This is a genomic window from Paraburkholderia sp. GW821-FHT02A12 (assembly GCF_059422005.1).
Map to the genome: position 1 here is coordinate 1781467 of NZ_JBWKWA010000001.1, position 922746 is coordinate 2704212.

General features: G+C 62.7%; 840 protein-coding genes, 7 tRNA genes, 1 other RNA gene and 19 pseudogenes (2 of these 867 cut by a window edge). 373 read left to right on the plus strand and 494 right to left on the minus strand.

Annotated elements, in window-relative coordinates:
• On the plus strand, positions 1-1792 hold the 3' portion of the coding sequence (locus AC07WT_RS07945; RefSeq protein WP_494946647.1) for an amino acid ABC transporter permease/ATP-binding protein. It extends 32 nt beyond the left edge of the window; only the last 1792 of its 1824 coding nucleotides appear in the window; its start codon lies off the left edge, out of view; its stop codon occupies positions 1790-1792.
• A gap of 21 nt (positions 1793-1813) precedes the next feature.
• Positions 1814-2749, plus strand: a complete 936-nt coding sequence (locus AC07WT_RS07950; RefSeq protein ID WP_494946648.1) for an ABC transporter substrate-binding protein — start codon at positions 1814-1816, stop codon at positions 2747-2749.
• 47 nt (positions 2750-2796) lie between these two features.
• On the opposite strand, the gene AC07WT_RS07955 is transcribed toward AC07WT_RS07950, so the two are convergent.
• Entirely contained in the window at positions 2797-3546 is a 750-nt protein-coding gene (locus AC07WT_RS07955) for a GntR family transcriptional regulator (protein ID WP_494946649.1), read from the minus strand.
• Between the two features lie 187 nt (positions 3547-3733).
• Between AC07WT_RS07955 and AC07WT_RS07960 the strand changes: the two genes are divergently transcribed.
• From AC07WT_RS07960 to AC07WT_RS07970, 3 genes are all read left to right on the plus strand, one after another.
• A complete protein-coding gene (locus tag AC07WT_RS07960; protein WP_494946650.1) occupies positions 3734-5293 on the plus strand; it encodes an SLC13 family permease in 1560 nt (519 codons plus the stop codon).
• A gap of 56 nt (positions 5294-5349) precedes the next feature.
• Positions 5350-7773 carry a hypothetical protein gene (locus AC07WT_RS07965; protein WP_494948398.1) on the plus strand — a complete coding sequence of 808 codons (2424 nt, stop codon included), beginning with the start codon at positions 5350-5352 and terminating at the stop codon, positions 7771-7773.
• A gap of 263 nt (positions 7774-8036) precedes the next feature.
• Positions 8037-9356 (plus strand): Nramp family divalent metal transporter, encoded by a 1320-nt coding sequence (locus tag AC07WT_RS07970; protein WP_492590269.1) that lies wholly within the window; start codon positions 8037-8039, stop codon positions 9354-9356.
• Between the two features lie 27 nt (positions 9357-9383).
• On the opposite strand, the gene AC07WT_RS07975 is transcribed toward AC07WT_RS07970, so the two are convergent.
• From AC07WT_RS07975 to AC07WT_RS07985, 3 genes are read right to left on the minus strand one after another with little or no spacing between them, the layout of a single operon-like run.
• Positions 9384-10259: a DMT family transporter gene (locus AC07WT_RS07975; RefSeq protein ID WP_494946651.1), complete on the minus strand. Its 876-nt coding sequence runs from the start codon at positions 10257-10259 to the stop codon at positions 9384-9386.
• Complete coding sequence (locus AC07WT_RS07980) at positions 10252-11067, minus strand: DUF2182 domain-containing protein (RefSeq protein ID WP_494946652.1); 816 nt, start codon at positions 11065-11067, stop codon at positions 10252-10254. The genes AC07WT_RS07975 and AC07WT_RS07980 overlap by 8 nt, the downstream gene beginning before the upstream one ends.
• Positions 11064-11666, minus strand: a complete 603-nt coding sequence (locus AC07WT_RS07985) for a DUF1326 domain-containing protein (RefSeq protein WP_494946653.1) — start codon at positions 11664-11666, stop codon at positions 11064-11066. The genes AC07WT_RS07980 and AC07WT_RS07985 overlap by 4 nt, the downstream gene beginning before the upstream one ends.
• A 340-nt stretch (positions 11667-12006) precedes the next feature.
• Here AC07WT_RS07985 and pdhA point away from each other — a divergent pair, with 340 nt between their 5' ends.
• The 3 genes from pdhA to AC07WT_RS08000 are packed head-to-tail and all read left to right on the plus strand — an operon-like array spanning position 12007 to position 15212.
• The gene (pdhA, locus tag AC07WT_RS07990; protein ID WP_494946654.1) at positions 12007-13095 is read left to right on the plus strand and encodes a pyruvate dehydrogenase (acetyl-transferring) E1 component subunit alpha; all 1089 of its coding nucleotides are present in this window, start codon (positions 12007-12009) and stop codon (positions 13093-13095) included.
• Positions 13088-14068: an alpha-ketoacid dehydrogenase subunit beta gene (locus AC07WT_RS07995; RefSeq protein ID WP_494946655.1), complete on the plus strand. Its 981-nt coding sequence runs from the start codon at positions 13088-13090 to the stop codon at positions 14066-14068. The genes pdhA and AC07WT_RS07995 overlap by 8 nt, the downstream gene beginning before the upstream one ends.
• 4 nt (positions 14069-14072) lie before the next feature.
• On the plus strand, positions 14073-15212 hold the full coding sequence (locus tag AC07WT_RS08000; RefSeq protein ID WP_494946656.1) for a dihydrolipoamide acetyltransferase family protein: 1140 nt from the start codon (positions 14073-14075) through the stop codon (positions 15210-15212).
• 53 nt (positions 15213-15265) lie between these two features.
• Here the strand turns inward: AC07WT_RS08000 and AC07WT_RS08005 are convergent, their stop codons facing one another.
• Positions 15266-16054, minus strand: a complete 789-nt coding sequence (locus tag AC07WT_RS08005; protein WP_494946657.1) for an SAM hydrolase/SAM-dependent halogenase family protein — start codon at positions 16052-16054, stop codon at positions 15266-15268.
• A 287-nt stretch (positions 16055-16341) separates the two neighbouring features.
• Complete coding sequence (fusA, locus tag AC07WT_RS08010) at positions 16342-18393, minus strand: elongation factor G (RefSeq protein ID WP_492590261.1); 2052 nt, start codon at positions 18391-18393, stop codon at positions 16342-16344.
• A gap of 221 nt (positions 18394-18614) precedes the next feature.
• Here fusA and AC07WT_RS08015 point away from each other — a divergent pair, with 221 nt between their 5' ends.
• From AC07WT_RS08015 to AC07WT_RS08025, 3 genes are all read left to right on the plus strand, one after another.
• On the plus strand, positions 18615-19100 hold the full coding sequence (locus tag AC07WT_RS08015) for an aminoacyl-tRNA deacylase (RefSeq protein ID WP_492590260.1): 486 nt from the start codon (positions 18615-18617) through the stop codon (positions 19098-19100).
• Positions 19101-19183: 83 nt separating this feature from the next.
• Positions 19184-19921 (plus strand): BON domain-containing protein, encoded by a 738-nt coding sequence (locus AC07WT_RS08020; protein ID WP_494946658.1) that lies wholly within the window; start codon positions 19184-19186, stop codon positions 19919-19921.
• A 196-nt stretch (positions 19922-20117) separates the two neighbouring features.
• On the plus strand, positions 20118-21860 hold the full coding sequence (locus AC07WT_RS08025) for a tetratricopeptide repeat protein (protein ID WP_494946659.1): 1743 nt from the start codon (positions 20118-20120) through the stop codon (positions 21858-21860).
• Between the two features lie 51 nt (positions 21861-21911).
• Here the strand turns inward: AC07WT_RS08025 and AC07WT_RS08030 are convergent, their stop codons facing one another.
• Positions 21912-22286 (minus strand): DUF2784 domain-containing protein, encoded by a 375-nt coding sequence (locus AC07WT_RS08030; protein WP_494948399.1) that lies wholly within the window; start codon positions 22284-22286, stop codon positions 21912-21914.
• A gap of 177 nt (positions 22287-22463) precedes the next feature.
• On the opposite strand from AC07WT_RS08030, the gene AC07WT_RS08035 reads away from it, so the two are divergent.
• Complete coding sequence (locus tag AC07WT_RS08035) at positions 22464-22688, plus strand: CDGSH iron-sulfur domain-containing protein (protein ID WP_492590257.1); 225 nt, start codon at positions 22464-22466, stop codon at positions 22686-22688.
• A gap of 80 nt (positions 22689-22768) precedes the next feature.
• Here the strand turns inward: AC07WT_RS08035 and AC07WT_RS08040 are convergent, their stop codons facing one another.
• Entirely contained in the window at positions 22769-24238 is a 1470-nt protein-coding gene (locus AC07WT_RS08040; protein ID WP_494948400.1) for a sigma-54 dependent transcriptional regulator, read from the minus strand.
• A 1820-nt stretch (positions 24239-26058) separates the two neighbouring features.
• Between AC07WT_RS08040 and AC07WT_RS08045 the strand changes: the two genes are divergently transcribed.
• From AC07WT_RS08045 to AC07WT_RS08125, 17 genes are all read left to right on the plus strand, one after another.
• Positions 26059-26253 (plus strand): Flp family type IVb pilin, encoded by a 195-nt coding sequence (locus tag AC07WT_RS08045; RefSeq protein WP_494946660.1) that lies wholly within the window; start codon positions 26059-26061, stop codon positions 26251-26253.
• A 115-nt stretch (positions 26254-26368) separates the two neighbouring features.
• On the plus strand, positions 26369-26536 hold the full coding sequence (locus AC07WT_RS08050; RefSeq protein ID WP_494946661.1) for a Flp family type IVb pilin: 168 nt from the start codon (positions 26369-26371) through the stop codon (positions 26534-26536).
• 97 nt (positions 26537-26633) lie between these two features.
• A complete protein-coding gene (locus AC07WT_RS08055) occupies positions 26634-27161 on the plus strand; it encodes an A24 family peptidase (RefSeq protein ID WP_494946662.1) in 528 nt (175 codons plus the stop codon).
• Positions 27162-27390: 229 nt separating this feature from the next.
• Entirely contained in the window at positions 27391-28818 is a 1428-nt protein-coding gene (locus AC07WT_RS08060) for a DUF8689 domain-containing protein (protein WP_494946663.1), read from the plus strand.
• A 62-nt stretch (positions 28819-28880) separates the two neighbouring features.
• Positions 28881-29729, plus strand: a complete 849-nt coding sequence (cpaB, locus tag AC07WT_RS08065; RefSeq protein WP_494946664.1) for a Flp pilus assembly protein CpaB — start codon at positions 28881-28883, stop codon at positions 29727-29729.
• Positions 29730-29835: 106 nt separating this feature from the next.
• Positions 29836-31806 (plus strand): type II and III secretion system protein family protein, encoded by a 1971-nt coding sequence (locus AC07WT_RS08070; RefSeq protein ID WP_494946665.1) that lies wholly within the window; start codon positions 29836-29838, stop codon positions 31804-31806.
• Between the two features lie 22 nt (positions 31807-31828).
• Positions 31829-32143: a hypothetical protein gene (locus AC07WT_RS08075; protein ID WP_494946666.1), complete on the plus strand. Its 315-nt coding sequence runs from the start codon at positions 31829-31831 to the stop codon at positions 32141-32143.
• A gap of 24 nt (positions 32144-32167) precedes the next feature.
• Positions 32168-33460, plus strand: coding sequence for a pilus assembly protein TadG-related protein (locus AC07WT_RS08080; RefSeq protein WP_494946667.1), 1293 nt, complete (start codon positions 32168-32170; stop codon positions 33458-33460).
• A gap of 10 nt (positions 33461-33470) precedes the next feature.
• A complete protein-coding gene (locus AC07WT_RS08085; RefSeq protein WP_494946668.1) occupies positions 33471-33956 on the plus strand; it encodes a TadE/TadG family type IV pilus assembly protein in 486 nt (161 codons plus the stop codon).
• Positions 33953-34417 carry a TadE/TadG family type IV pilus assembly protein gene (locus AC07WT_RS08090; protein ID WP_494946669.1) on the plus strand — a complete coding sequence of 155 codons (465 nt, stop codon included), beginning with the start codon at positions 33953-33955 and terminating at the stop codon, positions 34415-34417. The genes AC07WT_RS08085 and AC07WT_RS08090 overlap by 4 nt, the downstream gene beginning before the upstream one ends.
• 29 nt (positions 34418-34446) lie before the next feature.
• Entirely contained in the window at positions 34447-35625 is a 1179-nt protein-coding gene (locus AC07WT_RS08095; RefSeq protein WP_494946670.1) for a CpaE/TadZ family protein, read from the plus strand.
• Between the two features lie 26 nt (positions 35626-35651).
• Entirely contained in the window at positions 35652-37007 is a 1356-nt protein-coding gene (locus tag AC07WT_RS08100; RefSeq protein WP_494948401.1) for a TadA family conjugal transfer-associated ATPase, read from the plus strand.
• A 76-nt stretch (positions 37008-37083) separates the two neighbouring features.
• The gene (locus AC07WT_RS08105) at positions 37084-38061 is read left to right on the plus strand and encodes a type II secretion system F family protein (RefSeq protein WP_494946671.1); all 978 of its coding nucleotides are present in this window, start codon (positions 37084-37086) and stop codon (positions 38059-38061) included.
• 42 nt (positions 38062-38103) lie between these two features.
• Entirely contained in the window at positions 38104-39087 is a 984-nt protein-coding gene (locus AC07WT_RS08110) for a type II secretion system F family protein (protein WP_494946672.1), read from the plus strand.
• A 16-nt stretch (positions 39088-39103) separates the two neighbouring features.
• Positions 39104-39619, plus strand: coding sequence for a MarR family winged helix-turn-helix transcriptional regulator (locus AC07WT_RS08115; protein ID WP_494946673.1), 516 nt, complete (start codon positions 39104-39106; stop codon positions 39617-39619).
• A gap of 59 nt (positions 39620-39678) precedes the next feature.
• Positions 39679-40314, plus strand: a complete 636-nt coding sequence (locus tag AC07WT_RS08120) for a methyltransferase family protein (protein WP_494948402.1) — start codon at positions 39679-39681, stop codon at positions 40312-40314.
• A 132-nt stretch (positions 40315-40446) separates the two neighbouring features.
• On the plus strand, positions 40447-41295 hold the full coding sequence (locus AC07WT_RS08125; RefSeq protein ID WP_494946674.1) for a sterol desaturase family protein: 849 nt from the start codon (positions 40447-40449) through the stop codon (positions 41293-41295).
• Between the two features lie 290 nt (positions 41296-41585).
• On the opposite strand, the gene AC07WT_RS08130 is transcribed toward AC07WT_RS08125, so the two are convergent.
• Positions 41586-41717, minus strand: a complete 132-nt coding sequence (locus AC07WT_RS08130) for a TniB family NTP-binding protein (RefSeq protein WP_494946675.1) — start codon at positions 41715-41717, stop codon at positions 41586-41588.
• Between the two features lie 323 nt (positions 41718-42040).
• Between AC07WT_RS08130 and AC07WT_RS08135 the strand changes: the two genes are divergently transcribed.
• The 12 genes from AC07WT_RS08135 (at position 42041) to AC07WT_RS08190 (ending at position 52744) form a co-directional block, all read left to right on the plus strand.
• Complete coding sequence (locus AC07WT_RS08135) at positions 42041-42304, plus strand: hypothetical protein (RefSeq protein ID WP_492590222.1); 264 nt, start codon at positions 42041-42043, stop codon at positions 42302-42304.
• Between the two features lie 516 nt (positions 42305-42820).
• Complete coding sequence (locus AC07WT_RS08140; protein ID WP_494946676.1) at positions 42821-43420, plus strand: 2'-5' RNA ligase family protein; 600 nt, start codon at positions 42821-42823, stop codon at positions 43418-43420.
• A gap of 206 nt (positions 43421-43626) precedes the next feature.
• Positions 43627-44028 (plus strand): DnaJ family domain-containing protein, encoded by a 402-nt coding sequence (locus tag AC07WT_RS08145; RefSeq protein WP_494946677.1) that lies wholly within the window; start codon positions 43627-43629, stop codon positions 44026-44028.
• A gap of 167 nt (positions 44029-44195) precedes the next feature.
• On the plus strand, positions 44196-44735 hold the full coding sequence (gene tadA / locus AC07WT_RS08150) for a tRNA adenosine(34) deaminase TadA (RefSeq protein WP_494948403.1): 540 nt from the start codon (positions 44196-44198) through the stop codon (positions 44733-44735).
• 28 nt (positions 44736-44763) lie between these two features.
• Positions 44764-45690, plus strand: a complete 927-nt coding sequence (gene ldcA, locus AC07WT_RS08155; RefSeq protein ID WP_494946678.1) for a muramoyltetrapeptide carboxypeptidase — start codon at positions 44764-44766, stop codon at positions 45688-45690.
• A gap of 308 nt (positions 45691-45998) precedes the next feature.
• Positions 45999-46727, plus strand: coding sequence for a GntR family transcriptional regulator (locus AC07WT_RS08160; RefSeq protein ID WP_494946679.1), 729 nt, complete (start codon positions 45999-46001; stop codon positions 46725-46727).
• A 342-nt stretch (positions 46728-47069) separates the two neighbouring features.
• Positions 47070-48551: an NCS1 family nucleobase:cation symporter-1 gene (locus tag AC07WT_RS08165; protein ID WP_494946680.1), complete on the plus strand. Its 1482-nt coding sequence runs from the start codon at positions 47070-47072 to the stop codon at positions 48549-48551.
• A gap of 24 nt (positions 48552-48575) precedes the next feature.
• Positions 48576-49370 (plus strand): aspartate/glutamate racemase family protein, encoded by a 795-nt coding sequence (locus AC07WT_RS08170; protein ID WP_494946681.1) that lies wholly within the window; start codon positions 48576-48578, stop codon positions 49368-49370.
• 301 nt (positions 49371-49671) lie between these two features.
• The gene (gene puuE, locus AC07WT_RS08175; protein WP_492590208.1) at positions 49672-50622 is read left to right on the plus strand and encodes an allantoinase PuuE; all 951 of its coding nucleotides are present in this window, start codon (positions 49672-49674) and stop codon (positions 50620-50622) included.
• Positions 50619-51140 carry a 2-oxo-4-hydroxy-4-carboxy-5-ureidoimidazoline decarboxylase gene (gene uraD, locus AC07WT_RS08180; protein ID WP_492590206.1) on the plus strand — a complete coding sequence of 174 codons (522 nt, stop codon included), beginning with the start codon at positions 50619-50621 and terminating at the stop codon, positions 51138-51140. Before puuE ends, uraD begins: the two co-directional genes overlap by 4 nt.
• 81 nt (positions 51141-51221) lie before the next feature.
• Complete coding sequence (gene alc, locus AC07WT_RS08185) at positions 51222-52235, plus strand: allantoicase (RefSeq protein ID WP_494946682.1); 1014 nt, start codon at positions 51222-51224, stop codon at positions 52233-52235.
• On the plus strand, positions 52232-52744 hold the full coding sequence (locus tag AC07WT_RS08190; RefSeq protein ID WP_492590202.1) for an ureidoglycolate lyase: 513 nt from the start codon (positions 52232-52234) through the stop codon (positions 52742-52744). The genes alc and AC07WT_RS08190 overlap by 4 nt, the downstream gene beginning before the upstream one ends.
• A 149-nt stretch (positions 52745-52893) precedes the next feature.
• Here AC07WT_RS08190 and AC07WT_RS08195 read toward each other — a convergent pair whose 3' ends face one another.
• Complete coding sequence (locus tag AC07WT_RS08195; RefSeq protein WP_494946683.1) at positions 52894-54087, minus strand: urate hydroxylase PuuD; 1194 nt, start codon at positions 54085-54087, stop codon at positions 52894-52896.
• Between the two features lie 218 nt (positions 54088-54305).
• Complete coding sequence (uraH, locus tag AC07WT_RS08200; RefSeq protein WP_494946684.1) at positions 54306-54659, minus strand: hydroxyisourate hydrolase; 354 nt, start codon at positions 54657-54659, stop codon at positions 54306-54308.
• Between the two features lie 553 nt (positions 54660-55212).
• On the opposite strand from uraH, the gene AC07WT_RS08205 reads away from it, so the two are divergent.
• A complete protein-coding gene (locus AC07WT_RS08205) occupies positions 55213-56619 on the plus strand; it encodes an 8-oxoguanine deaminase (protein WP_494946685.1) in 1407 nt (468 codons plus the stop codon).
• 73 nt (positions 56620-56692) lie between these two features.
• On the opposite strand, the gene AC07WT_RS08210 is transcribed toward AC07WT_RS08205, so the two are convergent.
• On the minus strand, positions 56693-57625 hold the full coding sequence (locus AC07WT_RS08210; RefSeq protein ID WP_006051768.1) for a LysR substrate-binding domain-containing protein: 933 nt from the start codon (positions 57623-57625) through the stop codon (positions 56693-56695).
• 251 nt (positions 57626-57876) lie between these two features.
• On the opposite strand from AC07WT_RS08210, the gene AC07WT_RS08215 reads away from it, so the two are divergent.
• The 4 genes from AC07WT_RS08215 to AC07WT_RS08230 all read left to right on the plus strand — a co-directional run bounded on the left by AC07WT_RS08215 (position 57877) and on the right by AC07WT_RS08230 (position 62762).
• Positions 57877-59478 carry an ABC transporter ATP-binding protein gene (locus AC07WT_RS08215; RefSeq protein WP_494946686.1) on the plus strand — a complete coding sequence of 534 codons (1602 nt, stop codon included), beginning with the start codon at positions 57877-57879 and terminating at the stop codon, positions 59476-59478.
• A 43-nt stretch (positions 59479-59521) separates the two neighbouring features.
• Complete coding sequence (locus AC07WT_RS08220) at positions 59522-60628, plus strand: ABC transporter permease (protein ID WP_494946687.1); 1107 nt, start codon at positions 59522-59524, stop codon at positions 60626-60628.
• A 30-nt stretch (positions 60629-60658) separates the two neighbouring features.
• Entirely contained in the window at positions 60659-61588 is a 930-nt protein-coding gene (locus tag AC07WT_RS08225) for an ABC transporter permease (protein WP_492590191.1), read from the plus strand.
• A 79-nt stretch (positions 61589-61667) separates the two neighbouring features.
• Positions 61668-62762 (plus strand): BMP family ABC transporter substrate-binding protein, encoded by a 1095-nt coding sequence (locus AC07WT_RS08230; protein ID WP_494946688.1) that lies wholly within the window; start codon positions 61668-61670, stop codon positions 62760-62762.
• 240 nt (positions 62763-63002) lie between these two features.
• Here AC07WT_RS08230 and AC07WT_RS08235 read toward each other — a convergent pair whose 3' ends face one another.
• Positions 63003-63209, minus strand: coding sequence for a dodecin (locus AC07WT_RS08235; protein WP_115101031.1), 207 nt, complete (start codon positions 63207-63209; stop codon positions 63003-63005).
• A 172-nt stretch (positions 63210-63381) separates the two neighbouring features.
• Between AC07WT_RS08235 and AC07WT_RS08240 the strand changes: the two are divergent.
• The 4 genes and pseudogenes from AC07WT_RS08240 to AC07WT_RS08255 all read left to right on the plus strand — a co-directional run.
• Positions 63382-63495, plus strand: a pseudogene (locus tag AC07WT_RS08240) (NAD(P)-binding domain-containing protein); the annotation flags it as partial.
• Positions 63496-63660: 165 nt separating this feature from the next.
• Positions 63661-65253 carry an ABC-F family ATPase gene (locus AC07WT_RS08245; protein ID WP_494946689.1) on the plus strand — a complete coding sequence of 531 codons (1593 nt, stop codon included), beginning with the start codon at positions 63661-63663 and terminating at the stop codon, positions 65251-65253.
• 266 nt (positions 65254-65519) lie between these two features.
• Positions 65520-66710, plus strand: a complete 1191-nt coding sequence (locus tag AC07WT_RS08250) for an NAD(P)H-dependent flavin oxidoreductase (protein ID WP_494946690.1) — start codon at positions 65520-65522, stop codon at positions 66708-66710.
• Between the two features lie 70 nt (positions 66711-66780).
• Positions 66781-67437 (plus strand): OmpW/AlkL family protein, encoded by a 657-nt coding sequence (locus tag AC07WT_RS08255; RefSeq protein WP_494946691.1) that lies wholly within the window; start codon positions 66781-66783, stop codon positions 67435-67437.
• A 100-nt stretch (positions 67438-67537) separates the two neighbouring features.
• On the opposite strand, the gene AC07WT_RS08260 is transcribed toward AC07WT_RS08255, so the two are convergent.
• Entirely contained in the window at positions 67538-67741 is a 204-nt protein-coding gene (locus AC07WT_RS08260) for a DUF1289 domain-containing protein (protein WP_115101027.1), read from the minus strand.
• Positions 67742-68448: 707 nt separating this feature from the next.
• On the opposite strand from AC07WT_RS08260, the gene AC07WT_RS08265 reads away from it, so the two are divergent.
• The 4 genes from AC07WT_RS08265 (at position 68449) to AC07WT_RS08280 (ending at position 72555) form a co-directional block, all read left to right on the plus strand.
• The gene (locus AC07WT_RS08265) at positions 68449-69549 is read left to right on the plus strand and encodes a polyamine ABC transporter substrate-binding protein (RefSeq protein WP_492590181.1); all 1101 of its coding nucleotides are present in this window, start codon (positions 68449-68451) and stop codon (positions 69547-69549) included.
• A gap of 95 nt (positions 69550-69644) precedes the next feature.
• Complete coding sequence (locus tag AC07WT_RS08270; RefSeq protein WP_492590179.1) at positions 69645-70811, plus strand: ABC transporter ATP-binding protein; 1167 nt, start codon at positions 69645-69647, stop codon at positions 70809-70811.
• Positions 70808-71737 (plus strand): ABC transporter permease subunit, encoded by a 930-nt coding sequence (locus AC07WT_RS08275; RefSeq protein WP_492590178.1) that lies wholly within the window; start codon positions 70808-70810, stop codon positions 71735-71737. The genes AC07WT_RS08270 and AC07WT_RS08275 overlap by 4 nt, the downstream gene beginning before the upstream one ends.
• Complete coding sequence (locus tag AC07WT_RS08280; RefSeq protein WP_492590176.1) at positions 71737-72555, plus strand: ABC transporter permease subunit; 819 nt, start codon at positions 71737-71739, stop codon at positions 72553-72555. The genes AC07WT_RS08275 and AC07WT_RS08280 overlap by 1 nt, the downstream gene beginning before the upstream one ends.
• A 16-nt stretch (positions 72556-72571) precedes the next feature.
• Here AC07WT_RS08280 and AC07WT_RS08285 read toward each other — a convergent pair.
• Together AC07WT_RS08285 and AC07WT_RS08290 are read right to left on the minus strand one after the other, a co-directional pair.
• Positions 72572-72796 (minus strand): annotated as a pseudogene (locus AC07WT_RS08285) (alpha/beta fold hydrolase); the annotation flags it as partial.
• 23 nt (positions 72797-72819) lie between these two features.
• Positions 72820-74301 (minus strand): flavin-containing monooxygenase, encoded by a 1482-nt coding sequence (locus tag AC07WT_RS08290; RefSeq protein ID WP_494946692.1) that lies wholly within the window; start codon positions 74299-74301, stop codon positions 72820-72822.
• Between the two features lie 166 nt (positions 74302-74467).
• Here AC07WT_RS08290 and AC07WT_RS08295 point away from each other — a divergent pair, with 166 nt between their 5' ends.
• A complete protein-coding gene (locus tag AC07WT_RS08295) occupies positions 74468-75136 on the plus strand; it encodes a TetR family transcriptional regulator (RefSeq protein WP_494946693.1) in 669 nt (222 codons plus the stop codon).
• A gap of 81 nt (positions 75137-75217) precedes the next feature.
• Here the strand turns inward: AC07WT_RS08295 and AC07WT_RS08300 are convergent, their stop codons facing one another.
• The 3 genes from AC07WT_RS08300 to AC07WT_RS08310 all read right to left on the minus strand — a co-directional run bounded on the left by AC07WT_RS08300 (position 75218) and on the right by AC07WT_RS08310 (position 78497).
• The gene (locus AC07WT_RS08300) at positions 75218-76408 is read right to left on the minus strand and encodes a tetratricopeptide repeat protein (RefSeq protein WP_494946694.1); all 1191 of its coding nucleotides are present in this window, start codon (positions 76406-76408) and stop codon (positions 75218-75220) included.
• Positions 76409-76611: 203 nt separating this feature from the next.
• The gene (locus tag AC07WT_RS08305; RefSeq protein ID WP_492590169.1) at positions 76612-77292 is read right to left on the minus strand and encodes a PspA/IM30 family protein; all 681 of its coding nucleotides are present in this window, start codon (positions 77290-77292) and stop codon (positions 76612-76614) included.
• 587 nt (positions 77293-77879) lie between these two features.
• Positions 77880-78497 (minus strand): hypothetical protein, encoded by a 618-nt coding sequence (locus tag AC07WT_RS08310; protein WP_494946695.1) that lies wholly within the window; start codon positions 78495-78497, stop codon positions 77880-77882.
• 133 nt (positions 78498-78630) lie between these two features.
• Here AC07WT_RS08310 and AC07WT_RS08315 point away from each other — a divergent pair, with 133 nt between their 5' ends.
• The 3 genes from AC07WT_RS08315 to AC07WT_RS08325 all read left to right on the plus strand — a co-directional run bounded on the left by AC07WT_RS08315 (position 78631) and on the right by AC07WT_RS08325 (position 82952).
• Positions 78631-79134 (plus strand): hypothetical protein, encoded by a 504-nt coding sequence (locus AC07WT_RS08315; protein WP_494946696.1) that lies wholly within the window; start codon positions 78631-78633, stop codon positions 79132-79134.
• Complete coding sequence (locus AC07WT_RS08320) at positions 79091-81592, plus strand: penicillin-binding protein 1A (protein ID WP_494946697.1); 2502 nt, start codon at positions 79091-79093, stop codon at positions 81590-81592. Before AC07WT_RS08315 ends, AC07WT_RS08320 begins: the two co-directional genes overlap by 44 nt.
• Positions 81593-82073: 481 nt before the next feature.
• Positions 82074-82952, plus strand: a complete 879-nt coding sequence (locus tag AC07WT_RS08325; RefSeq protein ID WP_492590164.1) for a lipid A biosynthesis lauroyl acyltransferase — start codon at positions 82074-82076, stop codon at positions 82950-82952.
• Positions 82953-83304: 352 nt separating this feature from the next.
• Here AC07WT_RS08325 and AC07WT_RS08330 read toward each other — a convergent pair whose 3' ends face one another.
• The 3 genes from AC07WT_RS08330 to AC07WT_RS08340 are packed head-to-tail and all read right to left on the minus strand — an operon-like array spanning position 83305 to position 89110.
• Positions 83305-84825, minus strand: a complete 1521-nt coding sequence (locus AC07WT_RS08330; protein WP_494946698.1) for an efflux transporter outer membrane subunit — start codon at positions 84823-84825, stop codon at positions 83305-83307.
• A gap of 2 nt (positions 84826-84827) precedes the next feature.
• Positions 84828-87959 (minus strand): efflux RND transporter permease subunit, encoded by a 3132-nt coding sequence (locus tag AC07WT_RS08335; protein ID WP_494946699.1) that lies wholly within the window; start codon positions 87957-87959, stop codon positions 84828-84830.
• Complete coding sequence (locus AC07WT_RS08340) at positions 87956-89110, minus strand: efflux RND transporter periplasmic adaptor subunit (RefSeq protein WP_494946700.1); 1155 nt, start codon at positions 89108-89110, stop codon at positions 87956-87958. Before AC07WT_RS08340 ends, AC07WT_RS08335 begins: the two co-directional genes overlap by 4 nt.
• Positions 89111-89340: 230 nt before the next feature.
• Between AC07WT_RS08340 and AC07WT_RS08345 the strand changes: the two genes are divergently transcribed.
• The gene (locus AC07WT_RS08345) at positions 89341-89958 is read left to right on the plus strand and encodes a TetR/AcrR family transcriptional regulator (protein ID WP_492590158.1); all 618 of its coding nucleotides are present in this window, start codon (positions 89341-89343) and stop codon (positions 89956-89958) included.
• Positions 89959-90029: 71 nt separating this feature from the next.
• Here the strand turns inward: AC07WT_RS08345 and AC07WT_RS08350 are convergent, their stop codons facing one another.
• The gene (locus tag AC07WT_RS08350) at positions 90030-90242 is read right to left on the minus strand and encodes a hypothetical protein (protein ID WP_492590156.1); all 213 of its coding nucleotides are present in this window, start codon (positions 90240-90242) and stop codon (positions 90030-90032) included.
• 287 nt (positions 90243-90529) lie between these two features.
• Here AC07WT_RS08350 and AC07WT_RS08355 point away from each other — a divergent pair, with 287 nt between their 5' ends.
• Positions 90530-91594 (plus strand): LysR family transcriptional regulator, encoded by a 1065-nt coding sequence (locus tag AC07WT_RS08355; protein ID WP_494946701.1) that lies wholly within the window; start codon positions 90530-90532, stop codon positions 91592-91594.
• Between the two features lie 46 nt (positions 91595-91640).
• On the opposite strand, the gene AC07WT_RS08360 is transcribed toward AC07WT_RS08355, so the two are convergent.
• The 6 genes from AC07WT_RS08360 to AC07WT_RS08385 form a co-directional block, all read right to left on the minus strand.
• The gene (locus tag AC07WT_RS08360; RefSeq protein ID WP_492590152.1) at positions 91641-91871 is read right to left on the minus strand and encodes a DUF2795 domain-containing protein; all 231 of its coding nucleotides are present in this window, start codon (positions 91869-91871) and stop codon (positions 91641-91643) included.
• Positions 91872-92043: 172 nt separating this feature from the next.
• Positions 92044-92298 (minus strand): hypothetical protein, encoded by a 255-nt coding sequence (locus AC07WT_RS08365; protein WP_494946702.1) that lies wholly within the window; start codon positions 92296-92298, stop codon positions 92044-92046.
• Between the two features lie 312 nt (positions 92299-92610).
• On the minus strand, positions 92611-93948 hold the full coding sequence (locus tag AC07WT_RS08370; protein ID WP_492590148.1) for a C45 family autoproteolytic acyltransferase/hydrolase: 1338 nt from the start codon (positions 93946-93948) through the stop codon (positions 92611-92613).
• Between the two features lie 178 nt (positions 93949-94126).
• Positions 94127-95860 carry a ClcB-like voltage-gated chloride channel protein gene (locus AC07WT_RS08375; protein WP_494948404.1) on the minus strand — a complete coding sequence of 578 codons (1734 nt, stop codon included), beginning with the start codon at positions 95858-95860 and terminating at the stop codon, positions 94127-94129.
• Positions 95861-95972: 112 nt separating this feature from the next.
• Positions 95973-96710 carry a glutathione S-transferase gene (locus AC07WT_RS08380; RefSeq protein ID WP_494946703.1) on the minus strand — a complete coding sequence of 246 codons (738 nt, stop codon included), beginning with the start codon at positions 96708-96710 and terminating at the stop codon, positions 95973-95975.
• A 145-nt stretch (positions 96711-96855) separates the two neighbouring features.
• On the minus strand, positions 96856-97953 hold the full coding sequence (locus AC07WT_RS08385) for a YeiH family protein (protein WP_494946704.1): 1098 nt from the start codon (positions 97951-97953) through the stop codon (positions 96856-96858).
• A gap of 120 nt (positions 97954-98073) precedes the next feature.
• Here AC07WT_RS08385 and AC07WT_RS08390 point away from each other — a divergent pair, with 120 nt between their 5' ends.
• From AC07WT_RS08390 to AC07WT_RS08425, 8 genes are all read left to right on the plus strand, one after another.
• A complete protein-coding gene (locus AC07WT_RS08390; protein WP_494948405.1) occupies positions 98074-98976 on the plus strand; it encodes a LysR family transcriptional regulator in 903 nt (300 codons plus the stop codon).
• A 244-nt stretch (positions 98977-99220) separates the two neighbouring features.
• A complete protein-coding gene (locus tag AC07WT_RS08395) occupies positions 99221-99985 on the plus strand; it encodes a sugar phosphate isomerase/epimerase family protein (RefSeq protein WP_494948406.1) in 765 nt (254 codons plus the stop codon).
• A 110-nt stretch (positions 99986-100095) separates the two neighbouring features.
• The gene (locus tag AC07WT_RS08400) at positions 100096-101232 is read left to right on the plus strand and encodes a sugar kinase (protein ID WP_494946705.1); all 1137 of its coding nucleotides are present in this window, start codon (positions 100096-100098) and stop codon (positions 101230-101232) included.
• Positions 101233-101333: 101 nt separating this feature from the next.
• Entirely contained in the window at positions 101334-102632 is a 1299-nt protein-coding gene (locus tag AC07WT_RS08405) for an MFS transporter (protein WP_494946706.1), read from the plus strand.
• Between the two features lie 4 nt (positions 102633-102636).
• A complete protein-coding gene (locus AC07WT_RS08410) occupies positions 102637-103602 on the plus strand; it encodes a 2-hydroxyacid dehydrogenase (RefSeq protein ID WP_494946707.1) in 966 nt (321 codons plus the stop codon).
• Positions 103603-103624: 22 nt separating this feature from the next.
• Positions 103625-104731 carry a LacI family DNA-binding transcriptional regulator gene (locus AC07WT_RS08415; RefSeq protein WP_494946708.1) on the plus strand — a complete coding sequence of 369 codons (1107 nt, stop codon included), beginning with the start codon at positions 103625-103627 and terminating at the stop codon, positions 104729-104731.
• 60 nt (positions 104732-104791) lie between these two features.
• Positions 104792-105616, plus strand: a complete 825-nt coding sequence (locus tag AC07WT_RS08420; RefSeq protein ID WP_494946709.1) for a YhfC family intramembrane metalloprotease — start codon at positions 104792-104794, stop codon at positions 105614-105616.
• Positions 105617-105676: 60 nt separating this feature from the next.
• Positions 105677-106042: a DUF3022 domain-containing protein gene (locus tag AC07WT_RS08425; protein WP_494946710.1), complete on the plus strand. Its 366-nt coding sequence runs from the start codon at positions 105677-105679 to the stop codon at positions 106040-106042.
• Between the two features lie 33 nt (positions 106043-106075).
• On the opposite strand, the gene AC07WT_RS08430 is transcribed toward AC07WT_RS08425, so the two are convergent.
• Entirely contained in the window at positions 106076-106513 is a 438-nt protein-coding gene (locus AC07WT_RS08430; protein WP_492595907.1) for a PGDYG domain-containing protein, read from the minus strand.
• Between the two features lie 141 nt (positions 106514-106654).
• Positions 106655-107170 carry a Spy/CpxP family protein refolding chaperone gene (locus AC07WT_RS08435; RefSeq protein ID WP_494946711.1) on the minus strand — a complete coding sequence of 172 codons (516 nt, stop codon included), beginning with the start codon at positions 107168-107170 and terminating at the stop codon, positions 106655-106657.
• A 190-nt stretch (positions 107171-107360) separates the two neighbouring features.
• Here AC07WT_RS08435 and AC07WT_RS08440 point away from each other — a divergent pair, with 190 nt between their 5' ends.
• The 3 genes from AC07WT_RS08440 to AC07WT_RS08450 all read left to right on the plus strand — a co-directional run bounded on the left by AC07WT_RS08440 (position 107361) and on the right by AC07WT_RS08450 (position 110144).
• Positions 107361-108245 carry a LysR family transcriptional regulator gene (locus tag AC07WT_RS08440; protein WP_494946712.1) on the plus strand — a complete coding sequence of 295 codons (885 nt, stop codon included), beginning with the start codon at positions 107361-107363 and terminating at the stop codon, positions 108243-108245.
• Positions 108246-108361: 116 nt separating this feature from the next.
• The gene (locus AC07WT_RS08445) at positions 108362-108820 is read left to right on the plus strand and encodes an Lrp/AsnC family transcriptional regulator (protein WP_115100991.1); all 459 of its coding nucleotides are present in this window, start codon (positions 108362-108364) and stop codon (positions 108818-108820) included.
• Between the two features lie 226 nt (positions 108821-109046).
• Positions 109047-110144 (plus strand): saccharopine dehydrogenase family protein, encoded by a 1098-nt coding sequence (locus AC07WT_RS08450; RefSeq protein WP_494946713.1) that lies wholly within the window; start codon positions 109047-109049, stop codon positions 110142-110144.
• A 161-nt stretch (positions 110145-110305) separates the two neighbouring features.
• Here the strand turns inward: AC07WT_RS08450 and AC07WT_RS08455 are convergent, their stop codons facing one another.
• A complete protein-coding gene (locus tag AC07WT_RS08455) occupies positions 110306-110926 on the minus strand; it encodes a P-loop nucleotide/nucleoside kinase family protein (protein ID WP_494946714.1) in 621 nt (206 codons plus the stop codon).
• Positions 110923-111081 (minus strand): cytochrome bd-I oxidase subunit CydX, encoded by a 159-nt coding sequence (gene cydX / locus AC07WT_RS08460; RefSeq protein WP_492595902.1) that lies wholly within the window; start codon positions 111079-111081, stop codon positions 110923-110925. Before cydX ends, AC07WT_RS08455 begins: the two co-directional genes overlap by 4 nt.
• A gap of 349 nt (positions 111082-111430) precedes the next feature.
• Here cydX and AC07WT_RS08465 point away from each other — a divergent pair, with 349 nt between their 5' ends.
• The 13 genes from AC07WT_RS08465 to AC07WT_RS08525 all read left to right on the plus strand — a co-directional run bounded on the left by AC07WT_RS08465 (position 111431) and on the right by AC07WT_RS08525 (position 130157).
• Positions 111431-111580 carry a hypothetical protein gene (locus tag AC07WT_RS08465; protein ID WP_494946715.1) on the plus strand — a complete coding sequence of 50 codons (150 nt, stop codon included), beginning with the start codon at positions 111431-111433 and terminating at the stop codon, positions 111578-111580.
• Positions 111581-111772: 192 nt separating this feature from the next.
• A complete protein-coding gene (gene corA / locus AC07WT_RS08470) occupies positions 111773-112750 on the plus strand; it encodes a magnesium/cobalt transporter CorA (RefSeq protein WP_494946716.1) in 978 nt (325 codons plus the stop codon).
• A 431-nt stretch (positions 112751-113181) separates the two neighbouring features.
• A complete protein-coding gene (locus AC07WT_RS08475; protein ID WP_494946717.1) occupies positions 113182-114144 on the plus strand; it encodes a sugar ABC transporter substrate-binding protein in 963 nt (320 codons plus the stop codon).
• Between the two features lie 298 nt (positions 114145-114442).
• Positions 114443-116038, plus strand: a complete 1596-nt coding sequence (locus AC07WT_RS08480) for a sugar ABC transporter ATP-binding protein (protein WP_494946718.1) — start codon at positions 114443-114445, stop codon at positions 116036-116038.
• A complete protein-coding gene (locus tag AC07WT_RS08485) occupies positions 116035-117087 on the plus strand; it encodes an ABC transporter permease (RefSeq protein ID WP_492595897.1) in 1053 nt (350 codons plus the stop codon). The genes AC07WT_RS08480 and AC07WT_RS08485 overlap by 4 nt, the downstream gene beginning before the upstream one ends.
• 176 nt (positions 117088-117263) lie before the next feature.
• Positions 117264-118304, plus strand: a complete 1041-nt coding sequence (locus AC07WT_RS08490; RefSeq protein WP_492595896.1) for a LacI family DNA-binding transcriptional regulator — start codon at positions 117264-117266, stop codon at positions 118302-118304.
• Between the two features lie 21 nt (positions 118305-118325).
• Complete coding sequence (gene rbsK / locus AC07WT_RS08495) at positions 118326-119255, plus strand: ribokinase (protein ID WP_494946719.1); 930 nt, start codon at positions 118326-118328, stop codon at positions 119253-119255.
• Between the two features lie 449 nt (positions 119256-119704).
• Positions 119705-121462, plus strand: coding sequence for a methyl-accepting chemotaxis protein (locus AC07WT_RS08500; protein ID WP_494946720.1), 1758 nt, complete (start codon positions 119705-119707; stop codon positions 121460-121462).
• A gap of 430 nt (positions 121463-121892) precedes the next feature.
• Positions 121893-122654, plus strand: coding sequence for a 2-keto-4-pentenoate hydratase (locus AC07WT_RS08505; RefSeq protein WP_494946721.1), 762 nt, complete (start codon positions 121893-121895; stop codon positions 122652-122654).
• A gap of 823 nt (positions 122655-123477) precedes the next feature.
• Entirely contained in the window at positions 123478-125400 is a 1923-nt protein-coding gene (locus tag AC07WT_RS08510) for a PrkA family serine protein kinase (RefSeq protein WP_492595893.1), read from the plus strand.
• A 140-nt stretch (positions 125401-125540) separates the two neighbouring features.
• A complete protein-coding gene (locus tag AC07WT_RS08515; protein WP_494946722.1) occupies positions 125541-126809 on the plus strand; it encodes a YeaH/YhbH family protein in 1269 nt (422 codons plus the stop codon).
• Positions 126806-128521, plus strand: a complete 1716-nt coding sequence (locus tag AC07WT_RS08520; RefSeq protein ID WP_494946723.1) for a SpoVR family protein — start codon at positions 126806-126808, stop codon at positions 128519-128521. Before AC07WT_RS08515 ends, AC07WT_RS08520 begins: the two co-directional genes overlap by 4 nt.
• A gap of 331 nt (positions 128522-128852) precedes the next feature.
• On the plus strand, positions 128853-130157 hold the full coding sequence (locus AC07WT_RS08525; RefSeq protein ID WP_494946724.1) for an MFS family transporter: 1305 nt from the start codon (positions 128853-128855) through the stop codon (positions 130155-130157).
• 221 nt (positions 130158-130378) lie between these two features.
• Here AC07WT_RS08525 and AC07WT_RS08530 read toward each other — a convergent pair whose 3' ends face one another.
• The 3 genes from AC07WT_RS08530 to AC07WT_RS08540 all read right to left on the minus strand — a co-directional run bounded on the left by AC07WT_RS08530 (position 130379) and on the right by AC07WT_RS08540 (position 132529).
• Positions 130379-130600, minus strand: coding sequence for a hypothetical protein (locus AC07WT_RS08530; protein ID WP_492595889.1), 222 nt, complete (start codon positions 130598-130600; stop codon positions 130379-130381).
• A 419-nt stretch (positions 130601-131019) separates the two neighbouring features.
• Positions 131020-132096 carry a glycosyltransferase family 2 protein gene (locus AC07WT_RS08535; protein ID WP_494946725.1) on the minus strand — a complete coding sequence of 359 codons (1077 nt, stop codon included), beginning with the start codon at positions 132094-132096 and terminating at the stop codon, positions 131020-131022.
• Positions 132097-132349: 253 nt separating this feature from the next.
• Positions 132350-132529 (minus strand): hypothetical protein, encoded by a 180-nt coding sequence (locus AC07WT_RS08540; protein WP_494948407.1) that lies wholly within the window; start codon positions 132527-132529, stop codon positions 132350-132352.
• Between AC07WT_RS08540 and AC07WT_RS08545 the strand changes: the two genes are divergently transcribed.
• Complete coding sequence (locus AC07WT_RS08545) at positions 132489-132758, plus strand: hypothetical protein (RefSeq protein WP_494946726.1); 270 nt, start codon at positions 132489-132491, stop codon at positions 132756-132758. The two genes, AC07WT_RS08540 and AC07WT_RS08545, sit on opposite strands and share 41 nt — an antisense overlap.
• A gap of 157 nt (positions 132759-132915) precedes the next feature.
• Here the strand turns inward: AC07WT_RS08545 and AC07WT_RS08550 are convergent, their stop codons facing one another.
• The gene (locus AC07WT_RS08550; RefSeq protein ID WP_494946727.1) at positions 132916-133830 is read right to left on the minus strand and encodes a LysR family transcriptional regulator; all 915 of its coding nucleotides are present in this window, start codon (positions 133828-133830) and stop codon (positions 132916-132918) included.
• 348 nt (positions 133831-134178) lie between these two features.
• On the minus strand, positions 134179-135582 hold the full coding sequence (locus tag AC07WT_RS08555) for a DHA2 family efflux MFS transporter permease subunit (protein ID WP_494946728.1): 1404 nt from the start codon (positions 135580-135582) through the stop codon (positions 134179-134181).
• A 103-nt stretch (positions 135583-135685) separates the two neighbouring features.
• Here AC07WT_RS08555 and AC07WT_RS08560 point away from each other — a divergent pair.
• Positions 135686-135913 (plus strand): annotated as a pseudogene (locus tag AC07WT_RS08560) (LysR family transcriptional regulator); the annotation flags it as partial.
• 86 nt (positions 135914-135999) lie between these two features.
• On the plus strand, positions 136000-137049 hold the full coding sequence (locus tag AC07WT_RS08565) for an NAD(P)/FAD-dependent oxidoreductase (RefSeq protein WP_494946729.1): 1050 nt from the start codon (positions 136000-136002) through the stop codon (positions 137047-137049).
• A 152-nt stretch (positions 137050-137201) separates the two neighbouring features.
• On the opposite strand, the gene AC07WT_RS08570 is transcribed toward AC07WT_RS08565, so the two are convergent.
• Complete coding sequence (locus AC07WT_RS08570) at positions 137202-138599, minus strand: MFS transporter (RefSeq protein ID WP_494946730.1); 1398 nt, start codon at positions 138597-138599, stop codon at positions 137202-137204.
• A gap of 232 nt (positions 138600-138831) precedes the next feature.
• Between AC07WT_RS08570 and AC07WT_RS08575 the strand changes: the two genes are divergently transcribed.
• Positions 138832-138984: a hypothetical protein gene (locus AC07WT_RS08575; protein WP_494946731.1), complete on the plus strand. Its 153-nt coding sequence runs from the start codon at positions 138832-138834 to the stop codon at positions 138982-138984.
• Between the two features lie 130 nt (positions 138985-139114).
• Here AC07WT_RS08575 and AC07WT_RS08580 read toward each other — a convergent pair whose 3' ends face one another.
• Positions 139115-139657: a PaaI family thioesterase gene (locus tag AC07WT_RS08580; RefSeq protein ID WP_494946732.1), complete on the minus strand. Its 543-nt coding sequence runs from the start codon at positions 139655-139657 to the stop codon at positions 139115-139117.
• A 513-nt stretch (positions 139658-140170) separates the two neighbouring features.
• Here AC07WT_RS08580 and mprF point away from each other — a divergent pair.
• The 5 genes from mprF to ilvA all read left to right on the plus strand — a co-directional run bounded on the left by mprF (position 140171) and on the right by ilvA (position 148433).
• Positions 140171-142723 (plus strand): bifunctional lysylphosphatidylglycerol flippase/synthetase MprF, encoded by a 2553-nt coding sequence (gene mprF / locus AC07WT_RS08585; protein WP_494948408.1) that lies wholly within the window; start codon positions 140171-140173, stop codon positions 142721-142723.
• Positions 142720-144000: a virulence factor family protein gene (locus AC07WT_RS08590; protein WP_494946733.1), complete on the plus strand. Its 1281-nt coding sequence runs from the start codon at positions 142720-142722 to the stop codon at positions 143998-144000. The genes mprF and AC07WT_RS08590 overlap by 4 nt, the downstream gene beginning before the upstream one ends.
• 457 nt (positions 144001-144457) lie before the next feature.
• Positions 144458-146143 (plus strand): AMP-binding protein, encoded by a 1686-nt coding sequence (locus AC07WT_RS08595; RefSeq protein WP_494946734.1) that lies wholly within the window; start codon positions 144458-144460, stop codon positions 146141-146143.
• A 64-nt stretch (positions 146144-146207) separates the two neighbouring features.
• Positions 146208-146468, plus strand: coding sequence for an acyl carrier protein (locus AC07WT_RS08600; protein ID WP_494946735.1), 261 nt, complete (start codon positions 146208-146210; stop codon positions 146466-146468).
• A 393-nt stretch (positions 146469-146861) separates the two neighbouring features.
• Positions 146862-148433 carry a threonine ammonia-lyase, biosynthetic gene (gene ilvA, locus AC07WT_RS08605; protein WP_494946736.1) on the plus strand — a complete coding sequence of 524 codons (1572 nt, stop codon included), beginning with the start codon at positions 146862-146864 and terminating at the stop codon, positions 148431-148433.
• Between the two features lie 28 nt (positions 148434-148461).
• On the opposite strand, the pseudogene AC07WT_RS08610 reads toward ilvA, so the two are convergent.
• From AC07WT_RS08610 to AC07WT_RS08625, 4 genes and pseudogenes are all read right to left on the minus strand, one after another.
• Positions 148462-148683: pseudogene (locus AC07WT_RS08610) on the minus strand (arsenical resistance protein ArsH); the annotation flags it as partial.
• Positions 148684-148697: 14 nt separating this feature from the next.
• On the minus strand, positions 148698-149120 hold the full coding sequence (arsC, locus tag AC07WT_RS08615; protein ID WP_494946737.1) for an arsenate reductase (glutaredoxin): 423 nt from the start codon (positions 149118-149120) through the stop codon (positions 148698-148700).
• A 19-nt stretch (positions 149121-149139) separates the two neighbouring features.
• Positions 149140-150207 (minus strand): ACR3 family arsenite efflux transporter, encoded by a 1068-nt coding sequence (arsB, locus tag AC07WT_RS08620; protein ID WP_494946738.1) that lies wholly within the window; start codon positions 150205-150207, stop codon positions 149140-149142.
• Between the two features lie 55 nt (positions 150208-150262).
• A complete protein-coding gene (locus AC07WT_RS08625) occupies positions 150263-150595 on the minus strand; it encodes an ArsR/SmtB family transcription factor (RefSeq protein ID WP_494946739.1) in 333 nt (110 codons plus the stop codon).
• Positions 150596-150791: 196 nt separating this feature from the next.
• Between AC07WT_RS08625 and AC07WT_RS08630 the strand changes: the two genes are divergently transcribed.
• Together AC07WT_RS08630 and AC07WT_RS08635 are read left to right on the plus strand one after the other, a co-directional pair.
• Positions 150792-151964, plus strand: coding sequence for a 4-hydroxybenzoate 3-monooxygenase (locus AC07WT_RS08630; protein WP_494946740.1), 1173 nt, complete (start codon positions 150792-150794; stop codon positions 151962-151964).
• A 233-nt stretch (positions 151965-152197) separates the two neighbouring features.
• Complete coding sequence (locus AC07WT_RS08635; RefSeq protein WP_492596386.1) at positions 152198-152452, plus strand: hypothetical protein; 255 nt, start codon at positions 152198-152200, stop codon at positions 152450-152452.
• 187 nt (positions 152453-152639) lie between these two features.
• Here AC07WT_RS08635 and AC07WT_RS08640 read toward each other — a convergent pair whose 3' ends face one another.
• The 3 genes from AC07WT_RS08640 to AC07WT_RS08650 form a co-directional block, all read right to left on the minus strand.
• A complete protein-coding gene (locus AC07WT_RS08640) occupies positions 152640-152888 on the minus strand; it encodes a hypothetical protein (RefSeq protein WP_492596385.1) in 249 nt (82 codons plus the stop codon).
• Between the two features lie 78 nt (positions 152889-152966).
• Complete coding sequence (locus AC07WT_RS08645; RefSeq protein WP_494946741.1) at positions 152967-153383, minus strand: hypothetical protein; 417 nt, start codon at positions 153381-153383, stop codon at positions 152967-152969.
• Positions 153384-153444: 61 nt separating this feature from the next.
• On the minus strand, positions 153445-153585 hold the full coding sequence (locus AC07WT_RS08650) for a hypothetical protein (RefSeq protein WP_492596383.1): 141 nt from the start codon (positions 153583-153585) through the stop codon (positions 153445-153447).
• Positions 153586-154170: 585 nt separating this feature from the next.
• On the opposite strand from AC07WT_RS08650, the gene AC07WT_RS08655 reads away from it, so the two are divergent.
• Positions 154171-154668 carry a cytochrome b gene (locus AC07WT_RS08655; RefSeq protein ID WP_494946742.1) on the plus strand — a complete coding sequence of 166 codons (498 nt, stop codon included), beginning with the start codon at positions 154171-154173 and terminating at the stop codon, positions 154666-154668.
• A 48-nt stretch (positions 154669-154716) separates the two neighbouring features.
• Here the strand turns inward: AC07WT_RS08655 and AC07WT_RS08660 are convergent, their stop codons facing one another.
• Together AC07WT_RS08660 and AC07WT_RS08665 are read right to left on the minus strand one after the other, a co-directional pair.
• A complete protein-coding gene (locus AC07WT_RS08660) occupies positions 154717-155316 on the minus strand; it encodes a GNAT family N-acetyltransferase (RefSeq protein WP_494946743.1) in 600 nt (199 codons plus the stop codon).
• 70 nt (positions 155317-155386) lie between these two features.
• On the minus strand, positions 155387-156832 hold the full coding sequence (locus AC07WT_RS08665; RefSeq protein WP_494946744.1) for an NAD-dependent succinate-semialdehyde dehydrogenase: 1446 nt from the start codon (positions 156830-156832) through the stop codon (positions 155387-155389).
• 343 nt (positions 156833-157175) lie between these two features.
• On the opposite strand from AC07WT_RS08665, the gene AC07WT_RS08670 reads away from it, so the two are divergent.
• The 4 genes from AC07WT_RS08670 to AC07WT_RS08685 all read left to right on the plus strand — a co-directional run bounded on the left by AC07WT_RS08670 (position 157176) and on the right by AC07WT_RS08685 (position 161345).
• On the plus strand, positions 157176-157379 hold the full coding sequence (locus AC07WT_RS08670; RefSeq protein WP_008922053.1) for a cold-shock protein: 204 nt from the start codon (positions 157176-157178) through the stop codon (positions 157377-157379).
• Between the two features lie 235 nt (positions 157380-157614).
• Positions 157615-159036 (plus strand): hopanoid biosynthesis associated radical SAM protein HpnJ, encoded by a 1422-nt coding sequence (gene hpnJ, locus AC07WT_RS08675; protein ID WP_494946745.1) that lies wholly within the window; start codon positions 157615-157617, stop codon positions 159034-159036.
• On the plus strand, positions 159033-160193 hold the full coding sequence (hpnI, locus tag AC07WT_RS08680; protein ID WP_494946746.1) for a bacteriohopanetetrol glucosamine biosynthesis glycosyltransferase HpnI: 1161 nt from the start codon (positions 159033-159035) through the stop codon (positions 160191-160193). The genes hpnJ and hpnI (AC07WT_RS08680) overlap by 4 nt, the downstream gene beginning before the upstream one ends.
• Positions 160194-160310: 117 nt before the next feature.
• On the plus strand, positions 160311-161345 hold the full coding sequence (locus AC07WT_RS08685; protein WP_494946747.1) for a flippase-like domain-containing protein: 1035 nt from the start codon (positions 160311-160313) through the stop codon (positions 161343-161345).
• Between the two features lie 64 nt (positions 161346-161409).
• On the opposite strand, the gene AC07WT_RS08690 is transcribed toward AC07WT_RS08685, so the two are convergent.
• From AC07WT_RS08690 to AC07WT_RS08700, 3 genes are all read right to left on the minus strand, one after another.
• Positions 161410-162801 (minus strand): ATP-binding protein, encoded by a 1392-nt coding sequence (locus tag AC07WT_RS08690; protein WP_494946748.1) that lies wholly within the window; start codon positions 162799-162801, stop codon positions 161410-161412.
• Positions 162801-163460, minus strand: a complete 660-nt coding sequence (locus AC07WT_RS08695; protein WP_494946749.1) for a response regulator — start codon at positions 163458-163460, stop codon at positions 162801-162803. The genes AC07WT_RS08690 and AC07WT_RS08695 overlap by 1 nt, the downstream gene beginning before the upstream one ends.
• A 140-nt stretch (positions 163461-163600) precedes the next feature.
• Complete coding sequence (locus tag AC07WT_RS08700; RefSeq protein ID WP_494946750.1) at positions 163601-163747, minus strand: hypothetical protein; 147 nt, start codon at positions 163745-163747, stop codon at positions 163601-163603.
• A 40-nt stretch (positions 163748-163787) separates the two neighbouring features.
• Between AC07WT_RS08700 and AC07WT_RS08705 the strand changes: the two genes are divergently transcribed.
• Both AC07WT_RS08705 and hpnI (AC07WT_RS08710) read left to right on the plus strand, forming a co-directional pair.
• Positions 163788-163916 carry a hypothetical protein gene (locus AC07WT_RS08705; protein ID WP_492593438.1) on the plus strand — a complete coding sequence of 43 codons (129 nt, stop codon included), beginning with the start codon at positions 163788-163790 and terminating at the stop codon, positions 163914-163916.
• 12 nt (positions 163917-163928) lie between these two features.
• Positions 163929-165167, plus strand: a complete 1239-nt coding sequence (hpnI, locus tag AC07WT_RS08710) for a bacteriohopanetetrol glucosamine biosynthesis glycosyltransferase HpnI (RefSeq protein WP_494946751.1) — start codon at positions 163929-163931, stop codon at positions 165165-165167.
• A 121-nt stretch (positions 165168-165288) separates the two neighbouring features.
• Here hpnI (AC07WT_RS08710) and AC07WT_RS08715 read toward each other — a convergent pair whose 3' ends face one another.
• Positions 165289-165525, minus strand: coding sequence for a hypothetical protein (locus AC07WT_RS08715; RefSeq protein ID WP_494946752.1), 237 nt, complete (start codon positions 165523-165525; stop codon positions 165289-165291).
• A gap of 195 nt (positions 165526-165720) precedes the next feature.
• On the opposite strand from AC07WT_RS08715, the gene AC07WT_RS08720 reads away from it, so the two are divergent.
• The 3 genes from AC07WT_RS08720 to AC07WT_RS08730 all read left to right on the plus strand — a co-directional run bounded on the left by AC07WT_RS08720 (position 165721) and on the right by AC07WT_RS08730 (position 168481).
• The gene (locus AC07WT_RS08720) at positions 165721-166383 is read left to right on the plus strand and encodes a response regulator (protein WP_494946753.1); all 663 of its coding nucleotides are present in this window, start codon (positions 165721-165723) and stop codon (positions 166381-166383) included.
• Positions 166380-167720 carry an ATP-binding protein gene (locus AC07WT_RS08725; RefSeq protein WP_494946754.1) on the plus strand — a complete coding sequence of 447 codons (1341 nt, stop codon included), beginning with the start codon at positions 166380-166382 and terminating at the stop codon, positions 167718-167720. The genes AC07WT_RS08720 and AC07WT_RS08725 overlap by 4 nt, the downstream gene beginning before the upstream one ends.
• Before the next feature lie 125 nt (positions 167721-167845).
• Complete coding sequence (locus AC07WT_RS08730) at positions 167846-168481, plus strand: ProQ/FinO family protein (protein ID WP_494948409.1); 636 nt, start codon at positions 167846-167848, stop codon at positions 168479-168481.
• Positions 168482-168496: 15 nt separating this feature from the next.
• On the opposite strand, the gene AC07WT_RS08735 is transcribed toward AC07WT_RS08730, so the two are convergent.
• The 4 genes from AC07WT_RS08735 to fabV form a co-directional block, all read right to left on the minus strand.
• Positions 168497-169852, minus strand: a complete 1356-nt coding sequence (locus AC07WT_RS08735) for a TAXI family TRAP transporter solute-binding subunit (RefSeq protein WP_494946755.1) — start codon at positions 169850-169852, stop codon at positions 168497-168499.
• Between the two features lie 345 nt (positions 169853-170197).
• Positions 170198-170563 carry a hypothetical protein gene (locus AC07WT_RS08740; protein ID WP_492593433.1) on the minus strand — a complete coding sequence of 122 codons (366 nt, stop codon included), beginning with the start codon at positions 170561-170563 and terminating at the stop codon, positions 170198-170200.
• A 143-nt stretch (positions 170564-170706) separates the two neighbouring features.
• Positions 170707-170892 carry a hypothetical protein gene (locus AC07WT_RS08745; RefSeq protein WP_494946756.1) on the minus strand — a complete coding sequence of 62 codons (186 nt, stop codon included), beginning with the start codon at positions 170890-170892 and terminating at the stop codon, positions 170707-170709.
• Between the two features lie 88 nt (positions 170893-170980).
• Positions 170981-172177 carry an enoyl-ACP reductase FabV gene (gene fabV, locus AC07WT_RS08750; RefSeq protein WP_494946757.1) on the minus strand — a complete coding sequence of 399 codons (1197 nt, stop codon included), beginning with the start codon at positions 172175-172177 and terminating at the stop codon, positions 170981-170983.
• A gap of 193 nt (positions 172178-172370) precedes the next feature.
• Here fabV and AC07WT_RS08755 point away from each other — a divergent pair, with 193 nt between their 5' ends.
• Positions 172371-174869, plus strand: a complete 2499-nt coding sequence (locus tag AC07WT_RS08755) for a penicillin-binding protein 1A (protein ID WP_494946758.1) — start codon at positions 172371-172373, stop codon at positions 174867-174869.
• Positions 174870-174968: 99 nt separating this feature from the next.
• On the opposite strand, the gene treA is transcribed toward AC07WT_RS08755, so the two are convergent.
• The 7 genes from treA to AC07WT_RS08790 form a co-directional block, all read right to left on the minus strand.
• Positions 174969-176642, minus strand: coding sequence for an alpha,alpha-trehalase TreA (treA, locus tag AC07WT_RS08760; RefSeq protein WP_494946759.1), 1674 nt, complete (start codon positions 176640-176642; stop codon positions 174969-174971).
• Between the two features lie 242 nt (positions 176643-176884).
• Positions 176885-177181 carry an FmdB family zinc ribbon protein gene (locus tag AC07WT_RS08765; RefSeq protein ID WP_494946760.1) on the minus strand — a complete coding sequence of 99 codons (297 nt, stop codon included), beginning with the start codon at positions 177179-177181 and terminating at the stop codon, positions 176885-176887.
• Positions 177118-178545, minus strand: a complete 1428-nt coding sequence (hydA, locus tag AC07WT_RS08770) for a dihydropyrimidinase (protein ID WP_494946761.1) — start codon at positions 178543-178545, stop codon at positions 177118-177120. Before hydA ends, AC07WT_RS08765 begins: the two co-directional genes overlap by 64 nt.
• A complete protein-coding gene (locus AC07WT_RS08775; protein ID WP_494946762.1) occupies positions 178542-179492 on the minus strand; it encodes a dihydrodipicolinate synthase family protein in 951 nt (316 codons plus the stop codon). Before AC07WT_RS08775 ends, hydA begins: the two co-directional genes overlap by 4 nt.
• On the minus strand, positions 179489-180727 hold the full coding sequence (locus AC07WT_RS08780; protein WP_494946763.1) for an NAD(P)/FAD-dependent oxidoreductase: 1239 nt from the start codon (positions 180725-180727) through the stop codon (positions 179489-179491). The genes AC07WT_RS08775 and AC07WT_RS08780 overlap by 4 nt, the downstream gene beginning before the upstream one ends.
• Positions 180724-182148, minus strand: coding sequence for an FAD-dependent oxidoreductase (locus AC07WT_RS08785; RefSeq protein WP_494946764.1), 1425 nt, complete (start codon positions 182146-182148; stop codon positions 180724-180726). The genes AC07WT_RS08780 and AC07WT_RS08785 overlap by 4 nt, the downstream gene beginning before the upstream one ends.
• Complete coding sequence (locus AC07WT_RS08790; RefSeq protein ID WP_494946765.1) at positions 182141-182428, minus strand: (2Fe-2S)-binding protein; 288 nt, start codon at positions 182426-182428, stop codon at positions 182141-182143. Before AC07WT_RS08790 ends, AC07WT_RS08785 begins: the two co-directional genes overlap by 8 nt.
• Positions 182429-182599: 171 nt before the next feature.
• On the opposite strand from AC07WT_RS08790, the gene AC07WT_RS08795 reads away from it, so the two are divergent.
• From AC07WT_RS08795 to AC07WT_RS08810, 4 genes are all read left to right on the plus strand, one after another.
• On the plus strand, positions 182600-183427 hold the full coding sequence (locus tag AC07WT_RS08795) for a transporter substrate-binding domain-containing protein (protein WP_494946766.1): 828 nt from the start codon (positions 182600-182602) through the stop codon (positions 183425-183427).
• A 109-nt stretch (positions 183428-183536) separates the two neighbouring features.
• Complete coding sequence (locus tag AC07WT_RS08800; RefSeq protein ID WP_494946767.1) at positions 183537-184205, plus strand: amino acid ABC transporter permease; 669 nt, start codon at positions 183537-183539, stop codon at positions 184203-184205.
• Positions 184205-184894, plus strand: coding sequence for an amino acid ABC transporter permease (locus AC07WT_RS08805; RefSeq protein WP_494946768.1), 690 nt, complete (start codon positions 184205-184207; stop codon positions 184892-184894). Before AC07WT_RS08800 ends, AC07WT_RS08805 begins: the two co-directional genes overlap by 1 nt.
• Entirely contained in the window at positions 184872-185609 is a 738-nt protein-coding gene (locus tag AC07WT_RS08810) for an amino acid ABC transporter ATP-binding protein (RefSeq protein ID WP_494946769.1), read from the plus strand. The genes AC07WT_RS08805 and AC07WT_RS08810 overlap by 23 nt, the downstream gene beginning before the upstream one ends.
• 24 nt (positions 185610-185633) lie before the next feature.
• Here the strand turns inward: AC07WT_RS08810 and AC07WT_RS08815 are convergent, their stop codons facing one another.
• Genes AC07WT_RS08815 through AC07WT_RS08825 form a run of 3 tightly spaced genes read right to left on the minus strand, consistent with a single transcriptional unit; the run spans position 185634 to position 187495 of the window.
• A complete protein-coding gene (locus tag AC07WT_RS08815; protein WP_494946770.1) occupies positions 185634-186290 on the minus strand; it encodes a GntR family transcriptional regulator in 657 nt (218 codons plus the stop codon).
• Positions 186287-186508 carry a hypothetical protein gene (locus AC07WT_RS08820; RefSeq protein WP_494946771.1) on the minus strand — a complete coding sequence of 74 codons (222 nt, stop codon included), beginning with the start codon at positions 186506-186508 and terminating at the stop codon, positions 186287-186289. The genes AC07WT_RS08815 and AC07WT_RS08820 overlap by 4 nt, the downstream gene beginning before the upstream one ends.
• Positions 186509-186511: 3 nt before the next feature.
• Positions 186512-187495 (minus strand): aldo/keto reductase, encoded by a 984-nt coding sequence (locus tag AC07WT_RS08825; RefSeq protein WP_494946772.1) that lies wholly within the window; start codon positions 187493-187495, stop codon positions 186512-186514.
• 155 nt (positions 187496-187650) lie between these two features.
• On the opposite strand from AC07WT_RS08825, the gene AC07WT_RS08830 reads away from it, so the two are divergent.
• Positions 187651-188550, plus strand: coding sequence for a LysR family transcriptional regulator (locus tag AC07WT_RS08830; protein ID WP_494946773.1), 900 nt, complete (start codon positions 187651-187653; stop codon positions 188548-188550).
• A gap of 127 nt (positions 188551-188677) precedes the next feature.
• Here AC07WT_RS08830 and AC07WT_RS08835 read toward each other — a convergent pair whose 3' ends face one another.
• Together AC07WT_RS08835 and AC07WT_RS08840 are read right to left on the minus strand one after the other, a co-directional pair.
• A complete protein-coding gene (locus tag AC07WT_RS08835) occupies positions 188678-189574 on the minus strand; it encodes a nucleotidyl transferase AbiEii/AbiGii toxin family protein (protein ID WP_494946774.1) in 897 nt (298 codons plus the stop codon).
• A complete protein-coding gene (locus tag AC07WT_RS08840; RefSeq protein WP_494946775.1) occupies positions 189549-190607 on the minus strand; it encodes a type IV toxin-antitoxin system AbiEi family antitoxin in 1059 nt (352 codons plus the stop codon). Before AC07WT_RS08840 ends, AC07WT_RS08835 begins: the two co-directional genes overlap by 26 nt.
• A gap of 333 nt (positions 190608-190940) precedes the next feature.
• On the opposite strand from AC07WT_RS08840, the gene AC07WT_RS08845 reads away from it, so the two are divergent.
• On the plus strand, positions 190941-191228 hold the full coding sequence (locus AC07WT_RS08845; RefSeq protein ID WP_494948410.1) for a CppA family protein: 288 nt from the start codon (positions 190941-190943) through the stop codon (positions 191226-191228).
• Here the strand turns inward: AC07WT_RS08845 and AC07WT_RS08850 are convergent.
• Positions 191154-193199 carry a putative bifunctional diguanylate cyclase/phosphodiesterase gene (locus tag AC07WT_RS08850; protein WP_494946776.1) on the minus strand — a complete coding sequence of 682 codons (2046 nt, stop codon included), beginning with the start codon at positions 193197-193199 and terminating at the stop codon, positions 191154-191156. The genes AC07WT_RS08845 and AC07WT_RS08850 overlap by 75 nt on opposite strands.
• Before the next feature lie 320 nt (positions 193200-193519).
• Positions 193520-193804 (minus strand): hypothetical protein, encoded by a 285-nt coding sequence (locus AC07WT_RS08855; protein WP_492593410.1) that lies wholly within the window; start codon positions 193802-193804, stop codon positions 193520-193522.
• A 334-nt stretch (positions 193805-194138) separates the two neighbouring features.
• Here AC07WT_RS08855 and AC07WT_RS08860 point away from each other — a divergent pair, with 334 nt between their 5' ends.
• The 7 genes from AC07WT_RS08860 to AC07WT_RS08890 all read left to right on the plus strand — a co-directional run bounded on the left by AC07WT_RS08860 (position 194139) and on the right by AC07WT_RS08890 (position 202442).
• The gene (locus AC07WT_RS08860) at positions 194139-194630 is read left to right on the plus strand and encodes an SET domain-containing protein (RefSeq protein WP_494946777.1); all 492 of its coding nucleotides are present in this window, start codon (positions 194139-194141) and stop codon (positions 194628-194630) included.
• 16 nt (positions 194631-194646) lie between these two features.
• Positions 194647-195756 (plus strand): ABC transporter substrate-binding protein, encoded by a 1110-nt coding sequence (locus AC07WT_RS08865; protein ID WP_494946778.1) that lies wholly within the window; start codon positions 194647-194649, stop codon positions 195754-195756.
• Positions 195756-197570, plus strand: a complete 1815-nt coding sequence (locus tag AC07WT_RS08870) for a PAS domain S-box protein (protein WP_494946779.1) — start codon at positions 195756-195758, stop codon at positions 197568-197570. Before AC07WT_RS08865 ends, AC07WT_RS08870 begins: the two co-directional genes overlap by 1 nt.
• A gap of 860 nt (positions 197571-198430) precedes the next feature.
• Complete coding sequence (locus tag AC07WT_RS08875; protein ID WP_494946780.1) at positions 198431-199300, plus strand: transposase; 870 nt, start codon at positions 198431-198433, stop codon at positions 199298-199300.
• A 40-nt stretch (positions 199301-199340) separates the two neighbouring features.
• Positions 199341-199505 carry a hypothetical protein gene (locus AC07WT_RS08880; protein ID WP_494946781.1) on the plus strand — a complete coding sequence of 55 codons (165 nt, stop codon included), beginning with the start codon at positions 199341-199343 and terminating at the stop codon, positions 199503-199505.
• Positions 199506-199653: 148 nt separating this feature from the next.
• On the plus strand, positions 199654-201210 hold the full coding sequence (locus tag AC07WT_RS08885) for a methyl-accepting chemotaxis protein (RefSeq protein WP_494946782.1): 1557 nt from the start codon (positions 199654-199656) through the stop codon (positions 201208-201210).
• Between the two features lie 167 nt (positions 201211-201377).
• Entirely contained in the window at positions 201378-202442 is a 1065-nt protein-coding gene (locus tag AC07WT_RS08890; protein ID WP_494948411.1) for a lactonase family protein, read from the plus strand.
• A 10-nt stretch (positions 202443-202452) separates the two neighbouring features.
• On the opposite strand, the gene AC07WT_RS08895 is transcribed toward AC07WT_RS08890, so the two are convergent.
• The 13 genes from AC07WT_RS08895 to AC07WT_RS08955 form a co-directional block, all read right to left on the minus strand.
• A complete protein-coding gene (locus tag AC07WT_RS08895; protein ID WP_494946783.1) occupies positions 202453-207891 on the minus strand; it encodes an AAA family ATPase in 5439 nt (1812 codons plus the stop codon).
• 523 nt (positions 207892-208414) lie between these two features.
• Positions 208415-209392: a pilus assembly protein TadG-related protein gene (locus AC07WT_RS08900; protein WP_494948412.1), complete on the minus strand. Its 978-nt coding sequence runs from the start codon at positions 209390-209392 to the stop codon at positions 208415-208417.
• A gap of 184 nt (positions 209393-209576) precedes the next feature.
• Positions 209577-210005, minus strand: coding sequence for a TadE/TadG family type IV pilus assembly protein (locus AC07WT_RS08905; RefSeq protein WP_494946784.1), 429 nt, complete (start codon positions 210003-210005; stop codon positions 209577-209579).
• Entirely contained in the window at positions 210002-210880 is an 879-nt protein-coding gene (locus AC07WT_RS08910; protein ID WP_494946785.1) for a tetratricopeptide repeat protein, read from the minus strand. Before AC07WT_RS08910 ends, AC07WT_RS08905 begins: the two co-directional genes overlap by 4 nt.
• Positions 210877-211824 carry a type II secretion system F family protein gene (locus tag AC07WT_RS08915; RefSeq protein WP_492593401.1) on the minus strand — a complete coding sequence of 316 codons (948 nt, stop codon included), beginning with the start codon at positions 211822-211824 and terminating at the stop codon, positions 210877-210879. Before AC07WT_RS08915 ends, AC07WT_RS08910 begins: the two co-directional genes overlap by 4 nt.
• Complete coding sequence (locus AC07WT_RS08920) at positions 211821-212810, minus strand: type II secretion system F family protein (RefSeq protein WP_494946786.1); 990 nt, start codon at positions 212808-212810, stop codon at positions 211821-211823. The genes AC07WT_RS08915 and AC07WT_RS08920 overlap by 4 nt, the downstream gene beginning before the upstream one ends.
• On the minus strand, positions 212807-214222 hold the full coding sequence (locus AC07WT_RS08925; protein WP_494946787.1) for a TadA family conjugal transfer-associated ATPase: 1416 nt from the start codon (positions 214220-214222) through the stop codon (positions 212807-212809). The genes AC07WT_RS08920 and AC07WT_RS08925 overlap by 4 nt, the downstream gene beginning before the upstream one ends.
• A complete protein-coding gene (locus tag AC07WT_RS08930; protein WP_494946788.1) occupies positions 214219-215442 on the minus strand; it encodes a CpaE/TadZ family protein in 1224 nt (407 codons plus the stop codon). Before AC07WT_RS08930 ends, AC07WT_RS08925 begins: the two co-directional genes overlap by 4 nt.
• Positions 215443-215457: 15 nt before the next feature.
• Positions 215458-215838, minus strand: coding sequence for a CpaD family pilus assembly lipoprotein (locus tag AC07WT_RS08935; protein WP_494946789.1), 381 nt, complete (start codon positions 215836-215838; stop codon positions 215458-215460).
• Positions 215839-215855: 17 nt separating this feature from the next.
• Positions 215856-217160, minus strand: a complete 1305-nt coding sequence (locus AC07WT_RS08940) for a type II and III secretion system protein family protein (RefSeq protein WP_494946790.1) — start codon at positions 217158-217160, stop codon at positions 215856-215858.
• A 198-nt stretch (positions 217161-217358) separates the two neighbouring features.
• Positions 217359-218399: a Flp pilus assembly protein CpaB gene (cpaB, locus tag AC07WT_RS08945; protein ID WP_494946791.1), complete on the minus strand. Its 1041-nt coding sequence runs from the start codon at positions 218397-218399 to the stop codon at positions 217359-217361.
• 14 nt (positions 218400-218413) lie between these two features.
• Complete coding sequence (locus AC07WT_RS08950) at positions 218414-218902, minus strand: A24 family peptidase (protein WP_494946792.1); 489 nt, start codon at positions 218900-218902, stop codon at positions 218414-218416.
• 98 nt (positions 218903-219000) lie between these two features.
• Positions 219001-219174: a Flp family type IVb pilin gene (locus AC07WT_RS08955; protein WP_492593393.1), complete on the minus strand. Its 174-nt coding sequence runs from the start codon at positions 219172-219174 to the stop codon at positions 219001-219003.
• A gap of 470 nt (positions 219175-219644) precedes the next feature.
• On the opposite strand from AC07WT_RS08955, the gene AC07WT_RS08960 reads away from it, so the two are divergent.
• The 12 genes from AC07WT_RS08960 to AC07WT_RS09015 all read left to right on the plus strand — a co-directional run bounded on the left by AC07WT_RS08960 (position 219645) and on the right by AC07WT_RS09015 (position 235205).
• The gene (locus AC07WT_RS08960) at positions 219645-220895 is read left to right on the plus strand and encodes an ROK family transcriptional regulator (protein ID WP_494946793.1); all 1251 of its coding nucleotides are present in this window, start codon (positions 219645-219647) and stop codon (positions 220893-220895) included.
• Positions 220882-222435: a sugar ABC transporter ATP-binding protein gene (locus tag AC07WT_RS08965; protein ID WP_492593391.1), complete on the plus strand. Its 1554-nt coding sequence runs from the start codon at positions 220882-220884 to the stop codon at positions 222433-222435. Before AC07WT_RS08960 ends, AC07WT_RS08965 begins: the two co-directional genes overlap by 14 nt.
• Before the next feature lie 62 nt (positions 222436-222497).
• The gene (locus tag AC07WT_RS08970) at positions 222498-223532 is read left to right on the plus strand and encodes an ABC transporter permease subunit (protein ID WP_492593390.1); all 1035 of its coding nucleotides are present in this window, start codon (positions 222498-222500) and stop codon (positions 223530-223532) included.
• Positions 223533-223657: 125 nt separating this feature from the next.
• Positions 223658-224602, plus strand: coding sequence for an ABC transporter substrate-binding protein (locus AC07WT_RS08975; protein ID WP_494946794.1), 945 nt, complete (start codon positions 223658-223660; stop codon positions 224600-224602).
• 30 nt (positions 224603-224632) lie between these two features.
• Positions 224633-226255, plus strand: a complete 1623-nt coding sequence (pgi, locus tag AC07WT_RS08980; protein ID WP_494946795.1) for a glucose-6-phosphate isomerase — start codon at positions 224633-224635, stop codon at positions 226253-226255.
• Positions 226256-226271: 16 nt separating this feature from the next.
• Entirely contained in the window at positions 226272-227750 is a 1479-nt protein-coding gene (gene zwf, locus AC07WT_RS08985) for a glucose-6-phosphate dehydrogenase (protein WP_494948413.1), read from the plus strand.
• A gap of 11 nt (positions 227751-227761) precedes the next feature.
• On the plus strand, positions 227762-228835 hold the full coding sequence (locus AC07WT_RS08990) for an aldose epimerase family protein (RefSeq protein ID WP_494946796.1): 1074 nt from the start codon (positions 227762-227764) through the stop codon (positions 228833-228835).
• A 262-nt stretch (positions 228836-229097) separates the two neighbouring features.
• On the plus strand, positions 229098-230171 hold the full coding sequence (locus AC07WT_RS08995; protein ID WP_494946797.1) for a porin: 1074 nt from the start codon (positions 229098-229100) through the stop codon (positions 230169-230171).
• Positions 230172-230714: 543 nt separating this feature from the next.
• Positions 230715-231932: a polyhydroxyalkanoate depolymerase gene (locus AC07WT_RS09000; RefSeq protein ID WP_494946798.1), complete on the plus strand. Its 1218-nt coding sequence runs from the start codon at positions 230715-230717 to the stop codon at positions 231930-231932.
• A 68-nt stretch (positions 231933-232000) separates the two neighbouring features.
• Positions 232001-232123, plus strand: a complete 123-nt coding sequence (locus tag AC07WT_RS09005) for a hypothetical protein (protein ID WP_492593384.1) — start codon at positions 232001-232003, stop codon at positions 232121-232123.
• A 416-nt stretch (positions 232124-232539) separates the two neighbouring features.
• Positions 232540-233877, plus strand: coding sequence for an MFS transporter (locus tag AC07WT_RS09010; protein WP_494946799.1), 1338 nt, complete (start codon positions 232540-232542; stop codon positions 233875-233877).
• A 101-nt stretch (positions 233878-233978) separates the two neighbouring features.
• Positions 233979-235205 carry a porin gene (locus tag AC07WT_RS09015; RefSeq protein WP_494946800.1) on the plus strand — a complete coding sequence of 409 codons (1227 nt, stop codon included), beginning with the start codon at positions 233979-233981 and terminating at the stop codon, positions 235203-235205.
• Between the two features lie 205 nt (positions 235206-235410).
• On the opposite strand, the gene maiA is transcribed toward AC07WT_RS09015, so the two are convergent.
• The 7 genes from maiA to AC07WT_RS09050 form a co-directional block, all read right to left on the minus strand.
• Positions 235411-236079, minus strand: a complete 669-nt coding sequence (gene maiA, locus AC07WT_RS09020) for a maleylacetoacetate isomerase (protein WP_494946801.1) — start codon at positions 236077-236079, stop codon at positions 235411-235413.
• Between the two features lie 22 nt (positions 236080-236101).
• Positions 236102-236800 (minus strand): fumarylacetoacetate hydrolase family protein, encoded by a 699-nt coding sequence (locus tag AC07WT_RS09025; RefSeq protein ID WP_494946802.1) that lies wholly within the window; start codon positions 236798-236800, stop codon positions 236102-236104.
• Positions 236801-236833: 33 nt separating this feature from the next.
• A complete protein-coding gene (gene gtdA / locus AC07WT_RS09030) occupies positions 236834-237880 on the minus strand; it encodes a gentisate 1,2-dioxygenase (RefSeq protein WP_494946803.1) in 1047 nt (348 codons plus the stop codon).
• A gap of 115 nt (positions 237881-237995) precedes the next feature.
• A complete protein-coding gene (locus tag AC07WT_RS09035; protein WP_494946804.1) occupies positions 237996-238307 on the minus strand; it encodes a non-heme iron oxygenase ferredoxin subunit in 312 nt (103 codons plus the stop codon).
• 8 nt (positions 238308-238315) lie between these two features.
• Entirely contained in the window at positions 238316-238789 is a 474-nt protein-coding gene (locus tag AC07WT_RS09040; RefSeq protein ID WP_494946805.1) for an aromatic-ring-hydroxylating dioxygenase subunit beta, read from the minus strand.
• 1 nt (position 238790) lies between these two features.
• Positions 238791-240047 carry an aromatic ring-hydroxylating dioxygenase subunit alpha gene (locus AC07WT_RS09045; protein ID WP_494946806.1) on the minus strand — a complete coding sequence of 419 codons (1257 nt, stop codon included), beginning with the start codon at positions 240045-240047 and terminating at the stop codon, positions 238791-238793.
• A gap of 42 nt (positions 240048-240089) precedes the next feature.
• Complete coding sequence (locus AC07WT_RS09050; RefSeq protein WP_494946807.1) at positions 240090-241076, minus strand: 2Fe-2S iron-sulfur cluster-binding protein; 987 nt, start codon at positions 241074-241076, stop codon at positions 240090-240092.
• A gap of 131 nt (positions 241077-241207) precedes the next feature.
• Between AC07WT_RS09050 and AC07WT_RS09055 the strand changes: the two genes are divergently transcribed.
• Both AC07WT_RS09055 and AC07WT_RS09060 read left to right on the plus strand, forming a co-directional pair.
• Entirely contained in the window at positions 241208-242110 is a 903-nt protein-coding gene (locus AC07WT_RS09055) for a LysR family transcriptional regulator (RefSeq protein WP_494946808.1), read from the plus strand.
• 169 nt (positions 242111-242279) lie between these two features.
• On the plus strand, positions 242280-243134 hold the full coding sequence (locus tag AC07WT_RS09060) for an urea carboxylase-associated family protein (protein WP_494946809.1): 855 nt from the start codon (positions 242280-242282) through the stop codon (positions 243132-243134).
• A gap of 255 nt (positions 243135-243389) precedes the next feature.
• On the opposite strand, the gene AC07WT_RS09065 is transcribed toward AC07WT_RS09060, so the two are convergent.
• The 7 genes and pseudogenes from AC07WT_RS09065 to AC07WT_RS09095 form a co-directional block, all read right to left on the minus strand.
• Complete coding sequence (locus AC07WT_RS09065) at positions 243390-244433, minus strand: patatin-like phospholipase family protein (protein ID WP_494946810.1); 1044 nt, start codon at positions 244431-244433, stop codon at positions 243390-243392.
• Between the two features lie 522 nt (positions 244434-244955).
• Positions 244956-246458: an adenylate/guanylate cyclase domain-containing protein gene (locus AC07WT_RS09070; protein WP_494946811.1), complete on the minus strand. Its 1503-nt coding sequence runs from the start codon at positions 246456-246458 to the stop codon at positions 244956-244958.
• Between the two features lie 468 nt (positions 246459-246926).
• Positions 246927-247997 carry a LacI family DNA-binding transcriptional regulator gene (locus AC07WT_RS09075; protein ID WP_494946812.1) on the minus strand — a complete coding sequence of 357 codons (1071 nt, stop codon included), beginning with the start codon at positions 247995-247997 and terminating at the stop codon, positions 246927-246929.
• 16 nt (positions 247998-248013) lie between these two features.
• Positions 248014-248364 (minus strand): annotated as a pseudogene (locus AC07WT_RS09080) (RraA family protein); the annotation flags it as partial.
• Between the two features lie 17 nt (positions 248365-248381).
• Complete coding sequence (araD, locus tag AC07WT_RS09085; protein WP_494946813.1) at positions 248382-250184, minus strand: L-arabinonate dehydratase; 1803 nt, start codon at positions 250182-250184, stop codon at positions 248382-248384.
• A 229-nt stretch (positions 250185-250413) separates the two neighbouring features.
• On the minus strand, positions 250414-251190 hold the full coding sequence (locus tag AC07WT_RS09090; RefSeq protein ID WP_494946814.1) for a maleate cis-trans isomerase family protein: 777 nt from the start codon (positions 251188-251190) through the stop codon (positions 250414-250416).
• Positions 251187-252431, minus strand: a complete 1245-nt coding sequence (locus AC07WT_RS09095) for a D-amino acid dehydrogenase (protein ID WP_494946815.1) — start codon at positions 252429-252431, stop codon at positions 251187-251189. Before AC07WT_RS09095 ends, AC07WT_RS09090 begins: the two co-directional genes overlap by 4 nt.
• Positions 252432-252953: 522 nt before the next feature.
• Here AC07WT_RS09095 and AC07WT_RS09100 point away from each other — a divergent pair.
• The 6 genes from AC07WT_RS09100 to AC07WT_RS09125 all read left to right on the plus strand — a co-directional run bounded on the left by AC07WT_RS09100 (position 252954) and on the right by AC07WT_RS09125 (position 259813).
• Positions 252954-254072, plus strand: coding sequence for a branched-chain amino acid ABC transporter substrate-binding protein (locus AC07WT_RS09100; protein ID WP_494946816.1), 1119 nt, complete (start codon positions 252954-252956; stop codon positions 254070-254072).
• A 25-nt stretch (positions 254073-254097) separates the two neighbouring features.
• Entirely contained in the window at positions 254098-254997 is a 900-nt protein-coding gene (locus tag AC07WT_RS09105) for a branched-chain amino acid ABC transporter permease (RefSeq protein ID WP_492593364.1), read from the plus strand.
• Positions 254998-255000: 3 nt separating this feature from the next.
• Positions 255001-256809, plus strand: coding sequence for a branched-chain amino acid ABC transporter ATP-binding protein/permease (locus AC07WT_RS09110; protein WP_494946817.1), 1809 nt, complete (start codon positions 255001-255003; stop codon positions 256807-256809).
• The gene (locus AC07WT_RS09115; RefSeq protein WP_492593362.1) at positions 256797-257528 is read left to right on the plus strand and encodes an ABC transporter ATP-binding protein; all 732 of its coding nucleotides are present in this window, start codon (positions 256797-256799) and stop codon (positions 257526-257528) included. The genes AC07WT_RS09110 and AC07WT_RS09115 overlap by 13 nt, the downstream gene beginning before the upstream one ends.
• A gap of 346 nt (positions 257529-257874) precedes the next feature.
• Positions 257875-259104 carry a S53 family peptidase gene (locus tag AC07WT_RS09120; protein WP_494946818.1) on the plus strand — a complete coding sequence of 410 codons (1230 nt, stop codon included), beginning with the start codon at positions 257875-257877 and terminating at the stop codon, positions 259102-259104.
• A gap of 277 nt (positions 259105-259381) precedes the next feature.
• Positions 259382-259813 carry a GNAT family N-acetyltransferase gene (locus AC07WT_RS09125; protein ID WP_492593360.1) on the plus strand — a complete coding sequence of 144 codons (432 nt, stop codon included), beginning with the start codon at positions 259382-259384 and terminating at the stop codon, positions 259811-259813.
• Between the two features lie 92 nt (positions 259814-259905).
• Here the strand turns inward: AC07WT_RS09125 and bla are convergent, their stop codons facing one another.
• On the minus strand, positions 259906-260916 hold the full coding sequence (gene bla, locus AC07WT_RS09130; protein ID WP_494946819.1) for a class A beta-lactamase: 1011 nt from the start codon (positions 260914-260916) through the stop codon (positions 259906-259908).
• A 235-nt stretch (positions 260917-261151) separates the two neighbouring features.
• Here bla and AC07WT_RS09135 point away from each other — a divergent pair, with 235 nt between their 5' ends.
• Positions 261152-262024: an endonuclease/exonuclease/phosphatase family protein gene (locus AC07WT_RS09135; RefSeq protein ID WP_494946820.1), complete on the plus strand. Its 873-nt coding sequence runs from the start codon at positions 261152-261154 to the stop codon at positions 262022-262024.
• Positions 262025-262036: 12 nt separating this feature from the next.
• On the opposite strand, the gene AC07WT_RS09140 is transcribed toward AC07WT_RS09135, so the two are convergent.
• The gene (locus AC07WT_RS09140; RefSeq protein ID WP_492593357.1) at positions 262037-262813 is read right to left on the minus strand and encodes an NAD(P)H-dependent oxidoreductase; all 777 of its coding nucleotides are present in this window, start codon (positions 262811-262813) and stop codon (positions 262037-262039) included.
• Between the two features lie 85 nt (positions 262814-262898).
• Between AC07WT_RS09140 and AC07WT_RS09145 the strand changes: the two genes are divergently transcribed.
• The gene (locus AC07WT_RS09145) at positions 262899-263792 is read left to right on the plus strand and encodes a LysR family transcriptional regulator (protein ID WP_494946821.1); all 894 of its coding nucleotides are present in this window, start codon (positions 262899-262901) and stop codon (positions 263790-263792) included.
• Between the two features lie 7 nt (positions 263793-263799).
• On the opposite strand, the gene AC07WT_RS09150 is transcribed toward AC07WT_RS09145, so the two are convergent.
• On the minus strand, positions 263800-264471 hold the full coding sequence (locus tag AC07WT_RS09150; protein WP_494946822.1) for an NADPH-dependent F420 reductase: 672 nt from the start codon (positions 264469-264471) through the stop codon (positions 263800-263802).
• 132 nt (positions 264472-264603) lie between these two features.
• On the opposite strand from AC07WT_RS09150, the gene AC07WT_RS09155 reads away from it, so the two are divergent.
• The 4 genes from AC07WT_RS09155 (at position 264604) to AC07WT_RS09170 (ending at position 271206) form a co-directional block, all read left to right on the plus strand.
• The gene (locus AC07WT_RS09155; RefSeq protein WP_494946823.1) at positions 264604-265500 is read left to right on the plus strand and encodes a LysR family transcriptional regulator; all 897 of its coding nucleotides are present in this window, start codon (positions 264604-264606) and stop codon (positions 265498-265500) included.
• A gap of 320 nt (positions 265501-265820) precedes the next feature.
• On the plus strand, positions 265821-266414 hold the full coding sequence (locus AC07WT_RS09160; protein ID WP_494946824.1) for a DUF2760 domain-containing protein: 594 nt from the start codon (positions 265821-265823) through the stop codon (positions 266412-266414).
• The gene (locus AC07WT_RS09165; RefSeq protein ID WP_494946825.1) at positions 266411-268297 is read left to right on the plus strand and encodes an Hsp70 family protein; all 1887 of its coding nucleotides are present in this window, start codon (positions 266411-266413) and stop codon (positions 268295-268297) included. Before AC07WT_RS09160 ends, AC07WT_RS09165 begins: the two co-directional genes overlap by 4 nt.
• Complete coding sequence (locus AC07WT_RS09170; protein WP_494946826.1) at positions 268294-271206, plus strand: Hsp70 family protein; 2913 nt, start codon at positions 268294-268296, stop codon at positions 271204-271206. Before AC07WT_RS09165 ends, AC07WT_RS09170 begins: the two co-directional genes overlap by 4 nt.
• 271 nt (positions 271207-271477) lie before the next feature.
• Here the strand turns inward: AC07WT_RS09170 and AC07WT_RS09175 are convergent, their stop codons facing one another.
• The 3 genes from AC07WT_RS09175 to AC07WT_RS09185 all read right to left on the minus strand — a co-directional run bounded on the left by AC07WT_RS09175 (position 271478) and on the right by AC07WT_RS09185 (position 274847).
• Positions 271478-272224, minus strand: a complete 747-nt coding sequence (locus AC07WT_RS09175; protein WP_494946827.1) for a glucose 1-dehydrogenase — start codon at positions 272222-272224, stop codon at positions 271478-271480.
• A 263-nt stretch (positions 272225-272487) separates the two neighbouring features.
• Complete coding sequence (locus tag AC07WT_RS09180) at positions 272488-273510, minus strand: histone deacetylase family protein (protein ID WP_494946828.1); 1023 nt, start codon at positions 273508-273510, stop codon at positions 272488-272490.
• A gap of 17 nt (positions 273511-273527) precedes the next feature.
• Positions 273528-274847, minus strand: coding sequence for an MFS transporter (locus AC07WT_RS09185; protein WP_494946829.1), 1320 nt, complete (start codon positions 274845-274847; stop codon positions 273528-273530).
• Positions 274848-274987: 140 nt separating this feature from the next.
• On the opposite strand from AC07WT_RS09185, the gene AC07WT_RS09190 reads away from it, so the two are divergent.
• The 4 genes and pseudogenes from AC07WT_RS09190 to AC07WT_RS09205 form a co-directional block, all read left to right on the plus strand.
• Positions 274988-275947 carry a LysR family transcriptional regulator gene (locus AC07WT_RS09190; RefSeq protein WP_492596089.1) on the plus strand — a complete coding sequence of 320 codons (960 nt, stop codon included), beginning with the start codon at positions 274988-274990 and terminating at the stop codon, positions 275945-275947.
• A gap of 251 nt (positions 275948-276198) precedes the next feature.
• Positions 276199-276567 (plus strand): hypothetical protein, encoded by a 369-nt coding sequence (locus AC07WT_RS09195; protein ID WP_494946830.1) that lies wholly within the window; start codon positions 276199-276201, stop codon positions 276565-276567.
• 36 nt (positions 276568-276603) lie between these two features.
• Positions 276604-278358 carry an ABC transporter ATP-binding protein gene (locus AC07WT_RS09200; protein WP_494946831.1) on the plus strand — a complete coding sequence of 585 codons (1755 nt, stop codon included), beginning with the start codon at positions 276604-276606 and terminating at the stop codon, positions 278356-278358.
• Positions 278359-278486: 128 nt separating this feature from the next.
• Positions 278487-278687, plus strand: a pseudogene (locus tag AC07WT_RS09205) (oxidoreductase); the annotation flags it as partial.
• Positions 278688-278734: 47 nt separating this feature from the next.
• On the opposite strand, the gene AC07WT_RS09210 reads toward AC07WT_RS09205, so the two are convergent.
• Complete coding sequence (locus AC07WT_RS09210) at positions 278735-279067, minus strand: transposase (RefSeq protein WP_494948463.1); 333 nt, start codon at positions 279065-279067, stop codon at positions 278735-278737.
• Positions 279068-279133: 66 nt separating this feature from the next.
• Here AC07WT_RS09210 and AC07WT_RS09215 point away from each other — a divergent pair, with 66 nt between their 5' ends.
• Positions 279134-282472, plus strand: a complete 3339-nt coding sequence (locus AC07WT_RS09215) for a DEAD/DEAH box helicase (protein ID WP_494946832.1) — start codon at positions 279134-279136, stop codon at positions 282470-282472.
• A gap of 45 nt (positions 282473-282517) precedes the next feature.
• Here AC07WT_RS09215 and AC07WT_RS09220 read toward each other — a convergent pair whose 3' ends face one another.
• From AC07WT_RS09220 to nirB, 5 genes are all read right to left on the minus strand, one after another.
• Positions 282518-283192, minus strand: coding sequence for a type IV pili methyl-accepting chemotaxis transducer N-terminal domain-containing protein (locus tag AC07WT_RS09220; protein ID WP_494946833.1), 675 nt, complete (start codon positions 283190-283192; stop codon positions 282518-282520).
• 86 nt (positions 283193-283278) lie between these two features.
• Positions 283279-284646 (minus strand): MFS transporter, encoded by a 1368-nt coding sequence (locus tag AC07WT_RS09225; protein ID WP_494946834.1) that lies wholly within the window; start codon positions 284644-284646, stop codon positions 283279-283281.
• 189 nt (positions 284647-284835) lie between these two features.
• Positions 284836-289044, minus strand: a complete 4209-nt coding sequence (locus tag AC07WT_RS09230) for a bifunctional nitrate reductase/sulfite reductase flavoprotein subunit alpha (protein ID WP_494946835.1) — start codon at positions 289042-289044, stop codon at positions 284836-284838.
• Positions 289045-289085: 41 nt separating this feature from the next.
• Positions 289086-289439 carry a nitrite reductase small subunit NirD gene (nirD, locus tag AC07WT_RS09235; protein WP_494946836.1) on the minus strand — a complete coding sequence of 118 codons (354 nt, stop codon included), beginning with the start codon at positions 289437-289439 and terminating at the stop codon, positions 289086-289088.
• Between the two features lie 32 nt (positions 289440-289471).
• Positions 289472-292012, minus strand: a complete 2541-nt coding sequence (gene nirB / locus AC07WT_RS09240) for a nitrite reductase large subunit NirB (protein ID WP_494946837.1) — start codon at positions 292010-292012, stop codon at positions 289472-289474.
• 707 nt (positions 292013-292719) lie between these two features.
• Between nirB and cobA the strand changes: the two genes are divergently transcribed.
• Positions 292720-293526, plus strand: coding sequence for a uroporphyrinogen-III C-methyltransferase (cobA, locus tag AC07WT_RS09245; protein WP_494946838.1), 807 nt, complete (start codon positions 292720-292722; stop codon positions 293524-293526).
• Positions 293527-293666: 140 nt separating this feature from the next.
• Here the strand turns inward: cobA and AC07WT_RS09250 are convergent, their stop codons facing one another.
• A complete protein-coding gene (locus AC07WT_RS09250; RefSeq protein WP_494946839.1) occupies positions 293667-294545 on the minus strand; it encodes an MOSC domain-containing protein in 879 nt (292 codons plus the stop codon).
• A 122-nt stretch (positions 294546-294667) separates the two neighbouring features.
• On the opposite strand from AC07WT_RS09250, the pseudogene glcF reads away from it, so the two are divergent.
• The 3 genes and pseudogenes from glcF to AC07WT_RS09265 all read left to right on the plus strand — a co-directional run.
• Positions 294668-295012: pseudogene (glcF, locus tag AC07WT_RS09255) on the plus strand (glycolate oxidase subunit GlcF); the annotation flags it as partial.
• Positions 295013-295043: 31 nt separating this feature from the next.
• Entirely contained in the window at positions 295044-295448 is a 405-nt protein-coding gene (locus AC07WT_RS09260) for a heme-binding protein (RefSeq protein ID WP_494946840.1), read from the plus strand.
• Between the two features lie 85 nt (positions 295449-295533).
• On the plus strand, positions 295534-297705 hold the full coding sequence (locus AC07WT_RS09265) for a malate synthase G (RefSeq protein ID WP_494946841.1): 2172 nt from the start codon (positions 295534-295536) through the stop codon (positions 297703-297705).
• Positions 297706-297948: 243 nt separating this feature from the next.
• On the opposite strand, the gene galU is transcribed toward AC07WT_RS09265, so the two are convergent.
• Both galU and AC07WT_RS09275 read right to left on the minus strand, forming a co-directional pair.
• Positions 297949-298854 carry a UTP--glucose-1-phosphate uridylyltransferase GalU gene (galU, locus tag AC07WT_RS09270; protein ID WP_494946842.1) on the minus strand — a complete coding sequence of 302 codons (906 nt, stop codon included), beginning with the start codon at positions 298852-298854 and terminating at the stop codon, positions 297949-297951.
• A gap of 346 nt (positions 298855-299200) precedes the next feature.
• A complete protein-coding gene (locus tag AC07WT_RS09275; protein WP_165848068.1) occupies positions 299201-299344 on the minus strand; it encodes a hypothetical protein in 144 nt (47 codons plus the stop codon).
• Positions 299345-299586: 242 nt separating this feature from the next.
• Between AC07WT_RS09275 and AC07WT_RS09280 the strand changes: the two genes are divergently transcribed.
• On the plus strand, positions 299587-300798 hold the full coding sequence (locus tag AC07WT_RS09280) for an acyltransferase family protein (protein WP_494946843.1): 1212 nt from the start codon (positions 299587-299589) through the stop codon (positions 300796-300798).
• 113 nt (positions 300799-300911) lie between these two features.
• On the opposite strand, the gene AC07WT_RS09285 is transcribed toward AC07WT_RS09280, so the two are convergent.
• The 3 genes from AC07WT_RS09285 to AC07WT_RS09295 form a co-directional block, all read right to left on the minus strand.
• Positions 300912-303356: a glycosyltransferase family 4 protein gene (locus AC07WT_RS09285; protein ID WP_494946844.1), complete on the minus strand. Its 2445-nt coding sequence runs from the start codon at positions 303354-303356 to the stop codon at positions 300912-300914.
• Positions 303353-304819 carry a flippase gene (locus tag AC07WT_RS09290; protein ID WP_494946845.1) on the minus strand — a complete coding sequence of 489 codons (1467 nt, stop codon included), beginning with the start codon at positions 304817-304819 and terminating at the stop codon, positions 303353-303355. Before AC07WT_RS09290 ends, AC07WT_RS09285 begins: the two co-directional genes overlap by 4 nt.
• 125 nt (positions 304820-304944) lie before the next feature.
• Positions 304945-307149, minus strand: coding sequence for an NHL repeat-containing protein (locus AC07WT_RS09295; RefSeq protein ID WP_494946846.1), 2205 nt, complete (start codon positions 307147-307149; stop codon positions 304945-304947).
• A gap of 158 nt (positions 307150-307307) precedes the next feature.
• Here AC07WT_RS09295 and AC07WT_RS09300 point away from each other — a divergent pair, with 158 nt between their 5' ends.
• The 5 genes from AC07WT_RS09300 to gmd all read left to right on the plus strand — a co-directional run bounded on the left by AC07WT_RS09300 (position 307308) and on the right by gmd (position 310938).
• Positions 307308-307493 carry a hypothetical protein gene (locus AC07WT_RS09300; RefSeq protein WP_494946847.1) on the plus strand — a complete coding sequence of 62 codons (186 nt, stop codon included), beginning with the start codon at positions 307308-307310 and terminating at the stop codon, positions 307491-307493.
• 68 nt (positions 307494-307561) lie between these two features.
• The gene (locus AC07WT_RS09305) at positions 307562-307738 is read left to right on the plus strand and encodes a hypothetical protein (protein WP_494946848.1); all 177 of its coding nucleotides are present in this window, start codon (positions 307562-307564) and stop codon (positions 307736-307738) included.
• 115 nt (positions 307739-307853) lie between these two features.
• On the plus strand, positions 307854-308966 hold the full coding sequence (locus tag AC07WT_RS09310) for an acyltransferase family protein (protein WP_494946849.1): 1113 nt from the start codon (positions 307854-307856) through the stop codon (positions 308964-308966).
• Positions 308963-309730, plus strand: coding sequence for an SGNH/GDSL hydrolase family protein (locus AC07WT_RS09315; RefSeq protein ID WP_494946850.1), 768 nt, complete (start codon positions 308963-308965; stop codon positions 309728-309730). Before AC07WT_RS09310 ends, AC07WT_RS09315 begins: the two co-directional genes overlap by 4 nt.
• A 164-nt stretch (positions 309731-309894) precedes the next feature.
• Positions 309895-310938, plus strand: a complete 1044-nt coding sequence (gene gmd, locus AC07WT_RS09320; RefSeq protein ID WP_494946851.1) for a GDP-mannose 4,6-dehydratase — start codon at positions 309895-309897, stop codon at positions 310936-310938.
• A 198-nt stretch (positions 310939-311136) separates the two neighbouring features.
• On the opposite strand, the gene AC07WT_RS09325 is transcribed toward gmd, so the two are convergent.
• The 10 genes from AC07WT_RS09325 to AC07WT_RS09370 form a co-directional block, all read right to left on the minus strand.
• Positions 311137-312303, minus strand: coding sequence for a glycosyltransferase family 4 protein (locus AC07WT_RS09325; RefSeq protein ID WP_492593645.1), 1167 nt, complete (start codon positions 312301-312303; stop codon positions 311137-311139).
• 85 nt (positions 312304-312388) lie between these two features.
• Positions 312389-313618 carry a glycosyltransferase family 4 protein gene (locus AC07WT_RS09330; RefSeq protein ID WP_494946852.1) on the minus strand — a complete coding sequence of 410 codons (1230 nt, stop codon included), beginning with the start codon at positions 313616-313618 and terminating at the stop codon, positions 312389-312391.
• Positions 313615-315078 (minus strand): glucose-6-phosphate isomerase, encoded by a 1464-nt coding sequence (locus AC07WT_RS09335; RefSeq protein WP_492593647.1) that lies wholly within the window; start codon positions 315076-315078, stop codon positions 313615-313617. The genes AC07WT_RS09330 and AC07WT_RS09335 overlap by 4 nt, the downstream gene beginning before the upstream one ends.
• A gap of 3 nt (positions 315079-315081) precedes the next feature.
• The gene (locus AC07WT_RS09340) at positions 315082-316233 is read right to left on the minus strand and encodes a glycosyltransferase (protein WP_494946853.1); all 1152 of its coding nucleotides are present in this window, start codon (positions 316231-316233) and stop codon (positions 315082-315084) included.
• 100 nt (positions 316234-316333) lie between these two features.
• Complete coding sequence (locus AC07WT_RS09345; protein ID WP_492593649.1) at positions 316334-317257, minus strand: glycosyltransferase family 2 protein; 924 nt, start codon at positions 317255-317257, stop codon at positions 316334-316336.
• 75 nt (positions 317258-317332) lie between these two features.
• On the minus strand, positions 317333-319531 hold the full coding sequence (locus AC07WT_RS09350; RefSeq protein WP_494948414.1) for a polysaccharide biosynthesis tyrosine autokinase: 2199 nt from the start codon (positions 319529-319531) through the stop codon (positions 317333-317335).
• Positions 319532-319653: 122 nt separating this feature from the next.
• On the minus strand, positions 319654-320871 hold the full coding sequence (locus tag AC07WT_RS09355) for a polysaccharide biosynthesis/export family protein (protein WP_494946854.1): 1218 nt from the start codon (positions 320869-320871) through the stop codon (positions 319654-319656).
• Positions 320871-321326 carry an arsenate reductase/protein-tyrosine-phosphatase family protein gene (locus tag AC07WT_RS09360; protein WP_494946855.1) on the minus strand — a complete coding sequence of 152 codons (456 nt, stop codon included), beginning with the start codon at positions 321324-321326 and terminating at the stop codon, positions 320871-320873. Before AC07WT_RS09360 ends, AC07WT_RS09355 begins: the two co-directional genes overlap by 1 nt.
• Before the next feature lie 28 nt (positions 321327-321354).
• A complete protein-coding gene (locus tag AC07WT_RS09365) occupies positions 321355-322803 on the minus strand; it encodes a UDP-glucose dehydrogenase family protein (protein WP_494946856.1) in 1449 nt (482 codons plus the stop codon).
• Positions 322804-322870: 67 nt separating this feature from the next.
• Positions 322871-324268: an undecaprenyl-phosphate glucose phosphotransferase gene (locus AC07WT_RS09370; RefSeq protein ID WP_494946857.1), complete on the minus strand. Its 1398-nt coding sequence runs from the start codon at positions 324266-324268 to the stop codon at positions 322871-322873.
• A 664-nt stretch (positions 324269-324932) separates the two neighbouring features.
• Between AC07WT_RS09370 and AC07WT_RS09375 the strand changes: the two genes are divergently transcribed.
• Positions 324933-326498: a mannose-1-phosphate guanylyltransferase/mannose-6-phosphate isomerase gene (locus AC07WT_RS09375; RefSeq protein WP_494946858.1), complete on the plus strand. Its 1566-nt coding sequence runs from the start codon at positions 324933-324935 to the stop codon at positions 326496-326498.
• A 128-nt stretch (positions 326499-326626) separates the two neighbouring features.
• On the opposite strand, the gene AC07WT_RS09380 is transcribed toward AC07WT_RS09375, so the two are convergent.
• Both AC07WT_RS09380 and AC07WT_RS09385 read right to left on the minus strand, forming a co-directional pair.
• Complete coding sequence (locus tag AC07WT_RS09380; protein ID WP_494946859.1) at positions 326627-327763, minus strand: transposase; 1137 nt, start codon at positions 327761-327763, stop codon at positions 326627-326629.
• A 579-nt stretch (positions 327764-328342) separates the two neighbouring features.
• Positions 328343-328639, minus strand: a complete 297-nt coding sequence (locus AC07WT_RS09385) for a YciI-like protein (RefSeq protein ID WP_492593656.1) — start codon at positions 328637-328639, stop codon at positions 328343-328345.
• Between the two features lie 450 nt (positions 328640-329089).
• Between AC07WT_RS09385 and AC07WT_RS09390 the strand changes: the two genes are divergently transcribed.
• From AC07WT_RS09390 to AC07WT_RS09400, 3 genes are all read left to right on the plus strand, one after another.
• On the plus strand, positions 329090-329386 hold the full coding sequence (locus AC07WT_RS09390) for a PsiF family protein (RefSeq protein ID WP_492593657.1): 297 nt from the start codon (positions 329090-329092) through the stop codon (positions 329384-329386).
• 286 nt (positions 329387-329672) lie between these two features.
• Entirely contained in the window at positions 329673-330119 is a 447-nt protein-coding gene (locus AC07WT_RS09395; RefSeq protein WP_494946860.1) for a hypothetical protein, read from the plus strand.
• A gap of 384 nt (positions 330120-330503) precedes the next feature.
• A complete protein-coding gene (locus tag AC07WT_RS09400) occupies positions 330504-331091 on the plus strand; it encodes a BPSL1445 family SYLF domain-containing lipoprotein (protein ID WP_494946861.1) in 588 nt (195 codons plus the stop codon).
• A 208-nt stretch (positions 331092-331299) separates the two neighbouring features.
• Here AC07WT_RS09400 and AC07WT_RS09405 read toward each other — a convergent pair whose 3' ends face one another.
• The 10 genes from AC07WT_RS09405 to mltG all read right to left on the minus strand — a co-directional run bounded on the left by AC07WT_RS09405 (position 331300) and on the right by mltG (position 341379).
• On the minus strand, positions 331300-332367 hold the full coding sequence (locus AC07WT_RS09405) for a glycosyltransferase family 4 protein (RefSeq protein ID WP_492593660.1): 1068 nt from the start codon (positions 332365-332367) through the stop codon (positions 331300-331302).
• Positions 332368-332678: 311 nt separating this feature from the next.
• On the minus strand, positions 332679-334103 hold the full coding sequence (gene otsA / locus AC07WT_RS09410) for an alpha,alpha-trehalose-phosphate synthase (UDP-forming) (protein WP_494946862.1): 1425 nt from the start codon (positions 334101-334103) through the stop codon (positions 332679-332681).
• Between the two features lie 74 nt (positions 334104-334177).
• The gene (locus AC07WT_RS09415) at positions 334178-335401 is read right to left on the minus strand and encodes a mechanosensitive ion channel family protein (RefSeq protein WP_492593662.1); all 1224 of its coding nucleotides are present in this window, start codon (positions 335399-335401) and stop codon (positions 334178-334180) included.
• A gap of 457 nt (positions 335402-335858) precedes the next feature.
• Positions 335859-336215 carry a Rap1a/Tai family immunity protein gene (locus AC07WT_RS09420; protein WP_492593663.1) on the minus strand — a complete coding sequence of 119 codons (357 nt, stop codon included), beginning with the start codon at positions 336213-336215 and terminating at the stop codon, positions 335859-335861.
• A gap of 183 nt (positions 336216-336398) precedes the next feature.
• The gene (locus tag AC07WT_RS09425; protein WP_494946863.1) at positions 336399-337139 is read right to left on the minus strand and encodes an ankyrin repeat domain-containing protein; all 741 of its coding nucleotides are present in this window, start codon (positions 337137-337139) and stop codon (positions 336399-336401) included.
• 52 nt (positions 337140-337191) lie between these two features.
• Positions 337192-337983: a TatD family hydrolase gene (locus AC07WT_RS09430; RefSeq protein WP_494946864.1), complete on the minus strand. Its 792-nt coding sequence runs from the start codon at positions 337981-337983 to the stop codon at positions 337192-337194.
• Positions 337984-338016: 33 nt separating this feature from the next.
• Positions 338017-338532 carry a GNAT family N-acetyltransferase gene (locus AC07WT_RS09435; RefSeq protein WP_494946865.1) on the minus strand — a complete coding sequence of 172 codons (516 nt, stop codon included), beginning with the start codon at positions 338530-338532 and terminating at the stop codon, positions 338017-338019.
• An 87-nt stretch (positions 338533-338619) separates the two neighbouring features.
• The gene (locus AC07WT_RS09440; protein ID WP_494946866.1) at positions 338620-339654 is read right to left on the minus strand and encodes a DNA polymerase III subunit delta'; all 1035 of its coding nucleotides are present in this window, start codon (positions 339652-339654) and stop codon (positions 338620-338622) included.
• 94 nt (positions 339655-339748) lie between these two features.
• Complete coding sequence (gene tmk, locus AC07WT_RS09445; RefSeq protein WP_494946867.1) at positions 339749-340369, minus strand: dTMP kinase; 621 nt, start codon at positions 340367-340369, stop codon at positions 339749-339751.
• The gene (mltG, locus tag AC07WT_RS09450) at positions 340369-341379 is read right to left on the minus strand and encodes an endolytic transglycosylase MltG (RefSeq protein ID WP_494948415.1); all 1011 of its coding nucleotides are present in this window, start codon (positions 341377-341379) and stop codon (positions 340369-340371) included. Before mltG ends, tmk begins: the two co-directional genes overlap by 1 nt.
• 78 nt (positions 341380-341457) lie before the next feature.
• On the opposite strand from mltG, the gene ygfZ reads away from it, so the two are divergent.
• Both ygfZ and AC07WT_RS09460 read left to right on the plus strand, forming a co-directional pair.
• Positions 341458-342540, plus strand: a complete 1083-nt coding sequence (gene ygfZ / locus AC07WT_RS09455) for a CAF17-like 4Fe-4S cluster assembly/insertion protein YgfZ (RefSeq protein WP_494946868.1) — start codon at positions 341458-341460, stop codon at positions 342538-342540.
• A 92-nt stretch (positions 342541-342632) separates the two neighbouring features.
• Entirely contained in the window at positions 342633-343475 is an 843-nt protein-coding gene (locus tag AC07WT_RS09460) for an NRDE family protein (RefSeq protein WP_494946869.1), read from the plus strand.
• A gap of 13 nt (positions 343476-343488) precedes the next feature.
• Here the strand turns inward: AC07WT_RS09460 and AC07WT_RS09465 are convergent, their stop codons facing one another.
• The 6 genes from AC07WT_RS09465 to AC07WT_RS09490 all read right to left on the minus strand — a co-directional run bounded on the left by AC07WT_RS09465 (position 343489) and on the right by AC07WT_RS09490 (position 349239).
• Positions 343489-344463: an alpha/beta hydrolase gene (locus AC07WT_RS09465; RefSeq protein ID WP_494946870.1), complete on the minus strand. Its 975-nt coding sequence runs from the start codon at positions 344461-344463 to the stop codon at positions 343489-343491.
• A 66-nt stretch (positions 344464-344529) separates the two neighbouring features.
• Entirely contained in the window at positions 344530-345429 is a 900-nt protein-coding gene (locus AC07WT_RS09470) for an SDR family oxidoreductase (protein ID WP_494946871.1), read from the minus strand.
• A 46-nt stretch (positions 345430-345475) separates the two neighbouring features.
• On the minus strand, positions 345476-346474 hold the full coding sequence (locus tag AC07WT_RS09475; RefSeq protein WP_492593673.1) for an NADP-dependent oxidoreductase: 999 nt from the start codon (positions 346472-346474) through the stop codon (positions 345476-345478).
• Positions 346475-346619: 145 nt separating this feature from the next.
• Positions 346620-347105 (minus strand): PaaI family thioesterase, encoded by a 486-nt coding sequence (locus AC07WT_RS09480; protein ID WP_492593674.1) that lies wholly within the window; start codon positions 347103-347105, stop codon positions 346620-346622.
• 10 nt (positions 347106-347115) lie between these two features.
• Positions 347116-347418: a Dabb family protein gene (locus AC07WT_RS09485; RefSeq protein ID WP_492593675.1), complete on the minus strand. Its 303-nt coding sequence runs from the start codon at positions 347416-347418 to the stop codon at positions 347116-347118.
• A 192-nt stretch (positions 347419-347610) separates the two neighbouring features.
• On the minus strand, positions 347611-349239 hold the full coding sequence (locus tag AC07WT_RS09490) for an aminotransferase-like domain-containing protein (protein ID WP_494946872.1): 1629 nt from the start codon (positions 349237-349239) through the stop codon (positions 347611-347613).
• A 178-nt stretch (positions 349240-349417) separates the two neighbouring features.
• Here AC07WT_RS09490 and AC07WT_RS09495 point away from each other — a divergent pair, with 178 nt between their 5' ends.
• Positions 349418-349789: a hypothetical protein gene (locus tag AC07WT_RS09495; RefSeq protein WP_494946873.1), complete on the plus strand. Its 372-nt coding sequence runs from the start codon at positions 349418-349420 to the stop codon at positions 349787-349789.
• 172 nt (positions 349790-349961) lie between these two features.
• On the opposite strand, the gene AC07WT_RS09500 is transcribed toward AC07WT_RS09495, so the two are convergent.
• The 3 genes from AC07WT_RS09500 to AC07WT_RS09510 form a co-directional block, all read right to left on the minus strand.
• On the minus strand, positions 349962-351140 hold the full coding sequence (locus tag AC07WT_RS09500; RefSeq protein ID WP_494946874.1) for an acetyl-CoA C-acyltransferase: 1179 nt from the start codon (positions 351138-351140) through the stop codon (positions 349962-349964).
• 319 nt (positions 351141-351459) lie between these two features.
• Positions 351460-353544, minus strand: coding sequence for a 3-hydroxyacyl-CoA dehydrogenase NAD-binding domain-containing protein (locus tag AC07WT_RS09505; RefSeq protein WP_494946875.1), 2085 nt, complete (start codon positions 353542-353544; stop codon positions 351460-351462).
• A gap of 136 nt (positions 353545-353680) precedes the next feature.
• Positions 353681-355363 (minus strand): 3-(methylthio)propionyl-CoA ligase, encoded by a 1683-nt coding sequence (locus tag AC07WT_RS09510; protein ID WP_494946876.1) that lies wholly within the window; start codon positions 355361-355363, stop codon positions 353681-353683.
• Between the two features lie 187 nt (positions 355364-355550).
• Between AC07WT_RS09510 and AC07WT_RS09515 the strand changes: the two genes are divergently transcribed.
• From AC07WT_RS09515 to AC07WT_RS09535, 5 genes are all read left to right on the plus strand, one after another.
• The gene (locus tag AC07WT_RS09515; RefSeq protein ID WP_494946877.1) at positions 355551-357122 is read left to right on the plus strand and encodes a protein adenylyltransferase SelO; all 1572 of its coding nucleotides are present in this window, start codon (positions 355551-355553) and stop codon (positions 357120-357122) included.
• Positions 357123-357174: 52 nt separating this feature from the next.
• Positions 357175-357597 (plus strand): peptide-methionine (R)-S-oxide reductase MsrB, encoded by a 423-nt coding sequence (gene msrB, locus AC07WT_RS09520; RefSeq protein WP_494946878.1) that lies wholly within the window; start codon positions 357175-357177, stop codon positions 357595-357597.
• A 271-nt stretch (positions 357598-357868) separates the two neighbouring features.
• On the plus strand, positions 357869-358399 hold the full coding sequence (locus tag AC07WT_RS09525; RefSeq protein WP_494946879.1) for a septation protein A: 531 nt from the start codon (positions 357869-357871) through the stop codon (positions 358397-358399).
• 1 nt (position 358400) lies between these two features.
• Entirely contained in the window at positions 358401-358715 is a 315-nt protein-coding gene (locus AC07WT_RS09530) for a BolA family protein (RefSeq protein ID WP_492593683.1), read from the plus strand.
• An 11-nt stretch (positions 358716-358726) separates the two neighbouring features.
• Positions 358727-359506, plus strand: a complete 780-nt coding sequence (locus AC07WT_RS09535; RefSeq protein WP_494946880.1) for a peptidylprolyl isomerase — start codon at positions 358727-358729, stop codon at positions 359504-359506.
• 124 nt (positions 359507-359630) lie between these two features.
• On the opposite strand, the gene purL is transcribed toward AC07WT_RS09535, so the two are convergent.
• The gene (gene purL / locus AC07WT_RS09540) at positions 359631-363779 is read right to left on the minus strand and encodes a phosphoribosylformylglycinamidine synthase (RefSeq protein ID WP_494946881.1); all 4149 of its coding nucleotides are present in this window, start codon (positions 363777-363779) and stop codon (positions 359631-359633) included.
• A 339-nt stretch (positions 363780-364118) separates the two neighbouring features.
• Here purL and AC07WT_RS09545 point away from each other — a divergent pair, with 339 nt between their 5' ends.
• The 3 genes from AC07WT_RS09545 to pgi (AC07WT_RS09555) all read left to right on the plus strand — a co-directional run bounded on the left by AC07WT_RS09545 (position 364119) and on the right by pgi (AC07WT_RS09555) (position 369021).
• A complete protein-coding gene (locus tag AC07WT_RS09545) occupies positions 364119-365414 on the plus strand; it encodes an FAD-dependent oxidoreductase (protein ID WP_494946882.1) in 1296 nt (431 codons plus the stop codon).
• A 110-nt stretch (positions 365415-365524) separates the two neighbouring features.
• The gene (locus AC07WT_RS09550; RefSeq protein ID WP_494946883.1) at positions 365525-367114 is read left to right on the plus strand and encodes an NAD(P)H-hydrate dehydratase; all 1590 of its coding nucleotides are present in this window, start codon (positions 365525-365527) and stop codon (positions 367112-367114) included.
• Between the two features lie 284 nt (positions 367115-367398).
• Entirely contained in the window at positions 367399-369021 is a 1623-nt protein-coding gene (gene pgi, locus AC07WT_RS09555; RefSeq protein ID WP_494946884.1) for a glucose-6-phosphate isomerase, read from the plus strand.
• Positions 369022-369097: 76 nt separating this feature from the next.
• Here the strand turns inward: pgi (AC07WT_RS09555) and AC07WT_RS09560 are convergent, their stop codons facing one another.
• Positions 369098-369784 carry an ABC transporter ATP-binding protein gene (locus AC07WT_RS09560; protein WP_115099920.1) on the minus strand — a complete coding sequence of 229 codons (687 nt, stop codon included), beginning with the start codon at positions 369782-369784 and terminating at the stop codon, positions 369098-369100.
• A 28-nt stretch (positions 369785-369812) separates the two neighbouring features.
• Between AC07WT_RS09560 and AC07WT_RS09565 the strand changes: the two genes are divergently transcribed.
• Together AC07WT_RS09565 and AC07WT_RS09570 are read left to right on the plus strand one after the other, a co-directional pair.
• Entirely contained in the window at positions 369813-370487 is a 675-nt protein-coding gene (locus AC07WT_RS09565; protein ID WP_492593691.1) for an arylesterase, read from the plus strand.
• Between the two features lie 120 nt (positions 370488-370607).
• Positions 370608-370961 (plus strand): hypothetical protein, encoded by a 354-nt coding sequence (locus tag AC07WT_RS09570; protein WP_494946885.1) that lies wholly within the window; start codon positions 370608-370610, stop codon positions 370959-370961.
• 189 nt (positions 370962-371150) lie between these two features.
• Here AC07WT_RS09570 and AC07WT_RS09575 read toward each other — a convergent pair whose 3' ends face one another.
• Together AC07WT_RS09575 and AC07WT_RS09580 are read right to left on the minus strand one after the other, a co-directional pair.
• A complete protein-coding gene (locus AC07WT_RS09575) occupies positions 371151-373088 on the minus strand; it encodes a SurA N-terminal domain-containing protein (protein WP_494946886.1) in 1938 nt (645 codons plus the stop codon).
• Positions 373089-373174: 86 nt separating this feature from the next.
• Positions 373175-373251 (minus strand) — tRNA-Asp (locus AC07WT_RS09580).
• Positions 373252-374924: 1673 nt separating this feature from the next.
• On the opposite strand from AC07WT_RS09580, the gene AC07WT_RS09585 reads away from it, so the two are divergent.
• Positions 374925-375917: a GlxA family transcriptional regulator gene (locus AC07WT_RS09585; protein WP_494946887.1), complete on the plus strand. Its 993-nt coding sequence runs from the start codon at positions 374925-374927 to the stop codon at positions 375915-375917.
• 374 nt (positions 375918-376291) lie between these two features.
• Entirely contained in the window at positions 376292-377290 is a 999-nt protein-coding gene (locus AC07WT_RS09590; RefSeq protein WP_494946888.1) for an ABC transporter substrate-binding protein, read from the plus strand.
• 15 nt (positions 377291-377305) lie between these two features.
• Here AC07WT_RS09590 and AC07WT_RS09595 read toward each other — a convergent pair whose 3' ends face one another.
• The 4 genes from AC07WT_RS09595 to AC07WT_RS09610 all read right to left on the minus strand — a co-directional run bounded on the left by AC07WT_RS09595 (position 377306) and on the right by AC07WT_RS09610 (position 382614).
• Positions 377306-378376 carry a substrate-binding domain-containing protein gene (locus AC07WT_RS09595; protein ID WP_494946889.1) on the minus strand — a complete coding sequence of 357 codons (1071 nt, stop codon included), beginning with the start codon at positions 378374-378376 and terminating at the stop codon, positions 377306-377308.
• A gap of 127 nt (positions 378377-378503) precedes the next feature.
• Positions 378504-379742: an SfnB family sulfur acquisition oxidoreductase gene (locus AC07WT_RS09600; protein WP_494946890.1), complete on the minus strand. Its 1239-nt coding sequence runs from the start codon at positions 379740-379742 to the stop codon at positions 378504-378506.
• 182 nt (positions 379743-379924) lie between these two features.
• Positions 379925-380980: an ABC transporter permease gene (locus tag AC07WT_RS09605; protein WP_494946891.1), complete on the minus strand. Its 1056-nt coding sequence runs from the start codon at positions 380978-380980 to the stop codon at positions 379925-379927.
• Complete coding sequence (locus AC07WT_RS09610) at positions 380977-382614, minus strand: sugar ABC transporter ATP-binding protein (protein ID WP_494946892.1); 1638 nt, start codon at positions 382612-382614, stop codon at positions 380977-380979. The genes AC07WT_RS09605 and AC07WT_RS09610 overlap by 4 nt, the downstream gene beginning before the upstream one ends.
• Before the next feature lie 339 nt (positions 382615-382953).
• Between AC07WT_RS09610 and AC07WT_RS09615 the strand changes: the two genes are divergently transcribed.
• Together AC07WT_RS09615 and AC07WT_RS09620 are read left to right on the plus strand one after the other, a co-directional pair.
• Positions 382954-384198, plus strand: a complete 1245-nt coding sequence (locus tag AC07WT_RS09615) for an acyl-CoA dehydrogenase family protein (protein ID WP_494946893.1) — start codon at positions 382954-382956, stop codon at positions 384196-384198.
• 5 nt (positions 384199-384203) lie between these two features.
• Positions 384204-385646, plus strand: coding sequence for an LLM class flavin-dependent oxidoreductase (locus tag AC07WT_RS09620; RefSeq protein WP_494946894.1), 1443 nt, complete (start codon positions 384204-384206; stop codon positions 385644-385646).
• A 287-nt stretch (positions 385647-385933) separates the two neighbouring features.
• Here AC07WT_RS09620 and AC07WT_RS09625 read toward each other — a convergent pair.
• The 6 genes from AC07WT_RS09625 to tig form a co-directional block, all read right to left on the minus strand.
• Positions 385934-386009, minus strand: a tRNA-Val gene (locus tag AC07WT_RS09625).
• Between the two features lie 155 nt (positions 386010-386164).
• Positions 386165-386455, minus strand: a complete 291-nt coding sequence (locus AC07WT_RS09630) for an HU family DNA-binding protein (protein WP_492593705.1) — start codon at positions 386453-386455, stop codon at positions 386165-386167.
• A gap of 335 nt (positions 386456-386790) precedes the next feature.
• The gene (gene lon, locus AC07WT_RS09635; RefSeq protein ID WP_492595546.1) at positions 386791-389214 is read right to left on the minus strand and encodes an endopeptidase La; all 2424 of its coding nucleotides are present in this window, start codon (positions 389212-389214) and stop codon (positions 386791-386793) included.
• A 200-nt stretch (positions 389215-389414) separates the two neighbouring features.
• Complete coding sequence (gene clpX / locus AC07WT_RS09640; protein ID WP_492595547.1) at positions 389415-390686, minus strand: ATP-dependent Clp protease ATP-binding subunit ClpX; 1272 nt, start codon at positions 390684-390686, stop codon at positions 389415-389417.
• 182 nt (positions 390687-390868) lie between these two features.
• A complete protein-coding gene (clpP, locus tag AC07WT_RS09645; RefSeq protein ID WP_007182010.1) occupies positions 390869-391522 on the minus strand; it encodes an ATP-dependent Clp endopeptidase proteolytic subunit ClpP in 654 nt (217 codons plus the stop codon).
• A gap of 192 nt (positions 391523-391714) precedes the next feature.
• The gene (gene tig, locus AC07WT_RS09650) at positions 391715-393061 is read right to left on the minus strand and encodes a trigger factor (protein WP_494946895.1); all 1347 of its coding nucleotides are present in this window, start codon (positions 393059-393061) and stop codon (positions 391715-391717) included.
• Between the two features lie 459 nt (positions 393062-393520).
• On the opposite strand from tig, the gene AC07WT_RS09655 reads away from it, so the two are divergent.
• Positions 393521-394666, plus strand: coding sequence for a glycerate kinase (locus AC07WT_RS09655; RefSeq protein WP_494946896.1), 1146 nt, complete (start codon positions 393521-393523; stop codon positions 394664-394666).
• A gap of 63 nt (positions 394667-394729) precedes the next feature.
• Positions 394730-395182, plus strand: a complete 453-nt coding sequence (locus tag AC07WT_RS09660; RefSeq protein WP_492595550.1) for a MarR family winged helix-turn-helix transcriptional regulator — start codon at positions 394730-394732, stop codon at positions 395180-395182.
• A gap of 52 nt (positions 395183-395234) precedes the next feature.
• Here AC07WT_RS09660 and AC07WT_RS09665 read toward each other — a convergent pair whose 3' ends face one another.
• Together AC07WT_RS09665 and AC07WT_RS09670 are read right to left on the minus strand one after the other, a co-directional pair.
• Positions 395235-396755, minus strand: a complete 1521-nt coding sequence (locus AC07WT_RS09665; RefSeq protein ID WP_494946897.1) for a DUF3999 domain-containing protein — start codon at positions 396753-396755, stop codon at positions 395235-395237.
• Positions 396752-400123: a DUF2339 domain-containing protein gene (locus AC07WT_RS09670; protein WP_494946898.1), complete on the minus strand. Its 3372-nt coding sequence runs from the start codon at positions 400121-400123 to the stop codon at positions 396752-396754. Before AC07WT_RS09670 ends, AC07WT_RS09665 begins: the two co-directional genes overlap by 4 nt.
• Positions 400124-400746: 623 nt before the next feature.
• Here AC07WT_RS09670 and AC07WT_RS09675 point away from each other — a divergent pair.
• Together AC07WT_RS09675 and AC07WT_RS09680 are read left to right on the plus strand one after the other, a co-directional pair.
• Entirely contained in the window at positions 400747-401028 is a 282-nt protein-coding gene (locus AC07WT_RS09675; protein WP_492595553.1) for a hypothetical protein, read from the plus strand.
• 219 nt (positions 401029-401247) lie between these two features.
• Positions 401248-401886, plus strand: a complete 639-nt coding sequence (locus AC07WT_RS09680) for a hypothetical protein (RefSeq protein WP_494946899.1) — start codon at positions 401248-401250, stop codon at positions 401884-401886.
• 191 nt (positions 401887-402077) lie between these two features.
• Here AC07WT_RS09680 and AC07WT_RS09685 read toward each other — a convergent pair whose 3' ends face one another.
• On the minus strand, positions 402078-402998 hold the full coding sequence (locus AC07WT_RS09685; RefSeq protein WP_494946900.1) for an SOS response-associated peptidase family protein: 921 nt from the start codon (positions 402996-402998) through the stop codon (positions 402078-402080).
• Between the two features lie 11 nt (positions 402999-403009).
• Between AC07WT_RS09685 and AC07WT_RS09690 the strand changes: the two genes are divergently transcribed.
• Positions 403010-403408 carry a hypothetical protein gene (locus AC07WT_RS09690; protein ID WP_494946901.1) on the plus strand — a complete coding sequence of 133 codons (399 nt, stop codon included), beginning with the start codon at positions 403010-403012 and terminating at the stop codon, positions 403406-403408.
• Positions 403409-403657: 249 nt separating this feature from the next.
• Here AC07WT_RS09690 and AC07WT_RS09695 read toward each other — a convergent pair whose 3' ends face one another.
• The 24 genes from AC07WT_RS09695 to AC07WT_RS09810 all read right to left on the minus strand — a co-directional run bounded on the left by AC07WT_RS09695 (position 403658) and on the right by AC07WT_RS09810 (position 425785).
• Positions 403658-404221, minus strand: a complete 564-nt coding sequence (locus tag AC07WT_RS09695; RefSeq protein WP_494946902.1) for a lysis system i-spanin subunit Rz — start codon at positions 404219-404221, stop codon at positions 403658-403660.
• A 20-nt stretch (positions 404222-404241) separates the two neighbouring features.
• Positions 404242-404457 carry a DUF7940 domain-containing protein gene (locus tag AC07WT_RS09700; RefSeq protein WP_494946903.1) on the minus strand — a complete coding sequence of 72 codons (216 nt, stop codon included), beginning with the start codon at positions 404455-404457 and terminating at the stop codon, positions 404242-404244.
• Positions 404458-404466: 9 nt separating this feature from the next.
• Positions 404467-404817 carry a hypothetical protein gene (locus AC07WT_RS09705; protein ID WP_494946904.1) on the minus strand — a complete coding sequence of 117 codons (351 nt, stop codon included), beginning with the start codon at positions 404815-404817 and terminating at the stop codon, positions 404467-404469.
• Between the two features lie 7 nt (positions 404818-404824).
• Positions 404825-405448 (minus strand): hypothetical protein, encoded by a 624-nt coding sequence (locus AC07WT_RS09710; protein ID WP_494946905.1) that lies wholly within the window; start codon positions 405446-405448, stop codon positions 404825-404827.
• Positions 405445-405789 (minus strand): hypothetical protein, encoded by a 345-nt coding sequence (locus AC07WT_RS09715; RefSeq protein WP_494946906.1) that lies wholly within the window; start codon positions 405787-405789, stop codon positions 405445-405447. The genes AC07WT_RS09710 and AC07WT_RS09715 overlap by 4 nt, the downstream gene beginning before the upstream one ends.
• Positions 405790-405802: 13 nt before the next feature.
• A complete protein-coding gene (locus AC07WT_RS09720) occupies positions 405803-406027 on the minus strand; it encodes a hypothetical protein (protein ID WP_494946907.1) in 225 nt (74 codons plus the stop codon).
• Positions 406017-406799 (minus strand): hypothetical protein, encoded by a 783-nt coding sequence (locus AC07WT_RS09725; protein WP_494946908.1) that lies wholly within the window; start codon positions 406797-406799, stop codon positions 406017-406019. The genes AC07WT_RS09720 and AC07WT_RS09725 overlap by 11 nt, the downstream gene beginning before the upstream one ends.
• A complete protein-coding gene (locus AC07WT_RS09730; RefSeq protein WP_494946909.1) occupies positions 406796-407650 on the minus strand; it encodes a hypothetical protein in 855 nt (284 codons plus the stop codon). Before AC07WT_RS09730 ends, AC07WT_RS09725 begins: the two co-directional genes overlap by 4 nt.
• Positions 407651-407724: 74 nt before the next feature.
• Complete coding sequence (locus AC07WT_RS09735; RefSeq protein ID WP_494946910.1) at positions 407725-408426, minus strand: hypothetical protein; 702 nt, start codon at positions 408424-408426, stop codon at positions 407725-407727.
• 26 nt (positions 408427-408452) lie between these two features.
• Positions 408453-410072, minus strand: coding sequence for a hypothetical protein (locus AC07WT_RS09740; protein WP_494946911.1), 1620 nt, complete (start codon positions 410070-410072; stop codon positions 408453-408455).
• A gap of 9 nt (positions 410073-410081) precedes the next feature.
• Positions 410082-410474, minus strand: a complete 393-nt coding sequence (locus AC07WT_RS09745; protein WP_494946912.1) for a hypothetical protein — start codon at positions 410472-410474, stop codon at positions 410082-410084.
• Between the two features lie 25 nt (positions 410475-410499).
• Positions 410500-412206 (minus strand): hypothetical protein, encoded by a 1707-nt coding sequence (locus AC07WT_RS09750; protein ID WP_494946913.1) that lies wholly within the window; start codon positions 412204-412206, stop codon positions 410500-410502.
• Positions 412207-412524: 318 nt separating this feature from the next.
• On the minus strand, positions 412525-412995 hold the full coding sequence (locus AC07WT_RS09755) for a defense against restriction DarA-related protein (protein WP_494946914.1): 471 nt from the start codon (positions 412993-412995) through the stop codon (positions 412525-412527).
• A gap of 9 nt (positions 412996-413004) precedes the next feature.
• Positions 413005-413622 (minus strand): phage baseplate assembly protein V, encoded by a 618-nt coding sequence (locus AC07WT_RS09760; protein WP_494946915.1) that lies wholly within the window; start codon positions 413620-413622, stop codon positions 413005-413007.
• On the minus strand, positions 413622-414623 hold the full coding sequence (locus AC07WT_RS09765) for a hypothetical protein (protein WP_494946916.1): 1002 nt from the start codon (positions 414621-414623) through the stop codon (positions 413622-413624). Before AC07WT_RS09765 ends, AC07WT_RS09760 begins: the two co-directional genes overlap by 1 nt.
• Positions 414529-415053 carry a hypothetical protein gene (locus AC07WT_RS09770; RefSeq protein WP_494946917.1) on the minus strand — a complete coding sequence of 175 codons (525 nt, stop codon included), beginning with the start codon at positions 415051-415053 and terminating at the stop codon, positions 414529-414531. The genes AC07WT_RS09765 and AC07WT_RS09770 overlap by 95 nt, the downstream gene beginning before the upstream one ends.
• Positions 415050-415541 (minus strand): hypothetical protein, encoded by a 492-nt coding sequence (locus tag AC07WT_RS09775; RefSeq protein WP_494946918.1) that lies wholly within the window; start codon positions 415539-415541, stop codon positions 415050-415052. Before AC07WT_RS09775 ends, AC07WT_RS09770 begins: the two co-directional genes overlap by 4 nt.
• Before the next feature lie 127 nt (positions 415542-415668).
• Positions 415669-416490, minus strand: coding sequence for a KilA-N domain-containing protein (locus tag AC07WT_RS09780; protein ID WP_494946919.1), 822 nt, complete (start codon positions 416488-416490; stop codon positions 415669-415671).
• Positions 416491-416589: 99 nt separating this feature from the next.
• Positions 416590-416853: a hypothetical protein gene (locus tag AC07WT_RS09785; RefSeq protein ID WP_494946920.1), complete on the minus strand. Its 264-nt coding sequence runs from the start codon at positions 416851-416853 to the stop codon at positions 416590-416592.
• 418 nt (positions 416854-417271) lie between these two features.
• Positions 417272-419710 (minus strand): hypothetical protein, encoded by a 2439-nt coding sequence (locus tag AC07WT_RS09790; RefSeq protein ID WP_494946921.1) that lies wholly within the window; start codon positions 419708-419710, stop codon positions 417272-417274.
• A 12-nt stretch (positions 419711-419722) separates the two neighbouring features.
• The gene (locus AC07WT_RS09795; protein ID WP_494946922.1) at positions 419723-420568 is read right to left on the minus strand and encodes a hypothetical protein; all 846 of its coding nucleotides are present in this window, start codon (positions 420566-420568) and stop codon (positions 419723-419725) included.
• Entirely contained in the window at positions 420555-422114 is a 1560-nt protein-coding gene (locus AC07WT_RS09800) for a hypothetical protein (RefSeq protein ID WP_494946923.1), read from the minus strand. The genes AC07WT_RS09795 and AC07WT_RS09800 overlap by 14 nt, the downstream gene beginning before the upstream one ends.
• 102 nt (positions 422115-422216) lie before the next feature.
• Positions 422217-423074 (minus strand): putative barnase/colicin E5 family endoribonuclease, encoded by an 858-nt coding sequence (locus AC07WT_RS09805; protein WP_494946924.1) that lies wholly within the window; start codon positions 423072-423074, stop codon positions 422217-422219.
• Complete coding sequence (locus AC07WT_RS09810; protein WP_494946925.1) at positions 423074-425785, minus strand: defense against restriction DarA-related protein; 2712 nt, start codon at positions 425783-425785, stop codon at positions 423074-423076. Before AC07WT_RS09810 ends, AC07WT_RS09805 begins: the two co-directional genes overlap by 1 nt.
• A 283-nt stretch (positions 425786-426068) precedes the next feature.
• On the opposite strand from AC07WT_RS09810, the gene AC07WT_RS09815 reads away from it, so the two are divergent.
• Complete coding sequence (locus AC07WT_RS09815; RefSeq protein WP_494946926.1) at positions 426069-426314, plus strand: hypothetical protein; 246 nt, start codon at positions 426069-426071, stop codon at positions 426312-426314.
• On the opposite strand, the gene AC07WT_RS09820 is transcribed toward AC07WT_RS09815, so the two are convergent.
• From AC07WT_RS09820 to AC07WT_RS09855, 8 genes are all read right to left on the minus strand, one after another.
• On the minus strand, positions 426293-426772 hold the full coding sequence (locus AC07WT_RS09820) for a hypothetical protein (protein WP_494946927.1): 480 nt from the start codon (positions 426770-426772) through the stop codon (positions 426293-426295). The two genes, AC07WT_RS09815 and AC07WT_RS09820, sit on opposite strands and share 22 nt — an antisense overlap.
• Before the next feature lie 47 nt (positions 426773-426819).
• Entirely contained in the window at positions 426820-427866 is a 1047-nt protein-coding gene (locus AC07WT_RS09825) for a hypothetical protein (RefSeq protein WP_494946928.1), read from the minus strand.
• Complete coding sequence (locus AC07WT_RS09830; protein WP_494946929.1) at positions 427866-428246, minus strand: hypothetical protein; 381 nt, start codon at positions 428244-428246, stop codon at positions 427866-427868. The genes AC07WT_RS09825 and AC07WT_RS09830 overlap by 1 nt, the downstream gene beginning before the upstream one ends.
• Before the next feature lie 3 nt (positions 428247-428249).
• Positions 428250-428855 carry a tail fiber assembly protein gene (locus AC07WT_RS09835; protein WP_494946930.1) on the minus strand — a complete coding sequence of 202 codons (606 nt, stop codon included), beginning with the start codon at positions 428853-428855 and terminating at the stop codon, positions 428250-428252.
• Positions 428856-428863: 8 nt separating this feature from the next.
• A complete protein-coding gene (locus AC07WT_RS09840; protein WP_494946931.1) occupies positions 428864-430840 on the minus strand; it encodes a tail fiber protein in 1977 nt (658 codons plus the stop codon).
• A 70-nt stretch (positions 430841-430910) separates the two neighbouring features.
• Positions 430911-431372 carry a hypothetical protein gene (locus AC07WT_RS09845; protein ID WP_494946932.1) on the minus strand — a complete coding sequence of 154 codons (462 nt, stop codon included), beginning with the start codon at positions 431370-431372 and terminating at the stop codon, positions 430911-430913.
• The gene (locus AC07WT_RS09850) at positions 431369-432211 is read right to left on the minus strand and encodes a hypothetical protein (protein ID WP_494946933.1); all 843 of its coding nucleotides are present in this window, start codon (positions 432209-432211) and stop codon (positions 431369-431371) included. Before AC07WT_RS09850 ends, AC07WT_RS09845 begins: the two co-directional genes overlap by 4 nt.
• A 2-nt stretch (positions 432212-432213) precedes the next feature.
• A complete protein-coding gene (locus tag AC07WT_RS09855) occupies positions 432214-432840 on the minus strand; it encodes a hypothetical protein (RefSeq protein WP_494946934.1) in 627 nt (208 codons plus the stop codon).
• Between the two features lie 470 nt (positions 432841-433310).
• On the opposite strand from AC07WT_RS09855, the gene AC07WT_RS09860 reads away from it, so the two are divergent.
• The gene (locus AC07WT_RS09860) at positions 433311-434510 is read left to right on the plus strand and encodes an acyltransferase family protein (RefSeq protein WP_494946935.1); all 1200 of its coding nucleotides are present in this window, start codon (positions 433311-433313) and stop codon (positions 434508-434510) included.
• An 882-nt stretch (positions 434511-435392) separates the two neighbouring features.
• Here AC07WT_RS09860 and AC07WT_RS09865 read toward each other — a convergent pair.
• The 13 genes from AC07WT_RS09865 to AC07WT_RS09925 form a co-directional block, all read right to left on the minus strand.
• Positions 435393-437477: a hypothetical protein gene (locus AC07WT_RS09865; protein ID WP_494946936.1), complete on the minus strand. Its 2085-nt coding sequence runs from the start codon at positions 437475-437477 to the stop codon at positions 435393-435395.
• 11 nt (positions 437478-437488) lie between these two features.
• The gene (locus AC07WT_RS09870) at positions 437489-438346 is read right to left on the minus strand and encodes a hypothetical protein (protein WP_494946937.1); all 858 of its coding nucleotides are present in this window, start codon (positions 438344-438346) and stop codon (positions 437489-437491) included.
• Between the two features lie 12 nt (positions 438347-438358).
• Entirely contained in the window at positions 438359-438637 is a 279-nt protein-coding gene (locus tag AC07WT_RS09875) for a hypothetical protein (RefSeq protein ID WP_494946938.1), read from the minus strand.
• A gap of 4 nt (positions 438638-438641) precedes the next feature.
• Positions 438642-439331: a hypothetical protein gene (locus tag AC07WT_RS09880; protein ID WP_494946939.1), complete on the minus strand. Its 690-nt coding sequence runs from the start codon at positions 439329-439331 to the stop codon at positions 438642-438644.
• Between the two features lies 1 nt (position 439332).
• On the minus strand, positions 439333-439704 hold the full coding sequence (locus AC07WT_RS09885) for a hypothetical protein (protein ID WP_494946940.1): 372 nt from the start codon (positions 439702-439704) through the stop codon (positions 439333-439335).
• Positions 439705-439780: 76 nt separating this feature from the next.
• Complete coding sequence (locus AC07WT_RS09890) at positions 439781-440494, minus strand: hypothetical protein (RefSeq protein WP_494946941.1); 714 nt, start codon at positions 440492-440494, stop codon at positions 439781-439783.
• The gene (locus tag AC07WT_RS09895; protein WP_494946942.1) at positions 440494-441927 is read right to left on the minus strand and encodes a baseplate J/gp47 family protein; all 1434 of its coding nucleotides are present in this window, start codon (positions 441925-441927) and stop codon (positions 440494-440496) included. Before AC07WT_RS09895 ends, AC07WT_RS09890 begins: the two co-directional genes overlap by 1 nt.
• Before the next feature lie 2 nt (positions 441928-441929).
• Positions 441930-442229 carry a hypothetical protein gene (locus tag AC07WT_RS09900; protein ID WP_494946943.1) on the minus strand — a complete coding sequence of 100 codons (300 nt, stop codon included), beginning with the start codon at positions 442227-442229 and terminating at the stop codon, positions 441930-441932.
• A gap of 48 nt (positions 442230-442277) precedes the next feature.
• Positions 442278-442982 (minus strand): metallophosphoesterase, encoded by a 705-nt coding sequence (locus AC07WT_RS09905; RefSeq protein WP_494946944.1) that lies wholly within the window; start codon positions 442980-442982, stop codon positions 442278-442280.
• A 311-nt stretch (positions 442983-443293) separates the two neighbouring features.
• Positions 443294-443569 carry a KTSC domain-containing protein gene (locus AC07WT_RS09910; protein WP_494946945.1) on the minus strand — a complete coding sequence of 92 codons (276 nt, stop codon included), beginning with the start codon at positions 443567-443569 and terminating at the stop codon, positions 443294-443296.
• Positions 443566-443805, minus strand: a complete 240-nt coding sequence (gene acpP / locus AC07WT_RS09915; protein ID WP_494946946.1) for an acyl carrier protein — start codon at positions 443803-443805, stop codon at positions 443566-443568. The genes AC07WT_RS09910 and acpP overlap by 4 nt, the downstream gene beginning before the upstream one ends.
• 441 nt (positions 443806-444246) lie before the next feature.
• Positions 444247-444528: a hypothetical protein gene (locus tag AC07WT_RS09920; protein WP_494946947.1), complete on the minus strand. Its 282-nt coding sequence runs from the start codon at positions 444526-444528 to the stop codon at positions 444247-444249.
• Positions 444529-444649: 121 nt separating this feature from the next.
• Complete coding sequence (locus tag AC07WT_RS09925) at positions 444650-445024, minus strand: hypothetical protein (protein ID WP_494946948.1); 375 nt, start codon at positions 445022-445024, stop codon at positions 444650-444652.
• A gap of 266 nt (positions 445025-445290) precedes the next feature.
• On the opposite strand from AC07WT_RS09925, the gene AC07WT_RS09930 reads away from it, so the two are divergent.
• Entirely contained in the window at positions 445291-445539 is a 249-nt protein-coding gene (locus tag AC07WT_RS09930) for a hypothetical protein (RefSeq protein ID WP_494946949.1), read from the plus strand.
• A 586-nt stretch (positions 445540-446125) separates the two neighbouring features.
• Here the strand turns inward: AC07WT_RS09930 and AC07WT_RS09935 are convergent.
• The 6 genes from AC07WT_RS09935 to AC07WT_RS09960 all read right to left on the minus strand — a co-directional run bounded on the left by AC07WT_RS09935 (position 446126) and on the right by AC07WT_RS09960 (position 450709).
• Positions 446126-447211: a helix-turn-helix domain-containing protein gene (locus tag AC07WT_RS09935; protein ID WP_494946950.1), complete on the minus strand. Its 1086-nt coding sequence runs from the start codon at positions 447209-447211 to the stop codon at positions 446126-446128.
• A 435-nt stretch (positions 447212-447646) separates the two neighbouring features.
• Complete coding sequence (locus AC07WT_RS09940; RefSeq protein ID WP_494946951.1) at positions 447647-447913, minus strand: hypothetical protein; 267 nt, start codon at positions 447911-447913, stop codon at positions 447647-447649.
• Entirely contained in the window at positions 447910-448398 is a 489-nt protein-coding gene (locus AC07WT_RS09945) for a DUF1643 domain-containing protein (RefSeq protein WP_494946952.1), read from the minus strand. The genes AC07WT_RS09940 and AC07WT_RS09945 overlap by 4 nt, the downstream gene beginning before the upstream one ends.
• Before the next feature lie 193 nt (positions 448399-448591).
• Complete coding sequence (locus tag AC07WT_RS09950; protein ID WP_494946953.1) at positions 448592-448831, minus strand: hypothetical protein; 240 nt, start codon at positions 448829-448831, stop codon at positions 448592-448594.
• On the minus strand, positions 448828-449856 hold the full coding sequence (locus tag AC07WT_RS09955) for a hypothetical protein (RefSeq protein ID WP_494946954.1): 1029 nt from the start codon (positions 449854-449856) through the stop codon (positions 448828-448830). Before AC07WT_RS09955 ends, AC07WT_RS09950 begins: the two co-directional genes overlap by 4 nt.
• 40 nt (positions 449857-449896) lie before the next feature.
• Entirely contained in the window at positions 449897-450709 is an 813-nt protein-coding gene (locus tag AC07WT_RS09960) for a hypothetical protein (RefSeq protein WP_494946955.1), read from the minus strand.
• A 34-nt stretch (positions 450710-450743) separates the two neighbouring features.
• Between AC07WT_RS09960 and AC07WT_RS09965 the strand changes: the two genes are divergently transcribed.
• On the plus strand, positions 450744-451307 hold the full coding sequence (locus tag AC07WT_RS09965) for a hypothetical protein (RefSeq protein WP_494946956.1): 564 nt from the start codon (positions 450744-450746) through the stop codon (positions 451305-451307).
• Positions 451308-451456: 149 nt separating this feature from the next.
• Here the strand turns inward: AC07WT_RS09965 and AC07WT_RS09970 are convergent, their stop codons facing one another.
• The 7 genes from AC07WT_RS09970 to AC07WT_RS10000 all read right to left on the minus strand — a co-directional run bounded on the left by AC07WT_RS09970 (position 451457) and on the right by AC07WT_RS10000 (position 455281).
• On the minus strand, positions 451457-451747 hold the full coding sequence (locus AC07WT_RS09970; protein WP_494946957.1) for a hypothetical protein: 291 nt from the start codon (positions 451745-451747) through the stop codon (positions 451457-451459).
• Positions 451744-452085, minus strand: a complete 342-nt coding sequence (locus tag AC07WT_RS09975; protein ID WP_494946958.1) for a hypothetical protein — start codon at positions 452083-452085, stop codon at positions 451744-451746. The genes AC07WT_RS09970 and AC07WT_RS09975 overlap by 4 nt, the downstream gene beginning before the upstream one ends.
• Positions 452061-452453, minus strand: a complete 393-nt coding sequence (locus tag AC07WT_RS09980; protein ID WP_494946959.1) for a hypothetical protein — start codon at positions 452451-452453, stop codon at positions 452061-452063. Before AC07WT_RS09980 ends, AC07WT_RS09975 begins: the two co-directional genes overlap by 25 nt.
• Positions 452453-452989, minus strand: coding sequence for a hypothetical protein (locus AC07WT_RS09985; protein ID WP_494946960.1), 537 nt, complete (start codon positions 452987-452989; stop codon positions 452453-452455). The genes AC07WT_RS09980 and AC07WT_RS09985 overlap by 1 nt, the downstream gene beginning before the upstream one ends.
• A 271-nt stretch (positions 452990-453260) precedes the next feature.
• Entirely contained in the window at positions 453261-453488 is a 228-nt protein-coding gene (locus AC07WT_RS09990) for a hypothetical protein (RefSeq protein WP_494946961.1), read from the minus strand.
• Between the two features lie 288 nt (positions 453489-453776).
• Positions 453777-454586 (minus strand): DUF4942 domain-containing protein, encoded by an 810-nt coding sequence (locus AC07WT_RS09995; protein ID WP_494946962.1) that lies wholly within the window; start codon positions 454584-454586, stop codon positions 453777-453779.
• Between the two features lie 107 nt (positions 454587-454693).
• Positions 454694-455281, minus strand: a complete 588-nt coding sequence (locus tag AC07WT_RS10000; protein WP_494946963.1) for a recombinase family protein — start codon at positions 455279-455281, stop codon at positions 454694-454696.
• A 212-nt stretch (positions 455282-455493) separates the two neighbouring features.
• Here AC07WT_RS10000 and AC07WT_RS10005 point away from each other — a divergent pair, with 212 nt between their 5' ends.
• Positions 455494-456417 carry a hypothetical protein gene (locus tag AC07WT_RS10005; RefSeq protein WP_494946964.1) on the plus strand — a complete coding sequence of 308 codons (924 nt, stop codon included), beginning with the start codon at positions 455494-455496 and terminating at the stop codon, positions 456415-456417.
• A 57-nt stretch (positions 456418-456474) separates the two neighbouring features.
• On the opposite strand, the gene AC07WT_RS10010 is transcribed toward AC07WT_RS10005, so the two are convergent.
• The 27 genes from AC07WT_RS10010 to AC07WT_RS10140 form a co-directional block, all read right to left on the minus strand.
• Positions 456475-457995 carry a hypothetical protein gene (locus tag AC07WT_RS10010; RefSeq protein ID WP_494946965.1) on the minus strand — a complete coding sequence of 507 codons (1521 nt, stop codon included), beginning with the start codon at positions 457993-457995 and terminating at the stop codon, positions 456475-456477.
• Positions 457985-459250: a terminase small subunit gene (locus AC07WT_RS10015; RefSeq protein WP_494946966.1), complete on the minus strand. Its 1266-nt coding sequence runs from the start codon at positions 459248-459250 to the stop codon at positions 457985-457987. The genes AC07WT_RS10010 and AC07WT_RS10015 overlap by 11 nt, the downstream gene beginning before the upstream one ends.
• Positions 459251-459338: 88 nt before the next feature.
• The gene (locus tag AC07WT_RS10020; protein WP_494946967.1) at positions 459339-459593 is read right to left on the minus strand and encodes a DUF4031 domain-containing protein; all 255 of its coding nucleotides are present in this window, start codon (positions 459591-459593) and stop codon (positions 459339-459341) included.
• A gap of 12 nt (positions 459594-459605) precedes the next feature.
• Entirely contained in the window at positions 459606-460511 is a 906-nt protein-coding gene (locus AC07WT_RS10025) for a deazapurine DNA modification protein DpdA family protein (protein WP_494946968.1), read from the minus strand.
• 83 nt (positions 460512-460594) lie between these two features.
• Positions 460595-460846, minus strand: coding sequence for a hypothetical protein (locus AC07WT_RS10030; RefSeq protein ID WP_494946969.1), 252 nt, complete (start codon positions 460844-460846; stop codon positions 460595-460597).
• 26 nt (positions 460847-460872) lie between these two features.
• The gene (locus tag AC07WT_RS10035; protein WP_494946970.1) at positions 460873-461565 is read right to left on the minus strand and encodes a helix-turn-helix domain-containing protein; all 693 of its coding nucleotides are present in this window, start codon (positions 461563-461565) and stop codon (positions 460873-460875) included.
• 11 nt (positions 461566-461576) lie between these two features.
• Complete coding sequence (locus tag AC07WT_RS10040) at positions 461577-461825, minus strand: hypothetical protein (protein WP_494946971.1); 249 nt, start codon at positions 461823-461825, stop codon at positions 461577-461579.
• On the minus strand, positions 461822-462034 hold the full coding sequence (locus tag AC07WT_RS10045) for a hypothetical protein (protein WP_494946972.1): 213 nt from the start codon (positions 462032-462034) through the stop codon (positions 461822-461824). Before AC07WT_RS10045 ends, AC07WT_RS10040 begins: the two co-directional genes overlap by 4 nt.
• A complete protein-coding gene (locus AC07WT_RS10050) occupies positions 462034-462288 on the minus strand; it encodes a hypothetical protein (protein WP_494946973.1) in 255 nt (84 codons plus the stop codon). Before AC07WT_RS10050 ends, AC07WT_RS10045 begins: the two co-directional genes overlap by 1 nt.
• Entirely contained in the window at positions 462282-462665 is a 384-nt protein-coding gene (locus AC07WT_RS10055) for a phage protein NinX family protein (protein ID WP_494946974.1), read from the minus strand. Before AC07WT_RS10055 ends, AC07WT_RS10050 begins: the two co-directional genes overlap by 7 nt.
• The gene (locus AC07WT_RS10060) at positions 462662-462793 is read right to left on the minus strand and encodes a hypothetical protein (RefSeq protein ID WP_494946975.1); all 132 of its coding nucleotides are present in this window, start codon (positions 462791-462793) and stop codon (positions 462662-462664) included. Before AC07WT_RS10060 ends, AC07WT_RS10055 begins: the two co-directional genes overlap by 4 nt.
• A gap of 292 nt (positions 462794-463085) precedes the next feature.
• Positions 463086-463268, minus strand: coding sequence for a hypothetical protein (locus AC07WT_RS10065; RefSeq protein WP_494946976.1), 183 nt, complete (start codon positions 463266-463268; stop codon positions 463086-463088).
• A gap of 2 nt (positions 463269-463270) precedes the next feature.
• Complete coding sequence (locus tag AC07WT_RS10070; RefSeq protein WP_494946977.1) at positions 463271-463483, minus strand: DNA translocase FtsK; 213 nt, start codon at positions 463481-463483, stop codon at positions 463271-463273.
• Positions 463483-463824, minus strand: coding sequence for a Ref family recombination enhancement nuclease (locus AC07WT_RS10075; RefSeq protein WP_494946978.1), 342 nt, complete (start codon positions 463822-463824; stop codon positions 463483-463485). The genes AC07WT_RS10070 and AC07WT_RS10075 overlap by 1 nt, the downstream gene beginning before the upstream one ends.
• 23 nt (positions 463825-463847) lie before the next feature.
• Positions 463848-464324 (minus strand): DUF1367 family protein, encoded by a 477-nt coding sequence (locus tag AC07WT_RS10080; RefSeq protein WP_494946979.1) that lies wholly within the window; start codon positions 464322-464324, stop codon positions 463848-463850.
• The gene (locus AC07WT_RS10085; RefSeq protein WP_494946980.1) at positions 464324-465493 is read right to left on the minus strand and encodes a GIY-YIG nuclease family protein; all 1170 of its coding nucleotides are present in this window, start codon (positions 465491-465493) and stop codon (positions 464324-464326) included. Before AC07WT_RS10085 ends, AC07WT_RS10080 begins: the two co-directional genes overlap by 1 nt.
• A 62-nt stretch (positions 465494-465555) precedes the next feature.
• The gene (locus tag AC07WT_RS10090) at positions 465556-466449 is read right to left on the minus strand and encodes a hypothetical protein (protein WP_494946981.1); all 894 of its coding nucleotides are present in this window, start codon (positions 466447-466449) and stop codon (positions 465556-465558) included.
• A gap of 31 nt (positions 466450-466480) precedes the next feature.
• Positions 466481-466876, minus strand: coding sequence for a hypothetical protein (locus tag AC07WT_RS10095; protein ID WP_494946982.1), 396 nt, complete (start codon positions 466874-466876; stop codon positions 466481-466483).
• 11 nt (positions 466877-466887) lie between these two features.
• The gene (locus AC07WT_RS10100) at positions 466888-467283 is read right to left on the minus strand and encodes a hypothetical protein (protein WP_494946983.1); all 396 of its coding nucleotides are present in this window, start codon (positions 467281-467283) and stop codon (positions 466888-466890) included.
• An 11-nt stretch (positions 467284-467294) separates the two neighbouring features.
• Positions 467295-467684 carry a hypothetical protein gene (locus AC07WT_RS10105; RefSeq protein WP_494946984.1) on the minus strand — a complete coding sequence of 130 codons (390 nt, stop codon included), beginning with the start codon at positions 467682-467684 and terminating at the stop codon, positions 467295-467297.
• A 151-nt stretch (positions 467685-467835) separates the two neighbouring features.
• Positions 467836-468057 carry a hypothetical protein gene (locus tag AC07WT_RS10110; protein ID WP_494946985.1) on the minus strand — a complete coding sequence of 74 codons (222 nt, stop codon included), beginning with the start codon at positions 468055-468057 and terminating at the stop codon, positions 467836-467838.
• Complete coding sequence (locus AC07WT_RS10115) at positions 468042-468707, minus strand: hypothetical protein (protein ID WP_494946986.1); 666 nt, start codon at positions 468705-468707, stop codon at positions 468042-468044. The genes AC07WT_RS10110 and AC07WT_RS10115 overlap by 16 nt, the downstream gene beginning before the upstream one ends.
• Entirely contained in the window at positions 468700-469659 is a 960-nt protein-coding gene (locus AC07WT_RS10120) for a hypothetical protein (protein ID WP_494946987.1), read from the minus strand. Before AC07WT_RS10120 ends, AC07WT_RS10115 begins: the two co-directional genes overlap by 8 nt.
• On the minus strand, positions 469659-470411 hold the full coding sequence (locus AC07WT_RS10125; protein ID WP_494946988.1) for an HNH endonuclease: 753 nt from the start codon (positions 470409-470411) through the stop codon (positions 469659-469661). Before AC07WT_RS10125 ends, AC07WT_RS10120 begins: the two co-directional genes overlap by 1 nt.
• Positions 470408-473050, minus strand: a complete 2643-nt coding sequence (locus tag AC07WT_RS10130; RefSeq protein WP_494946989.1) for a DNA methyltransferase — start codon at positions 473048-473050, stop codon at positions 470408-470410. Before AC07WT_RS10130 ends, AC07WT_RS10125 begins: the two co-directional genes overlap by 4 nt.
• A gap of 185 nt (positions 473051-473235) precedes the next feature.
• A complete protein-coding gene (locus AC07WT_RS10135; RefSeq protein WP_494946990.1) occupies positions 473236-473892 on the minus strand; it encodes a hypothetical protein in 657 nt (218 codons plus the stop codon).
• A 62-nt stretch (positions 473893-473954) separates the two neighbouring features.
• A complete protein-coding gene (locus tag AC07WT_RS10140) occupies positions 473955-474311 on the minus strand; it encodes a hypothetical protein (protein ID WP_494946991.1) in 357 nt (118 codons plus the stop codon).
• 223 nt (positions 474312-474534) lie between these two features.
• Between AC07WT_RS10140 and AC07WT_RS10145 the strand changes: the two genes are divergently transcribed.
• The 15 genes from AC07WT_RS10145 to AC07WT_RS10215 all read left to right on the plus strand — a co-directional run bounded on the left by AC07WT_RS10145 (position 474535) and on the right by AC07WT_RS10215 (position 488558).
• Positions 474535-475029: a helix-turn-helix domain-containing protein gene (locus tag AC07WT_RS10145; protein WP_494946992.1), complete on the plus strand. Its 495-nt coding sequence runs from the start codon at positions 474535-474537 to the stop codon at positions 475027-475029.
• A 162-nt stretch (positions 475030-475191) separates the two neighbouring features.
• Positions 475192-475359, plus strand: a complete 168-nt coding sequence (locus AC07WT_RS10150; protein WP_494946993.1) for a hypothetical protein — start codon at positions 475192-475194, stop codon at positions 475357-475359.
• Positions 475356-476258, plus strand: coding sequence for a YqaJ viral recombinase family nuclease (locus AC07WT_RS10155; RefSeq protein WP_494946994.1), 903 nt, complete (start codon positions 475356-475358; stop codon positions 476256-476258). The genes AC07WT_RS10150 and AC07WT_RS10155 overlap by 4 nt, the downstream gene beginning before the upstream one ends.
• 10 nt (positions 476259-476268) lie before the next feature.
• Positions 476269-477471, plus strand: a complete 1203-nt coding sequence (locus tag AC07WT_RS10160; protein WP_494946995.1) for a hypothetical protein — start codon at positions 476269-476271, stop codon at positions 477469-477471.
• Positions 477472-477535: 64 nt separating this feature from the next.
• Entirely contained in the window at positions 477536-479335 is a 1800-nt protein-coding gene (locus tag AC07WT_RS10165; protein WP_494946996.1) for a hypothetical protein, read from the plus strand.
• Positions 479336-479478: 143 nt separating this feature from the next.
• Positions 479479-479676: a hypothetical protein gene (locus tag AC07WT_RS10170; RefSeq protein WP_494946997.1), complete on the plus strand. Its 198-nt coding sequence runs from the start codon at positions 479479-479481 to the stop codon at positions 479674-479676.
• The gene (locus tag AC07WT_RS10175; RefSeq protein WP_494946998.1) at positions 479663-480211 is read left to right on the plus strand and encodes a hypothetical protein; all 549 of its coding nucleotides are present in this window, start codon (positions 479663-479665) and stop codon (positions 480209-480211) included. The genes AC07WT_RS10170 and AC07WT_RS10175 overlap by 14 nt, the downstream gene beginning before the upstream one ends.
• On the plus strand, positions 480189-480446 hold the full coding sequence (locus AC07WT_RS10180) for a hypothetical protein (RefSeq protein WP_494946999.1): 258 nt from the start codon (positions 480189-480191) through the stop codon (positions 480444-480446). The genes AC07WT_RS10175 and AC07WT_RS10180 overlap by 23 nt, the downstream gene beginning before the upstream one ends.
• Complete coding sequence (locus AC07WT_RS10185) at positions 480439-480780, plus strand: hypothetical protein (protein ID WP_494947000.1); 342 nt, start codon at positions 480439-480441, stop codon at positions 480778-480780. The genes AC07WT_RS10180 and AC07WT_RS10185 overlap by 8 nt, the downstream gene beginning before the upstream one ends.
• A gap of 716 nt (positions 480781-481496) precedes the next feature.
• Entirely contained in the window at positions 481497-482396 is a 900-nt protein-coding gene (locus AC07WT_RS10190; protein ID WP_494947001.1) for a hypothetical protein, read from the plus strand.
• 35 nt (positions 482397-482431) lie between these two features.
• Entirely contained in the window at positions 482432-485560 is a 3129-nt protein-coding gene (locus AC07WT_RS10195; RefSeq protein ID WP_494947002.1) for a DNA cytosine methyltransferase, read from the plus strand.
• A complete protein-coding gene (locus tag AC07WT_RS10200) occupies positions 485557-486276 on the plus strand; it encodes a hypothetical protein (protein ID WP_494947003.1) in 720 nt (239 codons plus the stop codon). The genes AC07WT_RS10195 and AC07WT_RS10200 overlap by 4 nt, the downstream gene beginning before the upstream one ends.
• 75 nt (positions 486277-486351) lie before the next feature.
• Positions 486352-487386, plus strand: coding sequence for a hypothetical protein (locus AC07WT_RS10205; RefSeq protein WP_494947004.1), 1035 nt, complete (start codon positions 486352-486354; stop codon positions 487384-487386).
• Positions 487387-487733: 347 nt separating this feature from the next.
• A complete protein-coding gene (locus AC07WT_RS10210) occupies positions 487734-488033 on the plus strand; it encodes a hypothetical protein (RefSeq protein WP_494947005.1) in 300 nt (99 codons plus the stop codon).
• 219 nt (positions 488034-488252) lie between these two features.
• Positions 488253-488558: a hypothetical protein gene (locus tag AC07WT_RS10215; RefSeq protein ID WP_494947006.1), complete on the plus strand. Its 306-nt coding sequence runs from the start codon at positions 488253-488255 to the stop codon at positions 488556-488558.
• A gap of 23 nt (positions 488559-488581) precedes the next feature.
• Here AC07WT_RS10215 and AC07WT_RS10220 read toward each other — a convergent pair whose 3' ends face one another.
• Positions 488582-488776 (minus strand): hypothetical protein, encoded by a 195-nt coding sequence (locus AC07WT_RS10220; RefSeq protein ID WP_494947007.1) that lies wholly within the window; start codon positions 488774-488776, stop codon positions 488582-488584.
• 44 nt (positions 488777-488820) lie between these two features.
• Between AC07WT_RS10220 and AC07WT_RS10225 the strand changes: the two genes are divergently transcribed.
• Positions 488821-489825, plus strand: a complete 1005-nt coding sequence (locus AC07WT_RS10225) for a phage Gp37/Gp68 family protein (protein ID WP_494947008.1) — start codon at positions 488821-488823, stop codon at positions 489823-489825.
• A gap of 313 nt (positions 489826-490138) precedes the next feature.
• Positions 490139-490264: a hypothetical protein gene (locus AC07WT_RS10230; protein WP_494947009.1), complete on the plus strand. Its 126-nt coding sequence runs from the start codon at positions 490139-490141 to the stop codon at positions 490262-490264.
• An 11-nt stretch (positions 490265-490275) separates the two neighbouring features.
• On the opposite strand, the gene AC07WT_RS10235 is transcribed toward AC07WT_RS10230, so the two are convergent.
• Positions 490276-490542: a hypothetical protein gene (locus tag AC07WT_RS10235; protein ID WP_494947010.1), complete on the minus strand. Its 267-nt coding sequence runs from the start codon at positions 490540-490542 to the stop codon at positions 490276-490278.
• Positions 490543-490574: 32 nt separating this feature from the next.
• Between AC07WT_RS10235 and AC07WT_RS10240 the strand changes: the two genes are divergently transcribed.
• Positions 490575-491297: a hypothetical protein gene (locus AC07WT_RS10240; protein ID WP_494947011.1), complete on the plus strand. Its 723-nt coding sequence runs from the start codon at positions 490575-490577 to the stop codon at positions 491295-491297.
• Between the two features lie 2 nt (positions 491298-491299).
• Here AC07WT_RS10240 and AC07WT_RS10245 read toward each other — a convergent pair whose 3' ends face one another.
• The gene (locus AC07WT_RS10245; protein WP_494947012.1) at positions 491300-491542 is read right to left on the minus strand and encodes a hypothetical protein; all 243 of its coding nucleotides are present in this window, start codon (positions 491540-491542) and stop codon (positions 491300-491302) included.
• Between the two features lie 34 nt (positions 491543-491576).
• On the opposite strand from AC07WT_RS10245, the gene AC07WT_RS10250 reads away from it, so the two are divergent.
• Positions 491577-492113, plus strand: coding sequence for a hypothetical protein (locus tag AC07WT_RS10250; RefSeq protein WP_494947013.1), 537 nt, complete (start codon positions 491577-491579; stop codon positions 492111-492113).
• A 135-nt stretch (positions 492114-492248) separates the two neighbouring features.
• Positions 492249-492542, plus strand: a complete 294-nt coding sequence (locus tag AC07WT_RS10255; RefSeq protein WP_494947014.1) for a hypothetical protein — start codon at positions 492249-492251, stop codon at positions 492540-492542.
• On the opposite strand, the gene AC07WT_RS10260 is transcribed toward AC07WT_RS10255, so the two are convergent.
• Both AC07WT_RS10260 and AC07WT_RS10265 read right to left on the minus strand, forming a co-directional pair.
• A complete protein-coding gene (locus tag AC07WT_RS10260; RefSeq protein WP_494947015.1) occupies positions 492539-493543 on the minus strand; it encodes a tyrosine-type recombinase/integrase in 1005 nt (334 codons plus the stop codon). The genes AC07WT_RS10255 and AC07WT_RS10260 overlap by 4 nt on opposite strands.
• 155 nt (positions 493544-493698) lie before the next feature.
• Positions 493699-493785: transfer RNA gene (locus AC07WT_RS10265), tRNA-Leu, on the minus strand.
• 233 nt (positions 493786-494018) lie between these two features.
• Between AC07WT_RS10265 and AC07WT_RS10270 the strand changes: the two genes are divergently transcribed.
• A complete protein-coding gene (locus AC07WT_RS10270; RefSeq protein ID WP_494947016.1) occupies positions 494019-494843 on the plus strand; it encodes a squalene/phytoene synthase family protein in 825 nt (274 codons plus the stop codon).
• A 45-nt stretch (positions 494844-494888) separates the two neighbouring features.
• Here the strand turns inward: AC07WT_RS10270 and AC07WT_RS10275 are convergent, their stop codons facing one another.
• The 3 genes from AC07WT_RS10275 to AC07WT_RS10285 all read right to left on the minus strand — a co-directional run bounded on the left by AC07WT_RS10275 (position 494889) and on the right by AC07WT_RS10285 (position 498420).
• The gene (locus AC07WT_RS10275; RefSeq protein ID WP_494947017.1) at positions 494889-496160 is read right to left on the minus strand and encodes a DUF1501 domain-containing protein; all 1272 of its coding nucleotides are present in this window, start codon (positions 496158-496160) and stop codon (positions 494889-494891) included.
• Positions 496161-496288: 128 nt separating this feature from the next.
• Positions 496289-497911 (minus strand): DUF1800 domain-containing protein, encoded by a 1623-nt coding sequence (locus AC07WT_RS10280; RefSeq protein ID WP_494947018.1) that lies wholly within the window; start codon positions 497909-497911, stop codon positions 496289-496291.
• A gap of 182 nt (positions 497912-498093) precedes the next feature.
• Positions 498094-498420, minus strand: coding sequence for a hypothetical protein (locus AC07WT_RS10285; protein ID WP_492595556.1), 327 nt, complete (start codon positions 498418-498420; stop codon positions 498094-498096).
• A 228-nt stretch (positions 498421-498648) separates the two neighbouring features.
• Here AC07WT_RS10285 and ompR point away from each other — a divergent pair, with 228 nt between their 5' ends.
• The 4 genes from ompR (at position 498649) to AC07WT_RS10305 (ending at position 502123) form a co-directional block, all read left to right on the plus strand.
• A complete protein-coding gene (gene ompR / locus AC07WT_RS10290) occupies positions 498649-499383 on the plus strand; it encodes an osmolarity response regulator transcription factor OmpR (RefSeq protein WP_006048917.1) in 735 nt (244 codons plus the stop codon).
• 44 nt (positions 499384-499427) lie between these two features.
• A complete protein-coding gene (locus AC07WT_RS10295; RefSeq protein ID WP_492595557.1) occupies positions 499428-500777 on the plus strand; it encodes an ATP-binding protein in 1350 nt (449 codons plus the stop codon).
• 197 nt (positions 500778-500974) lie between these two features.
• Positions 500975-501523, plus strand: a complete 549-nt coding sequence (locus AC07WT_RS10300) for a peroxiredoxin (protein WP_492595558.1) — start codon at positions 500975-500977, stop codon at positions 501521-501523.
• Positions 501524-501598: 75 nt separating this feature from the next.
• Positions 501599-502123, plus strand: a complete 525-nt coding sequence (locus tag AC07WT_RS10305; RefSeq protein WP_494947019.1) for a carboxymuconolactone decarboxylase family protein — start codon at positions 501599-501601, stop codon at positions 502121-502123.
• Here AC07WT_RS10305 and AC07WT_RS10310 read toward each other — a convergent pair.
• Genes AC07WT_RS10310 through ispD form a run of 3 tightly spaced genes read right to left on the minus strand, consistent with a single transcriptional unit; the run spans position 502101 to position 503492 of the window.
• Positions 502101-502265 (minus strand): hypothetical protein, encoded by a 165-nt coding sequence (locus tag AC07WT_RS10310; protein ID WP_494947020.1) that lies wholly within the window; start codon positions 502263-502265, stop codon positions 502101-502103. The genes AC07WT_RS10305 and AC07WT_RS10310 overlap by 23 nt on opposite strands.
• Positions 502262-502741, minus strand: a complete 480-nt coding sequence (gene ispF, locus AC07WT_RS10315; RefSeq protein WP_492595560.1) for a 2-C-methyl-D-erythritol 2,4-cyclodiphosphate synthase — start codon at positions 502739-502741, stop codon at positions 502262-502264. The genes AC07WT_RS10310 and ispF overlap by 4 nt, the downstream gene beginning before the upstream one ends.
• A gap of 37 nt (positions 502742-502778) precedes the next feature.
• Positions 502779-503492 carry a 2-C-methyl-D-erythritol 4-phosphate cytidylyltransferase gene (gene ispD, locus AC07WT_RS10320; protein WP_494947021.1) on the minus strand — a complete coding sequence of 238 codons (714 nt, stop codon included), beginning with the start codon at positions 503490-503492 and terminating at the stop codon, positions 502779-502781.
• Positions 503493-503613: 121 nt separating this feature from the next.
• Here ispD and mfd point away from each other — a divergent pair, with 121 nt between their 5' ends.
• The 4 genes from mfd to mscL all read left to right on the plus strand — a co-directional run bounded on the left by mfd (position 503614) and on the right by mscL (position 510165).
• Positions 503614-507096, plus strand: a complete 3483-nt coding sequence (gene mfd, locus AC07WT_RS10325; protein ID WP_494947022.1) for a transcription-repair coupling factor — start codon at positions 503614-503616, stop codon at positions 507094-507096.
• Positions 507097-507252: 156 nt separating this feature from the next.
• Complete coding sequence (gene argE / locus AC07WT_RS10330; RefSeq protein WP_494947023.1) at positions 507253-508518, plus strand: acetylornithine deacetylase; 1266 nt, start codon at positions 507253-507255, stop codon at positions 508516-508518.
• A 55-nt stretch (positions 508519-508573) separates the two neighbouring features.
• A complete protein-coding gene (locus AC07WT_RS10335) occupies positions 508574-509608 on the plus strand; it encodes a threonine/serine dehydratase family protein (RefSeq protein ID WP_494947024.1) in 1035 nt (344 codons plus the stop codon).
• A 110-nt stretch (positions 509609-509718) separates the two neighbouring features.
• Positions 509719-510165 (plus strand): large conductance mechanosensitive channel protein MscL, encoded by a 447-nt coding sequence (mscL, locus tag AC07WT_RS10340; RefSeq protein ID WP_492595565.1) that lies wholly within the window; start codon positions 509719-509721, stop codon positions 510163-510165.
• Positions 510166-510296: 131 nt separating this feature from the next.
• On the opposite strand, the gene AC07WT_RS10345 is transcribed toward mscL, so the two are convergent.
• From AC07WT_RS10345 to AC07WT_RS10355, 3 genes are all read right to left on the minus strand, one after another.
• Positions 510297-512282, minus strand: coding sequence for a hybrid sensor histidine kinase/response regulator (locus tag AC07WT_RS10345; protein WP_494947025.1), 1986 nt, complete (start codon positions 512280-512282; stop codon positions 510297-510299).
• Positions 512283-512358: 76 nt separating this feature from the next.
• A complete protein-coding gene (locus AC07WT_RS10350; RefSeq protein ID WP_325047697.1) occupies positions 512359-512838 on the minus strand; it encodes a response regulator in 480 nt (159 codons plus the stop codon).
• Positions 512839-512904: 66 nt separating this feature from the next.
• Positions 512905-514515, minus strand: coding sequence for a sensor histidine kinase (locus tag AC07WT_RS10355; RefSeq protein ID WP_492595567.1), 1611 nt, complete (start codon positions 514513-514515; stop codon positions 512905-512907).
• 392 nt (positions 514516-514907) lie between these two features.
• Here AC07WT_RS10355 and AC07WT_RS10360 point away from each other — a divergent pair, with 392 nt between their 5' ends.
• Complete coding sequence (locus AC07WT_RS10360; protein ID WP_492595568.1) at positions 514908-515402, plus strand: hypothetical protein; 495 nt, start codon at positions 514908-514910, stop codon at positions 515400-515402.
• A gap of 46 nt (positions 515403-515448) precedes the next feature.
• Here AC07WT_RS10360 and AC07WT_RS10365 read toward each other — a convergent pair whose 3' ends face one another.
• Positions 515449-517935: an AsmA family protein gene (locus AC07WT_RS10365; RefSeq protein ID WP_494947026.1), complete on the minus strand. Its 2487-nt coding sequence runs from the start codon at positions 517933-517935 to the stop codon at positions 515449-515451.
• A 170-nt stretch (positions 517936-518105) separates the two neighbouring features.
• Between AC07WT_RS10365 and AC07WT_RS10370 the strand changes: the two genes are divergently transcribed.
• Entirely contained in the window at positions 518106-518816 is a 711-nt protein-coding gene (locus AC07WT_RS10370) for an ABC transporter ATP-binding protein (RefSeq protein ID WP_494947027.1), read from the plus strand.
• Complete coding sequence (locus AC07WT_RS10375) at positions 518813-519619, plus strand: ABC transporter permease (RefSeq protein WP_492595571.1); 807 nt, start codon at positions 518813-518815, stop codon at positions 519617-519619. The genes AC07WT_RS10370 and AC07WT_RS10375 overlap by 4 nt, the downstream gene beginning before the upstream one ends.
• Positions 519620-519673: 54 nt before the next feature.
• Here the strand turns inward: AC07WT_RS10375 and AC07WT_RS10380 are convergent, their stop codons facing one another.
• Both AC07WT_RS10380 and AC07WT_RS10385 read right to left on the minus strand, forming a co-directional pair.
• Positions 519674-520231, minus strand: a complete 558-nt coding sequence (locus tag AC07WT_RS10380) for a DUF6013 family protein (protein WP_494947028.1) — start codon at positions 520229-520231, stop codon at positions 519674-519676.
• Between the two features lie 314 nt (positions 520232-520545).
• Complete coding sequence (locus tag AC07WT_RS10385) at positions 520546-521562, minus strand: zinc-binding alcohol dehydrogenase family protein (protein WP_494947029.1); 1017 nt, start codon at positions 521560-521562, stop codon at positions 520546-520548.
• 171 nt (positions 521563-521733) lie between these two features.
• On the opposite strand from AC07WT_RS10385, the gene AC07WT_RS10390 reads away from it, so the two are divergent.
• A complete protein-coding gene (locus AC07WT_RS10390; RefSeq protein ID WP_494947030.1) occupies positions 521734-522714 on the plus strand; it encodes a LysR family transcriptional regulator in 981 nt (326 codons plus the stop codon).
• Positions 522715-522717: 3 nt separating this feature from the next.
• Here AC07WT_RS10390 and ligD read toward each other — a convergent pair whose 3' ends face one another.
• The 3 genes and pseudogenes from ligD to AC07WT_RS10405 form a co-directional block, all read right to left on the minus strand.
• Positions 522718-525456 (minus strand): DNA ligase D, encoded by a 2739-nt coding sequence (gene ligD, locus AC07WT_RS10395; protein WP_494947031.1) that lies wholly within the window; start codon positions 525454-525456, stop codon positions 522718-522720.
• A gap of 64 nt (positions 525457-525520) precedes the next feature.
• On the minus strand, positions 525521-526501 hold the full coding sequence (gene ku, locus AC07WT_RS10400; RefSeq protein WP_494947032.1) for a non-homologous end joining protein Ku: 981 nt from the start codon (positions 526499-526501) through the stop codon (positions 525521-525523).
• Between the two features lie 187 nt (positions 526502-526688).
• Positions 526689-527000: pseudogene (locus AC07WT_RS10405) on the minus strand (cytochrome P450); the annotation flags it as partial.
• A gap of 177 nt (positions 527001-527177) precedes the next feature.
• Between AC07WT_RS10405 and serB the strand changes: the two are divergent.
• Both serB and AC07WT_RS10415 read left to right on the plus strand, forming a co-directional pair.
• Complete coding sequence (gene serB, locus AC07WT_RS10410) at positions 527178-528017, plus strand: phosphoserine phosphatase SerB (RefSeq protein ID WP_494947033.1); 840 nt, start codon at positions 527178-527180, stop codon at positions 528015-528017.
• Positions 527983-529095, plus strand: a complete 1113-nt coding sequence (locus AC07WT_RS10415; RefSeq protein WP_494947034.1) for an aldo/keto reductase — start codon at positions 527983-527985, stop codon at positions 529093-529095. Before serB ends, AC07WT_RS10415 begins: the two co-directional genes overlap by 35 nt.
• Here the strand turns inward: AC07WT_RS10415 and AC07WT_RS10420 are convergent.
• The 7 genes from AC07WT_RS10420 to AC07WT_RS10450 form a co-directional block, all read right to left on the minus strand.
• Entirely contained in the window at positions 529085-529363 is a 279-nt protein-coding gene (locus AC07WT_RS10420) for a homocysteine S-methyltransferase family protein (RefSeq protein ID WP_494947035.1), read from the minus strand. The genes AC07WT_RS10415 and AC07WT_RS10420 overlap by 11 nt on opposite strands.
• Complete coding sequence (locus AC07WT_RS10425) at positions 529302-529436, minus strand: hypothetical protein (RefSeq protein ID WP_494948464.1); 135 nt, start codon at positions 529434-529436, stop codon at positions 529302-529304. The genes AC07WT_RS10420 and AC07WT_RS10425 overlap by 62 nt, the downstream gene beginning before the upstream one ends.
• A gap of 302 nt (positions 529437-529738) precedes the next feature.
• On the minus strand, positions 529739-529981 hold the full coding sequence (locus AC07WT_RS10430; protein ID WP_429259590.1) for a DUF6429 family protein: 243 nt from the start codon (positions 529979-529981) through the stop codon (positions 529739-529741).
• Positions 529978-531072, minus strand: coding sequence for an IS630 family transposase (locus AC07WT_RS10435; RefSeq protein WP_492596519.1), 1095 nt, complete (start codon positions 531070-531072; stop codon positions 529978-529980). Before AC07WT_RS10435 ends, AC07WT_RS10430 begins: the two co-directional genes overlap by 4 nt.
• A 226-nt stretch (positions 531073-531298) precedes the next feature.
• The gene (locus tag AC07WT_RS10440) at positions 531299-531898 is read right to left on the minus strand and encodes an NADPH-dependent F420 reductase (protein WP_266238688.1); all 600 of its coding nucleotides are present in this window, start codon (positions 531896-531898) and stop codon (positions 531299-531301) included.
• Between the two features lie 76 nt (positions 531899-531974).
• Entirely contained in the window at positions 531975-532952 is a 978-nt protein-coding gene (locus tag AC07WT_RS10445) for a zinc-dependent alcohol dehydrogenase family protein (protein ID WP_494947036.1), read from the minus strand.
• Positions 532953-533107: 155 nt separating this feature from the next.
• The gene (locus AC07WT_RS10450) at positions 533108-534124 is read right to left on the minus strand and encodes a zinc-binding dehydrogenase (protein ID WP_494947037.1); all 1017 of its coding nucleotides are present in this window, start codon (positions 534122-534124) and stop codon (positions 533108-533110) included.
• Between the two features lie 180 nt (positions 534125-534304).
• Between AC07WT_RS10450 and AC07WT_RS10455 the strand changes: the two genes are divergently transcribed.
• Both AC07WT_RS10455 and AC07WT_RS10460 read left to right on the plus strand, forming a co-directional pair.
• Positions 534305-534889: a TetR/AcrR family transcriptional regulator gene (locus tag AC07WT_RS10455; RefSeq protein WP_492591458.1), complete on the plus strand. Its 585-nt coding sequence runs from the start codon at positions 534305-534307 to the stop codon at positions 534887-534889.
• A 160-nt stretch (positions 534890-535049) separates the two neighbouring features.
• Positions 535050-535181, plus strand: coding sequence for a hypothetical protein (locus tag AC07WT_RS10460; RefSeq protein ID WP_454743288.1), 132 nt, complete (start codon positions 535050-535052; stop codon positions 535179-535181).
• 403 nt (positions 535182-535584) lie between these two features.
• Here the strand turns inward: AC07WT_RS10460 and AC07WT_RS10465 are convergent, their stop codons facing one another.
• The gene (locus tag AC07WT_RS10465) at positions 535585-536715 is read right to left on the minus strand and encodes an IS110 family RNA-guided transposase (protein WP_494947038.1); all 1131 of its coding nucleotides are present in this window, start codon (positions 536713-536715) and stop codon (positions 535585-535587) included.
• Positions 536716-536962: 247 nt separating this feature from the next.
• On the opposite strand from AC07WT_RS10465, the gene AC07WT_RS10470 reads away from it, so the two are divergent.
• Both AC07WT_RS10470 and AC07WT_RS10475 read left to right on the plus strand, forming a co-directional pair.
• The gene (locus AC07WT_RS10470; protein ID WP_494947039.1) at positions 536963-537838 is read left to right on the plus strand and encodes a tyrosine-type recombinase/integrase; all 876 of its coding nucleotides are present in this window, start codon (positions 536963-536965) and stop codon (positions 537836-537838) included.
• Between the two features lie 20 nt (positions 537839-537858).
• Complete coding sequence (locus AC07WT_RS10475; RefSeq protein ID WP_494947040.1) at positions 537859-539028, plus strand: IS91 family transposase; 1170 nt, start codon at positions 537859-537861, stop codon at positions 539026-539028.
• Between the two features lie 1087 nt (positions 539029-540115).
• Here the strand turns inward: AC07WT_RS10475 and AC07WT_RS10480 are convergent.
• Positions 540116-540919 carry a helix-turn-helix transcriptional regulator gene (locus tag AC07WT_RS10480; protein WP_494947041.1) on the minus strand — a complete coding sequence of 268 codons (804 nt, stop codon included), beginning with the start codon at positions 540917-540919 and terminating at the stop codon, positions 540116-540118.
• Positions 540920-541074: 155 nt separating this feature from the next.
• Here AC07WT_RS10480 and AC07WT_RS10485 point away from each other — a divergent pair, with 155 nt between their 5' ends.
• The 3 genes from AC07WT_RS10485 to AC07WT_RS10495 all read left to right on the plus strand — a co-directional run bounded on the left by AC07WT_RS10485 (position 541075) and on the right by AC07WT_RS10495 (position 544784).
• Complete coding sequence (locus tag AC07WT_RS10485) at positions 541075-542202, plus strand: DmpA family aminopeptidase (protein ID WP_494947042.1); 1128 nt, start codon at positions 541075-541077, stop codon at positions 542200-542202.
• Between the two features lie 48 nt (positions 542203-542250).
• Positions 542251-543360 carry a polyamine ABC transporter substrate-binding protein gene (locus tag AC07WT_RS10490; protein ID WP_494947043.1) on the plus strand — a complete coding sequence of 370 codons (1110 nt, stop codon included), beginning with the start codon at positions 542251-542253 and terminating at the stop codon, positions 543358-543360.
• A gap of 524 nt (positions 543361-543884) precedes the next feature.
• Positions 543885-544784 (plus strand): patatin-like phospholipase family protein, encoded by a 900-nt coding sequence (locus AC07WT_RS10495; protein ID WP_494947044.1) that lies wholly within the window; start codon positions 543885-543887, stop codon positions 544782-544784.
• 197 nt (positions 544785-544981) lie between these two features.
• Here AC07WT_RS10495 and AC07WT_RS10500 read toward each other — a convergent pair.
• The 3 genes and pseudogenes from AC07WT_RS10500 to AC07WT_RS10510 all read right to left on the minus strand — a co-directional run.
• Positions 544982-545548, minus strand: a pseudogene (locus AC07WT_RS10500) (cation:proton antiporter domain-containing protein); the annotation flags it as partial.
• A 260-nt stretch (positions 545549-545808) separates the two neighbouring features.
• A complete protein-coding gene (locus AC07WT_RS10505; RefSeq protein WP_494947045.1) occupies positions 545809-547614 on the minus strand; it encodes a TPR end-of-group domain-containing protein in 1806 nt (601 codons plus the stop codon).
• Positions 547615-548319: 705 nt separating this feature from the next.
• Complete coding sequence (locus AC07WT_RS10510) at positions 548320-549051, minus strand: GntR family transcriptional regulator (protein WP_492594542.1); 732 nt, start codon at positions 549049-549051, stop codon at positions 548320-548322.
• Between the two features lie 160 nt (positions 549052-549211).
• Here AC07WT_RS10510 and AC07WT_RS10515 point away from each other — a divergent pair, with 160 nt between their 5' ends.
• Together AC07WT_RS10515 and AC07WT_RS10520 are read left to right on the plus strand one after the other, a co-directional pair.
• Positions 549212-550582, plus strand: a complete 1371-nt coding sequence (locus tag AC07WT_RS10515) for a class-II fumarase/aspartase family protein (RefSeq protein WP_494947046.1) — start codon at positions 549212-549214, stop codon at positions 550580-550582.
• Between the two features lie 26 nt (positions 550583-550608).
• Complete coding sequence (locus tag AC07WT_RS10520) at positions 550609-552024, plus strand: cation:dicarboxylate symporter family transporter (protein ID WP_494947047.1); 1416 nt, start codon at positions 550609-550611, stop codon at positions 552022-552024.
• A gap of 923 nt (positions 552025-552947) precedes the next feature.
• Here AC07WT_RS10520 and AC07WT_RS10525 read toward each other — a convergent pair.
• The 3 genes from AC07WT_RS10525 to AC07WT_RS10535 all read right to left on the minus strand — a co-directional run bounded on the left by AC07WT_RS10525 (position 552948) and on the right by AC07WT_RS10535 (position 557603).
• Entirely contained in the window at positions 552948-554474 is a 1527-nt protein-coding gene (locus AC07WT_RS10525; RefSeq protein ID WP_494947048.1) for a sensor domain-containing diguanylate cyclase, read from the minus strand.
• 263 nt (positions 554475-554737) lie between these two features.
• Positions 554738-555523, minus strand: a complete 786-nt coding sequence (pxpA, locus tag AC07WT_RS10530; RefSeq protein ID WP_494947049.1) for a 5-oxoprolinase subunit PxpA — start codon at positions 555521-555523, stop codon at positions 554738-554740.
• 148 nt (positions 555524-555671) lie between these two features.
• Positions 555672-557603, minus strand: coding sequence for a methyl-accepting chemotaxis protein (locus AC07WT_RS10535; protein ID WP_494947050.1), 1932 nt, complete (start codon positions 557601-557603; stop codon positions 555672-555674).
• Positions 557604-558602: 999 nt separating this feature from the next.
• On the opposite strand from AC07WT_RS10535, the gene AC07WT_RS10540 reads away from it, so the two are divergent.
• The 3 genes and pseudogenes from AC07WT_RS10540 to AC07WT_RS10550 all read left to right on the plus strand — a co-directional run.
• A complete protein-coding gene (locus AC07WT_RS10540; protein ID WP_494947051.1) occupies positions 558603-559874 on the plus strand; it encodes a chromate transporter in 1272 nt (423 codons plus the stop codon).
• A 50-nt stretch (positions 559875-559924) separates the two neighbouring features.
• Entirely contained in the window at positions 559925-561487 is a 1563-nt protein-coding gene (locus AC07WT_RS10545; protein WP_494947052.1) for a sensor domain-containing diguanylate cyclase, read from the plus strand.
• A pseudogene (locus AC07WT_RS10550) lies at positions 561488-561841 on the plus strand (hypothetical protein); the annotation flags it as partial. It lies immediately after the preceding gene.
• A gap of 235 nt (positions 561842-562076) precedes the next feature.
• Here the strand turns inward: AC07WT_RS10550 and AC07WT_RS10555 are convergent.
• A complete protein-coding gene (locus tag AC07WT_RS10555) occupies positions 562077-562313 on the minus strand; it encodes a hypothetical protein (RefSeq protein ID WP_492594533.1) in 237 nt (78 codons plus the stop codon).
• 819 nt (positions 562314-563132) lie between these two features.
• Here AC07WT_RS10555 and AC07WT_RS10560 point away from each other — a divergent pair.
• Positions 563133-565376: a GGDEF/EAL domain-containing response regulator gene (locus tag AC07WT_RS10560; RefSeq protein WP_494947053.1), complete on the plus strand. Its 2244-nt coding sequence runs from the start codon at positions 563133-563135 to the stop codon at positions 565374-565376.
• A 139-nt stretch (positions 565377-565515) separates the two neighbouring features.
• On the opposite strand, the gene ltrA is transcribed toward AC07WT_RS10560, so the two are convergent.
• The 12 genes from ltrA to AC07WT_RS10620 form a co-directional block, all read right to left on the minus strand.
• Positions 565516-567153 (minus strand): group II intron reverse transcriptase/maturase, encoded by a 1638-nt coding sequence (gene ltrA / locus AC07WT_RS10565; protein WP_494946153.1) that lies wholly within the window; start codon positions 567151-567153, stop codon positions 565516-565518.
• 682 nt (positions 567154-567835) lie between these two features.
• Positions 567836-568774 (minus strand): vWA domain-containing protein, encoded by a 939-nt coding sequence (locus AC07WT_RS10570; protein ID WP_492594531.1) that lies wholly within the window; start codon positions 568772-568774, stop codon positions 567836-567838.
• Positions 568771-569361, minus strand: coding sequence for a tetratricopeptide repeat protein (locus AC07WT_RS10575; RefSeq protein ID WP_494947054.1), 591 nt, complete (start codon positions 569359-569361; stop codon positions 568771-568773). Before AC07WT_RS10575 ends, AC07WT_RS10570 begins: the two co-directional genes overlap by 4 nt.
• Positions 569358-570344 (minus strand): vWA domain-containing protein, encoded by a 987-nt coding sequence (locus tag AC07WT_RS10580; RefSeq protein WP_494947055.1) that lies wholly within the window; start codon positions 570342-570344, stop codon positions 569358-569360. Before AC07WT_RS10580 ends, AC07WT_RS10575 begins: the two co-directional genes overlap by 4 nt.
• Positions 570341-571285: a calcium incorporation protein MxaA gene (locus tag AC07WT_RS10585; RefSeq protein WP_494947056.1), complete on the minus strand. Its 945-nt coding sequence runs from the start codon at positions 571283-571285 to the stop codon at positions 570341-570343. Before AC07WT_RS10585 ends, AC07WT_RS10580 begins: the two co-directional genes overlap by 4 nt.
• Positions 571282-572145: a DUF58 domain-containing protein gene (locus tag AC07WT_RS10590; RefSeq protein ID WP_494947057.1), complete on the minus strand. Its 864-nt coding sequence runs from the start codon at positions 572143-572145 to the stop codon at positions 571282-571284. The genes AC07WT_RS10585 and AC07WT_RS10590 overlap by 4 nt, the downstream gene beginning before the upstream one ends.
• Positions 572146-572148: 3 nt before the next feature.
• Entirely contained in the window at positions 572149-573168 is a 1020-nt protein-coding gene (locus AC07WT_RS10595) for an AAA family ATPase (protein WP_494947058.1), read from the minus strand.
• Between the two features lie 315 nt (positions 573169-573483).
• Positions 573484-574446, minus strand: coding sequence for a LysR family transcriptional regulator (locus AC07WT_RS10600; protein WP_494947059.1), 963 nt, complete (start codon positions 574444-574446; stop codon positions 573484-573486).
• 15 nt (positions 574447-574461) lie between these two features.
• Complete coding sequence (locus AC07WT_RS10605; protein ID WP_494947060.1) at positions 574462-575226, minus strand: hypothetical protein; 765 nt, start codon at positions 575224-575226, stop codon at positions 574462-574464.
• Complete coding sequence (locus AC07WT_RS10610) at positions 575223-576134, minus strand: substrate-binding domain-containing protein (RefSeq protein ID WP_494947061.1); 912 nt, start codon at positions 576132-576134, stop codon at positions 575223-575225. Before AC07WT_RS10610 ends, AC07WT_RS10605 begins: the two co-directional genes overlap by 4 nt.
• A 30-nt stretch (positions 576135-576164) precedes the next feature.
• Positions 576165-576584, minus strand: coding sequence for a c-type cytochrome (locus AC07WT_RS10615; RefSeq protein WP_494947062.1), 420 nt, complete (start codon positions 576582-576584; stop codon positions 576165-576167).
• A 163-nt stretch (positions 576585-576747) separates the two neighbouring features.
• Positions 576748-578565 (minus strand): methanol/ethanol family PQQ-dependent dehydrogenase, encoded by a 1818-nt coding sequence (locus AC07WT_RS10620; protein ID WP_494947063.1) that lies wholly within the window; start codon positions 578563-578565, stop codon positions 576748-576750.
• Between the two features lie 458 nt (positions 578566-579023).
• Between AC07WT_RS10620 and AC07WT_RS10625 the strand changes: the two genes are divergently transcribed.
• The 9 genes from AC07WT_RS10625 to AC07WT_RS10665 all read left to right on the plus strand — a co-directional run bounded on the left by AC07WT_RS10625 (position 579024) and on the right by AC07WT_RS10665 (position 587027).
• The gene (locus tag AC07WT_RS10625) at positions 579024-579422 is read left to right on the plus strand and encodes a 4a-hydroxytetrahydrobiopterin dehydratase (RefSeq protein ID WP_494947064.1); all 399 of its coding nucleotides are present in this window, start codon (positions 579024-579026) and stop codon (positions 579420-579422) included.
• A 149-nt stretch (positions 579423-579571) separates the two neighbouring features.
• Positions 579572-580600 (plus strand): beta-ribofuranosylaminobenzene 5'-phosphate synthase family protein, encoded by a 1029-nt coding sequence (locus tag AC07WT_RS10630; protein ID WP_494947065.1) that lies wholly within the window; start codon positions 579572-579574, stop codon positions 580598-580600.
• Positions 580601-580717: 117 nt separating this feature from the next.
• Positions 580718-581659, plus strand: coding sequence for an NAD(P)-dependent methylenetetrahydromethanopterin dehydrogenase (locus tag AC07WT_RS10635; RefSeq protein WP_494947066.1), 942 nt, complete (start codon positions 580718-580720; stop codon positions 581657-581659).
• Positions 581660-581705: 46 nt separating this feature from the next.
• A complete protein-coding gene (locus AC07WT_RS10640; RefSeq protein WP_494947067.1) occupies positions 581706-582914 on the plus strand; it encodes an ATP-grasp domain-containing protein in 1209 nt (402 codons plus the stop codon).
• Positions 582889-583920, plus strand: coding sequence for a methenyltetrahydromethanopterin cyclohydrolase (gene mch / locus AC07WT_RS10645; RefSeq protein WP_494947068.1), 1032 nt, complete (start codon positions 582889-582891; stop codon positions 583918-583920). Before AC07WT_RS10640 ends, mch begins: the two co-directional genes overlap by 26 nt.
• Complete coding sequence (locus AC07WT_RS10650; protein WP_494947069.1) at positions 583917-584978, plus strand: ATP-grasp domain-containing protein; 1062 nt, start codon at positions 583917-583919, stop codon at positions 584976-584978. Before mch ends, AC07WT_RS10650 begins: the two co-directional genes overlap by 4 nt.
• The gene (locus AC07WT_RS10655) at positions 584971-585918 is read left to right on the plus strand and encodes a triphosphoribosyl-dephospho-CoA synthase (protein ID WP_494947070.1); all 948 of its coding nucleotides are present in this window, start codon (positions 584971-584973) and stop codon (positions 585916-585918) included. The genes AC07WT_RS10650 and AC07WT_RS10655 overlap by 8 nt, the downstream gene beginning before the upstream one ends.
• Before the next feature lie 105 nt (positions 585919-586023).
• Positions 586024-586533: a formaldehyde-activating enzyme gene (gene fae, locus AC07WT_RS10660; RefSeq protein WP_492594514.1), complete on the plus strand. Its 510-nt coding sequence runs from the start codon at positions 586024-586026 to the stop codon at positions 586531-586533.
• Positions 586534-586619: 86 nt separating this feature from the next.
• Positions 586620-587027: a hypothetical protein gene (locus AC07WT_RS10665; RefSeq protein WP_494947071.1), complete on the plus strand. Its 408-nt coding sequence runs from the start codon at positions 586620-586622 to the stop codon at positions 587025-587027.
• A 57-nt stretch (positions 587028-587084) separates the two neighbouring features.
• Here the strand turns inward: AC07WT_RS10665 and AC07WT_RS10670 are convergent, their stop codons facing one another.
• Positions 587085-587621, minus strand: coding sequence for a dihydroneopterin aldolase (locus AC07WT_RS10670; protein ID WP_494947072.1), 537 nt, complete (start codon positions 587619-587621; stop codon positions 587085-587087).
• Positions 587622-588046: 425 nt separating this feature from the next.
• Here AC07WT_RS10670 and AC07WT_RS10675 point away from each other — a divergent pair, with 425 nt between their 5' ends.
• The 3 genes from AC07WT_RS10675 to AC07WT_RS10685 all read left to right on the plus strand — a co-directional run bounded on the left by AC07WT_RS10675 (position 588047) and on the right by AC07WT_RS10685 (position 592203).
• Complete coding sequence (locus tag AC07WT_RS10675; RefSeq protein WP_494947073.1) at positions 588047-590167, plus strand: sigma-54-dependent Fis family transcriptional regulator; 2121 nt, start codon at positions 588047-588049, stop codon at positions 590165-590167.
• The gene (locus AC07WT_RS10680) at positions 590164-590742 is read left to right on the plus strand and encodes a flavoprotein (RefSeq protein ID WP_494947074.1); all 579 of its coding nucleotides are present in this window, start codon (positions 590164-590166) and stop codon (positions 590740-590742) included. The genes AC07WT_RS10675 and AC07WT_RS10680 overlap by 4 nt, the downstream gene beginning before the upstream one ends.
• A 78-nt stretch (positions 590743-590820) precedes the next feature.
• On the plus strand, positions 590821-592203 hold the full coding sequence (locus AC07WT_RS10685; RefSeq protein ID WP_494947075.1) for a DUF6513 domain-containing protein: 1383 nt from the start codon (positions 590821-590823) through the stop codon (positions 592201-592203).
• Positions 592204-592225: 22 nt separating this feature from the next.
• On the opposite strand, the gene rpe is transcribed toward AC07WT_RS10685, so the two are convergent.
• From rpe to AC07WT_RS10720, 7 genes are all read right to left on the minus strand, one after another.
• Entirely contained in the window at positions 592226-592945 is a 720-nt protein-coding gene (rpe, locus tag AC07WT_RS10690; RefSeq protein ID WP_494947076.1) for a ribulose-phosphate 3-epimerase, read from the minus strand.
• A gap of 87 nt (positions 592946-593032) precedes the next feature.
• Positions 593033-595075, minus strand: a complete 2043-nt coding sequence (tkt, locus tag AC07WT_RS10695; RefSeq protein ID WP_494947077.1) for a transketolase — start codon at positions 595073-595075, stop codon at positions 593033-593035.
• Between the two features lie 46 nt (positions 595076-595121).
• The gene (locus AC07WT_RS10700; protein ID WP_494947078.1) at positions 595122-595994 is read right to left on the minus strand and encodes a phosphoribulokinase; all 873 of its coding nucleotides are present in this window, start codon (positions 595992-595994) and stop codon (positions 595122-595124) included.
• A gap of 64 nt (positions 595995-596058) precedes the next feature.
• The gene (locus AC07WT_RS10705; protein WP_494947079.1) at positions 596059-597180 is read right to left on the minus strand and encodes a class 1 fructose-bisphosphatase; all 1122 of its coding nucleotides are present in this window, start codon (positions 597178-597180) and stop codon (positions 596059-596061) included.
• A 27-nt stretch (positions 597181-597207) separates the two neighbouring features.
• On the minus strand, positions 597208-598236 hold the full coding sequence (gene cbbX / locus AC07WT_RS10710; RefSeq protein WP_494947080.1) for a CbbX protein: 1029 nt from the start codon (positions 598234-598236) through the stop codon (positions 597208-597210).
• 54 nt (positions 598237-598290) lie between these two features.
• Positions 598291-598719: a ribulose bisphosphate carboxylase small subunit gene (locus AC07WT_RS10715; RefSeq protein ID WP_492594503.1), complete on the minus strand. Its 429-nt coding sequence runs from the start codon at positions 598717-598719 to the stop codon at positions 598291-598293.
• A gap of 119 nt (positions 598720-598838) precedes the next feature.
• On the minus strand, positions 598839-600338 hold the full coding sequence (locus AC07WT_RS10720; RefSeq protein WP_494947081.1) for a ribulose-bisphosphate carboxylase large subunit: 1500 nt from the start codon (positions 600336-600338) through the stop codon (positions 598839-598841).
• Positions 600339-600821: 483 nt separating this feature from the next.
• On the opposite strand from AC07WT_RS10720, the gene pqqA reads away from it, so the two are divergent.
• The 3 genes from pqqA to AC07WT_RS10735 all read left to right on the plus strand — a co-directional run bounded on the left by pqqA (position 600822) and on the right by AC07WT_RS10735 (position 602370).
• Positions 600822-600896, plus strand: coding sequence for a pyrroloquinoline quinone precursor peptide PqqA (gene pqqA, locus AC07WT_RS10725; protein WP_494948416.1), 75 nt, complete (start codon positions 600822-600824; stop codon positions 600894-600896).
• Between the two features lie 100 nt (positions 600897-600996).
• Entirely contained in the window at positions 600997-601596 is a 600-nt protein-coding gene (locus AC07WT_RS10730) for a DUF447 domain-containing protein (protein WP_494947082.1), read from the plus strand.
• A 27-nt stretch (positions 601597-601623) separates the two neighbouring features.
• Positions 601624-602370 (plus strand): (5-formylfuran-3-yl)methyl phosphate synthase, encoded by a 747-nt coding sequence (locus tag AC07WT_RS10735; protein WP_494947083.1) that lies wholly within the window; start codon positions 601624-601626, stop codon positions 602368-602370.
• A 43-nt stretch (positions 602371-602413) separates the two neighbouring features.
• Here AC07WT_RS10735 and AC07WT_RS10740 read toward each other — a convergent pair whose 3' ends face one another.
• From AC07WT_RS10740 to AC07WT_RS10750, 3 genes are read right to left on the minus strand one after another with little or no spacing between them, the layout of a single operon-like run.
• Complete coding sequence (locus tag AC07WT_RS10740; protein WP_492594499.1) at positions 602414-603004, minus strand: amino acid kinase family protein; 591 nt, start codon at positions 603002-603004, stop codon at positions 602414-602416.
• A gap of 57 nt (positions 603005-603061) precedes the next feature.
• Positions 603062-604195 carry a hydantoinase/oxoprolinase family protein gene (locus tag AC07WT_RS10745; RefSeq protein WP_494947084.1) on the minus strand — a complete coding sequence of 378 codons (1134 nt, stop codon included), beginning with the start codon at positions 604193-604195 and terminating at the stop codon, positions 603062-603064.
• On the minus strand, positions 604192-605319 hold the full coding sequence (locus AC07WT_RS10750; RefSeq protein WP_494947085.1) for an ATP-grasp domain-containing protein: 1128 nt from the start codon (positions 605317-605319) through the stop codon (positions 604192-604194). The genes AC07WT_RS10745 and AC07WT_RS10750 overlap by 4 nt, the downstream gene beginning before the upstream one ends.
• A 14-nt stretch (positions 605320-605333) precedes the next feature.
• Between AC07WT_RS10750 and AC07WT_RS10755 the strand changes: the two genes are divergently transcribed.
• The 10 genes from AC07WT_RS10755 to pqqE all read left to right on the plus strand — a co-directional run bounded on the left by AC07WT_RS10755 (position 605334) and on the right by pqqE (position 615211).
• Positions 605334-606086 (plus strand): HisA/HisF-related TIM barrel protein, encoded by a 753-nt coding sequence (locus tag AC07WT_RS10755; RefSeq protein WP_494947086.1) that lies wholly within the window; start codon positions 605334-605336, stop codon positions 606084-606086.
• Between the two features lie 288 nt (positions 606087-606374).
• Positions 606375-607751, plus strand: a complete 1377-nt coding sequence (locus AC07WT_RS10760; RefSeq protein WP_494947087.1) for a molybdopterin-binding domain-containing protein — start codon at positions 606375-606377, stop codon at positions 607749-607751.
• A complete protein-coding gene (locus tag AC07WT_RS10765; protein ID WP_494947088.1) occupies positions 607748-609448 on the plus strand; it encodes a formylmethanofuran dehydrogenase subunit A in 1701 nt (566 codons plus the stop codon). The genes AC07WT_RS10760 and AC07WT_RS10765 overlap by 4 nt, the downstream gene beginning before the upstream one ends.
• Positions 609449-609469: 21 nt before the next feature.
• On the plus strand, positions 609470-610429 hold the full coding sequence (gene fhcD / locus AC07WT_RS10770) for a formylmethanofuran--tetrahydromethanopterin N-formyltransferase (protein ID WP_494947089.1): 960 nt from the start codon (positions 609470-609472) through the stop codon (positions 610427-610429).
• Entirely contained in the window at positions 610426-611271 is an 846-nt protein-coding gene (locus tag AC07WT_RS10775; protein WP_494947090.1) for a formylmethanofuran dehydrogenase subunit C, read from the plus strand. Before fhcD ends, AC07WT_RS10775 begins: the two co-directional genes overlap by 4 nt.
• Positions 611272-611351: 80 nt before the next feature.
• Positions 611352-611918 (plus strand): cytochrome b, encoded by a 567-nt coding sequence (locus AC07WT_RS10780; protein WP_494947091.1) that lies wholly within the window; start codon positions 611352-611354, stop codon positions 611916-611918.
• A gap of 50 nt (positions 611919-611968) precedes the next feature.
• Positions 611969-612889 (plus strand): pyrroloquinoline quinone biosynthesis protein PqqB, encoded by a 921-nt coding sequence (gene pqqB, locus AC07WT_RS10785; RefSeq protein WP_494947092.1) that lies wholly within the window; start codon positions 611969-611971, stop codon positions 612887-612889.
• A 72-nt stretch (positions 612890-612961) separates the two neighbouring features.
• Positions 612962-613714: a pyrroloquinoline-quinone synthase PqqC gene (gene pqqC, locus AC07WT_RS10790; protein ID WP_492594489.1), complete on the plus strand. Its 753-nt coding sequence runs from the start codon at positions 612962-612964 to the stop codon at positions 613712-613714.
• On the plus strand, positions 613711-614001 hold the full coding sequence (pqqD, locus tag AC07WT_RS10795; protein WP_492594488.1) for a pyrroloquinoline quinone biosynthesis peptide chaperone PqqD: 291 nt from the start codon (positions 613711-613713) through the stop codon (positions 613999-614001). Before pqqC ends, pqqD begins: the two co-directional genes overlap by 4 nt.
• A 4-nt stretch (positions 614002-614005) precedes the next feature.
• Complete coding sequence (gene pqqE / locus AC07WT_RS10800) at positions 614006-615211, plus strand: pyrroloquinoline quinone biosynthesis protein PqqE (protein WP_494947093.1); 1206 nt, start codon at positions 614006-614008, stop codon at positions 615209-615211.
• Between the two features lie 76 nt (positions 615212-615287).
• On the opposite strand, the gene AC07WT_RS10805 is transcribed toward pqqE, so the two are convergent.
• The 19 genes from AC07WT_RS10805 to tssJ all read right to left on the minus strand — a co-directional run bounded on the left by AC07WT_RS10805 (position 615288) and on the right by tssJ (position 643420).
• Positions 615288-616385 (minus strand): YVTN family beta-propeller repeat protein, encoded by a 1098-nt coding sequence (locus tag AC07WT_RS10805; RefSeq protein WP_494947094.1) that lies wholly within the window; start codon positions 616383-616385, stop codon positions 615288-615290.
• A 561-nt stretch (positions 616386-616946) separates the two neighbouring features.
• Positions 616947-617477: a SecY-interacting protein Syd gene (locus tag AC07WT_RS10810; protein ID WP_494947095.1), complete on the minus strand. Its 531-nt coding sequence runs from the start codon at positions 617475-617477 to the stop codon at positions 616947-616949.
• A 52-nt stretch (positions 617478-617529) separates the two neighbouring features.
• Positions 617530-621795, minus strand: coding sequence for an RHS repeat-associated core domain-containing protein (locus tag AC07WT_RS10815; protein WP_494947096.1), 4266 nt, complete (start codon positions 621793-621795; stop codon positions 617530-617532).
• A gap of 195 nt (positions 621796-621990) precedes the next feature.
• The gene (locus tag AC07WT_RS10820; protein WP_494947097.1) at positions 621991-623268 is read right to left on the minus strand and encodes a hypothetical protein; all 1278 of its coding nucleotides are present in this window, start codon (positions 623266-623268) and stop codon (positions 621991-621993) included.
• A gap of 17 nt (positions 623269-623285) precedes the next feature.
• On the minus strand, positions 623286-623909 hold the full coding sequence (locus AC07WT_RS10825; RefSeq protein ID WP_494947098.1) for a hypothetical protein: 624 nt from the start codon (positions 623907-623909) through the stop codon (positions 623286-623288).
• Between the two features lie 74 nt (positions 623910-623983).
• Positions 623984-626254 carry a type VI secretion system Vgr family protein gene (locus tag AC07WT_RS10830; protein WP_494947099.1) on the minus strand — a complete coding sequence of 757 codons (2271 nt, stop codon included), beginning with the start codon at positions 626252-626254 and terminating at the stop codon, positions 623984-623986.
• Between the two features lie 47 nt (positions 626255-626301).
• Positions 626302-627372 carry a type VI secretion system baseplate subunit TssG gene (gene tssG, locus AC07WT_RS10835; protein ID WP_494947100.1) on the minus strand — a complete coding sequence of 357 codons (1071 nt, stop codon included), beginning with the start codon at positions 627370-627372 and terminating at the stop codon, positions 626302-626304.
• Positions 627369-629234 (minus strand): type VI secretion system baseplate subunit TssF, encoded by a 1866-nt coding sequence (gene tssF / locus AC07WT_RS10840; RefSeq protein WP_494947101.1) that lies wholly within the window; start codon positions 629232-629234, stop codon positions 627369-627371. Before tssF ends, tssG begins: the two co-directional genes overlap by 4 nt.
• Before the next feature lie 3 nt (positions 629235-629237).
• Positions 629238-629789, minus strand: coding sequence for a type VI secretion system baseplate subunit TssE (tssE, locus tag AC07WT_RS10845; RefSeq protein WP_492592408.1), 552 nt, complete (start codon positions 629787-629789; stop codon positions 629238-629240).
• A 16-nt stretch (positions 629790-629805) separates the two neighbouring features.
• Positions 629806-630297 (minus strand): Hcp family type VI secretion system effector, encoded by a 492-nt coding sequence (locus tag AC07WT_RS10850; RefSeq protein ID WP_492592409.1) that lies wholly within the window; start codon positions 630295-630297, stop codon positions 629806-629808.
• Positions 630298-630328: 31 nt separating this feature from the next.
• Positions 630329-631831: a type VI secretion system contractile sheath large subunit gene (gene tssC, locus AC07WT_RS10855; RefSeq protein WP_494947102.1), complete on the minus strand. Its 1503-nt coding sequence runs from the start codon at positions 631829-631831 to the stop codon at positions 630329-630331.
• The gene (gene tssB / locus AC07WT_RS10860) at positions 631824-632387 is read right to left on the minus strand and encodes a type VI secretion system contractile sheath small subunit (RefSeq protein ID WP_494947103.1); all 564 of its coding nucleotides are present in this window, start codon (positions 632385-632387) and stop codon (positions 631824-631826) included. Before tssB ends, tssC begins: the two co-directional genes overlap by 8 nt.
• Before the next feature lie 90 nt (positions 632388-632477).
• On the minus strand, positions 632478-633536 hold the full coding sequence (tssA, locus tag AC07WT_RS10865) for a type VI secretion system protein TssA (RefSeq protein ID WP_494947104.1): 1059 nt from the start codon (positions 633534-633536) through the stop codon (positions 632478-632480).
• Between the two features lie 55 nt (positions 633537-633591).
• A complete protein-coding gene (locus AC07WT_RS10870) occupies positions 633592-635739 on the minus strand; it encodes a serine/threonine protein kinase (RefSeq protein ID WP_494947105.1) in 2148 nt (715 codons plus the stop codon).
• 93 nt (positions 635740-635832) lie between these two features.
• The gene (tagF, locus tag AC07WT_RS10875) at positions 635833-636528 is read right to left on the minus strand and encodes a type VI secretion system-associated protein TagF (RefSeq protein WP_494948417.1); all 696 of its coding nucleotides are present in this window, start codon (positions 636526-636528) and stop codon (positions 635833-635835) included.
• Complete coding sequence (tssM, locus tag AC07WT_RS10880) at positions 636525-640163, minus strand: type VI secretion system membrane subunit TssM (RefSeq protein WP_494947106.1); 3639 nt, start codon at positions 640161-640163, stop codon at positions 636525-636527. The genes tagF and tssM overlap by 4 nt, the downstream gene beginning before the upstream one ends.
• The gene (locus AC07WT_RS10885; RefSeq protein WP_492592415.1) at positions 640160-641485 is read right to left on the minus strand and encodes a DotU family type VI secretion system protein; all 1326 of its coding nucleotides are present in this window, start codon (positions 641483-641485) and stop codon (positions 640160-640162) included. The genes tssM and AC07WT_RS10885 overlap by 4 nt, the downstream gene beginning before the upstream one ends.
• A gap of 34 nt (positions 641486-641519) precedes the next feature.
• Positions 641520-642890, minus strand: a complete 1371-nt coding sequence (gene tssK, locus AC07WT_RS10890; protein WP_494947107.1) for a type VI secretion system baseplate subunit TssK — start codon at positions 642888-642890, stop codon at positions 641520-641522.
• Entirely contained in the window at positions 642887-643420 is a 534-nt protein-coding gene (tssJ, locus tag AC07WT_RS10895; protein ID WP_492592417.1) for a type VI secretion system lipoprotein TssJ, read from the minus strand. The genes tssK and tssJ overlap by 4 nt, the downstream gene beginning before the upstream one ends.
• A 502-nt stretch (positions 643421-643922) precedes the next feature.
• Between tssJ and AC07WT_RS10900 the strand changes: the two genes are divergently transcribed.
• The 3 genes from AC07WT_RS10900 to AC07WT_RS10910 are packed head-to-tail and all read left to right on the plus strand — an operon-like array spanning position 643923 to position 646501.
• Positions 643923-644318: a TssQ family T6SS-associated lipoprotein gene (locus AC07WT_RS10900; RefSeq protein ID WP_492592418.1), complete on the plus strand. Its 396-nt coding sequence runs from the start codon at positions 643923-643925 to the stop codon at positions 644316-644318.
• 50 nt (positions 644319-644368) lie between these two features.
• The gene (tagH, locus tag AC07WT_RS10905; RefSeq protein ID WP_494947108.1) at positions 644369-645733 is read left to right on the plus strand and encodes a type VI secretion system-associated FHA domain protein TagH; all 1365 of its coding nucleotides are present in this window, start codon (positions 644369-644371) and stop codon (positions 645731-645733) included.
• Between the two features lie 12 nt (positions 645734-645745).
• The gene (locus AC07WT_RS10910) at positions 645746-646501 is read left to right on the plus strand and encodes a PP2C family protein-serine/threonine phosphatase (protein ID WP_494947109.1); all 756 of its coding nucleotides are present in this window, start codon (positions 645746-645748) and stop codon (positions 646499-646501) included.
• A gap of 215 nt (positions 646502-646716) precedes the next feature.
• On the opposite strand, the gene AC07WT_RS10915 is transcribed toward AC07WT_RS10910, so the two are convergent.
• The 13 genes from AC07WT_RS10915 to AC07WT_RS10975 all read right to left on the minus strand — a co-directional run bounded on the left by AC07WT_RS10915 (position 646717) and on the right by AC07WT_RS10975 (position 662316).
• Positions 646717-648087 carry an alginate lyase family protein gene (locus tag AC07WT_RS10915; protein ID WP_494947110.1) on the minus strand — a complete coding sequence of 457 codons (1371 nt, stop codon included), beginning with the start codon at positions 648085-648087 and terminating at the stop codon, positions 646717-646719.
• Positions 648088-648106: 19 nt separating this feature from the next.
• Complete coding sequence (locus AC07WT_RS10920; RefSeq protein WP_494947111.1) at positions 648107-648547, minus strand: VirK family protein; 441 nt, start codon at positions 648545-648547, stop codon at positions 648107-648109.
• A gap of 409 nt (positions 648548-648956) precedes the next feature.
• On the minus strand, positions 648957-650141 hold the full coding sequence (locus tag AC07WT_RS10925; RefSeq protein ID WP_494947112.1) for a cystathionine beta-lyase: 1185 nt from the start codon (positions 650139-650141) through the stop codon (positions 648957-648959).
• 8 nt (positions 650142-650149) lie between these two features.
• Complete coding sequence (locus AC07WT_RS10930) at positions 650150-650824, minus strand: hypothetical protein (protein WP_494947113.1); 675 nt, start codon at positions 650822-650824, stop codon at positions 650150-650152.
• 76 nt (positions 650825-650900) lie between these two features.
• Complete coding sequence (gene bktB, locus AC07WT_RS10935; RefSeq protein ID WP_494947114.1) at positions 650901-652085, minus strand: beta-ketothiolase BktB; 1185 nt, start codon at positions 652083-652085, stop codon at positions 650901-650903.
• A 70-nt stretch (positions 652086-652155) separates the two neighbouring features.
• The gene (locus AC07WT_RS10940; RefSeq protein WP_494947115.1) at positions 652156-653100 is read right to left on the minus strand and encodes a sugar kinase; all 945 of its coding nucleotides are present in this window, start codon (positions 653098-653100) and stop codon (positions 652156-652158) included.
• A gap of 39 nt (positions 653101-653139) precedes the next feature.
• Positions 653140-654531 (minus strand): 30S ribosomal protein S12 methylthiotransferase RimO, encoded by a 1392-nt coding sequence (gene rimO / locus AC07WT_RS10945; RefSeq protein WP_492592427.1) that lies wholly within the window; start codon positions 654529-654531, stop codon positions 653140-653142.
• A 276-nt stretch (positions 654532-654807) separates the two neighbouring features.
• Positions 654808-655452 (minus strand): polyhydroxyalkanoate synthesis repressor PhaR, encoded by a 645-nt coding sequence (phaR, locus tag AC07WT_RS10950; protein WP_494947116.1) that lies wholly within the window; start codon positions 655450-655452, stop codon positions 654808-654810.
• A 134-nt stretch (positions 655453-655586) separates the two neighbouring features.
• A complete protein-coding gene (locus AC07WT_RS10955) occupies positions 655587-656327 on the minus strand; it encodes a 3-ketoacyl-ACP reductase (RefSeq protein WP_492592429.1) in 741 nt (246 codons plus the stop codon).
• A gap of 160 nt (positions 656328-656487) precedes the next feature.
• Positions 656488-657669, minus strand: coding sequence for an acetyl-CoA C-acetyltransferase (locus AC07WT_RS10960; RefSeq protein WP_494947117.1), 1182 nt, complete (start codon positions 657667-657669; stop codon positions 656488-656490).
• A gap of 150 nt (positions 657670-657819) precedes the next feature.
• A complete protein-coding gene (gene phaC / locus AC07WT_RS10965) occupies positions 657820-659634 on the minus strand; it encodes a class I poly(R)-hydroxyalkanoic acid synthase (protein WP_494948418.1) in 1815 nt (604 codons plus the stop codon).
• Between the two features lie 550 nt (positions 659635-660184).
• The gene (gene pgeF / locus AC07WT_RS10970; RefSeq protein ID WP_492592431.1) at positions 660185-661042 is read right to left on the minus strand and encodes a peptidoglycan editing factor PgeF; all 858 of its coding nucleotides are present in this window, start codon (positions 661040-661042) and stop codon (positions 660185-660187) included.
• The gene (locus AC07WT_RS10975) at positions 661039-662316 is read right to left on the minus strand and encodes an RluA family pseudouridine synthase (protein WP_494947118.1); all 1278 of its coding nucleotides are present in this window, start codon (positions 662314-662316) and stop codon (positions 661039-661041) included. Before AC07WT_RS10975 ends, pgeF begins: the two co-directional genes overlap by 4 nt.
• A 38-nt stretch (positions 662317-662354) precedes the next feature.
• Here AC07WT_RS10975 and AC07WT_RS10980 point away from each other — a divergent pair, with 38 nt between their 5' ends.
• On the plus strand, positions 662355-663215 hold the full coding sequence (locus tag AC07WT_RS10980) for an outer membrane protein assembly factor BamD (protein WP_494947119.1): 861 nt from the start codon (positions 662355-662357) through the stop codon (positions 663213-663215).
• Between the two features lie 132 nt (positions 663216-663347).
• Here the strand turns inward: AC07WT_RS10980 and rlmD are convergent, their stop codons facing one another.
• The 6 genes from rlmD to surE all read right to left on the minus strand — a co-directional run bounded on the left by rlmD (position 663348) and on the right by surE (position 669599).
• Entirely contained in the window at positions 663348-664766 is a 1419-nt protein-coding gene (gene rlmD, locus AC07WT_RS10985; RefSeq protein ID WP_494947120.1) for a 23S rRNA (uracil(1939)-C(5))-methyltransferase RlmD, read from the minus strand.
• A 152-nt stretch (positions 664767-664918) separates the two neighbouring features.
• Positions 664919-665695, minus strand: a complete 777-nt coding sequence (locus tag AC07WT_RS10990) for a 3'-5' exonuclease (RefSeq protein WP_494947121.1) — start codon at positions 665693-665695, stop codon at positions 664919-664921.
• 4 nt (positions 665696-665699) lie between these two features.
• Positions 665700-666782: an RNA polymerase sigma factor RpoS gene (rpoS, locus tag AC07WT_RS10995; protein WP_492592436.1), complete on the minus strand. Its 1083-nt coding sequence runs from the start codon at positions 666780-666782 to the stop codon at positions 665700-665702.
• Positions 666783-666793: 11 nt separating this feature from the next.
• Complete coding sequence (locus AC07WT_RS11000; protein WP_494947122.1) at positions 666794-667735, minus strand: peptidoglycan DD-metalloendopeptidase family protein; 942 nt, start codon at positions 667733-667735, stop codon at positions 666794-666796.
• A gap of 5 nt (positions 667736-667740) precedes the next feature.
• On the minus strand, positions 667741-668844 hold the full coding sequence (locus tag AC07WT_RS11005; protein ID WP_494947123.1) for a protein-L-isoaspartate(D-aspartate) O-methyltransferase: 1104 nt from the start codon (positions 668842-668844) through the stop codon (positions 667741-667743).
• A complete protein-coding gene (gene surE / locus AC07WT_RS11010; protein ID WP_492592439.1) occupies positions 668841-669599 on the minus strand; it encodes a 5'/3'-nucleotidase SurE in 759 nt (252 codons plus the stop codon). The genes AC07WT_RS11005 and surE overlap by 4 nt, the downstream gene beginning before the upstream one ends.
• A gap of 238 nt (positions 669600-669837) precedes the next feature.
• On the opposite strand from surE, the gene AC07WT_RS11015 reads away from it, so the two are divergent.
• A complete protein-coding gene (locus AC07WT_RS11015) occupies positions 669838-670812 on the plus strand; it encodes an NADPH:quinone oxidoreductase family protein (RefSeq protein ID WP_494947124.1) in 975 nt (324 codons plus the stop codon).
• A 103-nt stretch (positions 670813-670915) separates the two neighbouring features.
• Here the strand turns inward: AC07WT_RS11015 and AC07WT_RS11020 are convergent, their stop codons facing one another.
• The 8 genes from AC07WT_RS11020 to ffs form a co-directional block, all read right to left on the minus strand.
• Positions 670916-671740: an ABC transporter permease gene (locus tag AC07WT_RS11020; RefSeq protein WP_494947125.1), complete on the minus strand. Its 825-nt coding sequence runs from the start codon at positions 671738-671740 to the stop codon at positions 670916-670918.
• Positions 671741-671813: 73 nt separating this feature from the next.
• Complete coding sequence (locus AC07WT_RS11025) at positions 671814-672626, minus strand: ABC transporter ATP-binding protein (RefSeq protein WP_494948419.1); 813 nt, start codon at positions 672624-672626, stop codon at positions 671814-671816.
• Between the two features lie 104 nt (positions 672627-672730).
• Positions 672731-673768 carry an ABC transporter substrate-binding protein gene (locus tag AC07WT_RS11030; RefSeq protein ID WP_492592442.1) on the minus strand — a complete coding sequence of 346 codons (1038 nt, stop codon included), beginning with the start codon at positions 673766-673768 and terminating at the stop codon, positions 672731-672733.
• 198 nt (positions 673769-673966) lie between these two features.
• Positions 673967-675199: a CaiB/BaiF CoA transferase family protein gene (locus tag AC07WT_RS11035; protein WP_494947126.1), complete on the minus strand. Its 1233-nt coding sequence runs from the start codon at positions 675197-675199 to the stop codon at positions 673967-673969.
• 94 nt (positions 675200-675293) lie between these two features.
• The gene (gene recR, locus AC07WT_RS11040) at positions 675294-675890 is read right to left on the minus strand and encodes a recombination mediator RecR (protein WP_494947127.1); all 597 of its coding nucleotides are present in this window, start codon (positions 675888-675890) and stop codon (positions 675294-675296) included.
• A 214-nt stretch (positions 675891-676104) separates the two neighbouring features.
• A complete protein-coding gene (locus tag AC07WT_RS11045; protein WP_006048866.1) occupies positions 676105-676431 on the minus strand; it encodes a YbaB/EbfC family nucleoid-associated protein in 327 nt (108 codons plus the stop codon).
• Positions 676432-676491: 60 nt separating this feature from the next.
• Positions 676492-679221, minus strand: a complete 2730-nt coding sequence (gene dnaX, locus AC07WT_RS11050; protein WP_494947128.1) for a DNA polymerase III subunit gamma/tau — start codon at positions 679219-679221, stop codon at positions 676492-676494.
• A 185-nt stretch (positions 679222-679406) separates the two neighbouring features.
• Positions 679407-679505, minus strand: an RNA gene (gene ffs / locus AC07WT_RS11055) — signal recognition particle sRNA small type.
• A 443-nt stretch (positions 679506-679948) separates the two neighbouring features.
• Between ffs and trxA the strand changes: the two genes are divergently transcribed.
• From trxA to AC07WT_RS11095, 8 genes are all read left to right on the plus strand, one after another.
• Positions 679949-680275 carry a thioredoxin TrxA gene (trxA, locus tag AC07WT_RS11060; protein ID WP_006048864.1) on the plus strand — a complete coding sequence of 109 codons (327 nt, stop codon included), beginning with the start codon at positions 679949-679951 and terminating at the stop codon, positions 680273-680275.
• A gap of 239 nt (positions 680276-680514) precedes the next feature.
• Positions 680515-681783: a transcription termination factor Rho gene (gene rho, locus AC07WT_RS11065; protein WP_492592446.1), complete on the plus strand. Its 1269-nt coding sequence runs from the start codon at positions 680515-680517 to the stop codon at positions 681781-681783.
• Between the two features lie 182 nt (positions 681784-681965).
• Positions 681966-682496, plus strand: coding sequence for a MerR family transcriptional regulator (locus tag AC07WT_RS11070; protein WP_494947129.1), 531 nt, complete (start codon positions 681966-681968; stop codon positions 682494-682496).
• Positions 682493-684049 (plus strand): MFS transporter, encoded by a 1557-nt coding sequence (locus AC07WT_RS11075; RefSeq protein WP_492592448.1) that lies wholly within the window; start codon positions 682493-682495, stop codon positions 684047-684049. The genes AC07WT_RS11070 and AC07WT_RS11075 overlap by 4 nt, the downstream gene beginning before the upstream one ends.
• A gap of 15 nt (positions 684050-684064) precedes the next feature.
• The gene (locus AC07WT_RS11080; protein ID WP_494947130.1) at positions 684065-684898 is read left to right on the plus strand and encodes a M90 family metallopeptidase; all 834 of its coding nucleotides are present in this window, start codon (positions 684065-684067) and stop codon (positions 684896-684898) included.
• Between the two features lie 207 nt (positions 684899-685105).
• Positions 685106-685372 (plus strand): type B 50S ribosomal protein L31, encoded by a 267-nt coding sequence (locus tag AC07WT_RS11085; protein ID WP_042323790.1) that lies wholly within the window; start codon positions 685106-685108, stop codon positions 685370-685372.
• Positions 685373-685657: 285 nt separating this feature from the next.
• Positions 685658-687415: an ArnT family glycosyltransferase gene (locus AC07WT_RS11090; protein WP_494947131.1), complete on the plus strand. Its 1758-nt coding sequence runs from the start codon at positions 685658-685660 to the stop codon at positions 687413-687415.
• 2 nt (positions 687416-687417) lie between these two features.
• Positions 687418-688797: an MATE family efflux transporter gene (locus tag AC07WT_RS11095; protein WP_494947132.1), complete on the plus strand. Its 1380-nt coding sequence runs from the start codon at positions 687418-687420 to the stop codon at positions 688795-688797.
• Positions 688798-688972: 175 nt separating this feature from the next.
• Here the strand turns inward: AC07WT_RS11095 and AC07WT_RS11100 are convergent, their stop codons facing one another.
• Both AC07WT_RS11100 and AC07WT_RS11105 read right to left on the minus strand, forming a co-directional pair.
• A complete protein-coding gene (locus AC07WT_RS11100; RefSeq protein WP_494947133.1) occupies positions 688973-689383 on the minus strand; it encodes a carboxymuconolactone decarboxylase family protein in 411 nt (136 codons plus the stop codon).
• Complete coding sequence (locus tag AC07WT_RS11105; RefSeq protein ID WP_494947134.1) at positions 689335-689838, minus strand: MerR family transcriptional regulator; 504 nt, start codon at positions 689836-689838, stop codon at positions 689335-689337. The genes AC07WT_RS11100 and AC07WT_RS11105 overlap by 49 nt, the downstream gene beginning before the upstream one ends.
• 279 nt (positions 689839-690117) lie before the next feature.
• Here AC07WT_RS11105 and AC07WT_RS11110 point away from each other — a divergent pair, with 279 nt between their 5' ends.
• On the plus strand, positions 690118-690690 hold the full coding sequence (locus AC07WT_RS11110; RefSeq protein ID WP_494947135.1) for a ComEA family DNA-binding protein: 573 nt from the start codon (positions 690118-690120) through the stop codon (positions 690688-690690).
• Positions 690691-690715: 25 nt separating this feature from the next.
• Positions 690716-691255: a YidB family protein gene (locus AC07WT_RS11115; RefSeq protein WP_494948420.1), complete on the plus strand. Its 540-nt coding sequence runs from the start codon at positions 690716-690718 to the stop codon at positions 691253-691255.
• A gap of 207 nt (positions 691256-691462) precedes the next feature.
• Here AC07WT_RS11115 and clpB read toward each other — a convergent pair whose 3' ends face one another.
• Positions 691463-694060: an ATP-dependent chaperone ClpB gene (gene clpB, locus AC07WT_RS11120; RefSeq protein WP_494947136.1), complete on the minus strand. Its 2598-nt coding sequence runs from the start codon at positions 694058-694060 to the stop codon at positions 691463-691465.
• 119 nt (positions 694061-694179) lie between these two features.
• Positions 694180-694689, minus strand: coding sequence for an Rrf2 family transcriptional regulator (locus AC07WT_RS11125; RefSeq protein ID WP_492592455.1), 510 nt, complete (start codon positions 694687-694689; stop codon positions 694180-694182).
• Between the two features lie 309 nt (positions 694690-694998).
• Between AC07WT_RS11125 and AC07WT_RS11130 the strand changes: the two genes are divergently transcribed.
• Complete coding sequence (locus tag AC07WT_RS11130) at positions 694999-695559, plus strand: group III truncated hemoglobin (protein WP_494947137.1); 561 nt, start codon at positions 694999-695001, stop codon at positions 695557-695559.
• 48 nt (positions 695560-695607) lie between these two features.
• Here AC07WT_RS11130 and moaE read toward each other — a convergent pair whose 3' ends face one another.
• The 6 genes from moaE to AC07WT_RS11160 all read right to left on the minus strand — a co-directional run bounded on the left by moaE (position 695608) and on the right by AC07WT_RS11160 (position 701982).
• Positions 695608-696084, minus strand: a complete 477-nt coding sequence (moaE, locus tag AC07WT_RS11135; RefSeq protein WP_494947138.1) for a molybdopterin synthase catalytic subunit MoaE — start codon at positions 696082-696084, stop codon at positions 695608-695610.
• A gap of 39 nt (positions 696085-696123) precedes the next feature.
• Positions 696124-696381 (minus strand): molybdopterin converting factor subunit 1, encoded by a 258-nt coding sequence (gene moaD, locus AC07WT_RS11140; protein WP_494947139.1) that lies wholly within the window; start codon positions 696379-696381, stop codon positions 696124-696126.
• Positions 696382-696407: 26 nt separating this feature from the next.
• Positions 696408-697637: a molybdopterin molybdotransferase MoeA gene (locus AC07WT_RS11145; RefSeq protein WP_494947140.1), complete on the minus strand. Its 1230-nt coding sequence runs from the start codon at positions 697635-697637 to the stop codon at positions 696408-696410.
• Between the two features lie 204 nt (positions 697638-697841).
• Positions 697842-699293, minus strand: a complete 1452-nt coding sequence (thrC, locus tag AC07WT_RS11150; RefSeq protein ID WP_494947141.1) for a threonine synthase — start codon at positions 699291-699293, stop codon at positions 697842-697844.
• A gap of 8 nt (positions 699294-699301) precedes the next feature.
• Positions 699302-700633, minus strand: a complete 1332-nt coding sequence (locus tag AC07WT_RS11155) for a homoserine dehydrogenase (RefSeq protein WP_492592460.1) — start codon at positions 700631-700633, stop codon at positions 699302-699304.
• A gap of 101 nt (positions 700634-700734) precedes the next feature.
• Positions 700735-701982 carry a pyridoxal phosphate-dependent aminotransferase gene (locus tag AC07WT_RS11160; RefSeq protein WP_492592511.1) on the minus strand — a complete coding sequence of 416 codons (1248 nt, stop codon included), beginning with the start codon at positions 701980-701982 and terminating at the stop codon, positions 700735-700737.
• A gap of 636 nt (positions 701983-702618) precedes the next feature.
• Between AC07WT_RS11160 and AC07WT_RS11165 the strand changes: the two genes are divergently transcribed.
• The 12 genes from AC07WT_RS11165 to AC07WT_RS11220 all read left to right on the plus strand — a co-directional run bounded on the left by AC07WT_RS11165 (position 702619) and on the right by AC07WT_RS11220 (position 715928).
• Positions 702619-702993: an Mth938-like domain-containing protein gene (locus tag AC07WT_RS11165; RefSeq protein ID WP_492592461.1), complete on the plus strand. Its 375-nt coding sequence runs from the start codon at positions 702619-702621 to the stop codon at positions 702991-702993.
• A gap of 295 nt (positions 702994-703288) precedes the next feature.
• Complete coding sequence (locus AC07WT_RS11170) at positions 703289-705025, plus strand: glycosyltransferase family 39 protein (protein ID WP_494947142.1); 1737 nt, start codon at positions 703289-703291, stop codon at positions 705023-705025.
• A 25-nt stretch (positions 705026-705050) separates the two neighbouring features.
• Positions 705051-705422, plus strand: coding sequence for an SMR family transporter (locus AC07WT_RS11175; protein WP_492592463.1), 372 nt, complete (start codon positions 705051-705053; stop codon positions 705420-705422).
• Between the two features lie 278 nt (positions 705423-705700).
• A complete protein-coding gene (locus AC07WT_RS11180; RefSeq protein WP_494947143.1) occupies positions 705701-706852 on the plus strand; it encodes a DegT/DnrJ/EryC1/StrS family aminotransferase in 1152 nt (383 codons plus the stop codon).
• Between the two features lie 6 nt (positions 706853-706858).
• Positions 706859-707902, plus strand: a complete 1044-nt coding sequence (locus tag AC07WT_RS11185) for a glycosyltransferase (protein ID WP_492592465.1) — start codon at positions 706859-706861, stop codon at positions 707900-707902.
• Positions 707899-708834 (plus strand): formyltransferase, encoded by a 936-nt coding sequence (locus tag AC07WT_RS11190; RefSeq protein ID WP_494947144.1) that lies wholly within the window; start codon positions 707899-707901, stop codon positions 708832-708834. Before AC07WT_RS11185 ends, AC07WT_RS11190 begins: the two co-directional genes overlap by 4 nt.
• Positions 708831-709874, plus strand: coding sequence for a bifunctional UDP-4-keto-pentose/UDP-xylose synthase (locus tag AC07WT_RS11195; protein ID WP_494947145.1), 1044 nt, complete (start codon positions 708831-708833; stop codon positions 709872-709874). The genes AC07WT_RS11190 and AC07WT_RS11195 overlap by 4 nt, the downstream gene beginning before the upstream one ends.
• 13 nt (positions 709875-709887) lie before the next feature.
• Positions 709888-710784: a polysaccharide deacetylase family protein gene (locus AC07WT_RS11200; RefSeq protein WP_492592468.1), complete on the plus strand. Its 897-nt coding sequence runs from the start codon at positions 709888-709890 to the stop codon at positions 710782-710784.
• Between the two features lie 127 nt (positions 710785-710911).
• Complete coding sequence (locus AC07WT_RS11205) at positions 710912-711373, plus strand: peroxiredoxin (RefSeq protein ID WP_494947146.1); 462 nt, start codon at positions 710912-710914, stop codon at positions 711371-711373.
• Positions 711374-711720: 347 nt separating this feature from the next.
• Positions 711721-713604, plus strand: a complete 1884-nt coding sequence (locus tag AC07WT_RS11210; RefSeq protein ID WP_492592470.1) for a PhoH family protein — start codon at positions 711721-711723, stop codon at positions 713602-713604.
• A gap of 205 nt (positions 713605-713809) precedes the next feature.
• Positions 713810-715015: a C40 family peptidase gene (locus tag AC07WT_RS11215; RefSeq protein ID WP_494947147.1), complete on the plus strand. Its 1206-nt coding sequence runs from the start codon at positions 713810-713812 to the stop codon at positions 715013-715015.
• Between the two features lie 106 nt (positions 715016-715121).
• A complete protein-coding gene (locus tag AC07WT_RS11220; protein ID WP_492592472.1) occupies positions 715122-715928 on the plus strand; it encodes an SDR family NAD(P)-dependent oxidoreductase in 807 nt (268 codons plus the stop codon).
• Between the two features lie 46 nt (positions 715929-715974).
• Here the strand turns inward: AC07WT_RS11220 and AC07WT_RS11225 are convergent, their stop codons facing one another.
• The 10 genes from AC07WT_RS11225 to AC07WT_RS11270 all read right to left on the minus strand — a co-directional run bounded on the left by AC07WT_RS11225 (position 715975) and on the right by AC07WT_RS11270 (position 723935).
• Complete coding sequence (locus tag AC07WT_RS11225) at positions 715975-716985, minus strand: inorganic phosphate transporter (protein ID WP_494947148.1); 1011 nt, start codon at positions 716983-716985, stop codon at positions 715975-715977.
• Complete coding sequence (locus tag AC07WT_RS11230) at positions 716985-717611, minus strand: DUF47 domain-containing protein (protein ID WP_492592474.1); 627 nt, start codon at positions 717609-717611, stop codon at positions 716985-716987. Before AC07WT_RS11230 ends, AC07WT_RS11225 begins: the two co-directional genes overlap by 1 nt.
• Before the next feature lie 127 nt (positions 717612-717738).
• Positions 717739-719127, minus strand: a complete 1389-nt coding sequence (locus AC07WT_RS11235; RefSeq protein ID WP_492592475.1) for a replicative DNA helicase — start codon at positions 719125-719127, stop codon at positions 717739-717741.
• Between the two features lie 172 nt (positions 719128-719299).
• Positions 719300-719752: a 50S ribosomal protein L9 gene (gene rplI / locus AC07WT_RS11240; RefSeq protein ID WP_492592476.1), complete on the minus strand. Its 453-nt coding sequence runs from the start codon at positions 719750-719752 to the stop codon at positions 719300-719302.
• A gap of 27 nt (positions 719753-719779) precedes the next feature.
• Entirely contained in the window at positions 719780-720055 is a 276-nt protein-coding gene (gene rpsR / locus AC07WT_RS11245; RefSeq protein WP_492592477.1) for a 30S ribosomal protein S18, read from the minus strand.
• Positions 720056-720057: 2 nt separating this feature from the next.
• Positions 720058-720357: a primosomal replication protein N gene (gene priB, locus AC07WT_RS11250; protein ID WP_494947149.1), complete on the minus strand. Its 300-nt coding sequence runs from the start codon at positions 720355-720357 to the stop codon at positions 720058-720060.
• Positions 720358-720407: 50 nt separating this feature from the next.
• Positions 720408-720782, minus strand: a complete 375-nt coding sequence (rpsF, locus tag AC07WT_RS11255) for a 30S ribosomal protein S6 (protein ID WP_006048823.1) — start codon at positions 720780-720782, stop codon at positions 720408-720410.
• A gap of 269 nt (positions 720783-721051) precedes the next feature.
• Positions 721052-721972, minus strand: coding sequence for an anti-sigma factor family protein (locus AC07WT_RS11260; RefSeq protein ID WP_494947150.1), 921 nt, complete (start codon positions 721970-721972; stop codon positions 721052-721054).
• A complete protein-coding gene (locus AC07WT_RS11265; RefSeq protein ID WP_494947151.1) occupies positions 721962-722819 on the minus strand; it encodes an RNA polymerase sigma factor in 858 nt (285 codons plus the stop codon). Before AC07WT_RS11265 ends, AC07WT_RS11260 begins: the two co-directional genes overlap by 11 nt.
• A 201-nt stretch (positions 722820-723020) precedes the next feature.
• On the minus strand, positions 723021-723935 hold the full coding sequence (locus AC07WT_RS11270; protein ID WP_492592480.1) for a LysR family transcriptional regulator: 915 nt from the start codon (positions 723933-723935) through the stop codon (positions 723021-723023).
• A gap of 177 nt (positions 723936-724112) precedes the next feature.
• On the opposite strand from AC07WT_RS11270, the gene gcl reads away from it, so the two are divergent.
• The 3 genes from gcl to AC07WT_RS11285 all read left to right on the plus strand — a co-directional run bounded on the left by gcl (position 724113) and on the right by AC07WT_RS11285 (position 727826).
• The gene (gene gcl, locus AC07WT_RS11275) at positions 724113-725888 is read left to right on the plus strand and encodes a glyoxylate carboligase (protein WP_494947152.1); all 1776 of its coding nucleotides are present in this window, start codon (positions 724113-724115) and stop codon (positions 725886-725888) included.
• A gap of 138 nt (positions 725889-726026) precedes the next feature.
• A complete protein-coding gene (gene hyi, locus AC07WT_RS11280) occupies positions 726027-726836 on the plus strand; it encodes a hydroxypyruvate isomerase (protein WP_494947153.1) in 810 nt (269 codons plus the stop codon).
• A gap of 81 nt (positions 726837-726917) precedes the next feature.
• The gene (locus AC07WT_RS11285) at positions 726918-727826 is read left to right on the plus strand and encodes a 2-hydroxy-3-oxopropionate reductase (protein WP_492592483.1); all 909 of its coding nucleotides are present in this window, start codon (positions 726918-726920) and stop codon (positions 727824-727826) included.
• 607 nt (positions 727827-728433) lie between these two features.
• Here the strand turns inward: AC07WT_RS11285 and AC07WT_RS11290 are convergent.
• The 6 genes from AC07WT_RS11290 to AC07WT_RS11315 all read right to left on the minus strand — a co-directional run bounded on the left by AC07WT_RS11290 (position 728434) and on the right by AC07WT_RS11315 (position 734823).
• A complete protein-coding gene (locus tag AC07WT_RS11290) occupies positions 728434-729489 on the minus strand; it encodes an asparaginase (RefSeq protein WP_494947154.1) in 1056 nt (351 codons plus the stop codon).
• Between the two features lie 184 nt (positions 729490-729673).
• Entirely contained in the window at positions 729674-730600 is a 927-nt protein-coding gene (locus AC07WT_RS11295; protein ID WP_492592485.1) for a CysB family HTH-type transcriptional regulator, read from the minus strand.
• A gap of 64 nt (positions 730601-730664) precedes the next feature.
• Positions 730665-731723: a sulfate/molybdate ABC transporter ATP-binding protein gene (locus AC07WT_RS11300; RefSeq protein ID WP_494947155.1), complete on the minus strand. Its 1059-nt coding sequence runs from the start codon at positions 731721-731723 to the stop codon at positions 730665-730667.
• Complete coding sequence (gene cysW / locus AC07WT_RS11305; protein WP_494947156.1) at positions 731723-732751, minus strand: sulfate ABC transporter permease subunit CysW; 1029 nt, start codon at positions 732749-732751, stop codon at positions 731723-731725. Before cysW ends, AC07WT_RS11300 begins: the two co-directional genes overlap by 1 nt.
• Complete coding sequence (gene cysT / locus AC07WT_RS11310; RefSeq protein ID WP_492592488.1) at positions 732748-733644, minus strand: sulfate ABC transporter permease subunit CysT; 897 nt, start codon at positions 733642-733644, stop codon at positions 732748-732750. Before cysT ends, cysW begins: the two co-directional genes overlap by 4 nt.
• A 138-nt stretch (positions 733645-733782) precedes the next feature.
• The gene (locus tag AC07WT_RS11315; protein ID WP_494947157.1) at positions 733783-734823 is read right to left on the minus strand and encodes a sulfate ABC transporter substrate-binding protein; all 1041 of its coding nucleotides are present in this window, start codon (positions 734821-734823) and stop codon (positions 733783-733785) included.
• Positions 734824-735119: 296 nt separating this feature from the next.
• Here AC07WT_RS11315 and lexA point away from each other — a divergent pair, with 296 nt between their 5' ends.
• The 3 genes from lexA to AC07WT_RS11330 all read left to right on the plus strand — a co-directional run bounded on the left by lexA (position 735120) and on the right by AC07WT_RS11330 (position 737027).
• On the plus strand, positions 735120-735770 hold the full coding sequence (gene lexA, locus AC07WT_RS11320; protein ID WP_492592490.1) for a transcriptional repressor LexA: 651 nt from the start codon (positions 735120-735122) through the stop codon (positions 735768-735770).
• A gap of 74 nt (positions 735771-735844) precedes the next feature.
• Positions 735845-736189, plus strand: a complete 345-nt coding sequence (locus tag AC07WT_RS11325) for a hypothetical protein (RefSeq protein ID WP_494947158.1) — start codon at positions 735845-735847, stop codon at positions 736187-736189.
• Between the two features lie 175 nt (positions 736190-736364).
• Entirely contained in the window at positions 736365-737027 is a 663-nt protein-coding gene (locus tag AC07WT_RS11330) for a DUF2939 domain-containing protein (protein WP_494947159.1), read from the plus strand.
• A 32-nt stretch (positions 737028-737059) separates the two neighbouring features.
• Here the strand turns inward: AC07WT_RS11330 and AC07WT_RS11335 are convergent, their stop codons facing one another.
• On the minus strand, positions 737060-737524 hold the full coding sequence (locus tag AC07WT_RS11335; protein ID WP_115099786.1) for a universal stress protein: 465 nt from the start codon (positions 737522-737524) through the stop codon (positions 737060-737062).
• 232 nt (positions 737525-737756) lie between these two features.
• On the opposite strand from AC07WT_RS11335, the gene nodI reads away from it, so the two are divergent.
• The gene (gene nodI, locus AC07WT_RS11340; protein WP_494947160.1) at positions 737757-738671 is read left to right on the plus strand and encodes a nodulation factor ABC transporter ATP-binding protein NodI; all 915 of its coding nucleotides are present in this window, start codon (positions 737757-737759) and stop codon (positions 738669-738671) included.
• A 64-nt stretch (positions 738672-738735) separates the two neighbouring features.
• Positions 738736-739563, plus strand: coding sequence for an ABC transporter permease (locus AC07WT_RS11345; RefSeq protein ID WP_494947161.1), 828 nt, complete (start codon positions 738736-738738; stop codon positions 739561-739563).
• Positions 739564-739643: 80 nt separating this feature from the next.
• On the opposite strand, the gene AC07WT_RS11350 is transcribed toward AC07WT_RS11345, so the two are convergent.
• Together AC07WT_RS11350 and AC07WT_RS11355 are read right to left on the minus strand one after the other, a co-directional pair.
• Entirely contained in the window at positions 739644-740066 is a 423-nt protein-coding gene (locus AC07WT_RS11350) for a hypothetical protein (protein WP_492592495.1), read from the minus strand.
• A gap of 320 nt (positions 740067-740386) precedes the next feature.
• A complete protein-coding gene (locus AC07WT_RS11355) occupies positions 740387-741343 on the minus strand; it encodes a LysR family transcriptional regulator (RefSeq protein ID WP_494947162.1) in 957 nt (318 codons plus the stop codon).
• A gap of 225 nt (positions 741344-741568) precedes the next feature.
• On the opposite strand from AC07WT_RS11355, the gene AC07WT_RS11360 reads away from it, so the two are divergent.
• Together AC07WT_RS11360 and AC07WT_RS11365 are read left to right on the plus strand one after the other, a co-directional pair.
• On the plus strand, positions 741569-742987 hold the full coding sequence (locus tag AC07WT_RS11360; protein ID WP_494947163.1) for a M20 family metallopeptidase: 1419 nt from the start codon (positions 741569-741571) through the stop codon (positions 742985-742987).
• A 59-nt stretch (positions 742988-743046) separates the two neighbouring features.
• Entirely contained in the window at positions 743047-744333 is a 1287-nt protein-coding gene (locus AC07WT_RS11365) for an MFS transporter (protein WP_494947164.1), read from the plus strand.
• A 113-nt stretch (positions 744334-744446) separates the two neighbouring features.
• Here the strand turns inward: AC07WT_RS11365 and AC07WT_RS11370 are convergent, their stop codons facing one another.
• Positions 744447-745499: an NADP(H)-dependent aldo-keto reductase gene (locus tag AC07WT_RS11370; RefSeq protein WP_494947165.1), complete on the minus strand. Its 1053-nt coding sequence runs from the start codon at positions 745497-745499 to the stop codon at positions 744447-744449.
• Between the two features lie 138 nt (positions 745500-745637).
• Here AC07WT_RS11370 and AC07WT_RS11375 point away from each other — a divergent pair, with 138 nt between their 5' ends.
• The gene (locus AC07WT_RS11375) at positions 745638-745850 is read left to right on the plus strand and encodes a DUF3820 family protein (protein ID WP_006048800.1); all 213 of its coding nucleotides are present in this window, start codon (positions 745638-745640) and stop codon (positions 745848-745850) included.
• Between the two features lie 193 nt (positions 745851-746043).
• Entirely contained in the window at positions 746044-746289 is a 246-nt protein-coding gene (locus tag AC07WT_RS11380; protein ID WP_494947166.1) for a hypothetical protein, read from the plus strand.
• 12 nt (positions 746290-746301) lie between these two features.
• On the opposite strand, the gene AC07WT_RS11385 is transcribed toward AC07WT_RS11380, so the two are convergent.
• From AC07WT_RS11385 to dusA, 5 genes are all read right to left on the minus strand, one after another.
• Positions 746302-746538 carry a trimeric intracellular cation channel family protein gene (locus tag AC07WT_RS11385; protein WP_494947167.1) on the minus strand — a complete coding sequence of 79 codons (237 nt, stop codon included), beginning with the start codon at positions 746536-746538 and terminating at the stop codon, positions 746302-746304.
• 10 nt (positions 746539-746548) lie between these two features.
• Complete coding sequence (gene cysC, locus AC07WT_RS11390; protein WP_494947168.1) at positions 746549-747118, minus strand: adenylyl-sulfate kinase; 570 nt, start codon at positions 747116-747118, stop codon at positions 746549-746551.
• Positions 747115-748170, minus strand: a complete 1056-nt coding sequence (locus AC07WT_RS11395) for a sulfotransferase family protein (RefSeq protein ID WP_494947169.1) — start codon at positions 748168-748170, stop codon at positions 747115-747117. Before AC07WT_RS11395 ends, cysC begins: the two co-directional genes overlap by 4 nt.
• A gap of 86 nt (positions 748171-748256) precedes the next feature.
• Positions 748257-748332 (minus strand) — tRNA-His (locus AC07WT_RS11400).
• 88 nt (positions 748333-748420) lie between these two features.
• Positions 748421-749422: a tRNA dihydrouridine(20/20a) synthase DusA gene (dusA, locus tag AC07WT_RS11405; protein WP_494947170.1), complete on the minus strand. Its 1002-nt coding sequence runs from the start codon at positions 749420-749422 to the stop codon at positions 748421-748423.
• Positions 749423-749770: 348 nt separating this feature from the next.
• On the opposite strand from dusA, the gene AC07WT_RS11410 reads away from it, so the two are divergent.
• Positions 749771-750037, plus strand: coding sequence for a hypothetical protein (locus AC07WT_RS11410; protein ID WP_492591531.1), 267 nt, complete (start codon positions 749771-749773; stop codon positions 750035-750037).
• Positions 750038-750256: 219 nt separating this feature from the next.
• Here the strand turns inward: AC07WT_RS11410 and AC07WT_RS11415 are convergent, their stop codons facing one another.
• A complete protein-coding gene (locus AC07WT_RS11415) occupies positions 750257-750499 on the minus strand; it encodes a hypothetical protein (RefSeq protein ID WP_494947171.1) in 243 nt (80 codons plus the stop codon).
• Positions 750500-750600: 101 nt separating this feature from the next.
• Positions 750601-750798 carry a hypothetical protein gene (locus AC07WT_RS11420; protein WP_494947172.1) on the minus strand — a complete coding sequence of 66 codons (198 nt, stop codon included), beginning with the start codon at positions 750796-750798 and terminating at the stop codon, positions 750601-750603.
• Between the two features lie 242 nt (positions 750799-751040).
• On the opposite strand from AC07WT_RS11420, the gene AC07WT_RS11425 reads away from it, so the two are divergent.
• The gene (locus tag AC07WT_RS11425; RefSeq protein ID WP_492591534.1) at positions 751041-751307 is read left to right on the plus strand and encodes a hypothetical protein; all 267 of its coding nucleotides are present in this window, start codon (positions 751041-751043) and stop codon (positions 751305-751307) included.
• Between the two features lie 48 nt (positions 751308-751355).
• Here AC07WT_RS11425 and AC07WT_RS11430 read toward each other — a convergent pair whose 3' ends face one another.
• Genes AC07WT_RS11430 through ssuD form a run of 4 tightly spaced genes read right to left on the minus strand, consistent with a single transcriptional unit; the run spans position 751356 to position 754661 of the window.
• Complete coding sequence (locus tag AC07WT_RS11430) at positions 751356-751571, minus strand: TOBE domain-containing protein (RefSeq protein WP_007182147.1); 216 nt, start codon at positions 751569-751571, stop codon at positions 751356-751358.
• A 47-nt stretch (positions 751572-751618) separates the two neighbouring features.
• Entirely contained in the window at positions 751619-752617 is a 999-nt protein-coding gene (locus AC07WT_RS11435) for an ATP-binding cassette domain-containing protein (protein ID WP_494947173.1), read from the minus strand.
• Positions 752614-753444, minus strand: coding sequence for an aliphatic sulfonate ABC transporter permease SsuC (ssuC, locus tag AC07WT_RS11440; RefSeq protein WP_492591536.1), 831 nt, complete (start codon positions 753442-753444; stop codon positions 752614-752616). Before ssuC ends, AC07WT_RS11435 begins: the two co-directional genes overlap by 4 nt.
• Before the next feature lie 56 nt (positions 753445-753500).
• Positions 753501-754661 (minus strand): FMNH2-dependent alkanesulfonate monooxygenase, encoded by a 1161-nt coding sequence (ssuD, locus tag AC07WT_RS11445; RefSeq protein WP_494947174.1) that lies wholly within the window; start codon positions 754659-754661, stop codon positions 753501-753503.
• 610 nt (positions 754662-755271) lie between these two features.
• On the opposite strand from ssuD, the gene AC07WT_RS11450 reads away from it, so the two are divergent.
• A complete protein-coding gene (locus AC07WT_RS11450; protein WP_494947175.1) occupies positions 755272-755697 on the plus strand; it encodes a hypothetical protein in 426 nt (141 codons plus the stop codon).
• Between the two features lie 97 nt (positions 755698-755794).
• Here the strand turns inward: AC07WT_RS11450 and AC07WT_RS11455 are convergent, their stop codons facing one another.
• Both AC07WT_RS11455 and AC07WT_RS11460 read right to left on the minus strand, forming a co-directional pair.
• Positions 755795-756925: an enoyl-CoA hydratase/isomerase family protein gene (locus AC07WT_RS11455; protein ID WP_494947176.1), complete on the minus strand. Its 1131-nt coding sequence runs from the start codon at positions 756923-756925 to the stop codon at positions 755795-755797.
• A 46-nt stretch (positions 756926-756971) separates the two neighbouring features.
• The gene (locus AC07WT_RS11460; RefSeq protein ID WP_494947177.1) at positions 756972-757901 is read right to left on the minus strand and encodes a TetR/AcrR family transcriptional regulator; all 930 of its coding nucleotides are present in this window, start codon (positions 757899-757901) and stop codon (positions 756972-756974) included.
• A 131-nt stretch (positions 757902-758032) separates the two neighbouring features.
• Here AC07WT_RS11460 and AC07WT_RS11465 point away from each other — a divergent pair, with 131 nt between their 5' ends.
• Positions 758033-759031, plus strand: a complete 999-nt coding sequence (locus AC07WT_RS11465) for an NAD-dependent epimerase/dehydratase family protein (protein WP_494947178.1) — start codon at positions 758033-758035, stop codon at positions 759029-759031.
• A gap of 61 nt (positions 759032-759092) precedes the next feature.
• Here the strand turns inward: AC07WT_RS11465 and AC07WT_RS11470 are convergent, their stop codons facing one another.
• Together AC07WT_RS11470 and AC07WT_RS11475 are read right to left on the minus strand one after the other, a co-directional pair.
• Positions 759093-759377: a DUF1488 family protein gene (locus tag AC07WT_RS11470; RefSeq protein WP_492591542.1), complete on the minus strand. Its 285-nt coding sequence runs from the start codon at positions 759375-759377 to the stop codon at positions 759093-759095.
• Positions 759378-759517: 140 nt separating this feature from the next.
• Positions 759518-759805 (minus strand): hypothetical protein, encoded by a 288-nt coding sequence (locus AC07WT_RS11475; protein ID WP_492591543.1) that lies wholly within the window; start codon positions 759803-759805, stop codon positions 759518-759520.
• Positions 759806-760024: 219 nt separating this feature from the next.
• On the opposite strand from AC07WT_RS11475, the gene AC07WT_RS11480 reads away from it, so the two are divergent.
• Together AC07WT_RS11480 and AC07WT_RS11485 are read left to right on the plus strand one after the other, a co-directional pair.
• Positions 760025-760222: a hypothetical protein gene (locus AC07WT_RS11480; protein WP_492591544.1), complete on the plus strand. Its 198-nt coding sequence runs from the start codon at positions 760025-760027 to the stop codon at positions 760220-760222.
• Between the two features lie 71 nt (positions 760223-760293).
• On the plus strand, positions 760294-760689 hold the full coding sequence (locus AC07WT_RS11485; protein ID WP_494947179.1) for a hypothetical protein: 396 nt from the start codon (positions 760294-760296) through the stop codon (positions 760687-760689).
• A gap of 58 nt (positions 760690-760747) precedes the next feature.
• Here the strand turns inward: AC07WT_RS11485 and AC07WT_RS11490 are convergent, their stop codons facing one another.
• Positions 760748-761080, minus strand: coding sequence for a DMT family transporter (locus AC07WT_RS11490; RefSeq protein WP_492591670.1), 333 nt, complete (start codon positions 761078-761080; stop codon positions 760748-760750).
• Between the two features lie 10 nt (positions 761081-761090).
• Positions 761091-761588 (minus strand): heme-degrading domain-containing protein, encoded by a 498-nt coding sequence (locus AC07WT_RS11495; protein ID WP_492591546.1) that lies wholly within the window; start codon positions 761586-761588, stop codon positions 761091-761093.
• Positions 761589-761862: 274 nt separating this feature from the next.
• On the opposite strand from AC07WT_RS11495, the gene AC07WT_RS11500 reads away from it, so the two are divergent.
• The 7 genes from AC07WT_RS11500 (at position 761863) to AC07WT_RS11530 (ending at position 767463) form a co-directional block, all read left to right on the plus strand.
• Positions 761863-761939 (plus strand) — tRNA-Met (locus AC07WT_RS11500).
• 392 nt (positions 761940-762331) lie between these two features.
• On the plus strand, positions 762332-762877 hold the full coding sequence (locus AC07WT_RS11505) for an NUDIX hydrolase (protein WP_035494591.1): 546 nt from the start codon (positions 762332-762334) through the stop codon (positions 762875-762877).
• 9 nt (positions 762878-762886) lie between these two features.
• Complete coding sequence (gene aat / locus AC07WT_RS11510; RefSeq protein WP_492591547.1) at positions 762887-763624, plus strand: leucyl/phenylalanyl-tRNA--protein transferase; 738 nt, start codon at positions 762887-762889, stop codon at positions 763622-763624.
• Between the two features lie 126 nt (positions 763625-763750).
• Positions 763751-764572: an arginyltransferase gene (locus tag AC07WT_RS11515; protein WP_494947180.1), complete on the plus strand. Its 822-nt coding sequence runs from the start codon at positions 763751-763753 to the stop codon at positions 764570-764572.
• Between the two features lie 111 nt (positions 764573-764683).
• Positions 764684-765706 (plus strand): quinone-dependent dihydroorotate dehydrogenase, encoded by a 1023-nt coding sequence (locus AC07WT_RS11520; protein ID WP_492591549.1) that lies wholly within the window; start codon positions 764684-764686, stop codon positions 765704-765706.
• A gap of 147 nt (positions 765707-765853) precedes the next feature.
• Positions 765854-766651: a cystine ABC transporter substrate-binding protein gene (locus tag AC07WT_RS11525; RefSeq protein WP_492591550.1), complete on the plus strand. Its 798-nt coding sequence runs from the start codon at positions 765854-765856 to the stop codon at positions 766649-766651.
• A gap of 152 nt (positions 766652-766803) precedes the next feature.
• Entirely contained in the window at positions 766804-767463 is a 660-nt protein-coding gene (locus tag AC07WT_RS11530; RefSeq protein ID WP_492591551.1) for an amino acid ABC transporter permease, read from the plus strand.
• A gap of 42 nt (positions 767464-767505) precedes the next feature.
• On the opposite strand, the gene lepB is transcribed toward AC07WT_RS11530, so the two are convergent.
• The 4 genes and pseudogenes from lepB to AC07WT_RS11550 form a co-directional block, all read right to left on the minus strand.
• Complete coding sequence (gene lepB / locus AC07WT_RS11535; protein WP_494947181.1) at positions 767506-768204, minus strand: signal peptidase I; 699 nt, start codon at positions 768202-768204, stop codon at positions 767506-767508.
• Between the two features lie 193 nt (positions 768205-768397).
• Positions 768398-769387 carry a Gfo/Idh/MocA family protein gene (locus AC07WT_RS11540; protein ID WP_494947182.1) on the minus strand — a complete coding sequence of 330 codons (990 nt, stop codon included), beginning with the start codon at positions 769385-769387 and terminating at the stop codon, positions 768398-768400.
• Positions 769388-769562: 175 nt separating this feature from the next.
• Positions 769563-770282, minus strand: coding sequence for a FadR/GntR family transcriptional regulator (locus AC07WT_RS11545; protein WP_492591554.1), 720 nt, complete (start codon positions 770280-770282; stop codon positions 769563-769565).
• Positions 770283-770641: 359 nt separating this feature from the next.
• Positions 770642-770956: pseudogene (locus tag AC07WT_RS11550) on the minus strand (flavin reductase family protein); the annotation flags it as partial.
• Positions 770957-771072: 116 nt separating this feature from the next.
• Between AC07WT_RS11550 and AC07WT_RS11555 the strand changes: the two are divergent.
• A complete protein-coding gene (locus AC07WT_RS11555) occupies positions 771073-771270 on the plus strand; it encodes a hypothetical protein (RefSeq protein ID WP_494948465.1) in 198 nt (65 codons plus the stop codon).
• Positions 771271-771642: 372 nt separating this feature from the next.
• On the opposite strand, the gene AC07WT_RS11560 is transcribed toward AC07WT_RS11555, so the two are convergent.
• Positions 771643-771873, minus strand: a complete 231-nt coding sequence (locus tag AC07WT_RS11560; protein WP_494948466.1) for a hypothetical protein — start codon at positions 771871-771873, stop codon at positions 771643-771645.
• 226 nt (positions 771874-772099) lie between these two features.
• On the opposite strand from AC07WT_RS11560, the gene AC07WT_RS11565 reads away from it, so the two are divergent.
• From AC07WT_RS11565 to AC07WT_RS11580, 4 genes and pseudogenes are all read left to right on the plus strand, one after another.
• A complete protein-coding gene (locus AC07WT_RS11565) occupies positions 772100-772834 on the plus strand; it encodes a Crp/Fnr family transcriptional regulator (RefSeq protein WP_006048767.1) in 735 nt (244 codons plus the stop codon).
• 34 nt (positions 772835-772868) lie between these two features.
• Complete coding sequence (locus tag AC07WT_RS11570) at positions 772869-773048, plus strand: hypothetical protein (RefSeq protein ID WP_492591556.1); 180 nt, start codon at positions 772869-772871, stop codon at positions 773046-773048.
• Between the two features lie 96 nt (positions 773049-773144).
• A pseudogene (locus tag AC07WT_RS11575) lies at positions 773145-773330 on the plus strand (sugar transferase); the annotation flags it as partial.
• A 23-nt stretch (positions 773331-773353) separates the two neighbouring features.
• A pseudogene (locus tag AC07WT_RS11580) lies at positions 773354-774287 on the plus strand (glycosyltransferase family 2 protein).
• A 100-nt stretch (positions 774288-774387) separates the two neighbouring features.
• Here the strand turns inward: AC07WT_RS11580 and AC07WT_RS11585 are convergent.
• The 3 genes from AC07WT_RS11585 to AC07WT_RS11595 are packed head-to-tail and all read right to left on the minus strand — an operon-like array spanning position 774388 to position 776128.
• Positions 774388-774810 carry a helix-turn-helix domain-containing protein gene (locus tag AC07WT_RS11585; RefSeq protein WP_492591671.1) on the minus strand — a complete coding sequence of 141 codons (423 nt, stop codon included), beginning with the start codon at positions 774808-774810 and terminating at the stop codon, positions 774388-774390.
• A complete protein-coding gene (locus tag AC07WT_RS11590) occupies positions 774807-775049 on the minus strand; it encodes a type II toxin-antitoxin system HigB family toxin (protein WP_494947183.1) in 243 nt (80 codons plus the stop codon). Before AC07WT_RS11590 ends, AC07WT_RS11585 begins: the two co-directional genes overlap by 4 nt.
• A complete protein-coding gene (locus tag AC07WT_RS11595) occupies positions 774983-776128 on the minus strand; it encodes a glycosyltransferase family 4 protein (RefSeq protein WP_494947184.1) in 1146 nt (381 codons plus the stop codon). Before AC07WT_RS11595 ends, AC07WT_RS11590 begins: the two co-directional genes overlap by 67 nt.
• Before the next feature lie 352 nt (positions 776129-776480).
• Between AC07WT_RS11595 and AC07WT_RS11600 the strand changes: the two genes are divergently transcribed.
• Positions 776481-776609 carry a hypothetical protein gene (locus AC07WT_RS11600; protein ID WP_494947185.1) on the plus strand — a complete coding sequence of 43 codons (129 nt, stop codon included), beginning with the start codon at positions 776481-776483 and terminating at the stop codon, positions 776607-776609.
• A 39-nt stretch (positions 776610-776648) separates the two neighbouring features.
• Here AC07WT_RS11600 and rpiA read toward each other — a convergent pair whose 3' ends face one another.
• From rpiA to rnr, 3 genes are all read right to left on the minus strand, one after another.
• Positions 776649-777344 carry a ribose-5-phosphate isomerase RpiA gene (gene rpiA / locus AC07WT_RS11605; RefSeq protein ID WP_494947186.1) on the minus strand — a complete coding sequence of 232 codons (696 nt, stop codon included), beginning with the start codon at positions 777342-777344 and terminating at the stop codon, positions 776649-776651.
• Between the two features lie 175 nt (positions 777345-777519).
• Positions 777520-778263: a 23S rRNA (guanosine(2251)-2'-O)-methyltransferase RlmB gene (rlmB, locus tag AC07WT_RS11610; RefSeq protein ID WP_494947187.1), complete on the minus strand. Its 744-nt coding sequence runs from the start codon at positions 778261-778263 to the stop codon at positions 777520-777522.
• 197 nt (positions 778264-778460) lie between these two features.
• A complete protein-coding gene (gene rnr / locus AC07WT_RS11615; protein WP_494947188.1) occupies positions 778461-780974 on the minus strand; it encodes a ribonuclease R in 2514 nt (837 codons plus the stop codon).
• A 304-nt stretch (positions 780975-781278) separates the two neighbouring features.
• On the opposite strand from rnr, the gene AC07WT_RS11620 reads away from it, so the two are divergent.
• Together AC07WT_RS11620 and AC07WT_RS11625 are read left to right on the plus strand one after the other, a co-directional pair.
• Positions 781279-781365 (plus strand) — tRNA-Leu (locus tag AC07WT_RS11620).
• A 219-nt stretch (positions 781366-781584) separates the two neighbouring features.
• Positions 781585-781671 (plus strand) — tRNA-Leu (locus tag AC07WT_RS11625).
• 167 nt (positions 781672-781838) lie between these two features.
• Here the strand turns inward: AC07WT_RS11625 and AC07WT_RS11630 are convergent.
• The 5 genes from AC07WT_RS11630 to AC07WT_RS11650 all read right to left on the minus strand — a co-directional run bounded on the left by AC07WT_RS11630 (position 781839) and on the right by AC07WT_RS11650 (position 787989).
• Positions 781839-782066: a hypothetical protein gene (locus tag AC07WT_RS11630; protein WP_494947189.1), complete on the minus strand. Its 228-nt coding sequence runs from the start codon at positions 782064-782066 to the stop codon at positions 781839-781841.
• A gap of 85 nt (positions 782067-782151) precedes the next feature.
• Positions 782152-782958, minus strand: coding sequence for an oxidoreductase (locus AC07WT_RS11635; protein WP_494947190.1), 807 nt, complete (start codon positions 782956-782958; stop codon positions 782152-782154).
• A gap of 73 nt (positions 782959-783031) precedes the next feature.
• Positions 783032-786172, minus strand: coding sequence for an efflux RND transporter permease subunit (locus AC07WT_RS11640; protein WP_494947191.1), 3141 nt, complete (start codon positions 786170-786172; stop codon positions 783032-783034).
• Complete coding sequence (locus tag AC07WT_RS11645) at positions 786169-787284, minus strand: efflux RND transporter periplasmic adaptor subunit (protein WP_494947192.1); 1116 nt, start codon at positions 787282-787284, stop codon at positions 786169-786171. The genes AC07WT_RS11640 and AC07WT_RS11645 overlap by 4 nt, the downstream gene beginning before the upstream one ends.
• An 81-nt stretch (positions 787285-787365) precedes the next feature.
• Complete coding sequence (locus AC07WT_RS11650) at positions 787366-787989, minus strand: TetR/AcrR family transcriptional regulator (protein ID WP_494947193.1); 624 nt, start codon at positions 787987-787989, stop codon at positions 787366-787368.
• Positions 787990-788088: 99 nt separating this feature from the next.
• On the opposite strand from AC07WT_RS11650, the gene AC07WT_RS11655 reads away from it, so the two are divergent.
• From AC07WT_RS11655 to AC07WT_RS11665, 3 genes are all read left to right on the plus strand, one after another.
• Positions 788089-789549, plus strand: a complete 1461-nt coding sequence (locus AC07WT_RS11655; RefSeq protein WP_494947194.1) for an efflux transporter outer membrane subunit — start codon at positions 788089-788091, stop codon at positions 789547-789549.
• Positions 789550-789601: 52 nt separating this feature from the next.
• Positions 789602-790216: a TetR/AcrR family transcriptional regulator gene (locus AC07WT_RS11660; RefSeq protein WP_494947195.1), complete on the plus strand. Its 615-nt coding sequence runs from the start codon at positions 789602-789604 to the stop codon at positions 790214-790216.
• Between the two features lie 387 nt (positions 790217-790603).
• Positions 790604-790894: a hypothetical protein gene (locus AC07WT_RS11665; protein ID WP_494947196.1), complete on the plus strand. Its 291-nt coding sequence runs from the start codon at positions 790604-790606 to the stop codon at positions 790892-790894.
• Positions 790895-791014: 120 nt separating this feature from the next.
• On the opposite strand, the gene AC07WT_RS11670 is transcribed toward AC07WT_RS11665, so the two are convergent.
• Positions 791015-791989 (minus strand): LysR family transcriptional regulator, encoded by a 975-nt coding sequence (locus tag AC07WT_RS11670; RefSeq protein ID WP_494948421.1) that lies wholly within the window; start codon positions 791987-791989, stop codon positions 791015-791017.
• Between the two features lie 157 nt (positions 791990-792146).
• Here AC07WT_RS11670 and AC07WT_RS11675 point away from each other — a divergent pair, with 157 nt between their 5' ends.
• From AC07WT_RS11675 to AC07WT_RS11690, 4 genes and pseudogenes are all read left to right on the plus strand, one after another.
• Positions 792147-793367, plus strand: a complete 1221-nt coding sequence (locus AC07WT_RS11675; RefSeq protein WP_494947197.1) for a fumarylacetoacetate hydrolase family protein — start codon at positions 792147-792149, stop codon at positions 793365-793367.
• A 70-nt stretch (positions 793368-793437) separates the two neighbouring features.
• Positions 793438-793710: pseudogene (locus AC07WT_RS11680) on the plus strand (MFS transporter); the annotation flags it as partial.
• A gap of 92 nt (positions 793711-793802) precedes the next feature.
• On the plus strand, positions 793803-795410 hold the full coding sequence (locus AC07WT_RS11685) for an aldehyde dehydrogenase (NADP(+)) (RefSeq protein ID WP_494947198.1): 1608 nt from the start codon (positions 793803-793805) through the stop codon (positions 795408-795410).
• Positions 795410-796972 (plus strand): UxaA family hydrolase, encoded by a 1563-nt coding sequence (locus tag AC07WT_RS11690; protein ID WP_494948422.1) that lies wholly within the window; start codon positions 795410-795412, stop codon positions 796970-796972. The genes AC07WT_RS11685 and AC07WT_RS11690 overlap by 1 nt, the downstream gene beginning before the upstream one ends.
• A 769-nt stretch (positions 796973-797741) precedes the next feature.
• Here the strand turns inward: AC07WT_RS11690 and AC07WT_RS11695 are convergent.
• The 5 genes from AC07WT_RS11695 to AC07WT_RS11715 all read right to left on the minus strand — a co-directional run bounded on the left by AC07WT_RS11695 (position 797742) and on the right by AC07WT_RS11715 (position 801905).
• Positions 797742-798437 carry a hypothetical protein gene (locus tag AC07WT_RS11695; protein ID WP_494947199.1) on the minus strand — a complete coding sequence of 232 codons (696 nt, stop codon included), beginning with the start codon at positions 798435-798437 and terminating at the stop codon, positions 797742-797744.
• Positions 798438-798478: 41 nt separating this feature from the next.
• Positions 798479-799296, minus strand: a protein-coding gene (locus AC07WT_RS11700) for an IS5 family transposase (RefSeq protein WP_494947200.1) whose coding sequence is annotated in 2 segments (ribosomal slippage) — positions 798479-798948 and positions 798948-799296 — 819 coding nt in all. Because the reading frame shifts where the segments join, the coding sequence is not laid out codon by codon here.
• Positions 799297-799382: 86 nt separating this feature from the next.
• Positions 799383-800276, minus strand: a complete 894-nt coding sequence (locus tag AC07WT_RS11705; RefSeq protein WP_494947201.1) for a fumarylacetoacetate hydrolase family protein — start codon at positions 800274-800276, stop codon at positions 799383-799385.
• Positions 800276-801097 carry a 2-keto-4-pentenoate hydratase gene (locus tag AC07WT_RS11710; protein ID WP_494947202.1) on the minus strand — a complete coding sequence of 274 codons (822 nt, stop codon included), beginning with the start codon at positions 801095-801097 and terminating at the stop codon, positions 800276-800278. Before AC07WT_RS11710 ends, AC07WT_RS11705 begins: the two co-directional genes overlap by 1 nt.
• A gap of 1 nt (position 801098) precedes the next feature.
• Entirely contained in the window at positions 801099-801905 is an 807-nt protein-coding gene (locus tag AC07WT_RS11715) for an IclR family transcriptional regulator (RefSeq protein WP_494947203.1), read from the minus strand.
• An 86-nt stretch (positions 801906-801991) separates the two neighbouring features.
• Between AC07WT_RS11715 and AC07WT_RS11720 the strand changes: the two genes are divergently transcribed.
• The 4 genes from AC07WT_RS11720 to AC07WT_RS11735 all read left to right on the plus strand — a co-directional run bounded on the left by AC07WT_RS11720 (position 801992) and on the right by AC07WT_RS11735 (position 806193).
• Complete coding sequence (locus tag AC07WT_RS11720; protein ID WP_494947204.1) at positions 801992-803425, plus strand: MFS transporter; 1434 nt, start codon at positions 801992-801994, stop codon at positions 803423-803425.
• Positions 803426-803531: 106 nt separating this feature from the next.
• Positions 803532-803984 carry a cupin domain-containing protein gene (locus AC07WT_RS11725; RefSeq protein WP_494947205.1) on the plus strand — a complete coding sequence of 151 codons (453 nt, stop codon included), beginning with the start codon at positions 803532-803534 and terminating at the stop codon, positions 803982-803984.
• 232 nt (positions 803985-804216) lie between these two features.
• Positions 804217-805053: a shikimate dehydrogenase family protein gene (locus tag AC07WT_RS11730; RefSeq protein WP_494947206.1), complete on the plus strand. Its 837-nt coding sequence runs from the start codon at positions 804217-804219 to the stop codon at positions 805051-805053.
• A 120-nt stretch (positions 805054-805173) separates the two neighbouring features.
• Complete coding sequence (locus AC07WT_RS11735) at positions 805174-806193, plus strand: Gfo/Idh/MocA family protein (protein ID WP_494947207.1); 1020 nt, start codon at positions 805174-805176, stop codon at positions 806191-806193.
• Positions 806194-807246: 1053 nt separating this feature from the next.
• On the opposite strand, the pseudogene AC07WT_RS11740 reads toward AC07WT_RS11735, so the two are convergent.
• From AC07WT_RS11740 to AC07WT_RS11755, 4 genes and pseudogenes are all read right to left on the minus strand, one after another.
• Positions 807247-807429, minus strand: a pseudogene (locus AC07WT_RS11740) (IS3 family transposase); the annotation flags it as partial.
• 146 nt (positions 807430-807575) lie between these two features.
• A complete protein-coding gene (locus AC07WT_RS11745) occupies positions 807576-809228 on the minus strand; it encodes an AMP-binding protein (RefSeq protein ID WP_494947208.1) in 1653 nt (550 codons plus the stop codon).
• Positions 809229-809242: 14 nt separating this feature from the next.
• A complete protein-coding gene (locus AC07WT_RS11750; RefSeq protein WP_494947209.1) occupies positions 809243-809968 on the minus strand; it encodes a nitroreductase in 726 nt (241 codons plus the stop codon).
• 123 nt (positions 809969-810091) lie between these two features.
• Positions 810092-811450 carry an MFS transporter gene (locus AC07WT_RS11755; protein WP_494947210.1) on the minus strand — a complete coding sequence of 453 codons (1359 nt, stop codon included), beginning with the start codon at positions 811448-811450 and terminating at the stop codon, positions 810092-810094.
• Positions 811451-811590: 140 nt separating this feature from the next.
• Here AC07WT_RS11755 and AC07WT_RS11760 point away from each other — a divergent pair, with 140 nt between their 5' ends.
• Positions 811591-811758: a hypothetical protein gene (locus tag AC07WT_RS11760; protein ID WP_494947211.1), complete on the plus strand. Its 168-nt coding sequence runs from the start codon at positions 811591-811593 to the stop codon at positions 811756-811758.
• Between the two features lie 38 nt (positions 811759-811796).
• Here AC07WT_RS11760 and AC07WT_RS11765 read toward each other — a convergent pair whose 3' ends face one another.
• Together AC07WT_RS11765 and AC07WT_RS11770 are read right to left on the minus strand one after the other, a co-directional pair.
• Positions 811797-813485: a tannase/feruloyl esterase family alpha/beta hydrolase gene (locus AC07WT_RS11765; RefSeq protein WP_494947212.1), complete on the minus strand. Its 1689-nt coding sequence runs from the start codon at positions 813483-813485 to the stop codon at positions 811797-811799.
• Between the two features lie 548 nt (positions 813486-814033).
• On the minus strand, positions 814034-815050 hold the full coding sequence (locus AC07WT_RS11770) for an AraC family transcriptional regulator (RefSeq protein ID WP_494947213.1): 1017 nt from the start codon (positions 815048-815050) through the stop codon (positions 814034-814036).
• A 365-nt stretch (positions 815051-815415) separates the two neighbouring features.
• Between AC07WT_RS11770 and AC07WT_RS11775 the strand changes: the two genes are divergently transcribed.
• On the plus strand, positions 815416-816183 hold the full coding sequence (locus AC07WT_RS11775; RefSeq protein ID WP_494947214.1) for a 3-hydroxyacyl-CoA dehydrogenase: 768 nt from the start codon (positions 815416-815418) through the stop codon (positions 816181-816183).
• A 151-nt stretch (positions 816184-816334) separates the two neighbouring features.
• A complete protein-coding gene (locus AC07WT_RS11780; RefSeq protein ID WP_494947215.1) occupies positions 816335-817543 on the plus strand; it encodes an acetyl-CoA C-acetyltransferase in 1209 nt (402 codons plus the stop codon).
• A gap of 254 nt (positions 817544-817797) precedes the next feature.
• Here AC07WT_RS11780 and AC07WT_RS11785 read toward each other — a convergent pair whose 3' ends face one another.
• Positions 817798-818715: an oxidoreductase gene (locus AC07WT_RS11785; protein ID WP_494947216.1), complete on the minus strand. Its 918-nt coding sequence runs from the start codon at positions 818713-818715 to the stop codon at positions 817798-817800.
• A 49-nt stretch (positions 818716-818764) separates the two neighbouring features.
• Positions 818765-819334: a TetR/AcrR family transcriptional regulator gene (locus AC07WT_RS11790; protein WP_494947217.1), complete on the minus strand. Its 570-nt coding sequence runs from the start codon at positions 819332-819334 to the stop codon at positions 818765-818767.
• Between the two features lie 299 nt (positions 819335-819633).
• Between AC07WT_RS11790 and AC07WT_RS11795 the strand changes: the two genes are divergently transcribed.
• On the plus strand, positions 819634-820071 hold the full coding sequence (locus AC07WT_RS11795; protein ID WP_494947218.1) for a hypothetical protein: 438 nt from the start codon (positions 819634-819636) through the stop codon (positions 820069-820071).
• A 15-nt stretch (positions 820072-820086) separates the two neighbouring features.
• Here AC07WT_RS11795 and AC07WT_RS11800 read toward each other — a convergent pair.
• The 6 genes and pseudogenes from AC07WT_RS11800 to AC07WT_RS11825 form a co-directional block, all read right to left on the minus strand.
• Positions 820087-820958, minus strand: a pseudogene (locus AC07WT_RS11800) (nucleotidyl transferase AbiEii/AbiGii toxin family protein).
• Positions 820946-822028, minus strand: coding sequence for a type IV toxin-antitoxin system AbiEi family antitoxin (locus AC07WT_RS11805; RefSeq protein WP_494947219.1), 1083 nt, complete (start codon positions 822026-822028; stop codon positions 820946-820948). The pseudogene AC07WT_RS11800 and the gene AC07WT_RS11805 overlap by 13 nt, the downstream one beginning before the upstream one ends.
• A 216-nt stretch (positions 822029-822244) precedes the next feature.
• Positions 822245-822500: pseudogene (locus AC07WT_RS11810) on the minus strand (DUF2274 domain-containing protein).
• A gap of 1213 nt (positions 822501-823713) precedes the next feature.
• Positions 823714-824043 (minus strand): hypothetical protein, encoded by a 330-nt coding sequence (locus tag AC07WT_RS11815; RefSeq protein WP_494947220.1) that lies wholly within the window; start codon positions 824041-824043, stop codon positions 823714-823716.
• On the minus strand, positions 824040-824462 hold the full coding sequence (locus tag AC07WT_RS11820; protein ID WP_494947221.1) for a type II toxin-antitoxin system VapC family toxin: 423 nt from the start codon (positions 824460-824462) through the stop codon (positions 824040-824042). The genes AC07WT_RS11815 and AC07WT_RS11820 overlap by 4 nt, the downstream gene beginning before the upstream one ends.
• On the minus strand, positions 824450-824704 hold the full coding sequence (locus tag AC07WT_RS11825; RefSeq protein WP_494947222.1) for a type II toxin-antitoxin system Phd/YefM family antitoxin: 255 nt from the start codon (positions 824702-824704) through the stop codon (positions 824450-824452). Before AC07WT_RS11825 ends, AC07WT_RS11820 begins: the two co-directional genes overlap by 13 nt.
• 630 nt (positions 824705-825334) lie before the next feature.
• Between AC07WT_RS11825 and AC07WT_RS11830 the strand changes: the two genes are divergently transcribed.
• Entirely contained in the window at positions 825335-825733 is a 399-nt protein-coding gene (locus AC07WT_RS11830; protein ID WP_494947223.1) for an Arm DNA-binding domain-containing protein, read from the plus strand.
• 81 nt (positions 825734-825814) lie between these two features.
• Here the strand turns inward: AC07WT_RS11830 and AC07WT_RS11835 are convergent.
• Together AC07WT_RS11835 and AC07WT_RS11840 are read right to left on the minus strand one after the other, a co-directional pair.
• Positions 825815-826339, minus strand: a pseudogene (locus AC07WT_RS11835) (PAAR domain-containing protein).
• Positions 826340-826595: 256 nt separating this feature from the next.
• Positions 826596-827201, minus strand: coding sequence for a TetR/AcrR family transcriptional regulator (locus AC07WT_RS11840; protein ID WP_494947224.1), 606 nt, complete (start codon positions 827199-827201; stop codon positions 826596-826598).
• 119 nt (positions 827202-827320) lie between these two features.
• Between AC07WT_RS11840 and AC07WT_RS11845 the strand changes: the two genes are divergently transcribed.
• The 4 genes from AC07WT_RS11845 to AC07WT_RS11860 all read left to right on the plus strand — a co-directional run bounded on the left by AC07WT_RS11845 (position 827321) and on the right by AC07WT_RS11860 (position 830042).
• On the plus strand, positions 827321-827461 hold the full coding sequence (locus tag AC07WT_RS11845) for a hypothetical protein (RefSeq protein ID WP_494947225.1): 141 nt from the start codon (positions 827321-827323) through the stop codon (positions 827459-827461).
• A gap of 107 nt (positions 827462-827568) precedes the next feature.
• Positions 827569-827964, plus strand: a complete 396-nt coding sequence (locus tag AC07WT_RS11850) for a VOC family protein (RefSeq protein ID WP_494947226.1) — start codon at positions 827569-827571, stop codon at positions 827962-827964.
• Positions 827965-828370: 406 nt separating this feature from the next.
• Entirely contained in the window at positions 828371-829129 is a 759-nt protein-coding gene (locus AC07WT_RS11855; protein ID WP_494947227.1) for a type IV toxin-antitoxin system AbiEi family antitoxin domain-containing protein, read from the plus strand.
• A complete protein-coding gene (locus AC07WT_RS11860; protein ID WP_494947228.1) occupies positions 829122-830042 on the plus strand; it encodes a nucleotidyl transferase AbiEii/AbiGii toxin family protein in 921 nt (306 codons plus the stop codon). Before AC07WT_RS11855 ends, AC07WT_RS11860 begins: the two co-directional genes overlap by 8 nt.
• Before the next feature lie 540 nt (positions 830043-830582).
• On the opposite strand, the gene AC07WT_RS11865 is transcribed toward AC07WT_RS11860, so the two are convergent.
• The 4 genes from AC07WT_RS11865 to AC07WT_RS11880 form a co-directional block, all read right to left on the minus strand.
• The gene (locus tag AC07WT_RS11865; RefSeq protein ID WP_494947229.1) at positions 830583-831893 is read right to left on the minus strand and encodes an MFS family transporter; all 1311 of its coding nucleotides are present in this window, start codon (positions 831891-831893) and stop codon (positions 830583-830585) included.
• A gap of 118 nt (positions 831894-832011) precedes the next feature.
• Positions 832012-833490, minus strand: a complete 1479-nt coding sequence (locus AC07WT_RS11870; RefSeq protein ID WP_494947230.1) for an aldehyde dehydrogenase — start codon at positions 833488-833490, stop codon at positions 832012-832014.
• 72 nt (positions 833491-833562) lie between these two features.
• Positions 833563-834159 (minus strand): thiamine pyrophosphate-dependent enzyme, encoded by a 597-nt coding sequence (locus AC07WT_RS11875; RefSeq protein ID WP_494947231.1) that lies wholly within the window; start codon positions 834157-834159, stop codon positions 833563-833565.
• Complete coding sequence (locus AC07WT_RS11880; protein WP_494947232.1) at positions 834159-834695, minus strand: phosphonopyruvate decarboxylase; 537 nt, start codon at positions 834693-834695, stop codon at positions 834159-834161. The genes AC07WT_RS11875 and AC07WT_RS11880 overlap by 1 nt, the downstream gene beginning before the upstream one ends.
• Before the next feature lie 111 nt (positions 834696-834806).
• Between AC07WT_RS11880 and AC07WT_RS11885 the strand changes: the two genes are divergently transcribed.
• The 5 genes from AC07WT_RS11885 to AC07WT_RS11905 all read left to right on the plus strand — a co-directional run bounded on the left by AC07WT_RS11885 (position 834807) and on the right by AC07WT_RS11905 (position 840662).
• Positions 834807-835763 carry a LysR family transcriptional regulator gene (locus AC07WT_RS11885; RefSeq protein ID WP_494947233.1) on the plus strand — a complete coding sequence of 319 codons (957 nt, stop codon included), beginning with the start codon at positions 834807-834809 and terminating at the stop codon, positions 835761-835763.
• Between the two features lie 175 nt (positions 835764-835938).
• Positions 835939-836781 (plus strand): HTD2 family dehydratase, encoded by an 843-nt coding sequence (locus tag AC07WT_RS11890; protein ID WP_494947234.1) that lies wholly within the window; start codon positions 835939-835941, stop codon positions 836779-836781.
• A gap of 39 nt (positions 836782-836820) precedes the next feature.
• A complete protein-coding gene (locus tag AC07WT_RS11895) occupies positions 836821-837984 on the plus strand; it encodes an acyl-CoA dehydrogenase family protein (RefSeq protein WP_494947235.1) in 1164 nt (387 codons plus the stop codon).
• 15 nt (positions 837985-837999) lie between these two features.
• Positions 838000-839178 carry a CaiB/BaiF CoA transferase family protein gene (locus AC07WT_RS11900; RefSeq protein ID WP_494947236.1) on the plus strand — a complete coding sequence of 393 codons (1179 nt, stop codon included), beginning with the start codon at positions 838000-838002 and terminating at the stop codon, positions 839176-839178.
• Positions 839179-839279: 101 nt separating this feature from the next.
• On the plus strand, positions 839280-840662 hold the full coding sequence (locus tag AC07WT_RS11905; protein WP_494947237.1) for an MFS transporter: 1383 nt from the start codon (positions 839280-839282) through the stop codon (positions 840660-840662).
• A gap of 267 nt (positions 840663-840929) precedes the next feature.
• Here the strand turns inward: AC07WT_RS11905 and AC07WT_RS11910 are convergent, their stop codons facing one another.
• The 5 genes from AC07WT_RS11910 to AC07WT_RS11930 form a co-directional block, all read right to left on the minus strand.
• Complete coding sequence (locus AC07WT_RS11910; protein WP_492591675.1) at positions 840930-841868, minus strand: LysR substrate-binding domain-containing protein; 939 nt, start codon at positions 841866-841868, stop codon at positions 840930-840932.
• Between the two features lie 305 nt (positions 841869-842173).
• On the minus strand, positions 842174-842992 hold the full coding sequence (locus AC07WT_RS11915) for an HpcH/HpaI aldolase/citrate lyase family protein (RefSeq protein WP_494947238.1): 819 nt from the start codon (positions 842990-842992) through the stop codon (positions 842174-842176).
• Positions 842993-843028: 36 nt separating this feature from the next.
• The gene (locus AC07WT_RS11920) at positions 843029-844012 is read right to left on the minus strand and encodes an electron transfer flavoprotein subunit alpha/FixB family protein (protein WP_494947239.1); all 984 of its coding nucleotides are present in this window, start codon (positions 844010-844012) and stop codon (positions 843029-843031) included.
• Positions 844013-844034: 22 nt separating this feature from the next.
• On the minus strand, positions 844035-844784 hold the full coding sequence (locus tag AC07WT_RS11925) for an electron transfer flavoprotein subunit beta/FixA family protein (protein WP_494947240.1): 750 nt from the start codon (positions 844782-844784) through the stop codon (positions 844035-844037).
• 363 nt (positions 844785-845147) lie between these two features.
• Positions 845148-846071: a LysR family transcriptional regulator gene (locus tag AC07WT_RS11930; RefSeq protein ID WP_494947241.1), complete on the minus strand. Its 924-nt coding sequence runs from the start codon at positions 846069-846071 to the stop codon at positions 845148-845150.
• Between the two features lie 105 nt (positions 846072-846176).
• Between AC07WT_RS11930 and AC07WT_RS11935 the strand changes: the two genes are divergently transcribed.
• From AC07WT_RS11935 to AC07WT_RS11955, 5 genes are read left to right on the plus strand one after another with little or no spacing between them, the layout of a single operon-like run.
• Positions 846177-846845 (plus strand): RraA family protein, encoded by a 669-nt coding sequence (locus tag AC07WT_RS11935; RefSeq protein ID WP_494947242.1) that lies wholly within the window; start codon positions 846177-846179, stop codon positions 846843-846845.
• Complete coding sequence (locus AC07WT_RS11940) at positions 846842-847507, plus strand: RraA family protein (RefSeq protein WP_494947243.1); 666 nt, start codon at positions 846842-846844, stop codon at positions 847505-847507. Before AC07WT_RS11935 ends, AC07WT_RS11940 begins: the two co-directional genes overlap by 4 nt.
• Positions 847504-848154, plus strand: coding sequence for an RraA family protein (locus AC07WT_RS11945; protein WP_494947244.1), 651 nt, complete (start codon positions 847504-847506; stop codon positions 848152-848154). The genes AC07WT_RS11940 and AC07WT_RS11945 overlap by 4 nt, the downstream gene beginning before the upstream one ends.
• Positions 848151-849389 carry a pyridoxal phosphate-dependent aminotransferase gene (locus tag AC07WT_RS11950; protein WP_494947245.1) on the plus strand — a complete coding sequence of 413 codons (1239 nt, stop codon included), beginning with the start codon at positions 848151-848153 and terminating at the stop codon, positions 849387-849389. Before AC07WT_RS11945 ends, AC07WT_RS11950 begins: the two co-directional genes overlap by 4 nt.
• The gene (locus AC07WT_RS11955) at positions 849373-850191 is read left to right on the plus strand and encodes an alpha/beta fold hydrolase (RefSeq protein WP_494947246.1); all 819 of its coding nucleotides are present in this window, start codon (positions 849373-849375) and stop codon (positions 850189-850191) included. Before AC07WT_RS11950 ends, AC07WT_RS11955 begins: the two co-directional genes overlap by 17 nt.
• 251 nt (positions 850192-850442) lie before the next feature.
• Here AC07WT_RS11955 and iolG read toward each other — a convergent pair whose 3' ends face one another.
• From iolG to AC07WT_RS12030, 15 genes are all read right to left on the minus strand, one after another.
• The gene (gene iolG, locus AC07WT_RS11960; RefSeq protein ID WP_494947247.1) at positions 850443-851450 is read right to left on the minus strand and encodes an inositol 2-dehydrogenase; all 1008 of its coding nucleotides are present in this window, start codon (positions 851448-851450) and stop codon (positions 850443-850445) included.
• Positions 851451-851539: 89 nt separating this feature from the next.
• The gene (locus AC07WT_RS11965) at positions 851540-852661 is read right to left on the minus strand and encodes a porin (RefSeq protein ID WP_494947248.1); all 1122 of its coding nucleotides are present in this window, start codon (positions 852659-852661) and stop codon (positions 851540-851542) included.
• A 97-nt stretch (positions 852662-852758) separates the two neighbouring features.
• A complete protein-coding gene (locus AC07WT_RS11970; RefSeq protein ID WP_494947249.1) occupies positions 852759-853160 on the minus strand; it encodes an aldehyde dehydrogenase family protein in 402 nt (133 codons plus the stop codon).
• A 54-nt stretch (positions 853161-853214) separates the two neighbouring features.
• Positions 853215-854009 (minus strand): 5-deoxy-glucuronate isomerase, encoded by a 795-nt coding sequence (iolB, locus tag AC07WT_RS11975; RefSeq protein WP_494947250.1) that lies wholly within the window; start codon positions 854007-854009, stop codon positions 853215-853217.
• On the minus strand, positions 854006-854944 hold the full coding sequence (iolE, locus tag AC07WT_RS11980) for a myo-inosose-2 dehydratase (RefSeq protein ID WP_494947251.1): 939 nt from the start codon (positions 854942-854944) through the stop codon (positions 854006-854008). The genes iolB and iolE overlap by 4 nt, the downstream gene beginning before the upstream one ends.
• Positions 854941-856842, minus strand: coding sequence for a 3D-(3,5/4)-trihydroxycyclohexane-1,2-dione acylhydrolase (decyclizing) (gene iolD, locus AC07WT_RS11985; RefSeq protein ID WP_494947252.1), 1902 nt, complete (start codon positions 856840-856842; stop codon positions 854941-854943). The genes iolE and iolD overlap by 4 nt, the downstream gene beginning before the upstream one ends.
• The gene (locus tag AC07WT_RS11990) at positions 856839-858803 is read right to left on the minus strand and encodes a bifunctional 5-dehydro-2-deoxygluconokinase/5-dehydro-2-deoxyphosphogluconate aldolase (protein ID WP_494947253.1); all 1965 of its coding nucleotides are present in this window, start codon (positions 858801-858803) and stop codon (positions 856839-856841) included. Before AC07WT_RS11990 ends, iolD begins: the two co-directional genes overlap by 4 nt.
• Before the next feature lie 41 nt (positions 858804-858844).
• On the minus strand, positions 858845-859864 hold the full coding sequence (locus AC07WT_RS11995; RefSeq protein ID WP_494947254.1) for an ABC transporter permease: 1020 nt from the start codon (positions 859862-859864) through the stop codon (positions 858845-858847).
• 32 nt (positions 859865-859896) lie between these two features.
• The gene (locus AC07WT_RS12000; RefSeq protein ID WP_494947255.1) at positions 859897-861549 is read right to left on the minus strand and encodes a sugar ABC transporter ATP-binding protein; all 1653 of its coding nucleotides are present in this window, start codon (positions 861547-861549) and stop codon (positions 859897-859899) included.
• A 58-nt stretch (positions 861550-861607) separates the two neighbouring features.
• A complete protein-coding gene (locus tag AC07WT_RS12005) occupies positions 861608-862537 on the minus strand; it encodes a sugar ABC transporter substrate-binding protein (protein WP_494947256.1) in 930 nt (309 codons plus the stop codon).
• A 127-nt stretch (positions 862538-862664) separates the two neighbouring features.
• On the minus strand, positions 862665-863522 hold the full coding sequence (locus AC07WT_RS12010; RefSeq protein ID WP_494947257.1) for a TIM barrel protein: 858 nt from the start codon (positions 863520-863522) through the stop codon (positions 862665-862667).
• A gap of 43 nt (positions 863523-863565) precedes the next feature.
• Positions 863566-864576, minus strand: a complete 1011-nt coding sequence (locus AC07WT_RS12015; RefSeq protein ID WP_494947258.1) for a xylose isomerase — start codon at positions 864574-864576, stop codon at positions 863566-863568.
• Positions 864577-864607: 31 nt separating this feature from the next.
• A complete protein-coding gene (locus AC07WT_RS12020) occupies positions 864608-865846 on the minus strand; it encodes an NAD(P)/FAD-dependent oxidoreductase (protein WP_494947259.1) in 1239 nt (412 codons plus the stop codon).
• A gap of 2 nt (positions 865847-865848) precedes the next feature.
• Complete coding sequence (locus AC07WT_RS12025; RefSeq protein ID WP_154559627.1) at positions 865849-866178, minus strand: non-heme iron oxygenase ferredoxin subunit; 330 nt, start codon at positions 866176-866178, stop codon at positions 865849-865851.
• A 28-nt stretch (positions 866179-866206) separates the two neighbouring features.
• Positions 866207-867271 (minus strand): fatty acid desaturase, encoded by a 1065-nt coding sequence (locus AC07WT_RS12030; RefSeq protein ID WP_494947260.1) that lies wholly within the window; start codon positions 867269-867271, stop codon positions 866207-866209.
• A 239-nt stretch (positions 867272-867510) separates the two neighbouring features.
• On the opposite strand from AC07WT_RS12030, the gene AC07WT_RS12035 reads away from it, so the two are divergent.
• Positions 867511-868581 (plus strand): LacI family DNA-binding transcriptional regulator, encoded by a 1071-nt coding sequence (locus AC07WT_RS12035; RefSeq protein WP_494947261.1) that lies wholly within the window; start codon positions 867511-867513, stop codon positions 868579-868581.
• Between the two features lie 121 nt (positions 868582-868702).
• Here AC07WT_RS12035 and AC07WT_RS12040 read toward each other — a convergent pair whose 3' ends face one another.
• The 7 genes from AC07WT_RS12040 to sufB are packed head-to-tail and all read right to left on the minus strand — an operon-like array spanning position 868703 to position 874697.
• Positions 868703-869023, minus strand: a complete 321-nt coding sequence (locus AC07WT_RS12040; protein WP_492591601.1) for a Rieske (2Fe-2S) protein — start codon at positions 869021-869023, stop codon at positions 868703-868705.
• Between the two features lies 1 nt (position 869024).
• On the minus strand, positions 869025-869393 hold the full coding sequence (locus tag AC07WT_RS12045; RefSeq protein ID WP_494947262.1) for an SUF system Fe-S cluster assembly protein: 369 nt from the start codon (positions 869391-869393) through the stop codon (positions 869025-869027).
• 6 nt (positions 869394-869399) lie between these two features.
• Positions 869400-869852 (minus strand): Fe-S cluster assembly sulfur transfer protein SufU, encoded by a 453-nt coding sequence (gene sufU / locus AC07WT_RS12050; protein ID WP_492591603.1) that lies wholly within the window; start codon positions 869850-869852, stop codon positions 869400-869402.
• A complete protein-coding gene (locus AC07WT_RS12055; protein WP_494947263.1) occupies positions 869849-871102 on the minus strand; it encodes a SufS family cysteine desulfurase in 1254 nt (417 codons plus the stop codon). Before AC07WT_RS12055 ends, sufU begins: the two co-directional genes overlap by 4 nt.
• Entirely contained in the window at positions 871099-872442 is a 1344-nt protein-coding gene (gene sufD, locus AC07WT_RS12060) for a Fe-S cluster assembly protein SufD (protein ID WP_494947264.1), read from the minus strand. The genes AC07WT_RS12055 and sufD overlap by 4 nt, the downstream gene beginning before the upstream one ends.
• Positions 872439-873221 (minus strand): Fe-S cluster assembly ATPase SufC, encoded by a 783-nt coding sequence (gene sufC / locus AC07WT_RS12065; RefSeq protein ID WP_494947265.1) that lies wholly within the window; start codon positions 873219-873221, stop codon positions 872439-872441. Before sufC ends, sufD begins: the two co-directional genes overlap by 4 nt.
• 27 nt (positions 873222-873248) lie before the next feature.
• A complete protein-coding gene (gene sufB, locus AC07WT_RS12070) occupies positions 873249-874697 on the minus strand; it encodes a Fe-S cluster assembly protein SufB (RefSeq protein WP_494947266.1) in 1449 nt (482 codons plus the stop codon).
• A gap of 560 nt (positions 874698-875257) precedes the next feature.
• Between sufB and AC07WT_RS12075 the strand changes: the two genes are divergently transcribed.
• A complete protein-coding gene (locus AC07WT_RS12075; RefSeq protein ID WP_494947267.1) occupies positions 875258-875500 on the plus strand; it encodes a hypothetical protein in 243 nt (80 codons plus the stop codon).
• Positions 875501-875617: 117 nt separating this feature from the next.
• Here AC07WT_RS12075 and AC07WT_RS12080 read toward each other — a convergent pair whose 3' ends face one another.
• Complete coding sequence (locus AC07WT_RS12080; RefSeq protein WP_492591609.1) at positions 875618-875821, minus strand: hypothetical protein; 204 nt, start codon at positions 875819-875821, stop codon at positions 875618-875620.
• Positions 875822-876196: 375 nt separating this feature from the next.
• Entirely contained in the window at positions 876197-876622 is a 426-nt protein-coding gene (locus AC07WT_RS12085) for a response regulator (protein ID WP_494947268.1), read from the minus strand.
• 392 nt (positions 876623-877014) lie between these two features.
• On the opposite strand from AC07WT_RS12085, the gene AC07WT_RS12090 reads away from it, so the two are divergent.
• The 9 genes from AC07WT_RS12090 to AC07WT_RS12130 all read left to right on the plus strand — a co-directional run bounded on the left by AC07WT_RS12090 (position 877015) and on the right by AC07WT_RS12130 (position 890917).
• Positions 877015-878559, plus strand: coding sequence for a hybrid sensor histidine kinase/response regulator (locus tag AC07WT_RS12090; protein ID WP_494947269.1), 1545 nt, complete (start codon positions 877015-877017; stop codon positions 878557-878559).
• Between the two features lie 241 nt (positions 878560-878800).
• Positions 878801-880021, plus strand: a complete 1221-nt coding sequence (locus AC07WT_RS12095; protein ID WP_494947270.1) for an MFS transporter — start codon at positions 878801-878803, stop codon at positions 880019-880021.
• Positions 880022-880364: 343 nt separating this feature from the next.
• On the plus strand, positions 880365-881231 hold the full coding sequence (locus tag AC07WT_RS12100) for a TetR/AcrR family transcriptional regulator (RefSeq protein ID WP_494947271.1): 867 nt from the start codon (positions 880365-880367) through the stop codon (positions 881229-881231).
• A 361-nt stretch (positions 881232-881592) separates the two neighbouring features.
• Positions 881593-884091 (plus strand): acyl-CoA dehydrogenase, encoded by a 2499-nt coding sequence (locus tag AC07WT_RS12105; protein WP_494947272.1) that lies wholly within the window; start codon positions 881593-881595, stop codon positions 884089-884091.
• A 94-nt stretch (positions 884092-884185) separates the two neighbouring features.
• Positions 884186-885592 carry a 3-oxoacyl-ACP reductase gene (locus tag AC07WT_RS12110; protein ID WP_494947273.1) on the plus strand — a complete coding sequence of 469 codons (1407 nt, stop codon included), beginning with the start codon at positions 884186-884188 and terminating at the stop codon, positions 885590-885592.
• A 2-nt stretch (positions 885593-885594) separates the two neighbouring features.
• The gene (locus AC07WT_RS12115; protein ID WP_494947274.1) at positions 885595-886515 is read left to right on the plus strand and encodes a MaoC family dehydratase; all 921 of its coding nucleotides are present in this window, start codon (positions 885595-885597) and stop codon (positions 886513-886515) included.
• 172 nt (positions 886516-886687) lie between these two features.
• The gene (locus AC07WT_RS12120) at positions 886688-888028 is read left to right on the plus strand and encodes an acetyl-CoA C-acetyltransferase (RefSeq protein WP_494947275.1); all 1341 of its coding nucleotides are present in this window, start codon (positions 886688-886690) and stop codon (positions 888026-888028) included.
• The gene (locus AC07WT_RS12125) at positions 888025-889806 is read left to right on the plus strand and encodes an AMP-binding protein (RefSeq protein ID WP_494947276.1); all 1782 of its coding nucleotides are present in this window, start codon (positions 888025-888027) and stop codon (positions 889804-889806) included. The genes AC07WT_RS12120 and AC07WT_RS12125 overlap by 4 nt, the downstream gene beginning before the upstream one ends.
• 49 nt (positions 889807-889855) lie before the next feature.
• On the plus strand, positions 889856-890917 hold the full coding sequence (locus AC07WT_RS12130; RefSeq protein WP_494947277.1) for a DUF1571 domain-containing protein: 1062 nt from the start codon (positions 889856-889858) through the stop codon (positions 890915-890917).
• Here the strand turns inward: AC07WT_RS12130 and AC07WT_RS12135 are convergent.
• From AC07WT_RS12135 to AC07WT_RS12160, 6 genes are all read right to left on the minus strand, one after another.
• Complete coding sequence (locus tag AC07WT_RS12135; RefSeq protein WP_494947278.1) at positions 890914-891321, minus strand: hypothetical protein; 408 nt, start codon at positions 891319-891321, stop codon at positions 890914-890916. The two genes, AC07WT_RS12130 and AC07WT_RS12135, sit on opposite strands and share 4 nt — an antisense overlap.
• Positions 891322-891369: 48 nt before the next feature.
• Positions 891370-892947, minus strand: a complete 1578-nt coding sequence (locus AC07WT_RS12140; RefSeq protein ID WP_494947279.1) for an FAD-binding oxidoreductase — start codon at positions 892945-892947, stop codon at positions 891370-891372.
• Between the two features lie 84 nt (positions 892948-893031).
• Positions 893032-893547: a hypothetical protein gene (locus tag AC07WT_RS12145; RefSeq protein WP_494947280.1), complete on the minus strand. Its 516-nt coding sequence runs from the start codon at positions 893545-893547 to the stop codon at positions 893032-893034.
• 300 nt (positions 893548-893847) lie between these two features.
• Positions 893848-894654 (minus strand): anti-sigma factor family protein, encoded by an 807-nt coding sequence (locus AC07WT_RS12150; RefSeq protein ID WP_494947281.1) that lies wholly within the window; start codon positions 894652-894654, stop codon positions 893848-893850.
• On the minus strand, positions 894654-895172 hold the full coding sequence (locus AC07WT_RS12155) for a sigma-70 family RNA polymerase sigma factor (protein WP_492591624.1): 519 nt from the start codon (positions 895170-895172) through the stop codon (positions 894654-894656). Before AC07WT_RS12155 ends, AC07WT_RS12150 begins: the two co-directional genes overlap by 1 nt.
• A 15-nt stretch (positions 895173-895187) precedes the next feature.
• Positions 895188-895346 carry a hypothetical protein gene (locus AC07WT_RS12160; RefSeq protein WP_494947282.1) on the minus strand — a complete coding sequence of 53 codons (159 nt, stop codon included), beginning with the start codon at positions 895344-895346 and terminating at the stop codon, positions 895188-895190.
• 360 nt (positions 895347-895706) lie between these two features.
• Here AC07WT_RS12160 and hfq point away from each other — a divergent pair, with 360 nt between their 5' ends.
• The gene (gene hfq / locus AC07WT_RS12165) at positions 895707-896207 is read left to right on the plus strand and encodes an RNA chaperone Hfq (RefSeq protein WP_492591626.1); all 501 of its coding nucleotides are present in this window, start codon (positions 895707-895709) and stop codon (positions 896205-896207) included.
• 22 nt (positions 896208-896229) lie between these two features.
• On the opposite strand, the gene AC07WT_RS12170 is transcribed toward hfq, so the two are convergent.
• Entirely contained in the window at positions 896230-896457 is a 228-nt protein-coding gene (locus AC07WT_RS12170; protein WP_494947283.1) for a hypothetical protein, read from the minus strand.
• A 344-nt stretch (positions 896458-896801) separates the two neighbouring features.
• Between AC07WT_RS12170 and AC07WT_RS12175 the strand changes: the two genes are divergently transcribed.
• A complete protein-coding gene (locus AC07WT_RS12175) occupies positions 896802-897002 on the plus strand; it encodes a hypothetical protein (RefSeq protein WP_494947284.1) in 201 nt (66 codons plus the stop codon).
• Positions 897003-897090: 88 nt separating this feature from the next.
• Here AC07WT_RS12175 and AC07WT_RS12180 read toward each other — a convergent pair whose 3' ends face one another.
• From AC07WT_RS12180 to AC07WT_RS12200, 5 genes are all read right to left on the minus strand, one after another.
• Positions 897091-897798, minus strand: coding sequence for a DUF2968 domain-containing protein (locus tag AC07WT_RS12180; RefSeq protein ID WP_494947285.1), 708 nt, complete (start codon positions 897796-897798; stop codon positions 897091-897093).
• Between the two features lie 47 nt (positions 897799-897845).
• A complete protein-coding gene (locus tag AC07WT_RS12185) occupies positions 897846-899237 on the minus strand; it encodes a sigma 54-interacting transcriptional regulator (protein ID WP_494947286.1) in 1392 nt (463 codons plus the stop codon).
• A gap of 15 nt (positions 899238-899252) precedes the next feature.
• The gene (locus tag AC07WT_RS12190; RefSeq protein WP_494947287.1) at positions 899253-899657 is read right to left on the minus strand and encodes a hypothetical protein; all 405 of its coding nucleotides are present in this window, start codon (positions 899655-899657) and stop codon (positions 899253-899255) included.
• Between the two features lie 228 nt (positions 899658-899885).
• A complete protein-coding gene (locus AC07WT_RS12195) occupies positions 899886-901154 on the minus strand; it encodes an IS256 family transposase (protein ID WP_494947288.1) in 1269 nt (422 codons plus the stop codon).
• A gap of 56 nt (positions 901155-901210) precedes the next feature.
• Positions 901211-901438, minus strand: coding sequence for a hypothetical protein (locus tag AC07WT_RS12200; RefSeq protein ID WP_494947289.1), 228 nt, complete (start codon positions 901436-901438; stop codon positions 901211-901213).
• A 302-nt stretch (positions 901439-901740) separates the two neighbouring features.
• Between AC07WT_RS12200 and AC07WT_RS12205 the strand changes: the two genes are divergently transcribed.
• On the plus strand, positions 901741-902226 hold the full coding sequence (locus tag AC07WT_RS12205) for a DUF2147 domain-containing protein (RefSeq protein ID WP_494947290.1): 486 nt from the start codon (positions 901741-901743) through the stop codon (positions 902224-902226).
• Positions 902227-902378: 152 nt separating this feature from the next.
• Here the strand turns inward: AC07WT_RS12205 and AC07WT_RS12210 are convergent, their stop codons facing one another.
• The 6 genes from AC07WT_RS12210 to typA form a co-directional block, all read right to left on the minus strand.
• A complete protein-coding gene (locus AC07WT_RS12210; protein ID WP_494947291.1) occupies positions 902379-902828 on the minus strand; it encodes a transposase in 450 nt (149 codons plus the stop codon).
• 162 nt (positions 902829-902990) lie between these two features.
• Positions 902991-904088 (minus strand): cell division protein ZapE, encoded by a 1098-nt coding sequence (gene zapE, locus AC07WT_RS12215; protein ID WP_492591634.1) that lies wholly within the window; start codon positions 904086-904088, stop codon positions 902991-902993.
• Between the two features lie 91 nt (positions 904089-904179).
• Positions 904180-905610 carry a dihydrolipoyl dehydrogenase gene (lpdA, locus tag AC07WT_RS12220; RefSeq protein WP_494947292.1) on the minus strand — a complete coding sequence of 477 codons (1431 nt, stop codon included), beginning with the start codon at positions 905608-905610 and terminating at the stop codon, positions 904180-904182.
• 112 nt (positions 905611-905722) lie between these two features.
• Entirely contained in the window at positions 905723-906994 is a 1272-nt protein-coding gene (gene odhB, locus AC07WT_RS12225; protein ID WP_494947293.1) for a 2-oxoglutarate dehydrogenase complex dihydrolipoyllysine-residue succinyltransferase, read from the minus strand.
• Between the two features lie 153 nt (positions 906995-907147).
• Positions 907148-910009 (minus strand): 2-oxoglutarate dehydrogenase E1 component, encoded by a 2862-nt coding sequence (locus AC07WT_RS12230; RefSeq protein ID WP_494947294.1) that lies wholly within the window; start codon positions 910007-910009, stop codon positions 907148-907150.
• A gap of 379 nt (positions 910010-910388) precedes the next feature.
• Positions 910389-912215: a translational GTPase TypA gene (gene typA, locus AC07WT_RS12235; protein ID WP_492591638.1), complete on the minus strand. Its 1827-nt coding sequence runs from the start codon at positions 912213-912215 to the stop codon at positions 910389-910391.
• A 314-nt stretch (positions 912216-912529) separates the two neighbouring features.
• On the opposite strand from typA, the gene AC07WT_RS12240 reads away from it, so the two are divergent.
• The 4 genes and pseudogenes from AC07WT_RS12240 to AC07WT_RS12255 form a co-directional block, all read left to right on the plus strand.
• Positions 912530-913045, plus strand: coding sequence for a MarR family winged helix-turn-helix transcriptional regulator (locus AC07WT_RS12240; RefSeq protein ID WP_494947295.1), 516 nt, complete (start codon positions 912530-912532; stop codon positions 913043-913045).
• Positions 913046-913095: 50 nt separating this feature from the next.
• Positions 913096-914604, plus strand: a complete 1509-nt coding sequence (locus tag AC07WT_RS12245) for an efflux transporter outer membrane subunit (RefSeq protein ID WP_494947296.1) — start codon at positions 913096-913098, stop codon at positions 914602-914604.
• Between the two features lie 76 nt (positions 914605-914680).
• Positions 914681-915904, plus strand: a complete 1224-nt coding sequence (locus AC07WT_RS12250; RefSeq protein WP_492591641.1) for an EmrA/EmrK family multidrug efflux transporter periplasmic adaptor subunit — start codon at positions 914681-914683, stop codon at positions 915902-915904.
• Positions 915905-915926: 22 nt separating this feature from the next.
• Positions 915927-917498, plus strand: a pseudogene (locus AC07WT_RS12255) (DHA2 family efflux MFS transporter permease subunit); the annotation flags it as partial.
• Positions 917499-917599: 101 nt separating this feature from the next.
• Here AC07WT_RS12255 and truB read toward each other — a convergent pair.
• The 4 genes from truB to nusA form a co-directional block, all read right to left on the minus strand.
• Positions 917600-918535, minus strand: a complete 936-nt coding sequence (gene truB / locus AC07WT_RS12260; protein WP_494947297.1) for a tRNA pseudouridine(55) synthase TruB — start codon at positions 918533-918535, stop codon at positions 917600-917602.
• Between the two features lie 118 nt (positions 918536-918653).
• A complete protein-coding gene (rbfA, locus tag AC07WT_RS12265; protein WP_494947298.1) occupies positions 918654-919019 on the minus strand; it encodes a 30S ribosome-binding factor RbfA in 366 nt (121 codons plus the stop codon).
• A 186-nt stretch (positions 919020-919205) separates the two neighbouring features.
• A complete protein-coding gene (infB, locus tag AC07WT_RS12270; RefSeq protein ID WP_494947299.1) occupies positions 919206-922154 on the minus strand; it encodes a translation initiation factor IF-2 in 2949 nt (982 codons plus the stop codon).
• 94 nt (positions 922155-922248) lie between these two features.
• Positions 922249-922746: the end of a transcription termination factor NusA gene (gene nusA, locus AC07WT_RS12275; protein ID WP_492591645.1), read on the minus strand. It continues 978 nt past the right edge of the window; the window shows 498 of its 1476 coding nt (coding positions 979-1476); the start codon falls outside the window, past its right edge — the gene reads right to left on this strand; it ends in the stop codon at positions 922249-922251.

Genomic DNA, 922746 nt, shown 5'->3' on the forward strand with positions numbered 1-922746 from the left:
GCCGGGTTCCGGGCAAGGAGAATTGCAACGAGATCGGAGCCGATATCACGTCGTGCCCGCGAAGCATCGCGCGCGTACGGCCGGCGCTGTCGTCGCGGCGATCCTGATCGCGCTCGTGCTCGACTCCGTGCTGGCCAACCCGCGCTGGGGCTGGGGCGTTTTTGCCGAATGGTTTCTGTCGGAACCGGTGCTGTCGGGGCTGGGAAGGACACTGCTGCTGACGGCGCTCGGCGCATCGAGCGGCTTCGCGCTCGGCATGCTGATCGCGCTGGCAAGGGGCTCGCGTTCCCCGCTTCTGGCAGGCAGCGCGTGGGTCTTTGTGTGGTTGTTCCGCTCGATTCCGCTCATCGTGCTGCTGCTGATCCTGAACAACCTCGGCTATCTGTACGAAACCGTCAGCATCGGCATTCCCTTTACCGGCATCACGTTTGCCAACTGGCCGACCACCGAAGTCATCAGTCCTTTCTGCGCGGCCGTTCTCGGTCTGACGCTCCATCACGCAGCTTTTTCGGCGGAAGTGATTCGAGGCGGCATTCTGTCCGTCGATCAGGGGCAGCTCGAAGCAGCCGCTGCGCTGGGACTGCCGCGGCTTCGCCAGGCGCGGCGCATCGTGCTGCCGCAGGCAATGCGGGCCATTGTGCCGACCGCGTTCAACGATCTCATCGCACTGGCGAAGGGTTCCGCAATGGTCTACGTGCTGGCCATGCCCGAACTGTTCTATACGGTGCAGATCATCTATCGGCGCAATCTTGAGGTCATCCCGCTGCTGATGGTGGCGACCGTGTGGTATCTGATCATTCTCACGGTGCTTTCAGCGATCCAGGTGTATGTCGAACGCCATTTCTCGCGCGGGGCCACGCGCAGCACAACGCCGACCGTATTCGACGATTTCGTCAAAGCGCTTCCCGGGTTTGTGCGGCGTCGGCTCTGGCGCCGGGATGAAATCGCATCGTCCGGCGATCCTCGATTCGCCGCCGCGCCGGCTGAGTCGACGGTCGACAGCGATGCGAATCTGTGGGCCGATCAGCGCAAAGGCGGCGAGGTCGTCATTCAGAAGGTGTCGAAGAGTTTCGGCACACTAAAGGTGCTCGACAACGTCTCGCTCACCATGCGCCCCGGCAGTGTGACCGTAATCCTCGGTCAATCCGGCTCGGGCAAGTCGACGTTGTTGCGCACGATCAATCACCTCGAACGGGTCGACGACGGCTTTATCGATATCGACGGTGAACTGATCGGATATCGCCGCGAAGGCATGACGTTGTACGAACTGAAGGAGAAGGACGTGCTACGGCGTCGCGTGGATGTCGGCATGGTGTTTCAGAACTTCAATCTTTTCCCGCATCTGAGCGTGCTGCAGAACATCGTCGAGGCGCCCGTCGCGCTTGGCCGGCTGCCGCGCAAGGAAGCGGAGCAGCTTGCGCGTGGTCTGCTTGCGCGCGTCGGGCTGGCGAATAAGGCGGATGCGTGGCCGCGACAATTGTCGGGCGGCCAGCAGCAGCGGGTCGCGATTGCTCGCGCATTGGCGTTGAGGCCGAAGGTGCTGCTGTTCGACGAACCGACATCCGCTCTCGATCCCGAGCTGGTGAATGAAGTGCTCGACGTCATCAAGGAGCTTGCGCGCTCGGGTACCACGATGGTGATCGTCACGCATGAGATCGGCTTTGCGCGGGAAGTGGCCGACACCATCGTATTCATGGATCGCGGCCGGGTGATCGAAGTCGGTCCGCCGGCGAACGTGCTGAACGCACCCCAACATTCCCGCACGCGCGAATTTCTGTCGCGCGTGCTCTGACAACTCCATCTTCGCAACGCAATGATCAACAGGCGAACATTCGTTATTACCGGCATCACGGCCGGGCTGGCGACGATCAGTGGTGGTGCCCATGCCGCGCAGGCCAGCGTCGATCTCAGTCCGCAGCAGCCGGGACGCATTCGTACCGGGAAAAACGAGCAGGCGATCGCGGCGATCGCGAATCGCTACCGCTTCGTCAGGGAAGGATTCCTGACGGTCGCCATCTCGCCGCATGGCCCGCCCACTGCAACCTATGCGACGGATGCGCGAACCGTCATCGGTTCGGATGCGGACTATGCGCAACTGATCGCCGACGCGTTGGGGCTCAAGCTCGACATCGTGCCTATTGCATGGGTCGACTGGCCATTGGGTTTGAGTTCGGGGAAATACGACGCAGTCATCTCGAACGTCGGCGTAACGGAACAGCGCAAGGAGAAGTTCGACTTCACCACGTACCGTCAGGGTTTGCATGGTTTCTATGTGCGCTCCGCCAGCCCGATACGCCGCATCGCGGAGCCGAAAGACATTGCGGGCCTGCGCGTGATCACCGGTTCGGGGACGATTCAGGAAAAGATCATCCTCGAATGGAACCGGCAGAACGTCGCGAAAGGTCTCAAACCTGTCGAGGTTCAGTATTTCGACGACGACGCGGCAAGTCGCGTTGCGCTGCTCTCCGGTCGTGCGGACGTCGAGTTCGATCCCAATGCGCCGCTTGCCTACGACGCCGCGCGAACCGGCGCGATTCGCCAGGTAGGAACCGTGAATGCGGGCTGGCCCGCGAGAGCGGACGTTGCGATCGCAACACGCAAAGGCAGCGGACTCGTCGATGGGCTGACGCTGGCGACCAATGGCGTGATCGCCAATGGCACTTACACGCGCTCGCTCGCGCGCTGGGGGATTCAGGCTGAGGCGCTGAACCGTGCCGAAAGCAACCCGCCGGGCTTGCCAAAATTCTGAACCCGCTGCAATGATCTTCCGTTTTGTCCCTGCGGCGCCGGTTGGTTCTAGCGGGCACCATAGGTGAGCGTCGCGTTCATCGCGCTGCTGACGGTGAATTCGTAGCGCTCCGGACGAATGTGGAAAACCGTCGATTCACACGCGCGCCCGTCGGTGAGATACGACGTCCGCTTCATCACCATCAGCGGCGCATGTTTCGATACGCCCAGCACGCGTGCGGTTTCGGCGGATGCGGCGACCGCAGTGATCGACATATCGGCGCGCTCGATCTGCCACCGCAGCAGCGCGTCAAGCATCTCGTAAGACGGCATGCCGGCGGCCTGCTCGTGTGAGATAGCCCGTGCTTCCGGCAACAGGCAGGTTTGCGCCAGCGCGACCGGCTCGCCGTCGACGGAATGCAACCTCTCCAGATACACACACGTTTCGACATCCGCGCCGAACACGTCCTGCAGGCCCGGCGGCACGCTGCATTCTTCCATCCGCCGCAACTCCATATGCGGGGCGGCACCCTGGCGCGCGAGCGAATCGTAAAAGCCGCGCAATACGTCGAGCCGATGCTGGAGGCGCTTGCCGGTTGCAAAGGTTCCTTTGCCCTGTTTGCGCTCCACCAGCTTTTCGTCGGCGAGCTTGCCGATCGCGAGGCGCACGGTCACGCGGCTCACCGAAAAGCGCTCGCTCAACTCGGCCTCCGACGGCAGCTTCCCTGAAGGCTCATAACGGCCGCGCTCGATCTCGCCGCGCAACGTGCTGGCGATCTGTTCATACAGCGATGTGATGTGTTCGCGAACCAGTGTCATAGGGGTAGTGCGTCCTCAAGGCGGTGTGTCCGGGACGGCAGCCACGGCGGGCGACCGTTCCTTTCCCACAAATCACGATATCGATGTGAAATCCTGTTAGATCGATAACTTGTATTAATACGTATTATGCCAACTCCAGGGCGGCAAGCGACCGTCGCATTAGATCCGAACGATGGGGAGTTGGGAAGTGACGAACAAAACAGCAGGCAATCCGCCGCTGGAAAGGGAAGGCTGGCGTGCCTCTTTCGGCACCGCTGCGGATTCGCGGGAGCCGCGCGCATCGGACGCGAGGCGCATCCCGCGGACTCCGTTGAAAGCCCGCGTGGGATTCATCGCCGCGTGGCTGTGCTTCTTCGCGATTGCATGGTGGCTGCCGACACCACAGGGCCTGACCGCGCAGGGCAAGGCAACGCTGGCGGTCGTCGCATGGGTGGCGATCGTGTGGGTCGTCGAAGCGATTCCAGTCGGCGTGAGCGGCATTCTCGTGCCGATGCTGCTGGTGCTGTCGCATGCGGTCACGCCGTTTCCAAAGGCCGCGAGCGGGTTTGCCGCGCCGGTGGTGTTTCTTTGCCTCGTCGCGTTCCTGTTCTCCGCGATCATGCAGGCCGCCGGTCTCGATCGCCGCATCGCGCTGCTGCTGCTCGAGCGCTTCAGGGCACGCACCGCGAACGGTGTGATCTGGGCGATGTTCGCGGTCAACTTCGTGATGTCGCTCGTCGTGCCGGCCGCCAACGCGCGCGCCGCCACACTGTTGCCGGTGACCAACGGCATCGTCGGCCTGTTCGGCAGCAGCGCGCGCGAACGTGAGGCGAAGAAGGCGATCGTGATCCAGACGCTCGTTTATGGCTCGATGATCAGCGGCATGTGCATTCTCACCGCGCATCTGCCGAACATGGTCGTGTCCGGTCTGCTGGAGAAACAGCTTGGGCTGCGGCTGTCGTATTTCACGTGGTTCAAGCTGCAATGGCCGTATCTCGGCATGTTCGTGCTGACCCAGTTCTGGGTGCAGCACTATTTCAAATCGCGTGCGGTCGCGATTCCCGGGGGCCGTCAGTCGATCGTCGCGGAGCGGCGCAAGCTGCCGCCCGCAGGCGGGCACGACTACGCGGTGCTCGCCGTGTTCGCGTTTGTCGCATTGATGTGGGCAACCGAATCGCTGCACGGCTTGCCGTCGGAAATCGTCGCGTTGATCGGGCTCGCGCTGATGTTCGCGCCGGGCGTGCTGCGCTTCGGCTGGAAAGAGGTTCAGGAGCGGACCATCTGGGGCACGCTGTTTCTGCTGGGCGGCGCGTTGTCGCTGTCTGCGGCGATCAGCGGTTCGGGGCTCGCGCAGTGGGCAGCGGATCACATCTACGCGCTCGCGCATGGTTATGTCTGGTGGGCCGTGCTGGCGATCGTGATGGTCGGTACGCACGTGATCCGGATCGGCATGCTGTCGAACGTCGCTGCCGTGACGATGATCGCGCCAGTCGCATTGGCTTTGGCGCCGCGGCTCGGTCTGCATCCGGTCGCGTTCACGCTGCTGATCAGCGACACCGACAGCTTTGCTTATTTGCTGCCGACGCAAATCACCGCGGGCGTCATCGCCTACAGCAGCGGCGCGTTCACGACGGCGGATTACGCGAAGGTCGGTGTGGTGTCGGTGCTGATCGCGATTGTCTACGGTATCTGCGTGATGGCGCCCTGGTATGCGTGGCTAGGCGTGCCGGTCTGGAATCCGGCCGCGCCGTGGCCGTTCACGCACTGACCGGCATCCTGCTGCGTACCGGATCTCACGAATTTCACTTTCAGGAAAGCATGGCGATGAATGACAGCGCACAGGGAATCGAAGCGAAGGGCGCCGCGTTGCGCGAGCGACTGGGGACGCACGTCGCACCGGCCGGATTGTATGAGCGTCACAAGGCCCTGCCGTTCGCCGGGCGTGTGAGCTGCAACGTGACGCGTCTGGAGGCGGGCAGCTGGAGCGAGATCGTGCTCGACTATGAAGTCGGCGCATCCGGCATTGCGGACGGCGCGTGGCTCAAGGCGACGTTCAAGTTCTATTCCGACTGGGCGTTGTTCCAGACGAGCGACCCGGGCGCCGCGAACTTCATCAGCGCGGAATATCATGCGGCGCCGCTCGCGCCGGGCCAGAGTCCGGCGACGGTCCAGGCGCTGAACGTACGCTTCGACCAGAAGGGACATGAGCGGCCGTTCCAGAAAGCGGTGATCGTCGACGTCGCGGACGGCTATCTGAACGCGGGCGACCACATCGTCATCCGGCTTGGCGACCGGCGCCGCGGACCGGGCACGCGCGTGCAGACCTTCGTCGAGGATCAGTTCCGCTTCAGGTTCTATGTCGACCCGCTCGGTACGTCGCGCTTCGTGGCGGTGCCCGGCGATGTCGTGATCGATATTCATGCGGGCGCGCCGTCGCAGGTGCTGCTGAACGGTCCGCGGTTCGTGCGGCCGTCGGAACCGGCGACGTTTCGCGTCTCGTTGCAGGACCGCTGGGGCAATGCATGCCGCGATGCCGGTGGGGCGATCGAAGTGTGCGCCTATGACGATCGCGATCAGTTGGTCCATCGCCGCGAACTGCGGCTGCCAGAAGAGGGCTGGGCTACCTGCGCGCTGGATGACCTGCCGACCTCCACCGAAGGCACGCTGCGCATCGTGGCAACTGCGCCTGCGCTGCACGGCGTGCGCGCGGCCGAAGTCTTGCTGACCATCGACCCGGGTTTGCCGGTTGCCCGCTCGCTGTACGCCGACCTGCACGTTCACGCTCACGATACGGTCGGCACGAACAGCCCGGCATACAACGCGGCGTACGCTCGCGACATCGGCGGTATCGACGTGCTCGGTTACACCGCGAACGACTTCCAGATCACGGATGCGAACTGGCAGCTCGGCGTCGACACGGTCGAAGCATTCAACGAGGCGGGACGCTTCGTCGTCTACCCGGTTCAGGAATGGTGCGGCAGTTCGACGGCCGGCGGCGATCACAACGTCGTCTTTCTCGGCGACGAGCCGCCGGGCTTCCCCTATAACGCACGCGGCGAACATAACCGCACGCTGGTGTGGAACGAGGACATGAAGGGCTCCGCGGTCGAACTGGGCCGCTGGCCGGTCGAGGAACTGTGGGACGCTTATGTCGACGATGCCGAGCAGCACCTCGTGATGCCGCACGTGGGCGGACGACGCTACATCCCCGACTGGCATCATCCGGAACTGGAACGGCTGGTCGAAATCGCGTCGACGTGGGGACACTTCGACTGGCTTTACCGCGACGTGATTGCGCGAGGCTACCAGTTGGGCGTCGCGGCGAGCGGCGACGAACATCGCGGCAGGCCGGGCGGCGGCGCGCCCGGCGTGCAGGTGTTCGGCGTGCACGGCGGCCTGACCGGCGTGCTGTCCGACACACTCGACCGGAAAGCGGTGGGCCGCGCGCTGCGGGCACGCCACACATGGGCGACCACCGGCGAGCATAGCGCCGCGCTGGTTCGCTGCGGCGAACACCGGCAGGGCGATGCATTTGCGCATCGCGGCCCGGCTACGCTCGACTACCGTCTGCTCGGGCGCGCCGGCTGGGAATACATTGCGGCGTTCGACCACTCGGGCCTGATCTGGGAGCGCGACCTGCATGAAGAACTGGGTTATTCGGATCGGCTGATCCGTATCCGCTGGGGCGGCGCGCGTATTCGCGACCGCTACCGATGGGCATCGTGGCGTGGCCGGGTCCGCATTCTCAACGGGACGATCCACAACTTCGGCTCGGCGGGCTTCGAGCACATCGAGGAAGCCGCCTGGCGCACCGGCACGACCGACATCGAATTTCGCAGCGATACGTATGGCGATGCCGACAGCGTCGAAATCGACGTCGGCAATCTGGCGAACGCGCGGATCGTGATCGAAGGGACTATCGACAGTTTCGTGAAAGTTGGCGATCCGCTACAGGGCAATCCGTTCGCGCATGCGCCGACGTTTCGCTGGGAGATCAGCGGCGCGGAGCTGCTCGCGCAGGGGACTGCAAGACATGAACTGGGGGGGACGGAACTGTTCGTCGCCGCCGAGCGCCTGACCGAAAAGCCGTTGCCGCAGGATCTGTCGGGCACGCTGGAGATTGCACCGCTGAACGCGCCGTTCGGTTTCCGGCCCGTGTATCTGTTCGGGCGGCAGCGGGATGACAGCAAGGTGTGGACGTCGGCGCAGTTCATCACGTTCGGGTCCTCGACGGGCGCGCCGGAGTGAACCTTGTCACGACGTCGAATCCGGATGCCGCGCTCAATCGCTGGAACTGGCCTTCGAGCGCCTGCGCAAGTTCGCATTAGGGTGGACAATCACACTCTGCGGTACATTTCTTCTTATGACCGAGGTGGGCACAGCGGTGACTCCGCTGTTGCAAAATGTCCTCGATGCAAGCCGAGGCGCGATGGCCTCGCGATGGCCTGATTGTCACGCCTGCGTGGTAAATCGGGCACTTCTGTCATTGGCGTGAGCAAGGAGCGACGAGCTTGGACGATCGCGTTCGTAAGGCAGCCAGACCTGCAACGAGTACCGAGCGCACCACGCTTGCGGCGAGAGAGGTATTGGAAGGTCGCCGCCGTGGCGCGCTGATGCTGTTGCCGTTTGCTGGACCGGCCATAGTCGTCTCCGTTGCCTATATGGATCCGGGCAACTTTGCGACGAACATTCAGGCGGGCGCCCGATACGGTTACGCGCTGCTGTGGGTGGTGCTGTTCGCAAACCTCGTGGCGATGCTGTTTCAGGCGCTATCCGCGAAACTCGGCATCGCCACAGGGCGCAACCTTGCGGAATTGTGCCGCGAACGTTTCCCCAAACCTGTCGTGCTGCTGATGTGGGGCGTAAGCGAAATCGCCGCCATGGCAACCGACCTGGCCGAATTTCTCGGCGGTGCTATCGGGCTGTCGTTACTGTTTCACATGCCGTTGCTCACCGGCATGATGGTCACGGCGGTGGTGACCTACGGCCTGCTATTGTTCGAGAGCGCGGGTTTTCGTCCCCTTGAACTGGCGATTGGCGCACTCGTAGGCATCATCGGCCTGTCCTACCTTGCCGAGCTATTCATTACCCCGGTTGCGTGGCCGGGTGTATTCGTCCATACCTTTTCCCCTCAATTGCCCGACGCGGATGCGCTGACGATTTCCGTCGGTATCGTGGGCGCGACCGTGATGCCGCACGCGCTCTTCCTGCATTCGGGGCTGACGCAAAGGCGAGCGCCCGCCAGGACGGAGCGCGAGCGGGCAACGTTGCTGAAATTCTCGAATATCGAAGTCGTCATCGCGCTGACCATTGCCGGCCTCATCAATATGGCGATGGTCATCATGGCCGCTGGCGCATTTCACCATGGGTATCCGGAGGTTGCGGAGATCGAAACGGCCTATCACACGCTGGCGCCGCTATTAGGCATTGGGGCGGCAGGCATCTTTCTGTTGTCCCTGATCGCTTCGGGCGTATCCAGTTCCGTTGTCGGCACGATGGCGGGTCAGATGATCATGCAAGGGTTCGTCGGTTTTCGAATTCCGCTATGGTTGCGCCGGGTCGTCACGATGGTGCCGAGTTTCGTCGTGGTGGCGCTTGGGGTCAATGCGACCCAGGCGCTTGTCATCAGTCAGGTTGTGTTGAGTCTTGCGTTGCCGCTGCCGATGGCAGCGTTGCTCTGGTTCACTTGCCACAGGGATGTGATGGGCGCATACACGAATCGCCCGTCCATCGCGGTGGTTGCGATGCTGGCGGCACTTATTGTTTTAGCGTTCAACGTCGTGCTCGTGCTGCAAACGTTCGGCGTCGACATTCCCGGCCTGCCACGCTGAGACCGGCCGTGCGTCCGAAGCAGGACGCTACGGGCGCGGCCTGTGCGACCTGCTGAACAGCACCATCGCAATGCCGCCGAGGATCGCCGCGGAGGCGGCAGCCAGCCGCGCTGTGATCGCTTCCGACAGGAACGCCACGCCGCCAAATGCAGCGAGCAGCGGCACCGACAACTGTACGGTGGCGGCTCGCATGGCGGAAAGCTTGCCGAGCGCGGCATACCAGATGACATACCCGATGCCGGACGTGAGTGCACCGGAGGCAATAGCCATGCCGACGCCGGCCACGTTCGCATGAGCGTTGGCGACGAAAAGCAGGCTCAGTACGAGGGCGAGCGGCGCCGCCCGTGCGAAGTTGCCTGCCGTGGCGGCTAGCGGATCGGCGACGGCGCGGCCGCGCAGCGAGTACACGCCCCACGCCACGCCGGCGATCGCCATCAGCGCGGCACCGAATGGCGCAGGCGCAGCGACACCCGGCGACACCAGGTAGACGAGCCCCGCGACAGCCAGAGCGAGACCCAGCCATGCAACGGATCCGAACATCTCGCCTGAGCGCAAACCGCCGCTTAACATCGTCAATTGAACCGCGCCGAACAGAATCAATGCGCCTGTGCCCGCGGGCAAGGTGAGATAGGCGAAGGAGAAGAACGCGACATACGCGAACAGCATCGCTGCAGCGCGCCAGTCGGCATGGCGGGGCAAGGATCGTTCCGACCGGAAGCGCACGATGACGGCGAGCGCAATCGCTCCGGAAATCAGCCTGATGCTGGCGAAGCTGGCCGGATCGATGCCTCGTTGCAGCAATGCGAGCCGGCACAACAGTGAATTGCCCGCGAAGGCGAGCATCGCCGCCCCGGTGAGGACGATCGTCTGCAAGGTGGGCAAGCCGCTGCGCGCTTCATGCATGGGTCGCCACCAGCACGATTGCCCAGGACAGCAGCGCAACACCGAGCGGCTTGCCGAGACGCCGGCCCCAGCGAACGTTCTTTTCGATCGCCATCACGGCCGCAAGCAGGAGCATCCAGCCGAGGCTGCCGGTGCCGAGTGCGAACATCAGCAGCATCAGCGCCCAGCAGCACCCGACGCAGAACAGGCCGTGCTGCACGCCAAGCGCGAACGCATGCCGGGCTTGCGCATGCCCACGCCAGCGCTCGATAACGAAACTCAAGGGCGTGCGGCACTTTTCCAGGCACTGGTACTTGAGGCTGCTGAACTGAAATGCACCGGCCAACGCAATGGTCGCGGCGCCGATCAGCCAGCCATGCCAGGCCAATGTGGGTGCGCTGGCGAGCAGGAACAGCACCGTACTTTGAAGTGCATGCGCGAGGAGCCCGAAGGCGCCCCACACCGTCATGTAACCGAGGACGAGCAGCATGAGGAGGCGCCCATGATCCGGGCGCTGGGCCGTCAACCGGTCGAAGATATTGAACAACGGCAAGGTGGTGGGCAGCATCATGGCCGCCGTCATGAGTATCCATGCGGTCGCGTAGAGCACCACGGGCACGATCACATTGCCGGCGGGAACGACACGGCACAGAAACGCCGCCGGTCCTGACGCTGTCCAGTCACCGTGCTCGAGATAGCGTCCGTACGGGCTGCGCGCCCATGCCCACAATGTCAGCCACGCGAGCGCGATCAGCACGGCCAGGACCGGCACGAACACGCGATAGTGGCGCGACGCGCTGGGCGGCAACGCGGCTGGCGTCGGGCTCATGCGTCAAAGACGAAGATGCTCTGCAGGGCGTTGTGGTTCTTGATGTCGAGGTCGATGCCGAGGGCGGCGTTTTTGGATCGATAGCTCGGGGCCTTGCCGACAAACACTGGAGCCCCCGGCACCGTCGAGAACACGGTGTCGGAGAGGGTCGTCTGGCCGCCGGTCGCGCCGAGATAGGGCTCGAGTTCGGCGTAGTAGTTCGTGCCGATCTCGAGTTCGCCCTTGCCTGCGACTACCGTGAAGCGAATCGGCGCCCGCTCCACCGAGACGACCTGGCCGATGAGCTTGGCGAGTTCGGCGACGGGTCCGCCGGCCTGCCCGGTGTACACCTTCAGCAGTGCTTCTTCCTGCGCCTTGGAGGCCTGATCGTCGATGTAGATCGCGGCAGTCCAGTTGCCTTGCAGGATGTTGCCGGGTATATGAGCCACGGCTGCGATGGTATTGCCGGCCACATCGACACCGTCGATCGTTCCCTTGTCTACGTGCCACGCGACGATGGTGTCGCAGGTGCCGTTGTCAGGGTCCTCGCCGATCCAGCAGGGACATAGGACCTTGCAGTTACAAACCTCGAGCAGACGACCTTCCAGGTGATAGCTCATACGGACCTCCGTTGAAGATACGTGAACACCGACCTGTCACCGTGGTTCACGGCGACGGTGAACACGTCAATTTCCCAGAAACGATAGGGTTTTTCTGCGCGGCAGGTCACAGTCGGGCAATCATTATTGGAAGCATAGTTAATCTCGCCCATCTATCAAGCGGGACACGTCTGAGCGGGTTCCTTATGTCAGACGTTAGGCCGCGTCTCTTGTGGTGCATCGCGACAATCGGGCCTTCGGCCCGGTTTGAATGCGCGAGCGCAGCGGTGTTTGTGCGGTAGCGCTCGTGCGTGCGAACTCCGCCGCGTATACGATATCTGAATGAACATGGAGAGCGGTCATGACCACGGCTGCCAGTTTTCATATCGGCTACACGCAATACCTCGGCCCCGGCGGCGAGCCTGTTCAGCCGTTGCCTGCGTTTGCGCGGGACCCGGCGGCGCTGATTCCGCTCTATCGCGCGATGATGCTGACACGCGCGTTCGACACGAAGGCGGTCGCACTGCAGCGTACCGGCAAGCTCGGCACCTTCGCGTCGTCGCTCGGACAGGAGGCGATTGGCGTCGGCGTCGCCAGCGCGATGCAGTCCGACGACGTGCTGTTTCCTTCCTATCGCGATCACGCCGCGCAATTGCTGCGCGGCGTCACGATGACGGAAAGCCTGCTGTATTGGGGCGGCGACGAACGCGGCAGCGACTTCAGCGGGCCGCGCTACGATTTCCCGAACTGTGTGCCGATCGGCACGCAGGTATGCCATGCCGCCGGCGCGGCTTACGCGTTCATGTTGCGTCAGGAGCCGCGCGTCGCGGTGGCGATATTCGGCGACGGCGGCACGTCCAAAGGCGACTTCTACGAGGCCATGAACATGGCCGGCGTCTGGCAGGCGCCGCTGGTCCTCGTGATCAATAACAATCAATGGGCGATCTCGGTGCCGCGCAGCCGGCAGAGCGCTGCGCAAACGCTCGCGCAAAAAGCGATCGCTGCGGGAATCGACGGGCTGCAGGTCGACGGCAACGACGTGATCGCGGTGCATCAGGTGGTCCACGCGGCTCTCGCCAAAGCTCGCCGCGGCGATGGCCCGACGCTGATCGAAGCGCTCAGCTATCGCCTTGGCGATCACACGACAGCCGACGACGCGACGCGCTATCGCGACTCCGAGGTCCTCAGCAAGCAATGGGAATTCGAACCGTTGCTGCGGTTGCGTACTTACCTGATGCGTATGAACGTCTGGGACAAGGCGCAGGACGAGCAGCTCGGCCGCGCGTGTCTTGCGCAGGTCGAGCAGGCCGTCGACGCGTATCTGGCGATACTGCCGCCGGACCCATCCGCCATGTTCGATCACCTGTATGAAGCCTTGCCGCTGGCGATGCGTGAGCAACTGGCGATGGCACAGCGATTCGCGCCTCCTGCGGGGAACCGCCATGGCTGACCTCAACATGGTCGAAGCGCTCAATCAGGCGCTCGCCTATGAACTGGCGCACGACCCGACCGTCGTGCTGCTCGGCGAGGATATCGGCGTGAACGGCGGCGTGTTCCGCGCGACGGTCGGCTTACAGGCCCGATTCGGCGCGCAGCGGGTGATCGATACGCCTTTGGCCGAAACCGCGATCGCCGGCGCCGCGATCGGCATGGCGGCGATGGACCTGAAGCCGGTCGTGGAGATCCAGTTCAGCGGCTTCATCTATCCGGCCATCGACCACATTCTGAATCATGCGTCGCGTCTGCGGCATCGAACCCGCGGACGGCTGGCGTGCCCGCTTGTGATCCGTGCGCCGTGCGGCGCAGGTATTCACGCACCGGAGCATCACTCCGAAAGCCCTGAAGCGTTGTTCACCCATATACCCGGACTGCGTGTCGTGACGCCGTCATCGCCAGCACGCGCGTACGGCTTGCTGCTCGCGTCGATCCGCGACCCGGACCCGGTGATCTTCTTCGAGCCGACACGGCTGTACCGGCTCTTCAGGCAGCCGGTGGAGGATAACGGCGAGGCGTTGCCGCTCGACACCTGCTTTACGTTGCGCGATGGGTCGGACGTCACCCTGGTGAGTTGGGGGGGCGCATTGCAGGACGTGCAGGCCGCAGCCGATGTGCTCGCGCAGGAAGGCGTGATGGCCGAGGTGATCGACGTGGCGACGCTCAAGCCGCTCGACATGAACACGATTCTCGCGTCGGTGGCGAAAACCGGGCGCTGCGTGATCGTGCACGAGGGCTCGCGCACCGGAGGGGTGGGCGCGGAGATTGCCGCCGGCATCGCCGAACGCGGACTGTATTCGCTGCTCGCGCCGGTGCAGCGCGTCACCGGATATGACGTGGTGGTGCCGCTGTACAGGCTCGAGAATCAATATATGCCAGGCACGGAGCGCATCGTTGCCGCGGTCAGGCAGACTCTGGAGGCGTCGTGAAGCCATGAAAGTCTTCAAACTGCCTGATCTCGGCGAAGGCTTGCAAGAAGCGGAGATCGTCGAGTGGCACGTCAAGAGCGGTGACGACATTCGCGCGGATCAGCCGCTGCTGTCGGTCGAAACGGCGAAAGCGATCGTCGAGATTCCGTCGCCGCAATCCGGCCGCATCGCGAAGCTGTTCGGCCAGCCGGGCGACGTCGTGCATCTGGGCGCGCCGCTCGTCGCATTCGAAGGAGAGGGCGACGAAGCCGATGCCGGCACCGTGGTCGGTCATATGGAGGTCGGCCAGCATGTTGTGCGGGAAGCGCCGGCGGAGCCTGGCGGCGGTATCGGCGCGGGTATCGGCGCAGGCATCGGCGCGGGTGTCGCCGTGATCAAGGCGATCCCGGCGGCGCGGGCGCTCGCGCGCAAGCTGGATGTCGATCTGGCGATGGTGACGCCGTCGGGGCCGGAGGGTGTGATCACGGCGGCAGACGTGCAGCGTGTCGCGAAGATCCTCGCCGAACTCGGGCCGCCCGAAGTGCTGCGCGGCGTGCGGCGCGCGATGGCGCAGAACATGGCACGCGCGCGGAGCGAAGTGGCGGCGGCAACCGTCATCGACGACGCCGACATTCATGCGTGGCCGCCGCATACCGATGTCACGATCAGGCTGATCCGCGCGCTGGTGGCCGGATGCCGCGCCGAACCGGGGCTCAACGCATGGTTCGACGGACATACGGGACGGCGCCACGTGCTGGAGAAGATCGATCTCGGCATCGCCGTCGATCTGCCGGACGGCCTGTTCGTCCCGGTGTTGCGCAACGTCGCGCTGCGCGACCCAGCGGATCTGCGCGCCGGGCTCGACCGGATGCGTGCCGACATCCGGGCCCGCAAGATTCCGCCGGAAGAACTGCGCGGCAATACGATCACGCTGTCGAATTTCGGCATGATCGCCGGTAAATATGCGGCTCCCGTGGTGGTGCCGCCCACCGTCGCGATTCTCGGAGCCGGGCGTATTCACGAGCAGGTCGTGGCGGCAGCCGGAGTTCCCGCCGTGCACCGGATCTTGCCGCTGAGTCTGACATTCGACCATCGGGTCGTCACGGGCGGTGAGGCGGCGCGTTTTCTTGCCGCGACGATGGCGGATCTGCAGATGGCGCAGTAGCCGTGCCCGGATGATCGGACACGCGCGCATCGGCGACGGCGGACTACGGGGCGTCAGCTGTTCCCGTCCTTGCACGGATCGGGGGGCAAGCGCCGCTGTCGAACTGCATCCCCGACACGCACACCAAGCTGAGCCGCGGCGCTGCCGCCGCTCACCGCAATCTCCACTAGCCCGACCGAGTTCTCGTACCAGAAGGCTTGACCGGCCGGTGCATCGGCAAAGACCCGGGCATAGGCGACTTCTCTGGACGCAATGTCCAGCCGGGCGCTCCTCGGCACGGTGCCAGCCCGCAGCCCGGTCAGCGCATTGCCATAGTGATCCACGTAGATGACTTCGGCCAGATCGTCCGCACCAAGCTGCACACGCAAACCCGCGCTTTCAGCCAGCTTGTCGGGAAGCGGATTGAGAAGCGGGTCGGGACGCAGGTCGCCGCAGCTGAGCCAGGCTGCCAGCGGGGCGAACAGATCGCGGCCATGGAACGAGGCGGAGAGCATCGCGGGACGCCATGTAATGCGCCAGGTTCGGGAACGCGCCGCGCGCGCCGCCACGACCGAGAGCAAACCGTTGTCCGGTCCCACGAACCACTGCGCGTCGGCTTGCAGCACGACCGCATCGCGCTCGCCGCCTACGCCGGGGTCGACCACGGCCAGAAACACCGTATCCGGCAGGTACCAGCCTCGAAGCGCGGCGAGCAGATGCGCGCTTGCCCGCGGGTTGTAATTCGGCGCAGTGTGCAGCACATCGATGAGAGTGGTGCCGGCTGCCGCGTGCCGCAGCAAGGCAGTCTTCAGCTGTCCGACATAGATGTCGTCGGCCCCGAAGTCAGTAAACAGCGCGATCATCGCATAGCCTCCTTCCAACGCTGTGCCGTCCTATGTGCCTGGGTCCGGCACATCGTAGCCCGGATCTGCGCACGGCGTCGTTCTCACGTGCGGCGGTGCAGCGTCGCCGTCAGAAAGTGCGTAGCCGCGATCCAGTGCTTCAGGGAGGGCGAACGGGTGTTCGACCGCCTGTCGTCGAATACGCGTTACGCCGGGTGGCCTGTCGGGTTGCGTATCAGGTTGCGTATCAGGTGGCGTATCAGGTGGCGTATCAGGTGGCGTGTCGGGTCGCTCGACTGGCATGCCGCTCATGGCGCCGCGCCGTCGCCCTGTTTTTTGTGCTGCGCCGCCATCCGCTCCTGCTGAGCGGGGGACACCGGATCGTAGTGGCTGAGCTGGATACTGTACGTGCCGTGCCCGCCGGCAATGGCGTTCAGACGCGACTGATAGTCGTTGAGTTCGGACAACGGCACCTGCCCTGCGACGACCACGGCGTTGCCGGCGGCCGTGCGTGTGCCATGAACCTGCCCGCGCTTGGCGGACAGGTCGCCGATGATGTCGCCCATCGCGGCTTCCGGCGTCATCACCTCGATGTCCACGATGGGTTCGAGCAGGACGGGCTGGGCTTTCAGCACGGCGTCGATGAAGGCCTTGCGCCCGGCGGAGACGAACGCCACTTCCTTGGAGTCGACTGGATGGCTCTTGCCGTCGAAGACGGTGACTCGCACGTCCTGCATCGGGAAGCCGGCAAGCGGCCCGCTGTCGATGACCTGCTGGATGCCCTTTTCCACGGCGGGCATGAACTGGCCGGGGATGGCGCCGCCCTTGACGGCGTCGACGAACTCGAAGCCGGCGCCGCGCGGCAGGGGCTCCACGCGCAGCATCACTTCGCCGAATTGTCCGGCGCCGCCGGTTTGCTTCTTGTGGCGATGATGCCCCTCGGCCTTGGCGCCGATGGTTTCCCGATAGGCGATCTTCGGCGGCCGTGTCACCACCTCGAGCTTGTACTGCTCGGAGAGTCGCTCCAGAACGAGGCGCAGGTGCAACTCGCCCAGACCTCGCACCACCGTCTCGTTGGTGCCGACCGGGTGTTCGATACGCAGGCACGGATCTTCCGCACTCAGCTTTTGCAGAATTTCCCAGAGGCGCTGCTCGTTGCCCCGGCGCGCAGGCTCGATCGCCAAACCGTAGATGGGGGTGGGGAAGTCGAGCGGGGTCAGGTGGATGTCGCCGTCCTCGGGCGCGTCGTGCAGCACGGCATCGAAGCCGATCTCGTCGACCTTGGCCGTGGCGCAGATATCGCCTGGACCGGCCTGCTGGACGTCCTCGTGCTCCTTGCCCTGCAGCATCAATAGATGGGCGACCTTGAACGGCTGGCGCCCGTCGCCGATATAGAGCTGGCTATCGCGCCTGATCGTGCCCTGATGGATGCGAAACACGGCCATCTTGCCGATGTAGGGGTCCATGACGATCTTGAAGGTATGGGCCAATACATGCTTGTCGGCGACCGGTTCGGCGCGCACGACCTCCCGGCGGCCGCCGGCATCGCGGTAGAAGAGCGGCGCGTTGCCTTCCAGCGGATTGGGCAGAAGCCGGACGAACACGTCGAGCAGTTCCGCGATGCCGGCGCCGTTGGCCGCCGACGTGAAGCAGACCGGCACCAGATGACCTTCGCGCAGCGCCCGCTCGAAGGGCTCGTGCAGCTGCTCCGGGCTGATGGCCTCGCCTTGCTCCAGGTAAAGCTCCATCAAGGCCGGGTCGATCTCGACCACTTGATCGACCAGCGCATCGTGCGCGGCCGCAACAGACAGGAAATCGGCGTCGCCGGCAGGGTTGAAAAAACAATCCACCACCTGGCGGCCGCTCTGCGCCGGCAGGTTGATGGGCAGGCATCCCTTGCCGAAGTTCTCCTGAATCTGCAGCAGCAGGCCGGGAAGGTCGGCTTTTTCTCCATCGATGCCGTTCACGACGATCATTCTGCAGAGCTTGCGCTCCTCCGCCCACGCCATCATGCGCCGGGTGGTGGTTTCGATGCCGGTCTGCGCATTGACGACGATGGCGGCAGTCTCCACAGCGGGCAGCGCACTGATCGACAGCCCGGAAAAGTCCGGATAGCCGGGTGTATCCAGCAGATAAATGCGTGTATCCCGGTAGTGCAGGTGGGTGACGGCGGAGTTCAGCGAGTGGTGATATTTGCGCTCGAGCGGGTCGAAATCGCAGACCGTGGTGCCGCGCTCCACGCTGCCGGGCGCGTGGAGCGCGCCGCCTCGGTGCAGCAGGGCTTCGACAAGCGATGTCTTGCCGCATCCGGCATGCCCGACCAGGGCGATCGTGCGGATGGCGTCGGGGCTGTAGCGCATGGCCGCCCTCGTCCAGTAGTGGATGTGGGGCCATTATTGGCGAAAACAGACCCGCGTGCCATACGGGATGATCGTCCCATTCGTCGTCACGCCCGCACAGTCATGGCGCTGCCGTCCGCATGCGGCCGTCTGCATGTTTTCACGCGCGAGCTAAAGCGAACTATCCTTAAGGAATCTTGCGCAATAATCCCTCGTTTCCTTCCTTCCAGAGGAGGTGTGTCATGGCAATCTCTGCCACTCTCCAGAGCTGCCTGAGCAGCAAGGGCTCCCAGTACGAAATCGTGCATCATCCGTACAGCCATTCCAGCACCGAAACTGCGGCGGCGGCACATATTCCCGGCGACCGTCTCGCCAAGACCGTGCTTTTCGAAGACGAACACGGCTATGTGGCGGCTGTGCTGCCATCGACCTACGCCGTGCGGCTGTCCGAGCTTTGGGCAAAGACCGGACGCCACCTCCTGCTGGCCAAAGAGGTCGATCTGCGGGAGCTGTTCAAGGATTGCGACGCAGGGGCGCTTCCGCCGGTATGTACGGCCTATGGCATGCAAACCTATCTCGACGAGAGCCTTGCCCAGCATCCGGACGTCTATTTTGAGGCCGGCGATCATCAAGAGCTGATTCACATGGACACGGATCAATTCCTGGAACTGATGGATCGAGCCGAGCGGGCACGCTTCGCCCGTCGCATGCATGGTCTGCCGACCTGAGCAGCGCCCGCCTGATACGGCAAGGCTTGTGCAGTGCGCCATAAAGGGGCGCTGTGTCACCCAACCATTGCGCGAGGCGGATCATGCAACGCAGCGATACGGTGTTGAAGCAGGTGATGGCAGCCTTCGAACGCGAATCACACCTGAAGCTCCAGAATCATCCCATTCATATGAGTTTCGACGGCGGCACCTTGACCGTGGCAGGCGAGGTGCCAGATATCGCATCCAAGAAACGGCTTCTTCAGTTGACCCAGGTACACAGCGAGGGCCAGCGTCTGGTCGACCGGCTGCGTGTCGCCGTCAGCCCGCCGGTCGGCGATGGCGAGTTGCGCACGCGTGTCTGCGAACGGCTGGCGCAGGCGGTGGATTTCCGCAATTGCGTGATCTGTGCGCGCGTCAAGGGCCAGCTTGAAGTGCTGCGCGGCACCATGGATCAGGCGGGCAACGACGGCAGCGGCGTCGTCGAAGTGACGGTCGAGGACGGTGTGGTGACCCTGACGGGGCAAGTGATCAGCCTGTCTCACAGGCGCCTCGCGAGTGTGACTGCGTGGTGGGTCGGCGGCTGCCGTGACGTCGTGAATCTGCTGGAGCTGGTGCCCGCCGAAGCGGACGGCGACGATGAGATTTCCGATGCTTTGCAACTGGTGCTCGAAACCGATCTGCGGGTGCGCGCCGACCAGATCACCATCAATGTGGAAAACCACAGGATTACGCTGGCAGGTTGGGTGGCGACCGAAGCCGAAAGACGGCGGGCGGAACAGGACGCCTGGTGTCTGGATGCCGTCGAGGGCGTCGTCAATCACATCCAGGTGCGGGCCTGATCTGACTGCAGGCCCGCGTAGTGCTTTTTCAACCGGTAAAACATCTGCTCCGCAGTTGGGCAGCCCGACTCGCTGCACCTCCTGGCAGGAGCGCTGCTCTGCTCCGCGTGGCTGCCGCGATCGTCGGCCGGAGGAGGGAAGCAAGCTGCATTGCCGGACGCCGCTGCTTTCCATAGAACGGCGAGCGTGATGGGAAATGAGTGCGCGCAAGATTCTTTCGGGCGTGGCGCTGGCCGTGTTGTCCGGAGGATGCCTGGCTGCGGACGCGGGAAGTGCCTGTTCTCCGGCGTTCTCCGAGGTCGATGTCAAAGATGGCCTCAAGGTACAGGCCGATTGCGGATTGTCCGTCCAGACGCTCAACCGCATGACCATCGGGTTGAACCGCGCGGTGAAGGGCGCGAGACTCTCCGGTGCGCAGCGGGTCTCGCTCGCGAGAGCCGCCAACGTGATACTCGGTGCAGTGCATGCGCAATCGGGCCGCATCGGGCGCAGGACCGATACCGCGTTCGTCAATATCGAACCGCTAATCGAGCGCCTTGCCGGGAAAATCGGGGCGCGGCCCGACGCAGATCTGGTAGCCGAAGCCCGGAAATGGACCGCACGTTACGAGGATCTGCTGCGCAGATCCTCGATCGCACGGAGTTCCGATCCGCTTGAACTGCAGATAGACGAAGCGCTCGAGCGCTTCGATCTGGATGGCGCGTCAAAACTGCTGACCAGGCTGCTTGCCGAACAACAGGGAACCGCGCAGGTGTTGGCGGTGCGTTGTTATGAGGCTGGCGAAATCGAACTGCTGCGCTTCGCGCCGCAGAACGCATTGCCGTATCTGGAAAAGGCCTACGCGTTGCAACCGGAAGACGCCGACATTGCGACTGCATTTTCCGACTCTTTGCAGGAGCAACGCGAGTTTGAACGTGCGGAACCGATTTACCGTACGCTGCTGTCGCGCTATCAGATGCTTGCGCAGGAGAAGCCTACGGCCTACCAGCCGCAAATTGCACGCACGCTCGACAAGCTTGGCAACCTTTACGTCGGGATGCAACGGCCAAAGGAGGCGGAGGCCGCCTATCTGCGGGCGCTTGAGATCTACTGGGTACTGGCGCAACAGAACCCGGCGGCCTACGGGCCGGCTGTGGCAGAAACCTTCGACAACCTGGGCGTTCTATATCGCGATACACAGCGCCTGAGGGAAGCAGCGGATGCCTACCGCGAAGCGCTAGACATCGATCGTGCGTTGGCCTATCGCGATCCCGCGACCTACAAGCCTGATATCGCGACGACGCTCAACGACCTCGGCATCCTGTACGACGCCACACAACGCATGAGCGATGCGGAGCAGGCGTATCGCGAGGCGCTGGACATCCAGCGGGCTCTCGTGCGAGGCAACCCTGCGGCCTATCGCCCGGCACTCGCGCGTACGCTCAACAACCTCGGCAACCTGTATAGCGCCATGCATCGACTGCAGCAGGCAAAACATGCCTACAAGGAAGCGCTCACGATCCGGCAGCAGCTTGCCCGGGAGAGTCCAGCACTGTATCGGCCCGACGTGGCGCGCACGCTGACCAATCTTGGCGCGCTCTATCGTGCCACGCGACGGCCGAAGGATGCACAGCAGGCTTATCAGGATGCGTTGCAAATCTATCGTTCGCTCGTGCAGGAAGACCCCGCTGCCTACCAGCCGGACGAAGCGCGGACGCTGAACAATCTAGGTGTCCTTTTCAGTCACGGCGGCCACCCACGCGAGGCGGAAGACGCCTACCGACACGCGCTGGATCTTTACCGGACTCTGTCGCGAGATAATCGCGCGGCCTACCGTCAGGATGAAGCGCGGACACTTGGCAACCTGAGCGCGCTCTTCAGCCAGACCCGGCGACCGCGTGAGGCCGACGAGACCCGACGTGAAGCAGCCCGTCTTCTCGACACAACGGCCGCGCCGTAGATCGCACGGCAAACTGCCTTTGCGTTGGGTGCGTTGGGTGCGTTCGGTGCGTCAGGTGCGTTGCCGGGGCGGCACCCTGCGCCAGGTCAGCAGCACCGCCAGAGCGAACACCACATAAGCGAGCGTAAACACCCAGACCGGCACATCGTAATAGAGCAGGCGGCTCACCCAGCGCTGGATGAAGCCTTGCGCCCCAACCGAGCCATTTCGCAGCCAGTCTTCCAGCGCAGTCAGGGGGCAGACTACGCCCAGCACTGACAGGGCCGACACCAGGCCGATCGCGAACAGATGAGTGAGCCGGAACAGCCGGCGGCGTACCCAATCCCAACCGAGGGCCGAGCCGACCCAGATCGCAGCGAGTCCGCCCACGATAAAAAGCGCGATCAGTGCGTGCATGACGAGCACCGCATCGGCGAGCAGGATCATGATGTCCTCACACGATTCGCGGCGAATTTCCGACTGGTTTTTGTGCGATGCCGCGATGCGCGCCGCACCTTGGCGCCGTATCAGAGATAGACTGAAATTTAACCTGTATTCAGGTTGCCGCATCGGGTGTCCCTAACATGTGCGGGACCGCGCGATTCACAACGATCGGAGGCGCAAATGGCAACTGCAATTATCACCCCCCGGAACAACGGCCCTTACCACATCAAGGGCGACTTCAAGATTACCACCCAAGGCGGGAAAAATATCGAGGTAGATAAGGATGAAGTCTGGCTATGTCGATGTGGACACTCGAACAACAAGCCGTTCTGCGACGGTTCACACAGGAAGAGCGAGTTCAGGAGCGATCTTGACGAAAAGCCGCAGGAAGGAGAAACGCCCTGATGCATTCGTTGCTGTGGACAAGTTCGGCGCAGACGATGGAGCGTCGGCATCACGCACATGGATAACCGGAAAGTCGCCAATCAGACGGACGGGTCCCCGTTCAGTATCTCGTCCGTATCGTCCACAGCCATATCTTTGACGTTGCGCATTCCGTACGCGACCATCAGCCGATACAGCGTGACGCGCGAGATTCCGAGCGCCGCCGCCGTTTCGCCCATCCGGTAATCGTGCCGCCGCAATGCGGTTTCGATCGCGCTGCGCTCGGCCTCTTCGCGTACGAGGTCGAGCGTCATCGCTTCCTTGTCGGTCGGCGATTCGAGGTCGAGATCATGGGGCGTCAGCAGCCTGCCTTCAGCCATCACGAGCGCACGGCGCACACGATTGTTTAACTCGCGCACATTGCCGGGCCACGGGTGGTTGTACATGGCGGCGATCGCCGATGGCGTGAAGCCGCGAATCTTGCGCGTGCTTTCGGTCTTGTACTTCTGCAGGACGTGATGCGCGAGTATTTCGATGTCTTTGCCGCGTGCGCGCAGCGGCGGCTCGTCGACACGCAGCACGCACAGACGATGGAACAGATCGGCGCGGAAGCGTCCGTCGAGTATGGCGGCTTCGAGGTCGACGTGGGTGGCCGAAATCACGCGTATGTCGACGGGAAGCGATTCGTGGCTGCCAAGCCGTTCGATCCTGCCTTCTTGCAGGAAGCGCAACAGGCTCGCCTGTGCCTCGAGCGGCATGTCGCCAATTTCATCGAGAAACAGGGTGCCGCCGTTCGCCGATTCGATGCGGCCGATCTTGCGCTGCTCCGCGCCGGTGAACGCGCCGCGTTCGTAGCCGAACAGTTCCGACTGAAGAAGATGCTGCGGAATCGCGCCGCAATTGATCGCAACGAACGGCGCCTTGCGCCGCGGCGACCGCTCGTGGATAGCGTGAGCGGTGAGTTCTTTGCCGGTGCCGGATTCTCCGGAAATGAACACGCTGGCATTGGTGTTGGCGACCTTGCGGATTATGCCGAAAAGCTGCTGCATCGCCTCGCAGGTGCCAACCATCTCCTTGTCGCCCGGAAGGGTGGCTTCGGCAGCATGGTCAAAATAATCCAACGCCGCCATGCCTCGAGCATGCCCGAGCACATGGGAGAGCCATTCAGACGGCAGCGGCAGCGTGACGTAATCGAAACAATAATTGCGAATCAGTTCGCGCACGACGCGGCTTGCCGTGTGGCCTTCGGCCGAGACCGCCACCCAGCCGATGGCCGGTTGGCTCAGGCACTCCTTGAGGGCCGCAAAGTCGCGTGGCGCGAAGCCGTCGAAATCGATGAGACCTGCTGCGACGCCTGTTTTCCCTGTCACGGCTTGCGCACCGGCGGCGGTTTTCGCCACGGTAACCTCCCAGCCGGCCAGGCGCATATTCGCCAGGAGCACGTCGCTCGGTGCGCGAGCAACGCAAATCAGACGGTGCTGGGTGTCCGGCTGGCGTTGGGGTGCGGACTGCGCTGAATCGGCCGTCACGCAAGAGGTCGTTCGAAAACGGTCTGGTGATTTTGGCACGATATTCCCCCCTTTCTTTTTACGTTGTTGCACGCCTGAAAATCGGCTGCGCGACGACGTCCGGTGCTTCGATGCTACTCGCTGCGGGTGCTGCAAAAAAAAGAATCTCGATGCGGCCGTCACAGCCAGGACCACAAAACTCCCATACAGGGGTAACGTCCCGATTCGTCCGCGGATGTATCGGTATTTTCCCCGACGAATCACGGCTCGGAGCACGGCTCGAATCACGGCTCGTTACCGACGTACGCGATGCCGTCGTTCTGCGCGATGCATCAGAAGGCTGACACGACTCTATACCAGTCATGATGGCGGGGTCTGGGGTTACTCAAGTGTCGCGTCACGCTGTGAGCACCTCGTGCGGTATGGCAAACGATATCGCGAGCCGGCTGGTGTCCCAGAGAGCGAGCAAAAATTGGGGAGGTCGATTTCGTCAGGCCGCCCTGGCTTGCGGCAGGGTTGCATGGTCTGTTCTGTTCGTTGGTCGGTGCCAGCTTGGCGGATAAATTGTCAGGCGTTCCCGATTTAGCCAATGCGTGTTGCTGTCCATGAAGTGTTCCCCGTATTGGTCGCTTCTATATTTGATTGCGCCAGCGATGGCGTTTTCCGGGAGTCTAAAGGAAGCGCGTCAGGCCGTTTGTGAGGAAACGAACGAACACCGCGTCGTTTGCGCCCAGCCGGTTTATTGGCATTCTTCGCAAGGGCGCGACAGCCCGATCAGAGTCGACTCGGGGCATCGACCTTAAACAGGTACAGTCATTCATCGAGGGCTGTACGCGGTTAGACAGAAAAGCCCTCATCGGTTGATGTTCCGTCGACCAAAACGGTCGAAGCTACGGCCGCTGTGCACTCAGAAGCTGCCGTTGCATTCGAACTTGAGCGAGCGGCACCGCGACACGCGAGGAGACATTCGAGCGCTCGAACGAAAACGCTCCCATATCTGAAAATTTCAAGCGCCGTGAGAACCAAGGATGTGACTGACGTATCAACGTTGCAACAAGTGGGACAGTTTCCTTTGGGTAGTCGAATCAGTGCCGAGACTGCGCGTCATCCGTGTTTCTCCTTACCAAAAACAGATCGACTCTGTAGTCGAGCGAACATTCTGCGCATGAGCAAACGATCATTCCGCGAGCTGTCGCTGTATCGCAGACCCGCGGGCTCTTTACTTTTTATGGCGCCGGGCTAGCCAGTTTTTTCTTCGGAAAAACAAGCGGTTAGGGTGGCAAATCGGGCAGGACACATTCGCACAGACGTAGCGCTGATCGCAACAACACGTGCCCCGGATGCCGGCCATCTTTCATGCGTGGCGGTGATGCATTTTTTCGGCCAGCTGGGCCGATTTCTCGCCAAAGCCTTATCAGAAGTGAAACATTCTTCGCATCGCTAGCGCGTCTAACTCTTTTGCTTGCCCCAAACATTCAATGCCATCAAGCCTTTCCACGGCCTGGCATCCTTCTGGCTAACTGTCTCGCACCGGTGACGCGCCGCTCGAGCAGTGCGGGGCGTCCCGGTTTCGGCGTCACAGAACTGCTGACGGGGTAATCAATTCTGCGGCGCCGGAAAACTTCGCACATCACCAGTCTGCATGACCGGTCGTGCCGAAGGCCGGAACATCGATCACTGCTATCGACGGTTATCGAGGTTTCCGGAGTGGTGGGTTTGGGGAGGGGGACGGGGCGGAGTGCGCTAAGCCGACACGATGCGCGCCAGCGCCGTCCCAATGAGCCAGGCCAATCGTGGCTGCGCAGTCAGCAGCCGTTCATGATTGCTCGGTCCCGCGCGGGCATGTTTGGGGTACTAAAAACTTTTTTTTCAAGGAGCTTCAAATGCAAAAGACTCTCAACCTGGTCCGTGACTTCGCCCGCGAAGAGGATGGTGTGACGGCGATTGAATATGGACTTCTGGCTGCGTTGGTGGGTGTCGCCATTATTGCCGGTGCAACAATTCTCGGCGGGGGCCTCAATACCCTGTTCACCAACATCGGCGGCAGAATGACCGCCGCCGCTGCAACCGCAGCATAACCGTCGGTAAAGGAGCTGCCTGTGCCTGCTTCAGAGCAGCTCCTTGCATCGCACTGGCGAAGTACGCTTGAGGAACGAACTTTTTCTGGGGGCTCAGATGACGAGGACTTTTGATTTGATTCACAACATCTTGCGCGAAGAAGATGGCGTGACGGCGATCGAGTATGGCCTGCTCGCCGCGCTGGTAGGGGTGGCCATCATTGGGGGCGCAACGATTCTCGGCGGGGGCCTCAATACCCTGTTCAACAATCTCGGTGCGTGGTTTAACGGAGTTGTGGTTTAGCAATATCACAGTGCCCTAAAAATTGAGAAGGGGCCGTCCCTTTTTTCATTGGGTCAGCTGCTTGTTTTGCCATGGCAAAACAAAAACGGGAAACGCCATGAATGCCTTCGAATTTCCGGTAGGTGCGTGCCTGTTGGCACTGGTGGCGGTGGCCGCGGGTTGGGATTTACACACCCGTCGCATTCCGAACTGGCTTGTGTTGACAGGGCTGGCGCTGGCGCTGGCGATAGAGTGGCGTCTGCATGGGGCAGGTGAAGGTAGCAGCCGGTGGGGGCTTGGCATGCTCACCGGGGGAGGCCTGTTCTTGCCGCTGTACCTGCTGCGCGCGATGGGCGCGGGCGACGTGAAACTGATGGCGGCGGTCGGCTCGTTCGTCGGACCGGACGTGGCGCTGGAGATTGTGCTGGTGACATGGGTGCTAGGCGGCGTGTGGGCGCTGGCGGCGATCGTACTCAAGCGTGCAGTGAAGGCCACCGGAGCGAACATGTTGGCGATCCTGCTGGCGGGCACCGCGCGGTTCGGCAACAACGAAGCGCGAGGCGAAGGCGCTACGTTCGTCTCGGTAGGGTCGCTGCCATACGGCGTTGCGATTGCCCTCGGCACGCTGGGTGTGATGCTTCTCTAGGCGAGAGGAGGCACGCTCTGATGGCGAAGTGGGTAAGCGCCCGAGCATAACGGAAAAGCCCTCGTAGAAGGGGGAAGAAGCAATAAGCAATAAGCAATAAGCAATAAGCAATAAGCAATAAGCAATAAGCAATAAGCAATAAGCAATAAGCAATAAGCAATAAGCAATAAGCAATAAGCAATAAGCGCAGCAGGGCTCGTGCGCGGCACGGGATAACCGGGGGAATAACATGACCGACAAGCTGAAAACGGCGTCAGGCGCGCCGGCTGACATCAGTCGCCTGCAGGACGCCAGCCGCGCTCGCCTCAACGGGGGGGACGCAGAAACGCATCTGCTGGCGCGTGCGCCGCGCACGATCGCTGATACCGGCCTGGATCAGAATTTCCTGCTTGAACTGGTGGCGAAGACTGCCTTCCTGCTGGGCAGGGTGTCGCTGTCTCAACTGGTGCAGCGCCTCAAGCTGGGCGTCAACGTGCTCGACAGCGTGGCGGCCTTTGCGGTGCGCGAACGGGTGCTCGAGATCGTGCGGCGCGGCGCCAGCGATATGGACGTCGACCTTCAGTTGACCGATAACGGGCGTCAGCGCGCAGCCGAGTTTATGGCCCATTGCCGCTACGTCGGCCCGGCGCCGGTAGCGCTCGCCACCTACGAAGCCGTGCTGCAGCGGCAATCGGTGCGGCAGATGCAGGCCACCCGCGCCGGCATGCGGGCTGCCTTTGCCGGTCTGACGATCAAGGCAGCGCTGCTCGACGAGATCGGCGGCGCAGTCAACAGCGGCAAACCGGTGATCTTCTTCGGCCCGCCGGGCAGCGGAAAAACTTCGTTAGCCGAACGATTGGGACGGCTGCTGCCGGGCCAGGTGGCCGTGCCATATGCGATCGTCGTCGAAAACGAAGTCATCCAGATTTTCGACCCGCTGATTCACGAACCCTGCGACACGACAGCGCCCGACAGCGCGTTGAGCGCGCCTCCGGATGCCCGCTGGCAAATTTGCAAGCGGCCCACCGTGCTCTCCGGCGGCGAGCTGACGCTCGACATGCTCGAACTGCGCTATGACGCGGCCAGCGGCTTTTACCAGGCGCCACCGCATGTGAAGGCCAACGGCGGCCTGTACGTTGTAGACGACCTGGGCCGCCAGCGCGTGGCACCGGCCGATCTGCTCAATCGCTGGATCGTGCCATTCGATCGCGGACGCGACATGCTCACGCTGCATACCGGTACACGCTTCTCGCTGCCTTTCGATGTCTGGGTCGCGTTTTCGAGCAATTTCGCACCGTCGGACCTCGGTGACGAGGCGTTCTTCCGGCGCCTCGGCTGCAAGCTGTATGTCGGTCCGCTCGATGTCGTCGAGTATCGCGCCGTGTACGAGCGGCGCAGTGAAGAACTCGGCGTGGCGTCGGACGACGACGCCTTCGAGTACCTCGTGCATCACTTGCATATGTCGTCCGGCCGGCCACTGCTGGCGTGTTATCCGGGTGATCTGCTACGCATCGTGCTGGCCAACGCGCGATACCTCGAACAGCCAGCCGTAGCAGACGGGCCGAACCTGCTGCGCGCCTGGAACAGTTACTTCGCGGTGGTCGGCGAACACGACAACCAGCCGCCACAGCAACAGGGCGGCGCGGAGTGGGTAGCAAAAAAATTCGCGGCCGGTTAAGTGACCGGTTAGGCGGCCGGAAATTCTAGTCAGGAACAGGTCAGGCATAAGGGAGATTCATCATGAAGAACGTACGTGCGTTGGTGATGTTGCTGGTCGCCGCAGTGGCGGGGCTCGGTGCGGTCGCGATGGCATCGCGCTGGCTGATGGATCGATCGTCGGGGATGACGACCAAAGTCGCGGTCGCCGCCCTTGACGTCAATCTCGGGCAACGCCTTAACCCTGAATTCATCAAGATGGTCGACTGGCCAGCGGGCAGCATACCGGCCGGCGCGTTCACCGATGTGCAGAAACTCGACGGGCGTGTGATGAAAAACAGCGCGCTGCGTGGCGAACCGATTCTGGAGGGAAAGCTGACGCCGGTCGGTACACAGGGCGGGCTATCGGCGGTGATCGGAGAAGGCCGCCGCGCAATCACGGTGCGCGTCAATGATGTGATCGGCGTGGCGGGCTTCGCCCTCCCGGGCAACTATGTCGACATCATTGTCAGCACCCAACGAGACAAAGGCAGCGCGAACAAATCGGGCAACGACGAAAGCATCTCCAAGATCGTGCTGGAAAAAATTCTGGTGCTGGCTGTCGCGCAGGAAGTAGGCCGTGACGAAACGAAACCAAAAGTCGTCAATGCGGTCACGCTCGAAGTCACGCCTGAGCAGGCGGAAAAACTCGACCTGGCGCGCAGTGTCGGCACGCTGTCGCTGGTGCTGCGCAACCAGGTGGATACCGCGACGCTGCCTACCGTCGGCGCGACGAAGGTCACATTGCTCGGCACACCTGCAGCCGCACCCGCCTCGGCACCTGCTGCTTTGCCAGTACGTCCGGCGCGCGTGCGCTACGCCGCACGACCGGCGGCGAAGCGGGACTGCGTAGGCGTGCTCTCGGGTGTATTGGGCAGCGTCGAATGTTTCTAGGGCGGAGGCGGCGGCATCTGCGAAGACGAGCCGCTGCGACCAGTATCACGAAAGCAACGAATGGAAGTCTCGATCGACAGATGTCGGGAAACGGGGGCATGAAAAAATGAAGACGAAACTGGGGTTCTCATCCAGCGGCGCGATGCGTTGCCGCGCGCCGGGCAGCATCGTGCTCGCCGCGACGCTGTGCACCGGATTGCTTGTCGCGCAAAGCGGCGCAGCGCAGGAAGCGGTCGAGCTTCCGGCGCTCGCGAAGGCCAGGCCGAATGCGCCGTTGCCGGCTGGCCGCGCGCCGATGCCGATGATGGTCAGCATGGCGCCGATGCCGGCCGGCGGAGCAGCCGGCGCCGCTGCCGCCGCGCCGCTGCGCGGCCCGAACTGCAGCGGCGATATCCACGACGAGACCAGTGTCGTCGTGCCGGTCGGCAAGTCGACGCTCGTGCCGCTCGCCGAACCGGCACGCAACCGCACACTCGGCAATCCGTCGATCGTGCAGGCCACGCTGGTGTCGCCGCGCACGCTCTACCTCGTCGGCATGGCGGTCGGCACGACCAACATGATCGTTCAGGGGCGCAGCGGCGGATGCCAGATGATCGACGTGATCGTCAACATCGACGCCAATGGCGTGCAGCAATCGCTTGGGCAACTGTTGCCCGGCGAGCGCGGCATTCGGGTCTCGACCGCAGCGGGAAACCTGGTGCTCGGGGGCCACGTATCGAACTCGCCGGCCGCCCAGCAGGCGATGCAGATCGCGAAGGCCTACGCGGACGCACAGCCGACTCAGCAATCGCAGGCGGGATCCGGGAGCTTAGGCGGCATGCCTGTGAACCAGCAGAGTTCGAGCACCAGCAAGTCGGCCGAAGTGATCAACATGATGACGGTCGACGCGCCGCAGCAGGTGATGCTCGAAGTCAAGGTCGCCGAGGTGTCGAAGACGCTCATCAACCAGTTGGGCTCGGCGCTCAACATTCAGGGCGGCTTCGGCTCATGGAGCGGCGCGCTCGTGAGCAACCTGCTGGCCGGTGTGACGAGCCTCATTACGGGCAGCAAGGCAAACAACCACCCGTTGAGCTTCGCCATCGATGCGCAGAAGACGGACGACCTCGTCAAGATCCTCGCCGAACCGAATCTCGTCGCGATCAGCGGCCAGGAGGCCACCTTCCTCGCCGGCGGCAAGATCTTCATTCCGGTGCCGCAGAGCAGCAGTACAGGCGCGACGACGATCACGCTGCAGGAAGAGGAATTCGGCGTCGGCCTGAAGTTCACGCCGACCGTGCTCTCCAACGGCCGTATCAGCCTGAAGGTCGCACCCGAGGTGTCCGAGCTGTCGCCGACCGGCATTACGCTCAGCGCGACCAACGTTAGCGGAGTATCAATCCTGCCGCTGATCACGACCCGTCGTGCGTCCACTGTCGTCCAGATGAGCGACGGCGAGTCGTTTGCGATCGGCGGACTCATGAAGAGCAACGTCACCGGCGCGCTGAAAGCGATACCCGGTATTGGCGAAATACCGGTGCTCGGTGCGCTGGCGCGCAGCACGTCGTTCCAGCAGGACCTGACGGAACTCGTGTTCATCGTCACGCCGCATCTCGTCAAGCCGCTGCAAACCGCCGACCTGCCGCTGCCGACGGACAGCTTCTCGCAGCCCAACGCAGTCGATGTCTACGCGACCGGCAACATGGAAGGCCGTCACCCGAAAGGGATTGCTGCACCAGCTGGCACTGCTCCGGCCGCTTCGCCCACGCCGGCACCGGCTTCGGTAACCCCGCCGGCACCGCTGTCCTCGCCCGAACCGGCGCCGCAAACGCCCGCCGCACCCGTCGCGACAGCGTTGCCGCCCGCCGAGCCGCAGGCTGCGGTGCCGGGCCCGACGTCGACCGCGGCGCCGTCAACAGCAGCGACAGCGGCGACATCGCCACCAACAACGGCAGCAGCGCAATCGGCCGCCGACCGTGAAGCCGAGCGCGCCGCGCGCATCGAAAGCGCTGCCGCCCGGATTGCCGCCGCAAGCACGCAAGGCCACAAGCCACAGCAGGTCGCAAAGACCGCCGCGGCCAGCCAGGTTGTCGAACACTGATGCCATCGTCAAGGAGACTCTCATGAAACTCGCACACATCGTCTTCGCGCATCGGTCCGTGCTCGCCGTGTCGATGCTCACCGCCCTCGGCGGCTGCATGAGCAGCACGCCGATCTGGGATGCACACTTCGGCGAGGCCGAGCGCGCCGTCATGCAGGCCCAGATCATCGATCCGCACGCCGCCGAGCACGCGCAGTCCGCACCGGGCATTGACGGCAAGTCCGCCGTCTCGGCGATGGACACCTACGAAAAATCGTTTCAACAGCCCACACCCTCGCCGAATGCATTCGTTATCGGCGTTGGGGGCGGAAGCGGCGGCGGGGCCGGCGGTCAGTGAAAACAACATGCAGGGGAGGTCGTCATGCGTCACGTAATGCAAGCTGGTGCGCGCAGTCCGGCTCGTCGGAGCGAGCGCGGCGTCGTGGCGATCATCGTCGCACTGACGCTCGCGGTGCTGATCGGCTTTGCTGGTCTCGCCATCGATCTGGGCAAGCTGTACACCGCCAAGAGCGAGTTGTCCAACGCCGCCGATGCCTGTGCGCTGGCGGCTGCGCGCGATCTCACGAAGGCGGTGTCGCTGGCGACGCCCGAGGCAGCGGGTATTTCTGTCGGTGAGAAAAATCGGGTGTTGCTGCAGAGTGAAAATGTGGTGCTCACGACCAACAGCAACGTCACGTTCAGCAAGCAGTTTACCGGCCCGTATCTGACCAAAGACCAGTTCGGTGCTGCAGATGTGCCCAGCATCGGTTTTGTGCGCTGTACCGTCAACCGCGCCAACATCAGCAACTGGTTCATGCAGGTGATCAGCGCCACGCTCGGCACGTCAGCTGTTGCTGCAACCGCGGTAGCGTCGACCACGCAGTCGCAGACGACGTGTGCACTGCCGGTGTCCGTTTGCCAGCCGCCGGCCGCCACCCCCTATACGGTGGGCCAGTGGCTGGCCAGCAAGGTCGGTTCTAGTAACCAGCTGACCGGCAACTTCATGTGGGTCAAGTATTACAACTCCGATGGGAGTCTCATGACGGTTCCCGAGATCAAGACACTCCTGACGGGTGCCGGCCAGTGCTCGTTACCCACGGTTGGCAGCAAGGTCGGCGCGACAGGCAACATTCAGAGCATGGACGGTCCCTGGAATACCCGTTTCGGGATTTACCAGAATCCCTACAAAGCTCCGCCTGATCCCTCCGCTGCGGTGCCCGATTTCACCGGCTATGCCTACTCGCCCGCAGCCGCCCCGTACAAAGGCGCGCCACAGCTCCAGCAGAATGTCTTCCCGGATTTCCGCGACAACCGGCGGCCGGGCCGCACACCCTACCAGGGCGATACGGCATCGGGGCTGTCCGTTCAGGGATCCAGCTCTGGGCCACAACCGACAAGCTATTACACCAATGGCGCCGACCGCCGGCTGGCGTTGGTCCCTGTGGTCGACTGCGGGGCGCTGCAAAGCAGCCAGAAATCGGCGATTCAGTCATGGGCCTGCGTGCTGATGCTTCACCCGATGGAGAAAAACATCAACCACGCGCCGCTCAACGGCTCCGTCTATCTCGAATATCGCGGCGATGCCTCCGACCCGACTTCGCCCTGTGCGTCGCAGGGTATCCCCGGCAGCACGACTGCCGGCATAGGGCCGATGGTGCCCGTGCTGGTGCAATAGGAGAGCCGTCATGCGCAATCGAATCAGATCCCCTCGCCGCATGCGGGGTGCCGTGGCCGTCGAATTCGCGCTGCTGTCGATCCCGATGATCATTCTGCTGCTTGGCATCGCCGAGTTCGGTCATGCGTTCTATGAGTACAACACCATCGTCAAGTCGGTTCGCGATGCGACACGCTTGTTGTCAGCATACGATCCGACGACGAGCACCTACCCGATCGCACAAGCCCAGTGTCTCGCTGCTTACGGCACGAATGACTGCTCGGGCGCCCCTCTCGTCGAGGGATTGACGACGAACATGGTCGTGGTGTGCGATCAGGTGAATACCAACGGCTGTACCGGGCAATTCAAGAACGTGCAAACCGATCCGACTGGCGACACGATCAATCTCGTACAAGTGAAAGTCACCGGATATCCGTATGCGCAGATCACCGGGTTTTTTAATCTGGCGAATCTGATCTTCGGCGATATCAGCTGCGTGATGAGGCAGACGCTATGAAAATGCTCAACACCCATCGTTTGCCTGGCGCCCGGCGCCAGTGCGGTGCCGCGGCGCTCGAATTTGCCATGATATCGATGGTTTTCTTCACGTTGCTGATCGGCATCATGGAGATGGGACGCGTGCTCTTTTACTGGAACACCGCAGCGGAAGCGACCCGGCTTGGCGCCCGTATGGCAGTGGTGTGCGACGTCAACAGCAGCCAGTCGGCGAGCAACCCGGTGATCGCACAGATGCGGCAGTTGCTGCCGATCCTGCAGCCTGCCAACGTCACCGTGGCCTACACGCCGTCGGGATGCGACGCTTCGTCATGCACTGCGGTCACGGTCAGCGTGACCAACGTCACTGTCAATACTTTCATGCCCTTTCTGCCGCTTTCGATATCGATGCCGCCATTCTCGACAACTTTGCCAAGAGAAAGCCTGAATAGTGTGAACGGCACCAATCCCACTTGCAATTAGTACATCGCCCATCCACAGGGAAGAACGAAATGATCGACATCCTCACGATTTCATCGGATCCCGCCCATGCCAGCGCGATCGCACGGATCGTCGCGGCGGGAGAGTCCCATCACCGGGTCAGGACATCGACCTCAGGGCTGGCCGATCTGTGCGCGCATCAACAGGCGCTCGATGGTGTCGATTTGCTGGTTATCGATGGCGCGCAGATGACGCAGCAGGATTTCGGCACACTCACTGCGCTCACTGCACAGCGAGCCGGTCTGGCCTGCATGCTGCTGGCACCGTCGCCGTCCGCCGATCTGCTGATTCGTGCGATGCGTGCCGGCGTGCGCGATGTGCAGCCGTGGCCGGCTGATCCAAAAGACCTGCAGCATGCCGTCGAAGGCATCGCTCAAAAAGTTACCGGCACGCGGTGCGAGGGCCGGGTGATCTCTTTCGTGTCCTGCAAAGGTGGAAGCGGCACATCGTTCCTGGCCGCTAATCTAGGGTTCGCCGCGTCGGCGGTCGGCAAGCGTACGCTGCTGATCGATCTGAATCAGCAATTCGGTGAGGCGGCCTTTCTGGTATCGGAAGTCACGCCGCCCGCCACGCTGGCCGATGTGAGCATCCAGATCGACCGGCTCGACCCCGCATTTCTCGATGCGTGCCTGACTCACGTCAGCGATCGTTTCGATGTGCTGGCCGGCGCACCTGATCCAGCCAAGGCGAAGGAAATCAAGCCGGAACATTTGCAGCGGATTCTGCATCTGGTGCGGAGTCAATACGACGTGATCATTTTCGATATCGGCCAGAGTATTAGCAACGTATCGATTGCGGCACTCGACCAGAGCGAGTGCATTTTTCCGGTGCTGCAACTAAGTTTGCCGTATCTGCGTGGTGGCCGCCGGCTGCTCGATATCTTCCGCTCGCTCGGCTACCGGGGTGACAAGGTGCGCGTGCTGGTCAATCGCTACGAGAAGAAGGGGCCGGTGGGGTTGCCCGAACTGGAGAAGGCACTGGGCCTGCGGGTGGCCAGTGTGATTCCGGAAGACGGTGCTGCGGTGTCGGCGTCGATCAATCAGGGCGTACCGATTTTGCGGCTCGCCAAATCGAGTGGCGTGGCAAAGAGCCTGAGCGAACTGGTGCGAAGCCTGTCGCCGCCGCCGGCAAACGATCGGCGGGGCGTTCTGCAGAAATTTTTCGGTAAGCCCGTGTTGAGCAGGGCTTGAGACAGGAGAGGAAAATGGAAAACATCTTGACGCTGCGCGAGCAATTTCGTGAGCAAGGCGATGCGTCTGCGCACGAGCAAAGCCTTAACCGGAACAGAATGGCTAGGAGAGCGTACCAGGAACTCAAGAAGAACGTGCATGAGGCCATTATCGACCGCGTTGAGCTGGAAAAACTCCAGCGCCTGTCGAATGAACAGATTCAGCATGAACTGGCGCAACTGGTCGAGCGCATCATCGAAGAAGACAACATTCCGATCAACGAGGTCGAGCGGCGCCACCTCGTGCGAGACGTGCGTGACGAGATGCTCGGCTTTGGACCGCTCGAGCCGCTGCTGGCGGATCCGACGATCTCCGACATTCTGGTCAACACTTGCAAGCACGTATATATCGAGCGGCGCGGCAAACTGGAACTGACCGACGTCACGTTCTACGACGACGCGCATTTGATGAAAGTCATCGAAAAAATTGTGTCGCGCGTCGGCCGCCGCATCGACGAATCGAACCCGATGGTGGACGCACGTCTGCCGGATGGCTCGCGCATGAACGCGATCATTCCGCCGTCGGCGATCGACGGCCCGCTGCTGTCGATTCGCCGCTTTGCCGTCAATCCGCTGACGGTGAAGGATCTGGTCGACTATCAGAGCCTCACGCCACCGATGGTTCAGATGCTGGAAGCGCTGTCCGCTGCCAAGATCAACACGTTGATTTCGGGCGGCACGGGCAGCGGCAAGACGACATTGCTCAATGTTCTGTCGGGGTTCATTCCGTCCGACGAACGTATCGTGACGATCGAAGACGCCGCCGAACTTCAGTTGCGCCAGATACACGTGCTGCGGCTCGAAACGCGTCCGCCCAACATTGAAGGCAAGGGGGAGATCACGCAGCGCTCGCTGGTGCGCAACGCGCTGCGGATGCGGCCCGACCGGATCATTCTGGGCGAAGTGCGCGGCCCCGAGGCGCTGGACATGCTGCAGGCGATGAACACAGGGCATGAGGGCTCGCTCGCGACGGTGCATGCCAATACCCCGCGAGACGCGCTGACACGGCTCGAGAACATGATCGGCATGGCCGGATTGAATCTGCCGCAGAAGGCCGCGCGTCACCAGATCAGCTCGGCGATCAGCGTCATCATTCAGGTGGCCCGTCTTACCGACGGGCGCAGAAAGATCGTCAGTATTCAGGAAATCACCGGCATGGAAGGCGAGGTGATCAATTTGCAGGAAATCTTCACGTTCAAGCGTAGCGGTGTGGATAAGGACGGGAAGGTGTGCGGGCACTTTTGCGCGACGGGCGTGCGGCCGAAATTTTCCGAGCGGCTACAGGCGTTTGGCGTGGCGGTGCCGGATACGTTGTATGACCCGACACAGCACTATCCGGTGTAACGGGGGCAGACAAAGACGACTGGCAGGACGGGGACGGCTGCGAGAATGCGGCCGCCCCACCAAAAGGGACATCGCCATGAACTATCTTTACTACGGCTTCATCATCCTGGTCTTCTTTGCGATCATTTTGTTGATCGAGGCCGGCCATATCTGGTGGCAGAGCCGGCACAGCAGCGCCGCCAAACGCCTCGAAAGCCGCATCCGCATGATGTCCGCAGGCGGGCATGGCAATGACAAGGCGGTATCGATTCTCAAGCAGCGCGAGTTGAGCAATTCACAGCTGATGACCCGGCTGCTGCTGCAGGTGCCGCGCATTCATGTGCTGGATCGCTGGCTGGTTCAGTCGGGGCTGAGCTGGTCGGTGGGGAAGTTTCTTTCTTACACTGTGTTTCCACCGCTTGCGGTGTGGGTGGTCGGCAGCATGATCTACATTCCGTCGCTGCCGCTGTTGGCGGTGATGCTGATCTCGGGCGTCTTTGCGCCGCTCAGAGTCAGCCGGGCCAAGGCTAAGCGGCTGACACTGATCGAGGAGCAATTGCCCGAAGCCACCGATATGCTCAGCCGGTCATTGCGGGCCGGTCATTCATTCTCGACGGCTCTCGGCATCGTGGGCGACGAGATGCCCAAGCCGATCGGCCCCGAGTTTCGCACGGCGTTCGACGAAATCAATTTCGGCGTGCCGCTCAACGACGCATTGGGTGGGCTGGCCAACCGCGTACCGATCAGCGATCTGCGCTACTTTGTGATCGCGGTGCTGATTCAGCGCGAGAGTGGTGGCAACCTGGCCGAAATTCTTGCCAATATCGGCCAGCTCATCCGTAGCCGGCTCGCGCTGCTGGGCAAGGTCCGGGTGCTGTCGGCAGAAGGCCGGCTGTCGGCCTGGATCCTTGGGGCTCTGCCGTTCGTGATTGCCTTCGTGATCTCGATTGTGAATCCGGGTTTTCTGCGCATTCTGTGGACCGATCCGGCCGGCATAAAACTGATCGGCGCGGCGCTGGTCATGATGATGCTCGGCGTGGTCTGGATGAGAAAAGTCATTCGCATCCATGTTTGATCGAGGCACGTCACTTTCATTCTTTGGAGATGGGTCGATCCCATGCCCGCCATGAAAAATGAACAACTCATACTGCTGGCCGTCGTTTTTGTGATTGTCGCCGTTGTCGCATTCGGGGTGATGGCGCTGCTCATGCCGAACTCGATCCATCGCCGCCTTGGTCAGCTCACGAGCTCCGGCCAGCCCTTGTCGAAAACTGACGATGGCGAGGTTGCGCAATGGGTCAGGAAGATTGTGCAGGCTTCGAAGCCGATCGCCAGACTCTCGATTCCCAAAGAAGGTTGGGAGCATTCGGTGTTGCGCACGAAATTCATGCATGCGGGATGGCGCGGTCCGTCTGCCCCCGGAATTTTTTTTGCCGCCAAGACGGTTCTGGTCATTGGGCTGCCTCTCGTCTGCCTGATAGCGGTTGGACCTTACCTCTCGAACAATAACGGCAGTCTGCTTATGGTCCTGCTGCTGGTGCTGGCGGGTATCGGCTATTACCTGCCCAATGTCGCCCTGGCTCGCAAGGTGCGTCAGCGCCAGCTGACTATTTTCGAGGATTTTCCCGACGCGCTGGATCTGCTCACCGTGTGCGTGGAGGCGGGTCTCGGGCTGGACGCGGCGCTGATGAAAGTGGCCGATGAAATGCACCTCAAAAGCCGGACGTTGAGCGAAGAATTGCAACTGCTGCTGCTCGAGTTGAGGGCGGGGTCAAGCAAGGAAACCGCGCTCAAGAACCTGGCACTGCGCACGGGTGTGGAAGAACTGGACGTACTGGTGGCCATGCTGATACAGGCGGAGCGCTTCGGCACCAGCATGGGCGATTCGCTGCGCGTGCATTCGGAAAATCTGCGGCTCAAGCGACGGCTTCGGGCCGAGGAGGCAGCCGGGAAAATCGCCGTCAAATTATTGTTTCCGCTTATGTTCTGCATATTTCCGACGCTGATGCTGGTGTTGCTCGGCCCGGCGGTCATTCAGGTTATGCGCGTACTGCTGCCGACGCTGGCCGGTGAGGCAGACGCAGCCATGTCGCTGTTTTGATGACTGGAGCGGAAACATGACTCATGCCCCTGACGAACGCGTGGAGGTCGTCAAGCTCCGGTTCATGCTGGGTGTCAAGCTGGCGGCCTTCAATCAATTTGTTGCCGGGCAACTGAGACTGAACGTGACCGACCTGAAGTGTCTGGAAGTCGCTTATTACGATGAGGTACAGCCGGTCACGCCTGGACGGCTGTCAAAACTGACGGGATTATCGCCAGGCACGATCACGACTTCCCTGAAAAACCTTGAAAAAGCCGAGCTGATAAAACGCGAAACCGATCCGACCGACGGGCGGCGCATCCTGTTGCGCTTTATTCCAGGCCGGCGGGCGATGATCGATGCTTACTTTGAACCGGTCAATCGTGATCTGGCCGATTTCGATCGCACGCTCGATAGCGGAGAACTGAAAAGCGTCAAAAAGTATCTTTGCGGATTGTTGAGGATCCTCGACGAATGTATGTCGGCACCCAGCCCGATGATGCAGGCCCACTCGATGCTCCGCCCCAGTAAGAACAGTCGGAGAAGGACATGAGCACGATCACCACCGAAACAGCGGCACTTGTAATACCTCTAGCCGGGAGCTTCGCGTACATGATGCACAAGGCGATACCGCGCTTGGGTGATGCGCTGCTCGAAGTATTGGCACGGGTCGGCTCGGCTTTGCTGTTGGGCATGTTCGCATACTTCGCGATCCGGCATTGGCTTGCCGATCCCGGACGTATCACGCTGTTGCTGCTGGTGATCGCCGAGTGCTTCACCGTGGGTCTGTCGCTTTTCACAAGGGTTCCGGTCAAGCGTGACTGGACACCGTTCGCATTCGTGTGCTCGATGGGTGCCACGTACTACTTTCTTGCCGTTCAGCTTGGACCTGGGGCCCGACTCGTACCGGAATCGGTCGGGGCTGCGCTTCAGGTTTCCGGTATCTGCTGGCAGCTCGTTGCAAAGGCCTCGCTGCGGCGCTCGTTCGGCATTCTGCCGGCCAACCGCGGTGTCGTGTCCTGTGGTGCCTACCGGTTCGTACGGCATCCGATGTATCTCGGCTACCTCGTTGCGGATATTGGCTTTCTGCTGACGAACTTCGGTTTGCAGAACGTTCTCGTGTACGGCTTTCAGTTTGCCTTGCAGGGTGGGCGCATCCTGCGTGAGGAACGGATCCTGTCTTCCGACGAGAACTATCGTCGGTACAAAGGAAAAGTGCGCTATCGGGTGATTCCTGGGGTGTTCTGATGCTGTGAATCGTTCGGTTTCGATATTGACCGGTCCGTCGACGATCCAGGTGCTGCGCCGACTGATGCCGACGATGAACAGCATAACTGGCGGCCGAGCAAGAAGCCGATCTTGTATCTATAGAGGAAATCCATGCTTGCGTCCAATCCGCTTCCCGCGCTGTGGCACTTCGCATGCGAATGGTGGATCGGCTATGAGATCGTGTTGTCGCTGTTCATCGTAGGCGCGTTGATCGAGGCGCGCCGGCCGGTACAGCGTCTGCAGTCCAGGGCGGCGATCCGTCTGAACGTCGCGTACTCAGCCATCTATACCGCCTTGGGTCAGGCCGCGCGGCCGTTGACCGCGGCCGCCTCGGTCTGGATCGTCAACCTGCTGGGAGGCGGCCTGATCGTGTTGCCCGCCCACGGCTGGGGCGTGCTCGTATCGGTTCTTGCGCTCGTGCTCACGATCGACCTGCTCGAATATCTGTTTCATCGCCTGCAGCATGCGTGGCCACTGCTGTGGCGCATGCATTCGTTGCATCACAGCGCGGAATCGTTCAACGTCACCGTGACCACGCGCCACTACTGGTTTGAGTCGCTACTCAAGGGCTTCCTGCTGTTTCCGCTGGTCGGTGTGATGTTCAGGGTCGATCCGTCGATCGCGGGCATCGCCACCCTGGTGTTTTTGCCGGTCAACTTTTTTGCGCATATGAACCTGCGCATCAACCTCGGTCGCTTCGTTACGTGGGTCAACAACCCGCAATATCACCGGCTGCATCACTCTCGCCGCGCCGAACATTTCAATAAGAACTTCACGCAAATGTTGCCGCTGTGGGATCGCCTGTTCGGCACGATGTGGGCACCGGCGCCGCACGAATGGCCGCCAACCGGGCTCGACGACGCCGCCGAGCCCGCGTCAGTGCTGGTCGCGCTGTACTGGCCGCTGCGCGGGCGCACCGCCGGCGACCCCGCCGCCGCGGCGCCGCGCGTGGCCGAGTGACGGTCGGCCACACCCCCCGCCACACGCCGCCTGACGACGCCGAACGAGGGGACGGCTAGTCCTGCGGGAAGGGTAGGATGCCGAATTGAGTCAGGACGTGCTCAAATACACGGCGCAACACGCCGGATTCGCTTTCCCGTTGTTACCACCCGAAGCAGCCGGTCGGCATCTACCGCTATGCGTAGCGGCAATATGCGTTCGAATGCCGATAGCAGCCGGCAAAACGCTTTGCTTTCGCGCCAGCGGGATATCTCAAATGGTGTGAAACGACTCACCACTTGCGTATCGCTTTAGAGAGCGATCACCGCGTCGTCGGTACCGGCAAGGACGATGCTGGCACGAAGATCGTTGGCAAGGAACTTCAGGAGATTCAAAGCGGCCCGTTGTTCGCGATACGTGCCCGCCCCAAAAAGCGCCGACATCCTCGTAAAGCAATTGCGCCTTGAGTACCCAGTGGTACAGGTTTTCCAACCTGTTAGGTGAAACCTGTAGACCGGTGCCCGCAACACCCCCTTGCGTTGTTACGTATGAACATCAGCTCCACTGCGGAAAATAGCGGGCTAGCGATGCTGATGCATCGCGCAAACTATTGCTGTAGTGACCCCGTGACCAAATCGGGCAGTTGAGGATGCAGGACAAGATGAGTAGTCGAAGATGCGCTCCGTCGCCACGTTGCCAGCGGGATGTACACTTCCCGGTAGAGGGCAGTTTCAGGATAGGCTGAATCAGCCGGGCAAGGTCGGCAATGAAAAGAATTTACGGATACAAAGGCTTTGAAGTCGCGGTGGAGCTTGAGCCGGTGTGGAAGACTGCGGGAGGCGTTACGCTATTGCCCCCGCAGGGTTTCGTAGCTGTCGTGCAAATCAGAATGGTGGGCGCTACTGTCCCTGTGGTTGCGCCGATACGCCTCTCGGCGACCACCCAGCAACCGTTCGCGACACAAGCCGAGGCGCTCATGGCGGGATATAGCGCCGGGCAGCGGATAGTGGACGACACGCTCGCGGGCTGACAACAGTTTTTTACTGGATGCCGCAGAACTAATTAGAACCGCGCATCGCGGGGCATTCGTATTGCCTCGGGCGTATAGATACCGCCGACTTTCTACCGCAGACTTTCGCGCCCGGGCCGGCCTCGCGCTGATGCCCCACATCTTGTTGCACGCCGGCTCCTCCTGGGGCATGCCGCTGTTCGAGCACGAAACCTGCCGTTCTTCGCGGCGTCAGCCAATACTCCCACCTTTCTGAGCATTTCGACGTTGCCGCCAATACTGTACGAATGTACAGTATCGTGCGTAGCCAGACAGCGAGCGCGGCGCATCCCGGCCGGGGGAACGATGCAATGATTCTGTGGCAAGTGCTCGGCCGTGGGCCGATCGATGGCCTACAAATCAAATATCGGCCGGCTGTCGCGGCGAAGGCGCACCGTCAATCCGGCTGCCGCCGATTAATTTTTCCGGGCGCGCGGGCAAGCGCGCACGTTTGAATGGAGATTCAACTCATGCCGGTTTCACCCACTCAGGCGCGCCATGCCTGAACAGCTTTGGTTGCCCGGGCTCGAGGCGCCGCCAATCCCGACAGATGGCCTGTTCTTCGCCGTCTTTCCAGACACGAATACGGCGGCCAGCATCTCGAAGCTGGCGCAACAGCTCTGCGGCGAGACGCGCTCGAAGAGCAAGCCTCTCGCGGCCAACCGTTTGCACGTCACGTTGCTTCACCTCGGAAACTTTGCGGGAGGTTTGCCGCCCGCCCGTGTAGAGGCGGCGATGAAGGCAGCGGCGTCGATCAGGATGGCGCCTTTTAGCGTCGAGTTCGATCGTGCGGTCAGTTTTGCGCTCAAGCCGCGGCCGGGGCCGTTGGTGTTGGCTGGAGGCGAGGGCGTCGTGGGACTCCAGGCACTTCACGAAGCGCTTGGACTGGCATTGCAAACCGCGGCATTCGGGGATCGCGCAGCCTCGCCAAATGCGCCGTACACCCCGCACGTGACGCTGGCTTACGGCATGCCGTGGGTAGCGACACGTGCTATCGAAGCCGTCAGTTGGAACGTGCGTGAGCTTGTTCTGGTGCACAGCTTGCTCGGGCGCACCCGGCATGTCGCGCTGGCGCGCTGGCGATTGGCGGCCGAGTGAAAGGTTCTCGCGCGCGCCGGCCGTCGTGGAGCAACTGTGCCGAAACGCGGCGGACTAGAACCGCACGCCGGTCGCGCAACCGCCTGCAAAACCGCCGCCGCTGCCGCCTGCAAAATCTGAAAACCAGAAGGTTTCGTCGGTCGGACTGCCGGAACGGGCATGCGCTCCCTGATAGAATGCTTTGGCCGCAACGTAGTGGACTGCAGATGAAATTGCTTGATGCGTTAGTCGAACAGCGTATTGCCGCCGCAGCCGCGCGCGGTGAGTTCGACGATTTACCGGGCGCCGGCGCGCCGCTGCCCCTGGACGACGATGCACTGGTCCCGGAAGAAGTGCGCGTCGCCAACCGGATTTTGAAGAATGCGGGCTTCGTGCCGCCCGCCGTCGAGCAGTTGCGCGCTTTGCGCGACCTGCAGGCGGAGTTGAGCGCGGTCAGCGAGCGGGTTACCCGTTGCCGCCTGCAGGCTCGCATGCTGGCACTCGACATGGCGCTCGAATCGCTGCGCGGCGGCCCACTGGTCCTGCCGCGCGAATACTGCCGGCGGATCGCCGAGCGGGTGTCGGAGCGCGTCGGCAACCTCAATACGGCCGAAGCGGGTTCGCAGTGAGCGACCCGTTTATCCGCTCCGCCACGCCTCGTGCGGAATCTGTCGAACCGAGCGAAGCCGCAGCGTCGCCGGTGTGGTCGCCGGTGCGTCAAGCCGAAACCGTCGGCGCCAGTTCCGCCGAACCGGCGGCGTATGACCCACCAGTCGGCGCAGCGACTAACGCCGCATTGCCGGACGAACCGCCTGCACCGCTGATTTCCGAGCGCGATCGCCGCTTCATGGCGCTCGCCCAGGCCGCAGCAGAAGAAGCACGTGCGGCGGGCGAAGTGCCGGTCGGCGCGGTGCTCGTGCGTGGCGACGAAGTCATTGCCAAAGGTTTCAACCATCCGATCGGTGCGCACGACCCATCGGCGCATGCGGAAATGGTCGCGTTACGCGCAGCCGCGCAAGCCGTCGAGAACTACCGGCTGCCCGGCTGCGAGCTGTATGTGACGCTCGAACCCTGTCTGATGTGCGCCGGCGCGATCATGCATGCGCGTATTGCCCGCGTCGTCTTCGGTGCGCGCGACCCGAAAACGGGCGCGTGCGGCAGCGTCGTCGATGCATTCGCGAATCCCCAGTTGAATCATCACACCACGGTGACCGGCGGCGTGCTCGAAAGCGAATGCGGCGCCGCGCTCAAAGTATTCTTCGCCGAGCGGCGGCGCGCAAGCCGCGAAGCACGCGAGGCGGCGCGCACCGAACCGGGACCGGCCGAGCCGCTCTAAAAACTACAACGTTCTACAGGTCTTGCCCATGACCGTTCATCGCACCATCGAACTGATCGCGCCGTCCGGCTATCCGCATGACCCGGAGGTGCTGCATCGCGCATTGCACCGCTTGCATGCGCAGGGGCATCGCGTCGACGGCGTGGAGGCGGCGATGCGCCGCTACCAGCGTTTCGCCGGTACCGACGGCGAGCGTGCGGCCGAGTTGAACCGGCTGGCTGACCCTTCGCGGAAACTGCCCGACATCGTGCTGACGGTCCGCGGCGGTTACGGCGCGATACGCGTTCTGCACGGACTCGACTATGCAGGGCTCCAGCGGCGGCTGACCGATCAGCCGGTCGCGTTGGTGGGGCACAGCGATTTCACCGCGATCCAGCTCGCGTTGCTCGCGCGCGCGGGGGTGAAGACTTTCGGCGGTCCCATGCTGATGAGCGATTTCGGCGCCGAAAATCTGAGCGAGTTCACCATGCGGCACTTCTGGTCGGCGCTGACGAAGCCGACCATGACGGTGACAAGCAATGTGCCGCAAGCACAATCTGCCGATGTCTCCGGCATGTTGTGGGGCGGCAATCTGGCGGTGCTGGCATCGTTGATCGGCACGCCGTACATGCCGCCGGTGCAGGGCGGCATCCTGTTCGTCGAGGACATCAACGAGCAGCCGTTCCGGCTCGAGCGGATGCTTTACCAGTTGCATCTTTCTGGCATCCTCGCGCAGCAGCAGGCGCTTGTGCTGGGCGATTTCTCCGGCGGCAGTTCTTACGATTACGACAACGGGTATGACCTGCAGGCGATGATCGAGCACGTGCGCTCGGTGATCGGGATTCCGGTCATCACCGGTCTGCAATTCGGACATATGCCGGACCTGCTGACGCTGCCGGTCGGCGCCGACGCACACCTCGTAGCCGGCGCACACGGATTCAAGCTGACGTTATCGGGCTATCCCTGTCTGGATTGAAGCGGCAAAGAAAGCGGGCGGTTGTCCGCTTTCTTTGGGGCTGCAGGCGCAACTAACGGTCAAGCATTTATCGTCACCGCCGGCAGTGCAGACAGTGAAGGTCCATCCATTTTGTTGACAAAAACCGCCGCCAATAGACAGGCCGCGCTCACCTTAATTAAACTGATATTGAAGCGAGACCGAGCTTCAGTCCTGGACCAGATAGGCTGAAGCCTAATATCGTCATAAAGATTGTCAAAAATTAAGATAAAAATTGTTGACAATCTTTATGTCCATCCTATGATGACCGACATACCGAGACGAACATCATGTCCGACACAGATTCCGCCAGCTCGAATAGTTCGAAACCCGAGGCGATCGCCGAGCGCATCCGCGCCGCGATCCTCGAACATCGGCTGGCTCCTGGCGCCAAACTGACAGAAGCACAGTTATGCGAAGTATTTGGCGTGAAGCGCGGTCCGATCCGCCAGGCGCTTGCGCAACTGGCCACCGATCACCTCGTCGACCTCGAGCCGAACCGTGGCGCATTTGTCGCGAGTCCGTCGCTGCAAGAGGTGCACGAGGTGTTCGAGATGCGCCGGATCATCGAACTGGCCGTGGTGGAGCGGCTTTGCAGCGGGCACGGCACCCGGCGTTTGAAGAGTATCGGCAGCATGATCGGCCGCGAACGCAAAGCGTTCGAAACCCGTGATTTTCCGGCATGGATTCGTCTGTCGGGAGAGTTTCACACCGAGTTGGCCGCGCTGACCGGCAACACTGTGCTGTGCGACTGTCTGAACGGCCTGGTGGCGCGGTCCACGCTGATTTCCGCACTGTACGAGTCGCTCGGACGCAGCCCGTGCTCGTTCGAGGACCACGAAACCATTCTCGCCGCACTCGACGCCGGCGATGCGAAAGAGGCGGCGGCCTTGATGTCGCGCCATCTGCAAAGCGTCGAGTTGAAGATGCTGGACCGCCCGGCACGCGGCGCGGCCGATCTGCATGAAGTGTTCGGTGCACGTAACGATGCACGCAAAGGCAAGTCCGCGCCAGGCTGAGGCAAGCGGCCGGTGTGCGCCCGTTGCCGGTGCGCGCCGCACTGAATTGAACTGAACTGAACTGAATCAAGCGTTGCAAGGCGGCCTGGCGCGAGCGCTGCCGGCTTGCGTGCGCGTGGCCATCGCCGGGCGGTGGCCTGGGAGTAGTAACACATCGTCAGGAGTCCGCGGCTGCTGGCGGTGCGATAAGCACAAGTACTTCGGTACGGAGATATCCGCGGCGCGGCCATTCAGGCGATTGAAATTCCCTTCGGTTCCACTCGGACGAGAGGGTGCGCCTGGCATAGCCGATGCAACGTCCTTCGATTCGCTATCGATGGTCCCTATCCCAAAGGAGGAATCATGGCTCAGTTCAGTGCAGCGCCCGGCAGTCCCGCAATTTCCACTTATGAAGACGACAGCGCGACCGGCACCCCGTCGCTGCCGTCAGGTTACAGCGAGAGGCTCTACAACGAAGACCTGGCGCCGCTGCGCCATCAAACCTGGGGCGCTTACAACATCTTTGCGTTCTGGATGTCGGACGTGCACAGCGTCGGCGGCTACGTGTTCGCGGGCAGTCTGTTCGCGCTCGGGTTGACGAGCTGGCAGGTGCTGATTGCACTGCTGGTCGGCATTACGATCGTCAACGTGCTGTGCAATCTGATTGCCAGGCCGAGTCAGCAGAACGGCGTGCCTTATCCGGTTGCCTGCCGTGCGACCTTCGGCGTGCTCGGCGCGAATATTCCCGCAGTGATTCGCGGTTTGATCGCGGTGGCGTGGTACGGGATTCAGACCTATCTGGCTTCGAGCGCGCTGGTGATCGTGGTGCTGAAGTTCGTCCCGCAACTGTTGCCGTATGCGGACGTTCATCACCACGGCTTCATGGGTCTCTCGACCCTCGGCTGGGCCGGTTTCATGCTGCTGTGGGTATTGCAGGCGCTGGTGTTCTGGCACGGCATGGAGACCATCAAGAAGTTCATCGACTTCGCCGGTCCGGCGGTCTACGTGGTGATGTTCATTCTCGCGGGCTACATGGTGTATCGCGCAGGATGGCAGAACATCGGCATCAACCTGGGCGGCGTCAAATATCACGGCATGGAAGTGGTGCCGGTGATGATCACGGCGACCTCGCTGGTGGTGTCGTACTTCTCCGGACCGATGCTGAATTTCGGCGACTTTTCGCGCTACGGCAAGAGCTTTCGCAGCGTGCAGCGCGGCAACTTCTGGGGCCTGCCGGTCAACTTCCTGGCCTTCTCGCTGGTGACGGTGGTCACGACCGCGGCCACGCTGCCGGTGTTCGGCCAACTGATCACGGATCCGGTCGAAACGGTGGGCCGTATCGATTACCCGACCGCGGTGATTCTCGGCGCGCTGACCTTCACGATCGCGACCATCGGTATCAACATCGTCGCCAATTTCGTGTCGCCGGCCTTCGATTTCTCGAATGTCGCGCCGCGCCTGATCAGCTGGCGCGCGGGCGGCATGCTCGCCGCGGTGGCGTCGATTTTCATCACGCCGTGGAATCTGTTCAACAATCCTGCGGTGATTCACTACACGCTCGATGTGCTCGGCAGCTTCATCGGACCTTTGTATGGCGTCCTGATCGTCGATTATTATCTTGTGAAGCGCCAGAAGATCGTGCTCGACGACCTCTACACGGTGTCCCAAACCGGCTCGTACTGGTACCGCAACGGCGTCAACTACCGGGCTGTGGCTGCGTTGCTGCCGGCCGCGCTCATCGCCGTGGTCTGCGTGATGGTGCCGACGCTCGATGGGCTGGCGAATTTCTCGTGGTTCATCGGCGCCGCGTTGGGTGCGTTGTTCTACCGCGTGCTCGCTCGCTGAGCTGGCGTCGCAACAGGAGTCGATATGCGCATCAAACTGATCAACCCGAATACGACGCAACGTATGACGGAGGCAATGGGCCGTTGCGCTCGCGAAGTCGCCGCGCCCGGCACCGAAGTGATCGCGGTGAATCCGACGATGGGACCGCCGTCGATCGAAGGCTACTACGACGAGGCTCTCGCGACGCCCGGCTTGCTGGCCGAGATCAGCGCTGGCGAGCGCGACGGTTGTGACGGCTACGTGATCGCCTGCTTCGGCGATCCCGGTCTGTACGCCGCGCGCGAACTGGCGCGCGGGCCGGTCATCGGCATCGCTGAAGCGGCGATGCACGCGGCAAGCGTGCTGGCGCCCGGTTTTTCGGTGGTGACGACGCTGGCGCGCACCTGCGGCATGGCGTGGCATCTCGCCGAGCGCTACGGCATGAAGCGTTTTTGCCGCAATGTACGCGCCACCGACGTCGCCGTGCTCGATCTCGACAAACCCGGTTCGGCGGCACGCCGCATCATCCTCGACGAATGCCGCCGCGCGCTGGACGAAGACGGTTCGGACGCGATCGTGCTCGGTTGCGCCGGCATGGCGGAGTTGTGCGCGGAGATCGAAGATGCATTGGGCGCACCGGTTATCGAGGGCGTGACGGCGGCTGTCAAATGGACCGAGGCGCTGGTTGCGCTGCGTCTGTCGACCGCCAAGCGCGGCGACTATGCGCGGCCGCTGGCGAAGCGCTACGAGGGCGCGCTGGAAGCTTTCAGTCCGACCGATACCGGTCCGAACCCGCTGCCCCCGCGCGGTTTTGCGGGAAATGCGCAGGAAACCGCATAAAACGCCGATTTGCTGCGGGTAAACACTACAGACGCGGCGCCGCACATACATTCAGTCTGACACGCACTATCTGCCCGGGTGTATGGGCGCACCCGGGCGTTTTCGCTACACTGATCCCACTCGGCGCTGGTGCCCGAAGCGCTTTTTGCTGCTGCTTTCTGGTGCTGTTCTGGGGGCTGTTGCCGCCCGCGCCGGCTCGGATCACAAGCCGATTCTGAGCAAACCCCGAGCGAACTTCACATGCATTTCATGTGAGTTCCACGCGAATTTTACGTACCGTCACCACGCATCTCGTCAAACCATGCCACTCGACTCGAACTATCCACGCGATCTGATCGGCTACGGCCGCCACCCGGTGCAGGCGAACTGGCCCGGGCGAGCGCGCGTGGCGGTGCAATTCGTCCTGAACTACGAAGAGGGCGGTGAAAACTGCGTGCTGCACGGCGATCCGGGTTCGGAGCAGTTCCTGTCGGAGATCGTCGGCGCGGCGGCCTATCCGGCCCGCCATATGAGCATGGAGTCGATCTACGAATACGGCTCGCGCGCGGGCGTGTGGCGCATTCTGCGCGAATTCGAAAAGCGCGGTTTGCCGCTCACCGTGTTCGGTGTCGGCATGGCGATCGAACGGCATCCGGAAGTGGCGCGCGCGTTCGTCGAGCTCGGTCATGAGATCGCCTGCCACGGCTATCGCTGGATTCACTATCAGGACATGCCGCCGGAGAAAGAAGCGGAGCACATGCGCCTCGGCATGGAAGCGATCGAGCGCGTCACGGGCGAGCGGCCGCTCGGCTGGTACACCGGCCGCGATAGTCCCAATACGCATCGGCTGGTCGCGGAATACGGCGGCTTCCTTTACGACTCGGATTACTACGGCGACGACCTGCCGTTCTGGATGGACGTCGAAGTGACCGGCGGCGCAAAAGTGCCGCAACTGATCGTGCCGTACACGCTCGACACCAACGATATGCGTTTTGCGAGTCCGCAAGGCTTCAATACCGCGGATCACTTCTTCACCTATCTGCGCGATGCATTCGACGTGCTCTACGAAGAAGGCGACGAAGCGCCCAAGATGCTGTCGATCGGCATGCACTGCCGCTTGCTCGGCCGCCCAGGGCGTTTGCGCGCGCTGCAACGTTTCCTCGACCATATCGAACAGCACGATCACGTGTGGGTGACGCGGCGCGTCGATATCGCGCGGCACTGGCGCGAACATCACCCCTACCAGCAGAACAGCCGCGGGGCAGCGGCATGAAGGCGATGCAATACACTCTTGATCAACTCAACAGCACCTCGACCGACGCCTTTGTCGCGGCGCTGTCGGGCATTTTCGAGCACTCGCCGTGGGTCGCGGAACTTGCCGCGAGTCAAAGGCCCTTTGCGAGCATCGACGAGTTGCATCGCAAGATGTCGAATATCGTCGAAACGGCAGGCGAAGAGAAGCAGCTTGCCTTGATCAACGCCCACCCGGAGCTCGCGGGCAAAGCTGCGGTGCGCGGCGAGCTGACGGCCGAGTCGACGCGTGAGCAGAGCGGCGCGGGCCTCTCCCAATGCACGCAGGAAGAATTCGACACACTGGTCGCGCTGAACAGCGCCTATCGCGAGAAGTTCGGTTTCCCGTTCATCCTCGCGGTGCGCGGCTTCGACCGCCACGGCATCATCGCGAACTTCGAGGCGCGTGTGAACAACAGCCGCGCTGACGAATTGCGCGCCAGCCTCGACCAGATCTACCGCATCGCACGTTTCCGGCTCGACGACCTGATCGACGCGTAAGGCTCGTAACTTGAACCGCGCGCGTCGCGGACCTCGAACCGAAACGTTTTTTCAGCACTAACAACTTCAAGGAAGACAAAGATGGCACTCCCGATTCTCGACCCCAACGCACCGGACTTCACGCGCCGCTATGTGAACCTCGCGGACCCGCGTCTGGGCGCACAGGCGCTCGAGGCCAGCGACGATTTCTTCGCGCCGAAGGAACGCATGCTGAATCCGGAGCCGGCCGTCTTCATTCCCGGCAAGTACGACGACAACGGCAAGTGGATGGACGGCTGGGAAACGCGCCGCAAGCGCGCCACCGGCTACGACTGGTGCGTCGTCAAGCTCGCGCGTCCGGGCGTGATCAAGGGGCTCGATCTCGACACCAGCCACTTCACCGGTAACTTCCCGCCGGCGGCTTCGGTGGAAGCCGCGCGGGTGGTGGACGGCGTGCCGAACCAGTCGACGCAATGGACCGGGATCGTCCCGTCGACCACGCTGCAAGGCAACAGCCACCACTATCACGAAGTCAGCGACGCGAACGCGTACACGCACCTGCGCGTGAACATCTACCCGGACGGCGGCATCGCGCGCCTGCGTGTGTATGGTCAGCCGCAAGTGGACTGGGCGGGCGCGAGCCGCACCGAGCAGTTCGATCTGGCGGCAATGGAAAACGGCGCGTATCTGGTCGCCGCGAACAACCAGCACTTCGGCGCAGCGTCGACGATCCTGATGCCGGGCCGTGGCGTGAACATGGGCGACGGCTGGGAAACGCGCCGCCGCCGCGAGCCGGGCAACGACTGGGCGATCGTCGCGCTGGCGCAGCCGGGCGTGATCAGGAAGATCGAAGTGGATACGGCTCACTTCAAGGGCAACTATCCGGACCGCTGCTCGATCCAGGCCGCGTATGTGACGGGCGGCACGGATAGCTCGCTGATCACGCAGGCGATGTTCTGGCCGGTGCTGCTCGGCGAACAGAAGCTGCAAATGGACAAGCAGCATTACTTCGAGAGCGAAATCGCCGCACTGGGTCCGGTGACGCATGTGCGCTTCAACATCATTCCGGACGGCGGCGTGTCGCGTCTGCGTCTGTGGGGCACGCTCGAATCATGAAAACGCTGGCTATCGAACCGTTGACGAAGGAAGCGTTCGCCGCGTTCGGCGACGTGATCGAACTCGAAGGCGCGAAGCAGATTCCGATCAACCTCGGCACCACGATCCGTTATCACGACCTTGCGAAGGTGGACGTCACCGACGAGAACGGCCGCACGCTCGTGAATCTGTTTCGTGGGCAGCCGCGCACGCTGCCGTTCGAAGTGAAGATGCTCGAGCGTCATCCGCTCGGCAGCCAGGCGTTCGTGCCGTTGAACGACAAGCCGTATCTGGTGGTGGTGGCGCCGGCGGGCGAACTGGATCCCAAGCGGATTCGCGCGTTCGTGACGAGCGGCTGGCAGGGCGTCAACTATGCGAAGGGCGTTTGGCACCATCCGCTGATCGCGTTAGGTGACGTGAGCGACTTCATCGTCGTCGATCGTGGCGGGGACGGGCTTAACCTCAATGAGCAGGATCTGGCCGAGTCGCTCTGGCTCACCGAAGATGCGTTGAGCGCGATGACGGTTTGAGATTTGTTGCTTCAGCGGGTCCGCGACCAGCAGGTCCGCGACGTCAGCTACGGTGGTCATTTACAGGCAGTAAAAAAAGCGGGCTTCCCGCTCGCGCGAAAAGCCCGCTTCATGTTTCGCCAGGCCGGGCACGAGGCCCGGTTCGCTCATTACTTCATGGCACCGCCCTGGAACCACGCAGCGATCTTCATCCGCTCGTCGTCGGTCATGTGGGTGACATTGCCCAGCGGCATCGCCTTCAACGTCACCGCCTGCTGATAAATCCGCTGTGCATTCTGCGAAATCTCATCCGACGTATCCAGCAGCACACCGGCCGGGGCGCTGCCCATCATCGTCGGATGGGCGGAGTGGCAGGCCACGCAACGCTGTTGCAGCACGGGTGCGATATCGGCCACCTTGACCACCGGCGCATTCGCGGCTTGCGCTTGCGGCACGACCGGCTTCGGCATCGTCCAGAAGAGAGCGGCGAACATCAGCACGATACCCACCAGCGGCAGGTACCACAGCACCTGGCCACGGTGACGCATCACGAAGAACTGGCGAATCAGCGCGCCGGCCAGCATGATGATCACGAGCACGGCCCAGTTGTACGGGTGCGTGTACGTCATTGCATAGTGGTTCGACAGCATCGCGAACACCACCGGCAACGTGAAATACGTGTTGTGCACCGAACGTTGCTTGCCGCGCTTGCCATAGATCGGGTTCGGCGTTTCGCCCTTGAGCATCGCGTCGACCATCTTGCGTTGGCCCGGAATGATCACGAAGAACACGTTCGCCGACATGATCGTGGCCAGCATTGCGCCCATGATCAGATAAGCCGCGCGGCCGGCGAAAATGTGGCACGCAAGCCATGCCGCGATCAGCACATACGCGCCGACGCAGATGCCGAGCACCGTGTCCTTGTTGCCGAGAATGCGGCACAGCGAGTCGTAGACGATCCAGCCGGCTGCCAGAAAGCCAAGCGCCGAAGCGACGGCGACCACCGGGCCCATGTCGAGCACGTTCCTGTCAATCAGGTAAGTAGTGGGCGAGAACAGGTACAGCACGGTGAACAGACCGAAGCCCGACAGCCACGTGGTGTACGACGGCCACTTCGACCAGTGCAGATCTTCCGGCATTTCCGGTGGTGCGACAGTGTACTTCTGCATGTTGTAGAAGCCGCCGCCGTGCACGTGCCACAGCTCGCCGAACACGCCGCGCTTGCGCTGGTTCGGGTCCTGCGGCGGTGTCAGGCTGTTGTCCAGCGCGACGAAATAAAACGACTCGCCGATCCATGCAATCGCGGCGATGACGTGGAACCAGCGAATCGCCAGATTCAGCCAGTCGGTGATAAAGCCTTCCATGACACTCCTCCACTTCTGATTCGTTGTACGCGCAACGACGTAGTTGCCTTCGGGGACCCGGCCCACGAGTCATCGGCATGCATCGCGTCGTTGCGCAGACTGCGGGGTGAAAGACGCGGTGCGTTCAGTTCGCGTGCGCCGTTTTTTATGGAGCTGCGGGTCGAGTCGCTGGCGTTCGATCAAAAAATGCAGCGCGACTTCAAACTCGCCTTCATTCCTTAGCTGCCCCGATACGTGCTGTACGACCACGGCGACACCAGCAGCGGCACGTGATAGTGCGCGCCGGCATCGGCGATGCCGAAGCGCAGCACGACGCGATCGACGAAGCGCGGCTCCGGCACCTTCGTGCCGATCGATGCGAAATAATCGCCGGCAGCGAACACCAGTTCGTATTCGCCCGCGACCAGCGCGTCGCCTTCGAGCAGCGGCTGATCGCAGCGGCCGTCGTCATTGGTGATGGTGGTTTTGAGCACGCGGCGGGTGTCGCCCGCGAGCGCGAAGAGTTCGACCTTGATGCCCGCGCCGGGACGGCCGTTCGCGGTGTCGAGCACATGGGTAGTGAGCTTTCCCATTCGCAATTTTCCTTATGTGAATGCGAGGTTTCGGCGGCAGCCCGATCCAGATACGTTTGCGGCGGATCGAGGCTCCACGTCAGTGGCTACATACCCGTCGGCGAATTGAAGCGAGCGCCGTGGCAGCTATTGTAAAAAGGTTGTTCCCGTCAGCGCGCGCGAGATAGGAAAGATAATACCTGGCGCATGACAGACAGCCCTCTGAAAGCCGTAGCGAGTCGATTCGTTCGACTATTGCAGTGCATTTAACCTTACCGGCGGATCCTACTGGCGCCAAAAAAGGCCCACTATATCGGCAGCGTGAAGCCGGGTATCGCACCGGCATGAGTTGTCAGCGTAATTTTGGCCGTCGAAGGTTACGTCTGTGCGCCGCAACAAACAGGTTTCAGGCAAGGCGCACGCCCCGAAGGAGGTCCCCTCGGGGGACCCCGAAGACGGCGGAATACGCTGGGTAACCGGGCCAACGGCGTTCGACGGGACGCGGCGGCACGGTGGCGTGCCGTCACATCGCGTTCGAACGGCTTTGCACGGAAGTAATGAAGCGGAGAAACGAATGACGATGGAGCAGGCGGCGAGGGCGTCGCATGAAGCGGGTAAGCCGAAGAAAACGATGCTGGTCAGGCACGCGGACGTGCTGGTCACGATGGATGGCGCCCGGCGCGAACTGCGCGACGGCGGACTGTATATCGAGGACAACCGGATCGTCGCGGCCGGACCGACGGCGGAGCTGCCGCAAACGGCCGACGAAGTGCTGGACATGCGTGGGCATCTGGTGATTCCGGGACTGGTGAACACGCACCACCACATGTATCAGAGCCTGACGCGGGCGATTCCCGCCGCGCAGGACGCCGAGCTGTTCGGCTGGCTGACCAGCCTCTACAAGGTGTGGGCGAACCTCACGCCGGAGATGATCGAAGTCTCGACGTTGACGGCCATGGCCGAACTGCTGCTGTCCGGTTGCACGACCTCGAGCGACCATTTGTATATCTATCCGAACGGTAGCCGCCTCGATGACAGCATCGCTGCGGCGCGCCGGATCGGCATGCGTTTTCACGCGGCCCGCGGCAGCATGAGCGTGGGGCAGAAGGACGGCGGTTTGCCCCCGGATTCGGTGGTCGAGCATGAAGCGGACATTCTGAAGGACACGCAGCGTCTGATCGAGACGTATCACGACGAGGGACGTTACGCGATGCTGCGCGTGGTGGTGGCGCCGTGTTCGCCGTTCTCGGTGAGCCGCGATCTGATGCGTGAATCGGCGAAGATGGCGCGGCACTACGGCGTGTCGCTGCACACGCACCTCGCGGAGAACGTCAACGACATCGCGTACAGCCGCGAGAAGTTCGGCATGACGCCTGCCGAGTATGCGCAAGACCTCGGCTGGATCGGCCACGATGTGTGGCATGCGCACTGCGTACAGCTCGACGAAGCAGGCATCGAACTGTTCGCCCGTACCGGAACGGGTGTCGCGCACTGTCCGTGTTCGAACATGCGGCTCGCATCGGGCATTGCGCCGGTCAAGCGGATGCGTCTCGCGGGTGTGCCGGTCGGGCTCGGTGTGGATGGCTCGGCTTCGAACGACGGTGCGCAAATGGTCGCGGAAGTGCGCCAGGCGCTGCTGTTGCAGCGGGTCGGTTTCGGCCCGGATGCGATGACCGCGCGTGAGGCATTGGAGATTGCGACCCTGGGTGGCGCGAAGGTGTTGAATCGCGACGATATCGGCGCATTGGCGCCGGGCATGGCGGCGGACTTCGTGTCGTTCGATCTGCGCCAGCCGTTGTTTGCGGGCGCCTTGCACGATCCGGTGGCGGCGCTGGTGTTCTGCGCACCGTCGCAGGTGAGCTGCAGCGTGATCGGCGGCAAGGTGGTGGTGAAGGACGGGCAGTTGACGACGCTGGAGCTCGGACCGGTCATCGAGCAGCACAACCGGTTGGCGAAGACCCTTTACGAAGCAGCGGCGTAACGAAATAATGCCGGGCGTGAAAACTATCGGCATCCGCAATGCATGAGAGATGCCGATAGATCGCTAAAAAAGCTCAAGGCTTGTCGATCAAGGTCCTGGTTGCTTCCGCAACCAGACTGCGCAGCCAGCGCACTTCGTCGGAGTAATGCACGCGTTCGTGCCACAGCTGGTAGTACTGCATCGGCGGGAAATCGAGCGGTGCGGGTACCACGGTCAGCGGCAGGAATTTGGCGTAGTAATCGGCAAACAGGCGCGTCGTTGTGAAGATCAGATCGGACTTGATCAGCACGTACGGCGCCAGATTGAAGTATGGCAACGTTACGACCACATGACGCTTTAACCGCTCGCGCGCGAGGTGCACGTCGATCGCGCCGCGCTGGCCCACCGAGTAAGGAGTAGGCGCAAGATGCGGAGCATTCAGGTACTGGTCGAGCGTCAGCCCGCCGCGCTTGGCGAACGGATGCGTGTTGCTCATCAGGCAGACGATCTGGTCGACGAACAGGTTCGACAGGTGCAACTGCTCCGGCGGCTCCGGCCAGTTGCCGACCACGATGTCGAGCTTGCCGTCCTCGAGCGCGAGTTCGTAGTCGAAAGCCGGCCCGAGCGAGTGAAACTCGAGCGTCGCATTCGGCGCGGCCTGACGAAAGCGTTCGACCACCGTCGGCACGAACAGCACGTTCAGATAGTCCGGGCAGCCGATCCGGTAGCAGCGAATGGAGGTGGCGGGATCGAAGTTGTGCTGCTGAAACTTGATGCGCTCGATCTCGCGCAGCGCGTTCTGCACCGGTTCGAGCAGGCGCAGGCCATACTCGGTCGGCACCATGCCGGACTTGCCGCGCACCAGCAGCGGGTCGCCGGTGATGTCGCGCAAACGGCGCAGCGCCGCGCTGATCGCGGGTTGCGATTGATTCAGTTTGACGGCCGCGCGCGTGACGCTGCGTTCCATCAACAGGGTGTGCAAGACGCGCAGTAAATACGTATCGATCGCCTCGCGTTGCTGACTCATGACTTCTCCGAAATATATGTTCTGGCTGATCGAACGGGCGTGGGGGTATATGGCTTTTAATATGAACACAAAAACACGTCAAGAGTGGGATACCCGCGGAGCACGCTACGGCGCGGGTTTGCGGGGAATTTTGACGGCTCGACTGAGTGGGTCGAATTAGGTATTGTCATCCGGTTGTGGTGACGGATCGCTCGCTGTGAGGGCGGGCGGACGCGCTGTAGCCGGCAGTCACTGACGTATTACGGAATCACATGAGCGACTCTTCTTATAGCGACGGCGCCGCCGCGCAGCCGGCAACGCGGCCGGAACAGGCGGTGCCCCGGCTGGTGCTCGAGGGCATCACCAAACAGTACCCGGCCGTGCGCGCCAACGACGACGTCACGCTGGTCGTCGCGCCGGGCGAAATCCACGCCGTGCTCGGCGAAAACGGCGCCGGCAAAAGCACGCTGATGAAGATCATCTATGGTGCGGTGCGGCCCGACGCCGGCGAGATCCGCTGGGAAGGCGAGGCGGTCGAGATCGCCAGTCCCGCGGCGGCGCGCAAGTTCGGCATCGGCATGGTGTTTCAGCACTTTTCGCTGTTCGAGACGCTCACGGTCGGCGAAAACATCGCGCTCGCGCTCGACGAACCCTTCGATCTGAAGACGCTCGCGAAACGCATCCGCGAAGTCTCCGCCGACTACGGCCTCGACATCGATCCGCAACGTCACGTTCACAGCCTGACCGTGGGCGAGCGGCAACGCGTCGAGATCGTGCGCTGCCTGTTGCAGAACCCGCGTTTGCTGATCATGGACGAACCGACTTCGGTGCTCACGCCGCAGGCGGTCCGCAAGCTGTTCGCGACGCTTCGGCGGCTGGCCGCCGAAGGTTGCAGCATCCTCTACATCAGCCACAAGCTCGACGAGATCCAGGAACTGTGCGACACCGCGACGGTGATGCGCGGCGGCCGTGTGACCGGTCACGTGAAGCCGAAAGAGGAAACGCACGCGTCGCTCGCGCAATTGATGGTCGGCCATTCGCTGCCCGATTACACGCGGCGCGAGCATAAGCCGGGCGACGTGCTGCTCGACGTGAAGCAACTGTCGGTGGAAAGCGACGATCCGTTCGGGACCTCGCTCGATAACGTGTCGTTCGGCGTGCATGCCGGCGAGATATTCGGCATCGCGGGCGTGTCGGGCAATGGGCAGGCTGAACTGCTGTCGGCGCTTTCGGGTGAGAAGCGCGGCGTGCGCGCCGACGCGGTCACCCTCTGCGGCAAGGCGGCGGGGCGCATGGGCGCGGGCGGACGGCGCGCACTCGGTTTGGGTTTCGTGCCGGAAGAGCGCCTCGGCCGCGGCGCAGTGCCGGCCATGACCCTGTCGGAAAACGCGTTGCTGACCGCGCATCGTCAGCAGATGGTGAACTCCGGCTGGATCAGGTCAGGCGCCATGCGCGCGTTCGCGAAGCGTTGCATCGAAGCCTTCGACGTGCGCTGCGGCGGCTCGGAAGCGCTGGCGCAAAGTCTCTCCGGCGGCAACTTGCAGAAATACATCGTGGGGCGCGAGATTTTGCAGGCGCCCAAGGTGCTGGTGGTCGCACAGCCGACCTGGGGCGTCGACGTCGGCGCGGCGGCCTTCATCCGGCAGCAGTTGCTCGATCTGTCCGCGCGCGGCGTGGCGATTCTGGTGATTTCCGAGGAGCTCGAAGAATTGTTCGACATCTGCGATCGCATCGCGGTGCTCGCGCGCGGCAGACTCTCGCCGGTGCGTGCGACCGGCGCGACCAACGCCGAGGAAATCGGCCGCTGGATGGCGGGCCTGTTCGGCGGCCGCGAGGATGCGGCGCCTTCGGCGGAACAGACGGCCCACGCGTGAGCCGTTCTTCGACGCCAGCAACCCACATAAAGACACGCTACTCATGATTCTTCCGTATCGACTCGAAGCACGCACGACGCCCTCGCGCACGATGCAGCTCGCCGTGCCGCTGATCGCCGCTTTGCTCACGCTCGCGATCGGCTTTCTGATTTTCAGCCTCGTCGGCCGTGATCCGCTGCAAGCGATGCATGCGTTTTTCATCGAGCCGCTCTCCAGCGCGAATGGCTGGTCCGAGTTGCTGCTGAAGGCCTCGCCCCTGTGTCTGATCGGTCTCGGCCTCGCGATCGGTTATCGCGCGAACGTCTGGAATATCGGCGCCGAAGGGCAGATGCTGCTTGGCGGTATTGCCGCGAGCGGCGTCGCGATCTATTTCGATCAGGCCACCGGCTGGTGGATTCTGCCAACCATGATGATCGCCGGTGTGCTCGGCGGGATGGTGTGGGCGGCGATTCCGGCGCTGCTGAAGAGCCGCTTCAACACCAACGAGATTCTCGTCAGCCTGATGCTCACGTATGTGGCGACGCAGTTGCTCATCTATCTGGTGAGCGGCCCGTGGCGCGATCCGCAGGGCATGAACTTCCCGCTCTCGGAGATGTTCAGCGGCGACGCGCTGTACCCGACCTTCGCCGGCGACTGGCACTGGAAATGGCTGCGCGGCACGCGTCTGAACGCGTCGGTGTTCGTCACGCTGATCGCGATTCCGCTCGTGTGGCTGTTCGTGCGCAAGAGCTTTGCGGGTTACCGGATGAACGTCGGCGGTCTTGCGCCGCTCGCCGCGCGCTACGCCGGTTTCTCCGACAAGAAAACCATCTGGACGTCGCTGCTGATCAGCGGCGGTCTGGCGGGCCTCGCCGGCATGGGCGAGATCGCCGGCCCGATCGGCCAGTTGCAGGCGACGTGGTCGCCGGGCTATGGCTTCACCGCGATCATCGTCGTGTTCGTCGGACGGCTGCATCCGGTCGGCATAGTGCTCGCGAGCCTGCTGATGGCGCTGCTTTATCTCGGCGGCGAAGCGGTGCAGACCTCGATGCAATTGCCGCAGGCACTCTCCGGCGTGTTCCAGGGGCTGCTGCTGTTCTGCCTGCTGGGCGCCGACCTGTTCGTGAACTACCGCGTGCGCCGCCGTTCGCTGGCAGCACCAGTTCACTAATTAGCTCACTGATTTTCCCGCCGGATCTCCATGGATATTCAACAAGCCAGCGCGCTCACCTCGAGCGCCGTCACCGCCGCGATCCCGCTGATGTTCGCGGGCGCGGGCGAACTCGTCGCCGAGAAGTCGGGCGTGCTCAATCTCGGCGTCGAAGGGATGATGCTGATGGGCGCGGTCACCGGCTACGCGGTCACCGCGATTACCGGCAACCCTTGGCTCGGCGTGGTCGCCGCGATCGGCGCCGGTCTCGCGATGTCGCTGCTGTTCGCGTTCCTCACGCTCACGATGCTCGCCAACCAGGTCGCCACGGGTCTTTCGCTGACGATCTTCGGCATCGGGCTGTCGGCTTATGTCGGCAAGCCGTACACGTCGGCGGCCGTGCGCGCGACGATCGACATCTGGACCATTCCCGGTCTCTCGAAGATTCCCGTGCTTGGGCCCGCACTCTTCAGCCTCACGCCACTCGATTACCTCGCGTTCCTGATGTTCGCGGTGATCGGCTGGTTCCTGTATCGCACGCGCGCCGGGCTCGTGCTGCGCTCGGTCGGCGAATCGCCGCAAGTCGCGCACTCGGTCGGCTTTCCGGTGGTCGGCGTGCGCTACGGCGCGGTGGCCTTTGGCGGCGGCATGGCCGGGCTCGCGGGCGGTTATTACTCGATCGTCAACCTGCACCTGTGGCAGGAACAGCTCACCTCGGGCCGCGGCTGGATTGCGCTCGCGCTGGTCGTGTTCGCGACGTGGCGCCCCGGGCGGCTGCTGATCGGCGCGCTGCTGTTCGGCGCGGTGACCGGCTTGCAGTTCTATGCGCAGGCAATCGGCGTCCCGGTGCCGACACAGTTTCTTGCGATGCTGCCGTACATCGCGACCGTCGTCGTGCTGGTGCTGATTTCGCGCAATCCGAACACGATCCGCCTGAATGCGCCTGCATCGCTCGGCAAGCCGTTTTTCTCGGCAGGCTGACGCGGTCATCCCCCGTGACCGGCCACACGTTTCACATCAGTTGATAAACACGCATTCGTTAGACACGACAGGAGAAAACATGAAGAGAAGAAATCTGCTGACCGCTTTTGCATGGGGCGCGGCCTCGCTGGCGCTCGCCGCGCCGCTCGCGCAAACCGCGCAGGCCGCCGACGCGCCGGGCGTCGTGTTCGTCTACCTTGGCAACCCGGGCGACGCCGGCTGGACTTTCGCGCACGACCAGGGTTCGAAGGAAGCGGAAGCGAAGTTCGGCGGCAAGATCAAGATCACGCGTATCGAGAACGTGCCGGAATCGGCCGACTCCGAACGCGTGTTCCGCGATCTGGCGAACAAGGGCAACAAGATCATCATCGGTTCGAGCTTCGGCTATCAGGATTTCGAACTGAAGGTCGCGAAGGACTTCCATGACACGGTGTTCCTGCACGCAACCGGCTACAAGAAGGCGCCGAATTTCGGCACCTATGATGTGCGCATGTATCAGGGCGCGTATCTGGCCGGCGTCGCCGCGGGCTACGTGACGAAGACCAACACGCTCGGCTTCGTCGCCTCGGTGCCGATTCCCGAAGTGATCCGCAACATCAACGCGTACACGCTCGGTGCGCGTTCGGTGAATCCGAAGGTGCACACCAAGGTCATCTGGATCAACAGCTGGTTCGATCCGGGCAAGGAAAAGCAGGCTGCTGAAACGCTGATCGGCCAGGGCGCCGACGTGCTGCTGCAAAATACCGATTCGAGCGCCACGCTCGCGACCGCATCGGAAAAGCACGTGCATGCGTTCGGCTGGGATTCGGACATGAAGAAGTTCGGTCCTGAGGCGCACCTCGGTTCGGTGGTCGCGCACTGGGGCGTGTATTACAACGCGGCGATCCAGCAGGTGCTGGACGGCAAGTGGAAGAACGATCCGGTGTGGTGGGGCATTCCGCAAAAGGCCGTCAATCTTGAGGACCTGAACACGTCGGCGATTCCGGCCGACGCGCAAAAGCAAGTGGCGGCGAAACGCGATGAACTGGCGGGCGGCAAGTGGGACGTATTCGCCGGCCCGATCAAGGACCAGGCTGGCGCGGTGAAGGTGCCGGCCGGCAAGACGCTGACGGATCCGGAATTGCAGCGTCTGAACTGGTATGTGGAAGGCGTGGACGGTTCGCTGCCGAAGTAATGTAGCTTCGTAATGAATGACCGGGTCTCGCTTGGCCGGGGGCTCGCTTGACCGGGGGCTCGCCAGACCGGGGGCTCGCCAGACCGGGTCGCGATCGACCGGGCCTCGCCAGACCGGGTCGCGATCGACCAGGCGGCGGTGTCGGCAACCGCTGCTTCGAGGAGCTGCGTCCAGTACGGACGCAGCTTTTTTGGGGTACGGATTCTGCTTTGACGTTCGTTCAGATGGATCGCGCGCTGCTTATTCGATGCGCAAGCCGACCTTGATCGTCACCTGCCAGTAGGCGACTTTGTCGTCCTCGATCTGGCCCCGCGTTTCCGTCACCTCGAACCAGTGCAAATTGCGCAAGGTCTTCGACGCTTTGGAGATCGCGGTGCTGATGGCGTCGTCGATCGACTTGGTCGATGAACCGGTCAGCTCGATTTGTTTATAGACGTGGTCTGACATGAACTTCCTCCTTTGATCTTCGTTGGTGTGCAAAAAGTATAGGCAATGGAACTCGACCGAAGTCCCCCGCGTGAGCGAGTCATCCCGCACATCGCGTGCCCGACATGCCGGTGGCAGGCGCGGCCGTTATCATGTCCGCGCAAACTCAACCTGAAACTGACGAGGCTTGAACGTGGAAGCTGGTTTTTGCGGTCCCGGTTTGATGGGCGCGCCGATGATCCGGTATCTGCTGCGCGCGGGGCACACCGTGCACGCCGCGCGGCGGCTAAAGGCTAGCTTCGAGGCCGACGCAAAGGTGACGCAACGGCGGTTTCGAGGCGAGCAAAGGGCCGCCCCGGACGCGGGAAAGAGGCGTGAAAGCGCGCAAGCGTGGCGCACGCGCGGGTTGAATTCGCGATAACCTGCTAAAATGTTGGGTTTTTCGCCGATATCACATTCAAAGGGACGCGCCGTGCTGTCTACCGCCAATATCACCATGCAATTCGGGCCGAAGCCCCTCTTCGAGAACATTTCGGTCAAATTCGGGGAAGGGAACCGCTATGGCCTGATCGGTGCGAACGGCTGCGGTAAATCCACCTTCATGAAGATCCTCGGCAGCGATCTGGAGCCGAGCGCGGGCAACGTGATGCTCGAGCCGAACGTCCGCCTCGGCAAGCTGCGCCAGGACCAGTTCGCGTACGAAGACGTTCGCGTGCTCGACGTCGTGATGATGGGCCACACCGAAATGTGGGCCGCAATGACCGAGCGCGATGCGATCTACGCGAACCCGGACGCTACCGACGACGATTACATGCACGCCGCCGAACTCGAAGCGAAGTTCGCCGAGTATGACGGCTACACGGCCGAAGCGCGCGCGGGCGAACTGCTGCTCGGCATCGGCATTGCGATCGAAGACCACAACGGCCCGATGAGCAACGTGGCGCCTGGCTGGAAACTGCGCGTGCTGCTCGCGCAGGCGCTGTTCTCGAAGCCGGACGTGCTGCTGCTGGACGAGCCGACCAACAACCTGGACATCAACTCGATCCGTTGGTTGGAGGACGTGCTCAACCAGTACAACTCGACGATGATCATCATCTCGCACGACCGGCACTTCCTGAACCAGGTCTGCACGCACATGGCCGACATGGACTTCGGCACGCTGAAGGTCTATCCGGGCAACTACGACGACTACATGTTGGCGAGCACGCAGGCGCGCGAGCGTCAGCAGAACGCCAACGCGAAGGCGAAAGAGCGCGTCGCCGACCTGCAGGACTTCGTGCGCCGCTTCTCGGCCAACAAGTCGAAGGCGCGTCAGGCGACCAGCCGTCTGAAGATGATCGACAAGATCAAGATCGAGGAATTCAAGCCGTCGTCGCGGCAGAATCCGTTCATCCGCTTCGAATACGAGAAGAAGCTGCACAACATTGCTGTGGTGGCCGACAAGATCTCGAAGAAGTACGAGCGCCAGATCTTCAACGATTTCAGCATCAGCGTGCAACCGGGCGAGCGTATCGCGATCATCGGCGAGAACGGCGCGGGCAAGACCACGCTGCTGCGTTCGCTGCTCGGCAAGCTCACGCTCGATCACGGCGCGGTGAAGTGGGCTGAAAACGCCAATGTTGGTTACATGCCGCAGGATACGTATGAAGAGTTTCCGGCCGACGTCACGCTGATGGAGTGGATCGACGGCTACCGTAAGGAAGGCGACGACGAGCAGATGGTGCGCGGCACGCTCGGCCGGCTGCTGTTCAATGCCGACGACATCCGCAAGTCCGTGAAGGTTCTCTCGGGCGGCGAGAAGGGCCGCATGATCTGGGGCAAGCTGATGCTGGGCCGCCACAACGTGCTGCTGATGGACGAGCCGACCAACCACATGGACATGGAGTCGATCGAATCGCTGCAGATCGCGCTCGACAAGTACGAAGGCACGCTGATTTTCGTGTCGCACGACCGGGAGTTTGTGAGCGGTCTCGCGAACCGGATCATCGAAGTGCGCACTAATGGCACGTTGAACGACTTCGGCGGCAACTATGAAGACTTCCTGTTGACCCAGGGCGTGCAATAGGCCGTTCGCTGCCTCACGTTGCTACTGCAAAGCCCGCTTCTTTGAAGCGGGCTTTTTTTATGTGCCTGCGGCCGTGACTGTCCTTGCCCGAAAAAACCAAACCATCCCGCGCCAATGCGCCGCACAAAGACCCTGCTACAGCGTGACGAGCGTCAACCTTCCAACCAGAAACTCAAACCTGTCGCCAACTGCTTGACCCAGCGCAATGCAAATCGCGCCCCAACAACGACTATGACCGTTTCGAAAAACCGAACCCATAGGTCGCCATGTTTACCTCTCACTCCTTCCCACCTCTGGTCATCCGCGGCCGCACCTTGCTGCCGATCGTGCAAGGCGGTATGGGTGTCGGCATCTCGGCTCACCGGCTCGCCGGCACGGTCGCCCGCGAGGGCGCTCTCGGCACCATCGCCAGCATCGACCTGCGCCATCACCATGCCGATCTGATCGAACTCTGCCGTCAAAGCCCGGACCGGGCTACCCTGGAACAAGCCAACCTCACCGCGCTGGCCCGCGAGATCCACTCCGCGAAAGCAATCAGCGAAGGCCGCGGCATGATCGCCGTCAACGTGATGAAAGCAGTCAGCGCGCAAGCAGACTACGTGCGCGTCGCCTGTGAAAACGGTGCCGATGCGATCGTGATGGGCGCGGGCCTGCCGCTCGATTTGCCCGACATGACCGCGGGCCACGACATTGCGCTGATTCCCATCCTGTCGGACAGCCGTGGCGTCGCCCTGGTGCTGAAAAAATGGCTGAAAAAAGGCCGTCTGCCGGACGCTGTGGTGATCGAACATCCCGCCCATGCAGGCGGACACCTCGGTGTGAGCAACCTCGCCGACCTGCACGACCCGCGCTTCGACTTTTTTCGCATTCTCGAAGAGCTCGATTCAGTATTTGCGTCGCTCGGCCTGGATCGCAACGACGTGCCGCTGATCGTCGCGGGCGGCGTCAATAGCCACGAAGCGGTGCGCAATCTGTTGAGCGCGGGCGCAAACGGCGTGCAGCTCGGCACGCCGTTCGCCGTCACCGAAGAAGGCGATGCGCATCCCAACTTCAAGCGCGTGCTGGCTGAAGCGACGCCCGACGACATCGTCGAGTTCGTCAGCGTGACGGGACTGCCCGCGCGCGCCGTGAAAACGCCCTGGCTGATGCGCTATCTGCGCAACGAAACAAAAATTCGCGAGAAGATCGGCGCGCTCAAACAAGTCTGCCCGACCGCGCTCGAGTGCCTCAGCGTGTGCGGCATGCGCGACGGAATCGAGAAATTCGGCCACTTCTGCATCGATACGCGGCTCGCCGCGGCGTTGCGCGGCGACGTGGCCAATGGTCTGTTCTTCCGCGGCCGCGAAGCGTTGCCGTTCGGCGCGGCAATACGCAGCGTGCACGATCTGATCGAATTGCTGCTGACCGGCGCGACGCGACCGGCTGTCGCAGGGCGATGGGCGTACTCGCTGGGTTGATGCGGGTCAACGCGGAGCCTGGCGAGACCCTCGACAATCCCCGCACGCAAACAAACACTCGGGGAAGCACATGAAGCACTCGCTCAGGAAAAAAATCAAGGTGGCCGCCGTCGCGTCGAGTCTGCTATGCGCGGGCGCTCTGGCTCAGCAGGCGCATGCAGCCGGTGACGACCAGATGAACGGCATTCATGCCGGCGACGTCCTGGTGCGTCTGCGCGCGATCAGCATCATGCCGAACGTGGAGACCAGCCAATCGCTGTCGGCGCTGAATGTGGGCGTCAACAATGCAATCGTGCCGGAGCTGGATCTGACGTACATGATCCGCGATTACCTCGGCGTCGAGCTGATTCTGGCCACCTCGCGCCATCAGCTCACATCGAGCCTCGGCAATCTCGGCGGCGTGAACGTGTTGCCGCCCACGCTGCTGTTGCAATATCACTTCAATCACGCGGGGCGCATTCGTCCGTATGTCGGCGCGGGTATCAATTACACGTACTTCTACAACAACGGCCTGAACGCCGGCGGCCAGCCGATCTCGATCACCAATCACAGCTTCGGCCCGGCGCTGCAAGCCGGCGTCGACGTGCAGGTGACCAGGTCGCTGTTCGTCAACGCGGACATCAAGAAAATCTGGATGCACACCGATGCATCGCTCGGCGGTCAGTCGCTCGGTCGGCTGAGTATCGACCCAGTGGTGGTCGGCCTGGGCGTCGGTATGCGGTTCTGATGACAGCCTTGTCAGGCTCGGCGCTCAAAATTAGCGCTCAAAAAAACGCCGGGATATCCCGGCGTTTTTAATGGCAAGCGCGAAACGAACCCAACGGAGGTCACAGCTTGTCATATTTGAAGCGCATTGCCGTGCCATCCTGCTGGATCCGGACCCACACAGCGTGCTTTTCCTCGTCGCTGAGGAACACCCAGTTGGACACTTCGGCTGCGGTGCGGCCGCAGCCCTTGCAGACTTCGTCGAAGAGCGTGGAACAGACGCCGATGCACGGGCTGTCGGGAAGATCGTGGAGATTCGAAGCCATCGGAAACCTTGGGCGGGAAGCGGAGTTCCGCTATGTTAACCGATGCGGCGCATGCGTCTTGCCGTCGCAAGGAAGGGCGCAATGAGGAACGCGGCCCAGCGTCAAACGACGCCGTGCCGAGCGGTGTCGTCGCGCGTCATCGGGAGATGCTAAGAGAATACTTACAAAATAGCTTCGTTCGCATAGGGATCGGGCAGAAACGGATCGAGCAGAGCAAACAAAAAACCTTCTTTGTCCCGCTTTGTCTTTCCGTCAGCTATTTGTGCACCGTGAAACGGCAGTCCGTTGATCGTCGCTCAGACAATAGCCGATGCGCATAGGCGCCCGACGTCAACCGTCGACCCCAACCGTCGACGGTTACACTCGCGTGACCGAAGCGAGCCCGGCTGCGAACCCAGCGGCGAGCCCAGCGGCGAACCCGGAGCGCGAACCCCGCGCACGCAGCACGCGCAACGTGACAACGCGATCGCACCGGGACGGCCACTGGTGTTTTTTTCGGGTAGACACGGGCTGATAACTCGCTAAAATTGCGCCCATTTTGTAGCCGCGCGGCTTACGCTGTACCGTTTGCGCGACAACCTGGCATTTTTTTTGAAGCGCGCAATAATTGATGGTAGTTTTCGGGTTTTTCAGGGGAGCCGCGGGTGATGTTTCGCGGCGTGAGTGAGGACGAGTCCGGCTCGGGCCGGTCAGGATCGGAGAACGGGATGAAAAAACGAGTAGTAGGGCAAGTGGCGGCGCTGGTCTTGTGCGCGGCGCCCTGGTTGACAGCCGTTGCGAAAGACACGCAGCTGAATGTGTATAACTGGTCCGATTACATCGCGAAGGACACCATCCCGAACTTCACCAAGCAGACCGGCGTCCAGATCAAGTACGACAACTACGATAGCGACGACACGCTGCAAGCCAAGCTCCTTACCGGCCATTCCGGCTACGACATCGTCGTGCCGACCAGCAACTACGCCGGCAAGCAGATCTCCGCAGGCATCTTCGCGCCGCTCGACAAATCGAAGCTGCCGAACCTGAAATATCTCGACCCGTCGCTGATGGCGCTGGTGGCCGGCGCCGATCCGGGCAACAAGTACACGGTGCCCTGGGCGTACGGTACGACCGGCCTCGGCTACAACGTCACCAAGGCGCAGCAGATCCTCGGCAAGAACGTGCCGCTCGACAACTGGGACGTTCTCTTCAAGCCGGAAAACATTTCGAAGCTGAAAGCCTGCGGCGTGTCCGTGCTCGACGCACCGGACCAGATGTTCGCCGCCGCGCTGCACTACATCGGCAAGGATCCGATGAGCACGAACCCGGCCGACTACCGCGCCGCGCTCGCGATGATGAAGAAGATCCGCCCGTACATCACGCAGTTCAACTCGTCGGGTTATATCAACGATCTGGTGGGCGGCGACGTGTGCTTTGCATACGGCTGGTCGGGCGACGTCGTGATCGCCAAACATCGCGCGGTCGAAGCGAAGAAGGCCTACAAGATCGAGTACTACATTCCGAAGGGCGGCGCGCCGGTGTGGTTCGACGTGATGGCGATTCCGAAGGACGCGAAGAACAAGGAAGCCGCGCACGAGTGGATCAACTACATCGAGACGCCACAGGTGCACGCCGCGATCACCAACGCCGTCTACTATCCGAGCACCAACCTCGAAGCGCGCAAGTACGTGGACAAGGACGTGGCGAGCGACCCGGCCGTGTATCCGCCGCCTGAAGTCATCAAGACCCTGTTCCTGCTCAAGCCGTTGCCGCCGGAAATCCAGCGGCTGCAAACGCGGCTGTGGACTGAATTCAAGTCCGGCCGCTGACCCGCGGCCAGAGTGAACGGGTAAGCATCATCATGAAGCCCTCGGTGTCCACCGGGGGCTTTGTTCGTCAAACGCCGGAGTGAAGCAGCATTATGATGAGTAGTGACCAGACGGGCGTGCTGGCGGGGGCTGTAGCACGGTCCCCGAGCCATCTCGCCGTTGCGGACGACGCCGCGGACAATTTCGTGCAGATCGTCGACGTCGTGAAAAAATTCGGCGAGACCGTGGCGGTCAAGCAGGTCAGTCTGTCGGTGAAAAAGGGCGAACTGTTCGCACTGCTCGGCAGTTCCGGCTGCGGCAAGTCGACCTTGCTGCGCATGCTCGCAGGCCTCGAAACCGTGACCTCGGGCAAGATTCTGATCGACGGCGAAGACCTCGCGCAGTTGCCGCCGTACCGCCGCCCGACCAACATGATGTTCCAGTCGTACGCGCTCTTTCCGCACATGACGGTCGAGGCCAACGTCGCCTTCGGCCTCAGGCAGGAAGGCGTGCCGAAAGCCGAGATGAAAGAGCGTGTGCAGAACACGCTCGAACTGGTGCAGATGACCCGCTTCGCGAAGCGCAAGCCGCATCAGCTCTCCGGCGGTCAGCAGCAGCGTGTGGCGCTCGCGCGCTCGCTGGTCAAGCGGCCCAAACTCCTGTTGCTCGACGAGCCGATGTCCGCGCTCGACAAACAGATCCGTCAGCGCACCCAGATCGAACTGGTCAACATTCTCGACAAGGTCGGCGTGACCTGCATCATGGTGACCCACGACCAGGAAGAGGCGATGACGATGGCCGGCCGCCTTGCCGTGATGAGCGAAGGCGAGATCGTCCAGCTCGGCACGCCGCACGCAGTGTACGAATTTCCGAACTGCCGCTTTTCAGCCGAGTTCATCGGCTCGACCAATCTGTTCGAAGGCCGTACCGTCGAGGACGAGCCCGATCACGTGTTCATCGAAACGCCCGATCTGCCGTGCCGCCTCTACGTGAGTCACGGCATCAGCGGGCCGCTCGGCATGCCGGTGACGATCTCGGTGCGGCCCGAGCGTATTGCGCTCACGCGCAAGCCGCCTGAAGGCGCGTACAACTGGGGCAAGGGCGTCGTCACGAATATCGCGTACATGGGCGGCTATTCGCTGTATCACGTGAAGCTCGAGGCCGGCAAAACGGTGATTGCGAACGTCACGAGCCTCGCCTTGACGGAGATCGATCCGCCCACCTGGGGCGACGAAGTGTATGTGCGCTGGAGCGCATCGGCCGGCGTGGTGCTGACATCATGAAGCGCCTGGTGAGTTCTCTGGCAGCGTGGCCGGTGCGCCGCTTCAACCTGACCGGCCGCACTGCGGTGGTGGCCGGGCCGTTCACCTGGCTGCTGCTGTTTTTCCTCGTACCGTTCCTGCTGGTCGTGAAGATCAGCTTCGCCGATTTGCAGCTCGGCATTCCGCCGTATACGGAACTGACGACCTATACGGACGGCGTGATTCACGTCGCGCTCGATCTGTCGCATTACGCGTTTTTGCTGACCGACAGCCTGTATTTCGCGACCTATGTGAATTCCGTGGTGGTGGCGGCGATATCGACCTTGCTGTGTTTGCTGATCGGTTATCCGATGGCGTACTACATCGCGCGTTCGAATCCGGCGAGGCGCAATCTGCTGATGATGGCGGTGATGCTGCCGTTCTGGACGTCGTTTCTAATTCGCGTATATGCGTGGATCGGGATTCTGAAGAACAACGGTTTGCTGAACAACTTTCTGATGTCGACCGGCTTGATTCATACGCCGGTCGAGCTGTACCACACGAATACCGCGGTTTATATCGGCATGGTGTACTCGTACCTGCCGTTTCTCGTGATGCCGCTGTACGCGCACCTGGTGAAGATGGACATGACCTTGCTGGAAGCCGCCTACGACCTCGGCGCGAAGCCGTGGAAGGCGTTCTGGCAGATCACCTTGCCGCTGTCGAAGAACGGCATCATCGCCGGTTGTTTGCTGGTGTTCATCCCGGCGGTAGGCGAGTACGTGATTCCCGAATTGTTGGGCGGCGCGAACACGCTGATGATTGGCCGCGTGATGTGGAATGAGTTTTTCGACAATGCCGATTGGCCGATGGCGTCTGCCGTGACGTGTGCGATGGTGTTGTTGCTATTGGTGCCGATGGCATTTTTCCAATACGCGCAGGCTAAGGCGATGGAGGAAGGGCGCTGATGAAGCCGAACCGGATTTTGCAGTTCATTGCATTGGGGATTGGGTTTTTGTTTCTGTATGTTCCGATCGTGAGTCTGGTTGTGTATTCGTTCAACGAATCGCAGCTGGTCACCGTGTGGACGCGCTTTTCGACGCGCTGGTATGCGGCGTTGCTGCACGATGACGAATTGATTGCCGCCGCGTGGTTGTCTTTGCGGGTGGCTTTGTTGACGGCGTTTGCTTCCGTGGTGATCGGCACGTGGGCCGGGTTTGTGCTCGCGCGAATGGGACGGTTTCGCGGCTTCACGCTCTATACCGGGATGATCAATGCACCGCTGGTGATTCCCGAGGTGATTCAGGGGATTTCGCTGCTGCTGTTGTTCATCGAAATGGCCAAGTGGCTGGGATGGCCCGCCGGGCGTGGCATTTTCACGATCTGGATCGGGCACGTAATGCTGTGTATTTCTTATGTGGCCATCATCGTTCAGTCCCGCGTGAAGGAATTGCATCCTGCTCTTGAAGAAGCGGCGCTCGATCTTGGCGCTACGCCGGTCAGGGTGTTTTTCTCCATTACGTTGCCGCTGATTTCGCAGGCGCTCGTGTCCGGGTGGCTGTTGTCATTCACTCTGTCGATCGACGATCTGGTTTTGTCGGCGTTCCTGTCGGGTCCTGGGTCGACTACCCTGCCACTGGTGGTTTTCTCCCGTGTTCGGCTTGGGTTGAATCCCGAGATGAATGCGCTTGCTACTCTGTTCATTGCCGTCGTCACGGTTGGGGTCGTGGTGGGGAATTACTTCATGCAGAGAGCCGAGAGGAAGAGGGCCGTTATGGCGGTCTAGGTTTTTTGCGTCTGACGCCTGATTGCGTCGCGCGCACAATGCCCAGCGCCTGCATGAACGAATCGATGAAGCGCCGGTAGGTCGGCAGATTCATCGTTTCGATCGCGCCGGAAGTCGAGCGCAGCGGACCTGTTACGCCGAACGGCGGCAGATCGAGACGGATCGCGCGATTCGCGCGCTTGAGGTCGTCGGCGACGCGATTCCACGTATGCAGCGAGAACGCAAAACCATGAATCGTCACGAATCAATGCACATCGACGCGCATCAAGGCGCAAAGCGATAATCGCGCGGCCGCACGCGGCGCGTGCGCTTGCGAAAACTGAACGTGAAGCCAGGCCAGATCGCGGTCACCTTGCCGCTCTTCGTCTGATACCAGCTATGGCAGCCGCTCGCCCAGACGGAGTGCTGCATCTCTTTCTGCAAACGCGCGTTGAAGTCGCGCTGCACGTCGGGCCGCAGATTCATCGTGCGCGCGCGGCGCCGGCGCAGTTCGCGCAGGCAATCGGCGATGTATTGCACCTGCGACTCGATCATGTAGATCATCGAATTGTGACCGAGGCCGGTGTTCGGGCCGGCCATCATGAAGAAGTTCGGGAAGTTCGCAATGCTGGTGCCGAGGTACGCTTGCGGGCCGTCGTGCAGCCACATCGCACCGAGATCGGCGCCGCCGATGCCGGTCACGTCGAACGGCGCACCGACGTCGTTGACCTGGAAGCCCGTGCCGCAAATGATCGCGTCGGCGGGGTGATGCGCGCCGTCCTCGGTCACGATGCCGTCGGCGACGATCTCGCGGATGCCGGCCGTCACCACGTCGACGTTCGGCTGACCGAGCGCCGGATAATAGTCGCTCGACAACAGCACGCGCTTGCAGCCGAGCCGGTAGTTCGGCGTTAACCTGGCGCGCAGCACCGGGTCCTTGACGCGCCGTTCCAGATAGCTCAGACCGAACTTCATCGGAAACTTCATCAGCTTCGGATTGACGACGAACGCAATCGCGCGCGATTCGAGTTGCCAATAGATGGCATTGCGCACGAAACGCTGCGTGAACGGCAGATGGTGGAACAGCCAACGCGCGCGCGGGCCGATCGGTTTGTTGGGCTTCGGCATGATCCACGGCGCGGTGCGCTGGAACAGTTCGAGCCGGGCGACGCGCGGCTGGATCCGCGGCACGAACTGGATCGCGCTCGCGCCGGTGCCGATGACGGCGACGCGCTTGCCTTCGAGCGGATACGCATGGTCCCAGCGGGCCGAGTGAAACAGCTTGCCTTCGAAGCGCTCGAGCCCGGCGATTTGCGGCATGGCCGGCCGCGACAGCGGACCGCTCGCGGCGATCACGACATCGGCTTCGATGCTTTCGCGCTGGCCGTTCGCATCGATCTCGACGTGCCATATCTGCCGCGCTTCATCGAAGCGCGCGCCGCTCACGCGCGCGTTGCAGCGCACGAAACGCTCGACGCCGTACTTGCGCGCGCAATGCTTCAGGTACGCAAAGATTTCCGCCTGGCCGCTGAACGCGCGCGACCACGCCGGGTTGGGTTCGAAAGAAAACGAATACAGATGCGACGGCACATCACAGGCCGCGCCGGGATAGGCGTTGTCGCGCCACGTGCCGCCGATATCGCCGGCCGCCTCGTAGACCGTAAACGACGTGATGCCCATTCGCTGAAGACGAATCGCCATGCCGATGCCCGCGAATCCGCTTCCGACAATGGCAATGCGTGGCGTGGCAGATGAGGCAGGTGTCACGGCGGGTCTCCGGAGTTGGTCGAGGGACTGCAAAATTCAGGTGTCTGCAGGTTTCTACAGGTGTCTACTGCAGCCTGACGCGCAGGGTAGACAACTGTACACTTCGCGTCAAGATCGTTTAGAGTACGACAATTAAACGCACGTGTTTCGCGCCGATTGAAACCTCATGATATCCGTACCCGAAGCGGCGCCCGCCGCTGACTACGCCGCGGCCGGGCAGGAATTACCGCCCGGCAAGCGCAAGCTGATCGAAGCCGCGTTGCGCCTGACTGCGGGCGGCCGCAGTTTTGCGAGCCTGGGTTTGCGCGAACTGGCGCGCGAGGCGGGGTTGAATCCCAACACGTTCTATCGTCATTTCGACACGCTCGACGATCTGGCGCGCGAAGCGGTCGAATCGGTGAGCCGCCGCTTGCGGCCGATGCTGCGGCGCGAACGCTGGCTGGCCGCGCACGACGAGCCGCATAGCGTGCCGCGCCGCGCCTGCCTGGCGTTTTTCGAGTTCGCGCTGGAAAGCCGCGAAGTCTTCCGCAGCGCGCTGGCCGAGTATCACGGCACCTCGCCGGCGCTGCGCGAAGCGGTGCGTGCGAACCTCCACGAGGTGTCGGCGGAAATGGCGGACGACGTCGTGCAGTTGAATCTGATGCCGGCGCTAGCCCGCGAGACTATCGACGAAGTCTGCACGCAGATCGTGCTGCAACTGTTTCATCTGTCGGATGAATACATCGCCGCCAATGCCGCGCGCCGGGAAGCCCTGATAGCTTATGCGGAGCGTTTCATCGTCAGGCTGTTTGCGGGGTCCGTGCTGCTCGCGCAACACGAAGCGGCGAGGGCGTAGAGAGGAAGCGCAAAAAAACAGGCTCCGTGAAGGAGCCTGTTTTCATTGATGGCGTACCGAAAGCGCGTGCTCTGGTCGTGCTCAGGTATCGTTCCAGCCGCCGGAGTCGTCGTTGCTGCCCAGATCGACGCCGCCGCCGCTGTTGTCGTTCCAGTCGTTCGAACCCTCGCCGAAATCGAGCCCGCCACCATTGCCGCCTTCGTTGCCGCCGCGGCGACGCGTTTCGTCATCGACGATCACATCGCGTTCGACCACGCGTTCACGGCCGGAATTCAGCGCTTCGCCGAGCAGCACGCCGGTCAGCAAGCCGCCCATGCCGCCGCCGAAACCGCCGCCGCCTTGCTGCACGATCACCTGCGGCTGTTGCTGATAAGGGCCTTGCTGCGGATAGGGCGCTTGCGGCGGATTGCCGAAACGCTCGGCTTCCTGCGCATACGGCGACTGCGGTGTGCTGGCGGCGGCCGGCGCGGCATACGGATCGGGCCGCCCGTCAGCGCGTGCGCGCAGGCTGGCGATGCGCTGCTCCAGTTCGTCCAGCTGATACGGCGGCACCGGGTTCTTGCCGTTCGACAGCGTTTCCATGAGGCCGCGCAGCTGTTCTTCGGTCGCTTCGACTTCCTTCTCCAGCGCTTCATGCCCTTGCACGGTGGAGAGCTTGACGTCGAGCTTCAACGAACGCACGGCGTTCAACATGTCGGTCGCTCGTTTGAGTTGCACGCGACGATCGTCGTCGGCGCGCGAATCGTCTTGCGAGCGGGCGCGGCGCAGTGTCCAGCGCAGCACCAGCGCGATCACGCCGATGACGAGAATGATGCCGATCCACGAGCCGATCCCCGGACCATGCCGTTGCGGCGCCTGCGACACCATCGCCGACTGTTGCTGCACGGCCGGCGTGTTCTGTTGCACGAACGGGTTAGCCGCGCGATTCGTGGTGTTGCCGCCGGCACGTTCCGCGTCCTTGCGGATGCGCGCTTCGGTTTGCGCGAAACGGGTCGGGTCGGTGAAGCGGATTTGCGGGTCGAGCGTCTTGGCCTGTTGGACCTGGGCGAGCGCGTCGGCATAACGGCCTTCGCGATCGAGCACCTGGCTGTACAGATAGTGCGCGCGGGCATTGTTCGGATGCGCTTGCAGCACTTCGCTCAAGCCTGCGCCGGCTTGTTGCCAGTTGCCTTGCGACATCGCGGATTCGATCTGCTGAACCGTCGGGACGGCGAACGCCGCGGCCGACGCCAGCAGCAGTGAAGCGAACGCGGTTGCGAGAAATTTTTTCATGTACGGGCCGGGCGCTGCGCGCCCGTCTCCTTGGCAATCGATTCCGGCGGCCGGCGATCCGGCGGCCGGCGATCCGGTTAATACGCATGTGGCGGGGGTGCCGGAATACGCCCGGAACGCCGGTAAAACTCGCAGCGTCGCACCATGCGGACGCTGCCTGACAGCTTACTGCGAACTGGCTCTGCGCCATCCCGCCAACACAATTACTGGGCCGGCGTATTGATCTGTTTCTTCAACGCTTCGAGACGGTCTTCGACCGACGGGCCGCGGTTCAGATCCGCGAGTTTGTCGTCGAGCGCCTTGCCGCTCTTCACGTCAGCCGAATTCAGACGCGCGTCGGAACGGGCATTGGACAGCGCGACCTTGTCTTCCAGCTTCTGGAAATCTTCGGACAGATTCTGGCCGCCGATACCACCCAACGCGGTTGCCGCGACGTCCTTGGCCTGAGCGATCTGCTGCTTGGCTTGCAGAATGTTCGAGCGTGCGTTCAGGTCGTTACGGCGGGCGCGCATGTCTTCGATCTGACTCTTCAACTGTTCAACCGAAGGTTCCAGCGTGGTCAGCTCCTTGGCCAGCGCGTCGCGTTCGGCTTCGGCGGTGGCTTGCGCGCCGAGGGCTTCACGCGCCAGCGCTTCGTCGCCGGATTGCAGCGCGCGCTTGGCGCCGTCTTCGTATTTCTTCGCCTTGTCCGCGGCAACATCGCGCTTGCTTTGCTGCGTGGCCACTTGCGCCTGAATCTCGATCAGCGAGTTCTCCGCTTTAGCGATGCTGTCGTCGAGTTCGCGCACGATCTGGCGCGAGTCGCGCGACGGGTCTTGCACCGAATCGGCTGCATCGTTCAGGAGACCTTTAAGCGTGCGCGAAATGCTGTCAAAAAGCGACATGAAAACCTCCAAAGAATGTAATCGGCGCTGAATAAATCCCAGCGCGCTTAACTGCTTTTCAACTGTTACTTTACGCCGCTGCGCACGAAGCTGCGCAAGCGGTCGCACCGGATTTCGGGGCGCATGCGCCGATTGCAATAGCGGCGCCGTAAATTGTCCGGGTTCGTAAAATCGGGTTTGCAAACAGTGCCCAGCTGTTAAAACGCGCGACGGGAATTCAGCTGCTCGCGGATATTACACCACGCAATCTCTTAAAAACGTCTTAAAGGGCATGACGAGGCAATCGCGAACTCTGCTCGCCATCGGTGTCGCGAATGTGAAATTATGATCGCGTGTCAAGCGCACGCTCGAGCAGGCGCCGCACGCGGGCGGCGCAGTGCGGCGTTGCCGCATGAGCTGCGCCTGGAGGCCGCCTGGCGTGTGCGTTGCCAATATGCCGCTGCCGGGAGGCGAGGCGGTTCGACTGTTTCACCTTGCAATGCCGAAAGCCTCGCAATGTCATGATGCGACGATGCGCAATCGCTGATTGCTGATTTTCCGGCGCATCGTTCCCGCATGACGCCATTCATGGCGTCATGCAACGCCGTTCACGCAAAGCGGCCGCCTTCGGTGCTCGGGTCGCCGTGCGGATCGGCTTCGTCGCGAGCGGCGGAGTCGAGGCGCGGGCGCTTGAGCACGCTGAGCGGCTGCACTTCCGTTTTCGTTTCTTCCGTCGCCGATCCGGCTGTTGCCGCCGCTTTGGCCGCAGTGACGCGCGCCACGGCTTCGGCTGCCGCGGCGGCTTCTTCGTCGGCTGCGGTGGCGGCGAGGGCGGCTAGTACGCCGGCCGGCAGCAGGGGCGCAGGGTTTGCAGCGGCGGGCGTGTCCGGCAATTCATCCGCATGCGGCGCGGCAACGCCGTCTGCCGGCGCGGCGGAATGGCTGCCGTCTCGTGTTTGCAAGGCGGCCGGCAGCGCCGCCCGCGCGTGCCGCGTGCCGCGCGCGACCCGTTGCAGCGCCGCGTCGAGCGCGTCCGGCTCGCGCGGCGCGCGCAGCCGGTCGACGATACTGGCCGCTTTCACCTGTTCGCTGGTCGCCCCGAAGCTCAGTACCGCGCGCCGCATCAGTTCGCTGACGCTAATGCCCAGATTGTCGGCGGCGGCGGTGATCGCGCGTTTCTGCGCGGTCGTGACGAATACGACGATGCGTTCGCTGGGCTTGTTCATGGTCGGCTCGCATATTTGTTGGCATTGGCGGTTTATCGCGTGCGTTGGGCGTAGGCCGTTCACGCGCGTCGATGGTGACTCATGCGCCGGGTCCATCATATGACGAGTCGTGCCGATGCGAAACGGGCGCGGCATGAAAATGCCGCCGCATCAACGAGTTGTAACGTTTCCGGCGGGCTTGTCCACAGGCCTTTCAACATTTTCTGTTGATAACCCGGGGCAGATGGCGCAGAACGGCGGCGCGGGCCCCGCAACAGGCGCAAAACAAGCAGCGCGAAGGGAATTCTTACAAAAAAACTGTCTTGGACGGCGCTTGATTTCTTTAAAATGCGCTGTTACGTTGCGCCGGACACCGTCCCAGGCGCGCCGTGCGGCCGCCCGGGGCGTAGGGCCGCATGCCGTTTTTGCGCCTCATGCGGTCCGTTTGTTTGTGTCGTTTTTTGCCGCGTATGCTGCCGGTGCCGTGAACCTTGAATTCGGGCTGTGGCAAGCAGACGGTAACGGCGTCCTCACGCTAAGACGCGACGACCGATCCCTGCGCGCGCCGCGAGCGTGCGCAGAAGGCGTTCAGTCACGCGCCCACTATTCCAGTCATGCCAATCATCAAACGACCGCATTCTGCACATTCTCCGGCTAGTGAAAACCGGGACTCCTACCACCGCACTCCAGGACGCAATGCCGCCTCGCGCGACGCCGAAGACGGCCGCCGTTCGTTCGGCGCCTCCATCGCGCTCTGGTTCGTCGGCTTGCTGGCGACGATCGCTGTGGTCGGCGCGCTGATCATCGGCTATGCACTGGTGGTGATGGGGCCGCAACTGCCGTCGCTCGACGCACTGACCGACTACCGCCCGAAAGTGCCGCTGCGGGTCTACACCGCGGATCACGTGCTGATCGGCGAGTTCGGCGAAGAGCGGCGCAGCATCGTGCGCTTCCAGGACATTCCCGACCAGATGAAGAAAGCCGTGCTGGCGATCGAAGACTATCGCTTCTATGAGCACGGCGGCGTCGACTTCCTGGGCATTCTGCGCGCGGGCACGGCCGACCTGATGCACGGTGGCGCCTCGCAGGGCGCGAGCACGATCACGATGCAGGTGGCGCGCAACTTCTTCCTGTCGAGCGAGAAGACCTACACGCGCAAGATCTACGAAATGCTGCTCGCGTACAAGATCGAGCGTGCGCTGACCAAGGATCAGATTCTCGAGCTGTACATGAACCAGATCTATCTGGGCGAGCGCGCTTACGGCTTTGCCGCGGCTGCGCGCGTGTACTTCGGTAAGGATCTGAAAGACATCTCGCTGGCTGAAGCGGCGATGCTGGCCGGCCTGCCGAAGGCGCCGTCGGCGTACAACCCGGTGGTCAATCCGAAGCGCGCGAAGATCCGTCAGGAATACATCCTGAAGCGCATGCTCGAACTGAAATACATCAGCCAGGATCAGTACGACCAGGCCGTCAAGGAAGAGATTCACACCCGGAACCCGGGCAACGAATACAGCGTGCACGCCGAGTACATCGCCGAAATGGTCCGGCAGATGATGTATGCGCAGTACAAGGACGAAACCTATACGCGCGGCCTGAACGTCACCACCACGATCGATTCCGCCGACCAGGACGCCGCTTACCGCGCGGTGCGCAAGGGCGTGATGGATTACGAGCGGCGTCATGGCTATCGCGGGCCGGAAGGTTTCGTGCAACTGCCCGCACCGGGCGACGACCGCGACCAGACGATCGACGACGCGCTCACCGATCACCCCGACAACGGTGAAATCATCGCCGCGGTGGTGACGGACGCGAATCCGAAACAGGTGAAGGCGCAGCTGGTCGACGGCACCCAGGTGACCATCGCGGGCGACGGTCTGCGCTTTGCCGCGGGCGCATTGAGCGCGCGCGCGGCGGCTGCCGCGAAGATCAAGCCGGGTTCGATCGTGCGCCTCGATGCCGACGACAAAGGCAACTGGCAGATCACGCAACTGCCGCAAGTGGAGGGCGCACTGGTGTCGCTCACGCCGCAGGACGGCGCGATCCGTGCGCTGGTGGGCGGCTTCGATTTCAACAAGAACAAGTTCAACCACGTGACGCAAGCCTGGCGTCAGCCGGGTTCGAGCTTCAAGCCGTTCATCTATTCGGCGGCGCTCGATAAAGGACTTGGACCGGCGACGATCATCAACGACGCGCCGTTGTACTTCCCGTCGAGCACGCCGGGCGGCGACGCGTGGGAGCCGAAGGACGACGACCAGCCGGATGGTCCGATGCCGATGCGCATCGCGCTGCAGAAGTCGAAGAACCTGGTGTCGATCCGCATCCTGTCGTTCATCGGCACCAGGTATGCACAAGACTTCGTGACGCAGCGTTTCGGTTTCGACGCCGACAAGACGCCGCCGTATCTGCCGATGGCGCTCGGCGCGGGGCTCGTCACGCCGCTGCAATCGGCTGGAGCGTATTCGGTGTTCGCGAACGGCGGCTACCGGATCAATCCGTATCTGATCAACGAGGTCACCGACGCGCGCGGCGAGCCGCTGTCCAAAGCCCAGCCGCTGACCGCCGGCCGCGATGCGCCGCGCACGCTCGAACCGCGTAACGCGTACATCATCAACAGCCTGCTGCATTCGGTCGCGACCGCAGGGACGGGCGCGGGCACCAACGTGCTGCATCGTTCGGATCTGCAGGGCAAAACCGGTACGACCAACGACGCGAAGGACGGCTGGTTTGCCGGCTATCAGCAATCGCTGGTGGCGGTTGCGTGGATGGGCTACGACCAGCCGAAGAGCCTCGGCAGCCGCGAATTCGGCGCACAGCTCGCCTTGCCGATCTGGGTCGAGTACATGCAGCGCGCGTTGCGCGGCGTGCCGCAGGACGAACCGGCGCAGCCGGACGGCGTGTCGGTGGTCGATGGTGAACTGTTCTACACCGACATGACGCCTGGCAATGGCTTTGTCGCGAGCATCGGCCTTGACTCGGCGAATCCGACCGCCGGCGTGAGCGACGCGGTCGGCGGCGTGGGGCCGGCGGGCATGACGCCGCCGGCGGTGCCGCCGCCGAGCGTCTCGTCGAACGAGAAGAAACAGATCCTGGATCTGTTCGAAACGACCAAACCCTGAGGCAGCCTTGAGGCAGCCTTTAGGCCACCTTGCGGCAAGCTTGAAAACCTTGAGGCAAGCTTGAAAACCTTGAGGCAAGCTTGAAAACCTTGAGGCAACCTTGCGGCAGTGCGAGCGTCCGGGTTGCGATGGCTCGGACGCCGTAATAAAAAAGCAAGCTTAGGCTTGGGGCGTGCGCATAGTTGTCTGGCGGGCGTTTGCAGATGTTCACGGGCGGGCTCGCCGGCAGATTTTGTGGCGGCCTGCGCGGTGTGTTTTAATCACGCCTGCGGTGCTTTTATGGGTCCCGCAGAGACGCTCGATTCCTAACCAGTTTCAGCTCCCAGCACCGCTGCGTTTCGCCGCGAGCGAGACGTACTTCTTCGAACCAGGCGCCGCGTGAGACCCGGTATGACGCGCGCACAAGCCACTTCGTCCGTCAGCAGCTGTCGTGCTGCTGCGGCCGGCGTGTTTGCCATCCAGCATCCACCGGGTCCCACTCGTGAAAAGTCGAATACTCATCTGTCTGATGACAGCGCTGCTGCGCGTGCTTGCCTTCTTGCCGTACGGCGTCGTCGCGCGGATCGGCACTGGCATCGGCGCGCTGCTCTATCGCATTCCGAGCGCACGCCGCCGCGTCGTGCATACCAATCTCAAACTGTGTTTCCCGGACATGAGCGATGACGTGCGCGAACGCCTTGCACGCGCGCATTTCTGTCATGTGATCCGCAGCTACGTCGAACGCGGGCCGCAATGGTTCGGCAATGCCCAGGCGCTCGAGCGTCTCGTCGAAGTGGAGAGCGCGATCGATCTCGCCGACATTCAGGCCCAGCCGACGATTTTTGTCGGCTTCCATTTTGTCGGCATCGAGGCGGGCTGCATGATGTATTCGACGCGGCACCCGGTCGCCTCGCTGTACACGCCGATGTCGAATCTATTGCTGGACGCAATGGCCAAGCGTCAGCGCGGCCGCTTCGGCACCGAGATGATTCCGCGCAGCGATAGTGTGCGGCGCGCGCTGCGGGTGCTGCGCGAGGGCAAGCCGGTGATGCTGGCGGCGGATATGGATTTCGGTTTGCGCGATTCGGTGTTCGTGCCGTTCTTTGGCGTGCCGGCTTGCACGCTGACTTCCGTGTCGCGGATGGCGCGCGCGGGTAATGCGCGGGTGGTGCCGTTTGTTACCGAGGTGCTGCCGGACTATCGCGGCTATAAGCTGACTATTTTCGAGGCGTTGAGCGATTTTCCGTCCGATGATGCCGCCGTCGACGCGCGGCGGATTACGGCTTTTCTTGAGACTCAAGTGAGACGGATTCCTGATCAATATTATTGGGTGCACAAGCGGTTTAAGAATCGGCCGGTGGGGGAAGCAGGGGTTTATTGATGGTCTTTTGCGCGTGGCAGCTGGTTTTTTTGCCTATGGCGGCGTACAACCATAGCGCCGCGCGAGCAAAAACATCTGAAACGGAATTCAAAGCGCACTCAAGCACTCAAGCACTTAAACACTCTGTCCTAAGCTTATCAACAGGCCTTTCAACAAAATCTGTGGATAAGCGAGCCACTCGCAAATCTGCCAGTCGGCCGCGCCTGGCAAGAAATCGTCATTGCACTCGCGGACACCGCGAACGACAAACCGATCTGCATCAAGCACTTAAGCTCATTGCCCCATGGTTATCAACAACCCTGTCAACACAAACTGGGGATAACTCCGCAACCGTCGTTACGGAATCCCAGGTTTAGTTGGTTGTGGGCGCACCCGCATTCGCTGCCGGACCCGCCGGCACCACCGTCGCAGCGGACGGCGCCGACTCCACTGGCGGATTGCCCATCGCCTGAAACAACGCCGCCGTATCCGTCAGCCGCGCGCTGGTATAGCGGATCTCATCGAGTCGCGCGTTGCGAAACTGCTGCTCGCTCGAACGAGCCGACGATACCGGTACGGCGCCCAACCGATAGCGCCCCGACGTCTCCTCGAAAATCCCCTGCGCCGAGCGCGCCGCAACGTTCGCTGCGTCGAGCGCCTGCGTGTCGTGCTGAAGCGCGGCGAGCGTATCGGCGACGTTCTGAAACGCGGTCAACACGGTTTGCCTGTATTGCGAAACCGTGGCGTCATACGTGTCCATCGCCGCGCGGCGCTGGGCGACCAGTGCGCCGCCATGAAAGAGCGGCTGCGACAGCGACGCGCCGATGCTCCAGATCGCACCGGCGCCCGACAGCGCCACCGGCCAGCTAAAGCCGCCTTGTCCCATCGATGCGCTCAGCGACAGGCTAGGGAACATCTGCGCCGTCGCGACGCCGACCTCGGCCGCCGCCGCCTTCAACGCGGCGTCCGCAGCCTGGATGTCGGGGCGCGTGCGCAACAGTTCGGACGGCACCACCACGGGCACCTGTTCGGGCACATGCAGTTGCGCCAGATCGAGGTCGTCGGGAGCGGCGTCCGGCGTGCGGCCGAGCAGCACGGCCAGCGCGTGGCGCGTGGTCAGCCACTGCTGCTTCAGACCCGGCAAGCTGGCGGACAAACTGGCCGCGCTTTGTTGCGCGCTCAGCTGGTCGGCGTGCGAGACCGCGCCGAGCGCGTAGCGCCGCTGCGTGTCGCGCGCCTGATCGCCGGCGATCGTCACAAGCCGCTCGGTCGTGTCGATCTGCGCATGCAACGCGGCACTGGTGATCGCCGCCGTGACGATGTTGGCAGCCAGCGTGCGGCGCGCGGCATCGAACTGATACGCCTGCACGTTCACGCGCGCGGCAAGCGCGGCATCCGCGAGCCGCGCCGCGCCGAACAGGTCGAACGTGTAGTGCGCCTGCAATTGGCCGACGAATATGTTGTACAGGAACGTATTCGGGCCGGCCTCGGGAATCGCAAGCGCGCGGTTGCGGGTCGCCTGACCGCCCGCGTCGATGGTCGGCAGCATCGAACTGCCGATCTGCGCGCGCAGCTGCTCGCGCGCGGCGGCGAGGTTCTTGTCGGTGGCGGCCAGCGTCGGGCTGTTGCGCAAGCCTTCGTCGACCAGTGCATCGAGCGCATCCGACCGATAAAGCTTCCACCATTCGGGCACGGGTTTCGCACCGGCCACGAACTGCTGCGTGACGCCTTGCGCGGCCACGGTCTGCGTCGGCTGCGCTTCGGCGCCGTAGTGGGCCGGCTGCGGCATCGCGGGCGGCGCGCCGCTCGGGCCGAACGAGCAGGCGGCGAGCGCGAGTGTCGCGGCGCTCAGCGCCGTGCTGCACCAGGGTCGAGGGAATGCAAAAGTAGCCATGGTCAATTCCCCGTATGCGTCGCGCCGGACGGCGCCGGCGGCTCGCGCTCGTCGCCGCGCACCCTGAACGACGCGGCGTACAGCGCGGGCAGATAGAACAGTGTGAGGATGGTCGCGCTCGTGATGCCGCCCATCAGCGCGGTGGCCATTGGGCCGAAGAAGTTCGAGCGCAGCAGCGGAATCAGCGCGAGCACGGCGGCCGCGGCGGTCAGCGTGATGGGCCGGAAACGCCGCACGGTCGCGCCGACGATCGCGTCGAAGCGCTTGTACCCGGCGGCGATGTCCTGCTCGATCTGGTCGACCAGAATCACCGAGTTGCGCATGATGATGCCGAACATCGCGATCACGCCAAGCATCGCGACGAAACCGAACGGCTTGCCGAACAGCAGCAGCGTCGGCACCACGCCGATCAGGCCGAGCGGCGCGGTCAGCACCACCATCAGCACGCGTGCGAAGCTCTGCAACTGGATCATCAGCAGCGTCAGCACCGCGATGATCATGATCGGCATCTGCGCGTTGATCGACGTCTGACCCTTGCCGCTTTCCTCGACCGAGCCGCCCACTTCGATCCGGTAGCCGACCGGCAGCGAGTCGCGAATCTGGCTCAAGGCTTTGTCCATGCTATGCGTGACGTCGATCCCTTGCGCGCCGGCAGCGACATCGGACTGCACGGTGATCGTCGGTTGCCGGTCGCGCTCCCAGATCACGCCGTATTCGAGATCGTTGCGCAAGTGGCCGAGCGTGCTGAGCGGCACCGGGCCGTTCGGCGTCGGCATTGCCAGCGTCAGGAGCTGGACTGGGTCGACGCGTTCCGATTTCGGTGCACGCAGATCGACGCTGATCAGCTTGTCGCGTTCGCGATACTGCGTGACCGTGTAGCCGGACAGCGTCATCGCGAGGAAGCTCGACACGTCTTCGGAACTCACGCCGAGTTCGCGCGCCTTCTTCTGATCGACTTCGAAACGCACCGAGCGCTCGGCGGGTTCGTCCCAGTCGAACTGGACGTTGCTGGTGCGGCGGTCGGCGCGCATCGTCGCGGCGACGCGCTCGGCGATCGAACGCACGGTGGCGATGTCGTCGCCGCTCACGCGGAACTGCACCGGATAGCCGACCGGCGGTCCATTCTCGAGACGCGACAGGCGCGTGCGGATCGCCGGAAACCGGTTGCGCAGTTCCGGTTCGAGCCACTGCGCGAGTTTCTCGCGGTCCTTGACGGACTTCGCCGTGATCACGAACTGCGCGAAATTCGGCTGCTGCAGTTGCTGATCGAGCGGCAGATAAAAACGCGGCGCGCCGGTGCCGACGAAGTCCACGGTGTGATCGATTTCGGGGCGGCCCACGAGCGCCTTTTCCAGGCGCTGCGCCTGCCGCAACGTCGCTTCGAACGATGCGCCTTCAGGCAGGCGCACATCCACCAGCAATTCCGGACGATCCGAGCTCGGGAAGAACTGCTGGGGCACGAGCGTGAAACCCGCCATCGCCGCGATGAACAGCGCGACGGTGATCGCCAGCACGACAAAGCGCCGCTCGATACACCAGCTGATCCAGCCGCGCAGGCGCGTGTAGAAGCGCGTGTCGTAGATGTCGTGCTCGTGATCGTCCGGCAGATGCCTCTCATGCGCCTCGCGTTTGCGCTCCGGCAGCATGTGATAGCCGAGCAGCGGAATCAGCACCACCGCGGCGAACCACGACGCGATCAGCGCGATCGCCGACACCTCGAAGATCGAACGTGTGTATTCGCCGGTGCTCGATTTCGCGAGCGCGATCGGCAGGAAGCCGGACACGGTCACGAGCGTGCCGGTCAGCATCGGAAACGCGGTGCTGGTGTACGCGTAGGCCGCGGCGCGCGTGCGGTTCCAGCCTTGCTCGAGCTTGACCGACATCATCTCGACCGCGATGATCGCGTCGTCGACCAATAGTCCCAGCGCCAGCACCAGCGTGCCGAGCGATACCTTGTGCAAGCCGATATCGAACAGATACATGCACAACGCCGTGAGCGCGAGCACGACCGGAATCGAGATCACGACCACCATGCCGGTGCGCACGCCCAACGACACGAGACTCACCACCAGCACGATCGCGATCGCCTCGGCGACCGCTTCGAGAAAGTCGTCGACCGAACGCGCGACCGCGTGCGGCATGCTCGACACTTCGACGAGATTCAGGCCGGCCGGCAGGTGCTTGCGCAGCTGCACCGTCTGCTGGTCGAGCGCCTTGCCCAGACGAATCACATCGCCGCCCGGCTGCATGGTCACGCCGATGCCGAGCACGACCTTGCCGGCGGAGCGCATTTGCGTGGCGACCGGGTCGTCGTAGCCGCGCCTGATCGTCGCGATGTCGCCGAGAAGGAACGAGCGGTTGTTGATGCGGATCAGCGTGTCGGCGAGCGCGGCGACGTCCTTGAACTGGCCGGTGGGGCGCACGAACACGCGGTCGTCGGTGGTGGTCAGCGTGCCGGCCTGCGAGACGCTGTTCTGCGAATTGATCGCCTGGCCGAGCTGCTGCGGCGAGATGCCAAGGCGCGTGAGTTGCGTGTTGGCGATCTCGATGTAAATGTGCTGATCCGGATCGCCGAAGTAATCGACCTTGCCGATGCCCGGCACGCGCAGCAGCATCGTACGCAGCTGATCCGCGTAATCGTGCAGTTGCGCGGCGGAAAAGCCGTCGCCTTCGAGCGTGTAGATGTTCGTGTAGACGTCGCCGAATTCGTCGTTGAAGAATGGGCCTTGAATGCCTGGCGGCAAGGTCGCCGCGATATCGCCGACTTTCTTGCGCACCTGATACCAGGTTTGCGGCACGTCCTTCACCGGTGCGGAGTCCTTCATTGTGAAGAACATCAGCGATTCGCCGGGGCGCGAGTAACTGCGCACGAAGTCGATGGCGGGCGTTTCCTGCAATTTCCGGCCGATGCGGTCGGTGACCTGTTCCTGCATCTGGCGCGCGGTCGCGCCAGGCCAGAAGGTGCGGATCACCATCACACGGAATGTGAAGGGCGGGTCTTCGGATTGCGCGAGGCGCGTGTACGCGAGGATGCCGAATGCGGTAGCGAGCGCGATCAGGAACACGACCAGCGCCTGATGGCGCAGCGCCCATGCGGACAGGTTGAAGCGTCCTTCTTCAGGCGTGGTGCTCATGAAGCGAAGTCCTCGGGATGCAGCGGCGGGATCACGTGGACTTTCTCGTCGGCGGTCACTGTGTGCACGCCTTGCAGCACGACGCGTTCACCGTCTTTCAGTCCCTGGGCGATGGCGATCGTACGCTCGTTGTAGCGCATCACGTCGACGCGTCGCAGTTCCAGCGTATCGGCGCTGGACGCGTTGCCGCCGGCGCGCACGACCCACACGGCCGGTTGCGTGCCGTCGTGGAATAGCGCGGTGGCGGGCAGGATGAACACGCTGTGCTGATTCGCCGATGCGTTCGCGGGCGACAACGCGATATCGGCCGTCATGCCGAGGCGCACGTCGGGGCCGGGATTGTCGAGCGTGAGTTTGGCGCGGTAGGTGCGGCTTTGCGGATCGGCGGCGGGCGACAGTTCGCGCACGCGCGCGGTGAAGCTGCGCCCCGGCAGCGCGGCCAGCGTGACCGTGGCGGTTTGCCCGACCGACAGCGCGGCCAGTGCGCTTTCCGGCACATCGCAGACCACGTCGACATCGCCGCTCCACGCGAGGTTGTAGACGGCCTGGCCCGCTGACACGTTCTGGCCCGTGTCGGCCAGTTCGGCGGTGATCACGCCGGCGTGGTCGGCCATCAGCGTGGTGTACTGCAACTGATCCTTCGACAAGGCCGCCTGCTGCGCGGCCTGATCGCGTTGAGCCAGGGCAGACGCGTAGGCATTGGTCGTCTGTTCGAGTTGCGCGGGCGCGATCAGGTTCTCTTTTGCCTGCGCCTGGTCGCGATCGAGCTGCTGCTTCGCATAAACCAGACTGTGCTCGGCAGCCGCGAGCTGCGCTTGCGCGCTGGCGGCGCTCTTCTGCGCATCGGCTGGATCGAGCCGGGCGACGATCTGGCCGTTCTTCACGACGTCGCCGAGCCGCACGCGCCGCTCGACGATCTTGCCGCCGACGCGAAACGACAGCGGTGTTGCATAACGCGATTGCACTTCACCGGGCAACGACGCCGCCGGCGTGGCGCTGCCGTCCGCATGCACGGCGACGGCGACCACCGGACGCGGCGCCGGCGCGGCAACTTCTTTCTTCGAGCACGCGCTGAGCATGACGACGCCGGCTAGCGCGAAGGCGCATGCGGCGCGGGCAGCACGGGCAGAGCGATGGGACTGCTGGCGCATCGCAGAGGATGCGGAAGGACCGGGACGCTTCACGATGACCCCAACTTGGAAACAGCGAACGAACACGGCAAGCCGCAGCGGCCTGCCAGCGAAGACGCGCAGATCGAACCGATGCAACCGATGCAATCGGCATACGCGTTTGACTTAGAATGATTGGTTGAATTCTAATACACCTGTGTATCTGAATGTCGAGATGAATTGAAATTCTTTCCGGTGCTAGACTGGCGGCCATGAAAAGGCAACGACTCACACGCGAGCAGAGCAAAGACCAGACGCGCCAGCGCCTGCTCGATGCTGCTCAGGCAATTTTTATGAAGAAAGGCTTTGTCGCGGCGAGTGTCGAAGACATCGCCGGGGCGGCAGGCTATACGCGTGGAGCGTTCTATTCGAACTTCCGCAGCAAGAGCGAACTGTTCCTCGAATTACTGCGGCGCGATCACGAAACGATGCAGGCGGGTCTGCATGCGATTTTCGAGAGTGCGGCGTCGCGCGAGGAAATGGAAAAGCGCGTGCTGAGCTACTACAGCACTCTGCATCGCGAGAACAAATGCTTTTTGCTGTGGGTCGAGGCGAAGCTGCTCGCGGTGCGCGACGGCCGTTTCCGGATCCGCTTCAACGCGTTCATGCACGAGAAACTGGAGCAGTTGAGCGCCTATATCCGCGAATTTTCGGTGCGGGTGGGCACGCCGCTGCCGTTGCCGGCCGAGACGCTGGCGATAGGCTTGATGGGATTGTGCGACGGCGTGCAGTTCTTCTACACGGTCGACCCGCAGAACGTGTCGTTCCAGATGGCGGAGTCGGTGCTGGCGGGGTTTTTCGCGCGTGTGGTGTTCGGGCGCGACGCGTAACGATGGCGAGCGACGGGGCGTGACTCGAACACGCCCGGACCACCGCCCGGCGCTGGCGGATTACTTCTTGCCTAGTTGGTCGGCAATTGCGCGCAGGCGTCCGCAACCGGCGTCGCGCAGACGAACGAATATTGCCCGCTATAACGCAGGACTTCTTCGCCGACGTGCAGAACGACCTTGATGTCTGGACACCGCTCGTAAGCGATGAACGCCGAGCAGGCGGCGGCCGACCAGCAGACCAGCGAAAACGCGATTTTTTCGAAAAGCTGAAAACGATGTGGCATAGCGATCGAGCGATGATTTCCGTCGGGCGCTATGGTATCAGAATATAAGGGTTTATACCTAGCCGAGATCCGTAAAAGGCTCTGCAACGGCGTCGCGGGAGCATCGCGAACCTGACCGCGAACCTGACCGCGAACCTGACCGTTTTGTCACGTTCGGGTCAGGGTTGGGACATGGTCGGGTCGATACAATCGGTTTGTTGGGCTGGCCTGAGCGCGTTTTGCCGCTTGGGTTCGACACGCGTGGCGAGTGGCCCGCCGGCCCGCGTTACCGTGGCAGGAGTCGCCCCATGAATCAATTGCAGTCGATGCGCGTGTTCGTCAAAGTGGCCGATCTCGGCAGTTTCGTTCGTGCGGCCGGTGTGCTGGATCTATCCACGGCGGTCGTCACGCGCCACGTCGCCGATCTGGAAGGGCGGCTCGGCACCCGCCTGCTCAATCGCACCACGCGCCGTCTTTCGCTGACCGAGTCCGGCAGGACCTATCTGGAACGGGTGCGCCACATTCTCGACGACCTGGAAGGCGTCGAGCAGATGGTGGTGGCGCGCAATCACGAACCGGTCGGCACGTTGCGGATCGTCGCGCCGGTCGTGTTCGGCCTGCATAGTCTCGCGCCGGTCGTGCAGTCGTACGCCGAGCGCTATCCGGAGGTCGTGCCCGACGTCACGCTGGCGGATCGTCATGCCGATCTGGTCGAAGAGGGCTTCGACGTCGGCATCATGGTCGCGCGGCAGATGCGCAGCGCGAGCATCGTCACGCGGCGTTTGACGACCGGCTACATGACGGTCTGCGCGAGCCCGGCGTATCTGGAGCGGCATGGCACGCCGACGCACCCCGAACATCTGCGCGCGCATCCGTGTTTGAGCCGGCCGGCCGAGCAAGGCGGCGACGAGCGCGTATTCACCGGACCGGACGGCGAGGTGCGCGTGCGGACGACCAATGCGATCGCCGCGAACAATACGGAGATGCTGCGGCAGTTCGCGCTGCTGGGCATGGGCGTGGCGATTTTGCCGAGCTATCTGATCGGCCGCGATCTCGAGTCAGGGCGACTGGTGCCGTTGCTCAGCGATTACCGTCTGCCGAACGTCGAAATCACGATTGCTTATCCGAGCCGCCGTCATTTGCCGGCGAAGGTGCGCACGTTTATCGACCATCTCGTCGAGTATTTCCAGCGCGCCGACGAGTATGCGCGCGACCCGCGACCTGCTGCGCCGCCGCGTGCGGTTGCTGGTACGGTTGCCGGGCTGCCGGCGTATGCCGACGGCGATCGGCCGGTGTCGGCCTCGGCCGGTGAAGCGGTGCGGCCGTTACGCAAGGCGCCGCGCGGAAGGATGGCGGCGGCCTCGCCGGTTTGAGGCGGTTAGCGTGGGCGGGGCGGGTTGTACGCCGCCGGCTCCCCGTTCATGCGCCCAGACCCGGCCCGTAGTTGCCGCCGATCAGACGGGTGACGGATGCCACGTCCGCATAGTCCTGCTCGGGCAAGCCGTCGAGCATCGACAGCACCTCGTTGCTGGCGCCCGCTTCGCGAGCGACGTCGACTAGCGCGTCCTTGTTGGCCGGGAAATGGACTTCGCGCAGTATGTCGGCGATTTGCAGGTCAATCGGTTCGCCGGGAATAGCCGATGCGGTCATGCAGCGCTCCTGTTCTTTTCTCTTCGATGTGAATTTTGCCGCTGGCCGAATGCTCAATACCCGGTGAGAGCCTGCTGGACTTCGCCTGAAGTTTGCCGCCCGTGGTTTGCCGGCCCCGCGCCGGGGCGGCGCAAAAACCCGCCTGCCAGGCGCCACCAGGCGCCGCCAGGCATCAAGTCTGGAGATGCTCGTTCTGTCCGGCGAAGCTTCGGTCCAGATGTCGCGACTTGGGCAGCGCGATATGTTGCCATTGTTGCGGACGGATGTCGTCCGTGGCGGCGACGTCCGGCGCCGCAGGGGCGACCGGGGCGGCGTTGGCGCGTTCGGCCAGGCTGCCGGCGGCGGTGCTGTCGGGCGCGGTGTGAACCGGCGCGGCAAAGCACGAGGCCGACAGCGTCACCATCGTCATCAGTGTCGAGGTTTTCATCGCCCGACCTCCTAAGCTCATGCGGCGCTAACGGCTTGGCAAGCGCTGTGCCGTCCCCGCGTCGAAAAGACGGCCCAGTCTTCGCACGGCGCTGCTGTTCGCGGCCGGTGTGCCTCTATCATCTTAGATGGCAAATTTGCGCAACGCCCGCGCAAATGCGACAAAACCAGGTTGTCGGTTTCAAATGATGGCAGGAAAAAGGCAGATCCGTCGCGAACGGTCGTGCCGGGTTTGTGTTGCGACGCAGCACGGCGCGGCAACACCGCAGCGCAGCGTGCCACGGCTCGTTCACCCAGTGCGGAGGATTGGCCTCTAGCGCAAAACCTCGAAGCGCGTCCAGGGCCACGATGGCCGGTCGCGCATATACCCGTTGAGCCAGTTCCACTGCGGATGGCGTTTCATGAACGCTTGCGCGTCGAACGGCCGCCCGCACGGATGGCCCCAGCGCGCACTGAACGACATATTGCGCGCCATTTCGCTGTCGGCCACTTTGCCGTCGTTGGCGCCCCACGGATTGAAGGGCCCGTGATCGGTGCCGCCGAAGCGCGCGTCGTCCAGTTCCAGGTGTCCGCAGATGGTGCGCGAGCACGGGTTGTCGTTGCGGTCGAGATAGACGTCGTGATGATCCGCGATCATCTGCTTGGCGAGTTCGACGTCGATCTTGCCGTGATGGATTTCCTCCAGTTGCATGAAACGCAAGCGCCGCGCGCCGTTCTTGCGCACGTCCGTATAGTCCTCGCCTTCGCCGATGCATTCCTGGTTGCGGATCTTCAGATCGGTCGCGGTGTTGTAGCCGCTGTAGAAACCGTCCTTGGTGCTTTCGAAGCCGGAATAGTGCAGCCCGAGTTCGTAGCGGGCGATCTCGCCGGTTTTGGTGTCGCCGAGCAGCCAGCTGTTCGCATAGCCGCCGTTATTGGCGATCGCGAACATCTCGCACCATTCGCCGATGCTGTTCGCGTACTGCGACGCGCGCCGCGAGCGGTAGAACTCCGGCGCGCCCGCCGCGTTGTAGCCAGCAAAGTTGGAGATGGTGGTTTCGGTCACCATCAGGCCGGCGGCCGTCACCCAGAAATCGGTGAGACTGGAGATGCAGCCGGGCAGGCCCTGCATCAGGATCCGGTTGCCGCGATCCGGCACGATGTCGAACACCACGTTGAACGCGTCGCCCGCGGCGTAGCGGTCCCACGAGTTGTGCGCCATCACGATGCGGCCGTCGCGCGTGGCCTTGCCGGTGGCGATGAACGCGCTGCAATGATGGCCGCGCCGCCCGCGCCACGGTTTCAGCCCGAGCCGCGGTTGCTGCTGCGCGGCGTAGGTAGGCCACCAGCTTTGCAGCAGATCCATGTAGCCGTTCCACGCCAGCACCTCCGCGAACGGCAGCTTTGCGCCGTCGGCGATGCCCTGGATTTCGTCGGCGAATTCGGTGTCGAGTTTGTTGGCGAACTGCGAGACGGCAGCGTTGACGAAGGTATCGAAGTCTTCGCCGGTATCCCACTTCGCGAGGTAGCGGGCGGTGCGGATCGCGTTCTGGATTTCAGTGGCGAGCAACTGGCCGTGCTGCTCGCCGCGATCGTACGGCTCGCCTTCGATATGCAGAAAAATCCAGCCCGCCTGATCGCGGCGCACGGCATCGAGGGAAGGTTCGCTCATCTTCGCTCCGATCGAAGGGCGGGCGTCTCGGTGCGCCCGTCTTGGCGTAACGCGCGCTGCGTGCAATCGCCGCAGCGTCTTCCCCATTGTAGAGAATCTGGCGCGCTTTGCACGGCGCGCGATGCGTCCGTTGGCGCGGCGCCGAACGGTACGCGTGCGGCGTGACGGAAGCACAGTTCTAGCGGGTCGGATTCATGCGGAAATACGCATCGAGCAGCGAGGTCTTATAGACCACGCCCGCGAGCGTCGGATGCGCGGTGCTTTCGATCACCGGCAGCCGCTCGCCCTGGAACGCCATGAAGTGCTGCAGTGCAACGCCGAGCGGCATGTCGGGCGTGAGCACATCGAAATGCGGCTGCAAATAGTCGGCGGCGGTTTTCGTGGCGGTGTCGCGCTTGTCGAGTAGATCGGACGTGATGTCCTTCAGTGCGACCACGCCGAGAAACGCGCCGGATTCGTTGGCGACGTACAGATACTTCACCGGATATTCGAGGAACACGCGTGTCATGTCGTGCACAGTCGCGTTGGGCGGCACCACGGTTTCAGCGGGACGGATCAGCTCGCGCATCTGCGTCGCACGCAGCCGCGAGCGCTCCTGTTCCTCACGATTGCGGCGCAGCGTGATTTCGTACATCGAAGTCTTCGCAATCGCGCGCGACACGAAATAGGCGACCACGCACGAGAGCATCAGCGGCAGCACGACCTGATAGCTGAGCGTCATTTCGAAGATCATCAGGATCGCCATCAATGGCGCCTGGGTGGCGCCGGCCAGAAACGCGCCCATGCCGACCATCGCATACGCGAACGGCGCCGAGGTGCCGTGCGGCCACAGCGCATGCATGCCCTGGCCGAACAGCGAGCCCACCACCGCGCCGACGAAGAGCGTCGGCGTGAACACGCCGCCGACCGCGCCGGAACCGGCGGTGGCCGCGGTGGCGACGAGCTTGAACACCAGCACGAGGACGAGCGCGCCCCCGCTCCACGGCGAGTGCAGAATCGAGTTGACGACGCTATAGCCGTTGCCCCACACCTCGGGCGACCACACCGACAGAATGCCGACCATCAGGCCGCCGAGCGCGAGCCGCACCGGCAGCGGTAACGGCAGCTTGCGAAAGCCCGCCTTCGAGACATCGAGCAGCCGCAGGAATTGCGGCGCGGCCGCGCCGCACAGTACGCCGAGCGCGACGAACAACAGCACTTCGACGCCCGCCACCGGCGGGAACACGGGCATCTCGTACGGCGGCTTGTAGCCGGTGAATTCACGCATCGTGATGTTGGCGACCACCGCCGCGACCACCACCGGCCCAAAGCTTTCCATCGCGATCGAGCCGAGCACGATCTCGGTGACAAAAAAAGCGCCGGCAATCGGCGCGCTATAAGCGGATGTAATCCCGGCCGCGGCCCCGCACGCCACCAGCAGCCGCAGACTCGCCGGATCGAAATGCACCCAGCGGCCGATCAGCGACGCGGCCAGCGCCGCCAGTTGCACCATCGGACCTTCGCGGCCGATCGAGCCGCCGCTCGAAATCGTGAACAGCGACGACACGCTGCGCCACAAGCTCAGCTTCACCGGCACCACGCCGTCGCCGATCGCGACCGCTTCCATGTAGTCGATGTGATTGCATTTGGCGGCGTAACGCCGCGCGATCAGCAGAAAGACGCCGGCGATCAGGCCGCCCGCGGCCGGCAGCCATACACGCACGGTCCACGGCAGGCCGCGCGCCATTTCGACGAAACTGCCGGATTTGCCGGACACCGCGAGTTGCAGCAGCGCGATGCCTTCGCGAAAGAGGATCGTCGCGAACGCACCCGCGACGCCGACCACCACCGACCAGACCAGCATCGTGTGGGCATCGGAAAGGCGGAACAGGCGTTGGGCGCGGGTGCGCAGCTTCAGCAGAAATGAAAGCACGTCGGCAGTGGAGGGCGTGATGGGTGGATGAAAAGCGCGCACGGCAACAGCATCGCGCCCGCTATCGTAAGCGGGCGCGATGCTGTTGCCGTGCGCAGGAGGGCGGCGCGGATCAAGCCGACGCCTTGTCGAGTTCGGGGTAGTGCCGGAAGATGCAGGCCTCGTTATGTGCGATGCGCCGGTCGGACTCGAGATACGCGGCGATGTTCGGCCGCGCCATCACCGCGTCGTGCAGCGCGGCGAGGCGCGGAAAGTGTTCGCCGAACCGCTGGAGCGCGCGCGGAAACGCATACAGCAGGCCGTCGATCAGCTGGAACATCGACAGGTCGACGTAAGTCAGCGCGTCGCCCACCATGAACTGAGCGCCGGCCGGATTCTGCTTGAGCACGCGCTCGAAGTACTTCATGAACTTCGGAATCCGGTTGTCGATGAAGTCGTGCGCGCGCAGTTTTGCGGCGTCTTTCTGGTCTTCGTAGTAGAGGCCGGTGGCGAGCGGATGATGCGTGTCGTGCGCTTCGGTGACGACGTCGGCGATCGTCAGTTGCAGGCCGTTGGCGACGTAGCGCAGGCCCTCGACGGCAGGCGCCAGGTTCAGGCGCGGGCCCAGGTAGAACAGGATGTTGGCGGTCTGCGAGATCACCAGATCGCCGTCTTTCAGAAACGGCGGCGCGAACGGCGGATACGGCTCGTCGGCGCTCTTCATCACCGACATCATCGCGCTCGTGCCGAGGCCCTCGGCCTTCTTGCCGCGCGCCACTTCCACATAGTCGGCGCCGGCTTCTTCCAGCGCGAGCCGCACGAATTCGCCGCGGCCTTGCAAGCCGTCCCAATAGTAAAGTTCCAGGCTCATCGGTCGATCCTCATTCCGGTTGCATGAACGGGTTTGCGTGAACGGGTTACGTCAGCAGCCAGTATGCCGTGTGAGCATGTCGGATTGTTCTCCTGAATGCGCAAAACCCCGCGCGCGGCGGGGTGGGTTTGCAGGCGAGGGCGGCTTAACCGAGCAGGTGCTGGACAGTCCACGTGATCCCCAGTCCGCCGGCAATCAGCCACACATACAGGATCAGGCCGGTGGTCAGCGCGCGGGGCCCGGCCTGACGAATCTGCGAGATGCGGGTTTCGATGCCGAGCGCGGTCATGGCCATCGTCAGCGCGAAGGTGTCGAGCGTATTCAGCGTGTTCGTCGCGGTGTCCGGCAACACATGCAGCGAATTGATCACGACGAAGGCGAGGAAACCGAGCGCGAACCAGGGTATCGCCAGCTTGCGCGGTGCTTGCTGTGCGCCGTCGTGCGCCGTGGCCGAAGTGGATGCCGTTGCGCGGCGGGCCGAGCGGTTCACCCACATACCGATCGCCAGCAGCACCGGCACCAGCAGCATCACGCGGGTCATCTTGACGATGGTCGCGACGTGGGTCGCTTCCGGGCTCACATTGCTGGCCGCGCCGACCACCTGCGCGACTTCATGAATCGTGCCGCCGAAAAAGAGGCCCGCGCCGACCGTGTCGAGATGCAGCCAGCCTGCCTTGAACAGCACAGGGTAGAGGAACATCGACAGCGTGCCGAACAGCACCACGCTGCCGACCGCCATCGCGCTCTTGTGCGGCTTCGATTGCAGCGTGGATTCGAAGGCGAGCACGGCCGCCGCGCCGCAGATCGCGCTGCCGGCCGCGGTCAGGAGCGCCGTGTCGCGATCGAGCTTCATGATCCTCATGCCGGCCCACGTGCCGATGACAAGCGTGCTCACCACGATCAGCACTGATTCCGCGAGGCCGGGCAGACCGACCTGGGCGATTTCCTGCAAGCTCACGCGCAGGCCGAAAAACGCGACGGCGATGCGCAGCAGCTTGCGCGCCGAGAAGTTGACGCCGGCCGCCCAGCTTGCGGGCATGCCGTCGCGCAGCGCGTTGCCATAGATGGCGCCCGCCACGATGCCGACGATCAGCGGGCTCAAACCCAGACCGGCGACGGCTGGAATTGACGCGATGCGGGTCACGGCGGCGGCAAACAGCGCAACGAACAGAATGCCGTTGAGTTGGCCGCGAGTCGAAGACCCGGTTGATGCGGCAGTGGCGGTGAGATGAGCGGTGGACATGGCGTAGCGCCTTTCTGTGACTGTCTTGATTCGATGGGCCTAATCCTAAATTAGATATATCAATATGAAAAATCGTGATTTAGAATGCAAAGTATCGGTTGAGCTGATACATTGACCATCATGACCCCGGATCAACTTATAACGTTCGCCGCTGTCGCCGAGCATCGCAATATCAGCCGGGCCGCTGTGGCGCTGCATCTGTCGCAGCCGGCAGTGTCCGGGCAATTGCGGCAGTTGCAGGACGAATTCGGCGAACCGCTGTACCAGCGCGACGGCCGCGGCGTGCGGCTCACGCCCGCCGGCGAGCAGCTCGCCAGCTACGCCACGCGGCTGCGCGACACGTGGCGCCAGGCGCACGCGTACCGCGACGCGTTGCGCGGCATGGAGCAGGGCACCTTGCGCATCGGCGCGAGCACCACGCCGGCCAGTTATCTGCTGCCCTACCTGATCGCCGACTTTCATCGTCGCTATCCGGACGTGTCGTTGCATACCGCCGACGGCAACACCACGGAAATCGTCGGCGCACTCGATTCGGTGGACGTTGCGATGATCGAAGGGCCGGTCGGCTCGGATCTGCCGCCGGACACCGCGGTGCACGCGTGGCGCGAGGACGAGATCGTCGCGATCATGCCGCGCGCGCATCCCCTCGCGCAGCCGGGCGGCGCGGCCGGCGAGGGCGGCCGGGTGGAACTGGCGGCGTTCGGCGCACATCCGCTGGTGTTGCGCGAAGCCGGGTCGGGCGTGCGGCAGCTCGTCGAGCGGGCTTTTGCGCGGGCCGGCGTGCCGATGCGCGTGGCGCTGGAGATTGCCGGGGTCGAAGGCGTCAAGGAAGCGGTGCGGGCGGGCATGGGCATCGGCTTCGTCTCGGCCATGTCGATGCGGCACGAAGACGGCGCGCTGTGCCTGTTCTCGCTGAGCCCCGAGCCCTTGACGCGGCGGCTGTCGATTCTGGTGCCCCACGCGAGCGCGCCCTCGCGGGTGTTGCAGCGGTTTCTCGCGCTGTGTCTGGCGGACGGTTCCTGATCGCCGGGCCTCGGGCGTTCCTATTCGGCGTCGCCCGGCGTCCCACGCTGGCGTCCAGGGCTGGCGACCCAATCCGGCGTCCAAAGCTAGCCTTTCAGGCTGGCGCCTGGGGATTTCCACTATGGTGCGTTCCCATCGCCTCGGCGCACTATTCGCACACCAAAGCGCAACGGCGCTTTTTTTAGATCGCAGTTTGGAACCGGTTCCATATGCCGGTGCGGAAACGGGGCTGGGTAAATTCGACATGGCTGATGTGGTGATTGTCGCAAGTGCATTCGGAATGGACGCGGTTCGCGCCGGCGGCCACGTGAAGTGGACGAGCGTGAGCGCGGCGGCTGGCGCCGGCGGTTTCGAGGTGCGCCGCGAGTTGTTCGCGAGCGATGCCGACGCCTCCGTTGAAGCGCTGCGCTCGCTGGGCAACGCAATGGCGAAACTCGGCTTGTGGTCGGTTTACTCAACGCCGGATTCGCTCTACACGGCCGAAGGCGTGCTCGATATCTATGCCTTGCGTCTCGCCGTGACCGAGGCCGCGGCACTCGGCGCGCGTTTTGTGAAATTGCAGCTTGGCGGCTTTGCCACGCAAGCGAACGGCGCGGCGATTGCGGCTTGCGTGCGCGGGATGAAGCCGCGGCTCGTCGTCGAAAATGGTCAGCTGGAGCAGGGCGGCTCGCTCGCGCAATTCGTCGGCCTGTTCGATGCGTTGGCGCGCGAAGGCTACGCCGGCGTGCTCGGCATGACGTTCGATGTCGGCAACTGGTTGTGGCGCGGTGTCGCGCCGCTCGACGCCGCGCAGCAACTTGCGGCGCATGTCGAATACGTTCATTGCAAGACGATGACCGGCGAGGGCGCACGCCGCTTCGCGAGCGCGCCGGCCGCGGACGACGCGCAGTTCGCGGCGGTGCTCGCCAGCTTGCCGCACGATGTGCCGCGCGCCATCGAGTTTCTCTTCGATGCCACGCGCATCGAGGCCGACGCGGCGCATTACGTCGCGTGGCTGGCCGCTGCTTGAGCAGCTCGTAGGACCTGAGAGAACGACAAAAAACGCGGTAAAAAACGCGCGCAGCAGAAGAGAACACAGCAGCAGAAGAGAACCCGCAGCAGAAGAACGCAGGAGCAAGCATGAACGAGACAACCCGGATACCCGCAGCACTCGACGTCGTCACCTACGGCGAAGCGATGGCCATGTTCGTGGCCGCCGAAACCGGCCCGCTCGCCGGCGTCGGGCAGTTCACGAAGCGTGTCGCGGGCGCCGATCTGAACGTGGCGATCGGTCTTGCGCGACTCGGTTTCAGGGTCGGCTGGATGAGCCGTGTCGGCAGCGATTCGTTCGGCCAGTATGTGCGCGACACCTTGCGCAAAGAAGGTATCGACCAGCGCTGCGTCACCACCGACGAGCGCTACCCAACCGGCTTCCAGATGAAGTCGAAATGCGACGACGGCAGCGATCCGGCGGTCGAATACTTCCGCAAGGGCTCGGCCGCGAGCCACCTGTCGCTGGCCGACTACGCGGCGGATTACGTGCTGCCCGCGCGTCACCTGCATCTGACCGGCGTGGCGCCGGCGATCTCGGCAAGCTCGCGTGAACTCGCGTTTCATCTGGCGCGTGAAATGCGCGCTGCCGGCAAGACGATTTCGTTCGATCCGAACCTGCGCCCGACGCTCTGGCCGTCGCGCGCCGCGATGGTCGAAGGCCTGAACGCGCTTGCGGCGTTGGCCGACTGGGTGCTGCCGGGCATCGGCGAGGGCGGGATTCTGACCGGCTACACGAAGCCGGACGACATCGCGCGTTTCTATCTCGACCACGGCGCGCGCGGCGTGATCATCAAGCTCGGCGCGCAAGGCGCGTACTTCCGTACCGCCGACGACGCCGGCGTGGTCGTGTGCAAGCCGGTCGCGAGGGTGGTGGATACGGTGGGCGCGGGCGACGGTTTCGCCGTCGGCGTGATCAGCGCGCTGCTCGAAGGCAAGCCGCTGCCGCAAGCGGTGGCGCGCGGCAACCGGATCGGCGGGCTGGCGATTCAGGTGATCGGCGACTCCGAAGGCCTGCCGAGCCGCGCGGAACTCGACGCGCTGGAACTCGCCGATGCGAAGGCACCTGCCGATGCGAAGGCACCTGCCGATGAGAAGGCACCTGCCGATGAGAAGGCACCTGCCGATGAGAAGGCACCTGCCGATGAGAAGGCACCTGCCGATGCGAAGGCACTTGCCGATGCGAAGTCACTTGCCGACGCGCCGCCCATCGCGACCGCGGCTTGACCGTCCGCCGCCGCACGCAACGAATTCGATAACGACAAGAGCGCTCGGACAGCGCCCCAGCACCCCTCATCATCGTTTCGGGAAGCAGTAAGGAGACACCCATGACTTCATCGCTTGCGATTCGCCGTTGGTGGACGATCATGCCGATCGTATTCATCACCTATAGCCTCGCTTATCTCGACCGCGCGAACTACGGTTTTGCGTCGGCCGCCGGCATCAATCAGGATCTCGGCATCAGCAAAGGGCTGTCGTCGCTGATCGGCGCGCTGTTCTTTCTCGGCTATTTCTTCTTCCAGATTCCCGGTGCGATCTACGCGGAACGGCGCAGCGTCAAGAAACTGGTGTTCTGGAGCCTGATCCTGTGGGGCGGCTGCGCGGCGCTGACCGGGATGGTCAGCAACATTCCGTCGCTGATGGTGATCCGCTTCGTGCTCGGCGTGGTCGAAGCCGCCGTGATGCCCGCGATGCTGATCTTCATCAGCAACTGGTTCACCAGGCGCGAGCGCTCGCGCGCCAACACCTTCCTGATTCTCGGCAATCCGGTGACGGTGCTGTGGATGTCAGTGGTGTCCGGCTATCTGGTGCACTCGTTCGGCTGGCGTCACATGTTCATCGCCGAGGGCGCGCCCGCGATCCTGTGGGCCGTGTGCTGGTGGTTCATCGTGAAGGATAAGCCGCAGCAGGTGTCGTGGCTCACGCAGCAGCAAAAGGACGATCTCGCCGAAACGCTGCGCGCCGAACAGGCCGCGATCAAGCCGGTGCGCAATTACAGCGAAGCCTTTCGCACGCCCGCGGTGATCAAGCTGTGCGCGCAATATTTTTGCTGGAGCATCGGCGTGTATGGTTTCGTGCTGTGGCTGCCGTCGATCCTGAAGAACGGTTCGACGCTCGGCATGGTCGAAACCGGCTGGCTCTCGGCGCTGCCGTATCTGGCCGCGACGATCGCGATGCTTGCCGCTTCGTGGGCATCGGATAAACTCAACCGCCGCAAAGTGTTCGTGTGGCCGTTCCTGCTGGTCGGCGCGGCGGCGTTCGCGGCGTCGTACGCGCTCGGCTCGACGCACTTCTGGATCTCGTACGCGCTGCTGGTGATCGCCGGCGCCGCAATGTACGCGCCGTACGGACCGTTCTTCGCGATCGTGCCGGAGCTGCTGCCGAAGAACGTCGCGGGCGGCGCGATGGCGCTGATCAACAGCATGGGTGCGCTCGGTTCGTTTGTCGGCTCGTATGTGGTCGGCTATCTGAATGGCGCGACGGGCTCGCCTGCGGCGTCCTATGCGTTTATGAGCGTGGCGCTGGTCGCCGCGGTGATCCTGACGCTGATCGTCAAACCGCAGCCGCAGCCGCAGCCGCAGCCGTTGACTACGCCTGTGCTCGCTACACCGTTGCAAGGAAAATAAGCTGATGAAGAAGATCGTCGCCTGGAAGGCGCTGCCCGAAGACGTGCTCGCGTATCTGCAACAGCATGCGGAAGTCGTGCAGGTCGACCCCGCCCGGCACGACACGTTCGTCGCCGCATTGAAGGACGCGGACGGCGGCATCGGTTCGAGCGTGAAGATCACTCCGGCGATGCTCGAAGGCGCGACCCGGCTGAAGGCATTGTCGACCGTCTCGGTGGGCTTCGACCAGTTCGACGTTGCCGACCTGACGCGCCGCGGCATCCTGCTCGCGCACACGCCGGAAGTGCTGACCGAATCCACCGCCGATACGGTGTTCTCGCTGATCCTCGCGTCGGCGCGCCGGGTGGTCGAACTCGCGGAATGGGTGAAGGCGGGCAACTGGCAGCGCAGCATCGGGCCGGCGCTGTTCGGCGTGGACGTGCAGGGCAAGACGCTCGGCATCATCGGGCTGGGGCGGATCGGCAGCGCGGTCGCGCGCCGCGCGGCGCTCGGTTTCAACATGAAGGTGCTGTACACGAACCAGGCCGCGAACCCGCACGCTGAACAGGCGTACGGCGCGCGGCGCGTCGAGTTGCCGGAGCTGCTCGCGAGCGCGGACTTCGTCTGTCTGCAAGTGCCGTTGACGCCCGAGACGAGGCACATGATCGGCGCGGCGGAGCTCGAGTCGATGAAGAAAAGCGCGATTCTCATCAATGCATCGCGCGGCGCCACGGTCGATGAACAAGCGCTGATCGAGGCGCTGCAAAACGGCACCATCCACGGCGCGGGTCTCGACGTGTTCGAGACCGAACCGCTGCCGGCCGATTCGCCGCTGCTGAAAATGCCGAACGTGGTCGCGCTGCCGCACATCGGCTCGGCGACCCACGAAACCCGCCATGCGATGGCGCGCAACGCGGCGGAAAATCTCGTCGCCGCGCTCGACGGCACGCTCGCCGCCAATATCGTCAACCGCGAAGTCTTGGGTCGATGAGACGCCTATGAGTGAGGCGCACATGAGCACGACGCCCGTTGCCGCTCCGCGCCGCGCGACGATCACCGACGTCGCGCGCGAAGCCGGCACCGGCAAGACCAGCATTTCGCGCTATCTGAACGGCGAGATGAGCGTGCTGTCGCCGGCGTTGCGCGCGCGCATCGAGGCGGCGATCGCGCGGCTCGACTATCAGCCGAACCAGATGGCGCGCGGCCTGAAGCGTGGCCGCAACCGGCTGATCGGCATGCTGCTCGCCGACCTGACCAATCCGTACACGGTCGAAGTGCTGCAAGGCGTCGAAGCGGCGTGCCACGCGCTCGGGCTGATGCCGCTGATCTGCCACGCGGCCAATGAAGTCGAAATGGAGCGGCGCTATCTGCAACTGCTGACCACCTATCGCGTGGAAGGCGTGATCGTCAACGCGCTCGGCGTGCGCGAAGAAACGCTGCGGCCGGTGGGCGGCGGCGGGATTCCGGCGGTGCTGGTCGACCGTACGGTGGAGGGCCTCGTCGCCGACATGGTCGGGTTGGACAACCGGGCGGCGGCCGAGCTCGGTACGCGGCATCTGCTTGAAAACGGCTTCGACGAGATCTGGTTTGTCGTGCAGCCGTTCGAGCAGGTCAGCTCGCGGCAACTGCGCGAGGCGGCGTTTCGCGAGGTGATGAGCGGCCAGAAAGGGCAAAAAGGGCACAGCGGGAAGGGTGGGGAGGGTGGGAAGAGCGGCGCGCGCGGGCATACGCTGGTGCTGAATCTTGCCGATCCTGCGGCGGTCGAACGCAGTCTCGCCGAGCTGGACCACGCGCTGGAGGCGGCAGCGAGCGATGGCGGCCGTGCGCGCAAGCCGGGCCGCGTCGCCTTGTTCGCGGCCAATGCGCCGGTCGCGCTGTGCCTCGCGCTGCATCTGAAAGCGCGTTACGGCGCGGACTGGCAAGCCCGCGTCGCGCTGTTGTCGATCGACGACCCGGAGTGGGCCGAATTGACCGGCGTCACGACGATCCGCCAGCCGACCTACGAGATCGGCTACCGCGCGGTCGAGTTTCTGCATGAGCGCATCGAGGGTGTCCAGACCGCGGCGCGCGACTGCCTGCTGCCAGGCGAATTGATCGTCCGCGCGTCAACTTCGCGCTGATCTGCGATCATGCGGGCTGCGGCGCGCAGCGGGTGCGCACCGGTCATCGCAAGGAAACTCATGGTTGTTGCACCGCTTACTCTCTCGAGCCTCGCCCTCGCGACGCTGTTGGTCGCCGCCTTACCGTTCATTCTGTATCGCCGTCTACGCCGGCCGTTCGCGCTGAACCCGCGCGACGCGATTGTCGGCATCGCCGTGTTCGCGCTATTCGCGATGGTGATCGAGCGCGCGCTGAACGACTACGTGCTGCTTCGGAACGAGGCGACGGCCACCTTCCTGTCGAATCCGCTGGCATTCGTGGTGTACGGCGCGCTGGTCGCGGGTATCTGCGAGGAAGTGGGGCGTTTCATCGGCATGCGCCTGATGCTCAAACGCGCGGCGGCGAAGCCGGCATCCGCCGCGGCGTCCGCTGCCGAGGTTGCGGGCGACGGCACCGCGCTCACTTACGGCCTTGGCCACGGCGGCGCCGAAGCGTGGCTCGTCGGCGTGCTGATACAGGTGCAGTGGCTCCTGTTCGCGGTCTTCGAGAATCGCGGCGAGCTCGACGGTTACCTGAGCAATCTGCCGGCCGATTCGCTGATGCGCATTCACCTGATCCTTGCCAGCCTGAGTCCGCAGACGGCCGGCATTTTCGCGCTCGAGCGGGTGGCCGCGCTGGTGTTCCAGATCGGTCTGTCGGTGTTGATGTGGCGCGGCGTGCGGGCGGGCTGGCGAGGTATCCTGCCGCTGGCAATCGTTCTGCACGCGCTGGTCGACGTGCCCGCCGCGCTATTCCAGGCGAACCTCGTGCCGCTCGCGGCGGTGGACGGAGCGTACGCGCTGGGGGCGCTCGTTGTCGCCGGCTGGCTCGTCAAAGTGTTCCGGCGGCCGGCCTTGGCCGCTTGATTGCGCTGTCGCGTAGATCGCTGCGCGTATCATCGACGAATTTCTAATCTTCGGCCCCTCATGGAAGCTTACCAATACGATTGCGCGAATCCCGAGTTCGAGGAACTGGCGCGCGTCATCAGCGATCTGTTCCCCGAGCAGACCCAGTTCGTGCAGCGCCTGGCCGACGAAGGCACCCCGGCGCTGGCGATTCACTGGGTCGCCATGCGTTTCGGGGCGGCCGCGCGCCGGATCGTGATGAACGTGGTGATCGCGCCGCCCGCGTGGGCGCGCTATCGCGCGTTGCCGGCGCGGCTGCGCGGCCGGAGTTTCGCGGTGCTGCGGGCGTATGTCGAAGCGAGCATCGGCTCGCTCGAAGAGCAGTACGCGAACGGCGAGACGGTGCCGCGCGATGTCATCGTAGAGTTGGGCGATGAGTTTGCTTGACGCGGTGGGAGCATTGATTGACGCTCGCGGGCGTCAGTCCGCGCGCCGATAGACTTTCGCGAAGCGCGCGGCCTGCACCACGCCGTAGTCGCCGGGGGCGTATTGCATGATCCAGTCGCCGGCTGCGCCGTGCAGTACATCGCCGCCGTCTGCCGAGCGGGCGAGCGAGAACGCTTCATTCATCTGCTTCGCCAACACGACCGCCGGACGGTTCCGGTAAGCGCCCGGCTCGCCGTGCGCGAGCGCGCCATCCGCCGGTAGGTATTTGGCGTCGAAGCGTTCGCGCGACACCACCCAGCGGTCGCCTGTCGAGCCCGTGATCAGCGCATCGCCGCGAGCATAACGGTTCGGGCCTTCGAGGCTCATCAATTCGCCTTCGGCGGCGGCGAATTCCACGCCGACGATTTCGTTTTTGACGACGCGTTGGGTGGCTGCGTCGGTACGCAGGTCGAGGTTTTTGAGTTCGGTCATGAAGCGAGTGGGTGATGGTGTTGGAAAGACAGCGCCAGGGCCATGCGCCCATGCGCTGATGGTCCCGAGCACTCGCATCATGCCAGATGGATTCGGAGATTGATGTTTTTCGACTCGCGCTGCGCGCGCCAACCCCAACCCTTAAGGCTTCGCACCGGCATCATCAGCCGGCGCCTGCTTGCCGGCACCCTTGCCATAATGCCGATGCCCACCACCCATCGCGCCGCCGGGCTGACGGAAGGTCACGTCAGCAAGCTTCTTCTGTTCCGGCGAAAAGCTGCTATACAGCGGATCAAACGCGTCGACCAGTTTCTTCATGCCATCCGCATGAGCCTGCGCGATAGTCGTGTACTGCTTCATATCGTCCGGCGCGGACAGGTTCGCGGCAGCCTTGCGCTGCTCAAACAGCTGGCCCATCGTCTGGCCGTTGTTGCGCATGACATCGGCGAACGCGTTCCATTGCGGTTCCTGTGCCGAAGTGATCTTCAACTGCGTGTGCAGATAGGCGATGCGGTCTTCGACATTGCGCTCGTGGCCGGCTTTGGCAGCGGGTGCCGAAGCGGCGGCGCTCACCGGTGCCGAAGCCGGCGCGGAAGTTTGTGCGAATGCACCGCTCATGGCGAGAGCGGAGGCCAGCGTAACCAGTGCTTTTTTCATCGAAATTCCTGATGTCTGTTCGTATCGGGACAACGCGCGCAAGGCGAGCGGCACGCCGCGCGTCAGCCCTTGGGCGACGCCAGGCGGCCGGCTGACTGCTTCGCCGTCGCCGCTATTAGTATCACGATATCCCTACAATGCGGCTCTTGTGCGACAAACGCTTACAACCGAAACGAACAGGAAATAGCCGGTGGATAAATTCGTCAGCATGGAAATCTTCGTCGCCGTGGTCGAGGCCGGCAGCCTGACGGCAGCGGCCGAGCGCTTCGACATTTCGTCGGCGATGGTGGGCAAACACATCCGTTCGCTCGAAACCAAGCTCGCGACACGGCTGCTCACGCGTACCACGCGTCGACAAAGTCTGACGGAGATCGGCCGCCAGTATTACGAGCAGTGCAAGCGGATTCTGGCGGCCGTGAAGGAGGCGGAGTCGCTCGCCGAGGCGATGGCGGCCGCGCCGCGCGGCGTGCTCAAAGTGACGGTGCCGCTGACCTACGGCGTTGAAGTGTTCGCCCCGGCGATGACCGACTATCTGACCGCGTGGCCGGACGTGACGCTCGAACTGGATCTGTCGAATCGCGTGATCGATCTGGTGGAGGAGGGTTTCGACGCGTCGGTGCGAATCGGCCATCTGCCGGATTCGAGTTTTGTCGCGCGGCCGTTGAAGCCGTACCGGATGCGCGCGTGCGCGTCGCCGGCGTATCTGCAGCGCGCCGGCACGCCGCGCACACCGGCCGACCTCGCACAGCACGAGTGCCTGGGCTTTCTGCACTGGGGCCGCGAGGGCGTGTGGCGGCTCGGCGGCGAAACCGCCGACGAACACCAGTTGCGCGCCGGCCGGTTTCGGGCGAACAACGGCCAGGCGCTGAAGGTCGCCGCGTTGCGCGGCTTCGGTCTGGTGTTGCAGCCCGAAGCGCTGCTCGCCAAGGAGATTGCCAGCGGCGAGCTGGTGTCCGTGCTCGAGGACTATCTGCCTGACGGCGCGCCCGTCCATCTGATCTACCCGCGCGATCGCCGGGCGACGCCCAAGCTCACCACCTTCATCGATTTCGTGATCGAGCGGTTCGGCGTGTGAGCGCGCTGCTTGCTACTGCTTGCCGCCGCTTGCTGTTCTCCACTCCTTTGCCCGCCGCTCGATGCGGAAGACGCGCGATAATCCGCTCCATTACCGACCCACTTCTTCTGCCCTCGATGAGACCTCCGCGCCTCGACCAACTCGACGACCTCGACCGCAACCTCGTTGCGCTGCTGCAAGCCAACGCCCGCGAGAGCGTCGCCAATCTCGCGCGCCAGCTGGACGTGGCGCGCACCACCGTGATCGCGCGCATCGCGCGGCTCGAACGCAGCAATGTGATCGCAGGCTATAGCGTGCGTCTCGGCCAGGACGTGCTCGACTCGAGCATCTATGCGTACGTCGGCATCATCATCGCGCCGAAGTTTGGGCCGGCGGTGCAGAAGCGCCTCGGCAAGATGCCCGAGGTGCAGCTGCTCTGCGCGGTGAGCGGCGAGTTCGACTATGTCGCGTGGCTGCGCGCCGATTCGCCCGACCGGCTCAACGATCTGCTCGACCAGATCGGCGGCCTTGAAGGGGTGGAGCGGACCACGACCTCGATCATTCTGGCGCGCAAGATCGATCGGGGGATGGTGTGACCAAAGTGGCCCGGTTTTTACATCGTTTTAACGCGTTTTCGACATATCGACTGACCGCTTCGTCATAACGTCGAAATTCATGGTCATACCGCAGCATTTTGCGGGTATGAACTGTTTTTGCTTCTCCCTAAACTGTGTCTCAAGGGTTCAGCCCGCCGGGCGCGGCGCCTTAAGCGCCGCGCACTTCCCAAGCTCGAGACAGCACACAGAAAACAAGGAGAAGCGCATGAAAGTAGCCATCGTTGGCGCAGGTTTGATCGGTCACACCATTGCTCACATGTTGCGTGAGACCGGCGACTACGACGTCGTGGCGTTCGACCGCGATCAGCACGCGCTCGACAAGCTCGCCGCCCAGGGCATCCCGACCCGCCGCGTGGATTCCGCCGATGCCGCCGCGCTGCGCGCCGCCGTGCAAGGTTTCGATGCGCTCGTCAACGCGCTGCCGTATTACCTTGCGGTGAATGTCGCGTCGGCGGCCAAGGGCGCGGGCGTTCACTATTTCGATCTGACCGAAGACGTGCGCGCCACTCACGCGATCCGCGCGATCGCCGCCGACGCCGATCACGCCTTCATGCCGCAGTGCGGTCTGGCGCCGGGCTTTATCGGCATCGCCGCGCATGAACTGGCGAACCGCTTCACGGAAATCCGCGACGTCAAGATGCGCGTCGGCGCGCTGCCGGAGTTCCCGACCAATGCGCTGAAGTACAACCTGACGTGGAGCGTCGACGGTCTGATCAACGAGTACTGCCAGCCTTGCGAGGCGATCCGCGACAGCCGCACGCAGTGGGTGCAGCCGCTCGAGGGCCTCGAACATTTCTCGCTCGACGGCACCGAATACGAAGCCTTCAACACGTCAGGCGGCCTCGGCACGCTGTGCGAAACGCTGTCCGGCCGGGTCGAATCGCTCGACTACAAGTCGGTGCGCTATCCGGGCCACCGCAACCTGATGCAGTTCCTGCTCGAAGATCTGCGCCTTTCCAGCGACCGCGATACGCTCAAGACCATCCTGCGCCGTTCGGTGCCTTCGACCGCCCAGGACGTCGTGCTGGTGTTCATCACGGTGAGCGGCATGCGCGACGGTCAACTGGTGCAGGAGGTGTTCACCCGCAAGATCTTCGCGAAGACCGTGTGCGGCATGGCGATGAGCGCGATCCAGATCACCACGGCCGGCGCGATGTGCGCGGTCCTCGATCTGTTCCGCGAGAAGAAGCTGCCGCAAAGCGGTTTTGTGCGCCAGGAGCAGGTGTCGCTGCGCGACTTCCTTGCGAATCGCTTCGGCCAGTTGTACGAAGGGCAGTCGCTGGACGCGATGGCGACGGTATAAGCTGTTGCGGTCGCCTTAAGACTCATCAAGGCTTATCAAGGCTCATAACCGAGGGCCGTGCAGCAGCGCGCTGGAGTCTGTCGCGAGCAACGAAGGAAGCCCCGCAGAGGGTCACCCGAACGCCCCGTGAATCGGGGCGTTTTCTGTCTGAGCCGGCGATGCTACGCCGGCACCGGCGGCAGCATCGTCCCCCATACCTCCGGTTCGCCTACGATCCGCGCGAGCAACGCTTCGTAGTCCGCGTGAGTTGGCGCGGTATTGTCGAACATCAACAGGTCTTCGCAGATTTCGCCGCTTGGCACGAAGCGGCGCTGCCGATACTCGTTCCAATGCGCGAGCTTGTACGCATCGTTCGGATTGCCGCGATCGACGATCCGCTGATGCGCCATCTCCTCCGACGTATAGACCCACACCACCCGCAGTTGCACATCCGCGCCGACATCCAGCCAGGCGCGATCGAACAGGCGCCGCTCGCGAACTTCGCGCGAGAGCGGCCCGACCACCAGCGCACTCACACCGAGTTCGAGATTGTCGCGAGCGGTATCGAGCAGGCCGCGATACTCCGGATCGCGCAGATGCTGCAAGAAAAGCGGGCTGTCGCGGTCGTTCGGATTGCCGGTCAGCATGCCCATGGCGGCTGCGCTGTAGCTGCCGTACAGCGTATCTTTATCGAGCAGGCAGAAGGGCGAGGCGCACGCGTCCATCAGCGGGCCGATCAGCTTCTTTGCCAACGTGGTCTTGCCGGTGCCCGCGTGACCGCAGATGAAAACCAGACGGGTCACGAAGGCGTGTCCTCGCGGGTATCCGGCGGACTGCCTTGCGCGTCGGCGCGTAATGGATCACGTGCGAATTTGCCGTTGGTTTCGAGCCACATCACATTGATGATGCCGAAGCCCAAGGCCACGCCGATGCCGAGAATCCAGCTGAAATACCACATTGCAGTCTCCTTGATCGTCTGTCCGGTGTGGCGCACGGCAAAGCGTGGCGCGGAGCCGGTATGGAGAAGCGAGCATGCCGGCAAACAAAGGTAGCGCGCGATGGAACCGAGGGTAAATCCGCAGCCGGCAGCGCCTACGCCGCAGCCCTTTGCAGCGATCATGAAGAAGAACGCCGCGCCGCGCAAGAGGCGGTGTGGACTTTGGCCGATTGGCCAGGATGGCGGAGCGGACACGCGTTGTTATCATGCGTGGCAGTGTGTGACGGTGGCGTGAGCAGGATCGCAAATCTATGGGTGCGTGGCGTTGATGAAGCGCTGTTTGAGGCACTCGTTCGGGAAGCCGAAGCGAATGGGCGTGCATCGCATCGGCGTGTCCACGCAGTTCGATCCGGTCGTCGAGTTGCAGTTTACGGTGACCGCGGATACGCGCTACACGAACCGCGCGTCGGTCTCGTTTGGCGAAGATCATCGCATTGCCTTGCGCCGTGTTGCGCGGTAGCGCACCGCACTGAACGCCATCGCACCGCACCGCACCGCACGGCACCGCACCAGGCTTAACAATTGAATACATGACCTTGGCCCGGAGCACTTAACATAACGGCTATCGCGCATTCGCCCCCGCAGACCTGGCGCCGAGCTTACTCACGCCGCGGCGGCGGCCGGTTTGTTTCCGTTTTCAAGGTAATCCAACATGCTGATCAATTGCGCCGCCTATCAGGACGGCCGAAAGCTGGCTGACATCGAGATCGACAACATCAGCGACTACGTGGCGCGGCCCGAGTGTTTTGTCTGGGTCGCGTTGAAGGATCCGGGGCCGGGCGAACTGGCCGTGATGAAACACGAATTCGGCCTGCACGAGCTCGCGATCGAGGACGCTCAAAACGGCCATCAGCGGCCGAAAATCGAGGAATACGGCGAGTCGCTATTCGCCGTGCTGCACACCGTCGAGATGGACGACGACGACGAACTGCTGATCGGCGAAGTCGACGTGTTCGTCGGGCCTAACTATGTGCTGTCGGTGCGGCGCGGCGCCCGCGTCGGCTTTCAGAATGTGCGCGCCCGCTGCGAACGCGAGCCGAAATTGCTCAAGGAAGGCTCGGCGTTCGTGCTGTACGCGCTGGCCGATGATGTCGTCGATCGCTATTTCCCGATCATCGAGGCGATGAACGCCGAGATCGAGGAACTCGAAGACCGCATCTTCGAGCGCAACAATTCGGCGGCCTCGCGCGCGATCATTCAGGATCTGTACTCGCTCAAGCGGCGCCTCGTGATCCTTCAGCATCACATCACGCCGTTGCAGGAAGCGATCAGCAAGCTGACGGGCGGCCGCATTCCGCGCATTTGCGACGGCATGCAGGCTTACTTTCGCGACGTCTACGACCATCTCGAGCGGATCGTCAGAACCATCGAGGGCAGGCGCGAAATGGTCGTCACCGCGGTGCAGGTCAATCTGGGGATGATCTCGCTCGCCGAGAGCGAGGTGACCAAGCGCCTCGGCTCGTTCGCCGCGCTGTTCGCGGTGCCGACCATGATCGCGGGCATCTACGGGATGAACTTCCAGAGCATCCCGGAGCTGCACTACCAGTACGGTTATCCGGTTTGTCTGGCAGTCATGCTGACGGTCGATCTGGTGCTGTTCCTGCGCTTCCGCAAAGCAGGCTGGCTATAAAGCCGGTCGCGGCTGAACCGCGCCGAGCCGCTCGTAGCCATCCCGAGAGCCATCCCGAGCCACTCCAGATAACCCTGAGCCGAGCGCCGCCGTTTCGAGCGCCCAGCGTTGTTCCCGCTTGCATCGCGCGCAATAAAAGTCCAGCATAAGCGGCCCGTCGGCTGCAAGCCTTGCAGCCAGCGGGAATCATCCGCCACGCACGGACCAAGCGAGGGACCCTTGCCAGAACGCTGCCTGCCGGTGCGCTTACCCAGCGTGCCGGCTCGAATCGATCGAGTGTATGCACAGACGCACATTCTGCGCGCCGGTGCACTGCAACACCGCGAATCGTTGACATTCCGAACAGACTGCGCTGAAAATAGGCCTCGCAAACGTTTGCGCGTAATTAAAAATACGGCTCGCTCGCGGGCTCACAAACCTTGGAGATAGGCATGAACCATCGCATTCGCCGCCGCTTGCTGGCGGCCGCTGTCCTCGTCACCGCCACCGCCGCCTTGCCGTTTTCCACCGCGTACGCGCAAACCGCTCCCGCCCACAAGCCGAAGGTTGCGCTGGTGATGAAGTCGCTCGCGAACGAGTTTTTCCTGACCATGGAAAACGGCGCGAAGGACTACCAGAAACACAATCCCGCGCAGTTCGATCTGATCACCAACGGCATCAAGGACGAAACCGATACCGCGAACCAGATCCGTATCGTCGAACAGATGATCGTCTCGAAGGTCGATGCGATCGTGCTGGCCCCGGCTGATTCGAAGGCGCTGGTGCCGGTCGTCAGGAAGGCCGTGGATGCGGGCATCATCGTCGTGAACATCGACAACCGGCTCGACCCGGACGTGCTCAAGTCGAAAGGTCTGAACGTGCCGTTCGTCGGCCCGGATAACCGCAAGGGCGCGCAGAAGGTCGGCGACGACCTGGCCAGGAAGCTGAAGGCGGGCGACGAGGTCGGGATTCTCGAAGGCGTGTCGACCACCACCAACGCGCAGCAGCGCACCGCGGGCTTCAAGGACGCGATGCAGGCGGTCGGCGCGAAGGTCGTCTCGGTGCAATCGGGCGAGTGGGAAATCGACAAGGGCAACGCGGTCGCGTCGGCCATGCTCAACGAGTATCCGAACCTCAAGGCGCTGCTCGCCGGCAACGACAACATGGCGATCGGCGCGGTCTCGGCCGTGCGCGCGGCGGGCAAGCAGGGCAAGGTGATGGTGGTCGGCTACGACAACATCGGCGCGATCAAGCCGATGCTGAAGGACGGCCGCGTGCTCGCCACTGCGGATCAGTACGCCGCCAAGCAGGCCGTGTTCGGCATCGACACCGCGCTGAAGGCGCTCAACGAGCACAAGAAGCAGTCGCAGTTGTCCGGCGTGGTGGAAACGCCGGTTGATCTGGTGACGAAGTAAGCGTCGGCCAGCAAGCCCAGCCACGCGGATTCGCGCTCACGCCGCTGTGCTGTACCGTCAAGGTGCGGTGAACCTGGGTGAATCCGCGTCAATTCAAGAAACGCTCAAGAAACCTGCAGCGCCGCCGTTAAATCCAGAGGTAAGCGTCATGACGGCGGCTGCGCGGCGGGAGGGTGCGTGGCCGAAAGCGCCTGCGCATTCCGCGCATTGGGCCGGCATGACACGGGGCTATCGGTGGGCTGCTTTAGTCGAGCGAATTGCATGAAGCCTCTTCGAGTACCCTGGAACCAGGATTGCGATGGATTCAACCGACCACGACGCCTTGCCCGCCGTACTGTCCGTCAGCGGCATCGGTAAGACCTATGCCGAACCGGTGCTCGCCGATGTTTCGTTGTCGCTGCGCGGCGGCGAGGTATTGGCGCTGACCGGCGAGAACGGCGCCGGCAAGAGCACGCTGTCCAAGATTATCGGCGGCCTTGTCGATCCGACTACCGGCACGATGCGGCTTGCCGGCGCGCCGTATGCGCCGGCAAGCCGCACCGAAGCCGAAGCGCTCGGCGTGCGGATGGTCATGCAGGAGCTGAATCTGCTGCCGACGCTGTCGGTCGCGGAAAACCTGTTTCTGAACCGCTTGCCGCAGGCCGGCGCGTTCCGCTTCGGCTGGATTGATCGCCGCAAGCTGCGCGAAGACGCCCGTCATGCGATGGCGCAAGTCGGGCTCGACGCAATCGATCCGGATACGCTGGTGGGCGAACTCGGCATCGGGCATCAGCAGATGGTCGAGATCGCACGCAATCTGATCGACGATTGCCGTGTGCTGATCCTGGACGAGCCGACCGCGATGCTGACCGCGCGCGAGGTCGATCTGCTGTTTGAGCAGATCGAACGGCTGAAATCTCGCGGCGTCGCGCTGGTCTATATCTCGCATCGCCTCGAAGAACTGGCCCGCGTGGCCGAGCAGATCGCGGTGCTGCGCGACGGCAGGCTGGTGCATGTCGACGCGATGGCCAACCTGACCAGCGACCAGATCGTCACATGGATGGTAGGCCGCGAACTGGGCGAGCGGATCGATCTGGGCGTGCGCAAGATCGGCGCGCCCTTGCTGAAGGTGGACGGGCTGACGCGCGGCAAGGTGGTGCGCGACGTGTCGTTCGAGGTGCGCGCGGGCGAGATTTTCGGCGTCAGCGGACTGATCGGCGCGGGCCGTACCGAACTGATGCGGCTGATTTACGGCGCCGACCAGAAGGACGGCGGCACGGTGTCGCTGGCGCAACAACCGGGCGGGCCGCCCAGGCCGGTGCACATTGCCTCGCCGGTCGACGCCGTGCGCGCCGGCATCGCGCTCATCACCGAAGACCGCAAGGGCGAGGGCCTGTTGCTGCCGCAACCGATCGCGGCCAACGTGTCGCTCGGCAATATCGGCGGGGTGGCGCGGCACGGCATCGTCGATGCGAAGCGCGAGAGCGCGCTGGCGCAAAAGCAGATCGACGCGATGCGGATTCGCAGTTCGGGGCCTGGGCAGATTGTCGGCGAGCTGTCGGGCGGCAACCAGCAGAAGGTCGTGATCGGCCGCTGGCTGGCGCGCGATTGCCGCGTGCTGTTATTCGACGAACCTACGCGCGGCATCGACGTCGGCGCGAAGTTCGATATCTATGGCTTGATGGGTGCGCTGGCCCGCGAAGGGCGCGCGCTCGTCGTGGTGTCGAGCGACCTGCGTGAACTGATGCTGATCTGCGACCGGATCGGCGTGATGTCCGCGGGAAGCATGACGGGTGTGTTCGAGCGCGACGACTGGTCGCAGGATGCGTTGCTGGCCGCGGCTTTCGCCGGCTACCGCAGCCGCGAAGCGTTGCTGCATGCCTCCGACACCAATGAAGCAGGGAGTCTGTCATGACCCATCAATCGATGCAGGACGCGTCGGGCGGCAAGCATGGCGCCGCCGATGTGGCGAACATCACGCCGCCGGCCGACCCGTCCGCGCCGCTCGCCAGCGGCAAACCGGCCGGCACGCGGCTCGGCTTTTCGAACTACCTGGGCCTCGCCGGCGCACTGCTGGCGATGATCGTGCTGTTCTCGCTGCTGAGTTCGCACTTTTTGACGTACGACACGTTCAGCACGATCGCCAACCAGATTCCTGATCTGGTGGTGATGTCGGTCGGCATGACATTCGTGCTGATCATCGCCGGGATCGATCTGTCGGTGGGTTCGGTGCTGGCGCTGGGGGCGTCGGTGGTCAGCGTGGCGGCCCTGAAGTGGGGCTGGGGCCCGTTGCCGTCCGCGCTGCTCGGCGTCGCCGCGGCGGCGCTGACCGGCACCCTGACCGGTTCGGTGACAGTGGGCTGGCGGATTCCGTCGTTCATCGTGTCGCTCGGCGTGCTCGAAGCCGCGCGGGGGCTCGCGTATCAGATGACGAATTCGCGCACCGCCTATATCGGCGACGCGTTCGATTTTCTGTCGAACCCGATCGCGCTCGGCATCTCGCCGGCGTTCCTGATCGCGGTGGCGGTCATGGTCATTGCGCAACTGGTGCTTACGCGCACGGTATTCGGCCGCTATCTGGTCGGCATCGGCACCAACGAGGAAGCCGTGCGGCTCGCGGGCGTCAATCCGCGACCGTACAAGATCATTGTGTTCGCGCTGATGGGCGCGCTCGCGGGATTGGCCGCGCTATTCCAGATTTCGCGTCTGGAAGCGGCCGACCCGAACGCGGGCGTCGGCATGGAATTGCAGGTGATCGCGGCGGTGGTGATCGGCGGCACCAGTCTGATGGGCGGGCGCGGGTCGGTTATCAGCACCTTTTTCGGGGTGTTGATCATTTCAGTGCTGGCCGCCGGCCTCGCGCAAATCGGCGCGAACGAGCCGACCAAGCGGATGATCACCGGCGCGGTCATCGTCGTGGCGGTGGTGCTGGATACGTACCGCAGCCGGCGCAAGCGCGCCTGAGCGGCATACGGCAAAGTACAGCAAAGCGGCATGATCGGTAACGATTAGCATTGGCATCAAGAAAGTGTAAGGTTCAAGGGTTTTGGTCTGTCATCGATGAAAACGTCCGGTGGGTCGCCAGCTTGGCGCGGCCGGCGGGAACAGGCGGGAACAAACTGGCAGGAGAGCAACAGGTTATGGCGACGATCAAGGATGTAGCGGCTGTGGCGGGTGTGTCGTTCACGACGGTTTCGCACGTGGTGAACAACTCGCGGCCGGTGTCGGCCGACGTGCGGGCTAAGGTCGAACACGCGATCCGTCAGCTTCACTATGTACCGTCAGCGGTGGCCCGTTCGCTCAAGGCGAAGGCGACGGCGACGATCGGTCTGGTGGTGCCGAACAGTACGAATCCGTATTTCGCGGAACTGGCGCGCGGCATCGAGGACGGTTGCTCGCGCAACGGCTACTGCGTGTTCTTCTGCAATTCCGACGACGATCCGGCCAAGCAGCGTAACTATCTGCGCGTGCTGCAGGAAAAGCGCATCGACGGGCTGATCGTCGCATCCGCGGGCGACGACGCGGTGCTCGCGCAAACGCTCGCCGACGCGCACGAGCCGCTCGTCATCGTGGATCGCAATATCGAAGGCCTCAACGCGGACCTGGTGCAGATCGACCACGAGAAGGGCGCGTATCTGGCGACCCGCCATCTGCTCGAACTGGGGCACGTGCGGATCGGCTGCATCACCGGGCCGGTCGAGACGGCGGTGAGCGCGATGCGGGTGCACGGCTTCATCCGTGCGATGACCGAGCGCGGCATCGACATTCCACCCGATGCGATCGTCGAAAGCGACTTTTCGGGCACGGGCGGCCATCGCGCCGCGGGGCAACTGTTCGATACCGTGAAGCCGTCGGCGATTTTTGCCGGCAACGACATGATGGGCATCGGCGCGCTGCGGGCCGCGGCGGAACGCAATATCAGCGTGCCGCGCGATTGCTCGATCATCGGCTTCGACGATATCGAACTGGGGCGCTTCACCTATCCGGCGCTTTCGACGGTCGGGCAGTCGGTGCGCGCGCTCGGCGACATGGCCGCGCAGACGCTGATCGAACGCATCGCCGGGACCTCGGCGGGCAGTCCGCGTGCGCCGGGCCGCCGGCGGGTCGTATCGCCGCGGCTGATCGTGCGCGAATCCACCGCGACGTGGGCCGGCGCGCCCAAGCGCAATCTGGCGGCATGAACGAACCTGGGAGAAAAGGCAGTGGCAAGTAAAGAAACGCGTGGCCGTGTGGCGGTGGTCGGCAGTCTGAACATGGACCTCGTGGCGCGCGCGCCGCGTCTGCCGCACCCCGGCGAGACGCTGGCCGGCCGGACCTTTGCCCAGGTGGCGGGCGGCAAGGGCGGCAATCAGGCGGTCGCCGCCGCGCGCCTCGGCGCTCAGGTGTCGATGCTCGGCTGTGTCGGCGCCGACGCAAATGGCGCGCAATTGCGCGCCGGACTCGAAGTGGAAGGTATCGACTGTGCGGCTCTCGAAACCGGGGCAGAGGCGTCGGGCGTCGCGCTGATCATTGTCGACGACGCCAGCCAGAACGCGATCGTGATCGTCGCGGGCAGCAACGGCGAACTCACGCCCGAGACGATCGCCCGTCATGAAGCGGTGCTGGCCGCCGCGGACGTCGTGATCTGCCAGCTCGAAACGCCGCCCGATGCGGTGTACGCGGCGCTTGCCGCGGCGCGGCGGCTCTCCAAAACGGTGATCCTGAATCCCGCGCCTGCCGTCGGCCCGTTACCGGCCGACTGGCTGCCGCTGATCGACTATCTGATTCCGAACGAACTCGAAGCCGCGACGCTGACCGGTTTGCCGGTCGCCACACCCGCCGACGCGGCGCAGGCCGCCGCTGCGTTGCGCGAAGCCGGCGCGCGCAATGTGCTGGTGACGCTCGGTCCGCGCGGCGTGCACGCCGCGCTCGACGGCGCGGATGCCACGCTTTACGACGCGCCGCGCGTCAAAGCCGTCGACACCACCGCGGCGGGCGACACCTTCATTGGTGGATTCGCGGCGCAACTCGCGCGGGGCGCGAGCGTCGACGCGGCGATCCGTTTCGCGCAGCGCGCCGCGGCGCTTTCGGTGACGCGCGCCGGCGCGCAGCCTTCGATTCCTACCCGCGCCGAACTGGACGAGTCGGCCTGACGAAAACGTGGCGCTGTCCGCGAGCGTGCAAAATGCCGCGCGTTCGATTGGACCTCGGCGGTCGGCGGCGCTGCGTTAAACAAATCCTCCGCTTCATAGCCGTCTTCATAGCCGTAGCGTTGCAGCGTGAGCCTTCAGCGCCGCTCGATTGAGTTGCCGGCGCGAAGGCCGCTCGCACCGCTGCAGCACCACCTGTCCATCTCACCCTCCCTGCCGCATCCCGCACGTCGGCGCACGCAACTATCACGCGCTCGCGCCGACCGCGCCTTGTAATTTCTTCCATCTGCTTACAACAGCTTTCCTCATACCATATAAAAGTTTCAAGTACCGCACTTTAGTGCCGTAAACGAAATTAGAGCGCCTTGTCAAAAAGGCGCCGCGCACGAAGACGCAACACGCTACCCCGCGCTGCGCACGCAGCCTCTCATTTGGTTAAGTACAGGAAGAGCATGTTGAACAAAGGGATCACGATCAAGGCGCGAATTGGCCTCACGATGGCTTTTCTCGCCGCGCTGCTGGTCGCCATCGGCGTTTTCGGCTTGTTCGGCATGAGCCGCTCGAATGACGCGTACCGGGATACTTTCACCAACGCAATGCCGAGTGCGGTGGACATCGGCAACGCCGAACTCTACGCGGCACGCGAGCGTCTCGCACTCGATCGCGCCGCGTTCCAGGCGGGCACGCCGGACGCCGCAGCGACGCTCGAGCGTGCGCGCGCCATGCGCACCTTGTCTGATTCGTGGTGGAAAAAGTACATGGATCTGCCGCGCGATGCGGAGGAAGACCGTCTGGCGCAGGCGGTGATCGGTAAGCGCGACGCGCTGCATCAGCAGTTGGATGCATTCGCCGCGATCATTGCAGCGAACGACCAGGGCAAAATCGCCGATAGCGCCAGGCGCTTGCAGGTTGCCTACAACGATCTGGCCGAAGCCGACGACGCGTTGCGCAAATTCCAGTTCGTATCGGCCGAGGCGGGTTTCGACTCCGCGCAAAACAGCTTCGCGGTGTTCCGCATGGCCAGCTTCGGCGCGCTGCTGGTGGGCGTGATCGCCGCCGCGCTGTCCTATCTGACGCTCAGCCGCGCGATTGGCCGTCCGCTCGGCGAAGCGCTCGGTCATTTCGATGCGATCTCCGCAGGCGATTTGCGCCGTCCGGTCGTCGTCACGTCGCGCGACGAAATGGGGCAGTTGCTCGAAGGCATCGCCAGGATGCAGCACAGTCTCACCGAAACGGTGCGTACGGTGCGCGGCGGCAGCGAATCGATCGCGACCGCGACCCGTCAGATCGCCGCCGGCAATATCGACCTGTCTTCGCGCACCGAAGAGCAGGCGTCGGCGCTGCAGGAAACCGCGTCGAGCATGGAAGAGCTGACCGGCACCGTCAAGCAGAACGCCGACAACGCCCGCCAGGCGAGTTCGCTGGCAGCCAATGCGTCGGACATCGCGAACAAGGGCAGCGCGGTGGTCGGCCAGGTGGTCGGCACGATGGGCGACATCAATCAGAGCTCGGCGAAGATCGCCGACATCATCTCGATCATCGAAGGGATTGCGTTCCAGACCAATATTCTGGCGCTGAACGCCGCGGTGGAAGCGGCGCGGGCCGGCGAGGAAGGGCGCGGTTTCGCGGTCGTGGCAGGCGAAGTGCGCAGTCTGGCGCAGCGTTCGTCGGCGGCGGCCAAGGAAATCAAGGAACTGATCGACACCTCGGTCGAGCGCGTGCAGTCCGGCTCGGCGCTGGTCGACGAAGCCGGCCGCACCATGACCGAAATCATCAGCGCGGTGCAGCGCGTGACCGACATCATGGGCGAAATCGCGGCGGCTTCGGAAGAGCAAAGCAGCGGCATCGACCAGGTGGCGCGCGCCGTCACGCAAATGGACGAGGTCACGCAGCAGAACGCGGCGCTGGTCGAAGAAGCAGCGGCGGCAGCGCAATCGCTCGAAGATCAGGCCGGCAAGCTGCGCACCGCGGTGGCGGTGTTCCAGCTCGACGATGAAGCTCACAAGGTGCCGGTGAGCGTGGCGCCAAGGCGCGCAACGACGCCGGCCCGGCCGATGACGGCGCGTAAGGCACCGCCGGCCGCGCATGCGAAGGCCTTTGCCGCACCGGCCGCGGCACTGTCCAGCACGCCGTCTGCCGCAGCGCCGGCCAAGGCGCCTCCCAAGGCGCTGGCGAGTGCAGGCAGCGATCAGAATTGGGAAACCTTCTGATCGGCCTGAGGACGTAGATCGCGCGGCACAGCAAAAAGGGGGACGTACGGCGTCATCGCCGCGCTTTTGACGCGACGATGCGGCTGTGGCGAGCAGTAGCGTCGGCAGTCGTGTTGCAACATTCGTTCCCGATTGCGCCGCGTATCGAACCGTGCCGGCGCAGATATCCGTATGGCGGCAAAAGGCCGCGATTGCGCAGGCAACCGCGGCCTTTTGCCGTGCACGGCGGGCCAACTAACGTCTACGATGGCAGTCCGTGCCCTGGCGAGCGCTGTGATCCGGTACATTGACGGGCGCGACTGCTGCTTGCATCGGCTGCATCGGCCGGTGCCGGCAGTCCGCGTGCGGACCCCGGACGACGCAAACGCAATTCGGGCGCCGCGACTCCGCAGCAACCCACCTTTCAACGCGCCAGCCATAAAGGACCGACATGACGCCACACGACCTCGCGCACCGCCTCGTCGAAGCACGCCGGCGGCATCGCCCGATCGATGCGCCCGCACCCGACAGCCTGCCGCCCGATGCCGCAACCGCGTACGCGATCCAGCAGGCCGTCATCGCGGGCCTCGGCGAATCGACCGGGGCGTGGAAGATCGGCGCCAAAGCACCGGGCGGCGCGGCCGCAGGCGCGCCGATTCCGGCCTCGCTGGTGCTGCCGTCGCCGGCGCGGGTCGCCCGTGCGGGATTCTTCCGGATGCTGCTGGAACTTGAGATCGCGTTCCGCTTCACCGAGGCGATCGAGCCGCGCGGCACAGCGTATGCGCGCGACGAGGTGCTCTCCAAGGTGGGCGTGGTGCTGCCGGCCATCGAGATCGTCGACAGCCGCTTTGCCGAGTGGCCGAATGTCGCGCCGCTCGCGCAGCTGGCCGACGCACAGAACAACGGCGCGCTGATCACCGGTCATCCGGTTGCCTACGCGGGACTCGCGCGCGGTTTCGATTTCGTGTCACCCGAACTGGAATTGAGCTTCGACGGCGACTCGCTGGTGCCGGACGCCACCGGTAATCCCGCCGGCGATCCGCGCGAACTGCTGGTCTGGTTCGTCAACCACTGCGCGGCCATGGGCATCACCATCGAACCCGAATGGACCCTCACCACCGGTTCGTACGTCGGCGCTCACAATGTGGACAAGCCCGGCGTTGTCCGTGGGCATATCGACGGTCTCGGCGAAGTCGAGATTGAACTGACCTGAACGTGTAACGGCGCGTTACGAAGTGTGCTGCAAACGGCTGCCTGAACTGCGTAAGCTGCAGGAAGGTAGCCGTTTTACATTTGCGGCGCCTACGGCGATCGGCTAGCCGGATCGTCTAGCCGTATACACCTATGGAAGCCGGGGGCGCGCGGCCGTCATCCAGTTATTGACCGCGGCTAACCATGTCCCCAATGCGGGTTATGCGGGCGGCGAAGGGCAAGCGGTGACCGCCCGACGCGTCCCACTACGCTTTGAAGCCAGTGGGGAACGGCGCGGAACAAATCCGCTCACGCATTGACGAACAGCTTGAGGATGCGTCCCTGTGCCGGGCGCCGATGCGTCGGGCGCCGATGCGTCGCGCGCCGAAGCATCGGTGAACGAACATGTAACACGCGCTCGTAGCTGTAGACCAAAAGCTCATGCGGCGCGTTGATGAAAAAGTAGCCGGGCAAGCGCGAAACACATGACGTCTACGCGTAATGCAGCAAAGTGTGCGCGTGCATACAGCCTGTCCGGCGTAGCAGGGAGATCATCCGATGAACGAGACGGTCCGCGCGATACAGCAGTGCAAGCGGAGCGTGGAGCAGGCAGCGGCGAGGCAGCAGAGCAGGTCCGCAATCGCTGCAATGTCTGCGCAAGATTGTAGGTGAGCGAATCTGTGTTTCCAAGTCAGGAATGTCGGGAGGTGACTACGGTCGGCGCGATTTTTCGCAACGTAGTTCGTGAAAAAAAATTTAAAAGGGTTTAGGATGAATTCGAGCGATGTCGTTTCCGAATAGCGCGCCGCGCACGACATCGGTCTAGACTTCGGCGAGGAGGTAGCATGGATATCTACAGCAGTTTCGCGACCCGCTTCGAGAAAACGCGAGAGGATGAACTCTCGCTCGAGGAGTATCTCGCGCTCTGCAAAGACAATCCCGCCGCGTACGCCACGGCCGGCGAACGCATGTTGATGGCAATTGGAGAACCAGAACAGATCGACACTCGCAACGATCCGCGCCTGTCGCGCATCTTCGCGAACAAGGTCATCAAGGTATACCCCGCATTCCGTGAGTTCTACGGAATGGAAGATGTGATCGAGCAGGTGGTCGCGTACTTCCGGCATTCGGCCCAGGGGCTCGAAGAGAAGAAACAGATCCTGTATCTGTTAGGCCCGGTCGGCGGCGGTAAATCGTCGATCGCGGAACGCTTGAAGCAACTGATGGAACGCGTGCCTTTCTACGCGATCAAGGGTTCGCCCGTGAACGAGTCGCCGCTCGGCTTGTTCGATTACGACGAGGACGGTCCGATCCTCGAAGAACAGTATGGCATTCCACGCCGCTACCTGAAAAACATTCTGAGTCCGTGGGCCGTGAAGCGCTTGCACGAATACAACGGCGACATCCGCAAGTTCCGCGTGGTCCGCCGCTATCCGTCGATCTTGCGGCAAATCGGCATCGCCAAGACCGAACCGGGCGACGAAAACAATCAGGACATCTCGTCACTCGTCGGCAAGGTCGATATCCGCAAGCTCGAACAATACGCACAAGACGACGCCGACGCATACAGCTACTCCGGCGGTCTGTGTCTCGCGAATCAGGGCTTGCTCGAGTTCGTCGAAATGTTCAAGGCGCCGATCAAGGTCTTGCACCCGTTGCTGACCGCCACTCAGGAAGGCAACTTCAAGGGCACGGAAGGCTTCGGTGCGATCCCGTTCGACGGCGTGATCCTGGCCCACTCGAATGAGTCCGAATGGAAGGCGTTCCGCAACAACCGCAACAACGAAGCACTGCTCGACCGGATCTTCGTCGTGAAGGTGCCGTACTGCCTGCGCTACAGCGAAGAGGTCAAGATCTACGAGAAGCTGCTGCGTAATTCGTCGCTGGCCAGTGCGGTCTGCGCGCCGGGCACGCTGAAGATGATGGCGCAGATGTCGGTGCTCACGCGCTTGCAGGAGCCGGAGAATTCCAGCCTCTTTTCGAAGATGCAGGTGTATGACGGCGAGAATCTCAAGGACACCGATCCGAAGGCCAAGTCGTATCAGGAGTACCGCGACTTCGCGGGCGTGGATGAAGGGATGACCGGCGTGTCGACCCGCTTCGCGTTCAAGATCCTGTCGCGCGTCTTCAACTTCGATTCGACCGAAGTCGCGGCGAATCCGGTGCACCTGATGTACGTGCTCGAACAGCAGATCGAGCGCGAACAGTTTCCGCCGGAAACCGAGCAGAAGTATCTGTCGTTCATCAAGGACGTGCTGGCCTCGCGCTACGCCGAGTTCATCGGCAAGGAGATTCAGACCGCGTATCTGGAGTCGTATTCCGAGTATGGGCAGAACATCTTCGATCGCTACGTGACGTATGCCGACTTCTGGATTCAGGATCAGGAGTTCCGTGACCACGACACCGGCGAGAGCTTCGACCGCGCGGCGCTGAACGCGGAACTGGAGAAGATCGAGAAACCTGCGGGCATCAGCAACCCGAAGGACTTCCGCAACGAGATCGTCAATTTCGTGCTGCGCGCGCGAGCTGCGAATGCAGGTAAGAACCCCGCGTGGATCAGCTACGAGAAGCTGCGCGTCGTGATCGAAAAGAAAATGTTCTCGAACACGGAGGAACTGCTGCCGGTGATCTCGTTCAACGCCAAAGGTTCGGCGGAAGAGCAACGCAAGCACGAAGACTTCGTCAACCGGATGGTCACGAAGGGGTATACGCCGAAGCAGGTGCGCTTGCTGTGTGACTGGTATCTGCGCGTGCGTAAGTCGTCATGATACGCACTGCGTGCCGCCCGCGCGGTCCGACCGCTCGGGCACCTTGCGAGGCGCAAGCTGCATGGACATAGCGTTGTGTTTGTAGACATGCAAATGCAACGTGCGTCTCGCGCACTCGAAATTACAGCGGGAGACCGGGCGTGCTTCATCAAATCATCGACCGCAGGTTAGCAGGCAAGAACAAGAGCATTGCAAATCGCGAGCGCTTTCTGCGCCGCGTTAAGAACTATATTCGTCGTGCCGTTTCGGAGGCGGTGCGCGACCGGAGCATCAAGGACATTCAGAACACCCAGAGCATCACCATTCCGCGCAAGGACATTGCGGAGCCGTCGTTCCGGCATGGTCCCGGCGGCAAGCGGGAAATGGTGCATCCGGGCAATTCCGACTATATCCGCGGCGACAAGATCCAGCGTCCGCAAGGCGGCGGAGGCGGCGGGGGCAACCAGGCCAGCAACGAGGGCGAGGGTCAGGACGACTTTGTGTTCGAGTTGAGCCGCGAAGAATTCATGCAGTATTTCTTCGACGATCTCGAGCTGCCTCGCCTCGTCAAAACCCATCTGATGGCCGTGCCCACGTGGAAAAGCATCCGCGCCGGCTGGGCGGCCGAAGGTACGCCGAACAATATCGATGTGGTCCGTTCGCTGAGGAGCGCGCTCGGCCGCCGCATCGCGCTCGGGGCGCCGCTCGTCAATCAGTTGCACGAGATGGAGCGGCAGCTCGAAGTGATGAAGGCCGATCCGGCCGACCGTCGTGAGGAAATCAGGCTGCTCGAAGACGAAATCCACCATTTGCGCGGGCGCATCTGGCGTATTCCCTTCATCGATCCGTTCGATCTGCGCTACGTGAACCGGGTGAAGCAGCCCACGCCGTCCAGTCAGGCCGTGATGTTCTGTCTGATGGATGTGTCCGGCTCGATGGACGAGCAGCGCAAGGATCTCGCCAAGCGCTTTTTCATCCTGTTGTATCTGTTCCTGAAGCGGAATTACGAGCGCATCGAGGTGGTGTTCATCCGCCACCACACGCGTGCCGAGGAAGTCGACGAAGACACCTTCTTTCATTCGACCGAAAGCGGCGGCACGGTGGTGTCGAGCGCGCTGGAGCTGATGCAGAAGGTGATGGAGGAGCGCTATTCGCCGACTGAATGGAACATTTACGGCGCTCAGGCCTCGGACGGCGACAACTGGACCGACGACTCGCCCAAGTGCCGCAAGATACTCTCGAATGACATCCTGGAGAAGGTGCGCTATTTTGCGTATATTCAGGTAACACCCGAAGAGCAAAACTTGTGGCTCGAATACGCGCAACTGGCACTGAGCCAGCCGCACATGGCGATGAAGAAGGTCGAAACCGCGGCCGATATTTATCCGGTGTTTCGCGAGTTGTTTGAGAAGCAGGTGGCGTCTTCATGACGACAAAGCACTTGCACAACGAAGCGCGCGGCTATCAGCCGGAGCGCCGGAAAGGCGTGTCGCAGCGTCAGTCGGGGCATGCCGAGGCCGGGGCGGACTCTACCGGAGCCGCCGCAGCCGGAGCAGTCGATGTCGCTGCAGCACGGGGACACACCGGAACGCCCACTGAGGGGCAAAGGGAAGTCCGTATGAACGTAGCCGATAGACGGCCTCTGCCGTGCCCGTCCGACTGGACCTTCGAGTTGATCGAAGAGTACGACTCTCATATTGCTCTTGTTGCAGAGCAATATGAACTCGACGTGTATCCGATCCAGCTCGAACTCATCAGCGCCGAACAGATGATGGACGCCTACGCATCCGTCGGCATGCCGGTGAATTACCGTCACTGGTCGTTCGGCAAACACTTTCTCTCCACCGAAAAAAGCTACCGTCGCGGGCAGATGGGGCTGGCGTATGAGATCGTCATCAATTCGAATCCCTGCATCGCGTACCTGATGGAAGAGAACACGATGACGATGCAGGCGCTCGTCATCGCGCACGCGGCCTATGGGCACAACTCGTTCTTCAAGGGTAACTATCTGTTCAAGCTGTGGACGGATGCGCACGCGATCATCGATTACCTCGTCTACGCGAAGAACTACATTGCGGAGTGCGAGGAGCGCTTTGGGCTCGACCGGGTGGAGGAGCTGCTCGACTCGTGCCACGCGCTGATGAATTACGGCGTGGACCGTTACAAGCGGCCGCAGAAATTGTCGCTGGAGAAGGAATTCGCCGCGCGCCGCGAGCGTGAGGCGTATCTGCAATCGCAGGTGAACGAACTGTGGCGCACCTTGCCGACCCGGCATACGCCGCTGCCGGAGGAAATCGAGGAACGCTATCCGCCGGAGCCGCAGGAAAACCTGCTGTACTTCGCGGAGAAGAACGCGCCGCTGCTGGAGCCGTGGGAGCGGGAAGTGATCCGCATCGTGCGCAAGGTGGGCCAGTATTTCTATCCGCAGCGGCAGACCCAGGTGATGAACGAAGGCTGGGCGACGTTCTGGCACTACACCTTGCTCAATACGATGTACAACCAGGGCAAGCTGGAAGACGGCTTCATGATGGAGTTTCTCCATTCGCACAGCAATGTGGTCTACCAGCCGCCGGTCACGAAGCCGTACTACAGCGGCATCAATCCGTACGCGCTGGGTTTTTCGATGATGAGCGACATCCGCCGGATCTGCGAAGCGCCGACGGACGAGGACCGCAAGTGGTTCCCGGAGCTGGCCGGCAGCCCCTGGTTGCAGGCGATGCACTACGCAATGCGCAATTTCAAGGACGAGAGTTTCGTCGCGCAGTATCTGTCGCCGCATCTGATCCGGGAGATGCGCCTCTTCTCCGTGCTCGACGACGATATGCGCGATGCGCTCGAGGTTTCCGCCATTCACGACGACAGCGGCTATCAGTACGTGCGACAGGCGTTGTCGCGGCAGTACGACATGCATCATCGCGAGCCGAACATTCAGGTGTGGGCGGTGAATACACGCGGCGATCGCAGTCTGACGCTGCGGCATTTCATGAGCGATAACCGGCATCTGTCGTCGGACAGCGACGAGGTGCTCAAGCACATGGCGCGCTTGTGGCAGTTCGACGTGTATCTCGAGAGCGTCGATGAGAATGGCACGGTGAGGAAGCGCTATGAGTGCCGGTATGTGCCGCCTGCGGTGAGGGTTTGAGATCTGAAGCGGTCCGTGACGTAGAAATCAGGCCCATTTGTCCGAAGCCCCTGTTTGTCTCCGACTGACAGGGGCTTTTCATCATTGAAGAGCTCGCAAACCGCGGCCTCCGGTTGTCAGTAAAAAGTCAGTAAAAAACGATACGGGACGCCCAAGAGGCCGGACCGCCGAACTTGAGACAAGCCTTGCGGCCTTGGCCTGCTAACAAACACTCCTCTTTTTCTTGCGATTCTGTAAAATCCGCGCACGCGCGCGACGAGTGCCTCACCGCGTGTTGTGAAGGCGGCGCCACGACCGCTACCTCCGTTTAAAGACAAGGAAAGACAACAATATGACCGACCTGACCGATCACACCGTGGTCTCCGCCCACGACACCCGGCGCCGTATCTTTGCGATCGTCGGCGCTTCATCGGGGAACCTAGTCGAATGGTTCGACTTCTACGTGTACTCGTTCTGCGCGCTGTACTTCGCGCCGGCCTTCTTCCCTAGCGGCAACACCACCACGCAGTTACTCAATACCGCGGGCGTGTTCGCCGCGGGCTTCCTGATGCGCCCGATCGGCGGCTGGTTTTTCGGCCGCCTCGCCGACAAGCATGGGCGGCGAACCGCGATGATGGTGTCGGTGTTCATGATGTGCGGCGGTTCGCTCGTGATCGCTTTATTGCCCACCTACGCGCAGATCGGCGCCCTCGCGCCGGCGCTGCTGCTGGCCGCGCGGCTCTTCCAGGGCCTGTCGGTGGGCGGCGAGTACGGCACCAGCGCCACCTATATGAGTGAAGTCGCGCTCAAGGGGCGCCGCGGCTTCTTCGCGTCGTTCCAGTACGTCACGCTGATCGGCGGCCAGTTGTGCGCGCTGCTGGTGCTGGTGATCCTGCAACAGACGCTCTCGACCGAGGAACTGAAGGCGTGGGGCTGGCGCGTGCCGTTCGTGATCGGCGCGATGGCCGCGCTGATCGCGCTGTATCTGCGTAAATCGCTCGACGAAACCACCACCGCCGAGACGCGTCAGCGCAAGGAAGCCGGCACAATGCGCGGCCTCTGGCAGCACAAGGGCGCGTTCATGACGGTGCTCGGCTTCACGGCCGGCGGCTCGCTGATTTTCTACACCTTCACGACGTACATGCAGAAGTACCTGGTCAACACGGCCGGCATGCACGCGAAGACGGCCAGCAACGTGATGACCGCGGCGCTGTTCGTCTACATGGTGATACAGCCGGTCTTCGGCGCATTGTCGGATCGCATTGGCCGGCGCCGCTCGATGCTGTTCTTCGGCTTCTTCGCGACGATCGGCACGGTGCCGCTGCTGCATGCGCTGAAAGACGTGACGAGCCCGTATGCGGCGTTCGGCCTCGTGGTCGTGGCGCTGGCGATCGTCAGCTTCTATACGTCGATCAGCGGGCTGATCAAGGCCGAAATGTTCCCGCCGGAAGTGCGCGCGCTCGGCGTCGGGCTCTCGTATGCGGTGGCCAATGCGATCTTCGGCGGTTCGGCGGAGTATGTCGCGCTGTGGCTGAAGTCGGTGGGCAACGAGTCGATGTTCTACTGGTACGTGACCGCGCTGTGCGCGATCGCCGGCCTCGTGTCGCTGCGCATGCGCGATCCGTCGAAAGAAGGGTATCTGCGTAACGAGCCTTGAGCCTGAGCGACACACGTCAGCGCTGATTGAAAACGGCGGCCAGGGGCAACCCGGCCGCCGTTTTTCATGGGGTCGGCGGACGCGGAAAGCCGCGGCAAATCAGCGCTGCGAATCAACCGCGAATCAACCGCGAACCAGCCGCGAACCAGCCGCGAACCAGCCGCGAACCAGCGCCGCAAACGCACCGAAAATGCGCCGCGAACCAGCGATAGTACGCACGCTCACGCCACCACGATCTCCGTCCCCAACGCATGCAGCAGATCGCGCAACGCCTCCGCCTGCGCCATCTTCGCGCCGCTGCGCAAATGAATCTGCAACGCGCGCCCTGCGATCCCATCGACGGGATGCGCGAGCCACAGCTCCACCGCGAGCCCCAATCCTTCCGGCTGATTGACGACGACCGGCTCGATCACGCGCGGCTTGAAACAGGCACTGTCGGACATGGCGAACAACCTCCGGGGCTGATGACGGTTCGAGGTCCATCCTAATCAGCCGCGCGCTCCATACCAAGCGACAAATACGCGTTTGCTAATCAGTGGATGCTTAGCAGAAAACGCGCTTATTACAGGAGCATTTCCTGGTTCAGCGGTGGCGCCGCCGCTGCGAATGTGGCGGCCATGCGTCGATATCGTTGCGCTGTGTGGGTTGCACGGCACGCGTTCGGCTTCGTGCTGGCAATCGCGCGCCACGCGCGGTATCGCTGGTTGCGTCGCGCGACGGCAGCGTACGTGATTGCGTTTCGCAACCCGCCGTTGCTGATGCTTATGCGCTGACGCGGCGAAAGCGCGCCGCTCGACCGCCTGCGCCTGCCGCGGCGCGGGCATGGTCCGGCGACTGACCCAGCACGAACGCCGCTGCACGCTCAAACGAGTTCGGAGTGGTCGGTCATGAGGTCCGTCACGACCGCGGGATCGGCGACAGCATCGACGACAGCAGCGGATACCGTCGCAGCCACCGCCACCGCCACCTGTGGCCGCCTGGCCACTGCCGCACGCGATAGCATCAGCAGGTGGTAGTAGAGCCGCATGCTGAAACCGTAGTTGTACGCGAACAGATGAGTGAGCGCGATCTTGAAGCCGAATAGCGGCTCGCGATTCTTCGCGTAGACCGAAACGACGATCGGCACGAGCCGGCGCAATGCCAGTTTGCGCGAAGGCTCCAGTTGCGGCGGCAGTTTCAGCGCCTTGACGAACGCATACGCACTGACGGTAGCCGCTACTGTCGTGCCGCGTGTGCTGTGCGAGATCGAGGTCGCAGTCTTGCGATAGACCGACACGTACTCGTGCAGATAAAACACCGCGCGCGCCGCGAGACAGAGTTCAGTGCCGAACACGAAATCGCAGCACATGCCGTACTGTTCCTTATAACTGATCCGCTTCACGAGTTCGGCGTTGGCCATCCAGCCGTTGTTCGGAAACATCTGGATCAGTCCGGTTCTGCCGGGCAGCGGTTGCAGGCCTTCCGCGTCTTTGGTGCGTCGAAACGCAGTGTTCAGACGCGTGCTGGCGTCGTAGTCGACGGCGCCGGTGTGATCGGCTTCGTATTGATCGGCGAACGCCACTTCGAGCTGCGGATGGCGCGTCCATAGCGACACCAGTTTTTCGATGCCGTCGGTCGTGAGGAAATCGTCGTCGTGAATCAGCAGGATCTTGTCGCCGCTCGCCCGCTTGAACAGGCTCGCGACATTGCGTGCCTGGCCGAGAGACGGCCGGTTCATCGCATAGCGAATGCGCGGCTCGTTCGGATAGCGCTGCGCGATCAACTGCTGGGTGCGGTCGTCCCTGGAATCGTCTCCGATCACGATCTCCAGATTGCTATACGTTTGCGCGAGGCACGAATCGATGCACTCCGCAATCAGCTCGGGCCGATTGCAGGTCGGCAGGCAAATGGAGACTTTGGGAGAGGGACGCGAGCTGGAAGAGGTTGAGAAGGTGAACATGACCGTCTCCGTTCTTATCTGTTGAGGGGCGGCAGCAGGTTCGCTTTGCGCACACATTGCTGCACGCAGCAAAATAGTCGATTGCGCGAAAAAAATAATCGGTAATAATTCGGAAAAAATGTCTTCCTTCTGAAAGGGCGTCGAAGGGTGAAATGCTGCGGCTTTGCCGCCTGACTCACAGCAAAGCCGCTTGCATATTGATCATGGTATTTTTTTCAACCGGCTGACGGCCCAGCCTTGCCAGATATTTTTTTCAACTCGCTGACGGCTCATCCTCACCGGTTTTTTTGCCCCGACGCTCGGCGAGCGACTGATTGCGCTCCTTATCGTCGCGTTCGGGCAGTTTGCTCTTCTCGTTGTCGCTGTGGACGGCAGGCTGCGGGTGTTCGAGATTGGCGGGCCTCGCGGCCTCGCGTTCCTTCGAAGTCGCCAGGCTCGCGCCGGGCTATGCGGCGGACCAGGCGATCTACCGCCTCGACGATCCGCGTTACTTCGGTCTGCACAATCCGGCGATCGGGCGAGAACAGGATGTGCATCGGCCGCGACGGCGATTCATAGCCCGGCAGCACCCGGACGAGCCGGCCGCTGGCGAGATCTTCGTCGAGCATCTCGCGCGGCTGCTGAATGATGCCGAGGCCGGCGGCGCGTGGTGCGGTCGATGAGCCGCATTCCGTAGCGCGCCTCGAGAAAGCGCGTGCCAAACAGGACGCCTTGTCAGCGGTTGGCGCGGATCATGTGATTGCGACTGCTGAAGAGGATCTGGTTGCGCGAGTGCGTGAGACAGAACAACAGCAACACCGCAGGCCGGGAAGCAGCCGCTCAGGCTGCTTCCTTCACGAGAGAGACAATAAAGTCAAAAAACGCCCGAACCTTGGCCGGCGGGTGATGCCTGGAAGGATAAAGCGCATACAACGGATAAACCTCGTCGCCCCAATCGGGGAACAACTCCACCAGCTTTCCATTGGCCAGCAACGGCTCGGCCCCCAACGCAAGAATCTGCGCCACCCCCTGCCCGGCAGCGCACGCGCTGTGCAACGTGCCGACATCATTCACCGTCAGCCGCCCCTGCGGAGTAATCACAATCTTCTTGCGTCCGCGATGAAACGCCCAGCTAAACGGATAACCGGTCAGCGGATCACGAAACTTGATGCACACATGCTGGTTGTTTTCGAGTTCGGCTGGGCTCGCCGGCTGCCCATGTTTCTTCAAATACGACGGCGCGGCCACCGTCAGAATGCGCGTGTCCAGCAGCTTGCGTGCAATCAGCGAAGACACCGGCGGCTCGCCGAAACGAACAGCGAGGTCGAACCCGTCCGCGACCATATCGCCCAATTGATCGCGCGTGATCAGTTCGAGTTGCAGGTCGGTATGTTTGTCGATGAAGCCGCCCAATCGCGGACCCGGCACAAGACGTGAAAAGAACGGGTCCATGTTCACGCGCAAACGTCCACGAACCGCAGTCGCGCCTTGCGCCGCCGATGCAGCCGCTTCTTCCAGGCCGCCGAGCAGCGGCACGATCTGTTCGTAAAAGCGCCGGCCTTCGTCGGTCAGCGTGACCGAGCGCGTAGTGCGGTCGAATAGCCTGATGCCCAGGCGCGCCTCGAGCCGCGCGACCGAACGGCTGACGCCGGATTGTGACATATCGAGCGCTTCGCCCGCCGCCGCGAAACTGCCGCTGTCGACGATCGCCGTCAACACGCCCATTCCGTTCAGCATGCGCTCGTCAAATGGCATGGTGGTGTGACCTTATGATGGATTCCAAGCGTCACATGCTAACGCGAAAGCGCGTTTGAACGTAGAGACATAGTGTCGTCAAATGCCATCCGGAACGCTCGATAAATGACATATTGTCATGAGTTGAATGACAGCCACGCAATCGCGTCAGGCACGCAGTTGGCGCTAATCTGAGCGAATTCGCCGGATGCACGAGTCAATGCGGTTCTCGTCATGCGTTGTGCATAGCGCGGGCCTCATCCGGCGGTGTATGACGTCGCCGTGCAAGACCGTTTGATCGAAGCCTGCGAGCGATTATCAGGCGTCCGCTTGCCTGGCTGAGACAGCCGCGGCGCCGGTGGCGGCGATTCAGCGGCCCGTGCTCGGCGCCGCATGCGGGCGCGCCGTGCGGGCGCCCGGCACGTCTTCGTCGAGGTGACGGAACACCCACGCCGACACCAGCGTAATCACGCCGACGCAAACAAAGCTCAAGCGGAACCCGAGCGCTGCCGAACCCGATTGCGCGGAAAACAGGTTCACGAGGCCGCCGCCGATCGACACGCCCAGTCCGATCGCCAGCATCTGGACCATCGAAAACAGGCTGTTGCCGCTGCCGGCGTCTTCATGCGAGAGGCCTTTGAGCGTGACGCTGTTCATCGCCGCGAACTGCATCGAGGCGGCCGCGCCGAACACCATCAGAATCGCGATCTCGACGGCGACCGGCGTGCCGCGCGAGATCAGCGCGAACGCGACGATCGATGCGCCCACAATCAACGTGTTGACGAGCAGGAACGTGTCGTAGCCATAGCGGCGCACGAGCGGTGCAATCCAGCGCTTCGCCACGGCGCCGGCCAGCGCGGCGGGCAGCATCATCAAGCCGGAGTGCAGCGGCGTATAGCCCAGTTGCAACTGCATCAGCAGCGGCAACAGGAACGGCACGGCGCTCGCGCCGATGCGGCACAACAGATTGCCGATCAGCCCTACGCTGAAATTCGGTTCGCTGAAGAGCGCCAGTTTGAAGAGCGGATTGCGGCGGCGCCGTGCGTAGGGAATGTAGGCCAGCGCGCTGACCAAGGCGAGCACGAAGAGGCCCGCCGACCACGCTGCCCGATGCGTTTCCACCGGCGTATCCACCGCCAGCGAAAACGCGATCATGCACAGCGACAGCAGCCCGCAGCCGGCGAAGTCGAACGGCGGCGCCTGCGTGGCCCCATGCGGCGGCAAAAACCGCTGCACCGCATACAGGCCCACCGCGCCGATCGGCACGTTGATCAGGAAGATCCAATGCCAGCTGATGGCTTGAACGAGCCAGCCGCCGAGCGTCGGTCCGACAATCGGCCCGAGCTGGCCGGAAACCGAAATGAAAGCCAGCGCCGACACGTATTGCTCGCTGGAGACGCTGCGCAGCACCGCGAGCCGTCCAATCGGCAGCAGCATCGAGCCGCCCAGGCCTTGCAGCACGCGCGCCAGCACCAGTTGACCCAGCGTATGCGCGCTCGCGCTGCAGATCGAGCCGAGCACGAACACGAGGATCGCCGTGAAATAGACCCGCCGTGTGCCGAAGCGGTCGGCGAGCCAGCCGGAGGCGGGCGTGAGCATCGCCATGGTCAGCGTGTAGGCGACCACGATCGGCTGCATCGCGAGCGGCGAGACGTGCAGGCTGGCCGCAATCGACGGCAACGCAGTGTTGACGATCGTCGTGTCGAGCGCCTGCATGAAGAAGCCGGCAGCGACGATCCAGAGCAGCGCGGTGTGGGATGAATGCCTGGTCATTGGGAGGGCGACGGCACGGCATGTGGCCGTGCCCCGGGGCAATTGTTCTGGGATTCCGTCATCTTATTGACATCGTCGTCAATCGGGAACCCTGCTGGGGGCGTTGTGCACCAGCAGCAGTCACGCGGGCTGCATCGCGGCCGCCCGCGGCGGGCTGGGCACCACGGTTCGTCAGCAGTATCTGGCAGCGCGCGGGCTCGCGCCGCCGCTGAACACCGCCAGTCTGCCGACGCTGCCGTCAGTGGAATTCATCTCGCTGGCGGCCAAACGGCTCAGCCGTCCGGCGGGTACGTTGCTGCGACTGTTGCACGACAGCGATTTGCGCGGCTCCAGCGACCATACGCTTCGTAATGGCATCGTTGCCGGGCCTGGTGCGATTCTGTATGGTGGATTATCGACCTACCCAAGAGATATCGAATGACGTCCGACGCAGACCAACTCCCGCAACCGATTCGCACCGATGTCCTGATCGTCGGCGCCGGGCCGGTGGGCCTCTTCGCCGCTTTCGAGGCGGGCGTAATCGGCCTGTCGTGCCAGGTCGTCGATGCGCTCGGCAAGATCGGCGGCCAGTGCACGGAGCTGTATCCCGACAAGCCGATCTACGACATTCCCGCGATCCCGGCATGTACCGCGCGTGAGCTGGTCGACCGTTTGATGGTGCAGTGCAAGCCGTTCGACGTACCGATCCATCTGGAACAGCGGGTTCAGTCGGTCGAACAGCGCGACGGCGGGCACTGGATCGTGCGCACCGATCGGGGCCTCGTATTCGACGTCGCGGCGATTCTGCTCGCCGCCGGCAACGGTGCGTTCGTCCCGCAAAAGCTGGCGCTCGCCGAGGCCGTGCCGCTGGAAGGCCGTCATGTGCACTACAGCGTGCAGCGTGCCGCCGATTTCGCCGACAAGACCGTGGTGGTGGCGGGCGGCGGCGATTCCGCGCTCGACTGGGCGCTCGCCTTGCGCAAGGTCGCGCGCCGCGTGACGCTGGTGCATCGGCGCAACGGCTTCAGCGCGGCGGATTCGAGCGTCGCGGTGATGCGGCGCGCGGTCGAGGCGGGTGAGATGGACTTCATCGTCGGCGCGATTTCCGGGCTGACGGTGCAGGACAACGCGTTGAAGTCGATCGGACTGCGTCATATCGAAGGGGAGACCCAGCTCGAGGCCGAGCAGCTCGTCGTGCTGTACGGGCTGGTTGCGGACCTGGGGCCGATCGCGCAGTGGAACCTGTTGATCCACGGTGGCCGCGTCGACGTGGATACCTCCAACTACGAAAGCTCGCGGCCCGGCATCTTCGCGGTCGGCGATATCGCCAACTACCCGAATAAGCAGAAGCTGATTCTGTCCGGCTTTCACGAGGCGTCGCTGGCCTTGCGCAAGGCTTATGCGTACGCGTTTCCCGACAGGAAGCGGGTGCACGTCCATTCGAGCTACGACGCCAGGCTGGCGGAAAAGGTCGCGGCGGCGGGCTGACGGCCCGCAGGCGCTCGATGTCGCGTGGCGCTTTACGCCGCATCTCGCGCTGATCGACATCGCGATGCCGAAGATGGACGGCTACGCGACGCTCGCCGCGTTGCGCGAGATACCGCCGGTGGCGGACACGCTGTTCGGCGCCCGCGCGGTTTTTACCCCCGGCCGCCTCGCGTGATCTCTTCGCCGGCGCCGTGCGGCATGCGCAAAGTAACCGGAATCGACGCGAACGAGCAAAGCCCCACCACCAGAAACGCCGGCCAGAAATCCGACCACGCGATCGCCGGGTGCCCATGCAGCACGCGTGAAATCTGCAGCACGATCCCGCCGATTGTCACGCCGAGCCCGAGCGACATCTGTTGCACTACGCTGCCGAGGCTCGTGGCGCGCCCCACGTCGCGGCTGGCGATTTCCGCGTAAGTCAGCGAATTCAGGCTGGTGAATTGCAGCGCGGGGAAAAAGCCGCCGAGCAGCACGACCACCCAGATGATCCAGACCGGCGTGCCGGGAAAAAACAGGCCGCACGCCGCGATCGACAGCCCGGACAGCGCCGCATTGACCACCAGCACGGAGCGAAAGCCGAAGCGATGCAGCGCGCTCGAAGCGATCACGCGCATGAACATGCCGCCGAACGCGGACGCGCAGGTGATGAGGCCGGATTCGAACGCGCTCATTCCGTGCCCTTCCTGCAGCATCAGCGGCAGCAGAAACGGCAGCGCGCCGAGGCCGATGCGAAACAGCGAGCCGCCGAGCACGCTCGCCTGGAAGGTCGGTACTTTGAAAAAGCGCAAATCGAGCAACGGCAGTTTGATGCGCTGAGCGTACGCGATATAGGCCGCGAGCAGGGCGGCGCCGCACGCGCACATGCCGAACGCGTCGCGATTGGAAATCAGCTCGCCGCCGACCAGCGACAAACCGAGCAGAAGCAGCACCGCGCCGGCCGCCGACAGAAAGAAGCCGATCCAGTCGAGCGGACCCGGATCGGACTCGCGTGTGTTGGCGATATGCCGGTTGGTCAGATAGATGCCGAGAATGCCGATCGGCACGTTGATGAAAAAGATCAGGCGCCAGTGCAGATACGTGGTGATGAAGCCGCCGAGCAACGGTCCCGCGGCGGGGCCGAGCATCGCGGGAACGCTCAGATAATTCATCGCGCGGATGAAATCGGATTTGTGCACCACCCGGAAGATGATGATCCGGCCGACCGGCACCATCATCGCGCCGCCCACGCCTTGGACGAAGCGCGCGAGCGTGAAGGTGGCCAGCGAGTTCGACGCCGCGCACAGCAGCGAGCCGGTCACGAAGATGCCGATGGCGGTGCGGAAGATCGTGCGCGCGCCGAAACGGTCGGCAAGCCAGCCGCACACGGGAATGAAGACGCCGAGGCCGAGCACATAACTCGTCACCGCGATTTTCAGCGTGACCGGATCGCGGCCGAAGTCACGCGCCATGGCCGGCAACGCGGTAACGATCACGTTGGCATCGACACTTTCCATGAACATCGCGCACGCGACGATGAGAGGCGCAATCAGGGCTTTCTGGGCGAGCGTCATGGAGGCGGGCTGCGGCGGGCAGGCGCGGGCAAAGGTGTGATTATTGCACCCGTACGGTGCGGATGGTGAATGAGCCGGCAAGCTGATGCCGCCCCTTTTCAAGATGGTGCAAACAGGCCGATGTGACCGCCGCACAACGGCCGGGCGATATTTTTGATATTTGTTGCGGTGCGGCATCGGAGGGTTATAATCGGGTTATTGCCTAGGTATAAACCCTATACAGGAGTCCACGATGAACACCGCTACCAACACCACGACCGCCCGCACTCTCCTCGCCGCCAACACCACGTGGCTCGGCAAGCTCCGCGCGCTCGCGTTGCATGCGCTGAACCTGCATCTGCAGAACTGCGCCGTGATCGCTGAAGCGCATCGCCGCCCGCAGTAATAAAGAGTAAGTACGAAGTAAGCGTGCAGCACAAGTAACAATCGCCGCGCTCGCGGTCATGGCCGCGCCAGCCGGCGGCTGAAACAGGCGCCCGGGATCAGAGCCCGCGTGCGCCTTGAGCGGTGGGGAATCAACGGCTGGGAATCTCGAACACGAGGCAGGTCGTCGTGGCATGCGCGTACAGCGTGCCGTCGGGCCCGACGAGGCGCGCTTCCGCCGTCGCCAGTTGCCGGCCGCAATGGATCACCTTGCCTTCGGCGCGCACGCGCTGCACGCGCGGCGTCACCGCTTTCACGTAGTTCACGCTCAGCTCGGCCGTGGTGTAGCTACGGCCTGGCGGCATCAGCGTATGCACCGAGCAGCCTAGCGCGGAATCGAGCAGCGTCGCGACCCAGCCGCCATGCACGGTTCCCAGCGGATTCAGATGCTGCACGAGCGGCGTGCCCTGAAATACCGCGTGTCCCGCGCTGACTTCGATAATCGTGAAGTCGAGCGTGCGCGCGATCGCGGCATACGGCAGCTCGGCGTTCATCATAGCCTGCATGATTTCGAGGCCGGTCTTGCCCGCGACCTGTTCAGGGGTGGCGACGCCGGGGCCGGGGCCCGCATTCAACTTTGCCAATACTTCCTGTTCCTGCGCGAGCCAGCGTTCGAGTTGCTGTTCGTTCGTCAATTCGTGTCTCCTGTCCGGTTGGAAAGCATGCGTCGCGATTCGATGCACTGTCGGCGATTAGAGCATCAAAAACGCGTCGCGCCGCTGGAGGGCCGCCTCTGGACAGCAGCGCAGCGCGGCCTGAAGCCGTTGCCGATCGTGCGTCATCCACATGACGTCGAATCTTCATCTCGCCGATCGTGATTAGCGTTTAAACTCCTGCCCCCTGCGTGACTTGACCGGTCGTAGCCGGTAACGCATTCGGCAATATCGACCGATTATCGGCGCGTATTGCTGCGCCAAGCCTCCAGCCCTTATTCCGCCTCGCTTTCCCGGCCGGGATTAAATACCGGCGAGCTGCCTGACGTTGTCAACCTTTTACGGATTGTGCCGTTATCCATTTGTAATCGCCGGAGCAGGGCGACGCCACGGCAGACGACCCGTCGCCGCGACAGCATTAAGAGACAGCACTCAGCAAGGCCGCACTGACCTATGTTCCACCGATATAACAATAAATTCGACCGGCTAGGCGCGATGTTCGACCGTGCATCGAAAACGCTTGGCAGCCGGGGCATCCTGTCGCCCGTGCTCGCGCTCGTCATTTGCGGGCTGTTGCTGGTCGTCTTGCAGCATCTGTCGCAGGCCGTCGACTACCGTTCGGTGATGCGCCAGTTGCGTCACCTGAGCGCCGCCGAATGGGCCGCGTCGCTCGGCGCGACCGCGCTCAGTTATGTCGCGCTGGTCGGCCGCGACGCGATCGGTTTGCGTTATCTCGGCGCCGTGGTGCCGCGCGCGGCGCTGTGGATCGGCGCGACCGCGGGTTCCGCGCTCGGCAACGCGACCGGCTTCGGCGCGTTGACCGGCGGGGCGGTGCGCGCGCGCGTCTATGGCGTTGCGAGCGTCACGCCTGCGCAGATCGGCCGCATGACGGTGTTCACGAGCGTCTCGCTGGCGCTCGCGCTGGTGCTGATGACGGCGCTCGGCATGGTGTGCGCAGCCGAACCGCTTGCGTCGATGCTGCATCTCGCGCCGCTCGCGCTTGGCTGGGGCGGCGCGGCGCTATTGACCGTGCTTGGCCTCGCCGCCGCCGCTTGCCGCAGCGAAACCCGCCCGATCCGCACGCGCTGGCAGTGGCTCTCGTTCGATATTCCGGCGCGCCGCGATCTGCTCGCGCAAGTGGGCCTCGCGGTACTCGACGTGGTGGCCGCGGGTCTCGCGTTGTGGGCGCTGCTGCCGCATGCGGACGTGAGCTTCGTGACTTTCATCACGGTCTACGCGGCGGCGATGCTGCTCGGCATGATCGGCCACACACCCGGCGGCGTCGGCGTATTCGAAGCGGCCATGGTGTTCACGCTGAACGGCAGCGTAGCCACGCATCAGATGGTCGCGGCGCTGCTCGCGTATCGCGCGATCTACTTCGGCGTGCCGCTGATCGTGTCGGCGGGACTGCTCGCCGGCTTCGAAGGCCGCGCGCTGAAAAGCCGTTTGCCGTTGCGGCACGCGGCGGACGCCTCGAAACTCGCGCCGCTGTTCCTGAGCCTCGTGACCTTCGTGGTCGGCGGCATGCTGGTGATTTCCAGCGCGACGCCCGCGTTCTGGCAACGTCTTCAGATGCTGCGCGACGTGCTGCCGCTGTGGGTGCTCGAAAGCTCGCAGATGCTGTGCAGCGTGCTCGGCGTGCTGCTGCTGTTCGTCGCGCGTGGTTTGCTGCGGCGTCTGGATGCCGCGTGGTGGGTGACGCTGCTGCTGACGGTGCTGAGTCTCGGGTTGTCGCTCATGAAGGGCCTCGCGTTCGTCGAAGCGGGCGTGCTCGGTACGCTGATCGTCCTGCTGCTTGCCACGCGCCGCCGTTTCAACCGTCATTCGTCGCTGTTCGCCGAGCGCTTCACGGCGGGCTGGCTGGTGTCCGTGGCGATGGTGCTGATGCTGGCCGTGTGGGTGATGCTGTTTGCGTTCCGCGACGTGCCCTACACGCGCGATCTGTGGTGGCAATTCGCCTTCGACGAACGCGCGCCGCGGGCATTGCGCGCGACGCTGGCAGCGAGCGTCTTCGCGGCCACCTTCGCGTTCTGGCAGTTGCTGCGCCCGGCGCCGGGCCGCTTCGTCAAGCCCGCGCAAGAGGATCTGCTGGACGCGGCGCGCATCGTGCGCGCGCAGGAACGCAGCGACGCCGGTCTCGCGCTGATGGGCGACAAGAGTTTCCTGTTCTCCGAGTCGCGCGAGGCCTTCCTGATGTACGCGAAATATGGCCGGACGTGGGCGGCGCTGCACGATCCGGTGGGTCCGCGCGAAGCGTGGGCTGGCCTCATCAGCAAGTTCGTCGCGCTCGCGCATGCGCATGGCGGCCGTGCGGCGTTCTATCAGGTGCGGGCCAATGCGTTGCCGTTGTATCTCGACGCCGGCCTCACGCTGATGAAGCTTGGCGAAGAAGCCCACGTGGTGCTCGACGATTTCGACCTGAAGGGCTCGCATCGCGCGCATCTTCGCTATGCGCTCAAACGTGGCGAACGTGACGGCTTTACCGTCGAAGTGATCGATCAGGCGGACGTGCCCGCGTCGCTCGAGACGTTGCGGCAAATCTCGGACGGCTGGCTCGACAGCCGCGACGCGCGCGAAAAAAGCTTTTCGGTGGCCGCGTTTACCGACGAGTATCTCGCCGCGCAGTCGGTCATGCTGGTGCGGCAGAACGGCGAGCCGGCCGCTTTCGTGACCTTCATGACGACCGATCTGAACACCGAGGCGACGGTCGGCGTGATGCGCCACGTCGAGGCCGCGTCGGCGTATGCGATGGAATATCTGTTCACGCAGCTGGCGCTGTATCTGAAGCAGGCAGGTTTCCGCTCGCTCAGTCTCGGCATCGCGCCGCTCTCCGGCATGCAGCCCACGCCGCTCGCCTCGCGCTGGCATCGGCTGGCGGGAATCGTGTGGCGCTTCGGCGGCCGCTTCTACAACTTCCGCGGACTGCGCGCTTTCAAGAGCAAGTTCCAGCCGCATTGGGAGCCGCGCTATCTCGCGGCGTCGGGTTCGGTGGGCGTGTTCTTCACGCTGGCGGACCTGTCATTGCTGGCGGGAGGCCGGCGCTCATGACATTGCATCCGGTTTTCAAGCTCGCCGTTGCGGCGAGCCTCGTTGTTTGCTGCGCGGGCGTTCAGGCGGCCACCACCGTGTCCGGCGGCCGCTACGGCGACGTTTCAGTCACGCAACCGGTCGGTCCCTTGCGCGGCTTCGTGGTGCTGTACTCGCAAGCGGGCGGCTGGACGGCCGCGGACCAGCAGAGCGCCGATGCGCTCGCCAAGGCCGGCGCGATGACAGTCGGCGTGGATACGGCGCGCTATGCGGCGAATCTGAGCGAAAAAAAGGAAGCCTGCCATCAACTGGTGGGCGATGCCGAAGCCTTGAGCCACCAGCTCGAACGGCAATCGCAATCGAGCCGCTATTTCGCGCCGATCGTTGCCGGCACCGGCCAGGGTGCGACGCTCGCGATCCATGTGCTCGAGCAGGCGCCGTCGAACACGATCGCCGGCGCGGTCGCGGTGGACGCGCAGCGCGATCTGGACCCGCGCTTTCAACCGTGCCCGCCGGACCCCACCGTGATTCGCGACAAGGTGCCGGGCTTCGTCGAGACGGCAACGACGGGCGCGTCTGGCACGTCTGGCACGGCCGACCGCGCGCGCCTCGTCGCGTTGATGGCGCCGCACCTGCGCGCGGCGCCGGCGAACGAGGACGATGTCTCCGATCTGCCGCTGATCGAGTTGCCCGCGGCGCATCCGAACGGACTGATGGCGGTCGTGATCTCCGGCGACGGCGGCTGGCGCGATCTCGACAAGACCATCGCTCAGGCCTTGCAGAAAGACGGCGTTTCGGTGATCGGCCTGGACAGCCTGCGTTATTTCTGGAGCGAGAAGACGCCCGCGCAGACGAGCCGCGACCTCGCGCGCGTGATGCAAACCTATGCGGCGCGCTGGCATGCGGACCACATCGCGCTGGTCGGCTATTCGTTCGGCGCCGACGTGATGCCGTTCGCCTATAACCGCTTGCCTGACGCGTTGCGTGCGAAAGTGTCGCTGATCTCGCTGCTCGGCTTCGCGCCCGACGCCGATTTTCAGATTCGCGTCGGCGGCTGGCTCGGCATGCCGGCGAGCGACAAGGCGCTGAAGGCGCAGCCTGAATTGACGCGCGTGCCGCCTGCGATCGTGCAATGCTTTTACGGCGAGAACGAGAAAGACACCTTGTGTCCGGCGCTGGCCAACACCGGCGTCGAGATCATTCGCACATCGGGCGATCATCACTTCGGCCGCGATTACAACGCGCTGGAGCGGCGCATTCTCAGCGCCTTCAGGAAGCAAAGCGGCATGCCCGAATGAGCACGCCGCATGAATTAGCTGCCGATTTTTAGCGAGCGGCGCGCTTGATTCATGCTCGACGCGGTATTTAATGCGGTTTTAATGCGACGTTTGAACCGGCATTGGCCGCGATAAATGCCGGGGGCCACATCACATCGCGCGCGGCGGGGAGCCCGCGTTCTCTCAATCAGATGTTGAGAGCGGTATCGCACATATACCGGCCTTGCCGGATTCTATGATCCTACGAAGCCTTCGACGGCAGTCCGCTCACGCGATATCACGCGAGCGGACTGTGCTGTGCTGGGCTGTCGTCAGCGAATCTTCCTTGTGAATTCTCCTGCGAAAACCGCAGCGCGCTACCGGGCAGTTCACCCGTCCGGTGGCGCGCTGTTGGCACGAGTGACGCTTGCACCGGCGCCCGCTTTCACGGCCTGATGCAACGCTCACGTGCAATGCCCTTATCGATCGAGGCCGTGAGATGCTGGGTTCCTTCTTCTTCGATACCGCCGCGAGCCAGCCGGATAGCCCCGCGCTGTGGGTCGACGATCGCCTCTATTGCTACGGCGAAATTGCACTGCGCTCGCGCCGGGTCGCGGCCGGGCTGAAGGCCGTGATGCCGGCCGGCGGTCCCGGCCGCTGTCTGCTGTTTGCGCATCGAAGCGTCACCGCGTATACCGGTTTGCTGGGGATTCTCGAGGCCGGTTTCGCCTACGTTCCGCTCAATCCGCTGGTGCCGGCCGCGCGGACCGCGAGCGTGATCGAGCAGTCGGGCGCGCAGGTGCTGCTGGTGGATCGGCGCTGTGCGGCGTCGCTCGGTGAAGTGCTGTCCTTGCTCGACGACTGCCCGCGGATTTTCCTGCTCGAAGAGACTGGGGAAGAGACCGGCGGGCTGGCAATGCTGCCTGCCGGACTGGTGGCGCCGGTCGTTGCGCCGGCACTTGTGTCGGCAGTTGCGTCGGTAGTGCCGTCGTCGGTAATGCGGCCGGTAGTGCCGTCGATCGTGCCGTCAATCGTGCCGTCGATAGTGCCGTCGGTGGCGGTTTCGCATGCCGAAGCGCAGCCGCGGGATCTCGCCTACCTGCTGTTCACGTCGGGTTCGACGGGTGCGCCCAAGGGCGTACCCATCTCGCACGAGAACGCCGATGCCTATGTGAAGGCCCAGTTGCAAATCTTCGACAGGGTGCCCGGTGCGCGCTACGTGCAGTTCTGCGAACTCACCTTCGATCCGTCGGTGCACGACATGTTCGTCTGCTGGGCGAACGGAGGCTGTCTGTACGTGCCCAAGACGGTCGAGCCGATCTACAACGCGGCCTTCATCAAGGAACACGCGATCACGCACTGGAACAGCGTGCCCTCAGTGGCCGGTTTCATGCAGCAGTTTCGCAAACTGCCGCCGAATGAGTTGCCGAGCCTGCGCATGACGTCGTTCGGTGGCGAGCCGCTCTCTCGCACGATCGTGCTGGCGTGGCTGCGTGCCGCGCCGAACAGCCGCGTCTTCAATATGTATGGCCCGACCGAGACGACGGTGGGTTGCGCGGCGTTCGAAGTCACCGCCGAATTCATTGAAGATTCGCGTCATGCCGTGATGCCGCTCGGCAGCGCGCTGCCGGGTATGGAGTTACTGATTGTCGATGCGGCGCTCGAACCGGTCGCGCCCGGCCAGAGCGGCGAACTGCTGATCGGCGGGCCGCAGCTGGCAGGCGGCTATCTGTCGCCGGACGAACCCGGCAATCGCCGCTTCATTTCGAAGACCTATCCGGGGCACCGGTCGCAGCGCTGGTTTCGCAGTTCGGACGCCGCGCGCGAAGCGGCCGGGCAGGGCATCGTGTTTCAGGGGCGGCTGGATACGCAGATCAAGATTCGCGGCAACCGGATCGAGCTCGAAGAAGTCGAGCGTGTCATGCAGGCGTGCAGCCACGCCACGCTCTGCGCAGTGGTCGCCTGGCCTGTCGACGAAGCCGGCAGTGCCGCCGGCCTCATTGCTTTTTTCACCAACCCGCGCGGCAGCGTCGCGCGGATTCTGCAGGCATGTCGTCAGCGGCTGCCGGCTTACGCCGTGCCGCAACGGCTCGTCGTGCTCGACACGCTGCCACTCAATGTGAACGGCAAGATAGACAGAAGGGCGCTCGCCGAACGCTGCGTCAGTGGCCATGCGGTCGCCTGAGCCGCGTTTCGAGAGTTAATTCGGATGACGTAGTAGTCAAAAATTCAAGTAATGGGGGGAGTCAATGAAAAACGATGTGCGCCGCATTCTTCAGGAAACAGCATGTCTGGACGTGTCGATCGATATGCTGGGCGATCGGGACAATCTCTATGCCGCGGGCTTGTCATCGCTCGGCACGGTCCGCTTGATGATGGCCATCGAAGCGACCTTCGCCATCGAAATTCCGGCCTCGCTGATTACGCACGATCTGTTTCAGAGCGTCGAGTCGCTCGCGGGCGGCCTTGCGCAACTCGTGCCGGAGGCGTCGATTGTGCCGCGAACCTGACGTGCCGCCGCGGCGAGCGCTCATGACGAGTATCGCTACTCTGAGACCGGTGACGTTCGACGGCTGTTTCGGGTGGCTGCACCGGCCGGCGAGCGCTCAACGGTGTCGTGCGCAGTCCGTTCGGCTACGACGCGCCGGGCGTTCACCGCGGCTGGCGTGCCCAAAAACCGGGTTGATAAAGCGGGGATTGACAAAGCCGGCCAAGTCAACGAAGATCGCCTGCATGAACTGCCTCGACATCCGTATTGCGCTGATTATTAGCACCATTCATCGAATGGTGGGTTAGCGCGCGTCTGATAGCAGTGACATCAACCCGCCCCACGAGGCGGGTTTTTTTATATCCGTCTCCTGGTGACTTTCTAGTGATTTGCCCGTGCCGCACAGGAGCTTGCCTTGCCGTTACACGAACTCAAACAGGTTGCTGAAGCCGCTGACAGCGTGGCCCTCCGGCACGACTACCTGAAGAAAACCCTGACCGCGCGCGTCTACGACGTGGCGCGCGAGACCGAACTCGAACGTGCGCCGAATCTGTCGGCACGCCTGCGCAATCCCGTCTATCTGAAGCGCGAGGACAACCAGCCGGTGTTCTCGTTCAAGCTGCGCGGTGCGTACAACAAGATGGCGCATATTCCGGCCGAGGCGCTGGAACGCGGCGTGATTACCGCGTCGGCGGGCAATCATGCGCAGGGCGTGGCGCTGTCGGCGGCGCGCATGGGCGTGAAGGCGATCATCGTCGTGCCGGTCACCACGCCGCAGGTGAAGGTCGATGCGGTGCGCGCGCATGGCGGGCCGACCGTCGAGGTGGTGCAGTTCGGCGAGTCGTACAGCGATGCTTACGGGCATGCGGTGAAGCTGCAGGAAGCGCGCGGCCTGACCTTCGTGCATCCGTTCGACGATCCGTACGTGATCGCCGGCCAGGGCACCGTCGCGATGGAGATCCTCAGCCAGCACCAGGGGCCGATCCACGCGATCTTCGTGCCGATCGGCGGCGGCGGACTGGCGGCGGGCGTCGCGGCGTACGTGAAATCGGTGCGTCCGGAGATCAAGGTGATCGGCGTGCAGACCGACGATTCGTGCGCGATGGCGGCGTCGCTGAAAGCGGGTGAGCGGGTCACGCTCAATGAAGTCGGCCTGTTTTCGGACGGCACCGCGGTGAAGCTGGTCGGCGAGGAAACCTTCCGGCTGTGCCGCGAATATCTCGACGACGTGCTGCTGGTGGATACCGATGCGCTATGTGCCGCGATCAAGGACGTGTTCCAGGACACCCGCAGCGTGCTGGAGCCCGCGGGCTCGCTCGCTGTCGCCGGCGCCAAGCAGTATGCGGAGCGCGAAGGCATCGAGAACCAGACGCTGATCGCGATCACGTCGGGCGCGAACATGAATTTCGACCGGATGCGTTTCGTCGCCGAGCGCGCGGAAGTGGGGGAAGCGCGCGAAGCGGTGTTCGCGGTGACGATCCCCGAGGAGCGCGGCAGCTTCCGCCGCTTCTGCGAGCTGGTCGGCACGCGCAGCGTGACCGAGTTCAACTACCGGATCGCGGATGCGAATTCGGCGCACATCTTCGTCGGCGTGCAGATCAGGAATCGCAGCGAGTCCGCGCAGATCGCGGGCGCGTTCGAGGCGCACGGCTTTCCCACCGTCGATCTGACGTTCGATGAACTCTCCAAGCAGCACATCCGCTATATGGTCGGCGGCCGTTCGCCGCTCGCGCATGACGAGCGGCTCTTTCGCTTCGAGTTTCCGGAGCGGCCGGGCGCGCTGATGAAGTTCCTGTCGTCGATGGCGCCGAACTGGAATATCAGCCTGTTCCACTACCGCAACCAGGGCGCGGACTACAGCTCGATTCTGGTCGGCATCCAGGTGCCGGAAAGCGGGAACGGCGAGTTCGAGCGCTTTCTTGCGACGCTCGGCTATCCGTACTGGGAAGAGACCGGTAATCCGGTGTACCGGCTGTTTCTCGCGTAGCCGAACTCTTTTGCGCGGTGGCGCGTGGTCACTTGGTTTCGCTGGCGTCGGTGTCGCCGTTGACATCGGCGTTGGCGGCGAGCGCTTCATGATCCATAGCATTCGCCGCAAGCGTCGTCGCAAGCTCGGGATGCGCCTCCTTGCGCTCGCTATAGCGATCCGTCAGATTGTCCGAACGGTCGCGCACCAGCAGCGTGAACTTGTACAGTTCCTCCATCACGTCGACGACGCGATCGTAATAGGCGGAGGGGAGATCGTGCGGCATCATCGAACCCGGCGTCCTTCCCGATCGATCACCGCTTCGCCATCTTCCTTGGAAAACGGACCTTGTTGCGCCGTGGGCAGGATCTCGAGCACGACCTCGGACGGCCGGCACAGCCGGACACCGAGCGGCGTTACGACAAACGGCCGGTTGATCAGGATCGGATGTTTCAGCATCGCGCTCAGCAATTGTTCGTCACTCAAGCTCGTATCGCCGAGGCCGAGTTCGGCATAGGGCGTGCCTTTTTCGCGCAGTGCTCCGCGCACGTTCAGGCCCGCGCGCGTGATCAGGCTCGTGAGCGTTTCGCGGTCCGGCGGCGTTTGCAGATACTCGATGACGACCGGCTCGATGCCGGCGTTGCGGATCATGGCGAGCGTGTTGCGCGACGTGCCGCAAGCAGGGTTGTGATAGATCGTGACGCTCATGGCGGTTACCTTCGAGTCTTCAAAGTGATTTTGCTTCGTACCAACGCTGCGAGCGATTGACCACGCCGACGACCAGCAGCATCACCGGCACTTCGATCAGAACGCCCACCACTGTGGCCAGCGCCGCGCCGGAGTGAAAACCGAACAGGCTGATCGCCGTGGCCACTGCCAGCTCGAAGAAATTGCTCGCGCCGATCAAACTGGACGGACCCGCGACGCAATGGGCGACGCCGAGCCGGCGATTGAGCAGATACGCGAGACCGGAGTTGAAAAACACCTGAATCAGAATCGGCACGGCGAGCATGGCGATCACAAGCGGCTCGCTGAGAATCGCCTGTCCCTGGAAAGCAAACAGCAACACGAGGGTGATGAGCAGCGCACAGATCGAATAGGGGCCGAGCCGGGCGACCGCCTGCTGGAAATGCGCTTCGCCCTGTGCCAGCAGACGCCGGCGCAGCCACTGCGCGAGCACGACGGGGACGACGATATAAAGCGCGACCGAGATAATCAGCGTGTCCCACGGCACTGTAATGGCTGACAGGCCGAGCAGCAGCGCGACGAGCGGCGCGAAGGCCACGATCATGATCGAATCGTTGAGCGCGACTTGCGACAGCGTGAAATACGGATCGCCCTTGCACAGTTGCGACCACACGAAAACCATCGCGGTGCAGGGCGCAGCGGCCAGCAGAATCAGGCCGGCGACATAGCTGTCGAGCTGAGCGGCGGGTAGCCACGGCGCGAACACATGACGGATGAAAATCCAGCCGAGCAATGCCATCGAAAACGGCTTGACTAACCAGTTCACAAACAGCGTGACGCCGATGCCGCGCCATTGGCGCTTCACCTGTGTCATCGCGGAAAAGTCGATCTTGACCAGCATGGGAATGATCATTACCCAGATCAGCACGCCGACCGGCAGATTGACGTGCGCCACTTCCATGCGGCCAATTGCCTGAAAAAATCGTGGCAGCGCCTGCCCAAACAGAATGCCGCCGACGATGCAAAGCGCGACCCACACCGTCAGATAACGCTCGAAAAAACCGATGGCCGGCCGCGTATCGCGGATTGCCGCATCAGTGCTACTCATTTGATTCTCCCGCAAGTCCTCAGGATTCTTACCGAAACGTGAAATTGCACGCGCTTCATGACTTGTCCGCGCAGCAGTCCGGGATATCGCCGACGGCGCATGGTGCGCCGGCGCAGCAGTTCTCCGTGAGGAAGCCGATCAGGCTGGACATCGCGTCGAAATTCGCCGTGTAGATGACAAAACGCCCGTCCTGGCGCGAATTCACGAGCCCCGCGTGCGACAGGTCCTTGAGATGGAACGACAGGCTGGAAGGGGAGAGTGCCAGTTGCTGAGCGATCTCACCGGCCGCCATGCCGTCTTGGCCGGCGATGACCAGCTTGCGGAAGATGGCGAGGCGGGATTCATGAGCTAGCGCACCGAGTGCGCGTACAACGAGATTGGAGTCCATGACCGGACGATACGCCATCCATTTCTATATTTCAAGGATTGTTGAAATGAATTTCCCCATAGCGTCATTGGCGTTCAGGTAGATCAGGTCTTATCTCAGAACGAGATACTGCTTATCCACCATATCGCATTGCGCGATAGATCTCATGATTGTCAAACTGGGTGCAAATCAAACGCCGCATTTCAGGAGACAACTCATGCGCACCCAGGTCGGCATCATCGGTGCCGGGCCGGCAGGCCTGCTTCTTTCCCATCTTCTTCATTTGCGTGGCATTGAATCCGTCGTGCTCGAATCACGCAGCCGCGAACAGATCGAATCCACCATCCGTGCCGGCGTGCTCGAACAGGGCACGATGGACCTGCTCACCGAAGCCGGGGTCGGTGCGCGGATGAAGGCCGAAGGCGCGCTGCATCACGGCTTCGAACTCGCGTTCGACGGCAAGCGGCGCCGTATCGACCTGACCGGACTCACCGGCCATTCGATCACCGTCTATGCGCAGCACGAAGTCATCAAGGACCTGGTGGCCGCGCGCGTCGCCGCAGGCGGGGCGCTGCGCTTCAACGTGTCGGATACGTCGCTGCACGGCATCGACACCGGGACCCCGTCGATCCGCTATCGTCACGAAGGCGAAGAGCACGAACTGCAATGCGACTTCGTGATCGGCTGCGATGGCTCGCAGGGCGTTTCGCGCGCATCGATTCCACACGCTTTGCGCAAAGACTATGAACGCGTCTATCCGTTCGGCTGGTTCGGCATTCTTTGCGAAGGTCCGCCTTCATCGGGTGAATTGATTTATGCACGTCACGAACGCGGTTTTGCGCTGATCAGCACGCGCTCGGCGAACGTGCAACGCATGTATTTTCAGTGCGATCCGAAGGATTCGGTCGATAACTGGTCCGACGACAGAATCTGGGCCGAACTGCATGCGCGCGTCGATTCGCATGACGGCCAGAAAATCGTGGACGGCAAGATCTTCCAGAAGAACATCGTCGGCATGCGCAGTTTCGTGTCGGCCACGATGCAGCATGGGCGGCTCTTTCTCGCTGGCGACGCCGCGCACATCGTGCCGCCGACCGGCGCCAAGGGCATGAATCTCGCGGTCGCCGACGTGCGGGTGCTGACTCGCGCGTTGAACGCGTTCTACGTCGAAAACCGCGGCGATCTGCTCGACAGCTACAGCGAAACCGCGCTTAAGCGTGTCTGGCGCGCCGAGCACTTCTCGTACTGGATGACGAGCATGATGCACCGCATCGAAGGCGCGTCGCCATTCGAACGGCAACTGCAGGTCGCCGAACTCGAATACGTGACGACTTCGCGCGCAGCTGCCACCGCGATGGCGGAAAACTATGTGGGCGTCGCAGCGGTGTGAGAAGCAGAGTGAACGGGCGGGGCGCATGCGGAGCGCGCCCTGCACATGGGGCATCCCGTGATGAGCGGGCGTTGCCATTGTCGTACCCAAAGCAACAGAGAATTCAGGAATCGAGGATTTATCCGCGAGCGTTCCCCTCCTACACTGTACTCATCGGCTGCACAGAGGTTACATCGAGGCCACATTGAGCCCACATCTGCAGCGCGTATAAAACAATCTCTGGAGGTGGTTTCATGAAATCGCTCATCAAGGCTGTTGCTATTGCTGTTGTTTTCAGCGCGCCGATTGCTTCGTTTGCCCAGTCGAATCAGCCGGTCACCGGTGCGCAGCAAAACCCCCAGTCTGCGGAACAACGCGTCTCGGAACAGAAGGATGCCGCGCAAGCCGATACCAGCGGTTATGGTTCGGGCAGCCACGGCACGTGGCAAGCTGGTCATTCGGAAACGACAGTGAGTTCCTACTCGCCGCCGATTTATAACGCGCGTTAAGTGCCTCACTAAACGGCTCGTCGGGCAATTCACGAGTCGAATCGAAAAAAGGCCGGCGCCGGAGGATATCCGGGCCGGCCTTTGGCATTTTTTCGGCTTTCCTGCATTCAACCCGTTTTGCAAAGACGGGGGACGTGGCCGCGGATTCTGCCGCGCGACAAGACGACCCGGTACCCGCCAATCTCAGCTATGGCGTGCGCAACAACGTCACTTCGTTTCGCAGCAACGCGAGAAGGTCGTCGTCAGTGGGTTTCGTGCCCCAGTGCCGCGCGCCCGCCACCGACGCAATCGCGATCCACGAGTGAGGCGGAAACCATTCGCGGAGCACGGCGCCGTCCTGACGCAAGCACAGTTGGCCGGTCTGTTCGCTGTATTCGGCGGAAATGGACGTGCCGTCGAACTGCGCCGTTACACGCCGTGGATCGTTGCGTAGCAAATCGTCGCTCCTGCAAATGATGTGACACGGATGCTTGCATGGCCCGGCGTCGTCACGGACGCCGCCGTCGCCTGCGCTTTAGTGGTCGCCCCGGCCGTGCTCGTCGGCTCTGCCGTGGTCGCCGCCATGACCGTGCCAGTCGTCATGCCCGCCGCCATCGTGACCACGCCAGTCGCCGTGCGGGCCGCCGCGATAATCACGCGCGTCATGCCACTCACGGTTGTCGTGGTGACGCTCCTCCCACTCCCGGCGTTCCCAATAGCGGTGGCCGTCGTAATAGCGCTCGCCGTACCAGCCCGGACTCACGACCACCACCGGAGGCGGCTGGACGTATACCGGCGGAGGCGGTGCGTACACCGGTTCGGGTGCGTACGCGACGCCAGGAATGCCGATGTTCACGCCGACGTCGACGTGGGCCAGCGCGACCGACGATGCGCCTATGCCCAGACAGGCAACGATGGTGATGGATAACCACCGGCTTCGTGAAATGTTCATGATTTATTCTCGGGTTTTAGAATTCAGAGTAGGGCCAAACGGGCAGACTGCGTTCAGCCGTTCAGTCGTGGTCACGATCGTGATCGTGGCCGTGATAATGATCGTGATCGTAGTAGCCGCCGCCCCCGGGAACCACGATGCAACCGCCCAATGCACTCCCGAGAGTGACTGCCAATATCATCAGCGTGAGAATTCTTTTCATGACGTTGCATTCCCCTTTACGTTTGCTCGAACTCTACTGAGCGGCCAGATTACCGGTGTGTTCGTGTGTAACAGGACGTGTCGCTTCCATTGCGCGATGGCGACGTAAGCGGGACGAACCGGCCGGATATTCCGGCGCTGCGATGGGACGGGCCGCAGGTGCCACGATTCCCTTCAACCCGTTGAGCGCGTTACGAAAAGCGTCCCCCATCGCCGGACCGGACGCCTTCGCGGCAGTTGATTCACGCGGTGGCGATCAAGTGAAGTGCGCGCGGCGCGGCCTATCGTTTCGCGCGTGCCCGGCGGAAACATTCAGTTTCAGACTTGAGAGGGGCGGCAGCGTCATACGCGAAAAACCGTATCTTTTGCGTGCTGCTGAGGTGCCGCCGGCCCACGCATCTGGATGAGCCCCGGCCGGGCTGCATCAGCTTTTCTTAAGGTTTGGCCCGTAGCATGTCCACCGCCTGCGGCCAAATGTGCTCTGCGTCGACGCAACGACACTGCCGCTAAACGACGAGTAGAAAATCTCCCGATGATGCGATCCGACGAAGCCAGTTTCCTGCGATACGCCGCAAGCTATGACGGCATGGCAAAGTTTCTTCACTGGTTAGTGGTGGTATTGATAGCCGCGCAGTTCGTAATCGGCTGGACCATGCCCGACATTCACAAGGGCACGCTGCCCGCGGGGTTGATCGCGTGGCATCTTGGCGTTGGCGCGGCGCTGATAGCGGCGGTGGTGGTGAGAATAGTCTGGCGTCTGACGCATCCACCCGCGCCCGCTTCGCTTTCGCCGCTGCTTGGCGTTGTTTCGCGCATCACGCATGCGCTTCTGTATGGCACGCTGGTCGCGGTGCCTCTGCTGGGGTGGGCCAATGCATCGTCGCGCGGATGGTCCGTCAAGTTGTTCGGTCTGCTGCCTTATCCGAGTCTCTCGGCAACGGGTTCGCCAGTCGGTCACGCAATGGGCGACATCCATGGCGTTTTGGCCTGGGTGCTGTTCGCGCTGATAGGACTGCATATCGCGGCCGCGCTGTTTCACCGCTTCGTTCTCAAGGATCAGGTCTTGCAGCGAATGCTGCCTTGAGCGGGGAGTTTTGCGTGGCGAGGGGCAGGGGGAGCGGCAGTAGGGCGCTTATCGCGCGAGCTTGCGCTCGAGCATCGCCTTCACCTCAGCCCACTCTGAATCGATGATGCTAAAGCGCACCGAATTGCGCTTGCGTCCATCCGGCATGATGCGTTCGTGCCGGACAATGCCTTCCTGTTTGGCGCCGATCCGCAGAATCGCCGCTCTGGATTTCTCGTTGAGTTCGTCGGTGGTGAACTGCACGCGTACGCACTGCATGACTTCGAACGCGTGAGTCAGCAGAAGGAATTTTGCTTCAGTGTTGACAACTGAGCGCTGCACCGACGAGCTCAGCCACGTGTGGCCGATTTCCAGCTTCCGGTTCACCCGGTCGATCTTCCAGAAGCGCGTGCTGCCGACGATCGAGCCGGTATCGCGCCTGACGATCACATAGGGCATCACGCTGCCGGCCTGTTTTCCTGCCAATGCCGTAGCGACGTAACTGCCGACGGTTTCGGGCCCGGGCACCACGGTCAGCTTCATGTTCCACAGTTGACCGTCCGCGGCGGCGTCGAGCAGACCCTGTGCGTGTTCCTGCTGAAGCGGCCTTAGCTCGACTGTCTCGCCGGTCAGCGCAGGTTGAATGAAACCAGGGGCGTTGTCGTTCATGACGATAAAAAGGTCCGCGAACGGGCGTTCGCGGACCTGGCATGGTTAGCGGATCAAGTTGAAAAACAGCTTAGACAGCCATCACCGATACCGCCTTGGTGACCAGATAGGCTTCCATTGCCTCCGGTCCGCCTTCCGAGCCGTAGCCGGAATCCTTCACGCCGCCGAATGGCATTTCCGGCCAAGGTGTTGCAGGCTGATTGATCCACAACATGCCGACTTCCAGCTGTTGCGACAGCAGATGGACGTTGCTGAACGATTTCGTGAATGCATAACTCGCGAGCCCGTACGGCAGACGGTTCGCTTCGGCGATGGCTTCTTCGAGCTTGTCGAAACCGCGGATCGCGGCGATCGGGCCGAACGGCTCGTTATTGAACACGTCGGCTTCGAGCGATACGTTGGTCAGCACGGTCGGCGCGAAGAAGTTGCCTTCAGTGCCCACGCGTTCGCCGCCCGTCTCGACCCTGGCGCCGGTTTTGCGCGCGTCGTCGAGCACCTTGCTCATCGCGGCGAGGCGGCGCGCGTTGGCGAGCGGCCCGAGGGTCGTGCCTTCGGCGAGACCGTCGCCGAGCTTGAGGCTTTCCGCGTGCTTGACGAGCGCCGCCGCGAACGCTTCGCGGATGCTGTTGTGCACGAGAAAGCGCGTGGGCGAGATGCACACCTGGCCCGCGTTACGGAACTTCGCGCCGCCCGCTGCCTTGACCGCCAGCGCGACGTCCGCGTCCTCGGCCACGATGACGGGCGCATGACCGCCCAGTTCCATTGTCGCGCGCTTCATGTGCGCGCCGGCCAATGCCGCCAATTGCTTGCCGACCGGCGTCGAGCCCGTAAACGTGACCTTGCGGATCACCGGATGCGGAATCAGATAGCTCGAAATCTCCGCCGGGTCGCCGAATACGAGGCCGACCGTACCCGCCGGCACGCCGGCTTCGACAAAAGCCTGCAACAGGGCCGCCGGCGACGCCGGGGTTTCTTCCGGTGCCTTGACGAGGAACGAGCAGCCGCTCGCGAGCGCCGCGCTCAGCTTGCGCACGACCTGGTTGATCGGGAAATTCCACGGCGTGAACGCCGCCACCGGGCCGATCGGCTCCTTGAGAACCAGTTGCTGCGCTGCCAGATTGCGCGACGGCACGATCCGGCCATAGACGCGCCGGCCTTCGTCGGCAAACCATTCGATGATGTCCGCGGCGGACAGCACTTCGACGCGTGCTTCGGGGAACGGCTTGCCCTGTTCCTGGGTCATCAGGCGGGCGATGTCCGACGCGCGCTCGCGCACCAGCGCCGCGGCTTTGCGCATGGTCGTCGCGCGTTCGTTGGCGGGGATCTTGCGCCAGGCTTCGAAGCCGCGTTGCGCGGCGGCCAGCGCTCGGTCCAGATCGGCGATGCCGGCGTGGGCGACCTTGCCGATGGCCTTGCCGGTGGCGGGATTGACGACGTCGAGGGTCTTACCGCTGGCGGCGTCGCACCATTCGCCGTTGATCAGAAGCCGGGTATCGGTATAGCTTGAGATGGCCATGCTGGGTTCCTGTGAGTGGGAGAACGATAGGCTGCGCGCTCGGTCGTGGGATGGGGGCGGGACCTGCGCGGCCCGGAATGGACTGCCGATAGGGATGATCTTATCTGATTGAGCGATAGCGCACCGGTGGCGTGCTCGCGCGTGGTGCAATGCGGACGGTTCGTGGCGGTGTTTGCCGCGATGTGGCCGGAGCGGAGAAAATCCTGGCAAAGCACCGGCGCGCAAACAGGCGTAAAGTCAAACAGCAGTTGCAGGAACCGGCTGGAGCCAGCAGCGATGGCGATTGCTGACGCTGGACGGCGAATGCAGCTCCAATCTCAACCAAGGTGCAAGCGAGGTCGACATGCCAACCGGTACAGTGAAGTGGTTCAACGATGCAAAGGGATTTGGCTTTATCACGCCGGACGACGGTGGCGAAGATCTGTTTGCACATTTTTCGGAGATTCGAACCGAAGGGTTCAAGTCGTTGCAGGAGAACCAGAAGGTCAGCTTCGAAATCAAGCAGGGACCGAAGGGGAAACAGGCGGCGGATATCAAGCCAGTGTGAAGGTTTGGGGTTTTGCCTTGCGTGGCGCGATTGATTGGCTGTGCGCCGGCAGCGTACCGACCGCCGCGCCGCCGCAGGCAAAGCCCCCGCCGCGCCAGGCTCCCGATCCTTAAGGTTTCCTTCAGCTTTGCTCCGTAGTATTTGCGCGACCACTCGCATCCCCGCGACGCAATGATTCCGATAGTTTTCCGACAGAAAACTGAAAGCGCCAATCAAAAGGCTTGCTGGAGCATTCATGAAAACCCTGTTCTTGCAGGCGCCGTCGTACGACGGTTTCGATGGTGGCGCGGGTTCGCGCTATCAGGCCAAGCGTGAAATCCGCTCGTTCTGGTATCCGACGTGGCTCGCGCAGCCCGCCGCGCTGATCCCCGACAGCCGCGTGCTCGACGCCCCGGCCGACAGCCTGTCCGTCGAAGCCTCGCTCGAGATCGCGCAGCAATACGATCTGGTGATCATCCACACCAGCACGCCGTCCTTTCCCACCGACGCCCTGTTCGCCGAGGACCTCAAGAAGCGCAAGCCTTCGGTGCTGATCGGCATGGTCGGCGCGAAGGTCGCGGTCGACCCGCACAATTCGCTGACCGCCAGTGAGGCGATCGATTTCGTCGGCCGCGAAGAGTTCGATTTCACCTGCCAGGAAGTGGCCGAGGGCAAGCCGTTCGCCGACATCAAGGGGCTGAGCTATCGCGCCCGCGACGGCTCGATCGAGCACAACGAAGCGCGCCCGATCCTCGAGAACATGGACGAGCTGCCGTTCGTCGCGCCGGTCTACAAGCGCGACCTGACGATCGACAACTACTTCATCGGCTATCTGAAGCATCCGTACGTGTCGATCTACACGGGCCGCGGCTGCCGCTCGAAGTGCACCTTCTGCCTGTGGCCGCAGACAGTGGGCGGCCACCGCTACCGCACGCGGTCGGTGGAGAACGTGCTCGAGGAAGTGAAGTGGATTCGCGACAACATGCCTGAAGTCAGGGAGATCATGTTCGACGACGACACCTTCACCGACTTCAAGCCGCGCGTCGAGGAAATCGCCCGCGGGCTGGGCAAGCTGGGCGTGACGTGGTCGTGCAACGCGAAGGCGAACGTGCCGTACCCGACGCTGAAGATCATGAAGGAAAACGGCCTGCGCCTGTTGCTGGTGGGCTATGAATCGGGCGACGACCAGATCCTGCTGAACATCAAGAAGGGGTTGCGCACCGACATTGCGCGCCGTTTCAGCGACGACTGCCGCAAGCTCGGCATCAAGATTCACGGCACCTTCATTCTGGGGCTGCCGGGCGAGACGCAGGACACGATCCAGAAGACCATCGAGTACGCGAAAGAGATCAATCCGCACACGATCCAGGTGTCGCTCGCCGCGCCGTATCCGGGCACGACGCTCTATAACCAGGCGGTCGAGAACGGCTGGCTCGAAGAGAACAAGGTCATCAATCTCGTCAGCAAGGAAGGGGTGCAGCTCGCGGCGATCGGCTATCCGCATCTGTCGCGCGACGAGATCTACCACCAGCTCGAGAACTTCTACAAGCGCTTCTATTTCCGTCCGTCGAAGATCTGGGAAATCCTGCGCGAGATGCTGACGAGCTGGGACATGATGAAACGGCGCCTGCGCGAAGGCGTCGAATTCTTCCGGTTCCTGCGCGCCCACCAAGCGTGATCGCCGCGCATCTGCTCGCCGTCACGCTGGCCTGCGCGTGCGCGGCGTGCGCGGTCTTCGGTATCGTTTACACCGTGCTGGCCGGCGCGCTGATCGGCCGGTTCTTCGCACGGCCGGTGTCCGAGCCGACCAGCTTCCCGCCGGTCACGGTCGTCAAACCCTTGCATGGCAATGAATGGGCGCTGCTCGCCAACCTGTCGAGCTTTTGTCGGCAGGACTATCCGGGCCCCGTGCAATTTCTGTTCGGCGTGCACGAATCGACCGATCCCGCCTTGCAAACCGTCGACGAACTGCGGCGTCTGCATCCCGAAGCGGACATCACCGTGGTCGCTGATGCGCGCCTGTACGGCCCGAATCGCAAAATCAGCAACATCCTCAATATGCTGCCGCAAGCGCAGCACGATGTGCTGGTCTTCGCCGACAGCGACGTGAGCGTCGGGCCGGATTATTTGCGCAACGTGATCGGCGAATTGCAAAAACCGGACGTCGGTCTCGTGACCTGCGTTTATCGCGGGCAGCCCGACCCGGGTTTCTGGCCGCGTCTGTCTGCCAAGTCCACCAACTATCAGTTTTTGCCGGGCGTGGTGATGGGGCTGGCGCTCGGTCTCGCGCGCCCGTGTTTCGGGCAGACCATCGCGATGCGCCGCGACACGCTCGAAAAGATCGGCGGTTTCACGCCGTTCGTCCGGCATCTGGCCGAAGATCACGCGATCGGCGAAGCGGTGCGGATGATCGGCGAAAAGGTGGTGATTCCGCCGTTCACGATCTCGCATGCCTGCGTCGAAACGAGTGCGGCGCAACTGGTTGCTCACGAACTGCGCTGGAGCCGCACGATCCGCAGCGTCGATCCGCTCGGCCACATCGGCTCGGCGCTGATTCATCCGCTCGCCTTCGCGCTGCTCGCGATAGCCTTCTCAGGGGGCGCCAGGTGGGCCTGGCTGCTCGCGCTGGCCGCCGTGTGCGCGCGGTTCATGCTGAACTTGCTGTCCGATCGGGCGTTGCGGCAAGCGCATCGCGACCTGTGGCTGCTGCCGTTGTGGGATATCGTATCGTTTGCGATTTTTGTGGCGAGCTTCTGGTCGTCGCGCGTGATCTGGCGCGGCTTCAGCTTCAAGGTTGACGGCGACGGCCTGCTGTCGGCGGCTCAGGACGAATGAAGCACGGCGAATGAAGCGGAACGGATAGACAGAACAGCGGGTTGGGTCAGCAATGAAGCGCAGGTATTTCGAAGACGGTGGCGGAAGCGGTTTGAAGCGCAAGCGAAAGGTACACGCGTGGTGAAGCATCTCGGCCGCGTGGCCGCGCTAGCCGGCTTGCTGGTTTCGCTGTGGCTGGTCTGGCAAGGCAACCCCGGCGCCGTGCTCGGCGCGCTGCGCACCGCAGGCGCCGGCCTGCTGCTGGCCGCCATCGCGCACGTGCTGCCGATGCTCGCCAATGCCGCCGATTGGCGCTCGCTGATTCGGGGCGCGAACCGGCCGAGCGTCGCCGCGATGCTGCATCTGGTGTGGGTGCGCGAATCGGTCAATTGCATGCTGCCGGTCGCCCGCATCGGCGGCGAGGTCGTATCGTTCCGGATACTCAAGCGCTGGGGTGTGCGTCCGTCGACGGCGGTCGGCAGCATCATCGTCGACATGCAGCTCACCGTGATCAGCCAGCTGCTGTTCACGATGGTCGGTATCGGCTTTCTGTTCGCGCACGCGCATTCGGGTACGCTGCGGCTGGCGGGACAGCTGGCGTGGGGCGTGGTGGTGCTGACCCCGCTGCTGCTGCTGTTCGCGCTCGTGCAGCACGCCAATCCCTTCGAGCGCATCACGCGCGCGCTCAATCGCATGACGAGCGGCAAGCTCGCCGCACTGGTCGGGCAATCCGCCCAGATCGATCAGGCCATCAAGCTGATCTGGCGCCGGCGCGGCGTGGTGTTGCGCTACCTGTTCTTCTGGCAGCCGCTGCAGTGCTTCCTGACCTCGCTGGAAATCTGGCTCGCGCTGTACTTCCTCGGCGTGCAGGTCACGCTTGTCGAAGCGGTGGTGATCGAATCGCTGATTCAGGCGGTCAGCAGCGCGGCGTTCTTCGTGCCGGGCGGGCTGGGCGTACAGGAGGGCGGTTTCATTCTGATCGGCGGCGCGCTGGGCCTCGATCCTTCAATCTGCCTCGCGCTGGCTGGCGCGCGGCGCATTCGCGACCTGCTGATCTTCGTGCCGGGACTCTTTGCGTGGCAGTTCGCCGAGTCGTCGGCTCGCGCGCCCAGGCGGGCCGAGCTTTCGGAGCTTGCGGAGCAAGGGAGCGTTCGCGAGGCAAGCCAGCGCTGACTGAGTACACGCCGAGCGCCGGGGCGGAAGCAGCGGAAGCAGCGATCAGCCGCCCAGCCCAGCCTCAGTGCGCGCCCCCATAAGCCGGAAACGACACTTCGACGGCGAGCCCGCGCTCGCCGATACCCGTGCCGAGATGCAGGCTCGCATCGAAATGCTCCGCGATCCGCGCGACGATCGACAGGCCGAGGCCGCTGCCGGTCGCCTGATTGCCGGTCGCGCGATAGAAGCGATTCGTCAGATGAGCGAGATCGGCGGACGCGACGCCAGGCCCGTCGTCACGCACGGTCAGCCGCACGCGGTCGAGCGCATGCTGCACCGCAACCTCCACGCGGCCGCCGGCGCGGCCGTACTTGATCGCGTTGTCGAGCAGATTGTCGAGCAGGATGCCGATCAGCACCGGTTCCGCGTTGATCTCGGCGCGCAGGTCGCCGGTCAGCGTCACGTGAATGTTTTTTTGCTGCGCATTGCGCTCGTTGGCGAGCAGCGCGTCTTTGGCGACCGCGGCGGGCTTGAGCGGCGCGCTCGACAGTTTCTCGTGCGCATCCAGCCGCGCCAGCAGCAGCAATTGCTCGGCGAGCCGCGCGCTGCGGTCCACCCCTTGCACCACGCGCTCCATCGCCAGCCGCTGCAACGCGGCGTCCGGCTCGGCCAGCGCGACTTGCGCCTGCACCTTGATCGCCGCGAGCGGCGTTTTCAGTTCGTGGGCGGCGTCGGCGGTAAACGCGCGTTCGCGCTCCAGCGAGTGCCGCAAGCGCGACAGCACCAGATTGATCGCATCGATCAGCGGCCGCACTTCGGTGGGCGAATGGCCGATGTCGATCGGTTCCAGCCGGTTGATGTTGCGCGCGCGGATCGCGCCCGACAGGATCTTGAGCGGCGTCAGGCTCCAGCCGATGCTGAACCACACCAGCAACGCCAGCACCGGCAGCGCAAGCAGCGTGGGCCGGGCAACCCGGTTCGCAACGCCGCTCACCAGATCGCTGCGCGTATTGGCCGGTTCGAACACGCGCACGATGTGGCCGAGCGCCGTATCGCGCAAGGTGAACGAGTGCCACGCCTTGCCGCCCAGCGTGATGGTTTGCGCGCCGCCGACCGCCGGCAGCGGCAGATCCCACGCCTGCAACGCACGCAATTGCGGGCTGCCCGCCAGCACCTCGCCGCTGGCGCTGCGCACCTGGAACAGCGCGTCGCGCGGCAGGCTGTCGTCGTCGTCTTCGTTGCTGGCGCCGGGGTCGCCGCCTTCCTCCCGCACATCGATCCGCGCATTGGCGAGCGTGATCAGACTGCTCTCATCGAGCAGGGCGAGGATTTGCGCCAGTTCGGCGAGGCGAGCGTCTTCCCATTGGCTGACTTCGCGGGTCGCCTGACGATAGCTCGATACCAGCGCGACGGCCCATATCAGTGCGATGCAGGCGAGAATCAGCAGCATCAGCCGACGGCGTATCGACGACATCACGCTTTCTCCACCACGTAGCCGATATTGCGAACCGTTCTGATCAGTTTCGCGCCGAGCTTCTTGCGCAGATTCGACACATGCACTTCGATGGCATTGCTTTCGATTTCTTCCTGCCATCCATACAGGCTTTCTTCGAGGCGCGAACGCGACTGGGGAATACCCTGGTTGGTCAGCAACTGCATCAGGATCGCCCATTCGCGCGAGGTGAGGGACACGCGAGAGTCGCCGATCTCGACCGTTTGCGCGGCCGGGTTGACGGTCAGATCCTGATAGCGGATCACCTCGACGCTGCGCCCTTGCGCGCGGCGCAGCAAGGCCCGGCAACGCGCAATCAGCTCGGTCAGGTCGAACGGCTTGCCGAGGTAGTCGTCGGCGCCGGCTTCGAGCCCGCCGACGCGATCGACCACCGTGCCCTTCGCGGTCAGCACCAGCACCGGCACGTCGTTGCCCGCGTCGCGCAGGCGCTTCAGGATGTCCATGCCCGACACCCGGGGCAAGCCGATATCCAGTATCACGAGCGCATAGGCCGTCGTGACGAGCGCGAGATCGGCCTTGTGACCGTCGCGCGCCCAGTCGACCGTGAAACCGGTCTGACGCAGCCCCGCTTCGATACCGCAGCCGATCAGGTCGTCGTCTTCTACGAGGAGGATGCGCATAAGTCAGTTCATTCCGTTCAGGGTGTGGCCTTGATCCGGCCCGGCTGCGCCGGCCTTCAAGCAAGCGCCGGGCCATATGGCGAAGTGTAACCACGATGTTCGACACCCGCTTTATACCGCCATCTTCCTTAAGGTTTCCTTCAGTTTGAATCGATACTATCGCCCCTCAACAGGCCGCTGTCGCGCGGCTCGGCATGAGCGCGCGAGAGCAGCATCGCGTTGTCAGATTTTCGCAATGCAATCGTAAGCACATCGATGAAATGCACGACGGGCGCCTGTTTGCGCATCCATCGCGCCGTGCATATCGTCAGGTCACGAGGCCAAGCCATGAAGCCAGTCACCGTCGACATGCTGCGAGCCCATCTGATGGCGGCTTCGCTCACGGCCATGTGCGCCGAAGCCCTCGCATCGCTCGTGCTGCTGGTCTTGCCGGGTTCCCAGCTCGCCGAGCACTAACGGAGCCAGCCAATGGCGGCCCACACGTTGACAGCATGCCAATGGTTGTTGCTCGTCGGATGTGGCGCGGCTTCGCTGTACGCGATGCTGGCGGCGGTGGCCATGCCGTTCTTCGCGGCGCGCCGTGGCGGCGCCGCCAGATGCCGGACCGATCCTTTCACGAAGGTCGGCGTGAGCGTGCTCAAGCCGCTTTGCGGTGCGGAGCCGCGTCTCTACGAAAACCTCAGGACCTTCTGCGAGCAGCGTCACGGGCACTTTCAACTGGTGCTCGGCGTGTCCTCGCCCGACGATCCCGCGATCGCCGTGGTGCGGCGTTTGCAGGCCGCGTATCCGCTGCACGACATCGGGCTCGCGGTGGATACGCGGGTGCACGGCTGCAATCTCAAGGTCAGCAATCTGATCAACATGGCCGAGCGGGCGCGTCACGACGTGATCGTGATTGCCGACAGCGACATCGCCGTCGAAGCCGATTATCTCGACACCGTGGCCGCGCCGCTGGCCGATCCTCGCGTCGGCGTCGTCACGTGCCTTTACGTGGCGCAGGGCGTCGGCGGATTCTGGCCGCGCGTCGGCGCGCTGTTCATCAACGAGTGGTTTGCGCCTTCGGTGCGCGTCGCGCACGCGGCAGGGTCGCGCCGCTTCGGCTTCGGTGCGACGCTGGCGTTGCGTCGCGAGACGCTCGAGCAGATCGGCGGCTTCGACGCGCTGAAAAATTGTCTCGCCGACGATTACTGGCTCGCCGAACATGTGCGGGAACTGGGGCTGCAGACGGTTTTGTCGCGCGTGATGGTGGCCACCGACGTTATCGAGCCGACTTTCGCCTCGTTGTGGCAGCGTGAGACGCGGTGGCTGCGCACGATTCGCTCCGTGAACCCGCTCGGGTTTGCTTTTTTGTTCATCACGTTTCCGTCGCCGTGGATCGCGGCCGGTGCGTGGCTGACCGGCAGCCTGGCGGTGGGGCCGTACGACGGCGTGCATCTGTGGGCGGCGCTTGCGAGTGCTGCCTGCACCGCGGCCGGGTTTGCCGCGCGAATGTTGCTGCATCTGCGTAGCGCGCGGCATGAGCGCAGGTTCTGGCGGGATTTGCCGCTTGTGCCGTTGCGGGATATGTTGCTCGCCGCGCAGTGGCTGGCCGGGGCGTTTGGATCACATGTGGTTTGGCGCGGAGCTCGAGTGCCGGTTGGCGGAGGTTCTGCGCGCGCGGCGCGCAGTGCGGCTTTGAGGGTGATGGAGACGTCTGACGGAGGGTAGGGTTTCGCTATGGGCGTTGTGTGCCTACCGGCGCTTTTTTATGGCGCCGCGCAGGCAAAGAGAAAAATCAGAAAGATGCGCGCTGGCGGGCGTCTGATGCTGGAAGGCGGCGAGCTTTGCGCTAATCGCCCTGGCCGTCGCCATGCTCGATCGCGACTTCGAATTCGTCCTGCGCACGGCCCATCACGTCGACGCGCGCCACGCCTTCCACCGAAGAAAGCAGCGGCCGCATCTGGAACTGCGCCAGATCGTGCAGCGCCGACTGCGATTGCTGCTGCGACGTGAGGCTATATGTTGGCCACGGCGAGCATCGCGACTTCCTCGAAAGGTCCGGCTCCTGAGCAAAAGGTGGGGGCATCCTGAGCGGACGCGGCTCAACAGGGGCCGATTCTGCTGAGGATGAGCTTAAGTGATGCCTAACCGGCGCTTAAGCATCCCATAAGCGTAGCTTCAGCGTCGCATAAGCCTCCCATAAGGAAAACATAAGCGAGCCATAAGGAAACGTTAAGCTGAAGAACGGAACAATGCGGGCAAACTGGAGAGAGGAGAGGCCATGCGTCTGTTATTAGTCGAAGACGACGACATGATTGCGGAGACCGTACTGGGCGCGATGCGCCGCGCTGGCTATGCGATCGATTGTGCCGAAGACGGCCGCGCTGCGGAGTTGTCGCTCGGCAACGGCGTGTACGACCTCGTGCTGCTGGATCTCGGCTTGCCGAAGAAAGACGGCATCGACGTGCTGAATGCATATCGCAAGGCCGGCGGCGCTGCGCCAGTGATCATCCTGACCGCGCGCGACGCGGTGGACGACCGGATTCGCGGCCTCGACGCAGGCGCCGACGATTATCTGATCAAGCCATTCGATCTCGACGAGCTTGCCGCGCGGGTGCGCGCGCTGTTGCGGCGGCGTACCGGCCAGAAGCAGCCCGTGTACGCGCACGGCGAGCTCACACTCGACCCGGCGGCGCACGAGGTGACTAAGGACGGCGAGCCGGTGGCGCTCGTGCCGCGCGAATTCGCGCTGCTGCAGGCGCTGATCGAGGAACCCACGCGCGTCTTCACCAAGGCCGAGCTCGAAGAAAAACTGTACGGCTGGGGCGAGGAGGTGGGCAGCAACACGATCGAGGTGCATGTGCACAGCTTGCGGCGCAAGATCGGCGCGGACCAGGTGGTGACCGTGCGCGGCGTCGGTTATCGCCTGAAGAGGTGCGGATGACGTCGATTCGCCGCTGGCTGCTCGGCTGGCTGATTTTCGGCATGGCAGCGGCCTCGGGCGTAGCCGGCTACGGCATCTTTCATACGGCGCGGGAGGAGGCGAGCGAGCTGTTCGACTACGAACTGCGCACGGTGGCGCTGTCGCTGCCGTCGAACCTCCAGGGCCCGTCGAATGTCGAGCATCGCAGCCCCGATTTGGGCGATCTCGCCGACGACCGCGTCGTCATCGAAATCTGGGACCGTGCCGGCAAGCTCATTTATCACTCGATGCAAGCGCCGGTGTTTTCGCGCCTGCGCGAAGGTTACAGCACGGTCGAGCGCGGTGAATCTCACTGGCGCGCGTTCGGGTTGCAGCAGCCGGACCGCTATATCCAGGTCGCGCAACCGGTGTCCGTGCGCGAGGATCTCGCGCTCACCTTGGCGCTGCATACGCTGTGGCCGCTTGGCTTGCTGCTGCCGGTGACGATCGTGCTGGTATTGCTGGTGGTCGCGCGCGGGCTCGCGCCGATTGGCGGCTTGTCCCGCGCGCTGGCGACCCGTTCGATCGATTCGCTGGAACCCCTGCGTCTGGACGGCGCCCTGCCGGTCGAAATCCGGCCGCTGGTCGAGGCGCTCAATGATTTGCTGCAGCGTTTGAATACTGCGTCGCAAGCGCAGCGCACTTTTATCGCGGATGCCGCGCACGAGTTGCGTTCGCCGCTGGCCGCGCTGAAACTGCAACTGCAGGCCGCCTCGCGCGACGGCACGTTAAAGGGCGAGGGGCAGGCGCTGGAGCGTGTCGAGGGACGGGTCAACCGGATCATCCATCTGGTGCAGCAGTTGCTGACGCTGGCGCGCGAGGATGCGCATCCGGTGACGTCGATGGTGCCGGTGAGCTTGCGCCGGATCGGCGAGCAGGCGGTGGGAGATTTTTCGCTGCTTGCCGAGACCAGGGAGATCGATCTTGGGCTCGAGTGCGAGCAGGCGCGCACGCCTGGCGATGCGTATACGGTGCTGGCCGAGCCGTATGGGATGACTGTGTTGTTGGGCAATCTGATCAATAACGCGATTCGGCATACGCCGCGCGGCGGCAAGGTCGATGTGGTGTTGAAGCGCTCTGGAAACCGGGTGGGATTAGAGGTGGTGGATAGCGGGTCCGGGATTCCCGAGCCTGAGCTCGAACGGGTTTTCGATCGGTTCTATCGAGGCGAGGAGGCGCACGGCGAGGGCAGTGGCCTGGGGTTGGCGATTGTCTCGCGGATCGCGCAGAGGCATCAGCTGACGCTGGCATTGCGAAATAACGCTGGGCGTAGCGGCTTGTGTGTGGATGTTTTCGGCCTGACGGCGTATGAGGTTTGAGCTTCCAGCGTAATCTCACCGCGGTAGAACTATTACCGGGCAAACCTTTGCGGCAGGCCGCCGGCGTCGTCATGACTGGATCGACTCGCTGCTACAATCTCGTCTTTCTCGATCGACTGTGCGCCATGGGTTTCGAACAACTCGCTGAACTGAAAAAGCAACTTGCCGCGGCACGGGCCGAAGCCGCCCCCGCCGCGCCTGCCGCCAAGCCCGCTGCAAAACCTGGTGTAAAGGCTGGTGCAAAGCCTGGCGCGAGGCCCGCCCGCAAGCCGCCGCAACAGCGCCGGGCTGCGCCCGCACCGGCGCCGGACGCGAAACCCGTCGACCCGGTCGTCAAAACGATCGGGAAACTGCAAAAGCGCTTCCCCATTGCGTTTCCAAAGAATCCAGCACCCAAGCTCCCGCTGAAGGTCGGCGTCTTCGAGGACCTCGTCGTTCACGCGAAGGAATTGTCGTTGAGCGAAGCCGAGCTGCGCGACGCGATCAAAACCTGGTGCCGCGGCAGCCGCTACTGGAAGTGCCTCGTCGAAGGTGCCGCGCGAGTCGATCTGACCGGCAGCGAGGCGGGGAAGGTGACGGCACAGGAAGCCGCCGGCGCACAACGCCTGCAGGCGCACCGGGCAGCTAAAGCCGCGCCTAAAGCAGCCAACCCGACGGCTACGCCGCCGGCCGCCTCACAAGCCAACGCGCAAGCCGAGTCACAGGCCGATGCACAGCAAGTCGACTCGCCGACCAGCTCGCCGGTCGATTCAGAGGCCTGACAGCCGGAACCTCGTCTAGGGCGGGCTGCCTTGCCTCGACGCCATCGAGAGCCGGGCGCGCACAAAACCGACATGCTCGCGCAGCACGTAAAAAGCGTCGGCATAGGCAAGCGGCATGCGCAACTGGTTAAGCGACTCCTCGATATGATCGAGTTCCTTGAAGAGCGCTTTGCGTTCTTCATCGCTCGAGTCGGTGGTGAGCGCGCCGCGTTCGATCGCAATCAGCGAACCGTAATATCGATAGATGCGCGAGCGCACGCGCCATTGGTACAGCGCGGGTATCAGGCGCATCGCCGGGAATAGCAGCACGGCCATCGGCAGCAGCAGAACAAGCGTGCGGTCGCCAATGTTGGCCAGCCAGAACGGCAGGTTGCGATACAGAAAACTTTTTCCCGTCTTGTAGTAGCGCTGCGCGTCTTCGCTGATCTGATATTCACGGGCGACGGGATTAGGGAATTCGCCCGCATGCTGCAGGAGCCCGGGCATGCCGTGAACTTCCTGCGCGGCTTCGATCAGCAGGTCGGAGATGGCCGGGTGCAAATTGGCGCGGGCGACGATTTCAACAGTCGGGCTGACCAGGTGGACGGTTTCGGGCGGGATTCTGTGCTTGAGATCCAGCACGCCGGGCGGCAGGTCGATCTGGTCGAGATACGGAAAGAGACGTGTATAAGCGCTCGCCTCGTCGAAGTTCATCACGGAGATGCCGGGCACCTTCAGGAGCCGGAGCATCAAGCCACGGGTCGCCGAGTCGCCGTTCAGGATCGCCGCGTCGACATCGCCCGCAACCAGTTGCGTGGCGGCCTGCAAGCCGTCGCTCGGCACCAGCGCGGTGTCGCCGCCCGGCTCGATGCCGTTTGCTTCCAGCAGCTTGAGCGCAAGCAGGCGAGTGCCGCTGCCTTCGCGGCCTATCGCAATCCTTTTGCCTTCCAGCTGCGAAAGCTGGGTCACGCCCGTGCCGCGATAGAACACCACCACTGGTATATAGAAAACGCTGCCGAGCGACATCAGCGATGAAGTCGCCATGCCATCCGCCACGCCGCCTTGCACGAGAGCAAGATCGACATGCTGTTTCGGGTCCAGCAGCCGATGCAGGTTTTGCACCGAGCCATCGGATTCCAGCACCTTCAGCGTGATGCCGTTGCGGGCGAGAATTTTCTTGTACTGCTCGGCGGCGACGAGGAATGAACTGTCGTGCGGACCCGCGCTCATCGTGATCGTCTTTGGCGGCGCTGGATCGACCAGCCAGACGATCAGCGTGACCACCAGTACGACGAGCGCGGCGACGATCGCATACGGCAAGGTGTGATCCCGCCACTCCGCATGCGACTGATCGCCGGGGAGTTGCGGGGGACGCGGGCGATGCGGTTTCATGAGCACTCCGTGCCGGTAGCCGGGATGACGCATTTTCCACTGTCCGCCGTGGCTTTGCCGTCGGCAGTATGCTCTATTGACTGACGAATGGAAAACGCCGGAGCGGATTGCCGAGGATTGCGCCCGGGAAGGAATGGCGGCCGGTCGTTACACCGTGCATTGGGTGCGTGCATTGGGTGGCCGTGGCAGCCGATGGACATCGCACGCATGGGGATGATGCGTTTGATGTGAGATAGCCTGTTACGGGTTACTGCGTACGGCAGCCTGCGGCGCTGGTTTTTCTTTTGTTTTCATTATGGGTTCATTGGCGTTCCCCCTGTGCGGGGGCAACGCCAATGAACCCAATCAATCCGCTACCCGCTTATCGGCAAGCGCGTTCTGACAATCGGCCAAAACCTGTCTCACCAACCGCGCTTGCGGGTCCAGCTCATCCGTGTCGAGGATCTCTTCGACTGCATCCCGTGCCCACTCGGTATCGACAAACTTTGCATGCCGGCGCGCAATCTCTAACGCCAGTGCCGACAACCTGGCCACGCTCAGCCAGTCCGCCTCCCGCATGCGGCGGTCCAGCCATTTGTGCGCGGCCTGGACGTGAAATGCCGCGTCAGGCCACTCCTCATTCAGGTAATAAGCGCCAAGGATTCCGCAGGTGAGCCAACATAGCAGCTCCAAACGGTCCCGTGGACTTAAATGGTGGCGTACATCACTCATGGCGACGCTCGCGGCTGTGAATTGCTTCAGGTCAGGACGGCAGAACAATTCCCTCTGCTTTCATTAAACAATATCACGTGCTGTTGCGCTGCGGAATATCCATAAACACGCCAATTCACCGCAATCGATCATACGATTCCGGATCAGAGGCACTGCGTGCGCAAACACGTCGCGGCATGACTCAGATCGCGCTCGATCGCGCTTTGTACTCGCGCTGCATCGCGTGCTTTCGCCGCCTCCAGCAGGTCGTCGTGCGCGCCGTTGAGCGTGCCGGCAAATTGCGCGTCGTCGAATAGCAGGTTCGAAATCGGCCCCACCTGAAGCCACACTAGTGCGCGTGATGCGTGCGGTGGATGGCTACGCGGCGCAGTCGATGAGCGTGGACGGCAACGCTCATGACTGCACTCACGCAGAAACTCAGGCCTGAACGAGGTTGGGAATCTGCACGTCGGGATTCACGTCCGCTTCATAGTCGACCCCTGCGATCTCGAAGCCGAACAGGCGCAGAAATTCCGTCTTGTAGCCGCTGAAGTCGGTGAGTTCGTAGATGTTGTCGCTGGTGACCTGATTCCAGAGCTGCTGGACGCGGGCTTGCACGTCCGGATCGAGTTCCTTGTAGTCCGCACGCAGACGGCCTTCGTCATCCACGAGCGGCGCCGCGCCGTAGAGGCTATCTTTGTAGAGTCCATAGACCTGCTCGATGCAGCCTTCGTGCGTGCCTTTCTCCTTCATGACCTTGAAGAGCAGCGACAGATACAGCGGCATCATCGGAATGGCGGAGCTCGCCTGGGTGACGACCGCCTTCAGCACCGAGACGCGTGCATCGCCGCCTCTCGCCGCCAGTTTCTCGCGGATGCCGAGAACCTTCCGGTCCAGATCCTTCTTGGCCGCGCCGATGGAGCCGTTCCAGTAGATATCGTGCGTGATCTTTTCGCCGAGATAGGTGAAGGCGGTCGTCTTCGCGCCTTCGGCCAGCACGCCGGCGTCGAGCAGGGCGTCGATCCACATCTGCCAGTCCTCGCCGCCCATCACCGCGACCGTGTGGTCGATTTCGTCCTGCGTCGCGGGCTCCAGAACGGTTTCCTTGACGACTTCCTTGTCGGTGTCGATGCCGCGCAGGCTGACGGCCTTGCCGACCGGTTTCAACGTCGAGCTGAAGACCGCGCCGGTCTTGGGGTGGGTGCGCTTCGGCGCGGCCAGACTGTACACCACCAGATCGACCTGACCGAGATCGCGCTTGATGACGTCGATGGTGCGTTGCCTGATCTCGTCCGAGAACGCGTCGCCATTGATGCTCGTCGCGTACAGCCCCTTGGCCGTGGCGAATTTCTCGAAGGCCGCGGTGTTGTACCAGCCCGCGGTGCCCGGCTTGGTCTCACTGCCGGCGCGCTCGAAAAACACGCCGAGCGTGGCGGCGTCCGAGCCGAACGCGGCGCTGATGCGCGCCGCGAGGCCGTAGCCCGTCGATGCGCCGATCACCAGTACTTTCTTCGGGCCATTGGCGATGGGACCGCGTGCGGTGACGTAGTTGATCTGTTCCTTGACGTTGGCTTCGCAGCCGGCAGGATGCGTAGTCACGCAGATGAAGCCACGCACGCGCGGTTTGATGATCATGAAGCCCCCTGTTGTTTGAGATGCCGCGATTATATTGGGAGCCGACGACTGCCGGAAATGGGCGAAAACCTGTCTGCCGCCCCCGAGCGCGCATATCGCGCCAACGGTCTGGCGGCCCCTTAGGTACCGGCTCTTTAGTGATCCGTTTCCCGTCTTGGTACGATGCTGGCTTTCCCGTTGACGGTATGCAAGTGTGAAACGCCTGATCACGCAGTTTTTCGAGTTCTGTGCAGCAAGACTGGCGGAGATCCGGCCAGTTGCCGCCGACGTGCTTCGGCGCGTCCGCCGCCCCACGCGACGCGGCGTGGCGCTGACCTGCGCCGCCGTGCCGGCGCTGCTGTTCCTTTATGTGCTGATCCTGATTCCGTTCACCCCGAGTATCGGCGACATCCGCAAGGCGAAGGTGGAGCAGCCCGCCCAGGTGCTCTCGGCGGACGGCAAATTGCTGGCCGAATTCAAGCCGTCCAACCGCGAGTGGGTGAAGCTCGCGGATATCTCGCCGCACGTGGTGGACGCCTTGATCGCCACGGAAGACCATCGCTTCTACCAGCATTTTGGTCTCGACTGGCGGCGTACGGCATCGGCCGCGCTGCATACGTTTTCCGGCGACCGCCAGGGCGGCTCGACCATCACGCAGCAACTTGCCCGTAATCTGTATCCCGACGAAATCGGCCGCGCGCCCACGCTGACCCGCAAGCTGAAGGAGGCGATCACCGCCTTCAAGATCGAGGCGCTCTACACCAAGAACGAGATTCTCGAGACGTATCTGAACACGGTGCCGTTCCTCTACAACGCTTACGGCATCGAAATGGCGGCGCGTACCTATTTCGACAAATCGGCCGCCGAGCTCAACGTGCTGGAAAGCGCGACGCTGGCCGGCATGCTGAAGGGCAACAGCTACTACAACCCGGTGCTCAACCCGGAGCGCGCCGTGCAGCGGCGCAACATAGTGCTGGCCCAGATGGTCAAGTACGGCAAGCTGCCCCCCTCGGCCTACGAGACGCTGAAGCGCCGTCCGCTGCGCATCGATTTCGAGCGGCAGACCGAGCCGCCCGGACCCGCGCCGCACTTCGCGCAGCAACTGCGCAAATGGCTTGCAGCATGGGCCGATCGCAACGACTACAACATCTATTCCGATGGACTGGTGGTGCGCACCACCATCGATTCCCGCTTGCAGGCCATGGCGACCCAGGCCGTGGTGTGGCAGGGCAACCAGTTGCAGGGCATCGCGAACTCGGCATGGGGAGCGCGCGCGGGTTGCGCGAACGGCAAGGACCTGTTGCAGGTCTTCCTGCGCGAGACGCCTGACTATCGCGCGGCGAAAGACTCGGGTCTGACGGACGGCGAAGCGTTGAAACGGCTCTCGTCCGATCGCAATCTGGTGCAGACGGTGTGTGAGAGCAAGACCCGGGTACAGGCGGATTTCCTCGCGCTGGATCCGCGCAACGGGCAGATCAAGGCATGGGTCGGCAGCCGCGACTTCAGCCAGGATCCGTTCGACCACGTGCAGCAGGCGCGCCGCCAGCCGGGCTCGACCTTCAAGCCGTTCGTCTATGCCGCAGCATTCGAAGACGGCGCCAAACCGGCCGATACGTTCGTGGACAAACCCATCGAAATCCCGCTGGCCGGCGGCGAAATCTGGCGCCCGAGCGACGACGACGAACCGACCGGGCGCGCTATCAGCCTGCGCGACGGTCTCGCTTATTCGCGCAACCGGATTACCGCGCAGCTGATGGAGACAGTCGGTCCGGCCAAGGTCGCGCGGCTCGCTCGCGCAATGGGCGTGCGCGACAGCGAGCTCAATCCGGTGCCCTCGCTGGCGCTGGGCACGAGCCCCGTGACGCTGAAGGAAATGGTCTCGGCGTACGGCACGATTGCCAACCTCGGCGGCTATGTGGAGCCGGTGATGGTCACGCGCGTCGAGGATCGCAACGGCGAAGTGCTGGCGGAGTTCGCGCCGGTGCCGCCCAGACAGGAATTGCCGGCCGACACCGCGCGAACGCTGGTGGACGTGATGCGCGACGTGGTCAGCCGGGGCACGGGTTCGAACATCCGCAGCCGCTTCGGCGTGCGCGGCGATGTCGCCGGCAAGACGGGCACGACGCAGGGTAACGCGGACGGCTGGTTCATCCTCATCCATCCGCAACTCGTGGCCGGCGCCTGGGTCGGCTTCAACGACAGCCGCGTGACATTGCGCAGCGACTATTGGGGGCAGGGGGCGCACAGCGCCTTACCGATCGTCGGCGATTTTTTCCAGCGTGCGCAGCGCTCGAGGCTGGTCGACGTTCGCGCCAGGTTCGCGACGGAGCAGGAACCGGGCAGGTTCGCCGAACTGTCCGGCAAGATCCGCGCGTGGTTCGAGCATCTGTTTGCGTCGCCGGCCAGGCCCGAGGCGCCGCCGGCAAGCCGCAATGCGACGCGGCGCGCGCCGGCTGCCTCAGTCGCTTCCGCGGCTTCCATTGCTTCCACTGCCGCGATTGAACCGCAGCCGATGCCGCAGCCGCCGCTCATTTCCCCGACGCCGGCGTCCGCGCCGCAACCGGCCAGCGAGCACATCGACGGGCAGGCGCCCGCGGGCGGCGTGCCGGCCTCCGCGCCGACGCCCACACCGGACGACATCACGCCGGCCGACGCAGGCAGCACGGCCAACGATCCCGCGAACGCGCCGGCAAGTACCGGCACGTCGCCCTGACGGTCGATCCGGTTGCATGCACGAGAGGCGCACACGTCACCCGCAACCGTGTGCGCCCCTCGCCATGCCGGGACGTTTGCACGAACGCTAGCCCGAACGCTACTCGCCCGGGCTATACAGATCGAGCAGCTTGAGCGTCACGCCGTTGGTCCAGCCGAAGCCGTCCTGCAACGGATACTCGCCACCGCCTCCGCCACCGGTTCCCGCGCCTTCGACAACGTACTTCTCGACCAGCTTCCTGTCGGACGCGTAGACGCCCTTGACGTCAGCCAGAAACCGCGTGCCGATCTGTTGCGCGAGCGCGTCCTGTCCATAGCGCTTCAGGCCCTCGACCGCGATCCAGTGCAACGGCGCCCAGCCGTTCGGCGCGTCCCACTGCTGCGTCGTGTTGTAGGTGGTCGTCACGAGGCCGCCGGGTTGCAGAAGCGTCGATTGCACCTGCTGGGCCGTTTTCCGCGCACGTTCCGGCCACGCCGCGCCCACGAACAGCGGATACAGCATCGCCGCCGTTTTGTTGTCGCGCGGCTTCGCGAGCTTCCAGTCGTAGTCCCCGTAATAGCCGTTGGCATTCCACAGATACCGGTTGATGCCCACCGCGCGTTTCGCCGCGCGTTCGGCGAACTCGCCCACGCAGCGGAAATCGCGGGTCTCGCCACAGCCTCTGGCGATGGTCGTTTCGAGGTGGAACATCAGGCTGTTCAGATCGACCGGAATGATCGACGTGGTGCGGACCGTCGCGAGCGTCATGTTGTCGCCGAACCAGCGCGAGCTGAAATCCCAGCCGCTCTCCGCGGTCGCGCGCAGTTCGCGGTAGACCTCGTTTGGCGAGCGCCCCGTGGCCTGCTGCGCGGTCTTCACGTCCTCGAGATACGACTCGTCACGCGGCGTGTCGAGTTCGTCCCAATAGCGGTTGAGCACCGTATGATCCGGCATCACCACGACGTTGCGCGTCGCGTCGCCCGGTTTGGTCGAGTCCGCGCCTTGCATCCAGTACGCGTACTCCTTGCGCAGGGCGGGCAGATATTTCTGGTAGACCTTGCCGCCTTCGACCTTCGCCGCGAGCGTCACCATGTACGAGAAAAACGGCGGCTGCGAACGATCCAGGTAATACGTGCGATTGCCGTTCGGGATGTGGCCGAAGGTGTTGATCTCATACGCGAAGTTATCGAGCATGTTGTCGACGAGGTCTTCGCGGCCGGCCTCCTGGAGCCCCAGCATCGTGAACCAGGTGTCCCAGTAGTAACCCTCGCGGAAGCGTCCGCCCGGCACGACATACGGCTTCGGCAAGGGAATCAGCGAACTGTTCGCCGGCGCGCTCGTCGTGGTGCGCGTGAGCGCGGGCCACAGCCAGTTGATATGCTCGCGCAGCGTCTGGTTCGGCGGCGGCGTGATGACCGGCTCGCTCGGCGGCGTGAAGTACTGGTTGACGAAGCTCGCCAGCGAAAAGCCTGGATTGTTCTTCTGCTGCTCATACAACTGCACGATCGCGGCAGGGTCCGCATTCGGCGTGGCGTCGACGAAGGTCTTCTGATCGGGATAGATCTGCGCGGTTTGTACGGCGACGAACAGGTCGCCGTACAGCACGCTCGGCGCAGGCGGCAGCGCTGCGCCGACCTGAGTGTCCGCGAAGCAGACGCTGGCGACACTGGCTACGAGCACAAAGCTTGAAACGGCCGCCCGGTGAACGCTTCGGTGCCGAAGCGTGCCGGCTGCGCGGCGGGGCGAGATCAGGGAGATTGCAATGTTGCGGCGGACTTGGGACGGCTCAATCATGTCTCCTCCTGGGAAGTGGGCAACAGGATTGGTCTCCGGCGCGGCCTCTCATTCTTCTGATGGATGCTGAGGCGAAGGAAGCATCGCATAAAAGCCGGCGCGTTTCAAACGCTCGCACGCGATGCAATGGGCATGCCGGCCGCTGGGCACGTTTGCCGCACAGCACCATTTGCCAGTTAGCGCAGACCGCTTGCCGGACGGTTCGCCCCAGGCAAGGTCGTCAGCGGCAAGTCAGCGGCAAGTCAGCGGCAACAAACGCACCGGTAACGCCCGCTGGACGAAGCAGTCCCGTCTTCCGCCGGCGGCGCCTTGCGGGTATGCGTCAATACCACGGGCAAACCGCTCTGGATCCGGGGCGCAGGCTCGCCGCACCGAGGGCAAGGCGCGGTGTGGCGAGCCGCCACGCTTTGCATCTGGTCGAACGCACCGCACTGCGTGCACTGGTAGTCGTAGATCGGCATCGCGCTTACCGGCGTTACCAGTGCGCGCTCAGCTCGCCGCGCGCGACGAATTGGCCCTGTCCGGTACGGCCGACCCATTCGCCGTCGTCGATCAGCAGTTCACCCCGCAGCAGCACCTTCTTCACACGGCCCGTCACCTGATGGCCTTCGAACAGTGTGAAGTCGCAGTCGCTGTGTTGCGTCTGGGCGTTGATCGTATGCGGTTCGTCGGGATCGAATAGCACGATATCCGCGTCGCTGCCGATAGCGAGCGTGCCTTTCTTCGGGAACAACCCGAACAGTTTCGCGGGCGCGGTCGACGTCAATTCGACGAAGCGGTTCAACGAAATCCGGCCGCTCCGCACGCCGCCGTCGTACACCACCGTCATGCGCGTTTCGACGCCCGGCACGCCGTTCGGGATCTTCGAAAAGTCATCGCGCCCGAGCGGCTTCTGGTTCACGTTGCCGAGATGGCCTTCCTTCATGCAGTACGGGCAATGATCGGTCGATATCAATTGCAGATCGTCGGTCTTGAGCGCGGTCCATAGCGCGTTCTGGGCGTCTTTCGAGCGCAGCGGCGGACTCATGACGTAGCGCGCGAGATCGAAGCTGTCGTCGGCATACGCGGATTCGTCGAAGAACAGGTAATGCGGGCAGGTTTCGGCGAACACCGGAATGCCGAGATCGCGTGCCTCGATGACATGCTTGAGCGCTTCCTTCGCCGACAGGTGAACGAAGTACACGGGAGCCTCGGCCAGCTCGGCGAGTTTGATGCCGCGATGCGTGGCTTCGCCTTCCATGATCGCGGGACGCGTCAGCGCGTGATGGCGGGGCGAGGTGTGCCCTTGCGCCAGCGCCTCGCGAATCAGCAGGTCGATGACCGTGCCGTTCTCGGCGTGCAGCGCGATCATGCCGCCGTGCTGGCCGACCATCCGCATCGCCCGGAAAATCGTGGCGTCGTCGGACATCACGGTGCCTGGATACGCCATGAACATCTTGAAGCTCGACACGCCTTCGTGGCGGATCGCGTATTGCATGTCGGCCAGCACGTCTTCATCGACGTGCGTGACGATCACGTGAAATCCGTAGTCGATGCTGGCCGCCGGGCCCGCTTTCGACTGCGCTCTCGCGATAGCGTCGAGCGGACTGGTTCCGGCATTCTGCAACGCGAAATCGACGATCGTCGTGGTGCCGCCGAAAGCGGCCGAGCGTGTGCCGGAGGCGAAGTTGTCGCAGGTCACCGACGGCCCGAACGTATTCTCCATATGCGTATGGCAATCGACACCGCCGGGAAACACCAGCAGGCCGCTCGCGTCGATCACCTTCGTGTCCGGGCCGGCTTCCAGCTGCTGCCCGATACAGGCAATGCGTTCGCCTTCGATCATGATGTCGGCGCTGTAGTCGTCCACCGCGGTGATCAGGCGGCCGCCGCGGATGAGCGTGCGGGTCGTGCTGTGAGTCATGAGTGGCTCCGGTCGTGTTCGAGGGCAATCGAGAGCGCGCTTTCAAGACGGCCGGTTTCCGCGGCGGACAGCGGAGGAATCGGCGGCCGCATCGACGCGTGCGGAAATTTTCCGAGCAGATGAAGACAGGCCTTGAGCCGGGCGTTCGCATGCGATCCCGGCGCGGTGCCGTAAATGGCCTTCGCGAGCGGATAGATGCGGGCATGAAACCGCTGCGCTTCGAGCAGGTCGCCGCGCAGGACCGCGCGATAGAGCGCCACGATCAATTCCGGCACGACGACGGCGAGACTCACCAGGCTGCCTTCGGTGCCGACGGCAAAGCACGTGAACAGGTGCTCGTCGCCGGATGCCATGACGGCGACGTGCGGCGCCATCGATTTGACGAAGCGCCGGTTTCCCTCATAGGCTGCGGTCTCCCAACTGCCTTCCTTGATGGCCACGACCTCCGGCAATCCGACCAGCGCACGCAGCATGGGCTCCGTGTAGGCCATTGCTCCGGTGCTCACGCCCGCCTGGTACAGCATCATGGGCAGGCGCGCGTTGGCATTGGCGATCCGATGATGCGCGACGACGGTGTCGAGATCAGTGGAAAGCGCCCATGAGAAAGGCGGAAAAAGCAGCATCGCGTCGGCGCCCGCACGTTTTGCGTCGTCGGTATGCGCCTGCGCTTCGTAGCTGTCTTCGGAATTCACGCCGGCCACGATGATCGAGCGGTCGCCGCACACGCTGTGCGCGATCTCCACCACGCGCCGCTTTTCGTCGCGCGACAGCACGAAGTTCTCGCCGGCATGGCCGTTGATCAGCAAGCCGACAATACCGTCGACCGTGGCGACGTCCTCCAGATGGCGGGCGAGCGCGGCTTCGTCCAGATGACGGCCCTGCGCGTCGAGCGGACAAAGGGTGGCGGCATAGATGCCGTTGAAGGGGGCGTCATGCGAGGGAATCATTCAGTGTTTTCTCGAGGAGTAAGGGCGGGCGCGGCGGCTTGAACCACGAGCCGCGCGGGATCGAATAAGGGCAGCTCGGGTGCCTCGCCGAGCATCGTCTGGGCCAGTAGTTTTCCCATATAGGGGCCGCTGGTGTAGCCGGAGTGCACGCAGCCGATGACCCAGGCATCCGGGAGGCCGGGCAGCGCGCCGAGCATCGGCATCGCGTCGGCGGTTTCGGCTTCGAGTCCGAGCCAGATGCGCGCAACGCGCGCTTTGGCGAGCGCCGGGATCACGTGCTGCGCCAGCCGAAGATTGCCGGTCAGGTTCTGCGGAATGGTTTCGACCGGGCCTCGAATACGGTCGCCGACGCCTTGCCAGCCGCCACCGATCAGCACGCTGCCATTGGCGAATTGCTTCATCGAGAGCAGCCCGTTGGCGATGCTCAGCACCGAACGCATGATGGGCGGCATGCGTTCGGTGACGATCAGCTGGTTGACGAGCGTCTTCACGGGAATGTGCACGTCGAGCATCGCCAGCAGCGGTTCGAGCCATACGCCGCCCGCCATGACGAGCCGCTTCGCGTCGATGCGAAGCGAAGCGGCGGCGCTGTCGGGGCCGCCGTCGGGACCCCTTTCGGGACCGCGTTCCGGGCCGTGCTCTGGACCGCGTTCCTGGCCAGATACGCGATAGCATCCGTTCACCCGATCGATCCGCGTGACCGGCGTCTGCTCGACAATCCGCACGCCGGCTTCACGCAATGCCGCGTGATAGGCGCGGCCGGTCAGATAGGCGCTCGCGAAACCGTCGGTCGCGCAGAACGCGGCCTCCAGCATCGCGGGATTGAGTCCGGGCTCGACGGCGAGCGCGGCGTCGCGCTCGAGCAGGTCGATCTGCGCGCCGTATTCGCGGCGGGCAGCGGCGCGGGCCCGGAGCAGCTCCCGTTCGGCTTCGGTGAAGGCGAGCGAAAGACCCGGCGCGGCGGTTGCCAGCACGCCTTGACCGAGCCACTGGTCCGTCTCCATCCACATCTTCCATGCGCGGATCGCGTAGGGCACCAGCGCCGCCCGCGTCATGTGCAGAGTCAGCGTGCCGGCGTTCACGCCGGACGCGGCGCGGCACAGCGCGTCGCGCTCGATCACGGCCACCCGCATGCCGGCGCGCGCAAGGAACAGTGCGGTCGTGCAGCCCATCACGCCGCCGCCGACCACGGCGACATCGAACGGTCCGTGCAACGTTTCAGCCGGTGCGTTCATAGCGGCGCCGCCTTGGGGATCGGGATGTCGTCGTAGGTGTAGTCGCCGGTCAGCGCTTCGACCGTCACCGGGCGCAGCGGCGTGCGCGCGGAAAAGCAGCCGACGCGTTCGCGCGATGTATCGTCCGCGCGGCGGGCGAGCAGTTCGCCCGCCATGTCGCCGCAGGTGCGCCCCTGGCAGGGGCCCATGCCGCATCGCGTCCATGCCTTGAGCTGGTTGACGTCATGAGCGCCCGCGTCGAAGGCCGCGTCGATTTCGGCGCGCGTCACATCCTCGCAGCGGCAGACGATGGTGCCGGGGGCAATGCTGTCCACGTGCCCGGGACGCAGGGCCATCAGATTCGCCATCGCGTGACCGAAACGCGCAGCCTGGTGAGATTCGTCGCGCGCCGTCTCGACGAGGCTTTGCAGTCGCGCAGGCGCTTGTGCGCCGAGATCGAGCGCGCAGGCAAGTCCGGCCAGCGTGCCGTGCTTCGCGGCGGCGGCTGCGCCGGCGATCCCGGCGCCGTCGCCCGCGACATAGAGACGAGGGCGCGAAGTGCGCCCGTCCTGGTCGGCGACGGCAATCCAGCCGCCCGCTTCGCGCGAGTAGCGATGTTGTGCGCGCAACAGACGCGTCACCTCGGTAGACGGCGTGAGCCCATGACCGACGGCGACGCAATCGGCCGTCACGGTCCTGCGCTTTCCATCCACGGGACGCCCGCTTGCATCGCAAGGGGCGAGGGTCGCGCGCAGTTGATCGCCGGCCGGCTCAACCCGCACGATCGTATGGCGCGCATATCTGCGTGTGCCTGCACGGCGGATCGTGCTCCACCAGCGCAGACCCTCGCGCAACAGATCGGGACGCGCAAGCAGGGCGGGCACGGTGCGTAACCAGTCGCCGGTGCCGGCGAGATCCGCGATGGCCTCGACCCTGCCGCCGCCTTCGATCGTTTTGGCCGCCACGGCCGCGAGCAGCGGACCGCAACCGGCGACGAGCGTCGACTGGCCGGGCAGCATGTGCTGCGACTTCAACAGGATGGTGGCGGCAGCCAGACCGATTACGCCAGGCGTGGTCCATCCTTCGAATGGCACGACCCGCTCGGTCGTGCCGGCTGCGGCGATCAGTGCGCGCGCGGTGCAATGCAGCGGGCCGTGCGGGCCCGTTGCGTCGATGCGATAGTCGCCGGTGACGGCCCATACGGAATGGCCGAAGAATGTCGTGACGCCGCTTGCGGCCAGCTCGCGGCGCAGTGTGTTTCCGGCCTCCTGATCCGCGCCGCCGGACGAAGCCGCGCCCTCGACCGGCGCCCGGTACACCTGACCGCCCGCAGCCGGGTTCTCGTCGAACAGCGCGACGCTCAGTCCCGCAGCCGAAGCTGCCATCGCCGCATGGGCGCCAGCCGGGCCGCCGCCGAGCACCGCCACATCGAAGTCAGACATCGGCGCCGGTCTCCGGAACGGTTTCGACACGCAAGCCGTCGACGACGCGCGTCTGGCAGGCCAGCACGCGGCGGCCATTCACCATCACGAGACACTCCTGGCAGGAACCCATCAGACAGAACATGCCGCGCGCCTGACGCAGGCGAGGGCTCACGCGCAGCGCCTTCCTGCCGCACGCAAACAGGGCCGCGGCGACACTCTCGCCGGCGCGCGCGGGGAGGCGCTGACCATCAAGAAAAAGCTCGACCGTGAGCGAGCTTTCCGCACTGTCGATACGCATGGTGTGTTCTCCAAGCATCGCTCCTAACCTCGCTTGACAAGTAATTTAGGCGATGTTTTGATACTAACGTATACGATACGTATACGCAAAGTCGCCAAAAAAGAACGGCCTTGCGAATGCCTCGTCCGGATGCTTCAAACCTTCATCATGTAACGCTTACGGAGTCCACGAATGAAACACTCGATCATCCTGGGCCGCATGCTCGCCGCTGGTATCGCGGCATGCGCGCTGCTCGGTTCACTCGATGCCGGCGCGCGCACGCTGGACGAGATTCTGGCGTCGAAGAAGATCGTATTCGGCATTAATCCGAATCTGCCGCCGCTCGGCAGCTACGACGCAAAGAACAACATTGACGGTTTCGACGTCAATATCGCGAGGAAGATCGCGGACTCGCTCGGCGTGAAACTGGAAATCGTGCCGGTCGGGTCGAACGATCGCGTGCCGTTCCTGATGACCGACAAGATCGACGCCGTGATGGGCGGCATGACGCGTAACGCCGACCGTCTCAAGGTCATCGACTTCACCGACCCGGTCAATACGGAAGTGCTCGGCGTGCTGACGACGCAGGACAAACCCTATAAAGACTGGACCCAGTTGAACGATCCGTCGGTGCGGCTGGTTCAGGTGCGTGGCACGACGCCGGTCAAGCTGATTCAGGAGAAGTTGCCGAAGGCGCAACTGCTGCTGCTCGACAACTATCCGGACGCCGTGCGCACGATTGCGCAGGGGCGCGCCGACGCGCTGATCGACGTGCTCGATTTCATGCTCAGTTATACGAAGAACTATTCGACGAAATGGCGTGTGGTCGATGAGCCGATCGAAGTAGATTACGACTGTATCGGCGTGAAAAAGGGCAACGCCGCGCTCACCGAGCGGCTGAACAAGGAGATCGCGACACTGCACAAGAGCGGTTTCGTCGCGGCGCGCTGGAAGCAATGGTTCGGCAGTCCGATGCTGCACGATCCGACTGCGGCTCCGCCAACGGCCGCCGCCCAGTGAGCGTGACCCATGAGCGTGATCTGCGGGGCGTGATCGAACGAACGCAGCGCGGCGCGCCGCAAGCGGGCGATGAGCGCCCCACAACTTCGCCGCAAGGAGGCCTGTTTCGATGACGCTTCACTTTGGGCCCATCCTCGAGCAATGGCCGTATCTGCTCGGCGGCGCGTGGCTCAGTTTGCAGATCGCGGTGCTCGCATTCGGCCTCGGCATGCTGATCGGCCTCGTTTGCGCCGCGATCCTGCGCTATGGGCCGGCCTCGTTGCAGCGCGTGGTCAAAGCCTATGTGACTTTCGCGACCAATACGCCGCAGCTCGTACAGATCTTCTTTCTGTTCTTCGCGTTGCCGGAGATCGGCATCACGCTCTCGCCGCTCACCGCGGTGGTGCTGGGCGCCACCTTCAACGCGGGTGCTTACCTGTGCGAAATCCAGCGGGCCGGCTTCGCGTCGGTTCGATGGGCGGAGATCGAAGCGGCCGAAGTGCTGGGTTTTTCGACGCCGCAAATCGTGCGTCACGTGATTTTTCCGCACGTCATGAAGGTGATGTTTCCGCCGCTGTCGAACCAGTTCATCGTGATGACGCTCGGCACCTCGATGGCGGCGATCTTCGGCGTGGAGGAACTGACCGGGCGCACGTATAACATCAGCTCGCAGACCTATCTGTCGGTCGAAGCGTTCAGCGTGGCCGCGCTCATGTACATCGCGGTGACGGTGCTGGCCACCTTCGCGCTGGCGATGTTCGGGCGCCACGTCTGCCGCGCGAAGATAAAGGTGTTCTGATGTTCGCTTCGTCCATGGCTCAACTCACCCAGCTGTTTTCGTACTACAACCTGTTGCTGTTGCTCGAAGGTTTCGCCGCCACCTTCGTGTTGTCGTCAATCGGCTGTTTCGCGGGATTCATAGCGGGTTTTCTCGTCGCGGTGCTGAGGGTGACGCGTTCGCGCGCCATGGCGCCGGTGCGCGCGATCATGTTCGTCTACTGCGCGCTGTTCCGGCGCATACCGTTCCTTGTCACGCTGATGCTGGTGTTTTTCGCGAGCCAGGCGATGAGCGCCAATCTGTCCACCTTCACGGTGGCGCTCGTCAGCGTCTGCCTGATCGCGTCGGCGTATCTCGGCGAGATCGTGCGAAGCGGCCTCGAGTCGGTTCACGTCAGTCAGTGGGAAGCGGCCGGCACGCTGAACTTCAGTTATGTTCAGACGCTGCGCTACGTGATCGTGCCGCAGGCATGGCGCGTCATCGTACCGCCCACTTTCGGCTTCTTCGTGATGTTCATCAAGGACACCGCGCTGGCCTCGCAGATCGGTGTGATGGAACTCACGTCGGCCGGGAAAGTGCTCAACAACAAGGGCTTTTCCGCGTGGATCGTTTACGGTTCGATTCTGGCGCTCTATTTTCTGATGTCGTATCCGCTGTCGCGCTTCGGTAAGCGCATGGAGAGGAAACTTGCCGCAACTCGAAATCGTTGACCTGAAGGCGTCTTATGGGCCGCACACGGTGCTGGAGAGAATCAGTCTCTGCGTCGAAAAGGGCGAGATAGTCAGTCTGATCGGGCCGTCCGGATCGGGTAAGAGCACCTTGTTGCGCGTGTTGATGGGGCTGCTCCCGCCGGTGCACGGCAGCGTGCATCTGAACGGCGCGGCCGTGAATTATGCCGACAAGGCCGCGGTGCGCGCGCTGCGCTCGGATATCGCGATCGTGTTCCAGCAGTACAACCTGTTCCAGAACATGACGGTGCTCGACAACGTCATGATCACGCCGACCAGAATCAAGGGCTGGCCGCGCAAGGAAGTCGAGGAAGACGCGATCAGGCTGCTGACGCGTGTCGGTCTTGCGCACCGGTTGCGTGCTTATCCCGACGAACTCTCGGGCGGCCAGCAGCAGCGAGTGGCGATTGCACGCGCGCTGGCGTTGAAGCCGAAGGTGCTGTTGCTCGACGAAGTCACGGCCGCGCTCGATCCCGAACTCGTGAACGAAGTGCTCGATACGATTCGCGCGCTCGCCTCCGATGGCATCACGATGTTCATCGTGTCGCATGAGATGAGCTTCGTACGCGAGGTATCGTCGAAAGTGGTTTTCATGGCGGGCGGCCATGTGATCGAGACCGGCACGCCGAAACAGGTATTCGACGCGCCGCAGGAAGCACGTACGCGCGAATTCGTCGGCAAGATACTGCGTCACTGATGCGGCTGTTCCGCAAAACTTGATTCAGATGTAGGTGCCTTCGCTGAGCCGTTCGAGTACGAAGCGGCGAAGGTTTTGCAGATGGGTGCGCACCGCCGCGCGTGCCGCGTCGGCGTCGTCCGCCGCATAGGCTTCGAGGATCGCGAGATGCTCCGCGCGATCTTCCTCGATGCGGTTGAACGGCGTGACCAGTTCGAACAGGCGGCTGTTGGTGCGGACCACATCGATCGTGCGGGCCAGCACGTCGTTGCCGCTTGCGCGGGCCATCATCGTATGGACCTGGTCGTCGATCTGCCAGTGCGCCTGCTCCTGCTGGCCGCTGCTGAGCGCCTTGATCTTCCTGATCAACTGCTGAACCTGCTTCTTGTCGATCTTGCCGACGGCGAGCGCGATCGCTTCGGGCTCCAGCAGTTCGCGCACTTTCATGGCCTGAAAGTATTCCTGGGCGCTGACGAAGCGCACGGAATAGGAACGTGCGCCGGCGCGCACCAGCAGGCCTTCGCCTTCGAGACGCAGCAAGGCCTCGCGCATGGGGGTGCGTGAGATGTTGAGTTCGTCGGCAAGCCGTCCTTCAACGACCGGGCCGCCGCTGCGCAGCGCCTTGTCGAGAATCATGCGGCGCAGGGTCTGATACGCCAGTTCGCCCAGTTTTTCGGCACTGGCAGGGGAGGTCGTGTTCACGCTGTCTCGCAGAAGTTATATGCGAAGTATACGAACTGTATGCGGATGCGCAAGCGAGAAGCGAACAGCTTGACGATGAAGCGGGTGACACCTTGGGTTCGGCGCTGACCAGCAGGAAAGTCGGTCGAAGCCGCGAGTTCGACCTGTGCCTCGAAGCCGGCGATCCGCTTGCGCAGCGTCGCCAGTGTGCTTTCCAGGGCTTGTGAGCCGAGCACCATCCGTTAGCGGTCGACGCGCTGCTGCAGATGCGCCGGGTAGCGATCGCCCACCACCTTGATCTGCTGCAGGGCGGTTTCGATCGTGGCCAGATCGTCGGCCGACAGCGCGACCGCGGCCGCGCCGATGTTCTCTTCCAGTCGATGCAGTTTCGTCGTACCCGGAATCGGCGCGATCCACGGCTTCTGGGCGAGCAGCCAGGCGATTGCGATCTGCGCACGCGTGGCGCCACGGCTGTTGGCGATCTTGCCGAGCACGTCGACGAGACCCGCGTTCGCCTTGCGGTTTTCCTCGGAGAAACGCGGCACGACGTTGCGGAAGTCGGTTTTGTCGAACGTTGTGTTCGCATCGATCGCGCCGGTCAGAAAGCCTTTGCCGAGCGGGCTGAACGGTACGAAACCGATGCCCAGTTCTTCGAGAGTCGGCAGTACCGTGTGTTCCGGCTCGCGCCACCACAGCGAATATTCGCTTTGCAGCGCGGCGACCGGCTGTACGGCGTGGGCGCGGCGGATCGACTGCGCGCCAGCTTCGGACATGCCGAAGTGCTTGACCTTGCCCTGCTGAATCAGATCCTTGACGGTGCCGGCCACGTCCTCGATCGGCACGTTCGGATCGACACGATGCTGATAGAACAGATCGATGCGATCGGTCTTCAACCGCTTCAGCGAGGCCTCGGCGACAGCACGGATCCGCTCGGGCCGGCTGTCGAGGGGCTTTTTCGAATCACCGTCCTGAAAGCCGAACTTGGTCGCGATCACGATCTGGTCGCGAAACGGCGCCACTGCCTCGCCGACCAGTTCCTCGTTGGCGAACGGGCCATAGGCTTCAGCAGTGTCGAAGAACGTCACCCCCTTCTCGAACGCAGCCCGGATCAGCTCGATCCCTTCGGACTTTTCGGTGGCCGGGCCATAGCCATAGCTCAGACCCATACAGCCGAGACCGATCGCGGACACTTCAAGCCCGCTGTTTCCCAGTGTGCGTTTTTGCATGCTCTCCAACTCCTTTCGAGATATTCCAGGCGCGGCAGCCGCCGGCGGCAGCGCAAATCAGCGCTGTTCGGCGCTCAGAGGAGTCAAGCTTAGGCTGTTGTGAGTCGCTCAACAATACGGCTACAATTTCACGGGGTCTTGAGGAAAATTCATCTATGTTGCGTGCCGGCCTGTCCGAACTCACTGCTTTCGTCGCCATCGCCCATCAGCGAAGCTTCAGCGGGGCCGCGCGTACGCTGGGTGTCTCCCCGTCTGCGCTCAGCCATGCGATGCGAGGTCTCGAAGCGAGACTCGGCGTGCGGTTGTTCAACCGGACAACCCGGTCAGTCGCGCTGACCGAAGCGGGTGGCCAGCTCCTGCGGCGCGTTGGACCGGCTATCGCGGATCTCGAGGACGCGGTGAACGATGTCGCTTCCGCACGCGATCGTCCCTCGGGCTCGATCCGCATCAGCGCATCCGAATCTGCGGCGAAATCTCTTGTTCGGCATGTGCTTCCCAATTTCCTCGCTGCTTACCCGGATATTCACGTGGAATTCGTCGTGGACACGCGGCTCGTGGACATCGTGGCTGATGGTTTCGATGCCGGCATTCGTGTCCTGGAGGATGTGCCGCGCGATATGGTCGCCATCCGGTTCGGTCCCGACATCCGGTTCGCCGCGGTGGCATCGCCCGACTACCTCACGCATCACGAGCGGCCAAAAGCGCCGCACGATCTGGCGCAGCACCGGTGTATCCGGTTCCGCTTCGAGAGCGGCGCGCTCTACCGATGGGATCTCGAGTATCGCGGTAAAAGCGCCAGCGTCGATGTCGACGGCCCGATGACTCTGGGCAATCTGAACCTGATGGTCGAGGCGGCGCTGGTTGGCATCGGCGTGGCGTGGGTGCCGGAATACCTGGTTGCGGAGCATCTGGCGGCGGGGCGGCTGGAGCAATTGCTGCCCGAATGGAGTCCTTCATTTCCGGGCGTGTGCCTCTATTACCCCGCCAATCGACATCCTCCGACCGCACTCAGGCTGTTCGCACAGGCGGTGCGGGAGTGGGCGAATAGCCAGTAGCCGCCCGCCGCGTGCCGGCAGCAATGTCGGGAGCGCCGAGCGATCCGTGCGTGCCTGGACCGGGATGAATGATGCTGATGTGATTGACTACGTGTCTAACATGCGTGCGGGCGGTCGCCTTGTAGATTCAGCGAGCCGCAGCGCTCAAAAAGCCGCGCCGGAATGCAGCAAGCGTCTTATCTGACGCGTCCGCAAAATCGTCCAGCAACTGCGCGGCCGCGCGCGCCAACATGTCACGCCTGAGTGTCTCGTAGCTTGCCTCGTCCGCGAGGATTGCCGTGACCGCGTCGAGCGTGGCAGGCAATGCTATCTGGCGTGCCTCCCGGCCGAGCAATGCCGACGCCGCGAGGTCGACGTTGTATTCGTACTCCACCAGCAGATCGGCCGCGGCCTCCCAGATGCGCTCTTCGTTTCCCGCCCTGAAGTAGCTCCGGAGGACGAGCAGGAGGTCCGATGCATCCGTATTCTTTCGCGTGCGACGATCGTGCCAGGCGAGGACTTTCAGTAACGTGAGCGCCGGCAGCGTCACTATGGGTACCGCGAGGTCTTCCCCGAGGTCGATCTCGATCGCATGATCGACGGCCTCGCGGAAACCGAGCACGTTCATCACAAAGTCGCCTTTCGGCGGCCATGCGATCAATCCGGCTGGCGCTTCGAGATCACCGAAGGGAACCAGGTCTAACGGAAGGGCCCAGCCGCCGGCCGGATCTCTGAACACCAATGTCTGCTGCGTTTTTCTATCAGCCTTGAAGAGACCGGTTGCCTCGAGCTCCCCGACGAGGCCGCCGTGAGCTTCCCAGCTGATCGCACAAACCGCGACGTCGATGTCCCGGGTTGCGCGCTCCGCGCGAACACCGTGTACGTGCCAGAGCACGATGTCGCGGGCGGTCGCACCCGCCACCACGAAATCAATGCCGCGCCGATCCGCTGCGTCCCGAACGTGACGCAGCAATGCGATGGTGGCCGGATGAACGGGCCGTTCCTCGCTGACCTTGGCGTTAGGGTTGGGAGAGGTACTGCTCATAGATCCTTTGCGCAGCAGAGAGGTTGCGATCATCGCCCGACGCGACAAGATCGGCGTAAATAAGGAGCGGGTGCACGAGTGGTGGATCGCCGGCCTGCCAGCCGGACGCTGGCGTCCCGGGCCAGAATGCGTCGAGGATTTCGACGTCGCCCCGCGAATCCGGGCGAAGCCGGGCCTTCAGCATGAACTGACTGTCGAGCGCCGTCTGACTGTAGATTGTGACGCTGGCCGCCTTTAGATCGTGCGTCAGGACATCGGCGGCCGCTTCGCTGCCGAGCAGGCCCTTGAATTCAGCGAAGTCAAAGGTTCGCCACCAGTCCGGTTTCGCGCTCGCGAATCGTCTGGCGCCAAGCTTTGGGCGCAGGCGGGAAGGGTAGAGGCTTATCCATTCTTGAACCAGCTTTGGCCAGTCCGTGAAAATGCGCTCGCCGTTGCTCCTGAGCGCGACGAGTCCCCGCGACTGCAGGTCGTCGACGACCTGATTCACCGTGCTCAACGCTACGCCCGATGCTTGAGCAATGGCTCGATAGGGCTGTGACACGAGCCCTGGCCGCGTTGCGATGGCGAACATCACCTGCAGACCTTTGCGCGTGGTGGCGCGCGCTGTCGGAGCGCTGTGCAGAAGCTGCGGTTTGGCGCGGCCGGTGACCATGACCGTGCCCTCGGGTTCGCTGATAAACGCGTTGCCGGCAGCATCCAGAAACGGGACTTTCCCGTCGATGAGACGGGCGGCAAGTTCGGAACCGATGTACGGCGCGACCAGCATGAGCTGGCGCCGATGCTCACCCGGTTGAGCGGCATACAGGCGATGTTGCGCGAGAAGGATGCCCGAGGCATCAGCCCGGGTCTTGATGAAAACGGGCATCTCGAACTTCTTTCCGGCGAGTTCGAACCGGATCGTGCCGTCGGTCAGGCCGTCCGATGCGCGCCGCGCGCGACCGGGTATGGCTTTGAAGATGCGCGTCGAGCGCCCGAAAGCCGCGCATGCGTCTTCGAGAAGCTGCTGCTCGTTGAAAGAGAGAGTACGTGGCATCTGACTTCTCGTGTACGATTTATGGGTAGTGTATGAAAAAATCGTACATCAGTCAAAAATCGTACAAACATATAGCCATTTCTAGTCGCGTCAAGAAACATTCGAACAGCAGGGTGCTCGTTGTCTGATTTTTTGAGGTGTTCGTCTTTCCCGGCCTCGTCTCACCAAACGCAAAAGCCTCTTCTCTGCAGCAAGGAGGCGACGTGATCCTGTACCCGATGCAAGTTCCCGGCGCCTGACCGCCGTCTCGAAATCAGCCTTGAACCCAGCATGACTACTGTATATATTAACAGTACTGTTCATGCGTACAGTTCTGGAGGCGATATGGAGCATATGGTTCGTGTTCTTAACGACCGGGACCGCCGGACGCTGGCCTGGTTGCGGCAGCAGGTCAGCGACGCGTCACTGTCTGCGGCCGCCAGGCGGTGCAGCGGACCGACAAAGCCCTACGTGTCGCAAGTTTGCCGGTGCCTCGGGCTGCGCCCGCCGGAGTTCAGGGCGTCTCGCCCGCACATACCGACTGCGACCGCCGAACAGTCGCTCGCGTCAATCCGCGAAATTCTGGCTGCAATGCCCGCAGGGCGTACTCCCGGCCAATGCACCGGGAGCAGAAGCGTGTGAATCGTCTGCGGCCAGAGCAAGTACGGCTTCGGCGGACATGGGCTTACCGAACAGATAGCCTTGCATCTTGCTGCAACCCAGTTCATGCAGGATTTGCACCTGCTCTTCGGCTTCCGCGCCTTCCACCACGCAGTCGAGATCGAGATTGCGGCACAGGTCGATGATGGACTTGACGACCTTTTGCCCGGTTACATTGTCCACAATATCCCTGACGAAGCTGCGATCGATCTTGATCTTGTCGAGCGGCAAACGGTGCACGTACGTAAGGCTCGAGAATCCAGTGCCGAAATCGTCCAGCGCAATGCGAACGCCGAGTTGCTTGAGCAAGCGAAGCGATTCGCTCGCCACCCCGAAATCGCTCACGAGCGCAGTTTCGGTGATTTCCATTTCGATCCGGTGTGGCGGCATTCCACTCGCAAGGACGATCCGGATAATGCGCTGGATCGCATCGGGTGATCCGATGTCGCGAGCCGACAGATTGAACGACACGCACGTGGCGTTTCGCCACTGTTTGGCGTGCCTGAGCGTTTTCCACAGCAGAATTTCGCTCATCGGCAGGATCCGGTTCGACCGCTCTGCGCACCTGATGAATTCCGCCGGCGAAACGATGCCGAGCTTGTCATGTGTCCAGCGTGCAAGCGCCTCGAATCCCAGAATGCGTTGGTCAGGTAACTCGACAATCGGTTGAAACACTACAAAGAGTTCGCGTTCGAGGTTGGCATGGGCGAGCGCCTGCTCGACCAGCGCCGTGCGGCGCCTTTCGCTTTCGTGCGCGTGCGAAAAGATGACGGGTTCTCCCCGGGCGTTTTGCTTTGCATGGTATAGCGCGTGATCCGCACGCTCAAACGGGAGTTCGAAGCTGACAGTATCGGCATCCGATACGGCGAACCCGATCGACGCGGATAATCTGAGTGTGAGATCCGCCACTTCATACGGTTGCCGAAGCAAACGGCAAATTGCCCCGCCGCAAAGCATCAGTTCGTCAGCGGAGAGATCACCGCGAATCAGCATGCCGAACTCGTCTCCGCCGAGGCGCGCAAAGAAGATCTCAGATTCCCTGAACTCGCCGAGACGGCGCCCCGCTTCGGCGAGCACTCGATCCCCTGTCGCATGACCATAAGCATCGTTGACGAGCTTGAAGTCGTCGAGGTCGATGAGCCCGATTGCCACACGGCCTGCATCTGCCGGCGTCGAAGCGGCGATGCAGGAGAGGAACGCGCGCCGGTTCGGCAGCCCGGTCAGCGAGTCGAGATTCGCCAGCTGGAAATTTTCGTCGCTCAGACGCTGTGTCTCCAGTTGCTTCATCTTCAGGTCGGCCGATGACTCGATCAATCGCGCAAAATGCCGGTAGTGAACGAACAGCACAACAGTCATCGCGATGGACACGAGCAAAAGGTTCACCGCAATCAGCACAAGCACCAGCTTGCCGGTCAACGAAAAGAAGATCGAGAACGGCACGATCACGACGACGGCCAGCGATAACGCTGCGGCGCGCAGGTGCATCAGGCAGAAGATGCAGCCGATCACCGTGATCGACATATAGAACGCGACGTGGACCTTTGCGTAGGCATCGCCGTATCGGTACAGACTCAGGGCCCACGCCGTAAACACCACACCGAGCAGCGGCACGAGCCGCGCGGTGATCCGCAGCCGCCTCGCAAGGGTGGCGGCATCGACGTCGGCGTGGCGGGTCCGCCGCCACCAGACGAGACGGCCGAGGCAAACGGCGGACAGCAGGGCCGGTACGACAGCGCTTAGAAAGAGTGGAGCGGAAGCGAGATGCGTGAGGGCTAATGCGATGCTGTTCGTAACGAGGATGAAGTACAGCAGCGGGATCTGCGTCGACAGTGCGACCGACTGCGATCGGTTCAGCTCCTCGTTTTCTACCGATACCGCGAATAGCGTGATGCCGGATCGGAAGAATTGTTTACAGTGAATGAACCACGGGCGATAAAGTTGACGACTTGTCATGATGCCTTGCTGGCTAATTCCGGTATGCGCGTGAATGTGGCGACGTGGATAATCGCCCGCACAGTTTTGATAGCAGCGGGGGACATCTGGTCTCGCGTGGCGGCTGTTGCGCAAGATCGAGTTGCGTTGCTCCGCGCAGTCATTATGGGTATACGGCAGTCCTGGTCATTACTGAAGGACGAAATCCGCGATTCATAAAAGAATCTGTAGTCGCTGCTACTCGACGAGGACTCGCTCTGGCATAACCTGGCTATCGTGAGCGGCAATTCGTTGGGAGGATTGCGGGCGTGGACGGCGGTCGCGAAGACCAGATGCGACGGCTAGGGCGCGGTGTGCATGAGCAGGTTGTCGGCGCGATAAATCAATTCGCCCAGCAGTCTGGTTTGCTCAGGTGTGAGAGCGTCCGCGTGATACTTCAGCAATTCGGCGAGTGTGCTGCTCAGCAGACTGATCCGCCCATACTTCTGGTCCAGCAGGGGCCAGCATTGCATCAGATAGATGAGAGGAATGATGCTGCGCGTGGCGCACCAGTCGTCGAACAGAATCAGGCAAATCGTATCGATGTGATCTGCGTCGCTTACGCCTTCAGAGGGAACTGCACACATGACGGCACAACACTCGGGAGGACAGTAAGATTGCGATGGTAGGGGAACAATCGTGTTACTCCTGTCAGGAGCGGTGGAAATTACAGGTCGAATGACCTGATCTGTCTGTCAGGAAATCCTGCACAAGTTTAATTTGACGGCGGGGACTTCCTCGTCGAATGACGAGTCCGCAGCGTCACCACGTTTGCAGCACCCTCATCCATGTTGACGATCCATGTTGACGTGAGCCGGACAACGCGGATAGGCCACGCCGATCGTCGCCGGGGCATCGGCAGGAATTTTGGCATGCGAGCATCCGCCTATCCATTTTTACTCTTTCATTGAGCCAGCGGACATGCGTAGCGTGGTGGTGCGAAGGTCCCCGGTGCACGGCAAAGGCGTATTTGCGCTGCGGACGATCAAGGCCGGCGAACGGATCCTCGAATACAAGGGTGAAGTCACTATGTGGGATCGAGCGGTCAAACGCTACCAGCGTGACGGTCGCGCTGACGGGCATACCTTCTTCTTTGGTTTGTCCGACGGGCGTGTCATCGATGGCGAACGCGGCGGCAATAGCGCGCGCTGGCTGAACCATGCCTGCGTGCCCAACTGCGAAACGGTCGAAGAGGGGCAGAGGGTTTTTGTGTTCGCTGCCGCCGATATAAGCATGGGCGACGAGTTGTTCATCGACTATCAACTGAGTGTCGAAGGGCGCCGGACCGAGGCAGTGCGGGCGCGCTACCGCTGTCTTTGCGGCGCGGCCGGCTGCCGTGGCTCGATGCTAGGCCGCTCCATGAAAACAGATCGCAGCAAGCGTCGGCCCGCGCGCAGCGCCCCGCAGCGGTAACCGAGTGAATCGTCTTATGAATCGCAGAAAAGCATTGCTCGCCTGCGCGCATGCCGGCCTGCTGTGCATGACGCGCCCCACTTTTGCATCCAGGCCGCCGCCTCGTGTGGTATTCCTCAACCCGGGCGAGGCCGTCGAACGTGGCACCGGCCAGCATTGGCAACTGACCGCCCAATTCATGGCCGTCGCAGCGAAGACCTTCGATATGCAACTGGAGGTCCTTTACGCGGAGCGTGATCACCTGTTGATGCTGCGTCAAGCCGAGGAGGTCGCGCGACGTCCGGATGCGCCGGACTATGTCGTGATCGTCAACGAAAAGATGGCCGCGCAGCAGATGCTGAAGACGTTGGCGCGTTCACCGGCGAAGGTGCTGCTCCTCCACAACGATCTGACGCCAGGGCAGCGGCGCGAGATCGGCAATGAGCGGCAGCAGATCCGGAACTGGATCGGAACGGTGACGGCAAACGCCGCGCTCGGTGCCTACCGGTTGATGGAATATCTGTACCAATGCCTTGGCCAGGGCGGGGCGCAGGTGATCGGCATTACAGGAGACCCCAAAACGCCAGTCTCGCAGGAGCGTGCCGCCGGTGTCGAGACGTTCCTTGCCCAGACTCCGAATGCGCGCACCAGCCAACTGGTTTTCAGCGACTGGAGCTACGCCGACAGCAATCAAAAGGCCCGCGTGCTGCTTGCCCGGTATCCGGACGCCAATGTGATCTGGGCCGCGAACGACTCGATGGCGCTCGGGGCGTTGAACGCGGTCAAGGCGCGCAACGCTCGCGTCCTCGTCGGAGGAGTGGGGGCCCTGCAAGAGGCGCTGGCCAACGTAGCTGACGGCGGTCTGGCGGCCATGGTGGCAGGGGACTATTTCATCGGCGCCTGGGCCATGGTTCTGCTGCACGACTACCATCACGGCAAGGACTTCGCCGCGTCCGGAGGCGTTCGCCAAAAGCTCGACTACCTGAGCGTCATCCACCATGACAACGTCGCTCGGTACAATGAGGCTGTTTTTGGGCACGACCATACGCTCGACTTCGGCCTGTACTCCAAATACCTGTATCCACGTGCCGGCCCATACGACTTCAGCCTGGAACGGCTCCTGAACACCGCACCGAAGGATTCCTGATGCGTCTGTCTCCACGGCTTGCGCGCTCGCTCAGTCTGCACACCAAGCTGATGCTCGCCCTCGTCGTGCTCGTCGCGCTGGTGGTCGGCACCTCCGTGTACAGTCTGGTCGAACACGAGCGGGAGCGACGGCTCGTCGAGCTGGAGGAGCGAGCCACACGGATCGCCGATCTGTTCAGCCATTCGCTGGCGCAACCTTTGTGGAACGTCGATCGTGGCGCAATCGACAGCCAGCTTGCCGCGCTTGCGCCCAATCCCGAGGTCGCGGAATTCACGGTGACGGCGGCGAATTACGGCACGGTGTCCTCCGTCAAGGGCGCACATCATCCTGACCCGGGCGACAGCGTGGTGCGCATCAGGGCGATCGAATATGATCCGCCCGGCGCGGCGCCGCGGGAAAAGATCGGCGAGATCCGCGTCGTCCTGACGAAGGCGGCCGCCGAACAGGCGATCGGGCGCGCCCGCCGGACCATTCTCGCGACGATGGCGATGGTTGTCGCCGTCCTCTATGCCGCGACTTTCATCCTGCTCAAGCGGATGGTGCGCAGCCCGATCAATCGCCTGGAAGAAATGGTCGACCGGATCGCCGGCGGCGATCTTGACGCGCGCTGCGTAGTGGAATCCGGAGATGAACTGGGGCGGCTTGCTACACGCGTGAATGTTATGGCGGACCGGCTCCGCGAATCGACGGCGTGCCTGCGCGAGAGCGAAAGAAAGTACCGCAGCATCGTGGAGAATTCGCTCGAAGGCATCTTCCTGCTGGATCGCAGCGGGCGGCTCAACGAGGCCAACGCGGCGACGGCGCAACTGCTCGGGTACGACACGGCGACCGAGCTGATCGAAGCATCGACAAACGATCCGGGCCGGAGGCCGTTTTCGCCGGCACAAACCGAGCACCTGTTCGACATCCTGAACGCGCGCGGCGAAATTGCCGGCCTCGAACTGCAGTTGCACCGGCTGGACGGCAAGCCGATCTGGGCTCAGTTGAACGCACGTGGCGTCGCTGACGGCGATGGCGCCCCGCAGTCTATCGAGGGCCTGCTGACCGATGTGACCGTCCGCAAGCGCGCGGAGGAGAACTTGCGCCGCCATCGTGACCAGCTCGAACTGGAAGTCGGCGAGCGCAAACGGACCGAGCTCGAACTGTTGGCGTCGCGCGAGCAAATGCGCGAGTTGTCCGCACATCTGGAGGCGGTCCGCGAGGAGGAGAGAAAACGCATCGCGATGGAAATCCACGATGAACTCGGCCAGTTGCTGACCGCGCTGAAAATGGACGTGTCGTTGCTGAAGATGCATCTCGCCGGCGATTCCGTTGCAATGCGAAAAGCCGTTGAGATGCGGGAACTGGTCGAGAAAACCATCCAGATCGTGCGCCACGTGTCGAGCCACCTTCGGCCGGCTGCGCTGAACTTCGGTCTTGCGTCGGCGCTGGAATGGCTCGCCGAGGACTTCAGCCGCCATGCGCAGATTCCCTGCTACTTTCATATGGAGGGTGCCGAACCCAATTTCGCCGATCCGCGTGCGACGGCGATATTCCGCATCGTGCAGGAGTCGCTGACCAATGTGGCCCGCCATGCTGAAGCGTCGCGCGTTGACGTGACGCTGGTCAGCACCGAAGCGGGCATCGAGTTGAGCATCTGCGATGACGGAAGAGGTTTCGATACCGTGGCTGCGCGCGCTGGCTACTCGTACGGCTTGCAGGGGATGGCCGAACGCGCCCGGTTGATCGATGCCAGCCTGCATATCCAGAGCGAGCCGGACTCCGGATCGGTCGTGCGCCTTTGGGTCCAGGACGATTTCGTTACCTCCCGGTAACCGGTTGGGAGCACCCCAAGCTCTGCCGGGGGGCCACGCGGGGCCTGTTCACGCGGGGCCTGTTGTCTACCGCGAATTCCTTTTCCGGCAACACATCAAGCACCGCCTCTTCTGTCCCCGTCACAACGCCGGATCGGCCCAGCATGCCGCCAGAGTAGGGCGGCTCCCGGCATGACAGCTAATGTACGGATATCCTGACACGCGAATCAATGATTCCCCACCGCGCGATCCGCCGCTCCCGACGGAAAGAAGTATTTCGAAGCCCTAGCATGGTTTCGTACGGGATCACACGGAGGCGGATATGACAACGGCGGAGAAGTCCTTGCGCGTGCTGGTTGACAAGTGGTTTGGCGCGACTGGCGTACGTCTTGTGCGTGTTCAGCTTTGCCGTCTCCCGGGGCCCGCCGCCGCACGCTGTATTTGCGTCGAGGCCCAGCGGCCGGCCGGTACGCTTACGGTGTTTTTCTTCCGTCACAACGATGGCAACTGGCAAGTGTTTCCGCCGGAGACGATTCGACCTGCTATGAGCCTTGACCGGCTTGCCGCCTGACGGCAGACGCATGTAGTCGAATGCGTTGGCCATCGCACCGGATCTTTCGCCTGTTCTCGACGTGCTCCGGGTCATGACATCGCCTTCGAAGTCTTCGAGCGCCTATCGCGCGCCGGGATCGACGCGCTGTGACACGCGCCGAACGAGTTGGATTTCCGAGCGGCCGGATTCGGACCGCGGACCGCGGACCGCGGACCGCCGCACCGTGCGTACCGACATACTGTGCAACCGAGGACATCACCCGGATCGGGAGTCATGAATCCGTGACTGTCCAGAGGCGTGGACCGGTCCAGTCTGCGTGGAGAAAGACATGTTTTTCGAAGAGCTAAGTGATGACGAATGGAACACGGTTGCCGATCTCGTACCCGATGAGCCGCTTGTTCGTCTGAACCGCCGCGGCAGGCCCCGAATCGAGCCGCGCGTCATCGCAAATGCAGTCCTGTGGATTCTGACAACCGGCGAATCATGGTCGAGGCTGCCGGGCCGTTATCCGTCCAGTCCCACATGCCGACGCCGCTTCGAGGAATGGCAACTGAGCGGTACGCTTGCCGAGATGATTCGACTGCTGTCGCAAACTGGAAGAGAATTTTCCTTCCTTTCAGAACATTCTTCGGCTGCCGCGAGACCCGCAGCTGGACCTGTTTCGCGGAGGCACACCGGCGATGATCAGGGTGGCGTGGTCTGGAGGAGTGCAGGGTCATGGCAGACGTCGAAGGGCGCAACGAACGGTTCGACGGCGGTCGATCCATTCGCTGAAATCAGCCGGCAGCTTCTGGGGCGAAGGGTCGATGCGCCCCTCAATGTCGAGTCGCGAGTGACGGCGGTGGCGCGGCCCTTGCCGCAAGCGTACCGCACGCGTAGCTTGCGGAAGGGGCTGTCGTCTTACAGCTCGCAGATTGCCGACCGGCGCGGCTACGTCATCTATGCGGCGGCAGAGCCGGGGCCGGGCGCAATGTTCCGCGCATGGGCGGAGATTGTGAAGGATGGCAAGCGCGTCGAACGTTCAGGACTCGTTGGCCCGCGTTTCGCAGACGTCGAAAGTGCGCAGCAGCACGCGCTTAACTGGGCACGCCGCTGGATCGACCGGCACGGTCTTTCAACCGCTACTGACTTGACGACACGGGAGCCTGACGCCGATGCCGCTCCACAGGAGCAGATCCTGAGCCTGGACCTGTCATAGCTTCGTCGTAGGGATTGCCGGGGATGCCGAAAGCTCACCCGTGATCGTTTCGATGCAGCAGGCCGGCTATGTCAACGGCAATCCGAATTTCGCACCGGGCCAGTCCGCGAAGATCACCCTCAACCAGGTCGACAGCAATTCGCCAAGCCAGTTGCGCGGTTACATCGAGGCGGCGGGCAGCAAGGCGGAACGCCTTGACCATTGACAGATCAGTGGTCTGATGTCCTACGTCAAACCGGCCGAAACGCTTATTCTGCTGAAGGTCAAAACGCTCGCTTAGCTTATTCTGCTAAAGAGATCCCGCCATCTGCCGTTAAACCCGTCATCGTACAACACGGGATTGAGAAAGCGGCATGCGAAACGTATCGGTTCGAAATAGTCTCCTGGCTGTCTTCCTGATCTTTGCCGCGATGATTTTGCTGGGCGGGGTGATCGGTATCACCACGCTCAGCCGCGCGAACAGCAATCTCGCGCGCATCCATCAGATTGCGACACAGGAAATTCTCGTCAACGACGGCTACAAGGATTCCACACGCACCCGCGCCGCGCTGACGCGAGCCTACTCGGCGCTGAAGGAGCGCAACGACGAGGCGATGCGAGACTCAGCGCTGAAAAGCGCCGAAACCACGCTGAACCGGGCGGCCATGGAAACGGACTCGTTTCGCGGCGCGCCCGTATTTCGTGATCAGGACGACGAGTTGAAGCGGCAGCTGATCGAATCGTCGGTCAATCTCGCGGCGATCCTGAAGAAAGCCGCCGATGCCCTGCGTGCCGGCGATACGAACGCCTACGCCGCGATCAACGATCGCGACATTACGGCGGCGGGCGCAGCGTATTCGGTGAAGGTCGAGAAATTCCAGAGCATGGCGAACACGCTGTCGAGCGACGCCATCGCGCAGGCCGATCGCGAATACACGTGGGTTGTCAGCCTGGTCGTTTTTGGGGGGGGCGGCGCGCTTGCGCTGATCGTCGCCACGCATTTCGCGCTGCGGCGCATCGTGACGGCTCCGCTAAAGGACGCCGCCGACCTGCTCGATCGAATCGCGGCGAACGATCTGACGGCGCGCATTCCCGAGGCGAGCGGCAATGAGATCGGTCAGCTATTTGCGGCGATGCAGCGGATGCAGCGTGGTTTGTCGCAGACCGTGGCGAACGTGCGCAATAGTTGCGAGGCGATTTACCGCGGGGCGCGGGAGATTGCCGCGGGCAATCTCGATCTGTCGAGCCGCACGGAACAGCAGTCCGCGGCGCTGGAAGAAACCGCGGCCAGCATGGAACAACTGACGTCGACCGTCAAACAGAATGCGGACAACGCACAGCAGGCTAGCAGACAGGCTTCGAACGCGGCGGATGTCGCGCAGGGTGGCGGCGAAGTCGTCGAGCGCGCCATCCAGACGATGAATGCGATCAGCCAGAGTTCTCGCAGGATCGCGGAGATCACGGGGATGATCGACAGTATCGCGTTTCAGACCAATATCCTCGCGTTGAACGCGGCGGTCGAGTCGGCTCGGGCGGGCGAGCAGGGACGCGGCTTCGCCGTGGTCGCAAGCGAGGTGCGCAGTCTCGCGTTGCGCAGCGCCGATGCCGCGCGCGAGATCAAGGCCTTGATCGGCGCATCGGCCGAGGATGTCGCGAACGGCAATAGTCTTGTCGGCCAGGCAGGGCAGTCGATGAAGGACATTGTCGGTGCGGTGCGCAGCGTGGCCACCATCATGAATGAAATCAAGGCGGCGACGATCGAGCAGAGCGCTGGCATCGAACAGGTTGGCCAGGCAGTGACCCAGATGGACCAGGTCACTCAGCAAAATGCAGCGCTCGTCGAACAAGCCGCCGCTGCCGCGAGCGCGCTCGAGCAGCAGGCGCAGTCAATGACGGATGCTGTGTCGGCATTTCGTCTCAGCAGTCAATAGGTGCTACGAATCATCGAAACATAGCGCTGGTCGAGCCTTCGTTTCTCAAGCAAACCACGATCGTCGTTCGAGGCGCCAATCGCGTGCGCCTACGTCAGGCGATTTCAATCATTTTTAAACGGAGTGTGAGCATGAACATTAAAAGCGTCCTGGGTGCAGGCGCAATCATGTTGGCTGGCGTTGCTGTGTCTTGCGCCTCGCAGGCCGCAACCTACGCATACGTATCGAATGCAGATAGCCAGGATATCTCGGTCTTCAGCCTCGACAAGTCGAATGGCTCGCTTGCTGCAGTAGAGACGGTGGCTGTCGCCGGAACGGTGATGCCGATGGCGTTTTCGCCCGACCATCTCCGGCTCTACGCCGGACTGCGCTCGAAGCCGTATCGCGTGGTGAGCTTTGCGGTCAATCCGCTCGACGGCCGGCTGATCGAACTCGGCAGGGCGCCGCTCGCAGAGAGCATGCCGTATGTCTCGACGGACGCGACCGGCCGCTACCTCTTTTCCGCGTCATACGGCGGCAACCTTCTGGCGGTGAACCGGATCGCCGCAGATGGCGTGGTCGGCGAAGTGCTGCAGACTGTGAGCACCGGCCCGATGGCGCACGCGATCCGGAGCGCCCCCGACAACCGCTACGTGTTCGCGTCGGTACTCGGCTCGGATGCCTGGCTGCGTCTGAAGTTCGACGCGTCGAACGGGCAGTTGACCGCCGACGCCGCGCCTGCGTATTCGTTACCGCCAAAATCGGGACCGCGCCACTTCGTGTTCTCGGCGGATCATCGCTTTACGTACCTGATCGATGAACTCGACGGCAAGCTTCACGTGCTCGCCTTCGATGGCTCCCGCGACACGGTCAAGCCGGTTCAGGCGGTCTCCATCCTGCCGCCCAATTTCTCGGGCGACAAGCCTTGGGGAGCGGATCTCCACCTGACGCCGGACGGGCGTTTCCTGTATGCATCGGAGCGCACATCGAGCACGCTCGCGGCTTACAAGGTCAGCGCGGCCTCGGGTGAGTTGACGCGCATCGGTACGTACCAGACCGAAAAACAACCGCGCGGATTCAATATCGATCCGTCGGGCAAGTACCTGCTGGCGGTGGGCCAGTTGTCGACGAACCTGAGCGCTTACCGCATCGACAGCAAGACAGGCGCGTTGAGTGCGATTGGGCAATATCCGGTAGGTAAGGGGGCGAACTGGGTCGAAATCGTCGAGTTTGAGGGAACAAACGCCAATTGAGGTTTGGCTTTCAGATCAACGCCTCGGGAAGACTTACCTTGATCGCGGTGCCGGTTCCCGGCGAACTGACAATGTCGATCTTCCCGCCCAGCATCAGAACGCGCTCTTCCATTCCCGCCAGTCCGAACGATTTTTTTCGGGTCGCCAGAGCATCGAATCCTTGACCGTCGTCGCGGACTTCCAGCAGACAGGCATCGGGCGTTCGTTCCAGCGTGATGATCACCTGGTTGGCCGCGGCGTGACGGGCGACATTGGTCAGCGCCTCCTGGACGAGGCGAAACAGCACGATAGCGCGGTCCTCGCTCACGACGATATTCTCGTCCTGCAAGCGGAGGCGACACACCGTGCGGCCATTGCGGTTGAACTCGGCAGCGAGCCACTCGAGCGCTGCCGCAATACCCGTGTCTAATGCGGCAGGGCGGAGCGATGCGATGACGCCCCTTACAACCTGCATGGTTTCGTCCGCCAGGGCAATCAGTGCCCGAGTCTGTTCGACCAGTTCCGGGCGGTCATTGCCAAACTGCATGCGTAATGCCGACGCCCTCATGCGAAGCGCGGTGAGGTGTTGTCCGAGTTCGTCGTGCATTTCCCGCGCAATGTGTTTGCGCTCTTCCTCGCGTGCCGTCTCGCGACGGGAGGTAAGTTCCCGCAGCATCTCGTAGGACTCGCGCAAGCGGTGCTCGGCTTCCTTGCGCTCGGTCAGATCGACCACGAAAGCGACGCCTTCCTTCCCGCTGGCGTCGAAAGCGGCCCTACCGACCATGACGGGCACACGGCTGCCGTCCTTCCTGATGTACTCCTTCTCGTCGGGCGGCGTACTCCCGGTCTGCCCGACCTGTGCCAAGGCGCGTTCGGTGCGTTCGCGCCATTCCGACGGCGTCAGATCCTTCCAGCGTACGCGACCTGAGACAAGATCCTCGCGCTCGTATCCCACCATGCGCAGAAATGCGTCATTGGCCTCAAGGATGTCGCCATCGGCATTCCACACGATGATTCCGATGATGTTGGCGTCGACGAGTCGCCGGATCCTGGCTTCACGTTCCGCGAGGTCGCGGTACAAACGGGTGTTATCGAGCGAGGTCGCCGCCTGGGAAGCGAGGAGCCGGAGCACCGCAATCCGGGCTGGCGCGAATGCACGGGTGATCAGATTGTTTTCGAGGTAGAGCGCGCCGATGAGCTTGGCTTGATTCATCAAGGGCAAGCAGAGAATTGAACGGGTACGATGCTGACGGATGTAAGGATCCGCGGCAAACGTAGGCTCGCCCGCGGCATCGTCGAGAATGACGCTCTCCCTCGTGCGCAGGACATGATAGAGCACGGACTCGGGCAGCACCGCCGCGCTCACCGGCACATCGCGCAACTGCACGCGAGGCGTGTCGCCTCCCGTCGTGGCTTCCGCTGCGATCCGTTGTTCGCCGCCGTCAGGAAGAATCAACAAACCGCGTTCGGCGCCGGCCTGTTCTATCGCCGTGCGCATGACCATATCGATCAGCCTGTCCAGGACGATCTCACCCGAGACGGCCTGCGACACCTTTATCACGGTAGCGAGGTCGAGGTGTTCGACCGGCGCCCCGATCGTACTGGTCGGCCCGGGGGCTCGCTCCTCCTCCCTGAGATACGGATACATCTCGTCGAGTTGCCGCACCTTGCCGTCGGCGCCCCAACGTCGGTAGCCTTGTCGGGCGTCCTGCAAATACACCCGGGCAATCTTCTCAAAACCGCGCACCGCGTAGAAGCGGGACGCGAGTTCGTTGGCAAGCGCTTCGTTGTGCACAAAGCCGTTTGCGCGTGCCGACCGGATGGCCTCTTCGTAGAGGCGCATCGCGTCACTATCGCGGCCCGCGAGGCGAGCCATCTCGGCACCGACCAACGCCGCGCGGTTCTCGAAATTCTCCGGACAGTTCGTCGCCCAGACCTGCAGTTGCCGGTGATGCGCAGCCACAGCGTCCAGATGCTGCGGTCGCTCCTCGGCTGGCGCGCGGTCGCAATGGGCGGCTCGGGCCAGCGCGCCGTAGAAGTGATATTCGCATTCCTCAAAATGCGACGATGAGGTCCATAGCAGCCGCTGTGCCGTCGATGCAGCGTCCATGGCCGCCGCATAGTCGCCGGCGATATAGCGCCCCTGTAATTTCCGGATCCAGTACCAGCACGCAGCGGTCGCCAGGGCCGGGTTGCTGGACAAACGGTGCTCGATATGAAGCTCGTTGAATCCACCGGCGTCAAAGCAACCGAATTTCAGTGTCATGCCGCGGAGCATCCGGATCAGCGCGAGTTGCGTGGTGATGTTATCAATGACCAGGCCGAATCGTGCCTTCCCGGAAAACGCCAGGCCCTGTTCGGCTTCGCGTTCCACCGCGGTCAACGGCTCGCCGGCAAAGAGCAGGTTCGAACTGATGTGGCAGCATGTATAGGCTGCAGACGGGAGGTCGCCGATCCGGTTCGCCGCTTCGAATGCGCGGTCCAGCAGCTCGCGGCTCACGCGCACGTGTTTCATCCAGCGCACGACGTAAAGCGCGAAGCAAAGATACGTCACCGCCTCGAAGCGTTTGAGCCCGCGTTGTTCGACCAGTTCGTAGCCGAGCTGGCCGAACCGGAATCCGGCCTGATAGTCGCCAAAACGCGGTCCGGCGATCCTGGCAAACATGACATAGGCGAAACATGAAGCATCGCAGTTGCCATGCTCAAGGCTGAGACTGACCGCTTTGCATATCGTCAGGGAAGCCAGGTTGGCATCGGTAAACCACGCCGGCCTCAAGAGCTTACTCAGAACATCGGCGGTCGCGAGGGACGCCGGGTCCTCCATTAGCGGCAAATCGATGAGATCCTCAATTGCCCGGCCTGCAAGCTGTGACCGGATGCGCTCGTATTCCCGTTGCACATCCTCCTCGTTCGGATGGGCCGACCACTCAATACCGACGCGCCGGAGGTGGTCGAGACAAACACCGACCGCGTGCCCACTCTGGTCGAGGGTCAGGTAGACATCCATTTGCAGGCACGCGACGAGAGCTTGTTCGACCGTTGTCGTCGCGCGGTACGACAGCCTTGCCAATCGCTCCTCCGCGACCGATAACCGGCCGGTCAAAAATTCGCATTCGGCCCGATTCAACGCCAGCGTGAAGATCAGTTCATGCCTGCGTTCCCAGCAATCGTCTTTCAGGAGTTCCGCACCGGTGATCAAATAGGTGAGGGCCGACGCATAGGCTGTCGACGCTTTGGCGCGCTGGCCGGCGAGCAGATTGAACTCGGCCAGCTGCTCCTGTTCCTCTCGTGAGGTCACCAGCCCTGCGCCACGGTTGAGTTGATTGACGATCTCGAATATCGCCTCCTCCCGTTTTCCGGGGGACGCCTGCGCCGCGAGCAGCCGCCCGATACGCAGATGAGCCTCGGCGCGCGAGGATTCCGGGATCAGTGAATAGGCGGCCTCCTGCACCCGGTCGTGCACAAATTTATAGGAACCGTCGAGGTGCTCGACCAGTTCCTGGTGGACTGCCGGCCGCAGCAACGCCCGGACCTGCTGCTTCGAGTTCCCCAAAACATTCGACAGCATCGCGATCGCGGCGGTGTTGCCGAGGCAGGCGAGCTGTTGCAACGCCCGCTGCGTTTCGATGGGCAGGCGGACCAGCTTCGCGACCATCAGGTCGGCCACGTTGTCGGTGTAACCCTTGCTATGAATGTGGGGCAGATCCCAGGACCAGCAGGCCGTGTCATGATCGAAGGTGAGTAAATCCTCGTCAGCGAGCGCGTGCAGAAACTGAATGACGAAGAACGGATTGCCCGCGGTTTTTTCATGCACGAGCTGCGCGAGCGGCGCGGCGCGTTTCGGCTCGCTGCGAAGCGTCTCTCCAATCAATTGCTCCACGTGCTCACGGGCGAGAGGCGCCAGGGCGATTTCATCGAGCCTGGCGCCCGCGTTCCTGACGGCCTGAAGCTTGCGCATCAGCGGATGTGCAGCATCGACCTCGTTGTTGCGATAGGCGCCGATTAGCATCAGGTGTTGCAGATCGGAGCGGGTAAGGAGGTCCTCCAGCAGGTCGAGCGTCGCGGCGTCGAGCCATTGCAGATCGTCGAGAAACAGCGCCAGCGGGTGTTCCGGTCGGGCAAAGACACCCATGAAGCGCCGGAAGACGAGCTGGAAACGGCGTTGTGCCTGATGCGGCTCAAGTTCCGGGACCGGCGGCTGATCACCAATGATGAGCTTCAGTTCGGGGATCAGATCGGTCATGAGCCGCGCATTCGGCGCCAGTGTCTCCATCAATGCGTCGCGCCAGATCGCCAGCTCCATGTCGCGCTTGCCGAGAAGCGGCCGCACCAGGCCTTGAAAAGCCTGCACCAGTGTCGAATAGGGTATGTCGCGTTTGTACTGATCGAACTTGCCCGAGGCGAAGAGTCCCCTCGGCGGCACCAGCACCTTGTGTAGTTCGTTGACGACCGCGGATTTGCCGATGCCGGAATAGCCGGAAACCAGCACCAGTTCCGGCGTGCCGCTCCTGACGACACGGTCGAATGCAGCGACCAAAGCCTCGACCTCGCGCTCCCGCCCGTAGAGCTTCTCGGGGATAAGCAGCCGGTCGGGCGTGTCGTGTTCACCCAGCAGGAAGGCATCGATGCGGCGCTGACGCTGCCATTCGGCCAGGGAGTGCCGCAGATCCCGCTCGACGCCGGCCGCGGTCTGATAGCGCTCCTCGGGGGTCTTGGCGAGCAGCTTCATGACGAGTCCCGAGAGGGCAGGCGGGACCGTCTCGACCCGCGCGCTGGGCGGCATCGGCTTTCGGGCGACATGGCAGTGCACCCATTCCATGGGGTCGGCGGCCGTGAACGGCAGCGCACCGGTGAGCATCTGATAGAGCGCGACGCCGAATGCATAGAGGTCGCTGCGCGAATCGATCGAACGGTTCATCCGCCCGGTCTGCTCGGGCGCCATGTAGGCGAGCGTGCCGGCGATTGTTTCGGGCGGCTCGGGCGGCTGCCGTTCGCGCGGCAGCCGCGAGGCGATGCCGAAGCCGGTGAGCCGCACCTGGCCGTCCGCGCAGTTCACCAAAATATGAGCGGGCTTGAGGTCCTTATGGACGAGGCCACACTGGTGGAGCTGGCCCAGCGCCGCGGTGATGCCCACGGCGAGGCGCAACACGCTGCCCACCTCCATGGGTGCGCCGATCAGCCGCTCGAGCGGCTCGCCGCCCGGATCCTCGAGCACCAGCACGGTCCGGCCGTCTGCGGCGTGCACCAGCTCCATAGGCCGCACCGCCCACGCGCCATTGAGGTGGGCCTTCAGAGCGAATTCGTGAGCGAGGCGATCGAGGCTGGTGGGTGAGGGATGTTCGGCGCTTGCCCGCGCAAGCAGCACGCTGTCGCTGCGGCCCGGGGGCCGCGCTCGACAGAAGACGCGCTCGCCATCTTCCCACAGGATCTGGAGGTTGCTAGCTGCGTCGGAACCGTGTGTAGCGTTCATCTGCCGTACTTCGCCATCAGGCTTCTGCTCGTCATTGGTTAAGAGGGGGCGCCCCCATTCATCTGCCTCGACTGCGCCGGGTGTGCATGAAATGCAAATGACAAGGCGGCATCTGCGCAGTCGGCAACGCGTACAGCAGCGGGCATCGTTGTCACGATACACCTCGACGACCGCGACGAAATAGTGACCTCCCCGGAGCGCCCGAGGTGAGCGCCTGCACGCGCCAGTCTGACTGTGCCCTTCGCTCCGTGCTGCACCAGCGACACGGTACCGGCGAAAAGAGATTCGCGCAAAACGTATGATGAAAGACGGAGGATCGCGGACTGGCAACGCGCGTCCGGAGCCTCCTGCCGCGGCAACGAATGACCGTTGCAACGCTGGAAACATAGGACATGGCCGTTGCCTTCAGCCCAAATGTTGTAGCAGACGCCACCATCAATGTCAGCCCGGCGATATTGCTGAACACGTACCAGGTCTGCGCGTGCTGGTCGCGGACGCACGGTGAGCAGCGCGTGCCGTTTCGTCAAAGTGCCAGGCGGGGCGGCACATACGCTCCGTAATTGGGGCCGACGCCCGAAGACTGCGGGATGTCATAGCCGGTGAGGAAATGGCCCTTGATGTACTTGCCGCTGCCGCCCGCGACACCATCGATATAAAACGCTGCGAACGCGACGATAGGCTCATAGGCGCTGCTGTTGGGGATAGTGCTCACAATGGGAACGTAGACGACCGTGTTAATCGGAACGGAGTTGTAAATCGTGTCCTTGACGCCGGGCTGAATGTAGATGCTGTTGCCGATGCTGAGCGGTGCAGGGTTGCCGTTCGCGATCAGCCCGCGGATCGTCGGGACATCGTTCGCGACGCTCAAAAACGAGGTCCACTGGCCGGCCTCGCATGAGCCGCCGTAGGTCTGTCCGTTGCCGATATCGAATTCGTATGCCGTGCCGGTCGACGGATCGATTTTCGGTTGATTGGTGCTCGAATTCCAATACGTGTTGTACACGCATTGACCGAGCGCGACCGGGAAGAGGCCACCTGCGACGGTGCCGGGCGCCGCGGCGACGGCGATCGCGGTGGCAGTGCCGTTCGTGCTGGCCAGTCCGAGCAATGAACCGAACGTCAGGCTGATCGCGCCGCCGTTCTGGTTCGCGCTGCGCGTCACCGTGACTTGCACCGCGGCGGCGTCGTAGGTGCCGCGCGTAATCGTCGTTGCCTGCAAGGTCGACGGCGAGCCCGCCAGGTTCCAGTAACCCGTTGTCACGGTTGCGCTCGACAGTTTCGTATTGTCCGATGCGTTGAGCGCGATCGCGGAGGTCGCCGCCGTCGACCCCGCGGCCCAGCCGGGCGTGCCGGAGCCTTTTGCGACGAGCCCCGAGGCGCCGGCAAGCGCCGCTGCGTCCGCGGCATTCTGCAACTCGTTGCGCACCACGCTCACACGCGCAAGGTTGATCGCAAACGCGCCGAACATCAGCAGCGGGATCAGGAAAGCGACGAAGAACAGGACAACCGATCCTCGCTGCCGCGGGCGCGACGGCGATGCGTGTCGGCCTCGCGTGCGCGAGCGCCGGCCGACGGCGGCGACGGCGGCGAGGGCAGCCGAGGCGGGCGAGGCAGATGACGGGGATGACGCCGCTGCGGCGGCTGCGCAAGGGCTCGAGCGGGATACGCGTGCGCACATGGTCCGATCACTCGTAGTTCATCACGGTGACGGCCTTGATCGTGACAGGCCCCGTGAGTGCGCTGAATATCGTGCCGAGCACGAACCCTTGATACGTGTACGTGACCGTTACCGTCAAAGGCGAGCCCGACGTTTGACTGACCCAGGTGGCGGCCGCGGTCGCGGCGGTCGCCGTCCCGCCCGTCACCAGGTTGTTCCGCGTATAGTTCAGCGCGACGGCCTGGATCTGCGTGCTGCTCCACGGCGTGGCACGCAGCACGACACCCGCGCGCGCCGCTTCCCGGCTCGCATTCGTGATTACGGCCTTGTCGCACAGGATCATGCTCACATCGATGATGCCGAACAGCACCATCATCAGGAAAGGAAGCATGAGCACGAACTCGAGCGCGGCAATGCCTCCTTCATCACGCAGCAATGAAGGGCAGGGCGCTTTCATTTCTGGCTCTCCGCGTCATGCGGCATTTCGTCCGCGGGCAGCGCGCCAAGACGAGCCGCGCCGAGACGAGCCGCGGACGGATCGCCGCCCGAGGCGCCGAATCTTGCTCGAAGGATTTGATAGAACCGCAGGTTGTCTTCGACCGATGCGGGGGGCAGGTCGGCCTGCAAGATCTGTTTCGCCGCGTTCGTGTTGCCGAGCAGCGCATACGCGAGCGCGAGGTTCTGGCGCGCTTGCGGCGGGGCGTTGGCGAGGCCCGCGATGTCGAGCAGCACGTTTGCACCTTCCCGTGGCTTGTTGGCGAGGATCAGCGACAGGCCGAGGTTCGCCGTCAGGCCCTGCGCTTCGGGATGCACGCGCAGCGCGGCGCGGTAGACGGTTTGCGCTTCATCGTGATGGCCTTGCAGATCGAGCGCCGTGCCAAGGCCCTCGGCTGCGACCGGGTTGTCCGGATGTTCGGCGACGAGCGCACGGTAAAGCGCCGCGGCATCGTCGAGCCGACGCTGCCGCAATGCGACCCGAGCCAGGCCGAGTTTCGGCCCCGGATTGGCCGGTGCGGCGCTCGCCGCACGCGCATAGAGCACGCGTGCGCGTTCGAGGTCGCCCGCCTGGTACAGCGTGTCGGCCAATCCAAGCTGGGCTTCGAGCGAGTTCGGCTCGGCCTGCAAAGCCTTTTCGTACAAGCTCGACGCGAGTTCGGTGCTGCCCGAGGCGAGCGCGCTATCGGCAAGGCGCAGGTCGCTCACGGCACCGACGTTACGCTGCATCGAGACAGGCCGCGGATTGAAGCTGCCTTCGCTTGCACATCCTGCAAGAAGGGCGGCGGCGACCACTGACGCGATGGCGAGCAGGCACGAGGCAATAACGTTCTTCATTTGAACACCGCAAGGAGGCGAATGACGGCGGGGCCGGCCGAAATCAGGCCCACCGTCGGCAACACGAACAACATCATCGGCAAGGTCATCTTTGGGGCGAGCTTCGCGGCCTTTTCTTCGAGGGCGAATATTTGCGCGGAGCGTTCGGCGCGAGAGAGCATGCGCAGCGACTGCGTGATCGGCGTGCCGTATTGCTGCGATTGAATCAGCGTCGTCACGAGTCCGCGCACCGACGCCAGGCCGATGCGGCCCGCCATGTTGCGCAGCGCGGTGGCGCTGTCGCTGCCGATTTGCAACTCGTCGGCCGTCACCGAGAACTCGTCCGCGAGCGGCAGGCAGATCGGCTTCAGTTCGTGCGCGACGCGCTTGATCGCGACGACGAGGCTATTGCCGGCATTCGTGCAGATGACGAGCAGGTCGAGCGCATCCGGCAGGCACGACGCGATGGCCCGTTGCCTGCGCCGGATCAGGAATCCGAGCACGTACTCCGGCGCGATCATGCCGACGATGAACGCCGCGGCCATCATCAGGACGCGAAACACGAAGTATTCGCCGAGGTGAGGCACGTGCGAGCCGAGCACGATCGCGACGAGCGCGAGCAGGGCGCCGACGACGATTTTCAGGCCCACCATGCCCGCCGCCGCGCGCCGGTCGCGAAAGCCGGCACTGGCGAGCTGCCGCGCGAGCGTCTCGCGCTGGAACGCATCGATGAGCGGCACGCGTTCGCCGATTAGCGCGACCCGCCGCGCCATCCGTTGCCGCATGTTCGCGAGCGCATGCTCGTCGGCGGCCGAGTCGGCGGCTCCACGCGCGGTGGCTTGCCGCACGCGTTGCGCAATACGATGGCGCTTACCGCCCGTGCGAAGCAGAATCAATACGACGGCGCCGATCAGGACGATCAGCAACGCGAGATTGGTGACAGTACCGGCATCTAGTGTGTTCATCGCGAGGTATCCAGTTGCGACATCTTCCGCACCATCCACAGCCCGATCGTCAGCAGCACCGCGGCGAGCGTCATGATCTTGTGCCCGGCGCGCGTATTGAACAGCAGCTCGATGTACGGCCGGTTGACGATATACAACATGCCTGTGATCCCGAACGGCACGGCCGAAATGATGTTGGTCGCGAGCCGCCCTTCGGCGGTCAGCGCCTTCGTTTTCAAACGGATGTCGCGCCGGCTGCGGATGATCCCCGCGAGGTTCTCAAGCGTCTCGGCCAGATTGCCGCCGGTCTCGCGCTGCAGCAGCAAGCAGACGGCGAAGAATGAAAAGTCGGCGATCTGCAGCCGCTTCACCGCTTGATCCAGCACCTCGTCCAGATCGGCGCCAAGGCGCAGGGCGTCGCCCATCGTGCGAAACGTGGCGCGCACTGGCTCGTCGGCCTCGCGGCCCGCGGTGCTGATCGCCTGCACGACCGGAATGCCTGCCCGCACCGCGCGGATGATCAGATCGAGCGTGTCCGGAAAGACCGTCAGGAAGCGCGTGCGAAACCGTTCGATCAGGAAACCATAGGTGGCTCGCACGGCGAACAACGGCAGGCCGACGATCAGCAACGGACGCGTCCAGACGGGAGGCGAGCCTAGCCTGATGCCCACAAGCGCGGCGATGACGATGGCGATCGCGATCACCGCAATCAGACGGATACCGCCGGCGCCGCTGACCGAGCGCACGCGTTCGACGTGCTTTTGCCACCACGCGAGCAGCCCGCCGTCGCCCCGGGGGGCGCGTTGCCGGCTAAAAAGCTCCTCCTGCTCCGGTGTTTTAGGGCCGGCTTTGCGCTGGCGAGCCACGACGGTCGCCAGTTCATCGATCCGGCTGCGGATGCGCTGCGCCGGCCGGCGTCGCGCCATGTCGCGCAGCGACGCGACCATCATGCCCGCAATCAGGATCGCGAAAAACGCGCCGGCGGCGACGACATCGGCGGGCGTCATGGCCGCATCGCCTCGATCAGTTGCTCTTCTAGCCCGTAGTACGCGGCCCGTGCCGTGAACGCAGGGCGCAGCGACGACGACTCGTACACGCCGCGCACTTCGTCCTGGTACGCGCTCGTATCGAAGCGGAACGTGAAGAGGTCTTGAGTGATGACGACGTCGCCTTCCATGCCGGCGATCTCAGTGATGCGTGTCACACGGCGCATGCCGTCGCGCATCCGCTCGATCTGCAGGATCAGGTGCACCGCGCTCGCGATTTGCCGGCGGATCGACAGCAGCGGCAAATTGCCGTTCGCCATCATCACCATGCTCTCGAGGCGGGTGATTGCGTCGCGCGGGGTATTCGCGTGGATCGTCGTCATCGAGCCGTCGTGCCCGGTGTTCATCGCCTGCAGGACGTCGAACGCCTCAGGCCCGCGGGTTTCGCCAAGGATGATGCGGTCGGGACGCATCCGCAGCGCATTGCGCACGAGGTCGCGCTGCGAGACGGCGCCGAGTCCTTCGGCATTTTCCGGGCGCGTCTCGAGGCTCACGACATGCGGTTGCTGCAATTGCAATTCGGCCGCGTCTTCGATGGTGACGATCCGCTCATGCTCGTCGATGTGATGCGACAGCGCGTTGAGCAACGTCGTCTTGCCGGAACCCGTGCCGCCGGAGATCACGACGTTGAGCCGGCACGCACCGGCGATCTTCAGCACGCGCATCATCGCGGGCGACAGATTGCCCTGCTGCGCCATGCGGGCCAGGGTGATGTTGCGCTTGGAAAACTTGCGGATCGAAATCGACGCGCCGCGAATCGCGATCGGCGGCAGTACGACGTTGACCCGGCTGCCGTCGGCCAGGCGCGCATCGACCATCGGGCTGCTTTCGTCGACGCGGCGCCCGATCGCCGCGGCGATGCGCTGCGCGACGTTGATCACGTGTGCGTTGTCGCGGAACTTGAGCGGTGTCAGTTCCAGCCGGCCGTGCCGTTCCGCATAGACCTGGTCCGGGCCGTTGACGAGGATGTCGGTCACCGCTTCGTCGGCGAGCAACGGCTCGATCGGGCCGACGCCGAACATGTCGTTCAGTATCTCGCCCACGATCAGCGTCTGCTCGGCCATCGTCACGTTGAGCCGGTCGCGCGCGACCACCTCGGTCGCGATCTGCTCGATGCCCGCGCGCACCTGATCGCGCGACATCATCAATGCGGCCGACATGTTCATCGAAGCGAATACGACGGTGCGGATCGTCTTGAAGGTGGCCGAGCGGATCAGCGCTTCATGCCGGTCGATCGGAACGGCCGCGCGCACAGGCGCCGCAGCGGGCGTCGGCGGGCCCGCGTCCGTTCCCGTGTCCGCTCTTGCGTCCATTCCGCTATCGGCAACAGGCGACATGACCGCTGTGTGTTTCCTTTTGCCGAACGTCGTCATGCCCGGCTCCTGTTCCCGACGAGGCGCGCATACCAGGGCTGCTTCGGCGGTGCGCTCTCCGATCGGCCGGTCAACGTGTTCGCCAGGTCGACGATGGCCGAGGCAAAAGGCGTCGGCTTGCCGGCCGCGATCGGTTCGCCGAGATTCTCGGCCGCCGCGAGCGTTTTCGGCTCGTAGGGCAGCTCGTGCATCGACGCACGGCCGAGCGCGCGCTGGAAATCGGCTGGATCGACGCGGCCCGCAACGGGTTCGTGCGGGTTGTTCAGCAGCAGCGAGATCGTCGGGTTGCTGTCGCGGTCTTCGATGAACCGGAGCAGCCGCGCTGTCTCGCGGGCGGCATGGACGGATCGGTCCGACGTGATATAGACGGATGAGGATGCGTCGAGTGCCTCTTCGGCGATATTGCCGGTGAGGCCGGACAGGTCGAGCATCACGTAATGGAATTGCCGTTTGAGCGTATTGATCAACTCGGAGAGCGCGCCGGGACGACGCGCGAAATCGTCGCCGTAGGGCAGTTCGGACGAGAGTACTCGCAGGTGATTGCTCTTCTGGACAAGCATCCGGTTGATCAGCTGCGCATCGACGCGCTGTGCGTTTTGCAGCAGTTCGGTCAACCCGTTGTTGGTGGTGAGCCCCAGCATCGAATTGGCGGCCCCGCCGTGAACATTCAGGTCGACATATGCGATGTGCCGATGGGTCACGTCGGCCAGGTGGCGCGCGAGCGACACCGCGACGGTGGTTGTGCCGACGCCCCCGCGTGCGCCGACAAAACTGACGGCCCGGCCGGCGCGCACGGCGGCGCCCGGGTCGCGTGCCGCCAGCGCGCGCTGCAGGAGGCCGACCGACAACGGCTTGAAAAGATAGTCCTGGACACCGGCGCCGAGCAGGCTGCGATACAGGTCCACGTCATTGCGGTCTCCGACCACCACTACGGCGACCGATGGCTCGCAGACGTCGGAAAGGCGCGCGAGATCGCTGAGCGGCATCGCGGACCCCGACAGATCAACGATCAGTTGCCTGGGTGAACGATCGAGCTTTCGCAGCAGTTCGATCGCGTCGTCGATCGTTCCCCTCTGCACGCATGCGTTGGCGATCGACTGATCGACAATCAGGCTCTTCACCGCGGTTTCGCTGTCGCGATCGGATACGACGGCCAGCAGATCCTCGGCGTTGATTGCGCTGCTGCTCTTGAGCTGACGGAGTAATTCGAGGGTGCTCATTGAAATGCTCCGCGATCAATGCATCACGTTGGTGGTCGTCGAGTTCACATTGAGCGGCGTCGCGCGCCCCTCGTCGTAACGGCGCACCGCGCTTGCGCCGAGCGCCGCGTCGGCGCCTGCGTAAGGAATCGGCTGGACGAGGTCGGCGGGGCGCGCGAGCATGATCGCCAGATTGGTGTACGTGGCGCAGCCGAACGCGACACCGGGACGCCCAAAGCCCGCGTCGACCAGATGCGACGGCTGTTCGAGTTTCGCGCAATCGGGCGGCACCGCGCGCGTGCCGTCGAACCCGACCACCGACGCGTCAGGCATGCCGAGCGGCGGAGGCGCCGACATGCAGCCCGAGAGCGCGGCAAGCAGGGTGAGGAGGGTGAGGGCGGATAGGCGCGCAAACATGGCATGACTCCATCGGTTCAGTAGACGAAGCCCGCCGCGCCGACAAGGCGCGGGGCGTCGCTGGACAGCGGATCGATCCCGAGCGAACGCTGCAGCACGTATTCGACGTCGCTGCTTGGATGCGTGACGCTGTCGAGCGGCTGCCGCAGTTGCCCGGGATCGGCGGGCTGCACGATATAAGGCGTGACGATGACGACGACTTCCGTCTTGTTGTTCTGGTAGTTCTTCGACGAGAACAGCTTGCCGAGTATCGGCAGTCTGCCGAGGCCGGGAAACTGCGCGAGGATGTCGGTCGTCTTGCTTTGGAGCAGACCGCCGATCGCAAAGCTTTGCCCGCTCGACAACTCGACGGTGGTCTCCACGCGGCGCACGGTCAGCGCGGGAATCTTGATGCTGTCGAGCGTCACCGAGTTGGTCAAGTCGATCTCGCTGACTTCCGGACGCACCTTGAGGCTGATCCGGTTGTCGGCCAGCACGGTGGGCGTGAAGTCGAGCGACACGCCGTAAGGCTTGAACGCGACCGTGATGGCGCCCGTCGTGTCTTGCGCGACAGGGACCGGGAACTCGCCGCCTGCAAGGAAGCTCGCGGTCTGGCCGGACATCGCAGTCAGATTCGGCTCGGAGAGTGTCGTGATGAGACCCTCCTGATCGAGCGCATCGAGCACCGCCTCGACGTTGACGTGTGCTGTATGAAAACCCGCGACCGTCGAGAACGCGCCGGTCGACGACAGGAGGAAGTTGCCCGCCGTGTTGAACAACTGGCGGCCGTTGAAGAGCCCGCCGACAAAGTTGCCGACCGAGCCGAGCGAACCCCAGTTGATGCCGAGCTCCTGCGTGATGTTTCGATCGACTTCGGTAATCCGTACGTGCAGACTGACCTGAATCGGATGATTCAAGGTGAGCCGGTTGACGAGCGTTTCCTTGTCGCGCAGGTAAGGTGTGAGCGATTGCGCGACCGCGTCGGCATCCGCCGCGCCCGGCACGCGGCCGGCAATCATCATCGAGCCGGGTGCGCTGGTGAGCGTCAGGTGCAATTGCGGGAAGCGCGCGTCGAGCATGCGCTGCACCGACTGCGTATCGACGCTGACTGCAATGGTTTCGCGCAGGATCGTCCGATTGTTCGCGCCGAGCGCAAAGAGCGTCGTCGTTCCCGCTTTCTTGCCGAGCACGAATACGGTTTGAGGCGTCGGCACATGCACGTCGGCGACTTCCGGGTCCGCCACGAATACCGCGACGGCCGGCTCCGACAGCTTCACCATCTCGCCTTTACCCGCCGGCACGACCAGCGTCGGACCCGGGTCCGCAGCGGATGCGCGGTTCACGTTTGCGACGAAGCCGCACGCGATTGCTGCGCACGCGACGACCGTCGATGTAAATCGACGCCGCGAGCGAAGGACTGAGCAAACAAAATACGACATGGACGTTCCTGTCTGAAACCTGGTCACGTACCGATGCAGGCGATGCACCGTGGCACGCGTACTGCTTCTTTCGACCGTTGCGACACCGTTGCGCCCGTCCCGCTACCGTGCGAGCGGCTGCGCGCCGGTCCCGGTTTGCGCGGCTTCGAGCGGCTGCGCCGGCACAGGCGTGGACGCTTGCGACGGCTGTCCGCCGGGCGGCAGAGGCGGCAGTCCCGGCATACCCGTTGCGCCGCCGACCGACGCGCCGCCTGACGCCTCGCTCGACTGCGATCCGCGATAGACGATCACGGAAGGGGCGGCCGAACGCCCATTTGCGGTGCCGCGCTTCGCATTCATGTCCGCCGCACGCAATGCGCGCGACACGTCGCCGCCCCATACCGGAGGCGTTTGCGGCTCCGTGGTGGCGGCGGCGGGCGGCTCGCGACGGTCCTGGGTCGCGAAGCTGCGCAACGCGAGCGATAGCGTGCCGAGGTGTGTCGCAACCGCGATCACCTGGGCGGTGCGCGGCGTCACCTCGAACGTGACCGTGCGTGCGCGCGTATCGGCTTGCGCGGCATTGTCCTTCGGGCGCTGAAACGCGGAGCCGACCGCGAGCACGCGCACTCGATTGACCACCGTCTCCGATTCGACTCCCCGGCCGGCCTCGGGCGTGTCTTTCGCAGAATCGCCGAGGGTTTGCGTGAGCAGCACGTCGACATAGTCGCCGGGCTGAATCAGCCCTGCATTGCCTGATACTTCGTCGATCGCAACCGAGATCGCGCGCATGTCGGGCTTGAGGGCGGCAGCGAGAAAGCCCGGCGCGTTAGGCGAGATGACATCGGCGGACCCGAGCGGCGTGCCGGCGCGTACCGCGTGGCGCAGCAGGTCGCCCTTGAGGTCGTTGTCCGCGCCGTCGCCGGCCGCTTGCCCTTCGACGAGCACGCCAGCCGGAGCTTGTCCACGCGGCACGCTTTTCCATGCGAGGTCGCTGTCGCGAAGCAGCAGACCGTCGGGCAGATCCGCGGCAGCGACGCGAATGCGGTCCATCCCGTGCGAACTGGTCGCAGCCGGATGCGACGCCGCGACGAAGAGGGTGCGCAGAATGAGTGCGCCAATGATGGCGACGACGATCAGGCCGGCGAATTTGATGATTCTGGGCATGGCGACGAGCTGCCTTAGATAGGCGCGCTATGCGCGAGCGGCGCCCACACGGCTGCGCCACCACCCAGCGCGAGCGCGATGCCGTAAGGCACGCCGCGCGCACGCGACAGACATGACAGCCAGCGCAAGGCGCCGCTGCGGCGGTGCAGGGGGTCCGCCGCGATGACCGCAAGGCCCAATATCAGGCCGCAAACGGAGACGATGAAGAAGACGGGCGCCGCAAGCGACGGACCCGCCCACAGAAAGACCGCTGCGGCGAGCTTCGCATCACCGCCGGCGATCCAGCCGAAACGGAACAGCAACGCGGACACGGCGAGCGCTGCCGCCGCCAGGCCGACGTGGCCGAGAAACGCAGCGGCGCTGATCGGCACGAGCGCTGCTGCGACGCAATAGAGACCGGCGACGATGACCACCGCGCGGGTGGGCAGGCGCCGGGAGAGCAGATCGGAGACCGCCAGTGACGTCAACACGAGGCAGGTCGCCAGCTTCACTGAATACAGCATCTTGGTTTGCCTGGGGCCGAGTCATGCGTTTTCGGGCGATGGACGTGACGAGAATGTTTGATGAACATGTATTCCCGCCATGTCGATCGCGAAGACGTTTAGGCAGCGGCCGTTATCTTGGCGATCAGATTGGTGAATACGCCCACGAGCGCCGGGCTGAAGTACGCGCCTACGGCCACGACCGCAACGACGACGATACCCGCGAGCACTGCGTACTCGAGTGCGCTGACGCCGCGTTCATCACGCGACAGGGACTTGATGAATTGCAGCATAAGTAGCTCCTGGTTATAGGCTGTTCGGTCACGGAAACGAGTTGACGGAAAATCCGGGGGGGAATCTTCCAAGCGGGTTATCGGCGGAATCCGAGCGGGTCTTTAGGATCTCAAAACAGATCTGCCGTTGCGCGCTGAAACACTCGTGAACTAGATGGTAGCGACGGGCTCAGTGAATTGATGCCGCGATATGAGGCCAAAGAGTGGCGCTATTCGGCTGATGCTTGAGTTGACATAATATAAATTATCAACATCAGTGGTGTTACGGCAAAGCTGTAATGTCCGCTTCCAGCCAAGTTCAAATCTGCTTCGCGAAGGCACAGTGACAGGGCCGCGCGCGGACGCGCTCCGTCCAATTTTGCCTCCTGCTTCGTGCAAACCCTTATTCCCGCCACACCCTGTCGGGTGATTAAATAAATCCACTTGATTTAATTAATCACCCGGGATGACACCCGGTCTGGAGGAGATTCGTGAGGCACCCCCATGTCGGCCGCGGCAGCAATTCGGCTAACGTCCGTCGTTACAACGAGCGACTGCTGCTGCAGGCGCTGCGGCGCACACAGCCGGCATCGAAGGCCGATCTGGCTCGTCAGGCGAACCTGACCGGCACAGCGGTAGGCACCATCGTCGCCACGCTGGACAACGCCGGGCTGATCGAATTTACCGGCCGCCGCATCGAAGGCAAGCGCGGCCAGCCCGCTTCCCTGATCCGCCTGGCTCCAGGCGGCGCCTTCGGCATCGGCGTGCGGCTCGACCGGACCAGCATCGAAACGGTGCTGGTGAATTTTGGAGGCGAGGTGCTGGCCCGCAGCGGTCACGATAGGGTCCTGCCCCACCCTCGCAAGGTGCTGGAGATTGTGACGAGCGACATCCACGCCATGCTGCAACGCCTCTCTTCACATGAGCGCGCACGGCTGGCCGGCGTCGGCGTCGCGCATCCGTTCAATCTCGGGAGCTGGCTGCGCGAACTTGGGCTGCCGTTGCAGACGTTCTGCGCCTGGGACGAATTCGACTTCGCCAGCGAACTTGGGTGTGCCTTGGCCCTGCCTGTATTCAGCGAAAACGACGGCAATGCGGCTGCTATTGCCGAGCTGTTCTACGGCTGCGGGCGCCAATCGGACGATTTCATCTATCTGTTTCTCGGGCCTGCGATCGGCGGCGGTATCGCCGTCGACGGCGACTGCCTGCGCGGCGTGAGCGGTAACGCGGGCGATATCGGCGTCATGCCGGTTCCGCCCAGCCGTTTGCCATCGGCCCCTCAGCCGGCCGGACCATCGGACATCCTGCTCGCGCGTGCGTCCCTCAACGCGCTCGCACGGCATCTGCGCTATTGCGGCGAGTCGGTCGAGACACGCGCCGATCTCGAAGCCTGCATTGCCCGCCGTCCGCCGGCCGTCGACGAATGGCTGGACGATTGCGTCGAGGCGCTCGCCCCCGCCCTGCGCGCGATGCTGTGTGTGCTCGACGTTCCGATGGTCGTCCTTGACGCCGACGTGGACGCCGGGCTGATCGACGCACTGATGAAACGCCTGAGCACGGCTCTCGCGCTGGGCGCACCGGAAGCCCGCGGCACGCCGGAACTCATGCGCGGCACGTTCGGGTCGGATGCCGGCGCGATCGGCGCCGCGACGTTGCCTATGTTTTTCAATTTCTCGCCGCGCACAGGAATTCTCAAGGGTGCCGGCGCCGAATTGCAGGAGGTGAATCATGCCCCGTTCTGAAGCCACTCCCGCGTTGCTGGAAATGCGCGGCATCAGCAAGACCTTTCCGGGTGTCCGCGCACTCGACAACGTTCGTCTATCGGTGCAGGCCGGCGAAGTGCATGCGCTGATGGGCGAAAACGGCGCCGGAAAGTCCACGCTGATGAAGATCCTTTCCGGCGCCTACCAGGCCGATCCCGGCGGAGAAATCCTCGTCGACGGCAAGGCCGCGGTCATCGACGGACCGCTTGCAGCGAGAGAACTGGGGATAGCGGTGATCTACCAGGAGTTGAGTCTTGCGCCCAACCTGACAGTCGCCGAAAACATCCATGCCGGGCGCGAACTGCGCAAGGGCGGCCGCCGCTGGGGCCTCGTCGATCGCGCGGCGATGGAACGCGACTGCGAAGAGGTGCTCACCCGTCTGGGCGCGAGCTTCCGGCCGCAAACGCGCGTGGGCGAGCTGTCGATCGCCGAGCAGCAACTCGTGGAAATTGCACGGGCCGTCCACACGCGTGCACGTATTCTCGTGATGGACGAGCCCACCACGCCGTTGTCGTCGCGTGAGACGGAACGCCTCTTCCACCTGATTCGCCAGTTGCGCGCAGAAGGCCTGGCGATCATCTATATCAGCCATCGCATGGCCGAAATCTACGAACTCTCCGATCGCGTCTCGGTGCTGCGCGACGGTTCGTACGTCGGCACGCTCGGGCGCGAGGCGCTCTCCGCAGAGAGCCTCGTGAAAATGATGGTCGGCCGCGACATTTCCGGCTTCTACAGAAAGCAGCATGCGCCCTACGATCCAGGCAAGTCCGTGCTGTCGGTGCGCGATATCGCCGACGATCGCCGCGTGCGCGGCTGCAGCTTCGAGCTTCACGCCGGGGAAGTCCTCGGCATCGCGGGGCTCGTGGGGGCCGGCCGCACCGAGATGGCGCGATTGATCTTCGGTGCCGAGCCGCGCGTGCGCGGCGAAGTGGCCATCGACGGGCACACGCTCGCACTGCGCACGCCGCGCAATGCGATCGACGCAGGCCTCGTTTATCTGACGGAAGATCGCAAGCGGCAAGGCCTCTTTCTCGACATGAGCGTGCGGGACAACATCAATGTGTCCGTATGCGGACGCGATGCGCGGCTGGGTGTCCTTAACCTCACGCGGGGCGCGGAGCGGGCGCGGGACGCCATTCGCTCACTGTCGATCCGGGTCGCGCATCCGAAGATCAACGTCGGCGCCCTTTCGGGCGGCAACCAGCAGAAGGTGCTGCTGTCGCGGCTGCTTGAGACCCGTCCGCGCGTTCTCATCCTCGACGAACCGACCCGCGGCGTCGATATCGGTGCGAAATCGGAGATCTACCGCATCATCAACGAACTGGCTAAATCCGGTGTCGGCATCATTGTCATATCGAGCGAATTGCCCGAGATCATCGGTGTAGCCGACCGCGTGCTGGTGATGCGCGAAGGCGAGATCGCGGGCGAGCTTGGCGGACATACCGACAGGCCGATCAGCCAGGAAGCCATCATCGAACTGGCCACGGGCTCGCGGCCCGCACTGGACGAGGCGGCGTAGTGAGTCAGCCGGAAGCACGGCGCGCCGAAAAACAGCTTGACATGTATTCAGGAGAGAACGATATGCCTAATTCAACCACGCAACAAGGCGTTGCCACGCCGCTCGATCCGGCGCATAAGCCGGTGCCGCAACCACCTCTTGGCGGTCGCCGGGAACGGATGCAGTCGCTGATGCGTACCGCGGGCATGCTGCCGGTTCTGCTGCTGCTCTGCATCGGCTTCGGCGTGATGACAGACAGCTTTTTCAGCCTGCAGAACCTGTCGATCGTCACGCAGCAGGCGTCGATCAATATCGTGCTCGCCGCTGGCATGACCTTCGTCATTCTGACCGGCGGCATCGACCTGTCAGTGGGGTCGGTGCTGGCCGCTGCGGCGGTAGCTGCGATGCTCGCGTCGAACATCCCCCACTGGGGCTGGCTCGGCGTCCCGGTCGCGTTGCTCGTCGGGCTCGGTTTCGGCGCCATCAACGGCGGACTGATTGCTCTTTTGCGGCTGCCGCCGTTCATCGTCACGCTCGGCGCGCTGACTGCAGTGCGTGGCGTCGCGCGGCTTCTCGGCAGCGACACGACCGTCTTCAATCCACAACTGCCGTTTGCTTTCATCGGCAATGGCTCGGTTTTCGGCATCCCGTGGCTGGTGGTCATCGCCGTCGCCGTGGTCGCCATCTCCTGGTTCATCCTGCGCCGCACCGTCCTCGGGCTGCGAATCTATTCGGTCGGCGGCAATCCTGAGGCCGCGCGCCTGTCAGGCATCAAGGTCTGGGGTATCGAGATGTTCGTCTACGCGATGTCCGGTTTGCTGGCCGGACTGGGCGCGGTGATGTCGGCTGCCCGCCTGTATGCCGCCAATGGCCTGCAGATGGGGCAGTCCTACGAACTGGATGCCATCGCCGCAGTGATTCTCGGCGGCACCAGCTTTGTCGGCGGCGTCGGATCGATCGTCGGCACCTTGATCGGCGCGCTGATCATTGCGGTACTGACCAACGGCCTCGTGCTGCTCGGCGTGTCGGATATCTGGCAATACATCATCAAGGGGCTGGTGATCATCGGTGCCGTGGCGCTCGACCGCTATCGCCAGCGCGGATCCGCCCGTACCTGAAGGCGCACCTGGCCGCACCTGCCCTATCCCCGCAAGCACGCATTCCCCTCGCCTTGACGGCGTACAGGCGCAAGCTGGTCCGCTTGCGCCCGACAACACCACGGACCAACCTGGAGACAACGAAAATGTTCAAGCAGAAAGCTGTACTGGCCAGCATCGCCCTGGGGCTCGGTTTCGCCATGACGGCGGCACAGGCTGCCGACAAGCCGCTCAAGTCGATCGGGATTACTGTCGGCTCGCTCGGCAATCCGTATTTCGTCACGATCGTCAAGGGCGCAGAAGCGAAGGCGAAGCAGATCAACCCCAATGCCAAAGTCACAGCAGTGTCTGCCGACTATGACCTGAACAAGCAGTTCACGCAGATCGACAACTTCATCTCCGCTCACGTCGACATGATCCTGCTGAACGCAGCGGACCCGAAAGCGATCGAGCCCGCGGTGAAGAAGGCCGAGGCAGCCGGCATCGTCGTGGTCGCAGTCGACGTGGCCGCTGCTGGCGCGAACGCCACGGTGCAGACCAACAATGTCCAGGCCGGCGAAATTTCATGCGGTTATATCGCGAAGAAGCTCAACGGGCACGGCAACGTCATCATCGAGAACGGGCCGCCGGTGTCGGCCGTCGTGGATCGCGTGAAGGGTTGCAAGTCCGTGCTCGCCAAGGAGGCCGGCATCAAGATTCTGTCGGACGACCAGGACGCGAAGGGCTCGCGTGAAGGCGGCATGAACGCGATGCAGGGCTACCTGACGCGGTTCCCGAAAGTCGACGCAGTCTTCGCGATCAACGACCCGCAGGCCGTGGGCAGCGATCTTGCAGCCAAACAGCTGCAACGCAAGAACATCGTGATCACGTCGGTCGACGGCGCGCCGGACATCGAGACGGCCCTCAAGAGCGATACCCTGGTGCAGGCTTCCGCCAGTCAGGATCCGTGGGCGATGGCACAAACGGCAGTGGACATCGGCTATGGGCTCATGAATGGCAAACAGCTTGCCAATCCGATGACCCTGTTGCCGTCGACGCTCGTCACGCGTGACAGCGTGGGCAGCTACAAGGGCTGGTCCGCACCCCGCTAACGCACTCTCGCCACCACTCGCTCAGCCAACATGTCAAACCTCACTCAGTCACCCGCCTGGCGGGCGCTCGCCGCGCATCGCGACAGTCTCGCAAGCACGTCGATACGCGAGTTGTTCGCGCAGGATCCCGAACGTGTCGAGCGGTTCTCACGGGAAGCCGCCGGCGTGTACGTCGACTACTCGAAGAACCTGATCAACGACGACACGATCGCCCTGCTCGCCGCGCTCGCGCGTCAGGCCGGCGTGGAGGAGCGGCGGCGCGCCATGTTTGCGGGCGAGCGGATCAATGTCACCGAGGATCGCCCCGTACTGCACGTTGCATTGCGCGAGCGCAGCGGCACGGCGATCCTGGTTGACGGCGAGAACGTCATCCCCAACGTGTCCGGCGTCCTTGCAAAAATCCGGCGCTTTACCGATGCCGTGCGCGAGGGCGCCTGGCGTGGACATACGGGGCGCGCGATCACCGACGTGGTCAACGTCGGCATCGGCGGCTCGGACCTGGGCCCGCACATGGTCTGCGAAGCCTTGAAACCGTATGGCCGCCGGGCGCTGACGATGCACTTCGTGTCCAATGTCGATGGCGCGGACATGGCCGAGGTGCTGCAAGCCGTCGATCCTGAAACGACGCTATTCGTCATCGCGTCGAAGACCTTCACCACGCGAGAAACGCTGCTCAACGCCCACACCGCGCGCGCCTGGTTTCTGCGCAGCGGCGCAGCCGAAGCGGCCATCGCGAAGCACTTCGTGGCCGTGTCGACCAACGGGGAGGCGGTCGCGGCGTTCGGCATCGATCCGGGGAACATGTTCGAATTCTGGGACTGGGTCGGCGGCCGATACTCACTGTGGTCCGCCATTGGGCTTCCGATTGCGCTGTATGTCGGCATGGATGCGTTCGAAGCGCTATTGGCCGGCGCGCATGCGATGGACCGGCATTTTGCCGAGGCCCCGCTCGAACAGAACTTGCCTGTGCTGCTCGCGTTGATCGGGATCTGGCACACGAACTTCTTCGGTGCGGCAAGTCACCTGATCGCTCCATACGACCGGTATCTGCACCGCCTGCCAGCCTATCTGCAGCAGCTCGACATGGAAAGCAACGGCAAGTCGGTCACGCTTTCCGGCGAACGCGTCGACTATGCGACCGGACCGGTGATCTGGGGCGAACCGGGAACCAACGGCCAGCACGCGTTCTTCCAGTTGCTGCATCAGGGCAGCGCACTGATTCCGGCTGACTTCATCGTATGCATGCAGCCGCATCATGTGCTGGACGCTCACCACGAAGTCCTGCTCGCCAACTGCTTTGCGCAGACCGAAGCGCTGATGAACGGCTCGCATGCCAAAGACGCACCCCACCGGAGCTTCGACGGCAACCGTCCGACCAACACGATCTGCCTCGATAAGCTCGACCCCACGTCGCTGGGTGCACTGCTCGCTCTGTACGAGCACAAGGTGTTCGTACAAGGCGTGATCTGGAACATCAACTCGTTCGACCAGTGGGGCGTGGAGCTCGGCAAGCGGCTCGCGGTGGCCATCGAGGGTGAAATCACCCAGCCGGACACGACAGGTGCGCATGACAGATCCACCAACGGCCTGATCGACCGTTTCAAGGCGCGGCGCAACGCGCGTGCGGAATCGACAAACCGAGCGACAAACTGAGCCAATCCATCTCATGATGAAAAACTCCACCGGCCCCGTGAACGCTGGCGGATTCGCCTTCGTGCTGTTTGGCGGAACCGGCGACCTCGCGATGCGCAAGATCCTGCCCGCACTCTATGCCGCGCACCGCGACGGCATGCTCGCGCCGGACGGCAGGATTGTCTCGGTCGCGCAGACGGCGCTGGATGGCAGCGGCTATCTGCAATGGGTCGACAAGCACGTCAAGCCGCACATACCGGGAGCGCCAACGGACGATGCAGCATGGCGCAGCTTTCTCGATCGCATTGGCTATGTCTCGCTCGACGCCAGCCAGCCCGAAGCGTTCTCATCGTTGCGCGATACGCTTGGCGCGCAGCGCAGCCAGCGCATCTTCTATCTGGCGACCGGCCCGTCGCTTTTCGTACCGATCTGCCGTGCTCTCGCCTCCGTCGGACTTGCCGAGGGCGCGCGCATCGTTCTGGAGAAGCCGCTTGGTTACGATCTGGCGTCGTCCAACGCGATCAACAACGCGGTGGGCGAGATCTTCGCCGAGGACCAGATTTACCGGATCGACCACTATCTCGGCAAGGAAGCGGTACAGAACCTGTTCGCGCTGCGCTTCGGCAACTCGCTGTTCGAGCCGCTATGGCGCCGCGAATGGGTCGACAGCATCCAGATTACGGTAGCCGAGGAACTCGGCGTCGAGGGCCGCGGCAACTTCTACGACCAGACAGGCGCGCTGCGGGATATGGTGCAGAACCACCTCTTGCAGCTGCTGTCGATCGTTGCCATGGAGCCCCCGCAATCGATGGATGCCGATGCGGTGCGCGGCGAGAAGCTACGCGTGTTGCGCGCGCTCAAACCGCTGCAGGCGCACGAGATCAGGGAGAACGTGGTGCGTGGGCAATACCACGCCGGTGCGATCAAGGGGACGCCGGTGTCCGCCTATCATGCCGAGCCGGGTGTGAAGCCGGACAGCACTACCGAGACCTTCGTCGCGTTGAAAGCGGAGGTCGAGAACTGGCGATGGGCAGGCGTACCGTTTTTTCTGCGCACCGGCAAGCGTCTCGCGGGCCGCGTGGCTGAAATCGTCGTCAATTTCCGGACCGTGCCGCATTCGGCATTGGGCGCGGTGGCTTTGCGCCCGGGCTCCAACCGGTTGACGATCCGCCTGCAGCCGGACGAATCGATCCGGCTCAGCGCCCTCGCGAAGCAACCTGGCATGGGGATGAACCTGCGTGGCGTCTACCTTGATCTTGCGTTCGACCAGTTCTTCAAGGCGGACCGGATGGAGGCGTATCAGCGTCTGCTCCTCGACGTGATCGCGGGACGGCTTGCCCTCTTCGTGCGGCGCGACGAACAGGAAGCGGCGTGGCGCTGGGTCGCACCGATCATCGACGCATGGGCCAAACCCGACTCCGCCGCCAAGCCCTACGCTTCCGGCACCTGGGGGCCAGCCGCTGCCAGTGCGCTGCTTGCGCGCAATAACACCTGCTGGTTGGAAGAACAGAACTGAGTGCGGATTGCGTGCCTTGGGGCGCACCGCTCGAATATTCCCTGTCAAGACAAAATATGAATACAAGCTGGCGCCTGGAATGGGCTCATGGTTCTCTCGCCGTCTACGCCCTGGGCGGGATGCTCGGGGATGTCACGCTAAAGCGTGGTGACAGGCAAATCCGGCCGTTCTACGAAGCGCCATGGCTCGGCGACGACAGCCCCGGGCAGGCGGGACTGATCGGCCACATGAGAAGCGAATTCCCATGTGTTCCGTTTGGCGTGCCCTATGCGCCGGAAGCTGTCGAGGAAAGTTGGCGGCAAAGCCTCGACACACCGGTGGCCGACTATGACCCTGCGCTGGATGCGAGCGATGATCTGCTTCACGGCTACGGCTGCGTGGGCGAATGGACGCTCGTGCGACAAACCGCGCATGAAATCGTGATCGCGCTCGACTATCCGGTCAGTTCCTCAATTGCCCGTGTGGTCAGAATGATCCGCGCCGACCCCAACGGTCCCGCGATCGACTTCACCTTGACGGTCCACTCGCGCAGGCAGACGCGCCGTCCGATCGGTCTGCACCCGAACCTGGCGTTGCCGTCGATCGCCGGTGCGCTGAGGGTCGACCCGGGTTCGTTCGATTTCGGCATCGTCCACCCGGCGGGACCCGAGCCAGGTGTCTCCCGTGCCGCCCCGGGCGCGATCTTCGTCGAACTGGACAAGGTACCCCTGCGGGCCGGTGGCACGGCGGCCTTTGATCGCCTGCCATTCGCGCACGACACCGAAGAAATCATCCAGCTTTGCGGCGTCGACGGATCTGTTGTTCTGGCCGATGACGAATCACGTGTCGCGTACCGGCTCAACTGGGACGCATCCGTACTCCCATCGCTTCTGCTGTGGATCAGCAATCGCGGCCGTACCTACAGTCCCTGGAATGGGCGCAATCTCTGCGTCGGCATCGAGCCAATCGCAGGCGCTTTTGAACTTGGCTGTCGCGCGGGACTCGCCGCAAATCCGATCAACGAGCGGGGAATTTCCACCGCGGTCCCGATTGACCCGGAGCAGCCCCTCGAAATCGCATATCGATTCGAGGTTCTGACCGATTGAAAACCGCAGATGCTCTGAAAGCGGATATTTCCGCAATCTTTCAATAGAACTATAAATTCGTATCGCTAATTTAGAGGAAATTGATCTGGCTCGATCGAGCCGATCCCTATTTGCCGGGGTGCGTAGTGCCGGATTATCGGGGCACCCGGCATCTGGCGAGAGACCGGCCACGGAGACAGCCGGCTGGCTCGCCGCGCCCATGAAATCGGTGAATACCGGTTAATTAAATGTAGTTAAAGATAAAATTATTTGGAGAAAGTCAATGAAAAAGCTGGTAACGGCATTGTCGCTTATTGCCACTGCGACAGCGGTTCACGCTCAGAGCAGCGTGACTCTGTATGGACGACTCGACGCCGGAATCGAGTACATGTCTGGCATTCCATCCAGCAGTGGCGGCAGTACATCCCGTGTGCGCGCCGAGAGCGGCGATTGGGGCACGAGCCTCTGGGGCCTGAAGGGTGCTGAAGATCTCGGCGGCGGCACCAAGGCCGTGTTCCAGCTGGAAGGGTCCTTCAACACGATGAACGGACAACTCGGCACCACGAATTCGATCTGGAACCGCTGGGCGACCGTCGGCTTTGCGAACGACACGTATGGCACGTTGCTGTTCGGCCGTGAACTCTTCATCTCGAACGGGTTGTGGGATTTCGATCCGTTCGGCCAGACGTCGTGGTCGTCGGGATCGCTGGTCCGGGGCCGCAACTGGCCGCAGTCGAGCAACAACATTTCGTACCAGTCGCCAAAGTTTGGGGGATTCGACCTTTACGGCCAATACGCGTTGTCGAACGCGACCAACTGGAACGGCAACGGCACGACTGGGCAGGGACGCGAAGCCGGCGTCCAGTTGACCTATTCGGCGGCACTCTTCCAGTTGCGCGGAATTTATGACGAAATCCGCAATCCGGCCAACGGCGGCCTGAATGACGTTTTCCGGTATTCGCGCGAATACTTCGCCGGCGCCAACGTGTTCCTCGGTCCGGTCAAGTTGCAGGCCGCCTATCAGGCGTCGCACGCGTCCGGCGTGACAGCGGGCACACCTTCGACGACACAGCTGGAATGGGGTGGCGTGACCTGGCAGGCCACGCCGGCAGCCGCGCTGATCGGCGCGGTGTATCACGTGAACGCGAATCATGGCGCCGGCAACGCGACGATCTATACGGTCGGCGGCAGCTACAACCTGTCGAAGCGTACCTTGCTCGATGTCCAGGTGGCGCACGTGCGTAACAGCAAGACTGGCACGTTCAGCCTCGAAGCGAATCTACCCGGTAACGCTGACAACCCGCTGGCCGGTCACTCGCAGTCCGGAGTCTATGCCGGTATTCAACACTCGTTCTGATGCGTTTGGGTGACGCCTGAGCGGCATGGCTCCTACTTCGATCGAGGTGTCTGTTCGAACGCAGAGCATCGTGAGAACGGGGGAGCCGATCGTCCTGACGCCTGGGCGTAACCGATGAACAGACCTCACGCCTTGCGCGTGGGGTCCCGCAAGCCGGCTAGTCGGACAGGCTCGGCAATCGCCTTGTCACAGTCACGATCGGGTGGCGCCGGCCGCAAATTCGATGACGAAGGCGAGCAATTTCTCCGCTCGGCGCGATGGGAATCGCAACGTGCGACTCCAACAGGCCTTTCCGTCATACCAGCCGTAGGGAATACCTTACGAAAAATTCAGTTGATATCGGCGGCACTATCCGGCTTTCCCGACCGATACAACGGTTCGGCACACGTAAGATCATCGTCGATGCCACCGATTCAGAAAGTTGGCGGGCGTGTCCAGAACTGCTTCCGCAGACGTCCCGTGGAGCCGCGAACAATGGCCAACCGATTAACGCGAAGGACGCTTCTTCGGTCTTTCGATTTGCATGACTTTTCGAGGCCCCGAATGTTGTATGAGTTGCATGAATGGCAGAGAGCAGCGTGGGCTCCGTTCATTCCCTGGCTTCAAGTCACAGCAAACACCCTCACCCGCGCCGGCAACCCGTTTCACTCGACACCGTCCCGACAGATTGCCGCCGGCTGTGACTTGTTGGCGAGACTGTACAAGCGCTATACAAAACCGCAGTTCGGGCTGACCGAGACCGTCATTGATGGCGAGCGGGTGCCGGTGATCGAGGCCGTGGCGATGGAAAAAGCGCACTGCCGACTGGTTCACTTCGAGCGCGCGTCCACCTGCAAGCATCCTGTCGTTCTACTCGTCGCTCCGCTGTCGGGTCATCACGCGTCGCTCCTGCGTGACACCGTACGGGCCATGTTGCCGGATTTCGATGTCTATATCACTGACTGGCTCGATGCGCGCCAGGTCCCTGTCTCCGACGGAACGTTCCATCTTGATGATTACGTCGCCTATGTGCGTGAGTTCATCGACTTCCTCGGCCCGGATGTTCATGTAGTGGCGGTGTGCCAGTCCACGGTCCCCGTCCTCGCCGCCGTGGCCCTTGCAGCGGCACGAGGCGAGCCTACACCCGTGAGCGTGACCCTGATGGGCGGACCGGTCGACGCGCGCCGCAGTCCTACCGTGGTCAACCAGCTGGCCACCAGCAAACCACTCGACTGGTTCGCGCGCACATTGATCAATACAGTACCGCGTCCTCACGCCGGCGCCGGTCGGCGTGTGTACCCGGGATTCCGCCAGCATATGGCCTTCATGGCGATGAATCCCGATCGCCACCTGAAAGCACACGTCGATTACTACTTCGATGTGTCGGCGGGCAACGCGGAGGCGAGCGTCAAACATCGCCGCTTCTATGACGAGTACAACGCCGTCCTCGACATGACAGCCGACTACTATCTGGAAACGGTCCGGGTGGTTTTTCAGGAATTTTGCCTGGCTCGCGGTACCTGGCGGGTGGATGGCGAGCATGTGCGCCCGGACACTATCCGTGGGTCCGCTCTGATCACGGTCGAGGGTGAACGGGACGATATCTGCGGAGCGGGTCAAACTCACGCCGCGCACGATCTCTGCACGGCAATCGACGCAGCGCGCAAGCACCGCATCACGGTGGCGGAATGCGGTCACTACGGCATCTTTTCAGGGAGTAGCTGGCGCACGCAGATATATCCGCAGATACGCGAGCTGATTTATCGGTACCACCTGGGGTAAACAAGCGACCTCCTGCCGATGCTTCCGATCATCGGCTACCGACCCAGTGGTTCATGCTGGGAGTCAGCGTGAGCAACCTGCTGCCCCCCTTCAATGGCATCAGCGATCAGCTACGCATCCTGCGTCGAACAGACGACTTCACCAAGCTGCGCTTGCGGCATTGTCACGTCGACGTGTTGATGACGCAATAGCCGACAGTTCGGCCGACGTCGGGTCCGGCACGACGCGAGAACGGCGTTCAGGCAAGCTGGTCGCCAACTGACCTCCGACGCCGTCAATCCAGGGATAACGATGCATCCGCGTCTACGCGGCGATTCTCTATGGGATCGCCGCACTGCCCTGTTTGCCCAGATGCAAGGCTGTCTTGAGCGCAGCAACCCGGCGAATCCTCCCAAGCGTTGTTGGATCTGCGTTTCGACGACGCGTGCGCCACAACCAGGTAACCCGATCGGCTGCAAGTTAGAACCCGTCTTCGCCAGATGCCATACCGCCAGATGCGAAATAACTATCGTGAATAGGCAATATGCGCTGGCCTCCCGTAGACGGCGGCAAGACCGCCCGATTACTTTGGAGGCCAGAGATAAAAATCACATTCTGGAGACATGCAATGAAGACCTCTTCGCTGGTCATCGACGTCCGCGCCTGGCTGGACGCGCAACCTTTCTCACTGTTTCAATGGCGGGTCGTGTTCCTTTGTTTCTGCATCGTCGCTGTCGACGGTTTCGACACTGCCTGCGTCGGCTTTATCGCACCCGCATTGATGCACGATTGGCATATCGGCCCTTCCGTGCTGGGTCCGCTGTTCGGCGCCGGATTGGCCGGCCTGATGATCGGTGCGTTGGCGTTCGGTCCACTTGCCGATCGAATTGGGCGCAAGAAGACACTGATCGCCACGGTGGCGTTCTTCGGCGTCGCAAGCCTCGCAGCAGCGTACGCGCCAAGCATCGAGTTCCTTATCGCTCTGCGTTTCGTCACCGGCCTCGGTCTCGGAGGCGCGATGCCGAACGCCATCGCGCTGACCTCGGAGTATTGCCCCGAACGCCGGAAGTCTTTTCTCACGACGGTCATGTTCTGCGGATTCACGATGGGATCCGGCTTGGGCGGCGTCGTCGCAGCTCAACTGTTGCCCGACCACGGATGGCGAAGTGTGCTCATTTTTGGGGGCGTGCTTCCTTTGGCGCTGGTGCCGCTCCTCGCGGCGCTGCTCCCTGAATCGGTACGGTTCATGGTATCGCGCGGATTTGAATCGACCCGGATTGGGCCGCTTCTGTCGCGCATCGCCCCCGTTCAGTACGACGACAATACTCATTTTTCCCTGCGGGAAGCTAAAGCCGACGGCTCGCCGGTCCGACAGCTTTTTGCTGCCGGCTTTCGGCGCGGCACCTTGCTGCTCTGGAGTGTTTTCTTCATGAGCCTGTTCATTGTTTATCTCATGACGAATTGGCTGCCGACGCTCATCCATAGCTCTGGCTTGTCCCTCGCCGCCGCGGCAAGGATCGCAATTCTTTATCAGGTAGGCGGCACCGTCGGCGCGCTCGTCATTGGTTTTTTGATGGACCGCTTCCCGCCGACCATCGTGCTCGGTTCCGCGTATGCGGCCGGCACGCTTTTCCTCATGGCGACGGGCTGCGCACAGGGCCCACTGCTGGGCGCTGCGGTCACAGGCGTCGGCTTCTGCATTAGCGGCTCACAAGTGGGCGCCAATGCATTCGCGGCTCGCTACTATCCCACGACGAGCCGGGTCACTGGTGTCAGTTGGGCACTCGGAGTCGGTCGCTTCGGGTCGGTCTGCGGCGCACTCGTCGGCGGAGTACTTCTTGCGGCGAACATCAGCTTCTCCCTCCTCTTCCTCATCGTTGCCGTTCCAGCTGCGATCGCCTCGGTTGCGATCTATGCATGCGGCCTCCAGCCAGGCAGTCGCAGCGCCCAATCCGCTGTCGTCTAAGGTCGTCTGACGCCGGTTAGATCTGCATGGCATCGACAACGCTGTAACCCGTGTGCCTCCTCGAGGCACACATTCCTTCCCTACAAAAATCGGAGACTTCCATGAAGAGGTATTCTGCTGCCTGCCTTATTGCCGTTACGGCGGGAACCGCTCATGCCCAAAGCAGCGTCACGCTGTACGGTTTGATCGATGTCGGCGTGACTTATACAAACAACGCGCAAACCGGCAAAGCAAATGGCCGCAATACCGGCGCCAGTCAGGTTGCGCTGACGGATGCGCACACCACGGGTCTGTCGGGGAGCCGCTGGGGTCTTCGTGGCACAGAAGATCTGGGGGGCGGCCTAAAGGCTATCTTCGTACTGGAAAATGGGTTCATGGTGAACAGCGGCGCCTTCGCACAAGGCGGGGCGGAATTCGGGCGGCAGGCCTATGTGGGACTATTGTCGGCAAACTACGGCACCATGACGGCGGGCCGTCAGTACGACCCGCTTGTTGAGTCTGTCCAGCAGTTTTCGGCGTCAGGGTATTGGGGTGGCTACATGTCCTCGCACCTGAACGACATCGACAACCTGAGCAACACGAACCGTATCAATAACTCGATCAAATACACTACGCCGACTTTCCACGGTATCCGCGCGGGTGGCCTGTATAGCTTCGGCGGCGTCGCAGGTAGCAAGACGCAGAATCAGATCTGGTCTCTGGGCATGAACTATAACGGCGGCTCTCTCTCGTTAGGAGCGGGATACCTGAATGCCCGTGATCCAAATGTCTCCTTCTATGGCAACACGCCAAACAAGGGACTCGCCACTGCCAACAATATCGGCTCTTTCGGCTCTACTACCGCACCGGAGGCTTCTCCGGGTTCAGCGGGATACGCTTCAGCCAAGACACTCGAGATTATCGGCGGCGGTGCGGCTTACAAGATCAGCCAAACCACCATCAGTGCGGTGGTGACGAACACGCGCTTCGGATCGCTCGGCTCGTCGTCCGGTCCGAACCCACTTCACTACTCGGGCAATGCCATTTTTACCAGCGCAGAGCTTGGCGTTCGAACCATGATCACACCAGCGCTGCTCACAGGTATCGCTTTCGATTACACGCAGCGCAACTCAGTCAACGGGGACGGAGGCGCGAAATATCTTCAGCTTGATCTGGGAGCCGACTATAACCTCTCGAAGAGGACCGATGTCTATGCCCTTGCAGTACTTCAAAAGGCAAACGGTCGCGACTCATTGGGCCAGTCTGCTGTAGCTAACATTAGCGGATTCACGCCGTCGGCAACCGATAAACAGATCGGCCTGCGTCTGGGTCTTCGACATAAATTCTGAATACCTCGACCATCGCCCGCGCCTTCGTCAACCAGTCCGCACGCAGGCATTTCGCTTGCGAACGCGGGCGACTGGTGGGCGATAAATTTGTCCAATAGGCGAAGTTGCTGGCGACGAGCTGGAAGAGTTTGTGGGACGTCGCCTTCCATCTGCATTCATATTTGCAAATGGAAGGCTGCCTCCTTTTTCTTTTCGCCTGGCTTTATCAAGCCGACACGTAATCGGGCTGGTTCTGCGGCTTCGCACGCTCGAACGCGGGATGTTCATTCGCGTGCTGATAGATCCTGAGGCTCCTCGTATAAGCGCTCATATCGCACCCCATTCTCTGCGCGTTGGCAAATTGCGGCACGAGGCACACATCGGCTAGCGTAGGCTTCGCGCCGAAGCACCACGGACCAGCGGCGCCACGGGCAGCAGTTTCAGCATCGGCGCGCGCGAGCAGGCGCTCAACGCTCGTCATACCCTCGGCGATCCAGTGCCGATACCACGCATCCTTCTGCTCGGGCGTCACCTTCAGCTCATCCTGCAGATACCGCAGCACGCGCAGATTGTTGAGCGGATGAATATCGCACGCGATCAGGTTTGACAACTCAAGCACTCGCGCCCGCTCGTGCGCATCGTCGGGAATCAGGCGTGGCTCCGGATGGCGCTCATCGAGGTAGTCGATGATCGCGAGCGACTGGCCAAGGCGGAACTCGCCGTCGACCAGTGCGGGCACCGCTGCTGAAGGATTGATTTCAGCGACGTAACGAGCGTCGCGATGTGCGCCGGTGCGGATGTTGACTTGCCCGTACGAAAAATCGAGACCCTTCAGCGCAAGCGCGATGCGCACGCGGTACGACGTCGAACTATTGAAAAAGCTGTAGAGCTCCACGGCAACACCCTCCTGAGCACGGTCAAACAACACGCACGGTCAGCTCGCCGAGCCGCTCAACACCGACTTTTATCGTGTCGCCGGTTCTGACCGCGCCGACGCCCTCCGGAGTGCCCGTGAAGATCACATCGCCGGGTTCAAGGCGGAAGAACTGCGACAGGTAAGCAACCGTTTCCGCAACCGACCAGATCAGGTGCGACACGTCACTCTTCTGCTTCGTTTCACCATTCACCGTGAGCCACAAGCCTGCGTTCTCGAAGTGACCAACGCTCGTAACCGGGTGAATCGGACCCAGCGGCGCGGAGCGGTCAAATGCTTTGCCCAGCTCCCACGGTCTGCCCATTTCACGCATTTTCATCTGCAAGTCACGGCGCGTCATATCCAGACCGACCGCATAGCCCCAGACGTAGTCGAGTGATTTTTCGACGGGAATGTCTGAGCCGCCCTTGCCGATCACCGCGACGAGTTCCGCTTCGTAGTGATAGTTCGACGTTTGCGACGGGTATTCGAGATCGAGCGTTTCGCCGTACGCAACCGGTACCACCGCGTCAGCCGGCTTGCAGAAGAAGAACGGCGGCTCGCGATCCGGATCGAAACCCATCTCGCGAGCGTGTGCCGCATAGTTACGGCCGACGCAATAGACGCGGCGCACAGCGAACTTGTCGTCCCCGCCGACGACAGGAACAGCGACGGGCGCCTCTGGAGTGAAAACGAATGCCATAGTGTTCAACCTGAAAAATAGTTAAAAGTGACTTCAAGCGCGCTCTTCGCGTAGCAAATTCAGTGCAGCCAGGACCGGACGATCCGAGTAGCTGAACAGCACCGCGTCGCTGTTCGCGTCGAGACGCACCTGTGCCCACGAAGGCGCGACGAAAACGTCGTGCGGCTCGAACGTGAAAGTCTGTTCGCCGATATGTGCCGCGCCGCGCCCTTCCACAACGCAGTAAACGGTTGCATCGGTACTGCGATAAGTCCGCCCGCGAAATCCGCCCGGCAGGAACTGCATGAAGGTAGCAATGGTCGGCATCGGATAGCCGCCCGTCGCAGGATTCACGTAACGCAGCTTTACACCGTCCCACTCGTCGTGCTCGCCGTTGCGGTACAGGCGATCGAGCGCCTCGCGGCTGCGTTCGTACGGGTAGCTGAAAATCGGCGACGTGGGATCCTCTACCTTGTGCCGAACCGGCAGCATGTTGTGGCCATAGCGAGCAAAGCTGTCACCCTTGGGCCGAGTAACAGGCTGCGTCGCTTCGGGAAAACTCTCTGCGAAACCCGCGTCCAGATGCGCGACAAGCGGGATATCGAGCCCATCGAGCCAGACCACCGGTACACCGCGCTCCTCAACCGTCAAATTGCCGTGGTCGTGCCAGGTCCACGACGGCGTAATAATGAAGTCGCCCGGGCGCATCACCGTGCGCTCGCCATTGACGGCGGTCCATGCGCTCTCACCTTCTACAATGAAGCGCAAAGCCGACTGGGTATGACGATGGCTCGGCGCAATCTCGCCGGGTAGGATTAGCTGGAGGCCCGCATAAAGATTTGGCGTCATGCTCGACTTGCCGGGCAGGCCGGGATTCTCGAGGATCAGCACGCGGCGCACCGCTTCTTCCGCGCTGATCAGCGCCCCGGACTGCAAGACGAGGTGACGTATCTGCGCGTATTTCCAGATCGCGGCAACGGCATGCGGCTTGGGCTGCTTCGGAACGAGGTTGTGCAGCGATTCCCACAACGGGGCCAATTTTTGCTGGGCGATCTGTCCGTAATAAGCCGCGCGTTGTTCGAATTGCGTATTTGCGGTCATACACGTCTCCGGTGATTGGATCGGCGACGCCCCCTGTAGTGCAAATTGTTCCGACATTGCGGCTAGCGGGACGTCAGGGATTTAACTTCGAGACACTTCCAAGGCTCGGCACAATCTAGATCTGGACGAAGACGCTGCCATCCTCGATCTTCACGGGATATGCCTTGATGTCCGCGGTCAGCGGTTCACACATCGCCTTCCCGTTGCGGATATCGAAACGTCCCTGATGCAGCGGACACTCGATTTCGTGCCCTTCCAGAAAACCGTCACACAATCGCGCGTGGCCATGCGTGCAGATGTTGTCCGTGGCGAATACGTCTCCGTCTACGCCGTAGATCGCGAGCTCCTTCCCGCTAGCTTGTATCGCGACGACGTCGTCATTCGGGACTGCAACCAGCTCGATGACCTTGGTCCATTGTTGTGTCATGGCAAACCTCAAATCGGATAAATCAGCGAGTTGGCGATCATTTCGCTATCGAAAACGCACACGCGCGATTCAAATTTCAGGCCGTCGTCCGTGCGGCGAATCGTGTCGATGTAGCGACCGACGTTGAAAACGGTGGAAATCTCATCGGGCTTGGTACGAAAGACGGCATAGTTCGCCTCGGAACGAATACGCTCCTGGTCTACGTGCAGGATGCGTGGGGTACCCACAACATGCCTCTGGTAGTACGGATCGTGAAAGATCGTCTCCGTCATGCCGTAGACCCGATCTTTCAACATGCCGCGGCTTTCGAATGCCAAGGTCGCGAGCGGGTGGCCCCGGTCGAAGTTCTCACGAGGCTGTACCTTGTACTCGCACTCTTCCGTAAAGAACGCTAGCCACTTATCCCATTCGTTGTTATCAATGGCAGATGCGTAGTCCGAGTAAAGCGCTAGCAGTTGTTGGTATGTAGTGAAATCGAGCATCTCAAACCTCCATGACACTGCGCCAGTAGTCATACATCCCGCGAATCAGCGTTTCGGTCACCATGTGATCGGCGTCGGCCACTTCGCGGCCGCCCAGTTCGGCAATCGTTCGATGGAACGGCTTCTGCTCAAAACCCTCCTGCGAGAACTCGATGACTTCTCCGTCGTCGGCGGAAACAAAGCCAGCCGGGCCGAACAGGTTGGCCTGACGAAGTCGACGCCGCGTCATCTCTTCGCTGTCGTCTTCGAAGCCGAAATGCGTCCACACGAAATCGAATGCTCCGTGGCCGTTAGGCTGAATGTGTCGCGTCGACACGGAGTTGACCTGCTGCTGGATGATCACGCTTGGAAACAGCGTCATCATGACGGCCGTCGGTTCGCCCCACCAATCTTCCTTGACGATATCGAGAATTCGAGCGTCATTCAGGTGCATCTGTTCCTTGAAGCTCGAGACGCCAGACGTCACTTCGCTTTTGCCTGCGGCACCGCGTGTCGAGATCATGGCTGCGTGACGGAAGTGCTCATCCATCTTCAGTTCCGACTTATTGTCGGCTCGCCATAGCCCGAACGTGACGAACCACGTGTGCAGCAGTCCGGGGTGGTAGGGATCCTTGATATTCTCCTGCATCAACTTCCAGTTGCCCGGAATGCGCTGCCGGTTGTAGCCGAGAATAGTCAGCTTGCGTCCGTCGAAGACGCGATCGAAGTAGCGCAGGATCGTCGGACCCAGATACTCCTCCAGCGGCAGAACGTCGTGATCGAAAGAGGCAAACACGACGCCGTTACGCGCTGCGACCTTCAGCCTGGTGAGGCCGTGCGCTTTCGGATCGAAATCGGCGGGCATACCGCCGTTGACCTTGCCATCGAGCTTCACGCCGCGACGGAACGGAACGCCAACCAGATTGCCCTTCAGGTCGTAGTTCCACTGGTGATAGGGGCAGGTGAAGTCTTTTCGGTTGCCCGACTTCTCACGGCAAAATTGAACGCCCCGATGTGCGCAAACATTCTCCACCGCATAGATTTCGCCATCGGCTGCCCGGCTGATGATAACGGACCGCTCGCCGATAACCGTTCGCTTGAAATCGCCTGGGTTCGGGATCTCTGCTTCGAGAGCGACGTAGCACCAGTGACCCGAGTAAAAGAAACGCTCGAGCTCGCGGCGATAGACGTCTTCGTCTGTGTATGCCCAGAATGGAATGCGGCTCGAGCCTTCCCCCTTCCACTCCGATTTCTTGAATACAACGGGAGCCTCGTTCATACCTGTCTCCTATGATTGAATTTCTTTGACGCTGCGGGTCCGTCAGACGCCACTTGGATAAAAAGCATCGGCGTAGATGCGTTCAGGCTCGACACCCTTCTGCCTGAGCAGTATCGATGCCGCGTCGACCATGACCGGAGCGCCGGCGACGTACGCGCTCCAGCCGCGCATGTCACTCCAGTCGTCACCCACGGCTTGCGTTACAACACCGCTGCGGAAACCGTCCACCTTCTCACCGGACGCGACGACGACGTGAAACTTCAAGTGGGGAAGCCGGCTTTGCAACTCCCTCAACCAGGGTTCGCCGTATACGTCGATATTCGAGCGAACCCCAAAATACACGTGGACACGGTTATTCATTCCTGCGTCAGCCATGCCCCTGAGGATCGAGAGAATTGGCGCGAGTCCAGTACCGCCAGCGATACAAACGATGGGAGCAGCGTTTTTTCGGCGCAGGTATGCAGTCCCAAGCGGACCACTGATCCGCACCGGGTCACCGACTTTCAGATCGCGGGCAATGTAAGAAGTAACGCGGCCATCCGGTACAAGCCGGATATGAAACTCGATCTCTTCAGGGTTCTGCGTCACCGCCATCGAATAGGGGCGAATATGCTGTGGCGTGAACTGGAGATTCGCGTACTGACCTGGTGAAAATTCGAGCGGCCTGGACAGCCCGAGGCGCAGACGCTTGATATCGTGCGTCAGGTCTTCGATGCCGAGCACGATCGACTTCAGGATCTTCGCCGGATGAACGACCACTTCGTCCACCTCCGGAATCTCGATCGAGCAGTTTTCAACGAGGGTCGTCTGACATGCGAGCACGGACTCGCCCCGACTCAACGGTGCATTCGAGTCCCCGCTACCCGTCACCAGCACGCGGCCGGATGCGACCCGGCAGCGGCATGTGCCACAGCGGCCAGCCATGCAACTGTATGAGATGGGAATCTGGTTGGCACGCAGCACTTCGAGCAGGTTTTCGCCGGCGCGCACGTCGAGCATGCGCTGAAGCGGCAGAATAGATACTTCCATGGCGCCAGTGTCTCCGAGCTGGTCAGTGGGTGCATTCATGATGCCGCCGACAACCCTATTGATAAATAGAAACTGCTTGATAGTTGATATCACCGGTCGTGATAATGGTGATCAAAAGGAGGAGACCACGGATGGAACTTCAAGATATCGACCTCAACCTACTGGTCGTATTCAATGAGCTACTTCGGCAACGCCGTGTATCGGCAGTCGCGAACACACTAGGGATTTCCCAGCCTGCCATTAGCAACGCGCTCAATCGGCTGCGAAAACTGCTGGGGGACGAACTATTCCTCAGAACGTCGAAAGGAATGATCCCGACACCCCTGGCTGAGACGCTTGCGGAGCCCATCGGCTATGCGCTCGGTGCGATATACAACACGCTGAATGCGACATCGAACTTCGACCCAGCGTCCAGCACTCGTGCGTTCACACTGGCGATGACCGATATCGGAGAAATCTACTTTCTCCCCGCCCTCATGAAGCGGCTCGCTCAGGTTGCGCCGGGCATTTCTATCAGCACGGTGCGCAATCATGCCGACACGCTTAGCGAGGATATGGAGACGGGACGTGTCGACCTCGCAATCGGATTCCTACCCGACCTCAAGACAGGTTTCTTTCAGCGGCGTCTTTTCAGGCAGCGATACGTTTGCATCTTTCGCAAAGACCATCCACTGGCCAGGACCGGCATGACTCCAGAAGCATTCTGGCAAGCGGAGCATGTCTCGATTGTGGCGGAGGGTACAGGCCATGGCATGGTCGATACGGCCATCCAGCGCGCCGGTGTAACGCGTCACATGCGTCTGCGCGTACCGCATTTCGTGGCTGTGGGACACATCCTTCAGACGACGGATCTGATCGCCGTTGTTCCAGAGGCTTATGCGGCGAGAACACTCGCTCCGTTTGGTCTCGAGTCGGCGCCGTGTCCCATCAAGATTCCAGATATCTCGATTAACGTTCTCTGGCATGCGCGCAATCATCGCGAACCCAGCAATCAGTGGCTTCGGCAACTCATATTTGATGAGTTTTCGCTTTGAGCCGGGTTAGCGTAGCTGCGCGCCCTTTCAACCCTCGGCTGAAGGAAGCACACTCTGATTCGTTACACCCTCACTCCAATTTCATTCACCGATAACGGCCACTGCCCAAACGGGCTACAGCGCGTGGCAGGCGTAGCCTGTCCGCATGTCTTATGAAGGAGTCTCCGTCATGTTGAACTACCCCGCCGCCTATCAGTCGACCAAGGGATCCGCGCTCGACCCCGACAAAGCGTTTTATCAACGCATCGCCTCTGAGCACGATATGCGCACGCTGGTCGAATCCATCGTCGTGCCGATCCGTTCGGGTCAGGCGTGGACCGTGCCGGCCGGTCACGTGTTCCGGATTGTGACGATCGAAGGCCCGCAAGTCGCCGACCTGAACATGTGGAACCAGCACAACCCGCGCGAGCGCATGTGGGCCTCGCGCACCCGCCAGCTGCAACAGGCGCACGTCAGCACCTTCGACCGTCTTTGGTCGACCCTGCCGTTCCTGCGTCCGATGGTGACCATCACGGACGACAGCCTGGCCGACTACGGCGTCGACGAGCACGGCGGTCGCGTCCACGACCTGCTCGGCACGCGTTGCGATCCGTACGTGAACCGCATGCTGACCGGCGAGGATTTCCATTTCCACTGCCACTCGAACCTGACGCGCGCAATCGCTCCATATGGCTTGACCGAATACGACGTGCACGACGTGCTGAACGTGTTCCAGTGCACCGGGCTGAATCTCGAAGACAAGTATTTCATGAAGGCATGCCCCGCGAAGAAGGGTGATTACCTCGAGTTCTTCGCGGAAATCGACCTGCTGTGCGCGCTGTCGACCTGCCCGGGCGGCGATCTGTCGTTGCCGATGTGGGGGCCGGACGCGCGCGATCCGCTGGAGGTATGCCGTCCGCTCGGCATCGAGATCTACCGGCTCGCTCCGCAGATGCTGGAGGGATGGACCTCGCCTGCGGTCGCCGCGTACAAGGGGCAGCACGGGATGACGTTGCAGCAGCCGCAGTGGAAGTGTGGGTGTTGAGCACTAGCGGCCCCCCGATGTTGCCGGTCGAGCAATTTGCCTGGGCCGGCGGCGTTTTCTTACGCCAGCGAAGCGCATGCGCTTCAGGGGTACAACGCGGAAGCGCTTGTTGGCTAAGACGGGCGTGTCCCTAAGAGATCTGCGGATTCAGCCGGTGGATGCACTAGTTCGTGTGCTTCGGCCACGCGCAAACCCGTGTCCACGTAGGTGCCATCAGCAGGATGAAGCCCTCCCTTTTTTATGAGCGTCTTTTGCCTAAAGAAATTCCTTGCCGATGTCAACGCTCGATCGCTGGCCGATGTGGCGGTAGTTTTCCTCGAGCCATGCCCCGGCCTCGGTCCGTCCCTTGTCACGCAAAGAGCAGAGGAAGTCCCAGTCGGCGTTGTATTTGCTCGACACACCGAGTGCGGCCATTGTCTGGTCGGACCGAATCGAGTGGATCAACATTTCCTTCATTCCGCCGAGCTCAACCTTGCCTTGCTGGATCAGTTTGGTGACGAAGGCGATTGCGCGCATCTCACGCATCAGTGACGAATTGAAGCTCACTTCGTTGATGCGGTTGAGGATGTCGGCCACCGTGGTCGGTACGCCGGGGCGCACAATCGGATTGATGTGGACAATCACCACGTCTTGCGTTCTGCAGTTATAGATCAGAGGGAAAATTGCCGGGTTACCGACATAGCCGCCGTCCCAGTAGTGTTGGCCGCCGATCTCTACCGCCTGGAACAGTGTTGGCAGGCAGGCTGAAGCAAGCACCGCCTCTATACACATGTCCTGGCTAGAAAATATTCTTATTTTGCCGGTCTCGACATTAGTTGCGCATAGATATAGATGGATCGGGCAATGTCTGCGCAGCGCGGCGAAATCGACGTGTTGCTCCAGTATCTCGCGCAGCGGATTCATGTTGTGGGGATTGAACTGGTAAGGTGAGAGGATGCGAAGAACGATGTCCGCCAGCAGGTACATGGGCGAGTGGTCCAGTCCGAACGTGTGGGTTCCTTTCAACCAGGGTATCTTGCCGAAGGGATCGTAGCTCTCTGCCGATTGCGCAACGGCGCGCCAGAAGTCGTGCAGCGCCCGGCGCGCGTTTTCGGCATCACCCTTTTGTAGACCGTAGGCCAGCACGGCCGCATTCATTGCACCTGCACTGGTCGCGCTGACGCCTTCAATTTCAAGCCGGCCGTCCTCCAGCAGTCGATCAAGCACGCCCCAGGCGAACGCGCCGTGCATCCCGCCGCCTTGCAGTGCGAGTGCGATCGTCTTCTGCCCGCTCGGCCGTTTGCTGTTCTGTGCAGCCATCGAAAACCTCCTCAATGTCGGGTTCAGCCACACCCCGATTACCCACCCAACTGGCGGGTTGACCCACGCGCGTTTCAGCTTGGCTGCTGATAGACCTCGGCGCGGGTCTTGCCTTGAGCAAATGCACTCGTCAAGCGCTAGTACGACCAGAGAAAGGGGCGACCATTGAGAATTTGTTCACTTCAGACGTTCTGAACGTTTTGTGTGATGCGTAATGAGTAGACGCCGTTTCGCCGCCGGATATTCCCGCGCCCTCGAGAAAACATCTTGGTCCGAGCGTCAAATCAGCTCACCAGCAGGGCGTGGAGATTTCTGCCACGCGTTCTGATCCGGGGAAATGACGCCCGACGTTGACAGGTAGGGCGCACGGCGCCTTCGCGTGGGGGCTGCTGCAGGGAGGACCCGATGGCGCACACATCGCACTGCGCGAGTTTTGACTCGATCCCGTGCGGCGGAGACGAGCATCCCGTTTTGCAAGCTGCCGTGGGAGAAGCGCCGAGTGCCGGGCAATATCTCGAAGTGTCAGGCCCGAGGCATCTGCACCGCCTTGGACAGCACGCGGACGGGCACTGGGTCATTGTGGCCTCGCAGACGTGCGGTAAGCTCCGGCAGGCCTGAGGCCGAAACGCCGGCATGCTGGAACACCTGTTCCGAGACAATAGCCTCGCAATCGATCTCTCTTGTCAATTGCTCAAGTCGCGAGGCTACGTTCAACGGGTCACCAATCGCCGTAAACGTCACATGCTCGCGAAAACCAATCTCACCCATGACAGCCCGGCCGCAATGCAATCCAATGCCGAACCGGATCGGCGTTTGCAGTTGCTGCTCCAGCGCAGCATTGAGTTCGTCGATATTGGCGGCCACCAGCGGCACCGCGCTGAGCGCCTGGCGACAAGCAGCGGCCGGCTCGCTGCGTAAGCCAAAGATCGCGAGCACAGCGTCCCCCAGGAACTGGTTTGGCAGGCCTCCCGCCTGGACCACTGCGGCGCAGACCGCACTCAGGAAGCGACTGACCACGAATATGCTGTCGAATGGTAATTGTGCCGCCGCAAGCTGTGTGGAATTCCGCATGTCCACGAACATGAACGCCGCGAATCGCTCTTGCGGCATGACGTCGCGCTGGCGCCGTTGCAGAAAGGCCGTGGATGCGCCCGGCGGCACCAGCGGCCATACAGAGAGATCATGGGTCGGCCGCAACTGGCAAGCGAGGCGCACTGTCTGTGAGTCAGCGCCCAGCCGCTCCAGAACACGCCGCTCCGCCTCGGCCGGCACCGGCAACGGCACATTGCTGAGCACGCGCACCCGGCACAACGTACATCGGGCTCGGCCACCGCATGTGCTGGCATGGGGAACGCCGGCCATGCGGCTAGCCTCCAGCACCGAAAATCCGAGCGGCACGAATACCTTTCGCCCGTCTGGATACAGAATGCAGAGCCGCCCGGCACGACGCTCCCGCACCGTGCGCACCAGCCGCGCTGCGAGTACCAGCAGAAGCGCGCCACCATCGAAGAGCAAAAAATCGTTGCGCAGATTGGCGAGCCAGAGGTTTTGCCGTTCCGTCCCGATGATCGTTGGCCGAATCGCCGCGGCGCGCCAGACAGGATCCTGCGCAAGCGCGAACACTTCCCGCCCGCCCTGAAGATAGCCTAGCAGCGCCAGCACCGGGAGCAGCACGGCGACGCTCAGCAGCACGCTGCGCCACGCCCCAAACCATGGTTTCAACCGCAACCAGAACCAGAGTCCGAAACATCCATGCAGCCACGCGACCACTAACAGCATCAGCTGCGCACGGCCGAAGAACGGCGAAGCGATCCAGAACGAATACAGCAACTGCGCGTAACCCTTGTTCAGGCCGAACTCGGCAAACGCCACGCGCGTATTCGCGAGATGGTTGGCTAGCAGGGGTGGTATGCATAGGCCGAGGACGAGCTGCGTCACCTCAGCCGGATTCCAATGCAAGGAACGCCGCTCATACAGGGCCCACAGACCCAGGAAGAAATGCGTCACCAGCGCGCTGTACAGCACGCTCGTTCCAAACCATCCTTGCCAGATGAACTTCTGCACAAGCAGATCACGCTCCAGCCACGCGAGCGAGATATTCCCCAGCGAGTGATTCAGGAGGTGCGAGCCCACGTAGGTGAACAGCACCAGTCCGGTGGTCAGCCGGACCGATCGCACTCCCGCCGGCCGCAAGCTTTGAAAGCTGGGAAAGCGCGACATGCTCTACACTCCTCCGTCTCGATCAGAGGCATTTCGGTGAGAGACCGACTGGCAATCTCTCACCGAGGTCGTCATAGTGCGCGTTTGGTCATGCATCCACCGACTTGATGCCAAGGTCGAGAAGCATTTTCACACACTGCCAGTTCGCATTCATCCTGCTGGCGACGCCCACCCTCGCGGTCGGACATGTAAACGTCCCTGAGGCACAGCCCGACCTGGGCAGCAGTGATCCGACCGGCCTCGACACCCTCGGAAAGCGCCTGCATGCTGCTTTCAGGTCGTTTCGCGTTCGACGATATGAAAACCCACATCGGTCACCCTGGTCTTGTCGTTGCCCGCCAGCCGGTCTAGCAGGCAACGCGCGGCCGTGCGTCCGATGCGCGTGCCGTCCACCCGCACCGTGGTCAATTGCGGCGTGGTTTCAGTGGCGAATTCGAGGTCGCCGAAGCCGCAGATCGACAACTGCGACGGCACGTCCAGCCCAAGACGCCTGGCCGCGCCGAGCACGCCGATCGCCAGCAGATCAGAGCCGCAGAACACAGCGTCCAGATGCGGCGCCTGTTCGATCAGCGTCGGCAACGCGGCCTTGCCGACGGCCACCGAACTTGGCGGCGACACCAGCACTTCGGCGATCTCGTGGATGCCGGCCTGAGCCAGCCGCTCGCGAAAACCGTCGCGGCGCGCGAGTGCGCGGTCGTCGTTAGCGGAGACCAGGCCGGGCGCGCGCACATTGCGTTGCAAAAAATGCTCGGCCACCGCCACGCCGATCTGATAGTGCGAAAAGCCAACCAGCATGTCGATCGGAGTCTCGGTCATGTCCCACGTTTCGACGATCGGCAAGCCCACGTTGCGCAATCGCTCGCGCAAGGATTGGGTATGCGCGACACCGGTCAGCAACACGCCCTCGGGGCGCCGGCTCAGCACCGCGTCGAGCAGCGCCTCCTCACTCGAATCGCTGTAGCCGCTCAGGGCCAGCAGCACCTGATAGCCGGCGCGCGTCATCGTCTCGCTGAACACCTGGATCGTTTCCGAAAAGAGCGAGTGAGCGATAGTCGGCACGATGGCCGCGATCAGCCGCGAGCGCGATGACGACAAGCCGCCGGCCAGGCGATTGGGCACATAACCGAGCTTCTGCACGACCTGCCTCACCCGTTCGAGCGTTTCGGGCGCGACCGTCTCCGGGCTGTTGAATACACGCGACACCGTAATCGGCGCGACGCCGGCCAACGCGGCGACATCGGTGATGCGCAGGCCCTTGGGGCCGCCGCGCCGGCGCTTGGCGGGCGTGACCGTCGGCTCCGGCACGTCAGGCGCGGCCGCGGCGCTCGGCTTGTGATTCGGCATGATTCAGTAGCGGGAGAAGACGCAGTGCGAGAATCGAACCGACCGACGCAACGGCGCGCTCGCCGCGGCAGTCCTGCACCAGCACGCTGCCCGGCGGCGCCGTCTCGACGGCTTTACGCTGCGGATGGTCCGGATCCAGGAAGACGCCGACGTGATCGAGGTCTTCCCGTGCGGGAATGTTGCGTAGCGTGAACGCCGGGCCGACCACGTTCGGCGTACCCGGCGCCGGTTTGACGAGCGGCGCGACGCCTTGCAGGAAAACATTGCGCAGGCCGCGCTTGAAGAGTTGGGTCGTCAACGTGGCCGTGCTGACGTACCGGAGTTGTTCGAGCGTCGCTTCGCTGACGGGGATATCGGATGCGGCCATGACAGGCTCTGCACGAGTTAGTGGATTTCGGGCTCGGTGCGCTTCGTGGCCGACCCATCGTGGTCAGGCTGCCCGGTCAGAACGGCTGACGTTGCATGCGGCTGCGCGGCTGCTTTTACGGGCTCTTCAAGAAAGTCGAAGTCGCAGCCCTTGTTGGCCTGCGTCACGTGCAACTGATGCATGACGCCGAAGCCGCGCTCGAAAGGACGTTTCGGTGGCTGCCATGCGGCCTTGCGCGCGGCGAGTTCCGCATCGCTGACCTCGAGATGCAAGCGGCGCGCGTGCACGTCCATCTCGATCATGTCGCCGTCCTTAACGAGCGCGAGTGGTCCGCCGACGAACGATTCGGGCGCCACATGCAGCACGCACGCGCCGTAGCTCGTGCCGCTCATGCGCGCATCGGAAATGCGCAGCATGTCGCGCACGCCCTGCTTCAGCAACTTTTGCGGAATCGGCAACTGGCCCCACTCGGGCATGCCTGGCGCGCCGACCGGACCCGCGTGCTGCAGCACGATCACGGAATCGGCTGTGACCTCCAGCGCTTCCGAATCGATACGCGCGGCCATATCGGCGTAGTCCTTGAACACGACAGCGGGACCGCGGTGCTTCAGCAGATGCGCCTCCATCGCCGCCGGCTTGATCACGGCGCCGTCCGGCGCGAGATTGCCGGTCAGCACCGCAAGGCCGTCGCTCGCGACGAGCGGATTGCCGCGCCTGCGGATCACGTCGTCGTTGAAGATCTCCGCGCCCGCGATGTTTTCGCCGAGCGTCGAGCCGTTGACCGTCATCTGCGATCCGTCGATCAGCTCACCCAGTTCGACGAGCAGCGCGCGCAGACCGCCTGCATAGAAAAAGTCTTCCATCAGGTACTGGCCGGCCGGACGCAGATTGCCGATGACCGGCGTGATGCGCGCCAGTTCGTCGAAGCGGGCCGTGGTCAGATCGATGCCGGCGCGGCGCGCCACGGCCACCAGATGAACGATCGCGTTGGTCGAGCCCGACATCGCCAGCACGGTCGTGACGGCGTTGTCGAAGGACTTGGCGGTCAGGATGTCCGACGGTTTCTGATCGGTCCATACCATCTCCACGATCCGCTGGCCGGTGAGCGATGCGAATTGCGCGTGCCGCGAGTCGACTGCGGGGATCGACGAAAATCCGGACAAGGTCAGCCCGAGCGCTTCGGCGGCGCTCGTCATCGTGGACGCCGTGCCCATCGTCATGCAGTGACCGGGCGAGCGCGCGATGCCGCTCTCGATGCCCTCCCACTCCTCTTCCGTGATCTTGCCGGCCCGCAATTCAGCCCAGTATTTCCAGGTGTCCGAACCGCTACCCAGCGTGCGGCCGTTCCAGTTGCCGCGCAGCATCGGGCCGGCCGGCAGAAAGATCGTCGGCAGATTCATGCTGATCGCGCCCATCAGCAAGCCGGGCGTGGTCTTGTCGCAGCCGCCCATCAGTACGCAACCGTCGAACTGATAAGACTTCAGCAACTCCTCCGTCTCCATCGCGAGGAAGTTGCGATAGAGCATGGTGGTCGGTTTCTGGAATGGTTCGGCGAGCGTCATCACCGGCATTTCGACCGGAAAGCCTCCGGCCTGCCAGATGCCCCGCTTCACTTCTTCCGCGCGCTGCTTGAAATGCGTATGGCAGGAGTTGATCTCGCTCCACGTGTTGACGACGGCGATCACCGGCTTGCCCATGTAATCCGACGCGTGATACCCCATTTGCGCCGTGCGGGAACGGTGGCCGAACGAGCGGAGGTCATTCACGCCGTACCAGCGATAGCTGCGAAGCTGCTCAGGTGTTTTGCGGTTCGATGACACTGATTTCTCCGTGGTAGCGCTACCATCGTGCCGTGCAGGCCGAACCCGCAACGGTCTGTTCAATGCCGCCGAGGGTAGCGATACCATCGGCGCGCGTCGTTAAGGGATTTCACCAGGATGGTGGCAACAGCTTACGGCTACGATTTGCAAACCCGCTGCATGAACGCTGCATGAACACGAGGATAACCAGCCGTTCTGATTGCTCCCGGGTCACGCGCCTGATCTACGATCAAAGCGCGAACAAGCTCCCCAGATGAGGCTCGCAATCCTCCACACCTGCGAGGCGCAACGCGTGCCAGGCCATCGCGAAGTTGCTCGATATCACTGGCTTGCCGATCCTTGCCTCGAGTTCTGGAATGAGCCCGGCGATGCGCAAGCTCGTGCAAGACACGAAAACGGCGTCCACGTCGGCGTTCTGTGCAAGGTGCTCGACGGCGGCTCGCAGAGACGCCGCGTCAATCCGCGCAACTTCGTTATCGTTCGCATGCTCGAATGACGCCATCCGCGTGACTCCGACACCCCGCGCCTCGATGTAGTCGCGCATGGTGTTATTGATTGCGCGCACATAGGGCGTCAGCAGTGCGGCTCGCCGCACGCCGAGCGCGCGCAACGCCGTGAGCGCAGCGGTGATGGGCGTGGTGCAGGCGACGCCGGGACGTGCTTCGCGGATGCGCGCGAACACATTTTCCTCGCCGATCACCATCGATGCCGACGTGCAGCCAAACGCCACGACGTCGATCCGCTCGCCAGGGCGAATCAGCGCCACCGCCGCTGCAATGCGGGAGTCCATTTCCATCAGTCGTTCGGGCGTGATGTCCGCCGAGTTGTACACCCGGCTTTCGTAGAACGCCACGCCGTCCTGCGTCAGCAGCTTGCGCCATTCGTGTTCGATCGTATGATCGGTGGCGAGCACCACGAGGCCAATGGCGGCACGCCAGCAGATGCCGTCGTCCAGCACGAAATCGAGTTTTGCGTAGGCATCGCCCTGCAGTGCACCAGTGCTCATTTCAGTGTCATCCCTGTCATGTCGATCTCGGGTTGGCGACCGGTCATGATGTCGGCCAGCAGTTTCGCGGTGCCGCACGACATCGTCCACCCCATGTGTCCGTGACCGGTGTTCAGATACAGGTTCCTGTGACGCGTGCGGCCGATCAACGGCGTACCCTCCGGCGTCATCGGGCGCAGACCGGCCCAGTAGGACGGACTGTCATAGTCGGCGCCGCCGGGGAACAGCTCGCGTGCGGCCTGCCGCATGGTCGTGAAGTCGGCGGGTGTGTGGCGGGTGTCATAGCCGGCGAATTCCGCAGTTGCAGTAAAGCGCAGCCGCCGGCCAAAACGCGCCCACGCCACGAGGTTGTTCTCATCGACGCCGCCAAGATCCGGCGCACGGTGATCCGGCCCGATCGGGAAAGTGGCCGAGTAGCCCTTTACCGGATACACCGGTAGCCGATAACCCAAGCGACGCGCAAGAATTGGCGACCAGGAACCGAGCGCCAGGACGAACTCGTCACCTTGCACGAGTCCCGCCGGCGTATGCACGCCGACTATCTGGTCGCCTGACGCCTCGATTGCGCTGATCGGCGTGTCGAATTCGAAACGCACGCCAAGGCCTTCGCACGCCGTCTTCAAGGCGCGGGTGAAAAGGTGCGCATCGCCGCTTTCGTCGGTTGGGCAATAGATTGCTCCGGCAATCCTGTCACGCGCAGCGCCAAGCGCGGGTTCCTGTGCGACGACCTGTGCCGCATCGAGCGTTTTGAGCGGCAGGCCGTTGTCCTTGAGGATCGACATGTTCTGCGCGCCTCGCGCAAAAGATGCTTCGTCGCGATAGAGATATAACAGGCCGCGGCTGATGCGGTCGTATTGCAGGTTCTCGGCGGCGGTCAGCCGTTGCAGTTGCGTCTGCGCGTAGCGGCAGAGCGTGACCTTGCGCGTCGTGTTCACCCGGGAGCGCTCCGCCGTGCAGTTTCGCAGGAACTGGAGGCACCAGATCCACATGCGCGGGTCCGCGTTGAGCTTCAGGCGCAGCGCCTGCCCTTCGACGAAGAGCGACTTCAGCAGGATTTTCGGCGCACGCGGAGAGGCCCATGTATACGAATGTCCCGGCGCAACCAACCCAGCGTTGGCAAAACTGGTCTCGAGCGCGACGTCCGGCTGGCGGTCGATCACCGTGACCTCGCGGCCCTCTTTCGCGAGGTACCAGGCGGCCGTGACGCCTGCGATTCCGCCCCCCAGCACTATGCTTTTCATGCGTGACTCCCATGCAAAGCTGTCGGCTGGAGTTAGCGTGTCGACCAGAGTTGGCGCTTTAGCGCTTACTCTGGTCCCATAGCGCTTACTCCAGCCCCATAGCGCGTTACTCCGATCCCATGCAGAGCACTTACTCCAGCCCCATGCAGAGCTGTCGGCCGGAGTTAGCGCTTTAGCGCTTACTCCGGTCCCATGCAAAGCAGCTAGCCGTTCAAATATAGCGCTGCCGACACGTTGGATGGTGGTTTATACGCGGATACCCTATCCCGTCCGATGTGCGTCGAGACCTATTATGAAAGGATCACTTTCGTCGCGGCGCTGCGATGAGCCTGCCAGACAAGCCATTGATCCAGCACGCACGTTTTCGTCCGCTTTCTGATGTCACCGGTCTATCCGCGTGGCGGATCGCTTCGATCCCTTTCACAATAAGGAGTGACTAACATGATTGCTCGGAAGAATGGCACGCCCGACGCAGTTCGCGTTTTGCGGCGAACAACCATCGCGGCCATGGCCGCTCTGGCCGTGCTCGCCGGCACGATCCCCGGTTTGGCGCGAAGCCAGGGCGCCACGCTCAAGATCGGCGTGCCCGTGCCGCTGTCGGGCAGCAGCGCCAATGCCGGCCAGGACATCGTCAACGGCGCCAAGCTGGCCGCCGCCAAAATCAATGCGGCCGGCGGCGTGCTCGGCAAGCAGATCGAGCTAGTGCCGGAAGACGACGCCTGCGACGCGCAAACGGCGGTACAGGCGGCGCAGAAACTTGTCGATGCAGGCGTCGTTGCAGTGGCCGGCGGCTACTGCTCCAGCGCGGCGCTGCCGGAATTGACGACATTTCACCGCGTCGGCATTCCCTACGTGATGGACGCATCGACCAATCCCAAGCTGACCGAGATGGGCTACGCGAACGTGTTCCGCACGATCGGCCGTGACGACGAGCAGGGTCCGTTTGCGGCCAGCTTCATCAAGAACTTCCTGCACGCGAAACGTGCGGCGGTCATCAACGACAACACGACCTATTCCAAGGGCCTCGCCGACAACACGGTGGAAGCCCTGAAGAAGAACGGCGTCGATGTCGTCTATGACGATGCGATCACGCCCGGCCAGATGGACTACTCGCCCACGCTGACCCATGTTGCCTCACTGAAGCCGGACGTCATTTATTACACTGGCTATTTCGCCGAAGCCGGCCTGATGGTGAAGGAGGCGCGACAGCTGGGCCTGAAGATGACGCTGATGGGCGGCGACGCCACCAACGACCCCACACTGATGAAAACAGCCGGCCCCGCGGCCGACGACATGGTCATCACCACAGCGCCGCTGGCGCAGTTCCTGAGCGCCGCGCACGGCTATGTCGACGACTATACGAAGGCCTACGGACAAGCGCCCGGCCCCTATTCCGTCTACGAATACGATGCCGTCGGGGTCACCGCAACAGCGATCGCGAACGCAAAATCGACGGCGCCCGCGGCGATCAGTGCTGCCCTGCACAAGATCTCGGGTTACCAGGGCGTGACCGGGACGATCGGCTTCAATCCGAAAGGTGACCGCAGCAACGCGGTGTATATCGTCATCATCGTGCGCGGCGGCAATTTCACGCCCTACCAGCGGCTCGATGCAGGCGGACACTGGGTGGCGATGAAGTAGGCTCTGTCGCGCGCTGCGCCCGGCCATGAGCACCTTCTTCCAGTTCGTCGTCGAGGGGCTGACCACCGGCTCTTTCTATGCCCTCGTCGCCCTCGGCTACACGATGGTCTACGGGATTATCCGGCTGATCAACTTCGCTCACGGCGACTTGTTCATGGTTGGTGCGTTCGTCGGTTGGACCGCTTTGACCGTGCTGGCCGCGGCGCACCTGCCGCTCGCCCTGGCGTTGCTGATTGCTCTCGTCGCCTCGATGGCGGTCACCGGCGCCCTTGGCCTCGCCATCGAGCGGCTGGCCTACCAGCCGCTGTTGCGCGCGCCGCGGCTGTCGATTCTGATCACGGCGCTCGGCGTTTCTCTCGCGCTGGAGAACGGCGTGCTGCTGCTCTACGGCGCCGGCTTCGACACCTATCCGCATGTGCTCAGCCAGACAGGATTCGATCTGCTCGGCGTGCGGGTCAGCTTCACACAGATAGGCATCATCGTGGCGAGCCTCGCGCTGATGCTGGCGCTGTATTTCTTCGTCCATCACACCTTCCTCGGCACGGCAATGCGCGCGCTGGCGATCGATCAGGACGCGGCACGTCTGATGGGCATCAATGTCGAGCGGCTGATCCAGCTGACCTTCCTGCTAGGTTCGGTGCTGGCCGCCGTGGCAGGTGTCATGGAGGGGCTCTACTACACGCAGATCAATTTCTTCATGGGCTTCGTGCTGGGTCTTCGTGCTTTCACCGCCGCCGTTCTCGGCGGCATCGGCAACATTCCTGGTGCGATGGCCGGCGGCATCCTGATCGGCCTGCTCGAGGCCTTCGGCGCCGGCTATGTCTCGTCGCAGTGGACCGATGTGCTGGTGTTCGGCGTGCTGATCGGTGTGCTCGTGATCAAGCCGACTGGCTTGTTCGGCGAACGCGTCGTCGAGAGAATGTAGACCATGGGCGCGCCGCAAGCTTCAGCGCGTTGGCGCCGCCCTGCGGCCGGCGCAGGTCTTCTTGTCGCCGCCGTGGCGCTGCCGGCTGTCGCCAGCAGCTATATCGTCGATGTCGGCCTGACCATCGCCACCTATTCGATCCTCGGCCTCGGGCTGAATATCGTGGTCGGTTATGCAGGGCTGCTGGATCTGGGCTATGCAGCCTTCTTTGCAATCGGTGCCTACACGACGGCGCTGCTGGAAACACTGCTGCACTTCTCGTTCTGGGAAACGCTGCCGTTCAGCCTTGCGTTTGCCGGCGCTTCGGGCATCGTCATTGGCTACCCGACACTGCGGCTGCGCAGCGACTACCTGGCGATCGTCACGCTTGGCTTCGGCGAGATCACGCGCATCATTGCCACCAACCTTCGGATTACAGGCGGCCCGAACGGCATCTACGGTATCGACAGCCCCAGCCTGTTCGGTTACGAGATCAGTTCGCCCCATGCGGTCTACGAACTGGGCATCGCGTTCCTCGTGCTGGTGCTCGGGTTCGCGATCCGGCTCGGCCAGTCGCGGCTCGGCCGCGCCTGGACCAGCATCCGCGAGGACGAGGCGGCTGCCGAGGCCGTCGGCGTGCCGACGCTGCGCGTCAAACTGCTTGCCTATGTGATGGGCGCATTGATCGGCGGTTTTGGCGGCAGCCTGTTCGCTGCGCGTTTCGGGACGATCGACCCGACCGGCTTCACCTATCTGCAGTCCGTCACGATCCTGATCATCGTCGTGCTTGGCGGTCGAGGGAGCATTCCTGGCGTGATACTCGGCGCCGTCATCGTTGCCGGCCTGCCCGAGATGCTGCGTTTTCTCAACCTTTGGCGCATCTTCGGGTTCGCGATCGGGCTGGTGATCCTGATGCTGCTCCGGCCGCAAGGCCTGTGGCCGGCGCCACTGCGCCGCGTGGCGCCGCCACGCGAGGGCGCGGTCGCCGCAAAGCCCGCGCCCCGGGAGAGCGTCACCGATGCAATCCTGCTCGAGGTGCGCAACATGCAGCGCCGCTTTGGCGGGGTGCTGGCGGTCGGCGACGTCAGTTTCACGGTGCGCCGCGGTGAGATTCTCAGCCTGATCGGCCCGAACGGCGCCGGCAAGACCACAGTGTTCAATTGTCTTACCGGCGTGACCCGTCCGACCGGCGGTCAGGTTCTCTGGCGCGGCGCCTCGCTGGTTGGCGGAGCACCTCATCGCATCGTCCATCGCGGCATCGCGCGCACCTTCCAGGGCATCCGCCTGTTTGCCAACATGACTGCCTTCGAGAACGTGCTGATCGGCATGGATCATCGGCTCCGGGCTCAGTTGATCGCCGAGCTGCTCGCGCTATCCTCCGCTCGTTCCGAGGCGGAAAATCACGCGACAGAGGGCCTCGGCTGGCTCAGCTTCGTCGGCCTCGGCGCCCGGGCGGGCGAACGCGCGGCCGACCTGCCCTATGGCGACCAACGCCGGCTGGAGATCGCTCGTGCGCTCGCCAGCAACCCGCATCTCCTGTTGCTGGACGAGCCGGCAGCGGGAATGAATCCGACCGAGAAGCACGCACTGATGGAATTGATCCGGCGTATTCGGGATCTTGGCGTGACGGTGCTGCTGATCGAACACGACATGATGCTGGTGATGGGCGTGTCGGACCGGATCATCGTCATGGACCATGGCGTCATCATCGCCGAGGGTCCGCCAATCGAGATCCAGGCCGACCCGCGTGTGATCGACGCCTATCTCGGTACAGCCGGGATAGACGAAGCGGCCGACGATGCCGCCGGGGAGAAATCGCTGTGGGACTCCTAGAAATCCGCGATCTGCATGTGAGCTATGGGAACGTAGAGGTTCTGCATGGCATATCGCTGGATGTCGCGGAAGGTGAGATCGTGGCATTGCTCGGCAGCAACGGGGCGGGCAAGACCACTACACTACGCGCCATTTCCGGCCTGATTCGCCCACGTGCTGGACAGATCGTGATGGCCGGGCACACGCTCGCCGGACTGCGGGCTCACCAGATCGTGGCCCTGGGTCTCGGTCATGTGCCGGAAGGCCGTCGCATGTTCGGGGCGCTGACAGTCCAGGAAAATCTGCGGCTCGGCGGCTATCTGATCCGGGCCGACGGCGCCTTGCTGGAACAGCGGATGACCGAGGTCTATCAGACTTTCCCGCGGCTCGGAGAGCGACGCAGCCAGTTGGCGGGCACGCTCAGCGGTGGCGAACAGCAGATGCTGGCAATCGCGCGCGCCCTGATGCTGCGGCCACGTGTCGTCGTGCTGGACGAACCGTCCATGGGACTGGCGCCGAAGCTGGTCCGGGTGATCTTCGGCATGATTGCCGACATCTGCAACGAAGGCACCTCGATCCTTCTCGTCGAGCAGAACGCACGGCAGGCACTGCGCATCGCTCATCGTGCCTACGTGCTGGAAAGCGGCCGCATCGCGCTTGCCGGCCCTGCCAGGGATCTGGCGCAGGATAGCCGGGTTCGCGCAGCGTATCTGGGCGGCAGCGCCGGAGCGACAGAGTGACAAATCGCGTTGACACGCCCCATCCGGACAAGGTCGATGCCGATCTGTTTCTTCAATGAAGTGTTGGCGATTGCACAGAAAAAACTGGGTTCCCGGCGAACACTTCAGCGTGGACCACACCCTCATACAGCCTTGGTCTGGCCACACCATGCGCACATGCAACTGCGTGTGGCGGCCAACCTTCCTGAGTTCGGCATTCAAGCTGATCGAAGAGCCTGAGTGTCAGGCGACGGACCACCAATCGCAATCTTGCGATGTTCAATCTGCGCCTCGGCAACAAGCGGCTTGGCCGTAGTGTAGTCAGCCTGGAAGTCGGGGATCACACATGAAGTAAGGGAATCGAAAAATGAAAAATTTCCCCAAAGCCGGGTTTGCGGTTCTACTTGGCGCGTCAATCGGCTTCGCCATTCCAGCGACGGCTCAGCAGGATAGTCTGTCGGTTTCGTACACCGAAGGCATGCGTCCTCCCAAAGGCTATGCACGCCCGCCTTTTCACATAAAGCCGGGTGTCAGCACTGCCACGCCAATCGGTCTGGCACCCGCTACAGTGCGGCATGCCTATGGTTTTGACGAAATTTCCAATCAGGGTGAAGGCATGGTGATTGCCATCATCGATGCTTATGATCAGCCGAATATCGAATCTGACCTTGGCGTATTCAGCTCCACGTTCGGTCTGCCGTCATGCACGACTCCCAATGGCTGTTTCCGCAAGATATACGCGAGCAGCAGCAAACCGAGGACCGATGCCGGTTGGGCAATCGAAATGTCTCTTGATGTCGAGTGGGCACATGCGATTGCTCCCAAAGCAAAGATCTTGCTGGTTGAAGCAGCGACGAGTCGCTTCAGCGATCTGATGAAGGCAGTCGATGTGGCAATGCAGAATGGCGCATCGACGGTTTCCATGAGCTTCGGGGCGAGCGAATTCAGTTCGGAGACCACCTATGACAGTCATTTCAACAATAACAATCACCCTGGCGTGACCTTCCTGGCGTCGTCAGGGGATAGCGGTTACGGTTCTGAATACCCGGCTGCTTCGACATACGTCGTTGGTGTTGGCGGCACTACCCTTAATGTCGATCCGTACGGCAATTACATCGGCGAAACCGCGTGGAGCGGGAGTGGCGGCGGTCTTAGCGCCTATGAGACAGAACCGGCTGGCCAGGCTGCATGGCCGTTACCTTATGCTGGAAAGCGCGGCATTCCGGATGTCGCTTACAACGGCGATCCAAATACCGGATTCGCCGTCTATGACTCTGTCAGCTACCTCGGGCAATCAGGCTGGTTTAAAGTGGGCGGTACCAGTGCGGGAGCACCGCAATGGGCCGGACTATTTGCAATCGCCAATTCCATGCGCGTTGCCGCTGGAAAATTAAAACTTTCTGCCACCTATAACACACTCTATAGCATTGGCAAGACTGCCTACTACAACGCCTACAATGATGTCACGACTGGCAGCAATGGCAGTTGTGGCGCCATTTGCAACGCTTCAGGTGGTTATGATTATGTTACTGGATTCGGATCACCGCGCGCTGCTGGCGCTGCTGGGTTAGTGCAGAACCTGCTAAGCCAGCCTTGAACACCATGGTTCTTGTGGCGACGTCACGCGTGTGATTCGGTCGAGCGGGTGGTTCTCCGGCACCGTCCGCAAAGGGAGCCTCTGCCTGTCGGCGATCGGTGACACGCGGCGGCAAGCGTCGCCTTCCCGCTGTTACCGTTGTCGGCGGTCCAACTTACCGTCATTGGGCCTCTGGATCTATTGCGAACAGGAGAATAAATCGGAGCTGCGCAGAAAGGAAAGCAATTTAAATTGTGTGCAAAAATCGAGACTTTTCCAACGAGGACGGACCGAAACCATGACTGCAAATCGCCGCACCAGTCTGGATATCCGAAGACTTTCCCCAGCGCAATGGGCGCAAGCATTTCCCATCATCGCTCAATTACGCCCTCTGGATCTGGACGAGTTTCTGCGGCGAGCACGCCGGCAATCGTTTTCCGGCTACGAGCTTGTTGGAGCGTTTCAGGACAGCAAGCTCATTGGCGTAATCGGAATGAGGCCTGTCCATACGTTGGCGCGCGGGGCGCACTTGCACGTCGATGACCTTGTGGTCGACGCTCAGGCGCGCGGAAGCGGCGCAGGTCACGCCCTGCTGGAATATGCGCAAGCCGATGCGCGTGCTCGCGACATGACGGCGGTGTTTCTCGACGCGCGGCAGGAGGCGATTGCTTTCTATGAGCACGAGAGCTATGTGTTCCACCCCTCTCCCTCCATGAAGAAAGTTCTCTGATCCTCCTGGCTGCAAAACCGCAAGCAGACCGTCAGGCATATCGAAACCGTTTTTTCAATCCGGCTCGCCCCGCGCTTCGCTACTGGACTTCGCTACTGGACCAGGTTCGCAATGTCCCGGCCAAGATCGGCGTAAATCGCGTCCCTGGCGGGTTGCGAAGCGTGCGATGCCATGAGGAATGCCGCAACGATAATCGTATGTCCATCTCGTCCCGTTACGATGCCGATATCGTTATATGCTGCCGTCATTCCAGAGACGCTTTCCGATGTCCCGCATTTATCGGCCAGTCGGATACCGTCGGGAATGCCGTTTCTCAAACGACGAGGGACCGTTTGCGCATACAGCAGCCCAAGCAGGTATCGCGTCGACTCGGCAGAAAGCAACTGGCCCTGCCAGAGTGAGCGGAGAAAACTAACCGCGGCCTGCGGCGTCGTTCGGTTGCGCGGGTCGGCCAGATAAGCCGAGTAGCCGTCTCTCAGCCTCCGGTCACGCGCGGCGGCAGTCTCGTGTGCCGGCGGCGTGACGGCGGCACCGAGGTTATTGAAGATACTCGACACCGTCCCCTCGTCCATGTCGATGCGCATACCGGTGATGCCGTGCCCGGTCAGAAAAGCAGTCGCTACCTGCGGGCCGCCGATGAGCTTTACTAACGCGTCAGCGGCCGTATTATCGCTATGGCTCACCGCGTCCTCCAGCAACTGCCTCACGGTGAAAGACATTCGCTCACCTTTGAAATTGTCGCGGATGGCGCTCGCGCCGTTGCGCAGGTCTGCACGTGTCAAAGTCACGGTTTGATCCAGCGAGAGCCGACCACTCTCGATTTGATGGAGAACCGTCGCGCCAAGCGGCGCCTTGAAGACGCTCATCATCGGATACGCGCGGTCCGCGTTCACTTCCCAATGAGCGCCGCTCTGCAAGTCGACAACCGAAACACCCAGCACGCCAGGTTCCGCACGCTGGGCAAGCGCGTCGAGTCGACTCTGCATGCTCCTGGCCAGACTTGTTTCGACGCGCGGATTCAGGGTCTGCGTGGCCTCGCCGACTGGCGACAAGCAGGTCAAAACAGCTGAGACAGCCACTGCTAGCTTGCTCAATCTTTTCACGTCATATCCTCGTTGCAGATTGCTTGTTCTGAAGACGCGCTATTGACGGCGCGAAATGTAACTATGCACCTTGCGCGCATCATCAGGATAGACGGGGAAAGCTTATCTTCAGCTTAATAGCAGCCGGCTCGCTCGCAGCCACGCAAACCGCCTGTCGGCTCTTCTGCATGCATGGATTTATCCATCCGGCATTGCGGCAGTAAACTGGCAAGATGGTTTCGCCAAGGAGAACATCATGCGTCTCGTCGACTGGAACATTCAGTGGGGACGCGGTGTGGATGGCCGCGTCGACCTCGTTCGCATCGTGCGCGAGGCACGGGCGCTGTGCGATTTCGACATTCTGTGCCTGCAGGAAGTCACGCGCGGCTTTCATCGCGGGCCGGCGCAAGGCGGATTGGCTGGCGGCCCTTCTGCCGATCAGTTCGCCGAGCTTGCCGCATTGCTGCCGCACGCGACCGTGCTCGATGCGATCGGCTCCGATCTTCCGCCGCTCGGGGCCGCGCGAGATCGGCGCCAGTTCGGCAATGCGATCGTGAGCCGGCTGCCAGTCAGGCAAGTGCTGCGTCATTCGCTGCCTTGGCCCGCCGATCCCGCCGAACCGTCGATGCTGCGTGTCGCGCTCGAAGCAGTAATCGACACCGATGTCGGTCCGTTGCGCATCATCACGACGCATCTCGAGTTCTACTCCGAAGCACAACGGCTGGCGCAAGTGGCGAGGCTGCACGAAGTGCACAAGGAAGCATGCGACCATGCCCACCGTCCGGCAAAAGCGGAAAAGCCGGACAGTCCGTTTGCCGATACCGCGCGCCCAATGAGCGCCATCATATGCGGCGATTTCAACAGCGCGTTCGCAGACTCCGCCTATTGCAGGATGCTCGAGCCGATTGCCGGCGCGCCCGCCTTCGCCGACGCGTGGACCTGTGCGCACCCAAACGCCCCGCGCGCCGCGACAGTCGGTCTATACGATCACGAGCAATGGCCCGGCGGACCGTTCGCCTGCGATTTTGTCTTTGTCACCGAGGATCTGACGCCGCACATCGTTGCTTGCGACGTGGACCAGAATAGCCGCTCGTCCGATCATCAGCCGCTGTGGCTCGAGTTGCAGTGATCCGCGAAATTGCTACGCGATGTGTGCCGCGAAGCCGGTCCGATCCGGAGAAATATCGGCTCGCAACGTGAGTTCCGGAATCTCGTACGCGCCGGCATTCTGCGGGCGAAATGGGATTGGCTCGGTCTTCCTGAGATCGTCGAGACGCTGGCCGAGCGCGTCGCAAATCCTTGCAAATTTGGCTGCGTCAACCCGGCCGGTCCGATAGGTCACGAACGGCGGCAAGACGTCGAAGCCGGGGTAATACAGGATCCCATGCTGGATGGGGAACAAAATGTCGTCTATGGGGCCGTTGATACCGCGCGGGCCGTAATGCGACTCCCATCCGCCCGCAGTGACGATCAGCATCGCCCGTTTTCCTGCCAGCGTGCCTTCCCCATAGCGGTCGCCCCAGCGTGCGTCGGAGTGCTCTCCTACGCCATACGCGAAGCCATACGCATAGACGCGTTCCACCCAGCCTTTGAGGATCGCCGGCATCGAGAACCACCACAGCGGAAACTGCAGAATGAGCGCATCCGCCCACCGCAGCTTGTCCTGTTCGAGTGCGATGTCCTCGCTCTGCAAACCGTTCTCGAACGCATGCATGGACTCGAGGGATGGATCAAAGCGCTCGTCGGTCCGCCTGTCCGTGCTGTCGTCCGCATCGAGCGAGGCTTTCCACTTCATTGCATACAAATCGGAAACCTGGACGACGTGTCCGGCATCCTCGAGGCGTTTGACCGAAAAGTCCTTGAGCGAGCCGTTCAATGACTTCGGTTCGGGATGGGCATAGACGAGAAGAACATTCATGGTTGAACCTCCATTGCTAGAAGAGCGCAGGATAGGTTTTTGTCCGGTATATTGGAAATGAATTTCTGATATTTCAGGTATTAAGATGAATAATCTCAGGCGGCTGGACCTCAACCTGCTGGTAACGCTCGATGTTTTGCTCTCCGAACACAATGTGACCCGCGCAGCACAACGTCTGAACTTCTCTCAACCGTCGGTGAGCGTTCATCTCGCCAAGCTGAGGGATGTCCTCGGCGACCCGCTGCTGCTGCCCGGGCCGCGAGGAATGCGGCCCACAGCGAGGGCCGAGGCGTTGCGCGAACCTTTGCGGCAGGCACTGGATGCGCTCGAGCGCGCGGTATCGCCTGCCAGTCCTTTCGATCCGGCCGAGGCCGGTCATACGTGGCGTGTCGCCGCTGCCGACTACGGCGAATCGACAGTCCTGCTGCCGGCTTTGGCCGGCTTGCGCTCGGCGGCGCCGGGTACCCGGCTGGCGGTGCTGGAGATTGTTCCGTCACGCATCGCCAAACAGGCGGAACAGGGGGAGATCGATCTTGCCTTTCATACCAGCGAGGACGCGCCTGCCGGACTGCATCGGCGGGCGCTCTTCAAGGAACGGTATGTTCTGGCAGGCCGCGCAGGTCACCCGCGCCTGAAGCGCCGGCCAACGCTTGCGCAATTCTGTGCACTCGATCACGTGGTCGTGTCGCAGGATGGCGGAGGGTTTCGCGGCGTCACGGATCAAGTGCTCGCGGAGGCAGGCCTCGCGCGCCGCGTGGTGCTTTCCGTTCCGCACTTCCTGTTCATGCTGTCGGTCCTCGCGAGCACGGACCTCGTGGCGATGCTGCCTGCGCGCCTGGTTCGCGACAACAGTGCGCTGCGGGTAGTCGAGCCGCCTGTCGATATACCGGGCTACGAGATGGCTATGCTCTGGCATGAGCGCTCCCATCGCGACCCGGCGCATCAATGGCTGCGTGAGTACATCGCAAGCTCCGTGTGACGATTGCCTACTGTGCCGATCGCCGCCGCCACGACCCATGCGGCAACTCGACATCGCGCCGCGCCGCGGCCAGCCCTTCGGCGAGGCCCGCGCGGTCCAGCGGAATGCAGTACACCGGCTTGGCGCGCTCGAAGCGCCAACTCTCGGCGAGCGTGCCCGCATCGACAGGATCGAAACCGAACTCATCGAGCAGCGCGCTCACCACGCGCCTCGCCTCTTCGTCGTCGCCGGCGAACGGCAACGCGCGGCGCTTCGGCGTACCGGCCGGCTTGCCGTCCGTTTCCAGGTCCTTCGCGAGGATCGCGTTGAAGGCCTTGACCACTTTGGCGCCCGGCAACGCGGCGGCCATCATCTGACTGGTGGTGGTCGTGTGCTGGTCGAGCGCTTCGATGTGGCCGTCGTGCCCAGGGTAGTGGTTGCAGGTATCGATCACGATCTTGCCGTCGAGCGCCGCCGCCGGCAGCGCCTGAATATTCCTGAACGGCACGGCGACCACCACGACGTCGCCGAACTTCGCGGCGTCTTCAGCGGTGCCGAGCGCGCAGCCGAGCGCGGCGGCCGTACTGGTCAAGGTCAGCGGATCGCGGGAATTGCTGATCATCACCTCATGACCGCGGTTCCTTGCCAGGGTCGCCAATGCGCGGCCGATAAAGCCCGCGCCGAGAATGCCTATCTTCATTGCTCACACTCCATGAATGTCTGAGGGTCGCTCGGTCGAGCGCTTGCTCCTCGGTGAGCACACTATGATTCAAAACCTCAGCAAGATAAACGCGCATAATTTGCCGACTGTCGAAACCACAGGTGGGGAATAATGGATCGTTTGACCAGCATGGCTGTATTCGTAAAAACCGCCGACAGCGGCTCGTTCGCCGCGGCGGCGCTCGCGTTCGGCATCTCGTCGCAGATGGCGGGCAAGCATGTGAGCACGCTGGAAGAGCGCGTCGGTGCACGCCTGCTGAACCGCACGACGCGGCGTCAGAGCCTCACCGAAATCGGCCAGATCTTCTACGAACGCTGCAAAGCGCTGCTCGCCGACGCGGAAGCTGCGGAATCGGTCGCGCAGGATCTGTCGTCGTCGCCGCGCGGCCGTTTGCGCATCACGGCGCCGGTCACATTCGGCGCCTGCTGTCTCGCACCGCTGATTACGCGCTATCTGCAAGCCAACCCCGAAGTGCGGGTCGAGTTGTCGCTGACCGACCGCTTCGTCGATCTGATCGACGAGGGGTATGAGGCGGCGATTCGTTTGGGTTCGCTGTCGGATTCGTCGCTGATCGCGCGGCCGCTGATGCCCTACCGGCTAGTGGTGTGTGCGGCGCCCCGCTATCTGGCCGAGCGCGGCGTGCCGCAAACGCCGCAGGAGCTGGCGGACCACGAGTGCCTGAGCTTCGTCTATACCGCACAACCGGTCGACACCGAATGGCGTTTCAGCGACACGCACGGCGAACAGGCCGTGCCGATCTCGGGCCGCTTTCAGGCCAACGACATGAAGGCGCTGCAAGCCGCCGCGCTCAACGGCGGCGGCGTGATTCTCGGGCCCGAAGTGGCCGTGAGAGACGACCTCGCCGCGGGCCGGCTGGTGCGTGTGCTAGCCGACTACGAAGCGCCTGCGCGGCCCATGCAGCTGGTGTTTCCGGCGAGCCGCGCGACACCGAAATTGCGCGCGTTCATCGATCAGGTCGTGGCTGAATTCGGGCCGGATACGGTGTGAGGCGACGCGGCGAGGCGAGGCAAGGCCGACTGGCGCTCCTGCGCCGCGCCTCCGTCGCTGCGTCGGCGTCACCCAATTGGCGCTTACTCTCCACCTGATTGCCGGTCATTCACCGCGAGAATTTCCGGCTTTGCCCGCTTTCCGCGCCGCACAAGGCAAAATACGGGTTTGCGCGCCCCGGCGGCGCCGCAAAATTCTGGAGAATCAGACGTCGGCGGAATATGCCGTCGACCAAGACGCACGACGGCGCCCAAAGGCCCGTCGCGTGCGACGCGGCAACAGGATGGCTCGTCCTTTAACAGAGCCCATCAGGAGCATTTATGACCGATTCGAACCCGTCTTTCCTCGGCAGGATTTCACTTGCCGTCAGCACCTTTTTCAGTATCCTCGGCGATGGCGAGTTCGCCGCCGGGGTCCTGCGCCTGCGCGATGGCGGCAGCGCTGCGGCCACCGCAGCGCCTACCCCGGCGCCCGCGCCTGCCGCGGCACCCGCCCCCGCCCCTGCTCCGCAGCCCGCCCCCACGCTGAAAGAAGCGAGCCCGGACGCCGCGCTCCAGCTGCTCGGCCTGCTGCAACGCGACGCGCGCTTCATCGATTTCGTCGAAGAAGACATCAAGGGCTTTAGCGACGCCGACATCGGCGCCGCCGCCCGCCTCGTGCACGACGGCTGTCGCGCGACGCTGCGCGAGCATTTCACGATCCGCCCGGTGCGCGACGAAGCCGAAGGCAGCCGCGTGACGCTGGCCGTTGGCTTCGACGCCACTGCGATCCGTCTGACCGGCAACGTCGTCGGCAAGGCGCCGTTCAACGGCAGCATCAGCCACCGCGGCTGGCGCGTCGACGAAGTGCGTCTGCCGAAGCTGACGGACAGCCACAACGCCCGCGTGATCGCGCCGGCCGAGGTGGAACTATGAGCGACGCACGCGACGAACGCGACACACTCGACGCACGTTATTCGATCGGCATCGACCTGGGCACCACGCACTGCGCGTTGTCCTATGTCGACTGCAACGCCAGCGACGGCGAGAAGACCAACCAGGGCGTCCTGCCGATCGCGCAACTCACCGGACCGGGCGCGATCGACAACCTCGACCTGCTGCCCTCGTTTCTCTACCTGCCGCATCCGGACGAACTGGCCTCGGGCGACCTGTACCTGCCGTGGACCGGCCAGCGCGAATTCGCGGTCGGCGAGTTCGCGCGCAGCCGCGGCGCGGCCACGCCGATCCGGCTCGTCTCGAGCGCGAAAAGCTGGCTGTGTCATCCGGGCGTCGACCGGCGCGCGGCGATTCTGCCCAACGACGCGCCGCCTGAAGTCGCGCGCGTGTCGCCGCTCGAAAGCTCGGTGCGTTACCTGACGCATCTGCGCGAAGCGTGGGACCACGCGCATCCCGACGCGCCGTTCAGCCAGCAGGACATCACGGTGACGATCCCAGCGTCGTTCGATCCGGCCGCGCGCGAACTGACCGCGGAAGCCGCCGAGGCCGCCGGCTACGGCCGCATGACGCTGCTCGAAGAACCGCAGGCCGCCTTGTATAGCTGGATTCAGAAGAGCGGCGGGCAGTGGCGCAAGCAGGTCAAAGTCGGCGACATCATCCTGGTGGCGGACGTCGGCGGCGGCACCACCGACCTCTCGCTGATCGCCGTGATCGAGCGCGAAGGCAACCTCGAACTGCATCGCGTCGCGGTCGGCGAACACATTCTGCTCGGCGGCGACAACATGGATCTCGCGCTCGCTCACGTGGTCGCGCGCAAACTCGCAGCGCTTGGCACCCAGGCCGACGCGTGGCAACTGCGCGCCCTCACCTACGCGTGCCGCGCCGCCAAGGAAACGCTGCTCAGCGATCCGGCGACCGACACCGTGCCGCTCGTCGTGCCGAGCCGCGGTTCGAAGCTGATCGGCGGTTCGATCCGCACGGAGCTGACGCGCGCCGAGTTGACCCAGACGATCCTCGAAGGCTTCTTCCCGCAAGTGGACAGCGCGGCGCGTCCGGTGAGCCGCACGCGTGCGGGTCTGACGCAACTCGGCCTGCCGTATGCGCAGGACGCCGGCATTACGCGGCATCTTGCGGCGTTCCTCGGCCGCCAGGTGGGCGCGCTCGCCGAACTCGAAGGCTTGCGCGAGATGGGCGCCGGAGGTACGGCGGAAGGCGCGAGCTTCCTGCATCCCACCGCGGTGCTGTTCAACGGCGGCGTGTTCAAGTCGCCGTTGCTGGTGGAGCGCATCCTCGGCACGCTCAACGGCTGGCTCGCGGCTGAAGGCGCGGCGCCGGCGCGCCTGCTCGAAGGCGCGGATCTCGATCTCGCCGTCGCGCGCGGCGCCGCGTATTACGGCTATGTGCGGCGTGGCAAGGGCGTGCGCATTCGCGGCGGCACGGCGCGCGCGTACTACATCGCGATCGAATCGGCGATGCCCGCCGTGCCCGGCCTCGAGCCGCCCATCGAGGCGCTGTGCGTCGCGCCGTTCGGCATGGAAGAAGGCACCGAAGCCGAGTTGCCGGCCCAGGAGTTCGGCCTCGTGGTCGGCGAGCCGGTGCATTTCCGCTTCTTCGGTTCATCGGTGCGCCGCCAGGATCAGGTCGGCACGCTGCTCGACTTCTGGGGGCCCGAGGAGTTGCAGGAACTGGAGGAGATCGAGGCGTCGCTGCCGGCCGCCGGCCGCACCGCCGGTGAAGTCGTGCCGGTGAAACTGCATGCGCGTGTCACCGAAGCCGGCACGCTCGAACTGGAAGCCGTGCCGCGCGGCACGGACGAGCGCTGGAAAGTCGAGTTCGACGTGCGCGGCAACGCCAATGCATGACCGCGATGAAGCGCTACAGCGTCGGGATTGATCTCGGCACGAGCAACACGGTGCTCGCCTATGCCGAGGCGGGCAGCACGGACATTCGCGTCTTCGAGATCGATCAGCTGGTGAGTCCCGGCGAGGTCGCCGCGCGCCCGTTGCTGCCGTCGGTGCGGTATCACGCGGCGCCGGGCGAACTGAGCGCGGGCGATCTGCAATTGCCGTGGAGCGACGCCAAGGCGGCAAGCGCGGCGAGCGGCGTGGCGAACGCGCCGGACCGTACCGGCACGGAAGAGCAGCCGGTCGTGGTCGGCCGGCTCGCGCGCACGCTCGGCGGCCAGGTGCCGGGCCGGCTGGTGGCGAGCGCGAAGAGCTGGCTGTCGCACGCGTCGGTCGACCGGATCGCGCCGATCCTGCCGTGGGGCGCCGCCGACGAGGTCCGCAAGGTCTCGCCGGTCGAAGCCAGCGCGAGCTATCTGGCGCACGTGCGCGCGGCCTGGAATCAGCGCTTTCCGGATGCGCGGCTCGAAGATCAGGACGTCGTGCTCACCGTGCCCGCTTCTTTCGACGAAGGCGCGCGAGCGCTGACGGTGGAAGCGGCGCGGCTCGCCGGCCTGCCCGCGTTGCGGTTGCTGGAAGAGCCGCAGGCGGCGTTCTACGACTGGCTGTTTCATCATCGCGAGAACCTGTCGAAGGAACTGGCGGACACCCGGCTCGTGTTGATCTGCGACGTCGGCGGCGGCACCACCGACCTCACGCTGATCGAAGTGCGAAACGTGCAGGCGCGCGACGGCGAGCCTGAATTGACGCGCATTGGCGTGGGCAACCATCTGATGCTCGGCGGCGACAATATGGATCTCGCGCTCGCGCATCTCGTCGAGGCGCGCTTGCCTCACGCCGGCAGCGAGCGCACGCGTTTATCGGCGGCCAGCCTGTCGCAACTGGTCGAGCGGTGCCGCGGCGCGAAAGAGCAACTGCTCGGCCGGGAAGCGCCCGACTCGGCTTCCATTACGCTGCTCGGCGCCGGGTCGAAGCTGATCGGCGGCGCGCGCACCGCGCAGGTGACGCGCGCCGAGGTCGAGCAGATCATCGTCGACGGTTTCTTTCCGGCGGTGGCGCCAAACGAACGGCCGGGGCGTCCGCGCGGCGCGATCGTCGAGTTCGGCCTGCCCTATGCCACCGATGCGGCAGTCACGCGGCATATCGCGGCGTTCCTGAGCCGCTTCGCCGCGCAGTCGCGCAAAGCGCTGGGTCTGTCTTCTACCGGCGAGAGCGAGCATGACGCGACGGACGACGCTCCCTTGCCGGTGCCCGACACGCTGTTGCTGAACGGCGGCGTGTTCCGTGCCGAAGCGTTGACGCAACGTCTCGCCAGCACCCTGGGCGACTGGCGCGGCGAGCCGCTCAACGTCCTGCATAACGACAATCCCGATGTGGCCGTCGCTCGTGGCGCGGTGGCTTTTGCCCTCGCCCGCGCCGGTCAGGCGCCGAAAATCGGCGGCGGCTCGCCACGCAGCTACTTTCTCGTGCTCGACGAAACCGGCGAAGGCAATGGCAAGGATGGCGGCGAGCAGAACGATGAAACGTCGCCGCGAGGCATCTGCCTGCTGCCGCGCGGCACGGAAGAAGGCCACGAGATCCTGATCGAGGACCGCACCTTTGCGCTGCGCCTCGGGCATCCGGTGCGTTTCCACCTGGTCTCATCGATCGCGGACACCGAATATCGGCCAGGCGAACTCGCCGATCTCGCGGGCGGCGACTTCGTTCGTCTGCCGCCGATCGCGACGATCGTGCAGCCGCGCGGAAACAGCAACGCGCGCGAAACGCCGGTGCAGATCGCTACGTCGCTGACTGAAGTCGGCACGCTGGACGTGCACTGCATCGAGATCGACAACCCCGCGCAGCGCTGGCTGCTCGAATTCCAGCTGCGCCGTGAAGACGCGCAGGTGCGGTTGTCAGCCGATCCCGCACAGACTCCGCATGCGGCGCTCGGTGAAGCGATCGAACAGATCGACCGCACCTTCGGCGCGCGCTCGCAGGACGTCGGCCCGAAGGAAGTGAAACGGCTGCGCGCGCAACTCGAACAACTGCTCGGACCGCGCGAAAGCTGGAACAGCGCGCTGCTGCGCGAACTGTTCGGCGCGCTGTGGGAGCGCGCGCGCCGCCGGCGGCGTTCGGCGGATCACGAGCGCCTGTGGCTGAATCTCGCCGGCTACTGCGTGCGGCCGGGTTTCGGCTACCCGCTCGACGAATGGCGCGTCGAGCAACTCTGGTCGCTCTTCGACGACGGCATTCAGTACGTGAACGAGAGCCAGGTCTGGTCGGAATGGTGGACGCTGTGGCGCCGCGCGGCGGGTGGCCTCGACGAGAGCGCGCAGCTGCGCGTGCTCGACGCGATGGCGTATCTGCAAAAGGCCGCTCAATCGCGTCACAAGCTGCCGTTCGATGTGTCGAAAACGGGCTTCACGGATATGCTCCGCTTGAGCGCGTCGCTCGAACGCATTCCTGTCGCGCGCAAGATCGAACTTGGCGAGTCCGTGCTGGCGCGCTTGAAGAAACCCGCTGAAAACCATCAGAGCTGGTGGGCGGTCGGCCGCATCGGCGCACGCCGGCCGTTCTACGGCAGCGCGCATAGCGTCGTGCCGCCCGAAGTGGCTGCGCAATGGCTGAACACGATCCTCGCGCTCGACTGGAAGAAGGTCGACCCCGCCGCGTTTGCCGCCGTGCAGATCGCCCGCATGACCGGCGACCGTTCGCGCGACCTGCCCGAGGCGTTGCGCAACACGGTCGTGCGCAGGCTCGAAGCGGCCAACGCGCCGCGCGCGTGGATCACCATGGTCGGCGAGACGGTGGAGCTCGATAACGCGGACGAAGGCCGTGTGTTCGGCGAGTCGTTGCCCGCGGGATTGAAGCTGATTGCGAGTTGAGGGTGGCGTGGGCGGCGCCAGCGAACGATATCGATCGCGCCGCCCTCTTCCGGCCGGCGTTCTGGTAAGCGAAAGTCATGCTCACTTCGCAACCGCGCTAACCGGTCCCGGCATCGTCCATATGCCGGATTTCATGGTGCGCCCCGCCATCGAACGAGGCGAACTGGTGCCGATACTCACAGATTGGCGCCCCGAACCACTCGAGTCTCGACAAACGCGCCTATCGGCGCCGCCTTGCCTCGAGCAAACAAACGCCTCCGCGCAAAACTGCTTAACGCGCTCCGCCGCCAGCGAGCAGGCTCTCGCCGGTTATCCAGCGCGCGTCGTCCGAGGCGAGAAATACGGCGACGCCCGCGATATCGTCAGGCTGCCCGATACGGCCGAGCGGAGTCTGGCTGACCGCCCACGTCTCGAAGTCGGAACCGACAAAGCCTGCGCTATGCGTGCCTTCTGTTGCAACCATGCCCGGATTCACCGAGTTGACGCGAATCTTCCGCGGTCCGAGTTCACGGGCTAGCACGCCGGTGATGCCGTCCACCGCGGCCTTCGTGCCGGTATAGACCGCGCTGCCCGCCGGCGTGATGCGGCTGACCAGCGAGCCGATGTTGATGATGCTGCCGCCTTCGCCGAGATGTTTCGCCGCCGCCTGCGTGACCAGCAGCAGACCCAGCACGTTCACATTGAAGTGTTTATGGAAGTGCTCTTCGGTGATGGCTTCGAGCGGCGCGAACTCATACACGCCGGAATTGTTGACGAGGATGTCGAGGCGGCCATACGTTTCGACCGCTGCATCGATGATGCCTTGCGCGTCCGCGGCTTTCGACACATCGCCCGCCACGGCAACCGCCTTGCCGCCCGCCGCGGCGATGGCGTCGACCACCGCGTCCGCGCCGGCCTTGCTGGACGCATAGTTGACTACCACCGACGCGCCTTGCGCCGCGAGGGCCTTGGCGATAGCAGCGCCGATACCTTTCGATGCGCCTGTCACAACCGCGACTTTACCTGCGAGCTTGCTCATGATCGTCTCCTTTGAGGTGGGGTTTGCGCCGACGCGCTGCCGCGAAGATTCGCGGGGCTGGCTTCGATGAAGCAGCAGATGCAGCGGCGCTGTCACAGCAGACACTGTAGGCAGGTAAGCCGGTGGGATAAAGCGGCTCAGAACGAATAGTTACGTCGGGTCAGGCGAACAATCGGATTTTGTTTGAAGCGGTGAATGGGTTATGGGGCGAGTGGGTTGCGGCGCCCCCTGCCCGTGTCCCTATCCCCTTCACGCCGGCTTCTTTACCGGCTGGACGTCAAGCCGTCGAAGAACGCTTGCGCGTTCGCGTCGAGCGTCTCGACGTGATATCCGCCTTCCTGCACGATGAGCGTAGGCAGCTTCAACGCACCGAGCTTGCCGCCGAGCTTGCCGAAGCCTTCGGTCGTGACGGCCACCATCGATTGCGGATCGTCTTTGTAGATGTCGAAGCCAAGCGCAATCACCAGCGCGTCAGGCTGAAAGCGCGCCACCACGCGCAGCGCCGTATCCAGTTGCTCGAAAAACACTTCTTCCGATGAGCCGTGCGGCATCGGCAGATTGACGTTGTAGCCCTCGCCTTGCGCAACGCCGCGTTCGTCTTCGAAGCCCGCCACCACTGGATAGAAATTGGTCGGGTCGCCGTGGATCGACACATACAGCACGTCGTCGCGGCCGTAGAAAATCTCCTGAATGCCCTGGCCGTGATGCATGTCGGTGTCCAGTATCGCGACGCGTCCGTATTTGCGCCGCAACGCCTGCGCCGCCACAGCAGCATTGTTCAGATAGCAGAAACCGCCGGCCGCCTCCGCGCGCGCATGATGGCCGGGCGGCCGGCACAATGCGTACGCTTCGCCCGCGCCGTCGAGGATCGCGTGCGCGCCGGCGAGCGCGCTTTGCGCGGACCAGTACGCGGATTCGTAGGTATGCGCGCCGACCGGGCAACTGCCGTCGGCGAGATAGCGCGCGGCTTGCGCGAGGATGCCGCGCAGCGGATTGTTCTCGCGGATATACACGTTCGACATCACTTCGTCGCCCCATTCCGCGGGGATCTTTTTCCATTCGCGATGCGCTTCTTCGAGGAAGCGCAGATAGTTCATCCCGTGCACTTCAGCGAGCGGCGCCGTGCCGAAATCCGCCGGTTCGCGCACGTCGAAGCCGAGCGTTCGGGCGGCTTCGACAAGCCGCAACGCACGCTCCGGCACTTCCTGCGGCGTGCGCATCTGGCCACGCGACAAATAACTGCGCGGATGGTGCTTCAACTGTGCGGGATGAAAAAACGTCTGCATGTTCCGGTTCCTTTCAATCAGCGTGCAGGCAGTGCCTCGGGTGCCTCAGGTGCATCCGCGCGACGGTGTTTCAGCGCATCCAGCGCGACGATGCAAAGCAGCGAAATACCTGCAAGGCAAGTGTAAAACACCGCAAGCGGCCACCATTGCCCGATGAACTTGTGCGCGAGCCACGTGCCCGCAAGCGGCGTCAGGCCGCCGGCAAGCGCGCCGCACACCTGGTACGAAAGCGAAATCGCGGAATACCGCACACGCACCGGAAACACGCCGCTGACAAAACCCGCGATCACCGAATAGAAGCTCGCCATACACACCACGGCGATCGCGATACCGGCGATCATCGACATGCGATGACCGCCTTGCACCAGTGTGAACATCGGATACGGCGAGAGCATCGCGCCCAGCGCGGCGAGCTTCAGGAAACGCGCGCCACCGAGCCTTTCAGCGAGCCACGCGGCCAGCGGCTGCGACAGGAACTGGATGATCGCGACCGCGAACAGGCAATCGAGAATCAGCGACTTCGACACGCCGACGTATTGTGTCGTGTACGAGATCATGAAGGTATTGGTGAAGTACACGCCCGCGATCCCGATCGTGTTCGCACCGATGCAGAACGCCACCAGCGCGCCGGACGAACGGAACACTTCGGCGATCGGCAGCTCGACGGTACGCCGCGCCGCTTTCTCGCGCTCGAATTCCGGCGACTCGTTCACGCCGAGGCGAATGAAGATGCCGACCGCGAGCAGCACCGCGCTCGCCAGAAACGGCAGGCGCCAGCCATACGAAATGAAGTCGTCGTGCGGCATCGACGTCACCGCGCGAAACGCGATCAGCGAGAGGATCAGCCCAGCCGGGCTGCCGAGTTGCGCGAACGACGCGAAGAAAGTACGCCGCCCTTGCGGCGCATGTTCGCCGGCCATCAGCACCGCCCCGCCCCATTCGCCGCCCACCGCCACGCCCTGCACCACGCGCAGCAACACCAGCAGCACCGGCGCCAGCATGCCGACCTTGGTATAAGCCGGCAGCAAGCCGACGCACACAGTCGCCACGCCCATCATCATCAACGTGGTCATCAGCGCTTTCTTGCGGCCGATGCGGTCGCCGAGGTGGCCGAAGATCACGCCGCCGAGCGGCCGCGCGAAGAAACCGACTGCGAACGTCGCAAACGACGCCATCGTGCTGACGAACGGGTCGTGCGATGGAAAGTACAACTCGCCGAACACCAGCGCGGCAGCGGTCGCGTAAATGTAAAAGTCGTACCACTCGATCATCGTGCCGATGAACGCGGCGCTTGCCGCTCGCACGGGCTGACGGGTGGCGGTGGATGAAGCAGTCATGGCGGCTCCTCAGTCGCGATTTCCGGAAATCGGGGCATACGGTGAGGGGTTTTATCGCCAGCCATTAAACATTAGTCAAATTTCGTATTATTATCTCGACTATAAATATCGCTAATATCGAAGGTGATTTCATGACGCAACTGCGCGCGGACGTCACGCGTTTTCTGAACGACCGGCTCGACTGGAATCTGCTGCGCACCTTCCTCGTCATCATGCAGGAGCGCAGCGTCAGCCGCGCCGCGGCCCGCTTGCACCTGACGCAGCCGGCGGTCAGCCAGGCGCTCAAACGGCTGGAAGACACGCTCGAGCGCACGCTGATCCAACGGCGCGGGCCGCACTTCGAACCGACCCGCGCCGGCGAGGAGGTCTACCGGATCGCCAGCGATATTTACGGCCATATGTCGCGCCTCGAAACCGAGCTCGACGACCGCAGCGACGACATCACCGGTTCGATCCGCCTGCTGACGGTGAGCCGGATCGATTCGGGCGTCTACGACGAATTCCTCGCCGAATTCCACAAGACCTATCCGCGTGTCGACTTGCAGATCGAGGTGATGCGCTCGTCGGACATCATCTCGTCGCTCCTGCAGAAGACCGCCACCGCCGGTCTCGGCCTGTGCCGCACGCCCGTCGACAAACTCGAACAACGCTGCTTTCTGCGCCAACGCTATGCGCTCTATTGCGGGCGCCATCATCGGCTGTTCGGGCGGCACGCGCTATCGGTCGATCAGTTGCTCGCGGAGAATTTCGTGTCGTTTACCAGCGACCAGATCGGCGACAGTCTGTCGCCGCTCACCGTGTTCCGCGATCAACGCGGTTTCACCGGGCGCATCGTGGCAGCCTCGCCGAGCCTCGATGAAGTGCGGCGGCTGATCTTTGCCGGTTATGGCATCGGCTGCCTGCCCGAGCACATCGTGCGCGACGATCTTGCGCAGCAGCGCCTGTGGCGCCTGCCGCCGGAAGAAGGTCTAGTCGACGTCGATATCGACCTGCTGTGGCTTCGTTCGCGCAAGATGAATGCGGCCGAGCAGGCATTTCTCGACGGCATGGAGCGCACGATGCAACGTTACGCGCTGCCCGAGCGGCTCGCGCCACGTTGAAATCTGCACCGCCAGGCTCGCCAGCACCGCTAAAGCCCCTATCGTCTCCAGAACGCCCGACCACACGATAAAGCCCTCAGCTCGTTGTCCGCCGCGTCAGTTCTCAAACGCTCAGTTAGATGATTCCGCATTGCCGCTGTTCGTAGCACTGGTAAGCTCTATCCAGCCTTGCCGCCAAACGCGGCGACGGGCTACCAGTGCGATGCACCGCGTTTCCCAACACCACCGCAACATCTGCCGGCCGCGTTCGCGTGAGCCAGCCTGCCGAAGCAAGCACGGCACTCGCAAGCAACCATAGGCAAGCAATTGTCATCAAAATTCTCGCCAGCATTTGTGCATTCATCGTTCTTGCATCGGTCATCGCTACCACCAGTCTGCCAAGTGTGCCGGCAGTCCAGCCATGCATGCAAGAGTGGTTTTCATACCTGGACAAAAACTATTTCGACATTTCATCAGTCTGCTCCGGAAGAGTCGTGCGCAACCTGAAGATCAATGCGGACACTCTAACGAGTAGCATGGAGCGCAGCGGAATGCTATCCCTTTCAATGGATATAAAAAATATCTTGAATTTGTACAAACTTGAAAGCTTTGTTGGTGGGTATTCAAAATATCTTAAATGACGAAATGTCAGACTCGGGTGGAGTTGCAGATAAATCATGAAGAAATGGCTGGAGCTCTTTAGGTTCATGCGGGATGAACTCAATGCACGTGAAAAAATCCGATTTGCGTACGTGCTTATCGTCACAGTGGCATCGTCTGTGCTGACCGCGATTTCACCGGTCATACTCTCTGCGCTGACCGATCAACTTGTAGCGTTGCCGACGATAAAAGCGGCGTTTCCGATCAGTATACTTGCCTTGACAGTTGCCTACCTTGCATGCATTGGCATCAATCGACTCTCCAGCACCATATCGATGTACCTCCAGAGCATGTTGAGGATAGGTGTTGTCACCCTCCTTTCGACGAAGTATTTTCTCTATCTCTACCGGCAGGATGCAAGCTTCTTCTCACACAGAAACTCAGGTGAGCTGAGCCATGAAATCAATCAGGCAAACAATGATTTTTATCTTGTCATAAGAAATTTTGTGTTTAATGTTGCGTCTCCACTGATACAGCTGTTTTCTGCGTTCTTTGTATTAGTGCATTCCGGGAGCAGCATCATCGCACTAGCATTCTTGGTTTACGCGTTGCTTTTCATTTTAAATAACGTATTGCAGACAAAAAAACTGACTGCACTCAAAAATGACGTTATGGAGGCCGGGCGGAGGTCCTACTCTACGCTAGTGGATTCGATCGTGAATCTGTCTGTCATTCGGCAATATGGGACGCATGCCTATCTCGCTTCTCGATATAGAAACGTCCTGGATGCAGACAAGAAAGTGCAACTACGCTACTGGGGCACGAACATTACAATGCTCGCTGTCAATGCAGTTCTGTTCGTTGGACTTTTTTCCTTCTCGTTTCTCTGGGTCCTGCGCGGCGTTCTGGACGGACACGTTTCGCCCGGACACTTTGTCATGGTCGCATCATATATCATCATGCTGACGGCACCCATAGAGAGTCTTGGCAATGTGTTCAGCGAAATTAATCAGTCTTTGTTTACGTTGTCTGGCTTTGTTCGAAAAATCAAGATCGCAAGCCCGCTTGACAAGAAGGTTGACGTATTGAATCGATGTTCTCCCATCATTGAAATCCACAATATCAGTCTCTCCTACCCTGGCCAGAATACCGCGGCACTCAAAGCGGTTTCCATGGACATCGAGGCTGGACAGAAAATCGTCTGGACGGGTGAAAGTGGAGCGGGGAAAAGTTCCCTCATTAAAATATTAACCGGGCAGTATCGGCCTGATTCTGGGTGCGTGAAAATCTTCGGAAAAAATATTATGGACGTCACGCAGGCGTCACTGTGTTCGATCGTTGGATTGGTGGCGCAGGATGCGTTGATCTTCAAGGATACATTGCGCTTTAATATGCTTGTTGCAAACCCGGATGCATCTGATGAAGAAGTCAATGGAGCACTCAGAAAGGCGGGGCTGGCAAGCTTTCTGGATCAGTTGCCAGATGGACTGGATGCCATGCTTGGCGATCGTGGCGCAACGCTCTCTGGGGGGCAGAAGCAGCGGATTTCGCTTGCCAGGGTTTTTCTGAGAAAACCTGAAATTTTAATCGTCGATGAAGGCACATCCTCTCTGGATGTGCTAACCGAGCGAACCGTGATTGAGAACATCATGGAGGTTTTTGGCGAAAAAACGATTATTATGGTTTGTCATCGCGCCAGCGCCATGAGCTTTGCTGACAGAATATTTGTTTTCCATCAAGGCGAAATTGTTGATCAGGGCAGCAAGGAGCGCCTGTACACGAATAATCGCTATTTCGCAGATATCGTAAATCTATCTGCGCTCGATTTGTAAATATATCAATGTATTGAGGATCCGGTAGATATTTGCCGCACCTGCACGCTCTTTCCGTCTGCCAACTGACCGACAGCTGGGAGACGCGTCATCTGCTGATCTGCAAGCGCGATCCGAGCGCGATGCCGCGGCCGGACGGCAACCCCTTCGAGCAGTACGAGCCCGGCGCGCATATCGACGTGACCGGACCCTCGGGCGTCACGCGCTAATATTCGCTGTGCGGCGATCCGGATCAGCGTGAAACGCATCTGTTCGCCGTTAAGCGCGAAGACGCGTCGCGCGGCGGCTCGCGCTCGCTGCATGACGACGTCACAGTGGGCAGCGGATTGGGTTCTAAGCCGGAACCCCAGAAAATTCCGTCCCCCCAACTCTATCTTCAACCTGCAAGTTTCTTGATACGCTCGGCTAGGCGTCCGAACGCTTCATTCACGTACTCCAATGCCCTGGGTTCGGCGCCTAGCGCACGTAGGGCGCTTTTGAAGCTTTCCAGATCGGAAAGCCATTGCCGATGCAGCTTGTCCATCTCGTCGACTTGAGGCTGAAAGACTTGCAGGTTGCCGCTTCCAGGAAACGCCTGATAGCCGCGCTCAAGTGTCGCCGCCGTTGTCAGCAATTGAGTCGCCAGTTGCTTGTGCTGTTCGGGAAGCTGCGCCATGCCGTCATAGGGCCGCGATGCCTTGTTGCGTTCAGCTTCGAACGCCTCTTCCATAATGTGCCGTCCGGCAACCGCCCCGCGTAAAATGCCCCTCGCGTCGTCAACCCGAATCCATCAGCAATGTCCGTCTTCTACAATCGCAAGCAAATCACGGATTGGTTAGGTTCCCATACGGTAGCCAAAGCACGTGAGTACGCCCACGCTGTCTCCGAGGTGCGCTGGCGAAGCGCCGACACCCTGAGTGGCCAGGTGCAAGGCACGCGGACCCGTCCGTATGACGTGAGGGCGTATTTTCACGATATCGACGATCAGCGCGACATGTGGGTTGAAGGCGAATGTACGTGTCCGGTCGGCGTCGACTGCAAACACGTGGCCGCGCTGCTCGTCGCAAACCTCGAAAACATGCCGAAGCCGCAACCCGGTGTGCGCCCCGAATTGGTCAGCTGGCTCGAAGGTTTCCGCACGCGGCGCACGGCCGCTCGCCCCGCCGGCAAGAAATCAACCGATACCAGATCCACACATGCGCTCGCCTATGTCCTTTCATGGACGTATCACCGGCACCCCGAAGTCCAGCTCTACAAGGCGCGCCGGAGTGTCGACGGCGCAATCCGGACCATCGACGACTCGTGGAGCAATGTGGAGGCCGCGCTCGTCAAGCCACCGAAATTTGTGGCCGAGGAGGATCTGGCCATCCTGCGCGGACTGTGGCTCGGCCGTACTCGCGAGGATTACGGGCATTTTGTACTGCGCGGCGGGACGGGTGCTGCGGTCCTGCAAAAGCTGGTCGATACCGGCCGTGCTTTTGCCGCGCCCGTCGCGAACATCACGCCTGCCGCGTTGCGCCCCGGGCCAGCGCGTCGCGGGCAGGTCGAGTGGGAGCCGCAGCCCGATGAGCGTCTGCGGCCCGTCCTGCGGACTGATCCGCCCGCCACGATGGTGTTTGCTACCGAACCACTCTGGTACGTCGATGCAGATTCGGGAGAAGCCGGGGCGGTGGAATTGCCGTGGTCAACGCTGGATCTCGCCGATTACCTGTCGATGCCGCCCATTTCGCTCGCTGAGGCACCGCTGGTCGGCGCCGTGCTGCGCGAGATCGCGCCGGAGCTACCGTTGCCGCCCGCGCACGATGCGTCCGCAGTCCGCGTGATCGATACCGAACCCGTGCCGGTGCTGTCGCTCAACACGCTGCCCACCTATACGTCCGGCTGGGCACCACGATTGCAGACAGGCGTGCTGGATTTCGCGACGGTCAGCTTCGACTATGACGGAGTTAGACTTGATGCGAATGACGGCGCGACGTTGCACAGAACCGCGCATGGAGAAGTCGTCCAGCTCAGGCGCAACGCCGAAACAGAAAGACTGCGACTGGGCGAGATGAGCCGGGCCGGGCTCGTCAGGATTCCAGCGAATCGTGCATCTGGCCCGCTTCCGTTCCCGGCTGCCATGCTGGGTCTGAAAAACGCTGATGGCTGGCCCGATTTCATGCAGGGGACGTTGCCCTCCCTTCGTCAAAAGGGCTGGCACGTGGTCATGGCCGATGCGTTTCGTTTCAACGTGATCGAGATCGCTGCGATCGACGGCACGTTACATCAGGCGGGCGACGGCTGGTTCAATGTCGAGATGGGCATCACGGTCGACAATCGCACGGTGCGCCTCGAGCCGTTGCTGGCCGAGCTGTTCCGGCGCGACCGGCGCTGGCTTGCTGGCGCACTCGAAACTATTCCTGATGACGAACCGATCGAACTCAAGACTGACCGGGGTGAACGCCTGCGTCTGCGCGCCGATCGGCTCAAGCCGGTCGTACGTGTGCTGGTTGACCTGTTCGATACGGTCGGCGACGGCTCCCTGCGTATTTCAGAACTGGACGCGGGCCGGCTCGATGCGTTGAACAATACGGGCCGCTGGCAATTCCATGGCGACACGTCGATCCGCCAACTGGCGCAACGCCTGCAGGTTGCCCCCGGTTTGACCGAGGCGCGTGTGCCAGATGGATTGCAGGCCGAGCTACGTGTGTACCAGCATCAGGGGCTGAGCTGGATGCAGTTCCTGCGCGAACACAACCTCTCGGGTGTGCTGGCCGACGACATGGGACTCGGTAAAACCGTGCAGACGCTCGCCCATGTGCTGGCGGAGAAGGAAGCCGGCCGCCTTGACCGGCCCGCGCTGATCGTCGTGCCAACCACGCTGGTGCACAACTGGCGCGAGGAAGCGCAGCGCTTCGCGCCCGACCTGAAGGTGCTGGATCTGAATGGACCTGAACGCAGGGACCGCTTCGACCAGATCGGGGATCACGATCTCATCCTGACGACTTACGCGTTGCTGTGGCGCGACCAGGAAGTCCTTGCACAGCATGACTATCACCTGCTGATCCTCGACGAGGCGCAGTACGTCAAGAACGCAACCACCAAAGCGGCGGCGACCATCCGCGAACTGCGCGCGCGACACCGCCTGTGTCTCACCGGCACGCCGCTCGAGAATCACCTCGGCGAGTTGTGGTCGCAATTCGATTTCCTGCTGCCGGGATTCCTCGGCAGTCAGAAAGATTTTACGAAGCGCTGGCGCACCCCGATCGAGAAAGGCGGCGACACCGTGCGGCGTGATCTGCTCGCGCGCCGCATCCGCCCCTTCATGCTGCGCCGGCGCAAGGACGAGGTCGCGAAAGAACTCCCGCCGAAGACCACGATCGTGCGCACCGTCGACCTCGAAGGCGCGCAGCGCGACCTGTACGAAACGGTGCGCGCCGCGATGCACGAAAAAGTCCGGGCCGCCGTCACCGCTCAAGGACTCGCGCGCAGTCACATCATCGTGCTCGAAGCGTTGCTCAAGCTGCGGCAGGTCTGTTGTGATCCACGCCTTGTCAAACTGGAGAAAGCCTCCCGCGTCAAGGAATCAGCCAAACTCGACCTGCTGCTCGCCATGCTGCCGGAACTGATCGATGAAGGCCGCCGCGTGCTGCTGTTCTCGCAGTTCACCGGCATGCTGGCGCTGATCGCCGACGCACTGGAGAAGGCCGCCATCCCGTACGTCATCCTCACCGGTGACACTACCGATCGCGTGACGCCCGTGCGGCGCTTCCAGCAGGGCGAAGTGCCCCTCTTCCTGATCAGCCTGAAGGCCGGCGGCGTCGGTCTGAACCTGACCGCAGCCGACACCGTGATCCACTACGATCCGTGGTGGAACCCCGCCGCGGAAAATCAGGCCGCCGACCGCGCGCATCGTCTCGGTCAGGACAAACCGGTGTTCGTCTACAAGCTGATCGCCGCCGGCAGTATCGAGGAAAAGATCGTCGCCCTGCAGGAAAAAAAGGCCCTGCTGGCAGACAGCATCCTGTCCGAGGATACCGCCGGCGCCGTCAAGTTCTCGGCCGATGACCTCGTAGCGCTGTTCGAGCCCATTCCGGTCGCGACTCCCGTCTCACCGGCAGCGAAATCGCGGCCTCGCACCCGGACCGGAACGTAGGGCAAAAATAGCCAATCGCACAGTCAACAATGCCGCACTACGGCTTCACCCCCCCGAAGTCTTCGTGACGAACGCGCCCACCACGGCTTCCAGTTCACGCGTGATGGAGGTCATCACACCGGCCACCACCGCGAACTCGCGGCCGGTCACATTCGCGCGGCTCGCCACGATCTGACCGTTGAACGACACGATATGCGCTTCCTTCGCAATCGCCTTGATCCGGTCGATCAGATCCTGCTGGCCTTTTTTCTGCGCCCGCGCAATCCGCCGGCTTTCCTGTTCATACACGGCAGTCACGCCATGCAGATGTGTCAGCAACGGATCGACCGTTTCGATTAACGCCCTCAACGCCTCATCCGCGCGCGGTGACGAGCGCTCGATCGCCTCGAGCGCCATTGACGCCAGCGCGATAAAGTCCGCGATCTTCTTCGCGACATTGTCTCTGCCGTGAAAAGCGTCGCGGATCGCCGGCGAAAAAAGTCCGGGCAAACCGTCGCGGCCTTCCACGAGCGTCTCGTGGCTGTCCGCGAACGTGCGCAACATATCGCGTGCAACGGCGAGCGCGCCGTCGAACTGCTGGAACGCCAGCATCGCCTTCAGCACGATACGCTGGGAAAGCATGCGTTGACGCCCGGCCGTGTTGATCAACGAGCTCAATACCTCGCTGGAGACGTCCGCTTCGGACGACGGCACTTGAACCGGTTCTCTCGTGATGCTCATGTTTGTTCTTATGATTCGATTAGCCCCCGGTCGCGCGCCGGGCGACCTGTGAAAGCAGTCGCACAGCGCGGATATCGAGGTTTGCCTTACTCCGTTGCGTGCACGTGAATCGCGCTGGTCTGCATCGACCACGCCATCCACGGACGGCGCAACGCCACGATCGCAAGGAACGCACAAGCGGCCAGCGCGCCGAAGGTCGCAAAGCCCATCTGATAGCTGCCCGTGCTTTCCTTCGCGATGCCCATCACGACCGGCAGATAGAACCCGCCGATGCCGCCCGCCGCGCCCACGATGCCCGACATCAGCCCGGTGCGCCCCGCCCAGCGATGCGGCACCAGTTGGAACGTCGCGCCATTGCCCAGACCGAACGCCACGTACAGCAACAACAGCAGCGCGATCCCGCCGGTAAGCGACGGCATGGCGGCGGCAAACACGAAGTCGGCCAGCGAAATGACGGCGAGCAGGAACGTTAGCGCGCGCACGCCGGACACCTTGTCGGCGATCAGCCCGCCGAGCGGCCGCACGATCGCGCCGGTCGCTGCAAGCAGCGCCATGAACAGACCCGCATCGATCTTCGACAGCTGATACAGGTTGGTCAGCAGCAGCGCCACGTACGACGACATGCCGACAAAGCCGCCAAACGTAATGCTGTACACCAGCATGATGACCCACGTGTCACGCTCGGCCAGCACCGCGCGATAACGCTGCGGCAGCACCGCGATCGCCAGCAGCGCGCCGATCACGGGCAACAGCAGTACGCCGCTCTTGCCGGAGCCGAACATGCCTGCTTCGATCAGCATCACGAGCACGATCAGACCAGCAAGCGTCACCGCGAAACTGCCGAACGCGCGCAGCACGCTGCCCGATTTCAAACCGGAGTCGTTGGCCCAGAAGTACAGCGTGATAGCCGCAATCGCGAGCAACGGCAGTGCGCCGCCGGTCGCCACCTGCCAGCCAAAATGGGTTGCCAGCTGCGGGAACAGGAAACCGTCCAGCACCGCGCCGATGTTGCCGGCCGCGGCCAGACCCAGCACCAGCCCCTGCACTTTCGGCGGATAGTTGCTGCCCGCCATCGGCAGAGCCACCGAGAAACTCGCACCGCCCACGCCGAGAAACACGCCGAGCACCAGCAGCAGCGTGTACGACGGCGGGAACGGCAACAGCGGCAGCACGATCGTCGGCACGGCAGACAACAACACGCCCATCAGCGCGATCCGCTTGCCATGCGCCGATTGATACAGATTGCCGAGCGTCACGCGCAGAATCGCCGCCGACAGCACCGGCACCGCGACCAGCAAACCCTGCTGCGCCGGCGTCATCGCAATGCTCTTGCTGATGAACGGCGCGAGCGGTCCGTACAGCACCCAGACGGTGAAGCCCGTGTCGAAATAGAGGAAACACGCCACTAGCGCGCGCCAGTCCCCGCTTTTAAGGGAGCTCATCACGTTTTTCATTAGACATCCTCAAATGTACTGATTGTTCGCTTACCGGCCACGCTGCGCACCGGAATGGTCGCGATGTTGAAATCCGGTGTGGTCATGCAACGTCCATGCCATCCGGAACCGTCTTTTGAAACTTTCCTGCCTACTCTGTGAAACCTGAAACCGCGTCTTTTTCGGTGCCTTTTTCGGTGCGCCGAATAATCAATAAACGTCGCGCGCGTAGCGCTTTTCCTGCGCGAGGCGGCTCACGTACTCGAGCGCCTTGTCATCGCTCATGCCGCCGTGTTGGGCGACCACCTCCTTGAGCGCCGCGTCGACATCCCTGGCCATCCGGTTGGCGTCGCCGCAGACGTAGAAATGTGCACCGTCTTCGAGCCATGCCCACAGTTGCGCACCCTGCTCGCGCATGCGGTCCTGCACGTAGATCTTTTCCGCCTGATCGCGCGAGAACGCGACATCCAGCCGGGTCAGCACACCGCTGTCGCGCAGCGCTTCGAGTTCGTCGCGATAGTAGAAATCGGTGGCCGCATGCTGCTCGCCGAAGAACAGCCAGTTGCGCCCCTTGTCGCCACGCGCACGCCGCTCGTGCAGAAAGCTGCGGAACGGTGCAACGCCGGTGCCGGGGCCGACCATGATCATCGGCGTGTCAGAAGCGTGAGGAGGACGAAAGTGCGCGGACTTCTGCACGAACACCGGTACGTTCACCTCGCCGGCGCGGTCGGCGAGAAACGTCGATGAGACGCCCTTGCGATTGCGCCGGCCATTGCTATAGCGCACCGCGGAAACAGTCAGATGGACTTCACCCGAATGCGCCTTCGGGCTCGATGCGATCGAATAGAGACGCGGCTGCAAACGCTTGAGCATGCCGGTCAATTCGGCGGCCGTCAGGTCCACCGGAAATTCATGCAGCACGTCGGCGAGCTGCTGTCCCCATAGCCATTGTTTGAGGTCGGCTTTGCGCTCAGGCGTCAGCAGATCGCGCAACGCGCCGTTGCGGCTGCGCGACGCGATGAACGCGAGCGCGTCCGGGTTCGGACGGGCGATTTCGTAGTGCTTGCCGAGCGCGTCGGCAAGGCGCATTTCGCCCGCGCCGGACACTTTCACGGCGGCGTCCGCGCTCAGGCCGCTCAGGTCGATCAATTCGTCCACCAGTTCGGGGCAATTGCTCGGCCATACGCCCAACGCATCGCCGGCTTCGTATTCGAGGCCCGAGTCGCCGGTGCTCAGCGAGAAGTAGCGCGTGTCCTTGGCGGTGCCCTGCTTGTTCAATTGCAGGTTCTTCACCAGCCGCGATGCGGCCGGACGCGTTTTGGTCGGCATGAGGCCCGGCACCACGGCGTTGACCATGCCGTCGCGCGGTACCGCATGCAGCGCGGCATCTTCTTCCTTGATGCGGACGATGATCCGTTCGAGCCACGCGTCGGCGATCTCCTGGTACTCGCTATCGCAGTCGGTGCGATCGAGCAGACGCAGCGCGCCTTGGGCCGTGAGGCGTTCATCCAGGCGGCGGCCGTGGCCGCAGAACTGGTCGTAGTTGCGGTCGCCGAGCGCGAGCACGGCGTAGCGCACGCCGTCGAGGCGAGGCGCGGCTTCGCTCGCCAGTTGGGTCCAGAAGCTTTGCGCGTTATCCGGCGGATCGCCGTCGCCGAAAGTGCTCGTCATCAGCAGCACGTATTGCGCTTTGGCGAGCGCCGAGGCCGGATAGTCGGCCATGCATGACGTGCGGATCTCGAAGCCCGACTCCATCAGACGCGTGGCGTAACGCTCGGTGAGCGATTCGGTATTGCCGGTTTGCGAGGCCCACAGCAAGGTCACTTTGGGCCGCGCACGCACGATGCGCACGGCGGACGAAGGCGCCGCGTCCGGCTGCGGCTGCGGCTGCGGGTGTGGCTGTGACGTCGGCGCAAGAAGCGCCGCGGCGCCCGCTCCGCTGCGGCTATAGAGACCGCCGAGCAAACCGTCCACGTAGAGGCGCGTCGCCGCATCGACCGGTGCGCCGTGCGGCAGGACCGGCACGCTGCCGATACCCCGTGCTTCAGCCGAGCGCAGGCCGCTGATAAAACCAGCCAGATACGCACGCTCGGTCTCGTTGAACGAAGGCGGTGGTGTCTGTGGAAGCTGCAACAGACTGCTGAGTGCATCGATACGGGGCATGTCCAGTTCCTCGGCGCTCGCCGGCGCTGCGCTCGCCGATGCGCCGGCAGCATCGGCGAGCGTTTCATCATGGGCGTCGAATGGGGGCGGCGCGAGGGTGTCGAGCGCAACCGGGCTCAGCGCGACCGCGCAGAACTTGAGTTCGGGCTGCTGCGAGACCGGATCGATTGCATCGCTCGTCACGGCGTTGATGCACAGGTCGTCGCCAAATACGTCGTTCCAGTGCATCGGCGCGAAGCAGCTGCCTGCGCTCACCCGTTCGGTGACGACCGCCGGCAACACCGCACGGCCGCGTCGCGAGCGAATCTCGACGGGGTCTTTGGGCTTGATGCCGAGCGCGGTGGCGTCTTCGGGATGAATCTCGACGAACGGTCCCGGGTTCAGCTTGTTGAGCATCGCGACCTTGCCGGTCTTGGTCATCGTGTGCCATTGATGCTGCACGCGGCCGGTGTTCAACACGATCGGAAATTCCGCATCGGGTAATTCGGCCGGCGCCGCGTAAGCGCGCGCGAAAAACACAGCCTTGCCGCTCGCGGTCGGAAACACGAGCCGCGGACGGCTGCCGTCGGGCAACGCCTTCAGCGTTTGGCTGACGCCGTCGTTGATATAGCGAACCGGATTGCGCCCGGCAGAATCCTCTGACGCAAGCGGCCATTGCAGCGGCGTTTCCTTCAGACGGCGGTGGCTCGCGCCGCGCAAGTCGTAGCCGGTTTTCGGATTCGACGCACGGGTGATTTCCGCGAAAACTTCTTCGGCGCTCGTGTAGCTGAACGCATCGGCGAAACCCATTTCGCAAGCGATGCGCGCGATGATCTGCCAGTCCGGCAACGCGGCACCCGGCGGCTCGATGCCCTTTTGCATCAGCGTCAGGTTGCGCTCGGAGTTGATCATCACGCCTTCGGCTTCGGCCCACAGCGCGCCGGGCAACAGCACGTCGGCGTAACGGTTGGTCTCGGTGTCGAGGAATGCGTCCTGGGCGATCACCAGTTCCGCCGCCTGCAATCCGGCGATCGCGTTTTGGCGGTTGGCGATGCTCGCCACCGGATTGGTGCAGATGATCCAGCACGCCTTGATCTCGCCCGCGGCCATACGCGCGAACATGTCGATCGTGCCGTTGCCGGCCTCGGGCTTCAGCGTGCCTTTCGGAATGCCCCACAGGTCTTCGATAAACGCACGGTCTTCTTCCACCAGCACCGAACGCTGGCCCGGCAAACCCGGTCCCATGTAGCCCATTTCGCGGCCGCCCATCGCATTCGGCTGGCCCGTCAGCGAAAACGGTCCGCTGCCGCGGCGGCAGATCTTGCCCGTGGCCAGATGCAGATTGCAGATCGCGTTCGTGTGCCACGTGCCGTGCGTGCTCTGATTGAGGCCCATGGTCCAGCAGCTCATCCACTCGGGCGCTTCACCGATCATGGCCGCCGCTTGACGGATGTCCGCTTCGGCCAGGCCCGTGATCTCCGCGACGCTGGCCGGCGTGTAGCCGGCGAGGAACGCGGGCATCTCGTCCCAGCCTTCGGTGGCTTCGGCGATAAATTCGGCATCCGTATGGCCGTTCCGATGCAGCAGATGCAGCAGGCCGTTGAGCAACGCGAGGTCGGTGCCCGGTTTGATCTGCATGAACAGATCGGCCTTGTCGGCGGTGGTGTTGCGGCGCGGATCGACGACGATCAGTTTCGCGCCCGCCTTCACACGATCCATCATCCGCAGGAACAGAATCGGGTGACAGTCGGCCATATTCGCGCCGATCACGAGGAACAGATCGGCGTGGTCGATATCGTCGTACGATCCAGGCGGGCCATCCGCGCCAAGCGAGAGCTTGTAGCCGCTGCCCGCGCTCGCCATGCACAGCCGCGAATTCGATTCGATGTTGCTGGTGCCGACAAAACCCTTTGCGAGCTTGTTGACGAGGTACTGCGCCTCGATCGACATTTGCCCTGACACATAGAACGACAGCGCGTCCGGCCCGTATTCGTCGAGCAGGCCGCGCAAGCGCGACGCCGTGTTGCTGATCGCCTGCGCCATCGGCAGCGGCGCCGGGTCCTGATCGCGTGCGTGGCGCACGAACGCGCCCTCCAGCCGTCCCGACTTGCGCAACGCGACGTGCGCCGACTGGCCCTTCGTGCACAGCCGTCCGAAGTTGGCCGGATGCTCCTTGTCGCCGGAAATCTTGACGACCTGGCCGTCCTCGACGTGCAGCACCATGCCGCAGCCAACGCCGCAGTAAGGACACACGGTTTTTACGCTATTGCTCGCCATGTCGCGTGAAGCCGTTCGAAGAAGATGGAAAAATCAGCGGCTCAGACCGCGACCCACACCTTACCGCTCTCGACGCGCACCGGGTAGGCGTTGACGGAATTCTCGGGCGCCTCGAGGCACTCGCCGGTGCGCAGATCGAAATGATGCTTGTAGATCGGCGAGGCCACCACGATGCGCTCACCAAGACTGCCGATCAGCCCGCGCGAGAGCACCGCCGCCTGCGAACCCGGATCGAAGTTGTCGATCGCGAACACGCGGTTGTTCGTGCCGCCTTCGCTCACGTGAAATACCGCCACCTGTTCGCCATTGACGAGCGCGCAGACGCCCGTGTTGGGGACGATGTCGTCGAGTGGGCAAATCGGCGTCCAGGCACGCGGCAGGCGGTCGTTGTTCATGGCGGAAGTCCTCGGTGAATGGCGCAAAAAAATCAAACGGTCTCGACAACGACAGGAATCGCGGCCAGCTTCGCTTGCCGCTCGGCCGGCGTCGCGGGCCGGATCTGGCCGCGTTCCTCGACGAACGCGACGTTGCTGTCGGCCTGCTCGCTGTTGACGAAATGGCGGAAGCGCTTGCGTGTTTCGGGATCGGTGACGGCCTTTTTCCACTCGTCTTCGTAGCTGTCGACCACGTGCTGCATCTCCGCCTCGAGCTCCGCCGCAACACCCAGACGATCGTTGACGACCACGTCGATCAGATACGCGAGGCCGCCTTCGAGGTTGTCGCGCCACACGCTGGTGCGTTGCAGCCGGTCGGCGGTGCGCACGTAGAACATCAGGAAGCGGTCGATGTAGCGCACCAGCGTGTCGTGATCGAGGTCCGATGCGAGCAGTTCGGCGTGGCGCGGTTTCATGCCGCCGTTGCCGCATACGTAGAGATTCCAGCCCTTCTCGGTGGCGATGATGCCGACGTCCTTGCCCTGCGCTTCCGCGCATTCGCGGGTGCAGCCCGACACGCCGAACTTGATCTTGTGCGGCGTGCGCAGGCCCTTGTAGCGGTTCTCGATCTCGACCGCGAGGCCCACCGAATCGCCGACGCCGTAGCGGCACCACGTCGACCCGACACACGACTTCACGGTGCGCAGCGATTTGCCGTACGCATGGCCCGATTCGAAACCGGCGGCGATCAGTTCTTCCCAGATCAGTGGCAGTTGCTCGACGCGCGCGCCGAACATATCGACGCGCTGACCGCCGGTGATCTTCGTGTAGAGACCGTATTTCTTCGCGACCTGGCCGACCGCGATCAGGCCGTCGGGGGTCACTTCGCCGCCCGGCATGCGCGGCACGACCGAATACGTGCCGTCGCGCTGGATGTTGGCGAGGTAGTAATCGTTGGTGTCCTGCAGCGACGCGTGCTCTTTCTTCAGCACGAATTCGTTCCAGCACGACGCGAGGATGCTCGCCACCGCCGGCTTGCAGATATCGCAGCCGAGCCCGCGACCATGCTTCGCGAGCAATTCGCCGAAGCTGCGTAGGCCCTCGACACGCACGATGTGATACAGCTCCTGGCGCGAATACGGGAAGTGCTCGCACAGGTGGTTGTTGACCGCGAGCCCCTGTTTCTTCATCTCGGCCTTCATCACCTGGGTGACGAGCGGTACGCAGCCGCCGCACGAGGTGCCGGCGCATGTCGCGCTCTTCACAGCGCCGATACTGGTCGCGCCCGCACACACCGCCGCGCAGATTTCGCCCTTCGAGACGTTGTTGCACGAGCAGATCTGCGCGGCCTCGGGCAGCGCGTCGACCCCAAGTCCGGGCTTGGCCTTGCCGTCGCCTTGCGGCAGGATCAGGAATTCCGGTGCGTCCGGCAATTCGATGCGGTTCAGCATCATCTGCAGCAGCGTGCCGTATTCGGTCGCATCGCCCACCATCACGGCGCCGAGCAGTTGCTTGCCGCACTCCGACACCACCAGCTTCTTGTAGACCTGCTTGCGTTCGTCGCTGAACTGGTACGCGCGGCTGCCCGGCGTCTTGCCATGCGCGTCGCCGATGCTCGCGACGTCCACGCCCATCAGCTTGAGCTTGGTGCTCATGTCGGCGCCGGCGAATTCCGCCGAATCGCCGAGCAGTTGCTTCGCCACCGTGCGCGCCATGTCATAGCCCGGCGCGACGAGGCCGAACAATTGACCGTTCCACAGCGCGCATTCGCCGATCGCGTAGATGTGCGGATCGCTGGTGCGGCACGCGTTGTCGATCACGATGCCGCCGCGCGCGCCGAGCGCGAGGCCGCTTTCCCGCGCGAGGTCGTCGCGCGGACGGATGCCCGCGGAGAACACGATCATGTCGGTGTCGAGATGGCTGCCGTCGGCGAACTGCATGCGGTGCGTGCCGTTCTCGCCGTCGACGATCGCCGTGGTGTTCTTCTGCGTGTGCACGGTCACGCCAAGTTCTTCGATCTTGCTGCGCAGCACGCGGCCGCCGCCGTCGTCGACCTGCACCGCCATCAGGCGCGGCGCGAATTCGACCACGTGCGTTTGCAGGCCCATGTCGCGCAGCGCCTTCGCGCATTCGAGGCCGAGCAGGCCGCCGCCGACCACCGTGCCCGTCTTCGAGCGCGCGCCGCATTCCTGCATCGCTTCGAGGTCGTCGATGGTGCGGTAGACGAAGCAGTCGGTGCGCTCGCGGCCCGGCACCAGCGGCACGAACGGATACGAACCGGTGGCGAACACCAGCTTGTCGTACGGCAAGGTTTCGCCGGTCGACACCGTCACGGTGCGTGCATCACGGTCGATCGCGACGGCCTTCGCGCTCAGTTTGAGCAACACGTTCTGGCGTTCGAAGAAACCCGGCTCGACCAGCGAGAGATCGTCCGCCGATTTGCCGGCGAAGAATTCGGACAGATGCACGCGGTCGTACGCGGGTCGCGATTCTTCGCACAGCACCGTGATGTCGAGGCCATGTGCCGCGTCCTGCGTGAGGCACTCGACCAGTTTGTGACCGACCATCCCGTGACCGATAACGATGATTTTCATGAGCGCGGTGTCCTCGATGTGCTGGGCTTGAATCGCTGCCGGCCGACTGGTGTGCAAAAGCGATTCCGGAAATAAAAACGGCGTCCCGCGAACCCAGTCGATGACTGAATTCGAGGGACGCCGTTGTCCAAACCTGTGATGCAGCGAACGCCTTGTTGTTGCGCTCGCGCCGGATCCACGTTGATCCGATGGCAAGGCTTAACGCAAAGGCCGTGCCAACTGTGCGGAATGCCCGCCGCAGGGCTGTGACGCGGGGGTTTGTGGCGAATGGCACGGGTGTGCGGCGAACGCGGTATGCGACGCGTTTTGATGCAGCCAGGCACATGGGTGGTGCGACGCAGCACTGTGCGCGTGCGAGGGGCAAGCACACGAGCGGTGCGTTTCCGGTGCATTTCCCGGCCTGCCGGCGACGCGTGGCGAGGGTTGAGCGTAGGTTGCCGCGTGATGGCGTGGTACTTGCATGAGCGGGTGTCGAGCCTTGCAGGCAATGCAGCCGCGAGTGCATGAAATCCGGGCAAAGCACAGCGCAGTGCTTCGCTCCGCTTAAAGATAGTGAGCAGCATCCGGACAACGGCGTCCTCTCGTGACCACCACGAGCGGACGCCGTTTTTTATTTGGCGCAGCCTATACGCCCCACCGCGCCCCCACCGCGACGGCAGCCAGCCATCGAACACATTAAACACATCAAACAAGCCAAGGACATCGCGATGAACACCACCACCGGCAAGGTCACACTGTTGAGCGCAGGCCCGGGCGAGCTCGACCTGCTCACGCTCAAAGCCGTCAAAGCACTCGCCGCCGCCGACATCGTGCTGCTCGACGACCTCGCCAATCCCGAGATCGTGTCGCTGGCGCCGCAAGCGCGTGTGATTCGCGTCGGCAAACGCGGCGGCTGCCGTTCGACGCTGCAAGCGTTCATCGAACGCCTGATGCAGCGCTACGCGCTCAAGGGCTTGCATGTGGTGCGCGTCAAGGGCGGCGAAGCGCTGTTGTTCGGCCGGGCCGGAGAAGAACTCGCGGCGCTGCGCGGCGCGCGGATTCCGGTGGAGATCGTCAATGGGATTTCATCGGGTTTCGCGGCGGCGGCGAGTCTCGGCATTTCGTTGACGCATCGCCGCCATTGCCACGGCGTGAGCTTCGTCACCGCGCATACCGAAGATCACGGCGAGCCGGACTGGGCCGCGCTGGCCGCGACCCGCACTACGCTGGCGATCTATATGGGGATGCGGCGCATCGAGAGTCTTGCCACCGCGCTGCTGGCGAGTCTGCCTGCCGATACGCCGGCGGCCGTCGTCCAATGGGCAGGCGGAGCCGGCGAACGGCGCTTGCTGACCCGGCTCGACCGGCTCGCCGCCGATGCCGCAAGCGCGGGGTTCGGCAGTCCCGCGGTGATTCTGGTGGGGAGCGCGGTCGGCGAGAGCGTCGAGCGCGGGGTTCAGTGGAGCGAAGAAGCGGCGGCTGTGATGACTGACGGCCTGATGACGGCGGCGGGAGCCATTGCGCAAGCCGCGTGAATTGTTGAGTGAGTCGCTGAGTGAGCCGTTGCTCGAGCCGCAGAGTGAGTCGTTGCTTGAGCCGTTGAACGGGCCGCTGCCTGAGCCGCGAACGCACCGCGAACACATCGGCCGACTTATTGGCCGACGCTTCGGCCACCTCAGTCGCCGAACCCCAATTCAGCCTCGACGTCTTGCCCGACGCGCAGCCATGCCCCCGCTCCACGCGCGACGATCGCGTTGTTGCCGAACGTCAACGCGCCGCCGCGCTGCGCATTCGCGCGGTAGACGCTCATCGTGTCGGTCGGTTCGTTCGGCCAGTCCGGGTCGGGCGCGCCGTTGGCCTGATCGATGGTCGGCATCGGGCAGCGCGAGCACAGTTTGACCAGCTGCAATTGCACGGCCTCCGCTTCGCTGCCGGCATTGCCGACGCTCAGGCTCTCCACATAGTCTTCTTCATACGGATCGAGCCCCGTCAGCACGACGTTGGGCCGGAACCGGTCGATCGGAATCGACGGCGCGCCCTTGCGGTTCAGACGCAGGTTCAGATCGTCGAGCGACGCCTGGCCGATCACGAGCAACGGAAAGCCGTCGGCGAAATGCGTGGTTGCGCCAATCTCGCCGGTGTATTCCGGATCGACGATCCGCTCGCGCCGCGGATCGAAGCGCAACAACCGCGCCGGCACGCCGAGAAATGTCGAAAACCATGCGGCGCTTGCGTCGCCGGTGTCGAGCCCGTGGACCGCGTCGCGCCATACGGTGGTTTGCACCGGCTCCGGCGCGGCGAGTTCGGCCGCATCGAGCGGCGTGCGCAGCGCGCTCATGCCCGGCGCGCTGATCACCAGTTCATGTTCGGCAAGCGCGATCTTGATCAACGCCATGCGCGGATAGGCGCGCTGCGTGAGCATCGCGCCGCCTGGGTCAGTGACCATCCAGCTTCGATCGTATTCGAAGCCGGTGGCGAGCAGGCGCGCTTCGTTCAGCGCAATGCCGGCGCACGATTTGATCGGATAGACATAGAGTTCGCTGATGGTAGGCATGGTATGGGGGCGCTCGATATTTTTTGTCGTAGGGGTCGATTGTAAAGCGCCTGCGGCCCGCGTTCCTGGCGGCGCGTGGCCCCCCCGCCACTTACGCGGAAAACGCCGAGGCCGCTGCACCGATCACTCCCACCCTTCCAGCCGAGCAGAGGCTCGAAGTCGAACCGGTCACGCAGAAAACCCAGTTGCACCTCGACCGCTGCCTGACCTGCCGCAACTGTGAAACCACCTGCCCATCGGGTGTCGCCTGGGTGTCGCCTATTACGCGCTGCTCGATATCGGCCGCGCTTGGACGTAAAATTCCCAAGCGTAGCGCCCGGGCGAAAACAAGGCCGGCGCCGCGGCATCCGCGCAAAATGCTGATGCTGGAAGGCTGCGTGCAACCCGCGCTGTCGCCGAACACCAACACGGCCGCCGCCCGCGTGCTCGAACGGCTCGGCATCAGCATCGTGAATGCCGTAGAAGCATCCCTACCATAAGCGAAACAGGAAATTCATTATGTTGAGCAAACCCGTGTTGACTGTTGCCGAAACCACCCGAATCCTCGAAGCCGCCCGCGCGGAGGCCGAGAAGAACCAGTGGGCCGTCGCCATCGCGGTAGTCGACGACGGTGGTCATCCGCTCGGCCTGCTGCGTCTGGACGGCAGCGCGCCGGCCAGCGCCTACATCGCGACGGAAAAAGCCCGCACTTCGGCGCTCGGCCGCCGCGAAACCAAGGTATATGAAGACATGATCAACAACGGCCGCACGGCATTCCTGAGCGCGCCGTTGCAAGGCACGCTGGAAGGCGGCGTGCCGGTGATCGTCGACGGCCAGGTGGTCGGCGCGGTGGGCGTGTCGGGCGTCAAGTCGGATCAGGACGCGCAGATCGCCCGCGCGGGTATTCAGGCAGTCGCCGCTTAAGTTTTCTCACGGCGGCTCATAAAAAACGAAACGCTACTTACGGGCCGGTGCTCCCCACATCGGCCCCATTCAGATGGAGCAGTCGATGACTCAGATGAACCCGCGCGGTGGACTGCAAGTCGCCGCCAACCTCGACCAGTTCGTCGAAACGGAAGCCCTGCCCGGCACCGGACTCGACAGCGCCGCATTCTGGTCAGGTTTCGACGCCCTCGTGCACGAGCTGGCGCCCAAAAACCGTGCGCTGCTCGCCGAGCGCGACCGCCTGCAAACCGAACTCGACAACTGGCATCGCGCCAATCCGGGTCCGGTGCGCGATCTGCGCGCGTACCGTGCCTTTCTTGAAGGCATCGGCTATATCGTGCCGGCGCCCGCGAGCGTCAAAGCCACGACCGACCACGTGGATACCGAAATCGCCGAACAGGCCGGCCCGCAACTCGTCGTGCCGCTGTCCAACCAGCGCTATGCGCTGAACGCCGCGAACGCGCGTTGGGGCAGCCTGTACGACGCGCTGTACGGCACCGATGCGATCCCCGAGACCAACGGCGCCGAAAAGCAGAAGACCTTCAATCCGGTGCGCGGCGCCGCGGTGATCGCCTATACACGCACATTTCTCGATCAGGCCGCCCCGCTCGCAAACGGTTCGCATGCCGATGCAACGGACTATCGCGTCGAAGGCGGCAAGCTGGTCGTCGCGCTGAAGAGCGGCGCGAGCGCGCTGCAAACACCGGCGCAGTTCATCGGCTATCAGGGCGAAGCGAGCGCGCCGTCGGCGGTGCTGCTCAAGCACAACGGCCTGCACTTCGAAATCCAGATCGACGCGAACGATCCGATCGGCAAAACGGATGCGGCGCATGTGAAGGACGTGGTGGTCGAAGCGGCGGTGAGCACGATCATCGATTGCGAAGACTCGGTGGCGGCCGTGGATGCGGACGACAAGGTCCAGCTCTACCGCAACTGGCTCGGCCTGATGAACGGCGATCTCACCGAAGAGGTCACGAAGAACGGCAAGACCTTCACGCGCCGTCTGAACGCCGATCGCGAATACACGGGCGCGGACGGCAAGTCGCAGGTCTTGCTGCATGGCCGCTCGCTGCTGTTCATCCGCAACGTCGGTCATTTGATGTCGAATCCGGCCGTGCTCACGAAAGACGGCAAAGAGATTCCGGAAGGCATTCTCGATGCGGTGATCACCACGCTGTGCTCGCTGCACGACCGTCAGCACAAGCTGAACTCGCGCACCGGCTCGATCTATATCGTGAAGCCGAAAATGCACGGCCCGGCTGAAGTCGCGTTCGCGAGCGAGCTGTTCGCGCGCGTGGAAGACCTGCTGAAGCTGCCGCGCAACACGATCAAGATGGGCATCATGGACGAGGAGCGCCGCACCAGCCTCAACCTGCTCGCCTGTATCGCCGAAGCGAACCAACGTGTGGCGTTCATCAACACCGGTTTCCTCGACCGCACCGGCGACGAAATGCACACGGCGATGGAAGCCGGCCCGATGATGCGCAAGGGCGACATGAAGTCGAGCGCGTGGATCACCGCCTACGAGCGCAGCAACGTGCTGGTCGGTCTGAGCGCGGGCCTGCGCGGCCGTGCGCAGATCGGCAAGGGCATGTGGGCGATGCCCGACCTGATGCATGCGATGCTCGAACAGAAGATCGCGCATCCGAAGTCAGGCGCGAACACCGCCTGGGTGCCCTCGCCCACCGCCGCCACGCTGCATGCGCTGCATTATCACCAGGTCGACGTGCAAGCGGTTCAGCAGGAACTCGAACGCACGGACTACGCGAAGGTGCGCGACGAACTGCTCGACGGCCTGCTGACGATTCCGGTCGTCGAAACGGCCAAGTGGAGCGCGGACGAAATCCGCAGCGAAATCGAGAACAACGTGCAAGGCATTCTCGGCTATGTGGTGCGCTGGGTCGATCAGGGCGTGGGCTGCTCGAAGGTGCCGGACATTCACAACGTCGGCCTGATGGAAGACCGCGCGACGCTGCGCATTTCCAGCCAGCACATCGCCAACTGGCTGCATCACGGCGTGGTGACGCGCGAACTGGTTGAAGAAACCTTCAAGCGGATGGCGAAGGTGGTCGACGAGCAGAACGCGGGCGATCCGCACTACAAGCCGATGGCGCCGGGCTTCGATACGCTGGCGTTCAAGGCCGCGCAAACGCTGGTGTTCGAGGGCCGCGCGCAGCCGAGCGGCTACACGGAACCGTTGCTGCACAAGTTCCGGCTGGAAGTGAAGAAGGGGTGAAGTTTTTCAGCCGCCGCTCGAGCGCTGCTTGAGAGTCTGGGTTGATCCCGGCTCGAGTCCGGCTGAAAAGAAAGACGGGCGCCGCGTGGTTAGCGGCGCCCGTTTTTAATGTGCGCGTTGCTGCCGCGCGTTCGCTGCTACGTGGATGCGTTGACAGCCTGAGCGCTTGAACCGCGCAGGCCGCACTCTCAGGCTGACTGCGCCGGTGAAGCGGGTCAAGCCGGTGAAGCGGGTAAAGCTGGGTTAAGCCGCTTCAGCCGCGAACTGATCCGGCAGATTGGCCTGCATATAGGTTTGCAGATACGCTTCGAACTCCGCCTTCACTTCCGGATGACGCAGCGCGAATTCCACCGTCGCCTTCAGATAGCCGAGCTTGCTGCCGCAATCGAAGCGCGTGCCGAAGTAGCGGTACGCGAGCACCTGCTCTTCCGTCAGCAGCGATTGCACCGCATCGGTCAATTGCAACTCGCCGCCCGCACCCGGCTTCAGCGCGCGGATATGCTTGAAGATGGTCGGCATCAGCACGTAGCGGCCCACCACGCCGAGGTTCGACGGCGCCACGTCCGGCGCCGGCTTTTCGATGATGCCCGACAGCTTGATCACGTTGTCTTCCCACTCCTTGCCGTCCACGACGCCGTACGAACGGCTGTCTTCGCGCGCGATGGTTTCAACGCCGATCACCGAGCTGTGATAGTGATTGAAGGTGTCGACGAGCTGGCTCATCACCGGCTTCGAGCTGTGCAGCAAGTCGTCGGCGAGAATCACGGCGAACGGGCTGTCGCCCACCAGCTTTTCGGCGCACAGCACCGCATGGCCGAGACCGAGCGCTTCGGCCTGACGCACATAGAAACAGTCCACGTTGGCCGGCTTGATGCTGCGCACGAGATCGAGCAGCTTCTGCTTGTTGCGCGCTTCGAGTTCGGCTTCGATTTCATAGGACTTGTCGAAATGATCTTCGATGGCGCGCTTGCTGCGGCCCGTCACGAAGATCATCTCGGTGATGCCGGCGGCAATCGCTTCTTCCACCGCATATTGAATCAGCGGCTTGTCGACGATCGGCAGCATTTCCTTCGGGCTTGCCTTGGTGGCCGGCAGGAATCGTGTCCCGAGGCCCGCTACGGGAAACACGGCTTTGGTGACTTTCAGCATGGTTGGCATTCCCACATCGGTTAGAAATTAGGGTGTTCGCTGGCCTCGTGGCCACTCGATGTCGCCAGAAAGGCTAACAAAAAATTTAATCCAATTCACGAGTGAAATTTTCTCGACTCGAATAAATAAATCAATTCGCTTTCGATATGCCGCATCGTGACAAAAATCAGGAAACAATTACGTATCGAAATCGAATTATGACGAGAATGCTGAAAATTTTACGTATTCGCGGCCTGGCGATCCGGCGGCCGGCGATCCGGCGGCCGGCGATCCAGCCCCGGATCGCCGGCCGCCAAATCTGATAGAGCGGGGCCGGACGCGAACGGAAGTGAGCGCGCCAAGCCGCTTACTCGTTTTCTTCGAGTTGCGGCAGCTTGCCCGGGTTGATGCGAAAACGGCGAATAGGCTCGTTGCGTAGCGCCTCCCGGTACGCGGAGGCGGCGACGAGGATCAACAGCACGGCAATGCCGGCGAGTAAATGCAGGTTCATGACTTCACCCCTGGTCAGAGAATCCGTGGCTTAAATTAGCACAACAAAATCGGCAAATAATTCGTCGTAGCACATAGTTATGCGCAATTACAATTCGTCACAACCCTGACATTTAATTCGAACCATTACGCAATTTTTTATCGATTTTTTTGCCTCCGCGGTGCACTACGATGTCATGCACCGCGGGCGCGCATGGCGTGCCCGTAAATAAGCTTTTTCCTCCGTCAGATTAAGGACCGCGCATGAGCGACTCAGCACTGGATGCCGCCGGCTCATCCCTGCCCCTCTCCCCGCCGCGCCCCGCGACGCCGCCGCGCGCCCGCAGCGAAGCACGCGCGGACAGCGCCGGTAAGGAACATGTCATCGACGCCATGCGGGGCTTTGCCGCGCTGCTGGTCGCGTATTTCCACTGCCGCCAGGTCGAATGGGTCGGCATGCAGGCTTTCCATCAGAGCGTCGGCCATGCACTGAATCTGAATGCGATCGCCGCGTACCTGACGTTCCCGATCGCCTGGGGTTCCGCCGGCGTGCCGATTTTCTTCGTGATCAGCGGCTACTGCATTCATCGCAGCGGCGCGCTGCGCCTTGCAAAAAATTCCGATTACCGGCTCGATGCCGGCAATTTCTGGGTGCGCCGTTTCGCGCGTATTTATCCGGTGTTGCTCGCCGCGCTGGCGCTGACCTTCGCGCTCGACTGGGTCAGCCTGCAACTACCGCCAGTCAATCACAAGATCCGCGAAATCGGCCTGCACGCGTTCCTCGTCAACCTGTTTTCGCTGCAAGGCGTGGCCGGCAAGACCTACGGATCGAACGGCGCGCTGTGGACGCTCTCCCTCGAAGTACAGTTCTACGCGATCTATCCGCTGCTGTTCGCGCTGCGCCGGCGTCTGGGCATGACCTCCGTGCTGGCGATCGTCGCCGTGATCAACGTGGTGTCCGCCTATGTGCTCGAACGCCACGATATCCAGTTCTTCCCGTCGTACTGGTTTTCGTGGACGCTCGGCGCATGGATCGCCGACGCGAAGGCCCGCACCGCGCCGGATGCCCGTTCGTCCGTCTGGCTCTACGTGCTCGCCGCGGCGTTCGTCGCGCTCGGCTGCGTGGCGTTCCGTTATGGCCAATACGGCGCGTTTCAGCTCTGGGCGCTCGGCTTCGCGTTCTACCTGTACAAGGCGTTGGAACGCCCCCGGGCCGGCAAGGCCGACTCGGCCGGATTGCGCCTGCTGTCGCGTTTCGGCGATTTCAGCTTCTCGCTGTACCTGATCCATCTGCCGATCTTCGTGCTGCTGTCGTCGCTGCTGTTCCGCTCGTCGCTGCAAATGTCGATCTGGCCGTCGTTCGGCTACATGCTGGTGGCCGTGCCGGTCGCTTACGTGTTCTATCGGCTGGTCGAATTGCCGGCGATGAAGTGGTCGGCGAGTTTCAAACCCAAAGCCGCGTTGAAACAGGCTTGAAGATTAAAAAGAAGCGCGCCCAAAAAAACGGAGCGAAGGTCGTCAAGACTTTCGCTCCGCTGCGCAAACGACAGGAGCCGGCCAGCCCCTGCCTACCCCGACGTTAAACCGCTTTAGCACCCCGCCACGCGCCTCAGAATCCGCTCGACACCTTCCACATAGGCCGAGGTCCCAAACCGGCTCAGCGCCGTCTGATAACCGTTCTTGACCAGCCTGCCGCGCAGTTCGTCGTTCGAGCGCAACTCAGCCAGCGTATCGGCCAGACCGTGCGCATCGCCAGGGGTGCACAGCAGGCCATTCTCGTAGTCGTCGATGATCTCCAGCACGCCGCCCGCGCGTGCCGCCACCACCGGCCGCTGCGCCAGCATCCCTTCGACGATCACGCGGCCGAACGGCTCCGGCGTAATCGACGTATGAACCACCGCGTCGACCGCGCACATGCAGGCCGGAATATCGTGCTGGAAGCCGAGGAAATGCACCCGGTCGCCCAGGTTGTGCGCGGCGACGAAAGCGTGCAATTCGATCTCGTAGGCGTCTTCGCCGAACAGCGGCGCACCGACCAGCACCGCATGCATCTGCGGATTCAGCACCATCGCCTCGAGCAGCACGTGCTGCCCCTTCCAGCGCGCGAGGCGGCTGAACGAGCCGACCAGAAACGCGTCCTGCGGCAAGCTGAGGCGCTTACGCAGCACCGCCTGCGGGACTGTGTGCAACGCGTCGAACGGCGCCGCGGAAATGCCGTTGAACACCACATCGATACGCTTTTCGTCGAAGCGCGTCAGGTCGGTGAACGCACGCGCCGAAGCCGCCGAATTGGCGATCACATGCGTGAGGCCGAAGCGCGCGCACCACTTGATGATCGCCAGCTGCTTGCCGCCGAAATGCTCGGGGCTGACGATATCGCGCAGATGCCACACCACCGGCCGCCGCGCCAGCTTGCCGGCAATCGCGCCGATCACCATCGCGCGCTGCGTGTTCGCGTAGATCACCTCGGCGTCGCGCGCGCGTTTCGCGGTCGCGCGCACGAGCGAAATCAGGCTCTTGAGCGCCTGCCCCTTCGGCAATGAACCGCCTTGCTTGCGGACGTGGCGCAAGGCGCCCGCGTCCAGCACGTTGACGCTCACGCCGGTTTTGGCCAGCGCGGTGCGGAACGGGCCGTCGTCGAACAGCACGACTTCGATGCGCGCACGCAATGCCTTGACGATTTCCAGCAAGGACAGCTCGGCGCCGCCGAGCACACCGCTCTGATCGACGGCCAGCACGCGCGGCGCCGTGACGGCCGGGTCCGTTTTATACGGGACGTACGGCGGCAATGTCGCCGAGCGCAACGCCGGCGCCGAAGCCCGCACATGCTCGAAGAAACGTTCGCGGAAATGCGCGGCCGAAAACTGCTCGGCATTGGCCCGGCAATCCGCCGGCGAAAAATGCTTCGCGTCGGTATCGAAACGCTCAACCGCGGCGATGATCGACTCGGCGCTCTGCTCGTCGAAGAACATGCCCGTGGGCCGTGCGTTGGACAGATCGCGCACGGTTTCGAGCGCCCCGCCCTTGCCGTAGGCGATCACCGGCGTACCGCAAGCCTGCGCCTCGACCACCGAGATGCCGAAGTCTTCTTCGGCCGCGAACACGAAGGCCCTGGCGCGGCTCATCCGGTCCTTCAACACCTTGAACGGCTGATAGCCCATGATCTCGACATTCGGCGCCGCCTTCGCGCGGATCTTCTGCATGTCGGGACCGTCGCCGATCACCACCAGCTTGCGCTCGGGCATCCGCGCGAAGGCTTCGACGATCAGATCGATTTTCTTGTACGGCACCATCCGCGAGGCGGTCAGATAAAAATCGTCCTTCTCCGTGCAGAGCGAAAAAGCCTCGACGTCGACCGGCGGAAAGATCACTGTCGAATCGCGCTGATAGACCTTCTTGATACGCCGCGCGATGAACTCGGAGTTGGCGACGAAGCCATCCACCGAATTCGACGTGCGGATATCCCAGTTGCGGATGTAGTGAAGAATCAGCCGCGCCATCGCCGACTTCGGGCCGCCGGTCAGCTTCGACTGTTGCAGGTACTGATGCTGCAAATCCCACGCATAGCGGATCGGCGAATGCACGTAGCTGATATGCACCTGGTCGGGACCGGTGAGAATCCCTTTGGCGACCGCGTGGCTGCTCGAAATCACCACGTCGTACGCCGACACGTCGAGCTGCTCGATCGCGAGCGGCATCAACGGCAGATAGGCGCGGTACTTGGTGCGCGCGCGCGGCAGCTTCTGGATGAACGAGGTCGTGACCGGCTTGCCGCGCAGGAAACTGCGGTCGTCGAGAAAATCGACGAGGCTGAACAGGTCCGCGTCCGGAAAGCACGCGACGATCTGCTCGAGCACCTTCTCCGCGCCCGCATAGGTGACGAGCCAGTCGTGCACGATCGCGACGCGCACTGTCTTGCCGGCGCGCGCCGCGCGGCGCGGCGGCGCCTGAACGCCGGGAACGGTAGTGAGTTCAGCCAGAGCGCTGCGCGTCGCGGGTTGCAGCACGGCTTCGTCAAGGACTTCGTGGTTCATGCGCTTTTCCTCGGATTCAGTCGCAACAGCAGTGAACGCGCAAGATCGCGTAAGGCGGGCGTCATCGTGATGGACCAGGCGAGATTCGCGCCCACCATCAACACACCGGCGACGATCGCCAAAGCGAGACTCGGCAGGAAACCGGCGAGCCACAGGCTCGCCAGCAGGAAAGCGAGATGCGCGAGCATGTCGAGCGCGATCTGCCGGGCACGAATCGCCGACAGGCGCAGCAGCACCGCGTAATCGAACAGCGCGCGGCCGGCCACGGCCATCGCCGCGCCGGTCAGGCCGAAATGGGTGATGCCGAGCCACAATGCGCCTGCAAACAAGGGCAATTCGAACAGGCCGACGCGCGCGGCAGTGGCCGGATTGACCTGCGACTGGATCAGAATCCGCGTCACGTTGGCCTGCCCGACGAGCCACACGGCGACGATCATGATCCGGCCCACGGGCGCGGCCACGGTGGCGATTTCATTGCCCACCCACAGATGCAGGAACGGCTCCAGCACCAGCATCGCGACGAGCGCGACCGGCGTGAACACGCCATTGAGAAATTCGAGCGACTGCTGCGTGATGGTGTCGGCATCGGCGCGGCCCACGGCGGAAAGCCTGGGAAACAGCGTGCGCACCAGTGCGGTCGGCACGATGTTCAAACGCGTCACGAGGTTCTGCGGCACCGTGTAATACGTGACGAAACGCGCGCCGAGACTCGTGCCGAGCATCACGCGGTCGAGCGATTCGGCGATCATGTTGGTGACGCTCGCGATCAGCATCCAGCCGCCGAAGTTGAAGAGGCCCTTGGCCACGCCGAGTTGCGGCGGCAGGATGCGGCGAATTTCCAGCACCTGCAACGCGGAGCGGCCCAACAGCGCCGCGGCGAGAATGCGCGCGAACACCGCCGCGGCCAGCACGTTCTGCAGGGTCGCGCCCATCCACCATGCGGCGCCGAGCGGCAGCAACTGGAACAGGAAGGTGCCGATCGTCTGGTTGGTGTTGTAGACGCCGAAGCGTTCCGCGCCGTTGATCGCACCGGCGAATACCCACGACACATTCGCAATCGGAATCGCCACCGCGAGCCACGGCAGCGCCATATAGACTTCGTGCTGCAACTCGGGCGACACCTTGGTGAAATACGCGGTGTACAGGAACGCGCCGAAATAGATGACCAGGCCGCCGATCACGCCGGTCGCGAGATTGAGCCACGTCGCGCTCCAGAACACGCGCGCGCTCTCATCCTTGTCGCCGGAGGCTCGCGCCTTCGAGATGTGATTCTGCGCGGCCATGCTCATGCCGAGATCGAGAATCCCGAAGTAGCCGATCAAGGTCCACACGAGACTGATCACGCCGTAGCGCTCGACGCCGAGCAGCTTGATATACGACGGCACGGTCACGAGCGAAACGAAAGTCGGCAGCACGAGGCCGAAGAAATTGATCGCTACATTCTTGAGAATGCCTTTGTCCATCGGATGCCCTGGGTTTGACTACGTTGGCCTGGTGAGGCCGGGTTATTGCCGGGTTATTGCCTGGTGATGCCTGGTAATGTCCTGTATTGCGGGAAAGCGCGAAAAAAGCTGTCACGACGTGCGTTTCATGACGGCTTCCAGCGGTACATCATCACTTTGCCGCGCGCGTCTTCCTCGACGAACACGAGGTACTCGCCATTGCTGCGCTTCGCGGCGCTGATGCCGTTGGGCACATCGACCCAGCCGGACGCGCGGCCCACTTCGGGACCCGGCCGGATCACGCCGAGCTCCTTGCCGCTGTCCTTGTCCCACACGTGCACCGCGCCGACCGGCTCGACGCCGAAGAGGTATTGCCCTTCGACGGTCAGGCCGATGATCGTCGCAATGGGTTTGCTCGTCTGCCAGGGCAGCGTGATCGAATAGCGCTGCACCGGATTGCCGCTCGACCATTTGTCGTAGCGCACCAGCACGCGGCCCACTTCCTTCCAGAAGCCGTGATCGGCCGGCGTGTCGGGCGTATAGCCGGCCACGTACATCGTGTCGGTGTCGGGTTCGTAGATCGCGCGATGCAGTTCGGTGAACGGTTGCGGCACCGGGTACTGCGTCATGTTCGAGTACGCGTAGACCGGATTGCCCTTCGCGTCGAGTCCGCCGAAGCGGAAGCGGTAGATGCCCTTCGAATCGCGCGTGTGCCAGATGTCGCCGGCGCTGTCGACCCACCAGCCCCAGCCGCCCGCGAGCTTCGTGCCGCTGGTGTTGAGGGTGAATTCGTCGCTGTTGAACTTGCCGTCGCCGTTCGTATCGCGCCAGATCCAGTCGCCGCCGGGCGGCGCATTCGGCACCCTGGCGACCGCGCGTTCACGCCCGGCGATGAAACCCGATGGAATTGCGGTTTCGCCGTCGCGCTGCGGGTCGAAGCGATAGATCTTCAGATGGTCCGCGTACATGTCCGTCAGGTACAGGAACGTGCGGCCCTTGAGCTTGCGGGCCATCGGCAAGCCGGGATATTGATCGACGTGAAAGACGGGATCGTCGGGATACTTGAAACGGTTCGACAGAAAGCCCGCGTATTTCCAGTCCTGTCCGGCGGGCTTCGACAGATCGAGTTCGAAGCGCTTGTTGCCGCTGTAGACACTGTCGGGCCGCGACGGGTCGATCCACGCGCCGTCGACGAACAGGAGACCTTGCACCTGCCAGTTCTGTTTGCCGTCCGGCGCATAGCTTTCGAGCGTCGCGCCGAGGCCCGCGCCGATCGGCTCGTAGCGCGGACCGATGCCGTTGGTCGATAGGTAGACGTTGCCGCGCGCATCCACGCCGATGCCGGTCAGGCCGTTGAAGCGCTGCGGCCCCGGCTTGCCGGGCACACCGCTGAAAATGCCGCCGCGCTCGCCGAGCGTGCCCGACTCCGCATAACGGCCGTTGCTCTTGCCGAAGAACAGCACCTGCTGGCGCGGGCCGTTATCGGCAATCAGCACGCGGCCTTGCGCATCCACGGCGATATCCACCGCGACCGTGTCGGCGGGCAGCGCGACAGTCTCGTCGATGCGCTTGCCGTCGGCGGCGTAGTGCTCGACGTGCGGTGTCCTGTCGTTGCGCGTGCCGCTCAGCACCCACAGCGTGCCATCGGGGGCGAGCGCGATGCGCCCCGGCTCATGCACGCTCCAGGTGGTTTTCTGCTGCATCGATTCGGCGTCGTAGACCTCAATGCGATCGCGCGCGGTATTGGCCGCGTACAGCGTGGTGTCGTTCGCCGCGAGGCCGCCGATTTCGGCGCTGGTGCCGGTCGGCACCTCGTTCATCATCAGGAAGCCGGCGGCCAGTTGCGCATGCGGATCGGCGTTTTTGGCGGCCGGCTGGAACGGCGCCGCGTGCTTCGGATCGGCAATCTGGCGACGCGAAATGCCGAACCATTGTTTGCCCTTCTCCGGCCACACGCCCTGCTCGACCAGATGCCCCTTTTCGTTGCCGACCGCGATCGCGACGAACGCGTAGCGGCGATTCACCGCGATCGCGTTGCCGCCGCCGTTGCCCCAGCCATGCGTGCCGCCCGCGAAGCCAAGCATCTTGCCGTTCTGGTAGACGCTGGCTTCGGCGCCGCTTTCGTCCCACGGTGCGTTCGTATAGACCTTGCCGTCCGGCGCAACCGCGATCGCGGTAATGTTGATCTGCGCCCATGTGCCGTCGCCGAAACCGAAGCTATTGCCGATCCAGGAAGTCTTCGCGTTCAACACGGTTTCCGCAGATGCCGTGAAGCTGATCGATGCCGCCGTCAATCCGGCCACACCGACGAGCACAGCGATCGAGGAGGTCTTGAACGTGAAACGGGACAAAGTATTTCCTCCAGTCAGGGCCGTGCCGCGGTCAGGAAAAAGGCCCGCGCCAGCATGGAAACAATCGAATGAGATGAGCTAAGGAACGAAGAAGCGGCGTAAGAACGGTGAAACCGGTTTGCGCGAGCCGCAACCCGTGCATGACCCGGCTTTGAACCATGGATAAAGACAGGACCACGAAAACCTGGGCACACGCTGAGCGCGCGACCCACGCGCCGTCCTTGGCCGCCCAATCCGCACGGCTCACATTACGCGGAAAAAACAGCGCGACGAAAATCGAAAATAATTCAAAAATATTCGCCGCTTTAACCGTAGTGAAAGAAATCGATTTAAAAATCGATTAAAGCGCAATGGACTCGGCAAAGACGCTCGCAGCCGCACCCTGTCAGCCCATCTTTACCGATGAAGCCGCATGCGTGCCGCACTTCTTACCCGCTCTTTACCCGCTCTTTGCACGCTCTTTGCGGATGCCCCCGCCGTCTCGATGCAAGCACAAAAATTCATCTGGAATGAGCAACGAAACACCCTGTTGCAATCTGATTCATTTATCTATTTCATTCCCGTTTTTTCATCAATTTCTTTTCCCTAGAATCGAATGCACTTCCGTTGCGACGCGAAGCGACCGCGCCCGTTCGTCCGCCTGACCGCGCGAACCCTGGCCCGATCCTTCGCCCGGCCCATCCGCTTCACACCATGGACGGTTCATGACAGCTAGCGCATCGCCCTCAGCGCCTTCCCACTCACGCCGCATCGTGCAGCTCGACGGCTTGCGCGCCATCGCCGTGCTTGCGGTGTTCGCGCAGCACGCGCTGAAAGCGCCGCTGTGGATGGGCGTCGATCTGTTTTTCGTCCTGAGCGGCTTTTTGATCACCGGCATCCTGCTCGAACGTAAGGCGCGCCAGCAGTCGTATTTCGGTTATTTCTACGCACGCCGGGCGCGGCGCATCCTGCCGCCGTATCTGTTGCTGATGGTGGTGTCGTCGATTCTGTTCGGGTTTGGCTGGGCGCAGCACTGGCAGTGGTACGCGTTTTTCGCCACCAATATCGGCGACGCGCTCAATCAGAGTGGTCACGACAGCCTGAATGTGTTGTGGTCGCTGGCCGTCGAAGAGCAGTTCTATATTTTCTGGCCGTTCGTGATCCTGCTCGTGCCCGAGCGCGTGCTCGGCTACGTGGCGGCCGCGTTGATCTTCGCGGTGCCGGTGCTGCGCGCCGTCGCCACGCCCTGGTTCGACTCGTTCTGGCCGATCTACTATCTGACGCCGTTTCGCATGGACCTGCTCTCGGCCGGCGCGCTGCTCGCGGTCGCCGTGCGGCGCGATCGCGATGTGCTGGAACCGTTCAAAGGGTTCGCGGTGCTCGGCTTTTTCGCCGCGCTGGCCGTGCTCGCGTGGCTGCACCTGCACTATCCGCGGTTTCGCGCGGCGAATACGCCGCTCTCGAATGCCGGGCTCTACAGCATTTCGCTGGTGCTTTGTACTTCCGTTGTGATCATCGCCCTGCAAAGCAAGGGCATCGTCAAACGGCTGCTGTGCAATCCCGTGCTGGTCTATATCGGCACCATCAGCTACACGATTTACCTGATTCACCTGAGCGTGCTGTACACGCTGTGGCCGCTGCATCTGAACCGATATCTGACCGCGGCGCTGGCGCTGGCGATCACCCTCGCCTACGCCAGCCTCACGTGGTTCGCGTTCGAACGGCGTTTGATCTTCGGCTCGGCGGGCAAGGGCCACGCGCCGGCCAGCGCCGCGGATGTCAGCGGGGCCACGGGTATCAGCGGGGCCGCGCGGCAAGCGCCGCAAAGCCGCGCATGAGGCGCCGCACGTGGCTCGCGGCAAGCTTGTGGGCCGCCGCTTCGGCGGTGGCTTGGCTTGCATTCGACGCGCGCGCCGCCAGCGCCGGCGCAGTGCAAACGGCTGAAAAGATCCAGACGCCGCAAGCGCAGGTGCTGATTGAAGCTTACGGCGATTCGACCACGCTCGGCATTTCATGCAGCGGCGGCCACTGCGGGCCGCAGGCGCAAAACGCCGTCATGTATCTGCAAGATGCGTTGCAGGCCACGCACGGCGAGCGGGTGCAGGTCATGAACTATGGCGTGGGCGGCACGACGGCCACCCAGTTGCGCGACGGCACGCAGCGCGGCCGCCTCGACCGCACGGCGGGTTTGCCGTGGCAGGAGCGGCTCGCGGCTTCGCGCGCGCAGATTGTGCTGATCAACTACGGCATCAACGAAGTGATGCAGAACCAGACGCCCGAGCAGTTCTACGAGGCCGAAACGACGCTCGTGAAAACCGCTCGCGCGCTCGGCAAGCGGCCGGTTCTGCAGACCTCGAATCCGATGCCCGACAACCGGCTCAATGCGCGGCTCGCCGCGATGGTCGCGATGACGCGCCGGGTCGCCGCGGAACAGCAGGTGCCGCTCGTCGACCAGTTCGCCTACATCTGCGGCCTGCCCGACTGGAAGACGCTGATGTCCGACGGCGCGCATCCGAAGCCGGGCTTGTACCGGCTCAAGGCCGAACAGGATTTTCGTATCGTCGATCCGCTGGTGCGGCAACTGCTGGACGGTACGTCCTGAAGCGTTTTTTCAAGTGCGTTTCCGGGTTTGCGTCCCAAAGCCCGCGTTTGGAACGTGCTTCTGAAATGCGCTTCTGAATGTGCCGATGAAATGTGCCGATGAAATGCGCCGTCATGGCGCGGATGCTTCTTCTCTTTCTCTTTTACCAATATCGAAGGCAAGCTATGAGCCAACCACGCAAAGCGATCATCACCGGCGTATCCGGACAGGACGGCGCCTATCTGACCAAACTGCTGCTCGACAAGGGCTACCACGTGACCGGCACCTACCGGCGCACCAGCTCGGTCAACTTCTGGCGCATTCGTGAGCTCGGCGTGCTCGATCATCCGAATCTGCGCCTTGTCGAACACGACCTGACCGATCTCGGCTCGACGCTGCGTCTGCTCGAAGGCGCGCACGCCGACGAGTTGTACAACCTCGCCGCGCAGAGCTTCGTGGGCGTGTCGTTCGACCAGCCGGTGACGACCGCCGAAGTGACCGGCATCGGCGCGTTGAATCTGCTCGAAGGCATCCGCATCCTGAATCCGAAGACCCGTTACTACCAGGCGTCGACCTCGGAAATGTTCGGCCTCGTGCAAGCGGTGCCGCAACGCGAGGACACGCCGTTCTACCCGCGCAGCCCGTATGGCGTCGCCAAGCTGTTCGCGCACTGGACGACCATCAACTATCGCGAGTCGTACAACCTGTTTGCGAGCAGCGGGATTCTGTTCAATCACGAATCGCCGCTGCGTGGCCGCGAATTCGTCACGCGCAAGATCACCGACACCGTCGCGAAGATCAAGCTCGGCAAACAGGACGTGCTGGAACTCGGCAACCTCAGCGCGAAGCGCGACTGGGGCTTCGCGCTCGAATACGTGGAAGGCATGTGGCGCATGCTGCAAGCCGACGAACCCGACACTTATGTGCTCGCCACCAACCGCACCGAGACGGTACGCGACTTCGTGCGCATGGCGTTCGCCGCCGCGGACTATCAGATCGAATGGTCGGGCAAGGACGAGCGCGAAGTCGGCATCGACGTCGCGACCGGCAAGACGCTGGTGCGCGTGAACCCCAGGTTCTACCGTCCGGCGGAAGTCGATCTGCTGATCGGCTGCGCCGACAAGGCCCACGAGAAGCTCGGCTGGAAGCCGGAGACCACGCTCGAACAGCTGTGCCACATGATGGTTCATGCGGATCTCGGCCGCAATCAGCATCACGAAACGTTCTAAGCGGGATGGCGGCCGCACGAGCGGCCGCCGCACACCCACCGCCGACATTTCACCCGATGCAAAAGCAGACGAGGCCTGATCGCAATGATTCAGGCCTCGTCTGCGTTTACGCCGCCAGGCGGCGTTAGTTTTTTGCCGCTTGCGAGAGTGAATGCGGCGAGCCATGCGCCGCGTTCACTCTGAGCAGCGTCAGCGCCTTCAGTGCACCCCACCCGCCGTAATCGCCTCGCTATACACCGACGCCACGCGCCTCGCGATGACCGAATTGTCGAAGTTATCGCGCGCGTAGCGACGGCATGCATCCGCATCCGGCAACTTCAGTGAGCCGTTCAACGCACCTGCCAGGCCTTCCGCGATCGCCTGAGCGCCGGTCGCCGGCAGCACCAGATTCGGCGACAAGCCTGCCACCGCTTCCGGCAAGCCGCCCACCGGCGTCACCAGTACGGGCGTGCCCGAGGCCAGCGATTCGACCGTGATCAGGCCGAAGCCCTCTAGCGCGACCGTCGGCACCACGCTGATATTCGCCGCGCGATAGAGCGCCGCCAGGTGCTGATCCGGCACGAAGCCCAGCAGCTTGACGTTGTTTTCGAGGCCCGCCTCGGTGATACGCGCCTGCAACTCGCCTTCGAGCCGGCCTTTGCCCGCGATCAGCAGCAGCACGTCGGGTTCGCGGCGCTTGAGCAGCTTCACCGCGTCGATCAGATCCTCGAGACCCATGCGGCGCACCAGGCGCCGCACCGCCAGCACGATCGGCCGGTCTTGCGGCAACTGCAGCTTCAGCCGTGCCTCGGCCGGTGTGATCGGCAGATTGAACTGCTCGACGTCCACGCAGCCCGGCACCACGCGCACGCGCTCCGGCGCGATACGGTAGCGCGAGGTGAGAATCTTGCCGAACGCTTCGGACAACACGATCAGCCGCGACGAGCGCGCATACACCGACTGCTCCAGATAACGCTTGGCGCGCTGGCCGAGCGAATCGGCGCCTTCCACGTGGCTCTCGTCGGCCCACGGCCCCTGGAAATGCGACACCTGCGGGATCCCGCGCGTCACGTCGAGGCCCGGGAAGGTGTACAGCGCGAAATGCGACGAAATCACGTCGGGACGCGCCGTGCTGATTTCGTGGCGCAGCGCGCGGCGTGCCGCCATCAGCCGCAACGGCAGCGATTGCGCGGCCGGGCCGAAGCCGTTGATCGCGCCGCCAGTGTCCGCGGCCACCTTGGGCGAGCCTGCCACTACGCCGCGCACCGCGACGCCCGCGCCCGGCAGCGCGCCGACCAGCGAGTAGTACATGCGGTCGAGGCCGCCGGCGCGCTCGGGAAACCAGTGCATCCCGATCTGCAGCGATTTGATTGAGCTCGTCGTCATAGTTGTTGCCCCTGTGCGTTCTGAGAGTTGTGATCGGTTGCGTGCCGGCCTGTTTCCGCGGTTTCCGAGGTTTCTGCGCAAATCGTCATTCCGCGGTCTTCTGGCCGGCCAGCGTGTTCAGCGTCAGCGCGTCGGTCTTGGCGGCCACGGCGGCTTCGGCCTTGCTGCGCCGGCGGTCCTTCTGCTCACCTTCGATCTGCCGGTACAGCGCGATGTACTGCGCGGCCATCCGCGCCCAGCCGAAGCCGGTCGCGAGCTCGTTGGCGGCGACACCCATCGCGCGGCGCGCGTCGTCGTTCGCAGCCAGACGCGAGACCGCGCCCGCCAGCGCCTTGGGATCGTCCGGGTCATCGAGCACGATGCCGCATTCGGGCGTAATGATTTCCGCGCCGCCCGCCGTGCGCGCCGTGACCACCGGCAGCCCCGCCGCCATCGCTTCGAGCAGCGAGAGGCTCATCGCCTCATAGCGGGACGGAAACACGAACGCATCGACCGAATGCATCAGCACCGGCATTTCCTTCACCAGCCCGAGAAAATGCACGCGATGCGCAATGCCGAGCGCCTTCGCCTCGTCCGGATAAGGGCTGCCCGGCAGGAACCCGGCCACCGCGATCTGCACGTGCTCAGGCAAATGCTTCAGCGCCGCCAGCACCGTGCCGAGGTTCTTGCGCGGCGTGCGCAGGTCGCCCACGAACAGCAACAGGAACGCCTGCGCCGGCAGGCCGAAGCGCGCGCGATCGCCCTGGGCCGCGGCGAAGCCTTGCGTATCGACGCCGTTGTAGATCACATCCACCCGGTTATCCGGCGTGAGCCCGATCGCGCGGATTTCGTCGGCGACCTTTTGCGACACCGCTGTGATCACCTTCGAGCGCCGGTAAGCCCAGCGTTCGAGCAACGCGTTGCAGCGCGTATAGACCGACTGATACGCGGACCACACGCCCTTGGTCAGTCCGAACGGGTAGTACTTGCTGCCGAACCAGCCGCTATGCACGAAGTGCGAGGTGTTGACGTCAGCCGGCATCCACGTGATGAAGCCGTTCACGTGCAGCACGTCGTATTCGCTTCGATGCGCGCGCAGCCACATCGCGCTCTTGAACGCGAACACCTGCTGGCGCAGCAGATTGGTGGGCCACCAGCGGCCGATTTTTATCGGCGCCCAGCGGACGTTCGGATGGGCGAGCAGATCGGGCGCGACGTGCGACGCAACCAGCGTCACGCCGATGTTCTCGTCGAGGGCGGCGCGCGCGATCTCGTGGTTGACGCGCCCCTGGCCGTCGTTATGGCGCACGACATGCGTGACAATGGCGACTCTCAATCAGTGCCTCCGTGGAGAAGTAGCGTGCGTCTGCGGTTCATCTTTTCGTAATGCACCGCAGAAAGGATCGAAAAAACGCTCATGAAAAGCAGCAGGCCGCCGGTGCCGACCAGCGAATTGGTGAACACCAGCATCGCGAAGGTCGCGAGACTGAGACTGAGGCAAGCCGAAACGTATTTGTCGTTGCGCAGCTTGAACGACGCAAGCACCGCGCGCACCACCAGCCAGACGATGCCCGACATATACAGCAGCGTGCCGGGCCAGCCGAGCACGAACGGAATGTTCATCACGCCGCTGTCGAAGTTGCCGTACTGGCCGAGCTGGCCGCCATCGTTCGAGAGCTTGGTGGAGGTGCCGGTCGCGCCCATCCCTTCGCCGGAGACGTCGGTGAAGGCGGTCTTCGCGAAGGTCGCGTAGAACTCGTTACGCGCGGCATAGCTCTGGTCGTCGCTCAGGTTGACGATCGTGTTAAGACGCGCCTGCATCCGGTCGGCCACCGGGCCGACCGCCAGCAGCGGCACGCACAGGCCGGCGAGCAGCACGGCGCTGGCGACGATGCGCATCCGCACCTTGTTGTTCGATTTGACCAGCTGGATCAGCAGCGCGATCACCCAGCCGCCCCACGTCGAGCGCACGAGGCTCAGCGCGAACGAAAAAAAGCCCAGCGCCGCGGCGATCCAGCGCACCCGGTGCGTGGCCGCCATCACGTAGACCATCGCACCCATCATCGCGAACGCGAACGGCCCCGACGAGTTCATCGTGCTGAACACGCGCACGCCCATCGGCACGGCGTCGCCCTGCGAGTTCATCTGCGAGCCGAGCATCCACAGCGCGTCCCACGGCGGCATGATGAAGAACTGGATCAGGCCGTAGCCGCCCATCACCAGCATGCCCCAGATGAACGTGTTGACGATGGTCGCGCGGTACTGCGGATATTGGCGCGTGTGCGCCATGATGTGAAAGCCGATCAGGATCGGATAGAGCCAGTTGGCGAGGTCATAGGTCGCGGCAAGCGGCCCGCTCGACATCACGCCGACCATGAACGCGTAGGCCAGGCCGAGCAGGATCAGCAGCACCGGCAGACCGCGCCGCTGCGCGAGCAGTCTGTAGTAACGCAACAAGGAGAGCGCGCTGATCATCGTCACCGCAAGCGGCGCAACCTGGATCAGGCTGGTGGGTGTGAAGGAGCCTTTGGACCAGTCGGCGAGACGCCGCACTTCCGGGCTCAGGAACCACAGCCACCACATGAACCCGATGTAGCGCGCCGGGCTCTTGAAGTACAGCCACAGGCCGGTCAGGATCGCGAGCACTGGGAACGCGAGCGTGAGCACTGTGCCCTGATGCGCGACGATCAGCACCGCCGTGATCAGCCACAGTAACGCCGGCGGCAGCCATTCCTGCGGACCGCCGGACAAAAGACGTCCGGCGCCGCTCTCGCCAGCTCGCGTAATCGTCGACATCGTTTAGAGGCTCCCGCTCGATTCACGCGGGCTGGGGCGCCGGCCTTGCCCCACCGCCTGGGCCCGCAGCGCGGCCCGGGCACGCAGCATGTCCTGCGTGATCCGCACGTGCTGCATCGCGTAGTGCTGCGTCGTCAGATCGCGCGACAGCAAACCGGCCGCTGCCGCCTGCGCCTGGCGCAAGGCCTCAGCGGGCGAGGCCGCGAAGCCGTCGACTGCTTCGCGCAGCGCCTGCGGGTTGAACGGCGGCACATAAGCCGCCTCGCCCGCCGGGAAATAATCCTGCAACGCGCCGACGTCGGTGACCACCATCGGCTTGCCGAGCGCCGCCGCTTCGAGCATCACGGTGATGCCGGAGGCGTGCGAATTCGGCCGCAGCGGCACGACGATCACGTCGGCCCAGTCGTAGAGTTCGTGCTGCTTTTTGATGCCCGAAAACAGCGCGATCTCGACATTCGCTGCGCGCAGCGACGCGGGAATACGCCGGCGCGTTGCAAGTTTCACCGTGTAGCGCGCATCGTTGCCGAACGCCTTGATGAGGCTCTCCCAATCGCGATCGCGATCGTTGCCGATCGCGGCGATACGGATCGGCGTGTGCGGCGTCCATTCGGTCGGCGCTTGCACCGGGAAGTCCTGCGTGTTCAGGCCATAGTAGACATGCCTGGCGTCGCGGTTGAAAAAGCGCTGGCACAGCTCGGCGTTTTCGCTGGCGAGCGTGGTCAGCTGATCGGCGCGCGCAAGCAGCTTGCGATACAGCCAACTGCGCAAGATCCCGTAACCAGGCCATTTATCGAGCAGCCACACGCTTTGCGCGAGCAGCAACGGCCCGTCCGCGGCGCCCGCCTTGCGGCCGCTCAGCAGCAGCATCAGCGCGGCCGACAGATGTTCCTGCTCGGTATGCGTCCAGATCACGTCCGAGCGCAGCATCTCGGCGCGGTTGCGCCACGTATGAATGAAGTCGAAGCCGAGCGCCGCCTTCAATGCGCGGCGCAACAGGCGCACCGGCTTGCTTTCGCGCGCGTCCTGCGAATAGGTCAGCGCGAACGCGTCGGATTCGGCGTGGTGATAACCGTACAGACAGCCGATGTTGTCGCCCGGTCGATAAAAGCGCGGGTCGGCGCCGTAAAACAGATGAACGTGAACTTTCGTACTCATGCAGGCACTCCGCTCTGCCGGTGGAAAGGGGCATCGGCGGCCGGCCTGCGGGGCCGGCGCCGATACAGGAACGCATGGGTCAGGCGCTGGATCACGAGGCTCAGGACAGCGCGCGCCGCGCCTCATGCGCGCCGGTACGCACCGCGCGCCAGCGCGACAGCTTCAGGCCCGCCTGTTTGGAGAGCAGCGCGAGCGCCGCGTGCGTGAGCCCCGGATAGACCCGCGTGCCGACCAGCGTCCACCACCACCAGGCGGTTTCGCGGCGCAGCGGCGGCAGCTGGTCGCGCAGGATCAGATGGAAGTTGAAGGCGGCATTGCGCAACGCCGCCATGGTTTGCGCGTCGCGCCGGTCGTCGTCGAAACGCTCGGCCGGGAAATGATCGACCGCCACGCGCGGGTCGTACATCAGCTTCCAGCCGGCGTTCTTCACGCTCAGACTGAAGGCCATGTCGTTGTGAACCTGCGCGCCCGCGCCGCGCAGGCGCGCGTCGAAACGGATCGTGCGGACCGCATCGCTGCGGTAGCTCATGTTGGCGCCCTTCAGGATATCGACTTCGCGCGCGCCGCCCACCCCGAGATGATGATTGCCGATGATCCTGCCGTGCGCGGTGACCTTGCCGACCAGCGGCCGCTCGCCGTCCAGCACGCGGCCTTTTTCGTGCACCCAGTCGCGCCCGCCGAGAGCGCCCAGACGCGCATCGCTTTCGAATGCCGCCGCAATCCGTTCGACCCAGTCGGCGTGCGGCGCGGCGTCGTCGTCGGTGATCGCGATCACGTCGCCGTTGGCCGCGTCGAGCCCGCGATTCAGGGCCGCGACCTGGCCTGGCACCTCGACCAGCGCGACGGCAAGCGGCAGCTCGCCGGGCACCGCCGGATCGCGCAGGCACGCGCGAGTCGCCTCGTCGTCGGCGCGCGCGACCACCACCACTTCGTCCGGCGCGCGCGACTGCCGTTGCAGCGCCGCGAGACAGCGCGCGAGATCGGCCGGGCGGCGGAAAGTGGGAACCAGTACGGTCACTTTCATCGTGAAGTCCTTTTTTCGTAGTTGCGCTGCGCAGTTGCACTGAATGCGGAGCACAGGGATCGCCTCCGCGCCTCTTCAGGTACTAAGGTATTCCTGGACCGCCGCATAGCTGCGGTCGTAGCCGCCGCGCGAGCGCGCCGGCATGCCGTTGAAGATCCCGCCCTGCACGTGCACGCCGGCCGCCCGCAAGCGCTTCAACGCATCGGCGATCTCGCCTTCGTTATGCACGCCCGAGCGCATGACGAAGAAGGTCGAACCCGCATAAGCCCCGATGATCGACGCATCGGTCACGGCCAGCACCGGTGGCGTATCGATCAGGATCACGTCGTAGCGTTTGGCGAGGCCGTCGAGGTATTGCGGCAGACGCGGCGACATCAGGAGCTCCGACGGATTCGGCGGACGGCGGCCGCACGAAATGAAGCTCAGGTTCTCGATGTTCGAGCTGCGGATCGCCTCTTCGAGCGAGATCTGTCCGCTCAGCAATTCCGACATGCCGTTCTCCTGCGAACCGCCCATGTAGCGTTCGAGCACGCCGCGCCGCATATCGCCGTCGATCATCAGCACGCGCTTGCCCGAATGCGCGAGCAGCACCGCCAGATTGGCCGTCAGAAAGCTCTTGCCGACGCCGGCCATCGGACCGGTCAGCATGACGATGCGGTTCTTCGCGTCCATCATCGAGAACTGCATCGAGGTGCGCAGACTGCGCAGGCTTTCGACCGTGAAGTCCTTGGGACGCGCGCTGGCCAGCACCGAACGCAGGCGCTCGCCGCCGCGCTGGAAACTGCTTTCGAGCACCGCCTGCTCGGCGCTGAGCGGCACGAGACCGAACACCGGCAGATGGAATGCGCGTTCGATGTGCTCGGGGTCGTCGATGCCCTTGAACATATTGCGGCGCAGGAACACGAAACCCGTGCCGGCGATCAGCCCGAGAATCACCGCCGCCGACAGGATCAGCGCCTTCTTCGGCTTGACCGGCACGCCCGGTCGCAGCGCGGCGTCGACGATATGCACGTTGCCGCCGGTGCCGGCCTTCTGCACCGACAATTCCTGCACGCGGTTGAGCAGCAGCACGTAGATGTCTTCGGCCACCTTCGCATCGCGTTGCAGCTGCACGGCCTTCACTTCGGTGGCCGGCAGATCGCGGAAGCGGTCGGCGTATTTGGTGCGCTGCGCCTCCAACTCGGCCATCTGCTGGCGCGCGGTCTTGAGCATCGGATGGTCGTCGCCGTAACGCTCGGTCAGCTGCGCCATTTGCAGACGCAAACCGGCGATCTGCTGCTCGTACTGCACGCTGCCTTCCAGGTACACCTTGGCTTCGTCGCTCGCGTTGATCGAGCCGGACTGGCGCTGATACGCGGTCAAGGCGGCTTCCGCGCGTTCGAGATCACTCTTCAGACGCGGCTCTTCGCTCTTCAGGAAGTCGAGCATCTTGCTCGCGTCGACCTGCTTGTTCGACACGTGTTGACGCACATACGACTGCGCGAGCGCATTGGCCACTTCAGCGGCATGCTCCGGGCTCTTGTCTTCCAGCGAGATCTGGATCACGCCGGTCTGCTTGCCCTGCTCCTGCACGGTGATCGCCGACTGGAACGCGGTGATCGCGTCGAGGTCGTTGGAACGCACCACCGTAAATTGCTCACCCGGGCGCGCCACCAGCTTGTTGACCACCATCGTCACGCCGCCGCCCTGCTCCTGCTGGCCGACCTGGCCGTGCAGCAGCAGCGCGCCGTTCTCCGCATACAGCTCGTAGTGCTGGTCGTCGATCACCTTCATCGTCAGCTTCTGGCCTTCGAGCGCGGGCACCACGTCGATCGAATCGACGTCGGCGATCTCGCCGCCCCAGCCGTACGAAGACAGACCCAGCCACGGCCGCGCCGGCTGGCCCGGCGTCGCCATGCGCGCGGCGATGCTGCCGAGCAGCGGAATGGTCTTCGGCGTGACGCTGAAGTTCAGCTTCAGTTGCTGCACCACCGGGCCGACCACGCCGCGGCTCTTGATGATTTCGATTTCGGCATCGGTCGGCAGCGAACTCGACCCGGTGGTGATCGCCGCGCCCGTCTGCGTCTGCGTGAGCGCCTGCGACGTGTTATCGGACTGTTCGACCCGCACGTGCGCATCGGCCGAATAGATCGGCTTGGCGAGGAAACAGTACGCGACGGCGATCCCGACGATCACCGCGGCGATGGCGATCAGCCACCAGATGTCGTCGAGGATCACCTGCACCAGTTGGCCGAGGACGACGTCCTCTTCTTCGGTCCTGGCCGGTGCGACCATGTGTGGAGTGATTTGATTGCTCACAATTCGATCCCGTATCGGTTACGTCAGCGGTTGCTCCAGCATTTGCTGCAGTCCCGCGCCCTGGGAGAGCGGCGCGGGGCTGTCGGCGGCTCAGACGCTTATTTCGTCAGCTGCTTCAGGTAGAACACCGTCTGCACGGTCGGCAAGATCTGCTGCAACACACGGTTGAACGTGGTCGAAGCGGCGGTGCCCACATACACGACATCCATCGGCTGCAACTGGAACTGGGTCGACAGCATGATCGCGTCCGGCTGCGTCATGTCGAGGCGGTAGACGTCCGGCGTGGTCGGCTTCTCGCGCATGCCGCGCATCACGTAGATCTGACGCGGATTGGCGTCGGTATCGAGGATGCCGCCCGCTTGCGTGAGCGCATCGGCGATCGACAGACGCCCCTTGAGCATCGGCATCTGCATCGGCGTCTTCACCTCGCCCATCACGAACACGCGGCTGGCGCTGCGATCCGGAATGTTGATCACGTCGCCGCTTTGCAGCATCACGTTCTGCGTGGTGTCGCCGCTATCGAGCATGCGGTTCGCGTCGAGCACGTAGAGCTGCTTGTTGCGCGTCAGACGCACACGCTGGATGTCGGCTTCGCTGGTCGTGCCGCCCGAGCGTGTGATCGCGTCGACCAGCGTGAGCGGCACGTCGCTGACGGCGAGCGGCCCCGGCGTCTTCACTTCGCCGGTCACCTGGATTTTCTGGCCGCGATACGACAGCACGCGCACGTCGACCTGCGGGTTGCGGATGTAGCGCACGAGGCCGCTGCTCAGTTGATCGCGCAATTCGCCGACGGTCTTGCCCGCGGCCTTGATGCGGCCGACGAACGGGAAAAAGATCGTGCCGTCGGCGGCGACCGTCTGGCCGTACGGATCGGCCTGGCCCGGCAATGCGGCCGTGTACGGCTGCTGCAAGGCGCCGCCGACCGATTGCGTGGTGTTGCCGCCGGCCGACAGCGTACTGCCCTGCGGCGTGGTCAGTTCAGGGTGGTCCCACACGGTGATGCCGAGAATGTCCTGCGGCGCAAGCCGGTACACGTACTGCGACGGGTCGCCGATGCTCGAGGTCGGCAGCGCCTGCGGCGCGCCGGCCGCTTGCGTCTGGGCGGCCACGAGCGGCCCGTCGATCAGATGGACCGGATAGGTCTCAGTGGGCTGACTCTGATGCTGCCCGTCGTCTTTCAGATGGGACGTGTCGAGGTAATTCCCAGGCGCGGTGGCGCAGGCCGACAGAAAGGACGTCAGCAAAAAGGTGGCGGCGAATTTCGTTCGAAGATTCGCCGGTGAATTCGCGTTGAGGTTCGCGGTGATTTTCTTCATCAGCATATTTTCTTCAGCCATCCCATGACCAGATGTTCGATGAGCACGAGACTCTCTCGATAAGCGGCTTCCGCGCCGCCGTGGGGATCGGAGACGTCGGAATCGTGTTCCCACTTGCCGAGCGGATAGACCTTGCCGCGCGAGGCCGGATCGAGCGCTTCGACTTCGCTCACCTGCGCGCGCTCGCTGACCAGCACCAGATCGGCGGAGCGCACGAGGCGCCGGTCGAGACGCCGCGAGTAATGGATATCGGAGGCGACGCCCTGCTCGGCGAGCAGGCGCCGCATCACCGGGTCCATGCCGTGACCCTCCACGGCACGGATGCCCGCCGAATGAAACGCGATCGGCGCCGAGCACGGCTGCGAGGCCGCGCGCTGCCGTGCCTTGAACAGCATTTCGGCGGCAGGCGAACGGCACACGTTGGCGTGACAGACGATCAGAACGTTGGCAAACATAGCGGGCTCCCTAGCACGGCTTGGCGGCCTAGCGTCCAGCCGCCGCGGTGGCCACGGCGGCCGTGTCGGCCGTGACCGGGCCGTTCGCGCCGACCCGTGCCGGCGCGTTGCGCAGCGCGTGCTGGCGGCCGATCGCGTGGTACTCGATACCGAGTTCGAGCAGCGCCTCCGGCTCGTACAGATTGCGGCCGTCGAAAATCAGCGGTGTCTCGAGGATCTGCTTGAGCGAGTCGAAATCCGGGCTCTTGAAGACCTTCCATTCGGTAAGGATCACCAGCGCGTCGGCGCCCTCGGCCGCCTCCATCTCTTCGTTCACGAACGACAGGCGCGCGAGCTGTTGCGGCACGTCCTTCAGATCGAGTGCGAAGACGCGCTTCGATTCGTCGATCGCGACCGGGTCATAGGCCTTTACGCGCGCGCCGCGGCGCAGCAGCTCGGCGATCAGCGGGCGGCTCGGCGCTGCGCGCATGTCGTCGGTATTCGGCTTGAACGCGAGGCCCCACACGCCGAAAGTGCGGTCCGACAGGTCTTCGCCCAGACGCGCCACGATCTTGTGCGCGAGGATTTTTTTCTGCGTGTCGTTGACGGCTTCCACCGCTTCGAGAATGCGCAGATTCTGCTTGTAGTCGGCGGCGGTGCGGATCAGCGCCTGCACGTCCTTCGGAAAGCACGAACCGCCGTAGCCGCAGCCGGCATACAGGAAGTCGTAGCCGATACGCGGATCGGAGCCGATGCCGCGGCGCACCGCTTCGATATCCGCGCCGACGCGATCAGCCAGATTCGCCAGCTCGTTCATGTACGAAATGCGCGTGGCAAGCATCGCGTTGGCCGCGTACTTGGTGAATTCGGCCGAACGCACGTCCATGTACAGCGTGCGTTCGCGATTGCGATTGAACGGCGCGTACAGGCGCTTCATCAATTCGCGCGCCTTCTCGCCCGGCACGTCTTCATCGCAGCCGAGCACGATGCGGTCGGGGCGCGTGAAATCTTCCACGGCCGCGCCCTCTTTCAGGAACTCCGGGTTCGACACCACCGAGAACATGTGGCTCTCGCCGCGTGCGGCCAGTTCACCGGCGATCACCTCGCGCACGCGCGAGGCCGTGCCGACCGGCACCGTCGATTTGTCGACGATCACCTTGAAGGCCGTCATATGGCGGCCGATATTGCGCGCGGCGGCCAGCACGTATTGCAGGTCGGCGGAACCGTCTTCGTCGGACGGCGTGCCGACCGCGATGAACTGGATATCGCCGTGCGCGACCGCGGCTTCGACGTCGGTCGAAAATTTCAGGCGGCCGGCACGGCGATTGCGCGCGATGATCTCCTGCAATCCCGGCTCATGGATCGGCACGCCGCCGTTGTTGAGCACGTCGATCTTGCGCTGATCGACGTCGAGACAGAATACGTCGTGGCCGATGTCCGCCAGACACGCGCCCGTCACGAGGCCTACGTAGCCGCTACCGATGATCGTCAGGTTCATGTATTACACCTCGGAGAATTGAGTTGGTTCAGAACAGCAGACACGCGATGCATTGCGCGGCTGTCGCTCAATAAGCGTTGCTGCCCACAAAGCCCTTCCACAGCGTCAGCACGACGATCTTGATGTCGAGCCAGAAGGTCCAGTGCTGCATGTAGTACAGATCGAGCTTGACGCGGCCCATCATCTTTTCGATGCGGTCGGTTTCGCCGCGATAGCCGTTGATCTGCGCCCACCCGGTGATGCCCGGTTTGATCCGGTAGCGGTGCATGTAGCCCTTCACCAGATCCTTGTAGATGTCGTCGTGTTCGAGCGCATGCGGACGTGGACCGACCACCGACATCTCGCCGCGCAGCACGTTGATGAATTGCGGCAATTCGTCGAGGCTGGTGCGCCGCAGGAACGCGCCGACCGCGGTGATGCGCGGGTCGCGCCGCGTGGCCTGGGTGATCCTGCCGACCTCTTCCTTGTGTACTTTCATCGAGCGGAACTTGTAGATCTCGAACTGGTTGCCGTCGATGCCCTTCCTCTTCTGGCGGAAGAACACCGGCCCCGGCGAGCTCAGTTTCACCGCCACGGCGATCGCGAGCATCACCGGCGACAGCGCGGTCAGCGCGCCGAGCGCGAACATGCGGTCGAAAATGCGCTTGGGCAGCACGCGCAAGTCCGTGATCGGCGAAGCGGCCAGGTTGATCGCGGGCACGCCGAGCAGATCGACCATCGGCTGATTGAAGAGCGTGAGGCTCCGCACATCCGGAATGAAGCGGATGTTCACGAAATCGTTGCGCAGATCCATTACGAAGCGGTGAATCGCCTTTTCCTTCGAGATCGGCAGTGCGAGCCACAGTTCGCGAATCGCGCGCTGGCGCACCAGCTGGATCATGCGCTGGTAGTCGCGCTCGACCGGCACGCCGTCGATCGCGTCGGCGGCGTCCGGGTCTTCATAAGGATTGATCGTGCCATCTTCATCAAACACGGCGACCGGGCTAAAGCCCGCTTCCGGCCGGCTGCGCATCTGCTCGATCAGAAAGCGGCCATACGGCGCGCCGCCGACGATCGCCACCGCGCGCTGATTGAAACCCTCGCGGCGCAATCCCTTGAGGATCGAATAGACGATCACCTTGTTCACGATCAGCAGCACGATGGTGGCCGCCGCCCAGTACACGAGCCACAAGCGCGACAGGCTGTCCGAGCGGTGCAGGCTGAAGCTGATCAGAATGCCGGTGACCTCCACCATCAGCCATCCGCCCGCCACGCGGCACAGCAGGTCGTACAGCGGCTTGCCGCGCCACGACTGATAGATCCCGAGCGCGGGGAAAAACACCACCACCAGCAGGCAGTCGAACGCCAGCGAAATGCTTTGCACATCGTCCAGCCACACGAATTTCCCGCTGTGCACGGCCGCCCCAATCCAGGCGCCAAGGGCGACCATCGCAATGTCGATGATTCTCGATAGAACGCTCAGCATGCGCTGCACCTCAGTTCGTCAGTCAAGGGCCATCCGTCGGTTGGTTGAATTCCTGGTACCCGGTTATGCACATCAGCCCCGCAGCAGGACGCACAACGCCGCCATGCGCGCCCCGCCACCGAATGCGCGCCGCGAAACTAATTGGCCTGTGCTATTGCCACGCCGTTTCTCCGCTCTAAAAAATCCAGCTAGCCAACCAGGTGGCCGAGACGGATAACGCGTGTCGGAATGAGTGAATACCCTTGTACAGGTATAGATAAAGCGGTATTAAAATTCGGACCGCAAGACAGCAAAAAATCTCAAAATGTATCGGTCAAAATTTCGATATTTTTTCGGAATTTGTTCGGCAATTATTGCCGGTTTTGGTGTTCGAAAGACCGGTTGAGTGCCCCGCCGAAAGCCCGGACCGTCATTTCTTCCTGTTTGCCTACGAAGCTTACGCACCGCCCTTCGGCTCTATTCTGCGACATTCGCCCGCGTAAAAAAATTGCCCCCGATTTTTTTATTGTATTTTTTATTTTTTAAAAAAATAAACAGACATTCTGGCGTCACGGAAGGACTAATTTTACTGGCTTTTTTATATAACTTCTATTTAACGCGCTTTTATTGACTCGTTACTTCGTGTTAAAACTCGACGCATTCACCCAGCCTCGAGGAGTCCATCATGACAGCTCCGGTTACGGCCACTCCCGCCGACACCCGGTCCACGCAAGCCATGCCCCTGAACGTCAAGCTCAAGGTTCACCCCGTCATTCTCGCCGGCGGCTCCGGCACACGCTTGTGGCCGATGTCGCGCGAGCAGTACCCGAAACAGCTGATTGGCCTGCTCGGCGATGATTCGCTGCTGCAATCCACGACGCGCCGTCTCGACGGACTCGAAACCGGTCATCTCCTGGCCGAGCAGCTCGTCGTGGTGGCCAACGAAGAGCATCGCTTCACGACCGCCGAGCAATTGCGCACGAGCGGCAAACCGAGCCGGCTGATTCTCGAGCCCGCCGGCCGCGACACCGCGCCGGCGCTCACGGTGGCCGCGCTGTCGATCGCCGCGCAGGACGAGGACGGCATCATGGTCGTGATGCCCGCCGATCACGCGGTGACCGACATCGACGGTTTTCGTGCGGCGGTCGCCACGGGCGTGCAGCACGCCGAAGCCGGCCATATCGTGACAATGGGCATCGTGCCGACGCGCGCGGAAACCGGCTACGGCTATATCCGTATCGGCGCGGCGCTTGGTACACAGCCAGGCATGCCTAACGACAGCGCTGAAGACAGCGCCAAAGCGGCCGGCACGCTCGCCGCGCACAAACTCGACCGCTTCGTCGAAAAGCCGCATCTGGAGCTGGCGCAGCGCTATATAGAGTCGCAGGAATACTGGTGGAACAGCGGCATTTTCATCATGCGCGCGTCGACCTGGCTGAAGGCGATCCGCCACTTCCAGCCGGCCATTTACGAAGCCTGTGATGCGGCGTTTGCGGGCGGCAAGGCGGACGGCGACTTCTTCCGTCTGCAACGCGACGCATTTAGCGCCTCGCCGTCGAATTCGATCGACTACGCCGTGATGGAACAACTGGGCAACGATCAGACCGCCGCTTCCGGCGTAGTCGTGCCCTTGCAGGCGGGTTGGTCGGACGTGGGTTCATGGGACGCGATCTGGGAAATCTCGGACAAGGACGCTGACCGCAACGTGGGCCGCGGCCGCGTGATGTTCGAAGGCGCGGCCTCGACCTTCGCGCACTCGGAAGGACGCCTGATTGCCTGCGTAGGCACCCAGAATCTGGTCGTGGTGGAAACGGCGGACGCGATTCTGGTTGCCGACAAATCGCGCGTGCAGGACGTCAAGAAGATCGTCGGACGGATTCGCAACGACGGCGGCCTGGAAGCGGCCAACCATCGCAAGGTACACCGGCCGTGGGGCAACTACGATTCCGTCGACACGGGCGAGCGCTTCCAGGTCAAACGCATCGTCGTGAAGCCGGGTGCGCGGCTCTCGCTGCAAATGCATCATCACCGCGCCGAACATTGGATCGTCGTGCGCGGCACGGCGCTCGTCACGCGGGGCGAAGAGCGCTTTATCGTCTCCGAAAACGAATCGGCCTATATTCCGCTGGGCGTGACCCACCGTCTCGAGAACCCGGGCAAGATGCCGCTCGAAATGATCGAGGTGCAGTCCGGTTCGTATCTCGGCGAAGACGACATCGTGCGCTTTGACGACACGTACGGACGCCAGTAAAGGCCGTCAATGAAGGACGTCAATAAGACAGCGCCAGTGAGTCACAACGGATGAAGCAGGACCCTGCGGCGGTTGCTCCTACCGGCCGCGGGGTACCGCAGTGCTAGCCGCCGCGCTAGCCGCCGCGCTCATCCCGCGTGGGAGATGAGTTCTGGGAACGCCGGGAAACGATCTGACGCACTGCTCTCTGTGGCCGCCGTAGCTGTTGTAGCCGGTTCGCTGGGATAACGGCGCAGCGGACCGCGGAACGCACCCATAGGACCATGCAAAGGCGCGCCGTGATTCACCGTGACGGGCTCCGGCACCTGGCGCATGGCCGGTAGCGGACGTGCCGGTAGCGGACGTGCAACCGGCACAACGGCATTGACGGCAGGCGCAGTACCCGCAGTCGCCAGCGTGCGGCATTCGCGGTCGATCCACTGCCGCGCCCAGTCGAGCGCGCACTGCTCCGCTGCTTCCGCCTCCGCAAAGCGCGGGCCGACCAGACCGGAACGCTCGACGCGTTTGCCGTCCTTCATGATCTCCGCCCATGCGCGATACATCGCGTTAGGCACCCGCTCCGCCACCACGTAGATCAGATAGCCGCGCCGGTCGGCGACCTGCGTGCCGCGTGGCGCGAGGCTCATCGACAGCGGACTGCGCTGGTCGTCGGATTGTTGCGGCCGGCCTTCGGCGATGGCGGCGGACGTCATGCCGCCCATCGCGCCCATCGCGTCCGTTTCGGCGAAGCTGGACGGCGCGGCACGCACCGCGTGAGCGGACGGCGCCGGCGGCACATCCGCCATGCCGGACAACTGGCGTGTGATGTCGGCGATCGGATCGGCCGAACGCCAGCTGCTCAGGCGGCTCGCCATGCCGGGCGCCTGCCACGACTCGGGGCTTTTCCAGGACACGCCACGCAGACTGTCTTCGCGCGCGCTGGGAGGTTCTGCTACCGGTGCTGCGGGTTTGGCCGCGACGGGCGGCGCCGGTTGCGGGACGTACGCGAAGGTACGCCCGGTTTGGGATAACAGCCGAACCATCTCGAGGAGGGTGCCGTTCAATTGCCATTCTTCAAAACGGCGCCGGCAGGTGGGACCCGACGGATAGCGGCCTGGCAGCTTCGACCAGGGTTCGCCAGTTGTCAGAATCCACAGGACGGCATTCGCCACGATACGTGGTTCGGCGCGCGGCCGGCCGCGTCGATTCAGACGGACGGCCGGCTCATCAGAGACAAGCGCTGCCAGCAGCGCCCATTCTTCATTGCTTAGCTCATCGAAAAACATGGAGTTCTCCACGCAGCCTGGCCGGGCCGCGGCTTTGGACCGCCACGGATTCAACTTTCACGATCCGTGTACAGCCCTCGGTTGCACAAATATGTTTTGTACGTTCTGTTTGTAAGTCCGCGCCGCACTGCGTTAGTGCGGTTTGTCCCTATTGCGAAGCACAAAACGTGGTCTCACTCGTGCATGGGAGAATTTGTGCACGAAGCATACCACCACCAGGGTTTGCGTGAATATCCTTGAGACAAGTGTTACGGATGGAAACAATCTTGTCCTTTTTGCTGCGTCATTTCTCGAATTGCCGTAACAGAAAGGCGGTTGGTTCCGGCGACGAAACCCGCTATTGGGCAGCGAAACGGCAAAGGATCAGCGGCGAATAGCCTTTATGAAATCGGCGAAATGCGCGGCGAATCATTTCGCTGCGCTTTGAACGAATTTGATCGCTGACGCAGCGCGCACGAACACCGCGCCAACTACGCTTGCCCGTAATCGGCGCGATGCGATGAAACAGCGAACGGCAGCCCTCAGGCATGCGTTCGCATCGGTGTCCGTGATGCTCGAAAGAAGTTCAGGGCGTTGCGTCTAGCGCACCGGTTGCGACGCGTGCTCGCCCACCACGGTCGTCCATGGACGCACGCGCCAGCGCGTCACGAGACCCGCAAGCACATACGGATCGGCCTCGGCAAAGGCTCCGGCGGCCGCGGGCGAGTCGCCCTGGAAGAGCAGCACAGCCGTATCGACCGGATCGGCCAGCGCGCCGGCGAGTAGCAATTCGCCGCGCTCGACCGCCGCCCGTGCGTGTTTCAGATGCTCATCGCGATACGCGCCGCGACGTTCGAGGTAGTCGGGCACAAGGTCGTACATCAACAGGTAGTGCATGGCGTAGCCTCCTTGGCATGCGTGATAGATGAGATGGGCAGCACCTCGGCGCGGAATTCGAGTCGATATCACCCTCCGATCGACAGCGAAATTTCCTGCCTATTTCTAATTCAATTGTCCAAAATCTCAATGCCGATTGCATTGCTGGATCTTTCATTATTTCATCACCCATGGCGGTGATCTGTTTGAATTTTTCGTGGCCAATTAATCTGGAATGCATAACATAACTTGACAGTGCTACGATCCGTCCGTCCCTACACTGGAGGGCGGCTTCTGCTTCCCCGCCAGGTAGGGAAAACCAGCGTCATGGCTTGTCAACCGGAATGCGCTTTTGTCCGTTCTGGCAGACAGCAATTGCCACAATGGACGTGCTAAGGGTGCCCTGGATGCCGTTGATGCCCGCGCGCACGACCACTAAAAAAACGTTTTCACCACCGAAGGGAGTGTCACATGAAGATCCAATCCGCAATCGCAACGCTGTTGTTGGGCGCGGTCCTCGTTTCGCCAGTGTTCGCGCAGAACAGCCAGCAAACGAAAATGGCCGACTGTAACAAGCAGGCCGGCGACAAGAAGGGCGACGACCGCAAGGCTTTCATGAAGACCTGCTTGGCGGCGAAACCGGCCGCCGCTGCGCCGATGAGCCAGCAGGACAAGATGAAGGCGTGCAACACGCAGGCCGCCGGCAAGAAAGGCGACGACCGCAAGGCGTTCATGAAGACCTGCCTGTCGTCCGCGCCGGCTAACTAATCGCGCGGCGCGTCACCGCGCCTTGCCTGAACAGGGCCGCGCCGCTCCCCGGCGCGGTCACTGCTTTTTCCTTCCTGCCGCCCCGCCGCTTCGTAGCAGCTTCATAGCCGCTTCGTAGCAGCTTCATAGCACCTTCATAGCACCTTCATAAGAGCTTCATAGCCCATTCGCGCGAACGCGCCGTTTTTCTTCTATGATGGCTGCGGAGACGGCCCACCCCCACACACAACATTAGACGGGCCGCCATCTTGTCGTTGATGCCAAAGAGCATCGATCGGAGGCAAGGATGGTATCGAAGCATAAAAACCGCTGGTTGAGGCGGTGGCTGGTCGTCATCATATTCTGGGCGGTGCCGGTGGCGATCGTCGCGGTCAATGAGATCAGGGAGGAAATGGCGTATAACGCCGTCGACCTCGACCGCGCGCTAACCACCTGGAATTTCACCGACGCACAACGCGCCGCTGGCGCACCCGCGCACTGTCACGGCAAACCCGACGAAGCGCAGGCAGCCGGCTGCCCGGCCGACGTGCTGGCCGCCAACGCGCCGCGTCAACAGGACGCCCGCGATGAATACAGCGTGCGCCGCTCGACCCTCTTCGCATACCTCTGGCACGCCTTCGTCGGCTACTGGATCGTACCGGCCATCACGCTGTTCGTGATCGGCGCGGTGATCGGCGTCATCCGCCGCGTGTTGCGGCGGCCACCGGTGAAAAGTCCGGCGAACAACAGCTGACGAGCGACCGACCCGTGCGCTGTTGCAGCATCCCGACAACACTTTCAATTCGATTTCGACACCATTCGCACGAAGCAAGTACGAAGCAAGAATCAGTAAAAACGGGGGGGCGCGCGGCCGGAGTGCCGGTTTCTTCGTCCAGATAGTTATCGGGCACGATGCTGCCGGGCACCACTCGGCCGCACCTTCCAAACGGCTGGCAAGCGCCTCTTGCGGCCGGTCAAATTTACAGCATCGAGTTTTGCGATCTGGCGCAAAGCCCCGCCGCACAAGGCTTTTAGAGATAACGCCAAGAAAACGTTCCAGGCTTGCGTGTGCTATAACGCAAAGGCAACCCGGCAATACATTTGAGGTTGCGCCCAGGAACCACGATGGAGAAAAACGATGCAAAGACGAAACTTCATGCTGACGACTGCCGCTGCGCTTGCTTTCGGAGGCCTTGCACTCGCCGGTTGTACAACGAGCGGGAGCAGCCACGACACAGCGTCCACTGATGCATCCAAACGCAAGTCGATCGACGCCAGCGTCGACGGCACCATGTCCCGGCTGTTCACCTCCGTGGCGGGTTCGCGTGAACTCGTGTCGAAGGCGCGCGGCGTACTCGTGTTCCCGTCGGTGCTGCAAGCGGGCTTCATCGTCGGCGGCCAGTACGGCGAAGGCGCGCTGCGCGTGGGCGGCGGCACGGTCGGCTACTACAGCACGATTTCCGGCTCACTCGGTCTGCAGGCCGGTGCGCAGTCGAAGGCCATCATCTTCCTGTTCATGACGCAGGATTCGCTCGACAAATTCCGCAACTCGGACGGCTGGGCCGTGGGTGGCGACGCCTCGGTGGCGCTGGTCAAGGTGGGCGCGAACGGCGCGATCGATACGACCACAGCTACGGCGCCGGTCGAAGTATTCGTGCTAACCAATGCCGGCCTGATGGCCGATGTATCGCTCCAGGGCACCAAGGTATCGCGCCTGAAGATCTAAGCGCGCTACCGGTTGACAGGTCCGCGTTTGATCCGCCGGTTTCGCACGCGGCGGTAACCGGGTCAAATGCAGCGGGGCAAACGCAGTCCATGTTCCATCAGGCTGACGCCAGGGCTGTGAGCCCGGTGCAGCGGCAATAAAAAACGGCGATGCGCACTGCACCGCCGTTCTTTTTTTTGCGCAGCCGCCCGCCGCGGCTCAGCGCAACTCAGCTCCCCGACGTATCGATCACCTTGAAGCGCGAGCGTTTTTGCGCGCGAATCACCGATTGATACGCGTCCACATATTGCTGCGCCATCCGGTGCGAGGTGAAGCGTTCTTCGAAGCGTTGCCGGACACCCGCCCGCGGCACCTTGTGCAAGCGATTCACCGCTGCCACCGCGCCGATCTCGTCTTCGACGATGAAGCCCGTCACGCCCTCTTCTAGCACTTCGGGGACCGAGCCGCGATTGAACGCGATCACCGGCGTGCCGCACGCCATCGCCTCGATCATCACCAGACCGAACGGCTCCGGCCAGTCGATCGGAAATAGCAGCGCATGCGCGCCGGACAGGAATTCGGCCTTCTGGTTATCCGCGATTTCGCCGATGTACTCAACGTACGGCAGATCCAGCAAAGGCCGGATGTCGCGTTCGAAGTATTCGCGGTCGGCGGCATCGACTTTCGCGGCGATGCGAATCTGCATGCCGCAGCGCCCGGCAATGCGGATCGCCGTGTCGACCCGCTTTTCCGGCGAGATGCGGCCGAGAAACGCAAGGTACTTCTGCTCGACCGGTTGCGGCGTGTAGAGCTGTTCCGGCAAGCCGTGATAGACGGTGGTGAGCCACCTGGCCTGCGGCAACGGATGACGCTGCGCATTCGAAATCGAAATGACCGGCGCGGTGTTGAAGGTGTCGAACACCGGTTGTTGCTCGGGCAAATCGAGGCGGCCGTGCATGGTCGTGACGAACGGCGTGTCCTGCCGCTTGAAGACCGAAAACGAGTAGTAGTCGAGGTGGAAATGCAGCACGTCGAAATCTTCGGCCTGACGGCGCACCAGTTCCATCAACAGCATATGGGGCGCGATGCGGTCGCGTATGCCCGGGTCCAGACGCAGCGCGCGCGGCCATACCGCTTCGAGCTTCGCACTGGTGACGGAGTCGCCGCTCGCGAACAGCGTCACGTCATGGCCGAGATCGACCAGCGCCTCGGTGATGTACGACACGACGCGCTCCGTGCCGCCATACAGCTTCGGCGGCACCGATTCGGTCAAAGGGGCGATCTGCGCAATCTTCATATCTTGTCTCCGTGAACGGGCGGCTTGGGCCGCTTTTGGCCTGCGGCGGGACGCACTACCGGCGCATCAGGGACGCTGAGTATGACAGCGCCGGCATCTCCGATCAATGCAACGGAGTGCCGCGCGGCCGCCTGCACCATCCGCATCCAAGCATTATTCATCAGGGCGCAATAAAAAGCGCTTGACCCTTTCAATTCCTCGGCGCTGTTACATTCAATTTACATCCGGCGCTTAGGTCCGGCGCTTAGGTCCAGCGTTTAGGTTAGCAACCCCGGCACGTTCGGCAACCCCTGCGCCCCCGGCAATCTCGTTCACGCGCGCCATGATGTATGCCCGCCGCCGTTACCCGGTTTCTGCACCGGCACACTGCGCAGATCATTCAGGAAGGTATCACGCCACACGCCGAGGTCGTTCTTGCGCAGCGCCGCCATGTTGATCTCATGACGCCGCCGGCGCGCATCGAGCGGCATCTGCAAAGCACGCTGCAAGGCCTCGCACATGCCGATCGCATCGTGCGGATTGACCAGCAGCGCGCCGCTCAGCTCCGCCGCCGCACCGGCGAAAATCGACAGCACCAGCACGCCCGGATCGTCGGGATTCTGCGCGGCCACATACTCTTTCGCAACGAGATTCATGCCGTCGTGCAACGGCGTGACAAAGCCGATCTGCGACTCGCGAAACAGCGACATCAGCTTCCAGCGGTCGTACTGCTGATTCAGATAGCGGATCGGCGTGTAGTCGAGGCCCGAGTAGCGTCCGTTGATGCGCCCTGCTTCGTATTCCAGATCCTGACGGATCTTCTGATAGGTGGCGACGTCCGAGCGGGTTGGCGGTGCGATCTGCACCAGCGTGACATTGCCGCGCCATTCGGGCGAGCGCTCCAGCAGATGCTCGAACGCACGGAACCGTTCGACCAGTCCCTTCGAATAATCGAGCCGGTCGACGCTCATGATCAGCTTGCGGCCTTCGAGGCTCTGTTTCAGGTCGAGCACATGCTGACGGCTTTCATAGCGCTTCGCCTGCTCGGCGATTTCGTCGGGAAACACGCCGATCCGATAGACGCCCGTGCGCAGCTTGCGGCCGAATGCGTCGACGTGGCCGTCCGCGCTCACGCTGCCGCGCGCGTGGCGCGTCACGTAGTCGTGAAAAGCGAGTTCATCGGTCGTGGTCTGGAAACCCAACAGGTCGTAGCACGACAGCGACTTCACCAGCTCTTCGTGCGGCGGAATGTTGAGCAGAATCTGCGGCGCGGGAAACGGAATGTGCAGGAAGAAACCGATCCGGTTCGTGATGCCTTCCGAGCGCAGCGCTTCGGCGAACGGGATCAGATGGTAGTCGTGAACCCAGATCACGTCGTCGGGTTCGAGCAGCTTGATCAGCTTGTGCGCGAGCCACGCGTTCACGCGCCGGTAGCCCGCATACTCTTCACGCTCGTAGCGCGCGAGGTCGTTGCGGTAGTGGAACACCGGCCACAGCGTCGCGTTCGAAAAGCCACGATAGTACTGGTCGTAATCCTTGCGTGTGAGGCCGACAGTCGCAAAGGTCACCGCGCCGTCCTGCTCCAAATTCGGACCGGCATTGGCGACGGTCTCGCTCACCACGTCGCCGCTCCAGCCGAACCACACGCCTCCCGCATCCTTGAGCGCGCCGAACACGCCAACGGCGAGGCCGCCCGCCGATCCTCTGGTTTCCGTCGGCGTTGCGACGCGATTCGACACAACGATCAGTCGACCCATCCTGGTTGTCCTCCCTGGTTCGCATGGCGCGGCACACACCGCCCGCCGCACGCATCTGCACACGAGCGTCCCCGCTACGCCGTTTCCTTCTGCTTGTGCTGCGGACCGCTCGCCTGCGCAAGGCCCACGCGGCTCGCCACCGGATCGGCTTCGGTGTGCGCCGCGGTGCTGCCCGCGGGCGTCTGCGCGCTGCGCGGCACCCAGTCGAGCGGCTCGTCCTTGCCGCTTTCCAGTTCGGCCGATACTTCGGCGCGCGCTCTCGGCAAGTATTGTGGATAGTGCTTCTGAATGAAGTCGAGCAGCCCCTCGCGGACCCGGCAGCGCAAGTCCCAGTTCAAGCCTGAATCGAGCGAGCTGACCAGCGCGCGCAACTGCATCGAGCGCTCGGTGCCGTCGGTGACTTGCAGCACCTGCACGCGGCGATCCCACTCCGGCGCGTTCTCGACGATGCGCGCGAGTTCCTCGCGCAACGGCGCGAGCGGCATCCGGTAATCGACGTACAGAAACACCGTGCCGATGATCTGCGAACTGCTGCGCGTCCAGTTGGAGAACGGATTCTCGATGAACCATTGCAGCGGCACAATCAGCCGCCGCTGGTCCCACAAGCGCACCGACACATACGTGCCGGTGATTTCCTCGATACGCCCCCACTCGCCCTGGATCACGACGACGTCGTCGAGCCGGATCGGTTGCGACAGCGCGATCTGCAAGCCGGCGATCAGATTGCCGAGCACCGGCCGCGCCGCAATACCGGCGACCAGACCGGCCACGCCCGCCGAGGCCAGCAGGCTCGCGCCGATCTGCCGCACATTCGGAAACGTCATCAGCGCGCCGCCTACGCCGATGATCACGATCACCAGCATCACCGAACGCGCCAGCACCCGCGCCTGCGTATGGATGCGGCGTGCCTGCAGGTTGTCGGCGGTATCGAGCGGATGGGCCTGGATGATCGCCTCGCCGATCGCCGCCGCCGAGCGCACCGACAGCCAGGTGAGCGCGCCGATCAGCGCGATCGCGGCGCCGTCGCGCAGCGGCGTGATGAACGTGAGGGTGTCGGGCGCCTCCCACCAGACCGCCTCCAGCGCAAGGATCACGAGGACGGACAGCGACGGTTTGTCGATATAGCGCAGCACGACGCTGGTGAGCGGATACGGCCGCGCGATCCGCGTGACGATGCGCGCGCCGACCCGATGCACGCCGGCGGCCAGCAGCGCCGCGATCACCGAGACGGTCAAGGCGCCGAGCCACGTATGCAGCGGCGCTTCCGCGATACGGCTCAATTCGTCGAAAGTGGGCATGGGGGCGTTGTCCTCTTGGTGGCTGAAAACGAAACCGGCGACCGGGCGGCGGCGACGTCGCGTGTTGCGTGGTGCGTGGTGCGCGCCGCGCGGGCCATGCCGCCGGGTGGACAGGCGGTGAAGCGGCTGCCGGCAAGCAGCAGGCAGCCTCCGGAGCGGGTGTAAGCGCCGAAGCTGCCCGGTTGATGACATTGGCGCGAGCGCTACGACGGCGCGCCGGTTATGCATTGCTGCATCCGCCGCCCGGTCGGCACGGCCCGCCTGTGCAAGGCCAAGGCATTCGTCCGTCCGGACTGGGAAAGACGGCCGCCGCGGGCAACTTCTGAAAGCGCGGCCGGGGTTCAAACCCGGTTTTAACCGGCATCGCGCCGGGTTGAAACAGTACCGCTCAAGCCGGCCGAACCGCCGAACGAGCCCGTAGCGAGCACGTCGGCGTTAGCCGTAATTCAAATCGAAATCAACTGCCGCTCTTGCAAGGAAACGCCTTGCCGAGCCCCAGCGAGATCGCCGTACTGGCGTTATAGCCCGCGACGATCGGGTTTTCCGCGATGTACTTGCGCACCGCGTCGGTGAGCTGCGCCGAGCGCGCGTCTTGCGGCAAGCAGAAGTACTGGCCGACGCGCGGCCCAGTGGTGCCGCCGATCGCGTCGATCGTATTGAAGATGCCGTCCGCGGCGCCTTCGATATACGCGGCGCACGCGCTGCGCGACGCCACATCGGTCTTCGTGCACAGCTTGTTGAGGTCGCCTCCCGTAAACGCAGCTGCCGATAGCGGTATGGCAAGCGCGCTGGCGAAAATCAAAGCCCGCAGCATGGTGTTCCTTTCCAGGGGTGTTTATGAGGCGGTCGGGTGCCGCATCCGGAGGGCGCGCCCAACACGGCGCGCCAAAGCCGTCATTCTGCACTGTTTTGCCAGGCGGCAGTCGTGCGAACTGCCGCCCTTTTAAGGCTCAATTGCCGGTTCAGCGCTCCGGCCGTCGGAGACGCCCCGCGCGTTTTATTTCTGTTGCATTTGCTGCAAACGCGCGGTCAGCCCCTCGACCACGTCCGGTTCCTTATAGGTCTTCGCGAAATCGAGCGCGGTCAGGCCAATCTGGTTCTTCACCGTGAGGTCCGCGCCGTTGTCGAGCAGCAGCTTGACGGTCGACACGTGACCGCCGCGCGCGGCCATCATCAGCGGCGTGGTGCCGTTGGGCGAACCGGCGTCGATATAGGCCGAATGGTCGAGCAGCAGCTTGACGATGTCGTCGTGGCCGTTCGCCGCCGCGTAGTGCAGCGGCGCCCAGCCCTTCTTGCTGACTTCGGCGTCCTTCGCGATCAGCAGCTTGACGAAGTCGATGTCGCCATTCAACGCCGCCATCATCATCGCGTTTTCGCCGGCCTTGTCCTGGATCTCGATGTCGGTCTTCGGATTGGCGATCAGCGCGGCGCCCACCTTGTCGGACTTCTCGCGCGCGGCCAGCACCAGCAACGGAATGCCCTGGTTGTCGACGCTGTTCGGGTCCATGCCCTTGGCGAGCAGCTTGTTGACGCCGTCGACGTCGTCGAACTTGACCGACTTGATCAGCGAGTCGATCGGCGCGGCCTCAGCCGGCGTCGCAATCATCGAACTCAGCGCGGCGCAAGCCAGCGTGGCGGCGTACGCAAAACGGGACAGGCTGCGGCGCGCCGAGCCGAAAGCATTCGGCGCGGCTGAAGTCTGTTCAAACGCTGCGATCGAAGTCGAATTTTTTCTCATATTTTGCTTTAGGAAATTTCCCTATCCTCTTGATATATTTAATCTTTGTCGATCACACGCCAGCCGGCGCGGGGATCTTGAAAAGCCGAAAGAAGTTTTGCGTGGTCGCAGCGGCCAGCGCCGTATCCGGCATCTCGCGTTGTTGCGCGATAAACCGTCCGACATAGCTGACGTACGCAGGTTCATTAGGCTTGCCGCGATACGGCACCGGCGCGAGGTACGGCGAGTCGGTTTCGATCAGCAGCCGGTCGAGCGGCACACGGCGCGCGACATCCTGCACGTCGGTCGCGCTCTTGAACGTGACGATGCCCGACAGCGATATGTAAAAATTCTGCGCCAGAGCTTGCTTGGCGACTGCCCACGGCTCGGTGAAGCAATGCATCACGCCGCCGGGCTCGCTCGCGCGCTCCTCGGCCATGATGCGCAGCGTGTCTTCCGACGACGAACGCGTGTGAATGATCAGCGGCTTTTGCGTGGCGTGCGCCGCGCGGATATGAGTGCGAAAGCGCTCGCGCTGCCATTCCATGTCGGCGATCGTGCGGCCTTCCAGGCGGTAGTAGTCGAGCCCCGTCTCGCCGATCGCGACCACTTTCGGATGTTCGGCCAGTTCGATCAGCTCGGCGACGCTCGGCTCGCGCATATCCTCGTGATCCGGATGCACGCCGACCGACGCATAAACGTTCTCATACTGACTGGCGATCTCCAGCACGGACGGCAGCGTCTCGAGATCGACCGACACGCACAGCGCGTGCGTGACCGAATGGCTGCGCATGTTCTCCAGCACCTGCGGCAGGCGGTCGGCGAGTCCTTCGAAGTTGATATGGCAGTGCGAGTCGACAAACATGGTGTGTCCTGCTGATAAATAGCTTGAGGTGGATCAGGCGGCGGCCGTGCCGAGCCGCTTGCCGAGAATCACCAGATCGCGCTCCACGCCGTCCAGCACCGCGACGCGCGGCAGCGAACCCCACGTGTCGAAGCCGAAGCCGCGGAACAGGCGCAGGCTCGCTTCATTGTGGCCAAAGATAAATCCGAGCACCGTGTCGATGCCGAGCGCCGGCGCCGCCGCGAGCGAGGCGGCCAGCAACTGCTTGCCGAGGCCCTTGCCGCGTGCGCTTTCGTCCAGATAGATGCTGACTTCGGCGCTACGCTGATAGGCTGGGCGGCCGTAGAAATCCGAAAAGCTCAGCCATGCGATGACGCTGCCGGTTTGCGGATCTTCCACCACCCACAGCGGACGCTTTTGCGGACCGTGCGCGTGAAACCAGGCCACCCGGCTTTCGACGCTGACCGGCTCCAGATCGGCGGTCACTTGCCGCGACGGCACAGTCGAGTTGTAGATGGCAACGATCGCCGGCAAGTCGTCGAGGGTGGCGTCGCGGTAGGAAAGGGTCATGGTGTATTGAACCTGGGGTGAAAGGCGGGACAGCGGACGGGCCCGGGAGCGAGGCGCCGACAAGGCCCGCGCACGAAAGCAGCAGGCTTACGCGAACAGCTCGCGGTAGCCGATAAACAGTTCCTCGAACACCAGCCGCGCGTTCAGCGGATGGTTCTCCACAGCGCGTTGGCGCGTCACGGTCCGCATGAAACGCGCAAACGCGCTGGCGTCGGCCTGCGACGCACAGCGTGTCAACGCCGCCGACGCCTGCGGAAAATAGCGCGGCGCGCCGGCCGTGCGCTGCGCCAGCAAGTCGTACGTCCAGCGTTGCAGCCAGCCGAGCACCAGCGGCACCGGCAGTTTCTGCAGCGCTTCGCCGCAAGCGAAGGCGTCGCAATCCGGACCGGCCGCCAGTTGCTTCAGCGTCCAGTCGCGCAGTGCGCGGTTTTCGTCGCCGGCGAGCGCGAGTGCCGTGAGCGGCGCGCCGCCGGCTTCGGCTAGCAACGCCGGGGCGTCGGCCACGCCTTGCGCGGCCAGCCACTGCGTCGCGACATCCGGGGCGGGCGTGGTCATCGGCCATTGCCGGCAACGGCTGATGATGGTCGGCAGCAAGCGATCGATGCGCGCCGACACCATCAGGAACACCACGCCAGCCGGCGGTTCTTCGAGCGTTTTCAGGAGCGCATTGGCCGCCGCGAGGTTCAGCCCTTCGGCCGGATACAGCACGACCACGCGCGCGCCGCCGCGATGCGAGCCGACGCCGACGAAATCGAGCAAGCCGCGGACCTGCTCGATCTTGATTTCCTTGCTGGGCGTGCGGGTTTTCTTGCCTTCGTCGGCGTCTGCCTTGTCGGCTTTTTCGTCGGCATTGCTGGCGAGGCCTGCTTCGGCAGCCAGCGCTTCGGGCACGACGATCCGGTAGTCCGGATGATTGCCCTGCGAGAACCAGTTGCACGCCACACAGGCGCCGCACGGCTCGCCATTGGCCTGCTGCGCCTCGCACAGCAGGCCCTGCGCCAGATGCTGGGCAAAGCGCAGCTTGCCGATGCCAGCCTGCCCATGCAGCAACAAGGCGTGCGGCCAGTGACCGCGCAACTGTTGCAGGCGATTCCAGTCATCGGCTTGCCACGGATAAATCATCGTTTCTCTTTTAATTCAATCGGTTGACGGCGCTTGATGAGACATCGCACGAATCATCAGCGCCGCTATAACGCAGGATTATATTATTTTAAAATCAAATATTTGTGATCAACTCTTCAAGTTGCTTCTGAATACGGGCGACGCTCTGCGAAGAGTCAATGATAGCGAACCGGTACGGCGCCTCTTCCGCGCGGCGCAGATACTCCGCGCGCGCGCGGTTGAAAAACGCCTCCGATTCGCTCTCGAAACGATCCGGGTCGCGCGCCGCGCTGCGCCGTTCGTTGGCGATCTCGGGCGCGAGGTCGAACAACACCGTCAGATCCGGCTGAAAGCCGCCCTGCACCCAGCGCTCCAGCGTTTCGAGCTTGTCGCGCGGCAGGCCGCGGCCGCCGCCCTGATAGGCGAAGGTGGCGTCGGTGAACCGATCCGACAGCACCCAGTCGCCGCGCGCCAGTGCCGGTTCGATCACATCCGCCAGATGCTGGCGGCGCAGCGCGAACATCAGCAGCGCCTCGGTTTCGAGGTCCATCTTCTGATGCAGCACGATCTCGCGGATCTGCTCGCCGAGCGGCGTGCCGCCCGGTTCGCGCGTCATGACGACCGAGCGGCCGCTTGCCGCGACTTTCTGTTCGAGGCGCTCACGAAACCAGGCAAGATGGGTAGTCTTGCCGGCGCCGTCGATACCCTCAAACGTGATGAATTTGCCCCGCGCCATTATTGCCCTCGAATGTATTTGTCCACGGCCTTGTTGTGATCGCCGAGGGTGTCAGAAAAGATACTGCTGCCGTCGCCGCGCGATACGAAGTACAGCGCGGTGGTTTGCGCCGGGTTCAGAGCTGCCTGCAGCGACGCGACACCGGGCAGCGAGATGGGCGTCGGCGGCAGGCCCGTCCGGGTGTAGGTATTGTAGGGAGTGTCGGTCTGCAGGTCTTTCTTCCTGATGCGGCCGGTGTAGCTCTCGCCCATTCCGTAGATCACGGTCGGGTCGGTTTGCAAGGGCATGCCCACCCGCAGACGGTTCGCGAACACCGCCGCGACCATCGGCCGGTCCAACTTCTTGCCGGTTTCCTTTTCGATGATCGACGCCATCGTCAACGCGTCGTACGGCGTCTTGTACGGCAGATTGGCCGCGCGCGCGGTCCACGCTTCGTCCAGACGCACGCGCATCAGCCGGTACGCGCGGCGGTACACGTCGAGATCGCTGGTGTCCTTGTCGAACAGATACGTGTCGGGGAAAAACAGCCCCTCGCCGTTGCCGATCGCCGCTTCCGGCGCGCCGATCGCGTTCATCAGATCGGTGTCGCTCATGCCGGCGGTGTCGTGCTTGAGCGCCGGATTGGCGTCCAGCTCGGCGCGCATGCGCTTGAAAGTCCAGCCTTCGATAATCGTCGCCACATATTCGTTGACGTCGCCACGGGCGACTTTTTGCAGCACTTCATAGGGCGTCACGCCCGTCTTGAACTCGTAGTTGCCCGACTTCAGCTCGCTTTGCAGCCCGAGCAGCCGCGTCATGATGACGAACAGTTCCGGCTCGACCGGCACGCCGCCGCGGTTGAGTTGCAGCGTGACGCTGCGCAGGCTGCTATGCGGTTTGACGGTGACGTCGAGTTGGGCAGGAGTCAAATCGAGCGGGCTATTGGCCCAGTGATATCCGCCGGCAATGGCGGCTGCGGCCAGCACAACGACGATTGAGCCGGCGACGAGACATTTCTTCAGGAGGGACATGCGAAACGTGGCTGGGGTGAAGCTCATATAATACTTGTTTGCCTTAGCTAAAGTCAGAATTGACTGTTCTCCGAATCCATGAACACACCGCTCGCTACTGCTTCAGGCACCCTCGCAGGCACCTCATCAGGCACCGCTGCTACGGCATCTTCTTCACCTGCCGGGCTCCCCACGCTGCCGCGCCCGGCTCCCGATGAATTCGACGCCGTGGTCCAGCAAGGCGCCTATATGCCGCTCACGCAGTTCGGCGTGATCGACGCGACCGGCGACGACGCGGCCAGCTTCCTGCACGGCCAGCTGACCAACGACACCCAGCATCTCGACGCCGCCAATGCGCGGCTCGCCGGTTACTGCTCGGCGAAGGGCCGTTTGCTGGCGTCGTTTCTGACGTGGCGCAGCGGCGAGACGATCCGCCTGCTGGTGTCGAAAGACGTGCAGGCCGCGGTGCAGAAGCGGCTCTCGATGTTCGTGCTGCGCGCCAAGGCCAGACTCGTGGATGCGAGCGGCGAGCTGGCGGTGGTCGGCCTCGCGGGCGACGTGCGCCGCGCGCTCTCCAGCGTGTTCGACGCGCTGCCGGACGGCGTGCACGTGAAGGTGGACGGCGCGGCGGGTTCGCTGATCCGCGTGCCCGATGCGCTCGGCCGGCTGCGTTACCTGTGGATCGGACCGAAAGCCGGGATCGAGGCCCGCCTGCCTTTGCTCGATGACAAGCTCAAGCGCGTCTCGCCGGCGGTGTGGGATTGGCTCGACATTCGCGCGGGCGAGCCGCGCATCACGCAGCCGGTGGTCGAGCAGTTCGTGCCGCAAATGGTCAATTTCGACGTGCTCGGCGCGGTGAACTTCCGCAAAGGCTGCTATCCGGGTCAGGAAGTCGTGGCGCGCAGCCAGTATCGCGGCACCATCAAGCGGCGCACATCGCTCGCGAATGTGGCGGGCGAACCGGACACGGTCAAGGCCGGCGCGGAACTGTTCCACTCGGACGACCCGGGCCAGCCATGCGGGATGGTGGTGAACGCGGCGTCCGCACCGGACGGCGGCGTCGATCTGCTGGCGGAGATCAAGCTCGCGGCGCTGGAAAATGGCTCGGTGCATCTGGGCGTGGCGGATGGCCCGGCGTTGCGGTTCCTGCAACTGCCGTACGGGTTGCCGACCGAGGCTTGATCTGCTGGGCTGAAGCGACGCAACTTCGCGTCGTTTTCCCCGGCGTTTGTGTCGTTTGTACTTCACCCATCCCCACCGGGAGACTCCGCCCGATGTGCCTGATCGTCTTCGATTGGCGGCCCGACGCGGCCAACGGCCCGCTCTTCACGCTCGCCGCGAACCGCGACGAATTCTTTCGCCGCACCGCCGAACCGATCAACTGGTGGCATGACGCGCCCACCGTGCTCGCCGGCCGCGATCTGGTGGGCGGCGGCACGTGGCTGGGAATGTCGCGCGACGGCCGCTTCGCCGCGCTGACCAACTATCGCGCGCCGCATGAAATGCGCGCCGATGCACCGACCCGCGGCACGCTCGTCAGCGACTGGCTCATCGGCTCCACCAACGGGAACAACGGAACCCACGCCACGCCGCTCGACTACCTGCAGCATGTCGCGCAAACCGGCGACATCTACAACGGCTTCAACCTGCTGATCGGCGACTGGACGCGACGCGAACTCGGCTGGTATTGCAATCGCGCGGACACCGCGCCGACGCTGCTTGCACCCGGCACGCACGGCATCTCGAACGCGGTGCTCGACACCGCGTGGCCGAAGCTGGTCAACAAGCGCGCGGAATTGGGCGCCCTGCTCGCACGCGATCCGGCGCCGCCGCTCGAACGCCTGATCGATCTGCTGCGCGATCCGCGCCTCGCCCGCGACGACGAATTGCCGGCCACCGGCATTCCGCTCGAACGCGAACGGGCGCTGTCGGCGGCGTTTATCGAAACGCCGGAATACGGCACGCGCGGCACCACCGCGCTGCGGGTGCTCGTACACGGCGACGTGATCGGCGTGGCAGTCGCCGAGCGCAGCGACGACAACGGCTCGCACCGGATCGTCCGGCCCGGCGGCTTCGAGCGCAGCTTCGCGTTCAACGTCGAACGCGCGATCGCCTGAAACGTCGCGGCCATTACCCGATATCGAACTCCACGACGCCGAACGCCGCGCGCAAGGCCGCCGCGGCATCCGCATGAGCCCGCGCGACCTCGGGTACAAAGCCGCCCATCTTGAAGAACTCGTGGATCATGCCCGGATAGCGTTTTAGCGTGAGCTCGTTGCCCGCCGCACGCAGCTTTTCCGCGTAGGCATCGCCTTCGTCGCTTAAGGGATCGTATTCGGCGGTCGCGATCCAGGCCGGCGCGAGGCCGCTGAAATCGGGCGCACCGCGCTTGCCGTCGAGCGGCGCGAAACGCCAGTCGTCGCGATCGCCGGCATCCCGGACGTATTGCTCGAAGAACCACTGGATCGTATCGCCCGACAGCAGAAAGCCGTCGGCCAGACGCGAGTGGGAATCGGTCTGCTGATAACCGGTCGTGCCTGGATAGATCAGCAATTGCAGCGCGAGCTCGATGCCGGCGTCGCGCGCCAGCACCGCGCAGACCGTTGCCAGCGTGCCGCCCGCGCTGTCGCCGCCAACCGCGAGCCGTCCGGCATCCACGCCGTATTGCGCGGCGTGCGCGTGCAGCCAGGTCAGTGCGTCGAATGCATCGTCAACGGCAGTGGGGAATTTGTACTCGGGTGCGAGCCGGTAATCGACCGACAGCACCGTGCAGCGGCCATCGCGCGCGAACATCCGGCACAGCGCATCGTGCGTATCGACGCTGCCGACCGTGAAGCCGCCGCCGTGAAAATAGACCAGCGCGGGCGCAGGCTCGGCCCAGCTCGCCTCGACAGGTTGATAAAGGCGCGCGCGAATTGCCGCGCCGTCGCGCGTGGGTACTTGCAGATCCTCGAGCGCGAACATCGGCGCGCTCGCGATCTCCAGAATCGGCGCGCTTTTCTCGTAGGACGCGCGCGCCTGTTGCGCGGTCAGTTCGTGATACGGCGGGCGCCTGGCGCGCGCGATCATGTCGAGCACCTGCTCGAGTTTCGGATTCAGCGGCATTGTGCGTCAAGTGGCGCGGGTGCGCCGAGGGTGAGCGGAACGAGCGCCGTATGATGCCATGAGCGCCTAGCTTTCGCTCTTTACCTCAGGCTTCAGCGACAGCGGATCGGTGGGATTGCGCTGCTGTTCGATGTCGTCGTGGCGCAGCTTCACCGTCTCCATGATGCCCGGATGCGTGACGACGTAGAAACGCCGCGTCTTGATCGCCTCGAACGTGAGCGCGGCGACGTCGGCCGCCGTCAGCTTGCCGGACTGCACCGCGCGTTGCAGCTGCTTGCCGGCGGCGATTTGCGAGCGCGTCGGCCCGGTGTCGTTGCGCAGCGCCTCGGGCCGCGCGCGTTCCGCGTTGGCAATGCCGGTCGGCACGAAGGCCGGACACAGCAGCGAACAGCCGACCTCGCCGCCTGGCGCCGCTTGTGCCGCTTGCGCCGCTTGTGCCAATTGCAGGTCGTGATAGAGGGTCTCGGTGAGCGACACGACCGCGTGCTTCGACGCGTTGTAAATGCCCATCGCGGGCGGCGACAGCAAGCCCGCCACCGACGCCGTATTGACGATATGCGCCGGCTCGTTCTGCCGCAGCATGATCGGCGTGAAGACGCGCACGCCGTGCGCGACGCCCATCACGTTGACGCCGAACACCCACGCCCAGTCGTTCGCCGAGCTTTCCCACAGGAAGCCGCCCGAACCCACGCCCGCGTTGTTGAACAGCAGATGAACCTTGCCGAAGGCGCCGAGCGCCGCTTGTGCGAGCGCTTCGACCTGGGCGGCGCTGGCGACGTCGGTGGGCACGCCGAGCACTTCGGCGCCGCCGGCGCGCAATGCGTCGACGGTTTGCGCGAGCGCGGCGGGATCGACATCGGCCAGCACGAGCTTCATGCCGAGCGACGCGCCCTTCTCCGCGAACGCACGGCCGAAGCCGCTCGCCGCACCGGTGATCACCGCCACCTTGCCTTCGAATTCGAACATCGTGTGCCTCCTGGGTTGAGCTGTTCTTCAGCCGGGCTCAAATGAATCAGATCAGCTTGACGAGCTGCTTGCCGAAGTTCTTGCCCTTCAGCAGACCGATGAACGCCTCCGGCGCCTGGTCGAGCCCTTGCGCGATGGTCTCGCGATACTGCAGCTTCTTCTGCGCGACCAGCGTGCCGAGCTGCTTGAGCGCTTCCGGCCACACGTCCATGTGCTCGCTGACGATGAAACCTTGCACCAGCAGACGCTGTGTGAGCATCAGCGACGGATGCTTGAGCGGCATCGGCTGGCCGTCGTAACCGGCGATAAACCCGCACAGCGCGATGCGGCCGAACGCGTTCATGCGCGCGAGGGTCACGTCGAGTACTTCGCCGCCGACGTTCTCGAAGTAGCCGTCGACGCCGTCCGGCGTCACCGCCTTCAGATCCTGATACAGATTGCCGGCCTTGTAATCGACGCAGGCATCGAAGCCGAGCGTCTCGACCACGTAGCGGCACTTGTCCGCGCCGCCCGCAATGCCGACCGCGCGCGCGCCGGCCAGCCTGGCCAGTTGCCCGACCACGCTGCCCACGGCGCCGCTCGCCGCGCTGACCACCACCGTCTCGCCCGCCTTCGGCGCGATGATTCTGTTCAGCCCGTACCAGGCGGTGACGCCCGGCATGCCGACCGGACCGAGATACGCCGACAGCGGCACGTGCGTGTCGTCGACTTTCTGCACGCCCGCCCCGTTCGAGGTGCCGTACTCCTGCCAGCCGAACATCGCGACAACCTTGTCGCCGACCGCGAACTTCGGATTTTTCGACTCGACCACTTCGCCCGCCGTGCCGCCGATCATCACTTCGTTCAGGGGCTGCGGCGCCGCGTACGACTTGCTGTCGTTCATCCGGCCGCGCATGTACGGATCGAGTGACAGGAAATGATTGCGCACGCGGAATTCGCCATCGGCAAGCGGCGCGAGCGGCGTTTCGACGAGCTTGAAATTATCGGGCGTGACCGCGCCTTGCGGACGCGAAGCGAGCACGAGCTGACGGTTGATCTGGGGCATGACGATCGTCTCCATGGGTCGATGTTGTGCGATGTTGTGCGCTGTTGTGAACAGCGCGGATGATGCGAACGGCGAATGATGCGAACAACGTTTGCGAAGGCACCGACGGCGCGCGCGGTTCCCGATAAGCGCCGTCCACGGAGAATCAGCCGTCGCTTGGTCCGGGTTTGGCGGAAGGATCGCTGCGCAGACGCTGTTGCGTCACGTCGCGGCCCACGGCGAGGCGCCGCATGTATTTGAAGGTGCCGAGCGCTTTGGCGACGAAGTGACCTTCGCTGTCGCGGATCTCGCCTTCGCAATAGGCCATCGTCGTGGAGCGGTGCAGCACGCGGCCGGTGGCGCGCAACTCGCCGCGCCCCGGCTGCATGAAGTTGACCTTCATCTCGACGGTGACCACGCCGACGCCGTCGCCGGCCAGACTGCGCGCGGCCATCGCGAGCGCGACGTCGGCCAGCGTCATCGTGACGCCGCCGTGAGCGACGTCCCACGTGTTCATGTGATCCGGCTGCAACGGCAGCATGACCTCGCTGACGCCGTCGGCAGCCGAGACGAGCTGCGCGCCGAGCCGGTCGACGAACGGGCTCTCGGGCAGCGCCGCGCTGTTCGCTTTGGATGAGGACGAATCGGTCATTGCGCTGCTTTCAGATTTCGTAATCGACACACTGGCGCGCTTCACGCACGGCGCCGACGAAGCCCTTGAGCGCTTCGTGCTGCGGATGAACCTGGTACGCGTCGAGCGCGGCCTTGTCGGCGAAATCGGAGACCAGCACGACGTCGTAGGTCGACTCCAGCCCCGGCTGCGCGATGCCGACTTCGAGCTTCAGGATGCCCGGCACGATGTCGCGGCAGCCTTCGAGCTTTTCTTTCAGCTTCAGAACATTGTCCGCACGGGTTGCGCCCTCGGCGGTTTCTTTGAGCTTCCACATCACAATATGACGGATCACGGGGTTACCTTCTTCGATTCAATTCGTTGGGCTGGGGACTCTGCATCCGCGCTCGGCGCTGACGGGTCGCGCGAAAGTCCGCAGGCTTCAGGCTGCTCGAACGTGCGCTGCATGCCGCGCACGCGCAGCAGGAAATGATACCCGGTATGGCGTTCGCACATGCGCGGGCGCCGCGCCGGCTGGCCGATCGGATCAGGTTGCATGTGCTACCACTCGTGCCACCATCCGCGCCGCCAGACGCCCTAGCCTGCGCACCGCTTCGTCCGCGAGATCGAGATCCGTGCTCGGCGAACTCAAGCGAATGAAATGATCGAAGCGCCCCGCGTTCGAGAACACCGTCCCCGGCATTACGCGTATGCCTTCATCCAGAGCGGCATCGAAAAAACTCGCGGAAGATACATTGCGGGGCAACTCGATCCAGAAAAACATCCCGCCGCACGGCGGCGTAAAGCGCGTTCCTTCCGGAAACGATGCGGCGATAGCGGCTGCCATCCGTTCGCGCTGGATCCGCAGACGGTCGCGCAAGCGCCGCAGATGCCGCTCATACGCATTCGTTTCGAGAAACTCGGCGAGCACCACTTGCGACAACTGCTCGTTATGCCGCGACTGCGCGAACTTCAGCATGCCGATACGCGGATGCCAGCGTCCGCCGTTGATCCAGCCTACCCGCATGCCAGGCGCGAGCGTCTTGTTGAACGACGTGCAGTGGATCACCGTGCCGTCGGTGTCCCACGCCTTCAACGCTTTGGGCGGCTGCGCGGCGTCGGCGAGTTCGCGATAGGGGTCGTCTTCGATCAGCGGGATGCGGGCGCGCGCGCACAGTTCGACGAGCCGCGCCTTGTGCGCATCGGGCATCACGCTGCCGAGCGGGTTTTGCAGATTCGGTACGACCACCACGGCCTTGATGTCGGGATGCGTTTGCAGCGCGAACGCCAGGGCCTCGACCGCGAGGCCCGTCGACGGACTCGCCGGGATTTCCAGCGCGCGCAAACCGAGGCTTTCCAGCGCCTGCAACAAGCCGAAAAAGCATGGCGATTCGACCGCGACGGTGTCGCCGGGTTGGGTCACCGCGCGCAACGCCAGGTTCACGGCTTCGATGCCGCCGTGGGTCATGATCACGTCGTCGGCGCCGATCTGGATGCCGACGTCGAACGCCCGGCGCGCGATGATCGCGCGCAACGCCGGATCGCCCTGATCGTGGCCGACGGCGGTCAGCAAGGTCGGGCGGCGGCGTAATGCGCGCAATGCGGCTTTCTGCAACGCGTCGGTGGGATAGAGATCGGGGGAAGCGGTGGCGCCGCCCAGATTCAGCGCGTCGGGATAGCGCTGGAATTTCGACACGATCGCCGAAATGGCCGAATGGATGCCGACGAACTGCGCGCCGCCAGGCGCGACCGCGAGGTCGGGTTCGCTCGCCGCGGGCAAGGCCGCCGTCAGCCGGGCGCGCACGAAATAACCGGCGCGCGGACGGGCGTCGATCAACGCGGCGCGTTCCAGCGCGCGATAGCTCTCGGTCGCCGTCGACAGGCTCACGCCGTGGCGCTGCATGAACGCGCGCATCGACGGCATGCGGTCGCCGGGGCGCAGCACGCCGGTGTCGATCGCGCGACGGTATTGGTCGGCCAGTTGGACGTAGAGGGGCCGGCCATCAGGAGGCCGGGTTTCCGGGGGCCGGCCATCAGGAGGCCGGCTCTCCGGGGGCTGTCCCTCCGGGGACGGGCTCCTTTGGGGGCGGCTCTCCGGGGGCCGGCCATCAGGAGGCCGGCTGTCCATGGGCAAGCTGTCTTGTGGCGCTTCAGGCGCGAGGGTCGAATGGGTCATGAGCCGATGGTGCGGACTGTTCGCGCGCCGCAACAGATACACATCCCCGCGATTGCGACCGATACAGCATGCGAAAACCTTCGGCTGCACCGGTTCACATTGCAGATGGCTGCGGCTGTTTTCACTTCGACGGACTCCATAAGCTTGATGGCATGAAAACGGTTTAAAGGAATCGATCATGCCTGCCAGTCAATCCCGCGCCTCGTTGCCTCGCGAAGCCGCCAGCTCACACCTTCACGCCGGTCAGGCGACCCTGCTCGACCTGCGGGCGCGAACCTCGATCGTGGCCGTCGAAGGCAATCTGCAACTCGGCTTTCGCGACCATTCGCTGGCGTGGTTGGGCGACGCCGTCATGCCCACAAGGATCACCGTGCATGAAGGCGAGCAATACGTCACGCCACAGCGCGGCGTCGTGTCGATCAGCGCAGCACCCGCACGCGCGGCGGTGTTCCTTGTTCAACCGCAGCGGCCTGAAAACAACGGCTTCGTCCGTCGGACCGCGCGCAGCCTGTCCAACCTGGTCAGAATCCTTCTGCGCAGCCCGGCTTGACAAGCAGCCCGGCTTGACCCTGCTCTTCGGCCGCAAAACCGGCCGGTACAATGCATGTGCCGCTGACGGTGCCTGCCTCTCAGGTAAAAAACGGGTGGCGCGGATTCCACGCCTGAACGTCGACTCGCACCGAACCACACGACACCCGCTTTTCACCGCGTCACAAGCCGGATCAAACCACTTCGAACAGGCCCGCCGCGCCCTGCCCGCCGCCGATACACATCGTCACGACGACCCGCTTCGCGCCGCGCCGCTTGCCTTCGATCAGCGCATGGCCGGTCAAACGCGCGCCCGATACGCCATAAGGATGACCGACCGCAATCGCGCCGCCGTTCACGTTCAGACGGTCGTGCGGAATGCCGAGCTTGTCGGCGCAATACAGCACCTGCACCGCAAACGCTTCGTTCAGTTCCCACAGGTCGATGTCCTCGACCTTGAGACCCGCTTGCCTGAGCAGCTTCGGCACCGCGAACACCGGGCCGATACCCATCTCGTCCGGCTCGCAACCGGCCACCGCGAAGCCGCGGAAAATACCGAGCGGTTGCAAACCTTCGCGCTCCGCAACCTTCGCGTTCATCACGACGCAAGCTGACGCGCCGTCTGAGAACTGGCTCGCATTGCCCGCGGTAATCACGCCGCCCGGCAGCGCCGTGCGAATCGCCGACACGCCTTCGAGCGTCGTGTCGGCGCGAATGCCTTCGTCGGCGCTGACCGTGACCGCCTTCGTGTAGAGACGCCCGGTCGCTTTGTCGGCGACGCCGGCGAGCACCGTCAGCGGAACGATTTCGTCGTTGAACCTGCCGGCTTCGAGCGCAGCCGCGGCACGCTGCTGCGAGCGCACGCCATATTCGTCCTGACGCTCCTTCGAGATCGAATAGCGCTTCGCGACGTTCTCGGCCGTCTGCAACATCGACCAGTAGATTTCCGGCTTGTTCTGGCTGAGCCAGCCTTCAGTCAGCATGTGGCGGTTCATCTCGTTCTGCACGCACGAGATCGACTCCACGCCGCCCGCGACGAACACGTCGCCCTCACCGGCGATCACACGTTGCGCGGCGAGTGCGATGGTCTGCAAACCCGACGAGCAGAAACGGTTCACCGTCATGCCCGGCACGCTGACCGGCAAACCGGCGCGCAGCGCGATCTGGCGCGCGATGTTCATGCCCGTCGCGCCTTCCGGATTCGCACAGCCCATGATCACGTCTTCGACGCGCGCCGGGTCGAGCTTCGCGCGCTCGACGGCGGCCTGCGTCACGTGCCCGCCGAGCGTCGCGCCGTGCGTCATGTTGAATCCGCCGCGCCATGATTTGGCGAGACCCGTACGGGCAGTCGATACGATTACGGCGTCAGTCATGCAAGTCTCCTGTGTCGACCAGAGTTGGCGCTTTAGCGCTTACTCTGGTCCCATGCAAAGCTGTCGACCAGAGTTGGCGCTTTAGCGCTTACTCGGGTCCCATGCAAAGCTGTCGACCAGAGTTGGCGCTTTAGCGCTTACTCGGGTCCCATGCAAAGCTGTCGACCAGAGTTGGCGCTTTAGCGCTTACTCGGGTCCCATACAAGTTGGCTGGTACTTCCAGATGTCGATGGCGGCGCGCCGGCGTTTTCGCTCAGCCGCGCCGCCCACTCGTTTCACTCATTTTCAGCCGGGCGGCCGTTCAGCCGACTCAGCCCGGTCAGCCATTAAAGCCACGGCCCTTCGCCGCCAGCTCCGCAATGCTCGGCGCCAGCTGCCACGCATCGCCGTTCTGCTGCGACGCGTAGCGGCGAATCGCGCGCTCCACGTTGTAAAGGCCGACCGTGTCCGCGTACAGCATCGGACCGCCGCGATGGAGCGGGAAGCCGTAGCCGGTCAGATAGACCATGTCGATGTCCGACGCCTTCGACGCAATGCCTTCCTCGAGAATCTTCGCGCCTTCGTTCACGAGCGCGAACACGAGGCGTTCGACGATTTCCTCGTCGCTGATCTTGCGGCGCCCGGCGCTGGTTTCCTTCGAGTACGCGGTGATCATCTCGTCGACCACCTTCGACGGATACGCGGCGCGGTCGCCCGCCTTGTAGTCGTACCAGCCGCCGCCGGTCTTCTGCCCGAAACGCCCCGTCTCGCACAGACGGTCGGCGATCTTCGAATAGTGCATGTCAGGATGTTCCTGATAGCGGCGCTTGCGAATCGCCCAGCCGATGTCGTTACCGGCCAGGTCGCTCATGCGGAACGGCCCCATCGCGAAGCCGAACTTCTCGATGGCTTTGTCCACCTGCGCGGGCAGCGCGCCTTCTTCGAGCATGAAGAGCGCCTGGCGGATGTACTGCTCGATCATCCGGTTGCCGATGAAGCCGTCGCACACGCCCGAGACGACCGCGGTCTTCCTGATCTTCTTCGCCAGTTGCATGACGGTGGCGAGCACGTCTTTCGCCGTTTCCTTGCCGCGCACGACTTCGAGCAGCTTCATCACGTTGGCCGGGCTGAAGAAGTGCATGCCGACCACGTCCTGCGGACGCAACGTGTACGCGGCGATCTTGTCGACGTCCAGAGTCGAGGTATTCGACGCGAGGATCGCGCCGGGTTTGGCGATCTCATCGAGACGCCTGAACACCTGCTCCTTCACGCCGAGTTCTTCGAACACGGCTTCGACGATCAGGTCGGCGTTCCTCAGGTCGTCGTAGGAGAGCGTCGGCGTGATCAGCGCCATGCGCTGTTCGAGCGCCTCGGGCTTGAGCTTGCCCTTCCTGACCGTGGCTTCGTAGTTCTTGCGGATCGTAGCCAGCCCGCGCTCGAGCGCTTCCTGCTTCGTTTCCAGCAGCGTGACCGGAATACCCGCATTGATGAAGTTCATCGCGATGCCGCCGCCCATCGTGCCGGCGCCGATCACGGCGACCTGCCTGATGTCGCGCACCGGCGTATCCGACGGCACGTCGGGAATCTTGCTCGCCGCGCGTTCGCCGAAGAACGCATGACGCAGCGCGCGGCTCTCGGGCGTTTGCACGAGCGCGATGAAGCATTCGCGCTCGAACGCGAGACCCTTGTCGAAACCGTTCTGCACGCCCGCTTCCACTGCGTCGATACATTTCTGCGGCGCCGGGAAATGCTTCGCGACAGCGGCGACGCTGTTGCGGGCGAACTGGATGAAACCGGCCGCATTCGGATGTTCGATCTTGCGCTCGCGCACCGTGGGATGCGGGCCTTCCTTCGCGCCGACTTGACGGGCAAACGCGAGCGCCGCTTCGGCCAGATCGCCTTCGACGACTTCGTCGAACAGACCCGAGTCGGCCAGCTTCTCCGACATCACCGGCGCGCCGGAGACGATCATGTTGAGCGCCGCTTCGAGGCCGATCGCACGCGGCAGACGCTGCGTGCCGCCCGCGCCCGGCAGGATGCCGAGCTTCACTTCCGGCAGCGCGATCTGCGCGCCGGGTGCGGCGATGCGGTAATGCGCGCCGAGCGCCAGTTCGAGACCGCCGCCCATCGCGACGCTGTGAATCGCCGCGACCACCGGCTTCGCGCTGCTCTCGACGGTCCTGATGACTGTGGCGAGCGTCGGCTCCTGAGTGGCCTTGGGCGTATTGAATTCGGTGATGTCGGCGCCGCCTGAGAAGGCTTTGCCCGCACCCGTCAGCACGATCGCCTTGATGGCCGGATCGTTCTGCGCACGCTCGATCCCTTCGACGATACCCGCTCGCGTCGAGAGGCCGAGGCCGTTTACGGGGGGATTGTTCAGCGTGATGACGGCCACGCCGTCATGAGTCGTGTAGTCCACTGCCATCTGCCTGCCTCCATGCGATGAGGCGGCGCATGGCGCGCCGCCCGTCCGGTTCATCGAGTTGGCTCATTGTCCAACTTTGTGTCCGATTTTTCCGGGGTCAGCAGGCAGAATACACAAAAAAGCACGCTCGTTCAATTTATCGTTGGACAGGGTTTCCCCTGGCAAGCGGACAGTCCTTTTCGTCTGCGAGCGCGGACGGCAACACGTGGTCGCGGAAGAGGTCGCGCAGCTTGAGTTTCTGCAGCTTGCCGGTGGCCGTGTGCGGCAGTTCTTCGACGAATACGACGTCGTCGGGAATCCACCATTTGGCGACCTTGCCGTCATAGAACGCGAGCAGTTCTTCGCGCGTCACGTCGAAACCCGCGCGCTTGACCACCACCAGCAGCGGCCGCTCGGTCCACTTCGGATGCGCGCAGGCGATGCACGCCGCTTCCGCCACCGCCGGATGCGCGATCGCGACGTTCTCGATATCGATCGAGCTGATCCATTCGCCGCCCGACTTGATTACGTCCTTGGAGCGATCCGTGATGTTCAGGAAGCTGTCCTGGTCGATGGTGGCGACGTCGCCGGTGGGGAACCAGCCGTTCACCAGCGGCGAATCGTCCTTGCGGAAATACCGGTCGATCACCCACGGGCCGCGCACGTGCAGATCGCCGAAAGCGACGCCGTCCCACGGCAGATCGCGCCCATCGTCGCCGACGATTTTCATGTCGACGCCGTAGATCACGTGGCCTTGCTTTGCGCGCAGTTTGCGCTGCTCGTCCGGCGAGCGCTGGCTTTGTTCCCACGTCAGTTTCGACAAGGTGCCGAGCGGCGACATCTCGGTCATGCCCCATGCATGAATCACTTCGACGCCGTATTCGTCCTGGAACGCGCGCAACATCGCCGGCGGACACGCTGAACCGCCAATCACCGTGCGGTTCAGCGACGAAAAGCGCACGCCGGCCTCGCGCAGGTAGTTGAGCAAGCCGAGCCAGACGGTCGGCACACCGGCCGAATACGTGACACGCTCGTTTTCCATCAGTTCATACAGCGATTTGCCGTCGAGATCCTTGCCGGGAAACACCAGCTTCGCGCCGGTCAGCGGCGCGGCGTGCGGAATGCCCCATGCGTTCACATGGAACATCGGCACGACCGGCAACACGGAGTCGCGCGCGGACAGGCCCATCGCGTCGGGCAGCGAAGCGCCGAACGCATGCAGCACGGTCGAGCGATGCGCATACAGCGCGCCCTTGGGATTGCCGGTGGTGCCGGACGTATAGCAAAGGTACGACGCCTGGCGTTCGTCGAGCGGCGGCCATGCGTAGTTGCCGTCCTGCGCGGTGACGAGCGTCTCGTAGCTGAGCACGGGCGTTTGCATCTTCGGCAGATGCGCTTCGTCGGCCAGCGCGATCCAGCCGCGCACCTTCGGGCATTGCGGCGCCAGAGCATCGACAAGCGGCGCGAACGTGGTGTCGAACAGCACGTAGGCGTCGTCGGCGTGATTGACGATGTAGGCGATCTGATCGGGAAAGAGGCGCGGATTGATCGTGTGGCACACCGCGCCGAAGCCGGTGGTGCCGTAATACGCTTCGAGGTGCCGGTAACCGTTCCAGGCCAGCGTGGCGACCCGCTCGCCGGGTTCGACGCTCAGCGCGATCAGCGCCTGCGCCAGCTGCTTCGCGCGCTTTTCGCAGTCGCGATAGGTGTAGCGATGCACGTCGCCTTCGATACGCCGCGACACGATCTCGGTATCGCCGAAATGCCGCGCGGCATGCGCGAGCAACGAAGACACGGTGAGCGGCACGTCCATCATCTGGCCAAGCAGCGGCGTCGTCATAAAGAGAGGTCTCCTCGCCTTGTTTCCGTCAATCGGGGTTGCGATGGGCTTGCGGGGCTTGCGTTTTTCTACGTGTCGCGGAGGCTTTGACGAGGGCGCCCAGCACGCGGGAGGTGTCGGGCAAAAGGCCTGCCAGCAGCTCCGCGGGCGCGGACTTACAATATCGGTTAATCCAGAGGCGCTCAATATGTCGTTTTCCCCAAGCATTGCAGGGTTATCCGGGCCTTTGTCCGCTCTTTCCGACGCTCTTGCCACCTCGCCCGAAAGCGCGTTCGCGCGGCTCGGCAGCACGTTTCTGACGCGCCTGCCCGCGGCGCCGCTCAGTGCGCCGTACATGGTCGGTTTCTCGGCAGAAACCGCCGCGATGCTCGGTCTGGAACCCAGCCTCCAGAGCGATCCCGGCTTCGCCGAACTCTTCTCCGGCAACGCCACGCGCGAGTGGCCGGCCGAGGCGTTGCCGTACGCTTCGGTGTATTCGGGGCATCAGTTCGGCGTGTGGGCCGGCCAGCTCGGCGACGGCCGCGCGCTCGGTCTTGGCGAAATCGAACATGACGGCCAGCGCTTCGAGCTGCAACTCAAAGGCGCGGGGCGCACGCCCTATTCGCGCATGGGCGACGGCCGCGCGGTGCTGCGTTCGTCGATTCGCGAGTATCTGTGTTCCGAGGCGATGCACCACCTCGGCATTCCGACTACCCGCGCGCTGTGCGTGATCGGCTCCGACCAGCCGGTGCGGCGCGAGGAAATCGAAACCGCCGCGGTGGTCACGCGCGTGGCGCCGAGCTTCGTGCGCTTCGGGCACTTCGAACATTTCTATTCGAACGACCGCACCGACGCACTGCGTGCGCTCGCCGATCACGTAATCGAACGTTTCTATCCGCATTGCCGCGAAGCCGACGACCCGTATCTCGCGCTGCTGAACGAAGCGGTGATGTCGACCGCCGATCTGATGGTCGAATGGCAAGCGGTCGGCTTTTGCCACGGCGTGATGAACACCGACAACATGTCGATTCTGGGCCTCACGATCGACTACGGCCCGTTCGGCTTCATGGACGGCTTCGACGCCGGCTACATCTGCAATCACTCGGACTCGCAAGGCCGTTATGCGTACCGTATGCAGCCGCAGATCGCGTATTGGAACCTCTTCTGCCTCGCCCAAGGCCTGCTGCCGCTCATCGGCGCAAAGCACGAGGAAAGTGTGCGCGGCGACAAGGCGATCGAAGACGCGCAACGCGTGCTCGGCGGCTTCAAGGACCGTTTCGCGCCGACGCTGGAGCGGCGCATGCGCGCGAAGCTCGGCCTCGAAATCGAACGCGACGGCGACGATGCATCCGGCGACGCTTCGCTGATCAATCGCCTGTTCGAATTGATGCACGCCAACCGTGCGGACTTCACGCTGACGTTCCGCAATCTGTCGCGTCTCTCGAAGCACGATGCGAGCGGCGACGCGCCGGCGCGCGATCTGTTCCTCGACCGCGCCGCCTTCGATGCGTGGGCGAACGACTACCGCGCGCGGCTGTCCCAGGAAACACGCGACGACGCCGCGCGCGCCATTGCAATGAACCATGTGAACCCCAAATTCGTCCTTCGCAATCATCTGGCGGAAACAGCGATCCGCCGCGCCAAGGAGAAGGACTTCTCCGAAGTGGAACGTCTGGCGACGGTGCTGCGCCGTCCGTTCGACGAGCAGCCGGAATACGAAGCGTATGCGGGGTTGCCCCCGGATTGGGCGAGTTCGCTGGAAGTCAGTTGCTCTTCGTGAAGCGCCGCTGCAAGCACGCTCCAACAACAAACCCGAGACAGGAACCCCGACCATGAACAACCCCGACGACATCGAGACCGGCGCCCCGGCGGTGCAGAAAGACGACGCGGAATGGCGCAAGCAGTTGTCCGACATCGAATATCAGGTGACGCGCCACGCCGCCACCGAACGGCCGTTCACCGGCCGCTACCACGACCACTGGGAGCGCGGCATCTATGACTGCGTCTGCTGCGGCACGCCGCTGTTCGAATCGGACACCAAGTTCGACGCCGGTTGCGGCTGGCCGAGCTACTTCAAGCCGATCAACGGCGAAGTGATCGCCGAGAAAACCGACCGCTCGCACGGCATGCTGCGCATCGAAGTGCAGTGCAAGAATTGCGGCGCGCATCTGGGCCATGTGTTCGAAGACGGACCGGCGCCGACCGGCCTGCGCTACTGCATCAATTCGGCTGCGTTACAATTCGAGCCCAAGTAACGCAGCGCGGAGTCCGGCGCGTTGCCGGCCGGCGTGCACCACCTGCATCATTGATCGTCGGCCGGTCGCGACGCACTTCGTCCGGCTTGCGAACCGGCCGACCCGTTACCGGCAGTCAGGCAAAGCGCGGCCGCCAACACTGGCCGGCGCGGCTCGCCCGGCCGCCGCGACGGACTCTTCAGCACGCACACCACCGGGTGCGCGGCTAAAGCGCCCCTCCTTGTCCGACTCACTGACTCACTGACTCACTCTCCGAATTCCCGACCAGATAATGAAATTCCTGTTCGATCTGTTTCCGATCATCCTGTTCTTCGTCGCCTTCAAGGTATGGGGCATTTTCACGGCGACGGCAGTGGCGATCGTCGCCACGCTGGTGCAGATCGCGTGGGTGGCGTTCCGCCACCGCAAGGTCGATCCGATGCTGTGGGTGAGCCTCGGCGTCGTCACCGTGTTCGGCGGCGCGACGCTCGTGCTGCACAACGACACCTTCATCAAATGGAAGCCGACCGTGCTGTACTGGGCGTTTTCGGTCGCGCTGATCGTCTCGCAACTGGCCTTCAACAAGAACCTGATCGAAGCGATGATGGGCAAGCAGATCACGCTGCCGCACGCGATCTGGGGCAAGCTGAATATCGTCTGGGCGGTGTTTTTCGTGCTGCTCGGACTGGCCAACCTGTTCGTCGCGTACAACTACACGACCGACCAGTGGGTCAATTTCAAGCTGTTCGGCGCGACCGGGTGCCTGGTGGTGTTCATCGTCGGGCAGAGTTTGTGGCTGTCGAAGTATATGAAGGAAGAATGACATGACGAGCGATGTGTTCATGCACGCCACCACCGCCGAGCGCGCCGCGCTGATCGAAGCGCGCCTCACCGCGGCGCTCGCGCCCGTGACGTCGATCCAGATCACCGACGACAGCGCGCAGCACGCCGGCCACGCCGGCGCGTCCGCCGGCGGTCATTTCAGTGTCACGATCGTGAGCGCCGCATTCGCCGGCAAGGCCCGCGTGGCGCGGCATCGCATGGTGTATGATGCGCTGGCCGATGCCATGCAGCGCGGCATTCACGCCCTTGCAATCACGGCGTATACGCCCGAAGAATTCGCTTTGTTGCCCCGCTAGGAAAATTTTCGATGACCTTGAAGAAAACCCGCCTCTGGGTATTGCTGGCTGCGTTTGCGGCCGCACCTGCATTCGCACAGAACATCGCCGTCGTGAACGGCACGCCGATTCCGAAGGCGCGCGCCGATGCGCTGATCGACCAACTGGTTCATCAAGGCCAGCAAAACACGCCGCAACTGCAAATGGCCGTGCGCGAAGAGCTGGTGAACCGCGAAATCCTGATGCAGGAAGCGCTGCGCCGTGGTCTGCCGAATCGGCCGGACATCAAGGCGCAAATCGCCGTCGCACAACAAACCGTGGTGCTGCGCGCGCTGATCGAAGACTTCGTGAAGAACAACCAGCCGACCGACGCCGAAGTCACCGCGCGTTACAACGCGCTGATCAAGGACGCAGGCGGCAAGGAATATCACCTGCACCACATCCTCGTCGACAACGAGCAGCAAGCCAAGGATCTGATCGCGAAGATCAAGGGCGGCGCGAGCTTCGAAGATCTCGCCAAGCAGTACTCGAAGGATCCGGGATCCGGCAAGAACGGCGGCGACCTGGACTGGTCGGACCCGAAGGCCTACGTGCCTGAATTCGCGGACGCGGCCACGCATCTGCAGAAAGGCCAGATGACCGACGCGCCGGTGCATACGCAATTCGGCTGGCACATCATCCGTGTCGACGACGTGCGCAACATCACGCCGCCGCCGCTCGAACAAGTGCGTCCGCAGATCGTGCAGCAGATCCAGCAGGAAAAGCTGCAAGCGTTCGAAGAAGGTCTGCGCAAGAACGCGAAGATTCAGTAAGCGGGTTGTTGCCTGCCGGTTGAGAATAGAAAAGCCGCCCGAGGGCGGCTTTCTTGTTTCTGCGAGTTCTGCGGTCCGGTTTCAATTTCGAAGGCCGCCGCGCAACGCAGCGGCCTTTCCAACCTCAACCCAGCCAGCGGCGCGCGTTCTGGAACACGCGCATCCACGGGCTGCCGTCCGTGCGGCCCTCGCCCCAGCCTTCCGGATGCCAGCTCATCTGCACCGCGCGATGCACACGCTCGGTGTGCGGCATCAACACGGTGAAGCGGCCATCCGGCGTGGTCACCGAGGTGATGCCGTCCGGCGAGCCGTTCGGGTTGAACGGATATTGCTCGGTGGCCTGGCCGCGGTGATCGACATAGCGCATCGCCACGGCCACCTTCGACGCATCGCCTTGCTGCGAGAAGTCGGCGAAGCCTTCGCCGTGCGCGATCGCCACCGGAATGCGCGAGCCTTCCATGCCGGCGAAGAAAATCGACGGCGACGCCTGCACCTCGACCAGCGAGAAGCGCGCTTCGAATTTTTCCGACTTGTTGCGCGTGAACTTCGGCCACGCTTCGGCGCCCGGAATCATCGACGCGAGGCTGCTCATCATCTGGCAGCCGTTGCAGATGCCGAGCGCGAACGTGTCTTCGCGGCCGAAGAACGCCGCGAACATGTCGGCCAGCTGCGCGTTGAAGCGGATCGCCTTGGCCCAGCCTTCGCCGGCGCCCAGCGTGTCGCCGTATGAGAAGCCGCCGCACGCCACCGCACCGGCGAAATCCGCCAGCGTGGCGCGGCCCGACAACAGGTCGCTCATGTGCACGTCGTGCGCGTCGAAACCGGCGCGGTCGAATGCGTACGCGGTTTCGAGGTGCGAGTTCACGCCTTGCTCACGCAGGATCGCCACGCGCGGCCGCGCGCCCTTGCCAACGCCCCGAAGGAAGTCCCCTTGGGGGGCGCCCCGAAGGAAGTCCCCTTGGGGGATGAACGGCGCGGCGACGTCTTCAGCCGGATCGAATGTGAGGACCGGCGAAATGCCCGGATCGGCCGCGTCCAGCAGCGCGTCGTATTCGGCGTCGGCGCAAGCCGGGTTGTCGCGCAAACGCGAAATGCGCCAGCTCACTTCGCTCCACGCGCGATGCAATTCGGTGCGCGGCGCTTCGTAGACCTTCTTCGCGTCGCGGTAGATTTCAATCGTGTCGCGTTCGTTGATTTTGCCGATCACGTGCGAGCACGCCGACAGGCCATGCTCGCGCAGCGCGCCCAGCACGGCGTCGCGGTCCGCGGCGCGCACCTGGATCACCGCGCCGAGTTCCTCGGTGAAGAGCGCGCGGATCGTGCGGTCTTCGCGGCGGCCGCTGGTCTGCCTGGCCCAGTCTTTGGCGTCGCCGTAATCGGATTCGTGATGCGGATCGAGCACCAGCATGTCGACGTTCAGCGACACGCCGACATGACCCGCAAACGCCATTTCGCACACCGTCGCCCACAGGCCGCCGTCCGAGCGGTCGTGGTACGCGAGCAGCTTGCCGTCGCTGTTGAGCGACTGGATCGCGGTGAAGAAGCGCTTCAGATCTTCCGGATCGTCGACGTCCGGCACCGTGTCGCCGACCTGCTGCGTGACTTGCGCGAGGATACTGCCGCCCAGCCGATGCTTGCCGCGGCCGAGGTCGATCGCGATCAGCACCGAATCGCCCACGCCACCCGTTCCGCTCGCGCGGCGCAGTTGCGGCGTGAGGTGGCGGCGCACGTCTTCGACCGGCGCGAAGGCCGAGATGATCAGCGAGACCGGCGCGACCACTTCCTTCGCGACGCCCTTGTCTTCCCACTTGGTGCGCATCGACAGCGAATCCTTGCCGACCGGAATGCTGATGCCGAGCGCCGGGCACAACGCCATGCCGATCGCCTTGACCGTGTCGTACAGCGCGGCGTCTTCGCCCGGTGCGCCGCACGCGGCCATCCAGTTGGCCGACAGCTTGAGCTTATCGAGCGACGCGATCGGCGCCGCCGCGATGTTGGTGACCGCCTCGCCGACCGCCATGCGGCCCGACGCCGGCGCGTCGATCACGGCGAGCGGCGTGCGCTCGGCCATGGTCATCGCTTCGCCGCGGAAGCCGGCGTAGTCCATTGTCGTGATCGCGACGTCGGCGACCGGCACCTGCCACGGGCCGACCATCTGGTCGCGCGCGGTCGTGCCGCCGACCGAGCGGTCGCCGATCGTGATCAGGAACGACTTGCTCGCCACCGTCGGGTGACGCAACACGCTGAGCGCGACGTCCGACAGCGCGATGCCGGTGACGTCCACCGGCTCGAGCTTCGTCTCGACGCGCTTGACGTCGCGATGCATGCGCGGCGCCTTGCCGAGCAGCACTTCCATCGGCATGTCGACCGGCTGATGCGCGGCGCCGTCTTTCAGTTCGGCGTCGATCAGCTTCAGCTGGCGCTCGGCGGTGGCCGTGCCGATCACCGCGAACGGGCAGCGCTCGCGCTGGCACATCGCCTCGAAGGCCGGCAGATCGGCCGACGCGATCGCCAGCACGTAACGCTCCTGCGCTTCGTTCGACCAGATTTCGCGCGGCGACAGACCGCTTTCTTCCAGCTGGATCTTGCGCAGTTCGAAGATCGCGCCTTTGCCCGCGCCGTCCACCACTTCCGGAAACGCGTTCGACAGACCGCCCGCGCCGACGTCGTGAATGCTCAGAATCGGATTCTTTTCGCCGAGTTGCCAGCACGCATTGATGACTTCCTGCGCACGGCGTTCGATTTCCGGGTTGCCGCGCTGCACCGAGTCGAAGTCGAGTTCGGCGGTGTTGGTGCCGGTCGCCATCGAGCTGGCCGCGCCGCCGCCCATGCCGATGCGCATGCCAGGGCCGCCGATCTGGATCAGCAGCGATCCCTCCGGCAGATCGTGCTTGTGCGTGTGCTGATCGGAAATATTGCCGATGCCGCCCGCGATCATGATCGGCTTGTGATAGCCGCGCACCAGACCGGCCACGTTTTGTTCGTAAGCGCGGAAATAGCCGCCCAGATTCGGCCGGCCGAATTCATTGTTGAACGCGGCGCCGCCCAGCGGCCCGTCGATCATGATTTGCAGCGGCGACGCGATGCGGTCGGGACGGCCGTACGCTTCATGCTTGTCGTTCGGATTGCGGTGCGCGAGCGGCTGCGCGGCGTCGCGGGCGTTTTCCCATGCTTCCACGCCGTCCGGCAATTCCAGATTCGACACCGTGAAGCCCGCCAGACCCGCCTTCGGACGCGCGCCGCGGCCGGTTGCGCCTTCGTCGCGGATTTCGCCGCCCGCGCCGGTCGAGGCGCCCGGGAACGGCGAGATCGCGGTCGGGTGGTTGTGCGTTTCCACCTTCATCAAGGTGTGCGTCAGTTCGACGTTGCGGCGATAGTGCTCGGGCAACCCGTTTTCGCCGGGTTCAGCCGGCGTGCGCGGGAACCAGCGCTCGGCCATGCCGCCCGCCATGATCGCCGAGTTGTCCGAATACGCGACGATCGTGCCTTGCGGATTCAGCTTCTCGGTGTTGCGGATCATGTTGAACAGCGAGATGTCCTGCGGCTCGCCGTCGATGGTCCATTGCGCGTTGAAAATCTTGTGGCGGCAGTGTTCGCTGTTGGCCTGCGCGAACATCATCAGTTCGACGTCGGTCGGGTTGCGGCCGAGCTTCGTGAACGCCTCGACCAGGTAGTCGATTTCGTCGTCGGCGAGCGCGAGGCCGAGTTCCGTGTTCGCCGCTTCCAGCGCGCCGCGGCCGTTGGCGAGCACGTCGACGGTTTGTAGCGGCTTGGCCGGCAGTTCGTCGAACAGATGCAGCGCGTGATCGCGCGACGGTGCGACGCTTTCGGTCATGCGGTCGTGCAGCGCCGCGGCGACCGCCGCACGGGCTTCGTCGGAGAGCGCCTTCTTGCCGCCCAGCAGGCCGCTTTTCAACGTGACCGTGTACTCGACGCCGCGCTCGATACGGCGCACCTGCGTGAGGCCGCACAGATGGGCGATGTCGGTTGCCTTGCTGGCCCACGGCGACACCGTGCCGAAGCGCGGCACCACGAGGAAGCTTTCGGCCGAGCCGCGTTCTTGGCTTTCTTCGAACGGATGGCCGTAGTGCATCAGCGCTTCGATCTTCGCGTTGTCTTCCGCGGAGAGCGGCGTTTGCGCGTTGACGAAGTGCAGATACTGTCCGCGCACGCCGGTAATGTTGGCGTCGATGCGCGTAAGCGTTTCGAGCAGGCGGGTTTGACGGAAATCGGAAAGGGCCGAAGCGCCGGGGAAACACGAGAAGTGGGCCATGGACTTGACGTTGCGTCGCTAATGATGCCGATGAGTGATGCCGATGAGTCGCGCGTGCAGGCGACGTGAGGCGGAAAGGAAGTCCGGGATTATACCCCGGGAACGGGCTTCCAGCGGGCTTGCAGATAGGGGGTTAGCGCGGTGCCGGCAGGGTTTCGGGGCTAGCGCGCCAGGCGCCGCCTGCGGCCCTCGCGTGACAAAGCGATCGTTTTGGCTGCTATCATTCGCCCTTTCACCAGATCGGCGCGAACAGCCTGAGCAAAGCCGGGCTTCGCGCCGCATGTCACGCTTAAGCGGAATGCAGGGCTTCGGTATCCCGCCGGCAAATCGAATCAGAACATGGATGTCATCGTCATCGGCGGCGGGATAGTTGGCGTCGCCACCGCTTATCATCTGCGCGCGGCGGGCCACAGGGTTTGCGTGGTCGAGCGCCACGCGACCGTCGCGCAAGGCGCGACCTATGGACACGGCGGCACCGTCCTCCCGACCCCGCTCGACGTCTGGTTCGGCCCGACTTTCATGGCGAACCGTCAGGGCGCGAAGAACGGTGTCATCAGCAAGACCGGCTTCAACGGGCCGGCGCGCCAGTTCGTCAAGCAGCTTGCCGCCTTGCAGGAGCCGGAGGCGTTCAGCCAGCAATACGGGCGGCTGCGCCCGCTGATCGAGGCGTCGCGTGACGCGATGGCCGACATGGAGGCGCGCTTCGGCCTGGAATTCGAACAGGCGAACGGCCTGCTTTATCTGGTGCGCTCCGCGCAAGAATGGGAGCAGACACAAACCGCGCTCGAATTGCTGCGTCAATACGAAGTGCCGCATCACGTACTGACGCCTGCCGAATGCGCCGCATTCGAGCATTCCGTGCCGACCGATCCCGAATTCGCCGGCGGCGTGCTGTTCGACCATGAGCGCACGGCAAACTGTCCGCTGTTTGCCAAGCTGATCAAACAGACGCTGGATACGCAGGGCGGCGTGCAATTCATGCCTGGCTGCGAAGTGTCGGCGATCCGCCTCGACGGCGAGCGCCCGGCGGTGGAATTGGCGGCGCGCCCCGGCAAGATGTCCCGTTCACGCGACGTCGACGTCATCAACGCTGATGCGATCGTCGTGGCCGCGGGCTACGGCAGCTTGCCGCTGCTCGAACGCCTCGGGCTGCGACTGCCGCTGCATCCGTTGCGCCTGCACACGCTGGTTGCACCGATTGCGCATGAGGAATGTGCGCCGCACGTTGCGATCGTCGATGCGGTGAAGCGAATTGCGATCACACGGATGAACCACCGTCTGCGGATTGCGGGTGGCGCGGTATTGCAAAGTACCGGCCAGATCGACAAACCGCTCGGCGATGCCTTGACCAAGGAGGCGCTTGCGCTGCTGGGCCAGGCGACGCACGACTGGATCCCGGGCGCCGCACGGATTTCCGCGGCGCTGCCGTGGGAGGGGGTCAAGCTGCTGTCGCCGGATGGTTTGCCGGTGATTGGCAACGCGTTGCATCCTCGTCTCTTTGTGAATGTGGGTCACGGCCCTGCGGGATGGGGGCTGGCATGCGGAGCAGGGAAACTGGTGGCTGATCTCGTTGCCGGTGCGGCGCCTGACTTGCCCGTGGATACGTTGGCGGCGCTTCGGCCGGACCGGTTTTAACAGGGGCTTTCTGCCGCGCAGGCAAAAATCCCCACACCCCCAATCCGCACTACCATAATGGCGTCAAAAGCTGACTCACCTTGCTAAAAGGCGAACCCCAAGCCGCCGCCATGACCCGATCCGACACCACGCCACCGCAGCTCGTCACCCCGCACAACCGTGCGCTCCCCCTCCTCACCCTGACGGACCTGAGGATCCTGGAAACTCAGGCATCGGCCGCGTTGCCGGCTCATACGTTAATGGGCCGCGCAGGCAAAGCCGCCGCGAGCTTCCTGAGCGAGCAAATAACCCGTGACACGTCAGTCGCCAGGACAAAGCACAAAGTGTGGCTAATCGCCGGGCCGGGCAACAACGGCGGCGACGCCCTGGTCATGGCGACGGAACTCCACAAAGCCGGCCTCGCGGTTGAACTCTGCATGCCCGTCGAGGTAAAACCGGAAGACGCCCGCTGGGCCCTGAACAACGCCCGCGCCGCCGGCATTGCAATCAGCTCGACACTCCCGGCCTCGCTGGACGAATACACGTGGCTAGTGGACGGCATGTTCGGTATAGGCCTGACGCGCCCACTGGAAGGCGTCTTCGCGACCGCCGCCCGCCGACTCTCGCAACGCAGCAAAACAAAAAAAGGCGGCGTGCTGGCGCTGGACACCCCAAGCGGCCTCGACAGCGATACAGGCACGATAGTCGGCCAGGAGCAAAACGAAGGCGACGTGGTCCGCGCCACCCACACCATCACCTTCATCGGCGCCAAGCCTGGTCTCTTCACGGCACAAGGCCGCGACCTCGCCGGCGCGGTAACGGTGGCGCCGATCGGCATCGACAGCTCCGCCCGCACGGGCGTGCAACTCAACGCGCCCGAACTGTTCGCCGCCTTCCTGCCGTCACGCGATTTCGCCACCAACAAGGGCACTTTCGGTAGCCTCGCGGTGGTCGGCGGCGACACCGGCATGTGCGGCGCGCCGATCCTCGCGGCGCGCGCGGCGCTCTACGCCGGCGCGGGCAAAGTGCACGTCGCCCTGCTGGGCGTTGGCGCGCCGCCCTACGATCCGCCGCATCCCGAACTGATGCTCCACGCAATCGACGATCTGCCGCTCGATACGATGGACGCGCTCGCCGTCGGCTGCGGCATGGGTCATCTCGAGCGCGCCACGCGGATCCTGCATGACGTGTTGCCCCTCGACGCGCCCAAGCTGCTCGACGCCGACGCGCTGAATCTGATTTCGAAAGACCCGTCGCTTGCGGCAGCGGTCACGGCGCGCGGCGTGCAAGGCGATCCGTGCGTGCTGACGCCGCATCCGCTCGAAGCCGCGCGCCTCCTCGGCACCGACGCCCCGGCCGTGCAGCGCGACCGGCTGGCCGCGGCGCGCGCGCTGGCGGCGCGCTTTGCCGGCGTCGTCGTGCTGAAGGGCTCCGGCACGGTGATCGCCGCGCCGGACGGCCGCCTCGCGATCAATCCGACCGGCAATGCCGCGCTAGCGACAGGCGGCACCGGGGACGTGCTCGGCGGCATCATCGGCGCCCTGCTTGCGCAACACTTGCCGCGCTTTGAAGCGGCGCTGGCGGGCGTCTACCTGCACGGCCTCGCCGCCGACACGCTGAGCGCCCAGGGCCACGGCCCGGCCGGCCTGACGGCGGGAGAACTGGCGCCGATGGTGCGGACCTTGCTGAACCGGATGTTCTATCCGGCGCCGAATCGATGAACCCGCATCTCGCGCAGTCTGCCGCAGATGCCCAAACCGCGGCCGCCTCGCTGCCGCCTGTCACGCAACGCCGTTATACTGATTGACTGCGCCGCCCGACAGATTCATTGCGGGTTGCGGCGAAACTTCAGCGAGTGATTTCATCCCGAAGCCGGCTCGCGAAGCTTCGCCGCAACCCGCGACGAACCCGGCCGCGCGGCATCGCTCTAACAGCATCGTTGCATCATCCTCGGCAGCGCTTCACGCGCGCGCCTTTCTTCGTGCCCCTTCGTTAGACGGACGCTATGACGCAGAACTCGCTCCCCTCCTGGTCCTCGCTGCAAACGCATTACGAGAAGATTCGCGATGCGCACCTGCGCGACTGGTTCGCCCCCGAGAACGATCCCGCCCCTACCCGTGCTGAGCGCTTTGCGTTCGCGGGCGGCGGTCTCGCGGCCGATTTCTCGAAGAACCGCATCACCGACGAAACCCTGACACTGCTGGTGCAACTCGCCCGCGAAGCCGGCGTCGAACAGCGCCGCGACGCGATGTTCGCGGGCGAAGTCGTCAATCCGACCGAAGGCCGCGCCGCCTTGCACACCGCGCTGCGCGCCAGCGACCCGCAAGCGCCGTTCTACGCACAGGTGCAGGCCGAGCGCGCCAGAATGGCCGCTTTCGCCGACCAGGTGCGCAGCGGCGCCTGGACCGGCTACACCGGCAAACGGATCCGCCATATCGTGAACATCGGCATCGGCGGCTCGGACCTCGGGCCGAAGATGGTCGTGCACGCGCTGCACCATCTGGCGAGCCCGGAGATCGCCACTCACTTCGTGTCGAACGTCGACGGCGCCGATCTGTACAACGTGATGCAGCAGATCGATCCCGAAGAAACGCTCGCGATCATCGTCTCCAAGACCTTCACGACGCTCGAAACGATGACCAATGCGCGCTCGCTGCGCGACTGGTTCATCGAGAAAGGCTGCCCGGAAAGCGCGCTGGCCAAACACTTCGTCGGCGTGTCGGCGAACCCGGCGGAAGTGGTCAGGTTCGGCATCGCGAAAGAGAACGTGTTCGAGATGTGGGACTGGGTCGGCGGCCGTTATTCGCTGTGGTCGGCGGTGGGCCTGTCGATCATGATCGCGATCGGTCCGCGGCAGTTCGGCGAACTGCTGGCCGGCGCCAACGAAATGGACCAGCATTTCCGCGCCGCGCCGCTCGAAAAGAATCTGCCGGTGCTGCTCGGCATGATCGGCATCTGGTATCGCAACTTCTTCGGCTCGCAAAGCTATCTGGTCGCGCCGTATTCGGAAGCGCTGCATTTCCTGCCGTCGTATCTGCAACAGCTCGAGATGGAGAGCAACGGCAAGTCGGCGCGGCTGGACGGCGCAATGGTCGACTATCCGACTTCCGCCGTCACGTGGGGCGAGCCGGGTACGAACGGTCAGCATGCGTTCTTCCAGATGCTGCACCAGGGCCCGACCATCGTGCCGATCGACTTCATCGCGGTGCTGACGCCGGAGCATCCGCTCGTCAGCCATCATCCGAAGCTGCTGGCCAACTGCTTCGCGCAGAGCGAAGCGCTGATGCTCGGCCGCACGCTGGAAGAAGCGAAAAAGGTGGCCGGCGCGGACACGCCGGAACTCGCACCGCATCTGGTGTTTCCGGGTAACCGTCCGACCAGCACGCTGCTGGTCGACGCACTGACCGCCCGTTCGCTCGGCGCCCTGATCGCGCTTTACGAGCACAAGGTGCTGGTGCAGGCGTCGGTATGGAACATCAATCCGTTCGATCAGTGGGGCGTCGAGCTGGGCAAGATTCTCGGCAAGGTTGTCGAGGCGGATCTGACCGCGGCAAGCATCGATGCGGCGAAACACGATTCGTCGACCTCGGCGCTGATTGCGCGGGCACGCGCTGCGTTAAAGCGTTGAACGTGTGCGGCGCGCCCGTTCGCGCCGCATGCGCTTGCGCTGACCGCTCAATGCGCCGGGCGGTGCGGCGCCACGCTCAGGCCAATCGCCCCGCCTCGATCGTCACCGTGGTATCGCAGCGGCGCGCAAGCTCGATGTCGTGCGTGACGAGAATCAACGTAGCGCCGTTCGCGCGATTCATCTCGAACATCAGGTCGATCACCGCATGACCCGTAGCCGCATCGAGACTGCCGGTCGGCTCGTCGGCAAACAGGATCGCCGGGTGCGTGACGAACGCCCGCGCGAGCGCGACGCGTTGCTGTTCGCCGCCCGACAGCAGCTTCGGATAATGACCGGTGCGCTGCCCGAGGCCCACCTGCTCCAGCAAGCGGCGCGCTCGCGCCGCGGCCTCGCGCGTGCCGATGCCCCCTTGCAGTTCCAGCGGCAAGGTGACGTTTTCGAGCGCCGTCAAATGCGGCATCAGTTGGAACGACTGGAACACGAAGCCGACCGAGCCGCTGCGCAACGCGGCGCGCTCATCTTCGTTCAGTTCGGTGAGTTCGCGGCCCAGCAGCCGAACCGAGCCCGAACTCGCGCTGTCCAATCCTGCGAGCAAGCCAAGCAGCGTAGACTTGCCCGACCCGGACGCACCGACGATCGCCACACTGCTGCCGGCAGCGATGGCAAGATCGATATCGTCGAGAATCGTCAGTTCGCCCGTAGCATCCTTAACCCTCTTGCTCAAACCCCGCACGTCAATGACTGGATCAGTTTTGTTTAGCATGATGAAGCGTAGGTTGAAAGTGCGCGCCATGGCGCCTCGCGCTGCGGCGCTGACTACGGCATTCGGCTCGGCCGTGCTGGCCGCAGCCATGTTTTCGACGCCCTTCGTGGCTCGCGCCGCCAACGCGCCCGATGCGGCCAAGCCGGTGATCGTGGTGCTCGGCGACAGCATCTCCGCCGAATACGGCCTGCCCCGCGACACCGGCTGGGTGGCCTTGATGCGCCGGCGCCTGACCGACGAGCGAATCGATTATAGCGTCGCCAATGCAAGCATCAGCGGCGACACCACGAGCGGCGGCCGGGCCCGCTTGCCGGCGCTCCTGCAAAGACTCAAACCGAGCATCGTGATCGTCGAACTTGGCGCCAACGATGCGTTGCGCGGCGTGCCGCTCGCCACCACCGAAGACAACCTGCGCACGATCATCGAGCAGGCTCAGCAAGGTCATGCGAAGGTCGTGCTGGTCGGCATGTATGTACCGCCTAATTACGGCCCGGACTACACACAAAAGTTCCACGGCTTGTACGGCGAACTGTCGAAACAACTGCGCGTACCGCTGGTGCCCTTCCTGCTCGCGGGCATCGCCGACAAACCGGAGATGTTTCAGGCCGACCAGATTCATCCGACGCAGCAGGCACAACCCGTGCTGCTCAACAACGTGTGGCCGGCTGTGAAGCCGTTGCTGCGCACAAGTTCGCCGCGCTGAAAAGTTGGCTAACAACGTGTTTCCGAAAATTGGGGAACATGGATCCGTAAGGTCAATTTCGTAATCCATGCAACCTGGCTCGTCTCTGAGTCGATTCTGAGCGACTTTTGAGGAGATGACATGAAATACTTACCGTTAATCGCTTTGACCGTGGCAATTTCTGCCTTGGCCGCTCAACCGCCCTCAGGCGTCCAGTCCGTTGGGCAAAGCCAGCAACCACCCAAGGCCGTCGCTGCCTGCATTGCGCAGAAGTGGGCGGATGGCTCGCAACAAAAAGTCGTGTCGCAAGATACGCTGGCCAACGATCAGGCGCTCGACGTCTACGTTCCGGGCCAACAGCCGCCTAATGGCGCAGCCGCAGTGGTACGCCCGTCGTACACCGGCAAGGGTACGTGGGTCGGCTTCCGCGCGAATGGCGCCGCGGGCAGCGACGCCACTGGTGCGATCAGCGCTTGCCTTCAACAAGGCAACTGAACGCAACTGAAAACCGTCTGGAGCAGCGCTCCGCAGCCAACCGTTTGATGAGTTTGCGCTCGTCAAACTCGCACAATAAAAAAAGCCCCGCAATTGCATTGCGGGGCTTTTTTGCATCTGAGCGTTTCGTTTTACCGCGCGTTGTACCGCGGTTTTACCGCGCGTTTACCGATACGCTGGAGCCGAAGCTTATTCGCCGCTCGCCTGGGCATTGCTGCTGTCGAGCGAACCGTAGAACTTCACCTTCGACCGTTCACGCAGCGCTTGAACATAAGCCTCTGCTTCGGACTGCGCGTCGACCTGCGCAATCTGCTGTTGTGCCGCTGCCAGACGCTGCGGATCGACCGGCGCGCTAGCCGCCACCGAGTTCACGCGATAGATCGCATAGCCGTCGTTGCCGAGATCGACACCGACGTAAGCCGGCAGTTTTTGCGCATCCGCTTTGTAAATTGCGCTCAACGCCGCGGGCGGTACGCCTTGTGCGACGTTACGCGACACCTTCACCGGCGACGAGAAACCCGTCGTGGCATTCGACTTCTGCAATTCGGCCAGCTTCGCAATACCGTCCTTGTGCGCCGCCTCGTCCGACTGAGCCGCGATCACCTTCTGACGCACCGCGTCCTTGATGGTAGCGAGCGCCGGTACCGCCGCGGCCTTGTAGTCCGTCACGCGCGCGGCGATCAGCGTATTGCCGCCGACGTCGATCGCTTGCGTGTTGTTGCGCGCCGTCACCGCATCGTTTGCGAACACAGCGGTGAGGAATTTCGCGTTGTTCAGCGGGCTATCCGGCGGCAGCTTCGCGTCGGGCTGCGGCGTAACCGTGGCCGTTTGCAATTGCAGTTTGTACTTGTCGGCGGCCGGTTGCAGGCTCTTCGCTTTTTCGTAGACGATCGACGTGAAGCCTTCCGACTCGTCGCTGAAGGTCTTGCTCGCCTGCTGCGTCTTGATGTCTTTCGCGATCGCATCCTTCACTTCGTCGAACGGCTTGGTGACGGCCGGTTTCACGTCCGTGACCTTGACGATGTGATAACCGAAGTCGGTCTGCACGATGCCACTGACTTCGTCTTTCTTGAGAGCGAACACGGCGTCATCGAATACCTGGCCGCCCGCGATCATGCCGCGGCCGAAATAACCCAGGTCGCCGCCTTTCGATGCGGAACCCGGATCCTGCGAGTTCTGTTGCGCGATCTGCGCAAATTGATCCGGATGCGCCTTGATCTGCGCGAGCAGCTCTCCAGCCTTCTGCTTCGCCTTGGCCTTGTCGGCCGCGCTTGCGTCTTTCGGCGCGGCGATCAGGATGTGGCTCGCGCGCACCTGGCCGTCGGTGCGGTACTTCGCAATGTTGTCGTCGTAATACTTTTTCAGATCGGCGTCGCTCGGTTGCACCGCAGCCGCGAGCGTTGCCGGCGACAACACGAGGTACTGGATCGTTGCCTTGGCCGGCGTGGCGAAGTCGTTGCGATGCGCGTCATAATAGGCTTGCAGTTGCGCGTCGGTCGGCTGCACCTTCGCTGCATAGTCACGCGGATGGAACGCGATGCCCTGCACTTCGCGCTGCTGTTCGGCGAGTTCGGTCAGACGCTGTGCGAGAGTCTTCGACGTGAATGCGCTGCCCTGAATGCTGGCGGGCAGTTGTTGCGTGGCGATGCTGTAGCGCACACGCTCGTCGTATTGATCGGGCGTCATGCCCTGCATCGCGAGCAATTGCTTGTAACGATCGACGTCGATCGACCCGTCGGGATTCTTCAGCGACGAGATCACCGGATCGTTCAGCAAGACGCGCCGCACGGCGTCGTCCGAAGCGGTCAGATGCAGGCGCTGCGTTTCGTCGGCCAGCACGCGCTGCTCGATCAGACCGTCGAGCATGTCGCGACGGCGCTCCGGCGTGTCGAACGACTTCATGTCGAATTGCGCACCCAGCATCTGGCGGGCGCGGTCGAGCTGCTGACGCATGGCGTTGTCATACTCAGCGCGGGTGATCTTGTGACCGTTGACGCCGGCGACGTTTGCGCTTTCGTCAAAAAAGCCGCGGAAGCCTTGAATACCCACAAAACCCAACCCCGGCACAATGACGAGGATGAGCATGAACATCATCAGGCGTTTGTGATTGCGGAAAAAATCGAGCATGCGTGAGGAGTGCCAAAAACAGAACGCCCGATATTACAACAGCGGGCAATAAAAAAGGCGAACCGGAGTTCGCCTTTCGAAGATACTGGCGGAGTGGACGGGACTCGAACCCGCGACCCCCGGCGTGACAGGCCGGTATTCTAACCGACTGAACTACCACTCCTTGTACTGCGCCTGACTTGCCTCCAGGCCATTGATGCCGCACTACTGCCGACGCACTCCAGCCGGATCCGATGGCGCCGGGGGCTCGAAAACGGCCCGCCAAGCCTTATGGGGTAAGGCGCCCACGCAATCCAATCCGACACGATCCGACGGATACATCGAAAAATACAACGAACGGAAATTGTAACCGAAACCGTCGCATGACCGCAACATTTCCGCACGGCCGCCGCTTTGCCCGACGGGCCTTGAAGCAGGTCAGGCCGATTGGCAGGCCCTGCCGCGAACGGCGTGACAATCCTTTGCCGTCGCTTCAGCTTCGGACATGTCCACACCGCTCCTGTCTTGCCGGAGTATTAGGCGGTCGAACAGTGGCCGGCCGTCGTGCCGGTGTCGCCCCAAACCTGGCCCGAGCCCCCGCCCCCGCAACTCCGCTCTTCGCCGTGGCGGATGGCGGCGCCGGCGCAACGACCGACGCCGGCGAGGCGCTCATCCGATGGCCAGCTTCACAATGCAGCCGAGGGCGAGCAGCAGCAAAGCTGCTGAAAGAAGGAGGTCGTAGGGGTATTTCATGAATTGGCAAATCAAATATTGAGCAGGGGTAAATGGGTAACGGGGGGCGACGACGCACAACACACTCCGCCATGGGTGAGGGCCATCGGGTGCGCAGCGAGCCGGCCAGTATAGGGAACGGACGGGGTGTCATGCGTGAGCGGCTGAACCAGCCAACACATTGACTGATAGCGCCAGGAGCAAGCGCTCAGCGAACATCAGGTGAAGCGCACGCCATCGATTGAGCTGTCGAGGCCGCGCGGTACTTACGGAGCGAGCGCCTTACCAATAGAAATCGCAACGAGGCCTACGACCGCCAGAATCGCGAGCAAGCGAAAATTGCTTGATGCCTTCACCCTCCTCGGCGCCCAATGTCCGATTCGGCGCCACTTCTTCGCGGCGAACTCGATATGCACGTATGCGCCGTGCACACGCAACGTTCGTAGCGCCGATGAGATGCTCAAGAGCGGATAAGCCATTACCAGAAGTATTAGCAAGCAAGTCAACGCTGACGTCACGTGCGCCCCCGGCTCGACGAAGGTGGATATCTGTTTCTCGTTATGCGCCAATCCTGGTATCGATTTCCGAGTCTGATGCGACCAAACCCTGTTCGCTGGTGCACGCACACGCGGCTCCGGCCAACGGATATTTGGGCGCGGCGAGCTATTCGATATATCTCCTTCAGCCGTACGTCATCGGACTCGTGGAGAAGATCCTGAAGATTCAGTCTGATATTTCACTGCCAGTCAGAATTCGGCCACGAAGTAAAACGCTGTCTCCCGGAGTAAAGACCGATCTCCAAGGGCGCAACACGTGCCTCGAAGGCGCTGCCCGCAAACGATAAAATAAAGGTACGCGGCAGCGAACAGGACGAACCTGACCAGCAACTGGCATATCGAACGAAAATACTATTTTTTGAAATGAGACGCGCGGTCAAATGTAATATAGTCGGTAGCTTACACTCGCCTCTCGAGTGATCGACGGTTTTCCAACCAGACGCATATTGCGGCGAAAGCCCGTGAATTAAAAAACACCCGCCATCGGTTTTGCCCAAAACCGATGGCGGGCACACGTCCATACCAATTAAACCGACTCGAATCGGTTCATTTATTTCCGAGGATCAAAATGGAGCACTATTCAACCGTTCAAAATAACGACCGGCTGCAACGGCACGTTATGTTGCAAACCAGTAACGTCAAGCATATCGGCATCGCCTTGTTTAACGGCTTTGCGCTGCCTGAGGCGGCTTCGGTTATCGAGGTATTCCAGGCGGCGAACGCTCTCGCCGAGACCCGCAAGCTGGCCAGGACACGTTACAACGTTCGGCTGCTGTCGGCGACCGGAGGCCGGGTAGCCAGTTCGTCATCGGTGTTCGTGTTCACAGAAAGCATCGAGGCGCGCCAACAGGCGGATAAGCTTCACGCACTTTTCATTGCAGGCGGCGCAGACCTGTGGAACACACTGCACGACGTCCATCTGATCAGGTGGCTGCAGCGCGCCTCGCAAGGCGCCGAGCACGTATGCCTCCCTTTCGACGGGAACCCACTGCTGGAGGCAACCGGACTCACAAAATTCATCGCCGGCCGCAAGCTTGGCGCCGGCTGCGGCGACGCCAGCCGACAGCCGCGTAGCGCCGACGCCACCATCGCCCTGCAACTGGCGCTAAGCGTGGTTCAGGAAGATCTCGGTCCTGAGATCGCCCGGCAAATCGCCGCCAGGACGCAACCACTCGCTGAAACGCCGTTCACCTCGACGGTTCGCAAGCACACCTCCGCTCTTTTGAGTAAGCAAATTCAGACGGCCGCACAGTGGCTGGAATCCCACGGCGACCAGCCGATCTCGATCGGCGACGCGGCACAGGTCGCCGCGATGAGCGAACGGAATTTCCTGCGCCGCTTCAAGCTGGAAGTCGGTCTAAGCCCGTCTGATTATTTGCTGAAGGTACGGCTCGACCTGAGCTGCCGCCTTCTTGTCGAAACCAGCCTCCCCGTCGACAAGATCGCTCGCCGATGCGGCATCGGCACCGGTGGACAGCTCTCCAAACTCTTCCGCAAGAATCTTGCAACGACACCCACCGAGTATCGCGCCAACGGGCGGCAGTTGCGCGGATCGTCGTAACGGGCCGGCTGAGGGCTTAAAGCGATCCCAGGTACGCGTCGGACGTCCCCGCGCCGCAGCCCTCCCTATGAGGAGGGTTGTCGCGAGGGGCGCCTGCTGCGTGGCGATCCGCACGTGCTCAGAACTTGCGGCGAATACCCGGATTGGCGGCGCCCTGCTGTTTCGTGCCTGAATAGCCATATGAACCGATCGAAGCTGTCATCTACGGACACGAATCAAAGAGCGGCCCCTCGGGGGCCGCTCGATGTCGGCACGAGCTTTCTGAAGTCCATAGCGCGCAGCGTGTTTTGGTTGTGAGCTTTTATTGGTTCGCTTGCATTCGGGCGTTGATTACATTGACCGGTCTTAACGAAACAGCTTCAAAGGACCATGCAATGAAAATTTCCGGGGTGCAGCGCCGCCGCCTGCTGCGCACGCTAGTCGCCTGTGGCATCACGCCTGCCGCCGTATGGTCCGCTTCATGGCTCGCTTCATTGCTCGCTTCACGGTCCGCTCAGGCGGCGCCGGCAAGTCTGGTCTTCGGCGACCAGGCCGGCGGTCTGCGCGCCCTGGCTGAGGCCGCGCATGTGCTCGACGGCACGCCGTACGCGTTTCGCTGGGCCAACTTTCAGGGCGCGGCGCCGCTCTTCGAAGCACAGCGCGCGAACGCCGTCGATCTCGCTCCGGCGGGCGACCTGCCGGTCCTCGCGGCCGCGATCGGCGACCCAACGCTAAAGCTCGTCGCCACCCGCGTGGGCTCGCCGTCCTCCCTCGGCATTATCGTGCAGGCGGATTCGCCGATCCGCCATGTCGCGGAACTGAAGGGCAAGACCGTGGTGGTGTCGTCGGCGCGCGGCAGCATCTCGCAGTTCCAGTTGTATGGCGCGCTGGCCGAAGCCGGGCTATCGCGCGCCGACGTGAACGTGCGCTTTGTGATGCCCGTCGATGCGTTTGCCGCGTTCGAAGCGAAACAGCTCGACGTGTGGGCGACCTTCGATCCGTACTACGGCACCGCCGTGCAACGCGGAGCGCGCGTGTTGCGCGATGGCAGCGGTATCAACAGCGGTCTTGGGTTCATTACCGCGTCGGGCGCGGCGGCGGCGGATCAGGCGAAACGTCCGGCGATCGCCGACGCGCTGCGGCGTTTTCAGCGCGCCGGCGACTGGGCGGTCGCGCATCCCGACGACTACGCGCGGGTCTACGCGTCGCTCACGCGGTTGCCGCTCGAAGCGGCTGCTGTCATCACGAGACGCTCGGCTTTGCGTCAACGCGCGGTCAGCAATGACGATATCGATGCATTGCAGCGTGTTGCCGACAGCGCGTTCAAAGATGGGATCTTGCCGAAGGCGGTCGACGTCAGATCGATCGCCGACAGAACGATCGGCAACGCGTAGACCGCATGACGCGGCTCAATCCGCCGCGGGAATCCACGGCGCCGTTGCAGTGTCGCTCGCGCGAAAGGCCGGGAATTTTGCGCCAAGCTCCGCGATGGTCCTGATGTTGTTCTTCACCAGATCGTCGCGCGTAATCAGCGCCGGCTTGACGACGATCCGGCGCCCGGGATCCTGCCCGGCCACAAGCAATGCCGCCGCGCGCACGGACACCGCGCCGACGACCGCCGGGTTGGTCGCCGCCGTCGCCACCCATGCGCTGCCCGGTGCGCGGATGGCCTCGATGTCGGCGGTCGAAATGTCCGCGCTGTAAATGCGGATCTTCGACGACAGGTTCGCTTCGTCCGCCGCGAGTTTCGCGCCGCGCGCGAACTCGTCGTAAGGCGCGAACACCACACGAATGTCGGGATGCGCGCGATAGGCCGCGGCGGCCTGGTTCGCCACCGATTGCGCGATCGGATTGTCGACGGTGCCCCAACGCGCCTTTTCCTGGACCTTCGGATGGGCGCTCCTGAAGTCCCGCCATACCGCATCGCGCCGGTCGAGCGGCGCGAAGCCGGCTACATACACATAACCCGCTGCAAACGCGTCGCCGTTATCCTTCACCGCCTGATCGAGCAGCAACGCCGCCAGGTCGCGATCGCTCTGCTCGATCTGCGGCACCTTCGGGTTGCCCAGATCGACGTCGAACGCGACCACCTTGATGCCTTTGTCCAGCGCGCGCTGCACGACGTCTTTCAGCGACTCAGGCAACCCGTGATTGACGATGATCGCCGACACGCCCAGGCTGATCGCCTGCTGGATCTGCTCGCGCTGCTCGGCCGCATCCTGGCGGCCTTCATAGATGCGCAGATCGATGCCGAGCGCTTGCGCCTGCTTTTGCGCGCCGGCTTCATAGGCCTGAAAGAAATCGCCGGTGGACAGATAGTTGACCAGCGCGATCTTGACGCCGCCCTTATCGAACGGCGCGGGCGCGCCCTTCAGCGGCGCGGCGTGTGCGGCGAGTCCTGTCAGCGCGGCAGCCGAGAACAAAGTTAGCGCACCGATCATGCGGCCTAAGAAAGACTTGCGGAGAAAAACTGATTTCATGAATGATCCCCAACCCGATAAACGAGGTAGTTATGGCGAAGCAGGCGCTATCCGGCTTGCGCCGCGGTGCGTACGCGACAACGCGCGCCCGGATGCGTTTCGGGCGCGACGCGGTCCGCTCAGTTCATCAATTCCACGGATGACGGGCCGGTTTGACGCCGTTCAGATAGTAGTTGCCGACCAGGTGATACTTCCAGCGCACCGGATCATGCAGCGTATGCGTGCGCGCGTTGCGCCAATGCCGGTCCAGGCCGTGCTCACTGAGCGTGGCTTGGGTGCCGCCGAGTTCGAACAGTTTTTCGCCCGCGAGCAAGGCGATTCCAGTCGTCAGCACTTTTGCTTCGCCCACCGCCACCGATGCACGCGCAACGTCGTCTTCGCTTATGCCGCCCTTTGCGGCGATCTCGTCGATCACACGCGCAGCGCGTTCAAGCAATGCGTCGGCGGCATGCAGCTGGATGTGCAGATGACCGATCTCCCGCACGGTCAGCGGATCGTCGCCTGCACGCTCCACGCCGCTATCGATCCACGGCCGCGAGCGTGTGCGCACGAATGTCAGCGTATCGTCGAGCGCCGCCTTCGCGATACCGGCGTCGATCGCGGCCTGAATGATCTGCGAGATCGGGCCGTTGAGCGTCGGAAAATCGGACACACGGTGCGCCGGAAACACGTGGGATGCCGGAACACGTGCGCCTTCCAGCACCACGGTTCCGCTCGCCGTCGTGCGTTGACCGAAGCCCGACCAGTCGTCGATGACGGTCAAGCCCGGCGTGCCCTTCGGAATCCACGCGAGCCAGCCCTTGCGCTCGTCGTCGAGTCCGAGCACCGGCACGAAGTGAGCGAACAGCGCGCCCGTCGAATAGAACTTGGCGCCATCGACCACATAGTGCTCACCGTCGCGCCGCACACGCGTCTTCAGATCGAGCACGTGTTTCGTGCCCTTCTCCGAAAACCCGTTGCCAAAGCGCTTGCCGTTCAGCACCTGCGCGAAGAAATACCGCTTCTGCTCTTCTGTGCCTGTCAGCGCGATCACATCGACGAGGCCGAAGTGGTTCTGCGGCAACTGTCCGAGCGAAGGGTCGGCCGCGGCGACGATCTTGACGACCTCCGTCAACGTGACAAACGACACGCCTGCCCCGCCGTATGCCTTCGGCACCGTGATCGCCCACAGGCCGGACTGCGAGAACCACTCGATCTCGTCGTGCGGCAAGCGGCGCTCGCGGTCGCGCTCCGCTGCGCCTTGCGCAAGGCGCGACGCAAGTTCGTGTGCGACCGCGAGCGCCTCCGCGTCGTCGGCGATCACGCGGACCGCATGCCGGTCCGCTTCGATCGTGTGCGATGAAGCTGCTTCGTCAATCTCTGCCATGAGCGTCTCCGCTTGAATTACCGTTCGCACAATCTATCAGCGGACATCGCGCGCGCAAACTGAACGATTCGGTAATCGATATTCCTTCGGATGGCAAACGACCGCCAACGGCTTTGTGCCGAATGCGGTCGGCACGACGTCCGTCGGCACGACGCTGTCGTCGGCACGCCGGCACGCATGGCTCACGTGTGTGAATCCGCGCGTCGCCCGACACTGAACGTGAACGCCAGGGCGAGCACCAGCAAGACGCCCTTGATGAAATCCTGCATGTAGTACGGCGCGTTCAGCATCGTCAGTCCGTTGAGCAGCACGCCGACGAACACCGCGCCCACCACCGTGCCGAACACGTTGGGCCGCTTCGCGCCCCACACCGCGTAGCCCACCAGCGCCGCGGCCACGCCGTCGAGCAGCAGCGAGTGCCCGGCGCTGGCGTCGCCCCGGCCGACGCGCGCGGCAATCAGCACGCCGCCCAGCGACGCGATCGCTCCCGACGCGACGTATGCCGCGATCCGGTAGCGCGCGGTGGGCGCACCGGCGAGCCGTGCGGCCGTCTCGTTGCCGCCGATCGCGTAGATCACGCGGCCCCAGCGCGTGGTCTCCATCGCGATGCAGGCAAGCACTGTCAACGCAGCGAGAATCAGCACGGGCAACGGCACCACGTCGAAAAGACGCAGACGCCCAAGCGCGAGAAACGCGGCGGGGAAAACGCCGGTTGCCTCCGTGCCGTCAGGCAACACGGTGCCGGTGGCGAGCGAACGGCCGCCGGTGGGAATCAGTTGCAGACCGGCCAGCAGGAACAGCGTGCCGAGTGTTGCGAGCTGGTCCGGCACACGCAACCGCGTGATCAGCAAGCCGTTGAACAGACCGGCTGCGACGCCGAGCGCGACGCATGCGGCCACGGCCGCCAGCGCGCTGCCGTGCCAGACGATCAGCACGTAGCTCGCCGCCATCTGTGCCGACGCGGCCACGCTGCCCACCGACAGATCGAAGCCGCCTGCCGCCAGCGTGATCGTCACACCGATGCCGAGCAACGCGACGATCGATACCGCCTGCAGGATGCTGAACAGATTGTCGATGTTCAGAAACGCCGGTTCCTTTGTGGCGAACACGGCAATCAGCACGGCGAGCACGAGCAGGATACCGGTGCATTCGAGGTATTCGCGCAAGCCGCGCAATGCGGGGCGCACACGCTTGGCCGTTACCGCGTTGACAGCGAGAGAAGGTGTAACGGGTTTCATCGATGGATGTGAGCAGTCAGGTCGGTGGTGGGTACGCGATCGAGCGTCGCGCGATCGAAGCGCACGACGCGATCCGCAATCTCGAACGCCTCCTCGAGATCGCTGACGAACACGATCGTCGCGCGTTCATGAGCGTGCCGCCGCAAGGTATCGACGATATCGGCGCGTGCGCCGGCGTCGACGCCCTGAAACGGTTCGTCGAGCAGCAACAAGCGCGCGCGTTCCGCATGCCAGCGCGCGAGCACGACCTTCTGCTGATTGCCGCCGGACAGGCGCGAGAGGCGATCGTCGGGACCCGTGCAGCGAATGCCGAAGTTTCTGATCGCTTCGATCGCGGCATCGCGCTCCAACGTCTGGCGCACTGTGCCGCGTGTGAACCAGCGCGACAGGAACGGAAAACTGAGCGTGCCCGCAATCGACGCAAACGGCACGCTGTCGGGAAACAGCGACGTGCGCCAGCGATCCTCTCCGGCAAGGAACACGCCGGCGCGAATCGCATCGGCGGGCGAGCGCGGACGCCATGGCGCCCCGTCGAGCACCATCTCGCCGGCGGCCGCGCGTGCGCAACCGAAGATCGCACTCGCAAGACGCGACTTTCCTCCTCCCACCGGGCCCGCAATTGCGACGATCTCGCCGCGTCGCACGTCGAGATCGAACGGGATGCTGTCAGGCGTCAGCTGAAAGTCGCGCAAGCTGAAACACGCTTCGAGCGACGCCCTATCCGCTGCATGGTAAGCGCGATCTTTGAGTATGGGCCGCCCGATCATCGTTTCGACAGCCGCATCAAAATCGATCGGCGCTTGCAGGTCGGCGACGATACGTCCGTCGCGGACGATCGTCACCCGATCGGCGATGCGCCGCAGATCGCCGAGTCGATGCGAGACCAGCAGGATCGCGACACCTTCGTCACGCAACGGGTCGAGCAGCGCGAAGAGCCGTTCGGCTTCCGGTGCGGACAGGCTGGCGGTCGGCTCGTCGAGAATCAGCAATGCGGGGTGTGACGCCAGGGCGCGCGCGAGCGTGACGAGTTGCTGACTCGCGAGCGACAACGACGCGAGCGGCGCCGACAGATCGACATCCAGCCCGACTCGCGCGGCAAGTGGCCCCGCGGCGTTGCGGCGCGCCGCAGGCGGCACGCGCCACGGCGAGCCCGGATCGCACAGGCGGTCGAGCAGCAGATTGTCGGCGATCGACAGCGCCGGCACGACCGCATCGGCGATCGATTGATGCACTGTGGCGACGCCGAGCCGTTTTGCGGCCTGAGGAGAAGCCGGCCGAAACGGTGCGCCGCGCAGCGTCAATGTCCCGCCGTCAGGCAGATACACACCGCTCAGAATCTTGACGAGCGTGGACTTGCCCGCACCGTTGGCGCCCATCAACGCGACGACTTCGCCGGGACGGATAGAAAGATCGAGCTTCGACAGCGCGACGGTGGGACCGAAGTGCTTTGTTATGGCGACGGCGGTCAGGACCGGCTCGGTCCCGTGGCGAATCTTGCCGGCATGGCGCCCCTTGGTGACGCCGAAGCGGATTGCCTGCTGCTCATTCGGATCGGCAGCATCGCTCGCTGTTGCGGCGATCGAACTGAAAACCGCCGCGAACGGCGTTGCCCATGCACCGCGCAACGTGGGCATGTGGTTCTCCTCATGAAGGGCGCGTCGCAACGCTGCCCGGTTCCTGTCTGCGATAGCCGACAAGATTACGTAGGCGCCCGCCGTCGGGGAACCAACGATTTTTCATTTGGATTCTTGTGGAATGCCAGATCGCGTCGTTCAAACACGATTCTCGCTGTTCAAGCGTTCGTCCGGTGACCAGCCGGTCCGCGTGCGGCAGCGGCGCGTTCAAATATCCCGGAAAAACAACGGCTTGACCCGAAATCAAGAAAACGTCATTAGCAAGTGACTATTCGGTGGTAGGCGCTTGCGCACAACCTGCTTTAACTTTGCGAGCAGATGAACCGCAAGGAAGCCCAGATGACCCTACACCAGCGCGACATTCATTTGTCCACCGGCGCCGACTACGAACAGCTCGCGAATCGCTTCAGACCCATATTCACGCGCATCGCCGAAGGCGCGGTGAGCAGAGACCGCTCCCGTGATTTGCCGCACGACGCGATTGCCTGGCTGAAGGAAGCCGGGTTCGGCGCGGTGCGCGTGCCGAGCCGCTTTGGCGGCGCCGGTGCGTCGATCCCGCAGCTGTTCCAGTTGATCACCGAACTGGCCGCAGCCGACTCGAACCTGCCGCAAGCGCTGCGCGCCCATTTCGCATTCGTCGAAGACTGGCTGAATGCGCCGCCGGGCGCCGAACAGCAAACATGGTTCGACCGCTTCGTCAGCGGCCAGCTGGTCGGCAGCGCATGGACGGAAGTCGGCAGCGTGGCGATTGGCAGCGTCAATACCAAGGTATCGAAGAAGGACGGCCGCTGGGTCGTGAATGGTTCGAAGTACTACAGCACCGGCAGCATCTTCGCCGACTGGATCGATGTGTATGCACAACGCTCGGACGACGGTAGCGACGTGATTGCAGCAGTCAGCACGCATCAGGCCGGCGTGATTCGCAAGGACGACTGGGACGGTTTCGGCCAGACCACCACGGGCAGCGGCACCACGTTGTTCGAAGACGCCGCGGTCGACGAACATGACGTCATCGACTTTGCCCGCCGTTTCAGATATCAGACCGCGTTCTATCAGCTGTTCCATCTGGCGACGCTGGCGGGCATCGGTCAAGCCGTCAAGCGCGACGCGGCGACGCTGGTGCGCGAGCGCACGCGTGTCTACAGCCACGGCAACGCGCCTCGCGCGAGCGACGATGCGCAGATCCAGCAGGTGGTCGGCGAAATCGCGTCGTGGGCATATGCGGCCGAAGCCGTCGCGCTGCGGGCAACCCGCCCTTCGCAGCGCGCCTATGAAGCTCATTTCGCCGGCAACGCCGAAGCCGAACACGCAGCGAACGTCAACGCGGAAATCGAATCGGCACAGGCTCAAGTGGTCGCGTCGGAACTCGTGCTGCGCGCAGCCACGCACCTGTTCAATGCGCTCGGCGCTTCGGCGACCAGCACCAGCAAGGCGCTCGACCGCCATTGGCGCAATGCGCGCACGATCTCGTCCCACAACCCGCTGGTCTACAAGGCAAGGATCGTCGGCAACTGGGCGATCAACGGCACTGAGCCGCCGTACGTATGGCAGATCGGCACTGGACCGGCCCGCGGGAACAGCTAACCATCATGAGCAAATCCATTCGTTTCAACGCGTTCGAAATGAACTGCGTGGGTCACCAGTCGCCAGGCTTGTGGGCTCATCCGCGCGACCGTTCCTGGCAGTACAAGGATCTGACGTACTGGACCGATCTGGCCAAGGTGCTGGAAAAAGGCATCTTCGACGGCATTTTCATCGCCGACGTGGTGGGTTACTACGACGTCTACAAGGGCAGCAACTATCACGCGCTGCACCAGGCGGCGCAGATTCCCGTCAACGATCCGTTGCAGCTCGCCGCGCCGATTGCGATGGTGACCGAGCATCTGGGCATTGGCATTACCGCCTCGACGACGTTCGAGCATCCATACACTTTCGCGCGCAGGCTCTCCACCGCCGATCACCACACTCAAGGGCGCGTCGGCTGGAACATCGTCACGTCGTATCTGGAAAGCGGCGCGAAGAATATCAGCGAAGGCGGCCTGCGCGATCACAGCAACCGCTACGAGGTAGCCACCGAGTACGTCGAGGTGCTCTACAAGCTGTTCGAAGGCAGCTGGGAAGAAGGCGCCGTCGTGCGCGATCGCCACAACCGGGTCTTTACGAACCCCGGCAAGGTCCATGAGATCGGCCACAAAGGCAAATTTTTCGAGGTGCCGGGCTATCACCTGTGCGAGCCTTCGCCGCAGCGCACGCCGGTGCTGTATCAGGCCGGCGCGTCCGGTCCTGGCAAGGCGTTCGCCGCCCGGCATGCCGAGTGCGTGTTCGTGGCCGCGCCCTCGCAATCGGTGCTGAAAAATTACGTGGCCGACGTGCGCCGCCAGGCTGCCGAAGCGGGACGCGATCCGCAACGGATCCTGATCTACAACCTCGTCACGGTGATCGTCGACGAGACCGACGCGAAGGCGCAGGCAAAGTTCGAGGAATACAAGCGCTACGTGTCCTACGACGGCTCGCTCGTCTTCATGTCCGGCTGGACCGGCATCGACTTCGGCCAGTACGCGCCGACCGACCTCGTGAAGCGCGTCGAGACCAACGCCATCGTGTCGGCCGTCGAGCATCTGGCGGGCGGCGACAAGGCATGGACGATCGAAGAACTCGCGACCTGGGGTGGGATCGGCGGCCTCGGGCCGGTGTTCGTCGGCTCGGCGGCGACGGTCGCCGACATTCTGCAGCAGTGGGTCGAGACCACCGGCGTCGACGGCTTCAACCTCGCCTACGCCATCGCCCATGAGACCTTCGAGGACGTGGTGAACCATCTGGTGCCCGAGTTGCAGCGGCGCGGCGTGTACCCCACCGCTTACAAGCCAGGCACCCTGCGCGAGAAGCTGTTCGGCGCGACGGCCCTGCTGCCGGACACGCATCCTGCGGCGCGGTTTCGCGACATCGAGCGGATCAAGCGCGAGTCGGCGAACCAGGCGGATCAGGCATCCGGCGTTCCGGCGTCTGCGCACGAAACCGGACCGGTGAAGTGACGCACGAACATGACGACGCCTTTGCCTCGCCTGAATGACGTCTCTCCGTCCTTCCAGGGCTTCAGGGCGATTTCCGGCATCGGTTCCGAGGTGAACGCGCCTGCCGTGAAGCCGCGCGACTTCTGCACGACTTTCGGCGACCTGAGATCCTGCTGATGTGCATCGGACGTCTTCGACCTGATCGAAAACAATAAAAAAACCCGCAGAGCCATCATTAGCCATGCGGGTTTTCCAATACTTCCGTGAACGTCTTCAGACTGCGCTGGACGTTGCGCACGAAACGGAAATGGTGGGTGCTGAGAGGCTCGAACTCCCGACCTACGCCTTGTAAGGGCGCCGCTCTACCAACTGAGCTAAGCACCCGTTTCGCGATTCAACGTGCTTCTGTTCTGCTGCTTGACACTGCTTGATACGGCACCGGGACCGGCCTATGTATCACCTATAGATGACACCAAGTCTCTACATTTTCGTTGCACTTCTTTCCAACGAACTTGCAGGTTCATCAAGCAGCAAGCCCATCAGTTTAACGCATCCTTCAGCGCTTTGCCAGGCCTAAATTTAGGGACCTTCGCTGCCTTGATCTTGATAGCCGCGCCGGTACGCGGATTGCGGCCCGTACGTGCCGTACGCTTACCAACGGCAAACGTGCCGAAACCGACCAGCGTTACCGAACCGCCTTTCTTTAACGTACCTTTGACGCCACCGATCACCGCATCGAGTGCACGGCCGGCCGCAGCCTTCGAAATGTCGGCTTGCTGTGCAATGTGATCGATCAATTCCGTTTTATTCATTCCAACCCCCGAGAATATTATGGCAATCGTGACGGCGCTCTGTAGCACCTGGCATCACACGGCCGGCGGGTAGCGCCGAGCCGACTAATTAGAATTGGCCGAAACCCTTGTGTCAAGCGGGGTTGCGCCGGATCGCGCAGTTTCCCGAACGATCGTTTGATGACCAAATCTTGCTGTCTCTCTCGGCGCCGATCGATGCGCGTACAACCAGTCGGGCGATCGCGGCCGCGGTTGCTCAAAAGGTAGGTTGGCGTGTATTCCGGCGAATCTTTTCGGAATGTGGCGGGCAATGAAAAACCCGCGGACCAAGCCGCGGGTTTCCGTACAGCAAACTGCTTTCGCTGCTGACTGCCTTAGTGCTTCACGACTTCTGTCGCACCGGCGTCCTTCGCCGGCTCTGCTGCGACAGGCGCTGCAGGCTTCGGCTCTTCCTCAGGCAATGCCGCAGGCACACGTTCGAGCGCCAGCTCGAGCACCTTGTCGATCCAGCGGACCGGCACGATCTCGATCGCGTTCTTCACGTTGTCCGGAATTTCCGTCAAGTCTTTGACGTTTTCTTCCGGAATCAGTACCAGCTTGATACCGCCTCGATGCGCGGCCAGCAGTTTTTCCTTCAGGCCGCCGATCGGCAAGACTTCGCCACGCAACGTGATTTCGCCCGTCATCGCGACATTGGCGCGAACCGGAATCCCGGTCAACACCGACACCAGCGCGGTCGTCATCGCAATACCGGCCGAAGGACCGTCTTTCGGCGTAGCACCTTCCGGCACGTGGATGTGAATGTCCTGCTTCTCGAACGCCTCGTCCTTGACACCCAGACGGCGCGAGCGCGAGCGGACCACAGAACGCGCGGCTTCGACGGATTCCTTCATCACGTCGCCGAGTGAACCCGTGCGGATCACATTGCCCTTACCCGGCATCACCGCGGCTTCGATCGTCAGCAGATCGCCGCCGACTTCCGTCCACGCAAGACCCGTGACCTGGCCAACCTGATTTTCCTTCGCAGCGAGACCGAAGTCGTACTTGCGCACACCGAGGAAAGTGTCGAGATTGCTGCCGTCGACCTTCACCGCGCCTTCCGCCTTCTTCAGCAGAAGCATCTTCACGACCTTGCGGCAGATCTTCGAAATTTCACGCTCGAGCGAACGGACACCCGCTTCGCGCGTGTAGTAACGAATGATGTCGCGGATCGCGGTTTCCGTCACTTCGACCTCGCCATCCTTGAGGCCGTTGTTCTTCTTCTGCTTCGGCAAAAGATACCGTTGCGCGATGCTGACCTTCTCGTCTTCCGTGTAACCCGACAGACGGATCACTTCCATCCGGTCGAGCAACGGCGGCGGGATGTTCAGCGAGTTCGACGTCGCCACGAACATCACGTCCGACAGATCGAAGTCGACTTCGACGTAGTGATCGGCGAACGTATGATTCTGTTCCGGATCGAGCACTTCCAGCAACGCCGACGACGGATCGCCGCGGAAATCCTGCCCCATCTTGTCGACTTCGTCGAGCAGGAAGAGCGGATTGCGCACGCCGACCTTGGTCAGGCTTTGCAGAATCTTGCCGGGCATCGAACCGATATACGTACGACGGTGACCGCGAATCTCGGCTTCGTCGCGCACGCCGCCGAGCGCCATACGCACGAACTTGCGGTTCGTGGCGCGAGCGATCGACTGACCCAGCGACGTCTTACCGACACCCGGAGGCCCAACGAGGCACAGGATCGGCGCTTTGACCTTGTCGACACGCTGCTGGACCGCGAGATACTCGAGAATGCGTTCCTTCACTTTCTCGAGACCGAAGTGGTCTTCGTCGAGCACGCGTTCCGCATTCGAGAGGTCGTTGTTGACCTTGCTCTTCTTGCGCCACGGCAAGCCGATCAGCGTATCGATGTAGTTGCGCACGACCGTAGCTTCAGCCGACATCGGCGACATCAGCTTGAGCTTCTTCAGCTCGGCGTCGGCCTTCTTCTTGGCTTCCTTCGGCATGCGGGCGGCCGTGATGCGCTTCTCGAGTTCCTCGAGATCCGCACCTTCTTCGCCTTCGCCAAGTTCCTTCTGGATCGCCTTGACCTGTTCGTTCAGGTAGTACTCGCGCTGGCTCTTCTCCATCTGGCGTTTGACACGCCCACGGATGCGCTTTTCGACCTGCAGGATGTCGATCTCGGCTTCGAGTTGCGCGAGCAGATGCTCGAGGCGCTCGATGACCGGGAACATTTCGAGGATGTGCTGCTTCTGGTCGAGCTTGAGCGGCAGATGCGCCGCGATCGTATCGGCCAGACGCCCTGCCTCGTCAATACCCGACAGCGAGGTCAGGATCTCCGGCGGGATTTTCTTGTTCAGCTTCACATACTGGTCGAACTGCGACACGATCGCGCGGCGCAGCGCTTCAGTTTCAGCGCTGTCGGCGTGGTCGGGTTCGAGCGGCATGACTTCGCACGAGAACTGCGTTTCCTGTTCTTCGATGGAAAGCGTTTTCGCGCGCTGCAAGCCCTCGACGAGCACCTTCACGGTGCCATCGGGCAGCTTCAGCATTTGCAGGATGTTGGCAACGCACCCTACTTCGTACATGTCCTTTTCGGTCGGCTCATCTTTCGCAGCCGTTTTTTGGGCGACGAGCATGATGTGCTTGCCGCCTTCCATCGCTGCTTCGAGAGCCTTGATCGACTTCGGGCGGCCTACGAAGAGCGGAATCACCATGTGCGGGAAGACGACTACGTCACGCAGCGGGAGCAGCGGGAGCGTAATGCGTTCCGGCGGAAGGAGTTGGGTTCCTGACATTTCATTTCCCCATGAGTGGAATCAGTTCGTTCGATAGGTGAGGCCAGCAGAAAAGATTGCAAGCCTCCGCGTGTGGGAAAAGTTCAGTGACTCCGAAGGTTCAGTGACTCCATAGTGAAAACAACCATCCTGACCACACGATAAACGAAAAAGCCGTTCACGTCGCCATGAACGGCTTGTTTGCAAAACCCGAAAGCCGATCAGTTCGAACCCGCAACCTTGGGTGCGTCTTCATAGATCAGTAACGGTTTGCCGTCGCCGTCAATCACGTTGTCGTCGATGATAACCTTGCTAACGCCTTTCATTGCCGGCAGGTCGTACATCACATCAAGCAACGCCTGTTCCAGGATCGAACGCAAACCCCGCGCGCCCGTCTTGCGACGGATCGCCTTACGCGCCACGGCCTGCAATGCGGCCGGACGAATCTCGAGTTCGACGCGTTCCATATTGAACAGCTTGTGGTACTGCTTCACCAGCGCGTTCTTCGGTTCGACGAGGATCGTCATCAGCGCCGCTTCGTCGAGCTTGCCGAGCGTAGCCACCACCGGCAGACGGCCGATCAACTCGGGAATCAGACCGAACTTGATCAGATCTTCCGGTTCCACTTCGCGCAGCACTTCGCCCGCGTCGCGGTCCTGCTTGCTCTTCACGCTCGCGCCGAAGCCAATACCGGTTTTCTCGGTACGGTCGACGATGACTTTCTCGAGGCCGTCGAATGCGCCACCGCAAATGAACAGAATGTTGGTGGTGTCGACCTGGATGAAGTCCTGATTCGGATGCTTACGGCCACCTTGCGGCGGCACCGACGCCATCGTGCCTTCGACCAGCTTCAGCAAGGCCTGCTGCACGCCTTCACCCGACACATCGCGGGTGATCGACGGGTTGTCGGACTTGCGGCTGATCTTGTCGATTTCGTCGATGTAGACAATACCGCGCTGAGCCTTGTCGACTTCGTAATTGCAGTTCTGCAGCAGCTTCTGGATGATGTTCTCGACGTCTTCGCCGACGTAGCCAGCTTCCGTCAGCGTCGTTGCATCGGCAATGACGAACGGGACGTTCAGAAGGCGCGCGAGCGTCTGCGCGAGCAAGGTCTTGCCGGAACCGGTTGGGCCGATCAGCAGGATGTTGCTCTTCGACAGTTCGATTTCATCCTTCTTGTCGAGGTGCTTGAGGCGCTTGTAGTGGTTGTACACCGCGACTGCGAGAATTTTCTTCGCGCGCTCCTGACCGATCACATACTGATCGAGGATTTCACGGATTTCCTGCGGACTCGGCAGGTCGGACTTGGACAAGCCCGCCTCGATGCCCGCGCCTGCAGCCTCATCGCGGATGATTTCGTTGCACAGGTCGATACATTCATCGCAGATGAACACCGACGGGCCGGCAATCAGTTTTTTGACTTCATGCTGGCTCTTGCCGCAGAACGAGCAATACAACAGCTTCTCGCTGTTAGAACCTTTCTTGTCCGCCATAAATGTGTGAGCCTCCGGACACTCGATTACATGATACGCCGTTTGCCCCTGCCTCGCAGTTGGGCGCGGCAGGGCTTGAGCCAGGATAACGGCGTTTGCCGCAGGCGCTCGGACGAGTCTTGATTATTTCACAACCGATTCGATGACGTTTTTACCCCATTTTGGGGCAAAAACGCACCAGTTCAAGGACGCTTGTGCGCCACCTGATCGACCAGACCATAAGCTTGCGCGTCATCGCCGGACATGAAATTGTCGCGATCGGTATCGCGCGCGATACGCTCGACCGGCTGGCCAGTGTGGTGCGCGAGCAGATGATTCAGCCGTTCCTTCAAATACAGGATTTCGCGTGCCTGGATTTCGATGTCTGACGCCTGGCCGCGCGCGCCACCCAGCGGCTGGTGAATCATCACGCGCGAATTCGGCAGCGCAAAGCGCTTGCCCTTCGCGCCGGCCGCCAGCAGGAACGCACCCATGCTGGCCGCGAGGCCCATGCACAGCGTCGACACGTCCGGCTTGATGAACTGCATCGTATCGTAGATCGCCATCCCGGCCGAAACCGAACCGCCCGGGCTGTTGATGTAGAAGCTGATGTCCTTGTCCGGATTCTCGCTTTCGAGGAACAGCATCTGCGCGACGACGAGATTGGCCGTCTGGTCGTTCACTTCGCCGACCAGGAACACGATGCGCTCCTTCAGCAGGCGCGAGTAGATGTCATACGAGCGCTCACCCCGGCCGCTCGTTTCCACGACGATCGGCACCAGTCCGAGCGCCTGCGCTTCGAGATCCCGCGACGACTGGGAGGTCAACGTGTCCAGCATTTGGGCGCGAAAGGTCATGCAATGGATCCTTGTCTGGAAATACTCTAAATATTAGATGCTAGACAGGTGTGTACGACCAGCCAGTATTCAAGTGCGCGATCAACGCGAGCGTAGTGCAGAAAACAATGCAAAACGCAGCACACGTTCACAGCACAAAAAAACGGCGTGCGGGCCGTCGCTCCGACAGCCGGCACGCCGTTGCAGCGACGCTTACGCTTGCGCCGTTGCGCTTGCCAGTTCTTCGAAGCTCACTTCCTTGTCCTTCACCTTGGCCTTGCTGAGGACGAAATCGACGACGTTGGCTTCAACGACGTACGCTTCCATTTCGGCAAGACGTTGCTGATTGGAATAATACCAGCGGACGACTTCCTTCGGGTCTTCGTAGCTTTTCGCGAATTCGTCGACTTCGGCACGAATCTGCTCCGGCTTTGCCTGCAGTTCGTTGGCCTTGACCAGTTCGGCCAGCACGAGGCCCAGCTTCACCCGACGCTCAGCCTGTTCCTTGAACATTTCAGCCGGGATCGGCGCGTCTTTGGCGTTCGGCACGCCACGTTGCTCCAGATCCTGACGAGCCATCCCGACGAGGCGTTCCTGATCCTGTTCGATCAGCGCGTTCGGCACGTCGAGTTCAGAAATCTTCAGGAGCGCGTCCATCACCTGGTTCTTGACGATGGCTTGCGTGCGGCGCTTCGCTTCGCGTTCGAGATTGTCCTTGATCTCAGCGCGCATCTTGGTCAGATCGCCGTCTTCGATGCCGAGCGACTTCGCAAATTCAGCGTCGATTTCCGGCAGATGCGGCCACTCGATCTTCTTCATCGTGATCGTGAATTGCGCCGTTTTGCCTGCCACTTCCTTGCCGTGGTAGTCGTCCGGGAATTTCAGGTCGAATTCGGTCGATGCGCCGACCGTCAGACCCAGCGCCGCCTTTTCGAATTCCGGCAGCATGCGGCCTTCGCCCAGCACGAATGCGAAATCTTCTGCGCTGCCGCCCTGGAATACTTCACCGTCGATCTTGCCGACGAAGTCAACCGTCACGCGATCGCCTTCTTTCGCTGCCGTATCCGCACCGCCGTCACCGTGCTCGCCGGCTTCGCCGCGAGCGTGGAAGTGCACGCGCTGCTTGCGCAGGATGTCCAGCGTGCGGTCGATTTCCGCTTCGCTGATGGTGGTCGTGGTGCGCTCGATTTCAGCCGTGGCGACGTCGCCCAGCTTCACTTCCGGATACACCTCGAAGGTCGCGTCGAACGCGTAGTCGCCTTCCGTGGCGTCGACCTTCGGCGCGAAGCTCGGCTGGCCGGCCACGCGCAGGTTTTCGGTGCGGCTGATGTCGAAGAATTCCTTGCCGACCTTGTCGCTCAGCACTTCGGCTTCCACCTGCCCCGAATACTGTTGCGTCACCATCTTGAGCGGCACCTTGCCCGGGCGGAAACCCGGCATGCGCACGTTCTTCGCGAGTTGACGGATACGCGAGTCCACTTCCTTCTGCACGGCGTCCTTCGGCAGGGAAATCGTTACGCGGCGTTCGAGCTTGCCGAGGTTTTCAACAACGTTAGCCATGGCTTCAATCGTCCTAAAATTATTCGAGCGAATCAGTTATCTTCTCCGTGCCGCTTTTCGATGTCGCATCGCATCGCGCGTCACATCACATCAATTCGGCGCCTGCGCCGCGGGCTTGCAGGCCGCCGGCAGCACGGTTGGGTCCAAAGAGCCGAATATTTTAGCAAACTATTTGCGCGCCTAGCCGGGATTCGATGATTGCGCACGTTTTTATCGGCTTTCCAAGCGCTTTCCGGCGTGTTTTCACCGGCTTTACGGCCATTCGGTCGCACCGCCTCACATGCGGCGCGCGGCGGGCGACCTCGCTTGCTGCGTCTTTCGCCAGACGATTCCGGCTATGCCGTTAGGCCTATTCAGTCGGCGCCGCCATGCTGCTAAGCTAACGGACGCGCTCGGGGCTGCGTGTCTTTTCGCTCAGGTCCTGCGCCCTCGCAACGATTCCAACCATTCAGAGACACCATGCCGAATCCGCCGTCCTCGCCTGTCGTCGTTATTGCTCCCGATTCCTTCAAAGGCTCGCTCAGCGCCGAGCAGGTCGCGCAGGCGATTGCGTCCGGCATCCGGCGCGCCCGGTCCGACGCCGAGGTGCGCATCTGTCCGATGGCCGACGGCGGCGAAGGCACGCTCGAAGCCATGCTCACGAGCGGCGGCGAGCGCCGCAAGCTGAGCGTGCGCGGCGCGGCCGGGCCGGTGCGCGAAGCGCTCACCGCACTGCTCGCGGACGGCAGCGCGATCATCGAAACGGCGGAAATCGTCGGCATTACCGATCCGGTCGGCATGGGCGTGCCGGTCGAGGCGCGCAGCACGCGCGGCATGGGCGAAGCGATCCGCGCACTGCTCGACGAGGGCGTGCGGCGCTTTTTCGTCGCGCTCGGCGGCAGCAGTACGAATGACGGCGGCGCGGGCCTGCTCGCCGGCCTCGGCCTGAAGCTCTTCGACGCGCAGAACCAGGAACTCGACGCGACACCCGAACAACTCGCACGCGTGGCGCGCCTCGATGTCTCGCAACTCGACGCCCGGCTGGCGGATGCGTCGTTCGTCGGCATGTCCGATGTCGACAACCCGCTGACCGGCGATCACGGCGCGACTGCGGTGTTCGGCCCGCAAAAAGGCGTGAAGCCGGAGCAGATCGCCACGATCGACGCCGCTCTCGCCCGCTTCGCCGATCTGCTCGAAGCGGCGCTCGGGCGAACCGCGCGCGATCGGCCCGGCGCGGGCGCGGCCGGCGGCCTCGGCTTTGCACTGCATATGCTGGGCGCGCAATTCGAGCCGGGCGCGGAAACCGTCGCGCGGCAAATCGGCCTCGATGCCGCGCTCGAGGGCGCGAACTGGCTGATTACCGGCGAGGGCCGTTCGGACGTCCAAACGCTGCACGGCAAGGCGCCCTTCATCGCCTGCCGTCATGCGCAGGCAGCAGGCGTGCCCGCCACGCTGCTGTCGGGCGCGGTCGACTCCGCGGCCCTGCCGCGTCTCGGCGAATTCTTCAGCGGCTGCTTCTCGCCGGCTCCCGGACCAATCACGCTGGAAGTCGCGATTCGCGACGCGGCGCGCCTGCTCGCCGACGCGGCCGAGCAGCTGACGCGGCTGAAATTCGGCGCGCGTTGACCGGCGAATCGGTTGCGGCAACAATCACAGCGCCACGACCGCGTCTCTTATCACGGGAAGACCATGAAGGCCTCCGCCAAAACCGGACTCGAGCAATTCCTCACGTACCGTCTGCATGTGCTGAACAAGCTCACCGAGCGTGGCATCAGCGAGCGCTATCAGGACAAGCTGGGCGTGACGTTGCCGGAAGCGCGGGTGATTGCGTCGGTGGGATCGTTCGGACCGTTTTCAATCATGGAGCTGGCCCGTCACGCGAATCTCGACAAGAGCCAGGCGAGCCGTGCTGCCGAGGCGCTGATCAAACAAGGCCTCGTGAAGCGCGAGCCGAGCGCCGAAGACGGTCGCGTGGTGCTGGTGTCGCTCACTGCCGAGGGCCGCGCGCTGTATCGCAAAGTGATGCCGATCGCGCGCAAATGGAATGACGATCTGTTCGAGTGTCTGGACGAACAGGAAAAGCTCGCGTTCGGCCATGCGCTCGACAAGATCATCCATACGATGACCGCGCGCGAGGAATGAACAACGAAGCGCGAGTGCGGGCTGCAAGAAGTGCGACCGGCACTCGCTGCAATCAGGCCTTGCCGCTGCTTTGACCGGTGCCGTCTGCACTGCCCGCGTTATCAGCCACGATGCCGGCCGTAGTACCTGTTGCAGCACTTGCCTCGGTACCTGCCGTAGTACCGGCTACATTACCTGCCTCAGGACCTGCCGTAGTACCTGCCCGAGCGCCGGCCACATCCACAGCGGCCCGGGCGCCACGCGCGAGCCGCCACGCGATCATGCCGAGCGAGCCGACGGCGAGCAGCAGCGCCGCCCACAACACATAGCGGCGCATTGCATCCCGGTCTTTGTTCGCCGACTGCCCATCGGCATCTTGCGGCGCGACGGGCAGCGCTTCTCCCAACCGCGCCGCGACGGCGACTGACGACGCGCCCATCAGCAAATCCTCGCGGCTCACCGCCGAAGACACAGCCGCCTCATTGCCCACCGCCAGCGTGAACGGCGCCGCGCCGCGCGCAACGAACGTCAGCGTCGCCGGACGCCAGCCCGCCGCGACGGTCAGCGCACCGCTCCCCAGGCCGCCGTTGCGCGCATCCACCACCACGCGCCATTGCCGATCCGTATCCGCCGCCACTTCGAGCGATGGATTGCTCTGCTCCACCGCGCCGTTGTGCAGGCGGTACAGCGTCGCGTTCGAGACCTCGCGCCAGGGCGATTGCAGACCTGGGCGCGAATAGACGACGGCCGGCGCCACCGTATTGGGCTGCGGCAAATTCAGGCGCAAGCGGTCGACGGGATAAGGGCCGCCCGTGTCGAAGAAATATTCGCCGGCCGTCGGCCCCGCACGAGCCACGATGCCTTCGCGCCATTCCCGCTGGGTATCCGCGCGCTGCGCGCGGTCCGAGTTGGCCGCCTGCACCTCGAGGTCGATCGATTCGATGTACGGCGCGCCGTCGAGCCAGCGCAAACGCACATAACGCGCTGGCACGCCATCCAGCGCAATGCGGTCCTGGCTCAACGTGCTGCCGTTATAGGTGACCTTGAGAAGTTGTGCATCGCCGGCGGGGTGCCAGCTGCGCAAATCGTTGCTCGATTCGACTGTCACGCGCCCTTGATAGTTGTCGTTGCGCAGATGCACGACCAGCGCGCCCGCCTCGCCCGCCACACGGCCGACATCGACGAGATCCGTATCGTGTTGCGCGCGTGTCGGCGGCGCCGCGGTCGTCCGCAGCGACCCGTCGGCCGCGATCGTCACGCCGAGCGGCGCACCGGCGCTGCCCGCCTCGGTGGCCGGCAACGGGAACCAGCGTACCGTGCGCAGCGTGGGCGGCGTCCTGGCCGCCTCGCGCGGCGCGTCGAGCGAATACGGCACCGGCTCGCCGGCGCCGTTGAATACCCGCACGTCGCCGAGATCGCTGCGCCGGCTCGCCGCGTACACGGCGACCGGCAGCCTGATGCTGTAGTACGCGGCGCCGCTGTCGAGTTCGAGTGCGAAGCGCTGCGCAAAATGATCGGCCGCAGCAGCCACCGGAGACGCCCAGATGGCCGGGATCGCAAGGCACCAGACAGTCACAATCAAGAAACGCTTCATTGCTCAGTTTCCATCACGGCAGCTTTTGGCGGCAGCGGCGAGAAGTAGCCGATCAGCAGCAACATCACGCCGATACCGATGAACGACACGATCCGCTCGATACCCGTCACGTGCGACAGGTCGAACAGGAACAGCTTGACGACGGTCGCCGCCAGCAAGGCGCCGCCGACGAACCAGAACAGGCGGCTCGCCCGGCGCGTCGCCCAGATCATCATGGCCAGCGCGCAGACCGTCCAGAATACCGAAACGGACGCCTGTACGAGCATGGAGCGCGACATGTCATCGAACTGGTACGGCACGCCGGTCCAATGATGCAGCGTACGCAGCAGCATTGCATTGAGCCAGATGAAGCCCGTCACGCCGACCACTGCCTGCAACGGCACACGATATTCGCCGATCGGCACGCCGAGGCGGCTGATGCGCACGAGCCACACCGCCGCCAGCGCAAAAATCACCGCCTGCACCAGATCGAGCGGATTGAGCAGCGGCAGACGCGCCCACGCGCCGCCGTCCTGGGTCAGGTTCGCGTAGAAGGTCCACGCCCACATCACCAGCACGAGCGGTGTCGAAGCGCGCGCGCACAGCCGCACGATGCCGTCGCGCCGCGCGAGCCATAGTCCGGCAAAAGCAAACGCGCTCCAGCCGACAAGGAACACCTGCTGCAGATTGAACGATGCCAGCACGGCGTCGACATCGTACGCGGCGTGAAAATGATGGTGCAGCGTACGCAGCAGCAACGCGTTGAACCACAGGAAGAGCGTGGCGAGCACGGCGTAATCGAAAGCCCGCGGATGCCAATGCAGGGCGAGCGCGCGCAGACGCCGCAACCACACGGCGAACGCGACGAACGCGAGTATCTGCGCGACATCGAGCGGATTCACGAGCGGCAGCCAGAAAAGCGGCGCGGCGCTGCCGTCGCTGACGACGCTCGCGATACTCCACGCCCACAGCAACGCGGCGAGAGGCGCCGCGCCCCACACCTGATAAGCCTGCGTGAAGCTGCCGACCGGCCAGCGCAGACGATGCCCGGCACCTGCCACCAACAGCAGCAGAATGCCGAAACCATAGGCCCACGCGCTCCAGCTCCACGCCCCTTCGGGCACATAGACGCGCAAACCCCAGTAGCCTTCGAGCGCGAGAAGCGCGGCGGCGGTCCAGAACATCAGCGTATGGAGCGGCGCGAGCACACTGTCGCCGACATCGCGCTGCTGGCGCCGCAGCAGTGCGTAGGCGAGGACAGCCACGATCGCGCAAACCAGCCAGCCGTAGCCGCTGACCGGCGCCATGTTGTACATGAACAGGTTCAGCACCAGCAACGCAAGGACCGGCACCAGCGCCAGCGCCGGCCACTCGGCGAGCGGCCAACGCAGCCTGCGGCGCGCGCCATGCGCGAGCCAGCCGGTCAGAACGGCGAACAGCGCGACGAACGCGTTCTCGAAACGACCGCGATCGTAGGACAGATGGGCATGCGCATATTCGAAGATTTCATGGACGCCGCCCAAAACCCACCACAGCAGCCCCCAGATTGCGGCGACAAGGCCGACCTGCGGCATCCACGCGTGCCACGCGCTCGCTTCGCTGCGGCCGTGCAGGCGCCATCCCGTGAAAATACTGGCGAGCGCGATCAGCGCCGTGGCGATATAGGCGCCGTTCAGGACCGGCCAAACTTCCCTGTAATCGACCTGCGTTCCCGTGCCGGCGATAAACGCACAGGCCGCGGCCAGTTGCAGCAGCAAGCCGAAACCGAACGCGCCGAGGCGCCGCTGGCGCACGCCGAGCCAGGTGATCGCGGCGCCTTCGATGGCCCACGTGGCGCTCGTCGTCGGGCCGCTGAAAGCGAGCGGCACGGCCAGGGTCGCGAAGATCACGGCCAGCGCCAGCATGGCTTCGAACAGCATGCCGAGCCGCTCGCGGCGCCGCGCCAGCCAGTCGGCGATCGCGAGGTAGAACGCGGCCAGCGCCACCGCGCTCCACGCCAGGCCGAACCCGATGTTTTTCATCAACGCGGCTTGCAGACCGATCGCGACCAGCGGCGTACCGAATACCAGCGTACCGTCGACGTAATGCCTGAGTGCAAGCTCGCGGCGCACCGCATACAGCAACGCAATGCCGACGTACATCAGGAAGAAAAGAATCAGGAACGGCTCAGTGCTGGCGAGCAGTTCGGGTCGGTAGGCCGTCACGCCCCACACGGCGCCGATCGAAAACGTGAACACGAACCCGAGCAGATTCAGCGGACGCCACGCCTTGAACCACGCGATCGCGAAGATCCCGGCGTTGAGCAGCGCGTAGTAGCTGAACAGCATCACATGACTGCCGCCGCCGGTCGAGAGCAGCACCGGCGCGAGAAACCCGCCCGCGCTGCCCATAAAGGCGAGCGACGACGCGTTCTGCCGTACCGCCAGAAACGCGCTCAACGCGCAGATCGCGATCATCAGCGGCAGTGCCGCGCCGGCCGGCAACAAATGGTAGAGCCTGGTCGCGGCGAACACGGTCAGATACAGCGCGCCGACGCCGCCACCTTGCAGGACCAACCCGTACGCGCCGCGACGCTCGCCGATGCGCCAGCCGAAGCCGAGCAGGACGGTCGCGGCAAGCGCGACGCCGGCAAGGCGGAATTCGATCGGCAGCAGACTATTGTCGGCCGCGTACTTGAGCAGGAAGGCGATGCCGAAGAACAGCACGACGATGCCGACCCGCACCACCGTGTTGCCGCCGAATAGCCAGTCGCGGCCGGCTTTGAAGAGGCGTTCGGCGAGACCCGGGCCCTGTGGTGGTGCTGGCGGCTGCGGCGGCGTAGCCGGGATCAATTCAGGCTCGAGCGGCGCAACCGGCACTGCAGCGCTGCTGTCGGCCGACACCAGCGGCGTTGCCGCGCCGACGCTCGCCGTAGAATGCATAGCCGCCGGCTGCGCCGGCGCGACTCCAGACGCATGATTTTGCGTTTGGTCTGTTGCAGTGGCGGGAGGCATCGCGTACGGATGCGGCACGGTCCCGGGCGGCTTCGGTGTGAACGTGGGAGGCTGAGCGCTCGCGGCTTGGTCGGCGGACGCGGCGGGGGTGGCGCCGGCGGTCGCTCCAGTAGTGGCGCCGCTGCGCAGTTGCCGGATTTCACCGCGCAGCGCGACGATCTCGCGTTCGAGACGCTCGACACGCGCGGCCAGTTCGCCGGGTGGATTCCAGCTATCGGCCGTGGCCGGTTTAGCCGTAGCGTCGCTTGGCGCGCCGTGAGGCTTTTTCGCCAGCACGCGCGCCAGCGCAAAACCGGCGAGCGCACCCACCACTGCTCCGTTACCGATCGAAAAGTCGTTCGACAACGCGGTCACCATGCCGATCACCGCGCCGAGCACCGCTAATATCCAGCTCATCGCATCCCTCTTATTGTCTTCTATCGAGATCCGTTTAGTCGCACGGATTAATGCGCCTATATTGTGCGAGCAATATGGCGAAAATCGGCGCGCAGAATACCATGTTATCCGAGCCGTCGAACCCTCGAACAAACGAAATCGCATACCAGCGGATATCCCGCAATGCGTACTGATTTTTACTGCCGGATAACCGCCGGCATCCGCACGATTTCTCCACCCGCACTGATGGATGGAAGAAGCCGCTATTGCGCTGGCACATTAGCCGGCGCGCCGCAAGTGCCCTCGCCATAGAAGCCGCACCGAGCAAAACGAACTTTTAATTAGACAGTCCGCGCGGAACGCGAACCCGGATAAGCGGCAGCGCAATATCAACTGAATCGGATATCGTCTGATCCTTGCGCCACTCGTTTGAGTTCAGCATATCGGTCGCGAATTTTCCGACATTTCAATTGGCACGACATGCGTCGCGCAGCAGATTAAACACCGAAACGAGTGCCGCCGATCGGGCGCGGCAGGCGATCCGGCGCGCAACTTGCCCGCGCAGCAACAGCGCCAACCATGTCAAAATTCGGGATTGGCCACCGCGCCTTCAATCTCCGCCCATTTCTTCCAAGGAAGCTTCAGTGGACATCAACAAACAGATCGCCGCCCTCACCGCGTCGGAACTCCAGACCGCCGGCGCGAGCCAGGCAACGGCGATTGCGGTCAGCGTGCTGCTGCGGCATCTGCGCTCGCCCGAACTCGCAAAATTGCTGACTTCGGCGTTCGAAAACCACCAGGCCGTCATGCTGCAGACGCCCTGGCCCGATCAGATGCTGCAGGCGTTCGAATCGACCCGCCGCTTTCTCGAAGGCGCCGCGCAAGCCGAGTTGCCCGGCACGGCACCGCAAGCGCCGGGCGCCTGAGCGCTGCCCGATACGGGACGCACGAGGCGCACCGGGCCGGAAAAAACAAAAAACCCCGTCAGTCCAAAGACTTAACGGGGTTCTCTGCCACATGAATGGTGCGAGGGAGGGGACTCCGTGCACCAATACAGACAAGGCTTTTTTAGCAACGCGCGTAATTTCCGCGTAGTTCCAAAAAATTTCCAACAAGTCAGATGTGGTGAAACGTGGCGTTGTTGCATGCAGGACAACCGCCGACGGAGCAGGCCCAGATCCACGTTGCTGGCAAAAAGCTGGCAAATCAAAGCGCGAGCAACGGTCAATAAAAAGGGGATGGGGATGGCAGATACAGCTTTGGTAGGAACTCTGGTGGGTGGCGCAATCAGCCTCACGAGTACTCTAGTTGCGACGTTCGGCATGGAGTGGATCAAGCAGAGACGCGACGCCCGCAATCTTGCGTACGCGTTTCATGGCGGCATCTCGGCGATCCTCGCAATCGTCAGCCAACGTCAGTTCGAGTCTCACGTCACAGCAGTGATCGCCGCCGCCCGCGTTGGACAACAAATTTCAGCCATCAAGGTCCGCGCGCAGCGCAACTACGTCGAGTTGTATGCAAAAAACATCGATCGCATCGGCATGCTCCACCCTTCCTTGGCCGAGCGAATCCCAACGTTCTACATTTGCGTGAATTCTCTGCTGGAAGACGTCGACGCGATGTATGACGGGGACCTCGACAAACTCTCCCAAGACGAACTTTTAACGTTCTATGTCGGTTTCGAGGACTTGCTCGGCAAGACAGTAAATCTCGGGGGTCACATTTTGGCGCTCGTCGTGGAAAAGTACCCTTCGAGTTCGTTCTGGAACTTCCTGCCGGGATAGCAGCCTGCTTGCCGCTAAATGCCAAGCAGGTCACCGTCACCGACGGCTTTGGGTGCCGTGCGCGGCGGCGTCGGGGACGCGACGGCCGCCATCTCTTCGGCTGGGCATAGATTCGGGAACGTCCGCAGCACACCGGCGGTGATCGTTGCCCAGTAGACTTTATACCCCACCAGCGCAGCAGTGGCAGCAGCTCAAGCTGCCATCCGATGCTCGTAGTAAGGCCGCACCCGGTCATCAAGAATGGCGTATTGTTCCGCCAGATTTGAAGGATCAGGGTTGAGCCACGCGTCGACGTTGCCCGGCTTGATTGGAATGATGCAGCGATTGTGACCAGCGGCTGCGACCTCCGGGGGCGGTTCGTCGGTGATGGCCGCAAAGGACCACAGGTCAGGTTCACCAGGAATCGCCGTGCGCGACCACAGGCAGGCGACCAGCATTTGTTGCGGCGGCGTCGGATCGAATTGCAGAACGACGTTCTTCCCGCCGCGGTCCACGTTCTCATAGAAACGATTGACGACCATGATGCCGTGGTTGTAGCCGAACAACTTCCCCCATACCCGCTTCAGGTTGCTTTTTCGGGCATTGTACGTCCCCGGTTTTTCCTTCTCCATCTGCTTGGTCCAGCCCGGTAACCGGCAGCGATAACGCATCGGCACAACAACCCGGTGCCCGTCCTGAACGATCATCACTGGGGCATACCAGCCGGGAAAAATCCGTGAATCACCATCGTTCAACGTCGTGCGCTTCAGGTCAGCAAGCCGGCCCACTGCGGCGTCGATCTTTTCGGACGCGATCCGCCTGCTTTCAGTGGCCGCCTTCGTCACCTTCGTTTCCAGAATGCGTTCCGCTTCGGCGAGCCGGGCACGCTGCTTGAAAAGCTCCTGCTCGAGCTTCGTCGCCTGCAGGGCGTTGTACTCGGCAATCAGCGCCTGGATGCGCCGCTCATCCTCGGTCCGGGCATCCGAAAACGCCGCGTCCATCGCCATCGGGGTCTTCAGATTGTGTCCGCCGCGCTCCCAGTACAACTCCGCGAACTCCCGAAGACTCATGACAGCGCCGAACATCTTTACGTACTTCCTATAGTCCGCCTCTATTTGAGCCGAATAGCACATAGATGCCTCCCTTGGACCCTGCCACGATAGTGCCGGATGCAAACTCGGAAATCCTAGATATACTACTGTACATCTATACAGTATTTTTTCATTCGATCGTGCGTCGCCCTCGCCCTCTAACTGCTGCGGAACTGGCCGAAATCTATGACCAGAACCCCATCCCGGTGGTGTTGAAGCTGCTAAGGGAGATACACCGATTGCGCTCGACGATTATGCGCGCCGACCAGATCCGAAAGATGATCGGGAAAGGCGGCAGCGCGTACGTGGCGGGAACTGTATGGGAGTGCTTCGAGCGCGAACTGGATGCGGAGCCGTGCCTGACTGATCCACCCACACCGCGACAGCAGCAATTTATAGATGAGCGGATGCGGATGCTCGAAGAGTGGCGGAAAAATGGCCGAAGGAGATGAATATGACCCTAGATGACCTGAGAGGCCTAGGAATTGTCGTTGGGAGAGTCGCTGATGCCGAGTTTGGGAACAAGTCGATTGCATGCGTCGGGAAGGTGACGCTGGGTGGCGTCAGATCTGACGATGGACGGCACTGGATGGGCGAGAATGATTTCGATGCTGCGATGCGTTGCTACGCCGACATCACGTCCGCGCCTGTCGCTGCCTGAATGCTGACATCGCTCCCGCCACGGGAATTAGCGATGGGTATCAGTGGGCAAGCGCACAGCCGTCCGTTTCCGGGCGCACCGCGCACACGTAGCCCTGCAGGTAAATCACTTTCCGGCGGTCGATGTCGGCGTCGTCGGCGATGCTGAAAAGAGCGAGTCCAAACGGTCGTGGTAGCTCTGCGGTGCCGGCGGCACCATCGCCCACGCTGCCGGTGCCGGCAGTGGAACCGGCTTGGTCGCCACTGGCTGGACGGAAGTTGGACACTGCGATGCGCAGCCGGCGAGTGCCGTCAGCGATAGCAGCGCGATTGAGAGCGTTGTCCGTTTCATGGGCTTGTTTCTCCTTGGTAAGCTGATCGTCCAGGGTCGCGATCTTCCCTTCCGCCACGGTATGCGCGTCGATCGCGCGCTGCTCAGCGTCAAGCGCGGCCTTCGATATTGCGTTCAGGTCGTTCGAATGCTGCTCGTTGTCGCGCGCGTGCGCGGCCTTCTCTGTGCTGAGCTCCGCACCGTAGTGGTTCGCATCGAGCGCGTGAGTGCCGCCGGCGCCGACTGCGACCCCGAGAAGAGTGGCGGCAATGCCGGTGATGAAATAGCCGTTCATGTCGATCCTTGTGAGCGGTTCTACTCGCTGGCCATTACCAGGTGGCAGACCACGAGCGCGATAAAAATCAGGACGGTGGCTACGGGTAGCGCTTGCTTCGGCACCCCCGCTTTCCATGCATCAGGAATCTCGATCCACGCTCCCTGGAGCGCCACACCTAACACAGAGAGGGCGTGCATCGACAGCCTCTTGCGAGACCGCCGCTTAGGCCGCTCGGTGCCAGGTTTTGTGATCACTACGCCCTCTCATTCCGTCTTGTTGTGAGAATCGTTCACCGCAAGCTCCAGACTTTCGACCTTCTGGCGCAGCGCTGCGATTTCGCCCCGGAGTTCGCCGATCATCTTCACGGCGTCGTTTCGCTCAATCGCGAATCGGTCCGCGCGCGCTTCCGCGTCGTCGGCCCGCTTGCGTTCACTATCGAGCAGCTTCATGAGACGGTCGATGGAATCGACGTCGGCCTGATCTTTCTTTCGCTCGATCGAGCCGCTATCCAGCCAGCGACGAACTATGAGAAAGGCGCCGGCTATGGCTGCAAGAGCCATCGAGACGATTCCGACAATCCCGCTGTTCTCGCTTCCAAATTCGTTTGGCGTCATCGCGTCATTAAAAGTAAGGTTCATATTTCAGCCGCCTTGACAGAACTGACTTCGGATAATCCCGACTAATCTGAAAGGGGCTGCGTCCGTACCCCTTCATGATGACCTTGCTCTTGAAGCTGGTTCGCTCGACATTTCCAAACCATAGCGCCGGGTCACAACCGGGCGTGTTTCGGCACAGCATCCGGTCCCGCATGACACCCCCGGCCCCGCCGTTGTAGCCGACCAGCGTGAACGCGATTCGGTCCAGGTCCGAGCGAGTGCCAGCGACATTCAGAAACAGCGTGCGGTCCATTTCCACGAGAGCCGTGAGCTGGTAGCGCGCGTCGTAGCGCTTGTCCCATGTCCACCCGTTGAGCGCTGCGTACTGCCGGCGCAGTTCCTCGAACTTGTTGAACCGCACCGTGCCGTCCGGGTTGTACGCGATCGTGGTCATTCCCAAACCAATGCCCCACTCCCGGCTTGTGTGCAGTTCGGCACGCGGGTTCCAGCACTTCGGGTTTGTGAGCGACACACACGACTCGTTCTCAACCTGACCGGCGAGGAACGACGGCATCGGCGCACCCGGCCATACCTGCTCCATCACCGCGATAAGCACCGGCAGGTAGACCTTGGCGAGCGCAGGGATCATGACTGCCGCGGCGCCCATTGCAGCAGCCCAAGGAAGATCGCGATGAAGAAGACGATCATTGCGACCACCACCAACGCCGCGGCGACATTCTTCTCCAAGAGGACGGATCGAATCAGGGCCTCGATGTTGATCTGCGGAAACGCGAGGATCGTGAGGATGATCGTCATTCCGACGAAAATTGCCACATACAGGCTCAGCTCGAGGTTCGTCTGGATGATCGGCGGATAAATGTGATACAGCAGAGCAACCGCCGGCACGATCAGCAGCAGCGCGCTCTTGTCGAACAGGGCCGCAATGCGTTTCAGCCAGTCGACCGCGTGATATTTGATGGATCGGAACATGCTTAACTCCTTGTTAGCGGTGGGCAAGAGCCTTGCCGAGGTTGACGATGGCCCGCACCACGTTATCGATGCGCTCGAGAATGCCGATGCTCAGATTGTGCGAGGCCTCGCGCGAGGCCTTCCAATCCGTGAAGACCTTGGTCTTCGTGATGTCCATCAGCGCCGACCGTGTGAGCTTCGGTGCATCGACAAGCGACGTATGAAAATATAGGGAGACGGTCGCGATTTCATTGTTCAAGTTTTCCAGCAATTCCCTTCGCGAAGTCGCTGACGCAGGAGCCCACTGGAAATCGTGTCGGGGGCAACTCAGCCGCCCCCGCCTCCTGTTTCCGAACTGGAAGCGCGATCACGCCGTCCTCATTGAATTGAATCGCGAAGAAATGCCGCAAGCGCTCCTGGCCTTGCATGAACGCCGCGAGTAGTTGTACAAAATCCGACTCGGGATACGCGGCAAACGTCTTCATGCGCGACCGCAACCACTCGACATAGGCCGGCAAGTCCGCATGCTCCGGTGCCGCCTCCCCCTTACGTATCAATTGCGCCGCCATCGCGCCGAGGATCCAGTGGAACCGCCCCTTGATGGCAGGCCCTATGTCGCCGGCCAGCTGCTCGATGCACTCCGCAGCTGCACCGATCAGCGGCTGGATCAGCCACTCGTCATCGCCGACGGTACCGACGGGTACGGGATCGCCGGGCGCATCTTGCTGCGTATCGAGGTAGTCGGAATATTTGCCGCCCCGGCCGATCTCGAAGTCGGGGCCCGTTTCGCTCGTGCTGGCGAGGTAGTGGCAGACCGCAAACATCCGTTCCTGTACCGTCCACGCGCGCGGATCGGTGACATGCCGGTCGGTCGGACGCTCGGCGGACTCGATGATCTTCCGCAGCAATTCCGTCGTCGCCGCTTCGTTCATTTCGGAGGGGATCGAAAGCAGCAGGATCGCATCACCGATAGACAGCTCGCGCATGCGCACCGACAGCCGGCGCGTGCGGAGCGGGGAAAAATTGATCATTGAGAGGTGTTCCCGGAGGAGTTTGTCGAGCCCGTCGGCGAGTTCTGAGTGATTAGCGCGTAATCATCCTTATCGAGGGCCGTGAGCGTCGCGATCGTCATCGGCACAGCGAGCTCGGTATAAAACCCGTTGACGTCGATCGGCGAAGACATCGGTTCACCGATGCTCTCGATCACCATTGGAGCGTAGAGCCGACGCTTGTACTGAAACCCGACCATCGTCGGTGCGATCGATGGCAGCAGCGCCTTGAGGTAAGCCGACACACCACCGCCGCTCTGGTTCGCATTCGACACGCGCTGCACGATCGAATCAGCAGATAGCTTCTGCGGTAGTGCCCACGACATGAGTTGAACGAATGGCTGCTCGACTTCTGACTGTGGATCTGCGAATGCACGAAATAGCGCCGTCAACTGGATCTTCAGCGGGGGCATACCGGTGAATACCTGGACACTATTAAGCTTCGTGATGCCGGTCATCCCTTGCAGAGACTGCAACGCCTGATTTTGCTGATTTGCGAAATTCTGAAGTGGCTGACTCGCCTTCTGAAGTGTCACGTTCGTCGTGTCGGCCAGTACCGTGGCCAGCAGCCCGCTCTGCACCATGGCCATCAGTGCGGGAGCCTTCGTGTCTGGGCTTGACGACTCGAACGGGCTTTGCCAGTTCAGCACTGCATCCATATGTACGTCGGTCAGCGGCGCGCACACTTCAATCTGCGGCTGAACGGGGACACCCTTGTTGTCGACTGCGAAGAAGCGCGCAATGAGGTTCGGGTTGAGTCCCGTCCACGTCACGGATGGGTCCGGAAGAAGAGTCCCCGGCGCGGCGCCCGTGCCGCCGTTCGATACCGCCATACGATTCCCCCGTGGGAACAAAACGGGCCGCCCATCGCGGGCAGCCCGTACGAGTCAAAAGCCGGGCTGGAGGCCTACTTCGCCAGGCCTTCTTTACGCAGCGACTTGATGCGACGCGACATGGCGCCGGCCGAATGCGCCTTCTTTTGCGCCTTGCGGATCGCGAGCTTCTGTTTGGGCGAAAGCTTCACGGTGCCGCTGATTCGCTTACGGATGCGCACCTTCTTGCCGCCGCGCACCGCGCTTTTCGTCTTGTAGGCTGCGTCGAGCGTGGGATCGTCTTCAGCGAAGGCGAAGTCGTCGATGTCGTCGGCAGCGGCTTCGTCACCATTCGGCAAAGTCGAAACGAGCAGGTCCTGAATGCGTACGGCGGCATCGTTGTCCCAGTCGTTCATCAGCGCATCGATGTCGTCCTCGGCTACGCCTTTCGCCGCAAGGTAGTCACCGGCCGCTTCGAGCACGAAGCCCAGCACGTCCTGCTCATCGTCGTCCAGTTCGTCGCCGTCCTGATCCGGATCGACCACGCCGACGAGCGTGTTTTGCAGGCGGTCAGCCAGCGTCTCGCCTTCATCGAGATCGTCGGTCTCGGCCCAATCCTGAATCGCCGCCGCGGTCGTCACGGCGAGATTCGTGAGCGCGTAATCCTGCGCGTCGCCAGCCGCGTCCGGATCGTCAGCAATGCCGTCAAGTACGATCTTCGGCTTGATGACGGCTTTCTCTTTCGGTTGAGCCACCGCTGCCCGCAGGAGGTCGGCGGCCGGGTAATGCGAATTCATGGTGAAGCTCCTCTTAAGGATGCCGGTTATTTGGACAGCGTTTGGGTGACGGTGATCTGGCGAGTTACGCCGTCGTAATGCAACGAGTGCGTCACGTCGATCTTGTCCGCCGGCTCGACAGCGTTGGGCTGCACGAGAAACTGGTAGGCCGCGCCATTCATGTACTGACTCGGCTTGATCCAGCCCGACGTTTGTGCGCCATTGAAGGTCGTCGTCAGGAAGTCGTTCAGCTTCTTGATGGAGACTTCCTGCGGAAGTTGCATGACCTCCTTGCCGAATAGCGTGATCCACTGGTCAATGGTCGTCGCCATCTCTGATACGGAGATGAGTTTGCGCAACGAGACCTTTGTGACGGCCGTCGTCAGCGAGTCCGTGAAGACGTACGCACCGCCGCCGTTGTAGGTTTCCCAAAGCACCGGGTTGATCTTCGCGTCGGCTAGATCGCTCAGTTCGTTGTCGAGCGGGCTGTAAATCTGGGTGATGCCCGTACGATTCAGCGGCCACGCCTTGCCCGCGATCGGGTAGTTCTTCGGCGCGAAGCCTTTCGAGTTCGTCTGCGCATTGCGAGCGCAGGCTCGAGCGACGTTATAGCCAGCCGTCCCGATCACCACCTTGCCGTTGATGCCGAGCGGGTCATTCGTCTTGAGCGGCGCCCAGAAGGCCCCGACGTAATGAGTGTCGAGGCTCAGCTGGGCAATGAATGTTTCGGCGGCGGCCGGCGTTAGCGTTCCAGGCACGTCGAATCGGAACTGGGTATTCGTGTTGTACGAAAGCTGCACCAGTTGCCCGATCAGCGCCGGCGACTGCGAGCCGCCGCTTATGATGTAGCCGAAGTCTAGAGGCGTACGTTGCAGCGCGGTCGCTGCCGCGGCGTAGTCCGTCGTCGCGTAGGCGAAGCCACCTTCGCTGAAGTAGATCTGAACAGGCGACGTCGCCCACTTGTCGTTGCCGTTGGCATCCCGACCATACGCATCCGAACCCACCGTGATCGCGGCGCCCGCAGCTACGCTAACCACGAACGAGTCCGTCTGTTGAGCGATGACGTCCGGCAAGTAAAGGCTGTTGCCGTAGTCGTCGACCTCGAGAGGATCTAGATCGCCCGTGAACTCCCACAGTTTGTTGCCGTTCGCGTCGAGAATACGCAGCGTGATCGCCGTATTGGCGACCGGCGCGCCGGCACTCATAAGTTGCGGCGAGTGGAAGGACAGTTTGATGCCGTCGTTGAAACAGTTCAGGTCCTGTACCGTAAAGAGGTACGGAACGGTGGGCGTGCCGGTGATGAGCGAATATGCGAACGCGGTGACCGGTGAGGTTGATTGTGCGACCTGAATCGCACTGAGAACCGCACCCGGAGTAACGAGGCGCTGGAGCACCGCCGAGGCCGCGCCATTGTTCAGCGCCTCATAGATCTGCACGTGCGCCTCGTTGAGCGCATTCACGCGAATCGTCTCACCCGGGCCGCACTTCGTCAGGAAGTTACCAGCATTGGCGCGGAAGGGCTTATCGATACGACCGCGCGTAAAGCGCGCCGCGCAAGCAAACACCTGATCGGTCGGCGGCGGAGCAAACCCGTCCGAGTTGTCTTGCAGCGGGTTAAGCTGAATACCCGGCTGGCTACCGAGTTGACGCACGAAAGGCGCGGACATGGATTCCCCTTATTCCGTCGAGACGTTCGAGACCGGAATCTCGATGGGCGGTACCGGCGGCACTTCGACGGCCGGCACCGGCTGCTCGACTAGATCCACCGTTTCCTCGATCGTCACGGCATCGGTCCAGCCGTAATGCGCGGACAGGTGCTCGATGTCGGTCACCAACCGCTGGAACTGATCCGCGTCACGGATCTCTACCACCTGCGAATTCGAACCATCGGTCACGAGGTTGTTTTGCAGGGATGCCCGCACATCCGGGAAGCTCAACGGATGCAGGGTGTTGTTGGTGAGCTTGAAGTTCGTCGGGAATTTCTCCCCGGCGAACTCCTTCTCGACGACGCTGGCTTCATCCTTCCCCGGAAGGGAAGGAGAGCCGACATTCGCTGTACGCTTGGCCATGTGGCTATCCTCCGTTCCGCCTGAATTACGAATTCAGGTTCATGTTGGTGATGGTGAAGATGCAGGCGCCCATCGACGACGGCTGATGCGGGTTCACCGACGTGAAGTTCCGCGCGTAGAACGCAGCGCCGCTGACCTGGTCAAAGTTCATCGGCACCGGGTTCACGGTCGGCGGCACCGCATCGCCGAGCACGAACGGGCAGCGAGCCACCTGCGAGGAGCGACCGATGCCGACGATCGTCGCCGTCGTGCCGTCGGGGGAATCGAACGCGACGTAGGGCGAGTAGTACACCTCGTACTGGCCAAACAAACGCCCGAGTCGGTAGATGCCGGGACGCACGGTCACACCGCTCGGCTCGAAGAGGTCGGTCGGCAGCGAGATCAGCTGCGCCATTACGTTCTTCGAGACGTACAAGTGAGTGATGCCGTGGTCGATGGTGTCTTGCGCCATCTGTTGCGACGCGGCACCGATCACCGCCGAGAAGTCTTGCCAGATCTTGGCGCGCGTCTTGTACGTACCTTCCGCGGCCCAGTTCATGTTGAACGAGTACGCGCGTTGCTGACCAATCCGGTACGCCTTGCGCAGCACGTCGTAGTGACGTTCGTTCGCGAACTGGAAGCGCACCGCGAGCATCGACTCAGCCGCCGGGTCCAACCCGAGTTCGTTTGCGAACTGGGTGCGGGTATCGATCGACTGCTTCGTCGTGACACGCCACGGCGCGGCATACAGGTCGAACGGTTGAGCGTTCGTGATGATGACCGGCGTCGTACCCGACGGCGAATGTTCGTAATCGATGAAACCTTCCGCCAGCACGATCGTGCCACCCGGCAAAGCACCCGAGAACGTGATGACGATCACGCCTGTGGCGTAGGTCACCGAACCGGAAATCGTGAACGTCGTCGCGCCCAGGGTGATCGAGCCGCTCAGCACGCCCACCGTAGCGCCGCTCGACGGCTTCACTTCGAACGCGCAAGGAAAACCGTTGACGTAGACTTTCGTGCGACCCGGCAGCACAACCGCCCCTGTCGCGCCCTGATTACAGGTTTCCGTCGTCGCTTGAACCTGCGTCAGGGTCGCGGTGTACGAACCCGTATTCGGGCCGGTCGCTTGCAGGACACCGGTATCGACGCGCGCCGACGTGACGTACGGCTGACCGCTATAGACGCCGTCCATCAGAGCGTTCTGCGCGTAGCTGCCGTAGTTGTTGCCGGCGAGGTGGGAGACAATCACCAGCTTCGCCTGGTTCGAGCCGATGTCGACCGGCAGGTAGTTCGCAACCGGGATCGCTTCGGCCAGCGCCGCGGTGATCGCGACGACAGCGCGGTTCGGCTGCAGCGAAAGCGGATCACTCGCGAGGCTGCTCGCCGAATCCAGGGAATACGTCTTGCGCGCATGCTCCGTGGTGGCATAGCCCTGCGCTAGCGCCGCCTCGATCTTGTCAGCCGTGGGCAACTCGCCATGCTGCTCTTCGTAGTTCGCGATACCGTCGAGCAGGCCGCGAATCACGCGGTTCTGATCCGGCTGCTTCATCTCGTCCAGCAGCATTGACAACGAACGCGGCATTTCGATGCCGGTTACGCCAGCCGACTGATTCGTTACGTTGCTGATGAAATCGCCGGCGGCAGCGGAATCGAACGTTCCGCCGGTGTGCGCGGTCTCGCGCAGCTGATTGGCGAACACTTCGATGTTCGCCGTTTCTCTGTTGCTGTATTGCGCGCGCTGGGTATGCATCGCTGTCCTCATGGAGAATTGATCCGGGTTCGCCTGAGCGCAGGCCAAACCCGCGCAATCGGTGCAATTCCAATTCTGTGGACTGCGATACGTCGCTCCCCTCCCCGTTTTCCAGATTAGCGGCCCGCACGCTTGCGGGCAGCCTCGCGCGCCTCGTAATCAGACCGGCATGCCGAGTCGCAGAAGCGAAGGCCGGCATCGACAGGCTCTGAGCAGTTGTAGCAATGACCGCACGCAGGCAGCCGCTCCGCCGCCCGGACGCGACGAACGCCAACCTCTACATCAATCCACGCGGCACCATCGGCCATATCCGCGAGGTCAGGCATAGCGCGCAATCTCTTCGTGAGTCGCGGCAATCGCTGCGTCGAGGTCGGCGATCTTCTGCCGCAGCGCCTCTTCCATCCTGGGCGCGGCCGTCCGGATTCCCGTAGGGAGCGCGACTCGCGTCTTGGCCAGAGTGGCCTGATATCGCACGCGCCCGGAGTCCATCATTCGCACCACCTCGTCGATAGCGCGGACATGATCGGCACCATCGCGCAGCGGGATGACTTTGCCGTTCAGGTCGACCTGATAGATCTCATTGGACGACGTCACATAGAGCGTCGCGCGTTGGCCATCGGCAAACGTGAGCGTGACCGTGCGGTAGGAGACGCCCGCCGTGCGACGCATCTTCGGGTCGACTTCGGCTTGCACGACGCGCGCGCCGGCCTGGCTGAAGCGATGCGAAACGCTCGCGGCCACCCGGCTATCGGCGGCCATGTCATTGAATGAAAAAATCGTGTTCTGCATCGCTGCTCCTTACGCCTGTGAATCCGTGGTAGGTGCGTTCGCCCCCTGGGCGGTGTGGTGGTGACTCTTGACGCCGATACCGTCGACAGTCACGTCGCCGTTCTCTACCGTTATGCCGCCCTGAATCACAGCGGTAGCGCCGCCATTGCTGTTCGAACCATTCATGCCGCCCTTGTAGGTGAGCGTCCCGTCGACCGTCATGTCGCCGGTACAGTGCGTCAACGGAGAATCGATCGTGGCGCTCGTCGATGCATTGACGTTCGCGGTCTGTGTCTGCACGGTCACGTTCTGCACGCCGGTAATGAGCACCTGGTCGTCGGCATTCATCTCGATATTGAGGTGATGCCATCGGCGCCACGCGGTCGAGTTTCCAGCGCGCGGGTTGCGCCAGCCCGTGATGATCGGGAACCGCGGGTCGCCATTCTCAAACGCCAGCCAAACGAGATCGCCCGCGAGTATCTCGATTTCCGTGGGGTGTCCACTCGCGCTCTTGTCGCCGATCGGATATTCGATGTCCGCTTCGAGCCCGCTGTCCGCGCCGTCAGTAATGCCCGGGATCTTGACGATGCAAGTGCGCGTATCCGCGTCATAACTGACGACGACTCCGGGCGTTCTGGAGGCGAGCATCACGATCCGGTCTCCAAGGTGCCCAGCCAGAACTTCGAATAGGAATTGATGCCGCTGCCGTCCCCGCCGCGCTGCTCGACATGCGCCGCCGTCACGACGGCATACGGGGTCCCCGCAATCACGATGAGGTTGCCGGCGTTGACGCGGGGGTTGATCGGCGAATTGAGGGTCTTTTTCTGCACGAGCACCCGTGTCATGTTCGCCAGCACGCGGACGTCAGAGCGCGGCATATAGCGCGCGGAGCGGTTATCCGTCCGGTTCCCGAATATGAATGACCCATCGTCGGCCGTGCTGTAAAAGAACGGCACCTCATGCAATTGCATGAAGTCGCTATAGATGTCCATCGCGGTATCGACCGGCAAGGTCACCGCTGGCGTCTGCTTGAAGATATCGATCAGGCGCATGAACTGGATGCTCTTGCCGTTCCAGAATATGCCGCCGCCCTCTTCCTGCAGGAGCTGCGCGATTCCGTACGACGGCACACCGCCGACGAAGCAGGCGAATCGGCGCACCGTGAAGTCTGACTGGATGATCGCCGTTGCACCGCACGCGCGATACACCTCGGTCAGCGCGCAGTTCTGTTTGATCACCGCGGTTTTGCGCCGCTGGGAAACCGGCGCACAGCTCGCGAGCACCGCGATAAACGACATCACCCCATACGGGCGGTCGCCCTGCGTGGCTTCGACTTCCTTTGGCGTCTTGGTGCTGATGATCTGGTACTTCGCGCCGTCAGGCCCAGCCTGGACAATACTGCCCTCGGTCAGATTCACCTGCAGCTTGTCGTCCAGACGGACGACCACCTCCAACGTCTGAGGCGTCGGCGTCATGTCGGAGCGGATGATGATCGACAGAACCAGATCGGCCCGTACCAACATCAGCGGAGTTCCGACGAGAAGGTCCATCGCTCTAGATCGTGAAGATCGGCTGGCAGGCCGCCCGGTGCGGAAGTTCCGTTTCCATGCGCTCGATGTCGGTCGCAATCTCGGACGATGACCGGCCATACACCTCAAGGCCAGCCTGGCGCGAAGCTTCCTGATAGAGCGCGTTTTCCCGCTCAACATAAAGAATGAACAGCGACCGGATCACCGACCACTCACTCGGTTGAATGACCGTCGTCGCATCGAGCACCCAATCGACGGGCGCGAGCGGCGAGCCCGGGATGATCTTGGGCGGCTGGGGCGCGAAAATCGGGTAATCGTAGATGAAGCCGAACAGCCCCCAAACGTCATCGACGAACGAATCCGGAAACGGTTGCGGCGCGGGAGTTGCCGGTGCGGCCGGCAGGAGACTCTCGATGTACCCGAACCCCGCATAGAAGCGCGCAGCAGCCACTGCCGCTTGCGCTACCTGGGACTGTGGGAGAACGCAACCGACTAGGCGGTCTGCTTCCCGCCACTCGGCTGCAAGGTCTTCGAGCGTCTTGTCCGTCACGTGATGTTGCCCGGCAGGATTTCGCCGAAGTAATGGAAGTACAACGTGCCGCTGAACGTCAGAAGCTGCGACCGGTTTTCCCAGTCGCGATCGGGCGTATCGAGCTGGATGAAGCAATCGTAGATCGGCTTCGCGCGGTAGAACCGATCCGGCGTGCCTTCGTACACCTTCGCATTGAACTTGCCGCCCTGCGTCAGCAGGTTCAGCATCAGGTTATCTACTTGCCCTTTCGGCGTTTCGAACAGAGTGATCTGGCCTTGATTGTGGATCTTCAACTGCTGCGATTGCCACGCTCCGGCGCCAAGGGGAGTCGGGACTTCGATTTCACCTCCGGTCGAAGCCTGCGGCCACGGAAAGGCCTTGATCGCGAGCCACATCGACTCGAACCCGGTGATTTCGAACGCGGCGTCACTCGACACCGCCTTGTCCCCCATCGCGCGGGTGGCATCGTAAAAGCTCTTGAGGTAAGACGGCGTTGAAACGGTCACGGCGATCCCCTTAGACGGGCATTGATATCTACGCCCAATCTAAGGAATGCCCCTCGTCACTTTGGTCGCCATTTTCCAAAAGCACCTACACACTGATCAGCGTATCGCGATCGAGCCACGCAATTCATCAGGCCGGCTCGCGGGTCTCTGCCCATACGAGTCGGCAAAGCGCGTCGAATGACGCCGTGAACCAGACCGGCTTCGTCTCACGCGGACACTCCGCATCGACGACGTTTTTTCCAAATGGCAAGCCCTTTTGCGTAATCGCCCAGTATGCCTTGCGCCCATCGGGGTACTTGTCCAGCGATGTGGTATTCCGATAGTGCTGTCGCAGGAAACCGGCCTGCTCAAGCATCAGGTTGAATTTGCGCGCGCTGATCTTCCCGCCACGTTTTTTGAGCAACTCCGAGACGGATGCGGTCGGCTCACTGGAGTCGACGTTCGAGCCCAGAGGTGCATCGACCGCCTGGCGCGGCAGAAAGGTCGTATTTAGCCCGTGGTTTTCCCCGAGCTTGTGCAGAAGCGCGAGCTTCCCCGAGTCCGATACGTTCATCAAGCGACCAAAGCACTCAAGTAGCGCGATTTCGCCCGTCAGTGTTGTCGGCGCCTGCGGTTGTGATGCGAGCTCGACTCCGGCCGCACTTCCCATTGCCGTATCACGGAAAGTTCGGATCACGCGAAGATGAAAGGCCGGCGATATCCATGATGCGTAGGCGATCACCAATTCCTCTACAGCAAACGTTCCAAGTCCTTGTTTTGATTGAATACCGGGAATTCCCGGTATCGACTTATCAACCTCAGCGACCAACTCTTGAGTCTGCTGGAGGCGCAGCCAGTCGGATGGCTGATGACGCTTGGCACCGCCCGATGCGCGATGAAGATCATTCAGACAGTACCGACCATCGGCATCCTGACGAACAGCGACATCGTAAATTTTAAGGGTGGTCATAGAGCTCCAGAATCATCGGTATCTAGATACGCTTTCAAACTCCATATTTGCATACTTTACATCAAAACAAAGCCCGCACGCGGCGGGCTCAAAATCGCGTTAGTGCTCGGCGCAGGATCTCAGACAGTCAAAGTCCAATGCTCCCATGTCCAGCATGGTCGCCATAAAATCAGCCAGCACTGTCGCGAACTCGCGCCGGCCAGCCAAATCGGGGGAGAGAAAAGGGATGATCAGATCGGCAATGCGGTTGAGATCAAAGTCGCCGGCGGCTTCGACGGTCTGCTGTCGAATGCGGTCGATGTCGAGAAGGAGGGATTTTGCTGCGGTGGCGCCGATGTCGTCAGAAGGCGTAATAGCGTGCATTGTTCTTTTTCCTGTGTAGCGGTTATGTCCCGCTACCCCACTGTCAAATGGGGTGAGCGGACCGAGCAGGGTTGACAGACCGGAACACAGGAACCGGCAGGGCCGAAGCCCTCCCCACCCGGCCCGCCCATAGGAGCGATGCCAAGCTGCGCAAAAACAAAAGCCGCGTGCATGAGTGCGGCGCGGCTTGTTTGCGCCTGTGTATTCCGGGCTGTCAAACCCGTGCGCCGTTGTCTACGGCGACAAGTGCAGATTATGCCCGAAATACATTCGCGTCAAGAGATACGAAGAATATCCCTGACGCCCGAATCTTAAATGTGCGGTAAGCCACACGCAACGTAAACTTTGCATATATGGCTCTTAAATGCGTAAGTGTTTCTTCCAATCCCGGTCTTAAGTGGTGGTTTACACTCAAAAGTCAGGACAACGAGCCACCGAGGCCGCCCGTAATCAGATGCGCTACCTTTCGATCAGACACGTCTTGCGAAACCGTAGGCTGATTCGATGCGGCCTGCGCCTCCTGACGCGGCAACGTGAATATCGGCGTAACAGACGGTGCGGCCGGCGCGGCTGAAGCTATCGGCATAGAAAATCGCGGAGCAGCGCCACTGCTCGCGACGGATGCGATCGTTACGGCACCCGGATAGTTGAACGCCGACGCAAGGCTCGCGGAACCCGCAGGCGCACCGGAAATGTTAGTCTGCCCAACCTTGAAGCCCTCCATCTGCTTCATGCCGTCCATCAATGCAGAGAACTCAGCGGGCGATAGCTCGCTGATTTTCTTGCCGCTGAGATTCAGGCCGCGCGCACCAGCAACCTTGTTGATAGTCGCCGAATACGCACCGATATTGGCTTTCCCGCTGTAATCAGAAATAGCGTACTTGGACAGCATCTGATCGACTGTCTCATTGCCGTGAGACTGCTTTAGCAGTTGGGCGCGCGCTGCGTCCCCGGATGCCTGGGTATCGAATATCGCATTGCCCCATTGGTCCAGATCAACGACACCTTTGTACCGCACCTGAGCCGCAGCTAGCGCTTGTGCCTTTGTACGCTTCGACTTCACTGAGGGGTCAGCACTGCCGGCGTATTCAAACTTCAGATTTCCGGAGTTGTTGTTCCGCCATGAAACGGATCCGCCTTTGCGCTCCTCGATCGATCCGTCGCTGTTCTGGAACACGCGCGACAATCCAACCGAACTGATCAGCTTGGAAACAACCTGTCCCGCAGCATTCGCAATCGGCTTGGCCATTTTCGACAAGCGACCTTCAGTGTAGTCTGCCGCAACGCTTGCGCCCTTCCCGACCATATCGGCCGCGGCCCCTGCAGCATTGGACACCGCCTTAGCCGCGCTTTTCGCGGTCGCAGCTACGTCTACGCCAGTTGCATTCTTGACGGCATCGTTAGCCTTTTTGGCAAGGTCCCCCGCTATGCCAAATTTGTCTTTGAACCAACCGATGATGCTATTCCACCCGGACTCGAATATGCCAACCGCCGAATCCCAGGTATCGGTTATGCGCTTGCCGATCTTTCCCCAGTCGACAGTTGATAGCCAGTCGCCGACCAACTCCCCAACTTTGTCCCCAATGACGCCGCCAATGAGCGCCCCTGCTGGTCCGCCCAAAACGGTTCCCAGCGCTCCGCCTAGTAGCGATCCCACGCCACTGCCAGCACCTTCGAATCGCTTCTTTCGATTTTCTTCGGGCGTTGCGTTCGGATCATCACCGAACCCAGCGGCACTCGCGATTGCTGACCCGCCCGCAAATAGCGCGCCTAGTAAAGGAAGGCGCCTGAGAAGGAATTTCCCCCCTTTCAATCCGCCCTTTAGAAGTCCACCACCGAGCCCTCCACCCAACTTGAGCAGCGGGCCTAACAATCCACCGACGCCCCCGATGATCCTCATCAGGGGCCCTACTACTGGCAGATTGCGCAAGCCGCCCAGAATTCCTGACTTAGCCGGCGGATTCTGGAGCGCTTTGAGCGCCGCCGCATTGAAGCTCGACTGCAACTTGAACAGACTAGTGAGCGACTTCCAGATACGGCTGTACCAGGCTTCTCTGGATTTGCCTGTGCCGAACAGCATGCCGACGCCGCGCCCTAGCGGCGAGACGATGCCCCTGACCTCTTTGAGAGCGGCTATCGTCGGATCGATGTCGGGAGCCTTGTCGATAAGCTCCCCCGTCCTAGAGGCGATCGACGGTTTGTCTTCGCCGCCTTCCTGAGACTTATTTTTGCCGCGGCGCCACGGCCACGAAAACCTCGAGCGGGGGGCTTTGCTCGGGACCGCGTTGGGCACCGAGGGCGGTGTAGCGGGCGAACTGGGCGTTGCCGCCGGATTCTTGGGTACAAACTTGCCTCCGGCACCCCGCGGCTGATTGATGCCGCCGCGCGGGGCTGTGGAGGCTGCGCGAACTGCTTGAGCCATTGCGGCGTTCTGACTCTGAATCAGCTGGGCATTGGCTTTCGGAAACGCCTGAGGTCCATTAGCCGTCCGCACAGGACTGGCGTTCACGACTGCGACCACAGCGACAGCAGGTTTCGGTGCGGCGCTCGCAGGAGCGGTCGACGGAATCGCCGAAAGGAATCGTCCATTCGGCCCGCGCATCATGGTGACGTGGTTGCTATTGCCGCGCCGCGGCGCCGACACTGCAGACGGCACCAATACCAATGTCGGACCGCTCGACTGGCTACGCGCACGCGCCGTACTCGCAGCTTGCGAGCTAGTCGAGCGGGGAACATTTCCGAGATCAGACCGCAGCCCTTTGATCTCCGTAAGAATTTGCGCCCACGTATCAATCGCACGGCCCCACTCTATCGGGCTACCGACAAGAAAGCCGTGCGCGTCGCTTTTCAGTGCCATCGTAGTGCGCCATCAGAAGGCATGCAGAAACGTCGCATGCTGGGTAAAGGTCAAATGGATTTCCTGCAATCCGTCATCGCGCCTGGACAGAGAGACATCCATCGACGCCGGCCGCATGAACCGCGTGTTCTCGTAGCCGCCCGGATTGGAGTCGTTCGTAATGAACGCGTGCAGCACGCGAATCTGCACCAGATAGTCTTTGGGCACACCAACGGTCCCATCGGTGTTGACCATCTGCTGCACCTTGTAGTCAAACCAGCTCTTGACCCGTCCATCGGTATCGTCCAGCGTCGTGATGCGCATCTCGACAGGATCGAGCGACCGAACGGAATCGATCGACGCGGCGCCGATCTGGAACTTCTCGCCGGACGTGCTCAGCGGCGAATAGTCGATGCCTGTGACGAACAGGTTGAACGACGGTTTGTTCGCATCGTCGAAAAACTGAGGGAGGTTTCCGTTGAAGTCCGTTACCTCGATGAGAAACAGGTTCTGCTTAGCGAATTTCGTCTGCGCGGACTTCTCGAAGATCTGTTTCGCCTCTAATGGCGTGATGCCGCCCATCAGCGGATTGGCCGTTGCCATGAAGGCGATCTGAGCGGCGACCTCTGCCCCGGCCGCGCCGAGCGCACCGGTAATCAACCCGGAATTCAACAAGCCGGCCGCAGCGCCCAGGTAGTTGCCTTGCGCAATCTGTTGGATAGCACTGACGCCCGAATTGAGCTTGTTCAGCACCGACGCGGAAACTAGCTTGCTCACTTCCGCGCTTGCGAATCCTGCGGCCTGATTGATCGACGTCTGACCGATCGCGTTATCGGTCAGATTTGATACGGCGCTGCTCACAGCATCAAACAGCCCCATCATCATCCTCCGGTTGCGCGCGCCCAATGGCACCGGCCGGATCATCGGGGGGCTGCAAGCACATGTCTGCATACATACCCGCCTCGTCTTCATCGAGGCGGCATTGTTTCGTCAGAAAGTGGACCGCCACCGCGCGCGTGGGCCTGAGTTCGCGAATGCGCGCCATCACGTCTACCAGGTGCGACGCGGAGTCCTGCGCATCACGGCGCGTGTTCTGCTGCTCCGCTTCCAGCGCCGAAATCGAGCCTGCGAACCTGATCTGCCACGGCCGCTGCGATGGTGCGAACACCATGCCGTACCGGTTGTACGTATGGATGTCGATCAGGTTGTCGAAGAAACCCCCTGTAGCGGTGCGAATCACGCGCGCACGTTCGGCCGCCTGCGCGCTGAGCCGGAAGCCGCCCCCGTCGCCGAAGCCACCGTTCAACTGGTCGGCAAAGCCGATCATGCTCAGGTCGACACCCATGGAACCGGCGAGCAACCGCGCGTGGACCATGATGTCCTCAACACTGATCGTAGCCCCGCGCGCCGATCCGTTGTCCTTGTTCAACGTGGTCAGCTGCTTCTCGTTGAACATCGGCAGGATGTGCGTGATGCGCTCGAGCATCGGCTGGCCAGACTTAACGGCGTATTCCGCCCGCTGCTTGCTGATCTTGAGCATGTTCGCGACAGACTGGAGAAACCGGCTCTGCTGCTCGGTGGTCATCGATTCTAGATTGACGCCCACCATGCGCTCGTCGATCGAGTCAATCCATCGCTGGCCAACCAGCCCAAGCAACGATGCCGACAGGTTGTCGTACGGCTCTTCGGCCTGGTACAGGAACGAGCCACCCACGCTGGCCGGCAGAATCGGGAGATTGTCGATGTCGTTTTCGGCGAGCGCCATACGGAACGACTTTTCGACCACCGACATCTGCGGCACATACAGTACGCGCGGCATCTGCAGGCGGGCGATCTGCGAAATGTCCATCCGCTGGAGCATCTTCTCGCCACTGTAGATGATGCAACCGACCGTCTTGCCGCCCTTCTCATAGGGCTGAACGATTGGCGGCCGTACGAGCTCGTCCGTGTACAGGTGGCGCAGACCGGACTTGTCGGCGTAGATTCGCGCATACGAATCGCCGAACGCGGTGCCGTTGTACGCCATCTGAAACGCGACCTTGTTGAACATGGCGGACAGGTCGTTCTGCATCTCGTCAACGATCCGCGCAAGCCGCTTATCCTTCTGCGCCGCCGGCGTTTTTTCGATCAGGACGCTGTCACCGCTATCCTCATCGCCACCGAGCGCCGAAGTGACCAGCAACATCAAGGCCGCCGAAATGATCGGATCGCCTTCCATATACGACCACTTCTCGTAAATCTGCGCGCGCGAGCGCGCCATACGCCGGCCGCTCCCCAGCAGCGACGAGATGGTCGTGCCGCCGTCGAACGTGAACGAGTCCGCGGTGGTGATCTCGTTGGCGACCTTGACGTTGCGCGTGAAGAACTGCCGAGCGGATTGGCCTACGCGGGCGAGCAGTCCTGGAGAAGAATCTTTGGTTGGCATGGGCACGGGCGTCGAGGGTGTGCCTCATTCTGGAGGCGAGACACAGCCTATTGCCGCGCCGTTTTCCGGTGCGCGAGATTGGCGCTGCCTGCTATCTAGCAGCTACCTGGCAGCCAGCCAGCGAAGCTGACGCGCGCACCGGAGGGAGTCGAGCGCATATTGCGGCTCGCCGGTCAGTTGCGAGAGCCTGCTACAAGCTATCGCCAGTTTGCGAACGACATCAATATGCTGATCGATCGGAATCGACACACTGTCGAGTGCCCCAGTCGGCTCGTTCGGGATGGCTGCAGACGTCAGGTCTTGCGTGGCGTCCAAGCCATTCGGTGCGACATCGACGGCCGCCGGCCCGATACCCTGATCGGGAAATACGCCGAATACCATCGATTTTGGCTTCAAGGTGGCGTCGTCGTTGACAGCCATATTCGGTTCCGTTAACGTTGTTGCGGAAGTTTGCGGATTCGCTTCGGGAATCCCCATCGAAGCGCTCGAATCGAGAGTGTCCGACGTCTTTTCGGTTGCCGTGAACTTCCCTCGTACGTCGTCAAACGACGTAACTACCCAAGCCTTCTCCCGCCCGTTCCAATCCAGCCTGACGACAACAACGTTAGTCGGCTTTTGATCGTCTACGACATAAGCCCGGGGAAAGCCGTGCGGATCTTTAACCACACGCCCCGTACGCAGCAGACGCGGAATGTGCTCGACAAACGAAAGCCCGTGACCGGCAATGATGTGCGCAAGTCCCAGACGCTCATTGCCATAGACGAAGCTGATCTCGCCGAGCTCAGGGTGATGGTACGCATCGGGAACTTCACCGCGCTTCTCGTGGAGAAGTTTCCTGATCGCCCCTTCCGGGTCATTCCTGAACCCAATGAACGCTGGTTCGAATATGTCCGGCGAGGCGTCCAGATAAACGAGATCGCGCTCCGCCTCCAGCGGCGTTACCTGCGTTGCTTCCTGCATCAGGCCTCCGCCGTCGCACGCGCCAGCATCAGATCCGTGTATGCGCGAATGGCCACCGTCGCCTTCGCGGACACATCCGGATCTTCCGCGTAAGCACTGAATACCTCCTCGAGCCTCGCCGGCAGATCGGGATCGAAAACATCCTCCGCAGCGCCGTCAATGATCGACTGGAGGAACGCGCAGTCCGCGTCGCGATCACGCGCGGGAGTCACCGCGAGCGCAGTCTCGGCTTCAGGCGCAGATTCGGTTGTGGCGGTATCGGCAGCGGGCGCGGTCACCTCTTGCGATGCGCCTTCGTCGCCGGTATTGGCTTCAGACTCATTGGGCGCGCCCAATGCACCCGGATCATCAGCGACTGGCGGCACGTCGTCCACGGCCGCCGCGAGATCTCCCCCCTCGGCGTGGATCTGCTGCTGCGTCTCTACCGGCTGAACCGCATCGCCCTTGAAATCGCCGTCAATCGGTTCGGGCTTCTGCTCGCTGGCCGCCACCACATCGGAATTCGAACCGACATCGTTATTCACGAGCGGCTTCTCGGGATCGCGCGGCGCTGCTTCATGGGTTGCAGCTTCCGCGCTGGGCGCCGGGCTCGGCGACGGCAACCTCTCCTCGCCGGATTCCGGCCCGTTGTCGGCTGGCGTGCTGGAACCGTCCGCCGGCGGCACTTCCACGTGCGGCGGCTCGGCGGAATCCAGGCGCGCCGCTGCGTCGTCGCCCGTCTGCGCGACCGCGTTTGCGCGATCCGTTGACAGGTCGGTCACCGCCAGGCCGCCAACGCCTTCCAACCCAACCTGCGCGCGCGCGTCAGCCTCGGTCAAACCGAACTCCTGCACAAGTCGCGCAACCAGCGCATCAGGTTCGCCCCCTTCGGCAACGATCGCTTCGATCGCGGCCTTAGGCTCGCCTTCTGCACTCGCTACTGCGGCCTGCTCGGCAGTCGTCGACGCAACCTCGGCGCCGTCCGCGCGCTCGGCAGCGCTCTCGTCTGTCGATGCGGCGAGAGCCGTAGCCTGATCGTCCGTGCGGGCCTCCGCCGCGACCGATTCGGCACTGTCGATCACAGGCCGCTTCGGCTCAAGGTCACACGCTGCGGCGGTAATCGTTGTCGCCATATCGTCAGTCGTGCGCTCCATGTCGTCGTAAATCTGGCGGCACCCGGCGGCGCCACCGATCGTATAGACGAGCTTCACGAGATTGCGGCCCGCACCGACGAACTGTGAGTCCGACGACGACACCACGATCCCGTTACGCGCCAGCGGCTGGCCGCGCTCGCCCTCGAAGCCACGCTCGCGCAGCGCATTGCGCACGTCGATGAAGCGGCGACCGAGCAGGTGATCGAGCAGGTGATCGAGCATGTCCTGATTGGCTTCCTGCTTTTCGCGATCCGCGAGAATGGCCGCATACCCGCCTTCACGAGCAATCTGCTTCAGGTCCGTACGGTGTGCACCGGCATCCGTGAACCCGGTCACCCACGAGCCCTCGATAGGCGCGTCCACTTCTACCGGTTCGGGTGGCGGGGTCTGGCTGTCCGCGATCTCCTTCTCGATCTTCTTCGTGTCGAGCCGCTTCTGCAAAGCCATGAGGGTCGCCGTCTTTGCGGCCACCTCAGCCTTCAGGCCGTCGATGCTGGACAGCCGGGCTGCGCGATTCTCGTTGGCGCGCGCAAAGGCCTTCGAATTGCGATCCGCGAGGCGCAGCACGCGTCGCGCGACCTCGCGCAGATCCAGTTCGTCCCCCCGCTCGCGCGCCACCACGGTCGTGACGTCGCGCTTGTTGAGCATCCACTTCCATGACACCAGCTCGTCGGCCGGCTTTATCCTGGTCTGGTCGGCCGCGCCGGTGTGAAAAAAGATGCTGAGCGTCTGGCCATCGGACAACTCGAACACGGAAGCGATGTTGATCAGGCCATTCTGCTTAAAGGCCTTCGTGATCTGAATCGCAACAGGTTTGACTGCCGTATTTACCCGGCACATCACCGCGTCGAGCAACTGCATCTGATGCGGGAAATTCGCGAAAGGCACGACGAGCGCATCGAGCGTTTCGACCGAGTCGGCGTCCTGCTCGATCTCGTTGATCGACACGCGATCAAAGATGAGACCTCCCGCATCGTGGCGGCGGACTTCGTATAGCAATGCGTCAAAGGTCTGGCCGCGCGGCTGCTCGCCGTCCCAAAACACCTTGTCCATGAGGGTTCCTTGTTGAGGTTCGATCGGCTGCGATTTGTCGCCTGCCGCAAGCCATTGTTTGAAGTCGGGCATTGACATCGCGACGATGCTGCCGAGCCCTTTCCAGTCGCGGTCATAGCTGCCCTGATACGCCTGCACCGCGCTTGACCGGTCGATGAAGCCGAGGCAGATCTTGTGCTCGTCGAATGAGCCCGTTTCAGGATCGATCTGGTTGATCGCGTACACGGCGGTGGATTCCGGAGTCGGCCCGACGAACACATCGATCTCGTCACCGTCGGCGCCGCGTGTCCCGGTCACATAACCGTAGTGCGCCGCCATGCGGTTCGACCACCGTTTCCCCGATGGCGATACGCCCGTTCGAACCGAGCCACGAGGCTGCTCAATGGCGAGATCCAATCCATGCAGCCGCGCGCGCCCCACCTTGTAGTTGTTCGCCGCGGCTTGGGCAGCGGTCGGCACGCGAATCGCGTTGTTACCAAATGCCCCTTCGTGGGCTGCCGTCTCGATTCGCGTGAACTGGTCCATGTGTGCTCTCGTTGCCTTCACGGATCATATGGGCGCGCGCAATCCCACGCTGATGCGCTTTTCCGCCACGAGAATTACAGGCGAATTTTTAGTAATCGAGAATCAATATGTTTGTCGGACTAAGACAATGCGAATCGCATTATTACGCCATCGCGCTTGGCGCTTTAATACACGATGATTGTCGTATTCAGCCAATGTATGCGTATATGGTTAACAATTACGATTTAAGCATATAATGAAACCGGCCGTTGTACATTTTGTTACACGTGTAACAGGGAGAAAAATGAGCTATCAATGGATTGAGAGAAGCAATGCACTTTTCACAGACGGAGGATTCGCCGTGGGTGCATTGGCAGAGGAAATCACCGCAGCACTGCACGAGCACGTCACCGATCCCGAGGGACTGGAGGCCGTTGCGGCGTTGGACGGCGAGGACTTTGGTGCTGTTGGAATGATGGTCGTCTCTGCGCTGCGCAAGCGAGCGGCTATGCTACAACGTCGTCATGCTCAAGAGGAAGCTTCCGTCTGAAACGCGGTGACATAAGAAAGATCATCCCGCTTGTTCAACAGGTATCGCCTGACGAACGGCGGGATATTCATCGTCGAATCCACCATTTCAATTTCATACGCTATCTTCACGTTCTGGTCGAACAGCATGTAGATAACGTCGTGACGTAGCAACTGAATCGAATTAACTGATCCCGGTTCCGGGTTGGTCATCTCGAGCAATGCGTACATCATTGGATAAGCATTATCGACCGCGTCGTCCCGATTGGTCATCGGCGACGGCTCGAAATTGGTCGTGATGCACAGCATGCCCGTGCCGAGCAGATTCCAATCCACGTCGGGCTCGTCTTCTGTATCCATCTGCGTCATGCCACCGAGCGTCGGTATGCCACCAACAAGCTCTTCATCAGCATCGTGCGCTGCACGCAAAATCACTTTCCTGAATGCGACGAATTCGATGGCGTTCGGGTTGTTCAGCACGCTCGCGCGTACCGCCAGATTGACGTCGTTCGGGATGGAAGAAAGCATTACGCGCCCTTCGACAGAGTCTTGAGAATCGCCTCGAAATCCTGCTTGGATATCTGGCCCATTTCATGAAGCTTACGCAAGTTTCGCTCCGCTGCGGAGCGGGCCTTATCGACGCCCTTAGCCGTCACCGGTCTTTGCGTGCTCGGCTTTTGCGCAGTCGGCTTGACGGCAGCCACCTTGGCTTTCAGCTTGGCGGTGGACTTCGGCACTGCCTTGACGGCAATTTCCTTGCGCCGCGCAGCCTGCTTCTTCGCCAACTCGCGGGCTTCTTCCGTCTTGACTGCCTGGTGCTGCCGCCCTTCGACGTCCGCCTGCCCCTTCTCGATCATGCGCTCGACGTAACGGCGGACTGACATATCGCTCGTCAGGACATGCATGACGCGCAGGATGTGCTTGCACGCGACGCCTGTCAAATTGGGGTTGCGAATCTTCGGGTAGGCCGGCTCCGATAAATTAATGTTGTAGTGCCCGACCGTCGCGATGTAGCGGTACCAGAAGCGCCAGCGGCCGCAATCACAGTCGATCCGGAGGGGACTCGTTTTAACCAGGGTGGCCGCAACCTTCGAAGCCTTGTCTGGCGTTGCCGTCGCTGCATCGAAGCCCAACAGATCAACGGTCACATGGTGCCGCTTTACGTCCGATTCGCGACTCGCATTCGTGATGAACCGAATGACCCCTTTGTTAGTGGCGGCCGGTACCGCGAGGTGAATTTCCTTGTTGGCCTTGTCCCGGTCCTCCTGACGCGACAGGTTGATCACCTGCTGCGCAGTGATGCCCTTTTTGTACTTCCGTCCAAGCTTCTTGATATTTGCGCGGAACTGGGCGAGGTCATCGAGCGTGAGCGCTCGAGCCTCGCCGCCAAGCGTCGTGTAGAGGAGGCGTGCGGCATCGTATTCGCCAGCAACCTCGTTCGGCATCAGGAGCGAACCGGACTTCGCTCGGTGCTCGGTACCGGCGCGGTGCCGCTCCTTCAGTTCCTTCGCCGACCCGCGGACGCGCGTTACGTCATCGACCTGACTCTTGGTGACGCGTTTGTTGACTGCCATTATTGTGCAAGCGCCTTCAGAATCGCAGCATAGTCGGATGGCACGTCGCTCGGGCTGCCCGACGGGCGATCGGCATCAAGGTTGACGAACTGCGCCTGCGCCTTGATAGCGGTGAGCTGGGTGTCCGTCGGGAGCACGAGAAGTTGTTCCGTGAGCTCGTACTCGATGCAATCAAGGCCAGCCGCGGCCTGCACCGTCAGGAATTCATCACGCCGGCCGTACACGCGCGCCGAAACGAGCGACATTTCCCAGCGCTCGTCGGGCTTAGTCTGGTAGCGGATCGCGGTGCCCCAAGGCGGTGTCTGCACTGCGAAGTCGCGGATCAGCCGAAAAAACAGGTTGATCGAACCCGTGCTGGTTTCAATAACGGAAGCTGTCACGGCTTATTGCGGCTGCGCCGGCCAGTTAATGTTTGCAGGGTATCCGGACTGCTGCGCGATCTGGGTAAGCGCGAGCTTATATGCAGCCCACTCCTTGTATCGCGACTGATCCGCAGCCGACAGAATCCCGGCGATAAAGGCGTCCGAAAGTCCACTCGTGATCAAGCTGGCCTGCGCCATCAATTGCGCACATTTCGCCTGTGCAGTCTGTACTTGTGCTTCATTCTGGAGGCTCGGGTCAATCACCCACGCGCCATTCGTCCACACATACTCCGATGATGGGCGCGCGATGCTGGTCAACCAGGCCGGAAGCGCGCCGAGTCCACTGAAGCTTTCGCTGCCGATAACGGCGCCAAGCACATAGGCCTCACCGGTACCGGTCAGATAGAGTTGGGTCGCTAGCCACGATGCGGTAAGTGACCACGTCCCGGCCGTCGCATCAAACATCTGAATCTGACCGGACGGTGCTGCAGGCGGAGCAACACTCGTTGAATTAGCAGGGTAAAGCCAGTTCCCTTCGACAAGCGGGTCCAAGTCGGCGACCGTCTCACCCGTGAAAACGCCGGCGCCCGGATCGTATGAATATGCTGGTTTTGTCGTGTCCGTCATTCTCATCCTCAATATTTGATACAAACAAGAACCGCCTTATTTCGCGGTCTCGTTTCGTTGCTACCGCTCGCCTGGATACTGATACCGGTGGCCGCGCCATATATGCCAATGCCCGTGCCTGCGCCATATATGCCAATGCCAGTGCCTGCGCCGTTGATGCCGATACCGGTTCCGGATGAATTGATGCCGATCCCTGTGGTCGAAACGTTCGACTCCATCGTGCCTGCATTGCTGGCACCGGGACCCGCAACCGTCGCAGTGTCACTACCTGGAGAAGCCCCATACGGGACACCGTGGGCGTGGCCGGAGTCACTAACGCCGTGGCCGTGACCGGGGTCGCTGACCCCGTGAGCGTGGCCCGGGTCAGAGACGCTGTGAGCGTGGCCCGGGTCAGAGACGCTGTGAGCGTGAGTCGGATCGGTGACGCCGTGAGCGTGGCTGGCGTAGACGTCGGCTTGGAATGATCCGAATGCTCGGCCCGAGTCGACCCCCCTTCCGTCGTCGAAACCACGAAGGAACTCACCGCGATAGTCGGGAAGATTGAACGTCGTTGCCCCGTCGCCGGCTCCATAGAAAGTGCCGATCTGAGCAAACAGATTCGCATAGGCTGTTCTGCTGACTGCAGCGCCGTTTGCCTTAAGCCACCCAACTGGCGGCGCTGACATTGCAAAATTTCCGACCTTCCCGGCCTCGGCAGCAAAAGCGGCGGCAATGGCCGCTTGGATTTGAGCCAATTGTGGAGCGTGGCCCGGCAGAGTCGCGGGTGCCACAAGGAAATTGAGCGGCACGCCTGGCGACGAACCGGGTATCCCTGCAACGCTCGCCTCTTGAGAGTAGAGGGAGGGAGTGGTGCCCGCTTCAAGCTTCATGCGACGCCAATCAAGTCCACTCACCGATATTGCGGATGCAGAGTTACCGGAAATTTGGGCGTATGCGAAGGCTGTGCCCGCCGGTGTTGTACCGGAAACGATGTAGGGCGTCCACGATCCGGAGCTGTTGACGATGGGGGTGTTGAGGGAACTGATTAGGCCTAGGCTGCTGTTAAGAAATACTACTTGCATAACCAGGCTACCAGCAGTAACACCTGGCGTGGCCACAAGGCCCGATAGACAAATAGGCTGGCCGGCAGCAAACGGGATATTGTTCGAAGCGAATGCAAACACGCCGCTGATTGCGGAGCTGTTTTGGAAATACGTCCCCTCACCCTCGCCACCCGTGAGTGCGGCAAGGGTCGCGCCCGTGGCGCTAAGCCATCCGGCGACGCCAAACTCTGCCGACCCATTGAACAGCAGGTTAGGGCTATTGACGCCGTTGATCTTGCCGAGAGCTTCAATTCCTTTAATCTCTACAGATCCCCACCATGTCGCAGAGGCGGATGGTGTGTTACCGATATTGTTCGCTTGCAGCGATTGATACAGCGAGCCGTCATCACCAATGACGATCGCCTGGGCGCCATAGGTCAAGAGCGGGTCATACACGCCAACGCCGTTCAGGCGTTTGACGTACTGTTGGTGCGCATTGGGATTAGACACATGTACGCCGAGCGCGGCAAGCGCAGCCGATGCGCTCGGGTCAACTGTTACCGTAACCGTGTTCGGTGGAAGCGCCGCCAGACCGAGCGCATAGACGATCGCCGTTACGATCTGGTCTGAGATGTACAGAATCGGTGATGATGTGCGACTAAAGACCGCAACCAGCGTCGCATTCGAATAGAACCCGATCTCGCTACACCAGTACGGCGCGCCGGCGTTCGCGATCGTTTGCGCGTACACCTGGACGCTATTCGCCGAAGTAGCCCCGCCCCCGGCGATCGTAACGCGCTGCACCTCTGCGTGAAGAGCGGTCTCCGCACCCGTCGGGCTGTAGGCCCCGGTCCCGAAGCCGATGTGAGTGAGCGGAAGCGATATACCGGTGCCGCTCAAGCTGGCGGCGAGTGCAAGGCCGGCCGCTGTGATGGTCGGCGTAAGTGGAACGGAAATAGGCATACTGACCCGCGTCGAGTGGTTGCCTCATTCTCTTTAACGCGAGCGGTGTAACGGTCGGCTATTTTCCAAGTCAGATCGAGAGGATGCCGCCCTTCGACAGTGCCAAGAGCTGGTCTTGCATAGTCAGAACGGCGTCGATTGCCCGGGCCCGCTTGACGTAATGGCACATGGCCAGCACGGCGATCTGCGAATCCTCAATTCCCTGCATGCGGTACGACCGGCCGCTTTCCTTCACCTCATCCTGCTCAATGCGATTCGACGGATTGCACTGCTGCGCGGCGTCTTCTATCCGGAGGCGGCCGCTATTGAACAGATCGAAGAAGCACCGGACCGCGTCCTGAATCAGTTCCTCGCCGAACAGAACGTCGCGAGCTTTAAGCCCCTGGTTGCTGATCAGCAGGCAGTCTTCAAAGCGATCCTCGCGATATTTGACCAGCTTGCTGACCACGAGGTAGCCGCTCTCTTCGTCATATAGCCCGTAGACGGTCGATGCGGTCTTGCCGAATCCCGAGATGCTGGCCTGAATCTTCATATGCCCTGACTCGGCATGGTCTGGTTGATCAACGTATGGAACGAGGAGCTAAGATCGCCGACCGCATAATTGATGCCGAACATCGTATCGTCCGGGTAAGTCGTGTTCGTCATGCTCGGGACGTCAACCACGCTATCGTAGTTGTTGATGTGCAGCGTGACCGGGTAGCCGTTCGGATCGTCTGCCGTTCCGCTACCCTTCCCGTCGTTTGGCTCTCCTGGGCCGGGCGCCATGAAGAACGGCACCGTTTCATGCAGCGCGACGTCGACGACGATCATCGTCAGGTTCTTCTGCTCCGTCTGGACGACGGAAGCCGGGTTGTCCGGCGTCACGATCATCACCGGCCAGTCGTTGGAGATGCCACAAAACTTGTACGGCGCGGTGAACCGGCGATTCGGCGGCGCTGCGAGCCAGAGACAGAACTGATTAGCGAGCGTGCGCGCGGTACTCTCGTCGGCAGCCGCGAAAAGCAACTGGGCGCGTCGTTCGCTCTGCGTCTGAATGATCTTGAACACGCGCCCCTTCGGATCTTGAGGGAGCGCTATCCATTGCGGGTCCGCCAGTTGCCGCGACACGTCGCCGGCTACTGGCGTGCTGTCTTTCGAAACTGCGGCAATGACGACGGGCAGGAATGCCGAACTCGATGGGCCTCCCGTGTTGTCGTTGCGCCGCCACGTCTCGATCATCTGCTCGGCTTCGTCGATCATGCGCGCAGGCGCCCACGCGAAGCAATTCTTGAATCCGCGCTGGCAAAATCCTGTGGCGGCCGGCGTCGTCGGAATCAGTGTGTTGTAGAAGGCGAACAGATAGGCGCCCAGGCCCTTCTGGAGTTCTTGCATGGCTACCTGAGGAATTGTGAGAGCAGGCGCTCATCGTCAACGTTCTCGGGCGGCTTCGGCTCTACCCTGCGAGCCAGCACCGCGGTCCCGAAAGACGCTATCGCCTCCCGCATCGCCGCTGTACTGTCCGGGTCCGACGAGATGCCGTTGATCGCTTCAAGAGAGTCCAGCGTCGGGATCGCAATGCCTCGTTTCGATAGCAGCGAGAGATACTGCTCGATTTCCGCGTCACGGTCGCGCAGCTTGCGCTCCATAACCGCAATCGAATCCATCACGCGGTCGTGCTCCGTCAAGACGCTATCCAGCAAGCGCAGCGCGCCGGTCATCTCGCGGTTGTACTCGGCCACCGCGTCGAATGTGCCACTTGCGTCGTCGAGTGCGACTTCGTAACCTCGGTTTGTACTGTAGTTCGGCTCGAACACATAGTCGAAGCCGAAAAACTTCGCGCGCGGGTGTTCTTCAATTGCGGACGAGAAGCCGCCCGCCTTGCTGCTGTAGAGTCGCGCGGCGACACGCCCTGCATTCGTGTCAAGGAAATCTGCCTTGTGCTCGATCGTCCCGTCGTCAAACGCGCACAGGTGCGTGGTCAGCAGCGCTGGCTCGACCGCAACAGACTTGCCGTCGATCACCCCGCCTTCCGCCGGCATCATGCCGAATCTGATGCGCGGCCAGTGCCCAAGGTACCCCAGCATGTCGCGGTGCCGGACGCGTTCCTGCGTCGCTGCGGAATTGATCGCCTCGACAATCCGAGGAACGTCAAAGTGTCGCTCGACGCCGCGGTACGTTCGACCGCGGTCCGCCAGGTTATACCGGATGACTTCAGTTTCCATCTTGGCTCACACATAGCTTCATGTACCAATTATTGATGTGCGGAGATGGGTGAGCGACGGATAATTTCCGCGTTCACGACCGTGGCATGACCGAATTCATTAGCGATCGGCATTGTACTTGGCGGAATCGGACACAATTTTGACGGAACCATTCATGGGTAGACGTCGATCCTATGGGCCTAGGCCTTCCATCTCGCACGACCATGCTTTGAGATGCTGTTGAGTACGCGCGGGAGTCGGAATGGACGTATGCACAGCGGGGAAAGAAAGTGAACAAGAACAATCGGCTGGTCGCCCTGGATATAGGCAGAGCGATAGCTATAATCGGGGTGGTTGCAGTACACCTTTCGCCTTGGATACCGAACTTACCATTTTGGCTCTTGCTGCCCGCAAAAAGCGGCGAATACGGAGTCCAACTCTTTTTTGTGATTAGTGCGTTCACGATTTTCAAGAGCCTATCCGATGACAGGAACAAAGGTCTCGAAACCACCTCGCTCATCCAACGCTTCTATCTAAAACGCTTCGCCCGGATCGTGCCGCTGTACTACGTCGGCATCGTTCTGTACGGACTGCTTGATCTCATTGCGATGAAGACCGTCCATAGCCGCATTCTTTCGGTGCACGGCGCGTGGGATATTATGGCAAACGCGTTGTTTGTGCATGCGTTTGTTTCGACGGCCATCAATAGCGTCGTGCCGGGCGGCTGGTCGATCGGCGTTGAGATGGCGTTCTATGTCGTGGCGCCAGCCCTCTTTTTTATGTGTGAGACTCGAAGGGGCTTTTGGGTCACTGCGACGACCCTTCTCTGCCTCTGTTACGGAGCCGATCGGTTGGCTTTGCACATCGCAGGCGAAAGGGCCGTGGTCCACAGTTCATTCCTTTACTATTGGCCACCGACACAATTCCCGTGTTTCTTACTCGGCGTCGCGCTGTGGACCTTCTGGAAGCCCCGATTGATGAATGAGCAACCGCGCGGGAGAGTTGCGATTGCAGCAGGTTTGGGTATAGCACTTCTCTACCCGCCACTCCTAGCGGCGGGCGTCGGATTGAACTTGGCGACCGCCGTCGCCCCACTTATCGCGGCAGGCGTAGGCGCATCAATATTACTTCTGCTCCTATCATCCCCCTGGCCCACGAACAGATTCAATTTCATTCGAAGGCTGGGGGAGAAAAGCTACGGCCTCTACATTTGGCATTTCGTCGGCGTTTTTATTTTTCGGATTTTCTTGAAGGAGCTGGGGACGCACTTGTCCTCGGTCCCAGTAATAATAGTGTTCACGTCTGGAATGGTATTCGTGATCGCTTTTGCATACCAGGCGTCCGCGATAACCCAGAGGTTCGTAGAAAAACCGGCATCACGATGGACGCGCGAAAAGCTCCTGCGCCGTGCGAGTCCGTCCAACGAATTAGTAGCAGCCGGCCGACTCGAAACGGCCGACCGCGGTCAGAAGGAACCGGTCTCGGGATAGTTTGCGGACGCACTCAGATTACAATGCGTCGCTCAGTCGCTCACCTTCCACTTACGCTTTGCTAATGAGACGCCACGGGATTTGGCGGAATTCGTCATTGGTTCGACTGATGCAACCATCTTCAGCCGAGGATAATCGCTATCCGTTAGACACAGGTCGTTAGTGGCAGCGAAATGCGCGCCGGCGCCTCTTTGCAGAATCATGGCGAAATTCGACCTATCAGGCTGAGTAAAACGGGCTTCGTAGCAATACGCTTTCAAGAAAACTTATGGAGTTCCCAGCTATGCTCAACTTTTTGGATCGCTTTTTGCAGCGCGTGAAGGCCCTTCTGTCGTTGTGTACCGAACCCACAGCCCAACAGAATGCCAAACACTGTTCATCCGATGAGCGAGCTTGGCAACAAGGGTACGATTCGTGGCTTTCAGGGTGGGACTACAATCCTTACCCGAAAGGCAATGAGCAGCATAGCTCCTGGGCGATGGGCCACGCGTACGCTGATAAATGGATCGGGCCGGTCTGGTAACTATTGGAACGCGCCGCAGCGCTCCTGCGGCGTGAGTGCGTCGATGGCCCGGATTAGATTGTCACCCCTCGAAGGGATGCATATCCTTGAAAATATGCGTACGGTGTCATCAGGTCGTTGGGCCCACTCACATACACGTGGGATATTGGGGATTCGGCTGGCTGCAGATCGCACAGCGCAGACCCTCTTTCTTGCCGGCCGTTTCGGTATGGCAGAAGGACGATGGAGCGGCGCGCCGATGGGCCCGCCATCCGCAACTTGAAACAGGAGCTGACGGCGGCTCGGCTATCGCTGACCCGGCTTTCGGCGTTGACAACGAAAAAACCGCCCGAAGGCGGTTGTGTGGTTGGAGCGGAGGGTTAGTTGAGCTTCAGCCAGCCGACAGTGCCGGTACCTCGATAGACATACAAACCGGCACCAGTTCCGCTTACCACGTTCGAGCCGGTATAGCTCGGCGTGGCCGCAAAGTTCACCACATCATTGTTTTGCGGCGTAGGCGGATTCGTGGCAGTCAAGCCCGCTGGCAACTGAATGCGATCTGAGTTACGCACCTGCACTGCTCCAGCAGCAACGGCAGTGATAATCGCCGCGCCCGCACCGCTCGATTGCGTGTCGGCAAACGACAACTTCAGCGTCCCACTCGCATTACCAAGCCGAGCAAGGTTTGAAGCCGTGTTAATCGAGCACCCCCTGAACGAAACATCCGCCGTGACGCCCGCATTGAGGTACACGGGGTGCGTCACGTTGTTGAGCACGCAATTGTTGACGATCAGATTGATAGCAGAAGCCACTGCCGAACTCACCATCACCAGCTCTTTGACGCCATTGAAGTAGCCGTCTGAAACAACGCCATTCACAATCTGGGCGGTCGTGCCATTCAACCAAATACCTTGGTCATCCGAACCTGTACCCGAACCGACGATGTAGTTCCCGCGCGAACGGAAGTTGTTGATCACCCCGACCACATACAACCACGGGCTGGCGTACTGATAGCCCGGTGCAGTCTTAATCCGGTCCATCGTCAGGTCATTAATGACCGAGGCAACGCCAGCCGAATACTGATTCACCAACATCACCTGGAGCGTGCTGGTAGCCGTATTCGAATTTATCATCAAGCCGTCAAACACAATGCTGTCAGCCGGCGTCTTGGTGGACCAGTTAAGGAACGACTGGGCACCAGATCCACTAACCGGCGTCCACTGACAATTCCTGAAGCCGAGATTCTCGACGTACCAGTAGTTGTAGATCGAATTGGCCTTGATGATATTGCTGCCAGTTGTGCCAACTGATGCATCCGCGTGTACATTTTCGAACCAGACATCCCGCAACGTCGTTGTACACTGTCCATCCGCCGTCAACCCAGAACTAACCAGGTTAGCCAAGGAGCAGTTCGAATTCGGTACGGCGACATACCCATTACGAATCACGACATTGAAGATGCTACCAGCGCCGGAATATTCCGAACCTTGCAACGTGTCAAGTGTTTGCTGGAAGAAGAATGCATCAGACGCCGGCGTGACCGAACCACGCGTCATGTCGACAGTAAAACCGTCGACCGTCACGTTCTTGACGTTGCCAGTGCCTTGACCATAGCCGGTGGTACGTGTGCCTGGCAAACAGATCAACATCCCTGACGTTCTATTTGCCCCGCTCAGGCCGTTCGATCCGTAGTACGCGCTGCGCGTGACCCGAATGTCACTAATATCACCAACGGTCGGACCACTGCGGTGCCAGTCGTACGCATTCAAGGCGATGAACGCATCCGATGAATAGCCAGCGCAGTTGTCAACCACGATGTGGCTGGATGGACCGTTGATGTGGATAAAGTCACGTGCCGTATTCGGATACATGTTCGCGAACCGACCATTCTGACCAATCCACTGCACGAAAAATCCGTTACAGTTGTACGGATAGCGGACTTCGCACGTAAAGTTATTCACGCCGATCATCGCGATCTCGCCCTGAATTCCGTACAGGAACGTATTACTCGCAGCGCCGCCATTTGACACGCCAGTCAATCCTGTCTGATTGGAAGCATTGCCATCAATCGTTCCAGGGCCATAGATCGAGATGTCCGTATCCGTCACCGGCGTAGCTTGCAACGCGCCGTAGTTGATGAACATTGACGCAATGGTATTCGCCGGCTTGCGGATCGTCACACCTGTGCCGATGTACAGGCTGGTGTACGAGTGCATCACTACCTGATTCAGGTAGTAGATGCCCGGCATCGTGATGGCGACGGTGTTGGGCGCGGAAGACTGCGCAGCGATGATTGCCGCCTGGACTATGGCTGCATTCGCTGCTGCCGCGCCGGCAGAGTTTGGCGTCAGGAACGAAGAGACGTCGACAAACGGAACGCCGAGCCCCATAGCCGCATGCTCTGATGCATGCCCCCCTGCGACCCGCCACCGAATGGCGTCTTTCCAGAATTTTGCAATGCTCATAGTGGTGGCCTTTAGGAATATGCAAGGGCCGCGCGGTTAGCCGCGACGTTTGAGAAACTTGCGTTGCCGTTCGCCCATTGCACTTGGGCAGTCGCCGTGGCCATTCGACTGATGCGCCATGCTGCTGCGCTGGTGAGCGTCCCCGGCAGGGCCTCGCAGAAGTACACGTAGCCCGCCGTGCTTGTGTTGTCAGTGATGGATGCGAGGGGGGCATCTGCAAGCGTATCGGCCACCTGAATGGGTGCCGTCGGCGTGTAGGCCGCACCAGTAGCCACATTCACGTATGTGAGCGTCGTCCCATTGTCCCGAGCGATGTACAGCGTGCCGGTGGCATCAGTTAGCAGCACATCGGAGATCGATGAGCCACCACCCCCGCCACCGGAAACAGGCAAAGGATTGGTCGGCGATACAAGAACCGTTGCGCCCGCTCCGTTTTGGTAAGCGAGGGTGGCCGTCGCTTGCAGATCAACCGCATTCGAGTTCTTGACGCCCATACGGGAGACAGCTGCGGTGCCGTTCAGCTTGACGGCAAACGACCCAGCGGTAATCGCGGTCAGGCGCACACGAATCTGAGCGAATTCGGCACAGTCAACCCCGAAGTCACCGGCGGCTGTCGCACTCGTTACGCCGGCCGCGCCAATGATCTTCGGGAAAGCCTTCAATGCGTCCCACGACGCGCCGTCCACAGTTCCCTCGAACACGACATTCGCGCCGGACGGCGCAGTGCTTCCGTTCTTCAGTGAAATTCCCACCGACCCAAGCGAGTCGGTGGGAATCACGACAGCGCCAGTGGTCGGATCACTGACTACCTGCAACGTCCCTGTAACCTGAACATTCAGGACCTGGACGGGGATTTTGCGAAGTGGCATCTATTGCTCCATTTAGCTCATCACTACGTATTCAAGGGTCGCGCCGTTCCAGAAGTACGTCGACGGGCCACCATCTATCGATTCATCGGCTTGCACGAACACAAAGCCCGGCTGCGGGATCGTTGCCGCAGACGCCGCGGCATATGTCGGGAACGTGTGGAAGCCAGAGACATCACTGCGGGCGTACTTGACCTCGGTCTTTACGCCATTGATCGTCTGGAAGCCAACAATGACGTCCGTGTCCGCGACCGGATAGTTAGGCGGGGCGAACTGGTCCCAAACTTTTGTCATGGCATCAGCTCATCACAACGTAATTGAGGTTCGTGCCATCCCAGAAGTAGGTCGACGGTCCGCCGTCGATCGACTCGTCAGCCAACACGAAGACGAACGTCCCCTGCCCGATGGTCGCCTCGGCCGCGATAGCTGCCGCGTAGGTCGGAAAATTGTTGACACCCGAAGGGCCTTGCTGACCCTGGTTGCCGACCTGCGCGAACAGTTGCCATTTGGTTGAGTCACTGCCGGGGGCGATACCAACGCCTGCGGCAATCGGAACGAGCGCGACCCAGGACGATCCGCCATATAGGGCGACGTCCATCGGGGCATAGCCGTTCGAGTTCGAATACGTGCCGCGCGGGTTGAACCCTGCGCCTGTCGGCCCCGTCGCGCCCTGCGCCGCGGAAAGACTCCAGTTAGCGTTGCCGGCCGCCGGCGCGGAGTTCGTGTTGCCAGCCAACGCTACCCACGAAGCTCCGTTGTTCGACACCATGTCGTACGCGCTGTACGCCGCCGCGGCGGACCATGCTCCGCGCCAGTTGAATCCTTGACCGGGCGCGCCGTTCTGGCCAGCCGGCCCAGTGAACGTGGTGATGTTTCCGTTCTCGTCCTTGTACTGCGGCTTACCGGACAGGTCCACGAAAAAGATCACACGCCCCGCCGGGGCATTCGGAATCGTTGATGGATCGACCTTTCGAAAACCGATACTCATGTCACGCCTCGATCAGGACGCCATCCACCATCAGGACGCCATCAATATTTATAGGGAGCGCCGCCATCGCCTGAAAGTCCTCAGGGACTGTAACGATGGAGCCTTGGGCGATGTAAAACGGCACAGCAGGCGTCATCGAAGCCGCCGCGGCCGCGCTCGCTGCGGCCTGAGCTGCCGCGTCTTGTACCGACGGCAAAAAGCTGCTGCCGAGCGCATTCATAACAGCAATGAAATCCGCCTGCAGCTTCGCGAATGAGTTGACCGGTCCGCCAGTTGTCTCAACGACGGTGCTCGCGTTACCGTTGACGATCTGATTCGCCAATGCGACGTCGGCGTTGAACTGATCAACCGCTGAATTGAGCGCGTCGCTCATGTCGGTGCCCGTGACCTAGAATGACGAAATGGTCGCATCGCAAGAGTCGAGCGGCGCTTACGAATTTCCACCTTTGCTAGGAACCCATCACCGTCATCGTGTCGCCAGCGAATGTGTTCATGAGATCGCCGGCCAGCGTGATCATCGTGCCGGCCGGAACCGCGGTGCCGGTGAACGAGGCCAGTTGCTCGATGTAGCATGCAGAGCCGACTCCGATCGCGTTTGCCCCGGTGTCGGCGAAGCGGCGAAGCGTCTGGATCTCGAGCAGGAATCGAGCAGCCAGGACAGACCGGATCGCGGGCGACACGCGCTCCACGTTGACACCAGTTTCGTTAGCGTCGTCTACCGACACGACGATGCGGCTCGTCAGAAAATAGTTATCGTGCGGATTGCCAGAAATGGCATCGACCGCGACCAAGGCCGTGGGATACGGCTTACTCTTGTCCTGCCACATCTGCTGCACCGTCCATCCGTTTGGCCACATCAGTTGCAGGTACGTTTTCAGAAACGCCATGCCGCGCTTCGGGTTGCGCGCATGCCACGCGCGATAGAGATACCCAAGCGCATTGATATCGTTTGGGAATGCCGCAAGACCATCGCGCGTGACGCTCTGTTGCAGCAGATCGAGCGAGCCCAGCTGCGCGACCCCATAGACATTCAGATCGCGCTCTCTCGAACGAAGGTAGTTCGAGAACAGGTCGATGAACATTTGCTTCAGTTCAGCTTCGAACTCGTTCGCGCTCGCGCTGTTGACGATCGGCCCGAGCGTTGGCGGCGTCTGGACAGTCACTAGACGCCCCACTGTCCGTTGGTATAGTTCGCGAGCGACACGTTCACCGTCAGGCTACTGGCTTGTACGTATTGCCACATTTCCGGGAGCAGCGTGCCGCTCGGGAGCGATACTGCTACGGAAAAGTCGCTGTTCGGGTCAGCGAGCGCCGGAACCTGCGCCTGCAGCAGCGCGAACACATCCTTGTTGCGCAACTGCGGAAATCCGCGCGAGGAGAATTTCGTGTTGATTCCGTATTGCGCGAGCAGCTTGGCATCAATCTGCGCCTTCACGGCCACCGGGTCGTAGACCCGCGGGATCGTCGCGGTGACGACCATGCCGATGTTCTGCTGATTTGGCGCGATGAAATCGAGCGAGTACGAATCATCTGCGCCCAATATGAGCGCCTGAATCGCTACCTGTACAGCAGCGCTATTCGCCCCCGCCGCCGGTGAAAACGAAACGAAGAGGCGGTTGATATTGTTGATGTTCGCGCCGCGTACCGACTCTTCGACCTGTTCGTTCCAAATCGACAGGAACTGGAGGGACGGGAAATTGCGCCGCACGAGAAAGTCGAATTCGCCGAGATAGACTGCATTCGCATCGTAGATGCTGGGGTACTTGCACAGTTCGCGCAGAGTCGCCACGTCCATCGGATCCTGACCGGGAACCGTGATCGAACTGAGCGCGAACGTGACTTGCGAGTCCTGCGGGGTGTATGCGTACTGCAGCGCGAACGGACTGCCGGCCGCCGGCGAGACTGCCCCATTGGTTTCGGTCAACGTGATGTTGATCACATCGCCGTTTGCAGGCTGATAGCCGACGACATCCTGATAGCCGAAGCGCACATAGACGTTCTGGTACTCGTCGGCCTCCACCGTGTACACCAGATCGCCCGCGTTGACGTTGACGAAGTCCGGGTGATACGTGAACTCGTTACCCAGCGCGTCGGCCACAGCGATACCGGCGAGCAGCATGCCCGCATCCGGCACGACGATCGGGATCTGGTAGAACGGTGCCGAATTCGAAACGGTGAACGATTGCTGGACGGTCTGCATCTGCGTGAGCGTGGCCGTGCCCGTCTCGCCGGCCGGCACCGTTACTGGCGTTGTGACGACATAGATCAGTCCGCTCGAGTCGTAGAGGTTGCGCCCGGCCACCAGCGCGTACGGCGCCGAGCTCGCGTTCGTTAGCGAAATCTGCAACTGCGTCGGCGTCGCCATTGGGACGATGCCCTTCACGGATGCGTCCGCCAGAACCGTCGCGTCGCGAACCTTAAGGAAAGGCTCAGTCATCGCGATCTCAAGTTGCTGGGAGATCATCCCTAGCATCGTCGCGATGGCGAGTTGAGGTTGCAGGATGCGCGGGTCGCCGGCCTGATACAGCGCGGCCAGCGTCGGATAGTTCGCGATCGAATCAACAATCGCTTGCTGGAAGTCGGCTTTGGTGTACACGGTCAGTTACCTGTGGTCGTGATGGATTTGCCGGCCACGTCGACCACAAGCGTGCGCCGGTCAGGCGGGCTATCGATAAAGCCCAGGCTGACCGCATTGGCCGGAAGCATTGTCAGCACCGGCACATCCGTTTTCATCTTGGTGATGAACGCATTCGACGCGCCGGTCGCAAACGGCTGCTGCAGGAGAGACTGAAGGTCGGCGCCGTAGTCCGATCCGAGATAGCCGCACGGCCGCGTGCCCAGGTTATGGGTGACCATGTCCTGAACGTCCTGCCCGGTGATTTGGATCTTCTGTGCCATGGCCCATTTTCAAGTGGGCAACGGTTGGCAACCGTGGGCGTTTTCTCGCTATGACCAATCAAGCAATTTCGGAGCGAGTTTCACAGGCCGTAGCGTCTCGAGGTCGAGTATCGTGAATTCCCGACCCGCAAAGACTGCACCGGTATCGATGTAGAGGACGTTCCCGAGGCTCGTCCAGCGTTCCACTGGTGTGTGGCCGACGACGACAGCGCGCACGCCCTCCACGTTCTCGCCGAACTGATCGTCAAACCTCGTCCGGCTCCACATGCACGCGGTTGCGAACGCTTCGGCGTTGTGATCCGTGAGCGCGACACTGAGCATCGACCAGTCAGGCACCGGACAATCGGCGTGCACTATCCCGATCAGCCCGTTAGCAGTCTCGACTTCCATCGCGACAGGAAGGACTGAAAACGCATCTGCAAACAACATGCGCTCCGCCTGCGGCTTGCCGATCAGCCAGGCCCCACCGAACGACAGATACACATCGCTGCGCAGCGAGCCGCGCGCGAAGCACATCACAGCTTCTTCGTGATTTCCCTTGATGGCGTGAAACCATGGCTGGGCCAGCCAATCGAGCACCTGTTCCGATTCTGGCCCACGGTCGATTAGATCGCCGACCGAAAACAGCCTGTCGCGCGCCGGGTCGAACCCAAGATAGTCCAGATGCGCGCGCAGTCGCGAAAAGACGCCGTGGATGTCGCCGACCACATAATCGCGGCCCCGCGTGTTCCGGTCGTAGTGGGCGATCTTCATCAGTGCAATACCCCAAGAATTCGCTGCACGGCGTCGGCCGGCGACAGGCCTGCGGCGTAGAGTGAATGCCATCCTTCAATGTTCGCGTCATCCCAAGCATAGAAATCGGGGCATAAATCGCTTGACACCGTTACCTCGGCGCATTCAATCAGCCAGCTATCGAACGACCCCACAGGCCTGTATATCATCACGTTTCCATGCAGTAAGCCCGCCACCATTTTGAGGTAAGCGGGCCATATCAGCCATGGAAACATGCAAAACACGGTCGACAACTCCTCGTACATTCAAAGGTGAGATAAAACGGGAGCCCGTCAGCCGAGCGTCGCGGGCGGCTCGTTTTCGTTGATCAGCTCGTAAGGGTACTTTTCCGGGTCCGCCTTGATGTGCTGCTTGAAGTGCGACCCGACCGACTCTGCGCTCACCAGAGCATCGAAGTCGCTCGCGCTCACATTGCTGTAGTGGTAGAGCGAGCCGCGCGCGGCGCCCTTTCCCTTGAATCGGATCGCGAGCTTGTTCGTTTCAGCATCGTGGCCGACGCTGTCGAGCTGCGACGAGGTGACGGACTGCATGTCGATAGCGCTTTTCATGCCACCACCCCGCTCGAACGCACATGGTCGCTGAACGCCTGGACCGTATCCATGTTCGCTGCGACATCGTCCGGAATTTCGATACCGAACTCGTCCTCGATCGCCATCGTGATCTCGACGTTGTCCAGCGAATCGGCTTCGAATTCCGCTTTCAGCGAAGCGTCATTCTTGACCTGTTCGACGTCCACGCTGAATTGGTCGGCAATGACCTTGCGTACCCTGTCTTCAATTGACATTCAATGCTCCCTAGTTGGTGTTTCGCGTAAGCCCGAAGGCAACTCCTTACGGGAGTCACTCGGCTAACGATCTCCGCGCGCCGGCACCCTGTCCCTGTCGGGCCCTATTGCACCGGTCTCGCGCTTCCATCGAACAGCCCCGGCATTGGAGGCACCGTGCTGTGCTGCGGTGGTTATTCATGACTGGCGTACTACCCGCTAATCACCATCCGCGCTATCCCCTAAGGGCCGCCGCGGCTACGGACCACATCAACTTCACCTTCACGTCATGGCGACCGGCTCGATTCGGTGTGCTGGCATTTAGGCCCGTTACGAGTCGCTGCCGCGCGTTTGATCGCCATGCGTGAAGGTGCCCATTACGCCGGGACCAGCGGACACGTTACGGGGATCGTGCGCCGCCCTATCTGTGCGGCCGTTTTATCGCTCTACGAGGTGTTCTTGCTACGCGGCCGCTTTCGGGATGTGCCACGCGCTGACGCCGACCGACGTGTTCGTGAGCGGCGGCGACTTCTCGCCATACGGATCGTCCGGGTTGTGGTTCCAGCTAACTGAGCCATGCACGTTGACGCGAATGTCCTTCGTGTCGTCGTCCGCCAGCAGGTCGATAAACGCGTGGGCGGCCGCGAGCGCTGCCCTTCGGTCCTGCGCGTGCACCGGCTGTACCTTGACCACGGCGTCGAGTTCAGTTGCAACTCGCTCCTTGGCTTCGGCCTTGGTAGCCACAGCGAAATCAAACGAATGACATGCTCTACTCCAGTGGGAACAGCCTTGGCGGAGCCTGCCAGGGGTCTTACGCACAACATCTGCTGCCCCAGGCGCTACTGCTTCGGCGTGGGTTATTCCGTTACAGCTTGGAGATCAGCGACTTGATCGCGTCAACGCCGTTGTGAAGGCCAGCCTCGACGTCGGCGACGATGGTCGCGAGCTCGGAACTGATCCACTGCGACACCGTCTGCTCGGCTTGCGCGCCATCGTTGGCGACGGCTGCACCCGCCTGCTCGACGTCGTCCGCTGCGGTAGTTGCTGCCGCGACTGCGATCGCCGTGTCGGTGGTTGCCGTCGCAACTGCGTCTGCCGCCTGCTCGACCTGACCAACCAGATCCGTACTACCCGCCGGCGCCGGATCGACGGGCGCATCCGATGCAGCGCCAGCCGTATCGCCTTCAACGATCGAGAACATCGGAGCGTGCGCAAAGCACGCAAGGAACAGCTTTTTCATAATCAACTCCAGTTTGGAACTGCACAGGGGAACGGCTCAGGACTGGGCACAGATCGGAGATCGGAAACCAGTCGTTAGCCGGCCCGTTGCGCGGGCTAGCCGTGTATCTTTGGCAGTTTTGTTACCGGGGACCACCTGGGCGCAGCCACGCCCGGAAACCCCACACCTCAGCCATAGTCGAGCGGCGCATCCGCTGTTGTCGCTTGTGAGTCGTGCTCGCCGTTGGCTGACGGTCGAGAGCGTGCGACAGGTAATTCAAAACTGAGTTGAAGGCCGACGATGAGCACCGCAAGAATCGCGGCTGCCATTCGCTAACCCACAAGAGCTGGTTTCACCGCGAACCGGATAAACCCCTTGCAGGGCTCATTGCGCACAGGCTGATCGAAAAACACCCGCGTACCGAGCGTCTCATCGATGTGGAACGCGCGCGGGTTCTGTTCCTTGATCTGCTCAATCGTTGCGTCCAACGTTCCCGGGGTCGCGCAAGCGAGATCCCGGCGCTGCTGTTTGGTTAAGTGCATGAACTCTCCAAGGTTGATTACCGAAGCTACTTCGCTGCACGCCCGTTCCGCACCCTTGCGGGCCGACGCCTAACCGGGATTTCGTGCGTCGTTTCACGGAGAACCGCGGAAGCTATCCACAGCAACGCATCCGCTTTCGCTTCGCTGATCGCCTCTCTGCCGAATAGGCCATTAGCGAAGCGCCGCACCCGAAAGCGCAGCACCTCTTTCGCCATGCGACTTATTCGCGGACTACCCTGCTTGCGAACTGGCGACTGCGCTTCTCTGGATCGTCAAGTCCACGTCCAAAGCATGGGCAGAATGTCCCGGTCGCTTAGCCCCGACCGGCCCCGCTTGACTCGGAGGTTGACGGGCTCACTCGAGCGCCCACGTTGTGGTTATTATATGCATATATGGCTAGACTCTCAGAAATTTTTTTATCGGTCTCGGCGGGCCCGGTTCGGTCACTCGGCAAGGTTGCGTAGATCGTTCAATCAGCAGGCGCCTCTGCGCTGGCGAGGCCTTCTGTCGAACTGAGACGGCCCTGTGATTTCGCGCCCCCGACCGCAGCTAACGATCCAACCTGTTCAACATTGCCCGTTTATGTGAAGCGCTCCCGTCTTGCATGTTCGCGCTGGAGCAACGGCGCGTACTCATGCAATTCCCGTGGCACGATGTCGAAGGCACGACGGAATGCGCGCGTAAAGCTCGACGCATCATTGAAACCCAACCCCGAGGCAATGTCCTGTACCTCCAGATGCGGAAAGCGCACCAGCTCATCGGCCGCCATTCGCAGCCTGCGGTTGCGGATATAAGCGGCCAAGCCACCCTCATGCTCAAATATGCGATACACGCTGGCGCGCGAGAGATGCAGCGATGCCAACACGCTGTCAGGCGACAATTCCGGATCGTGCAGATTGGTCTCGACATGCCGCCGCACCTGTCCATAGACCGCAGCACGGACCGCTGCGCGACCGTTGCCGGAAAGACCCGCTTGACGGCTGAAAGCCGCGGCGAGCAGCTCTACCGCAGTGAGAAAGGACTGATGCGCTTCCTCCTTGCTCAGTCCGACGATTTGTCGCTTTAGCGCCACCAGATGCTCAATCAGTATGCGCGTCAAAGGGGTGGTGGCGTGAATCCAGCGGCCATGCAACGAGGCGGCATCAGGGAACGACTTCTCCACCAAGGCGCGCGGCACAAAAAGGAGCAGTATCCGACCATGAAAACTCCGGATTGTGCACGGCTGATCCATGTCCAGCGCGAGGATACTTGGCACTTGCGGTATGTGCGGCGCGTCGGACCGTGGCTTGCTGCCGAGGAACTGCCCCGGTGGCCCTTCAAGGAACACGCTAAAGCTGACGTCGCGAATGCTTTCCGTCGAAACCCGACCCAACGACCGCACGGCCAGGTTCGGCCCGGTGCGGAAGTCGAAAAAGCTCAGATTGTCGATCGTGTAACGGGACAGCGATGCATCGAACGTATCCTCAGCTTGCTTTGAGGAAGGTTGTATGTCGTAGACAGGACTCATACGCTCCTGCCAGGCCAGAAAGCTTTGACGGGCGTCGCCTTGAACGCTGAAATTGCTGTGCACGATGCCTGGAGCAAGCGTCGGCGGCTCCGGCGGCAACAACAAGTGGCTTAGCGGTATAGCAGTGTGTAGCGGGTCGTCGTTCAATGCCGTGCTCATCGCTGATTTCCGTCCCCCCCGTGCGGCAGAACTTTATGTTGAGCCACTAGCCCGCTCGGAGCGCGCTCGTGTAAGTTGCCAAGCATATCAGTACTTGCTTTGCCGTAGCGCACAGCGAACGACTCGCCGGCAAATCGATCGCTTCAGTACTCGGAAACCACACACGCTCTTGAGCAGACCGACTATCGGTGGCCGCATCACATTTCCAATTCGGCTTGTTGGAATGACAGCTTTCGAGGAAGGCCCCCGTGTGTCGATCGCGGGCCGCCCGACACACGGGGGCTTTGGACTGCTGTGACTACTTATGCTCACGCAGATGTCACGCAAACGGTGGTTTTTAAGACATCCCGAAAAGGCTCACCGGTCGAGTGCAGATACGCCTATTGATTGCACATAAACCCGTCTTAGAATCTATGTTCGATACGTGATCGAAAATCAATCCTGTGGCTGGGAGCCTGGCTCTTGTCGCCGAGCCGCCAGCCACGCATTCAATTGCTCGACGTATTGAGCGTGCGTCGGGCCGTCTGACACGGTCATCCAATGCTCATAGCCCGAGTCGTAGCCGCCGCTGACCGAGTGGGTCGATAGATCGTTGGCCGCAACGCGATTGGAGAGATTGAAAAGCGCTGATGCTAAGGCGCTCAGGTCGTCCGCCTGGATGTCTACCCGAAACTGGATAGCGCGCTTGGGTGTATCGCTCATGATCGCGTCCATGGAATGAGAGGTGTGTTGTAGGACAGCATCAACGGATGCAGCGGCGCACCGCACTTCGACAGGCCGAAGACCATCACCGGCTTTCCGCTGGCGAACAGCATGTCTTCCAGTTCGTCATACCGGTGACGCAACGCTCGCGGCACCTTCGTTCGCGGGCCCCAGCAAGGGACCAAGATATCCGCATCGGCGATGATCTGCGCAAGGTGCGCGTCGTTCTCCGGGCCAATCGGATCGGCGGCCCGCGCGAGTGCTTTGACGTCCTGCGAGCGGTACGCGAACGGATTGCCGGCAATGTACTTGCGTGCGCCGATCAGCTTTCCGAATCCACGCCATTTCATGTCCGTCTGGTCGGATACGGTCGCCTCGGCTAGAGCTGGGTTCACGCCGAAGAACGCAACGACGATGCCATAGAGTGCCAGCTCGCGCTCCAATCTGTAGCGAAAGGTCCCGCAGGGGCTGATGATGGCGCTCATATCTGGTCAGGTGCCTTGACGGTAAGTAAGCTGTGGATGACCGCCGCGGCGGCAGAGTGAAAATCGGCCGTCTTACCTAGCCTACGCCGATGCGACTGCTTGTACGACGCCGGCAGGTTCGACTGCTCATCCTGTGACAGGCTTCGGAAGCGGACTGCCTGCTTCAAGTGCCACTCGTGCAGCTCGACGAGCGTCATAGCGACACCGATTTCTTGGTGCGAGGCGTCCAGAACCAATTGAACTGACGCCCCAGCAGCGGGGCATCGGCCGGCAACACGATGCAGTGGAGTTGACGGATCCGACCATCACGCGTGTGGATGTCAAGAATCCGGTACCGGCGCCCGGTCGTCGTCACGATCTCATCGCCATTGTGCGGCGCGTCCGTGCTCCAACCGTCGACTCGCAGCTTTACCGGATCCCACGCCCGCTTCACGTTGGCGCTCCTTCCTGCGCCTGTTGTTTAGCCAGAGTGGCGTCGATAGAAGCTCCAACGTCCCTGCTCACGCGAAATTCCCGGTCGATCTCAAAGCACAGGACCTTTACACCCTGCTCGTTCCAGTCGAAATCAGCACCAACGAACCTAGGCGCGAGCCAACGCCACCGCTCCGCATCTTTCCTTTCCCCATCCGATTGAGGGAGATGGGCGGCGTAGAGATTCGTGCCTTCCGGAACGTCCTTCAGCCACTTCAGCCGATAGTTCCGGTGATAGCTACCGTTCGTCCATGACTCGACTATCGCCACCGGCTCTCCCGATTGCGCTGGCGCGGCAAGAATGTCTTTCAGTGTGTTGACCACGACAGGCCATCCCGGAGGCTGGCTATGGAGTACCGAGTCAATTGCAGTTTGCACGCAGCCCCTTTCAATATCCCCCAACGTAGGCATCGATTGCCCCTGCGCTGCTGCATCGGTGGAAGGCAATGCGGCGCGGTGTAGCGCTTCCGTGAGGCCGTCCACGTCAAGGTAAGCGTGCTCCGTGTCGCCGTCGCCAGCCTCGTAGAATTCGGCGACGATTTCGGCAATACGCTGCTTCGTCAACGCCCCGCGCTCGTCCTGCGCATCCGACGGCACGTCACTTTGAATTTGCGCAAGCCTCGCCGCAGCATCGCGCGCCTGCTGCGTAAAGTGCTGCGCATCCGATGGCGCGGCAGGGGATGCGGCGAGCATGGCGGCGTATCGCGGCTGGAAGTGGTCTTTGCTGTCGCCCATTGTTACTTCTGCTGGATCTGTGTCGAACCATGCGCGAATCATCTTCTCGGTCAACTCGGTCGGCACCAGCCTCCATCTTTCCTGCTCGGCAGGTTTGCTTGCAGATAGCTGGGCGGCCGCTCGCCAGCCTTCCCACGCCGCTTGCGAGATCTGGCTGCTGTATTGGTCCGTGTTCCGAATCCAGCGCTCAAGATTTGCGTCTGAGCAGCCTTGCTCTTTCATCCATGCTTCGAACTGCTCTCGATCTGTCATCCTCGCTCCTACGTGGAGCTTGTTAGTGGGGCCGGTCATGCTAGGATTCGCAAAAAGCTGACGGGGTTGGCATGACGCGAAGCAAACCTGGTGGAAAGCAACCGAAAGCGGCCTCCAAAGAGCCCGCATCTACTGCAACGCGGGGCTGGCAATTGATCATGTCGATCGTTGGAGCAGTTCTCGCTCTCGTCGTAGCTGTCGTGGGGAGTCGTTTGAGTTCGCCTTCGGCCCCGGCCCCGGCCCCGGTTTCGCCGATCGTCGCTCCGCATGCTGGGTCGCTCATAACGATCCAGAACAGCAACTTTTCCGATTCGGGCACCGGAATCAGTTTGCCTGCGAACAGCGGCGCACAGATCGACATGAAAAATGTCCAGATGAGCCACAACGGTAAAGACATCGACCTGCGAGATGGCGCTTCGGCGGCCACCAGCGCGAATAAACACTGACCGTATCTTGTTCCCGATCCCGCCTCCTTATCCCGGGCAGATGAAGCGGGGGCATAGACCGTCAGCTCCGTTCCGCCCGGTGGCCGCTCGCCATGCCGCTCGATAGTCGGCGCCCCGTTATTCCAGAATCGGACCGTACCGACTGCCCGCACTTCGGAAGCAGGGGCGATAGGCTGGCCGAGATTCCACAGGAACATCCAGAAGTAGGCGACGTCAAGCGGGTCGTCTTTCTTGCTCGCGCAACATGAGCGATAGCTCGGTCGGGGCGCAATGTTGCCGCCGCCGCAGCCCTTGGCGCGTGCGTCCGCCAGCGTCTGTTTCATGACCGCGGCGAATTGATCGACAGTAGCGTCATCCCGCTGTTCGGTCAGAGCCGCGGTCGAGTCGAGATTTGATTGTTCGTTCATGCTACGATGCCTCGCAAAAATAACGGGGAAGCAAATGAATCGGGACGAATGGAAGTTGCCGCTCGGTGTCTTGGGCGGCGTGATCGGCGCGGCGATCTTTGTTCACTACCAGCCACACACTCCAGGGGACGTCGCTGCATGGGTGCAAGCAGTTGGTTCGATCGCGGCGATCTACGCTGCCTTCCGTGTGGCCAGCAATCAGACGCGCGAAACACTTCGGCGGGAAGCAAGCGATCAAAAAAACGCATACGAGACCGTTGTTGAGATATTCGACCAGCTGGTCGACCCGGTGATTCGTTACGTAAAACTTGTGCTCGATGAAAATCGAGGCCTCGACGATGTCGACGTGAAGCGTGCGGAGCGCGACTTCACATATGCTTTTTCCGTGTGGCAAACCTATCCGATTGCGAATCTGCAATATGCCGAGTTGGTAAGGCGTTATACGATTGCGCGCGGCATTGTCATGGACAACGTCTACCTGATCGGCAACATCGACAATATGAACGCGCTGCCAGACGGTCGCGAACGCCTTCGTGAGGCGGTTCGACGGCTGCAGATAATGTCCAGTGAGCTGCATTCGCTTGAGCCTTGGAAGTGAACTGACTTCCAACCTTTGCTTGCCAGTTCGACAGGAGAGGAGAAACATCGGGGCGGCGGTGATGCGGTTGTTCTGCGTGTGTAGTGCCGCATGAATAGCGCGCAACTTTTCCATTAGGTCGCTCGGCACTGCGTCTGTATTAGTGGCCATCATTCCTCCAGTGCGTTCTTGATCTGTTTGCCGACCAGGCCGGCGGCACGGCAACCTGCCTCGGTGGCTTGGAAGTAATGCATGCTGCCCTCCGAGGCGCCACGGAACCGCACCAGCCCGAGCGATTCCATGCGTCTCATCGCCTCCAGCGCTTCACCGCCGTTGGCGGCGTAACGGTTGCGAAAGCCCCAAACGCGCTTCGGGTGATGCCCCGGGGTCGCGCCGAGCATGTGCTGCAATTTGCGCAGATCGCTTTCAGACAGAGGCACTGCGGATGTGTTTGTGGTCACGCTTTCACCTCAACAGTTACCGGTCCATTGCGCATATCGCCAGTCATCCGGCCGTCAAGTTCCGCGCGCTCCCGCTTGGTGAGGTTGCGCCACTTCGAAATCACGTACTCGCCACGCAGTAGACCGCGCGGTTGATCGCCCTGCATGCTGCCGAACGAATATCCGTTGTCAGCGCACCAGCGTTCCGCGGCATACGTTGCCTGGAAGTCGCCGAGATCGGCGAACGTCATCACAATTGGTTTGCTCATGGGTTGTGTCGGAATAAAGAGGTCGGCGTCGTTGCTCAGCCTTTCGGCCAGGGCATCGCTTCCATCTAGTGGGTGAAGTTCTTCGGCCAACGTCGCACTACCCAGTCTTGCAGAAAGCGGCGCTGGCCCTCCCCCTCGTACATCGAACCGCCATCGTGCCGCTTTGCGCACGTGACGATCACCTGATACGGCTGTGCCCGCTCTTCTGGCAGTCCTTCGTCGACTGAGATCCAGCGCGTCGCCGGCGCAATGCGATCGCGCACTAACGCTGGCAATCGGGTAACGAGATCCGTGCCGCCTGGCGCAGCGACTATCTGACGGATGCGCTGCAACGCCGCCGTCCGCTCGAGCAGGAAACGCTCCTGCGCCTCGACCACTTGAGCCATCTTCTCGCGCTCGTCTGGCGGTAGCTGTACGTCGCTGCGCAGCAGCTTCACGTAGTGGGAAATAATCGACATCAATGGGTCCGGTACGCGGCCGGATCGTGCCGGCCAAGTTGAACATCGCGCGCAAGCTGGTCACGCTCGGCCCAGCTCAGGCGAATCCAGAGGTGGCAATCGACGGCACCTTGAATGTCTTCAGCGCGCTTCAGGCACACCGGACAAACGGAATCGGAGAGCGGATCGCTCATCGTTCCCGTATGCGATGCTTCGCACGACATCGCACCATCGATATCGTTGTATGTTTCCTCACAGGATGGGCACTCATATACCTCGTCAACGTCAGGCGGACAGCACTCTTGCGCTTCGTACTCGCGCTTGTGCGTCGTTCCACAATCCCCGCACAAATAACGCCTGTACGTGCTCGCCAATTCCCGCTTGGCCGCCGTGAGCTTGTCATTCAATGCCATCTGCAGCGGACGCCCTTCGTCCGGGCTTACAACCACATCGCTCACAATGCACCCCACAAAAAGGTAGATAGACCGGTTCTTTAGGCGCTTCCCACTCGCTTGCCACAGAAGAACGCCGCCTCGACGCGCGCCGACTTCGCACATGCCAATTCATACAACCTCAGCACACGGATTTGAGCGCCGCAGCGAACGACAAAACGAAAATGGCCATCCAGAGAAGCAGCTGCCGCTCGGTGAGTCGCCTTGACCTGTCGCATGTCGTCTCCCGCCGTAGTTTGAACATACTATAGCCACATACGCATATATCGTCAAAGCATTTTCTAGCCGTATATGCATTCACCAACACGTAAAAAAGCCCGCTCGCGGCGGGCTCTACGTCTTCGGATGCTAAAAATCAGGGGACCGCAGTCCCTAGCTATGCATCGCCTGCCTGCAGCGCACGCCATATCGCGTTGCCTTCATCCTGGCCGGCAAAGTAAGCGTCTGCCTGTGCAGTGCCGAGTTCATAGGGAAGCGCGCGAAGAACGCCGTCGATGCGCAGACGCAGGATCGACAGCACGCCTTGCTTGTATTCCTGGCTGCGCGGGTCGCGGCCAGGCGAGAAAGCCTTCGAGATCAGTTCTTCGACGGTGTGGGTTCTCACGATTGCGATGCTCCTGCGAGGCAGTTCCGGTCTGGTGGATGGGTTCTAAGCGGCGACTTCCGACGTGGTCGGAAGCGTTAAGCGAACATGTCCCGCACATCGCAACGAGCGCGGCGATATGCGATGCGCCACATGCGGCGCGCGAGATCATCACCCCAATCAACTCGGGCACGCCAGTACGGCACAAGGCGCACGAACTCATTACGGGCAATCAGAGTTGCTGCGTGCATCTCGTTCCCCTTGTGGGCCAGTGTCCGGCGGACCGGGCTGCGCCGCGAACCTGCTGGTCTATCGAACATCGCTTGCCAGCGCGTTCGGATAGTGCTTGGCGAGTATCAGGTTCAGCTTGTCGACCAGGTCGGACCGCTTGAACGTGATATGGCCGTTACCGTTCTTGAACCACTTGATCGTGAAGTAGTCGAGTTCCGCGAAGGTCTGTCGCTCGTGCGCAGCGCGCGTGAGCTGCGAATAAATGCCGTTGCGGTGATCGGGCTCTGGCTTGCCATCTAGCACGCTGAAAACACGCACCAGATCGTCCAGTTCGTTCGCGTTGCTGGAGTTCACGTTCTGCGTCCACTTGTCGTTAGACGCCTGCTTGTGCATGACGTAGGACACGACAAGGCGCCTCCCGAATTTGAACGGCTGATTCGTTTTGTAGCTCCAACTTAGACGCTTGAAGCAAGCAATCACGCCTCTCTCGAACAGTTCGCCGCGGCCATCCCGTAGCATAGTGAAGGTCGAGGAGACGTTATTTGCGGTGAGCGGAGGCGTTGTAAATTCCATGACGCCCTTGTCCCATTCCTCGCGCGCCTTCGCATCCATGAACGAGCGCAAGCCGGACTCGCGCATCAGGTGATTCCAGCCGCACGAGTCTACGCGCTTGGTGATGCGATCCATGAGGTCCGGCTGGTTGATCGAGACGCCGCCATGACGCCCGTAGCGGTCTGACAGGTGCGGGCTGATAGTGCCGAAGCCTCCGGCAAGACCGATAGCGTCGGCTTCATCGATCAGCTTTTTCGCCTGCTCGACGCGCTCCAAGATGGCGTCGCGCTGACGCAGCATGTTCTCAACACTGATGCTTTTGACGACCTCGTTCATCAACTTTCGCCCCAATTCGCGTTGCCGTTTTACCGTCGATGGGCGAATAGTAGGCGATATGAATATAGCCGTCAATGGCTATATTATGCGTATGTGGTTCACATGAATCATTCAGCCGTGCGCGTCGGCTTGACCGGTCCGAGGTGTTTGTAGACGGTCGCGCGCGAGACACCGTAGCGCTTCGCGAGGTCGGTGACCTGCACATCCGGGTCCTTAAGCGCCGCCTTGATCTCGCGGATCTGCTTCGTATCGAGCGACGGCTTGCGCCCACCTTTGCGACCGCGGGCTCTGGCGGCATCCAGTCCGGCGCGCGTACGCTCACGGATTAGGTTGCGTTCGAACTCGGCGAGCGCGGCAAACACATGAAACGTCAGCCGGCCGGTGGCGCTGCTGGTGTCGATCTTCTCGGTGACCGATTCGAACCCAACGCCGCGCTTCTCCAGATCAGCAACGATGCGCACGAGGTCGGAGAGCGAACGGCCTAGACGGTCAAGCCGCCACACGGTCAGGATGTCGCCATCGCGCAGCGCACGCAGACAATGCTCCAACTCGGGCCGCTCGGTGCTTTTGCCGCTCGCCTTCTCTTCGTAGATCTGGAGACACCCCGCTTTCGCCAATGCGTCGCGCTGCAGATCAAGATTCTGATCGTCGGTCGAGACGCGCGCATAGCCTATCTTCGTTTGATTTTTGGACATTTTTCTTACTTAGATTGTTAGATAAATTGATAGACACAGTAGGCGACAAAAAAGCGCCGGTCAAGGCGCTCTCGTCACTGTCTGAGAATCCAACGTTATTCGGACAAAATATTGGCTGATCTCCCCACGACATTGCTTAAAACATATGCAACGTGTAGGCTGCCATCGGTTCGTGGATCGTCCTAAGAAAGATAACTTGACAGGGGGTGCGCATGGATTCGTTAGTTATTCAAAAAATGCAAGCAGTTGCAATTTACAAACTCATCTTTATCGGCGCCGCAGTTGTTCTTTCGGGTTGCGCAACGAACTTCCGCGTCAACACGCCCAATCAGGCACAACCCGCTGCTTCCGCTGGGCCAACTCAACCAAGTACCACGCCTGGTACTCGCCCACGTGATCCACTCGCCCCAGTTGCATATGGCTATCAACCCCTAGACCCTGCGCCGATTTACATTCGGTCGCTTCCGCCAAGCCGGACGGCTACGCCGCAGGAAGTGCTCGACTCGCTGCCAGACGAAACTATGAGACTGGCAATTGGCCAGTTCGACGCCACCGGTAATGTCACTTACGGCCCGGTCACCGTCAGTGCATCTGATACCAACTACGTCGTGACAATCGACTACATCAAGTCAACGACGCACCCACTGTTCGTGAAGAAGGGTCTGCTAGCGTTGGATGGATCATTTACTGCCACGGTCGTCGACAACGAACATGACGCTGACATATCCGTTCCCGTCTACATCGGGGTTGGATTGCGGCTCACAGCTATCCTGCATACGAGCAAGGGAGGTATTAATCTCGGAAACATAGTAGCGATCGGTGCCGCTGCGCAAGCGAGTCAGCTGACTGGCACGATGGTGCTACAAACACTCGGCTTGACTGGCGAAAACATTTCCACCGCTCTCCCGATCCCGAGTGACATAAGCGTTGCCTCAATCCAGAGTGCCATGCAGGCAATAGGCACAATGAAAGCAAAGCTATATGACACCAAGAACACCACAATTGTGCCGAGAGTTGTCGGCGTCTACAACAACCTTGGCGCTGGCCCAGACACCATAAACGGTATTATCTCGTCGGTGCTTGCCAGACCGCTTCCTTTGGACGTGAGGCTCAAAGAGACAACCGCAGCGAACTAATTACTGCCTGCGCAGGCGACTTATCTGTGAGACCGACGTTGATCCCCTCGGTATGCGTTATGCATTTGAAAATGCATCGCGCGCGGCCTTTCTTACGGCCTCAATGCCTGCGCCGGCATCAGTGATCTCTGCGGCGTACTCGGCGATGATGTAGTCGGCATCTTCAAGGAACAGGAAACTGATGGCATCCCATATGTCCGGCGACGGGATGCCGTCGCGGCGCATCTGTTCCTTCTTCTCGATCTGGTACCGCGCCTTTTCGTCGAAGTGGTACGGAACGCGCGACCCCTGATCCAGGATGTCCTTACGCCATGGCCCATCCATGATGCCAAGTCGCCCCTCCTTCGCAGCTCGCGCGGCATGAACCATCGCCTGCGCACGCAGATTGACGAACCGCTCGGTATTCCGTTTCTTGAAGCACGGCTTACCCCAGTTGACGCGCTTCAGGTTCGGCGTGCCCATCGATTCGAGCTGCTGGCAAGCCGGGATGCCCATGCCGCCGGCATCCACCAGCACGGTCGGATTCTCGTATTGCTGCGACTCGTTGAAAACCTCGCCTGTGAAGTCGTGCACTTGGCGGGTGTTCGAGATGATCGGCACCGCGGCGACCTGCACGCGGCGGGCATCCGGCCCGAAGTCTCCATATCCGCTCACCTTACCGACAACGAGCACCGACTTGTCGCGATACTCGCCTGCGCCGACGTCAGCCGACAGGATGAAGCCGAACTGGATACCGTCGGGCAGAACGTCGCGACCGATGCACGCCTCGAGCGCTTTGCGGCCGAGCAGGAAGCCATCCTGATTGTCGGGGAATTCGCCTTTGACCTTGATCGAATATTCGACGTCGGTGTATTCGAGGCGCTTTTCCTTGATGAACGCGTCCGACACGAGCGGCGAGTCCTCGGAATTGAACACAAGGTTATTCCAGACGCCGCCCTGCGCAATCGAAAGCGAATGGTGCGTGTCGTAAAAGAAGCCTGCGTTGCGCGTCGGCTGGCTGGTCACCAACATGCGGTTGCGCTCGTCGGTGAGCGCGCCGGTCAGCACGCTGAAATTCTTGTCCGGGATTCCCGACGCTTCGTCGGCGATGATCAGGTACCAGTCCCGGTGCATACCGGCCAGATTTTCAGGCGAGCCGCGCGGCGCCGTCTTCGCGATGATGAACCACTGCAGCTTGTAGCCCTTGACGAACACGCGCTCGGCCTCGACCTCGAAATACTCGGCAACCCACGCCTGCGGGCCGGCGAGGATCCGGTCTTTGATGTCGGTGATTTCCTTCCACGCCTGATCCTTGACCTGGGTGATCTTCGGCGCCGTCAGCATGGTATTGCTGTTGAAATAGCACAGCAGGTGCCATACGGCCGTCACGCCGATCGATCGCGTCTTACCGGTACCGTGGCCAGATGAGACGCTGGTGCGCGAGCCCGGCACTGCGACCGACTCGAACAGTTCGTCTTGCTGGTCGGTGCACTCCATGCCACAGACCTCAACGGCGAAGCGCTGCAGGTCGAATGCATAGCGCTCTACGAAGTCACGCCACCGCGGATCGTCCGGCAGGTATCTGCGCTTAGCTGCCATCGGATTCAGTATCGGAATCGCTGTCGTCAACCGGCGTCCACACACCATCCTCTTCGGCGAGCCGCTGTGACCTGCCAATCACCTTCGCTTGCCTCGCTTTCGCCACCGCGGTCTTTTCGGCATACCACCGGTCCAAGTCTTCCGTCGACGTGGCGGTTATGTTGACCTCTAGGCTCTCGGTGAACATGCCGATATGGCGCGCGACGTTATCCAATGCCTTTGCGCGGTCCAATTTCAAGACCTCGATGCCTTCCTTGGTGATCTTTACACCGTCATAGAGCATCAGCGCCTGCGCACTGAGCCGGCGAGAGTCATGGTAGTGAGCGTAGCCATAGCCTTCGCCCGCGCACTCGGGGCACTCCGGATTAGGCTCCCGATTCCGGTCGAACCCGTCCCCGCCTGCACCGTCCGGGGGCTCAGGTTCGGGCTTGCCTCTTCCGTTGGCCTTCGTGCACTCGAGCAAATGCTTGCGGGTTGCCTTGTCGAACTCCTCTTTCGTCCACTGGTAAGCGAAGCCCACGCCCCAACAGTTGCGGCAGCAGTTGCGCCGGTACTCGACTAGCTCGTTCACGTTAGCGGTCGCAATATCCCACCAGCGCTTCAGAACCATCTCCTGAGTAATTTCGAGTTTCGCCTGCAACTTCGCCTGACGCGCCGCGACGTACGCTGCCACGTTGGGGTTTGTTACGAGCCGATGCCCCTCTACACGAGCGACAAGGTCCGTCTTTCCCGTGTATCCAGCCCGCTTGTATGCGTCCGTTGCATTTAGGCTTATGAGGTAAAAATCAGCGAAGCGTCGCTGTTGAGGATTTAACGCGGCGGCAGCGTAACGGATCTGTTCGTCTAGCTTATCGGCATCAGGCGGAATGACGGCTTCGGGATCGGGCGGCTGTGCTGCGCTCGGTTGAACATGTTCGCTGGGTATTCCGACATGCTCAACGGTCTGAACATGTTCAACGGGCTTCTTAGCGCGCACGGCCTTTGCTGGCTTGCTCTGCGGCGCTTCCGGTGCAGCGTCGCTTCCGCCCTTCGTCCAGTTGTTGCGCTTGGCGAATGTGGCGCATGCACCCTTTGACGGTACCGGAACACTCAGCCGCTCGCCGACGATCTTCACCGCGGCGGCGTAGCTCATGGTCGGGTCCGCTTCCCATGCGCCCTGTATCGCCTTCCACAATTCAGGCGAGTAGCGGACGCCCTTGCCATCCCCTTGGCTGGCTGGCTCGTTATGGTCGTGGGCAGACTTGTCGATACTCATGCCGAACATGTTCGCTCACAGCGAGAACATGTTCATGTGGCGTTTTCCGGGGATTGAACATGTTCACGCGGACGGTGAACATGAACGGCTATGCGGGAATGAGGCGCTTCGCCATGCGGAGCAGTGTGCGCTGGTCGACGGGGTGGGCGCCTGCCTGAAGCGCTGCTGCCCGCTGTGGGGCAGTGATGTCGTAATGAGGGTGACGCGTGCCGGTGTGATACCAGCAGCGCTTGATGCCGATCGACGCGGCGAACATGTGCAGTTCATCCAGCGTATCAGCGGACATGTGGACGCGCGGGCGGCCCTGCCACTCTATGCTGGCGTCATCCACGTAGACGGCCATGAACGGCTTTGCTCAGTCCACCAGCGCAAGCCTGAACTGGTCACCAGCGGCTGGCTGGGCACGTGCGGTGGCGGACTGCATCCACCGCGTCATCTCGGCCGATCGGTGCGAGAGCGAGTTCGATACGCCGCGATCGCGCGCTTTCACGCGCGCGCTGTAATCAAACGCCATCGAGTCGGCCGACGCTATCCAGTCGTACATCTTGAGTTCCGACAGGCATGCCCCCTTCACGCCGAACATGTGCAGCCGCGCACCAGCCGGCAGGCGACCCTCCAGGCCCGCCAGAATCGCATACAAGCCGTGTCGTGGATGTTTCAGGTCCCGTCGGCAAACGGATCCGAGTCCGATCAGCGCCGGCGGAGCCAACCATGGCTCCCATCGGCTCCAGACTTCCAGCAATAGATCTAGGCTGCGCAGGTAGTCCGCCACCGACCAGCCCTGCAGCACTGGCACCGGTGGCCGGATCAGGTGACGGACGACGTCGTGACCGCAGGTTCGGGCCAACTCGCTTTGCCACGCATAGACGACGCGCAGCACTCCCTCGAGCAGCGTGGCCGTCGCGTCGATTCGGTAATCGATAGTGTCTTGGTCCCGTGCGATGTCTGGCTCACAGCACAGATCCGGCTGGGACCACCACGATGCACCCGACAGCGTCGCGAGCTCGACGTATTGCTCGTAGGTCCAAGGGAAGATACCAGCCATCCCCGGCTGTCTGCCCTTCGCGAGCCAGAGCATCATTGCCGTGTAGCCGGCGCTATCGAGCGCGAAATCCAGTTCAGTCAGGTCCGTCGCCTCAGGGAACGTGAACGCACAGCGCCGGGCGTTCCAGAACGCGCTGGCCGACACCATGGCAGCGTAGCCATGGTTGAAAGCGTGGAACGCAAGCTTACCGCCGCGGTGCGGAATGCCGACGCGCACGAGCAAGCCATCCGCTATGTTTGCATTACGCTGAAGTAGTGGCATGCCCGGCGGCTGGCGCACAGGCTCCTTCAAACCTATCGTCATACCGGATGGGAGTCGGCCGGATGATCGTCCGAAGCGTGCTCGCGCGTCACCGTGGCGGACATGCCGGGCGGCAGCATGATGCAGGTCGGAAAGAATCCGCCTTGACTGCGAACATGTTCAGCCTGCTCCCGCAGCATGTTCGAATAGCGTTCGTACGCGAAGACGGGAAAGTCTGCCGGCACCGTGAGAAACACCACGTCGCCCCCTCGCGCGCCTTCGATCTTGATCGCTTCAATGTGCTCTTTCATGGGACCTTCGTCTCTATCCGGGACCGTCAATCTGAATCGGTGCTGTCCGGCTCCTCGCCGGCGAACAGCGGCAGGGATTCGCCATTGCACAGCGCGTCGATGCGCGCGCTCTTGACGTCAATTCGGTGCTGCAGGAACTCGCGGGCCGCGCGCTCCATCTCGCGCATATCGTCCACTGCGGACATCAGCCGGCTGCCGGCCAACACATCGTCGAGGAACTTCTTGTTCTTGCGGCACACTGCCTCGAACGCTTCGCAAACCGTTCGCGAACGGTTCATGACGGATACCAGATGGCTTTCCAAAGGCGTCAGGTCGGCCGCATTACGCAGCAGCATGGCCGACACGATGGCCATGTGCTCACTGATCGCCGACTCGACCGAGCGCACGATTGCCATTTGCTCAGCCGTGCGCGGGTCGCGCTCGGGCTCGGCGGACAGTCCCAGCAGATAGTCGGCGCTGACGTTGTACGCGAGCGAGGCCTTCACCAGGAAGCCCTTGGGCATCTTCGCCTGCCCGCCTTCGATCTTCGACAGCGGCGCCGAGTTCTTATAGCCGAGCTTCTTCGCCGCGTCTTTCTGGTCGAGCCGGTTTAGCCGCCGGGCGGATATCAGGCGCTCGCGCACGATCTCGTCGCCCGTGTCCGCCGGCCGGAACACGCGTGCTGTCGGCCGGGCATTCCCAAACCAGACTGAATCGATGTTGAGCGGCGGCTTGGACACGTTTCGCTCCGTCACGCGGTAATGCAGCGATAGACGCCGCGGCGCACCAGATCGATCCGGCCAGCGCGGCTTTCGAGATCGATCAGGTTACGGCTGGCCGTGCGCACGATGTCCGTACGTTCGAGTTCCGGCAGGTCGGCACCCCAGACCGCGTCAATCGCGTCCCGGATGTCGACCGGCAAGAACTCGTCGCGCTTCTGCATCGCCGCAACGCCGGCATCAATTACGTGTTGGGGAATATCTTTGCCCCGGGCAATCATTGGCGAATCTCCTTTGTTACCGCCGCGGCGAAGCTGGCGAGTTTTGTGCACTTGATCATCTGGCGACCATGGCGCTCGGTTGCATAGACGACGTTATCGGTGTGCGGATCGCCGGCGCGCATTGGTCGGTTCTCGATCTTCAGCACCACGCGAAAGCCGCCTCGGCCATCTGTGTACGCGGTGTTGATCCTGATTTCGTTGGGCTTCATCAGGTACCCGTCGGCAGGGTGTAGTCGCCATCCGGGCGCGGGCGCAAATGTGTCATGCCTTGATAACGGTCGCGGTCATGGTTATAGCGGCGGCGGTCGAACGCGCGCGGGCCCGACTCGACCTCGCACTCGTCCATGCTCACGCCGTACAGCTCGGCGAGTTCACCGGCGTCGAGATGGCGCGTCTTTCCCGTGGCCCGTTCTGTCACGGGCCCGGGATGCAGAACGTAGAGACGCCTTGTCGCGTTCAGCATGGAACCTCATCCGGTACCGTCTCGCCGAATTTCATCGCTACAAAGCAGCGCAAACCCGCCGTTAGACCGTCAGGTCCTCCGATCGCTATCGAATCATCCAGACTGATCCCAAACCACTCCCGCCCCGGCACCGGTTCGCCGTCATGTGGCGGGTAGAATTTCGCGATGCCCAGGCCCTCGCGATCAAAGATTGGCCACGCCTGAAGAACGTTCGTCGACGGCTCAAACGCTACGTAAAATCGCGCCCCGTTGTCGCTCTTCCCCAGCACGAACACCCTGCCGGGTCGCATCTCGCACATTTCCGGCGGGTGTTCGATGCCCTCGGCGCGCGCAACCCAGTAATCGAGTAGTGCCCCGGTCAGTTCCGCAACTTTCACGCCGGTACCTTTAAGCCGCATGACGGTTGTGAAATCCCGTAGTGGATGCGGAACTGTCCGATTCCCAACGCACCCAATACCGCAAGGGTCACAACAACCAGGCCAATGGTGGCCAGAAGTTTTTTCATCAAAATCCCCTACTTGCTTCGCTCAATGAAAAGAGACGCGGAAATTTGGCGTGGAACCGACTGAGCAGCTCCGCGTCGCTCTGCCGAGTCCGTTCGGCCCATGCTGCTTGGCCATCGCACCAACTTGCCAGTCCCTTGATCGCCACGTGCTCCGGGTGGTCTGGCGCGACTTCGGCCCGCGAGGCTTCCTCCACCATCCATTTCGGCGCGACAACGCCATGCCACATGGTCGGCGTCGTATCACGCGGCGCTGGGATAGCCCGCTTGATGAGGACATCAAGCAGCGCGCTAGTCACGCAGCCTCACCGCGAACACTCACTTGCACCGGCGCACCGAGCAGTTCGCCGATGATCGTGCGATCCTCTGTCGCATTGGCCGCGTCTAACTCGGCCATCTGCTTCGGCGTGAAACCATCCGGGTAATGCGACGGCTCGGTTTCGTACTCGATCTCGACGATCATCTTCAGCTTTGCCATTTCTACGGAGCCTTCTTCACGTATTCAAACAGGCCATCAAACTGCCGGTGCGGCACGACGCCGATTTCGTCGGCCACCATCCGCTCGAGCAACCGCTTGGCCTGCGCCCAGCCGATTCGGCAGACGCGCTGCACCCGCGCGATCGACGCGCATTCGAATTCCTCGACCACGCGGACCGCATCCGGATAAACCTCGTCATCGCTGCGCTCGGTCATCAGTTGCTCCTCTCGTGCTCGGGGATGTAAATCCACAGGATCAGCCTCGTCTCTTCGACAAGCTCGACCTCGCTGAATCCGTACATCGCTTCGAACTGCGGCCGCCCCATATCGTGCACACCGAACCCGCTGAACTGGTGGTGGCGAGGGCATAACGGGCATGTCCTGTAGTGGCTTGCACGCATCTTTCCCTGCCCGGTTCGCTGGTGATGCACAAGGGCGGGCGTTTCGCCAAGACCTAACCGTCGACATGCGGCACAACCAAGGCGCTGCACGCGACCCATGTAATCCCGTTCTGCCTTAGTCGCCGCTCGCTTCGCCATGGATCGCATTATAGGCATATATTAGCCATATATGCATAGTCTCAATCGAAAAAAGACAGGACGCCATCAAGGAATGCCTGTTCATTCACGCTGCGCTTAAGCCAGTTGACCGATTCGGTCGGAAAGAACTCACCGATTACTGCCGGGTAGAGTTCCTCGTGAAGCTGTTCAAAATCTGCCTGGTCGAGTTCATCGTACGACCATGAGCGCGGCATACGCAGGATGCGACCGGTCGCGCGGTCTATCGTCTCGACGACAAACGATGTCTTCAACGTGAGATGCCTGCGGAGCGCTTCCATATGCTCAAATCGCTCTTGCGCCTCATATACGAAACGCAACAAGCCAAATACCCTTCGATGGTGCCGACCGTTGCGCGGCTTGCGGAATTCTGCTGAAACGACATCGCCGTGCTTCCATCGCTGTTGCGCTACTGTCTTTATGTCAGTTGTCGTCGACGGCACGAGCGTGAAGTGCGCGTGGCCAGGCGGCTTGAATACAACCCAATCGATAACCGGCATCAGAAAAGCTCTACCTGTACGAAATTCACCAAGCCCCCGATCTTTGCCGCGCCAATGGCTGCAAGGTATTCCTTGGCGTGGCCGATTACCTTTGAAGTCTCGCTGGCTTTGAGCGCCTCTCCGAGGTGCACCCTCAGAGACGCCAGTTGCTTTTCAGCAGCGTCAAATTTTCCATTGGCGCTATGAACTTTGTGCCAATGCAGGTGGATGCCGATGATCGCGGACCTCCCAAACGCCGGCGACTTGGCGTGGTTGGCTTTGGTGAGAGCAACGCGGTGTGCAACGTATGCTGGATCAGACTGCTTGGCTTTGATTCCGTCGGCGCGGCGGCGTCGGTAGTCTGGATCCTGATGCAGCGCTCGTGCGACCATTGCCTTTGCTTCAGCGAGCGCGGGATTCTCAGCATACATACGCCTTTGCGTCGCATGTATCTTCGCGCGGATGACGGGATCCTTATTCATTGCGCGCAGCCTGTCGCGCAACACCTTCCGAACCTCTGTTCGCTGCGATTGCTGCCTTACGCGTTCCGCGTGCTTCTTTTGATTCTCGGGGTCACTATGCCACCGACGCCTAGCTTCGGCCTGATTCGCTCGATATTCCGGTCGCTCCCAAGTCCGCTTCAGGATCGCAGCGCACTGGGCTCCGTAAGTCGGTTCCTGCGCACGGCTTCTTGCTATTGCGCGCAATTTCTCGCTTACTTCCGGGCGGCGTTTTATAGCGTTCAACATCTCGCGACGCTTAGGCGCGTGCAGCGCACGGATCTCGTCCGTCAAGACGGTTCCTTCGCCTCCCCTCGTGAGATTCAATCCATGCTTGCCATTCGCGGTGTGCAGCGTTTGAATCCAGTGAATCTCCCTTGCAAGAGCGGCAGCATCCGCCATTTGAGGCGTGTCGGCGTTGCATTGCTCGAGAATCTCAAGGGCGAAGCAACTGGTGCCATGCGCACGCGCGCTCCTGTGGATGTGACTGGCCGACCTTTCTCGCATATGCCGACGAAATCTCCTCATTGGATTTCGTGACTTTCCTACGTAGCGAATCAGCCCTGTGTGCGGATGACCTTCTTTAGTGAACTTGATTCCATAGACGAACGAAGCGTGTTCGCCATCGCCGCTTATCAGCGCACCATGCCGAGCCGCGAGCAGGCGCCCTGTGTCCGCATCCACCTTCATGACGGGAGCCGCCGAAGTCCGGTCGCGAGTGATAGGGGCGGCAACGATTAGCGGAGGGATGGTCAAGCAGCCTCCTGCTTTTCGTGGGGTTTGAGCGCGCTCTCGATCTCGCGGAAGCGGTCCACACCCCAGCGAATCTGTCCCACAATGCTTGTCAGTTCCTTTACCGTGGTGCTTTCCTGCGCGAGCGCAATCATCGCGTCGAGCTTGCTGCTCATCTTGCGGATGTTGGCTGGATCGGCCTCCATGCCGACGACCGCAGCCAGGTCGCGCAGCATGTCCGAGCACTCGCGCTCCTGTCCCTTGAGTTCCGCGGCGCGGCGCTCTTTCAGGCGAAGCAGGTCCTGCTCGAGTGTCCCCGCCTGGATGGCGATATCGTGTTTGAGCCGCTCGAGCCGGTGTGTGGTCTGATTCAGATGGTCTTGCACCGCCGCCGCGATTACCTCGCCGAACTTCTCGCGCACCTTCCTGACGGCGAGGTATTCGTTGAGATCGCGCTTGCTGTGTTCCTCCATATAGGCCTGACGCTCGTGGTCGCGCCGCTCACCGTCCATCACCAGCTTCAGCCAGAACGACCGCGGCAGCTCGGGGCACTTCGAGAGGGTAGGCGCCTTCAGCGTGCGCCAGCCATCGTCGCCGCGCACCATCAATCCGGCGCCCTTCGGGATGTCGTCTTTTTTCAGCAACCCCGCCGGACACACGAAAACGACCCCGCTTGCATACGCGAGATAGTCGGTGTACTTGCCTTTCGTCACATCCGCGCGAAAGTCAGAGACGGACACCTTGCACTCGTAAGCGAGAGGCGTGAAACGCGAGAAGCTGCACGGCATTGTGTAGACGTCGGGCCGCGTGCTGCCGGCGGCACCTAACTGCATGTCGACCCAGACGCGTCGATCCGACAGGCCGCGGAGGTGACCGGCGAGATCGTGCGCGAGATCATCATGTTTCCAGTTCATTCGCATAGTCCGTAAATCGATGAACACGCCGTCACGGCGCGACCGCTCCGAGTCGTTGCGCTGCGATTCGCTGGAACCCCATCAGGATCTCGCCGGCGCGAAACGCATATGCCGGTACCCGGGCAACGCGCCGCACGTCGCCGGTGACACACCAGAACGTGACAGGCTGGCCACGATGACTTCCGCTGGTGTATGTCTCGACGAGCCCCAATTCAAGAAGGTCGGCCAGAACTTTTGCAGCGGCCGGCGGCGAAAATTGCATCGTACGGGCCAGCTTCGTGACACTCATCGGGCCGTCGCGCTCAAGAGTGGCAATGCTTTGCGCGCGCGACCATTCGTCATTCAGCACCATGCCGACGGTGCCATTGCTGCGTACTCGCTTCACATACCGCTCAGCGTCCGTGACCGGATCCGGTTGTAGTTGCATGATCGTCCCCCTTAGCACTCAGCCACTTCGGCTTGGCCATCCTGCAACGCCTCGGCCATGTGCTCCGCGATCGCCTCGCCGAGCAGATCGACCCTACGGTCGAGGTCTTCGGGGGTGAGCGACGGCTCGTCTCCGAGCGAGTTTTCGGCGAGGCGAAGCACCTCTTCGTCGCCATTCAATTCTGCGAACATCAGAAACTTGAGCGTCCGGTACCGCGTGGCGTCGCTCGGGCCATTGAGCAGCGCGAGCAATTGCGCCGCGCGTGCACCGCGACTGGTCGGCAAGCGCGAACCACCGGCCTGCGTTACGTTGATCTCGTCGCAATTGGCCCCCGCTTCGTTGAGGCGGTACAGAAGACCATCGCTTTGCAACCAGCCATCGACAGGAAAGCTATTCAAATCCCGCATGGGTTTCGTCCTTAAAAGTCTTCGTATTTCCAACCGCCGCCGTCTTTCTTCTTCAGCTTGGTCACCTTCACCATGCGCGCGATCGGCAGCACTTCGGCGCACAGCTTGATCTTCAACTGCCCCTTGTCACTCGTGTATCCGCCCTTCGTTTCGTGGATTTCGAGTGTGTCGTCCGCTGCCATTACAAGGAAATCGACCTCGTACCATGTCCGGTCGGCAAGCCGCACCTTGATCGCGTGGAACTTCCACCACTTGATCTCCCCCGCCTGTATCCGCTGATCGAGCATCGCGGCATAGGCGGCTTCGGTGTCGTTCATCACGTCTTTCGGCAGGCGCCCTTTTGCCTGCCAGCGCTCCTTGCTTTGGTGCGCGCGCAGCACCTTCGCGTCCTCGGCAGACATCGCCGACACCACTGGGGATTCGCTTGCCTTCGGTTTTGGTTCTTGCGCGACAGGCGTCGAGCGACGGCGCAGTAACTCTTCGTACTGCTCAGGCGTCCATCGAACCGAATTTCCCATCACTCCGTCTCACGCATAGTATATGCATATATGGCTACATCTGGAAAAGACTTTTTAATCGCTTTTCGTCCCACTCGCGCCGCGCCGTCTCGCGATCAGGATCAACCTGAACGAACTTCCGGCATTCACGCTCGACCGTCGCATTTCGAAAGCGGCCAATGAAGTCGTCCTTTTTGCAGTGCGCCAGACCGACACGCGCATGCTCCTTGAATTCGTTCGGATCGCCGAGGTTCTCGCACGCTATGCACTGACACATGATGTCCGCCTTTTCAAGAAGTCCTTGATGCTCACGATCGCTTCTTCCGCGGCAGCATTGCTCGGTCCGGCCGCCGCCAGTAGTGGCACGGCGTTGCCTGTTTCGAGCAGCACCTGCATGGGGCTCCCTGCATCCGGTGATGCGAGCAATCGATCCGCGTACTCCGCAGTCAACTGCCCCTTCTGCACGGCAACATTCACTGCCTGCGCACGCTCGAGCGGACTCTTGCCCAGCGTGGCGGTCCACCGAACTGGGCGCCGCTGGTCCCTCGCGTCCGATACAGCTTTCGCATACGCTTCCTTGAACGCCATACGCGCAGGAATATCTTCGCCGGCTTTGAGCAATGGAAGAGCGATTCCCCAGGCGCGAGTCATCTCTTCCGTCCACACGACAGTCGCATCTTCATCACGCGGCAACATCGCCCACGCCTCCTCGACCCCAGGGCGCCCGTCATCGATGCGCTGGATTACATCGGACGGCGTCAGCACACCGCGAATCTCGCGACGACAGCGCACAAGCGCGCGCAACACGGCAGCATCGGGATAGCCGTCAAGGTCAGAGACGAAGACGGCCGCGGCGGCCGGCGAGAACGTCCGCCCGCATAGTTCGGCCGTGACGGCAACAGCTTGGATCACCTCACTGCTAGGCATTACCTGCCTCCTGCGCTTCGCGTGCCTGCGCTTCGGCGATGAGCGGGCCGAAAGCGTTCATGTTCGTCTGCGTCCGGTCGACCTGCGCCGCCTCGGCCGCCGTCACCTGTCGCTGCGTCGCCCATTCCGTCCGGAGCTTTTCCGCTTCGAGCGTCATGGCACCGACCGAATGCCCCTTTTGGACGTAGAAGCGGTTGTTGTGCGCGACATAGAACCGAGCGATGTGCGGAGCCTCCTCGCGTGGCACCCGCTTGACGAAATTGAGCAACTGGGCATTTACGGTCGCGTTGCGAACCGGCGGTGTGCCATATCGGACTTCGTATGCCTCGGCATAGGCCGCCCATGCCGCCGACGTATCCGGCGTCGATTCGCCTTTCGCCTCGCCCTTGCCTTTCGCAGCAGCGGCCTTCTTCGCTTTTTTCTCGCCGGGCGCCGGGACGGCGGCCGGAAAAGGGGTGGGCTCTGGTTCTGGCTTAGGCTCTGGTTGTGGCTCCGGCTCAGGCTCTGGTTTTCGATATGGTTCGGAAAGGGTTAAAAAAGGGTTCAGCAACGCCGCCTTAAAACGCGGCTCCCATTCCTTCATAGACCGCGCCAGCAAAGGCTTCACACCACAATCGTCGGGCACCTTGAGGAAGAGCTTTTCGGCTGCCTTCACGACATTCGGGTTTTCGAACTGATTCCACTTCAGGAACATGTGGATAAAGACCCATTTCGACACTTCGTCACGGGTAGCGAAACCCTTCTCTGAAAGGTTCGCAAACGCTTCGGATACCCTTCCGAAAGACCACCTCAGATCGTCCGCGACGTATCCGTCTGGCAACCTGAAACAGCCCAGCATGCTCGTGTGTGGTGATGTGATCAGATAGGCCGCAAGAGTGCGACCATCGTCTGTCAAAGACTGAATGGTTTGACTCGACCAGAAGGTCGAATGTAACTTTCCGTACTCGCGCATTAGGCCGCCTCGCTCATTTCCTCAGGGCCGAAGACGGGCGGCATCGACATATTGAGTCTAGCCCGATTCGACTCGGCCATGATCTGTAGATCGGCAAGCCCTGGAAAGTGCGGACTATCAGGCTCCTGCGGCAACCACGCGCGCGTGACATTGGCTTTGCTATGCACCCACAGGTGGCACGTTCGACACAGCAGCACCAGGATCGCCGGGTGCGCCCGAAGCGCCGCGATCTGGAAGCTCCACACGTGATGGAGATGGAAAGTCGGCTCTGTCGCGCGGTCGACCTTGCGCCAGTCCTTACCGCAGTTGCGGCAGCAGGCGTTATCGCGCGCCCATACATAGCGGACAACCGCTTTCCATTCGGGGGAGCGGTAGAACTCCTGACGCTCTGGCGTTGCGCCACCGGCCCACCGTGGGTTTGCTTCGGGCGGCTGGCCCTTGAGCCAATGCTGACCGTTACGGAGATACGGCACCGCACCGCGCGCAACGGAAGCGGCGCGTACCTTCGCGATGCTCGCGGGCTTGTGCTTGTGGCCGGCGAAAGCACTGCGCTCGCCCTTCTTGAATTGCTGGGCCGCGTACGAGCCCCGCGCACGTGTCTCGATGTTAGCGGCGCGTAGCCAATAGTGAACCGTCTTCGGATCGCGCTCATAGAGCCAGCCGATGTCAGGGCATGTGAGGCCCAGCTCGGAGTAGAGATATGTAAGCCGCTCGGCGTTCGGGCGCGCATAGCGCGATTTCGTCGCACTCATGCCGTCGCCCCGAGGTCCTCGAAGTCGAACAGGTCGGGCATTGACGCTTCGCGCTCAGCGGCGACGCAATACTGCAAGCCGTCCCGGAAATATGCTTCATTCAGTTCGACCGCTCGACCACGTCGACCCAACTTCATGGCTCTGACTGGCACGGTCATCAATCCGCCAAAGGGGTCAAACACGAGATCACCCTTGTTGCTGTATCGATCGATCAAACGATCCACGATATCGAACTGGATCGGACAGACGTGCTGCACCAGATTTTTCTGCGCCTGCTCACCGTTGAGCGTCCGCATCCGATTGATATCGTGCCAAACGTCCGGGTGGTGGCTACCCGGCGCGACGGACATGAAAGTCGACGGCAGTGCGCCGCGCGCATCCAACTCTTCCGCAAGGCGCACATGTTGCCTGTAGTCGTAGATCGTCTCGAGAGTATGCTTGGTGAAGACCTTCCCGATCTGATCGGCCCCATAGCCGGAAAGCTCGTCAGCTGTCAGGTAGCGATTCCCACTTGACCGCCACAATGCATGCGCGTCGATCTGCCAGTGCCCGCGCGAATAACCTTTCTCCAGTCGAGCGACCTCGCCGAAGGCGCCATCTGCGGCTTCTTCGAATTCCGGGTCATCAGCCAGGAACACCCGGCCATCGGCGAGTACCACACGATCGAGCTTGCCCTTCTTCACCGGCACATCGGCATAACCCTTCGAGCGGTCCGTCTGCGGCTTGCGGAACAGCAGGACATACTCGGGCGAACCGACACCCATCTTCGTGCCGTCCTTGCATTGCTCGGACCACCCGAGGCGGTAGGTCTGGTTGTTCTCGCGCACGACATCAGTCACCACGGTGACCATGCCCATATAGTCGAAGCCGTGTTTCTGGCAATGAAATATCGCTTCCGCATGGAACGGACTGACCGTAGGTGCACCGGTCCCTGCGACATTGCCAAATACGATCCGATCCTTAACGTGGCAACAGTACAAACGACCCGGCTCCAGGACACGCAGTAGATGCGGGGTCAAAAAGTCCATCTGCCGCCAGAAGTGCCCGTTGCTCTCGGTGTGGCCAAAGTCGTTATAGCTTTCCGAATATTGGTATAAGTTCCCAAACGGGATCGAAGTGACGATCTGGCCCACCGAGTTCGTTTCCATCAAGCGGCACTCTTCGACGCAGTCGTTGTTCGCCACAAGGTACATATCGCCGCGCTCTTCGCGACGAGTTATGCCGATGGACCGGCTCAATTGCTCTTCAAGACCGGTGGTGGAGAGCCCGTGCTCCCTGATAATTTCGCTCATGCGCGTACGCAAGCGGTCATCCTCGGCCCACTTCCCCTGCAGGCCCGCGAGGATCTCGCGCTCCGTCTCCGTAAAGATGATGTGAATTTCGACGCCATGCACCTGACCGAATCTGAAGATCCGGTGAATAGCCTGAATGAAATCGTTGAAGCGGTAGTCGATACCGGTGAAGATCGCCTTGTAGCAATGCCGTTGGAAATTGCAGCCGGAGCCAGCGATCTCCTTTTTGGTCGAGAGGTACTGGTATTTCCCATCGCTGAAATCGATGATCGCCTGCTCGCGGGCATCAAGGTCTTGCGATCCGTACACGCTCACGGCCGCCGGCAGAGCCGCTTTAATGGCGTGCCGCTCATCCTCGAGGTCGTGCCAAAGGATGTAATGCGAGTCGGGGTCTGCGCGAACGATTTCGAGCATCTTCGCGACGCGAATGTCGATGCTCTCGCGCTTTTCGGCAGCAGCATCTTTCAGCCCGATCGCGGCATCCTTGATCAATTGACCCTGACCGTCTCGATCGAACTGTCCGCCGAGCTCGCGCACCTTGACTTCGTGATAGCGAACCTGCATCGGTGGAAGTGCGTATCCGTCGTCGGAATACCCGAGGTCGGACGGCTTCTGGACGAAAATCGCCCAGCTATGCAGCCACACGAAAAACTCTTGTTCCATATGCGGGTAGAGCGTGAGGTTTCCGGCCTTTTCGCTATCGCGCTGGAAAAATCTGGTGAGGGCATGCCCCGTATCCATCACACCAAGGAAGCCGGCGTAATGGATCAGTTCCTTGAAACGGTTGGGGCTCGGCGTAGCCGTAGCGACGAAGCGATACTTGACGCCATCGAAGAGCGTCAAGAACTCCTGATAGGTCTTAGAGCCAAAACTTCGAAGGACGCTGGCTTCGTCCAGCGTCGCGGCGATGAACAGATTCGGGTCCAGTTTCCCGTCCCGGATCGATTCGTAGTTGGTCAGGTAAATGACGTCGTCGCCTTCGATCTCCTCGGCGCGCCGGATGAACTTCAGCTTGACGGCATACTCGCCCTGGAAGCGCTCGACTACCTCGCGGAAGAATTCTTGCCGCACCCCCAGCGGGATCACAATAAGGCAACGTCCGCCGACGAAACGCATGATTAACCGCATGATCTCGATCTGCGTCGAAGTCTTGTGCAGACCGAACGCGGCGAAGATCGCGCGACGTCCGCCCTTCAGCGCCCAGCGCACGATCTCGCGGGTGTGCGGTTTCAAGTGCGGATTTACGTCTGCGATAGCGACGTCGAAGCCGTGCGCCACTGAGAACTTGAACTTCCCTTCAAGGAAAGCTCTGTACTCGTCGGCGTAACCGAGGTTTGATTCAGACATCTATTTCTCCGCGCGATCAAGAGAGGGGTGAACCCCTCGCCGACAGTTCGAGGTGTGGACCTTGCGGACACCACTCCCCTCTTGATCGCGCACTATCGGCAGCAGATTCCCGGATGCGGTTCAGAACATTCGGGGGCTAAGGACTAGTGCGAGGCTCGCAATATGGCTCATGTATGCATATATGGCTACACTGGCGCAAGCGAATGGCCGCCAACTTCTCTATGCAGGTGCTCACGACATCGCGAGCGTTCCGTGTGGTACGGCCAGTGTTCGTCGACTCGGCATGCAGGCCTTCCGCATATCGTGCACGGCACGACGATGCGATCCTGAGCCTGCGCATCCTCGATCAGCACCATCTCAATGCTCTGCCCGTCGCCTGTCATCGCGTGGCACTCGTCATCGAGCATCGCCCGGAAGCCTGGGCGCACGCGCGGCGCGCCGTAGTAATCACCGCGCGCGAGCGCCTCAATACCTCCCCGCAGGATCTCGATCGCGCCGGCGTCGTCCGCTTCCTCATAGGAGCCGACAAACGCCGCGACGCGAGGCCCGGAGTCGGTCGTCCAGTGCTCGAGGTGATCATCGAGCCGGACGACCGCGCCGGGCGGCAAGAAGACTTCAACGACGTCATCCCCCTGGAATGCCGCGAGGGACGTAGTGCCACCATTCAGCGTGACCAGATAGACAAAGCCGGTGGCATCCCGATGGCTATCGACACATGGCGCCCAGCCGTACAACTCACATTTGCGCGTGTTTCCGGTGCCAACCACTTGTTTCAGCGGATCGCGTTTTTCCGTCAGCAACATCGCCGAAGCGAGCGCTTCGATAGCGAAGCGATGCGACATGACAGAATCCGGGACATCGATATTCCCCACCTGCCGCAGGCCCGCGCGCTCACTTCCGGAGGTCAAGCTATTGCTCCGTGCGCCTCAGGCGCCGGAATGCATGCCACTGCGCCCACTTCCAGCCCGCACTCGGGTGGCTGGCCACCTGTTTTCAATTGCAAAGCATCCGCTTCCGCTTGGAGTCTCTCGACGTCGGCCTGAAGTGCCTTCAGAGCATCGTCTTCGACTCTTATCAATGCGTCATAGAGCTTTTGCAAAGTCCCCGACAACGGTTGACGCGTGTAGCCCATCAGGATCTTCTGCACCGTGTTGCGCGGAACTCCCGCTAGATCCGCGAGCACCCCGCGCTTTCGCTTGAAGTGCTTCTCCGCCAAGCGTTTGACGGCTTCCAGCTGCGATTCTTCTGCGCTCTCTCCCACGGTCACACCCTCACAAAGATCGATTATTCAGCTTATGGTATGCACATCTGGCTACATTTGCAAGACTGCAACAGTCTGGACCGCGCCATATTCGGCTAAAAGTTGCTTGCATGGCTAAATCTATTAGATTAGACTCCTTTTCAAATGCAGCACAGGCTTTACAAATGCATCACTGGCTTAACAAAGGCCGCCTACACCCTTAACAACCACATAGAGGTCGAACATGACAACAACTACTCTTCGAGGCAGGCAAGTCCTCGCCGCGCGCTTGAGCGAGTGGATGGATGGCCACGTTCAGCTTTACAACCAGAAACGGCTCGGAGATATTTCAGGAGCCGGCCAGACGACTATCGGGCGCATCCTCCACGGGCAGGTGGCATGCTCGGTGGACGTGATCCAAAAAATCGCGGATGCATTTGGCCGTGACATGGGCGATCTGTTGCGCGACGATCCGGAGCGAGGTGGGATCGATTACGAACGGGATCGGTATGCGCGCATTCCTTCGTATGAGAAGGCCCGCGTCGAGGCCTTTATCAAATCGGTCATCGCAGAGTACGAGTACAAGGTAGCCCAGGAAGCTGTTGGCGATGCAACGCGCGCTGCAGCCCTGCAGCAGGCGGAAGCCGATCCTCGGCGAGTTCGGCGCACTGGTCCGAAACCGACAGTCGTCAAGGCCAGCCCGGCACTCCCACCCGCCAAGAAGCGAGCCGCCAAATAGGCCGCCACCCATTTCGGTTCGAGTCGCCCCGTATCGCAAGGCCCACCATCTTAGGTGGGCTTTTTTTATGCGTAACGTATTAACGCGAAAGTTCATTTGCCTGCTTGCTTGTGTATGCGTATGTGGCTAATATAGCCGCAAACGTCACAAGGAACAAGTGCAATGTTGCGACATCTTCGACAGATCATCTTCATGGCCCGGCTTGTCTGGCACGAGTCCGATCTTCGCGGCATAGACATCTCGATCCGCCAATTGGAAGCAGAACGCGCAGCGCGCGTGCAGCGGATCGCGGCGCTCCATCGCGGGCGGATAACCGGCGTTGATCTGTGAGCCGCCTCGAATTCCTTGCCGGTCGAAAGACTGGTATTGGTGGCTCCGACGCCGGCCCTATCGTCGGGCTCCCGGGCTTCCGTACGCGGGTGGGAATCTATCTCTCCAAGGTTGCGACCGAATCGCCTGATGACGAACCCAACGAGCGAACATACTGGGGTCGTGTGATCGAACCGGTAATTGCCGACCGGTTCGCCGAAGAGCACGGCATCGATATCGTGCGGTCGCCGCCCACCGCGCGGCATCCCGAGCACCCTTGGATGATTGGCAATCTCGACGCCACCATCCCCAGCGAAAAGCCGGGTGTGCTGGAGATCAAGAATGTCGACAAGCACATGGCGCGGCTTTGGGGCGAGGAAGATAGCGACGACGTTCCGCTTTGCTATGTCGCGCAGTGCGCGTGGTACATGGCCGTTATGAACTACAGCTACGCGCGCTTGGCCGCGCTGTTTGGTGGGAACGACTATCGGGAATTCCACATTGAGCGCGACTTCGAGCTCGAGGCCCTGCTCATCAGCAAGTGCCGCGACTTCTGGTTTAACCACGTGCTCGCCGGCGTTCCACCGCAGCCCGAGACGAACAGCGACATAGCCTCGATCTATCCGATCGATGACGGCGGAAAGGTCGAGATCGACCAGCGCGTCTTCACGCTCGTCTCGAATCTCAAGGCGGCGAACGTGCGCGCCGAAGTGATCGCCGCCGAAATCGAAGCCTACGAGATCGGAATCAAGTCCTATATGGGCGAGCGCGCGACGTTGACGCACCGCGGCCGCCCTGTCATTACCTGGAAGACCAGCAGCACCGCCCGCTTCAATATCGACGGGTTCCGCCGCGCGCATCCTGAGCTGGCGGAGCAATTCACACAGTCCACCAAGAGCCGCATTTTCCGGCTTAAATGAGGAACGATCCATGAGTGCTACCCAATCCGCCGCGGCGGCTATCAAGGCGTCTTCGCCGCAATCTGAGTTCGGCTTCCCGGACTCTCCTGCCGCATCGCTCGCGAAAGCATCGGTCGATGCGCGCCATCTCATGGCGATGCGCCGGCCGCGCAACCTTGAGCAGGCCTGCCAGAAGATCATCCAGGAATGCAAGCGCCCTCGAGTCGCGAATGACAAGCGCACGTGGTATTTCCACCCGATCACTGGCGAAGGCCTCGGGATCGGCTTCGTTGAATTGGCGATCCGCTGCTTGACGAACATCCTGGTCGAGACCGAGTTGATTGCCGACGATGACGCCCGGGAGACGCGCCTCGTACGCGTGACCGACCTTGAGGCGAACGTGACGTATCCCATCGAGTTCCCTGTTACCAAGACAGTTGAGCGATTCCAGCCTGCGCTCGACGGCTCGTTCGCGTCGGTCCGTACCAACGCCGCCGGCCGTCCGGTGTATGCACTGCCGGCCAGCGACGATGACATGCTGAACCGCCGCGCGGTGCTGACGTCCAAGGCGATCCGGTCGCTTGGGCTGAAACTCGTTCCGAGCGATATCCAGGCGGAAGCGCGAGAAACGATCCGCGCCGCGCGCGAGGTGGAGATCAACAAGGATATCGACGGCGCGCGCAAGCAGATACTCGACGCACTTGAGCGACTGGGCATCAACGCCGAATCGCTCGAGCTGTACCTTGGCCATGGCGCCGACGCGTGCACCGCCGCTGAAATCGTCGAGTTGCGCTGCACCGCCGACTTCCTGCGCGACGGTGAGATCAGTTGGCAATCCATCATGGATCGCCGGGCGCCGCAATGGTTTGACGCGCCGACCACCGACGGCAAGGCGAAAGCTGCGGACAAATCCGAACGCAAAGGCTCGGCGGAGCGGATCAAAAGCGCCATCGTGGGTGTCGTCGCGCACAAGCACGCAGACGCGGAGCCTTCTCCCGCGACGGCCGCGCCCACCGGTCCCGCGCTCGACGTAGCGCCGTCCATTGAAGCCATCAACCAAATGGCCGCCGATGCGGTCCACGAGGCACAGGATCCGGAACCCGCCATGCAGCAAGCGGAGCCAGTTTCGCAAGCCGTGGAACAGATCGCCTCCGCTGAACTGGCCAACATCACACCGCGCACGACCCGCGTTCGGCCCACCCGCCAGACAACGGCGCAATTGAACCTGGCCTGACGCGTCTATTCGCACGACGGAATCTAGCCATTTACGCATACACAAACCACAAACGGATCACACCATGCGCCTAACAGGCCTCGACATCACCGATATCCTCGCGATCCATCGCGCTCAACTGACCATTGATAAGCCGATCCTTCTGATCGGCGCCGAGAACGGCAAAGGAAAGAGCGGGCTTTGCGAGATTATTCGCCACGCCATGACGGGCGTTTCCACGCGCGTTGGACAGAAGAAGGAATTCAAGGATCTGATCCACGACCGCAGCGGCGCAAAGGCCGGGAGCGCGGTTATCGAATGGACTGGTGGCAAGGCATCGCTCGCGCTACCGAGCGGCGCGCAGGCCTTTGAGTATCCGGGTGTGACCATGGGCGAGTCGGTTCTGATCCAGGCCGCTCTGCCCTTCGTGCTTGATCCGGCGCGCTTTGCGGCGATCACGCCCGACGAGCGCCGGGAGTTTCTCTATACGCTGACGCGCGTCGACGCGACGCCGTCGGCCGTGCTCGAGCGCCTCATCAAGCGCAATTGCGATGTCGAAAAGTCGAAGGAAGCCGCGCCGCTCGTGATTAACGGCTTTGATTTCGCCGCGAAAGAAGCTTCGGCAAAGGCGCGCGAAGCGAAGGGTGCGTGGAAGGCGCGGACCGGCGAAACCTACGGTCCGGTCAAGGCTGAGACATGGAAGGCGGTCAAACCCGAATTCGACGCCGAGCAGATTGCTTCCACTGCGGCGCGCATCGACGAGCTCGACATTCATATCAATACCGGCTCCGAGGCGCTCGGTGAACTGACCGGCCGCGCCAACCGTGCGCGCGATCAGGCTACCCGCATTGAAGCATTGCAGACCACGGCCGCGCGGCGCGCACGCGTCGTCGAGAAGCTGACGCTCGACCGCGCGGAGCATGCGAAATGGCAAACTAAAGTCGATGAAACGCGCGCCAAAGCGACTGGTGCCGCGGCCAAAAAGCCCGATGCGTGCCCCCACTGCGGCGGCCTGGTCGAGCGAGGCGGCGACAAACTTGTCGCATACGTGCCGCCGAAGGTTACCCGCGATGACGAGGCGGCAGCCAAGTTGCCAGAATATGAGCAGGCTCTCGCGACCATGAAGCGGTCCGTCGAAAGCGGCGAGCGCGATTTGACGACGGTGGATTCCGCAGTAGCCGCCCTCTCGGAACTGGAGCAATCGAAGGAAGAAGGCGTAACGCAAAGCGCGATCGACGCGGCCCGCTCTGCAATTGACGACCTTCGCACCGAGCGCCGCGCGGCGCAAGATGAACTGGCGACGCTAAACGAAGCGAAGCGCAAGGCCGACGCAGCCGACGAAATCACCGGCACGGCGGCCGGCCACCATGCCGATGTCGCTCAGTGGGAAGCGATCGCAATCGCCCTATCCCCGACCGGCATCCCGAATGACCTCATGTCCACCGCGGTTGAACCAGTCAATCTGATGCTCGCCGAATTTGCCGAGTTCACTCAATGGGAAGTACCCGCCATCGGACCGGACATGCTCATCAAGTACGGCGCGCGTCCGTATGTCATGCGCTCCAAGAGCGAGCAGTTCCGCGCAGACGTGCTGATCGCGGGTGCGCTCGCGGTGCTCTCAGGGCTGCGATTCCTGTGCATCGACGCGGCGGACATTCTGCAGGCGAGCGCGCGGCAAGACTTGATCGAATGGCTAAACGCATACGTCGCGACCGGCGATCTGGAATCCGCCGTGGTAACGATGACGCTCAACGAGCCACCCGCGCAAGCTGCAAACGGCGATCTGCGCGCCAACTGGGCGACAGGCCTGCCGGAGCATTTCCAGTCGGCATGCATTCTGGATGGCGTCGTTTCGAACGTTGTCGCGACCGAGCTGGCGGCATGAAGCCCCCCATCCCCACCACTGGTGGCCTGATCCTGCGCATGCTCGCGTGCGGCATCCTGGCCTGCGCGATCCTGTATGCGGAAGATGGCCTGCGCGCGCTCACCATCTCCAACTAAGCAGCCCCCTTCATCCGAGAGCCACCCATGATCCGCCTATTTGAAAAGCTTCGCCTCATTGAATCCTGCCGCGCGACCTTGGCCGCCGACGATGCAGCGCTACTCGAACCCCTGCTCGCACACATGGAAGCCGGCGCAGTCATCCGCGCGACCGACGACCAGATCGAGCGCATCGACGCGCTGTATGAGCAGTTCGCGGTCGAGGACTCCCGTGAGCCTGTCTGAAACCTTGAGAGCCGAACGCGCGGCAAAGCGCCAAAAGCGCGTGTCGCGCGTCACGCGCCGGGTAGCTCAGGCTCAGCCGCGAGAAGCCCGCATCCCGGTCCTGCTGCGCTACGGCGGGGCGGATGAGTTGCGTCTCAACCTCGTGCCGCACGTCGAACTGAACAATATTCGGGACGGCGCCGGTACCGAAACATCGTGGCATACCCTCGCCTTTCGCATCAACATCGGTCAGCTTCTGGCTGGACAGTATTTCGATGGTGATGTGCTGGACGATATGGCGAAAGCGGTGCTTGCCGTGTCCGAGCTTGGCAAGCGATACAAGGAACTGGGCCGGTTCGTACTGAAGGGCGACGAGTTCATTGCAATCGGTCAAGGCCTGAACGCAACGGACGAGCTGCAGAAGGCAACCACGCGCAAGCAGCAGCTAGCGGTCTATCACCAGGTGTATGGCGACGCATCGGCCGGCAAGGATCTGCCGATCGGCGAATTGATTCCGACAAAGGGAGGTGCGCTTGAAAATCAAGAAATGGATTGAGACGCAAGCTGAGGTAGACGTGCATGTGAGCGCCGAGGACATCGTTGGCATGTTCGCGGAAAGCCCTACAGAACGGGCCGAGCTTCTGGCGGGTCTGAGCAACATTGCGACCTTCCTTCGCGGCATCCCAGACGACGCAATCGCGGAAATGAACCGGCACCAGCGGATCGTCGTTACGCAGTTCCTTACCGAGCAGATTCGTCGGTTCACACCGCCCGAGGTTGAAAATGGCTGAGTGCAAATATCGAAGCGCAAAGTCCCAAAAGATCATGGAGCAGATCGCTGCTGAAGCTGCCCGGAAGCCGATCGACTACCAGGCGGTGATGGCCTTCACCGGCCTCAGCGCGAGCGGCGCGCGAGGCTACCTCCAGCATATGGCCATAGGTCGACAGATCCATCTGTGCGAGTCGATTGGCCTGATGCGCCTGTATTCGATCGGCCCACGACCAACCGGTGAAGCCCTCGACAACTTTGCAAACGATGCGCTGCGCAAGAGCGAAAATCCCCACATTCAGCCTGGATGGCGCCCACACCCGGATCCCGTCGCGACGGCGTGGATGCGGTCATAAGCATTTCCACAGAACTAGCCATATACGCATATTTATATTGCTTTGCGCATTCTCACCGCGTATAGTTCTCGACATGGCAGCGCGTTACTCGGAGTCCGCAGCGAAGAGCCGAAGCCAGCCCTACAGCGAATAAAAGTGCGGGTTGGTCAGGATGGGCGAAGTGAACCGGAACAGTTGCGCGCTGCCATATCCACATATGCATACAGGAGGCTTAAATGTTCTTCGCAATTGCAGTGTTCCTTTTTTTCGCAGTGGTCGCGCGCGCTATGTGCGGTGTCGGCGCACGTTCTGATCGCGAGCTCGGAAGTGCATAAGTTCGTGATCACGGTCTACACGGCGGCCGGCCGCTATCGCGGTACCGGGATAGCGGCGAGCTCGTTCGCGCTCTTTGACACGGCGCTAGCGCAGTTCGGATCGAGCGCGCGGTCAATCAGCGTGCGGCCGGCCTAAGCGCTCCGGCATAACGCAGCATCGCTCCTCTCGGAACTTTGAAAGATGCCTGAATTTGTTATCAAACCGACTCTACAGACGATCATTCAAGGCGCCGTGTGCGTCACTGTCGTACCGGACGGCGATCACAACACGTACAGCGTTTATGAGGTCGTCGGCCCAGATCGAATGGATCACTGGGTCGCAGATTTCGGCGAGCGCGAACCGGCGGAGCACTTCGTGAAGTCGCTTCAGGCTGCAAGCGCACTCAAAACGATCTTCACCGCATGCGACCGCCCGACGCGCGGGCCGCGCGCACACATCGATTTCATTGTCACCGTCAAGAAGGCGATCGAGTCCGTTCGACCGGTCTACACCGCGGTGATTTCCTAGCTTTCTTTCCTGGTCGGCGGCGCTACTCCCCGTATGCGCTGCCTTTTTGGTGGCCGGCTCGGATAGCGGCCGCTTTTTTTACGCGAGATGACTTCATGGAACAGCTAGATCAGGTTGTCGCAACGGCATTTTCGAAAATCGTCGCATCCGGCGCAATTGAGGCGGCGATTGAAAAGCAACTGACGGACACCATCGGCTCCATCATCAAAGAGCAGTTGCGCAGCTATTCGGACTTCGGCAAGGCCGTCGAAGAGCAGGTCAAAGCCTCGCTGCAGGTCGATTTCAGCAACCTCGGCTTGCCCGGCTATAACGATCTGATCCTGAAAGTCATTCGGCAGCAGGTCGATTCGAATGTGCAAACGGTTTTGGCCAATCAGGTCGAGCAGCAAATGAAAGACTTGCTTAGCCCTGCTCCTACGGAGATCAAGCTCTCCGAATTGGTCGAACAGTTCATCAAGGACCGGTCAGAGGATGCCGGGTGCTCGTGCGATGGGCCCGGCCGGATCACCTTGATCGTGGAGGACGGTGGTTCGTGCGAGGGATATCACCACGTATATCTCGACGAGAAGGAAGGCGTTCGGAAATACAGCTGTGCAATTCAGATCGCGACCAATAAGGAAGGCCACGTGTACAGCCTGAAAATCGACGAAAAGGATCCGAAAAAATCCCTTTTCATCGGTCCCCTGTATGGCTTCGAGCGTCGCCTCTTCCAGATGTACGCAGCCGGCACGAAGCTGATCGTCGATGAAGACCCGGACTACATCAACACCAACTATCCCGGTCACGACGACTGATTCGGCCCGTGCCTTCCACCTCAACCAAACAAGACATGAAGCGCGACTCCATCTCCCTTTCGCTTGACCTCGGCAACGAACTAATCGTCGACAACTTTGCCGGAGGCGGTGGCGCAAGCACAGGCATCGAGCGTGCTTTTGGGCGCCCGATCGACATTGCGATAAACCACGATGAAGAGGCGCTCGCGATGCACGCAGCGAACCATCCTGGCACGAAGCACTATCCGGAGGACGTGTTTGCTATCCATCCCGGTTTCGTGACCGGCGAGCGACCGATCGGGCTCGCATGGTTCAGTCCTGATTGTTTCCCGGCGGGAACCTTGATCTTGACCGATCGCGGATACCGGTCCATTGAATCGATTCGCGAAGGAGACATGGTGCTGACACACGCCGGACGCTATCGCAGGGTCTACGCGACGATGTCTAACACTAAGTCGGTCCACGAAGTGGATATTCAGGGCGTCCCGACGATTCTTGTTAGCGCTGAGCACCCCTTCTACGCCCGCGCGATGACGAACATCTGGGACAATGCCAACCGACGCTACGAACGCACGCTCAGCGCGCCTGAGTGGGTCCCTGCGCGAGACCTCCGAGTGGGTACCGCGGACATGAATGCCGTGGGCGGTGATCGGCATTTCTGCGCTACGCCCTGCGTCTTTCCTTCCCTTCCAATCCCATCTGTTGCCGGTCGCGGTGTAACCGTCGACGAGCGGCTTATGTGGCTGGCCGGAAGGTATGTCGGCGACGGTTGGTCGCGCACTACCGCTGACCGAGCCGAACTAGTCATCATCTGCGGAAAGAGCGAAGCAGTGGCCCTTGGCGAAAAGCTGAATGCGTGGCCACGAGAAGGCGCCCGCTCTGGATTTGGTGAAATCGCATGGCATGAGCGGGACACGGCGACGGCATACCAGTTCTCAACGAGCCATCGTGGCTTGGTCGAATGGCTACGTACTGAGTTTGGTCATGGCGGCGGCGTCAAGAGTTTTCCTGCGTGGGCGCTTGGCTGTTCAGAAAGCCTGCGTCGGGCGCTGCTTGACGGCTACGTCTCTGCTGACGGTAGCGATCTCCGCGTCAAAGGCTTCTCGGTAACAGAGACAGTAACGATCTCACGTGCGCTTGCCTTCAGCACAAAAGCGTTGGCGGAAAGTCTTGGTTATACAGCCCAGGTATTTGGCCCCCGGGAAAACAGCCGTGAAATCGAAGGTCGATCAGTAGACGCAAAGCCGTGCTATTTGGTGCGGTGGAGAACCGAGCCACAGCGGAAGCAAACGGTCCGCGATGGATTGCACAACTGGTCGCGCGTCCAGCGCGTGTCCGACGCAGTCACCGAGATGGAAGTATTCAATATTTCCGTTGAAGACGACGAGACCTACATTGCAGATGGGATCGTTGTCCACAACTGCAAGCACCACAGCAAAGCCAAGGGCGGCAAGCCGCGCGAGCAGAAGATTCGCGGACTCGCGTGGGTGACGCTCAAGTGGGCAACGTTTCAGGCACCGCGCTGCATCGCGCTCGAGAACGTTGAGGAATTCCAGGACTGGGGCCCACTGGACGACGAGGGTCGCCCGATCAAATCGGAGAAGGGACGCACGTTTAAGGCATTCATCGCCGCGCTGTCGACAGGCCTGCCAAAGGATCATCCGGACGCCGACGAGATCTATGAGACCCTCGGTGCCGACTTCCCGATGGAGCGCCTGTATGCCGGTTTAGGCTACAAGGCAGAGTGGCGCATCTTGCGCGCGTGCGACTACGGCACGCCAACGATTCGCAAACGCCTCTACGTCTTCTGCCGCCGCGATGGACGGCCGATCGTATGGCCAACCCCGACGCACGGCGACCCGAAAACCGAAGCGGTGAAGACCGGCAAGCTCCTGCCGTGGCGAACGGCTGCCGAGTGTATCGACTTGTCTATGCCCTGCCCGTCGATCTTCGAGCGCGCGCGGCCGCTGAAAGACGCGACGCTGCGCCGGATCGCCAAAGGCATCATGAAATTCGTGGTGAACGCCGCAGATCCATTCATCGTCACCTACTATGGCGACAAAGCCGGCGAGTTCCGCGGATCCGCGATCGACGAACCGCTGCGTACGCAAAGTACGGAAAACCGGTTTGCCGTCGTGGAACCATTCCTCGTCTCAGTCGCCCACAGCACGACCACTGGTCGCGGGCCCAACGTCTGGAGCACCGACGAACCAGTGCGCACGGTCACGAGCTCGAACGACAAGTATGTCGTCGCGCCGACGCTGATGCACGTCACCCACCAAGGCGCAGACCGGATCGCAGATATCGAAGCGCCCATTGCGACCGTGACTGGGGCCAACCGGGGCGAGCAGGCTCTTGTGACGGCCTTCCTCGCCCAACACAACAAGGAGCGGACCGGGGTTAAGGCCGGGCGCTCTGCAGAAGCCCCAATAAGCACAATCACGTCGAGCGGCGGCCAACAGCAGATCGTCTCTGCAACGCTGATCCAGACTGGATATGGCGAGCGCGAAGGTCAAGAGCCGCGCGTGCCAGGCCTCGACAAGCCGCTCGGCACGGCGGTCGCAGGCGGCGTAAAGCATGCCGTGGTGTCCGCCTTCCTTGCGAAACACTACGGCGGCAACGAGACGCCGGGTAGTGACCTTCGCGGCTCGATGAGCACGGTCACGTCGCAGGACCATCACGCGCTCGTCACCGCCCAGCTCGTTGGATGCGGCGGCCGGGCCGGCCAGTCCCGGCCTCGCGACGCGAGCGAACCCGTCGCAACAGTCACGAGCAAGGCAGATACGGCGGTCGTGACATCGCACCTCCTGAAGCTTCGCAATAACCAGTTCGGCCAAGATATGCGCGAGCCGATGCCGACACTCACGGCCGGCGGCGGTCACGTCGGCGAAGTGCGCGCGCTGCTGCAGAAATACCACGGGCCCGACGCGCTTGGCACGGTCACGATCGACGGCGAGACATACGCGATCGTCGATATCGGAATGCGGATGCTTGCGCCGCGCGAGTTAGCACGGGCCCAAGGTTTCCCAGATAGCTACCTGCTGGATCCGAAGATCAACGGCAAGCCGCTTTCCAAGTCAGCGCAGGTTCGAATGATCGGCAACAGCGTTTGCCCAGACGTCGCAGCTGCGCTGATCGGCGCGAATTTCACGCACGAAAAGCAGATGGCAGGTGCCGCAGCATGAGCGTCTGTACCGGTCGATCGGTTTGCCTAACAGACCAGGACGAGATGGAGATAAGGAGCCTGACCATGGACTTGGTACCTACGGCTGTTTTCCTGTTCGATCGTACGGGCAACATGGCCGAGCCGTGGCGTGATGCGGGCTATCGATGCATCTGCTATGACGTGCAGCATGTTGGCCGCACAGTCCGTAACGGGGTCATCTTTCAGCAATGGGACGCTCTGCTTGGCTTCCCGACTGTGCCGCCGGATTCGGATGTTGTGTTTGGCTTCGCATTTCCGCCTTGCACTCATGTGGCCGTCAGCGGCGCCCGGTGGTTCAAGGGCAAGGGGTTGCGCTTGCTTGCCCAGTCGATCGAGATGTTCGCAGCAGCCGCGGAGTTTTTCGAGGCGCTTGGCGTGCGATACGGGCTCGAAAACCCGGTCAGCGTTATCTCGACTCATTGGCGCAAGCCGGATTACACGTTCCATCCGTACGAGTTCACTGGCTACGAACTAGGCGACAACTATACGAAGAAAACATGCCTGTGGGTTGGCAATGGCTTCGTCATGCCGACGCCGTTCAAGGCAGAAGGAATCGGCGAGCCCGACAACCGCATCCACGCCGCGCCCCCATCTGATGACCGCGGCGACATTCGAAGTGCGACGCCCATTGGTTTCGCTCGCGCCGTATTCCTCGCCAATGGGAGGCAACTAAGCGCGGCTGCAGACCATCCATGAACGGTAGCGATTGGACATGCGTAGCAATAGCAGCCCTTTTACTGCTGTCAGCAATAGCCACATTTTGGAGTTGAGATGAACGAACAGAGCAACACCGATCAGGCAAATCCCATCGACCAGCGACCAGCGCAATGGTTCGACGCGGTAGCCGCGCAGGTCAGCGCGTTGGACAAATACATCCCTTGCATGAGCTACAACGACAGCTATTTCACTGAGCCGGCGGGGCTTGTTAAACGTACCGTGCGAGCGTTGTCGAAGCTGATCGACAAGGCGCGGCGCCCGGGTGCCGCGAATGCTCCGGAGCCGATCGCCGTTATCGATCTTCCACCGTTCCCGACGATCATCCGCAAGATGTGGAGCGGTGGCGAAGTGCAGCGGTGGATCGAAGACAACATAAAGCCGCTCGTTCAGGAGCTGCATCATGACTTCCATGCCGACCGCATCGTTGCGCCGCCCGATGCAAAACCGGACATGAAAGAAGGCCGCTGGTGCCCGGATGAATGCCCGATCACAGGTATGCGGTTCTTCATGTGGCTTGACCACCCCGAACTCGGCTATGTGCCTACCTACGGTGGCCCATTCGACAGCTTCACGATCGCCGAGCCGGATGAGGATGGCCTATTCCGCGCCGAACGATATGACCACGATGAAGGAAGTTGGATTGAAGGAGGCGAACCGGTCCACGTGCGCGACGAGTTGACCGTGACGGCGGAGATTGAAGCCGAATCGCAGGTCGCTACTGTGCAGGCGGATACACCTGACAAAGTGACATGCGCACGCATGGGTTACGGAACCGTGGCCGTCGGTGACTGCTTCTCTGCGGAAGTTGGCGAGCCTGGGATTATTTTCATGGAGTTGGGTCCGCCCAGACCAATCGGCACGGACACTAGCGACGTGTATCCAGAAGGCTCACCGGCTCGCAACGTGCTTGCATACGTGTCGTTTGCAAATGCCGGGGCAGTCGATCAGGTTGTTGATGTGCTTCATGGCATCAGGGCTAAGCACTGGCCGGCGCAGGCGATCGTAGCCGTGGAAGATGCCGGCGGAGACAACGCGCACTACCACGCCGACGCTATCCGAACTCTGGCTAACCGTGCACAGGAGGCATGATGCGCGCCCTTCTAGTTCTGATTCTCCTGCGACTCCACGGACGCGCTTCGCGGACCCCGTACTTCGATTTGCCCGGCTACATGCTTCGAAACTGGATCCTCGGAGCGCGCAGTCCGGAGCGAAACACTGGAACCCCAGCATGGCGAGCGCCAGATTTCGCAGTTCCGCGTGCGGGCTTTCTGTACCGCGCGCTATGTCGGCGCATCGCGATACGCGCTCATACGATCCTACGTAGCGATCAAGACCGTCATCCGCACGATCACCCAGGCTGGTCAGTGTCAGTCGTGCTGGCCGGCGGCTTCTGGGAAGTGCTCGAACCTACTCCATTCGCAAAAACATGCCCCTTGATGTATCGCGCCGCACTCGACACGATCCGCCAGTCGTGGATCGCTCCGGAGGGTGCTGCCGACCACGCCTACATGAACGCTTTTGGCATTTACTGGCGCGGACCCGGTGCAGTTGTGTTCCGTCGCGCGAACAGCTTTCACAGACTTGTGCTGCCCCGCGGTGTGGTAACGAAGTCTATCTTTGTGGTCGGCAAGCGCTCCAACGCATGGGGCTTTCTCACCGAGAGCGGCAAGGTCGGCTGGCGTGAATATCTGGGCATCGCGAACGCGACGAAGCCAGCGCAAAAGGATCAGCCATGATCCACCGCGGCGACTTTCATGTCGTCAACATGACGCCGCCGGCGGCCATTGAATGCGCCATGTGCCCTGCAATCGGAGACTGGCTGCACTGCGTGCCGTACTACTGCGGACCAGTCGCCGACGGATGCAGCGAAGGCGGCTATCGGTCTGTGTGCCCATCCTGCCACAACCGCTGGTCACGCTGGAATGACTCTCTCAAATACTACGGAGCTTGACCCTATGACCGCCAATCTCGACGTACGAGCCTCAAGCGTCATCCCTCCGATGGTGGACTCGCTGGGACGTTACTGGGAACAGCCACACCTCGAAGAGATCGCCGTCGACGAATCACATGCAGTCCTGAGCCGAGCGTCGTTCGACCGTCTCCATGAATACTCGTCGTCGCGCCCGAGCGGCGTCTATCCAGGAAAGATGTGGAAGGCGATCGCAGGCGACGGCACACCCTATTTGTGCTGGTACGGAATCGTTGAAGGACACGACGACGTTTGCTCGAACAACCACCGGCAGATATTGATCTGCGAATAGCTGGAGTAGATGTCGTGATCAGGCTACCAGGTCAAGGAAAGGAAGTCGGCGATCGTCATGTCGCCAACCTTTTCCGCAAGAAGGGCGAACAGGACGCGGTCGTACGCCGCGCCGATCTCCTTGTCGAGTATGTCGCAGTACCCGTACTGCGCAGTAACGATAGCGTCGGCAGTCGCGTCGGCCGCGTCCAGAATTTTTTGAGCTTCGATCTTGTCCATGTGCCGCTTATCGGCACCCGAAAGCAAAACTTTGGAGGTGCGCTTTGAGCCAGAACAGCAATATCGAATGGACCGATCACACGTTCAACACCCACTGGGGTTGCAGCAAGATCAGCCCGGGTTGTGACGGCTGCTACGCAGAAGCGCTGGCTAAGCGTTTTGGCTATGGGTGGGGTGATGACGCGCCGAAGCGCGAGTTTGGTGAAGATCACTGGAACGACCTGATCCGCTGGGATCGCAAGGCGGCGGCAGATGGCGTGCGCCGTCGCGTCTTCACGAACAGCATGTCGGACCTATTCGACAAGTTCGCGCCCGCTGGCGTGCGCGAGCGACATTGGCAGTTCGTTCAGCGCACCCCGAATCTTGACCATCTTCTGTTGACCAAGCGCATCGGCAACGTGCGCGGCATGGTCCCGGCCACATGGCTCAAGCCGGGCGGCTGGCCGGAACATGTCCGTATCGGTATCACGATCGTCAATCAGACGGAGGCTGCCCGTGACATCCCGAAGCTGCTCGCACTCGGCTGCCCCAACTTGCTAAGCATGGAGCCGTTGCTCGGCGCCGTGAATCTCCGGTCGATACCGGCGAACCTATCAACCATCGGCGGCGTTGATGATAAATACGATTGGTTCGATGCGCTGACGGGTACGGGAATTACGCCGAACGGCCCACAGGACGCTGATGAAACCGCGGCCTATCCGCACCTGGATTGGGTCATCGTGGGCGGCGAAAGCGGTCCCGGCGCGCGGCCGATGCATCCAGATTGGGCGCGCGACCTACGCGATCAATGCACCGAGGCTGGCGTGCCGTTCCTGTTCAAGCAATGGGGCGAATGGGCGCCCGGTGAAAACTGCGGCGCCCCGATGAAACGGACGGAACGCACTGCAGATTGGTGGGACGACAAATGGTGGTTTGACACGATGACGCCGAGCGCATCCGTGGGCATGCACGCCGACGATGAGCCGACGCTGTACCGCTGCGGCAAGAAAAATGCCGGCCGCCACCTCGACGGCCGCACGCACGATGAATTCCCGGGGAGTGCATTGTGAGCAAATATGGGCGCTTGTCTACAGGCTCGACCACGGAAGTAGTTTGGCATCCCGGGCTACGTGTTAAGGCCGCCACCCCACCCCGTAAAAGGCTCCGTGGCGTTCATAAACCGCTTGTGTGCCCGAACCAGCTCGGCTGCTTGTGTCAACAGATGCTGTCGGTCAGGTGCTTTTTCACCTCGAAAGATCGCCAGCATTTCGGCTCCGCGTCGTTTCCGCAATTCAGTCAAAGCTTTAGATGCCGCCTGAAACTCTGCACGCTGCTCAGGTGTTCGCATGTCGCCCTCCGTTTTTGGTCGCAAGGAATCCTAGCATGAGCGAGAACAGCAAAATCGCGTTGACCGATCCTGGGGTGATAGTAGGTGGTGAAAGCAAGAAAGCCACCGGGCGGCTGCTCGACGGCCGCACGTATGACGAATATCCGGAGGCGACCGTATGAGACTGGGCTTATCACGGACCGAATGCGCCGGAGGCCAAATCCTGCTCGAATTCGACCGTCCAAGCAGTGCCATGGCCGGCGTCGTAGACCTTGCTTGTGTTGTTGATCAACCGAGTCACTGCGACTTGTCGGCGAATCGGCCCGACAGTTTTGCGAGGGGGATACAACTCTTCGTCAGTGATCGTGAATTCGCCGATGTCGAACCCTTCAGCAGCCGCAGCCGCTGTCACATCTTCTTGTTCGTCCTGCGGAAACTCATGAAACACGTGCGTTGTCATGTGCGCCTCCCGATGACCAGAGGAATCCTAGCATGAAGGAAGGCCCCATCCTTTTCAACGGCCCGATGGTGAGCGCGCTGCAGCGAGTCGAAAACCCGAAGACGCAGACTCGGCGCGTCGTGAAGCCTCAGCCTCCCGTCGGCGACGAACGTCATTGCTGGTACTCAGCGCCGGTCTACGGTTGGACCGACCAGGATTGCCCGTCGGCAAATTGGCACACGGTCAAGTGTCCCTACGGTTATATCGGTGACCGCCTGTGGGTGCGCGAGACGTACGAGGCATTCGGCCGCTGGGAAACCCGATTCAGCGAAAAGAAGAAGTGCGATGAATGGCATTTCGTCGATATGACGATCGAGTGCGGCTTTGAATACCGGTACGAGCCGACAGTCAAGCGCGGCCGTCGCGTCGCCGGTGCCGCGCCGACCTGGCATGTACGCCCGTCCATCTTCATGCCGCGCACGGCGTCGCGCATCACGCTCGAGGTGATTGGCGTGCGCGTCGAGCGGCTGCAGGACATCAGTGCAGCGGATGCACGTGCGGAAGGGATCGAGTTCCAAGAGCACCGCATAGCTGGCGACGTCTGTCGGTCGTGGAAAGCCTATGGGAGCGCCAACGGTTGGTATCCGGAAGGCGTGGATAGCGCTCCGGTCTTCTCGTACAGGTCGCTGTGGGACAGCCTCAACGCCGCGCGCGGCTATGGGTGGGACATCAATCCGTGGGTGTGGGTGGTCGAGTTTCGAAAGGTTGAATCGTGAAATCACCCCTTTTGACCTGCTTTATCCACGAGCTCGTCGATATAGGCGCGCGCTGCCTTCTCTCCATGGGCGATTGCTTCGTTCGGCGAGTTGAACAACACACTTGCGCCGATATTGATCTCACCCCACCTGCCATGGGCGTAGAGGAACATCACCGGTATGAAATTTCCGCCGGAAGTCTGAAGCTCTCGGGCCTCGACGGCAAAGGTATGTCCTCTGTATGGCTGGCCGAATTTTGTCGTCATTTTCGCCCCCTGGTGATTTTCGAGGAATCGTAGCATGACCGACTACCAACTCAGTGACGCGCAGGCTGACGTATTGAAGGGCGCAGTTTCGGTACCGGCCGATCTGCGCCGCGAACTGCTTGGCCGATATCTGACCAGCCACGGCGCGCCCGCGCTGGTCGATCTGTTCGCCCAGTTCATCGGCGCAGCGAATTCAGTCGTCTCCAATTGTCGGGAGATGGCTGAAATTCTGCTGATTACCGAAGGGAACGTGCAGCCCACGCAGGCCGAGAAGATCAACCTCCCGACACTGCTCGGCGCCATGATGGGTGTCGCGGCCGCGAGCTCGGTCACCCAACGCGGACTGTGCGCCGGGTGCGCTTACCGGAAAGGAACCCCAGCGAACCAGTGCCTCCCGACGATGAGCGATCTCGAGTATTGCTTTCAGGAAGGGAAGCGGTTCATGTGTCACGAGCGCCTGGATAGCGCCGGAGAGCCGGTTAGTGTCTGTGCAGGACACGCGCAAGAAGTGCGGCGCGTGCGAGGCAAACAGCACGCCCGGGAAAGCGTCGTTAAATTCGCCACGGTATAGCCACATATGCATATATAATGCATGAATAGACGTTATCTGCCGCGAACAGTTTGCGGTGTAAGGCCTTCGAATTAACAGCATGACTGAAGCAGCAGCACGAATCATCGAAACGACACGCAACGCATGGGGTATCAAATGAGCGAAGAAGACCTTCTCGAAAGAATTGTCCAGGAACTGGACAAGCGCATTAAGCCCGCGATCCCGATCGAGCATGCCCTTTGGTCGACGAAGGAGATCGGGGAATACCTGCAACGGCCGGCGCAGGTGGTGCGCGAGCGCATCGTTTGTCTGCCAGGATTCCCCGCCGCGATCCGGCTGCCGAACGTCGACGGAGGAAAAAGCTTCCCGCGCTGGAAAGCAGCTGAGGTCATCCAGTGGGTTGAATCCCACCAGGGCGGCCGCGGCGCCCGGTCGCGGGCGAAAGGCTAGCCGAGGCGCGCCGCTATGTCGGCGGCCGTCTCGTTGTAATACGTCATCAGCTCGTTCAGGTTTTTGTGGCCCGTCATCCGGGCCAGATCCAACACCTGCAGCTTTTTCGCAAGACGCGTAATTGCCTCATGCCGCGTATCGTGGAATGTCACCTCTGGCGCGCCCGATCGATCCCTCGCCTTTCTGAACAGGGCGTCCCGGCTTTTGTCAGTCAGCTTGAATAGCGGCTGGCCATCCGGCACCCTCGGTAGCATTCCGAGCAGTTCGATTGCCCGGGTCGACATCGGCACATCGCGGGCGGCACCGTTCTTCGTGAACGGCAGGTGAGCGACCCGTTGCCGAAGGTCGACCGTAAAGCTGGTCAGCCCGAGGATCTCGCCCGACCGCATTGCCGTCTCCAGCGCAAAGAGAAATGCGACGGCGACGCGCTGCATCGGCGAGACCACTGGCGAGCCTTCCTGATACCCGTGAGCGAGAAGAATCGCGTCGATTTCTTTTTGCGAAATCAGACGATCGCGCGCCGGACCATCTGGCGGCCGCTTAACATCTTTCATCGGGTCGGTGATCAGCCAGCCCCATTCCTTCCGGGCGACCTCGAGCGCTGACGAAAGTAGGGACATCTCGCGGGAGACCGACGAACCGGCGACCTCACGGAGGCGCGCGTCACGCCAGGCGGCAATGTGGCTAGGTTGCAAATCGGCCAGTCGAATCTTAGAGAGCTCCACTCCGTCGATTTTCTTTGCGCCGATCAGGTTCAGCCGGAGCACTTCCCACTTCTCGCCCTTCTTCGTAGGGCTGACCTTGTCCCGGTATTCATTCAGCACGTCGCCGACGGTGTGCGTCTTACTGCCCGCGCCGCCGGTGATCGACCGAAGCTGGTCCTCGCGTTTCGCGGCCCAAGCCTGCGCCTCAGCCTTCGTATCGAAGCTGCCTGAGTCGCGCGTACCCTTCACATAGATTTCAACGCGCCAACCGGATTGCGTTTTTCTGAATGACGCCACGTGCGTAATCCCCTGCGTAATTTTCGCGTAGTGAGGCGTAGTTTAACGTGGTTTAGTGTGGTGTTTGCGTAATTCGAGAGACCAAGCGGAACGCCCGCAGAACCGCTATTTTACTTGCTTTGCGGTCTACTTTGGTTCCGTTGGGAATTACATGATGGTGCGAGGGAGGGGACTCGAACCCCTACACCATTGCTGGCGTCAGGACCTAAACCTGGTGCGTCTACCAATTTCGCCACCCTCGCAGCCGGGTAAGACGCTGTGCGTCCTGCCCGATGTCCTGCATGCCCGCGGCGCGCTTGAAAACGCGCGTCCGAAAGCGTAAGCGCGAGATTCTAACCGATTGATTCGCGCTTGTCTGCATCTGGCCGGCGTCCGTCCGAAGGGTATCGATAAAGGGCGTCGATGCTACAATTTTGGGCTAAACGCACGCATGCCGTACCCCCTCTTCGCGTGCCCTTCCCCACATTCCAATCCAGTGAATTTCGACGAATATTGCCAGCAAAAGGCGGCGCCGCCCGGATCGAGCACTTACTATGCGCTTCGGCAGGCGCCCACAGCAAGCCTGCCGCTCCTGACCGCGTTGTTCGCGCTGCGCCGCGAGTTCGAGGAAACGGTTCAGGAGATCAGCGACCCGGCTATCGGCCGCACCAAACTCGCGTGGTGGCAAAACGAGATTGCCGCGTTGGCTTCGGGTTCGCCGTCGCATCCGGTTTCAAAAGCGCTGACGGCTTACTTGCCCGATGTCAAAACAGAATACTCAGCGTTGCAGGCATTGCTCGCCGGTTTTGAAATGGACCTCGACCAGGCGCGCTACCTCGATTACCCGAATCTGCGGCGCTATCTGCAAAGCGTCGGCGGCACTTTCGCGTCACTGGTGGCGCGCGCGACGGCAAAAGACACGGCGCAGGCGTCGAACTGGTCCGCACCGCTCGGCGAGGCGCTGCTGCTTGCGCAGTTCGTCGCCGAAACCGGCAACGATGCGCGGCATGGCCGCATCTATATTCCGATCGACGAAATGCAGCGCTTTAACGTCACCGCTGCCGATCTGATCAACCGCAAGTACACCGACGCCTTTACCGAGTTGATGCGCTTCGAAACGAAGCGCGCCCGCGATGCGCTGCTCGCCGCGCTCGCCGCGCTGCCCGCCAATGAGCGCCGCACACAGCGCATCCTCGTGGCGCACACGGCGCTGGCGTTGGCGTTGCTGGATGAAATCGAGCGCGACGGCTTTCACGTGCTGCATCAGCGCATCGCGTTGACGCCGATCCGCAAGTTGTGGATCGCGTGGCGGGCGAAGTAGGCGAGACAACGCTCGCTACCCTCGCCAATCGATCGTGAACCACCATCAGACGCGCAGCAACGGCAGCGGCTCGAACCGCTGCTGCAGGATCGCGGATGAATCGAGCCCCCACCACGGTCCCAGCACGGTGGTATAGAGCTGCCGGAAATCGATGACCACGGGCAGATTACCGTTGCTGTCGAGGCGCGCGAGCACTGGCGGCGCGCCATACAGCCCACCTCGCACGCGGCCGCCCATCACGAAATGCGGCGCAACGGTGCCATGATCGGTGCCGTTACTTTGATTCTCGCGCGGGCGCCGTCCGAACTCGGCATAAGTCATCACCAGCGTATCGTCCCAGCGGCCAAGCTCGACCAGCGCGGCCTTCATCGACGCAAATCCTTCCGCCAACTGCTTGAGCAGCGCCGCCTGCTGGCCCGGCTGGTTCTGGTGCGTATCGAAACCGTTCAGCGTCAGACGGATCGCCGCGACGCCCCGCCCGCTCTTCGGCTGTCCTTGTGGCGTGTCCCCCGCCCCAAGGGCGTTTCCTTCGGGGCGCAAGGGGACTTCCTTCGGGGCGTCGCCGGCGGCGAGCACCTGCATCGCGGTCTTGATCGAGGCGCCGAATGCGCCGCCCGGAAACGCCGTCTTCAATGACGCCTGCCCTTGCGCGGGACGCAGGCGATCGGCCGCCTTCACGATGTCGTTCTCGACGTCGAGAATGTGCGCCAACTCGGGATTGCGCTCGTGAAGCGATACCGGCGTGGCGAGACGCGAGGCCTTGATGAACTGTGCGGGATTGACCAGCGCAATCGCGCGCGCGCCGTTCGCGAGCGGTCCCATTTCGGCGCTGCCAATCACCACGCCGTCGGCGGCAAAACCGGCGGGCACCGGCGCCTGCGCAAAGGCACGCGTAAGCCAGCCCTCACGCAAATACTGGTCAGAACGCGACGCGGTGTCCCAGATCTCGATCGAGCGGAAATGCGACAGGTTCGGCTGAGCGTAACTGACGCCCTGGACGATCGCCAGTTGCCGGCTCTGCCAGAGCGGCATCAGCGGCTGCAACGACGGATGCAGCGCGGTGCGCTCATCGAGTTGAATCACCTGCTCGCGCTTGATGCCGATGTTCTTGCGCAACTGATAGTAAACCGGGTCGGCAAACGGAATCACGGTATTCAACCCGTCGTTGCCGCCTTTCAGTTCGACGAGGATCAGCAGATTGTTGTAGCCGCGATTCATCGGCGCGCCGGGCGCTGCGGGCTGCGCACCGAACGCGCGCGGCAACCAGAGCGCCACGCTTGCGGCTGCGCCCATCGAGAGAAAGCTGCGTCGTTTCATCCTGCACCTCGTTCGATTGTCAGGACTCGGGTCAGGGCATGGCTCGGGGCATGGCTCGGGGCATGAGTCGGGGACATGACTCGGGGCACGAGTCACGCCGCAGTGAATAGCCACGTCATGTCAACTGCTCACTTGAGTTGATAGGCCGGGTCCATCAGCAACGCTTCCAGATAAGCGCTGGCGGTCGAGTCCGTTTCGATTGCATCGACGGGCGTCAGCGGCAGGACGGCATGCTGCAACTGAAGCTCCGCCGAGAGTCCCGGCTTCGCCGTCGGCGCGGTGTTGTAGTGCGCGAGCCACGTGTCGATATCGAAGCGTACGCCGCCCTGGCCGACGCGCGCCATTGCCCGCTGCGCCGGCGGATTCGCCTGCATGCCGCCCGCGCCACTCGCGCCGTCCATCGCGTTCTTCATGCGCCGCGGACCGGCAGCTTCGGTCGCGCGAAACAGTTGCTCGACGAATTGCTTGCGCGCGAGCAGCGTCGAGCTGTTGATCCAGGTCGTGCCGCCGGGCCACCCTTTGACGTTCGGCGGATAGAACAGGTTCTCGCCGAGCGTGCGAATCTGCGCGGCGAACGGCGCAGTGTTGTCGTAACCGATGTCGAACGCACGCAGTGTCCCGACCACGAACTCCACCGGCGATTTCACGAGGACGCCTCGATCGTCGTCGTTCCAGAACGCGTCGCTCGTGAAGAGCCCGCGCAGCGCCACCTTGATGTCATAGTGGCTCGCGCGAAACTGTGCGGCGATCGGCGCGATGCGAGCTTCGTCAGGCGTGTCGGAGATGAACTCGCGCCACAGCTTGTTCGTGACGAAGGTGGCGGTTTCCGGCCGCGCGAGCAGAATGTCGAGCACCTGATCGCCGTCGAACGGGCCAGTCTGACCGAGCACGGTCTTGTTGCCGTCGTCGTGCAGGTTGGAGCGCCAGACGTACGCCTCGGTGTCGGGGTCGAGACTCCAGCCCGTGTACGCACGCGCGGCTTCCGATACGTCTAGCTGCGCGTAGTGTCCTTCGCCGAGCGTGAACAGCTCCATCACCTCACGCGCGAAGTTTTCGTTGGGCTTGCCTTTGCGATTGCTCGCGCCGTCCAGGTACTGCAGCATCGCCGGGTCTTTCGCGACGTCGTGCAACAACTCGCCGAAATTGCCGAGCGCGTCGCGTCGCAACAGGATGTTCTGCTGCGCCATGTGCTGCGGAAACTGCACCTTGTCCTGGCCCGAAGTGAAATGGTTGTGCCAGAAGAGCGTCATGCGCTCGGTCAGCGGCGACGGCGTGCCCGCCATCTCACGCACCCACCACGCACGTAATATTTCGTAACGCTGGCCACGCAGACGCTGCTCCTCGCGACGCTGATCGACAGTCCATGCCTTGCGCATTTCGCGCGTCGGGATCGGTTCGACAATCCAGTCGGGCATCGGCGTGACGGCTTCGGTCCGGGTGCTCGCCAATACTTTGTCGGCCGCCTGTCCCCGCGTCAGCCCGACGTATTGCGCGAGCTCGGCGTTATCCGGCGCGAAGCCGACGCGCGTCAGGAAGAAGCGCGCGTCGTTGGCATCGAGGATGTCCTGCTCGGATGGAGAAACTGCGAACGCAGCCGCTTGCGCGTGATGCTTGAGACGCGGTGCATGGGGCGCACCTTGTTGCTCCGCCAGGGCCGGCACGCTGCACGTCACCGCCGCCGTTATCGTGGCAGTGACCGTGGCGGTGACCGCCAGCCATCGCGCATGCTTACTGCCTGTGAGCAATTTCATCGTCGATCATCCGGGTTCGCAGGACGTCATGGACAGGCATCGGCGCATGCAATGCGACATGCCCTATGGCGGCTCAACGGCAGACGGAAAAGGAAAGTTGACTGGGGAAGTGCAACGAAATCTTTCACACACGACGAACGCAACGAACGCAACTAGCGCGCCGCGGCCACGCGCATAAACCACTACCGCTTGTAGAGTTCGCGGACGGCGTCTTCGATGTGTTGACGTAACAGACGCCGTTCGTCGGGCGTCATATGGCCATCACGACGACGTTGATCCAGATCGGGGGGAACCGCAGTGCGCAAGATCACGTCTGACGCAGAGTGATCGGCGTTTGGGTTATGGCGATTGGCTTTGCTGTTGGCTGAGCGGGGCGCGCGCTCGCTCGCAACTCTGTCGGCGGAAGGCTGGGCGTGGGCGAGCCTTGGTCCCAGTGTGCCTGCAAGCGTACCGGCAACCGCCAGTGCAATCACGCTTAGGCGCACATTCGGCCAAACCCCTCCCTTCATGTTGTTCCCTTCGTGGCGCGGCAACCGGCTACCTCAAATGCGTATACAAACCCCGGTAACGAGCCGGGTGCGAGAGTTTTGTCGAGTGAAGTATCCACCGAACAGCCGCATTCAGTAAAGCAGTCTACCTTTGCATGCTTTACGCCGTGCCACAGTACGGGTAAATTTTGTAACTGACTGTAACCCGATAAATGATGCAACCGCGCGCTACTTTCTAATCGCGCTAAGATGCCGACCATGGAAACCAAAAACCCTTCGAAAATCCTCGTCGTCGACGACGATCCGCGCTTACGCGATCTGCTGCGCCGTTACCTTGGTGAACAGGGCTTCAATGTCTATGTTGCCGAGAACGCGCCGTCCATGAACAAGCTCTGGGTGCGTGAGCGCTTCGACTTGCTGGTGCTCGACCTGATGCTGCCCGGCGAGGACGGCCTGTCGATCTGCCGCCGCTTGCGCGGCAGCAACGACCGCACACCGATCATCATGCTGACGGCCAAGGGTGAAGACGTCGATCGTATCGTCGGGCTCGAAATGGGCGCCGACGACTATCTGCCCAAGCCCTTCAACCCGCGCGAACTGGTCGCGCGGATTCACGCCGTGCTGCGCCGCCAGTCGCCGTCCGAGCTGCCTGGTGCGCCGTCCGAGACCACCGAAGTGTTCGAGTTCGGCGAGTTCGCGCTGAATCTCGCCACCCGCACGCTCACCAAGGCCGGCCAGGAAATTCCGCTGACCACCGGTGAGTTCTCGGTGCTGAAGGTGTTCGCCCGTCACCCGCGTCAGCCGCTGTCGCGTGAAAAGCTGATGGAACTGGCGCGCGGCCGTGAATACGAAGTCTTCGACCGCAGCCTCGACGTGCAAATCTCGCGCCTGCGCAAGTTGATCGAACCCGATCCGGGCAGCCCGCGCTTCATCCAGACCGTCTGGGGGCTTGGCTACGTGTTCATTCCCGACGGTGCAGCCTGAGTTTGTTCCCGCCTCCCGTTTTTGATTTCAGATAAGAAGGGCCCATGCGGATCGACCGGCGCCTCCTGACGCTCGCGTTCGGCGGCCTTTTCTGGCGGACCTTTCTGTTGATCGCGCTGTTGATCGCAGTCAGTCTCGCCGCGTGGTTCCAGAGTTTCCGGGTGATCGAACGCGAGCCGCGCGCGCAGCGCGTGGCTCTGCAACTGGTTGCCATCGTCAAGCTCACGCGCACCGCGCTCCTCTATTCCGATCCCGACCTGCGGCGCGCGCTGCTGCAGGATCTCGAGAGCAATGAAGGGGTGCGGGTGTACCCGCGCGAAATCTCCGACAAGTACAAACTGCAACCCGACGAGTCCCTGAACCGGCTGATCGAACACGACATTCGCGGCCGTCTCGGCGACGACACGGTGATCGCGCAGACCGTCAACGACATTCCCGGCGTCTGGATCAGCTTCAAGATCGACGACGACGATTACTGGGTCGCACTCGACCGCGATCAGCTGGACAACGCCACCGGTTTGCAATGGGCCGGCTGGGGGGTGTTCGCGCTGGCGCTGTCGCTGTTCGGTGCGGCGTTCATCACGAGTCTTGTGAATAGACCGTTTGCCCGGCTTGCGATGGCCGCGCGCAAGGTTGGTTCCGGACAATCGCCGGAGCCGCTGCCTGAGCGCGGCATGGGCGTGGCCGCTGAAACCAATCGCAGCTTCAACCAGATGGTGCAGGACCTCGAACAGCTCGAGGCCGACCGTGCGCTGATGCTCGCCGGTATTTCGCACGACTTGCGCACCCCGCTCGCGCGGCTGCGGCTCGAAACCGAAATGAGTCCGTCCGACCAGCAGACCAAGGACGCGATGGTCGACGACATCGAGCAGATGGACATGATCATCGGCCGGTTCCTGGATTACGCTCGCCCGGTGCAACGCACGCCGGAACCTGTCGATCTTTCCGTCATCGCAGGAGAACTGGCCGCGCGAATGCAGAGCGAGGACAGCATGCGGCTCATCACGCGCCTCGCACCCTCGGCGGTGATCGAAGCCGACGAGACCGATATGCGGCGCGTAGTCGGCAATCTGCTGGAAAACGCGCGCAAGTATGGACTCAGCGATGGTGACGGCATCCCGCATGTGATTCTCGAAACACGGGTGTCGCACTCGCGGGTCGAGTTGTCCGTCGTCGACGAAGGACCTGGCATTCCAGAAGACCAGCTGGCGCTTGTCACACGGCCGTTCTATCGTGTGAATTCGGCGCGCACCCAGGCGAACGGCACGGGCCTTGGCATGGCAATTGTGCAGCGGCTGGTAGGCCGTTACCGCGGGGCGCTGCGCTTGCGCAATCGCACGCCAGGCCCGGGGCTCGAGGTCACGATCGAGTTTCCGCTGGCAAAAGGCGCCTGATCGGAAGCGGCTGCCGGTCGGGCCTGGATCAGACCGATAACCTATCGACGCGTTGAATAATAACTATCCGGGTTGTTAGGAAAAAACTATTGATAGCATAGTTCAATAGAACTATAGTCAAAACCATGTAACGCGCTCGTTGCGATGAGCTGGTAGGTTGATCAGGCTGTTTTTCCAACACACCTAGGAGTATCGGAATGAAAACCGTTGGCGACAAACTCGAAGCGTTCACCGTCACTGCTGCGAAGCCGGGCTTCAACACTCACGAAGAAAATGGCGCGTCGGCATTCGAAGAGATCACGGAGCAGTCGTTCCCGGGCAAGTGGAAAATCCTCTATTTCTACCCGAAGGACTTCACATTCGTGTGTCCGACGGAAATCGTCGAGTTCGGCAAGCTGCTCAAGGATTTCGACGAGCGCGACGCGGTGCTGCTCGGCGGCAGCGTGGACAACGAATTCGTGAAGCTGGCGTGGCGCCGTGAGCACAAGGACCTGAACAAGCTGAACCACTATTCGTTCGGCGACGTGAAAGGCGAGCTGATCGACCAGCTCGGCGTGCGCGACAAGGAAGCGGGCGTGGCTTTGCGCGCAACGTTCATCATCGATCCGGACAACACGATCCAGCACGTTTCGGTCAACAACCTGAACGTCGGCCGTAACCCGGAAGAAGTGCTGCGGATTCTGGACGGTCTGCAAACGGACGAACTGTGCCCGTGCAACCGCGCAGTCGGCGGCGCAACGCTGTAAGTATTGCCGCCGGAAGCCCGCTAAGCTTGAAAAAGCCGGCGGGCTTTTTTATCGACAACCGGATAGGAGATACCTATGGAATTATTGTCCTCGATTAAAGTACTTGTGCCTGACTACGCCAAGGACATTCGGCTTAACCTCGATGGGACGATTGCTCGTTCCTCCCTAGAGGGAAATGACGCGGTTGGGGTGGCTTTGGCGGCTGCGTTTGCTGCGAAGAGTACGGTTATTGTTGATGCGATTCGCAATGCGGGGGTTTTGTCTCCTGAGGAGACGAATGGCGCTTTGACTGCCGCCGCGCTGATGGGGATGAATAATGTCTGGTATCCCTATGTCGAGATGACCGATAACGCTGATTTGAAATCGCAGCCGGCGCAATTGCGGATGAATGCCTATGCTTCCCATGGGGGTGTCGATAAGCGGCGGTTCGAGATGTACGCGTTGGCGGCTTCTATTATTGGCAAATGCCATTCTTGTGTGAAATCGCACTTTGATACGCTGGTCGCGGAGGGGATGAGTTCCACTCAATTGCGCGATGTGGGCCGCATCGCGGCGGTAGTCAACGCTGCTGCGCAGGTTATTGCTGCTGAAGGCAAATAGTTGTTTTTGCGCGCAGCGCATTGGTTTTTTGCGGCTGCGCGCCAGTGGGCTTGCCTTCGGCGGCGGTATTTTTTCTGTTCTGCAGGCCCACGGCATTGACATACGAAACAAGATCAATGCCAAAGGCAATAACCCAAATCAATTCCTGATTAACAAAACAACAGCTTGAGCTTCAATGCCCTCCCCTCTTCCGAGGTAACCAAGTTTCTCATTGGTCTTGGCTTTAACATTAACCCGCTCGACCGGCAGGTTAAGATCAGCAGCGATATTAGCCCGCATCCCCTCAATATGGGGAGCAAGCTTGGGCGCTTGCGCAACAACGCTACTATCGACATTAGCGATGGAAAACCCGGCCGCCTTCACGCGAGCAAAACACTCGCGAAGCAAAACCCGGCTATCCGCGCCAGCGAACCTGGCATCAGTGTCGGAGAAATGCCGCCCAATATCCCCCATTGCGGCAGCACCAAAAATAGCGTCAGTAATGGCATGCAACAGCACATCCGCGTCCGAATGCCCGAGCAGCCCGCGCTCATAAGGAATCGTCACGCCGCCGATAATCAACGGACGCCCCGGCACCAGCGCATGCACGTCATACCCCTGCCCAATTCTGAAATCCATATGCGTCAAGTCCGCTAATAAAAATTGAAATCCTGAATCAGGAAGCTGAAGGCCGGCAAAGAATCGCCTCGGCCAGATCGAAATCTTCCGGATACGTGACCTTGAAGTTCCGCAAGCTACCTTGCACCAGCTTCGGCGCGTGCCCGAGCCACTCGATCGCGCTCGCTTCGTCGGTCAAATCGTGACCGTCCGCCTGGGCGCGCAGAATCGCCTCGCGCAACATGCCGATGCGAAACATCTGCGGCGTCTGCGCCTGCCACAGACCATCACGTGCTTCGGTGCGGGCAATCCGTCCGTCGCCCGAGCCGGAGTCGATACGCTTTAACGTGTCCGCCACCGGCAACGCCATGATCCCGCCCACCGCGTCGTCCTTCAACGCGCCAATCAGCGTGCGGATGAGCGCAGGCGTAATGCCGGGCCTTGCCGCGTCGTGCACCAGCACCCAATCGTCGTCGCGTGCGCCGAATTCGGCCAGCGCGTGCAGCCCGTTCAGCACCGACGCCTGGCGCGAAGCCCCGCCGCAGCGGCGCACGGCGAAACGCAAGCCGCCGAAGCGGCGGGCGTCGAAGTGCTGGTCGTCAGGCGCAATCACGACCAGCGTTTGCGCAAACTCGCTGCACGCGTCGAACGCGGCCAGCGAGTAATGCAACATGTCGCGGCCGGCGACAGTGCGATATTGTTTGGGCATCGCGGCGCCGGAACGGCTGCCTGTGCCAGCGCACGGAATCAGGGCAAATAGACGGGAAGTCACGAGTGCGGATGCCGCGAAGTCAAAGTAAAGGACGGATTTTATAATAGGTCCTTCGCATCCACGCCCCGACACGCGTAAACTTGCCGATCACGTGTGAGCCCGAGGCCGCCTTTTCTCTTCTATGCCAGACATCGCCGCATCATCGCAGTACACCCCGCCCGTCGCGCTCGTCAAGCCCGGCCAGCGTTTCGCCTTCGACGGCACGCACGGCTCGTCCGACGCGCTGCTGATCGCCCGCTACCATCTCGCCTACCGCGAGAAGGTGCCGCTGCTGGCAGTCGTGTGCGAAAGCGCCGTCGACGCGCAGCGTCTGTCGCAGGAAATCGGCTTCTTCGCGCCCGAGGCGCGCGTGCGCTTGCTGCCCGACTGGGAAACGCTGCCTTACGACACCTTCTCGCCGCACCAGGACCTGGTGTCCGAGCGCCTCGCCACGCTGCACGACCTTGGCGAGGGCCGCTGCGACATCCTGCTGGTGCCCGCCACCACGGCCCTCTACCGGATGCCGCCCGCGTCGTTCATGGCGGCCTACACGTTCTCGTTCTCGCAAGGCGAGCGGCTCGACGAGGCCAAGCTCAAAGCGCAGTTGACGCTCGCCGGCTACGAGCACGTGAGCCAGGTGGTGCGTCCGGGCGAATACTGCGTGCGCGGCTCGCTGCTCGACCTTTTCCCGATGGGCTCGCCGCTGCCGTACCGGATCGATCTGTTCGACGACCAGGTCGACTCGATTCGCGCATTCGACCCGGACACGCAACGCAGCCTTTATCCGGTCAAGGACGTACGCATGCTGCCGGGCCGCGAATTCCCGTTCGACGAAGCCGCCCGCACCGCCTTCCGCAGCCGCTGGCGCGAAACCTTCGAAGGCGACCCGAGCCGTGCGTCGATCTATAAGGACATCGGCAACGGCGTGCCGTCGGCGGGCATCGAATACTATTTGCCGCTGTTCTTCGACGAAACCGCCACGCTGTTCCATTACCTGCCCGAAGGCGCGCAACTGGCCTTCGTCGGCGATCTGGACGCGGCGATCCGGCGCTTCACCAACGACACCCGGCAACGCCACAACTTCCTGTCGCACGATCGCGACCGGCCGATCCTCGAGCCGCAGCGTCTGTTCCTCTCGGACGAGGATTTCTTCGCCTTCGCCAAACCGTTCGCGCGACTCGTGCTGCCCACGAACGCAGGCGGCGGCTGGTCGCTTGCCTTGCCGAACCTCGCGATCGACCGTCATGCGGACGATCCGGTCTCCGCATTGCGCGCGTATCTCGACACCACGCCGAACCGCGTACTGTTCGCCGCGGAATCGGCGGGGCGTCGCGAAACGCTGCTGCAGCTGCTGGCCGACAATCACCTGAAGCCCACATCGAGCGACAGCTTCCAGAACTGGCTCACGGGCGATGCGCGTTTTTCGCTAGGCGTCGCGCCGCTCGCCAACGGTTTTGCCGTGCCGGCGGATGGCATCGCGATCATCACCGAGACCGAACTATACGGACCGCTCGCGCGCCGCGCGGGACGCCGCCGCCAGGAACAGGCGAGCAACGTCGATTCGATGGTGCGCGACCTGTCCGAGCTGAAGGTCGGCGATCCGGTCGTGCATTCGCAGCACGGCATCGGCCGCTATATGGGCCTCGTCACAATGGATCTCGGCGAAGGCGAAACCGAGTTTCTGCACCTCGAATACGCAGGGGAAAGCAAACTGTACGTGCCGGTCGCGCAACTGCACGTGATCTCGCGCTACAGCGGCGCCGATCCCGAAAGCGCGCCCTTGCACTCGCTCGGCTCCGGTCAGTGGGAAAAGGCGAAGCGCAAAGCGGCGCAGCAGATCCGCGACACCGCAGCCGAACTGCTGAACCTGTACGCCCGTCGCGCCGCGCGCGAAGGCCACGCGTTCGCACTCGAACCGAAAGACTACGTGAAGTTCGCCGAGAGCTTCGGCTTCGAGGAAACGCCGGACCAGGCCGCGGCCATCGCCGCGGTGATCGGCGATATGACGAGCGGCAAGCCGATGGATCGCCTCGTTTGCGGCGACGTCGGCTTCGGCAAGACTGAAGTCGCGTTGCGCGCGGCATTCATCGCGGTGATGGGCGGCAAGCAGGTGGCGCTGCTCTCGCCCACCACGCTGCTCGCCGAACAGCACACGCAAACCTTCACAGACCGCTTCTCCGACTGGCCGGTGCGGATCGCCGAATTGTCGCGCTTCAAGTCGACGAAAGAAGTCAATGCGGCGATCCAGCAGATCAACGAAGGCAGTGTCGATATCGTGATCGGCACGCACAAGCTGCTGTCGTCGGATGTGCAGTTCAAGCGGCTGGGGCTCGTGGTCATCGACGAGGAACACCGCTTCGGCGTGCGTCAGAAGGAAGCCTTGAAGGCCTTGCGCGCTGAAGTCGACGTGCTGACGCTCACCGCCACGCCGATCCCGCGTACGCTCGGCATGGCGCTCGAAGGCCTGCGCGATTTCTCGGTGATCGCCACCGCGCCGCAAAAGCGCCTCGCGATCAAGACCTTCGTGCGTCGCGAGGAAGAGAGCGTGATCCGCGAAGCGATGCTGCGCGAGCTGAAGCGCGGCGGCCAGGTCTACTTCCTTCACAACGAAGTCGAGACGATCGAGAATCGCCGGCAGATGCTCGAAGCGCTGGTGCCCGAAGCGCGAATCGCGGTCGCGCACGGCCAGATGCATGAGCGCGAACTCGAACGCGTGATGCGTGACTTCGTCGCGCAACGCGCCAACGTGCTGCTGTGCACGACGATTATCGAAACCGGCATCGACGTGCCGAGCGCCAACACGATCCTGATCCACCGTGCCGACAAATTCGGTCTCGCGCAGTTGCATCAGCTGCGTGGCCGCGTGGGCCGTTCGCACCACCAGGCGTATTCGTATCTGCTGGTACACGATCCGCAAGGTTTGACGAAGCAGGCGCAGCGCCGGCTCGAAGCGATCCAGCAGATGGAGGAGCTCGGTTCGGGCTTCTATCTGGCGATGCACGACCTCGAAATTCGCGGCACCGGCGAAGTGCTTGGCGACAAGCAATCGGGCGAGATTCACGAGATCGGTTTCCAGCTCTATACCGACATGCTGAACGACGCCGTGAAAGCGCTCAAGGAAGGCAAGGAGCCCGACCTCACCGCGCCGCTCGCCGCGACCACCGAGATCAACCTGCACGCTCCGGCGATTCTGCCCGCGGACTATTGCGGCGATGTGCAGGAGCGTCTGTCGCTGTACAAGCGCCTTGCGAATTGCGAACACCACGATTCGATCGACGGCATTCAGGAAGAGTTGATCGACCGCTTCGGCAAGTTGCCGCCGCAAGCGCATGCGCTGGTGGAGACGCATCGTCTGCGGCTGGCGGCGAAGCCGCTGGGCATTTCGAAGATCGATGCGGGCGAAGCCGTGATCGGTTTGCAGTTCATCCCCAATCCGCCGATCGACGCGATGCGGATCATCGAGATGGTGCAGAAGCACAAGCACATCAAGCTCGCCGGTCAGGACAAGTTGCGTATCGAAACACGCAGCCCGGATCTGGCGGTTCGCGTCGCGACGGTGAAAGAAACCTTGCGCGCGCTCGGTTCACCGAGCCGCGGCACAGCCGCTGCTGCCGTCGCGCGATAACAGCGATAACACGATCGCGCGCAATTAAAAAACGCGCTGCGTCCAGCCGTTTTTTCGTTCATGCTGCGGTGCGCAAAACGCGCGCCGCAGCCGCCGCAGCATACGGCTGCCTATTTTTTGGGTATGATCGGAAGACTCAAATGCTGGAGTCCCGTCATGTCTCACGTCGCTGAATCAGCGCAGTCTTCGTCAACGCCCGCCTCCGCATCGAACACCGCCTCGCCTGTTTCGCTTCCCTGGGTCACCCGTCTCGTGTCGATGGACACGGTAAGCCGCAATCCGAATCTCGGCCTGATCGAAACCGTGCGCGACGAACTGCGCGCCGCCGGTATCGAAGCCACGCTCACTCACGACGAAAGCGGCAAATGGGCCAACCTGTTCGCGACGATTCCCGCACACGACGGCGAGACCAACGGCGGCGTGGTGCTGTCGGGCCATACGGACGTCGTGCCGGTCGACGGTCAGCAATGGGACAGCGATCCGTTCAAGCCGGAAATCCGCGGCGACAAACTATACGGGCGCGGCACCTGCGACATGAAAGGCTTCATCGGCGCGGCGCTTGCACTGGTGCCCGACATGCAGCGCGCCAAACTCGCCAAGCCGATTCACCTCGCGCTTTCGTTCGATGAAGAAGTGGGCTGCGCGGGCGCACCACTGCTGATTGCAGACCTGATGAAGCGCGGCGTGAAGCCGGACGGCTGCATCGTCGGCGAGCCGACCAGCATGCGCCCGATCGTCGCGCACAAAGGCATCAACGCGTATCGATGCTGCGTGCGCGGCCAGGCGGCGCATTCGTCGCTGACGCCCAAGGGCTTGAACGCCATCGAATACGCCGCGCGCCTGATCTGCTACATCCGCGACATGGCCGAGCAGTTCCGCGAGCAAGGTCCGTTCGACGAGCTGTACGACGTGCCCTTCACCACCGCGCAGACCAGCACGATCATCGGCGGCAACGCGATCAACACGGTGCCGGCCGAATGCAGCTTCCAGTTCGAATTCCGCAATCTGCCCACGCTCGATCCCGCACCGATCTTCGCGCGCATCGATCAATACGCGCGCGAAACGCTGCTGCCGAAAATGTTGCGCGAGCATCCATCGGCTGCTATCGAGATCACCAGGATCGCCGCGGCGCCCGGGCTCGATTCGTCTGAACAAGCGGCCATCACGCAACTCGTGCGGGCACTGACCGCCGACCAGGACAAACGCAAGGTAGCGTACGGCACGGAAGCCGGGCTGTTCTCGCTGGCGGGAATTCCGAGCATCGTATGCGGACCTGGCGACATCCAGCAGGCGCACAAAGCGAACGAATTCGTCGCGCTCGACCAGCTCGTCGCCTGCGAGCGTTTCTTGCAGAAATTCATTCACAGTATGTCTGTTGGCGCCCCGGAGGAAGTCCCCTTGGGGGACGCACACGCGCACTGAAACTGAGCGGCTCGAAAAGAGTCCCACGCATACCGACAAAAACCACGCCCACGCCATGTCAACCGCCACGCCGCAGCACACCGACCACACGATCGACGGCGAGCCGATCCCGACTCTCGACGACATCGCCACACAGCATTTCGCGCTGACGCCGTGGGTCGCGCGAACGCCGGTGTTCGACCGGCTCGACTTTCCGTCGCTGGAAGGCACGGTGGTGAACTTCAAGTTCGAGCTGCTGCAAGCGGGCGGCAGCTTCAAGGCGCGCGGCGCGTTCACCAACCTGCTCGCGCTCGACGAAGCGCAACGCAGCGCGGGCGTCACCTGCGTGTCGGGCGGCAATCATGCGGTGGCGGTCGCCTATGCGGCGCAGCGGCTTGGCGTCAGTGCGAAGGTGGTGTTGTTCCGCACGGCCAATCCAGCGCGTGTCGCGTTGTGCCGGCAGTACCGTGCCGAGATCGTGTTCGCGGAAAATCTCGCCGAAGCCTTCGAACTGGTGCGCCGTATCGAGGCGGAGGAAGGCCGCTACTTCGTGCATCCGTTCAACGGCTATCGCACGGTGTTGGGGTCGGCCACGCTCGGCTACGAATGGGTCACGCAAACGCCCGACCTCGAAGCGGTGATCGTGCCGATCGGCGGCGGCGGCCTCGCCGCCGGCGTTGCCACGGCAATGAGGCTCGCGAATCCACGTGTGCATGTGTACGGCGTCGAACCCGAAGGCTCGGATGCGATGGGCAAGAGCTTCGCCGCCAATCACACGGTCAAGATGGGCCACATGCACAGCATCGCCGATTCGCTGATGGCGCCGCACACCGAGGAATACAGCTACGAACTCTGCCGCCGTCACATCGACCAGCTCGTCACCGTATCCGACGACCAACTGCGTTCGGCCATGCTGACCTTGTTCGGACAACTGAAGCTCGCCGTCGAACCGGCCTGCGCCGCGGCAACCGCAGCGCTGCTCGGACCGCTGCGCGAAAAGCTGCAAGGCAAGCGTGTGGGTGTTCTGCTATGCGGCACTAACACCGACCCGGTCAGTTTTGCGGCGCACATCGAACGGGCTCGCGCGCTAACGCCGGAGTTTCCGGCTTAATTTCCAATTAACCCAAATTAACAATCCGGCACGCCGTTCCTGACCAAAAGACTGGCCTATCCTCATGAGATTGGTATCATTCGGGGATCAATTTTCAAGGGGGAACCTCTATGAGCATGGTCAAGGAATTCAAGGAATTTGCCCTCAAGGGCAACGTGATGGATCTAGCCGTCGGGGTGATTATCGGCGGCGCATTTTCCACCATCGTCAATTCGATTGTTAAAGACCTGATCATGCCCGTTGTCGGGGTCGCCACCGGCGGTCTCGATTTCTCCAATAAGTTCATCCGTCTGGGTGATATTCCGGCCAGCTTCAAAGGCAGTCCGGAGTCGTATAAAGACTTGCAGACGGCGGGCGTCGCCGTGTTCGGTTATGGCTCGTTCATCACCGTCCTGATCAACTTTCTGATTCTTGCGTTCATCATCTTTCTGATGGTCAAGTTCATCAACAATCTGCGCAAGCCGGCCGAGGCCGCACCGGCCGAGCCGCCGGCGCCGCCGGAAGACGTGCTGCTGCTGCGCGAAATCCGCGACTCTCTTAAGAACTCGTCGCGTTAAACATTCGCCCCGGCATTCGACCCGGCGTCGCGAGGCGCCGTCAGCCGGGTCCAGTAAAAAGGCCTGCTGCGATCGACTCGCAGCAGGCCTTTTTTATCGTGCGCTCAACCTACCCTCAGCACACTCGTGAATCATCCGGCGCGCCAGGTGTCTTCCTCGGCCTTCCGGCTCACCGCGCTTTCGATCATCGTTTCAAGCTGGCCGAAATTGACCGGCTTGGTCAAATGCGAAGTGAAACCGGCGCTCAGACAACGGCGCACGTCTTCGTCGGTGCCGAAGCCTGTCAACGCGATCGCGGGGACGTCCGAATGTTCGCGGAACGCCTTGATGAAATCGAGACCGGTGCCGTCGGGCAAGCCTACGTCGCTGACCACCAGGTCGAAGGTGCGCGCCTGGGTGGCGGCCAGCGCGTCGTCCACGCGTCCGACCACCGTCACGTCGTGTCCGAGGCTGCGAATCAGCTGTGCCATCACCTCGGCGGTATCCAGGTGATCTTCGATCAGCAGAATGGTCAGAAGGCCGGCCGAATGCACTTCAGCGGGCGCACTGGCGAGGGGTGCCTCGGCAGGTTTCGCGGCGGTCGGCAGCGTGATCGTGAAGGTCGCGCCGCAATGCGCGCCCGGGCTTTGCGCAACCACCGTGCCGCCATGCACGTCGGTCAGCGCCTTGGTGATCGCGAGACCGAGGCCGAGCCCGCCGAACTGCCGCGTCATGTTCTGGTTGCCTTGCTCGAATGCGTTGAACAGCTTGCCGATCTGTTCCGGCTCGATGCCGATCCCCGTGTCTTCAACCGAGATCTGCACGTGCATGCGTTCGTCGCGCGTACGCACGTAGATATGGCCGCCGTCCGGCGTAAACTTGGCGGCGTTGCGAATCAGGTTCCACAGCATTTGTTGCAGCCGTGCGCGGTCGGCCAGCACGTAGTGGTGCTGGGCGTTCTTGTGCACGTGCACGTCCTGCTGCTTGACCTGAATCTCGCTGCGAAACAGTTCGAGCACGCTGTCGAGCACATCGTGCACGTCGACGGTTTCCAGCGACAGACGCAGCTTGCCGTTCGCCACCCGCGTGAGGTCGAGCAGATCGTCGATCAGCCGCGCTTCGAGTTCGACATTGCGACGGATCATGCGCACGCTCGCGCGCGCCTGGTCGGGCAGACCGGGGATCATCTCGAGCACGCTGGCGCCGGCCAGCACCGGCGTGAGCGGCGTGCGCAATTCATGCGACAGCATCGCCAGAAAGCGGTCTTTCGCGCGGTTGGCTTCTTCGGCAGTCTGGCGGGCGGCCTGTTCCGACGCGAGCAGCCGTTCACGCTCCTCAATCGCCTCACGCTGCGGATGGATGTCCGTGCAACTGCCGAACCATTTGGTGACGTTGCCGTCGGCATCCCGCATGGCGACCACGCGGGCATCGAACCAGCGAAATTCGCCGTCGTGGCGGCGAATCCGCAGTTCGTGCCGATAGTCGCCGGCGCCGCTCTTCACCGCCTTGAGCCAGGTGCTGCGGATTTCCTCACGATCGTCGGCATGCACGGCGTCGAGCCACGCGAGGCCGTACGAACTGCTTTCGGCGAGCCCCGTGTAGTCGAACCATTGCTTCGAGAGAAAATCGCAATCGCCCTCCGCGTTGCTGGTCAGCACAAGGTGCGGCAATGCCTCCGACAAGGTCCGGTAATGCTGTTCGCGATCGCGCAGCAACAAGGCTTCGTCCGAGGCTTTCTGCAAGCGCACCTGCGACAGCACCCGCTCGACGGCTTCAGGCAGGTAATCGAGGTAATCGCCGGACTTGGGCACCACGTCGGACACGCCCGCGCGCAATGCCTCGATCACGCGGGATTCGTCGGTGAAACCGGTCACGAGAATGGCGGGAATCCGCACCCCTTCAGCGCGCAAGCGGCGAAAGAAATCGAGGCCGGTCTCCGGCCCGCTCAACTGGTAGTCGAGCACCAGCAGGTCGGGAGAGCCGGCGGCGAGCCGCTCGCGGGCCGACTCGACACCTGCGCAGATCGCCACCCGGCAGCGGGCGCGCTCGAGCGACTTGCGCGCAAGCCGCAGGATGCCTTCGTCGTCATCGACTACCAGTACATACGCGGCGGGCTGCGTGGATACTTCTTCGGTCATGCGGAATCTTCTTTGGCTAGGTCTGATGTAGCTATATTGTCATGGCTGCTTTCGGGCGCCTTCCATGAGGCGCCCCTCACGGCGCCGCCAGCCGATGACCGGGCGGCAGCTTGACCACTTGCAGGAAAAAGCCGAGACGGCGCACCGCTTCGATGAACGCATCGTATTCGACCGGCTTGGTGATGTAGACATTGCAGCCGAGCTCATAGCAGCGCGCGATTTCGCGTGGATCGTCGGTCGTGGTCAGGACGATGACCGGCACGGCGGCCGTCTGCGGCGAATCTTTCAGGCGCCGCAACACTTCGAAACCATCTACGCGCGGCATCTTCAGATCCAGCAACACGACGAAATTCGTCAGATCTTCGCGCGGCGGATAAGGACTGGCAGCGGCGTCGGCCGGCGCCGGGCCGAAAAAATAATCGAGCGCTTGCTGACCGTCGCGAAAACGCACGAAACCGTTCGAAATGCCGGCGCGGCGCAAGTTGCGCTCGACGAGCGTTGCATGGCCGTCGTCATCTTCGATCAGCACGATGCTGACCGTCTCCCCGTGACTCATATGCCCTCCGTACCGACGATCTGGTTATGCATACTGCTTCTGGATAGTCCCACTGCGGGTCTCAATTCAATGGCGCGCCGGCTGTTCCGGCAGCACGACGAAAAAGGTCGACCCCGCGCCTTCCGCCGATTCCACCCAAACCCTGCCGCCGTGCCGCTCCGCCATCCGCCGCACCACCGCGAGCCCGATGCCCTCGCCGCTCGCGACGTCGCCGTGCAGACGCTGAAACGCACGGAACACCTTCGACATATAGGCCGCCGGAATTCCAAGTCCGTTATCGCGCACGTAATAGGTGCGGGTGCGCAGCGCGCGCGGCTCCAGTTCGTCCACGGGTTCCGGCTCCAGCGCACCGATCTCGATGCGCCCTTGACGCACCGGGTCGAGATAGTTGAGCGCGTTACCGATCAGGTTGCTGAAAATCTGCTCGATCGCGCCCGGGTCGCCCCACGCGGGCGGCAATTCGCGCACGGTGACGACCGCCGCGCGCTGGCTGATCGCGCCTTGCAGCGCATCGACCACCCGCCCCACCACCCGGCCGACGCTCACGCGCTGCCACTGATATTCGAGCCGGCCGGCGCGCGAAATGCGCAACAGCGCGTCGATGATCGCCGCGGCCCGCGTCACCGCGGTACGCAGATATTGCAAGGACTCCCGCACGTCGCCGTCGAGGATATGTACCATGCGCCGGTGCTCGGCGTGCGGCAAGCCGGCCGCCTCGACGGTGCTGTGCAGTTCGTCGCACGACACCTGTAACTCTTTTGAAAAGCCTTGCAGATTCACCAACGGGGAGCGCAGATCGTGCGAGACGCTATAGATGAACATTTCGTTGTCTTGCGTCTCCTGGCGCAGCTCCTCGTTGACGCCCCCGAGTTCCTGCGCGCGCGCTTCGAGCCGCGCTTTCAGCAGGGTCTGCTCGCCTTCCGCTTCACGCAGACGTGCGCCCGTCTGATGAAGCACCGCATCGAGTGCGGCGATTTCGTCGTTGCCGGAGAGCGGCGCCGCAAGCGGCCGCCCGTTGCCCAGCCGCTCGGCATTATCGGTCAGCACTTCCAGCCGCCGGCCGATGTTGCGCGCGAACACCACAGCAGTGGCCGCCCAGATCAGCATCGAGCCGATCACGGCGGCGATCAGCGCGTATTGCTGGCGCTCGCCCCGCCGCGCAAGGGACGCGTCGCGCTCTGCGTCGAGCCGCGCCGCTTCGTTGACGAACGCGGCAAGCTCGTCGCGAAACAGCGCGATCTGCTGGGGCAGCGCGCCGTTTTCCCGTGCAATAAACGCGTTCAGGCTGCGCCCCGCATGCAGGGCCTGCGAGATCGCGGCGGTCTGCGCGCGATACGTTTCGATCGCCTTTTGCATCTGGTGCACCCGCTGGACTTGCTGCGGCGTATCGCCGACCAGCGTCTCGAGGTGCGCAAGCCGGTCGCCGAGCTCGACCCACACTGTATGCCGGTCAATAAACGACGGGTCGCCGACGACCATGCCCGTGCGTACCCGCGCGGCCTGACGCAGCAGCGGATCGACGATGGCAGACGACTGATAGAGGATCTGCTTGCTGTTGGCGACCCACTGCGCGGCCTGCGCCGTTTGCTCCTGGGTATCGAAGACGACGCCCAGAAGCGCCAGCTCGACCACGCTCGGCACTGCAATCAGCAGCAGACCCTTGGTAAAAAGTTTCATGTTCGCCCAAGGGGTCACTCAGGCCGCGGCGGTACGCGCGGACGGCTTGCCGCCTGGCCTGCTGGCTGGCCGCGCAGTACTGGACCGGCGAGCACGGCGCGATGCAGCCGGACGGGCCATTATCGACGCGAATGTGAGATATTTCAACGTAGAGGCAAGATGCGCGCGCCCACATAAAAATGACTTTTTTATTGATCACACATGTTTTTTCGAGGGCGCGTGCGTCTATGATGGAGACAGATGTGCTGGGAAGGGAAAGCGCGCGGCGAGGCGGTTCGGCATGATTCGTGCGGGAGGCGGTGTGACGGCGTAGTCGTCGAATCACCGTGAATCCGGCCTTGTCGTATGCTATAAAAGATCGACGTGCGGCGCGCGAAGCCGGGAGTTGTCGCATGAGGACGCTGCGTTTCTTGCAATTCTTTTTCAGGCGAATTTTTATGTCCTTCCCGAAAAAGCGTAGACGCGCGAAGGTGGACGGCGATGAGTCGTTCCTCGCGGTGCTGCGGCATTTCAAACCATTCGCTCAGCTCGACACCAAAATTGCGCGCGCTCGCGCGCAGGACGAACCGGTGCTTTATGCGCACGTGCTGCCTGGTCTCGATGTGCTCTTGTGCAGCGTGCGCGGCGCGCAGCCTCCTTATCCGGCGCCTGCCGAATTGCGGCGGCGTTGCATCGAGTCGATTACCAATGCGCTGGAGCAGCCGCTCGATGGGCTGGAAAATGGCGGGTATTGGTATGAGGCGGATGGCTTTGGATTTCTGGTCTTTGCCAGCCGGGCGAGAGGTAAGATCCTGACGGAATTTGGCGCTACCCGGGTCGGTGGCGCGCGCCGCGGGGTTCGGCGGCAGGACGCCGCCGGGGATGCCGCTCCGCGGTCTTTAAGGTAAGGTTTTTGCCCCTCGGATGCGTTTTGTTTCTGTCGAACAGAAAACCTCAACTCCCCTTATATTTAGCCGCATCAACCGCATTACCCGGCGCATTGCCCGAATTACCCGGCGCCAAACCAGCGGGTTTCTTTCCAGCCGCAGCAGGCGCAGAACCCGATTTGGCGCCCGGCAAACCGTCCAGTGAAATCGCCGCCTTGGGCTTCTGCTTCTGCCCCGGAGGCGGCGCGGTCGGCGCCTGACGCACCTGCGACAGCAACCGATTACAAGCCAACGGCTTACTATTGCTGGGCGCAAGCAACGGAATCAACGCGGCAAACGGATTCATCAATCCAAGCCCGACAACGGCGCCGCCTCGCAATGCCAACGCGGCAGCATTGACCCCGACATGGGGATCCTTGAAGGTCCCCTTCACATACAACGGCGAGCGCAGCGAAAACACCCGGAAACCCTTGGTATGCGGATGCACGCCAAGGTCCATCGATTCATCGCGCAAATTCACGTCGCCGTCGATGTTGATCACCGCATCGTCTGTATCGAGCGCGAAGACGCGTGAATTCAGCACGCCGTTGGTCGCGACAAAATCGGCCGCGGCGCAGTTGATCTTCACGTCGCGATTGCCGAACAGTTTTTCATACACGACGTTTGCCACGTTCAGCCCGGCCGCCTCCATCAACAGGCGGCTCACCGTGCCGTCGGTGACCAGCGCCTTCACCTCGCCGTTCGAAGTCGCAGCCAACGCCGCCGGCGAATTGCCGGTCGCGGTCAACGCGGCATCGCCGTTGATTTCTCCAAGCGCGTTTTGCATCGTCTTGAAGTTCGGGAACAGTTGCTTGAGCTTCAGATGCCGCGCCGACGTAGAGAAGCGCCCCTTGAGCGGCACCGTGCTGCCGTCCAGATGGATGTCGGATGCGAGCGAACCGCCGGCCACGCCGAACTTCAACGGCTCCAGCGACAGCACGCCGTCGGCCAGGACGACGTGCGTGTACAGATCGGTGATCGGCAGATTCACGTTCTTGACGATGCGGCGGCCCGTGAATTTCACGTCGGCGTCGATTGCCTTCCAGCGGTCGGTGCGAAATTCTTCGACCGGCAATGCCTTGCCGCCCGGCTGGCGTGTCGCGTCACCGCGCCGGGCCTTGCTCGCGTTCGAGTCCGCGCCGATCACCGGCGCCAGATCGGCGAATTGCAACAGATGCGACACCAGTTCCCCCTGCAACAGCGGACGTGGCTCGCGCGCCGTATAGGTCAGCGAACCATTCAGATCGCTTCCGCCTACCCGGCCGGTAAAATTCTCATACTTGAAGACGTTGCCGCCGGCCTTGAACTGACCGACGAGACGCCCCTCGGTCGCGTACGGCGGCGTTTCCGGCAAGGTCACCCCAGTCAGCGAATAGAGCCGCGCCATGCTGTCGCCTTGCAGCCAGAGACGCAGATCGACCGCAGCGAGATGCGCCGGATCGGTGATCGTACCCACCAGGCCGACACGCAGATCGCCGGTCTTCACATCGGCTTGCACCGGAAATGGCCGGTTCGCATCCTGCAGCGCCAGCACGCCGCCGACCTTGCCGCTGCCCGACAGCGGCGTCTTGTTGTAGGTGCCCTTGATGGTCCAGCCGATCGCATACAGCGGAGTCGCCGGTCCGTGGCCGCCTGCCGTGCCTGCCGTCCCGCTGGTGGGCGACGCTAATGCAGCCGCTGTGCCGCTCGCGCCCTTGTTTCCCCCCTCACCTGCGCCCTTCGAACCGCCGGCAACCAGCGCTTCCGAGGCTCCCGAGCCGCCCGTGCCCGCCTTCGCCCGCGAAGCATTGCCATCCGCCGACGAAGCGCCGGAAGCCGCGGCCGCGTTAACCTGCGCGGCAAGCTTGCTCGCGCCCGCCTTGCCGACCGCTTCCGCCGACGCGCTGCGCGATGCCGCTTCCTGCTGCTTCATCGCCTCGCCGATCGGAATCGGCTGGCCGAGCGTATCGATGACGGTCTGCATCTCGATTTTCTTCTGCTGGTCCGACAGCACGACGCTACCCTTCGCAAACGCGATGTCGTGCAGATCGAGCTTCCATTCCGAAGGCCCGGTCGAAGCGGGCAATTTGAAGGTCCAGTTATTACGCCCGTCGAGCAGGCGCTCAAGGTCGACCGAAGGATTCACGAGGTTGATCGCGGGAATCACGATGTCGTGCGCAAGCAGCGGCAAGACCTTGACCTCGAAGTCGATCTCGTCGAGCGTCGCGAAGTGCGGCTGTCTGCTCCAGTCTGGATTGCCCACCGTGATATTGGCCGCGGAGAAACGCGGCCAGGGCACCCAGCCCCGCCAACCGGTCTCGCCCACCGGATGCCGCCATCCAACCTTCAGATCGCCGGTGATCGCGAACGGCCGGCCGATCGCCTGCGTGACTTTGTCGTTGACCCACGGCCGAGCCCGGTTCCAGTCAAAAGTCAGAATAAAAACCGCCAGCGCAGCAATCAGAACGACGATGATCCCCATCAGCCATGCGATGATTTTCCCGATCCGTCTTCCGATTGTGTTCGACACTGCCATTGAGGGCCCCGCGGTTTCTTCTTGGTTATGCAACTGACAGCACGTATCGTGCCTGATAGTTGTCGTTTTATCATGCCACACGGCTCGGATGCACGTAGCGTGCAACGGGAAGGCCACGGCAGCGTCACGGCAGTGCCTCAAAAATGCCAAACCCCACAACGATTTCACTCATGAACGATATTCCCCTGGTCCTCGCCGACGGCATCGCCCGGCGCGACGCGCTACGCGGGCAAACGCTCCTGCAACCGACCCATTTCGCCTTGCAGGCGGGCGACCGGGTCGCGGTCACCGGTCCGTCGGGGTCCGGCAAGAGCGTGTTTCTGCGCACGCTCGCCCTGCTCGATCCGCTCGATGCGGGACGCATCATGTGGCGCGGCGCGCCGGTCGCGCGCGCCGCCATTCCGCGTTACCGGCGCAACGTCGCATATATCCGGCAGCGGCCCGCGCTGCTCGACGGCAGCGTCGAAGACAATCTGCGCTATCCGTTCGAGCTGCGAACCTATCGCGATGTCCGCTTCGACCGGGCGCGCGCGACGAGCCTCGCCGCCCAGGCCGGGCGCGGCGGCGATTTCCTCGACAAGCGCGCGAGCGAACTCTCGGGTGGCGAGGCGCAGATCACCGCGCTGATCCGCGTCCTGCAACTCGCGCCCGACGTCCTGCTGCTCGACGAACCGACGGCCTCGCTCGACCCGGAGTCGTCGCGTGCGATCGAGGGCCTGGTGCACGCGTGGTTCGATGCCGAGCCGGGCCGGCACGCCTCGGTGTGGGTGTCGCACGACCCGGCGCAAGCCGTGCGCATGAGCGAGCGGCATCTGACGATGCGCGCCGGCGTGCTCGACGAATCGGCCGTGACCCAGGCTCAACCGGAACTCGACCAATGACATTGCAGAATCTGAGTCTCTGGGACGTCGCGATTGCCGCGTTGCTGATCGTCGTGAACGGCGTGGTATCGGTGGCGCTCAAGCTGGATCTCGAACGCAAGCTGGCATGGGCGGCAGCACGCACCGTCTTGCAGTTGCTCGCGATCGGCTATGTGCTCGGCTGGGTGTTCCGCTATGACCGCTGGTTCGTGGTGCTGCCGCTGATGATCGTGATGACACTGATCGCCGGCTTCGCGGGCGCGCAGCGCGGCAATCGCACCTATGCCGGACAACGTGCGGACAGCGTGCTGTCGATCTGGGTCAGTTCGTGGCTGGTGGCGGCGGTGGGACTCTTCGTCGTGATCCGCATTCATCCGTGGTACGAGCCGCAGTATGCGATTCCGATCCTCGGCATGATCCTCGGCAATACGCTGACCGGCGTGTCGCTCGGCATCGAACGGATGACCGAGGAGCTGACCGCGCGGCGCGACCGCGTCGATATGGCGCTCGCGCTGGGCGCGACGCGTTGGGAAGCGGCGCAGGCGCCGGCGCGCCAAGCTGTACGCGCGGGCATGATGCCGACGCTGAATCAGATGGCGGTGGTCGGCGTGGTGAGTTTGCCGGGCATGATGACCGGCCAGGTGCTGGCGGGTCAGTCGCCGTTGCAGGCGGTGCGCTATCAGATCGTGATCATGTTTCTGATCGCGGCATCGTCCGCGTTGGGGACGGTGGGCGCGGTGCTGCTCACCTACCGGCGGCTCTTCTCCGCCGAGCACCGGTTTCTGGCCGCGCGGCTGGTCGAGCGGCCGGCAGCGCAGCGTTGACTACCGTCCCCCCAAGCACGACTCAGCGATCCGGCGACTCAGTGACTCAGTGACTCAGCGCTTTGCTGTCACCGCCACCTGGGTGCCGTCGGTGAGCGTCAGCGTCCTGGTGCTGCCGTTGGTCGGCATCGTAAAGCGCAGGATCTGGCTGAGGCTCACGTCGTTCGGACACTTGAGCGTTTTGCCGCCGCTCGTCACGGTCTTGACGCCGTGCGGCGTCTGCGCCTGGAAGCTCAGTTGCACGGTCGCGGTGCCGTCGCCGGCGACCACGGGCGCAAAGCGGATCTGCGTCTGACGAATCATCGCGCCGTTGGCGTCGACCGGCAGCGATGCGTAATTCGGACATGTGCCCGTCGCGGGAACCGGCCCACCCGGCGGCACGGTCTTCCACGTGAAGTCATCCGATTCGCCGGAACGGATCGTACGCGTTTCCTGTGAATTGCCGAACTGTTTCGATGTGACGCGAACCGTGTAGCGGATCGGACCATCGGTGGCGGCTTGCGACGTGACCGTAATCGGCGTGGCCGCATGGGCCACCGGCACGAGCATGCCGGGCGCCAAAGCGCAGGCGAGACAAGCAACAACCGAAACGGCGGAAAGTCTGAAGCTCATACTGTCACCTCGTTGTTGTGCCGCTGCGCGCGCGCTTAAGCGCTACTGCCCGACTCGCGCCTGATGGCGACCGGCCGGGCGAACCACGAGACACGCAACTGTTTTAGCATGATGCCCTGCCAGTCTAACGCCAAGCGGCCACGCGCGCGCTTCATACGAATCGGGTGTTAACCCGCTTGCGGCGACGCGTTTTCTGCGCGTGAGATTCGTCGCTGTCCCTTGCTGCGTCCCCGCATAGGCTGCTCTCCAAAAGACACATGGCCGGCGGCGCATTGCTGCGACGCCGGCCATGCTCAATCATCGGGCTGCGCGGCTTAGAAGCCCGTCAGCACCAGCTTGCCGATCACGCGCCCCTGTTCGAGCAGTTGATGCGCGCGGCGCAGATTGTCGGCGTTGATCTTGCCGAGATCCTGACCGACTGTCGTGCGCAGCGTGCCAGCGTCGACCAGACGCGCCACTTCGGTCAACAGCTTGTGCTGCTCGATCATGTCAGGCGTGCCGAACATCGAACGCGTAAACATGAACTCCCAATGGAACGCGGCGCTTTTCGCCGTCAACAGTTCGACGGGAACCGGCTTGCTGTTCTCGACGATCGTGCAAATGCCGCCTTGCGGTTTGACCACTTCGGCTGCGGCCGGGAAATGCCTGTCGGTGTCGTTGAATATCAGCACATAATCGACCAGGTCGATACCGAGCTTTTTCAACTGCGCGGGCATGTCGCCGAAGTGATCGACGATGTGATCCGCGCCCAGTTCCGTCGCCCACTTCGCCGATTCGGGACGCGAGGCGGTCGCGATCACCTTCAGCTTCGCGAGTTGCTTCGCCAACTGGATGCCGATCGAACCGACCCCGCCCGCACCGCCGATGATCATCACCGTGCGGCCTTCGTCCGCGCCTTGCGGCGATACGCCGAGGCGATCGAACAGCGCTTCCCACGCGGTGATCGCGGTCAACGGCAACGCGGCCGCATGGCTGAAATCGAGCGACGCCGGCTTGCGCCCGGCGATGCGCTCGTCCACCAGATGGAACTCGCTATTGGCGCCCGGCCGCGTGATGCTGCCGGCGTAAAACACCGGATCGCCGACCTTGAACAGCGTGACGTCCGGCCCGACCGCCGCCACCGTACCGGCTGCGTCCCAGCCTAGAACGCGCGGCTCTTTCTCGACGGTGTCTTTCGGGGCGCGCACTTTGGTGTCAACGGGATTGACCGAGATCGCCTCGACCTTGACCAGCAGGTCATGGCCGGTGGCTTCGGGTTTCCTGATCTCGACGTCGACCAGCGCTTCGGCTTGATCGATCGGCAAATAACGGTAGAGACCGACGGCTTTCATCACAGCTCCTGTTCATTCAGATGAGGTTGGACGACTGGCGAACCTGGCGGGCGGCGTCTGGTTGTATTGGCCGCCGATGCCGCCCGCGTTCGCATTGACGTCATCGTAAAGCGGCTCTTATTCTCATAAAACCATCATAATGACTGAAACATCTTTTTGAATTTCAGAACAATGGATCCTACTGACCAGCTAGCGCCATCCTTGTCCGGCGACCGCGAGCGCCTCGATCTGCTCGACGTCGCGCTGTTCGTGCGGGCCGCCTTGCTCGCCAACGTCTCGGCCTCCGGCCGCGAATTCGGCTTGTCGGCGGCGGTGGCAAGTTCGCGGATCGCGCAGCTGGAAAAGCTGCTCGGCGCGCGCCTGCTGCACCGGACCACGCGCCGCATCAGTCTCACTCAGGACGGCGAAGTGTTCATGACGCGCGCCCAGGCGCTGCTCGATGCTGCCGCCGCCGCGCGGGCCTCGGTCGGCCGCGCCCAGGCCGAACCGCAGGGCCGCTTGCGGGTGTCGATGCCGTCGTCGTTCGGGCGACAGCATGTGTCGCCGGTGATCAGCGAGTTTCTGCGCCGCTATCCCGGCGTGAGCGTCGATTTGCGGCTGACCGATCAACTCGTCGATCTGGTCGATGCGGGCATCGACGTGGCGATCCGCGTCGGCGTGCTGAAGGATTCGTCGCTGGTGGCGCGGCGCCTCGCGGCGAACCGCCGTGTGATCTGCGCGGCGCCCGCCTATCTCGCCGCGCGCGGCACGCCGCATCATCCGTCAGACCTGACACAGCACGAATGCATGATCCTGTCGGACCAGCGCGACTGGGCGTTCGTGACGCCTGCCGGTCCGCTCGACGTGCGGGTGAGCGGGCGCCTCGTCACCGACAACGGCGAAGTGATCCGCGATGCGCTGCTGGCCGGCTTCGGCATCGCGCTCAAATCGACATGGGACGTCGCACCGTATCTGCGCAGCGGCGAGCTGGTCAGCGTGCTCGACACCTATCCGCTCGCGCAGCAGGTCGCCATCTGGGCGGTTTATCCGAGCCGCGCGTTCGTGCCGCCGAAAACGCTGGCGTTCATCGAGTTCCTTGCTGCGCATTTCGGCGATCCGCCGTATTGGGACACGGCGACTGACCGAGGCGCGGAGGCTCCGCCGGCTCGATAGCGCTCACTCCGCTCCGTCCAGACGTTTTTTCATCGTCGCCGTGATGCGCTGACGCGACTTCGCATAGTCTGCCCAGGGGTCGCGTTCGAGGTCCGCGAGCCGCTCGTGCAGGTTCTCGATGTTCCATTGAGCGCCACCGGTGGTCGCGGCGACCTCGTCCCACGCGAGCGGCACCGAAACGCCCAGCCCCGGCCGGGCGCGCGCCGAGAACGCGGCGACCGTGCTCGAGCCGCGGTTATTGCGCAGATAATCGACGAAGATTTTCTGCTTGCGATTTTGCGCACCCATCCTGGCACTGAAGTACTTAGGCAGCATCGCCGCCATGTGCTGCGCGACGGCCTGCGAGAACGCCTTCACTTCGTCCCAGTCCGCCTGCCTCGCGAGCGGCACGACCACATGCAGCCCTTTGCCGCCGCTTGTCTTGCAGAACGACGTCAGGCCAAGTTCCTCAAGCAGCGAGCGCGTCAGTTGCGCCGCCTCGATCATCCTGTCCCAGCCGAGCGACGCGTCGGGGTCGAGATCGAACACCATGCGATCGGGCTTGTCGAGCTTCGACGCCACGCCGTTCCACGTATGAAATTCGATCGTGCCCATTTGCGCGGCGCCGACCAACGCCTCGAGCGTATCGACGGTAATCAGCGGCGGATGTCCGGGGTCCAGTCCGGGATGCTGCGTGACGTTCGGAATCGCCAGCTTCTGGCTGTGCTTCTGAAAGAACAGTTCGCCGCCGATATCCTCTGGCGCGCGCACCAGCGACACGGGCCGGTCCTGCAGATGCGGCAGCATCCAGCCGGCGACCGATTCGTAGTACCGGACGAGATCGATCTTGCGTGTGCCGGTGCTCCTGTCGATCACGCGGTCGGGATGGGACACGCGCACGCCGGCGACTTCGGACGCGATATCGGTTTGCTGTTGCACGTCGGTTCCTTGACGGGGTGCTTCCTGGACGATCTGCCGTGCCGGTTTGTCGCTGCGCAGACTGACGAACGACGCCTGCCGCACGATGCGCTCGCTGGTCCATTCGGCGAAATTGCATTCGCAGACGAGTTCCGGCTTGACCCAATGCACCGACGTGCGGCTGCGTTCGCGCGGCTCAGCGGCGAACGGCATGCGTTGGGTTTCGAGCGCGTCGAGCTTGTTCCTGATTGAACGCAGCGACGCGGCGTCGAAGCCGGTGCCGACGCGCCCGGCGTATTCCAATTCGCCGTCCCCGTCGTAGACTCCGAGCAGCAGCGCGCCGAATGCGGCGCGGCTGCCCGACGGCTCCGAATAGCCGCCGATCACAAACTCCTGACGCTGCCGGCACTTCAATTTGATCCACGCGGACGTGCGCCCGGAGGTATAGCCGCTGTCGCGCCGCTTGCCGATGATGCCTTCGAGCCCCGCGTCGCAGGCGCTCTTCAGCAGATCGTCGGCGGTGTAGCCGAAGTCGTTCGAGAAGCGCAGCACGCTGTCGTCGACGTCTTCCATCAGCGCGCGCAGGATCGCGCGGCGTTGTTCGAGTGGCACGCCGCGCAAGTCATAGCCGTTCAGAAACGGGATGTCGAACAGATAGATGACGATGTCCTGCGGGCGGTTGGCGTCGAACGCGTTTTGCAGCGCCTGAAAACTCGGCACGCCATTTTTATCGAGCACCACCGCTTCGCCGTCGAGCCACGCGCGCTCGATGTCGAGTTGTTCGAACGCCTTGACCTGTTTGCTGAATTTCGCGGTCCAGTCGTTGCCGGCACGCGTGAACACCTTCACTGCGTTGCTCTTCGCTTTTCCCCTCGCTTTTCCCTTCGCTTTTCCCTTCGCCGTTCTCTTCACCTTGTCGCTCGCCGGACGGTCGATGCGCGTCAGCACGCGGTAGCCGTCGAACTTGATTTCGTACGACCAGTTTTCGCCGGGCGGCACGGCATCGACGAGCGTCGCCAGTTGCGGTTCGAACGTGGCGGGCAACGCGCCTTTGACCGCGCCCTCGATCGACGGCGACACGGCCAGCTCGCGCAGCGACTGCGTGCTGCGCGTCGTGACGAGATCGGTTTTTTTCGGGTCGGCGCGGTGCGCTGAAGCAGTCTTCGCGCCCTTCGTGCCGGCGGTCTTTGCGCTCGTTGCCAGCTTGTTCGCGGCTTTCCTCGCCAAGGGCCTGGCACCTTTGCCCGCCGACGCGCCGCCACCGAGCACGCTGCCCGGCCGCTCCTTCAGCACGTCGTATTCGTTTTCGTCGCGGGCTTCGTCGTCGCGTTCCTTGATCAGCAGCCATTGCTCCTTATCACCGCTGCCGCGCATATGACTGCGCACCAGCGTCCAGCCGCCATGCAGCTTCTCGCCGAAGAGTTCGAACTTGAGCTTGCCGGTCTTGTAGGATCTGGCCGCTTCCGCCGCGCCGCCAACCGGTTCCCATGTGCCGCGATCCCACACGATCACGGTGCCCGCGCCATAGTTGCCAGGCGGAATCTCGCCCTCGAAAGAGCCGTATTCGACTGGATGATCTTCGACATGCACCGCGAGCCGCTTCACCGACGGGTCGAGGCTCGGCCCTTTGGGCACTGCCCAGGATAGCAACGTGCCGTTCAGTTCGAGCCGGAAGTCGTAATGCAGGCGCCGCGCATCGTGCTCCTGGATCACATACGACAGACCCTGCTTCGATTCACGCGCAGTGGTTGTCCGGCTTGCTTTCTTGCGCGCGGTTGCGCCGGACGGTTCCGGCGTTTCGTCAAAACGGCGCTTGCGGTTATAGAGATCGAGTCTGTCGTTCATGGCGGTGAACTCGTCGCCGGGCAAAGTGGCACGGGGTTATCCGCGCGGCTGCCCGGGTTCCCCGTCAAGCGGCCGCGCGTCGTTTGCGCGCCGCCGGAGTGGTCTTGCCGCCGCTACCGCTACCGCTGCCGCTGCCGCCGCTGCGGGGCGTGCTCGCCGTGCGCGGCTTCTTGCGCGCCGGTGCGGTGGCTTCCGCGTCGTCCTCATCGTCCACCGCATTCTTGCGCCCGCCCGCCGTCGGCTTGCCTTTGCCGCGGCCGAGGCTGCGCTTGAGCAGGTCCGACAGATCGAGAATATCGGCGGATTGACGCGACGCCTGTGGCACTTCGACCTCGGGGATTTCCTCAGTCTTGCCCGCGCGGATCTTGCGATCGACCAGCGCCATGATGTCGTCGCGGAACGTGTCGTGATACGTCGCCGGGTCCCACGTGTCGCTCATGTCGTCGATCAGCTTTTTCGCCATGTCGAGCTCGCGCGCGGTGAAGCCGGCTTTCTTCGGATCTTCGGCGGGCAGCTTGAATTCGTCGAAGTCGCGCACTTCGGCGGCCCAGCGCAGCGTATTCAACGCCAGCACCGGACCGACCGGGATCAAGACCGCGAGATGCTGCTTGTTATGCAGCACGACGCTCGCCACGCCCGCCTTGCCCGACGACTTCATCGCCTCGCGCAGCAGCGCATACACCTTTTCGCCGTTGCGGTCCGGCGTGAGGAAGTACGGCGTGTCGAGATAGAGAAACGAGATCTCGGGCGCATCGACGAATGCGAGGATATCGACCGTCTGCGTGGACTCGGGATTCGCCGCGCGGATCTCCTCATCGGACAGCACGACGTACTTGTCCTTTTCGTATTCGAAGCCGCGCACGATGTTCTCGCGCGCGACTTCTTTGCCGGTGCGCTTGTTAATCTGCTTGTAGCCGACCGGATCGATCGAGCGCTTGTCGAGCAGATTGAAGCCGACCTTCTCCGAGTGCGTCGCCGGGTACAGTTGCACTGGTATGTGGACGAGGCCGAAGCTGATTGCGCCCTTCCAGATCATGTGTGCCATCGTGCGCTCCCCAAGTCCTGAATCCTTCGGTCAAGCAGCAAGCGTGCCACGCAGTTCCGCGCGACGGGCGGCGTGACGGCGTGCTTGCCGCTCAGGGCATCGGCTGTAAGTCTTGCGTCATGTCGGCAAAAAATACGGCGTGCCGGCTCGTCGGCGGCAGGGGCGCCGACGCCTCGAACAGTTGCAATTCGCTAACCGCGCGGTTGCCGCGCTCGAACTGCGCGTCGGTCCGCGACGGCTCGAGCGCGCCGAGAATCGCCAGCGACCAGCCCCGCAACGGCTCGCGCTCGGCATGCGGCACATTCAGCAGATTGCCGATGATCTCCAGCGGAAGCGCCGACGCGAATTCGCCGATCAGGTCGATCCGGCCGCGCGCAGCGGCGGTGTCGAGCAAGCCGTCGACGAGGCGGACCAGGCCCGGCTCCATCGCCGCGATCGTGCGCGCCGTCAGCGCGCCGGCGATCAGCTTGCGCACCCGCGTATGCCGCGGCGGATCATCGTTCGATGCGCCAGTATGAACCGCGCGTCTGATGGTTGCACGCGGGTTGCAGGCCCGGATTGCACGCGCGGGTTGCGCACGGTTTGCCCGACGGTTGCGTGCCGCCGAACCGTTACAATAGCGGGATTTTCCGCGCGCGCCGCGCGTGCCCTTTCCTGCGTTACTGCTGCGTCGTCCATGAACCTCGTCATCCAAAGCCCCGCGCCCCTGTCCGCCGACCACCACAAAACGCTCGTCGCCCTCGCGCGCGGCTCGCACGCCAGCATCATCGACGCGAACGCGATTCGCATCGCCGAAGCCAGCGTTACGCAGCGCGCCGACCTCGAGGTCTATTGCGGCACCCATCAACTGGACTACGCGTTTGTCGAAGCAGGCCGCCAGCTGCGCGATTTCGGGCTGGTTGCGATGGACATGGATTCGACGCTGATCACGATCGAATGCATCGACGAAATTGCCGATTTCTGCGGGCTAAAGGCCGAAGTGGCCGCCATCACCGAAGCTTCGATGCGCGGCGAAATCAAGGATTTCAACGAAAGTCTGACGCGCCGCGTGGCGCTGCTCAAGGGACTCGACGCCGGCGCGCTCGAACGCGTTTATGAAGAACGCCTGCAACTCTCGCCGGGGGCGGAACAGATGCTGGCCGGCGCGCAGGCAGCCGGTTTGAAAACGCTGCTGGTGTCGGGCGGATTTACGTTTTTCACCGAGAAGCTGAAGGCCCGACTCGGTCTGGACTTCACACGCGCCAATACGCTCGAAATCGTTGACGGGAAGCTGACCGGCAAGGTGATCGGCGAGATCGTCAACGCCGACGTGAAAGCGCGCACGCTGCGCGAGACTTGCGCCCAACTAGGCATCGAGCCGGCCCGCGCGATCGCGATGGGCGATGGTTCGAACGATCTGAAGATGATGGCCGAGGCGGGCCTATCGGTGGCGTTCCGCGCGAAGCCGGTGGTGTGCGAAGCGGCCAGCGTGGCGTTCAACCATGTTGGACTGGATGGGTTGTTGCGGTTGTTTTGAAGCGTTGGGTGTTCAGGCAAAGCGCCGGCATCAAAATCAAGGAACCCCTCGGTTGTTCACCACAACTCAACGCAACAACACGAAAGGCAATTCGATGACGACGCGAAAATTATGGACGGGCGCCTCAGTTCCCGCGCTAGGGCTTGGATGCTGGGCGATTGGCGGGCCATTCTTTGCGGGCGATCAGCCGTTGGGATGGGGTGAGATTGACGATAACGTTTCAATTCGCGCAATCCATGCCGCCTACGATGCTGGCGTCCGTTTATTCGACACCTCCGATGCGTATGGTACGGGCCACTCGGAAACAATCCTCGGCCGGGCACTAAAAGGTCGGCCCGACGCCATAATCGCCACAAAATTCGGGAATACGTATGATAGTGAGACGCGAATGCTTACTGGTACCAATCTATCGGCAGAATACATCCGCTGGGCGGTTGAGGCATCGCTGACGCGTTTGGGCAGTGAACGGATTGGGCTTTACCAATTACATGTCGATGACCCTGGTGACATGGCCGGGTCGGTAGTCGATACGCTGCAGGATCTCTGCGCAGAGGGGAAAATTGATGCATTTGGTTGGAGTACGGACCAGCCTACGCAAGCAGCTCGCTGGGTCGGACGCTCAGGATTTATCGCCGTTCAATACACACTGAATCTATTCCAGCCCGCAGTCGAAATGACGAACCTGTGTAAAGCAGAAGGTTTGCTGAGCCTCAATCGCTCTCCTCTTGCCATGGGTCTTCTGACTGCCAAATTCGATGATTCCATTGAGGTTCGTGGTGCGGATGTGCGCGCCACGCCACCAGCGTGGCTGCCCTATTTTGCCAATGGACGTCCACATCCAGATTTTGCTCGCCGCCTGGATGCGGTCCGTGACTTGCTGACGATTGGTGGACGCAGCCTTGCCCAAGGCGCCTTGTGCTGGATATGGGCTCGAAGCGACACCACCATTCCGATTCCTGGTTTCAGAACGCCCAAGCAGGTGATAGAAAACTTAGGCGCACTATCTTATGGCCCATTGCCGCCGAACGTTATGACAGAGATAGACGCGCTTTTGTCGGTTAAGGGACCTATGAGCTAATAGTCGGGAGGGTGAACGGTCGGGGTTTGGCTCGCAGTTTCGCGGATAAGATCACGTCCTTGCCCAATAAGGCCTTCTTTCTGGTCAGCTGGCGCACGTTTTCGTCCGAATCCTGAGGGCGTCCCTGTTGGCGTACGTCCAGCACGCGGTGCAGTTGTGCGATATGCTCCGGTCCGATGCCGCAACAGCCGCTGACGATTCGGGCCCTATGCACAAGCCACTGCCCGTGCAGCATACCCCTGCGGATCGAGATCCGGACGCAGTTCATCGAGCGTCGCCTTGCCCTTGCCGTCAGTGAGCGTTGCACCGAGTTCGCGCAGGCGCTGCGTTGCCGCGTCCATTGCCCTTGCCATTACTTCTGGCTGGCTACTACGACCGATCAAACTACTTTCAGTGCCGGCTTCCCTTGTATAACGATTGGTCAATGTTCTCTCGCCATGAATGACCGCGCGCAAGTCTGCCCGCTTTCGCGTCGGACAATGTTCCAGCCCGTATTCCGTCTATTACTGGGATTTCAGTATGGTTCCATCAGTGAGCCGCACCCCTTTACTGGCAGTTTTTCGAACCGTCCAGCGCTCGCGATTTGAGATGTAGGTCCATCGATTGAAAATCATCTAGTGTCCTGAGTTAGAAGTTCGTTGAATCAATCTTCCGCTCTATCCGAAATGACGAAATGCTGATTAAAAAGCCGCTCGGACTCGCGCAACCCTTCTTCGGTAAAGATCACGGATTTCGTCTTGTTGACCGGATCATCAATGAAGCCGCGTTCGTAGAGCCGATTTAGCACATCCCAGTCGAAACCCTTCCATGCGCGGTATCGATCATGCAGGGTCAGGTAGAGGAGTGCCAGGGCGACTTCATCAATTGCATCGGTATTGATTTTCATGGTGCTACTCCCGCGGCCTTACGAACCCGCACACAAAACCGTTCGAGGCTGGCCAGGATCTCGTCAGCCGACTTGCTCCAGGCAAACGGCTGGGGATTAGCGTTATAGGTGTCCAGGTAATGACGAATCGCGTCTTCGAGCTGACGTGTCGATCGATGCGTGCCGCGTCGAAGGTATTTTTCAGTGAGCGTGGCGAACCAGCGTTCGACCTGATTAAGCCAGGACGCCGAAGTGGGCGTGAAGTGAACATGGAAGCGAGGATGGCGAGCGAACCAGGCTTTGATCGAGGGTGTTTTGTGCGTCCCATAGTTGTCCATCACCAGATGCACATCCAGACCGGATGGCACGCTGGCTTCGATGGTACGCAGAAAGCGCAGGAATTCGCTGCTGCGATGGCGCCGATGTACCTCCCCGATCACTTCACCAGTAGCAATGTCCAGCGCAGCGAACAGCGTGGTCGTGCCGTGGCGCATGTAATCATGCGTGCGTCGCTCAGCGATGCCGGGTGCCAGTGGCAATATGGGTTGCGTGCGGTCCAGCGCCTGAATCTGGCTCTTCTCGTCCACGCACAGCACCATGGCCTTGAGCGGCGGATCCAGATAAAGCCCGACGATATCTCGCACCTTGTCGACGAACATCGGATCGCTGGAGAGCTTGAACGTTTCCTGCCGATGCGGTTGCAAACCAAAAGCACGCCAGATTCGCGTGACTGCGGTCTGCGACAATTTCATCTCATGAGCCATCGTGCGCGTGCTCCAGTGAGTAGCTCCGACAGGAACGGACTCGAGCGTCTTCGCAATGACAGCATCGACGCGCGCGTCATCGATCGTTCTCGGCGCGCCGGGCCGAGGCGCATCAAGCAGTCCGTCCAGACGGTGGATCACGAACCGCGCCCGCCACTTCGAAACCGTTTGCTGAGTGACCCGCTGTTTCGCCGCAACTGTCTTGTTATCCATACCATCGGCACAAGCCAGTACGATGCGCGCCCGCAATGCCAGGGCCTGTGCCGTCTTGCGTCGCATCGTCAGCGCTTGCAGTTGTTCGCGTTCCGATTCGCTCAGCACGAGTTCTCCTTTGGGCCGTCCGCTCATCGTTACCTCCCGTATCAAGTGCCACACAAGACACTTTAGTACGGGATTGACATCTTTCAATGAATTTCTAACTCAGGACACTAGGCCCGGGCGTCGTATGACTGCAATCGACCCGTTGCCGACGTTCGAAGTGGCGTCCCGCCAACGGCAGATCACAAAGACAGCCGGACATCCAGCCGCTCTGCTTCCCGAAATAACGCGACATTGGTTTGCATACCTTGCAGTCCTATGCGACGACCCAGTCGTGGCCAGCAATCGGACCACCCGCTTGCTGCATGCGACCGCCCGAAACCAGACCGCCAAGATCCACTGGTGCGTAGCCAAAATCGTTGACGAGTCCGATCACCACCGCCTTTGCGTCCTTGTCGTCACCGGAGACGAAGATGACGCGCTTTCCGTCATGAAACTTCGGGCCCTTGTCGTAGTGCTCCATGCGGATAGCATTGAACGCCTTGACGACGCGAGCCTCTGGCGCGTGTGCCGCGACGATCTCGCTGGCGCCCGTGCCCCCCAAGTCCGCCAGAACGAGCTCAGGCTCGAGTTGCGTAAAAGGGTTGGTGGTATCCACCAAAATGCGACCCGCCCAATTGGGCAGCCCATCCAGGGCCGACGGGACTTGAAGCCATGGAACGGCGAGCATGACCAGCTCGAGCCGGGCCACCTCCTGGACCGTATCTGCCGACGCGTTCGGACCGAGTCCGGCCACGATATCGCCCAAAGCCTGCGGCCCACGACGAGCGCTCAAGACAACCTCATGTCCTGCTTGAATGGCACTCCTGGCGATGGACTGCGCTACAGCACCGGCTCCAATAAAACCAATCTTCATTTCGACACCTCAGCGGCAACGTAAGTCAACGAAGCCATGCTCGTCCAGGAGCACGGCACTTGGGAGAACAGCCAGGTCAGTTCGATGAGCGCAAGTCGAGCAGCACCTTGCCACCCTTGATTGCGTGAGCGACGGCCTTCTGGTAGTCCGCAAGCGGATAGACGGCAGCCACAGGCAGGTCAAGCTCGCCGCGAGCCATCAGTTCGGCAGACTCCTTGATTGCGTCCATGATGTACGGCAGGTATTCGGGAAGGTCGATGTATATGCCGCGCACGACGATGCCGCGCAGATGCAGGTCCACGACCTTGAGCGGCGTGACCAGCTCGCCGCTTGTGAACGCATAGCTCACCAGCGTACCGTTTTGCGACAGCACGTCGATCAGGCGCACCGCAGCCGAACCGCTCAGGCCGTCGATGGCCAGACGGACGTTGCCCGGACCGACCGCGGCCCTGGCTTTGTCGATGGCGCCTGGCTCATCGACGAGAACGACGTCCCCACCAGCTTCTTCCAGTTCCTTGACCAGTTCCGGACGACGCACGAAGTTGATGGTCCGCAGGCCACGCTTCTTCGCCAACGCGATCACCGTGCGGCCGATGCCGGAGTTGGCCGCGTTTTGCACGATCCAGTCGCCTTCCTTGAGGTCAACGAAGCGCCCGAGCAGAAGTACGGCCGTGGGAGGATTGATGCGCAGCATGGCCAGTTGACGTGGATCGACGTTGGCAGGCAGCGCAATCAGCCCCTTGGCCGGGATCACCAGGCGCTCGCGCCAGGTCAACGCATAAAGCGGGGACAACACGCGGTCGCCGACCTTCACGTTGGAGACATTCGAGCCTACCTGCAGAACTCGCCCGACGCCTTCGTTGCCCACGATCGAGGGCAGTGGAGTCGAGTAGACGAAGCGATTGGTGATGACGGCCAGGTCATTGCCGTTGATGGGGGCATACTCCATCGCGATCAGGACTTCATCCGGGCCGGGGTTGGCCGGCTCCGGAAGGTCAACGAGTTTCAAAGTCTCGACGGGGTCGCCGAAAGCGGTGTTCTGGATAGCACGCATGGCTTACGTCCTTTCATAAGATGCTTAGCTGGAAAGCCGAGAGGCAATACTTCGGCACTCGGGGCTCATTTCGAAATCGTGCAAAAACCGGGGTGAACGCTACCAAGCCGCCCCTCACGACGAGGAGCGCCTCACATTGCGCAGGACGCGTAGCGCTAGAACGCGAGCAGCACCATGCCGGTCCTTCCCCTGCGGTACGTATGTTCGAGCGCTCCCAGGTAGTCGCTCGCCTGATATCGTTCCGCTACGGGGAAAAGGCTCGGGAAGTTGCGTGCGAGCTCGAGCGCCTTGGCCACGTCTGCATCGTGCACCGCCGCAGGTTCGAATTGCCAACTGAACAACGACACACCCTTGATGGTCAGCGCTCGAGGGGCGATGGAACGAATGTCCGTCGTAGCGCCGCCCAGGGAGCCGTAGCTAACGATCGTTCCACCGCGAGCGAGGAAGCTCGCTACGTCGGGCAATAGCGCGCCGCCGACGCCATCGAACGCCACGTAGACGGGCTTGTTCGCAAGCGCATCGCGAAGCTCGTCCTTCCAGCCCTGGTTCTCCGTGACGATGACAGAAAGGCTGGGGCGAGCAGCTTTAAGCGCTTGCGCGCTCGCCGCGGAGCCGACGAGCAGGATCGGATTGACGCCCACTTCGACGAGCAGATGAGTGAGCAGCTTTCCGACGGCGGAATTGGCCGCCGTCTGAATAACCGTGACATCTTCGCGCTTGTCTTCAGGCAACGCGTTGTGACCAGCCCGCATCGCAAGGCGTGCAGTCAACGTGTTGACCAACATCTGCGCTGCGACCTCATCGCTCACTTCATCGGGCACGGCTATCAGCGACTGGACAGGCGCGGCGATCCTGGAGCTCCAGGCGCCGTTGACGGGAAAGAAGGCCACACGTGTGCCGACCTGAATCCGGTGTGAAGGGTCGATGTCAGCGGCCAGCGCTTCCACCACCCCTACACCTTCGACGCCGGGCACTCGACCTCCCCTCGGGATGAGGGGAGCCGCCCCGAAGGCGGGGGAAGCGGAGACGCCCAGCAAGTCGCCCGGATGAACCGGTGCGGCGGACACACGCACAAGCCCCGCTCCGCTCACAAGAGAAGGGGCATCGGAAAATGCTTCCAGCGTGAGCACCTCGGCGGGCTCGCCATGGTTGGTGTGAACAATTCGCTGCATCACAGACTCCTTCCGCAAGGATTTGATTATTGGAGCGATCGCTCCGTTATGGCAGAATAGGTTCATCTCTACAGCATGTCAATTATTTTTGGAGCCATGACTACAAAAAAAGATACGCAACCCCGGCGCAGCCGCGGCAGGCCCTCAACCTTTGATCGTACGGAAGCTCTGAACCGAGCCATGAAGCTCTTCTGGGAGCAGGGATACGAAGGAGCCTCCTTCGACCGGTTGATCCAGGCCATGGGGATCAGCCCCTCGAGCTTCTATAACTCGTTCGGCAGCAAGGAGCAGCTCTACAAGGAAGCGACTGACGCATACCTGAGCATGTCCGAAGTCTGGTTCGCTGGCAGACTGTTCGGCACGGCCGACACGCGAGAAGCATTCAAGAAGCTTCTCGATGCTACCGTCGTGGAATTCACTCGAAACAGCCACCCATCGGGCTGCATGATCTCTCTGGCCGGCACTCACCTGCCCCCCGAACTCGCTTCTATTCGTGAGACGATGGCCGAGCACCGCGCAAACGCTGAAGAGATGATGGCGCAGCGGTTGCGCAAGGGGGTCGAAGACGGCGACTTACCGCCTGCCACCGACGTGCCCGCACTTGCTGCCTTCTACAGCGCCGTGACCCGCGGAATGGCCGTCCAGGCACGAGACGGAGGCGGCCCGCAAAAGCTGAAGGCGATCGCAGATGTCGCCATGCAAGCATGGCCAGCTCAAAGCGGTCGGGTAAGATCTGCAAGGCCCCGGGGGACTCGCGTTGTCTGACCGGCCGTGCTGCACGGAGTGGTCCAGCACCGGCGCCCGCAGGGCATCGATTTGGAGCGTCATGCTCTGCTTCCTTTCGTGGACTGACGCAGCATCGGCACGCCGTGGGCGAGTGCGTATCCTTCGGTGCTCAGAATCCAGTCGGAGGTAGGTCCGGGTTATGAAGCTCACGCTCGACCACAATGTCATCATCGACTTAGCAAGTGGCTCTATCAATATCGCTCGCCTTCGCGAGATCCTTGCAAAGAGCGAGCAACGTAACCTGTCAGAAGTCGCTGCCCGTAGTCAGTAAGACTGGAATGTTCGCCGATTCAGACGATGGCGACGCGAGTTCGAGTGACGACTGAAAGTCCGCTATCCGGGCGGAGCCGACGCTTGAGTGTCCGTCTGAGCGCGCAAACGAACGACTGGAGATGGCCGAAGGACTGATATGACTTTCCGTGTCAATCGGGATCGGTTTTCGTTTGTCAGGCACCTGAATTTCCTGGAGGCGACGTAGCAGTAAGTCTCGACGGTGGATCGCACTGATATTCGCGGGTTGGGTACCGCATTACAGAGGTCCGCCCCTTGAGCCTGCCGCTATCTAAAGCCGCAAATCGAATGATGTCCGTTGCATAGTCCAACCGCGGGTTGCTCGGGTGCCGGGCTACGCCGCCTTCAGGAAACTCGTCGAATCTAGGTAGCAAAGCTCAGCGTTACGCCGGCTGCCCGTTTCGCGTTACGGCGAGCGACATTGAGAGCTTGCTGATGTCCCAGATGAACCCCGCAAGTTCGCGTGCGACGGCGACGACAGCGATGTTCACATTCTTGCCTCGTGCTGCCAGCTTGCGGTATCGGCGGCAGAGTCGGACCTGTGCGTCCCAGGCACGGTCAAGGATACGTTTGGGAATGCCTTCATGTCGGCGCTGAATTTCCGGACTCACGCGTGCCGGGTATCTGTAACTCCAGGCGGCCTCGACGAGCAGCTTCCTTGCATAGCTGTTGCCATTCTTCGTGATGCTGCCCTGACGCCGCCGCTCACCCGAAGAATGTTCTGAGGGCGTCACGCCCAGCCAGGCCATCAACTGACGCGGGTGCTCGAAGCGGGAGAGGTCCCCCAATTCGGAGAGCATGCCCACGGCGGTGATGAACTGTATGCCGCGCATGGTCTGCAGACCAAGTATGGCCGGATAAAATCGCCAGCCGACGACAGCTTCACGCAAGGTCGCCTCGAGGCGCTCACATTGCGCAAACCTGTCTTCAATCGTGCGACGGCACTCGTCGAAGGCCAGTTGTTGCCAGTGGTTTGGGAATGCAAATAGACTTATCCATCGCCGGTGCGCGGGCCCCCAGTTGGCGTTACCTGAGTAGCGGACTCCATGCGATAGAAGGAAGGACTTCAATCGCTGGCGGGCCTGTCTGAGATCTGCTTTCGCTGCCGCCCATGCGCGCGCCAGGTCCCGGAATGCCTCATCTTCAACATCCGGCACGTGTACCGCTGACAGGTCGCCAGCGCGCAGTGCGCGTACTAGCTTGACCGCGTCGCGCCGGTCCGTCTTGACGCGCTCGCCCGGCTTCTTCGGAATCAGGGACGGCGCGCATACTACGCAGTCGAATCCTCTTTCAACGAGTTCCCTGAAGAGTCCGTAGCCACAGGGGCCGGCTTCATAGACAACGCGGACATGGCGCGCCTTCGACTGAACACGCTTGCACAATCGATCGATATCCGCCTTCAGCGTTCCGATCTTGCCCAACAGTTCCACGTCGCCCATATCGATCGCGTACGCCACCGTGATCGACTCCTTGTGAACATCCAGACCGACAAACACCGTGCTATCGTGGTTCACGCTGGCCTCCGCGCTGGAAATCGCCGGGGTGTGCCCTGTGCACATCGTGCGGCTCTGGCAGTGATGCTAACCCGCGTTTGGTTCCTCACGGCGGGCCAGCCACTAGCTCACGGAAAGTCATACTGCCTAAACCGCTCGCGCGGTAGGGGGCTCCGGCCGGCGTGTGCGGTTCATGGGAGGTCCGCCGCGCGGTTTCGTATGTTGGCGAATGAGGCAATCCGCCTCGTTCTCCAGCAGGAGCCCAATCATGACCTCCTCCCATACGAACGCCAGTCCACTGCGCCAGCGCATGACCGACGACATGCGCATGCGCCAGCTTTCGCCGAAGACGCAGGACACCTATCTGCGCATCGTGCGCGAATTTGCCAGGTTTCTCGGGCGCTCACCTGATACAGCCACCGTCGAGGACCTGCGGCGCTACCAGCTGCATCTCGTCGATCAAGGCACCTCGCCCGTGTCACTGAACCACGCCATTACCGGCCTGAAGTTCTTCTTCGAGGTCACGCTCGACCGGCCCGAGCTGATGGTCAGGATGCACCCGGTGCGCATGCCCCGCACGCTGCCCGTCGTGCTCAGTCCCGACGAAGTACGGCGACTCATCGAGGCAGCGGGGAATCTTAAGCACCAGACCGCGCTATCGGTCGCGTACGGGGCCGGCCTGCGCGCCAGCGAAGTGGTGGCCCTGAAGGTCACCGACATCGACAGCCAGCGCATGACGCTGCGCATCGAGCAGGGCAAGGGCCGCCGCGACCGCTACGCCATGCTCTCGCCGGTGCTGCTCGAGCGCCTGCGCGTGTGGTGGCATGTGGCCCGGGCCCAGGGCAGGATGCTGGAGGGCGGGTGGCTCTTTCCCGGGCTCGATCCCGTCGACCCGCTCAGCACGCGCCAGCTGAACCGCGCCATCCATGCCGCCGCCGAGGCCGCACACATCGACAAGCGCGTCTCCATGCACACCCTGCGGCACAGTTTCGCGACACACCTGCTCGAACAGAAGGTGGATATCCGCGTGATCCAGGTCCTGCTCGGCCACGCCAAGCTCGAGAACACCGCGCTCTACGTCCAGGTGGCCACCGACCTGCTGCACGAGGTGACCAGTCCGCTGGACCGCCTGCCCGCCGGGTAAGCCGCGCGCTGTAGCGCCTCATGCTGGAGGTTGCGGACATCTTCCGCAGCCACGGGCCAGCGTGGCGAGCCACGGCACACCTGAGCCTGGGGCAGCTGAAGGTCATGTCGGCCATCGAACAGTGCCGCACCGCGGCGCTGGGCGGGCATGTGCTGCGCTGTTCCGGCTGCTCGCAGATCGAGGTCGCCTACAACTCCTGCCGCAACCGGCACTGCATGAAGTGCCAGGCCAGTGCCGCACATCGCTGGCTCGAGGCGCGCCAGGCCGACCTGCTTCCGGTCGAGTACTACCACGTCGTCTTCACGCTGCCCGCGCCTGTCAGCGCGATCGCCTGGTACAACAAGCGGGTGATCTACGGACTGCTGTTCGATATCGCCGCCGAAACACTGCGTACCATCGCGGCAGACCCCAGGCACCTGGGCGCACAGATCGGCGCCACCCTCGTGCTGCACACCTGGGGCTCCGCTCTCACGCATCATCCGCACGTGCACGGCATCGTGCCCGGTGGTGGCCTGTCGCCCGATGGTGAGCGGTGGATTGCGTGCCGGCCCGGCTTCTTCCTGCCGGTGCGCGTCCTGTCACGCCTGTTCCGGCGCCGCTTCCTCGAAGCGCTCGCAGACGCACACCGACGCGGTGTGCTGCAGTTCTTCGGCGAGTATGCGGGGCTCGCGGATCCAGCCGCCTTTGCCCGGTGGCTTGCCCCGCTGCGCACCTGCGAATGGGTCGTGTACGCCAAGCGCCCGTTTGCGGGACCGGAAGCGGTGCTCGAGTACCTCTCACGCTATACCCACCGCGTCGCGATCTCCAACCAGCGCCTGGTCGCATTCGATGAGCGCGGCGTGACCTTCCGCTGGAAGGACTACCGCGCGAAGGGACACACCCGCTACAAGACCATGACGCTCGAAGCCGGCGAGTTCATGCGTCGCTTCCTGCTGCACGTGCTGCCCGGCGGCTTCCATCGCATCCGTCACTACGGGTTGCTGGCCAACCCGGTGCGCCGCGTCAGTCTCGCCAGGGTGCGTGAACTGCTGGACGTCGTGCCCGAGTTCAACATACCGCCGCAAGACGCGGTCGTTGCAGCCCGCCCCGCCTTCGTCTGCTGGCACTGCGGTGCGCCGATGATCGTCATCGAGATACTGGAACGCACGGCGCCCATTCGCGCACCACCCATGCCACGAGGCCCGACATGAGCGCAACGCCTCCTGCACGTGTAACCCGACCGTCGGCTCTGCGGCAACGCGGCCCACGAGCGGACGTTTGCGCCTGCCGCTTCGCTCAGTCCCTCGCACGTCCGCTTCGCCATCACAATTGCGCCACTGCACCGCTTCATCACTGCGTCAGCGCGCATCCAGCATCCCACCTGACTGCGCATCCATCAACATTGCTGGCCATCCCGGTCTATCAATCGCCATAGCGGCCAGGACTCCGACCGCATCGGGGCACTCCGCGGTTTCCTCCATCGAGGCTCGTTCGACGCCTGCCAGCAAGGCGTGGTGGCACACTCACATTCCTGCGCACGATGGCAGGCATCGAACAACCCTAAACGAACCCGGTCCGACGTTGAAATGGCGGAGTGGGTCGCCATTGATCGGTCCGGGTCGGGAAGAAGTTGGCCGAAGCGGCCCGCCGCGACGACTAGGAGCAGCCGTTCATTCGAGCCTTAAATTATCGATTGCTTTTAAGCAGAATATTTTTGTAATGCATCCGCGCAACGTAGATAGAAGCTTGCGAAAAGATGAACCCGCCTATACCTCCCCCGATAGCGGCCCCGGGCACAGGATGACCAAGGACAAACCCCAGACGGCAACCAATGTATGCACACGCACCGCAAGCAGCCAGACCAACCCAGGTTTGCCAATGGCGGAATGTCCGTGGATATGCCTGCCTCCAAGTCAAGCGCCGCTCCTTTGATGAGAGTTGCGAAAGCTCAGGGATGCTTTTGAGGGTCCAGTAGATAGCCACGTCTGCGTCTCCGAATGTTGAACAAGCACTATTCATAGTGGATGTTTTAATCAAGCGAGGCAATAGTCCCGCTCCTCCATGTCCCGCCTTCCAACTCGGATGACAGGGCAGAAGTCGACCCTGAACGGTCGGTCGAGCAGAATTAATGACCGTCTGCTCCCCGGCAGATATTAGACGGTCAATCTGCTAAACCGAAGGGTGATGAGTGACCCCCTGTTTCATCGAAGTCCATTTTTCGGACTGAACCTCAAACGACGCCATCGGCTTGGCGAAGTCGCTCGGTTCTTTGAGATTATCGATCAAAATCAGTCCGCATCAGCTTGCCTCCGGTTCCTCGTCCATGATGAGCAGAAATAGTGTCGCCTGGGATGAGATATTCAGCTTCTTGTAAAGATTGCGCCGGTGAACTTTGGCAGTGGCAGGTGACATGCCAAGTAGCCTTGCCATATTCTTGGTCGAATGCCCGGCAAGAATCATCAGCGCGATTTCGATCTCGCGATTGGTCAGCGAGGCATTGGACCGCTTGCGCAACGCCTGTTCGAAGTGAAGGCGCCGATCACCTCCTGCGGTTGAACTCACCGGCGGGGGGAGCACGGCTGTTTGCGCCGCGAGGGCATGGCACATCAACGGAAGCAACCATGCGCCGTAAATGCAGAGGGTCCCGATCTCAGTCGAGTTAAAGCGGCGTTCACTGCCCATCGACACAGACAGCGTTCCGCCCGCAGGCAGCGGGGCCAACAACTGCACCTCATCTTCCAGCACGTTCACCGAAAAATATCGACGAAAATATTCGGTTTCCCGGAAGTGGTCGGGCGCCACTTCGTCCAGGCAGTATACGCCCGGGTTGATCTCGCCCAGGCTGAATTGATAGAAAGGGTCCAGCAAATAGACGCTGTTCAAATACCCTTTGAACAGTTCGTCGTGTGGCGTGCGGGACTGGGTCTCCGCAATCAATTGGGGTTTCCCGTTAGGCCAGAAGATCACCACCACCCAGTTGTCAAAGTGGACCACTTTGCGCAACAGGTCTATTAGCGCGTGCCAGAACTGTTTGTCTTCGAGTTTTTCGACCAGACGTCCGAGCCGCTGATGAAATGCAACGTCCGCTACTTCAAGCTGCATGTCAGTTTCCCCTACTACCCCTAAGAGGGTAGATCGCCCCATCGTTGTAGCCCTTCGGCCTGATTTTCACGCCTAGTCCCCCACCCTACCATCTCAGTACCCCGATGCATGCGCGTCGGCAGGCTTGCTCGCAGCGAGCAATACAGGAGAAAGGTATGGGTATCAGAGACATCGGTGTTCGAGTTGGCCAGGGCACGCCCGGTCCGTTTAACAGCATCACCGACGTGCAAGGCGTAAGAGTCGGTCATCGTACCCTGGTCGAAAATCGCGCAGACGCTTCGATTCGAACCGGCGTGACAATCATCGAACCACGCGCTGGCATCGCACGGCTCGACCCATGTTTTGCCGGCTGTTATGTGCTCAACGGAAACGGCGATGCCACCGGTCTCGAATGGATACGCGAATCAGGCTTGCTGACCACGCCCATTGCTTACACCAACACACACAGCGTCGGCGTGGTTCGCGATGCACTGGTCGCCGCCGAACGCGCATGGGTCGGCGATAGCCAGTACTGGTGCATGCCGGTGGTGCTGGAAACCTTCGACGGGGTGTTGAACGACATCTGGGGGCAGCATGTCACCGCGGCGCACGTTCACAAGGCGCAGGCCGAGGCTCGCAGCGGACCGGTGGCCGAGGGATCGGTTGGCGGCGGGACCGGCATGATTTGTCATGAATTCAAAGGGGGCATCGGAACAGCCTCGCGCAAGCTCGCACCAGAGGACGGCGGCTGGACCGTCGGCGCGCTGGTCCAGGCGAACTACGGCCGTCGCGAAGCGCTGCGTGTGGCCGGCTATCCGGTTGGCGAGGTGCTGCGAGATCTGCCGTCGCCATTCGACAGGCGTCGGGCGGGTGTCCCCGGAATGGGGTCGATCGTGGTGACGCTTGCGACCGATGCGCCTCTTCTTCCGCATCAGTGCGAGCAGGTTGCACGACGCGCCAGCATTGGACTGGCCCGCGTGGGCGGCGGCACCGAATACTCCAGTGGCGATATTTTCATCGCCTTCTCGGTAGGTAACCGCGGCATACCGCCGGCGGATTACGGCAAGGCGATCGAGCCTGTCATCAGCGTGCACAGCGTCATCCACGATTTCATTTCGCCGATATTCGTCGCGGCTGCGGAAGCGGTCGAGGAAGCCATTCTCAACGCCCTCGTTGCTGCTGACGATATGGATGGCCAAGGCGTCCATGTTCCCGCGCTCGGCGCCGCCCGACTGCTGAAAGCACTGGAACAAGTTGGCTGGCGCCGCGGAATCGTTCAGGTGGACCACCCGCACGCTGACTGACGCCTCTTCCCCTTACATGAGTTCCTTCATTAAAACCGAAAGGCTGCTATGACACCCCGCTATCTCATCACTGTCGTCACTGGAATCCTCGCAACTGGGGGGATGCTGGCTGCGACCACAAACCATGTTCAAGCCGAAGAGCTGAATGTCTACAACTGGTCGGACAATATCGCCGACGACACCGTCTCGGGGTTCGAAAAGGAAACTGGCATTCACACGCGATACGACGTCTATGACGGCGACGACACCTTGCAGGCAAAATTGCTAAGCGGTTCATCGGGCTATGACGTGGTGGTGCCATCGTCCAGCTATGCAGGCAAGCAGATCGAAGCGGGCGTCTATCGGAAGCTCGACAAGAGCAAGATTCCAAACCTGGCCAATCTGGATCCCGTACTCATGAAGATGCTTGCGTCAGCCGATCCGGGCAATCAATACACCGTGCCATGGTCATGGGGAACGGACGGTATCGGCTACAACGTTACGAAAGTAACGCAGATACTAGGCAAGGACGCACCCTACGATAGCTGGGACCTGCTGTTCGATCCGCAATACGTTTCGAAGCTGAAAACCTGCGGCGTTTCCGTGCTCGACTCTGCAGAGGACGCATTCTCGGTTGGGCTGATCTACCTGCATAAGGATTCCAATAGCACCAACCCCGCTGATTACCAAGCCGTGTACAAGCTGCTCAAAACAATTCGCCCCTATATTACCCAGTTCAATTCTTCCGGCTACATCAACGATCTCGCCAATAACGATGTCTGCATCGCCCTAGCATGGTCGGGCGACGTCGGGATCGCGAAGCGGCGTGCAGAAGAGGCGCATCGGCCCTATGAGATTCGATACGTCATTCCTAAAGGCGATGGCGTGCTGTGGTTCGATCTGATGGGTGTTCCCAAAGATGCGCCTCACCCGGAAGCCGCAATGCAATGGATCAATTACATCCTTCAGCCCAAGATTAGCGCGGCGATCACCAATCAGGTTTTCTATCCAAACGCTAACGCTGCTGCCCGCACTTATGTGAAGCCGGCCATCCTCGATAACGAAGCGGTCTACCCCCGCGGTGAAAAGATGAAATCGCTCACACTGTCATTGCCTTTGCCAGCCGATATCCTGCGCCTTGAAAACAGGCTGTGGACACAACTCAAGGCGGGGCGCTAACTTGAAGCATTTAAAGCGCACTGGGTCGCCGCAAAGTCCTCATCCTCCGATCTTGATCGTGTAGCGCTCGAAAAGCTCATCGACGAACGTCTCTTGTTGCCCTGCGACCGGACGTTCGTATTCCTTTCTCGTGCGCCTGAAAGTGGCCGCGTACTGCCCGTCGCCGCCAACCGAACCAGGCTTTGGTCGGTGATCAATGTTGACATGAAGCATCTATTCGCAAACGCTGACCAGCGACTTACTCTTTTCGGGAATAGTCGCGCCGAACCGACAAGCAAAGCAACACGGCGCCTACGGTAACCAGTTCGTCTCGATCGTCAGATGCGGATTCCGGTCAGACTGAACATTGATTCCGGCGAGCACTGAACACCCTGCTGGTGCAGACCAGGGGCGGGTGGCCTGCTGCTGTCATGCCCCACAGGCTATATTCTGAAAAGGTCCGCTTTTGACCCAATGAAGCGGACATTCTTGACCAGCAGGCAAAAATCATCGACTTGATCGGATCAATCCATACAGGGGGTGACATGGAAACCAGACGTGAGCGAGCGTTGGTCCTCCATGGTGGTGGATCGGCCGGCAATGCGTGGGAGATCGGCGTCGTCGCCGGCCTGTTCGATGCCGGGTTGGATGTGACCGAGGCCGATTTGATCATCGGGACGTCGGCTGGATCGACTGCCGCGGCCCAGATCACTAGCGCGACCCCGACCGAACTGCTTGCCGCCATCCTTTCCGCTGCATCCCAGCAACGGACTGGTCCGAGCGGACCCGAGGGTGGAGGCGTTCCCATTGGACCGGCGGCGAACCATATGGAGATAACGAGCCGAATCATCGCCGCCGCTGAGGATGCGGCCGACATGCGCCGCAGAATGGGTGCGGCGGCGCTTGAAATGGACGCGGCGTCGGACGGCTCCGGGCAAACGCGGTGGCGCGCTGTCGTCGCCGCTCGGCTGCCCAGTCAGCGCTGGCCGGAACGGCCGTTGCTCATCACGGCGGTCGATGCCCATACCGGTGAACCGGTCGTGTTCGACCGCCACAGCGGAGTCGACCTCGTGGACGCCGTCGCCGCCAGCACTTCCAACGGCTTCGGTGTCCCTCCCTACAGCATCGGCGACAACCGATACATCGACGGCGGCTACCGACGCAACGAGAATGCCGATCTGGCAGCCGGATACGCGCGGGTGCTGGTGCTGTCACCCTTCGGTGGCAGATCACGGCATCCGCTGGAGTGGGGCATGCACCTTGCTGCACAGGTCGACGAACTCCGCGCGGGCAACAGCAGAGTCGAGACGATCTTCCCGGACGGCGACTCGCTCAGCGCGTTCGGTGTCAACATGATGGATCTGTCGACGCGTCCGCCCGCCGCTCAAGCCGGTTACAACCAAGGCAGAGCCCTTGCCGATCAGCTCACCGAATTCTGGCGCTGACGCTTAACACCCGCTTTCGACCCAAAGGAGCCGGTCAAACAGCATTTTCGATCGGCGGCTGTAGAGCAAATATGAGCCGTTCGATCCCTAGGCGCGCGCGAACCCCCAGGGCCTGATCCGGGCAGCTCAAGCAGCATCCTGTTCACGGCGACGGGCGATCGAGGGATGGAGGAAAGCGGAGCGTTCCGTGGAGTTTCTTACTTGCGCACAGGCATCTCGCTCATAGCGGGCATAGCCCTTCTGAGGACACGCCCGAAGGTCGTTCCTTGCACGAGTATGGAAAAAATGACGATCACGTAGGTCGCGGTGAGGATCAGCTCACGCTCCGGACCCGCCGGCAGCAATAGCGCCAGCGCGATCGACAGGGCGCCTCGAAGCCCGCCCCAGATCAGCAGCGGGATCGTGCCTGCCGGAAACTCGAAACGCGCGCGGATCGTCCAGATCGGAATCGCCACACTGATCGCACGACCAAGCAGCACGCATTCGATACCGATCAGTCCGAGCAGCAGATATGAGCCAGCGGCCTTGATCGCGATCATCTCCAGGCCGATCAGGAGAAAGAGCACGCCATCCAGAATATCGTCGATCACCTCCCAAAACACTGTCAGGTACTGGCGAGTCTGTTCCGAGAATGCCGTCTTCCATCCTTCATTGCCCAGAAACAGCCCGTCAACCACAACGGCAATGGGCCCTGAGAAGTGAAGCAGTTCTGCCAGCGCGTATGAGCCCATGCATAAGGCAATCGAGAGCAGGACCTCGACATGATGATTGTCGCCAGCAAAACTGCAATGGCCACCCCTTTAGCCTCGCTCCGACTCATACCAGCCCCGGCCGCTTTCAACGCATTTATAGGCCGCTCTAGGTGAGGCTAGGTCAATTCTGGCTACAGTCGGATGCGCTCATGGCTCCAGCCATTCCCCCCCCCCGCCGACGCGACAGCGTTAGGGGGAGACGCTGATTCAGCGACTGCAGCCGGAGTAATGCGCAACCACTTGCCCTGGCGCCCATCACAGAGCGTCGTCCTTCAGATCTGGTTGAACCCGACGCGGGATAGCAGTTCAGAGAATCTGGGATCGAAGCGAGCGCTGTCGAAGGTAGGTTCTGTCCTGAGCTCAATGAAGTCAGGACTGTGCTCATCGTAGGCTTTTTCCAGCCAGCCGAAGGTCTGCTCTTTGTCCCCGAGCGAACCAAACACTTTCGCCATGTTGTAGGGGTGGACGTAGTGCTTTTCGGATTCCGTCTCCAGCGCATCCACGATCTGCTGCATGGCCGCTCTCATGTCGGCGGCAGCGTAGGTCTGGGACAGCCCCGTCAGCGCCTCTGTGCTCCTCCCGGAAAGCGTTACAGCCTTCTGCATCTCCTCGATTGCGTCATCGAACAACTTCTGTTGCTGGTAAACCAATCCCAGCCTGAAGTGAAGCAGAAAGTGGTTTGGATCGATTTCCAGGGCTTTACGGAGTTCGTCCCGTGCCTGGTCGTATCGCCGAGCAAGGTACAAGATGATGGCAACAGATGAATTCAGCACTGAATTCAACGGATCCATCTGTTGGGACTGCCTGACCCTGGCAATGGCTTCTTCGGCTCTGCCTGCCATCATGAGATATTCCGCGTACCAATAATAGGCGATCGCGTGTCCTGGATTCAGTTCAATGGCGCGCAGAAAATCCTGTTCCAGATCGACCCAATCCCAATCGTGCAAACGCACATGGGCCAGTGACGCATAAGCCTCACCCAAATCAGGTTCAATCTGCAGCGCTTTCCTGGCTGCCATTTTTGCTTTATGAAACGTTTCGCGCGCAGGGCTCACGCCGCGACATGCAAGCATCGTGTAAGCATCGGCCACTCCGTCATAGGCGGCCGCAAAGTTCGGCTGGTGTCCAATAGCGAGCTGAAAATACTCAATGCTCTTTCGCATTCCTTCTTCGGTGCGCTTGGACAAGAAGTGACGCCCCTTGAGATACGCTTCGTGCGCCTGCGCATCAATGGCAGGAGTACGGTCTAAACGCCCTTGCTCGTGCGGCGTGAGCTTGATCTCAATTTCGCGGGCAATTGCCTTGGCCACCTCGATCTGGAGTGCCAGGATGTCATGTCGGTTCCCCTCGTAGGTCTCGGCCCAAAGGTGCGTTTCGTCGCTTACCCGGATGAGCTGCGCCGCAACCCGTACCCGATCTCCGGCACGCCGGACGCTTCCCTCAAGCACGTGGGAAACCCCGAGGTCTTGGCCGATCTGATGAACGGTCTTGGTCGTGGATTTGTAGCGCATCGCCGAAGTCCGGGCGATTACACCCAGGCGCTCCGGGCTGAGCCGGGCAAGTTGGGTGATCATATCCTCAGTTAAGCCCTCACTGAAGTAATCATATTTGTCGCCGCCACCAAGACTTTCGAACGGAAGCACGACCAGTATCACTCGCCCCTCCGATGGCCATGGATTATTTGGGAGCGGTAATGCTTCCCGTTCACTCGGTTCGCTTTCCACCAGCGCCCTGCCGTTAGGTTGCAAACGCCCCGGTCCATCCTCGGTGAGCGGCGGCCTTCCTGGGACAGCAGTGACCGGTCGGTGCCGGTTCCGATACAGCGCATCAGCCACAATGATTGCGATTCCAACAAAGACAATCACCGGCCGGGCATCGAGCGCCAAGCGCGACAAATGCTCCACCCTCTCTGGCGCCGCAATATAGCGGATTAGTCGAGCGATGAATTCCTGCGGCGCGAAGCCGGTGATTGCCAAGAGGACGCCCCCAATGAACCATTCGCTAACCCGCTCTCGCAACATCGCCCACAGGTGCCTCGGTATTCGCTGTGGGGTTCGTCCGTCTTTTTCATCTTCCATGGCGTCCCCGCATAGAGTCGTGTCGACCAGGCGTTACGGTCCCTGGCGCGGCACAGGAAGTTGGGAAGTGGGCTAAGGCGTACACGCCGTCGCAATCTTCGCGCGACATTCTCTAGCCTACACAAACAGCGCTCATTGTTTCTGTGGCGAGAGGTAGCGCAGCGCTGCGGTCCGCTAGTAGCCTTCAAGTGACTCGAACGATTCGTGCGCGCGGGAGGATCAAGAAGATTGCAATTCGTACCACGCCAACATAGCTACATTAATAACTATCTGCTTTTCTCAGACGAAGATCTACGCACCACCGCGCAGACCACCCAGCCCCTCCAGTGGATTCGCCCCCTCGGAGGGGGCGTCGCGGAGAAAGGAATTTCCTTCGAATGTAAGAATCGGGGCTACCTGAACAAAGGCGCAATGCAATAACCGACGCCGTGCTCACGGAAAGTGCCCCGTCTGTGCGCCACCGGTCAGCGTCGAATACCAGAACGTCCACTCCTGGCCGACTGCCGCCGAACGCGGCCGGCCGTAGCCGACCCACACCTGCCCTTCATGAAGACATTTCTACCGTCAGCAATGACGCACATAGCGGACACCGAGGGTCGATTGTCTTAAGCGTTGCTGTCGGTCGGGTTTGGAACGAAGCAGCCAATTGGCCGCAAAATGCGGTCGATTGGTCCACCTACGCCGCCCCTATAACCCCTGCGGGGGCTAAGCGTCGGAGCGCTTCAGTCGCATCGAAACCGAGAAGCGTTCAGCTGGATGGACGCTAATCGACACCTCGAAGGTTTCCCCCGCGGAGTCGAGATAGCGCCGCACAATCTCAAGCGCCGCAGTCCCCTTCGCGACTTTCAGCCTTTCCGCCATCTCCTGCGAAATCAGAGCGGCGTGCACGTCCTGCTGGATCTCCGCGATGCAGCGACCATAGCGCGCTTCGATTAACGAACTGATCAGCGTATCCGGTTGAGCTCGCGCAGCCTCTGCGACTTCCGTATAAGCCGGGTCGATATACACGTCGGTCCAACCGACTGGCGGACTCTCTCTGTCGCCGTCGATGCGCAGGCTCGACACGCGCAGCCATCGCGCACCGTCTGCACATTTCAGCGTCTTGGCGAGCTTGCCGCTTGCGAAGATCTCCTCCGTCGATTGCACCAGACGCAAGTGCTCGGAGCCGAACTGCACGAGATCGTCCACCGATGCGAGCGACGGCCGAAACTCGTTCTTCGGCTGCGCCGATTCGACGCGCGTTCCCGCGTTCTTGCGCCGCGACACGAACCCCAACTGCTGCAATTCGTGCAGTGCTGCGCGAACCGTATGCCGGCTCGTCTGATAGTGGTCGCGCAGTTCAAGTTCGGTGGGCAGATACGAGCCGACCGGATAGCGGCCGGACGCAATGCCCTGAGTCAAGTCGCGAGCGATGTCAGCGAAGTGCGGTCTGTTCATTTGGGTGGCGATGCAGTCGATTTATCAGAGGCCAGGGTAAATCATAGCTTGCTCAACATGTCCGGACATATTAATTTGTTTATGTCCGGACATATCGCTGATTTAGCGAATGACTCCGCCCCTTTTTAAAACCGGTTTCCTGCACTTTCCAGAGGTCGTCATGACGAGCCGCACTATCCCCATGGCCAGCACGGTGGTCGATTCAATCCTGTTCCGCGACGCCTTCGGCACGGCGAAGATGCGTGCGCTGTTCTCCGATTACGCGCTCGTGCAGCGCTATATCGAAGTGGAAGTGGCGCTGGCCAAGGCTGAAGCGCGCGTCGGCGTGATTCCGGCCGACGCGGCGGAAGTGATCGCCCGTGAATCGACGATCGAGCGGATCGATTTCGATCACATGCGCGAGGAGACAGGCATTGTGGGTTATCCGATTCTGCCGCTCGTTCACCAACTCGTCGGCATGTGCGGCGAAGCGGGCCGCTACGTCCATTGGGGCGCGACGACACAGGACATCATGGATACGGCGGTCTCGCTGCAGGTGCGCGATGCGCTCGATGTGATCGACAGCGACATACGCGAACTGCGCGCGATTCTGGTCGATCTTGCAAAGAAACACCGCGATACGCCGATGGCGGGCCGCACACACTTGCAGCAGGCGTTGCCCGTCACGTTTGGCTACAAGGTCGCGATCTGGCTGGCGATGTTCGACCGGCATCAGCAACGCCTCGCCGAGCTGCGTCCGAGGGTGGCCGTCGTCGAATTCGCAGGGGCCGCGGGCACGCTGGCCTCGCTCGGTGACAAAGGTTTCGAGGTTCAGAAGGCGCTCGCCGATGAATTGAAGCTCGGCGTACCCGCAACCACGTGGCACGTGGCACGCGACGGTTTCGCCGAAGCGGTCAACCTGCTCGCGCTCGTGACTGGCTCGCTCGGCAAGATCGCGCTGGACATCATGATCATGGCGTCGACGGAGTTCGCCGAAGTGTACGAGCCGTTCGTCAAGGGGCGCGGAGCGAGCAGCACCATGCCGCAAAAACGCAATCCGATTTCCAGCGAACTGATGCTTGCCGCGGCGAAAGCGGTGCGTCAGCACGCGGGGCTGATGGTCGACGCGATGATCCAGGATTTCGAGCGCGCCACGGGCCCATGGCACGCGGAATGGATCGCGATTCCCGAGAGCTTCATCCTTTCGGCTGGCGCGCTGCATCAGGCGAAGTTCGCGCTCGGCGGCTTGATCGTCGACACCGAACGCATGAAACATAACCTGGGCATCACCAGGGGATTGATCGTCGCGGAGGCGGTCATGATGGGAATGGCGCCGTTCACCGGCCGCCAACAGGCTCACGATATCGTCTACGACGCCTGCCGTACCGTGAACGAGAAAGGCGGCACGCTCGCCGAAGCGCTAGCGGCGCTGCCCGAAGTCACCACGCACTTCGACCGCGCGGCGATCGATCGAATGACCGATCCAGCCAACTATCTCGGCCTCGCGCCGCACATGGTTGATCGCGCCGTCGAATTGTCCAGCGGCATCTGAGTGAAAGGCGTGGAGGAGCACACATCATGAACAACGATATCGCATTAAACGAAACGCCGGACGTTCCGCCGCCCAGAAGGCTGCCGTGGTACCGCAAGCTGGGCATACAGGTTCTGGTCGGGCTGGTCCTCGGGATTGCCGTTGGTCTGATCTTCCCAAAAGCTGGTGGACAGCTTAAGGTACTGGGCGACATCTTTCTGTCGCTTATCAAGGCCGGTGTTGCGCCGCTGGTGTTTCTCACCATCGTGCATGGCATCGCGTCGGCGGGTGACGTCAAGAGCGCGGGCCGCGTAGGATGGCGCTCGATCGTCTATTTCGAAGTGGTATCGACCATTGCCTTGATGGTCGGCCTGCTGGCGGGCAACCTGCTGCAAACCGGAAAAGGCATGACGGCCGTCGCAGTTGGAGCGGCACCGCCGGTGGTTGCAAAGATGGAGTCACAAGGCTTCGTCGCGTTTGTCATGCACATCGTGCCGGACAACTTCATCGGCGCCTTCGTGAAGGGAGAACTGCTGCAGGTGGTGGTGCTGGCTGTGATGGTCGGTATCGGGATACTTGCGATTCCTGAACGCCGCCGCGTCAGGATCAACGAGGGACTCGATCTGGTTTCCGAAGTCCTGTTCTCGTTCATCAACCTGGTGATGAAGTTTGCGCCGCTCGGCACCTTCGGCGCCGTCGCTTATTCGGTGGGTAGCAACGGTACTGCTGTGCTGATTGCGCTTGCCCAGCTCGTTTTCAGTTTCTATGCGGTCGTAATCCTGTTCATCGCCGTGGTAATGGGGATCATCGCGAAGGTGGCAGGTTTCAGTCTGTGGCGCTTCCTGCGCTATATCAAGGACGAGATCTTCATCGTGCTGGGTACTGCGTCGTCGGAGAGCGCGCTGCCGCGTCTTCTGATCAAACTCGAGCGGCTTGGCTGCGCGAAGCAGACTGTCGGGCTCGTGCTGCCGACGGGTTATGCATTCAACCTTGACGGGACGTCCCTGTTCATGTCGATGGGCGTGCTGTTCATTGCTCACGCGTATGGCGTGCCAATTACGCTACAGCATCAGGTGGGCCTACTCCTGTTGATGCTGTTGACCTCCAAGGGCGCGGCCACGGTGTCGGGCGGATCGTTTGTGGTGTTTGCTGCGACGGTGGCGTCGACCGGCATCCTGCCTGTTGAAGGGGTCGCGGTGATCTTCGGTGTCTACCGCTTCATGTCAATGGCGATCGCCACCTGCAACACGATCGGTAACAGCCTTGCTACGGTCGTGATTGCAAAGTGGTCGCATACGTTCGATGCGCAGGTTGCGGAGCGTCATTTCTATCCGGAGCGTTACCCGGCCACCGCGCAGGCCGATGAAAGTCTTGCTGACGGTAACTTGCTGCCCGAGGACATGAGTGACGCGAATCCGCACCCGAGCGGCATCCCTATGAAAAGTGCAGGCACTGCGCGATGATCTGTTCCGCTCGGCCCCCGGCGCCTCGTCGGAGGCCTGGCGCTTCAGCGCTCTATCAGTTGGCGGCCGGACTGCCACTGATGTAGTGCGATCGTCCGAAATGGTCAAGGAACCAGCCATTCATGCGCAGTGAGCGACCGTCGCTTGATGGCCGCACTGAGACGAATGACACCCTCGCGGGTGGCGCCTCTGCATCGTTGAACGACGAACTTCCGTCGCCGAACCTTGGGGTCCTTCAGTCCTTCGAATAACGGTCGTCCAATATCATCCGCCCCTTTGCCGGGAGATGCGCTATGCGGGCGCAAGCTTGCCACTACTATAGAAAGAAAGATGAAATGTGATTGCCTCGAGCAGCCCACAATCTGCAGGATCGAAGGCACCGTGCGGGCACTCTTTCCGAGCTTTAGTCGCATCGATACTGCAGATTGGAAGGCACTTCTCCGATGCCCAACGTGTGGGCAGCTCTGGTCCGTCGACGAATGGGACAAATATCAGGCCCAGTTCGCGGTCAAGATCGCGGACTTCGACGCTTGGCAAGTGTCTGATGAGGTCCAGCGTAAGTTGCACCTTACCCAGTCGCGTGGCGAGAACGCAGAAGCGAAGTGTATGCGGAACGACTGCGAGAAACGACAGCTAAACGGCAGTGCGTATTGTGTCAATCATCTCTACGCTACGGGCGTGAGAACCGGACTCCGTCGCGCGACCTGATAACGAATCGCCCCGGGACGGCCTAGTGACGGAAGTAGGCTGTAGCCTAAAGTTTACACTCCGGCGCTTTGAGCGCAGACGGCCAAAAAGCATTGGCCGCTACAACGCCGCCCTAGCTAGAAGCCCACCAACGCTCGGCTTCCTCTCACAGCCACTGAAACGTCTATGCCGGAGTTACCGTCCAACACCCTGTCGGGGCGTCCGGAACCGGGTGCTCATGCCGGCACGAACGGCGACACCTTGTTCCGGCCGGTGGCCTTGGCGGTGTACAGCGCCTCGTCGGCAGCCTTGATCACCGCGGTCACATCACCGTCCTGCTCTGGTGCCCAGCTGGCCGTGCCAATGCTGGCGGTGACGCGCCCGTATTCGCTGCCCGCGTGCTCGATCGCCAGTTCGCTGATCGCCTCGCGGATCTGCTCGGCGATCCGCGCGGCGCCCGCCGGTGGGGTGTCAGGCAGCACCACGACGAACTCCTCCCCGCCGTAGCGCGCCGCACTGTCTCCAGGCCGCCGGATGTTCTCGCCGATGCACCGTGCCACCGCGGCCAGCGCGTCGTCGCCGGCCTGGTGGCCGTACGTGTCGTTGTAGGCCTTGAACCGGTCAATGTCGACGAACAGCAGCGAAAACATGCTGCGCGTGCGGCGGGCCCGGCGCCATTCCTGGTCGAGAATCTCGCCCAGCGTCCGGCGGTTGTTCAGCCCGGTGAGACCGTCCGTTTTCGCGAGCAGTTCCAGTTCCGATTCGGCACGCATCCGGCGCCGCAGCTGGGCGCCCAGCATGAACGACAGCGCGACGAACCCCAGACCGAAGGCGACCATCACCGAGCCGATCGTCATCGCGCGCTGCCGCCACGCCGCATAGATGTCCTGCTCCGCCTCGGCCACCATGATGATCAGCGGCAGATCCGGAAAATTCCTGAATAGATACAGCCGGCGCACACCGTCAATCGACGCAGTGTCCGAGAAGCTGCCTTCTGCTGCCGACCTGAAATGCCGGAACGTGCTGGCCTTGCTGATATCGCGTCCGATGGTGCGCACGTTATACGGCTGGCGCATGACCATGATGCCGTCCCGGCCGATCAGGGCCACGGATCCGTGCGGCCCAAGGGACAGTCCGGCGAACAACGTGTGGAAATACTCGAGATCGACGGCGATCAGCACGATGCCGGCAAACGAGCCGTCCGGACGCGAAAGCCGCCGGGTCAGCGCGACGCTCGGCGAGCCGTTACGCAGTCGCGAGCGAAAGGGATCGCTGATGTAGAGGCCGACATCCGGATGGTCGCGCTGGATCGTGAAATACCTGCGATCGGCAAAATTGCCCTTGCGCGGAACGTCGCTCCCCGAATCAACGACGACGTTGCCCGAGGCATCCAGCACCAGCATCGATTCAAGGTATCTGGCAGTCGCCGCACGATCGAACAGCACCTGTCGCCGCAGACGGGGCGGCAGTGCCAGCACGTCAGGGTCGCGCATGCCGTCGACGACCTCCTGCAGGGATAGCGCGTACAGCTCGAAATTCCGCTCGATGTCGCGCTCGGCGATCAGGGCAAGGTTGCGTGACGTCTCGCGGGCGCGGTCCATCGCGTCGAGGCGCCCCTGGTACAGCACCGTCGCGCATAGGGAGACCATGACAAGCGCGATGAAAATCCCGCCCCAGATAATGGCCTGGGGCGCGAGGCCGCCGCGCCACAGGCGTCCAGCCAGGGACGGAAGCGCCCTCTTCTTTTTCGTCACGGTCTCCATCCTGCCCCCAATGCCCTTCAGGAAAATCCACCGCGCATGTACGCGAGGCCGGGCTGAAGTCCAGCGTTGATCGTCTGGCGCTAACTGGCATTTCCAGATCCGGCGTCTGAAAGAGCGACCGGAATTCTACCGGTTCGCCCATCCGTTGTCGGCAATTTATCTGTTTTCTTGACCCATATCATCCAGACGGCATTTTCTTTTTGGCATTTGTGGACAACAGCGATTAAACCCACTTCGAACGCAAGCCGATACGCCAGAACAACTCAATCACTCAGCTCAACCTCCGGAATCATTTGCGTTGCGCAGGTTGATGGGCGAACCGATATTTCCGCTGCCGCCAGTACGGCACGAATCTGCCTGGCAAACGTCACTGCGTGCGCCCCGTCTCGGTGCAGACAGAGGGTCTGCGCACGCACTCGCACCCATGTACCGTCGCGCGTGCGCACGCGCTGGTCCCGGATCATGACGAGCGCCTGCTCGCAGGCCTCGGCGTCACTGTCCAGCAGCGCCCCCGACTCCGTGCGCGGCACGAGTTTGCCATCCGCCGTGTATCCCCGGTCGGCAAACCCCTCTTCGACGGCAGCCAGACCCATGGCGCGCGCCACGTCGATCAGTTGGCCACCTGCGAGCCCAAAGACCGCCAGGCGAGCGTTAGTGTCCCGGACGGCATGCACAACCGCCAGTGCCAGGTTGAGATCCCGCTCAGCCTGGTTATACAGGGCCCCATGAGGCTTGACATGGGTCAGGCGGCCGCCACGGCCGTGGACAATCGCCGCAAGCGCCCCGACCTGATACTGCACGCCGGCATAGACCTCTTCGGGACGAAGATCCATGACGACCCGCCCGAAATGCTCGCGGTCGGGAAAGCTCGGGTGAGCGCCGATCGCGACGCCGCGCTGCAGCGCTTCATCCGTCACGCGGCGCATCGTTGTTGCGTCACCGGCATGCCACCCACACGCGATATTGACCGAACTGGCGAAAGCCAGCAGTGCCGTATCGTGCTCAAATCCCTCGCCAATATCGACGTTCAAATCAATTGTTTGCTGCATCAGCTGTCTCCTGCGTACATGGTCGACTGCACCGTATTCGCCGGCGCGTCGGGTCGTCAATACAGGAAAGCGCGAATCGGCGCGACGTTCCGAGCCTTAGCCCGGCGCGAGCGATGCCGCGATTGCGCCCCCTGCCCACCCTCTCCCGTCAAGCTCCACTCTCGGCTACCGCGTGGAGCTGGTCCTTTGGCATCCTCAGGTTGTAATCGCGTACGATGCCGTCCTTCACCTCGATCGCTTCCGGCAGTCGGAATACCGACACCGCCGCCTTCAGGTGCTGCGTCTGATCTTCGAGCGACCCGGCTGCGGCGGCGGCCTCCTCGACCAGTGCCGCATTCTGTTGTGTGACTTCGTCCATCTGCGAAACCGCGCGATTGACCTGCTCGACTCCGCTGCTCTGCTCGGCGGAAGCCGCCGCGATATCACCCATCCTGTCGCTCATGCCGCGAACCGCCTGGACAATCTCGTCCATCGTACGGCCGGCCTGCTCCACCAGTTGGGAGCCGCGCTCCACCTGGCGTGTGGAATCTTCGATCAACTCCCTGCTCCCCTGCGCCGCGGTCGCGCTGCGCTGCGCCAGCCGGCGCACTTCGGCCGCCACCACGGCAAAGCCGCGGCCCTGTTCGCCTGCCCGCGCAGCTTCGACTGCAGCGTTCAGTGCCAGGAGATTGGTCTGGAAGGCGATCTCATCGATCACGCGAATGACGTCTTTGATCTGCTTCGAGCGGTCGGTGATACCGCGCATGGTCTGCACGACCTCGCTCATGACGTCGCCGCCACACACCGCGATTGCCGCTGTGTTGCCGGCGAGTTGACCCGCCTCGCGCGCGTGCCCGGCATTCTGCTTCGCGGTAGCGGTCAGCTCGTCCATGATCGCGGCGGTCTCTTCGAGCGAGGCGGCCTGTTGCTCGGTGCGCTGGGACAGGTCGAGATTGCCGGCCGAAATCTGGCTGGTTGACGTGACCACCGAGTCAGCCGCCTCCCGTACCTTGCCCACGGTTCGGGCCAGGCTGTCTTTCATGTCGTTGAGTGCCTGCATCAGCAAGCCGGTTTCGTCCCTTGACCTGAAATCAATCGCACCGGTCAGGTCTCCCGAGGCCACCGCCTGAGCGACCTGCACCGCTTCGCCCAACGGCCTTGTAATGCTGCGGGTGATCCACCACGCGAGGCCGAGGCCGAGCATCACGGCCAAGGTCCCCAACCCCACGATGAGCCTGCGCGCGGCGGCAATGTCAAGGCGCGCCTGAGCGCCGGCCACCTCCATCTGCTGCCTCTGGAACACGACCATCGCCCTGACCTCGTCCTGCAAGGCATCCAGTGCCGGAAGCGTCTCCTTGCGCACCATCTCGGTCGCCTCGTCGCGTCGCCCTTGCGCGAGCAGCTTTCCCACCTGCGTGAAGGACATCACATAGCGGGCGCGGGTGTCCTCTACTTTGTTCAGCACCACCATGCCTTGCGCCGACGATACGCGTTGACGCAACGTCTGCATCGCCTCATCGATCGCTTTCCTGTTAGCGTCGATCGACGCCTGGATTCTGGCTGTGTGCGCCGGATCACTGGCAATGAAGAGTTCAAGGGTGTTCCTTGCGTTCCAGCGCGTGCGCGCATTGATGATCTGCGCCGCATCCGCCTTGACCCAGTGCTCGTCGATCTGCTGGTTGTTGTCGGCGATACTGGCGAGGCGCGTCAGCCCCACGACGAGTAGCGCGGCCAGCAACATCAGGACGAGCCCGAAGCCCACGGTTAATCTGGTTCCGATTTTCATGTATGCAAGAAGCATCACGGCATCACCTTTATTCCCTGACGGCAGGCCGACCAGGCCACTGCTGGCATCAGGCGTTGCTCCGTCGGCGTCGCGACGACGGATGCCAGCCATACCCGGCCTGGTCGGCGGACCCGCGTCCAGTTTCGTAAAAACTACGTACTCTTTAGCAATCGTGTTCCAAGCGAACTTGTCTGTCTGTAATAACGGTTGCACGCAGACGACCTTTACGGGTAGCAGCATCGATGAGGAAATTTCGGTGGATTTCGCCATAGACGGGCGGTTGACGCAAAGAGGCGAAACACGCAGCAGTGTCATTCCGAAAAATCTCCCCGGCTGCGACAAACTGGCCCTCATTGAATCGCGTTGACCGCGTGTATACCCTCTCCCGCGCACCCGCGAGGTTGACTTTGCGCGGATCTCGCCGAATGCAGAGATGCGGACGCTGCCCTGTCGGGAAATGCAAGGCGCTGGAACATCCCGCCCAGGTGAGTCTCACGCCTGAGACATCACCCTCGCGCGTTGCTTGAAGTCACTGAGCCGAGTCCATTGGGGGGCACGACACCACATGATTCGCGCGTGCCTGGGCTCCCAGCGTGCGATTCGGGTCGCGTCACACCCTCGAGGCTCTTGTCGCGAAAACGCCAGAGGATCGGGCAAATGCGCAAAGCCGCCTCGCAGATAGAGGCCGTTCCATCAGCGTTCGAGATACAAATTTGCAACATCTCGGGCAAAGCCCTTCTCATCGAACCACAACGACTGCTTCCGTCATGTGGTCGTCCTGGCGGATGCCCTTACCCTCGCTCGTAGCACACGACGGAGCATGGCTCGACGGTGTTAAAACGGCCGACCGCGCCGTTACGCCGCTAGCACATTAAAACATCATTTTTAGTTAGCATTCCGACATACACAACATGCCTAACCGTGTTATGCGGCCGCTTTCAGGTTTCACGTCTGATACACCGCGCACGGATTTCCCCGGTTGCTGTTCATCCTTTCGTTGCAGGCGCCCCGGCGACCACACAGAAGGTGGTACTGGCACAGTTGTCGCGTAGGAGAGGAAGCGCGCGGTAGTCAAGGCGTTTCCGGTGTGCCGCAGTGTCCCATGAACAGGACGCTTCGACCGGCAGCACTGCAGCCGGACGCACACCTGGTCCAGATGCGCCGCGGCAGAGGGATGTCGTTCACGCTGGCCGGCAGGGGCTACCGCATTTTTTGTGGCTGGTCTGTTGGATGCCGCACCAACCGTAGTCGCACATTTTCGCCTCTTCCGTTCTGCATATATTTAGTGATGCAAATTTAAAGGATGATAACAAGATGACAAGAATTCTCGAGAGCATTCGGCTTCTGCGCTCGAACCGGCTCATTGAACCGACCCCGGCGTTCGAAGCAACGGCAGCGATCAGGGATGAGGTAGCTGCTCATCCTGCCGGCGAGTCTTTGTGGAGTCTTTTCTGGATCGTAATCGGGTTGTCGTCAGTGTCGTGGGGCGGTCTCGCGCTCATGGCGCAACTTGAAAATCAGTATGTCGAGCGGCGCGGACTGCTCTCGCGGCAGGAGTATGCCGACCTCGTTGCGCTGGCGTGGATGACGCCGGGCCCGGTCGGCTGCAACGTGGCCGTGCAACTCGGCAACGCGTTGCGGGGCCGGTGTGGCGCATGGGTAGCCGGCGCGGCAAGCGTGCTGCCATTCGTCATCGTGATGACGCTCTTCGCGATCTTCTACCGGTCGCCATCAATCCGCGCAGTCGCGTCGCCCACGCTGCTCACGCATTTCAGCGTCGTCCTTGCGACATTGATCGGGGTGACGTGGTGGAAGCAGACGCGCACCCTCGTGAAGGGCCGCCTTGAACGGAGCGCGACCATCGCAGCGACCGTCGTGCTCGCGCTTTCGCACCATCCGGCGGCCTACGTCGCGCTGCTTGGCAGCGCGTTCCTGCTCGGCTGGTGGAAAAGCGCCGCCAGCGGCAACCCCGTGAAACTGAAGATGTCGCGCGCAGAATGGCCGCTTGTGGTGGCGCTCGTGGCGATGCTCGCCCTCTTCGCGGTTCAGATCCCGGGCCCATGGGAAAGCGCGCTGCTCTGGCCGCGCCTGGCCGGCGCCGGCATGACACTGTTCGGCGGTGGGTTCTCCGCACTGCCCGTGTTAAAGAGCCTCTTCGTCACGCCGGCTGTCGGCGTGACCGAAAGCGACTTCCACCTCGCGTTCGCGCTATCCCCCATCTCCCCCGGTCCGCTTCTGAACGTCATCCCGTTCCTCGGCTACATGATTCAGGGGTGGACCGGCGCCATCGTGGCAACGCTCGCACTGTTTGTGCCGTCCGGTTGCCTCGTCGTCCTGGCGCAGCGCCATCTGCGGCGCCTGAAGGCACACACGCGCTTCGAACACGGGATGCGTGTATTGCGCGCGGTGACAACGGCGTTTCTCGCCGTCGCGGTGCTCCACATCGCCATGCGCATCCCGCTTCAGCCGGTCTATCTGCTGACGGCAGGCTTCGCGCTCGTTGCCTTCGGCAAACTGAAGCTGCCCGTCTATCTGGTGTACGGCATCGTGTTCGTCGCATGCGTCGGCGGATCCGTCCTGCTCTAGCCCCGGTTCTCAAGCATAACAAGAGGTGCGTGATGCAACGGACTCTCACAATGCGGGCAGCACCCATGTCGGTACGTGGGCCTGTCGGTCTCCTCACCATCGGCGTCAGTCTGGCGTTCGCCCTTTGCGTGCTGTGCGCAGCGATGCTCAATGAGTCACGTGAGGATGCGGCGAGGCATGCGCTTGCGCGGGCCGCCAACCTCGCGCTCATCGTCGAGCACGACGCGTCGCAGCTCATCGAGACCGACGACCTGTGCCTGCAGGCGGTCATCGCGAAGCTGAATGACCCGGCTGTGGGCAAGCTGCCGCCCGAACTGCGTCAGCGGGTGTTGTTCGATTGCGTCGGTGCCTCGACGGGTATGGACGGGTTCGTGGTTCTGGACGCAACGGGCGCAGTGATCGCCGAGTCGGGAAATGGCCTGGCGCGCATCGCGAACCTGACCGGGCGCGACGACTTCGGGGCGCCCCGTCAGTCCGCGAATGCCGGACTCCACCTGAGTCACGCGTACCGGTCGGACCCGTCGGGCGACATTGACACCATCGCAGTGAGCCGCCAGATCCCACGCCAGGACGGCAGTCTTGCTGGCGTAGTGGTCGGCTTCGTGCGACTGGACCCATTCCGGCACCGACTCGCGAGCGTGAATCCCGGCGCAGGCAACTCGATATTATTGATGCTGGCCGATGGCACGACGATGGCAGAGCGCCCGTCTGGCAAGAAGATCATCGAGACGGACCCGCAAGCGAATACTACCCGGGGTAGCCGGTCTGTCGCGGGAACGGTCGCAGGCGCCGCGTCCGTCGACGGCGTCCGGTCCTGGCATGTGGTTCGGCACGCCACCGGCCTGCCGTTGATGGTGGATGTGGTGCTCACGCGACAGGAAGTCTACGCGGGGTGGCGCCCGCGCGCGTGGATTTTCGGCTCGCTGGCTGCAACGCTCGGCGCGGCCATCGTCCTGATGGCGATAGCGTTGTCGCGGCATCTACAGCACAGACTCGCGCTCGAAGACGAGCTCCAGGCGCTTGCGTGCACCGATAGCCTGACGGGCCTGGGCAATCGACGCGCGTTCGACGACACGGCGCAAACCGAGTGGGATCGCACAAGGCGCCAGCGACGGCCGCTGTCGGTGCTAGTCATCGACGTCGACCATTTCAAGGGGTTTAACGATCGCTACGGCCACGGCGCCGGCGACGGTGCGCTAGCCGCCGTCGCCCGATGCATCCACGCGAGCCTTCAACGCCCAGGGGATGCGGCGATGCGCTACGGTGGAGAGGAATTCGCCGTGCTGCTCCCTGACACCGACCTGCACGGTGCCGCCCACGTCGCCGAAAGGATTCGCGCATCGGTCCAGCAACGGGCACTACAGCATGCCGATAGCGCACACGGCGTGCTGACGGTGAGCATCGGTCTCGCGTGCTCCGAACAGGGAGACTATCGCCAGTTCAGGGCGATGGTCGACGCAGCAGACGCCGCATTGTACGGAGCCAAGGGTAGTGGGCGAAACCAGGTGACCCATCGGCCCGCGCCCCGGCCTTCCGCTGAAGACCTCACGCCTGTGGGTTACGGGGCCATGCCCTCGCCTGAACTGATGGGCTGCCACGGAAGTATGGCGTGAGTGCCGAGACGAGTTCACGACCGATTCGCACTGAGACACAGCGAAGCGATGACGCAAGGCGTAACCCGCATCGCGGCTGCCAGGAGACGCGGCGTTTATCCGGGTTTTCTGCAGCACACTGCCTTCGTGACAGTGAATCCGGAACGTCACCTGGCCTCGCACCTGAACGACTACTTCGACGTGTCCGGCGAGGACGCCGAGGCGGCTGAAGCGCATCGCCGCTTTTACGACGGATACAGCGCGGTGCTCGACATGGCGGCCGACTATTACCTGGAGACGGTTCAGGGGGTCTTTCAGGGGTTCCGCCTTGCGCGCGGCCCCTGGCGGGTGGACGGTGAGCCTGTTCGCCCCCGGCGCCGGTTACCGGCGGCGTCCTGGCGGTTGGCCAAGCGATTTTCAGAGCGCAAATTTACGGATCTTGAGCCCCCCAACCCGCGCGATCGTCGCCAGCAACAACATTCAGGGCCTGAAGGAAAACGGGCTCCCCCTTTGTGTACCTGACGCGGCGTCCCCATCGGCGCGCGCCGTCCGGGCGGATTACGGCGGACCCTGCCGCAGAGGGCGTGGTAGCGGGCCGGCGCGCAATGGGCTACGGCTCCTGCTCGCCCGCCTGAAAGGCTGGCGCGGTCTGTCCGGGATTCATCGACTTCACGACTTCCTCGGCAAACCTCTGTAATGAAGAAATCGGCCCGCACACGCTGTGATAGGTCTCGCGACCGATCTGCGCGTCCAGCAGGACCTGCATGCCAGCCTTTCTGGCCATCTCGATCAGGTTCACGTCTGTCTCCGGAATACCGCTGTTGCCCGGCCGGCTCAGGTCGGGCATGTCAGCCTCAGCATCGGGCTATCACGACAGCAGCGTAGCGGAGTATCCGAACTGTCAGTACGTCAAATAAAGGCCACTCGCAAGGCCAGTTCGCGCATTTACTGATCGCTGCGCGAATCTTTTCCGCGATCCTCAATTCGCCTGCCGGCGGGGTATCGGGCAGTACGACGCGAGGATTTCGCCCAGCGTGCGAAGTCGGCCAACAGCCGTGTGCGGCTAAAGCAGCGTGCACGGTTGCTGAGACGCACCGCTGCTGCGAGGCAGTGGGGCTAGCTGGACTTGTCAGACACCTATGCCCAACTATACTTTTAATCGTCTGACAGAACCGGCGGATTCCGCGGGGCGGAAACCCCGGAAGTACCCAACCCGGCTTCGGACGCTGGGCATCCGCGTGGCTGCTTTCACACCTGGGATCTCAGCGCATTGCACGCGCGAACAGCCTGTGCCTGGCGCAAGGCGCGGCAATTTTCGCGAATTCGCAGGACTGCTCGTTGCCGTCAGGTCTTTCGCGACAGCATGTCGGTTCGGTGCCGCACGATGAGCAGCGTCCCCGGAACACGGACGGAGGAGCGAACGTTTGAGCGCCGCCGCGCCGCCGCGCTGCCCAGTTCCGTGATGGTGGCCGGGAGCACGGGACACGCGCCGTCCATTGCGGCAGCGCAACGAACGGGGGGGGGAATCATGGTTTCAGCCCATATTGTTCAGCACTGGTCTTCAAGGGGCGGGACGCACCGCACCACGCAGCCCGCGACGGCACAGACCGGCGCGCGGGTTCTGCCCGCGCATGGCCATTCAGGCCGTGAGAGGTCCCGGATGACTATGCAGACCGACGCGGCCAGTTGGCGCATTCTGGTGGTCGATGACGACCCGGCGACCCAGAGGGACCTGTGCAGGATTCTCTCTAGTCGTCCGGACAATGAGGCTGCGCTGACGGCAACCCAAGCGATCTCGTCTGGGGGTGTGCCAGCTGCACGCGAGGCGTTTCAGATCGATTCCGTGCATTCGGGCCGGGAAGCGCTTGTGCGGGTCATGCGTGCGCTTGGGAGGAACCAGCCCTATGCCATGGCATTCATCAACATGCGCATGTCGTCCGGATGGGACAGCCTTCAGACGATCAGACGGCTCATGAAGGTGGCCCCGCGTCTGAGATTCGCCCTGATTGGCGCGGATGCAGACGCCTGCCGCGAAGCATTGGGCGTGCGCCCGGAGTCGGAGGATCGGCTGCTCATTCTGGACGAGCCATGGAACCCTGATGAGATCCGCGAGACGGCGCGCCTGTTCGCCGCGAAGTGGCGGACGACAGGAGCGGCCGCTGCCAGAATGGGCCGCTTCGCGCAGGCGCTCGAGGAACGAGCCGAGGCACTCGACGAGGTGAACATCATCGCCGAAAACTGTCCGGTCGTCTTTTACCGCCTGCGAGGCGAGCCTGCGCTTTCGCTCATGTACATATCGCATGACGTCATCAGGCTCGGTCACGACCGTGCCGCGTTGCTGGCCTCACCCGCCTGGGTCAACGACCTGGTTGATCCGCGCGATCGGGCGAGGGTTGAGGCGGCCATCGCGGGCGTGCTGGAGCGGGGCGTCAACGGTGCATCAGTCGAGTTCCGCCTGCGCACGGGCGACGGAGCGTACCGTAGTGTCGAAAACCGCTTTATCCCGGTACGCGACAAAGATGGGCGGCTCATCGAAATTGAAGGCATCATCCTCGACAGGACCAGAACGCAGGCGGCGGACGAAAAAATTACCCAGCTTGCCGGCACCGATGCGCTTACGGGGCTGGCGAACCGCGCGACATTCCTGCGTCGGCTGAGCCACGCGTTTGCCGCCACCCAGCGTGGCGCGATGCCGTTTGCGGTCTTCCATCTGGGTCTCGATCATTTCGGGTCAGTCAATGACACGCTGGGTCCGCGGGTCGGCGGCCTGCTGCTTCGAGAAGTCGCCCGACGCTTGATGGCCTGTACGAGCGAACGCGACCTGGTAGCCCGGGTAGGTGACGATGAATTCGCCGTATTGCAGGCGGAGGCCGGTGAGCCTGCCAACGCCGGGGTTCTTGCGGTGAGGCTCGGGACCGCGCTGGCGTCTGCCTGTCGCCTCGACGGCAGCGACGTGCGGATCACCGCCAGCATCGGCGTCTGTCCTTACAGTGCGGGAAGCAGCGGCGCGCACGCGCTGCTCCTCCAGGCTGACCAGGCATTCCACCGCGCCCGAGACGAGGGCGGCAACCGGTATCGTTTCGATTCCGACGGGCTCGATCAGGCGGTCCACGAACGGATGACGCTCGCCGAAGATCTGCGAGACGCAATGGATCGCGGCGAGCTGGAACTCCAGTACCAGCCCGAGGTCGAGCTGTCCTCCGGGAACATCATCGGGATGGAAGGACTGGTGCGCTGGCACCATCCGACCCGTGGCCTGCTTGCCCCAGGCGTTTTCATGCCGCTCGCAGAGCAGACCGGCACCATGGCAGACATTCGGCACTGGGTGCTGGACGAGGCCTGCCGCCAAATGAGGGCATGGCGCGACGAAGGGGTGGCCCCCCTGATGATCGCGGTCAACCTGTCCTTGTGCGAACTCAGGGACGCTCAGGGGTTCATTCGCGACGTGACCGAAACCATCATGAAATGGCAGCTTGCCCCGTCCGATCTGGAGTTCGACGTGACCGAGGCAACCCTGACCCGGCTCGCGTGGGCCCATAACGATGTCCTCCAGGCGCTGCGTAAGTTCGGCGCGAAGATCGCCATCGACGATTTCGGCAGCGAGTACGCGTCGTTTGACTATATCCGCGCCTATGGCGTGAGTCATCTGAAGATCGCCCGGTCAGTCATCCAGCGGGTCGACAGCGATCCCGGGAGTGCGGCGACGATCCGTGCCATTGTCAACCTTGCACGCGAGGGTGGGTTCGGCGTGATTGCACAGGGCGTGGAGACCGAACAGCAGCGTCAGTTTCTGGCTGACACAAATCGGGCGACGAAGGCGCAGGGCTTTCATTTCAGCAAGGCGGTGGGGGCCGCTGAGGCGAGCGCGCTTCTGCGCCGGGGCCGGATTGCTGGATCAATAGGAGTGTGAGGGGCACTGTCGGGTAGCTGGGCGCGGTTACCCGCGTCCAGCCCCCTCAGAACCGTGCATGGGTCTTTCGATCCACACGGCTCAAGCCTCTGCAAAGGCATCTCGCGACACCCGGTTTCACAACGGTATTTTCGGCAGACTAATGATTTCTACGGCAATCGGGATGGTGTACTTGAAGATTACTCGCTGCGTCCGATCCGCCTTCGGTTCTTTTCACGATACAACGAACACCCCAAGGGATGCCCGTCGTGATGGGTTCCTGACAGTCAGGACACAGGCCGTCCTGCCTGAGCCAGACGCGGTACAGCTTCGCACGGCCTTTTGACGAGTTCTGCATTTTCGTGCCCCATCGGGACTCGAAGTAATGCTTCCAGTCTGGGTCGTGCGGATTGGCGTTGGCTCTGATCTTGATATGCCGCTGGATTGGCGTATCAGATTCTTGTAGCAGGGTGAGCTCCCGTTGCGTTCCATCCTCTTGTTTTTCTGTGGCGATGAATACCCAGTTCCGGGCACCTCGGGTCTTGAAATATTTTTCCTTAACCCAGCGGGCTCCCTTGTTCGGATGCCTTCTTACCGCCCATCGCCATAGCATCGACCAGACATCGTCATCAACCCGAGCGAAGGTTTCCTTGGCGACTACATGCCTGTGGTAATTCGCCCATCCACGTAGTACCGGATTGAGCAGCCTTATCAGGTGGGCCTGTTTAGCCGTCTTGTTGGCCTTGACGACCTCACGGATCTTGTCAAGATGCGCTTTGACGTTCGCTTTGGACGGCTTCATGAGCAGCTTGCCGTTGTACTTGCGAATGTTCCATCCGAGAAAGTCAAACCCCTCCCTGATATGCGTTATTCTGGTCTTCTCTGGCGATAGGACTAACCCGCGTTCCGCCAGAAATTCAACCACTGCGGCCTTGACCTCCTGTTCCAGCCATTCTTTTGAATTGCCCGTAATAATGAAGTCGTCCGCGTAACGCACCATGTTCATTTTTAAGCCTGCCCGCCTTGCCTTCGGAAACTTCTCCGCCAGCCTGGCTTCGAGACCGTCCAACGTCATGTTAGCCAAGACAGGGCTGATAATTCCCCCTTGCGGGGCACCTGCCTCAGTCGGGAAGAGTTCGTTCTGGTACACGAATCCCGCCTTGAGCCACTTCTTGAGGATCGCCTTATCCGTGGGGATATGGGCGAGCATCCAGTCGTGACTGATTTGGTCGAAACAGCCTTGAATGTCGGCCTCTAGCACCCATTCCGCACTCGTCTTTTGCGCAAGAGAAGTGAAGCATTGCTCTCCTGCATCAGCGGTTGAGCGCTCCGGCCTGAACCCATAGGAGTTCAGATCGGCGGTGGTTTCCGCAATCGGTTCCAGCGCCAGCAAATGTAATGCTTGCATGGCTCTGCACTTCATGACGGGTATGCCGAGCGGCCTCGTCTTGCCGTTTTTCTTCGGAATCAACACTCTCCGAAGCGGAAGGGGCGAGTAGCCCCGCCTCTTCAACGACGCAATCGCGTTGGTCTTTGCCGCCGGTGTTTTCCACGTTACCTTGTCCACACCGGGGGTGTTCCTGCCTTGATTTTCAGTCACCCGCTTCACGGCTAATGCCTTGCCGCTGAACGAGTGGGTCAGCAACCATTGCAAGGCTTTCGCCTTGTTGTGGCGGCCGGCCTGTGACGCCTTCACCATACGCGTCTGCAGCCTTCTTACGTACCGTCGGACCTTGGCCCAATTGATGCCGTCCCACGTCACGCCAGAAGGCGCACGCGCCTGTGTTGCAGCGCTCATTTGCTTTCCCTCCGTTAAGATGGTTCTGGAAACTCTCTGGTGAAGAGAGACCATGAGGAAGTCTGCCCGCTTTCGCGTGAGGTGATGTTGCAACCCCTATCCGTCCCATTACAGGCCGGCGTTCGCTTTGTCCTCGTTCCTATGCCCGCACCACCATGGGCAGACCTTGCAGCCTGCTGTCCCCGAAGGGAGCGATACGGGGTTTCCACGTTCCGCTTGTAAAGTACGTCGGGTTAGGTGCCTGCTATTGACCGGGAGGCGTATGGGTCACGAGAGCGCAATTATCAGACGCTATTCCCGCCTCCGTTACCGTTTTGGTTCAAGCGTGGTAGCCACTTCCGCTTGTTCTACATGACGATCTTTATCGCAGATTCAAATGTTTTCACCCTACCGACTATCTGGCACTCATCCGGCGTGTGGCTGCCAGAAGGGTACGCCTCTCGCGATTGATACCCCGCACCTTGCGGCGCTTCGTTACGTTGTCAGAACCGCTCTTTATTCAGGCTCCTAGATTCACCCGGTGACACGGGTGGTACCCTCCGTTGCCGTGGGAACAACTTCTACAAGCGACTTCGTGTCGCACGATAATCATATAGCCGGCCTGCCTCCGTTCCGGTAGAACGGCTGGCGTAGAGTCAGGGTGCAAACCCACCGACTTGACGCACAGTAGGCGTCGCGCCACCTATTTGCACCAGAGCCCCGCGCGGCGCCTCGCCCAACCGAACTCCGGCACGAACCGCCAGGCGAGCAACAGCAACGCAAGCAGCGCAGGACACCAGCGTAAATCAGTCGGCACCGGTTCCCGGTGAGCGAGTCGCGCATCGAGCATGGCGTCGCTCAAAGACGCCGCGCTCGACAGGCGGCGATACCCGAAGCCGATCTGTTCGGCCACCGACGCGAGGTAGTGTCCATGCAACGCGGACAGCTCCTCGTGACTTTCCGCCAGCGGCGCGGAACCTGGCGTCCCCGGAACCTGGATCACATCCTCTGCCTGCCAGTAGCCGTCACGGTTACCGTCGGCATCGGTACGTGGAATGGGCCCGGCTTGATCGCCACCCACGCCGATCAGCCAGCCCCTGACCTGAGCGGGATTGATGTCCCGCGTCAGCGCATCCGACGGCAGGACCGGCGGCGCCTCCTGCCCATCTGTGACGAACACGACGGCCGCGCCATGACCGACGTCTTGCGCCACGCGAACCGCCGAATAGACGCCGCCCTCCGCAATGCGGCTCCAGTTGGTCCAGCGCATGCGCCCGTCAATCCTGTCGAGCGACAACAGCAGCGCGTCAAAGTTGCTGCAGACTTCGACGGGCGGCAGCAACAGCAAAGTCCGCTGGCCGGTGAACACACTCCAGCCGATCTTCGAGCCGCACGGCAATCGCCCCAGCGCGTCGCGCATCGCAGCCCGCGCGAACACCAGCCGGCTCACCGGTGCGCCATTCAGTGCGACGTCCTCGACGTCCATGCTTTGCGTAATATCGAAGGTGGCAATGTAGCTGAACGTATCGCGCGGCAGTGTCACACGTGGCATGGCGACTGCGGCGATCAGCAACAGGAATGCCACCGACGTCGCCCAGTGGCGCCTTCCGAAAAAATCACGCGCCAGCGCGCCGGGGCTCACGGCAAATCCTTGCTTTGCGGGTCGCTCACCTTCACGTTGTGCTGCGACTTGACGTCAGGCGCATCGGGCGCGGAGCGCATTTCAGGCGCGAGCCACAGCGCACGCTCGAGGTTGTAGCGCGCATCCCAATCGTCCGGCGTCGCACGCAGCAACGTCCGGTAGCGCGCCTTGGCCTCCTCGATCATGGCGACCGACTGAACCGTGCCGGACGGGCTGTTACCCATTCCCTCACGCAGGTACATGTTGCCAAGGTCGAACAGCGCCGCGCGCCCTACTTCGTCAAGGCGCTCGTCGCGAATCAGCTCCTCATAGAGCGGGCCAGCCGTATCGTAGGCGCCCGCCTTCGACAGCGCGATGGCGCGCGCGAGTCTGACCTGCCGGGCGTCGTCGCTGCCACGGCCGTTGCGCGGGGCACCTGTCGTGCCGGGTTTGCCGGGTTTGCCGGGTTTGCCCGTTTCGCCCGCCGCGGCAGCCGCCGCCTGATTGACATGCTGCGCGTGCTGCAGGCGCGCCCAGTCATACCCTGCCGTCCCGGCGCAGCACAGCGCTACTGCCGCGAAGATGACGTGAATCGACGCGCGCTTCACGACCAGGCCCGCACCTGAAGCTGCCGCAAAGCCAGCAGCAGCGCGCAACCAGACAGCGCCGCCGCGAAGCAGTACGGGCTGAAATCCTGCCGCGGCAAGCGCTCGACAAATGAAGTCAGCGCGTTTTGCTGCCGGTTGATCTCGGCCATCGCGTCCATCATCGCCTTCGCATTACCGGCCTGAAAAAGCCGATAAGGCGTCTTCAGCGAGATGAAGTAGCGATGCAGTTCGGCTTCAGCCGAAGACTCACTCGCGGGAATAGAGGCGTTCAGATCGGGACTGAATACGCCGCTGCGCAAATAGATGAAGTAAAGCGCGATCTGGTTGCGCATCAGTCCATCCTCGATGAGCCGCCGCACGTGCGCGTCGAGTCTCGCGCCGCCGTCGGAGACGAGGACGATCGCCCGGCGGCCCGACGAGGCCCGCCCGTCGAACTCGCCGATCGCCGCCAGCAGCCCACGGTCGAGTTGCGTGTCCGGCATGCCGCGGCCCACAGCCGTGCCGGCGATCGCCGCCTCGATCACACGGTGGTCGTAGGTGAACGGCATGGCAAGCACCGGGCTCGTACCGAACATCATGAGCGCGAGCCGGTCATTAGGCCGTTGGGCAACGAACCCGGTCAACGAAGCGCGCGCTACCTTGTTCTTCGAGTCGCCCGCCGGCGACTCCACACCTTTGCTGTTCATCGGTTCGTCCATGCTCGCACTGCGATCCATCAGGATCAGAATTTGCGCCCCGCTGCCCGTACGCAACACCTGCCGATACGAGCTTCCCGGACCGGCCAGGCCGACGACAATCCCCAGCATCGCCAGCACGGCACTGCCCTGCCCGATGAAGCCGATCCATCGTCCGACGCGATCGTCAGGCAACCACGCGACCCACGAGAACGCCAGCGTGTCGCCGCGCCGTGGCAACAACGGCAGCACGGCCAGCGGCAGCAAGGCGAGCAGCCACGGATGGGCAAAATCGAACGCCGTGTTCATCGATGGTGACGCTGCTCAGCGCGATACAGTGCCCGGCATAGCACCTGCAGCGGATAAGGGGCCGCCGCCGGTGCAGGCGTGAAGAATCGCTCGGTCGATTGCTGATAGAAGTGTTCAAGTTGTGCGCGTAGTGGCTGCAAATACGGCGCTCGAGCGAACAGGCTGGGCAGAGAACCCGCGTGAACGACGTGGCCCGCCGCTTCGTTCAGCGCGCGGTGCAGACAGAGCCACGCGTCCGCGGACGTATCGACGCGCGCCCCGTCGAGCCGCCGCATCTGCCGCATCTGCCGCGAGGCGCGCGCGAACGGCAGCCGGGCCGACTCGTGCCAGTTGCGCCACAGCCACCAGCCTGCCCATGACAGCATAGTCAGCAGCAACAGGCCGAGCGCGAGGCTCGCCTGCCGCCGCAGCGGCGCGGTCGGCACCAGGGGAGCCTGCCGGTCGGGCCGCATCGGTTGCAGGTCGCCGGCATTGAAGGCGTCGGCGGGCGTCATCGGGCCGACGCTGAGGGGCCACTCTGCAACCTGCAGCGTCGCGCCGGACGCCGAGGTCAATGTCAACGCGGGCAATACACTCCTGGTGAGCGTTGGCGCGACGTTGACGATCTGGTAGTCGATCGCCATCCACCGGCGACCCTCGGCATCGGTTTCGAGCCGGGCAAGCCGGCGCTCGAGCCACGCGCCGGTGCGGCCAATGGACGGCGGCGCCACCGAACCCACGTCGTTATCTCCGGCTGGCAGCAGAATACGTTGCGTGAGGACATCTCCGAGCAGGTAGCCGAATGCGCGCGGCTGTTGGACCGTCGGCTGAAAGACCGCGCCCGGGGCTGCGGCAGTGCTCATTAGCGGCGCTAGCGCCAGCGAGGTGACCAACATCGTCGCGACCCGTGTCCGGCGAAGCGAACCACTCGCCGTGCCAATCCGGCGCCCACCAGGTCTCATGCGATCGCCTCCAGAAAGTAGCGTGACATGGCCTCCGGATCAAAAGCGTTCTCGACGTAAAACGGCCGGATCCCGCGCGTGCCGAACATCTCCGCGAGTTCCACACGCCGCCGCACGACGGCCTCGCGCCAACGCTCACGCACGCTACCACGCAGCCACAGCGTGCGCTGCCCGTTGGACTCGGCGTCGTTGACAGCAAGCAGCGGGCCGCCGTTGGGCGGTGCGATCTCCGCGGCGTCCCAGACAACCATCGGGACCACGCATGCATGGACCAGCAGATCGAGTACGGCGGGCAACGCCGCGAGCGGCCAGTGGAAGTCGGAAACAAGGAACACCAGCGCCTGCCGTCCAGCCAGTGTCGAAGCGGCGCGTTGCAGCCCCGCCATACTGCTGCTTCCAGTTGTGGCGCTCGTGCTCTCGCGCAACATCGTTGCGAGCACGTTGCCGACGCCCCGGCCATATCGCGCCGGCATGAAAAGATCGTCGCGTGCGCCGGTATCGAAGGCAAGCGTGCCCAACTGATCGCCGACACGGAACGCGCTGTATCCCAAGGCTTCGACAAAATCCGCGGCAACCTGCAACTTCGTCTGGTGCGCGCCGAAGTGCATCGACGCCGAGACGTCGACGATCACCTGTACTGGCACCGCGGTGCGTTGCAGGTGAACCCGCACCAGCCACTCCGAGCGTGCGGCGCGCACGCTGGCACGCAGATCGAGGCGGCGCGGATCCGGGTAGTCGAACAGGCGGCCGTGCATCGCAAATTCCTGACCGGCCCCGAAGCTCGATGCCGGGTGCGAACCGGGACGAAATCCCCCGGAGCGCATCGGCAAACGGTAGTGAAATTCCGATGTCCCGTTCATGGTTCAGGGCACGGCGAGCCTGTTCATGATTTGCGCAGTCAGGGCTTCAGCGAGTTCCTGGCGGCGCAGTTCATAGATCGGCGTGAAGAACACGCGATGCCCGAGCCCGGGCATCAGCACGGCATGAATGTCTTCCGGAACCAGATGCGAGCGGCCCGCCAGCCACGCCACCACGCGCGCTGCCCGCAACAGCGCGCTCATGCCTCGCGGGCTTGCGCCCGCCAGAATGAGCCGCTGCATATCGACGCCGTCGAGTGCAATGCCAAATCGCTGCGGTGTTTCCGTGGCCTGCCAGATGTCCAGGACATAGCGCTCGATCGTTTTACTCGACTGCACGCTCGCCTGAATGGCCGCGCCGACCTGGTTCAACTGTTCCCACGGTACGATCGCGGGCGAGAGCCGTGCAAGCAGCCTGTCGACGTCATGGAACGTCGCATCGAACACCAGCGCGCGCCGCACCTCGGGCCCGGTCGGCGTGGGCATGCCCAACTCGAACAGGAAGCGGTCGCGCGCGGCCGATGCCAGCTCGAAAGTCTCTTCCTTCTCGACCTTGTTGCGGTCGGCGAACACCGTCATATGCGGGAAGCGATATTCGCGATCGAACGCCCACACCGAACGCTCCGCCATGGCGCGCAGCAGGAGCGACTGGACCTGCGGACGGGCGCGATTGATTTCGTTGAAGAAGAACGTGGTCAGGCGCTCGCCGTGTCGAAGAAGCGGACCGGGATCGATTCGCGGCTTACCCTCGGCGTCGACGTACGTGTGATAGACGAGGTCGCCCGGCATCAGATCGATGGTGCCCTCGACGCGCTCGAACTCCCCGCCCACGACACGCGCAAACGCGCGCAGCACGGTTGTCTTGCCGACACCCACGCCGCCTTCGAGGAGCACATGACCACGGGCGAACAAGGCGACGTTGATGAGGCGGATGGTCTGCGACTGGCCAATCACGACTCTCGAGACTTCGTCTTCGATTTGCAGCGCATGCAGACGCCAGTCCTGAAGCTGTTCGCCAGCACCCATCGATGCAATCCCCTATAGCAGGCCTACACGCGCAGGCTCGTCGTGAACCCGCGATACGAAAATGCTTCTCATGGATATGAGCGGACCTCCGTGCATACTCTGTGCCAGCACGCCGGCGGATGCAGCACGCGCAGTCGCGCGACGAAAGATGTCAACCTGTCACGCCTTTCGGGTACACAGTGTGCCGCTGCCGAAAAATCGCCGCCCATCTCACGGGGACGTGCCGTCACCAGGTGAACCCGCTGCGGCACTGCCGGCAATCAGTCCGACCAGCGCCATCGCGCCGCGGCGCCAGGCCAGATCAGTATCGACTGCTCATTTCGGAACGCCTGGCTTCGGGGGCGATGTGGCGAATGCCGCGTACTCGCGCTCCAGATAAGCGGCGGCCTGCTCGAGCAGAAACTGCCTGAATACCGTGCCGGTCGGGGATAGCTGCTTGGCCCGCAGATGCACGATCTGCCATGTGCGTTCAATCGGCGTGCCGCTCACGTCGAGCAACGCGATTTCCTTCATACGCAGTTCGAGCAGCAGCGTATGGAGAGAAATCAGGCTCACTCCCATACCTGCCATCACTGCCTGTTTGATCGTTTCGTTGCTGCCGAGCGTGACGACCTTCGCGGGCGTGAAAAGATGGTGTCTGAACATTTCCTCGGCGGCCATGCGCGTTCCCGAGCCGGGCTCGCGCAACAGGAACGTGTCGCCACGCAACTCCTGCAGATCGAAGCGCCGCGCGTCGCACAATGGATGGCTCCGCGGCGCGATCACCACTTGCGGATGCCACGCAAGCGGCTCGGTCGTGGTATCGAGTTCCGGCGGCGGCCGCCCCATGATGGCGAGGTCGATCGCGTTGTCCTGCAGCATGCGCAGCAACGCATCGCGGTTGCCGACGGAGAAGTGCACGTCGACCTTGGGATACAGGTGCGAATACATGGCCAGCAGCTTCGGCGCGAAATACGTCGCGGAACTGACGATGCCCACCGCGATCGAGCCGCTATCGGCCTGCTTGAGCGACGTCATCGCATCTTCGGCATCCTTGATCTCGCCGAGAATCCGGCTCGCATGATGGCTTAGCTTTTCGCCCGCTTCGGTCAAGGCGAGTTTGCGCGCGATGCGCTCGAACAGACACAGGCCAACCGCCTCCTCGAGCTGATGAATCTGCATCGATATCGCCGGCTGGGTCAGATGCAGTTCCTCCGCGGCGCGCGCGAAGCTCGTGTAGCGGCTCGCCACGACGAAGATCTGCAACTGACGCAAGGTCAGCGAGCGGATGAAATTCACGTTGGCGCGACCTCGTTAACGGCTCGCCCGAGGCGCGTTGGACGGTTTCACCGGCACATTCGGCGCGTTCGGCGGTGGCGGCAGTTTTCGCAACACCGCCTGGAAGCTCAGCGTCTGGGTATGCAGCGGATGCACGAAATCGTTGTTCGCGCCGGGCACGTCGGTACGGATCAGCGCGACCTGGCCCGGCACGGTATCGGCGATCACGAACGTGTAGCGCTTGCCGGTGTATTGAGCGAAGCGTTCCGCATTGGGATCGCCCAGGTACGGCTGCACGACGACCTGCTGGGCCTTCACAGGCTTGCCGCCGATCTGGCTCGTCACCATCTCGATCTGCGGCCCCGCGGCGAGCGCGAGCCGCAGGCGCCGCTGGAAATAACGGCGCTGGCCGCCTGTCAGGTGCTCCATCTCCGTGATGTCGCGTTCGAGGAAATAGATGATCACGGGGTTGCACGGCAAGCCGGCGTTCGGTAACGGCACCGCTCCGCTGTGATCGGACACCTGGGCATCGCCTTTGGCGTTGTCCGGGCTGACCACCAGCACCCTGACCATGTCCGCGCTGTGCGCCAGCTGGTCCGAGCTGAGCAATGCGTAGTCGAGCTCGGTTTGCTGCGCGATGCCGTGCAGATGATCCGTCGTGAAGATGAGCCGCTCGGCGGGCGAGATATCGCCGGTGCCCGCAGCAAGCGCGGCGGTATGCATTGCACAAGCCACGCACGTGATGCACGCGGCGAGCACACACCGCCACGCGCGGCGCAAGCGCCTCTGCGCCCCCCTCATGGCGCCCCATCCGCGGGCTTGCCGGCCGGCGCGTCGACGGGCTTCAGAAGCGGCACTTCGTAACTCGTGAGGATGCTGTCGATCTTGTCATGGTTCGCGCCGATCCATTGGTCGACCTTGTCCTTCCACGCTTTCTCCCCGTAGCGCACCCCCATCGCGATCGTATAGTCGAAGCGGATGCCCGGCGTGGCCGGGAACGGCACCAGCTTCACCGTATCGCCGGAGCGCTTGGCGAAATAGCCCGCAATCGGCCCCCACAGGAATACGACGTCGACATTGCCCGCACGCAGATCGTTTTCGATCATCTGGCCCGGGTATTCCTGCGGGTCGCCGCTTTGCACCTGATACGAGACCGCCTGATCAATCAGGTCGTGACTGAGCAGCCAGTCGACCGCGGGCGTCTGCGAGAAGATGCCGAAGCGCAGTTTGTGCAACTGGTCCGGCGGCAGCTTGAGCAGATCGTCCGGCGTATTGATGCCGGCCAGCTCAGGCCGCTTCGTAAACACCATCGCATAGGTGGAGCGCAGGTAGGGCTGCGTCGTCGAGGTCATGTCGTAGCCTTTCGGCACGCCGATGATCAGATCGCACTTATACCGCTCGGTATCCGCCACCTTCTCGCGCAAAGTGTGGCGCACGAAGCCCATGCGCTGCGGAAAATAGGTGTATTCGAGCTTGTAGCCGAAATCGCTCGCCATCTGGCTTGCGATGCGGTTCTCGTAGCCTTCGCCTCTGTTGTTGGACAAAGGCATGTTGTTCGGGTCCGCGCAGACCCGCAGCACGCCGTCGGCGCCATCGTTGTTGGGCAGTGCCTCGCCTTCGGCGCGCACAGCACCGCTCGCCAGCGCCGCGTAGCACAGCGCGGCGGCCACGAGCGCGGCGTGCGCGGGCATTCGTTTGCCATGACGCATCGATAACCTCCTGAGGTAGAACCGTGGGCGTTATTTCGCGTCGATGGACTGCAGATCGCCCGGCTTGATCTGGCCGTCGGAGCGCCCTTTCAGATAGGCGTAGAGGTTCTCCCAGTTCTTCTGCATCATCTGGCTCGAACTGAAGTCGGGCATGCCCTTGTCCACCCGGCCGCCGAACACCGTGCGGTGGAACTCGTTCTTATCCAGCGTCTTGAACGCGTCGACCAGCGATGGTCCGACCATCCCCTGCTGCTGCGCGCCATGACAACGTTCGCAGGCAAGCGCGCGCCAGGTCCTCCATCCTTGCAGCGTATTGCTGTCGACCTTGCTGCCGTCGACCACCTTGTACGCCACCTGGGCAATCGCGGGATTGGTCTGGGCGTATGTAACAGGCAGCACGACGAAAACGGCGGGCAGTGCCGCCCGCAACAAGATTGATCGGCCTTTCATATGCAGATGTCTCCTTCAAGGTAAGGCCGCGCCGCGATGCGTTTCATCGACGCATCTGCGAAATGGCGCGGTCCAGATGACTCGTATATGACTGAAGCCGCTGCCGGTCGCCCGATCCCCTGCAAGGGCAAACCGGCCGCGCGTTTCAATGCGGCCCGGCCATTCAGCTGTTGCCGCCGGGAATGGCAAACACGAAGAGCGTGCCGCCCAACGCCGTGTACTTCGCAAGCTCACGATAACCGCCCACCGCACCGAGGCCTTCGGTCGACTTCTCGAGGCCAGCCGCCATGCCGATACCGGCCCAGCCGCCGATGCCCGAGTAGACGCCGATGAACTGCTTGCCCTGATACTCGTAGGTAAACACGTTGCCGATGATCCCCGACGGGGTCTTGAAGCGCCACAGTTCCTTGCCGTCCTTGATGCGGACTGCCTTGATGTAGCCTTCGAGCGTGCCGTAGAACGCCACGCCGCCCGCGGTGGCCAGCGCGCCCGACCACACCGAGAACCGCTCCGGCTTCGACCAGACGATCTTGCCCTTCGAGGCATCCCACGCGATGAAGTTACCCATCGAGTTGTTGTCGTTCGGGCCCGGATACATCGACAACGTGGCGCCCACATACGGCTGGCCCGACACGTAGTCGACATCGAACGGTTCGTAGTCCATGCAGACGTGATTGGTCGGCACGAGGAAGAGGCTCGAGTTCGGGTCGTACGCCGCCGGCTGCTGATCCTTCGAACCGAGCGCCGCCGGACAGATGCCCTTCACGTTGTGGTCGGAGCCGGCCGCCTGCGTCGAATAGGCCGCGTTGCGAATCGGCTTGCCGCTCTTCATATCGACATGGTCAGCCCAGTTCACCGCCGGATCGAACTTCTGGGCAACGAGCAGCTGTCCGGTTTCGCGATTCAACGTGTAGCCGAAACCATTGCGGTCGAAGTGAACGATGGCCGGCACCTTCTTGCCGTCGATGTTCAGCTCCGAGAGGATCATTTCATTGACGCCGTCATAGTCCCACTCGTCGTGCGGGGTCATCTGGTAGACCCATTTGGCGGTGCCGGTATTCAGATCGCGCGCGATGATCGACAGCGACCATCTGTTGTCGCCCGGACGTTGCGTCGGATTCCAGGTGCCCGGATTGCCGGTGCCGTAGTAGACAAGGTTGAGTTTCGGGTCCCACGCATACCAACCCCAGGTGGTGCCGCCGCCCAGTTTCCACTGATCCCCCTTCCAGGACTTCAGCGACGAGTCCGCGCCCACCGGCACCATCTTGCCGTCGGCGTAGGTCATCGTCTTGTCGGGGTCCATCAGCATGTCCTTGTCCGGACCCGTGCTGTAGGCCGTCCAGGCCGGTTTTCCGGTCTTGATGTCGTACGCGATGAGACGCCCGCGCACGCCGAACTCACCGCCCGAGATGCCGGTCAGCACCTTGTCGCCGAATACGTGCGGCGCGTTGGTGTTGGTTTCACCCGCTTTCGGATTGCCGTTTTGCGCGGTCCAGACCACGTCGCCAGTTTTCGCGTTCAGCGCGACGAGTTTTGTGTCGGCCTGCTGCAGGAAAATCTTGCCGTCGCCATACGCGAGCCCGCGGTTGACGGTATCGCAGCACATCACAGACACCACCGCATCGTCCTGCTTCGGCTGGTACTGCCAGATGAACGTCTGATCCTTCAGGTTGATCGCGATCACCTTGTTGGGGAACGGCGAGTGGATATACATGGTGTCGCCGATCACGAGCGGCGCGCCTTCGTGGCCGCGCAGCACGCCGGTCGACATGGTCCATGCGACCTGTAGTTTCCCGACGTTGTTTTCGTTGATCTGCTTGAGTGGGCTGTAGCGATGATTCGCATAGTCGCCCGCCTGCGCCGCCCAGTTGGACGGATTTTTCATGAGCCCATCGAGCTGCGAATCGGCCTGTGCAACGAGAGAGCTCAAGGCTGCCGACGCGAGGATCGCGAGCCCAAGAACCGTGGTGCGTAAGTTCATGTCTCCTCCAGAATGGTCTTGCTGTTCAACTCACGAATGACCCACGCTACCTCGTTGCATCGGGCGCGCCTCCTCGAATGCAGGTAACGATCCGCGCCCTTTCCCGATCGTTGTCAGGCTTTGCGGCGCATGACGGCCAACGCATATTCCATGCCGGAATCGAACTACCGTGCGCGTCGTTCGCCGCCACAAGCTCGCGCACACACGCCGCGCGGCGGTTCGCGCCACGCGCGCATCACCTTCGGCGCACGCGCGATCTGGCGCAGCGGTGTCACGGCCGTGACCGCCTGCGCCGCAGCACGTGGGACATACTGTGTCACTGCCCGATACGAAGCGTGTCCGTCGCGAGGCACGCAGCGAGAGAACACCTGCGCCGACAGCGCGATCATGCGGCTGGCCCGTCAATTGCAGCACGTCATGCTCCTACGGGTCGTTCCAACACGTGTGGAGCAATGGTCATGGCAAACACAGAACAGGTCTATTCCGACGCGCAGATCCAGCAGCGCCTCGTCGGTCCGCTACAGCACTGGTATCTGGAAGACGGCTGGCTGCGGCGCAAATACCGCACCGAAGGCTGGAAAGGGACATTGATGGTGGTGAACGCGGTGGGCCACCTCGCGGAAGCCGCATGGCATCACCCTGATCTCACGGTCTCCTATGCATTCGTGACCGTGAAGCTGAAGACGCATTCCGCGAAGGGCATCACGGACAAGGACTTTGCGCTTGCCAGCAAGATCGAATCGTTCATTCAGTGGCAGCCGGGAACCGAAGGCGGCCCGCTCGAAGGCACGCCGGCGGACGACCAGCGCTTCCGCTATATCAAGTACGACGCGCCGAAAACCGCGCAAGGCGGTTGAAGCCCGGCGCCGTGCTGCGGGGCGGGTACGGCTTTCGCTTTAAGTCCCCCGCCGGGCCGCTGCGCTGCGGCACGCGCCGTCGCCACGACGGCCCTTCGGGTTCGCCCGCCCATGCACGAACAAGTCACGCACGAACAAGGACACTCGCGATGCAGCTTCACGTTCGCCGCCTTCCGCCTCATGCCGCCGTGACGGTCGATGCGCCCGCACGGCTGCATCTGGGGTTTCTCGATCCGAACGCCTCGCTTGGACGCGCGTTCGGCAGCCTCGGCCTCGTGATCGACGGCGCCGGCACCCGCATCGAAGCGCGGCTCGCCGAGCGCGACCGGATCGACGGTGCGGCGACCGATGCGGAACGCGAGCGTATCGCGATCTGTCTGGAACGGCTGCACGCCGCGTACGACCCGACTCCCGTCGCTATCGAGGTCACCCGGACGCCGCGCGCGCACAGCGGCCTGGGATCGGGCACGCAACTCGCACTCGCAGTCGGCAGCGCCTTCGTTCGTCTGCTCGGCCATGTCGCGACTAGCGCCGAGCTCGCGAGCCTGCTCGGACGCGGCGTGCGCTCGGGCATCGGCATCCTCGGCTTCGATGCCGGCGGCTTGCTGGTGGATGGCGGACCGTCCGGCGACCTGCACCCGGGCGTGCCGCCTCTGCTCGCGCGTCAGCCGTTTCCGGATAGCTGGCGCGTCCTGCTCGTCAGCGACAACGCTCGCGAGGGCCTGCACGGCGCTGAAGAGCGCCGCGGCCTCGCCGCGCTCGCCCCGTTTCCGCAAGAACTCGCCGCGCGTCTGTGCCACCTCGTCCTGATGAAGATTCTGCCGGGCGCCGCGGAGCGCAACATCGTGCCCTTCGCGCATGGCCTGACGGAGATGCAGCAGACCATCGGCGAATACTTTGCCCCCGTGCAAGGCGGCGTGTTCGCGAGCCCCGATGTCGAGCGCGCGCTGCGCGCCGTGGCCGCGCAGCGAACCGCGGGCATCGGCCAGACTTCGTGGGGGCCGACGGGCTTTGCGATCGTCGCCAACGCGCGCGAGGCCGAGTGCGCGCTCGCCACGGCACGCGAGGCTACGCGAGGCATGCCGCACATCGAATGCACGGTCGTCGCGGGACGCAATCGCGGCGCGACGGTGCGCTCCGCCGAAGCACGGCAGCAGCAGCGCATCGACGCCGCATGACGCGCCTCGGTCCCGCGCCGCTGCCTGCGAATCCAGTGGCCCACGCAGCCGTGCGCCCTTGCCTTGCGCCCTCCATGAGAAACGCCACAGAAACGCCACAGAAACGAGCCTCCTGCCATGTCCGACACCACTGAAAAGCCCACTGAAAGGCCTTATATCCTGCACATGTTCACGGCCGCTCCGCAGATTAGTCCGTTCGACGTGAACATGGCCGCCGACGCCGGCTACCAGATCATCGTGCCGTATTGCGGGGTCGAGGCCGGGATGGTCGCGAACCTGACTCAGGACGCGATCTTTTCGCGTGGTCCGAAGGGCGTGTCGCGCACCGGCATCTTCATCGGCGGGCGCGACGTCATGCTCGCCGCCGACATGCTCGACACCGCGCGCAAAGCCATGGTCCTGCCGTTCGAAGTGTCGGTGTTCGCCGATCCGAGCGGTGCATACACGACCGCCGCCGCGCTCGTCGCCCTAGTCGAGCGGCATCTGGCCAAAGCGTACGGCATGGAACTGGGCGGCAAGCGCGTGCTGATTCTCGGCGGCACCGGCGCGGTCGGGCGCGTGGCGGCGGCGATGGCGGCCTCGCTCGGCGCCGACGTGTCGATTGCGAGCCACGCCGGGCAGGCGCGCGCGGCGCGCGTCAGCGACGACATCAATCAGCGCTTCGGCATCGTGACCAAGGGTGTGAGCACTGCGACGCTGGAAGAACTGCGCGCGGCGTTGGGCGTTGCCGAGATCGTACTCGCCACCGCCATCGCCGGCGTTCAGGTGGTTAGTGCCGCCGATCTCGCGCATGCCAGACATCTGCTGATTGCCGCGGATGTGAACGCCGTGCCGCCGGAAGGCATCGCGGGCGTCAACGTGATGAACGACGGCAAGCCGATCGAGGGCGTGCCGACTGCCGGCGGCGCAATCGGCATCGGCGCGCTGGCGATCGGCAATGTCAAATACCAGGTGGAGCATCGGCTCTTCATCCGAATGCGCACGGGCGGCAAGCCGGTCTACCTGGGTTTCCCGCAAGCCTTCGACGAGGCCCGCGCCGTCGCGGCCGGCCTCGGTTGAGTGCGCCCCGCGTTACGGGCCGCACGCTGCCGCTATCCGAGTCACCATGAACTCGCGTCCGTCGCTCTCGCATGCGCCGCTCGTCGCGGTAGCGGGACTGTCCGCACGGATGCTCGCGCAGTCCGCTGCGCGTGCCGGCCTGCGCGTCGCCGCGCTCGATGTGTTCGGCGACCGCGACACTCGCGAGGCAGCCGAACTGTGGTTCGACATCGGCGGCGGCCAGCTGTCGATCGATGGCGCGCGGCTCGCGCAGGCGCTCGAACGCGCCGCGCGCTTGCCGGGTCTCATCGGCTGGATCGACGGCAGCGGGCTCGAGCCGTTCGTCGCGCCGTTGTGCCGCGCGCCCGGCCTGCCCCGTTTCATCGGCAATCCTGTGGAAGCCAGCGCCGCGGTGCGCGAACCCCAGCGGTTCTTTGCGCTGCTGGATGCGCTGGATATTCCGCATCCGGCGGTCGCGTTCACGCGGCCCGCTGCGGCGCAAGGGTGGCTGGTCAAACACGCGAACGGTTGCGGCGGCACGCATATCGAACCGGCCACGGCGTTTGGCGATCCGCGCGTTCCCGCGCAAGCTTATTTCCAGCAGCAGAGCAGCGGCCGCTCGCTGTCGGCGCTGTTTATCGCCGCTCGCGGTAGCGCGCGTGTGCTCGGCTTCGCTGAGCAGCTCATCTGCACGATGGGCAATCTGCCCTTCGTGCATGCCGGATCGATGGGTCCGATCGATCTGCCGCCAGCCGTCGAGGCGCGTGTGCGCGCGGCGATCGCTGCACTCTGTGCGCAGACCGGCCTCACTGGCATCAATAGCTGCGACTTTCTGCTCGACGGCGACGCATTCGCGCTGCTTGAAATCAACACCCGCCCCTCGTCGACGATGACGCTCTACGAAACCGCGTCGCCTCGCGCATGGCCGCGCGGGCTGCTCGCGTGTCATATCGAAGCATGTCGCTACGGCCGCCTGCCAGCAGCGAAATCGCCTGCGCCCGCAGCGTGGCGCGCCGGTCAACAGGTGCTGTTCGCGCCGCGTCCGTTCGCCGTCTCCGAGGGCTTCAGCGACGCCTGCCTGCGCGACCCGCGCTGCCGCGACGTGCCGATGCCCGGGACGTGGATCGAAGCCGGACAGCCGGTCTGCACGCTGCTCGTGCGCGCGGCTTCGATGGACGCGGTGCGGCGTGCACTCGAAGCACAGCACGCGCTCGTTCTGCAACGAATCGAAACCTGCCATGAGCCCGACTATGCCTTCATCCAATGCCACTCCTGATGCACCCCAGCCGCCGCTCGCCAGTGCTGCCGCGCTGAGCGTCAACGCGCTCAGCGAGCGTCTCGTTGCCCGGTTGGCCGACGATGCAGCGCGCTTCGGCGTGAAAATCAACCACGCGGAAAGCGGCAGCGTGCTCGTGGACGCAGGCGTCGCCGCGCCTGGCAGCGTCGCGGCCGGCGTGCTGATCGCGCGCATCTGCATGGGCGGCCTTGGCCACGTCACGGTGCGCGAGAGCCTGGATGCGCAGCCGCTGTGGCCGAGCATGATCGAGGTGCGCACCTCGTGGCCCGTGCTGGCCTGCCTCGGCAGCCAGTACGCCGGATGGAGCCTGTCGGCGACCAAAGAACAGACCGGCGGCAAGAAGTTTTTTTCGCTCGGGTCGGGGCCGGCGCGCGCGCTGGCCGTCAAGGAGCCGCTGTTTGCCGAACTCGGCTACCGCGACAGGCACGAGCGCGGCGTGCTGGTACTCGAGGTTGACCGCCTGCCGCCGCAGGTCGTGATCGACAAGGTGCTGCACGACTGTGGCCTGGCGCCCGAGCGGCTGACGCTTGTCGTCACGCCGACACACTCTGTCGCGGGAACGGTACAGGTGGTGGCGCGCGTCGTCGAAGTTGCATTGCACAAAACACATGTGCTTGGCGTCGCGCTGGAAGAGGTGGTCGAAGGCGGCGGCTCGGCGCCCTTGCCGCCGCCCGCGCCGGACGGCATTCAGGCGATGGGCCGCACCAACGATGCGATCCTCTATGGCGGCCGCGTGCATCTCACCGTGAAGCACGATGCGGTAGCGAAACAGCTCGCCGCCGAATTGCCCGCCTCGACCTCGCGCGATTACGGCCGCCCGTTCGCGGACATCTTCACGTCGTTCAACTACGACTTCTACCAGATCGATCCCGCGCTGTTCGCCCCGGCCGAAGTATGGGTGAGCAGCCTCGAAAGCGGCGCGACCTATCACGGCGGGCGCGTCGACGCGGCGTTGCTGCACGACCAATGGGGCGGCAAGCCATGAGCCTCCCTTTGCCTGGCGTGAACCCCGCCGACGCGCAAAACCCCGCCAACGCGCAAAACCCCGCTGACGCGCAAGCGCCCCTGCGCATTGCGATCATGACCGACGAAACCGGCTGGCACACCGGGCGCCTCAAAAAGGCCTTCCGTGCGCGCGGCGCGGAAGCGCGCTGCATCGATCTCGCCGACTGCCGGATCGACACGACGTGGGCCCCCCATGGGCTGATGCTGCCGGGCTTCGGCCACACGCTGCCCGATGCGGTCTTCGTGCGTGGGATTGCCGGCGGCACCTTCGAGCAGGTCACGCTGCGGCTCGGTATCCTGCATGCGTTGCGCGAATCCGGTGTGCCGGTCTACAACGACGCGCGCGCGATCGAGCGCAGCGTCGATAAATCGATGACGAGTTTTCTGCTGCATCGCAACGGCGTACCGACACCCGCGACATGGGCCGGCGAATCCGCGGCGTTCGCGCAGCGCGTGCTGATCCGCGAAGCCGCGGCCGGACGCCAGCTCGTGCTCAAACCGCTGTTCGGCTCGCAAGGCCATGGACTCAAACGGCTCGGCACGGGTGGCGCCCACCATGGCGCGCTGGCGCCTCTGCCTTCGCTCAAGCCGTATCGGCAGGTCGCTTATCTGCAGCGCTATGTCGATGGCGGCCGCCTGGGCTTCGACTGGCGCGTACTGGTGATTGGCGGCCGTGCCGTGGCGGCGATGCGGCGCGTCGGCGGCAAGGGCTGGATTCATAACTTCGCGCAGGGCGCCGTGTGCGAAGCGGCCGAACTCGATCCGCCGCTCGCGCAGACCGCGGTGCGCGCCACCGAGGCACTCGGACTCGACTACGCAGGCGTCGACCTGATCCCCGATCCGCACGATGCCGCGCGGCCGCTCGTGCTGGAAGTCAACGGCGTGGCGGCATGGCGCGGCCTGCAGTCGGTCACTTCGGTCGACCTCGCGGCGGCGCTCGCCGATGACCTGCTCCAGCGCAAGCTGCCCGCGCAGCGTCGCGCGCTCGCGCAGACCGGCGAGCCCGCCGTCGTGGCGTTGCATGGACGCCATGGCTGAGCCGCCCTGTCTTGTCGCGTTCGAGCGCGTTCGCACGGCCTTTCTCGCGGCCTGTCGACTCGATGTGGAAACACCCAAGCCCGGCAACGTCAGCGTGCAATGCGCCGGACACGGCATGCGCGCGGCCCAGTTCATCACCAGCGCGGAGGTGGCCGCCGACGCACTGCTCACCCGCGGCGCGCCTGTCGGCCTGCGCGTGCTCGATGCGGTCACCCGCACGCGCGCCGCGGTCGCCTGCAATACGAACCTCGGCATCCTGCTGCTGGTCGCCCCGCTCGCCGCGGCGCTGGAGGCAACCGCGGGCCCGCTGTCGGCCGACCACTGGCGCGCGGCGACCGAGCGCGTGCTCGCGCGGCTCGACCTCGACGACGCACGCCTCGCGTACCGCGCGATTGCGCTCGCCAATCCCGGCGGTCTCGGCGAGGCCGCCGAGCAATCGGTCCATGCCTCGCCCACGGTCGGCCTGCGCGACGCGATGACGCTCGCCGCCGGGCGCGACAGCATCGCTCGCCAATACGCGGAAGGCTTTCGTGACATCTTCGAGACCGGCCTCGCCGCGTTCCGCGAAGTGCCCGCGAATCAGCCGCGGGTCGCCACGCTCAATGTCTTTCTCACCTTCCTCCGCACTTGGCCCGACTCTCACATTGTGCGTAAGCAGGGCATGGCGCTGGCGCAGAGTGTCACGCTTGCGGCACGCGAACGGCACGCGCAATGGCGCCACGCGCTCGCGCAACCGGGCCATGACGCGGCGGCTCAGCCGCTCGATGCATGGGACGCCGAACTGAAGGCTGGCGCCATCAACCCCGGCACCAGTGCGGACCTGACGGTGGCGACGCTGTTCGTCGCCGGCTGCCTCGCACCGGCCTGCAGCGCCGGCCTTACGTCGCGCGGGCCGCGCGGGCCACGAGGGCGGCGCACTGGCACGGATCCTGTTAGTTAGTGCCACCGTGCATCGACACGCCGCCCGGCGATCGCGGACCAGCACCGCCACGGGCGGCATGTCAGTTAGTCAGCAAGTCCCTATTCCACTCATCGGAGGAACAGAATGGCCAAGATCAATCGCGTCCTGATAGGAGAGTCGCTCGTCGGCGACGGCAACGAGGTCGCACACATCGATTTGCTGATCGGACCGCGAGGTTCGCCTGCGGAAACCGCATTCTGCAATGCGCTCACTAACAATAAGGATGGCTTCACATCGCTGCTCGCTGTCGTCGCGCCGAACCTGCTCACCAAACCGAACACGATCCTGTTCAACAAGGTGACGATCAAGGGCGCCAAGCAGGCCGTTCAGATGTTCGGTCCCGCTCAGCACGCCGTGGCGCTCGCGGTCGCGGACAGCGTCGAGGACGGCACGATCCCGAAGGACGAGGCAGACGATCTGTTCCTGTGCGTCGGCGTGTTCATTCACTGGCAGGCGGACGACGACAAGAAGATCCAGCAGTTCAACTACCAGGCGACGCGCGAGGCGCTCAAGCGCGCCGTCAACGGTGAACCGAGCGCCGCGGAGGTCGTGGCGAAAAAGAGCAGCGTCGCGCATCCGTTTGCACCGAACTGACGGTGCGCGGGTTCGCGTGGATGTGACGAGGGCCCGCAGCTGCGCGGGCCTTCGCCATGGTGCGAACGCTCTCATAGAGGCATGAGATGACCATACGATGTCGTGCGCTGGCGGCCTGTGCCTGCATCGCGCTCGCCGTGCCGCTCGCCAGGGCGGACGGCGACACGCCCAGGGCGACGGCCCCGGCGGGAGGTTACAACTACCCGACGCAGGGACGCGTCGAATACGTGCTGGGTTGCATGGACGACAACGGACACGATTTCGTGAACGTCTATAAATGCTCGTGCGTGATCGACAAGATGGCCACCGCGCTGCCCTACGACGAGTTCGTCGATCAGTCGACGTTCTCGAAGTACGCGACGCTGGGCGGCGAAGGCGGTTCGGAGTTTCGCGTCGATCACGCGAAAGCGCAGACGAAGAAATTCCGCACGTTGCAGACCGATGCATACCGCAGTTGTGGGCTAGGCCATGACAAGACAGCGTCAGCGAAGTAGTGGGCGCCGCGTGAGGCACTGCACGCGGCGCTGGCAACGGCGCCGCGCCGCCTTACGTTAGTTCGGAATCAGCCCTTCCCCAAGCGACGCATAACCCACGAGCGCGCTAGCCGCTTGAGGTATATCGCTGCGCCGCCGTTCGATCTGCACGCCGACAGCCGACACGTCGTCGAACTTGGCCGGTTTGGCAAGCGCAACGCGCACCCAGTGAGCGCCGAAGTCGGCAATCAGCAGGCGCGCCACCGCTTCGGCAAGCGCTTCGAGCAGACGCACGCCGTGCGACGCGAGCAGCGCATGCAGCGCACTGCGTACCGCTGCATAGTTGATCGTGTCCTCGATGCGATCGGTTGTGCACGCACGGATAGCAGGGACACCGATTGCGAGATTCATTCGCACCGGTTGCAGGACATGTTGCTCGCTGGTGTCGATACCGATGATCGTCTGACCGATAAAGTTCTCGATGAAGACGATGTCCATGCGCCCGGACAGCGTGCCAGTAGATGGCGCGTCGAACGGGGCAGTGGCGCCCGGCGCGCCGTCATCGGCGCAGGCTGCGGAGAAACTGGCAAGGCGAACGGCATCGATACGGTCCATGGTGTACTCCGCCGCAAAGCGGCAAATAGTGAGCAGACGCAACTCGGGTAAACGCAAAGCAGGACAGGGGTAACAGGACGCGAAGCACTCTGCGCCGAACCTGCAACACGCTCTTCGCTGCCGGCCAGTGACAGGGGGCCTGAAACAGCATGGCGTTGAGAAAAGCAAAAATCGGGCACGCCATGGAGGCTTAATGCGACTTCTTATTGAACGGGAGCGCCATCGGGCGTACAGTTTTAAGCCAACGTCTGATACAAGGGCGAATTACCCAGTGCGCATGCGGACCCAGAGATCGCGGCGCCAGGGGAAGACGGTATCGATAAAGCGGCACTCGTGACGTGCATGGCGAAGCAGACGCAACCGCAACGCAATGCAACGCAATGCAAACCCGGCACGCACGAATTGACGCATCGGAGACAAACCTCATGTCGTTGCTCGCTGACAGCAGTATGCACGTCCGTGAAGTTCTGAACGTCGTCAATCATCAATTGGCGACCCGTCCGACGAGCGCGCCCGTCGCTCAATCCTGGGCGCGCTGCATGAACGAATTCCAGCTCGACCCTTCGCGGTTCGTCACGCCCCCTGTCCTGACGGACTACGAACTACGTTCGCGCCGCGAGGCGATGGGCGATCTGATTGCCTGCTCGAAGCTCGAGATGACCACGCTTTATCAGCAACTGGCCGATCCCGAACTCGCGGTGGTGCTGGTCGACGCGGGTGGCGTGATCGTCCATCAGGTTTCGTCGGTGCCTTTCGCCGAAGCAGTCGCCTCCGACGGCTTTCGCGTCGGCGCCTTGTGGAGCGAGCGCGAAGCCGGCACAAACGGAATGGGCACGTGTCTGGCCGAGCGCGACTGCATCGCGGTCTGCCAGCACGAGCATTTCTATCCGCGCTATACGTCGCTCACCTGCTCCGCCGCGCCGATTTTCGACGACAGCGGCGAGATTGCCGGCGTGCTGGATGTGACGAGCCGCTCGAAGCTGCTGCAGCAGCATTCGCTGGTGCTCGTCGGCATGTCGCGGCAGATGATCGAGAACCGTTTGCTGGATGCGCGTTACCGTCACGCGAACATGATTCATTTCCATAGCCGCCCGGAATTCGTCGGTACGCTGCACGGCGGCAAGCTGGCGGTGGCGGACGACAGCACGGTGCTCGCCGCGAACCGCAGCGCACTCTTCCAGCTCGGCTTCCGCACGCTCGGCGAATTGCGCGGCCGGCGCATCGAGGAAGCGTTCAATGCGTCGCTCGAAGACATGATCGCGCGCAGCATCCGCGGGTCGTTCCATCCGGTCACCGTGTATAGCGCGAACGCGACCAACCGCTTCTTTCTCGTCGCGCAGACTGCGCAAAACAGCGCGGCACGCGGCACGCGGGTGGCGGTGACAGCGCCTGTTGCCCGCGCCAGCGCGCCGGAAAAACGGCCGCCGCCGGCCCGGCTCGACGAGATCGCGCACCTCGAGTTCGGCGACCCGCGCATGGCCTCGCAAATCCAGCTCGCGGCGCGCGTGGTCCAGCGCAAGATCCCGATCGTGCTCAGAGGGCAAACGGGTACCGGCAAGGAAGTCTTCGCGCAGGCGCTGCATAGCATCAGCCCGCACGCGTCCGGCCCGTTCGTGCCGGTGAATTGCGCGTCGCTGCCCGAAAACCTGATCGAAAGCGAACTGTTCGGCTATCGTGCCGGCGCGTTCACCGGCGCGCAGCGCGAAGGACGGCGCGGCAAGATCGTGCAGGCCAACGGCGGCACGCTCTTTCTCGATGAAATCGGCGACATGCCGCTCACGTTGCAGGCGCGGCTCTTGCGCGTGATCGAGGAACACGAGGTCACGCCGCTCGGCGCTGAAACGACCGTCAAGGTCAATTTTCAGCTCATTAGCGCAAGTCACCGCAACCTGCTCGAACTCGTGCACGGCGGGCAGTTCCGCGAGGATCTGTACTACCGGCTCAAGGGCGTCGAGCTGAATCTGCCGCCGCTCAGCGAGCGGGTCGACAAGCTCGCGCTGATTCATCATCTGCTCGAAAACGAAACCGACAACGATCCGCCTGAGCTGACCCCGGAAGCCGAGCACGCATTGCTGACCTATGCATGGCCCGGCAATATCCGCCAGCTGCGGCACGTATTGCAGATGGCCATCGCGCTGTGCGACGGACAACCGATCCGCTGCGAGGACCTGCCTGCCGAAATCACGCAACGTATGCCGGAAACCGGTTCGCCGGCCGCCGGTTCGCCGGCCGCCGGATTGCCGGCCACCGGGCTGCCGGTCGCTTCGCGCGCGGATGCGGACCTCGATCCGCATCCGGCCAACGACGCGGATCTTTCCGCGCTCAATGCAATTCAGCTGAACGAACGCGAGACCGTCCTCACGCTGCTCGATGAGCATCGCTGGAACGTCAGCAATGTCGCCAAGGCGCTCAGCATCAGCCGCAACACGCTGTACCGCAAGATGCGCCGGCTGCATATCCGTCTGTCGCACGACGGCTCGGCGCTCGACAGTGCGCCGCCCGACGATTCGCCACTCGAAGAATCGCCGCCCGCCGCCAACGCATGACCCAGGCGCCCGCTCGCAATCTCGCCGACTTCAAGCCCGATGCGCGCTTCGCGTGGTGCGTAACCGGTTCCGGCCATCTGCTCGAAGAGTCGATCGCGCTCGCCCTGACGTTGCCGCGCGCCGACCTCTTCCTTTCCGCGGCCGCGGAGGAAGTCCTGCCGCTCTATGGCTGGCCGCTGCCCGAGCTGCGCAAGCACTTCCGCGTGTTTCGCGACAACAGCGCGAGCGGCGTGCCGGTCGGCATGCTCTATCACGGCATCTACCACACCGTGGTGATCGCGCCGGCCACCAGCAACACCGTGGCCAAATGCGCGTTCGGCATCTCCGATACGCTGCCGACCAATATGTACGCGCAGGCAGGCAAGCAATGCATTCCGGGCATTGTCTTTGCATGCGATACGGAACCGACCGTGGTCACGCAAAGCCCGAACGAATGGGTCGAATTGCGTCCGCGGGCGATCGAACTCGACAACGTTGAGCGCCTGTCGCGCTTCGAATATACGACGCTCGTCCGCTCGCTGGATGAACTGAAAGCGGCGCTCGGTGAACGCTTGTCGACGCTCGATCTTAAATGAACAGCCCCCACGGTCCCTATGGTCGCTGCCCCCCCGAGGGGGAGTCAGTACGCTTGGGGCGGCCCGGCGCGTACTGACATGGACCACATCGTCTTCCTGACTGGCCGGCTCGCCGAAAAGAGCCTGATCCGCGTGCTCGAAAGCATGGCGCCGACGCCGTTCAGCTGGGAGATTCGCGAAATCGGCCTGCAGGTCGCCGCGCTGATGACCGCCGACATGATCCGCCGCCGGGTGCCCGCCCCGCTCGCGGCGCAGCGGGTTATCGTGCCCGGGCGCTGCCGCGGCGATCTCGCTGCGCTGACCGGGCACTATGGCGTGCCGTTCGAGCGCGGTCCTGAAGAGGTCAAGGATCTGCCGCAATTCTTCGGCCGGGAGGCGCAGCCGTTCGATCTGACGCGTTACGAGACCGAGATTTTTGCTGAGATCGTCGATGCGCCGCGGCTCGATCTGGACGGCATCGCCGCGCGTGCGCGCGACTACGCCGCGCAGGGCGCCGATGTGATCGACATCGGTTGCCTGCCCGAAACACCGTTTCCGCATCTCGAAGACGCGGTGCGCCTGCTGAAAGCCGAAGGGTATCGTGTGAGCGTCGATTCGATGCGCAGCGAGGAACTGCTGCGCGGCGGCCGCGCGGGCGCAGACTACCTGATGAGCCTGAACCTCGATACGCTATGGATCGCCGACGAGGTGCCGTCCACGCCGATCCTCGTCGCGCGCGAACCGCGCGATCCCGATTCGCTCGACGCCGCGATCGACCTGCTCGCCGCACGCGGCCGCGCGTTTCTCGCCGACCCGATTCTCGATCCGATTCCGTTCGGTCTCGCCGCATCGATTGCGCGTTATGTCCGGCTGCGCGAACGCTACCCGGACACCGCCATCATGATGGGCATCGGCAATGTGACCGAGTTGACCGAGGCCGACACCAGCGGCATCAACGCAGTGCTGCTGGGTATGGCAGCGGAGCTTCATGTGAGTGCGGTGCTCACCACTTCCGTCAGCCTGCATGCGCGGCGCGCGCTGCGCGAAGCCGATGTCGCGCGCCGGGTGATGCACGCCGCCCGCGAAGCGCAGGTGCTGCCCAAGGGTATCAACAGCGACCTCGCGACCGTCCATGCCAAACGCCCCTTTCCATACAGCGCCGCCGAAATCGGCGAGTTTGCCCGCGACGTGCGCGATCCCAACTTTCGCGTCCAGATCAGCGCCGACGGCATTCATGTTTACAACCGCGACGGACATCGCCGGGCCGGCGACCCGTTCGCACTCTACCCGGACCTGCACCTCGAAGCCGACGGCGGCCACGCATTCTATATGGGCGTCCAGCTCGCCCGTGCGGAGATCGCATGGCGGCTCGGCAAACGTTTCGATCAGGACCAGCCGCTCGACTGGGGCTGCGCGGCCGACCGTCCCGAACAGGATCTCACGGCGTGGTGCGCGCCGGGCGAGACGATGAAGAAGCGCTGAGCGCTCAAGCAAGCGCAGCCATTCATCGCGCCACCGCCAAAGCGCCGGCGCCTTCGTTGTCTTCGTTCACCTGCTCGAGCTCGTCGTGCATCCCGCCGATGGCCTGCGCGTAGTCGTCAGTACCGAACACTGCGGAACCGGCCACGAACACGTCCGCGCCCGCCGCTGCGATCTGCGCGATGTTCGACGCCTTCACGCCGCCATCCACCTCGATCAGCAACGGCCGTCCTGTCCGCTGCATCGTCGCATCGACCCTTTCGCGCAAGGTCCGCAGTTTGTCTAGCGTTTCCGGAATGAAGGCCTGCCCGCCGAAGCCCGGATTCACCGACATCACGAGCACCACGTCGAGCCGCTCGATCACATGATCGAGCACCGCGAGCGGCGTGGCCGGATTGAGCGCCAGTCCCGCGCGCGCGCCGCTCGTCCTGATGAGATCGATGGTCCGGTGCACATGGAGCGACGCCTCCGGATGAAAGCTGATGGTATTCGCGCCCGCCTCGGCAAAGCTGACGACGAGCGGATCGACGGGTATGGTCATCAGATGCACGTCGATCGGCACCGACGTGTGCGGCCGGATCGCCGAGCACACGAGCGGGCCGACCGTGAGGTTCGGCACGTAGTGATTGTCCATCACGTCCAGATGAATCCAATCCGCGCCGGCTGCCGTGACGTCGCGAATCTCGTCAGCAAGGCGGGCGAAATCCGCCGACAGCAGCGATGGGGCAATCAGGAAGTCGCGCATGACCGTGTCCTTGCAAACAGGTTAGTGATAGCGGCGCGCCATCATCGAATCAGGTGGTGGCGCGCGGTGCATGCCGCTGGTGTGTACTTATGGCGCGAGTTGCGCAACGCGGCGGGCTTCGTCCACCACTGCGCGCGTGGTCAGATTGAAATGCGCGAACAGCGCGGCCGCGGGGGCGGATTCGCCGAAGGTATCGATGCCCACCACGCCGCCTTCAAGCCCCACGTATTGCCGCCAGAACGCGCGCACACCCGCTTCGACCGCGACGCGCAGCACGCCCGGCGGCAGGACCGCGTCGCGCCATGCGCCCGGCTGCCGGTCGAACACGCTGGTGGATGGCATCGACACGACCCGCGCGGCGATGCCGGCTTCGGCCAGCGGCGCGACGGCATCGAGCGCCAGTGAGACTTCCGAGCCCGTAGCGATGAGCACGACGCGCGGTTGTTTGGGCTCGGCCGGCCAGTCGCGCAACACATAACCGCCCCGCTCGATCGCGTCGATCTGCTCGCCGCTGCGTGCGGCAAACGGCAGATTCTGGCGACTCAGCAGCAGGCACGACGGCCCGTCGCGTTCAACAGCAGAGGCCCACGCCTGCGCGGTCTCGACCGTGTCGCATGGACGCCAGACGTCGAGTCCGGGAATGAGCCGCAAGCTCGCCGCGTGTTCCACCGACTGATGCGTCGGTCCGTCTTCGCCGAGGCCGATCGAGTCGTGCGTGAACACGAAGATCGAACGGGTCTTCATCAACGCAGCCATGCGCAAGGCGTTGCGCGAGTAGTCGGAGAACGTGAGGAAGGTGCCGCCGAACGGAATCTGCCCGCGATGCAGCGCGATGCCGTTCATCACCGCGCTCATGCCGAACTCGCGCACGCCGTAGTGCAGATAGTTGCCGCCTTGCAGGCCGCCATCGTCGGCATGGACGTCGACCGCGGCTTTCCAGTGGGTGAGGTTCGAGCCGGTCAGGTCGGCGGAGCCGCCCAGCAGTTCCGGGAGCGTGCGCGCGAGTACCGCGATCGCCTGCTGCGAGGCCTTGCGGGTCGCAATCGATTCGGCCGCGCAGTCCGCGTCGCGCACCATCGCGCGGACCGCATCGCGCCAATGCGCAGGCAGCGTGCCTTGCATCCTGCGCTCGAACTCGGCGGCCTCGTGCGGATAGCGCTTGCGATAGGCTTCGAAACGCTTCGTCCAGTCCGCTTCGGCGACCGCGCCGCGCTCACCGGCATCCCAATGCGCGCGGACTTCGGCCGGCATCGAAAACGGTGGATGCGGCCAGCCAAGCGCGCGCCGCGTGTCGGCGACTTCGTCGGCGCCGAGCGGCGCGCCGTGTACATCGTGCGTACCCGCTTTCGACGGTGCCCCTTTGCCGATCACCGTGCGGCAACAGATCAGCGCCGGCCGGCCCGCTGCGCGCGCGCCTCGCAAGGCCCGGTCGACCGCGTCGACGTCGTGTCCGTCCACTTCGCGTACGACGTGCCAGCCGTAGGCGGCGAAGCGCGCTGGCGTGTCGTCGCTGAACCACTGCGCGACGTGGCCGTCGATCGAGATACCGTTGTCGTCGTACAGCACCGTGAGCTTGTCGAGCTTCAGCGTGCCGGCGAGCGACGCCGCCTCGTGCGAGATGCCTTCCATCAGGCAGCCGTCGCCGGCAAACACGTAAGTGCGATGATCGACGACCGGATGATCAGGCCGGTTGAATTCGCGCGCGAGCAGCGCCTCGGCGAGCGCCATGCCGACAGCGTTCGCCAGCCCTTGCCCGAGCGGCCCCGTGGTCGTTTCGACCCCGGGCGTGACACCGACTTCAGGATGCCCCGGTGTCCTGCTGTGCAATTGACGGAAGCGCTTCAGTTCGTCGATGGGCAGGTCGTAGCCGGTGAGATGCAGTAGACCATACAACAGCATCGAGCCGTGTCCGTTCGACAGCACGAAGCGGTCACGGTCGGGCCATGCCGGATTGCGCGGATTGTGTTTCAGATGCCGGTCCCACAGCGCGACGGCAATCTCGGCCATGCCGAGCGGCATACCGGGATGGCCGGACTTCGCCGCTTCGACCGCATCGATCGCGAGCATGCGCAGCGCGTCGGCCATCAGCCGGGTCGCGGGTGTTGCGACGGATTCTGCGACGGCACTCATCGAACGTCTCCTTGCACGAATTAAACAAACCGCGTTGCGCAGTGCTTCAGGCCCGCGCCCGCCGGTCGATCAGTTGAAGAATCATCGGCGTGAAAATCAGCTGCATCGCAAGGCCCATCTTGCCGCCCGGCACGACGATCACATTGGGGCGCGACATGAACGAGTCGTGCAGCATCGTCAGCAGATACTGGAAGTCGATCCCCTTCGGGCGCGCGAAACGGATCACGACGAAGCTCTCGTCCGGCTGCGGAATCTCCCGGGCGATGAACGGATTCGACGTATCCACCGTCGGCACGCGCTGGAAGTTCACATGCGTGCGCGAGAACTGCGGACAGATGTAGTTCACGTAGTCAGGCATGCGCCGCAGGATCGTATCGACCACCGCCTCGTGCGAGTAGCCGCGCATGGTCTGGTCGCGATGCAGTTTCTGAATCCATTCGAGGTTGATGATCGGCACGACGCCGATCAGCAGATCCGGGTGCCGCGCGATGTCGATGCTGTCGGTCACCGCCGCGCCGTGCAGCCCTTCGTAGAACATCAGGTCGGTGTCAGGGGTGACGTCCTCCCACGGCGTGAAGGTTCCGACGTCCTGCTTGTAGAGCCGCGTTTCGGCTTCGTCGTGCACGTAGTGGCGCAACTGCCCGGTGCCGTTCTCGCCGTAGCTGGCGAACAGTGATTCGAGTTCTTTGAGCAGATTCGCCCCCGGTCCGAAATGGCTGAAGTTCTGTGCGCCATCCCGCTCATGCTGCTTCATGGCCTCGCGCATGCCGTTGCGGTCGTAACGGTGAAATGCATCGCCTTCGACGATCTGCGCGTTGATCTTTTCGCGCCGGAAGATATGGGTGAAGCTCTTCATCACGGTGGTGGTGCCGGCGCCGCTCGAACCGGTCACCGCGATGAGCGGGTGTTTGACTGACATGCGCTTGTCTCCGGATAGTAGTGTTCTGATCGGGTGGTGCCTGGCGAACCCGCGTCGCAATCCGTCAGGCCGTGAAACCCGGCAGGAAAAGCGAGCGCCGGCCAAAAAGCGGCGACGTGAAGGGCTGATCTTCGCCGCGATCGTATTCACCGTGATAGCGGCCGATGCGCTCCACCTCGTTCTTCGAACCGAGGATCACCGGCACGCGTCCATGCAGCGCGTGCGGAACAACGTCGAGAATGCGCTCGCGCCCGGTGATCGAGAGACCGCCCGCCTGTTCGATGAGGAAGCTCATCGGGTTGGCTTCATACAAAAGCCGCAAGCGCCCTTCCATGGCCGGTGTCTTCGAGTCGCGCGGGTACATGAACACGCCGCCGCGCATCAGGATGCGGTGCACCTCGGCGACCATCGACGCGATCCAGCGCATATTGAAGTCGCGCGCGCGGCAGCCGCTGCGTCCGTCCTTGCACTCCTGCACGTAGCGAAGCACCGGCGGCTCCCAGAAACGTTCGTTCGACGCGTTGATCGCGAACTCGACGGTGTCTTCGGGAATGCGGATGTTCGAATGCGTGAGCACGAAGTTGCCGATGTCGCGCTCCAGCGTGAAGCCATGCGTGCCGTCGCCGACCGAGAGCACGAGCATCGTCGACGGACCGTAGACCGCGTAGCCGGCTGCGACCTGCTCGCAGCCCGGCCGCAGAAACGCGGACTCGCCGACCCGCCCCTGCGGATCGCCGGTGTTGCCATTGCCATTGCCATTGCGCAGCACCGAAAAGATCGACCCCACCACGCCGTTGATGTCGATATTCGACGAACCGTCGAGCGGATCGAAGGCGAGCAGATAGTCGCCGCGCGGGTAGCCCGGCGGAATCGAATAGACGGTCTCCATTTCCTCGGACGCCATCGCGGCGAGCAGTCCGTCCCACTCGCACTGCTGCACAAAAATCTCGTTGGTCGCGACATCGAGCTTCTTCTGTTCCTCACCGTGCGTGTTGATGCTCTGGGCGGAGCCGTAATTGCCGCCAAGCGCGCCTTTGGTGAGCATCGCCGAGATCGACTTGATTGCGGCGGCTACGTCGATCAGCAGCGCCGAGAGGCCGGCGTTCTGCGCCGTCCCCGCGCAACATGGCTGGCGGTCGAGGGTGTCGAGCAGGAACTTCGAAAGGGTCGTACGTCCGTCTTGCATGGCGATCTCCTGAGGGATTGTTTTCGTTCAGCCTGGCGGCGCCGTCACGGCGCGCGTTGCATGAGAGGACGCGGGCGCCCCTTCGCTCGCCGCAAGCGGCTCGGCGAACACGCGGCTCGCGCGAACGTCGGCGGCGGCAATCAGGGTGAGCGCGTCGGCATCGATCGGCGCGCCGCCTTGCATCGCCGTGGCGAAGAGGCGATTGGCCTGGCGCAGCCGCGAGCGATCGAGCGCATTGCGCACCGAGCGGGCGTTGGCGAAATTCGGCTGGCGGATGCGCAGCGCGAGATAGTCCGCGAAAGCGCGCCGCGAGTCGGCGTCGAAGCGGTAGTGCATCGTCGCGAGCATTCGCTCGGCGATGTCGAGCAGTTCCGCGTCGCCGTAGTCGGGAAACGTGATGTGATGCGCGATGCGCGAACGAAAACCCGGATTGCTCTCGAAGAACACTTCCATGCGCGCCGCGTAACCGGCCAGAATCACCACCAGATCGTCACGCTGGTTTTCCATCGTCTGGAGCAGGATTTCGATCGCTTCCTGACCGTAGTCGCGTTCGTTTTCCGGGCGATACAGGTAATACGCTTCGTCGATGAAGAGCACGCCGCCCATCGCACGCTTCAACACATCGCGCGTTTTCGGCGCGGTATGGCCGATGTACTGGCCGACCAGATCGTCGCGCGTCACCGACACCAGATGATTGCGGCGAATGTAGCCGAGCCGGTGCAGCACTTCGGCCATGCGCAGCGCGACCGTGGTCTTGCCGGTGCCGGGATTGCCGGAAAAGCACATATGCAGGGTCGGCGCGCCGCCCGCGAGACCGAGCGAATCGCGCGCGCGCTCGACCAGCAGATGCGCCGCGACCTCGCGAATGCGGGTCTTCACCGGGGCGAGCCCGACCAGATCGCGGTCGAGTTCGGCGAGCACGTCGCCGATGCCGGAGTCGCGATAGAGCGCGGCGAGATCGATATGGGGCGCTGCCGCGCGGCTGTCTCGCGCCGTGGCAGCGTCCCGTGCGACGGACGGCGGCGCGTTGGCATCGATGGCGGCAGCTTCGGTCATGGCCTCTCCCTTTGTTTATGGCGGTTCATCGCACCTCGCATCGCGGGCCTTCTTCTAGCGTGCCGGTCCGTATCGCTCACCCGACGGCCGGTCGCCCGCGTAGCTCGACAGCCCGTACCGCTGCACCCGTCCCTGCCCGTCCTGGCGTGTGAGGCGGAAGCCCGGTTCCTCGTCCGGACGGTTGACGATGAACGACAGGCGCATCGACTCGAAGCCGCGCACCGAGTCGAATGCGTTGACCTTGATGTAGTGCTGCGGCCGCGCCGCGCGGCACGCCTTCACTTCCTGCAACACGCCTGCCGCATCGTGCAGATCGAACATCGGCAGGCCCCACATGTCCCAATAGGTGTTGCGCGGATGCGGGTCGTCAGTGAATTCGACCGAACAGGCCCAGCCCTGGCGCAGCGCATAGTCGATCTGCAAGCTGATCTCCTCGTCGGTCAGTTCCGGCAAGAAGGAAAACGTGCCCTGTGTAATACGCATGACGTACCTCATCAATGGATGCAACGGGATGCAGCGCCCGGAACGGCGTCAACAGTCTCCCGCGCAGTGCCGCAGCACTGCGCTCGGACTTACCCTGAGAATCTTTGAATGCCCGCCGCTCAGGCCGCGGTCGGCGTGGCGGCGAAATCTGGCGTGTCGGTCGACGCGTAGTTGAAAGTCACATCCCGCCACGTATCGAGCGCCTGCTGGAGCGGCGTGCACCAGCGCGCCGCGGCGTCGAGAATGTCCGGCCCTTCGTGAACGATGTCGCGGCCCTCGTTGCGCGCCTTCACCATCGCTTCGAGCGCGACGCGATTCGCCACCGCGCCCGCCTGAATACCGGCCGGATGGCCGATCGTGCCGCCGCCGAACTGCAGGATCGCGTCGTCGCCAAACAGATCGAGCAGCTGATGCATCTGCCCCGCATGAATGCCGCCCGAGGCCACCGGCATCACCTTGCGCAAGCCGGCCCACGGCTGATCGAAGAAAATCCCGCGCGACAGGTCGACCTCGTTGTGCGCCTCGCGGCACACGTTGTAATAGCCCTGCACCGACAGCGGATCGCCTTCGAGCTTGCCGACCGCGGTGCCCGCATGCGCGTGATCGACGCCCGCCATCCGCAGCCACTTCGCGATCACGCGAAACGAAATGCCGTGATTGCGCTGCCGCGTATACGTACTGTGTCCCGCGCGATGCAGATGCAGAATCATGTCGTTCCTGCGCGCCCAGCGCGCCATCGACTGAATCGCGGTCCAGCCGATCACGAGATCGATCATCACGATGCATGAACCCAGTTCCTTCGCGAATTCGGCACGCTCATACATGTCCTCCATCGTGCCGGCCGTCACGTTCAGGTAGTGACCTTTGACCTCACCCGTTTCCGCTTGCGCGCGATTCACCGCTTCCATCGAAAACAGAAAACGTTCGCGCCAGTGCATGAAAGCCTGCGAGTTGATGTTCTCGTCGTCCTTCAGAAAATCCAGGCCGCCTCGCAATCCTTCGTACACGACGCGGCCATAGTTCTTGCCCGACAAACCGAGCTTCGGCTTGACGGTTGCGCCAAGCAGCGGCCGTCCGTACTTGTCGAGGCGCTCGCGCTCGACAACGATTCCCGTCGGCGGCCCCTGGAAGGTCTTCAGATAAGCAACAGGTATGCGCATGTCTTCGAGACGCAGCGCCTTGAGCGGTTTGAAGCCGAACACGTTGCCGATGATCGACGCCGTCAGGTTGGCGACGGAACCCTCTTCGAACAGATCGAGCTCATAGGCGATGTACGCGAAGTATTGCGGTTCGCCGTCGCGCGAGGCCGGCACCGGCTCGACGCGGTAGGCCTTGGCCCGATACATGTCGCACGCGGTCAGCCGGTCGGTCCACACCACGGTCCAGGTGGCCGTCGACGATTCGCCGGCCACGGCCGCCGCCGCTTCCTCCGGATCGACGCCCGGTTGCGGCGTGATGCGAAAGAGCGCGATGATGTCGGTTTCTTTCGGCGTGTAATCCGGCTGCCAGTAGCCCATCTCGCGATACTTCATGACCCCCGCGGTGTACCGCTCGCGAGGATTGCCCGCGTTGCGCGGCTTGTGTACGGACTCGATCACCGGTTGACTGAAATCGTTCATGACGTATCCTCGAATGTGGACAAGCGCGCTGCCGGAAGAACGAAGCGCTTGTTTGCACTGTAGGCAAGGACGTCGCTATTGAGAATTCACGATTTTATTTGGCAGACTTAACCGATCCGTTATCGATCTCAGAGCGCGGAGCGAATTTTCAACCCATGCGCTACCGGTCGGTGGAGAACGGCTTGCACGGGAATGGCAAACACGGCGTGACAGACGGACAGAAACCTTCTGTCCGTGATGGAACACTTTGCTGCATTCCCGGAACAGTGCGCCGCGTGGCTGCATCATGTCGCTCTCCCGGCCGCCGCGCCGGCCTTTTTCGACAGACGCTGCATGGCAGTGCGGCAATACGGGCAATATGCAGCCCACGCGTCGTCATCCGACGCCCGGCATGGAGCTTGCGTGGCAATGCACGCCAATGAAGTCCCGGTATCACGCCGGGCCGACGGCGCAACGCTGCATCAACACGTGGAGGAAGCACATATGCAATGGAAGACTCCGAGCTACACCGATATGCGTTTTGGTTTTGAAATCACGATGTATATCGCTACGCGTTAAGCCCGCACGGGCCGCGAGACGCGGCCCCTCCGCGGATCGGGTGTTATTCACTCGCTAAACGGCCGGCCTTTCGGCGCCGCCAGGACATGCGTTCCCATCCATGATCCACGAAACGATCGTCACCACGGCAGCGCGCGATGGCCGTCCTCATATCGCGCCGATGGGGGCCCGTTACGAAGGCGACTTCATCCTCCTGTCGCCTTTTCGTCCGTCCGTGACGCTCGACAATATCGTCGCGTCGCGTGCGGCGGTGTTGAACTTCACCACGGACGTCCGGATCTTCGCCGGCTGCGTCACGCATTGCGCGACCGATTGGCCGACGCTCGCCGCCAGCCGCGTGGCGAGCGTGAGGCTCGCCGAGTCGCTTGCGCACGCCGAGCTCGAACTCGACGAGCTGCGCGACGACAAGGCGCGTCCGGTGCTGCGCATGAAATGCGTGCACCGCGAAAACCATGCGCCGTTCGCCGGTTTCAACCGTGCCCAGGCCGCGGTGGTGGAAGGCTCGATTCTCGTGAGCCGGCTCTTCATGCTGCCGGCCGACAAGGTCGACCGCGAAATGGCCTATCTGCAGATCGCCATCGACAAAACCGCGGGCGATGCCGAACGCACCGCCTGGGGGTGGCTCACCTCCGCGATCGCGCGGCACCGCGAGAGCCTCGAATCTTCCGGCGGTTCGGCCGGCGAACTCGTATCCCACTAGTCTTTCCCGTCTTTTCGGAGAACATCGATGACTGCATTGCTCGCGAGCGTCCGCTCGGACGACGAGGCGTTCGAGGCCGCCCAGGCCGGCGCCGAACTGATCGACCTGAAAGAGCCGAACGCAGGCGCGCTCGGCGGTTTGGCGATCGGCGACATCACGCATATCGTCCGCCGGCTTCACGCCCGCTATCCGGTCAAGCCGATCAGCGCGACGATCGGCGACGTGCCGGCGGACGCGCTCGACGAGATCGCCGCACGCGTCATCGAAGTCAGCGACGCGGGCATCGACTATGTGAAAGTGGGCGTGACGCCCGGACCGGCTGCACGGCGCTGCCTCGAACAACTGGCCAATCTGCCGGCCGCGGTCGTGCCGGTGTTGCTGTGCGACGGCGGCATGGACGGCGAACTGGTCGCCTATGCGGCCACGCTCGGCTTTGCAGGCGTGATGTTCGACACCGCCGGCAAGGACGGCAGCACACTGTTCGACCACGTGGATAGCGCCACGCTCGCCCAGTGGCTGCGGCTCACGCGCGAGCATGGCGCAATGAGCGGCATCGCCGGCTCGCTCGGCTGGGCGCAGTTCGAGCAGATCCGTGCGCTCGCGCCGGATGTGGCGGGTTTTCGCACGGCGTTATGCGTCGATGGACGACGCTCGCGACTCGATCCGCAACGCGTCGCGCAATGGGCTGCCGCGTTGCATCGGTGCTCCGGCGATGTCGGTCCTGCCGGCACCACGCCGGACTCGATCAGGTCGGGCGTTGTCCGCATGGAATGACCGCACGCATGGCTAGCGTTTGCGCCACCCCCACGGCAAAACGCTAGATCACCGGCGTGTTCAGCAGCCGGTCGCGCATCAACGCGACATTGTCCTTGTTGAACAGCTCGACGACATAATTGGCTTCGTTCACATAGTCGACGAAACGCCGGTCGACCACGCCCGTTGCGGCCAGCGTCTCGAGCCGCTCGTCCTCGGAGATAGGGCATGACTTCACCACGATCAGCCGTTCGGCGTTGAGCATCGTCGAGAGCCACGCGGCGAGGCTGTCGGAGGTGGTGTCCCAGTTGCTCATCGCGTCGGGCGTGTCGCGCATCAGCGCGGTCGGCACCCACACGGCGACATGCCCGTCGCGCAGCGCGCGGCGGATCTTCGCCTCGCTCGAGGCGAGCACGAGTTCGGGCAATACCCCTTGCATGAGAATCGCGTATTGCGTCATGGCGAGCAGACACATGTTGTGCGCGGCGAGATCGTCGAAGCGCCACTCGCTCTGGTATTGCCGCACCTTGTCCGCGAAATCGCCACCGCCGGGCACGATGACGACGCGCCCGCCCCCCACTTCGCATAGCTCGGTGAGCCACTGGCGCAGCGTCGGCTCGTGACTCAGGCTGCCCCCGATCTTGACCACCCACATGACCGTTGTCCTCGTTTCCGCTCGTTTCCGATTAACCGCGTTTGCCTGCCCGATGACTCAAGCCGCCCGCGATGTCGCGCTGCGGCTATCAGCGTCGGCGTCCCTATCGCGGATCGCCGCCAGTAATGCCACCGCCACACTCGGCGCGCACGTCGCGGCCCACTCCGATCGACTTGCCGGCACACCTGCCAGCGTGCCGAAATCGATGTAGCCGCGCGCCTCTTCGCGCGCCAGCGCCGCCGCGAGAAAACGCCCGCAGCCTGCGCCCACCAGCGGCGCGGCGGCGAGCCCTGGGTGGGCCGCCGTCACGCGCGCCAGATTGACGCCGATCTCGCGCAACTGCAGCTCGCGCCAGCGCAGCGCGAACCCGCGCCATTCGACGGGACTCGTTTCATGAGCATCCCGGCCGATCATCCGCGCGAGCCGCGTTCGGCTTGCGCTTTCCGTCTTCGGCCCATGGTCGGCGCTCGGATACAGGTCGTACTGCGGCGCCAGTTCACCTGTGAGCCGGTAGATGTCCGCCGTGGTCGCAAACCATTCGTTCATCACGTTGACGGCCGCCCCTTCGAATTCGATGCGATGCGCGATACCGCACAACGGCGTGCGCACGACACCCTGGTAGACGAGTTCGCCGGTGCCGAGCCGCCCGGCATCGGTCGCGGCACGCGCGACGACACGGCCGCCCGCGATCGGAATGATGTCGGTGGTCGTGCTGCCGATGTCGATGAGCAGCGCATCGGGGACGCGTGTCGCGACCCAGCGCGCGGTAGCGAGCCAGTTCGCCGAGGCGACGCTGCGCCAACCGGCCGCGCATGCCTGCGGCGTGAACCAGCCGGCGTCGCCCGCATAGAAACGCAACCGCGGTCCGAGCCGCTGCGCCAGCGCGGCGGCGATCGCCCGCACGCCTTGCGCGCGGTCCTCGAAAAGGTCGACCATCTCGCCAGTCATCGTCACCGCGTGCTGCGCGGCGTACGTCTTCGCGGCCGGCCAGCGCTCGAAGACGAGGTCGATGGTCCGCTCAAGATGGTCGAGGCCCTGCCACAGCGGACACGCCCATTGCGCGACATCGAGCACGGCGCCGCCGGCCTCGGTCATCGACACCTTCACATGCGCGCCGCCGACATCCCAGCCGAATACCGCCGCGCCAGCGGCCGCCGCGGGGCATGCATGCGTGATGCGCGCGGCGCTCATGGCTGGGCTCCACAGGTCGGCTGCGACCCGAACGTGCGCGTCGCCGCTGCGGATCGGTCAACCCGCACCCCATGCGCCGCCAGCAATGCGGGCGCGAGATTGCCGCCGAGCGCCGCGGACAGGCCGGCATACGCAACCGTCAGACGCGGATTGACCTCGATCACCACCGGCCCGCGCAACGGATGCCACACCACGTCGATGCCGACAAAGCCGCGCAGGCCCGGCATCGCCTTCGCCACCCGCTGCGCGAGCGCGCCGAGCGTGCGGCCCTGGTCGCCAGCCGGATCGATCTGGTTGACCGTCACGCCATCGAATTCGACGATGCGCGGGTGCTGCCCCGGCGCCTTGCCTCCGCTCAAGCCGATTTGCTGCCGGTTGATGCTGATGAGTTCGACGCGCTCGCCATGGCAGATCAGCGAAAGGCTGAGCGGCTCGCCGTCGACCCATGCCTGCAGCACCGGATTGCGCGCGGCGGCCGCGCGTGCCTCGTATTCGGCGCAGGCGTCCGCAAAGTTGTCGAACACGAAGGTATCGAGACCGCCCGCGCCGTCGTCCGGTTTCACGACCCAGCGGCCGGCGATCCGGCGGCCGGCGGTCCGGCGGCCGGCGGTCCGGCGGCCGGCGGTCTGGCGGCCGGCGACCCGGCGGTCGCCTGGCTGCCCGTCGGCCTGTCCGGGTTCGACAGAGGGCGTCGTCGCGATGCCATGCGCCACGAGGCACGCCGCCGTCGCGCTCTTGCTCGACGCCACACGGATCGCTTCTTTCGCGCAGCCGAGCCAACGCGCCGCGCCCACCGCGTCGTACAGATGCAGCAGCAAGCCGTCGCATTCCGGCGCGATGATCCACGCGTAATCGTGCTCACGCGCCGCCCGTGCGACAAAGGCCGTCATCGATTCCCCTTGCGCGGCCATACAATGGGTGAGCGCCGGGTCGACGGTTTCGAAGCGCGAGCTCGCGAAGCTCACCTCCACACCGTCGAGTTCGCGCAGGTCAGTCACCAGTGCGTCGCGCATCACCCGGCCTTCGACGATCAGCGCGCTCAGGTCGGCAAGACTCCCCGCGCCGGCATGGGCCGGGTCGATGCCACCGCCGGTGAGATACTCAAAGACAAAGATCTTGGTCAAAGGAACGCGCCCCCATGCAGGTGATACCGGTTCTCGATCTGCTCGACGGCCACGTCGTACGCGCGGTGCGCGGCGAACGGACGGCCTATCTGCCCATCCAGTCGTCGCTCGCCGCCACCAGCGAGCCGCTTCACATCGCCCGTGCGCTGCTTGCTGCAAGCGGCGCACGCACGCTCTATATCGCCGACCTCGGCGCGATCCTGCAGCATGGCGCTCATGTCGAGACGCTCGCTGCATTGCGTGCCGCCCTGCCCGGCACTGACATCTGGCTCGACGCGGGCTATGCCGACTACGCGTCGATGCATTCGCTGTTCGAACGTATCGACGAGACCGGCAAGCGCAACAGCCATAGCCAACCTGCGCCGTACGATCTCGCGACCCTCGTGCCGGTGTTCGGCACCGAGTCGCTGCACGACATCGACGCGCCGCGCGCCGCCGAAACCGCCGGGCTCTCGCCGATCCTTTCGCTCGACCACCGCGCCGGCCAGCTGCTCACCGCTATCGCACTCGAGCGCACCTCCGCATGGTGGCCTCGCAGGGTGATCGCGATGACGCTCGATCAGGTCGGCAGCTACGACGGCCCCGACCTCGCCACGTTCGAACGCATCCGTGCCAGTGCCCCCGCGCATACTGCCGTGATCGGCGCGGGCGGCATTCGCCATCGCGACGATATGGCGGCGGCCGCCAGAACCGGCGCTTCAGCATGGCTGGTGGCGTCCGCGCTGCATGATCGCCAGATCGGCACGCCGCTCTTCGAATCCACGTAGGCGTGCTATACAAATTCCATGCCAATCGTCGAACAACGTGCAGATGTAAACAAACGGCAAGCCGCTGTACCCGCGCGTGACACTCTGCTCCAGATGGACGCACAACCTGTGCGGCGCGGACAGGCTGACGCGGCGCGGATCCGACACAGTCGATGCGGGGCATCGCACATGCCGCGACCGTACTGATCCTTTTAAGCTCGAGGCCACCTAAGCGGCGCGCGATCCGTTGCGCACCGGCGCCACGGCGCTAACAGTCGAATCGGCATGGAGCTTGCTAAAAGTGCGCCCATGCACCTCTCGCCCATCGATCCATCGAACACGAGCTCATCGGCCGCGGCCAACGCACCCGCCTCGTCGATCACGCACGACTGGACCTGCCCGTTCTGCCCACTGCTGTGCGACGACCTCGTCGTCGACTCGCATGACGACGCCACGCTCGCTGTGCCGAACACCGAATGCCCACGGCTCGCGCAGGCGCTCGCATGCTATGGCGGCTCGGACGCACAGTGCCGCAACAGCGTCGGCGGAGACGACGCGGATCTCGATACCGCCCTGGCTCACGCGGCGCGGATACTGTCGTCAGCACGCCGCCCATTGTTCGGCGCACTGACGACCGACGTTGCCGGCGCCCGTGCGCTATATGCGCTGGCGGCGGGCTGCGGCGCCATCCTCGATCATTTGCACGGCGATGCGATGAGCGCGGCCACGCTCGCGTTGCAAGACCGCGGGTCGTTCTTCACGACCCTTTCAGAAGTGCGCTCGCGCGCCGACCTGCTGGTGTTTTTCGGCTGCCAGCCTTCGCGGCGTTATCCGCGCTTCTTCACGCGTGCGCTGGAAGGTGCTGAAAAGACACGTGAGCTGGTATTCGTCGGCTGCACGCCCGACCCGGCTGCGGGAGGCCTAGCGAATGCGCGAATTGAAGCGGTTCTTCCGGACGCCGATCCTTTTGACACGCTCGCACTCTGGTCCGCGCTTAGCGAAGGACGTCAGCCGAGCGCGTTGCAAGACAACGGGACGGGCGCGGCAGAAACACTCTCCACGTTGCAGGCGCGTATCGCCGCCGCGCGTTACACCGTGCTCGTCTACGAGCCCGCCGCGCTGCCCGGCCCGCATGCGGCGCTGCTCATCGAAGCATTGAACCGGATCGTCAAGGCGGCCAATCGCACCGCACGTGCGGGCTGTCTCGCGCTCGGCGGCGATGATGGCGCATTGACGGTCAACCAGACCGTGACCTGGCTCACGGGTCTGCCGCTTCGTACTCGTGTCTGCGCGCCCGCACGCAGCGCCGGCACGGCGCCGCTCGACCACGATCCGACTCGCTATCGCACCGCCAGACTGCTCGCCGACGGCGAGATCGATGCCCTGCTGTGGGTCGCCAGCTTCGCGCCGCCGGCATGGCCGGAAGCGCTCGATCAGAATGTGCCTGCGATCGTGCTCGGTCATCCCGCTTTAGCGGAAGCCGCAAAAGTGCGCGGCGCCGCCACCGTCTTCATTCCCGTCGCAACGCCTGGCATCGATAGCGGCGGCCATCTGTTTCGCGTCGACGGCTCGGTCGTGATACCGCTCGTCGCCGCACGCGGCGCGGCGCTTCCCACGGTGGCGACAATCGCGGCGCAATTGACCGCGCGCCTTCATCCCCAGCCCGCCGCGCAGGTGCAGCCATGAGTCTCATCCGGCTCAAGGGCGGCACGATCTTCGATCCGGCAAACGGCGTCGACGGCGAGCGCCGCGACCTGGCGATCCGCGACGGCCGCATCGTCGACGTGCCCGCCGGCACGCCGGCCGACCGCGAATACGACGCCACCGGCATGATCGTGATGGCAGGCGGCATCGACATGCACTCGCATATCGGCGGCGGCAAGACCAATCTGTCGCGGCTGCTGCTCCCCGAGGATCACCGTGACGATCCTGTGCGCGAGCCCGCCTACGAATCGGTGCAGGACGCGAACGGCCGCTACCTGAGGCTGCCGTCGTGCGGCGTGTGCACGCCCGGCACGCTCGCGACCGGCTACCGCTACGCCGAAATGGGCTACACGGCCGCATTCGAACCGGCCATGATGCCGTCCAACGCGCGCCACACGCACCTCGAAATGGGCGACACGCCGATCATCGATCACGGCGCCTACGTGATGCTCGGCAACGACGAACTGTTCCTGCAGATGCTCGCCGCACGCGACGACTTCGAGCGTCTACGCGACTACATCGGCTGGACGATCCACGCGAGCAAGGCACTCGGCGTGAAGGTCGTCAATCCAGGCGGTATCTCCGCCTTCAAGTTCAACCAGCGCTCGCTGAACGTCGACGAGCCGCACGTGCACTACGGCATCACACCGCGCGAAGTGCTGCACACACTGTCGCGCGCGTTGACCGAGCTGCGCGTGCCGCATCCGCTGCATGTTCACGCGAGCAATCTCGGCGTGCCCGGCAACATCGATTCGACAATCGCCACCATGGACGCCGCCGACGGCCTGCCGATCCATCTCACGCATATCCAGTTTCATAGCTATGGCATTGAGGGGCCGCAAAAATTTTCGTCGGGCGCGCGCCAGATCGCGGAGGCGGTGAACGCGCGGCCGAACGTGTCGATCGACGTCGGCCAGATCATCTTCGGACAGACCGTCACGGCCTCCGGTGACACGATGATGCAGTTCCGCAACACACCGCTCGCGCGGCCGCACAAGTGGGTGGTCGGCGATATCGAATGCGACGCGGGCTGCGGCGTGGTGCCGTTCCGCTATCGCGAGCAGAGCTACGTGAATGCGCTGCAGTGGATCATCGGCCTCGAGATCTTCCTGCTGGTCGACGACCCGTGGCGCGTCGCGATGACGACCGATCATCCGAACGGCGGCCCGTTTACGAGCTATCCGCATCTGATCCGTTTGCTGATGGACAAATCGTTTCGCGACGAGCAACTCGCGAAGCTCAATGCCGACGCGCAAGTGGCGAGCGCGTTGCCGCAGCTGCAGCGCGAGTTCTCGCTGTACGAGATCGCCATCATCACGCGAGCAGGACCGGCACGTCTGCTCGGCCTGCGCGATCGCGGCCATCTGGGCGTCGGCGCGGCGGCGGACGTCGCCGTCTATCGCGACGACCCGGACCGCGAGCGGATGTTCACGTCGCCCGCCTATGTGTTCAAGGACGGCGAACTGGTCGCGCGCGACGGCACGCTCGTCGCCACGCCGACGGGCGGCATCCATTTCGTCTCGCCCGAATTCGACCGCGGCATCGAGAAGACGCTGCGCGCCTACAGCGACGCCAACCTCGCGAGCAACTTCGCGCATGCCGCCATCAGCGACGACGAGGTCTGCAACTGCTGTCGCGGCGGCAGGCTGCTGCCCGTCGAATGTTTCGCGCACGGCTGATCACAAGGCGAACCGCACACGATGAGCGACCCGGCGACCCTGCAGATCAACGGCACCACGATCGATGCCACCTTCGCGGAAGCCTTTCCGATGAAGGCGACCCGGCTCGTCATCACCGCGCATACGCCGGCGTGGGCGATGAACGCCGCCAACTCGCTGACCGGTTTCGCGACCTCGGTGATCGGCTGCGGCTGCGAAGCCGGCGTCGAGCGAATGCTGGCGGCCGGGGAAACGCCGGATGGCCGGCCTGGCGTCGCGGTGCTGCTGTTCGCGGTGTCTTCGAAGGAATTGGCCAGACAGATCGAACAGCGCGTCGGGCAATGCGTGCTCACGTGTCCGACCACCGCCGTGTATGGCGGCATCGATCCTCAGACGAGCCGCGCACCGCTTTCCGACCGGGCGTCGCTCGGCAGCGGATTACGCTTTTTCGGCGACGGCTGGCAGATCTCGAAGATGCTCGGCGACACGCGTTACTGGCGCGTGCCGGTGATGGACGGAGAGTTCGTCTGCGAAGAGGCGGTGCCCACCGTCAAAGCCGTGGGCGGCGGCAACCTGATCCTGCTGGCGCGCGATATCGACGCCGCGCTGGCCGCATCCGAGGCCGCAGTCACGGCGATGCGCAGGCTGCCGAACGTGATCATGCCGTTTCCGGGCGGCGTCGTGCGTTCGGGATCGAAGGTCGGCTCCAAATACAAAGGGGCGAGCGCGTCCACCAACGATGCGTTCTGTCCGACCCTCACGGGCCTCTCGGCGCGCAGCGAACTGAGCGCGGAAGTCGGCTGCGTGCTTGAAATCGTGATCGACGGGCTCACCGATGCGGACGTCGGCGCGGCGATGAGCGCCGGTATCGCCGCGGCCGCCGGGCTCGGGCGAGCGGCGGGCATGCTGCGGATTTCAGCCGGCAACTACGGCGGCAAGCTCGGGCCTTACCACTTTCATCTCCATAGCCTCGCAGCGGGCCTCGACGGGAGCCGCGCATGAGCCGCCGCACGACCCTGCGCGTGAAGACACCCCCCGGTTTCCGCGTCGATGCGTCCGCCTTGCTGCCGGTGCCGCTCGCGACCATGGCCGTGGCGGAAATCGAGCGCATTCTTCTGCCTGCGGGCAATGACAGGTGCGTCGTGGGCGATGTGTTCGAAGTGTCGCGCAGTGAAACCGCTGCTGCATCTGAAGCGCCGCACGCCGACGCCAGCCTGGTGATCGACAACGCCGCGCCATGGCTCGATCGCGTCGGCGCGCGCATGACGGATGGCCACCTCGCCGTGCACGGTTCGACCGGCGACTACAGCGGTTTCCAGATGGCGGGCGGCGTCCTGCAGATTGACGGCCATGCGGGCCACTTCACCGCCTGCGAAATGCGTGGCGGCCGGCTGACGGTGACCGGCGACAGTGGTGATTTCACCGCCGGCGCGCTCGCCGGCGACATGGAAGGCATGACGGGCGGCACGCTGACGATTCACGGCAATGCAGGAGCACGGCTGGCCGACCGCATGCGCCGCGGCCTCGTGCTGGTCGGCGGCGATGCGGGCGAATTTGCTGCGTCACGGCTCGTGGCCGGGACTGTCGGCGTCGCCGGTCAACTGGGCGCGCATTATGCGTACGGTATGAGGCGTGGCACGCTCCTGCTCACGCAACAGCCCGCGCATTGGCCGCCGACTTTTACCGACGGCGGCCGCGGTTTCGACGTATTCTGGGCGCTTCTCGTGCGCAGTCTCGCCGACGAAATCGCGCCCTTTTCGCAGTGGCACGCAGCGAGGCTGCCGATGCGCTACGCGGGCGACCTCGCGGTCGACGGACGAGGCGAAATACTGGTCGTGGGCTAGGGGTCGGAGCCGCGCGCGGCCCACGGAACAGGCAGTAACATGGTGTTCGACAGAGACGCCGGATAAGGCAGGAGACAGGCATGACGATCGCGCATTCTCCCCACGTACAGCCAGGCGCCGACGCACGCGCGCCGAGCTATGCCGCCTCGATGATTGCCCTGCATTGGCTGATCGCGCTCGGCATCATCGGCCTGCTCGCGCTCGGACTCTATATGGTCGGACTGCCGAAGGGTTTGCCTGTCAAAGCGACATTGATCAACCTTCACAAGTCGCTCGGACTGACGGTTTTCCTGCTGGTGCTTCTGCGCATCATGGCGCGTGTGGCCCTCCACCGGCCGCCCTTGCCGCCGATGCGACCGTGGCAACGCGCCGCCGCGCGCACTACGCAGGGCCTTTTATACGTAGCCATGGTCGCAATGCCGCTGTGCGGCTATCTCGGCTCGTCGTTCAATCGTTATGGGACGCGATTCTGGGGTATCCCGCTGCCGAAATGGGGCTGGGACGATGCGGGTTTACGCGGACTCTTCTTCGGCATTCACGAGGCCCTCGGCTACGCGCTGATCGCGCTGATTGCGCTGCACGTGGCGGGCGTGCTCAAGCATCAGTTGATCGATCGCGACAATCTGCTTGCGAGGATGCTGCCATGACGCGGCGCGCTTCACACCCCGCTTCACAGCCCGCCTCACACCAGCGCGGCATGAAGATCAAGGTACTCGGCTCGTCGGCGGGCGGTGGCTTCCCGCAATGGAACTGCAATTGCCGCAATTGCGACGGCGTGCGGCGCGGCTCGTTAAAGGCGACGCGCCGAACGCAATCGTCGATCGCGGTCAGCGCGAACGGCGAGGACTGGCTGCTCGTCAATGCGTCACCCGATCTGCTCGCGCAGATCGCCGCCAACCCGGAACTGCAGCCGGCCCGCCGCGCGCGCGATAGCGGCATTGCCGCGGTGCTGGTCATCGACGCGCAGATCGATCACGTCACCGGCCTCCTGATGCTGCGCGAGCGCGACACGCCGCTGCCGCTCTACGCTACCGATGCGGTTTGGCAGGACCTGTGCAGCGGCTTTCCGGTCGCGCCGATCCTCGCGCACTATTGCGGCGTCGAGCATCACCGCATCGCGCTCGACGGTGCGCCGCTGGCCGTCGCCGCGCTGAACGGCGTGCAGATCGATGCGCTGCCGCTGTCGAGCAAGGCGCCGCCCTACTCGCCGCATCGCAACGCACCCGAGCGCGGCGACAGCATCGGACTCGTCTTCACTAACCAGCAGACCGGCAAGCGCGTGTTCTACGCGCCGGGGCTCGGTGCTATCGAAGCACATGTGCTCGCGGCGATGCGCGAGGCGGATCTGCTGCTCGTCGACGGCACGCTGTGGACCGGCGATGAAATGATCCGACTGGGTCTGTCGAAGAAAACCGCGGCGGATATGGGCCATCTGCAGCAGTCCGGCCCGGGCGGCATGATCGAAGTGCTGGACTCGCTTGTGGCGCGCAACGTCCGCAAGGTGCTCATCCATATCAACAACACGAATCCGATTCTGGTCGAGGATGGCCCCGAGCGGCGCATCCTGACCGAACACGGCATCGAAGTGGCCTACGATGGAATGACATTCGACATATGAAGTGTGGCGATGAAATGGGGCTACGAAACACCCGTTAAAAAACGTGGCCATGAAGCAAAAAACGGAGACGGCATGAACGCGAAAGACACCTTAGGCACGGCGCCGCCGAGGGATGCGCAGACGACCGGACGCGACGACCGGCCCGCCTGGACCCGTGAAGAATTCGAAGCCCAGTTGCGCGCCAAGGGCACGGCCTACCATATCCATCATCCGTTCAACGTGAAGATGAATAGCGGCGGCTGCTCGCGCGAACAGATTCGCGGCTGGGTCGCCAACCGCTTCTACTATCAGATCAATATTCCGCTGAAGGATGCGGCGATCCTCTCCAACTGTCCGGACCGTGAAACGCGCCGCCGCTGGGTGCTGCGCATTCTCGACCACGACGGCTATGGCGACGAGGAAGGCGGCATCGAAACATGGGCGCGTCTTGCCGACGCGGTTGGCTTGTCGCGTGCCGACCTGTGGTCGCTGAAGCAGGTGACGCCGGGCGTGCGCTTCGCCGTCGATGCCTACGTGAACTTCGCCCGTCGCGCGCCGTGGCAGGAAGCGGTGTGCTCGTCGCTCACCGAAATGTTCGCGCCGCAGGTTCACCGCGACCGGCTCGCGAGCTGGCCGGAACACTATCCGTGGATCGAGCCTTCTGGTCTTGCGTATTTCCGCTCGCGCATTTCGCTGGCGCAGCGCGACGTGCAGCACGGACTCGCTGTCACGCTCGATCATTTCACACGGCGCGAACAGCAGGAACGCGCGCTCGAGATTCTGCAATTCAAGCTCGACATCCTGTGGACCATGCTGGACTCGATCGAAAAGGCCTTCCCGCAATGAACGACCTGCCACGCGCCGGCGGCGCCGTGCCCACCGCCGATCGTCCGACGATCAGCAAGCTCTTTCGTCTGCAATGGGAGCCCGCTCAGAACGCTCACGTGCTGCTCTACCCCGAAGGCATGGTGAAGCTCAATCAGAGCGCGGCGGAAATCCTCAAACGTTGCGACGGCACGCGCGATATGCACGCACTGATCGCCGACCTGGAACAGGCGTTCAACACGACCGGGCTCGGTCCCGAAGTGCGTGCGTTCGTGGCCGACGCGCTGTTGCGCGGCTGGCTGGAGTAGCGCCATGACGGATCTCTCGCAAGCCGGTGCCGACGCACAGTCTCAAGCGGCCCCAACTGGCGTGGCGCCGCCGCTCTGGCTGCTCGCGGAACTGACTTATCGTTGTCCGCTGCACTGCGCGTTCTGCTACAACCCGGTCGACTATACGGATCACAGCCGCGAACTCAGCACAGAACAATGGATCGGCGTGCTGCGTGAGGCGCGCGCGCTCGGCGCCGCGCAACTGGGGTTTTCGGGCGGCGAGCCTCTCGTGCGCGACGATCTCGAAGTGCTGGTCGGCGAAGCGCGCAAGCTTGGTTTTTACACCAACCTGATTACATCGGGGGTCGGCCTGACCGACAAGCGCCTCGGCGACCTGAAGGCGGCCGGTCTCGATCATATCCAGCTGTCGTTCCAGGATTCGACCCAGGAACTGAATGACTTTCTGAGCAGCACCCGCACCTTCGACCTGAAACAGCGCGTTGCCGCATCGATCAAACAGCACGGCTTTCCGATGGTGCTCAACTGCGTGCTGCATCGCTACAACCTGCCGCACGTCGACAAGATCATCGACATGGCGCTCGCGATGGGCGCCGAATATCTGGAGCTCGCGAATACGCAGTACTACGGCTGGGCGCATCACAACGAAGCGCAGTTGATGCCGACGCGTGAACAGCTCGAAGAAGCCGAGGCAGTGGTCGAGCAATACCGCCGCACGCAGGGCGAGCGCTGCAAGATCTTCTTCGTCGTACCGGACTATTTCGAACGACGCCCGAAGCGCTGCATGAATGGCTGGGGCGCGGTCTTTCTCGGCGTCGCCCCGGACGGCGCGGCGCTGCCCTGCCACGCCGCACGGAGTCTGCCCGGACTCGTGCTGCCGAACGTGAAAGAGACACCGCTGCGCGAAATCTGGTACGAGAGCGACGCGTTCAACCGCTTTCGCGGTCTCGCCTGGATGAAGGAGCCCTGCCGCAGTTGCGACGAAAAGGAACGCGATCTCGGCGGCTGCCGCTGTCAGGCCTATCTGCTCACCGGCGATGCGGCCAACGCCGACCCCGTCTGCGACAAGTCGCCGTCGCATGACACGGTGGTGAACGTGGTGCGCCGCGCGGCCGCGGCAGTCGAACCGCGCGAGCAGCCGATCCTGTTTCGCAACGACGCCAACTCGCGCAGGCTGGCGGCCGCCCGGTCGGGCGGCCAGCCGGATGGCCACGGCCACACAGAAGGCTGACCATGGCAGCGGGAGACATCTCCGCTATACCGACGTTGACACCACGCTGTCGTTCCCGGCAGGCGGCGACGGACGATCAATGCGACTCGATCGAGCCGTCGCTATGCGGATAGGTGACGATGCCCCATGCGAGCGGCAGTTCGCCGATCTGCTTGATTGGCTGGTAGTTCCGCGCGTCGACTACGTAGACCGCATCGGAGCGCCCGCATGCTACCAGCAGCTTCGCGCCGTCCGGCGTAAAGCTGAAGTGCCAGCAGCGCTGTCCGACCGGTACGTCGGCGACATGCTCGTAGCTGTGTCCGTCGAAAACCTGGACCGTCTTGTCGCGCGCCGCGGCGACGAAGAGCCGCTGGCCGTCGGGACCGAACGCCACGCCATACGGCCCGAGTTTCGTATCGACGGTCTTGACCACCTGGAACGTGCGCGCATCGATCACCACGAACTTGCTCAGCGATTCGAGCGTGACCACGTAGTCCTTGCCGTCGGGCGACAAGCGGATGCCGCGCGGACGGCCGCCTGCCGCGAGCTTCACGGTTCTGACCGGCGCGCCCGTGCGGGCGTGATAGACGGAGACCGTATCGTCGCCCTCGTTGGTGACGAGCATCGTCTTGCCGTCGCGTGAAAATTCGATGCCTTCGGTTTCGTGGCCGCTCGTCACCGAACGTATCACGCGCCATGTCTTCATATCGACGATCGCGATTTCCGCGGGCGGCTTGCTGGCGTCATCGTCGTCGGCACCCGGTTTGCTGTTGGCCGCGGGCGGGCCGCCCTCGTCGCCGGGCTCGTAGGTCACGTACGCGTAGCCGTTGTGCACGCGCACATATTCGGGGTTCTTGCCGATCTTCACGCGCTGCACGACCTGACCCGAAGCCGTGTCGATAACCGCCAGGTCGCCGGTATTCTTGTTGGCCACCAGAAGCCGTGTGCCGTCCGGATTCAGACTCAGGCCGCGCGGACCGTCAGCGCCGACCGGCAACGTCTTTGTCAGCGTCATCTGATCCAGATCGATCACGCCGACACCTGCCTTCTCGCTTGTCACGTAGGCCGTTGGGGTTGCAGCGTAGACCGTGCTCGCGGCGAATGCGAGTGTGACCACGGCGGCGGTGGCGGTAGTGGTGACAGCGAAAGCGTGGGAGCATCGTGGCGTTTTGATACGAAACCGTGTCTCCAGCATTGTTGTACTCCGTGGTGAAAGCGCTGCGCCGCGAAAGCTCGCGTCATTCAAGCAAAGTAGTCCATCGGAGGATCGTTTGGCAACAGACATCGGGCAGGAGATTTTCCCGAATTGACGCAACGGGCCCGCCGGCCGTTCTGAAACACAGTGCGGGGGTGGAAAATGAATGCGGAGGTGGACCGCGATGCTGCAGCTTGCGATGGCGACTACCGGGTATTTCGCGGCACTTTACTTTCTGGTTTCTCGACGTAGTTGCGGCAAATGTGCTGCTGCTGGCCGCGATTGCCAAGTTCGGCTTCAGGATGCGTGGCCGGCGGCCTCTCGAGGAAAACGGGCGCGAGTCCTCGTTCCGGATCGATCTGCTCTGGTGCTTGGCGGGCACCGGCATCGCTTATGCCCAGGTGTCCTCTGGCTGGTGGGACGACGACGTCGGTGCGACAAGCGTCGCGCCGTTCAGGCGGACAGCATTCTCAGGCGCGGCAAACGGTGGTTTGCCGCAGGTATGCCCGCTAATTCTGCCAGTCGCCTTGCCGAGGTCGCGAAGTCTGCTCCGCAGTATCGTCAATTTCCCGCCTCGAAGAATTCCCCTAGATCGTTGCTAATCACTCGATACTCACCCGCCTCAAATTCCTCTGCACACACCTTGCCAGACTTGATCTCAACCACAAGAAGATCTCCTGTTATCACGCAGATGCCTATCGGGACATACTCCAGCCTCCCTTGATGCGCGCGTTTGTAACCAAGCAGGCGGGAATAAAAATCAGCCCTGTAATTCCCTGGGACGATTGGATTAATTGCAAACCGATTTTTCCCGAACTGCACCTCGAGATCACCAAACCACCATGAATTCATGAAATCCTTGATCGATTGCTGAATGGATATTTTTGCATTGCTTTCGAGCTCACCAAGATCAAAAAACTCGTCCTTTTCCCTTGGCCTCCATCTGACCCAGCCGTTCTCCTCGGCCCCAACAAAGATGCCTGGTGTCGCACCATCTAGTACAGGCATCTTAGGTAGCCGCTCATCATCCAGCGTATCGAATTGTTTAAAATACGGCCGCAACGCCTCTCTTACGCTATTTTCCTTTATCATATGCCACCTGTAGGTATATCCTGCTCGTATTGGATCTTACAGCTTGTTGGAGTCAAATGAATTGTTGCAGCAATTCCGCAATGTGGTCTTCGCCCCCCCAGATACCAAGCTCCTTTTCGGTGTTATGAATACCACCAAAGCCCGGATGCAGAGGCTTAGGGATCCCTACCGCTTGCCCTCCACCGCCTATATGGTGATGCACCAGCATATGCCCGCGCAATCCCACAACATCAAACTGCGTAAATACCGATCTAAAAATCGGATCATTTTTTGGGGACAATGGTGTATAAGGAGTTCCATCTTTGCGCTTTAACGTAATTTCGCCATTCAAAATTCTTGAATTGAAGGGGCTGAACGCTTCCGGATGCCTAACCTTTATCTCGTCCCAATAATACCGGAGGTCTCGAAGCCATCCAGCAGCGTTCCGCTTATACTGCGGCGCGTGCACGCCGACGAACGGCATGTCTACGACTAATCTCGGATCGTCAACTATATGTAGCTCGTTGACCCCGCCCAGGGGCGCTCCTCTGTAAAGCCTGGGCAACCCCGGATGTTCATGTTCCGGCCCCTTGCCGTCGCAATCATCGGGATGGTCCGGGTTCTGGCACCTGAGCCCCAAGACATCGACATTAATTGTCGGGTTGCAGGCGTACGCGTACAGATGAATCCCACCGTACTGTCCAGCTGGGTCCGATTGCAAATATCGCCCCAATCCCGGATGATACGATCTGAATCGGTTATAGTGCAGTCCAGTCTCGTGGTCATAGTAATGCCCGGGCCAGCGAAGCACATAATCGACAACATTGCCCGTGGTAGCGTAAATCAGCCCATACGGATCAATCTCGGCGGCCCGCCAAGCCACTCGTCGAGCAGCATCTTCTACCCATTCCGGCAACCCGGCCTGATTGCAGACAACGAAGTACGCTTGCCCCGATTCGGGCGATGCGTCTGCGGCCGGGTAATCGATGAACATGAAAGGCAGGAACGCCTCCTGGTTCACATACAGGTATATCCGTAACTGCCCGTCCGGTCCTTTTTCGGCCGCCAGCCTGTCCCCGTCCCAGTAAAAGTCTGTTTGCCGCCCGTTCATGGCTTTGCAAACCCGGCGGCACAGCCCATCATAGTCCGCCGTCCATATGTCGCCCCGATCGCTCCACTTCACCTGCACCAGCAGATCCATGCTGTCGTAGCGATAGGTCGTGCGACGGTCGTTCTCGCCGATCTGCTCGGCCAGGTGATTGCGGCTGTTGTAGCGAAACGCACCACACGCGGCGGTCGAAAGCCGGTTGCCCTCGGCATAGCGCATCCACTGGCACGTCGGCGTCGACAACAGGTTGCCGCCACGGTCGTATTCGAAATGCCGCACGGACCACCCATCGCGACGCTCGCCGACCAGTCGATGCGCGGCATCGTATTGATACTCTGTGGTGCCGCCCGTGCTATCGATCACACGCCGCAGTTCGCCCATCGCGCTGTACTGGTATTGCACGCAACGGATCTCTGTCGTGCGGCCCTCCGGCCAGGTCAGCCGCCCGGTGCACCGACCGTTTGCATCGAACCCGTACTGCACATTGGTGCGGTTGCCCAAGCGCAGCAGAACCGTGCCGTCCGCTGCGCGCTGAAGCCGATGGATGCCCCCGCTCGGCGTATGAATCACCACATCGCCGGCCGAGCCCGTTTCGTAGCGCACGACGAAGCGCTCGAAGTACGTAGTGCTCGCGAGGCGTCCACCGACGAAGCTGTGCTCGATACCGCATCCATTGCGCTTGTCCCCGGTGCGACGGCCGGCTGCATCGTAAGCCAGCCTGACGTCGAACCTGTCCGTCGATGCGCTCGTGATATTTCCGCGCGCGTCGTATTCATAGGTGTGCTTTTCGCCACTCGCGAGGATGCGCCTCCGGTACAGCCCATTTTCCGCGACCTCGAAGCGCAGCAGCACGTTACCATCACCGTCGCGCTTTTCGATCAGCCGGTCGCCAACATCGTATGCGTAGGTTTCGCGCAGCGTGCCATGGCGTTTGACGCTGGTAATCCGGCTCTTGCGGTCATACGTGTACGCGCTTTCGTTGCCGTTCGCATCGGCGATCGCCTCGATCATCTCCCTGGACGTGTAGCCGTAACGGATCGTGTTGCCGAGCGGATCCGTCTCGCTCGCCCGCAGGTTCCACGACGCAACGTTGTAGCGGTACTCGCAGCCGTCCTTGTCGCGAAGCCGCAGCACATTCCCGGCGGCGTCGTGTTGAAAGCGTTCAGTGTGCCCATATCCGTCGGTGCGGGAGATCACCCGTCCCGCGGCATCGCGTTGTTCGGCTCCCTCGAACGTGGGGGCGTTCCGGGCGAAGACCGTCGCGGCAATTCCCGTTATTTCCGCCGGCAGCAGCACCGTATCGGCCAGATCTGCCTGCTTGACATCCCCCCATTGCAGGCCCAGCGGCGTTCCGGGTACGGTGTGCGCCAACGGATTGGGCAAGACCGGCGCCTCGTCCCGCGTCGGCCAGCGGTTGCCCCAGCGGTCCATCCGTCCGGTGTTGCGCCCGCGCCCGTCATAGAGCCAGCGCATCACGCGTCCGCCCGAATCGATCTCGCGCAGGATGCGGCCGTCGTCGCCGGTCACGCGCTCGGTCGCCCCGCCATACGGATCGACAATGCGTGTCACCGTGCGCGCCTCGTCGTACAGGAAGGTCCATTTGCCACCGTCGGCGCGCGTCACCACCGTGCGGCCCGGCTGATAGTCGAGCGCCACGTGCCACAGCCCGTCCTGGCCGACGCTCTCGATGCAGCGGCCCTCGCTGTCGTACTTGTAGAAGAACGAATAGCCGTTGGCGTCCGTTTCCCGGACCATCCGGCGCTGGCCGTCATACCCGTGCGAAATCACCGCGCCAAGCGGGTCGGCAATAGCCGTGAGGCAGCCGGCCGCGTCATACTCATAGCGCGCGATACACTGCGTGACGCCACTTGAGCCGGTCAGGTGGATCTCCACGATACGACCGAGACTATCGTGGACGAAGTGGATTACCTGTCGGACGTTGCCGCGCTCGTCGGCCTGGCTGATGTTCTGCAGGGCGCCAGTGCTGGCATAGTGAAAGACGCTCCGTACGCCATCGCGAACATGGCTCACGGGCCGGGCCGATGAGCCCGCTTCGCTGTCGCGCTCGAAGCCCAGATTCCCAAGCCCCTCGTGCCACAGCACGAAGTGGTTCGCATCGCGCTGCTCCAATTCGTAGCCCGCAAACACGCCCTCGTAGCGGCCGTCCTTGTTTCTGCGAAACAGGTATTCACGGTGAAGACCATCGACGTATATCGCGCGCGTGCGCCGAAAATGCAGTTCATGCTGGAAGTTGTGACGAAAACCGAAGCCCAGGGCGCCGTTTTCATCGCTCCAGCCACTGCAGTAATAGCGCTCCCATTTGAATGCGGGTGCCGCGCTCGCCTCATAGTCGACGAATTCATTCTCGGCCGTGCCTCTGACCACATCGACCGGATGTCCATCCCTGCACGGGCCGGCTTCTTTCTGCCCAGCCGCTCTTCGGGCTCTGACTTTCTTCCCGATCCCATGCTTGACGCCATGCCACATCACCTGCGAATCCGGCACCGGAAACCCGCCGATCAGCACCGTCTGGTTGCCGTCCATCAGCATGCCCATGCTCGGCTCGATACCCGGATCCTTGCCCATCAGGTTGCTCAGCAGCATCACCCCGAGATCCGCAGCGGTCTGCGCGACCATCATCGCGGCAGCCAGATCCTCCCCTTGCGACACGTCATCGGCTGCGCTCGCCACACCGGCCCCCGGCCCGACCGCCGCATTGCCGACTTTCCATGCCTTGCCCGCACGCCCCATCCAGCGTGCCCGGCTCGTCACCTCGGCGGCCTCGCTCGCGGCTTGCTCGCCTTTCTCCGCAGCGCTCTCCGCTTCTTCGCCGGACTTCCCCGCATGCCCCATCGGATTACAGTGCCGCGTCATGTCGATCCCCATGCGCGCGGCACGCATCCCGCCGATAAACGTATTGCTCGAACCCGTTTGAATGTCGAAATAAGGCGTCAGCCCGCCGCACGTCGGCGCGATGCCGATGTCCTGCACGCGGGCCGCCGGCATGCCGCCGATCAGCACGCTCACGCAGCCACTGCCGATCGTCATGCCCATGCTCTGTAACGGAAGGCCGTTGCTCGGCGGGTGACTGTGTGCATGCGGCGTGCCGAGATGCGGGGCGCCGATGACGGCAGCCGGCATCCCCGGCATCTTGTCGAGCAGTGGTATCTGTGCGATGCCGGTATTGAGCAACTGCGACGGCGCGCCCTGCAACGAAGCGAGCGCATTCACGGCCTCGCTGATGTGATGAAACGCGTTTCCATCCGATGAGAACGTTTGCTTGAACGAGTCATAGGTCGACCGCGCCGTGTCGAGGAGCGCGTCGCACGCGGTGTTCACCTTCGATTCCGATTGCGTCTTGCCGCTCGCAGACGAATCGGATGCGCGTATCAACCGGTTTTCCGAATCACTCATCGCTGTGCCCGTTCATATCCGGCTATCGTGTAAAGCGGCCGCCGCAGCTCCCCGCTGTCGAGCCGCGAAAAGCGGATCCTTTTCCAGCTCGTACGCTTTTGCCTCGGTTTTCAGGCCGGCTTTCGCATACAACGACACGAGCCGATCGAGCATGTTGCAGCGTTGCCGTTCGCAGCCAAACTGCTCGCACAACCCCTTAGCATCGATCCAGCTCTTCGCGGCCTCGGCCGCCTTGTCGCACGCGAGCAGCGCGACGCCGGCCTTCTCCATCGCCTCGATCTTCGTATGCACGAGCATCAACCTGCCGGCAGCGCCACTCGCCAGATCGAAATAGACTGCAGCCTTCGCATGCTCGCCGAGCGCATTGCAGCAATTGCCGACCGCCATCAGCGAATTGAGCACGACGAGCAGATTGCGGCCGTCGAGCGCCGCCGGCAGTGACCGCACATACCACTCCTTCGCGTCGCGCTGCGATCCCTGACGCAACGCCACGTCACCCAGGCCGTGCAACGCCACTGCGCAGCCCGTCGCATCCTGTCGCTCGGCATGAAACGCAAAGAGCGCGTGATATTTGCGCTGCGCGTCCGGCAGCCTGCCGTGCGCGAGGTCGATCGCCGCGATCTGCATCAACGCCCCCATGCGCTGCGCGATCGGCTGCGCCGCATCGTTTGCGACGTCGACCAGGTTGCGGGTCGCTTTCTCGGACGAGAAGTCCACGGGAAGTATCAATACATGCTCCGCCTTTCTCTCTCGAGCAAGCGGAATCAGGCAAGGATGATTTCGATCGTCGCGGATGCAGAAGCGATGCCCTTCCATCCAGTCTTCGTAACCGTTCAGCGCCAGCAAGTGCAGCACCATCTTCGCGAAGCCGCCGGCATCGGCGATCGACGACGGTAACCATGCCCAAACGACTTTCGCACCTTCCGGCACCAACCCGCGAACGTGCATGACGGCGTCACGCAGCCGATCCGCGAGCGCCCGCCTCGGGTCGATGCACGTCAGTGGCAATGACGGCCAGCGCGTTTCGCCGCGTTCGACACGCGCCCGGTTCTCTTCGTCGATCTGACGGGCGAGCACCTCCATGCACTGCTGCAGGTACGCGTCGACCGCGTCGCATGGGAACGGAAAGGTCAGGAAAATCGCATCGCCGACTCGCTGATCGAGCGATTGCAGCATCTTCAGCACGGGCACGACGTCGTTGTCGGTCATCTCGAGCAGCAGCGTCGGATCGTCGGGCTGCTCGACGAATGCTTCGATCGACGATTCGATGGCGGCGAACTCGCGATGCATGACGGCGCGCTTCCTTGTCAGTTCAACCGGACATACCGGCTTCGCACGACGGTGTCCGCTTCCGTCCGGATGTCGACACCGCCACGGCCGCCTTCGAGTTCGAGCGTCTGCGCGCTCAGCCGCAGCTTGCCGGCGACTTCGATATTCACGTTCCGGTTCAGCAACGTCACGACCGGTCCGTCCGGCGACGCACGCACCTGCAACAGCGGACAACCCGACGCATCCGACACCTGCACGCATTTGTCCGGTTCGAGCGCCAGTGCGACGGCCGGCTCGACGACCGGCTCGACCGGCTCGCCGCAGCCTGCCCGCTTCAGCGAACCGGAGACCAGATACCCGGGCCAGTTCGCCGGCGACTGCAACAACACGCGATCGCCGATGCCCGGTTTCACGCCATCCAGACATTCGAGCCAACGCTCGCACGTGTTGCCGTCCTGCACCGACCATTTCACGCGAACCCGCCCCATCGCATCGGGATGGTGCGTATCCGTCACCTCGCCGATCAGCGGCGACGACTCGTTACGTTCGACCGCCGGGGAAGGATCCGGCACCGCATCGTTCTCGAACAGCCGGCGCAATGCCTTGACGGTGTCCGCTTCAAGCGCCTCGTCGATCGTCATCTGCTCCGCTTCGTTCTCCATCGAACGTCTCCTATGCGTCAAATGCAACCAGGGATCCGGCAAGCGGCCGTCGACACCCGGCCACTACGTCGCAATCAATTGATATGGGCAATCGTCCCCTGGATCGTCACGCCCGAACCGTCGAGCGTGACGGAGCCGCCCTTCGTCGAGAGGACGATCTTCGTCGCCGTGACATTGACTTCACAACTGTCCGTGCCGTTATCGATATAGATCTTCGGCGCCTGCAGACTCGCCGTCGCCTTGCCTGCAAGCTTGAGATCGTCCTCGCCGTAGATCTTGACTCCTTGATTAAGGCCGGAGATGTCCACGCCCTTGCCATCTCCGGCGATACTCACGCCGCCGACGCGACCTACGATACCGACACCGAGATCGCTACCCGTCCCGTCAATGGATACGCCGACTTTTTCCTTGTTGATCGATACAACGCTCTTTTCGACGCCCATCACGACACAATCGCATGCGACCATCGACGCGACCTTCGCAACTTCGACCGCATAGTTTCCCGCCTTGACTAGCGCGGCATACGAGCCCGCGCCGACGACATGCGTGCTGTCTCCCTGGACGAAAACGTCGTGCTTGCCGCTCGCCACCGCCAGGCTGTGATTGCCTTTCGCAACGGTATGCGTACTGTCGCCTTCAATGGACACGCTGCGATTCCCTCCCACGCCATGCGTCTCATTCCCCCTGATCTGCGCAACCCGATGCTGCCCGATGTTCACCGTCTCGTTCAATCCGACGCTCCTTTGCCGGTTGTTCTTCACCTGCATCGTCTCGTCGTTACCGACCGTATGCGTGTGGTCGTGCCCGACCGACAGCGTGTGATCCAGCTCGGTCTCCGCATCGAAGTTGCGTTCCGCATGCATCCACAGCTGCTCCGCGCCCTTGCGGTCCTCGAAGCGCATCGCATTCGCGTGTTCGGTGGTGCCACCCGGTGTCGAACGCGACAGGATCCCGCTTTGCGTCGCGCTCGCCGGCAGCCCCCACGGCGGCGTCCGCTCGCCGTTATACACGCGCCCGGTCACGATCGGATAGTCGGGATCGCCGTTCAGGAAATCCACGATGACCTCGTCTCCCACGCGCGGAATCTGGACGCCCCCGAACCCGCTGCCCGCCCATGGGTTCGACACCCGGATCCAGCACGATGAGTTCTGGTCGCGCTGCCCGTACCGGTCCCACTGGAACTGCAGCTTCACGCGCCCATACTGGTCGGTCCAGATCTCTTGTCCCGGCGGGCCGACCACGACCGCGGTCTGCGGGCCGCTGGTGCGGGGTCGGGGCGTCACGCGCTGCGAACGGTACGGCAGGCTGGTCGGCTGCGCGACGAGCTGCGTGTCGTGCATCACCTCGTCGTCACTACCGCTCGCGTACACGTTTTCCTGGAAGCGGTAGCTGCATCGAACCACCAGATACTCGCGGTTCTGATCGTCGCGCGGACAGTTCTTCAGCGTGAACAGATACCCCGGCGCGACGCCGCGGACATTCGTGTGTCCGGCCGCGCGCTCATGTTCGGACTGCAGTTCCTCGAGCCTCACGCGGTTGTATCGCTCGCCGTGCGCGTCGTCGCGATATCCGCCCGGCCATTCGTAGACCGGCAGGCTGTCATGGCTGTGCCCGCGAGGATCGGCCCGGCGCACCGACAAATCGGCTCGCGGTTTCGTGAAATCGTAGTCGTCGGCCTCGTGCCGCCCCGCGTTGATTTCTTTCGCAGGCACCCAGGTATCAATATGTTCTTCATCGGCGATCGTTGCCCGGTCGTGACCGAGGTACGGGATGCTTGCGTATCCCGGCAACGGATGGTGCGACGACATCGCGTCGCACAGCACCAGCGTGTGCTTGCCGGATGCATGCTCGAAGTAATAGTAGATGCCCTCATGCTCGATCAGCCGCGAGACGAAATCCGCGTCGGTCTCGTTGTACTGGACGCAATACTCGCGCGGCGCATAGCTGTCGGTCAGCCTGTTCTCGATCTGGAAGCCATACGGCGCGAGCGTCTCCTGAACGATCTCCGGCACACTGCGCATCTGGTAGATCCGGCAATCCGCGCGGCGCGTCGCGAGCCACAACCACGGCCGCACGACGAGTTCGTAACGGTAGTGGCGCGCGGCATCGCGTCCGGCAAGCGACGCCCGCGCGATCACGCCGTTCAGGTAGCGCGTCGCGCCGCCCTGCTCCTCGATATGCACGGTGACCGACTGGCCCAGTAGCGCTTGCAGCGACAGACTATGACTGTCGGCGAGCGCGTCGATGCGAAACTCGAACATCCGGCCGAGCTCCTCGTCGCCGCACAAGCTGCGGAACTTCAATTGGTCTCCCAGCGGACTGTCCAACGTAAAGATGCGTGACACGGATGCGTCTCCTGGTTCAGCTGGTTCAGCTGGTTCAGCTGGTTCAATCAAGGCTGCGCGTCGGCAGCGCAATCCTTCGTATCGCGCTGCGCCGGCCGGATCGTGGCGTGATCGATGACGACATCGCTCGCCGGCGTGCTGCCGCACCGCGTGCCGAGCCATGTGCTACGGCCGAGCCCTTCCTCACGGCCCAGCGTCAGCGCGGGTACGTGATCGGGCGCAAGCTCCAGTTGCAGCTCCCATGCGAACTCGGCGCCAATGTATTCGCGAACCCAGTGCGCCGCGCGCGCCGCATTTCTACCGCCGGGCAGGAACATGCGATACGTACCGAGCGGCATAGGCCCGAGCACGATGCGAAAGCGCGACTGGGCGTCGCGTACCGCGCGGCCGAGCACGGCGCCATCGCCGAGGCGTTGCGTGGGCGCCGTCGCGTGCAGCGTCGTACGCAGCGGTGCGCCGATCAGCGCCCAGTGCACGACGTGTTCGACGATGCGCACCGGCACACCAAACTCGCGCCGCAGAATCTGGACGAGGCCTTCCGGATTGCGCGTCTGCCGCACCCAGTGGCCTGCCTGGAAATACTGCGCGTGCGCGGGGCCGCGGGTCTCGACGGGGTCGACCGCGCGTCCGATCAGACTCGCGACATACTGGTCGAAGCGCGATCGCCCCGGCCGGTCATGCCCAGCCACCGGCTGCGCATCGGCCCACGCGCGATAGAACAGCAGGATCAGCCGGTGATGGAACCAGTCGGCGAAACCGGACATCGTGCGATCGTCGAACGCATTCGCCCGTTCGTGGGCGTATTCGGTCAGATGATGTGGCAGGGGCCCGTTCGGCCCGAACAGTCCGAAGCCGTGAATCGTCACGCGCGGCACGGCGCCTGCCTCGCGCACCGCAGCGATCATCGACGCAGCGAACGCAAGCGACGGCTCCTGGCCAAGCCGCAACGGCTCGTCGCGCGGGTGCGTGGCCCGTCCGAGCGGCGCCGCGTGCTGGGACAATGCGTCGAGCCAGCGCAGTGCATTGAACAGATCGTGCTCCTCGGGCGCGGCGCGCAAGCGCGCCCAATACGCGTCGTATCGCGCCGCGGCGCTCGCCAGCGGATCGCGGTGCGTCATATTGCCGGCCTCCGCCCAACACGTGCGGGCCATTGCGCGAGTTCGCCACGCTGAACCGAATGCAACGCGAACTCGGTGAACGCGTTGATCGACGCATGCCGGGCAAAAAACTGTTCGAGCACCGCGCCGAGCAGGTAGGGGCTATCACCGGCGAATGCCTGCTCGTCGACGGTCAGCGTCACGCGCACGCCACGGCCAAACACAATGGGGCCGCACTCCGGCAGCCGGCGATAAACCGGTTCGCAAGCGAGCCGCTGCAGTGCCCCGGTCTGCTTGCGCGTCGCCGTGTCTCCCTGTTGCGCATACAGTCCCAGCAGTTCGCGCAGCGCGCGCGCACCGGCGTCATCGTCGATATCGGTCAAAGGCTGATAGTTCAGCCCGAGGTGGCTGATGAGCCGCCACGCCGCCGCGTCCTGCGCGAGCGGCGGCCGCGGGCGCGAGGGTCCGCGCAACACCTTGATGCGCGCGAGCGGCGCGGAGATCTTCGGCGTGAAATCGCTCGCCGAGCCGAGCGGCAGCAGGAGCGGCAGATCCCGGTTCGTACACAGGGTGTCGGCGGAAAGGTGCCGCACGCGTTCGTCGAACGGTGCCTGCTGCCGGTCGACGAGCGAAACGAACACTTCCGTTCCGGGGTAGCTGGTGCGCGCGCCGTTGGCTCGCATCTGTGCGGATGCAACACGCCCCTCGCGCCGGATCGAGTAGTACGCACCTGACTCGCCACTGTCGCCGCCGTACGATGCGTAGAACGGACGGAAGTCGCAATCGCCTGCGTCGCCGATGCGATGCCCCGTGACGCGCGTCACCGCGTACACCTCGTGATCGAGCGGCCGCACGCGGTCGACGACCAGATGATATTCGTGGGTGCGCGGCGTAACCGGAATGCGGTCGGTGCGCTTCGCAAACAGATTGACCGCCGGTGTGCAGTTCAACGCCAGATGCCGCGTATCGACCTCGGATGCGAGCGCCGCGTCATCCCGGTCGAGCAGCAGCGTCAACTCGAATGCACTGCCGCCGCATTGTGCGAGTGCGCGCCGCAGGCCGCTTACGCTGAAAAACAGATAGCGTGCGGGGAACGCGAAGTATTCCTGAAGGAGCCGGTAACCTTCGAACATCCGGCCGTCGTTCGGCAGCATCGCTTGCGACGGATGGAATCCCTCGTGCGCGATCGCATCTGCGTCGAGGGCCACGGCGTTGCGTGCGGCATCGCCCGGCGCATGCACGATGGCGCCGGCCACGTGAGCGGTCAGCAGCTCGACAAGCCGCGCAGCCTGAGACTCCGGGCCCGACAGGTAGAACGTCAACTGATCCAGCGGCAACTGGTTCGCCAGCGCGCCGGCCGTCACCTCGATCCGGATGCGCAGCGCGGCGCGCGCGCGCCGTCTTAGCGCACCAGCCGGCAGATCAATCGGAACGCCGGTCATCTGCACCGCGGTAATCGCGAGCGGCCACAGCACGAGATCATGCGCCGTGCGGAATTCGCACGGCGTCACTTCGCCGCTCGCGACCTTCGCCTGCAGCGCGGTGCCGGCCGGCACCGCAAAGCCTCGCACGAGACTGCCTTCGTTCTGATCCGGTGTCATCTGCACGATCGCCATCGCCGGCATCGGCGCGAGCGCGTTCGGATAGACGACATCGAGCAGGCGCTGCGAAAAGCGCGGAAACTCCGCATCCATCTTCATCTGCACGCGCGCAGTCAGAAAGCAGAATCCTTCGAGCAGCCGTTCGACATAGGGGTCGGCGACGTCGATACCATGCATCCCGAGGCGACCGGCGATCTTCGGAAACTGCTGTGCGAATTCGGCGCCGAGCTGCCGCAGATAGGTCAGTTCCCGGTTGTAGTAGTCAAGAAATCGCTCGTCCATGCGCTACACCCCCGTGCACTCCCTGACCGACACGACGCCCGATTCGAGATCGAGATCGGACAGCAGCAGAATCTCGAGCGGGTACGGCACCGACCACAGCCTTGCGTGAATCTCCAGCGTCAGCCTGTTCTGATGGTTCGCCCCGCGCGGATCCGTCACGCAACGCACGTCGACGCTGTCGGCGCAGAATCGCGGCTCGAAGTGCACGAGCGCATCGCGAATCCAGCGCTCGAGCGCTGCGTGGTCGATGCTGGACATCTGCATGCCGGCAAGCGGAGGAACGCCGTAATTGACAACCGAACGCACCACTTCCGGATGTGCCGCCGGATCGATCCCGTCCTGCATGTTCGCTGTATTGAACAGCCAGGACAGGTCGCGCAGCACCGCGGCGCGCAGCTTGCGCTCATCGATCCAGTGCGCCGGCAAAGCTTCCTTGCGTTCGCGGGGCGCCGCATCGGTGAGCCGGTCGAGCAGCGCGGGCTGCAGCCGGTCACGCGCGCTGTGCCGCCGTGAGCCGGGCGGACGGTTCATCGGTTGACCATCGGTTTCGAGCATCGTCGCTGCCTCCCAGCTACATTTCCTTGTTCTTCTTGATGTCCCACCCCATCGTCACCTCGGCCCCCTTGCCGCCGTTCGCGTTCTGTTCCCAGTACTGCTTCTTGACGCGCGCGGCCTGAAACGCATAGCTCATCAGCAACCGGTCCGCCGCGTCGGCCGGGTCGGTGCCGGCAACCTGCGCGGAGGTGACGAGCACCTCTTCGAGCGTCACCCGTGAGAACTCGATCTGCGTGCCGCCGGTCTTGCACGAGGAAATCTCGACCTTGTCGAGATGCTTGCCGCTCGCGCAGCACTTGATGATCGCCGGCGCCGCCTTGTCCATGTAGGCGATCACGGACAGATCATTGAAGCTGGCCTTGCCGGTGCCGCCACCACCGCCCACTGCCATCGCCGCGGGCTGGCTCGCGCCCCACGAGAACGACTGGATATCGGTCCATCCCTGATGTTGCTCGTCGGCCGACTCGCCTGTCGTGCCACCGACCTTCATGAACATTGCCACCGCCATCACACCCTCCAATTGAAATAAGCGCCACGTATCAGCGATCCACCGTCTTGACCGACGGCAGCTTTGCAACGAGCCGTAACGACACCGTCAACCCTTCGAGCTGATAGTGCGGACGCAGGAAGAACTTCGCCGCGTAGTAGCCAGGGTTGTCCTCGACGTCCTCGACGACGACCTGGGCGGCCGCGAGCGGCTTGCTCGCCTTGGTCTGCTGCGATGAATTCACGGGGTCGCCGTCGACGTAGTTCATGATCCAATCGTTCATCCATCGCTCCATGTCGCTGCGCTCATGAAAAGAGCCGATCTTGTCGCGCACAATGCACTTCAGGTAATGCGCGAAGCGGCAGCACGCGAACAGATACGGCAGCCGGCCGGACAGGCGCGCGTTGGCCGACGCATCGGGATCATGATATTCGGCGCTGTTCAGCAGCGACTGCGCGCCGATGAATGCGGCAATATCGGAGTTCTTGCGATGCACGAGCGGCATCAGTCCATTTTTCGCGAGTTCCGCTTCACGCCGGTCGCTGATCGCGATCTCGGTCGGACATTTCATGTCGATGCCGCCGTCGTCGGTCGGAAACGTGTGGCATGGCAGGTTTTCGACGATGCCGCCCGACTCGACGCCGCGAATCGACGAACACCAGCCGTACAGCTTGAACGAACGGTTGATATTCGCGGCCATCGCGTAGGCGGCATTGGCCCACGTATAGCGGTCATGCCGCGCGCCGTCGGTTTCCTCCTCGAAGTCGAATTCGTCGACGGGATCGGTGCGCGCGCCATACGGCAGGCGTGCAAGAAAGCGCGGCATCGCGAGACCGAGATAGCGCGCATCCTCCGACTCGCGCAAGCTGCGCCACGCGGCGTATTCGGTGTTCTGGAAGATCTTCGTCAGGTCGCGCGGATCCGATAGCTGCTGCCACGACTCCATCTGCATCAACGCGGGAGACACCCCGCCGATGAAAGGCGCATGCGCCGCCGCGGAGATTTTCGCGAGCTCGCCGAGCATCTCGACATCCGGTGGGGAATGGTCGAAATGGTAGTCGCCGATCAGGCAGCCGAACGGCTCGCCGCCCAACTGTCCGTACTCGTCTTCATAGACCTTCTTGAACAGCGGACTCTGGTCCCACGCGACGCCCTTGTGGCGCTTGAGCATGCGCGCGACTTCCCGTTTGCTCGCCGGCAGCACGCGGATTTTCAGCAGCTCGTCGGTTTCGGTGTGATTCACCAGATAATGCAGGCCACGCCAGGCGCCCTCGATCTGCTGAAATTCCGGGTGGTGCAGGATCTGATTGATCTGCTCACCCAGCTTCCCGTCGATTTCGCCGATCAACTGCGCAATCGCGTCATAGGCATCGGACGACAGCATGGCCGTGTTCTCGAGGGCCTGATGGGCGAGCGTGCGCACCGCGCGTTGCACCGCGTTGCGCGCCTGCTCGGTCTTCGGTTTGACTTCCGCGTCGAGCAGCGCGGAAAACCGTTCGTCCGTCAGCGTCGCTTCAACCACCTGCGTCAGTGTCGTCGGTGCGCTCCTATTCATGATCTTCTCCTCCTTCAAGACGCGGGGCCTCGCCGGCCTGCGGCGTCGCGCCGCTCGCACCCGTTCCAGCAAGGGCCGCAAGCAAGGCGGGATTCGCGAGCGCCCGCGCGATCAGCTGCTCCGCGCCGCGCTTGCCGTCGATATACGACAGCAGGTTCGCGAGCTCGGTGCGTGCCTCGAGCAGTCGCCGCAGAGGTTCGACGTGACGCGCGAGCGCCGCCGGCGCGAAGTCGTCCATGCTTTGAAACGCGATGTCGACCTTCAGCTTGCCGTCGCCGGTCAACGTGTTATCCACCTCGAGCGACAGCGCCGGGGCGAGCGCCTTCATGCGCTCGTCGAAACTGTCGACGTCGATCTCCATGAACTTGCGCTCAGCGAGATCGGGCAGCGGCGTGGCCCGATGTCCGGCCAGATCGGCCAGCACGCCCATCACGAACGGCAGCTGCACCTTCTGCTGCGCACCGTAGAGTTCGACGTCGTATTCGATCTGGACCCGAGGCGCGCGATTGCGCGCAATCTGTTTCTGTCCGCTGGATGAAAGTTTCTGACGTGACATTCGCTCATGCTCCCCGCGCACCCTATGTGCGCTGATCCTGGTTCAACGGTAAGGGGCATGCGACCATTCGCCGGCATCGCACGCCCTGCTCTACGCATCCGTGCGCCGCCCGCTCAACAGCTCGACCTGTTGCAGACTTTCCGGCGCAATGTCTCTGACGATCTCGTAGAAATCGAGCGTCAGTAGACGCTGCACGCGGCGCAGCAGCAGCGGCGCCGGATGGCTCCGCTCGTGGTCCTCGAAATAGCGGCACATCTTGTCGAGCACGAGCGCGACGTCGGCCAGGTTCGTGAACTCGACGTCACGCCACATGTGCGGCGGCGGCACGGCGGATGCGCCATTGCCGCCGTTGCTGCGATCGGCGTGATGAACCTGGCCGGCATCGGCGTCGCCGTGCGCGGATGCGTCACGTTGCGCAACACCAGCGTCATGCGCGTCGGCTCCCGGCGGTTCGCCCACCTCGTGGCAGATGCGCCGCAGCGCCAGTTCGCAACGGCTCGGCTCGGGCATCCATTGAGGGCCGAGCCGAACCGTCACGCTGGCGCGAATCGCATCGAGACCGTCGAGCACGGCATGCGCGGCAAGCCACTCGCGCCCGCCTTCGTCCCGCGATCGTTCCAGTTCGCGCTTCAGGCGCTCGGAACCGCCTGGATAATGAGCCGCATCGAGCGCGCGGCCGTCGAGCACGTCGGCAACCTCGCGCACACTGAGCGCGCCGGCGAGCGACTGCTCGCGCGCGGACCCAGCGCAAGCATGCGCACCGATGAGTTCGGCGAGCGCGTTCATGCGCGGCGCCGGGTCGGCCTCGCCGTCGACGGACAGCGCCGGATGCAGATCGTCCCAGTAATCGTCGAGCCATGTCCGGACAAGCGTCAGCCCATCCGCGTAACCTTCGAGACCGCGAGCGTCGATCCACGCACGCACCAGCGGCGGCACGATGCGCAGATCCCTCGTGCGCGCGAGCAGCGACTGCGCGAGGCGTTCGACTTCGGTCCAGTCCGGTGCCTCGGCCGCGATGACCGTCGCGCCGTACTGCTGCTCGGGCCGGCCCGCCGCGCACTGGTGCAGCCGCAGAAAGTCGGCGTCGTACTCGAGATCGGGCCCGCATCGCGAGTTCGTATCGACGGGGGCAAGAAAGCGCTCAATCATGTCGATGATTTCCTGCGCAAGGCGCATGCGCCCACGCGAAAGGTGATATCGCCGGTCATTCGAACGTGTAGCTGATGCTGACCGGTCCGCCGCCGGCATCGAGCCGGACCGTGCGCCGCATCGGCGGCAACTCGCCGTTGCGAATTTCGATGTCGTACGTACCGGGCGCAAGCGTGAGCGTCTTCAGCGGCGGACTGACGCCGCGCTTGACACCTCCGACGTAGACTTCGCCCCACGGATAGACCTGGAGCCGAACTGCCACGAGCTTTGCCATCTTGCGATCGTCGCCGGCGGCAACACCCCGCGCGGCGCTCTGCCCGGACGCGTCGGCAGCGGATGCGGTCTGCGCGTCGGCTGCGATCGAAGCGGATGCGGTCTGCGCGTCGGCCGTGATCGCAGCGGATGCCGCCTGTGCGTCGGCCGTGATCGAGTCCGGCGCCGACGCAGCCGTGGCGGGAGCGGCAGCCGCATTCGCCGGTTTAACCGGCTCGCGAGGCGTGGACCCACCCGCGCCGGACGCTTGCACCGCCCGCGGCGGCTCGACCGGAGCGGCCTGTGCCAGGGGCGGCGCCGGCTCGCGCGGAACGACCACAACAGGCGCGTGAACCTCGGGCGGCGCCGTCGCGGCAAAGCGCTGTTCCGGGGCCTGTATGGCGAACTGCAGCAATTTGAAGGTGCCGACGCATGCTGCAACGATCAGGACCAGCGCACCCGCAATCGCGTAGGGACGGCGGGCGCCTGCGCGCTGCGCGCCGCGCGCGGACGCCCATCCCCGCAATGCGGCGACCAGCGTATGCAACGCGCTAGCAAGCTGCGCGACGCCCGGGATCGAGCGCCGCTGCGTTCCGGCACTGCGCCCAGGCGCACCGGCAAGCGGCTCGCTGCCGTCGGGGGTGCCGTGGACGCCGCGTCGATGATCATCCTGCTGACCCTCTGCAGCCGGCCGGCTCTGCGGGACCTCCGGTGTTCCGGCGATGAGGCTCGCTTCCGCATTGCTGCCCGACGCGTCGTTGAGCAGCCCCGTCGCACCGTGAATCACCGCTCCGCTTTGGTCTTTGTCGTCCTTATGAGGCGCGTCTGACGGGGGTGACGGGGGTGACGGGCGTGACGATTCGCCTGCGAAAGACGGCCGCGGGACGCCCGGCAAATCATCGACGCCCGGGCGCGCTTCATCCGCTTGCGCCGCCGCTGTCGCGGCGCCGGCAGCCGTGTCCCGCTGCGTGCCTTCCGGCATCGCCGCGGCCGCACTCGGTCCTTGCGAGCGATCGCCCACGATATACATCCCCGCACCCGCTTCGCGCAGTCCCAGCAACTGTGCGAACGCCGCCACGGAGTCCGGACGGTCGGCGATGCGCAACTGCAATGCATGGTCGATCGCCTCCAGAAACGTTCGGCTGTATCGTTCACGGCCGGGAAATTCACGCGATGCCAGCGGCTGCCAGGTATCCTGAATGCTGCGCACGACGGCGGCGCTTGGCGGCTCGCCGACGATCATCGCGTGGACCAGCGCGCCGAGCGAATAGATATCGGTCCACGGCCCTTGCACGAATGCGGGGTCGTCCGTGTACTGCTCGATCGGCGCATAGCCGGGCTTGAGCATCACCGAGGTTTCGTCGACGGCGTCGCCGATCGATTTGCGCGCCGCCCCGAAGTCGAGCAGCACGGGTTTGCCGTCGGACCTGATCAGCACATTGTCGAGCGAAATGTCGCGGTGAAAGCATTGCGCGCGATGCAGTGTGCCAAGCGCGCCGAGCAATGCGGCAAGCAGGCTCATCAGCTCTGCTTCACTCATCGGCGCGCGCGTCGCCGCGCGTTGCTTCAACGTCTGCCCTTCGTAAAACGGCATCACCATGTAAGCAGTGCCATGGCTTTGCCAGAACTGCAGCACCTTCACCAGATCAGGATGATCGAATTGCGCGAGCAGCCTCGCCTCGTTCAGGAATGCGGCGCGTCCCGAGTCGAACGCCTGGGCAAAGCGGTCCGCGCGCAGGCATACGGTGAAATCGCCGCCACGCCGCGCGAGCAGCGAGGGCATGTATTCCTTGACGGCGACCGTACGCTGCAACGTGCGATCGAACGCCCGATAGACGATGCCGAAACCGCCGATCCCCAGCACCGAGTCCAGTTCGAATTCGCCAAGCCGGTGCCCGATCGGCAGCGGCCGCGATCCGCCGGCCGGCTCCTCATCGGAAGCAGCCGTCATGCGCTCTTTAAACAACGGGTCCATCATCCACGACCTCTCGTCAATACTGCCTGGGGCAAACGCGCAGGAATGCCGCCACGCGTCGCCGCCGCGTCAATACATATCGCGCGGCGGCACGCCGAAAAGCGTCTGAAACAGCCGCGCATCGAACCTGCCGGTATGCGCGTGCGTTTTCGGCAGCACGTCGTCTGCCTGATAGGTCCACCAGAAGCTCGTCATTCCGTGCGGGTCGAAGTACTCGGCCAGGTTGGGCCAGCCTGCCGCGTGTTCAGTCGCGCGTGCTGCACCGCCTGGCTGCGCCACGCTATTCCGTTCCGCGAAGGCCTCTGTGTCGCGCGGCAGCCGTACGCGGCTCAACGCCAGATCGAGTTCCTCGGGCCCCTGTGCATCGCGAACGGCGTCGAGCAGCGCCGCCCCGACCTGCGGGAAAAAACCGCCGGCCGACGCGGTCGTGTGGCTCGAATAGCCGGCCGCGTCCAGTGCAAGCGTCGCGATGACCGGGTAATAGCGACCGACGCGGTCACAACTCGGTGCGAGGCTGCCGAGCTGAACACAGTCGGCGCCGGCACCGGCCGGGATCACGAAATTCCACACTGGCGCAATCGCGAAATAGCGGCTCAGTCCGTCCGGCGCGTCCTGGCGGAGCGCGGCCATCCCCTGCTGAATCCAGCGGTCCCACCATGCGGCGAGCCCCGCGGACAGCCCGCGGTTGACGAAGTCGCCCGCCCCGGGGACCTTCCCGTACCAGCCGGGCCACAACACGTGGCCGTTCGCCTCTGCGATCCTCATGACTTGCCCGGACACGTGAACGACTCCATTTGCCCCAGACGGAACGGGTTGTGCACCGAATCCGCGGTGAGCTCGACCTTGAACTGCTTGCCGTCCACCGCAAAGCTGGCGATCAGTTCCTCAGGTGCGTGCCCCTGCTCGAGCCGCGCGTGATCGAACAGGCGATACAGTGCCCAGGGCCCATCCGCCACCCATCCATCGGTCGTACCCGACTGCTCGACGACCTGCAGCCGAACCTGGTTGCTGCCTCCCGACGCCGGCCATTGCACGGTGACCGGCGCTTGCGGACCGTGCGCGTAGCGCACGCTCTGACCGCCCACATCGAGCGCCCACTCGGATATCGCCGGATCCATGTCCAGCGGCTTGATCTGCACCTTCACGCCGGGATCGTGAGCGCCGCCGGCAAAGAACACATCGCGGATCACGGCCGCCTTCTCGAACGACGCGAGGAACGGCGCCGCATTTCCCTCTGCATTGCCATCGCCCGGCGCCGTATTGAACCGCCACGGGCGAGTGGCCGTATCGACGTGACCTTGCAGGTTCTTGCGGAAGAAATCGTCCATCAGTCCGGCCGGCGCGAATAGCTGCGCGAAGTCGCCAAGCGCGACATCGCGCGACGAGCCGTGCGCAAACGGATAGCGCCCCGCGATCGCCTGGCGGCAAAAGTCGCCGATGTCGGCCGACGCGCTGCGGGCGATATTGCGCTGCGCGAGCGACGCCACGCTGCCGTTCGCGGCATCGGCCAGCTCGCCGAGCATCTGCCTGAACGGCGCGGGCATGCGGCCAGCCTGTGCGCGCACCTTGTCCGGCACATCGGACGGCGGCGGCATCCCGCCGCTGCGCAACGCGGAGTCGGTCGCGCTCAAGTACGTGTAAAGCTCGTCGATCAGTTTCAGCGCGGCGTCGATCGGCGCGGAATCCTGGCGTTCGCTGCTGTGCGCGAACTGCCGCAAGCCGGCAAAGTGGTTGTCGACCACGGCCTCCGGCTTGTCGGTGGGCACCGGCGCGCCATCGCTCGCCGGCGCATCTGCAAAGATTCCAGCCAGCGCGTGGCGCGCGCTGTCCACCTTGTCCTGCGCGCGGTCCGCGAGTCCCGCGCCAGCCGTGCCCGCTTCGCTGCGGGTTAGTGCAGTCTGGCGCGCGGCTGCGTCGATGAGCCGTGTCAGCGGCGAATCCGGCGCCGACAGCACCCGCGCGGCCTGAATGCTCTGGGCCAGCGAATCGCCGGTTTGCAGACGGATGTCACCCAGATACGCATCCCACTCGCGCACGTAGTCATTCAGGTAGAGCGAGCGGATATCGCGTGACCACGACTCCCCCGCAGCGCGATTCGGCACTTCGGATTCTTTCAGATTGAGCACCCACTTTTCTTCCGCCGCGAATGCATCGATCGAATCGTCCAGCCGCTTGTCGAAGACGTCCCAGTAGCCTCGATACGTGTACAGCCCGGGCAGCCCGTCGTTCAGGCTCTGGCCGCTCGCTCGCCGGAACACCAGCGCGGCCGACGGTCCCGCGGCGTGCGCGACATCGAAGCCATACGACGCGGTACTGGTCCGCAGCGTGTGCGTGAGCTGCGCATAGAGCCGCTGCGCGAAGGTGAGCCGCTGCAACCGGTCGCGGGTATCGGCGACGAGCCGCTCGTCCATCGCGAACGGCGACAGCACGACGCGGTCCGCGAACAGGCTGTCCAGATGGGCGCTCAACGCCGCACGTTGCGCGGCGGCCAGCGGCCGCGGCAACGAGCGCTCGAATTCGAGGTCGAGCACGGCCTGCACGAAGGCGGGGTCGTAGTGCGCGCTGTCGTAGAGCATCAGATAGGCCTTGAGCGCTGCATAGGCGAACGCGGGATCGTCCTGACGCGCGTCCCGCAGCGTCTGTTCGAGACGCCGTGCCGCGAGCGGCAGCAACAACTCGTCAAGCGCACGGTGATAGACGCCGCTCGCCGCTGCCTGCGTCTTGTCGCCCTGAAACAGCCCCCAGCGATACGCAAGCGGCGGCGACGCGGGATCGACGCGATCGGTTCGCGCCAATCCCCTCAGTTCGTCGAGCACCGGCAGCACCTGCCCCATGCCGGCGGCATCGGTAATCGACGTGCGCTGCAACTGCCTGTCGAGTACGCTCACGCGCTCACTCATCTGCTGGAGATAGTCGCTGTTGTTCGCGTAGCTGCGTATCCACAGCGCAAGCGCGACGCACAGCAACACGGCCGCCGCGCCATAGCCCGCGACGCTCAGCACGCGTTGCCGCCTGTGCCACCGCAGGTTCATGCCGGCGAGCGACGTCTCGCTGAAGATGAGCGCCTGCAGCAGATCTGTCAGGAAAAAACTGCGCCCGTTCGCCCCGCTGTGGGTGGCGGGCGGCACGCCCTCGATCTGCAGAAACCGCTTGATGCCGCCCATCACGCGGTCGAACACCGTGCCTTCCTGGGTCCCGCTCGTCAGATAGACGCCGCGCAACAGCGGAAGCGAGTCGAACTTCGACTGCGAGAACACCTCTGCGATCAGTTGCCCGAGTACGTCTTGCAGCAACGCGAACTGCTGCGGCAACGAATAGATCAGCTCACGCTGGCGCACGTCGGATTCAGCCGCCAGCAACTCCGGCAGCGCGTCGTTCAGGCGCCGGTGCAGCAACTGGTACTCGTGATCGAAAGCCGCGCGCAGATCGAAGTCCGGCTTGCGGGTCTCGTCGAGCCGGAAAGTGAAGCCCCAAACCTGAGCCCGTTGCGCGCGCCCGAGCGCGGCGAAATACTCGGCGAAGCCGGCGAGCAGGTCGGCCTTGGTCACCAGCACGTAGACGGGAAACTGGATGCCCAGTTGTTCGCGCAATTCCTGAAGCCGCTTGCGCAGCGACATCGCGTGCTCGGTGCGCTGCGTATCGGAGGCGCCGAGCAGGTCCGCGACGCTGATCGTCAGCAGCGCGCCATTGAGCGGCTGGCGCGGCCGATACTTCCTGAGCAGGCCGACGAAGCCCCGCCACTCCTGCTCGTCCAGCGCGCGATTGCTCTCGTGCGTGGTGTAGCGTCCGGCCGTGTCGATCAGCACCGCTTCGTTGGTGAACCACCAATCGCAATGCCGCGTGCCGCCGACGCCTCGAATCGCAGCACGGCCGAACTGCTCGGCCAGCGGAAAACTCAACCCCGAGTTGACCAGTGCCGTGGTCTTGCCCGAACCGGGCGCGCCGATAAAGACGTACCAGGGCAACTGATACAGATAGCGCGGCGAAAAGCGTTCGATCCAGCCGGCGAGCCCCGCTCGTGCGCGCTCGCCGGCGGTGAGGCGCATGCTTTTCAACAGTGCCGCGGCTTCGTTGAAGCGGTGGTGCAATTCGGCCAGATGAGCGGGATCCGCGCTTTGATCGGCCGGTGCGGGCTCGCTCGCGCGCAACTGGTTCAGCAACTGGGCGTTCAGATGTGCCGCGCGCCAGCGACGGTATGCAAGGCGCAGGCCCCAGGCGGCGAACAGCGCGCAGATCAGCAGCGCACGCGCACCGGTCGATTCGAGCGGACGCCACGTGCCGAAGGCGATGAGCGGTCCGGCAACCCAGATGAGCACGGCAACCGCGACGAGCCCGACGAACACCCAGAAAGATCGTGCGAGGAACGGCCGGGACGGCAGCGATGAAGCGAACGAGCTCATGGCGTCCCCTGCGCGGAGGACGCCGCGTGCGCAGGCGCCGTCAGCAACGTTATTTCGACGCGCCGGTTGCGCGCGCGGTTGGCCGGCGTGTCGTTCGGGGCGACCGGGTCCATTTCGCCGCGCCCTTCCGCACGGATACGGCCTGTTTGCGTCATGCGCGACGCGAGCATCTGCGCGACCGCCTGCGCGCGCGCCTGCGACAGATCCCAGTTCGACGCGAAACGCGCGCTGCGCACCGGCACGTTGTCCGAGTAGCCCGCGACAACGATGTTGCCCGGCACACGCTCGAGCGCATCGGCCACTCGCGCAAGCACGGGCGTATAGCGGTCGATCACCGACGCTGAACCCGACTCGAACAGTCCGTCGCCGTGCAGCGTCACGACACTGCGCTCAGCGTCGTCGTGAACCGAGACGAGCCCCGCACGCACTTCGGGATCGAGAAACCCCGCAAGACGCGGCGCGGCGGCGGGATGAACGGCCGCCGCCACGGCCTGCTGCTGCAGATGAGGCACGCGTACGCGGTCGATCGCCGTGAACACTTCATCGGATCGCCGCGCGAGCGTCAGGTCGAATGCGACAAACGCGCCGAATCCGATCAGCCCGGCGACGGCGGCCCACGCCCACACCGGCACTGCCAGGCGACGCGCACGTTCGGCCGGAATCTCGTCGCGCCAGTGCGGCGAGAGCGGCGCATCGTATTCGCCGCGCGCCTGGCGAATCAGCTGCGCAACGCGGTGCATCAACGTGTCGAGCTGGCCACGGCCGTTGTCGAGCACACGGTAGCGCCCCTCGAAGCCGAGCGCGAGACAGTAGTACAGCAGTTCGATCAGATCGAGGTGTTGCTGCGGCTGTTGCGAAAGACGCGCGAGCACCTGGAAGAATTTCTCGCCACCCCAGGTCTCGTTATGGAAGGCAACCAGCAGGCTGTCGGCCGACCATGCCCCGCCGCCGCCCCACGGTGTCAGCGACGCCGCCTCGTCGAGCGCGGTACACAGGCAATAGCGTGCCCCGACGATCACGTCGAGCGCGATTCCCGCGCGTTGCGCGCGCATTTCGAACTGCCGGACCTCCGATGCAAGATGCTCGCGCAACCATCGCGGATTCGGGTGATGCACGGTCCAGCGAATCTGCGGCACGAGGCTCAATAACGGATTGGCCGCCGCGACGAGCGGGTTGCTGCCGCTCGGCGCCACGCGCTCCGGCAGCGGCCCGCCATAAGCCGTGCCCGCCCCGGCAGCGTCGGACATTGGCGGCGCTCCGCCGGGGTTCGGATGCACGAAGCCGCCGGGCGTGCCTGCAACTGCATCATTCCAGTGATTCATGAGTCGTTTCCGTCCGTCATCCGCCTCGTCCGCATCAACCGCGGATCGCCCAGAAAGCCATCGACAATCCGGGAAACTCGCCGGCAAGATGCAGCGCAAGCCCGCCTGAACGGTCGAGTTGCCGCCACAGATCGCCGCTCTTGTCGAGCTCGAAGTACGCATAGCCCGCGTGATACGGAATCTGCCGCGGCGCGACCGGCAACGCGCGCACGCCGATGCCCGGTAATTGAAGCTGCACGAGATCGCGGATCCGCTCGACGGGGCCGAGCTTCACCTGTGCGGGAAAGCGCGTGTGCAAGACATCTGCCGGCACGTCCGCGTGTACCGCCAGCACAAATCCGGCATCGCGCATCAATTCGGTATCCGACATGATTGCCACGCGCACGCCGTTGCCCGCATCCTTCAACTCGATCTGGATCGCGTTCTGCTCGAGCATGGTCGCGAGCGAGCGGCGCAATTCGCTCATCAGCTCGCCGAACGTCGTGCTCAGATCGTCGTGGTCATAACGGGGGAGCACCTGCGGACTGTGTGTGCTCGACGTGAACGTGCTGAGATCGCACGCGAGCTTGAGCCAGTCGCGGTACAACGTCTCCGGATGAATCGCAACCGGCTGCTGCGCATGCCACGTCACGGCGACGTAGCGGTTGATCAGCTCGAGCAGCAGAAAATCCGCCACTTCGCCCACCCCGGAGCGGCCCGGCTGCGTCAGGCGGCTCGCCAGCGTTTCGCCGCGCTGCGTGAGCAGCCGGTGCAATTCACTCATGTACGTTGCCAGCACCGGGCTCGTTTGCGCCGCGAGCATCGGCGGAATGTAGCCGGGCTCGGCAATCACGCGACGGTCTGCGCGGCGCTCGACGATGCGCATCACCCCCATCGCCTGCCAGTCGGACGAGAGATCCGATTCCACCATCAGCCGCAAGTGCAACTTGCCGATCTGTATCAGTGCCGGACCGAGTCCGATCGTATTCACGTCGGCGACCTCGGTCTCCGTGGCAACGTAACGCGACAGCGGCGACACACTGTTCTCGTCGAACGAGACCTGCGCACTGTCGCCGCGCCACGTCGGCACCGCGAGCACGATCGTCTCGTTCGTCACGTCGGTGCGGATATCGAGCGGCGCGGGGGCGTCGCTGCCGCCGGCAAAATCGAACGGCGTGCCATCCGGCAGCACGCCCGATGCAGCGAGCAGCACGACCTTGCCCTGGGCAAGCGCCTCGGTGTCGACGTCGAGCGTGCTGAACCCCCAGAACAGCCCCTGAACGGGCAGGCAGCGCAGTTGCACATAGCGTTCGAAATGGCGCTCGAGCTGCTGGAAATGCTGCGGTCTCAGGAACATGCCCTCGGACCAGACGACGCGGTGGCGCAGCGCTGCGCCTGCCCTCGGCGGCAAATCGATCGTGCTCATCGGTTTGCCCCCGTCTGGTCGACGATTTGCATTCCGCCGTTCCTCACGGCAATCGAAAGCCGGATCTCTCCAGGCGAGGTCTGCCAGAATTTCAGCAGATTCGTTTCCTTGGCAGCGGGTAACGGCACGATCAATTTCCAGCGATTGCGCTCGAGCGCGCGATAGCCCGCGACCACACCGACATTGCGAGCATCGAGATCGCCCGCATATCGGACCGTGCGCGATTCGCCGGGACGTAGAATCAGCCGGTCCACGCCCAGCAGTTCGCCGGCCAGTGTGCTTTGCGTCTTGCTCTGAAGCGAAAAGAAATCGGCTCCGTCGAAACTCGCAGCTGACTTGAGCCGGAATATCTGCAAAACGATCGGCGACGGCCTTGCGCTTCCATCCGGATTCACGTCGGGTGCCACCTCAAAGGAAATCGCGTACGGTATCGGCAGCGATTTTTCCGTTGCTGCGCAACTGCCCAGCAGCATGCCGGCCAGCACGATTCCCACGAGCGGCCAATGCGCCTGTTTAATCGACACTTGCATCATCTCTCTCGTTCGTCAGAACGGCATGGTTGCGCCGAGGCGTTCGCGCCGGTACCTGGAGTTTTTGACCGAGCGGGTCCGCCGGCGGAAGGCTGCTCGAAAACGGGCATTGCTTCGCCGTGCGCACTTTTTTGCGGTCACGTGCGCACAGATAAAAAATCTGATTCAGCGTAATTCACATTTAAACCAAATAGCAACATCTGGTTTACCATTATTCAAAAATTGATACTTGGATCGTTCTTCTAATTAGTTTTTAATTCCATTTTTCTGGCATACAATTATCCAAAGCCGCACTCGCGCACAGACTACGAATTTTCACCATTGCAATAGAAAAATTGCGAGATATAGTTAACAGTTGCCTGTTTCACGTGTCGATATCACCCTATCCAGAGTGGGTTAGGCTCCATTTGATTTCATGAAAAAACTACCTGCTGTTTTTCGAAATGCTGAAAAAAATTCCTGATCCGGATAACACGCGTTTTGCCATTGGTAGCGTGACTCCATGAAGCTCATTGGCATTATCGCTACCGTGCTGGTGTTCTCCGCCTCCATCCTTGCCGGTTGCTCGAGCGTTTCGCCGCAGCAGCGCGCGGCCACAGAAACCGTTCAGAACGCGCGCAGTGCTTATTCGAGCGGCGATTACTCGCGCACGATCCAATTGCTCAGTCATGCCAGTGAAATCGACCGGTCCGATAGCACCACGCAGATCGAGGCTCATAAGCTCATGGCGTTCAGCTATTGCGTCACCGGCAGGGTATCGGCATGCCGTGCCGAATTCCGGAAGATCCTCGATATTGATCCGCGCTTCGCGTTGTCAGCGGCTGAACGGGGACATCCGATCTGGGGGCCGGCATTCGAAGCAGCGCGCCGGCAACGTGCGGCGGCGTCATCGTCATAGCGCAACGTGATGCAAGCCGGGAAATCTGCATAATCGAGTCAGCGTCCATCATGCAATTGACTGTTATTGAACACGCCGGCCGCCCTATCCAACGCGGCACCACTGCAGTATTCAAGCCACCCGGCGGCACCATTGGCCGCAACGTCGACAATCATCTCGTGTTACCCGACGAAACGCGGCAGATCTCGCGGCTGCAAGCGCTGCTGCAGATGGACGGCGATCGCTGCGTGCTCAAGAATCTCAGCAGCGTATTGGTGGTCGAGGTCAACAGCACGCCGTTGTCATGCGCGGACGAGCACGCGTTGAAGGCCGGCGATGCGATTCGCATCGGAACGTATCTGTTGCGCGCCGAGCGCGACAATGTGGATGCGGGTACTGGCGAGGCGCCGGCATCGCAGAGCCGCGACGATTTCTGGCATACGCTCGAATCGCGCTTCGGCGGCGGCACGCACCCAGGCGCTCAGCCCGGCGCACGCGAACGCGGCAGCGATGCGGTTCAGCGCGCCACCGCGTTCGACGAACTGCGCAACGTTCCTTCCGATCCGCTTGAATTGTTTGGTCCAGCCGACAGTGCAGGCGACGCCCTGTTTGAACCGTCTCCGAGCCACCTTGCGCAATCCGCAGCGCCGTTACCGCAGGCGGCGCCAGGCAGCCGCGATCGCCCATTCGGCGTGCAGAACACGGCATCGGACCATGCAGGCGAATGGACGCAGACGATACGCGCCCGCCCGCTCGTACCGGACACGCCGGACACCGTGCGAGCCGTCGGGCAGCCCGACAGGAGCGATGACGGACCTGCCGCGCCCCATCTCGACGTATCGGCTCAGCCCTTGCTGATGGCATTTATGCGAGGCGCGGGTCTCGACACCGCGAGTGACCGGTGGACGACCGATCAGTTCTACACCGCAGGACAGTTGCTAGCGCTGTTCGCCAACGGCACCGTGAAGCTGCTCTCGTCGCGCAGTATTCTCAAGCGCGAAGTGAAAGCCGACATGACGATGCTGCTCGACCGTGAGAACAATCCGCTCAAGCTGCTTCCGGACGGTGGCGCAGTACTCAGGCAGATGTTCGGCCTGCCTTTTCCAGGGTTCATGTCGCCACAAGGTGCAGTCAGCGACGCCTTCAACGATCTGCATGCGCATCAGATCGGCATGGTTGCCGGCATGCGCGCGGCACTCACCGAACTGCTCCGGCGTTTTGCTCCAGAACGGCTGGAACAGCGTACTCCGGTGCAGCAGTGGCTGGATCGTTATGTGCCGATGCGGCGCAAGGCCCGGCTATGGGATGAATATGTGAAGCTCCACCGCGACACGCTGCTCGCCGTCGAGGACGATTTCAGTGCTGTGTTCGGCAGTGCGTTTCTCGCGGCCTACGACGCGGAGGTCACGCAGTACCGCAATAGCTGCCGCGGCTGAAGCGGCGGGCGCATGGATATTTCGTATGCCTATTTCTCGTGCACTGGAAGCCGCTCGGGTAACCAGGACGTCATCGGCCACGTAGTATCAGAGAGGCACGCATGCTTTGTGGTTAGCGACGGCATCGCCGGCGAACCGGGCGGCGAGGTTGCGGCGCAATGCGCAGTGAATCATATCCTCGCCCACGGCAGCGCGCGCCCGATGACTTCCGCGGCAATCGAGGCTTGCATCAAGGACGCGAACGATGCGATTCTGGCCGAACAGGCGCGCGATCCGCGCAACCGGAAGATGGGCGCCACTGTCGTCGCGCTGTTCATCGATCGCATGGCGCGCACCGCACAATGGGCACACCTCGGCGACAGCCGGCTCTATCACTTCCGGCGTGGCTTGCTGATCCATCGCACGCGCGACCACAGTCTGTTGCAACGCATGGCAGACGCCGGCCTGCCATTCGACGGAATCAGCCCGAATCTTCTCGATCGCGCACTTGGCGTACGCGGCGACATCACGCCTTGCGTCAGCCCGATTCAGTCGCTACATGACGGCGACGCCTTTCTGCTGTGCACGGATGGTCTTTGGCACGCGCTGTCCGACGCAAGCATCGGGCAACATCTGCGAATCGTCAACAAGGTGGACGACTGGTTGTCCCTACTCCGGCACGCTGTTTCACATCAGCATACGCGCGGCACATCAATGGATAACTACTCGGCACTCGCGGTGTGGGTCGGCCGTCCTGAAGACGTCACCCTGCAACGGGTCAAGGAATAGATCAGGCATTCGCAGCACAATCGTGGCCGGGTTTCACCGGCACCAACTGCATTCCGGATTGGACCGATCCGGTCAGGTCTTGCCTGGCGGGGAAGTGGCACTCCGATCGCGCGTCTTGTCTGCAATGCGTTGTTGCGCCCGTGCGGCTTCGACGTGGCGGTTCTCGAGACAAACCTCCCTGCGGCAAAGCGCGCACCGGCTGCCCGCGAACTGGCCTACTTCAAGGTGAAGGTTAGCGTTCCGTAACCAAGCTGGTCAAAGCCGCCGCTGTTGGGGCCGTAGTCACCCCCGCCGCCTTCCGCGCGCACCTTTTTCGCGAAGGCTTCCACATCAGGTGCGTTCATGCCCTTGAGCACAACGTAGTGGTTGTACAGCAGTTCCCAGATCGGCCGCACATCGCCACGCGACTTGTCCGAAATCGTCATCTGCGTGACATCGCTGTTGGTGTACGTGGTATAGGGCACATCGCGACCGAGGTTGTACCGGGCTGCATATTCAGCGCCTAGCAGAAAACGATTGTGGTCATAACCGAACAGATCGTCTCCCTGATTCCACGCCATCTGGCAGAACGTACCGAGCAGCGCTACGTCGAGCATGGTGTGTCCCTGATCACGTCCGCTCTCCTGCACCTGTCCGATTCCGCCATCGTAGACTTTCCACACGACATGGCCGATAGCGCCGTTGCCGGCGCCGTGCCTGAAATACCCGGTGGCCTCGTCGTAGATGTCGCGGCGATCCGTGAGCACGCCGATAGCGAGCATCGAGTCCATGTTCGCGAGATCCCAGTTCGCCCAGTAGTGGTCTGTCTTCGCGCCGTTGTGGCGAACGAGGAAGTCGTGGTTCATCGGATAGAAGACCGTCAGCATCGTCGTCTTGAAGCGGCCGAAGTCGGCTGGGCGCCATTCAGGATAAGTGCGCAGGATCTCGGCGGCGTTGGCAAGCTGGTAGCCGTAGATTCCTGAGGCCAGGAACTTGTCCGAAGTGCCGTCAATCGCAGTCAGGGTCGATGACCAGGCATTCAGAATCTCAACCGCCTTTCCGGCATACGCGTCGTCGCCGGAAATCTTCCATCGCAAGGCCAGCGCGTAGGCGGCTGCGGCATCGTTGAAGAGCGCTGCATAGTTCTCTGCATGGTGGCCGTCCGCACCCCGATACACGATCGCCTGCGGATTGGGCTTCCAGTTCAGCGACGCGTGTCGATTGGCGACGAGCTTCTGCCAGCCGGCGACCCAGGGCTGATCGCCGTGCGCGACCTTGATGCGCATCCGGTCGAAGTCCTGCTGTGTGTGAAGCAAGCCCGGATGCACGAATGGATGAGCATCGTTTGCCAGTGCTTCCGGGTTGGTGCTGACGAAGAAGAGTGCCGCAAGAATGCCGCAGCTGAAACGCGCGACGCAGGCCAGCCGCTGGCGAATAAGATTTGAAGATTCCAACTTAGCTCCGAAGGGGGACCGGTTCACCTGGCAACAGGTTGCTATAACACCGGTGACAGCATAAGGGATACCGTTGTCCTGGGTAGCGGTCTGATGGCTTAAGTTCCGCGCAAGTGAAGCCGCCCCCGTCCCGATCCGTTCTTGCCAGGCCATTTATGGGGACGCAATTGGATCAGCGGTGATCCGTGAGGAAACTTACGCCCTGATTGATGGCGCACATGTAGCCGATCTGAGAAGCGATGCGTGTGTACGAAGGTAGTGAAAAGATGTCCATGGTAAAGGCGACTGTCTGGTCAGGCTTGACCTGATAGCGCAGAAACTGCCAGATCGGCTGGCCGGTGCGATCAACCGTTGCGTGTTCGTCAGCAAAACTGAGTGTGCCGTCCGGAATGATCCGGTATGCGCCTATCTTCAGGCCTCCGCGAGTTGTGCCGGGAGAAGTCGTGCCAGCTGCGGGTTCACACCTGGTAAGGTCGACAGCGACGGAGACGCTGGCGCCGCGAGCGAGCGCGGCTTCGACATCGGACAAACTCGACAGTTCGACCGTGGAGGAAGCGTAAGCCGCGCCGGAAAAGGCAGCGAATGAGAGCACGGTCAGTGACGTTTTAAGCATCCTTATCCTCGAATGAAATATCAGATTGCGCTTTCGGGTTACATCGAACTGTGAGTACCGATCTGCGCAAGAAAAGTTGCAAAGCACCGTCACATTGTCGGCGGCGCTCGCCTGGATGCGTCCGAGTCACGGTCCCGACAGAACGTCGTCGCCGGCGCGATTGCAGTTTCAGCGCGCACAGACGCGTCTCGTGACGCCGACCATTCGCGCGCGAACTCCGGCAAGCACCGATGGCGACCCGCGGGGACTCGCCTGGTTCGACGGTGACGGCCCCCACCGTAGCGTCGAGATCCGGCATCGAACATTCGGCCGAATGGTTAGGCTTACTGGCTATATCGGCACAAGGAAAAGCCCACCGGAACCAGGTCCCGATGGGCTTGCTTGAACTTCGACAAAAACGCTCAGGCGTTTAACCCAGCGCAGCCAGACTGTGCTCGATATCCGCGCGCAAATCGGCCTCCTCTTCCAGGCCGATATAAAACCGCACTAACGTACCGCGATGCGGCCATTGCCCTTCGGTGCGCATCGACGCGACGTCGTACGGCATCGCGAGACTATGCGCGCCGCCCCAGCTCCAACCGAGCGAAAACAGTTCCAGCGACTCGCAGAACGTATCGATTTGCGCCGGACTGTAACGCCCATCGAACACAACGGAAAACAGGCCGCCCGCGCCCGTGAAGTCGCGCTTGAAAAATTCATGCCCCGGGCAATCGGGCAGCGCCGGGTGCAATACCGCCGCGATTTCCGGCCGCGTCTTCAGCCATCTGGCCAGCCCGAGCGCCGCGCGGTCATGTTGTTCGAAGCGCAGTTGCAGGGTCGGCAGGCTGCGCAGAATCAGCGAACAGTCATCCGAGGAGACGCCGATGCCCATGCGCATGCGCGCGGCCTTCAGCTTCAGATGCAACTCGCGATCGACGGTAATGGTCGCGCCCATCAGCACATCGCCGCCGCCCGACTGGTACTTGGTCAGCGCCTGCACCGAGATATCGACGCCGTGGTCGAACGGCCGGAACCCAAGCCCCGCCGACCACGTATTGTCGATGGCCGTGACGACGTTGCGCGCGCGCGCAACCGCGGTGATGGCGGGCACGTCGGCCACTTCCATCGTGACCGAACCCGGCGCTTCCAGCCAGATCAAGCGCGTGTTGGGCTGGATCAGATCGGCGATGCCCGCGCCGATCATCGGATCGTAGTAACGCGCCGTGATGCCGAAATCGCGCGCCAGCCAGTCGCCGTGATCGCGATTCGGCGAGTAGACGTCATCGGGAATCAGCACGTCGTCGCCGGCTTTGACAATGCCGAAGTACACGTTCGAAATCGACGACAGCCCCGACGGCTGCAATAACGCGTGCTTGCCGCCTTCGATGGTCGCAAGCCGCTGCGCCAGCGCGAGCGAAGTCGGCGTGGCGTGCAGCCCGTAGCGCCATTGCGCATCGTTTTTCCAGTCGAGCGCGCGCATCGTCGCGAGATCGGGGAACACGACGGTCGAAGCCCGCATGACCGGCATCGAGAACGATTCGAAGCCAGGCGTGAGCTGATCCTTGGCGCGCACGATGCGGGTTTGCAGACCGGGTTTGGATTTGGATTGGGTCATGGTGAATTTCACTCGCCGGTTTGCAGGTTGCTGACGCCACCTACCGCGTGACCGCCCGTTCCGGCCGCCGGGGCCGGTGCGGCGGCAACACCCGCGGATGGCTGCGGCGCCGGCGCGGCCTTGTTCACAGCAGCGCCCGCCGCCGTGACAGCCGCGGCGGCCGGCACCGCCTGCCCCGCTGCCAGCGGCTTCAGATCGAACGCCAGCGGATTGGCATCGTCGACGTTCATCCGTTCGCCGGTGACGGAACCGTCGGCGGCAAATTTGCCGACCCAGTTCCCGGTGATATGCGTGCCGTCGTTCGACTCTTCGACTTCGAGCACGTCGCCGTCACGGTCGCCGGCGATCAGCACCACTTCGCCGTTATCCGTGTACTGATACTCGCCGTGCACGCCGGACGGATCATCGGTTTTCGCGCCGAGCCGCAGCACGATCTGACGTGAGCCCAGCATGCCGGCGTAGCGCGGGAACTTCGCGAATTCGGGGCTCGGCTTGAGCGGCAACTGAATCGGCGGCGGCGCCGCCAATTCCTTCACCGCGTCGCTTTCCGCCCATGCCTGCGCGGGCATCAACGCCGCCGCGCCGGCACACAGCAATGCGGCAACGCTCACGACTGTCCACCCCTTCCAACCGGTCCAGCCGCGCCGACGCGCCGCACCCTTCATCGCTTTCGATTCCTGCATCCGTTCCTTTCCTTGTTGCTTGATACCTGCTCGATACCTGCGTGATACCTGTCTGACGCGAGTTTGCCGCCCGGCCTCAGATCCGTTCGAAGATCGCCGCAATACCCTGCCCGCCGCCGATACACATCGTCACCAGCGCATACCGGCCGCCAACCCGCTGCAGCTCGTACAGCGCCTTGACGGTAATCAGCGCGCCGGTCGCGCCGATCGGGTGGCCGAGCGAAATACCCGAGCCGTTCGGATTGACCTTCGCGGGATCGAGGCCGAGTTCCTTGCTGACCGCGCACGCCTGAGCGGCAAATGCCTCGTTCGCCTCGATCACATCGAGATCGGCGACCGTCAGGCCGGCGCGCTCGAGCGCCTTGCGCGTGGCCGGAACCGGGCCGATACCCATATAAGCCGGATCGACGCCGGCATGCGCGTACGAAACCAGCCGCGCCAGCGGCTTGATGCCGCGCTGTTCGGCGACGCCGCGCTCCATCAGTACGACCGCCGCGGCGGCGTCGTTGATGCCCGACGCATTACCGGCCGTCACCGTGCCGTTTTCCTTCGCGAACACCGGCTTGAGCTTCGAGAAGTCTTCCGCCGTTGCATTCATGCGTGCGTGCTCGTCCGTATCGAACACGACGTCGCCCTTCTTCGAAGGAATCGTGATCGGCAGGATCTGGTCCTTGAAGTAGCCGCTGCTGATCGCGTGAGCCGCGCGACGATGCGATTCGAGCGCGAGCGCATCCTGCGCTTCACGCGAGATGTCGTATTTGCGCGCGACGTTCTCAGCCGTCACACCCATATGGACCGACTGGAACGGGTCGTTCAGCGCGCCGACCATCATGTCGACGAGGCGCACATCGCCCATGCGCTGGCCGAAGCGCGCGGCGGGCATCGAGTATGGCGCGCGGCTCATGTTTTCCGCGCCGCCGCCGATCGCGATGTCGGCGTCGCCGAGCAGCACGCTTTGCGCGGCCGACACGATCGCCTGCAAGCCCGAGCCGCACAGGCGGTTCACCGTCAACGCGGGCGCGTGTTGCGCGACGCCGCCGTTGATCGCGGCCACGCGCGCCAGATACATGTCTTTCGGTTCGGTATGCACGACATTGCCGAACACCACATGGCCGACTTCGTCGCCGGACACATTGGCGCGCGCCAGCGCTTCACGCACCACGCGGGCGCCGAGATCGGTCGGCGGAAAATCCTTCAGACTGCCGCCAAAGCCGCCGATCGCCGTACGCACGCCGCTTACCACCACTACGTCCCGTTGCATCGTTCGCTCCTCTCTTTAGTCTCTCAAGATGATCTTGCCTTGGCGGGCCGCGTGTCGCAGCGCGAAGCGATCAGCCAGCCAGGATGTGTTCGACCGTCGCCCGCGAAGGGATCGGCGCGACGGCGCCGTAGCCTTGCGTCGACAGCGCCGCGGCGACGTTCGCATAACGCGCCGCTTCAAAAGGATCGTCACCGGCGACGATGCGCGCGATGAACGCGCCGCCGAAGCAGTCGCCCGCGCCGGTCGCATCGACCGCATTGACGACGTGGCCCGGCACGACGCGCCGCTCATTGGGCGTCGCGATATACGAGCCTTCCTTGCCGAGCTTGAGCGCGACCACACGCGGACCGTGCGACAGCAGGAAATCGACGATCTCGTCGCGGCCGGTCAAGCCGGTGAGTTCGGTCACGTCGTCCCAACTCGGCAGACAGATGTCGGTCTGACGGATCGCTTCGAGCATCACCGCACGCGCCCGGGCCAACGGCCACAGCTTCAGGCGCAGGTTGGTGTCGAAGCTCACGCCCACGCCGTTGGCGCGTGCATGTTCGATCGCGGCAAGCGCCGCGTCGCAGGCGCTCAGGCTGATCGCGAGGCTGATGCCGGATAGATGGATGACTTTGGCCGCGGCAATCGCATCGAGCGGCAGGTCGTGCGGCGCATAACGGCTCGCGGCCGAACCGGCGCGCAGATAGTCGAACGCGTGGCCGTTGGGGCCGTGCGAGACAAAATACACGCCGGTCGATGCGCGCTCGTCCACCCGCACGAGCGAGGTATTCACCTGCTCGCGTTCCCACAAATCGATCAGCAAACGCCCGAAATGATCGCCGCCGACCGCCGACACGAAACCGGTCTTCGCGCCCTGCCGCGCCGCCGCGATACAGAAGTTCGACGTGTCGCCGCCGAAACCTTGCAGGTAGTTCGGCTGATCCTTGGCCGACTGGTTGAATTCGATCATCGCCTCGCCGAGCGCGAGGATCTCCGGTCTCCGGGCTTCCGGCGTCCGGGCGTCCGGCATCCGGGCTTCCAGCACACGAGTTACGCTTAAGGCCATCGCTTAAACCTCGCCCCACAGGTCGTGGCCGTCGGCGCCGGTGATCTTCACCGACACGAAATCGCCGACCTTGTAGCGCTTCGACGCTTTGGCGGCGGGCGCGATATACACGACACCGTCGATCTCAGGCGCATCCGCAGCGGTGCGGCCAATGCCGCCGTCGGCGTTGATCTCGTCGACCAGCACCTTGAGCGTCTTGCCGACCTTCTTCGCGATGCGCTTCGCCGACACTTCTTCGGCCACTTCCATGAAACGCGCACGGCGTTCCTCACGCACTTCGTCGGGCAGCGCGCCGTCGAGTTCGTTGGCCGTGGCGCCTTCGACCGGCGAGTACGCAAAGCAGCCGACCCGATCCAGCTCCGCCTCGCGGATGAAATCGAGCAGCGTCTGGAACTGCTCTTCGGTCTCGCCCGGGAAGCCGGCAATGAAAGTGCTGCGGATCGTCAGATCGGGACACATTTCGCGCCACGCCTTCACGCGCTCCATCACCTTCTCGGCGTTGGCCGGACGTTTCATGCGCTTCAACACTTCAGGGTGCGCGTGCTGGAACGGCACGTCGAGATACGGCAGCACATGGCCCTTGTACGGACCTTCGGCCATCATCGGGATCACTTCGTCGACGCTCGGATACGGATACACATAGTGCAGACGCACCCATGCGCCGTATTGCGCGGCGAGTTCGCCGAGCGCGCCGACCAGATCGGTCATGCGCGTCTTGATCGGCTTGCCGTTCCAGAAACCCGTGCGGTACTTGACGTCGACGCCATAAGCGCTGGTGTCCTGCGAAATCACCAGCAGTTCCTTCACGCCGGACTTGAACAGGTTTTCCGCTTCGAGCATGACCTCGGCGAGCGGACGCGACACGAGGTCGCCGCGCATCGACGGAATGATGCAGAACGTGCAGCGGTGGTTGCAGCCTTCGGAAATTTTCAGGTACGCGTAGTGACGCGGCGTGAGCTTCACGCCCGCCGCCGGCACCAGATCGACGAACGGATCGTGCGGCTTCGGCAGATGGTTGTGCACCGCCTGCATCACTTCGCCGACCGCGTGCGGGCCGGTCACGGCCAGCACCTTCGGATGCACTTCTTCGATCAGACCGGAACCGCTCGCGCTCTTTTTCGCGCCGAGGCAGCCGGTGACGATCACTTTGCCGTTTTCGTGGAGCGCTTCGCCGATCGCGTCGAGGCTTTCCTGAACGGCTTCGTCGATGAAGCCGCAGGTGTTGACGACCACGAGGTCCGCGCCGTCGTACGTGCCGGAGATCTCGTAGCCCTCGGCACGCAACTGCGTGATGATCTGCTCGGAGTCGACAAGCGCTTTGGGGCAGCCGAGGCTGACGAAGCCGACCTTCGGCGTGGAAGACGTCGGCGCGGCGGGGGAAGTGGTCTGCGGCATAGGGTGGGTCCGGCGTATAGCGGTGGCGATGGCGACAAATGGGGACGAATTGGGGGACGGTGTGGCAGGAACTACGGGGTTAAAGAATCATCCCCGGCAAAACGCCCCGCACACGCAACCGATCATTGTACCGCGCCGGCGGCCCTCCGCTTGCGCGCGCCGCGCCGGCCGCTCTGATCGAATCCGCCATGCACGCCGAGTGCACGCCGGTCCACCGCCGGCCGCGCGGCGGCCACGCGAACGCCTGCGCCCTCGCCGCCATCGTTGCTTGCGCCGTTACTTCTTCTCCGGCTCCGGATTGCCTTGCGGATTGCCTTGCGGATTGCCCGACGGATTTGCCGGCGCATTTGCCGGCGCGTTGGCCGCATTCACCGGGCCGCCCGGCGTAAACGGGAAGGTGCTGAACATGGACTTCGCCTGGTTCTGCATCTGCTCCTGCATCTGCACGAACATGTTCTTCGACTGCTCGATATAGCTGGTCATCATGCCCTGCATCATCGGCGCCTGCATGTTCATGAACTGCGACCAGACTTCGGGATTCATCGCCTTGCCTTCGTACAGGTTCTTCGACTGGTCGGCGAGTTTCGCCTGAATGTCGATGAACGCCTGGATGTTCTTTTCCAGATACGTGCCCATCATGCCCTGCATCGCATGGCCGTAGAAGCGGATGATCTGCGACAGCATCGACGACGAGAACATCGGCAAGCCGCCGCTCTCCTCTTCGAGAATGATCTGCAACAGGATGGCGCGCGTCAGATCCTCGTTGCTCTTTGCATCGATGACCTTGAAATCCTCCTGATCCAGCACGAGCTGTTTGACATCCGTCAGCGTGATGTACGTGCTTGTCTCTGTATCGTAGAGCCGACGATTCGGATACTTCTTGATCAGTCGTTCGGCTGTTTTCTTTGTAGTAGTGGTCATGTAACGCCTTTGAGCGCGAGTTGAGCGCGGAAACGGCGTCCCGTCGACTGCACGATCGGGTAATCGCACAATCGAGACGCCGCCGGAACCATCTGAGCCGAAGCCCGCCGCCTTGTGAGCGGCGCGCTCGAGACTCAGCCCATATGCAAACCGCCGTTCAGCGAAAAATCAGCGCCCGTGGAGAAACCCGATTCGTCCGAGGCCAGCCACGCCACGATCGAACCGATTTCGTCCGGCTGGCCGAGACGGCGCACCGGAATCGTTGCGACGATTTTTTCCAGCACGTCCGGGCGGATCGACTTGACCATATCAGTGCCGATATAGCCCGGCGACACGGTGTTGACCGTCACGCCCTTGGTGGCCACTTCCTGCGCCAAAGACATCGTGAAGCCGTGAATGCCGGCCTTCGCAGTGGAGTAGTTGGTCTGGCCGAACTGGCCTTTCTGCCCGTTCACCGACGAAATGTTGATGACCCGGCCCCAGCCGCGCTCAACCATGCCGTCGATCACCTGCTTGGTGACGTTGAACAGGCTGGTCAGGTTGGTGTCGATCACCGCCGTCCAGTCTTCATGCGTCATCTTGCGGAACACGACGTCGCGCGTGATGCCGGCGTTGTTCACCAGCACGTCGATCTCGCCGACTTCGGACTTGACCTTGTCGAACGCGGCCCTGGTCGAATCCCAGTCGCCGACATTGCCTTCGGACGCGATGAAGTCGAAACCCAGCGCCTTCTGCTCGTCGAGCCACTTCACGCGGCGCGGCGAGTTCGGGCCGCAGCCTGCGACCACCTTGAAGCCTTCTTTGTGGAGCCGCTGGCAAATGCTCGTGCCGATGCCACCCATGCCGCCCGTTACGTACGCAATTCGCTGTGTCATAAACTTCACTCCGTTATCGTTTTCGAGGCGCCGACCGGCTGCCTCATCCCTCGCCTTGTGCTTCATCTCCACTGCCGCCGGGCGACCGGCCGGCGAGGCCACTGCTCACCGCGCGCCGCCCGCTGCAACGAGGCGCGCGGCAACCATGCCTGAAACCGCCTTACGCGCGCTCGACCGCCAACGCGACGCCCATGCCGCCGCCGATACACAGCGACGCCAGACCCTTCTTCGCATCGCGCTTCTGCATTTCGTGCAGCAGCGTGACGAGAATCCGGCAACCGGACGCGCCGATCGGATGGCCGATCGCGATCGCCCCGCCGTTCACGTTGACCTTCGACGTATCCCAGCCCATCTGCTTGTGCACGGCGAGCGCCTGCGCGGCAAAGGCTTCATTGATTTCCATCAGGTCGAGATCGGCCGGGCTCCAGCCCGCGCGCTCCAGACAGCGGCGCGAAGCCGGCACCGGGCCCATGCCCATCACCTTCGGATCGACGCCCGCGTTGGCGTAGGCCTTGATGCGCGCGAGCGGCGTGAGGCCGAGCGCCTCGGCCTTCTTCGCCGACATCACGATCACCGCCGCCGCGCCGTCGTTCAGACCCGACGCGTTCGCCGCCGTCACCGTGCCTTCCTTCGAGAACGCCGGCTTCAGGCCCGCGAGCGATTCGGCCGTCACGCCATGACGCACGAATTCATCCGTGGCGAAACGCAGCGGCTCGCCCTTGCGTTGCGGAATTTCGACCGGCACGATTTCGTCGCCGAAACGGCCCGACTTCTGCGCGGCTTCCGCCTTGTTCTGCGACAGCGCCGCGAACGCATCCTGCTGCTCGCGCGTGATGCCGTATTCCTTGGCGACGTTCTCCGCCGTCACGCCCATGTGGTACTGGTTATACACGTCCCACAGGCCGTCGACGACCATCGAGTCGATCAGCTTGGCGTCGCCCATGCGGAAGCCGTCGCGCGAACCCGGCAGCACGTGCGGCGCCGCGCTCATGTTTTCCTGACCGCCGGCGACCACGATGTCGGCGTCGCCCGCGATGATCGCGTTGGCGGCCAGCATCACCGCCTTCAGCCCCGAGCCGCACACCTTGTTGATCGTCATGCCGGGCACGGCCGATGGCAGCCCTGCCTTGATCAGCGACTGACGCGCCGGGTTCTGGCCGGAGCCGGCCGCCAGCACCTGGCCCATGATCACTTCGCTGACCTGCTCGGGCTTCAAACCGGCCCGTTCGAGAACGGCACGAATCACCGTCGCGCCAAGATCGGGCGCGGCGATCTTCGCCAGAGACCCACCGAATTTGCCTACTGCCGTACGGGCGGCCGATACGATCACAACATCAGTCATTTCCATATCCTCCGGGCACGCCGGCCAATTGCGCCGCAGCCCGTCAAGTTAAAAGTCTAGTTGCTCTTTCGCTCTTGCTTCAATCACGCGCTCATCCGGATCACTCTTCGAACTGCGCAATGAAATCTTCACGGCGACTCACATTACACACTACTCGCGCCGCCGCACATAGCGCCCCGGCGCCGGCTCGATGACCGGAAACCCGGCCGAGCCCGGTTTGGCGCGCGGCTTCACTTTCTTGCCGCCGTACTGCTCCAGCCAGGCGGTCCATTCGGGCCACCAGCTGCCGGGGACTTCGGCGGCCTGATCCAGCCACTCGTCCGGGCCTTCCGGCAGTGTTCTGGTGTCGCCTTCCAGAACCCAGTAATTGCGCTTTTTCTTCGCCGGCGGATTGATCACGCCCGCGATATGGCCCGACGCGCCGAGCACGAACTTCAGCGGCCCCGTCAGCAACGGCACCGACGCATACGCCGTTTGCCACGGCACGATATGGTCTTCGCGCGAACCGTAAATGAAGGTCGGCACGTCGATCTTCGACAGGTCGACCGGCTCGCCGCAGGTGGTCAACGCACCCGGATCGCGCAGACGGTTCTCGAGATACGTATTGCGCAGATACCAGACGTACATCGGACCCGGCAGACTGGTCGAATCGCTGTTCCAGTACAGCAGATCGAACGGCACCGGCGTGCGCCCTTTGAGGTAGTTGTCGACGACGTAGTTCCACACCAGGTCGTTCGGGCGCAGGAACGAGAACGTGTTGGCGAACTCGATGCCGCGCATCAGCCCCGGCGCGCCGCCGTTCTTGCCGCCGATGCTCTGCTCGCGCATCTGCACATGCGCTTCGTCGACGAAGATGTCGAGCACGCCCGTGTCCGAGAAATCGAGCATCGCGGTGAGCAAGGTCATCGACGCAGCCGGATGTTCGCCGCGCGCGGCTGCCACCGCCAGCGCCGTGGCCAGCATCGTGCCGCCGACACAGAAGCCGAGCGTGTTGATCTGCTCGCGGCCGCTGATCTTGCACACCGTATCGATCGCGGTGAGCACGCCTTCGCCGATGTAATCGTCCCACGTCTTATGCGCAATGGATGCATCCGCGTTGCGCCACGAGATCAGGAACACCTGATGCCCCGAATCGAGCGCATGCGCGACCAGCGAGTTCTCCGGCTGCAGATCGAGAATGTAGAACTTGTTAATGCAAGGCGGCACGATCAACAGCGGCCGTTCGTGCACGGTGGCTGCACGCGGCTTGTACTGGATCAACTGGATCAGATCGTTTTCGAAAACGACCGAGCCTTCGGTGTTCGCGAGATTGTCGCCGACCACGAAACGCGATTCGTCAGTCTGCGAAATTTTGCCGCGCTGCAAGTCGCTGAGCAGGTTCATCACACCCTGCCGCAAACTCTCGCCCTGACTCTCGAGCAAGGTCTTTTGCGCTTCCGGATTCAAGGCGAGGAAGTTGCTGGGCGATGCCGCCGCGGTCCATTGCTGCACAGCGAAGCGAATGCGTTCCCGCATCTTCGGTTCGGTTTCGAGCGCATCGACCAGTTCCTGCAGATAACGTGCATTCAACAGATACCACGCCGCGGTGAACGCGTAGGCCGGCGTTGCGCTCCATGCGTCGGCACTGAAACGGCGGTCTTTGAGTTCGGGGATTTTCGTCGTCGAGGCGGCGGCCTGCTGGATCAACTCCATCGCCTCGCGGGAATAATCGGCTTGCAGCTTTTGCAGACGCTCCGATGGGATCGCCGCGCCCGGAACATTGAGTCCGGCGAATGACGTCAGCGACGGCATCGCCGGAATAGATGCGGCAGCGGCTGCTTTGCTGAAGTCCGGCATGCCGGGAAACGCTGGCATTTGCGGCATCTGCGCCGGCATCTGCGGCATGGTGAATGGCGCGCCGTTGCCGCCGGGCGGTGTGCCGAGCGAACGCCATGCGTTCACCCAGGCGTCGAATAACTGCTGCATGCCGGCGGCTGAAGCTGCGCCGCCCGTACCGGCCTGCTGCGCATGCTCCGTCGAGGAGTCCGTGCTGGGGGAAGCTGAGGAATATGATGCTGCCATACCTGCTTTTGACCGGTAAGTCCTTGCGGACGGTTTGAGAGGCAGGTTCTTGCGCACGTGGGCGATTGCTCGCGACCTCGTCACGCCCTGCTCCATGTGTGAGGAACATTCTTGCTCCCCATTGCAAGGCATGTCAATGCTTGTTCCCGATTTTGCCGCAGTGCGATATTTTTTTAATTATCGTTTTCCCTGTGTAGCAGATCGCGCTTTTGAACATGGTTCGCCACATGGACTCACCAAGGAAAAAGCTCCCATTTGGCATGGGCTTATACGCGCTCATCCGTGCGCGTACCCATGCTTTTCGCGGCGGATTTACGCTTGTCCGACGAATTCCGGCAGCGCAGCAAAAAAGCCTGCTGCGCCTCCGAACAAACCCTCATACGCATCTCAGCAGACATGCTCTGCGCGCTAGCGCACACGTGGCCGCACCGGCTGCCGCCACGCGGTTCGTTCGCTAGTCCGCGATGGTCTGCGCCTGATCGTCCAGCCAGATCAGCGCGGCCATGCGCCCCGTTTCGCGGTCGCGGCGATAGGAATAGAAACGCTCGCGTTGCGTGACCGTGCAAAGGTCGCCGCCGACAATCCGGCTGATGCCGAGCCGCTGCAAACGCAAGCGCGCGAGCGCCGCGAGATTGGCCAGGTATTTGCCTGCGTTTTGCGGATGGGCAACGAACGCATCCGCGGTGGCATCGCGTTGCGCGCCGCCGACACCGTTCATGAAGGCGTCACGCACGTCTGCACCCACCTCGAAAGCGTCGGGTCCGATCGCCGGACCGAGGTACGCATGCAGCGAAGCGGCATCGACGCCGGCCAGACCCGCGACGCGCTGCGCGGTCTGTTCGACGATGCCTGCCGCGAGGCCGCGCCATCCCGCATGAGCCGCGCCAACCGCACGCCCCGCCTCATCGCACAACAGCACCGGCATGCAGTCGGCCACCATCACGACGCATACCGTGCCGGGCCGATCGGTGACGCTCGCATCGGCTTGCGTCGGCGCGCCGCTCGCGCGAGTTTGCGCCAGCACATCTTCCGCGCGCACGATGCCGGCGCAGTGAATCTGCGCGAGCCAGGCAGCCTCGCCGACGCCCGCCAGCGCAAGCAGACGCGCGCGGTTGGCGGCGACCGCGGCGGGATCGTCGCCGGCTTTCATGCCGAGGTTCAGGCCGCCGGGCTGATCCATGCCGTCGTGCCAACGGCCGAACGGCGGCTCACTCACACCGCCATTGCGCGTCGTGACGAGCGCACGCACGCGCGGCGATACGTTCCATGCGGGTTGCACAACATCGGCAAAGGTCAGCTCGGGCAAGCTCATGCGTGGTCGTCCTCGTCGTCCTCGTGGTGTTCGGCGGCTTCGTCGTCGTGGCCGGGTGCGCCGTCTTCGTCGATGTCTTCGTCGAGCGACGCATCGTAGTCCTCGTCCTCATAGTACGTCTCGTCGAACTCGCCGGCATCGTCGCGCCCCAGGCCGAGCGCGGCCGACAGCACCGCCATGTCTTCCGGCACATCCGCGCGCCATTGCATCGTCCGGCCGGTTTGCGGATGGATCAGCCCGAGGCGCCACGCATGCAGCGCCTGGCGCGCGAAGCCGTCCGGCAGCGGCGTGACCGAGCGCTTGCCGCGTGCGCGCCCGTACACCGGGTCGCCCAGCAGCGGATGGCCGATGTGCGCGCAATGGACGCGAATCTGATGGGTGCGGCCGGTTTCCAGGTCGCAATGAATCGCGGTGACCGGCTGACGCTGCCAGATCGCCGTTTCGACGCGCCGGAAATGCGTGCGCGCCGGTTTGCCCGACGCGCTCTTGACGACCGCCATGCGCGTGCGTTCACGCGGGTCGCGGCCGATCGGCGCGTCGATCGTGCCTTCTTCGGGCATGTTGCCCCACACCAGCGCGAGGTAGCGGCGCTTGACCGTGCGCGCCTGCAGCTGACGCACCAGATCGGTCTGCGCCTCGAGCGTGCGCGCGACCACCATCAAACCGGAGGTTTCCTTGTCGAGCCGATGCACGATGCCCGCGCGCGGCAGGCCCGCGGCGGCGTCGCCATAGCGGTACAGCAGACCGTTCAGCACCGTGCCGCTCCAGTTGCCGGCGGCCGGATGCACGACCATGCCGGCCGGCTTGTTGATGACCACCAGCGTGTCGTCCTCATAGACGATCTCGAGCGGAACCGGCTCGGGTGTGAACGCGAGCTGTTCGGGCAGCAGATCGGGCACGAGCTCGATGGTCGCGCCGAGCGGCACCGGCTGACGGATCCTGGCCGGCTTGCCGTCGATACGCACGCGCTCCGCCTCGATCCAGCTTTGCAGCCGGTTGCGCGAGAACTCGGGAAACACCCGGGCGAGCACCTTGTCGAGGCGCTCGCCGGCCAGTTCGTCGGGCACGGTGACGCTGCGCGGCGTTTCGTCCGCGACGCGGCCGGCCACGGTCGGCACGATGCCGGGCTCGCCGGCGGCGGCGAGCGCGTCGCTGCCGAGGTCGTCGTCGAGCGAATCGACGCCCAACGCGTCGGAGGGGTCAGCGCTTAAGCTATAATCTTCGTTGCTATTCCCGGCGCCGGTAGCGGTACCTGGAGTATTTGAGCGGGTCATTGAGTCTGGGTCACCTGGACGTAAAGCTAGACTGGAAAATGCGAGCCTTGAACACCATCACTAAAGCGGCGATCAATTTGGCGGCCATCAAGAAGGCAGCCCGGAAAGTGGCCGGATACATTGCGTGCGCCGCAGCCGTCGCCGTTGTTGCGGCTTGTCACGGCCTGCCGGAAAAGACCGACGAAACAGCTACGTGGAACAACAACAAATTATATACGGAGGCGAACGACGCCCTGTCCGGTGGCGACTTCGGCAAGTGCGCCAAGTATTTCGAGATGCTCGAGGGCCGCGATCCGTTCGGCCACTTCGCCCAGCAAGCGCAGATCAACGTTGCGTATTGCAACTGGAAAGACAATGAAAACGCCGCCGCCGACCAGGCGATCGACCGCTTCATCCAGCTGCACCCGGATCATCCGGACATTGCCTACGCGTACTACCTGAAGGGCATGATCCACTTCAACGACGACCTCGGTCTGTTCGGCCGCTTCTCCGGCCAGGACATGAGCGAGCGCGATCCGAAGTCGCTGCGTGAATCGTATGACGCGTTCAAGATCGTGGTCGACCGCTATCCGAACAGCAAGTACGCGCCGGACGCCGCGCAACGCATGCGTTACATCGTGAACGCGCTGGCGTCGCACGAAGTCCACGCGGCGGATTACTACTACCGCCGTGGCGCCTATGTCGCCGCGATCAACCGCGCACAGTTGGCGTTGAAGGAATACAAGAACGCACCGGCGATCGAAGACGCGCTGCACATCATGATGCTGTCGTACGAGAAGCTGAATCAGCCGCAACTGGCCGACGACACCAAGCGCGTGCTGGCCGGCACCTTCCCCGACAGCCCGTATATCACCGGGCATGCAAGGCCGGGTAAGGAAAAGTCGTGGTGGCAGTTCTAAGTCCCGCCACGCGCTGAAAACAAAAACGCCACGACCGAAGTCGTGGCGTTTTTGTTTGTGCCGGCTACGTCGCTCTGATTTGGGGCTCCTGCTTCAAGCTCCTGCTTCAAGCCCCTGCTTCAATCCATTGCCTCAATCCCGCTCGAACAACGCAATCGACTCCACATGCGACGTGTGCGGGAACATGTTCACCACGCCCGCGCCGACCAGCCGATAGCCTGCCTCGTGCACCAGCAGACCGGCGTCGCGCGCGAGTGTCGCCGGATTGCACGACACGTAGACAATCCGCCTGGGCAGCGGCCCATTGCCGCTCTGCGCGATCTCGGCCAACGCCTTCGCCACGGCCAGCGCGCCTTCGCGCGGCGGATCGACGAGAAATTTGTCGAAATGGCCGAGCGCGCGCATGTCGTCGGCGGTGACTTCGAACAGATTGCGGCACGCGAACGACGTATGGCCCGCCACGCCGTTCAGTTCGGCATTGGCCAGCGCGCGCGAGGTCAGCACCTCGCTGCCTTCAATGCCGACCACCTCCTTCGAAATCCGCGCAAGCGGCAGCGTGAAGTTGCCGATCCCGCAGAACAGATCGAGCACGCGGTCCGTGCGCGCCGGCGCGAGCAGCCGCAGCGCGCGGCTCACCAGCACGCGGTTGATCGCGTGATTCACCTGGGTGAAGTCGGTCGGCTTGAACGGCATCCGGATGTTGTATTCCGGCAGCGTGTAATCCAGTTCCACGTCGAGCGGATAGAACGGCGTGACCGTGTCGGGACCCTTCGGCTGCAGCCAGAACTGCACCTTGTGCTCGTCGGCGAAATCGCGCAGCACCTGTTCGTCGGCTTCCGTGAGCGGCTCGAGGTTGCGCACCACCAGCGCGGTGACCGACGAGCCGACCGCGAGTTCGAGCTGCGGCATGCGGTCGTAGATCGACAGCTTGCGGACCATGAAGCGCAGCGGCATCAGCATCGCCGACACATGCGGCGGCAACACCTCGCAAGTCTTCATGTCGGCGATGTAGCTGCTCTTCTTCTCGTGAAAGCCGATACGCATGCCGCCCTTTTCCGGCAGGTAGTGCACCGCCAGACGCGCGCGATAGCGATAACCCCAAGACGGCCCGTGAATCGGCCGAAACACGGTTTCCGGGCGAAGCCTGGCGAGATGCTGGAGATTGTCTTCGAGCACGCGCTGCTTGACCGCCACCTGCGCGCGGATGTCGAGATGCTGCATCGAACAGCCGCCGCAGATGCTGAAGTACGCGCATTTCGGCGTGGTGCGGGCCACGCTTTCGCGCAGCACCTCGACGACCTCGGCCTGCTCGTATTTCGGCTTGCTGCGATGAGTCGCGTAGCTGACGCGCTCACCGGGCAATGCGCCTTCGACAAAGATGACCTTGCCGGGCGCGCCGCCTTCGCCCTCGGTGCGGCCAACGCCGCGCGCTTCCATATCGAGCGAAACGATTTCGATGACCGGCTCGTCACCGGTGATGACGGGCGCACGCACCGGAGCGGGCGCCTTCTGGCGCTTCGGCGGGCGACGATGGGGGGCAGTTCGGGACACCTGCAACTTCCTGACAAACTTGGGAGAAAGGCGAGATTGTAGACGAAGCTCCGCCTTTGCCAACGATTTGGCGCGGCCACGATGTCATGACCGCAGCATGTGCTGGGCGCCGCGCTCTCGATTAGCGTACGGCGAACCGCTTCACCCACTGACTAGTTATCGAACGCTGCCAGGTACTCGGCCCATTGCGGCGCCGTCTCCAGCGCGAGCGCGTTTTTCACCAGCGTGATCTCGTCAGCATACTCTTCGGCGGAAAACGCGCCGCGGACTAGCTGGAAACGGCAATACAGCAGATACGTGTTGACGACGTCAGTCTCGCAGTAGTTACGGATCTCCTCGATGCGGCCTTCCTGATACGCGTGCCACACCTGGCTGCCGTCCATGCCCATCTTGCCGGGAAAACCACACATCCTGGCGAGCGCATCGAGCGGCGCATTGGCGCGCGCCTGATACATCGCCAGCACGTCCATCAGATCCGTGTGACGGGCGTGGTAGCGGCTGATGTAGTTGTTCCACTTGAACTCGCGATCGTCCTCGCCGAGATCCCAGAAACGGTAGGCCGGAATGCCATTGACCAGCGCGCGGTAATTCAGCACCGGCAAGTCGAAACCGCCGCCGTTCCACGATACGAGCTGCGGTGTGTATTTCTCGATCACGCGATAAAACGATTGCACTAGCGCGGCCTCGCCATCTTCCGGCGTGCCGAGCGAGCGCACCCGGAAACCGTTGTTGTCGCGGAATACGCAGGAAATCGCTGCGATCCGTTGCAGGTGATGCGGCAGAAAATCGCTGCCGGTCTTTTCGCGACGCGCGGCGAACGCGTGCTCGGCGACTGCGGCGTCGCTCAGCGTGGCGGGCAAATCTTCGAGGCGGCGAATGCCGGCGACATCGGGAATCGTCTCGATGTCGAAAACCAGGATCGGTGTCATTGAATTAGAGAACGGCGTCCTTGCGCACACCGTTAGAGGCAAAGAAGCGCTTCAACCGCACCAGCGCTTCCTGCTGGATCTGGCGCACACGCTCGCGCGTGAGGCCCATTTCATCGGCCAGTTCTTCGAGCGTGGCCGGCTCGATGTGGTTCAGCCCAAACCGCCGCTCGATCACATGACGATGCTTGTCCGACAACCGTGCGAGCCACGCGCGTGTGAGCGTTTCCAGCTCGCGGTGCTGCACCTCGGCGTCTGGCGACTGGCTCTGATCGTCAGACAGCAGATCGAGCAGGCTGCTCGCCGGGTCCAGGTCGAGCGGCGCGTCAAGCGATGCGGTGTGCTCGTTCAACGCGAGGATGTCGGTGACTTCGTCGGTGGTCTTGCCGGTCAGATAGGCAATGTCGTCGATGCTGGCGTCGCGGCGCTCTGCCGCTTCGCCCGAATTCATCGAATTTTTTTCCAGATGGCGCTTGGCGCGCAGCACCTGATTGAGCTCACGAATCACGTGCACCGGCAAACGCACGGTGCGCGCCTGGTTCATGATTGCGCGCTCGATGCTCTGGCGAATCCACCAGGTGGCATACGTCGAAAACCGGAAGCCGCGTGTGGGATCGAACTTCTCGATCGCGTGCATCAGACCGAGGTTGCCCTCTTCGATCAGATCGAGCAGCGGCACGCCGCGGTTCAGGTAGCCCTTCGCAATGCTGACGACGAGCCGCAAATTACGCTCGATCATCACCTGCCGGGCGTCGAACTCGCCCGCCTTGGCAAGGCGCGAATACTTCTGCTCTTCTTCGACGGTCAGAAGCGGTTTGACGCTGATACGGTTCAGGTAGTGCTGGATCGTGTCGGCCGTCAGCTCGGCTTGCAGCAGCGCGCGGAAATCGTCCGCGTCCGGCACGGCTTCGCTCGCGCTTTCGCGCGCGTCGCCGGCATCTTCCACGCCGGCCTGGCGCTCGTCGAGGTCGCGCTCTTCCACGATCTCTTCTTCGACTTCCGAAGCGCTACCTTCGTCCACCAACGCGGACGTGGCACGGCTGATCGTTTCAGACTCGGCTTGCGGCGGGCGGCGCTTCGGTTTCGGCATGGTCGTATCGCTTATTGCGGCGGCAAATACTTCAGTGGGTCGACAGGTTTACCCTGCCGGCGAACTTCGAAATGCAACATCACACGGTCGGAATCGCTATTGCCCATCTCAGCGATCTTCTGCCCTTTGGTCACCGCATCCCCCTCTTTTACCATCAAAGCGCGGTTGTGTGCATACGCGGTGAGATAAGTTGCATCATGCTTGATGATAATGAGATTGCCGTAACCACGCAGCCCATTTCCTGCATAAACCACCCGGCCGTCCGCCGAAGCCTTGACTGTGTCGCCCGACGCGCCTCCGATATTGACGCCCTTGTTGGTCGAGTCGTTGAAGGTGCCGAGCAGCGGGCCGCGCACCGGCCATGCGAACGCGACGTTGCCGGACGCGCCGGAGGTCGAGTCGCTCGCGGCGCCTTGATTGGCCGGCGGCGTCAGCGAGGCGCCGTTCGAACCCGAACCATAGATGGGCGGCGCCGCTGCGACGCCTGCTGCTGCGCCCGTCGACGGCGCCGTGCTGCCGAGCGGCGCGCTTTGCACCGCGCCGCCGCTGCCGATCGGCGCGGTCGTGACGCCCGGCGTCAGCGCGGCGGTGTTGGCGCCCGGCGGCACCACGCGCAGCAACTGATCGACTTCGATCTGATTCGGATTGGTGAGATTGTTCCACGCCGAGATATCGCGGTAGTTCTGGCCGTTCTCCAACGCGATCCGATACAGCGTGTCGCCCGGCTTCACGCGGTAGTAACCGGGCGGCGGCGGTCCGAGCGGCACAGCCGGTTGCTGCGCGGTTTGCGTACTGAGCGCGCCGCCACCGGAGCGATCGACGACAGGCGCCTGATCGAGCCGGGAAGCACAGGCCGTCATCAACAGGGACAAGGCGAGCACGCACACGCTACGCTGGGTTACGGTCATGGGGACATTCAGGCTGGGTCTTTGCATCGCGCGCAACATACTCATCGGTGTCAAATCACTCCGGATTTTAAGGGTACAAAGAAAACGCGATCAAGCCGCGACTCGCGCCACTGCGCGGGTCCGAGGCGCTCGACCAGAGTCAGCACCTGGTTCTGGCCGTCCTGCGAGCCGACCGGCGCGACCAGACGGCCGCCAATCGCGAGTTGTTCAAGTAAGGCTTGCGGTACATCGAGCCCGGCCGCGGCAATCACGATCGCATCGAACGGCGCCGCCGACGGCAACCCGAGGCGGCCATCGCCGTAGTGCAGCCGGATGTTCGGTATGCGCAGCGGGCGCAAGTTCGTCTTCGCGCGTTCGGACAGCGGCTTGATGCGTTCGATCGAATAGACATCGCGCGCGACCTGGCTCAGCACGGCTGCCTGATAACCGCAACCGGTACCGATTTCGAGCACGTTGTTCAGCGCGCGGCCCGCTGCGGCCAGCTCGATCATCCGGGCGACTACCGAGGGCTTGGAAATCGTCTGGTGATGGCCGATCGGCAGCGCGGCATCTTCATAGGCCTGAGCCGCGAGGCCCGGGTCGACGAACATGTGGCGCGGCACCACCGACATCGCGTTCAGCACGCGCTGATCGGTCACGCCGTTCGCTCGCAGGCGTTCGACCATCCGTTCGCGAACCCGTTCCGAAGTCAACGCCAATGCGCCGTTCAGAGCAACGTTCGGTGCGGCGGCGCGCTCGCTGGGTTTGGCAGCGGGTTTGCCCGGCAGCGCCGCTTTTGGCGCGGCGCGCGCAGTCGAAATCTGTGCGGCGGCTTTCGCCTGTGGTTTGGGTTGCGGCTGGACCTGGGGCTTAACCTGGGGCTTAACTTGGGGCTTAACCTGGGTCGTTACCTGCGTTTTTACCTGCGTTTTTACCTGAGGCTTCGCTTGCGGCTGAGCCTGCGCTCCGGTCTGCGGCTTCGCTTGAGACTTTGCTTTAGGCTTGACCGCGGAGCCGAGCGGCGAATTCTTCGCCGGTTGCTGGCGTGCATTGAGCGCAGCACTTGCGGCGAGTGCCGCCGCGCGCACTTCGCCCGGGCGCCCTTCGGGCCGGCGCGGTTCGCGCACCAGGTCCTCGAGACCGAGCGGAAAGCGCTTTGCGCGCTCGCCGGTCATGAAGCGCCGCTGCCGGCGCGCGCCCAGTCGCGCGCTGCGGGCAGCATTTGCGTGTGGGTCAGGTCGAGCTGCAACGGCGTGATCGACACGTGGCCGTTCGCGACAGCGTGGAAATCGGTGCCTTCGCTGGCGTCGCGCGCGCTGCCCGACGGGCCGATCCAGTAGATCGGTTCGCCGCGCGGGTTGGTCTGGCGGATCACCGGCTGCGACGGGTGGCGCTTGCCGAGCCGCGTGATGTGCCAGCCGCCGAGCTGCTCGTACGGCAGGTTCGGAATATTGATGTTCAGCAACGGATGCCCCGGCAGCGGCTGCTCGAGGTAATGCGCGACGATCTCCGCAGCGACGCGAGCCGCGTCTTCGAGATGCACCCAGTCCTTGTCGACCAGCGAGAACGCGATGGCCGGCACGCCGAACATGATGCCTTCAGTGGCGGCGGCGACGGTGCCCGAATAGAGCGTGTCCTCGCCCATGTTCTGGCCGTTGTTGATGCCCGAGACGACGAGGTCCGGCGTGTGGTCCAGCATGCCCGTCAGCGCGATGTGCACAGAGTCGGTGGGCGTGCCGTTCACATAATAGAAACCATTCGCCGAGCGCAGCACCGAGAGCGGCCGCGACAGCGTCAATGAATTGGACGCGCCGCTGCAGTTCTGCTCGGGGGCCATCACGGTGACGTCCGCGATCGGCTTGAGCGCTTCGTAAAGCGCGGCAAGGCCGGGCGCCAGATAACCGTCGTCATTGCTGAGTAGGATTCGCATGCGGCGATTGTAACCGAGGAAAGAAGACGCGCGAACGACACGGAAGGCGGCGCGCACGGCGCATACAAAGCGCACGCGTCGAGCACGCGTCGAGCACCCGGCGGGCACTCATCGGGGACGCAACGAGCCGGCCTCACGCAATAAAAACGCACGGTCGTGCTGCTTGCTTTACACTCAGACTACTTGCGACGCCCCGAAGGAAGTCTCCTTGGGGAACCCTGATCGATATGGAGACACGATGCGCGCGATTCGCTGTAATCAGTACGGGCCGCCGGAGAGCCTGGTCGTCGAAAATCTGCCGGACCTCGAACCGCCGCCCGGTCACGTCGTGATCGACGTCAAAGCCGCGGCCGTCAATTTTCCCGACGTCTTGATCATCGAGAACAAATACCAGTTCAAACCACCGCTACCGTTTACGCCGGGCTCCGAAGTCGCGGGTATTGTGCGTGCGGTCGGCGCGGAGGTCGCCCAGTTCAAGCCGGGTTCGCGCGTGGTCGCGTTCACCGGTTCTGGCGGCTTTGCCGAGCAGGCGCGGGCGCCCGCAGCGGCGTGCGTGCCGCTTGCCGATGGCGTCGAATTCGAGCTGGCAGCCGCGTTCACGCTGGCCTATGGCACGTCGCACCATGCGGTGGTCGACCGGGGCGAGTTGAAGGCCGGCGAGACGATGCTGGTTCTGGGCGCGGCAGGCGGCGTCGGGCTGGCGGCGGTCGAAATCGGCAAGGCGCTCGGCGCACGCGTGATCGCGGCGGCGTCTAGCGATGAAAAGCTCGCCGTCTGCGTGGAGCACGGCGCCGACGCCACCATCAACTACAGCACCGAAGACCTGCGCGAACGCATCAAGGCGCTCACCGGCGGCAAAGGTCCGGACGTGATCTACGATCCGGTCGGCGGCGTGTACGCAGAACCGGCGTTTCGCAGCATCGGCTGGCGCGGGCGCTATCTGGTGGTCGGCTTCGCGAACGGCGAGATTCCGAAGCTGCCGCTCAATCTGACGCTGCTCAAAGGCGCGAGCATCGTCGGCGTGTTCTGGGGTGACTTTGCGAAACGCGAGCCACAACACAATCATGCCGCGTTCGAGCAGATGGTCGGCTGGATTGGCGAAGGCAAGCTCAAGCCCTACGTGTCGGCGCGCTATTCGCTCGAAGACACCGGCCGCGCGTTGCGCGACATGGCGGAGCGCCGCGTGATCGGCAAGGTGGTGATTACGCCTTGACCACGGTGCGCCACGGTGCGCTTACGAAGCACTTGTGGAAGATGCGAACAAAAGCGCGCGGCTTGCGAACCGTGCGCTTTTTTATCTGGACCGCGTGCCCGCGTTAGAGCTTTTCCGTCTCGCCCGTTTTCGGTTGCCATTTCATCAGACGCCGCTCGCCGATCCCGACGATGGCATCGAGAATCAGCGCGAACGCGGTCAGCACCAGAATCCCGGCGAACACGGTATTGATATCGAAGGTGCCTTCGGCCTGCAAGATCAGATAACCGACGCCGCGTGCCGAGCCGAGATACTCGCCGACCACCGAACCGACGAACGCGAGCCCCACCGATGTATGCAGGCTCGAAAACACCCAGCTCATCGCGCTCGGCAGATACACGAAGCGCAGCAACTGCTTGCGGTTCGCACCGAGCATGCGCGCGTTGGCGAGCACGACCGGGCTGACTTCCTTCACACCCTGATAGACGTTGAAGAACACGATAAAGAACACCAGCGTGACGCCCAGCGCGACCTTCGACCAGATCCCGAGACCGAACCACACGCCGAAGATCGGCGCGAGAATCACGCGCGGCATCGAGTTGGCGGCCTTGATGTACGGGTCGAACAGCGCGCTCGCGAGCGGCGACAGCGCGAGCCACAGGCCGACGCCCAGCCCCAGCGCAGTGCCGAGTGTGAACGCCAGCACGGTTTCGATCAGCGTGATCCACAGATGCAGATAGATCTCGCCGCCCGTGAACCATTCCCAGATCCGCTGCAGCACCCTCTGCGGCTCGCCGAAGAAGAACGCGGCCTTGTTCGGGTCGTCGAAATAGAATGCCGGCAGCAGCGTCGGGCTGGTCAGCACGTACCAGAGCACGAAGCACAGCACGAGCAGAAGCCACTGCCAGATCACCAGGTTCGCCCGGTTCGGGCGCAACGTCTTCCACATGGATCGATTGCCTTACACGGTTAATTGACGTAACTGCGAAGCGCAACTACAGGACACAACCGCCCGGACGCGGTTAAACGGCCGTGAGTTGTTGCTGGTACCCCTTGAGCACCTCGTCGCGCAGCACGCTCCAGATCTGCGCGTGCAACTCGACGAAACGCGGATGCGAGCGAATCTCGGCGACGTCACGCGGACGCGGCAAGTCGATCGTAAACTCGCCGATCGGACGCGTGCCTGGTCCGGCTGAGAGCACCACCACGCGATCGGACATCGCGATCGCTTCGTCGAGATCGTGCGTGATGAACAGCACCGCCTTGCGTTTGGCGACCCACAGGTCGAGCAGCTCGTTTTCCATCAACTGACGCGTCTGGATATCGAGCGCGGAAAACGGCTCGTCCATCAGGATGATGTCAGGGTCGAGAATCAGCGTCTGCGCCATCGCGACGCGCTTGCGCATGCCGCCCGACAGCTGATGCGGATAGCGGTCGCCGAAACCGCCGAGACCGACGCGTTTGAGCCACTCGTCAGCTTTGCTGCGCGCTGCGGCCGGCGGCACACCCTGGAATGCGAGGCCGGCCATCACGTTGTCGATTGCGGAGCGCCACGGCATCAGCGCATCGGCCTGGAACATGTAGCCGGCGCGCCGGTTGATGCCCTTGAGCGGCTCGCCGAATACGTTGACCACGCCTGACGACGGGTCCAGCAAACCGGCGCCGACATTCAGCAAAGTGGATTTGCCGCAGCCGGTCGGACCGACTACCGAAACGAATTCGCCCGGCGCGATGCGCAAGGTGGTGTCCTTGACTGCCGTGTAGCGCTGCGCGCGGTTATCGCGTGCGGCAAACGTGCAGGTGATGTTCTCGAGCGCCAGCGCGGCAACGGTCATCATTCGACTCGCTTCGAAGATCGGTTTCGGTTTGTCTGTTATCGCGACTGCGGTGGTCAAGGCGAACGCGCTGCGCGGCCACCCTTGCCCCCGCAGGTAAAGGCTTACGCCTTGACGGTGGCCAACGCTTTCTTGACGAAGTCGTTGGTCCACGTCTTCGACAGATCGATCGGCTTGCCCTGCACCGCCGGATCGAACGCCTGCAAGGTTTTCAGCGAGGTAGCCGGGCCGTCGGCGGGCATCAGTCCATCCGGCGACATCGCCTCCTTCACGTGCTGCCACGCGTCCAGATATACCGCGCGGTCGCCGAGCAGATAGCCTTCCGGCACCGTGTTGATCAGCTCGCTGCCGGTCGCCGTTTGCAACCACTTGAGCGCGCGCACCATCGCGTTGGTCAACGCCTGCGTGGTGTTCGGATTCTTCGTGATGAAGCTCTGCGACGCGTACAGGCACCCTGCCGGCATATCGCCGCCGAATACGCTGCGAGTATCGGCGAGCGTGCGCGTGTCCGACACGACGCGGATCTCGCCGGTCCTTTCGAGCCTGGTCATCACGGGGTCGAGATTGGCGATCGCATCGATCTGGCCCGACTGCAACGCGGCGATCGCGCCCGCTCCGGCGCCCACGCCGATGAATGACACGTCTTTCGCGGTCAGCCCGGCCTTCGCCAGCACAAAGCTCGCCATGATCGAGGTCGACGAACCCGGCGCGGTCACGCCGATTTTCTTACCCTTCAGATCGGCGATCGACTTGTAGTTCGGCATCGCCTTCTTCGACACGGCGAGCACGATCTGCGGCGCGCGTCCTTGCAGCACGAATTCACGGAACGACTGCTTTTGCGCCTGCAGCAGCAAGGTGTGTTCGAACGCGCCGGAGACCACGTCCGCGCTGCCGCCGACCGCCGCCTTCAGCGCTTGCGAGCCGCCGGCGAAATCGGAGATTTCGACTTCGAGGCCTTCGTCCTTGAAGTAATTGCGGCGCTCGGCAATGGTGAGCGGCAAGTAATAGAACAGATTCTTGCCGCCGACAGCGATCGCCACCTTCGTGGTTTCAGGTTTGCCCTGCGCGAAGGCGAGCGGCGTGGCCGCAAGCGTGACGCCTGCGAGGGCGGCGCTACCGGCGAGGAAGGTTCTGCGTTGCATGGTCCGTACTCTCCAACTTTTGTTGTCCAGCTTTTTTGTTCAGCATTTTTGTCTTTTGCCGCGGCGTTCAGGGGGCGCGGCGCTTGCGTCCTGGTGTACGTCCCTGGTCTGCGTCTGGCTTTGCCTCTCTGCTTGCGGCGCGTGACCTGCAGAACGGTGGCAAATCACGTGCGGCGAACGCTCCCGAACCACACTCACTCAGACTATCTGTTGCGCATGCAACCGTGCAATGTGGTCTGCATCATAACCTAGCGATTGCAGGACTTCATCGGTATGTTCACCCAGTTCCGGGCCGAGCCAGCGGGTTTCGCCGGGCGTTTCCGAGAGCTTCGGCGTGACCGCCGGCAACGTGATTTCCTGGCCGTCCTGCCACTTGAAGCGCTGGATCATCTGACGCGCGATGAACTGCGGATCGGTAAACATGTCGGCAACGCTGTAGATGCGGCCGACCGGGACGTCGGCGGCATTCAGTACGGCGAGCGCTTCGTCGATGGTGCGCGTGGCGAGCCACGCGGCGATCGCGGCGTCGATTTCCTGAGTGCGCGGCACGCGGCCGTCGTTGTGCGCCAACGTGGGATCGTTCGCCAGATCATCGCGTTCGATCGCCAGCATCAGCCGTTTGAAAATCGGATCGCTGTTGCCTCCGATCACGATGCTGCCGTCGCGGCACGGATACGTGTTCGACGGCACGATGCCCGGCAGCGACGCGCCGGTGCGCTCGCGCACCATGCCGTACACGCCGTATTCCGGCACCACGCTTTCCATCATGTTGAACACGGCCTCGTACAGCGCGACGTCGACGACCTGCCCTTTGCCGCCGTTCACCTGCTTGTGATGCAGCGCCATCAGCGCGCCGATCACGCCATGCAGCGCGGCGATCGAGTCGCCGATCGAAATGCCGATGCGCGGCGGCGGCAAGTCGGGATAGCCTGTGATGTGGCGCAAGCCGCCCATTGATTCGGCAATCGCGCCGAATCCGGGCCGGTCGCGATACGGTCCGGTCTGGCCGTAGCCGGACAAACGCACCATCACGAGGCTGGGATTCTCTGCGGACAACACGTCGTAGCCGAGCCCAAGCTTCTCGAGCAGCCCGGGCCGGAAATTCTCGACGACGATATCCGCCTCTTTCGCGAGACGCCGCACGATCTCCTTGCCCTCTTCGGCTTTCAGATTGATCGTCACGGATTTCTTGTTGCGCGCCTGCACGGCCCACCACAGCGACGTGCCGCCGACTTCCGGGTAGAGCTTGCGCCATTTGCGCAGCGGGTCGCCGCCTTTGGGATCTTCGATCTTGATGACGTCGGCGCCGAACTCGCCGAGAAAGCGCGCGGCGAACGGGCCGGCGATCAGCGTGCCGAGTTCGAGCACCTTGACGCCGGCGAGCGGGCCTTTGGGCGCGGCGGTTGCGCTTGATTCGGGGATGGCGCTCATGGGGTCTCCTTTGTTCTATTCCGGCGGCGTCGCTTAAGGTGTGCGCGGCGGTGCGCGCGGTTGGTCGGCGCGGCGGGCGCAGCAAGTGCCTCGGCTACATCGAGCGCCGGTCGAGCATCGCGCGGGCGATTGTGCCGGCGTCGACGTATTCGAGTTCGCCGCCCACCGGCACGCCGCGCGCGAGGCGCGTTACGGCAAGCCCGCGCGCCTTGAGCGTCTGCCCGAGGTAATGCGCGGTGGCCTCGCCTTCGTTGGTGAAATTGGTCGCGAGCACGACTTCCTTGACGATGCCGTCCGACGCGCGTTTGACCAGCCGGTCGAAATGAATCTCCTTAGGGCCGATGCCGTCGAGCGGACTGAGCCGCCCCATCAGTACGAAATAGAGGCCGCGATAGGTCATCGTCTGTTCGAGCATGATCTGGTCGGCGGGCGTCTCGACGACGCACAGCAGCGTGGGATCGCGCTCAGAATCGAGGCAGACCTCGCAGATCTGCGCTTCGGTAAAGGTGTTGCACTTCTCGCAGTGCTGCAGATGCTCGGTCGCGAACAGCAGCGAGCGGCCGAGCTTTTCGGCGCCGTCGCGGTCGTGCTGCATCAGGTGGTACGCCATGCGTTGCGCGGACTTCGGCCCGACACCGGGCAGCACGCGCAGCGCTTCGACGAGCGCCGACAAGGCGGAAGGTTGTTTCATGCGGATCGGCGGCGTCGAAGTGGGTGTTGCCCGTCATGTTGCCAGAGAGCGGGAGCGATGCGGCTCCGTCGGCGCGCAGGCGAATCAGGCGGGCGCGCCTGACTGACAAGCCAGGACGAACTGGGACGAGCACACAAAGAACGTGACTCGTGCGTTCAGCGGACGCCGCGGCGGCAGCTGCCGCGGCGCTCGTCCCGCCTTGCAGCGGCTGCGCTCAGAACGGCAGCTTGAAGCCCGGCGGCAGCGGCAGGCCCGAGGTCATGCCGCCCATCTTTTCCTGGGCGGTGGCTTCGGCCTTGCGCACGGCGTCGTTGAACGCAGCGGCGACGAGGTCTTCCAGCATGTCCTTGTCGTCCGCGAGCAGGCTCGGATCGATCGATACGCGGCGCACGTCGTTCTTGCAGGTCATCGTCACCTTGACGAGACCGGCGCCCGACTGCCCCTCGACTTCGATCTGCGCGAGTTGCTCCTGCATCTTCTTCATGTTTTCCTGCATCTGCTGGGCTTGCTTCATCAGCCCGGCGAGTTGGCCTTTCATCATGGACATGCTCCTTCTTGATAGCGTGAAATCCGGAAATCGGGCGCTCCACGGCGCGGCGAATCAGTGAGCGGACGGCGCGCCGTTCGGGCCGGCGTCCTGCGTAATCGGGCGGATCGAGCCGGGCACGATGCTCGCGCCAAACTCGCGGATCAGCGACTGCACGAACGGATCGGCGCCGATCTCGCGCTCCGCTTCCTGCTGACGCTGGGCGCGCATGGCGGCGTCGTGCGCGGCCGCGGTGCGGCGTGCCGGACCGACTTCGACCAGCACTTCGACGTTCCGGCCGAGCTTTTCGGCGAGCGCGGTTTTCAGTTTAGCGACCTGCGAGGCTTCCGCGTACTGCGGCACCGGCACGTTCAGCTTGAGCGTGGCGCCTTCGAGGGCCATCAGTTCGCTGTTGAATGCCAACTGGTACGAAATGCCTTTGAGCGGCAGGCCGACGGCAAGCGCGGGCCAGTCGCCTTCGAAGCCCAGCGGGTCGAGCGGCACGGCCGGCGGCAGCGGGCGTTTGTCGACCACCGGCGCGGGCGCGGACGGCGCCGCGGCGCTTACGCGGACGTCGTCAGGGCCGCTGTCGAACACAGGCACATCATTGTCTTCCGGCAGGCCGTAATAGCCTTCGTCCGCTGGCGAGAGCGGCAAGTAATCGTCGGGCGGCATGTCGTCCCACGGCGGGACCGGCGAGCCGCTCTGCTCCGCGCCGCTGCTTTGCGCCGGCGACGAAGACGCCCGCGCGGCGGGTGCGGTGTCCTGCTGCGGCGCGCGGCGCGGGGCGCCCGGCGTAGGCACGGGCACGACGACGCGCGGCGCGGCGGGTTTCGGCGTGGCCGGCGTGGAAGGCTTGGCGATCGGCGCGGCAGAGGCGCGGCCACGGTCCGATGAGACCTTCAAACCGGCGCTGCGCAAGACGTCTAGCGCCGCGCTGGCGCCGCCCGCGCGGCGCGGCGGGATATCGGCTGCGGCTGCGGCCTCCGCCGAGCTTTCCTCGCCGCCTGCCGTCGCGGCGGCGGCCGGTGCGGCGGGCGGTTGCGCGGGCGCTTCGTCGGCGCCGCTGTCTGCCGCGGATGGTTCGTTGCCGACGGGCTCGGCGGCCTGTTCGGCTTGCGTGGCTGCTACTTCGCGAGCGGGCTGCACCGGCGCTTCGCTCGGCGCCGCGGCCATTTCGACAGCGTCCGGCGCCGGGGTGGCGTTCTGCGCGACGACATGGGCGGACGATTCCGGCGCTACGCCGTCTGATGCCTCGAGCGTGGACGCATTGCTTTGCGACGCCTGGGAGGCAGGTTCGCTTGCCGCGGATGTCGACTCCATCGACGCCGTAACTTGAGCGGCTTCCGGTTGCTTCTGGCCCTTGGCTTCGGCGTCAACCGGTCGGACCTCAGCCGCTGCGTTTGGCGCATCAGCCACGCTCGCGTTTTCCACAGCGGGCTTGTCCGACGCCTCCGCTACCTCAGGCTCAGCGCTCTTCGCTGCTGTCGCCTCATCAATGCGCGGCTCGCGCACTGATGAGGCAGCACCCGCTGCCGGCGCCGCAGGAATCGACGCAGCTCGCGGCGCAACCGCATCTGCCGGACGCACCGCCGGCGGACGCGCGGACGCCGCCGCCTGCGACGCAGCCACCGCCGGCGTATCGGCGCGTTTAGCGCCGCTCGAATTCGACGGTCCCGCCGCGCGGCCTGAACCCGCCGCCCCGCCGCCACCGCCGGTGGGCGCCGGTTCGAACGCCAGCATGCGCAACAGCGTCATCGTGAAGCCGGCATATTCGTCGGGAGCGAGACCCAGTTCGCTTCGGCCGACCGTCGCGATCTGATAAAACAACTGCACCTGCTCGGCGCTCAGCGCTTCGGCAAAACGACGCAAATCGCCCGCCTCCGGCCACTCGTCCAGCACCGACGACGGCGCGAATTGCGCCCACGCGATCCGATGCAGCAAGCTCGCCAGATCCTGCAATGCTGTCGAAAACGACAGGCTGCGCAACGCCATCTCGTCCGCGACCGCCAGCACCGCGGCGCCGTCGCCGTCGGCAAGCGCGCCGAGCAGACGAATCAGATAGCTCTGATCGAGCGCGCCGAGCATTCCGCGCACCGCATCTTCACTGACCTGATTGGCCGAATAGGCAATCGCCTGATCGGTCAGCGAGAGCGCGTCGCGCATCGAACCATCGGCCGCGCGCGCGAGCAGGCGCAGCGCCTGGGCGTCGAACGGCACCTGCTCTTCGCCGAGAATATGTTCGAGATGCGAGACGATGTGCCCGGCCGGCATCTGCTTCAGATTGAATTGCAGACAGCGCGAGAGCACCGTGACCGGAATCTTCTGCGGGTCAGTGGTGGCCAGAATGAACTTGACGTGCGACGGCGGTTCTTCCAGCGTCTTCAACATCGCGTTGAACGCATGGTTGGTCAGCATGTGCACTTCGTCGATCATGTAGACCTTGAAGCGCGCATCGACCGGCGCATAAACTGCCCGCTCCAGCAACGCGGCCATTTCGTCGACGCCGCGATTACTCGCCGCGTCCATCTCGACATAATCGACAAAGCGGCCTTCATCGATCTCGCGACACGCGCGGCACACGCCGCACGGCGTCGAGGTCACACCGGTTTCGCAATTCAGCGCCTTGGCGAAGATGCGCGACAGCGTCGTTTTGCCGACGCCGCGGGTGCCGGTAAACAAATAGGCATGATGCAGACGGCCACCGTCGAGCGCGTGCGTGAGCGCGCGCACCACGTGCTCCTGTCCGACGAGCGAAGCGAAATCCTTCGGCCGCCATTTGCGTGCGAGAACTTGATAGGTCATCCGGAAATTGTATCAGTAACGATGCCGCGCAAAGCCGAATCGACAGCGCACGAACGCGTGTTGTCGCTTCATTGAAATTGGCTAACGAACTGATAGAAAAAAATAGATGGGCCGCGCAAAATTCACGCCGACAACAACAAAGGATCTGGGAAGAACAACAGGAAGCAAAGCGGAAGAAAAAGGAAGGTGACGAGCCCGACCCTCGGCACTGGTGGAAAACGGCTGTGGCTGCTTCGTTCCCGACCTGACCAGGTTGACCATCCCTCCATGCGAGGAGGCCCGTCACGAAACATTCTATCACTGCTTGGCCCGTCGCGCGACTGTTAATACGACCAAAGCTCCTCCGGAGCGCCGAATCAGGGCCTTCGCTCAATATAGGCAACCGCACCGGCCGCACGCGCGCGAGCCACTTGTGTTTGCCGTCCGAGCCACCAGATAAGGTGCGTAGCAGTGCATGGAACGTAGCGGAACTTCACCGGCAGCCAATGGCCCCACTGCCCTTGATGAGTACTATCACCCCCGGCAACGCATAGCGAATTAAGCTAAACTGCCGTACGGATGACCCGCAAACGCGAGCCTTCCGCACATTCCTGAAATGGTTTTTGGCCTTTTCAGGCGTGTGCCGGCAGACTCCAATTGCGGCAAAGCGAACGGAAGTTTCCTTAGGTTTTGGTGTATCGTGGCGAGCAATTCAGGCGGGCCTCGAACCGATAGAGGTATTCATACAATGAGCGAACAAATCAAGCATATTAGCGACGCATCGTTCGAACAGGACGTCGTGAAATCCGATAAACCCGTGCTGCTCGATTTCTGGGCTGAATGGTGCGGTCCGTGCAAGATGATCGCGCCGATCCTCGACGAAGTCGCGAAGGATTACGCCGATCGCCTGCAAATCGCCAAGATCAACGTCGACGAGCATCAATCGACGCCGGTCAAGTTCGGCGTGCGCGGCATCCCCACGCTGATCCTGTTCAAGAACGGCGCTGTCGCCGCGCAGAAAGTCGGCGCACTGTCGAAATCGCAACTCACCGCGTTCCTCGACGGCAACCTGTAAAGCGGAGCGCGTCGGTGCGCCTCGAGACCCCTCGGAAACTTGAGGCGCATCGCCTTGAGCGTGTTGTCAGCCGGCAACACGCTCAATAAGAAAGATGCCATGCCGCCGCACTGGCGGAAATTGGCGTGTGCTATGCTAGAATCCGCAAAACGTCGAAAAGACGTGTAAGTCCTTGAGCGGTTCCGCTCACTCTCCTCCCAGATTTCATTTCGTCGCATCTTCTCCTGCGGGTTCTCCGTATGCATTTATCCGAGCTTAAGACTCTGCACGTGTCCGAATTGATCGAGATGGCCAACGGCCTCGAGATCGAAAGTGCGAACCGCCTGCGCAAGCAGGAATTGATGTTCGCCATTCTAAAAAAACGAGCCAAAACGGGCGACACGATCTTCGGCGACGGCACGCTCGAAGTGCTGCCGGACGGCTTCGGTTTCCTGCGATCCCCGGAAACCTCCTATCTCGCCAGCACGGACGATATCTACATCAGCCCGTCGCAAATCCGCCGCTTCAACCTGCATACGGGCGACACGATCGAAGGCGAGGTGCGCACGCCTAAAGACGGCGAACGCTATTTCGCGCTGGTGAAGGTGGACAAGGTCAACGGCCAGCCGCCGGAAGCCTCGAAACACAAGATCATGTTCGAAAACCTGACGCCGCTGCACCCGAACAAGGTGCTGCTGCTCGAACGTGAAATGCGCGGTGAAGAAAACGTCACGGGCCGCATCATCGACATGATCGCGCCGATCGGCAAGGGCCAGCGCGGCTTGCTGGTCGCGTCGCCGAAGTCGGGCAAGACCGTGATGCTGCAGCACATCGCGCATGCGATCAAACAGAACCATCCGGATGTCGTGCTGTTCGTGTTGCTGATCGACGAACGCCCGGAAGAAGTGACCGAAATGCAGCGTTCGGTGGCCGGCGAAGTGATCGCCTCCACCTTCGACGAACCGGCTGCGCGTCACGTGCAAGTCGCCGAAATGGTGATCGAAAAAGCCAAGCGCCTCGTCGAAATGAAGAACGACGTGGTGATTCTGCTCGACTCGATCACGCGTCTCGCACGCGCATACAACACGGTGGTGCCGGCCTCGGGCAAGGTGCTGACGGGCGGTGTCGACGCGAACGCGCTGCAACGTCCGAAGCGCTTCTTCGGCGCGGCGCGCAATATCGAAGAAGGCGGCTCGCTCACCATCATCGGCACGGCGCTGATCGAAACCGGCAGCCGCATGGACGACGTGATCTACGAAGAATTCAAGGGCACCGGCAACATGGAAGTGCACCTGGAACGCCGCCTTGCTGAAAAGCGCGTCTATCCGTCGATCAACCTGAACAAGTCCGGCACGCGCCGCGAAGAACTGCTGATCAAGCCCGAAGTGCTGCAAAAGATCTGGGTGCTGCGCAAGTTCATTCACGACATGGACGAAGTCGAATCGATGGAATTCCTGCTCGACAAGATCCGCCAGACGAAGAGCAACTCCGAGTTCTTCGACATGATGCGTCGTGGCGGCGGCGGCTAAAACCTGGTCCCGCGCTAGCCGCATCGCGTAAGAAAGCCGCTCGCCGCAAACGAGCGGCTTTTTTTCGCCTGCAAGAAATGCGCGCCACTGCATGCACGCCGCTGCAGGCTATCCCGAAAACGTGTACGTGAACGTACACGTTTTGCTATAATGCGAACACTCCGTCATGCCTCTCGCCGCTTATGTCGAAGGACTCACCCACCCTGCTGACCGTGCGCGACGCCGCCGAACGCCTCGGCGTCACGCCGCGCACGCTGAAATACTACGAGGAACGCGGCCTCGTCTCGCCCACGCGCAGCGAGGGCCGCTACCGGCTTTACGACGAAGAAGACCTCAAGCGCTTCGGCCGGATTTTGCGTCTGCGCTCGCTTGGCTTCTCGCTGCACGGCATCACGGAAATGCTCAAACGTCCGCTCGAAGCGGTCGGCGGCACCCACCGCTATTCCAACGAATCGCTACAGCAGATTCGCGACGCCATCGCGCAACAGGTCGACGCGCTCGACACGCGCATCGATGCGATGCGCCGTGAACTCAAGGAAGCGCAAAGGCTCAGAGCCGAACTGAGCCCCGATCTGGACTATCTCGAACGGCGTCTCGCCGGCGAGAATGCCGACACGCTGCTGGAACAGCGCCGCAACGCACTCGCCAAAGCCGGGAGCACGAACACGCCGCCACTCGCGAAGCGCCCCAGAAAGCCGGGCGAATCCACATGAGTGCGACGTCGTCCCGCGTCCCCTTGTTCAGCGTCGAAAAGCTGCGCGGCGATTTTTTCCCTTGGGTATTGGCCGTCGTCACCGGCCTCGACTATTTCGACAACTCGATCTTTTCGTTCTTCACCAGCCACATCGCGGGCGGCATCAATGCTTCGCCCGACGAACTCGTGTGGGCGTCGAGCGCGTACGCGGTTGCGGCCGTGCTCGGCATCCTGCAACAACAGTGGTGGGTCGAACGCTTCGGTTACCGGCGCTACGTGGCCGGCTGCATGCTGCTCTATTCAGTCGGCGCGGTCGCCGCCGCGCTGTGCGAGTCGTCGATCGAACTCGCGTTCGCGCGCGGCTTTCAAGGCTACTTTGTCGGCCCGATGATGGGCACCTGCCGCATCCTGATCCAGATGAGCTTCACGCCGCAACAACGGCCGGCGGCGACACGAGCGTTTCTCATACTGATCGTGTTGAGCAGCGCGCTCGCGCCGTTGATCGGCGGCCAGCTGGTCGCGCATTTCGACTGGCGCGCGCTGTTCGCCTGCACGGCGCCGGTGGGCGTGCTGTTCGCCGTGCTGGCCATGCTCGCGCTGCCCGACTCGGGCAATCGCCTACCGGAGGAACGCGGTTCGGCGCATTTCTGGCCGTACATCATCTTCGCGTTCGCGCAAGGTGCGCTGCAAATCGTGATGCAGCAAGTGCGCTTCCAGTTGTTCAGCGCGTCGCCGGGGCTGATTCTTCTCACGGTCGCGGGGATCGTCGCGCTGGGCTGGTTTGCCCACCACCAATGGCATCATCCGGCTCCGCTCGTGCGCCTGCATGCGCTGCGCGAAAAAGTCTTCCAGGTCGGGCTCGTGCTGTACATGTTCTACTATTACGTCTCGACCGTTTTCAGCTATCTGATCTCACGCTTTCTCGAAAGCGGTCTCGGCTATCCGGTCGAAAACACGGGTCAACTGGTCGGCGTCACGTCGCTGATTTCAGCCAGCGCACTGTTCGTCTACCTGCGCTACGCGAAGCTCCTGCCGCGCAAAAAATGGATCATCGTGCCGGGCTTCGCGGTGGCGGCGTTCACCGCGGCGTGGATGACGCGCATGTCGCCGGGCGTCGGCGAGGCGGCGTTGATCGTGCCGCTGCTGCTGCGCGGCTTACTGCTGTTGTTCATCGTGCTGCCGGTTGCCAATCTGACGTTTAGAATCTTCGCTATTGAAGAGTTCACGCACGGCTACCGGCTGAAAAACATCGTGCGGCAATTGACGATCTCGTTTGCGACGGCCTCGGTGATCATCGTCGAGCAGCATCGGCAGGCGCTGCATCAAACGCGGCTCGCGGAGTTCGTGAATCCGTACAATCCAGCCTTCCAGGGTTCGCTTGCCGCGTTGACCAACAGCTTTGCCGCCGCGGGCCGCTCGCCGTCCGAAGCGCACTCGCTCGCGGTGGTGGAAATCAGCCGGACGATCATGCAGCAGGCGAGCTTTTTGACGTCGCTGGACGGTTTTTACTTCCTGATCGGCATAGCGATATGCGGCGGCATTTTTGCCGCGTGGCAAAATCAGATCGACTAGGGGTTTCATCAGGCCATGCTTTCGAAACTCACTCAATGGCTCGGCACGCGCCGCCGCGACCGCGCGCTGCGCGAGTACGCAATCGACGACGCGCTCTGGCAAGCCACGCTCGATGGCCTGCCGTTCCTCGCGCACCTCGACGCGCCGAATCTCGTGCGCCTGCGCGAACTGACGAGCCTGTTCATCGCGCAAAAGAAGTTTTCGACCGCGCACGAGCTCGAGCTGACCAACGCGATGACCGTTGCGATCGCCGCGCAAGCCTGCTTGCCGGTGCTGAACCTGAGCCTCGACCTGTATCGCGGCTGGGTCGGCGTGATCGTCTATCCGGGCGAGTTCGTGATCCGCAAAACAGTCGAGGACGAAGACGGCGTGGTGCACGAAGTCGAACACGATGCGAGCGGCGAAGCGTGGGAAGGCGGGCCGGTGGTGCTGTCGTGGGAAGACGCGCAGATGACGGACGGCACGGATGCGTACAACGTCGTGATTCATGAATTCGCGCACAAGATCGACATGCTGACCGGCGAAGCGGACGGCCATCCGCCGCTCTTGCGCCGCTGGCATGCGCCGCTCGATTCACAGGCGTGGGCAGACGTCTTCGACCACGCCTACGACCACTTCTGCGCCAAAGTCGACGCAGTGCCGGAGCGCCGCTGGGCGCGTTTCGAGCGTGATTCGCTGATCGATCCTTACGCTGCCGATCATCCATCGGAATTTTTTGCCGTTTGCAGCGAGGCGCTGTTCGTCAAACCGCAGGCGTTCGAGGCCGAGTACCCGGAGCTGTACCGGCTGCTGGCCCGCTATTACCGGCAGGACCCGGCGCGCGTGGGCGTAGCGTTCACACCGGCATAACAATGGCCGAGGCCCGCCCAATAAGGGCCGCCGTGCAGCCCAGGCAATCAGAACCAGCGGGTAGAAAGCTCGCCAACCGTCTGATTTTCTGGCATAATCGCCGTTTTTCGACCCTAGGCAAGTGGCTCGCGCCAAGATGCGGTTAGCGTTATGTGTTCTTTACGCGGCTGCACGCGGGTTGGCTACCGCCAGATTAAAGGAAAGACCATGAAAGAAGGTATTCACCCGGATTACCGCGAAGTCCTGTTCATCGATATGTCGAACGACTTCAAGTTTGTGACGCGCTCGACCATCCAGACGCGTGAAACCGCCGAATTCAACGGCAAGACTTACCCGCTCGCCAAGATCGAAGTGTCGTCGGAATCGCATCCGTTCTACACCGGCCAACAAAAGATCATGGACACGGCTGGCCGCGTCGAAAAGTTCAACAAGAAGTTCGGCTCGCGCGCTACCGGCAAGGCAGCAGCGAAGTAATACGCGCCTCGTCGCCGGCCATGGGCCGGCTGCGAAGCAGCAGCAAAAAAGGGCAGCGCGAGCTGCCCTTTTTTGTCACCTCATGCCGGGCGCTCGTACATAGCGCTGACGGCGCCGCCCGTTCCAGCGGCATTGTTACCAGCGCCCCGACGACGTTGCGAGTCATTACCGGCCGTGACGCGCATCGCACCGCACGACTACAATGCCGGATGCTCCGAATCGGCCATTCCACCGGACATTCCGTCCGGTGCCGGCTGCACCGCTTATCCGATATCCACACACCGCATGAGACCTGCCGTTCGCCTCACAGCCTCTGCGACCAGCGCATTGCCGCGCTGGCTGCTGCTGACCATCTGTATCGTCTACGCATCGTTTGGCCTCTTCGGCCGCGATCCGTGGAAGAACGAGGACGCAGCCGGCTTCGGCGTCATGTGGACGATGGCCAGCGGCGGCGCCCACGATTGGCTGCTGCCGAATCTGCTCGGCAAATACCTTACGGAAGACGGCCCGCTCGGCTACTGGCTCGGCGCCAGCGCGATCCGCGTGCTGGCGCCGTGGGTCGATGCGAGCAACGCGTCGCGGGTCTTCACCGGCCTGCTGTTCTGCGCGGGCTGCGCGTTCGTCTGGTATGCGGCCTACCTGCTCGGCCGGCGCGCCGAAGTCCAGCCGTTCAAGTATGCGTTCGGCGGCGAGCCGGAACCGCGCGACTACGGCCGCACCCTCGCCGACGGCGCACTGCTGATCCTGCTCGCGTGCTTCGGCCTCGCCGAACGCGGCCACGAAACCACGCCGCAACTGGCGCAGTTCGTCGGCATCGCGATGCTCGTGTACGGGCTCGTGCGGATGATCGACAAGCCGATTCAGGGCGCGCTGATCTGGGGCCTCGCGCTCGGACTGGTGACGCTCGCCAGCAGTCCGGTGCTGGTCGGCGCATTGCTGCTCGGCACGCTGGCGATGACGTTGATCGTGCGCGAGGCGCGTTCGCGCTGGCTGCTGCTGGCCGGTTTGCCGGTCGCACTGGCGCTGTCGGTCGCGTGGCCGATCGCGGCGCTCGCCACGTTTCCCGACGACGCCGTCTGGTACCTGAATCAATGGGTGCACGTGAGCGTGAGCTCGTTTGCCGGGCCGCCCGGCTCGGTGGCGAAATACGCGCTGAAAAACCTGCCGCTGTTCACGTGGCCGGCGTGGCCGCTGGCGATCTGGGCGTGGTTCAGCTGGTCGGGCCTGCGGCGCGCGCCGCACGTGGCGATTCCGCTGTCGGTGATCGGGCCGCTGCTGGTGCTCGTCGTGCTGCAAAGCCATCAGTCGAACCGGCTTTACATGCTGTTGCTGCCGCCGCTCGCGGTACTGGCCACGTTCGCGCTGCCCACGCTCAAACGCGGCGCAATCAACGCGATCGACTGGTTCGCGCTGCTGAGCTTCACGATACTCGGCAGTTTCGTCTGGCTGGTGTACGTGGCCGGACTAACCGGCTTCCCGCATCCGCTTGCACGCAATCTCGCGCGGCTCGCGCCGGGTTTCGCGCCCCAGTTCAAGATTCTGTCGTTCGTGTGCGCGGTCGCTGTGACCGTGTGCTGGTTCGTGCTGGTGCAGTGGCGTCTCGCGCGTCATCCGAAAGTCTTGTGGCGCAGCGTGGTGCTGTCGAGCGCCGGCACCACGCTGATGTGGGTACTGCTGATGACGCTGTGGCTGCCGGTCGTCAACTACAGCCGGACCTATAAGGACGTCGCCGAACAGATCGCGAGCCATCTGCCGGAGGACTACACCTGCATCTCGCCGGTGCGCCTCGGCAATGCGCAGATCGCGACCTTCGCCTATTTCGGCGACATGCATTTCTCGTTCGATCAGGATTGCGACGTGATCCTGCGCCAGGACACCCAGGATTTCGGCGAGCCCAGCGCGATGTCGGACTTCGTCTGGAAGCTGGTGTGGGAAGGCCGCCGCGTGGCCGACCGTGACGAACGCTTCCGCTTGTACGTGCGCATCGACCGTCCGAAGCCGCCGGTCGTCAAACGCCGCAACTGGCGCAAGAAGCCGGATTGAGCATGTTCGCCGACGTACGGAAAATCGCCGGGCTCGCGTGGCCCGTGCTGATCGGCCAGTTGGCGATCATCGCCTTCGGAGTGATCGATACGGCGATGGTCGGCCGCTATTCGGCCGTCGATCTCGCCGCGCTCGGCCTCGGCTCGTCGATCTACATTTCCGTCTACATCGGCCTGACCGGCATTCTGACCGCGCTGCAACCCATTACCGCGCAACTCTACGGCGCGCGCCGCTACATCGAGATCGGCGAGGAAGTTCGGCAGGCGCTATGGCTCGCGCTCGCGTTGACCGTGATCGGTTTCCTGATTCTCTATTTTCCGGGGCCGATGCTGAGGCTGGCGCGCGTACCTGACGCGCTGCACGAACGCACGGTCGCCTACCTGCGGATTCTGTCGTTCGGCTTGCCGGCGAGCCTTGCGTTTCGCGTCTACAGTTCGCTGACCAATGCCGTCGGCAAACCGCGGCTGGTGATGATCCTGCAGATCAGCGCGCTGCTGCTCAAGTTTCCGCTCAACACGTGGTTCATCTTCGGCGGCCTCGGCGTGCCGGCGATGGGCGGCCCGGGCTGCGCGCTCGCCAGTATCGCGATCAACTGGGGGCTCGCTCTGGTCGGCATGCTGCTGTTGACGCGCGTCGACGTGTTCACCCCTTTCGCGATTTTCGCGCGCTTCTGCTGGCCGGTCTGGCGGCGCCAGGCGGCGCAGCTGCGGCTCGGCATTCCGATGGGCCTGTCGTATCTGATCGAAGTCACCTCGTACACGTTCATGGCGCTCTTCATTGCGCGCTTCGGCACGACGACGCTTGCCGGCCACCAGATCGCGGGCAACATCGGCGCGGTGCTATATATGACGCCGCTGTCGATCGGCATCGCATCGTCCACGCTGGTCGCCCAGGCGCTCGGCGCGCATCGTCACGAAGCGGCGCGCACGTTGTCGCGTCACGGCATCATGATGGCCGTGACGATTGCGCTCTGCTACGGCGCGATCGTGCTGGTGCTGCGACCGTACGTGATCGAAGGCTACACGCCGGATGCGCAGGTGGCCGCGGCTGCGATGCCGCTGGTGCTGATCGTCGTGTGCTATCACCTGTTCGATGCATTGCAGATCACCACCGCGTTCGTGCTGCGCGCCTACAAGGTGGCGATCGTGCCGACCGTGATCTATGCGATTGCGTTGTGGGGCGTGGGGCTGGGCGGCGGCTATCTGCTCGGCTTCAATGTGAGCGGCGCCATACCCGAGTGGCTGACGGGCGCGCGAGGGTTCTGGGTCGCGAATACGGCGAGCCTGGTGATTGCCGGTATTGGCTTGCTGCTGTACTGGCGGGTTGTCAGTAAGCGGTATTTGCGCGTCGAGACAGTGGTCAGGGCGGATTCGGCGGCTTGACGCGAAGCGGATGGCCGCACGTATGGGAAAGTGCCCCTTCCTGGAAAACCATGCTTTTGGGTTAGCTGCCGGCACGTCGTGCAAGTTGGCTGCTGAAATTGACCGTTAGTTGCATTCGGCTCCAGATAAAAAGCGGCTGCACCCAGCAGCCGCTCCACCCTACCCTGCCGTCATCTCAAGCCGCTTGCGCTTCGCTCGATGCCTGATCGTGCCGCTCGAAAATCTCCCGCGCCGCGAACAGCGCGTTCAGCGCCGCCGGGAATCCCGCGTAGAGCGCCATCTGCATGAAGACCTCGACGATCTCTTCGCGCGAGCAGCCGACGTTCAGCGCCGCCTCGATATGCACTTTCAACTGCGGCTGCGCGCAGCCGAGCGTTGCCAGTGAGGCAATCGTCGCGATCTCTCGCGCGCGCAGATCGAGTTGCGGCCGGCTGTAAATATCGCCGAAGCCGAATTCGAGCAACAGGCGTCCGAAATCCGGCGCAATCGGCGCGAGTGCGGCGATCACCTGCTCGCCGGCCGAGCCGTCGATTTCCTTCAGTTTGTTCCAGCCTCGGGTGTAGCGATCGTTTTGTGCGTGTTCCATGGTGAGTCCTTTTCCGAATGCGATTGAGTTTCGTCGATTTGTCGTGTCGGATGCTGCTCAGCGGGATGCCGCCCAGCGGGATGCCGCCCAGCCGCTTCGTAGTACGCGATCTTGTCGACGATAACGCCGAGGTTGGTCTGCAACTCGGCGATCCGCGCCAGAACCTCGTCCCGATGCGCCATCAGCATCTCGCGCCGCTCGCCTATCGTGGGCTGACCTTCGGCCCGCAATGCGGCGAATGCCTGCATCCCGGCGATCGGCATACCGGTCGCCTTCAGGCGCATCACGAACTGCAACCAGTCGAGATCGGCAGGCGAATACAGGCGATGCCCCGCCTGCGTACGCCCGACGGCCCGAATCAGACCGGCCTGTTCGTAATAGCGCAGCGTGTGAGTCGAGACGCCCAGCGCTTGCGCGACCTGGCCGATGGTGAGTGCTTTCGACATTTTCGACATGACGGTACTCAGGTTAGGACTTCGAGTGCACTCTAAGTCAAGAGAATTGCGCTGTCATTCAGCGACGCGTTGATCGATAAGCGCACAACGGCTTATGTGCGAGGCAAAAGGTTTAAATATTGTCGAGACTGATTTACTTGTCATGAATCGATCGGTATAAATCGACGGCGTTCGCAAATAAGGGCGCGCAATTTGTCCTATCCTTAAGCGCAGCGCCTGCTGACAGGATGCGTCGTCCGTTCCCGGCTAACTTTTTTTGCCCTCAATGGAGTGCTTGCCATGCTGAAGAAGCTTCTCATGCTTTGCGTTGCTTTGGCTTTGTCGCTGTCGGCCGGATTCGCGGCGGCCGTCGAAGTGAATTCCGCCGACCAGGCCGCGCTCGAATCGGTCAAGGGCATCGGCCCGGTTCACGCAAAAGCGATCATCGACGAACGCACCAGGAACGGCCCCTTCAAGGACGCTGACGATCTCGCCGCCCGCGTCAAAGGCATCGGCACCAAATCGGTGACCAACCTCGAGGCGGCGGGCCTGACGATCAACGGCTCGTCCGCACCGCCGACCGGCGCCAAGCCGGCCGCGAAGTCGACCAGCGCCGCAAGCACCAAGGCAGCGCCGGCGGCTGCACCTGCGGCTACCACGCCGACCACAGCGCCGGCCGCAGCATCGGGCACGAAAGCTTCGAAGTCGAACAAGAAGAGCAAAGCCGCGGCGTCCGATGCGGCAGCGGCTTCGGCACCGGTTACTGCGGCAGCAGCCAGCGCGCCGGCCGACGCGTCCGGCACCAAGGCTTCGAAGAAAAAGGCGAAGAAGAGCAAGGCGGCGTCGGCTGCTGCGGCCTCCGGCGGCGCGTAATATCGGCTTGAGCATCGGCAGCGTGATGGCCGCGCTTACGCCGCCGTCCGCCTCGCCTTCCCGGCGCCGCGCAACCGCGCAGCGTTTTCAACCCGCCGACCCGTCAAGCACGAGTCGGCATTCAAGAGAGACCGTCATGAGCCTACTCGACACTATTGGTTCCCTGGTTGGCAAATCGCCCGAGGGCGGCGGCCAGCAAGCCCTGGTTTCCGCCGCGCTCGAATTCGTCAATAACCAGCCGGGCGGCTTGAACGGCCTGATCGACCGCTTCAAGGAAAAGGGCCTCGGCGACGTCGTTTCGTCGTGGGTCAGTAACGGCGAGAACCAGCCGATCGCACCGGATGCACTGCACAGCGTGCTCGGCTCGGATGCCGTCGCCAGCCTCGCGGAGAAAGCCGGCGTGCAGCCGGATCAGGTCACCGGACTCCTGTCGCAGATTTTGCCGCACGTCGTCAACGCGGCCACACCGGAAGGCGAAGTGCCCGCCGAAGGTCAACTGAATGCGCCGACCGTGCTCGGCGCGCTCGGCGGCCTGTCGGCGTTGTTCGGCAAGGGCAACGCGTAAGCGGGCCCCATCATCGGCCTCGTCGTCGACCTCGTCGTCGGCCTCATGCGCGGGCTCGTCAGGCATCCTGACCGCCCGTCAAAGGGTGAAAAAAAGCGGCAACGAAGTCACCTTCGTTGCCGCTTTTGATTTTGCCAGATGAGTTTGGCAAAGGACTTTGGCAGATTCGGCCCGCACCTCAGCCGTTCCCTGCCGAACGCCGGTCGCTTAATGCACGACGCGTTCGAACACCAGCTTGCCGTCTTCCACTTCGACCGGAATCACATCCTTCGGGCCGAACTTGCCGGCGAGAATCAGCTTCGCGACCGGATTTTCGATCTCCTGCTGGATCGCACGCTTTAACGGCCGCGCACCGAACAGCGGATCGTAGCCGACCTTGCCGACGTGCTCGAGCGCCGCGTCCGACACCACCAGTTGCATGTCGAGCCTGGCAAGCCGTTCATGCAGACGCTGCAGCTGAATCCGCGCGATCGACTGGATATTCGAGCGGTCGAGCGCATGAAACACCACGACGTCGTCGATCCGGTTAAGGAATTCGGGCCGGAAATGCAGCTTCACTTCTTCCCAGACCGCATCCTTCACTGCTTCCTGCGGCTCGCCGACCATCGACTGGATCAATTGCGAGCCGAGGTTCGACGTCATTACGATCACCGTGTTCTTGAAGTCCACGGTACGGCCCTGGCCGTCGGTCATGCGGCCGTCATCGAGCACTTGCAGCAGCACGTTGAACACGTCCGGATGAGCCTTCTCGATTTCGTCGAGCAGGATCACGCTGTACGGTTTGCGGCGCACGGCTTCGGTCAGATAACCGCCTTCCTCGTAACCGACGTACCCCGGCGGCGCACCGATCAAACGCGCGACGCTATGCTTCTCCATGAATTCGCTCATGTCGATGCGGATCAGATGATCCTCCGAATCGAACAGGAACGACGCCAGTGCCTTGCACAGCTCGGTCTTGCCCACGCCGGTCGGCCCGAGGAACAGGAACGAACCATACGGCCGGTTCGGATCCGCCAGACCTGCCCGCGAACGGCGGATCGCATCGGCGACCGCGCTGATCGCCTCGTCCTGACCCACCACGCGGTCGTGCAGTTTCTCCTCGATCTGCAGCAGCTTTTCGCGCTCGCCCTGCATCATGCGCGACACCGGAATGCCGGTTGAACGCGACACGACTTCGGCGATTTCCTCCGCGCCGACCTGCGTGCGTAACAGGCGCGGCCGGGTCGGGTTGTTCTGCTCTTTCGCCTCGGCCTGGGTCACTTCCTTCAGCTGAGCCTCGAGCCCCGGCAGCTTGCCGTATTGCAACTCGGCGACCTTCTCCAGCTTGCCTTCGCGCTGCAAACGCGTGATTTCCGCACGCGTTTTCTCAATCTCTTCCTTCAGTTGCGCGCTGCCCTGCACCGCGGCTTTTTCCGCGGTCCAGATTTCTTCGAGGTCCGAATATTCGCGATCCAGCCGCTCGATTTCTTCCTCGATCAATTGCAGACGCTTTTGCGACGCTTCATCCTTTTCCTTCTTGACCGCTTCGCGTTCGATCTTCAACTGGATCAAACGACGGTCGAGCCGGTCCATTTCTTCCGGCTTCGAGTCGATTTCCATCTTGATCTTCGAAGCGGCTTCGTCGATCAGGTCGATCGCCTTGTCCGGCAGAAAACGGTCCGTGATATAGCGATGCGACAGTTCGGCTGCCGCGACGATCGCCGGGTCGGTGATATCGACGCCGTGATGCAGCTCGTACTTCTCCTGCAAACCGCGCAGGATCGCGATGGTGGCCTCGACAGTCGGCTCGTCGACCAGCACCTTCTGGAAGCGGCGTTCGAGCGCAGCATCCTTCTCGATGTACTTGCGATATTCGTCGAGCGTGGTGGCGCCGACGCAATGCAATTCGCCGCGCGAGAGCGCCGGCTTGAGCATATTGCCCGCGTCCATTGCGCCTTCCGCTTTGCCCGCACCGACCATCGTGTGAATCTCGTCGATGAAGACGATGGTCTGGCCTTCGTCTTTCGCGATGTCGTTCAAGACGGCCTTCAGGCGTTCTTCAAACTCGCCGCGATACTTGGCGCCGGCCAGCAAGGCCGCCATGTCCAACGACAGCACGCGCTTGCCCTTCAGCGTTTCCGGCACCTCGCCGTTGACGATGCGCTGCGCCAGGCCTTCGACGATCGCGGTCTTTCCCACGCCCGGCTCGCCGATCAGCACCGGATTGTTCTTGGTGCGGCGCTGCAGGATCTGAATCGAACGGCGGATCTCGTCGTCGCGGCCGATCACCGGATCGAGCTTGCCTGCACGCGCGCGCTCGGTCAGATCGATGGTGTACTTCTTCAGCGCTTCGCGCTGGCTTTCGGCGTCCTGGCTATGCACCTGCGAGCCGCCGCGCACCGCGGCAATCGCGCTTTCCAGCGACTTGCGCGACAGGCCGTGCTGACGCGCGAGGCGGCCCGCCTCGCCTTTGTCGTCGGCGATGGCGAGCAGGAACATTTCGCTCGCAATGAACGTGTCGTTGAGTTTTTGTGCTTCCTTGTCGGCCTGGTTCAGCAAGCCGGTCAGCTCGCGGCCGATCTGCACGTTGCCGTCGGTGCCCTGCACCTGCGGCAGGCGCGTCATCGCGTCGTTCAACGCGGTTTGCAGCGCCTGGACATGCACGCCGGCACGCGAGAGCAGCGAGCGCGCCGAACCGTCCTGCTGGGCGACGAGCGCCGAAAGGACATGGACCGGTTCAATGTATTGATTGTCGTGGCCGACGGCCAGACTCTGCGCATCAGCCAGCGCTTCCTGGAATTTAGTGGTGAGTTTGTCGATTCTCATCAAGAGACCTCCAATTTCGATTACCACCAAAATGAGGCGTTTTGCGCGGGTTTCAAGCGCTTTTTTGCATCAAGCGACAACTATTTAACATTTGATGCGCGAGATCTGCCGCGCCGGCTTCAGCCCGCCGGCGCCGCGCCGCCGCCGGCGGGCGTGGCCGGTGCGATCGGCACGATCGGAATTGCCGTACTCAGGCCGAGGACCGCAGCCAGCGGACCGTGCGGCTGCGCGACTTCGCCGATGGTATGACGGTCGAGTTCGGCAAAGAACGCATTGCGCGCCGCTTCGAGCGCCCCTTTCAGACGGCATTGCGCCGTAATGACGCAGGCGCGGCGCTCACCGTGCTCGTCCGGGAAACAGCCGGCCAACGCAAAGTCGCTTTCGGTGGCGCGCACAATTTCGCCGACCGTCAGCGCGCTGGTCTGCTCGGCCAGACGCAAGCCGCCGTTGCGCCCGCGCACAGTCTCGACCCAGCCGAGTTCGCCGAGCTGCTGCACGACTTTCATCAGGTGATTCCGGGAGATCCCATAGGCCTCGGAAATGTCCTGGATCGTCGATAATCCCTCGCCGCGGACGGCGAGATACAACAGGACGCGCAGCGAATAGTCCGTATAGTCGGTCAGTCTCATAAGTACTAATGCCACAATGAGCGCAAGCCGCGATCCGGGAGATAACCGCGTCGATGCAAGGGTTGCCGGGGGCCGTCGCTTCGCCATAAGATGCAGGCGCTACGCATATTTTTGTGCGTTGACTGGCGGTATTTGTCTTTCGGCAGTAATGGTAACGTTTCCCGCTTGGGCCATTCATGCGAAAAGCGGGGCATTCGCGGCCTAGTTCCTTCCGTATCGACTCAGTTTGAGGCCATTCGTGACTGTCTGTGGCGCCATGTGGCGCGCTGTGGCGATCCGCGACGAATGGCGGCATCTTATGGAAATTGCATGAATCCATCCTTCCCCGCAGCGCCGGTTGTCGAGCGCGCCGCCGAGCCCACCGACGCGAATATCCGCGGCCTCGTCTACGGTTTTTACGACCGCGTGCGCGCCGATCCGCTGCTCGGTCCCGTGTTCGAAACAACGCTGGCGGGCCGCTGGGACGACCATCTGCCGAAGATGTGCACGTTCTGGGCGAGCCTCGTGCTGGGTGCGAAGCAATACCGCGGCAACGTGCAGCAGGCGCATCAGCCGCTCGAGGGGATCGAGCCGCAACATTTCAGCCGCTGGCTGTATCTGTTCCTGGGCACGGTGGAATCGCGCTATGAACCGGCTGCGGCGATCCGCTTCATGGAGCCGGCGCTGCGCATCGCACAGAGTTTGCAGTTGAGCCGCTTCGGCTGGGATTACACGATTCCGGCGGAACAGCAGGCATTGCTGGAGCGCATCGCGCCCAGGCGGCATCCACGCGACGATGAGCCGCACGACTCACATGACTCGCGCGCATCGGCGCGGCCACGCGGCGAGCCGTTTCCGGCCCGGATCATCGGCAAAACGCAGGACGATTGAACGACGTGCGTGAAGCGCGCCCTTCGGCGAATCCGAACGGTGCGCGGATTACTTCGCCGTCCGGTTAGCCGATTCGATGCCCCAACGGGCGAGTGCGGCGTCGTCGGCGACGCGCGCATCGACCCAGCGTTCGCCCTCCTCGGTCCTCTCTTTCTTCCAGAACGGCGCCTGGGTCTTCAGATAGTCCATCACGAATTCACACGACGCAAAAGCGTCGCCGCGATGCGCGGCAGTCGTCGCCACCAGCACGATCTGGTCGAGCGGATAGAGCTTGCCGACCCGATGCACGATCAGCACCTCGATCCCCGGCCAACGCTCTCGCGCGCTCACGACAATCGCCTCCAGCGACTTCTCCGTCATGCCCGGATAGTGTTCGAGCTCCATCGTTTCGACTGCGCTGCCTTCGTTCAGATCGCGCACGGTGCCGACGAAACAGGCCACCGCGCCGATCTTCGGATTGAGCGCGCGCAGCGCGGCAACCTCGGCAGAGAGGTCGAAGTCTTCCGTTTGTACGCGAACGGGCATGGCAGGCTCCTGTGCGGTCGAGCGGCTCTTCAGCGCAGTTCAGCCGCCGGTGACGGGCGGAAAGAACGCGACTTCGCAATCTTCCGTGATGCGTGTGCCGGCGCCGGTCATCACGTGATTGCACGCCATGCGCAGCGCGCGGCCTTCGGCAAGGGTGTCGGCCCAGATGCCGCCGCGCACGCGCAGCCACGCGCGCACATCGCCGACCGTGGCGATGCCGTCGGGCAGGTCGACCATTTCGTCGGCCGTCTCGAGCGCTTCGCGCACACTTGCAAAATATCTGAGTTGAATCTTCATCGGGATGCCACCGGCCGTTGCCGGCCTTAGTTCAGCAATTCGGAAAAGGGAATGAAACGCACGGTCTCGCCGGCGCTGATCGCGTGATTCGGTGGATTGTCGATCAGGCCGTCGCCCCATACCGTCGACGTCAGCACGGCTGAACTCTGATTCGGGAACAGATCGAGACCGCCGGCCGGATTGACGCGTGCGCGCAGGAATTCGTTGCGGCGGTCAGCCTTGTTCTGCGTGAAGTCGGCGCGCAGCGACAGCGCGCGCGGCGCGACCGTACGCACACCGGCGAGGCGCAGGACGAACGGGCGTACGAACAGCAGGAAGGTGACGAAGCTCGACACCGGGTTGCCCGGCAAACCGATGAAGAAAGTTTGGTCCGACGTGACGGCATCGGCTTGCGGCGGCGTGCGGCGCACCGCGCCAAAGGCGAGCGGCTTGCCGGGTTTCATCGCGATTTGCCACATCGACAGGCGCCCTTCGGCTTCGACCGCGGGTTTCACGTGATCCTCCTCGCCCACCGACACGCCGCCGCAGGTCAGAATCAGATCATGCGCCTGGGCGGCCTCGCGTAATGTCGCGCGGGTCGCATCGAGCTTGTCCGGGACGATGCCGTAGTCCGTGACCTCGCAGCCGAGGTTTTCCAGCAGCCCGCGCAGCGTAAAGCGGTTCGAGTTGTAGATCGCGCCCGGTTTCAGCGGCTCGCCGGGCATCGTCAGTTCGTCTCCGGTGAAGAAAACGGCGACTTTTACACGGCGGCGCACGTGCAATTCCGCGCAACCGACCGAGGCGGCGAGTCCCAGTGCTTGCGGTGTCAGGCGTGTGCCCGCGGGCAGGATGATCGAACCGCTGCGGATGTCCGCGCCTTGTGCTGTGATCCATTCGCCCGGTTTGGGGCTGTGCAGGATCGTGACATCGTCGCCAGCGGCTTCGGTTTGCTCCTGCATCACGATTGCGTCGGCGCCAGGCGGCACCGTTGCGCCCGTGAAGATGCGGGCTGCTGTGTTTGCCTTTAAGGGTTCCGGGGCGTGGCCCGCCGGGATGCGTTGGGAGACCGGGAACCGGCGGTTGCCATGCGCCAGGTCTCCGGTGCTTAGTGCGTAACCGTCCATTGAACTTGTGTTCATTGGAGGGACGTCCAGTAGCGAGACGACGTCTTCCGATAGCACGCGGTTTAGCGCTTCCAGCGTGGGGATCGATTCTGTACCGGCGATTGGGCTCGCGGCGCCAAGCAATGTCGCCAAGGCGTCGGCGGTTGAGAGCATTGGAGCGCGGGGCGTTGGGGTGGACATCGGGGTTCGGAGCCGCAGGTTAAAAGAATATTGTAGCGGTCGATGGGGGTGCCCTGGGGAGCGCGCCCCCCGTCGCGCCCGATGCTCATGGCTTTAGTCGCCCGCTTAATCGCCCGCTTAGTTGCCCGCTTAGTTGCCCGCTTAGTTGCCCGTTTAATCGCCCGTTTAATCGCCCGCTTAATCGCCGGTGTTCGCCATCACGAAGTCCTTCACGCGCTGCACGTCCGCCGGCAGCACCTCGAAACGTTGCGGCAACGACTCCAAACCCGAAAACGCGGCCGGACGCTCCGGTTCGCGCAGCAGCGCTTCGCGGATCGTTTCGCCAAACTTGATCGGCTGCGCCGTCTCCAGCACGACCATCGGAATGCCCGGCTGCAAATGTTCACGCGCGACCTTCAAACCGTCGGCCGTGTGCGTGTCGATCATCGTGTCGTAGCGCTCGAATACGTCGCGGATCGCTTCCACCCGGTCTTCGTGGCTGCTGCGGCCCGACACGAAACCGAATTCCTTCACGCGCGCAAAATCGCCGCTCGCCGCCAGATCGAAACCACCCTTCTCTTCGACGTCGCGGAACAGTTGCAGCACCCGCGCCGGATCGCGCCCGAGCAGGTCGAACACGAAACGCTCGAAGTTCGATGCCTTCGAAATGTCCATGCTCGGGCTGCTCGTGTGATACGTCTCAGCCGCCTTGCGCACACGGTAAATGCCCGTGCGGAAAAACTCGTCCAGCACGTCGTTTTCGTTCGTCGCCACTACCAGCTTCTCGATCGGCAAGCCCATCATCCGCGCAATGTGACCCGCGCAAACATTGCCGAAGTTGCCCGACGGCACCGTGAACGACACGCGCTCGTCGTTTGACTTCGTCGCGGCAAAATAGCCCTTGAAGTAGTACACGACCTGCGCCACGACGCGCGCCCAGTTGATCGAGTTGACCGTGCCGATCTTGTACTTCGCCTTGAACGCGTGATCGTTCGACACAGCCTTGACGATGTCCTGGCAGTCATCGAACACGCCCTCAACCGCGAGGTTGAAAATGTTCGGGTCCTGCAAGCTGTACATCTGCGCGGTCTGGAACGCGCTCATCTTCTTGTGCGGCGACAGCATGAACACGCGAATGCCCTGCTTGCCGCGCATCGCGTATTCGGCCGCGCTGCCGGTGTCGCCCGAGGTCGCGCCGAGAATGTTCAGCGTCTCGCCGTGCCTCGCCAGCGCGTACTCGAACAGGTTGCCGATCAGCTGCATCGCCATGTCCTTGAACGCGAGCGTCGGACCGTTCGACAGTTCGAGCAGCGACAGCGGCGCGCCGTTCTCGACACCCAGCGTCTTCAGCGGCGTGATCTGTGCGGCGCTTTCGTCGTCGCGGACGTTGCAGTAGGTCTCGGCCGTGTAGGTCTTGCGCGTCAGCGCGCGCAGATCTTCGGCGGGAATGTCGTCGCTGAATTTCGCCAGGATCTCGAAGGCGAGATCGGCGTACGGCAGCGTGCGCCAGCGCGTCAGTTCGTCAGCGGAAACGCGCGGATATTCGGCGGGCAGGTACAGGCCGCCGTCTTTCGCGAGACCGCCCAGCAGGATGTCGGAAAACGTATGGCGCTCGCCGGCTCCGGCGCCGCGCGTGGAGAGGTAGTTCATATGTCGGCCTAGTTGAGCGCTTCCATGCGCAGCTTCGTAACTTGCGAGACAACGGTCTTCAGCGCTTCGATCGTTCTGATCGCGGCGTTGACGTTCTTTTCGACCGTCTCGTGCGTGATCAGGATGATGTCGGTCTCGCCCTTGCCGTTCGCGTCGACCTGCTCCGATTCCTTCTGCAACAGCGCGTCGATCGAGATGCCGGTGTCCGCGAGAATGCGCGTGATGTCGGCCAGCACGCCGGTTACGTCAGCCACACGCAGACGCAGGTAATAACCGCTCGTCACCTCGTCGATCGGCAGGATCGGCGTGCTCGACAGGCTGTCCGGCTGGAACGCCAGATGCGGCACGCGATGCTCCGGATCGGCTGTATGCAGACGCGTCACGTCGACCAGATCTGCGACCACCGCGGAGGCCGTCGGCTCCGCGCCCGCGCCCTTGCCGTAGTAGAGCGTCGTGCCGACCGCGTCGCCGTGCACGACGACCGCGTTCATCGCGCCTTCCACGTTCGCCAGCAGGCGCTTTTCCGGAATCAGCGTGGGGTGCACGCGCAGTTCGATGCCCTTGTCGGTACGGCGCGCGATGCCGAGCAGCTTGATGCGATAGCCGAGTTCTTCGGCGTATTTGATGTCGATCGCGGCGAGCTTGCTGATGCCTTCGACATAAGCCTTGTCGAACTGCACCGGCACGCCGAACGCGATCGCGCTCATGATCGTCGCCTTGTGCGCGGCGTCGACGCCTTCGATATCGAAAGTCGGATCGGCTTCGGCGTAGCCCAGTTCCTGGGCGGCCTTCAGCGCGGTCGCGAAGTCGAGACCGCGGTCGCGCATCTCCGACAGGATGTAGTTGGTCGTGCCGTTGATGATCCCGGCGATGTACTGAATGCGGTTCGCCGTGAGCCCTTCGCGCAGCGCCTTGATGATCGGAATGCCGCCCGCCACCGCCGCTTCGAACGCCACCATCACGCCGTTGGCGCGCGCCGCTTCGAAAATCTCCGTGCCGTGCACCGCGAGCAGCGCCTTGTTGGCCGTGACCACGTGCTTGCGGTTCCTGATCGCGCGCAGGACGAGGTCGCGCGCCACGCCCGTGCCGCCGATCATTTCCGCCACGATATCGATCGACGGATCGTCGACCACCGCGTTGAAGTCATCGGTCAGCGCCACGGTGCCGGCAACGCTGCCGAGCGCCGCGGTCGCCTTGGCGGGATTGCGCACGGCGATGCGCGCAATCTCGATACCGCGGCCCGCGCGGCGTTTGATTTCTTCCTGATTGCGGCGCAGTACCGTGAAGGTGCCGCTGCCTACCGTGCCGAAGCCCAGCAGTCCAACTTTGATCGGTTCCATGCAGCGTGTGTTTTCGAGTAGATGATTAAAAGGAAACGGGTGTCGGGTGTGGCGCGCCATGTACGGCGCGGGGTGTGCCGCGCCGTACGCCACATTGTGCGCTAGGCTGTGTGACGCTTACGGTAACCGTCGAGGAAACGCGCGATCCGGTTGATCGAATCCGCGAGATCGTCCACGTTCGGCAGGAACACGACGCGGAAGTGATCCGGCGTCTTCCAGTTGAAACCGCTGCCCTGCACGAGCAGCACACGTTCTTCCAGCAGCAGGTCGAGGATGAACTGCTGGTCGTCATGGATCGGATACAGCTTCGGATCGAGGCGCGGAAACATATAGAGCGCCGCTTCGGGCTTCACGCAGGTCACGCCGGGAATGGCCGTCAGCATGTCATACGCGAGTTCGCGCTGTTTGTACAGGCGGCCGTTCGGCACGATCAGGTCGTTGATGCTCTGATAGCCGCCGAGCGCGGTCTGGATCGCGTACTGGCCGGGCACGTTCGGGCACAGGCGCATGGAGGCCAGAATGCCGAGCCCTTCGAAGTAGTCTTTCGCGTGACGGCGGTTCTCGCCGGTGAGGCCCGAGATGAACATCCAGCCGGCGCGGTAGCCGCATGAACGGTAGCTCTTCGACAGGCTGTTGAACGTGACGGTGAGCACGTCCTCGGACAACGCGGCCATCGACGTATGCACCTTGCCGTCGTAGACGATCTTGTCGTAGACCTCGTCGGCGAAGATGATCAGGCCGTGCTGACGGGCGATCTCGATCAGGCCGAGCAGCAATTCGTCCGAATACAGCGCGCCGGTGGGGTTGTTCGGGTTGATGACCACGAGCGCACGCGTGTTCGGCGTGATTTTCGAGCGGATGTCGTCGAGATCGGGCATCCAGCTGTTCGCTTCGTCGCAGATGTAATGCACCGGCGTGCCGCCCGACAGGCTCACGCCCGCGGTCCACAGCGGGTAGTCCGGTGCGGGCAGCAGCACTTCGTCGCCGTCGTTGAGCAGCCCCTGCATCGCCATCACGATCAGTTCGGAGGCGCCGTTGCCGATATAGATGTCGTCGAGTTCGACGCCGTGCACGCCCTTTTGCTGCGTGTAATGCATGATCGCCTTGCGCGCGGCGAACACACCCTTGGAATCCGAGTAGCCAGACGAGCCCGGCAGGTTCAGGATCATGTCCTGAATGATTTCATCCGGTGCGTCGAAGCCGAACGGCGCGAGGTTGCCGATGTTCAGCTTGATGATGCGATGGCCTTCTTCTTCGAGCCGCTTCGCATGTTCGAGGACGGGCCCGCGAATGTCGTAGCAGACGTTCAGCAACTTGTTGGACTTGAGAATCTGTTTCACGGCGGGCACTTCATCCTGGTTGATGGGCTTGGGCGAACAAGCGGGGGCGAAAAAACGCCGGGCCGGGCAAATCCGCCGATATGGGGAATGCTGACGCGGCGCGGCCGGCGACGGCTGACAGACGCGGGTTGAGCCGGCTTTGCGCAGATCCGGCCACAGAACCGGCGGATCGCACCGGTGAAGCCGCCGAACGAAAAGCCGCCGGGCAAACGCTGCGGCAACCGCTGGACACACGCCGGGCGACCGCCGGGCAAAGACCGCGCGAGACAACGAGCCAAACAACGAGCCGCCGGGCGGAACAACGAACAAAACAGCGCGCGCAACGAAGGCGGGTAGCCGACCGTGCCCGGCTCTCGCGTGCGGCTTGTGGCGGCACATGAAGCGGCACATGAGGTCGCCTATGAAGCGGCCCACGAGGCGACCCACGAGGCGGCCCATGAAGCGAGGGGCGCCGCTCTCCGGCTAAAAAGCTATAATTTAGCGGATTTTGGCCGACTTCCGCAATGCGCCAACCGCAACGGCAAGCCTTTTCGGCCGCTTCTGTCCCACTCGCGTGTCCCACTCGCGTCAAACCGCCCTGTTCGGCATCCGCCTGGTCAGGCCGCGAACACGCATGATGTCTCACGACGACTTCGGAAAACGAATTTGAAATTACATCAGGATTCCAGCGGCGCCCTGAACACCGTCACCGGCTACGGCGCCGACTATGTCGAAATCAATCTGGTACGCCATTCGGGCAGCATTCTCGTGCTGCCGGATGCGCCCGTCATCCCCTGGCCCGTCTCCTCGTTCGATCAACTGAGCGCAGAGCACTTCGCCATGCTGGTGGAGTCGGCGCCCGAGGTGGTCGTGTTCGGCAGCGGCGAACGGCTGCGTTTTCCGCATCCGCGCCTGACCGCCGCGCTCACCGCCAAACGCATCGGCGTCGAAACGATGGACTTCAAGGCCGCCTGCCGCACCTACAACATTCTGATGGCCGAGGGCCGCAAGGTTGCGGCCGCGTTGCTGATCGAAGCGTAACAGCGCCGTAAGGGTGCCGCGGGGTGCCGCGCAGATGCCGTGCCGGCACGGGGGCTCCCGCTGCGTATGGAAACTGCGGCAACCCGCCGAATTCGCCGCACACCCTGGCCGCGTCACAGCCGATAACGTACACTGCGCGCCATTGGTGCCGCGCCGGCGCCCGGCGGCAAGCGTCGCCTTGGGCCCTGCTGTCACGAGGCCATCAGCCAAAGCACCGGCCCTGAAGCACCAGCCGTCATTTCCGAACAACATCGCAACGCCGTCCCATGCGGCGTCGCCCAACAGGTTGAAATCCATGAACGATACGCCGTCCCGGCTACCGCTCAATCGCACCGCGATCCTGCTGCTCCTGCTGACCCTCGCCGTAATCTGGTTCGTGCCGCTCGGCTGGCGCCATCTGCTGCCGAGCGACGAAGGCCGCTACGCCGAAATGGCACGCGAGATGTTCGTCACCGGCGACTGGATCACGCCGCGCTACAACGGCTACAAGTACTTCGAGAAACCGCCGCTGCAAACCTGGGCGAACGCGCTCACGTTCGCGTGGTTCGGCATCGGCGAATGGCAGGCGCGGCTTTACACCGCGCTGACAGGCTTCGCCGGCGTGCTGTTGATCGGCTTCACCGGCGCGCGCGTGTTCAACGCGGCGACTGGCGTGTTCGCGGCGCTCGTGCTGGCGACCTCGCCGTACTGGAACCTGATGGGCCACTTCAATACGCTCGACATGGGCCTGTCGCTCTGGATGGAGCTCGCGCTGTGCGCGCTGCTGCTTGCGCAGCGCCCCAACCTGCCGAACGCCAGCGTGCGCGGGTGGATGTGGCTGTGCTGGGCGTCGATGGCGCTGGCGGTGCTGTCCAAGGGCCTCGTCGGCGTGATCCTGCCGGGCGCGGTGCTGGTGCTGTATACGCTGATCGCGCGCGACTGGGCAGTCTGGAAACGCCTGCACCTGATCGGCGGCCTGATCGTGTTCTTCGTGATCGTCACGCCCTGGTTCGTGCTGGTTCAACAGCGCAATCCGGAGTTCCTGAACTTCTTCTTCATCGTCCAGCAATTCAAACGCTATCTGACGCCTGAACAGAACCGCCCCGGGCCGTTCTACTACTTCGTGCCGGTGCTGCTGGTCGGGTTCCTGCCGTGGCTGTCGGTCAGCGTGCAGAGCATTCGCCACGCATGGCGCCTGCCGCGTCAGCCGAACGGCTTCGCACCGGTCGTGCTGATGCTGGTGTGGATCGTGTTCATCTTCCTGTTCTTCAGCGCGTCGCACTCGAAGCTGCTGTCCTACACGCTGCCGATCGCCCCCGCCATCGCACTCCTGATCGGCATGTATCTGCCGCTCGTCACGCGCGACCAGCTGCGCCGCCACCTGGCCGGCTACGCGCTGTTTCTGGTGGTGGCGGCATTCGCCGCGCTGTTCCTGTCGCGCTTCGGCAGCGCGCGCAATCCCGCCGAACTGTATGTCGAATACCGCACGTGGGTGCTGGCGGCGCTCGCCGTCGGCTTCGTGCTGACGCTGGCGGCGCTGTGGCTGAACCGCCGCAGCCGGGCCGGCATCCTCGGCGCCGTCGCCGCCTTCGGCGCGGCGTGGCTGCTGCTCGGCACGATCGCCGGAACCGGCCACGATGTGTTCGGGCGGCTGAGCTCCGGCGCGCCGCTCGCGCCCCCGATCAAGGCCGAGATCGCCCAACTGCCGGCGGATACGCCGTTCTACTCGGTCGGCGTGCTCGATCACACGCTGCCGTTCTACGTCGGCCATACGATGATCATGGTCGAGCATCCGGACGAGCTGGCCTTCGGCATTTCCGTCGAACCGCAGAAGTGGGTGCCGTCGGTCGACGCCTGGATCGAACGCTGGAAGGCCGATCGCTACGCGCTCGCGCTGATCCCGCCGTCCACTTACGACAAGCTGCTCGCGCAGCACCTGCCGATGCAGGTCATCGCTCGCGATGCGCGCCGTGTGGTGGTGATGAAGCCAGCATCGGCGCCCGCTGCATCGACGCCCGCTGCAATGGCGCCCGTAGACAAACCACAACAATGACCCCAGATCAGGATCTGAACGTTCGATGAACCCGATTTCCCTCTTTTGCATTCTCGCCGGTGTCACGTTGAACGCCGGCGCGCAGTTGCTGCTCAAAGCCGGAACGAATGCCGTTGGACACTTCGAATTCACACGTGCGAATATCCTGCCCATCGCCTCCCGGCTCGCGACCCAGCCGCCGATCATCGGCGGACTGGCCTGCTATGTGATCAGCGTCGCCGTGTGGGTGATCGGACTGTCGCGCGTGGATGTGTCGATTGCCTATCCGATGCTGTCGCTCGGTTACATCGTCAACGCGTTCGCGGCGTGGTATCTGTTCGGCGAAGTGCTATCGGTGCAGAAACTGGTGGGAATCGGCATCATCCTGATCGGCGTGTTCATCCTGGCGCGAAGCTAGGCGCCACGCGGCCGGCGGAGCATGCCGGGCACGATTTATTACCGTTTATTGCCGCGCGGGCGCACGCGGCAAGGATGCTCGCGGCAAAGATGCCGTAAGCGGGCCTCGACGCCGGCTAAGCAAAACGTAAGGATGGCCGCGGCATCCTTCGCGGTTGCGCCCTTTTTTAGCCGTGGCCTTGGGTTTGCGCGCAGTTCGCACGTTTGCGGTTGCACATTCGCAATTGCGCGTCATTTCGCACCCACTGGTTACGCCCCTTTCAATCGAGCGAAGCATTCATGAGCCAATCAACAGTCCCGTTTTTGCCGTTTGTCAAACCCGAAATCGATGAAGAAACGATCCAGGGCGTCGCCGACGTGCTCCGCTCCGGCTGGATCACCACCGGCCCGCAGAACCAGAAGTTCGAAGCGGCGCTGTCCGAATTCTGCGGCGGCCGTCCGGTGCGCACGTTCAACTCGGGCACGGCGACGCTCGAAATCGGGCTGCGCATTGCCGGCGTGGGCGAAGGCGACGAAGTCATCACCACGCCCGCGTCGTGGGTCGCGACCAGCAACGTGATCTATGAAGTCGGCGCGACGCCGGTGTTCGTGGACATCGATCCGGTCACCCGCAATATCGACCTGAATCTGCTCGAGAAGGCGATCACGCCGCGCACCAAGGCGATTATTCCGGTTTACCTGTCGGGCCTGCCGGTCGACATGGACCGTCTCTACGCCATCGCCCGCGCCCACAAGCTGCGTGTGATCGAAGACGCCGCTCAGGCATTCGGTTCGACGTGGAAGGGCGAGCGGATCGGCAAGCTCGGCGATATGGTCTCGTTCAGCTTCCACGCGAACAAGAACCTGACTTCGATCGAAGGCGGCGCATTGGTGCTGAACAACGAAGAAGAAGCGATCCTCGCGCAGAAGTACCGGCTGCAAGGCATCACCCGCACCGGCTTCGACGGCATGGACTGCGACGTGCTCGGCGGCAAGTACAACCTCACGGACGTCGCGGCGCGCGTCGGCCTCGGCCAGTTGCCGCATCTGGAGCGCTTCATTGCGCAGCGCAAGAAGCTCGTGCGCGCCTATTTCGCCGGCCTCGAAGGCGGCGCGGCGGTGAAGCTGGGTATCGGCCTGCCGTTTGCCGACTTCGAAAACAGCAACTGGCACATGTTCCAGATCACGCTGCCGCTCGAGAAACTCTCGATCGACCGCGCCGGTTTCATGGGCGCGCTGAAAGAGCGCGGCATCGGCTCGGGCGTGCACTACCCGGCGATCCACCTGTTCTCGCTGTACCGTGCGCGCGGCTTCAAGGAAGGGATGTTCCCGCATGCGGAGCGCTTCGGCTCCACCAACGTCACACTGCCGCTGTTCACACTGATGAACGAAGGCGACGTGGAGCGGGTCTGCCGCGCGGTCAATGAAATTTGCGAACAATACGGAAAATAAGCGGAAATGAGTTATACGGAACATGGCGCCGTCGCACCGGAAGTGTCGATCATCATCCCGGTGTACAACGAGGAAGCCGGGCTGGCCGCGCTGTTCGCGCGCCTCTATCCGGCGCTCGACGCGCTCGGCACCGGCTATGAAGTGATCTTCATCAACGACGGCAGCCGCGACAAATCCGCCGCCCTGCTCGCCGGGCAGTTCCGCGCGCGGCCCGACACCACCCGCGTGATTCTGCTGAACGGCAACTACGGCCAGCACATGGCGATTCTGGCGGGCTTCGAGCAATCGCGCGGCGAGATCGTGATCACGCTCGACGCCGACTTGCAGAATCCGCCTGAAGAAATCGGCAAGCTGGTCTCGAAGATGCGCGAAGGCTACGACTACGTCGGCACGATTCGCCTGCAACGCCAGGACAGCTTGTGGCGCCGCAAGGCATCGCGCGCAATGAACCGCCTGCGCGAGCGCATCACGCGTATCAAGATGACCGACCAGGGCTGCATGCTGCGCGCGTACAGCCGGCACATCATCGACACGATCAATCGCTGCGGCGAGATCAACACCTTCATTCCGGCGCTCGCGTACACCTTCGCGCAAAATCCGGTCGAAATCGAAGTCGCGCACGAAGAGCGTTTTGCCGGCGAATCGAAATACTCGCTCTACAGCCTGATCCGTCTGAATTTCGACCTGGTCACCGGCTTCTCGGTCGTGCCGTTGCAATGGCTGTCGTTCATCGGCGTGATTCTGTCGCTCGGTTCCGCGGCGCTGTTCGTGCTGCTGCTGATTCGCCGCTTCATCATCGGAGCGGAAGTGCAAGGTGTGTTCACGCTGTTCGCCATCACCTTCTTCCTGCTCGGCGTGATCATCTTCGCGCTTGGCCTGCTCGGCGAATACATCGGGCGGATCTATCAGCAGGTGCGCGCGCGTCCGCGTTATCTGGTGCAGACGATTCTCGAACAGCGCGACGGCGCCACCGTCACCGAAGCGCCGCGTCAGTCCGTTGTGCAGGCGGTGCAAACCGCACCGCTGATCGATCAGGGACCCACTCCATGAAACCGCGCGCAGTCGTATTCGCGTATCACAACGTCGGCGTGCGCTGCCTGCAGGTGCTGCTCGCACGCGGCGTCGACGTGGCGCTGGTCGTCACCCACGAAGACAGCCCGACCGAAAACATCTGGTTCGGCAGCGTCGCCTCGGTGGCGGCCGGGCACGGCATTCCGGTCGTCACGCCGGCCGATCCGAAGAGCGCCGAACTGCGCGCCGCGGTGAGCGCCGCGCGGCCGGACTTCATTTTCTCGTTCTACTACCGCCATATGTTGCCGGTCGACCTGCTGGCGCTCGCCGCACGGGGCGCTTACAACATGCACGGCTCGCTGCTGCCGAAGTACCGCGGCCGCGTGCCGACCAACTGGGCGGTGCTCAACGGCGAAACCGAGACCGGCGCGACGCTGCACGAAATGGCCGCCAAGCCCGACGCGGGCGCGATCATCGCGCAAACGCCGGTGCCGATCCTGCCCGACGACACCGCCGCGCAAGTGTTCGACAAAGTCACGGTGGCTGCCGAGCAAACCCTGTGGCGCGTGCTGCCGGCCCTGCTGGCGGGCGAAGCGCCGCATCTGCCGAACGATCTGTCGCACGGCAGTTACTACGGCGGGCGCAAGCCCGACGACGGCCGCATCGACTGGGCGCAGCCGGCGCAGCACGTCTACAACCTGATCCGCGCCGTCGCGCCGCCCTATCCCGGCGCGTTCACCGATATCGGCGACCAGCGTTTCATCATCGCCCGCGCACGTCTGGCCACGCCCGGCGCGCTTCGCTCGGATTTGCCCCCGGGCCTGCACGTAAGCGATAATGCCGTTTTCGCGATATGCGGCGACGGCCGCGCGATCGCCATCCACGAATTGCGGCGCCAGCATGACGGCCACGAAACCGTCGTCACCCCGGCCGAATTCGCCCAGCTCATCCAAACTCCCCGTCATTCATGAAAAAAGTCCTGATTCTGGGTGTGAACGGCTTCATTGGCCATCACCTGTCCAAACGCATTCTCGAAACGACCGATTGGGAAGTCTTCGGGATGGACATGCAGACCGAACGTCTCGGCGACCTCGTCAATCATGAGCGGATGCACTTCTTTGAAGGCGACATCACGATCAACAAGGAGTGGGTCGAATATCACATCAAGAAGTGCGATGTGATTCTGCCGCTGGTCGCGATCGCTACGCCCGCCACGTACGTGAAGCAGCCGCTGCGCGTGTTCGAGCTGGACTTCGAAGCGAATCTGCCGATCGTGCGTTCGGCCGTCAAGTACGGCAAGCATCTCGTGTTTCCGTCCACGTCCGAGGTCTACGGCATGTGCACGGACGAGCAGTTCGACCCGGAAGAATCGCAACTGTCGTACGGCCCGATCAACAAGCCGCGCTGGATTTACGCGTGCTCGAAGCAGCTGATGGACCGCGTGATCTGGGGCTACGGCATGGAAGGCCTGAACTTCACGCTGTTCCGTCCGTTCAACTGGATCGGCCCGGGCCTCGACTCGATCTATACGCCGAAGGAAGGCAGCTCGCGCGTGGTCACGCAGTTCCTCGGCCATATCGTGCGCGGCGAGAACATCAGCCTCGTCGACGGCGGCGCGCAAAAGCGTGCGTTCACGGATATCGACGACGGCATCGGCGCGCTGATGAAGATCATCGAGAACAGGAACGGCGTGGCGACGGGCAAGATCTACAACATCGGCAATCCGACCAACAACTTCTCGGTGCGCGAGCTCGCGCACAAGATGCTGACGCTGGCCGCCGAATTCCCGGAATACGCGGAGACGGCCAAGCAGGTGCAACTGGTCGAAACGTCGTCGGGCGCGTACTACGGTGCGGGCTACCAGGACGTGCAAAACCGCGTGCCGAAGATCGACAACACGATGCAGGAACTCGGCTGGGCGCCGAAGTCGACTTTCGACGAAGCGCTGCGCAAGATTTTCGAAGCGTACCGCGGCCACGTCGCCGAAGCACGCGCGCTCGTCGAACAGTAATAAGGGCTGATCCTTGCCTCGTATCGTTCTGAAGATCGACGTCGACACGCTGCGCGGGACCCGCGAAGGCGTGCCGAATCTCGCGCGTATCTTCGACCGCTTCAAGGCGCGCGCCACCTTCCTCTTCAGCCTCGGCCCCGACCATACCGGTTGGGCGATGCGCCGCGTATTGCGGCCGGGCTTTCTGCAGAAGGTGTCGCGCACTTCGGTGGTCGAACATTATGGCGTCAAGCAACTGATGTACGGGGTGCTGCTGCCCGGTCCGGACATCGGCGCGAAGGCGTCGGCGGAAATGCGGGCGATCCATGAAGCCGGCTTCGAATGCGGCATTCATACGTGGGATCACGTGTACTGGCAGGACAACGTGCGCACGCGCGACCGCGCATGGACCGCGGCGCAGATGCAGAAAAGCCATGACCGCTTCATCGAGATCTTCGGCGCGCCGCCCGTCACGCACGGCGCGGCCGGCTGGCAGATGAACGGCCACGCGTTCGAACAGATCGACGCGTGGGGCATGCGCTACGCGTCCGACGGGCGCGGCCACTCGCCGTATCTGCCGGTAGTCGACGGCCGGCAACTGTCGCATGTGCAGATGCCCACCACGCTGCCGACCCTCGACGAAGTGCTCGGCGTGGACGGCGTCGATCTGAACAACGTCGCCGCTTGGATGCTGAAGCACACTGAAAACAATCCGCACGATCAGGTGTTCACGCTGCACGCCGAACTCGAAGGACAAAAGCTCGCGCCGATTTTCGAACAGCTGCTGGACGGCTGGCGCGCGCAAGGCCACAGCTTCGCGACGATGGGCGACTACTACGCCACGCTAGACCGCAGCACGCTGCCATCGTACCCTGTTACATGGGGTGAAATTCCAGGCCGCTCCGGCGAGTTGATTGTCCAGCCATCATAGGCGGCCCTGACCGACCCGACCGCCGCGCGTCCATGTTCCGCGCACCGGTCGACCTCCCCGAATGCCTCTATGCCAGGCCGACGCTGCCGCAACAATCCGGCGCCGGCCATAACAACCGGAGAACCTCGTGCCCATCGCAGTCGACCAACCCGTCCCCGACTTCACCGCCCCTGCTACCGGCGGCGAGATCACGCTGTCCAAGCTGCGGAGCAAAAAGGTGGTGCTGTATTTTTATCCGAAGGACAACACGCCGGGCTGCACGACCGAAGGCCTGCAATTCCGCGATCTGTATCCGAAGTTCAAGAAAGCCGGCGCGGAAATTCTCGGCGTGTCGCGCGACAGCCTGCGCTCGCATGACAATTTCAAGGCGAAGCTCGAACTGCCGTTCCCGTTGATCTCGGATCCGGACGAGGCGCTGTGCACGCTCTTCAATGTCATGAAAATGAAGAAAATGTATGGCAAAGAAGTACGGGGAATCGAGCGCTCCACGTTCCTCATCGACGGCGAAGGCGTGCTGCGTCAGGAGTGGCGCGGCGTGAAAGTGCCGGGGCATGTCGATGACATTCTGGAGGCTGTACAAGCGCTTTGAGGCGCGTTATATTGGGTTGCAATGAGTGCCTGTCCACCCCATTCTTTCCGCAGCTGCGCCAGACTTCACGGCCGTTTTACCGGTTCCGTCGAAGCCGTGAGGCGCAACTCGATAACCGTAGGCGAGCCGCTTGCCCCGTACGCCGGGGCGGCGGCTTTTTTAATTGCGCACAGCCGTTCGTTCACTCGGCCAGGCGCTTCCGTTAAGGAGCCGATCGAAGACCAGGCGAACCGGCATCTCTAGACCGAATGCGCGCCTCCGGGCGCAAACTGCGTGCGCACTCACTGGCACCGGCAGAATGCGACAGGCGGCGCACGATATGTGACCCGATTATTTCGAGGGAAACCATGCCTTTGCCTACCCCCCCCAGCAAGCTCGGCAATCTCCTGCCGCCTGACGAATACAAGGCCAAAGCCGCCACGCCGGCGCGCTCCGCCGCGAAGAAACAGGCGAGCGAAGGGGACACCGCAGAGTCGGCCGATTACGGCCGCGCGAACGTCGCCACGCCGATGGCGCATGCCGCCAATGCCGCGACCACTTTGCGGCCCGTGCCGGCGTCGTCCGCATCCGCTGCTGCGTCTGCCGTTGCCGGGCAAGCCGCACCGGCGCGTGGCGGCCGAAAATCGAAGCAGGCCGCCGCGCTGCTGCAGCCCGTGCCTGCCGCCCGTCCGCAAGCCGAGGCGGGGCATGCCAAGTCCGCCACACCCGCTGCACAGCCGCAGCCGGCTGTCGCACGCACGCCGAGCGCGAAGCAACCCGCTGCCAGCGCACCTGCGGCCGTAGCACCCAGCACGCGCGGCACGGGCAAGCAACGCGGCACAGCCGCCGAGCAGGTCGAAGTCCAGAAGCTCTTCGTGCTCGACACCAACGTGCTGATGCACGACCCGAGCTGCCTGTTCCGTTTCGAGGAACACGACGTCTATCTGCCGATGATGACGTTGGAAGAACTCGACAACCACAAGAAAGGCATGTCGGAAGTCGCCCGCAACGCGCGCCAGGTGAGCCGCACACTGGACGCGCTGGTGGCGAATGCCGGCAACATGTCGGACGGCATTTCGCTCGCGCGTCTGGGCAGCCGCGAGGCATCCGGGCGTCTGTACTTCCAGACCAAGCTCACCGCCATCGAGCCTGTTGAAGGTCTGCCGGAAGGTAAGGCCGACAACCAGATTCTCGGCGTCGTGCGCGCATTGCAGCGCGACCGGATGGACCGCCAGGTCGTGCTGGTGTCGAAAGACATCAATATGCGCATCAAGGCGCATGCGCTCGGCCTGCCCGCCGAGGATTACTTCAACGACCAGGTGCTCGAGGACAGCGATCTGCTGTTTTCAGGCATTCGCGCGCTGCCACAGGATTTCTGGACCAGGCACGCGAAGGGCATGGAGAGCTGGCAGGACACCAAAACGGGCACCACGTATTACCGCGTGACCGGTCCGCTGTGCGCGTCGATGCTGGTCAACGAGTTCGTCTATCTGGAACCGCAGAACGGCGAGCCGACCTTTCATGCGCTGGTGCGCGAGTTGAACGGCAAGACGGCGCTCCTGCAAACCTTGCGCGACTACGGCCACCACAAGAACAACGTGTGGGGTATCACGGCGCGCAATCGCGAGCAGAATTTCGCGCTGAACCTGTTGATGAATCCGGAAATCGACTTCGTCACGCTGCTGGGTCAGGCCGGTACCGGCAAGACTTTGGTCGCGTTGGCCGCAGGTCTCGCGCAGGTGCTCGACGACAAGCGCTACAACGAGATCATCGTGACGCGCGCGACGGTGCCGGTCGGTGAAGACATCGGCTTTCTGCCAGGCACGGAAGAGGAAAAAATGCAGCCGTGGATGGGTGCATTCGACGACAACCTCGAAGTGCTGCAGAAAACCGACGACGCCGCCGGCGAATGGGGGCGCGCCGCGACTCAGGAGCTGATCCGCTCGCGCCTGAAGGTCAAGAGCATGAACTTCATGCGCGGCCGCACGTTCGTGGACAAGTATCTGATCATCGACGAGGCGCAAAACCTGACGCCCAAGCAGATGAAGACGCTGGTCACGCGCGCCGGTCCAGGCACGAAGATCATCTGCCTCGGCAATATCGCGCAGATCGACACGCCATACCTGACGGAAGGCAGTTCGGGGCTGACGTACGTGGTCGACCGTTTCAAGGGCTGGGCGCACAGCGGGCACGTGACGCTGGCGCGCGGCGAACGCTCGCGCCTCGCGGATTACGCGTCTGAAATTCTTTAAGCTTCAACGATTTAGCGTTTCTCTCGAAACCGCGTCCGGTTTGCGCCGGACGCGGTTTTTTTATTGCCCGCGCGTTCCCGGCGGACAACACTTAGCGCACGAACTTCAAGTAATTTGTCAAGAATTCTTGCCGGAGCCATGTTCGACCGGCTACCATCCGGACATCCTCTGCCTTTAAACGAACGTTTACCGCTCGCCCGCCTTCATGCGCCGACTTGCCTTTTCGTTGCTGATCGTTTCGCTGCTCGCCGCCTGTGCCGGCGCACCGCAGAAGACGTCGCGCGGGTCCGGCAGCTCGGTCACCGTGGCGAACGGCGCTTATCGCACGCCGCCGGCGGGCTTCCCGACTTTCGTCGATCACAGCATCGGCCGTGAGGAAATCTCGATTCAGGCGATGAGTCTGGTCGGCATTCCATACCGCTGGGGTGGCAATACGCCCGATAGCGGCTTCGATTGCAGCGGATTGGTTCGCTATGTGGTGTCGCGCGCGGCGTCCGTGAATTTGCCCCGGACCACCGCGGACATGAGCGGGCGCGGCGAGTCGATCGAACCGGACGAAATCGCGCCCGGCGATCTGATTTTCTTCAACACGACCGGCCGCCCGCATTCGCACGTCGGCATCTACGTCGGCAAGCTGCGCTTCGTCAATGCACCGTCGACGGGCGGCACGGTGCGGCTCGACTATCTGACCAATCCGTATTGGGCCAAGCGCTTCGACGGCATCCGGCGCGTGGCGGCGCCGACCGCGGCACCAACGCCGTTCGATACGCCGGGCTATCAGGCTTCGGCGCCGCAGGAGCGGGCCGCGCCGGCGTACACGAACACTGCGGCAAACCTGGCGCCGGCAGCGAAAGCGGTGCCGCAGCCGCCGGCCTATGCGGCGGGCGCGCCGGCGCCGCAGCAAGCGACACGCATGGCGGCGCCCCCCCGTGCTCCGTTGACCGCGGCAACCCAGCCGGCCGTAGCGCCAAACACAGCGTTGGCAGCGCAAGCCGATCCGTTTGAACCGCCGCCGCCCGGCATGAGCACCGCGCAAATGCAGGCGCGCGCAGCAGGCGCGGTAGCGCCGACACCGGAGCAAGCCGCCCAGCCGGGCATGCCGGACAGCGGTCCCGCCAATTCGATAGCTCAAGAAGTACCGGCTCCACGCGCTGGCACTGCCACCGGCACTCGCGCGTCCGCTGCGCCTGCCGCCATCGCCCGCGCTCCTGACCCGATCGACGCCGCCGCCGATGCGTTCGAACCGCCCCCACCTGCCTCGGTCGCAGTACGCCAGGCACAGCAGGCGCGGCAGGCGGATGCGAATGAAGGGGTGCAGATCATGCGCGCCTCCACCGCCTCGCGCAGCGTCGCCGCACCCACGCAAACCACCGACGACCCCATCGCACGCTTCGCCAACGGCAATTTCTGACGCCGCGGCGGACCGCGCGGCAGTTGCCATCTTCCGCGTCCGTCCCTGCTGTAACGCCTCCGATCTGCTATCGTCTTCGATATTCTTCCGACAGCGGGTAACGACGATGGATCTCGGGCTGAAAGACAAGGTGGTGCTGATCACCGGCGGCAGCAAAGGCATCGGACTCGCCTGTGCCCGCGCGTTCGCGATGGAAGGCGCCAAGGTCGCGATCGTCTCGCGCGACCCCGCCAATCTCGCGCGAGCCTACGAAGAGTTGCGCCAGGAAGGCCTGCACGTGCATCGGACGCGTGCCGACCTGCACGAGCCGCACAGCGCCGCCGATATCGTCGAGGAAGTCACGACTGCGGTCGGCCCGATCGACGTGCTGATCAACAGCGCCGGCGCGGCCCGCCGCTACGACCCGGAAACGCTCGACGCAGACGCTTTCCGGGCGACCATGGAAGCGAAGTATTTCCCGTACATCTATCCGCAGCAGGAAGTGCTGCGCCGGATGACCGCGCGGATAAAGACCGGGGAAAGCACGGAGCCCGGCACGATCGTCAATATCATCGGTATGGGCGGCAAGATCGCGAGCGATATCCACATCGCCGGCGGCGCAGCGAATGCGGCGCTGATGCTCGCGACTGTCGGCCTCGCGCACTACTATGCGCGCTACGGCATCCGCATCAACGCGATCAATCCGGGTTCGACGCTGACCGAGCGCGTCGAGGAAGCGGTCAAGCTGGAAGCGTCGCAGCAAGGCATCGACAGCGCGGACGCACTGGCGCGCGGCCAGGCGAAAGTGCCGCTCGGACGCTATGCAAAACCGGAGGAAATCGCCGACGTCGCGCTGTTTCTGGCGAGCCGCCGTGCGAGCTATGTGACGGGCGCAATCGTCCCGATGGATGGAGGCAACACGCCGCTGATCTGAGCGGCGCGCTTGACAGCTTTTACAGCGCGGACAGCTTTGCCCGCGCTTACAGGAAGCGGTGGCCGAGCCACCAGCCTGCCGCGGCGAGCGCCGCGGAGGCCGGAATCGTCAGAATCCACGCCCAGACAATGTTGCCGGCCACGCCCCAACGCACCGCGCTCAGCTTCTGCGTAGCGCCGACACCGACGATCGCGCCGGTGATTGTATGCGTGGTGGACACCGGAATGCCGAGCCACGACGCGGTAAACAGCGTGATCGCCCCGCCCGACTCCGCGCAAAAACCGCCCACCGGCTTCAGCTTGGTGATCTTCTGCCCCATCGTGCGCACGATCCGCCAGCCGCCGAACAGTGTGCCGATACCCATCGACAGATAGCAGCCGCCGATCACCCACAACGGCGGCGCATCGGCAATCGACGACGCATAGCCGGTCGCGATCAGCAGCATCCAGATGATGCCGATGGTTTTCTGCGCATCGTTGCCGCCGTGGCCAAGGCTATACAAACCCGCGGAAAGCAGTTGCAAGCGCCGGAAACGCCGGTCGACCCTGCTCGGTGGCGTGCGGAAATAGACCCACGACACCGCCAGCATGAAGAACGATCCGAGCACGAAACCGAGCAGAGGCGAGATGAAAATGAAGGCCACCGTCTTCATCAAACCGTCGAGATTGAGCGAACTCCAGCCCGACTTGGCGAGCGCCGCGCCCACCAGCCCGCCGATTAGCGCGTGCGACGAACTGGACGGAATGCCGTAATGCCAGGTGATGACGTTCCAGCCGATCGCGCCGACCAGCGCGCCGAAAATGACGTAGTGGTCGACGATAGCCGGATCGATCGTGCCCTTGCCGACCGTCTGCGCCACTTTCAGATGGAATACGAAATACGCGACGACGTTGAATGCCGCCGCGAACGCCACGGCCTGCTGCGGTTTCAGCACGCCGGTCGACACGACTGTGGCGATCGAATTCGCCGCGTCGTGGAAGCCGTTCATGAAGTCGAAAATCAGCGCGACGGCGACCAGGGCGGCGACCGCCCAGATAGCGAGTTGTATCGATTGCATTATGCGTTTTCCAGCACGATGCCTTCGATGATGTTCGCTACGTCCTCACACTTGTCGGTGATCGTTTCGAGCAGTTCGTAAATCGCTTTCAGCTTGATCAGCGTCTTGACGTTGTCTTCTTCGCGGAACAGCTTCGACATCGCCGAGCGCAGCACGCGGTCGGCTTCCGATTCCAGACGGTCGATTTCCTCGCACGCCTTCAGAATCTGGCTCGCCTGCTTCATGTCCGACAGCAGGCTGACGGCGAACTGCACGCGTTCGGACGTGGCCGTGCAGATGTGCGCCAGCTGGCTCGCTTCCGAGGTCACCGCCTGCACGTCGTACAGCGAGATAGCGGTGGCGACGTCCTCCATCAGATCGAGGATGTCGTCCATCGTGGTGATCAGCTTGTGGATCTCGTCGCGGTCCAGCGGCGTGATGAAAGTCTTGTGCAGCAGGTCGATGGTTTCGTGCGTGAGCTTGTCAGCGGCCTTCTCGGCTTTCTGCACGTTTTGCTTATGAGTCTCGGCGTCCTGCAGATTGTCGATCAGCAGCTCGAGTTCGCGGCTCGCCGAGACGATGCACTTTGCGTGCGCATTGAAAATTTCAAAGAACTTGCCCTCGGTGGGCATGAAACGACCGAACATTGGGATCCCGGAAATTGGCCACGTAATGGCTGACATAAAACCGCCACATTGTACCGTTCCGGGATCGATGTCGCACTTTTGAAAGCGTCGTTACAACACCTGCGCCGATATCGCTTTACTGCTCGCGTCAGTCCCCGCCGTAGAAATTCTGCGCACCGGCAAAATTGTCGAACTTCGTGAATTGACCGTGGAACGTGAGGCGAACAGGTCCGATCGGACCATTCCGCTGCTTACCGATGATGATTTCCGCCGTACCCTTGTCCGGGCTGTCCGGGTTGTAGACCTCGTCGCGGTAGATGAACAGGATCACGTCCGCGTCCTGCTCGATAGCGCCGGATTCGCGCAGGTCCGACATGATCGGCCGCTTGTTCGGACGCTGCTCCAGGCCCCGGTTCAGCTGCGACAACGCGATCACCGGCACATCGAGTTCTTTGGCGAGACTCTTCAACGAACGCGAGATTTCCGAGATTTCGGTCGCGCGGTTCTCGCCCGACGACGAACCGCTCATCAGCTGCAAATAGTCGATGATGATCAGGCCCAGCTTGCCGCACTGGCGCGACAGCCGGCGCGCGCGCGAGCGCAATTCCATCGGATTCAGGCCGCCGGTTTCATCGATGAAAATCTGCGCCTCGCTCATTTTCTGCACCGCGTGCGTGAGCTTCGGCCAATCCTCGTCGGTCAGACGCCCGGTTCGCATGCGGTGCTGGTCGAGCCGGCCGACCGAGCCGAGCATACGCATGGTGAGTTGCGTGCCCGGCATTTCCATCGAGAACACTGCGACCGGCAGACCGTACTCGACCGCCACGTATTCGCCGACGTTCATCGAAAACGCCGTTTTACCCATCGACGGCCGGCCCGCGACGATGATCAATTCGCCGCCGTGCATGCCGGAGGTCATCCGGTCCAGGTCGACAAAACCGGTCGGCGTGCCGGTCACGTCGCTCGGATTGGCGGTGTGATACAGCGTATCGATCCGCTCGACTACTTCGGTCAGCAGCGGCCCGATTTCCAGGAAGCCCTGAGTGCCGCGCGCGCCGTCTTCGGCGATCGAAAACACTTTCGACTCCGCCTCGTCCAGCAACTGGCGGACTTCCTTGCCTTGCGGATTGAACGCGTCGGCCGAGATTTCGTCGGCCACCGACACGAGACGGCGCAACACCGCGCGATCGCGCACGATTTCCGCGTAACGACGAATATTGGCCGCGCTCGGCGTGTTCTGCGCCAGCGCGTTCAGGTAGGCAAGACCACCGACCTCATCCGCTTTGCCCGAGGTACCGAGCGCCTCGTAGACCGTAATCACGTCGGCCGGACGCGTGGCCGCAATCAGCTTGCCGATGTGTTCGAAGATGATCCGATGGTCGTAGCGGTAAAAATCACTCTGCGACAGGAAGTCGGCGATGCGGTCCCATGCCGCGTTATCGAGCAGCAAGCCGCCCAGCACCGATTGCTCGGCCTCGATCGAATGCGGCGGGACTTTCAGCGACTCGAGTTGGGGATCTTTGGACGGTGCGTTCATGGGGAGGAATTATCGGGGTAAATGCGCGCGGAGGAAATCAAAAACCGATACTTCATTGCAGCCGGACCGGCACCAAAACCGGGCACAAAAAAGGCAGGGGCCGGTCACCCGGCCCCTGCCTTTTGCCAGCAACAACCTGGCAGATGCTATCTGATGCCTGGACGCGGTCGTCTTAGACGTGTTCGCCCAGCACCGACACCGTCACATCGACGAGCACGTCGGTGTGCAGCGAGATTTGCACCGGATGGTCGCCAACGATCTTCAGCGGACCTTCCGGCAGACGCACTTGCGCCTTTTCAACCGTGAAACCTTGCTTGACCAGCGCGTCAGCGATGTCAGCGTTCGTCACCGAGCCGAACAGACGGCCGTCGACGCCGGCCTTCTGGCCGATCTGAACCGTCGAGCCTGCCAGCTTTTCGCCTTGAGCTTGAGCGGCAGCCAGCTTTTCAGCGGCGATCTTTTCGAGTTCAGCGCGGCGGACTTCGAATTCAGCCAGGGCTTCCTTCGTTGCACGGCGAGCTTGCTTGTTCGGGATCAGGAAGTTACGTGCGTAACCGTCCTTGACCTTCACGATATCGCCCAGGTTACCCAGATTGACGACTTTTTCCAGAAGAATGATTTGCATTCGGATGCTCCTTATCGCGTCGTCGGGTTAGGCCTTGTGCTGGTCGGTGTACGGCACCAGCGCGAGAAAACGTGCGCGCTTGATTGCCGTATCCAGCTGGCGTTGATAGTGCGACTTCGTACCCGTGAGACGCGCCGGCGTGATCTTGCCGTTTTCGCCGATGAAGTCCTTCAGCGTATCGAGGTCCTTGTAGTCGATGTACTCGACGCCTGCAGCCGTGAAACGGCAGAACTTCTTGCGCTTGAAGAGCGGATTTTGTTGCTGACGACGCTTGTCGAATTTCTTACCAGTCGGGCGGGCCATGTTCAGTCCTTTCCAATGTCCTGCAATGCTGTGATGTGAAATACCAGAGTTCTTGCGTTGCGGTGTTTCTTTGCCAGGAAGCCTGTGAAGAGCGTTTCCACGCCCATCGGACAGTTTTCCAGCTTACCGCTCGCCTCGCCCGCGGCTACCGCCGGCATGGTCAGTTCGACTTGCCGGGCAATGCCGGCTTCGACGACTTCCGTACGGTGGTGCAACGTGCAGCCTGCAATCGGAACGCCGGCGGGGGTATACCGCACCGGTTCGCGTTCGACGACGCTGGCTGTGAGTTGCAGCCGGTTCATGTACCCTTTGGCGAGAACGACGCTTGGTCTGGTAGCTTAAATAGTGTGTCTTAAGCCTGCGCTTCGGACGGCTGCGTAGCGGCCGACTTCTTGGCTTCTTCGCGCTGCACTTCCTTCATCATCGGCGACGGGCCGGTTTCGGCCTTCTTCATCTTGACGATCAGGTGACGCAGAACAGCGTCGTTGAACTTGAATGCGTGTTCCAGCTCGTCGAGCGTGGTTTGGTCGCATTCGATGTTCATGCAGACGTAGTGAGCCTTCGCGAGTTTCTCGATCATGTAGGCCAGTTGGCGACGGCCCCAGTCTTCGATGCGATGGATCTGACCACCGTGCGACGTGATCGTGCTCTTGTAACGCTCGATCATGGCGGGCACTTGCTCGCTCTGATCGGGATGCACGATAAAGACGATTTCATAATGACGCATACACACTCCTTGTGGATTAAAGCCACCCGGGCGTCGGAACCGGTGTGGCAAGCGAGAAGCCAAAGAGTGTAACCCGATTGGGGCCGGGTTGCAAGATATCCCGTTAATGCGACGCGTGATTCGGGTGTGTTTTCAAGGGTTTAGGCGGTGGCGGGCAGCAGCGGCCCAAGGCGGCCGGCAAGTCCGAAGCTCGCCCGCGGTCTTTCTGACGCCCTTCCGGCGCCCCTCCCGGCGTCCTTTTGCGTCCTTTTGCCGCCTTTTCCACCGTCTCAGCCGCCTTCCGTGCGCTCGCTGCCACCTTGCAGACGCGCCTTCAACGCGGTTTCCAGGCCGCTCAACGCATCGGGCGCGGCGTCGGTAATCGCCCACCAGGTCATGCCCTCCGCGTTCCAGTGGGCGATCGCATAGCCTTCGCGGGTCGGCGCCGGCGAAGCCGGCCCGTTGCCGCGCAGGCCCGCGGCCGCCGCGCCACCCTCGGGAAACACGTACACGTCGATCACATGCTTGCGATAGCGGTACACCAGCACCGCTACCCGCTGATGCGCGATGTAGTCGAGCCGCCCGCCTTCCAGCGCGAAACCGCTCGCGGCCAGATCCTCGACCGGCGGCGAATAGTCGAGCCGGCCGTTGAACCAGGGCTTGACCGTATGCCGGTCGGTCGAAATCACATCGATGTCGTGGCCGGACAACTGCGCGCGCACATGGCTTTCGACCAATTCGTCGGCGAACGGCGCGAACTCCGCCGGACGGCGCAGACTCATCGTAACGCCCGCCGCCACCGCACCTAGGGCGACGACCAGCGCCACCAGCCAGCCTTGCGCGATCAGACGCCCCGGAGCGCCCGCCTGCACCGGCCGGCCCAAGCCGCCTTGCGGACCACGCCGGCTATCCAGCCAGCCATGCAGCCTGGCTAGCCAGCGCGGTTTGCGCGGTGCCGGCTTGCGGGCCGCGGTCGTGGAGACGGCATCGTCGGTGGCCGGCAGCGATGCGACGATCCGGTCGCGCAGCCAGTCCGGTGCGCGGTGATACGGCGCCGCGCGCAGCGACTCGCTCAACGCGCGCAGGCTTTCGCTTTCGCGCCGGCAGGCGTCGCAGCCGTCGATGTGTTGCTGGACGCGCAATGCGTCCGGTGCCGGCAGTTCACGGTCGGCGCTCGCATCGAGGAGCGGCCGCGCTTCGTTACAGTCCATCTGGCGTCTCCTGAGTGAGGCCGGCGGCACTCGCGCCGGGGGCATTGGACGGCCGGGCGTTGGAGACCGCCCGGAGCGGTGATACGGAAGCCGTCGGCGCTGCGCGCGCGGCTGACATGGCAGCGCGCGGCGGCCCGCCCGGCTCGGTCCCGCCCTCGCCTGCGGCGCGGGCGCTGTCGTTCGGATCGGCCTGACAGGCATGCGGCGGTGGCCGCGGCGCCCCGTGCGCGGACGGCGCCGACGCCGCAAGGCCAGACACCGGCTGGCCGCCGCCTTGCAGCGCCGTCAGCAGCGCGGCCAGCTTGCGGCGCCCTCGCGCGAGCCGCGACATCACCGTGCCGATCGGCACGTCGGCCACCATCGCGATCTCGCGATAACCCATCTCTTCCAGTTCGCGCAGGATCAGCACCTCGCGGTATTCGACCGGCAACTGCGCCAGCGCTTCGTGCACCAGCTTCGCGTCCTCGTTGCGGATCAGCAGCGTCTGCGGATCGGCGCCGCCGGCGCTCCAGCCGTCGAAGGTGGCGTCGTCCATACTGTCGTCGAACTCGACGACTTCATGCGACGACGCGCGCCGCCGCCATTCCGTGTACCAGGTGCGGCGCACGATCGCCAGCAGCCACGGCCGGGCCGTTTCGCCGCGGAAGGTGTCGAAGAAACGGAACGCGCGCATGAACGCTTCCTGCACGACGTCGTCGGCATCGTTGGAGTTGCCGCACAACCAGCGCGCAAGGTTATACGCCGCGTCGAGGTGCGGCAGCGCCAGTTGCTGGAAACGGCGGCTCCTGATCGCGTCGGCATCGGCATCGTCGCGCGCGCGAACGGCATGTGAATCGGTTTGGACCACCTCGGCCCTCCAGGGCATTGCGGCCAGGCGATGTGACCAGGTTGGCTGACGCGTGATGACTGTCTCTCACCACAAGACCGGCCACGCTCCGAGTTTATTCCCGCCCCGCCAGAAAAATGCGAAAAAGGAATGGGATGGCGCTCACCGGTCCCCGCGCACGCCTCACGAGGAGCGCCCGAGGCTGCAAACGCTCCCGCGCCGCTAATAGGTCGCGCGGTTCCAGTAATCCTTGCTGGCGTACACCTCTTTCAGGTAATCGATGAAGTAGCGCACCTTGGCCGGCACATAACGCTGCTGCGGATAGACCGCGAGAATGTCGTAATCGGGCAACGCGAACTCGTCGAGCACGGTTTCGAGTTCGCCGCGCGCCAGCTGCTGCTGGATTTCCCACGTGGAGCGCCAGCCGAGCCCGAGCCCTTCGGACACCCAGCGATGCAGCAGCTCTCCGTCGTTGCAATCGAGCGTGCCGCCCACCCGCACCGTCGCCAGCTTGCCGTTGCGGCGGAAGTACCAGCCGCGGTTCTGGCCGCCTTGCAGGTTGAACGCGAGGCAGTTGTGGTGCGGCAGGTCCTCGAGCGTTTTCGGCTTGCCGTATTTGCGGAAGTATTCCGGCGTGCCGCACACCACACGGCGGTTCGACGCCAGCTTCACCGCGACGAAATTCGGATCGACCGCGCCGCCGATGCGGATCGACAGGTCGTAGCCCTCGCGCACCAGATCCACGACCCGGTCGGTCAGATTGAACGACACCTGGAGTTCCGGCTTGTCGGCGAGAAAGGCCGGTGCGAGCGGCGCAACGTGCTTGCGCCCGAACGCGGCCGGCGCCGACACGATCAGATGGCCATTGATCGCGCGCCGCCCCGCGCTCAATTCGTTTTCCGCCTGATCCCATTCGGTGAGCAAGCCGCGGCAGCGCTCCAGAAACGCCGCGCCGTCCTCGCTGACCACGAGGCGCCGCGTCGAGCGGTACATCAGCTTGACGCCCAGGCGCTTTTCGAGCGCGTCGATGCGGCGCCCGAGAATCACCGGCGACACGCCCTCTTCCAGCGCGGCAGCGGCTAGGCTGCCCGCGTCCGCGACGCGCACAAAGGTTTCGATCTGTTTGAAGCGGTCCATTTCTGTCTCCTGCCGGTCTTTCGGGTGCTGCCGCGCGCTGAAGCCAAAGCCCACGGGCATTCCATACTTTTTGTTTCGAAATAAGCGACCCGGACTGATCTTATCAAACCTTCAGGTGGGCCCTAAAGTGCATTCAACACCCTATTTAGCCCATCCCCAGACATTCAGGAGACATTCATGGCCAAGATGAGAGCCGTCGACGCAGCCGTGCTGGTGCTCGAAAAAGAAGGCATCGACACCGCATTCGGCGTTCCGGGCGCAGCCATCAACCCGTTCTACTCGGCCATGCGCAAGGCAGGCAACATCAGCCACGTGCTGGCGCGTCACGTCGAAGGCGCTTCGCACATGGCCGAAGGCTATACGCGCGCCCGGCCCGGCAACATCGGCGTGTGTATCGGCACGTCGGGCCCCGCCGGCACCGACATGATCACCGGTTTGTACTCCGCTCAGGCCGACTCGATTCCAATTCTGGCGATCACGGGCCAGGCGCCGCGCGCGCGTCTGTATAAGGAAGACTTCCAGGCCGTCGATATCGAATCGATCGCCAAGCCCGTCACCAAGTGGGCCGTCACCGTACGCGAACCGGCGCTGGTGCCGCGCGTCTTCCAGCAGGCGTTCCACCTGATGCGTTCGGGCCGCCCGGGTCCGGTGCTGATCGACCTGCCGATCGACGTGCAGCTCGCCGAGATCGAGTTCGACATCGACACCTATGAACCGCTGCCGGTCTACAAGCCGAAAGCGACGAAAAAGCAGATCGAAGCCGCGCTCACGCTGCTCAACGATTCGGACAAGCCGTTGATCGTCTCCGGCGGCGGCGTGCTCAACGCAGCCGCGGAAGACCTGCTCGTGCAATTCGCCGAAACCGTCGGCGTGCCGGTAATCCCGACGCTGATGTCGTGGGGCGCGATTCCCGACGACCATCCGCTGATGGCCGGCATGGTCGGCTTGCAAACCTCGCACCGCTACGGCAACGCGACGATGCTCGCCTCCGACTTCGTGCTCGGCATCGGCAACCGCTGGGCGAACCGTCACACGGGCAGCATCGAGGTGTATACGAAAGGCCGTAAGTTCGTGCACGTCGATATCGAGCCGACGCAGATCGGTCGCGTGTTCGGTCCGGATCTGGGCATCGTGTCGGACGCCAAGGCCGCGCTCGAACTGTTCGTCGAAGTGGCGCAGGAATGGAAGGCCGCCGGCAAGCTGAAGGACCGCAGCGCATGGGTCGAAGACTGCCAGCAACGCAAGCGCACGATGCATCGCAAGACGCACTTCGACAACGTGCCGATGAAGCCGCAGCGCGTGTACGAAGAGATGAACCAGGTGTTCGGCCGCGATACCTGCTACGTGAGCACGATCGGTTTGTCGCAGATCGCCGGCGCGCAATTCCTGCACGTCTACAAGGCGCGCAACTGGATCAACTGCGGCCAGGCAGGCCCGCTCGGCTGGACGATTCCGGCAGCGCTCGGCGTGCGTGCGGCTGATCCGCAACGTCCGATCGTCGCGCTGTCGGGCGACTACGACTTCCAGTTCATGATCGAAGAGCTCGCCGCGGGCGCGCAGTTCAAGCTGCCGTACGTGCACGTGGTGGTGAACAACTCGTACCTCGGCCTGATCCGCCAGGCACAGCGCGCGTTCGACATGGACTTCTGCGTGCAGCTCGGCTTCGAGAACATCAACTCGCCGGAAACGAACGGCTACGGCGTGGATCACGTGGCCGTCGCCGAAGGCCTGGGTTGCAAGGCGATCCGCGTGTTCAAACCGGAAGAACTCAAGCCGGCGTTGTTGAAAGCGCAATCGATGTTGTCCGAGTTCAACGTGCCGGTGATCGTCGAAGTGATTCTCGAGCGCGTGACCAATATTTCGATGGGCACAGAGATCGACGCGATCAACGAGTTCGAGGAGCTGGCCGAAAAGCACGCCGACGCGCCGACCGCGATCAGCATGCTCGACTGAGCTTCCTGACTTTGCAGCACATGAGCGCGGTTCAGCAACCTTCCGCACGTTCAGCAACGTTAAGCAGCGCAGCGGCTGAACGCCGCTGAAGCGCCTCATGAAGTTACTCCACCGACCGACCAGCGAGATCTACGCACCATGCCGAAATTTGCAGCGAATCTAACCATGCTGTTCAACGAAGTGCCGTTCCTCGACCGCTTTGCCGCGGCAGCCGACGCGGGCTTCGACGCCGTCGAATTCCTGTTTCCGTATCCGTATCAGATCGCCGAATTGAGCGAGCGCCTGCAACAAAACCGCTTGAAGCTCGTGCTGCACAACCTGCCCGCGGGCAACTGGGAAGCCGGCGAACGCGGCATCGCGTGTTTGCCGGATCGCGTGGGCGAGTTCCAGCAAGGCGTCGGCCGCGCGATCGAATACGCGAAAGCGCTGAAGGTGCCGCAACTGAACTGCCTCGTCGGCATCCCGACCGCGGGCGTGGAGGCGGACAAGGCGCGCACGGCGATCGTCGACAACCTGCGCTTCGCCGCAGGCGAACTGAAGAAGGCCGGCATCAAGCTGCTGGTCGAGCCGTGCAATTCGTACGACATCCCGGGCTTCGCGCTGAACCGTTCGGGCGAAGGCCTCGACGTGATTCGTGAAGTGGGTTCGGACAATCTGTTCCTGCAATACGACATCTATCACATGCAACGGATGGAAGGTGAGCTAGCGGCAACGATCAAAAAGAACCTGCCGCAGATCGCGCACATCCAGCTCGCCGACAATCCGGGCCGCAACGAGCCGGGCACCGGCGAAATCAACTACCCGTTCCTGTTCGATCTGCTCGACTCGCTCGGCTATGACGGTTACGTCGGTTGCGAATACAAGCCGCGCACCACCACCACGGCCGGCCTCGGCTGGGTGCAGAGCGTGGCTGGGCAAACCCGCGGCGCAGCCCACGCCGCCGCCTGATCGACCGATTGGCCGACTGCGTTGTCGACCGCCTGGCCGGACTCAGGCACACCACCCCAACAACACTGGAGATTCAGAAACATGGCAAAGATCGGTTTCATCGGCCTCGGCATCATGGGCGCGCACATGGCGCGCAACCTCATCAAGGGCGGTCACTCGCTGTTCGTGAACGGCGCGTATCCGGTGCCGGAAGATCTGGGCAAGACGACCAGCGTGGTCGCCAATTCGACCGCCGTCGCGCAAGCCGCCGATATCGTCATCATCATGGTGCCGGACACGCCTGACGTCGCCAACGTGCTGTTCGCCGACGACGGCGTCGCCGCCGGTCTCACGAAGGGCAAGCTGGTGATCGACATGAGCTCGATCTCGCCGCTCGACACGCAGGCGTTCGCGAAGAAGATCAACGCGCTCGGCGTCGACTACCTCGACGCGCCGGTATCCGGCGGTGAAGTCGGCGCACGTGAAGCGTCGCTCACGATCATGGTCGGCGGTCCGGAAAAAGCCTTCGCGCTGGCCTTGCCGCTGTTCGAGTTGATGGGCAAGAACATCTCGCTGATCGGCGACAACGGTGCGGGTCAAACGTGCAAGGTCGCGAACCAGATCATCGTCGCGCTGAACATCGAAGCGGTCGCGGAAGCGCTGCTGTTCGCTTCGCGTTCGGGCGCCGATCCGGAACGCGTGCGCAAGGCATTGATGGGCGGCTTCGCTTCGTCGCGGATTCTCGAAGTGCACGGCGAACGCATGACCCGGCGCACCTTCAACCCGGGCTTTCGCATCGAACTGCACCAGAAGGATCTGAACCTTGCGCTCGACGGCGCGCGCAAGCTGGGCATCGCCCTGCCGCATACGGCGAGCGCGCAGCAACTGTTCAGCGTGTGCGCCGCGAACGGCGGCAAGGCATGGGATCACTCGGCGATGGTGCGCGCACTCGAAATCATGGCGAACTACGAAGTCGCGCAAGCGCCGGACAGCGAAGCGAAGGCTGCTTGACGCGCATTGCTGCAAAGGCCGGTTGCACGGGTCGCAGATGCGACCCGCCGTATCGGAGCGAATCGCGACAGGCCAATTGGGGAGTCTGCAGCGAGCGTCATACGCAGCGCATAAAGACGACATGAAGCACAACATGAAGCATGTCACACAGGTTGCCGTGATCGTTGCATCGTCATCGTCACGGCGACCGCAGGTGGGGCGCCCGGTCAGTCGTGCGGCATGCGCGGCGGATCGGGCAAATCGTGCCGCTCTGGGCTGAGAGCGGCAAGTGGGGTCCGCAGCGGCACCCGGCGGCGCCGGGGAAGCCTTGGTCGGTCAGACGTCGTCGTCGGGTGTCCGGCTGTCGGATTTCATGTGCAGGCTCATTTACAGGCTTTCGCCGCCAATTTCTCCCAGCGGCTGTTTCATGCACGCCGCCTGCTTGCACCTACCCGCCCTCTTCCCCACCGTGTCAGGCGCTGGCGATTCCGCCGGTTCAATAATCTGGCAATTCAATCGCCGTACCCGGAAACGACAACGCGGCGCTCAGGGCAGATGCCGCGAGCGCCGCGTTTTCATTGAGCAGTCGTTCGCTTGACGTCATACGCGCGACCTGGTCAGCGCCGCGTCAATACGTATCGAACACCTTCTGCAATGCCACCGCACCCGTGCCGCCCGCGGCCAGCGCCAGCATCAGCAGCACGCGCGCTTTGTAGGGATTCAGCGACCCCGCGCTGACGAAACCCAGCGCATCGTCCGCGGCTGCGCCGTTGCGCATCACATGGCCTGAGCCGACACGCGACGAACGCACCACCGCGACGCCTTGCGAAGCCGCATCGGCCAAAGCCTGCTGCATCGACGCGTGAATCGAGCCGTTTCCCGTGCCCGCCACCACGATGCCACGCACGCCGGCGGCGACCAGCGCATCCACGGCGATCCGCGATACGCCCGCATAACTCGCGACGATCTCCACATGCGGCCACTTCGCGCCGATCACGAATTCGGTCGCGACCGTGTGCGGGCGCACCACGCTGCGCTGGAATTCGACACGGCCGTCCTGCACCCAGCCAAGCGCGCCGATCTCCGGCGAATGGAACGCATCGACGGCGTAAGTGCTCGTCTTGACCACGTCGCGTGCGCTGTGAATCCTGTTGTTGAACGCGACCAGCACGCCCTGCCCGCGCGACGCCTTATGCGCGGCGACCGTCACCGCGTTGAGCAGATTCAGCGGGCCGTCGGCGGAGAGCGCCGATGCCGGGCGCATCGCCGCGGTCAGCACGACCGGCTTGGCGGATTTGATCGTCAGGTGCAGCAGATAGGCGGTTTCTTCGAGCGTGTCAGTGCCGTGCGTCACCACCACGCCGTCGATGTCGTCGGACGCCAGCAGCGTGTTGATGCGTTGCACGAGCGTGGTCCATAGCGGCATCGCCATGTCTTTGCTGTCGACGCTGGCAATCTGCTCGGGTTGAATGCGCGCGACGCCGGACAAGGCCGGCACCGCGCCCAGCAGTTGATCGACGCCGACCACGCCGGCCTGATAGCCGGACGTATTGGTGGCGTCCGCGGCCGCCCCGGCAATCGTGCCGCCGGTCGCCACCACGGCGATACAAGGCAACAGCGGCGACAGCGGCGGCGTCTTGCCTTCGTCGGAAGGCGTTGCGGAAGAGCAAGTCAAAGTGTTCATGGCGGCGATTGTAAGCGATGCGCCGTCCGCCGCAATGCGTTTAAAAACGCATTGCCGTTCGTTTTATGCTCATTTAGACCGCATCAAGGCGCGCGCCGAATCTCGCACCTGAGCACACACCTAAGCACGCACTTAAGCATGCACATAAGCGCACGTCAAAACGGGCCGCGACGGCCCGCTCCCGTCAAACCGCTTCGCGCAACTGCGCGGCGATTTCCGCTTCGCTCAACTGCGGCGCGAACATCTCGATCAGCCGGTACGCATACGCGCGCAGGAACGCGCCCTTGCGCAAACCGACCCGCGTCGTGCTCGCTTCGAACAGATGCTGCGTATCCAGCGCGACCAGTTCCGTGTCGCGTTTCGGATCGTAGGCCATCGCCGCGACCACGCCGATGCCCATGCCGAGTTCGACATAGGTTTTGATCACGTCCGCGTCGATCGCGGTCAACACCACGTCCGGTAATGCCCCCGCTTTCGCGAACGCCTGGTCGATGTGCGAGCGACCCGTGAAGTCCTGGTCGTAGGTGACGATCGGGAATTCGGCGATCTCGTCGAGCGTCAGATTCGGCCGGCCCACCAGCGGATGGTCCTTCGGCACGACCACGATGTGATGCCACGAATAGCACGGGAACGTGACGATATCCGGGAAGCGGTCGAGCGCTTCGGTCGAAATGCCGATGTCCGCCTCGCCGTTGATGATCATCTGCGCGATCTGCTGCGGGCTGCCCTGGCGCAGCGCCAGGTGCACCTTCGGGAACACCTCGGTGAACTGGCGGATCACCTTCGGCAGCGCGTAACGCGCCTGGGTGTGAGTGGTCGCCACGACCAGGTGGCCGCTGTCCTGGTCGGCAAACTGGCGCGCGACGCGGCGCAGATTTTCCGCGTCGAGCAGCATCCGCTCGATCAGCTGATGCACCGCTTTGCCCGGCTCGGTGAGGCCGGTCAGACGCTTGCCGCGCCGGATGAAAATGTCGACGCCGAGTTCGTCTTCGAGATCCTTGATCTGTTTCGATACGCCCGACTGCGACGTGTACAGCACGTTCGCCACCTCAGTCAGATTCATGTTCTGACGCACGGCCTCGCGCACAAAGCGCAATTGCTGGAAGTTCATCTTTTATGTCCCCGGTTCAGCCAGAGTTAGGTTAATCGAATGGGTTTCCTCAAGGCGAGGCCGCTCATTGCGCGGGGAAAACGCGCAACGCACGCGGCACCGCGGTGACGCCGTCGCCGACCGCCAGTTGCAGATCGCGCCACGCCTCGCGATCGAGTTCCGCTTCGAGCAGATTGCCCTCGCGCCCGGCGAGTTCGACACGCACCGAGCCGCCGAGCGTCACCACGCGCCGCACATCGACGACGATGCCTTCGCGATGGCCTGCTGCCGGCGGATACAACTGCAGATCGTGCGGACGCACATAGGCGAACGCCGGCCCGCTGAAGTCGGCCTTGATCGCAACCGGCAGCGCCGCGCCGTCGACCACGAAGCCGCTCGAATCGACGTTGCCGTGCAGCCGGTTCGCCGCGCCGAGAAACTCGTAGACGAACGAGGTCTGCGGATGGTCGTACACGTCTTGCGGACTGCCGACCTGCTCCACATGCCCGCGATTGAGTACGACGATCCGGTCGGCCACTTCGAGCGCTTCTTCCTGATCGTGCGTGACGAAAATCGTCGAGATATGCAGATCGTCGTGCAGACGCCGCAGCCAGCTGCGCAACTCCTTGCGGACCTTCGCATCCAGCGCGCCGAACGGTTCGTCGAGCAGCAGCACCTTCGGTTCGACGGCCAACGCGCGCGCGAGAGCGATCCGCTGCCGCTGACCACCCGACAGTTCCGACGGATAGCGTTGCGCAAGCCAGTCGAGTTGCACGAGCTTCAGCAGTTCATGCACCTTCTCGCGAATCACCGCTTCCGACGGCCGTGCCTTGCGCGGTTTCACGCGCAGGCCGAACGCGACATTCTCGAACACCGTCATATGACGGAACAGCGCGTAATGCTGGAACACGAAGCCGACTTCGCGTTCGCGCGCCCCGACTGTCTCGACGTCCTGGCCTTGCAGCACGACCTGGCCGCCGTCCGAATATTCGAGTCCGGCGATCACGCGCAGCAAGGTCGTCTTGCCACAGCCCGACGGCCCGAGCAGCGCAACCAGTTCGCCCGGCGGAAAGTCGAGCGAAACGTTATCGAGCGCGACGAAATCGCCAAAGCGCTTTTGCAGGTTACGAACGGTGATACCCATTACAGCTCTCCTTGCTTGACCGGGTGCCGATGCGCCGGGGGCCGATGCGCCGCCTTCACGGACGGCGCTGACGACGACGGCTGCGTGACAGGATCTGCGTACGCGGGACCTGCGTACGCGGGCACATCGCGCGCGTCCGACAGTTCCGCCGACATATGGCGTTCGGCGAGCAGCTTCAGACCGAGCGTCACGAGTGCGAGCAAGGCCAGCACCGACGCCACGGCGAACGCCGCCGAGAAGTTGTATTCGTTGTAGAGAATTTCGACGTGCAGCGGCATCGTGTCGGTTTGTCCGCGAATGTGGCCGGACACCACCGACACGGCGCCGAACTCGCCCATCGCCCGCGCATTGCACAGAATCACGCCGTACAGCAGACCCCATTTGACGTTCGGCAAGGTGACGCGGCGGAAGATCTGCCAGCCCGACGCGCCGAGCACGTGCGCGGCTTCTTCTTCGTCGTTGCCTTGCGCCTGCATCAACGGAATCAGCTCGCGCGCGACGAACGGGAACGTGACGAAGATCGTCGCCAGCACGATGCCGGGCACCGCGAAGATGATCTGCACGTTATGCGCTTGCAGCCACGGCCCGAACCAGCCTTGCGCGCCGAACATCAGCACGTAGATCAAACCGGAGATCACCGGCGAGACCGAGAACGGCAGATCGATCAGCGTGGTCAGGAGCGCCTTGCCGCGGAATTCGAACCTGGCGATACACCATGACGCGGCAAGGCCGAACACGAGGTTCAGCGGCACGGCAATCGCGGCGGTAATCACCGTCAGTTTGATGGCCGACAGCGCATCCGGATCGGCGAGCGATTCCAGATAGAAACCAATGCCCTTGTTCAATGCCTGATAGAACACGGCGACCAGCGGTACGACCAGAAACAGCGCGAGAAACAGCAACGCGACGCCGGTCAGAATCCAGCGCACGACGGGCGGCTCGGTGACCGGATCAGGCCGGCGTGCCACCTCGAGCGGCGCGCGCGGCGCGGCGGCAAGCGCGACGGTATCCACAGTATCGCGGCTCATTGCACACCTGCGCCGCTTGCCGTAACGCTCGCGGCCGCAGGCGCCGGGCCCGCTGCACCGCGGCTCGTGCGCCGCTGCAGATACCACTGCAAGGTATTGATGAACAACAGCATCAGGAACGACACGACCAGCATCACCACCGCCAATGCGGTTGCGCCCGCGTAGTCGTATTGTTCGAGCTTGGTGATGATCAGCAGCGAGGTGATTTCCGATTTCATCGGCACGTTGCCGGCGATGAAGATCACCGAGCCGTACTCGCCGAGCGCCCGTGCGAACGCCAGCGCGAAACCGGTCAGCAGAGCCGGAAACACCGCAGGCAGCACTACGCGCCGGAACGTCAGCCAGCGCGACGCGCCGAGGCACGCGGCCGCTTCTTCCTGCTCGCGCTCGAATTCTTCGAGCACCGGCTGCACGGTCCGCACGACGAACGGCAAACCGATGAAGGTCAACGCGATCAGCACGCCGGCCGGCGTAAAGGCGACCTTGATGCCGAGCGGCTCGAGGAACTGCCCAATCCAGCCGTTGCCCGCATAGACCGCCGCAAGCGAGATACCGGCCACCGACGTCGGCAGCGCGAACGGCAGATCGACCACCGCATCGACGAGCCGCCTGAACGGGAACGTGTAGCGCACCAGCACCCACGCCACGAGGAAGCCGAACACCGCGTTGATCAGCGCGCCGCCGAGCGCCGAGAAAAACGTCAGCCGGTACGACGCGAGCACGCGCGGCGAGCTCACCGCGCGCACGAACTGGCTCCAGTCGAGCGTGGCGGTTTTCAGAAAAGTTGCCGCAAGCGGAATCAGCACCACGAGGCTCAGATACGCCACCGTGATGCCGAGTGTCAGGCCAAAACCGGGCAAGGCGCTCGGTTTTCGGAAGGTCCACGTCGTCATGCTGGATACTCTTTCAGGGTTGATGCTTGCCGTGCTTTTGCGGTCGTCCGGCTAGCCAGAAAGCGCGCCCACTGGGCGCGCTTTCTGGCCAGGTGTTGCCGCCTCTCGCCGCCTGTGCGGCTTCTGGCATTGGCAGTCTTACTGCGGCTGGTAGATCGAATCGAATACGCCGCCGTCGGCAAAGTGGGTCTTCTGCGCATTCGCCCAGCCGCCGAACGAATCGTCCACCGTGTACAGCTTCAGCTTCGGAAACTTCGCGGTCAGCTCGGCCGGCACCTTGTTCGAACGCGGACGGTAGAAGTTCTTCGCGGCGATCTCCTGACCCTGCTCGCTATACAGGAAGTTCAAATACGCTTCGGCCAGCTTGCGCGTGCCGTGCTTGTCGACCACCTTGTCCACCACGGCAACCGGCGGCTCGGCCAGAATGCTCACCGACGGCACGACGATTTCAAACTTGTCCGGACCGAATTCCTTCAGCGACAGGAACGCTTCGTTTTCCCATGCAATCAGCACGTCGCCGATGCCGCGCTGCACGAAGCTGGTCGTTGCGCCGCGCGCCCCCGAATCCAGCACGCCGGCATTCTTATAGAGCTTGCCGACGAATTCCTTCGCCTTCTGGTCATTGCCGCCCGGCTGATGTTCGGCGTAGGCCCATGCGGCCAGATAGTTCCAGCGCGCGCCGCCCGAGGTCTTCGGATTCGGCGTGACGATCGACACGCCCGGCCTGGTCAGATCGTCCCAATCCTTGATGTGCTTCGGGTTGCCCTTGCGCACGAGGAACACGATCGTCGACGTGTACGGCGACGCGTTGTCCGGCAAACGCTTTTGCCAGCCCTTGTCCAGCAAACCCTTGTTAGCCAGCGCGTCGATGTCGTAGGCGAGCGCCAGCGTCACGACATCCGCCTGCAGACCGTCGAGCACCGAGCGCGCCTGAGCGCCCGAACCGCCGTGCGACTGCTTGAAGGTGATCGATTCGCCGGTCCTGGCCTTCCATTCCTTGCCGAATGCCTGATTGACGTCCTGGTACAGTTCACGCGTCGGGTCGTACGACACGTTCAGCAGCGTCGTGTCGGCGGCGTGCGCCTGCGCCATCACGCCGACAGCGGTTGCCGCGCCGAACGCGAGCGCCGCGATGAGTTTTTTGGTCTTGCCTGCCAGCCCCGTGCCCCGATGGTTCATCCAGCTTCTCCGCGTTGTGGTTGCCGTTACGGCGTCTTGTTTTTGCGTCTGCAGCGCGTCAACTCGGAAGCCAGTCTATCGAAGGGCTTTCATCATTAAAAATAATGTTTCTTCATTCTTTAATACGTAAAAGTGGTAATGGCAGCTGGATAAGGCGTTGCGACACGAAAACGGTTGTTTAAGCGTCCTTTTGCGACGCCGGAGCGACACCCCAGACGACGAACTTAAAGTAAAGCTTGAATTGCATCGAATACTGTATAAAAATACAGTCACCTGTTCATACATACAGTAGCGCCATGACCAAACTCACCGCACGACAGCAGCAGGTTTTCGATCTGATCCGACGGGCTATCGAACGTACCGGCTTTCCGCCCACCCGCGCGGAGATCGCCGCCGAACTGGGTTTCAGCTCGGCCAATTCGGCCGAAGAACATCTGCGTGCCTTGGCCCGCAAGGGTGTGATCGAACTCGCGGCAGGTGCGTCGCGCGGCATTCGTCTGCTGGCGGGTCCCGAAGATTCGCCGCACCAGTTCACGTTGCCGCACCCCAGCATCATGCAGCTGTCGCTGCCGCTGATCGGCCGCGTCGCGGCCGGCAGCCCGATCCTCGCACAGGAACATATCTCGCAGCACTATGCGTGCGACCCGGCGCTGTTCTCGAGCAAACCGGACTACCTGCTGAAGGTTCGCGGGTTGTCGATGCGCGACGCCGGCATCTTCGACGGCGACCTGCTCGCGGTGCAAAAGAAAAGCGAAGCGAAAGACGGCCAGATCATCATCGCGCGGCTCGGCGACGACGTAACGGTCAAGCGCCTGAAGCGTCGGCCAAACGGCATCGAACTGATCGCGGAAAACCCCGATTACGAAAACATCTTCGTTCAGACCGGCAGTGCGGATTTCGCGCTGGAAGGCATCGCTGTTGGGCTGATCCGCCCCGGCGAGTTCTGAGCGCCTGCTTCTACCAACGCTTGCCCGACGCCTAACGCGCCGCTGCCCCTACGTTGAATCGCCTGGAGAGACTCATGGAACGCCTTGCCCGCCTGCTGCCTTTTCGCCAGTTCGGTCGTTTGCGCCATCTGCGCAAGCTGGTGCCCTGTTCGCTGATCGAGGCGTCCACGGCCAGCGCTCCATCGCTGTTCGACGAACCTGCATCGCGGGCGCCGAGCTTGCCGTCGTCGTTGCCGGCTTTCGCTCGAGTGTCGTTGAATTCAGGGCTGAATACGGCAGAGCCGGCGCGACGGGCACCGGTGCGCGTCTATCACGGGCCGTCGCGGCTGATCATGGTCGGCACGGTAGACGCCGTATGCCGGATGATCGACCGCTGCATCGCTGAAGAAGCCAACGTGCACGGGGCGGTGTTCGAGTAATCAGGTGCAGGGCGTGCGTGTAGTTGCTCTGCTGTTGCCATATCATTGACCTGTCATTGCCATGCTGTTGCCTTGCACGCGCCTCTCCAGATCTCTTCAGATATTGCATCGCGTGGGATCGTTTTCGTGTGGCCGCGGTCCACGTTAGACCACCCTTGATAGAGAGTTCCACTCGATGGCAGTTTCGACACGCACCAAACGCAGCGCCGCACGGCCGCTGATCGTTGTTCTGATTGTGATTGCAGTGGTGGCCGCCCTGGGATTAGGCTATGCATCGCCATATATCGCGCTGAACAATCTGAAACGCGCGGCAGACGCACGCGATGCGGAGACCGTCAATCAGTATGTCGACTTTCCGGCGTTGCGCGAGAGCCTGAAGCAACAGGTCACCGGCTTGCTGACGCGCCGACTCGACGCACATGGCAACGGCAATCCATTTGCCGCCATTGGCGCGATGATCGGCGTTGCGCTGATCGGACCGCTAGTAGATGCGTACGCGACGCCGGACGGCGTAGCCGCGTTGCTGAACGGCATGCCGCCGCGTGGCGAACCGGGCGAGCGGCCGCCCGCGCCGCCTGCCGCGGAAAATGCGCCTGCGTCCCCTGCCGATGGCAAAACGGCTAACAGCGCGGCTAACACCGCAGCGCACAGCGCGGCTGACAACGCGGGCAACAGCGCCACGCCGCCGCAACCGCCGCAAACCACGGCGGGCTATCGCAGCATCAACGAATTCGTCATCAGGTATCAGCACGGCGCGGGCGACGCGCGCTACGCGGCGATCTTTCGGCGCGAAGGTTTGTTCACATGGAAGTTCGCCGCGGTCGACCTGAACGACTGATCTTCCGGTCGACGCGGTTCATGGGGCTGGCGTCAAGCCGCCGCTTGCTGCTGCTCCTGGGCGGACGAACATGCCACCAGAATGCTGCACGAGACCCGGTCGAGCAGCGGCGTATTTCCCGCGCCCATCCACCAGCGTGACAGACCCGTGCGGCAACGGTGGCCGACCACCACCAGGTCGACGTGCAGTTCGTTGGCGAGATTGGCAATCTCGTCGATGGGATGACCGAACGCGAAATGTCCTTGCGCGTTGACGCCGCGCTCGGTGAGCCAGTCCACCCCTTCCTGCAGGATGTCACGCGCTGTCTTCTCGAAGCTGCCGCAGGCCACGTCGGTGAGCAGGCCAGCGCTTTGCGCTATGCTCGAGCGCATGTCCACCACCGACAACAGATGCGTTTCCGCCTTCAGGTCCAACGCCAGATCGGCGCCACAGCGCAGCGCTTTGCGGCCCTCGCGCGAGCCGTCGTAGCAAAGCAGGATTTTTTTGTAGCTCGCCATGGTTTTCTCCCTTACCGCGGGGAACGCGGTCGTAAATGAATCATGGTGCGCCGCAATTCAGGTTGCAAGGGATGGAAAACGCTAAGTGCGCCCCAGGCAGGTGCGAGGCTATGCGGCAGCGCAAGAAACGCCGCGTGAGTGGCGAAGCGCCGATCAACGCCAGGCTGCCGATGCCATAGAATGAGCGACCTTACCGGCCATTCGCGTTTTTTCCCGGAGTCTCGTTCGATCCATGTCTGAAGCCGCCATTGAATTCCACCACGTCAAAAAAAGCTACGGCGAGAAGACGGTCGTCGACGGATTGTCGTTTCATGTCAACGTCGGCGAATGTTTTGGTCTGCTTGGACCGAACGGCGCGGGCAAGACCACCACGCTGCGCATGCTGCTGGGCATTGCGGCCCCGGATGCCGGCTCGATCCGCTTGTGCGGCGAACCGATTCCTCGCCGCGCGCGGGTGGCGCGAGCGCGCGTCGGTGTGGTGCCGCAGTTCGACAATCTCGATCCCGATTTCACGGTCCGCGAAAATCTGCTTGTGTTCGGCCGCTACTTTGGCCTGAGCGCCGCGCAATGCCGCACGATGGTGCCGTCGCTGCTCGAGTTCGCGCGCCTCGAAAGCAAGGCGGATGCGCGCGTGAGCGAACTGTCGGGCGGCATGAAGCGGCGGCTCACGCTGGCTCGCGCGCTCGTCAACGATCCCGACGTGCTGATCATGGACGAGCCGACCACCGGGCTCGATCCGCAAGCGCGCCATCTGATCTGGGAACGGCTGCGCTCGCTGCTCGCACGCGGCAAGACCATCCTGCTGACCACGCACTTCATGGAAGAAGCCGAACGGCTCTGCCACCGTCTGTGCGTGATCGAGGAAGGCCGCAAGATCGCTGAAGGCGCGCCGAACGATCTGATCGCATCCGAGATCGGCTGCGACGTGATCGAAATCTTCGGCGCCGATCCGGTTGCGTTGCGCGACGAGTTGGCGCCGCTAGTCGAGCGAACCGAGATCAGTGGCGAGACGCTGTTCTGCTACGTGAACGACGCGCAGCCGGTGCACGCACGTCTGAAGCAGCGCGCCGGTTTGCGCTATCTGCATCGTCCGGCGAATCTGGAAGATGTCTTCCTGCGGCTAACCGGCCGCGAGATGCAGGACTGATACGAGCCGGGACCGGCGCTGGCCGCCTACCTCTATAGCTATAAGACAACGCAAGAGACAAGCAATGGACGCACGCACTTACGACACGCCCGACGACACGCCGTCCAGGCAGGAACCTTTCGCCGCTTTGCCCGCGAACACCGTGAACTGGATTGCCGTATGGCGCCGCAACTATCTCGTGTGGAAGAAGCTTGCGATTGCTTCGATGTTCGGCAATCTTGCCGATCCGATGATCTATCTGTTCGGCCTGGGTTTCGGGCTCGGGCTGATGGTCGGGCACGTCGACGGCGTGTCGTACATTGCATTTCTGGCAGCGGGCACAGTCCCATCGAGCGTGATGATGTCGGCCAGTTTCGAGTCGATGTATTCCGGCTTCTCGCGAATGCATGTGCAGCGCACGTGGGAAGCGATCATGCATACGCCGCTGACGCTCGGCGACATCGTGCTGGGCGAAGTGATGTGGGCCGGCAGCAAGTCGATGTTGTCGGGCGTGGCGATCATGCTGGTCGCAGGAGCGTTGGGGTATGCGAGTTTTCCGTCGATGTTGCTGGCGTTGCCGGTGATCGTGCTGACCGGACTCGCGTTTGCGAGTATCGCGATGGTGGTGACGGCATTGGCGCCGTCGTATGATTTTTTTATGTTTTATCAGACGTTGGTATTGACGCCGATGCTGCTGTTGTCCGGGGTGTTTTTTCCTGTTTCGCAGTTGCCCTCTGCCGCGCGGGGTTTTACTGAAGTTTTACCGCTGGCGCATGCAGTCGATCTGATTCGCCCCGCCATGCTTGGGCGGCCTCTTCAGGAGGTTGTTTTGCACGTTGCTGTGCTGCTTGCGTATGTTGTTGCTGGGTTTCTTGTTTCTGCCGTTCTGTTTCGAAGAAGGATGATGAAGTAGGTTTTTTTGTTTGCGTGCGCGGCGCCATAAAAAACGCCGCCACAAGGGCGCCACCAGGCGGCGTTGCCGAAGAACAGGAATCAGTCCTCGTCATCCGTCCAGGGAATATCCACGTCGGAAATAAACGCCACCGTCGCGAACGGCCCGCCATCCTGACGCCCGATCTTCCCATCGGCCCGTTGCCACTCAACGCGAAACACCGTGCCAGGATCGTCGGCAATCAACCTCACGGTGCGAACCTCGTCAGGATCCGCATCCTCGACAGGACCGTCGAGAGACACCAGCAATTCCTGCGGCCACAACCCATCGGCGGGATCGTAAATCTTGTCGCCGTCAGGAATCAGCGTGAACGCTTCCACGCCGATCGTCGCCGACGCGTCCACGATCATCTTGCCCAACGCACGCAGCAACGCAGTTGCCCGCGCCGAATTGGCCTGGCGAATTGCAAGATCCCCGCGCGTCAGCGCCTGTTCAAGTTTTGGGTTGGTTTTTTGTTGCGCCATTCGATTTCCTGAGTCCTATCGTTCTGTTGTGGACGGCACGCCGTATCAGCTGCGTACCCCTCTCCATTTTTCGGGCTGAATCGTACCACCGGTGTGCACCGCAGCATGACTCGCCGCGCAGTCCAACCGACACAGCCCGCCCCGTCCCCACAGTTTAGGTCGTGATTTGCCTTCCGGCAGGGAGATTTGCCTTCCAATCGGCCGCCCGCCGTCAAGTCCGCAATCAAGCCCGCCGTCAAATCCTCAATCGTCCCGCCCGCTCGTCGTGGCATCCGCGCTTCGTTTCAAACGCCCCAATCCATGCTGACAATCACTGACAATCAGCCTTTTGCGCGCCTTCGAGCTGGCTTCGGCGTCGCGGCATCGGCCGGCTTCGGTGCGCCGATCTCCGCGATCAGATGGTCGCGGAATGCTCTGACCGACGGCGGCAACTCGCGCCCCGCCATCGTCTGCACCTGAATGCTGCGCTGGCGCATCTGCGGATGCGTCAGCGGCATCACGACAAAACCGTCGTCCGCGTAACGGTCTCGCACCGACAGCAAACCCGTGAACATGATTGCGCCGGACTTCTGCGCGTAACGGTACATCGCGCCACTGTTGTTGCACACGAGATCGGGTTCCAGCAGCACGCCTTCGAGCGCGCAAGTGATGTCGATCAACTGGCGAATCGTCGTGCCCGGCTCGGGCAGTACCACTGGATAGCGGCGCAAGTCGGCGAGCGACACCTTTGCGCGCGCGGCCAGCGGATGATCGGCCCGCAGCAGCGCCAGTACCGGCGCCCGCTCCGTATGCTCGACCTTGACACCCTTTTCCGGCGCAAGGCTGAAGGTCAGCGCAAGATCGGCGTCGCCGTCGCGCACCCGGCGGGTCGCCCCGCCCGGCGACATCACGGACAGCGTGAAGTCGATCCCAGGATAGCTGCGCCGGAAGCCGGCCATCGCGGCAGGCAGGAAGTCCGCGGCGAAACCCTCCGAACTGGCTACCTTGATCATGCTCCCGTGCAAAGCCTCGAGGCCGCCGATCTCCTTGATCACATGCTCAGCCTCGAGCAGGCTGCGCTGCGCGTAGGCAAGCAGCCGCTCACCGGCTTCGGAGAGCGCCATGCCGCGCGGCCGCCGTTCGAACAGCGCTGCGCCAAGCTCGCCTTCGAGCCGGGCAATCTGCCGGCTGATCGCGGAGACGGCCACATGCAGCCGCGCGGATGCGTCGCTGATCGAGCCGGTACGCGCGACTTCGACGAAGTAGCGCAATGCAATGCCGTGTAACGAAAGTGCCATGGGAGGTGCCTCGTGCGACCTTGTACGCCCCTGCTTGCGCCCTTGCTTGTGCCACTGCCCGAGCGCATTGAGCTTTGCCTTTTCGGCAATGCAAGCTTCGAAAGACGATCATTGTGACAAAAAAAACGGCCTCCTAGAATCGATTCCACTCAGACCGCTGCCGGCAATGCATCCCACGCATGGCACCCCCGCGCGTCGAATCCGCACCCTACACCGGAGACATGCATGAGCCGCGACCAGGCCATCGAACACGCGACACGCCATTTCGAATCGGGCGCCTTTCTCGACGTCCTCAACCGCCGCGTCGGCTTTCGTACCGAGAGCCAGGAAACCGAACGCGCCGCCATTCTGCTCTCGTATCTGACCGACGAAATCATGCCCGAAGCGCAGCGTCTCGGTTTCAGCACGCGAATCGTCGACAACCCGGCCGACGGCTTCGGGCCGTTTCTGATCGCCACCCGTCACGAAGGCGACCACCTGCCGACGGTGCTGATCTACGGCCACGGCGATGTGGTGCGCGGCTACGACAATCAATGGCGCGAGCCGCTCACGCCGTGGGCCGTGACTGTCGAAGGCGAGCGCTGGTATGGCCGCGGCACCGCCGATAACAAGGGTCAGCACAGCATCAACCTCGCCGCGCTGGCCAGCGTGCTCGGCGCACGCGGCGGCAAGCTCGGCTTCAACGCGAAGCTGCTGATCGAGATGGGCGAGGAAACCGGCTCGCCGGGGCTCGACGCGATCTGCCGCGCTCACAAACAGGAACTGGCCGCCGACGTGCTGCTCGCCTCCGACGGCCCGCGCCTCGCCGCGCACCGCCCCACCGTGTTCCTCGGCTCGCGCGGTTCGGTGAACTTCAAACTCTCGCTGAACCTGCGCGACGGCGCGCATCACTCGGGCAACTGGGGCGGCCTGCTGCGCAATCCCGCCACGGTGCTCGCGAACGCGCTCGCGAGTCTGGTCGATGCGCGCGGCGTGATTGCCGTCGACGGCTTGCGCCCGCCGCCGATTCCCGCCGCGGTGCGGCGCGCGCTGGCCGATATCACGGTGGGCGGCGGCCCGGGCGACCCCGCCGTCGACGACAACTGGGGCGAGCCCGGTCTCACGCCGGCCGAACGCGTGTTCGGCTGGAACAGCTTCGAAGTGCTGGCTTTGAAGGCGGGCAATCCCGAGAACCCGGTCAACGCGATTCCGTCGTCGGCGTTCGCGCATTGCCAGTTGCGTTTCGTGGTCGGCACCGATTGGGAAAGACTCGAACAGCATCTGCGCACGCATCTGGATGCGCACGGATTTTCGCTGGTGGAGATCAGCGTCGAGCGCGGCGCGCCGGCCACGCGGCTCGACCCTGACGATCCGTGGGTCACCTGGGCAATCGCTTCGCTCGAACACACCACCGGCAAGAAAACAGCGGTGCTGCCGAACCTCGGCGGCACGCTGCCTAACGAAGTGTTCGCCGACACGCTCGGCCTGCCGACCATCTGGGTCCCGCATTCGTATCCGGCGTGCTCGCAGCACGCACCGAACGAGCATCTGCTCGGACCGGTCGTGCGCGAAGGTCTGCAGATCATGGCGGGTCTCTTCTGGGATCTCGGCGAGAACCCGCCTCGCGCGAAGCTTGAACAACCGAGCTTGAACAACCCAACCTGAGCAACCCAGAGCGATCGAACCCAGCACGTCCCTATCCGCATCCGTCCCGAGGCACGCCCATGATCAGCACGTCCACCCTGCAAGCCAGCGCCGCGCGGCCGTCCGCCGCGAAGGTCCATCGCATCATTCTCGCGGCGTCGATCGGCAACGCGCTCGAATGGTTCGACCTCGTCGTCTACGGCTTCTTTGCGGTCACGATCGCGAAGCTGTTCTTCCCCGCCAGCACCGAGGCGATCTCGCTGATGCTCACGCTCGGCACGTTCGGCATTTCGTATCTGATCCGGCCGCTCGGCGGGCTCGTGCTCGGTTCGCTCGCGGACCGCGCCGGACGCAAGGCATCGCTGCTGCTGTCGATTGGGCTGATGATGATCGGCACCTTGACGATCGCCGTGATGCCCTCTTATGCGGCGATCGGCTTGTGGGCGCCTGCCGGCATTCTGCTGTCGCGTTTGGTCCAGGGGTTCTCGGCGGGCGGCGAGTTTGGCGCTTCGACCGCGTTTCTGGTCGAACATGCGCCCGAACGGCGCGGCTTCATGGGTAGCTGGCAGTTCGCGAGCCAGGGCCTCGCGACGCTGCTCGCATCCGGTTTCGGCGCGCTGCTGACGAGCCAGCTAACAACGGTTCAGCTCGAATCCTGGGGATGGCGCATTCCGTTCTTCTTCGGTCTCGCGATCGGTCCGGTCGGCTTCTATATTCGCCGCTATGTGGACGAAGGCGCCGAGTTCGGCAAGGAGCCGAAAACCCATACGCCGCTGCGCGATCTGTTCGCCACGCAGAAGGTCCGCATGCTGCTCGCGACCGGCTCGCTGATTATTTCGACGGCGGCCAACTACATGATCCTGTACATGCCGACCTACGCGATCAAGCAACTGCATCTGCCCGCTTCGACCGGCTTCGCCGCCACGCTCGCAACGGGCGTCGTGCTGACGGTGCTGACGCCGTTCTCCGGCCACCTGTCCGACAGCCTCGGACGCATCCGCATCATGGCGGCCGCCGCTGTGCTGATGCTCGTGACGGTCTATCCGGCGTTCATGTACATGAACGCGCATCCGTCGTTCGCGACAATGCTGCTCGCACTGATCTGGATCGGCGTATTGAAGGCGACGTATTTCGGCGCACTGCCCGCGCTGATGTCGGAGATATTCCCGATGCAGACGCGCGCAACCGGTCTCGCGGTCAGCTACAACATCGGCGTGACGGTGTTCGGCGGCTTTGCGCCATTCGTGATCACGTGGCTGATCGACGCGAGCGGCAACAAGCTGGCGCCCGGCTTCTATCTGATGTTCTGCGCGGTAGCGAGTCTGCTCGCGCTGTATGCGGTGCGCCTGAAATTGAAGATCCGCTGAACGCGGTCAAAGCCTGCTGAGCTGAATCAAACCACGTGGCTGCCCCGGCATCGAAGCCGGGGCAACGCAACGACAACCTCAGGCTGACCTCAGCCAACGTCAAAGCAACTGCATCAAGGCGCGGGATTCGGCTGCAATTCATGCAGCGCGTCGATTTCCGCGAGCACTTCCGGCGAGAGTTTCACCTCGACGCTGCCGATGTTTTCCTTCAATTGCTCGAGCGAAGTCGCGCCGATCAGATTGCTGGTCAGGAACGGCCGGCTATTGACGAAGGCCAGCGCGAACTGCGCTGGCGACAAGCCATGACGCCTCGCCAGTTCGACGTAACGCGTGGTTGCCTGGATCGCTTGCGGCTTGCTGTAGCGTTGAAAACGCTCGAACAGCGAGATGCGGGCGCCCGCTGGACGCGCACCGCCTTCGTATTTGCCCGACAGCCAGCCGAAGGCCAGCGGCGAATAGGCCAGCAAGCCGATCTGGTCGCGATGCGCGTACTCGGACAGACCCGCTTCGTACGTGCGGTTCAGCAGGCTGTACGGATTCTGGATGCTGACGATGCGTGGCAAGCCGAGCTTTTCCGCGGCACGCAGAAACTGCGCGACACCCCACGGCGTTTCGTTCGACACGCCGATATGGCGCACCTTGCCTTCCTTGACGAACCCGGCGAGCACCGACAGCGTTTCTTCGATCGGCACCGTATACGCGTCGTCGACCCACGGATACGCCGGGCGGCCGAACGTCATCGTGCTGCGATCCGGCCAGTGCAACTGATACAGATCGACGTAGTCCGTTTGCAGACGCTCGAGGCTGCCATTCAGCGCCTCGGTCAGGTTCTTGCGATCGAACTGGTTGTCCGCGCCGCGGATATGACGCGGATTGTGCGGCTGGCGCGCCGGCCCGGCGATCTTGGTGGCGAGCACGATCTTCTCGCGCGCGCTGCGATGCTGCGCGAGCCACGTGCCGATGTGGCGCTCGGTCGAGCCCTGCGTCTCGGGACGCGGCGGCACCGGGTACATTTCAGCCGCGTCGATCAGATTCACGCCGTGATCGAGCGCATAGTCGATCTGCGCATGCGCGTCCTGTTCGGTGTTCTGCTCGCCCCACGTCATGGTGCCGAGACCGATCAGGCTAACCTGCACATCCGTGTCGCCGAGTCTGCGGTATTCCATCGAACTTGTCCTGTTGATTGTGTGAATGGAAAGCGCAGACGTTACCATGCCGGCGCGATGCCTGCAGCGCGGCTAAAATGCCGTTGCAGCGGGCGGAACGCCCGTCGCCTCACGATCCTTTCCGTCGAAACATCTACGATGAATCCCGAACATCTCGAACTGCTGGTCACGCGCGTGATGCCCTACGGAAAATATAAAGGCCGTCTGATTGCCGATCTGCCCGGGCACTATCTAAACTGGTTTGCAAGCCAAGGCTTCCCGCCTGGCGAAATCGGCCGCCTGCTGGCGCTGATGCATGAGATCGATCACAACGGTTTGTCGTCACTGATCGAGCCCTTGCGCAAGCGCTGATCGCGTTGCCATGAAAGCGAATTGAAGCACGGTAAAGCTGGACGAAAGTTGTTGTACAGGCAATTGAAGCCTGGACAAATTCACACCGTCTTTGCCTTGACCCTTGCTAAACCGTGGTCTTAAATTCGCTTCAAATCCCGCATTCCTGCGTACGTTTCTTCGAGCGTTCGCACGTGACACAGCCGGCTTTCCCATGCGTCATTTCAGTCTGACTGCGCTGCTGGATTTCATCGGTCACGATCTGTCGCCGGTGTGCGCCGTCATTGCGTTCTTTCTGCTCGGCTATCTGGTCGTCGGCCTGCCGATGCATTTCCGGCAAGGCGCGGCATCGCGCGATGTATGGGGCACGGCGGCCGGCGTGACCATGGCCGCGATCTATGCGGCATTCATCATCGGCGTGTACCCCGCTTTGCATCATACGGCCGGCTTGCTGCGGTAAGACGGTGCGAGGTCAGGCAGCGTCTGCCGAACGCTTCGTCGCCCTTATGAGCAAACCGGTCGCGAACGTCAGCGCCGGATAGCGCCAGTCGCGTATCGCATTCGGCGGCGTGTCGCCGATCAACAGATCGCGGATCACCCCGCCGCCGAGCGCTGCGACAAACGAGATCACCATCACGCCCAACAGGTCGAGACCGCCGCGTGTCGGGTGAAAAATTGCGAGCCGGAAGGGCGGTACGGCTGCGTGCAACCGGCTTCGCCTAGAACGCGTGGCTGGCCGCTTCTGCTGGAAGTCCGGACAGGTGACCCGCCTCTGCCAGATGCGCGAGCAGCGTGGCGACGGCCATATCGAGCGACACCCGATCGGTTTCGATATCGACGTCGGGTGCCAGCGGCGCTTCGAACGGCCCGGAAATGCCGGTGAAATGAGGGATCTCGCCGCGCCGGGCGCGCGCATAGAGCCCTTTGACATCGCGCGCTTCGCACACCCGCAATGGCGCGTTCACGAACACTTCAATAAAGCCTTCGCCGACGATCTCGCGCGCCGCGCGCCGATGCCGGTGCTCGGGCGAGATCACCGCGGCAATCACGATGAAGCCCTGCTGCCTGAACAACGCCGCGACATGCGCAACCCGGCGCAGATTTTCGGTGCGGTCCGCGAGCGTGTAGCCGAGGTCCGAGTTCAGGCCGCGCCGCAGCACGTCGCCGTCGAGCACGACCGAGCGTTGGCCCGCCTCCGCGAGGCGTCGGTGCAACACATTGGCCAGTGTCGATTTGCCGGCGCCGGACAAGCCGGTCATCCATACGACCGCTCCGCCGATCGAACTCATGATTTGTACTCCGGGTGGGTTGTCACGGCTTGAACGCCGGAGTCCGGCGACGCGTGCTCATGCGTGGCGAAGCCATCGGTCGCCGCCAGCGCCGGGCCCAGTCCGTCGAACAGCGGTTGCAGCAACGCCTGCGGCGGCTGCCAGCGCCGCACCGACGTCTTGTAGATCGGCTGGCGTACCTGCGCCGCACTTGCCGTATTCACCTGACGCGCGGTCCGGTGAAACGCGAGACAGCGTTCATTCCAGTCGAGCCCGCAATGCGCCAGCATTCGACGGACGTTGCCTTCGAGATTTTCGACCAGGTCTTCGTACTGGACCTCGATCATCACGCCCTCGGGCAGCACGCGTTGCCAATGCGCCATCAGCGCGTCGTACGCGCGGTAGTAGCGGCCCAGTTCGCCGAGGTCGTAGCTGAACGGCACGTCGTGAAAGAGCCGCGAAAAAATCGACAGGCAGGTTTGCAGCGGCGAGCGGCTGCTATGAATGAAGCGCGCATTCGGCAGCGCCAGATGGATCAGTCCGACGTTGATGAAATTGAACGGGTATTTGTCGACAAAGTGGGTGTAGCGCTGTGCTTCTTTGTGCGGTTCGTTGCGTGCTTCGTTGTGCGCTTCGTTATGCACAACGGCCGCAATTTCCGGCAGCGCTGTGCGCATACGGAGTAGATAATCGGCGCCCAGCGCGCCGAGTTGCGCCGCACCCACGTCTTGCAATGCGTCGATATCGATTCGCAGCGGATCGTCGCGATCGCGCGCGATGCAGCGCACCACCGCCTCGCCGAACTCCACACGCTCACCGGCGCCGAACACCTGCGGATGGCTTGCGAGAATCTGCTCGATCAAGGTTGAACCGGAGCGCGGCATACCAACGATAAAAATCGGCGCCGCCGATGGATCGCCAAGACCGCGTTTGGCCGCCAGCACATCGGCGCCGAGCAGTTCAGGCAGATGCGCGAAAAAACCGAGCGACGCGGCTTCGTCATAACGCACGCCGGCGCGGTGTAGCGCATTGCCCCGCAGGAAGTGCTCGAATGACGCATCGTCGCTGCCCATATCGGAGAGCGCCTGAGCATATGAAAAAGCGGCGTTGTGATTTCTCACAACGCCGCTTCACAAAAACCTTTACTGCGTGAATTCTTTGGGGTGGCTGATGGGACTCGAACCCACGACGACAGGAATCACAATCCTGGACTCTACCAACTGAGCTACAGCCACCACTGAAATCTGCTTGACTTGCCAGAGAAATCCGGCTCATCAATGAAGAACGAGATTATACGAACAAGAATCTCGTTTGCCTAGTCCTTTATTCAAAAATCTCAACGGGCTCACGCAGATGCTGTCTTGCTTCGTCGAAGATGCTCAGATCGCGCGCCGCGAGACGCTTGCTATCGGACAACACACGACGCCATCCACGCGCGCCGGCCTCGCCCCGATACAGACCCAACGCATGGCGCGTGATCGCGCCGAGGTACGTGCCCCGCGCCATTTCCGCCGCGCAATATGCGATCAGCTTTGCTTCGACCTGCTCGCGCGTGAGCGGCGCGTCCGTCGAACCATAGAAGCGCGCGTCCACCTCAGCCAGTACATAGGGGTTGTGGTATGCCTCGCGCCCGAGCATCACGCCATCGACGTGTTGAAGATGCGTCTCCACTTCATCGAGCGTCTTGATGCCGCCGTTGATGATGATCTCCAGATGCGGAAAGTCGCGCTTCAACTGATACGCGTACTCATACTTGAGCGGCGGAATCTCGCGGTTCTCTTTCGGGCTCAAGCCCTTGAGAATCGCATTGCGCGCGTGCACGACGAACACGTTGCAGCCGGCGTCCGCAATCGTGCCTACGAAATCGCGCACGAAGTCATATTCCTCGACCGCATCGACACCGATCCGATGCTTGACCGTCACCGGTACCGACACTGCGTCGCGCATTGCCTTCACACAATCGGCGACGAGTTGAGGCTCGTTCATCAGACAAGCACCGAAAGCACCGCGTTGCACGCGTTCGGAAGGACAGCCGCAGTTCAGATTGATCTCGTCATAGCCCCACTGCTCGCCGAGTTTCGCCGAGCGCGCGAGGTCGTCGGGCTCGCTGCCGCCGAGCTGCAAGGCGACCGGCGCCTCTGCGGGCGTAAACGCCAGATGGCGCGGCACGTCGCCGTGCAATAGCGCGCCGGTGGTCACCATCTCCGTGTAGAGCCACGTATGGCGCGATATCACGCGATGCAACGAACGGCAATGGCGATCGGTCCAGTCCATCATGGGCGCCACCGAAACGCGACGCGGACTGGAAGTTTGAGCTGAAGACATGGGACGGCCAGACGGCGTAAATCAAAGCGCAATTTTACCGCAAGTGGACAAATGCCCCGCATGCGCGGGCGAAAGCATCGATCTTCATTCCAGGACCGCCCATAACCGCCCTGCCGAGCAGGTCTTTCGGACCAGAAAACGCCTGGTTGCCGGGGTCGGAACACGGCCCAGCCTTGTCTCATATACCTCTGACAGATTATTCCAGTATCGAGAATAGTAATTTCAGATTATCGGTACAAATTTTCGATAGTAGGGGTATACACTGCCTTCCATCGACGTTGCAGACAGACCTCCTCGGCCCCTGCAACGCCTTCCAGAACCGAAGTCGAACGTTATTGGAGTCATACCATGAAGACCAAGCTTATCGCCGCCCTGCTGGTTGCTGCTTCCGCCTCGATCGCCGCACCCGCTTTTGCTAGCGGCTACGGCCCGGCACCGTCCTATCGTCCGTCGGTCGGCGCACCGGCTTCGCAACAAGGCCAGAACGCGCAAACCGTGGCCGCTGAACGCGCGCAAGCCGAATCGAACGCCTACGGCGGCGTGCAGAACGTGTCGTCGCAATCGGGCACGCGTGAACCGGTTTCGGGTCCGCAATCGGTTTTCTTCGGCCACTAAATCGTTGCCGTTGGACCTGCTGTTCGTCACGGACAGCAGACGAACTGGGCGCCGTGCATGAAGTATTCGATGCCGGCGCCTAGTCGCGTTTACGTTGCGTATGTCGCTTATGTGGCTTATGCAGCTTTTGCGCTCACCGCGCGCGCAGCCCAACGGCGCCTCCACTCAAGAGTCCATTGGCTCATTGACAGCCTACTCAGCAGCCCACCAAGCCGCCCGCTAAGCAACCAGCCCGCCGTCGATCGCTTCACGCGCCGCCCGAAACGCCGCCTCGGCCGCGGCATGCTCGGTAGGCCATAACGTATCGATATGCACGAGCCGCCAGTCGACCACCACGGTCTCGCCCCGCAGCACGCGAAAATGTGCTTTGACGCCTGTGAGCACCTGCTCGACCGCGACCTCGATGTCGTAGTCCTGATAGCGCTCCTCGTAGTCGCCCATGTCGAGGCCTTTCGGCTTCATGTTCGCCTCCGTGGTGAAGTTCCAGCGCGCATGCGGCCATGCTCGATCAGCGGGCCGTCATCCGACTCGCACATGCACCCCGCCCAGCACTCGCCGAACGATCAATCGCAATCGCCCGAAAGGTACTGCCGGCCGTTGCAGGTGATCTCGACATCACCGTCGCCGGCTTCGGCGACGAGGCCGCCTGCCAGCAACTCGGCCGCGACGGTCTGCGCAAGCTTCGGCACAGGCTGCCCGATGCCGACCTCGTTCAGACACCGCAATGCTTCGATCGCTTCAGGACTCAATGACTTCGACATGACCGCCTCCGTCCGTAACGCTCAATTCATCCTAGCAAGTTTCCGGTGCTTGCGCAGGGGTGCGCCGAGGCAGCGCGGGCAAGCGCGAGGTATCGGAAATCGGAGCGCGCAGGCGAATTTTCCGCGCAACACCAGGTCTACCTTACGAGCGTCACAGCAACGAAGACGCGATAAAAATGCGACGAACACGCAAAGAGAAAAACGGTGAAACCGGCCAGGCGGACACCGCCAAGGAGGATCAAATGAGACGAAGCAGATTGGCCGCGCGATCAGCCAGCATCGCGCTCGCGGCATTCGGCGCGCTCGCCGCAGCCGCGCTCGCACAAACGACCAAACCGGCACCGCAGGATAGCGGCGCATCGATGGTGAAGCCGCCGAAGGCGGCGCCGGGCGCGGGCAGCTCGAGCAATCCGGACAATCCGGACAACATGCCGATCAAGCGCCCGCGCAAACCGACTAACGACAAAATGATGCACGAACCGCCCGCCAGCAGCGCCAACGCGAAATAGTGCCGGCATGCGCGGCGACGGTACCGGCAATACGGAACCTCGCGCGGCTTACAACCGCGCGATCGACACCTCCGTCGACTTGACCAGCGCGACCACTTCCGAGCCGACCTTCAGCTCGAGTTCGTCGACCGAGCGCGTGGTGATCACCGAGGTGACGATACCGAACGGCGTATCCACATCGACTTCGGATACCACCGGCCCGCGGATGATTTCCTTGACCTTGCCTTTGAACTGATTACGTACGTTGATAGCGGAAATGCTCATATCGAGTGACTCCAGAAAATCGATTAAAAACCGTCAGTCAACGGATGTCAGACGGCCCAGCGGACGTCTGTCGGCCGCGTGAGGCGGCCCTCGTCACGTGCGTCGTAAGCGCGATGAGACAGCGCGTCGTCGTTCGGCGCCGTCTTCAGTACACGTTGCAACACATGCTCTTCCAGCGCGGCGAAACCGGCCGATGCGCGCGCCCGCGGCCGCGCGAGCGGCACCGGCTGATCGAGCGCGATACGTCCTTCTTCGATCAGCAGAATCCGGTCGCCCAAGGCCACCGCTTCATGCACGTCATGCGTCACCAGCAGCGCGGTGAATTGATGCTCGCGCCACAGCCGTTCGATCAGCGCGTGCATTTCAATGCGCGTCAACGCGTCGAGCGCGCCGAGCGGTTCGTCCAGCAGCAGCAATTGCGGCCGATGCACCAGCGCCCGCGCCAACGCGACGCGCTGCCGCTGACCGCCGGACAGCTGCGCGGGCCAGTCGTTGGCGCGCTCCAGCAAGCCGACCTCGGCGAGCACGGCGCGCGCATCGTCACGCGCGTTGCGGCCAAGGCCGAGCATCACGTTTTGCAGCACGCTCTTCCAGGGTAAGAGGCGCGCGTCCTGAAACATGATACGGGTGTCGAGCGGCCGGCCGTCTTCGGCGCGCTTTTCGAGCACACCCGAGGTGGTTTTTTCCAGACCGGCGACGAGCCGCAGCAAAGTCGATTTCCCGCAGCCGCTGCGCCCGACGATCGCCACGAAACTGCCGCGCTCAATCGACAGATTGAAATCGGACAACACCGTGCGCCCGCCATACTGCTTGCCGACGCCGCGCAGCTCGACCGCATGATCGGCGGAACGGCGCGCGTCGTTGCGCGCCGACGCGCCCGCCAACGGCAACACGCCCGGCCGGTCGACGTCATGCACCAGACCCGCGCGATCGAGTCCGGACGCTTCGTCCGCGTCGCGATCCGTGATGCGCGGTTGCGCCAGTTCGGCTTCGAGATCACGTCCCGCGATGCCGCCGAACGACGCCGACAATGTCGTTGCGCTCATGCTTTCGCTCCTCGTTGATAGGCCGGATGCCAGCGCAGCGACACGCGCTCGAGACTCTTCGCCAGCAAGTCGGCGAGCTTGCCGAGCGCCGCGTACAGCAGGATGCCGACCACCACCACATCGGTTTGCAGGAATTCGCGCGCGTTCATCGTCATGTAGCCGATGCCCGACTGCGCGGAAATGGTTTCGGCGACGATCAGCGTGACCCACATCAGCCCGAACGCGAAACGCACGCCGACCAGAATCGACGGCAACGCGCCCGGCAGGATCACATGCCGGTAGAGCGCGAAACCCTTCACGCCATAACTGCGCGCCATTTCGATCAGATTTGCGTCGACCGAGCGAATGCCGTGAAAAGTGTTCACATACACCGGGAAAAACACGCCCAGCGCGACGAGAAACACCTTCGCTTCTTCCTCGATACCGAACCACAGGATCACGAGCGGAATCATCGCCAGCGCGGGAATGTTGCGGATCATCTGCACGGTCGAATCGAGCACGACTTCAGCCGGCCTGAACAGGCCCGTAGCGAGACCGAGCACGAGGCCGATGCCGCCGCCGATCGCAAAGCCCGACACCGCGCGCCACGTGCTGACCTTCACGTCCGCCCACATTTCGCCGGACTGGATCAGCGACCACGCGGCCTTCACGACGGCAAGCGGCTCGGGTAAAACGCGCGTCGACAGAACGCCGCTGCGCGCGGCGACTTCCCACGCCAGCAGAATCGCGAGCGGTGCGAGCCACGGCGCGAGATGCGCGCCGACGCGGCGCAACACGTCAAGCGCCCCGCCTGCGCGTCGTTCCGCATTCACAGTGGATTGAGCCATGCTTGTTTTCCTCATTGCTTATCGATTGGCATCGCCGCCAGAGCCGGCGAACGCGCTCAGCTCGAACTCGCCGCCTTCGGCAGATAGTTGTTGCCGACGATCTCGCCGAACGGACCCGACAGCGGACCGCCGGCGACTTTGCTCCGACGGCCCGGCAGCAGCGGAAACACCAGCTCGGCAAAGCGATACGACTCTTCGAGATGCGGATAGCCGGACAGAATGAACGTATCGATGCCAAGGTCGGCGTACTCCTTCATGCGCGCCGCAATCTGCTCCGGATTGCCGACCAGCGCCGTGCCCGCGCCGCCGCGCACGAGGCCCACGCCCGCCCACAGATTCGGGTACACCTCCAACTCCGCGCGGCCGCCGCGCTTGCCGCCATGCAGCGCGGCCATGCGGCGCTGTCCTTCGGAATCCATCTTCGAGAACGAAGCCTGCGCACGGGAAATGGTCTCGTCGTCGAGCTTGCTGATCAGCTTGTCGGCGGCGGCCCACGCTTCTTCTTCGGTTTCGCGCACGATCACGTGCAGGCGGATGCCGAACTTGATGGTGCGGTCATGCGCTTCGGCGCGGGCGCGAATGTCGGCGATCTTCTTCGCGACGGCTGCGGGCGGCTCGCCCCACGTCAGATACGTGTCGATGTGCTCGCCCGCCATGTCGTGCGCAGCCGGCGACGAACCGCCGAACCACAGCGGCGGATGCGGGTTCTGCACCGGCGGATATAGCGCCTTGCCGCCCTTCGAGGTCAGATGCTTGCCGGTGAAGTCGATCGAGTCGTTGGTGTGCGATGCATGGAGCAACTTGCGCCAGATGTGCAGGAACTCGTCGGTGATTTCATAGCGTGTGTCGTGGTCGACGAACACGCCGTCGCCTTCCAGTTCGGCCGCGTCGCCGCCGGTCACCACGTTGATCAGGAGACGCCCGTTCGACAGACGGTCGAAGGTGGCCGCCATGCGCGCCGCGAGACCCGGCGACGAAATGCCCGGGCGGATCGCCACCAGAAACTTCAGGCGTTGGGTCGCGGCGATCAGGCTCGACGCGACCACCCACGCGTCCTCGCACGAACGTCCGGTCGGCAGCAGCACGCCCTCGTAGCCGAGCGTATCGGCGGCGACGGCGATCTGCTGGAAGTAGTCGTAATCGGCTGCGCGTGCGCCTTGGGACGTACCGAGATAGCGGCTGTCGCCGTGAGTCGGAATGAACCAGAACACATTCATTTGCTGCTCCTGCTTGTTCGAAACTGGATGGAATGGAGACGGCGTGTAACGACGGCGTGTAACGACGGCGTGTAACGACGGCGTGTAACGAGGGCGTGTAACGACGGCGCGCCGAGTGCCGGCGCACACGCTGGCCGCGCGCATTCAACCGGCGCGCGGCCGGACGATGCATCGCAAAAGGGGCGGAAAAACTCGGTTCAGCGCGCTTTAACGCTGTCTCGCAGTCTGGTTCCAGCAGCGCAACCGCCGGCGCGCGTGCGCCGCGGGGCGGATGAAGATCGGCATCAGGCAGGACATCGCGACGGCTTCCCTCGACCAAACGTGCGCGTCATGCGCTCGATTAAATGGGCGACGGCGGCAAAGCCGTCTGCATGGAGAAGCAGTCTATGGATCGGGCCGCGGCTTTTGAACGATTTTTTTTAGCTTAAGTTTTCCACTTTCGTCATTAGCCCGACGTTAAAGCATACGGCTGGCGTACGTTGCACACGCTGTTGCACTCGCCGTTGCACACGCGTGAAAAAGGGGTGGCCCTATATATAATGGCGCACGTTTCCAATAATCCGGTGCAGGCCGCGTGAACCGCGCCGCCTGAGCTCTCGCGGTGCAATGCATGCAAAAACTCATCCTTCCGTTCGTCGCCGGTTTTCTGGCTTCGCTGTTCTTTCACGAATCCACCCTTGCGCTGCTGCACGCGGCCGGCCTGATCGACCCGACCGGTTTTTCGACCGCGCCGTTTTTGCCGCTCGGGCTGCCTGAATTCATTGCGAACGCGATCTGGAGCGCGTTCTGGGCGATCCTGATGGCGTGGCTGTTGCGTGTTGCGCCCGAACGGAGCGCGCCGTGGGTGCCCGCCTTCGTGTTCGGCGGCGTCGTATTGACGGCGGCGAGCGTGTTCGTGGTCGATCCGTTGCGCGGCATCTGGCCGAGCGGCAACATGCTGCCGCAGCTCGCGGTGGGTTTCGCGGCGAACGCAATGTGGGGCTGGGGCGCGCTGGTATTCATGCGCGCGTTCATGGCGAGCGAGGAAGAGAACTGAGAGAGAGCTGGGCGAGGGCTGGACGTCCTGACGCCCGCCGGGAAGACTATGCCGGTGCAGGCACCGGCATAGTTTTTACTGCCGCACCGGCTTCCGCTTAGCCGTGCAGATCGCGCAGCGGATGTTCGCTTGCCGGCCACGGGCTTTCGAACATCCGCGCCACGTCGGCGGCGCTCACGTCTTCGATGCGCGCGAAACGCCAGCGCGGCGCATTGTCCTTATCGATGATGCGCGCGCGAATCCCTTCGATCACGTCGCCCTTCTCAAAGCACGTGCGCGTCAGGTCGAGATCGGTGCGCAACACGTCCGCCATCGAACCTTCGGCGCGCGTCACCACTTCCAGCGACACCGCCATCGACAACGGCGAACGCTCACGCAACACGCCGATGATCTGCTCGGCCCATTCAGCGGCATCGCCATCGTTCTCCTGCTCGAGCGACGCGAGTATCCGCGCGACATCGGGCAACGCGAAATGCCGGTCGATCAGCGTACGTGCAGCCGCAAGCGGCGACGCCTCGGGATCCGGCACGACCTGATGCGCGCCGGTCTCGCGCTCGATGCACGCCACCACGTCGGCACCGCGTTCGAACAATTCGCTGCGCAGCGTATCGACTAGCGCGGGCAGCGCCGCGTCGTCGATATAGACGTCGGCGAGACCTGCGTACAGCGCGTCGGCCGCGCCGATCGTCTCGCCGGTGACCGTCAGATAGCGGCCGAGCGCGCCCGGCGTGCGCGACAGAAACCAGCTCGCGCCGACGTCGGGAAAGAGTCCGATACGCGTCTCCGGCATCGCCATCTTCGACGAGTTCGTGACCACACGCAGACCGCCGGTACGATGCGCGCCCTGCGAAATCCCCATGCCGCCGCCCATCACTACGCCGTTCATCAACGCGATATACGGCTTCGGATACGTAAAGATCGCGTGATTGAGCCGGTATTCCTCGATGAAAAACGTATCGCGCACATCACGTTCGCCGCGCTGCGCCGATTCGTACAGAAAGCGGATATCGCCGCCCGCGCAGAAGGCGCGTGGATGCTGGCTGCGCACCACCACCGCGAGCACGTCGGGGTCTTCGCGCCATTGATCGAGCGCCGCATGCATCGCGCGAATCATGCCGGTCGACAGCGCGTTGAGCGCCTTCGGGCGCTCCAGTTCGATGAAACCGATGCGATTGGCTACGTAAGTCGCGACTTCGTCGCTGAGGGCGGGCGAGGCGGAAATGGACATAGGGAGCGAAGCGCGCTGGCGCGAAGTGAACCGGAACTGAACGTTATCACGCGCTCGCTGCTTTGGGCTTGGCCGGCGCCTGTCTGGGCGATTTGGTGCCGGGTTCGGCGCCTGCTTCAGTGCCAGGTTCGGTGCCGGGTCCGGCGCGTAATTCATCGGTTCGCGGCTCGGCGGTTTTTTTGCGGGCACGTGAGGTTTTGGCGATGGTTCGGCGCTGCGCTGCTGCCTGCGCTGCTGCCTGCGCTGCTGCCTGCGCTTCTGCCTGCGCTGCCGCCTGTGCTTCTGCCTGCGACTCCTCCGAGGGCCGCGCACCGAGCCACACGTCGAGCGCGACGCTCACCACCGTTTCAAGTGGCGCGCCCGGAAAAATCGGGCATGTGAGATTGAGCGCGACGATGCCGTGCATGGTCGCCCAGAAAGCCTCGGCCCATACCGCCACGTCTACCGTTGCCGGCAGGCGCCCCGTCGCTTTCAACTCATCGAGTGCGCCGATCATGATGCGCAACGCGGCACCGCCGGGGTCCTCTTCTGCTGTGAGTGGCGCACCGCTCTCTTCCGCCAGCGGCATGTCGGCCGCCGCACGCGATGTAGCCGGCGCGGCACCGCCGCCGAGCGCGGCGCCGGTGTAGCTCGGATCCTCCATGAAGATCAGCCGGTAGGTTTCCGGATGCGCGACGCCGAACGCCACATAAGCGCGTCCGAGCGCCTTGAGCCGCTCAGCCGGATCGGCGATCTGCGCAAGCGGCACGAAGGTCTCGAGCAATTGCGCATAGCCTTCCGCGCACAACGCCTGAGCGATCTCGTCGCGGCTGGCGAAATGAAGATACAGCGTGGCAGGCGAATATTCGATCGCGTCGGCGATCTTGCGCATCGACAACGCGGCGAAGCCTTCACGCACGACAATGCGCCGCGCCGCATCGAGGATGCGCTCGCGCAGCGCCTGTTTCTGACGGTTTTTTCGTTCGGCGATTCCCATGACGATCATTTTCGCGTTGACAAACTGAAAAGTCAAATTAAACTGAACGCTGTTCACTTAACGATGTTCACAAAGTATCTCGACGTCAGTCGGGCCTACCTGGCGCGTTGGCGCCGTCGCAAGGAGTCGTCATGCAAGCCACAGGAAAAGTAGGATTATTCGGCGCCGCAGGCGCGGCCGGTCAATGCATCGCGACGGCGCTGAGCGCGGCGAGCCGGGACTATCGGGTAGTCGGCCGCTCGCGCAAGCCGCTCGAGGCCGCGTTCGGCCAGGATCCGCACGCGGAAATCGTCATCTGGAATCCGGACGATGCGGCCTCGATCGCCGCAGCCGCGGCCGGTTTGCAGACGGTCATCTATCTGGTCGGTGTGCCCTACGATCAATTCGCCGCGCACCCGCCGCTGATGGAAAAGACCCTCGCCGGCGTGACGGCGGCAGGAGTCGAACGCTTCATTCTGATCGGCACGGTGTATCCGTACGGCCGCGCGCGCGGCAACCCGATCACCGAAAATCATCCGCGCGAGCCGCATACCTTCAAGGGCAAGATGCGGCTCGCACAGGAAAATCTGGTGCTGGCGGCGCACGGCCGCGACGGTCTGTCGACATTGGTATTGCGCCTGCCCGACTTCTACGGTCCGGGCATCGAACGCAGTCTGCTGAACGGCGTGTTCGAAGGCGCCGCGCACGGCACGCGCGCGCAGATGGTTGGCCCGGTGGACGTGCCGCACGAATTCATTTACCTGCCGGATATCGGGCCGGTGGTCGAGAAACTCACCCGCATGCCCGAAGCCTATGGCCGCTGGTGGCACCTGGCCGGCGCCGGCACGATCACGCAGCGCGAAGTGGCCAGACAGGCGTATGCGCTGGCGGGGCGCGAGCCCAAGTTGACGGTGGCCGGCAAGACGATGTTGCGCATGCTCGGCCTGTTCAATCCGCTGATGCGGGAACTGGTGGAGATGAATTACCTGATGACGGAGCCCGTGGTGCTTGACGACACGGCCTTGAGTACGCTGATCGGGCCGATCGGCAAAACCTCGTACGAAGACGGTATCCGGCAATCGTTCGCCGCAGCGCGCGAAGCGGCCTCGGCCAGCGCGGCGACAGCCCGAACATCTGCGGGACCCGCTTAAGCCGCATATGCCACTTAAGCTGCGGCCGGGTTTTGCGCGCGCAGCGGTATGTGTCAGTGCGTCAGCCCGCGACGTTGCCAGGCGGAAAGTGGCCGCTCTTGAGCAGCACAGGCGTGCCATTGCTGATCTGCAAATGTTCGCGCGCGACGGCCTCGATGTGCGGACGCCCGGCATCGAACGCGCGCATCCAGCCTTCCAGATTCTCGCTGAATGCGCCGAAGTGATCTTCGAGCGCTTCGACCGAGATCGCGCACGGCACCGGTTCGCCATCCACCAGCGCGGGAAACACAACAGTCAGATTGGAGTCGCGGTAAGCGGGCGCATCCGCGGGAAACCGAATTTCCATGGTCGCCTCATCAGAAGTATCCGGCAGAAGACGGACGCCGGCGCATACAGTCCAGCCTCGGACAACGTCGATATGGTACTCGCGCGGCTGGACCGCGGTCCAGTTTCCCGAGTTGCCCTCCTTCGTGTCGCACGCCGCCATCAGCGGCCTCCGAGCAGGCGGTCGACATACTCACGCGCGGCCTGTTCGACGAAGGCGAGCGCCTCGTCTTCGCTGGCGAAGCGGTGTTCGTCGCCGAGTTCGAGCAAGGTTTCGATCCGGTGCGGATCGTCCGGACCCTGTTGCGCCAGACTCACCGAGCCGACGTAAGTGCCGCTCGCCGCGCTCGCCATATTGGCGCCCGGCGCCGGCGCGTCAGCCACCGGCACGAGGCGCGCGGCAGCGCTGATGTAATAGCCGCGATATGGGCCGCTGACTCGTTCAGCCATCTTCGTTCTCCTCGTTATCAGTTCGTGAGCACGCGCCGCGCGGACGGTTCGCACGCGTGCGCTCGCAATAGATTGGTAAGGCGCGCCGCGCGTCGATAAGTTCTGCGCGCGGATCGATGCCGATCGCAACGCCGAGCTGCACTTGTGGCGCTCGCTTCGGTCGAACAGGATCGTCGACACGGTGTGTACTGACGCAAATTCGAGTCCAGCGAGCGCGATATGGGAAAATATTTTCTGCAAAGCCACGAAGTGCCTGAACCGGATGCGGCAAACAAATGGTTTGCTTACGCCGAAAACCACGGCATCGACATTCCGAAAGCCATCAGCATCTGGGAAGACGCAGCCACCGAAAGCGGCGCGGAAAGCCGCCGGATAATCGGCGCGGCGGGCATCACGATCGAGACGGACGGGCTGTAAGGACACGGCCCTCGCCGTACGTGGCGAGTCATCACGGGCTCCAGACACCTATTTGAAAGGAAACAATCACGATGCATTTCATGACGCACCTGCGCCGCTCCGGCCGCTTCCGACCCCGCCGCGCAGCCCTTGTTCTGGCACGTCTCGCGTCGCGCCTGGCGTCCCTGTCCGCCGCCCTGCCCGCCGCGGTGCTGCTGAGCGCCGGGCTTGGCGGCTGCGCATCGTCGAACACGGCTTCGCTGATCAATCTGCCGAACGGCCAGACCGGCTTCGCGGTGAACTGCAGCGGCGCGGACGCCGCCTCCAGCTGGGCCTCGTGCTACGTACAAGCCGGCAAAGCATGCGGCGCGACCGGCTACGACATCGTTTCGAAAGACAGCGATGAAGGCGGCACGGCGGGCGGCAGCATCACAAACGTCGTATCGGCCAACGTAAAAAACCGTTCGATGATCGTGCGCTGCAAATGACGCGTAAATAACAAGTAAAGTGCAGGCGCGTGCAAACGGCCGTGCGCCTGAGCGGAACTCAGTGCGCCTGCATCTTCGAATACATATTCAACACGGCGACGCCCGCGACGATCAGCCCGAGTCCGATGACGGCCGGCACGTCGGGCACCTGCCGGTACATCACGACCGCGACCAGCGTAATCAGCACGATGCCGGCGCCGGACCAGATCGCGTACACAATGCCGACCGGAATGCTCTTGAGCGTGAGCGACAGGCAATAGAAGGCGATGCCATAGCCGAGCACCACCACCGCCGCGGGCAGCAGCCGCGAAAATCCTTCCGATGCCCGCATCGCGGAGGTCGCAATCACTTCGGCAACAATGGCAATGGCGAGCAACGCATAAGGAGGCACTCGCATCGCCTCAGGCCTTTGCAAGCGCGAGCTTGCTGTAGTCGTGGCCGAGTTGTGCGCATAGGGCTTCCACCACCAGTTCGTGATCAGCGCGCTGCGGCAAGCCTGAGACGGTGATCGAGCCGATCACGCCGGCGCCCGCCACCGTCAATGGAAACGCGCCGCCATGCGATGCGTATTCCGTGGCCGGCAGGCCGTGTTTGTCCGCGAGCGTGCTGCCTGCCTGCTGCATCTTCAAGCCGATCGCGTACGAACTGCGCCGGAAGTGCGCGACCGTGTTGCTCTTGCGGCGAACCCAATCGACATTGTCGGGCGTCGCGCCGTCGAGGGCGCTGAAGAAGAGCGGCTGGCCGAAGGTGCGCACGTCGATCGCCACCGCGATACCGCGTGCCCTGGCGATCTCATGCAGATACGCACCGAGCTGCCACGCGCGGTCGGCATCGAATTGGGGGAACACCAGCGCTTTTTCCTGAGCGGCAATCGACTGCAGATCGTGAGCGATATTCATGGGGTTCAGAGCAAGGTAAGAGGTGAAGCGCACGCCGTACTACATAACCGCACTGCAAACGAACGGCGCCGCGAAGAGAACCTGAATTCTAGCGCAGCGCCTCCTGATGGCCTTCCCGCACACGACGCCGGCCATGCGCGCCGCGACTTCGGGGCCGCGCACGAGGCATTGCGTCGACCGGTTAGCGTCGATCCGCTTTGCATCGATTGAAGTCCGTTCTTAAATAGCTATTGCGTCGGCATCCGCTTTGTTCTATAATCTTTTCTTCGACGGACGCGGGGTGGAGCAGTCTGGCAGCTCGTCGGGCTCATAACCCGAAGGTCGTAGGTTCAAATCCTACCCCCGCAACCAAGCAGCTGAAGTTATCAGCAAACGTCGATACCAACATCAAAGGCTTGCCCAACCGGCAGGCCTTTTTTGTTTTCCGTCGTGCCTTCGTTCTACCCTTGCGCTGTCAGCCGGATCGCAAACTCCTGGCAAACTCTTCGACACGGCGAGTCGCACGGAGCGAGCGGTGCTCGGCACGATCGACGATCGATCCTATCGACGCACTTCCTTCGGTTTATCTGTAGTCCAAACAAGATATGCATTTCGCTCGCGGCTATCGTGGCGCGCGGGGACGCGCGCCACGATAGCCGGGCACGCCGCCCGCTGCTCGCCGCCACCAGCGCACCGCCGCTGCCGGACCTCAGAAAATCCCGCCCCAGTGATAAACTCCTATCACCCTTTCTCGTCCCCTTCCTATGAAATTCTGTTCTGTCTGCGGCCACGGCGTCAGCCTGAGCATTCCGCCGGGCGACAACCGCGAGCGCTTCGTATGCGGCAGTTGCGGCACGGTGCACTATCAGAATCCGCGCAACGTGGTCGGCACTGTCCCGGTCTGGGACGACAAAGTGCTGCTGTGCCGTCGCGCGATCGAACCGCGCTACGGCTACTGGACGCTGCCTGCAGGCTTCATGGAAATGGGTGAAACGACGGCTGAAGCGGCCTCGCGCGAGACACTGGAAGAAGCCGGCGCCCGCGTCGAGGTGCAAAACCTGTTCTCGCTGCTGAACGTGCCGCACGTGCATCAGGTGCATCTGTTCTACATGGCGCGCCTGCTCGATCTCGACGTCGCCGCCGGCGAGGAGAGTCTCGAGGTCAAGCTCTTCGAGGAACACGAAATTCCGTGGGACGAGATCGCCTTTCCGACGGTCGGCCAAACCCTGCGCTTTTTCTTCGCCGACCGCGCCGCCGGCAGCTTCGGCCTGCACACGGGCGACATCTTCCGCTCGCTGCGCGAAGGTTGAGCGGCGCGCATGGTTCCCTGGCTTGGGCCTGACGATCCGTTTCCGTCCGTCGAGCGCGCGCTCGGCGCGACGAGCGGCGCGCCCGGTCTGCTCGCCGCAAGCGGCGATCTGCTGCCGTCGCGCCTGATCGACGCCTATCGGCACGGCATCTTCCCGTGGTATTCAGACGGCCAGCCGGTGTTGTGGTGGAGTCCCGACCCGCGCATGATCCTGCGCCCCGCCGAGTTCAAAGTGTCGCCGTCGCTGCGCAAAACGCTCAAGCGCGTGCTGCGTGACGACGCGTGGGAAATCCGCGTCGACCACGATTTCGCCGCCGTGATGCGCGCCTGCGCGCAGGCGCCGCGGCACGGTCAGCGCGGCACCTGGATCACCGCGGACGTGGTCGAGGCGTATTCGTCGCTGCATCGGATGGGCGACGCGCACAGCATCGAAACCTGGTTCGAGGGCAAGCGCGTGGGCGGCTTGTACGGTGTGTCGTTCGGCCGGATGTTTTTCGGAGAATCGATGTTCGCCGACGTCACCGACGCGTCAAAAATGGCGCTCGCCGCCCTGGTCGGGCACTTGCGCCGCCACGAAATAGAAATGATAGACTGCCAGCAGAACACGTCGCATCTGGCGTCGCTGGGCGGTCGCGAGATAGCGCGCAAAGCGTTCATCGCGCATGTTCGCGCGTCTATCGACGCAGCGCCGATTCCCTGGCGCTTCGACAAGACGGTGTTGCTCGATGTAGTCGCGCCGGCGGCGTAACTGACGAACCAGCACGCATCAGGAAGAATCAGGCCGAATCCGGATCCGCTGCCTACCGAACCGCGGGTCACGAGCCGCAAGGCACGCCGGATTTGCATTACCAGAGACGCTTCGAGAGCTGCCAACGTGACTCATCCCAACGAGCTGCCTCTTTCCCCGCTTTCCGCGCTGCAATTTTATGCAACGGCGCCCTATCCCTGCAGTTATCTGGATGGACGCATCGCGCGCTCGCAAGTCGCCACCCCCAGTCATCTGATCAACTCCGACGTCTACACCGACCTCGTCAAGGCGGGCTTCCGGCGTTCGGGCGTGTTCACCTATCGTCCGTATTGCGACGGTTGCCGCGCGTGCGTGCCGGTGCGTGTGCCGGTCGATCAGTTCGAGCCGAACCGCACGCAGCGGCGCGTCTGGAAAAAGCACGGCGAGCTGGTCGCCACGGTCGCGCCGCTCCATTACGACGAAGAACACTATGCGCTTTACATGCGCTACCAGTCGGCGCGGCATGCGGGCGGCGGCATGGACCGCGACAGCCGCGATCAATACGAACAGTTCCTGCTGCAAAGCCGGATCAACTCGCGGCTCGTCGAGTTTCGCGAACCGCTGCCGGATCATCCCGAAGCGCCGGGCATCCTGCGCATGATCAGCATGATCGACATCCTCGGCGACGGGCTCTCGTCGGTGTACACGTTCTTCGAGCCGGATCTGCCGCACAGCAGCTTCGGCACCTACAACATCTACTGGCAGATCGAGCAGGCACGCAGCCTCAAGCTGCCCTACGTGTACCTCGGCTACTGGATTCGCGAGAGTCCGAAGATGGCGTACAAGGCGAATTTCCGCCCGCTCGAAGGCTTGCTCGACGGCGCCTGGAAGGTGCTCGATCCGACGAGCGTCGATCTGCCGCCGGTCGACCTGGCGATCCACGGCAAGCGCGGATCGTTTCGGCCGTAATGGCAGCCGGCGGTGGAGACAGATCCCCGTCCACCCGCCCGTGAGTCTCATTAATGTCTCAAAGCCGGTAAAATAGCAGGTTCCCATTTTCCGGCCGCCCGGCTTCGTCTCGTGTTCAGTTCCCTCTACCCGCTCGTACGCGCCCAACTCTTTCGCATGGACGCGGAAGACGCTCACCACCTCACCTTGCGCCTCCTCGGCGCCGCCGGGCGCGCCGGCCTCGCGGGCATGCTCGCGCCGCGCGTGCCGGATGCGCCGCGCACCGTGATGGGGCTGACGTTCCGCAACCCGGTCGGCCTCGCCGCAGGCCTCGATAAGGACGGCGCCTGCATCGACGGCCTCGCCGCGCTCGGCTTCGGTTTCATCGAAGTGGGCACGGTCACGCCGCGCGCGCAGCCGGGCAACCCGAAGCCACGCATGTTCCGTCTGCCGCAGGCGGGCGCCGTGATCAACCGGATGGGCTTCAACAACGCGGGCGTCGACCAGTTCGTCAAGAACGTGCAGGCCGCGCGCTATCGCGGCATCCTCGGGCTGAATATCGGCAAGAACGCGGATACGCCGATCGAGCGCGCCGCCGAAGACTACCTGTACTGCCTCGAACGCGTGTACCCGTTCGCCAGCTACGTGACGGTCAACATCTCGTCGCCGAATACGAAGAATCTGCGCCAGCTGCAAGGCGCGGGCGAACTCGACGCGCTGCTCGCCGCGCTGAAAGACAAGCAGCAGCGCCTCGCCGACTTGCACGGCAAGCTGGTGCCGCTCGCGCTGAAGATCGCGCCGGATCTCGACGACGAGCAGATCAAATCGATCGCCGATACGCTCCTGCGCCACCAGTTCGAAGGCGTGATCGCCACTAACACCACGCTGTCGCGCAGCGCCGTCGCCGGCATGCAGTACGGCGACGAAGCCGGCGGCCTGTCGGGCAAGCCGGTGTTCGACGCGTCCAACGAGGTGATCCGCAAGCTGCGCGCGGAAGTCGGCGAAACGGTGCCGATCATCGGCGTGGGCGGGATTTTCTCGGGCGACGATGCGCGCGCCAAGCTGGCCGCCGGCGCCTCGCTGGTGCAGCTCTACACCGGTTTCATCTATCGCGGACCGGCGCTGGTGGCCGAATGCGCACAAGCGCTGCGTTAACGTCCACGTCCACGTCCACGTCCACGTCCACGTCCACGTCCACGTCCACGTCCATAATATAGACATAAGCAAACGGTATTTAGGTTTCGATAGTCTGCTTTGTTATGCTTTTGTCTGTTAAAACGCCAATCGAATAAAAGGAACACGATGAAATCTGGCTTGCTGAAGAAGATCGTCATGGCCGGCCTGATCGGCGCGTCGTTCACCGCGGTGAGCGCCGCCCACGCGGACGACCTGCTCGACCAGGTCAAGCAACGCGGCACGCTGCGCGTCGGTCTCGAAGGCACCTTCCCGCCGTTCAACTCGAAAGCGCCGTCGGGCGAACTGGTCGGCTATGACGTCGACGTGGCGAGAGCCGTCGCCGCGAAACTCGGCGTGAAGCCGGAATTCGTCACGACCGAATGGAGCGGCATCATTGCCGGTCTGCAGGCGGGCAAGTTCGACGTGATCGTCAACCAGGTCGGCATCACGGACGCCCGCAAGCAGGCGCTCGACTTCTCGCCGGCTTATACGTACTCGGCCGCGCAGCTGATCCAGCGTAAGGACGACACGCGCCAGTTCAAGTCGCTCGACGATCTGAAGGGCAAGAAGCTCGGCGTCGGTCTCGGCACGAACTACATGGATATGGCGAAGTCGGTGCCGGGCATCGACGTGAAAACGTATCCGGGCGCGCCCGAGTATCTGCGCGATCTGGCCACCGGCCGTCTGGACGCGGCGCTCAACGACCGCCTGATGCTCGCGTATCTGATGAAGAATTCGCAGTTGCCGCTGCGCACGGGCGCCACGGTCGGCGCGGGCAACCCGTCGGGCATTCCGTTCAAAAAGGGCAATCCGAAGTTCGCCAAGGCGATCGACGACGCGATGACCCAGCTCGAAGCGGACGGCACGTTCACGAAGATCTCAGACAAATGGTTCGGCATCGACGTCAGCAAGCCGATCCGGTAAAGCGCGTTTGATGAAACGAAGGGCGGCATCGTCAATGATGCCGCCCTTCGCTTTTTGATCGTTCGCGTCAGGTTCAGTCGGGGGCATTCGCCTCTTCCGCCAAAGTTTATGATGTGCGCTTTGCCGCGCCAACCAGACCTTCGCCACCGCTCATGTCCACCACTTCCCTGCTCGTCCAATCGCTTCCTGTGCTCGCACAGGGCGCCGTCCTGACGGTCAAGTTCGCGGTTCTGTCGATGATCTTCGGCCTCGTCGCCGCCGCCGTGCTCGCGGTGATGGGCATCAGCCACAGCCGCGTGCTGAACTGGAGCGCGCGCGTCTATGTGAGTGTGTTCCGCGGCACGCCGCTGCTGGTGCAGATCTTCGTGATCTATTACGGTTTGCCGAGCCTCGGCATCTCGCTCGATCCGACGCCGGCCGGCGTGATCGCATTGTCGGCGAACGTGGCGGCGTATCTGTCGGAAAGCATGCGCGGCGCGATTCTCGGCATTCACAAGGGCCAGTGGCTGGCCGCTTACAGCCTCGGCCTGTCGCGGCGGCAGACGCTGCGCTACGTGATCGCGCCGCAGGCCTTGCGCATCGCCGTGCCGAGCCTGTCGAACAGCTTGATCAGCCTGATCAAGGATACCTCGCTGGTGTCGGTGATCACCGTGACCGAACTGCTGCGCAGCGCGCAGGAGGTCATTGCATCGACCTATCAGCCGCTGCCGCTGTATCTCGCGGCAGCCGCGGTCTACTGGGTGCTGTGCCAGGTGCTGGAATGGGTGCAGCGCCGGTATGAACGGCGCCTTGCGCTGCCGTCGCGGCACTGAGCACCCATTCCTCGCCGCTCGTTGGCTGGATCGTTGGCTGGCTTAACGGCTGGCGACGGACGACGCAGCATCCAGCGACGCGCCGAAGCGTTCGAAACGCGGCAGGTAGAAGTGATCCGGGTCGAGCGAAAACGCGACGTGACGCGTGCGGCCCATCAATTCCTTGCGCGGAAAGAAGCCGAAGTAGCGCGAGTCGGCGCTGTCGTCTCGATTGTCGCCGAGCATCAGATACTCGCCTTGCGGCACCACCACCGGCCCGAACGAGTTGCGCGGACTCGGCGCTTCGGGCGAGAGCCGCACCGCATGCGCGACGCCGTCGAAGCGTTCGGTCAGATAGTCGCCGGGGGACGCGGCATCGCCCGGCAGCGGCTTGAGTTGCAGCGGCCGATAATCGGCCCGCACGCCGTTCACGTACAGCACGTTGTCGCGCATCGCGACGCGGTCGCCGGGCAAACCGATCAGGCGCTTGACGATCAGCTCATGCGCCGACGACGAATCGATCGTGACGATATCGCCGCGCTGTGGATCGTGCAGATGCGCGATCGCGATGTGGGTCAACGGTACGCGCAGATCGTAGGCCATCTTGTCGACGAAGATCCGGTCGCCTTCGCGAATCGTCGGCAGCATCGAGCCGCTCGGCACGACGTTCCAGTCGGCCACGGCACTGCGGAACAGCACCATCAAGAACAGAAATGCGACGAGGCTTTTGTTGTCGCGCCACAATTTTCCAAACATGCGCATTGAAGGCGGCTCCGGTGGAAGGTGTTCGAAAGCTGCGGCCGTGCAGGCACTCAAGCAACCACGTTGTGTTCGAGTCCGCCTGGCCGCTGCGAATCGTACCACTGCCACTGGCAGCAACGCCGCCAACCCGGCGGCCCCTCATGCGCGATTCGTGCGCTACTCGTGCGCGATTCATGCGCCCCTCATGCGCGCATCATTCGCCGGCGAATCTGAGCCCCAACGCCGCGCGCGCCGCGTCGGCCATCGCGATCATCTGCAACGACGTGGCGTACGGCATCAGCGGGCTTTCCAGGCGGCCGGCGCGAATCAGTTCGCAGAAGTGCGCGGTCTCATAGTTCAGACCGCCGCCTTCGAACGGCTCGTCGAGTTCGACCACGCGGCCGTCGGCGTAACGGATCGTCGCGCGCGACGGGTTCCACCACGGTTCGTGGATCGTCACGTGGCCGCCCTTCGCCATCAGCAGCGCGTCGCCCTTGCCGTGCAGATCGAGGCCGCAAAACAGCTGCGCGATGCCGCGCTCGTGCTGGCTATTCAGGCTTGCAAAGGTATCGACGCCGGTGGTCCCGAGCCGTCCGAGCGTCTGCACGTCGCGCGGTGCGCCGAGCCAGTCGACCGCCAGAAACATCTCGTAGATGCCGATGTCGAGCAACGCGCCACCCGCATGCTCGAACGACAGCGACGGATGATCGTCCGGCACGCCCGGCACTGAACAGCCGGCGCGCACGAGACCCACCTCGCCGATCGGCTCGGCATCAAGATGCGCGCGCAACTTTCTGTAGAGCGGATAAAACGGCGGCTTCATCGCCTCCATGAACAGCCGTTGCGCGGCCCGCGCGGCGCTCAGCACGCGTTCGAGCTGTGCTGCGTTGATGGTGGCGGGCTTTTCGCACAGCACGTGCAGACCGGCTTGCAGCGCGGCGATCGCGTACTCCGCGTGGCTGTCCTGGACGGTGGCGATATAGAGTGCGTCGATGCCGCTTGCGAGCAGCGCGTCGAAACTCGCGCAGACCTCGCCGCCGAATTCCCCGGCGAAGGCGCTGGCCGGTCCGGCGCGGCGCGACCACAACGCGGTCAGTTGCGCTTGCGGTACATGGGCGAGGCCTTGAGCGAACCGACGGGCGATGCGGCCCGTCCCGACGATCCCCCAGCGAATCACGGCGTTCCCCGCGGGGGTTTGTTCCATGGCGATTGTCATCGTTCGTTCGAGTCCGTGCAGTTCAGAACAGGCGCTATTGTCGCGCATGCCGCACGCTTATGCGTAGACATGCCGCCGCGCCGCTCGATCTGACACACAGTCCCGCCGGTCCCGCAGGCAATCGAATCAGACAGTGGCCGATGCGCCGCCGCAGCAGCCACCCTCAGCCGCGTACCGGAGGTATCGATGCAAAGGTACTGCCGATCTCGTCCGTGGAGAAGTCGATCATCGCCAGCGAAGCGAGTTCCGCTTCCTTCGGATCGCGCCGTTCGATCGCCTCGACCACGCGTTGATGCGTGTCGATGGCCTTCTCCCAGAAACCTTCCTTCTGGTTGACGATGGAGTTGACGGTGGAAAGCGCGCCGCGAATGATCGCCGCCATCTGCTTGAAGAACTGATTGCCGCTGGCGACGACGATGCGCGTATGAAACAGCTCGTCGGCATCCTGATAGCCGGACTCCGCCGGGCGGATTGCACGGAACGCTTCGAAGGCCTCGCGAATCGCCGCGATGTCGGCTGCACTGCCGCGCGCGGCCGCCTGCGCCGACGCGCGCGGTTCGATCAGGATGCGAAACTCGATCACGTCGCGCAGAAATAGCGGATCGGGCTTCGCGCGAAAGCGCCAGTTCACGACGTCCTCGTCGATCATGCGCCAATCGCTCATCGGCCGGATGCGCGTGCCGATCTTCGGCCGCACGTCCAGCATGTCGCGCGCGAGCAGCATCGAGAGCGCCTCGCGCATCACGGTCCGACTGACGTCGAACTCCTTCGACAGCACATCCTGCGGTGGCAGGATCGCGCCGTATTTTTCTTCGACGATGCCCGTGACGAGCCCGTCCATGACCTTGCTCACCAGCGATCGATCCTTGTTTGCCTGTTCCATGACACTCTCCCCGAAGCGGTGTTTGCCCCCGCGTAGCCTGTTGATCAAGCAGCCCTCGTGTGTCGTTTTTATATGCGTATTGATTCTTCTACGATACGTTGCTAGCTTCAAACCAGTTGCGCCAGTTGGGACACTTCCTGACAGGGTTATCCCTCTGAAGAATTGTTTCGTCCGTGTAACGCAGCATGGTTTGACGGGCCATAAGCTTGCGTCACAAGCGTGCCTGCGTTGCCAAATTTGCATCGTGCGAAGACGCACGTAGTGAGACGAATAGGCGAATCCGCAACATCCGACGGGTGCGGACAAGGCAGATGCGCGAGGCAAGAACGGATTTAAGCAAATCTGCAACGACGATCCGCTCAGCAGGCGCTCGTTGCGACCGACGCGTAACGCCCGCCCAAAAAGATCAACGGCTCGTGTTCATCCAGTGAGAACATCCGCACTTCGCCGACGAGCAGCGTGTGATCGCCGCATGGATGGCGGTCCACCATCCGCGCCGCGAAGCGGGCCGCCGCGTGTTCGAGCAACACCACGTCCGGTAAGCCGTCGACCGGCGCGAAGCGGGGCGCGAGCCAGGTCTGCGGCTCGCCGGCGAAGTGCCGGCGGTGCGGCTCCTGCGCGTCGGAGAGCACGCTGACGCCGAACAGCGCGCTCTCCATTAGCCGCTCGTGCATTACCGGACTTTGCTGGTTGAACGAACCACCGGCGAAGTCCGTGAGACGGCGCACTTCTCCGGCATTGATTCGATGGCCGCCGCGGTCGCCGAACTGCATCAGGCGAAGGCGGCAGCATGAACGCCCCGCTGCTGGACGCTGCCTCGGCGATGCCCGAGGAAGCCGCCACCACCGCACCGGCCGTGCGCGGTGCACGGCGCCTCGTTGAATTGCGGCGGGTTTGTTTCGTCTGCGCAATGGCGCGATGCCTGCACACTGACCGGCAGCGTGCGCGTGCCGCATGCCGAACGCTGGTGGCCGCATACGCATGGTGAACCGCGTTCCGTGCGGTCGAACTGGCGCCGAACCGTCCGGTTGCCGTGCCGCTCATCCCCTCGGTCCAACTCGTTGCGCACGCATCGAACCTGGTGTCGCCCCTGGCGTCGAACCCGGCGTTTAAACCTGACGCAACATGCGCGATACCCGCCGGCGAGGTGCGCGCGATCAATGCGATTTCCGCCACGTTCTACGGTTGACTGTCGTCCACGATCTAGACTCCCCTTCGCAATGCGCGTAAAGCCTTGTACCGCGCGCATTCGTCTGTTTGTTTTCGCGCGCCAATGTTGGTTTTTCAGCGACTTTCCCGCCGCCAAAAAGGCGATCCGCACGACACCGTACGCAATGTATGGAACACATCTGAATCAATTTCAGCACATTTCGGACGCCCCGCTGAAACACGCCTGCAAAGGCTGTTTCGCCACCGTGGCGCCTTCCGGAGAACCGCTCGCCGCGGCTGCTAATCCAATCCGATCAAGGACTTGTGCCGAATAAAGAGATTGAGCTGTGGCATTGTCCGGGTCCGGCGCGCTGTACAGATTTGAAACAAAAAGCCACATTTCGCGTCGCGCACCGTTAAGGTCAGCTTCGCCGCGCCGCATCGGTTCTCGTTTCCCCCAGGGCTGGCACGCTCCTCGCTAAAGAGCTAGCGCGACACGGCGCCGCCGCGCACGAGATCTACAAGAACGGCGGTGGCGCGCAAGGCCATACGGGGCCGTTCCTGCGCATCCTTCGCTGCCCGCCAGGCAGCCGGTTGTCTCAATGGATGCAGGCATCGGATCAAAAAACAAGGAGTCGCGAGTGCGTGGCTTCAAGCGAGGACCGATCATGTTGACACTTCAATCAGACCTGCATGGCAACCATTTGCTCGGCGCCTTGCCGTCCCACGAATGGCAAGCGCTTGCTCCTCACCTCGAACTGGTCCATCTGCGCACCGAGCAGTTGCTGTGCGACTCCGGCCAGCGCATCCATCACGTCTACTTCCCGACCACCGCCATCATCTCGATGCTCTCGACGATGGAAGACGGCAGCTCGGTCGAGATCGCCGCGGTCGGCCGCGAAGGCATGACCGGCGTGCCGGTGCTCACGGGCGGCGAAACCATGCCGAACCGGGTGCAGGTGCAATGCGCCGGTTTCGCCTACCGGATGAGCGCACAGGCGCTCAAGCAGCAATTCGCCCGCTCCGACTTCCTGCGCCGCCTGATGCTGCTGTACATGCACGCCCTGCTCACGCAGGTCGCGCAAACGGCGGCCTGCAATCGCCACCACGCGCTGAACAAGCAGCTGTGCCGGTGGCTGCTGATCGAAGTGGACAGAGTCGCGTCGAATGATCTGACGGTCACCCAGCAACTGATCGCCGACATGCTCGGCGTGCGCCGCGAAGGCATCACCGAAGCGGCCGGCAAGCTGCACGACGAGGGTTTGATTCATCACAGCCGCGGCCATATCAAGGTGCTCGACCGCAAGGGTCTCGAAGCGCGCGCCTGCGAATGCTACGGCCTCGTCAAGCGTGAGTTCGACCGCCTTCTGCCGCGTCTGCGCCAGGCTGAAACCGTCGAGTAAGCGCCGTACCTGTCAGATTACCGGGCTAACCAATATGTTCAGGAATACTGCTCGATGTCTCGACACACTCTTTGTGATTGCGGGCGGCCTGCTCGCTCACTGGATGCGCTTTTCGACGCCGATTGCGTTGACGGACACCGAGCGTCTCCTGATCGCCTTCAACTGCGTGCTCGTGCTGCTGCTGTTTCCCGGCTTCGGCGTGTATGAAACGTGACGCGGCAAAGCGCTGCCGGCCATGCTCGCGCATCTCGAACACGCACCGCAAGCCGGTTTCAAACCAGTCTGCATGTTCGACACGGGCGCCGAAGGGATCAAGCCGGGCATCACCGGCTGGGCCCAGGTGAACGGCTATCGCGGCGCCACCACCAAGGTCGAAAAGATGGAGACGCGCGTCCAGTTCGATCTTTTCTACATCCACAACTGGTCGTTCTGGTTCGACATGAAGATCGTGTTCATCACGGTCTTCAAAGGCTTTGTCAACCGCAACGCATTTTGAACACGCCACCTCGGGAAGCGCTCGTGAAAGTCTCCGTGATCGTGCCAACCTACCGGCGCCCCGCCGATCTGGCGCGCTGCCTCGCGGCACTCGATGCGCAGCGGCGCCGCGCCGACGAGGTGCTCGTGATCGCGCGTCACGACGACCACGCGACGCTCGACTGGCTGCGCACCCGCGCAGCGAGACGGCCCGACGCGCGCTTGTGGATCGTACTGGTGCGCACGCCCGGCGTGGTGGCCGCCTACAACCTGGGGCTGGAAAGCGCCAGCGGCGACGTGCTCTGCTTCACCGACGACGACGCCGCGCCGCATCCCGACTGGATCGAGCGGATCGCCGCCGCGTTCGAAAACGACGCCTCGCTCGGGGGCTTGGGCGGACGCGACATCGTGGATGAACGCAACGGCATTCTGCAGGGGCAGAAGCCGTGCGTGGGACTGGTGCGCTGGTATGGCCGCGCGATCGGCAATCACCATATCGGCCATGGCGCGGCCCGCGAGGTGCAGGTGCTCAAGGGCGTGAACATGGCGTTTCGCCGCGAAGCGATCGGCTCGCTTCGCTTCGACCGGCGTTTGCGCGGCACCGGCGCGCAGGTGCACTGCGAAATGGCCTTCAGCCTCGACGTGCAACGGCGCGGCTGGGCCCTGATCTACGACCCGTCGCTGCTGGTGGCAGCATTTCCCGGCCCAGCGCAGCGACGAAGACCAGCGCTACGCCTTCAACGACGCGGCTTTCTATAACGCGTCATTCAATCTCCGACTCATCATGTGCGAATACCTGAGCCCACCTGGCCGATGGGCGTTCGTCGCTTACTCGACGCTGATCGGCGATCGCGCGGACCCGGGGTTCCTGCGCGCATTGTCGCTGGCATTCGGGAGCGGCGGCGCGGCACTCGCGTTTCGCAAATGGCGGGTTGGTTTACGCGCAATGCGCGAGGCATGGCAGGAGGCGGCACGCTGACCGATCAGCGCATCGCTTCACGCGAGGGACCACCAAATGAATAGGCACGCGTTTCAGTTCGGACGAAACGCAAGCGAGGCTGGTGCTCGCTACGCCGTCCTTAAAGAAACGCGCTGACGTCGGTATGAAAACGCACCGCCAGCGCCTTCGCGACCTTCTTGCTGATGGCGCGGCGGCCCGCGAGAATATCGCTGACCACAGTGGGCGATGCGATCCCCATCAGATCCTTTTGCTTGAGTCCATGCGTTTCGAGCAGATGCCGCAGCACCTCGCGCGGCTCCGCTTTCGGGATCGTCACGTTGCTGGTTTCCCAGTTCCCGATCAGGTCGGTGACGATCGCAAACAGATCGGCAAGCGGATCTTCTTCGTTGCCGTTCAGATGGTCGGAGAGAGAGTTGGCCAGCCGGACCATCTTCTGATAATCCTGCTCGCTGCGAATGGGTGTGAGAGACAACTGGCTTTGCAGCGCAGCCCAGGTCTGAGCGATGTCGGGAAAAGATCCCGGGAGGCGATCGGCATTCATGACTTTAAATTCTTCCTCGTCCAAAGGTCGTATTCCGCATGCGTCAATACGTGACGAACGAATAACGACTTCCTGTTGTAGTGAATCGCCGCGACGATCCGGTAACGGTTGCCGCCCACATCGAACACTGTGTATTGCGGCGGCACGTAGTCCACGCCGGCGAACGTCTGCTTCAGGTCGTTATAGCCATACGCGAGGCAAGCTCGCCCGCCGCCGCGATTGTGCGCGTCACTTCGCACATGAAGGCGCGCCGGAACACCGCAGCCGAAAAACGCTCGGCATTCGCACGGCACGCCGCCGGTGTGATCTGTTCACACTGGCGTTCAAAGCGGTCGATCGCGTCGAGTACCGACACGACCGTTTGGCGTGCGAAATGCACTCCGGTAGGATGCGCCTCGCCGATCGGCACCACCGTTTCGAGCGCCCCGCCCTTGCCGAACGCGATCACCGGCGTGCCGCATGCCTGCGCTTCGAGCACGACGATGCCGGAGTCTTCTTCGGCGGCGAACACGAAAGCTCTCGCGCGCTGCATATGATCGCGGAGAACCGTGAACGGCTGATTGCCGAGGATCCTCACATTCGGACCGGCCCTGGCGCGAATCGCCGCCATCTCCGGACCGTCGCCGATCACGACCAGCTTGCGGTGCGGCGTCGCGGTAAAGGCTTCCACGATCAAGTCGATGCGCTTGTACGGCACCATCCGCGAGGCGCTCAGATAGAAGTCTTCTTTGTGCGCGCGCATTTCGAACTTGTGCACGTCGACGGGCGGCGGAATCACTGCCGCATCGCGCCGATAGGTTTTCATCATGCGGCGCGCGACGAACTGCGAATTGGCGATCAACCGGTCGACGCCGTTCGCCGAATGCGAATCCCAGCCGCGCAGATAATGCAGCAGCATACGCGCGGCCCACGAGCGCGGCCCGCGCGTCAATTTCGCTTCGCGCAGATACTGGTGCTGCAGATCCCACGCGTAACGCATCGGCGAATGCACATAGCTCACGTGCGTCTGATGGGGGCCGACCAGCACGCCTTTGGCTACCGCATATGAACTGGTGATTACGAGGTCGTAGATCGACAGATCGAACTGTTCGATAGCGAGCGGCATCAGCGGCAGATACGCGCGATAGCGGCGCTGCGCAAATGGCAGGCGCTGGATGAACGAGGTCGTGACGGGTTTGCCGCCGAGCGGCCTGCGGTCTTCGAGAAAGTCGACGAGGCTGAAAAGATCCGCATCGGGAAAGCACGCGATGATCTGTTCGAGCACTTTTTCCGCGCCGTCGCGTGCGACGAGCCAGTCGTGCACGATCGCCACTTTCATAGTCTCGTTACCTATAGAAACAGCCCATGTCCATAGGATCGAGTGTAGGTGGCGCATCGTTGGCCGTGCGTGCGCATGACCACATTCGACGCGCGACAGTCCGCGAATAATTAAGACTCGCCATTCGCCTCCTGCGAAGCAGACACGCTCAATTAATTCGCCTTCCTATTCGACCGACGATCGACGTCTCTCCGCTCACCCATTCATTGCCGCTCGTTCAGGCAGCCTTGCCCGATACGCCCGCGACACCGTCAACACCCGTGGCATCCACAGCGCTCGCGATGCCGAGCGTGCTATTCGTCGATCAGAGCGGCCAGCTCGGCGGCACTGAATTCGCGCTGTTGCAACCGGCGTGTTGCGCGCCGAGCCGGCACTGGCGCAGCGCCTCGCGAAGCAGGCGCTCGCCGATGCGCAACACGAGTTTTCGGTCGAGCAGTATCTGCAACGGATGACGCAGGCCATCGCACAGGCCGCGCGCTAAAACCAGTTCAGGCGCGCGGCTGCATAACGGTGGTCTTGCTTAACCCTTGCGGTACTCGATCGTCTCGACGCCGGTATCGGTGCCGAGCAGGCACAGATCCGCGCCGCGGCCGGCGAAGAGACCCACCGTCACCACGCCCGGCCATGCGTTGATGTGCATTTCCAGCGTGCGCGGATCGCTGATCCGCAGACCTTTGACGTCGAGAATCTCGTTGCCGTTGTCGGTGATGAACGGCACGCCTTCTTTCGTGACGCGCACCACCGGCACGCCGCCGAGCGCCGTGACGCGGCGGCCGATCGCGGTGCGCGCCATCGGCACGACTTCGATCGGCAGCGGGAAGTTGCCGAGCGTGTCGACCAGCTTGCTGGCATCGGCGATGCAGACGAACACGTCCGACACCGACGCGACGACTTTCTCGCGCGTCAGCGCGCCGCCGCCGCCCTTGATCATCGCGCCGCTGCGGTCGATTTCGTCGGCGCCGTCCACGTATACCGGCAGCAAATCGATTTCGTTCAGGTCGAGCACCTTGAAGCCATGCGATTGCAGGCGCGCGGTGGTGGCGAGCGAGCTCGACACCGCGCCACGATAACGGGTCTTGTCGACGGCCAGCGCGTCGATGAAACAGTTCGCGGTGGAGCCGGTGCCGACGCCGATCACCGCGCCTTCGGGCACGTTGGCGTTCACGTAGTCGGCGGCGGCCTGGCCGACCAGTTGCTTGAGTTCGTCTTGAGTCATGGGAAAGGCAGGCGAGCAGTAAAAACGCCAAGTTTACCGGAGTGGCATGCGGGCGCCGGATTTATCGGGCAGATGCGCGGCGAAGCGGCGAGGCAGCCTGGTACTGGCGGTTGATGGGAGATGGGGGCGTCGAACCCGCGGCTTTGCGCCGAAGCCGGCTCGACGCCTCTTCAGTCTACTTCTTGACGGACCGCTGACGCACCGCTTCGAACAGGCACACGCCGCTCGCCACGGAGACGTTCAGGCTCTCGACCGTACCGGCCATCGGAATCTGCATGACCACGTCGCAGGTATCGCGCGTGAGGCGCCGCATGCCCTCGCCTTCGGCACCCATCACGAGAGCGACCGGACCGTCCAGTTCCGTCTCGTAGAGGCTCTGGGTCGCCTCGCCGGCCGTGCCGACCACCCACACGCCCGCGTCCTTCAATTCGCGCAGAGAGCGCGCCAGATTCGTGACGGTGATGTAAGGCACCGTATCGGCCGCGCCGCTCGCCACCTTGGCGGCCGTCGCGTTCAAACCCACCGCGCGATCGCGCGGCGCGATCACCGCGTGCGCGCCAGCGGCATCGGCGACGCGCAAGCAGGCGCCCAGATTATGCGGATCGGTCACGCCGTCCAGCACGAGAATCAACGGCGAACCGTTGATGCCGTCGAGCAGTTCGGCCAGGTTCTGCGCGAGCGGCATGTCGCTCGCGCGTGCGACCACGCCCTGGTGGCGCTCGGTATGCGCGAGGCCCCACAGACGCGTTTCATCGGCGGCGATCAGACGCACGCCGGCTTCCTTCGCCGCGTGCAGGAATTCGGTCATGCGACGGTCTTTGCGCGTCTGGTCGTAATAAACCTCTTCGACCGTCGACGCGTCGTGCCGCATACGCGCGGTCACTGCGTGGAAACCGTATAGAACCTTGAGACGTGCCATGACTGAAACAACCTTTGATTGAGCGCGCCTTTCATGCGCGCTGCTGTGATGAATACGACTTTGAGTGCAACCCGAATGCCAGCTGAATGCGGCCCGAGTACGAACCCAGTACGACGCGGGGCAAGACGAAATGCAGACCGCGCGCAACCGGTACATGCCGACGTACCCGATGCGCGCGGTTCAACCACCCTGCGGCTTCAGCGCTTCTTGCGCGACTGCGGTTTCGACGCCGATTTGGCCGTTGCGCCGCCATGCTTTTTCGCTGCGCCGCGCGCGGCGCGCGCTTCCTTGACAGCCGCGGTTTGCGCCGGTGCGGCCTTCTTGCGCCGCCCGCTCGCGCCGGCTGCGCCACCCGCAATGCCGTCAACCGGCGGCAACGGACGCACGCGCGCGCCGCCGTTCTCGCCGGAAACTTTGTCGGCCGGCGCCGGACGACCTGTCGGCGACTTGATCGGCGTATCGCGCACGAGGCGGAAGTCGATCTTGCGTGCATCGAGATCGACGCGGCTCACCTGCACCCGCACACGATCCGACAGACGATAACGAATGCCGGTGCGCTCGCCGCGCAGCTCGTTCTTGATCTCGTCGTACTGGAAGTAGTCCGAGCCCAGTTCGGTAACGTGCACGAGGCCTTCGATGAACAGCGCGTCGAGCTGCACGAAAATGCCGAACGACGTCACGCCGCTCACCATCCCGCCATACTCTTCGCCGAGCTTGTCGCGCATGAAATAGCACTTGAGCCACGCTTCGACGTCGCGCGATGCTTCGTCGGCGCGCCGCTCGTTGGCCGAGCAATGCAGACCGAGTTCTTCCCAGATCGCAACGTTGTTCGCACGGGCACGGCCGCGCTTTTCTTCGTCGGCCTGCTGCATCGCGCGGGCTCGCGGCGAGAGCGCCGTATTCAACTCGACGCCGTGCGGCGCTTCCGGCTGATACTTGCGGCCTTGCAGGATCGCGTAGATCGCGCGGTGCGTCAGCAGGTCAGGATAGCGGCGAATCGGGCTCGTGAAGTGCGCATACGCCTCATACGCGAGACCGAAGTGGCCGATGTTGTCCGGGCTATAGACGGCTTGCTGCATCGAGCGCAGCAGCATGGTCTGCATCATCTGCGCGTCGGGCCGTTCGCGGATCTGCGCCATCAGCGCGGCGTAATCGCTCGCGTGCGGCGCGTCGCCGCCGCCGAGCGACAGGCCCATGCCGCGCAGGAAAGTGCGCAGGTTTTCGAGCTTTTCGGCGGTCGGCCCGGCATGCACGCGGTACAGACCCGGATGCTTATGACGCTTGAGGAAGTCGGCCGCGCAGACGTTCGCCGCCAGCATGCACTCCTCGATCAGCTTGTGCGCGTCGTTGCGGGTGCGCGGCACGATCTGCTCGATCTTGCCCTGCGCATTGCAGACGATGTAGGTTTCCGTGGTATCGAAGTCGATCGCACCGCGCTTCTGACGCGCGGCGAACAGCGACTTGTACACGCCGTACAGATTCTGCAACTGCGGCAGCAAGGCGGCGCGGCGCGCGGCTTCGGGGCCCTTGGTGTTCTTCAGCACCGCGGCCACTTCCGTATAGGTCAGCCGCGCCACCGAGTGCATCACGCCCGGATAGAACTGATACCCCTTCACTTCGCCGCGCGCGGTGACGATCATGTCGCACACCAGCACGCAACGGTCGACATTCGGGTTCAGCGAGCACAACCCGTTCGACAGCTTCTCCGGCAGCATCGGAATCACGCGGCGCGGGAAATAGACCGAGGTGCTGCGTTCGATCGCGTCGGCATCGAGCGCGCTTTTCGGGTGCACGTAGTGCGAGACATCCGCGATCGCGACGATCAGGCGGAAGCCTTCGCCGCGGCCCACCTGAATCGGCTCGCAGTACACGGCGTCGTCGAAGTCGCGGGCGTCTTCGCCGTCGATCGTGACGAGCGGCACGTCGCGCAGGTCGATGCGATGACGCGCGTCGACCGGACGGACTTCGTCGGGCAGCCTGGCGGCTTCATCGAGCGCGGCCTGGCCGAATTCGTGCGGCACGCCGTACTTGCGCACCGCGATTTCGATTTCCATGCCGGGGTCGTCGATATCGCCGAGCACTTCCACCACGCGGCCGAGCGGCTGCGAATGGCGGCTCGGGAAATCGGTCAGTTCGACCACCACCACCTGGCCGACCTTGGCTTTCTTGGTGTTCTGCGTGATCAGAATGTCGTGACCGATGCGCTTGTCTTCCGGCGCGACGATCAGCGCGCCGTTCTCGTTGAGCAGCCGCCCGATCACACGCTTGTTGGCGCGATCCGTGACCTCGACGATGTGCCCTTCCGGACGCCCGCGCCGGTCATAGCCGACAATGCGCGCGAGCACGCGGTCGTTGTGCATGACCTTCTGCATCTCGCCGGTGGGCAGAAACAGATCGTCCTGGCCGTCGTCGCGCACGAGAAAACCGTAGCCGTCGCGATGGCCCTGCACACGGCCGGCGACGAAGTTCGACGGATGGGTCAACTGATAGAGATTGCGCTGATCGAGCCGGATCTGGCCGTCGCGCTCCATGGCGCCGAGGCGCTTGAAAAATCCTTCGCGCTCCTGGCGCTTGATCGACAAGGCTTCGGCGATGTCGTTCGCGGCAAGCGGCGCTTCACTCGTGCGCAAAACGCCCAGGATTTCTTCGCGGCTTGGAATCGGATACGGAAATTTGCTCAAGGGCTTGTCGATGATTTTTTCTCGTTGCATGGACGTCGGTCGGCGATGTGACTCGGCTTAAGAAGCGCTTGGGTTGCGCTCAAGTTGCACTTGCGATTGCACTGGAATGACTGCTCGGGTCTGGCTCGTTCAAGTCTGAGTCCGACGGGCGTGTGCACCGTGCCAACGAACTACTGCGAGGCATTCTAACACCCGTCTAGCGCGCCACGCGGCGCGTCAATAGTTGCCGCGAGCCGCGTGCAGTCTGGCTGCCGCGCTGGTTAAGCGGGTTTTGAGAAACGCTTGACAGCCCTGAATCTGTCGCTATAATGGCGTTCTTTGCTGTTCATCACCTGCCCAGGTGGCGAAATTGGTAGACGCACTAGGTTCAGGTCCTAGCGGTGGCAACACTGTGGAGGTTCGAGTCCTCTCTTGGGCACCAGATTCAAAAGTAAAGCCGCCTCCGGGCGGCTTTACTTTTTGTGTGAAGGCTCGTGATCGGATTGATTGATATTCGGATCATGAGTTTGCAGGACGGTCGTGGATGATTGGCGAACTTGCTTCGCTGTCCGACAGCCGAACGGTTCGATGAAGCGATGTTGCAAGTAGGGATTGACACACTGCATCATCCCGTTAAAATAGCGGTCTAGCTTGAAAACGTGCCCAGGTGGCGGAATTGGTAGACGCACTAGGTTCAGGTCCTAGCGGTGGCAACATCGTGGAGGTTCGAGTCCTCTCCTGGGCACCAAGAAAATAGATCCAGATCAGCTTGCTGAATGATGTTCGCGATAAAGCCCGCTCTTGCGGGCTTTTTGCTTTTTCGGGCGCATTGAAACGTGCTCGCATTCCGCGATAAGCCGGCGTCGAATGAGTACGTTTTTGAGTACATGAAAGTTCGAGTTGATGGAAGCGTACTCACCGCACGCCTGGCATCTTTCCCTTCCCGATAGGCCAGTTCTCGATGGCCATGGCGAAATCGATGTCGGGACTGGCGCGGTTGAGAGGGAATCCGTGGAGGTGATACATCAGGATGTCGCGCGCCATCGCACCGACAACGAAGTACCGCAGGCTCTTCAGCCGAGCCACGCGATCCATGACTGCTAGCAGAGCCAGCTTTCCTTCAGCATCAGCAGATACGGTCATAGGTTCTTCCGATAACGAGGTGCGCCAGATCTTTAGAAACAAAGCTCATTGCGTTTTGGCGTTGACGTGAAATCGGGAAGAGATTTCACGAGAGCCCAAATGTTTTTCTCAGGTTTGCATCGACGGGACCCGCAGGCATGAAGCGACGCAATTTGCTCAGGAGAGTGGCTTGGCCTTTCGGCGTGCGCCGCATTTTCCACTCGCCCAAAGCGGCATCCACAATCGTCGTTGCGACACCATCGGGCTCTGGCGCCTCGTTGACATTTTTTTGAATGGCGCGGGACACGACGGCGCGTTCATCGTCATAGGCTGCGATCCTGGACGCCGCCTGGGGCGCATTGAGATCCAGATTGGTCTTGGTATAGGAAGGCTCGACCAGCACCACGCGGATTCCGAACTTGCGCACCTCATGATCCAGGGTCTCAGACATTCCCTCAACGGCATGCTTGGATGCCGAATAGAGCCCCATATACGGAGCTGGAAGGAAGCCCAGCACAGAGCTAACGTTGACGATTCTTCCCGAACGCTGCGCGCGCATATGCGGCAGTACCGCCTGTGTGGTGCGCAAGACTCCAAAAACGTTGGTATCGAACAGTGACTGGGCCTCGGCAAGCGACGTTTCTTCCGTCGCGCCGAGCAAGGTCACGCCCGCGCTATTGATAAGCACATCGATGCGCTTGGTCTGAGCGATGATGGTCTGAAATCCACGTTGAACGGAAGCGTCGTCACGGACATCCATTTCGATTAGCACAACACCAGTTATGGACTGTGCGTTTGCAGTGTTGCGTACGGTGCCGAATACCTTGCAACCCCGTTTGACAAACTTCTCTGCGGTGGCACGTCCGATACCTGATGACACGCCCGTCACAACGACCACTTTGGAATTCGACATAACAGTTCCCTTCGATGCAGGTGAATGGGGATAAAGAGCGGATCAGCCGCCCGATGGATTTTGCAGTCAAGGCTCATCGCTTGGCAGCAAGTACGTCCTCAAGCATCTTTTTCGCCGGCTGCGCCGGTTCATGCCGGCCATGGCGCGAACCGGCGGCATGGCCGGGCCGGATCCTGAACCAGATCGCGTACATGGCCGGCAGAAACACCAGAGTCAGAACCGTCCCGGCGAACGTGCCGCCGATCAGCGTGTAGGCGAGCGTTCCCCAGAACACCGAATGAGTCAGCGGGATGAAGGCCAGGATCGCCGCCATGGCCGTGAGGATCACCGGGCGCGCCCGCTGCACGGTGGCTTCGACGACTGCATGGAACGGATCGAGCCCTGCCTGTTCGTTCTGGTGAATCTGCCCGATCAGGATCAGCGTGTTGCGCATCAGGATCCCCGACAGCGCGATGAGACCGACCAGCGCATTGATGCCGAACGGCTGCCCGAACAGGATCAGCGTCGGCACCACGCCGATCAGGCCGAGCGGGCTGGTCATGAATACCATCACCATCGCGGAGATCGAGCGCACCTGGAAGATAATGATGACCAGCGTGATCGCCAGCATGATCGGGAACAGCGGCAGCATCGCGGTCGTCGCCTTGCCCGATTCCTCGATGGAGCCGGCCTGCTCGATCCGATAGCCGCTCGGCAGCTTCGCCATAATCGGCTGAAGCTGCTTTGTGATGGCAGCCGATACGTCCGGCGGCTGCAAACCGTCGGCAATATCGCCGCCCACCGTGACCGTCGGCACGCGGTCGCGCCAGCGCATGATCGGCTCCTCCATCCGCACGTCGACCTTGCCGACCTGCGACAGCGGAATGCGCTGCCCGTTCGCGCCGGCGAGCGTGAAGTCGCCGAGGCGGGCCGGGTCGAGCCGCGCATCGCCGGCCGAGCGCGCGACGACCTGTACGGTTCGAATATCCTCGCGCACGGCAGTGACGGGCACGCCGGTGAGCAGGAACTGCAGTTGCTGCGCGACGGCGCTGGACGTCAACCCCACCGCCTGCAAGCGATCCTGCTGCAACGTGAAGTGCAGCGTCGGTGCGCGCGTGCCCCAGTCGGCGTTGACCGTGCGCATCATCGGGCTGCCTGCCATCAGGTGCTGAACCTCGGCTGCGATATCACGGAGCTTGTCCGGATCCGGGCCCGCGATCCGGTAGGCCACCGGGAACGGCGAATACGGGCCGAACACGAGTTGCGTGACGCGCACCCGTGCTTCTGGCACAAGACCGTCGGCGATCGCCCCCCGCAGTCGCGCCTTCAATGCGTCGCGTTCGTCCTGGCTGTCCGTGCGAATCACGATCTTCGCGAACGACGGATCGGGCAGCTCCGGTCCCATTGCCAGGAAAAAGCGTGGCGCGCCCTGGCCGACATAGGCGGTAACGATCCTCGCTTCCTTCTGTCCGGCAAGCCATGCTTCGACCTTCGCCGTGGCGGCGCTGGTTTGCGAGATCGAAGTGCCGTACGGCATCTGTACTTCGACCAGCACTTCGGGGCGATCGGAGATCGGGAAGAACTGCTTCTTGACGATCGCCATGCCGAGAATGGCCAGCACGAACAGGCCGACGACCGACCCGGCGACCAGCCATTTGCGCGCGATCACGCGTGCGAGCACCTGACGGAAGCGGTTGTAGCGCGGCGTGTCGTACAGCGCATCGTGACCGCCGTCGACCTTCTTGAAGTCCGGCAGCATCTTCACGCCGAGGTACGGCGTGAAGACCACCGCGACGACCCACGATGCGATCAGCGCGATCCCAACGATCCAGAACATGTTGCTGGTGTATTCGCCGGCGGTGGAGCGTGCGAAGCCGTTCGGCATGAAGCCGACCGCGGTCACCAGCGTGCCGGCCAGCATCGGCGCGGCCGTATGGCTCCACGCGTAGGCCGACGCGGCCACGCGGCTGTAGCCTTCCTCCATCTTCACGACCATCATTTCGATCGCGATGATCGCGTCGTCCACCAGCAGCCCCAACGCGAGGATCAGCGAGCCGAGCGTGATGCGGTCGAAGTTCTTGCCGGTCGCGGCCATCACGACGAACACCACGGCCAGCGTCAGCGGAACGGCCGCGGCAACGACGAGGCCCACGCGCCAGCCCATGCTGACGAAGCTCACCAGCATGACCACCAGCAACGCGGCGAAGAACTTGACCATGAACTCGTCGACCGCGGAGCTGATGTTCACGGCCTGATCGGTGACCTTGGTCAGGCTCATGCCGAGTGGCAGCTCGCGATTGATCGCGCCGACTTCGCTGTCCAGTGCCTTGCCGAGGTCGAGTCCGTTCCAGCCGTCGCGCATGACGATGCCCAGCAGCAGCGCGGGTTCGCCGTTGTTGCGGATCATGAACGTTGCCGGATCTTCATAGCCGCGCTCGACGGTGGCGATGTCCGACAGTTTCAGCGTGCGGCCCTGCACGACGATCGGCGTGTCGCGAATCTTCTGCAACTTGTCGAATGCGCCATCCAGACGAATGAAGATCTCCGGCCCGTGGGTCTCGACGGAGCCGGCTGGCGTCAGCGCGTTCTGGCCGTTGAGTGCGGCAAACACGTCCTGCGGGCTGACGCCCAGCGTCGCGAGCCGGTCGTGCGATAACTGTACGTAGATGCGCTCGGCCTGCTCGCCGATGATATTGACCTTCTTCACGCCCCGCACATGCAGCAGCCGTTGGCGCAGCGTTTCCGCATCGCGCACCAGCAGGCGCTGCGGTTCGCCCTTCGCCTTCAGCGCGAACAGTGCAAAGGTGACGTCCGCATATTCGTCATTGACCATCGGCCCGATTACGCCGGCCGGAAGGTTGCTCGCCTCGTCGCCGATCTTTTTCCGTGCCTGGTAGAACTGCTCCTGCACTTCCGACGGCGGCGTGCTGTCGAGCAACGTCAAGGTCGTGAAGGCCAGGCCAGGTCGTGTGTAGGTTTCGGTTCGGTCGTACCAGCGCAACTCCTGCATGCGCTTTTCGATCTTCTCGGCGACCTGGTCGTGCATTTCCTGCGCGGTGGCCCCAGGCCACGCGGTGATGATCGTCATAACCTTGACCGTGAACGCCGGGTCTTCCGCGCGGCCCAGCTTGAAGAACGACACGAGCCCGGCCAGTGAGATCAGGCAGATCAGGAACAAGGTGATGGCGCGCTCGCGCACGGCAAGCGCTGACAGGTTGAAACGGCCTTCGCTCACGGACGGACTCCTTCAGTCGCCGTGGCAACGGCTTGGCCTGCCACCCGAACCGGCTCGCCTTCGTGCAGCAGATGTGCGCCGAGTGCGACGATCCGGTCACCTTGCTGGAGTTGAGCGATGACACGTGCGCTGTCGTCATCCAGATGCTGGATCGCAACAGGCCGCCAGGACACCTTTGCCGGCTCGCGGTTGATGACCCACACTCCCGGTCCCTTGCCCGCGTCGAACAGGGCGCCCATCGGCACCTGCAAGCCGCCTTGCACGGAGGAGCGCGCATCCGGAATCTGGATCGTCACCGTGGCGCCCAACGGGGCGTTGGCCAGTTCCCCTTCCAGCACATACCGCGCCTCGAAGGTGCGGGTAAGGCGATCCGCAGTATCCGAGAGCTGCCGGAGCGTGGCCGGAACGCTTACGCCTTCCTTGCCGAAGAGCGTGGCTTGTGCGACGGAACCGATCTCGGGGCGCAGCGTTTCCGGCAACTGGATAACGGCCTCGCGGCGCCCGGCGTGGGCCAGGCGCACCACGGCCTGTCCCGCGCTAACGACTTGGCCCGGTTCGGCCAGCGTTTCCATGACGACACCATCGCCGTCCGCTAGCAGCTCGGCATAACGGGTCGCGTTACGGGCCACATCGGCTTGGGCTTCAGCCGCACTGAGCTGGGCTTTGGCCGCATCCGCCGCCGCCTTGATCTGGTCGTAGGCCGAAGCCGATATCGCGCCGGTGCCGCGCAGGTCGCGGTAGCGGGTTTCATCCTGCGCCGTCTGCTGTGCCCGTGCTCGCGCGGCCGCAACCGCCTCCTGCTGCGCCTGCGCAGCAAGCTTCAGATCGACGGGGTCGATGCGCATGAGTGGCTGGCCACGTTTGACGGTCTGCCCCGCATCCACAAGCCGCTCGAGCACCTTGCCGGAAACGCGAAACCCCAGGTCGCTCTGCACCCGTGCGGCTACGGTTCCCGTAAACGAACGCGATGCGACGGTCGCATTGTGAACGATGGCGGCACGCACCAGCGGCGCCTCGGTTCGCGGATCGGAGGGGGCTTTGCCGCCGCAAGCGACCAGCGCAAACGGTACGGCACAGACGACTGTGGAGGTAACGAGGCGACGCGAGCGCATGAAAGTCCCATCGGCAAAGTGATGACGACTTTCATTATGGTTCTAGTGACCACTTTAGTCAATAGTCACAATCGCAAGATTTCAGGGGGACAGACTCCGAAGCACGAGGCTGGACAGATGCGCCGGCGCCGCATCGGTGTAATCGAAGCTGTGCTGCAGCAGTAGCGGATGAAGGTAAGGCCGCATCACCAGGTAAATCGCCATGGCGGTCTCATCCAGGGGCGTTTTGCGCTCGAAGTCCCCGCTCTGCCGGCCCTCCTGCAGGATGTCCTGAAGCAGCTTCTGGACGCGCTCTTCATAGGCACGCACGGCCTGCCAGTGCTCAGTGGCTGCCGACGCGGCGATCTCGTAAAGCTTGCGGTCCTGAAAAAACAGGCGAAGGCTCGCCTCAGTGAAGACCTTGAACATGCGCCGCAGCTTCTCCGGCGGCAGGTTGGCCTCCGCAACAGCCGCTCTGACCTCGGTTTCGATCTCGTGCAGGCAGTTCGCACAGATCATCTCGCCAATCGCCTGCTTGGACTCAAAGAACTTATAGATGTACGCCTTCGAGAAGCCGATCGCCTTGGCGAGGTCAGAGACGGTCGTTTTCTCGTAGCCATACCGGCTGAAGTGCTCGGTGGCGGCGACAACGATCTGATCGCGCACCTCGTGGTCGGCCGGGCCGCGGGCTGGGATGGGGACAGGGGAAGTGATTGCTTGTTTCATAGCTCCAGCTTATTGCCAGCTTATTGCCAGCCTCAGGAATGGACAACCAGTGACTTTTTGGTATTATAGTCACTACCGTGCCATTGCGAACAAATCCTCATGCCGCCCAAACACATCCTTGCTGTGCTCATTGCCGCCAGTCTCTTGACGGGCTGCGCGGTCGGCCCCGATTACGTCCGGCCCGACGTGTCCATGCCGGAGCAGTTCCAGGACCAGGCCGCGGTTGCTCACCGGCACGCGGCTGCCAGTGCCGATCTCACCACGTGGTGGACCGGTTTCGGGGATCCGCAACTGACACGATTCGTCGCGCTTGCATTGGAACAGAATCTCGACCTCGCGCAGGCATCCGCTCGCGTCGCACAAGCACGCGCCGGACTTGGCGCGGCGAGTGCCGCGTTGCTGCCCTCCGGCAACGTCAGCGGCCAGGCAGCGAGAGTGTACCAATCCGTTGAAACGCCCCTGGGGCGGGTCTTGAACTCGACGCCCGGTTTCGACCGCTACGGCAATCAATACGAAGCCGACCTCACCGCCAGCTGGGAACTGGACGTGTTTGGAGGCCTGCGTCGTGGACGGGAAGCGGCGCTTGCCGACTACCAGGCTTCGGAAGCCGGCGCAGCGGCCACACGATTGGCGGTGGCGGCACAAACCGCCGACATCTACATCACCATCCGTGGCTTGCAAGCCCGTCTGAACGTGGCCCGGCGACAGGTGCAGACGCAGCAGGACCTGCTTTCAACCGTCAATCTTCTGTATGGCAAAGGATTGGCGGCCGAACTCCAGGTGGAACAGGCCGAAGGCGCGCTTGCTCAGGTTCGGGCCTCCGTCCCGGTCCTCGAAGCAGGCCTGGAGGCGGCGATGAACGCACTCGATGTAATGGTGGGAGTGCAACCCGGCACGCACCGGGCGGAACTGATGGAAGCGCGCGACATTCCGGTCGCCCCGCAGATCGCGGCCACCGGATCGCCGGGAGAGTTGCTCAGGCGCCGCCCCGACCTGATCGTCGCCGAGCGACGTCTCGCCGCATCGAATGCACGTATTGGCGTCGCCATCGCCGAGTACTACCCCAAGCTCTCGCTGAATGGACTGATCGGCAGTGCGACCTCCGTGGCCAGCGGCAATCTGTTCACGAGCGGCGCCAATCAAGCGGCCGGCGTATTGGGTCTGCGCTGGCGTCTGTTCGACTTCGGCCGCATCAATGCGCAGATCAACCAGGCCAAGGGCCAGGAGGCCGAGATGTTGGCAGCGTATCGGCTTGCCGCACTCCACGCCACTGAGGACGTGGAGAACGCCTTTTCAGCACTGGTCAAACGCGAGGAGCAGGCTGCTGTCCTGGCCCAGGGCGTGGACTCGCTTGGCCGCGCGCGAGCGGCCTCGTTCGCCGCCTATCAGAAAGGCGTCGTCAGCCTGATCGAAGTCCTGCAAGCCGACGAAAACTTGCTACGCGCCTCCGATGAGCGAGCACAGGCGCAAACGGAATCCGCACGTGCAGCAGTCGCCGCCTTCAAGGCACTCGGCGGTGGTTGGCAGTCTCGCGAATCCGAGGCGGTAGCCATCAAGTAGCAATCGAACGCCCCGTAACGCCTTAGACGGAACATGGAATTTCGCCACTCGCATGCCACGCAAACGATTGACCCGGGAGGAAGCCCGCGAACAGACCCGCCGGCGCCTGCTCGACGCAGCGGCCCTGAGCATTGCCAGGAAAGGGCTGGCAGCGACCAGCGTGGAGGACATCGTCACTCAGGCCGGCTATACCCGTGGCGCGTTCTACTCAAACTTCAACAACAAGAGCGACCTATTCGTCGAACTGCTCCGTCTCGATCATCAGAACACCCGGGAACAATTACAGAAGCTGCTAGTCGCCGCGTCAACCGAAGACGTACACAAGCAGCTCACCTCGTTGTACGCACAATGCTATCGCGACGACAACCATTACGTCATCTGGGCTGAGGCTCGTCTGCACGCCATGCGTAACGCGAAATTCCGAGAACGTATGAACGCCCTGTGCCTGGAAAAGCGCGACCTGATCGCGTCCTTCATCGAGCAGTTCTGCAAGCGCGCTAATGTTCAGTTGCCAAGCTCTCCGGCCCACCACGCGCTCGCCACCATCGCGTTGCTAGATGGCGTCCTCTACTTCGCCATGACGATGCCCGATGAGCTGCCGGGCGCTTCGGCCGAAGCAGTTCTAAGCAACGTCTTTATGGGGATGTTCTTCGGCTCATTGTCCTGAGTGAAGGTCGGCTTGATCTTCCCGCCACTTCTACAGACGCTTGCCTGGGCGGCGATTCACGCCGGCCATCTGATCCTGGGCAGCATCGGGCAGTGCCGTTCGATCGCTGCGCAACTGCTGAGTATCTGGGCTCGATGGTTGTTCTCGATGTCGCAGGGAATATCGCCCACAATTGGATCCCACGCGATCTTGGAGACCGCAAGGCGCCCGGGGCATCCGCGCGCAGCGTGCTCGGCAGCATCCGGCGTGCTCTGGTCATGCTTGCCTCAAGTTCGCTGAGAGAAAGAAAGGGTGGCACAGCGACGAAGTGCAGCGAGCCCGGCAGTTCGGTCAGGCGTTTGGCGCACGGAACTTCAAGCAGTAGGCCGCTTATATGAATTTCCTCATATGCACGCGCGGCTCATCATAGAAAACTGTGCTTACCTTGTTCGCCCCTTGATGAACCTTTTTCGAAAAATCGGTGCCGTTTGTGAGCAGTTCGTCCGCAAAAAAGTAACAACATCCATACTTTTCAACGGCCCTACGCTTCCGATGACGCTCGCCGTCTTGCGCCAGCGAAAGCTTGGCGGCCTGCTAGCGCCGGAGCGCACAGGCCTTAATCGCGATATGAACTACTTCCCGTTTGCTATGGTGCGCCAACGTCGTAGTCAAGTTGATAGCCAACGAAAGGCCTCCTGACCCATCGCCCGCGGTTGATGCCGAGGTGTGTTGCTCGCCGTTTTCGCAGTTGATATCGGTGTTGGGCAGCAATTTCGCTATGTCGCAGGACTTATTAATGGCATCGGCGCGCTCTCTCCGTCAGCCTTCGCGTTCTGGAAGCGGCTGATCGCTCACACGCCCTGCAACGGAACGCAGAATCGTGATGAATTCCTGCATGGGCTGTGACGGCAACTCGTACTTGCGCGTGACGATTCCGTAGCTGGTCATGGTCCGGTTGATGGGGACGGCCAGGTGTCCGAGGAGACCCTTGCTCACATATTTTTCGACGGCGGCACGCGGCTGCAGCGAGATCATGTCGGTCGCCTGCAACAATTCAAGTGTCGAAAAGATTGACGACGTTTCCACCATGCCGATCGGCGCAGGCATGCCCGCGCCGGCGAACGTTTCGTCGAACAGCTGCCTGATAGCCGTTGCTTGCGGATAGAGAATCCATGGCCACGCGCCAAGATCGGCCAACTCCAGCCGTCGCCGCTGCAGCAGCGGATGATGCTGCCCGACGACCACCCAGACCGGTTCCCCTGACAGCACCTGGAAGTCGAACAGAACTTGATGACGCGGCTCCGTCAGACGGCCGACCATCACGTCCAGCTTTTTTTCTTCGAGCCAGGTAGCGAGTTGGTCACTGCTCTGCTCAACCAGTTTGATGACCAGTTGCGGCCGTTGCTGGCGAATCTCCCTGATGCCCGCCGTGACTACCTGAGCAGCCGAAGCCGAGATAGCGCCCACTGTGAGATGACCGTAGCCGCCATTCCTCAAGGTGCTGAACTCGCTCACGAACCTACCCAGATCGGCGACCGCCGCGGTTGCATAGCGCACGGACAATACGCCGAGATCGGTCGGGCGCATTTCCCGCGGTAGCCGTTCGAACAACTGGGCGCCGAACATCGTTTCGATGTCGCTCAGGATCTTGGTCGCCGCCGGCTGGGTGATGTGCATCTGTTCGGCCGCGATGCGCAAGTTGTGCGTACGTCCGAGGGCATCGAGCAGTTGAAGATGTCGGAAGCGCAGCCTTGCCAGGACGCTCGACGTATGCACGGCAAATTGTCTGGACATGGGGTAAACGCGCAAGAACTCATAACCGGATGGAATCGATTGTACTGAATAAGCGATTGGATGTTTATCGGTTGGCTGCCTAGAGTGGCAGCTGAGCGGATTGACGCGAACTGGCGACATGCCACGTGCGCCCAGACAAACATCAGTGGAGACAGACATGACATCCTCGCTTGCACTCAGCGCAACGGACACGCTTCCGTCGGACGGGTTGTCCGGCACACTTGTCGGCCGCGCCTGGGTTCCCGCCACAAATGCAATGCCTGCCGGTCCTGCTGTCGTCGTCTTGCGCGCCGATGGCGTGTTCGACATTTCCGACGTGGCACCGACCCTCAGCAGCCTGCTGGAGCGGGACGATCCGGTCGCGACAGTGCGAGCCGCGCGTGGCCGCTGGATCGGCAGTCTGGACACGATCCTCGCCGACACGGCCGCCGCAACCGGCAGCATGGCACGCAACCCGGAGCGTGCGCACCTGCTCGCGCCTTGCGACTTGCAGGTTATCAAGGCCGCGGGGGTGACCTTCGCGGCGAGCCTGATTGAACGCGTGATCGAGGAGCAGGCAAAGGGCGACCCGCAAGGCGCAGTGCGCGTGCGGGACCAGATCAGGTCGCTAGTCGGCGATAGTCTCGCCAGCATCCGGCCGGGCTCCGCCGAGGCGCGCAAATTGAAGGCGCTGTTGATCGAGCAGGGACTATGGTCCCAATACCTGGAAGTCGGGATCGGCCCTGACGCGGAAATCTTCACCAAAGCGCCGGTGCTGGCAGCTTTGGGTACGGGCACGGAGATCGGGTTGCATCCGAATTCGGCCTGGAACAACCCGGAGCCGGAAATCGTGCTCTCGATCGACAGTCGCGGCCGCGCGCTCGGCGCGACCCTGGGCAACGACGTCAATCTGCGCGACTTCGAAGGACGCAGCGCGCTCCTGCTCGGCAAGGCGAAGGACAACAACGGCTCGTGTGCGATCGGCCCTTTCCTGCGGCTTTTCGACGAAACTTTCTCGATCGATGATGTACGCCGCGCGACGGTCGATTTGCGTGTCGAGGGCAGCGACGGTTTTGTCTTGCGAGGCACGAGTTCGATGGACCAGATCACACGGGACCCGCTCGATCTAGTTTCGCAGGCAATCAGTCCGACTCACCAATACCCCGATGGCGCCATGCTGTTCCTCGGCACGCTCTTTGCCCCGATCGAAGACCGCGACGCCGCTGGGGCCGGCTTCACACACAAGCTGGGCGATATCGTGAAGATTTCGAGCAAGCAACTCGGCACGCTGGTCAACCGGGTCAACCACAGTGATCGCATCGAGCCCTGGACCTTCGGAGTGCGCGCGCTGATGGCGAATCTTGCTGCGCGAGGATTACTCGGCGCAGCACTTCTCTGATCAGACACGAATCCGCACTCACAGACCCATAACGGACCACTGTACCCGGCTTCCCAAGGAGACAGATGACATGCGGACCCAACACGTTATGCAAGAACCCTTAGAAAGCGCAGTGCGCAGCGTGCAAGGCGCGTTTGCGGCTCGCGCCTTCCCTCGCGCTGATGTTCGCGCTATCGATGCTTGACCGGTCGAACGTCGGATTCGTGAAACAAGCCCTTTGGGGGCCGGGGTCTTTTTCATCGGCTATGCCATGTTCGAGATCCCGAGCAATCTGATGCTGCATCGGGTGGGTGCAAAGCTCCAGCTGAGCCGGATCATGGTCACTTGGTGGCTTCTTGCATCCACGGGCCGACCCCGAAGCGTCCATGCGCCCGGAAGGCGACGCCTCGCCAGGTACATGCAGACACGCTGCATAGAATTCAACCGGAACTTCACATGACCATTCTCGGACATCATTACATTGGCGGACGACGCAGCGCTTGCGCATCGAACAAGCCGCTCTTCAGCCTGGATGCCGTAACAGACGAGCGCCACGCTGTCAGTTTTTTTGAAGCGTCGGGTGCCGAAGTCCTGGCGGCGGCGAGAGCGGCGCACGACGCGTTTCCCGCTTATCGCAACCTTCGCCCTGCGAAGCGCGCTGCTTTTCTCGAGGCAATCGCCGACGAAATCGACGCGCTCGATGCGTCGTTCATCGCCGAAGCAAGCCGTGAGACCGCGCTGCCCGAGGCGCGCCTGGAAGGCGAGCGCAAGCGCACAAGCGGCCAGTTGCGGCTCTTCGCCGCGACGGTGCGCCGGGGCGACTTCCACGGTGCGCGGATCGATCGCGCACAACCGGAGCGCAAACCGTCGCCACGTCCCGACTTGCGGCAATATCGGATCGGTGTTGGCCCGGTGGCGGTATTCGGCGCAAGCAATTTCCCGATCGCATTCTCCGTGGCCGGCGGCGACACGGCCTCGGCGCTGGCAGCCGGATGTTCTGTCGTCGTGAAAGCGCATCCGGGCCATATGGTGACTGCCGAATACGTCGCCGATGCGATTGAACGCGCGATCGCGAAAACAGGCATGGCGGCCGGCACTTTCAACATGATCTACGGCACGGCCGCCGCTGGTGCCGCGCTCGTTCAGGCACCGGAGATCAGGGCGGTCGGCTTCACGGGCTCGCTGGCTGGCGGCCGCGCGCTGTTCGATCTGGCGCAAACCCGGCCGGAGCCGATTCCGGTTTTTGCTGAACTGTCCAGCGTGAACCCGGTGTTCGTCATGCCGTCCGCGTTGACCGAGCGCGGTGCGCAGATCGCTCGGGAATTGGCCGCTTCTGTCACGACCGGATGTGGTCAGCTCTGCACAAATCCGGGTCTCGTGCTCGGCGTTCGTTCGCCGGAATTCGACGCGTTCGTGTCGGACTTGCGCGAGGCATTCGAACAGGCTTTGCCGCAGGCGATGCTCGGAGCTGGAATTCGCGACAACTTCCGTCATGGCCTCGCCAGACTGCGCGCGATTAAGGGCGTCGAGGTGCTCGTGGCCGTGGAACTCGATGGGCGTTTCGGCGGCCATCTCCTGAAAGCCGACCGGCGCGCTTTGTTTGAGGATGCGGCACTGGAAGAGGAAGTATTCGGCCCGTCGACGATCATCGTCGAACTGGATTCCGAAGCGGACTTCCATGCATTTGCCAGAACCATGCGCGGGCAGCTGACTGCAACCGTGCTGGCGAGCGAAACGGACATGGAACGAAACGCCGGCCTCATCGCGTTGCTGGAAGAAAAGGTCGGGCGTCTCCTGTTCAATGCTTATCCAACGGGAGTGGAAGTCAGCGACGCCATCGTTCACGGCGGTCCGTACCCGGCAACCACCGATGCGCGCGGCACGTCCGTTGGCAGCGTGGCGATCGAGCGCTTCCTGCGACCCGTGTGCTATCAAGGCTATCCCGACGCAAATCTGCCGCTCGCCTTGCAGGACGCGAACCCGTTGAATCTGATTCGCCTGATCGACGGCGTTCCGACGCGCGAGGCAGTGCGCGCGGCGCAGATCGCGGAGGCCACATCATGATGTTTGAGGCTGAAAACGCAGTTACCGATACCTCGGCAATCCTGGGGCCGATCGTCCAACTGCATCCGGATGACGATGTCGTCATCGCGCGGCATCAGCTTGTCGCGGGCATGCGTATTGGCAGCGGTCTTGCGGTACGCGGATTGATCCCGGCGGGTCACAAGCTTGCCGTCCACGGTATCGAAACGGGCGCGCCAGTACGGCGCTATGGGCAGATCATCGGCTTTGCGACGCGCGCTATCGAAGCCGGCGAGCACGTCCACACGCATAACCTCTCGATGGGCAGCTTCGATCGCGACTACGCATTCGGCGCAGACGCGAAGGCCGCGCCGACGGTCGCGGCAGCGGCACAGTTCATGGGCATCGTGCGCGCCGACGGACGTGTCGCGACGCGCAACTACATCGGCATTCTGACGTCGGTCAATTGCTCCGCGACGGCGGCCCGCGCCATCGCCGATTACTTTCGTCGCGATATCCATCCGGGAGCGCTGGCTGACTATCCCAACGTCGACGGCGTGATCGCGCTGACGCACGGTCAAGGCTGCGCGATCGACTCCGAAGGTGAAGCGCTGGAAATGATCCGGCGCACTCTCGGCGGTTACGCGCGACATCCCAATTTCGCTGGCGTACTGATCGTCGGGCTGGGTTGCGAAACCAATCAGATCGACCGGCTTGTGCAAAGCCAGGGTCTTACGCCCGGCGCGGCGCTGAAGACGATGACCATTCAGGCGACCGGCGGCACGGCGCGCACGGTAGCGGCGGGCATCGAAGCGGTCAAGGCCATGCTCGTGGAAGCGAACAACGTACGGCGCGAGCCGGTCGATGCGAAGCACCTGATGATCGGCTTGCAATGCGGTGGCTCAGACGGCTACTCGGGCATCACGGCAAATCCGGCACTCGGCGCGGCAGTCGATCGTCTGGTCGCGCATGGTGGAACGGCGATTCTCTCCGAAACCCCCGAGGTCTACGGCGCCGAACATCTATTGACGCGACGGGCCGTGTCACGTGAAGTCGGCGAAAAGCTCATCGAACGGATTCACTGGTGGGAAGCCTACTGTGCGCGCATGAATGCCGATCTGAACAACAATCCATCGGCTGGGAACAAGGCTGGCGGGCTGACAACGATCCTCGAAAAGTCGCTCGGCGCGGTCGCGAAAGGCGGCACAACCAATCTCGTCGACGTGTACCGGTACGCCGAATTGGTCCGTGCACACGGTCTCGTCTTCATGGATACGCCGGGCTACGATCCGGTTTCGGCGACCGGGCAGGTCGCGGGTGGGGCAAACCTGATCTGCTTTACGACCGGTCGCGGCTCCGCCTATGGTTGCGCGCCGTCGCCGTCGTTGAAACTGGGAACCAATACCGCTTTGTGGCAACGCCAGGAAGAGGATATCGACCTGAATTGCGGGTCGATTCTTGACGGCGAGCGAACGGTCGAAGAACTGGGTGAAGAGATCTTCCAACTCATGCTTGCGACCGCGTCAGGCCATGCGTCGAAGAGCGAGATCCACGGATACGGCCAGAACGAATTCGTGCCGTGGCAGATAGGCGCCATCACATAAGGCGGTATTAGTGTGTCCCTTGACTGAGTATCGGATCTGCCCATCACGCCACGTTCACCCGCCCCGAATGGAATAGAGCGGTGCGACGGCACGTTCACCTGTCGTGATGGCGCGGTGCGCCGCGCATTTCCCCCTCTATGGATGGGTCGCTGGCCAAGAAGGAGCACTACACCGAGCACGTCGACCTTGCTGCCCGCGGGACGGGTCTTGTTGCTACGGCGTTCGACGGAAGCGCCCAGGGCGGAAGACCGGAAAACGGATAGAGCAAGTCGACGAGAACCCTCACGTTTTCGACCCGGAAGCCGCATCTGGAAAAGTTCGTGCGACGTCGTCCCCCACCACACACCGCTCGAAGTGCTGGCGGACGGATTTGGCAAAGGTGGCCACACCCTGGAGTGTCATCGAAAGCAGCGACGGAAAACGCCCGTGAGCAGACGAGCGGCACCTCTGTTCCGGTTAGCCTTGGACAAGAAGCCGTCGGCACGGATCATGACCGCTTCGAGGGCATACGACTCATGGCAAAGCCCGTAGGAAAATCAACGCTGGTCGCGTCCACCGGAGACCAAGATGAAAACAGCCAGACTATTGACCCGATTTCGACGACGTCGACCCGCTCGCACAGCGACGAAGTGCAGCGAGCCGGCAGTCAGTCTGGCGTTTGGCGCACGAAACTTTTAAGTGGTGGGTCACTTATATCAATGTCCGTATATGTACGTTAATTTTCATCACTTCGCGGTTTATGATAGTAAGCTGTGCTTTGTTCGCCCCCTCACCCGGCGCTCCATGGCGTCTTGCAGCGCGTGTATTCGAGTTGATAGAGCGTGGAGTTGGGAGTAGCTGCGCCCCCCCCGGGCAAAGCCGCCAGTCCGGCAGCGAAACTGTCCGCCGCTGAACGGACGCGGTCAACGCGGCATCCTTCAATCAAGACGATCCATCTCGGCACTTGGGTGCCTTCAGAACGTGCCCGCTTCTCCGCTGTCTCTACCTTGCTGACTACCTCATCGGCCAGGCAAAGGTGGACTCCAGTGATGCCCGCCATGTCGACAAGCAGTGGCAGGACGTGCTGACGCAGACCTTTCACGACTTCCGTGCGCGCCGTCGAAGGCACGTCGAAACGCACCGTCACAAGATAGGCGCCCTGTCCGGCACCGTCTGAATATGCTACATGGCAGATCGAGCGGGCTACGCTACGAAACGAGGGGACGACCTGCTTTGTCCACGGCGTCGGCGAATTTAGCCGGAGGAGATAGTCTTGCGCGCCGAGCACCTCCACGGTGTCGGCTTCATAGAGATTGAAGTACTCGGGACCCGCATCCAGCGCAATGTAGCGCCGCCCGCGCCTGAACCCGGGAATCCCCGCACGTTCGGGCATATGCTCACGGTTGTGCCACTCGTAGAATTCATCCTTCGCTTCCGGCAGCAGATCATGCCAAATCGCGACTACGCCTGTTCCAGCAAGGCTCATATCTTTTCCTTTTTGCAGGTGGAGTTGTCTTAGAGGTCAGTTCAAAAAGGCCGCTCCGTACGCCTGAAGATGTTCCAGCAGACGAGGGCGCAGCTGAGTTTCAAGAACGCTTCGTGAATGTTTGCTCGGCGATCGAAGCGAATACGAAGACGACGGAAGCTGTGGAGCCACGAGTGAGTCCGTTCAACCACCCAGCGGAATTTGCCCAGACCGCTGCCATGTTCAGTGCGACGCTTCGCGATCACCGGCTTGATACCGCGCTCGCGCAGTCGCTGACGATGCGAGTCGGAATCGTAGCCACGATCAGCATAGACGACCTTGGGCTTCTGAAGCGGCCGACCGCGTACGCCGCGAATAGGCGGAATCGCATCGACGAGCGGCAGCAACTGGGTGACGTCGTTTCGGTTCGCGCCAGTCAGGATCGCGCTGATGGGAACGCCGTTTGCGTCGACGAGGATGTGGTGCTTGGAACCGGGTCGCGCGCGATCCGTGGGGTTCGGGCCAGTTTTTCGCCCGCCCCAACGGCCCGTATCGACGAGGAATCGACGGCAGCGTGTGAGAGGTCGATCTGGCCAACCTCGCGCAGCTTGTCGAGCAGCAGTTCGTGCAGCCGGTCCCACACACCAGCCTTCTGCCAGTCGTGCAGTCGTCGCCAGCAGGTTGCGCCGGAGCCAAAGCCCAATCTGGTCGGCAGGTGGTTCCATCGCAGACCTGTCTTCAACACGAACAAGATGCCATTCAGCGCCGCCCGATCCGACACGCGTGGGCGACCAGGATGCTTCTTGCGCCGCGGCTTGGGCGGCGGCAATAACGGTTCGATCAGTATCCACAACTCGTCATCAATAACCGGCGGTTCCATCCCTTGGGTTCCGTTGTTGAGGCAACCAAGGTTAACAGCTTGCTGGGAAAGTAAACAGCCCCCTCACGGGTTTTTGAACTGGCCTCTTATCGTGCCGACGGGTACTCGCCACGGCTCCACGCCGCGCCAAGCGATTCCGAATACTGCGCAATCTTCTGCGTTTGCTCGCCAAGTCCGCTACCGCCGAGGGTCATCGTATCGCCCGCTTTCAGAAAGACAGGCGGCTTTTGACCGAGGCCTACGCCGGGGGGAGTTCCGGTGATAATGACGTCGCCAGCCATGAGTGGCATGAAGCGGCTGAGATACGCCACAATATGCGCGACGTTGAAGATCATCGTGCGTGTGTTGCCAGTCTGACGACGTGTGCCGTTGACCTCGAGCCACAAGTCGAGTACCTGCGGGTCGGGGACTTCATCACGCGTCACGAGCCACGGGCCGAGCGGCGCGAAGGAGAAGCTGCTTTTGCCCTTGGTCCACTGGCCTTCACGTTCGAGCTGATATGCGCGCTCTGAAACGTCATTGGCAAGGCAGTAACCCGCCACATGATCCAGCGCGGTTGCTTCGTCGATCTGCCAGGCGGGTGTGCCGATCACCACGCCTAATTCAACCTCCCAATCCAGCTTCTGTGCGTCTAGCGGCAGGATGATCGGATCGTTCGGACCGCTGATCGAACCCGTATGTTTGTTGAACACGACGGGTTCCCGAGGGATCGGCGTGTCGGTTTCGGCGGCATGATCCGAGTAATTCAGACCAATGCAGACAAGGTTGCGGACGTTGCCAACACAAGCGCCAAGCCGCGTGCCCGCCTCCACGACAGGGAGGCTGTTGAAGTCGAGTCGGCGCAGCTTTGCCAAGGTGGCTGGCGAAACGGTTGTTCCATCGATGTCATCGGCGATGCCGCTGAGGTCGCGGATTGCACCGCTCGAGTCAAGGACACCGGGACGCTCTTGGCCAGGGTTGCCAAAACGGACGAGACGCATCAAGTACTCCTATTTAGACAGGAAAAACGAATGGACAGCGTGCCAAGCGCACCAAATCCGATGTGCAACTGACGACCAAGCGGCAACTCGAGCACGCCCGCGTAGGAGCCCGTTATCACAGCCTGGCCGGCTTGCAGTCCGAGGCCGCGTTCGCGGAGAAAATTGGCTAGCCACACAATCGGCGAGAGGACATTGCCATCAGGGTGCCGGCCATCATGACTTACCGGGGCTTCATCGGCGGCGGTCAGACTGATGGTGAATTCGGCCGGAAAATCTTCCGGCGTCGCGCCCTCGACGAACTCAACGCGCGGTCCGATGACGAGCCCGGCATTGAACAAACCGTCCGCCAGCAATTCAGGAAATGTTAGGGAAGCCGGGTGCGAGTAACGACTGCCGAGCAATTCGAGCGCGAGGTGGACGTCACCTAAAGCATCGAGCACCTCGGCTTCGCTGTATGCGTACCTGCGAGGCGGCAGGTCGCGCTTCAGAAAACAGGCGAGTTCGGGCTCTGCCTTCACGGTAGACTGCACCGAGCCGGCGCTGAAGCTGCATTCGACGGAGCGGTATATCGAATCCGCGTAGATCGGCGCGGCGATGACCTTGCCCGCCGGCGGCAGCGCGCATTTCCATGCGCCGGTTCTGCGCCCAAGAACATCACTCACCTTTCGCTGGATCGCGAAGCCCTCGTCAAGCGTTGAAGGCCGCAGTTCGACGGGGAGGCGCTCCACCTGCGTGCCTTGACGGCGCGCTGCGACGAGAATGCTTGCTGCCTTTTCATGCCACAAGGCCACTCGCTGAGAAGCATGAACTGCATCCGGCATCTCAGGCCGCCTCGTTGACGTGTCCATCGACGCTCTGTCGCGGCCAGACGGCTCCCAACTTCGCGGATGCTTCGCGCAGTAGCGCGTAAAAGGCGTCGTAGCGCTCCGGCGGTATGCGTAAGACCGGCCCAGCAATGCTCATCGTCCCGACTACCGCCCCATCAGTCAGCGAGCGCACGATCACGGCCAGAGCGACGACACCTGGCTCCGCCTCCTCGACCACCAGACCATAGCCGCGCTGCCTCGTCAGTTCGAGCTCCGGCATCAATTGGTCGACACTAGTGATCGCCTTCGATGTCCCCGCGCCGTTGGGCTTGCCGAGCCCTCCACGCAATGCGTACCCGATTGCTTCGTCGTTTGACATTGCCGCCAACCACGCCTTTCCGACTGATGTGGCATGCAATGCGATGGGGCTATGCATGGACGGCGAATACATGAGACCGGGCGCCGCGCCCTGAGACGCAGCGAGCCACGCGAGTGTCCCTTCATTGACCACCGTCAGCCGCACTAGCTCGTGGCACTGCGCTGCGACTTCGTCGAGGATTGGCTGCACCAGGCCCGGCAGACCAAGCCCATGCAGGTATCGCTGACCGAGCAAAGAAAGCTTCAAGGTCAAGCGGTACTGAGAAGTCTGTTGGTCTTGTTCAGCCCAGCCCTGCTCGCACAGCTGCGCAAGCACTCGATGGGCGGGGCCTTTCTCCAGCTCGAGTTCAGCGGCGATATCGGACATACGCATCCAGCGCGCCTCCCGTGCGAGCAACTCGATGGCCTGAAGCGAACGGTCAACTGCTCCCTTGACAACTCTCATGATGTAGGTAACATTGTTCTTAGTGGAACGATGTTACAACAATAAAGAATGAACGCCGAAAAGTCAATCCAAGACGGAGACAAGTCATGAGTGGAAGCACCCAGGTTGAGGCCCATCGTCAGCGCCAGTCGAAGATAGCCGCGGCCAGCGGCTGGATTGGTTCAGCACTTGAGTACTACGACTTCTTCATTTATGCGACCGCAGCGTCGTTGCTCTTTCCGCAGCTCTTCTTCCCCTCGCACAACCCGACGGTTGCCATCATCGCATCACTGGCGACCTTCGGTGTCGGCTACGTCGCCCGACCAATAGGCGCGATGGTGCTCGGCCATGTCGGCGACCGACACGGCCGGAAGACGGTGCTGATCTTCTGCATGTTCTTAATGGGTATTTCGACGATGGGCGTGGGACTCTTGCCCACGTATCAGCAGGTCGGCATCTGGGCTCCGGCCATGCTCGTCACCCTCCGGCTCATTCAAGGGTTCGCCGTCGCGGGAGAGGTCTCCGGCGCCAGTTCCATGATCCTCGAGCATGCACCGTTCGGCCGGCGTGGCTACTTTGCGAGCTTCACGCTCCAAGGGGTGCAAGCCGGGCAGCTCCTGGCGGCGGCGGTCTTCTTGCCCCTCGCGCATTTCATGTCGAAGGAACAGTTCGCTTCATGGGGATGGCGGATTCCATTCCTCCTCAGCTTTGTCGTTATCGTCATGGGTTACATCATTCGCCGCCGGGTCGCGGAAACCCCGGCTTTCTCCGCGGAGCAGGCTCACGGCGAAGTTCCTGCCTCGCCGGTCGTCGAGGTCCTCCGGGAGAGTTGGGGCGACGTCTTGCGCGTTGTCTGCATGGCACTCACCGCCGTAATCGCGCTTCTTGCCACGGTCTTCGGCGCCGCGTATGCGGTCCAGCCAGCCTACGGTATCGGCTTCCCTGTCGGCGTCTTTCTTTGGATTCCGGTTCTTGGCAACATCTGCTCGGTCATACTGATTCCCTTCGTCGGCAATCTCTCTGACAAAATTGGCCGCAGGCCGCCAGTTCTTGCAGGCGTACTCAGCGCCGGGCTGCTCTCGTTCGCATACCTGTACGCCATCAGCATCCATAATCTCTGGCTCTCGCTGATTCTTTCGGTGCTCATGTGGGGCATCGCCTACCAGGGCTTCAACGGTGTGTTCCCGAGCCTGTTCCCAGAACTGTTCCGGACGCGCGTGCGCGTGTCGGGAATGGCCATCGGACAGAACGTTGGAACGACGCTTTCAGCACTAACGCCGACGCTCTTTGTAGCCGTCGCGCCCCCCGGCTCTGCCAATATTCCGCTGAAGATCGGTTTTCTGACGTTCGGCATCTGTGTTGTCGCTGCGTTCGCCGCTTTCACTACGCGGGAGACGTATCGGATCCGCCTCAACGATCTTGGCGACCGCGATGCGGTCCCCGTACCTAAAGCCGAGTACGAGCGCTTGCGCGGCGAAGCGATGGCTGGAGCAATCAAAACTGCCCATGCGCAGAATCTCGCAAATCAGGTTCGCCCGTAGCCGCTCTGAGGCCCTACTCGTTGAGACCACTGTGTTGGTGCAACTTGGCAGAAACGATGCGGCCGCGGCGCATGCGAATACATTGACACCGCACAAGGGAATGCATATGCACAACGAAGACACACCCCGTTACGACGGCCCGCGCGAGCTCGCGCAATCTCTAAGCGCGTTTGCGCGCATCAGCGCGGCCGAGGCGCCGTGGAACCAGGAGGGCCTGCGCGCCGATTCTGAGTACCGCGACCTCGGACTCGCCGCGGTGACCAACGGTCGCATCGGGGCGAAGCACATTCGTGCGCTGAAGCCGTTCACCGATCCTACTGGCTGGCACTGGCACGACATGACTGCACACTACCTGTATGTGCTGCGCGGATCCGTGACGTTCCGTTTCGCCGGAGTCGAGGGCGACGTGACGCTTAACGCTGGTGACGGCCTGTCGCAGCCCGCCGGCGTGCCGCACAACGTGATATGGCGCTCCGACGACCTCGAGGTCATCGAGATCAACGAGCCCGCTGTCTACGGGACTTGGGATCTGGACGTACCGCCGGCGCCTTGGAAGTGATCGTCTACACCCCTAAGCCTTTCGAGTGTCATGACATCGCTTGTTCTCGGCACATCCGAAAGTCGCAGACGGCCCAAAACTGCAATGAACGCGTTGCGTCAAAGAGATGCGGTATTCGTCATCAAAGTGGCTCGGTCGGAGAATGTATGTATCCGACACGCCCTTGGTACGCCAAATTTCCGAGCAGTCAGGTAAGACTGCGCCTTCAGCCAACATCGAACACCACGCAGCAATGGATCCACATATCACAGGTAAAACGCGACTCTATGGATTAGTGGGCGATCCACTGACGGCAGCTAAGTCGCCACAATTGTTGAACCAGCTGTTTATCGAACAGCGCGCGGACGCGGCTTGCGTTCCATTCTGGGTCAAGGCGGAAAACCTGTCCGCATTCGTAAGCGGTGCACGAGCAATGGGCAATCTGTCCGGCATGCTGGTCACCATGCCTCACAAACAACGAATGCTCGCGTTTGTCGACGAACTACATCCCACTGCTCGTCAGGTCGGCGCGCTCAACGTCATCCGCTGCCAAGGAGATGGACGCTGGGTCGGCGCGATATTCGATGGCGTCGGCTGCGTTCTCGGGATGCAATGGGAAGGCCACCATCCAGCGAATAAGTCCGTGCTTCTCGTCGGCGCCGGAGGCGCAGGTAGTGCCATCGCATTTGCGGTCGCGTCTGCAGGCGCCAGCAAGCTAACCATTTCCGATGTTGATGAGCATCGGGCTCACGACCTTGCGGCATGCGTTGCTGCCGAAACCGGCTGCAACGCACGTTCGGGGCTACCCGATCCGTACGGCTTCGAAGTCGTTATCAATGCCACCCCGCTTGGCATGAAAGCGAACGATGTCATGCCGGTTGATCCGGAGCGGCTCGCGCCCGGCGCCATCGTGGTCGACATCATCAATGCGGCCGAGCCAACGCCGCTTCGACGCGCCGCGCACGCGCGCGGGTGCCGTACCCAGGACGGGGGTCCGATGCATCAAGGGCAGGCTGTCTATGCGCTCAGGTTTCTGGGATTCGATTACCGCCCCGATGGACGATCAGCACCAGAGGACGCCCCGCGATAAACGCCGAGTGGAACGCATGGCCGCCAAGTCAAAAGACATAGGGAAAGCGCCGAGGCAGACAGTTGCCACCGATTCGACCTCGAAGCACGAAGTCGTGAGAAATTTCAAAGGAGAACATGCATGAGAGTTGCTTTACTGGAGGTCAGCCATTGGCATGTCCCGCTCTATCTTGATGCGCTGGAGGCGCCCGGGATTGAAGTGGTTGCCGTGTCGGATGCAGAGCATGTCAAGGGCGAGGCAATTGCCGCACGATTCGGAAGCACGCTGTACTCGTCGGCCTATGAATTGCTCGAGCGCGAGGAAGTCGATTTTGCATTCGTGTTCGGGCGGCATTCTGAAATGCCGGCGCTCGCTGAGGCCGCGATCGCGCGTAACATTCCCTTCGCACTGGAGAAGCCGTGCGGTGTCAACATGTCGCAGGTCACCCGACTTCGCAAACTGACCGAGGAAGCCAATCTTTATTGCGCAGTGCCATTGATCTTCCGAATGAGCGAGTTGCTGAGCTCGCTCGAAGATGCGGAGGGGCGCATACCGTCGGACTTCAACTTCATGTCCTTCCGTTTCGTTGTGGGTCCGCCCAGTCGGTACGAAGCGGCCGGCGCCGGCTGGGCGCTCGATCCAGTGTATTCCGGAGGCGGATCGACAATCAACGTGGCGACTCACTTCATCGACCTGTTTAGATTGCTCACTGGCAAGGAGATCGCCCGAGTCTCTGCCACAATGAACTCAAGAACCCATCGGGGTGCCGTTGAGGACTATTCGCTGCTGACCATGCAAACCGAAGACGGCGTGATCGGCCTGGTGGAAACGGGATATAGCTTCCCCAGTACCCCCGACGAGCAGCGCGAATTCTCGTTCACTCTTGCATCCGATCGTATGTACGCGAAATCCGGCCCCGACCGAATCGAGATTCGGGAGAGAAACAACCTGTCTGCCGGAACGCGAAGCCGCCGCCTCCAGCTTGAGACTGACATTTACTACCCGTTGTTCGTCAAGCGGGTGCTCACGGAATGCCGTACTGGCGCAAGGCCAATCGCGTCATTGCGCGACGCAGAGCTCATGATGCAAGTCATGGACGCGGCCTACGTGTCAGCTCGCCAGGGGGGTGCGCTTCAGACTCTCGAGCCGATTTCTAAGTGACGTATCTGTCAGATCGCACGCTTATGCTGCAAACAAGACATTGCAATCCGGCCGACTATCCTGCGCCGCAGGAAGGCGACTGGATCGCGCGAGCTTTCCGTTTCAATACCGGCGAGGTAATGTCGGATGTGCGGCTACACTACCGAACCATCGGCGCCCCGTCCGGAGAGCCTGTCTTAGTCCTGCACGGCACGACGGACACCGGCGCCAGCATGCTGACACCTGGTTTCGCGAACCGACATGTGGCTGTCGGGTTGCTTGGGTTCTCTACGGCACGGCGACCAGGGTTAAGCAGCCTTTTGTCCGTCGTAACTTCGACGACGCTTCAGCAGCGCTCCATGGCATTTTGCGGCGCGTGTCCTCCAGTTGATAGCGCGCGGACCTGAGCGTAGCTTTGCCGACCCCGGGCAAAGCCGCGAGTCCGGCATTGAAAGCGTCCACCGCTGAACAGACGTTGGGTCACACCTGGACCCGCTCCATCGCCAGCGGCCTGTTCGCGCTCGGCACCGGCATCGTCCGATCAAAGAAAAGAAACGGAAAACGCGGAGGACGGCGCGTCGTAGCGGTGAACAGGCGCGAGAACGTAACGAAGGCCAACCCGGCGCGGCGGCCCAGCCCACGGTTTTCGGTGCACAAACCCCACCCCGAAGGCCTTCTCAAGGCCCTTAGTAAATCACAGGCCCGGTCGTGAACAGACACGACGGCGAAATCTCCGTCATGCCGAGGTCCGCCATAATGCGGATGCGCTCGCCGCAAAAGCCTTCGGTAACGCGTTGCAGCAGCACAACCTCATGTGCTCAGATAACGATCGACGGCCGCCTTCTTCTGTTCGGTCGAATACCTCGGCCGCGAACGAACATAGCCAGTCCGTAAATCATGACACTGTTCGTATTCGCGATGCCAGGATTTAAGAGGATTCTTTGTCGGGTATCTTCACCTGTGCAGTATTCGTTCTGGCGGCAATAGTGTGCGCAACATTCCGCTCCCAGCCGAAGTCTCACGCGGTGATGCAGTGAGGCTCACGGCGGCTGTCAACGTACTTGTCACGTCACTTCATACGGGCTGATTTAGTTCTTTCGGTTGCATGCGCTCCGGATTAAGCCACACTTCATCCTTCAATTTCCAGTTGCGCGTCGATGGGAACCAACGCCGTGGATTGCGCTGCCTGGCCTCTGCATACACGGCCTCATGTTGCGCAAGCACTGCGGTTGCCACGCCGTTATGGGGTCTGGCCGGGATAAGCGCTTATGCTCTGCAGCGCATAAGCGCGTACCTCGTTCATGCCAGTCTGCGGCAGCATGCCTACGAATACGCGCGATGACCGCCGCACGTGACTGTAGTCGCACGCTACAGTCCATGGCGAGTTCGGAAGACAACCCGCGTCATCCGGCGAGTCGGGTAATGGCTATTCGGCTGCCCGCTTGCTCGCGCAGACGAAATTTCTGGATCTTGCCTGTAGCGGTTTTCGGCAATTCACCGAAAATTACCCGACGCGGGCATTTGAAATGGGCCAGTTTCTCCCGGCAAAACAGGATTACGTCCTGCTCCGTTATGTCGGCGGCATCCGGCTTCAGTTCGATGAAGGCGCAAGGCGTCTCGCCCCATTTTTCGTCAGGCTGCGCGACCACGGCTGCGTTGAGTACGCCTGACATGCGATAGATAACTTCTTCCACTTCTACAGATGAGATGTTTTCTCCACCCGAGATGATGACGTCCTTCGAGCGGTCTGTGATCTGGATATAGCCGTCTGGATGAACGACAGCAAGATCGCCGGTATGAAACCAACCGCCGGAGAAAGCTTTTGCCGTTGCGTCGGCATTCTTCAGGTATCCCATCATCACCGTATTCCCGCGGACCAGAACTTCGCCGCAGGACTGGCTATCGGCCGGCACCGGTTCGAGCGTCGTAAGATCGGCGACCGCCATTTTCTCGAACGCTGCCGCACGTACACCTTGTCGCGCTTTCAATTTTCCTTGCTGCTCCGGCGGCAATGCATCCCACTCATCGTGCCATGCGCAGCTGACGGGCGTGCCGGAGATTTCGGTAATTCCAAACACGTGGCCGACATCGAAACCCATCGCGCCAACGGCCTCCAGAACTGCTGCCGGCGCGGGCGAGCCGGCGGTAAGGACGCGCACACGACGCGGCAGCGGCTGCCGTTCCGATTGCGGCATGCTCGCGATGCCTGCCAGAACGATGGGTGCCGCACAAAAATGATCGACGCCATGTTTCGCGATCGCCGAAAGAACATTGGCCGCATTGACCTTGCGCATGCATACGTGCGTTCCTGCCGCCGCAGTAATCGCCCATGTGAAGCACCAGCCGTTCGCATGGAACATGGGAAGCGTCCACAAATAAATCGGCGCACGAGGCAGAGGCCAGTTCGTCATCTGCAGAAGGCTCATCAGATACGTGCCGCGGTGGCTCGGAACGACGCCTTTCGGATCTCCGGTCGTGCCCGAGGTGTAGTTCAAGGCGATCGGCGTCCATTCGTCCACGGGGCCGCGGCCGCCAAATGCCGGGTCGCCGCTCGCCAGCAGCGACTCGTAATCGATTTCGCCGATGGCAGCGCCGTCAGGTGCTTCATGATCGTTGATGTCGACGAGGCGCGGCGGATTGGGGACTGACTGCAATGCTTTTTCGACCAGCGCAGCAAATTCGCGGTCCACCAGCAGGAGCTTGCATTCGCCGTGGCGCAGAATGAACGCGACACCGTCAGCATCGAGACGACAATTGATGGCGTTGAGCACGGCCCCCGAGAGCGGCACGCCGAAGTGGGCCTCGAGCATGGCTGGCGTATTCGGTGCGATGATCGACACGGTATCGCCCGGCTCGATCCCCAACTCAACGAGCGCCGACGCGAGCCGATAGCAACGCTCGCGAGTCGTCGCCCACGTCTGCCGGAATTCGCCATGAATGATCGCGGTCCGTTGCGGATAGACGTCGGCGGTTCGGTCGAGGAACGTCAATGGCGTCAACGGAACGTGGTTCGCCGGGTTCTTCTCAAGTCCTCGAGAGTAGGCGTTTGCACTCATGACTTTGTCTCCGTTCATTCATTATAGAAAGTGGTGAAATCCCTCACTGGGACACGGTCCGTCACCAGCGAATTCTCGATACAGTTGTGGTCGGCGTAACCTAGGCTCATTCCACAGACCAGCATCTGGTTGTCGGGAATCGACAGTTCGTCGGCGATGACGCGATGGAACTTGTTGAAAGCCGCCTGTGGGCAAGTGTCGAGGCCCCGTGCGCGAGCAGCAAGCATGACGCTTTGCAGAAACATGCCGGTATCCAGCAGACTTCCTTCACGCATGACCCGGTCCACTGTGAAAAACAGCCCGACCGGCGCATCGAAGAAGCGATAGTTGCGACCGTGCTGCACGTGCATTCGCTCCTTGTCACCCTTCTCGATGCCCAGCAACCCATACAGGTTCCAACCGACCTTGCGGCGGCGGTCCACATATGGCGCGATCCATTCGCGTGGATAGTAGTCGTAGGGCTCGTCAAGATCTGAACTGCGGGCCGGATCGTCATTGATGTCGTTGATGGCGGCGGACAGGCGGGACTTCGTCGCGCCTGTCACGACATGCACATGCCACGGCTGGATGTTGACACCCGTGGCGCTAAACCGCGCAACCTCCAGGATAGACTCGATTTCCTCGCGGGCAACGGGTGTGGGCAAGAAGGCACGGACGCTGCGCCGGCTGACGAGCGCCCAGTCGACGGCTCGACTTACGTCGATAAACGAGCTGAAAGGAGGAGGAGATAGACGGTCCATTTTTTTCCTGCATGTCGAGAATGTACTGCGGCGTGGGCGGTTTTTTTTCGAGTGAAGAACCTGCAAGACTGGCCCTCTTCGAACAAACGACGCTCGCCCATCAAGCAGCTTGCGATAGAGACCTCAGCGCCCTGCACTGCCCTGAACTTCGGCGACAGGCGCGCTGTCTTCGCGGTAGGAATCGGCACGCGCGTGATCGATCAGCGTCACGGCCATTGCTCCGATAAGGCCAGCCAGGCCGATTGCCATGAAGTTCTGTTCCAGCGGAAGCTTCAGGGAGACGAGCCAACCAATGAGCACGGGCGCCACGATCGCGCCGATCCGGCCCACGCCAGAAGCAAAGCCAACACCGGTAGAGCGGATCGCATGAGGATAGAAGCCGCCCGCGTAAGCATAGGCAAGCAACTGAGTACCGAGCGTCGATGCGCCCACAACAAACACAACGACAAACAACGACACTGTCGATTTCGTGTACCCCATCAGTGAGAGTGCAACCGTCCCCACGATGTAGAACCCGATCAGCACCCGCTTGATATTGATCCTGTCGCCCAGCCAGCCGCCGAGGATCGCACCTGCGATGGCGCCGACATTGAAGACGATCACGAAGTTCAAAGCTGAACCCAGGCTATATCCAGCCATTGCCATTAGCTTGGTCAACCAGGAGCTCAGTGCGTACACCATGAAAAGGCCCGTCATGAATGCGACCCACATCATCGTAGTGCTGAAAGCCAGCCCGTCCCGGAAGAGTTGTCGCACCGAAGGGTGCTTGCTTTTGTCCGACGAAGGTCCTGCAAACTGCTCCTGACCACTCAGCGGATAGTCGGGCGCCAGGCGCTTCACGAGCGTGCGCAGCTCGTTGTGTCGGCCGCTTTTGACCAGAAAGGTCATCGAATGAGGCATCGTTTTAATGATGAACGGAATCAACAGGACGGGCAGGCCCGCGGCAAAAAAGACGGATTGCCAGCCATAGGTGCCGATAAGCTGTTTTGCCGTCAGCGCCACCAGAATGCTGCCAATCGAATACCCCGCGAAGACGAGCGTCACCAATCGCGTGCGCAAGGCGTTGGGAGAGAACTCCGCCATCTGCGCGGTGACAATCGGTAAAACGCCTCCAATGCCGAGGCCCGCAATGAATCTGGTTACGCTGAAACTGAGGGGATCGTTCGTCAGCCCCGCGGCGGCGGTGAAAAGACTGAACAGTGCTACACAAACGCAGATCATCATGGGCCGGCCGAAACGGTCAGCCAGCGTCCCAAGGAAAATAGCGCCAAGCATGACGCCAAAAAGAGCCGATGCGGCCATGATGCCGGCACTCGTCGCGTCGATGCGCATGCCCTTCATGATCGAGGGGAGCGCTGCACCGACTATGGCGAGATCGTAGCCGTCAACTATCAGCATCAACATGCACCAGAACAGGACCAGCCTGTGCAAACCATTGAATCTGGCCTGGCCCGCGAGTGAATGAACATCAATCTGGTTCATGTTTGTCTCCTTTGATTTGACGTCGTGAGCGAAGCCCACGCAGGCGCTAATGGCGTCGTCGATAACATGGCCTCGTCGCGCCCTAATCGTCTGTCGCCGCTGTGCGGTAAGCAGTGTCAGGCTGAGGCTGCTGGCAGTCCATGTCCATTAACGTCAAGATGGGTGAGGTCGCCGAACACCTGGGCGGTATTGCGCCACTGGCGGCAGACTGCATGCCCTTGCGCTTCGGCGATGAGATGCCGCGTTGCATCTGGCAGGAATGTATGCGCCCAGCCGCGGCAGCACTCGCGGTGCCGGACGTAACCTGACCGCCCGGCACCGCGGGTAGCCCGCAGAGCCAACTCAATTAGTTCGAGCACACGAAGCTGGCTGCAAGATTCTGGTCGCCACCGATGAATTTGGGCCACTGTGGGTATTCGCACATTGGCCGCGTGCGTCCAGCTGTTGGCGGAGTCAGGTCGGTGATAATCAGATCTTTGGGCTCGATCCCTTTCGTCACCCAGTTGTCCAATGCCGTCAGACCATCATATGAACCATTGAATTGTCCGCCGAGACCGTGCGCCGCGCCCGGCACCAGATAAAACTTCAGAAATTGACTAAGTGGCCGCTGCCCGAACCGGGACACCAGCCCGTTGTAGTAATCAATCGACAATTGCGCCGGAATGAACTGGTCGGATTGCCCGTGCTGGAGAATGATCTTGCCGCCGCGGCTCTGGAATTGACTCAAGTCGGTGCTGGTGCTGTCCATGAGTGCGCTCACCGTCTGCACGCGCGAGGTTAATGATCCCGGGTTGGCGGGATTAAAATTCAGAATGCTCAAGCCGGGGTCGCGAGCGACCGCAAACCGGAGCATGTCGTTTGAAAACGTGTAATAAAACGCGCTCTCGCCGGCCACCCCAGGTTCAATTACCGCATCTGCGGCTGACGCGCCCCAAGCCAGGCCGGTCGACCAGAAGTCCGCCCCGGCGAACGCGTTATATGCTGGAAATGTCTGTATTCCGTTTGCCAGATTGAATCTAAAGTCAAGCGGTGTGCCAGCGGTGGTTAGGGTATTAATTTGTGCGTCTGACAAGCAACTGTCACCGGTGTCGCCCCCGCCGGCGCAGCGAATCACGGTTGGATCGAACACGCATGCTGCAGGGTTACTGATAATGCCGTCAGCGACGCCATCCAGAGCGTCGCATTGCTTCATGACGGCTGCGAGAACGGCCTTGCCTTTCGCAGGCGTGACGTATCCTCCGGGTGCCAGCAGAGATTGCGAGATCCTGCCCATCTGGAGCCATAGTCCTGTTATTCCTGAAGCGGGAAAGGTCGAAATGATACCGTCGTAGTCTTGCGGGAACCGTTGTGCCGCAATCAAACCTTGTCGTCCTCCGCTCGAACCACCAATAAAATAACTGTGCGCGAAGTCCGAGCCATATCGTGCCTTTGCGATGTAGGCTGCGAAGTCATGGGTCTTCTTGATGTGGTCGCCTGCGTAGTTGGCGAGTGCCTCATCGTTTGCTGCGAAGGAACCGTCCAGGGCGGTTCCCTCATGCCCACTGTCACTCCCGACAGTCACATAACCTCTGCGCAACGGCGTACTGACGCCTGCGGGCTCTGCCCCGACTAAGAACCCGTCAGCGGGTGAGCCCTCGGTATTGGCGATGGTGCCGTCAAATCCCCCGCCACCAAAGTGAACAGTTTTTCCGTTAAAGTCAGTCGGAAGATCCACTTCCGCCCGGATATCGGGCGCATTGAAGTCCACCGGATGAATACTTCCGAGCACTTTGCAGTACTCGCCATTGTTGTTGCCGGAATCGGTATCTGCAACGAGCGTCGCGGACACGACCGTGGCACCGGTCGTCGGCAATCCGATCGAGCCGGCGGGGACAGTCATACCAGCCAACGCACTGCACCTGGCCGCTGGCGTCACGGCTGCGGCGTTTGCCGGTGTGGTGTCATTGCCGCCACAGCCAGATACGCCAACAGCTGATGCTGCGAATAAAGCACTCACAATTGCCGAGCTTCGGCGGCTACTTAACCGGGTTCTCATTCTCGTCTCCGCATATTTTTTGCTACCGCAATGAGTTGCTCATCGACGGAAAACTTTCTTTTCTCGCCGCTGAGTAGGTGACGCGTTGGCGAGAAGACCGCTGTCAAATAAGCGATAAAGCTTCATTTATTCGGCAGCGGCGATCAGATGCGAGGCTCTCGCGGAACCAACTCCGCTTATTCCGCGCAACCGGGCGCGAGGCTTGTTCTGATTTGCCGAACGCGACTGCAGTGTCAGCCTGGTTGGGACACCAATCCATGTCCGCCGACCTCAGTTTGTATGACGTGTATGGGCACGCTGCGCTTTCGTTGCGCTTCGTGCCCGGCCCGCTCATCGCCCCGAGAACCAGGTGAGCGTCAGTTGGATGGCGCTTCGGTCTCGCCTGTCTGTCTGTCTGCGGTTCATTCGGTTGCACGGTTGTGCATTGAACCTGCAGTCATGGGTTTGCGCGACGCGTGGGTGGGAGAGGAGGAACCTTTCGACCGTTCAGACGTGCAAGCACATCTGAGCGCGCCAACTGTGCCATGACAACGCTGCAACTTCTAACGTCAAGAGTTCGCCCTGCCATGGCGGTACATTCCCGGACTGGCGCCCGTCCACTTCCTGAAGGCCCTGTGGAAAGCGCTAGTTTCCTGAAATCCAGTCCGTGCAGCGACTTCGGCGACCGTGAGAGAGCTGCTGGAAAACAACTCGATGGCGATGTCACGGCGCAATTCGTCTTTCAGTTGCCGGTAGTTCGTGCCTTCGGCCAGCAGGCGGCGTTGCAGCGTGGCCGCGGACAGATTCAGTAAGCGCGATAGTGCGTCGAGGTCAGGCCAGTCGTCGGGAGCCTCGTTTCTGAGTCGGCGTCTTACCAGGGCCGTAGTGCTGGATTCGTTGCGATATTTGACCAGGATATTGGCTGGTGCGTTGCGCAGAAATGCACGCAGGCTCGCTTCCGTCTCGGACAGTTTCAGGTCGAGGAAACTGCGATCGAACCGGATCAGGGTCTCCTCTGCGGAGAACGTCACATCCTCGCAGAAGCGCATACGGTAGTCGCTGTCATCGATTGGCGCCGAAGCGCGAAACCTCATCTCGATTAGCGGAATCCGTCTGCGTGCGAGCCAGCACGCAAGGCCGTGCACGAGGATGAACCAGGTCCCGTAGGCAAAGAGGCGGCGCGTCCGCCCATCGTCATGCAGGATGATCAGTGCATGCTCGCCTTCGCAGCGCAACTCCCCATGAATGTCGTCGAGAACCGCACGCAGGAACTTCAGCATGCGACGCAGCGCGTGTTCCAGATTGTCGGCATGCAGCACGGCGTGACACATCAGAGCGTAACTGCCCCGCCGCAGCGCGTGGCTGTCGAGACCAAAGAACTCATCGTCCATCAAGTCGGCCAGAGCCGCCCACAGGCGCGAAAAGGCTAACGCCGGCACTCGGGCTCTCGGCGCATTCAACAATTCTGCCGCGATTCCAGCGTGCTGGAGAACGGCCGGCACATCGAGATTACGTTGTGTGGCAACGAGAATAGCTTCACGTACCAGGCCGATAGAGGTTGTGCCCTTGTCTTGAGCGTCATTCATGGTCAGGGTCCACCCACAGAAAGTGCACTGATGTTAATCGCTGCCGCGCGCAAGTGAAACCTGGTACGACTGGGCACGAGCAGTCATCGGCCGAGGAACGCCGGCGTGCGACGCAATCCCCGCACGATATGTCCGAAAGGCGCACGCATGAAGAGGTCTATGGGCATGGGCGTACTTTCGCGTGCCGCTTACCATGACCAGCCAGTTGATCATCGCGAACATGGCTTTGTCGGCCGGGGTCATGCAGCGTGCCGGTCGCATCACATGACCGTCCAACGGGATGCATGGCCCCGGCATTCAGTGCTCACAGCGAAGCACGGGCCCGGTGCCTTGCGCGTCAGGGTGGTCACTTCCGGGAGACAGAAGTGCAGATTCGAGGGAAAGGTTTCGTCGTCACAGGTGGCGGCTCAGGGCTCGGCGCAGCCACGGCGCGCCGTCTGGTGGCGGGCGGCGCTCGCGTGCTGCTCGTAGATTTGAACCAGGAAGCCGGTATTGCGGTGGCGGTGGAACTGGGCCGCAATGCCCACTTCGTCAAGGCTGACATATCCGACTCAGCGAGCGCGGAGAGTGCGTTGGCTACGTTCCGCGACACCTTCGGCCCACTCCATGGCCTGATCAATTGCGCAGGCGTTGCCCCCGCCGAGAAAGTGCTCGGGCGCGAAGGCCCGCACCAGCTGGAGAGTTTCGCGCGCACCGTTCAGATCAACCTGATTGGTGCCTTCAACATGGTACGGCTGGCCGCAGCCTGCATGGCCGGGAACATGCCCGAGTCCGATGGCGAGCGCGGGGTCATCATCAATACCGCTTCAGTCGCGGCCTTTGACGGCCAGATCGGGCAAGCAGGCTACGCTGCCTCCAAAGGCGGAGTCGTGGCAATGACGCTGCCTGTCGCGCGGGAATTGGCCCGCCATGGCATTCGCGTGCTCGCCGTCGCGCCCGGAATCATGGAGACGCCGATGCTCAAAGGCATGCCCGCCGAAGTACAAGACGCCCTTGGGAAAATGGTCCCCTTTCCCGCGCGCCTTGGTCGGCCAGAAGAATTCGCGGGACTTGTGCTGCACATCCTCGAAAACACCTACCTCAACGGCGAGGTGATTCGCCTTGACGGCGCCATCCGTATGGCGGCCAAGTGAACTCAGCGCCTGGAGTGCGCATCGTTATGCTGCCGCCGCCTTGCTTCGGTCCGCCGAGGCGCCGAATCCCGATCGGTTCAGAGGATTCATCCGCGATGACACTTTCCTCACCCCTTGCAACGCCGCCACGAAGCGGCGGATGGAGACTCGCATGCCTGCTTCTTCGATTTCCAACGATCCCGTCGTGATCGTCGCTGCTGCCCGTACGCCACTGAGTGGTTTCCAGGGCAGCTTCGCTTCACTGACAGCGCCTCTCCTGGGCGCCAACGCCATCCGGGCCGCAGTGCAACGAGCCGGGCTGCAACTCGATGCCGTAGATGAGGTGCTCATGGGCTGTGTGCTGCCCGCAGGCCTCGGCCAGGCGCCCGCGCGCCAAGCGTCGCTTGGAGCGGGTTTGCCGGTATCAGCGGGCTGCACCACGATCAACAAGGTCTGCGGCTCGGGTATGAAGGCAACGATGCTGGCGCACGATCTGCTGCTGGGCGGGAGTCAACAGGTGATCGTGGCGGGCGGCATGGAGTCCATGAGCAACGCGCCCTACCTGTTGCCCAAGGCCCGCTCGGGTCAGCGCCTGGGACACGGTCAGGTGCTGGACCACATGTTCTTCGACGGCCTGGAGGATCACTATAGCCCCGCTTCCGACGGCCGCCTCATGGGCACCTTCGCCGAGGACTGCGCGCGCCACTTCGATTTCACGCGCGAGGCGCAAGACGCGTTTGCTTCGACCTCCACGCTGCGCGCGCAGCAGGCGCAGCGCAACGGCTTGTTCCGGTGGGAGATTGCGCCAGTGGCCGTGCCGGGTCGCAACGGCGAGATACTCGTCGACGAGGACGAGGCGCCCGCGAAGGCGCAACTGGACAAGATCCCGAAGCTCAAACCCGCCTTTGGAAAGGACGGCACAGTCACGGCGGCGAACTCCAGTTCCATCTCCGACGGTGCAGCGGCCCTGGTTCTCATGCGCCAGTCGACCGCACGCGAGCGTGGCTTATCGCCGCTAGCCGTTATCCACGGACACGCCACACACTCTCAGGAGCCGGCCTGGTTCACCACTGCGCCCGTGGGTGCCATCCAGAAGCTGCTAGCCAAGGTGGGGTGGCAGGCGAGCGATGTCGACCTCTGGGAAATCAACGAGGCATTCGCCGTGGTAGCCATGGCCGCGATGCGCGAGCTGACACTTTCGCATGAGCGCGTGAACGTGCATGGCGGTGCTTGTGCGCTGGGTCATCCGATCGGCGCGACGGGCGCGCGCCTCATCGTGACGCTGCTCGGTGCACTCCGGCAGCGCGGCGAGAGGCGAGGCGTGGCGAGTCTGTGCATCGGTGGCGGCGAGGCCACGGCGCTGGCAATTGAGATGGTCTGAGCAACATCAACGGCGCTTGTAGCAAGGTTTCGTCGCCCGGGCGAGGCTCGTCCAACCCGCGCCCCAGAGCAAGCCTACACGAGGGCCTGACGCACCGTTGTCGCCCCCCTATTCCGCGCCACTTGAATGTCAGAAAAAGAATTTTCTGAAGCATGAAAGCCACTGTCACATCAGTTCCGAATGGACGGTCATAATCATTTCCTTTGCTTTTCGCTGGAAGCCACGGCTTCGCAGCGTTGATCTGGTGAGTGAGGTCAGGCGGCCGGCAAGCCTGGATCGATGCCGGTCATGGCGATGGAGACGTCCCAGAGCCGCTTCGCGAGCGCGGGATCTTCGGCATGCGGCGCGCGCTTTGCTTCGCCGGCTACACCGCGGATTCCGCCAAAGCCGGTAGGACCGTAATAGCCTCCGGGCTTCACCTTGCCGGTCGCAGCCAGAAGTGCCGGCCACGCGCCCTTGTCGGCGCTATTGAGCAACAGGCCAACGATTGGGCCTGCGAACTGGGCAATCCCCATGTGGCGGCCAAGACTTGTATTGGCGACGCCAGGGTGCACGCCGATGGCTGTGACGGGCGACTTCGCCGCGCGCAGGCGACGATCCAGTTCGAAGAAGAACAACGCGTTCGCCAGTTTGCTGCCGCCGTAGCGATCGTACTTGATGTAGCTCTTGTCGGCGTTGAGGTCGTCCCAGTCGATCTTGGCCTTCAGATGCGCGATGCTCGAGGTCACGACCACCCGCGATCCCGGCGTCTCCGCCAGTTTAGGCAGGAGCAGCGAGGTGAGCGCGAACACGCCGAGATGATTGACGCCGAACTGCGATTCGAACCCCTGCTTCGTGCGCGTCAGCGGCGGATTCATGATCGCGGCATTGTTGATGAGCGCATCGATCCGTGGCTCCTTCGCGGCGATCTCGGCTGCGGTGCGAACGCTGTCCAGGTCACCGAGGTCGAGCGGCAACCAGACGAGATCGGCATTCGGCGTGATCCGCTTGATCCGCGCGATGGCATCCTGCGCCTTGGTCTGCTCGCGGCAGCCAAGGAGGACGCGAGCGCCCCTGGCGGCAAGCACCCGCGCGATTTCGAACCCGACGCCGGCGTTGGCGCCAGTGACGATGAAGCTTTTTCCCGTCTGCTTGGGAACTTTAGCTTCGGTGAAACCCTTGCTATTAGACATTTTCGATCCTTATCTATGAGTGATTACATACTCATTTATTGGTTAAAACTCAGGCAGCAGACCCCTTCCAGAACAGGTCGAACCCGGCCTGCCGGATGGCGTCACTTTCCTGAGGTTTGGCTGTGACCGCGTTGATGCTTATGTCGGCCAAGTCGAAGAGAATGGTATCGATGTAGAAGGCGATCCTGTCAGGCGCGGCATGGCCGGCGAGACACTCTTCCACCATCGTCCGTGCATCCCGCAGCATGGCGTGGCACCGGTTCCGGCTTTCCGCTTTCACGCGATCCGACACCTTCAACTGGCGAAGGGCCTTGCGCGCTGTGGCGTGAGCCAGTCCCCAGTCAATCAGACGGTTCCAGACTACGAATAGTCGGTCTTTGGCGGAGGCGTCCGCGGGATATGGCGCCAGCATCGTCTCTATGAAGTCAGCCTCGATCTCGAGAAAGAGCTGGTTGAGCAGATCGTCCTTGGTTGGAAAGTAAGTGAACAGCGCCCCCTCAGAAACGCCAGCAGCCTTTGCGATCTTGGCCGTGGACGCGCCTGTGCCCAGGCTGGCGACGAACTCGGCCGCTGCATGGAGCAGCGCCTGTCGCTTTTCTTCACTGAGGGGACGCGCCATATTTCCGTCTAACGATATTGAGTGAGTAGATACGCAATTATATAGGGGATGGCATGAGGTTGCTCAAGGGATGCAGCCCGCATCTTTCGCGGTCCACGCCGACCAAGCTCGAATGAAGATTATGTGGGCACACACCATGAGGCTGCGGCTGCCTTTTCAATAAGGGACGCTGTGGGGATCGAGGTGTCTGTCGAAAGGGAAATGCATTGGATTCAGGACCTTGATTGCAGCATCCGTCAGCATTTCCGCGCCACCTCCGCCCGGAGGCATCATCATGCCTACTTCGATAGGAGCAGGTGATGGCGCGTCCAGCCCTGACTAAGCTGACGCCGTTCACGCTTTTGGACGAGCCGGACCTCTCCTTCTCGCCATCTGACGCGACCCATGTCGACATCCATCCGTTGCGCGGGCTGGTGAATTTCGGGCCGTACTCGAAGGGTTCGTTTGGCGGCTATACGTCGCGCGTGCGCATCGCCACGGTCGGCCCGGAGAGCGCGTTCCATCGTCGGGGCGACCTGATGCGACTGCTGCGCGATATGCATCGACCGTCCGACCGATCCGAATACGTGCCGGAATATCCGGGTTTCGATCGCCTATTCCGCATCGCACTCGAATCGGCGCCCGCTAGCGCGCATATCAAATGGCCCGAACATCTCGACCAGCTTCCGGGTGACGGCGTGCCGGCGTCTTTTAACCCCGTGATGAGCGGCTCCAACAGCGAGCGAAGTTGCGCGTAGTCCATCGGGTACGACTCAACCTCGCAGCGCCATGGCGCGCAGCAACGCGTCGATCTGACCGAACGCATCCTGCTGCCACTGTTCGGGCGTGCGATCACCCAGCGCACGCGTGTCTTCGACGAAGCGCCTCACGCAGGTAGGCCCGTGTCCCTCGAAGGTGTCGAACTTCTCGGCGATGTACCGGAAGCCGCGTTCGCCGCTTGCATGCCCCAGCAGCGGCCGACATTCCCGTGCCAGTGCATCGATCCCATCGGGGTAGTTCCGCACACAGTAGTAGATATCGTAGGCGTCCTTCTGCTTGTAACGGCCCGCCAGTGCACGGCCCTTCATCGCCAGCAAAGCGGGGATGGAGCACACCGCGATCTCTACACGGTTCGTCCCTCCGTCCGGCATCGGCCCTGCCACCGCCACGAGTTGATAGAACCGCATCGCCAGATCGGCGCCATCCGCTCGCTGCACAGCAAAGTCGCTGATCAAGGGTGGATCGTTCTTGACGATTTCGGCGTCGCGGGGCATCAAAAATCAACCACGATGTCGATTGCTTCCCCGCCATCTCGTGCGGGAACCTGACGTACCAGCTGGAAGCGCCGAAGCCCCTCGCGCTGGGCGTATCCATGGCCTTGAAGCGCGCCGATCAAGGTGGCGTACTCGCCGTCGCCGAGTGCTTCCGCGTCCAGCCCGACGTCCACGTCGAGCGTGCCAACGTGGGGCATGTCTTCGCTGGCCAGCAGCAGCCAGGGGACCGCGCCACCGATGATGGCGAACTTGCCCTTGAAACTGCCAAGGATCTGGCCGATTTCGATGAGCACGGACTTCACGGCCGCGGTCGTGCGGTCGTCGTACTCAGCCGCGGATTGCGGTTCTTTCGGGGGTGTCATTTGGGCCATGAGAGTCGTTCCTGTCGCAGGTGGTCCGCAGCCTCGGCGCCACGCTCGCCGGCGATGGAAAGGTCAAGGTAGGTTTGAACCGGGCTCGTACAGACCGCGCCTGGCGCAGGTTCAACGGTATCGGCGAGCAGTCCCAAGTCCTTCGGCACGGTGACGACCACGTTCTCCCCCTTCGAGCTGGGCGCGAGCTTCAGCGCTGCCTGGAGCTTGCGCAGGCCTTCGTCATCGGCGAAGAAGTAGTGCGAGCCGGTGCGCGCGTACGGAGAAAGCCACTGCGCCGCCGAAAACGATGCGAAGGCCGCACGCCCGGGACCGTTATTCGCACGCAGAGCGCTTCGAGCCGCGTCTTCAAGTGCGCTGCCATGCAGCGGCGTGTAGAAGCGCAGCCGCTCACCTAGTGGCGCGGTGTAGCTGTCCCGCCAAGCGTCCAGCAGTGCATCGGGCTCCGAGAGGACCAGGCCATCGTCCGAGGCGCGTGCCCACTCCCGATCAATCAAGCCGGTGCGCACATTACTGACGTGTCCAAGGCTGACCCCGGAGATTTCCGACAACTCGGTTACCCGCCATGCCCGGCCTGGCTCACGCAGCATGGCGCGCAGCACCTGCGCAGATTTCGGCCTGAACAGCGACTTGAGTTCGCGCTGTTCGGCCACTGGCTTGTCCGCCACTGCGCGCTCGATGAACACGCCACCGAAGGCAATCCGGGCGTTTCCCTCCAAATCGAGATAGCCGACGCCCTTCTCTTCGCACATGTGTCTCACTGCTGGTGAGATGTAGGGAGCGATGAAGACTGGCGTCGCCGCGGGGGCTCGGTGCGCAATGTAGTTCCGCAGCTCCAGCAGCGCGGACCGGGCGTACCGCGGTTGCCCGTTCGACTTGTACTCGCAGATGAGTAGGTGCGGCCGACCGTCCACGAGCAGCCGGGCGATCAAGTCCGGCTCCCAATCGCCGGACATGACTTCGACATCGATGCCTTCGACCTGAAGGATCGGAATCTTCTCAAGCACCTCGCGCAGTGCTTCGCCAACACGGGTCTCGGCCTCTTTCACCATATTTGGCTCTTTCAACATACGCTGAAAATAGCATATTTTATGAAACTCGTGCCGTTAATTTCAATAAATTTGCCAATTTCAGCGAACGCTGAAATGCCACTTCTCACTGAAATTTCAGATTGTTGAGCCAGTCGTAGTCAGGCTACGACAACGACAACTATCCGAGTACTTGCCTCTGCAACCGACTGGCCGATGGGCGCACGGGTGCTGGAACGGCAACTTACAAGCAACCACTCAGGTCTCTGTCCTGAAAGTTTGCTGAAGATCAGTTCCCGGCCCCTTCTTGAATCCCCGATCCCCCGCCATGCCCCCCCAGCATGTGCGGGATCAGCGTCGCCGCATCGACCATTTCGCCATACGTCTGCGCGTGCAGCGTGGCATAGCGGTCGAGGTCAGCTTTCAAGCTGGCCGGACACGAGAAGGTCAACTTGATGCTTTCGGATTTTGGCAGCGACCCCAACTGCAGTTTGCACGTCGTGCTCGTCCCTATCCCCCGATTGAACGAGAGCTTCCTGCCGTTCACCGCGCGCGGGGACGCCACGACGTTATGCGACTGCCCGCCCGGTACTTCCGGCGAAGCTGCGTCGCTGCAGCATGGAGAACGAGCGGCCGCGCCTCCTCTCAGCGAAAGGCCAATTTCTACCGCACACGGCCGAATTGATCCGAAGTTTTTGCGTATACAGGAACGTATACGCATAACACATTCGAACATTTTATACTTTAAATTCAATAACTTATTGCTTTTATTCGAGTCCTCTCCTGCGCCACTAAAATAGATCCAGATCAGTTTGCTGGATGATGTTTGCGATGAAGCCTGCTCTTGCGGGCTTTTTCTTTTCGGGCGCACTGAAACGTGCTCGCGTTCCGCGATAAGCCGACATCGAGTGAGTACGTTTTTGAGTACACGAAAGTTCGAGTTCGCCAACATGTACTCAGCGCACGCCTCGAATCTGTGTTCGGAAATTTCGTAGAGGAGCTCGACACCGCCCACAAGCGCCGGGGAAACCTGTCGCTGACCAACGATGGACCCTGACAGCGGCGCTTTACGTCCTCATTCATCGTGTAGTGCGCCGCATACTGCTCGCGTAACTCATCGCTGACGGCAATCAGCCAATGCAGATCATCGAGTTCGATCATGCCGCGATTGTGGCCCGACGCAAATCGACGCGCAGCGGTATCCCATCTGCCGCGTCGTATCGATAAAGCCATGTCGAATGCTCTCGGCTGCGCGAGCGAGGCCGAATGGATCGTCCCCTTCCTTGCCCACTCAGGTGCTCGTCTTTTTCGGCGGCAAAACTTCGGCGAGCTTGACGTCTGGCACTTGGTCCATAGCCAGTTCCCCCTTCGTTTCCCCTCAAAATTTCGGACGCGGCGACGCAGGGACGTCACTCTCGACATCCAGCGTGCTAGAGGGATCGGCACGCAAGCGGCGTCGCTTCGCCAGCGCCTCATTACAGTTGGTCTTGCCGCGGGTTCGACATAGACCGTTTGCGAGCCCGGCCGAAGCTGCCCAGTCAGTTTCGCGGCAGCCACTTCCCCACTCCAATGCCTACCGCGCAAGAAGTTCCGCGTGCTGCCACCACGACGGATCGGAACGGCGGGCTGTTCAGTTTTTCATGCGTTCATACTTCCTGAACAGCAACCGACGCTGAACGCGACACCCCGCCTCACGGGGCGCCGGGGGAATCGCTACTACTCGACGCTCACTGTCCTAGCGTCTGCTTCCCAAGAAGGCACTCGACCTCCCGATGTCGATGTGCGTGACGTTCACGCATCATTTCGCCATCGATCTTGCAAATCACCCGGCTCATGCCGCTGATGGCCTGTCGATATCCAAGGCTGCCGAGCTGTCCCACTTCCTGCACCGCCGTCCGGCTGAACAGATACTGCCGAAGGGTATCGATGGTTCGCTTTAACCGCTGAGCGTTTAGCGTGATTAGTGCGTTCCTTACCAGCTTAATCTTGCGTTCGTCTTTCTCGCCGGGCCATTCGGAAAGCGTCGACGGAGTGAACTGCGCGATGCCCGTGTTCAATGAGCCGTCTTCGGGGCTTCGATGATTTCGATCACGTCTAGCGCGCGGAAATCATCAGGGTTGCTGGTGAGAAGCGGCAGATGATGTTCATGAGCCTGAGCAGCGATCCAGAGATCGTTATAACGCGGGCGTGGGCTACGACCCGCCGCCTTCATCACGGTCGCGAGCAGCCCGAATGAACGAGCGGTCTCACGCGTCACAGCAAGCACCGACATTCGTTCCACGGCACGCAGAAATGCAGTGCGCTGTGCTCGCTCCCGGGCGTCGTTTGGAAGTTGCGCGCCGAATTCCAATTCGCCAAGCGAGATCGCGGAAACGTGGACCAATTGAGACCCAGCGACGTTGTAGATTGCTTCAACGTCGAGAGCGCCTTTACTGAGATCGATCCAGACACATGTATCAACGATTACTTCTGCCACGGATCACGCACCTCGTCGTCGAAATCAGCATTACGGATATCGGCCATGTACCGATCGGCGACGTCGGGCGACATCTTAGGGATGCGCTCGAAGGCTTCGCGAAGTGTGAGAGCCCGCGCAGGCGGGTTGATCGTGCCAAGCACGGTGTTATTGCGGGTGATTGTGACCGATTCCCCGCGCGCCAAGGCGTCGAGCACCTGGTTCGTGCGCCGGGCGAGATCGGTGGCGGTTACAGTAGTCACGGAGACCTCCGGTCAGAATAGTACGCATTCTACGTAATTTACGTAATTTGTCCAGTCCTCCGACTTGCTTGCTAGTGCCCCCCTGATTTTTACGGTTCTCATGTGCGTACACGTTCCGTGTACCGGCGGAATTTTTGTACGGCTGCGAGGCGACTGCCCGACTAGTCGAACAGCCTGTAAAGGACCACGGGGTACCGCTGCATCATTGCCACGCTCACCCTGCTCGCCCTTTTTGTCACAGCTTCGGACGAGTGCGAAGATTCGCCCATCGAAGCAGATTCCCGTCGGGATAGGCTCATGTGCTGCTCCGAGCGTTGCGTTTGCGCGACAAGAGAGCGTCGTTTGCAAGTCAGCCCGAAATGAGTACATCAATGAGTACGCCGACAAGGCTCATTGAACTTAAATTCCCGTTAAATCAATCATCTACAAATAAAATCCGGGTCCTCTCCTGGGCACCATTAGTAGGTTTAGCAAGATCCAAGATGTTCCAGAAACACCCCTGAAAAGCCCGCCTCTGCGGGCTTTTTTGTTTTCTGACGTCCAGCACCTTCCCCTCCAAGCCACCACCCATGTAGTACAGCAACCAGTACATTGAAAGTTCGAGCTAATCTAATGTACTAGGTGATCGCCATGCCGCTGACAGCCAAACAGGTCGAAGCCGCCGAGCCATCGGCCAAGGAATACACCCTCAAGGACCGCGACGGCTTGTTTCTCTTCGTTGCAGTCAGTGGCGTGAAAAGCTGGCATTTTCGCTACAGCTTTGAACGGAAGCAGCAGCGTATCTCCTTCGGTGTATTTCCTCACATATTCCTTCAGCGCGCCCGCGAACTTACGGCTACCGCTCGAACGCAGGTCGCGAACGGCATCAATCCATCCCGCAATCGACAAAGCAGCAACGACCAGTCCTTCGCTGATGACGACGGCTCCTTCAGAGCGGCTGCGGAACGATGGTACAAAGGCAAGCAAGACGCGGGGCGATCAGTGTCCACGCTCGACAAAATACGGACCTATCTGGGTCTTTCGGACTGAGGTCATTGTCGAGTTGAACGATCGTCGTCTGGCCCTCCCCCGGCGCCATCCCGCCAGGGACCTTGCCACGCCCATAGTCGCTCATGATGTCGAGTGGCCGTGTCCGAACAGCAACGAGGCGGGCTCATCGGCTTCGTGCCATGGGGTATAGCCGTCGCCATCGGTCACGCGCGACACCACCTGACCGGCGGACGTTCGCAACGTATAAGGATGTCCGGCAACAGGCGATCCGCTCGCCGGATCCAGTACCTGGAAGCGACCGCGGTACCGCGACGCGGTCGCGTCCTTTTCATAGGTCGCTGCCGCGCCGCCCGTGGGCCTGCCGACGCCACTGGTAATGTCAGCCGTCGAATTGTGCTGGGAGGCAATGAGCGTCGCGCCGCACGCCGTCTTGTCGCCTTCCATCGCGGGTGGTCGCCCGTCAAACGTCATCCCCACAGGCAGGCTTCGCTGTCACGATTGGAAAAACACCACCCATCGCGGACAGGGCACCATGTCGCCGAGGAGCGCCATCGGCTTGCCATCCATCATGTTGCTGTGCGAGCAGTTCAGCACGACGCCATCGTGTGATGTCCGGTCGCCCTCCCGGATAAACGCGAACCCCATCATTCACTCCCTTGAATAGGAGGGGTAGCTGCTTTACCTCATACGATTGATAGACAAGGCGGTTTAGTCAGTTTTTGAGTACGGCGCTCGCACGCACTCGGGCAAAAAGGGTTCGTTCATCGGTTGCTTTCCGCAGGCTCCCGGATGGTGATTCGATGCGCGATGCACGTTTCTTGACGCCAGAACGTGGCGCCTTGCCGGCATGCAAAACGGCAAATACCGGCGTGCGATGCGTTCGCTGCACCGATGCGATATGTCATCGCCGGCGTTGGGTGCCTGCGTCGGCGGGGTCTGTGATCGACGTCGCGAACCGGCCGACGGCCTGCGCGATCCGTTCGGACAGCGCCGGATCGCGCACCGCGCGCGCGAGCGTGACACCTCCTGACAGCAGCGCGAGGAATGCAATGGCCCGATCCTCTCGATCGGCAACCGGCAGATCCTCCAACCCCGCCGACACCTCACCGACGATCCGCAGCAACTCCTCTTCGTATGCGTCGCGGGTTTCATCGTCCGCACGCATCACTTCGGGCGAGAGGCTGGGCAGCGCGCAGCTCTCGCCAAGTTCGCACGTGCGCCTGGGGCCCAGATAGAAGTCCACGAACGGGCGCCGCCAACGCGCGCCGTGCGCGGCTTTCAGCGCCGCGATGCCGAGCCGCAGCTGTTCGAGCCCCGTCAGCACAACGCTGCGGAACGCTTCGCTCTTCGATTTGAAATGGCCATAAAACGCGCCATTGGTGACGCCCGCCGCCTTCGCCAGCGGGCCAATGCCCGCGCCGCCGTAGCCTTCCTGACGGAACAGTCGGCTCGCGGCGTCGAGGATGCGGGTACGGGTTTCGTTCTTGTGTTCGACGGAATAACGCATGGACAGCTCACATTTAGAGTGATCGCTCTTTTTGCATAGAGAGCGATTGGTATGTATTATATAGAGAGTGATTAGTATTTATATCACGACCCACCATTCAATGATCTGGAGGACCTGTCATGCCGATTACGCTCACCGTATCCGAGGGCCTGCTTGAGCCCGACTGTGTGTACGCGGCCGATGGTGCCTGGGGGATCGCGGGACGCAGCTACGGCAACGCAGAGTTGATCGACATGATTGGCGCGGCCGCCGCGCGCTGAACGGCGCACCAGTGGCCCGATTGCGCTGGCGGCACGGACCTTGTCGCCCGGATGCGCGCGATGGGCGGACATCCGGGCATTCCAATGGAGTGGAAGGAGCAGCAACGATGATGTTGTCCAACTACCTTTTCTTCACGACGACCTGCGAGCAGGCGCTGGCTTTCTACGCGCGATGCGGGCTTGGGCACGTGACCGAGATGCGGCGCTACGACGTTGACGGCGTGCCAGCGCCCACCGACGCACTGCGCGGCAAGATCATGCATGCGCGCTTCGAGGGGCCGTGCGTGCTCTTCCATGCGTCCGACAATCACGACGCCGAGCCGATGTGCGGATCAGCGCATCTGCTCGTGATGGACAGGCGCGACGAGACCGGCCGGCTGTTCCACGCGCTGGCGGACGGCGGCACCGTGACGACGACGCTCGGCATCCAGCCCTGGGGCGATTACTTCGGCAAGCTGACCGATCGCTTCGGCGTGCAGTGGATGCTCGACTGCCGGGGCTGAGCAGCGTCGCCCCGCCGCGCATCGTTCACGCTATCGGAGTGAATCGACGTGAACGCGCCATCCAGCACCCCATGTCTGGACCAACGGTTCATTCTCGTGGATATCGTATGCCGCAGCGCGACGATCCTGCCGCGCCAGCCAGCGCCACGCATGCCCCGCTCCCTCGCCAAACCGGTGAGGCCAGGATGGTCTCGATGTGGCCGTCATGGTGGTGTCCCTCCAGGTACTGGGGTCGTTCCGCCTTACTCGGGGCCAGCCGTTTCATCTTAGGTCATGAACGGGAACGGCATGGCTACCCCCATTCGTCGATTAGATTCAGCGTCAAAAATATACTTTTATTTGATTTATCCGTCAATTTCTAATCAAGCGATGTCCGTGCGATTAGAATGTGTCGTAGAATTCGCTCATGGAGCGATTTCCCCGACATCAGCTAATCAAGCGCCTGCAGACAGACCTGCCCCGCGGTGCGCCCTTCGATCTCGCCACGCTGAACCAGCTTGGCGTGTCGACCCAGCTTGCCGCCCGCTACGTGAGCAGCGGCTGGCTGGTGCGACTGGCATCCGGCGTGTATGCCTTTCCCAACGACGATTTCCATCTCCACGCCACGCTCCGGTTCCTGCAGCAGCGTGTGCCCGGCCTGCACGTCGGCAGCAAGACCGCTCTCTCCTGGCATGGGGTGCGACACCAGCTCGGCCGGCGCGAGCCCCTGGTGCTGTGGGGCGATGAGCGTTTCGTGCTGCCCTCCTGGTTCACCAGCCGCTTTCCCGCGCGCTATGTGCACGCCCGTCTATTCGACTGGCCCGATCCATCCCTTGCCGCCCGAACACTTACTACGCCACCGGATGTACCGGACGGCGTCCAGGTCGCCGTCCCCGAACGCGCCGTGCTCGAGTTGCTGTACGACGTGGGTGTCCGCGAAGGACTCGACGACGCTCACGCGGTGTTCGAAGGTCTGCGCAGTCCGCGCAAGGAACTCGTCGGCCAGTTGCTCGCCTGCTGCACCAGCGTGAAAACCGTTCGTCTGTGTCTGACCTGGGCGCGCGAGACCAACCTGCTCGATGTCGATGCTTTGCTTGCGCAGTTCCAGCTCCCCACCGGCAGCCATCGGCGCTGGATGAGCCGTCTTCCCGATGGCACGTTGCTCGTACTGAAACCACATGGATAAATTCTTCGCCGATACCGTCCGGCTGCTGCTGCGCATTGCACCGGAGGTCTTTGCCAACGACCTCTTCGCGATGAAGGGCGGCACGGCCATCAACCTGTTCGTACAGAACATGCCGCGCCTGTCCGTCGATATCGATGTCGTCTATATACCCCGGCAGACACCGCGCGACGAAGCGCTCGCGGCTATCCAGCAGGAACTGGCCGCCGTCGAACAACGACTGGCTCCCCTGGGGCTGCGCACCCGCCTCGTCGGCAGCAAGGACCTCAGCGATACCAAGCTCCTCGTCGAGAACGAAACCAGTCAGGTCAAGATCGAGGTCAACACAGTCTTTCGCGGCACCGTCTTGCCTATCGAACGTCGTGCGTTGTGCGCCCGAACGACGGAGCAATTCGCCGCGGAACTGGCGTTGCCCATGCTCGCGCCCGATGAACTCTATGGCGGCAAACTCGTCGCGGCCCTCGATCGGCAGCACCCGCGCGATCTCTTCGACGTCTGGCAGCTTTATCAATCGGGCGGGCTGACGGAAGGTATGATCGAGTGCTTCGTCGTGTATCTGTCGGGCCATAACCGCCCCATCCATGAAGTGCTGTTCGGCCGCGACAAGAACATCACGCGCGACTACGACAGCGGCTTTGTGGGCATGACCGAAATGCCTTGCAGCCTGGACACGTTGCTGGAAACCCGCCAGCGATTGCGCCAGGAACTGCCGGCGCGCGTCACACCTGCGCAACGGCAATTCCTGCTTGGTCTGGCACGTGGTGAGCCGGACTGGTCCCTCCTCGCCGTTCCCCATGTCGCCGAACTGCCCGCGCTGCGCTGGAAGCTCACGAACCTCGATACTTTTCGACAACGCCGCCCCGCTGTCTTCGCGCAACACATCGAGGAACTCGAAGCCGCCTTTGCCCAACATTGAGATTGAGCGAAAGCGGCATCGGTTCGCAAAAAATGTGTAGCGAACGTGAAGCATGATGCTCGACATCGCGCTTCGCCGTCGTTGGCAATGAGCGTACCGCGACGAGTGATATCAGCCTCAACATGCCTCCTGGTACAGTCTGCGCTCCCGGTAGACAACTACCATTTCACCAAGAAGGAGAAGCGCATGTCCTGCACTCACGGAAGCCTTTCACGCAAGCTCGCACTGGCTGGATGCATGGCGATCGGCATGACGTCCGCCGCGTTCGCACAAACCGTTACACCAGCCACAGGTCTCGGGCAATCCTGGCCCAATGCCACGGATCAAAGCCGCAGTCCCCACTGGCACGTTTACGTGTTTTTCACTTGAATGGGATCAAGTACGCGACACCAGTGACAACCCCATATGGTTCATCGAGGAAGGCCTCGATATTCCCGGCGGGGCCCGGGAATAGCAGTCGTTGAGTTGAGGTGGTTGAATTGAATGTCATATAGCGACCATGTCGTCTGGGAGGCTAAAAACGACGTAGGTTCTTACACACTACCTCCCATCTCGCAGATATCCGGCCGTTGCTGGGTCTCTCATGCGCCATGAAACAACTCCCGCAATCAGGCAAAGCGCGGTCACATACCAGTAGAAAGCGGGCTCGCTGCCCACAGACTTGAGCCAAAGGGCAACATACTCCGCGGATCCTCCGAAAATAGCGTTGGCAATGGCATACGACAGACCGACGCCGAGTGCGCGCACCTCCGGTGGAAACATCTCCGCCTTGATGAGGCCGCTAATTGAAGTGTAGAGACTGACGATCGCAAGAGCGATGATCACCAAAGCGAACGCCGCGTACGGGTTCGTCACCTCTTTCAGCGCATACAGCAACGGCACGGTGCCAATCGTCGCCAACACGCCGAACAGGATCATCGACATCCGTCGACCGATACGATCAGAGAGCGCGCCGAAGGCCGGCTGCATCAGCATGTAGACGATCAAGGCGGTGGTCATCACTGCGCTGGCGGTCTTGGGATGCATGCCCGCAGTATTGACCAGGTATTTCTGCATGTAGGTCGTAAAGGTATAAAACGCAAGCGAGCCACCCGCCGTAAAGCCCACAACGGTAGCGATCGCACGTTTGTGAGTGAGCAAACCACGCAGCGTCCCGGCGTCGGAGCGTGACCGTGTCGCATTCGTCGAGGTTTCTTCGAGTGACCGGCGCAGATACAGCGATACCAGCGCTGCGACTGCACCGATGGCGAACGGCACACGCCATCCCCAGGCGTGTAGTTCTTCAGTAGACAGTATCTGCTGGAGAATCACGACGACGATCAGCGCCAACACCTGTCCGCCGATCACGGTCACGTACTGGAACGAGGCGAAGAATCCCCTTCTTCCAGCCACCGCCACTTCGCTCATGTAGGTTGCACTCGTCCCGTATTCGCCACCGACTGACAGGCCCTGGAAGCAACGTGCCACGAGTAGAAGCGCCGGCGCAGCGGCGCCAATGGTGGCGTAAGTGGGAAGCGCTGCGATCACCAACGAACCGGTACACATCATAAGAACGGAAATGATCATCGACGAACGACGGCCATATTTGTCCGCAATGCGGCCAAACATCCATCCGCCAACAGGGCGCATCAGGAAGCCTGTGGCAAACACGCCCGCGGTATTCAGAAGCTGTGTGCTCGTATTTCCGCTTGGGAAAAATGCGTGCGCAAAGTAGATGGAGCAAAACGAATAGACGAAGAAGTCGAACCACTCGACCAGATTTCCCGATGACGCGCCCACGATGGCCATGATGCAGCGCCGGGTTTCGCTACTGCTCGACATGGCACCACTGCCAAGTGCTTCGACTTTCATGATGTCTCCATTAGTATGCCTATCCATTTGCGGTCTGATGCCGCATTTTTCTTGTAGCTCTGGTGTGAGATCCAGCACGTCGGTCGCGACTTTGATCGTGACCGACAAGTGCACAGGATTACCGGATCACAAACGGATTTCCGGTTGAAGCACCCGTATTAATCCAGACGCTCTTTGTCTGAAGGTAGTCTCTGATGGCATCGACACCATTTTCACGACCGAGACCGGAGTCCTTGTACCCACCGAACGGCGACATGTAGCTGACCGCGCGATAGGTGTTGACCCAGACCGTGCCGGACTGGATTCGCTCAGCCATGCGAAACGCCCGCCCGATGTCGCGAGTCCAAACGCCGGCGCCCAGCCCGAAGCGCACGTCGTTGGCAATCTCGACTGCGTGCTCTTCATCGCGGAAGCGGATCACCGAAAGAACCGGCCCAAACACCTCCTCCTGGGCGATTCGCATCTGGTTGTCGACGTGAGTGAAAATAGTCGGTTCGATAAACCAGCCGTTGCCGCACTCCGGCCGTTCCGCCGGTTGGCCGCCCAGCGCAAGCGTCGCGCCTTCGGCGCGCGCAATATCGATGTAGCTCAAGACCTTTTCATATTGCGGGCGCGTGGTGATCGGTCCGACCTGCGTAGCGGCCTCCATCGGATCGCCCATTCGTGCGGTTTTTGCGAGTTCCACCACACGGCTGACCACTGTGTCATAGATGCCGTCCTGCACGAGCAGCCGGGAACCCGCGATACAGGTTTGACCCGTCGCTGCGAAGATGCCGGCGACCGCACCATTCACGGCGTCATCGATATTGGCGTCGTCGAACACGATATTCGGCGACTTGCCGCCCAGTTCGAGACTGACGTGCTTGAAGTCTCGTGCGGCCTGTTCGTTGATCCGCCGTCCCGTCGCGTCAGCGCCTGTGAACGTGATCTTCCTGACCAGCGGGTGACCGACCAGCGCGCCACCGACCTCGTTGCCAAAGCCCGTCACAACGTTGACCACGCCCAGCGGGAAACCGACCTCGTCGAGCAGTTGCACGAGTTCCAGCGTCGAAGCCGATGTGAACTCGGAGGGCTTGATGACGACCGTGCAACCCGCGGCGAGAGCCGGCGCGAGCTTCCACGCGAGCAGCATCAACGGCGAATTCCACGGCGTAATGATCGCGACGACACCCAGCGGCTCCTGCCGTGTGTAGTTGAAGTAGCCCTTTTTGTCGAGCGGGATGACATCGCCCTGGATCTTGTCGGCCAGTCCACCGTAGTATCGGAACCACTGCGGGAGATAACTCAACTGGGCATGCATCTCGGCATAAAGCTTCCCGTTGTCACGAACCTCTATCGCGGCAAGGCGTGATGCGTCCGCTGCGATCCGGTCGGCGAACCGATGCAGAAGCAGTCCGCGCGCGCTCGCACTGAGGTCCGGCCATGGACCGGACACGAAGGCGCGGTGAGCGGCGCTGACGGCGCGCTCCACGTCGGCCGCGTTGCCGCGTGCGACTTCGGCCCACGCCTCACCGGTGAACGGACTCTCGCTCGGAAACCACTGGCCCCCCTCGGGGTCGCAGTTCTTGCCGTCGATATACAGACGATAGCGTTCCATCAATATCTCTTTACAGTGATCCGGTGAATCGAGCCGGGGACGCAGTGCCGGATAGCGCTGCGCAGGCTGACCTCAGAACGGCGCGAATCCAAGCGCTTCTCGGAAGCGGTTCTTGACATACACGCCATCTCGTGGCGGCAGCGCGCGAGGCGGTTCATTTGCGGCGATATGCACATTGACTAGCACAGGTCCGCTGCGCGACAACGCGCGTTCGGCCACCTGCGCCACACCGCCTTGCGTCTCGACTGAAAACGCATCCTCGATGCCAAAGCCCTTCGCAACGGCCACGAGGTCGGTGCCCAGGCTCGTGTGGCTACGCTGCATTCCGGTCTCACCGAAATGGCCGTTGTCGAGCACGACGATCGAGAGGTTGCGTGGCTGTCGCGCGCCGATGGTGCCGAGACTGCCGACACCCATCAGTTGTTCTCCGTCGCCCGTGATCACGAGGACGGGTTTCTCGGGCTGCGCCAGCGCGAGACCCAGCCCGAGCGACGCAGCGCCGCCCATGACGCCCCAAAGGTAGAAGTTCCCCGGACGGTCGCCAGCGGCAAACACGTCATACGAAGCGGAACCGAGGCCCGTGACGACCAGCGCGTCGGGCACCGCCTTCAGCAAGGCCGCGACGAACTCGCGACGGTCGATGCCAGCGTGGCTAGTAACCTTGACCATTACTTTCTCTCCCATTTCTTACGACCAATCAGGCTTTGCGACAGCAGAACGGCGACCTGTTCGCCGGCTTCAAAAGCCGCATCGAAACCTGCGCTCACGATTTCGCCCACCGACTCGGGGTCGTCCGCGCGAAACACGGTAATACCCATGAGCTCGAGCGCGGCTTGCGTCTTCTTCCCCATCGGCCTCTGCCACGGATTGAACTCCGCGTACTCGCCGCGCATCGTGACCAGCGTGAAGAACGGAAACCGGCAGCTTTGCAACAACGAAAACATGTTCACGCAGTTACCGACACCGCTGCTCTGCATGAGCAGGACAGCGCGCTGCCCGCCCAGCCAGGCGCCGCTCGTGACCGCGACGCCCTCTTCCTCCGTGGTCAGAACCACGTCATGGATGTTGGGGTCGGCGATCACTTTTCTGATCACATGCGAATGGCCGGCGTCGGGAACGTAGGCGACCTGCCTGACGTTGCCGGCTTTAAGGACGTCGAAGATTTCCTGTTGCCACGCCGGCGCCTGGGGCGCATCTGTACTCATTTGTTCGTCTCCGAAGACAGGGGAATTCAGGAATCTTAGATCGTGATGTGATAGCCTGATAAATAGAATTTTGTGATTCCTGTATGTGATTTCGGCATTGACGGGGGAAACGTGGACATCAAGCAATTGCGCGCACTGGTGACGATCGCGGAGACCGGCAGCGTCACGAAGGCAGCAACCCTGCTGCACATCGTGCAGCCTGCCGTTTCCAGGCAGCTACGTCTGCTGGAAGAGGATGTGGGCACCGCATTGTTCTCGCGCGGCCGATATGGCATGGAGCTCACGGAATCCGGCGAAATCTTCGTCGAATATGCGCGCCGAGCGTTGGCCGAGCTGGACCGGGCGCGCTCCGAAGTGCAACCTGCCGCGGGCGTAGCCGGTATCGTGACGATGGGACTGCTTCCGAGCACGTGCGATTTGCTGGCAAGCGACCTGGTGGCCAGGGTCGCCAGGGTCTATCCGGCCATCAGGCTGCGAATCTCGATGGGTTACACCGGTCATTTGCAGAACTGGCTTGAACTCGGCGAGGTCGACGCAGCATTGCTGTACGACCCGAAACCCTCCCCTACCCTGCAGGTGCGGCCTCTTCTCGAGGAACGTCTGTGGGTGGTCGGGCGACCGGAGGCAGGCTTTAACGCGGCATCTCCCGTCGAGTTGCGGGAGATAGCTGGCGAGCCGCTGATTCTGCCTAACGCGCCGCACGGCATACGCAGCCTCGTCGAACAGACCTGCGCTTCAGCAGGCATCGAACTGTCGATCGCGGCCGAAACCAACGCCATGAGCGTGCAGAAGGGGCTGGTGTTGGGCGGGTTGGGCGTCACGATCTTGCCGAGTATTGCGATCGTGGACGATGTCGCACGTGGACTGTTGAGCGCCGCGCCTCTGTCGGACGCCAACCTGTTGCGCAAGATCGTGCTCGCGCTGCCGAACACGCGCAGGGTACCCGCCGCGGTGCGGTGCGTCGTCGACCTGCTCGTTGACCAGATGAGCGATGCTGTTCAGCGTGGCAAGTGGACTGCCGCGCGATGGCTTGGCAGTGATCTCGACATTGGCCGACCGGCTCGATAGCCACCCATCTTCCCCGGGGGATCTCATCTCATCCGCGCGTCGCCCGGCAAGCGGCCGGGAATAGGTTCCCCCTATGCCCCGCACATGAAACTCGTATTTCCGCCACGAAACGCCTTCAAATAAAGTCCACACACCGGACAAATATTTGCTGGCGCAGCCAGTGACGGAGACGAGCATGACCGATAACATCGACCCGCCGACAACCCGCACGGAAAGCGCGATTGACTTCGTCGCGCAAACATCGGTCGCCGCGCTCGGCGCAACACTTGACTACGATGCAGCGCCGCGCGCCGGAGATTTTCTCCCGCATCTGTGGCACTGGATTTTTTTCCGGCCCACGGTGCAGCAATCACAGATTGCGACAGACGGACATCCAGTCAAAGGCGGCTTTCTGCCCGACCTTGGGCTGCCGCGACGCATGTGGGCCGGCGGACGGTTGCGCTTCCATGCGCCCCTGGCGGTCGGCAGTTCCATCACACGCGACTCGACCATCGTTAACGTGAGTGAAAAGGCAGGCCGCAGCGGCAAGCTTGCATTCGTCACCGTGAGGCACGAGGTACGTGCCGGCGGTGCTCTGGCAATCCACGAAGAGCAGGACATTGTCTACCGCGAGCCCGCGACGCCTGGCGCGACCACTCCGCCACCTGCGGCTGCACCGTCCGATGAACTTTGGCACCGGCAGGTCATGCCGACAGAAGTGCTGCTGTTCCGCTACTCGGCGCTGGCTTTCATCGGACACCGCATTCACTACGACAAACCCTACGCGACCGAGGTCGAGGGCTACCCAAACCTCGTCGTTCATGGCCCGCTCATCGCAACGCTGCTGATGGACCTGCTTCGCAGGAATGAGCCACGGGCCACCGTACTCGAGTTTTCCTTCAAGGCAGTACGGCCAAGTTTCCTGGGCAATGCGTTGAACCTCTGCGCACGCCCCTCTCCAGACGGAAAGACCGTCGAGCTCTGGTCGAAAGATCACGAAGGGTGGCTCACGATGTCCGCCCGCGCCACGCTCGCCTGATACCCCATACATCCATATAGTCAGGAAGAAACCCGTACCATGATCAACATCTCAACGGATCCGTATCAGGACATTCGGGAAGCGGTGCGTGACCTGTGCCAACAGTTTCCCGCAGAATACTTCCGCAAGATCGACGAAGAACGCACCTACCCCGAAGCGTTCGTCGACGCATTGACGAAAGCCGGTTGGCTTGCCGCGTTGATTCCGCAGGAATATGGCGGCTCGGGTCTGGGCCTGACCGAAGCATCGGTAATCATGGAAGAAATCAACCGGTCGGGTGGCAACTCCGGCGCGTGTCACGGACAGATGTACAACATGGGAACGCTGCTTCGCCACGGATCAGCCGAGCAGAAGCAGCACTACCTGCCCAGGATTGCGTCGGGCGAGTTGCGTCTGCAGTCCATGGGCGTCACCGAGCCGACCACCGGCACCGATACGACGAAAATCAAAACGACGGCTGAGCGCAGGGGCGATCGCTACGTCGTCAACGGACAGAAAGTCTGGATCTCCCGCATCCAGCACTCCGATCTGATGATTCTGCTGGCCCGCACGACGCCGCTCGCCGATGTGAAAAAGAAGAGCGAGGGCATGTCGATCTTCATCGTCGATCTGCGCGAAGCAATCGGCAATGGCATGTCCGTCCGTCCGATTCCCAACATGGTGAATCATGAGACCAACGAGCTGTTTTTCGACAACCTGGAAATCCCCGCCGAAAATCTGATCGGCGAGGAAGGCAAAGGCTTCAAGTACATTCTGGACGGCCTGAACGCCGAGCGAACACTGATCGCCGCCGAGTGTATCGGCGATGGCTACTGGTTCATCGACAAGGTGTCGCAGTACGTGAAGGATCGCGTGGTGTTCGGGCGTCCGATCGGCCAGAACCAGGGTGTGCAGTTCCCGATTGCGCGCGCCCTCGTCAACGTCGAAGCAGCAAACCTGATGCGCTACAAGGCCTGCGAACTGTTCGACGCGCATCAGCACTGCGGTGCCCAGGCGAACATGGCCAAGCTGCTTGCGGCCGACGCCTCTTGGGAAGCCGCGAATGCCTGCCTGCAATTCCATGGTGGCTTCGGGTTCGCCTCCGAGTACGACGTCGAGCGCAAATTCCGCGAAACGCGTCTCTACCAGGTAGCCCCCATCTCGACCAATCTGATTCTGTCGTACGTGGCCGAGCATATTCTCGGCCTGCCCCGCTCGTTCTAACCGGGGAGATCCATCATGCACCCGCTCGAAGGAATCAAGGTCGTCACGTTTGAACACGCTATCGCCGCGCCGTTTTGCACCCGGCAACTCGCGGACCTCGGTGCGCGCGTCATCAAGATCGAGCGCCCCGGTACGGGCGACTTCGCTCGCAACTACGATGAACGGGTGTCCGGTCTCGCCTCACACTTCGTCTGGACGAATCGATCCAAGGAAAGTATCACGCTCGACGTCAAACAGACCCAGGCGATCGATGTCGTGCACAAGCTTCTCGCTGACGCCGATGTGTTCGTTCAGAACCTGGCACCGGGCGCAACACAGCGCCTCGGTCTGGACTACGACGCGCTGAGCAAACAGTATCCGCGACTGATCGTCTGCGACATCTCGGGTTATGGCCTGAACGGGCCGTTCCGTGACAAGAAGGCCTACGATCTGCTGATTCAAAGCGAATCCGGTTTTCTGAGTATCACCGGCTCCGAAAATCAGCCCGCCAAAGCTGGCTGTTCGATCGCTGACATCGCGGCGGGCATGTATGGCTATACCAACATTCTCGCCGCCCTCCTCGAGCGTGGCCGGACCGGACGCGGCAAGCACATCGATATTTCGATGCTCGAGAGCATGGTCGAATGGATGAGCTATCCGCTTTACTACGCCATCGACGGTCAGAGCGCGCCAAAGCAGGCGGGCGCCTCCCACGCAACGATATTTCCTTACGGTCCGTTCAAGGCCGGTGACGGAAAAACGGTCATGCTGGGCCTGCAAAACGAGCGCGAGTGGAAGAGCTTCTGTGAGACGGTGATCCAGCAACCACAACTGCAGACCGATGAGCGCTTCAGCACTAACAGTCGCCGTGCGAAGAACCGCGACGAACTCACGGAAGTCATTCTGGCGGCCTTCGCATCGCTGAGCACGGCACAAGTCATCGAGCGACTCGAAGCGGCAGGTATCGCCAACGCCCGGATGAACGACATGCAAGCAGTCTGGGACCACGAGCAACTTGCGGCCCGCGGGAGATGGACAAAAGTTCAGACGCCGGCAGGAGAGATTCCGGCACTCTACCCGCCCGGTGTGGCCCCTTCCGAAGAACCGCTCATGGGCAGTGTGCCCGCACTCGGCCAACACACCGAGTCCATCTTGCATGAGCTGGGTTTCGACGATTCGCAGATTCATGCAATGCGCGAACTCGGCGCAATCTGAGTCGAAGACCGCCTTTCCCGCCTGACAGGCAGACTTCGCACTCAAAGCGAAGCACCTCCTCGTGACAGCCGTCACGAGTCACGAAATAGCAGGAGACAAACATGTCACACACGGTCAATGCAGCTGGCCGCCTGGACCGCTTACCCATTTCCCGCTTCCACTGGAAAATCCTAGGACTGATTGCGGGCGGTGCCTTCCTGGACGCATTTGATATCTACCTCGCCAATGGATCCGTTGCGGCGATGGTGAAAGAGGGATTCACGGACTTGCGGCATGGGGCGATGTTCGTCTCCGCAACGTTCGTCGGCATGATGATCGGCGCGTTTGCTGCGGGTTATGTCGGAGACAAACTGGGTCGACGCTACTCATACCAGCTCAATCTCGCGATCTTTGGTCTCGCCTCGATCGCGGCGTGCTTTGCACCGAATATCGACTGGCTGATCGTCCTGCGGTTCATTATGGGCGTCGGTCTGGGTGCCGAACTGGTCGTCGCGGCGGGCACACTCGCCGAATTCGTCCCACCCGCCACCCGCGGCAAATGGGTCTCGCTGCTCGCCATCATCATCAATAGCGGGTTGTTCGCCGCGCTGGCGGCAGGGTACTGGATCATTCCGAATCTCGGCTGGCGCTACATGTTCGCGATCGCGGGCGTCGGAGCGCTCGTCGTCTGGTTTCTGCGCCACAGGATGCCCGAATCGCCGCGCTGGTTGGAATCGGTCGGCAAACTCAACGAAGCCGAAGCAACGCTATCCAGCATCGAGCGGGAAGTCGAAGCACAGGTCGGCAAACTGCCGCCCGTTCAGTGCGTGGTCGATCTGCATGTGGGCGTCACGTCGTTTCGCGCGCTGTTTGTGCCGGGCATGCGTGGCAGAACTGGCGTGGCCGCATTGACCGCGATTGCCGTGAATATCGGGCTGTACGGCTTCATCGCATGGCTCCCTACGTTCTTCGTGGCCGAGGGCCTGTCGATCGTCAAGTCGCTCGGCTTTGTTCTGCTCATGTCCATCGGCTCGCCGGTCGGCGGCCTGGTTGGCTACCTCACCGCGGACCGCATCGGCCGTGCAAAAGGCATCGTCGCCGCCGCGCTGATCAGCATCGTGCTCGGCTGGATCTACGTCAACCTTCGCGATACGACTGCGATCATCTTTGTCGGCTTTTGCCTCGTCACGACGATTTATACGATTACCACACTGGGGTTGTTCGGCTTCATCCCGGAGCTCTTTCCGACCGAAGTTCGGCTTCGCGGAACCGGCGTGGCGGGAACCTGCGGACGCGCGGCATCGATCGCTACGCCGTATCTGGCACTGTTGCTCTACGAGCATTTTGGCGTCTCGGGCGTGATTGCGATGGTGAGCATCGTATTCGCCGTCCTGTGTCTGGCGATCACCCTGTTGCGGATCGAAACGAGCCGTCACTCGCTCGAGGACATTGCGCCTGGCGCCAGTGATGCAACGCCGTCGCACACGGAGCCATTGACGCACTAGGCGTATGCCGGGTCCTTGCGTGTGACGGGTCGTATGAAACGCCGTCACTTCCGCGCAAGGGCCGCGCAAATCATAGGATGGACAACCCTACAGCCGATGACTACGGCAACCTTAACGGCGTCGGTGGTCCCAACGCATGTGGCACTTTGGGCTACGTTCTTGCGCGGACGGCGATTCACGCGTCGTTGCATTACAGCAGTATCGCGACGGAATCATCATTGATGTACTGCGCGAGGTCCGGTGACGATCTAGGTCCGTCCGATGCATTCAACGGATATCGCGCAGGGTCACTCCCCTCCACATTTCCTGCGCGACCTGCTCTGAAATGATTTCGATCATTGTCTGACGCACCGCCAGCGTCGCGGAATGAAGAGGCAAGCCGTTCGGCCAGCAGATGCTCGCCGGACGCTCGATGCCCGGCTCGACGATGCGCCGCATCCTGGGTAGGCGGGCTGAATCCCATTGCGCGACGGCCGAGGCAGGCAGAATCGTGCAGGCCTTTCCCGAATGGGCAATCGCTATCAGCGTCGGCAACGAATCGATGTCGGCGATGATATTCAGATCGACGTTTTCGCGCGAAAAGGTACGCTCAAGCAACAGACGCAGTCCATTGGTTACCCCCGGCGCCACAAGCGGCACGCCCGAAAGCCTGGCGAGCGCACACGTGGTTGACCGGGCCGATACTTCACCGCCGGGTTCACCCAGCAGATACAGTGCCTCATCGAGCACGGGCATAGCTGTAATCCCCGGCGTGTCGGACTCGCGAAACAGAATGGCGAGATCCAGGCGGCCGTTGGCTAGCAGCTCGTTGAGGTAGCCGCTCATGCTCTCGAAGAACTGCAGCCTGATCCCCGGAAAGATTGCCTGAATCCGCTCGAATAGCGGCACCGCCAACACTGACGCCATGGTCGTGGGAAGACCCACCGCCACCGTGCCGGACTCGGCACCGGCGCCTTTGGTTACCTCCTGTTTGAGCTGCTCCATCTGGCGCAAGACGAGCCGCGCGTGACGATACATGGCGTCTCCGGCAGACGTCGGCGTGACGCCATGGTTGCTGCGCAACAAAAGCGGCACGCCCAGTTCCTCCTCGAGGCGCGCCATTTGCTGGCTGAGCGAGGGCTGAGCGACGAAAAGCTTCTCAGCCGCTTTTCCGAGGCTGCCGTAATCAACAATACTGACGAAATAGCGAAGCTGCCGGACGTCCATAGCAATGCGACTCATTGTGGGTCGCCATAGGATACACCTATGGAATCCCGTTTATTGCCACTCAGTCCGCAATTATTCGCGCTCGAACAAACTGGCGACGCGGCGTCAAGGTGAGCCTGACCGGCTTGAGCAACAGCATCCCGAACACGATGCCGAACAAACGATCGAGCCCGGTGCCGATATTGAGACTGCCGTACGAATCCGGCACCAGAACTAACAAAAAATATTGACATCGCCCACACAGCCGGCAACCAGAACGACCTCAATGTCGTATCCGTGAAGGTTAAGTGCCGACTGGTATGACGTCACCCGTGAGCCAGATTCATGACACGCTTCGCGTGCAGGACCACTGGCCGGTCGACCATTTTTCCGTCAACAGAAACCGCAGCGCCGTTTGCCTTTGCGGATTCATCCAGTACACGTTGTGCCCAGGCGATTTCTGAGTCGGATGGTGTATAGCAAGCGTTGACCACCGCTATCTGTCTGGGATGGATGCACAGCTTTCCGCCGAAACCCCATCGTTTTCCTTTCGTCGTCTCGGCAGTCAGACGCTCGGAATCGTCGATACTCGGCGTCACGCCGTCCACGGGCGGCAGAATCCCGGCAATCCGCGAAATCATGACCAACTGTGCGCGGAAGGTATCCAGTTCGTGGCCGTCGGAAGCCATCGCCATGTCCGCAATAAAATCGAGCGTCCCGAACATCAGTTGTCGAACGAAGGGAGCCTTCGCGATTTCCAGCGCATTCCACATTCCCTGAGCCGTTTCGATCAATGGGAATACGGGAGTCTTTGTACGGGTCGCTGAAATCAAGGCCACGACATCTGACGCACTTTCCGCCTTGGGCAAGATCACGCCTGCGACACCACGCAGCTTTAACAGTTGTGCATCTTCGGCAAACCACGGCGTATTCCGTGCGTTGACCCGGATGAGAACCGGCCGCTCTGGGCTTACCCACTCTGTCACAGCGCGACGGGCTTGCGCCTTGGCACCCGGCGCAACGGCATCCTCCAGATCGACAACGACCGCGTCTGCGCCACTTGCGAGCGCCTTGGCGAAGCGATCCGGCTGGCTACCTGGTACAAATAGAAACGACCGATGTTGCGGCCTGTTGAAATCTGACATCTCAGTTCTCATAGAGCGAGGTGGGATGCGCTTGCATCAGATGGCAACGGCCAGTTCCGGCACGACCGTGAACAGATCGCCCTCCAGGCCATAGTCGGCAACGCTGAAAATCGGCGCTTCCGGGTCCTTGTTGATAGCGACGATGACCTTCGAGTCCTTCATGCCTGCCAGATGCTGGATCGCCCCCGAGATGCCGACGGCCACGTACAGTTGCGGCGCGACGATCTTGCCGGTCTGGCCGACCTGATAGTCGTTCGGCACGAAGCCCGCGTCGACCGCCGCACGCGAGGCGCCCAGCGCTGCGTTCAGCTTGTCGGCCAGCGGCTCCAGCACCTTCGTGTAGTTCTCGCCGTTGCCCAGACCGCGACCGCCCGACACGATGATCTTCGCCGAGGTCAGTTCCGGACGGTCCAGCTTCGTCACTTCACGGCTCACGAACTGCGAAATGCCTGCGTCTGCCGCGGCTTCGATCTTTTCGACCGTTGCGCTGCCGCCAACGGCCGCGACCGCGTCGAAACCGGTCGTGCGCACCGTGATGACCTTGATCGGATCAGCCGATTGAACCGTTGCGATCGCGTTACCGGCGTAGATCGGGCGTTCGAACGTGTCGGCGGAAACCACTGCGGTGATGTCGCTGATCTGTGCGACGTCGAGCTTCGCGGCGATACGCGGGGCGATGTTCTTGCCGTAGGCGGTGGCCGGCGCGAGGATGTGCGAGTAATCTTTCGCGATGTTCAGCACCGTCGCCTCGATGTTTTCCGCCAGGCCCGCTGCGAGTTGCGGCGCGTCGGCCAGCAACACTTTGCTCACGCCTGCAATCTTCGCGGCCGCATCCGCTGCGGCCTGCGCGTTGTGACCTGCCACCAGCACGTGAATATCGCCGCCGATCTTCTGCGCCGCTGCAATCGTGTTCAGCGTCGCGGCCTTGATCGACGCGTTGCCCCCCAAGGGGGCTTCCTCCCCACGGGGGCTTCCTTCGGTCGTCGGGGCGTTGTGTTCCGCTATTACCAGATTCGTCATTTGTTCCGTCTCCGCGTGTTACTTAAAGCACCTTGGCTTCGGTCTTCAGCTTCTCGACCAGCGTCTTCACATCCGGCACCATCACACCGGCGGAGCGCTTCGGCGGCTCGGCGACTTTCAGCGTCTTCAGGCGCGGCGTCACATCAACGCCGAGGTCTTCCGGCCTGATCGTTTCCAGCGGCTTCTTCTTCGCCTTCATGATGTTCGGCAGCGTCACGTAGCGCGGCTCGTTCAGGCGCAGGTCGGTCGTGATCACAGCCGGCAAGCTCAGCGACAGCGTTTCCGCACCGCCGTCGACTTCGCGCGACACCGTAGCCTTGCCGCCAGCGACGACAACCTTCGAGGCAAACGTGGCCTGCGGCAGGTTTGCCAGTGCAGCCAGCATCTGGCCGGTCTGGTTCGAATCGTCGTCGATCGCCTGTTTGCCAAGAATGATCAATGAAGGCTGTTCCCTGTCGACCAGCGCTTTCAGCAGCTTGGCCACCGCCAGCGGCTGCAGTTCTTCGCCCGACTCGATCAGGATCGCGCGGTCCGCGCCGATCGCGAGCGCCGTGCGCAGCGTTTCCTGCGCTTGCGTCACACCTGCCGACACGGCAATCACTTCAGTCGCCACGCCCGCTTCGCGCAGACGAACGGCTTCTTCAACCGCGATTTCGTCGAACGGATTCATCGACATCTTCACGTTCGCGATGTCGACGCCCGTGCCGTCCGATTTCACCCGGACTTTCACGTTGTAATCGAACACTCTCTTGACTGGTACAAGGATCTTCATTGTCTACTCCATGTTCGTCGTCGCACTGCTTCGCACATGCCGTGGCACGAGAACGTTCAGGTCGTTCTACAGATGAAAAGCGGCACGCCGGATGGCGTTTGACGGCCCTCAAAGTATTTATCGGTGGTTAACCGCATTGGTCAGGCTGCATTGGAACCCCGGCAGCGCTCTGGCGCAAATACGAGTTAGCTTTGCCCGCCATAGGCTCGTCCTAGGGCTCCCAGTGGTATTCGTCTGGAACAGGCATGGCGGTCAGGTCGAAAGAACTTCGCCCCGAAGGCTCAAGAGGGTTTTACCGATACGGCAGGAACCTCTCTACGGAAATCCCGAGATGTGGCAGGCGGGCGACTCAATCCAGCGGCTCTAGCGCAACAGCCTACGCCCCCTCGGCCTGGCCACCGTGCTACTTAATACGGCAACAACCGCGTTTATCAGCGGGTTGTCACGAGCAGTGCTCCAGGCCAGAGCGGTGGTCACTACGCTCACGTTTTCCTTGAGCGGACGAAACACAACGTTCTCGGGTGCCAGTTTCTTCAACGAAGCCGGCACGAGCGCAATGCCCTGACCGCAGCCCACAAACGCAACCTGGGAAGCCACCGAGCGCACTTCATGCAGGATTCGGGGAGAGAACCCGTTGACCCGGCAAGACGCCACCAGACTGTCGAAGTGCACCGGGCTGACCTGGCGCGAAAACATCACGAAATCTTCGTCTGCGAGCGAGGCCAGCCTGATCCGTGAACTGCTAGCCATTGCATGATTGCGCGGCATGGCCACCACCAGGCGGTCCTGTGCCAGCGGAAGTGACTCAATGTTCCCGCCGAGTTCGCCCTCCAGTCTCGCAAAAGCCAGGTCAATGTCACCCGACTCGAGTTGGGGAATAGCTTCGACACTGTCGATCTCCCTTACCGATACCGTGAGTTGCGGATACTCGGACTTTAGCCTCCCGATGAGCGGCGGCAGCACATCCAGCATCGCTGACGAAATCGCGCCGATGGTCAGGACGCCGCTTCGGCCGGCAACGGCCTCACGCACCGCAAACTCAAGTCGCTCGAGTTGCTCCGCGAACTTGCGCACCGCCGGCAGGATCGCAGCCCCAATCGGGGTAAGTTGTGTTCCGCGCCGGGACCGCTCGAACAGCTTCACCTTCAACGCCTGTTCGAGTGCCTGGATCTGCTCGGTCAGCGGCGGCTGGGACATATCCAGGCGCCGTGCAGCACGCCCGAAGTGCTGCTCCTCGGCCACGGCCAGGAAGAGCCACAAATGACGAATAAGCCGGAAGTTGATCATGATAGCTTGATAGGTTTGACGTATTGATGGCTTCCGGTATTCGGAATATACATATCGAACTTTAGGCGCGAAAGTACGGTATCGCAACCAGTTCCCTGCACGGCCGTGACTCCAACCTCCCTGCTTGACCGTTTTGCCGCGCTCGACACCAATACGGTGTCCGACGCACTGGACTTCCTTGGTCTTCCCGGCGCGAAGTTCGGCCTGCGTCCCCTGTGGGATTGCCCGAAGATCGTCGGCCGAGCCAGCACTATCCAACTCGGACCGAAGACGGACGCTAGACCGACAGTCCACCTCATTTCTCCCGTCATCGCACAGATCCAGTCAGACGACCGCATTCTGGTTATCGCCGGCGGCATCGACGGAATTTCGTGCTGGGGCGACATTCTTGCGAATGCAGCGCAATTCAAGCGCATTCGTGGTTCCGTGATCGACGGCATGAGCCGCGATATCGAAGGCAGCGAATCGATCGGCTATCCGGTTTTTGGGCGCGGTGTAACCATGATCAGTGCGCGCAATCGGGTCATTCAGGTTTCATCGAGCGAGCCCGTCAGCGTTGCCGGCGTGCTCGTCCATGAAGACGACTATGTCATCGCCGACCGTTGCGGCACTGTATTTGTCCCGGCCGCGCGCATCGAAGAGGTCGTCGAACTGGGCGAACGCATCACCCGGCGGCAGGACGGCATGGTACAGGCCGTGCGCACCGGTCGATCAGTCGCCGAGGTCATGCACGACAAGGAATTTGAGGCTATCAAGGAAGGGAGCAAGTCATGAATCACGAGGATCAGGAACTGGTTGCCCTGTTCGCCGGGCTTGATACACCCGGCGTATCGGACGCGTTAGACAAGCTGGGACTGCCCGGCCAGTGCCTCGGCGTCGCACCGCTGGATAACTACGCGGGCGTGGTCGTCGGTCCGGCATTCACGGTGAAGTATGTTCCGGCGAGCACGCCCGCTGGCACAGTCGGCGACTTTATCGACGATGTCGCGCAAGGCGATGTCGTTGTGATCGATAACGGCGGTCGGACCGACTGCACGGTGTGGGGCGACATCATGACCCAGTACGCGGGGGCTCGCAAGATCGCCGGTACGGTCATCGACGGCGTGTGTCGCGACGTGACGAAAGCACTGGGCGACGGTTATCCCCTGTTCACCAAAGGACGCTACATGCGCACCGGTAAAGACCGCGTTCAGGTTGAGGCCGTCAATGTCCCCGTGTCCATCGGCACGGCACGGGTTGGCGCCCGCGACATCGTCGTCGCCGACGCCAACGGTGTCGTCGTCGTCCCGCGCGAGCGGGCGCGCGAGGTGGCCGCCACGGCCCGACAGATCGAAGCCGTCGAAGCGGATATCCGCGCGCAGATTGCTCAGGGCAAGACACTTGGGGAAGCACGTGAAGCGCTCGGTTACCACACACTGCAACGGAAGGCGTCATGAGCACCCACACTTCAGCACTGGCTTTGCCCGCAGACTTCGCCCAGCGCGCGCGAGCGTTGGGCAGCGCCACGCTCTACGAGGCATCGGGCCTGCCGTGCGCCGTCGATCCCCTGGTGCGGACGATCTGGCCCGGCGCTTTCATCGCGGCCCCAGCGTATCCGCTGGTTTGCTCGCCCGGGGACAACCTGGCGATTCACATCGCCATGGAACGCGTGCCCCGCGGTAGCGTGCTGGTAGTCGGCACCAGCAATTTCGTAGCGGGCTACTGGGGCGAAGTGCTCACGGTAGCGGCTGAGGCTGCGGGCGTGGTGGGCCTGGTCATCGACGGCGGTGTGAGAGACGTTGCCGCCATGACCGCGCGGCGTTTTCCTGTGTTCGCGCGGGGGATCTCGGTGCGCGGGACGGTCAAGGCCAGCGCACCGTCGGTCGGCCAGCACACGATGTTCACCGGCGTACCCGTCGCTCAGGGCGATCTGGTGGTGGCCGATGACGACGGCGTTATCGTTATTCCTGCCGCCGAAGCGGAGCGCACTCTCACTGCCGGAGAAGCGCGCGCAGCGAAGGAAGCGACGATGATGCAACAGCTCACCGAAGGCGCGAGCACGCTAGAACTGATGGGTCTGACGCAGTGGAGAAAAGCGTTATGACGGTGGATCTGCAACGCCTGAACGTGCACCTCGCTAAGGCGCAACCTTCGGCAACCTATCGCATGATGGATCGCGTCGCTGCGAAACGCGCTTCGGGTGCGCGGATCGTCTCGCTGAGTGCAGGCGAGCCGGACTTCGACACGCCGGTCCACATCTGCGACGCGGCCATCGAAGCGATGCGCGCCGGACATACGCGCTATACGCAGGTGGCCGGCATGCGACCGCTACGTGAGGCCGTGGCCGCGAAGTTCCAGCGCGAGAACGGACTCGACGTCAGCTGGCAGGACACCATCATCTGCAGCGGCGGCAAGCAGGTCATCTACAACGCGCTGGCTGCGACGCTTAACGAAGGGGATGAAGTCATCGTTCCCGCACCGTACTGGGTCAGCTACCCGGAGATGGTTCAGTTGTGCGGTGCACGCCCGATCATCGTCACATGCGGCAGCGAGACCGGTTTCAAACTGACAGCAGAGGCATTGGCAAGGGCGATCGGACCTCGCACGCGTTGGCTGATCCTTAACTCGCCGTCGAATCCGACCGGCGCGGTCTACAGTCGAGAGGAACTGGCAGCGCTTGCCGAAGTGCTGCTGGCGCATCCGCATGTGCTCATCCTCTCGGATGACATCTACGAACACCTGATTTTCGACGGCGCGACTTTCCATACGATCGCTCAGGTTGAGCCTCGCCTGATGTCACGCACGCTGACGATGAATGGCGTCTCCAAGGCCTATGCGATGACGGGCTGGCGCATCGGCTTCGGTACCGGGCCTCGCTGGCTGCTCGACGCAATGGAGAAGCTTCAGGGACAGCAGACCTCAGGAGCGAGCGCGATTTCCCAGCATGCCGCGCTGGCTGCGCTCACCGGTCCGCAACAGTTCATCTCCGAATCGCGTTCAGTCTTCGAGCAGCGGCGCGACCTGATGGTGAAGCTGCTCAATCAGGCTCCCGGTCTCAGGTGTGCCCTACCCGGCGGCGCCTTTTATGCGTTTTCCTCGTGCAAGGGATTGATTGGCCGCGTCACGCCCGCTGGAACACGCCTCGATACCGATGAAGACGTAGCAGGCGCAATACTGGACGAAGCCGGCGTCGCCGTCGTGCAAGGCAGTGCCTTTGGGCTCGGCCCATACATCCGGATCGCTTATGCACTCGATGACGACGCACTGATCGACGCATGCCGCGCGATCACGCGCTTCTGCCAATCGCTCAGTGAGGAAAATCATGCCGTTGCCGGGTGAGCTTGCGAAAGAAAACCTGACACTGAGCGTGCAGGGCGTCGAGGTCGATCTCTCCATGATGCTCCGAGCGGGTACCCTGGCGCCCGTCCTGTTCCTGCACGGCTTCGGTTCAACCAAAGAGGATTACGCCGATATCGTTCACCATCCGGCTTTCGACATGCATCCGGTTATCGCATACGATGCACCCGGCTGCGGAGCAACGAACTGCGGCGATCTATCGAAAGTGTCGATCCCTTTCCTCGTAGCGACCGCGACGGCTGTGCTTGATCGCTTCGGAATCGACAGGTTCCATCTCGTCGGGCATTCGATGGGAGGCCTCACCGCCCTCATGCTGGCTCATGACATATCTCAGCGCGTGCTGAGCCTTACCGACATCGAGGGCAACGTGGCGCCCGAGGACTGTTTCCTGAGCCGACAGGTCATCGAATATCCGGCGGAAAGCGCGGAGGAATTCTTCAACGACTTCATAGAACGGACGTGGCATTCGTCGTTCTATTCGTGTCCGCTCTATGCGACGAGCTTGCGTCACAAGGTCCGTGCCGAAGCGGTGCGCGGCATCTTCAGATCCATGGTCGAGTTGTCCGACCACGGGGACCTGATGACGAAATTCCTGTCGTTGCCGTTCCCGCGGATGTTCATGTATGGCGAGCAGAACGCTACGCTCTCATATCTGTCCCATCTTCAGGGTCATGGCGTGGAACTGGCGGAAATCTCGCACAGCGGGCATTTCCCCATGTATTCAAATCCCGTGGAAATGTGGAATCGCCTGGCGCGGTTTCTGGCGGTAGCGTCCCCCGCTTAAGTCACGGAGTACCAGAATTGCGTGCACTCTACGCAACGCGGCAAGGCAAAAATCTTCGGATTAGAAATTTGGCGCGATGTCGAAAATCCGTACGCACTCTACCGCGAGCGGCCTGCAAGCCACTGCAACCGCCCTTCACGGATGAGCGTGAGCAACAGGCCATGAACCAGCAATCTGACGTCCAAAGATGATGTACGCGGGAACGCACTCCCGCGCTTAAGAGGATGCCGATATGCCACGTCAGAAAGGCGCTACGCTCCACTCCCAGACTCGACCTGAAGTGTCTCGCCTTTCCTTTGCCACGAAAGCGTAGCGAGTTGAGCCAACTCGAGTGCCTTGACGCCATCGTCGATTGTCGTACGCACAGGTGTGCCTGTGGTTAGCGCCGCGACAAAATTTGCCATCTCCGCAGCGTAGGCCTGCCGATAGCGCTCGAGAAAAAACGGCTGCGGTACATCGATCGACACAGCACTTGCCGACCAGCCGGTCACTTCGGTCGGCCGCACATTGCCCGCCTGCAACATGCCCTTGCTGCCGAGCACTTCGAAGCGCTGATCGTAGCCATAGGCTGCCCGCCGCGACGTATTGATCTGGCACAGGAGCCCGCGCCGGGTGCGAATCGTCACCGCGGTCGAATCGATATCGCCCGCATCCTGAACAGCCGGATCGGTCAGGCAACTGCCGGTGGCGTGAAGCGTTTGCGCCTCGTCGCCCAGGATCCAGCGAAACACATCCAGATCGTGGATCAGCATGTCCTTGAAAATGCCGCCCGAACTCTTGATGTATTCGACAGGCGGCGCCCCTGGATCGCGGCTCGTGATGATCAGCATTTCTGGATCGCCGATCTCGCCGCGCTCGATGCGCGTCTTGAGCGCCGCGAACGTCGGATCGAAACGGCGCTGAAAGCCGATCATGCAGATCACACCATTGCGCGCAACCGCCGCTGCACTCTCACGTGAACGTTCGACCGTCAAGTCCACCGGCTTTTCGCAGAACACGGCTTTCCCTGCGTTCGCCGCCTTGATAATCAGATCCGCATGCGTATTCGTGCTCGACGCGATGACAACTGCGCCGATCGAAGGATCACCCAGCGCGCCTTCGACGTCCGTCACTTTCGCGCCGTGCATCTGCGCGAGCGCCTGTGCCGAAGGCGCGTGCATGTCGACCACATACTTGAGCCGCACGCCCGCCTGACGTACAAGGTTCGCTGCATGAATCTTGCCGATGCGGCCGGCTCCGAACAAAGCAATGTCAATCATCGTATTCTCCCGTTTTATGGGTTTCGTCGAAATGAAGCTCTTGCCCGTGGGCAAGAGCGGTAAATAGCGCGTGACATCAACACACTTTGTTAGAACGAGTGGTTGATGCCGATATAACCGCCGGTCTGCGAACGCCCGGGCAAGGGGTTGTCGAGATTGTCGTTATTCAGACCGGGGTTGTTGTTCACCACAGAAAAATTCGACCCGCTCGCGTTGCGCACGTGCGCAACCGTCGCATACAGGAGCGTGCGCTTCGACAGGCTGTACGTTGCACCCGTCGCGAACATCGTTGCGTGGCCGGACGGATCGTGTGTCGCGTCTCCCGCACCAGACCCGACATGGATGTAGTACACAGCGCCGCTGAGCGTCAGCGCCGGCGTCGGCCGATACTGCCCGCCAAACCAGTAGTGATCCGCGCTGCGCGCAAGACCGGCAGGTGTGTCCGGCGCGCTGAGATGCGTGTAGGCAGTCTGCAGCGTGAGCGCATCCAGATACAGGTTGGCGCCAACAAAGAATTCCCGTGAGCTGGCGAAGACATTGCTCATGCGCCCGTTCGGGTCCCGTAATTCGTCGTACATGCCCCGCAGCATGAACAACGCGCTCCGGTAGGTCAGTTGCACCCCGTCGCTACGACCGGCTTCGTCGGCGGCTCCGTGATTAAATGCGCCGGGCTGATTGCCGAGCGCATACTGCAAATGCGCACTGAAACCGTTAATGGAAGGCGACTGATATTCAATGTTGTTGCTTGTGATCGGCACATTGCGGCTTCGTACGAGTGCGGTGGACGAATAGGCCTGCTGCACCATCGGGTCCGCGTCCCACTGATCATTCGCAATGAACAGATTGCGTCCCATCTGAAGCCGCCCGTACTGTTCGCTGTTGAGCCCGACCAACGCCTTCCGGCTAAAGAGGCGCCCTCCGCTGCTGCCGGCATTTCCCGACATCAGGTTCGTACCCGATTCGAGATTGAAAATGACTGCCAGCCCCCCGCCCAGGTCCTCCTTGCCGAGCAACCCGAACCGGCTCGCCCCAAAGTCGCTACTTTCAGCGCGCAAACGCGACGCAGTCGTGCCGGTCCCCGTCTGCACCTGGCTGAGAAAATCGAAGCCAGCATCCGCGACGCCGTAAAGCGTCACCGAGCTTTGTGCCTGCGCTGTTGCAACAGTGAATGAACATGCACCGATCAGTACACTAAAAAATGCCTTCTTCATTGTGTCTCCATAACCATGGTCGTTTGTTATGTAAAAGCCGTCGCCCGCACCGTCGTATGCCGCGATGCTTCGTCTTTTCAATCGGGGACGGTCGGACCTACATCGTCGGCATTGCAAACTCTGCGCCCTGTGCGCGACCGCCTAGCCAGCGTTGCGTGACGGCCTTTTCATCGGACAGAACCTTGCCGTGCTCTGCTGTAATCGTCGCAGCGAGCCGGTCGACGTTGCGTTCGATCAGTTCCTTGAAACGGAACATGATGCGGGCACGCTTGAGAGGGGGCATCGCCGCCCATGCCGGGAATGCCGACGCGGCCGCAGTCACCGCGGCGTCGACGTCGCTTTGTGAGGCAAGTGCGACGTACGAAGCAATGTCGCCGGTCGCGGGGTTATAAACGGGAGCCCGGCGTTCACTCGAGCCGCGTCTATGCTTGCCACCAAAAAAATGCGCCGTTACCGTCACATCACCTTGTAAAGACGTACTGATTCCTGCCGCTTCCATAAGGCATCCTTCTCATAGATTACAAAAAACAACTACGGGAATCGCGATTCCCGGCTATCGCGACAACATCCACTCGTGAGCGGGATCGTTCTTGAAGTGCCACGCGCGCTTCGGCCCAGCCATCACGTTCAGGTAGTAGCCGTCGTAGCCATGCGGCATCACCACCGGGTGATAGCCGCGCGGCACCATGACCACGTCGTGATCCTCGACCGCCAGCGCTTCATCGATGTCGCGCGCGTCGGTATAGACACGCTGGAAGGCGAAGCCTTGCGGCGGATTGAGGCGGTGGTAATAGGTCTCTTCCAGGTAGCTTTCCACCGGTATATCGTCCACGTCGTGCTTGTGCGGCGGATAGCTCGACGCGTGTCCCGCTGGTGTCAGCACCTCGACTACCAGCAACGACTCGGCGGGCTCGGTTTGAGGAAGAATGTCGCAAACGTAGCGCGTATTCGTTCCACTGCCGCGCACCGAACGGGCAATCGTGTCCGGCTCGATCAGGCGAGCTTCGTACCGCCCTTCGGCCGGCGCGCTGGCCAGTGCGATTTCGGCATCGTCGTGCGCGTCGATCGACACTGCGGTATGGGGTGGCACGTAGACGGCATACGGCGAGCGCGCCTCGAAGACGCTGCGTCGCGCGCCGATCTCGCGCCACGTCTGCTCTGGCATGCCGACACTGACCACGCCCGTGAGCACGACCACACACATCTCGGTCGCGCCGGTATTGAACGTCACCTGTTCGCCACGCGCGAGCCGTTGAGCGGCAAAACCAACGTGACGCCATCCGGCGCTATCAGGCGTGACTGTGACAATCTCGCGCCCCGCCGGCTTTCCCTTGACGAGCAGGCTCATGCGGCCTCCCGCTGCGCGGCGGCACGATCGACCAGCGCACGCAGATGCCGATAGCCGCTTTGCGCGTACGCAAGGCTCGGCGCCACCGCCGGGTCCTGCTCGGCTTCGACGACGAGCCAGCCGCGATAGCCGTGATCGCGTAGTTGCCGGATTAAAGGCGCGAAGTCGATCGCTCCGTCGCCCGGCACCGTGAAGGCGCCGTTAATCACAGCATCGAGGAAACTCCATTGACGGTTGCGCGCAATTTCGACGATCTCAGGCCGGACGTCCTTGAAATGGACGTGGCAAACGCGGGCGATATGTCGGGTGAGCATTTCCAGGGGCGCAGCGCCGCTGTATGTCGTCTTGCTCCCGGCGAATGCTGCATGACCGCTATCGAACAGCAAGCCGACGTCGTCGCAGGTGAGCGCCATCAGACGGTCGACGTCTTCCGGTGTTTCGACATAAGCGCCCATGTGATGGTGATAAGCGAGGCGTACACCGTGCGAAAGCGTGTACCGCGCCACCGTGTCCAACCGGTCCGCGTAGCGCCGCCACTGCTCGTCCGTAAAGAAACGCGGGCGCTTGAGGAGCGGGACGTTACGTTCGCCCTGGATCGAGCCGGCGACCTCGCCGTAGACCATCACCTTCGCACCGCCCTGTGCAAGCAGCGCGAGATGCGAACCGAGCGCGGCGATTTCCTTATCAGCGCTACGTTCGGCGAGACGCCCCGAGTACCAGCCCGACACCAGTTCGAGCTGATGACGCGACAGCACCTCGCGCAACGCGCGCGGTTCGCGCGGAAACTTGTTGCCTAGTTCGAAACCTTGATAGCCGATTTCCCGGCCCTCGGTGAGCGCGACCTCGAGTGGCGTCTCGCGACCGAGCGAAGGCAGATCGTCGTTGAACCACGAGATAGGATTGATGCCGATTTTTACATCGAAGGAATTCGTCATAGCGGGCTCTTTTGCTGTTGCTTGCTCCGTTCATAATCCGCGCGTGCCGCCCGCACCTCATCGCGGGAGGACACTTCGGGTACCGCGACTTCCCACCAGCAGCCGCCTTCGGCCGTTGTGCGAGCGGGGTCCGTGTCGATACAGATCACATAGGTGCGATCGGAATCGCGTGCACGCTCGAGCGCGGGTGCGAGTTCGGCGAGGCTTGCCACGTGTTCGGCGCCCGCGCCGAGGGACGCGGCATGGGCGGCGAAGTCGATCTGTGGCGCGCCGAGCGGCCCCTGAACACAGTCGTCCAGAAGATTGTTGAACGGTGCGCTGCCGCACGCCTGTTGCAGACGATTGATGCAACCATAGCCGCGGTTATCGAGTACGACGATGATGAGCTTCGCGCCGAGCATCACCGACGTGGCAATCTCGCTGTTCATCATCAGATAGCTGCCGTCGCCGACCATCACGATCACTTCTCGATCCGGCTGCGCCAGCTTGACACCCAGACCGCCCGCGATCTCGTAGCCCATGCACGAGTAGCCATACTCCACGTGATAACCGCCCGGCCGCGTGGTGCGCCATAGCTTGTGCAGCTCCGCAGGCAGCGTGCCCGCCGCGCAAACGACGATATCGTGCGACGGCGAATCCGCGTGTGAACGCTGTACCGCGCCGATCACGTTGCCGTCGTACGGCAATTGGTCCGGCGCTAGTTCACGCCGGCCGGTGATCTTGCTGACCGTTGCGCGCCAGCTATCGGCGGCTGTGCGCGCCCTGTCCTGCCACGCCACGCTGCTTCGCCATGCGCCCTTCGTTTCAGGCGTTGCAGCGGACAATTCGCGCGACAGCGCATCGAGTGCGAGCCGCGCATCGGCGAGCAACGCTATGCCGCGCGCCTTGCCCGCATCGAACGCATTCACGTTGATCGTCACGACGCGCGCTTGCCCGAACAGCGAATGGGACCCAGTGGTGAAGTCCTGCAAGCGCGTACCGATGGCGATCACGACATCCGCTTCCCGAGCGAGCGTATTGGCGGCTGGTGAGCCGGTGACGCCGACCGAGCCCAGTTGCAGCGGATGATCCCAGCTCAACGCGCCTTTGCCGGCCTGCGTTTCGCACACGGGCACGCCGTGCCGCTCACAAAACGCGCGCAGCGCGGCACTGGCCCGCCCGTACAGCACGCCGCCGCCGGCCACGATCAACGGACGCTGCGCCGCGCGTATCGCCGCGGCGGCCGCGGCCAGTTGATCCTGCTCAGGTGACGGCGCACGAAAACTCACCACAGCAGGCTCGAAGAATTCGACCGGATAGTCGTATGCATGCGTCTGCACGTCCTGCGGCAACGCCAGCGTGACCGGACCACACAGCGCCGGATCGGTCAGCATGCGCACCGCCCGCGGCAGCGCGCTCAGCAATTGCTCCGGCGCGACGATCCGGTCGAAATAGCGCGACACGGGTTTCAGGCAATCATTGGCGGAGACCGTCCCGTCGTGAAAGTCTTCGATTTGCTGCAGGACCGGATCAGGCGCGCGTGAAACGAAGGTATCGCCAGGCAACAGCAGTACCGGCAAACGATTCACGTGCGCAAGCGCCGCCGCGGTAACCAGATTGGTGGCGCCTGGACCAATCGACGACGTACAAGCCATCATCCGGCGCCGCATATGCGCCTTCGCATAGGCAATCGCGGCGTGAGCCATGGCCTGCTCGTTGTGCGCACGCAAAGTGGGCAACGCGTCACGCTGCTGATACAGCGCTTCGCCGAGTCCCGCGACGTTGCCGTGTCCGAAGATCGCGAATACGCCGCCAAACAACGGGACGGGCGTAGCCCGGTCGTCATCGGCTGGCGCACGCAACGCGGCCAGATACTTGACGAGCGCCTGTGCGGTAGTCAGTCGGACGGTGCGCGTCATGCGGCTTGCTCCTCACGCGGCACTTCCGTGATGGGGTTACGCGATGTTCGCCACAGGCCGATCAACGTCTCGAAGTTGCTGCGCACCTGGTCGATCAGCATCCGATCGTCGATCTCACCCGCGAGCCAGGCCCGGCCCGGTTCCTGGAAGATCGTGCGGCCCACGGTAAACCCGCGGCATGTCGTGCTCGAGCGCGCCGCCTCGAAGCCTTCAGCCAACTGAGCAACCGGCGCATTCAGGCCTAGTAGCACAACACCACGGCAGTAGGGATCGCGTTCCTCGATCAGTGCATCGATGTCGCGCCATGCGTCTGCACTCATCGGCTCCAGCTTCCACCAGTCGGGATAAATACCAAGGTTATAGAGGCGCTTGAGTGCCCGATGCACAGTGTCCTGCGCCTGTGGGCGATCCTTCGGCGGAATCACTTCGAGCAGCAGTTCGTGACCGCTTGCCTGCGTCGCGTCATAGAGCGCACGAAGCTGGCTTTCCTGCTCGAGCCGATGCAGCGCTTCATCGTCCGGATGGTATTGAACCAGGCATTTGACGATGTGCTCGCCAGGCCAGCTTGTGAGCGCCGTACCGATCGAGCGGCCATGTTCGAATTCCAGCGGGTTCGATCCGGGCAACTCGACGGGGCGGCCGATCCACCAGCCACGGCCCGTTGCCGCGTTTAACGCATCCTGTCCATAGCGGTCGTCGATCAGCACCGCGATCCTGCCGGCGTAGCCACCGGCCATTTCGGTTTCTTCGACCGCTCGCACGAAAAGCTGCTTGAGCGTCGCAATGCGCGCTTCATCGGCGCCAGCCCGCTGCGCCATTTCGAAGAACTGATTGCGATGGTCGAACGCGAAGCCGAGCACTTCGTCCCAGTGCTTGCGCGGCACGCTCACACGATGCAGACGTGCGAGCGCCGCGTCTTGATCGGGACGGCGCAAACGGTCGGCGTGGGCGAGGAAGTACTCCAGTTCGGCCGGCGTGGGCATGGCCGGTGCGCAGGCGTGGCGCGATACGACGAGCGCGCCACAGGCGTTTGCATAGGCGCAGCAAATTGCATAGTCGGCGCCTGTTAGCCATCCTTTGAGAAAGCCGGAGATAAACGCATCACCCGCACCGAGTACATTTATGACCTCGACCTCAACGCCACGAAAATGCCGGTCTCCATTGAGGTCTGCCGGAATCTGGCCGTCGATCACCGTGCAACCCAGCGGGCCGCGTTTGACGACCAGCGTGGCCGTACTCACGGCGCGCACCGAGCGCAGGGCTTCGAGCAGATCTTCGAACCCGCCGGCGATGCAGAACTCCTCTTCCGTGCCGACGATCAGATCAAACTTCGGCAAGATGCCACGCAGATGCGCGCTCACGCTGCCGTCGGCGATAAAGCGCGTTTCGCCGTCCGCTTTGCCCGTCAGACCCCACAGCACCGGCCGATAGTCGATATCGAGCACGGTGCGCACACCGTTGCGCCGCGCATAGTCAAGCGCCGTCATGCTCGCGCGATGCACCCCTTCAGTCGAGAAATGCGTCCCGGTAATCAGCAGCGCCTTGCTGGAAGCGATGAACGCTTCGTCGAAGTCCGTCTCGTCGAGCGCCATGTCGGCGCAGTTTTCGCGATGAAACACGAGCGGGAATGTGCTGCGATCTTTCAGACCGAGCAGCACGAGTGCCGTCAGACGCTCCATGTCGGTCTTCACGTGGCTGACGTCGCAGCCTTCCTTTGCCAGCGCGCCGACGAGGAACCGGCCCATGTGGTCATTACCGACGCGCGAAAGCATGGCTGACTTCAATCCCAGGCGGGCGCAGCCGAACGCGATGTTGGCCGACGAGCCGCCCAGATACCGTGAAAAGCTGGTGACGTCTTCGAGCCGGGCACCGATTTGTTGCGCATAGAGGTCGACCGCGAGGCGGCCCAGACAGACGATGTCCAGTGGCCGGTCTGTAGCGAAAGAGGTGGGATGGTTCATATGCGATTGCACCGAAATAGATGACGGATGGATAGCGTTGCTTAGCGGGCACGCCGCTTGCGGTATTGGTCGGCGATCACGGCCGCGACGATAATCATTCCCTTGACGATTTCCTGGATGTACGAGTCGATGCCCAGAAAGGTGAAGCCGCTCGAGATCACGCCGAGGATCAATGCGCCGATCACCGCGCCGGTGATCCGACCCACGCCGCCGGCGAGACTGGTGCCGCCGATCACGGCCGCGGCAATGGCGTCGAGTTCATATGACATGCCCATGCCGGACTGGCTCGTCTGCGCGCGCGCCGAGACGACCACACCAGCCAGCCCCGTCAGCAGCCCGGCAATCGTGTAGACGGCCACCAGATTGCGCCCGACGCCGATGCCCGACACGCGCGCCGCCTGCACATTGCCGCCGATCGCATACAGGCATTTACCGAAACGCGTGTAGCGCAGCACGATGTGGAAGACGAGCGCAGCCAGCAGAAAGATCGCCACCGGCTTCGCGCCGCTGCCGATTGCCGAGTACGCGTCGGTGAACATGCTGATGGGTTGGCCGTGCGTGTAGTAGCGCGCCAGTCCACGCGCCGACACCATCATGCCGAGCGTGACGATGAAGGGCGGCACACCGGTGCGCACGATCAACGTACCGTTGATCAGGCCGCAAATTCCGCCCGTCAGCACACCCACCGCAACCGGCACGAGCACCGGCAGATCGACGAGTCCTGGAAACACCGTGCGCCCGAAACCCGATGTCTGCGCGAGGCTGCCGGCAATCATCGCGGATAGCGCGACCACGGACCCGGATGACAGATCGATGCCGCCCGCGATGATGATCATCGTCACGCCGACAGCGATCAGCCCAATTTCGGACACGCGCAACACCATGATCAGCAGGCCCTGCGGGTTGTAGAGAAACGATTGGCCGCGCTCGATCCAGCCGAGCGCTTCGAAGACCAGCGCGATACCGAGCAGCACGAGCAGAATGCTGGTCTCCTGCGGTAAGCGCCAGTTACGTGGAGCAGGACGCTGAATGTCCGGAGTGAGGATTGCTGAGTTACGCATAGTTGTCTCCTGTGTCGATCGGAGTTAGCGCTTTAGCGCTTACTCCGGTCCCATGCAACGCTGTCGATCGGAGTTAGCGCTTTAGCGCTTACTCCGGTCCCATGCAAGATGGTTGTTGCCGTTACCGCTGATTCAGGCTGCTCGCCGGAAGCGAGCGCCATGATGCTTTCCTGCGTCGCGCTCGCACGAGGCAGAACACCGCTGACGGTACCCTCGTGCATCACCACGATCCGGTCGCTCATGCCCATCACTTCAGGCAGTTCAGACGAGATCATGATGATCGCGACACCCTCCCTTGCGAGCTGCGTGATCAGCGTATGGATCTCCGCCTTCGCGCCGACGTCGACGCCGCGCGTCGGCTCATCGAGGATCAGGATCTTCGGTTTGTTCAACAGCCAGCGCGCGAGCAGTACTTTCTGCTGGTTGCCGCCGCTCAGGTTCTCGATGACTTCGTGCAGGCCGGGCGTCTTGACCTTCAGTTGACGGCACATATCGGCGCACGAAACGTTCACGCGCTTTTGCCGGACGAAGCCCAGCGCGCAATTGCGGCGCAACGCCGAAATCTGCATATTTTCGCCGACGGAAAGCTGAAGGAACAGCCCAGTACTCTTGCGATCCTCGGTGAGAAACGCAACACCCGCGGCGATCGCCTGTTGCGGAGAACGAATCGCCCGGCGTCTGCCGTCGAAAAGCACTTCGCCTTCGTCCGCCGGATAGATGCCGAAGATCGATTCCATCACCTCCGTGCGCCCGGACCCCATCAGACCGGCCACGCCGAGAATCTCGCCGTACCGAAGGTCGAAGCTGACGTTCGAGAATGCCCCGCGGCGGCCGAGGTTGCGCACGGCGAGTGCTACTTCGCCGAGCTCGACTTCCATCTTGGGAAAGACCTGCGTGAGTTCACGGCCCACCATCGCCGCAATCAGCGATTGCTTGTCAAACTCTTTCGCCGTGCGCGTCACGATATGGTGACCGTCCCGGAAGATCGAAATATCGTCGGCGATCTGGAACACCTCATCCATCTTGTGCGTGATGTAGATGATCGCCTTGCCTTGCACCTTCAGCTCGCCGATGATCCGGAACAGATGCTCGACTTCCTTGTCGGTGATCGCCGAGGTCGGTTCGTCCATGATCAGCAGATCGGAGTCGAAGGACACCGCCTTGGCGATTTCCACCATCTGGCGGTTCGCAATACTCAGGCTGCCCAGTTGCACCTGCGGATCGATCTCGATGCCGAGTTGCGCGAACAGTTCGCCGGTGCACCGGTTCAGCGCGCGATGGTCGATCAGGCCCAGCAGATTGCGCGGCTCGCGGCCGATCCAGATGTTCTCCGCCACCGTCATGCAGGGCAGCAGATTCAGCTCCTGGTGAATCATCGCTATACCGCGGTCGAGTGCGTCGCGCGGTGACTTCAGCGCAATCGGTTTGCCTTTGAAATGCAACGAGCCGTCATCGGGAAAATAGACGCCCGCGATGATTTTCATCATCGTCGACTTGCCGGCGCCGTTTTCGCCCATCAGCGCATGCACCCGGCCGGCGTGGATGTCGATCGACACGTCGTCGAGCGCGATCACGCCGGGAAAGGCTTTGCGGATCTTGCGGGCGGCGAAGATCGGCTCGTGCGCCGCCGACGTAGCGACGTGTTCCGTCCGAGCGGCCTGCGCTCTCATGGTGAGATCTGACATAGTGGCACTCCCTCTGTGGATGAAACGGGGCGCGCGCGGCGCCCCGAGGTCATGCGGGCTATTTGTTCAGAAAGCTCTTGTAGTTATCCGGTGTGACGAGTTGATAAGGGATCCAGTCTTCTTTGGGCACGCTCTTGTCGCCGCCGGCCACCTTGATCGCGGTATCGACCGCAGCCTTGCCCTGCCCTCGCGCGTCCTGGAACACGGTGACAGCGAGATCGCCCTTGGCCATCGCGTTCAAAGCTTCCTTGGTCGCATCTACCCCGCCGACCAGCACGCTTTTCGGCGAGACGCCGGCCTGCTTCATCGCAATCAACGCGCCGAGCGCCATCTCGTCGTTGTTCGCGGCGATCGCATCGAACTTCTTGCCGGAGCTCAGCCACTGGCTCATCAGGTTGATGCCCTGGCTGCGGTCGAAGTTCGCGGTTTGCTCCTCGACGATCTTGATGCCCGGATTCTTCGCGACGATATCCTTCACCCCGCGCGTACGGTCCCGCGTTGCATCGGTCGACAGCTCACCGAGCATGATGGCGATATTGCCTTTGCCTTTGAGTTGCTTCGCGAGGTAATCCATTTGCAGATGCCCGGCCACGAGGCTGTCCGAGCCGACGAACCAGGCGCCGTTGCCCATCGGCTCATCCGGCTTGCGATTGACGTAGACGATCGGGATACCGGCCTTGCGTGCGGTGTCGGTCATTCGTCTGGTTGCCGCCGCGTCGGCGGGATTGACGATGATCGCCGCCACCCGCTGCGACACGAAGCTCTCGACCTGGCTGACCTGCCGCCCCACGTCGCCTTGCGCATCCTCGAAGTCAAGGTTGATGTCTTTGTGCGCTTTACCTTCGGTCGCCATTGCGTCGCGCACCGTGGTCAGGAAGTTGTCGTCGAAGTGCGCCATCGAGACGCCTATCGTCGTACTTGCCATTGCGGAAATCGGCAGCACCGCCGCGAACGACAACGCGAGCAGGGATCGGGTAAAGAATTTCATTGACATGTCTCCTATCAGTTGATTGAACCCGCGCGGCCTATCGGTCTGATGCCAAGGTCCGCGCGGCAAACTTTCATGCGGCGTTCACGTTCTCTATCTATTTCTATGCGTGACGTGAAAGACCCTGCTACGCGGCCTTGCGCACCTGTGCCGACTCGACGCCCGCGCGGATATAAGCGATGCTGTCGCGCAAGCGGCGCTCGATGTCGTCAGCGCCGGCGATTTCCTCGGCGAACGGCTCGAACGATACGTGGCCGCGGTAGCCACGCGCAAACAGCTCGTTCAGCTGACGGATGTTGCCGAGCCGATCGTCCGCACCGACCAGCACACGGTGCCCGTCGCGCATCTGGTCAACGGGCAGGCCGCCATCCTCGACGCCCGACACGTGGATCAGACCCGTGAGGTCCGGAAAGAAAATGTCTTCGCCCGACAGGTGGTGATGAAACGTGTCGTGCACCAACCGGAAATGGCGCTCGCCTGCCGCGTCGTAAATGGCCTTGACCGCATCGGATTTACGCCGCACCGCGCATTCCTCGAAGCCGAGCGGTTCGATCAGACCGAGCAGTTCGTGATAGTCGAGGATCGGCTTAAGTTGCCTGAGCGCATTAACCAGATCGGCGTGACGCTCGCTTGCCGTGCGTTGATCCTGCCGGCTGTTGGTCGGGCACAGGACAATCGCGCGAGCGCCGCAGTCAGCGGCATAGCGCGACAATGCCAGTGCTTCCTTCGCGCGAGTCGCATCGAAGCGATCAAAGCGCTGCAGCGCATTGATCGACAGGATCGCCAGACCCGCTGCCAGGCTAAGTGCCTTGATATCACCGGCAGGCGTGCCGTCGTTGATCTCGACGCCTTCGAGGTCGTTGCGGATCTCGATCGCATCAACCGCGAGCCGCTGGCAAAGCGCGGCATATTCGGCAAACGCCAGCCGCGGTGCACTCATGCGATTCAGGGAAAATTGCAGCGCGTCGTCACTCGTCAATGTCATCTGTGTCTCCAGTTATAGCGAACGAATGGGTTCTCTTTCAGGTTCATGCCGTTATGGCGGTCTGTCCGCCGGTCTGCTCCAGCCATGTGTTGCGCAGCCATGCTGCGCATGCAACGTTATTCTCGAAGATCGAATACCCCGTACCGCCGCCGTAGTCGGCAAACGGGATGAACTCGCAGCTGATGTGCCGCGGTGTGGAAATTCCACCTTGTGCGCGTGCGTTGAGCAGATGCCGTACGGCGTTCTTCCACGGCAGAAGCGCTGCCTCATCCCAGCTACCGTCCCATTGATCCGCAGCCGGACGCACGAACGGATATTGAATGCCGCGGCCAGGTCTGCCATCGGGACGACGCATGCGGGAATTGCGCGGGTTGTTCGGTGTGACACTGCGCGCGTGGGCGTGATGAACCCAGCCGCGTGCGATCCACTGTTTGAAGATCGCATCAGGGGAATCGGGATCGAGCACGATCTCGCCGGCCTCGACCAACGCACGGATTCTTGATGCATCGAGTTCTTCGTCATTGCCGATCTTGAAGATCAGATGCGAATGATCGAGCGTGAGGCGCAGTGCAATGCCGTCGCGCGCCAACAGTTCGCCAACCCGGCTAACCCGGCCGAAGTCTTCATTCCACATATCAACGTGCACTTCGAGGCTCGGCAGGCAGTCAAGCGGGGCCGCCCATTCGCATGCCTGCACGTAAAACCGCGCGACCTCGGCATCGGTGAGGCGATGTCCGTCGGCATGATTCGCGTAGAGCTGGCAATTCAGTACCTTCGAGCCGAAGCGCGGCGCCCACTCGATCACGTGCCGCAGATGCGCTTCGTCGCGGCCCGCACAAAAGATGCCGCCGATCACGCGAACCGGCAACGCGTAGCGCTCGCTCAACTCGACATAGCGCGCAAGTGCGACGCCTTCGGGCGGATTCATCTCGACATAGTCGAACACGCCCGCGTCAGCGATCATCCGGAATTGCGTTTCAGCGCTGACGGGCGGCATGTCATCGCGATGCAGCACGCCGTCGATATTGACGCCGATGTGAAGAGTGGGGTTCATGGTGTCTTTGTATTGGAGCGATGAGTCCTGCTCACGCCGCTTCGGCGACAAGCAGCGACTTGAGCTTCACTGACGGATCCGCGAGCTCTTCGGCGGAGAGTCGGGCATGGCGGCCGATCAGCATTTGTGCAATCCGGATATCGCGGCCGACCGCCCGGCCGACGCCGCTTGCCGCGATCAACGATCCGTCCGCCGACAGATGAAACAGCAACAACGCATCGACCGCTTCGCGCACGGCGGTCCCACGACCGAATGCAGGAAGCCCTGCGATCTGAATCGACAACTCATACTGATCGGACCAGAACCACGGCACTTCGCGGTAACGAAGGTTTTCGCCGAGCATGTTGCGCGCGGCGATGCGGCCTTGATCCTCAGCGTTCTTCCAGCATTCGAGGCGCACACGGCAGCCGTACAGCGCATGCGGGAACGAGCACGCATCACCCGCTGCGAAGATGTCGGGATCGCTCGTGCACAGACGGTCGTCGACCACGATACCGTCCGCGACGTCGAGTCCTGCTGCCTGCGCTAACGCCGTACGGGGCGCAGCGCCGATGCCGACCACAACCGTGTCGCAGCGGATGACCTCTCCGTCGGCGAGACGGACCTCTTCAGCTGCACGAGCACCTGCGATGGCAGCCAACCGCGCACCAAAGCGGAACTGCACACCGGCGTCGCGGTGCCGCGCTTCGATACGTGCAGCGATTTCCTGCGGCACAGCGCGCATCAGCAGACGCTCGCCGGCTTCGATGACCGTGACACTGCATCCGGCAGCGATAGCACTTGCCGCCACTTCGAGCCCGATAAAGCCGCCGCCGATGATCGCAACACGTTGTCCGTGATGGAGCCGTGCGGCGAGATCGCGAGCATCTTCGGCAGTGCGCAGTGTGACCACGCCAGGCAATTCCGACCCGGGCACGCTCAACATTCTGGGCGACGCACCGGTCGCGATCAGCAGCCGCCTATACCCGATGCGCTCACCGTTGTCGAGGAGAACCGCGTGTCCCGCACGATCGATTTCGACCGCACTGGCTGCAAGCTTCAGATCGATCGCATGATCGGCAAAGAAGGTTGCGCCGAAGAGCGCACACTCATCGGGCGATTTTTCCTTGAGCAGCACTGCCTTGGAGAGCGGCGGCCTGTCGTAGGGTGCATGCGGTTCGCCGGCGATGAGCGTAATCGGCCCATCAAAACCCGCCTCGCGCAGTTCGGCGCTGGCGCGGGCGCCAGCCAGGCCGGCCCCGACGATGACCATGTGTGCGTCGCTTGCCATGATCACTCCGCGGTCGGCACGCCGATCAGGACCGCATCGCCTTCGATGCGTACCGGATGCGTTTTCAGCTGTTGACAGACCGGCGCGCAAAGTGGCTTGCCGCTGGCAATATCGAAGCGCCCCTGATGCCGCGGACATTCGATCGCGTTACCCAGTACGAAGCCGTCGGCAAGATGGGCTTTCTCATGCGTACACCAGCCGTCGGACGCGTAGAACTTGCCGTCGACACGATAGACGGCGAAGGTTGCATCGCCATGATCGAAACGCACGACGTCTTCTTCATCGATGTCGCCGGTCTGGCAGGCGACGACCCATTCACGTTGATCCACCATTTCAGATACTCCCTGTTCCGGACGTTTTTCAGGTTGCCGAGCGCATTGGCTCGCGATGCGGCACGTGGCGACGGATAAAGTGGGAACGATCTCGCCGCTGATGGATCAAGGTCGGAATCATCTCCCTGTAGACCGACCAGAGACCCGGATACGCAGGCGGCGTCTCTGTCTTGATCGCTTCGTGCAGTTTCGGCAGCGCGTGATACGGCACCATCGGTAGCAGGTGATGTTCAATGTGGTACTGCATGTTCATGTAGAGAAACGCGAACACCGGATTGATGTAGACCGTGCGCGTGTTGAGCCGATGGTCGGCAACGTTCATCGCCATGCCGGCGTGTTGCGTGAGGCCGAGGGTCTGGTGGAACCAGCCACAGTAAAAGCGCGGCGTCCACACGAACATCAGCGGCAGAACGCTATGGATCACGAAGCACCAGCCGATTACTGCGGCCATGACGGCGACGTAGAAGCGGCTGATCCAGATCATCTTGCGGCGCTCCATCGCCGGTACAAAGTCGGCGACTTCCGGACTGATCGAACCGCATGCATGACGCACGGTCTTGACGATCTCGGTGGTGCCGCCAATCAGATAGAAGAAATCCAGCAGGATCGTGACGAGTTGCGGCGGGCGGCATACCTGAATCTCGGGATCGCGTCCCACCATGATCGTATGCGTGTGATGCCGCGCGTGACTCCAGCGCCAGAGCGTCGCCTCGCGGATCGTCATGAACGAACAAAGCTGGTAGAAGGCCTGGTTCAGCCACGGCGTCTTAAACGGCGTGCCGTGCGCAAGCTCATGCCAACGTGCGTCGCTCGAACAGTAGATCGTTCCGTAGACGAAAAACGCCGGAATCGCCCACCACGTGCCCCACGCATAGAACGCCGCCGCCCCCGATGCGAGCAGCAACGCGATCCACAGGCCGAAATTCTTCAGACCTTCAGCGTCGCTGCGCTTCATCAGTTGCTTGAGTGTCTGGCGTGGGATGTCGGGGCGATACCAGTTCTCTTCGGACTGTGCGGTGGATGTATCACGCCCGGTGAAACCGGTGTTTGCGAGGCTGCCCGTGCATGGCATGTTCAGAGGTGAGTTCGACACCTGCGTCTCCTTTCTTTTTCAGATCGGCTTCTCCCGGCTGTCCCGAAGGTCACGAGCGCGGCAAAGCGATGACTGCAAGATAAGAGACCGCCGTACTCCTCTCAACGAAAAGATTGACGTTTTTTCGTCAATCCCCTAGCGTTAAAAAAGGCACGAAATAATGCTGCGCTGCGCCATTACCACGAGCGCCAGACAGAACAGAACAAAACAGAACAGACAAGCGAACCGGAGACAACGACATGACCGACGCCACCCCGCCGTCACGGCGTAAGCGCACGGCGCGCTTTATCGAAATCGCAGAGGCGGCGGGCGTGAGCCCGGCAACCGTCGATCGCGTGCTCAACGAACGCGGCAGTGTGTCGGCTGCGACCCGCGCGCGCGTCGTGGCAGCGGCCCGGCAGCTCGCGGTGCCGCGCATCCTGCCGGATACGCGGCACGGACTGATGCATGTGGACGTGCTCCTGCCGCAAAACAGCACGCCTTTCTTTGGCCGTCTGAATCTCGCGCTGCAACGCTCGATGCAGATGCTGGACAAGCGGGTCGTCATGCACCGGTCGACCCTTCCTGAAGCCGATGACGACGTGATTACCGACGCCATCCTTCATCCGCGCTACAAGCGATCGGGGCTGATCGTGACGACTCACGACACGCCGCGCGTGCGCGATGCTTTGCGCACCGTGATCGAACGCGGCGAACCGGTGGTCACGATGGTCACCGACGTCCGCGACGTGGGGCGCCTGCATTACGCGGGCATCGACAACCTGTGTGCCGGGCGCACGGCGGGCTACTTCGTCGGCCGGCTTGCAAGACGGTCTGGACGGGTGCTGCTGCTGTGCAGCCGCAAGGACTATCGCGCCCATATCGACCGGATCGGCGGTTGCCGGGCACAGCTTGCTGAATCCTTTCCGGAACTCGTCTGCGATAGCGCGGAGGTGGAAACCGAAGATGACCCGGACAGGTGTTATCGCGCCGTCGTCAGCGCACTGAAGCGGGGCGATCTGGTCGGCATCTACAGCAGCGGGTATGGCTCGCCCGGTATCGAAGCCGCGTTGCGCAAGTTCGGCGCGACCGGGAAGGTCGTCTGGGTGAGCCATGAAATGCTGGACTTGCATCGCCAATACATCGAGGAACACACGATGGACATCGCCATCGACCAGGACCCGGATGGACAGGTGATATCCGCCCTGCAGCACGTGCTGCATGCGTGCGGCGTGGTCGAGGATGCGCCTCCGCCAGGACCGGTAGAGTTCCGGATATTCTGCCCGGCGAACGTGAGGCGCACGGCATATCTGCCTTCGCTGCCGGATTGAAGGCGTCGAGCGTGCGGGCGTTTTAGGAACGGCTTCAACGCGTGGCGCGGTGCAGCCTGAAGTCCAGGATGCCTTGCTCAGTCACTGCCGATTCGGGGTGGTACACAACCGTCGTACACGCTCAATCCCACCGCGCGTCCCGCACCTGAACGAACCCGCCTTCGACGCGAACCGGAAACGTCGCGACATCCTCGTAAGCCGGCGGCCCGAGAACCTTCCCTGTCCTGATGCAAAAGCTGGCCCCGTGACGCGGACAGACCACCACGTCGCCGTTCACCTCGCCGCCCGTGAGGATGCCGCCGTCGTGCGTGCAGACGTCTTCAATCGCATAGCAGACGCCGTCCAGATTGAATACGGCCACCTGCGCGCCGTCCACCTCCACGGTGCGGTGCGTCCCGGGCGGCAGATCCCCTATGGCGGCGACCTCGACCCAGTCCGACATGTCAGAGCATCCCCAGTTGCAGGCGCGCGGCATCGGACATCCGCTCGCGCGACCACGGCGGATCCCACACCAGTTCGACGTGCACATCGTTCACGCCGCTTACCTCGAACACCGCATCTTCCACCGTCGCCGGGAAAGTCTGCGCGACCGGGCAGCCGGGCGCGGTGAGCGTCATGCGGATCTCAATCCGTCCCTCTTGCGTATCGACATCGAGCCCATAGACCAGGCCCAGGTCGTAAATATTGACTGGAATCTCCGGGTCGTACACCGTGCGCAACGCCTCGATGACCCGGCTTTTCAGGTCGCCGCTGTCAGAGCCGGCAGCGTCGTCACGGGCTTGCGCCCGCTTCCACCAACCGGATTCGCTCATGATTCGCTACTCCGTGGATACCGTACTGTTCTCGCCTTGCAGCGCGGCACGCAGCGTATGCCACGCAAGCGTCGCACATTTCACCCGCGCGGGAAATTCACGCACGCCGGACAGCACCGCGAGCTTGCCCAGATCCGGCACCGGCGCCGATACCGGAGCGCTTGCCGTCACCATGTCGCGAAAGCGCCCGAACAGCGCTTGCGCCTCGGCTTCCGTCTTGCCCTTCAGCGCTTCGGTCATCAGCGATGCCGATGCGGTGGCGATCGCACATCCCGAGCCCTCGAAGCTCGCCTCCTTGACGATACCGTCCTCGATCCTCAGATACAGCGTCACCTTGTCACCGCACAACGGGTTGTAACCCTCCGCCGTGCGGTTGGCGCCGGCCAGCACGCCGCGATTGCGCGGCTGCCGGTAGTGATCGAAGATGACCTCCTGATAGAGTTCGCTCAGATCGTTCATCGTCCGAATACCTCCCCGACGTGGCCGAGTCCTTCAATCAGCGCGTCGATATCTTCACGCGTGTTGTAGAGGCCCAATGACGCGCGCACGGTCGCCGGCACGCCGAAGCGCTGCATCACCGGCATCGCGCAGTGGTGGCCCGCCCGCACGGCCACGCCGTGACGATCGAGAATCGTGCCGACGTCGTGCGCATGCACGCCGTCGAGCACGAACGACAGGATGCTCGCCTTATCGGCCGCGGTGCCGATCAGGCGCAAGCCCTGAACAGCCCGCAGTGCTTCGGTCGCGTAGGCGAGTATGCCGGCCTCGTGCGCGGCGATGACTTCCATGCCGATCGCGTCGACGTAATCGAGCGCCGCGCCGAGCGCAATCGCGCCAGCGATATTCGGCGTGCCGGCCTCGAACTTCCACGGAATTGCGTTGTACTCCGTCTTTTCGAACGTCACCGAGCGGATCATGTCGCCGCCGCCCTGCCATGGCGGCATCGCGTCGAGCAGCGCGGCCTTGGCGTACAGCACGCCGATTCCGGTCGGCCCGTACACCTTGTGCCCGGAAAACGCGTAGAAATCGCAATCGAGCGCGCGCACGTCGACGGGCAGATGCGAGATCGCCTGCGCGCCGTCCAGCAGCACCGGCACGCCCTTCGCGTGCGCGGCGGCAACGATGTGCTCCACCGGATTGATGCTGCCGAGCGCATTGGCCAGATGCGTGATCGCGACTAGCCGGGTACGCTCGCCGAGCAGGCTTTCGTATGCGTCGACATCGAGCGCGCCCGTATCGTCGATTGGCACGACTTTCAGCACCGCGCCGGTCTGCTGGCAGACGAGCTGCCACGGCACGATGTTCGAATGATGCTCCATCGCGCTGATCAGGATTTCGTCGCCGGGCGCGAGCCGCGGCCGCGCGTAGCTCTGCGCGACCAGATTGATCGCTTCGGTCGTCCCGCGCACGAACACGATCTCCTCCGGGCGCCGCGCCTGGATGAAGCGGGCGATTTTCGCGCGTGCCGCTTCGTAGGCATCGGTCGCGCGCAGCGACAGCAGATGCACGCCGCGATGCACATTGGCGTTGCCATGACGGTAAAAAGCGTTTTCCGCGTAGATGACCGAAGCGGGCTTTTGCGTCGTGGCGCCGTTGTCGAGATAGACCAGCGGCCGGCCGTGCACGCGTTCGCCCAGAATCGGAAAGTCGGCCCGCCAGTGCGCGACATTGCGGGGATCCGGCGCCCGCATGGATTCGATCGGCTTCATAGCAACTCCCTGATGCGCGCCCCTTCCGGGGTATGCGCGAGCAGCACGTCTTCGAGCCGGCCGCGCAGCGAATCGATACGCACACGCTCGACGACGTCGCGCGCAAATGCGTAGGTCAGCAGCGAGCGCGCCATGCGCTCTTCGACGCCGCGCGCGCGCAGATAGAACAGCTGATCCTCGTCCAGCTGGCCGACCGTCGCGCCGTGCGTGCATTTCACGTCGTCGGCGTAGATCTCGAGCTGCGGCTTGGTGTCGATTTCAGCGTCGCGCGACAGCAGCAGGTTGTGATTCGACTGATGCGTGTCGGTTTTCTGCGCATCGGGATGCACGATGATGCGCCCGTTGAACACGCCGTGCGCGGCGCCGTCAAGCACGCCGCGGTAGTACTCGCGGCTCGTGCCATGCACGTCGGCGTGGTCGATGCGCGTGTGGTGATCGACGTGCTGCCGCCCGCCGACGAAGTACAGACCGTTCAGCGTGGCGTGCGCGTTCGCGGCGTTCAGGCTCGTGCCGATGCCTGTACGCGACAGCGCGCCGCCGAACGCGAACGCGTGCGAGGTAAAACGGCTGGCGCGCTGCTGGGCCGCGACCACCGACGCGATATGAAACGCCTTCGGACCTTCCTGCTGCAACCGGTAGTGCTGCACATCCGCCTCTTCGTCCGCGACGATGCGGGTGACCGCATTGGTCCAATAGTCCTCATCGCTCAGTCCGACGAAATGTTCGACGATTGTGCAGCCCGAACGCGCGCCTGCCAGCACGATGTTGAAAGGCTGCACGGCGAGACCCGACTCGTCGCTCAGGAACAGCATGTGCAGCGGCTGATCGACGACCTCGCCGGGCGGCAGCACGACCGCGAAGCCGTCCGCCATGAACGCCGTATTCAACGCCGCAAAGCCGTCGGCATAGGTCTTCGCCGCGATGGTGGGTTCGAGCCGTTGCGGCATTTCCCGCAACGCCCGCGCGAGCGAGCCCACGAATACGCCGTGCGGCAAGCCGTTCAGTTTCGACAGCCGCGGCACGTGGCGTCCATCGACGAAGACCAGCCGGTAACCAGCCTGATCCAGCGCGAGTTCATCGACGCTGCGGCGCATCTCGCTATCGTAGATGCGGGCCGCACCGCCGGAATGCTGCGGCGCGAAATGCCATGCATGCTTGCCGATCGCCGACACGTCCGTGTATTTCCAGTCCTCCTGACGCGTGGTCGGCAAGCCGAGCGCGTCGAACTGGTCGAAGGCGCTGTTGCGCGCGACACGCAGCCACCGCAACTCGGCGCCGGGCAAGGTTCTGGCGACGTGTCTGAAAGCGTCATGGAAAGGATCGAGCGACTTGTCTTTCATCGATGCCCCGCACTTGCGCGAGCTGCCGGATGCGCCACCTCATTCTCGATCCAGCCATAGCCCTTGCGCTCCAGTTCCTCGGCCAGCTGCCGCGGCCCCGATTTCACGATGCGGCCGTTCGCCAGCACATGCACGCGGTCCGGCACGACGTAATCCAGCAGCCGCTGATAGTGCGTCACCAGCACGATCGCCCGTTCGGGCGCGCGCATGCTGTTGACACCGCGCGCGACGATCTGCAAGGCGTCGATATCGAGTCCGGAATCCGTTTCGTCGAGAATCGCGAGCCGGGGTTCCAGCACCGCCATCTGCAATATCTCGTTGCGCTTCTTCTCGCCGCCGGAGAATCCTTCATTGATCGCGCGGTACAACAGCGTCTCGTCCATCTGCATCAGCGTCATTCTTTCCTTGATCAGTTGCAGGAACTCGATCGCGTCGAGTTCGGGCTCGCCGCGATGCCGGCGCTGCGCGTTCAACGCGGCCTTCAGCAGATAAATATTGCTTACGCCGGGTATCTCGACGGGATACTGGAACGCGAGAAAGAGTCCCTCGCGCGCGCGTTCTTCAGGCGCGAGCGCCAGCAGATCGCGTCCGAGATACGACACCGCGCCGCCCGTGACGGCCAGGTCCTCGCGCCCCGCCAGCACATGCGCGAGCGTGCTCTTGCCCGAGCCGTTCGGGCCCATGATCGCGTGCACCTCGCCGGCCTTCACGCTCAGATCGATGCCGCGCAGAATCTGCTTGCCGTCGACTTCGACTTGCAGGTTGCTGATCTCAAGCATGGTTCGTCTACCTCACGAATATCGTGGTTATCCCACGCTGCCTTCCAGACTGACGCCGAGCAGCTTCTGCGCCTCGACCGCGAATTCCATCGGCAGCTCCTTGAACACTTCCTTGCAGAAACCGTTGACGATCATCGACACCGCGTCTTCAGGAGACAGTCCGCGCTGCCGGCAATAGAACAACTGGTCTTCGCCGATGCGCGAGGTCGAGGCTTCGTGCTCGACCCTGGCGGTCGGGTTTTTGACTTCGATATACGGAAACGTATGGGCGCTGCAGTGCGCGCCGAGCAACAGCGAATCGCACTGCGTGTAGTTGCGTGCGCCCTCCGCCGCGCGGCCGACCTTCACGAGCCCGCGATACGCGTTCTTGCCGCGGCCCGCCGAAATGCCCTTCGACAGGATCGTGCTGCGCGTATTGCGGCCGAGGTGAATCATCTTCGTGCCGGTGTCGGCCTGCTGATAGTGATTGGTCAGCGCGACCGAATAGAACTCGCCGACCGCGTTATCGCCTCGCAGAATCACGCTGGGGTACTTCCACGTGATCGCCGAACCGGTTTCCACCTGCGTCCACGAAATCTTCGAATTCGCCTCGCGGCAGTCGCCGCGCTTGGTCACGAAGTTGTAGATGCCGCCTTTGCCCGCGGCATCGCCCGGATACCAGTTCTGCACGGTCGAATAGCGGATCTGCGCGCCTTCCAGCGCGATCAGTTCGACCACCGCGGCATGCAGCTGATTTTCGTCGCGCATCGGCGCCGTGCAGCCTTCCAGATAGCTCACATACGTGCCTTTGTCCGCGATGATCAGCGTACGCTCGAACTGGCCGGTGTTTTGCGCGTTGATGCGGAAGTAGGTCGACAACTCCATCGGGCAGCGCACGCCCGGCGGGATGTAGCAGAACGAGCCGTCGCTGAACACAGCGGAATTCAGCGCGGCGAAGAAATTGTCGGTGTGCGGCACGACCGAGCCGAGATACTCCCGCACCAGCTCGGGGTGGTGCTGCACGGCATCCGAGAACGAACAGAAGATGATGCCGAGTTCCGCGAGCTTTTCGCGAAACGTCGTGGCCACCGAAACGCTGTCGAAGACGGCGTCCACCGCCACGCCCGCGAGGAGTTCGCGCTCTGCCAGCGGCACGCCCAGCTTCTCGTAAGTACGCAGCAGTTCCGGATCGACTTCGTCGAGACTCTTCGGACGATTCTTCTGCGCCATCGGCGCGGAATAATAGACGATGCGCTGATAGTCGATCGGCGGATGCTGGATCGTCGCCCAACGCGGCTCGGTCATGGTGAGCCAGTGCCGATAGGCTGTGAGCCGCCATTCGAGCATGAACTCAGGCTCGTCTTTCTTCGCGGAAATGAGCCGGATCACGTCCTCGCTCAATCCGCACGGCAACGCGTCGGCCAGCAGCTCGGTCACGAAACCATGCGGGTATTCGCGACCGATCAGCTCGTCGAAACTGCTCGTGGAGACGCTCATGCATCACCTCCGTCAATCGTTCCTTCAATGTTCCTTCAGTCGCCTCGTCGATCGCCTTGTCGATCGCGCGCGCCGCCAGCCTCTCGCGCACGCCGCACACGCCGCCTGCCGGATGCGGAGGCCGGGCAGCGTGCTGCATTCGGTCATACCCGATGGGGCCAATGGGTCCAATGGGCCGTCGACGGCGGCGCTCACCAGGACCTGCGGATGGCGAACTGGCCGGCCGGTGCCGGTTCCGCCTGTCGTCCAGACAGGAAGTGCCGCCGTCGAGCCCGCGGTTTCTTTTCTTTTTCAGCCAGCGGTGCTGCCGCGAATCAGTGGCGACTCATCCTCAGTCTATGCCCATATGCATAACCCTGGCGACGCGCGGGTCTTGTGTGCGCGAGAGTTCGGGACGCACGCCTTCTGCACGGCAAGGCGTGTCGTCGAGTGCGGGAAGCGTTACGATCAAAAGCGCAGGTCGAGGTCCTGGAAGCGCGGACTTTTTGCAGTCGAAGCGCGCGTGGCGCGCGTGCTGCTTCCGGGTTCGGAATGAAGGCGTATCGCAGAGGGAGGTCACCATGCAACACGGAAACGCTATTGAATATGGCGGCTGCCTCATCCATCCGGTTGTGACCGCCGCGAAGGGTGGACGATTTTCCGCCGCCGCGACGATCGTCGATCGGGACGGAGAAGAGCGCTCGGTCGGCGTCGACGGTGATTTCGGACAGGCACAGGAGGCAATGGACCAGGCGATCGAACTGGCGATCGCCTGGATTCACCGGCGACGCGTGGTTTCCGACCACTACGTACGTGGAGGATAACCGGCTGGACGGCAGACCGTGCCTGGCGAGCCGGCCCGCGACGGTTGCCCGCCGCGGGCCGCTCCTCGCCCTCCTCGATCCTCGTGCATGCCGGTAGCCGGCGAAACGCCAGGCGGGCTACTGGCTCGCGCCTGACGCGGCCTTACTCATGCCTCCCGCGGCGGCTGCGCCACTCGCGGCAGAAGGGCCGCTCATTGCGCCGGCGCTATCCGCACCCGTAGCGGCGCCGCTGCTGGTGTCGGCGCGCTTGCAGCCCGCCGCCCCCGCCGTCAGCAGCGCGATTGCCGCGATCACCATGATGTTTCTGAAGTTCGATTTCATCGCAAACTCTCCTGCATGGTTTGCCTCTACACCGGGCGAGAAACCTCGCGTTCGCCGTCGGCCGACGCGCGAAGCCTCTTAAAAGCGACGACGCAATCAGCATGCCAACGCAGACACCGCAAAAATGCGGCTCTTCACGCGGTGCCGTGCACAAATTGCAATGAAGTGTAAAAACTCGCGGCATACATGCCGCTTTCATCACAGGAAATCCGACCGCCGCGCGGGCCTTCGCCTATTCCTCTGCAGAAACCGCGCAGGGCCCCGATCACGGTTCCGAAACATATTGCGTTTGGTATTGCGTTTCGCGGTTTCCATCGCGGCGCGGCGATCGGTCTGTCGATCCGCACACCTGAGCGTTCACCACTCGCGTGTCCTTCATGGCGCGTCCGGTTGAGGTTTGTCGAGAAGGTTATGAATAGTCCCGATCAGTCGCGCGATCGGGGCAGGCTTGAGCAAAAGCACGTCCCATAGCGGCTCAGCCGGATGGGGCGGCAGCGCGGCCGACAGCATGATCACCGGAATGCCGGCCGTCGCGACGTCGCCCTTCAATCGCCGGCACAGTTCGACGCCATCGACGCGCGGCATCATCCAGTCGGTCACGATGAGACTCGGACTCTCGATCGCAGCGACGGCCTGGGCCGCCTCGCCATCGCGCGCAGTCAGCACACGATATCCCTCGCGTTCCACCAGTAATTGGAGCGGACGTAGAATATTCGGATCGTCATCAACTAGAAGTACCGTCGCCAATTCAGGTGCCGCGCATACGTCGAAGGAGGAACAGATTATCGGCGCAACAAGCATACCCGAAGGGCATGTCCGGCCTCGCGGGCGACCGCATTGCCGCCTCGCATTGCCGCCTCGCCTTGCAGGCGGTTTATGCCGCGCGGACGACAAGCGCGGACTACAATTCAGTCTGCACGCCGTCCCTTGCGCGTGCATCCCGACACCAATTACGCCTTGGAGGCCATATGGCCGGACCGTCTGCGCAATCCGCAGCGGACCGCGCGCGGCGCGCGGGCACCCTGGTCACACCAGCGCTTGGCGCGCGCTCACATCGACCACCCGACTTCGCTGCCGAAAGCGAATCGATGCATCGTCTGGCACGAGCGCTGACCTCCTCGGACGGCGCCATGCTGCAAACGCTTTCCGACATGGCGCTCGATCTATGCGAGGCGGGCAGCGCGGGCATCGGCTTGCTGGAACGCGACACGAACGGCGCGCCGGTCTTCAGATGGGCCGCCGTGTCGGGCAAGTGCGTTGCCGCCATCAACACCACCGCGCCCGTTGAAGACAGTCCGAACGGCGTGACGATCGAACTGGCTGCCGGGCAGCTGTTCTCGTTTCCGCAACGCCACTTTGAATGCCTGAAACACGTTACGCCCGAGGTTATCGAACAACTGGTCGTGCCGATTCCAGGCGAACCCGAGCCATGGGGCACGGTGTGGGTGATGTCGCACGACAAGGCGCATCTGTTTGACTCCGAGGACCTCAGGATCCTGACCAGTCTGGCGAACTTCACCTGCGCGGCGCTCTCCATGACCCGGGCGAAAGCCGACGCGGAAGCCCGCGCGGCCGAAGCGGAGGCAGCAAGGAATGCGCTGGCGCTGGTCGAAGCACGCAAGGACGACTTCATTGCGACCCTGAGTCATGAACTGCGCAATCCCATTGCCCCGATTGACAGCGCCCTGAAGGCGGCGCGCAAGCTGGCTACCGACAATCCCGCCGTGTTGTCCGCATTGGGCATCGCCGATCGGCAGATGCGGATACTGAAACGGCTCGTCAGTGACCTGCTCGACGCTTCCCGGATCAGGCACGGCAAACTTTCCGTGCGTCCTTCATACGGATTGCTCCAGGACATCGTGGCGGACGCGGTAACGGCACTGAAGGCCGACGTCAACAACGGCGGGCACCGGCTGCATGTCACCGTTCCGCCGTATCCGGTGACCGTTCACGCGGACCCTGCCCGCCTCACACAGGTCGTGTCGAATCTGCTGTTGAATGCGGTGAAATACACGCCGCCCGACGGCGAGATTACTTTGCTGGTCGAGGCGCCGGACCTCGGCGACGGGTCGATACACGATGCCTCGCCCCACACCGCGCTCATCAAGGTGAAGGACAGCGGCGCGGGCATTTCAGCTTCACTGCTGCCGCACGTCTTCGACATGTTTGCCCAGTCGCCTTCTGCACGCCGGCACGCGGAAGGCGGGCTCGGAATTGGACTCGCCGTCGTGAAGCATCTGGTGGCAGCTCACAACGGCACCGTCACGATTGCGAGCGCCGGTGAAGGCCAGGGGACGGAAGTCAGCCTGCAACTCCCCATTGTCTGCGCCAGCACGGGCGAAGCGGCCATGACCGCGTGGCACACGATGGCGCCGATGCGCATCCTCCTCGTGGACGACAGCGCGGACACCACGGAGGCACTGGGCACGTTGCTGGAACTGGATGGGCACGAAGTCAGGCCGGCACAGAGCGGACCCGACGCGCTGCGGATCGTGGAGTCATTTACCCCGGACGTTGCCCTGATCGATATCACGATGCCCGGCATGGACGGCTTCGAGCTGGCGCAGCTGCTGCGCCTGCGCGCACAGTGCTCCCAGACGAAGCTGGTGGCGCTGACGGGCTATACCCATGACTCCAGCCACCACGAGGCAGGCGTTGGCGTATTTGACTGCCACCTCACCAAGCCGCTGTCGCTCGACGACCTCGCAGATGCGCTCTTGCGCCTCGAGCACCCATGAGGCATGCGGCCAACGGCGGATGACCGCCGCAAAAATACAATAATTACATTTTCCAGACATCCGGCATGCATAAAGATTCGGGACGCAATTCGCTCCAGGTACTAATACGTATAAACGCCGGATCATTCATGCAAGCGCTTAACGCTCGGCGTACACTCGCTCGAAGCCGCAGGCTGCGGGGCGTGCGGGGCCGCGCAGGCGCCCGTCGTCAGGGGTTAATGGAGACTCTGGAGAACAATCAATGAACTGGACCCGGGAACAGAGAAACGTCACGATCGCCGCCTATCTGGGCTGGACACTCGACGCATTCGATTTCTTTCTAATGGTCTTCGTATTGAAAGATATTGCGGCGGAGTTCAATACGAAAATCCCGGCAGTAGCCTACGGCATTATGCTGACCCTGATGATGCGTCCGCTCGGCGCATTGATTTTCGGCTGGCTCGCCGACAAATTCGGCCGCCGCCCCACGCTGATGGTCAACATCGCGTGCTTCTCGTTGCTGGAATTGCTGTCCGGCTTTTCGCCGAATCTGACCACCCTGCTCGTGCTGCGCGCGCTGTTCGGCATCGCGATGGGCGGCGAATGGGGCGTCGGCGGCGCGCTGACGATGGAAACCGTGCCGCCGAAGTCGCGCGGCGCCGTATCGGGCCTGTTGCAGGCCGGCTATCCGAGCGGCTATCTGCTCGCGTCGATCGTGTTCGGCGTGTTCTATCAATACATCGGCTGGCGCGGCATGTTCTTCGTCGGCGTGCTGCCGGCGCTGCTCGTGCTGTACATACGCGCACACGTGCCGGAGTCGCCGGCGTTCAAAACGCTCGAAAAGAAAGCGCACATGGGTCTCGTCGCCACGTTGAAGCAGCATATCGGGCTGTCCCTGTATGCGATCGTTCTGATGACCGCGTTCAACTTCTTTTCGCACGGCTCGCAGGATCTGTATCCGACCTTCCTGCGCGTTCAGCATCAGTTCGACGCGCATACGGTGTCCTGGATCACGATCACGCTGAACATCGGCGCGATTGTCGGCGGTCTGTTCTTCGGTGCTCTGTCGGAGAAGATCGGCCGCAAGCGCGCAATCTTTATCGCCGCGCTGATCGCGCTGCCGGTGCTGCCGCTGTGGGCATTCTCGACCACGCCTGTGCTGCTCGCGGCCGGCGCCTTCCTGATGCAGATTTCGGTGCAAGGCGCATGGGGAGTGATTCCGGTGCATCTGAACGAAATCTCGCCCGATGAAATTCGCGCGACCTTCCCCGGCCTCGTGTATCAGCTCGGCAATCTGATCGCGTCCGTCAACGGCCCGCTGCAGGCGAGCGCCGCCGAAGCGCACGGCAACAACTACGCGCTGGTGATGGCCGTCGTGATCGGCATCGTGGTGATCGTGATCGCCGCGCTGATTCCGTTCAGCCGCGAGCGCCGCGGCATCGACATGACCCAGTCCGCGAAAGAGGTGGCGACACAGCTTTAAGCGTTCGAACCAAACAGCTATTTCCCCGGCCCGTTATCGGGCAGACGCCAAGGCGGCTCGAACCGCCACGCAGCAAAAGAACCAACGCAGGACCAAATCAGGGTAACAAGCCATACGAGGCCGTTCCGATTTCGATCGGAACGGCCTTTTTTATTGCCGCGCGCCTTGACGTGTCGCGCGGGTTCGCAGCCCCACTCTCGTCAGGTCTTCTAGAGGAGTTAATCGACAATGAACCCTTGATCGCCAAGTTCATCCTTCCTTATCCTGAAAAAAAACGGCTGTTCCAAATACTCATTTGAATCGCTTGTTTGCGGCCGGACGCCCGGCAACTGGGAGACGCAACATGGCAGTTCGCACAACAGGCCGGCATGCCGGCGACACAAAGTCCCGCATCCTCGACGCGGCGGAAACGCTGTTCATCGAATGCGGCTATGAGGCCATGTCGCTGCGCCAGATCACTTCGCGTGCCGAAGTGAATCTCGCGGCGGTCAACTATCACTTTGGCAGCAAGGAATCGCTGATTCACTCGATGCTGTCGCGCCGGCTCGACCAGCTCAATCATGAGCGGCTCAAGCTGCTCGACCGCTTCGACGACATGCTCGGCCCGCGTTTGACCTGCGAGCACGTGCTCGGCGCGATGTTTATTCCGGCGCTACGGCTTTCGCGCGAGCCGCGCATCGGCGGCAAGGCGTTCCTGCGGCTGCTCGGGCGCGCTTATACCGATCCGTCAGCCTTCATTCGCGACTTCCTGAATGCGCATTACGAATCGGTGGCCATGCGCTTCTTCGATGCGTTCCAGCGCGCGCTGCCGCATCTGCCGCGTGAAGAACTCGGCTGGCGTCTGCACTTCGCGATCGGCGCGCTGTCGGGCGTGCTGGCCGGCACCGATACCGACAGCCTGATTTCGGAGTTCTCGCAGGGCAAGTCGATGAACGATCTGCAACTGATCGCACGTCTCGCTTCGCTGATGGTGGCCGCGCTCAAAGCGCCGCTGCCCGACGGCAGCCAGCTGGCCACGTTCGCCGCCGTGCTGGGCGACGCCACCGACGGCGGCGAGCAAGGCCAGACGGCCTGCGCCAACCCGGCGGTGGCTGCCGCGCAGCAGGCTTCGAGCGGATCGGCGGCGGCCTCGCCCGCGCCGGACGGTGAGCGCCCGGCCGGCAGCGTCGAGGCGAGTTCGTTTCATCATGCGCTGCACGGCACGGCTTGAGCGCAGCCTGCCGGGCGGCGCCGTCATGGGCCGCCCGGACACAAGCCGCGCGATGCGGCACGGCGAGTACTCGCCACGCCATCGCGCTCGAAGCCGGGCTCGAATCCAGACAAACCTCCAGGTGCGCACCGGAACATCATGAATGCCGCATAGCTGAGCAGCGCGTCCAGATCCCGCACCTAGGCCGCACCTAAGCCGCACCTAAGCGCCGCCGCGCTGTCGAACAGAAAACACGACTCGAAGGCGAGCAAAAAGCGCGGCGAACGCTGCCAAACCGCCAGCAGAAGATCAACCACAGAACGCGAGCCGTGCGCGCCTCGTGGATGCGTTCGCACGCACCATCGAAACAGGAGGAAACGTCATGCCGTGGTTCATCCTTGTGCTCGTCATCGCCGCGCTTGCGCTCGTCTACGTTCAGGCACGCGCGTCATGGTGGCTTGCCTTCATGATCGCGTGGGTGGCGGCCGCGCACGTCAGCGGCTCGGCGGGGCCGGCAGCGGCAACGCTGCTGACCATCCTGTTCGTGCTGCCGGCGCTGGTGCTGACGCTCAAGCCGCTGCGCCGCGCTTGGCTCACGAAGCCGGTGCTCGATACCTTCCGCAAGATCCTGCCGGAGATGTCGCCGACCGAGCGCGACGCGATCGAAGCCGGCACCGTCTGGTGGGACGCCGAACTGTTCTCGGGCCGCCCGCACTGGGACACGCTGCTTGGCTACGGGCCGGCCAGGCTGAGTGCCGAGGAGCAATCGTTCCTCGATAACGAATGCGAGCATCTGTGCGATCTCGCCAACGATTGGGAAACCACCATGGTGTGGCAGGACCTGTCGCCGCAAACCTGGCAGTACATCAAGGATCAGGGCTTCCTCGGCATGATCATTCCGAAGCAGTACGGCGGCAAGCAGTTCTCCGCCTACGCGCATTCGCAGGTCATCATGAAGCTCGCGACGCGCTGTTCGGCCGCCGCCGTTTCGGTGATGGTGCCGAACTCGCTCGGCCCCGCCGAATTGCTGATGCACTACGGCACCGAAGAGCAAAAGAACCACTATTTGCCGCGCCTCGCGCGTGGCGAAGAGATCCCCTGCTTCGCGTTGACGAATCCTTACGCCGGTTCCGATGCGGCGGCGATTCCGGACCTCGGCATCATCTGCACAGGCACGTTTGAAGGCCGCGAGGCGCTGGGTTTTCGCGTCACCTGGGACAAGCGCTACATCACGCTCGGCCCGATCGCGACTGTGCTCGGCCTCGCGTTTCGCGCGCTCGATCCCGACCGCCTGCTCGGTTCAGATGAAGAGCCCGGCATCACCTGCGCGCTGATTCCGGCCGACCATCCGGGGGTCGAGATCGGACGGCGTCACTGGCCGCTCAATGCCGTGTTCCAGAACGGTCCGAACTCGGGCAAGGACGTCTTCATTCCACTCGACTGGGTGATCGGCGGCCGCGCGCAGGTCGGCAACGGCTGGCGCATGCTGATGGAATGCCTGGCGGCGGGCCGGGCGATTTCGCTGCCGTCATCGAATGTCGGGATCGCGAAGATCGCCGTGCGCGGCACCGGCGCCTACGCCGCGATACGCCGCCAGTTCCGCACCGCCGTCGGCAAGTTCGAAGGCGTGCAGGAAGCGCTCGGCCGCATGGGCGGCAATCTGTATGTGATGGACGCCGCGCGCCGATTGTCCGCGCATGCGGTGGACCTCGGCGAAAAACCGTCGGTGATTTCGGCGATCGCGAAATATCACATCACCGAGCGCGCCCGCATGGTCATCAACGACGGCATGGATGTCGCCGCCGGCAAGGGCATCTGCATGGGGCCGTCGAACTTCCTCGCGCGCACCTATCAGCAGGTACCGATCTCCATCACGGTGGAAGGCGCGAACATTCTGACGCGCTGCCTGATCATCTTCGGCCAGGGCGCGATCCGCTGTCATCCGTATGCGCTCAAGGAAATAGCCGCGATGCGCGAAACCGGTCACGCCAAAGCGCTGCGCGATTTCGATGCGGCGTTTTTCGGCCACGTGAGCTTCACACTGTCGAACGTGGTGCGCAGTTTCGTCTACGGCGTGAGCGGCGGCGCGCTCATCGCCAGGCCGCGCACCGCGTATGCGCCGCTCTTCCCGTACTATCGCGCGGCGACCCGCATCTCGACCGCCTTCGCGTTGCTCGCCGACGTCTCCATGTTCGTGCTCGGCGGCGATCTGAAACGGCGCGAACGCATTTCCGGGCGTCTCGGCGACGTGCTGTCGCAGCTGTACCTGATCTCGGCGACACTCAAGCGTTTCGAGGACGAAGGCCGTCAGGAAGAAGATCTGCCGCTGGTACGCTGGGGCGTCGAAGATTCGCTGTACAAAGCGCAACAGGCGATCGACGGCGTGCTTGCCAACTATCCGAACCGCCTCGCCGCGCGCCTCGTGCGGGTGCTCGCGTTTCCGTTCGGCCTGCCGCATCGCGAGCCGTCCGACCGGCTCGGCACCGAGATTGCCGAGCTGATGCAAACGCCGGGCGCGGCGCGCGATCGTCTCGTGTCGGACTCGTACGTGCCGCATCCGGATGTCGATGCGCTCGGTTACGGCGAACTGGCGTTCCAGCTGAACCCGCGCGTCACGCAGATCGATCAGAAACTGCGCGACGCGGTCAGGCAAGGCCTGCTTGCGCCGATGCCGCAAAGCCTGCCGCAACTGGCCGCGTGGACCGCCGCCGCGCAGCAGAAAGGCTTGATCGACGCCGACGAACGCCAGGTCCTCGAGGACTACGCACGCTATAGCACCGAAGTCGTGAAGGTCGACGACTTCCCGGCCGACTTCGACATGCTGGCCAGCTTGCAAAAGCGCAAGGAGGCGCTCGACAAAGCGCAGCAGCTGGCGGCCTGAGGACTTTAGAACGGCATCAAAAAAAGCCCCCTGCCAACGCACAACGCATGCAAACTGACGCACATCCGATGAGGCCAGCGGAGCAAGCCGCCCTATGAACGATTCTTATCTGAACTTCGTCAACTCGCCGTTCGGCGCGCGCCTCGCGCGCTCGCTCGGCTTGCCGAAGCCCGAAGTGCTGCGCCGCTATCGGGCGGACCAGCCCGAGTTCGACGGCCTCGTGGCGATTGGCGCGGGGCGCGAACCGCAGTTGCTGGAGGCGCTCGCCAGCCTCGTCGCCCGTATCGGCATGACCAGCGTTGCACACGAAAGCGCGGGGCTGTGGGTGCCGCTCGCGAATCGCCACGGCCTGATGACGGGCCGCTTCGAGGCAGCCGACGCCGGCTCGCACGGCCGGCTCAACGCGCTGCTGTTCGACGCGAGCGGCATTGAAGACAGCAGCCAGCTCGACCCGCTGCACGGGTTCTTTCACGACACCCTGCGCTCGCTCGGCAAGTGCGGCCGCATCGTCGTGCTCGGCCGGCCGCCGGAAGCCTGCGCGAGCCCGCGCCAGTGGACCGCGCAACGCGCGCTCGAAGGCCTCGCGCGCTCCCTCGGCAAGGAAGCGCGGCGCGGCATTACCGCGAATCTCGTGTACGTCGGGCAAGGCGCGGAGAACGGCATTGAAGCGACGCTGCGGTTCTTTCTGTCGCCGCGTTCGGCGTATGTGTCGGGTCAGGCGGTGCGCATCAGCGCCGGCGGCGAGGCAGCGCCGGCGTTCGACTGGCAGCAGCCGCTCGCCGGCCGCCGCGCGGTCGTCACCGGCGCGGCGCGCGGCATCGGCGCGGCGATTGCGAGCGTGCTGGCCGCCGAAGGCGCGCATGTGGTCGGCATCGACATTCCAGCGGCGCGCGACGCACTCGACGCCACCATGCGGCCATTGAACGGCACCGCCCTCGCCTTCGACATCGCCGCACCCGAAGCGCCCGCGCAAATCGCCGCGGCGCTCGACGAGCAAGGCGTCGACATCGTCGTGCACAACGCCGGCATCACCAGGGACAAAACCATCGTCAAGATGAGCGACGCCGCGTGGCACGGCGTGATCGACATCAACCTGTCCGCGCAGGAACGTATCGACGACGCGTTGCTCGCGGCCGGCACCTTGCGCGACGGCGGACGCATCATCGGCGTGTCGTCGATCAGCGGCATCGCGGGCCATCTCGGGCAGACCAATTACGCGACCTCGAAGGCCGGCGTGATCGGCCGCGTGCAAAGCATGGCGCCGCATCTGCGCGGGCGCGGCATCACGATCAACGCGGTCGCGCCCGGCTTCATCGAAACGCAGATGACCGCGAAGATTCCGCTGACCATTCGCGAAGCCGGCCGCCGCATGAATTCGATGAGCCAGGGCGGCCAGCCGGTCGACGTCGCGCAGGCCGTCGCGTGGCTCGCGCATCCCGGATCGGCGGGCGTGACCGGCCAGATCGTGCGCGTGTGCGGGCAAAGTCTGATTGGAGCGTGACCATGGGCGAGCCTGGTGATCCGTTCAGGAGCGGTCATGCAGCGAGCGCGGCGCGTCCGAAAACCGTCGTCATCGAGCAATTGCCCGCGCCGGCGAAGCTGTATGCGCGCGCGTTGTCCGGCCTCGTCAAACGTGGGCGCGACACGCACCTGCCGGCTCTGCGCCTCGTGCGCCCGGCCGCGCCGCTCGATCCGGCGGCGATCGGGCATTACGCGCGGGTGTGCGGCTTCATTCCCGAGCACGGCGTGCCGCTCACTTTTCCGCATCTGCTTGCCTTCCCGCTGCATCTGCTGATGCTGACCGACCCGGGGTTTCCGTGGCCGGCGCTCGGGCTCGTGCATCTGGCCAATCAGGTGCGGCTGAGACGGCCGATCGCGCATAACGACGTGCTGCGCGTCGAAGTCGAATTCGGTGCGCTGCTGCGTCACGACAAGGGTCAGGCGTTCGTGCTGCATTCGCGCCTGTACCGGCGCGGCGAAGCGGTGTGGGACGGCGACAGCGTCTACCTGAAGCGCGGCGTGCCGGCGCTCGGCAATCCGCTTGGCTCGCTCGAACTCGAGCACGCCGCGTTGCAGCGTCTGTCGCGCTGGCAATTGCCGCCGCAGCTGGGCCGCGACTACGCCCGCGTGTCCGGCGACTACAACCCGATTCACATGACGGCGCTGTCAGCCAAAGCATTCGGTTTTCCGCGCGCGATCGCGCACGGCATGTGGACGCTGGCCCGCGCCGCCGCCGCGCTGCAACCGCCGAAACCGCTCGCCGAAGCCACGCTCAGCGCGGAATTCAAGGCGCCGATGCTGCTGCCGGGCGAGGTGTCGTTCTGGAGCGCGTCGCCTTCGCTGATCGAGCGCGAGCTGGAAGTGCGCGATATCGCCGGAGAAAAACCGCATTTGCGCGGCCGCATGCAGTGGATGCTGCAATGAGCCTTACACGGCTTCATGTCCGCTGCTTCGTAACAGCATGGAATTGAAGCCGAGTGAAATTCGTTTTGTAGTGAAGACGGACCCGAAGAACGCGGACTCGAAGCACTCATCTTTCGCACCGTTCAATAGTTCAATAGTTCGATAACCAGGGAACGCCCCAAAGGAGCCGAGCATGTCCAACCCGCTGCCCGCCGTGCGCCGCGTCGCCATCATCGGCGGCAACCGGATTCCGTTTGCCCGCTCGAACACCGCCTACGCGACCGCGTCGAATCAGGACATGCTGACCTTCACGCTGCAAGGCCTGATCGACCGCTATAACCTGCACGGCCAACGGCTCGGCGAAGTCGCCGCCGGCGCCGTCATCAAGCATTCGCGCGACTTCAATCTGACGCGCGAAGCGCTGCTGTCCACCACGCTCGCGAAGGAAACCCCCGCCTACGACGTGCAACAGGCCTGCGGCACCGGCCTCGAGGCGGCGATCCTCGTCGCCAGCAAGATCGCCCTCGGGCAGATCGATGTGGGGATTGCGGGCGGCGTCGATACGACCTCCGACGCGCCGATCGGCGTCAACGAACGGATGCGCAAGATCCTGCTCGAAGCGAATCGCGGCACGAGCACGGGGCAACGCGTCGGCGCGCTGAGCAAGCTGCGCCCCGCGATGTTTTTCAAGCCGCTGCTGCCGCGCAACGGCGAGCCGCGCACTGGGCTCTCGATGGGCGAGCATTGCGAGCTGATGGCCAAGCGCTGGAACATTTCGCGCGAGGCGCAGGACGTGCTCGCCTTCGAGAGCCACCGCAGGCTCGCCGACGCGTATGCACGCGGCTTCGTCAACGATCTGATGACGCCGTACCGCGGCCTCGCGCGCGACAACAATCTGCGCCCGGACCTGACGCTCGAACAACTCTCCAGCCTGAAGCCGGTCTTCGATCGCGACGCCGGCACACTGACAGCCGGCAACTCGACGCCGCTGACCGATGGCGCGTCCGCGGTGCTGCTCGCAAGCGAAGCATGGGCGGCCCAACATGGCCTGCCCGTGCTGGCCTGTCTGAGCTGGTCCGAAACCGCCGCTGTCGACTATGTCGACAAGCAGGAAGGTCTGCTGATGGCGCCCGCCTATGCGGTGCCGCGGATGCTGGCGCGCGCCGGGCTCAGCTTGCAGGACTTCGATCTGTACGAAATCCACGAAGCGTTCGCCGCGCAGGTGTTATGCACGCTTGCGGCGTGGCAGGACGACGAATATTGCCGCACGCAACTCGGTCTGCCGGGTCCGCTCGGCGCAATCGATCGCGCAAAATTGAATGTGAACGGCAGCTCGCTCGCCACCGGTCATCCGTTTGCGGCAACCGGCGGGCGAATCGTCGCCGGCCTCGCGAAAATGCTCGCGCAGCTCGACAAACCGGCCGGCACCGCGCGCGGGCTGATATCGATCTGCGCGGCGGGCGGCCAGGGCGTGGTGGCGATTCTGGAACGCACACAAACAGACGAAGCCACTGCTTCAGGAGACGACCGATGACCCAGCCCACGCAAGCCCCGTTCTCGCCTGCTGCCGCATCCGCGCCTTCGGCCAGTGCGGCGAATCACACACCGAACACCGACGGCATCTGGTACGCGTCGTATCCGGCAGACGTGCCGCACGAAATCGACGTCGGGCAATACGAGTCGGTCGTGCAGTTCTTCGACGACTGCATCGCGCAGTTTCGCGAGCGGGTCGCGTATGTGAGCGTCGGCGCGAACATGACGTACGGCGAACTGGGCCGCAAGGCGACGGCGTTCGCCGCCTATCTGCAAAGCATCGGCGTGAAGCCGGGCGAGCGCGTCGCGATCATGCTGCCGAATACGTTTCAGTATCCGGTGTCGCTGTTCGGCGCGCTGAAAGCCGGCGCCGTGGTGGTCAACGTGAATCCGCTCTACACCGTGCGCGAACTCGCGCATCAGTTGAAGGACAGCGGCGCGCAAACCATCATCGTGTTCGAGAACTTCGCGAAGACGGTCGAAGACGCGCTGCCCGGCACCAGGGTGCAGAACGTCATCGTCACGGGTCTCGGCGATCTGCTCGCCGACGGCCTGAATCTGAAGGGGCGTCTGCTCAATTTCATGCTGCGCCACGTGAAGAAAATGGTGCCGAAGTACAACCTGCCGAAAGCCGTACCGCTGCTCGAAGCACTCGCGATCGGCTACACCCGGCCGTTGACGCCGGCGCGCCCTTCGCACAACGACATCGCGCTCCTCCAATACACCGGCGGCACCACCGGCGTCGCCAAAGGCGCGATGCTCACGCACAGGAACATCATCGCCAACCTGTTGCAGGCGAAGGCGTGGTCCGAACGCCAACTGGGCGGCGACATCGAAACGGTGCTCACGCCGCTGCCGCTTTATCACATCTATTCGCTGACCGTAAATGCACTGATCTTCATGGGACTCGGCGGGCGCAACATCCTGATCGCGAATCCGCGCGACATGAAACGCGTGATGATGATCATCCGTCACGAGAAATTCACCGGCATCACCGCCGTGAACACGCTGTACAACGCGTTCCTCGAGAACGAAGAATTCCGCAAGCGCGACTTCTCGAACCTGAAGCTCGCGATGGCCGGCGGCATGGCCATGCAGAAGTCGGTCGCGGACCGCTTCAAAGCGGTCACCGGCAAGCCGATCATCGAAGGCTATGGGCTGACCGAATGCTCGCCGATCGTATCGATGAATCCGGTCGACCTCACCAATCTGCGCGATTTCGAAGGCTCGATCGGCTTGCCCGCGCCGTCCACGCAAGTGCGCTTCAGGAAAGACGACGGCACGTGGGCGAACATCGGCGAAGCGGGCGAACTGTGCGTGCAGGGTCCGCAGGTGATGAAAGGCTACTGGAACCGTCCGGAGGAAACCGCCAAGGTGATCGATGCCGACGGCTGGCTCGCCACCGGCGATATCGGCGTGATGGATTCGCGCGGCTTCATCCGCCTGATCGACCGCAAGAAGGACATGATCCTGGTGTCGGGCTTCAACGTCTATCCGAACGAGGTCGAAGACGTGATCGCCATGCATCCCGACGTGCGCGAAGTCGCCGCAATCGGCGTGCCCGATGCGGCGCAAGGCGAACGGGTGAAGGTGTTCATCGTCAAGCGCAATGCGTCGCTGACCGAGGAGCAGGTGATTGCCCACTGCCGCAAGAACCTGACCGGCTACAAGGTGCCGAAGCTCGTCGAGTTCCGCGACGAGCTGCCGCAAACCAACGTCGGCAAGATTCTGCGCCGTGCGCTGCGCGACGAGGAACTCGCGAAGCAAAAGCCTGCCTGACAGGCAACGCGCGGCCGCGCCGGCTCGCAACACTCTTTCGGAGAGATTCATGAAGTACAGCACGTCCGCACGCTCGCGCCGCTCGCAGGTCTTCAGGCGCCTTGCCGGTTTGCCGTCGGACGCCGCCGTGCTGCGTGTCTCGCTGCGGGTTGCATTACGTGCCGCTTCATTGTGCGTTGCGCTGCGTGCAATATCGCGTACTACAGCGCGTGCGCTATCGATCGGCGTGCTGACGGCAGGCGCGGCGGGCATGACGGCCACGCCCGCCCTTGCGCAGAACGACGACACGCCGCCCGCGCTCGACACAGTCAGCACCGTCAAGGCGCCGGCCACGCCATCCGCACAGGTCGGCAAACTCACGCTCGATCAACAGGTGAAGTGGCTGCGCGCCGCGCAACAAAGCGGCGCGTTCGACAAGCTCGACGACGCGCAACTGGTCGCGCTCTTCAAGTCGCTCGATCCGCTCGCGTTGCCGCGCTACATCAAGGAAGGACCGAACGGCTATCCGTCGTACGAGTTCACGATGTCGCGCGCGGAACGCATTCACGGCCAGTGGCCCGACAAGGCCGATCACATGCTGGTGCGCATCGCGCACGACCCGCTGCGAATCTACGCGAAGTGGCTGCCCGACGGCGCGCACGCCGGCCAGGAAATCATCTACGACGAATCCAGACGCAGCGACGAAATGTATGGCCACCTCGGCGGCCTGCTGAACGTGATGCCGCTGTGGACGTCGACCACCGGTGTGCTCGCGCGTGCGCAATCGAACCATCAGGTGCGCGATCTCGGCACCGAGTTCATCGCCAATCAGTACCTCGCCGAAGGCAAGAAGTACATCGAGACCGGCCTGCCCCGCTCGACCCAGGTGGAAGCGAAAACGATCGACGGCGTACGCGTGATCGCCTTCACCTTCGAATCGCCCACCGGCCAGCCGAAGTTCTACGCGAAGAAGGAAACGCTCGGGCTCGATCTGCGGCACCCGTATTTCCGCACGGTGGAGTCCTACGATAACGACGGCAGGCTCTTCGAGAAGATCGTCTTCGAAACCATTACGCCGAAAACGTTCGACGACGCCGCGTTCGATCCGAAGAACAAGGCCTATAAGTTCTAGCGAACGAGACGCGGCGCCAGCACGAAGGCGACATGCGCGAAGCGCCCCTCTCCCTGCTCGTGGCTGTGCTCGATCATGTGTGCGCTGCGGGTTGCAAGCTGCGCGAGCACGAAGTAGTCGGATGCGCGCGTGAGACCGATCAGTGACATCCGGGTCTGTGCGCGCGTTTGACTGAGAAGCGGCGCCAGCGTCCCGTACCAGAGCGCGCCGATGTCATCGCCCGTTTCGAACGCGGGCAGATTCATACGCGCGACGTAATCCGCGAACGCAGGGCCGGCCGCGAGGGTGGAATCGACCACCGCCAGCGTATGGGGGCGAGCAGCCGCATGCGCTAGCCACGGCCACACGCCGCCCGCCGCGGTCGAAAGCCATGCGCCTGTCATCATGAAAGTGCGTCGGTCCATTGCTTTAATGCGCCACTTCACCGCCACTTCACCATTACACCGCGCTCATCAGGTATAGCCACGCCGGTCGCGCCACGCCGCCGGCCAGATGCCCTGCTTGCCCGGCGCGAGGATGCCGTTCGGGTCGAGCACGTCCTTGATCGTTTCCGAAAGCCTCAGTAATGCACCGTCGTTGAAACTGTACTGCGCCGCGGCGAAATCCATGTACGCGAGATGCGCGCGGTATTCGCCGTAACCGGCCGCGCGCGCATCGCTCATCAGCGAGCGCAACAATGCGCCGGCCTGCTCGACCTGATCCGCGTCGTTACGGTCGAAGATCGCCGCGAAGATGTGATGCAGATGACGCTCGCCCGCCGTGAAGCCGCCGTAGTAATCGAAGCCGTATTCCGCGGCGCGCGCCTTCACCATCGTGTATTGGCGCAGCGCGTCGCGCCCGGTCGCCGGACAGATGGGCGCGAAGTCCACGTGCGCCCCCGCGCCGCCGCGCCAGTCGAGCATGCGGAAGGCGCTCATCGCCGGAATGCCGGCGAGGTTGCGCTCGCCGCCCGCGGCGGGTTGCGCATCGCCTGCATAGCGTGCGGCCGAGAGTCTCGCCTCGCGGACGCGGGCGAACGCGCGCTGCACGATCGCATAGCGTGCGTCGATCAATTCAGGGGTACCGTACAGCGCAAAATGCAGATTCCAGCGGCCGACGTTCAGCTTGTCGAGCATCGCCACCACCGCGCTTTCGGGCATCGCGCCCTTGCCTTCATACCACTGCCGACGCGACGACAAACCCGCGGCGCGGCGCAGGCCGCCTTCGATCACCGCGTGATTGCGGATCGTTTCATCGAGGCGCAGCGGCCGCAAAATGTCGACGATCGCTTCGAGATCCTGCTCGTGACGAAACTGGATTTCGCCGAGCAGATACGCGGGCGGCGCCGGCATCAGCCACACGCCCAGCTTGGTGACGATGCCGTAGTTCGACTGCATGAACATCGCGTCGAACGACGGCCCGTAGCCCGGCTGGTACAGCTGCCACGCTGTGCTGATTTCGATCCCGCCCATCCCCGTGCGCAGCACGTCGCCGTTGGCGAGCACCACCTCCATGCCGCACTGGGACGCCGCGTGATCGCCATACGCGGTGTAGCCGAAGCCGCGCTCGAGCGTATTGCCGACCACGCTGCCCCAACCCGCCGCGGGCGGATCGACCCATAGCTTGTAGCCTTTGTCGCGCAGATGTGCGTACAGGTCGAAGTAACTGACGCCCGGTTCGACCAGCGCATAGGCGAGCGTCTCGTTCACTTCGATGATGCGGTTCATCCGTTGCAGATCGAGCACTACCGAGCCGGGCAGACGCGGCGCCGCGCCTCCGTAAGCGAAGTTGCGGCCGGTCGAGACCGTCCACAGCGGAATGCGATATTGATTGGCAATGCGCAGCACCGCGCGAATCTCGTCGACGGATGCAGGCAGTACCGCCGCGGACGCCGAAAACGCTTCCCGCTCGCCAGGCGCGAACGGATCGAGATATGCCGCGAGCCCCGCTGCCGAACTCACCACCTGCGCGTCGCCGACAATCGCGCGCCAGCCGGCGAGCGCGCGGTCGAACTGTGCGGTTGAAACTTTTGGCGGCAAGCTGCGTGTCAAAGCGTCTCCTTTGCTGCGCTATGTGCGAGCGGCGTGTGGGTGGCGTGTGGGTGGCGAATGAGCGGGCGAATCAGCGGCGGCACGCTAACGACGCATCCCACCACTGCCGCCGTGCGTCATGCCGCCCGCTCCCTGCATCGGCAGATCGCCATGCCAGCCGCCATGGCCGCCATGCCAGTCGCCGTGGCCTCCGCGCCACTCGCCATGCCCTCCGCCATGCCACTCGCCGCGTTCGCCCATACGCACATGGTCCATATGATGATGATGAAAGCGGTCCACAAAGACGAACGACACGCCGCCTCCAAACACCACCGGCGGCCCCCAATACCACGGGTCGTAGTAATAGACCGGCGCCGGATACGACGCCAGCGCGACGCCATCGCCTTCGACGATCTGCCAGGTGCCGTCCGGCTGCAGGCACGCGCGGCCGGTAAGCGGCTGCATGACGCCGTCGATTTCCACCTGCCCCGCGACGATGCGGCACGTCGGCGTGTCGCTCAACGGCGCATTCGCATCGGACTGCGCCGCACAGCCGGCGCTCAGACACAGACAACATACGCCGGAGCATAGCCCCGTGCCGAACTGATGGAAAGTAAGCATGATCTTGCTGCCTCGACGCGTCGGCGTTGCGACTCGCGAGAGGCGGGTCGACACCGTGAAGACCCCGTCGGTTTGCCTCGCTCCGGACCGTATCCGTACCGTGCGCGCGCCTGCGCGCCGCCGCTGCGGCACGGTCCTGCAACGAGTAAACGAAGCGCCGCGCGGCGCTATTCCGCCGGCGGCACGCGGGCGCGAGGGCTTTTTGTTACTGCGTGTTGCAACGGCAACGCGCGCGAGCGAGCCGGCACTTGCCTCTTACCGTGCTTACCGTGTTTAGCGCGCGCGACCGCGCTCGCGGCGTTACTGCCACGATTCCGGCTTGCCGCCGAGGGCGCTGCACACGTCGACTGCGATCGAGCGCAGCTTGCCTTCGGCGATCGGCCCGGACAGGGCGTAGCCCATGCGGTCGCTGACCCAGTAGAAAGTGCGCCGGTTGCCGTCGCGGAACAGGCGGAACGCGGTTTCGTCGTGCGAAATGCCGGTGATGTACAGCGTGAGGCGCGCGCCGCTCCGGTTCTCGTACATGAACTGCGCGGCCGGCCCCGCTTCGCCGGGCAACAGCCGGCCGCCCACCAGCGAATATCCGTATTCCTGCAATGACGGCACCGACAGCGGCCGGTTCAGCCGTTTGGACAGCCAGTTGATCAGATGCTCTTCCTCGCTCGCGGCGACTTCGACCGGATGACGCCGTTCGGGCGTATAAACCGCATACGCGATGTCGGCACGCTGGGCAAAGCTGGCCGGATTGGCGCCGAAGCCGCCCCATGCCCCGCCCGTCAGACGCGGCGCGAGCGGCCCCAACGCCAGCGCGAGACCGGCGCCGGCCGCCAGCCAGCACGCCGCAAGACCGGCGCGCCGCCACCAGGGCGACGACGGGCGCACCACGATGAAAGCCGGCTCCTCACGCTCCGGCGCACCGCACAGCGCCTGCAACGCCGACTTCTGCGCGCGCCACGCGGCCACCTGCGCGGCGGCCTGCGAGTGCTGCGTCAGTTGCGCCTCGACCGCGGCGCGTTGCGCGGGCGGCAACTCACCGTCGACAAACGCCGACAGCGCTCGCAGATCGAGCCCTTCGGGCAAGCCGGAATCGTAGTCGTCGTTATTCATCAGGGATTTCTCACTACTTTCAGCGGCGCGTTTTTGCGCGCCGGACCTTCGGTTAGCAGCACGCGCATGTGTTCACGCGCGCGCGACAGCCGCGACATCACTGTACCGATCGGCACCCCGAGCGCGCTCGACGCCTCCTGGTACGTCAACTCCTCCACGCAGACGAGCAGCAGCACTTCCCGTTGCTCGACCGGCAAACAATACAGCGCGCGCTGCAAATCGCGCAGCACCAGACCGTCGACTTCGCCGTGCGGCGCCTCGAGATTGCGCCACGGCGCGCTTTCATCGTCGACGGCGATCTCGCGGCGTCCACGCAACTGATCGATGTACAGATGCCGCAGGATCGTCAGCAGCCACGCGCGCAGGTTGCTGTTCGGCCGGAACGCCGCCCAGCGCGCAAGCGCGCGCTCCGCCGTATCCTGCACGAGATCGTCGGCCCAGGCGCGGTCGCCCGTCAGTGCGCGCGCATAGCGGCGCAACTGCGGGAGCCACGAAATCACTTCCGCTTCGAATTTCACCCGGCGTGCAAATGCTCAGTAGCCGCCGCCGCCGCCGCCACCGCCGCCACCACCGCCGCCGCTGGGGCTCGACGCGCTGCTGTCGGTCGCCGACGTGCAGCCGCTCGTCGTGAGCGAACCTAACGCGAGCGCGAATAGCACAAACACGGTGGAAAGAATGCGGATTGCTTTCATAGTCTGTCTCCTGTTGACGTTTCGAGCGGCGCAGCCGACGGCCGGCGGGGCCAGGCCCCGGTCGGCCGCGCGCGGAATGCAGCGCTGCCATGTTGATTTAACGCGAGCGGACGCCGGTTTATTCCGTGTGTTCGCCGGCAGGCGCCATCCTTTTCCGCCATCCGAGCCCGCGGCGCGCCAGCACCACCACGGAAAGCGCCATCCGTCCGCAGATTCGTAACTCAACGTTACAGTCAATAGTTATCAGATGCTTATGTGCGCGCAAGCCGTTATAGTGGACGCAGTTCGCCCACCGACGCGTTCCGCCCCCACACAGGGTAGAATCGCGGCGAACAACCGTCTTTCTAACCTGAATTGTCCATGGCATCCGCAGAATCGCATCCGCAAAACGACTTCATGAACGCAGCGCGCAAGGAACGAAAGCGCGTCGAAATCTACCTTGTCAACGGCATTCGCCTGACAGGGTGCATCGAGTCGTTCGATCAGTACCTGGTGATGCTGCGCACGCCTGTCGGCCTGCAAGGCATCTACAAGCGCGCGATCTCGACGATCCAGCTCGACACCGGCACGCGTCCGGCGCCGCGCGCCGGACGGCCTTCGCACGGCGAGCACACCACCCGCGGCCCGCACGGCTCGCGTGAACCGCGCGACCATCGTGAGTCCCGCGAACCGCGTGAACCGCGCGAGTCGTACGGCGCACAGCCGTCGTCGGACCGGCCGGCATCGTCCGAGCGCGGCAGCCCGTCAGATGGACCGGTGGTCGTGACGCGCCGCCGGCGCCTGTTCGGCACGGGCGGCGGCGAGGGCGGCAACCATGGCAACGGTAATCATGGCGGCGGCAACGGTGGCGGCAACGAATAAGCTGTTTTGACGCAGCGGCAGGCTAGTCCGAAGGATAGCCGAGCCGCTGCAGAATCTTTTCCAGCCGCATGATCTGCCGCTGCGTCAGTTCGAATCTGCATTTGACCGCCAGCACGCGGCGCCGCCAGTAGCCGGCGTCCAGCATGTTCAGCGCCGGTTGCCGCGTTGCCCAATCCAGATGATCCAATTCAGCTTCCACCACGTGTGACGCATTGAAGCGCCGCGTCGGTGCAGGGGTCTTGGGTTCCATGTTTTCGCGCTGCCTTGTTATTGCGCTGCCCCGTTGTGGAGATGCCGTTGGGCGGCATGCGGTTGTTGTCGGCCTCGATGGCGGCCGGCATTGAGCCTATTGCCTTTTTCCTCTTTGCCTTTTGTCTTTCGGTCTTTTGTCTGGCGACACACTGGAAGACGAGGTGGAACGGCCCGGTTTTAATTTCGTTTTTTTAATCGCGTTCTTTAATTGCGCGGGCTGTTCTTTTGAAGGAAATGCTTACCGGCGTTGGGGAAATGCTTCCCTGGCCGTTCGGCCGATCGTCGGTGGGTTTGGCTTTTGCGCTATGCTGGACTATCGACACTTTTGAGGCGGAGCACGTCATGTCCAAGCCGAAGCCGCATGCATCCGATGTCAAGGTCAAGATCAAGGGAGCGGCGCCGCTCGCTGAGTCCATTGATAGTCGCCTCGATGAGGCACTTGAGGAAAGTTTTCCTGCTAGCGATCCGATTGCTGTCGATGTCACGGATCCGCATCATTTGCCGGCCGTGCACTCGCCGGAGGCCGGGAAGAAGCGGCATTAGAGCGTCTTCGGGCGGCGCGCTCAGCGCGCCGACCCGGTACGTCCAGAACCGCTACCGCTCCCGTCCCTGCCGGTTCAATCGCTCTCTTTCAGTGCGACGGCAAGCCCGATTCCAACTGGCGCTGCAGCTCGCGTACCTGGCGCTGCGCTGCGCGCAGCTGGTCTTGCGCCGCGGCCTTCTGCTGCGCCAGCGCCGTCGCTTCGGCGCGGGTTTGCTGCTGCTGGCTCGTGACAATGTTCTGCTGCTGACGCGCGACAGCCAGGTCAGCCTGCAAGCGGTTTGCCCGGTCCTGCGACAACGCGATCATCCGTTCCGTGAACGCTTTTTGCGCTTCCAGTTGCGTGCGGCGAATCTCGACGTCGGACAGTTGCAGTGTCTGGCGGACAAAATCCTTGTAGATCATGTCGGCACGCGTTGCGTCCTGCGTCTTGATGACGCGCCAGAAATTCTTTTGCTGGAACAGCGCGACGTAGTAAGTCATCTCCTTGCCGTAAAACAGCAAGCTCGCACCGTAGCTGCCGTTGTACGTCGTGCGCAATTCGCTCAGATCCGAGCCGTGAATCATCTGCTGCAATTCCGCCACATTCCCCGCGGCGGATTGCTTCACTTCGTCCGGCGTCAGCGCTCCCGTCTGCGCCTGCGAAGCCGCCGACAACGCGGTTGTCGTGCCCGGCTGGGAAACGACGCCAACGCTCGTCCCGTTATCCGGCAGAGTCTGCGCATAAACGCCCTGCACGCCCCCCAACGTGATCAATGCGGCCAGGGCAATCTGCCGTAGTTTCGACTTTCGGTCCATGTAATTCCTGCTCGAACAGTTTTTGTTTTAGCACAACCGTCTCATTATTACTCACTTTCGCGTGTTTCGGGCTCCTCGTCGAAAATTTGGTACTTACGCATCTTCTCCCACAACACCTTGCGGCTGATGCCGAGGTACAGCGCCGTGTCCTGCCGGCGCCAACCGTTTGCGTCGGGCGCGGCAAGCACGCGGTTGCGCTCGGCCATGTCCCATTTGCTGCGGTCCACGAGCACCTCGGCGGCGCCCTCGGCGGGCACCGGCTGGCTGGCGCGCGCGAGCGCCAGCAACCGTTGCAAACGCGCCGCGTCCCATGCGCCGATCTGACGCACCGTCACGCCGATGCGCTCGGCGAGGTTGCGCAGTTCGCGCACATTGCCGGGGAAATAGATGTCGGCGACAGCGTCGGCCAGCCAGTACGGCAGGTCGGGCAACCCAGAGAGCCGCTCCGCGCCGACGATCTGCGCGATGAACGCCTTGAAGATCGCAATCTTGTCGACCGCGCCCCGCTCTTCCAGCGACGGGATCTTCAGCTCGATCACCGCGAGCCGGTAGTAGAGCTCGGCGCGGAAGTTGCCGTCGTTGACCCGTTGCGGCAGATGCTTGTTGGTCGCCACCACCAGCCGGAAGTCGAGTTTCACCGGCGTAGCTGAGCCGATTCGCGTGACCGCGCTGTCTTCCAATACGCGCAGCAGCTTGACCTGCTGGTAAAGCGGCAGATCGCCGATTTCGTCGAGGAACAGCGTGCCGCCGTCAGCCTGCTCGAAGTAACCCTTATGCGCGACCACCGCGCCGGTGAATGAGCCTTTCGAGTGGCCAAAGAACAGCGATTCGAACAGCCCGTCCGGAATCGCGCCGCAGTTCACCGCGACGAACGGACCTTGACCATAGCGGCTGTGTTTTTCGTGTAGTAGTTGCGCGATGCGTTCCTTGCCGACGCCGGTTTCGCCGTGCACGAGCACGCTCGTGTCGCAGTCGGCGAAGGTGTCGACTTCGTGCAGCAGCGCCTGCATGCACTCCGAGTTGGCGATCATCGCGTCCAACTCGTGCGTCTTGGCGCTATGCGCGCGCAATTGCAGCACGAGCTTCATGACCATCCCGCGCAATTCGGCGCAGGTGAAGTCGAGCGGCAGGATGTGCGAATACTCGGACGGATACATCGCCGGATCGTGGTCGCGCGGCGCGGCGCCGACCCAGACCACCGGGATGCCGTGCGCGGCCTGCCAGTCGCGCAGGATCAGCGCGCCGCTGTCGATCACCGAAACGCTGATGATGGCGAGCGACGGCCGCAGCGCGGTCCGTTCAGGCGAGATCGAGATATCGTCCGCGCGGATCACTTCGACGTCGAAGCTCGCCATGCAGCGCGCAACCCGGTCGACGATATCGGCCTTGCCTTCCCAGACGTAGATATCGAGTTCCTCGATTTTGGTGGTGGTTCTCATCTTGTCCTGGTTACGCTAGTAGACCAGTTGCGAGACGCCGCATGTCAGCGACATGTTGTGGACTGTGGCGGTGCTGACTTGTACGCCCAACAGCGAGAGTGTCGGGACGAGGACTGTATCGAGCAGGGAGAAGACGGGTTGAAGCAAGGGCGTCAAGGCGTTCGCTACGCCGGAAAGAATGGGTGAAAGGAGCGCGGACAGATCGACTAAATGGTTACGAAGCGAGACGTCCAATGCGCCGGGCAATGCCGCAAGCAATTGCGTGGTCAGAACGGGGGCGTCGCTGCCGATCGCGTTGGAATTGGCGCTCCCGGTCGCGTCGAAGCTGCCGGACGAGCCATCGAATACCAGCGGCGTGGTTGTGCCAGGGGCGAGTTGCAATGGACCGATGCCGTTCAGTACGACATTGGCCACCTGCACGTTTGCACCGAGTATCGCCGTCGAAACCGATGCTTCATTGATCGATCCGCCACAGGACGAGTTTGCGCCGAGGCAGACCGATGCAATACCCGGCGCAACCTGAGTCGTGGCCGTGGTAGCTGCTTTGGTGCTTTCACAATCGACTGAACTGTCATGCCGAGCAAGCCCTGGACTGTCGAAGCGCCCGGAGGTGTCAGGAATTTTGTGTGCTGAGGTCGGTTAAAAATCTCAGCTGATGGCGGCGGTGAAGCGCTCGCCGAACAGAATGGCGAACTGATTGACTGCTTGCCGCCAGGTAATAGGTGGCATCTTCCAATCCTTTTCGATGTTGCGCAAGGCCAGGTACAGCAGTTTGCTGGCGGCTTCGTCGCTGGGGAAGTGACCGCGGTTCTTGACGATCTTTCGCAGCTGCATATGCATGCTCTCGATCGCGTTGGTCGTGTATATGATCTTGCGTACTTCCGGCGGATAGGCGAAGAACGGGATGACTTGCTCCCATTGGCGCTGCCACATCGCGGCCACGGTGGGGAATTTGCGCCCCCACTCGCCTTGAGAGAAGGCTTGCAGGGCGACTGCCGCCGCTTCGGCCGTGGCAGCCTGATAGATCGGCTTGAGCGCGGTTGCCAGCGGCTTACGGTCCTTCCAGCTCGCCAGATTCAGCGAATTGCGGATCAGGTGCACGATGCACGTCTGGATCTGGGCGGCCGGATAGACCGCCTCGATCGCCTCGGGGAAACCGCGCAAGCCATCGACGACGGCGATCAGGATGTCGTGCAAGCCACGGTTCTTCAGTTCGTTGAAGACCTTCAGCCAGAACTTGGCTCCCTCGGTTTGCTCGATCCACAAACCCAGCACTTCCTTGCGGCCGTCGGCGCGAATGCCCAGCGCCAGATACACCGCCTTGTTCCTGACCGTGCCTTCGTCGCGGATCTTCAGCCGAAGTGCGTCGAAATACACGATCGGATACATCGCCTCAAGCGGGCGTTGCTGCCACTGTTCGACCTCGGCCAGCACCTCATCGGTGACAGTCGAAATCAGATCGGGCGACACCTGCAGGCCATACAGTTCCAGCAAATGGCCCTGGATCTCGCGCACGCTCATGCCGCGCGCGTACATGCTGATGACGTGATCGTCGAAGCCCGGCAGCCGGCGCTGATATTTGCCCACCAGTTGCGGCTCGAATGTCGCCTGCCGGTCACGCGGAATGTCCAGATTCAGTTCGCCGTTGGGCGTGATGACCGTCTTGCGGCTCGTGCCGTTGCGGTGGTTGCCGGCCTTGCCTTGCTCCGCCTCGTTCTCCAGGTGATGCGTTAGCTCCGCCGCCAGCATGCGCTCAGCCAGTTGTTTCTTCAGTTGCCCGGCCAGGCCCGATTCGCCGAGAACCGACTCCGCATCCTTGTTCTGAATCTGCGCCAGCAGTTGATCGATCAGTTCATCGGGGAACAGCTTCGGCGCCTTCGGGTTCTTGATCTTCTTAGTCACAGCTGCTTCGGTCATAGGACGTTGTTTCCGTTATCGTCTCATGACCTCGGCACACTAAAATTCTGACAGGCTCAAGCGCCCAGCGCCACCATCAAATCCTCAATCTTGATATGCGCGGTCGCAAGACTTTGAATATCGCCCACGCTGAGCGACACGCTGGTGTTCAACAATCCGCCGAGGATCGCGTTGAGCAGCGCCGACTGCTGCGTGTTGATCGTCGCAATGCCGGTACCGAGGGAGAACGAATCGATGTTGGATGCCAGCGCCGTCGCAGTCGCCGTTACGTTGCGTTTGCCCACGAGGAAGAAATAAGGCACGAAAGCGCGTCACGCAGTCCGCGCATCAATGCGACGTTTTCCTACCAGCTGAACTGACGACGAAAAATGCCGCGTTCTGATTAGAGGTTCCACTATCAAACGGCGCGCGCACTTTCACGTATTCTGCGCTGACGTTGTTCGCCCCGCGCGTTTCAACCGATGCAGCCGAAGTGAAACCTGAGAGGCAGCACGAGGCATCGAGGCCGCCTATCGTCGACGATGGCCCGCGATGCCAATAACGCCGCGCGACCATGATCGCGCCGATTTTCATCAAGGAGGAAGACATGACGCAATTCACTCAACGCGCCCGCGCAATTGTGGTCCGCACCGCCAAACATGCCGCCGTCGCCGGCGTGCTGCTCGCCAGCACCGTCACCGCGATGGCGCAGGCCGACAGCGCGGTCGGCACCTGGCAAACCATCGACGATCATAGCGGCCAGCCCAAGGCGCTCGTTCAGATCAGCCAGGACGGCGCCGGCTCGCTCAACGGCAAGGTGATCAAGGGATTGGGCGCGAACGACCAGCCGGATCGCCGCTGCACGGCATGTACCGACGAGCGCAAGGATCAATTGATTCTCGGCATGACGATCATCAACGATATGAAAAAGGACGGCGACGGCTGGGATCACGGGCAGATTCTCGACCCGGAAAACGGCAAGGTCTACAAGTGCAAGATGCACCTGGAAGATGGCGGGAGCAAGCTGGTGGTGCGCGGCTATATCGGCGTATCGCTGCTTGGCCGCTCGCAGACGTGGGTACGTCAGCAATAGTCCGCGCGTAGATCAGGCATGAACGCCTGACGTGCCGGGATGGGTCACCAGCGGGCCGCCACTGCTGTCAGGAGAGAGTCAGAAGAACCGGCCGACGATCACTATCGTTCGGCCGTTTTTTTCGCTTGATGTGATTCGATTCGTTCGCGTCGTCATGCAGCGTGCTTGAAGGGCGACACATACGCGAACGGCGAAGGCAGTACAGGTTTGGCTGATGCGCGGCTGTACGCCGCGGGTGCTGTGACCGGAGCCGAGCCTGCCTGTGCGCTCTTCTCTTCCTGGCTGACATGCGTACGCATGCGCGCTTCCATCAGGCTGCACAGTTCTTCGCTTGCGGCGCCGAACAACTGATCCGCCACACGCTTGAGCACGCCGGACTCGTACCATGCCTTGAAGCGGCGATGGCAGGTTTGATACGACGGGTATTTGCGCGGCATGGCCGACCAGGTCGCGCCGCTATACATCACCCACAGCACGCCGTTGAGCACCGAGCGCGTATTGGCCAACGGCCGGCCACGCAGTTCGGAGCGCGGACGCAATTCAGGGAGCAACGGTGAGACGCGTTGCCATTCTTCATCATTGATATCACGGTATGGATTCATGGTTTCTCCTTTGTCAGAACCATGACAAAGAAGATACCCAGTCGTCTCCGGACGGAATATAAGATCAGTCTGAATCTTGAAAATACGCCTTTAGACGCCGCCTCTTTGGCAAGCGGACCGTGATCCATCGCAAAAGCGCCGCCGCGAGGATGAGACGAACCCTCAGGTCAGCGACGTGTCGACGATCCGCCGCGGCGCGTCGAGATATTCCTTCGATTGCATTTCGACGATGCGCGACACCGTGCGCGTGAACTCGTTGGCCATCGGACCGTCGACGTACAGTTGTTCGGGTGGCACCGCCGCGGACACCAGCAGCTTGACCTTGTGGTCATAGAACACGTCGATCAGCCATGTGAAGCGGCGCGCTTCCGAAGCCATGCGCGCCGACATCTGCGGCACGCCGGACAGGATCACCGCGTGAAAACGGCTCGCCAGTTCCAGGTAGTCGTTCTGCGAGCGCGGACCGCCGCACAGGGTCGCGAAATCGAACCACACGACGCCGTCCGCCTTGCGCAGCGCCTTCAACTCGCGCTTCTCGATGTGCAGAATCGGGCTTTCGTCGGGCACCGCGGCCAGACGCGAGTACGCGCCGCGCAGGGCCTTGTCCGCCGCCGCGCCGAGCGGCGAGTGATACACCTCGACCTGGGCCAGCGTGCGCTGCCGGTAGTCGATGCCCGCATCGACGTTGACCACGTCGAGCTTCGCCTTGATGAGTTCGATGGCCGGCAGCATGCGGTCGCGATGCAGGCCGTCCGGATACAGCGTGTCCGGATCGTAATTGGACGTCATCACGAATTGCACGCCGTTCTCGAACAGCTTGTCGAGCAGACGGTACAGGATCATCGCGTCAGCGATATCCGACACGTGGAATTCGTCGAAACAGATCAGCCGATAGCGCTTTGCGATACGGCGCGCGAGTTCGTCGAGCGGGTCGGCCTGGCCTTTCAGTTCTTCCAGTTCGCGATGCACTTCGCGCATGAATTCGTGGAAATGCAGCCGCGTTTTGCGCTGCACCGGCACGATCATGTAGAAGCTGTCCATCAGGAAGCTCTTGCCCCGCCCTACGCCGCCCCACATGTACACGCCGCGCGGCAGATCCGGGCGGATGATCAGTTTCTTGAACGCGTTCGAGCGGCGCGATTTGTACTCGACCCACTCTTCATAGCACCGCTGCAGACGGTCGACCGCCGCGCGTTGCGCCGGGTCCGATTGATAACCCCGCGTCTGCAGTTCTTTTTCGTAGTATTCGGTGACGTTCATCGTGTTGCTGCAAAAAGAAAGGCGGGAGGGAGTGAACCCGCCCGCCTTCGTGGTGATGCTGGAGTGCTGCGATCCGTCAGGCGTGCGCTGGTTACATGTTCAGCGCGCGCTTGTCGACGGCCAAGGCCGCTTCGCGCATGACTTCGGACAGCGACGGGTGCGGATGGCAAATACGGCCGATGTCTTCCGACGCCGCCTTGAATTCCATCGCCACCACGGCTTCCGCGATCAGGTCCGATGCGTTCGCCGAGATGATGTGCACGCCGAGCAGTTCGTCGGTCTTCGCGTCGGCGATCATCTTGACGAAACCATCCGCCTTGTTGATGCCCAGCGCGCGGCCGTTCGCCATGAACGGGAACTGGCCCGTCTTGACTTCGCGGCCTTCAGCCTTCAGTTGCTGCTCGGTCTTGCCGACCCACGCGATTTCCGGTTCGGTGTAGATCACCCACGGAATGCAGTTGTAGTCGATATGCGGCTTCTGACCGTCGATGATTTCGGCAACCAGCACGCCTTCATCTTCGGCCTTGTGCGCGAGCATCGGGCCGCGCACCACGTCGCCGATCGCGTACACGTTCGGCACCGCCGTCGCGCAGTGGTCGTCGACGTCGATGAAACCGCGTTCATTGGCCTTCAGGCCGATCGCTTCGAGGCCGAGGTTGTCGGTGTTCGGCACGCGGCCGATCGACACGATCAGGCGGTCGGCTTCGAGCGTCTGCGCATTGCCGTCCTTGTCCGTGTAGTTCAGCGCGACGCTGTTGCCGGTCGTCGTCACTTCGCCGACCGTCACGCCCACGTGGATGTCCAGACCTTGCTTCCTGAACTGCTTGGCGGCTTCCTTCGCCAGCGCCTGATCGGCTGAGCCGAGGAATTCCGGCAGCGCTTCGAGCACGGTCACTTCCGCGCCCAGACGGCGCCACACCGAGCCCAGTTCCAGACCGATCACGCCTGCGCCGATCACGGCGAGTTTCTTCGGCACGGTGTCGAAGCTCAGTGCGCCTTCGTTGTCGGACACGATCTTGTTGTCGACCGGCACGTTCGGCAGGTGACGCGCCTTCGAGCCCGTCGCGATGATCACATTCTTCGCCGTGACGACTTCGGTTTCACCTTCGCCGCTCACTTCGATCTGCACGCCGGCGCCCGTCTTGCCGGTGAACTTGCCGTGACCCTTGAGCCACGTGATCTTGTTCTTGCGGAACAGGAACTCGATGCCCTTGGTCATCTTTTCGACGATGCCTTCCTTGCGGGCCACCATCTTCGAGATGTCGAGCTTCACGTCCGACACGTTGATACCGTGATCGGCGAGGTGGTGTTGCGCGTTTTCAAATTCTTCCGACGACGCGAGCAGCGCCTTCGACGGAATACAACCCACGTTCAGGCACGTGCCGCCGAGCTTCAGCGCGCCGGCCGGGTTCTTCCATTTTTCGATACATGCGACGGTCTTGCCGAGCTGCGCTGCGCGGATTGCGGCGATGTAGCCGCCGGGGCCGGCGCCGATCACGACGACGTCAAATTCTTTGGACATGACAATCCTTTTTTTATGACGGAACGGCGCGCAGCCACGTTTCGTGGCGCGCGTCGTTCCTGTACTGCGGAATGCTGGAGACGTACTACCTGAATCGCGACAGACGCCGTGATTACAAGTCGAGCAGCAGGCGAGCCGGGTCTTCCAGCGCGTCCTTCATCGCGACCAGCGACAGCACCGCTTCGCGACCGTCGATGATCCGATGGTCGTACGACAGCGCCAGGTAGTTCATCGGGCGGATCACGATCTGGCCGTTTTCGACCACAGCGCGTTCCTTGGTGGCGTGCACGCCCAGAATGGCGGATTGCGGCGGGTTGATGATCGGGGTCGACAGCATCGAGCCGAACACACCACCGTTCGAGATGGAGAACGTGCCGCCGGTCATTTCTTCGATCGACAGCTTGCCGTCCTTCGCCTTCTGGCCGAATTCGGCGATCTTCTTCTCGATTTCGGCGAGGCTCAGTTGATCCGCATTGCGCAGGATCGGCACCACCAGACCGCGCGGCGAACCGACAGCGATACCGATGTCGAAGTAGCCGTGATAGACGATGTCATTACCGTCGATCGACGCGTTCACGAGCGGGAACTTCTTCAGCGCGTGCACAGCCGCCTTGACGAAGAACGACATGAAGCCGAGCTTCACGCCGTGTTCCTTCTCGAACTTGTCTTTGTACTTGTTGCGCAGGTCCATCACCGGCGCCATGTTCACTTCGTTGAACGTGGTGAGGATGGCGTTGGTTTGTTGTGACTCGAGCAGACGCTCGGCGATACGCGCACGCAGACGCGACATCGGCACGCGTTGTTCGGGGCGGTCCTTCAGCCACTGCTCGGCCGATGCCGGCGCCTTGACGTCCGGCAGCGACGGCCTGGCAGCCTTCGGTGCGGCAGCCGGTGCCGGTGCAGCAGGTTTCGCAGCAGGAGCGCCGGCGGTCAGCACGTCGCCCTTGGTGATGCGGCCGTCGCGGCCCGAGCCGGCGACGTCGCCAGCGGACAGGCCCTTTTCGGCCATCAGCTTGCCGGCAGCCGGCGAAGCAGCAGTGTTCGCGCCCGTTGCGGATGCGGCTTGAGCGGCAGGAGCCGGTGCCGGTGCGGCAACAGGTGCCGGCTTCACTTCGGCTTCGACAGCAGCAGCGCCTGCCTTGCCTTCGGTGTCGATCTTCGCGATCACTTGATCGGCGACGACGGTGTCGCCGTCGTTCGCGATAACTTGCGCGAGCACGCCAGCAGCCGGTGCCGGCACTTCGAGCACGACCTTGTCGGTCTCGATTTCGATGAGAATTTCGTCTTGAGCAACAGCCTCGCCGGGCTTCTTCTTCCACTGCAGCATCGTGGCTTCCGAGACCGACTCGGAGAGCTGGGGAACCTTGACTTCAACAATAGCCATTATGAATATCCTGAATACGTATCGGGTGACGGCGCGGTTATCAACGACCGGACGACCGTCTGCGAACCTCGAATGCCGCTAATGAACCATCAAATTGCTCACTAGACGCGGCACGGGAAAGCGCAACGCGCTTTCCCGGTTCGGCTCTTGTGTTTATTTAGCGATCGACGAGCTCTTGAGACGGCCGAAAGCGCCTTCGACCAGCGCCTTCTGCTGCTCGTAGTGTTTCGCGTAGTAGCCGACTGCCGGCGAGGCCGAAGCCGGACGGCCGCTGTATGCCAGCTTCTGCCCGTCCTTCATGCCTTCCTTCAGGTGGTGCTCGATGTAGAACCACGGGCCCTGATTCTGCGGCTCGTCCTGCACCCAGACCACTTCGGTCGTGTTGTCGTACTTCTTCATTTCCGCTTCGAACTGCTTATGCGCGAACGGATAGAGCTGTTCGATACGGATGATCGCGACGTCGTTTGCCTTCGCTTCGCGGCGATGCGCGACGAGGTCGTAGTACACGCGGCCCGAGCACACCAGCACGCGCTTGACCTTCTTCGCGTCGATGGCTTCGTCCACTTCGCCGATGACCGGCTGGAACGAACCCTTCGCCAGCTCCGACAGATCCGACACGGCTTCCTTGTGACGCAGCAGCGACTTCGGCGTAGCGACGATCAGCGGCTTGCGGAACAGACGGATCATCTGACGGCGCAGCAGGTGGAAAATCTGCGCCGGCGTGGTCGGCTGAACGACCTGCATGTTGTGATCTGCGCACAGTTGCAGGAAACGCTCGATACGTGCCGACGAGTGCTCCGGACCCTGACCTTCGTAACCGTGCGGCAGCAGCATCGTGAGACCCGAGACGCGGCCCCACTTCACTTCGCCCGACGAGATGAACTGGTCGATCACGACTTGCGCGCCGTTCACGAAGTCGCCGAACTGCGCTTCCCACGCGACGAACGTATTCGGTTCAGCGGTCGAGTAACCGTATTCGAAGCCCAGCACCGCTTCTTCCGACAGCACCGAGTCGATCACCGTGAACTTCGCCTGACCTTCGGCGATGTTCTGCAGCGGCACGTAGGTGCCGTCGTTCCAGCGTTCGCGGTTCTGATCATGCAGCACTGCGTGACGGTGCGTGAACGTGCCGCGGCCCGAATCCTGGCCGGTCAGGCGCACGGCATAGCCCGATGCGACCAGCGACGCGAATGCGAGGTGTTCGCCCATGCCCCAGTCGAGCTTCGCTTCGCCACGGCCCATCGCGCGACGGTCGTTGATGACGCGCTCGACCAGCGGGTGAACCTTGAAGTTTTCCGGGATCGTGGTGACGCGCTCTGCGAGGCGCTTCAGTTCCGCGAGCGGCACAGCCGTGTCGGCTGCGTCGGTCCACTTGCGGTTCAGGAACGGGACCCAGTCGACCGCATACTTGCTCTTGTAGTTCGAGAGCACCGGATCGATCGTGTGATGGCCTTCGTCCATCGCCTTGCGGTACGCCTTGACGTACTCTTCCCCGTCTTGCGCCGTGATCACGCCTTGTTGCGCCAGCTTTTCAGCGTACAGCGCGCGCGTGCCCGGATGCTTCGCAATCGTCTTGTACATCAGCGGCTGCGTGACCGCCGGCGTGTCCTGCTCGTTGTGACCCAGCTTACGGAAGCAGACGATGTCGACGACGACGTCCTTATGGAACTGCATCCGGAAGTCGATCGCGAGCTGCGTAGCCAGCACTACCGCTTCGGGATCGTCGCCGTTCACGTGCAGCACCGGCGCTTCGATCATCTTGACGACGTCCGAGCAGTACAACGTGGAGCGCGAGTCGCGCGGGTCCGACGTCGTGAAACCGATCTGGTTGTTGATGACGATGTGCAGCGTGCCGTGCGTGCCGTAACCGCGCGTTTGCGCGAGGTTCAGCGTTTCCATCACGACGCCCTGGCCGGCGAAAGCCGCGTCGCCGTGGATCTGCACCGGCAGCACTTGCAGGCCGCTGTCGTCGCCGCGACGGTCCATCCGGGCCTTGGCCGAGCCTTCGACCACCGGGTTGACGATTTCGAGGTGCGACGGATTGAACGCGAGCGACAGGTGAACCGGGCCGCCTTCGGTCGAGACGTCCGACGAGAAACCCTTGTGGTACTTCACGTCGCCAGCCGGCAGGTCGTCGACGTGCTTGCCTTCGAATTCGGCGAACAGGTCCGCCGGCATCTTGCCGAGCGTATTGACCAGCACGTTCAGACGGCCACGGTGAGCCATACCGATGACGATTTCCTGCACGCCGTTGGCGCCGCCATGACGCACGACTTCGTCCATCGACGCGATGAAGCTTTCGCCGCCTTCGAGCGAGAAGCGTTTCTGGCCAACGTACTTGGTGTGCAGGAAGCGCTCGAGGCCTTCAGCGGCCGTCAGGCGATTCAGGATGTGCTTTTTCTTTTCATTGGAGAAATTCGGCGTCGAACGGATCGACTCGAGCTTCTCTTTCCACCAGCGCTTCTGTTCCGGATCGCTCAGGTACATGTACTCGGCGCCGATCGTGCCGCAGTACGTGTCACGCAACGCCTTGACGATCTCGCGCAGCGACGCGCGCTCGAACCCGAAATACAGATTCGTGGCGCTGAATTCCTGGTCCATGTCGGCTTCAGTGAAGTCGTAGAACGCGGGTTCAAGTTCGGGGATAGCGGGACGTTCGCGGCGCTTCAGAGGATCGAGATTGGCCCATTGCGAGCCGAGGAAGCGATATGCGCCGATGAGGGACTGCACATAAACCTGCTTGCGTGCGGTAGCGAGATCTTCGCCGCCGGCCGCCGTGCGCGGGATGAAGGCGTTGGCCTTGGCCCGTTGAGCAAACGATTCGACGATCGGGCCGTGGGCCACGTCGTTGACATTGCTGCCATCCGATGCAGGGACGTTCTGCAACGCATCGAAATAGCTGCGCCAGTTCTCGGGCACTGACGCCGGATTATCGAGATACGCTTCGTACATTTCTTCTACGTACGGAGCATTGCCGCCGAACAGATAAGAGTTCGACTGGAATTGCTTCATCATTTTTACGCTCACCTTTCTTCGAGTTTCTCGAGAAATAGCGGGTTACAGAACCTTCCGCGACACGGCCTGACCGTTTAGCGGATTGCGCGAATCAAGTCTTGCTTGGAAGGACCTAAAACTTTGCACCCGGGGAGCATATCACATAACGGATAGTCCAGATAGCAGACGGATTGTCGCTCGAGCCTTGCCAGGACGGGCTTTCTGGCTAGTTTCCAGTTCTTGCAACGGTCTTCTGCAGCAAATGGGGACAAACAGCCACCAACGGAAGATAAGCCGCGACCAACGGCGCATCAGTCATGTTGGGACGCAGAAACGGCAAAAGCCACCCGAAGGTGGCTTTTGCCGACATCGACCGCAAATCGCGGCGCGCTGCTACTTATCAGTCCACTGCGCCCTTACGGCTCGCGCTGCGGCGCTCGTGCTCCTTCAGGTGGCGCTTGCGCAGACGAATCGATTGCGGCGTGACTTCGACCAGCTCATCGTCGTCGATGAACTCGACCGCGTATTCCAGCGACATCTGGATTGGCGGCACGAGGCGCACCGCTTCGTCCGTACCCGACGAACGCACGTTGGTCAGCTGCTTGCCCTTGATCGGATTCACGACCAGGTCGTTGTCGCGGCTGTGAATGCCGATGATCATGCCTTCATACAGCGGCTCACCCGGCGACACGAACATACGGCCGCGATCCTGCAGCTTCCACAGCGCGTAGGCGACTGCCGCACCGTCGTCCTGCGAAATCAGCACGCCGTTGCGACGCTCGCCGACCGCGCCTTCCTTGACCGGTTGGTACGAGTCGAACGTGTGGCTCATCAGGCCCGTGCCGCGCGTCAGCGTGAGGAATTCCGACTGGAAACCGATCAGGCCACGTGCCGAAATACGATATTCGAGACGCGTACGGCCGCGGCCATCCGACGCCATGTCGAGCATTTCGCCCTTGCGGCGGCCCAACTCTTCCATCACGCCGCCCTGGTGGCCGTCTTCCATGTCGACGGTCAGGTTTTCGTACGGCTCGTGCCTCACGCCGTCGACTTCCTGCATCACCACGCGCGGACGCGACACGGCCAGCTCGTAACCTTCACGACGCATGTTTTCCACGAGAATGGTCAGGTGCAGCTCGCCGCGGCCCGCCACTTCGAACGTGGTTTCGTCGCCGGTTTCCTTCACGCGCAGCGCGACGTTGTGGTTCAGTTCCTTCATCAGGCGGTCGCGGATCTGACGGCTCGTGACGAACTTGCCTTCGCGGCCGGCCAGCGGCGACGAATTCACGAGGAAGTTCATGGTCAGCGTCGGTTCGTCGACGGTGATCATCGGCAGCGCTTCCGGTTGCTCCGGCGAGCAGATGGTCACGCCGATACCGATTTCTTCAATACCGTTGATCAGCACGATGTCGCCGGCTTCAGCCGATTCGACCTGCACGCGCTCGAGGCCCTTGAACGACAGCACCTGGTTGATCTTGCGGTTCAGGATTGCGCCGTCCGGGCCCAAACGGACGGCCACTTGCATGCCCGGCTTGATACGGCCACGCGTGATGCGGCCCACGCCGATACGGCCGACGTACGACGAGTAATCCAGCGACGTGATCTGCAGTTGCAGCGGGCCTTCCGGATCGGCCGGACGCACCGGCACGTGCTTCAGCACGGCTTCGAACAGGGGACGCATGTCGCCTTCGCGCACGTCCGGGGTCAAACCTGCATAACCATTCAGACCCGATGCGTAGACGATCGGGAAGTCGAGTTGCTCGTCGGTTGCGCCCAGCTTGTCGAACAGGTCGAATGTCTGGTTGATCACCCAGTCGATCCGCGCGCCCGGCCGGTCCACCTTGTTGATCACGACGATCGGCTTGAGGCCGAGCGCCAGCGCTTTCTTGGTCACGAAACGCGTTTGCGGCATCGGGCCTTCGACCGCGTCCACCAGCAGCAGCACGGAGTCGACCATCGACAGCACGCGCTCCACTTCACCGCCGAAGTCGGCGTGGCCCGGGGTGTCGACGATGTTGATGTGCGTGCCTTCGTACTCGACCGCACAGTTCTTGGAAAGAATCGTGATGCCACGTTCCTTTTCGATGTCGTTCGAGTCCATCACGCGCTCGGCGATCTGCTGGTTCTCACGGAACGTTGCGGTCTGGCGGAGGAGCTGGTCGACGAGCGTAGTCTTGCCGTGGTCGACGTGGGCAATGATGGCGATGTTGCGTAGGGCGCGGGTCATAGGAAACCTGGAGACAGTTGGGAGTGCGCCGGTTGCTTATATAAACCACGACAAGCCCAAAGCGCACTTTTGGGAACCCAATATTATAGCACGCGCTAATGAAGGTTTCTGGTATTCCCTGATGGACCTGGCGCCTTCCACGCGACGGTGCATCAGATTAGCACCCGCCACACGTCAGCCGAACCCTATGCAACCCCCACGCTTTATGCCTTGAGCGGCAAAAGTTCCTTGCCTAAGCTGTAATAACGCTTGCCGCGTCAATCAACCGGCCTCTATAATCCTGCCTAGTCAACCATTGCATTCGCACGAGAATCATGACGGAGCTGTCCCCTACCCCCGCGCCGGACCTCAGCGAGTACCAGCTCGGCGAAAGCGTCGGCTATCTGATCTCGCGGGTGAAATCGACCCTGTCCAATCTGGTCACCCAACGCAGCATGGCCGAACTCGGCATCACCAGCCAGCAAGGCAGCATCCTGTTCATGGTGGCCAGCGGCAAATGTCTGCTGGCGGCCGAATTGGCGCGCGAATATGGCATCGACGCAAGCGCGGTCACGCGCCTGATCGACCGGTTGGAAAAGCGCGGATTGCTGACACGGGTGCGCAGCAACGAGGACCGGCGTGCCGTCCGGCTTGCGTTGACGCCGGAAGGTCACGCGATCGCGGCAAAAATGCCGGCGATTTTCAACGGCGTGCTGGACAGTCTGCTAGGCGGTTTCACCCCCGAGGAAGTGGGTTTCCTGAAGAGCATGCTGCGCCGTGTGCTCATCAATTCCGGCGAACAAACGGGGCTAACCCGTGATACAGCAAGCAATTTTGACAGCAAGTCGTAAGAAATTGCTTGCTGTGTCCATCATTACACTCACATTCAAAGAGTCGAGCGATGAAATCCCTTTCCCTGTCCGCGCCCGCGCTGTCGAGCCGGGCCGCTGTCGCCGCCGCGGTGACGGCGCTCGCCCTTACGGGGTGCGCGAACTACTTCGGTATGAAGAGCGACAAGCAGATCGCGTCGCCGGCTCAGTACGAGTCCACCCAGAGCCTGCCCGGCGAGAATGGCCAGTGGCCGTCGCTCGACTGGGCCAACCAGTTTGGCGACCCGCAGCTGCCCAAGCTGATCGCGGAAGCGCTCGACGGCAACCCGTCGATCGCTCAGGCGCAGGCGCGCCTCGCGAAGGCCTCCTCGTACATCGACAGCTCGCGCTCGGCGCTGTACCCGAAGGTCAACGGCAGCTATTCGTGGACCCGCGAGCTGTTCTCCGGCAACGCGCTCTACCCGCCTCCGTACGGCGGCGCCTGGTATAGCGAAAACAACGTGCTGGCCAGCGCGTCATGGGATCTGGACCTGTGGGGCAAGAATCGCCAGCGCCTGGGCCAGGCCGTATCGCAGGAAAAGGCCGCGGAGGCCGACATGCAGCAGGCGCGCGTGACGCTCGCCGCGTCGGTGGCGAGCACCTATAACCAGCTCGCGCAGCTGTATGCGTTCCGCGACATCGCGCAGCGTGAGATCGCCAACCGCCAGGACATCGGCCGGATTACCGACGGGCGTGTCATCGCCGGTCTCGACACCAACGTCGAGCGGCAAACCGCGAACGGCAACATCGCGACCAGCCAGTCGAATTTGACCGACCTCGACGGCCAGATCACGGTGGTGCGTTATCAGCTGGGCGCGCTGCTCGGCAAAGGCCCGGATCGCGGCCTGCAAATCGCCCAGCCGGTGCTGACCACCGGCAACGCCGTGGCGTTGCCGAACAACCTGCCGGCCGACCTCGTGGCGCGCCGCGCCGATATCGTCGCCGCGCGCTGGCAGGTCGAAGCGGCAATGCACGACGTGAAGGAAGCAAAAGCCGAATTCTTCCCGGACGTGAATCTCGCGGCCGGCTTCGGTTTCGACGCGTTCGGCTGGGGCCGCTTCCTGAAATCGGGCAGCCGTCAGATGCAATTCGGTCCCGCCATCCACCTGCCGATCTTCGACGCCGGCGCGCTGCGCTCGCAGTTGAAGGGCCGTTATGCCGATTTCGACCTCGACGTGGCGAACTACAACCAGACGCTGATCAGCTCGCTGTCGGACGTCGCCACGCAGGTGTCGTCGATCCGTTCGATCGACCAGCAATCGGGCGACGCCCAACGCGCGCTCGACGCGTCGACCAAGGCGTATCAGCTCGCCGTGATCCGTTATAAGGCCGGTTTGTCGCCGCAGTTGCAGGTGCTGACCGCCGACCAGAACCGCCTTGCCGCCGAACAGACGGTGACGAGCCTGACGATGCGCCGCCGTGGCATGCAGATCGGCCTCATCAAGGCGCTCGGCGGCGGTTTCGACGCGACGCAGACCGGCCTCGTGGTGCCGGCCGACGCCCCGGCCTCGGCGACGGCCGCGACCGCCGCCGCAAACTGAAGCCACATCGACGCGACGCATACTCGCCCGAACATCCGCATAAACGACGACGCTTGAGAGAACCCGGAGCACATCAATGAGCACCCCCCAGCAACCCGCGCCCCCCGCACAACCGGCGAACAACGGCAAACGCAAGCGCATGATGACGCTGCTCGTCAGCGTGATCCTGATCGCCGCGATCGCCTACGGCCTGTATTACTTCCTCGTCGCGCGCTTCCATGAGGACACCGACGACGCGTATGTGAACGGCAACGTCGTGCAGATCACGCCGCAAGTCACCGGTACGGTGGTCGCGGTGAACGCGGACGACACGCAAACCGTGAAGGCCGGCGACCCGCTCGTCGTGCTCGATCCGGCCGACGCGCGCGTCGCGCTCGAACAAGCCGAAGCGAATCTCGCGCAGACGGTGCGCCAGGTGCGCGGCCTGTTCGCCGACGACAATCAATACCAGGCGCAAGTCGCCGTGCGCCAGTCCGATCTGTCACGCGCCCAGGACGACCTGAAGCGCCGACTGACGGTCGCGCAAACGGGCGCCGTGTCGCAGGAAGAAATCTCGCACGCCCGCGACGCCGTGAAGAGCGCGCAGGCCGCCGTCGACGCCGCCCAGCAGCAACTGGCGTCGAACCGCGCGCTGACCGCCAACACGACGATCGCGAATCACCCGAACGTCCAGGCCGCCGCCGCGAAGGTCCGCGACGCGTACCTGAACAACGCGCGTAACAACCTGCCGGCGCCGGTCACGGGCTACGTCGCGAAACGCTCGGTGCAGGTCGGCCAGCGCGTCTCGCCGGGCACCCCGCTGATGGCGATCGTGCCGCTGGGCGGCGTGTGGGTCGACGCGAACTTCAAGGAAGTGCAGCTGAAGCATATGCGCATCGGTCAGCCGGTCGACCTGACGGCCGACGTGTACGGCTCGTCGGTGGTGTACCACGGCAAGGTGGTCGGCTTCTCGGCCGGCACGGGTTCGGCCTTCTCGCTGCTGCCCGCGCAGAACGCGACCGGCAACTGGATCAAGGTGGTGCAGCGTCTGCCGGTGCGGATCGCGCTCGACCCGCAGGAACTCGAGAAGCACCCGCTGCGCATCGGCCTGTCGATGCAAGCCGACGTGACCATCAAGAACGATGAAGGCGGCCAGCTCGGCCAGGCGCCGAACACGGTTTATCAAACCAGCGTGTTCGAAAAGTACGGCGACGAAGCCGACGCGGAAATCGCCCGCATCATTTCGGAAAACGCGGGCCCGAACACCGGCTCGCAGAAGTCGGCCCAGACTGGCGCGAAGCCCGCTGCGAAGCTGATGTAAGCCTCGCCACGATTCATACAAGGCTTTTTTAATGGCTCAGGCTCAGGCGCAAGTCCCTCACCCGCCGCTCGAGGGCGCGCAACTGGTGATCGGCACCATCGCGGTGTCGCTCGCCGTGTTCATGAACGTGCTCGACACGTCGATTGCGAACGTGTCGATCCCGTCGATTTCGGGCGACCTCGGTGTGTCGTCCGATCAGGGTACGTGGGTGATCACGTCGTTCGCGGTCGCCAACGCGATTTCCGTGCCGCTGACCGGCTGGCTCACCGACCGCGTCGGCCAGGTGCGCCTGTTCATGGCGTCGATCGTGCTGTTCGTGATCTCGTCGTGGATGTGCGGCCTCGCGCCCACCCTGCCCTTTCTGCTCGCCTCGCGCGTACTGCAAGGCGCGGTGGCCGGCCCGATGATTCCGCTGTCGCAAACGCTGCTGCTCGCCAGCTATCCGCGCGCCAAGGCGCCCATGGCTCTGTCGATGTGGGCGATGACCACGCTGATTGCGCCGGTGGCCGGGCCGATTCTCGGCGGCTGGATCTCAGACAATATCTCGTGGCCATGGATTTTTTACGTCAACATTCCAGTCGGCGCGATTGCCGCGGTGGCGACATGGATGATCTTCCGCAACCGCGACTCGGTCGTCAAAAAGGCGCCGATCGACGGCGTCGGTCTCGGCCTGCTGATCGTCTGGGTCGGCTCGTTGCAGGTGATGCTCGATAAGGGCAAGGATCTCGACTGGTTCTCGTCGACCACCATCGTCGTTCTGGCGCTGGTCGCAGTGATTGCGCTCGCGTTCTTCATCGTATGGGAATTGACGGCCGAGCATCCGGTGGTCGACCTGTCGCTCTTCAGCCGGCGCAATTTCACAGGCGGCACGGTCGCGCTTTCGATCGGCTACGGACTCTATTTCGGCAATCTCGTGTTGTTGCCGCTGTGGCTGCAAACCGACATCGGCTACACCGCAACCGAAGCCGGTCTGGTGATGGCGCCGGTGGGCCTGTTCGCGGTGCTGCTGTCGCCGATCACCGGCAAGGTGTTGCCGCGGACCGATCCGCGCTATATCGCGACCCTGTCATTCCTCGTGTTCGCGCTGTGCTTCTGGATGCGCTCGCGTTATACGACCGGCGTCGATACCTATTCGCTGCTGCTGCCGACGCTGATTCAAGGCATCGGCATGGCCGGGTTCTTTATCCCGCTGGTGTCGATCACGCTGTCGGGTTTGCCGGGCAACCGGATTCCGGCCGCGTCGGGTTTGTCGAACTTCGTGCGAATCATGTGCGGCGGGATCGGCACCTCGATCTTCCAGACCGCATGGGATCACCGGACCATCATGCATCACGCGCAGTTGTCGGAACAGGCGAATGCGTACAACCCCGTGTTCGATCAATCGATCCGGCAGATGGGTGCGGCGGGGTTCAGTCAGCCGCAGGCATATGGACTCTTCAACACGATGGCCACACAGCAAGCCGCGCAGTTGGGCGTGAACGATCTGTTCTTTGTTTCCGCCGGCATCTTCGTCGCGTTGATTGCGCTGATCTGGATCACCAAGCCGGAACGCGCGGGTGGTGACGCCGGTGCCGCAGCCGCGGCGGCGCACTGAGTTTAGCGCCGATCCAAGGCACCAGGCTGCATGAAAAAGGCGGAACCGCTATCGAGCGGTTCCGCCTTTTTCGTTGCTGCGTGCCGGGCTGCGAACGCGGTTCAGCTCGCGGCTGTCACCACCAGCCGCTCCGGCGCAAGCACGCCCTCGCCCTGTTTCGCGACGCCAAGCAAGCGGCCTTCAGCGGCGTAGACGCGAACCCGTGGCGCGTTCAGCGCGTCCGCGCTGATGGTCAGTTCGGAGAGTTTCAAGCGCTGGCCATGCAGGAACCGCCGTGTCGCGTCTTCATTCAATTGCACGAGCGGGAACGTGGACAGCAACGCATCGACCGGTTGCAGCCACGCATCGCGCTGGCTTTGCGTCGCGTCGGACAGCGCGCGGAGCGTCACCGAATTTTCCAACGTCAGCGCGCCAACACCCGTGCGCCGCAACGCGACCAGATGCGCGCCGCAACCGAGCGCTTCACCGATATCCTCGGCCAGCGTCCTTACGTACGTGCCTTTACTGCACGTCACGCGAAACGTGACGTCCGGCAGCGCGCAGGCGAGCAGCTCGAGCGCATGGATCGTCACCTGACGCCCTTCCCGCTCGACCGTCTGACCGGCGCGCGCGTATTCGTAGAGCGGCTTGCCGTCGCGTTTGAGCGCCGAATACATCGGCGGAACCTGAACGATGTCGCCGAGGAAAGTGTCCAGCGCGGCCTTTACAGCAGCCTCGTCGCACGTCACCTCGCGCGTGTCGAGCGCTTCGCCTTCGGCGTCGCCGGTGGTCGTGCGGATGCCGAGGCGCATGGTCGCCTCGTAGGTCTTGTCGGCTTCGAGCAGGTCCTGCGAGAACTTGGTGGCTTCGCCGAAACACAGCGGCAACAGACCGGTGGCCAGTGGATCGAGCGTGCCGGTATGGCCCGCCTTTTTCGCCAGATAGAGACGCTTCGCGCGAATCAGCGCGTCGTTGCTCGACAGGCCGAGCGGCTTGTCGAGTAGCAGCACGCCGTCGAGCGCGCGACGCGGCACGCGGGGGCGTTGAGGTGCGGTCATGTCAGAAAGACGAGAGCTTCAATGGGTACGAAAAACAGCGCGGCTGAGGACGCCAGGTCAGGACGCAAGCATGGACGCAATCAGCATGCGGATAAGGACGCGGACACAACCCGCGCGCTCAATCCTCCTTCGCGCGACTGGCATTCGCCTCGTCGATCAAACGCGACATTTCGACGGCGCGTTCGATGGTCTTGTCGTAGTGGAAATGCAGCGTCGGCACGGTATGGATATGCAGGCGCTTGAACAGCTGATTGTGCAGATGGCCGGCAGCGTGCTGGAGCGCTTCCAGCGTCTGCTGCGGGTCGCCGGTCAGCGTCGTGAAGTAGACCTTCGCGTGCGCATAGTCCGGCGTCAGTTCGACGCTTTGAATCGTGACGATACCGATGCGCGGGTCCTTGACCTCGCGCAGCAGCTCGGACAGATCGCGCTGGATCTGATCGGCGATCTGCACGTTGCGATTGGGAGAAGTACGTTTTTTAGGCATGGTGAATGGGTGATCCGTTCTGGCGGATAGCAAAGGTTGTTCGCGCGGGCCGCGGTTTTTTCCAGGCGGCGATGAAGCGGCTGGGACAACCGCCACGACCGCTGCGGGCGCGAAACGGCAGGGCCAAAAACAACGGGCGGAGCGGGCGTTGAAGCCCGCTCCGCCCCTTTAGCCGTGCCGCGTGAATTACAGCGTACGCGCGACTTCGGTAACCTCGAAGACTTCGAACTGATCGCCTTCGACGATATCGTTGAAGTTCTTGATCGACATACCGCACTCGAAGCCCTGACGGACTTCCTTCACGTCGTCCTTGAAGCGCTTGAGCGAATCGAGCTCGCCCGTAAAGATGACGACGTTGTTGCGCAGCACACGCACCGACGACGAGCGCTTGACGAAACCGTCCGTGACCATACAGCCTGCCACCGCGCCGATCTTCGGTACCTTGAAGACCTGACGCACTTCGACCGTACCCGTCACGATCTCGCGCTTCTCCGGTGCCAGCATGCCCGACATCGCGGCCTTCACTTCATCCACTGCGTCATAGATGATGTTGTAGTAGCGAATATCGACGCCATTGGCTTCCGCCAGCTTGCGAGCCTGTGCATCCGCACGGGTGTTGAAGCCGATGATGACCGCCTTCGAAGCCGTTGCCAGGTTGACGTCGGACTCGCTGATGCCACCCACGGCGCCGTGCACGATCTGCACGCGCACTTCGTCGGTCGACAGCTTGAGCAGCGACTGCACCAAAGCTTCCTGCGAACCTTGCACGTCGGCCTTGACGATGAGCGGCATGTACTGCACTTCGCCTTCGCCCATCTGCTCCAGCATGTTCTCGAGCTTCGCGGCCTGTTGCTTGGCCAGCTTGACGTCGCGGAACTTGCCTTGACGGAACAGCGCGACTTCACGCGCCTTACGGTCGTCCGGCATGACGATCATTTCTTCGCCAGCCTGCGGCACTTCCGACAGACCCTGGATCTCGACCGGGATCGACGGGCCAGCGGACTTGGTCGGCTTGCCGGTTTCGTCGAGCATGGCTCGCACGCGACCGTAGGCGCTGCCTGCCAGCACCACGTCGCCGCGGTTCAGCGTACCGGACTGGACGAGGATCGTTGCAACCGGACCCTTACCCTTGTCGAGCTTCGCTTCGATGACGAGACCCTTGGCCGGTGCTTCGACCGGCGCCTTCAGTTCCAGCACTTCGGCTTGCAGCAGCACGTTTTCCAGCAGATCGTCGATACCCGCACCGGTCTTGGCCGACACCGGCACGAACGGCGAATCGCCACCGTATTCTTCTGGCACGACGCCTTCGGTGACCAGTTCCTGCTTGACGCGCTCAAGATTCGCTTCCGGCTTGTCGATCTTGTTGATCGCGACGACGAGCGGCACGCCGCCTGCCCTCGCGTGGGCGATCGCTTCCTTCGTTTGCGGCATCACGCCGTCGTCGGCTGCGACCACCAGAATCACGATGTCGGTTGCCTTCGCACCACGGGCACGCATGGCCGTAAAGGCTTCGTGACCCGGCGTGTCGAGGAACGTGACGACGCCGCGCGGCGTTTCGACGTGATAGGCGCCGATGTGCTGCGTAATCCCACCTGCTTCACCCGCTGCAACCTTGGCGCGGCGGATGTAGTCGAGCAGCGACGTCTTGCCGTGGTCGACGTGGCCCATGACCGTAACGACCGGCGGACGCGGCAGTGCTTCCGCGTCGGAAACTTCGCCTTCGACCAGCATGGCTTCCGGATCGTCCAGCTTGGCCGCAACCGCGTGATGGCCCAGTTCCTCGACGATGATCATCGCCGTTTCCTGGTCCAGCATCTGGTTGATCGTGACCATCTGGCCGAGCTTCATCATCGACTTGATGACTTCCGATGCCTTCACCGCCATCTTGTGCGCCAGATCGGCGACCGTGATGGTTTCCGGCACGTGCACTTCACGCACGATCGGTTCGGTCGGCGCCTGGAACGTGGTGCTCTGATCCTGATGCTTGCCGCGACCCTTCGGGCCGCCGCGCCAGCCGCGATCGACACCGCCGCTCGTATCGCCACGCGTCTTGATGCCGCGGCGCTTCGCTGCGTCGTCCTGCCAGCCGCCCTTGCCGGCGCCCGGCTTCTTCTTGTCGCCAGCCGACGGTGCGGCCGGAGCAGCCGGAGCTGCGGCAGCCGGCTTCTTGGCTGCCGGACGCGCCGGGGCTTCGCCTGCCGGACGCGCCGGCTTGTGCAGCGTGCCCTTGGCTTCCGCGGCCTTGGCCGGCTCAGCGGGCTTCGGTGCCGGTTCCGGCGCCTTGACCTGCGCCTTGCGCGGCGTGTTCATCATTTCGCGAATCGCACGCGCTTCGGCTTCCGCCGCCGCACGGCGCTTGCTGATTTCTTCCTGCTCGGCGCGCGTCTTTTCGGCGGCCTGACGCGCTGCGTCTTCCGCTTTCTTCGCTGCTTCGCGTTGAGCGGCGCGCTCTGCCGCGGCGCGCTCGTCGTCCTGCTCAGCCGCCGGCTCGGCGGCCTTGGCAGCGGCCGGCTCAGCCTTCGCGGCGGCCGGCTGTGCAGCCGCTTGCGGCGCTTGAGCCTTCTCGCGAGCAGCCGCTTCGGCCGCAGCCGACGCGCGCTTCTTCGCCGCCTCTTCTTCCGCACGGCGGCGCTCGGCTTCGGCAGCCTGCTCGCGCGCCTGACGCTCGGCCTCTTCGCGTTCGAGTTGTTCCTGACGCGCCTTCAGCTCCTGAGCCTGCTTTTCGAGCAGCTCGGCTTCGTGACGAGCTTCCTCTTCACGACGCTGGAGTTCGAGGTCGTCCACGTCGGCTTCGGCCACATGATTCGATGCTTCCGCGCCTTCGGCGGCGGATTCGTCGCGGCGGACGAAGGTGCGCTTCTTGCGCACTTCGACCTGAATGGTGCGAGCTTTACCCGTCGCGTCGGACTGCTTGATCTCCGACGTATGCCGGCGCGTCAGCGTGATCTTGCGCTTGTCGGCATCGTTGGAGCCGTGCGACTTGCGCAAGTGGTCGAGCAGACGCGCCTTGTCCGCCTCGGACAGGTTGTCGTCTTCGCTCGCTTTCTGGACGCCCGCCGCCTGCAGCTGCTCGAGCAGCACGCCTGCAGGCATTTTCAGTTCCGCGGCAAATTGGGCTACGTTGTTACTCGCCATTCATTCCTCTTAATGCAAGGACCGATTCCTTGCGGTTAGCATCGGGTCATGCGGCCTGACGGCCGCGTTCAATTTAGTGCGCCATGGTCATTTCTCACTGGAACCAGTGTTCACGTGCTTTCATGATCAACGCCTTAGCGGCATCCTCTTCCATTCCGGTCATCTCGACCAGTTCATCCACAGCCAGCTCGGCGAGTTCGTCGCGCGTCTGGATCTGATGTTCGGCAAGCTTGGCGAGCAGGTCGGCGTCCATGCCTTCCAGGCTCTTCAGGTCGAGTGCCACATTTTCGACCTTTTCTTCATTCGCGATCGCCTGCGTCAGCAACGCGTCGCGCGAGCGATTACGCAGTTCATGAACGGTGTCTTCGTCGAATGCTTCGATTTCGAGCATCTCGTTGAGCGGCACATAAGCGATCTCTTCGAGGCTCGTGAAACCTTCGTCGATCAGGATGTCAGCGACTTCCTCGTCGACATCGAGACGCGCCATGAACAGGTCGCGCAGTACGCCGCGTTCCTGATTCTGCTTCTGCGCAGATTCGTCCGGCGTCATGATGTTGATCTGCCAGCCGGTGAGTTCGCTGGCAAGACGCAC

Bases quoted from the DNA above. Each gene is read 5' to 3' on its own strand.
- nodI (WP_494947160.1), top strand. From the start codon at position 737,757: ATGTCTGAAGCCGCCATTGAATTCCACCACGTCAAAAAAAGCTACGGC.
- AC07WT_RS08310 (WP_494946695.1), bottom strand. From the start codon at position 78,497: ATGAACAAGCCCAGCGAACGCATCGTCGTATTCGTCACGACCGCGCAG.
- AC07WT_RS11905 (WP_494947237.1), top strand. From the start codon at position 839,280: ATGTCACACACGGTCAATGCAGCTGGCCGCCTGGACCGCTTACCCATT.
- AC07WT_RS10350 (WP_325047697.1), bottom strand. From the start codon at position 512,838: ATGAGTCACGGGGAGACGGTCAGCATCGTGCTGATCGAAGATGACGAC.
- AC07WT_RS09740 (WP_494946911.1), bottom strand. From the start codon at position 410,072: ATGTCCGCGCCTTTCGTGCGTCAACTCGGTAGCCAGCCGGGTATTCAG.
- AC07WT_RS09945 (WP_494946952.1), bottom strand. From the start codon at position 448,398: ATGAGCGCCATCATCAGCCCCTGCGGGACCTTTCGCTACAGATTGGAG.
- AC07WT_RS10810 (WP_494947095.1), bottom strand. From the start codon at position 617,477: ATGATAAAGGAAAATAGCGTAAGAGAGGCGTTGCGGCCGTATTTTAAA.
- AC07WT_RS12125 (WP_494947276.1), top strand. From the start codon at position 888,025: ATGACCCAGCCCACGCAAGCCCCGTTCTCGCCTGCTGCCGCATCCGCG.
- AC07WT_RS11170 (WP_494947142.1), top strand. From the start codon at position 703,289: ATGAACGATACGCCGTCCCGGCTACCGCTCAATCGCACCGCGATCCTG.
- AC07WT_RS09035 (WP_494946804.1), bottom strand. From the start codon at position 238,307: ATGACACAACAATGGACCAAGGTCATCGAGCTGGTTGCAGTCCCGAAT.
- AC07WT_RS09370 (WP_494946857.1), bottom strand. From the start codon at position 324,268: ATGCTGAGCGTTCTATCGAGAATCATCGACATTGCGATGGTCGCCCTT.
- tssJ (WP_492592417.1), bottom strand. From the start codon at position 643,420: ATGCAAGTGTCGATTAAACAGGCGCATTGGCCGCTCGTGGGAATCGTG.
- AC07WT_RS11860 (WP_494947228.1), top strand. From the start codon at position 829,122: ATGGATAAATTCTTCGCCGATACCGTCCGGCTGCTGCTGCGCATTGCA.
- AC07WT_RS08505 (WP_494946721.1), top strand. From the start codon at position 121,893: ATGACGCCACACGACCTCGCGCACCGCCTCGTCGAAGCACGCCGGCGG.
- AC07WT_RS10075 (WP_494946978.1), bottom strand. From the start codon at position 463,824: ATGCCTATAATGCGATCCATGGCGAAGCGAGCGGCGACTAAGGCAGAA.
- AC07WT_RS10470 (WP_494947039.1), top strand. From the start codon at position 536,963: ATGACCTCCTCCCATACGAACGCCAGTCCACTGCGCCAGCGCATGACC.
- AC07WT_RS09265 (WP_494946841.1), top strand. From the start codon at position 295,534: ATGACTCAGATGAACCCGCGCGGTGGACTGCAAGTCGCCGCCAACCTC.
- AC07WT_RS10080 (WP_494946979.1), bottom strand. From the start codon at position 464,324: ATGCCGGTTATCGATTGGGTTGTATTCAAGCCGCCTGGCCACGCGCAC.
- AC07WT_RS08345 (WP_492590158.1), top strand. From the start codon at position 89,341: ATGAAAAGGCAACGACTCACACGCGAGCAGAGCAAAGACCAGACGCGC.
- AC07WT_RS11870 (WP_494947230.1), bottom strand. From the start codon at position 833,490: ATGGAACGCTATCGTCTGTATATCGACGGCAAGAACTGCGACCCCGAG.
- AC07WT_RS10940 (WP_494947115.1), bottom strand. From the start codon at position 653,100: ATGCCGGACGCCCGGACGCCGGAAGCCCGGAGACCGGAGATCCTCGCG.
- AC07WT_RS11770 (WP_494947213.1), bottom strand. From the start codon at position 815,050: ATGAATGACGCTCAAGACAAGGGCACAACCTCTATCGGCCTGGTACGT.
- AC07WT_RS08850 (WP_494946776.1), bottom strand. From the start codon at position 193,199: ATGACAAGTCGTCAACTTTATCGCCCGTGGTTCATTCACTGTAAACAA.
- AC07WT_RS08765 (WP_494946760.1), bottom strand. From the start codon at position 177,181: ATGGGTCGGCCGTACCGGACAGGGCCAATTCGTCGCGCGCGGCGAGCT.
- AC07WT_RS09140 (WP_492593357.1), bottom strand. From the start codon at position 262,813: ATGAATGTTCTTCTCGTCTATGCCCATCCCGAACCGAAGTCATTGAAC.
- AC07WT_RS10160 (WP_494946995.1), top strand. From the start codon at position 476,269: ATGAGTGCTACCCAATCCGCCGCGGCGGCTATCAAGGCGTCTTCGCCG.
- AC07WT_RS09735 (WP_494946910.1), bottom strand. From the start codon at position 408,426: ATGAATTCGCATTACCCGGCCGCCGACCTCCTGCGGGCAGCGGTGGCT.
- AC07WT_RS09165 (WP_494946825.1), top strand. From the start codon at position 266,411: ATGAGCGACGCACGCGACGAACGCGACACACTCGACGCACGTTATTCG.
- AC07WT_RS09845 (WP_494946932.1), bottom strand. From the start codon at position 431,372: ATGAAGATTCAGGCCAGCATCTCGGGATTCGGCAAGACCGCATCGACC.
- AC07WT_RS10490 (WP_494947043.1), top strand. From the start codon at position 542,251: ATGACACCCCGCTATCTCATCACTGTCGTCACTGGAATCCTCGCAACT.
- AC07WT_RS09590 (WP_494946888.1), top strand. From the start codon at position 376,292: ATGAAAATTTCCGGGGTGCAGCGCCGCCGCCTGCTGCGCACGCTAGTC.
- AC07WT_RS10380 (WP_494947028.1), bottom strand. From the start codon at position 520,231: ATGAGCTTCAGACTTTCCGCCGTTTCGGTTGTTGCTTGTCTCGCCTGC.
- AC07WT_RS09595 (WP_494946889.1), bottom strand. From the start codon at position 378,376: ATGAAATCAGTTTTTCTCCGCAAGTCTTTCTTAGGCCGCATGATCGGT.
- AC07WT_RS09510 (WP_494946876.1), bottom strand. From the start codon at position 355,363: ATGACGACGCCGCTGCTTGGCCAGATGATGGACGTGCCGCTCACCGTG.
- clpP (WP_007182010.1), bottom strand. From the start codon at position 391,522: ATGACCTTTCGCGCCCAAATGCTGGACACGTTGACCTCCCAGTCGTCG.
- AC07WT_RS10510 (WP_492594542.1), bottom strand. From the start codon at position 549,051: ATGAACAGACCGCACTTCGCTGACATCGCTCGCGACTTGACTCAGGGC.
- AC07WT_RS10610 (WP_494947061.1), bottom strand. From the start codon at position 576,134: ATGCGTCATGGCAAACGAATGCCCGCGCACGCCGCGCTCGTGGCCGCC.
- mltG (WP_494948415.1), bottom strand. From the start codon at position 341,379: ATGTCCCTCCTGAAGAAATGTCTCGTCGCCGGCTCAATCGTCGTTGTG.
- AC07WT_RS08210 (WP_006051768.1), bottom strand. From the start codon at position 57,625: ATGAGTCAGCAACGCGAGGCGATCGATACGTATTTACTGCGCGTCTTG.
- AC07WT_RS10275 (WP_494947017.1), bottom strand. From the start codon at position 496,160: ATGAAACGACGCAGCTTTCTCTCGATGGGCGCAGCCGCAAGCGTGGCG.
- AC07WT_RS08665 (WP_494946744.1), bottom strand. From the start codon at position 156,832: ATGGCCATCTCAAGCTATACCGATACCCGGCTTCTGATCAACGGCGAA.
- AC07WT_RS08910 (WP_494946785.1), bottom strand. From the start codon at position 210,880: ATGAAGAACGTTATTGCCTCGTGCCTGCTCGCCATCGCGTCAGTGGTC.
- AC07WT_RS10730 (WP_494947082.1), top strand. From the start codon at position 600,997: ATGATCCACGAAACGATCGTCACCACGGCAGCGCGCGATGGCCGTCCT.
- AC07WT_RS12240 (WP_494947295.1), top strand. From the start codon at position 912,530: ATGACGGAGCTGTCCCCTACCCCCGCGCCGGACCTCAGCGAGTACCAG.
- AC07WT_RS11875 (WP_494947231.1), bottom strand. From the start codon at position 834,159: ATGGTCAAGGTTACTAGCCACGCTGGCATCGACCGTCGCGAGTTCGTC.
- AC07WT_RS10520 (WP_494947047.1), top strand. From the start codon at position 550,609: ATGAACAACGATATCGCATTAAACGAAACGCCGGACGTTCCGCCGCCC.
- AC07WT_RS12045 (WP_494947262.1), bottom strand. From the start codon at position 869,393: ATGAGCGAATCCGGTTGGTGGAAGCGGGCGCAAGCCCGTGACGACGCT.
- AC07WT_RS10675 (WP_494947073.1), top strand. From the start codon at position 588,047: ATGTCGTTGCTCGCTGACAGCAGTATGCACGTCCGTGAAGTTCTGAAC.
- AC07WT_RS09780 (WP_494946919.1), bottom strand. From the start codon at position 416,490: ATGACCACCCTTAAAATTTACGATGTCGCTGTTCGTCAGGATGCCGAT.
- AC07WT_RS09470 (WP_494946871.1), bottom strand. From the start codon at position 345,429: ATGTTCGAATTCGAAGGCAAGGTGGCGGTGATCACCGGTGCGGCGAGC.
- rlmB (WP_494947187.1), bottom strand. From the start codon at position 778,263: ATGGCACGTCTCAAGGTTCTATACGGTTTCCACGCAGTGACCGCGCGT.
- AC07WT_RS08630 (WP_494946740.1), top strand. From the start codon at position 150,792: ATGCGCACCCAGGTCGGCATCATCGGTGCCGGGCCGGCAGGCCTGCTT.
- AC07WT_RS08925 (WP_494946787.1), bottom strand. From the start codon at position 214,222: ATGACGACGTTCGGCAAAAGGAAACACACAGCGGTCATGTCGCCTGTT.
- iolG (WP_494947247.1), bottom strand. From the start codon at position 851,450: ATGATTGACATTGCTTTGTTCGGAGCCGGCCGCATCGGCAAGATTCAT.
- AC07WT_RS08410 (WP_494946707.1), top strand. From the start codon at position 102,637: ATGAAGAAGATCGTCGCCTGGAAGGCGCTGCCCGAAGACGTGCTCGCG.
- truB (WP_494947297.1), bottom strand. From the start codon at position 918,535: ATGACCGCACCTCAACGCCCCCGCGTGCCGCGTCGCGCGCTCGACGGC.
- AC07WT_RS08160 (WP_494946679.1), top strand. From the start codon at position 45,999: ATGTCCGACACAGATTCCGCCAGCTCGAATAGTTCGAAACCCGAGGCG.
- AC07WT_RS11335 (WP_115099786.1), bottom strand. From the start codon at position 737,524: ATGGCGAGCTACAAAAAAATCCTGCTTTGCTACGACGGCTCGCGCGAG.
- AC07WT_RS08220 (WP_494946687.1), top strand. From the start codon at position 59,522: ATGATTCTTCCGTATCGACTCGAAGCACGCACGACGCCCTCGCGCACG.
- AC07WT_RS09825 (WP_494946928.1), bottom strand. From the start codon at position 427,866: ATGGCAGTCAACAAACGCGTCACCAAGAGTCAGGTCGATGACGTAACG.
- ldcA (WP_494946678.1), top strand. From the start codon at position 44,764: ATGACCGTTCATCGCACCATCGAACTGATCGCGCCGTCCGGCTATCCG.
- fabV (WP_494946757.1), bottom strand. From the start codon at position 172,177: ATGATCATCAAACCGCGCGTGCGTGGCTTCATCTGCGTGACTACGCAT.
- AC07WT_RS11485 (WP_494947179.1), top strand. From the start codon at position 760,294: ATGCATTTCATGACGCACCTGCGCCGCTCCGGCCGCTTCCGACCCCGC.
- AC07WT_RS09475 (WP_492593673.1), bottom strand. From the start codon at position 346,474: ATGCCCCAGATCAACCGTCAGCTCGTGCTCGCTTCGCGTCCGCAAGGC.
- AC07WT_RS10050 (WP_494946973.1), bottom strand. From the start codon at position 462,288: ATGCTGAACGCGACAAGGCGTCTCTACGTTCTGCATCCCGGGCCCGTG.
- AC07WT_RS10335 (WP_494947024.1), top strand. From the start codon at position 508,574: ATGTCAACCGCCACGCCGCAGCACACCGACCACACGATCGACGGCGAG.
- AC07WT_RS11685 (WP_494947198.1), top strand. From the start codon at position 793,803: ATGACCATTCTCGGACATCATTACATTGGCGGACGACGCAGCGCTTGC.
- pqqE (WP_494947093.1), top strand. From the start codon at position 614,006: ATGACGGATCTCTCGCAAGCCGGTGCCGACGCACAGTCTCAAGCGGCC.
- AC07WT_RS08255 (WP_494946691.1), top strand. From the start codon at position 66,781: ATGAAGCACTCGCTCAGGAAAAAAATCAAGGTGGCCGCCGTCGCGTCG.
- corA (WP_494946716.1), top strand. From the start codon at position 111,773: ATGCTGATCAATTGCGCCGCCTATCAGGACGGCCGAAAGCTGGCTGAC.
- AC07WT_RS11495 (WP_492591546.1), bottom strand. From the start codon at position 761,588: ATGAATATCGCTCACGATCTGCAGTCGATTGCCGCTCAGGAAAAAGCG.
- AC07WT_RS11025 (WP_494948419.1), bottom strand. From the start codon at position 672,626: ATGACCGTTGCCGCGCTGGCGCTCGAGAACATCACCTGCACGTTTGCC.
- clpB (WP_494947136.1), bottom strand. From the start codon at position 694,060: ATGAGAATCGACAAACTCACCACTAAATTCCAGGAAGCGCTGGCTGAT.
- AC07WT_RS08870 (WP_494946779.1), top strand. From the start codon at position 195,756: ATGCGTCTGTCTCCACGGCTTGCGCGCTCGCTCAGTCTGCACACCAAG.
- AC07WT_RS11645 (WP_494947192.1), bottom strand. From the start codon at position 787,284: ATGCGCTCGCGTCGCCTCGTTACCTCCACAGTCGTCTGTGCCGTACCG.
- AC07WT_RS09050 (WP_494946807.1), bottom strand. From the start codon at position 241,076: ATGGAAGTATCTATTCTGCCGCTTCAGCGCATGCTCGACGTGCGCGCC.
- AC07WT_RS11900 (WP_494947236.1), top strand. From the start codon at position 838,000: ATGCACCCGCTCGAAGGAATCAAGGTCGTCACGTTTGAACACGCTATC.
- AC07WT_RS08115 (WP_494946673.1), top strand. From the start codon at position 39,104: ATGACTCATGCCCCTGACGAACGCGTGGAGGTCGTCAAGCTCCGGTTC.
- rpoS (WP_492592436.1), bottom strand. From the start codon at position 666,782: ATGCCGAAACCGAAGCGCCGCCCGCCGCAAGCCGAGTCTGAAACGATC.
- AC07WT_RS09955 (WP_494946954.1), bottom strand. From the start codon at position 449,856: ATGACAGATCGAGAGCAGTTCGAAGCATGGATGAAAGAGCAAGGCTGC.
- gtdA (WP_494946803.1), bottom strand. From the start codon at position 237,880: ATGACCGCAAATACGCAATTCGAACAACGCGCGGCTTATTACGGACAG.
- cbbX (WP_494947080.1), bottom strand. From the start codon at position 598,236: ATGACCGAAGCTGCCGCCATCGATGCCAACGCGCCGCCGTCCGTCGCA.
- AC07WT_RS10145 (WP_494946992.1), top strand. From the start codon at position 474,535: ATGACAACAACTACTCTTCGAGGCAGGCAAGTCCTCGCCGCGCGCTTG.
- AC07WT_RS10245 (WP_494947012.1), bottom strand. From the start codon at position 491,542: ATGACGACAAAATTCGGCCAGCCATACAGAGGACATACCTTTGCCGTC.
- AC07WT_RS08890 (WP_494948411.1), top strand. From the start codon at position 201,378: ATGTTGGCTGGCGTTGCTGTGTCTTGCGCCTCGCAGGCCGCAACCTAC.
- AC07WT_RS10195 (WP_494947002.1), top strand. From the start codon at position 482,432: ATGAAGCGCGACTCCATCTCCCTTTCGCTTGACCTCGGCAACGAACTA.
- AC07WT_RS10525 (WP_494947048.1), bottom strand. From the start codon at position 554,474: ATGGAGACCGTGACGAAAAAGAAGAGGGCGCTTCCGTCCCTGGCTGGA.
- rimO (WP_492592427.1), bottom strand. From the start codon at position 654,531: ATGCCGCAGACCACTTCCCCCGCCGCGCCGACGTCTTCCACGCCGAAG.
- AC07WT_RS10190 (WP_494947001.1), top strand. From the start codon at position 481,497: ATGCGACCGCCCGACGCGCGGGCCGCGCGCACACATCGATTTCATTGT.
- AC07WT_RS11865 (WP_494947229.1), bottom strand. From the start codon at position 831,893: ATGAAAGTCGAAGCACTTGGCAGTGGTGCCATGTCGAGCAGTAGCGAA.
- tagH (WP_494947108.1), top strand. From the start codon at position 644,369: ATGCAATTGACTGTTATTGAACACGCCGGCCGCCCTATCCAACGCGGC.
- AC07WT_RS08190 (WP_492590202.1), top strand. From the start codon at position 52,232: ATGAAAACGCTGGCTATCGAACCGTTGACGAAGGAAGCGTTCGCCGCG.
- AC07WT_RS09095 (WP_494946815.1), bottom strand. From the start codon at position 252,431: ATGAAAAGCATAGTGCTGGGGGGCGGAATCGCAGGCGTCACGGCCGCC.
- AC07WT_RS10540 (WP_494947051.1), top strand. From the start codon at position 558,603: ATGACAAGAATTCTCGAGAGCATTCGGCTTCTGCGCTCGAACCGGCTC.
- AC07WT_RS09110 (WP_494946817.1), top strand. From the start codon at position 255,001: ATGGGCGCGCCGCAAGCTTCAGCGCGTTGGCGCCGCCCTGCGGCCGGC.
- AC07WT_RS08075 (WP_494946666.1), top strand. From the start codon at position 31,829: ATGAAACTCGCACACATCGTCTTCGCGCATCGGTCCGTGCTCGCCGTG.
- AC07WT_RS12040 (WP_492591601.1), bottom strand. From the start codon at position 869,023: ATGTCGGACTGGGTCGAGGTCGCCGCCATAGGGGATCTGCCGCCCGGG.
- AC07WT_RS10780 (WP_494947091.1), top strand. From the start codon at position 611,352: ATGACGATCGCGCATTCTCCCCACGTACAGCCAGGCGCCGACGCACGC.
- AC07WT_RS10910 (WP_494947109.1), top strand. From the start codon at position 645,746: ATGGATATTTCGTATGCCTATTTCTCGTGCACTGGAAGCCGCTCGGGT.
- AC07WT_RS11235 (WP_492592475.1), bottom strand. From the start codon at position 719,127: ATGAACGCACCGTCCAAAGATCCCCAACTCGAGTCGCTGAAAGTCCCG.
- nirB (WP_494946837.1), bottom strand. From the start codon at position 292,012: ATGAAAATCATCGTTATCGGTCACGGGATGGTCGGTCACAAACTGGTC.
- AC07WT_RS08645 (WP_494946741.1), bottom strand. From the start codon at position 153,383: ATGAACATTTCACGAAGCCGGTGGTTATCCATCACCATCGTTGCCTGT.
- AC07WT_RS11950 (WP_494947245.1), top strand. From the start codon at position 848,151: ATGACGGTGGATCTGCAACGCCTGAACGTGCACCTCGCTAAGGCGCAA.
- AC07WT_RS11195 (WP_494947145.1), top strand. From the start codon at position 708,831: ATGAAAAAAGTCCTGATTCTGGGTGTGAACGGCTTCATTGGCCATCAC.
- AC07WT_RS11545 (WP_492591554.1), bottom strand. From the start codon at position 770,282: ATGGAACAGGCAAACAAGGATCGATCGCTGGTGAGCAAGGTCATGGAC.
- AC07WT_RS09155 (WP_494946823.1), top strand. From the start codon at position 264,604: ATGGATCGTTTGACCAGCATGGCTGTATTCGTAAAAACCGCCGACAGC.
- AC07WT_RS09680 (WP_494946899.1), top strand. From the start codon at position 401,248: ATGCAGGACAACCGCCGACGGAGCAGGCCCAGATCCACGTTGCTGGCA.
- AC07WT_RS08875 (WP_494946780.1), top strand. From the start codon at position 198,431: ATGTTTTTCGAAGAGCTAAGTGATGACGAATGGAACACGGTTGCCGAT.
- AC07WT_RS08045 (WP_494946660.1), top strand. From the start codon at position 26,059: ATGCAAAAGACTCTCAACCTGGTCCGTGACTTCGCCCGCGAAGAGGAT.
- AC07WT_RS11115 (WP_494948420.1), top strand. From the start codon at position 690,716: ATGGCCGCGCTTACGCCGCCGTCCGCCTCGCCTTCCCGGCGCCGCGCA.
- AC07WT_RS11300 (WP_494947155.1), bottom strand. From the start codon at position 731,723: ATGGGTATCACCGTTCGTAACCTGCAAAAGCGCTTTGGCGATTTCGTC.
- AC07WT_RS10955 (WP_492592429.1), bottom strand. From the start codon at position 656,327: ATGACACAGCGAATTGCGTACGTAACGGGCGGCATGGGTGGCATCGGC.
- AC07WT_RS08270 (WP_492590179.1), top strand. From the start codon at position 69,645: ATGAGTAGTGACCAGACGGGCGTGCTGGCGGGGGCTGTAGCACGGTCC.
- AC07WT_RS08415 (WP_494946708.1), top strand. From the start codon at position 103,625: ATGAGCACGACGCCCGTTGCCGCTCCGCGCCGCGCGACGATCACCGAC.
- AC07WT_RS11450 (WP_494947175.1), top strand. From the start codon at position 755,272: ATGCAAAAACTCATCCTTCCGTTCGTCGCCGGTTTTCTGGCTTCGCTG.
- AC07WT_RS09290 (WP_494946845.1), bottom strand. From the start codon at position 304,819: ATGGACAAAGGCATTCTCAAGAATGTAGCGATCAATTTCTTCGGCCTC.
- AC07WT_RS08500 (WP_494946720.1), top strand. From the start codon at position 119,705: ATGTTGAACAAAGGGATCACGATCAAGGCGCGAATTGGCCTCACGATG.
- AC07WT_RS09565 (WP_492593691.1), top strand. From the start codon at position 369,813: ATGGCGCCTCGCGCTGCGGCGCTGACTACGGCATTCGGCTCGGCCGTG.
- AC07WT_RS10650 (WP_494947069.1), top strand. From the start codon at position 583,917: ATGAGCCTCCCTTTGCCTGGCGTGAACCCCGCCGACGCGCAAAACCCC.
- AC07WT_RS11465 (WP_494947178.1), top strand. From the start codon at position 758,033: ATGCAAGCCACAGGAAAAGTAGGATTATTCGGCGCCGCAGGCGCGGCC.
- rplI (WP_492592476.1), bottom strand. From the start codon at position 719,752: ATGCAAATCATTCTTCTGGAAAAAGTCGTCAATCTGGGTAACCTGGGC.
- ompR (WP_006048917.1), top strand. From the start codon at position 498,649: ATGCCGACCATGGAAACCAAAAACCCTTCGAAAATCCTCGTCGTCGAC.
- AC07WT_RS08885 (WP_494946782.1), top strand. From the start codon at position 199,654: ATGCGAAACGTATCGGTTCGAAATAGTCTCCTGGCTGTCTTCCTGATC.
- AC07WT_RS11000 (WP_494947122.1), bottom strand. From the start codon at position 667,735: ATGAGTATGTTGCGCGCGATGCAAAGACCCAGCCTGAATGTCCCCATG.
- AC07WT_RS10555 (WP_492594533.1), bottom strand. From the start codon at position 562,313: ATGCCCGACCTGAGCCGGCCGGGCAACAGCGGTATTCCGGAGACAGAC.
- AC07WT_RS09260 (WP_494946840.1), top strand. From the start codon at position 295,044: ATGTTGAGCAAACCCGTGTTGACTGTTGCCGAAACCACCCGAATCCTC.
- AC07WT_RS09515 (WP_494946877.1), top strand. From the start codon at position 355,551: ATGTCGTTTTCCCCAAGCATTGCAGGGTTATCCGGGCCTTTGTCCGCT.
- AC07WT_RS10680 (WP_494947074.1), top strand. From the start codon at position 590,164: ATGACCCAGGCGCCCGCTCGCAATCTCGCCGACTTCAAGCCCGATGCG.
- AC07WT_RS11475 (WP_492591543.1), bottom strand. From the start codon at position 759,805: ATGGCTGAACGAGTCAGCGGCCCATATCGCGGCTATTACATCAGCGCT.
- AC07WT_RS07950 (WP_494946648.1), top strand. From the start codon at position 1,814: ATGATCAACAGGCGAACATTCGTTATTACCGGCATCACGGCCGGGCTG.
- AC07WT_RS11840 (WP_494947224.1), bottom strand. From the start codon at position 827,201: ATGCGTTATTCCGTCGAACACAAGAACGAAACCCGTACCCGCATCCTC.
- AC07WT_RS10640 (WP_494947067.1), top strand. From the start codon at position 581,706: ATGAACTCGCGTCCGTCGCTCTCGCATGCGCCGCTCGTCGCGGTAGCG.
- cobA (WP_494946838.1), top strand. From the start codon at position 292,720: ATGAACACCACCACCGGCAAGGTCACACTGTTGAGCGCAGGCCCGGGC.
- AC07WT_RS09815 (WP_494946926.1), top strand. From the start codon at position 426,069: ATGAGCTATCAATGGATTGAGAGAAGCAATGCACTTTTCACAGACGGA.
- AC07WT_RS08060 (WP_494946663.1), top strand. From the start codon at position 27,391: ATGACCGACAAGCTGAAAACGGCGTCAGGCGCGCCGGCTGACATCAGT.
- AC07WT_RS10030 (WP_494946969.1), bottom strand. From the start codon at position 460,846: ATGAAAGAGCACATTGAAGCGATCAAGATCGAAGGCGCGCGAGGGGGC.
- surE (WP_492592439.1), bottom strand. From the start codon at position 669,599: ATGCGAATCCTACTCAGCAATGACGACGGTTATCTGGCGCCCGGCCTT.
- AC07WT_RS09365 (WP_494946856.1), bottom strand. From the start codon at position 322,803: ATGAACCTGACGATCATCGGTAGCGGCTACGTAGGCCTCGTGACGGGC.
- AC07WT_RS11565 (WP_006048767.1), top strand. From the start codon at position 772,100: ATGTTGACACTTCAATCAGACCTGCATGGCAACCATTTGCTCGGCGCC.
- AC07WT_RS09385 (WP_492593656.1), bottom strand. From the start codon at position 328,639: ATGCACTACCTGTTGATGTACGACCTTGTGCCCGACTACCTCGAACGT.
- AC07WT_RS09670 (WP_494946898.1), bottom strand. From the start codon at position 400,123: ATGAGCTGGATATTAGCGGTGCTCGGCGCGGTGATCGGCATGGTGACC.
- AC07WT_RS09310 (WP_494946849.1), top strand. From the start codon at position 307,854: ATGACAGCTAGCGCATCGCCCTCAGCGCCTTCCCACTCACGCCGCATC.
- AC07WT_RS11895 (WP_494947235.1), top strand. From the start codon at position 836,821: ATGATCAACATCTCAACGGATCCGTATCAGGACATTCGGGAAGCGGTG.
- AC07WT_RS10375 (WP_492595571.1), top strand. From the start codon at position 518,813: ATGACATTGCAGAATCTGAGTCTCTGGGACGTCGCGATTGCCGCGTTG.
- AC07WT_RS09000 (WP_494946798.1), top strand. From the start codon at position 230,715: ATGTTGTATGAGTTGCATGAATGGCAGAGAGCAGCGTGGGCTCCGTTC.
- AC07WT_RS09225 (WP_494946834.1), bottom strand. From the start codon at position 284,646: ATGAAAAACGTGATGAGCTCCCTTAAAAGCGGGGACTGGCGCGCGCTA.
- AC07WT_RS09090 (WP_494946814.1), bottom strand. From the start codon at position 251,190: ATGAGCACTGGTGCACTGCAGGGCGATGCCTACGCAAAACTCGATTTC.
- phaR (WP_494947116.1), bottom strand. From the start codon at position 655,452: ATGACCACTACTACAAAGAAAACAGCCGAACGACTGATCAAGAAGTAT.
- AC07WT_RS10485 (WP_494947042.1), top strand. From the start codon at position 541,075: ATGGGTATCAGAGACATCGGTGTTCGAGTTGGCCAGGGCACGCCCGGT.
- AC07WT_RS10605 (WP_494947060.1), bottom strand. From the start codon at position 575,226: ATGAGGGGGGCGCAGAGGCGCTTGCGCCGCGCGTGGCGGTGTGTGCTC.
- AC07WT_RS08705 (WP_492593438.1), top strand. From the start codon at position 163,788: ATGAAGCCAGTCACCGTCGACATGCTGCGAGCCCATCTGATGGCGGCT.
- AC07WT_RS10580 (WP_494947055.1), bottom strand. From the start codon at position 570,344: ATGAACACGGCGTTCGATTTTGCCCATCCGTGGCTGCTCGCCTTGCTG.
- AC07WT_RS08320 (WP_494946697.1), top strand. From the start codon at position 79,091: ATGCCAATCATCAAACGACCGCATTCTGCACATTCTCCGGCTAGTGAA.
- iolB (WP_494947250.1), bottom strand. From the start codon at position 854,009: ATGAGCCTGCTCGTCAAGGGAAAGCCGGCGGGGCGCGAGATTGTCACA.
- AC07WT_RS08650 (WP_492596383.1), bottom strand. From the start codon at position 153,585: ATGAAAAGAATTCTCACGCTGATGATATTGGCAGTCACTCTCGGGAGT.
- AC07WT_RS10295 (WP_492595557.1), top strand. From the start codon at position 499,428: ATGCGGATCGACCGGCGCCTCCTGACGCTCGCGTTCGGCGGCCTTTTC.
- AC07WT_RS09600 (WP_494946890.1), bottom strand. From the start codon at position 379,742: ATGGCAGAGATTGACGAAGCAGCTTCATCGCACACGATCGAAGCGGAC.
- AC07WT_RS10685 (WP_494947075.1), top strand. From the start codon at position 590,821: ATGGACCACATCGTCTTCCTGACTGGCCGGCTCGCCGAAAAGAGCCTG.
- AC07WT_RS08690 (WP_494946748.1), bottom strand. From the start codon at position 162,801: ATGTCGTCGATACGCCGTCGGCTGATGCTGCTGATTCTCGCCTGCATC.
- AC07WT_RS09160 (WP_494946824.1), top strand. From the start codon at position 265,821: ATGACCGATTCGAACCCGTCTTTCCTCGGCAGGATTTCACTTGCCGTC.
- AC07WT_RS09760 (WP_494946915.1), bottom strand. From the start codon at position 413,622: ATGCTCGCCTCCAGAACGCCCGGAGTCGTCGTCAGTTATGACGCGGAT.
- AC07WT_RS08055 (WP_494946662.1), top strand. From the start codon at position 26,634: ATGAATGCCTTCGAATTTCCGGTAGGTGCGTGCCTGTTGGCACTGGTG.
- AC07WT_RS11290 (WP_494947154.1), bottom strand. From the start codon at position 729,489: ATGAACACTTTGACTTGCTCTTCCGCAACGCCTTCCGACGAAGGCAAG.
- AC07WT_RS08575 (WP_494946731.1), top strand. From the start codon at position 138,832: ATGAACACCGCTACCAACACCACGACCGCCCGCACTCTCCTCGCCGCC.
- AC07WT_RS10000 (WP_494946963.1), bottom strand. From the start codon at position 455,281: ATGTCCAAAAATCAAACGAAGATAGGCTATGCGCGCGTCTCGACCGAC.
- AC07WT_RS10435 (WP_492596519.1), bottom strand. From the start codon at position 531,072: ATGAGCGGACGGCCCAAAGGAGAACTCGTGCTGAGCGAATCGGAACGC.
- AC07WT_RS08395 (WP_494948406.1), top strand. From the start codon at position 99,221: ATGGCTGATGTGGTGATTGTCGCAAGTGCATTCGGAATGGACGCGGTT.
- AC07WT_RS08725 (WP_494946754.1), top strand. From the start codon at position 166,380: ATGACGTCGATTCGCCGCTGGCTGCTCGGCTGGCTGATTTTCGGCATG.
- AC07WT_RS09725 (WP_494946908.1), bottom strand. From the start codon at position 406,799: ATGATCAATTTTTCCCCGCTCCGCACGCGCCGGCTGTCGGTGCGCATG.
- rho (WP_492592446.1), top strand. From the start codon at position 680,515: ATGCATTTATCCGAGCTTAAGACTCTGCACGTGTCCGAATTGATCGAG.
- AC07WT_RS11675 (WP_494947197.1), top strand. From the start codon at position 792,147: ATGACATCCTCGCTTGCACTCAGCGCAACGGACACGCTTCCGTCGGAC.
- rbfA (WP_494947298.1), bottom strand. From the start codon at position 919,019: ATGCCTAAAAAACGTACTTCTCCCAATCGCAACGTGCAGATCGCCGAT.
- AC07WT_RS09065 (WP_494946810.1), bottom strand. From the start codon at position 244,433: ATGGCTGCACAGAACAGCAAACGGCCGAGCGGGCAGAAGACGATCGCA.
- AC07WT_RS08195 (WP_494946683.1), bottom strand. From the start codon at position 54,087: ATGGAAGGCTTTATCACCGACTGGCTGAATCTGGCGATTCGCTGGTTC.
- AC07WT_RS11325 (WP_494947158.1), top strand. From the start codon at position 735,845: ATGGAACGCCTTGCCCGCCTGCTGCCTTTTCGCCAGTTCGGTCGTTTG.
- AC07WT_RS09425 (WP_494946863.1), bottom strand. From the start codon at position 337,139: ATGAGAAAAAATTCGACTTCGATCGCAGCGTTTGAACAGACTTCAGCC.
- AC07WT_RS09905 (WP_494946944.1), bottom strand. From the start codon at position 442,982: ATGAAGATCGCCCACTACGACCGGAACACGCGGGGCCGCGATTATGTG.
- AC07WT_RS08670 (WP_008922053.1), top strand. From the start codon at position 157,176: ATGCCAACCGGTACAGTGAAGTGGTTCAACGATGCAAAGGGATTTGGC.
- AC07WT_RS11435 (WP_494947173.1), bottom strand. From the start codon at position 752,617: ATGAGCGCAACGACATTGTCGGCGTCGTTCGGCGGCATCGCGGGACGT.
- ligD (WP_494947031.1), bottom strand. From the start codon at position 525,456: ATGAACGACAGACTCGATCTCTATAACCGCAAGCGCCGTTTTGACGAA.
- AC07WT_RS08445 (WP_115100991.1), top strand. From the start codon at position 108,362: ATGAGACCTCCGCGCCTCGACCAACTCGACGACCTCGACCGCAACCTC.
- AC07WT_RS11755 (WP_494947210.1), bottom strand. From the start codon at position 811,450: ATGAACCAGATTGATGTTCATTCACTCGCGGGCCAGGCCAGATTCAAT.
- AC07WT_RS09660 (WP_492595550.1), top strand. From the start codon at position 394,730: ATGAAGGCCTCCGCCAAAACCGGACTCGAGCAATTCCTCACGTACCGT.
- AC07WT_RS11070 (WP_494947129.1), top strand. From the start codon at position 681,966: ATGTCGAAGGACTCACCCACCCTGCTGACCGTGCGCGACGCCGCCGAA.
- AC07WT_RS10040 (WP_494946971.1), bottom strand. From the start codon at position 461,825: ATGATTGCCCGGGGCAAAGATATTCCCCAACACGTAATTGATGCCGGC.
- AC07WT_RS11090 (WP_494947131.1), top strand. From the start codon at position 685,658: ATGAGACCTGCCGTTCGCCTCACAGCCTCTGCGACCAGCGCATTGCCG.
- AC07WT_RS09850 (WP_494946933.1), bottom strand. From the start codon at position 432,211: ATGCAAGAACTCCAGAAGGGCCTGGGCGCCTATCTGTTCGCCTTCTAC.
- AC07WT_RS11945 (WP_494947244.1), top strand. From the start codon at position 847,504: ATGAGCACCCACACTTCAGCACTGGCTTTGCCCGCAGACTTCGCCCAG.
- AC07WT_RS10045 (WP_494946972.1), bottom strand. From the start codon at position 462,034: ATGAAGCCCAACGAAATCAGGATCAACACCGCGTACACAGATGGCCGA.
- AC07WT_RS09585 (WP_494946887.1), top strand. From the start codon at position 374,925: ATGGAGCACTATTCAACCGTTCAAAATAACGACCGGCTGCAACGGCAC.
- AC07WT_RS09340 (WP_494946853.1), bottom strand. From the start codon at position 316,233: ATGAGTACGAAAGTTCACGTTCATCTGTTTTACGGCGCCGACCCGCGC.
- AC07WT_RS09010 (WP_494946799.1), top strand. From the start codon at position 232,540: ATGAAGACCTCTTCGCTGGTCATCGACGTCCGCGCCTGGCTGGACGCG.
- AC07WT_RS09570 (WP_494946885.1), top strand. From the start codon at position 370,608: ATGAAATACTTACCGTTAATCGCTTTGACCGTGGCAATTTCTGCCTTG.
- AC07WT_RS08070 (WP_494946665.1), top strand. From the start codon at position 29,836: ATGAAGACGAAACTGGGGTTCTCATCCAGCGGCGCGATGCGTTGCCGC.
- AC07WT_RS11690 (WP_494948422.1), top strand. From the start codon at position 795,410: ATGTTTGAGGCTGAAAACGCAGTTACCGATACCTCGGCAATCCTGGGG.
- AC07WT_RS10620 (WP_494947063.1), bottom strand. From the start codon at position 578,565: ATGAACTTACGCACCACGGTTCTTGGGCTCGCGATCCTCGCGTCGGCA.
- AC07WT_RS10715 (WP_492594503.1), bottom strand. From the start codon at position 598,719: ATGCGTATTACACAGGGCACGTTTTCCTTCTTGCCGGAACTGACCGAC.
- priB (WP_494947149.1), bottom strand. From the start codon at position 720,357: ATGAACCGGCTGCAACTCACAGCCAGCGTCGTCGAACGCGAACCGGTG.
- AC07WT_RS11965 (WP_494947248.1), bottom strand. From the start codon at position 852,661: ATGAAGAAGGCATTTTTTAGTGTACTGATCGGTGCATGTTCATTCACT.
- AC07WT_RS10285 (WP_492595556.1), bottom strand. From the start codon at position 498,420: ATGAAGGGAGGGGTTTGGCCGAATGTGCGCCTAAGCGTGATTGCACTG.
- pgi (WP_494946884.1), top strand. From the start codon at position 367,399: ATGACGCAGAACTCGCTCCCCTCCTGGTCCTCGCTGCAAACGCATTAC.
- AC07WT_RS11415 (WP_494947171.1), bottom strand. From the start codon at position 750,499: ATGAAGCCGAAAGGCCTCGACATGGGCGACTACGAGGAGCGCTATCAG.
- AC07WT_RS09420 (WP_492593663.1), bottom strand. From the start codon at position 336,215: ATGCTGCGGGCTTTGATTTTCGCCAGCGCGCTTGCCATACCGCTATCG.
- AC07WT_RS09135 (WP_494946820.1), top strand. From the start codon at position 261,152: ATGCGTCTCGTCGACTGGAACATTCAGTGGGGACGCGGTGTGGATGGC.
- moaD (WP_494947139.1), bottom strand. From the start codon at position 696,381: ATGAAGATTCAACTCAGATATTTTGCAAGTGTGCGCGAAGCGCTCGAG.
- AC07WT_RS12175 (WP_494947284.1), top strand. From the start codon at position 896,802: ATGTCCAAGCCGAAGCCGCATGCATCCGATGTCAAGGTCAAGATCAAG.
- AC07WT_RS09120 (WP_494946818.1), top strand. From the start codon at position 257,875: ATGAAAAATTTCCCCAAAGCCGGGTTTGCGGTTCTACTTGGCGCGTCA.
- AC07WT_RS09965 (WP_494946956.1), top strand. From the start codon at position 450,744: ATGAATCGGGACGAATGGAAGTTGCCGCTCGGTGTCTTGGGCGGCGTG.
- AC07WT_RS12015 (WP_494947258.1), bottom strand. From the start codon at position 864,576: ATGAACCCCACTCTTCACATCGGCGTCAATATCGACGGCGTGCTGCAT.
- mscL (WP_492595565.1), top strand. From the start codon at position 509,719: ATGAGCATGGTCAAGGAATTCAAGGAATTTGCCCTCAAGGGCAACGTG.
- AC07WT_RS11285 (WP_492592483.1), top strand. From the start codon at position 726,918: ATGGCAAAGATCGGTTTCATCGGCCTCGGCATCATGGGCGCGCACATG.
- AC07WT_RS08655 (WP_494946742.1), top strand. From the start codon at position 154,171: ATGGCAAAGTTTCTTCACTGGTTAGTGGTGGTATTGATAGCCGCGCAG.
- AC07WT_RS08435 (WP_494946711.1), bottom strand. From the start codon at position 107,170: ATGAAAAAAGCACTGGTTACGCTGGCCTCCGCTCTCGCCATGAGCGGT.
- AC07WT_RS12245 (WP_494947296.1), top strand. From the start codon at position 913,096: ATGAAATCCCTTTCCCTGTCCGCGCCCGCGCTGTCGAGCCGGGCCGCT.
- AC07WT_RS12025 (WP_154559627.1), bottom strand. From the start codon at position 866,178: ATGGTGGATCAACGTGAATGGGTCGTCGCCTGCCAGACCGGCGACATC.
- AC07WT_RS10095 (WP_494946982.1), bottom strand. From the start codon at position 466,876: ATGCAACTACAACCGGATCCGGTCACGGACGCTGAGCGGTATGTGAAG.
- nirD (WP_494946836.1), bottom strand. From the start codon at position 289,439: ATGAACAACGACCGCCTGCCGCGTGCCTGGACGCCGATTTGCCCACTC.
- AC07WT_RS10200 (WP_494947003.1), top strand. From the start codon at position 485,557: ATGAGCGTCTGTACCGGTCGATCGGTTTGCCTAACAGACCAGGACGAG.
- AC07WT_RS08555 (WP_494946728.1), bottom strand. From the start codon at position 135,582: ATGACCAGGCATTCATCCCACACCGCGCTGCTCTGGATCGTCGCTGCC.
- AC07WT_RS11750 (WP_494947209.1), bottom strand. From the start codon at position 809,968: ATGGACCGTCTATCTCCTCCTCCTTTCAGCTCGTTTATCGACGTAAGT.
- AC07WT_RS11030 (WP_492592442.1), bottom strand. From the start codon at position 673,768: ATGCAACGCAGAACCTTCCTCGCCGGTAGCGCCGCCCTCGCAGGCGTC.
- AC07WT_RS09375 (WP_494946858.1), top strand. From the start codon at position 324,933: ATGACAGCTCCGGTTACGGCCACTCCCGCCGACACCCGGTCCACGCAA.
- AC07WT_RS09200 (WP_494946831.1), top strand. From the start codon at position 276,604: ATGAAGAAATGGCTGGAGCTCTTTAGGTTCATGCGGGATGAACTCAAT.
- AC07WT_RS11720 (WP_494947204.1), top strand. From the start codon at position 801,992: ATGAGTGGAAGCACCCAGGTTGAGGCCCATCGTCAGCGCCAGTCGAAG.
- AC07WT_RS11295 (WP_492592485.1), bottom strand. From the start codon at position 730,600: ATGAACTTCCAGCAATTGCGCTTTGTGCGCGAGGCCGTGCGTCAGAAC.
- tssE (WP_492592408.1), bottom strand. From the start codon at position 629,789: ATGCTCGAAACCGATGGTCAACCGATGAACCGTCCGCCCGGCTCACGG.
- AC07WT_RS11020 (WP_494947125.1), bottom strand. From the start codon at position 671,740: ATGTGGAAGACGTTGCGCCCGAACCGGGCGAACCTGGTGATCTGGCAG.
- AC07WT_RS10735 (WP_494947083.1), top strand. From the start codon at position 601,624: ATGACTGCATTGCTCGCGAGCGTCCGCTCGGACGACGAGGCGTTCGAG.
- AC07WT_RS10755 (WP_494947086.1), top strand. From the start codon at position 605,334: ATGCAGGTGATACCGGTTCTCGATCTGCTCGACGGCCACGTCGTACGC.
- pgeF (WP_492592431.1), bottom strand. From the start codon at position 661,042: ATGAGCTTGCCCGAGCTGACCTTTGCCGATGTTGTGCAACCCGCATGG.
- thrC (WP_494947141.1), bottom strand. From the start codon at position 699,293: ATGAACTACCTCTCCACGCGCGGCGCCGGAGCCGGCGAGCGCCATACG.
- AC07WT_RS11795 (WP_494947218.1), top strand. From the start codon at position 819,634: ATGGCGCGTCCAGCCCTGACTAAGCTGACGCCGTTCACGCTTTTGGAC.
- AC07WT_RS09665 (WP_494946897.1), bottom strand. From the start codon at position 396,755: ATGAAGCGTTTCTTGATTGTGACTGTCTGGTGCCTTGCGATCCCGGCC.
- odhB (WP_494947293.1), bottom strand. From the start codon at position 906,994: ATGGCTATTGTTGAAGTCAAGGTTCCCCAGCTCTCCGAGTCGGTCTCG.
- lpdA (WP_494947292.1), bottom strand. From the start codon at position 905,610: ATGTCCAAAGAATTTGACGTCGTCGTGATCGGCGCCGGCCCCGGCGGC.
- hydA (WP_494946761.1), bottom strand. From the start codon at position 178,545: ATGACTCACAGCACGACCCGCACGCTCATCCGCGGCGGCCGCCTGATC.
- sufC (WP_494947265.1), bottom strand. From the start codon at position 873,221: ATGCTTGAGATCAGCAACCTGCAAGTCGAAGTCGACGGCAAGCAGATT.
- AC07WT_RS10545 (WP_494947052.1), top strand. From the start codon at position 559,925: ATGCGGGCAGCACCCATGTCGGTACGTGGGCCTGTCGGTCTCCTCACC.
- AC07WT_RS07965 (WP_494948398.1), top strand. From the start codon at position 5,350: ATGAATGACAGCGCACAGGGAATCGAAGCGAAGGGCGCCGCGTTGCGC.
- AC07WT_RS09345 (WP_492593649.1), bottom strand. From the start codon at position 317,257: ATGAAAGTGACCGTACTGGTTCCCACTTTCCGCCGCCCGGCCGATCTC.
- bktB (WP_494947114.1), bottom strand. From the start codon at position 652,085: ATGCAACGGGACGTAGTGGTGGTAAGCGGCGTGCGTACGGCGATCGGC.
- tssF (WP_494947101.1), bottom strand. From the start codon at position 629,234: ATGGACGAGCGATTTCTTGACTACTACAACCGGGAACTGACCTATCTG.
- AC07WT_RS12010 (WP_494947257.1), bottom strand. From the start codon at position 863,522: ATGACATTGACGAGTGACGACGCGCTGCAATTTTCCCTGAATCGCATG.
- cpaB (WP_494946664.1), top strand. From the start codon at position 28,881: ATGAAGAACGTACGTGCGTTGGTGATGTTGCTGGTCGCCGCAGTGGCG.
- AC07WT_RS10300 (WP_492595558.1), top strand. From the start codon at position 500,975: ATGAAAACCGTTGGCGACAAACTCGAAGCGTTCACCGTCACTGCTGCG.
- AC07WT_RS08370 (WP_492590148.1), bottom strand. From the start codon at position 93,948: ATGAGCGAACCTTCCCTCGATGCCGTGCGCCGCGATCAGGCGGGCTGG.
- AC07WT_RS08950 (WP_494946792.1), bottom strand. From the start codon at position 218,902: ATGCTGTATTCAGTGAAGCTGGCGACCTGCCTCGTGTTGACGTCACTG.
- AC07WT_RS11360 (WP_494947163.1), top strand. From the start codon at position 741,569: ATGAGCCGCGACCAGGCCATCGAACACGCGACACGCCATTTCGAATCG.
- AC07WT_RS10495 (WP_494947044.1), top strand. From the start codon at position 543,885: ATGGAAACCAGACGTGAGCGAGCGTTGGTCCTCCATGGTGGTGGATCG.
- AC07WT_RS08595 (WP_494946734.1), top strand. From the start codon at position 144,458: ATGCTGGGTTCCTTCTTCTTCGATACCGCCGCGAGCCAGCCGGATAGC.
- mfd (WP_494947022.1), top strand. From the start codon at position 503,614: ATGCCAGACATCGCCGCATCATCGCAGTACACCCCGCCCGTCGCGCTC.
- hfq (WP_492591626.1), top strand. From the start codon at position 895,707: ATGGCATCCGCAGAATCGCATCCGCAAAACGACTTCATGAACGCAGCG.
- AC07WT_RS10440 (WP_266238688.1), bottom strand. From the start codon at position 531,898: ATGAAGATTGGTTTTATTGGAGCCGGTGCTGTAGCGCAGTCCATCGCC.
- AC07WT_RS08390 (WP_494948405.1), top strand. From the start codon at position 98,074: ATGACCCCGGATCAACTTATAACGTTCGCCGCTGTCGCCGAGCATCGC.
- AC07WT_RS08525 (WP_494946724.1), top strand. From the start codon at position 128,853: ATGACCGACCTGACCGATCACACCGTGGTCTCCGCCCACGACACCCGG.
- AC07WT_RS08790 (WP_494946765.1), bottom strand. From the start codon at position 182,428: ATGCGTATCGACAGTGCGGAAAGCTCGCTCACGGTCGAGCTTTTTCTT.
- AC07WT_RS08485 (WP_492595897.1), top strand. From the start codon at position 116,035: ATGACCCATCAATCGATGCAGGACGCGTCGGGCGGCAAGCATGGCGCC.
- AC07WT_RS11695 (WP_494947199.1), bottom strand. From the start codon at position 798,437: ATGAGCCTTGCTGGAACAGGCGTAGTCGCGATTTGGCATGATCTGCTG.
- tssC (WP_494947102.1), bottom strand. From the start codon at position 631,831: ATGAATAGGAGCGCACCGACGACACTGACGCAGGTGGTTGAAGCGACG.
- AC07WT_RS09405 (WP_492593660.1), bottom strand. From the start codon at position 332,367: ATGAAGATTGCGCAGATCGCCCCTTTGACCGAATCGGTGCCGCCGAAG.
- AC07WT_RS09075 (WP_494946812.1), bottom strand. From the start codon at position 247,997: ATGCCGAATCACAAGCCGAGCGCCGCGGCCGCGCCTGACGTGCCGGAG.
- AC07WT_RS11430 (WP_007182147.1), bottom strand. From the start codon at position 751,571: ATGAGCATTTCCGCTATCAACGTACGTAATCAGTTCAAAGGCAAGGTC.
- AC07WT_RS10670 (WP_494947072.1), bottom strand. From the start codon at position 587,621: ATGGACCGTATCGATGCCGTTCGCCTTGCCAGTTTCTCCGCAGCCTGC.
- alc (WP_494946682.1), top strand. From the start codon at position 51,222: ATGGCACTCCCGATTCTCGACCCCAACGCACCGGACTTCACGCGCCGC.
- trxA (WP_006048864.1), top strand. From the start codon at position 679,949: ATGAGCGAACAAATCAAGCATATTAGCGACGCATCGTTCGAACAGGAC.
- AC07WT_RS08110 (WP_494946672.1), top strand. From the start codon at position 38,104: ATGCCCGCCATGAAAAATGAACAACTCATACTGCTGGCCGTCGTTTTT.
- AC07WT_RS10560 (WP_494947053.1), top strand. From the start codon at position 563,133: ATGCAGACCGACGCGGCCAGTTGGCGCATTCTGGTGGTCGATGACGAC.
- AC07WT_RS09875 (WP_494946938.1), bottom strand. From the start codon at position 438,637: ATGACAAAAGTTTGGGACCAGTTCGCCCCGCCTAACTATCCGGTCGCG.
- AC07WT_RS08005 (WP_494946657.1), bottom strand. From the start codon at position 16,054: ATGATCGCGCTGTTTACTGACTTCGGGGCCGACGACATCTATGTCGGA.
- AC07WT_RS10705 (WP_494947079.1), bottom strand. From the start codon at position 597,180: ATGCAAGACGGACGTACGACCCTTTCGAAGTTCCTGCTCGACACCCTC.
- AC07WT_RS10065 (WP_494946976.1), bottom strand. From the start codon at position 463,268: ATGGCAAAGCTGAAGATGATCGTCGAGATCGAGTACGAAACCGAGCCG.
- AC07WT_RS11185 (WP_492592465.1), top strand. From the start codon at position 706,859: ATGAGTTATACGGAACATGGCGCCGTCGCACCGGAAGTGTCGATCATC.
- hpnJ (WP_494946745.1), top strand. From the start codon at position 157,615: ATGAAAACCCTGTTCTTGCAGGCGCCGTCGTACGACGGTTTCGATGGT.
- rpsR (WP_492592477.1), bottom strand. From the start codon at position 720,055: ATGGCCCGCCCGACTGGTAAGAAATTCGACAAGCGTCGTCAGCAACAA.
- AC07WT_RS08570 (WP_494946730.1), bottom strand. From the start codon at position 138,599: ATGACGCTCGCCCAGAAAGCCCTGATTGCGCCTCTCATCGTCGCGTGC.
- AC07WT_RS12170 (WP_494947283.1), bottom strand. From the start codon at position 896,457: ATGGAACCCAAGACCCCTGCACCGACGCGGCGCTTCAATGCGTCACAC.
- AC07WT_RS12195 (WP_494947288.1), bottom strand. From the start codon at position 901,154: ATGACCGAAGCAGCTGTGACTAAGAAGATCAAGAACCCGAAGGCGCCG.
- AC07WT_RS11105 (WP_494947134.1), bottom strand. From the start codon at position 689,838: ATGTCGAAAATGTCGAAAGCACTCACCATCGGCCAGGTCGCGCAAGCG.
- AC07WT_RS10185 (WP_494947000.1), top strand. From the start codon at position 480,439: ATGGCTGAGTGCAAATATCGAAGCGCAAAGTCCCAAAAGATCATGGAG.
- AC07WT_RS10960 (WP_494947117.1), bottom strand. From the start codon at position 657,669: ATGACTGATGTTGTGATCGTATCGGCCGCCCGTACGGCAGTAGGCAAA.
- AC07WT_RS11345 (WP_494947161.1), top strand. From the start codon at position 738,736: ATGGACGCACGCACTTACGACACGCCCGACGACACGCCGTCCAGGCAG.
- ssuD (WP_494947174.1), bottom strand. From the start codon at position 754,661: ATGAATGTGTTCTGGTTCATTCCGACTCACGGCGACAGCCGCTATCTC.
- AC07WT_RS11145 (WP_494947140.1), bottom strand. From the start codon at position 697,637: ATGCTCTCAACCGCCGACGCCTTGGCGACATTGCTTGGCGCCGCGAGC.
- gcl (WP_494947152.1), top strand. From the start codon at position 724,113: ATGGCCAAGATGAGAGCCGTCGACGCAGCCGTGCTGGTGCTCGAAAAA.
- AC07WT_RS11085 (WP_042323790.1), top strand. From the start codon at position 685,106: ATGAAAGAAGGTATTCACCCGGATTACCGCGAAGTCCTGTTCATCGAT.
- AC07WT_RS09935 (WP_494946950.1), bottom strand. From the start codon at position 447,211: ATGAGCACGGCATTGAACGACGACCCGCTACACACTGCTATACCGCTA.
- AC07WT_RS08935 (WP_494946789.1), bottom strand. From the start codon at position 215,838: ATGTTTGCGCGCCTATCCGCCCTCACCCTCCTCACCCTGCTTGCCGCG.
- AC07WT_RS10130 (WP_494946989.1), bottom strand. From the start codon at position 473,050: ATGTCTGAATCAAACCTCGGTTACGCCGACGAGTACAGAGCTTTCCTT.
- AC07WT_RS09550 (WP_494946883.1), top strand. From the start codon at position 365,525: ATGACCCGATCCGACACCACGCCACCGCAGCTCGTCACCCCGCACAAC.
- AC07WT_RS09175 (WP_494946827.1), bottom strand. From the start codon at position 272,224: ATGAGCAAGCTCGCAGGTAAAGTCGCGGTTGTGACAGGCGCATCGAAA.
- AC07WT_RS09840 (WP_494946931.1), bottom strand. From the start codon at position 430,840: ATGCCTATTTCCGTTCCACTTACGCCGACCATCACAGCGGCCGGCCTT.
- AC07WT_RS12120 (WP_494947275.1), top strand. From the start codon at position 886,688: ATGTCCAACCCGCTGCCCGCCGTGCGCCGCGTCGCCATCATCGGCGGC.
- AC07WT_RS09695 (WP_494946902.1), bottom strand. From the start codon at position 404,221: ATGAACGGCTATTTCATCACCGGCATTGCCGCCACTCTTCTCGGGGTC.
- AC07WT_RS12185 (WP_494947286.1), bottom strand. From the start codon at position 899,237: ATGAGAACCACCACCAAAATCGAGGAACTCGATATCTACGTCTGGGAA.
- AC07WT_RS08550 (WP_494946727.1), bottom strand. From the start codon at position 133,830: ATGCCATTTGACGAGCGCATGCTGAACGGAATGGGCGTGTTGACGGCG.
- pqqC (WP_492594489.1), top strand. From the start codon at position 612,962: ATGAACGCGAAAGACACCTTAGGCACGGCGCCGCCGAGGGATGCGCAG.
- AC07WT_RS10980 (WP_494947119.1), top strand. From the start codon at position 662,355: ATGCGAGCCTTGAACACCATCACTAAAGCGGCGATCAATTTGGCGGCC.
- AC07WT_RS11930 (WP_494947241.1), bottom strand. From the start codon at position 846,071: ATGATCAACTTCCGGCTTATTCGTCATTTGTGGCTCTTCCTGGCCGTG.
- AC07WT_RS12005 (WP_494947256.1), bottom strand. From the start codon at position 862,537: ATGAAATTCTTTACCCGATCCCTGCTCGCGTTGTCGTTCGCGGCGGTG.
- tagF (WP_494948417.1), bottom strand. From the start codon at position 636,528: ATGAGGATCGCAGAGGCGAACGGCCACGTGTTGTGGCCCGGCTGGTAC.
- arsB (WP_494946738.1), bottom strand. From the start codon at position 150,207: ATGAGTAGCACTGATGCGGCAATCCGCGATACGCGGCCGGCCATCGGT.
- tssG (WP_494947100.1), bottom strand. From the start codon at position 627,372: ATGACGCACCGCGATCCGCTGGCGAGCGCCGCGGCGCGATACGACGCG.
- AC07WT_RS09940 (WP_494946951.1), bottom strand. From the start codon at position 447,913: ATGAGCGATACACCCAAGCGCGCTATCCAGTTTCGGGTAGACATCCAG.
- AC07WT_RS08165 (WP_494946680.1), top strand. From the start codon at position 47,070: ATGGCTCAGTTCAGTGCAGCGCCCGGCAGTCCCGCAATTTCCACTTAT.
- AC07WT_RS10430 (WP_429259590.1), bottom strand. From the start codon at position 529,981: ATGAAAATCAATACCGATGCAATTGATGAAGTCGCCCTGGCACTCCTC.
- AC07WT_RS07985 (WP_494946653.1), bottom strand. From the start codon at position 11,666: ATGAGCTATCACCTGGAAGGTCGTCTGCTCGAGGTTTGTAACTGCAAG.
- AC07WT_RS11460 (WP_494947177.1), bottom strand. From the start codon at position 757,901: ATGGGAATCGCCGAACGAAAAAACCGTCAGAAACAGGCGCTGCGCGAG.
- fae (WP_492594514.1), top strand. From the start codon at position 586,024: ATGGCCAAGATCAATCGCGTCCTGATAGGAGAGTCGCTCGTCGGCGAC.
- AC07WT_RS10235 (WP_494947010.1), bottom strand. From the start codon at position 490,542: ATGACAACGCACGTGTTTCATGAGTTTCCGCAGGACGAACAAGAAGAT.
- rpiA (WP_494947186.1), bottom strand. From the start codon at position 777,344: ATGACTCAAGACGAACTCAAGCAACTGGTCGGCCAGGCCGCCGCCGAC.
- AC07WT_RS08695 (WP_494946749.1), bottom strand. From the start codon at position 163,460: ATGCGCATCCTCCTCGTAGAAGACGACGACCTGATCGGCTGCGGTATC.
- AC07WT_RS11660 (WP_494947195.1), top strand. From the start codon at position 789,602: ATGCCACGCAAACGATTGACCCGGGAGGAAGCCCGCGAACAGACCCGC.
- AC07WT_RS11560 (WP_494948466.1), bottom strand. From the start codon at position 771,873: ATGCGGCGCGGCGAAGCTGACCTTAACGGTGCGCGACGCGAAATGTGG.
- AC07WT_RS08795 (WP_494946766.1), top strand. From the start codon at position 182,600: ATGAAACACTCGATCATCCTGGGCCGCATGCTCGCCGCTGGTATCGCG.
- AC07WT_RS11915 (WP_494947238.1), bottom strand. From the start codon at position 842,992: ATGTCAGATTTCAACAGGCCGCAACATCGGTCGTTTCTATTTGTACCA.
- AC07WT_RS08365 (WP_494946702.1), bottom strand. From the start codon at position 92,298: ATGAAAACCTCGACACTGATGACGATGGTGACGCTGTCGGCCTCGTGC.
- AC07WT_RS08170 (WP_494946681.1), top strand. From the start codon at position 48,576: ATGCGCATCAAACTGATCAACCCGAATACGACGCAACGTATGACGGAG.
- tssB (WP_494947103.1), bottom strand. From the start codon at position 632,387: ATGTCACGTCAGAAACTTTCATCCAGCGGACAGAAACAGATTGCGCGC.
- AC07WT_RS12105 (WP_494947272.1), top strand. From the start codon at position 881,593: ATGCCGTGGTTCATCCTTGTGCTCGTCATCGCCGCGCTTGCGCTCGTC.
- AC07WT_RS08845 (WP_494948410.1), top strand. From the start codon at position 190,941: ATGGTTCGTGTTCTTAACGACCGGGACCGCCGGACGCTGGCCTGGTTG.
- AC07WT_RS11315 (WP_494947157.1), bottom strand. From the start codon at position 734,823: ATGAACCATCGGGGCACGGGGCTGGCAGGCAAGACCAAAAAACTCATC.
- AC07WT_RS08250 (WP_494946690.1), top strand. From the start codon at position 65,520: ATGTTTACCTCTCACTCCTTCCCACCTCTGGTCATCCGCGGCCGCACC.
- moaE (WP_494947138.1), bottom strand. From the start codon at position 696,084: ATGCCCGTTCGCGTACAAACGGAAGACTTCGACCTCTCTGCCGAGGTT.
- AC07WT_RS08095 (WP_494946670.1), top strand. From the start codon at position 34,447: ATGATCGACATCCTCACGATTTCATCGGATCCCGCCCATGCCAGCGCG.
- lexA (WP_492592490.1), top strand. From the start codon at position 735,120: ATGACCAAACTCACCGCACGACAGCAGCAGGTTTTCGATCTGATCCGA.
- AC07WT_RS08225 (WP_492590191.1), top strand. From the start codon at position 60,659: ATGGATATTCAACAAGCCAGCGCGCTCACCTCGAGCGCCGTCACCGCC.
- recR (WP_494947127.1), bottom strand. From the start codon at position 675,890: ATGAAACAACCTTCCGCCTTGTCGGCGCTCGTCGAAGCGCTGCGCGTG.
- AC07WT_RS08830 (WP_494946773.1), top strand. From the start codon at position 187,651: ATGTTGCGTGCCGGCCTGTCCGAACTCACTGCTTTCGTCGCCATCGCC.
- uraH (WP_494946684.1), bottom strand. From the start codon at position 54,659: ATGGGAAAGCTCACTACCCATGTGCTCGACACCGCGAACGGCCGTCCC.
- AC07WT_RS11540 (WP_494947182.1), bottom strand. From the start codon at position 769,387: ATGGAACAAACCCCCGCGGGGAACGCCGTGATTCGCTGGGGGATCGTC.
- AC07WT_RS09500 (WP_494946874.1), bottom strand. From the start codon at position 351,140: ATGACTGACGCCGTAATCGTATCGACTGCCCGTACGGGTCTCGCCAAA.
- AC07WT_RS09415 (WP_492593662.1), bottom strand. From the start codon at position 335,401: ATGCCCACTTTCGACGAATTGAGCCGTATCGCGGAAGCGCCGCTGCAT.
- AC07WT_RS08425 (WP_494946710.1), top strand. From the start codon at position 105,677: ATGGAAGCTTACCAATACGATTGCGCGAATCCCGAGTTCGAGGAACTG.
- AC07WT_RS10240 (WP_494947011.1), top strand. From the start codon at position 490,575: ATGAAGGAAGGCCCCATCCTTTTCAACGGCCCGATGGTGAGCGCGCTG.
- lepB (WP_494947181.1), bottom strand. From the start codon at position 768,204: ATGCGCATGTTTGGAAAATTGTGGCGCGACAACAAAAGCCTCGTCGCA.
- AC07WT_RS08600 (WP_494946735.1), top strand. From the start codon at position 146,208: ATGAAAAACGATGTGCGCCGCATTCTTCAGGAAACAGCATGTCTGGAC.
- AC07WT_RS10255 (WP_494947014.1), top strand. From the start codon at position 492,249: ATGAGCGAAGAAGACCTTCTCGAAAGAATTGTCCAGGAACTGGACAAG.
- AC07WT_RS08035 (WP_492590257.1), top strand. From the start codon at position 22,464: ATGGCAACTGCAATTATCACCCCCCGGAACAACGGCCCTTACCACATC.
- AC07WT_RS09025 (WP_494946802.1), bottom strand. From the start codon at position 236,800: ATGGCATTCGTTTTCACTCCAGAGGCGCCCGTCGCTGTTCCTGTCGTC.
- AC07WT_RS09390 (WP_492593657.1), top strand. From the start codon at position 329,090: ATGAAGATCCAATCCGCAATCGCAACGCTGTTGTTGGGCGCGGTCCTC.
- dusA (WP_494947170.1), bottom strand. From the start codon at position 749,422: ATGTCTTCAGCTCAAACTTCCAGTCCGCGTCGCGTTTCGGTGGCGCCC.
- AC07WT_RS09710 (WP_494946905.1), bottom strand. From the start codon at position 405,448: ATGATCCCTGCGCTCGCCAAGGTCTACCTGCCGGTGCTTATCGCGGTG.
- AC07WT_RS10445 (WP_494947036.1), bottom strand. From the start codon at position 532,952: ATGCGTGCTATCCAGAACACCGCTTTCGGCGACCCCGTCGAGACTTTG.
- AC07WT_RS08785 (WP_494946764.1), bottom strand. From the start codon at position 182,148: ATGTCTGACTTCGATGTGGCGGTGCTCGGCGGCGGCCCGGCTGGCGCC.
- AC07WT_RS10390 (WP_494947030.1), top strand. From the start codon at position 521,734: ATGGATCCTACTGACCAGCTAGCGCCATCCTTGTCCGGCGACCGCGAG.
- msrB (WP_494946878.1), top strand. From the start codon at position 357,175: ATGAACAACCCCGACGACATCGAGACCGGCGCCCCGGCGGTGCAGAAA.
- AC07WT_RS11215 (WP_494947147.1), top strand. From the start codon at position 713,810: ATGCGCCGACTTGCCTTTTCGTTGCTGATCGTTTCGCTGCTCGCCGCC.
- AC07WT_RS10455 (WP_492591458.1), top strand. From the start codon at position 534,305: ATGAAGCTCTTCTGGGAGCAGGGATACGAAGGAGCCTCCTTCGACCGG.
- AC07WT_RS08105 (WP_494946671.1), top strand. From the start codon at position 37,084: ATGAACTATCTTTACTACGGCTTCATCATCCTGGTCTTCTTTGCGATC.
- hpnI (WP_494946751.1), top strand. From the start codon at position 163,929: ATGGCGGCCCACACGTTGACAGCATGCCAATGGTTGTTGCTCGTCGGA.
- AC07WT_RS11525 (WP_492591550.1), top strand. From the start codon at position 765,854: ATGAAATCTGGCTTGCTGAAGAAGATCGTCATGGCCGGCCTGATCGGC.
- AC07WT_RS10850 (WP_492592409.1), bottom strand. From the start codon at position 630,297: ATGGCGGTGGCAATGTTCATGAAGGTCGGTGGCACGACAGGCGAGTCG.
- AC07WT_RS08130 (WP_494946675.1), bottom strand. From the start codon at position 41,717: ATGTCGGCGCTTTTTGGGGCGGGCACGTATCGCGAACAACGGGCCGCT.
- AC07WT_RS11940 (WP_494947243.1), top strand. From the start codon at position 846,842: ATGAATCACGAGGATCAGGAACTGGTTGCCCTGTTCGCCGGGCTTGAT.
- AC07WT_RS10105 (WP_494946984.1), bottom strand. From the start codon at position 467,684: ATGTCTGCCGAGGACGCGAAGGTGCTGCGCGCGCACCAAAGCAAGGAG.
- AC07WT_RS08405 (WP_494946706.1), top strand. From the start codon at position 101,334: ATGACTTCATCGCTTGCGATTCGCCGTTGGTGGACGATCATGCCGATC.
- AC07WT_RS10885 (WP_492592415.1), bottom strand. From the start codon at position 641,485: ATGAATCACTGGAATGATGCAGTTGCAGGCACGCCCGGCGGCTTCGTG.
- AC07WT_RS10015 (WP_494946966.1), bottom strand. From the start codon at position 459,250: ATGAGTATCGACAAGTCTGCCCACGACCATAACGAGCCAGCCAGCCAA.
- AC07WT_RS11005 (WP_494947123.1), bottom strand. From the start codon at position 668,844: ATGACCGGCGAGCGCGCAAAGCGCTTTCCGCTCGGTCTCGAGGACCTG.
- AC07WT_RS10250 (WP_494947013.1), top strand. From the start codon at position 491,577: ATGACCGACTACCAACTCAGTGACGCGCAGGCTGACGTATTGAAGGGC.
- mch (WP_494947068.1), top strand. From the start codon at position 582,889: ATGCCTTCATCCAATGCCACTCCTGATGCACCCCAGCCGCCGCTCGCC.
- AC07WT_RS09150 (WP_494946822.1), bottom strand. From the start codon at position 264,471: ATGAAGATAGGCATTCTCGGCGCGGGCTTTATCGGCCGCGCATTGGCG.
- AC07WT_RS09015 (WP_494946800.1), top strand. From the start codon at position 233,979: ATGAAGAGGTATTCTGCTGCCTGCCTTATTGCCGTTACGGCGGGAACC.
- AC07WT_RS08135 (WP_492590222.1), top strand. From the start codon at position 42,041: ATGAAAAGAATTTACGGATACAAAGGCTTTGAAGTCGCGGTGGAGCTT.
- AC07WT_RS11350 (WP_492592495.1), bottom strand. From the start codon at position 740,066: ATGGCGCAACAAAAAACCAACCCAAAACTTGAACAGGCGCTGACGCGC.
- AC07WT_RS08510 (WP_492595893.1), top strand. From the start codon at position 123,478: ATGGATATCTACAGCAGTTTCGCGACCCGCTTCGAGAAAACGCGAGAG.
- rpe (WP_494947076.1), bottom strand. From the start codon at position 592,945: ATGCGCGACTTCCTGATTGCCCCATCGCTGCTGTCGGCGGATTTCGCC.
- AC07WT_RS11370 (WP_494947165.1), bottom strand. From the start codon at position 745,499: ATGGAATACCGCAGACTCGGCGACACGGATGTGCAGGTTAGCCTGATC.
- AC07WT_RS11585 (WP_492591671.1), bottom strand. From the start codon at position 774,810: ATGAATGCCGATCGCCTCCCGGGATCTTTTCCCGACATCGCTCAGACC.
- AC07WT_RS12150 (WP_494947281.1), bottom strand. From the start codon at position 894,654: ATGAATAACGACGACTACGATTCCGGCTTGCCCGAAGGGCTCGATCTG.
- AC07WT_RS12230 (WP_494947294.1), bottom strand. From the start codon at position 910,009: ATGATGAAGCAATTCCAGTCGAACTCTTATCTGTTCGGCGGCAATGCT.
- AC07WT_RS08720 (WP_494946753.1), top strand. From the start codon at position 165,721: ATGCGTCTGTTATTAGTCGAAGACGACGACATGATTGCGGAGACCGTA.
- AC07WT_RS08275 (WP_492590178.1), top strand. From the start codon at position 70,808: ATGAAGCGCCTGGTGAGTTCTCTGGCAGCGTGGCCGGTGCGCCGCTTC.
- AC07WT_RS08820 (WP_494946771.1), bottom strand. From the start codon at position 186,508: ATGGTGCTCGGCTCACAAGCCCTGGAAAGCACACTGGCGACGCTGCGC.
- AC07WT_RS10515 (WP_494947046.1), top strand. From the start codon at position 549,212: ATGACGAGCCGCACTATCCCCATGGCCAGCACGGTGGTCGATTCAATC.
- AC07WT_RS10415 (WP_494947034.1), top strand. From the start codon at position 527,983: ATGTTGGACTGGATGGGTTGTTGCGGTTGTTTTGAAGCGTTGGGTGTT.
- AC07WT_RS12205 (WP_494947290.1), top strand. From the start codon at position 901,741: ATGACGCAATTCACTCAACGCGCCCGCGCAATTGTGGTCCGCACCGCC.
- pgi (WP_494946795.1), top strand. From the start codon at position 224,633: ATGTCAAACCTCACTCAGTCACCCGCCTGGCGGGCGCTCGCCGCGCAT.
- AC07WT_RS11570 (WP_492591556.1), top strand. From the start codon at position 772,869: ATGTTCAGGAATACTGCTCGATGTCTCGACACACTCTTTGTGATTGCG.
- AC07WT_RS09870 (WP_494946937.1), bottom strand. From the start codon at position 438,346: ATGCCACTTCGCAAAATCCCCGTCCAGGTCCTGAATGTTCAGGTTACA.
- AC07WT_RS09790 (WP_494946921.1), bottom strand. From the start codon at position 419,710: ATGGCACTGAAAAGCGACGCGCACGGCTTTCTTGTCGGTAGCCCGATA.
- AC07WT_RS10590 (WP_494947057.1), bottom strand. From the start codon at position 572,145: ATGAACGGGACATCGGAATTTCACTACCGTTTGCCGATGCGCTCCGGG.
- AC07WT_RS11655 (WP_494947194.1), top strand. From the start codon at position 788,089: ATGCCGCCCAAACACATCCTTGCTGTGCTCATTGCCGCCAGTCTCTTG.
- AC07WT_RS08350 (WP_492590156.1), bottom strand. From the start codon at position 90,242: ATGCCACATCGTTTTCAGCTTTTCGAAAAAATCGCGTTTTCGCTGGTC.
- gmd (WP_494946851.1), top strand. From the start codon at position 309,895: ATGAGCCAACCACGCAAAGCGATCATCACCGGCGTATCCGGACAGGAC.
- AC07WT_RS11410 (WP_492591531.1), top strand. From the start codon at position 749,771: ATGAAGACCAAGCTTATCGCCGCCCTGCTGGTTGCTGCTTCCGCCTCG.
- cydX (WP_492595902.1), bottom strand. From the start codon at position 111,081: ATGTGGTATTTCAGCTGGATTCTCGGCATCGGCGTGGCCTTGGGCTTC.
- AC07WT_RS09960 (WP_494946955.1), bottom strand. From the start codon at position 450,709: ATGAACGAACAATCAAATCTCGACTCGACCGCGGCTCTGACCGAACAG.
- AC07WT_RS09575 (WP_494946886.1), bottom strand. From the start codon at position 373,088: ATGCTCGATTTTTTCCGCAATCACAAACGCCTGATGATGTTCATGCTC.
- AC07WT_RS11180 (WP_494947143.1), top strand. From the start codon at position 705,701: ATGAGCCAATCAACAGTCCCGTTTTTGCCGTTTGTCAAACCCGAAATC.
- AC07WT_RS08000 (WP_494946656.1), top strand. From the start codon at position 14,073: ATGAAAGTCTTCAAACTGCCTGATCTCGGCGAAGGCTTGCAAGAAGCG.
- AC07WT_RS11890 (WP_494947234.1), top strand. From the start codon at position 835,939: ATGACCGATAACATCGACCCGCCGACAACCCGCACGGAAAGCGCGATT.
- AC07WT_RS09350 (WP_494948414.1), bottom strand. From the start codon at position 319,531: ATGGTCGCACCGGCCAGGACCGAAGAAGAGGACGTCGTCCTCGGCCAA.
- AC07WT_RS08230 (WP_494946688.1), top strand. From the start codon at position 61,668: ATGAAGAGAAGAAATCTGCTGACCGCTTTTGCATGGGGCGCGGCCTCG.
- AC07WT_RS08265 (WP_492590181.1), top strand. From the start codon at position 68,449: ATGAAAAAACGAGTAGTAGGGCAAGTGGCGGCGCTGGTCTTGTGCGCG.
- AC07WT_RS11225 (WP_494947148.1), bottom strand. From the start codon at position 716,985: ATGCAATCGATACAACTCGCTATCTGGGCGGTCGCCGCCCTGGTCGCC.
- AC07WT_RS11420 (WP_494947172.1), bottom strand. From the start codon at position 750,798: ATGTCGAAGTCATTGAGTCCTGAAGCGATCGAAGCATTGCGGTGTCTG.
- AC07WT_RS09835 (WP_494946930.1), bottom strand. From the start codon at position 428,855: ATGACGGACACGACAAAACCAGCATATTCATACGATCCGGGCGCCGGC.
- AC07WT_RS09730 (WP_494946909.1), bottom strand. From the start codon at position 407,650: ATGGCGGTATCGAACGGCGGCACGGGCGCCGCGCCGGGGACTCTTCTT.
- AC07WT_RS11830 (WP_494947223.1), top strand. From the start codon at position 825,335: ATGCCGCTGACAGCCAAACAGGTCGAAGCCGCCGAGCCATCGGCCAAG.
- AC07WT_RS08840 (WP_494946775.1), bottom strand. From the start codon at position 190,607: ATGCCACGTACTCTCTCTTTCAACGAGCAGCAGCTTCTCGAAGACGCA.
- AC07WT_RS11190 (WP_494947144.1), top strand. From the start codon at position 707,899: ATGAAACCGCGCGCAGTCGTATTCGCGTATCACAACGTCGGCGTGCGC.
- rpsF (WP_006048823.1), bottom strand. From the start codon at position 720,782: ATGCGTCATTATGAAATCGTCTTTATCGTGCATCCCGATCAGAGCGAG.
- AC07WT_RS07980 (WP_494946652.1), bottom strand. From the start codon at position 11,067: ATGAGCCCGACGCCAGCCGCGTTGCCGCCCAGCGCGTCGCGCCACTAT.
- AC07WT_RS11705 (WP_494947201.1), bottom strand. From the start codon at position 800,276: ATGCGTCTCGTCCGTTTTGGCAACCCTGGCCAAGAGCGTCCCGGTGTC.
- AC07WT_RS09545 (WP_494946882.1), top strand. From the start codon at position 364,119: ATGGATGTCATCGTCATCGGCGGCGGGATAGTTGGCGTCGCCACCGCT.
- AC07WT_RS11745 (WP_494947208.1), bottom strand. From the start codon at position 809,228: ATGAGTGCAAACGCCTACTCTCGAGGACTTGAGAAGAACCCGGCGAAC.
- AC07WT_RS12085 (WP_494947268.1), bottom strand. From the start codon at position 876,622: ATGCTTGTTGCGCCGATAATCTGTTCCTCCTTCGACGTATGCGCGGCA.
- AC07WT_RS11760 (WP_494947211.1), top strand. From the start codon at position 811,591: ATGTCCATTAACGTCAAGATGGGTGAGGTCGCCGAACACCTGGGCGGT.
- ispF (WP_492595560.1), bottom strand. From the start codon at position 502,741: ATGGATTTCAGAATTGGGCAGGGGTATGACGTGCATGCGCTGGTGCCG.
- AC07WT_RS09275 (WP_165848068.1), bottom strand. From the start codon at position 299,344: ATGAACCTGCATTTACTCGCCGGCATTGCCGTGCTGTTGATCCTCGTC.
- AC07WT_RS11635 (WP_494947190.1), bottom strand. From the start codon at position 782,958: ATGTCGAATTCCAAAGTGGTCGTTGTGACGGGCGTGTCATCAGGTATC.
- AC07WT_RS11530 (WP_492591551.1), top strand. From the start codon at position 766,804: ATGTCCACCACTTCCCTGCTCGTCCAATCGCTTCCTGTGCTCGCACAG.
- tkt (WP_494947077.1), bottom strand. From the start codon at position 595,075: ATGAGTGCCGTCGCAGAATCCGTCGCAACACCCGCGACCCGGCTGATG.
- AC07WT_RS08905 (WP_494946784.1), bottom strand. From the start codon at position 210,005: ATGAAAGCGCCCTGCCCTTCATTGCTGCGTGATGAAGGAGGCATTGCC.
- argE (WP_494947023.1), top strand. From the start codon at position 507,253: ATGTCTCACGTCGCTGAATCAGCGCAGTCTTCGTCAACGCCCGCCTCC.
- AC07WT_RS09620 (WP_494946894.1), top strand. From the start codon at position 384,204: ATGAGCAAATCCATTCGTTTCAACGCGTTCGAAATGAACTGCGTGGGT.
- AC07WT_RS10110 (WP_494946985.1), bottom strand. From the start codon at position 468,057: ATGTGTCAGTGCATAGCGTGCGAGAACCTCGGCGATCCGAACGAATTC.
- AC07WT_RS10805 (WP_494947094.1), bottom strand. From the start codon at position 616,385: ATGCTGGAGACACGGTTTCGTATCAAAACGCCACGATGCTCCCACGCT.
- AC07WT_RS08700 (WP_494946750.1), bottom strand. From the start codon at position 163,747: ATGCGCAAACAGGCGCCCGTCGTGCATTTCATCGATGTGCTTACGATT.
- AC07WT_RS10210 (WP_494947005.1), top strand. From the start codon at position 487,734: ATGTATCGCGCCGCACTCGACACGATCCGCCAGTCGTGGATCGCTCCG.
- AC07WT_RS11365 (WP_494947164.1), top strand. From the start codon at position 743,047: ATGATCAGCACGTCCACCCTGCAAGCCAGCGCCGCGCGGCCGTCCGCC.
- AC07WT_RS11595 (WP_494947184.1), bottom strand. From the start codon at position 776,128: ATGAAAGTGGCGATCGTGCACGACTGGCTCGTCGCACGCGACGGCGCG.
- AC07WT_RS09315 (WP_494946850.1), top strand. From the start codon at position 308,963: ATGAGGCGCCGCACGTGGCTCGCGGCAAGCTTGTGGGCCGCCGCTTCG.
- AC07WT_RS10215 (WP_494947006.1), top strand. From the start codon at position 488,253: ATGACCGCCAATCTCGACGTACGAGCCTCAAGCGTCATCCCTCCGATG.
- AC07WT_RS10085 (WP_494946980.1), bottom strand. From the start codon at position 465,493: ATGAAGGTGGATGCGGACACAGGGCGCCTGCTCGCGGCTCGGCATGGT.
- AC07WT_RS10460 (WP_454743288.1), top strand. From the start codon at position 535,050: ATGAAGCTCACGCTCGACCACAATGTCATCATCGACTTAGCAAGTGGC.
- rnr (WP_494947188.1), bottom strand. From the start codon at position 780,974: ATGCAACGAGAAAAAATCATCGACAAGCCCTTGAGCAAATTTCCGTAT.
- treA (WP_494946759.1), bottom strand. From the start codon at position 176,642: ATGATTGAGCCGTCCCAAGTCCGCCGCAACATTGCAATCTCCCTGATC.
- otsA (WP_494946862.1), bottom strand. From the start codon at position 334,103: ATGGGTCGACTGATCGTTGTGTCGAATCGCGTCGCAACGCCGACGGAA.
- AC07WT_RS11100 (WP_494947133.1), bottom strand. From the start codon at position 689,383: ATGGAACACGCACAAAACGATCGCTACACCCGAGGCTGGAACAAACTG.
- AC07WT_RS11920 (WP_494947239.1), bottom strand. From the start codon at position 844,012: ATGACGAATCTGGTAATAGCGGAACACAACGCCCCGACGACCGAAGGA.
- AC07WT_RS08995 (WP_494946797.1), top strand. From the start codon at position 229,098: ATGAAAAAGCTGGTAACGGCATTGTCGCTTATTGCCACTGCGACAGCG.
- AC07WT_RS09230 (WP_494946835.1), bottom strand. From the start codon at position 289,044: ATGGCGAGCAATAGCGTAAAAACCGTGTGTCCTTACTGCGGCGTTGGC.
- AC07WT_RS11015 (WP_494947124.1), top strand. From the start codon at position 669,838: ATGCGCGCGATTCGCTGTAATCAGTACGGGCCGCCGGAGAGCCTGGTC.
- AC07WT_RS11480 (WP_492591544.1), top strand. From the start codon at position 760,025: ATGGGAAAATATTTTCTGCAAAGCCACGAAGTGCCTGAACCGGATGCG.
- AC07WT_RS10630 (WP_494947065.1), top strand. From the start codon at position 579,572: ATGCAGCTTCACGTTCGCCGCCTTCCGCCTCATGCCGCCGTGACGGTC.
- AC07WT_RS09285 (WP_494946844.1), bottom strand. From the start codon at position 303,356: ATGAACCACGAAGTCCTTGACGAAGCCGTGCTGCAACCCGCGACGCGC.
- AC07WT_RS12160 (WP_494947282.1), bottom strand. From the start codon at position 895,346: ATGAAAGCAATCCGCATTCTTTCCACCGTGTTTGTGCTATTCGCGCTC.
- AC07WT_RS10765 (WP_494947088.1), top strand. From the start codon at position 607,748: ATGAGTCTCATCCGGCTCAAGGGCGGCACGATCTTCGATCCGGCAAAC.
- AC07WT_RS11630 (WP_494947189.1), bottom strand. From the start codon at position 782,066: ATGACCGTATCTGCTGATGCTGAAGGAAAGCTGGCTCTGCTAGCAGTC.
- pdhA (WP_494946654.1), top strand. From the start codon at position 12,007: ATGACCACGGCTGCCAGTTTTCATATCGGCTACACGCAATACCTCGGC.
- AC07WT_RS09125 (WP_492593360.1), top strand. From the start codon at position 259,382: ATGACTGCAAATCGCCGCACCAGTCTGGATATCCGAAGACTTTCCCCA.
- cysC (WP_494947168.1), bottom strand. From the start codon at position 747,118: ATGAGTTCGATCGGCGGAGCGGTCGTATGGATGACCGGCTTGTCCGGC.
- AC07WT_RS10135 (WP_494946990.1), bottom strand. From the start codon at position 473,892: ATGTCGCATCGCTTCGCTATCGAAGCGCTCGCTTCGGCGATGTTGCTG.
- AC07WT_RS10305 (WP_494947019.1), top strand. From the start codon at position 501,599: ATGGAATTATTGTCCTCGATTAAAGTACTTGTGCCTGACTACGCCAAG.
- AC07WT_RS09880 (WP_494946939.1), bottom strand. From the start codon at position 439,331: ATGAGTATCGGTTTTCGAAAGGTCGATCCATCAACGATTCCGAATGCC.
- AC07WT_RS08590 (WP_494946733.1), top strand. From the start codon at position 142,720: ATGACATTGCATCCGGTTTTCAAGCTCGCCGTTGCGGCGAGCCTCGTT.
- AC07WT_RS10760 (WP_494947087.1), top strand. From the start codon at position 606,375: ATGCACCTCTCGCCCATCGATCCATCGAACACGAGCTCATCGGCCGCG.
- cpaB (WP_494946791.1), bottom strand. From the start codon at position 218,399: ATGCCCAGAATCATCAAATTCGCCGGCCTGATCGTCGTCGCCATCATT.
- AC07WT_RS11130 (WP_494947137.1), top strand. From the start codon at position 694,999: ATGAATCCATCCTTCCCCGCAGCGCCGGTTGTCGAGCGCGCCGCCGAG.
- AC07WT_RS10595 (WP_494947058.1), bottom strand. From the start codon at position 573,168: ATGGGTGCTGGCGAACAGCTTCAGGACTGGCGTCTGCATGCGCTGCAA.
- AC07WT_RS08490 (WP_492595896.1), top strand. From the start codon at position 117,264: ATGGCGACGATCAAGGATGTAGCGGCTGTGGCGGGTGTGTCGTTCACG.
- AC07WT_RS08025 (WP_494946659.1), top strand. From the start codon at position 20,118: ATGAGTGCGCGCAAGATTCTTTCGGGCGTGGCGCTGGCCGTGTTGTCC.
- AC07WT_RS09980 (WP_494946959.1), bottom strand. From the start codon at position 452,453: ATGTCGATTATTTCCCACTACGTGAAGCTGCTGCGCAGCGACGTACAG.
- AC07WT_RS09995 (WP_494946962.1), bottom strand. From the start codon at position 454,586: ATGAACGAGGTCGTCAAAAGCATCAGTGTTGAGAACATGCTGCGTCAG.
- arsC (WP_494946737.1), bottom strand. From the start codon at position 149,120: ATGAGCGTCACGATCTATCACAACCCTGCTTGCGGCACGTCGCGCAAC.
- AC07WT_RS11970 (WP_494947249.1), bottom strand. From the start codon at position 853,160: ATGGAAGCGGCAGGAATCAGTACGTCTTTACAAGGTGATGTGACGGTA.
- AC07WT_RS11650 (WP_494947193.1), bottom strand. From the start codon at position 787,989: ATGAAACAAGCAATCACTTCCCCTGTCCCCATCCCAGCCCGCGGCCCG.
- ygfZ (WP_494946868.1), top strand. From the start codon at position 341,458: ATGAACACACCGCTCGCTACTGCTTCAGGCACCCTCGCAGGCACCTCA.
- AC07WT_RS12100 (WP_494947271.1), top strand. From the start codon at position 880,365: ATGGCAGTTCGCACAACAGGCCGGCATGCCGGCGACACAAAGTCCCGC.
- AC07WT_RS08825 (WP_494946772.1), bottom strand. From the start codon at position 187,495: ATGCAAAAACGCACACTGGGAAACAGCGGGCTTGAAGTGTCCGCGATC.
- AC07WT_RS09300 (WP_494946847.1), top strand. From the start codon at position 307,308: ATGGATAAAGACAGGACCACGAAAACCTGGGCACACGCTGAGCGCGCG.
- clpX (WP_492595547.1), bottom strand. From the start codon at position 390,686: ATGGCGGACAAGAAAGGTTCTAACAGCGAGAAGCTGTTGTATTGCTCG.
- AC07WT_RS10070 (WP_494946977.1), bottom strand. From the start codon at position 463,483: ATGACCGAGCGCAGCGATGACGAGGTTTATCCGGATGCGGTCCGCGTG.
- AC07WT_RS11505 (WP_035494591.1), top strand. From the start codon at position 762,332: ATGAAATTCTGTTCTGTCTGCGGCCACGGCGTCAGCCTGAGCATTCCG.
- AC07WT_RS09495 (WP_494946873.1), top strand. From the start codon at position 349,418: ATGCCTGCCAGTCAATCCCGCGCCTCGTTGCCTCGCGAAGCCGCCAGC.
- sufB (WP_494947266.1), bottom strand. From the start codon at position 874,697: ATGAGCGTCTCCACGAGCAGTTTCGACGAGCTGATCGGTCGCGAATAC.
- AC07WT_RS09810 (WP_494946925.1), bottom strand. From the start codon at position 425,785: ATGGACCAGTTCACGCGAATCGAGACGGCAGCCCACGAAGGGGCATTT.
- AC07WT_RS08030 (WP_494948399.1), bottom strand. From the start codon at position 22,286: ATGATCCTGCTCGCCGATGCGGTGCTCGTCATGCACGCACTGATCGCG.
- AC07WT_RS11710 (WP_494947202.1), bottom strand. From the start codon at position 801,097: ATGCCGGATGCAGTTCATGCTTCTCAGCGAGTGGCCTTGTGGCATGAA.
- AC07WT_RS09525 (WP_494946879.1), top strand. From the start codon at position 357,869: ATGAAATTCCTGTTCGATCTGTTTCCGATCATCCTGTTCTTCGTCGCC.
- AC07WT_RS10925 (WP_494947112.1), bottom strand. From the start codon at position 650,141: ATGACCCAATCCAAATCCAAACCCGGTCTGCAAACCCGCATCGTGCGC.
- AC07WT_RS08865 (WP_494946778.1), top strand. From the start codon at position 194,647: ATGAATCGCAGAAAAGCATTGCTCGCCTGCGCGCATGCCGGCCTGCTG.
- AC07WT_RS11175 (WP_492592463.1), top strand. From the start codon at position 705,051: ATGAACCCGATTTCCCTCTTTTGCATTCTCGCCGGTGTCACGTTGAAC.
- AC07WT_RS09210 (WP_494948463.1), bottom strand. From the start codon at position 279,067: ATGGAAGAGGCGTTCGAAGCTGAACGCAACAAGGCATCGCGGCCCTAT.
- AC07WT_RS10585 (WP_494947056.1), bottom strand. From the start codon at position 571,285: ATGAGACCTGGTGGGCGCCGGATTGGCACGGCGAGTGGTTCGCTTCGC.
- AC07WT_RS11850 (WP_494947226.1), top strand. From the start codon at position 827,569: ATGATGTTGTCCAACTACCTTTTCTTCACGACGACCTGCGAGCAGGCG.
- AC07WT_RS08565 (WP_494946729.1), top strand. From the start codon at position 136,000: ATGACGTCCGACGCAGACCAACTCCCGCAACCGATTCGCACCGATGTC.
- AC07WT_RS12020 (WP_494947259.1), bottom strand. From the start codon at position 865,846: ATGGCAAGCGACGCACACATGGTCATCGTCGGGGCCGGCCTGGCTGGC.
- AC07WT_RS08730 (WP_494948409.1), top strand. From the start codon at position 167,846: ATGGGTTTCGAACAACTCGCTGAACTGAAAAAGCAACTTGCCGCGGCA.
- dnaX (WP_494947128.1), bottom strand. From the start codon at position 679,221: ATGACCTATCAAGTTCTCGCACGCAAATGGCGGCCGAAGGATTTCGCT.
- AC07WT_RS09865 (WP_494946936.1), bottom strand. From the start codon at position 437,477: ATGAGCATTGCAAAATTCTGGAAAGACGCCATTCGGTGGCGGGTCGCA.
- AC07WT_RS10365 (WP_494947026.1), bottom strand. From the start codon at position 517,935: ATGGCAGTGTCGAACACAATCGGAAGACGGATCGGGAAAATCATCGCA.
- AC07WT_RS08280 (WP_492590176.1), top strand. From the start codon at position 71,737: ATGAAGCCGAACCGGATTTTGCAGTTCATTGCATTGGGGATTGGGTTT.
- AC07WT_RS09925 (WP_494946948.1), bottom strand. From the start codon at position 445,024: ATGAAAAAGCTGTTCCTTGCGTGCTTTGCGCACGCTCCGATGTTCTCG.
- AC07WT_RS08535 (WP_494946725.1), bottom strand. From the start codon at position 132,096: ATGTTCACCTTCTCAACCTCTTCCAGCTCGCGTCCCTCTCCCAAAGTC.
- infB (WP_494947299.1), bottom strand. From the start codon at position 922,154: ATGGCGAGTAACAACGTAGCCCAATTTGCCGCGGAACTGAAAATGCCT.
- AC07WT_RS09145 (WP_494946821.1), top strand. From the start codon at position 262,899: ATGAATAATCTCAGGCGGCTGGACCTCAACCTGCTGGTAACGCTCGAT.
- mprF (WP_494948408.1), top strand. From the start codon at position 140,171: ATGTTCGACCGTGCATCGAAAACGCTTGGCAGCCGGGGCATCCTGTCG.
- AC07WT_RS07955 (WP_494946649.1), bottom strand. From the start codon at position 3,546: ATGACACTGGTTCGCGAACACATCACATCGCTGTATGAACAGATCGCC.
- AC07WT_RS09180 (WP_494946828.1), bottom strand. From the start codon at position 273,510: ATGCAGACGTTTTTTCATCCCGCACAGTTGAAGCACCATCCGCGCAGT.
- AC07WT_RS11670 (WP_494948421.1), bottom strand. From the start codon at position 791,989: ATGTCCAGACAATTTGCCGTGCATACGTCGAGCGTCCTGGCAAGGCTG.
- AC07WT_RS08120 (WP_494948402.1), top strand. From the start codon at position 39,679: ATGATGCACAAGGCGATACCGCGCTTGGGTGATGCGCTGCTCGAAGTA.
- AC07WT_RS08340 (WP_494946700.1), bottom strand. From the start codon at position 89,110: ATGCGCCAGCAGTCCCATCGCTCTGCCCGTGCTGCCCGCGCCGCATGC.
- pqqB (WP_494947092.1), top strand. From the start codon at position 611,969: ATGAAGATCAAGGTACTCGGCTCGTCGGCGGGCGGTGGCTTCCCGCAA.
- AC07WT_RS08085 (WP_494946668.1), top strand. From the start codon at position 33,471: ATGCGCAATCGAATCAGATCCCCTCGCCGCATGCGGGGTGCCGTGGCC.
- AC07WT_RS10900 (WP_492592418.1), top strand. From the start codon at position 643,923: ATGAAGCTCATTGGCATTATCGCTACCGTGCTGGTGTTCTCCGCCTCC.
- AC07WT_RS10700 (WP_494947078.1), bottom strand. From the start codon at position 595,994: ATGTCAGTCAAACACCCGCTCATCGCGGTGACCGGTTCGAGCGGCGCC.
- AC07WT_RS09400 (WP_494946861.1), top strand. From the start codon at position 330,504: ATGCAAAGACGAAACTTCATGCTGACGACTGCCGCTGCGCTTGCTTTC.
- AC07WT_RS08015 (WP_492590260.1), top strand. From the start codon at position 18,615: ATGGCAATCTCTGCCACTCTCCAGAGCTGCCTGAGCAGCAAGGGCTCC.
- tssK (WP_494947107.1), bottom strand. From the start codon at position 642,890: ATGAGCACGATCGATTTGCCGCCGAGGGCAGGCGCAGCGCTGCGCCAC.
- AC07WT_RS12210 (WP_494947291.1), bottom strand. From the start codon at position 902,828: ATGAATCCATACCGTGATATCAATGATGAAGAATGGCAACGCGTCTCA.
- ku (WP_494947032.1), bottom strand. From the start codon at position 526,501: ATGGCACACATGATCTGGAAGGGCGCAATCAGCTTCGGCCTCGTCCAC.
- AC07WT_RS11330 (WP_494947159.1), top strand. From the start codon at position 736,365: ATGGCAGTTTCGACACGCACCAAACGCAGCGCCGCACGGCCGCTGATC.
- acpP (WP_494946946.1), bottom strand. From the start codon at position 443,805: ATGTCAATTGAAGACAGGGTACGCAAGGTCATTGCCGACCAATTCAGC.
- AC07WT_RS08835 (WP_494946774.1), bottom strand. From the start codon at position 189,574: ATGAGCAGTACCTCTCCCAACCCTAACGCCAAGGTCAGCGAGGAACGG.
- AC07WT_RS11785 (WP_494947216.1), bottom strand. From the start codon at position 818,715: ATGTCTAATAGCAAGGGTTTCACCGAAGCTAAAGTTCCCAAGCAGACG.
- AC07WT_RS08305 (WP_492590169.1), bottom strand. From the start codon at position 77,292: ATGTCGCTTTTTGACAGCATTTCGCGCACGCTTAAAGGTCTCCTGAAC.
- AC07WT_RS08740 (WP_492593433.1), bottom strand. From the start codon at position 170,563: ATGAGTGATGTACGCCACCATTTAAGTCCACGGGACCGTTTGGAGCTG.
- AC07WT_RS08215 (WP_494946686.1), top strand. From the start codon at position 57,877: ATGAGCGACTCTTCTTATAGCGACGGCGCCGCCGCGCAGCCGGCAACG.
- AC07WT_RS11805 (WP_494947219.1), bottom strand. From the start codon at position 822,028: ATGTTGAAAGAGCCAAATATGGTGAAAGAGGCCGAGACCCGTGTTGGC.
- AC07WT_RS09615 (WP_494946893.1), top strand. From the start codon at position 382,954: ATGACCCTACACCAGCGCGACATTCATTTGTCCACCGGCGCCGACTAC.
- AC07WT_RS08430 (WP_492595907.1), bottom strand. From the start codon at position 106,513: ATGACCGAACTCAAAAACCTCGACCTGCGTACCGACGCAGCCACCCAA.
- AC07WT_RS11080 (WP_494947130.1), top strand. From the start codon at position 684,065: ATGCTTTCGAAACTCACTCAATGGCTCGGCACGCGCCGCCGCGACCGC.
- fhcD (WP_494947089.1), top strand. From the start codon at position 609,470: ATGAGCGACCCGGCGACCCTGCAGATCAACGGCACCACGATCGATGCC.
- AC07WT_RS08475 (WP_494946717.1), top strand. From the start codon at position 113,182: ATGAACCATCGCATTCGCCGCCGCTTGCTGGCGGCCGCTGTCCTCGTC.
- AC07WT_RS09250 (WP_494946839.1), bottom strand. From the start codon at position 294,545: ATGCCTACCATCAGCGAACTCTATGTCTATCCGATCAAATCGTGCGCC.
- AC07WT_RS10345 (WP_494947025.1), bottom strand. From the start codon at position 512,282: ATGACCGAAGAAGTATCCACGCAGCCCGCCGCGTATGTACTGGTAGTC.
- AC07WT_RS11220 (WP_492592472.1), top strand. From the start codon at position 715,122: ATGGATCTCGGGCTGAAAGACAAGGTGGTGCTGATCACCGGCGGCAGC.
- AC07WT_RS09325 (WP_492593645.1), bottom strand. From the start codon at position 312,303: ATGACGACGAGCTCAATCAAATCGCTGCAGATCGGGATGCACTGGTTT.
- AC07WT_RS12000 (WP_494947255.1), bottom strand. From the start codon at position 861,549: ATGTCAGATCTCACCATGAGAGCGCAGGCCGCTCGGACGGAACACGTC.
- AC07WT_RS11665 (WP_494947196.1), top strand. From the start codon at position 790,604: ATGCACGCGCGGCTCATCATAGAAAACTGTGCTTACCTTGTTCGCCCC.
- AC07WT_RS12080 (WP_492591609.1), bottom strand. From the start codon at position 875,821: ATGAAATCGAACTTCAGAAACATCATGGTGATCGCGGCAATCGCGCTG.
- AC07WT_RS10205 (WP_494947004.1), top strand. From the start codon at position 486,352: ATGAACGAACAGAGCAACACCGATCAGGCAAATCCCATCGACCAGCGA.
- AC07WT_RS09380 (WP_494946859.1), bottom strand. From the start codon at position 327,763: ATGTTTTTCGATGAGCTAAGCAATGAAGAATGGGCGCTGCTGGCAGCG.
- AC07WT_RS11880 (WP_494947232.1), bottom strand. From the start codon at position 834,695: ATGAGTACAGATGCGCCCCAGGCGCCGGCGTGGCAACAGGAAATCTTC.
- AC07WT_RS09655 (WP_494946896.1), top strand. From the start codon at position 393,521: ATGCCGAATCCGCCGTCCTCGCCTGTCGTCGTTATTGCTCCCGATTCC.
- AC07WT_RS10150 (WP_494946993.1), top strand. From the start codon at position 475,192: ATGTTGCGACATCTTCGACAGATCATCTTCATGGCCCGGCTTGTCTGG.
- AC07WT_RS11035 (WP_494947126.1), bottom strand. From the start codon at position 675,199: ATGAGCGCCATCCCCGAATCAAGCGCAACCGCCGCGCCCAAAGGCCCG.
- AC07WT_RS09745 (WP_494946912.1), bottom strand. From the start codon at position 410,474: ATGGCCAAGCGTACAGCGAATGTCGGCTCTCCTTCCCTTCCGGGGAAG.
- AC07WT_RS10450 (WP_494947037.1), bottom strand. From the start codon at position 534,124: ATGCAGCGAATTGTTCACACCAACCATGGCGAGCCCGCCGAGGTGCTC.
- AC07WT_RS11990 (WP_494947253.1), bottom strand. From the start codon at position 858,803: ATGAACCATCCCACCTCTTTCGCTACAGACCGGCCACTGGACATCGTC.
- AC07WT_RS08970 (WP_492593390.1), top strand. From the start codon at position 222,498: ATGCCTAATTCAACCACGCAACAAGGCGTTGCCACGCCGCTCGATCCG.
- AC07WT_RS10355 (WP_492595567.1), bottom strand. From the start codon at position 514,515: ATGAAACTTTTTACCAAGGGTCTGCTGCTGATTGCAGTGCCGAGCGTG.
- AC07WT_RS10475 (WP_494947040.1), top strand. From the start codon at position 537,859: ATGCTGGAGGTTGCGGACATCTTCCGCAGCCACGGGCCAGCGTGGCGA.
- AC07WT_RS08955 (WP_492593393.1), bottom strand. From the start codon at position 219,174: ATGCTGCAATTCATCAAGTCCCTGTCGCGTGATGAACGCGGCGTCAGC.
- AC07WT_RS09560 (WP_115099920.1), bottom strand. From the start codon at position 369,784: ATGCTAAACAAAACTGATCCAGTCATTGACGTGCGGGGTTTGAGCAAG.
- AC07WT_RS11230 (WP_492592474.1), bottom strand. From the start codon at position 717,611: ATGTTCGGTCGTTTCATGCCCACCGAGGGCAAGTTCTTTGAAATTTTC.
- AC07WT_RS09795 (WP_494946922.1), bottom strand. From the start codon at position 420,568: ATGGGGCTGTTTGATGCTGTGAGCAGCGCCGTATCAAATCTGACCGAT.
- AC07WT_RS08400 (WP_494946705.1), top strand. From the start codon at position 100,096: ATGAACGAGACAACCCGGATACCCGCAGCACTCGACGTCGTCACCTAC.
- AC07WT_RS08420 (WP_494946709.1), top strand. From the start codon at position 104,792: ATGGTTGTTGCACCGCTTACTCTCTCGAGCCTCGCCCTCGCGACGCTG.
- zwf (WP_494948413.1), top strand. From the start codon at position 226,272: ATGAAAAACTCCACCGGCCCCGTGAACGCTGGCGGATTCGCCTTCGTG.
- serB (WP_494947033.1), top strand. From the start codon at position 527,178: ATGAACCTCGTCATCCAAAGCCCCGCGCCCCTGTCCGCCGACCACCAC.
- AC07WT_RS08450 (WP_494946713.1), top strand. From the start codon at position 109,047: ATGAAAGTAGCCATCGTTGGCGCAGGTTTGATCGGTCACACCATTGCT.
- AC07WT_RS10720 (WP_494947081.1), bottom strand. From the start codon at position 600,338: ATGAACGATTTCAGTCAACCGGTGATCGAGTCCGTACACAAGCCGCGC.
- ltrA (WP_494946153.1), bottom strand. From the start codon at position 567,153: ATGAGCGCTGCAACACAGGCGCGTGCGCCTTCTGGCGTGACGTGGGAC.
- AC07WT_RS08780 (WP_494946763.1), bottom strand. From the start codon at position 180,727: ATGAACGCACCGGCTGAAACGTTGCACGGACCGTTCGATGTCGCCGTG.
- AC07WT_RS11470 (WP_492591542.1), bottom strand. From the start codon at position 759,377: ATGGAAATTCGGTTTCCCGCGGATGCGCCCGCTTACCGCGACTCCAAT.
- AC07WT_RS11075 (WP_492592448.1), top strand. From the start codon at position 682,493: ATGAGTGCGACGTCGTCCCGCGTCCCCTTGTTCAGCGTCGAAAAGCTG.
- AC07WT_RS08385 (WP_494946704.1), bottom strand. From the start codon at position 97,953: ATGTCCACCGCTCATCTCACCGCCACTGCCGCATCAACCGGGTCTTCG.
- AC07WT_RS07975 (WP_494946651.1), bottom strand. From the start codon at position 10,259: ATGCATGAAGCGCGCAGCGGCTTGCCCACCTTGCAGACGATCGTCCTC.
- AC07WT_RS10505 (WP_494947045.1), bottom strand. From the start codon at position 547,614: ATGGAAGATGAAAAAGACGGACGAACCCCACAGCGAATACCGAGGCAC.
- AC07WT_RS09465 (WP_494946870.1), bottom strand. From the start codon at position 344,463: ATGCCGCTGAATCCGAAACTCGAGCAGGTGCTCGACATGATCGCGCGC.
- AC07WT_RS11855 (WP_494947227.1), top strand. From the start codon at position 828,371: ATGGAGCGATTTCCCCGACATCAGCTAATCAAGCGCCTGCAGACAGAC.
- AC07WT_RS10990 (WP_494947121.1), bottom strand. From the start codon at position 665,695: ATGACACCGATCCTGGTTTTCGACATCGAGACGATTCCCGATGTCGCC.
- tmk (WP_494946867.1), bottom strand. From the start codon at position 340,369: ATGGCGCGGGGCAAATTCATCACGTTTGAGGGTATCGACGGCGCCGGC.
- AC07WT_RS10280 (WP_494947018.1), bottom strand. From the start codon at position 497,911: ATGAAATTGCTCACAGGCAGTAAGCATGCGCGATGGCTGGCGGTCACC.
- AC07WT_RS09750 (WP_494946913.1), bottom strand. From the start codon at position 412,206: ATGCATACCCAGCGCGCGCAATACAGCAACAGAGAAACGGCGAACATC.
- AC07WT_RS10370 (WP_494947027.1), top strand. From the start codon at position 518,106: ATGAACGATATTCCCCTGGTCCTCGCCGACGGCATCGCCCGGCGCGAC.
- AC07WT_RS10535 (WP_494947050.1), bottom strand. From the start codon at position 557,603: ATGACACTGCTGCGTGTTTCGCCTCTTTGCGTCAACCGCCCGTCTATG.
- iolD (WP_494947252.1), bottom strand. From the start codon at position 856,842: ATGACGCGCACCGTCCGACTGACTACCGCACAGGCGCTCGTCAAGTAT.
- AC07WT_RS09535 (WP_494946880.1), top strand. From the start codon at position 358,727: ATGACCTTGAAGAAAACCCGCCTCTGGGTATTGCTGGCTGCGTTTGCG.
- AC07WT_RS10635 (WP_494947066.1), top strand. From the start codon at position 580,718: ATGTCCGACACCACTGAAAAGCCCACTGAAAGGCCTTATATCCTGCAC.
- AC07WT_RS09055 (WP_494946808.1), top strand. From the start codon at position 241,208: ATGGAACTTCAAGATATCGACCTCAACCTACTGGTCGTATTCAATGAG.
- AC07WT_RS11455 (WP_494947176.1), bottom strand. From the start codon at position 756,925: ATGTCCATTTCCGCCTCGCCCGCCCTCAGCGACGAAGTCGCGACTTAC.
- AC07WT_RS08360 (WP_492590152.1), bottom strand. From the start codon at position 91,871: ATGACCGCATCGGCTATTCCCGGCGAACCGATTGACCTGCAAATCGCC.
- lon (WP_492595546.1), bottom strand. From the start codon at position 389,214: ATGTCAGGAACCCAACTCCTTCCGCCGGAACGCATTACGCTCCCGCTG.
- AC07WT_RS11845 (WP_494947225.1), top strand. From the start codon at position 827,321: ATGCCGATTACGCTCACCGTATCCGAGGGCCTGCTTGAGCCCGACTGT.
- AC07WT_RS09220 (WP_494946833.1), bottom strand. From the start codon at position 283,192: ATGAGCATCACGAGAGAACCGGTTCAAGTGCCGTCGTCCGAAGCGGAC.
- AC07WT_RS09395 (WP_494946860.1), top strand. From the start codon at position 329,673: ATGGTATCGAAGCATAAAAACCGCTGGTTGAGGCGGTGGCTGGTCGTC.
- AC07WT_RS11995 (WP_494947254.1), bottom strand. From the start codon at position 859,864: ATGCGTAACTCAGCAATCCTCACTCCGGACATTCAGCGTCCTGCTCCA.
- AC07WT_RS09170 (WP_494946826.1), top strand. From the start codon at position 268,294: ATGACCGCGATGAAGCGCTACAGCGTCGGGATTGATCTCGGCACGAGC.
- AC07WT_RS09355 (WP_494946854.1), bottom strand. From the start codon at position 320,871: ATGAAGAAAATCACCGCGAACCTCAACGCGAATTCACCGGCGAATCTT.
- hyi (WP_494947153.1), top strand. From the start codon at position 726,027: ATGCCGAAATTTGCAGCGAATCTAACCATGCTGTTCAACGAAGTGCCG.
- AC07WT_RS11780 (WP_494947215.1), top strand. From the start codon at position 816,335: ATGCCTGCTTCTTCGATTTCCAACGATCCCGTCGTGATCGTCGCTGCT.
- AC07WT_RS10825 (WP_494947098.1), bottom strand. From the start codon at position 623,909: ATGGAGAACGAAGCGGAGCAGATGACGATCGACGAGGCGCTTGAAGCG.
- AC07WT_RS09280 (WP_494946843.1), top strand. From the start codon at position 299,587: ATGAGCGACTCAGCACTGGATGCCGCCGGCTCATCCCTGCCCCTCTCC.
- AC07WT_RS12110 (WP_494947273.1), top strand. From the start codon at position 884,186: ATGAACGATTCTTATCTGAACTTCGTCAACTCGCCGTTCGGCGCGCGC.
- AC07WT_RS11375 (WP_006048800.1), top strand. From the start codon at position 745,638: ATGAATCCCGAACATCTCGAACTGCTGGTCACGCGCGTGATGCCCTAC.
- AC07WT_RS08020 (WP_494946658.1), top strand. From the start codon at position 19,184: ATGCAACGCAGCGATACGGTGTTGAAGCAGGTGATGGCAGCCTTCGAA.
- zapE (WP_492591634.1), bottom strand. From the start codon at position 904,088: ATGAACGTCACCGAATACTACGAAAAAGAACTGCAGACGCGGGGTTAT.
- AC07WT_RS09490 (WP_494946872.1), bottom strand. From the start codon at position 349,239: ATGACCCATTCGACCCTCGCGCCTGAAGCGCCACAAGACAGCTTGCCC.
- AC07WT_RS09755 (WP_494946914.1), bottom strand. From the start codon at position 412,995: ATGCAGAACACGATTTTTTCATTCAATGACATGGCCGCCGATAGCCGG.
- AC07WT_RS10220 (WP_494947007.1), bottom strand. From the start codon at position 488,776: ATGGACAAGATCGAAGCTCAAAAAATTCTGGACGCGGCCGACGCGACT.
- AC07WT_RS08520 (WP_494946723.1), top strand. From the start codon at position 126,806: ATGACGACAAAGCACTTGCACAACGAAGCGCGCGGCTATCAGCCGGAG.
- AC07WT_RS09480 (WP_492593674.1), bottom strand. From the start codon at position 347,105: ATGACCGATTCGTCCTCATCCAAAGCGAACAGCGCGGCGCTGCCCGAG.
- AC07WT_RS10615 (WP_494947062.1), bottom strand. From the start codon at position 576,584: ATGAAAGGCCGATCAATCTTGTTGCGGGCGGCACTGCCCGCCGTTTTC.
- AC07WT_RS08775 (WP_494946762.1), bottom strand. From the start codon at position 179,492: ATGATTCCCTCGCATGACGCCCCCTTCAACGGCATCTATGCCGCCACC.
- AC07WT_RS08635 (WP_492596386.1), top strand. From the start codon at position 152,198: ATGAAATCGCTCATCAAGGCTGTTGCTATTGCTGTTGTTTTCAGCGCG.
- cysT (WP_492592488.1), bottom strand. From the start codon at position 733,644: ATGACGACGTGGACCTTCCGAAAACCGAGCGCCTTGCCCGGTTTTGGC.
- AC07WT_RS12055 (WP_494947263.1), bottom strand. From the start codon at position 871,102: ATGAAGCCGATCGAATCCATGCGGGCGCCGGATCCCCGCAATGTCGCG.
- purL (WP_494946881.1), bottom strand. From the start codon at position 363,779: ATGGCCCACTTCTCGTGTTTCCCCGGCGCTTCGGCCCTTTCCGATTTC.
- AC07WT_RS08355 (WP_494946701.1), top strand. From the start codon at position 90,530: ATGAATCAATTGCAGTCGATGCGCGTGTTCGTCAAAGTGGCCGATCTC.
- AC07WT_RS10745 (WP_494947084.1), bottom strand. From the start codon at position 604,195: ATGAGCGCCGCGCGCATCACGCATGCATGCCCCGCGGCGGCCGCTGGC.
- AC07WT_RS12135 (WP_494947278.1), bottom strand. From the start codon at position 891,321: ATGGACCGACGCACTTTCATGATGACAGGCGCATGGCTTTCGACCGCG.
- AC07WT_RS09045 (WP_494946806.1), bottom strand. From the start codon at position 240,047: ATGAACGAGGCTCCCGTTGTATTCAAGAAATCGGAGTGGAAGGGGGAA.
- AC07WT_RS08860 (WP_494946777.1), top strand. From the start codon at position 194,139: ATGCGTAGCGTGGTGGTGCGAAGGTCCCCGGTGCACGGCAAAGGCGTA.
- ssuC (WP_492591536.1), bottom strand. From the start codon at position 753,444: ATGGCTCAATCCACTGTGAATGCGGAACGACGCGCAGGCGGGGCGCTT.
- AC07WT_RS12035 (WP_494947261.1), top strand. From the start codon at position 867,511: ATGACCGACGCCACCCCGCCGTCACGGCGTAAGCGCACGGCGCGCTTT.
- AC07WT_RS10775 (WP_494947090.1), top strand. From the start codon at position 610,426: ATGAGCCGCCGCACGACCCTGCGCGTGAAGACACCCCCCGGTTTCCGC.
- AC07WT_RS11730 (WP_494947206.1), top strand. From the start codon at position 804,217: ATGGATCCACATATCACAGGTAAAACGCGACTCTATGGATTAGTGGGC.
- AC07WT_RS08335 (WP_494946699.1), bottom strand. From the start codon at position 87,959: ATGAGCACCACGCCTGAAGAAGGACGCTTCAACCTGTCCGCATGGGCG.
- AC07WT_RS12095 (WP_494947270.1), top strand. From the start codon at position 878,801: ATGAACTGGACCCGGGAACAGAGAAACGTCACGATCGCCGCCTATCTG.
- AC07WT_RS09605 (WP_494946891.1), bottom strand. From the start codon at position 380,980: ATGAAACCCGTTACACCTTCTCTCGCTGTCAACGCGGTAACGGCCAAG.
- AC07WT_RS10165 (WP_494946996.1), top strand. From the start codon at position 477,536: ATGCGCCTAACAGGCCTCGACATCACCGATATCCTCGCGATCCATCGC.
- AC07WT_RS11425 (WP_492591534.1), top strand. From the start codon at position 751,041: ATGAGACGAAGCAGATTGGCCGCGCGATCAGCCAGCATCGCGCTCGCG.
- AC07WT_RS10360 (WP_492595568.1), top strand. From the start codon at position 514,908: ATGAGGACGCTGCGTTTCTTGCAATTCTTTTTCAGGCGAATTTTTATG.
- AC07WT_RS08660 (WP_494946743.1), bottom strand. From the start codon at position 155,316: ATGAACGACAACGCCCCTGGTTTCATTCAACCTGCGCTGACCGGCGAG.
- aat (WP_492591547.1), top strand. From the start codon at position 762,887: ATGGTTCCCTGGCTTGGGCCTGACGATCCGTTTCCGTCCGTCGAGCGC.
- phaC (WP_494948418.1), bottom strand. From the start codon at position 659,634: ATGCAGCAGTTATTCGACGCCTGGGTGAACGCATGGCGTTCGCTCGGC.
- AC07WT_RS12130 (WP_494947277.1), top strand. From the start codon at position 889,856: ATGAAGTACAGCACGTCCGCACGCTCGCGCCGCTCGCAGGTCTTCAGG.
- AC07WT_RS08260 (WP_115101027.1), bottom strand. From the start codon at position 67,741: ATGGCTTCGAATCTCCACGATCTTCCCGACAGCCCGTGCATCGGCGTC.
- AC07WT_RS09305 (WP_494946848.1), top strand. From the start codon at position 307,562: ATGCGTGCCGCACTTCTTACCCGCTCTTTACCCGCTCTTTGCACGCTC.
- AC07WT_RS09360 (WP_494946855.1), bottom strand. From the start codon at position 321,326: ATGTTTGCCAACGTTCTGATCGTCTGTCACGCCAACGTGTGCCGTTCG.
- AC07WT_RS09685 (WP_494946900.1), bottom strand. From the start codon at position 402,998: ATGTGCTATTCGGCTCAAATAGAGGCGGACTATAGGAAGTACGTAAAG.
- AC07WT_RS08805 (WP_494946768.1), top strand. From the start codon at position 184,205: ATGTTCGCTTCGTCCATGGCTCAACTCACCCAGCTGTTTTCGTACTAC.
- pxpA (WP_494947049.1), bottom strand. From the start codon at position 555,523: ATGCAGCAAACAATTGATTTGAACGTCGATATTGGCGAGGGATTTGAG.
- AC07WT_RS08715 (WP_494946752.1), bottom strand. From the start codon at position 165,525: ATGCCCCCACCTTTTGCTCAGGAGCCGGACCTTTCGAGGAAGTCGCGA.
- AC07WT_RS11735 (WP_494947207.1), top strand. From the start codon at position 805,174: ATGAGAGTTGCTTTACTGGAGGTCAGCCATTGGCATGTCCCGCTCTAT.
- AC07WT_RS11045 (WP_006048866.1), bottom strand. From the start codon at position 676,431: ATGATGAAAGGCCAACTCGCCGGGCTGATGAAGCAAGCCCAGCAGATG.
- AC07WT_RS10115 (WP_494946986.1), bottom strand. From the start codon at position 468,707: ATGCCTAGCAGTGAGGTGATCCAAGCTGTTGCCGTCACGGCCGAACTA.
- AC07WT_RS11270 (WP_492592480.1), bottom strand. From the start codon at position 723,935: ATGGACCGCTTCAAACAGATCGAAACCTTTGTGCGCGTCGCGGACGCG.
- AC07WT_RS11910 (WP_492591675.1), bottom strand. From the start codon at position 841,868: ATGGACGTCCGGCAGCTTCGCTATTTCGTCAGTATTGTTGATTACGGC.
- AC07WT_RS09610 (WP_494946892.1), bottom strand. From the start codon at position 382,614: ATGCCCACGTTGCGCGGTGCATGGGCAACGCCGTTCGCGGCGGTTTTC.
- AC07WT_RS08380 (WP_494946703.1), bottom strand. From the start codon at position 96,710: ATGAGCCTGGAACTTTACTATTGGGACGGCTTGCAAGGCCGCGGCGAA.
- AC07WT_RS08205 (WP_494946685.1), top strand. From the start codon at position 55,213: ATGACGATGGAGCAGGCGGCGAGGGCGTCGCATGAAGCGGGTAAGCCG.
- AC07WT_RS11725 (WP_494947205.1), top strand. From the start codon at position 803,532: ATGCACAACGAAGACACACCCCGTTACGACGGCCCGCGCGAGCTCGCG.
- AC07WT_RS08315 (WP_494946696.1), top strand. From the start codon at position 78,631: ATGAAAATGCCGCCGCATCAACGAGTTGTAACGTTTCCGGCGGGCTTG.
- AC07WT_RS09765 (WP_494946916.1), bottom strand. From the start codon at position 414,623: ATGGCCGGTCATCGTCCGAGATTGCGACCGACATCGAGCGCATGGAAA.
- uraD (WP_492590206.1), top strand. From the start codon at position 50,619: ATGAAGGCGATGCAATACACTCTTGATCAACTCAACAGCACCTCGACC.
- AC07WT_RS12145 (WP_494947280.1), bottom strand. From the start codon at position 893,547: ATGCTTACTTTCCATCAGTTCGGCACGGGGCTATGCTCCGGCGTATGT.
- AC07WT_RS08140 (WP_494946676.1), top strand. From the start codon at position 42,821: ATGCCTGAACAGCTTTGGTTGCCCGGGCTCGAGGCGCCGCCAATCCCG.
- AC07WT_RS10975 (WP_494947118.1), bottom strand. From the start codon at position 662,316: ATGACCCGCTCAAATACTCCAGGTACCGCTACCGGCGCCGGGAATAGC.
- AC07WT_RS11955 (WP_494947246.1), top strand. From the start codon at position 849,373: ATGCCGTTGCCGGGTGAGCTTGCGAAAGAAAACCTGACACTGAGCGTG.
- AC07WT_RS11395 (WP_494947169.1), bottom strand. From the start codon at position 748,170: ATGGGCAGCGACGATGCGTCATTCGAGCACTTCCTGCGGGGCAATGCG.
- AC07WT_RS11380 (WP_494947166.1), top strand. From the start codon at position 746,044: ATGCGTCATTTCAGTCTGACTGCGCTGCTGGATTTCATCGGTCACGAT.
- AC07WT_RS08080 (WP_494946667.1), top strand. From the start codon at position 32,168: ATGCGTCACGTAATGCAAGCTGGTGCGCGCAGTCCGGCTCGTCGGAGC.
- AC07WT_RS08530 (WP_492595889.1), bottom strand. From the start codon at position 130,600: ATGTCCGACAGTGCCTGTTTCAAGCCGCGCGTGATCGAGCCGGTCGTC.
- AC07WT_RS09715 (WP_494946906.1), bottom strand. From the start codon at position 405,789: ATGTTCCGATCCATCAAATATCACGCGGTCGACTGGCTGAAACGCATT.
- iolE (WP_494947251.1), bottom strand. From the start codon at position 854,944: ATGACGAATTCCTTCGATGTAAAAATCGGCATCAATCCTATCTCGTGG.
- AC07WT_RS09910 (WP_494946945.1), bottom strand. From the start codon at position 443,569: ATGAAAAGCGCTATCGACATGCAGTCCGTCACCTCGTCGCAGCTCGAC.
- AC07WT_RS10425 (WP_494948464.1), bottom strand. From the start codon at position 529,436: ATGGACGCGGCAACGCAGCGCCTGCGCGAACTCGGTGCAACGCTCACT.
- AC07WT_RS10625 (WP_494947064.1), top strand. From the start codon at position 579,024: ATGGCAAACACAGAACAGGTCTATTCCGACGCGCAGATCCAGCAGCGC.
- AC07WT_RS09900 (WP_494946943.1), bottom strand. From the start codon at position 442,229: ATGGCACAGAAGATCCAAATCACCGGGCAGGACGTTCAGGACATGGTC.
- AC07WT_RS09040 (WP_494946805.1), bottom strand. From the start codon at position 238,789: ATGCTCGATTTCACTACATACCAACAACTGCTAGCGCTTTACTCGGAC.
- AC07WT_RS08235 (WP_115101031.1), bottom strand. From the start codon at position 63,209: ATGTCAGACCACGTCTATAAACAAATCGAGCTGACCGGTTCATCGACC.
- AC07WT_RS10820 (WP_494947097.1), bottom strand. From the start codon at position 623,268: ATGCATCGCGAGTTCGCCGCCATCGAATCGTCGATCGAAGCATTCGTC.
- AC07WT_RS11110 (WP_494947135.1), top strand. From the start codon at position 690,118: ATGCTGAAGAAGCTTCTCATGCTTTGCGTTGCTTTGGCTTTGTCGCTG.
- AC07WT_RS10230 (WP_494947009.1), top strand. From the start codon at position 490,139: ATGAGCGAGAACAGCAAAATCGCGTTGACCGATCCTGGGGTGATAGTA.
- AC07WT_RS10915 (WP_494947110.1), bottom strand. From the start codon at position 648,087: ATGGCCTGGCAAGAACGGATCGGGACGGGGGCGGCTTCACTTGCGCGG.
- AC07WT_RS08965 (WP_492593391.1), top strand. From the start codon at position 220,882: ATGCCCCGTTCTGAAGCCACTCCCGCGTTGCTGGAAATGCGCGGCATC.
- AC07WT_RS10060 (WP_494946975.1), bottom strand. From the start codon at position 462,793: ATGAAAAAACTTCTGGCCACCATTGGCCTGGTTGTTGTGACCCTTGCG.
- AC07WT_RS09805 (WP_494946924.1), bottom strand. From the start codon at position 423,074: ATGCAGGAAGCAACGCAGGTAACGCCGCTGGAGGCGGAGCGCGATCTC.
- galU (WP_494946842.1), bottom strand. From the start codon at position 298,854: ATGCTGAAAGTCACCAAAGCCGTGTTTCCCGTAGCGGGCCTCGGGACA.
- AC07WT_RS11155 (WP_492592460.1), bottom strand. From the start codon at position 700,633: ATGGAACCGATCAAAGTTGGACTGCTGGGCTTCGGCACGGTAGGCAGC.
- AC07WT_RS08895 (WP_494946783.1), bottom strand. From the start codon at position 207,891: ATGAACGCTACACACGGTTCCGACGCAGCTAGCAACCTCCAGATCCTG.
- AC07WT_RS09705 (WP_494946904.1), bottom strand. From the start codon at position 404,817: ATGACGCCAAACGAATTTGGAAGCGAGAACAGCGGGATTGTCGGAATC.
- tssA (WP_494947104.1), bottom strand. From the start codon at position 633,536: ATGATTGAGCGCTTTCTTGCCCCCGTCGATACGAACTCGCGATGCGGG.
- AC07WT_RS08855 (WP_492593410.1), bottom strand. From the start codon at position 193,804: ATGTGTGCAGTTCCCTCTGAAGGCGTAAGCGACGCAGATCACATCGAT.
- AC07WT_RS08930 (WP_494946788.1), bottom strand. From the start codon at position 215,442: ATGAGCACCCTCGAATTACTCCGTCAGCTCAAGAGCAGCAGCGCAATC.
- AC07WT_RS08330 (WP_494946698.1), bottom strand. From the start codon at position 84,825: ATGGCTACTTTTGCATTCCCTCGACCCTGGTGCAGCACGGCGCTGAGC.
- AC07WT_RS08295 (WP_494946693.1), top strand. From the start codon at position 74,468: ATGATATCCGTACCCGAAGCGGCGCCCGCCGCTGACTACGCCGCGGCC.
- AC07WT_RS12250 (WP_492591641.1), top strand. From the start codon at position 914,681: ATGAGCACCCCCCAGCAACCCGCGCCCCCCGCACAACCGGCGAACAAC.
- AC07WT_RS09885 (WP_494946940.1), bottom strand. From the start codon at position 439,704: ATGAGCGACGCGCTCAATTCAGCGGTTGATCAGTTCAACGCCGACGTC.
- AC07WT_RS11765 (WP_494947212.1), bottom strand. From the start codon at position 813,485: ATGAGAACCCGGTTAAGTAGCCGCCGAAGCTCGGCAATTGTGAGTGCT.
- sufU (WP_492591603.1), bottom strand. From the start codon at position 869,852: ATGAACGATCTGAGCGAACTCTATCAGGAGGTCATCTTCGATCACTAC.
- AC07WT_RS09800 (WP_494946923.1), bottom strand. From the start codon at position 422,114: ATGCCAACCAAAGATTCTTCTCCAGGACTGCTCGCCCGCGTAGGCCAA.
- AC07WT_RS08090 (WP_494946669.1), top strand. From the start codon at position 33,953: ATGAAAATGCTCAACACCCATCGTTTGCCTGGCGCCCGGCGCCAGTGC.
- tig (WP_494946895.1), bottom strand. From the start codon at position 393,061: ATGGCTAACGTTGTTGAAAACCTCGGCAAGCTCGAACGCCGCGTAACG.
- AC07WT_RS08625 (WP_494946739.1), bottom strand. From the start codon at position 150,595: ATGGACTCCAATCTCGTTGTACGCGCACTCGGTGCGCTAGCTCATGAA.
- sufD (WP_494947264.1), bottom strand. From the start codon at position 872,442: ATGAAAGACAAGTCGCTCGATCCTTTCCATGACGCTTTCAGACACGTC.
- AC07WT_RS09435 (WP_494946865.1), bottom strand. From the start codon at position 338,532: ATGACCCTTTCCTACCGCGACGCCACCCTCGACGACTTGCCGGCGATC.
- AC07WT_RS10920 (WP_494947111.1), bottom strand. From the start codon at position 648,547: ATGCTTAAAACGTCACTGACCGTGCTCTCATTCGCTGCCTTTTCCGGC.
- AC07WT_RS08145 (WP_494946677.1), top strand. From the start codon at position 43,627: ATGAAATTGCTTGATGCGTTAGTCGAACAGCGTATTGCCGCCGCAGCC.
- AC07WT_RS07995 (WP_494946655.1), top strand. From the start codon at position 13,088: ATGGCTGACCTCAACATGGTCGAAGCGCTCAATCAGGCGCTCGCCTAT.
- AC07WT_RS10480 (WP_494947041.1), bottom strand. From the start codon at position 540,919: ATGCAGCTTGAAGTAGCGGACGTTGCATTTCATCAGCGGCTCGGACGT.
- AC07WT_RS11555 (WP_494948465.1), top strand. From the start codon at position 771,073: ATGAACGCCCCGCTGCTGGACGCTGCCTCGGCGATGCCCGAGGAAGCC.
- AC07WT_RS09185 (WP_494946829.1), bottom strand. From the start codon at position 274,847: ATGACTGCTTCATCCACCGCCACCCGTCAGCCCGTGCGAGCGGCAAGC.
- AC07WT_RS10125 (WP_494946988.1), bottom strand. From the start codon at position 470,411: ATGAGTGCGACGAAATCGCGCTATGCGCGCCCGAACGCCGAGCGGCTT.
- AC07WT_RS08480 (WP_494946718.1), top strand. From the start codon at position 114,443: ATGGATTCAACCGACCACGACGCCTTGCCCGCCGTACTGTCCGTCAGC.
- AC07WT_RS10930 (WP_494947113.1), bottom strand. From the start codon at position 650,824: ATGCAGGAATCGAAAGCGATGAAGGGTGCGGCGCGTCGGCGCGGCTGG.
- AC07WT_RS09505 (WP_494946875.1), bottom strand. From the start codon at position 353,544: ATGGCAGTGGACTACACGACTCATGACGGCGTGGCCGTCATCACGCTG.
- AC07WT_RS11260 (WP_494947150.1), bottom strand. From the start codon at position 721,972: ATGGACTGTAACGAAGCGCGGCCGCTCCTCGATGCGAGCGCCGACCGT.
- cysW (WP_494947156.1), bottom strand. From the start codon at position 732,751: ATGAGCCGCGATACTGTGGATACCGTCGCGCTTGCCGCCGCGCCGCGC.
- AC07WT_RS09105 (WP_492593364.1), top strand. From the start codon at position 254,098: ATGAGCACCTTCTTCCAGTTCGTCGTCGAGGGGCTGACCACCGGCTCT.
- AC07WT_RS12180 (WP_494947285.1), bottom strand. From the start codon at position 897,798: ATGGACCGAAAGTCGAAACTACGGCAGATTGCCCTGGCCGCATTGATC.
- typA (WP_492591638.1), bottom strand. From the start codon at position 912,215: ATGACCCGCGCCCTACGCAACATCGCCATCATTGCCCACGTCGACCAC.
- AC07WT_RS10655 (WP_494947070.1), top strand. From the start codon at position 584,971: ATGGCTGAGCCGCCCTGTCTTGTCGCGTTCGAGCGCGTTCGCACGGCC.
- AC07WT_RS11125 (WP_492592455.1), bottom strand. From the start codon at position 694,689: ATGAGACTGACCGACTATACGGACTATTCGCTGCGCGTCCTGTTGTAT.
- AC07WT_RS10090 (WP_494946981.1), bottom strand. From the start codon at position 466,449: ATGAACTGGAAACATGATGATCTCGCGCACGATCTCGCCGGTCACCTC.
- AC07WT_RS10870 (WP_494947105.1), bottom strand. From the start codon at position 635,739: ATGACGGCTGCTTCCGATGAGGAGCCGGCCGGCGGATCGCGGCCGCTG.
- AC07WT_RS08920 (WP_494946786.1), bottom strand. From the start codon at position 212,810: ATGACGCCCGCCGATGTCGTCGCCGCCGGCGCGTTTTTCGCGATCCTG.
- AC07WT_RS10665 (WP_494947071.1), top strand. From the start codon at position 586,620: ATGACCATACGATGTCGTGCGCTGGCGGCCTGTGCCTGCATCGCGCTC.
- AC07WT_RS08465 (WP_494946715.1), top strand. From the start codon at position 111,431: ATGGGCGTGCATCGCATCGGCGTGTCCACGCAGTTCGATCCGGTCGTC.
- AC07WT_RS08125 (WP_494946674.1), top strand. From the start codon at position 40,447: ATGCTTGCGTCCAATCCGCTTCCCGCGCTGTGGCACTTCGCATGCGAA.
- pqqD (WP_492594488.1), top strand. From the start codon at position 613,711: ATGAACGACCTGCCACGCGCCGGCGGCGCCGTGCCCACCGCCGATCGT.
- AC07WT_RS10100 (WP_494946983.1), bottom strand. From the start codon at position 467,283: ATGCGGGATTTGAATAGCTTTCCTGTCGATGGCTGGTTGCAAAGCGAT.
- AC07WT_RS09530 (WP_492593683.1), top strand. From the start codon at position 358,401: ATGACGAGCGATGTGTTCATGCACGCCACCACCGCCGAGCGCGCCGCG.
- AC07WT_RS11790 (WP_494947217.1), bottom strand. From the start codon at position 819,334: ATGGCGCGTCCCCTCAGTGAAGAAAAGCGACAGGCGCTGCTCCATGCA.
- AC07WT_RS11355 (WP_494947162.1), bottom strand. From the start codon at position 741,343: ATGGCACTTTCGTTACACGGCATTGCATTGCGCTACTTCGTCGAAGTC.
- AC07WT_RS10010 (WP_494946965.1), bottom strand. From the start codon at position 457,995: ATGGCAGCTAAGCGCAGATACCTGCCGGACGATCCGCGGTGGCGTGAC.
- AC07WT_RS08800 (WP_494946767.1), top strand. From the start codon at position 183,537: ATGACGCTTCACTTTGGGCCCATCCTCGAGCAATGGCCGTATCTGCTC.
- AC07WT_RS09215 (WP_494946832.1), top strand. From the start codon at position 279,134: ATGTCCGTCTTCTACAATCGCAAGCAAATCACGGATTGGTTAGGTTCC.
- AC07WT_RS09785 (WP_494946920.1), bottom strand. From the start codon at position 416,853: ATGCACGCTATTACGCCTTCTGACGACATCGGCGCCACCGCAGCAAAA.
- AC07WT_RS10170 (WP_494946997.1), top strand. From the start codon at position 479,479: ATGATCCGCCTATTTGAAAAGCTTCGCCTCATTGAATCCTGCCGCGCG.
- AC07WT_RS09335 (WP_492593647.1), bottom strand. From the start codon at position 315,078: ATGTCGACGATTACGCGAGCTGGCGAGAGCGGCGCCGGACGTCTTTTG.
- AC07WT_RS09440 (WP_494946866.1), bottom strand. From the start codon at position 339,654: ATGATTTATCCGTGGCAAGCCGATGACTGGAATCGCCTGCAACAGTTG.
- AC07WT_RS11715 (WP_494947203.1), bottom strand. From the start codon at position 801,905: ATGAGAGTTGTCAAGGGAGCAGTTGACCGTTCGCTTCAGGCCATCGAG.
- fusA (WP_492590261.1), bottom strand. From the start codon at position 18,393: ATGCGCTACAGCCCCGACGCCATCCGCACGATCGCCCTGGTCGGGCAT.
- AC07WT_RS11210 (WP_492592470.1), top strand. From the start codon at position 711,721: ATGCCTTTGCCTACCCCCCCCAGCAAGCTCGGCAATCTCCTGCCGCCT.
- AC07WT_RS10005 (WP_494946964.1), top strand. From the start codon at position 455,494: ATGGATTCGTTAGTTATTCAAAAAATGCAAGCAGTTGCAATTTACAAA.
- AC07WT_RS09430 (WP_494946864.1), bottom strand. From the start codon at position 337,983: ATGTTTGTCGACTCGCACTGCCATATCAACTTCGAAGGACTCGCCGAC.
- AC07WT_RS09985 (WP_494946960.1), bottom strand. From the start codon at position 452,989: ATGTGCGAAGTCGGCGCGCGTCGAGGCGGCGTTCTTCTGTGGCAAGCG.
- AC07WT_RS09060 (WP_494946809.1), top strand. From the start codon at position 242,280: ATGTTGAACTACCCCGCCGCCTATCAGTCGACCAAGGGATCCGCGCTC.
- AC07WT_RS10385 (WP_494947029.1), bottom strand. From the start codon at position 521,562: ATGAAAGCCGTCGGTCTCTACCGTTATTTGCCGATCGATCAAGCCGAA.
- AC07WT_RS08735 (WP_494946755.1), bottom strand. From the start codon at position 169,852: ATGAAACCGCATCGCCCGCGTCCCCCGCAACTCCCCGGCGATCAGTCG.
- AC07WT_RS12075 (WP_494947267.1), top strand. From the start codon at position 875,258: ATGCAACACGGAAACGCTATTGAATATGGCGGCTGCCTCATCCATCCG.
- AC07WT_RS08300 (WP_494946694.1), bottom strand. From the start codon at position 76,408: ATGAAAAAATTTCTCGCAACCGCGTTCGCTTCACTGCTGCTGGCGTCG.
- AC07WT_RS10420 (WP_494947035.1), bottom strand. From the start codon at position 529,363: ATGAACTGCGTCCGGATCTCGATCCGCAGGGGTATGCTGCACGGGCAG.
- AC07WT_RS08975 (WP_494946794.1), top strand. From the start codon at position 223,658: ATGTTCAAGCAGAAAGCTGTACTGGCCAGCATCGCCCTGGGGCTCGGT.
- AC07WT_RS09460 (WP_494946869.1), top strand. From the start codon at position 342,633: ATGTGCCTGATCGTCTTCGATTGGCGGCCCGACGCGGCCAACGGCCCG.
- puuE (WP_492590208.1), top strand. From the start codon at position 49,672: ATGCCACTCGACTCGAACTATCCACGCGATCTGATCGGCTACGGCCGC.
- AC07WT_RS10120 (WP_494946987.1), bottom strand. From the start codon at position 469,659: ATGCGCGAGTACGGAAAGTTACATTCGACCTTCTGGTCGAGTCAAACC.
- AC07WT_RS10740 (WP_492594499.1), bottom strand. From the start codon at position 603,004: ATGTGGGTGGTCAAGATCGGGGGCAGCCTGAGTCACGAGCCGACGCTG.
- tssM (WP_494947106.1), bottom strand. From the start codon at position 640,163: ATGAGCTCGTTCGCTTCATCGCTGCCGTCCCGGCCGTTCCTCGCACGA.
- AC07WT_RS12115 (WP_494947274.1), top strand. From the start codon at position 885,595: ATGGGCGAGCCTGGTGATCCGTTCAGGAGCGGTCATGCAGCGAGCGCG.
- AC07WT_RS11095 (WP_494947132.1), top strand. From the start codon at position 687,418: ATGTTCGCCGACGTACGGAAAATCGCCGGGCTCGCGTGGCCCGTGCTG.
- AC07WT_RS08915 (WP_492593401.1), bottom strand. From the start codon at position 211,824: ATGAACACACTAGATGCCGGTACTGTCACCAATCTCGCGTTGCTGATC.
- AC07WT_RS10020 (WP_494946967.1), bottom strand. From the start codon at position 459,593: ATGGCCGTCTACGTGGATGACGCCAGCATAGAGTGGCAGGGCCGCCCG.
- AC07WT_RS11925 (WP_494947240.1), bottom strand. From the start codon at position 844,784: ATGAAGATCCTTGTACCAGTCAAGAGAGTGTTCGATTACAACGTGAAA.